General features: G+C 62.3%; 781 protein-coding genes, 4 tRNA genes, 6 rRNA genes, 30 pseudogenes, 4 riboswitches and 1 other annotated feature (2 of these 826 only partly in view). Of the genes and pseudogenes, 369 read left to right on the plus strand and 452 right to left on the minus strand.

Going from position 1 to position 922746, the window contains the following annotated elements; translation table 11 throughout:
- Positions 1-632: the 5' portion of a haloacid dehalogenase type II gene (locus tag B0G82_RS30765; RefSeq protein ID WP_116147938.1), read on the minus strand. Its footprint begins 37 nt before the window's first position; only the first 632 of its 669 coding nucleotides appear in the window; its start codon is at positions 630-632; the stop codon falls past the left edge of the window.
- Positions 633-971: 339 nt separating this feature from the next.
- Here B0G82_RS30765 and B0G82_RS30770 point away from each other — a divergent pair, with 339 nt between their 5' ends.
- Both B0G82_RS30770 and B0G82_RS30775 read left to right on the plus strand, forming a co-directional pair.
- The gene (locus B0G82_RS30770; RefSeq protein ID WP_121310066.1) at positions 972-1463 is read left to right on the plus strand and encodes a winged helix-turn-helix transcriptional regulator; all 492 of its coding nucleotides are present in this window, start codon (positions 972-974) and stop codon (positions 1461-1463) included.
- A 235-nt stretch (positions 1464-1698) separates the two neighbouring features.
- Positions 1699-2550 (plus strand): alpha/beta hydrolase family protein, encoded by an 852-nt coding sequence (locus B0G82_RS30775; RefSeq protein ID WP_121310067.1) that lies wholly within the window; start codon positions 1699-1701, stop codon positions 2548-2550.
- Positions 2551-2604: 54 nt separating this feature from the next.
- Here the strand turns inward: B0G82_RS30775 and B0G82_RS30780 are convergent, their stop codons facing one another.
- Positions 2605-3897, minus strand: coding sequence for an aspartate carbamoyltransferase (locus B0G82_RS30780; RefSeq protein ID WP_106282371.1), 1293 nt, complete (start codon positions 3895-3897; stop codon positions 2605-2607).
- Positions 3898-4282: 385 nt separating this feature from the next.
- Between B0G82_RS30780 and dapA the strand changes: the two genes are divergently transcribed.
- The 4 genes from dapA (at position 4283) to B0G82_RS30800 (ending at position 7466) form a co-directional block, all read left to right on the plus strand.
- Complete coding sequence (dapA, locus tag B0G82_RS30785; protein ID WP_121310068.1) at positions 4283-5206, plus strand: 4-hydroxy-tetrahydrodipicolinate synthase; 924 nt, start codon at positions 4283-4285, stop codon at positions 5204-5206.
- Positions 5207-5529: 323 nt separating this feature from the next.
- Positions 5530-6516: a M23 family metallopeptidase gene (locus tag B0G82_RS30790; protein ID WP_121310948.1), complete on the plus strand. Its 987-nt coding sequence runs from the start codon at positions 5530-5532 to the stop codon at positions 6514-6516.
- Complete coding sequence (locus B0G82_RS30795; protein WP_121310069.1) at positions 6509-6907, plus strand: hypothetical protein; 399 nt, start codon at positions 6509-6511, stop codon at positions 6905-6907. The genes B0G82_RS30790 and B0G82_RS30795 overlap by 8 nt, the downstream gene beginning before the upstream one ends.
- Before the next feature lie 118 nt (positions 6908-7025).
- A complete protein-coding gene (locus B0G82_RS30800; RefSeq protein ID WP_121310070.1) occupies positions 7026-7466 on the plus strand; it encodes a polymer-forming cytoskeletal protein in 441 nt (146 codons plus the stop codon).
- A gap of 24 nt (positions 7467-7490) precedes the next feature.
- Here the strand turns inward: B0G82_RS30800 and B0G82_RS30805 are convergent, their stop codons facing one another.
- The 3 genes from B0G82_RS30805 to B0G82_RS30815 all read right to left on the minus strand — a co-directional run bounded on the left by B0G82_RS30805 (position 7491) and on the right by B0G82_RS30815 (position 10973).
- Positions 7491-8297, minus strand: a complete 807-nt coding sequence (locus B0G82_RS30805) for a hypothetical protein (protein WP_121310071.1) — start codon at positions 8295-8297, stop codon at positions 7491-7493.
- A gap of 91 nt (positions 8298-8388) precedes the next feature.
- Positions 8389-10458, minus strand: a complete 2070-nt coding sequence (locus B0G82_RS30810) for an EAL domain-containing protein (protein ID WP_121310072.1) — start codon at positions 10456-10458, stop codon at positions 8389-8391.
- Positions 10459-10538: 80 nt separating this feature from the next.
- Complete coding sequence (locus tag B0G82_RS30815; RefSeq protein ID WP_121310073.1) at positions 10539-10973, minus strand: rhodanese-like domain-containing protein; 435 nt, start codon at positions 10971-10973, stop codon at positions 10539-10541.
- Positions 10974-11105: 132 nt separating this feature from the next.
- On the opposite strand from B0G82_RS30815, the gene ftrA reads away from it, so the two are divergent.
- The 8 genes from ftrA to B0G82_RS30855 all read left to right on the plus strand — a co-directional run bounded on the left by ftrA (position 11106) and on the right by B0G82_RS30855 (position 20582).
- Positions 11106-12071 carry a transcriptional regulator FtrA gene (ftrA, locus tag B0G82_RS30820; protein WP_121310074.1) on the plus strand — a complete coding sequence of 322 codons (966 nt, stop codon included), beginning with the start codon at positions 11106-11108 and terminating at the stop codon, positions 12069-12071.
- Positions 12072-12234: 163 nt separating this feature from the next.
- Positions 12235-13449, plus strand: coding sequence for a DUF2252 domain-containing protein (locus B0G82_RS30825; RefSeq protein ID WP_121310075.1), 1215 nt, complete (start codon positions 12235-12237; stop codon positions 13447-13449).
- A gap of 263 nt (positions 13450-13712) precedes the next feature.
- On the plus strand, positions 13713-15125 hold the full coding sequence (locus B0G82_RS30830; RefSeq protein ID WP_121310076.1) for a GH1 family beta-glucosidase: 1413 nt from the start codon (positions 13713-13715) through the stop codon (positions 15123-15125).
- Between the two features lie 85 nt (positions 15126-15210).
- The gene (locus tag B0G82_RS30835; protein ID WP_121310077.1) at positions 15211-16449 is read left to right on the plus strand and encodes an ABC transporter substrate-binding protein; all 1239 of its coding nucleotides are present in this window, start codon (positions 15211-15213) and stop codon (positions 16447-16449) included.
- Between the two features lie 9 nt (positions 16450-16458).
- The gene (locus B0G82_RS30840) at positions 16459-17403 is read left to right on the plus strand and encodes a sugar ABC transporter permease (RefSeq protein WP_121310950.1); all 945 of its coding nucleotides are present in this window, start codon (positions 16459-16461) and stop codon (positions 17401-17403) included.
- Entirely contained in the window at positions 17403-18320 is a 918-nt protein-coding gene (locus tag B0G82_RS30845; protein WP_121310078.1) for a carbohydrate ABC transporter permease, read from the plus strand. Before B0G82_RS30840 ends, B0G82_RS30845 begins: the two co-directional genes overlap by 1 nt.
- A 4-nt stretch (positions 18321-18324) precedes the next feature.
- Positions 18325-19488, plus strand: coding sequence for an ABC transporter ATP-binding protein (locus B0G82_RS30850; RefSeq protein WP_199730190.1), 1164 nt, complete (start codon positions 18325-18327; stop codon positions 19486-19488).
- Between the two features lie 50 nt (positions 19489-19538).
- Positions 19539-20582: a substrate-binding domain-containing protein gene (locus tag B0G82_RS30855; protein ID WP_121310079.1), complete on the plus strand. Its 1044-nt coding sequence runs from the start codon at positions 19539-19541 to the stop codon at positions 20580-20582.
- Positions 20583-20645: 63 nt separating this feature from the next.
- Here B0G82_RS30855 and B0G82_RS30860 read toward each other — a convergent pair whose 3' ends face one another.
- Positions 20646-21503: a PA4780 family RIO1-like protein kinase gene (locus B0G82_RS30860; protein ID WP_121310080.1), complete on the minus strand. Its 858-nt coding sequence runs from the start codon at positions 21501-21503 to the stop codon at positions 20646-20648.
- Between the two features lie 491 nt (positions 21504-21994).
- Between B0G82_RS30860 and B0G82_RS30865 the strand changes: the two genes are divergently transcribed.
- Positions 21995-23707 carry a SulP family inorganic anion transporter gene (locus B0G82_RS30865; RefSeq protein ID WP_121310081.1) on the plus strand — a complete coding sequence of 571 codons (1713 nt, stop codon included), beginning with the start codon at positions 21995-21997 and terminating at the stop codon, positions 23705-23707.
- Between the two features lie 49 nt (positions 23708-23756).
- Here the strand turns inward: B0G82_RS30865 and B0G82_RS30870 are convergent, their stop codons facing one another.
- The 3 genes from B0G82_RS30870 to B0G82_RS30880 all read right to left on the minus strand — a co-directional run bounded on the left by B0G82_RS30870 (position 23757) and on the right by B0G82_RS30880 (position 25861).
- Positions 23757-24104 carry a hypothetical protein gene (locus tag B0G82_RS30870; protein WP_121310082.1) on the minus strand — a complete coding sequence of 116 codons (348 nt, stop codon included), beginning with the start codon at positions 24102-24104 and terminating at the stop codon, positions 23757-23759.
- A 69-nt stretch (positions 24105-24173) separates the two neighbouring features.
- Entirely contained in the window at positions 24174-24812 is a 639-nt protein-coding gene (locus tag B0G82_RS30875) for a LysE family translocator (protein ID WP_121310083.1), read from the minus strand.
- Positions 24813-24976: 164 nt separating this feature from the next.
- Positions 24977-25861: a LysR family transcriptional regulator gene (locus B0G82_RS30880; protein ID WP_121310084.1), complete on the minus strand. Its 885-nt coding sequence runs from the start codon at positions 25859-25861 to the stop codon at positions 24977-24979.
- 144 nt (positions 25862-26005) lie between these two features.
- Here B0G82_RS30880 and B0G82_RS30885 point away from each other — a divergent pair, with 144 nt between their 5' ends.
- The 6 genes from B0G82_RS30885 (at position 26006) to B0G82_RS30910 (ending at position 35010) form a co-directional block, all read left to right on the plus strand.
- Positions 26006-26440, plus strand: coding sequence for a VOC family protein (locus tag B0G82_RS30885; RefSeq protein ID WP_012427720.1), 435 nt, complete (start codon positions 26006-26008; stop codon positions 26438-26440).
- A gap of 321 nt (positions 26441-26761) precedes the next feature.
- Positions 26762-29992: an efflux RND transporter permease subunit gene (locus B0G82_RS30890; protein ID WP_121310085.1), complete on the plus strand. Its 3231-nt coding sequence runs from the start codon at positions 26762-26764 to the stop codon at positions 29990-29992.
- Between the two features lie 48 nt (positions 29993-30040).
- The gene (locus tag B0G82_RS30895) at positions 30041-31264 is read left to right on the plus strand and encodes an efflux RND transporter periplasmic adaptor subunit (RefSeq protein WP_121310086.1); all 1224 of its coding nucleotides are present in this window, start codon (positions 30041-30043) and stop codon (positions 31262-31264) included.
- On the plus strand, positions 31261-32757 hold the full coding sequence (locus B0G82_RS30900) for an efflux transporter outer membrane subunit (RefSeq protein WP_121310087.1): 1497 nt from the start codon (positions 31261-31263) through the stop codon (positions 32755-32757). Before B0G82_RS30895 ends, B0G82_RS30900 begins: the two co-directional genes overlap by 4 nt.
- 112 nt (positions 32758-32869) lie before the next feature.
- Positions 32870-33556 (plus strand): heavy metal response regulator transcription factor, encoded by a 687-nt coding sequence (locus B0G82_RS30905; protein WP_064269182.1) that lies wholly within the window; start codon positions 32870-32872, stop codon positions 33554-33556.
- Positions 33553-35010, plus strand: a complete 1458-nt coding sequence (locus B0G82_RS30910) for a heavy metal sensor histidine kinase (protein WP_121310088.1) — start codon at positions 33553-33555, stop codon at positions 35008-35010. Before B0G82_RS30905 ends, B0G82_RS30910 begins: the two co-directional genes overlap by 4 nt.
- An 80-nt stretch (positions 35011-35090) precedes the next feature.
- Here the strand turns inward: B0G82_RS30910 and dinB are convergent, their stop codons facing one another.
- Positions 35091-36236 (minus strand): DNA polymerase IV, encoded by a 1146-nt coding sequence (gene dinB / locus B0G82_RS30915; protein ID WP_121310089.1) that lies wholly within the window; start codon positions 36234-36236, stop codon positions 35091-35093.
- A 271-nt stretch (positions 36237-36507) separates the two neighbouring features.
- Here dinB and B0G82_RS30920 point away from each other — a divergent pair, with 271 nt between their 5' ends.
- Complete coding sequence (locus B0G82_RS30920; RefSeq protein ID WP_121310090.1) at positions 36508-37683, plus strand: aminotransferase class V-fold PLP-dependent enzyme; 1176 nt, start codon at positions 36508-36510, stop codon at positions 37681-37683.
- On the opposite strand, the gene B0G82_RS30925 is transcribed toward B0G82_RS30920, so the two are convergent.
- A complete protein-coding gene (locus B0G82_RS30925) occupies positions 37646-38776 on the minus strand; it encodes a sensor histidine kinase (protein ID WP_121310091.1) in 1131 nt (376 codons plus the stop codon). The two genes, B0G82_RS30920 and B0G82_RS30925, sit on opposite strands and share 38 nt — an antisense overlap.
- Positions 38777-38989: 213 nt before the next feature.
- On the opposite strand from B0G82_RS30925, the gene B0G82_RS30930 reads away from it, so the two are divergent.
- Positions 38990-41398, plus strand: a complete 2409-nt coding sequence (locus B0G82_RS30930) for a PAS domain S-box protein (RefSeq protein ID WP_121310092.1) — start codon at positions 38990-38992, stop codon at positions 41396-41398.
- Between the two features lie 227 nt (positions 41399-41625).
- On the opposite strand, the gene B0G82_RS30935 is transcribed toward B0G82_RS30930, so the two are convergent.
- The 3 genes from B0G82_RS30935 to B0G82_RS30945 form a co-directional block, all read right to left on the minus strand.
- Complete coding sequence (locus B0G82_RS30935) at positions 41626-42189, minus strand: Hsp20/alpha crystallin family protein (RefSeq protein WP_121310093.1); 564 nt, start codon at positions 42187-42189, stop codon at positions 41626-41628.
- 292 nt (positions 42190-42481) lie between these two features.
- A complete protein-coding gene (locus B0G82_RS30940) occupies positions 42482-42889 on the minus strand; it encodes an Hsp20/alpha crystallin family protein (protein ID WP_121310094.1) in 408 nt (135 codons plus the stop codon).
- Positions 42890-42917: 28 nt separating this feature from the next.
- Positions 42918-43361, minus strand: a complete 444-nt coding sequence (locus B0G82_RS30945) for an Hsp20/alpha crystallin family protein (RefSeq protein ID WP_121310095.1) — start codon at positions 43359-43361, stop codon at positions 42918-42920.
- Positions 43362-43607: 246 nt separating this feature from the next.
- Here B0G82_RS30945 and B0G82_RS30950 point away from each other — a divergent pair, with 246 nt between their 5' ends.
- The gene (locus B0G82_RS30950; RefSeq protein ID WP_121310096.1) at positions 43608-43991 is read left to right on the plus strand and encodes a hypothetical protein; all 384 of its coding nucleotides are present in this window, start codon (positions 43608-43610) and stop codon (positions 43989-43991) included.
- A gap of 63 nt (positions 43992-44054) precedes the next feature.
- Here B0G82_RS30950 and B0G82_RS30955 read toward each other — a convergent pair whose 3' ends face one another.
- The 3 genes from B0G82_RS30955 to B0G82_RS30965 all read right to left on the minus strand — a co-directional run bounded on the left by B0G82_RS30955 (position 44055) and on the right by B0G82_RS30965 (position 47027).
- Positions 44055-44975, minus strand: coding sequence for an AEC family transporter (locus B0G82_RS30955; RefSeq protein WP_121310097.1), 921 nt, complete (start codon positions 44973-44975; stop codon positions 44055-44057).
- 189 nt (positions 44976-45164) lie between these two features.
- Positions 45165-46064: a hypothetical protein gene (locus B0G82_RS30960; RefSeq protein WP_121310098.1), complete on the minus strand. Its 900-nt coding sequence runs from the start codon at positions 46062-46064 to the stop codon at positions 45165-45167.
- Between the two features lie 357 nt (positions 46065-46421).
- The gene (locus B0G82_RS30965; protein WP_241975036.1) at positions 46422-47027 is read right to left on the minus strand and encodes a hypothetical protein; all 606 of its coding nucleotides are present in this window, start codon (positions 47025-47027) and stop codon (positions 46422-46424) included.
- A 433-nt stretch (positions 47028-47460) separates the two neighbouring features.
- Here B0G82_RS30965 and B0G82_RS30970 point away from each other — a divergent pair, with 433 nt between their 5' ends.
- A complete protein-coding gene (locus tag B0G82_RS30970) occupies positions 47461-48444 on the plus strand; it encodes a hypothetical protein (protein WP_121310099.1) in 984 nt (327 codons plus the stop codon).
- Between the two features lie 103 nt (positions 48445-48547).
- Here the strand turns inward: B0G82_RS30970 and B0G82_RS30975 are convergent, their stop codons facing one another.
- The 3 genes from B0G82_RS30975 to B0G82_RS30985 form a co-directional block, all read right to left on the minus strand.
- Positions 48548-49126, minus strand: a complete 579-nt coding sequence (locus tag B0G82_RS30975; RefSeq protein WP_116121923.1) for a YceI family protein — start codon at positions 49124-49126, stop codon at positions 48548-48550.
- A 45-nt stretch (positions 49127-49171) separates the two neighbouring features.
- Positions 49172-49747: a YceI family protein gene (locus tag B0G82_RS30980; RefSeq protein WP_121310956.1), complete on the minus strand. Its 576-nt coding sequence runs from the start codon at positions 49745-49747 to the stop codon at positions 49172-49174.
- Between the two features lie 88 nt (positions 49748-49835).
- Positions 49836-50390 carry a cytochrome b gene (locus tag B0G82_RS30985; RefSeq protein ID WP_121310100.1) on the minus strand — a complete coding sequence of 185 codons (555 nt, stop codon included), beginning with the start codon at positions 50388-50390 and terminating at the stop codon, positions 49836-49838.
- A 208-nt stretch (positions 50391-50598) separates the two neighbouring features.
- Here B0G82_RS30985 and B0G82_RS30990 point away from each other — a divergent pair, with 208 nt between their 5' ends.
- Both B0G82_RS30990 and B0G82_RS30995 read left to right on the plus strand, forming a co-directional pair.
- Positions 50599-51624 carry a sensor domain-containing diguanylate cyclase gene (locus B0G82_RS30990; protein WP_121310101.1) on the plus strand — a complete coding sequence of 342 codons (1026 nt, stop codon included), beginning with the start codon at positions 50599-50601 and terminating at the stop codon, positions 51622-51624.
- A gap of 145 nt (positions 51625-51769) precedes the next feature.
- The gene (locus B0G82_RS30995) at positions 51770-53020 is read left to right on the plus strand and encodes an arsenic transporter (protein ID WP_116121920.1); all 1251 of its coding nucleotides are present in this window, start codon (positions 51770-51772) and stop codon (positions 53018-53020) included.
- A 48-nt stretch (positions 53021-53068) separates the two neighbouring features.
- Here B0G82_RS30995 and B0G82_RS31000 read toward each other — a convergent pair whose 3' ends face one another.
- Together B0G82_RS31000 and B0G82_RS31005 are read right to left on the minus strand one after the other, a co-directional pair.
- Positions 53069-53314 carry a hypothetical protein gene (locus B0G82_RS31000; RefSeq protein WP_116147999.1) on the minus strand — a complete coding sequence of 82 codons (246 nt, stop codon included), beginning with the start codon at positions 53312-53314 and terminating at the stop codon, positions 53069-53071.
- Between the two features lie 372 nt (positions 53315-53686).
- On the minus strand, positions 53687-54022 hold the full coding sequence (locus tag B0G82_RS31005) for a hypothetical protein (RefSeq protein ID WP_106282332.1): 336 nt from the start codon (positions 54020-54022) through the stop codon (positions 53687-53689).
- A gap of 410 nt (positions 54023-54432) precedes the next feature.
- Between B0G82_RS31005 and B0G82_RS31010 the strand changes: the two genes are divergently transcribed.
- The 6 genes from B0G82_RS31010 (at position 54433) to B0G82_RS31035 (ending at position 62724) form a co-directional block, all read left to right on the plus strand.
- Positions 54433-54723 (plus strand): hypothetical protein, encoded by a 291-nt coding sequence (locus B0G82_RS31010; protein WP_106304645.1) that lies wholly within the window; start codon positions 54433-54435, stop codon positions 54721-54723.
- A gap of 112 nt (positions 54724-54835) precedes the next feature.
- Positions 54836-56407: an efflux transporter outer membrane subunit gene (locus B0G82_RS31015; protein ID WP_121310102.1), complete on the plus strand. Its 1572-nt coding sequence runs from the start codon at positions 54836-54838 to the stop codon at positions 56405-56407.
- Complete coding sequence (locus B0G82_RS31020; RefSeq protein ID WP_121310103.1) at positions 56397-57506, plus strand: efflux RND transporter periplasmic adaptor subunit; 1110 nt, start codon at positions 56397-56399, stop codon at positions 57504-57506. Before B0G82_RS31015 ends, B0G82_RS31020 begins: the two co-directional genes overlap by 11 nt.
- Positions 57503-60637 carry an efflux RND transporter permease subunit gene (locus B0G82_RS31025; protein WP_121310104.1) on the plus strand — a complete coding sequence of 1045 codons (3135 nt, stop codon included), beginning with the start codon at positions 57503-57505 and terminating at the stop codon, positions 60635-60637. The genes B0G82_RS31020 and B0G82_RS31025 overlap by 4 nt, the downstream gene beginning before the upstream one ends.
- Before the next feature lie 21 nt (positions 60638-60658).
- Positions 60659-61372 (plus strand): response regulator, encoded by a 714-nt coding sequence (locus tag B0G82_RS31030; RefSeq protein WP_106282327.1) that lies wholly within the window; start codon positions 60659-60661, stop codon positions 61370-61372.
- A complete protein-coding gene (locus tag B0G82_RS31035) occupies positions 61369-62724 on the plus strand; it encodes an ATP-binding protein (protein WP_121310105.1) in 1356 nt (451 codons plus the stop codon). The genes B0G82_RS31030 and B0G82_RS31035 overlap by 4 nt, the downstream gene beginning before the upstream one ends.
- Before the next feature lie 43 nt (positions 62725-62767).
- On the opposite strand, the gene B0G82_RS31040 is transcribed toward B0G82_RS31035, so the two are convergent.
- Positions 62768-63034, minus strand: coding sequence for a hypothetical protein (locus B0G82_RS31040; protein WP_106282325.1), 267 nt, complete (start codon positions 63032-63034; stop codon positions 62768-62770).
- A 559-nt stretch (positions 63035-63593) separates the two neighbouring features.
- Positions 63594-63926 carry a hypothetical protein gene (locus B0G82_RS31045; RefSeq protein WP_121310106.1) on the minus strand — a complete coding sequence of 111 codons (333 nt, stop codon included), beginning with the start codon at positions 63924-63926 and terminating at the stop codon, positions 63594-63596.
- Positions 63927-64546: 620 nt separating this feature from the next.
- Here B0G82_RS31045 and B0G82_RS31050 point away from each other — a divergent pair.
- The 3 genes and pseudogenes from B0G82_RS31050 to B0G82_RS40720 all read left to right on the plus strand — a co-directional run.
- A complete protein-coding gene (locus B0G82_RS31050) occupies positions 64547-65113 on the plus strand; it encodes a carboxymuconolactone decarboxylase family protein (RefSeq protein WP_116148011.1) in 567 nt (188 codons plus the stop codon).
- Between the two features lie 201 nt (positions 65114-65314).
- Entirely contained in the window at positions 65315-65986 is a 672-nt protein-coding gene (locus tag B0G82_RS31055) for a peroxiredoxin-like family protein (RefSeq protein ID WP_116148013.1), read from the plus strand.
- A gap of 90 nt (positions 65987-66076) precedes the next feature.
- Positions 66077-66222, plus strand: a pseudogene (locus B0G82_RS40720) (short-chain dehydrogenase); the annotation flags it as partial.
- 60 nt (positions 66223-66282) lie between these two features.
- Here the strand turns inward: B0G82_RS40720 and B0G82_RS31065 are convergent.
- A complete protein-coding gene (locus B0G82_RS31065) occupies positions 66283-67215 on the minus strand; it encodes a LysR family transcriptional regulator (protein ID WP_116148014.1) in 933 nt (310 codons plus the stop codon).
- 753 nt (positions 67216-67968) lie between these two features.
- Here B0G82_RS31065 and B0G82_RS31075 point away from each other — a divergent pair.
- Positions 67969-70020, plus strand: coding sequence for an alkyl sulfatase dimerization domain-containing protein (locus B0G82_RS31075; RefSeq protein WP_116148016.1), 2052 nt, complete (start codon positions 67969-67971; stop codon positions 70018-70020).
- Between the two features lie 9 nt (positions 70021-70029).
- Positions 70030-70557: a hypothetical protein gene (locus B0G82_RS31080; RefSeq protein WP_121310107.1), complete on the plus strand. Its 528-nt coding sequence runs from the start codon at positions 70030-70032 to the stop codon at positions 70555-70557.
- 329 nt (positions 70558-70886) lie between these two features.
- On the opposite strand, the gene B0G82_RS31085 is transcribed toward B0G82_RS31080, so the two are convergent.
- Together B0G82_RS31085 and B0G82_RS31090 are read right to left on the minus strand one after the other, a co-directional pair.
- Positions 70887-71231, minus strand: coding sequence for a DoxX family protein (locus B0G82_RS31085; protein WP_121310108.1), 345 nt, complete (start codon positions 71229-71231; stop codon positions 70887-70889).
- Positions 71232-71233: 2 nt separating this feature from the next.
- Positions 71234-72157 (minus strand): NAD-dependent epimerase/dehydratase family protein, encoded by a 924-nt coding sequence (locus tag B0G82_RS31090; RefSeq protein ID WP_121310109.1) that lies wholly within the window; start codon positions 72155-72157, stop codon positions 71234-71236.
- 130 nt (positions 72158-72287) lie between these two features.
- Between B0G82_RS31090 and B0G82_RS31095 the strand changes: the two genes are divergently transcribed.
- Positions 72288-72893, plus strand: a complete 606-nt coding sequence (locus B0G82_RS31095; protein WP_121310958.1) for a TetR/AcrR family transcriptional regulator — start codon at positions 72288-72290, stop codon at positions 72891-72893.
- 125 nt (positions 72894-73018) lie between these two features.
- Here B0G82_RS31095 and B0G82_RS31100 read toward each other — a convergent pair whose 3' ends face one another.
- Together B0G82_RS31100 and B0G82_RS31105 are read right to left on the minus strand one after the other, a co-directional pair.
- The gene (locus tag B0G82_RS31100; RefSeq protein WP_241974903.1) at positions 73019-73228 is read right to left on the minus strand and encodes a hypothetical protein; all 210 of its coding nucleotides are present in this window, start codon (positions 73226-73228) and stop codon (positions 73019-73021) included.
- A gap of 203 nt (positions 73229-73431) precedes the next feature.
- Complete coding sequence (locus B0G82_RS31105) at positions 73432-74229, minus strand: SDR family NAD(P)-dependent oxidoreductase (protein ID WP_347237568.1); 798 nt, start codon at positions 74227-74229, stop codon at positions 73432-73434.
- Between B0G82_RS31105 and B0G82_RS31110 the strand changes: the two genes are divergently transcribed.
- Complete coding sequence (locus tag B0G82_RS31110) at positions 74170-74619, plus strand: AraC family transcriptional regulator (RefSeq protein ID WP_241974905.1); 450 nt, start codon at positions 74170-74172, stop codon at positions 74617-74619. The two genes, B0G82_RS31105 and B0G82_RS31110, sit on opposite strands and share 60 nt — an antisense overlap.
- A gap of 405 nt (positions 74620-75024) precedes the next feature.
- Here B0G82_RS31110 and B0G82_RS31115 read toward each other — a convergent pair whose 3' ends face one another.
- Positions 75025-75654 carry a TetR family transcriptional regulator gene (locus B0G82_RS31115; protein WP_121310110.1) on the minus strand — a complete coding sequence of 210 codons (630 nt, stop codon included), beginning with the start codon at positions 75652-75654 and terminating at the stop codon, positions 75025-75027.
- A 132-nt stretch (positions 75655-75786) separates the two neighbouring features.
- Here B0G82_RS31115 and B0G82_RS31120 point away from each other — a divergent pair, with 132 nt between their 5' ends.
- The 4 genes from B0G82_RS31120 to B0G82_RS31135 all read left to right on the plus strand — a co-directional run bounded on the left by B0G82_RS31120 (position 75787) and on the right by B0G82_RS31135 (position 79850).
- Positions 75787-76869, plus strand: a complete 1083-nt coding sequence (locus tag B0G82_RS31120; protein ID WP_121310961.1) for an alkene reductase — start codon at positions 75787-75789, stop codon at positions 76867-76869.
- Positions 76870-76923: 54 nt separating this feature from the next.
- On the plus strand, positions 76924-77712 hold the full coding sequence (locus B0G82_RS31125; protein ID WP_116148026.1) for an SDR family oxidoreductase: 789 nt from the start codon (positions 76924-76926) through the stop codon (positions 77710-77712).
- Between the two features lie 225 nt (positions 77713-77937).
- Positions 77938-78801 (plus strand): alpha/beta hydrolase, encoded by an 864-nt coding sequence (locus B0G82_RS31130; RefSeq protein WP_121310111.1) that lies wholly within the window; start codon positions 77938-77940, stop codon positions 78799-78801.
- Between the two features lie 47 nt (positions 78802-78848).
- Positions 78849-79850 carry an NADP-dependent oxidoreductase gene (locus B0G82_RS31135; RefSeq protein ID WP_121310112.1) on the plus strand — a complete coding sequence of 334 codons (1002 nt, stop codon included), beginning with the start codon at positions 78849-78851 and terminating at the stop codon, positions 79848-79850.
- A gap of 183 nt (positions 79851-80033) precedes the next feature.
- Here the strand turns inward: B0G82_RS31135 and B0G82_RS31140 are convergent, their stop codons facing one another.
- A complete protein-coding gene (locus B0G82_RS31140) occupies positions 80034-80954 on the minus strand; it encodes a DUF72 domain-containing protein (RefSeq protein WP_116148031.1) in 921 nt (306 codons plus the stop codon).
- 33 nt (positions 80955-80987) lie between these two features.
- On the minus strand, positions 80988-83651 hold the full coding sequence (locus B0G82_RS31145) for a response regulator (protein ID WP_121310113.1): 2664 nt from the start codon (positions 83649-83651) through the stop codon (positions 80988-80990).
- Between the two features lie 328 nt (positions 83652-83979).
- On the opposite strand from B0G82_RS31145, the gene B0G82_RS31150 reads away from it, so the two are divergent.
- Complete coding sequence (locus tag B0G82_RS31150; RefSeq protein WP_116148035.1) at positions 83980-85212, plus strand: DUF2252 domain-containing protein; 1233 nt, start codon at positions 83980-83982, stop codon at positions 85210-85212.
- A gap of 265 nt (positions 85213-85477) precedes the next feature.
- On the opposite strand, the gene B0G82_RS39875 is transcribed toward B0G82_RS31150, so the two are convergent.
- A complete protein-coding gene (locus tag B0G82_RS39875) occupies positions 85478-85816 on the minus strand; it encodes a hypothetical protein (RefSeq protein ID WP_158608208.1) in 339 nt (112 codons plus the stop codon).
- Here B0G82_RS39875 and B0G82_RS31155 point away from each other — a divergent pair.
- Positions 85791-86726 carry a formylglycine-generating enzyme family protein gene (locus B0G82_RS31155; RefSeq protein ID WP_158608209.1) on the plus strand — a complete coding sequence of 312 codons (936 nt, stop codon included), beginning with the start codon at positions 85791-85793 and terminating at the stop codon, positions 86724-86726. The genes B0G82_RS39875 and B0G82_RS31155 overlap by 26 nt on opposite strands.
- Before the next feature lie 17 nt (positions 86727-86743).
- Positions 86744-88567, plus strand: coding sequence for a DUF3060 domain-containing protein (locus tag B0G82_RS31160; RefSeq protein WP_121310115.1), 1824 nt, complete (start codon positions 86744-86746; stop codon positions 88565-88567).
- A gap of 67 nt (positions 88568-88634) precedes the next feature.
- On the opposite strand, the gene B0G82_RS31165 is transcribed toward B0G82_RS31160, so the two are convergent.
- Positions 88635-89588: an IS5 family transposase gene (locus B0G82_RS31165; RefSeq protein WP_116149560.1), complete on the minus strand. Its 954-nt coding sequence runs from the start codon at positions 89586-89588 to the stop codon at positions 88635-88637.
- 56 nt (positions 89589-89644) lie between these two features.
- Between B0G82_RS31165 and B0G82_RS31170 the strand changes: the two genes are divergently transcribed.
- The 5 genes from B0G82_RS31170 (at position 89645) to B0G82_RS31190 (ending at position 97404) form a co-directional block, all read left to right on the plus strand.
- On the plus strand, positions 89645-91120 hold the full coding sequence (locus tag B0G82_RS31170) for a hypothetical protein (RefSeq protein WP_121310116.1): 1476 nt from the start codon (positions 89645-89647) through the stop codon (positions 91118-91120).
- Positions 91121-91194: 74 nt separating this feature from the next.
- Positions 91195-93333, plus strand: a complete 2139-nt coding sequence (locus B0G82_RS31175) for a type I secretion system permease/ATPase (RefSeq protein ID WP_121310963.1) — start codon at positions 91195-91197, stop codon at positions 93331-93333.
- A complete protein-coding gene (locus B0G82_RS31180; protein WP_121310117.1) occupies positions 93330-94751 on the plus strand; it encodes an HlyD family type I secretion periplasmic adaptor subunit in 1422 nt (473 codons plus the stop codon). The genes B0G82_RS31175 and B0G82_RS31180 overlap by 4 nt, the downstream gene beginning before the upstream one ends.
- Positions 94741-96174 carry a TolC family protein gene (locus tag B0G82_RS31185; RefSeq protein ID WP_241974906.1) on the plus strand — a complete coding sequence of 478 codons (1434 nt, stop codon included), beginning with the start codon at positions 94741-94743 and terminating at the stop codon, positions 96172-96174. The genes B0G82_RS31180 and B0G82_RS31185 overlap by 11 nt, the downstream gene beginning before the upstream one ends.
- Positions 96175-96294: 120 nt before the next feature.
- Positions 96295-97404, plus strand: a complete 1110-nt coding sequence (locus tag B0G82_RS31190) for an acyltransferase (protein WP_121310118.1) — start codon at positions 96295-96297, stop codon at positions 97402-97404.
- A 189-nt stretch (positions 97405-97593) separates the two neighbouring features.
- Here the strand turns inward: B0G82_RS31190 and B0G82_RS31195 are convergent, their stop codons facing one another.
- The 7 genes from B0G82_RS31195 to bcsD all read right to left on the minus strand — a co-directional run bounded on the left by B0G82_RS31195 (position 97594) and on the right by bcsD (position 110645).
- Positions 97594-102306 (minus strand): cellulose biosynthesis protein BcsC, encoded by a 4713-nt coding sequence (locus B0G82_RS31195; protein WP_121310119.1) that lies wholly within the window; start codon positions 102304-102306, stop codon positions 97594-97596.
- Positions 102297-103478 (minus strand): cellulose synthase complex periplasmic endoglucanase BcsZ, encoded by a 1182-nt coding sequence (gene bcsZ, locus B0G82_RS31200; protein ID WP_121310120.1) that lies wholly within the window; start codon positions 103476-103478, stop codon positions 102297-102299. Before bcsZ ends, B0G82_RS31195 begins: the two co-directional genes overlap by 10 nt.
- Positions 103479-103488: 10 nt before the next feature.
- A complete protein-coding gene (bcsB, locus tag B0G82_RS31205; RefSeq protein WP_121310121.1) occupies positions 103489-106065 on the minus strand; it encodes a cellulose biosynthesis cyclic di-GMP-binding regulatory protein BcsB in 2577 nt (858 codons plus the stop codon).
- A 3-nt stretch (positions 106066-106068) separates the two neighbouring features.
- Positions 106069-108273 (minus strand): UDP-forming cellulose synthase catalytic subunit, encoded by a 2205-nt coding sequence (bcsA, locus tag B0G82_RS31210; RefSeq protein WP_121310122.1) that lies wholly within the window; start codon positions 108271-108273, stop codon positions 106069-106071.
- Positions 108270-109058: a cellulose biosynthesis protein BcsQ gene (bcsQ, locus tag B0G82_RS31215; RefSeq protein ID WP_121310123.1), complete on the minus strand. Its 789-nt coding sequence runs from the start codon at positions 109056-109058 to the stop codon at positions 108270-108272. Before bcsQ ends, bcsA begins: the two co-directional genes overlap by 4 nt.
- A complete protein-coding gene (gene bcsP, locus B0G82_RS31220; protein ID WP_121310124.1) occupies positions 109055-109999 on the minus strand; it encodes a cellulose biosynthesis protein BcsP in 945 nt (314 codons plus the stop codon). Before bcsP ends, bcsQ begins: the two co-directional genes overlap by 4 nt.
- Positions 110000-110189: 190 nt before the next feature.
- Complete coding sequence (bcsD, locus tag B0G82_RS31225; protein WP_116148046.1) at positions 110190-110645, minus strand: cellulose biosynthesis protein BcsD; 456 nt, start codon at positions 110643-110645, stop codon at positions 110190-110192.
- 557 nt (positions 110646-111202) lie between these two features.
- Between bcsD and B0G82_RS31230 the strand changes: the two genes are divergently transcribed.
- Both B0G82_RS31230 and B0G82_RS31235 read left to right on the plus strand, forming a co-directional pair.
- Positions 111203-112348: a GGDEF domain-containing protein gene (locus B0G82_RS31230; RefSeq protein WP_121310967.1), complete on the plus strand. Its 1146-nt coding sequence runs from the start codon at positions 111203-111205 to the stop codon at positions 112346-112348.
- A 137-nt stretch (positions 112349-112485) separates the two neighbouring features.
- On the plus strand, positions 112486-114819 hold the full coding sequence (locus tag B0G82_RS31235; RefSeq protein WP_121310125.1) for a bifunctional diguanylate cyclase/phosphodiesterase: 2334 nt from the start codon (positions 112486-112488) through the stop codon (positions 114817-114819).
- A gap of 56 nt (positions 114820-114875) precedes the next feature.
- Here the strand turns inward: B0G82_RS31235 and hpaI are convergent, their stop codons facing one another.
- The 7 genes from hpaI to B0G82_RS31270 form a co-directional block, all read right to left on the minus strand.
- Entirely contained in the window at positions 114876-115679 is an 804-nt protein-coding gene (hpaI, locus tag B0G82_RS31240) for a 4-hydroxy-2-oxoheptanedioate aldolase (RefSeq protein ID WP_121310126.1), read from the minus strand.
- 21 nt (positions 115680-115700) lie between these two features.
- Positions 115701-116504, minus strand: coding sequence for a 2-oxo-hept-4-ene-1,7-dioate hydratase (gene hpaH / locus B0G82_RS31245; protein WP_121310127.1), 804 nt, complete (start codon positions 116502-116504; stop codon positions 115701-115703).
- A gap of 11 nt (positions 116505-116515) precedes the next feature.
- Positions 116516-116926, minus strand: a complete 411-nt coding sequence (locus B0G82_RS31250; RefSeq protein WP_121310128.1) for a 5-carboxymethyl-2-hydroxymuconate Delta-isomerase — start codon at positions 116924-116926, stop codon at positions 116516-116518.
- A gap of 21 nt (positions 116927-116947) precedes the next feature.
- The gene (gene hpaD / locus B0G82_RS31255) at positions 116948-117811 is read right to left on the minus strand and encodes a 3,4-dihydroxyphenylacetate 2,3-dioxygenase (protein WP_106284646.1); all 864 of its coding nucleotides are present in this window, start codon (positions 117809-117811) and stop codon (positions 116948-116950) included.
- A gap of 71 nt (positions 117812-117882) precedes the next feature.
- Entirely contained in the window at positions 117883-119340 is a 1458-nt protein-coding gene (hpaE, locus tag B0G82_RS31260; RefSeq protein WP_116148056.1) for a 5-carboxymethyl-2-hydroxymuconate semialdehyde dehydrogenase, read from the minus strand.
- 33 nt (positions 119341-119373) lie between these two features.
- Positions 119374-120132 (minus strand): fumarylacetoacetate hydrolase family protein, encoded by a 759-nt coding sequence (locus B0G82_RS31265; protein WP_121310129.1) that lies wholly within the window; start codon positions 120130-120132, stop codon positions 119374-119376.
- On the minus strand, positions 120129-120905 hold the full coding sequence (locus B0G82_RS31270; RefSeq protein ID WP_121310130.1) for a fumarylacetoacetate hydrolase family protein: 777 nt from the start codon (positions 120903-120905) through the stop codon (positions 120129-120131). The genes B0G82_RS31265 and B0G82_RS31270 overlap by 4 nt, the downstream gene beginning before the upstream one ends.
- A 180-nt stretch (positions 120906-121085) precedes the next feature.
- Here B0G82_RS31270 and hpaR point away from each other — a divergent pair, with 180 nt between their 5' ends.
- Positions 121086-121493, plus strand: coding sequence for a homoprotocatechuate degradation operon regulator HpaR (hpaR, locus tag B0G82_RS31275; RefSeq protein ID WP_116121883.1), 408 nt, complete (start codon positions 121086-121088; stop codon positions 121491-121493).
- 244 nt (positions 121494-121737) lie between these two features.
- Here hpaR and B0G82_RS31280 read toward each other — a convergent pair whose 3' ends face one another.
- From B0G82_RS31280 to B0G82_RS31290, 3 genes are all read right to left on the minus strand, one after another.
- Positions 121738-122877 carry a DSD1 family PLP-dependent enzyme gene (locus B0G82_RS31280; RefSeq protein WP_121310131.1) on the minus strand — a complete coding sequence of 380 codons (1140 nt, stop codon included), beginning with the start codon at positions 122875-122877 and terminating at the stop codon, positions 121738-121740.
- 20 nt (positions 122878-122897) lie between these two features.
- Positions 122898-123569: an HAD-IA family hydrolase gene (locus B0G82_RS31285; protein ID WP_121310132.1), complete on the minus strand. Its 672-nt coding sequence runs from the start codon at positions 123567-123569 to the stop codon at positions 122898-122900.
- Between the two features lie 137 nt (positions 123570-123706).
- The gene (locus B0G82_RS31290) at positions 123707-124612 is read right to left on the minus strand and encodes a LysR family transcriptional regulator (RefSeq protein ID WP_121310133.1); all 906 of its coding nucleotides are present in this window, start codon (positions 124610-124612) and stop codon (positions 123707-123709) included.
- A 190-nt stretch (positions 124613-124802) separates the two neighbouring features.
- Between B0G82_RS31290 and B0G82_RS31295 the strand changes: the two genes are divergently transcribed.
- Positions 124803-125891, plus strand: a complete 1089-nt coding sequence (locus B0G82_RS31295; protein WP_121310134.1) for a hypothetical protein — start codon at positions 124803-124805, stop codon at positions 125889-125891.
- Between the two features lie 60 nt (positions 125892-125951).
- Here B0G82_RS31295 and aroQ read toward each other — a convergent pair whose 3' ends face one another.
- The 3 genes from aroQ to B0G82_RS31310 are packed head-to-tail and all read right to left on the minus strand — an operon-like array spanning position 125952 to position 128943.
- Positions 125952-126392 (minus strand): type II 3-dehydroquinate dehydratase, encoded by a 441-nt coding sequence (gene aroQ, locus B0G82_RS31300; RefSeq protein ID WP_121310135.1) that lies wholly within the window; start codon positions 126390-126392, stop codon positions 125952-125954.
- A gap of 43 nt (positions 126393-126435) precedes the next feature.
- Entirely contained in the window at positions 126436-127503 is a 1068-nt protein-coding gene (locus B0G82_RS31305; protein WP_121310136.1) for a Gfo/Idh/MocA family oxidoreductase, read from the minus strand.
- A gap of 33 nt (positions 127504-127536) precedes the next feature.
- Positions 127537-128943: an MFS transporter gene (locus tag B0G82_RS31310; protein ID WP_121310137.1), complete on the minus strand. Its 1407-nt coding sequence runs from the start codon at positions 128941-128943 to the stop codon at positions 127537-127539.
- A gap of 275 nt (positions 128944-129218) precedes the next feature.
- Here B0G82_RS31310 and B0G82_RS31315 point away from each other — a divergent pair, with 275 nt between their 5' ends.
- Both B0G82_RS31315 and B0G82_RS31320 read left to right on the plus strand, forming a co-directional pair.
- Positions 129219-130175 carry a LysR family transcriptional regulator gene (locus B0G82_RS31315; RefSeq protein ID WP_116148072.1) on the plus strand — a complete coding sequence of 319 codons (957 nt, stop codon included), beginning with the start codon at positions 129219-129221 and terminating at the stop codon, positions 130173-130175.
- A 258-nt stretch (positions 130176-130433) separates the two neighbouring features.
- Positions 130434-131957 (plus strand): CoA-acylating methylmalonate-semialdehyde dehydrogenase, encoded by a 1524-nt coding sequence (locus tag B0G82_RS31320; RefSeq protein WP_121310138.1) that lies wholly within the window; start codon positions 130434-130436, stop codon positions 131955-131957.
- Between the two features lie 90 nt (positions 131958-132047).
- Here the strand turns inward: B0G82_RS31320 and B0G82_RS31325 are convergent, their stop codons facing one another.
- From B0G82_RS31325 to B0G82_RS31335, 3 genes are all read right to left on the minus strand, one after another.
- Positions 132048-133388 carry an MFS transporter gene (locus tag B0G82_RS31325; RefSeq protein WP_121310139.1) on the minus strand — a complete coding sequence of 447 codons (1341 nt, stop codon included), beginning with the start codon at positions 133386-133388 and terminating at the stop codon, positions 132048-132050.
- A 64-nt stretch (positions 133389-133452) separates the two neighbouring features.
- Complete coding sequence (locus B0G82_RS31330) at positions 133453-134016, minus strand: isochorismatase family protein (protein WP_121310140.1); 564 nt, start codon at positions 134014-134016, stop codon at positions 133453-133455.
- A 16-nt stretch (positions 134017-134032) separates the two neighbouring features.
- Complete coding sequence (locus B0G82_RS31335; protein ID WP_121310141.1) at positions 134033-134485, minus strand: MarR family transcriptional regulator; 453 nt, start codon at positions 134483-134485, stop codon at positions 134033-134035.
- 154 nt (positions 134486-134639) lie between these two features.
- Between B0G82_RS31335 and B0G82_RS31340 the strand changes: the two genes are divergently transcribed.
- Genes B0G82_RS31340 through B0G82_RS31350 form a run of 3 tightly spaced genes read left to right on the plus strand, consistent with a single transcriptional unit; the run spans position 134640 to position 135939 of the window.
- Positions 134640-135101 carry a VOC family protein gene (locus B0G82_RS31340; RefSeq protein WP_121310142.1) on the plus strand — a complete coding sequence of 154 codons (462 nt, stop codon included), beginning with the start codon at positions 134640-134642 and terminating at the stop codon, positions 135099-135101.
- Positions 135102-135106: 5 nt separating this feature from the next.
- Positions 135107-135445, plus strand: coding sequence for a metalloregulator ArsR/SmtB family transcription factor (locus tag B0G82_RS31345; RefSeq protein WP_116148081.1), 339 nt, complete (start codon positions 135107-135109; stop codon positions 135443-135445).
- On the plus strand, positions 135442-135939 hold the full coding sequence (locus tag B0G82_RS31350; RefSeq protein ID WP_121310143.1) for an SRPBCC family protein: 498 nt from the start codon (positions 135442-135444) through the stop codon (positions 135937-135939). The genes B0G82_RS31345 and B0G82_RS31350 overlap by 4 nt, the downstream gene beginning before the upstream one ends.
- 31 nt (positions 135940-135970) lie before the next feature.
- Here the strand turns inward: B0G82_RS31350 and B0G82_RS31355 are convergent, their stop codons facing one another.
- Together B0G82_RS31355 and B0G82_RS31360 are read right to left on the minus strand one after the other, a co-directional pair.
- On the minus strand, positions 135971-136582 hold the full coding sequence (locus B0G82_RS31355; protein ID WP_116149200.1) for a LysE family translocator: 612 nt from the start codon (positions 136580-136582) through the stop codon (positions 135971-135973).
- Between the two features lie 17 nt (positions 136583-136599).
- A complete protein-coding gene (locus tag B0G82_RS31360; protein ID WP_116121868.1) occupies positions 136600-137247 on the minus strand; it encodes a VTT domain-containing protein in 648 nt (215 codons plus the stop codon).
- A gap of 147 nt (positions 137248-137394) precedes the next feature.
- Here B0G82_RS31360 and B0G82_RS31365 point away from each other — a divergent pair, with 147 nt between their 5' ends.
- Positions 137395-137922, plus strand: coding sequence for a GNAT family N-acetyltransferase (locus B0G82_RS31365; protein WP_116148084.1), 528 nt, complete (start codon positions 137395-137397; stop codon positions 137920-137922).
- A gap of 189 nt (positions 137923-138111) precedes the next feature.
- Here B0G82_RS31365 and B0G82_RS31370 read toward each other — a convergent pair whose 3' ends face one another.
- From B0G82_RS31370 to B0G82_RS31380, 3 genes are all read right to left on the minus strand, one after another.
- The gene (locus B0G82_RS31370; RefSeq protein WP_121310144.1) at positions 138112-139173 is read right to left on the minus strand and encodes an alkene reductase; all 1062 of its coding nucleotides are present in this window, start codon (positions 139171-139173) and stop codon (positions 138112-138114) included.
- A gap of 86 nt (positions 139174-139259) precedes the next feature.
- Complete coding sequence (locus tag B0G82_RS31375) at positions 139260-139562, minus strand: metalloregulator ArsR/SmtB family transcription factor (protein ID WP_106284670.1); 303 nt, start codon at positions 139560-139562, stop codon at positions 139260-139262.
- Positions 139563-140264: 702 nt separating this feature from the next.
- Positions 140265-141125 carry an MBL fold metallo-hydrolase gene (locus B0G82_RS31380; protein WP_121310145.1) on the minus strand — a complete coding sequence of 287 codons (861 nt, stop codon included), beginning with the start codon at positions 141123-141125 and terminating at the stop codon, positions 140265-140267.
- 88 nt (positions 141126-141213) lie between these two features.
- Between B0G82_RS31380 and B0G82_RS31385 the strand changes: the two genes are divergently transcribed.
- The 8 genes and pseudogenes from B0G82_RS31385 (at position 141214) to B0G82_RS31420 (ending at position 150438) form a co-directional block, all read left to right on the plus strand.
- Positions 141214-141549, plus strand: a complete 336-nt coding sequence (locus tag B0G82_RS31385; RefSeq protein WP_116148090.1) for a metalloregulator ArsR/SmtB family transcription factor — start codon at positions 141214-141216, stop codon at positions 141547-141549.
- The gene (locus tag B0G82_RS31390) at positions 141546-141980 is read left to right on the plus strand and encodes a YeeE/YedE family protein (RefSeq protein WP_121310146.1); all 435 of its coding nucleotides are present in this window, start codon (positions 141546-141548) and stop codon (positions 141978-141980) included. Before B0G82_RS31385 ends, B0G82_RS31390 begins: the two co-directional genes overlap by 4 nt.
- A 1-nt stretch (position 141981) precedes the next feature.
- Positions 141982-142407 (plus strand): YeeE/YedE family protein, encoded by a 426-nt coding sequence (locus B0G82_RS31395; protein WP_121310147.1) that lies wholly within the window; start codon positions 141982-141984, stop codon positions 142405-142407.
- 947 nt (positions 142408-143354) lie between these two features.
- Positions 143355-144644, plus strand: a pseudogene (locus B0G82_RS31400) (IS701 family transposase); the annotation flags it as partial.
- Positions 144645-144852: 208 nt separating this feature from the next.
- Positions 144853-145806 carry an IS5 family transposase gene (locus B0G82_RS31405; RefSeq protein WP_116149560.1) on the plus strand — a complete coding sequence of 318 codons (954 nt, stop codon included), beginning with the start codon at positions 144853-144855 and terminating at the stop codon, positions 145804-145806.
- Between the two features lie 387 nt (positions 145807-146193).
- Positions 146194-147663 (plus strand): NADH-quinone oxidoreductase subunit NuoN, encoded by a 1470-nt coding sequence (gene nuoN / locus B0G82_RS31410; RefSeq protein ID WP_121310149.1) that lies wholly within the window; start codon positions 146194-146196, stop codon positions 147661-147663.
- A gap of 268 nt (positions 147664-147931) precedes the next feature.
- Entirely contained in the window at positions 147932-149230 is a 1299-nt protein-coding gene (locus B0G82_RS31415; RefSeq protein WP_121310969.1) for a TAXI family TRAP transporter solute-binding subunit, read from the plus strand.
- A 461-nt stretch (positions 149231-149691) separates the two neighbouring features.
- On the plus strand, positions 149692-150438 hold the full coding sequence (locus tag B0G82_RS31420) for a carbonic anhydrase family protein (RefSeq protein WP_121310150.1): 747 nt from the start codon (positions 149692-149694) through the stop codon (positions 150436-150438).
- Between the two features lie 115 nt (positions 150439-150553).
- Here the strand turns inward: B0G82_RS31420 and B0G82_RS31425 are convergent, their stop codons facing one another.
- Entirely contained in the window at positions 150554-152140 is a 1587-nt protein-coding gene (locus tag B0G82_RS31425) for a phospholipase D family protein (RefSeq protein WP_121310151.1), read from the minus strand.
- Positions 152141-152872: 732 nt separating this feature from the next.
- On the opposite strand from B0G82_RS31425, the gene B0G82_RS31430 reads away from it, so the two are divergent.
- Complete coding sequence (locus tag B0G82_RS31430) at positions 152873-153547, plus strand: hypothetical protein (protein ID WP_116148102.1); 675 nt, start codon at positions 152873-152875, stop codon at positions 153545-153547.
- Between the two features lie 124 nt (positions 153548-153671).
- Here B0G82_RS31430 and nhaA read toward each other — a convergent pair whose 3' ends face one another.
- The 3 genes from nhaA to gltS all read right to left on the minus strand — a co-directional run bounded on the left by nhaA (position 153672) and on the right by gltS (position 157810).
- Positions 153672-154886, minus strand: coding sequence for a Na+/H+ antiporter NhaA (nhaA, locus tag B0G82_RS31435; protein ID WP_121310152.1), 1215 nt, complete (start codon positions 154884-154886; stop codon positions 153672-153674).
- A gap of 94 nt (positions 154887-154980) precedes the next feature.
- Positions 154981-155562: a YSC84-related protein gene (locus B0G82_RS31440; protein ID WP_106284734.1), complete on the minus strand. Its 582-nt coding sequence runs from the start codon at positions 155560-155562 to the stop codon at positions 154981-154983.
- A gap of 1045 nt (positions 155563-156607) precedes the next feature.
- A complete protein-coding gene (gene gltS, locus B0G82_RS31445; protein ID WP_116148106.1) occupies positions 156608-157810 on the minus strand; it encodes a sodium/glutamate symporter in 1203 nt (400 codons plus the stop codon).
- Positions 157811-158535: 725 nt separating this feature from the next.
- Between gltS and B0G82_RS31450 the strand changes: the two genes are divergently transcribed.
- The 5 genes from B0G82_RS31450 (at position 158536) to B0G82_RS31470 (ending at position 164665) form a co-directional block, all read left to right on the plus strand.
- Entirely contained in the window at positions 158536-159558 is a 1023-nt protein-coding gene (locus tag B0G82_RS31450) for a hypothetical protein (protein ID WP_116148108.1), read from the plus strand.
- A gap of 272 nt (positions 159559-159830) precedes the next feature.
- The gene (locus tag B0G82_RS31455) at positions 159831-161444 is read left to right on the plus strand and encodes an alpha/beta hydrolase (RefSeq protein ID WP_121310154.1); all 1614 of its coding nucleotides are present in this window, start codon (positions 159831-159833) and stop codon (positions 161442-161444) included.
- Between the two features lie 411 nt (positions 161445-161855).
- A complete protein-coding gene (gene ppk2, locus B0G82_RS31460) occupies positions 161856-162680 on the plus strand; it encodes a polyphosphate kinase 2 (protein WP_121310155.1) in 825 nt (274 codons plus the stop codon).
- A gap of 251 nt (positions 162681-162931) precedes the next feature.
- Positions 162932-163888: a Na/Pi symporter gene (locus tag B0G82_RS31465; protein ID WP_116148112.1), complete on the plus strand. Its 957-nt coding sequence runs from the start codon at positions 162932-162934 to the stop codon at positions 163886-163888.
- A gap of 597 nt (positions 163889-164485) precedes the next feature.
- Complete coding sequence (locus B0G82_RS31470; protein ID WP_241974908.1) at positions 164486-164665, plus strand: hypothetical protein; 180 nt, start codon at positions 164486-164488, stop codon at positions 164663-164665.
- 619 nt (positions 164666-165284) lie between these two features.
- Here B0G82_RS31470 and B0G82_RS31480 read toward each other — a convergent pair.
- Entirely contained in the window at positions 165285-165476 is a 192-nt protein-coding gene (locus B0G82_RS31480) for a hypothetical protein (protein WP_075304194.1), read from the minus strand.
- Positions 165477-166138: 662 nt separating this feature from the next.
- Positions 166139-166537 carry a nuclear transport factor 2 family protein gene (locus B0G82_RS31490; protein WP_121310157.1) on the minus strand — a complete coding sequence of 133 codons (399 nt, stop codon included), beginning with the start codon at positions 166535-166537 and terminating at the stop codon, positions 166139-166141.
- Positions 166538-167153: 616 nt separating this feature from the next.
- Here B0G82_RS31490 and B0G82_RS31495 point away from each other — a divergent pair.
- The gene (locus tag B0G82_RS31495; protein ID WP_116148119.1) at positions 167154-167345 is read left to right on the plus strand and encodes a hypothetical protein; all 192 of its coding nucleotides are present in this window, start codon (positions 167154-167156) and stop codon (positions 167343-167345) included.
- A 188-nt stretch (positions 167346-167533) separates the two neighbouring features.
- On the opposite strand, the gene B0G82_RS31500 is transcribed toward B0G82_RS31495, so the two are convergent.
- The 6 genes and pseudogenes from B0G82_RS31500 to B0G82_RS31525 form a co-directional block, all read right to left on the minus strand.
- Positions 167534-168736: a porin gene (locus B0G82_RS31500; RefSeq protein WP_121310158.1), complete on the minus strand. Its 1203-nt coding sequence runs from the start codon at positions 168734-168736 to the stop codon at positions 167534-167536.
- 57 nt (positions 168737-168793) lie between these two features.
- The gene (locus tag B0G82_RS31505; protein ID WP_121310971.1) at positions 168794-169249 is read right to left on the minus strand and encodes a TIGR00725 family protein; all 456 of its coding nucleotides are present in this window, start codon (positions 169247-169249) and stop codon (positions 168794-168796) included.
- 70 nt (positions 169250-169319) lie between these two features.
- Positions 169320-170162 carry an ABC transporter permease subunit gene (locus B0G82_RS31510; protein ID WP_121310159.1) on the minus strand — a complete coding sequence of 281 codons (843 nt, stop codon included), beginning with the start codon at positions 170160-170162 and terminating at the stop codon, positions 169320-169322.
- Positions 170163-170199: 37 nt separating this feature from the next.
- Positions 170200-171288: an extracellular solute-binding protein gene (locus B0G82_RS31515; RefSeq protein WP_121310160.1), complete on the minus strand. Its 1089-nt coding sequence runs from the start codon at positions 171286-171288 to the stop codon at positions 170200-170202.
- A gap of 113 nt (positions 171289-171401) precedes the next feature.
- Positions 171402-172441: pseudogene (locus B0G82_RS31520) on the minus strand (ABC transporter ATP-binding protein).
- A 4-nt stretch (positions 172442-172445) separates the two neighbouring features.
- Positions 172446-173294 carry an ABC transporter permease subunit gene (locus B0G82_RS31525; protein WP_121310161.1) on the minus strand — a complete coding sequence of 283 codons (849 nt, stop codon included), beginning with the start codon at positions 173292-173294 and terminating at the stop codon, positions 172446-172448.
- A 161-nt stretch (positions 173295-173455) separates the two neighbouring features.
- On the opposite strand from B0G82_RS31525, the gene B0G82_RS31530 reads away from it, so the two are divergent.
- A complete protein-coding gene (locus tag B0G82_RS31530) occupies positions 173456-174400 on the plus strand; it encodes a LysR substrate-binding domain-containing protein (RefSeq protein ID WP_121310162.1) in 945 nt (314 codons plus the stop codon).
- A 222-nt stretch (positions 174401-174622) separates the two neighbouring features.
- Here B0G82_RS31530 and B0G82_RS31535 read toward each other — a convergent pair whose 3' ends face one another.
- The 5 genes from B0G82_RS31535 to B0G82_RS31555 form a co-directional block, all read right to left on the minus strand.
- Positions 174623-175369, minus strand: a complete 747-nt coding sequence (locus B0G82_RS31535; protein ID WP_241974909.1) for an energy transducer TonB — start codon at positions 175367-175369, stop codon at positions 174623-174625.
- The gene (locus tag B0G82_RS31540; RefSeq protein ID WP_347237569.1) at positions 175350-175694 is read right to left on the minus strand and encodes a biopolymer transporter ExbD; all 345 of its coding nucleotides are present in this window, start codon (positions 175692-175694) and stop codon (positions 175350-175352) included. Before B0G82_RS31540 ends, B0G82_RS31535 begins: the two co-directional genes overlap by 20 nt.
- A 50-nt stretch (positions 175695-175744) precedes the next feature.
- Positions 175745-176338 (minus strand): MotA/TolQ/ExbB proton channel family protein, encoded by a 594-nt coding sequence (locus tag B0G82_RS31545; protein ID WP_121310164.1) that lies wholly within the window; start codon positions 176336-176338, stop codon positions 175745-175747.
- Between the two features lie 25 nt (positions 176339-176363).
- Positions 176364-178685, minus strand: coding sequence for a TonB-dependent receptor (locus tag B0G82_RS31550; protein WP_121310975.1), 2322 nt, complete (start codon positions 178683-178685; stop codon positions 176364-176366).
- 294 nt (positions 178686-178979) lie between these two features.
- On the minus strand, positions 178980-180185 hold the full coding sequence (locus B0G82_RS31555; protein WP_241974910.1) for a phytanoyl-CoA dioxygenase family protein: 1206 nt from the start codon (positions 180183-180185) through the stop codon (positions 178980-178982).
- Positions 180186-180235: 50 nt separating this feature from the next.
- Between B0G82_RS31555 and B0G82_RS31560 the strand changes: the two genes are divergently transcribed.
- The gene (locus B0G82_RS31560; protein WP_121310166.1) at positions 180236-181162 is read left to right on the plus strand and encodes an NAD(P)/FAD-dependent oxidoreductase; all 927 of its coding nucleotides are present in this window, start codon (positions 180236-180238) and stop codon (positions 181160-181162) included.
- A 671-nt stretch (positions 181163-181833) separates the two neighbouring features.
- Here the strand turns inward: B0G82_RS31560 and B0G82_RS31565 are convergent.
- Positions 181834-182757: a phosphorylase gene (locus B0G82_RS31565; protein WP_121310167.1), complete on the minus strand. Its 924-nt coding sequence runs from the start codon at positions 182755-182757 to the stop codon at positions 181834-181836.
- Positions 182758-182827: 70 nt separating this feature from the next.
- The gene (locus B0G82_RS31570) at positions 182828-184504 is read right to left on the minus strand and encodes a 3-(methylthio)propionyl-CoA ligase (protein WP_121310168.1); all 1677 of its coding nucleotides are present in this window, start codon (positions 184502-184504) and stop codon (positions 182828-182830) included.
- A gap of 352 nt (positions 184505-184856) precedes the next feature.
- Between B0G82_RS31570 and B0G82_RS31575 the strand changes: the two genes are divergently transcribed.
- On the plus strand, positions 184857-185378 hold the full coding sequence (locus tag B0G82_RS31575; protein ID WP_116149211.1) for a heme-binding protein: 522 nt from the start codon (positions 184857-184859) through the stop codon (positions 185376-185378).
- A 25-nt stretch (positions 185379-185403) separates the two neighbouring features.
- Here the strand turns inward: B0G82_RS31575 and B0G82_RS31580 are convergent, their stop codons facing one another.
- The gene (locus B0G82_RS31580) at positions 185404-185826 is read right to left on the minus strand and encodes a VOC family protein (RefSeq protein WP_121310169.1); all 423 of its coding nucleotides are present in this window, start codon (positions 185824-185826) and stop codon (positions 185404-185406) included.
- A gap of 194 nt (positions 185827-186020) precedes the next feature.
- Between B0G82_RS31580 and B0G82_RS31585 the strand changes: the two genes are divergently transcribed.
- On the plus strand, positions 186021-186323 hold the full coding sequence (locus B0G82_RS31585) for a DUF4148 domain-containing protein (RefSeq protein ID WP_121310170.1): 303 nt from the start codon (positions 186021-186023) through the stop codon (positions 186321-186323).
- 140 nt (positions 186324-186463) lie between these two features.
- Here B0G82_RS31585 and B0G82_RS31590 read toward each other — a convergent pair whose 3' ends face one another.
- From B0G82_RS31590 to B0G82_RS31615, 5 genes are all read right to left on the minus strand, one after another.
- Complete coding sequence (locus B0G82_RS31590) at positions 186464-187651, minus strand: FUSC family protein (RefSeq protein ID WP_121310171.1); 1188 nt, start codon at positions 187649-187651, stop codon at positions 186464-186466.
- Positions 187652-187815: 164 nt separating this feature from the next.
- A complete protein-coding gene (locus B0G82_RS31595; protein ID WP_116148149.1) occupies positions 187816-188247 on the minus strand; it encodes a TerB family tellurite resistance protein in 432 nt (143 codons plus the stop codon).
- Between the two features lie 129 nt (positions 188248-188376).
- On the minus strand, positions 188377-189996 hold the full coding sequence (locus tag B0G82_RS31600; protein ID WP_241974912.1) for an AMP-binding protein: 1620 nt from the start codon (positions 189994-189996) through the stop codon (positions 188377-188379).
- A gap of 384 nt (positions 189997-190380) precedes the next feature.
- Positions 190381-191448 carry a catalase gene (locus B0G82_RS31610; RefSeq protein ID WP_121310172.1) on the minus strand — a complete coding sequence of 356 codons (1068 nt, stop codon included), beginning with the start codon at positions 191446-191448 and terminating at the stop codon, positions 190381-190383.
- Between the two features lie 207 nt (positions 191449-191655).
- Positions 191656-192324 carry a hypothetical protein gene (locus B0G82_RS31615; protein ID WP_121310173.1) on the minus strand — a complete coding sequence of 223 codons (669 nt, stop codon included), beginning with the start codon at positions 192322-192324 and terminating at the stop codon, positions 191656-191658.
- Between the two features lie 151 nt (positions 192325-192475).
- Here B0G82_RS31615 and B0G82_RS31620 point away from each other — a divergent pair, with 151 nt between their 5' ends.
- The gene (locus tag B0G82_RS31620) at positions 192476-192703 is read left to right on the plus strand and encodes a hypothetical protein (protein ID WP_121310174.1); all 228 of its coding nucleotides are present in this window, start codon (positions 192476-192478) and stop codon (positions 192701-192703) included.
- Positions 192704-192823: 120 nt separating this feature from the next.
- On the opposite strand, the gene B0G82_RS31625 is transcribed toward B0G82_RS31620, so the two are convergent.
- The 4 genes from B0G82_RS31625 to B0G82_RS31640 are packed head-to-tail and all read right to left on the minus strand — an operon-like array spanning position 192824 to position 202034.
- Positions 192824-194344, minus strand: a complete 1521-nt coding sequence (locus tag B0G82_RS31625; RefSeq protein ID WP_121310977.1) for an efflux transporter outer membrane subunit — start codon at positions 194342-194344, stop codon at positions 192824-192826.
- Positions 194341-197661 carry an efflux RND transporter permease subunit gene (locus tag B0G82_RS31630; RefSeq protein ID WP_121310175.1) on the minus strand — a complete coding sequence of 1107 codons (3321 nt, stop codon included), beginning with the start codon at positions 197659-197661 and terminating at the stop codon, positions 194341-194343. The genes B0G82_RS31625 and B0G82_RS31630 overlap by 4 nt, the downstream gene beginning before the upstream one ends.
- Positions 197658-200783, minus strand: a complete 3126-nt coding sequence (locus B0G82_RS31635; RefSeq protein WP_121310176.1) for an efflux RND transporter permease subunit — start codon at positions 200781-200783, stop codon at positions 197658-197660. The genes B0G82_RS31630 and B0G82_RS31635 overlap by 4 nt, the downstream gene beginning before the upstream one ends.
- Before the next feature lie 15 nt (positions 200784-200798).
- Positions 200799-202034, minus strand: coding sequence for an efflux RND transporter periplasmic adaptor subunit (locus B0G82_RS31640; protein WP_121310177.1), 1236 nt, complete (start codon positions 202032-202034; stop codon positions 200799-200801).
- A gap of 420 nt (positions 202035-202454) precedes the next feature.
- Between B0G82_RS31640 and B0G82_RS31645 the strand changes: the two genes are divergently transcribed.
- Entirely contained in the window at positions 202455-202676 is a 222-nt protein-coding gene (locus B0G82_RS31645; RefSeq protein WP_121310178.1) for a hypothetical protein, read from the plus strand.
- A gap of 33 nt (positions 202677-202709) precedes the next feature.
- Here B0G82_RS31645 and B0G82_RS31650 read toward each other — a convergent pair whose 3' ends face one another.
- Positions 202710-204545 carry an ABC transporter ATP-binding protein gene (locus B0G82_RS31650; protein ID WP_121310179.1) on the minus strand — a complete coding sequence of 612 codons (1836 nt, stop codon included), beginning with the start codon at positions 204543-204545 and terminating at the stop codon, positions 202710-202712.
- 305 nt (positions 204546-204850) lie between these two features.
- Here B0G82_RS31650 and B0G82_RS31655 point away from each other — a divergent pair, with 305 nt between their 5' ends.
- Positions 204851-206017, plus strand: a complete 1167-nt coding sequence (locus tag B0G82_RS31655; RefSeq protein ID WP_121310180.1) for a hybrid sensor histidine kinase/response regulator — start codon at positions 204851-204853, stop codon at positions 206015-206017.
- A gap of 27 nt (positions 206018-206044) precedes the next feature.
- On the opposite strand, the gene B0G82_RS31660 is transcribed toward B0G82_RS31655, so the two are convergent.
- From B0G82_RS31660 to B0G82_RS31740, 20 genes and pseudogenes are all read right to left on the minus strand, one after another.
- Positions 206045-208627, minus strand: coding sequence for a response regulator (locus B0G82_RS31660; RefSeq protein WP_121310181.1), 2583 nt, complete (start codon positions 208625-208627; stop codon positions 206045-206047).
- Positions 208628-208644: 17 nt separating this feature from the next.
- A complete protein-coding gene (locus B0G82_RS31665) occupies positions 208645-209883 on the minus strand; it encodes a hypothetical protein (protein ID WP_199730192.1) in 1239 nt (412 codons plus the stop codon).
- A gap of 362 nt (positions 209884-210245) precedes the next feature.
- Positions 210246-210431 (minus strand): DUF3563 family protein, encoded by a 186-nt coding sequence (locus B0G82_RS31670; RefSeq protein WP_116148168.1) that lies wholly within the window; start codon positions 210429-210431, stop codon positions 210246-210248.
- Between the two features lie 189 nt (positions 210432-210620).
- Positions 210621-211607: an alpha/beta hydrolase gene (locus tag B0G82_RS31675; RefSeq protein ID WP_121310182.1), complete on the minus strand. Its 987-nt coding sequence runs from the start codon at positions 211605-211607 to the stop codon at positions 210621-210623.
- Positions 211604-212287: a response regulator transcription factor gene (locus tag B0G82_RS31680; protein ID WP_121310183.1), complete on the minus strand. Its 684-nt coding sequence runs from the start codon at positions 212285-212287 to the stop codon at positions 211604-211606. The genes B0G82_RS31675 and B0G82_RS31680 overlap by 4 nt, the downstream gene beginning before the upstream one ends.
- Positions 212288-212528: 241 nt before the next feature.
- Positions 212529-213081, minus strand: a pseudogene (locus tag B0G82_RS40730) (DUF2345 domain-containing protein); the annotation flags it as partial.
- A 43-nt stretch (positions 213082-213124) separates the two neighbouring features.
- Positions 213125-213376 carry a PAAR domain-containing protein gene (locus B0G82_RS31690; protein WP_121310184.1) on the minus strand — a complete coding sequence of 84 codons (252 nt, stop codon included), beginning with the start codon at positions 213374-213376 and terminating at the stop codon, positions 213125-213127.
- A 15-nt stretch (positions 213377-213391) separates the two neighbouring features.
- Positions 213392-214084, minus strand: coding sequence for a hypothetical protein (locus tag B0G82_RS39550; protein WP_147439591.1), 693 nt, complete (start codon positions 214082-214084; stop codon positions 213392-213394).
- Positions 214068-214337, minus strand: coding sequence for an N-acetylmuramidase domain-containing protein (locus B0G82_RS31695; RefSeq protein WP_347237570.1), 270 nt, complete (start codon positions 214335-214337; stop codon positions 214068-214070). Before B0G82_RS31695 ends, B0G82_RS39550 begins: the two co-directional genes overlap by 17 nt.
- 33 nt (positions 214338-214370) lie before the next feature.
- Positions 214371-214940: a hypothetical protein gene (locus B0G82_RS39555; protein ID WP_147439593.1), complete on the minus strand. Its 570-nt coding sequence runs from the start codon at positions 214938-214940 to the stop codon at positions 214371-214373.
- A complete protein-coding gene (locus B0G82_RS31700) occupies positions 214940-216382 on the minus strand; it encodes a hypothetical protein (RefSeq protein WP_121310186.1) in 1443 nt (480 codons plus the stop codon). The genes B0G82_RS39555 and B0G82_RS31700 overlap by 1 nt, the downstream gene beginning before the upstream one ends.
- Positions 216355-217131: a M23 family metallopeptidase gene (locus tag B0G82_RS31705; protein WP_121310187.1), complete on the minus strand. Its 777-nt coding sequence runs from the start codon at positions 217129-217131 to the stop codon at positions 216355-216357. The genes B0G82_RS31700 and B0G82_RS31705 overlap by 28 nt, the downstream gene beginning before the upstream one ends.
- Positions 217132-217151: 20 nt before the next feature.
- Positions 217152-217832: pseudogene (locus B0G82_RS31710) on the minus strand (DUF2345 domain-containing protein); the annotation flags it as partial.
- Between the two features lie 43 nt (positions 217833-217875).
- Positions 217876-218124, minus strand: a complete 249-nt coding sequence (locus B0G82_RS31715) for a PAAR domain-containing protein (protein ID WP_116148181.1) — start codon at positions 218122-218124, stop codon at positions 217876-217878.
- Positions 218125-218164: 40 nt separating this feature from the next.
- A complete protein-coding gene (locus tag B0G82_RS31720; protein WP_147308744.1) occupies positions 218165-219034 on the minus strand; it encodes a hypothetical protein in 870 nt (289 codons plus the stop codon).
- A gap of 19 nt (positions 219035-219053) precedes the next feature.
- Positions 219054-222581: a type VI secretion system Vgr family protein gene (gene tssI / locus B0G82_RS31725; RefSeq protein WP_241974914.1), complete on the minus strand. Its 3528-nt coding sequence runs from the start codon at positions 222579-222581 to the stop codon at positions 219054-219056.
- A 52-nt stretch (positions 222582-222633) separates the two neighbouring features.
- Complete coding sequence (gene tssF / locus B0G82_RS31730; RefSeq protein ID WP_241974715.1) at positions 222634-224499, minus strand: type VI secretion system baseplate subunit TssF; 1866 nt, start codon at positions 224497-224499, stop codon at positions 222634-222636.
- Positions 224500-224562: 63 nt separating this feature from the next.
- Positions 224563-225588, minus strand: a pseudogene (tssG, locus tag B0G82_RS40210) (type VI secretion system baseplate subunit TssG); the annotation flags it as partial.
- A gap of 681 nt (positions 225589-226269) precedes the next feature.
- Complete coding sequence (locus tag B0G82_RS31735) at positions 226270-228276, minus strand: bifunctional DedA family/phosphatase PAP2 family protein (protein WP_121310189.1); 2007 nt, start codon at positions 228274-228276, stop codon at positions 226270-226272.
- 86 nt (positions 228277-228362) lie between these two features.
- Entirely contained in the window at positions 228363-229061 is a 699-nt protein-coding gene (locus tag B0G82_RS31740) for a glycine zipper 2TM domain-containing protein (RefSeq protein WP_121310190.1), read from the minus strand.
- Between the two features lie 399 nt (positions 229062-229460).
- Here B0G82_RS31740 and B0G82_RS31750 point away from each other — a divergent pair, with 399 nt between their 5' ends.
- Both B0G82_RS31750 and B0G82_RS31755 read left to right on the plus strand, forming a co-directional pair.
- Complete coding sequence (locus tag B0G82_RS31750; RefSeq protein ID WP_106286344.1) at positions 229461-229802, plus strand: hypothetical protein; 342 nt, start codon at positions 229461-229463, stop codon at positions 229800-229802.
- Positions 229803-229892: 90 nt separating this feature from the next.
- On the plus strand, positions 229893-230369 hold the full coding sequence (locus tag B0G82_RS31755) for an OsmC family protein (RefSeq protein ID WP_121310191.1): 477 nt from the start codon (positions 229893-229895) through the stop codon (positions 230367-230369).
- A gap of 37 nt (positions 230370-230406) precedes the next feature.
- On the opposite strand, the gene B0G82_RS31760 is transcribed toward B0G82_RS31755, so the two are convergent.
- The 4 genes from B0G82_RS31760 to B0G82_RS31770 all read right to left on the minus strand — a co-directional run bounded on the left by B0G82_RS31760 (position 230407) and on the right by B0G82_RS31770 (position 233899).
- Positions 230407-232065 (minus strand): NRAMP family divalent metal transporter, encoded by a 1659-nt coding sequence (locus tag B0G82_RS31760; protein ID WP_121310192.1) that lies wholly within the window; start codon positions 232063-232065, stop codon positions 230407-230409.
- A gap of 119 nt (positions 232066-232184) precedes the next feature.
- Positions 232185-232340, minus strand: coding sequence for a hypothetical protein (locus tag B0G82_RS39880; protein ID WP_158608210.1), 156 nt, complete (start codon positions 232338-232340; stop codon positions 232185-232187).
- Between the two features lie 792 nt (positions 232341-233132).
- Positions 233133-233366, minus strand: coding sequence for a hypothetical protein (locus B0G82_RS31765; RefSeq protein ID WP_106286340.1), 234 nt, complete (start codon positions 233364-233366; stop codon positions 233133-233135).
- Positions 233367-233431: 65 nt separating this feature from the next.
- Positions 233432-233899: an Lrp/AsnC family transcriptional regulator gene (locus B0G82_RS31770; RefSeq protein ID WP_012426651.1), complete on the minus strand. Its 468-nt coding sequence runs from the start codon at positions 233897-233899 to the stop codon at positions 233432-233434.
- A gap of 154 nt (positions 233900-234053) precedes the next feature.
- On the opposite strand from B0G82_RS31770, the gene B0G82_RS31775 reads away from it, so the two are divergent.
- Complete coding sequence (locus B0G82_RS31775; RefSeq protein ID WP_121310193.1) at positions 234054-234707, plus strand: LysE family translocator; 654 nt, start codon at positions 234054-234056, stop codon at positions 234705-234707.
- A gap of 66 nt (positions 234708-234773) precedes the next feature.
- Here the strand turns inward: B0G82_RS31775 and B0G82_RS31780 are convergent, their stop codons facing one another.
- Positions 234774-234947, minus strand: a complete 174-nt coding sequence (locus B0G82_RS31780) for a DUF1289 domain-containing protein (protein ID WP_106286349.1) — start codon at positions 234945-234947, stop codon at positions 234774-234776.
- A 132-nt stretch (positions 234948-235079) separates the two neighbouring features.
- On the opposite strand from B0G82_RS31780, the gene B0G82_RS31785 reads away from it, so the two are divergent.
- The gene (locus B0G82_RS31785) at positions 235080-235400 is read left to right on the plus strand and encodes a YnfA family protein (RefSeq protein ID WP_116121219.1); all 321 of its coding nucleotides are present in this window, start codon (positions 235080-235082) and stop codon (positions 235398-235400) included.
- A 97-nt stretch (positions 235401-235497) separates the two neighbouring features.
- Here B0G82_RS31785 and B0G82_RS31790 read toward each other — a convergent pair whose 3' ends face one another.
- Entirely contained in the window at positions 235498-236007 is a 510-nt protein-coding gene (locus tag B0G82_RS31790) for a DUF1993 domain-containing protein (protein ID WP_106286337.1), read from the minus strand.
- 303 nt (positions 236008-236310) lie between these two features.
- Here B0G82_RS31790 and B0G82_RS31795 point away from each other — a divergent pair, with 303 nt between their 5' ends.
- The 6 genes from B0G82_RS31795 to B0G82_RS31815 all read left to right on the plus strand — a co-directional run bounded on the left by B0G82_RS31795 (position 236311) and on the right by B0G82_RS31815 (position 241687).
- Positions 236311-237867 (plus strand): S53 family peptidase, encoded by a 1557-nt coding sequence (locus tag B0G82_RS31795; protein WP_121310194.1) that lies wholly within the window; start codon positions 236311-236313, stop codon positions 237865-237867.
- A gap of 69 nt (positions 237868-237936) precedes the next feature.
- Positions 237937-239604, plus strand: coding sequence for a peptidase S1 (locus B0G82_RS31800; protein WP_121310195.1), 1668 nt, complete (start codon positions 237937-237939; stop codon positions 239602-239604).
- Between the two features lie 256 nt (positions 239605-239860).
- Positions 239861-240514, plus strand: a complete 654-nt coding sequence (locus tag B0G82_RS31805) for a hypothetical protein (RefSeq protein ID WP_121310196.1) — start codon at positions 239861-239863, stop codon at positions 240512-240514.
- Positions 240515-240627: 113 nt separating this feature from the next.
- Positions 240628-240978, plus strand: a complete 351-nt coding sequence (locus B0G82_RS31810; RefSeq protein WP_121310981.1) for a hypothetical protein — start codon at positions 240628-240630, stop codon at positions 240976-240978.
- A gap of 278 nt (positions 240979-241256) precedes the next feature.
- Entirely contained in the window at positions 241257-241415 is a 159-nt protein-coding gene (locus B0G82_RS40215; protein WP_166678989.1) for a hypothetical protein, read from the plus strand.
- 5 nt (positions 241416-241420) lie between these two features.
- On the plus strand, positions 241421-241687 hold the full coding sequence (locus B0G82_RS31815) for an RNA-binding protein (protein WP_121310197.1): 267 nt from the start codon (positions 241421-241423) through the stop codon (positions 241685-241687).
- A gap of 118 nt (positions 241688-241805) precedes the next feature.
- Here the strand turns inward: B0G82_RS31815 and nadE are convergent, their stop codons facing one another.
- Positions 241806-242666: an ammonia-dependent NAD(+) synthetase gene (gene nadE / locus B0G82_RS31820; protein WP_121310198.1), complete on the minus strand. Its 861-nt coding sequence runs from the start codon at positions 242664-242666 to the stop codon at positions 241806-241808.
- 205 nt (positions 242667-242871) lie between these two features.
- Positions 242872-243162, minus strand: a complete 291-nt coding sequence (locus B0G82_RS40735) for a hypothetical protein (protein WP_241975053.1) — start codon at positions 243160-243162, stop codon at positions 242872-242874.
- On the opposite strand from B0G82_RS40735, the gene B0G82_RS31825 reads away from it, so the two are divergent.
- Positions 243074-243973: a L,D-transpeptidase gene (locus B0G82_RS31825; protein WP_241974917.1), complete on the plus strand. Its 900-nt coding sequence runs from the start codon at positions 243074-243076 to the stop codon at positions 243971-243973. The two genes, B0G82_RS40735 and B0G82_RS31825, sit on opposite strands and share 89 nt — an antisense overlap.
- A 52-nt stretch (positions 243974-244025) precedes the next feature.
- Here the strand turns inward: B0G82_RS31825 and B0G82_RS31830 are convergent, their stop codons facing one another.
- From B0G82_RS31830 to B0G82_RS40740, 3 genes and pseudogenes are all read right to left on the minus strand, one after another.
- A complete protein-coding gene (locus tag B0G82_RS31830) occupies positions 244026-244898 on the minus strand; it encodes a DMT family transporter (protein WP_121310199.1) in 873 nt (290 codons plus the stop codon).
- A 119-nt stretch (positions 244899-245017) separates the two neighbouring features.
- Positions 245018-246577, minus strand: coding sequence for an AarF/UbiB family protein (locus B0G82_RS31835; protein WP_121310200.1), 1560 nt, complete (start codon positions 246575-246577; stop codon positions 245018-245020).
- A 186-nt stretch (positions 246578-246763) separates the two neighbouring features.
- Positions 246764-246943, minus strand: a pseudogene (locus B0G82_RS40740) (aldehyde reductase); the annotation flags it as partial.
- Positions 246944-246978: 35 nt separating this feature from the next.
- On the opposite strand from B0G82_RS40740, the gene B0G82_RS39560 reads away from it, so the two are divergent.
- Positions 246979-247164, plus strand: a complete 186-nt coding sequence (locus B0G82_RS39560; protein WP_147308745.1) for a hypothetical protein — start codon at positions 246979-246981, stop codon at positions 247162-247164.
- 95 nt (positions 247165-247259) lie between these two features.
- Positions 247260-248033, plus strand: a complete 774-nt coding sequence (locus tag B0G82_RS31845; protein ID WP_121310201.1) for a YkgJ family cysteine cluster protein — start codon at positions 247260-247262, stop codon at positions 248031-248033.
- Positions 248034-248070: 37 nt separating this feature from the next.
- Here B0G82_RS31845 and B0G82_RS31850 read toward each other — a convergent pair.
- Positions 248071-248262 (minus strand): annotated as a pseudogene (locus B0G82_RS31850) (IS5/IS1182 family transposase); the annotation flags it as partial.
- A 692-nt stretch (positions 248263-248954) separates the two neighbouring features.
- Here B0G82_RS31850 and B0G82_RS31855 point away from each other — a divergent pair.
- The 5 genes from B0G82_RS31855 (at position 248955) to B0G82_RS31870 (ending at position 251844) form a co-directional block, all read left to right on the plus strand.
- The gene (locus B0G82_RS31855; RefSeq protein ID WP_121310202.1) at positions 248955-249983 is read left to right on the plus strand and encodes a DUF1254 domain-containing protein; all 1029 of its coding nucleotides are present in this window, start codon (positions 248955-248957) and stop codon (positions 249981-249983) included.
- 62 nt (positions 249984-250045) lie between these two features.
- The gene (locus B0G82_RS31860; protein ID WP_121310203.1) at positions 250046-250687 is read left to right on the plus strand and encodes a glutathione S-transferase family protein; all 642 of its coding nucleotides are present in this window, start codon (positions 250046-250048) and stop codon (positions 250685-250687) included.
- Positions 250688-250828: 141 nt separating this feature from the next.
- Positions 250829-251293, plus strand: coding sequence for a GFA family protein (locus tag B0G82_RS31865; RefSeq protein ID WP_121310204.1), 465 nt, complete (start codon positions 250829-250831; stop codon positions 251291-251293).
- A gap of 39 nt (positions 251294-251332) precedes the next feature.
- Positions 251333-251680, plus strand: coding sequence for a DUF4087 domain-containing protein (locus B0G82_RS40745; RefSeq protein ID WP_241975054.1), 348 nt, complete (start codon positions 251333-251335; stop codon positions 251678-251680).
- Entirely contained in the window at positions 251596-251844 is a 249-nt protein-coding gene (locus B0G82_RS31870; RefSeq protein WP_241975042.1) for a DUF4087 domain-containing protein, read from the plus strand. The genes B0G82_RS40745 and B0G82_RS31870 overlap by 85 nt, the downstream gene beginning before the upstream one ends.
- A 174-nt stretch (positions 251845-252018) precedes the next feature.
- Here the strand turns inward: B0G82_RS31870 and B0G82_RS31875 are convergent, their stop codons facing one another.
- Positions 252019-253464, minus strand: coding sequence for an IS1182 family transposase (locus B0G82_RS31875; protein ID WP_121310205.1), 1446 nt, complete (start codon positions 253462-253464; stop codon positions 252019-252021).
- A gap of 112 nt (positions 253465-253576) precedes the next feature.
- On the opposite strand from B0G82_RS31875, the gene B0G82_RS31880 reads away from it, so the two are divergent.
- The 4 genes and pseudogenes from B0G82_RS31880 to B0G82_RS31895 all read left to right on the plus strand — a co-directional run.
- Positions 253577-254554, plus strand: coding sequence for an IS5 family transposase (locus B0G82_RS31880; protein WP_116140668.1), 978 nt, complete (start codon positions 253577-253579; stop codon positions 254552-254554).
- Positions 254555-254780: 226 nt separating this feature from the next.
- A pseudogene (locus tag B0G82_RS31885) lies at positions 254781-256070 on the plus strand (IS701 family transposase); the annotation flags it as partial.
- A 207-nt stretch (positions 256071-256277) separates the two neighbouring features.
- Positions 256278-257231 (plus strand): IS5 family transposase, encoded by a 954-nt coding sequence (locus B0G82_RS31890; protein ID WP_116149560.1) that lies wholly within the window; start codon positions 256278-256280, stop codon positions 257229-257231.
- Positions 257232-257473: 242 nt separating this feature from the next.
- A pseudogene (locus B0G82_RS31895) lies at positions 257474-258763 on the plus strand (IS701 family transposase); the annotation flags it as partial.
- A gap of 496 nt (positions 258764-259259) precedes the next feature.
- On the opposite strand, the gene B0G82_RS31900 reads toward B0G82_RS31895, so the two are convergent.
- Positions 259260-259994 (minus strand): hypothetical protein, encoded by a 735-nt coding sequence (locus tag B0G82_RS31900; RefSeq protein ID WP_121310206.1) that lies wholly within the window; start codon positions 259992-259994, stop codon positions 259260-259262.
- A 279-nt stretch (positions 259995-260273) separates the two neighbouring features.
- Here B0G82_RS31900 and B0G82_RS31905 point away from each other — a divergent pair, with 279 nt between their 5' ends.
- Together B0G82_RS31905 and B0G82_RS31910 are read left to right on the plus strand one after the other, a co-directional pair.
- Entirely contained in the window at positions 260274-261719 is a 1446-nt protein-coding gene (locus B0G82_RS31905; protein WP_121307354.1) for an IS1182 family transposase, read from the plus strand.
- A gap of 198 nt (positions 261720-261917) precedes the next feature.
- Positions 261918-262169 (plus strand): hypothetical protein, encoded by a 252-nt coding sequence (locus B0G82_RS31910; RefSeq protein WP_199730193.1) that lies wholly within the window; start codon positions 261918-261920, stop codon positions 262167-262169.
- Positions 262170-263051: 882 nt separating this feature from the next.
- Here the strand turns inward: B0G82_RS31910 and glnQ are convergent.
- The 3 genes from glnQ to glnH form a co-directional block, all read right to left on the minus strand.
- Entirely contained in the window at positions 263052-263780 is a 729-nt protein-coding gene (gene glnQ, locus B0G82_RS31920) for a glutamine ABC transporter ATP-binding protein GlnQ (RefSeq protein ID WP_199730194.1), read from the minus strand.
- Positions 263777-264433: a glutamine ABC transporter permease GlnP gene (gene glnP, locus B0G82_RS31925; RefSeq protein WP_106286415.1), complete on the minus strand. Its 657-nt coding sequence runs from the start codon at positions 264431-264433 to the stop codon at positions 263777-263779. Before glnP ends, glnQ begins: the two co-directional genes overlap by 4 nt.
- A gap of 64 nt (positions 264434-264497) precedes the next feature.
- Positions 264498-265250 (minus strand): glutamine ABC transporter substrate-binding protein GlnH, encoded by a 753-nt coding sequence (gene glnH / locus B0G82_RS31930; protein WP_121310209.1) that lies wholly within the window; start codon positions 265248-265250, stop codon positions 264498-264500.
- 352 nt (positions 265251-265602) lie between these two features.
- On the opposite strand from glnH, the gene B0G82_RS31935 reads away from it, so the two are divergent.
- The 4 genes from B0G82_RS31935 (at position 265603) to B0G82_RS31950 (ending at position 270119) form a co-directional block, all read left to right on the plus strand.
- Positions 265603-266307 (plus strand): GntR family transcriptional regulator, encoded by a 705-nt coding sequence (locus tag B0G82_RS31935; RefSeq protein WP_121310210.1) that lies wholly within the window; start codon positions 265603-265605, stop codon positions 266305-266307.
- Positions 266308-266388: 81 nt separating this feature from the next.
- Positions 266389-267801 carry an MFS transporter gene (locus tag B0G82_RS31940; protein WP_121310211.1) on the plus strand — a complete coding sequence of 471 codons (1413 nt, stop codon included), beginning with the start codon at positions 266389-266391 and terminating at the stop codon, positions 267799-267801.
- A 31-nt stretch (positions 267802-267832) separates the two neighbouring features.
- A complete protein-coding gene (locus B0G82_RS31945; protein WP_116148230.1) occupies positions 267833-268711 on the plus strand; it encodes an isocitrate lyase/PEP mutase family protein in 879 nt (292 codons plus the stop codon).
- Between the two features lie 652 nt (positions 268712-269363).
- Positions 269364-270119 carry a DeoR/GlpR family DNA-binding transcription regulator gene (locus tag B0G82_RS31950; protein WP_106286413.1) on the plus strand — a complete coding sequence of 252 codons (756 nt, stop codon included), beginning with the start codon at positions 269364-269366 and terminating at the stop codon, positions 270117-270119.
- Positions 270120-270405: 286 nt separating this feature from the next.
- Here B0G82_RS31950 and B0G82_RS31955 read toward each other — a convergent pair whose 3' ends face one another.
- Complete coding sequence (locus B0G82_RS31955) at positions 270406-270585, minus strand: hypothetical protein (RefSeq protein WP_121310212.1); 180 nt, start codon at positions 270583-270585, stop codon at positions 270406-270408.
- A gap of 287 nt (positions 270586-270872) precedes the next feature.
- On the opposite strand from B0G82_RS31955, the gene phnS reads away from it, so the two are divergent.
- From phnS to rrf (B0G82_RS32020), 13 genes are all read left to right on the plus strand, one after another.
- Positions 270873-271961 (plus strand): 2-aminoethylphosphonate ABC transporter substrate-binding protein, encoded by a 1089-nt coding sequence (gene phnS / locus B0G82_RS31960; protein WP_106286411.1) that lies wholly within the window; start codon positions 270873-270875, stop codon positions 271959-271961.
- 124 nt (positions 271962-272085) lie between these two features.
- Entirely contained in the window at positions 272086-273186 is a 1101-nt protein-coding gene (gene phnT, locus B0G82_RS31965; protein ID WP_116149224.1) for a 2-aminoethylphosphonate ABC transport system ATP-binding subunit PhnT, read from the plus strand.
- The gene (locus tag B0G82_RS31970; protein WP_121310213.1) at positions 273164-274117 is read left to right on the plus strand and encodes a 2-aminoethylphosphonate ABC transporter permease subunit; all 954 of its coding nucleotides are present in this window, start codon (positions 273164-273166) and stop codon (positions 274115-274117) included. The genes phnT and B0G82_RS31970 overlap by 23 nt, the downstream gene beginning before the upstream one ends.
- The gene (phnV, locus tag B0G82_RS31975; protein WP_106286409.1) at positions 274107-274970 is read left to right on the plus strand and encodes a 2-aminoethylphosphonate ABC transport system, membrane component PhnV; all 864 of its coding nucleotides are present in this window, start codon (positions 274107-274109) and stop codon (positions 274968-274970) included. The genes B0G82_RS31970 and phnV overlap by 11 nt, the downstream gene beginning before the upstream one ends.
- Positions 274971-275052: 82 nt before the next feature.
- The gene (locus tag B0G82_RS31980) at positions 275053-275787 is read left to right on the plus strand and encodes a phosphonate utilization associated transcriptional regulator (protein WP_121310985.1); all 735 of its coding nucleotides are present in this window, start codon (positions 275053-275055) and stop codon (positions 275785-275787) included.
- A 56-nt stretch (positions 275788-275843) separates the two neighbouring features.
- The gene (gene phnA / locus B0G82_RS31985; protein ID WP_121310214.1) at positions 275844-277115 is read left to right on the plus strand and encodes a phosphonoacetate hydrolase; all 1272 of its coding nucleotides are present in this window, start codon (positions 275844-275846) and stop codon (positions 277113-277115) included.
- A complete protein-coding gene (phnY, locus tag B0G82_RS31990; RefSeq protein WP_121310215.1) occupies positions 277112-278563 on the plus strand; it encodes a phosphonoacetaldehyde dehydrogenase in 1452 nt (483 codons plus the stop codon). The genes phnA and phnY overlap by 4 nt, the downstream gene beginning before the upstream one ends.
- A 4-nt stretch (positions 278564-278567) precedes the next feature.
- Positions 278568-279128: a phosphonate degradation HD-domain oxygenase gene (locus B0G82_RS31995; protein WP_121310216.1), complete on the plus strand. Its 561-nt coding sequence runs from the start codon at positions 278568-278570 to the stop codon at positions 279126-279128.
- A 605-nt stretch (positions 279129-279733) separates the two neighbouring features.
- Positions 279734-281264: ribosomal RNA gene (locus tag B0G82_RS32000) — 16S ribosomal RNA — on the plus strand.
- An 81-nt stretch (positions 281265-281345) separates the two neighbouring features.
- Positions 281346-281422, plus strand: a tRNA-Ile gene (locus tag B0G82_RS32005).
- A 53-nt stretch (positions 281423-281475) separates the two neighbouring features.
- Positions 281476-281551, plus strand: a tRNA-Ala gene (locus tag B0G82_RS32010).
- A 318-nt stretch (positions 281552-281869) separates the two neighbouring features.
- A 23S ribosomal RNA gene (locus B0G82_RS32015) occupies positions 281870-284752 on the plus strand.
- A 207-nt stretch (positions 284753-284959) separates the two neighbouring features.
- Positions 284960-285073, plus strand: a 5S ribosomal RNA gene (gene rrf, locus B0G82_RS32020).
- Between the two features lie 109 nt (positions 285074-285182).
- On the opposite strand, the pseudogene B0G82_RS41260 reads toward rrf (B0G82_RS32020), so the two are convergent.
- Positions 285183-285329: pseudogene (locus tag B0G82_RS41260) on the minus strand (lipocalin family protein); the annotation flags it as partial.
- A gap of 319 nt (positions 285330-285648) precedes the next feature.
- Here B0G82_RS41260 and B0G82_RS39565 point away from each other — a divergent pair.
- Positions 285649-285987, plus strand: a complete 339-nt coding sequence (locus tag B0G82_RS39565; RefSeq protein ID WP_147439594.1) for a hypothetical protein — start codon at positions 285649-285651, stop codon at positions 285985-285987.
- 138 nt (positions 285988-286125) lie between these two features.
- On the opposite strand, the gene B0G82_RS32035 is transcribed toward B0G82_RS39565, so the two are convergent.
- Positions 286126-287357, minus strand: a protein-coding gene (locus B0G82_RS32035) for an IS3 family transposase (RefSeq protein WP_121307808.1) whose coding sequence is annotated in 2 segments (ribosomal slippage) — positions 286126-287069 and positions 287069-287357 — 1233 coding nt in all. Because the reading frame shifts where the segments join, the coding sequence is not laid out codon by codon here.
- Positions 286963-287079 (minus strand) — a sequence feature (AL1L pseudoknot). It overlaps the preceding gene by 117 nt.
- A 93-nt stretch (positions 287358-287450) precedes the next feature.
- Positions 287451-288440: a LysR family transcriptional regulator gene (locus B0G82_RS32040; RefSeq protein ID WP_121310219.1), complete on the minus strand. Its 990-nt coding sequence runs from the start codon at positions 288438-288440 to the stop codon at positions 287451-287453.
- A 201-nt stretch (positions 288441-288641) separates the two neighbouring features.
- On the opposite strand from B0G82_RS32040, the gene B0G82_RS32045 reads away from it, so the two are divergent.
- From B0G82_RS32045 to B0G82_RS32055, 3 genes are all read left to right on the plus strand, one after another.
- Positions 288642-290810 (plus strand): FUSC family protein, encoded by a 2169-nt coding sequence (locus B0G82_RS32045; RefSeq protein WP_121310220.1) that lies wholly within the window; start codon positions 288642-288644, stop codon positions 290808-290810.
- Positions 290811-290980: 170 nt separating this feature from the next.
- Entirely contained in the window at positions 290981-291196 is a 216-nt protein-coding gene (locus tag B0G82_RS32050) for a hypothetical protein (protein WP_121310221.1), read from the plus strand.
- Between the two features lie 192 nt (positions 291197-291388).
- Positions 291389-292900 (plus strand): acetyl-CoA hydrolase/transferase family protein, encoded by a 1512-nt coding sequence (locus tag B0G82_RS32055; protein ID WP_121310222.1) that lies wholly within the window; start codon positions 291389-291391, stop codon positions 292898-292900.
- Positions 292901-292972: 72 nt separating this feature from the next.
- On the opposite strand, the gene B0G82_RS32060 is transcribed toward B0G82_RS32055, so the two are convergent.
- Together B0G82_RS32060 and B0G82_RS32065 are read right to left on the minus strand one after the other, a co-directional pair.
- Positions 292973-293227, minus strand: coding sequence for a GlsB/YeaQ/YmgE family stress response membrane protein (locus B0G82_RS32060; RefSeq protein ID WP_007176844.1), 255 nt, complete (start codon positions 293225-293227; stop codon positions 292973-292975).
- Positions 293228-293382: 155 nt separating this feature from the next.
- Positions 293383-294096 (minus strand): MgtC/SapB family protein, encoded by a 714-nt coding sequence (locus tag B0G82_RS32065; RefSeq protein WP_121310223.1) that lies wholly within the window; start codon positions 294094-294096, stop codon positions 293383-293385.
- 662 nt (positions 294097-294758) lie between these two features.
- Here B0G82_RS32065 and B0G82_RS32070 point away from each other — a divergent pair.
- Positions 294759-295283, plus strand: a complete 525-nt coding sequence (locus B0G82_RS32070) for a hypothetical protein (protein ID WP_121310990.1) — start codon at positions 294759-294761, stop codon at positions 295281-295283.
- A gap of 28 nt (positions 295284-295311) precedes the next feature.
- Here the strand turns inward: B0G82_RS32070 and B0G82_RS32075 are convergent, their stop codons facing one another.
- Positions 295312-296475, minus strand: coding sequence for a metallophosphoesterase (locus tag B0G82_RS32075; RefSeq protein WP_106311902.1), 1164 nt, complete (start codon positions 296473-296475; stop codon positions 295312-295314).
- Positions 296476-296862: 387 nt separating this feature from the next.
- Between B0G82_RS32075 and B0G82_RS32080 the strand changes: the two genes are divergently transcribed.
- A complete protein-coding gene (locus B0G82_RS32080) occupies positions 296863-297183 on the plus strand; it encodes a hypothetical protein (RefSeq protein WP_121310224.1) in 321 nt (106 codons plus the stop codon).
- Between the two features lie 29 nt (positions 297184-297212).
- Here the strand turns inward: B0G82_RS32080 and B0G82_RS32085 are convergent, their stop codons facing one another.
- Positions 297213-297797, minus strand: coding sequence for a malonic semialdehyde reductase (locus tag B0G82_RS32085; protein ID WP_121310225.1), 585 nt, complete (start codon positions 297795-297797; stop codon positions 297213-297215).
- 156 nt (positions 297798-297953) lie between these two features.
- Between B0G82_RS32085 and B0G82_RS32090 the strand changes: the two genes are divergently transcribed.
- The 5 genes from B0G82_RS32090 to yjfF all read left to right on the plus strand — a co-directional run bounded on the left by B0G82_RS32090 (position 297954) and on the right by yjfF (position 303819).
- Positions 297954-298565: an alpha-ketoglutarate-dependent dioxygenase AlkB gene (locus tag B0G82_RS32090; protein ID WP_116144024.1), complete on the plus strand. Its 612-nt coding sequence runs from the start codon at positions 297954-297956 to the stop codon at positions 298563-298565.
- Positions 298566-298891: 326 nt separating this feature from the next.
- Positions 298892-299878, plus strand: coding sequence for an ABC transporter substrate-binding protein (locus B0G82_RS32095; protein ID WP_121310226.1), 987 nt, complete (start codon positions 298892-298894; stop codon positions 299876-299878).
- Between the two features lie 211 nt (positions 299879-300089).
- A complete protein-coding gene (locus B0G82_RS32100) occupies positions 300090-301697 on the plus strand; it encodes a sugar ABC transporter ATP-binding protein (protein WP_121310227.1) in 1608 nt (535 codons plus the stop codon).
- Entirely contained in the window at positions 301694-302725 is a 1032-nt protein-coding gene (locus B0G82_RS32105; protein ID WP_116144030.1) for an ABC transporter permease, read from the plus strand. Before B0G82_RS32100 ends, B0G82_RS32105 begins: the two co-directional genes overlap by 4 nt.
- The gene (gene yjfF, locus B0G82_RS32110) at positions 302722-303819 is read left to right on the plus strand and encodes a galactofuranose ABC transporter, permease protein YjfF (RefSeq protein ID WP_121310228.1); all 1098 of its coding nucleotides are present in this window, start codon (positions 302722-302724) and stop codon (positions 303817-303819) included. Before B0G82_RS32105 ends, yjfF begins: the two co-directional genes overlap by 4 nt.
- Positions 303820-303838: 19 nt before the next feature.
- Here yjfF and B0G82_RS32115 read toward each other — a convergent pair whose 3' ends face one another.
- Both B0G82_RS32115 and B0G82_RS32120 read right to left on the minus strand, forming a co-directional pair.
- On the minus strand, positions 303839-305140 hold the full coding sequence (locus B0G82_RS32115; protein WP_116144034.1) for an MFS transporter: 1302 nt from the start codon (positions 305138-305140) through the stop codon (positions 303839-303841).
- 65 nt (positions 305141-305205) lie between these two features.
- Positions 305206-305985 carry a putative hydro-lyase gene (locus B0G82_RS32120; RefSeq protein WP_116144036.1) on the minus strand — a complete coding sequence of 260 codons (780 nt, stop codon included), beginning with the start codon at positions 305983-305985 and terminating at the stop codon, positions 305206-305208.
- A gap of 185 nt (positions 305986-306170) precedes the next feature.
- On the opposite strand from B0G82_RS32120, the gene B0G82_RS32125 reads away from it, so the two are divergent.
- The gene (locus tag B0G82_RS32125; RefSeq protein ID WP_121310229.1) at positions 306171-307109 is read left to right on the plus strand and encodes a LysR family transcriptional regulator; all 939 of its coding nucleotides are present in this window, start codon (positions 306171-306173) and stop codon (positions 307107-307109) included.
- Between the two features lie 30 nt (positions 307110-307139).
- On the opposite strand, the gene mdcH is transcribed toward B0G82_RS32125, so the two are convergent.
- Genes mdcH through B0G82_RS32165 form a run of 8 tightly spaced genes read right to left on the minus strand, consistent with a single transcriptional unit; the run spans position 307140 to position 314167 of the window.
- Positions 307140-308072, minus strand: a complete 933-nt coding sequence (gene mdcH / locus B0G82_RS32130; RefSeq protein WP_121310230.1) for a malonate decarboxylase subunit epsilon — start codon at positions 308070-308072, stop codon at positions 307140-307142.
- Complete coding sequence (locus B0G82_RS32135; RefSeq protein ID WP_121310231.1) at positions 308072-308770, minus strand: malonate decarboxylase holo-ACP synthase; 699 nt, start codon at positions 308768-308770, stop codon at positions 308072-308074. The genes mdcH and B0G82_RS32135 overlap by 1 nt, the downstream gene beginning before the upstream one ends.
- Positions 308770-309588, minus strand: a complete 819-nt coding sequence (gene mdcE / locus B0G82_RS32140) for a biotin-independent malonate decarboxylase subunit gamma (RefSeq protein ID WP_121310232.1) — start codon at positions 309586-309588, stop codon at positions 308770-308772. The genes B0G82_RS32135 and mdcE overlap by 1 nt, the downstream gene beginning before the upstream one ends.
- Positions 309585-310469 carry a biotin-independent malonate decarboxylase subunit beta gene (locus tag B0G82_RS32145; protein ID WP_121310233.1) on the minus strand — a complete coding sequence of 295 codons (885 nt, stop codon included), beginning with the start codon at positions 310467-310469 and terminating at the stop codon, positions 309585-309587. The genes mdcE and B0G82_RS32145 overlap by 4 nt, the downstream gene beginning before the upstream one ends.
- Entirely contained in the window at positions 310466-310789 is a 324-nt protein-coding gene (locus B0G82_RS32150) for a malonate decarboxylase subunit delta (protein WP_116144048.1), read from the minus strand. Before B0G82_RS32150 ends, B0G82_RS32145 begins: the two co-directional genes overlap by 4 nt.
- Positions 310777-311700: a triphosphoribosyl-dephospho-CoA synthase gene (locus tag B0G82_RS32155; protein WP_121310234.1), complete on the minus strand. Its 924-nt coding sequence runs from the start codon at positions 311698-311700 to the stop codon at positions 310777-310779. Before B0G82_RS32155 ends, B0G82_RS32150 begins: the two co-directional genes overlap by 13 nt.
- Before the next feature lie 2 nt (positions 311701-311702).
- The gene (gene mdcA / locus B0G82_RS32160; protein WP_121310235.1) at positions 311703-313385 is read right to left on the minus strand and encodes a malonate decarboxylase subunit alpha; all 1683 of its coding nucleotides are present in this window, start codon (positions 313383-313385) and stop codon (positions 311703-311705) included.
- An 8-nt stretch (positions 313386-313393) separates the two neighbouring features.
- Positions 313394-314167, minus strand: a complete 774-nt coding sequence (locus tag B0G82_RS32165; RefSeq protein WP_121310236.1) for a GntR family transcriptional regulator — start codon at positions 314165-314167, stop codon at positions 313394-313396.
- Between the two features lie 176 nt (positions 314168-314343).
- On the opposite strand from B0G82_RS32165, the gene B0G82_RS32170 reads away from it, so the two are divergent.
- From B0G82_RS32170 to B0G82_RS32180, 3 genes are all read left to right on the plus strand, one after another.
- On the plus strand, positions 314344-315642 hold the full coding sequence (locus B0G82_RS32170) for an MFS transporter (protein ID WP_181916924.1): 1299 nt from the start codon (positions 314344-314346) through the stop codon (positions 315640-315642).
- Positions 315643-315903: 261 nt separating this feature from the next.
- A complete protein-coding gene (locus B0G82_RS32175; RefSeq protein ID WP_106280509.1) occupies positions 315904-316197 on the plus strand; it encodes a type II toxin-antitoxin system prevent-host-death family antitoxin in 294 nt (97 codons plus the stop codon).
- A 10-nt stretch (positions 316198-316207) separates the two neighbouring features.
- Positions 316208-316459: a Txe/YoeB family addiction module toxin gene (locus B0G82_RS32180; protein ID WP_116121265.1), complete on the plus strand. Its 252-nt coding sequence runs from the start codon at positions 316208-316210 to the stop codon at positions 316457-316459.
- A gap of 66 nt (positions 316460-316525) precedes the next feature.
- Here B0G82_RS32180 and B0G82_RS32185 read toward each other — a convergent pair whose 3' ends face one another.
- Complete coding sequence (locus B0G82_RS32185) at positions 316526-317446, minus strand: DMT family transporter (RefSeq protein ID WP_121310992.1); 921 nt, start codon at positions 317444-317446, stop codon at positions 316526-316528.
- 114 nt (positions 317447-317560) lie between these two features.
- On the opposite strand from B0G82_RS32185, the gene B0G82_RS32190 reads away from it, so the two are divergent.
- Complete coding sequence (locus tag B0G82_RS32190) at positions 317561-318439, plus strand: LysR substrate-binding domain-containing protein (RefSeq protein WP_116121266.1); 879 nt, start codon at positions 317561-317563, stop codon at positions 318437-318439.
- Here B0G82_RS32190 and B0G82_RS32195 read toward each other — a convergent pair.
- The 6 genes from B0G82_RS32195 to B0G82_RS32220 all read right to left on the minus strand — a co-directional run bounded on the left by B0G82_RS32195 (position 318424) and on the right by B0G82_RS32220 (position 326349).
- Positions 318424-319482, minus strand: coding sequence for an ABC transporter ATP-binding protein (locus B0G82_RS32195; RefSeq protein WP_121310237.1), 1059 nt, complete (start codon positions 319480-319482; stop codon positions 318424-318426). The genes B0G82_RS32190 and B0G82_RS32195 overlap by 16 nt on opposite strands.
- A 28-nt stretch (positions 319483-319510) precedes the next feature.
- On the minus strand, positions 319511-321115 hold the full coding sequence (locus B0G82_RS32200; protein WP_121310238.1) for an iron ABC transporter permease: 1605 nt from the start codon (positions 321113-321115) through the stop codon (positions 319511-319513).
- Positions 321115-322158 carry an iron ABC transporter substrate-binding protein gene (locus B0G82_RS32205; RefSeq protein ID WP_121310239.1) on the minus strand — a complete coding sequence of 348 codons (1044 nt, stop codon included), beginning with the start codon at positions 322156-322158 and terminating at the stop codon, positions 321115-321117. The genes B0G82_RS32200 and B0G82_RS32205 overlap by 1 nt, the downstream gene beginning before the upstream one ends.
- Positions 322159-322215: 57 nt before the next feature.
- On the minus strand, positions 322216-323523 hold the full coding sequence (gene efeB, locus B0G82_RS32210; protein ID WP_121310240.1) for an iron uptake transporter deferrochelatase/peroxidase subunit: 1308 nt from the start codon (positions 323521-323523) through the stop codon (positions 322216-322218).
- 37 nt (positions 323524-323560) lie between these two features.
- Entirely contained in the window at positions 323561-324724 is a 1164-nt protein-coding gene (locus B0G82_RS32215; protein ID WP_116148764.1) for a hypothetical protein, read from the minus strand.
- Between the two features lie 101 nt (positions 324725-324825).
- Positions 324826-326349 (minus strand): carbohydrate porin, encoded by a 1524-nt coding sequence (locus B0G82_RS32220; protein WP_121310241.1) that lies wholly within the window; start codon positions 326347-326349, stop codon positions 324826-324828.
- Positions 326350-326829: 480 nt separating this feature from the next.
- Here B0G82_RS32220 and B0G82_RS32225 point away from each other — a divergent pair, with 480 nt between their 5' ends.
- From B0G82_RS32225 to hutC (B0G82_RS32260), 8 genes are all read left to right on the plus strand, one after another.
- Positions 326830-327669 carry an arylamine N-acetyltransferase gene (locus tag B0G82_RS32225; protein WP_121310242.1) on the plus strand — a complete coding sequence of 280 codons (840 nt, stop codon included), beginning with the start codon at positions 326830-326832 and terminating at the stop codon, positions 327667-327669.
- A gap of 13 nt (positions 327670-327682) precedes the next feature.
- On the plus strand, positions 327683-328363 hold the full coding sequence (locus B0G82_RS32230; RefSeq protein WP_121310243.1) for an isoprenylcysteine carboxylmethyltransferase family protein: 681 nt from the start codon (positions 327683-327685) through the stop codon (positions 328361-328363).
- Between the two features lie 294 nt (positions 328364-328657).
- Positions 328658-329518, plus strand: coding sequence for a transporter substrate-binding domain-containing protein (locus B0G82_RS32235; RefSeq protein WP_106280530.1), 861 nt, complete (start codon positions 328658-328660; stop codon positions 329516-329518).
- 95 nt (positions 329519-329613) lie between these two features.
- Complete coding sequence (locus B0G82_RS32240; protein WP_106280532.1) at positions 329614-330336, plus strand: ABC transporter permease subunit; 723 nt, start codon at positions 329614-329616, stop codon at positions 330334-330336.
- Between the two features lie 14 nt (positions 330337-330350).
- The gene (locus B0G82_RS32245; RefSeq protein ID WP_121310244.1) at positions 330351-331106 is read left to right on the plus strand and encodes an ABC transporter permease subunit; all 756 of its coding nucleotides are present in this window, start codon (positions 330351-330353) and stop codon (positions 331104-331106) included.
- Positions 331107-331141: 35 nt separating this feature from the next.
- Positions 331142-331933 (plus strand): ATP-binding cassette domain-containing protein, encoded by a 792-nt coding sequence (locus B0G82_RS32250; RefSeq protein ID WP_012426714.1) that lies wholly within the window; start codon positions 331142-331144, stop codon positions 331931-331933.
- A gap of 38 nt (positions 331934-331971) precedes the next feature.
- A complete protein-coding gene (gene hutH / locus B0G82_RS32255) occupies positions 331972-333621 on the plus strand; it encodes a histidine ammonia-lyase (protein WP_121310245.1) in 1650 nt (549 codons plus the stop codon).
- Positions 333622-333745: 124 nt separating this feature from the next.
- On the plus strand, positions 333746-334474 hold the full coding sequence (gene hutC / locus B0G82_RS32260; RefSeq protein WP_181196532.1) for a histidine utilization repressor: 729 nt from the start codon (positions 333746-333748) through the stop codon (positions 334472-334474).
- A gap of 24 nt (positions 334475-334498) precedes the next feature.
- Here the strand turns inward: hutC (B0G82_RS32260) and hutC (B0G82_RS32265) are convergent, their stop codons facing one another.
- The 5 genes from hutC (B0G82_RS32265) to B0G82_RS32285 form a co-directional block, all read right to left on the minus strand.
- The gene (gene hutC / locus B0G82_RS32265; protein ID WP_121310246.1) at positions 334499-335302 is read right to left on the minus strand and encodes a histidine utilization repressor; all 804 of its coding nucleotides are present in this window, start codon (positions 335300-335302) and stop codon (positions 334499-334501) included.
- A gap of 84 nt (positions 335303-335386) precedes the next feature.
- A complete protein-coding gene (locus B0G82_RS32270; protein ID WP_121310247.1) occupies positions 335387-336256 on the minus strand; it encodes an amino acid ABC transporter ATP-binding protein in 870 nt (289 codons plus the stop codon).
- Between the two features lie 19 nt (positions 336257-336275).
- Complete coding sequence (locus B0G82_RS32275) at positions 336276-336938, minus strand: amino acid ABC transporter permease (RefSeq protein WP_121310248.1); 663 nt, start codon at positions 336936-336938, stop codon at positions 336276-336278.
- A gap of 21 nt (positions 336939-336959) precedes the next feature.
- A complete protein-coding gene (locus B0G82_RS32280) occupies positions 336960-337610 on the minus strand; it encodes an amino acid ABC transporter permease (protein WP_106280544.1) in 651 nt (216 codons plus the stop codon).
- A 95-nt stretch (positions 337611-337705) separates the two neighbouring features.
- The gene (locus B0G82_RS32285) at positions 337706-338533 is read right to left on the minus strand and encodes a transporter substrate-binding domain-containing protein (protein WP_121310249.1); all 828 of its coding nucleotides are present in this window, start codon (positions 338531-338533) and stop codon (positions 337706-337708) included.
- A gap of 378 nt (positions 338534-338911) precedes the next feature.
- On the opposite strand from B0G82_RS32285, the gene B0G82_RS32295 reads away from it, so the two are divergent.
- Positions 338912-339901 (plus strand): 2-oxoglutarate and iron-dependent oxygenase domain-containing protein, encoded by a 990-nt coding sequence (locus tag B0G82_RS32295; protein ID WP_121310250.1) that lies wholly within the window; start codon positions 338912-338914, stop codon positions 339899-339901.
- Complete coding sequence (locus tag B0G82_RS32300) at positions 339898-341310, plus strand: FAD-binding oxidoreductase (RefSeq protein WP_121310251.1); 1413 nt, start codon at positions 339898-339900, stop codon at positions 341308-341310. The genes B0G82_RS32295 and B0G82_RS32300 overlap by 4 nt, the downstream gene beginning before the upstream one ends.
- Before the next feature lie 63 nt (positions 341311-341373).
- On the opposite strand, the gene B0G82_RS32305 is transcribed toward B0G82_RS32300, so the two are convergent.
- Entirely contained in the window at positions 341374-344832 is a 3459-nt protein-coding gene (locus B0G82_RS32305) for an alpha/beta fold hydrolase (RefSeq protein ID WP_121310252.1), read from the minus strand.
- A 204-nt stretch (positions 344833-345036) separates the two neighbouring features.
- Complete coding sequence (locus tag B0G82_RS32310; RefSeq protein ID WP_116144092.1) at positions 345037-345828, minus strand: hypothetical protein; 792 nt, start codon at positions 345826-345828, stop codon at positions 345037-345039.
- Between the two features lie 366 nt (positions 345829-346194).
- On the opposite strand from B0G82_RS32310, the gene B0G82_RS32315 reads away from it, so the two are divergent.
- Positions 346195-348174 carry a hybrid sensor histidine kinase/response regulator gene (locus tag B0G82_RS32315; protein WP_121310253.1) on the plus strand — a complete coding sequence of 660 codons (1980 nt, stop codon included), beginning with the start codon at positions 346195-346197 and terminating at the stop codon, positions 348172-348174.
- 158 nt (positions 348175-348332) lie between these two features.
- Here the strand turns inward: B0G82_RS32315 and B0G82_RS32320 are convergent, their stop codons facing one another.
- The 4 genes from B0G82_RS32320 to B0G82_RS32335 all read right to left on the minus strand — a co-directional run bounded on the left by B0G82_RS32320 (position 348333) and on the right by B0G82_RS32335 (position 352087).
- Positions 348333-349103: a response regulator transcription factor gene (locus B0G82_RS32320; protein WP_116121285.1), complete on the minus strand. Its 771-nt coding sequence runs from the start codon at positions 349101-349103 to the stop codon at positions 348333-348335.
- Positions 349104-349433: 330 nt separating this feature from the next.
- A complete protein-coding gene (locus tag B0G82_RS32325) occupies positions 349434-349643 on the minus strand; it encodes a hypothetical protein (RefSeq protein ID WP_116144098.1) in 210 nt (69 codons plus the stop codon).
- Positions 349618-350622 carry a cytochrome d ubiquinol oxidase subunit II gene (gene cydB, locus B0G82_RS32330; RefSeq protein ID WP_121310254.1) on the minus strand — a complete coding sequence of 335 codons (1005 nt, stop codon included), beginning with the start codon at positions 350620-350622 and terminating at the stop codon, positions 349618-349620. The genes B0G82_RS32325 and cydB overlap by 26 nt, the downstream gene beginning before the upstream one ends.
- A 40-nt stretch (positions 350623-350662) precedes the next feature.
- Positions 350663-352087, minus strand: coding sequence for a cytochrome ubiquinol oxidase subunit I (locus tag B0G82_RS32335; RefSeq protein ID WP_121310255.1), 1425 nt, complete (start codon positions 352085-352087; stop codon positions 350663-350665).
- 171 nt (positions 352088-352258) lie between these two features.
- Between B0G82_RS32335 and B0G82_RS32345 the strand changes: the two genes are divergently transcribed.
- Complete coding sequence (locus tag B0G82_RS32345; protein WP_147308696.1) at positions 352259-352543, plus strand: hypothetical protein; 285 nt, start codon at positions 352259-352261, stop codon at positions 352541-352543.
- A 314-nt stretch (positions 352544-352857) separates the two neighbouring features.
- On the plus strand, positions 352858-353679 hold the full coding sequence (locus B0G82_RS32350; protein WP_121310256.1) for an alpha/beta hydrolase: 822 nt from the start codon (positions 352858-352860) through the stop codon (positions 353677-353679).
- Between the two features lie 122 nt (positions 353680-353801).
- Here B0G82_RS32350 and B0G82_RS32355 read toward each other — a convergent pair whose 3' ends face one another.
- The gene (locus tag B0G82_RS32355) at positions 353802-354344 is read right to left on the minus strand and encodes a DUF2867 domain-containing protein (RefSeq protein WP_121310257.1); all 543 of its coding nucleotides are present in this window, start codon (positions 354342-354344) and stop codon (positions 353802-353804) included.
- Between the two features lie 390 nt (positions 354345-354734).
- On the opposite strand from B0G82_RS32355, the gene B0G82_RS32360 reads away from it, so the two are divergent.
- Together B0G82_RS32360 and B0G82_RS32365 are read left to right on the plus strand one after the other, a co-directional pair.
- Complete coding sequence (locus tag B0G82_RS32360; protein WP_121310258.1) at positions 354735-355571, plus strand: NAD(P)-dependent oxidoreductase; 837 nt, start codon at positions 354735-354737, stop codon at positions 355569-355571.
- Positions 355572-355600: 29 nt separating this feature from the next.
- Positions 355601-356893, plus strand: a complete 1293-nt coding sequence (locus tag B0G82_RS32365) for an MFS transporter (protein WP_116144115.1) — start codon at positions 355601-355603, stop codon at positions 356891-356893.
- Between the two features lie 167 nt (positions 356894-357060).
- Here B0G82_RS32365 and B0G82_RS32370 read toward each other — a convergent pair whose 3' ends face one another.
- The 3 genes from B0G82_RS32370 to garL all read right to left on the minus strand — a co-directional run bounded on the left by B0G82_RS32370 (position 357061) and on the right by garL (position 361040).
- Complete coding sequence (locus B0G82_RS32370; RefSeq protein ID WP_121310259.1) at positions 357061-359076, minus strand: glycoside hydrolase family 28 protein; 2016 nt, start codon at positions 359074-359076, stop codon at positions 357061-357063.
- Between the two features lie 238 nt (positions 359077-359314).
- Positions 359315-360208 carry a 2-hydroxy-3-oxopropionate reductase gene (locus B0G82_RS32375; protein ID WP_181916807.1) on the minus strand — a complete coding sequence of 298 codons (894 nt, stop codon included), beginning with the start codon at positions 360206-360208 and terminating at the stop codon, positions 359315-359317.
- 31 nt (positions 360209-360239) lie between these two features.
- The gene (gene garL, locus B0G82_RS32380) at positions 360240-361040 is read right to left on the minus strand and encodes a 2-dehydro-3-deoxyglucarate aldolase (protein ID WP_121310260.1); all 801 of its coding nucleotides are present in this window, start codon (positions 361038-361040) and stop codon (positions 360240-360242) included.
- Positions 361041-361263: 223 nt separating this feature from the next.
- Here garL and B0G82_RS32385 point away from each other — a divergent pair, with 223 nt between their 5' ends.
- Positions 361264-362847, plus strand: a complete 1584-nt coding sequence (locus tag B0G82_RS32385; RefSeq protein WP_121310261.1) for an aldehyde dehydrogenase (NADP(+)) — start codon at positions 361264-361266, stop codon at positions 362845-362847.
- Between the two features lie 81 nt (positions 362848-362928).
- On the opposite strand, the gene B0G82_RS32390 is transcribed toward B0G82_RS32385, so the two are convergent.
- The 3 genes from B0G82_RS32390 to kdgD form a co-directional block, all read right to left on the minus strand.
- Positions 362929-363672: a FadR/GntR family transcriptional regulator gene (locus tag B0G82_RS32390; protein ID WP_106280579.1), complete on the minus strand. Its 744-nt coding sequence runs from the start codon at positions 363670-363672 to the stop codon at positions 362929-362931.
- 201 nt (positions 363673-363873) lie between these two features.
- The gene (locus B0G82_RS32395) at positions 363874-365226 is read right to left on the minus strand and encodes an MFS transporter (RefSeq protein ID WP_121310262.1); all 1353 of its coding nucleotides are present in this window, start codon (positions 365224-365226) and stop codon (positions 363874-363876) included.
- 225 nt (positions 365227-365451) lie between these two features.
- Positions 365452-366369, minus strand: a complete 918-nt coding sequence (gene kdgD, locus B0G82_RS32400; protein ID WP_116121300.1) for a 5-dehydro-4-deoxyglucarate dehydratase — start codon at positions 366367-366369, stop codon at positions 365452-365454.
- 226 nt (positions 366370-366595) lie between these two features.
- Here kdgD and garD point away from each other — a divergent pair, with 226 nt between their 5' ends.
- The 7 genes from garD (at position 366596) to B0G82_RS32435 (ending at position 374884) form a co-directional block, all read left to right on the plus strand.
- Positions 366596-368185: a galactarate dehydratase gene (gene garD, locus B0G82_RS32405; protein WP_121310263.1), complete on the plus strand. Its 1590-nt coding sequence runs from the start codon at positions 366596-366598 to the stop codon at positions 368183-368185.
- 49 nt (positions 368186-368234) lie between these two features.
- Positions 368235-369077, plus strand: a complete 843-nt coding sequence (locus B0G82_RS32410) for an NAD(P)-dependent oxidoreductase (protein ID WP_121310264.1) — start codon at positions 368235-368237, stop codon at positions 369075-369077.
- Complete coding sequence (locus B0G82_RS32415; protein ID WP_121310265.1) at positions 369074-370003, plus strand: SMP-30/gluconolactonase/LRE family protein; 930 nt, start codon at positions 369074-369076, stop codon at positions 370001-370003. Before B0G82_RS32410 ends, B0G82_RS32415 begins: the two co-directional genes overlap by 4 nt.
- 591 nt (positions 370004-370594) lie before the next feature.
- A complete protein-coding gene (locus B0G82_RS32420; protein WP_116144131.1) occupies positions 370595-371587 on the plus strand; it encodes a TRAP transporter substrate-binding protein in 993 nt (330 codons plus the stop codon).
- Positions 371588-371745: 158 nt separating this feature from the next.
- On the plus strand, positions 371746-372225 hold the full coding sequence (locus B0G82_RS32425; RefSeq protein ID WP_116144133.1) for a TRAP transporter small permease: 480 nt from the start codon (positions 371746-371748) through the stop codon (positions 372223-372225).
- Positions 372226-372232: 7 nt separating this feature from the next.
- Complete coding sequence (locus B0G82_RS32430; protein WP_012426747.1) at positions 372233-373585, plus strand: TRAP transporter large permease; 1353 nt, start codon at positions 372233-372235, stop codon at positions 373583-373585.
- Between the two features lie 99 nt (positions 373586-373684).
- Positions 373685-374884, plus strand: a complete 1200-nt coding sequence (locus B0G82_RS32435; RefSeq protein WP_116144135.1) for a porin — start codon at positions 373685-373687, stop codon at positions 374882-374884.
- Between the two features lie 346 nt (positions 374885-375230).
- Here B0G82_RS32435 and B0G82_RS32445 read toward each other — a convergent pair whose 3' ends face one another.
- From B0G82_RS32445 to B0G82_RS32455, 3 genes are all read right to left on the minus strand, one after another.
- Positions 375231-375416: a 4-oxalocrotonate tautomerase gene (locus tag B0G82_RS32445; RefSeq protein ID WP_116144139.1), complete on the minus strand. Its 186-nt coding sequence runs from the start codon at positions 375414-375416 to the stop codon at positions 375231-375233.
- A 52-nt stretch (positions 375417-375468) separates the two neighbouring features.
- Positions 375469-376245, minus strand: a complete 777-nt coding sequence (locus tag B0G82_RS32450) for a class II aldolase/adducin family protein (protein WP_121310267.1) — start codon at positions 376243-376245, stop codon at positions 375469-375471.
- A gap of 85 nt (positions 376246-376330) precedes the next feature.
- Positions 376331-377275, minus strand: coding sequence for an urea transporter (locus tag B0G82_RS32455; protein ID WP_121310268.1), 945 nt, complete (start codon positions 377273-377275; stop codon positions 376331-376333).
- 255 nt (positions 377276-377530) lie between these two features.
- On the opposite strand from B0G82_RS32455, the gene B0G82_RS32460 reads away from it, so the two are divergent.
- The gene (locus B0G82_RS32460) at positions 377531-378085 is read left to right on the plus strand and encodes a putative glycolipid-binding domain-containing protein (RefSeq protein WP_121310269.1); all 555 of its coding nucleotides are present in this window, start codon (positions 377531-377533) and stop codon (positions 378083-378085) included.
- Here the strand turns inward: B0G82_RS32460 and B0G82_RS32465 are convergent.
- From B0G82_RS32465 to B0G82_RS32530, 14 genes are all read right to left on the minus strand, one after another.
- The gene (locus tag B0G82_RS32465) at positions 378060-379025 is read right to left on the minus strand and encodes an alpha/beta fold hydrolase (RefSeq protein WP_121310270.1); all 966 of its coding nucleotides are present in this window, start codon (positions 379023-379025) and stop codon (positions 378060-378062) included. The genes B0G82_RS32460 and B0G82_RS32465 overlap by 26 nt on opposite strands.
- Positions 379022-379903, minus strand: coding sequence for a metal-dependent hydrolase (locus B0G82_RS32470; protein ID WP_121310271.1), 882 nt, complete (start codon positions 379901-379903; stop codon positions 379022-379024). Before B0G82_RS32470 ends, B0G82_RS32465 begins: the two co-directional genes overlap by 4 nt.
- Before the next feature lie 82 nt (positions 379904-379985).
- The gene (locus B0G82_RS32475) at positions 379986-380894 is read right to left on the minus strand and encodes an SDR family NAD(P)-dependent oxidoreductase (protein WP_121310272.1); all 909 of its coding nucleotides are present in this window, start codon (positions 380892-380894) and stop codon (positions 379986-379988) included.
- A 61-nt stretch (positions 380895-380955) separates the two neighbouring features.
- A complete protein-coding gene (locus B0G82_RS32480; RefSeq protein WP_121310273.1) occupies positions 380956-382557 on the minus strand; it encodes an NAD(P)/FAD-dependent oxidoreductase in 1602 nt (533 codons plus the stop codon).
- A gap of 123 nt (positions 382558-382680) precedes the next feature.
- On the minus strand, positions 382681-383676 hold the full coding sequence (locus B0G82_RS32485; RefSeq protein ID WP_121310274.1) for a sulfonate ABC transporter substrate-binding protein: 996 nt from the start codon (positions 383674-383676) through the stop codon (positions 382681-382683).
- Positions 383677-383995: 319 nt separating this feature from the next.
- A complete protein-coding gene (locus B0G82_RS32490) occupies positions 383996-384853 on the minus strand; it encodes a MerR family transcriptional regulator (protein ID WP_121310275.1) in 858 nt (285 codons plus the stop codon).
- Positions 384854-384876: 23 nt separating this feature from the next.
- Positions 384877-385470 (minus strand): GNAT family N-acetyltransferase, encoded by a 594-nt coding sequence (locus B0G82_RS32495; protein WP_121310276.1) that lies wholly within the window; start codon positions 385468-385470, stop codon positions 384877-384879.
- A 137-nt stretch (positions 385471-385607) separates the two neighbouring features.
- Positions 385608-385868 (minus strand): hypothetical protein, encoded by a 261-nt coding sequence (locus B0G82_RS32500; RefSeq protein WP_121310277.1) that lies wholly within the window; start codon positions 385866-385868, stop codon positions 385608-385610.
- A 55-nt stretch (positions 385869-385923) separates the two neighbouring features.
- Complete coding sequence (ddpX, locus tag B0G82_RS32505) at positions 385924-386487, minus strand: D-alanyl-D-alanine dipeptidase (RefSeq protein ID WP_121310278.1); 564 nt, start codon at positions 386485-386487, stop codon at positions 385924-385926.
- Between the two features lie 22 nt (positions 386488-386509).
- Positions 386510-387406: a MurR/RpiR family transcriptional regulator gene (locus B0G82_RS32510; protein WP_121310279.1), complete on the minus strand. Its 897-nt coding sequence runs from the start codon at positions 387404-387406 to the stop codon at positions 386510-386512.
- A gap of 104 nt (positions 387407-387510) precedes the next feature.
- Positions 387511-388398 carry a DMT family transporter gene (locus B0G82_RS32515; protein WP_116144165.1) on the minus strand — a complete coding sequence of 296 codons (888 nt, stop codon included), beginning with the start codon at positions 388396-388398 and terminating at the stop codon, positions 387511-387513.
- A 187-nt stretch (positions 388399-388585) separates the two neighbouring features.
- Positions 388586-389662 (minus strand): TAXI family TRAP transporter solute-binding subunit, encoded by a 1077-nt coding sequence (locus tag B0G82_RS32520; protein WP_121310280.1) that lies wholly within the window; start codon positions 389660-389662, stop codon positions 388586-388588.
- Positions 389663-389855: 193 nt separating this feature from the next.
- Positions 389856-391127 (minus strand): hypothetical protein, encoded by a 1272-nt coding sequence (locus tag B0G82_RS32525; protein WP_121310281.1) that lies wholly within the window; start codon positions 391125-391127, stop codon positions 389856-389858.
- Between the two features lie 387 nt (positions 391128-391514).
- Positions 391515-393050, minus strand: coding sequence for an MDR family MFS transporter (locus tag B0G82_RS32530; protein WP_121310282.1), 1536 nt, complete (start codon positions 393048-393050; stop codon positions 391515-391517).
- 74 nt (positions 393051-393124) lie between these two features.
- On the opposite strand from B0G82_RS32530, the gene B0G82_RS32535 reads away from it, so the two are divergent.
- The gene (locus B0G82_RS32535) at positions 393125-393919 is read left to right on the plus strand and encodes a TetR/AcrR family transcriptional regulator (protein ID WP_121310283.1); all 795 of its coding nucleotides are present in this window, start codon (positions 393125-393127) and stop codon (positions 393917-393919) included.
- Between the two features lie 86 nt (positions 393920-394005).
- Here the strand turns inward: B0G82_RS32535 and B0G82_RS32540 are convergent, their stop codons facing one another.
- Positions 394006-394725, minus strand: a complete 720-nt coding sequence (locus B0G82_RS32540; RefSeq protein ID WP_116148767.1) for a ribonuclease activity regulator RraA — start codon at positions 394723-394725, stop codon at positions 394006-394008.
- A 480-nt stretch (positions 394726-395205) separates the two neighbouring features.
- On the opposite strand from B0G82_RS32540, the gene B0G82_RS32545 reads away from it, so the two are divergent.
- Positions 395206-395718 (plus strand): response regulator, encoded by a 513-nt coding sequence (locus tag B0G82_RS32545; protein ID WP_106280663.1) that lies wholly within the window; start codon positions 395206-395208, stop codon positions 395716-395718.
- A 146-nt stretch (positions 395719-395864) separates the two neighbouring features.
- Here B0G82_RS32545 and B0G82_RS32550 read toward each other — a convergent pair whose 3' ends face one another.
- Both B0G82_RS32550 and B0G82_RS32555 read right to left on the minus strand, forming a co-directional pair.
- Positions 395865-396428, minus strand: a complete 564-nt coding sequence (locus B0G82_RS32550) for a Fur family transcriptional regulator (RefSeq protein WP_106280665.1) — start codon at positions 396426-396428, stop codon at positions 395865-395867.
- Between the two features lie 133 nt (positions 396429-396561).
- Positions 396562-397188 (minus strand): glutathione S-transferase family protein, encoded by a 627-nt coding sequence (locus tag B0G82_RS32555; protein WP_116148769.1) that lies wholly within the window; start codon positions 397186-397188, stop codon positions 396562-396564.
- Positions 397189-397402: 214 nt separating this feature from the next.
- On the opposite strand from B0G82_RS32555, the gene B0G82_RS32560 reads away from it, so the two are divergent.
- Complete coding sequence (locus B0G82_RS32560) at positions 397403-399097, plus strand: ATP-binding domain-containing protein (RefSeq protein ID WP_121310284.1); 1695 nt, start codon at positions 397403-397405, stop codon at positions 399095-399097.
- 16 nt (positions 399098-399113) lie between these two features.
- On the opposite strand, the gene B0G82_RS32565 is transcribed toward B0G82_RS32560, so the two are convergent.
- Positions 399114-400061 carry a phosphoribosyltransferase gene (locus B0G82_RS32565; RefSeq protein WP_121310285.1) on the minus strand — a complete coding sequence of 316 codons (948 nt, stop codon included), beginning with the start codon at positions 400059-400061 and terminating at the stop codon, positions 399114-399116.
- 271 nt (positions 400062-400332) lie between these two features.
- On the opposite strand from B0G82_RS32565, the gene B0G82_RS32570 reads away from it, so the two are divergent.
- A complete protein-coding gene (locus B0G82_RS32570; protein WP_116144179.1) occupies positions 400333-400875 on the plus strand; it encodes a molybdopterin-dependent oxidoreductase in 543 nt (180 codons plus the stop codon).
- Positions 400845-402695: an ATP-binding protein gene (locus B0G82_RS32575; protein ID WP_121310286.1), complete on the plus strand. Its 1851-nt coding sequence runs from the start codon at positions 400845-400847 to the stop codon at positions 402693-402695. The genes B0G82_RS32570 and B0G82_RS32575 overlap by 31 nt, the downstream gene beginning before the upstream one ends.
- An 81-nt stretch (positions 402696-402776) precedes the next feature.
- Here B0G82_RS32575 and B0G82_RS32580 read toward each other — a convergent pair whose 3' ends face one another.
- The 3 genes from B0G82_RS32580 to B0G82_RS32590 all read right to left on the minus strand — a co-directional run bounded on the left by B0G82_RS32580 (position 402777) and on the right by B0G82_RS32590 (position 405523).
- Entirely contained in the window at positions 402777-403631 is an 855-nt protein-coding gene (locus tag B0G82_RS32580) for a helix-turn-helix domain-containing protein (protein ID WP_121310287.1), read from the minus strand.
- 294 nt (positions 403632-403925) lie between these two features.
- Positions 403926-405266, minus strand: a complete 1341-nt coding sequence (locus tag B0G82_RS32585; protein WP_121310288.1) for a type II toxin-antitoxin system HipA family toxin — start codon at positions 405264-405266, stop codon at positions 403926-403928.
- 2 nt (positions 405267-405268) lie between these two features.
- The gene (locus B0G82_RS32590) at positions 405269-405523 is read right to left on the minus strand and encodes a helix-turn-helix domain-containing protein (protein WP_116121332.1); all 255 of its coding nucleotides are present in this window, start codon (positions 405521-405523) and stop codon (positions 405269-405271) included.
- Positions 405524-405788: 265 nt separating this feature from the next.
- On the opposite strand from B0G82_RS32590, the gene B0G82_RS32595 reads away from it, so the two are divergent.
- The 6 genes from B0G82_RS32595 to zwf all read left to right on the plus strand — a co-directional run bounded on the left by B0G82_RS32595 (position 405789) and on the right by zwf (position 412112).
- Positions 405789-407129 (plus strand): FAD-binding oxidoreductase, encoded by a 1341-nt coding sequence (locus tag B0G82_RS32595; protein WP_121310289.1) that lies wholly within the window; start codon positions 405789-405791, stop codon positions 407127-407129.
- A 35-nt stretch (positions 407130-407164) separates the two neighbouring features.
- Positions 407165-407797 (plus strand): C39 family peptidase, encoded by a 633-nt coding sequence (locus B0G82_RS32600; protein ID WP_121310290.1) that lies wholly within the window; start codon positions 407165-407167, stop codon positions 407795-407797.
- Between the two features lie 98 nt (positions 407798-407895).
- Entirely contained in the window at positions 407896-408147 is a 252-nt protein-coding gene (locus tag B0G82_RS32605; RefSeq protein WP_121310291.1) for a hypothetical protein, read from the plus strand.
- 94 nt (positions 408148-408241) lie between these two features.
- Entirely contained in the window at positions 408242-409321 is a 1080-nt protein-coding gene (locus tag B0G82_RS32610) for a potassium channel family protein (protein WP_199730195.1), read from the plus strand.
- Positions 409322-409393: 72 nt separating this feature from the next.
- The gene (gene lhpI / locus B0G82_RS32615) at positions 409394-410329 is read left to right on the plus strand and encodes a bifunctional Delta(1)-pyrroline-2-carboxylate/Delta(1)-piperideine-2-carboxylate reductase (RefSeq protein ID WP_116144193.1); all 936 of its coding nucleotides are present in this window, start codon (positions 409394-409396) and stop codon (positions 410327-410329) included.
- A gap of 301 nt (positions 410330-410630) precedes the next feature.
- Complete coding sequence (zwf, locus tag B0G82_RS32620; RefSeq protein WP_121310292.1) at positions 410631-412112, plus strand: glucose-6-phosphate dehydrogenase; 1482 nt, start codon at positions 410631-410633, stop codon at positions 412110-412112.
- 73 nt (positions 412113-412185) lie between these two features.
- On the opposite strand, the gene icmH is transcribed toward zwf, so the two are convergent.
- The 3 genes from icmH to tssJ all read right to left on the minus strand — a co-directional run bounded on the left by icmH (position 412186) and on the right by tssJ (position 415043).
- Positions 412186-412965 (minus strand): type IVB secretion system protein IcmH/DotU, encoded by a 780-nt coding sequence (icmH, locus tag B0G82_RS32625; protein WP_106280691.1) that lies wholly within the window; start codon positions 412963-412965, stop codon positions 412186-412188.
- The gene (gene tssK, locus B0G82_RS32630) at positions 412962-414308 is read right to left on the minus strand and encodes a type VI secretion system baseplate subunit TssK (protein WP_121310293.1); all 1347 of its coding nucleotides are present in this window, start codon (positions 414306-414308) and stop codon (positions 412962-412964) included. The genes icmH and tssK overlap by 4 nt, the downstream gene beginning before the upstream one ends.
- A 108-nt stretch (positions 414309-414416) precedes the next feature.
- The gene (gene tssJ, locus B0G82_RS32635; RefSeq protein ID WP_116148773.1) at positions 414417-415043 is read right to left on the minus strand and encodes a type VI secretion system lipoprotein TssJ; all 627 of its coding nucleotides are present in this window, start codon (positions 415041-415043) and stop codon (positions 414417-414419) included.
- A gap of 363 nt (positions 415044-415406) precedes the next feature.
- Between tssJ and B0G82_RS32640 the strand changes: the two genes are divergently transcribed.
- The 9 genes from B0G82_RS32640 (at position 415407) to tssA (ending at position 426195) form a co-directional block, all read left to right on the plus strand.
- Complete coding sequence (locus B0G82_RS32640) at positions 415407-416072, plus strand: tetratricopeptide repeat protein (RefSeq protein ID WP_121310294.1); 666 nt, start codon at positions 415407-415409, stop codon at positions 416070-416072.
- Between the two features lie 36 nt (positions 416073-416108).
- Positions 416109-416657: a type VI secretion system contractile sheath small subunit gene (gene tssB, locus B0G82_RS32645; protein ID WP_106280696.1), complete on the plus strand. Its 549-nt coding sequence runs from the start codon at positions 416109-416111 to the stop codon at positions 416655-416657.
- A 14-nt stretch (positions 416658-416671) separates the two neighbouring features.
- Positions 416672-418162 (plus strand): type VI secretion system contractile sheath large subunit, encoded by a 1491-nt coding sequence (tssC, locus tag B0G82_RS32650; RefSeq protein ID WP_012426790.1) that lies wholly within the window; start codon positions 416672-416674, stop codon positions 418160-418162.
- Positions 418163-418239: 77 nt separating this feature from the next.
- Positions 418240-418743 (plus strand): type VI secretion system tube protein Hcp, encoded by a 504-nt coding sequence (locus B0G82_RS32655; protein WP_012426791.1) that lies wholly within the window; start codon positions 418240-418242, stop codon positions 418741-418743.
- A gap of 85 nt (positions 418744-418828) precedes the next feature.
- Positions 418829-419308, plus strand: coding sequence for a type VI secretion system baseplate subunit TssE (tssE, locus tag B0G82_RS32660; RefSeq protein ID WP_007176945.1), 480 nt, complete (start codon positions 418829-418831; stop codon positions 419306-419308).
- Positions 419309-419430: 122 nt separating this feature from the next.
- The gene (tssF, locus tag B0G82_RS32665; RefSeq protein WP_121310295.1) at positions 419431-421269 is read left to right on the plus strand and encodes a type VI secretion system baseplate subunit TssF; all 1839 of its coding nucleotides are present in this window, start codon (positions 419431-419433) and stop codon (positions 421267-421269) included.
- On the plus strand, positions 421233-422327 hold the full coding sequence (tssG, locus tag B0G82_RS32670; protein ID WP_121310296.1) for a type VI secretion system baseplate subunit TssG: 1095 nt from the start codon (positions 421233-421235) through the stop codon (positions 422325-422327). Before tssF (B0G82_RS32665) ends, tssG (B0G82_RS32670) begins: the two co-directional genes overlap by 37 nt.
- Before the next feature lie 35 nt (positions 422328-422362).
- Positions 422363-425038, plus strand: a complete 2676-nt coding sequence (gene tssH, locus B0G82_RS32675; RefSeq protein WP_121310297.1) for a type VI secretion system ATPase TssH — start codon at positions 422363-422365, stop codon at positions 425036-425038.
- A gap of 53 nt (positions 425039-425091) precedes the next feature.
- Positions 425092-426195, plus strand: a complete 1104-nt coding sequence (tssA, locus tag B0G82_RS32680; protein WP_121310298.1) for a type VI secretion system protein TssA — start codon at positions 425092-425094, stop codon at positions 426193-426195.
- Between the two features lie 87 nt (positions 426196-426282).
- Here the strand turns inward: tssA and B0G82_RS32685 are convergent, their stop codons facing one another.
- From B0G82_RS32685 to B0G82_RS32700, 4 genes are all read right to left on the minus strand, one after another.
- Complete coding sequence (locus B0G82_RS32685) at positions 426283-427245, minus strand: OmpA family protein (RefSeq protein WP_121310299.1); 963 nt, start codon at positions 427243-427245, stop codon at positions 426283-426285.
- Positions 427246-427249: 4 nt separating this feature from the next.
- Positions 427250-428242: a type VI secretion system-associated protein TagF gene (gene tagF, locus B0G82_RS32690; RefSeq protein WP_106280708.1), complete on the minus strand. Its 993-nt coding sequence runs from the start codon at positions 428240-428242 to the stop codon at positions 427250-427252.
- Positions 428239-432117 carry a type VI secretion system membrane subunit TssM gene (gene tssM / locus B0G82_RS32695; RefSeq protein ID WP_121310300.1) on the minus strand — a complete coding sequence of 1293 codons (3879 nt, stop codon included), beginning with the start codon at positions 432115-432117 and terminating at the stop codon, positions 428239-428241. Before tssM ends, tagF begins: the two co-directional genes overlap by 4 nt.
- A gap of 260 nt (positions 432118-432377) precedes the next feature.
- Complete coding sequence (locus B0G82_RS32700) at positions 432378-433223, minus strand: M15 family metallopeptidase (protein ID WP_121310301.1); 846 nt, start codon at positions 433221-433223, stop codon at positions 432378-432380.
- A gap of 123 nt (positions 433224-433346) precedes the next feature.
- On the opposite strand from B0G82_RS32700, the gene B0G82_RS32705 reads away from it, so the two are divergent.
- Positions 433347-434288 (plus strand): hypothetical protein, encoded by a 942-nt coding sequence (locus B0G82_RS32705; RefSeq protein WP_121310302.1) that lies wholly within the window; start codon positions 433347-433349, stop codon positions 434286-434288.
- Between the two features lie 174 nt (positions 434289-434462).
- Here the strand turns inward: B0G82_RS32705 and B0G82_RS32710 are convergent, their stop codons facing one another.
- Positions 434463-435419, minus strand: coding sequence for a LysR family transcriptional regulator (locus B0G82_RS32710; RefSeq protein ID WP_147439596.1), 957 nt, complete (start codon positions 435417-435419; stop codon positions 434463-434465).
- Positions 435420-436182: 763 nt separating this feature from the next.
- Entirely contained in the window at positions 436183-437235 is a 1053-nt protein-coding gene (locus B0G82_RS32715) for an NAD(P)-dependent alcohol dehydrogenase (protein WP_121310304.1), read from the minus strand.
- Positions 437236-437553: 318 nt separating this feature from the next.
- On the opposite strand from B0G82_RS32715, the gene B0G82_RS32720 reads away from it, so the two are divergent.
- Positions 437554-438522 (plus strand): AraC family transcriptional regulator, encoded by a 969-nt coding sequence (locus B0G82_RS32720; RefSeq protein WP_121310996.1) that lies wholly within the window; start codon positions 437554-437556, stop codon positions 438520-438522.
- 19 nt (positions 438523-438541) lie between these two features.
- On the opposite strand, the gene B0G82_RS32725 is transcribed toward B0G82_RS32720, so the two are convergent.
- The 3 genes from B0G82_RS32725 to B0G82_RS32735 all read right to left on the minus strand — a co-directional run bounded on the left by B0G82_RS32725 (position 438542) and on the right by B0G82_RS32735 (position 440675).
- A complete protein-coding gene (locus B0G82_RS32725; protein WP_106280722.1) occupies positions 438542-439318 on the minus strand; it encodes a molybdopterin-dependent oxidoreductase in 777 nt (258 codons plus the stop codon).
- A complete protein-coding gene (locus B0G82_RS32730; RefSeq protein WP_116144225.1) occupies positions 439315-439950 on the minus strand; it encodes a cytochrome b/b6 domain-containing protein in 636 nt (211 codons plus the stop codon). Before B0G82_RS32730 ends, B0G82_RS32725 begins: the two co-directional genes overlap by 4 nt.
- Positions 439951-440042: 92 nt before the next feature.
- The gene (locus tag B0G82_RS32735; RefSeq protein WP_121310305.1) at positions 440043-440675 is read right to left on the minus strand and encodes a hypothetical protein; all 633 of its coding nucleotides are present in this window, start codon (positions 440673-440675) and stop codon (positions 440043-440045) included.
- A 200-nt stretch (positions 440676-440875) separates the two neighbouring features.
- Here B0G82_RS32735 and B0G82_RS32740 point away from each other — a divergent pair, with 200 nt between their 5' ends.
- Both B0G82_RS32740 and B0G82_RS32745 read left to right on the plus strand, forming a co-directional pair.
- Positions 440876-441547, plus strand: coding sequence for a heavy metal response regulator transcription factor (locus tag B0G82_RS32740; RefSeq protein WP_106280728.1), 672 nt, complete (start codon positions 440876-440878; stop codon positions 441545-441547).
- Positions 441544-442944, plus strand: a complete 1401-nt coding sequence (locus B0G82_RS32745; protein WP_121310306.1) for a heavy metal sensor histidine kinase — start codon at positions 441544-441546, stop codon at positions 442942-442944. Before B0G82_RS32740 ends, B0G82_RS32745 begins: the two co-directional genes overlap by 4 nt.
- Here B0G82_RS32745 and B0G82_RS32750 read toward each other — a convergent pair.
- Together B0G82_RS32750 and B0G82_RS32755 are read right to left on the minus strand one after the other, a co-directional pair.
- Positions 442941-443357 (minus strand): VOC family protein, encoded by a 417-nt coding sequence (locus tag B0G82_RS32750; protein WP_121310307.1) that lies wholly within the window; start codon positions 443355-443357, stop codon positions 442941-442943. The two genes, B0G82_RS32745 and B0G82_RS32750, sit on opposite strands and share 4 nt — an antisense overlap.
- Positions 443358-443411: 54 nt before the next feature.
- Positions 443412-443753: a zinc ribbon domain-containing protein YjdM gene (locus B0G82_RS32755; RefSeq protein ID WP_116144233.1), complete on the minus strand. Its 342-nt coding sequence runs from the start codon at positions 443751-443753 to the stop codon at positions 443412-443414.
- Between the two features lie 270 nt (positions 443754-444023).
- Between B0G82_RS32755 and B0G82_RS32760 the strand changes: the two genes are divergently transcribed.
- Positions 444024-444326, plus strand: coding sequence for an antibiotic biosynthesis monooxygenase (locus tag B0G82_RS32760; protein WP_121310308.1), 303 nt, complete (start codon positions 444024-444026; stop codon positions 444324-444326).
- 125 nt (positions 444327-444451) lie between these two features.
- Here B0G82_RS32760 and B0G82_RS32765 read toward each other — a convergent pair whose 3' ends face one another.
- Positions 444452-445930, minus strand: a complete 1479-nt coding sequence (locus B0G82_RS32765; RefSeq protein ID WP_116144235.1) for a sensor domain-containing diguanylate cyclase — start codon at positions 445928-445930, stop codon at positions 444452-444454.
- A gap of 258 nt (positions 445931-446188) precedes the next feature.
- On the opposite strand from B0G82_RS32765, the gene B0G82_RS32770 reads away from it, so the two are divergent.
- The 6 genes from B0G82_RS32770 (at position 446189) to B0G82_RS32795 (ending at position 453119) form a co-directional block, all read left to right on the plus strand.
- Complete coding sequence (locus B0G82_RS32770) at positions 446189-447121, plus strand: 2-hydroxyacid dehydrogenase (protein ID WP_121310309.1); 933 nt, start codon at positions 446189-446191, stop codon at positions 447119-447121.
- A 265-nt stretch (positions 447122-447386) separates the two neighbouring features.
- Positions 447387-450311, plus strand: coding sequence for a molybdopterin-dependent oxidoreductase (locus B0G82_RS32775; protein ID WP_121310310.1), 2925 nt, complete (start codon positions 447387-447389; stop codon positions 450309-450311).
- A gap of 27 nt (positions 450312-450338) precedes the next feature.
- The gene (locus tag B0G82_RS32780) at positions 450339-451082 is read left to right on the plus strand and encodes a 4Fe-4S dicluster domain-containing protein (protein WP_121310311.1); all 744 of its coding nucleotides are present in this window, start codon (positions 450339-450341) and stop codon (positions 451080-451082) included.
- Between the two features lie 20 nt (positions 451083-451102).
- Positions 451103-452053 carry a DmsC/YnfH family molybdoenzyme membrane anchor subunit gene (locus B0G82_RS32785; protein ID WP_121310312.1) on the plus strand — a complete coding sequence of 317 codons (951 nt, stop codon included), beginning with the start codon at positions 451103-451105 and terminating at the stop codon, positions 452051-452053.
- Positions 452054-452321: 268 nt separating this feature from the next.
- Positions 452322-452771: a MarR family transcriptional regulator gene (locus tag B0G82_RS32790; RefSeq protein WP_106280746.1), complete on the plus strand. Its 450-nt coding sequence runs from the start codon at positions 452322-452324 to the stop codon at positions 452769-452771.
- A 39-nt stretch (positions 452772-452810) separates the two neighbouring features.
- Entirely contained in the window at positions 452811-453119 is a 309-nt protein-coding gene (locus B0G82_RS32795; RefSeq protein ID WP_121310313.1) for a hypothetical protein, read from the plus strand.
- A gap of 383 nt (positions 453120-453502) precedes the next feature.
- On the opposite strand, the gene B0G82_RS32800 is transcribed toward B0G82_RS32795, so the two are convergent.
- Positions 453503-455458 carry a phosphatase PAP2 family protein gene (locus tag B0G82_RS32800; RefSeq protein ID WP_199730196.1) on the minus strand — a complete coding sequence of 652 codons (1956 nt, stop codon included), beginning with the start codon at positions 455456-455458 and terminating at the stop codon, positions 453503-453505.
- A gap of 886 nt (positions 455459-456344) precedes the next feature.
- Complete coding sequence (locus tag B0G82_RS32805) at positions 456345-457298, minus strand: IS5 family transposase (RefSeq protein WP_116149560.1); 954 nt, start codon at positions 457296-457298, stop codon at positions 456345-456347.
- A gap of 324 nt (positions 457299-457622) precedes the next feature.
- Here B0G82_RS32805 and B0G82_RS32810 point away from each other — a divergent pair, with 324 nt between their 5' ends.
- Positions 457623-458552 carry a diguanylate cyclase gene (locus B0G82_RS32810; protein ID WP_347237573.1) on the plus strand — a complete coding sequence of 310 codons (930 nt, stop codon included), beginning with the start codon at positions 457623-457625 and terminating at the stop codon, positions 458550-458552.
- An 82-nt stretch (positions 458553-458634) separates the two neighbouring features.
- Here B0G82_RS32810 and B0G82_RS32815 read toward each other — a convergent pair whose 3' ends face one another.
- The 4 genes from B0G82_RS32815 to B0G82_RS32830 all read right to left on the minus strand — a co-directional run bounded on the left by B0G82_RS32815 (position 458635) and on the right by B0G82_RS32830 (position 466164).
- Entirely contained in the window at positions 458635-460506 is a 1872-nt protein-coding gene (locus B0G82_RS32815) for a thiamine pyrophosphate-binding protein (protein WP_347237574.1), read from the minus strand.
- A 311-nt stretch (positions 460507-460817) separates the two neighbouring features.
- Positions 460818-462704: a methyl-accepting chemotaxis protein gene (locus tag B0G82_RS32820; RefSeq protein ID WP_277872809.1), complete on the minus strand. Its 1887-nt coding sequence runs from the start codon at positions 462702-462704 to the stop codon at positions 460818-460820.
- A gap of 319 nt (positions 462705-463023) precedes the next feature.
- Positions 463024-465609, minus strand: a complete 2586-nt coding sequence (locus B0G82_RS32825; RefSeq protein WP_121310316.1) for an adenosylcobalamin-dependent ribonucleoside-diphosphate reductase — start codon at positions 465607-465609, stop codon at positions 463024-463026.
- A 273-nt stretch (positions 465610-465882) separates the two neighbouring features.
- Positions 465883-466164 (minus strand): DUF3331 domain-containing protein, encoded by a 282-nt coding sequence (locus B0G82_RS32830; RefSeq protein WP_012426819.1) that lies wholly within the window; start codon positions 466162-466164, stop codon positions 465883-465885.
- A 374-nt stretch (positions 466165-466538) separates the two neighbouring features.
- Here B0G82_RS32830 and B0G82_RS32835 point away from each other — a divergent pair, with 374 nt between their 5' ends.
- Positions 466539-467621 (plus strand): AI-2E family transporter, encoded by a 1083-nt coding sequence (locus tag B0G82_RS32835; protein ID WP_121310317.1) that lies wholly within the window; start codon positions 466539-466541, stop codon positions 467619-467621.
- Positions 467622-467632: 11 nt separating this feature from the next.
- Here B0G82_RS32835 and B0G82_RS32840 read toward each other — a convergent pair whose 3' ends face one another.
- Complete coding sequence (locus tag B0G82_RS32840) at positions 467633-468538, minus strand: alpha/beta hydrolase-fold protein (RefSeq protein WP_121310318.1); 906 nt, start codon at positions 468536-468538, stop codon at positions 467633-467635.
- Between the two features lie 174 nt (positions 468539-468712).
- The gene (locus B0G82_RS32845; protein WP_116121370.1) at positions 468713-469822 is read right to left on the minus strand and encodes an OpgC domain-containing protein; all 1110 of its coding nucleotides are present in this window, start codon (positions 469820-469822) and stop codon (positions 468713-468715) included.
- A gap of 528 nt (positions 469823-470350) precedes the next feature.
- Here B0G82_RS32845 and B0G82_RS32850 point away from each other — a divergent pair.
- Positions 470351-471511 (plus strand): porin, encoded by a 1161-nt coding sequence (locus B0G82_RS32850; protein WP_121310319.1) that lies wholly within the window; start codon positions 470351-470353, stop codon positions 471509-471511.
- A 2-nt stretch (positions 471512-471513) separates the two neighbouring features.
- Here the strand turns inward: B0G82_RS32850 and B0G82_RS32855 are convergent, their stop codons facing one another.
- Positions 471514-472437, minus strand: coding sequence for a LysR family transcriptional regulator (locus B0G82_RS32855; RefSeq protein ID WP_121310320.1), 924 nt, complete (start codon positions 472435-472437; stop codon positions 471514-471516).
- A gap of 251 nt (positions 472438-472688) precedes the next feature.
- Here B0G82_RS32855 and B0G82_RS32860 point away from each other — a divergent pair, with 251 nt between their 5' ends.
- Positions 472689-473690 carry an aldo/keto reductase gene (locus tag B0G82_RS32860; RefSeq protein WP_121310321.1) on the plus strand — a complete coding sequence of 334 codons (1002 nt, stop codon included), beginning with the start codon at positions 472689-472691 and terminating at the stop codon, positions 473688-473690.
- 134 nt (positions 473691-473824) lie between these two features.
- Here B0G82_RS32860 and B0G82_RS32865 read toward each other — a convergent pair whose 3' ends face one another.
- Together B0G82_RS32865 and B0G82_RS32870 are read right to left on the minus strand one after the other, a co-directional pair.
- Positions 473825-474154 (minus strand): hypothetical protein, encoded by a 330-nt coding sequence (locus tag B0G82_RS32865; RefSeq protein WP_121311000.1) that lies wholly within the window; start codon positions 474152-474154, stop codon positions 473825-473827.
- A gap of 224 nt (positions 474155-474378) precedes the next feature.
- Positions 474379-474966 (minus strand): NUDIX domain-containing protein, encoded by a 588-nt coding sequence (locus B0G82_RS32870; protein WP_121310322.1) that lies wholly within the window; start codon positions 474964-474966, stop codon positions 474379-474381.
- Between the two features lie 122 nt (positions 474967-475088).
- On the opposite strand from B0G82_RS32870, the gene B0G82_RS32875 reads away from it, so the two are divergent.
- The 6 genes from B0G82_RS32875 to B0G82_RS32900 all read left to right on the plus strand — a co-directional run bounded on the left by B0G82_RS32875 (position 475089) and on the right by B0G82_RS32900 (position 483420).
- Complete coding sequence (locus tag B0G82_RS32875; RefSeq protein ID WP_121310323.1) at positions 475089-475844, plus strand: DeoR/GlpR family DNA-binding transcription regulator; 756 nt, start codon at positions 475089-475091, stop codon at positions 475842-475844.
- A gap of 469 nt (positions 475845-476313) precedes the next feature.
- Positions 476314-479142: a molybdopterin cofactor-binding domain-containing protein gene (locus B0G82_RS32880; protein ID WP_121310324.1), complete on the plus strand. Its 2829-nt coding sequence runs from the start codon at positions 476314-476316 to the stop codon at positions 479140-479142.
- On the plus strand, positions 479139-479903 hold the full coding sequence (locus B0G82_RS32885; protein WP_121310325.1) for a (2Fe-2S)-binding protein: 765 nt from the start codon (positions 479139-479141) through the stop codon (positions 479901-479903). Before B0G82_RS32880 ends, B0G82_RS32885 begins: the two co-directional genes overlap by 4 nt.
- Complete coding sequence (locus B0G82_RS32890; RefSeq protein WP_121310326.1) at positions 479900-481159, plus strand: cytochrome c; 1260 nt, start codon at positions 479900-479902, stop codon at positions 481157-481159. The genes B0G82_RS32885 and B0G82_RS32890 overlap by 4 nt, the downstream gene beginning before the upstream one ends.
- 246 nt (positions 481160-481405) lie before the next feature.
- Positions 481406-481822, plus strand: coding sequence for a hypothetical protein (locus B0G82_RS32895; protein ID WP_116144279.1), 417 nt, complete (start codon positions 481406-481408; stop codon positions 481820-481822).
- A gap of 623 nt (positions 481823-482445) precedes the next feature.
- Positions 482446-483420 carry a peptidoglycan DD-metalloendopeptidase family protein gene (locus B0G82_RS32900; RefSeq protein WP_121310327.1) on the plus strand — a complete coding sequence of 325 codons (975 nt, stop codon included), beginning with the start codon at positions 482446-482448 and terminating at the stop codon, positions 483418-483420.
- A gap of 10 nt (positions 483421-483430) precedes the next feature.
- On the opposite strand, the gene B0G82_RS32905 is transcribed toward B0G82_RS32900, so the two are convergent.
- Positions 483431-484249, minus strand: a complete 819-nt coding sequence (locus B0G82_RS32905; protein WP_121310328.1) for an alpha/beta hydrolase — start codon at positions 484247-484249, stop codon at positions 483431-483433.
- A 441-nt stretch (positions 484250-484690) separates the two neighbouring features.
- Complete coding sequence (locus B0G82_RS32910; RefSeq protein WP_106280784.1) at positions 484691-485089, minus strand: hypothetical protein; 399 nt, start codon at positions 485087-485089, stop codon at positions 484691-484693.
- Between the two features lie 404 nt (positions 485090-485493).
- On the opposite strand from B0G82_RS32910, the gene B0G82_RS32915 reads away from it, so the two are divergent.
- From B0G82_RS32915 to B0G82_RS40750, 4 genes and pseudogenes are all read left to right on the plus strand, one after another.
- Entirely contained in the window at positions 485494-485949 is a 456-nt protein-coding gene (locus B0G82_RS32915) for a (2Fe-2S)-binding protein (RefSeq protein WP_121310329.1), read from the plus strand.
- Between the two features lies 1 nt (position 485950).
- Positions 485951-488203, plus strand: a complete 2253-nt coding sequence (locus tag B0G82_RS32920) for a xanthine dehydrogenase family protein molybdopterin-binding subunit (RefSeq protein WP_121310330.1) — start codon at positions 485951-485953, stop codon at positions 488201-488203.
- 12 nt (positions 488204-488215) lie between these two features.
- The gene (locus B0G82_RS32925; protein ID WP_121310331.1) at positions 488216-489496 is read left to right on the plus strand and encodes a cytochrome c; all 1281 of its coding nucleotides are present in this window, start codon (positions 488216-488218) and stop codon (positions 489494-489496) included.
- Positions 489497-489572: 76 nt separating this feature from the next.
- Positions 489573-489760 (plus strand): annotated as a pseudogene (locus tag B0G82_RS40750) (aromatic alcohol reductase); the annotation flags it as partial.
- 375 nt (positions 489761-490135) lie between these two features.
- Here B0G82_RS40750 and B0G82_RS40755 read toward each other — a convergent pair.
- The 9 genes from B0G82_RS40755 to B0G82_RS32975 form a co-directional block, all read right to left on the minus strand.
- Complete coding sequence (locus B0G82_RS40755; protein WP_241974924.1) at positions 490136-490279, minus strand: hypothetical protein; 144 nt, start codon at positions 490277-490279, stop codon at positions 490136-490138.
- A 2-nt stretch (positions 490280-490281) separates the two neighbouring features.
- A complete protein-coding gene (locus B0G82_RS40760) occupies positions 490282-490593 on the minus strand; it encodes a hypothetical protein (RefSeq protein ID WP_241974926.1) in 312 nt (103 codons plus the stop codon).
- Positions 490594-490708: 115 nt separating this feature from the next.
- Entirely contained in the window at positions 490709-491056 is a 348-nt protein-coding gene (locus tag B0G82_RS32945) for a hypothetical protein (protein WP_116144287.1), read from the minus strand.
- A 233-nt stretch (positions 491057-491289) separates the two neighbouring features.
- Positions 491290-491628, minus strand: coding sequence for a CcdB family protein (locus B0G82_RS32950; RefSeq protein ID WP_121310332.1), 339 nt, complete (start codon positions 491626-491628; stop codon positions 491290-491292).
- A 19-nt stretch (positions 491629-491647) separates the two neighbouring features.
- Positions 491648-492625, minus strand: a complete 978-nt coding sequence (locus B0G82_RS32955) for an IS5 family transposase (RefSeq protein WP_121310333.1) — start codon at positions 492623-492625, stop codon at positions 491648-491650.
- A 31-nt stretch (positions 492626-492656) separates the two neighbouring features.
- Positions 492657-492944: a type II toxin-antitoxin system CcdA family antitoxin gene (locus B0G82_RS32960; RefSeq protein ID WP_241974928.1), complete on the minus strand. Its 288-nt coding sequence runs from the start codon at positions 492942-492944 to the stop codon at positions 492657-492659.
- Between the two features lie 193 nt (positions 492945-493137).
- Entirely contained in the window at positions 493138-493569 is a 432-nt protein-coding gene (locus B0G82_RS32965; protein WP_121310334.1) for a hypothetical protein, read from the minus strand.
- Between the two features lie 37 nt (positions 493570-493606).
- On the minus strand, positions 493607-493981 hold the full coding sequence (locus B0G82_RS32970; protein WP_116144293.1) for a DUF3564 domain-containing protein: 375 nt from the start codon (positions 493979-493981) through the stop codon (positions 493607-493609).
- A 71-nt stretch (positions 493982-494052) separates the two neighbouring features.
- Positions 494053-494388, minus strand: coding sequence for a cytochrome C (locus tag B0G82_RS32975; protein WP_181916810.1), 336 nt, complete (start codon positions 494386-494388; stop codon positions 494053-494055).
- A gap of 235 nt (positions 494389-494623) precedes the next feature.
- Between B0G82_RS32975 and B0G82_RS32980 the strand changes: the two genes are divergently transcribed.
- On the plus strand, positions 494624-494899 hold the full coding sequence (locus B0G82_RS32980; protein WP_116144295.1) for a DUF1488 domain-containing protein: 276 nt from the start codon (positions 494624-494626) through the stop codon (positions 494897-494899).
- Positions 494900-494996: 97 nt separating this feature from the next.
- A complete protein-coding gene (locus B0G82_RS32985; RefSeq protein ID WP_121310335.1) occupies positions 494997-495983 on the plus strand; it encodes a zinc-dependent alcohol dehydrogenase family protein in 987 nt (328 codons plus the stop codon).
- An 81-nt stretch (positions 495984-496064) separates the two neighbouring features.
- Here B0G82_RS32985 and fnr read toward each other — a convergent pair whose 3' ends face one another.
- From fnr to B0G82_RS33030, 9 genes and pseudogenes are all read right to left on the minus strand, one after another.
- The gene (gene fnr, locus B0G82_RS32990) at positions 496065-496853 is read right to left on the minus strand and encodes a fumarate/nitrate reduction transcriptional regulator Fnr (RefSeq protein ID WP_121310336.1); all 789 of its coding nucleotides are present in this window, start codon (positions 496851-496853) and stop codon (positions 496065-496067) included.
- Positions 496846-497277 (minus strand): response regulator, encoded by a 432-nt coding sequence (locus B0G82_RS32995; RefSeq protein WP_116144301.1) that lies wholly within the window; start codon positions 497275-497277, stop codon positions 496846-496848. Before B0G82_RS32995 ends, fnr begins: the two co-directional genes overlap by 8 nt.
- Positions 497278-497494: 217 nt before the next feature.
- Positions 497495-498145 carry a response regulator transcription factor gene (locus B0G82_RS33000; RefSeq protein ID WP_116144303.1) on the minus strand — a complete coding sequence of 217 codons (651 nt, stop codon included), beginning with the start codon at positions 498143-498145 and terminating at the stop codon, positions 497495-497497.
- The gene (locus B0G82_RS33005; RefSeq protein ID WP_121310337.1) at positions 498142-499488 is read right to left on the minus strand and encodes a PAS domain-containing sensor histidine kinase; all 1347 of its coding nucleotides are present in this window, start codon (positions 499486-499488) and stop codon (positions 498142-498144) included. The genes B0G82_RS33000 and B0G82_RS33005 overlap by 4 nt, the downstream gene beginning before the upstream one ends.
- 225 nt (positions 499489-499713) lie before the next feature.
- Positions 499714-500550 (minus strand): universal stress protein, encoded by an 837-nt coding sequence (locus B0G82_RS33010; RefSeq protein WP_121310338.1) that lies wholly within the window; start codon positions 500548-500550, stop codon positions 499714-499716.
- A gap of 287 nt (positions 500551-500837) precedes the next feature.
- Positions 500838-502469: pseudogene (locus B0G82_RS33015) on the minus strand (oleate hydratase).
- 120 nt (positions 502470-502589) lie between these two features.
- Positions 502590-503195 carry a GPR1/FUN34/YaaH family transporter gene (locus B0G82_RS33020; protein ID WP_121310339.1) on the minus strand — a complete coding sequence of 202 codons (606 nt, stop codon included), beginning with the start codon at positions 503193-503195 and terminating at the stop codon, positions 502590-502592.
- A 120-nt stretch (positions 503196-503315) separates the two neighbouring features.
- Positions 503316-505292, minus strand: coding sequence for an acetate--CoA ligase (gene acs, locus B0G82_RS33025; RefSeq protein ID WP_121310340.1), 1977 nt, complete (start codon positions 505290-505292; stop codon positions 503316-503318).
- Between the two features lie 503 nt (positions 505293-505795).
- Entirely contained in the window at positions 505796-506920 is a 1125-nt protein-coding gene (locus B0G82_RS33030) for a PAS domain-containing sensor histidine kinase (RefSeq protein ID WP_241974930.1), read from the minus strand.
- A gap of 314 nt (positions 506921-507234) precedes the next feature.
- Between B0G82_RS33030 and B0G82_RS33040 the strand changes: the two genes are divergently transcribed.
- The 8 genes and pseudogenes from B0G82_RS33040 to B0G82_RS33070 all read left to right on the plus strand — a co-directional run bounded on the left by B0G82_RS33040 (position 507235) and on the right by B0G82_RS33070 (position 512096).
- On the plus strand, positions 507235-507783 hold the full coding sequence (locus B0G82_RS33040) for a hypothetical protein (RefSeq protein WP_121310342.1): 549 nt from the start codon (positions 507235-507237) through the stop codon (positions 507781-507783).
- 238 nt (positions 507784-508021) lie between these two features.
- Positions 508022-508450: an Hsp20/alpha crystallin family protein gene (locus B0G82_RS33045; protein ID WP_121310343.1), complete on the plus strand. Its 429-nt coding sequence runs from the start codon at positions 508022-508024 to the stop codon at positions 508448-508450.
- 76 nt (positions 508451-508526) lie between these two features.
- Positions 508527-509177, plus strand: a complete 651-nt coding sequence (locus B0G82_RS33050) for a BON domain-containing protein (protein WP_121310344.1) — start codon at positions 508527-508529, stop codon at positions 509175-509177.
- A 54-nt stretch (positions 509178-509231) separates the two neighbouring features.
- Positions 509232-509498, plus strand: coding sequence for a UDP-glucose 4-epimerase (locus B0G82_RS33055; protein WP_116144323.1), 267 nt, complete (start codon positions 509232-509234; stop codon positions 509496-509498).
- Between the two features lie 348 nt (positions 509499-509846).
- Positions 509847-510422: a cytochrome b gene (locus tag B0G82_RS33060; protein WP_116144325.1), complete on the plus strand. Its 576-nt coding sequence runs from the start codon at positions 509847-509849 to the stop codon at positions 510420-510422.
- 16 nt (positions 510423-510438) lie between these two features.
- Positions 510439-510834, plus strand: a pseudogene (locus B0G82_RS33065) (histidine kinase); the annotation flags it as partial.
- 391 nt (positions 510835-511225) lie between these two features.
- The gene (locus tag B0G82_RS41145) at positions 511226-511360 is read left to right on the plus strand and encodes a hypothetical protein (protein WP_277872810.1); all 135 of its coding nucleotides are present in this window, start codon (positions 511226-511228) and stop codon (positions 511358-511360) included.
- Entirely contained in the window at positions 511350-512096 is a 747-nt protein-coding gene (locus B0G82_RS33070; protein ID WP_121310345.1) for a beta-ketoacyl-ACP reductase, read from the plus strand. Before B0G82_RS41145 ends, B0G82_RS33070 begins: the two co-directional genes overlap by 11 nt.
- Positions 512097-512116: 20 nt before the next feature.
- On the opposite strand, the gene B0G82_RS33075 is transcribed toward B0G82_RS33070, so the two are convergent.
- Positions 512117-512485, minus strand: coding sequence for a hypothetical protein (locus B0G82_RS33075; protein ID WP_147439598.1), 369 nt, complete (start codon positions 512483-512485; stop codon positions 512117-512119).
- Between the two features lie 377 nt (positions 512486-512862).
- On the opposite strand from B0G82_RS33075, the gene B0G82_RS33080 reads away from it, so the two are divergent.
- Both B0G82_RS33080 and B0G82_RS33085 read left to right on the plus strand, forming a co-directional pair.
- Positions 512863-513552, plus strand: a complete 690-nt coding sequence (locus B0G82_RS33080) for a CBS domain-containing protein (RefSeq protein ID WP_121310347.1) — start codon at positions 512863-512865, stop codon at positions 513550-513552.
- Between the two features lie 55 nt (positions 513553-513607).
- Positions 513608-513953: pseudogene (locus tag B0G82_RS33085) on the plus strand (ABC transporter permease); the annotation flags it as partial.
- Positions 513954-514277: 324 nt separating this feature from the next.
- Here the strand turns inward: B0G82_RS33085 and B0G82_RS33090 are convergent.
- Positions 514278-515309, minus strand: a complete 1032-nt coding sequence (locus B0G82_RS33090; RefSeq protein ID WP_121310348.1) for a nitroreductase — start codon at positions 515307-515309, stop codon at positions 514278-514280.
- Positions 515310-515697: 388 nt separating this feature from the next.
- Between B0G82_RS33090 and B0G82_RS33095 the strand changes: the two genes are divergently transcribed.
- Positions 515698-516174: a universal stress protein gene (locus tag B0G82_RS33095; RefSeq protein ID WP_116144333.1), complete on the plus strand. Its 477-nt coding sequence runs from the start codon at positions 515698-515700 to the stop codon at positions 516172-516174.
- 117 nt (positions 516175-516291) lie between these two features.
- Here the strand turns inward: B0G82_RS33095 and B0G82_RS33100 are convergent, their stop codons facing one another.
- From B0G82_RS33100 to B0G82_RS33120, 5 genes and pseudogenes are all read right to left on the minus strand, one after another.
- Positions 516292-517122: a universal stress protein gene (locus B0G82_RS33100; protein WP_121310349.1), complete on the minus strand. Its 831-nt coding sequence runs from the start codon at positions 517120-517122 to the stop codon at positions 516292-516294.
- Complete coding sequence (locus B0G82_RS33105; protein ID WP_121310350.1) at positions 517119-517625, minus strand: universal stress protein; 507 nt, start codon at positions 517623-517625, stop codon at positions 517119-517121. Before B0G82_RS33105 ends, B0G82_RS33100 begins: the two co-directional genes overlap by 4 nt.
- Before the next feature lie 309 nt (positions 517626-517934).
- Positions 517935-518515 (minus strand): annotated as a pseudogene (locus B0G82_RS33110) (phosphate acyltransferase); the annotation flags it as partial.
- Positions 518516-518529: 14 nt separating this feature from the next.
- Complete coding sequence (locus B0G82_RS33115) at positions 518530-519990, minus strand: MBL fold metallo-hydrolase (RefSeq protein WP_121310351.1); 1461 nt, start codon at positions 519988-519990, stop codon at positions 518530-518532.
- Between the two features lie 37 nt (positions 519991-520027).
- Positions 520028-520264, minus strand: a complete 237-nt coding sequence (locus tag B0G82_RS33120) for a hypothetical protein (RefSeq protein ID WP_116144343.1) — start codon at positions 520262-520264, stop codon at positions 520028-520030.
- A gap of 304 nt (positions 520265-520568) precedes the next feature.
- Here B0G82_RS33120 and B0G82_RS33125 point away from each other — a divergent pair, with 304 nt between their 5' ends.
- The 6 genes and pseudogenes from B0G82_RS33125 to B0G82_RS33155 all read left to right on the plus strand — a co-directional run bounded on the left by B0G82_RS33125 (position 520569) and on the right by B0G82_RS33155 (position 524244).
- Positions 520569-521081, plus strand: coding sequence for a flavodoxin (locus B0G82_RS33125; RefSeq protein WP_116144345.1), 513 nt, complete (start codon positions 520569-520571; stop codon positions 521079-521081).
- A gap of 47 nt (positions 521082-521128) precedes the next feature.
- The gene (locus B0G82_RS33130) at positions 521129-521539 is read left to right on the plus strand and encodes a hypothetical protein (RefSeq protein WP_241974934.1); all 411 of its coding nucleotides are present in this window, start codon (positions 521129-521131) and stop codon (positions 521537-521539) included.
- 284 nt (positions 521540-521823) lie between these two features.
- Positions 521824-521985: pseudogene (locus B0G82_RS33140) on the plus strand (F0F1 ATP synthase subunit gamma); the annotation flags it as partial.
- A 178-nt stretch (positions 521986-522163) separates the two neighbouring features.
- Complete coding sequence (locus B0G82_RS33145; protein WP_309546265.1) at positions 522164-522499, plus strand: hypothetical protein; 336 nt, start codon at positions 522164-522166, stop codon at positions 522497-522499.
- A 64-nt stretch (positions 522500-522563) separates the two neighbouring features.
- On the plus strand, positions 522564-523022 hold the full coding sequence (locus B0G82_RS33150) for a universal stress protein (protein WP_121310352.1): 459 nt from the start codon (positions 522564-522566) through the stop codon (positions 523020-523022).
- 181 nt (positions 523023-523203) lie between these two features.
- Positions 523204-524244, plus strand: a complete 1041-nt coding sequence (locus B0G82_RS33155; protein WP_121310353.1) for a zinc-dependent alcohol dehydrogenase family protein — start codon at positions 523204-523206, stop codon at positions 524242-524244.
- Between the two features lie 92 nt (positions 524245-524336).
- On the opposite strand, the gene B0G82_RS33160 is transcribed toward B0G82_RS33155, so the two are convergent.
- Both B0G82_RS33160 and B0G82_RS33165 read right to left on the minus strand, forming a co-directional pair.
- Positions 524337-524915 carry a LysR family transcriptional regulator gene (locus B0G82_RS33160; RefSeq protein ID WP_347237575.1) on the minus strand — a complete coding sequence of 193 codons (579 nt, stop codon included), beginning with the start codon at positions 524913-524915 and terminating at the stop codon, positions 524337-524339.
- A gap of 83 nt (positions 524916-524998) precedes the next feature.
- On the minus strand, positions 524999-525922 hold the full coding sequence (locus B0G82_RS33165; RefSeq protein WP_121310354.1) for a LysR family transcriptional regulator: 924 nt from the start codon (positions 525920-525922) through the stop codon (positions 524999-525001).
- A 133-nt stretch (positions 525923-526055) separates the two neighbouring features.
- Here B0G82_RS33165 and B0G82_RS33170 point away from each other — a divergent pair, with 133 nt between their 5' ends.
- The 7 genes and pseudogenes from B0G82_RS33170 (at position 526056) to B0G82_RS40765 (ending at position 532758) form a co-directional block, all read left to right on the plus strand.
- Positions 526056-526919 carry an amidohydrolase family protein gene (locus B0G82_RS33170; protein WP_121310355.1) on the plus strand — a complete coding sequence of 288 codons (864 nt, stop codon included), beginning with the start codon at positions 526056-526058 and terminating at the stop codon, positions 526917-526919.
- A 170-nt stretch (positions 526920-527089) separates the two neighbouring features.
- Positions 527090-528391 (plus strand): dicarboxylate/amino acid:cation symporter, encoded by a 1302-nt coding sequence (locus B0G82_RS33175; RefSeq protein WP_121310356.1) that lies wholly within the window; start codon positions 527090-527092, stop codon positions 528389-528391.
- Positions 528392-528509: 118 nt separating this feature from the next.
- Positions 528510-529604: a porin gene (locus tag B0G82_RS33180; RefSeq protein ID WP_121311003.1), complete on the plus strand. Its 1095-nt coding sequence runs from the start codon at positions 528510-528512 to the stop codon at positions 529602-529604.
- Between the two features lie 98 nt (positions 529605-529702).
- Positions 529703-530728 carry an amidohydrolase family protein gene (locus B0G82_RS33185; RefSeq protein ID WP_116144359.1) on the plus strand — a complete coding sequence of 342 codons (1026 nt, stop codon included), beginning with the start codon at positions 529703-529705 and terminating at the stop codon, positions 530726-530728.
- A gap of 2 nt (positions 530729-530730) precedes the next feature.
- On the plus strand, positions 530731-531414 hold the full coding sequence (gene ligK, locus B0G82_RS33190; RefSeq protein WP_121310357.1) for a 4-carboxy-4-hydroxy-2-oxoadipate aldolase/oxaloacetate decarboxylase: 684 nt from the start codon (positions 530731-530733) through the stop codon (positions 531412-531414).
- 13 nt (positions 531415-531427) lie between these two features.
- Entirely contained in the window at positions 531428-532135 is a 708-nt protein-coding gene (locus B0G82_RS33195; RefSeq protein ID WP_241974936.1) for a substrate-binding domain-containing protein, read from the plus strand.
- A 113-nt stretch (positions 532136-532248) separates the two neighbouring features.
- Positions 532249-532758, plus strand: a pseudogene (locus tag B0G82_RS40765) (methyl-accepting chemotaxis protein).
- Positions 532759-532851: 93 nt separating this feature from the next.
- Here the strand turns inward: B0G82_RS40765 and B0G82_RS40770 are convergent.
- A pseudogene (locus B0G82_RS40770) lies at positions 532852-533034 on the minus strand (integrase); the annotation flags it as partial.
- Positions 533035-533081: 47 nt separating this feature from the next.
- Here B0G82_RS40770 and B0G82_RS33210 point away from each other — a divergent pair.
- The 4 genes and pseudogenes from B0G82_RS33210 (at position 533082) to B0G82_RS33230 (ending at position 536040) form a co-directional block, all read left to right on the plus strand.
- Positions 533082-533336: an IS110 family transposase gene (locus tag B0G82_RS33210; RefSeq protein WP_241975046.1), complete on the plus strand. Its 255-nt coding sequence runs from the start codon at positions 533082-533084 to the stop codon at positions 533334-533336.
- A gap of 122 nt (positions 533337-533458) precedes the next feature.
- The gene (locus B0G82_RS33215; protein ID WP_116144363.1) at positions 533459-533731 is read left to right on the plus strand and encodes a DUF4148 domain-containing protein; all 273 of its coding nucleotides are present in this window, start codon (positions 533459-533461) and stop codon (positions 533729-533731) included.
- A gap of 851 nt (positions 533732-534582) precedes the next feature.
- Positions 534583-534711, plus strand: a pseudogene (locus B0G82_RS33225) (methyl-accepting chemotaxis protein); the annotation flags it as partial.
- Positions 534712-534885: 174 nt separating this feature from the next.
- Entirely contained in the window at positions 534886-536040 is a 1155-nt protein-coding gene (locus B0G82_RS33230) for a porin (protein ID WP_116144367.1), read from the plus strand.
- 107 nt (positions 536041-536147) lie between these two features.
- Here the strand turns inward: B0G82_RS33230 and B0G82_RS33235 are convergent, their stop codons facing one another.
- Complete coding sequence (locus tag B0G82_RS33235; RefSeq protein WP_241974938.1) at positions 536148-537476, minus strand: ABC transporter substrate-binding protein; 1329 nt, start codon at positions 537474-537476, stop codon at positions 536148-536150.
- Between B0G82_RS33235 and B0G82_RS33240 the strand changes: the two genes are divergently transcribed.
- The 16 genes from B0G82_RS33240 to B0G82_RS33315 all read left to right on the plus strand — a co-directional run bounded on the left by B0G82_RS33240 (position 537429) and on the right by B0G82_RS33315 (position 555591).
- Entirely contained in the window at positions 537429-538379 is a 951-nt protein-coding gene (locus B0G82_RS33240; RefSeq protein WP_116144371.1) for a LysR substrate-binding domain-containing protein, read from the plus strand. The genes B0G82_RS33235 and B0G82_RS33240 overlap by 48 nt on opposite strands.
- A gap of 259 nt (positions 538380-538638) precedes the next feature.
- Complete coding sequence (locus B0G82_RS33245; protein WP_116144373.1) at positions 538639-539679, plus strand: tripartite tricarboxylate transporter substrate-binding protein; 1041 nt, start codon at positions 538639-538641, stop codon at positions 539677-539679.
- A 116-nt stretch (positions 539680-539795) separates the two neighbouring features.
- Positions 539796-540650 carry an amidohydrolase family protein gene (locus tag B0G82_RS33250; protein ID WP_121310359.1) on the plus strand — a complete coding sequence of 285 codons (855 nt, stop codon included), beginning with the start codon at positions 539796-539798 and terminating at the stop codon, positions 540648-540650.
- Between the two features lie 117 nt (positions 540651-540767).
- Complete coding sequence (locus B0G82_RS33255; RefSeq protein WP_121310360.1) at positions 540768-542774, plus strand: tripartite tricarboxylate transporter permease; 2007 nt, start codon at positions 540768-540770, stop codon at positions 542772-542774.
- A 15-nt stretch (positions 542775-542789) separates the two neighbouring features.
- Complete coding sequence (locus tag B0G82_RS33260) at positions 542790-543374, plus strand: carboxymuconolactone decarboxylase family protein (protein ID WP_241974940.1); 585 nt, start codon at positions 542790-542792, stop codon at positions 543372-543374.
- A 45-nt stretch (positions 543375-543419) separates the two neighbouring features.
- Positions 543420-544469 (plus strand): LysR substrate-binding domain-containing protein, encoded by a 1050-nt coding sequence (locus B0G82_RS33265; protein WP_241974942.1) that lies wholly within the window; start codon positions 543420-543422, stop codon positions 544467-544469.
- 420 nt (positions 544470-544889) lie between these two features.
- Positions 544890-545861, plus strand: coding sequence for an ABC transporter substrate-binding protein (locus tag B0G82_RS33270; RefSeq protein WP_121310362.1), 972 nt, complete (start codon positions 544890-544892; stop codon positions 545859-545861).
- Positions 545862-545883: 22 nt separating this feature from the next.
- Positions 545884-546909 (plus strand): amidohydrolase family protein, encoded by a 1026-nt coding sequence (locus B0G82_RS33275; protein WP_116144394.1) that lies wholly within the window; start codon positions 545884-545886, stop codon positions 546907-546909.
- Positions 546910-546934: 25 nt separating this feature from the next.
- Entirely contained in the window at positions 546935-547780 is an 846-nt protein-coding gene (locus B0G82_RS33280) for an amidohydrolase family protein (RefSeq protein ID WP_116144396.1), read from the plus strand.
- Positions 547781-547846: 66 nt separating this feature from the next.
- Positions 547847-548704, plus strand: coding sequence for an aldolase/citrate lyase family protein (locus B0G82_RS33285; protein ID WP_116144398.1), 858 nt, complete (start codon positions 547847-547849; stop codon positions 548702-548704).
- Positions 548704-550254, plus strand: a complete 1551-nt coding sequence (locus B0G82_RS33290) for an acetolactate synthase large subunit (protein WP_116144400.1) — start codon at positions 548704-548706, stop codon at positions 550252-550254. Before B0G82_RS33285 ends, B0G82_RS33290 begins: the two co-directional genes overlap by 1 nt.
- A gap of 63 nt (positions 550255-550317) precedes the next feature.
- On the plus strand, positions 550318-551211 hold the full coding sequence (locus B0G82_RS33295) for a phosphate ABC transporter substrate-binding protein (protein WP_121310363.1): 894 nt from the start codon (positions 550318-550320) through the stop codon (positions 551209-551211).
- A gap of 413 nt (positions 551212-551624) precedes the next feature.
- A complete protein-coding gene (locus B0G82_RS33300) occupies positions 551625-552824 on the plus strand; it encodes an MFS transporter (RefSeq protein ID WP_116148787.1) in 1200 nt (399 codons plus the stop codon).
- Positions 552825-553028: 204 nt separating this feature from the next.
- The gene (locus B0G82_RS33305) at positions 553029-553265 is read left to right on the plus strand and encodes a hypothetical protein (RefSeq protein ID WP_121310364.1); all 237 of its coding nucleotides are present in this window, start codon (positions 553029-553031) and stop codon (positions 553263-553265) included.
- A gap of 127 nt (positions 553266-553392) precedes the next feature.
- Positions 553393-554985, plus strand: a complete 1593-nt coding sequence (locus B0G82_RS33310; RefSeq protein WP_121310365.1) for an aldehyde dehydrogenase (NADP(+)) — start codon at positions 553393-553395, stop codon at positions 554983-554985.
- A gap of 321 nt (positions 554986-555306) precedes the next feature.
- A complete protein-coding gene (locus B0G82_RS33315; RefSeq protein WP_121310366.1) occupies positions 555307-555591 on the plus strand; it encodes a DUF4148 domain-containing protein in 285 nt (94 codons plus the stop codon).
- A gap of 148 nt (positions 555592-555739) precedes the next feature.
- On the opposite strand, the gene B0G82_RS41150 is transcribed toward B0G82_RS33315, so the two are convergent.
- Together B0G82_RS41150 and B0G82_RS33320 are read right to left on the minus strand one after the other, a co-directional pair.
- Positions 555740-555862, minus strand: a complete 123-nt coding sequence (locus B0G82_RS41150) for a hypothetical protein (RefSeq protein ID WP_258875644.1) — start codon at positions 555860-555862, stop codon at positions 555740-555742.
- A gap of 145 nt (positions 555863-556007) precedes the next feature.
- Positions 556008-556484, minus strand: coding sequence for a CreA family protein (locus B0G82_RS33320; protein ID WP_121311006.1), 477 nt, complete (start codon positions 556482-556484; stop codon positions 556008-556010).
- A 265-nt stretch (positions 556485-556749) separates the two neighbouring features.
- Here B0G82_RS33320 and B0G82_RS33325 point away from each other — a divergent pair, with 265 nt between their 5' ends.
- The 3 genes from B0G82_RS33325 to B0G82_RS33335 all read left to right on the plus strand — a co-directional run bounded on the left by B0G82_RS33325 (position 556750) and on the right by B0G82_RS33335 (position 560436).
- On the plus strand, positions 556750-557142 hold the full coding sequence (locus B0G82_RS33325; protein WP_241974944.1) for a carboxypeptidase regulatory-like domain-containing protein: 393 nt from the start codon (positions 556750-556752) through the stop codon (positions 557140-557142).
- Between the two features lie 126 nt (positions 557143-557268).
- Positions 557269-559779, plus strand: a complete 2511-nt coding sequence (locus tag B0G82_RS33330) for a cation-translocating P-type ATPase (protein ID WP_121311008.1) — start codon at positions 557269-557271, stop codon at positions 559777-559779.
- A 36-nt stretch (positions 559780-559815) separates the two neighbouring features.
- On the plus strand, positions 559816-560436 hold the full coding sequence (locus B0G82_RS33335; RefSeq protein ID WP_121310367.1) for a hypothetical protein: 621 nt from the start codon (positions 559816-559818) through the stop codon (positions 560434-560436).
- Between the two features lie 75 nt (positions 560437-560511).
- Here the strand turns inward: B0G82_RS33335 and B0G82_RS33340 are convergent, their stop codons facing one another.
- The 3 genes from B0G82_RS33340 to B0G82_RS33350 all read right to left on the minus strand — a co-directional run bounded on the left by B0G82_RS33340 (position 560512) and on the right by B0G82_RS33350 (position 563283).
- Positions 560512-561453, minus strand: a complete 942-nt coding sequence (locus B0G82_RS33340) for a universal stress protein (protein WP_121310368.1) — start codon at positions 561451-561453, stop codon at positions 560512-560514.
- A gap of 114 nt (positions 561454-561567) precedes the next feature.
- Positions 561568-562590 carry a universal stress protein gene (locus B0G82_RS33345; RefSeq protein ID WP_121310369.1) on the minus strand — a complete coding sequence of 341 codons (1023 nt, stop codon included), beginning with the start codon at positions 562588-562590 and terminating at the stop codon, positions 561568-561570.
- 318 nt (positions 562591-562908) lie between these two features.
- The gene (locus B0G82_RS33350; RefSeq protein WP_199730197.1) at positions 562909-563283 is read right to left on the minus strand and encodes a hypothetical protein; all 375 of its coding nucleotides are present in this window, start codon (positions 563281-563283) and stop codon (positions 562909-562911) included.
- A gap of 135 nt (positions 563284-563418) precedes the next feature.
- On the opposite strand from B0G82_RS33350, the gene B0G82_RS33355 reads away from it, so the two are divergent.
- A complete protein-coding gene (locus B0G82_RS33355; protein WP_121310370.1) occupies positions 563419-564432 on the plus strand; it encodes a hypothetical protein in 1014 nt (337 codons plus the stop codon).
- A 135-nt stretch (positions 564433-564567) separates the two neighbouring features.
- On the opposite strand, the gene B0G82_RS33360 is transcribed toward B0G82_RS33355, so the two are convergent.
- The 6 genes from B0G82_RS33360 to B0G82_RS33385 form a co-directional block, all read right to left on the minus strand.
- Positions 564568-564891, minus strand: coding sequence for a hypothetical protein (locus B0G82_RS33360; protein WP_181916811.1), 324 nt, complete (start codon positions 564889-564891; stop codon positions 564568-564570).
- Between the two features lie 198 nt (positions 564892-565089).
- Positions 565090-566034: a carbamate kinase gene (arcC, locus tag B0G82_RS33365; RefSeq protein ID WP_121310371.1), complete on the minus strand. Its 945-nt coding sequence runs from the start codon at positions 566032-566034 to the stop codon at positions 565090-565092.
- Positions 566035-566131: 97 nt separating this feature from the next.
- Positions 566132-567142 (minus strand): ornithine carbamoyltransferase, encoded by a 1011-nt coding sequence (locus B0G82_RS33370; RefSeq protein ID WP_116144424.1) that lies wholly within the window; start codon positions 567140-567142, stop codon positions 566132-566134.
- Between the two features lie 50 nt (positions 567143-567192).
- A complete protein-coding gene (gene arcA, locus B0G82_RS33375) occupies positions 567193-568452 on the minus strand; it encodes an arginine deiminase (protein WP_199730198.1) in 1260 nt (419 codons plus the stop codon).
- Positions 568453-568464: 12 nt separating this feature from the next.
- Positions 568465-569946 carry an arginine-ornithine antiporter gene (gene arcD / locus B0G82_RS33380; RefSeq protein ID WP_121310373.1) on the minus strand — a complete coding sequence of 494 codons (1482 nt, stop codon included), beginning with the start codon at positions 569944-569946 and terminating at the stop codon, positions 568465-568467.
- Positions 569947-570422: 476 nt separating this feature from the next.
- On the minus strand, positions 570423-571283 hold the full coding sequence (locus B0G82_RS33385) for a transporter (RefSeq protein WP_347237576.1): 861 nt from the start codon (positions 571281-571283) through the stop codon (positions 570423-570425).
- Positions 571284-571889: 606 nt separating this feature from the next.
- Here B0G82_RS33385 and B0G82_RS33390 point away from each other — a divergent pair.
- The 5 genes from B0G82_RS33390 (at position 571890) to potE (ending at position 578861) form a co-directional block, all read left to right on the plus strand.
- Positions 571890-573311 (plus strand): DUF2252 domain-containing protein, encoded by a 1422-nt coding sequence (locus B0G82_RS33390; RefSeq protein WP_121310374.1) that lies wholly within the window; start codon positions 571890-571892, stop codon positions 573309-573311.
- Between the two features lie 376 nt (positions 573312-573687).
- Entirely contained in the window at positions 573688-574419 is a 732-nt protein-coding gene (locus tag B0G82_RS33395; protein WP_147439602.1) for a carboxypeptidase-like regulatory domain-containing protein, read from the plus strand.
- 121 nt (positions 574420-574540) lie between these two features.
- Positions 574541-576331, plus strand: coding sequence for a SulP family inorganic anion transporter (locus B0G82_RS33400; protein WP_121310376.1), 1791 nt, complete (start codon positions 574541-574543; stop codon positions 576329-576331).
- Between the two features lie 71 nt (positions 576332-576402).
- Positions 576403-576639, plus strand: a complete 237-nt coding sequence (locus tag B0G82_RS39570; RefSeq protein ID WP_147439604.1) for a hypothetical protein — start codon at positions 576403-576405, stop codon at positions 576637-576639.
- Positions 576615-578861, plus strand: a complete 2247-nt coding sequence (gene potE / locus B0G82_RS33405; protein WP_121310377.1) for a putrescine-ornithine antiporter — start codon at positions 576615-576617, stop codon at positions 578859-578861. The genes B0G82_RS39570 and potE overlap by 25 nt, the downstream gene beginning before the upstream one ends.
- Before the next feature lie 192 nt (positions 578862-579053).
- Here potE and B0G82_RS33410 read toward each other — a convergent pair whose 3' ends face one another.
- The 3 genes from B0G82_RS33410 to B0G82_RS33420 all read right to left on the minus strand — a co-directional run bounded on the left by B0G82_RS33410 (position 579054) and on the right by B0G82_RS33420 (position 584560).
- On the minus strand, positions 579054-580355 hold the full coding sequence (locus B0G82_RS33410; protein WP_121311012.1) for a DUF2254 domain-containing protein: 1302 nt from the start codon (positions 580353-580355) through the stop codon (positions 579054-579056).
- 560 nt (positions 580356-580915) lie between these two features.
- Entirely contained in the window at positions 580916-582262 is a 1347-nt protein-coding gene (locus tag B0G82_RS33415) for a sorbosone dehydrogenase family protein (RefSeq protein ID WP_116144442.1), read from the minus strand.
- A gap of 558 nt (positions 582263-582820) precedes the next feature.
- Positions 582821-584560 carry a penicillin-binding protein 2 gene (locus B0G82_RS33420; protein ID WP_199730199.1) on the minus strand — a complete coding sequence of 580 codons (1740 nt, stop codon included), beginning with the start codon at positions 584558-584560 and terminating at the stop codon, positions 582821-582823.
- Positions 584561-585196: 636 nt separating this feature from the next.
- Between B0G82_RS33420 and B0G82_RS33425 the strand changes: the two genes are divergently transcribed.
- Positions 585197-585601: a hypothetical protein gene (locus B0G82_RS33425; RefSeq protein ID WP_241974947.1), complete on the plus strand. Its 405-nt coding sequence runs from the start codon at positions 585197-585199 to the stop codon at positions 585599-585601.
- 433 nt (positions 585602-586034) lie between these two features.
- Here the strand turns inward: B0G82_RS33425 and B0G82_RS33430 are convergent, their stop codons facing one another.
- Both B0G82_RS33430 and B0G82_RS33435 read right to left on the minus strand, forming a co-directional pair.
- Positions 586035-587351 (minus strand): chloride channel protein, encoded by a 1317-nt coding sequence (locus tag B0G82_RS33430; protein ID WP_121310378.1) that lies wholly within the window; start codon positions 587349-587351, stop codon positions 586035-586037.
- A 124-nt stretch (positions 587352-587475) separates the two neighbouring features.
- Positions 587476-588141 carry a DUF4396 domain-containing protein gene (locus B0G82_RS33435; RefSeq protein ID WP_121310379.1) on the minus strand — a complete coding sequence of 222 codons (666 nt, stop codon included), beginning with the start codon at positions 588139-588141 and terminating at the stop codon, positions 587476-587478.
- Positions 588142-590159: 2018 nt separating this feature from the next.
- Here B0G82_RS33435 and B0G82_RS33440 point away from each other — a divergent pair.
- A complete protein-coding gene (locus B0G82_RS33440) occupies positions 590160-591272 on the plus strand; it encodes a mechanosensitive ion channel family protein (RefSeq protein WP_121310380.1) in 1113 nt (370 codons plus the stop codon).
- A gap of 633 nt (positions 591273-591905) precedes the next feature.
- Here the strand turns inward: B0G82_RS33440 and B0G82_RS33450 are convergent.
- Together B0G82_RS33450 and B0G82_RS33455 are read right to left on the minus strand one after the other, a co-directional pair.
- Complete coding sequence (locus B0G82_RS33450) at positions 591906-593774, minus strand: chloride channel protein (protein ID WP_121310381.1); 1869 nt, start codon at positions 593772-593774, stop codon at positions 591906-591908.
- Positions 593775-594256: 482 nt separating this feature from the next.
- Positions 594257-594682 carry a helix-turn-helix domain-containing protein gene (locus tag B0G82_RS33455; protein ID WP_121310382.1) on the minus strand — a complete coding sequence of 142 codons (426 nt, stop codon included), beginning with the start codon at positions 594680-594682 and terminating at the stop codon, positions 594257-594259.
- A 208-nt stretch (positions 594683-594890) separates the two neighbouring features.
- Between B0G82_RS33455 and B0G82_RS33460 the strand changes: the two genes are divergently transcribed.
- Together B0G82_RS33460 and B0G82_RS33465 are read left to right on the plus strand one after the other, a co-directional pair.
- Positions 594891-595193, plus strand: a complete 303-nt coding sequence (locus B0G82_RS33460) for a hypothetical protein (RefSeq protein WP_121310383.1) — start codon at positions 594891-594893, stop codon at positions 595191-595193.
- 527 nt (positions 595194-595720) lie between these two features.
- The gene (locus B0G82_RS33465) at positions 595721-596050 is read left to right on the plus strand and encodes a DUF1840 domain-containing protein (RefSeq protein ID WP_116144456.1); all 330 of its coding nucleotides are present in this window, start codon (positions 595721-595723) and stop codon (positions 596048-596050) included.
- Between the two features lie 571 nt (positions 596051-596621).
- On the opposite strand, the pseudogene B0G82_RS33470 reads toward B0G82_RS33465, so the two are convergent.
- Both B0G82_RS33470 and B0G82_RS33475 read right to left on the minus strand, forming a co-directional pair.
- A pseudogene (locus B0G82_RS33470) lies at positions 596622-596759 on the minus strand (universal stress protein); the annotation flags it as partial.
- A gap of 50 nt (positions 596760-596809) precedes the next feature.
- Complete coding sequence (locus B0G82_RS33475; protein ID WP_121310384.1) at positions 596810-596995, minus strand: hypothetical protein; 186 nt, start codon at positions 596993-596995, stop codon at positions 596810-596812.
- A 529-nt stretch (positions 596996-597524) separates the two neighbouring features.
- On the opposite strand from B0G82_RS33475, the gene B0G82_RS33485 reads away from it, so the two are divergent.
- Entirely contained in the window at positions 597525-598025 is a 501-nt protein-coding gene (locus B0G82_RS33485; protein WP_241974949.1) for a hypothetical protein, read from the plus strand.
- Between the two features lie 57 nt (positions 598026-598082).
- Here the strand turns inward: B0G82_RS33485 and B0G82_RS33490 are convergent, their stop codons facing one another.
- The 3 genes and pseudogenes from B0G82_RS33490 to B0G82_RS39575 form a co-directional block, all read right to left on the minus strand.
- Positions 598083-599873 carry a glycoside hydrolase family 15 protein gene (locus tag B0G82_RS33490; RefSeq protein WP_116144462.1) on the minus strand — a complete coding sequence of 597 codons (1791 nt, stop codon included), beginning with the start codon at positions 599871-599873 and terminating at the stop codon, positions 598083-598085.
- A gap of 97 nt (positions 599874-599970) precedes the next feature.
- Positions 599971-600969, minus strand: coding sequence for an SDR family oxidoreductase (locus B0G82_RS33495; protein WP_121310386.1), 999 nt, complete (start codon positions 600967-600969; stop codon positions 599971-599973).
- Positions 600970-601335: 366 nt separating this feature from the next.
- Positions 601336-601769, minus strand: a pseudogene (locus B0G82_RS39575) (methyl-accepting chemotaxis protein); the annotation flags it as partial.
- Between the two features lie 105 nt (positions 601770-601874).
- Here B0G82_RS39575 and B0G82_RS33505 point away from each other — a divergent pair.
- From B0G82_RS33505 to B0G82_RS33555, 11 genes and pseudogenes are all read left to right on the plus strand, one after another.
- Positions 601875-603719: pseudogene (locus B0G82_RS33505) on the plus strand (thiamine pyrophosphate-requiring protein).
- Positions 603720-603736: 17 nt separating this feature from the next.
- Entirely contained in the window at positions 603737-604891 is a 1155-nt protein-coding gene (locus B0G82_RS33510; RefSeq protein WP_121310387.1) for an enolase C-terminal domain-like protein, read from the plus strand.
- Positions 604888-605856 carry a hypothetical protein gene (locus B0G82_RS33515; protein WP_121310388.1) on the plus strand — a complete coding sequence of 323 codons (969 nt, stop codon included), beginning with the start codon at positions 604888-604890 and terminating at the stop codon, positions 605854-605856. Before B0G82_RS33510 ends, B0G82_RS33515 begins: the two co-directional genes overlap by 4 nt.
- Positions 605853-606503, plus strand: a complete 651-nt coding sequence (locus B0G82_RS33520; RefSeq protein WP_121310389.1) for a gluconate 2-dehydrogenase subunit 3 family protein — start codon at positions 605853-605855, stop codon at positions 606501-606503. The genes B0G82_RS33515 and B0G82_RS33520 overlap by 4 nt, the downstream gene beginning before the upstream one ends.
- A complete protein-coding gene (locus tag B0G82_RS33525; RefSeq protein ID WP_121310390.1) occupies positions 606493-608136 on the plus strand; it encodes a GMC family oxidoreductase in 1644 nt (547 codons plus the stop codon). The genes B0G82_RS33520 and B0G82_RS33525 overlap by 11 nt, the downstream gene beginning before the upstream one ends.
- Positions 608137-608224: 88 nt before the next feature.
- Positions 608225-608525, plus strand: a pseudogene (locus B0G82_RS40775) (integrase); the annotation flags it as partial.
- A gap of 535 nt (positions 608526-609060) precedes the next feature.
- On the plus strand, positions 609061-610653 hold the full coding sequence (locus tag B0G82_RS33535; protein ID WP_199730200.1) for a flavin monoamine oxidase family protein: 1593 nt from the start codon (positions 609061-609063) through the stop codon (positions 610651-610653).
- Between the two features lie 22 nt (positions 610654-610675).
- The gene (locus B0G82_RS33540; RefSeq protein WP_241975048.1) at positions 610676-611065 is read left to right on the plus strand and encodes a cytochrome c; all 390 of its coding nucleotides are present in this window, start codon (positions 610676-610678) and stop codon (positions 611063-611065) included.
- A gap of 151 nt (positions 611066-611216) precedes the next feature.
- Positions 611217-612149, plus strand: coding sequence for an NAD(+) diphosphatase (gene nudC, locus B0G82_RS33545; RefSeq protein ID WP_121310393.1), 933 nt, complete (start codon positions 611217-611219; stop codon positions 612147-612149).
- Positions 612150-612411: 262 nt separating this feature from the next.
- Positions 612412-613104, plus strand: a complete 693-nt coding sequence (locus tag B0G82_RS33550; RefSeq protein WP_116144482.1) for a phosphatase PAP2 family protein — start codon at positions 612412-612414, stop codon at positions 613102-613104.
- A 164-nt stretch (positions 613105-613268) separates the two neighbouring features.
- Complete coding sequence (locus B0G82_RS33555) at positions 613269-614579, plus strand: tryptophan leader peptide (RefSeq protein ID WP_121310394.1); 1311 nt, start codon at positions 613269-613271, stop codon at positions 614577-614579.
- A 73-nt stretch (positions 614580-614652) separates the two neighbouring features.
- Here the strand turns inward: B0G82_RS33555 and B0G82_RS33560 are convergent, their stop codons facing one another.
- Entirely contained in the window at positions 614653-616701 is a 2049-nt protein-coding gene (locus B0G82_RS33560) for a pyridoxamine 5'-phosphate oxidase family protein (protein WP_121310395.1), read from the minus strand.
- A gap of 33 nt (positions 616702-616734) precedes the next feature.
- The gene (locus B0G82_RS33565) at positions 616735-617376 is read right to left on the minus strand and encodes a glutathione S-transferase (RefSeq protein ID WP_121310396.1); all 642 of its coding nucleotides are present in this window, start codon (positions 617374-617376) and stop codon (positions 616735-616737) included.
- 109 nt (positions 617377-617485) lie between these two features.
- On the opposite strand from B0G82_RS33565, the gene B0G82_RS33570 reads away from it, so the two are divergent.
- Complete coding sequence (locus B0G82_RS33570) at positions 617486-618406, plus strand: LysR family transcriptional regulator (RefSeq protein WP_121310397.1); 921 nt, start codon at positions 617486-617488, stop codon at positions 618404-618406.
- Positions 618407-618463: 57 nt separating this feature from the next.
- Here B0G82_RS33570 and B0G82_RS33575 read toward each other — a convergent pair whose 3' ends face one another.
- The 3 genes from B0G82_RS33575 to betC all read right to left on the minus strand — a co-directional run bounded on the left by B0G82_RS33575 (position 618464) and on the right by betC (position 622428).
- Positions 618464-619612: a porin gene (locus tag B0G82_RS33575; protein WP_116121491.1), complete on the minus strand. Its 1149-nt coding sequence runs from the start codon at positions 619610-619612 to the stop codon at positions 618464-618466.
- A 271-nt stretch (positions 619613-619883) separates the two neighbouring features.
- Positions 619884-620834 carry a choline ABC transporter substrate-binding protein gene (locus tag B0G82_RS33580; RefSeq protein WP_106280811.1) on the minus strand — a complete coding sequence of 317 codons (951 nt, stop codon included), beginning with the start codon at positions 620832-620834 and terminating at the stop codon, positions 619884-619886.
- A gap of 55 nt (positions 620835-620889) precedes the next feature.
- A complete protein-coding gene (gene betC / locus B0G82_RS33585) occupies positions 620890-622428 on the minus strand; it encodes a choline-sulfatase (protein WP_121310398.1) in 1539 nt (512 codons plus the stop codon).
- A 163-nt stretch (positions 622429-622591) separates the two neighbouring features.
- Between betC and B0G82_RS33590 the strand changes: the two genes are divergently transcribed.
- Together B0G82_RS33590 and purU are read left to right on the plus strand one after the other, a co-directional pair.
- The gene (locus B0G82_RS33590; RefSeq protein WP_121310399.1) at positions 622592-623506 is read left to right on the plus strand and encodes a LysR family transcriptional regulator; all 915 of its coding nucleotides are present in this window, start codon (positions 622592-622594) and stop codon (positions 623504-623506) included.
- 137 nt (positions 623507-623643) lie between these two features.
- Positions 623644-624519, plus strand: coding sequence for a formyltetrahydrofolate deformylase (gene purU, locus B0G82_RS33595; protein WP_106280816.1), 876 nt, complete (start codon positions 623644-623646; stop codon positions 624517-624519).
- A gap of 105 nt (positions 624520-624624) precedes the next feature.
- Here the strand turns inward: purU and B0G82_RS33600 are convergent, their stop codons facing one another.
- The 10 genes from B0G82_RS33600 to B0G82_RS33645 form a co-directional block, all read right to left on the minus strand.
- A complete protein-coding gene (locus tag B0G82_RS33600) occupies positions 624625-625482 on the minus strand; it encodes a glycine betaine ABC transporter substrate-binding protein (protein ID WP_106280818.1) in 858 nt (285 codons plus the stop codon).
- Positions 625483-625618: 136 nt separating this feature from the next.
- Entirely contained in the window at positions 625619-626866 is a 1248-nt protein-coding gene (locus tag B0G82_RS33605) for a hybrid-cluster NAD(P)-dependent oxidoreductase (protein ID WP_121310400.1), read from the minus strand.
- A gap of 33 nt (positions 626867-626899) precedes the next feature.
- Positions 626900-628213, minus strand: coding sequence for an aromatic ring-hydroxylating dioxygenase subunit alpha (locus B0G82_RS33610; protein ID WP_121310401.1), 1314 nt, complete (start codon positions 628211-628213; stop codon positions 626900-626902).
- 73 nt (positions 628214-628286) lie between these two features.
- Positions 628287-629063, minus strand: coding sequence for an electron transfer flavoprotein subunit beta/FixA family protein (locus tag B0G82_RS33615; RefSeq protein WP_121310402.1), 777 nt, complete (start codon positions 629061-629063; stop codon positions 628287-628289).
- Positions 629060-630244: an electron transfer flavoprotein subunit alpha/FixB family protein gene (locus B0G82_RS33620; RefSeq protein WP_121310403.1), complete on the minus strand. Its 1185-nt coding sequence runs from the start codon at positions 630242-630244 to the stop codon at positions 629060-629062. Before B0G82_RS33620 ends, B0G82_RS33615 begins: the two co-directional genes overlap by 4 nt.
- A gap of 4 nt (positions 630245-630248) precedes the next feature.
- A complete protein-coding gene (locus tag B0G82_RS33625) occupies positions 630249-632162 on the minus strand; it encodes a (Fe-S)-binding protein (RefSeq protein WP_121310404.1) in 1914 nt (637 codons plus the stop codon).
- 2 nt (positions 632163-632164) lie between these two features.
- Entirely contained in the window at positions 632165-634228 is a 2064-nt protein-coding gene (locus B0G82_RS33630) for an NADH:flavin oxidoreductase (protein WP_121310405.1), read from the minus strand.
- A gap of 47 nt (positions 634229-634275) precedes the next feature.
- Positions 634276-634812, minus strand: coding sequence for a DUF5943 domain-containing protein (locus tag B0G82_RS33635; RefSeq protein ID WP_121310406.1), 537 nt, complete (start codon positions 634810-634812; stop codon positions 634276-634278).
- A gap of 53 nt (positions 634813-634865) precedes the next feature.
- Positions 634866-635837, minus strand: a complete 972-nt coding sequence (locus B0G82_RS33640; RefSeq protein WP_106280831.1) for a dipeptidase — start codon at positions 635835-635837, stop codon at positions 634866-634868.
- 18 nt (positions 635838-635855) lie between these two features.
- On the minus strand, positions 635856-637130 hold the full coding sequence (locus tag B0G82_RS33645; RefSeq protein ID WP_121310407.1) for a serine hydroxymethyltransferase: 1275 nt from the start codon (positions 637128-637130) through the stop codon (positions 635856-635858).
- 442 nt (positions 637131-637572) lie between these two features.
- Between B0G82_RS33645 and B0G82_RS33650 the strand changes: the two genes are divergently transcribed.
- Positions 637573-638568, plus strand: coding sequence for a GlxA family transcriptional regulator (locus B0G82_RS33650; RefSeq protein ID WP_106280835.1), 996 nt, complete (start codon positions 637573-637575; stop codon positions 638566-638568).
- Between the two features lie 191 nt (positions 638569-638759).
- Here B0G82_RS33650 and fdhA read toward each other — a convergent pair whose 3' ends face one another.
- Positions 638760-639959: a formaldehyde dehydrogenase, glutathione-independent gene (gene fdhA, locus B0G82_RS33655; protein WP_106308190.1), complete on the minus strand. Its 1200-nt coding sequence runs from the start codon at positions 639957-639959 to the stop codon at positions 638760-638762.
- Between the two features lie 292 nt (positions 639960-640251).
- Here fdhA and betI point away from each other — a divergent pair, with 292 nt between their 5' ends.
- The 7 genes and pseudogenes from betI to B0G82_RS33690 all read left to right on the plus strand — a co-directional run bounded on the left by betI (position 640252) and on the right by B0G82_RS33690 (position 646543).
- On the plus strand, positions 640252-640839 hold the full coding sequence (gene betI / locus B0G82_RS33660) for a transcriptional regulator BetI (protein ID WP_121310408.1): 588 nt from the start codon (positions 640252-640254) through the stop codon (positions 640837-640839).
- A 42-nt stretch (positions 640840-640881) separates the two neighbouring features.
- Positions 640882-642351, plus strand: a complete 1470-nt coding sequence (gene betB / locus B0G82_RS33665; protein ID WP_121310409.1) for a betaine-aldehyde dehydrogenase — start codon at positions 640882-640884, stop codon at positions 642349-642351.
- A 12-nt stretch (positions 642352-642363) separates the two neighbouring features.
- Positions 642364-644049 carry a choline dehydrogenase gene (betA, locus tag B0G82_RS33670; protein WP_121310410.1) on the plus strand — a complete coding sequence of 562 codons (1686 nt, stop codon included), beginning with the start codon at positions 642364-642366 and terminating at the stop codon, positions 644047-644049.
- Positions 644050-644205: 156 nt separating this feature from the next.
- Positions 644206-645372, plus strand: coding sequence for a class C beta-lactamase (ampC, locus tag B0G82_RS33675; RefSeq protein WP_121310411.1), 1167 nt, complete (start codon positions 644206-644208; stop codon positions 645370-645372).
- Positions 645373-645389: 17 nt separating this feature from the next.
- The gene (locus B0G82_RS33680; RefSeq protein ID WP_121310412.1) at positions 645390-645791 is read left to right on the plus strand and encodes a cupin domain-containing protein; all 402 of its coding nucleotides are present in this window, start codon (positions 645390-645392) and stop codon (positions 645789-645791) included.
- 120 nt (positions 645792-645911) lie between these two features.
- Positions 645912-646052, plus strand: a pseudogene (locus tag B0G82_RS40780) (lysozyme); the annotation flags it as partial.
- A gap of 62 nt (positions 646053-646114) precedes the next feature.
- The gene (locus B0G82_RS33690; RefSeq protein WP_241974950.1) at positions 646115-646543 is read left to right on the plus strand and encodes a hypothetical protein; all 429 of its coding nucleotides are present in this window, start codon (positions 646115-646117) and stop codon (positions 646541-646543) included.
- 3 nt (positions 646544-646546) lie between these two features.
- On the opposite strand, the gene B0G82_RS33695 is transcribed toward B0G82_RS33690, so the two are convergent.
- The 7 genes from B0G82_RS33695 to B0G82_RS33725 form a co-directional block, all read right to left on the minus strand.
- Positions 646547-647965, minus strand: coding sequence for an MFS transporter (locus B0G82_RS33695; RefSeq protein ID WP_121310414.1), 1419 nt, complete (start codon positions 647963-647965; stop codon positions 646547-646549).
- A 154-nt stretch (positions 647966-648119) separates the two neighbouring features.
- Positions 648120-648383 carry a hypothetical protein gene (locus B0G82_RS33700; protein ID WP_116121511.1) on the minus strand — a complete coding sequence of 88 codons (264 nt, stop codon included), beginning with the start codon at positions 648381-648383 and terminating at the stop codon, positions 648120-648122.
- 57 nt (positions 648384-648440) lie between these two features.
- Positions 648441-649097, minus strand: coding sequence for a sarcosine oxidase subunit gamma (locus B0G82_RS33705; RefSeq protein WP_121310415.1), 657 nt, complete (start codon positions 649095-649097; stop codon positions 648441-648443).
- Positions 649087-652089 carry a sarcosine oxidase subunit alpha family protein gene (locus B0G82_RS33710; RefSeq protein ID WP_121310416.1) on the minus strand — a complete coding sequence of 1001 codons (3003 nt, stop codon included), beginning with the start codon at positions 652087-652089 and terminating at the stop codon, positions 649087-649089. The genes B0G82_RS33705 and B0G82_RS33710 overlap by 11 nt, the downstream gene beginning before the upstream one ends.
- Positions 652086-652424, minus strand: coding sequence for a sarcosine oxidase subunit delta (locus B0G82_RS33715; RefSeq protein ID WP_116144530.1), 339 nt, complete (start codon positions 652422-652424; stop codon positions 652086-652088). Before B0G82_RS33715 ends, B0G82_RS33710 begins: the two co-directional genes overlap by 4 nt.
- A 28-nt stretch (positions 652425-652452) precedes the next feature.
- Positions 652453-653697, minus strand: coding sequence for a sarcosine oxidase subunit beta family protein (locus B0G82_RS33720; RefSeq protein WP_106280856.1), 1245 nt, complete (start codon positions 653695-653697; stop codon positions 652453-652455).
- A gap of 56 nt (positions 653698-653753) precedes the next feature.
- Positions 653754-655148: an L-serine ammonia-lyase gene (locus tag B0G82_RS33725; RefSeq protein WP_121310417.1), complete on the minus strand. Its 1395-nt coding sequence runs from the start codon at positions 655146-655148 to the stop codon at positions 653754-653756.
- 304 nt (positions 655149-655452) lie between these two features.
- On the opposite strand from B0G82_RS33725, the gene B0G82_RS33730 reads away from it, so the two are divergent.
- On the plus strand, positions 655453-656535 hold the full coding sequence (locus B0G82_RS33730) for a GlxA family transcriptional regulator (protein ID WP_116121517.1): 1083 nt from the start codon (positions 655453-655455) through the stop codon (positions 656533-656535).
- 120 nt (positions 656536-656655) lie between these two features.
- Here the strand turns inward: B0G82_RS33730 and B0G82_RS33735 are convergent, their stop codons facing one another.
- The 9 genes from B0G82_RS33735 to B0G82_RS33775 all read right to left on the minus strand — a co-directional run bounded on the left by B0G82_RS33735 (position 656656) and on the right by B0G82_RS33775 (position 668328).
- Positions 656656-657156 (minus strand): hypothetical protein, encoded by a 501-nt coding sequence (locus B0G82_RS33735; RefSeq protein WP_121310418.1) that lies wholly within the window; start codon positions 657154-657156, stop codon positions 656656-656658.
- Positions 657153-659621 carry a DUF6531 domain-containing protein gene (locus B0G82_RS33740; protein WP_121310419.1) on the minus strand — a complete coding sequence of 823 codons (2469 nt, stop codon included), beginning with the start codon at positions 659619-659621 and terminating at the stop codon, positions 657153-657155. Before B0G82_RS33740 ends, B0G82_RS33735 begins: the two co-directional genes overlap by 4 nt.
- A gap of 316 nt (positions 659622-659937) precedes the next feature.
- Entirely contained in the window at positions 659938-660873 is a 936-nt protein-coding gene (locus tag B0G82_RS33745) for a choline ABC transporter substrate-binding protein (protein WP_121310420.1), read from the minus strand.
- A gap of 76 nt (positions 660874-660949) precedes the next feature.
- On the minus strand, positions 660950-661948 hold the full coding sequence (locus B0G82_RS33750; RefSeq protein WP_116144548.1) for a GlxA family transcriptional regulator: 999 nt from the start codon (positions 661946-661948) through the stop codon (positions 660950-660952).
- A 7-nt stretch (positions 661949-661955) separates the two neighbouring features.
- Positions 661956-662858, minus strand: a complete 903-nt coding sequence (gene choW / locus B0G82_RS33755; protein ID WP_106280865.1) for a choline ABC transporter permease subunit — start codon at positions 662856-662858, stop codon at positions 661956-661958.
- On the minus strand, positions 662851-664029 hold the full coding sequence (locus B0G82_RS33760) for a glycine betaine/L-proline ABC transporter ATP-binding protein (RefSeq protein ID WP_121310421.1): 1179 nt from the start codon (positions 664027-664029) through the stop codon (positions 662851-662853). The genes choW and B0G82_RS33760 overlap by 8 nt, the downstream gene beginning before the upstream one ends.
- 513 nt (positions 664030-664542) lie before the next feature.
- Positions 664543-665673, minus strand: a complete 1131-nt coding sequence (locus B0G82_RS33765; protein ID WP_121310422.1) for a VIT1/CCC1 transporter family protein — start codon at positions 665671-665673, stop codon at positions 664543-664545.
- Between the two features lie 130 nt (positions 665674-665803).
- Positions 665804-667099, minus strand: a complete 1296-nt coding sequence (locus B0G82_RS33770; protein WP_121310423.1) for an MFS transporter — start codon at positions 667097-667099, stop codon at positions 665804-665806.
- 98 nt (positions 667100-667197) lie between these two features.
- A complete protein-coding gene (locus tag B0G82_RS33775) occupies positions 667198-668328 on the minus strand; it encodes a tartrate dehydrogenase (RefSeq protein WP_121310424.1) in 1131 nt (376 codons plus the stop codon).
- Between the two features lie 113 nt (positions 668329-668441).
- Between B0G82_RS33775 and B0G82_RS33780 the strand changes: the two genes are divergently transcribed.
- The gene (locus tag B0G82_RS33780) at positions 668442-669353 is read left to right on the plus strand and encodes a LysR substrate-binding domain-containing protein (RefSeq protein ID WP_121310425.1); all 912 of its coding nucleotides are present in this window, start codon (positions 668442-668444) and stop codon (positions 669351-669353) included.
- Between the two features lie 127 nt (positions 669354-669480).
- On the opposite strand, the gene B0G82_RS33785 is transcribed toward B0G82_RS33780, so the two are convergent.
- The 3 genes from B0G82_RS33785 to B0G82_RS33795 form a co-directional block, all read right to left on the minus strand.
- Positions 669481-669795, minus strand: a complete 315-nt coding sequence (locus B0G82_RS33785) for a hypothetical protein (RefSeq protein WP_106280876.1) — start codon at positions 669793-669795, stop codon at positions 669481-669483.
- Between the two features lie 199 nt (positions 669796-669994).
- On the minus strand, positions 669995-671677 hold the full coding sequence (locus tag B0G82_RS33790; RefSeq protein ID WP_121310426.1) for a long-chain fatty acid--CoA ligase: 1683 nt from the start codon (positions 671675-671677) through the stop codon (positions 669995-669997).
- A gap of 85 nt (positions 671678-671762) precedes the next feature.
- A complete protein-coding gene (locus B0G82_RS33795; RefSeq protein ID WP_121310427.1) occupies positions 671763-672536 on the minus strand; it encodes an SDR family oxidoreductase in 774 nt (257 codons plus the stop codon).
- 266 nt (positions 672537-672802) lie between these two features.
- Between B0G82_RS33795 and B0G82_RS33800 the strand changes: the two genes are divergently transcribed.
- The gene (locus tag B0G82_RS33800; protein ID WP_121310428.1) at positions 672803-674608 is read left to right on the plus strand and encodes an acyl-CoA dehydrogenase; all 1806 of its coding nucleotides are present in this window, start codon (positions 672803-672805) and stop codon (positions 674606-674608) included.
- 305 nt (positions 674609-674913) lie between these two features.
- Positions 674914-675276 (plus strand): BON domain-containing protein, encoded by a 363-nt coding sequence (locus B0G82_RS33805; RefSeq protein WP_106280925.1) that lies wholly within the window; start codon positions 674914-674916, stop codon positions 675274-675276.
- Positions 675277-675422: 146 nt separating this feature from the next.
- On the opposite strand, the gene B0G82_RS33810 is transcribed toward B0G82_RS33805, so the two are convergent.
- The gene (locus B0G82_RS33810; protein WP_121310429.1) at positions 675423-675992 is read right to left on the minus strand and encodes an XRE family transcriptional regulator; all 570 of its coding nucleotides are present in this window, start codon (positions 675990-675992) and stop codon (positions 675423-675425) included.
- A gap of 234 nt (positions 675993-676226) precedes the next feature.
- Here B0G82_RS33810 and B0G82_RS33815 point away from each other — a divergent pair, with 234 nt between their 5' ends.
- The 3 genes from B0G82_RS33815 to B0G82_RS33825 all read left to right on the plus strand — a co-directional run bounded on the left by B0G82_RS33815 (position 676227) and on the right by B0G82_RS33825 (position 679524).
- Positions 676227-677618, plus strand: coding sequence for an LLM class flavin-dependent oxidoreductase (locus B0G82_RS33815; protein ID WP_116144568.1), 1392 nt, complete (start codon positions 676227-676229; stop codon positions 677616-677618).
- Positions 677619-677701: 83 nt separating this feature from the next.
- Positions 677702-678247: a flavin reductase gene (locus tag B0G82_RS33820; RefSeq protein WP_116144570.1), complete on the plus strand. Its 546-nt coding sequence runs from the start codon at positions 677702-677704 to the stop codon at positions 678245-678247.
- A gap of 32 nt (positions 678248-678279) precedes the next feature.
- On the plus strand, positions 678280-679524 hold the full coding sequence (locus B0G82_RS33825; protein ID WP_116144572.1) for an MFS transporter: 1245 nt from the start codon (positions 678280-678282) through the stop codon (positions 679522-679524).
- Between the two features lie 38 nt (positions 679525-679562).
- Here the strand turns inward: B0G82_RS33825 and B0G82_RS33830 are convergent, their stop codons facing one another.
- The 6 genes from B0G82_RS33830 to B0G82_RS33855 all read right to left on the minus strand — a co-directional run bounded on the left by B0G82_RS33830 (position 679563) and on the right by B0G82_RS33855 (position 684437).
- Positions 679563-680711, minus strand: coding sequence for a DUF1501 domain-containing protein (locus tag B0G82_RS33830; protein ID WP_116144574.1), 1149 nt, complete (start codon positions 680709-680711; stop codon positions 679563-679565).
- 5 nt (positions 680712-680716) lie between these two features.
- The gene (locus tag B0G82_RS33835) at positions 680717-682288 is read right to left on the minus strand and encodes a DUF1800 domain-containing protein (RefSeq protein ID WP_121310430.1); all 1572 of its coding nucleotides are present in this window, start codon (positions 682286-682288) and stop codon (positions 680717-680719) included.
- A gap of 73 nt (positions 682289-682361) precedes the next feature.
- Positions 682362-682880, minus strand: a complete 519-nt coding sequence (locus B0G82_RS33840) for a periplasmic heavy metal sensor (protein ID WP_116144578.1) — start codon at positions 682878-682880, stop codon at positions 682362-682364.
- Positions 682877-683305: a hypothetical protein gene (locus B0G82_RS33845; protein WP_116144580.1), complete on the minus strand. Its 429-nt coding sequence runs from the start codon at positions 683303-683305 to the stop codon at positions 682877-682879. Before B0G82_RS33845 ends, B0G82_RS33840 begins: the two co-directional genes overlap by 4 nt.
- A complete protein-coding gene (locus B0G82_RS33850; RefSeq protein WP_121310431.1) occupies positions 683302-683862 on the minus strand; it encodes an RNA polymerase sigma factor in 561 nt (186 codons plus the stop codon). The genes B0G82_RS33845 and B0G82_RS33850 overlap by 4 nt, the downstream gene beginning before the upstream one ends.
- Before the next feature lie 254 nt (positions 683863-684116).
- A complete protein-coding gene (locus B0G82_RS33855; RefSeq protein ID WP_116144584.1) occupies positions 684117-684437 on the minus strand; it encodes a YXWGXW repeat-containing protein in 321 nt (106 codons plus the stop codon).
- Positions 684438-684836: 399 nt separating this feature from the next.
- Between B0G82_RS33855 and B0G82_RS33860 the strand changes: the two genes are divergently transcribed.
- The 3 genes from B0G82_RS33860 to B0G82_RS33870 all read left to right on the plus strand — a co-directional run bounded on the left by B0G82_RS33860 (position 684837) and on the right by B0G82_RS33870 (position 689051).
- Positions 684837-686603: an alkaline phosphatase family protein gene (locus B0G82_RS33860; RefSeq protein ID WP_121310432.1), complete on the plus strand. Its 1767-nt coding sequence runs from the start codon at positions 684837-684839 to the stop codon at positions 686601-686603.
- Between the two features lie 200 nt (positions 686604-686803).
- The gene (locus tag B0G82_RS33865) at positions 686804-688246 is read left to right on the plus strand and encodes a cytochrome c peroxidase (RefSeq protein WP_121310433.1); all 1443 of its coding nucleotides are present in this window, start codon (positions 686804-686806) and stop codon (positions 688244-688246) included.
- A gap of 112 nt (positions 688247-688358) precedes the next feature.
- Complete coding sequence (locus tag B0G82_RS33870) at positions 688359-689051, plus strand: HAD family phosphatase (RefSeq protein ID WP_121310434.1); 693 nt, start codon at positions 688359-688361, stop codon at positions 689049-689051.
- Positions 689052-689146: 95 nt separating this feature from the next.
- Here the strand turns inward: B0G82_RS33870 and B0G82_RS33875 are convergent, their stop codons facing one another.
- Positions 689147-689539, minus strand: coding sequence for a carboxymuconolactone decarboxylase family protein (locus tag B0G82_RS33875; protein ID WP_116121538.1), 393 nt, complete (start codon positions 689537-689539; stop codon positions 689147-689149).
- Between the two features lie 320 nt (positions 689540-689859).
- On the opposite strand from B0G82_RS33875, the gene B0G82_RS33880 reads away from it, so the two are divergent.
- Positions 689860-690108: a hypothetical protein gene (locus B0G82_RS33880; RefSeq protein ID WP_116148815.1), complete on the plus strand. Its 249-nt coding sequence runs from the start codon at positions 689860-689862 to the stop codon at positions 690106-690108.
- A gap of 96 nt (positions 690109-690204) precedes the next feature.
- Here B0G82_RS33880 and cysS read toward each other — a convergent pair whose 3' ends face one another.
- From cysS to B0G82_RS33910, 6 genes are all read right to left on the minus strand, one after another.
- The gene (cysS, locus tag B0G82_RS33885; RefSeq protein WP_121310435.1) at positions 690205-691593 is read right to left on the minus strand and encodes a cysteine--tRNA ligase; all 1389 of its coding nucleotides are present in this window, start codon (positions 691591-691593) and stop codon (positions 690205-690207) included.
- 350 nt (positions 691594-691943) lie between these two features.
- Complete coding sequence (cyoD, locus tag B0G82_RS33890; protein WP_012426887.1) at positions 691944-692276, minus strand: cytochrome o ubiquinol oxidase subunit IV; 333 nt, start codon at positions 692274-692276, stop codon at positions 691944-691946.
- Entirely contained in the window at positions 692277-692882 is a 606-nt protein-coding gene (cyoC, locus tag B0G82_RS33895; RefSeq protein WP_106280903.1) for a cytochrome o ubiquinol oxidase subunit III, read from the minus strand.
- Positions 692882-694870 (minus strand): cytochrome o ubiquinol oxidase subunit I, encoded by a 1989-nt coding sequence (cyoB, locus tag B0G82_RS33900; RefSeq protein WP_121310436.1) that lies wholly within the window; start codon positions 694868-694870, stop codon positions 692882-692884. Before cyoB ends, cyoC begins: the two co-directional genes overlap by 1 nt.
- Before the next feature lie 3 nt (positions 694871-694873).
- Positions 694874-695773, minus strand: a complete 900-nt coding sequence (gene cyoA / locus B0G82_RS33905) for a ubiquinol oxidase subunit II (RefSeq protein WP_116123758.1) — start codon at positions 695771-695773, stop codon at positions 694874-694876.
- A 369-nt stretch (positions 695774-696142) separates the two neighbouring features.
- A complete protein-coding gene (locus B0G82_RS33910; protein WP_121310437.1) occupies positions 696143-697705 on the minus strand; it encodes an NADH-quinone oxidoreductase subunit M in 1563 nt (520 codons plus the stop codon).
- 687 nt (positions 697706-698392) lie between these two features.
- Here B0G82_RS33910 and B0G82_RS33915 point away from each other — a divergent pair.
- From B0G82_RS33915 to B0G82_RS33925, 3 genes are all read left to right on the plus strand, one after another.
- Entirely contained in the window at positions 698393-699130 is a 738-nt protein-coding gene (locus B0G82_RS33915) for an ABC transporter ATP-binding protein (protein ID WP_116144602.1), read from the plus strand.
- Positions 699117-701690 carry an ABC transporter permease gene (locus B0G82_RS33920; RefSeq protein WP_199730201.1) on the plus strand — a complete coding sequence of 858 codons (2574 nt, stop codon included), beginning with the start codon at positions 699117-699119 and terminating at the stop codon, positions 701688-701690. The genes B0G82_RS33915 and B0G82_RS33920 overlap by 14 nt, the downstream gene beginning before the upstream one ends.
- A gap of 521 nt (positions 701691-702211) precedes the next feature.
- Positions 702212-703282, plus strand: a complete 1071-nt coding sequence (locus B0G82_RS33925; RefSeq protein ID WP_241975049.1) for a carotenoid 1,2-hydratase — start codon at positions 702212-702214, stop codon at positions 703280-703282.
- A 95-nt stretch (positions 703283-703377) separates the two neighbouring features.
- On the opposite strand, the gene rrf (B0G82_RS33930) is transcribed toward B0G82_RS33925, so the two are convergent.
- The 5 genes from rrf (B0G82_RS33930) to B0G82_RS33950 form a co-directional block, all read right to left on the minus strand.
- A 5S ribosomal RNA gene (rrf, locus tag B0G82_RS33930) occupies positions 703378-703491 on the minus strand.
- Between the two features lie 207 nt (positions 703492-703698).
- Positions 703699-706581, minus strand: a 23S ribosomal RNA gene (locus B0G82_RS33935).
- 318 nt (positions 706582-706899) lie between these two features.
- Positions 706900-706975, minus strand: a tRNA-Ala gene (locus B0G82_RS33940).
- A gap of 53 nt (positions 706976-707028) precedes the next feature.
- Positions 707029-707105, minus strand: a tRNA-Ile gene (locus tag B0G82_RS33945).
- A gap of 81 nt (positions 707106-707186) precedes the next feature.
- A 16S ribosomal RNA gene (locus B0G82_RS33950) occupies positions 707187-708719 on the minus strand.
- A gap of 658 nt (positions 708720-709377) precedes the next feature.
- Between B0G82_RS33950 and B0G82_RS33955 the strand changes: the two genes are divergently transcribed.
- Positions 709378-710322 (plus strand): flagellar brake protein, encoded by a 945-nt coding sequence (locus B0G82_RS33955; protein WP_121310438.1) that lies wholly within the window; start codon positions 709378-709380, stop codon positions 710320-710322.
- Positions 710323-710357: 35 nt separating this feature from the next.
- On the opposite strand, the gene B0G82_RS33960 is transcribed toward B0G82_RS33955, so the two are convergent.
- The 4 genes from B0G82_RS33960 to cobW all read right to left on the minus strand — a co-directional run bounded on the left by B0G82_RS33960 (position 710358) and on the right by cobW (position 717012).
- Complete coding sequence (locus tag B0G82_RS33960) at positions 710358-710954, minus strand: VWA domain-containing protein (protein WP_121311024.1); 597 nt, start codon at positions 710952-710954, stop codon at positions 710358-710360.
- Positions 710955-711040: 86 nt separating this feature from the next.
- Positions 711041-712114, minus strand: coding sequence for an ATP-binding protein (locus B0G82_RS33965; protein WP_121310439.1), 1074 nt, complete (start codon positions 712112-712114; stop codon positions 711041-711043).
- Positions 712111-715914: a cobaltochelatase subunit CobN gene (cobN, locus tag B0G82_RS33970; RefSeq protein ID WP_121310440.1), complete on the minus strand. Its 3804-nt coding sequence runs from the start codon at positions 715912-715914 to the stop codon at positions 712111-712113. The genes B0G82_RS33965 and cobN overlap by 4 nt, the downstream gene beginning before the upstream one ends.
- 6 nt (positions 715915-715920) lie before the next feature.
- Positions 715921-717012 carry a cobalamin biosynthesis protein CobW gene (cobW, locus tag B0G82_RS33975; RefSeq protein ID WP_277872811.1) on the minus strand — a complete coding sequence of 364 codons (1092 nt, stop codon included), beginning with the start codon at positions 717010-717012 and terminating at the stop codon, positions 715921-715923.
- Positions 717013-717201: 189 nt separating this feature from the next.
- Positions 717202-717495: riboswitch (cobalamin riboswitch) on the minus strand.
- A 68-nt stretch (positions 717496-717563) separates the two neighbouring features.
- Positions 717564-717815, plus strand: a riboswitch (cobalamin riboswitch).
- A 238-nt stretch (positions 717816-718053) separates the two neighbouring features.
- Between cobW and cobA the strand changes: the two genes are divergently transcribed.
- Genes cobA through bluB form a run of 5 tightly spaced genes read left to right on the plus strand, consistent with a single transcriptional unit; the run spans position 718054 to position 721835 of the window.
- Positions 718054-718830: a uroporphyrinogen-III C-methyltransferase gene (gene cobA / locus B0G82_RS33980; RefSeq protein WP_121311026.1), complete on the plus strand. Its 777-nt coding sequence runs from the start codon at positions 718054-718056 to the stop codon at positions 718828-718830.
- Positions 718827-719291: a cobalamin biosynthesis protein gene (locus B0G82_RS33985; protein WP_121310442.1), complete on the plus strand. Its 465-nt coding sequence runs from the start codon at positions 718827-718829 to the stop codon at positions 719289-719291. The genes cobA and B0G82_RS33985 overlap by 4 nt, the downstream gene beginning before the upstream one ends.
- Positions 719288-719890 carry a cob(I)yrinic acid a,c-diamide adenosyltransferase gene (cobO, locus tag B0G82_RS33990; protein WP_116144612.1) on the plus strand — a complete coding sequence of 201 codons (603 nt, stop codon included), beginning with the start codon at positions 719288-719290 and terminating at the stop codon, positions 719888-719890. The genes B0G82_RS33985 and cobO overlap by 4 nt, the downstream gene beginning before the upstream one ends.
- A gap of 3 nt (positions 719891-719893) precedes the next feature.
- Positions 719894-721192 carry a cobyrinate a,c-diamide synthase gene (locus B0G82_RS33995; RefSeq protein ID WP_121310443.1) on the plus strand — a complete coding sequence of 433 codons (1299 nt, stop codon included), beginning with the start codon at positions 719894-719896 and terminating at the stop codon, positions 721190-721192.
- Positions 721176-721835 (plus strand): 5,6-dimethylbenzimidazole synthase, encoded by a 660-nt coding sequence (bluB, locus tag B0G82_RS34000; RefSeq protein WP_121310444.1) that lies wholly within the window; start codon positions 721176-721178, stop codon positions 721833-721835. The genes B0G82_RS33995 and bluB overlap by 17 nt, the downstream gene beginning before the upstream one ends.
- Before the next feature lie 21 nt (positions 721836-721856).
- On the opposite strand, the gene B0G82_RS34005 is transcribed toward bluB, so the two are convergent.
- The 9 genes from B0G82_RS34005 to B0G82_RS34045 all read right to left on the minus strand — a co-directional run bounded on the left by B0G82_RS34005 (position 721857) and on the right by B0G82_RS34045 (position 734571).
- Positions 721857-722501, minus strand: a complete 645-nt coding sequence (locus B0G82_RS34005) for a DUF4136 domain-containing protein (protein WP_121310445.1) — start codon at positions 722499-722501, stop codon at positions 721857-721859.
- Positions 722498-724993 (minus strand): CHASE2 domain-containing protein, encoded by a 2496-nt coding sequence (locus B0G82_RS34010; protein ID WP_121310446.1) that lies wholly within the window; start codon positions 724991-724993, stop codon positions 722498-722500. Before B0G82_RS34010 ends, B0G82_RS34005 begins: the two co-directional genes overlap by 4 nt.
- Before the next feature lie 66 nt (positions 724994-725059).
- The gene (locus B0G82_RS34015) at positions 725060-726523 is read right to left on the minus strand and encodes a FecR domain-containing protein (RefSeq protein ID WP_121310447.1); all 1464 of its coding nucleotides are present in this window, start codon (positions 726521-726523) and stop codon (positions 725060-725062) included.
- Positions 726520-727257 (minus strand): response regulator transcription factor, encoded by a 738-nt coding sequence (locus tag B0G82_RS34020; protein ID WP_121310448.1) that lies wholly within the window; start codon positions 727255-727257, stop codon positions 726520-726522. The genes B0G82_RS34015 and B0G82_RS34020 overlap by 4 nt, the downstream gene beginning before the upstream one ends.
- Before the next feature lie 847 nt (positions 727258-728104).
- Entirely contained in the window at positions 728105-728725 is a 621-nt protein-coding gene (locus B0G82_RS34025) for a septal ring lytic transglycosylase RlpA family protein (RefSeq protein WP_121311027.1), read from the minus strand.
- Positions 728726-728824: 99 nt separating this feature from the next.
- Complete coding sequence (locus tag B0G82_RS34030; RefSeq protein WP_121310449.1) at positions 728825-729634, minus strand: peptidoglycan DD-metalloendopeptidase family protein; 810 nt, start codon at positions 729632-729634, stop codon at positions 728825-728827.
- 73 nt (positions 729635-729707) lie between these two features.
- Entirely contained in the window at positions 729708-729956 is a 249-nt protein-coding gene (locus B0G82_RS34035) for a hypothetical protein (protein ID WP_121310450.1), read from the minus strand.
- A gap of 240 nt (positions 729957-730196) precedes the next feature.
- Positions 730197-733664: a DEAD/DEAH box helicase gene (locus tag B0G82_RS34040; RefSeq protein ID WP_121310451.1), complete on the minus strand. Its 3468-nt coding sequence runs from the start codon at positions 733662-733664 to the stop codon at positions 730197-730199.
- A 124-nt stretch (positions 733665-733788) separates the two neighbouring features.
- Positions 733789-734571: a DeoR/GlpR family DNA-binding transcription regulator gene (locus B0G82_RS34045; RefSeq protein WP_121310452.1), complete on the minus strand. Its 783-nt coding sequence runs from the start codon at positions 734569-734571 to the stop codon at positions 733789-733791.
- A 274-nt stretch (positions 734572-734845) separates the two neighbouring features.
- Here B0G82_RS34045 and B0G82_RS34050 point away from each other — a divergent pair, with 274 nt between their 5' ends.
- Entirely contained in the window at positions 734846-737341 is a 2496-nt protein-coding gene (locus B0G82_RS34050) for an FAD-dependent oxidoreductase (protein WP_121310453.1), read from the plus strand.
- A 7-nt stretch (positions 737342-737348) separates the two neighbouring features.
- Here B0G82_RS34050 and B0G82_RS34055 read toward each other — a convergent pair whose 3' ends face one another.
- The 3 genes from B0G82_RS34055 to B0G82_RS34065 all read right to left on the minus strand — a co-directional run bounded on the left by B0G82_RS34055 (position 737349) and on the right by B0G82_RS34065 (position 739357).
- Positions 737349-737888 carry a cytochrome b gene (locus tag B0G82_RS34055; RefSeq protein ID WP_121310454.1) on the minus strand — a complete coding sequence of 180 codons (540 nt, stop codon included), beginning with the start codon at positions 737886-737888 and terminating at the stop codon, positions 737349-737351.
- Positions 737885-738976 carry a catalase family peroxidase gene (locus B0G82_RS34060; protein ID WP_121310455.1) on the minus strand — a complete coding sequence of 364 codons (1092 nt, stop codon included), beginning with the start codon at positions 738974-738976 and terminating at the stop codon, positions 737885-737887. Before B0G82_RS34060 ends, B0G82_RS34055 begins: the two co-directional genes overlap by 4 nt.
- A gap of 111 nt (positions 738977-739087) precedes the next feature.
- Positions 739088-739357 (minus strand): DUF4148 domain-containing protein, encoded by a 270-nt coding sequence (locus B0G82_RS34065; RefSeq protein WP_121310456.1) that lies wholly within the window; start codon positions 739355-739357, stop codon positions 739088-739090.
- A gap of 281 nt (positions 739358-739638) precedes the next feature.
- Here B0G82_RS34065 and B0G82_RS34070 point away from each other — a divergent pair, with 281 nt between their 5' ends.
- The 3 genes from B0G82_RS34070 to B0G82_RS34080 all read left to right on the plus strand — a co-directional run bounded on the left by B0G82_RS34070 (position 739639) and on the right by B0G82_RS34080 (position 741874).
- A complete protein-coding gene (locus B0G82_RS34070) occupies positions 739639-740361 on the plus strand; it encodes a transcriptional regulator (protein ID WP_116144642.1) in 723 nt (240 codons plus the stop codon).
- A 170-nt stretch (positions 740362-740531) separates the two neighbouring features.
- The gene (locus tag B0G82_RS34075; RefSeq protein ID WP_012426855.1) at positions 740532-741050 is read left to right on the plus strand and encodes a sigma-70 family RNA polymerase sigma factor; all 519 of its coding nucleotides are present in this window, start codon (positions 740532-740534) and stop codon (positions 741048-741050) included.
- Positions 741047-741874 carry an anti-sigma factor gene (locus B0G82_RS34080; protein ID WP_121310457.1) on the plus strand — a complete coding sequence of 276 codons (828 nt, stop codon included), beginning with the start codon at positions 741047-741049 and terminating at the stop codon, positions 741872-741874. The genes B0G82_RS34075 and B0G82_RS34080 overlap by 4 nt, the downstream gene beginning before the upstream one ends.
- A 90-nt stretch (positions 741875-741964) precedes the next feature.
- Here B0G82_RS34080 and B0G82_RS34085 read toward each other — a convergent pair whose 3' ends face one another.
- Positions 741965-742903, minus strand: a complete 939-nt coding sequence (locus tag B0G82_RS34085) for a helix-turn-helix domain-containing protein (RefSeq protein ID WP_121310458.1) — start codon at positions 742901-742903, stop codon at positions 741965-741967.
- Between the two features lie 207 nt (positions 742904-743110).
- Here B0G82_RS34085 and B0G82_RS34090 point away from each other — a divergent pair, with 207 nt between their 5' ends.
- Entirely contained in the window at positions 743111-744028 is a 918-nt protein-coding gene (locus B0G82_RS34090; protein WP_121310459.1) for an NAD(P)H-binding protein, read from the plus strand.
- 14 nt (positions 744029-744042) lie between these two features.
- Complete coding sequence (locus B0G82_RS34095) at positions 744043-744246, plus strand: hypothetical protein (RefSeq protein ID WP_121310460.1); 204 nt, start codon at positions 744043-744045, stop codon at positions 744244-744246.
- A 195-nt stretch (positions 744247-744441) separates the two neighbouring features.
- On the opposite strand, the gene B0G82_RS34100 is transcribed toward B0G82_RS34095, so the two are convergent.
- Together B0G82_RS34100 and B0G82_RS34105 are read right to left on the minus strand one after the other, a co-directional pair.
- Positions 744442-745827, minus strand: coding sequence for an MFS transporter (locus B0G82_RS34100; RefSeq protein ID WP_121310461.1), 1386 nt, complete (start codon positions 745825-745827; stop codon positions 744442-744444).
- Between the two features lie 89 nt (positions 745828-745916).
- Entirely contained in the window at positions 745917-747083 is a 1167-nt protein-coding gene (locus B0G82_RS34105; RefSeq protein WP_116144654.1) for a Xaa-Pro peptidase family protein, read from the minus strand.
- A gap of 186 nt (positions 747084-747269) precedes the next feature.
- On the opposite strand from B0G82_RS34105, the gene B0G82_RS34110 reads away from it, so the two are divergent.
- Positions 747270-748265, plus strand: a complete 996-nt coding sequence (locus tag B0G82_RS34110; RefSeq protein ID WP_121310462.1) for a LysR substrate-binding domain-containing protein — start codon at positions 747270-747272, stop codon at positions 748263-748265.
- A 16-nt stretch (positions 748266-748281) separates the two neighbouring features.
- Here the strand turns inward: B0G82_RS34110 and iolB are convergent, their stop codons facing one another.
- The 9 genes and pseudogenes from iolB to B0G82_RS34155 form a co-directional block, all read right to left on the minus strand.
- The gene (iolB, locus tag B0G82_RS34115) at positions 748282-749112 is read right to left on the minus strand and encodes a 5-deoxy-glucuronate isomerase (protein WP_116148829.1); all 831 of its coding nucleotides are present in this window, start codon (positions 749110-749112) and stop codon (positions 748282-748284) included.
- Positions 749113-749144: 32 nt separating this feature from the next.
- Positions 749145-750659 (minus strand): mannitol dehydrogenase family protein, encoded by a 1515-nt coding sequence (locus tag B0G82_RS34120; RefSeq protein ID WP_121310463.1) that lies wholly within the window; start codon positions 750657-750659, stop codon positions 749145-749147.
- Complete coding sequence (gene uxuA, locus B0G82_RS34125) at positions 750646-751704, minus strand: mannonate dehydratase (protein ID WP_121310464.1); 1059 nt, start codon at positions 751702-751704, stop codon at positions 750646-750648. The genes B0G82_RS34120 and uxuA overlap by 14 nt, the downstream gene beginning before the upstream one ends.
- 1186 nt (positions 751705-752890) lie before the next feature.
- On the minus strand, positions 752891-754645 hold the full coding sequence (gene lpdA, locus B0G82_RS34130) for a dihydrolipoyl dehydrogenase (protein WP_121310465.1): 1755 nt from the start codon (positions 754643-754645) through the stop codon (positions 752891-752893).
- Between the two features lie 185 nt (positions 754646-754830).
- Positions 754831-755841 (minus strand): zinc-binding alcohol dehydrogenase family protein, encoded by a 1011-nt coding sequence (locus B0G82_RS34135; RefSeq protein ID WP_121310466.1) that lies wholly within the window; start codon positions 755839-755841, stop codon positions 754831-754833.
- 372 nt (positions 755842-756213) lie between these two features.
- Positions 756214-757257 carry an SDR family oxidoreductase gene (locus B0G82_RS34140; protein ID WP_121310467.1) on the minus strand — a complete coding sequence of 348 codons (1044 nt, stop codon included), beginning with the start codon at positions 757255-757257 and terminating at the stop codon, positions 756214-756216.
- A 123-nt stretch (positions 757258-757380) separates the two neighbouring features.
- Complete coding sequence (locus B0G82_RS34145) at positions 757381-757947, minus strand: type 1 glutamine amidotransferase domain-containing protein (RefSeq protein ID WP_277872812.1); 567 nt, start codon at positions 757945-757947, stop codon at positions 757381-757383.
- Positions 757948-758254: 307 nt separating this feature from the next.
- On the minus strand, positions 758255-759460 hold the full coding sequence (locus B0G82_RS34150; RefSeq protein ID WP_199730202.1) for an alcohol dehydrogenase catalytic domain-containing protein: 1206 nt from the start codon (positions 759458-759460) through the stop codon (positions 758255-758257).
- 505 nt (positions 759461-759965) lie between these two features.
- Positions 759966-760173, minus strand: a pseudogene (locus B0G82_RS34155) (transposase); the annotation flags it as partial.
- Positions 760174-760400: 227 nt separating this feature from the next.
- Here B0G82_RS34155 and B0G82_RS39585 point away from each other — a divergent pair.
- Entirely contained in the window at positions 760401-760766 is a 366-nt protein-coding gene (locus tag B0G82_RS39585) for a hypothetical protein (RefSeq protein WP_147439606.1), read from the plus strand.
- Positions 760767-760794: 28 nt separating this feature from the next.
- On the opposite strand, the gene ribA is transcribed toward B0G82_RS39585, so the two are convergent.
- On the minus strand, positions 760795-761445 hold the full coding sequence (ribA, locus tag B0G82_RS34160) for a GTP cyclohydrolase II (protein ID WP_116121574.1): 651 nt from the start codon (positions 761443-761445) through the stop codon (positions 760795-760797).
- Positions 761446-761715: 270 nt separating this feature from the next.
- Between ribA and B0G82_RS34165 the strand changes: the two genes are divergently transcribed.
- Entirely contained in the window at positions 761716-762159 is a 444-nt protein-coding gene (locus tag B0G82_RS34165) for a CBS domain-containing protein (protein ID WP_012426849.1), read from the plus strand.
- Positions 762160-762547: 388 nt separating this feature from the next.
- On the opposite strand, the gene B0G82_RS34170 is transcribed toward B0G82_RS34165, so the two are convergent.
- Together B0G82_RS34170 and B0G82_RS34175 are read right to left on the minus strand one after the other, a co-directional pair.
- Positions 762548-762892 carry a DUF4148 domain-containing protein gene (locus tag B0G82_RS34170; RefSeq protein ID WP_116121576.1) on the minus strand — a complete coding sequence of 115 codons (345 nt, stop codon included), beginning with the start codon at positions 762890-762892 and terminating at the stop codon, positions 762548-762550.
- Between the two features lie 282 nt (positions 762893-763174).
- Positions 763175-763813 (minus strand): DNA-3-methyladenine glycosylase, encoded by a 639-nt coding sequence (locus B0G82_RS34175; protein ID WP_121310468.1) that lies wholly within the window; start codon positions 763811-763813, stop codon positions 763175-763177.
- Between the two features lie 407 nt (positions 763814-764220).
- Here B0G82_RS34175 and B0G82_RS34180 point away from each other — a divergent pair, with 407 nt between their 5' ends.
- Entirely contained in the window at positions 764221-764571 is a 351-nt protein-coding gene (locus tag B0G82_RS34180; RefSeq protein ID WP_106277811.1) for a BON domain-containing protein, read from the plus strand.
- 480 nt (positions 764572-765051) lie between these two features.
- Entirely contained in the window at positions 765052-766134 is a 1083-nt protein-coding gene (locus tag B0G82_RS34185; RefSeq protein WP_121310469.1) for an ionic transporter y4hA, read from the plus strand.
- Positions 766135-766190: 56 nt separating this feature from the next.
- Here B0G82_RS34185 and B0G82_RS34190 read toward each other — a convergent pair whose 3' ends face one another.
- Complete coding sequence (locus B0G82_RS34190; protein ID WP_106277814.1) at positions 766191-767084, minus strand: LysR substrate-binding domain-containing protein; 894 nt, start codon at positions 767082-767084, stop codon at positions 766191-766193.
- Between the two features lie 530 nt (positions 767085-767614).
- Here B0G82_RS34190 and B0G82_RS34195 point away from each other — a divergent pair.
- From B0G82_RS34195 to B0G82_RS34225, 7 genes are all read left to right on the plus strand, one after another.
- On the plus strand, positions 767615-768709 hold the full coding sequence (locus B0G82_RS34195) for an extracellular solute-binding protein (RefSeq protein ID WP_121310470.1): 1095 nt from the start codon (positions 767615-767617) through the stop codon (positions 768707-768709).
- Positions 768706-769665: an ABC transporter permease gene (locus tag B0G82_RS34200; protein ID WP_121310471.1), complete on the plus strand. Its 960-nt coding sequence runs from the start codon at positions 768706-768708 to the stop codon at positions 769663-769665. Before B0G82_RS34195 ends, B0G82_RS34200 begins: the two co-directional genes overlap by 4 nt.
- Entirely contained in the window at positions 769662-770558 is an 897-nt protein-coding gene (locus B0G82_RS34205) for an ABC transporter permease (protein WP_121310472.1), read from the plus strand. The genes B0G82_RS34200 and B0G82_RS34205 overlap by 4 nt, the downstream gene beginning before the upstream one ends.
- A 38-nt stretch (positions 770559-770596) precedes the next feature.
- On the plus strand, positions 770597-771670 hold the full coding sequence (locus B0G82_RS34210; protein WP_121310473.1) for an ABC transporter ATP-binding protein: 1074 nt from the start codon (positions 770597-770599) through the stop codon (positions 771668-771670).
- 67 nt (positions 771671-771737) lie between these two features.
- Positions 771738-772562 carry a transporter substrate-binding domain-containing protein gene (locus B0G82_RS34215; RefSeq protein ID WP_121310474.1) on the plus strand — a complete coding sequence of 275 codons (825 nt, stop codon included), beginning with the start codon at positions 771738-771740 and terminating at the stop codon, positions 772560-772562.
- 66 nt (positions 772563-772628) lie between these two features.
- The gene (locus B0G82_RS34220; protein WP_106277825.1) at positions 772629-773375 is read left to right on the plus strand and encodes an amino acid ABC transporter permease; all 747 of its coding nucleotides are present in this window, start codon (positions 772629-772631) and stop codon (positions 773373-773375) included.
- 2 nt (positions 773376-773377) lie between these two features.
- On the plus strand, positions 773378-774034 hold the full coding sequence (locus tag B0G82_RS34225) for an amino acid ABC transporter permease (RefSeq protein WP_121310475.1): 657 nt from the start codon (positions 773378-773380) through the stop codon (positions 774032-774034).
- Between the two features lie 283 nt (positions 774035-774317).
- On the opposite strand, the gene hpnJ is transcribed toward B0G82_RS34225, so the two are convergent.
- A complete protein-coding gene (hpnJ, locus tag B0G82_RS34230) occupies positions 774318-775739 on the minus strand; it encodes a hopanoid biosynthesis associated radical SAM protein HpnJ (RefSeq protein ID WP_106277829.1) in 1422 nt (473 codons plus the stop codon).
- 630 nt (positions 775740-776369) lie between these two features.
- Here hpnJ and B0G82_RS34235 point away from each other — a divergent pair.
- On the plus strand, positions 776370-776711 hold the full coding sequence (locus B0G82_RS34235; protein WP_121310476.1) for a hypothetical protein: 342 nt from the start codon (positions 776370-776372) through the stop codon (positions 776709-776711).
- A 174-nt stretch (positions 776712-776885) separates the two neighbouring features.
- Here the strand turns inward: B0G82_RS34235 and hpnI are convergent, their stop codons facing one another.
- From hpnI to B0G82_RS34260, 4 genes are all read right to left on the minus strand, one after another.
- Positions 776886-778058 carry a bacteriohopanetetrol glucosamine biosynthesis glycosyltransferase HpnI gene (hpnI, locus tag B0G82_RS34240; RefSeq protein ID WP_121310477.1) on the minus strand — a complete coding sequence of 391 codons (1173 nt, stop codon included), beginning with the start codon at positions 778056-778058 and terminating at the stop codon, positions 776886-776888.
- A complete protein-coding gene (locus B0G82_RS34245) occupies positions 778055-778303 on the minus strand; it encodes a hypothetical protein (RefSeq protein WP_121310478.1) in 249 nt (82 codons plus the stop codon). The genes hpnI and B0G82_RS34245 overlap by 4 nt, the downstream gene beginning before the upstream one ends.
- A 513-nt stretch (positions 778304-778816) precedes the next feature.
- Positions 778817-779494, minus strand: a complete 678-nt coding sequence (locus B0G82_RS34255; protein ID WP_116144692.1) for a carbonic anhydrase — start codon at positions 779492-779494, stop codon at positions 778817-778819.
- 17 nt (positions 779495-779511) lie between these two features.
- Positions 779512-780825 (minus strand): DUF2254 domain-containing protein, encoded by a 1314-nt coding sequence (locus B0G82_RS34260; RefSeq protein WP_121310480.1) that lies wholly within the window; start codon positions 780823-780825, stop codon positions 779512-779514.
- 501 nt (positions 780826-781326) lie between these two features.
- Here B0G82_RS34260 and B0G82_RS34265 point away from each other — a divergent pair.
- Both B0G82_RS34265 and B0G82_RS34270 read left to right on the plus strand, forming a co-directional pair.
- Positions 781327-782271 (plus strand): hypothetical protein, encoded by a 945-nt coding sequence (locus B0G82_RS34265; protein ID WP_181916929.1) that lies wholly within the window; start codon positions 781327-781329, stop codon positions 782269-782271.
- 180 nt (positions 782272-782451) lie between these two features.
- A complete protein-coding gene (locus tag B0G82_RS34270; RefSeq protein ID WP_106309030.1) occupies positions 782452-782724 on the plus strand; it encodes a hypothetical protein in 273 nt (90 codons plus the stop codon).
- Between the two features lie 36 nt (positions 782725-782760).
- Here B0G82_RS34270 and B0G82_RS34275 read toward each other — a convergent pair whose 3' ends face one another.
- Genes B0G82_RS34275 through B0G82_RS34285 form a run of 3 tightly spaced genes read right to left on the minus strand, consistent with a single transcriptional unit; the run spans position 782761 to position 787867 of the window.
- Entirely contained in the window at positions 782761-785199 is a 2439-nt protein-coding gene (locus B0G82_RS34275) for a mechanosensitive ion channel family protein (RefSeq protein ID WP_241974953.1), read from the minus strand.
- A gap of 33 nt (positions 785200-785232) precedes the next feature.
- On the minus strand, positions 785233-786228 hold the full coding sequence (locus tag B0G82_RS34280) for a 2-hydroxyacid dehydrogenase (RefSeq protein ID WP_121310482.1): 996 nt from the start codon (positions 786226-786228) through the stop codon (positions 785233-785235).
- Between the two features lie 46 nt (positions 786229-786274).
- Positions 786275-787867: a TrkA C-terminal domain-containing protein gene (locus tag B0G82_RS34285; protein WP_121310483.1), complete on the minus strand. Its 1593-nt coding sequence runs from the start codon at positions 787865-787867 to the stop codon at positions 786275-786277.
- A 499-nt stretch (positions 787868-788366) separates the two neighbouring features.
- On the opposite strand from B0G82_RS34285, the gene B0G82_RS34295 reads away from it, so the two are divergent.
- Both B0G82_RS34295 and B0G82_RS34300 read left to right on the plus strand, forming a co-directional pair.
- Entirely contained in the window at positions 788367-788624 is a 258-nt protein-coding gene (locus tag B0G82_RS34295) for a hypothetical protein (RefSeq protein WP_121310484.1), read from the plus strand.
- Between the two features lie 178 nt (positions 788625-788802).
- The gene (locus B0G82_RS34300) at positions 788803-789306 is read left to right on the plus strand and encodes a hypothetical protein (RefSeq protein WP_116144704.1); all 504 of its coding nucleotides are present in this window, start codon (positions 788803-788805) and stop codon (positions 789304-789306) included.
- A gap of 58 nt (positions 789307-789364) precedes the next feature.
- Here B0G82_RS34300 and fabI read toward each other — a convergent pair whose 3' ends face one another.
- From fabI to B0G82_RS34320, 4 genes are read right to left on the minus strand one after another with little or no spacing between them, the layout of a single operon-like run.
- Entirely contained in the window at positions 789365-790147 is a 783-nt protein-coding gene (gene fabI / locus B0G82_RS34305; RefSeq protein ID WP_121310485.1) for an enoyl-ACP reductase FabI, read from the minus strand.
- Positions 790148-790177: 30 nt separating this feature from the next.
- Positions 790178-791362 carry an acetate/propionate family kinase gene (locus B0G82_RS34310; RefSeq protein ID WP_121310486.1) on the minus strand — a complete coding sequence of 395 codons (1185 nt, stop codon included), beginning with the start codon at positions 791360-791362 and terminating at the stop codon, positions 790178-790180.
- A 4-nt stretch (positions 791363-791366) separates the two neighbouring features.
- On the minus strand, positions 791367-792305 hold the full coding sequence (locus tag B0G82_RS34315) for a phosphate acetyltransferase (protein WP_121310487.1): 939 nt from the start codon (positions 792303-792305) through the stop codon (positions 791367-791369).
- Positions 792306-792356: 51 nt separating this feature from the next.
- Positions 792357-794699: a DUF3141 domain-containing protein gene (locus B0G82_RS34320; RefSeq protein ID WP_121311036.1), complete on the minus strand. Its 2343-nt coding sequence runs from the start codon at positions 794697-794699 to the stop codon at positions 792357-792359.
- A gap of 242 nt (positions 794700-794941) precedes the next feature.
- Here B0G82_RS34320 and B0G82_RS34325 point away from each other — a divergent pair, with 242 nt between their 5' ends.
- Entirely contained in the window at positions 794942-795154 is a 213-nt protein-coding gene (locus B0G82_RS34325) for a DUF2964 family protein (RefSeq protein WP_121310488.1), read from the plus strand.
- A 176-nt stretch (positions 795155-795330) separates the two neighbouring features.
- On the opposite strand, the gene B0G82_RS34330 is transcribed toward B0G82_RS34325, so the two are convergent.
- From B0G82_RS34330 to B0G82_RS34345, 4 genes are all read right to left on the minus strand, one after another.
- A complete protein-coding gene (locus B0G82_RS34330) occupies positions 795331-795729 on the minus strand; it encodes an RT0821/Lpp0805 family surface protein (RefSeq protein ID WP_116144712.1) in 399 nt (132 codons plus the stop codon).
- Positions 795730-795763: 34 nt separating this feature from the next.
- Positions 795764-797488: a SulP family inorganic anion transporter gene (locus tag B0G82_RS34335; protein ID WP_116148837.1), complete on the minus strand. Its 1725-nt coding sequence runs from the start codon at positions 797486-797488 to the stop codon at positions 795764-795766.
- 276 nt (positions 797489-797764) lie between these two features.
- The gene (locus B0G82_RS34340) at positions 797765-798724 is read right to left on the minus strand and encodes a DUF2950 domain-containing protein (RefSeq protein ID WP_121311038.1); all 960 of its coding nucleotides are present in this window, start codon (positions 798722-798724) and stop codon (positions 797765-797767) included.
- A gap of 9 nt (positions 798725-798733) precedes the next feature.
- Positions 798734-800122, minus strand: coding sequence for a DUF3300 domain-containing protein (locus B0G82_RS34345; protein ID WP_121310489.1), 1389 nt, complete (start codon positions 800120-800122; stop codon positions 798734-798736).
- A gap of 377 nt (positions 800123-800499) precedes the next feature.
- Here B0G82_RS34345 and B0G82_RS34350 point away from each other — a divergent pair, with 377 nt between their 5' ends.
- From B0G82_RS34350 to ydiK, 3 genes are all read left to right on the plus strand, one after another.
- Positions 800500-800925: a glycine zipper family protein gene (locus B0G82_RS34350; protein ID WP_106278373.1), complete on the plus strand. Its 426-nt coding sequence runs from the start codon at positions 800500-800502 to the stop codon at positions 800923-800925.
- A gap of 97 nt (positions 800926-801022) precedes the next feature.
- Complete coding sequence (locus tag B0G82_RS34355; protein WP_116123770.1) at positions 801023-801607, plus strand: hypothetical protein; 585 nt, start codon at positions 801023-801025, stop codon at positions 801605-801607.
- 52 nt (positions 801608-801659) lie between these two features.
- Entirely contained in the window at positions 801660-802808 is a 1149-nt protein-coding gene (ydiK, locus tag B0G82_RS34360; protein ID WP_121310490.1) for an AI-2E family transporter YdiK, read from the plus strand.
- Between the two features lie 287 nt (positions 802809-803095).
- On the opposite strand, the gene B0G82_RS34365 is transcribed toward ydiK, so the two are convergent.
- From B0G82_RS34365 to B0G82_RS34425, 13 genes are all read right to left on the minus strand, one after another.
- The gene (locus B0G82_RS34365) at positions 803096-803353 is read right to left on the minus strand and encodes an RNA-binding protein (RefSeq protein WP_106277869.1); all 258 of its coding nucleotides are present in this window, start codon (positions 803351-803353) and stop codon (positions 803096-803098) included.
- A 73-nt stretch (positions 803354-803426) separates the two neighbouring features.
- Positions 803427-804014: a PqiC family protein gene (locus B0G82_RS34370; protein WP_121310491.1), complete on the minus strand. Its 588-nt coding sequence runs from the start codon at positions 804012-804014 to the stop codon at positions 803427-803429.
- Complete coding sequence (locus B0G82_RS34375; RefSeq protein WP_116144720.1) at positions 804011-805630, minus strand: MlaD family protein; 1620 nt, start codon at positions 805628-805630, stop codon at positions 804011-804013. The genes B0G82_RS34370 and B0G82_RS34375 overlap by 4 nt, the downstream gene beginning before the upstream one ends.
- Positions 805614-806897: a paraquat-inducible protein A gene (locus tag B0G82_RS34380; protein WP_121310492.1), complete on the minus strand. Its 1284-nt coding sequence runs from the start codon at positions 806895-806897 to the stop codon at positions 805614-805616. Before B0G82_RS34380 ends, B0G82_RS34375 begins: the two co-directional genes overlap by 17 nt.
- Entirely contained in the window at positions 806894-808429 is a 1536-nt protein-coding gene (locus tag B0G82_RS34385) for an efflux transporter outer membrane subunit (protein ID WP_121310493.1), read from the minus strand. Before B0G82_RS34385 ends, B0G82_RS34380 begins: the two co-directional genes overlap by 4 nt.
- A 1-nt stretch (position 808430) precedes the next feature.
- Positions 808431-811649, minus strand: coding sequence for a multidrug efflux RND transporter permease subunit (locus tag B0G82_RS34390; RefSeq protein WP_121310494.1), 3219 nt, complete (start codon positions 811647-811649; stop codon positions 808431-808433).
- 13 nt (positions 811650-811662) lie between these two features.
- On the minus strand, positions 811663-812880 hold the full coding sequence (locus B0G82_RS34395; protein ID WP_241975050.1) for an efflux RND transporter periplasmic adaptor subunit: 1218 nt from the start codon (positions 812878-812880) through the stop codon (positions 811663-811665).
- A 117-nt stretch (positions 812881-812997) separates the two neighbouring features.
- Entirely contained in the window at positions 812998-813522 is a 525-nt protein-coding gene (locus B0G82_RS34400) for a hypothetical protein (protein WP_241974955.1), read from the minus strand.
- A gap of 41 nt (positions 813523-813563) precedes the next feature.
- Positions 813564-813950: a response regulator gene (locus B0G82_RS34405; RefSeq protein ID WP_116121609.1), complete on the minus strand. Its 387-nt coding sequence runs from the start codon at positions 813948-813950 to the stop codon at positions 813564-813566.
- A 166-nt stretch (positions 813951-814116) separates the two neighbouring features.
- Entirely contained in the window at positions 814117-814710 is a 594-nt protein-coding gene (locus tag B0G82_RS34410; protein ID WP_241974957.1) for a response regulator, read from the minus strand.
- A 26-nt stretch (positions 814711-814736) separates the two neighbouring features.
- The gene (locus B0G82_RS34415; protein ID WP_121310496.1) at positions 814737-816194 is read right to left on the minus strand and encodes an ATP-binding protein; all 1458 of its coding nucleotides are present in this window, start codon (positions 816192-816194) and stop codon (positions 814737-814739) included.
- Positions 816195-816888: 694 nt separating this feature from the next.
- Positions 816889-817476, minus strand: coding sequence for a YSC84-related protein (locus B0G82_RS34420; protein WP_121310497.1), 588 nt, complete (start codon positions 817474-817476; stop codon positions 816889-816891).
- 405 nt (positions 817477-817881) lie between these two features.
- Positions 817882-818562 carry a hypothetical protein gene (locus B0G82_RS34425; RefSeq protein WP_121310498.1) on the minus strand — a complete coding sequence of 227 codons (681 nt, stop codon included), beginning with the start codon at positions 818560-818562 and terminating at the stop codon, positions 817882-817884.
- 385 nt (positions 818563-818947) lie between these two features.
- Here B0G82_RS34425 and ppk2 (B0G82_RS34430) point away from each other — a divergent pair, with 385 nt between their 5' ends.
- Positions 818948-819763, plus strand: a complete 816-nt coding sequence (gene ppk2 / locus B0G82_RS34430; protein WP_116144736.1) for a polyphosphate kinase 2 — start codon at positions 818948-818950, stop codon at positions 819761-819763.
- A gap of 84 nt (positions 819764-819847) precedes the next feature.
- Here ppk2 (B0G82_RS34430) and B0G82_RS34435 read toward each other — a convergent pair whose 3' ends face one another.
- The 7 genes from B0G82_RS34435 to B0G82_RS34465 form a co-directional block, all read right to left on the minus strand.
- Positions 819848-821476: a 3-(methylthio)propionyl-CoA ligase gene (locus B0G82_RS34435; RefSeq protein WP_116144738.1), complete on the minus strand. Its 1629-nt coding sequence runs from the start codon at positions 821474-821476 to the stop codon at positions 819848-819850.
- A gap of 25 nt (positions 821477-821501) precedes the next feature.
- Positions 821502-821846, minus strand: coding sequence for a Rieske 2Fe-2S domain-containing protein (locus B0G82_RS34440; protein ID WP_121310499.1), 345 nt, complete (start codon positions 821844-821846; stop codon positions 821502-821504).
- 45 nt (positions 821847-821891) lie between these two features.
- A complete protein-coding gene (locus B0G82_RS34445) occupies positions 821892-822452 on the minus strand; it encodes an alpha/beta hydrolase (protein ID WP_121310500.1) in 561 nt (186 codons plus the stop codon).
- A gap of 18 nt (positions 822453-822470) precedes the next feature.
- Complete coding sequence (locus B0G82_RS34450; RefSeq protein ID WP_121310501.1) at positions 822471-823319, minus strand: TauD/TfdA family dioxygenase; 849 nt, start codon at positions 823317-823319, stop codon at positions 822471-822473.
- Between the two features lie 10 nt (positions 823320-823329).
- Entirely contained in the window at positions 823330-824310 is a 981-nt protein-coding gene (locus tag B0G82_RS34455; RefSeq protein WP_121310502.1) for a quinone oxidoreductase, read from the minus strand.
- Positions 824311-824490: 180 nt separating this feature from the next.
- Complete coding sequence (locus B0G82_RS34460) at positions 824491-825810, minus strand: MFS transporter (RefSeq protein WP_116144748.1); 1320 nt, start codon at positions 825808-825810, stop codon at positions 824491-824493.
- Between the two features lie 153 nt (positions 825811-825963).
- Positions 825964-827019 carry a 3-keto-5-aminohexanoate cleavage protein gene (locus tag B0G82_RS34465; RefSeq protein WP_116123771.1) on the minus strand — a complete coding sequence of 352 codons (1056 nt, stop codon included), beginning with the start codon at positions 827017-827019 and terminating at the stop codon, positions 825964-825966.
- Positions 827020-827225: 206 nt separating this feature from the next.
- On the opposite strand from B0G82_RS34465, the gene B0G82_RS34470 reads away from it, so the two are divergent.
- Positions 827226-828227, plus strand: coding sequence for an AraC family transcriptional regulator (locus B0G82_RS34470; RefSeq protein ID WP_121310503.1), 1002 nt, complete (start codon positions 827226-827228; stop codon positions 828225-828227).
- A gap of 76 nt (positions 828228-828303) precedes the next feature.
- Here B0G82_RS34470 and B0G82_RS34475 read toward each other — a convergent pair whose 3' ends face one another.
- Together B0G82_RS34475 and B0G82_RS34480 are read right to left on the minus strand one after the other, a co-directional pair.
- Entirely contained in the window at positions 828304-829428 is a 1125-nt protein-coding gene (locus B0G82_RS34475; protein ID WP_116144750.1) for a porin, read from the minus strand.
- Between the two features lie 202 nt (positions 829429-829630).
- Entirely contained in the window at positions 829631-832330 is a 2700-nt protein-coding gene (locus tag B0G82_RS34480; protein ID WP_121310504.1) for a LuxR C-terminal-related transcriptional regulator, read from the minus strand.
- Positions 832331-832566: 236 nt separating this feature from the next.
- On the opposite strand from B0G82_RS34480, the gene B0G82_RS34485 reads away from it, so the two are divergent.
- From B0G82_RS34485 to B0G82_RS34500, 4 genes are all read left to right on the plus strand, one after another.
- On the plus strand, positions 832567-833508 hold the full coding sequence (locus B0G82_RS34485; RefSeq protein WP_158608212.1) for a hemerythrin domain-containing protein: 942 nt from the start codon (positions 832567-832569) through the stop codon (positions 833506-833508).
- 30 nt (positions 833509-833538) lie between these two features.
- Positions 833539-834009 (plus strand): BON domain-containing protein, encoded by a 471-nt coding sequence (locus B0G82_RS34490; protein WP_241974959.1) that lies wholly within the window; start codon positions 833539-833541, stop codon positions 834007-834009.
- A gap of 143 nt (positions 834010-834152) precedes the next feature.
- Positions 834153-834536: a hypothetical protein gene (locus B0G82_RS34495; RefSeq protein ID WP_121310506.1), complete on the plus strand. Its 384-nt coding sequence runs from the start codon at positions 834153-834155 to the stop codon at positions 834534-834536.
- Positions 834537-834949: 413 nt separating this feature from the next.
- Positions 834950-835135: a hypothetical protein gene (locus B0G82_RS34500; RefSeq protein WP_121310507.1), complete on the plus strand. Its 186-nt coding sequence runs from the start codon at positions 834950-834952 to the stop codon at positions 835133-835135.
- Positions 835136-835292: 157 nt separating this feature from the next.
- On the opposite strand, the gene B0G82_RS34505 is transcribed toward B0G82_RS34500, so the two are convergent.
- The 7 genes from B0G82_RS34505 to B0G82_RS34535 form a co-directional block, all read right to left on the minus strand.
- Positions 835293-837059 (minus strand): MOSC and FAD-binding oxidoreductase domain-containing protein, encoded by a 1767-nt coding sequence (locus B0G82_RS34505; RefSeq protein WP_121310508.1) that lies wholly within the window; start codon positions 837057-837059, stop codon positions 835293-835295.
- 105 nt (positions 837060-837164) lie between these two features.
- Entirely contained in the window at positions 837165-837800 is a 636-nt protein-coding gene (locus B0G82_RS34510) for a cupin domain-containing protein (RefSeq protein ID WP_121310509.1), read from the minus strand.
- A gap of 263 nt (positions 837801-838063) precedes the next feature.
- Positions 838064-838846, minus strand: a complete 783-nt coding sequence (locus tag B0G82_RS34515) for an ABC transporter substrate-binding protein (RefSeq protein ID WP_121310510.1) — start codon at positions 838844-838846, stop codon at positions 838064-838066.
- A 159-nt stretch (positions 838847-839005) separates the two neighbouring features.
- The gene (locus B0G82_RS34520) at positions 839006-839839 is read right to left on the minus strand and encodes an enoyl-CoA hydratase-related protein (protein WP_121310511.1); all 834 of its coding nucleotides are present in this window, start codon (positions 839837-839839) and stop codon (positions 839006-839008) included.
- 107 nt (positions 839840-839946) lie between these two features.
- On the minus strand, positions 839947-841218 hold the full coding sequence (locus B0G82_RS34525; RefSeq protein WP_116144767.1) for a TRAP transporter large permease: 1272 nt from the start codon (positions 841216-841218) through the stop codon (positions 839947-839949).
- A gap of 11 nt (positions 841219-841229) precedes the next feature.
- Entirely contained in the window at positions 841230-841763 is a 534-nt protein-coding gene (locus B0G82_RS34530; RefSeq protein ID WP_121310512.1) for a TRAP transporter small permease, read from the minus strand.
- A gap of 12 nt (positions 841764-841775) precedes the next feature.
- Entirely contained in the window at positions 841776-842876 is a 1101-nt protein-coding gene (locus tag B0G82_RS34535) for a TRAP transporter substrate-binding protein (protein WP_241974961.1), read from the minus strand.
- A 352-nt stretch (positions 842877-843228) separates the two neighbouring features.
- On the opposite strand from B0G82_RS34535, the gene B0G82_RS34540 reads away from it, so the two are divergent.
- The 7 genes from B0G82_RS34540 (at position 843229) to B0G82_RS34570 (ending at position 850229) form a co-directional block, all read left to right on the plus strand.
- Complete coding sequence (locus tag B0G82_RS34540; protein WP_116121631.1) at positions 843229-843654, plus strand: MaoC family dehydratase; 426 nt, start codon at positions 843229-843231, stop codon at positions 843652-843654.
- Positions 843655-843701: 47 nt separating this feature from the next.
- Entirely contained in the window at positions 843702-844847 is a 1146-nt protein-coding gene (locus tag B0G82_RS34545; RefSeq protein ID WP_116144773.1) for an acyl-CoA dehydrogenase family protein, read from the plus strand.
- A gap of 44 nt (positions 844848-844891) precedes the next feature.
- Positions 844892-846085 (plus strand): CoA transferase, encoded by a 1194-nt coding sequence (locus B0G82_RS34550; protein WP_121310513.1) that lies wholly within the window; start codon positions 844892-844894, stop codon positions 846083-846085.
- The gene (locus tag B0G82_RS34555) at positions 846082-846525 is read left to right on the plus strand and encodes a MaoC family dehydratase (protein ID WP_121310514.1); all 444 of its coding nucleotides are present in this window, start codon (positions 846082-846084) and stop codon (positions 846523-846525) included. The genes B0G82_RS34550 and B0G82_RS34555 overlap by 4 nt, the downstream gene beginning before the upstream one ends.
- Positions 846526-846747: 222 nt before the next feature.
- Positions 846748-847641 (plus strand): helix-turn-helix domain-containing protein, encoded by an 894-nt coding sequence (locus B0G82_RS34560; RefSeq protein WP_121310515.1) that lies wholly within the window; start codon positions 846748-846750, stop codon positions 847639-847641.
- 145 nt (positions 847642-847786) lie between these two features.
- Positions 847787-849010 (plus strand): glycoside hydrolase family 88 protein, encoded by a 1224-nt coding sequence (locus B0G82_RS34565; protein ID WP_121310516.1) that lies wholly within the window; start codon positions 847787-847789, stop codon positions 849008-849010.
- 46 nt (positions 849011-849056) lie between these two features.
- Entirely contained in the window at positions 849057-850229 is a 1173-nt protein-coding gene (locus B0G82_RS34570; protein ID WP_121310517.1) for a fumarylacetoacetate hydrolase family protein, read from the plus strand.
- Between the two features lie 120 nt (positions 850230-850349).
- Here B0G82_RS34570 and B0G82_RS34575 read toward each other — a convergent pair whose 3' ends face one another.
- The 11 genes and pseudogenes from B0G82_RS34575 to B0G82_RS40785 form a co-directional block, all read right to left on the minus strand.
- A complete protein-coding gene (locus B0G82_RS34575) occupies positions 850350-851564 on the minus strand; it encodes an alkene reductase (RefSeq protein WP_116144785.1) in 1215 nt (404 codons plus the stop codon).
- Between the two features lie 318 nt (positions 851565-851882).
- Complete coding sequence (locus B0G82_RS34580) at positions 851883-852509, minus strand: SDR family oxidoreductase (protein ID WP_241974963.1); 627 nt, start codon at positions 852507-852509, stop codon at positions 851883-851885.
- A gap of 500 nt (positions 852510-853009) precedes the next feature.
- Positions 853010-855013: a hydantoinase B/oxoprolinase family protein gene (locus B0G82_RS34585; protein ID WP_121310518.1), complete on the minus strand. Its 2004-nt coding sequence runs from the start codon at positions 855011-855013 to the stop codon at positions 853010-853012.
- Between the two features lie 71 nt (positions 855014-855084).
- Positions 855085-857124: a hydantoinase/oxoprolinase family protein gene (locus B0G82_RS34590; protein ID WP_121310519.1), complete on the minus strand. Its 2040-nt coding sequence runs from the start codon at positions 857122-857124 to the stop codon at positions 855085-855087.
- Between the two features lie 54 nt (positions 857125-857178).
- Positions 857179-857652 (minus strand): GNAT family N-acetyltransferase, encoded by a 474-nt coding sequence (locus tag B0G82_RS34595; RefSeq protein WP_121310520.1) that lies wholly within the window; start codon positions 857650-857652, stop codon positions 857179-857181.
- A gap of 96 nt (positions 857653-857748) precedes the next feature.
- The gene (locus tag B0G82_RS34600) at positions 857749-859209 is read right to left on the minus strand and encodes an aldehyde dehydrogenase family protein (protein WP_121310521.1); all 1461 of its coding nucleotides are present in this window, start codon (positions 859207-859209) and stop codon (positions 857749-857751) included.
- Between the two features lie 221 nt (positions 859210-859430).
- Positions 859431-860585, minus strand: coding sequence for an FAD-binding oxidoreductase (locus B0G82_RS34605; protein ID WP_121310522.1), 1155 nt, complete (start codon positions 860583-860585; stop codon positions 859431-859433).
- Positions 860582-862012, minus strand: a complete 1431-nt coding sequence (locus B0G82_RS34610) for an NAD(P)/FAD-dependent oxidoreductase (protein WP_121310523.1) — start codon at positions 862010-862012, stop codon at positions 860582-860584. Before B0G82_RS34610 ends, B0G82_RS34605 begins: the two co-directional genes overlap by 4 nt.
- Complete coding sequence (locus B0G82_RS34615) at positions 861994-862302, minus strand: (2Fe-2S)-binding protein (RefSeq protein WP_116123773.1); 309 nt, start codon at positions 862300-862302, stop codon at positions 861994-861996. The genes B0G82_RS34610 and B0G82_RS34615 overlap by 19 nt, the downstream gene beginning before the upstream one ends.
- 220 nt (positions 862303-862522) lie before the next feature.
- On the minus strand, positions 862523-864100 hold the full coding sequence (locus B0G82_RS34620; RefSeq protein ID WP_121310524.1) for an ABC transporter substrate-binding protein: 1578 nt from the start codon (positions 864098-864100) through the stop codon (positions 862523-862525).
- 321 nt (positions 864101-864421) lie between these two features.
- Positions 864422-864620 (minus strand): annotated as a pseudogene (locus B0G82_RS40785) (hypothetical protein).
- 27 nt (positions 864621-864647) lie between these two features.
- Here B0G82_RS40785 and B0G82_RS40790 point away from each other — a divergent pair.
- A pseudogene (locus B0G82_RS40790) lies at positions 864648-864835 on the plus strand (DSD1 family PLP-dependent enzyme); the annotation flags it as partial.
- A gap of 82 nt (positions 864836-864917) precedes the next feature.
- Here B0G82_RS40790 and B0G82_RS34635 read toward each other — a convergent pair.
- Positions 864918-865484: a phosphate-starvation-inducible PsiE family protein gene (locus tag B0G82_RS34635; protein WP_121311040.1), complete on the minus strand. Its 567-nt coding sequence runs from the start codon at positions 865482-865484 to the stop codon at positions 864918-864920.
- A 657-nt stretch (positions 865485-866141) separates the two neighbouring features.
- Between B0G82_RS34635 and B0G82_RS34640 the strand changes: the two genes are divergently transcribed.
- From B0G82_RS34640 to B0G82_RS34650, 3 genes are all read left to right on the plus strand, one after another.
- Positions 866142-866384 carry a hypothetical protein gene (locus B0G82_RS34640; protein ID WP_121310525.1) on the plus strand — a complete coding sequence of 81 codons (243 nt, stop codon included), beginning with the start codon at positions 866142-866144 and terminating at the stop codon, positions 866382-866384.
- Positions 866385-866665: 281 nt separating this feature from the next.
- The gene (locus B0G82_RS34645) at positions 866666-867907 is read left to right on the plus strand and encodes an FAD-dependent oxidoreductase (protein ID WP_116144809.1); all 1242 of its coding nucleotides are present in this window, start codon (positions 866666-866668) and stop codon (positions 867905-867907) included.
- A 59-nt stretch (positions 867908-867966) separates the two neighbouring features.
- Positions 867967-868239 (plus strand): UBP-type zinc finger domain-containing protein, encoded by a 273-nt coding sequence (locus tag B0G82_RS34650; protein ID WP_116144811.1) that lies wholly within the window; start codon positions 867967-867969, stop codon positions 868237-868239.
- A 53-nt stretch (positions 868240-868292) separates the two neighbouring features.
- Here B0G82_RS34650 and B0G82_RS34655 read toward each other — a convergent pair whose 3' ends face one another.
- From B0G82_RS34655 to B0G82_RS34665, 3 genes are all read right to left on the minus strand, one after another.
- Positions 868293-871127, minus strand: a complete 2835-nt coding sequence (locus B0G82_RS34655) for an ATP-dependent Clp protease ATP-binding subunit (protein ID WP_121310526.1) — start codon at positions 871125-871127, stop codon at positions 868293-868295.
- Between the two features lie 327 nt (positions 871128-871454).
- Positions 871455-871928, minus strand: coding sequence for an Hsp20/alpha crystallin family protein (locus tag B0G82_RS34660; protein ID WP_241974965.1), 474 nt, complete (start codon positions 871926-871928; stop codon positions 871455-871457).
- A gap of 305 nt (positions 871929-872233) precedes the next feature.
- Complete coding sequence (locus B0G82_RS34665) at positions 872234-872809, minus strand: HdeD family acid-resistance protein (protein ID WP_121310527.1); 576 nt, start codon at positions 872807-872809, stop codon at positions 872234-872236.
- Between the two features lie 294 nt (positions 872810-873103).
- Here B0G82_RS34665 and B0G82_RS34670 point away from each other — a divergent pair, with 294 nt between their 5' ends.
- Positions 873104-873541, plus strand: coding sequence for a PRC-barrel domain-containing protein (locus B0G82_RS34670; protein ID WP_116148849.1), 438 nt, complete (start codon positions 873104-873106; stop codon positions 873539-873541).
- Positions 873542-873670: 129 nt separating this feature from the next.
- On the opposite strand, the pseudogene B0G82_RS40795 reads toward B0G82_RS34670, so the two are convergent.
- Positions 873671-873807, minus strand: a pseudogene (locus B0G82_RS40795) (maleylacetate reductase); the annotation flags it as partial.
- A gap of 108 nt (positions 873808-873915) precedes the next feature.
- Between B0G82_RS40795 and B0G82_RS34680 the strand changes: the two are divergent.
- On the plus strand, positions 873916-874731 hold the full coding sequence (locus B0G82_RS34680; protein WP_241974968.1) for an AraC family transcriptional regulator: 816 nt from the start codon (positions 873916-873918) through the stop codon (positions 874729-874731).
- Positions 874732-874826: 95 nt separating this feature from the next.
- Here the strand turns inward: B0G82_RS34680 and B0G82_RS34685 are convergent, their stop codons facing one another.
- The 9 genes and pseudogenes from B0G82_RS34685 to B0G82_RS34725 all read right to left on the minus strand — a co-directional run bounded on the left by B0G82_RS34685 (position 874827) and on the right by B0G82_RS34725 (position 884092).
- A complete protein-coding gene (locus B0G82_RS34685; protein ID WP_116144821.1) occupies positions 874827-876134 on the minus strand; it encodes a chloride channel protein in 1308 nt (435 codons plus the stop codon).
- Between the two features lie 84 nt (positions 876135-876218).
- Positions 876219-876638 carry a MarR family winged helix-turn-helix transcriptional regulator gene (locus B0G82_RS34690; protein WP_116144823.1) on the minus strand — a complete coding sequence of 140 codons (420 nt, stop codon included), beginning with the start codon at positions 876636-876638 and terminating at the stop codon, positions 876219-876221.
- A 292-nt stretch (positions 876639-876930) separates the two neighbouring features.
- Positions 876931-877949: pseudogene (locus tag B0G82_RS34695) on the minus strand (zinc-dependent alcohol dehydrogenase).
- A gap of 96 nt (positions 877950-878045) precedes the next feature.
- A complete protein-coding gene (locus B0G82_RS34700) occupies positions 878046-878951 on the minus strand; it encodes a formate/nitrite transporter family protein (RefSeq protein ID WP_121310529.1) in 906 nt (301 codons plus the stop codon).
- Positions 878952-879096: 145 nt separating this feature from the next.
- Positions 879097-879666, minus strand: coding sequence for a ferritin-like domain-containing protein (locus tag B0G82_RS34705; RefSeq protein ID WP_116144827.1), 570 nt, complete (start codon positions 879664-879666; stop codon positions 879097-879099).
- A 253-nt stretch (positions 879667-879919) separates the two neighbouring features.
- Entirely contained in the window at positions 879920-880804 is an 885-nt protein-coding gene (locus B0G82_RS34710; RefSeq protein ID WP_116144829.1) for a manganese catalase family protein, read from the minus strand.
- Between the two features lie 448 nt (positions 880805-881252).
- Positions 881253-882626: an alkaline phosphatase family protein gene (locus B0G82_RS34715; RefSeq protein ID WP_121310530.1), complete on the minus strand. Its 1374-nt coding sequence runs from the start codon at positions 882624-882626 to the stop codon at positions 881253-881255.
- 217 nt (positions 882627-882843) lie between these two features.
- On the minus strand, positions 882844-883803 hold the full coding sequence (locus B0G82_RS34720; RefSeq protein ID WP_121310531.1) for a zinc-binding alcohol dehydrogenase family protein: 960 nt from the start codon (positions 883801-883803) through the stop codon (positions 882844-882846).
- Between the two features lie 37 nt (positions 883804-883840).
- Complete coding sequence (locus B0G82_RS34725) at positions 883841-884092, minus strand: hypothetical protein (RefSeq protein WP_121310532.1); 252 nt, start codon at positions 884090-884092, stop codon at positions 883841-883843.
- Between the two features lie 98 nt (positions 884093-884190).
- Between B0G82_RS34725 and B0G82_RS34730 the strand changes: the two genes are divergently transcribed.
- Positions 884191-884994: a helix-turn-helix transcriptional regulator gene (locus B0G82_RS34730; protein WP_121311042.1), complete on the plus strand. Its 804-nt coding sequence runs from the start codon at positions 884191-884193 to the stop codon at positions 884992-884994.
- 54 nt (positions 884995-885048) lie between these two features.
- Here B0G82_RS34730 and B0G82_RS34735 read toward each other — a convergent pair whose 3' ends face one another.
- Together B0G82_RS34735 and B0G82_RS34740 are read right to left on the minus strand one after the other, a co-directional pair.
- Positions 885049-885501, minus strand: a complete 453-nt coding sequence (locus B0G82_RS34735; RefSeq protein ID WP_147439609.1) for a hypothetical protein — start codon at positions 885499-885501, stop codon at positions 885049-885051.
- Positions 885498-885899 (minus strand): hypothetical protein, encoded by a 402-nt coding sequence (locus B0G82_RS34740; protein WP_199730203.1) that lies wholly within the window; start codon positions 885897-885899, stop codon positions 885498-885500. The genes B0G82_RS34735 and B0G82_RS34740 overlap by 4 nt, the downstream gene beginning before the upstream one ends.
- Positions 885900-886342: 443 nt before the next feature.
- On the opposite strand from B0G82_RS34740, the gene B0G82_RS34745 reads away from it, so the two are divergent.
- Positions 886343-887068 carry a DeoR/GlpR family DNA-binding transcription regulator gene (locus B0G82_RS34745; protein ID WP_106277967.1) on the plus strand — a complete coding sequence of 242 codons (726 nt, stop codon included), beginning with the start codon at positions 886343-886345 and terminating at the stop codon, positions 887066-887068.
- A 65-nt stretch (positions 887069-887133) separates the two neighbouring features.
- Here B0G82_RS34745 and B0G82_RS34750 read toward each other — a convergent pair whose 3' ends face one another.
- The 7 genes from B0G82_RS34750 to deoC all read right to left on the minus strand — a co-directional run bounded on the left by B0G82_RS34750 (position 887134) and on the right by deoC (position 896611).
- Positions 887134-888192 carry an ABC transporter permease gene (locus B0G82_RS34750; protein ID WP_121310534.1) on the minus strand — a complete coding sequence of 353 codons (1059 nt, stop codon included), beginning with the start codon at positions 888190-888192 and terminating at the stop codon, positions 887134-887136.
- A 15-nt stretch (positions 888193-888207) separates the two neighbouring features.
- Positions 888208-889767 carry a sugar ABC transporter ATP-binding protein gene (locus B0G82_RS34755; RefSeq protein ID WP_121310535.1) on the minus strand — a complete coding sequence of 520 codons (1560 nt, stop codon included), beginning with the start codon at positions 889765-889767 and terminating at the stop codon, positions 888208-888210.
- 77 nt (positions 889768-889844) lie between these two features.
- Positions 889845-890849, minus strand: coding sequence for an autoinducer 2 ABC transporter substrate-binding protein (locus tag B0G82_RS34760; RefSeq protein WP_116144845.1), 1005 nt, complete (start codon positions 890847-890849; stop codon positions 889845-889847).
- 95 nt (positions 890850-890944) lie between these two features.
- The gene (locus tag B0G82_RS34765) at positions 890945-892003 is read right to left on the minus strand and encodes an ABC transporter permease (RefSeq protein WP_121310536.1); all 1059 of its coding nucleotides are present in this window, start codon (positions 892001-892003) and stop codon (positions 890945-890947) included.
- Positions 892004-892042: 39 nt separating this feature from the next.
- On the minus strand, positions 892043-893011 hold the full coding sequence (gene rbsK / locus B0G82_RS34770; RefSeq protein WP_116144849.1) for a ribokinase: 969 nt from the start codon (positions 893009-893011) through the stop codon (positions 892043-892045).
- 182 nt (positions 893012-893193) lie between these two features.
- Positions 893194-895584: an aldehyde dehydrogenase family protein gene (locus B0G82_RS34775; RefSeq protein WP_121310537.1), complete on the minus strand. Its 2391-nt coding sequence runs from the start codon at positions 895582-895584 to the stop codon at positions 893194-893196.
- Between the two features lie 16 nt (positions 895585-895600).
- Positions 895601-896611 carry a deoxyribose-phosphate aldolase gene (gene deoC / locus B0G82_RS34780; protein ID WP_121310538.1) on the minus strand — a complete coding sequence of 337 codons (1011 nt, stop codon included), beginning with the start codon at positions 896609-896611 and terminating at the stop codon, positions 895601-895603.
- Positions 896612-896863: 252 nt separating this feature from the next.
- On the opposite strand from deoC, the gene B0G82_RS34785 reads away from it, so the two are divergent.
- From B0G82_RS34785 to B0G82_RS40220, 4 genes are all read left to right on the plus strand, one after another.
- Positions 896864-898480, plus strand: coding sequence for a sugar ABC transporter ATP-binding protein (locus B0G82_RS34785; protein WP_121310539.1), 1617 nt, complete (start codon positions 896864-896866; stop codon positions 898478-898480).
- Positions 898477-899478, plus strand: coding sequence for an ABC transporter permease (locus B0G82_RS34790; RefSeq protein ID WP_121310540.1), 1002 nt, complete (start codon positions 898477-898479; stop codon positions 899476-899478). Before B0G82_RS34785 ends, B0G82_RS34790 begins: the two co-directional genes overlap by 4 nt.
- Positions 899479-899544: 66 nt before the next feature.
- Entirely contained in the window at positions 899545-900690 is a 1146-nt protein-coding gene (locus tag B0G82_RS34795; RefSeq protein WP_121310541.1) for a substrate-binding domain-containing protein, read from the plus strand.
- A gap of 130 nt (positions 900691-900820) precedes the next feature.
- Positions 900821-900991 (plus strand): hypothetical protein, encoded by a 171-nt coding sequence (locus B0G82_RS40220; RefSeq protein ID WP_166678947.1) that lies wholly within the window; start codon positions 900821-900823, stop codon positions 900989-900991.
- A gap of 56 nt (positions 900992-901047) precedes the next feature.
- On the opposite strand, the gene B0G82_RS34800 is transcribed toward B0G82_RS40220, so the two are convergent.
- Complete coding sequence (locus tag B0G82_RS34800) at positions 901048-901335, minus strand: DUF4148 domain-containing protein (RefSeq protein ID WP_121310542.1); 288 nt, start codon at positions 901333-901335, stop codon at positions 901048-901050.
- A gap of 310 nt (positions 901336-901645) precedes the next feature.
- On the opposite strand from B0G82_RS34800, the gene B0G82_RS34805 reads away from it, so the two are divergent.
- The 3 genes from B0G82_RS34805 to B0G82_RS34815 are packed head-to-tail and all read left to right on the plus strand — an operon-like array spanning position 901646 to position 907790.
- Positions 901646-904894: an efflux RND transporter permease subunit gene (locus B0G82_RS34805; protein ID WP_121310543.1), complete on the plus strand. Its 3249-nt coding sequence runs from the start codon at positions 901646-901648 to the stop codon at positions 904892-904894.
- Between the two features lie 19 nt (positions 904895-904913).
- The gene (locus B0G82_RS34810; protein ID WP_121310544.1) at positions 904914-906290 is read left to right on the plus strand and encodes an efflux RND transporter periplasmic adaptor subunit; all 1377 of its coding nucleotides are present in this window, start codon (positions 904914-904916) and stop codon (positions 906288-906290) included.
- A gap of 27 nt (positions 906291-906317) precedes the next feature.
- Entirely contained in the window at positions 906318-907790 is a 1473-nt protein-coding gene (locus B0G82_RS34815) for an efflux transporter outer membrane subunit (RefSeq protein WP_121310545.1), read from the plus strand.
- Positions 907791-907878: 88 nt separating this feature from the next.
- On the opposite strand, the gene B0G82_RS34820 is transcribed toward B0G82_RS34815, so the two are convergent.
- From B0G82_RS34820 to B0G82_RS34875, 10 genes are all read right to left on the minus strand, one after another.
- Positions 907879-909339 carry a heavy metal sensor histidine kinase gene (locus B0G82_RS34820; protein WP_121310546.1) on the minus strand — a complete coding sequence of 487 codons (1461 nt, stop codon included), beginning with the start codon at positions 909337-909339 and terminating at the stop codon, positions 907879-907881.
- Positions 909339-910016, minus strand: a complete 678-nt coding sequence (locus B0G82_RS34825) for a heavy metal response regulator transcription factor (protein ID WP_121310547.1) — start codon at positions 910014-910016, stop codon at positions 909339-909341. The genes B0G82_RS34820 and B0G82_RS34825 overlap by 1 nt, the downstream gene beginning before the upstream one ends.
- 89 nt (positions 910017-910105) lie before the next feature.
- On the minus strand, positions 910106-911020 hold the full coding sequence (locus tag B0G82_RS34830; RefSeq protein ID WP_121310548.1) for an ABC transporter ATP-binding protein: 915 nt from the start codon (positions 911018-911020) through the stop codon (positions 910106-910108).
- Positions 911021-911079: 59 nt separating this feature from the next.
- Positions 911080-912051 carry an ABC transporter permease gene (locus B0G82_RS34835; protein WP_116144871.1) on the minus strand — a complete coding sequence of 324 codons (972 nt, stop codon included), beginning with the start codon at positions 912049-912051 and terminating at the stop codon, positions 911080-911082.
- Complete coding sequence (atzF, locus tag B0G82_RS34840; protein ID WP_121310549.1) at positions 912038-913492, minus strand: allophanate hydrolase; 1455 nt, start codon at positions 913490-913492, stop codon at positions 912038-912040. Before atzF ends, B0G82_RS34835 begins: the two co-directional genes overlap by 14 nt.
- Positions 913489-917085, minus strand: a complete 3597-nt coding sequence (gene uca, locus B0G82_RS34845; protein ID WP_121310550.1) for an urea carboxylase — start codon at positions 917083-917085, stop codon at positions 913489-913491. Before uca ends, atzF begins: the two co-directional genes overlap by 4 nt.
- Positions 917082-917738 (minus strand): urea amidolyase associated protein UAAP2, encoded by a 657-nt coding sequence (locus B0G82_RS34850; protein ID WP_121310551.1) that lies wholly within the window; start codon positions 917736-917738, stop codon positions 917082-917084. Before B0G82_RS34850 ends, uca begins: the two co-directional genes overlap by 4 nt.
- 11 nt (positions 917739-917749) lie before the next feature.
- Positions 917750-918505, minus strand: a complete 756-nt coding sequence (locus B0G82_RS34855; protein ID WP_121310552.1) for an urea amidolyase associated protein UAAP1 — start codon at positions 918503-918505, stop codon at positions 917750-917752.
- 57 nt (positions 918506-918562) lie between these two features.
- Positions 918563-918697, minus strand: a riboswitch (guanidine-I (ykkC/yxkD leader).
- Between the two features lie 447 nt (positions 918698-919144).
- The gene (locus B0G82_RS34870; RefSeq protein ID WP_121310555.1) at positions 919145-920206 is read right to left on the minus strand and encodes a 2-oxoglutarate and iron-dependent oxygenase domain-containing protein; all 1062 of its coding nucleotides are present in this window, start codon (positions 920204-920206) and stop codon (positions 919145-919147) included.
- A gap of 9 nt (positions 920207-920215) precedes the next feature.
- The gene (locus tag B0G82_RS34875; protein ID WP_121310556.1) at positions 920216-921118 is read right to left on the minus strand and encodes a TIM barrel protein; all 903 of its coding nucleotides are present in this window, start codon (positions 921116-921118) and stop codon (positions 920216-920218) included.
- A 156-nt stretch (positions 921119-921274) separates the two neighbouring features.
- Here B0G82_RS34875 and B0G82_RS34880 point away from each other — a divergent pair, with 156 nt between their 5' ends.
- Both B0G82_RS34880 and B0G82_RS34885 read left to right on the plus strand, forming a co-directional pair.
- Entirely contained in the window at positions 921275-921643 is a 369-nt protein-coding gene (locus B0G82_RS34880) for a MarR family transcriptional regulator (RefSeq protein WP_116121687.1), read from the plus strand.
- Positions 921644-921750: 107 nt separating this feature from the next.
- Positions 921751-921888: riboswitch (guanidine-I (ykkC/yxkD leader) on the plus strand.
- Positions 921889-922049: 161 nt separating this feature from the next.
- Positions 922050-922746: the 5' portion of an ABC transporter substrate-binding protein gene (locus tag B0G82_RS34885; protein ID WP_121310557.1), read on the plus strand. It continues 380 nt past the right edge of the window; only the first 697 of its 1077 coding nucleotides appear in the window; the start codon lies at positions 922050-922052; the stop codon falls past the right edge of the window.

The raw sequence follows: 922746 nt of genomic DNA on the forward strand, positions 1-922746 counted from the left end.
CTGACGGCCGTATAACCGTATTCCGGCGCTTCCGGTTCATGGCCGCGCAGCACGTGCGCCTTGTGCACGATGCCGAGATCGTGCGCCGTCATCAGGTCGTAGCGCGGGCTCGACGAGACGTGCAGGATTTCGTGAGGCTGCACGTCGAGCTTCCTGAACATGTATTCGAAGCCTTGCATACGCGGCTTGTAGGCCTGGGCATCTTCGGCCGTGATGACGGCGTGAAAGGGAGCCCCGAGCTTTTCGATGTTGCTCGCGATCTGCGCGTTGTCCGCGTTGGTCAGGCCCACCAGCCTGTATTTCTTCGCGAGGCGCGAGAGACCTTCCGGGACGTCCGGATGCGGGCCCCACGTCGGCACTGCCAGGTAGAACTTTTCGGCCTCGCTTTCGGCGAACGGCACGCCCGTGCGTTCGCAGGCGCGGCGCACGGCGTTCAGGACGACCTGGCGGTAGGGTTTCCAGGCGCCGAGCACTTCGTCGCGCCGATAGGCGGCGAACAGCTTGACGAAGTTTTCCAGCGCGTCGCCGTGGAGGCGGTTCCCGTAGATTTCGCGCGCCGTGTCGGCCATGCGAAAGTTGACGAGGGTGCCGTAGCAGTCGAACGTGATGAATTTTGGCTCGAAGTCGATCATGTCTTCAGTCTCGATGAGTGACGAATCCCAAGGGACTCTTGAATGAAGGGCTTGCCGCACACCAGTTCAGGCAAGCACCGATGGAAATGTCGATAGATGAAATTTAAACGGGAATGACTTCGCTACTAAACCGAATTAAGGACGGAAAAAAACAGGTTTTTACCCGTTGTTGATGGGATTCACGGCAGTTCCTGCGGCGAGGTGTGACGCGATGCAAAATCAGGAGCAAATAGCAGGATCGTCTTATCGTCGGGAGTGCGTGCCGGGCTACTATTGAGCCCGTGGAGTACGCCGAGGCGCTCGTATGGAGGCGCCTGACGGAAAGGAGGCAGGGCGGGGATGAAAACGGATTGCACACTCGACCGGCTGGACTTGCGCATTCTCGCCGAGTTGCAAATGCGCGGCCGCATGACCAACGTGGAACTGTCCGACGCTGTTGGACTGTCGCCCAGCCCATGCCTGACGCGTGTCAAACGGCTCGAGACGGCGGGCTACATCGCGGGTTACGGCGCGCTGTTGAAGATCGAGAAGCTCGGCGATGTCCAGATCGTGTTCGCCAAGATCACACTCGCGGATCATCGCCGCGAGGACTTCGTGCGTTTTATCGACGCCATTCGCGACATCGACGAGATCCTGGAGTGCCATCACGCGACGGGCGGCTACGACTATCTGCTCAAGTTCGTGACGCGCGACATCGCGCACTACCACAGCGTGATCGAGGGGCTGCTCGAGCGCGACATCGGGATCCAGACGTACTTCAGCTACGTGATCGTCGAATCGCCCATTGTCAGGAAGCGCGGTCGTCTCGAGGCGCTCTTTACTGCGAAGTGAGGCTGTCGCCGCCCATCATGCGGTCACGCCCTCGATTTTGAAGATCGTAGCGATCTGGGCGGACAGGCCGCAGCGGGTCGCGATCGCACGCTCGCTCGCGAAGCCAAGCTGACGAGACCGTATGTTTCGCTGAAATTTGGTTGTAAGTCGCCATTGCTAGAGTCGTCGACAGAATTTTGCCGCCGTATGCCGGACAGTTTTCTTCGGACTTCTGGAAAGGGAAGCGCGACAAACCATGAATAAAGCTCGTACGTTCTGGCTCATTCTGACGCTGCTCTTTACGGCGCCTGCGTGGGCGTTTCAGTCGCGGGTCGTCGTCATTCCGAGCGCGGCCATGCATAAGTCGCTCGAAGCGACGGTCGTGCTGCCCGATCAATATGCGCGCGGCAAGGCGGCCGACCGCTTTCCGGTCGTCTATCTGCTGCACGGCTCGGGCGGCGACTACACCGACTGGACCACGAATTCGCAGATCGGCAAGCTGGCCGACCGCTATCACGTGATCCTCGTGATGCCCGACGGCGGCCACGAAAGCTGGTATATCGACAGCCCGGTCGATCCTCACAGCCGTTACGAAACCTATATGGGCACCGAGGTAGTGGGTTACGTCGACGCGCATTTCCGCACGATCGCGACACGTCAGGCGCGCGCCATTACCGGCTTGAGCATGGGCGGCTTCGGCGCCTTGCATATCGCGCTGCACCGGCCGGACGAATTCGGCGCCGCGGGCAGCATCAGCGGCGCGGTGGACCCGCGTGGCTGCGAGGATGAGCCCGGCATCGACCAGGTTTTTGGCGATCCGATGCGGCACGCGGACTTCTGGAACAACGAGGCGATCGTCGAGAACGCGCGCAGTTTCGGCAACGCGCATATCGCGCTCACGATCGACTGCGGAGTCAACGACTCGCTGGTGCAATCGAACCGCACGCTGCATGAGCGCCTGGTCGAACTCGGCGTGCCGCACGACTACGCGGAGCGGCCCGGCGGCCACACCTGGAAGTACTGGGCCAATGCGGTGCAGTATCAGGTGCTGTTTTTCGCCGGGGCATTCAAACGCAACGGGGCCATGGCGGCAAGCGCCGCGGCTTGATGAGACTGTGCCTGGTGTGCGGCGGAACGGTTAAAAAAGCCGCCCACTGATCCATCAATCGATGCCGTGAAACACCGCATCGTCCGGGCCGAGATAGGCGGGCGGGCGCCATGCCGCATCGCGCATGGAATGCTGGACCAGTTTCTCGACGCCCAGCAGTACCGCGAAAATCGCCATCCGCACCGGAATGCCGTTGTCGGTTTGCCGGAAAATTGCCAGCCGTGAATCGTGATTCAGGTCGACGCTCAGATCGTTCGCGCCCGGCCGGCTGTCGCGCGGCAGCGGGTGCATGATCAGCGTATCGGCGCCGCATACGCTGTCCACCAGCGCCTGGTTGATCTGGAAATCCGGCGTGTAGCCTTCGAACGATTCGTCGGTGAAGCGCTCTTTCTGAATGCGCGTGGCGTACACGACGTCGGCGCCGCGCAGCCCGGTGGTCAGATCGGTGGTCTGTTCGATCACGTGATCGTTACGCGAGATCTGCTCGATGATGTAGCTCGGCATTTCGAGCATGGGCGGCGAGATCAGCGTGAACTTGATGCCGCGGTACAGCGCCAGCAGCTTGACCAGCGAGTGCACGGTGCGCCCGTATTTGAGGTCGCCGACCAGCGCGATATGCGCGCCGTCGACGATCTTGCCGAGGCGCGAGAACTCGCGCTGGATCGTGTACAGGTCGAGCAGCGCCTGGCTCGGGTGCTCGCCCGGACCGTCGCCGCCGTTGATGACCGGCACGTTGGTGGCGCGCGCGAATTCGGCCACCGAGCCTTGCTCCGGATGGCGGATCACCAGCGCGTCCACGTAGCCGCTCATCACGCGGCTGGTGTCGTAGATCGACTCGCCCTTGGCCATCGACGAAAACGTGAAACCGGTGGTGTCGCAAACGGAGCCGCCCAGCCGGCAGAATGCCGCGCCGAAGCTCACGCGGGTGCGCGTGCTCGCCTCGAAGAACAGATTGCCGAGCACCGCGCCTTCCAGCACGCGGGAGATTTTGCGGCGGCGGGCGATCGGCTGCATGATGTCGGCCACGCGAAACAGCGCTTCCACCGAGTCGCGCGAGAACTGATCCACCGAGAGCAGTTGCGGCTTGCCCTCGAAAAGCATCTGGCTGGCGAGCGATTGCGCGTCTACGCTTTGCGTATATTTCTCGCCCGGCTCGCCGTGCACCACGATTTCCGACACGAAGCGCTCGACGATCTCCGGCATGGCCCGCGATTCCTGCGAGTCGTCCGGCAGCAGCCACGTGTCGAGCGCCCGGCGCGACACGCCGATGCGGCTCGCGAATGTGTCGCGCGTCATGTTCAGGCGACGCATCGCATCGCGTAGGAAGGCTTGTTGCGGGACGCTCATGGGGCACCTGTCGGAAGAGGGAATGGCGGGCTGATGTACGCGGTGCGTATATTAGTTTTCCTGCGGCAGATGTCAAGCAATTTCGAGATGCACTTTGCCAGGCTGCGTCGGCCGCGGTTACACTGCGTCTCATGCATTCCGGCCCCACGCTCAGACTCCGCCCGTCGACCTCCGCACGTCTCGCTCTCGCGAGCGTAGTTGCCGCACGCGCGTCGGGTTCGAACGCCGGCGCCAAAGCCAAAAAACAGCCGCTCATCTGACCGGAGCTTGCTGTTCCGTCAGATGTGCGACGGAACAGCCGGTCAACGCCCGCCTGGGCACTTTCCTGTCTTTCCTCCCTCGCACCGCCTGACGGAATCGATACGGTCGTCATCGAGGTAAAGACATGTCTATTTTTTCGGGTATCTGGATTCCGCTCATCACGCCGTTCGCCGACGGCGCCGTCGATCACGCCGCGTTGCGCGCGCTGGTGCGGCGCTATACCGGCGCGGGCATCGCCGGACTGGTTGCGCTCGGCACGACCGGCGAACCGGCCGCGCTCGACGCCGTCGAACAGGACGCCGTGCTGGCGACGATTCTCGACGAAGCGCAGTCCGCCGCCCATCTGGCGCGGGATGGGCGTGCGCTGCCCGTGGTGGCCGGCGTGTCCGGCAATCACACGGCGCGCATGCGCGAGCGCATCGAGCAACTGAACGCGCTGCCGGTCGCCGGCGTGCTGATGGCCGCGCCGTATTACATCCGGCCTTCGCAGGCGGGCATCGTCGCGCACTTCATGGCGCTGGCCGATGCCAGCGAGAAGCCGGTCGTCCTGTACGACATTCCGTCTCGAACGGGAGTGCGGCTCGAACTCGACACGCTGTTCGCGCTCGCGGCGCATCCGCGGATTCAGGCGGTGAAGGATTGCGCCGGTTCGCCGGACACCACGCTCGCGCTGATCCGCGACGCTCGCTTGCAGGTGCTTGCCGGCGAGGACATCAATATTTTCAGTACCTTGTGCCTGGGCGGCAGCGGAGCGATCGCGGCGTCCGCGCATCTGCGGCCCGAGCGCTTCGTCGAGATGTATCGCGCGCTCGCGGCGGGGCGGCTCGCCGAGGGCCGGCACATTTTTCACGCGCTCGTGCCGTTGATCCAGGCGCTGTTCGCCGAGCCGAATCCCGCTCCGGTCAAGGCCTTGCTGGCTGCGCAAGGCCTGATACGCGACGAACTGCGCATGCCGATGACGCGCGCCAGCGGTGCGCTGGTCGAGCGGCTCGAAGCCCTGATTGAACGGGAGTGGAGCGAGTCGCGGGAGACCGGAGTATCGGTTTGACGGGGGCGTTCATGGCGAAACGGGGGGGCATGAAGTGCCCGGCATCCACGCCGCGCGCGGCACATCGTCCTGGCGTCCTGTATTTGAGATGATGCTTCGTGCTGCCAGGGGATAATCGGCGCCCTCAGTCATTATCGCGGCCGGCGCGTAGCCGGTCGATGCCGTATGCAGTTAGCCCCGTTCACTGATCTACTGTCCCGTTTGCAATCGCCCGCCACGCGTCGCACGGCCGGCGCGCCTTGTGCGTTGCCGGTTTCGGGCCGGCGTCGTGGCGCGTACAGGTGGGCGCGCGCCGCGGGCCCGGCACGCGCGAGGAGCCGCTGATGGCTTCCGTGTTTCGCGCCGGCAGCCAGCTTTCCAGCGGCTCGGTCGGCTTCGTCACACGCCGTACCGCGCTGACGCTCGCCGTGAGCGCGGCCGGCGGCGCGGCCGTGCTGGCGCTTGCCGCGGGCTTCGCGATCGGCGCTCACTGGTTCGCGCGCAACGGTTCCGGCGATCAGGCGTCGGTCCGCGTCGAGCACGACTATGCAATCGACCAGCTTGGCAAGCTGAACGCGTCGGTGGCGCAGATCGAACCGCGCATCGCGCGACTCACGGCGCAGGTCGGCGACTTGCGCGATTTCGAAGCACGCCTGAACACGCCTCGGCCCGCGCCGCGCGCATCAGCGGCGCCCGTCGCACCGGCTGCGGCGTCCGCGGCGTCCGAAGCCGACAGCTCCGCCACCGACAGCGAAGGCGAGGGCGGCCCGGCCTTGCCGCCGCGTCGCTGTAGCGACCTCACGCCGTCGCTGGGCCGCCATGCGGATGCCGGGCGCACGGGCGAGCATCTGGATTGCCTTGCCGCGACCCTCTCGGCGCTCGAACAGCAGACCGCCGATCACGCTCTCGCCTACGCCGCCTTTCCGGGCCGCATGCCCGCCGACGGCGCGCGCTTCGGGTCGCCGTTCGGCAATCGCACCGATCCGTTCACGCATCGGTTGAGCTTTCATCCCGGGCTCGATCTGGTCGCTAAAACCGGCACGCCGATTCTGGCGGCGGCGGGCGGCCGCGTGGTCTTCGCCGGCGAGAAATCGGGCTATGGCAACGCGGTCGAAATCGATCACGGCAACGGGCTGATGACTCGCTACGGCCATGCGTCGCGAATCGTCGTGCATGTCGGCGATCTGGTGCTGCCGCGGCAATACATCGCCGATGTCGGCTCGACCGGCCGTTCCACCGGCCCGCATCTGCATTTCGAAGTCCTCGTCGACGGCGCGCCGGTCAACCCGGTGGCTTACCTCGCGCTGTTTGCGCCCGCGGCTCATGGTTAAACGGCACTCTCCGCGCGACGCGCGCAGTCTCACCCATCGCGCCTACACGCTTCGGCCCACGCGCTCGGTGGTGTTTCGCATGACGGTGTGGGCCGTGGTGTGCGTGCTGTGCGCATGCGCGGGCGCGGCGGCGCTCACGGCCTGGCACGCGAGGCGCGCCGGCATGCCGCCTGAGCAATGCACCCCCGCGCCCGTCGACGAAGCAACGAAGCAGACCGAGCTGGCCCGCACGCGGCTCGCGCTGGAGCAAGAGACGGCGGCGCGCGCCGCGGTGCAGAAGGCGGCGGACAGCGCCGCAGCCGAGGTCGCGCGGCTCAGCGCGGAATTGCAGTTTCTGCGAGGCCAGAGCAAGCGGCGTTCTCCCGCAACCACCGCCGCGCCGCGCAGCTAACCGCGCGAACCAGGCGAACCGCAAGCTGCAAACCGAAAAGCACGCAAAGCAGCCGCCCCCAGGCTCGTCGCCACGCCCAACATCACGCGACGACCCGTTTCATTTCGAGGAAATTGTTATGTTCAAGAAGAAAAGCACCGGCATCCAGCAAACCAAGCTCGCCACCCTGATCGCTCACGACGTGCGAATCACCGGCGACCTGCAGTTCAGCGACGGCCTGCGCATGGACGGCCACGTGACGGGCAACGTCAGCGGCGAGCCGGGCGGCCAGACGCTGCTGGTCCTGAGCGATCGCGGCTCGATCGAAGGCAACGTGCACGGCTACGACGTCGTGGTCAACGGCAGGATCGTCGGCGACGTGATTGCCGATCACTTCGTCGAGTTGCAGAGCAATGCGCATGTGACCGGCAACATCTACTACCAGCAGTTGCGGATGGATTGCGGCGCGGCGGTGGACGGCAAGCTCACCAAACGCGACGCGGCGCAAGCGGCGCAGGGGGCGACGCCGCATCTGGTGTCGGTGGCCGACAGCGCCTTCGACGAGCGCAAGGCCGGCTAGGCGTCACAGCGCCCACCCGGCGAATCAGATCGATCCCGGCAGCGGCTGGCGCGGCGCCGGCGTGTCGTGGCCGAGCGGGGCGCCGGGTACGGGGCGCCCAGTGCGCTCCGCACGCAATTCCCGGTTCGCGGCGAGCCGTTCCATGGCGACTCGTTCGAGCGTGGCGAGCATGTCCCGCTCGACGATCTGCAGTTTGAAAGCCAGCACGATCAGGCCGCTCGCCAGCAGCAGATCGCCCGCGAACACCACGGCGTACAGCGCCGACGTGGTCTGCGGATTGCCGAGCAGCAGCGATAGATTGGTGCGGTCGAGCAGCACGAGCACGAGCGGCACGATGGTGTTGAGCGTAACGATCGTGCCGCCGATCATCGCGATCAGACGGGCCGGCCCGAGGTGCGGACGGCGCCGGCGGCACACTTCATACAGCGTGGCGGCGCGAACCGGCAGAAAAAACAGTGCGAGCAGGACCGCGCGCAACACGGTCGGCACTTTGAAAATCAGCGCGCCGGCATAGAGCATGCAGAACACGGCCGTGACAGCCAGACCGGCGCGCCACGGCGCTATCGCGCCGAACAGCTCGCGTGTGCCGGCCCAGATCAGCATGCGGCTTTGCAGCGCGAGCGTCGCGGTGGCGATCAGCAGCACGTCGTGACGCCAGGTGAGATGCAGGGTGAAGCAGGCGGACGACGCGGCGAGCAGATAGAACCCGACGGCCCAGAAGCGGAACGCGCTCACGCGTGCGAACATGCGCGACAGCGCGGTCGTGAGCAAGGCGCAGCACAAAAACGTGGTCAACCACAGCGAAGTAAACGTCGCTACATCGAATTTCATGAAGTCTCCACACCTGACCTGCGTGTTATTTTTTGCTCGTGAAACGAAGTCCAGCGCCGGCCGCGCCGTGCGCTTCAGGTGATCGTCAGGTTCATGCGGCCACCATTCTGTCCCGCAGCAGGTTGCCAAAGTCGTCGGCGTTGAGCGGCTTGCCGAGCAGGAAGCCCTGCATCTCGTCGCACCTCATCGTCTTGAGCATGTGGAGTTGCGATTCAGTTTCCACACCCTCGGCCACCACATCCATATCCAGCGAGTGCGCAAGCGCGATGATCGCCGACACGATCGCGCTGCCCTCTGGGCCGTGCGCGTCGAGGCCATTGGTGAAGAAGCGATCGATCTTCAGTTGCTTGACGCGAAAACGCTGCAGGTATGCAAGGCTCGAATAGCCGGTGCCGAAATCGTCGATCGCGATCTCGAAGCCGCTCGCCTGGAATTCGCGGATCATTTCGATGGTCTTGGGCGCGTCCTGCATGGCCACGGTTTCGGTGATCTCGAACATGATCTGCTCGCAGGCCACGCCTTCGGCGTTGACGATTTCAAGCATGCTCGCCACGAGGTTCGGCTGCAGCAACTGGCGCGGCGACAGGTTGATCGCTACTTTCATCGACGGCAGGCCTTGCGAGAGCCATTGGCGAATCTGCCGGCAGGTTTCGCGCACGACCCAGTAGCCGATCTGAACGATTTGCCCTGAGCGCTCGGCGATCGGAATGAACTCGAGCGGCGTCAACGTGCCGAGTTGCGGGTGATGCAGGCGGATCAGCGCTTCGGCGCCCGCCAGCGAGTTGCCGCTGCCTTCGAACTTGGGCTGGAAGTGCAGCGAAAAATGACCGGCGGCGAGCGCGTCGTGCAAAGCGTTCTGAATTTGCAGCGTGCGCGTGGCGGCCTCGTTCATGCGGCGTTCGAAGAATCGATAGGTGCTGCGGCCCGCGCGTTTGGCCTCGTACATGGCCGCGTCGGCGTGCTTCAACAGCACTTCGACGGTGTCGCCGTCGTGTGGATAGAGGGCGATGCCGATGCTCGGCATGACCTGCAGCGGCTGCGAGTCGGTCCACACGCCAACGCGCATGCGTTCGAGCACGCCTTCCGCGAGCGCGCCGGCATCCTCGCGCGAGCCGAGGTTTTCGGCCAGCACCACGAATTCGTCGCCGCCCAGCCGCGCGACGGTGTCGGTCTCGCGGACGCACTGCAGCAGGCGCTGCGCGAACGCCGTCAGAACCTGGTCGCCGGCCGAGTGGCCGAGCGAATCGTTGATGGTCTTGAAGCCGTCGAGGTCCATGAAGAGGATCGCGAACAGCGTGCGCTGCCGCCGCGCGCCGAGGATCGCACGTTCGATGCGCTCGGTCAGCGTGCTGCGGTTGGGCAGTCCTGTCAGGGTGTCGAGCGTGGCGAGCCGCACGATCTGACCGTTGAGCCTGGACACGGCACCGGTCAGAAGGGCGTTGCGCGCATCGAAGCGCGACAGCATCAACGTAACGATCAGTACGGCAAAGGTAAGCAGGATCACCGAAGTCGCGAGCCAGGTGGCGTTCACGCCTTGGGCTGCGCCGCAGATGGCGCCCGGCAGGAAGTCGGCGGCGGCCATGCCGGCGTAATGCATGCCGCTGATTGCCACGCCCATCACCAGCGCCGCAGCCACACGCTTGCGCACGACGTGGCGCGCGTCGTCGTTGCTGAGCGCGCGGGCCATCCACAGCGCGGCGGTCGACGCGCCGATCGCGATCGCGAGCGAACCGGCGAACCACCCCGGCCGATAGCGGATGCCAGGCGCCATCTGCAAGGCCGCCATGCCGGTGTAGTGCATGCCGGCGATCCCTAAGCCCATCAGCACGCCGCCCGCCAGCAGGCGGCCCACCGTGAGCCGTTCGTGGGTCGTGAGGCACAGGGCGAGATAGGAAGCGCCGATCGCGAGCGCGAGCGACGTGGCGGTCGTCGCCAGGTCGTAGCCGAGCGGAATCGGCAGCGAGAAGGCGAGCATGGCGATGAAGTGCATCGACCAGATGCCGCAGCCGAGCGATGCAGCGCCGCCCAGCCGCCAGACGCGCCGAAGCCGCGCCGATGCCAGCAGGAAAATGCGGCCGGTCAGGTCGAGCGCCGTGTACGACGCCAGCGTCGCAACGGCGAACGAGATGGTGACCAGCCAAAAATTATATGAGCTCTGCATGTTCAGTCCAACCGCGAAGGGGAAGCGGCTGAACTTGTTATCGACAGCCCGAGGCTTTTATTTAATCGATTCTCAATAAGTCAGCCATTGGCTTTGGCCACCTCGCCGGCGGACGCCGTTTGCGTCAGGGCGAAGCCTTCGTCGAGCCAGCCGGTGATGCCGCCGCTCATGAGCTTGACGGGCCGCCCCAACTGGGCGAGGCGCAGCGCGCCGCGCGCAGCGCCGTTGCAATGCGGCCCCGCGCAGTACGTGACGAAGAGCGTCTGCGGCGGATAGTCAGCGAGCCTGGAGGCCACGATCTTGCCGTGCGGCAGATTGAGCGCGCCCGGCACATGGCCCTGCGCGAACAGCGCGGGGCCGCGCACGTCGAGCAGCACAAAGCCGGGCGCGCCGCTCGCGAGCGCGCCGTGGACATCGGCGCAATCGGTTTCGAATTGCAGCGTGGCCTGAAAGTGAGCTTGCGCGGCGGCGCTGTCGGCGGCGGGAATTTGGGTAACGGCGTTCAGGGTCGGCATGGTGACGTGAGTTTCCGATAGGAGTAGTAGGTGTGTGGGTTGCCTGGGATCGCGGTTCAGACGCCTTCATTGTGGCGCCGCGCGCCATGAGGGATAAGTGGCGGAATCGTCAATATCCGGTAACATCACGCCATGCACAATCATCTCGTCGTTACGCTCGCTTACGACCGGCTCTGCACCTTCGAGTTCGGCTGCGTGACCGAACTGTTCGCGCTCGAGCGTCCTGAACTCGGCGTGGACTGGTATCGCTTCGCGGTCTGCGCAAGCGAGCCGGGGCCGATCCGGGCGGCGGGCGGCATCACGCTTGCCGCGCCTTATACGCTCAAATTGCTGGAGCGTGCCGACACCATCGTCATTCCCGGGTGGCGCGATGCCGACGAAGTGCCGCCCGAACCGCTCCTGAAGAAAATCCGCGCCGCCTACGCGCGCGGCGCGCGCCTCTGTTCGATCTGCTCCGGCGTGTTCGTACTCGCGGCTGCGGGCGTGCTCGACGGTAAGACCGTCACGACTCACTGGCGCTATGCCGACAAATTGCAGCAGCGCTATCCACACTTGCATGTACAGCCGGACGCGCTGTATGTCGACGAAGGGCAGATCATCACGTCGGCGGGTTCGGCGGCGGGGCTCGACATGCTGCTGCATCTGGTGCGGCGCGATCACGGCAGCGCGGTGGCGAACCGGGTCGCGCAGCGGCTCGTGGTGCCGCCGCATCGCGAGGGCGGCCAGGCGCAGTTCGTGCCGCGCCCCATGCCGCAGGACGACAGCGGCCGTCTGTCCAGACTGATGGACTGGGTGCGCACTCATCCTGCTTTGCCGCATACGTTGCGCTCGCTCGCCGAGCGGGCGGCAATGAGCCCGCGCACACTGCAGCGGCAGTTTCACGATGCCACCGGCATGGCGCCTTATGAATGGCTGGTGCGCGAACGCGTGGCCATCGCGCGCGAACTGCTCGAGGCGCAGGCGCCGCTGCCGATGGCGCGCATCGCGGAACTGGCGGGCTTCGGTTCCGAGGAATCGTTGCGGCGGCACTTCCGGCGCATTGCGTTGACGAGTCCGGGTGCGTACCGCAAGAAGTTCGGTGCGCGGGAAACGGCTTAGCGTTCAGATGCGCGCGACGCGCAAGCGCTGTCGAAGGTGAATGCCAAAACCAGGTGTTTGCGGAGCGCGGTGTGGTCTACTGTCGAACAGTCGGTTGCCGCGCCGCACGGTCTACGCCGTCGGTCCTCGCAATGCACGCCATGCTCGCATTCAAAGGAAATTCATGTTCGATATTGCCAGGACGATCGCCAGCTTTAACGCCGGTCGTGATCCCGAACGGCTCGCGATGAAATACAAAGCCATGCGCACGTCGCCGTTCGTGTTTTTGCGCGGCACGTGTCACCTGTTTTACGAACGCCTGCCCCAAGCCAAGGTGTTCGATGACGCGCCGCCGGTGTGGATCTGCGGTGACATGCATCTGGAAAATTTCGGCAGCTACAAGGGCGACAACCGGCTGATCTACTTCGACAATAACGACTTCGACGAAGCCTGCCTCGCGCCGAACCTTTACGAGCTGGTGCGCCTGTTGACGAGCGTGCTGGTGGGCGCGAGCGATCTCAAGCTGAGCCGCGCGCAGGCGCTGGCGCTGTGCCAGGTCGCGCTGGAAAAGTATGGCGCGGCGCTGGCGAACGGCAAATCACGCTGGATCGAAGCGGAAACCGCGATCGGTATGGTGCGCGATCTGTTCGTCGCGCTTGCCAGCCGCACGCGGGTGGCGCATCTGGACCGGCGCACGGTGCTCAAGGGCAAGACCCGCACGCTGAAAGTCGACGGCAAGAAAGCGCTGGCGGTCAGCGACACGCAGCGTGCCGCCGTCACGCAGTTCATGCAGAAGTTCGCCGCGGGCGAGCCCAATCCCGACTTCTTCCGCATTCTCGACGTGGCGCGCCGGATTGCCGGCACGGGGAGCCTGGGCGTGGATCGTTACGTGATTCTCGTCGAAGGCAAAGGCTCGCCGGATGGCAACTATCTGATCGATCTGAAAGAGGCGCTGCCTTCTTCCGTGACGCCGCACGTCGGCACGCCGCAGCCGGCGTGGCAGACGGAAGCGCAACGCGTCGTCGAAATCCAGCGGCGCAATCAGGCGGTCTCGCAGGCGTTCCTCCATGCGGTCGAATTCAATCAGCGCTCGTATGTGCTGCGCAGCTTGCAGCCTTCCGAAGATCGCGTGGCCCTGAGCGACTGGGACGGCAAGCTGCCGCGTCTCGAAGAGGTGGTCGGCAGCATGGCCGAGTTGAGCGCGTGGGCGCATCTGCGCAGCGGCGGGCGGCAGAAGTCGTCGATCGCCGACGATCTGATCGCGTTCGGCAATCGCCGGGACTGGCAGTTGCCGTTGGTGGAAAGCGCGACGCAGTGCGAGGCGCAGGTGGTGGCGGACTGGAAAACCTACTGCGAAGCGTATGACAGCGGCGCGTTCAACCTGGCCGCACAGCCGTGAGATTGCGTCGCGCAGGTCGCGTGTGAGATTGCGCCCGCCACGCTTGCAACAGATTCGCGCTACCGCTGACAAAGGCTCTTGCAATGCCCGGCGCATCGCCGCGCCGGGCATGCCAGCCATCGCTCCAGACAAACCCTGATTGCTGCGTCGAATCCGCCGCTGCTATCGTTCGCGGGTGTTGTGGAAGCGCTTCCACCCCAGGTCCCGGGGATGGGCGTTCCGGCTTCCACCGTACCCGGTTCAACGACCTCAGCGAGGAATCCGTGGCAAATGACACATCCGCTGTATCCGACGTTCTCTCTCCCCATTCGTCATCACTCGCCGATCCATTCACGCCGCCCGCGGACTCGTCGCTGTGGCGCAAGAATTTCCTGCTGGGCGCGGCCACCGCGTCGTATCAGATCGAAGGCGCTGTGAACGAAGACGGCCGCCTGCCGTCCATCTGGGACACGTTCTCGGCGAAGCCCGGCAAAGTGCTGGCCGGCGACACCGGCGCGGTGGCCTGCGATCACTATCATCGCTGGGAAGCCGACATCGACCTGCTGGTCGGCCTCGGCCTCGAAGCCTACCGGCTCTCGATCGCCTGGCCGCGCGTGATGGACGCGGCCGGCGCGCCGAACCGCAAAGGTATCGACTTCTACCAACGCCTGTTGGCGCGGCTGAAAGAGAAGGGCATCACGACCTTCGTCACGCTGTATCACTGGGACTTGCCGCAGCACCTGGAAGATCGCGGCGGCTGGCTCAATCGCGATACCGCCTACCGTTTCGCCGATTACGCCGACCTGATGAGCCGCGAACTGACCGGCAGCGTCGATGCGTGGATGACGCTCAACGAGCCGTGGTGCTCGGCCTATCTCGGCTACGGCAACGGCCACCACGCGCCGGGACTCGCCGACGCGCGCTACGCCACGCAGGCCATGCATCATCTGCTGCTGGCGCACGGTCTCGCGGCGCCGGTGTTGCGTGCCAACGATCCAGCGGCGCAAGTCGGCATCGTCGCCAACGTCGGACGCGGCACGGCCAACAGCGAGAGCGCCGCCGACCAGCGTGCGGCGCATCTGTTCGAAGTCCAGCACAACGCGTGGATTCTCGATCCGCTGCTCAAGGGCAGCTACCCGCAGGACTTGTTCGAGTTGTGGCCGGGCACCGAGCCGCTGGTGCTCGCCGGCGACATGCAAACCATCGCCGCGCCGCTGGACTTCCTCGGCATCAACTATTATTTCCGCACGAACGTCGCGAGCGACGGCGCGCACGGCTTCAGGGATGTGCCGCTCGATGGCGTGGAGCGCACGCAGATGGGTTGGGAGGTGTATCCGGACGGCCTGCGCGATCTGTTGACGGGATTCAAGGCCACCTACGCGAACCTGCCGCCGGTCTACATCACCGAAAACGGCATGGCCTCGGACGACAAGGTGATCGACGCTCAGGTCGAGGACAGCCAGCGTATCTCGTTCCTCAAACGCCATCTTGCCGCGGTCGATCAGGCGATCAAGGCCGGCGTGGAGATTCGCGGCTATTTTCTCTGGTCGCTGATGGACAACTTCGAGTGGGCCTTCGGCTACGAGCGTCGCTTTGGTATCGTGCATGTCGATTACGCTACCCAGAAACGCACGATCAAACGCAGCGCGGAGCTGGTGTCGAAATTCCTGAAGGAGCGCAAGGCACGCACGGAATAGCAGGTGAAAGCTGGTTTGTATGTCGACTTGAAACACGGGTGCCAAGGCTTGGCGCAAGTTGGTTGCATGATCGAGAGGAGACGGAATGAACAGCAAAAAACTGGTCTTGCGAGGCGTGGTTGCGGCACTGGCGTTGTATGGCGTCGTTGCGCAGGCGGAGCCTTTGAAGGCCAACGTGATTCACTGGTGGACCTCGGGCGGCGAGTCGGCCGCGATCCGCCAGTTTGCCGATGCGTATAACAAGGCCGGCGGCCAGTGGGTCGACAACGCGGTGGCCGGCGCCGATCAGGCGCGCTCCACGGCGATCAACCGGATCGTCGGCGGCGACCCACCCACGGCTGCGCAGTTCAATACGTCCAGGCAGTTTCACGACCTGATCGACCAGGGCCTGCTGAACAATGTCGACGACGTCGCCGCGAAAGAGAACTGGAACGGCGTGTTCCCGCAATCGATTCTCGACAGCATCAAGGTGAAGGGACATTACTACGCCGCGCCGGTCGATATCCATATGCCCGCCTGGTTCTTCTACTCGAAGCCGGTGTTCCAGAAAGCGGGCATTGCAGGCGAGCCGAAAAGCTATGACGAGTTCATCGCCGATCTCGGCAAGCTGAAAACCGCGGGTGTGATTCCGCTCGCGCTCGGCGGCCAGCCCTGGCAGGAGAAAATCACCTTCGACGCGGTGCTGGCGGACGTGGGCGGTGCCGATCTCTACATGAAGGTGTACCGCGATCGCGACATGAACGCCGTGAAGTCGGACGCGTTCAAGAAAGTGCTGGCGTCGTTCAAGCGCCTGCACGATTTCGTCGACCCGGGTTCGCCCGGCCGCAACTGGAACGATGCCACGGCGCTCGTTATTTCCGGCAAAGCGGGCGTGCAGATCATGGGCGATTGGGCCAAGGGCGAGTTCTCGGCGGCCAATCAGAGCGCGGGCAAGGACTTCGGCTGCTTCCCGGGTTTCGGTCCGCATTCGCCGTATCTGGTCGCGGGCGACGTATTCGTGTTCCCGAAAACGGACAATCCCACCACGATCAAAGCGCAGAATCTGCTTGCCACGGTGATGACCTCGCCGGCCGCGCAAGTGGCATTCAGCGCGAAGAAAGGCTCGATTCCGATTCGTCCCGACGTGGACGCCGGCAGCCTCGACATCTGCGCGAAGGAGGGCATTGCGATCATGAAGGACAAGTCGCGTCAGTTGCCGAATCCGGAAATGCTGCTCTCGCCTGACACGCAGGGCGCGTTGATCGACGTCGTCACCAACTTCTGGAACAAGAACCAGTCCGTCGACGACGCGCAGAAAGCGTTCGCCAGCGCGTTGAAGAGCTAGGTGCGCGGCATGCACGCGCTCAAGCTGCCGGCCGGCGGGTCGTCCAAGGCTCGCCAGGCGCGGCTCAAAAAGCCGCTCAAGAAGCGTTTTCCGTTCGCGGCATGGCTGGCGCTGCTGCCGATGGTCCTGACCGTCGTGTTCGCCTATCTGGGCACGATGGTCTGGACCGCACGCGTGTCGCTCAGCAATTCGCGCACGTTTCCTTCCGGCGATTTCGCGGGCTTCACGCAATACGCGCGTCTCTTCAATAACGACCGCTGGCTGCTGTCGTTGCAGAACATCGTGATCTACGGCGCGTGTTTCATCGTGGCGTGCATGGTGATCGGTTTGCTGCTGGCGATTTTCATCGATCAGCGTGTGGTCGCCGAAGGCGCGTTGCGTACGGTGTTTCTGTATCCGTATGCGATGTCGTTCGTGGCGACGGGGCTCGTCTGGCAGTGGATCCTGAACCCTGAACTGGGCGCGCAAGCCGTGCTGCACAAGCTCGGTTTCGCGCACGCGCGCTTCGACTGGATCGTCGATCAGGACTGGGTGATTTACACCATCGTGATTGCGACGGTGTGGCAGGCCTCGGGTCTCGTGATGGCGCTATTGCTCGCGGGCCTGCGCGGCATCGACGACGAGTTGTGGAAAGCCGCGCGCATCGACGGCATTCCGCGCTGGCGCGTCTACGTGAGCATCGTCGTGCCGATGCTAGGACCGTCGATCTCCACTGCCTTCGTGCTGCTGTTCGTGATGGTCGTGAAACTCTACGACGCCGTGGTCGCGATGACGCAAGGCGGCCCCGGCACGGCGAGTGAAGTGCCGGCGAAGTTCATCATGGACTATCTGTTCGGCCGCGCCAATATCGGGCTTGCGTCGGCGGCGTCGATCGTGTTGCTGGCCACTGTGCTGGCGATTCTCGCGCCGTTCTTCTATGCCCGCAGCCGCGCCGCCCTGCGCAAGGAGGTGTGATGAACACGCTCAGTCCGCCGTTGAAAAGCGGCACGCCTCGCCGCGCGCAGCCACGCCGCCGCCGCTCGGCGTTCACCCCGGCGCGGCTCGGCGTCTACGCGTTTCTGCTCACGGCGGCGCTGTTCTTCCTGCTGCCGCTTTACGTGATGCTCGTCACTTCGGTCAAGCCGATGAGCGAGATCCGCCTCGGCAATCTGCTGGCATTTCCCGCGCATTTCACGCTCAGCGCGTGGAGCGCCGCGTGGCAGTCCGCCTGCACCGGGCTCGATTGCAACGGCATTCAGGTCGGTTTCTGGAACTCGGTGCGCATTGTCGTGCCGAGCACGATTCTCTCGATCGCGATCGGCGCGGTGAACGGCTACGCGCTGTCGTTCTGGCGGCCGCGCGGCGCCGGCCTGCTGTTCGGCGTGCTGCTGATGGGCGCGTTCATTCCCGTGCAGGTGATGGTGTATCCGCTCGTGCGCGTGCTGGCGAGCGTGCATCTGTTCAGTTCGTTGCCGGGCATCGTGGTGATTCACACCATCTTCGGCATGCCGGTCATGACGCTGCTGTTCCGCAACTACTACGTGTCGATTCCGCAGGAGCTATTCAAGGCGGCGCGCATCGACGGCGGCGGCTTCTGGCGCATCTTCCTGCAACTGATGCTGCCCATGTCCACGCCGATCATCGTGGTGGCGGTCATCATGCAGGTCACGGGCATCTGGAACGACTTCATTCTCGGCCTCGTGTTCGCCGGCACCAAAAATCTGCCGATGACGGTGCAACTGAACAACATCATCAATACGACGACCGGCGAACGCCTCTATAACGTCAATATGGCGGCGACCATTCTGACTTCCATGGTGCCGCTCGCGGTGTACTTCGTTTCGGGCCGCTGGTTCGTGCGCGGCATTGCATCCGGCGCCGTCAAGGGATAGGGCGATGACAAACGTGGCTAATATGGCAAACGCGGCGGACATGGCGGGCGTGGCGAGCAGTCCCGATGCGGCGGATGCCGCCGGCCTCACGAATCCGGCCAACGTCGCCGTGCGCAATCTGACGATTCAACTCGGCGCGAACACGGTGATCGAGAATCTGCATCTCGACGTGCGGGCCGGCGAATTCGTCGTGCTGCTCGGACCGTCCGGCTGCGGCAAATCCACCTTGCTGCACAGCATTGCCGGCTTGATCGACGTGACCGATGGCAGCATCGAGATTGCCGGCGAAGACATGACCTGGGCCGACCCGAAAGACCGGCGCATCGCGCTGGTGTTCCAGTCGTACGCGCTGTATCCGACCATGAGCGTGGAGCGCAACCTGTCGTTTGCGCTGCGCATCAACGGCACGCCGAAGGCGGAGATTGCGCGGCGCGTGGCGCGCGCCTCGGACATGCTGCAACTCGGACCGCTGCTCAAGCGCAAACCGGCGCAACTGTCAGGCGGCCAACGGCAGCGGGTGGCCATCGGCCGGGCGATCGTGCGCGAAGCCGACGTGTTCCTGTTCGACGAGCCGCTCTCGAATCTCGACGCCAAATTGCGCACCGAACTGCGCCGTGAACTCAAGCAACTGCACCAGCGCCTGGGCGCGACGATGATCTACGTCACGCACGATCAGGTCGAGGCAATGACGCTCGCCACCCGCATGGCGGTGATGCGCGGTGGCGTCATCCAGCAGTTCGGCACGCCCGCCGAAGTCTACGCGCGCCCCGACAACCTGTTCGTCGCGACGTTTCTGGGCACGCCCGCGATGAACCTGCTCAAGGGCACGCTCGAAACGCACGACGGCGCGCTCCACTTCTGCACGGAACGTTGGCGGCTCGACGTGTCGTCTTACCCGTTCAAGACTGTGCCCGCGATCGGCCTGCCGTGCGTGCTCGGCGTGCGGGCCGAAGACGTGCGGCTGGCCGAAGGCGCGAGCGAACATGCAAAAGTTTCGCTGGTGGAGCCGATGGGCAACCACCGCGTCATCTGGCTCGACTATCATGGAGTGCAGGTCGCATCGATCGACCAGACGAAGACGCCGGTGGCGATAGGGGAAACCGCGGCGTTTTCGTTCGACAGTACCCATGTCTCTCTGTTCGACGAAGCGGGCGGCGCGCGTTTGTAGCGCCGGCACGCGGCGTCGCTGACAATACAACATGCTTGACGGAGATCCGCGTGGCAACACTCAAAGATGTCGCGGCACTGGCCGGCGTGGGCATGTCGACCGCCTCGCGTGCCATTTCAGGTAAGGGACCCATCTCAGCCGATGCCGCCGCGCGCGTGAAGGCGGCCATCGAACAGTTGAACTTTCGTCCGTCTTCCATCGGCCGGGCCATGGCCACGCAGTCGCTCGGCATGGTCGGCATTTTCGTGCCGACGTTCTTCGGTTCCTACTACGGCACGATCCTCAAACAGACCGACGAGGAACTGCGCGCGGTGCGCCGTCACGTGGTGGTGGCGACCGGCTGCGGAGAAGTCTCGCCGCGCGAGCAGGCCATCGAGGCGGTGCGCTTTCTGATCGGCCGCGATTGCGACGGCGTGGTGGTGATCAGCCACGATCTGCACGACGAAGACCTGATCATGCTGCACAAGATGCACCCGAAAATGGTGTTTCTGAACCGCGCGTTCGACCAGTTGCCGGAGGCGTCGTTTTGCGCCGACCACCACCGGGGCGGCGAATTGGCGGCGCGCACGCTGCTCGATCACGGGCATCGCGAGATTGCTGTGATTTCCGGGCCTTTCACTTCTTCGGACAACCAGATGCGTCTGGAGGGCTTTTTCGCCGAGCTGGCGCGCGAGGGCATTGCACGCGACGACGTCACGCTGATCGAATCGGACTTTTCACCGGAAGGCGGCTACGCCGCCGCGCAAAAGCTGCTCGGCACGAAGCGCCGTTTCACCGGTCTGTTCTGCGCGAACGATACGATGGCGGTGAGTGCGCTGGCCTGTTTTCACCAGGCGGGGATCTCGGTGCCCCGTGAAGTCTCGGTGATCGGTTACGACGACGATTATTCGGCCGCGTATGCCGCGCCCGGACTTACCTCGGTGCATATTCCGACCGCGGAACTGACGCAGAACGCCGTGCGCTGGCTGGTCAATCAGTGCTACCGGACTACGTGGGAGATTTTCCGCGAGTTTCCGGTGAGCGTGACGATGCGGGAGTCGGTGGGACCGGCGCAGGGGGCGATGCAGGCGGCGCGGTTGAGCAGTACGTCGTAGCTGCTTCTCGTGAGGCGGCGAGGCGGGAAGCGCTGACCTCGCTGCCCGGCCGCCCGTGAAGGTTCAGGTGCCGCTGCGCAGCGACTGCTCGTAGCGCAGGCGCGCTTCTTCATCGAGCCGCGTATCTTCGAGTTCCTGAAGCACGGCTTCCAGATCGATCGGCGTGGTATCGAGGGCGACGCGGCCGGTCAGCGCCGCGTCGACATGCAATGCGCCCGCTTCGTAGAGCGACCAGATTTCCTTGCCGTAACTAGTCTCCAGTAACGCCGGCGCGAAGCGGCCGAAATACGTGGCGAGGTTGTTGACGTCGCGCTCGAGCATGGCGGGCGCTTCGAGATTGCCGGCGGCATCCACGGCCTGCGGCAGGTCGATGATGACCGGGCCGTCGGCGGCAAGCAGGATGTTGTACTCGGACAGGTCGCCGTGAATCATGCCGGCGCACAGCATGCGCACCACCTCGTTCACCAGCCGCGCATGCAGTTCGAGCGCGCGCTCTTCCGTCATCTCGACATCGTTCAGACGCGGCGCGACGTTGCCGTCGGCGTCGGTCACCAACTCCATCAGCAATATGCCGTCGGTGCAGATAAAAGGCTGCGGCACGCGCACGCCCGCGTTCGCGAGTTGGAACAGCGCGTCGACTTCGGCGTTCTGCCAGGCCTGTTCCTGCACTTCGCGGCCATAGCGGCTGCCTTTTTCCATCGCGCGTTGCTGGCGGCTGTTCTTGACCTTGCGGCCTTCGCGGTAGGACGCAGCCTGGCGGAAGCTGCGCTGTTTGGCGTCCTTGTAAACTTTCGCGCAGCGCGTGGCGTCGCCGCTGCGTACCACGTAGACGGTGGCTTCCTTGCCGCTCATCAACTGGGAGATGACTTCGTCGATCAGGCCTTCTTCGACGAGCGGGAGTAGACGTTTCGGGGTTTTCATGCGACCGCCGAAGAGCGGTGGTCGGCGCGGCGGCGATAAGCGGCCGGCTGCGAGGGCAGGTGATGCGGGATTCGGGTCATGCGGGATTATACGGGGAGACTGCCTCGAGCATAAAAAGCGGCCGTGAAACGGCTGCGGACTCGCGCGAGTTTGTTGTAATCGCCGACACAGTCATTTGCTGTTTTCCCCCATTCAGTTCGCATGCCCATCGCGTAAACTCGCAGGAACAAGACGTTACGGGGTGCGAGATGTTGGCCGTGTTCTTCATTACCTGTCCGATCTGCATTGCCGCGTTGTTCGGTTTCGCGCGGTACGTGCATCCGGTGATGGGACGATTCAAGCGGTAAGTCAGGCAGCGGGATGTTGTCCGCAGCGCCAATCGGGCGCGTGTTGCGTGTTCTCTTTCTTTAGCCGATCTCGCTACAGGTCTTGCCTTTGAGTGCCGAGTCGCGGCACGATGCGCGATAACCTGGATTAGGGCGGTATCGCGTATGCGAGATTTTCTGGCGACTATCACGGCACGCCCCGCCGTGCTGAAGGGCGTCCTTCCTCTGAACCGCGCCGCGGCGGCGCGCGATGCGTTGGCCGGCGTGCAGCTTGCGTCGATGGATATTCCGCAAGTGCTCGGCTACGCGCGTATTGCCGGCATGCCAGCTGTGACGGGCTTGTACACGGTCTTTCTGCCGCTGATCGCCTTTGCGTTTTTCGGCGCCTCGCGGCATCTGGTCGTCGCCGCGGACTCCGCGACCGCCACCATCTTCGCAAGCCGGCTTGCCACCATGGCGCCGCCCTCCAGCGCTGAATACGCCGCGCTCGCCGCGATGGTCGCCTTGCTGACCGCTGCCTTGCTGTTCATCGCGCGGATTTTCAAACTGGGCTTTCTCGCCGATTTTCTGTCGCGCACCGTGCTGGTCGGCTTCCTTGCAGGCGTTGGCGTGCAGGTCGGCATTGCGATGCTCGGCGACATGCTCGGCTTGCCCGGACACGCCGCGCGCAGCGTCGATCAGCTCATGCTGGTGGTGCGCGAAGTTAGCCAGGTCCATCGGCCGACGCTCGCCATTTCGCTGCTGGTGGTCGTCGCCATTCTGACGTGCAAACGCTTTCTGCCACGCGTGCCGGTGCCGTTGATCGCCGTCGTGGCGGGTATTGCGGCGAGCGATATGTATCGCTTTCCGGCCCACGGCATTGCCGTGCTCGGCCCGGTGGCGGGCGGCTTGCCACCGCTGCGCGTACCGTCGGTGACGTGGCAGCAGATGCTCGATCTGCTGCCCGTGGCGGCGTCCTGCTTCGTGATGATCGTCGCGCAGAGCGCCGCCGCGAGCCGCGTATTCGCCGAGCGTCACCACGAAGCCGTCGATACCAACGCCGACTTGCTCGGCATCGCCGCGGCCAACGCGGCGGCGGCGTTTTCAGGCGCTTTCGTGGTGAACGGCAGTCCGACGCAAACCGCCATGGCCGACCTGGCCGGCACGCGCAGCCAGTTTGCGCAGTTGGTCTTCGCGGCCGTGGTGGTGGCGGTGCTGCTGTTTTTCAGCCGCTTTTTGCAGTATCTGCCGCACTGCATTCTCGCCAGCATCGTGTTTACGATCGCCATCGGCCTGATCAATCTGAAAACCTTGTTCGCGATTCGCCGGGAGAGCCCTGGCGAATTCGCGCTGGCCGTGTTCACCGCGGCGGCCGTGGTGCTGATTGGCGTCGAGCACGGCATTCTGGTGGCGGTGGCGCTCTCGCTGCTGCGGCACGTGCGCCACAGCTACCGTCCGCATACGATGATTCTCGCCCCCGGTGACGACGACGTCTGGGTGCCGGTGCCCGCCGTGCCCGGCGTCCAGACCGCGCCGGGCCTGATCGTCTACCGCTTCGGCGCCGATCTGTTTTACGCGAACGACCACTTTTTCGTCGACGATACCCGGCGCCTGATCGACCTTGCCCCGAGCAAGGTGCGCTGTTTCGTGATCGACGCAAGCGCGATCACCGACATCGACTATTCGGCCTCACGCTCGGTCGGCGAGTTGTGCCAGACATTGAAAAGCCAGGGCATCGAGGTATTGTTCGCGCGCGTGAACCCCTACTTGCGGTCGGACATGGACCGGCACGGCATCACGCCGATCGTCGAAGAAGGTCGCATTTTCAACACATTGCACGAAGCGCTGCGCACGGCCGGTGTGGAGAAGCCCGACCGGCATGTGAAAGAGGCCACGTAAGCGCGGGATTGCGCGAGGGCAGCGCAATGCGCAGCTTCTGGTGTGGCGGCTATTCGTCAGCGAAGAAATAGCCGATGAAGAAACACACGCCCGCGATAACAGCACCCAGCACAGCCACCGTATAAGCGAGCGCCGTGCCGTGCCACAGCCCGTCGAACCACTGATGAAGCTGCGCCATCAGCACCGCCGCATTGCCGCCAATACGCTGCAATTCGATCTGATAGCGCGGATCGGCCACGCTGTACATGGAGACGGCGCTGTCCGGCGGCGGCGTGGTCGCATAGATGATCACGGCCAGAACCACGCCGGCCACGAATGCCGTGATGCCCGCGAGGTAGAGCCGCTTGCGCCATGGCGAGCGCTGCGCTGCCGGATTCACTTCGTTACCGCCGCTCATCGTATTCGTCTATCCGCTTCAATTGTCACGGCGACAGTATCGCAGAGCGGCGGGCGTCTCCCGACGCGCTCAGGTTTTCGAAGTCAGCAGCTTGATGCCGGCAATGCCGAACATGATGGCGAGCGAGCCGTCCAGCCAGCGCCGGATCGACGCGTAGATGCGCCGTGCGGAAGCGGTCGAAAACAGCACCGCATAGCTGCTGAACACCGACACGCCGATGCACATGCAGCCGAACACCACCGGCGCGGTATGCGAGGTGCCGCCGGCCGGCGACATGGCCAGCGAGACGATCGAGAGCCACACCAGAATCGCTTTCGGATTGGTGAGATGCAGCAGCAGGCCGCGCAGATAGAGACGCTTGAGTGGTTCGCTGTCACGCGCCGCGCCCGTGGGCAATGCCTTGGGACGAAACGCGGAGCGCGCGGATTTGAAGCCGAGCCACAACAGATACAGACCGCCGGCAATCTTGATCGCCACCAGACATTCCGAATAAGTGGCGAGTACGGCCGACAAACCCAGTGACGCCAGCAGCGCCCAGAAGTACGAACCCGACACCACGCCGAGCGCGAAGGTGAGCGCGGAACGGCGGCCCGCGCTCATCGCCAGCGACATGATCGCGAGATTACTGGGCCCGGGGCTCGCCGTACCGACGAAGTAGGCGCTGTAGGCGATCAGGACATCGGCGGTGAGGAAGCTGCTGGTGATCATGGGCTGGACCTTGGCGGCGGGCAGGGCGTGCGGCTCGCAGCGCACACGGGTAAGGAGCGCGAGTCGTCGCGCGAACGCAAATTTTGCGCGTGGGCGGAAGAATCTCACAGATACAGTTCGTTGCTCCAGCAACAGCACAATCGCGTGGACGCGGCGGCTTGGGCTCACGCACCGGCTGCCATGCCGATGCAATCCGCGAGCGCGCCGGCCACCGCCTGGCGACTATGCCGCGGACGCTGCACGAGGCCGATTTCCCGCTGAAACGTCGCCTCGCCGAGTTCGAGCGCGACGACGCCGGCCGGCCATTTGCCGAGTCCCGCGCTATTCGGAAGCAGCGCCACGCCGATGCCGCGCGCGACCAGTTGCACGATGCCTTGCAACTCGTCCAGCTCGATCACGTCGCGCACATTGACCCGCGAGCGCCGCAGAAACCGGTCGACCAGCCTGCCGCCGAACGAACTGCGGTCGTAGCGGATAAACGGTTCGCTGCGCAGCAGTTCGCGCCAGGACCGCGCCGCGCCCTTGCCGCGCACGAGCGCCTTGGACACGAGCAGCACGAACGGCTCGGTGACGAGCGTGCGCCATTCGAGTTCGGACGGCAGCGCGAACGGCGGTTTGATGATGACGGCCAGGTCCAGTTCGCCGGAATCGACTTGCCCCAGCAAGCCCAGCGACACGCCGGGCACGACCCGAATGCGCCAGCCGGGACGGTCGTCGCGAAAGCGCGCGAGTGCGTCGGCGAGAAACGACACTTGGGCGGACGCAATGGCGCCCACCCGCAGCATGCCGCTTTCCGCCGCAACCGCGCCACGTTCGGAAAGCCGCGCGTAGAGCGTCATCATTTCCTCGGCGAGCGTGAGCGTTTCGCGGCCGGCGTCGTTGAGTGTGGCGGAGCGGCCGGTGCGGTCGAAGAGCGCGAAGCCGAGTTCTTCTTCGAGCCGTTGCATTTGCGCGCTCACGGCGGATTGCGTCAGGCCGATGCGCGCGCCGGCACCCGAAAACGTGCCGTACTGGCTGACGGCGATGAAAGTCTTGAGTTCGCTTAGCATTTTTTATTGATCGAATTTGGTGTTAGTCAGATCAAATATATATCGTTTTTCAACATTTTTAGTCATGGTTAAACTTTGCTTCACGCGTGAGGTTTTCAAAAGGCCTGCACGTTCAACCCCATTCCAATCAGCGAGTTCCCCATCATGAGCGTTGCCGATACCGTCTTGCCGCCGTTCCATCTGGCGTTCCCTGTTCATAGCCTTGCCGCCGCGCGCGAGTTTTATGGCGAACTGCTGGGCTGCCCTGAAGGGCGCAGCTCGGACGCGTGGGTCGATTTCAATTTCTATGGCCATCAGATCGTCGCGCATCTCGCGCCGGAGGAAATCGGTCATCGTCATACCAGCAAGGTCGACGGCGACGCCGTGCCGGTCCGCCACTTCGGTGCGGTGCTCTCGATGGCGCAATGGCAGGCCGCCGCGGACAAGCTGCAAGCGGCCGGCATCGACTTCATCATCGAGCCGCATGTGCGTTTCAAGGGTGAAGTCGGCGAACAGGCGACCATGTTCTTCCTCGACCCGTCGGGCAATGCGCTGGAATTCAAGGCGTTCGCGGATATGTCGGCGCTGTTTGCGAAGTAACGCCGGTAGCGGCGCGGCAAAGGGTCGAGGATCGACCAGGCTCTGAATGCGCGTGAAGTATTTGCTTCGCGCAAACCAGTCTGTGCGATGTTTCGCGACGCGCTCGCGTGACATCGCATTGAAGCGGCACCCCAATTCCGGCTATCTTCTCTTATCAAACGTTTGCTTGCCGGCAAACTCCACACAGTTCAAGCACCGTTTTTCCTTACGTTAGCCTTCCTGACAATTCCGCCATTTTGGCGCCATGCAGGTGTTGGTGCTAGCGATCTAGCATAAGCGCTGATTCACCATCCCTTACCTGCATTCATTCGGGCGCGTTTCATGTGGATCGTCAACGTTGCGCTTAAGCGGCCCTACACGTTCATCGTGATGGCCATTCTGATCTTGCTGGCGACACCGTACGTGCTGTTCACCACGCCGGTCGACGTGCTGCCGGAAATCAATATTCCGGTGGTCAGTATCATCTGGACCTACACGGGCTTGTCGGCCCAGGACATGGCCAACCGCATCACCTCGGTCAACGAGCGCAGTCTGACCACCACGGTCAACGACATCGAGCACATCGAATCGCAATCGCTCGCGGGCATCACGATCCTGAAGGTGTTCCTGCAGCCGAACGCGAACATTCAGACTGCGATCGCGCAAACGGTGGCCGTCGAACAGGCGCAGCTCAAGCAGATGCCGCCGGGCGCCACGCCGCCGCTCGTGATCAGCTATTCGGCTTCCAGCATTCCGGTGATCCAGCTCGGCCTGTCGAGCCCGAAACTCTCCGAGCAGGCGCTCAACGATACGGCGCTGAACTTTCTGCGCCCGCAACTCGTGACGATTCCCGGCGCGGCCGTGCCGTATCCGTATGGCGGCAAGTCGCGGCTGATCTCGGTCGACCTGAACACGCGCGCGCTGCTTGCCAAAGGCCTGACGCCTTCCGATGTGGTTAGCGCGTTCAACGCGCAAAACCTGATCTTGCCGACCGGCACGGCGAAGATCGGACCGAAGGAATACACCATCAACATGAACGGCTCGCCCAGCACGCTGGAAGGGCTCAACGATATTCCAGTGCGCACGCTCAACGGCGCGACCACGTATCTGCGTGAAGTTGCGCATGTGCGCGACGGTTTCTCGCCGCAGACCAATATCGTGCGGCAGGACGGGCATCGCGGCGTGCTGATGTCGGTGCTCAAGAACGGCAGCGCGTCGACGCTCTCCATCGTGAATACGCTGAAAGGGCTGCTGCCGAACGCACAAGCGGCATTGCCGCCCGATCTGAAAATCACTGCATTGTTCGATCAGTCGGTGTTCGTGAAAGCGGCGGTGCAGGGCGTGGTGCGCGAGGCGCTGGTCGCCGCCGCGCTGACCGCCGCGATGATCCTGTTGTTCCTCGGCAACTGGCGCAGCACCTGCATTATCGCGATCTCGATTCCACTGTCGATCCTGTCCTCGCTGATCGCGCTGCATGCGCTCGGGCAGACCATCAACATCATGACGCTCGGCGGTCTCGCGCTGGCGGTGGGGATCCTGGTGGACGATGCCACGGTGACGATCGAGAACATCGAACGGCATCTGCATATGGGCACGAATCTGCACGACGCGATTCTCGACGGCGCGGGCGAAATAGCGATTCCGGCGCTGGTGTCCACGCTCTGTATCTGTATCGTGTTCGTGCCGATGTTCTTCCTGACCGGCGTGGCGCGTTATCTGTTCGTGCCGCTCGCCGAAGCCGTGGTGTTCGCCATGCTGGCGTCGTACATTCTCTCGCGTACGCTGGTGCCGACCCTCGCGATGCTGCTGATGGGGCACGCGCACAAGCCGAAGCAGGGTGCGAAGCCGAATTTGTTCATGCGCCTCTATCACCGCTTCGATCGTGGTTTCGAGCGCATGCGCGCCGGCTACATCATGATTCTGAGCAGCTTGCTGGTGCGTCGCGGCATGTTCGGCAGCGTGTTCCTCGGCTTTTGCGTCGTCTCGATGGGCCTGATTTTCGTGCTCGGCGAAGACTTCTTCCCGAGCGTGGACGCCGGCGACATTCGCCTGCATATGCGTGCGCCGACCGGCACGCGCATCGAGGAAACCGCGCGTCTCGCCGACGAAGTCGAAAAGGTGATCCGCGAAGTCGTGCCGCGGAAAGAACTCGGCACGATTCTCGACAACCTCGGTTTGCCCTATAGCGGCATCAACCTTTCGTATAGCAATGCGGGCACGATCGGCACGCTCGACGGCGAGATCCAGGTGGCGCTCAATGAAGATCACAAGCCCACGCAAATCTACATGGACAAACTGCGCGCGATTCTGCCGCAGCGCTTTCCGGGCGTCGAGTTTTTCTTCCAGCCGGCCGACATCGTCACACAGATTCTCAACTTCGGTTTGCCTGCTGCCGTTGACGTGCAGATTTCCGGCGCGAATCAGGAGGGCAACTTCGACGTTGCGCGCAAACTGCTGAAACAGGTGCGCATGATTCCCGGCACCGTGGACACGCACATCCAGCAGAAACTGGATGAACCGGCGATCAATCTTCAGATGGACCGCACGCGGCTTCAGCAACTCAATCTGAGCGCGAGCAATGTGGCGCAAAACGTGCTCATTTCCTTGTCGGGCAGTTCGCAAACATCGCCGGGTTTCTGGTTCAACAACCGCAACGGCGTGGAATACAACGTCGCGGTGCAAACGCCGCAGTACCAGGTGTCGTCGATCGACGAACTGTTGCGCACGCCGGTCTCCGGTTCGGCCAACGGCCCGACGCAACTGCTCGGCAACCTGGTGCGGGTCGCACCGCAGACGCAGTTCGCCGAAGTCACGCACTACAACATCAGGCCGGTGATCGATCTGTATGTGAGCGTCGAGAAGCGCGACCTGGGCAGTGTGGCGAATCAGGTCGACAAGCTGGTGGACAACGTGCGCGCGTCGCTGCCGCGCGGCAGTCAGATTACGGTGCGCGGCCAGGTGCAGACCATGCGCAGTTCGTTCTTCGGTCTGGGACTTGGCGTAGCGATGGCGATCGTGCTGGTGTACCTGCTGATCGTCGTGAACTTCCAGTCGTGGGTCGATCCGCTGATCATCGTCAGCGCGTTGCCCGCGGCGCTGGCGGGCATTGTGTGGATGCTGTTCCTGACCGGCACGCACCTGAGCGTGCCGGCCTTGACCGGCGCGATCATGACCATGGGCGTGGCTACCGCCAACAGTATTCTGATGGTGTCGTTCGCGCGCCAGCGTCTGTCCGCCGGCGGACCGCCGCTGACAGCCGCGCTCGAAGCCGGCGCAAGCCGGATCAGGCCGGTACTGATGACGGCCTTCGCGATGATTATCGGCATGATTCCGATGGCGCTCGGCCTGGGCGAAGGCGCCGAGCAGAATGCGCCGCTCGGCCGCGCGGTGATCGGCGGCTTGCTGTTCGCCACTGTGTCCACACTGTTTTTCGTGCCGCTGGTGTTCGCTGCGATTCACTCCCGCCTCGCGCGCCGCCACCGCGGCGACGATGACCATGGCGGCGCGAATCACACGGGTTCCCACGACGACGGCCCCGCGCCCGAGCACGGCGGCGCTGGCAAGCCCGCGTAAAGTTAAATGACGGCTGACTGATATGGCTGACTGAGATGGCTGACTGAGATGACCGAAAAAACTCATGCATCGCTAGCGATTCCTGCGCGAGAGACGGAAGGCGGCCACGCCTTGCCACCGCGCCATCAAGAATGGAAGCGCGCCAAAATCGCCGTGTGGATCGTGCTGGCGCTGCTGGCCGTCGGGGCCTTGCGCACCGTGATCGCCAACGTCATGCAAAACCGTTCGGTGGCGGAGACCACGAAGCAGAACGCTACGCAGTATGTGAACGTGGTGAGCCCGACCCAGACCGAAGGCGGCGGCGATACCTTGCTGCCGGGCACGCTGCGCGGCTACGTCGAATCGCCGATCTTTGCGCGCTCCACTGGTTATCTGCTGCACTGGTACGCCGATATCGGCGCGCGAGTGAAGCAGGGCCAGTTGCTCGCCGATCTGGATACGCCGGAAATCGATCAGGAACTCGCGCAGGCTTTGGCGCAGCGCCAGCAAACCAGTTCGAGCCTCGGCCTCGCGAAGAGCTCACTGGACCGCTGGCAGCAATTGCGTCAGCGCGATGCGGTTTCGCAACAGGAACTCGACGAACGGCAGAGCACTTATACGCAAGACGTCGCCAATCTCGCCGCCGCCGACGCCAACGTCAAGCGCCTGCAGCAGCTCGAATCGTTCAAGCGGATCGTCGCGCCGTTCGCGGGCGTGGTCACGCAACGCAATGTGGATGTCGGCGACCTGATCGACGCGGGCAGCGGCACGAGCCGCGCGCTCTTCGCGCTCGCGCAGTCGGACCCGCTGCGCGTTTATGTGCAATTGCCGCAGGCGTACGCGCAAAACGTGTCGGCGGGACAGAAGGTGGTGGTGACGCAGGCCGAGCTGCCGGGCCAGCAATTCCACGGAACGATCACGCACATTTCCGGTGCGATCGACGTGCCCACCCGTTCGCTGCAGGTCGAAGTGACCTTGCCGAATCCGGACGACAAGCTGCGCCCCGGCGCGTATGTTCAGGTCGCGGTGCCGACTTTAGCGCATGCGCGATTGACGGTGCCGGGCAATGCTTTGCTGTTTCGTGCCGAAGGCCCGCGCGTCGCGGTGGTCGATGCAAAGGGCAACGTGCAGTTGCACAAGATCGTGATCGCGCAGGATCTCGGACAGTCGCTTGAAATCGAAAGCGGCATCGAGGCGAACGACAAGATCATCATCAACCCGAGCGATTCGATCGCGGACGGCGATCACGTGCAGATCCAGCAGCCGCTAACCAACGGCAAGGGAGCGTCGTGAAGCACGTGGCCACATGCCGTGCGCTGACGACGCTGGCGGGCGCGGCGCTGCTGGTCGCGTGCACGGTCGGGCCGAATTACGAAAGGCCGCAGGCCGAGGTGCCGCCCAGCTGGCAAACCGATTCGTACTGGCGCGTGGCCGTGCCGTCTCATGCACCGATTTCGCCGGACTGGTGGAGCGCGTTCAGCGATCCGACGCTCGCCACGCTGGAAACGCAGGCGCTCGCGCAGAATCAGACGCTGGTCGCGGCCAGCGCACACTACGAGCAGGCCCGGGCGACGCTCGCGAATAACCGCGCCCAGCAAATTCCCGAAGTCGATTTCGCGGCGCAGGGATCGCGCTTCCGGATTTCGCAGAACCGTCCACAGACGAATTACGGCACGCCCACGACGTCGACGGTGCAAAACAATGTGCAGCTCGGCCCCACGATCAGCTACGACACCGATCTATTCGGCCGGATACGTCGCGAAGTGGAAGGCGCGGCGGCTTCCGCGCAGCAATCGGCGGACGATCTGGCCAACGCGCGGCTCGTGCTCACCACCGATCTCGCCAGCGACTATTTCTCGCTGCGTGAACTCGACGCCGAGATCGACGTACTGAATCGGTCGGTGAAACTGCAGCAGAAGGCGCTCGACTACGTCACCACGGAACATGATCTCGGTTCGGTGTCCGGGCTCGACGTGCTGCAACAGAAGTCGCTGCTCGACTCGACGCGCGTGCAGGCGCAACTGCTGCTGAATCAGCGGGCGCAGTTCGAACATGCGATTGCTGCTCTGGTCGGCGTGCCCGCGCCGCAGTTTTCGATCGAGCCCAAGGTGCTCGCGGTTCAGGTTCCGTCGATTCCGCTCGGCGTGCCCAGCGACGTGTTGCAGCGACGGCCGGATGTCGCCTCGGCGGAGCGCGCGATGGCCGCGGCGAACGCGCAGATCGGCGTCGCCAGGGCGGCGTTCTTCCCGAGTCTCACGCTGGCGCCGAGCATCGGTTGGGAAAGCACGCAGTTCGCCAGTCTGCTGAGCGCGCCGACGCTGATGTGGACGCTCGGCGCGGCAGTCAGCCAGGTGCTGTTCGACGGCGGCCGCCGCGCGGCCAACGTGAAGTTCGCGAGCGAAGGCTACAAGGCCACCGAGGCGAACTACCGCCAGACCGTGCTCACCGCGTTCCAGCAGGTGCAGGACGGCATCACCGGACTGTCCGTGCTGGACGGCGCGGCGAAGCAGTCGAGCGAGGCCGTCACCGATGCGCAGCATCTGCTGGCGCTCGCCAACGACCGCTATTCGGGCGGCCTCGTCGCGTACCTCGACGTGATCACCGCCCAGCAGTCGCTGCTCACCAGCGAGCGCCAGGACGTGCAGATTCACGGCCAGCAGATGACGCTGTCGGTCTCGCTCGTGAAGGCGCTCGGCGGCGGCTGGGACGTCGGCACGGACATGTCGAATACGCCCGCGGGCACGCAGCCCAGCGACACGAAGGAGGCGATGGCTCCCGCGCGGTGAGCTGGCGGATCATGAAGCAGCAGGGCAGCAGCAGGGGCAGCAGCGGGAGCGCGCGGCGGTGCGCAAGACGATTGCAAGGCGTTTCGTATAATGCACATACAAGGGGACGCGCATGAAATTGCTGATTGTTGAAGACGAGCACAAGGTGGTGGACTACCTGCGCTCCGGTTTGACAGAGCAGGGGTGGGTCGTCGACGTCGCGCTCGACGGCGAGGAAGGCATGCATCTGGCCACCGAATTCGATTACGACGTGATCGTCCTCGACGTGATGCTGCCCAAACGCGACGGCTTCAGCGTGCTGAAGGCGCTGCGTATGCGCAAGTCCACGCCGGTCATCATGCTCACCGCGCGCGATCACGTGAACGACCGCGTGCGCGGCCTGCGCGAAGGCGCCGACGACTACCTCACCAAACCCTTTTCGTTTCTCGAACTTGTCGAGCGGCTTCATGCGCTCGCGCGCCGCACGCGTTCGCAGGAGTCGACGCTGATTTCCGTCGGCGATCTGTTCGTCGATCTGATCGGCCGGCGCGCGACGCGCGACGGCGTGCGCCTCGATCTCACCGCCAAGGAATTCCAGCTGCTCAGCGTGCTGGCGCGCCGGCAAGGCGACATTCTGTCGAAGACGGCGATTACCGAACTCGTCTGGGACGTCAACTTCGACAGCCATACCAACGTGGTCGAGACCGCGATCAAACGATTGCGCGCCAAGCTCGACGGCCCATTCCCCTCCAAACTGCTGCACACTGTGCGCGGCATGGGGTACGTGCTCGAAGTGCGTGAAGAGGCGGAGCAGCCATGAACAGGTCGATTGCCCGGCGCCTTGCGTTGATGTTCGCGTTGGTCGCGCTGTTCGTCTTCACGCTGGTCGGCACGGGGCTCTTTCTGGTGCTGCGCACGCAGCTCGAACACCATCTGCGGGAGTCGCTCGACGACCGCACGCAGATTGCGCGCATCATCGTGTATCACGCCGTGACGCCGGAGAAGTGGCGCATGGCGCGCGAAAAGCTTACCGACATGACGCCGCGCGACGGCAGCACGGTATATGCGGTGTCGAGCACCGATCCGTATTTCCATTACGGCACGCCGGTCGGCGGCTCGGTGGTCACGAGCTGGGCCGGCGGCTATTCACGCGTGACGCCGGCGGGCGGCGGCCAGGACATGCTGAGCTCCACGGTGACAATTCCGGCTTACGGCGCGCGTCCGGCGGTGCAGTTGCAGGTGGCCGCGAGCTATTCGCCCAATGTGCGCACCATGCGCGTGTTCGGCTCGGCGCTCGCCGCGCTGTCGGCGCTCGGCAGTCTTGGCGTGTTGCTGCTTAGCTATTCGGTCACGCGGCTCGGTCTCGCGCCGCTCACGCGTCTCACGCGCGACGCTTCCGCCGTGAGTCCGAATAACCGCTCGCAGCGTCTGAATACGGCCTCGCTGCCGCTCGAACTGAACGACCTGGCCAACTCCTTCAATGGTGCATTAGAGCGGCTCGACGGCGCGTATGGACGCCTGGAATCGTTCAATGCGGATGTGGCCCACGAACTGCGCACGCCGGTGACGATTCTGATTGGCCAGACGGAAGTCGCGTTGACACGCAATCGCTCGGTCGACGATTTGCGCCACACGTTGCAATCGAATCTCGAAGAATACGAGCGCATGCGGGCGATCATCAACGACATGCTGTTTCTGGCCCGCGCCGATCAGGGCGAGCGCGCAACGGGTCTCGTCGACGTGTCGCTGGCCGCGGAAGTCGCGCATACGCTGGAGTTTCTGGAGATACCGCTCGAAGAAGCGCGGGTACGGGCACACTTGCGCGGCGACGCCCTGGCGCGCGTGAACCGCTCGCTGTTCGGCCGCGCCTGCACGAATCTGCTGATGAACGCTATCCAGCATTGCGAGCCGGACGCCGAGATCAGCGTGACGATCGTAAGTGACGAGAGTCAGGTGCGCGTGGCGGTGGCCAATCCCGGTGAGCCGATCTCGCCGGATGTGCTTGAACATCTGTTCGACCGCTTCTACCGCGCGGAAGTCTCACGCACGAATAGCCGCGAAAATCACGGCCTCGGGCTCGCGATCGTGAAGGCGATCGCGGAGATGCATCGCGGTAGCGTGTCGGCGCAAAGCGCGCACGGCATCAACACCTTTGTGTTTTCGGTCGCGGCGGTTTCGCCGACGGAAGCCGGCGTGCCGGCGGCGCGCTCGAATCCGGGTGCGGCTGCTGACGGAACCGGTTATCCGCCACTGGTGAAGAGCAAGTCAGCCTGAATCGCCAGACACCGCAGCGGCGTTCGAAGGTCATCTCGCGGCTCGTCGAGATACATTCGCCCGGCAAGCCGACACATGGACTAGAAATCCAGCGTGAATTGAGCCGGCGCGTCGCTCTCTGTCGCTCCCGCGCGTTGGAGGCCGCCTGCCTTCACGCCCAGCAACCTGATGGATTTAGCCAGTTCGACCCGTTTCAGACATTGGGTGGCCGCGTGGCGCAGTGCCTTGGCGTCCGCAACCGGCTCCTGGAGTGTGACGTCACGCGTCACTGTCTGAAAGTCGTTGAAGCGGAGCTTGATCCCGATCCTGCGCGCGAGATAGCCTTTACGCTGCAAGTCCGACGCCACCTGTTCGCATAAACGGGTAAATGCAGTACCGAGTTCCCGCCTGTGTCGTACGGCGTGCAGGTCCTGCTCGAAGGTGGTCTCGCGGCTCATCGAGACAGGCTCGCTATAAGTGACCACTGGTCTGTCATCGAGCCCATGGGAAACTCTGCGAAGCCATGCGCCATAGCTCCGTCCGAACTGTTCGATTAGCCATTGCTCGCTGCATGCGGCAATGTCACCGATGGTCGTTATCCCTAGAGACGTCAGCTTGGCGTTAGCCTTCGGCCCGATACCGTTGATTTTTGCGGCAGCCATCGGCCAGATCCTGGCTTGCAGATCCTCACGCCGCAGAATGGTGATGCCGTCTGGCTTCTGGATGTCCGAACATAGTTTTGCCAGAAGCTTATTAGGCGCAATGCCAACCGAACATGTGAGATTGGTCGCCTCGAAGACGGCCGATTTCAGCTTCCGTGCAATTTCCTCCGATTCGTCGTTCAGGAGCGATAGATCGGCGTAGACCTCGTCGATGCCCACGTCCTCGACTGTCGGACTCACGGACCGGATTGCGTCCTTGAACAGTCGTGAGTACGTTCGATAGAGATCAAAGTTCACTGGAAGGAGAATGGCATCCGGCGCCAGCCGCGCTGCCTGCATGGTGGGCATCCCGGAATGAACTCCGAACGCTCGTGCTTCGTAGGTTGCGGTCGTCAGGACGCCTCTGCCCGTATAGTCGCGTAAGCGCGCGAATTCACGTGTCCCGTCCGGATTCGTTCGGGGCGCGTCCGAACGACGGCCGGCAACCACCATGGCTTGGCCTCGCAGTTCCGGATACTGCGAAAGTTCACAGGACGCAAAGAATGCGTCCATGTCAATATGGGCTATGCGCCTGTCATCTGGCATGCCTTTATACTCAAAAATAGCGTTCACGGTCTGGCTTGGCCAATAGGGCGCTTATCTGGACCCCAGTCATGAACGTCGATATAGCGAGAAGTCGCGTTCCGCGGCGCAAATACCTAGACTGTACATTCATACAGTGTTTTTGTCAGGTCGTAGGGCCTCGCGAACTGTCTGGCGCGTCGATCCGGGTGGCGGAATGCTTTTCGCCTCAGCCATAGATCGCTTTCGTTAGAATCTGTTTTCGATCCTTATATTTCTAAAACCGGAGACCAACGTGCCAGGCTTACTTCCCGATGTCGACCCCGAGGGCCTCCTCGAATATTCAGTCGTCTACACCGACCGATCCATCAATCACATGTCGCAACTCTTCCAGGGAGTCATGCGCGATATTTCCGATTCGCTGAAGAAGGTCTACAACGCGACGTCGGCCGTGGTCGTCCCGGGCAGCGGGACATTCGGCATGGAAGCCGTTGCCCGGCAGTTCGCAACGAACATGAAGTGTCTGGTCATCCGCAATGGCTGGTTCAGTTATCGCTGGACGCAGATTTTCGACATGGGCGGCATTCCGTCTGAATCGATCGTGCTGAAGGCGCGCCCGGTCGAACAAGGGAGGCAGGCGGCCTACGCACCGCCGCCGATCGAAGACGTGGTCGCTGCGATCAAGGAAAACAAGCCGGATCTGGTGTTTGCGCCGCATGTCGAGACCGCCTCCGGGATCATGCTGCCGGATGCTTATTTGCGGGCGGTGGCCGACGCGGTGCATGCCGTCGGCGGCATGTTCGTACTGGATTGCATTGCCTCCGGCACGGTCTGGGTCGACATGAAGGCGAGCGGCGTCGACGTTCTGATCAGCGCGCCGCAAAAGGGATGGAGCGCGTCACCGTGCTGCGGGCTGGTCATGCTGAGCCCGCTTGCCCGCGAAAGAATCGACGGAACGACAAGCACCAGTTTCGCTTGCGATCTTCGCAAATGGCTGCAGATCATGGAAGCCTACGAGAACGGCGGGTTCGCATACCACGCAACGATGCCCACGGACGGTCTCGCGATCTTGCGGGACGTCATGAAGGAGACCGAGACATACGGCTTCGATAAAGTGAGAGCGGAGCAGCTTGACCTCGGCAAGCGCGTTCGCGCACTCCTTGCGGACAACGGATTCAGAAGCGTGGCGGCCGAAGGCTTCGAGGCTCCGGGCGTGGTTGTCAGTTACACGGACGATGATGGAATTCGATCCGGCAAGAAGTTCGCGGATGCGGGGTTGCAGGTCGCGGCCGGGGTTCCGCTGCAATGTGACGAGCCTCAGGATTTTAAGACCTTCCGCATTGGGTTATTTGGCCTGGACAAACTGCGTGACGTTGACGGTGCGGTGGAGAGGCTTGCGAAGGCGCTGGATCGTATTAACCTGCGCCCGCGTTTTACGGACTCGCAGAATGACGCGGCAGGCGCACCGTAAATACCGTCTCGGCCTCGTCCGAGCGGGCGCTGATATCGCCGCGGTGAGCGCGGGCGATTTCCTGGGCAATGTAGAGTCCAAGTCCCAGGCTATCCTGGGCGCCAGGCCCGCCTTCCTCACCCGGACCGCGCTCAAGAGGCTCGAAGATACGGTGCAGCGCTGACGGCGGTATTGCCTGGCCTTGATTTACCACCTCAATCGACACGTCCTCACCGTTCCCGGCCACCAGCACCTTCACAGCGGCGCTCGGCTCTCCGTACTTGAACGCATTTCCGACAAGGTTGCCCAGCATCTGCTGGATGCGCCGACCGTCGCACGTGGCTCGGGTATCGCCGGCGATCTCAAGCTCGACCTTCCGGCCCGCGTGCGCGGCGCACAACTGGTCCAATTCGTCGGCCACCAGCGTGCCAAGATCGACCGGCGCCTGCGTCACGCGGATGCCCAGTCCGAGCTTGGTCCGGCTGAAGTCCAGCATGTCATCCAGAAGCGCCTGCATGCGGGCGCCGCTTCGGATCAACCGGGCTGCTGCGGTGGATACTTCTTGGCCGTCGTTCAGTCTCGCGAGGTGGTGCGCGGTGACCTGGATGGTCTGCAGCGGGCTTCGCATATCGTGACCCAGCATACCCAGCAGCAGGTTACGGCTCTGGTCGACCTGGTTCGTGAAAAAACTCACCGACTCGCTTAGGGCCTGGTCGATGGCTTCGTTAAACCGGATCACGTCGTCGAGTTCATCTGTCGGCGGGCCGCCGCTATCCAGCCATAACCTGAGCACCGCGGCGCGCAGGGCGCGATACTCGGCAGTCAGCTGATTGATATCGAAGCCCCCACGGGCACGGAGCACCGCGTGCGTCTGGGCAGCTGTTTCCGGCGCATCGATCACCGGCGACACGCGGCCGTGCGACTTCGCGAGTTGCGCCTGCCTGGTCTGTGGCGTCGACAGGTCTTTCGCAATCGCCTCCAGGATCTGCTGCGCATGGTCCCGTAGTTCTCGCGAGGTCATGCCTTGGGCGGCGGGCAGCAATGTTGCGGCAAAAGATTCCCACTCGGCGAGAATTGCCTCCATTTCTTTCGAAATGAACTGAGCCAGTCGCATGTTTGTTCCGAAAGCGGCAACTTCGTGGCGGGCCGGTGGCCCGAATTCTGATCATCGTATCCGAACCGTCGCCCATTTGGTGCAGTGATCGGCTTCCCGCCGCGCCGGGTTCGATAATTGCTACCGTATCTAGACTAAAGTGCGCCCGCATCTATTGTTGCCGGGCACCCGACGGGCAGATCCACCGCACGTCTCATCCAAAAAATGACTTCCATGACCCCGCAATCCGATGCCTTCAGCTCTGTGTGGCTCCGGCTTTGGGCCGAATCCACCCAGGACTACTCCATCTTCGCCCTTTCGCCGGAAGGCACGGTGCTCACGTGGAACCCGGGCGGCGAATCCATTCAAGGCTATCGCCCCGACGAGATTATTGGCCGGTCGTTTGCCCTTTTTTACCCCGAGGCCGAGCGTGCCGCGGGCGCGCCCGAGGCCGCGCTGCGCGCCGCCACCGAGGGCGGGCGTTACATCGCGGAGGGCTGGCGCGTGCGCAAGGATGGCACGTCGTTCTGGGCGAACGTCGTCATGACACCGCTGCGCGACAGCAGCGGCAAGCTCATCGGGTTTGGCAAGGTGGTCCGCGACGTCAGCGACAAGAAGGCCGCTCACGACGCGGTGCTCGAGAGCGAGCGCAGCTTCCGGCTGCTGGTCCAGGGCGTTACCGACTATGCCATCTTCATGCTCTCGCCCGACGGGCACATCACCAGTTGGAACGCGGGGGCGCGCAGGATCAAGGGCTACACCGAGAAGGAGATCATCGGCTCGCATTTTTCCCGGTTCTACACCCCTGAGGATGTCGCGGCGGGCGTCCCCTTCCGGGGCCTGGGCACGGCCCGGCGGGAGGGACGTTTCGAGGCCGAGGGGTGGCGCGTGCGCAGCGACGGAAGCCGTTTCTTCGCGCATGTCGTGATAGACGCCATTCATGAAAACGGTGAGCTGGTCGGATTTGCAAAAATCACACGCGACATCACCGAGCGACGGCGCGCCAGCGAGCAACTCGAGCAAACGCAGAAAGCCCTGTTCCAGGCACAGAAGATGGAAGCCCTGGGCAAACTGACGGGCGGCGTGGCGCACGACTTCAACAACGTTCTCCAGGTCATGCGCGGCAATCTCGAACTGCTCGAGAGCCGGCACGGCCGCGACGGCTGGAGCGCCGAGCGGCTGGGCAACGCGCTCGACGCGGTCGATCGCGGCGCGAAGCTCGCGTCGCAACTGCTGGCCTTCGGTCGCCAGCAGCCTCTTGAGCCCGTCGTCATCAACCCCGCGCGTCAACTGCAGGCGCTGGACGACCTCTTGCGGCGCGTATTGGGCGAGCGGGTCGAGATCGAGTCCGTCGTGGCCGGCGGCCTGTGGAATACCATCGCCGATCCCCATCAGCTTGAAAACGTAATCCTGAATCTGGCCATCAATGCGCGCGACGCGATGCCGGACGGCGGCAAGCTCACGCTTGAACTCGCCAACGCGACGCTCGACGACGAGTACGTCTCAGCGCTTACCGACGTCTCAGCGGGGCAGTATGTGATGCTGGCTGTCACGGACACGGGGACCGGCATGAGCCGGGAAGTGATTGAGCGTGCTTTCGACCCGTTCTTCAGCACGAAACCGGAGGGCCGCGGCACAGGCCTCGGCCTGAGCATGGCCTACGGCTTCGTCAAGCAGAGTGGCGGCCATATCCGCCTCTATAGCGAGCTCGGTGAGGGAACGACCGTCAGGATCTATCTGCCGCGCTCAAGCGGTACGGCGGTTGAGACCAGGCGTAGCACCGGGGGTGTCCTCAAGCACGGCAGCGAGACGATCCTGGTCGTGGAGGACGATCTGAAGGTCCAGGCGACCGTCGTTGAACTTCTCAGCGGTCTTGGTTATGCGGTACTCAAGGCCAACGACGCCGAGCAGGCACTGAGCGTCGTGGCGAGCGGCGTGCATATCGATCTGCTGTTTACCGACGTGGTGATGCCCGGCGCGCTGCGCAGTCCGGAAATGGCCAGAAGGGCGGTCCAGATGCTGCCTGGATTGAAGGTGCTTTTCACGTCGGGTTATACGCAGAACGCGATCGTGCATGGTGGCCGGCTCGATCCTGGCGTGGAACTGCTGAGCAAGCCGTACAGCCGTCAGCAACTCGCCTCCAAGGTCCGACAGGTGCTTGGTAAAAGCGATAGCGAAACGACCGGAGCGGGCACGGCCGATACGCGTCGAGGCGAGGAGGTCGGGCCGGGCGGAAACGGCGAGGGCCTGCGCATCCTGGTCGTGGAAGACGACGTTGCATCGCTGGACGCAACCTGCGAACTGCTGATGCTGATCGGGATGCGTCCGCAGCGCGCAGAAAGCGCGGCGGCCGCGCTGAATGCGCTGGAAGCGGACGACTACGACGTCCTGTTCACGGATGTCATCATGCCGGACATGTCGGGCACCGAGCTCGCGCGACGCGCGGCTGCCGCCCGCCCGGCACTCCGGATCATTTTCGCTTCCGGAAACGTTGTTCCGGCGCACGAGAGGTTCGACTTCGAATGGTCGGCGCTGCGCAAACCTTTCACGCTTGACCAGTTGCGCGCCGCCTTGCCGCCGGCCCACAGCTCACGGGCGAAGCGGCGCGCCGGCGATGGACAGGCGCGGACACGGGACAATTGAAAGCACAGGCTCCGTGGCGCGGCCCGGTCGCCAGGCGATAACTGGTGTTTTGTGGCGCAGCGCGAATTGCCGTCGATGCCCGTCGAACTGTGCGTGAGGCCGCTACGTAAAGAACCGTGCGGCCCCTCTTTTTCCCGGCGAACAGTGCGATCACGCTGTCGCCCTCGCGTCCGTCCACAAGACGAAGTTCCGATCAGCCTCGATGACGGCTCCTGCCGGCGCCCGGGCTACCCGATATCAATCGTGCGGCCCACGGACCGCAGCGGCTCCGATTTCGGCACGGTCAACGTGAGCACACCGTTGTCGAACTTTGCCAGCGCATGATCGGGATCGGCGTTCTCCGGCATCGGGATCGTACGCACGAAGCTGCCATGGGCGCGCTCGAGCCGGTAGCATCCGTCTTCCTCGCTGCGCACATCCTGCTTTTTCTCGCCGCGCAACACGAACGCCCCATCCTCGACGGTGACGGTCAGATCCTCCCGCTGCATTCCGGGCAGTTCGACGGTCACGCGCAGCACTTTTCCTTCGTCGACCACGTCGATGCGCGGCTGGAAGCGCGATGAACTGAAGTCCCCAAACCATCGTTCCAGCGCGCCGCGGCCCGCGAAGGGGTCGTGAAAAAACTCCTCGACGACACGCCACGGCTCGCGCGTGAACAATCCCGGCAGGTCGGGCCAGGAGGCGCGCCACGGGTCGGTGGCCGGCTGGCTTTCCGGGCTGTCCGCATCGGACTTGCGCCCTGCGCGTCGAAGGAATTTAAAAGGATTCCACTTCTTCAGATCCGTGTTCATCGTAGTTTCCTCCGGTAGTTTTCTCCTTAAGGTCAGTCTGGCAGGAGAGCCGGATGCCGGTCATCCGGCGCGAACAGTGGCGTGAGCGTTGATGTTTCCGGTTGCCTGTGCGCGGCCGTCGACACTCCTCGTTCGCGCGGCGAGCGGGTCGTCTCGCAGCAGCCGGCGTAGCGGCATTGCCGGCGCGCTGCCAATACATTCACTCCGGCGTCCTGACCTCACAGTGGAAGGTGGTGGCGGCCTGGTGGCCGCCACCGGGTTCTCTCCTATGGTTGTCGCCTGTCTGCCGGGTTCAGGCCGTGCGCACTTCGATCCGCCGCGGCCGGGCTTCGTCGCGGCGCGGTATCCTCAGCGTCAACACCCCGTCCTTCAGGTTGGCGTCGATTTTCGTCGGGTCGAAGTCAACCCCAAGAGCGAACGCCCGCGCGAAGTGAGGCTGGCGGATTTCCGCGTGGTGCAGGCGCAACTCCGTCGGCGTGGGTACGACTGCCTCTGCCTCGATGTACAGGTTGCCGTCGTGCACCTTCACATCGAGCCGGTCCTTTGTCACGCCGGGCAAATCCGCCCACAAAGTGACACCCTGACTATCCTCGAAGATGTCCACGGGCGGCGTTAGCGTGATCCGGCGTTGTGACGGGTCGTCTGCGCGCCGCTCGACCGCCTTTTCGTCGTTGTTGGCAAGTTCTGTGGTGTCGTTCATGATGTCCTCCTCAGTTCTGTGACCGGTTTCATTGAACGGTGATGGCCCGCGGCTTTGATGTTTCCCGCTTGCCGATACTCACGGTCAGGCAGCCATTGGTGTACTGCGCCGTGACCTTGTCGGGGTCCGCGTGCTGCGGCAGTTCAATGACGCGCCGGAATGCGCCGGCGAAGCGCTCCTGCGCATAGGTACGGGTGTCGTCGCCGGCCGCTTCCGGCTGTGGGGTCAGGCGCTCGCCGCTGATGGTCAGCAGTCCCTTGTCGATCGACACATCGAGATTCGCCGGATCGACGCCCGGCGCGAATACGACGATCTCGATCGAGTCGTCGGTCGAGCCGATGTTGACCTGCGGGAACGCGCCGGAGCGCCCGGAACGGATGCTGGACGGGAAGCCGCCAAACAGGCTCGCCATCTGCCGTTGCAGACGGTCTAGCTCGCTGGAAAGATCGGTCCCGAAGTAGAGATCGCTCATGGTCATTTCCTCCTTCAAGCCAGCAGGAAGACGAACCGGTCTACGCGCTCCAGTCCGTCTGCCGTGCTGCGGGCAAACAAATAGAAACACGCAGCGCGCCGGACTACTGGCGCGACTGCCTCAGCGGAATTCAAGATAGAAATCCCGTGCGGAAATTTCAAGAGGGTATCGCCACTTTTTATCCTTGAATTTGGGCGGCCGCATCCCTACCTCCAGGACACCCCTGACGAACCATGCGAGGACACCATGGAATTCGAATACGACTGGCTGACACTGGGACGGCACCGGATCCGGCTGCGCTCAACCAAAGGCTTTCCGACCGAGACGATGCGCACCGCGGTCGAAGTCATCCGGCTGGCAATCGACAACAATATGAGCGCCCGTGCGCGCCTGGTTGAAGTGGTATTCCACCGGGAATCCGCTTACGAAGTCGCTGTCGGCACCACGTTTGCCGACGACCGCTTTTGCGCGCCGCAACTGGAAGCGGCGATCGCGACAGTCCTGGGTCTGCAACCCGCGCAGATCAATATTCTGGTGACTGTAGTGACGCAGGAGGAGGTCGATCTGCACTTCGGTGTCTACGAGAGAATGCTGGCCGAAAAGCTTGGCGTGGTGCCGCCGATCCAGTGATCGCCCGGTAGAACGACGGCAAGGAGCGCGGGTGTCGGGATGGCTGCTGCGGCGGCATCGACGCTACAAAACGTAAAGCCAGGCGAGCAAGGTGAGGACTGAAAAGAGCGTAGACATCGAGATCACGGCACCCACTACGTTCTTTTCGACGTCGTATTCGACCGCGAGCACATACGCACTCTTGGCTGTGGGCACGGCAGCGCACACGACGGCGGCAATGGTCGCGGTCCGATCGAGTCCCGCCGCAAGGCAAAGGCCATAGACCACGAGCGGCATGATGGCCAGCTTGAGGGCCGTCAGCAACGCATACAAACCCAGCCGCTCGCGCAGTTCGGCGATGGTCAGTTCGAGTCCGATTGCGAACAGCGCGCATGGCGTCAACGCTTCGCCGAGTATGGTGAGAAACGACACGGCCGGTCCGTACAGCTTCAGACCGAGGATCGACGCAAGCAGTCCGAAGATTGTCGCGAGAATGACGGGATTGGTCGCGATCTGCCGCAACAGCGCACCCGTGCGTATGTTGCGCGACGTATCGTATCGCCCGATTTCGAGCAGCAGAACCAGTATCGGAAACATGACGGCGCCGACGAAGACGGTCGCGATCGCCGCCGCGAGTACGCCCGGTTGGCCAAAGAGCGACTTCAATATGGGAAGTGCGACGAATCCGGTGTTGGTCATCGACACGGCTGCAGCCAGTATTCCGCTCTTCGCGACGCCCGCGCTCCACGCCGTTCGCACGAACATCATGACCGCCACGAAGCAGATCATGGAGCCGCCGCCGAACGCGGCCAGAAAGCGCCAGTCAAGGAGCGAGTGAAGCGACTCGTCGGCGATCGTCAGGAAGACCAGCGCGGGCATCGCCACGTAGTAGGCGAAGCGCATCAGCGGCGCGGCCAGCGCGCGCGGCATGTAGCCCGAGGCGCCGGCAACCCACCCCGTTAGAATGATGGCGAAGATCGGAAGTATTGTGCCGGCGAGATGCATCGCGATCTCCTGTAGCGATGGGACCTGGGCGCATCAACGCTCATCCCTGGCCGGACGTCATTATCGGAGAAAACGTGGTGCGACGGGCAACGCAGTGCTAGCCGCAAGCCGACAACCGGTCATTGACGGTGGCGCGATCCGCCCGCGACCGGCTTCTCGACATGCACGCGGCGACCGCCGCCGGTTCTTCTATTGCGCCGTTTGCTGGCGCTGGTATTCGTTCTTTTTCATCTGCAGATACTCTTGCCGGCTCACCTCGTGCAATTGGCGCGGGTACTGCTCTGTCGCATCGAACCATGTCGCAAAGCGCTGCTCGACGCGTTTGTCGGCGGGCAGGGAAAGCGAGCCCAGGTACGCGTCGATGGCAAGGTAATAGCGCATCGTATTGCGCTCGACGAGGCCGCGCACACCGCCCACGTAATCGCCGTTCGACGCCTGCGTAAAGCCCACTTTTGCGCTGCCGATGGTCGCGAGATAGGTCTTCATCGCGATGCGTCCCGCCATGCCGAATCCGTACGAATACGTGAGATGCAGGAACGTGCGCCCTTTGCCGATATCGACGGCTTCCAGCACGATGCGATAGTCCCTGGTGCTGAGCGGTCCTTCCGCGGCGCTCAGATCGACCTGGAAGTAGTCGGGATTGGTCGCGACCGAACGGTAGTTGAGTTGCACACGCGAGGTGTCGCCGAGTTCCTGTTCCGTCTTCTTCCCGACGTTCATGCTGATGGTCGCGCCGTTGCTGCCTGAAGTGGCACGACAGTACTTCGTGTTCAGATGCAGGATCAGCACTTCGCACCAGGTCGCGGGGCCTCGCTGCGGGTCGTTGAAGGCGCTGTTGACGGTCGCGAACGGATAATCGACTACGGCGTAGATATCGCCCTTCAACGCGTTCTGCGCTTCCTGCGAATCAAGATGGATTGGACGATGGAACACGTTCGACTTCAGCTGTGGCGCTAGCGTGTCGTACTCGCCCCTCAGCGTGGCGGCGTTGTCGTCGGCCCATGTGAGGCCGCCGGGCCAGAGACCCGACAGCGTGAGCACGACGAGTGCGAGCCGTTTGGTGATTCGCATGATCCGCTGGATGTTCATGACAACACGCTCCTGCCAGTTGGATGAATGTGCGCTTCGGGCAGCGCGGCCGCTCGCCGCCACAATGCGACCTGCCGTATGAATGTTACAGCCGAAGCGGAATCGAAGGTCGCTTCGATCTATGATCTCGCGGCCGAGCAGAAGCGATGAGTAGCACGCATGCCTGAAGGCAACTGGCCGGTCTCATTTTTTTTCGCAGACTCTGTTTTGCGCACGTGCGTTGGCGTCTGCGCGAACAGATCGATCACCACCCGCGCGCAGCCGGCGACTACCTTCGTCCTGCTGGACGCGTGCGTGCCAAAGCAGCCCGCAACCGTAAGGGTTGCAGGCGAGTTCATTGCCATGTCCCAAGGTTGCTCAGAACCGGTAACTCACCCCGATCTGCAGCACCGGATAGAGCTTGTAACGCTCCACATGGTCGGTGATCTTGCGCTCCTGTTCGTCGATGTTCGATTGCGGCGTGAACATCGAATAGATGGCCGGCACGTTGTAGGAGACACGCGGGCGGCCATATGCCACACCCAGGTCGACCGTCATGCCGAAGCCTTTCGAGACCGGCTTGTGGCCGTAACCGATGCCGAGGTAAGGCATCACGCGCGGCAGCGTGACCGTCGCCGAGGGCGCGGCGCCCACGGCCGGCACGAAGTCGTCGCCGATCTTGTAGTTGCCTTGTGCGTTCGGCACGGCATGCGCGCTCAGTTCGTCGTCGTTGATGAGCGCGCCGGCCGTCACGCGAAAGCCGCTGGAGCTGAACGGGAACAGATCGAGATACAGGCCGCCTTGCAACAGCTTGAGGTGGCCGTCGTACTCGTTGCCGTTGGCGTTGACCGAGTGCGACAGATCGAATCCTTCGATTTCCGCGTGCACGCCCGCCCATGAATTCAGCGGCAAGGCGGCGCCGACACCCGCGCCGAGCGTGCCGCCATGCACATACATTTCCTGCGCCTGCGCCGCTCCCACCATCGCCGTCGCCCACGTCGCGACCACAGCTGCATTTATTACCCGTTTCACCGCACCGTCTCCCGACAAGGATCATTTCCGTGGGGCGACTGTACGGTTTAACCATGCGGTTCAAAGGAACGAATAGCGGGCAGTTATGGCAGTTCCTCGCGCTCAAGTTTTGTGGTTTGAAGAAAACGGAATTTATGACCTGTAAATCCTGCCGAACGAACGACTGAATCGCAAGCGGTGTGCGGAATAGCCCTGTTTTAAGGGCATATTCGGTGAATCGAACAGAATGCCGCGCTTTGATAATGACTCTCGCAGATGACCCGTTTGCCACGCACACGGTACTCGAGAAATGGGTCTATTCGTCTGAGAAAAGGAGCGCGTTTGCGCTTCGTCTTGCGTGTGTCGTGATGGTGTGCGCGACCGGCCTTCTGGATCTGGAGCAGTTATGTTTTCGTCTCAAACGTCACGATCGTTCGGCGCAGCAGTGGTTGTTGCCGCAGCGGTTCTACTCAGCGCGTGCGGCGGCTCGGGCGGCGGTAGCGCCGGTAGCGGCAGCAACGTGCTGAAATTGTCTTCGGCGGTGCAAAGCGAGCACGTCGCGCGTTATGCCGGCGCATTCGGCATGCTGTCGGGGCCGGGCGTCGCGGTAATCTATACCTCGGTGGTGCAGTCGCTGGTGAGCGATGTCACAGCCGGGACGCCCAATAGCACGACCGCTTGCCCGGCTGGCGGGTCGATCAACGTGGCGACACAGAACGCGGGCGCGAGCGGCCTGCAAGGCGGTGAAAGCGCGGCCGTCAGCTTCAATCAATGCGTCGGACAGCTGAAGGCGCCCGGCGTATCGAACAGCGCCTCGATTACCGGCACGGTGAGCGTGCAGGTTCAGAGTTCGCAGGGCGTGGTCGGCAGCGCGTCGAGCAACTGGTCGTACACCGCCGTTGAAACGGCCAACGCGTTGACGCTGGTTTCCGCGAACAGCACGACCGTGGTGAACGGCACGGTCAACTTCACCATGAGCTACGACGCGAAGACGGGCGTCACCACCACCACCGCGAGCGCGCCGAGCGTGACGCTCAGCCGTTCGCAGCCGGCGGGCTCGGGCAACATCAGCGGCACCATCACGATTACGTCGCTGAATTACTCGCGCGTGCATGGCACCGATCCGGTCACGGACCTGCTCACTACCAGCGGCAGTATCAGCGTGAACGTGGCCGACGCGGTGATCGCCTTCAATGTCGCGACGCCGGCGCCGGTCACGATCAGCGGCGGCAACGTGCATGCCGGTGTGATCCAGCTCTCGACGAGCGATACCGTCGAGACCATCACGCCGAAAGATGCGTCGACGGTCGGCATCACCGTGACGTCGAATGGGCAGACGGGGACCTACACGGAAAGCGTGGACACGTTCCGCGCGCTGATCAGCGGCTAGCGGAGCAACGAGCGGAAGTGGAGAGTAGGGATGGGTTGCGGCAACGTGACGGTCGAAAGACCGGTTGCCGCAACCGCGAAACGCAAGCCTGACAGGCAGGCGCTTACTGCTTGATGCCTTCGGCCTGAATGTGCAGCGTGGTCTGCATCTTGAAGCCGTAGGTCTTGCCGAAGTCGACGCCGAAGTCATCGCGATTGAACGTCGCGGTCGATTCCGTGCCGCACACTTCACGCTTGAGCATCGGGTTCACGAAGCACTTGAACGACTCGATCTTCAGATTGACGGGCTTCGTGATGCCGTGCATGGTCAGCGTGCCGATTACTTCCACGGGCTTGTCGCCGTCGAAACGGATCTGCGTGCCCTTGTAGGTGGCGCTCGGGTACTTGGCGGCGTCGAAGAACTTGTCCGTGACCAGTTCCGCGTCGAGCTTGTCATTGCCGATATCCACCGAACTCATGTCGATCGTCACGTCGACCGTGCCGGTCTTCGCGGCGCGATCCAGCACCACGGTGCCGCTGCTTTTCTTAAACTTGCCGCGCCAGATCGACACGCCACCGAAGTGGTCGGTTTCAAAGCTCGGGTAGGTGTGCGTCGGGTCGAGCTGATAGGTATCGGCTGCCATGACGTTGAACGACAATGCGGCGGCCAGCGCGCCTGCGGCGAGCGAAAGTTGTTTCTTCAAGGTGTTCTCCAGGTTTCAGATTGGGTTGCGACGCTTCGTATCGAGTTATTTCTTCGAAGCGACGATGTGAAATTTGATGACGACTTCGTCAGCGACCACCGACGTGTCTTTCCATTCGCCGGTACCGACGTCGAATTGCGAGCGCTTGATCGGCAACGCGCCGTCGAAGGTCTGCGTAGTGCCCTGGCTGGCGATGGTGACCGGCACCACGACGGTTTGCGACTTGCCCTTGATGGTGAGCTTGCTGGTGATCTTGTACTGGTTGCCGCCCGCCGGCGCGATCGCGCTGGAGACGAAGGTCGCGGCCGGGAAGGTGGCGCTGTCGAACCATTCCTTGCCTTGGGCCTGCTTGTTGTAGTCGTCGGCGCCGAGGTCGTAGCTGCCGGTGTCGATCGACACATTGGCGCTGCCGGCTGTCGGCCTGGCCGGATCGAAATTCAGTTGCGCCGAGAACTTCCTGAACTTGCCGTCGACGGGCACGTTCATCTGTTTCGTGGTGGCGATCACGCTGCTTTTGCTCGTATCGACATCGGCATGCGCGAGGCTTGCGCCGAAGAGCGAGAAGGCCGCGATGCCGGCGAGCGTTACGCGTTGAACGGAGTGGTAAAGGGTTGTTTTCATGGTGGTACGCATCCTATCGAACTCGTGTGCGCTAATTGCACACGGCTGGGAATTAGATTGCCAACAAGCCGTAGCCAATCGCTGGCTGTTATTTGAGGAAGGGAATCATTCGGGCCAGCAATCCGTCGCGGTCGACGAACTGATGCTTGAGCGCCGCCGCCACATGCATCGCCACCAGTGCCAGCAACGTGTAATTGAGCAGCACGTGGACGGTGCGCAGGCTCGCCTTGAGCGCCTGATCCGGGCCGATGATGGTCGGCAGCGGCACGATGCCGAGATACACCACCTGAATGCCGGCGGCGGAACTGTAGAAGTAGCCGGACAGCGGAATCGCCAGCATCAGCACGTACAGCACGCCGTGCACCAGGTGGGCTGCGGCCTTCTGCCATGCGGGCGTGGCGCTGTCGAGCGCCGGTGCGCGGTGGGTGGCGCGCCACAGCACACGCGCCACGGCGAGCACGAATACCGTCACGCCGATCCACTTGTGCCAGGAGAAATACCTCAGCTTGGTGGGCGTGAAGCCGGGAATATCGGTCATGATCCAGCCGATATAGAAGCCGCTGATGATCAACGCCGCGATCAGCCAATGCAAGGCAATGGCGGCGCCGTGGTAGCGGTCTGAACGGACAGGGCTGGAATTCATACTTTGACGTTCTGGGGTTATCGGGTATTGCAGGTGAGTGCGAATAGTAGGGAGGCCAATGGAAGCTGAATAGCCGGGGAGAAGGGAACAGATTGTTGTAGCCGTGACGCTAATGTCGCCGGAATAAAACGGTGCGGCGGCTGCAAAGGGCCGGGAGGTCGTCCGCTGTGTTAATTTGCCGGCTGAACCGCGAGGAGAGTTGAGACCGATGAACAGGCTTGAAAATAACAACATCGCGCTGGGCGCGGATTTTCTGCGGCACGAGACTACACCTGTGGCATCTGCCGCGGCCGGGGTGGAAGGCTACATGGAGCACGACGCGGCTGTCTACCGCACGTTGCTCGAATCGACCAAAGCGATTCCGTGGAAGATCGATTGGGCGACCATGGAGTTCGCCTATGTCGGCCCGCAGATCGAAGCCCTGCTGGGCTGGGCGCCTTCGAGCTGGAAAACCGTGCAGGATTGGGCCGCCCGCATGCATCCCGAGGACCGCGAGAAAGTGGTCGAATTCTGCGTCGCGCAATCGCAGGCGGGCACCGATCACGAAGCGGACTATCGCGCGTTGACGAGCCGGGGCGAATACGTGTGGCTGCGCGACGTGGTGCATGTGGTGCGCGACGCGCGCGGCAACGTGGAGTCGCTGGTCGGTTTCATGTTCGATATCAGCGAGCGCAAGAAGACCGAAGAGAAGCTGGCCGCGTTGCAGCGGGAACTCGAGGCGCTGTCGTTCAAGGACAGCCTGACGGGCGTCGGCAATCGCCGCGCGTTCGACGCAAGTCTGCAGCGCGAATGGAGCGCGGCTTTGCGTCATGCGGCGCCGCTCTCGCTGGTCATGGTCGATATCGACTTCTTCAAGTCGTACAACGATTACTACGGCCACGTGCAGGGCGACGAGTGCCTCAGGCGGATCGCCAGCGTGCTGAGCGACGCGGTTCGGCCGGGCGACTTTGTCGGCCGCTTCGGCGGGGAAGAGTTCGTGCTGATCCTGCCGAACACCGGCGCCGACGCCGCCCGCCAGGTGGCCGAGCGTTGCCGCGACCGCATTGCAACCGAACAGATCCCGCATGAGCGCTCGCCGTTCCGGCAGACCATCACCGCCAGCTTCGGCGTCGGCACCACGATTCCCGCCGCGGCGGCCGATCCGGTGGCCTTCGTCAATCTGGTGGACACGCAGCTGTATCACGCGAAGGACAACGGCCGAGATTGCATCGCAGCGGTCAACCGAGTGGGATGAACCGCGTGGGATGAAGCGCGCGCCGGCGCTGCCATGGGCGCGCAACTTGCTATATCAGCGCCTGCATCCGCCGTCTCATCGGCACGTTCGCCCGGCCAGGCCGGATATCGCGCTCGCGCGTCATCAATGATTCAAGGCTCACTTCGTGAATTCCGTTTTCCTCTCCTGGGGTATCGCCGCCGCCGCCACGGCGGGCGTCATCACCCGGCCGTTCAAATGGCCCGAAGCCGTGTGGGCCGTGGCCGGCGCACTGCTGCTGGTCTCGCTCGGGCTATTGCCGGTCCATCTGGCGCTCGAGGCGATCGGCAAGGGCACCGACGTCTATCTGTTCCTCTTCGGCATGATGCTGCTGTCGGAAGTGGGGCGCCGTGAAGGCCTGTTCGACTGGGTTGCTGTGCTCGCGGTCAATCATGCTCAGGGTTCGCCGCGCAAACTCTTCCTGCTCGTCTATCTGGTCGGCGTGGTGATCACCGCGTTTCTTTCGAACGACGCCACCGCCGTCGTCCTTACGCCGGCCGTGTTCGCCGCCGCCAAAAAGGCGAAGACGCATCCGCTGCCTTTGCTGTTCGTCTGCGCGTTCATCGCCAATGCGGCGAGTTTCGTGCTGCCGATCTCGAATCCCGCCAACATCGTGCTGTACGGCAACCACACGCCCGCGCTCGGCGCCTGGCTGATGCGCTTCACGCTGCCGTCGCTGCTGTCGATCGTCGCGACCTACGTGATGCTGCGCTGGACCCAGCGCGACGCGCTCGCCGGCACCTGCGAGGCCAATCTCGATCCGGTCGAGCTGTCGTCCAGCGGCCGCGTGGCGCTCGCTGGCATCGCGGTGACGGCCGCCGTGCTGCTGACTGTCTCCGCATTCGACGTTCCGCTCGGCATGCCGACCGCGATACTCGGCGCGCTGACCGCGCTGATCGTGCTGATTCTGGAGCGCAAATCGCCGCTGCCGATGATCCGCGAAATCTCGTGGAGCGTGCTGCCGCTGGTCGCCGCGCTATTCGTGCTCGTCGAAATGCTCGATCACACCGGGGTGATCACGGCGGCGGCGCAACTCACGCAGCGCGCCGCGCAGCAGCACGAACTGGCCACGGCGGGCTGGGCGGGCGCCGTCATCGCGATCGGCAGCAATCTGATGAACAACTTGCCGGCAGGCCTGATCGCCAGCTCGACCGTGATGCAGGCGCACAGTCCCGAGCGTGTGATCGACGCGCTGCTGATCGGCGTCGACCTCGGGCCGAACCTGTCCATCACCGGTTCGCTGGCGACGATTCTCTGGCTCAACGCGATTCGCCGCGAAGGCGAAGACGTGAGCTTCATGAAGTTTTTGAAGGTGGGCGCGCTGGTGATGCTGCCGGCGCTTGTGCTGGCGCTCGGCGCGCGAATCCTGACGGGTTGACGGAGCGGCATCCCGTTTCGAGGGCGGCGGCCGGTCCCGGCCGCCGCGTTACGACCGCGTGCCGGTGGGACGCAACGGCGGTTCGGCGAACGACGCTTCGTGCGCTTCAGTCAGCGAGCGCAGCGTCGCCTCCAGCCGCGCGATGCGCGCGCGCTGGATCGGCATCAACATCGGTCTGGGCAGATTTCGCAGGCGACTGTGCCAGTAGGACAGCGGAATGCGATCGTTGGCGGAGATCATCTCGAATACACGTTCGAGGTGGGCGATCTCCCTGTCGAGTTCCTGGTAGTTCATCTGATGTATCCGCAAAGGGCGGTGGCCTGCCCGAAATTTGCCCGCAGGCCGCTTGAGAGTCCCAAGGTTGGACGGACGTGTCCAACGAATGGACATGCGCCCGGTCATAGCGAACAGTGAGCAAGCGATGTTCCACATCGTCTGGAACGGAGTTGTGCTGCGTTCGGCCTTCCTCTATAACCGCCAGACGCACCGCTTTATTCCAAGGGCACATTCACGGTTTTGCAGCACGGATTCGCGCTCACGTCACGCCGCCGGACGGTGCCCAAGACAACGGGAATCCACCAGGCATTGCGGGCGGCAGCATGTCCTATGCTGATTCCACAGCCTGGGTTGTAACTGGCACATTCACTGGTGACGCGCCACGCGCGCCTAACGCGGCATCATCATGAGGGGCTGGGCGTAGGTCACCGCGGGGGCGGGTACGACCGCATAGTTGGTCGGCGCGGGGACGACGACGGTGGTGTACAGGGGGATGGGCTTCGGCGCCGTCACGGCGGCCGCGACCGGAACCGCCACGGGCAGGGGCACTGGCGGCGGCGCCACCACGTACACGGGATTCACCGGCACGGAGTAGTAGACCGGGCGCGGCGGCGGGGCGTAGACCACGGCGGCGGGCAGATAGACGACCACGCGGGCGAACGCCGTCGACGAACAGGCGAGGCCGATGGCGGTGACAGTTGAGGCGCAGACGAGACGGATAGTCAATTGGTACTCCTGATGCGTTGAGCAGCGCGAGGCGTCTTCGGGTGAAGAAGCGGGCTGGCTGATTCCGGTGACGTGAAAACTTAGCCGTTGCGGCGAGGCGCTGATGGCGCCGGCAGACGAAAGATACGCAAAGCGCCGTCAAAACGGCATCGCAAACTCATTTCATTCCATGTCACGCGGCGGCGGCGCTGCGGCATGGGTACGGGTAATGGGAGCGCATGCTGCATTGCGGTGCGGGCTCGTGGCCGTGTTCGTGGCGGCTCAAGGGGATGCCTTAAAAGCCGTGACATAAATCGACATGATTCTGAAGTTGCCTCGCGACGGCGCTTCCCCAAGAATTCGGCCTGTCATCGAAACGGATCGCGGCAAACGGCAGGCGACGCCCGGTGGCTCAATCGAAGGAGTCAGTCATGAAGAAGTTGATCGCTATGGTGTTGCTGTGCTGCGCATCCACCGTTACGTTCGCTCAAGCCGCACCGCAAGGCGGCAATCCGCAGCGCATGGAGCGTATGGTGCAGCAGCTGCAATCGCGCTTTGCGAACGCCAATACCACGCACGATGGCAAGCTCACCAAAGATCAGGCCGCCGCCGGCATGCCGATGGTCGCCAAGCACTTCGACGAGATCGATACGCAGAAGGCGGGCTACATCACGCTGCCGCAGATCGAGGCATTCATGCAGGAACGCGGGGCAGCGCACTGAGCCCCGCGGGCATCGGCGGGACCATGGGGCCGTGGCGCGGCGCGGTCTGCCGCCGGCGCACGAGCCGTCCCGCCGAACCGTCGGCCGTCCTCCGAACCAATAACAACGTGCGATGAAACCTGCCACGTCCCGCTATCTGCGTATTGCCGGCGCGTCGATCGTCGTATCGATCAGCGCGGCGCTGAGCGGTTGCGTGAGCGTCGGCCCGGATTTCAAGCAACCGCAAGCGACGCTTGAAAACCAGTGGCTCGAAAGTCTGCCCGGTGAGGCGAAAGCCACACCTGCCGCACAGGCGGCCTGGTGGACCGCCTTCAACGATCCCGTGCTCACCGCGCTGGAGCAGCGCGCGTATGAGCGCAACCTGTCGCTGCAAGTGGCCGGCCTGCATATCTTCAAGGCGCGCGCGCAGCTCGCGACCAGTGCGGAGAATCTGCTGCCGCAGTCTGGCAGCGTGTCGGTGGGTGCCGAACATATCAACACGAGCGGCGTCGGCCCGATTCCGCCGGCCCATCTGTGGGCCGAGCATTTGCACGTGAATGCCGGCTGGGAGATCGACTTCTGGGGCAAATACCGCCGCCAGATCGAATCGGACCGCGCGCAACTGCGCGTGTCGGAAGCCGCGTATGACAACGCGCTGGTGTCGCTGTTCGGCGACGTCGCCAATGCCTACATCGATCTGCGTGCGCTCGAACAACGCATCGTCGTCGCGCAGCAGAATCTGAAGTCGGTCCAGCAGAGTCTCACGCTGACCCAGGCGCGCTACAAACATGGTGCGTCGAGCCAGCTAGATGTCGAGCAGGCCGCCACGCTGGTGGCGGAAACCGAGGCGCAGATTCCGCCGCTCATCAAGGCGCGCGCGCAGGACCGCGACACGCTGGCCGTGCTGCTCGCCGATCCGCCCGACGCCGTCGACGCGCAGCTCAAAGGCAGCAGCGCGATTCCCGTGCCGCCCACGCAGATCGATGTCGGCATTCCCGCCGATCTGCTGCGGCGCCGGCCCGACGTGCGCCAGGCCGCGCTCAACGCGGCGGCGCAATCGGCGCTGATCGGCGCGGCCAAGGCGAAGCTGTATCCGTCCTTGTCGTTGACGGGCCTGTTTGGGCTGTCGTCGGGCGAACAGCATGGCATTGGACTGACGCAGTGGGGCGGCAAAACCATCGGCCTCTTTTCCGCGGGCATCACGCTGCCGATCTTCGATCGCGGTCAATTGAAAAACGCCGTGCGGATTCAGGACGCGACCTTTCAGGAGGCCGTGCTCGACTATCAGAACACAGTGCTGCAGGCGCAGAAAGAAGTGGAAGATGCGATTGCCGGACTGCGCACCACGCTCGACGCGCTGGCCGCGTCGGCGCGCGCGTCGGACGCCTCGCAGCGTGCGCTGCGGCTCGCCAACGCGCAGTATCGCTCGGGCTCGGTTACTTACGACACGGTGCTCGACGCGTCGCGCTCGGCATTGCGTGACGGCGATTCGCTCGCGCAGAACCAGGGGCTCGCGGCGATCGCCGCGGTGGCGCTGTATCGCGCGCTCGGCGGAGGTTGGGAAGTGGCGCAAGGGCAGCAGGTGGTGAGCGAACAGATTGCCGAGCAGATGGCGCGGCGCACGGATTGGGGCCGCCTGTTGAACCCGCCCGCGAATTCCGCGTTGGCGCGCGCGAGCGGAGGCGAGCCCGAGAATGGGAAATAACGAAATGGCAGAAAACGGTCTGATAGCCAGACGGGTGGCGGTGGGGATATGCATCGTGCTCGCCATGGCGCTGGCCGCCTGCCGCGACGGCAACGCGCCGGCCGCCCACACTGCGCCCGTGCCGCAAGTGAGCGTGATGCGCCCGCAGCCGCGCGAGGTGCGTGAACAGCTCGATCTGAGCGGCACGGTCGCGCCTTCGGCCACCGTCACGCTGGTGGCGCGCGTGCAGGGCGTGCTGAAGGAAATCGGCTTCAGCGACGGCGCCAACGTCAAGCAAGGGCAGTTGCTGTTCCGCATCGAGCCGGACACGTACCGCGCGCAGCTCACTTACGATCAGGCCGAACTCGTCAACGCCGAACAGGAATTGACCCGCCAGAAGCAGCTCACTGCCGATAACGCGACCTCGGAGTCGTCGTTGCAGAAAGCGCAGACCACGCGCGACCAGGCGCTCGCCAAACGCGATATGTCGCGCATCAATCTCGGCTACACGGAAATTCGCGCGCCGTTCGCGGGACGCATCGGCGCGCGGTCGTTCGACGTCGGCAATCTGGTGGGCGCGTCCGATTCCACCAAGCTCGCCACACTGGATCGCATCCAGCCGGTGTACGTGAACTTCACGCTGAACGAACGCGACGCGAACCGCATCGGCCTGTTCACCAAACCGCCGCACACGGTGCGGGTGAACGTGCTCGGCGCGCCGGCGGGCAAGGGCGAGGACGCCGCGCTGGAATTCGTGGATACGCGGGTCGACGCCAATAGTGGCACGCTCAGACTGCGTGCCGACATCGAGAACAAAGACGCGCATCTGATTCCCGGCATGTCGGTCGAGGTGCATATTCCCGCCGGCGCGCCGCAAAATGTCTTGCTGGTGCCCGACACTGCATTGCTGCGCGAACAGGCCGGCGCTTTCGTGCTGATCGTGAACAGCGCGAGCGTGATCGAGAAACGCGCGGTGGTGACGGGCGGACTGTTCGGCTCGCTGCGCGCGATCACGTCGGGCCTGAACGCAGGCGATCAGGTCGTGACGGGCGGCGCGCTAGCGGTGGCGCAGGGCACCAGGGTGCAAGTGGTGGCCGCGGACACGCAAGGCCAGTCATGATCCGCTTCTTCGTCGAGCGGCCGGTCTTCGCCAATGTCATCGCGCTGATCGTGATGCTGCTTGGCGCCGTCGCGCTGATCAATCTGCCGATCGCGCAATATCCGCCCATCACGCCGCCTACTGTGCAAGTGGTGGCGCGCTTTCCCGGCGCCAGCGCCGCGACGCTGATCGACCGTGTGGCGCTGCCGATCGAAACCCAGGTCAACGGCGTGGAAAACGCGCTGTACATGCAGTCGACCAGCACCAACGACGGCACCTATACGCTCACCGTCACCTTCGCCGTCGGTACGGATGTCGACAAGGCGCAGGTGCTGGTGCAGAACCGCGTCTCGGCGGCGACCGCGCAACTGCCGCAGGCGGTGCAGCAGCAGGGCGTGACGGTGCGCAAGCGTTCGACCGCGATCCTGCAACTCTACACGCTGCAATCGCCGGATCCGAAATACGATTCGCTGTTTCTGAGCAACTACGCGGTGATCTATCTGCGCGACACGCTCGCGCGTTTGCCGGGCGTGGGCGACGTGACCGTGTTCGGCACGGGGCAATACAGCATGCGCGTATGGCTCGATCCGCAGAAGCTGAGCGAACGCAATCTGACCGCCGCCGATGTGATGAACGCGATCCAGAGCCAGAGCAGGGAAGTGAGCGCGGGCCAACTCGGTTCCGAGCCGAACTCGGGCGGCCAGGCGTTCCAGCTCACGGTGACGATGCACGGCGCGCTCTCCGATCCGCGCGAATTCGACGACATCATCGTCAAGGCCGATCCGGATAGTGGCGGCCATTTCGTGCGGATTCGCGATGTGGGGCGTACCGAACTCGGCTCGTCGAGTTACGGACAGTTCTTCAATCTCGACGGCAAGCCGGCCGCGGGCATCGCCATTTATCAGTTGCCCGAAGCGAATGCGCTGGAAGTCGGTAATGCCGTGAAGGCGACCATGGCGCGCCTCGCGAAAGACATGCCGAAAGGCGTTAGTTATCAGCTGCCGTTCGATACGACCACCTTCGTGCGGCAATCGGTGATCGACGTGTACAAGACGCTGTTCGAAGCGGCCTTGCTGGTGCTCGCGGTGATCCTGCTGTTTTTGCAGAACTGGCGCGCGATGCTGGTGCCGGCCACGACGATTCCGGTGACCATCATCGGCACGTTCGGTGCAATCTATATGCTTGGCTTCTCGATCAACCTGCTGACCCTGTTCGCGATCGTGCTGGCCATCGGCATCGTGGTGGACGACGCGATCGTGGTGGTCGAAGGCATCACGCAGCATATCGAACAGGGCAAGACGCCGAAGCAGGCCGCCATCGACGCGATGCATGAATTGCTTGGGCCGATCATCGGCATCACGCTGGTGCTGGTCTCGGTATTTTTGCCGTCGGCGTTTCTCGGCGGCGTGACCGGGCAGATGTACCGTCAATTTGCTCTGGTGGTCGTCGCCACCACTGTGATCAGCGCGATCAACGCGGTGACGCTCAAACCGGTGCAAAGCGTGCGCTGGCTGCGGCATGCGCGGCCCGGCAAACCGAATATCGTGTATCGCGTGTTCGACAAGGGTTACGCTCGCGTCGAAAAGGGCTACGTGCGGGTCGTGTCGTGGTTCGTCGCGCGCTGCGGGCTTGCGCTGGTGATCGCGCTGGTACTCGGCGCGGGCTCCGCTTTCCTGTTGACGCGCATACCTACCAGTTTCATTCCGCTGGAAGATCAGGGCTACGTGCTAATCGCCGCGCAACTCGCCGACGCCGCTTCGCTCGGACGCACGCGCGAGGCGAGCACGCAGATCGAGAAACGCATCGGCGCGATTCCGGGCGTGAGCCATGTGGTGTCGATTGGCGGCATCTCCCCGCTGGACAACAACGCCTCGCTACCGAATTCCGCGCTGATCTACGTGACGCTCGACGACTGGAGCAAGCGCGGCAAAGGCGAAGACCTGCGCTCGCTCTATTTGCGCATGAATAGCGAGCTGGCGAAGCTGTCCGACATCCGCTCCGTGGTGATCGTGCCGCCGCCGATTCAGGGCCTCGGCAACAGCGGCGGCGTGCAGATGCAGGTCATGCTGAACGACGGCTCGCAAAACTATCAGCGCTTGCAGGACGCGACCGACGCGTTGATCGCCGGCGTCTCGAAACGGCCTGAATTGCAGCGTGTGTTCAGCCCGTTCCGTGCGTCCGTGCCGACCGTCGAACTCACGCTCGATCGCGCCAAGGCGGAGTCGCTGCAAGTGCCGGTCGGCAATGTGTTCGATCTGCTGCAGGACTATGTCGGCTCGAGCTACGTGAACCAGTTCACCACCTTCAACCATACGTTCCCGGTGTTCGTGCAGGCCGACGGCGCATTCCGCCGCGAAACCGACGACATTCGCCGCTTGCAGATCCGCAGCAACAGCGGCCACATGGTCGAACTCGGCACCTTCATCGACGCGCGCACGAGCGTCGGCCCGGCGGTGGCGACGCTGTACAACCTCGCTCCGGCGGCGGCCATCAACGGCAATCCGGCGGCGGGCTACAGCACGGGCGACGCGATCAAAGCCTTCGAGCAGGAAGCTGCGCGTATTCTGCCGGCGGGCATTGGCTATGAGTGGACCGCGATGTCGTATCAGGAGAAACTGGTCGGCAATTCGGCGTACTGGGTGTTCGCCGTGGGTGTGCTGCTGGTGTTTTGCGTGCTGGCCGCGCAATACGAAAGCTGGCTGTTGCCCATCGCCGTGGTTCTGGCGGTGCCGCTGGCCCTGCTCGGCACGGCGGGCACACTCGCCGCGCTCGGCACCGCCAACAACCTGTACACGCAGATCGGTCTCGTGCTGCTGATCGCGCTGTCGGCGAAGAACGCGATTCTGATCGTCGAATTCGCGCGGCATCTGCGCGCGCAGGGCGTCGCCATAACCGAGGCGGCGATCGAAGCCGCGCGCCTGCGGTTCCGGCCGATCATGATGACCTCGTTCGCATTTATTCTCGGCGTGGTGCCGCTCGTGATCGCCACCGGCGCCAGTGCGAGCGCGCGCCGCTCGCTCGGGATTGCGGTATTTTCTGGGATGCTCGCTTCCACCTGCATTGCCGTGTTGTTCATTCCGTCGTTTTATGTGCTGTTGCAGCGCTTGAGCGAACGGGATGCGGCACGGAAAGCGACGCCGCCCGACGCCTAGCCTGAATCGAGGAGCCTTCGCATGGATCGCCCCGCCAAAATCATCGTGCTCGACGATGAAGTCGAATTGCGCAATATGCTGCAGCGCTTTCTGCGCGGCCACGGCTTCGACGTGCGCGTCGCCGAGGATGGCAAACGCCTCGACCGTTACCTGGAGCGCGAGCCCTTCGATCTGCTGGTGCTCGATCTGATGATCGGCGAAGAGGATGGCCTCGCTATTTGCGCCCGTTTGCGCGAGCAGGGGCAGACCTTGCCGATCCTGATGCTGACCGCGAAGGGCGATCCGCTCGACCGGGTGGTCGGCCTCGAAACCGGCGCCGACGACTACCTCGCCAAACCGTTCCTGCCGCGTGAACTGGTGGCGCGTATCAACGCGCTGCTGCGGCGCCAGAAGATCGCCTCGGGCGAGGTCACCGTGACGTCGCAAAGCGTAAGCTTCGGCGACTTCTCGCTCGATATCGTCAAGCAGCAACTGTCGCGCGCGGGCGAGTTGCTGGAGATTCACTCCGCGCAGATGCTGCTGCTGGTCGCGCTGGCGTCGTCGCCGAACCGGCCGGTGAGCCGCGACAATCTGCTGGCGCGCGCGCGCGGCCGCGAGCACGATGCGCTCGATCGCAGCATCGACGTGCAGGTGCTGCGGCTGCGGCAGATCGTCGAGGACGATCCGTCCAAGCCGCGCTTCATCAAGACCGTGTGGGGTGTCGGCTACATGCTGGTCGCGGACGTCGACTCATGACACGCTCGCTGCTGCAAAGCTTGCTGCCCAGAACGCTGCTGGCGCGCAATATCGCGCTGCTGATCGCGCTCGTGATGCTGAGCCAGGTGTGCGCGCTCGGCGTGTTGCTGCACTATGTGCAGCGGCCGCGCGTCGAGCGTGCGGCGGCGGTATTCGCCACTTATGTGACGACGCTCGACAATCTGCTCGCGGCCACGCCGCCCGCGGCGCGTCGAGACTTGAGCGCGCGCCTCGACGCGCGCGCCCAGGCACCGGACGAAGCCGCCACCGCGCCGCCGCCGAATCTCATGCGCGCGTACCGCACCTATCAGCGCAACGTGTTTCTCGAGAGCTTGCGCGCGCATCTGCCCGCCGACATGCCGGCGCGCTGGCAAACGCTGGGCGGCCAGCGACTGTGGATCCGCATGCACGCGCCGGCCGATGCACCGCAAGCGCCGTACTGGATCGCGCTGCCCGTTCCCGAAGACGCGCAGGGCAACGGACTCGACGCCGCCATCGTGCTGACGCTCGGACTCGGCGCGCTGGCGGCGCTGACCGGCTACCTGATCCAGCGCCACCTCAACCGGCCGCTCCAGGAGTTGACGCGCGCGGCGCGCCGCGTAAGCGCCGGTGAAACGCCCGCGCCATTGCCGACCGACGGCCCGACCGAAATCGCCACGGTGAGCGGCGCGTTCAATCAGATGACGCAGGCGTTGCAGCAAGCCGAGGCGACGCGCGCGCTGATGCTCGCGGGCATCTCGCACGACATCCGCACGCCCTTGACCAAGCTGCGTCTCTCGATGGCCATGGCCATGCCTAGCGGCAGCGACAGCGGCTTCGTGGTCGCCGCTGAATCGTATCTGGATCAGATCGAAACGATCTTGCAGCAGTTCATGGACTACGCGGGCAGCGGCGAGCGCGAGCAGCCGGAGCCTGGCGATCTCAATGCGCTGATCGAACGGCTGGCGGGGGATTTCGCGGGGCTGGGGCACGAGTTCGAGCTATCCCTTGCGTCGCTGCCCGCTGTGCCGTACCGCCCGATCAGCATGATGCGGCTGCTGATGAACCTGATGCAGAACGCGATCGTGTACGGCGGAAGCGGACTCGCGGTGCGAAGCTGGGCCGCGCGCGACGCGGTGTACGTTGCGGTCGGCGACCGCGGCAAAGGTCTTTCAGCGCAGGAGTTGGAGCAACTGAAGGCGCCGTTCCAGCGCGGCCGCAATGCGCGGACGCACAGCGGCGGCACCGGGTTGGGACTGGCGATCGTCGAGCGAATCGCGCGTCTGCACAGCGGCAGTCTGGAGTTTCATGCGCGCGAAGGTGGCGGGCTGGAGGTGTGGGTGGTGCTGCCGCTTGGCGCCGCGACACGCTAGACGTGGCAGCTTTCAAACGGCGTGCGCCCGAAGTGGCCGTCGTTCACTTCCGGTCGAACCACGCATCCAGCCCGACCCGGAACGCCACGCCCGCGATCACCGGCACGGTCAGCATGAGGATGATGCCGAAGTTCGGAATCTCGTCGCCGTACGTAATCGGACCGTAAAGCACGACGGTCGCCACGATCGCGAAGACCACGACGCCCACGGCCACCATCAGAAGATTGCGCGCGGCGATCGGCATGACCTTGCGCGGGGCCTTATGCGGTGGGGCGCTCGCAGCGGGGACTTTGTCGGGTTGGACGGGCATGATGGTTCTCGTGACGAAAAGACAGGCTGCGTGAGGAGCAACAGTGAAACGGACTCCACCAAAGGCGTGCGATGGGCATCATACCAGGGCGCGCGCGTGCCGCGCATTTCACGCCGCGACCACTCATGTTGCGCCACGATGGCCGGCACGAGTGCGGCGATCGCGCTGAACCGTAATCCTGTTGATGCGGGAACACGCCTGACATCAATATAAGCCGCATTGGCGGCAACAGGATAAAAAGCGCGATGCCGATGGCCGGATTGCACGCGCAGATTGTCGGTCGCGTGAAAATGCGCTGTGCGGCGGTTGCGCCCGCGGGTTCATCGGATTGGAAGTTAAAGCGCGGGTGCTCGCCAGTTGGCGTCGAGTCTTCAGCTGCACAAGGTCATGCGGCGACAGTTCTGGTTGGACGTCCTCCGTAAGCGCGGACACGGTGTCTGAATTAACGCGCCGGACAATTGCTTTCGAACAGCGCTGCCGACGCTTATGGATCTCATTCGGCGACGTCCTTTGTGGAGTCGTCGCCGACGGCTGGTCCTCAAGCGAACCGACATGACCACTACTGTTGGCCGGCGGCCGGCGACACGACGCTTGGGGTAGCCAGTGTGTTGTTCGTCTTAGGAGCGCTGGTGCCGGAGGTCGAAGTGCTGTTCCCGCTCGGCAGGCCGGAGTTCGGCGCCTGCCGGGTGGCCATGCCGCTAGCGGAGTTGGTGCCGCTTGGCGCGCCGTAGCCACCTGCTGCGCCGTTCATCTGGTTCGTCTGGTTCGCCGGGCTAGCGGTGCTGCCTGACGTACCCGCGCCGCTGGAGCCTCCCGCTGTTTGCGCGAAAACGCCGCCCGACAGGGCGAGTGCGGCGACGGCCGCGATTAAGGTGCTGGTTGCCTTATTCATGATTCGTCCTCCTTGGTTGGACTGGAATAAAGACGCAGACGATCGCCGCCTGCTTGATCACGAATTGAGCACTTAACGTGCCGCGTACTTTGCTTCGTAGCGGGCGCATTTTTTCGGCACCTGGCAGATTCGTCGTCGGGTTGCCGGCCGTTCGACTTCAACGCCCGCCCGCAACGGGAAACGCCGGGTGGTCGCGTCCCGTGCGCGGTTGAATGTCACCAGAGCGCGATAACTCGCGGCTATGGCGACATGACTGCGTTAGCGCAAAGGCAATGGAAGAAATTCTAGTGGACCTGATTTCGTAAGGCTGTCGTCGGATCGGTTCATAGCGGATTGCTCCAGGATGGTCATTAGAGTTCTCGCACTGCGCGGCCCCTGATCGTCGAAACAATCAATCTATACACCGACACCACTTACCGGCGACCTGGAGCCCCCGCGATGTGCGTTGTCGCATCCAGATTGCAACGGCCGGTGCCGCCCCGCGTTATCGGCCGCGTGCAGTTCAACGCTCCGCCTCGCTTTATGCCTGCCAGGAATGACTGTTATCGACGGCTCCTGCCTTCTTCGAGCGGGCGCGGACCTTCATGATTTGCTCACCGTCAACCCACAGGAGCAAAACGATGAGCAACTTCCAAACCTACACGACCGATAACGCACCGGCCGCCTCGAAGACCAGCCTCGAAGATACGAAGCGCGCCTTTGGCTTCGTTCCCAACCTGCAGGCGCTTATGGCGGAATCGCCCGCGTTGCTGGCCGGTTACTCGGCGCTGTGGGACCTGTTCTCGAAAAGCACGCTTACGCCGCACGAACAGCAAGTCGTCTACCTGACCTCGAACTTCGAGAATAACTGCCACTACTGCATGGCCGGTCACAGCACGCTGGCGAAGATGATCAAGATGGACGCTGGCGTGATCGCCGCGCTGCGCGCCGGCACGCCTTTACCGGATGCAAAGCTCGAAGCGCTGCATCATTTCACGACGCTCGTGGTGCGCGAGCGGGGCTTCGTCCCGGACGCCGATGTCGACGCGTTTCTCGCCGCCGGCTACACCCGTCAGAACGTCCTCGAAGTGATTCTGGGCGTGGCGACCAAGGTGATGAGCAACTACACCAACCACATCGTCCATACCGAACTCGACGGCTTCATGGCAGGCAACGAGTGGACCAAACCGGTCGCTGTCGCAGCCTAAGCCCCAGCCGACTTCGGGAGCCCTCGCGGCTAATCCCATATGGACGCTGACCGAGAAACCGACATATTCACGTTCGACGGGCTGGCGCTCGGAGGCATCACCGCGGCCGAAGTGGCCCGCATTGCAGCAGCGCAGAACGCAGCCTGAATCCACTGGCTCGTTCGTCCTCAATTCCACGATTCCTTTTGATGGAGAACACTCATGTCACTGCAGGACAAACTCGACGCATTCCGGGCCGACTTCAAGGCAGGCAAGCCGCCGTTCAACGCACCGCCCGAGATTCATCCGGTGATGGAACGCGCCACCGCAGCGCTGATTGCGAGCGGGCAGGCGGGCCGCGCGATCAAGGCCGGCGACCGCGCGCCGCATTTCAATCTGAAAGATCAGGATGGCAACGACGTGTCTTCCGCTGCGTTGCTGGTGAAGGGCCCGCTGGTGGTGACGTTCTATCGCGGCGTCTGGTGCCCGTACTGCAATATCGAATTGCAGGCGATCAACGAAGTGCTGCCGGCGATTCAGGCCTACGGCGCGAACGTCGTGGCGATCTCGCCGCAAACGCCGGTCAATAGTCGCAAGTCGGTGCGCACCAACGAACTCGGTTTTCCGGTGCTGAGCGACGCAAACGGCCAGACGGGCGCCGACTTCGGATTGCGCTTCGCGTTGCCCGACTATCTCGTCGAGTTGTACCGGAACCTCAAAAACGACTTGCCTGCGTTCAATAACGACCCGAGCTGGACTTTGCCAATGCCCGCGCGCTATGTCATCGGACAGGATGGCATCGTGCTGTATTCGGAGGTCAACCCGGATTACACGCGTCGCCCGGATCCGTCGGACATGTTTCCGGTGCTGGAAAAAGCGGCGGCCAACGCCTGAGGCTGACCGCTCGACGCTTGGAGATCCGTCACGCCGCGCCGGAGAACCCGTCGCGGCTTTTCAATTCCCGCCGTTCGTAAAGGATATTTGATGACACAGCGTACATTTCTTGTCACCGGCGCGACCAGGGGACCGGTCTCGCATTGACAGAACGGCTGATTGCCGACGGCCATCACGTAGGGGGCCTCGCGCGCGAAGCAAGCGATTTTCCCGGCGAACTGGTCCGCGTCGATCTGGCTGGTGTCCGACGCGCCGCTTTCATGACCGGTCAGACGCTCTACGTCGACGGAGGCGCGTCAATCGGCAGGCTCGCTTTCTGAGAGCGTGCCGCCGTTGGTGCTGCCGGCGGCACTGAGTACCTCTTCCACGAAGGCGACGAACGCTCGCGCCTTCGCACTCACCAGGCGTCCGGCCGGGAAGACCGCCCACAGGTCGATAGAGGGCAATTCCCAGTCGGTCAGTACCGCCTGAACCGTGCCATCGGCAAGTTCCGGCGAGAACATCCATTCCGACGCGATCGCCAGGCCCAGTCCACCAAGCAGCGTTGTACGCATGCCTTCGGCGGCGCTCACGCTCACGCGGCCGGACACGACCACCGCCACTTCCTTGCCATGCTGGCTGAACGCCCACGACTCGCCGCCGCCTCGCAACGAATACACGATCACCTGATGCTGGCTGAGGTCCGCAGGCGTTTTCGGCACGCCCGCTTCGGCGAAATACGCAGGCGTTCCGACCACCCGCCTGCGGCTTTGCGCAATGCGGCGCGCAGTCATCGTCGAATCGTCGAGCGATCCCATGCGCAGCGCAACGTCCACGCCTTTTTCGAGCAGATCGATGGTGCGATCGTCCAGCACGATATCGATCTGGAGGTTCGGGTGCCGGTCCAGAAAAGTCTTGAGCGCGGGGAGGATGTGCAGGCGCGCGAAGGTCACGGCGGCACTGACGCGAAGCACGCCGGAGAGCCCCGTAGACGCGTCGCGCGCAACATGTTCTGCAAGGTCCACTTCTTCGATTGCGCGCCGCGCGTGCTCGTAGAAGCGCTGACCTGCATCGGTGGGCGTCAGTCCGCGTGTCGAGCGCAACAGGAGTCGCACGCCGAGTCGCTCTTCGAGTTGCGCGATCGACTTCGACACGGCCGGTTGCCCGAGTTTGAGCCGCTTTGCGGCCGCCGAGAACGAACCCGCCTCCACCACACTCACATAGGTTTCCATTGCCGCCATCCGGTCCATGCCGCTGCTTCTCCTTGAAGGACCGTGAAGTCCGTGTCGTGGCTGAGATGTTTTCAGGCGGAAGTCTATCGCGTCAGAACCAGGTCGATGTGATTGCGGGTGTCGAGCAGGCTCTGTAATCCGCATCGCAATCGCCATCCACGGAAACGGTTCGCAGAATTAAACGAAACGGCTCCGCCGCAGGCGATCCTGGTTGTCTCGCCGAGAAGCACGGCAAGCTGCTCTCGCAAGACCCGCTGCGCCGGGCGCGCACGTTTGAACAACTGTTCGTACTTGCTTGAGTTCCGAGCCCGGCGTTCGGTGAGGCGGAAGGCGACCCAGTTGATCCGGTGGCCTCGTATCGTAGGGCGCCAATTCCAGATAACTTCCGATATTGCGAATTACCACGCGACCAAGTTGACGCAAAAAATGTGAGACATATCAAAAAATTGTCCTATGTTTAGAAACTGTGGATGTTTGAACCGCGTTTTAAACGCCATATCGTTAGCCGGTCATTTATACGTTATCAGTTGCGGGCATTGGATCAGTCGGTCAATACGACTTGGAAGCCTGTGACAATCGCATAACGTTCATTGATTGCCGATTCACGCGGACATAGCCCAAAAGCTTGCTTCAGGCCAGCGACGCTGCAGACTACTGAATACGTAGCTGGCAGTTAATTAATCCATCGAGTTTTCTGGATCAGTAAGAGGGCGGGCAGGCCACTCTCAAAGGCCATTGAGCGTCCGCTCTTCCTAATTACCGGAGGTGGGCATGTCCCAATCGGATGATGCGGCAAAGCCTGGAGCACGCAGGGCGTTCCTGAAAAACGTGGCGGTTGTCGGCGTAGCAACTGGATTTTCCGGGGCAGTTGGCGAAACGCTTGCGCAAGCCGGGTCGACAAACTCAACCAGTGCGGCCTCAAAGCCCGCGTCGCCCTCGACCATTGCATTGAACAAGCAATACGCCGATTTTCTTTCTTTCGCTGACGCCCAGGATTTTGAAGACGCAAAGCGCGGTCTCATCGCCACGCTCCCCGAGCCGGTCATCATCAAGGGGCAAGGCGAATTTCCGGCTTGGGACCTTCAGCAGTTCGCGTTTGTACACGGCGGCGCGGAAAACAACGCTCCATCAACGGTCAATCCGAGCCTCTGGCGCAACGCCAAGCTGAACATGAATCACGGGCTTTACACGGTGGTCGATGGCATCTGGCAGGTGCGCGGCTACGACCTTTCCGTGATGAGCATTATTCGGGGAGATCACGGCTATATCGTCGTCGATCCTTTCATTACGACCGAAGTAGCTTCGACGGTGTGGAAGCAACTCGTCATTCCGCATCTTGGCGACAAGCCGATCACTCACGTCATCTACACGCACAGCCATGTCGATCACTATGGCGGTGTGCGAGGCCTCGTCAGTGACGACGATCTGAAATCGGGCAAGGTGCAGATCGTGGCGCCGGTTGGTTTCACTGAGGCTGCCGTCGGCGAGAACATCATCGCCGGCAATGCGATGGGGCGTCGCGCCAGCTACATGTATGGCTCACTGCTACCGCGCAGCCCGACGGGGATTGTCGATGGTGGTCTGGGTAAGACGACTTCGGTCGGTACTATCACGCTGGCCGTGCCCTCCATGTTTGCAGAAAAGACCGGCCAGAAACTGACGCTCGACGGCGTGGACATTGAGGTTCTGATGGCGCCGGAATCGGAGGCGCCTTCAGAGTTCATGTTTTATCTGCCGAAGTTCAAGGCGTTCTGCGCGGCGGAAGATGCCACTCACACGCTGCACAATCTGTACACGTTACGAGGCGCAAAGGTTCGTGATGGGCTGCTCTGGTCCAAGTATCTGCAAACTGCGCTCGATCTGCATGGCGACGATATGCAGGTCCTCTTTGCCTCACATTATTGGCCTACCTGGGGCAACGACCGGATCAATGCTTTCCTGCGTGCGCAACGCGCCATGTATCGCTATCTGCATGACCAGGTCATGCGCATGGCCAACACGGGCCAGACGCCGCTCGAGATTGGCGAGGCAGTTCGTCTACCGGACAGCCTTGCGAAGCATTGGTATTGCCGGAGCTACTACGGCACGGTCTATCACGACGCCGTCGCGCAGTACAACCTGCGCCTTGGATTCTTTGACGGCGTGCCCGCAAATCTGCACCGCTTGCAGCCGACCGACAGCGGTAAGCGGTATGTCGAGTACATGGGTGGAGCGGCTGCCGTTCTGCGAAGGGCGCACGATTCGTTTAATCAGGGCGAATACCGATGGGTGGCGGAAGTCGTCAACCACGTGGTGTTCGCGGAACCGCAAAACACCGCTGCCAAACAGCTGCTGGCGGACGCTTATGAACAGCTTGGCTACCAGTCGGAGTCTGCGCCCTGGCGCAACTTCTATCTGACGGGAGCCATGGAATTGCGCAACGGCGTCAGGAAGGGACAGGCGCCCGCGCCACAGAGCCCGGATACCATTCAGGCCATGCCGCTCGACATGTTCCTCGACTACCTTGGTATCCGGCTGAATGGTGAGCGAGCGAACGGGAAGACGGCGTCGTTCAATCTCGTACTGACCGATACGAAGGAAAACTGCGTGCTGGGCGTCGAGAACAGCGCGTTGCACTATTCGAAAGACAGAACCTCGAAATCAGCGGACGCAACGGTCACCATGACGCGCGCGGACCTCAACAGCATCATGATGGGACAAACCAATATGCAGAAGCTGGTGATGGCGGGCAGCGCCAAAATCGACGGCAATAGCCAGAAGCTTGGCGAGTTCGTGTCCTGGCTCGACAACTTCGATTTCTGGTTCAACATCGTCACGCCTTGAGGTGAAACCATGTGCGCGATCTGCAACTTCAAGATTGATTTCGGCGTTGGTCATCCTCTTGCGCTGACCGTCGCGGTAGCGACCCGCAAGGCGATTGACTCGGGGATTGTCGAGCCGATCGACACCACGGGGGGCGCGCTCTCCGCGGCGCGCATGCGCATGTCCGCCGTCGAAGCGTTGAACCTGCTTCAGGCACGCATCGAAGCGGCTCACAGTGAAGACGCGCTTCTGGCGCTCCCGGACTTCTATGTGCTGCTCATTGAAAATGACACGTGGGGTTTCTTTCATGCGACCACGAACGGCTTCGACCCGGACGTTGTCCCCGAAATGCCTGACGTGACGACCACCGATGAAGCGAAACGCAGCAACATCGTCATCATGTCCGAGGCCGGCCTGCGAGCGTGGCTGGAACAACGCTTCGATATTGAACTGGCTTTGCGCGAATCGCTGTTCATGATCGACGCGCCTGGCAGTTCGACCGGGTCCCTAACGCAGATGCTCGCGATTGCCGAGCCGGCCGTCACCGATGATTGCTGAGGCGTGTTGAGCGTGCGGATAGGTCAGGGCGGCTGGCGAGGAGCGCATCATGGGTACGCTGACGGGCAAGATCAAGCATGAATTCATGAAAGCGCTTCCGCCGACGATCTTCTTTTTCATCATCCTTCACATTGTCGCGATTGTCAGGGCACACAGCACGTGAAAAGGGAGCGCCTGGCCGTCGCTGCAAAAGCCGGACCTATCCAAACGCATGGTCAACTGATATTGCTCCAATGCCGCAATCCGCGTGTGTATTTCAAGTACCTGCAGCGGATTGCCGGCGCGGCATGTTAGCGCCTCGGGCTCATTCGCGCGGTGACGCGGAAGCCTCATCCACGAACCGCCAAGGTGGCCACAATCAGAGCCGAGAAGACCAGCGCCGGGGCGAGATGCCCGAACGGCTCCCGGTTTCGTAGCAACGTAAAGAGCGCGCCGATCATGACCGCTCCGGCCAGCGTTAGGCCCAAGACTCTGGTTTGCTGCCAGGGAAGAAGTGCCGCACTCAGCAGTTCGAGCGCGCCGCAGAGCAACTGAAACCACGCCGGGTAACCCCAGCGTGCGAAGTCGCGTTTCGCCGCGCCGCGTCGTGAGAGATTGATCACCCCAGCAATCGCGAATAGAACCGCCACGATCGTCGCGAGAATCGATTCGAAAGACAAGCTGTTCCACGCCATCGTCATGCTCCGTTGCTTTGCTGAAAGTGCGCTTGTGAAGAGAGGTCCGCAATCAGGCCGGGGCCGTGGGGTTCCCACGCCAGCACTCGCCGCGCGTGCTGGCCGCTGATCTTCTGGTCGAGCGCCAATGCGTCAGCGAACGGTCCAAGCGATTGGCGGGCCTCGGCGAGCCGCCAGAGTTTGACGCGATCGGCGCCGACCGACGTCCTGATTGCTTCACCCGTATCGGCAACAGCAACGGCATCTTCCGTGACCACGTTGAAGATCTGTCCGGCGACTCGCACGTCCCCGCTTGCCGCCTGCTCGACCGCGCTGAGGTAAGCCGTGGCGAGATCATCGACGTAAACGGCGGGCCAGTGATTGCGACCATCGCCAACGATCCTCACACTGCCGGTCTCACGGGCCATGCCCGCAAGCATGCCAAAGACGCCGCCGCCGTAGCCGTGCACCATCGCCGGTCTGAGAATCGCTGCGGCGATCGAGCGGTTCGCCGCCAGCGCCAGCACCTGTTGCTCCACTGCGGGCCGCCAGGCAATGAGCGGTGTCGGGTTCAGCGCCGATGCTTCAGTCGCGGGCCCTCCCTCCGTATTGCCGTAGACCCAGGTGCCCGACGTATAGACAAATACCGCGCCCGGATGCATATGCGAAAGCATCGCTACCGCCGCAGCCTCATCAACAGCAGCGGCGGAAGCATCGTTGGTCGACGCGGCGTGCACCACGCCATCGGCGGCACCGGCAGCCGCCGCGAAAGACTGCGGCTCACGCAGGTCGCCCGCATGCAGTTTCACACCGAGACGCGCCAGCGCGCTGGCGGCCGATGACCTGTCCTGGCGCACCAGCGCGGTCACCTGGTGGCCGAGGCTGATTGCCTTGCGTGCGACCGCTTGCCCGATGTAGCCCGTACCACCCGTAATGAACAGTTCCAAAGCGCTCTCCTTGATGATCGCCTGTGAAATCGATAAATCAGATGAACGAGACTTGTCGGTCTCGTTTTGACAAAGGTAAACGAGACTACCCAGTCTTGTCAACCGCTCGATGATCTGCTATCTATGCCGTATGAACGCTTTCTCTCCCCCTGACCTGAGCCCGCTGCAACGCCGCAAGCGGTCCGCGATCCTCGACGGCGCGAAAGCCGTTTTTTTAAGCCAGGGTTTTGGTCTCGCCACGATGGACGACGTCGCGGCGACCGCAGGCGTCGGCAAACAGACGGTCTACCGCCACTTCAAGTCGAAGGAGGCACTCTTCGTCGGTCTGGTGAGCTCGATGTGCGCTGAGATCGGCGGACTTCTTGTGGGCGCTCTGCACGAGCAATCCGATGGATCGCCTGAAGTCGAGTTGCACGAGTTGGGATGGCTGCTCGCACGAAGCCTTATCGCGCCGGATTACCTGCGGCTTTACCGGGCGATCGTCGCTGAGGCCGAGCGTCTTCCGGAACTCGGTCAGGTGTTCTACGAAAATGGTGCAAAGGTCGTGCGTGCGTTCGCCGCAAGAATTCTGCGGAAGAGATTTGATGAGCCGACTGCTGCATTGCGGGCAGCAACGTTCGTTCAGTTGGTGCTGGGCGACGCGTATCTGGAACTGTCAATTGGCTACAGGGTGCCCGATGTTGACGCGCGCTTTGCGCTGCAGATTGACGAGGCGGTGGCGGCTGCGCTTCGTTGAAGGTACTGATTTTTTTGTCTGTTTACACGGCGAACTGAGGGGTTGCGTTGGATCGAACGGCTGAATTCGCCATGAGAGGTTGTCAAACGGCGACAGTTGATGCGCCCCGCTAACCGCTGGGGCTTTCAACCACGCATTGTCAAATGAAGCATGGTGTAGTGTTCGTAATGACCAACCCCGTTCTTCACGATCGGGTCTTCCGATGTCAGCGCGGAAATATCTTGATCATCGGCGATCTGGTAGAGCGATACGCCGTAGCCACCAGCGTCATCAATCACGGGCCCATGAGCGACGATCAGCCCTTTATCGAGGAGCTCGTTCAGTGCCTCATCCATTCCTTTTCACCGGCAGACATCGTCGCGAGGAAATCCGCACGCGGCGGAATAAATTTGCAAAGATAATATTTCATCGTTAAATTCCTCTCATTTAGCAAATTGACTGTCATTCCCAAATTCACGACGACTGCGGTTTTTCCAACTGATTTTCTTTCGTCGGGTAGTGTGTCGCGTAACTGAAGGATTGATGAGCGCTGGTAGCTTCATTTCGCGGCTGTTACGCTCTTCAGTATTGAACCTTCGAACATTTTTGGTGCGTAGTTTTGAAGGAAAGGAATCGTGCCTGTCATTTTTCCGACAGGATTACTGAATTTCGGTTCACCGGCGTTAATCAGCCGAGTAATGGTATTGATAACCGTATCGGGTGCTTCCGCTTCGTCTATGCCTTTTTGCGTCGCGGCTGTCACCTGCTTCCGGTATGTGTTGTAGTCCGTGATACTGCCGCTGCCCGCGGAGACAGCATTCTGGCTAAGGTTGGTTTTGAACCAGACCGGCTCCACCATGCTAACTTTTATGTTGAACTGATTCAGTTCGAAACGTAACGACTTGAAGAAACCCTGAACCGCGTGCTTGGAAGCAGTGTAATACGACAGGTTCGGGGGGCCGATCAGACCTACGATGGAACTGACAGTGATAATCTGCCCCTGCTTCTGGGCCCGGAACTTTGGTAGCAAGGCATTTGTCACCTTGACCGTGCCCCAGAAGTTGGTCTCAAACTGTTGCCTCCCCAATTCGATTGGCGTTTCTTCCGCGATGCCTGTGACCATGTAACCTGCATTATTAACCAGTACGTCCAGCTGTCTATCTTCGTGCAGCTCGCACGGCTCGCTACGCGCAGCCACTTGCGACCGTTGCGGGCAGGTTGGCCCGTGCCGCCGGGATCGGAGTCGGACCTCCGTGCATGCGAGGCGTATTTCGGCGTACCGGTCGACTGCACCGCATTGGCCACGCTTGTTTTTGCTGCGGAAGACGTTGAACGTCCCTTCCTGACCGAGAACCACAAGATGTGGTCATATTTCGAGCCCGCTCTGCGTATGCGACTGGCGGAACTGGACCGCACTGCCAGCATGGCGGAACGCCTGCGCGGCGTGCTACTCGAGGCGTTGCCGGCTGGTGAACTGACGATGGATGTCGTCTGCCGCAAACTCGGTGTCAGCACTCGGACCCTGCAGCGCAAGTTGAAGACTGAAGGTACCAGTTTCCAGGAGACGCTGGACGTCCTGCGCGAGTCGCTCGCAAAACACTACCTGACGAATTCGTCGATGTCCGGCGCAGAGATCTCATTTCTGCTGGGTTTTGACGATCCCAACTCGTTTGCGCGGGCATTTCAGGCGTGGACGGGGAAGACGCCACAGGTGGCGCGTTTGGCGCTCAGGAAAACCGACTCATGAATCGCTTCGCAACCAGTACTCAGGGTTTGGCAGTGGCTTCTGTCCCCCGCCACCGTCACACCTGACCAGCTACCCGTGTTGCATCGACGGGTTCAATCCGCAGCGCGAAACGGACAGCGTGAGAGGGTCGATTGCCGCTATCAGAGCCGGAAGGAGCCTTCGCCCCCTGATCCGACTTCGCCACTGTGTATCCGCCCAAAGCAGAACTGTTGGCGATCCACACGTCGAGCTTAAAGCCCCTTCTGGGCGGAACGGCGACAGATGCGGCCGGCGCGAGACGTTATTTGATACCTGCCGTCGCTACAGGAGTGTGAATGTCTCCGTGCGTGCCGGCGGGCGACGAATAAATCCGATGGAGGAAACCGCGGAGTGCTCCGCTGTGACCGGAACTCGCCGGTAACAGAGTCACTCCGTCGTTGCCGACGTGTCGCTACCGTCATTGCGCGCGGGTTCGCCCGCGGTCGCCGACGGGCTCATTGACGCCAGAATCGCGTCGCGGCAAACCGCCAGGATTTCGTCGGCCAGTGGCGAATCGTCCGGGCAGGCGCGCGACATGACAATGGCACCGACGGCGTGCGCCAGTATGTCGAGGGACCGGGCTCGCGCCTGGCCCGCATCCGCATCGCCCGACGCAGTGCCCTCGGGGCTCAGCGCAGCCAGCAGGCTCTCAATACCAGCCGCGAACGTGGCACGGACTGCTTCCGGTTGACGCGCGGCATCCCCGCCCAGTGCGGCCATCGTGCAACCGGTCGCGCGGGTGTCGCGGTGCTCGCGAGAAAGGTAGTACCGCACAAACTCAGGCGCCTCCACACCAGCGCTCAGCGCCACGGTCTGCGCGATGCCGCAGGCCGCCGATTCCGCCATCAGGTCGGCCTTGGAGCGGAACTGTTTGTAAAAGCCGCCGTGGGTGAAGCCGGCGGCGCCCATCAGATCGGCAACGCCAACCCCATCATAGCCGCGCTCCCGAAACAGTTTCGACGCCGTCTCGACGACGTGGTCCCGGTTGGCCTGCGCCTGTGCCTTGGTGATCTTCATTTCCTGACCACTGTGAGTGCATATCTGCGAAGGTTCCATTATACATTGATGTCGGTCATCATCAAAACCTTGACACATTAGATTATGATCGTCATCATTGCGTCCATTCCCAATCCTGGAAGCCGACGCAACATGACCGACAAGACGCTTTTCGAGCCCTACGCCCTTGGCCGCCTGACACTCGCCAACCGCTTTGTCATGGCTCCGCTGACCCGCAACCGCGCAGGCGCGGGGCTGGTGCCCAGCGAACTGGCCGCGACCTACTATGCCCAGCGCGCCTCGGCCGGCCTCATCATCACGGAGGCCACCCAGGTGTCAGCTCAGGCTCAGGGCTATCAGGACACTCCTGGCCTGTACACGTCCGAGCAGATCGCCGGCTGGCGCAAGGTCACCCAGGCTGTGCATGCCATGGGTGGACGCATCTTCGCGCAGCTCTGGCACGTCGGCCGTGTTTCGCACGTCGATGTCCAGCCTGGGGGCGCTGCGCCGGTCGGCCCTTCGGCCATTCGCGCGGAGACGAAAACCTTCGTCAACAACGGATTTGTCGACGTGTCCCAGCCCCGTGCGCTGGCGCTTGTCGAGTTGCCGGGCATCGTGAATGATTTCCGCCTGGCTGCGGCCAACGCTATCGCGGCCGGCTTCGACGGCGTAGAAATCCACGGTGCCAACGGCTATCTGCTGGAGCAGTTCATCAAGGACGGGGCCAACCGGCGCACTGACGCCTACGGCGGCTCAATCGAGAACCGTGCGCGTCTGTTGCTGGAAGTCGTTGCTGCAGTGGTGGAAGAAATTGGTGCCGATCGCGCCGGCGTGCGCATCTCGCCTGTGTCGCCGGCAAACGGTATCTCGAGCAGCGATCCCCAGCCGCAGTACGACTACATCGCCGGGCAACTCAGCGCGCTGGGAATCGTCTACCTGCACGTGGTCGAGGGCGCGACCGGCGGCCCGCGCGATGTCGCACCGTTCGACTACGACGCGCTGCGCCGTCGGTTCAGGCAAACCTACCTGGCCAACAACGGCTACGACCTGGAACTCGCTACTGCCAGGCTCAACGAGGGTAAAGCAGACCTGTTCGCCTTCGGCCGTGCATTCATCAGCAACCCCGATCTGGTCGAACGCCTGAAGACCGGCGCACCGCTGGCGCAGCCCGACTTCGCCACGCTCTATGGTGGCGGCGCTGCGGGCTACACCGACTACCCGTCCATCATCGCCTGAGGCGAGCGCAGCTTGCGTCCACCATCCGAACCTCTCTTGCAAAGGAATTAACTCATGACCACGCTTCCCACAGTTCTCATCACGGGCGCCTCCTCTGGTATCGGCGCCACGTACGCCGAGCGCTTCGCCGGCCGCGGCCACAACCTCGTGCTGGTTGCACGCGACAAGGCGCGCCTCGATGCTCTCGCCGCACGCCTGCGTGAGGAAAGCGATGTGGCCGTCGACGTGCTGCAGGCCGACCTGACCCGGCCTGAGGATCTGGCCGCGGTCGAGACTCGCCTGCGCGACGACGCTCGCATAGGCATCCTGATTAACAACGCCGGCGTGGGCCAGGCCGGTAGCTTCGTGCAGCAGACTGCTGAGGGCATCGAACGCCTGATCACGCTCAACACCACGGCGCTGACACGGCTCGCTGCCGCGGTCGCTCCGCGCTTCGTGCAGTCGGGTACCGGCGCGATCGTCAACATCGGCTCGGTGGTGGGTCTCGCGCCCGAGTTCGGCATGTCGATTTACGGCGCCACCAAGGCCTTTGTGTTGTTCCTGTCGCAGGGATTAAACCTCGAGTTGTCGCCCAGCGGCGTCTACGTGCAGGCGGTGCTCCCGGCGGCGACCCGCACGGAGATCTGGGGGCGCGCCGGCATCGACGTCAATACGCTTCCCGAGGTGATGGAGGTCGGCGAACTGGTTGATGCGGCACTGGTCGGCTTTGATCGCCGGGAACTCGTCACCATCCCGCCGCTGCACGTGGCCGGGCGCTGGGACGCGCTGGATGGCGCGCGTCAAGGGCTCCTGTCGGACATTCGGCAGGCGCACGCGGCCGATCGCTATCGGTCAGAAGCGTGACCCCTGCGGCTTCTGTCATACCCCAAGCCACCAATGCCTTATCGTGCGGCTAGAAGCGTGAGCACGTCTGGCCGCCGACGTGGACCCCGGAAAGCTCGCACACGCACCCGGGTGGTCGCCGTGGCCGAAGTGCCTGGCCTTGCAGATGCGGTGCTCCAGGGCTAGGTGGGCGGCCGCACTATCGTGGACGTCAACGCGTGAAGGCCGCCCCTCAAGGAATCGATGATGATCAGTTTCAACCCAGATAGCCAATCGGCAACATCCTATGTCCACGCACAGAACGACGAGATCAAGGCGGGGGGAACCACTTTCGCTTACCGCGAACTAGGCCCGCACGGGGGCATCCCGCTGATGCTGCTGAACCATTGGGGCGCGGTGCTGGATAATTTCGACCCACGCATCGTCGATGGCTTGGCCCGCAAGCATCGAGTGATTGCGATCGACTACCGGGGAATCGGTTCTTCCGGTGGCATTGCGCCCGTGAGCGTGGACGAGATGGCGCACGACACCATCGCGTTGATCCGCGCGATGGGTTTCGATCAGGTTGATCTGCTCGGCTTTTCGCTCGGCGGCTTCGTGGCGCAGGACGTGGCGCTCAAGGCGCCGGATCTGGTGCGCAGGCTCATCCTCACAGGCACAGGACCCGCGGGCGGCCAGGGAATCGATCGCGTGGGGGCTACGTCCTGGCCGCTGATGCTCAAGGGTCTGGTGACGATGCGCGATCCCAAGACCTATCTGTTCTTCACCGCGACCACCAACGGCCGACAGGCAGCAAGCGCTTTTCTGAAGAGGCTCAAGGAACGCAAGGCCGGGCGCGACAGGGGGCCGACACCCCGCGCGTTGCTTCGCCAACTCAAGGCGATCAAGGCGTGGGGCCAGCAGGCGGCGCAAGACCTTACCCGCCTGCGTATGCCTGTCCTGATCGCCAACGGAGACAACGACATCATGGTGCCCACCGCATTGAGCTCTGACATGGCCCGCCGCATTCCCAACGCGCAGCTCGTCATTTACCAGGACGCCGGGCACGGCGGCATCTTTCAGTATCACACCGACTTCGTGATCAAAGCACTGGAGTTTCTGGCGCGATGAATCCTTCGCGGTCGGCGACAGGTACCCAACACTGAATCTAGAACACCATGAAAGCACTCACCTTCAAACGCTATGGCAAGTCGCCCGAGATCGGGTTCGCCGAAGTGCCTCGCCCCACGCTAAAGCCTGATGAACTGTTGGTCCAGGTCCACGCGGCGGGGTTGAATCCAATCGACAACATGATTCCGGCAGGGACGTTCAAGCCCGTCCTTAAATTCGAATTGCCGGCTACGCTCGGCAGCGATATTTCTGGTGTGGTGACCGAGGTCGGCAGCAGTGTGACGCGTTTCAAACCGGGTGATGCCGTCTTTGCCAGCCTCTTCGATCTCGGTAGGGGCTCGATCGCCGAATTCGCGGCGGTGCCGGAGCGCGTTGCGGCGTCGAAACCGGTCAACCTGGACTTCGTGCAGGCTGCCGCCGTTCCGATGGTCGGGCTTACCTCCTGGCAGGCGTTGAAGGAGCGCGCTAATATCCGAGCCGGCCAGAAGGTGTTCATTCCTGCCGGATCCGGCGGTATCGGCACGTTTGCGATCCAGTTGGCAAAGCACTTCGGCGCCAGGGTCGGAACGACCACCAGTACGGGCAACGTCCAACTGGTAACCAGTCTGGGCGCCGACGAGATCGTCGACTACAAAAAGCAGGAATTCGAAAAAGTGCTGCGCGGCTACGACGTAGTGCTTGGCACGATCAGAGGGGATGTGATTGAAAAATCCATAGGCATCCTCAAACCGGGGAGCAAGATTGTGTCTCTCATCGGGCCGCTGGACGCGGCGTTCGCCCGTGCTCGCAGGCTGAACTTTATCCTGAGGTTGATATTCGGGCTAATGAGCCGCAAGATCATGCGGCTTGCGAAAACGCGGGATGTGGCGTATTCATTTCTCTTCGTACGTCCCGATGGAAACCAGCTCGCCGAAATTGGCGAACTCCTCAAGTCGGAACAGGTTCGTCCAGTAATTGACAAGGTGTTTCCGTTTGACCAGGCGAAGGAAGCGCTTGAATATCTGGCCCAGGGACGCGCCAGGGGCAAGGTCGTTGTGAGAATCAAGTGAGCTGCCAACGGTTGACGGCTGACTGTGCAGGTTCTTGCCCGAGCTTTTGAAGAGGCGGAGCCGCGACCAGGTCCAGACTCAAGAGAGAACCGGATGGCCTCCCAGGGAGCGGAGCCGACTCCCGAATGTCTTAGCAAGAAAGTGAGCGAATGCCGCTTATTGGCCGATCGCTGACTTGCAACGTCACGGCGCGATGGCGTCGGAACCGAGGATCCCCATCAACACCCTCGCATTACGCTGCCCCTGATCCTCGAAGCAGTTATTGAAAATCACATGCGTGCGTCCGGCCCGCGTCGCGATCGCACGAATCGGCACGGCGAGTTCCGTCAACTCCGCTTCGTCATAGTCATAATCAAACCGATCCGCCGCGCTCGCAGTGCCGGTCGCGCTCCAAGTCTGCGTATTGCGTCCGTGCAGACGCACCATCGCGAGTTCGGGATTCGTCACGTCCCACACCGTATGCACGCGGTTGGTCACGTCCGGCGGCGCGTCGACGATCACATGCACAATGCCGCGCTCGCGCAGGAATTCGAGCGACCAGGCTGCATGCTCTTCATCGAACCACGACTGATTGCGAAACTCAGCCGCCATCATGTAGCCCGCCATCCGCGCCCGGCATTCCTCCACCAGCGCGAGGCCGTCCGGCGCGCGCGTGATCCACGGCGCGAACTGGAACAGCACGGCGCCGAGTCGCCCGCTCACGCGCAGCGGTTCGAGCGCTTCCAGATAGCGCCGCCACAGTTCATCGCGGATATCGTCCGGCATGTCGCGGTAGTACACGTTCTTCTTGCGCGGACCGGTGATGCCTTCCGGCAGCGCCATCGCAATGTCTCGCGGCAACGCATCGGGCGAAGTCTGATGCCCGGTGAACAGACGAAACGCCTTGAAGTTGAACGTGAAGCCTTCAGGCGTGCGCTCGAACCACAATTGCGCATTGCTTGCCGAAGGCATCGCGTAGTAGGCCGAATCCACTTCGACCAGCGGGAACTGCGAAGCATAAAAACGCAGACGTGCTTCAGCGCTGCTGCTGCCGCGCGGATAAAAGCGCTTGCACGCAATCAGTGTCTTGTCGGTCCAGCCTGCGGTGCCGCAGCGAATGTCCATCGTGAAGTCGGTCGAATGCGTGGCGCGCGCTGGCTAGGACGCTGCTTCGGTGTGATCGATCCAGTCCGCGAGTTCGCGCCGCAGTTCCGCGATATCGAGCGGTTTGCCGAGCAGCCGTGCGCCTGGAATCGCGTCGCCGATCTGCGCGTTCTTGCCGTAGCCCGACACCAGCAGCACGCGAATACCCGGCTGCTGGCGCAGCATGACGCGTGCAAGACTGTCGCCGGACATGCCGGGCAACGTGAGATCGGTGAAGAGGATGTCGAAGTGTTGCGCGGGCACGAGCGGCAGCGCTTCTTCCGCACTCGCGACCGCAGTGCAATCGAGGCCCAACGCAGTCAGCAGATCGCTGAATGCTTCGCGTGAGTCCATATCGTCTTCGACGAGCAGCACACGTGCCGGCGTGCGAGTCGAGCGCGCCGTCCCCAAAGGCGCCCCCCTTTGGCAGATAGCTTCAACCGCGGGAGCTTGGCTTTCGTGGCCGGATTCCCTGGCGGGGTCGTAAGCAGCAGGCGGCACGCAGGCGGCGATCTGTCCTTCGTCCACGGACACGGGCAACGCCATACCCGCCGCGCTGGCAGCGCCGGCGCGCAACACGCTGCGCACCTTGCGGGCGAGGTCGTCGCGCCGGTACGGTTTCGAGAGCAGCGTGATACCGGCGTCGAGTTTGCCGTGATGGACGATCTCGTCGCGTGTATACCCGGAGGTGAAGAGGGCGGGCACCGCGGGCGAGCGCGCCGCGGCTCGCTGCGCGAGCTCCACGCTCTTGATCTTGCCTGGCATCACCACGTCCGTAAACAGCAGATCGATCGGCACGTCGCTGTCGATGAACTCGATTGCCGCGTCGCCGCTCGACGCGGTCAGCACCTTGTAGCCGAGTTGCGCGAGCATTTCGATGGCGGTCAGTCGTACGTCGGCGTCGTCTTCCACGACCAGAATCGTTTCGCCGCTACCGGTGGGCGCCGTGGTCTCGTCGACGGTTTCCGAGGTTTCGGCCTCGCAGCAGCGCGGGAAAAACAGCGAGACGGTGGTGCCGCGTCCCAGTTCGCTATCGATCAAGGTATGGCCGCCGCTTTGCCTGACGAAGCCGAACACCATGCTCAGACCGAGGCCGGTGCCGTGGCCGTCGGGCTTGGTGGTGAAGAACGGTTCGAACACGCGCTGCAGGACCTCTGGCGGCATGCCGGTGCCCGTATCGGTGACGGAAAACACCACGTATTCGCCCGGCGAGAGCTCCGGTTTGCCGCGGCAGAACGCGGTGTCGAGCACGCGGTTGGCCGCGCGCACGGTGAGCGTGCCGTCGGCCCGCATCGCGTCGCGCGCATTGATCGCGAGATTGAGCAGCGCGTTTTCCAGTTGGTTGCGATCGGCCTGCACATTCCACAAATCGTCGCTCAGGACCGTGTCGATCCGCACCGTTTCGCCGAGCGCGCGGTGCAGCATCTCGCTCATGCCGCTCAGCAGCCGGCGAGGGTTCAGCACGGTCGGCGAGAGCGGCTGACGTCGCGCGAAGGCGAGCAGATACGCGGCCAGTTTCGCGCCGCGTTTGACGGCGTCCGTCGCGGCGGACAGGCGGCGCAAGGTGGCCGGATGATCGCCGGCGTCGGCCGCGAGCATTTGCAGGTTGCCGTTGATCACCTGCAGCACGTTATTGAAGTCGTGCGCGACGCCGCCCGTGAGGCTGCCGATCGCTTCCATCTTCTGCGCCTGGCGCAACTGCTCTTCGGCCAGCGCGCGCGCCGCGACCTCGTCGGCCACGCGCTGTTCCAGCGTCTCGGTCAACTGGCGCAGCGACTGTTCGGCGATCTTGCGCTCGTGGATGTCGATCAGCACGCCGGGAAAGCGTGTCGGTTCGCCGTGCTCGTCGAATTCGCACTGGCCGTTCGCCTGCACCCAGAGATAGTCGCCGTCGGGCCGCCGGATTCGAAACTCAGCGCGAAACGGCTGCCGCGTGCGGATCGCCTCGGCGGTCAGTTCATCGTTGAGCGCCTGGTCGTCCGGATGAAGCATGTGGACGGCGGCGCGGCGCTCGACTCCTTTCGCGGCTTCTTCCTGCTGAAAGGAAAAGGTGCGCGCGAAACGTTCGTCGCCGCTGACCTTGCCCGTGCGCAGATCCAGCATCCAGGTGCCGAGCACCGTGCCGGTATTGAGCGCGAGTTGCAGCCGTTCGTTGGTTTCGTGCAGTTCGCTTTCGGCACGTTGCCGCCAGCGCTCGGTGAGCACGCGCGTGGTGGTCTCGACGACCACTGCCAGCACGCCAGCCGGCGCGCCGCTGTCGTCGGCGACCGGGCTGTAGTAGAGATCGAGCCACACGTCCTCGGGCTTGCCGTCGCGCAGCAGTATTAGTTCCTTGTCGCGATACGACAGCGTGCCGCCCGCGAGACACGTGGCCATGACATGGCGGTTGAAATCGGCAACTTCCGGCCAGCCGTGTTCGACCGGGCAGCCGAGCAGATAGGGATGTCGTCCGCCCGCGAAGATCGCATACGCGTCGTTGTAGATCATGTAGCCGGGCTTGCCCCACAGCAACACGAGCGGCACGGGCGAGGCGAGCAGCAACTGGACGGTCGCCGTGAGACTGCGCGGCCAGTTTTCGATGACGCCGAGCCCGGTGGCCGCCCAGTCGAATGCGCTGATGCGCTGCGCCATCTCCCCGCGCCAGCCGGAGCAGCCGTGGTCTTGTGCCGGAAATGGCATGCTGCGCTCCACAGAGGTCACGTCGATGAAAGTGTCCCACTCTGCCGGCTCGCGTGATGCGTTTGCACCCGCAGCAGGAGGTGGGATGAAGCTTCTGCCGTGTACCGCGTGCCGGTGCATGGCGGGCACCCGGCTGCGACAATTGTAAGCCACAACACCGGGCCGGTGATTCATCGCGCATGCGTTGTGTGGTGGCTCGGTACTTACAGTTCGCATTCAGAAGATAGGCGCGAATCCTGCTGCAGCGAGGCGTTCGCGCGCGCCGATTGGCGCACCGTGGCGTTCAACGCCACGCAGAATTCGAACGTCGATAAACGCGGACCCCATCATGGCGAAGAAAAACATCACACGAAACAAGTTGCCCAAACCGGATGCGCGCCAGGCGCTGTTGATCACGCGCCGCAACGCCAGAATGGCACGCTCGGCGCACGCCTACGTACGCGGCAACACCAGCAAGTTCTACGAATGGCTCGAAGGCATAGAAGGCCACGCCTTGCCGGAAGGCCCGGCCATCTGGATATGCGGAGATTGCCATACCGGCAATCTCGGACCCGTCGCCGATGCACAAGGGCGCGTTGAAATCCAGATTCGCGATCTCGACCAGACCGTGATCGGCAATCCGGCACATGACCTGATCCGCCTCGGCCTCTCGCTGGCGACCGCCGCGCGTGGCTCGGATCTGCCCGGCGTCACCACCGTGCGCATGATGGAAGCGCTCGCGGACGGTTACGAGCGCGCCTTCGACGAAACGGCGGGCGACGCCGACATTCACGCGGAAAAACCCGAAGCGGTGCGGGTGGTGATGAGGGAAGCGGTGCGCCGTTCATGGCGGCATCTCGCGGAGGAGCGTATCGAGGATCTCGATCCGACCATTCCGCTCGGTCCGCGTTTCTGGCCGCTCGCCAAGAGCGAGCGGCGCGAGATCGAGGCGTTGTTCGAGAAAGGCTCGTTGGCGCGCCTCGCCACGGTGATCCGCGGCGCCGGCGATGAAGCCGACGTGGAAGTTCTCGACGCCGCTTACTGGGTGAAGGGCTGCAGTTCGCTCGGCAGATTGCGTTACGCGGTGCTGCTCGACATCGACGGCGCAGCGGTGGAGGGCGACGACCTGTGCCTGATGGATATCAAGGAAGCCGCGCAAGCGGCCGCGCCGCGCTATCCCGGCGCGCGCATGCCGCGCGACAACGCGGAGCGGGTGGTGGAGGGCGCGCGGCATTTGTCGCCGTCGCTCGGCGAGCGGATGCGCGCGGCGCGTCTCGCGGATCGCGCTGTCGTGATTCGTGAATTGTTGCCGCAGGACATGAAGCTGACCATCGAGCAACTGACCCGCGACGAAGCAATGAAGGCCGCGCGCTTTCTGGCGATGGTGGTCGGCAAGGCGCACGCGCGGCAAATGGATAGCGCGGAGCGCAAGGCGTGGCTCACCGAGCTACGCAGAAACCGTTCGAAGACGCTGGATGCGCCGGGCTGGCTGTGGACGGGTATTGTGGAACTGGTGAGCAGCCATGCTGCTGGGTATCTGGAGCATTGCCGGCGGTATGCGACGGAGCGTGGGGGTAGCTGATGTGTTGTGCGCTTGTCTGTGCATTGCGAGCAAAAGTTCATGGGCCGGCTTGCCAATGCGAGGCGCGGCGATTTGCGTCATATGGCGATATCGTTTTTGATCGCATGTCCCCTTGAGATAAAAGCCGGGTGTCGGTCCCACCCGCCCTAATTCGGTCCTTTAGTTTATTCCCCTGTTTGCCGTTGTTGACCGAGCGGCAGTCCATTCGTCATCACGTACCGGCACACCAGTGCTGTCGGTAGTGGTGACGATTTTTTATGCTCGTTTATTTCAGGTCGACGTCGGCTCGTTCTCGGGTCACGTATTGCACTCGAACTGGTCCCTGTTCTGACTGGCGGCCAGTGGAGATGGTCAGCATAACGTGCTGATAGTCGTCCCCCTGCGGCCACACTGATATTTCCTGATGCCAATGCAGATGTTTCCGATAGACCAAAGCACAGCGTTTATTCGATGATTGCAGCATACGCTTAACAGCGGCGGCGACCATGAAAAGCAGGCGCTGCAGGGACAATTGCTTGGACGAGATGGCATATGTCCAAGTAGAAGCGACCACTAATTGTCTCATCGCGAGGAGGGGCATGTTAAAGATATTTCTATTGCTCATGATGCTGGCTTCTAGCGCAATGGCATTCGACGGGAAAGCCGCGGGCGGACAGCTTCGTCACTTTCAGGACTGCGACGTCTGCTCGGAAATGATCGTCCTTCCGTCAGGTCAATACATGATGGGAGCGACCGAGGAAGAATTCCAAGGGCAGAATCAATACCGTTTTATGTATACCGACGAAACGCCGCGCCATGTGGCCGAGGTGAAGTCGTTTGCACTTGCAAAGTTCGATGTAACGAGGAAGCAGTTCGAGGTCTTTGCAAAAGAGACGGGTTTTAGCGGGAAAGGTTGCCAGATATATAACGGGAAAAAATGGGTAGTTGACGCAAATGCCGACTGGAGCAATCCCGGATTCAGACAGACGGATCAGGATCCCGTTGTTTGCGTGTCGTGGCGTGACGCGCAGAAATTCATTTCGTGGTTGAACGCAAAACTTCCGGGGCACAGAGTGACGAAGTATCGCTTGCCCAGCGAGACAGAGTGGGAATACGCGGCCCGCGCTGGTACGAAGACCGCAACCTACTGGGGGAATAACCCGCAGGATACGTGCCGCTATGAGAACACTCGGGACCAGAGCGCACGGGCGCTCGACGCAACTGCACCGGTTGCTGACTGCACAGACGGCTATGCCGGGACGGCTCCTGTAGGTTCGTTCAGGAAAAATCCATGGGGACTCTTCGACATGCTTGGCAATGCTGAGCAATGGATGGAGGATTGCTCGAGCATTGGCTATGTGAATTTTTCTTCAGTACCGATCTCAGAATCTGCGCCTTGCGGAATCAGATCCATGCGGGGGGCGAGCTGGGCGACGATCCCGATCGCAACCCGCGCGGCGGCCCGGAACGGAGTGCCACCCGATCACCGAACTAGCAGCTACGGATTCCGGCTCGCAGCAGATTTATTAAACTGAATGTGGAGAATAAGACGATGTCAGGACTTGTTGTTTCCGAAACTGCTCTGAACGTGACGTCGCTGGTCACCTCGTGGGTTAATTACCTGAATGCGTGCACGCAGTTCAAAAATAATCCCGATTCTGGAGATGCAAAACAGGCTGTTATTGGGAACGCTCAAGCGTTGGCAGGCGCGGTGAAAGCGTTGTCGGGCAACCCTCTTTTATCTGCCGGATTGGGATCAATTGGCGGACTGACAAATATCACGGTTGATGTCCAGTCTTATCAGGACGCGTTGCGAAGGCAGGATGGCGATGGCCAGATGGCAGCATTCACAGCAGTAACAAATGATGCCGCTGGCATCGGCGGTGGCGCAGCCACTGCAATTGCCGCGGCCGCCTCGGGACTTGGCGACAGCGCCTTGGCGACCCAGATGGGCGTCATTGCTTCACGCGCAAATGAATTTGGCGTTGCAGTCGGAATTGCGGGCGTCCTTAACGATATGGGAACTTGGTTTAACACCACCTTCCTGCCGGGTTTCAATAAATGGACCGGCAACGTACCGGCGTCGCAGGACGGCGACATGCTTACACCTATGAACGGTCCGGACGGCAATCCCGCGATCATCATGGCTGGCACCCCGGGCGACACGATTACTTCAACGTCGTTGAGCGGTACTGCATTCCAGTACAGCGAGGTGAATGGCCAAGGCGTCGCGACTAGCACCGTGACGCTCGCAAGAAATGGCACGACGGACGCCGAATACATAAGCGGGCAGGACGTCCATTCTGACACCAACGGGTTTCAGGTGAGCGTGGCGGCAAGTTCAGGCGCGACCCTTAATGGCGCAGGCAATGGGATATCACTCGGCCGGAATGCCCAAGCCAACGTGCATGGCAACAATAACAACGTCACGGCTATGGACGGAGACTCGATTTCGCTAACTGGTTTGCAGAACATCATTAATGCGTCGAACGGCTACATCTACGGGCAGGCTGGTGACACCTTCACGGTGAATGGTTCGGGCAACCTGGTCACTAACGGTGGCAACAGCACAACGTCAGTTCAAGGTGACTCCAATACATTGGCTTATATTGGTGCCGGGAGTGCGGTCACGATCAACGGCCAGAACAATTCAGTGGACGCTTCTGGTATCACGGCTATGGGTGCCACTGGCTCGTCGTTCGGATTGAACGGGTCAAACGACGTTATTTCCAATGGAAATAATAGTGCGACATTCATCAACGGTGACAACGATACCTTGGTGTGGGCTGGTGCGAATAGTTCCATCCGGCTAGTGGGAACAGGCAACACGCTTGACACGTCGAGCAACTACATCTACGGGCAAGACGCTGACAGGTTCACCGTAAATGGCTCAGGTAATGTGATTGCAAACGGCGGCAACAGCACAACGACTGTTAACGGCAGTAATAACGTGCTCGCCTATGGCGGCCCAAACAGTTCCATTTTCGTTCAGGGAACAGACAACACGTTTGATACCTCGGGAAGCTTCATCTACGGCCAGGCGAACGACACGTACACGGTGAACGGTTCGGGCGACTGGCTAACCAACGGCGGCAACAGTACAACGACTGTTAACGGCAATAAGAACCTACTCGCCTACGGCGGCCCAAACAGTTCCATCTTCGCTCAGGGAACAGACAACACGTTTGACACCTCGGGAAGCTTCATCTACGGCCAGGCCAACGACACGTACACGGTGAACGGTTCGGGCGACTGGTTAACCAACGGCGGCAACAGCACAACGACTGTTAAGGAAGGTCTGCACAACCCGCTTTTTGAAGCGTTATCTTTCACATCCTGCGCGGCCTCGGCGTTCAGATTTTTGTCGGTGAGTTGATTGCCGGAGTTTTTTCCGCGCACCGGAGCGCTCCAACCAGATATATGGCCTTCATTGGCCCGGTGTTTCAAGCTTTGCGCAAAGCTCTACGTGCCATCCATAGATTGCCCAAAGCAAACAGCGTGGTGATCTGGGCGGTGTTCTTCATCAAACCACGATAGCGGGTCTTCATGTAACCGAACTGCCGTTTGAGGATGCGAAACGGGTGTTCGACCTTGGCCCGGATACCCGCCTTCAGGCGTTCGATCTGATCGTATATCGCGTCCAGCGAATCACTCAGATCCAGTTTCCTTCGCTTTGCCGGTCGCATTGCAACATGCCAACGAACCGCGTCAGCCTCACATCGCTTTTCGATACCCAGATATCCGGCGTCCGCGTACACATCCGTTTCTTCACCATGCAGCAACGCCTGGGCTACCGTGATGTCGTGAACATTGGCCGCCGTTCCAATGACCGTATGGACCAGGCCCGAGTCGGCGTCCACGCCGATATGCATTTTCATCCCGAAGTACCAGTTACCACCTTTCTGCGTCGATTGCATTTCAGGATCGCGCGTGCCGGAGCCATTCTTTGTCGAACTGGGCGCGGCAATCAGGGTGGCGTCGACTGCCGAACCAGCCTTGAGCATCAGGCCTTTCTCCGTCAGGATTTCATTGACCAGCGCCAGCATTTGCACCGCCAGTCCGTGCGTTTCCAGCAGATGGCGGAACCGAAGAATCGTGCTTTCATCCGGCAAGCGAACCATCCCGCCGTCGAGACCCGCGAACTCGCGATACAGCGGCACGTCATAGAGTGCCTCTTCCATAGCAGGGTCTGACAAACCGAACCATTGCTGCATGAAATGAATCTGCAGCATCGTCGCAATCGGGAACGGCGGCCGACCGGTTTTGCCCGTGGGATAGTGCGGCTCGATCAGCGCAATCAGCTTCAACCAAGGCACAACGCGTCGCATCTCATCGAGAAATTCCCGCTTGCGCGTGCGCTTCGTTGACAGATCCAGACCAAGACCAAGTTGCGTCATCACACTGCTCCTCACCCAATTAGCTCTGTTTCCCAGGATAGCTCAGCAGCAACACAATGCCAGGACTTCTGCAGACCTTCCTTAACGGCAGTAATAACGTGCTCGCCTACGGCGGCCCAAACAGTTCCATCTTCGCTCAGGGAACAGACAACACGTTTGACACCTCGGGAAGCTACGTCTACGGCCAGGGCAACGACACGTTCACTGTTAACGGCTCGGGCGACACGATCACCAATGGTGCGAACAGCATCTCATGGGTCACGGGCAGCAGCGATAACCTCGCATATGTTGGTCAGAATAGCCTGGTCAACATAAGCGGGCAGGGCGAGCATATCAACGGTAATACCGACGTAATCAATTGCGCGGCGGGATTCTCTGGGAACGTTGAAGGTGGTGCGGATCAGATAGGGTTGGCAGGCACCGGAGACTACCTTGGCCTGTTGGGAGGCAGCGGTTATTCGATCAACGCCCAAAATTCGACGATCGGCACATCGGATAACACCAGTTTCATGTTGAACGGCTCGGGAAATTCCCTTGGCCTAGGTGCCCATAATGCCGTCTCTGTGAATGGCAGCGGGAACGCCGTTAACGCCGGTTCCAATTCAGTCATTTTGGACAATGGTGTCAACAATACGATCAACGCGACAAACAGTGTGATCCAGCTTGGCAGCCAGAACATCGGCCAGACGATCTATATCAACGGGAACGGAAACACGATTGACGCGGCTACCTTACTGTCGAAAAACCCTGTCGTACAGGCAGATATCGTGGTTCGGGGCACTGGCAATACGATCATCGCGAGCAATCAGAAGATCGATCTGAATGGCACCACGGGCAATTTTGTGACCGCTAACAACGCCACGTACTATAACAGTCCGAATGCCTTCTCGTACGTATCAGGAGCGTCACTATCCGGCACATATGGCCCACTGAATCCTGCGGCACCTTCCACGCCTGGCGTATTCTTTCCTGAGTATGACCCGAGTGCAGGTGGCACTGGCGGGGCATTCACGAATGGAGGGGTCTGGAACGGAGACCCGGACATTTCGGGCATGCTCCCCATGTACGATTTGCCGCTGGACGATTGCTCCGGCAGTGGCTATAACGCCGATGGCGTCTATAACGTGGTCGTATGCGGGGGTGGCGTTGGCGCTTCAACACCGGCTTTCTTGTCAGCAACGTCTAGCTCAACGGCGACAAGCGCCGCCGCATCAGCAGCTAGGGTCGCAATCGGCGCCGCTGCCCCGGTTTCGCGTCCCGCATCGTTCGACAAGCAGGACAACAACGCGGCTGCTAGCCCGACCGAATCAACGGATGACACCGCTCTCCACGATGCGCTCGCCGCCATGTATCAGGATAGGGGGCAGGCATTTGCGGTGGATACCACGAGTGGCGCTATGACTGCGGATGTTGCCGTACAAAGTCTGATTGCAGCGCTTGCGTCCTTCGGGGCGGATAGCTCGGCGAGTGCGAGCTATACCGCGTCGGCGCAGAACGATCCGCAGATGCTCCTCGCGGCCAGCGCAGCCTGATTGACAGCATCGAAGCCGACAGCACTTCGCAGCGAGGTTCGCGAAGTGCATCCGCGTGCATGATTTCGCTATCCATGAACACTCCTGAGTTTAATCCGCATGCGCCTGCGCGCGATGCCGGTCTTGCTGCACTTGTCATCATCGCACGCTTCCATGGTATCTCTGCAGATAGCGCTCAACTGCGTCACGCGTCCGGGCTGGGCGTCGGCCTGTTCGACGCGGGTACGTTGGTCCTGTCCGCACGGGCGCTTGGCCTGAAAGCTCGAAGTGTACCCCTGCGCCGTGACCGGCTGGCAAGCTCCCCATTACCCGCACTCGTGCTTGACAAGGATGGCCAGCACTTCGTGCTCGCACGTTGCGACGGACAGAGCGCGCTGGTGCTGGAAGGCGATGCCCGTACGCCATCCGTCATGCCGCTAGATACGGTTGCCGGCCGTTCAACGGGGCAGATGATTCTGTTTGCTTCCCGCGCGTCGCTTACCGGAGCGTTGGCGAAGTTCGACTTCTCCTGGTTCATTCCGGCAATCGTGAAGTACCGCTGGCTATTGCTCGAAGTGCTGGGTGTGTCGCTCGTCCTGCAACTGTTCGGACTGGTCTCGCCATTGATGTTCCAGGTGGTAATGGACAAGGTGCTCGTCAACCGCACCTACAGCACGCTGAACGTGGTGTGCGTGGCATTACTGGTGAGTTCGATCTTCGAGGTGCTACTGACGGGACTGCGCAACTATGTGTTCGCGCATACGACGAACCGCATCGACGTCGAGCTCGGTGCGCGCCTGTTCAGGCACCTGGTCGCGCTACCGCTTGCCTACTTTGGCGCGCGCCGGGTAGGTGATACCGTTGCACGTGTCCGGGAGCTGGAGAACATCCGCAACTTCCTGACCGGACAGGCGCTCACGGCGCTGATCGACCTGACGTTCTCATTCATCTTTCTCGCCGTGATGTGCGTGTACAGCGTCTGGCTGACGCTGATCGTCGCGGTTTCGCTGCCGGTTTACGGCGCGATATCGGCGGGTCTGATACCGGTATTGCGCGGCCTTCTGAACGAGAAATTCGCACGTGGCGCCGACAACCAGTCTTTCCTCGTCGAAGCGGTGTCCGGTGTCGAGACAGTCAAGGCGATGGCGGTTGAGCCACAGTTCGTCAAACGATGGGAGACGCAGCTTGCGGCCTATGTGGCCGCAAGCTTTCGCGTCAGCTCACTCGGCAATCTCGGGCAGCAACTGATCCAGCTGGTCGGCAAGTTGGTGACGCTGGGAACGCTTTTCTTCGGCGCAAAACTCGTCATCGGCGGCAAGCTCAGCGTCGGCGAACTGATTGCATTTAATATGATGTCCCAGCGCGTCAGTGCACCAGTGCTGCGGCTGGCGCAACTCTGGCAGGATTTTCAGCAGGTCGGCATCTCGATGAGCCGTCTCGGCGATATCCTGAATACGCGGACCGAATTGCCTCAAAGCCGTCAGGCGCTACCGGCGCTAAAAGGCGAAGTCCGCTTCGAGAACATTCGCTTCCGGTACCGTGTCGACGGTCCGCCAATTATCGATGATGTTTCGCTGGACATCGGGGCGGGTCAGATCATTGGCGTCGTAGGCCGCTCGGGATCCGGCAAGAGCACGTTGGCAAAACTTCTGCAACGCCTCTACATCCCTGAACAGGGAACGGTCCGTATCGACGGGATCGACCTGGCACTCGCCGATCCCGCCTGGCTACGACGCCAGATTGGCGTGGTGCTGCAGGAAAATCTGCTCTTCAATCGTTCGATCCGCGAGAACATCGCGCTGACTGATCCCGGCGCACCGCTGGCATCCATCATCAACGCAGCGAAATTGGCGGGCGCGCACGGCTTCATTAGCGAATTGTCCGAAGCCTACGACACGATCGTCGGCGAGCACGGTTCGAACCTTTCGGGCGGCCAGCGGCAACGCCTCGCGATTGCGCGCGCGCTTCTCACCAATCCCCGGATTCTGGTTTTCGACGAAGCGACCAGTGCGCTGGATTTCGAAACCGAGCGCGTGATCCAGAACAACATGAAGGCGATGTGTGCGGGACGCACCGTCATCATCATCGCTCACCGTTTGACGGCCGTGCGGCACGCCGACCAGATCGTCGCAATGGACCGCGGCCGGATTGTGGAGCGCGGGCGCCACACGGAGCTGCTCCAGCTTGGCGGCTATTACGCCAACTTGATTTCGCTGCAGGGCGGCCAGTCATGACACTACTGCGCTTACAGGCGATAAAGGACCTGGGTGCCCGCTATGCGGCTGTGTGGCATGGCGCTTGGGATAGTCGCCACCTGTCAGATTCACCGCGACGTGAGCCTTATGAACTTGCGTTTCTGCCCGCACAGCTTGAGCTGGTTGATACGCCCGTGCATCCTGCGCCGCGCTGGGCGATGCGGAGCATGGTGGCGCTTACCGTGCTGATCCTGTTGATAGGTACTGTCGGCAGACTGGATATCGTGGTGTCGGCGAAGGGCAAGTTTGTTCCCAATGCGCGCGTCAAGGTTATACAGCCGGCGATGACAGGTGTGGTCCGCGAGATTCTGGTGCATGACGGACAACAGGTCGCGGCGGGCCAATTGTTGGTCAAGCTCGACACGGCACAGGCTGCGGCGGATGCCGACAAGGCCGTCTCCTCGAAGCTCGACGCGGAGCTGGCTGTCGAGCGGGGGGCCGCACTGCTTGCCGCCCAGCGTGACCGTCGTGCGCCTGCGGTCGCGTCCGTCGAAGGTGCGCCGCAGGATCGCATGCAGCAGGCGCAACGCCAGGCGGAGGGCGCGTACCGTGAATATCAGGACGCCGTCGACAGCGCGCAAGCCGAATTGCTCAAACAGGAAGCGGGGCTCGACAGCACTCGTCAGGAGATCGCCAAGCTGCAGGCTACCGCGCCGCTCGCGCGTGAGCAGGCGAACGACTACCGCGCGCTTGCAGGCGAGAAATACGTGGCCAGAAGTGATTACCTCGAGAAGGAGGCGACCGCACTCGGACAGGAGCACGAACTGGCGGCGCAGCAAAGTCATGCTCGCGAACTGGCGGCCGGCATCGCCGAACAGCGCGCGCAGATTGGACAGGCCGCCTCGAAATTTCGACATGACCGGCTCGACGAAATGGAACGGGCCACGCAGCAGGTTACCCAGAGCCGTGATGATGCGACCAAGGCAGAGACCCGCCAGGCATTGCTCAGCCTCACTGCACCGGTGTCGGGGACGATTCAACAACTCGCGACATATACGCCCGGTGGCGTGGTGACGACCGCGCAATCATTGATGGAGATCGTCCCGGCAGACACGCTGGAGGTGGAGGCACAACTGGAGAACCGTGACGTCGGCTTCGTCGAAGTCGGCCAGACAGCCGCGGTCAAGGTCGAAGCATTTCCTTACACGCGCTACGGCTTCATCAATGGCACCGTGGTGTCCGTCTCAAACGATGCGGTGCAGGACCGGAAGTCCGGCCTAACGTTTCCGGTGCGTATCCGGCTGTCGACGAACCGGCTGCATGTCGAGAACCGGTGGATCACGCTTACTCCCGGTATGGCGGTGACCGCAGACATCAAGACCGGGAAACGCAGCGTCGCGGGCTACTTCCTCGGACCGCTGATGGAAAGTGCGCAGGAGAGCATGCGTGAGCGCTAAACCGATCATCGCGGCGGCCCTGGCTGTGTGGCTCACGATATCCCCCGAGGCGCGCGCCTTCGATGTGCTACGCACTGAAAGTGCGATCCCGGCGACGCCCGCGGACGCCATTGTGCCGGATGCGGGAGGCTGCCTTTTTGCGCCACCAGGCAATCCGTTGCTACTAGGCGAAGCGGTTGAACGGGCATTGTGCAATAACCCGAAAACGCGTGAGGCGTGGGCCGATGTCAAGGCACAGGCGGCGGGTCTCGGTATTGCGCGTTCGGCTTACCTGCCGACGGTAGCGGGCACCGCTCAACTAATGCGCGACGATTCGGTGACGAATGTGGCCGGCCATCCGTCACTTAGCTCCGCGAGCACCGCCAACCTCAATTCCGAAAGCATTTCGCTGAACTGGACACTTTACGATTTCGGTGCACGTTCGGCTTCGGTCACGAACGCATCGGCGTTGCTCGCGGCGGCCCACTCGATGCAGGATGCGACGCTACAGACTCTTTTCGTCACGGTCGCAAAGGACTATTACGCCGCACAGGCGGCGGCCGGTGCGCTGGCGGCGCTCGATGTCGAGCGCATGGCCGCCGATAGCGCGAAAGTAGCGGCGGCGCGTGTCGACAGGGGTATCGCTCCGATCTCCGACGCGCTTCAGGCTCAGACTGCATACACCCAGGCGGTCCTGAGCCGCAACAAGGCGCACGGTGCATGGCAAACGGCAGCAGGAGCGCTTGCCGCAGACCTGGCTCTGTCGCCCGATGTGCCGTTGCAACTGCCTCCGGTGACAAACGGCGTAAAACCGGATGCCGCTTTTGCGCAATCGGTCTCTGACTTGATGGACGATGCGCGTCGCACACATCCCACCGTACTGGCTGCCCAGGCGCAGGTCGACGCAGCAGCGGCAAAGGTGGAGCAGACACGCGCGGAGGGCTTGCCCAATCTGAGCCTGGTGTCGAAGTACAGCCGCGACAACCAGCCCGCAAGCCTGGGGCTTGGCGTCGCAGAATTCCCTTCAACAGGCCACGAATGGTATGTCGGCTTGCAACTGACCATTCCGTTTTTTAGCGGCTTCAGCCGTACCTATCAGGTGCGACAGACGCAGGCGCAACTCGAACACCAGCAGGACGCGTTAGATGACGCCCGCCAGCAGGTAGGCCTCGAAGTGTGGAACAGCTATCAGGCGGTGCAGACCTCGATGAATGGTGTGAAGGACAGCACCACGCTATTCGACATTGCGCAGCGCTCGTTCACGGTTGCGCAGCGTCGCTATCAGGCGGGCGTCGGCAATATTCTCGAACTGCTCAATGCGCAAACCGCGCTAGCGAACGCGCAGCAACAACGGATTCAGGCGCTCACCGATTGGCGTGCGAGCCGGCTGCGCCTGGCGGGCAGTTTGGGGCGGCTGGAAACTGGCAGCGTTGTCGACCAGTAGCGGAAAAGATGCGAACTAATCCCTGAACCCTCGCGACCGGCGGTGCGCTCTGCGGCCGCTCTCCCTATCAGCCCGCGTTGCTGAATTCACGACCGTTACAGCACATATCTGCAATACTCAATGAAACATAAGATCGACGCACTCACGTCGTTGCGGTTCTTTGCGGCGGCCCTGATCGTCGTCCTGCACGGAACCCAGGTTTTCGGGCACACCCGATTCACTGATCACTTCGCGATCTTCCAGGCGGTCGGCTTCTTCTATGTTCTGTCGGGGTTTGTCCTCGCGTACAACTATTGGGGCATTCCTCTGTCCCGCGCGGCCCTTTCGAAGTACGCGCTCGCTCGCGCGGCCCGCGTGCTGCCGGTTCACCTGTTCACTGCAGCGCTCGCTTATATGTTTATCGTCGGCGCGCGCGGTTCAGTGCACGCCATGCTCACGAATGTGGTGCTGCTCCAGGCATGGATTCCGGGTTTTGACTATTCGTATTCGTTGAACGGCGTGTCGTGGAGCATCTCGGACGAAGCATTCTTCTATGCCATGCTGCCGCTGTTGCTGCTTGATCTGCGACGCACGGTGCTACGCAAGCTCGCCGGGTTCGCGGCAATCACCGCGTCGATTCTGTATCTGGCGCGCAACGCCCAAGACCCAACACTAACGTGGGCCAACTACGTTTTCCCGCTCACACGCCTCCTCGAGTTTTTCGTGGGTGTCGCTGCGTTCCACCTATATGGCCAGTTCGGCCAGCGAATCAGGCGCCTGTCGATGCGCTCGGCAACGTTGCTTGAGATTGGCGCGGCCATCGCAACGCTCGCCTCGATGCACTTCTGCATGGAAGCGCTATCCCTGCCAGGGGCATACTCGCTGCTGGGCAAAGCCTTTCCGGGATGGTTCGGCAGTTCGGGAAGCTGTCTGATATTCGCCGCACTGATTCTGATTTTGGCTTGCGAGGCGGGAAAGTTGTCGTGGCTGTTGGCTCGACCACCGCTCGTCTATCTCGGCAACATCAGCTTTGCGCTGTACATGATTCATCAGATCATCGTGCGCGTGCTGCTGGAAAACCCTACGCTACTGACCCATGCGCCAACCTGGATAGATTACCTCGGGTATGTCTGCGCTGCCCTGCTCGGCGCGGAAACAATACACCGGTTTGTGGAGAATCCTGCGCGTACCGCAATACTGCATGCCTACAGGCGCTGGGAACATCAAATCAACGCTGGCGCCACACGCTGACCATGCTCGGGGCGGCCATCGTCAACTTGGAGAGGTCACCATGTTGATATTGTTGCATCGGCATGTTCTCGCGTGGGGCCAATCGAAGCGCTTACTGCCCACAGGCATTCGGCGCCGGGAGATGTTCGGCACTTACTTTTGCCGGCGCCGGCACCCTGACTCGAGCCGCCGCCGACATTCACACCCGCATCAATTCGACAACGATAGATACGGCGAAACAAGCGGCGTAGGCGGGAACGGCTGCAAACCGGTCTGCTTGCTGAAGCTATACCGCACATAAACCGCTGCGAGATACTCGCGATATTCATAAGCATTGCCGAGCGAAGCGGTGGCCCCGAACGCCAGTTGCGGCGCGAGTTGATATTCGCCCACTGCGCTGAGCGAATACGACACCCCGGTCTTGCTTTGGCCCGGATACTGTGCGCCGCTCTGCACGCTGGTGCCGACAGTTGCTGCATTACTGATCGCCGCGTTCTGGCGATTGGAACCGTCGTTGAGCGGGAAATAGTTCGACGCATCCTGACGATAATGCTGCACGCCGATCGAGCCCTTCACGTCGTACGTGAACGCGCCATTGCGCCCGGTCCACTCGACCGGCAAGTTCAGGATCACGTACTGTTGCGGGCTGAAATAGCCGCCCTGGCCATAGGTGAAATACGACTGGTTCTTGTCGTATCGCATTAGCGTCGTATTCACGCCGATCGTGAGTGTCTGATCGGCGTCTTTCAGCAGACGCGTATAGATGCCGCCGCCGCCTTTGACGGCAGTATTGCTCAGTACGTTATTGCCGTCGTAATACTGGAACGCCGCATTCACATACAGGCCGCTCGTGCCGTCGTCCCATGCGAGGCTGCCGAGGCCGCCGGTTGAAGTGACGCCGCCCCATTCGAGACCGGAGCCGGAATCCCGCGCGCCGGCATAGGACAGCAGACTGTCGGTCACCGCGCGGCGCGCGACGGCCAGCGAATACGACACCTTGTCGGTGATGCCGCCGTTGTACTTCGCACCGCCCACGATGTTGGTCTCGCGGAACCCGATCGGCGTCACGCCGATGTCGCCGCTGAGGCTGCGGCCCTCGTAGCCGACCGACAAGCCCACGCCGCTAGCCGTCTGGCTGCCGACATTGGCCGCCGAGACCGACGTGCCGTTCGACAGGCCGGCGCCGAAGCGCGCGAGCGTCGAGACATTGTCGGCGGGACTGCCGGCGTCGAGCGTGACAGGCGTCGCCGTGACGACCACGTGGCCGTTGCCCGCCCGGATACGCCCCTGGATCGGCGCTTCGATATCGGTGAGATTGGACAGGCCGTCCTCGCCGGCGCGGTTACGGAACACGATGCCGCCCGAGATGCTGCTCGACTGTTCGCGATTGATCTGCGCGAGTTCTTCCGCGACGCCGAGTGTTTGCGCGTTCGCCACGTTCGGCTGCGCGTAGGTGTTGCCATTGCCGTTCGCGCCGGGTTGCGCCGGATAGTACGGTTGGGCGTAACCGGTGGGAGGCTGCGGAATGTATGGCTGCTGCTGCGCGTAGTAGCCCTGATTCGAGTAAGCCTGCTGCTGCGGCGGTTGAGGTTGATACGGCTGTTGCGCGTAGCCCTGCTGCGGCTGTTGTTGCGGATACGCCTGCTGCGCGTAGTACGGCTGTTGCTGCTGCGGATAACCTTGCTGCTGCCCATAAGGCTGCTGCGAATAGGCAGGCGCATTGCGGCTATTCTTCGGCGCACTCTGCTTCTTGCCGGTCGAGCGCTTCGGACTCGTGCCCTGCGCGCCATACGGTTGCGTTTGCATCGAACCGGCATTGGCCTGCGCTTCGCGCGCGGCCGGCGACATCGGCCAGGGCGTGGCCGCATAGCCATCCGGCGCACCGTATTGCGGCTGCTGCGGATAAGGCGCCTGCTGTTGATAGGCCGGGTTGTACTGCTGCGGGGCCTGCTGAATCGGAGGCATCTGCGCCTGCTGCTGCATCGGCGGCTGTCCTTGCCCCGGATAAGGCTGCAACGGCGCGCCCGACTGGCTTGACCCGTAAGTCTCCTGCCCATACCCGCCGGTATTGAGCGCGGGACGCGGCGCGTTATACGGCAAGGCGGCAGGCGCACCGTTCGGCGCATAAGGCTGCGCGGGCGCCGTATAAGGTGCGACGTAAGGCGCGGGTTGCGTAGGCGGCGGATAGTTCGGCACGGTTTGTGTCGGCAAGGAAGACTGCGAATACGGAAGCGCTGAGCGCGCGGCGTTGTAGCCACCGGCGAGCGCGGCGTTGTCGGCGTCGGTTGGCGTGACCGTGGCGGTTTTGCCTTCGAAAGGATTGGTGCCCGGGAGCGGCGTCGCGCCAATCCGGCGCATCGCCGCTTCCCAGCCGCGCGGCACGTTGCTCGCCGGACTGCGCGGCGCGTTGGCCATCAGCGGCGTGTTGGCGGCGACCAGCGAGCGTTGCAGATAAGTCGACGCGAGCGACAGCTTGCCTTCCGCGCGATACATGCGGCCGACGGTGGCGAGCACGCCAGGATCGGCAGGCGCCGCGTTCAAGGCCTGTTTAGCGAGTGTTTCGGCGTAACTGAAACTCTTCGCGCCGGTCGCGGCGGAGATCGTCGCCTGTAAAAGGTTCAGGTCGTCGGGCTTGCGTTGCAGCGCGACGCGATAGCTGGCGAGCGCATTGCGATCGTCGCCGGCAGTGGCATAGAGGCGGCCGAGCGCGGCCTGCAGATCGGGATTGTCGGGCATGGCCGCGAGCCACGGCGCGATCACGTCGTAAGCGCTCGCGAGGTCGCCTCGCTGGCGCACCGCGTCGCATTGCTTGATGACGATGCCGAGATTCAGGTTGCCGAAGTCGGTGCGTTGCTGCGGCGTCAACTGCATCGACGCGAGCCGGCGCATCACCATGCCGAGTTCGGCTTCCTGCTGCGTGGCCGACAGAATGCCCGCGTATTCCAGCAACAAATCGGTGTTGCCCGGCGCCGCGTTCATGGCGGCGCGCACGAGTCCGAGCGCGCGGTTGGGATCGCCGGCCTGCTGGTAAGCGGCGGCGATCACGCCGATCAGTTCGGGGCTGTTTCCCGCGACCGGCTCGGCCGCGTGCAGTGTGGCGAGCGCCTGCTGCGTCTGCCCGCTGCGCGCCATCCGCGTGGCGAGGTCGGCTTGCTGATGCACCCATAAGCGGTGCTGCAACGTGGTCATCGCGTCGGTGCGCTGGGCGACCGGAATGCGGTCGAGTTGCGCGAGACCCGCCGACCAGTCCTGCGTTTCCGCCGACAGCAACGCGCTCGCATACAGCGCGTCGGTCATGTCGGGATGCGCGGCGAGCAGGCCGTCCATCATGCTGCGCGCGTTGGCGACCGCGCCCTGGCGCACGTAGATGCGCGCGAGGTCGAGCCGCAGCCACGGGTCGTCGGGCGTATTCAGCAGCGCGTCTTCGAACAGACTGCGCGCGCTGCCCAGATCGCCGCGCGCTTCGGCGGCGCGCGCCTGCGCGGCCTGCGCTTCGCCACGCAGACGGTTGATGCCGCCGGCCTTCGACTGCTGTTCGGTGTTGAGTTGGTTGGCGAACTGCAATGCCTCGTCGCCGCGGCCTTGCGCAGCGAGCGCGCCGACCAGCCCGCGCACCGCGTCCGGGTTGTCGGCCTGACGGCGCAGCGCCATCCGGTAGGCCTGTTCGGCGCCACTCGGGTCGCCGTTCGCGAGCAGCATTTCGCCGAGCAGCACTTGCGCGGTGACGTCGGACGGATTCAGCGCGATCGCGCGTTCGAACAGCGACTTCGCCTTCGCGAATTCGCCGTTGCTGCGCGCGCCGATCGCGTCGCTCGTGTAGGTCCAATAGCTCGCGCTGTCGAGCGCGGTTTTCCAGCGCGCCGGATTGCCGTTGCGCGAGGCGCGTTCCAGATAGTTGCGGGCTTCGGCGAAATGCTCCTGCTTCAGCGCGGCGATGCCCATGCCGCCGAGCGCGTCGGTGTCGTTCGGACTAGTGGCCAGCACCGAGGAAAACTTCGCGCGCGCCGTGGCCACGTCGTTGCGATCGAGCGCGCTGAAACCATCGGCGACGGTGCGGCCGCGTGCGTCGGTTGCGGCATTTTCCTGTGAACGTGCGCGCGCCGCGCTGTCCTGCTGGACCATCGAATCGAAGCGCGCTTTCACGGCGGCGTCGTCAGTCGCGGTTTGCAGATAGGCCTGATAGAGCGGGGCGTCGGACGGCCGCGCGTCGAGCCACAACAGCGCCTGACGCCAGCTTTTTTTCGCCGACGCGCCGACCGTGCTGTCGCCCGCCAGTTTCTGCAGACGCGCAATGCCGTCGCGGCGCGTCACGTCGCGATAGGTCAGATGCTGCGCATAGGCGAGGGCGTAACGCGGGTCGTCGGGGTTGTCGCGCGCAAGCTGTTCGAGGCCGCGGCGCGCCTGATCCCAACCTTGCGGCGTGGCCGAGAGCGCCTGGTAATACTCGAGTTGCAATTCGGGCGTGGCCGGTTTGCCGTTCAGCGCGCGCTGGTATTCCTGCACCGCGCTCGCGCTTTGACCGCTTTGCGCGAGCCGCCGCGCGTCGTTGACGGTCTGGTCGCGCAGGCTCGATTCGCCGAGGCGCCGGCCGAGTTCATCCAGATTCGGATAGTTCGGCGCGACCGCTTTCAGGCGCGCCAGATATTGCTGCGCGCCGGCGCCGTCCTTGCGGTCGGCGAGCACCATGCCCATGCCGAAGAGCGCATCGGGCTGCCTGGGATCGATGCGCAGCACCTTCAGCCACGCCTGCTCGGCGAGGTCGCCGCGCTGATGCGATTGCCAGTACTTGCCCTGATCGATCAACACGTTCAAGGGATCTTTCGACGCCTGCGCCAGCGCATCCGGCGCAGCCGTCGCCACGCAGCAGACGGCCGTGAGGCTGAGCGCGAGGCGCAATGACAACGCGAGGGCGCTCAGTCGCATGCGTTTCTCCAACTCGGCACGAGACGTCCGGCTTCGTCGAAACGATAGCGGCCGTCGATGAAGCCCGTGCCGAACAGACCCAGCACACGATCGTAGTAAACCGGTTCGCGGCCCGGCACGTTGGTGTCGAGCGCCGCGAGATGCGTGCGCGCGAGGCCGAGGCCGCGCTCGTCGCCGAACGCCTTGAAGTACGGCGCGAGCGCAGCCCAGTAGCTGAGCGGTCCTTCGCCGTTGGCCGCGCCGGTGGTCGATGAAACCTTCTCGGGCGGAAAGCCGGTTTGCGCGACGCGCGCGCGCATCCCGCCGAGCGCCGCGAGCCAGGGTTTGGCGAGCGGATCGGCGGGCGAGGCGAGGCCGGCCCACAGATAGACGCGGATCGCGTCGTAGCTGCCGGTGTCGCCGTTTTTCCGATCGACCACGAACTGGCCGTTTTGCCAGGCCGCCCAGTCGGGCGCGAAGCCTTGCGGCGCAGTCGTTTTGATGAACTTGTAGGCGCTGTCGGCGAGCTTTCCCCAAGGTCCGTTCGGCATCTCGTGCGCGAGTGAGCGCAACACCGGCAGCGGCAAATAGCTCGGATTCAGACGCGTCACGCCGCCGCTTTTGAAGCCTTGCGGTCCGGGCAACAGCATCGGTCCAACGCCCGGCAGCGTGGTCATTTCCTGACGCGCAATCTGCGCGGCCAGTGCTTCGCCCAACTGCGTGTAAGCCGCTTCATGCCACAGGCGGCCGGCTTGCAGCAGATCGTAGGCGATCCACAGGTCGGAGTCCGATGCGGAATTCGGATCGAGCACGCCATACGAGCCGTCCGCTTTTCTGCCCCATTGCCACGACGGCAGCCGCATGTTCTGCGCGTCGAACTGATTGCCCGAGAGATTGCTGCGAATCCAGCCGAGCAGCCGGTCGAACGTGGCGCGGTCGTTCGCGACCAGCGCGAAGAAGAGCGCGTACGACTGGCCTTCGGAAGTGGTTTGCTGCGCCGGCGTGGAATAATCGATCACGCGGCCGTCGGCCTGCACGAAGCGTTCGACGAACGTGCGATAGCCGCTCCAATCGCCACAGGCGCCGGGGGCGGCGGTGGTCTGCGCCACTTTGACTAGGCTGGCGAAACTCGCGGACGCGGCCAGCCCGAGCGTCAGCGCCACGCCGATTTTCTTGTTGATTCGAACCCGCATATCAGTCCTATTAGTCCCTCAGGCGGCGCGCGGCGATCGAGCGCAGCGTCCGGTAGAACAGGCCCGCGATGATCAGCGCGGCAAGCACGCCGCCCAGCATCAACAGCAGCGGATGCGACGACAGCGCCCAGCGCAGATACTCCTGCGGCGACAGGTGGCCGACGTAATACGCTTCGCCGTTCGAGGTGATGGTGACCGTGCGGCCGTGGATCACGGCCATCGCACCTTGAATCTGCGGCAGCACGTCCGAGTCGAGCAGCGCCGCGGACAGGTCGGCGTCCGACTGGCCGGCCGCGCTCACCAGCGCCACCGCGCTACGGTTCTTCTGCAGCGGCGATTCGAACCCGGTCAGCAACGCGTCGCCGTTCGAACTCACCAGAGTCAGATCGGCGCGCGCCGGCGTGCGCTCCACGCCGCGTTCGCCGTGCCACCAGTCCTCGAGCTTGAAGACGATGTCGGTGAGCTGGAAGGTGCGCGAGTCGCCGTCGCTGGAGAACGGCATCGACTTGGCCCAGCGCTGCAACAACGGCTGCTTGCCCGGCGCGCCGAAAATCAGCAGGTCCTTGTTGGCGAACTTGTCGGCGTCTTCGGCGGTGCCGACCGTGACGCCCGTCACCGGATAGCCGGTCGAGGTCCCCATGCGGCCCATGGTCAGCAGAAACAGGCTGTAGTCGCTCGAATCGGCGTCGTTCGGCAGGATCGCGGCGGTCTCGGAGAGGTCCGCCATGCGCGTGAACGGGAAGCCGCTATTGGCGAACGCGGCCAGATCCGGCAGCGCCATGTAGTGCGGGAATGAAGAGAGGTCGATGGTCGAGTTCGGATCGATCGCCCCGACCACGTTGTCGAGCAGACGGCCATGACATTCGCCGGTATTCGGAATGTCGTAGTAGAAGTGCAGGCGCACCTGGGCGCGCGGCGTCAGCAGCAGCGGCGGAATGTGCAGCGTGCGACGCGCTTCGGCGGTCTTGTCCGGCAGCACGGTGGCGAAGTAATGGCTCAGCTCGAACACGGAAGCGGATTCGGCGGGAATCGGCAGCGCCTGCACGAAGCCGTTGTTCACGCTCACGTTCAGCGACGAGCGGTCGCGCAGCGGACGCACCGTGTAGCGGTAGCGCAGATCTATCGGCGCGCCCTTGGTGTGCCACATGAACAGATCGGGCGGCACGCGCAGATTCACGCGCACGGCGTCGGCGTCGTAACCGGACACGGTCAGATCGCGCGGATCGGTCAGTTCGCCGAAGCGCACCGGACGATTGGTGGGCAGCCAGTTCGGCGCGTCGTACGGCGCGCGCGGCGCGAGTTCGTTCAGTTGCGTGATGGTCGCGCTTTGGCCCGTCAAGGTGTTCTGGCCGATGCCGAGCGATTTCGCGGCGGTTTTCAGTTCGGCCTCGGTGCGGCCGAGCACGAGCAGCAGTTTGCCGCGCGCCGGCGCTTCGCGATCGACCACCGCGATGGTCGGGCCGGAGATAGCCGGAATGTTGATGCCGGCCGGTCGTTGATCGGAAGTCGCGAACACGACGGCGTTGCCCGACAGCGGCGCATTATCCAGTTGCGCCGGAAACACCGCGCCGCGATAACCGGCGAGCGCGCCGAACCACGACGCCACGATGCCGCCCGCTTCGAGCGTGGCATTGCCCGGCTTTTGCGGGAACACGAACGGCAGCTCGAGACGGCGCACGTCGCGTCGATCGAAGAACGGCGCCGGCAACGCGGCCAGATCCGGCTTGCTGGCGAGCGACGCGTAAGTCAGATCGAGCGAGCTCGCATTGCTGACCGTGGCCCACAGCGACGAGTTGGCCGGGTCTTCGCAACTCGTCGTGTAATGGCCGATCAGCTGCACATTCAGATGGTTGAACTCGGTGATGAAGCGCGGATCGATCGAGACGTCGCGCGCTACCAGCATGCCGGCCTGTTCGTGCGGCACGGGCAGGGTGGCGGCGACTTCGCCGTTCACCAGCACCTTGAGCTGCGAGATAGTCGCCAGCAGCGCGGGCGAGTAGCTATACACCAGATGCAGGACCGCGCCCGTCACCACTTCGTCGCCGCGCACGGAAAACGCCACGCCGTTCTGGCCGTCGGTGCCGCGCAATTGCAGCGGGTCGAGCGCGCCGAGATCGGCGAAGGTCAGCGTCTGACGCCGGCCGCCCGGCACCAGCGTGCCGGGCTCGGCGGTGGTCGGCGTCCTGACGCCCAACGCTTTGACCGATGACGCGGCGAGCGCCGGCGTCGGTGTCGCCAGTTGCGGCTGCGCCAGCGCGTTCGGATCGTAGGGCACGGCCGGACCCGCCGCGTTCGCAGTGCCGGCGCCGGTCGCAGTCGGCACAACCGGCGCAACCGGCTTGCTCTGAACGGAGCTCGCCGCACTCTGCCCGGCGCCCGTCGGGTTTGCACCGCCTGCAACCGCCGCCACGGCTTCAGCCGCCGAGGCGAGCGGCGCGGCCAGCGCCGTCTGCATTGCCAGCCAGCACGCGAGGCCGCGCATCAGCCGTTGCGAGCCGGGGCGTGCCGCGCGATGCATGTTCAATCCGGTCCCACTGCGCTCGTGATTCGAGCGTTCGATGTTGCCCTTCGCCATCCAGTTGCGCATAGATCAGTCTTTCGTTTTTAGCTTCTTGACGTCCATTGGACGGCTTTTCATCGAGCTGCGAAGGTCGGCATAAAGATGCTCGAACAGACCCGCGATACCGCGCGCGCCCACCGTCAGCACATGCGACAGGCCGCGCAGGGGCGTGTCCTGCTGCCGTCCTTCCGCCCAGCCGGTCCAGGCGTCGGCGCGTGCAAAGGTGGTCTTGACGAACTCGTACTCCTGCTCGCGCGTCATCGCGGAGAAGCGCAGGCCCACGCGGCCCGGCGCGGTGAAGCCGACGGTCGCGGGGAACGCATATTCCTCGTCGCCGCGAAACAGCGAGACGGTCACGCGCTCGTGCATCGGCACCTGGATCGCGGCGGGCAGCGCCACGCCCACGCCGCCTTCCGAGTAGTCGATGGTTTGGCAGGCGAGCGTGCGGCCGGTCGAAAACTTCAGCATGACGGGCATCTGCATCGCCACGCGGTGCACCGCGCGAATCTGCTTGCGCTCGCTCGCGGCGGCCACGCTCGCGCCGAGAATCAGCATGTTGTACGTGGTCCATCCGAGGTTGAGGATAGTGGTCTGCACCACGCTGCGCACATGCCAGTTGAAGTAGATGTGCACGACGCCCACGCAGAAGCCGATCAGGTTCAGCAACAGCAGGAACAGGTAGGGCCGCGAGATCGCCCAGTCGAAATAGTTCTTCTCGATCTGGCCGCCCTTGGCCGTCACGTTGAACTTGCCGAGCTTTGGGTTGATGAGCGCGAGCAGCGTCGGTGCGGTGATGTACGAGGCCAGCACCGACTCATAGACTTCCGCCCAGAACGAATGGCGGAACGAGCGCTGCATGCGCGAGTTGGTGATGCTCGCGTGCATCATGTGCGGCAGCGCGTAAATCGCGATCGTGCCGGCGGCGGCTTCGATCACGTGCGCGCCGAAAAACAGATACGACAGCGGCGCGGTGAGAAACACCAGACGCGGGATGCCGTAGAAGAAGTGCATCATCGCATTCAGATAGCACAGGCGCTGGCCAATTTTGAGGCCCTTGCCGGTGAGCGGATTGTCGATGCGGAAAATCTGCGTCATGCCGCGCGCCCAGCGAATCCGCTGGCCGATGTGGCCGGACAGAGATTCCGTGGCCAGCCCCGCGGCTTGCGGAATCGCCAGATACGCGGTGGTGTAGCCGAGACGGTGCAGCTTCAAGGCGGTGTGCGCGTCTTCAGTCACGGTCTCGACCGCGATGCCGCCGATCTCCTCGACCATGGTCCGGCGCAGCAGCGCGCACGAGCCGCAGAAGAAGGTGGCGTTCCACAGATCGTTGCCGTCCTGCACGAGACCGTAGAACAGCTCGCCTTCGTTCGGCACCTTGCGGAAGGTGCCGAGATTGCGTTCGAACGGGTCGGCGGAGAAGAAGTGATGCGGCGTTTGCAGCATGGACAGCAGCTTGTCGCGCAGGAACCAGCCGAGGCCGATCTGCAGGAACGAGCGGGTCGGAATGTGATCGCAGTCGAAGATCGCGAGGTATTCGCCGCTGGTAATCTTCAGCGCTTCGTTGATGTTGCCGGCTTTCGCGTGGCGGTTGTGCGTGCGGATCGTCCAGTTGACGCCGACCTCTTCGCAGAACGCCTTGAACTCGGGGCGGCGGCCGTCGTCGAGCACGTGGATCGAAATCTTTTCGGCCGGATAGTCGAGCGCGAGCGCGGCGTAGATGGTCGGCTTTACCACCGAGAGCGGCTCGTTGTAGGTCGGAATGAACACGTCGACGGTCGGCCATTGGTCGCGCGAGGCGGGCAGCGGCATCGGCGTGCGCTTGAGCGGCCACGCGGTCTGGAAATAGCCGAGCAGCAGCACGATGGTCGAATACACTTCGGCGGAGACCAGCAGCAGGCCCCAGCCGGCATCGAGTGGATGCTCCCAGTAGGTGGTCGCGGTCAGGCGCCAGAACATATAGCGGCCCGACGTCACCACCGAGAGCATGATCATCACCATCGTCGCGTAACGGCCTTGCAGGCGCCGGAACATCAGCGCGGTCACGAAGCAGCAGGTCGCGAACGTCAACTGCTCGTAGAAGGCGAGCGGCACGGTGAACACGAAGTACAGCATCACCAGCGCGAACAGCGTGACGAGCCCGGTGACGATGCGGCTGTTCCAGAAGCGCGCGTCGACGAAGCGATCGAGCCGCGACGACTCGGCGGGCTCGAGGCCCGGCGCTGGAGACGTGCTCATGCGACGTTCCTCGGCGAGACGGCGATCGCGTCGAGCGCCGCCAGCAGCCATGCGCCGCACGACTTGAAATCGGCGGCCGCCTGGCTGAGTGGATCGTAGTGAATCAGCGTGGTGTCGCACGCGAGCGCTTCGCTCACGCCTTCGTCCAGGTGGATCACGCCGGGGAACAGTTTGGTGCCGAGCATCTGGCGCAGCACCTTGAGCACGTCTTTGGTCAGCTGGCGCGACTGGTCGATCTGGTTGACCACATAGCCCTCGCCCCCGAACTCAGCGCGCGGCGCCGCGTAGGCTGCGATCAGCCGCTCCATCTGCGGAATCGCGGCGTACGACGCGGCGTCGGCGAGCACCACGTTCAGCGTGAAGGTGGCCGCCGTCAGGGCCGTGCGGACATACGTGGACGAGCCCGGCGGCGTGTCGATGATCACGATGTCGGACGCGTCGAGGCGCAGGTTCTGCAGCGACTGCGCGAGCCAGCGCGGATCCTGGTCGATGTGCGCTTCGAAGCGGCGGCGGTCGTCTTCGAGCAGCGCGCCGTAGGGCAGCACGGTCACGCCGTCGACGCCGTCGAACATCACGGATTGCCACGGGTCGCCCGTCAGCGTGGCGCGCGACAGACCGTCGATGCTGTCGAGCGGCACGCCGAAGTGCAGACGCAGGGCGTTCTGCGGGTCGAGGTCGAGCGCGATCACACGCCGGCCGGCAGAGGCCAGCACCGATGCCAGATTGGCGGCAAGAGTGGTCTTGCCGACCCCGCCTTTGGCGGACACCACCGCGATGACTTTCATGAGCGACGAGGGCCGTTGATCAGCCACGAGTTGGAGGTGGCGGGCGTGGCGGCGCGCGTCGCGCCGGCCGGTGCTGCGGCCTGAGCGGGGGTGCCGCGCAAACGGTCGAAGACCGACTGCAATGGCGCGGATGCGTCGCTGGCCTTGGCCGGTTGCGGCGGCGCGGATGCGAATGCGGGTTTCGGCGCGAAGAGCTTGCCGAGGATCGAAGCGGGTTGCGACGGCGCAGCGGGTGCGGTGGGTGCGGTGGGTGCAAGAGGCGCGCTCGTGCTCGCATAAGCACGCGCGGGCGCCGGGGTCTGTGCCCAGTTCGGCGCGGCGGCCGCGACCGCTTGCATCACCGGCGGTCGCAACGGAATCGCCGGCGGCACGGAAACCGGTTGCGCGGCGTGAGGCACGGGAGCGAGCGGCGCTGTCCGTGCCGCACTCGCAGCCGAAGCGAACGGAGTTGCAGCCGACGTGCTCTGAACCGGAGCCTGAGGCGCGGTTGGCGCGGCTTGCGCAGCCACCGGCGCGACGGCTTCCACTCGAACAGCGCCAACTGTCACCGGCGGCGTAGCGTCGGTTTTCGATTCGAGTTCGCCGAAGCGCGACGCGCCCTTCGGCCCATTCACCGGCGCTGCCACAGCGACCGGCGGAATATCCCGCCGATGCGAACGCGTGAACAGCGGCGCCTTCGCGCGCGTGACAGAGGCGGCGTCTTTTGGCGTGGTGTCCTGGCGATCGACGGCCACCGGCGCTTCGACCGCCTGCGCCTGAGGCTTGGGCTCGCGATGCTGCCCGATGGCGGGAATCGTCGGCTGCGTCAGATCGAGCGTCACTAATAGCGGCCAACGGGTGCGCGCCGAACGCGCTTCGTTCTCGCGGCCGATTTCCTGGTACGCATTGGCGTCGCCGCCAAAATGATCGAAAAGTTTCTCGATGTCGCTCGATGAGCTCATAGTGCCGCCGTCTTATTCATGCCTACCCTTGCCCCGATCCTGACTTGCGTTCGCGGCCCTGAAACGCCGGTCCTGCCTGTTCTGCCACTTCACGCGCACCGGTCTGGCGCGTTCCTCTACGGCTCATTGCAACTGTGTCCATTCACACACGCGGCCCACCTGGCCAGGCCACGTGTTCATCAAGCGGCGTTCAAACCGGATGACGGCCCAGACGAAATTCGATCGCGGTGTCCTCGCTGTACCCGCTCGTTTGCGCGACCGACAGACCTTGCGCGCCCAGCGCGCTCAACCAGGTCTGATACACGCCTTCGAGAAAGGCCGGCGTCCATGCAAGCGCCGCGCCGCCGAATGCCTGCAACGGCGCGCAGTAGTGGACGATGCGCAGCGACTCGGGTTCGTCCGCCAACTCGACGTAGCCCCAATCCATTTCATGCCAGTGCAGATTCAAGGTCCGTGCGAGTTCGGCGGTGGAGTCGCAGGCGGGCAACGGATGCGCCGCGGCAAACCGGCTGCCGACGCGATGCATCAGCTGACGCAGTTCGTCGCGACCGATCTGCGCTTCGAACTCGGTGGCCAAGGCGGTGAGCATGCCGCGCCACTGCGGCGAGATCTGGCGTTCCAGCAGGTAATCGAGAATGGGGACCATGTTTTGCGGGAAATGGCCGTTGCTTTGAATGCTTAAAAAAATTAGATGCCACGACCGGGTGAAAAGAAGAAGTCTTGCGGGAAATTGCGTATTGCACGCGGCCTAGGTTAATTTTACCGGGCTGTCTAGTCTGTCCACCACACTTCGAAGCAGTCTACTTAAGACATTAACTTTTGGCCACTTTCCATTCGTCTGTTTATACGCGCAATCGATTGCGATGGATGCATTCTGGATTAAGTAATTTTTGCTGCCTGAATTGCCCGCGCGCTGAGCCATCATGGAGGGCCGGTAAGAATGTGTCCGTCATGGCTGTATTAACGGCTCGACTCGCCAGGTGATTTAGCATTTTTGGTTTCGTGATAAATGCAACGTTTCGCGATTGGGAAGCAGTTGTGATCGTCCTCCGGCGGAAATTCTTTCTGAATCTTTCGGAGCCCTTGCACGCCCAATTTTTTTGTCCGAGCCGCTAAGCTTGCGGACTTGCATCAAGGTGCGCACGCAAAAAGAACGGGCGTACGTGGCGAATGCCGACGATGCCGTTTGATTCATTCACTGCAATGCTCAATCCACTCAGTATTCTTCTGGTCACCGTGTTGTCGAGCGCCATGGCGATGGCCGTGCTCGGTTCGTTGTGGCGCGCGGCGATCCCCGGCGTCGGTTACTGGATCTCGGCCAACGCGATCGCGATCGTCGCGTTGCTGGCTTTCGCGTTGCAAGGCCATGGGTCGCGCTGGCTGACCTTCGTGGCGTCCAACGTGTTGCTGGCTGCTTCGCTGCTGCTCGTAGTCGAAGGCTGTTGTCGCTTTCTAGGGCGCCGCGCGCGTCCGTGGCCGGCTTACGTCGGCCTTGTCGCCGTGCTGCTCGGCATCTCGTACTGGACCTTCGCCGCGCCGGACTTCAACGCGCGCGTCGCGCTGGTGTCGGCGTTTCACGCGGCGCTATATGCCGCGCTCGCCGCGCTCATGCTGCGCGGCCGTCCCGCGCACCGGCCGCGCTATAGCTACTATTTCCTCGCGGTGGCAGCAATGCTGCTGTGCGCCGGGCATGCGTCGCGCGGGCTCATGTACGGCTTCGGTCTCATGACGCAAAGCAGCCTGATGCAAGTGTCGCCGTCCAACATCATTTTTCTCGCGCTGGGCATTCTTGCGCCGCCCTGTCTTTCGATCGGCGTGGTGATGCTCGCGCACGACCGCCTCGCCGAGCGGCTCGAACGGCTGGCCAACGTCGACGACCTGACCGGCGCGCTGTCGCGCCGCGCGTTTCTCGCGATCGGCGACGCGCTGCTGAGCGCGTCGCTGCGTAGCCGCTCGCCGGTGGCGCTGGCGATCATCGACATCGACTCGTTCAAGGCCGTCAACGATAACTACGGCCACGCTGCGGGCGACCAGGTGCTGAAACACTTCGCGACCTTCGTCGCCGGCAACCTGCGAGTCGGCGATGTGTTCGGCCGGCTGGGCGGCGAGGAATTCGGCGTGCTGTGCCCGGCCACCAGCGCCGCCGAAGCAGTGAGCCTGCTCGACCGTCTGCGCGGCCGCCTGGCCGCGGCCGCGCCGGATGAGTTGCCGCGTGGGCTGCGGTACACCTTCAGCGTCGGTGTGGATCAGTTTCGGCGCGATGAATCGCTCGCCCAGCTGATGGCGCGCGCGGACGGCGCGTTGTATGCGGCCAAGGCGTCCGGCCGCAATCGCGTGATGGCGGCGTAGAGCGAGCGGAAAGCGGAAAAGGGGAGAGCGCGACAGGAGAAATCTTCGGCCTATTTGTATGGAAGGCATAAATATTTGTCAGACATTTGCCGATATCCATTGGCAGAGTGACCGGAACCAGGCTGATATCTATCAATATGCTTTCCACCGCAACGCAGCACCAGTCCGACGCCGGATTGCGCGATCGCTTCCACGGGCGCTCGCTCGAGCACCAGCGTCCGCTGTCCACCGTGACCATGGCATTCACCGTGGTCGCGTTCCTGTGCTTCGTCGGGGCGCGCAGTCTGGTCGACGGCCCGGCTGCGCCGCTCGCCTACCGGCTCACGTGTGCGCTGCTGCTCGCCTTGCTGGTGCTGGCGATTCCGCGCGCCAAGTCGACGTGGAGTTTCGGCCTGATCGGGGTTGCCTACTCGCAGGTGCTGGTGGCGGGCATGGCGATGAACATCGTCGGCGTGGCGCAACCGTTGCTGTGGACGCTGCCCGCCATGGTCGTGATACCGATCTGCGCCGCGCCGCTATGGCTCACGCCGACGCACTTCGTCACCGGCAGCGTGCTCTTCTATGCCACGGCGTTCGCGCTGCTGTTCGGCGCGCCGCTGACGCATGACGTCGCGACGGTGGTGTGGATGTGGATCGTGGCGATCGGCGTGCCGACTTCCGCAGTGTTTCACTTCGGCTTCTACCGGTTTCGCCGCAGCCACTTTCTGCTGGAAAGCCAGCTCGCGCAACTCGCCGCAACTGACCCGCTGACCGGCCTGCAAAACCGCCGCGCGTTCGTCAAACAGGCCGAACGCCGCCTCGACAGTGTCACGCCGGATACGCGGATCAGCGCGATCTTTCTCGACATCGACAACTTCAAATCCCTGAACGACCGCTTCGGCCATGCGGTCGGCGACCAGGCGCTGTACCAGGTCGCCCAGGTGCTGATGGAAGAGGTCTCCGCGGACGACAGCGTGAGCCGCATCGGCGGCGAGGAATTCGCGCTGCTGCTGGGCGACGGTCTCACGGGCGCGCTTCATGTGGCTGAACGGCTGCGCCAGGCGATCGCCGCGATCGAGCGGCCGGACGGCCGCCTGACCGCGAGCTTCGGCGTGGCCGAGCACCGCAGCGGCGAAAGCATCATGGTGCTGCTCGATCGCGCCGACGAAGCCTTGCTGCGCGCCAAGCATTCCGGCAGAAACCGGGTATGCGCCGAGCGCGCGTTGCCGCGCGAGGCGCTGCAACTGCTGGCCGACGACGGATCCGACGCAGGCGGAACGCTCGTGGGGCGGCACCGTTGGGAGGAGTACTACCTCACGTCGCATTTTCAGCCGCTCTACAGTTTGTCGCATCAGAAGCAGGTGGGCTTCGAGGCCTTGCTGCGCGGCGAGCAGGAGGACGGCACGCTGGTGCTGCCCGCGGTGCTGTTCGCGCCCCGGCCTTCGAGCGACGAAGGCGCGCTCGACCGCGCGAGTCACGTCGTGCATCTGGCCGGCGCACGCCGGTCGCTGCCGGACGACGCGTGGCTCTTCCTCAACATTCTGCCGGCCACGTTCATCGCGGAAGGCTACGCCGATCAGCTGGCGAAAATCGTGCGGGCGGTGGGGCTCGAACCTGAGCGCGTGGTTCTGGAGATTCTCGAATCGCACGGCGGCAGCGTCGACGACATGTCGCGGGCGGCGGCGCTGTACCGCCAGCACGGTTTCCTGATCGCCGTCGACGATTTCGGCGCCGGCCAGTCGAATCTCGACCGGCTGCTCAGGATCCGCCCGGACCTCGTCAAGCTCGACGGCGAACTGATTCGCGCGACGGGTCACGGCACCGAGCAGCCGATTCTGCCGAAACTGGTTTCGTTGCTGCATCTGGCGGGGATGCTGGTGGTCGTCGAAGGCGTGGAGACCACGGAAGAACTGATTCTCGCGGTGGAATCGAATGTGGATTTCGCGCAGGGTTATCTGCTGGGGCGGCCGGCTAAAGAGATCGCGCCGCCGGAGTCGGTGCACCGGCGTATCGATGAGGCTTTCGATGTGATCGCGCAAGGGCGGGCGCATCAGCATGCGTTGTTCGAAACCGAAGTGGAGCCCTACCGGGTTGCCTTGCGGCTCGCTGCCGATGCCTTGCTGGCCGGTGTGGCCATGGACGACGCGTTCGCTCAACTGGCGAGGTTCGAGCGCTGCGTCAGCTGTTTCATTCTCGACGACGCGGGCAGGCAGATCGGGCATGAGGTGCGGGGGCCGGCATGGAGCGCGGACGGGGCCTCGCTGCAACCCGTGGCGAATCCGCGCGATGCGCGCTGGGATCATCGGCCGTATTTTCGTAACGCGGTATTGCTGCCGGGCGCGGCGGTGTCGAGCAATCCTTATCTTTCGCTGGCGAGCGGCAGGCCGTGTATCGCCGTGACGCTGGCGCTGCAGTTCGCCACCGAGCGGTCCGTGATCGGGGTGGAACTCGACTGGTCGGCGCCGGGCTTGCCTTGGCCGGCGGGGGAATAGGGCGTTTCCTTTTTTCCCTTGGCGCGGCCCTGCAGGTTCGCGCTGAACGGGTCGGGTCAGTACCCGCCCTTGGGCGATGCCGCCATCGTCGCAGTCTTTTTATACGACGCCGCCAGATCGGCCGCCGCGCGGCTCAGCAAACCCGTGTCCGTGCCGACCGCCACAAAAGTCGCGCCCGCTTCGAGGTAGTCGGCGGCAATCGCGGGATCGGGCGCGAGCACGCCGGCCGCTTTGCCCGCGCGCAGCACGCTCTGGATGCCGTCGCGAATCGCTTCGCGCACGCTGGCATGACCGGGTTTGCCGAGCAGCCCCATCGACGCGCTGAGGTCCGAAGGACCGAAAAACACACCGTCGACGCCGTCGACCGTCGAGATCGCCGGCAGATTCGCCACGCCTTGCACGGTTTCCACCTGCACCAGCACGCACAACTCGTCCGCGGCCGTGTTCAGGTAATCCGGTATCCGGTTCCAACGCGATGCGCGCGCCAGCGCACTGCCCACGCCGCGAATGCCTTGCGGCGGATAGCGCGTGGCCGCGACCGCGTCGGCGGCCTGCCCGACGGTGTCGATCATCGGCAGCAACAGGGTCTGCGCGCCGATGTCGAGCAATTGCTTGATCAGCGCGCTGTCGCTGCGCACCGGACGCACTACCGGATGCGACGCATATGCGGCCACCGCCTGCAATTGCGCGAGCGTGCTGCGCACGTCGTTGGGCGCATGCTCGTTGTCGATCAGCAGCCAGTCGAAGCCGGCGGTGGCCAGCAACTCGGTCACGTAGGCGTCGGCGAGTGCGGCCCACAGGCCGAATTGCGGTTTGCCTTCGGCAAGCGCGCGCTTGAATGTGTTCTGCGGGAGAGACATGGCGTGTCGGCTCAAATGAGTTCAGATGAAATTCAAACCGATGCCGCCCAGCGGGCCGTAGTCCACGTGGAAGGTGTCGCCTGCTCGCGCGATGATCGGACTGGTGAACGAGCCGCTCAGAATCACGTCGTTCGCGTTGAGCGTTTCATCGTACGGCGCGATTTTGTTGGCCAGCCAGGCCACACCGGTGGCCGGATGATTCAGCACGGCGGCCGCGAGACCGCTTTCTTCGACGGTGCCGTTCTTGTAGAGCAACGCGCCGACCCAGCGCAGGTCGACATCCAGCGGACGCACGGGCCGGCCGCCCAGCACGATGCCTGCGTTCGCCGCGAAGTCGGAGATCGTGTCGTAGACCTTGCGCGGGGCTTTGGTTTCGCGGTCGAACTGTTCGATGCGCGCGTCGATGATTTCCACGGCCGGCGTCACGTAAGCGGTCGCGTCCAGCACATCGAATAGCGTGACCCCCGGACCCTTCAACGGCTTGCTCAACACGAACGCCAGTTCCACTTCAACACGCGGCGCAATGAAGCGGTCCGCACGAATGTCCTGACCGTTTTCGATGAACATGCTGTCAAGCAGCGGCGCGTAGTCGGGTTCGTCGATCTGCGACGAGCGCTGCATCGCCCGCGAGGTGAGGCCGATTTTGCGGCCCTTGATCACGTGGCCTTCGGCGAGCTTGAGCTTGACCCACTCGCGTTGAATCGCATAGCCGTCCTGCACGGTCATCTGCGGATAAGCGGCCGAGAAGTGGCGCAGTTGCGTGCGCGTTTTCTCGGCTTGGTCGAGTTGTGCCGCGAGCTCGCGGATCGTCTGTTCATCTAGCATGATGGATTCTCTCAGTGCCGCTGTTCAGCCTTCAGGCGTGCGTGCAGGTTGTTATGTTTCCACGTTCCGGCTTCGCTGAATTCATTGATCTCCAGCGATAACGCCAGCCCGTGTTGTTCGAATTCCGTGGCGAAGTGCTGCTTGATCAACGCGAATAGCGCGTCGCCGGTGGCCTTTTTTGCCGCTTCGGAGCGGCCCGCGCCGATCTTCAGGTTCGCGTGCAGGAATGCGGCGCCGGCGCGGCCATCGGCGATGCAGTACTGCTCGCACCGCAACGCGCGCACGCGGATGCCGCCAAGCGGATAAATGCGCTGTTCGTTCTCGCGTTGCGCGTCGAGGCACTGCGCGAGGGCCCGGCAAAGTTGGCCGATGCTTTCTTCAGCGGCGAGATTGGCGCTGTATTCGAGAGTCAGATGCGGCACGGTGAACTCCTTGGCTCGTATTCAGGCGGGTAGCGGCGTAACCGGGAAGATCGCGTTGATCTGGCCGGTGCCCGAACTGCCGAAATACGGCGTCACAACTTCCACCTTGCCGTCGTAGCGGTCCCAGCCCAGCGCGCCGAGCAGCATCGCGGTGTCGTGCATGCCGCCTTCGCCCCAGCATTTTTCGTTATAGAGCGGCAGCATTTCGCAGAAGGTTTTCCAGTCACCGGCTTCCCACAACTCGACCACCTTGCGGTCCATCTGTTCGAGAAACGGACTCCACACCTTGTGCATGAACTGCTCGGCCGTGCCGTTGTTGGCGAAGTGGTGGCTGAGCGAGCCGCTCGCCAGAATCGCCACGGTGCCGTCATAACGTTCCTCGATGGCCTTGCGCACCGCGAGGCCGAAGCGCGCGCTGGTGTCGAGGTCGTGCCACATGCACCAGCCCGCTACCGAGACGGTCCTGAAATGCTGATCGCCGTTCATATAACGCATCGGCACCAGCGTGCCGTATTCGAGTTCGAGCGTGGTCTCGCTGTGCGCGCGGCTTTTCACGCCCATCTCATTGGCGACTTCCGCGATCAGATTGCCGAGTTCGACATTGCCCGGATACGCGTACGGCATGTTCTTGATGAAGTGCGGCAGTTCATTGCTCGTATAGACGCCTTCGAACTTCGGCGCGCAATTGATGTGGTATTCGCTGTTCACGAGCCAATGCACGTCGAATACGACGATCGTATCGACGCCGAGTTCACGGCAGCGCCGGCCGATTTCATGATGGCCGTCGATCGCCGGCTGACGGCAGCCTTTATGCGGACCGTCGAGTTCGGACAGATATAACGACGGGACGTGCGTCACTTTTGCTGCCAGCGCGAGTTTGCCCATCGCGGTCTCCTGTTCGGTGTGGCTGCTCCGCGCGGGGCACCAGGCCTTGGCGCACGAAGCGTATTAATGGCTCAAGCGCCCCAGCGCGGAATGTGATGCGAGCCCAGCGAGACGCAAACATTCTTCGGTTCGAGAAACACTTCATAGCTCCACGTGCCGCCTTCGCGGCCCACGCCCGATGCCTTGGTGCCGCCGAACGGCTGGCGCAGATCGCGCACGTTCTGGCTGTTGACGAAGCACATGCCGGCTTCGACGGCGGCGGCGACGCGCAATGCGCGACCCGTGTTCTCGGTCCAGATATAACTCGACAGGCCGTAGGAGATGTCGTTGGCGAGTTTGATCGCGTCGGCTTCGTCGTCGAACGGAATCAGGCAGGCGACCGGGCCGAAAATCTCTTCCTGCGCGATGCGCATGCGATTGTCGACATCGACGAACACGGTGGGCTGCACGAAGTTGCCTTTGCGCATGGCCTCGGGCAACTCAGGCATGTCGAGGCCGCCGCACGCGAGCGTCGCGCTTTCTTTCGAGCCGAGTTCGATATAGCTGCGCACCTTCGCCAGATGGCCCTGACTGATCATGGGGCCGACAATGGTGCTGTCGGACAGCGGATCGCCCACCGTCAAACGCTTCGCACGCTCGATGAAACGCTCGGCAAAGCGCGCGTAAATTGCTCGTTGCACGAGGATGCGCGAGCCCGCCGTGCAGCGTTCGCCGTTGTTCGAGAAGATCATGAAGACGGCGGCGTCGAGCGCGCGTTCGAAATCGGCGTCGTCGAAAATCACGAATGGCGACTTGCCGCCGAGTTCCATCGAAAACTTCTTCAGCCCCGCGGTTTGCACGATGCGGTTGCCGGTCGCCGTCGAGCCCGTGAACGACACGGCATGCACGTCCGGATGCGCGACCAGCGGCTCGCCGGTGTCCTTGCCGAAGCCGTGCACCACGTTCAGCACGCCGGCGGGAATACCGGCTTCGAGCGCGAGCTTGCCAAGCATGGAGGCCGTGAGCGGGGAGAGTTCGCTCATCTTCAATACCGCGGTATTGCCGAACGCGAGACAGGGAGCGACTTTCCATGTGGCCGTCATGAACGGCACGTTCCATGGCGAGATTAGCGCGCATACGCCGACCGGATGGAACAGCGTGTAGTTCAGATGCGTGTCGGTCGGGTACGTATGGCCGTCAACACGCGTGCACATCTCGGCGAAATAGCTGAAGTTGTCGGCGGCGCGCGGCACGAGTTGCTTGCGCGTTTGCGAGATTGTCTGGCCGGTGTCTTTCGTTTCGGTCTCGGAGATTTCCGGCACGTGCTTCGCGATCAGTTCGCCAAGCTTGCGCACCAGTTTCGCGCGTTCCGCGGCGGGCTTGGCGGCCCATGCGGGAAACGCGTCTTTGGCGGCGCGCACGGCGGCGTCGACTTCTTCCGCGCCGCCTCGCGCGACTTCGGCGAGTACCTCTTGCGTGGCCGGATTGACCGTTTCAAAGTAGTCTTTCGCCGCGCTCGCTTTACCGTTGATCAGATGCTCGATTCGCATTGCTGTGTCCTTTTCTGTTTCTCTCGCTGTCGCTCAGGCGCGGTTGAAGTCCGCGTCGCATGCAATCGTGTTGACGAGACGGCCCAGGCCGTCGATTTCGCAGACCACTTCGTCGCCCGCATTGACGTTGACGATGCCTTCGGGCGTGCCGGTCAGGATCACGTCGCCAGGCGCGAGGGTCATGAAGCTGCTCAGGTACTCAATCAGCGCCGGAATGCCGGTGACGAGATCGCGCGTGTTGCCGTGTTGCTGCCGCGTGCCGTTCACGAAGGTGCGCAATTCGAGTTGCGTCACGTCTTCGATGTCGGCGGCGTCGACGAACCAGGGGCCCAGCACCGTGCCGCCGTCGCGATTCTTGACCCGCAGGTTGGGGCGGTAATAGTTTTCCAGGTAGTCGCGGATCGCGTAGTCGTTCGCAATCATGTAACCCGCCACATGCTGCATGGCGTTGTCGCGCTTCACGTTCTTCGCGGTTTGCCCGATCACCACCGCCAGTTCGCACTCGTAGTGCATGAAGGCGACGTCGGCGGGGCGGCGCGTCACGCCGCGATGGCCGACCACCGTGCCCGGCCCCTTGAGAAACACGAGCGGCTCTTCCTGCTTGTTGAACTGCAATTCCTTCGCATGCTCGGCATAGTTCAGGCCGAGCGCGAAGATCGTGCCGACTTCGATCGGCGCGAGCCATACCACTTCATCTTCGCGACGCACGCGGCCATCCGCGAGACGCACGCCGTTGGCGTCGGGATAGGCTTCGTGAATCGCGCCTGCATACGCAACGCGGCCACGCATCATGGCTGTGCTCCTTCTTGTTCTTCTTCGGCGCCGACGAACGACACCGTGAGCGGCGGCATGGCGCCGATCGACAGCGTGGCCGTGTCGCCGATATACGCGACAGGCGAACCGTGCGGCACGCCGAGCGTGATGACGTCGCCCGCGCTGAGCGTCATGAAATCGGTGACGTCCGCGAGCAATTGCGCGACGTTGCGTACCGACGACGCGGTGCTCGCCGTGAATGCGTCCCGTGACCCGAGCTGAACCCGGATCGCCAGATTATCCGGCGTCGCAACATGATGCGATGCAACCACGGCGGGTCCGACGACGCAGAAGCCGTCGCGCGCCCGGAATCGCACCGACGGCCGGTACACGCTCGCATGCGGCACGCTGAGATCGGCGACCAGCGTGTAGCCGGCGATATAGTCGAACGCCTGGGCCACGCTGACCCGTGTTGCAGTGCGGCCGATCACGACGCCGAGCGACGCGCCGACTTCCACCCCCAACGCGTCGTCCGGCACGACCACTCGCGCGCGATGTCCGGCGAGCGTATTGCGCGGCTTCAGATAAAGCACCGGCGCTTGCGGCGGCGCTTTATACGGCGCGGCGTGCACCGCGTCGCCCAGCGCGGCGAGCGCGGCGCAGTCGTTCAGCAAGGTTCCATAGACAGCGCCGCGAACCGGCGCGCGGCAGGCCGTGCCACGAGCGAGCAGCGCGGCCGCGGCGCGCGCATCCACGTCGCGCGGCAGCGCCTCGCCTTCGGGATGCAGCAGATGATCGGCAAGTGCAAACATAAATTAGCTGTCTCTCGGCAAAAACACTAACATGTTAGTAGTATTGCGCTTGATATCATCCATGGTCAATAGCCTGTCGGCTGATCGCGGGTTTTCCCTTAAGCTTCGACGGCTGCTTTTAAATCATCTTCCAACATGTCCGCTTCCGCCTCGACCCGAGTTTTGCACCGCAACCTGCCCATGCTGTTGCTGCGCGCCAGAGAAAAAATGATGGAGCGGTTTCGTCCGCTGATTACCGCGCATGGATTGACCGAACAGCAGTGGCGCGTGATCCGCGCGCTCAACGAGCACGGCCCGATGGAACCACGTCACATCTCCGATATCTGCACGATTTCGAGCCCGAGCATGGCCGGTGTGCTCGCGCGCATGGAGAGCATGGAACTGGTGACCAAGGAGCGGTTCGCCGAAGACCAGCGGCGCGTGTTGGTGTCGCTGACGGACACGAGCGCGGAATTGGTGCGCGTGATTTCGAAGGATCTCGAAGCGCATTACCGCGCGTTGGAGCGCAAGGTGGGGCCGGAGATCGTCGAGCGCGTATATCGCGCGGTGGACGATCTGCTGGCGGGGCTGGAGGAAGAGGAGGAGTGAGGTGGCGGGGCAGCGGCTCAGCGGCTCAGCGGCTCAGCGGCGCGAGTCGGGTGTCGTGGTGTTCGCTGCGTTGTCGTGCATGCGTCGCTCCTTGGACGCGCAAAGCGACGCGGATAGTAGCCCACGTTGGTGGGCGAAATCGTCTTGCGATATGCGACTGCCTTGTGCAGCGGCCGTCGCCGTAGAGCTTGATCGCACCCTCGGCGCTGCGCAATAGAGGTGCCATGCGCTGGCGCCTCCTGTTTCACCAGCCCTGGAAGCGCCGCCACTCCACGCTGTCGCCATCCGGCGCCACCGCGTGATACTCGGGAAACTGCGCGCCGGTAGCGCACGCGTGATTCGGCAGAATGCGCAGCTTCATGCCGATCGGGAAGCGCTGTGTGACATCGTCGTGGGCCTGCGCGCTGTCCGTTGTCGGCGAGAGGATGCCGTGCTCCTGATTGGCGCCGCTGACCACATAGCCGGGCAGCGGCGTGCCGTTCAACAGGCACGGCTGGCCGTAAGCGAAATCGTGCGACTGCTTCGACGTACCGCGATCCCGGCTCATCGCCATCCAGCCCGCGTCGAGAATCGCCCAGCCCTTGTCCGCCTGATGACCGATCACGGTGGCGAGCACGCTGAGCGCGATGTCGTCGAGCGCGCACACGCCGACGTTGTGCATGACCAGATCGAACAGCACGTACACCCCGGCGCGCACTTCCGTGACGCCCTCCAACTGCGTGGCAGCGAGGGCCGTTGGCGTCGAACCGACGCTGACGGCCAGGCAAGCAATGCCGGCTTCGCGCAGCCGCTGCGCGGCGCGCACGCAGCCTGCGCGTTCCTGCTCAGCGAGCGCGGCGAGTGCTTCGGGCGTATCGAGCTCGTAACTCGAGCCGGCATGGGTCATCACACCACCCACCTTCACACCGTTCTCATGCAGAATCCGGCCGACTTCGAGCAGCGTGTCCTGTTCCGGCGTGATGCCGGAACGATGACCGTCCGTATCCACTTCGATCCACACCTCGAAGGTTTCGCCATGCTGATCGCCGAATGCGGCGATGGCCGAGGCGGCGGTCGGATTGTCGACCACGAGCTTCAGATTGCAGCCCTGGCGGCGCAGCGCGAGCGCTCTAGGCAGCTTCGACGGGGCCATGCTGACGGCGTAAAGAATGTCGTCGACGCCGGCGGCGAAGAACGCCTCGGCTTCCTTCAATGTGGACACCGTGATGCCGCGCGCGCCGGCAGCGATCTGCGCGCGGACCACGTCGATGCATTTGGTGGTCTTCACGTGCGGACGAAACGCGACGCCGAGCGTGTTCATACGCCCTTGCATTCGCGCGATGTTCCTTTGCATCCGCGCGATGTCGATCAACGCGGCTGGAGTTTCAATCTGGTCGAGTTTCATGCTTTCACCGGGAAATGGGGTTATGCGTGGTCATGCTGGCTGGTGCCGAAGCGAGCGAGCCACGGAACGAGCGAGTCCAGCGTCGCGGACTGGATATCGGGCGGCTGCGCGCCGGCTACGAGCGGCAGGCCGACGCGGTTGTGCCAATAGGTCCGCATGCCGATGGCGGCGGTGCCGAACATGTCGTAGCTGGAGCCGGCCACGAACGCCGCTTCGTGAGCTTGCACGCCGAGTTTGTCGAGCGCGAGGCGGTAGGGCAGCGGGTCCGGTTTGTACACGCCGGCCTCTTCGGCGGTGACGATCGCATCCCAGCGGACCGGCAAAAGGTGCGCCGCCTGCGTGCCGAGGCGCGTGGAGCAGTTGGTGACGACCGCCAGCTTGCAATGCGGCGCGAGCGTTTGCAGCGCGTCGAGGGCGCCGCTCCACGGCGTGAGCATCGGCCAGTCCGCTTCGAGCGCGAGCGCAGCGGATTCGGGCAGGCCGACCTGGGTGGCGGCTTCGCGCACCAGTTGTTCATACGCAATGTATGAGCCGCAGCCGTAGGTCAGCCGCAGATACGCGGCGCGCCATGTCCGGCCCGCCTGCTCGGAACCGGCCGCGCGATTCCATGAGGTCCACGAATCGAGCAGGGCGGTCAGCAGATCGAACAGGACGGCTTTGGGATAGGCGGCGGGCACGGTGGCAAGAGTCATGATTGATTTGACCAGCAGCGGACGGTGAACTGATTATAAAGTTTCACCGGTGGCGTGACGTTCAAATTGGCTAACTCATAGATTCGGTCAGATTGAATGATCCGTTTTGCGACTGCACCGGAATTGGTTTTGAACATTCATCGCCGCCAGGGCGGCTGCGGCCTGAACCTGCTTTGCAGATACTGCATGAAATGGCGAGTGCGTGCCGGCAGGCCCGCGCGTTGATGCGTAAGCGCCATGACGTCGGCATCCGGCGCTTTCCAGCCGGGTAGCAGACGGACCAACTTGCCCTTCGCGATATCTTCGGCCACGTCCCATTCGGAGCGCAGGATCACGCCGCGTCCTTCGCATGCCCACTGGCGGATCACGTCACCGTCGTTGCAACTCAAATGAGCGGACACCCTCACGCTGCGGCGCGTGCGGCCCTTGCTGAACTGCCACAACGAGACATCTTCGTTGTTCTCGCGCAGCACGATGCAGGGCAGTTTGCTCAATTCGTCCGGAGATTCCGGCGTGCCGATTCGCTTGATCAGCGCGGGCGCCGCGCAGACGAAGCGCGCATTCGGCGCAATCGTGTAGCCGATCAGATTCGACACCGGCAGCTCGCCAATGTGCACGACGATATCGAAGCGATCCATCGTCTCGGTCAGCGGCTTGTCGGAAAGCGTGAGCGCGACGTCGACATCCGGATTCCGCTGCTGGAAATCGGCAATCGCGGGTGCGAGATGCCGCCGCCCAAACCCCAGCGGCGCGTTGATTTTCAGCGTGCCGACGAGTCCGCCGCGGCGCATCTGCAGATCTTCGAACAGCGCGTCGAACTGCTGGACGAGGTCGGCGCCGCGTTCGCACAGCAGCGTGCCTTCGTCCGTGAACTGCAGGCGGCGTGCCGTGCGGTTCACCAGTTGCGCGCCCAGTTTCTTTTCCAGTTGCTGAAGACGCTGCGTGACCGCCGAAGGCGACAGCCCCAGCTTGCGCGCCGCGGCGACCAGGCTGCCGCTTTCGCGCAGCGTCAACAGGAAGCGGATATCGGCCGAATCGTTCATATGAGCGGCGTTTTGGTTCGGAAGACTGGCAGCTTAAAGTGTTTGGACTGGCGTTTCCAGTTCGGGTTGACACGCGCACCGGCGAACGCGGTGACGCTTGCAAGGTAAAGTGATGCTTCTGTCACGCAGGCGGCGCGCGCCGCTAAAGTAGACGCTTGCACCGATTACCTTTCATTAAAGAGAAGTCCACATGCCGTTGTCCTATGGGTCGCCGCATGACCCGTCAAACGATGCAGCGCGGAACAGCGCCTTGAAACAGGCTGTATTTCTGCATACAGGCTGGCGTAGTGCGGGAACATGGGTCTGGTCACGACTGCGCGAACTCGACACCGTGACCGCCTTTTATGAACCGCTCAGCAACGTGCTCGCGGATCTGAGTCTGGCCGATGTGTCCGCGTCGCGCCCCACGCTGACGTCGGGACACCCGCCGCTCGACGCGCCGTATTTCGACGAATATCGCCCGTTTTTGCGCGACGGCGCTCGCGGTGTGGACGGTTACCGCCGGGGGTTCAGCCTCGACCGCTTCGCTCGCGTACCGGACGCGGAATTTCCCGCATTGCAGGCCTATTTACGCAATCTTTGCGAGCGCACCACCGAACAAGGCAGCGTGCCTGTCTTCAAGTTTTGCCGTTCGTCCGGCCGATTGCCGTGGCTCAAACAGGCTTTTCCGCAGGCCATGCATGTGGGTGTGCTGCGAAATCCCGCGTCGCAGTTCGCTTCGGGGTGGCTGCTTGGCCGGCAATGGAGCAATCCGTTTTTCGTGGCCGCACCGTTTCGGGTGCTGGGGTTGAATCAGGCGGACCCGTTAGTCAGGCAGGCTATCGAGATTTGCGGCGTGAGCTTGCCGCCCACCGCGCCCACTTCGGATGACGCTTATGCAATGGCCTGCGAGCAGTATGCGCGCACGGCCGAAGGCAATAATGCGTATCGGGCGTTCGTTGCGTTGTGGATTCTGTGTGCGTTGCGCATGGCGGGCGGCGTCGATCTGCTGATCGACATGGACCGGCTCGGAACATCGCGCGACTATGCGGCGGGTTTGCGCGCGGAGTTCGAAGTGCAGAGCGGATTATCGCCTGACTTCAGCAGCGCACGCGATCTGGTGGACGAGACGCGGCGCGGTGCGGCGCGTATGAGCGGCATCGACGGAAGGGCGATGCGTGCCGTGCATTCCGCCGCGCTCAAATTCCTCAAGGCACAGGGTGCTGCGGACGCCGGCTTTATCGAAGTGATCCGCGAAAAGATGGTGCTGGCCAACGAACTGACCGACGCATGGCGCTGATGGAGCATTCGCCGCGCACGGTGAACGACCCCGAGCGCGGCGAAGAAAGAGCCCCGTTGGTTAAGCGGCCGCCGCCGATACAGCCGCCCGCAACCCCAGCAAATAACTGTCCACACCAAAGCCGCAAATCTGCCCTTTGACGACTTCCGCGAACACGGACACGTGCCGGAATGGTTCGCGCGCGTGGATGTTCGACATGTGGACCTCTACCACCGGCACTGTCAGGATCGCCAGCGCATCGCGAATGCCGTAGCTGTAATGCGTCCACGCGCCGGCGTTGATCATGACGCCGTGCGCATTGTCCGTGAAAGCCTGGTGGATGCGTTCGCACATGGCGGCTTCGCTGTTGGTCTGAAAGCTCTCGACCTGGACGCCTAGTTCCTTGCCCAATGCCTGCAGACTGCTGTCGATTTCGGCCAGCGTCACGGTGCCGTATTGCGCGGGATCGCGCTTGCCGAACATGTTGTGGTTGATGCCGTGAAGCATCACGAAGGTTTTCATGGGATGTCTCTGGAGCAATGGATTCAGTAAAGGCCGGGCGGCATCAGCGCGCCGCCGCGAGCGCGGACCTCGTGTCGACCGCGCAACCGGTATTGGCCGCTTCGACGATCGCCTCGGTAATGCGCAGATTTTGCAGGCCGTCGCGGGCGCTCACGAGCGGTTTGACGTCTTTGCGGATCACGCGCACGAAATGTTCGAGCTGAAGCTTGAGCGGATCGTCGCGAGTCATCTCGGCGACGCCGACCTGAAATGGCTTCCACCACGAACGATCCTCGGCCTTGCCATAGGTTTTCAGCCGCATGGTGGGCACGGCGAGCGAGCCGAAGGTGCCCGCAATGACGTAACAGTCTTCATCCGGATACGTGGGATAAGCCTTGTTTTCCTGCGACGTCTGTTCCCAGCTACGCGCGCTTGCGGCCGTGTCCGACAGCATGAAGCTGCCGAGCGCGCCGCTCGCGAAGCGCAGGTTGATCGCTACTGTGTCTTCGACCGGAAAACCGCGCGTGGCGTGCGACGAAAACGCCTGCACGGCCACGATATCGCCGCACAGCATGCGCAGGTTGTGCACCTCGTGAATCATATTCAGCAGGATCGGACCGCCGCCCGGCTCGCGCCGCCAGGGGGCGTCGGCGTAGTACTCATCCGGTTTGAAGAAGACCGCGCTGCCCATCACCGCGACCAGTTTGCCGAGCCGGCCTTCGTCGATCAGTTGCTTCGCACGGGCCATGATCGGACTGTGCGCGCGATGATGCCCGATCAGCAACGGCACGCCGCGGTGTTCGACTTCGCCGACCAGCGTTTCGGCCTCATCGACCGTGGACGCGATCGGTTTCTCGAGCAGCGTGGGCACGCCGGCCGCGAGACAGATCAGCGCGTGCTCCACATGCAACTGGTTCGGCGTGGCCAGGATCACGCCGTCCGGGCGATCGCGTTCGAGCAGTTCTTCGAGCGTCCGGTAAAGCGGCACGCCGGCCTGGTCGGCGAGCGCCTGTGCCGTCGGCGACGGGTCGACGATCGCCGACAGCGTGCACGTGCCGCTCTGCTGCGCGACAGCCATGTGAGCGCGGCCGATATAGCCCGCGCCGGCCACGGCGATCCGGATGGTGGTCATGGATCGATTCCTTTGAAGTTCGATCGAATTGGCTTACGCGAGGGCTTTTTTGGTTTCTGCCATGGTCTCGGCCCGCATCCGGTCGTAGCTGGCCTTATCGATCGGCACCGCATTGGGTTCGCCCAGATCGCTCAACTTGACGCGGTAGTTCTCGCGTGCGGTCCATGCGGTCACCGCGGCAACGATGGTGATGGCGAACGTGATCGTGCCGATGATGAGCGGCACATTGGTCGATCCGGGCGGCGCGACATAGGCGAACAGCGCGGGCAGCAGGGCGGTGATCGTCGTGCCGATGTTCTGGCCGATGGCCATGGCGGAAACGCGTGAGCGGGTCGGGAACAGTTCCGGATAGAAGCTCGGGAAGATCGCGTTATAGCCTTGATAGATGATGCCCCACATGAGGATCGACATCACGATGGCAAGCGGCACGTTGCGGATGCTGATCGCGTACAGGTAACCGAACGACAGCAGACCCGCGCCGAGCGCGCCGACGACGATGGGCAGGCGCCGCCCGATCCGGTCGGACAGATTGCCCACATAGGGAATGACCAGCACGGCGACGATGTTGCCGATCACCGGAATCCACAGATAGACGCTCTTGGAAAAACCGATGCCGTACGACGCCTGCACCGCATAGGCCGCGCCGAAGATGGTGGCGACGACCGGAATCACGTTCATCAGCGAGCAAAGAATCACGCGCACCATGTCGGGCCAGTTGTAGCGGAAGGCATCGACAATCGGCGACCTGGGTACGTTGCCGCTCGCGTCTTCCTTGGTGAAGGCGGGCGTTTCATGGACTTCGCGGCGAATGATGTAGCCGGCAATCAGCACCACCGCGCTCAGCAGAAACGGGATGCGCCAGCCCCACGAATTGAACGAACTCTCGTCCATGAAGTAGGCGAGCGGCAGGAACACCGCGGCGGCGAGAATCTGGCCCGCCTGCACGCCTTGCAGCGTAAAACTGGCGTAGTAACCGCGCCGCCCGAATGGTGCGTGTTCGAGAATCATCGAACTCGCGCCCGAGATTTCACCGGCCACGGCGAAACCCTGAATCAGGCGCAGCACCACCAGCAGGGTGGGCGCAAGCAGTCCGACGCTGTGATAGGTAGGCAGAAAGGCGACTGCCATCGTCGAGAAGCCCATCAGGAACATGCAGACCAGCAGAACGTTCTTGCGGCCGTGGGTATCGCCCCAGTGCCCGAGCACCACCGCACCGATTGGCCGTGCGACATAACCCACGCCGTAAGTGGCGAGCGAAGCCACGATGGCGATCTTCGGATTGCCCGAGGGAAAGAACAATTGCGGAAAGATCAGGGCCGCCGCCTGGGCGTAGATAAAGAAGTCGTAGTACTCGAGTGCCGAGCCGATCCAGCCGCTGGCGGTTGCTTTGCGAGCCTGCGAGCGGCGCTCGTGGCCGCCCGCCGAGGTAGTCGTTTCCATGTCGTCTCCATAACAGAAATGTTTTTTGATCAGCTTCTACGGCTGATTCATTGGCGTACTGAAAGCAAAACTATGCAAGCCAGGATTTACCTGGACCCGACCGCGCGATCTGCTTTCCGGGCACCTGGAATGTTGCTGTGCAGCGAAGCGGTCTTTCGAATACAGGGTTAACGAGTACCTGGTTGTACCGAGCAATTCATCCCGCCAGCGTCGCTTGCCCGGTGGGCTCGTTAAGGCTAGGGTAATGTGCTTCTGCACGGACACAATGCGGCCAGATGGAAAATCAGAATGCGCTCACAGCCAGCAATGAGTCTTTCCTGCGCGATCTGCAGTTGTTCTGCAACATCGCGCGCCGGGGCAGCTTCGTGGCGGCATCGACGGAAATGGGTTTGTCGCCTTCACATGTCAGCAAGCGTATCGCCATGCTGGAGGCGAGTCTTGGCGTGAAGCTCTTTCAGCGCACCACGCGCCGGGTCAGCGTGACGAGCGACGGTGAGGCCGCTTTGCAGTGGGCGCAGAAAATACTCGACGACGTGCAAGGCATGGCCGATGCGTTCGCCGACCGCCGCACCGAACTGCGCGGCTTGCTGCGCATCAGCACCAGCCTGCGGCTCGGCCGCAAACACGTGTCGCCGATTCTGGCCTTGCTGCGTCAGCGTCATCCGAATCTAGAGATCTGGCTGGAATTGCTGGACCGGCGCGCCGATCTGGTCGGCGAGAACTTCGATATCGACGTTCGCGTGGGCGAAGTGCATGAACCGCACCTGATCGCGCACAAGATGGTGGAGAGCGCGCGGATACTCTGCGCGTCGCCGGAGTATCTGGAACGGCGCGGCGTGCCCCTCGAACTGGCCGAACTGGCCCAGCACGACTGCCTGCTGTTTCGCGGACGCGACGACCGCTTCGGCGTCTGGCGTCTGAGCGGCCCCGACGGCGAAAAGAGCGTGAAGGTGACGGGCACCGTCGCGTCCAATCTCAGCGATATCGTCGTGCAGTGGGCGAGAGACGGCTACGGCGTGGTGATGGTGTCGATCTGGGACGTGGCCGAGAGCCTGCGCGCCGGCGAACTGGTGCGCGTGCTGCCTGATTACATGCAGTCCGCGGACGTGTGGGCGGTGACGGCGGAGCGGCTGTCGTCGTCGGCGAAGATCCAGGTGTGCATCGAATTTCTCCGGGAACAGTTGACGAGCGGGCCGTATGCGCTGGTGACGCGCGGCGTGGGCGGGTTTTGACTGCTTTGCGTCGCCGCCCCGCCAAGGCCTCGATAAAGTTCGCGTCCCAATACAGTTGCCACACAAAAAACAATACAGTGAGGCGCGGTTTTAATTGGCTGTATCGGGAGTATGACCGGCGCCGTCGATACAGTTGGCGGTCTCATGGAGCCTGCCGACGAGCGGATTACCGCTCTGGCGCGAGGCGACGTAGCCTGATTTTTTGCCTATGGCCCGGTGCCGACGCGCCGCGGTTTATCCCGAACACGAGGTAAGGACATGAATGCAGTGAACGAACAAGCGAAGCTGTCGGTGCAGCAGCTGGGCCACTACATCGGCGGCGCGCCGGCCGCGCCGACCAGCGGCCGCTTCAAGGACGTGTTCAATCCCGCCACCGGCAAGGTGAGCGCCTCGGTCGCGCTGGCGTCGGTCGAAGAAGTCGACGCGGCGGTGCAGGCCGCCAAGGCCGCCTTTCCCGCCTGGAGCGAAACGGCACCGATCAAGCGCGCGCGCATTCTGTTCAAGTTCAAGGAGTTGCTGAACCAGCATCACGACGAACTGGCAATGCTGATTACACGCGAACACGGCAAGGTGTTCACGGACGCGCAAGGCGAAGTGGTGCGCGGCATCGAAGTGGTCGAGTTCGCGTGCGGCATTCCGAACCTGCTGAAGACGGATTTCACCGACCAGATCGGCGGCGGCATCGACAACTGGAATCTGCGGCAGGCGCTGGGCGTCGTCGCGGGTATCACGCCGTTCAACTTCCCCGTCATGGTGCCGATGTGGATGTTCCCGGTCGCGCTGGCCTGCGGCAATACATTCGTGCTGAAGCCGTCGGAACGTGATCCGTCGGCGTCGCTGCGTCTCGCCCAATTGCTGAAGGAGGCCGGTCTCCCGGACGGCGTGTTCAACGTGGTCAACGGCGACAAGGTGGCCGTGGATGCGCTGATCGATCACCCGGACGTCGCGGCGCTGTCGTTCGTGGGCTCGACGCCGATCGCCGAATACATTCACACGGAAGCGTCGAAGCGCGGCAAGCGCGTGCAGGCGCTCGGCGGCGCGAAGAATCATCTGGTGGTGATGCCCGACGCCGATCTGGATCAAGCTGTCGATGCATTGATCGGCGCGGCCTATGGTTCGGCCGGCGAGCGGTGCATGGCGATTTCGGTTGCGGTGGCGGTCGGCAACGTGGCCGACAAGCTGATCGAAAAGCTGGTGCCGCGCGTCAAGTCGCTGGTGATCAAGAACGGCGAACATCTCGACGCTGAAATGGGTCCGTTGGTTACCGCTGAACATAAGGCCAAGGTGACGGGTTATATCGCGTCGGGCGAGGCGGAAGGCGCGAAGCTGATCGTCGACGGCCGCGCGCATCCGGTGGCAAGCGAAGAAGGCTTCTTTGTCGGCGGCACGCTGTTCGACCATGTCGGCACGGACATGAAGATCTACAAGGAAGAGATTTTCGGCCCGGTGCTGGCAGTGGTGCGGGTGCCCGATTTCGCGAGCGCCGTGGATCTGATCAACGCGCACGAATTCGGCAACGGCGTGTCGCTGTTCACCTCGGACGGCGGCGTGGCGCGCGCGTTCGGCCGGCAGATTCAGGTGGGCATGGTCGGCATCAACGTGCCGATTCCGGTGCCAATGGCATGGCACTCGTTCGGCGGCTGGAAGCGTTCGCTGTTCGGCGACCATCACGCTTACGGCGAAGAGGGTGTGCGCTTCTACACGCGCTACAAGAGCATCATGCAGCGCTGGCCGGATAGCATCGCCAAGGGTGCTGAATTTACGATGCCGGTGGCGAAGTAACTCGTTCGGCTGGATCATTGCAACGATAAAAAGCCGCGCCCGACAAGAGTCAGGCGCGGCTTTTTCGCATCTGCGCGCGGCAACGGCCTCTTAAACGCCCGCGGACGAATCTTCTTCCGCTTCGCTCAACACAGCGTTTTGCACCGCCGCAGCGGGGCTGACATAGGCGGGCGCCTGTCGCGGATCGTCGACGCTGTAGCGCAGACGTCCCGCTTCGATATACACGCGCAACTGGCGGTATTTCACGAAATAAAGCAAGCCGACGAGCGCCGCCGCGAATCCCGAAGCCGCGCCTACCCCAAGTGCCCAGCGCGGGCCGAAACGGTCCGCGACCCAGCCGACGACCGGCGCGCCGAGCGGCGTACCACCCATTAAAATAGCCAGCAGAATCGCGATCACGCGGCCGCGCATGGCAGGCTCGGTGGTGACCTGTACGAGACTGTTGGTGGACGTCGAGAAGGTCTGCGTGGAGACGCCGATCGCGATGAGCATCAGGCCGAATAACAGGGTGCTCGGCATCAGCGAAGCTAGCGTACAGCCCACCCCGAACATGGCCGCCGCGCTGAGCAGCAGCACCATGCGCGGTTTAGCGCGGCGCGCGGCGAGCAGCGCGCCGGTCACGGAGCCGATCGCCATGGTCGAACTCAGCACGCCGTATTCGCTGGCGCCCGCATGAAACGCCGTGACCGACATCGTCGAAATGAAGATCGGGAAGTTCAGACCGAAGGTGCCGATCAGGAACAGCATCAACAGCGCGGTCACGAGATCGGGACGCTTCCCGACATACTTGAAGCCTTCCACGAAACTGCCGCGCGAGCGCGCCGCGTGCGGTCTCAGATGCAGTTCGTTCAGCCGCAGCATGCGCAGCGACCCGAGCACGGCGACGAAAGACAGCGCGTTGATGAGAAACACCCAGCCGGTGCCGACCGATGCGATCAGCAATCCGGCAACCGCGGGCCCGACCATGCGCGCCATGTTGAACGAAGTGGAGTTCAGTCCGACGGCGTTCGACAGATCCGCTTCGCCGACCAGATCGGACACGAAGGTCTGCCGCACCGGCGAGTCGAACGCGGTGACGCAGCCGAGCAGCCCCGCGAACACATAGACGTGCCATAACTGCACGAGCCCGGTGACGGTGAGAATGCCGAGGCCCAGTGCGCAAGCACCCATGGCCGCCTGGGTGGCGAACAGCAGCTTGCGGCGGTCGAAGTGATCGGCCGCATAACCGGTGAGCGGCAACAGCAGCAGTTGCGGCCCGAACTGCAGCGACATGACGATCCCCACCGAAGTCGCATTGTGCTGGGTGAGTTCCGTGAGGACGAGCCAGTCCTGCGCCGTGCGCTGCATCCACGTGCCGATGTTGGAGACGATCGCGCCGCTCGCCCAGACCCGGTAATTGAAATTGCGCAGCGAACGGAAAGTGCCTGTCACCGGATTGTTTCCCCGTGCGAGGTTAGCCCGGCGCGCGGGCTTCGATAGACGGTCGAACCTGACATCATGCGCGCGAGTGCTCGAGCAACGCGAGCAGTTCCTGCGTCGTGCCGGTCTCGCCGATACGCGGGAAGATGCGCGTGATGCTGTTGGTGTGAGCGTCCGCATGGAGGTCGGTCATGGCGTCGACGACCAGCGTGACGTTGAAGCCGAGTTCGTTGGCGTAGCGCGCGGTGGATTCGACCCCGATGCTGGTTGCCACGCCCACCAGCACCACTTGCGTGACGCCTTGCTCGCGCAGATAGGCTTCGAGATCGGTGTTCGTGAATGCGCCCCAGGTGCGCTTGGTGACCCGATGATCCGACGGCTGCGCGTTGATCTCGGGCACGAGGTCCGCGAAGCCGGCGGGGAAGTCGCCGGATGGGCGTGCCTGTTCCGCGCGGCCCGGCGCACCGCCGGTCACGTTGACGAGCACCACGGGTAGACCATGGCGGCGAAACGCGTCGGCGACGGCAGCCGAGCGCTTGACGACTTCGCCGGTGGGATGCGCGGTGGGCAGCGCAACAATGCCCTGCTGCAAATCGATGACGATCAGTGCGGTTTTTGCGTCGAGCGTGGTGAATGCCATGAGGGGCTCCTGAAAGTTACGAGTCGATGAGGCGTTTGAGTAAGTCCACGCCGGTTGCGAGTTGTCGTTGCTCGGCCGCCGAGAAGCGCGTCAGGATGGTGCGGAACAACCAGTCCTCGCGCGCCGCGCGGCTTGCCTTGATTTTCTTGCGAAAGGCGGGTGTGAGGGAGAGGACCGTCTGCCGTCCGTCATTGGGATCGGGCGCGCCGCTGACCAGTCCGGCAGCCTTCAGAACCGAAAGCGTCTCGCCCATGGACTGCGGACGCATGCCGTGAGCACGCGCGAGCGCGGTGACCGTTGCCGGACCTTCGCGCTCCAGCAAACCGAGGACCTGCACCTGTGAAGGGGTGAAATCGCCCAGATGCGATTCCTCACGCAAACGGCGGCGCAATTTGCCGACCAGCACGCGTAGGTCTTCCGCCATGGCGTGCAGGGCGTCGGTGTCGGGCGGTAGGTCGCTCTTGCTCATGCTTATGCCATGACGAATGTGAAGGTTACCTGCTAAGGTTACCTTCGTATATGGTTGAGGTCAAGGCGAGGGAGGTATTCAAGTCGTCCTTGCTTTGCCCGTTTGTTTAACTATAGTGTTAAATATCAACCATGACGTTTAATAAGGAGGCATCATGAGCGAGCCGCTTCATCGTCCTTCGTTGGGATCCGCGGTGTACTACAAGGACCCCTTTGCCGCGCTCGACTGGCTCGAGCGGGCGTTCGGCTTCGAGCGCCAGTTGGTCGTCATAGACAACGACGGCCAGTTGGGCCACTCGGAAATGCGTTTCGGCGACGGCTACGTGATGATCTGCCGCGAATGGTCGGAAAACGCGGCCAGTCCGGCATCGATTGGCGGCAAGAACACGCAGTCGGTGCACGTGCAATTGCGTGACGGCATCGACGAACATTGCGCCCGCGCGCGCGCCGCGGGCGCGGTAGTCACGCGCGAGCCGGAAGATCAGTTTTACGGCGACCGCGTCTACGCGGTCCGCGATCCGGAGGGGCACGTGTGGAGCTTCGGCCAGACGGTTCGCACCGTGTCGCGTGAGGAAGCCGAGCGCGTCAGCGGCCTGAAGATCGAAGGATGGGTGTAACACACATGGCCCTGCCTGCCGCCGCCTCGCTCGACCGCACATTGGCCGCGCTAGCCGATCCGAACCGGCGTCAGGTGGTCGATCTGCTCAGCCGGCAGCCGATGCGCGCCGGCGAACTCGCGCAAGCCACCGGCCTGTCGCCTCAAGCGATGAGCCGGCACTTGCGCGTGCTGCGCTCGAGCCAACTGATCGAGGAATCGCATGACGGTGTCGACGCGCGTGTGCGGCTTTACGTGTTGCGTTCGACGCCGATGAGCGAACTGAAGGCGTGGCTCGAACAGACCGAGGCCATGTGGACCGGACAGTTGCTGTCGTTCAAGGCGCATCTGGAGGCCGAGAGATGAGTTCGCGCGTGCAGGTGTCGTTGCGCGTGGCTGCCTCGCCGCAACGTGCGTTCGATGTTTTTACGCGCGAGATTGGCGCATGGTGGCGGCCCAATCAGCTGTTTCAGTTCACGCCGCAAAGCGCCGGCGTGTTGTCGTTCGAAGCGGCTGAGCCAGCGGGCGAGCAACGCCGCCTGGTTGAGACGCAGGCGGACGGCAGCGTCTTCGAGATCGGTCGCGTCACGGTTTGGGAGCCGGGCGAGCGTCTCGCCTTCGGCTGGCGTCAGGCCAGCTTCAGCGACGCGCAGCACACGCATGTCGAGGTGCGTTTCGAAGCGGTGGGCGACGAAACGCGGGTGACCGTCGAGCATCGTGGTTGGGATAGCGTGCCTCAGGACCATGTGGCGCGTCACCATTTCCCCGATAGCGTGTTTCTGCTGCGGCACGGCGAATGGTGGCAGGTGTTGCTGGCATCGTTGCGAAGCGCGGTGCAGGCGTCCGGATCGACGGGGTGAGGAGCGCGAAGACGTCCCGGCGAGGAAAGTTTCAGCGCGTGGCGATTGCCGCCGCGACGCCCGCCATCATCGTTGCGCTCGCGCGGTTGGCGATCTTCACGGCGCGCCGGGTGGTGAGCAGCTTGCGCGCACGCGAGGCAAGCAGCGCCCAGCCGAAGTCGACAGTCATCAGCACGATCAGCATGGTGAGCGTGAGTTCGAACCACGCGACGGTGCCGATGCGCGACACGTCGACCATGGTCGGCAACAGCGCGAGGTAAAACATCATGATCTTCGGATTGCCGAGCGTGACGAACAGGCCCGCCATGAACATACGCCACGGCGACTGGCCGCTCGGCAAGTCGCTGCCTTGCACGTCGGCCGGCGCGCGCCACATTTTCCAGGCGAGAAACAGCAGATACGCCACGCCGATGAATTTGAGCACCACGAACACCATGCCGAAGCTGCGCGCGATCACTGCCAGGCCCGCCACCGCGCAGGTGAGCCAAAGCGCCTCGCCGATCCACATGGCGGCGAGAAAGGGCAACACGTCGCGAAAGCCGTTAGTCAGCACGCGTGCGACCAGCGCGGCGACACTCGGTCCCGGCGTGCCGGCCGCGACGATCAGCGCGAGCGCGAAAACGAGCAAGGCAGATAGCGTCATGACGATCTCCACGACCTTCAGTGCGCGCGCAGGCGCCGGTTGACGAAACGCCACACGGCGCTCATGAGCAGCGAGCCGACACCGAGCGCGACGCCCAACAGTACGATCGAACTCATGTGATCGCGCACCAGCGGCACGTTGCCGAACAGATAGCCGGCCGCCACCAGCGACACGATCCACAACGCCGCGCCTGCGGTGACGAACGACACGAAACGCGCGAACGTCATGCGCGAAACGCCTGCGACGAACGGTGCGAAGGTGCGCACCACGGCAATGAACGGCGACAGCAGGAAGGTCAGTCCGCCGCGCGCTTCGTAAAACGCGTGCGCCTTGCGCAGCGCGTTCTTGTCGAGCCAGCGATAGTCGGCGGTATAGACTTTTTCGCCGATCGCCCGCCCGATCGCGTAGTCGACGATGCTGCCGGCCACCGTTGCGGCGAACAGCACGGGAATCACGAGCCAGACATTCAGCGCGCCGGTGGCCGCGAGTCCGCCGCATATGAAAATCAGCGGATCGCCGGGCAGGAAGAACAGCGGCAAGAAACCGATCTCGACGAATACGACGAGAAACAGCATTGCGTAGACGGCGGTGCCGTATTGCACGATCAGGCCGCTCAGGTGTTGGTCGAAGTGCAGGGCGACCTGCAGCACATGCATCAGATCCATTTTGGGTCGGAGGGGAATTTGGATCTTCAGGAGTTTAGTCCCGCGGCGGCGCGCTGACTTGTCTATTTCTCGGAGGTGATGTCAATATCGGGGGGTGTGGTCGAGAATAACGCTCATAACCCTCAGCACGAAACTCCCAAAGCGCCCATGCAACACGCTGCCCGAATCACCTTCCGGCTTGCCGAACTGCGCGATGCCGATGCGATCCGCGCGATCGAATTCGAGGCGGGACAGCGCTTTCTCAGCGTCGATATGGCGGGTATCGCCGATGCGCCGCCGATGGATCTGGAAATCGTCGAGCGCAAGATCGCGGCGCGGGAAATCATCGTTGCCGTTGCTGCCGATGAAACGTGCGCCGGTTTCGTGATGTTCGAGCCGCAACCCACGCGCATCTACGTGCAGGAACTCGATGTGCTCACCTCGCACGCGGGGCAACGTATCGGTGCCGCACTGATCGAGCAGGTCGCGCACATTGCGCGCACGCGACGGCTCACGCAACTGATTCTGTCGACGTTTCGCGAGGTGCCGTGGAACGCGCCGTATTATCGCCGGCTCGGGTTTCGCGATATCGACGAGGCCGACCTCGACGCGGCGTTGATCGCGCGGCGCAATGCGCATATCGCGCGAGGACTGGACGAATCGAAACGGGTGTTCATGCGGCGTGATATTGCGTGACGTGGGACGCGTGGGCCCGGGTGTCGAGCCATAAAAAAACGCGGCGGGTATGACCGGAACATATCGTTCGAGTCTCACCCGCCGCGCGTTTTTCGACACACATGTCACGCATTGGCTGCTTTTCGATTCAGCAGCTTACCTTCGCCAACGCTCCGCCTGGCTTCGGCTTTTTTCAGCCTGTGGCAAGCCTTATTCCACGGTTTCCAGCGTGGGATAGTCGACGTAGCCGGTTTCACCGCGTGCGTAATACGTAGCCGGGTTCGGCTTGTTCAACGGCGCATTAGTCGCAAAGCGACGCACCAGATCCGGATTCGCGATGAACAGTTGACCCCACGCCACGGCGTCCGCTTCGCCCGCGTCGAGCACTTGCTGCGCGGTTTCCTTGGTGAACTTTTCGTTCGCGATGTACGGGCCGCCGAAGGCTTTCTTCAGTTGCGGGCCGAGACGGTCGTCGCCTAGGGCTTCACGTGCGGCGATGAACGCGATCTTGCGCTTGCCGAGTTCGCGAGCCACGTAGCCGAACGTGCCGGCCGGGTCGGAATCGCCCATCGCGTGCGCATCGCGGCGCGGTGCGAGGTGCACGCCGACGCGGTTCGCGCCCCACACGTCGATACATGCGTCGGTGATTTCGAGCAGCAGACGCGCGCGATTTTCGATCGGGCCGCCGTATGCGTCGGTACGCTGGTTGGTGCTGTCCTGCAGGAACTGGTCGAGCAGATAGCCGTTGGCGCCGTGTACTTCGACGCCGTCGAAACCGGCTGCCTTGGCGTTTTCCGCGCCTTTGCGGAAGGCTTCGACCACGCCGGCGATTTCATCGAGTTCGAGCGCGCGCGGCGTCACATAGGGACGCTCCGGGCGCACCAGGCTCACGTTGCCGCGTGCGGCGATCGCGCTCGGCGCGACCGGCAATTCGCCGTTCAGGAACAGCGGGTCCGAAATACGACCCACGTGCCACAACTGCAGAAAGATCTTGCCGCCCGCGGCGTGCACGGCGCTCGTGACGAGTTTCCAGCCTTCGACCTGCTCCTGCGACCAGATGCCCGGCGTCTCGGCATAACCGACGCCTTGCGGCGTGACCGAGGTGGCTTCGCTGATGATCAGGCCGGCGCTCGCGCGTTCAGCGTAGTACTTCGCCATCAGCGCGTTCGGCACGCGGATTTCTTCGGCGCGCTGGCGCGTGAGCGGCGCCATGATGATGCGGTTCGACAGCGTGATGTCGCCAATTTGCAGCGGATCGAAAAGAGTCGGCATACGAGTTCACCTTTGGCCGAGGGCGCGCGGCCCGAGCCGGAAAAAACTGCTTGATGAAAGAAGCGCGGCAATGCAAATCGCGGCGCCTACAGCTTGGTGTTGATGTGCTCGAGGAACGCCTGGATGGCGGCTTCGTTACGTTTGAAGAACACCCATTGACCCACCCGCTTCGACGTGACCAGCCCCGCGCGCTGCAAAGCCGCCAGGTGGGCCGACACGGTGGACTGCGACAAGCCGCACTGTCCCTCGATCTTGCCGGCGCACACGCCGTAATCGAGCGGCAGTTCCTGGTCGCCGAAATGCGCGTATGGCTCGCGCAGCCTGCTGAGAATCTCCCGGCGGACCGGGTTGGCAAGCGCTTTGTGAATCGCGTCGATGTCGAGCGTCATTGGGTAAGTTTCAGGGTCATCAACAACAACGGCAGGCAAGGGCGCCGGTTAGCGCCATTGCGGCTGCATCGCTACAACCCGAATCATATATCGTAATTTAACGATATGCTAGAAGTCACTACTGACAATGGGGGTGATAGGTTTCGGATGCCAGGTTAAAAGTGCGCACTCGGTATAGCAGACATGGCTTTGGCGGAATATTTCAATTCCCCTCGATTTTTGCTGTCGTCGATTGGACCGAAGAAGTGGCTCTGAATTGCTTGGTGCGCCATTTTTGTCGGTAGAAAACCCGTCGTCGGCGAGCGGCGTTATAAGCGTGTCGGCCCGCACGATAATGGTTGCCGATTCGGGCGACCATAGAAAAGGTTGGCGTTTGAGTCAGGCTTGGCATATGTGCCGGTTGTTGACGTGCGCGGTCCAGCAGGGTTCGAAAGCGCGCGGGGCCTATCGGTTTTCCCGTTCACTAGTCGGTTACTGACAGTAGCTCTACGGCATGGGTGTTGCGCCGGACATTTACCGAACGGGAAACTCTTGATATCGAAGAGTCGGAATCGAGGGCGTGTTCGGCGAGCGCATCGATAACGATTCCTCATCCGCCGAATAAGTGTTTGTGGCGAGGAATTGCGACGTCGGGGCCAAACCACACGGCCATGTTCTCCTGAACGGTCAGAAAATTCGCGCTGTTCTGCGTAAATGCACGCTCTACAACGCGCCCAGCGGGATTTTCAGATAACGAGTGCCGTTGTCTTCAGGCTCAGGTAATAAGCCTGCACGAATGTTGACCTGGACAGCGGGAAGAATGAGCGTGGGCATATCGAGCGTCCGGTCACGTTCGGTGCGCATCGCAACGAACGCATCTTCCGAGTTGCCGTCATGCAGATGAATATTGAGCTTGCGCTGTTCCGCCACAGTGGTTTGCCATTGTGGTTGACGCGACTGCGGCGGGTAGTCGTGACACATATAAAGCCGGGTTTCGTCAGGTAGCGAGAGCAGTGTGCGTGCTGAGCGATAAAGCGCATGCGCATTGCCGCCCGGAAAATCGCACCGTGCGCTACCTACGTCCGGCATGAACATCGTGTCGCCGACAAAAACCGCATCTCCGATCTGGTACGCCACATCAGCCGGCGTATGTCCGGGCACGTGTATGGCGTGCGCACTCAGTTCGCCGATCCGGAACGTCTCGCCGGCAGTGAACAGATGATCGAACTGCTGGCCGTCTTCCAGCACGTGCGGCCACAGGTTAAAGACGCGCTTGAATACGCCCTGCACTACGCGAATGCGCTCGCCGATGGCAACCCTTCCTCCCAGCCGGGCCTTCAAGTATTGCGCAGCCGAAAGATGATCCGCGTGGGCATGCGTTTCCAGCAGCCATTCAACACGCAGCCCGCGTACCTGCACAAATTTCACGATTTTGTCTGCCGATTGAGTCGAGGTACGACCGGCCTTCGGGTCGTAGTCGAGCACCGGATCGATCACGGCACACGCAGAGCCATCGCCAGCGTGAACGACATAGGTAACGGTACAGGTAGTCCGATCAAAGAACGCTTCTACCAGTGGCTTCATCGGATGCTCCAGTCAATACATTGAAAAACAATATATATTTTTATATACTGAAGGTCAACCCGATTGTCAGGTGAAAGGACGCCGATCGATGAGCACACCGTTATCTCCTGCCGCGCTCGACGCGCTGCGCCAATCCGCGACGAAATGCTGCGCCCTTCTCAAAGCCATGGCGCAGGAGGATCGTCTGCTGCTGTTGTGCCAACTGATCGAAGGCGAACATAACGTTGGAGAACTGGAAGCGGCTGTCGGTCTTCATCAACCGAGCCTTTCGCAGCATCTCGGCGTGCTGCGCGACGAAGGTCTTGTCAGTACGCGGCGCGAGGGAAAGTACATGTACTACAGTCTCGCGAGCGTCGAAGTCTTAAGCATCATGGAGACGTTGTCGAACCTCTATTGCGGCAAAGTCAAAGGACGCCTGAAATGAGTATCGACCTTGCCCACTTCACGCCGCTTCCCGCGCTCGCCGGCGGCTTGCTGATCGGTCTCGCGGTAACGCTGCTCGTGCTCGGAAACGGCCGTATCGCCGGGATCAGCGGGATTCTTGGCGGTCTGCTCGACAAGACATCCTGTGATCGTGGCTGGCGCGCTGCATTCGTGCTTGGGCTCTTTGCCGCGCCCTGGATATTCAAGCTTTTCACGGCGCTACCGGTCGTCGCGATTGCGTCATCGCCACCTGTGCTCGTTGTGGCCGGTTTGCTCGTTGGCATAGGCACCCGCTATGCGTCCGGTTGCACCAGTGGTCACGGCGTAAGCGGCCTTTCCCGCGGTTCCGTCCGCTCGCTTGCGGCCACCGCGACGTTCATGGCAATGGGCTTTTTGACCGTTTTCGTTATCCGTCATCTGCTGGGGCTTTGACATGCTGATTCTCAACGCGCTGCTGGCCGGTCTGATATTCGCCACGGGACTGATCGTTTCCGGCATGGCCAACCCTGCGAAAGTGCTGGGCTTTCTCGATATCGCGGGCAACTGGGACCCGTCACTGGCGTTCGTCATGGCCGGCGCGATCGCAGTTGGCAGTGTCGGCTTCGCGATTGCACGCGGGCTCAAGCGGAGCCTGTTCAACGCGCCCATGTCGCTTCCTACCGCGACGCGCATTGACCGCCGCCTGCTTGCTGGCAGCGCCATGTTCGGTGCCGGCTGGGGCCTGGCAGGATTCTGCCCGGGACCGGCCCTCGTGAGCGCGGGCAGCGGCGAGTTTAAAGCGATGCTGTTCGTCATCGCCATGCTCGGCGGCATGAAGATTTTCGCTCTGGCCGAGCAACACGCTACCCATATCAACTGACGGTAACCTCGCACACCTTCGCGTATACGGCCGCACGATGAGTTGAACGCGAAACGTTACGGCGGCCGTCTCATATCAGCCCGAATCCGGACGGCCAAGACGCTTGTCTGGGTGGCTGCATCGGCCCGCTGTACGCATTCACGAAAGTCGCCCGAAAGCCGCCGCTGAAGATTTCAACGGCAGCCCTACAGCACCCTCATTGAGTTGGTGCTCTCGGCCATCAAGAGGCGCTCGACGATAGCGAGCGGCCGTCGGATCAGAATGCGGCAGCGGCGACTCGACGCGCGCCCGCTGGCTTCCCGCCACGTCGTTGCGAGGAATATCCGGGCGGGGGGGCGGAGGTCAGAAAAACGTTTACATCCTCCTTCTCGCGGCTTACTTTGACGCGGGAGGATTCAAACCCCTCGAGCGTTTTGTTTTCGTCCGTCTGCGTGTTTTACTTAACGCCTTACCTACTTTGCGCATACCGGGCTGCACCGGTTGAGATTAGTAGCGTGCGCGCGCAGTACGGTCCCTACCCAGCCGACTACAAAACGATCATTGAGAGGTATCGCCAAGCACGGTTTGAGGACACAACTAACGCACTGGTTCAGTACCTCAGCGGCGCAAAAGTCGTGGGGCGGGTTCAGTTTCCATCTGTACTTCGGTTATGTCGTGTGCTTGGCCATAAACGCCAAAGACAGTCCTGGCAGGTCTACAGAAAGCCAGTTACTGGGGTGTCGATCAGAGATCGGCAAGTGATGGCCTATCAGTCTGCAGACCATTCGGCCGACGGCACGGATCTGAGCGTGCGCGACACGTGCAGAAGAGTGATCGGCAGATTCGATACCCCCGCTAACTTGAATTGACAGGGCAAGTTAATCTTACTGTGTCACAAAACTAACAATAGCGATATTGCTTTGTTTGTCCTCATATAATGAGGATACCCAGGCATAGAGCGAGAAGCAATGGACGCACAAATGCGGTTTGAGCAGTACATTGAGCATTTGTCTGGCGGCTTGGGTCATGCGGATCGCCACTCAGGACTGAGGGGCTACTGCACAGGCCTGATGTTGCCGTTGACGCGCAAGAGCGTCGAGCCGATGGCCGCAAGCGTGGATCCGCTTCACGCCAGCGCCCGGCATCAGGCTTTGCACCACTTTGTGGCCAAAGCCGACTGGTCAGACGACGAGCTACTTCTCCGGGTCAGCCAGTGGGTCGTGCCGCGGATGGATTTTTCCGGCGGCGGCTTCTGGATTGTGGACGACACGGGATTTCCAAAGAAGGGCCGCCATTCCGTAGGTGTGGCGCGTCAATACTGCGGGGTGCTGGGGAAACAGGATAATTGCCAGGTCGCGGTCAGTGTGTCACTGGCCTGCGAGCAGGCCAGCATTCCGGTTGCGTGGCAGCTCTATGTGCCGCGTGAATGGGCAGAGGATGATGAGCGGCGCGAGAAAGCCGGCATTCCCGCGCAGATCGGGTTTGAGACGAAGGCGCAGATTGCATTGCGACAGATTGAGGCTCTGCTGGCTGCGGGTGCGCCCCGACATTGCGTACTGGCCGATGCAGGCTATGGAATAGATAACGCCTTCCGGCAACGTCTGGACGATCTGGGCTTGTCTTATGTGGTCGGCATCACATCGGCTCTCGTGGTCTGGCCACCGGGCGTCGAACCATTGCCGCCCAAACCGTATGGCGGCATGGGCCGCCCGCCTGTGGTACCGCGCCGCACACGCGCCCGACAGCCGGTGAACGTGAAGGACCTGGCGCATTCACTGCCTGCTACTGCCTTCACCACGCTCAGTTGGCGGGAGGGGTCGAACGAAACGCTCAGCGGACGTTTCGCCGCGGTGCGCGTGCGTCACGCGGGCGGCAATACCGGCAAGGCGAGATTGCGCCCCGAGCAATGGCTGCTCATCGAGTGGCCCGCCGGCGACGCTGACCCGCTGAAATACTATCTGTCCAACCTGCCGGCTGATACTGCGCTGGAGCAACTCGTGGCGCATGCACACATGCGTTGGCGTATCGAACGTGATTACCAGGATCTGAAGCAGGAGCTGGGGCTGGGACACTACGAAGGCCGGGGATGGCGTGGGTTTCACCACCACGCTGCACTGGCGATCGCGGCCTACGGGTTCCTTCTCTCAGAGCGTCTCGCTACCGGTACCCCGGTCAGCGCCAAAAAAAACTTCGCAGCACGCCAGACACCTGCGGTTCCCGACGATTACATTGCGCGGGGAAGTCCGACGCGCACAGCGCCACACGGCTGACTCGATTGCCACCATCCGCTACGAACTTACGGTGCGACTGGTCGCGGGGCTCGACGCCTGTCCATGCTGCCGAAGGCTGGGAAGACGTCTTTATTTTATGACACAGTAAGATTAAGGAAGGTCTGCAGAAGTCCTGGCATTGTGTTGCTGCTGAGCTATCCTGGGAAACAGAGCTAATTGGGTGAGGAGCAGTGTGATGACGCAACTTGGTCTTGGTCTGGATCTGTCAACGAAGCGCACGCGCAAGCGGGAATTTCTCGATGAGATGCGACGCGTTGTGCCTTGGTTGAAGCTGATTGCGCTGATCGAGCCGCACTATCCCACGGGCAAAACCGGTCGGCCGCCGTTCCCGATTGCGACGATGCTGCAGATTCATTTCATGCAGCAATGGTTCGGTTTGTCAGACCCTGCTATGGAAGAGGCACTCTATGACGTGCCGCTGTATCGCGAGTTCGCGGGTCTCGACGGCGGGATGGTTCGCTTGCCGGATGAAAGCACGATTCTTCGGTTCCGCCATCTGCTGGAAACGCACGGACTGGCGGTGCAAATGCTGGCGCTGGTCAATGAAATCCTGACGGAGAAAGGCCTGATGCTCAAGGCTGGTTCGGCAGTCGACGCCACCCTGATTGCCGCGCCCAGTTCGACAAAGAATGGCTCCGGCACGCGCGATCCTGAAATGCAATCGACGCAGAAAGGTGGTAACTGGTACTTCGGGATGAAAATGCATATCGGCGTGGACGCCGACTCGGGCCTGGTCCATACGGTCATTGGAACGGCGGCCAATGTTCACGACATCACGGTAGCCCAGGCGTTGCTGCATGGTGAAGAAACGGATGTGTACGCGGACGCCGGATATCTGGGTATCGAAAAGCGATGTGAGGCTGACGCGGTTCGTTGGCATGTTGCAATGCGACCGGCAAAGCGAAGGAAACTGGATCTGAGTGATTCGCTGGACGCGATATACGATCAGATCGAACGCCTGAAGGCGGGTATCCGGGCCAAGGTCGAACACCCGTTTCGCATCCTCAAACGGCAGTTCGGTTACATGAAGACCCGCTATCGTGGTTTGATGAAGAACACCGCCCAGATCACCACGCTGTTTGCTTTGGGCAATCTATGGATGGCACGTAGAGCTTTGCGCAAAGCTTGAAACACCGGGCCAATGAAGGCCATATATCTGGTTGGAGCGCTCCGGTGCGCGGAAAAAACTCCGGCAATCAACTCACCGACAAAAATCTGAACGCCGAGGCCGCGCAGGATGTGAAAGATAACGCTTCAAAAAGCGGGTTGTGCAGACCTTCCTTAACTTCGGACTAACGTGGCGTGTCATGGAAGATGCTCGCACATACCCCGCGAATAACTTTCGCTAATTGCGGCACCAATGCGCGGGAGCGCCCACGGCATTGGACGGATTGAAAAGCCTTCAGGCCAAAGCCGAGTGCATGGCGAGAGCGTCCGGGCGAACAGGCCCCAACTCCTCGTTAAGCAATTCGCATGCGGTTGAATCGACTCCAACTTGCTAAGAGCCATATAGATCATGCAAAACGCACATATGCTGCTGCCTGACGCACTCGTAGTGCTCGGCTTCGTGATCGCCTCGCGGGTAGGAGATTTCTGCTCTGAAGCAACGAACCGGCGTCTTACTTACCTCATCGCGCTCGTGTCGTCGACGGCGGCAGGCGTTTGGTTCGCAATCCAATCGTCCGATCCGCACCACTACTATTTTTTCTCACGGATGATCGTGATTGATCCATTCGCCAGCGTGATGAAGGCAACCGTTTCGCTTGGCTTCGCGGTCTCGCTCGTCTATTCGCGCAGATATCTTGAAGATCGCGGCCTGTTTCGCGACCACGTGTTCCTGCTCGGCATGTTCTCGCTGCTCGGCCAGTTGGTCATGATCTCGGGCAACCACTTCCTGATGTTGTACCTCGGTCTTGAACTGATGTCGCTGTCGTTGTACGCAATGGTTGCACTACGCCGCGACGTCGCGCAATCGAGCGAAGCGGCCATGAAGTACTACGTGCTTGGTGCACTGGCCACGGGTTTCCTGCTTTACGGCATCTCGATGCTCTATGGTGCGACCGGCTCGCTCGAACTGAACCAGGTGCTGAAGGCGGTTGCCTCGGGCCACATCGACGACGTCGTGCTGCTGTTCGGTGTGGTCTTCATCGTCGCGGGCGTTGCATTCAAGATGGGCGTGGTGCCGTTCCACATGTGGGTGCCGGACGTCTATCAGGGCGCGCCGACCGCGATGACGCTGTTCGTCGGCGGCGGTCCGAAGGTCGCGGCGTTCGCGTGGGGTCTGCGCTTCCTGGTGATGGGGCTGCTGCCGCTCGCCGTCGGCTGGCAGGAAATGCTGGTGATTCTCGCGACGTTGTCGATGATCGTCGGCAACATCACGGGTATCGTTCAACGCAACGTGAAGCGAATGCTCGCCTACTCGACGATCTCGAACATGGGCTTCGTGCTACTTGGCCTGCTGTCCGGCGTGGTGGACGGCAACGCGGGTTCGGCGGCAAGCGCCTACGGCTCGGCGATGTTCTACAGCATCATCTATCTGGTGACGACACTCGGCTCGTTCGGCGTGTTGATGCTGCTTGCGCGCCGCAATTTCGAAGCTGATACGCTCGACGACTTCAAGGGTCTCAACCAGCGCAGCCCGGTGTCTGCATTCGTGATGATGGTGATGATGTTCTCGCTCGCCGGCATACCACCGACAGTCGGCTTCTACGCGAAGCTCGCCGTGCTCGAAGCGACGATGAACGCGGGCCTCACGTGGCTCGCGGTGCTGGCCGTGGTGACGTCGCTGTTCGGCGCGTTCTACTACTTGCGTATCGTGAAGTTGATGTATTTTGACGACCCGCAAGACACATCGCCGATCTTGGCCGGCGCCGGTAACCGCACGCTGCTCGCGCTGAACGGTGTGGCCGTGCTGGTGCTGGGTATTGTGCCGGGTCCGCTGATGACGGTCTGCCTGCAGGCAATCACGCATACGCTGCCGCTCTGACGTCGGCGGCGGGCTGGTTCATCTTGCTGTTGCGGGCGGTCGGCGTCAACCGGACGCTCCTGACAACGTCAAGTGGAGGCATTCGAGACCACGCAGTCCCGCTGTTGCAAAAGATTTCAACAATCTCTCCGCAGCGTTACGGGCGACTGTCGGCAACGCAGTCACTTAAACGCTTGCCCCGAGTCCACCCCGGCAAGAGAGGCCTGACGAGAGAGGGGCAACGATGCCCAAGCAGAACCCAGCGCTTCAACGCACCCAGAAGTCCCCCATGACACCGGGGCGCCGGCGGCTTCTCGTCATTTGCGTAACAGTGCTGCTGGCCGCGCTAGGCTGGGCGCTGGTGACAATGCTCAAACCTGCCATCCAGCGCACGATAGTCATTACCACCGGAGCGGACCAAGGTATCTACCGTAGCTTTGCCGATCGCTATGCCCCCATCCTGAAGCGCGAAGGCATCACGCTCGATATCCGCAGTTCTTCCGGTTCGGTCGAAAACTATCAGCGGCTGACGAATCCGGACAGCGAATACGAAGTGGGTTTTATCCAATCGGGCACCACCAGTCCGAAAGCAACAGACCACCTGCAGACCATCGCCGCCGTCTCATACGAACCGATCTGGGTGTTCTTTCGTGGCGACATTACCGTCAACAGGCTGTCACAACTGCGCGGCAAGAGGATCGCCATAGGCGTTCCCGGCAGCGGCCTGCTTCACGTCTCCCGGGCATTGCTCGGCTATAGCGGCGTCACTGGCGACAACACCACGCTGCTGGAAATGGACGCCACCAAGGCATATGAAGGCCTCGAAACTGGCCAACTGGATGCTGCTTTCTTTATTGGCAGGCCCGACGCTGCGATGCAGAAAAGGCTGCTGAACAGCGATCTGAAGCTGATGAGTTTTGCCCAGGCCGATGCGCTGGTGCAGAAATTCCCGTCCCTGTCGAAAGTTATTTTCCCCCGCGCCTCAACCAGCATCGTCGACGATTTGCCTCGGTCTGATGTCACCCTGCTGGCCGCCACGGCTCTGCTCGTGTCCAAAGATACCCTGCACCCGGCCCTGGTCTACCTGCTGCTGGATGCAGCCAGAACCGTCCACGGCGGTGAAGACTACTTCACGCCGCTGGGCGCGTTCCCCAATCTGACCACTGAGGAATTTCCCATTTCCGACGAAAGCGTGCGCTATTTCAGATCGGGTCGCCCCTTCCTGCAGCGCTACCTTCCATTCTGGCTCGCCAGTCTCATCGAAAGGCGGCTGCTGATCCTGCTCCCCTTCATGGCCCTTGTGCTAGGCCTGCTGCAGGCATTGCCGCGCATGCTGGAGGCGCGGATAAGAAGACGGCTTGTGGTCTGGTATCGCGAAATAAAATCGCTGGAAGACGAAATATGGAGAAACAGACAACCCACCCCAGACCATATTGCGAAATGGCGCGATGAAATCGAGAACATTGATGCGCATGCCAGCCAGATACGTATTCCGTATCGTTATTTTCAGGACGTTTATGCCCTCAAACAGGCGATCGGCGTAGTGCGGAACCGGATTTCCCAGGTCGGTGAGAAGGTGAAGGAATAGCTGGGCCGCGACAATGGATCGGCAGAGACGTTGGTTCAGCGATCGAACCATCGATACCGCAGCGCAAGCAATGCAGCTTTGTAGCCGCCGCCCACGCCCGTCACCAGTCCTTTCGGCAATGTCAGTTTCGCCGACCAGCCGGCCGCAGTCGGCACCGAGACTGTCAGCCGATCACGTAACGCACAGGTCGTCCGACGCCTGGCGTAGTTCCAGATGTCGCATATTGGCGGCGAATCTTCCGCTATCGGACCAAAGTCCAATAGCGCTCGAGCCTCATGGCAAATACCCTGTACAAAGGACATTGTGCCGCCCAGGGAAGAACACCAAACGAAAAGATGTCTATCGCTTACCCGCGCGAGCGGCCTGGCCATATGAGCGAGCCGAAGGCATGGGCGCGTTTGAAGCCCAATGCTGACGCTGGCTTATACAGCGCGTCAGTTTGCCAGAATGGAGCATGAATCATGTGTGACACATGTGAGCCTCTTCTGCCCGGCAACGGTTCGGGCCGTCGGAATTTGCTTAAGTTCACCGGCACTGCGGTCGCGCTCGGGCTTGCCGGCGGCGCCCTCGTTGCGAGTCCCGCGCACGCCGACGCTTTGACCAGGGAGCAGCGCGACAGCATGACGCCAGAGCAGATCATCGAGGCGATGAAGCGAGGTAACGCGCGCTTCCGGCGGGGCGAGAGGAAAGCACGCAATTACCTGAATGAACAGAGGGCGAGTGCCGGCGGACAGTATCCGGCAGCCGTGCTCCTCAGTTGTATCGATTCGCGCGCGCCGGCTGAAGTGATCATGGATCTCGGCATCGGTGATATCTTCAACTGCCGTGTTGCCGGCAATGTTGAAAATAACGACATCCTGGGTAGCATGGAGTTCGCGTGCAAGCTTGCTGGCGCAAAGGTAGTGCTCGTGATGGGTCACACAGCGTGTGGCGCGATCAAGGGAGCCATTGCCAACGCCGAGCTGGGCAATCTGACCGGATTGCTGGACAAGATCAAGCCCGCGGTGCAGGCGACGACCTACAACGGCGATCGCTCCGCGGCGAACTATGATTTCGTGGACGCGGTGGCGCGCAAGAACGTCGAATTGACGTTGGCGAACATTCGTAAGGATAGCCCGGTGCTTGCGGAGCTTGAAGCCAAAGGCACGATCAAGATCGCTGGCGCGATGTATAACCTGAAAACCGGCGCTGTGGAGTTTCTCAGTTGATCTTCATTGATTGCGCACGACGCGGTGCAATAGTGCCATTGAAATTGCGAGGCTGCGGAGAGGTCGCACGAGTTGCGACTCCGGCAACAGGGCCCGGGCATAGATGCCGTTCCGTCTACAAGAGAGATTCGATTGGCAGGATTGAAAGAAACCAGACCCCCAGACGGCGCAGCCAGGTCGTGTTGGGCTCCGTGTCATAGCGCACTTCCATCCCGTTCTCCCGCTTCAACCAGTAGAGTCTCCCGTCGGCATCGAGGCGCGTCAAATAGGCGACTTGTGGTACGAGTGACACGAAGATGGATGCGATCCGGCTCGCAAGCGGCGCGCTGTCTATAACGAAGCCTAACTCGGTATTCAGATGGGCCGACCGCTGATCAAAATTGAATGATCCAACAAAGACGCGGCTGCTGTCCACTACGAAGGTCTTTGCATGCAGGCTCGCCCCCGAGCTGCCGAATATGCCGGCATGCTCCTCACTTTTGTGTTCCACGCCAGGCAATCGTCGCAATTCGTACAGCTCCACCCCCGACTCGAGCAGTTCGACACGACGGGTCATATATCCGGAATGAACCGCTGTCACGTCGGTGGCTTCAAGTGAATTGGTTAGCACGCGCACGGCGACGCCGCGACGAGCGAGCTCGGTGAAATATTTTGTTCCGGCCGCGCCCGGAACGAAATACGGAGACACCAGATCCAGTTCATGCATCGGGTCGCCGAGAATCTCCCGAAACTGATGTACCACGGTTGCCTCAGGCGGCGCCTCGCCCAAAGCTTTCGCCGGGTCGTCGCTGACCATCTGTGCCCTGGCCCATTCCAGTGGTAGCGTGCCGTCAAGCAGTTGCTGCACGATCGGTGCATCACGCAGGGCGTCCAGGTAGGCGGCGGCCGTCGAGTCACTTTCGACCGCTCGAACTTTCCGGTCCAGTTCATCGGGCTTGTCGCTGGCGGCACGATGTACGATAAGGTCGACCGGATACGACGATCCGCTCGCCCAATACCGGTCGAACTCATTTGCGACATCGATTGAAATCGGGCCTACTGCCAGTACATCGAGGTCGGCGAAAACAATGCCATCGGTGGCGCCGAAGTATTCGTCGCCGATATTGCGTCCGCCGACGATTGTTACGGCGCCGTCGGCGGTGAATGACTTGTTGTGCATGCGACGGTTGGCACGGGAAAAATCCGTCAGGAAGCCGATGAACTTCGGCTTGCGGATGACGAACGGATTGAACAACCGGACCTCGATGTTTGGATGCGTCTGAAGCGCGGCCAGCGTGCCATCGAGTGAAGACGATATACCGTAGTCGTCCAGCAGCAGGCGCACGCGTACGCCGCGATCGGCCGCCGCACGCAATGCATCGAGCAGGAGCGTGCCCGTGAGGTCACTTCGCCAGATGTAATATTGGACGTCCAGCGTACGCTCAGCCGTGCGAATTAGCTCCATGCGCGCAGCGAAGGCTGCACGCGGGTCCGCCAGCGGATGAATGCCGGCCAGATCATGGTGAGCAGCAAGCTCATGAGCGGTAGAACGCCCAAGCGTTGTGGCCTGCGCCTCTGCGTTGCTTATTGCCGTCGATGGCGTGCGGCTTTCAAGCGGTGGCAACGCGCAACCGCATAGCGCGGCCGCGCAAACGACATTCAATGAAACGACAATAAGCGACCTTTGGAAGAAGCCGGGTGCAAAGTGTCTCGGCAATGGCATGGCTTAACCGGGCTCTGCGGACAAACAAATGGGACTTCATCTTTTCCTGAGCCGCAAGAGGAATCTGAGCGATTGGAACGCCGGGGAAAGTGTTCGCTCATTCATCTTTTTCACGGAAAACTCCCTTTCACTTCAGGTCCGTACAGGGAAATGCCGTGTCAGACAGGGCCTTGTTTTTGTCACGGGGCAGCTTGCAAGTCGTCATTTCCTTTCTTGAGGCTTTCTTTCACGCGGTCTTGAGGCCCACTTTTACGTTATAGGCCCGTTTGACAATGCTTGCCATGCTCCGCGGGGCGGATCGGCAGTACAACTCGGAACAACTGCCCCTTCTTGCTGACGTGAGAACCAATTTGTCTTAACGCCATTTCGCGTACAGCTTTCCGCTGTAGTGTCGCGAACATCTTTTTTTGCAAGACTCTCGCATTTGAAATCGACAGGCCGATGGCGCGTGGAAAACTCTGCCGCTCCCTGTCCAGATGTGACGGGCTTGTGCAGCAAGTGCATTAAGCGATTCCATACGGTGGCTGCCGGCTTACAAAAAATATGAGAGGCAGCGCCAACGGAGAGTCGCGACCCCGGTAGATAGATTGGGCCGGACGCCGTGACAAGGCCTGAGAATGGCAGAATTTCTGATCGCCAGTCCTTGTGCAGACGGGCCTTCGCGGCTACAACCTGAGTGTGCCCGATACATGGGCCCTTGCTGTATCCATGGTTGTATCAGGGAGAATGCTTATGCTCGATGTCTTGAAGAGCGGGGCAGTTGCAGCCCGATTGGCTACCGGTGACTGGATTGCCATGACACTAACCATCGGAAAGCTGCATGGACGCGCTGTATTGCTTCTGGCGTTGTCGACAGCGGCGGCACTACCCGGTTCGAGTTTTTCGTTCGGTGCGGAGCCGGTGGGCACCAACGTGACTACCCGTGAAATCTGCATACCTAAAGGAACATATCCGACGGCGGGTGGTGGCACGACGGTTTTCTCGCACGAAAAGACCTGCTTTAGCCGTCCCGCGATTGACACCTACGCTTGGGAGAAGAAGAGCGCGCGGATAAAAAAAGGCGCGCCCGACGCCTTCAGCGGATTACGAATCGTGATGTACGATTACCACGACGCGCTTTACCACTGTGCCAAGCGGCGTATGCGGCTGCCTACGCTTGATGAACTGAAGGCACTCTTTGCCTATACGAACGCGCATGGCAGTCCGGGTGGAGGAAGCCATAATGCAATCGTCGCGTCAAAAGACGACTCGCGTTATGAGGGTGGTATCTATGCTTGGGGCGGTTCCAGCCCGTATTGGTCGCATACGCTTGCAGGGAACCGCATGCACAAGGTAGTGAATCTGGCCGACGGCCGGGTGAGCATCCGGCACGATCCGCAACCAAACTACGTATCGTGTGTACGTTAAAGAAATTAGCGCGCTACTTGCAGACGGACTTGCCCCGCGTCGCATGACTGAAGGTCGCAGATGTGCGGAACTGGCGCCGCGCGCCCTCTCGCGGCTGACACGTAACCGTCAAAGTGCAGAACGCTCATACCGCACTTTGCGGCGATTCCGCCAGGGAAGGCTTCGATCCGAAGCTCAGAAGGAGGCACCCGGCAATCCCGGAAAGTAATGAGCCGACGATGACGCCCAGCCGGACAGGAGTGAAGAATTCGGCTCCTTCGAAGGCGAGGGAACCGATGAACAGACTCATCGTGAAGCCGACGCCGCATAATGAGGCGACGCCAGCGAATTGTCGCCAGCTTGCCCCTTCGGGAAGTTTTCCCAGCCCGACAGCGATGAGTGCTGCACCTGCACCATATACACCGACGAGCTTGCCGACAAATAGACCCGCCGCAATACCGAGTGGCAGCGGCGCCGACAGCGCAGCAAGGGTGACGCCGGCAAACGATACGCCGGCGTTTGCAAACGCAAAGACAGGCAGTACCGCGAAGGCAACCCACGGGTGCAGGCCGTGTTCAAGCTGATGCAGGGGAGCTTGTCCTTTGGCGTCCTTCGTCTTCAAGGGTATGGCGAACGCCAGTGCGACACCCGCTAGCGTTGCGTGAACACCGGACTTCAGAACGAATACCCACAGGACGATTCCGGTGAGAATATAGGGCGCAAGGCGCGTAACCCTTTGCCGGTTCAGCGCAATCAGGACCGCGATGGCGCAGGCCGCCAGAGAGAGCATTGCAAGCGAAAGATCAGCGGTATAGAAGAGCGCAATGATAACGATGGCCCCGAGGTCGTCGGCTATCGCAACTGCGGTCAGAAATACTTTCAGCGACATCGGCACCCGGCGGCCGAGGAGGGAAAGGATGCCGAGCGCAAACGCGATGTCAGTTGCCGTCGGAATGGCCCAGCCGCGGAGGTTTGCCGCATCACCGCGGCAAATAAAGAAGAAAATGAATGCCGGCACCACCATGCCGCCAGCGCCGGCGACGACCGGCAGCACTACTTGCGCGGGCGTTGACAGTTCACCCTCGATCACCTCACGTTTCACTTCGAGGCCGACCAGAAGAAAGAAGATGGCCATCAATCCGTCGTTAATCCAGAGCAGTAGTGGCTTTCCGATGTGGAACGACCCGAACCGGATCTCGACCGGAATGTTGAGCAAATGGTCATAGACCTGCCGAAGCGGAGAGTTGCTGAAGATCAAGGCGAGAAGCGCGGCGGCCGCGAGCAACAGGCCGCCGGCCGATTCCATTTTCAGGAAGTCGGAAAGGCCATCGGAAAGCTTGCGAGACGCATTGTGATTCATCGTGTCGGCTCGCGCATCGGCAGTTTCTCGTGAGGGTGAAGCCTGGGATAGAAGCGGGGTCGCGCATGCATGCCCCGGATCGCTGAGATTGCATTCAGATACTGAGTGGGCTCACCTTGGTTCCTGAAAGGGAAACGTCGGCCATCAGCCCCGAGTTGGTCAGCACAATTGCGTCAACAGCGGCGGTTGCCGTCGACGTATCGATTGTGCCGTTTGCGCCTATTTTCACAAGTGCAACTGACGCGTCAGTGCCAACCGACCATCCCTTGGCGCCGCGGAATTTCTGGAGTGCATCTTCCGTCATGAAAAGGAAGATGATCGCCTTGGATTGTGCGCCGGCTGTAAGACCGAACGAACCTGATACCGTACTGTAGTAGCCGACCGTGCGCTCGGCTACCCGCAGCGCACCTTCGCCATACTGTCCACCTACAACGAACCCGACCTGGAGAACTGACGGAAACACCAGCACGCCTTGCGCTTTGGACACGAGCTCGCGCGCGCCCGGCACCGACGCGTAGAGTCGCGATATCGTTCCATCAACGCTTGCGTCAATCGACTGGCGCTTTGAAGCGTCAGTCGCCTCACTCCTGGTCCCACTCGGAGTCGTGGTGCATCCCGCCAGGAGTAGACCGGTGATGCCGGTCGCGGTGTGCAGCAGAAAATTACGTCGTTGCATGTCATCCTCCATTGCAATTCCCGCCGTCGTTTCCTATTGATCGGTTTGATGGCGCTGGTTGAGTCGCCGCGCCTCCCGGGCAGAGGCGTATTGCAGCGCGCTACCGATCGGTCGGTGCTGCGGATGCAGGTCGTCTCTGCCGCGCAATCTGCCCGCAGGCGCTATGGCCTACGAACAGCACGCATGTGAATAGCGTTAAGCCCCGGTCTAGATGTCAGCGTCTGGCGAGTGCGCACCCGCTAAAAAGACGAATGACCTTGCCTCATCTCGGAGCACTTCATACGTTCATTACATGCATTCCCGGTCTTCGTATGCACGGCGTGAAATAGTGCACTACGGGCGGCTGTTGAACAGCGCCACATGAACAGGCTGCGCAGTATGACGTCTCGATCTCGGCGTTCATTGGTCAGACAACATTGAAGCAATTTGAGCGCTGCTATTTCGGCAGCTACGAATACCGGCCAAGGCGTCGCCTCCCGTTTGTCGGCGGCCATGACAGGCCGGCTGCGAGCTTCCGCCTGATGGCATCATGTCATACGGTCCGGATGCCGAGAAAGTGGACTTTGGTCCTAGGTGTATACACGCGTTCGAGGGAAGGTTTCTGGCTAATCCTTTTCGCGACGCAAGGTTGTGGTCTCAGGGATGATCGTGATTTTTCGCCAGCGCTCGACCCTGCTCGCCGCTCGCATTCGACGTGACGGGGCGTGTCGTGCAGATCGCACGTGAAGGAACAGGTCGCGGTGATTCAGGCCCAGATTGCGATGTTTCGCGCGATGGGAGGTGGTTGGCAGATGCCCGGGAGTGTTGCACAGGTAGCGCATCCCCGATGAGTGCAAAAACATCGCTGCTTGCTCTGACGCCCTCCTGGACGAAGTACAGCACGAAACGCGAGCGGGCAGAGCGTCTCACGAAAGAGAGGTGCGGCGGCAGGACGCGCCCCCGCGGAACAGACGAATCCGGCTATCACGCCCGGTTGGCAAGCGGACCTTTTCAACGAACGCTCCGGTCTCGCATCGCGTCCGGATGAGCGGCCGAGAGACGGACTTTAGCCATAAATAGGGAGCAGCAGAAACAACTTGATGACGATCGCGTTGGCGATGTCGATAAAAAATGCGCCCACCATCGGTACAACCAGAAAGGCGAGATGCGATGGGCCGAACCGTTCTGTAATGGCCTGCATGTTGGCGATGGCAGTCGGCGTGGCGCCGAGGCCGAAACCACAGTGTCCGGCGGCCAGCACGGCCGCGTCATAGTTGCGGCCCATCACGCGAAAGGTGATGAAAATCGCGTACATCGCCATTGCGATGGCCTGCATGACCAGAATCGCGAGGAGTGGTAGTGCAAGCGAGGCGAGATCCCATAGGCGTAGGCTCATCAGCGCAATGGCGAGAAAAAGCCCGAGGCTAACATTGCCAAGCAGCGACACCGCGAGCTCGAATGGCTGATATAGACCGCGCACGGCAAGCGCGTTGCGCAGGATGACGCCGATAAACAGGACGCACACGAACGTCGGCAGCTCGAACGCTGTGCCAGCAATCCACGATGCGAGTGCCGAACCAACGGCAAGGCAAACGGCTATGAGCGCAACTGTTTCGATTACGGCCTCTGCCGTGATCGGCCGTACTGCCTTTGGCTGTTCGAAGCCTGCTGTGCCAGCGACATCAGGTTCCGGGCTGAGGGAAAGACTGTACCGGCTGATGAGAAAACGCGCGACCGGTCCACCGATCAATCCGCCGAGGATCAGGCCGAACGTTGCGCAGGCAATCGCAATCTCCGTTGCCGAGGCAAGCCCGTGACGCTCCGCAAAAACCTTCGCCCACGCCGCTCCGGTTCCGTGTCCGCCGGATAGGGTCACCGATGCGCCGAGCAGACCGAGAAGGCGGTCTTGCCCCAACGCCCAGGCCAATCCGATGCCAAGCGCATCCTGCATCACGAGCAGTCCGACCACGACACCGAGAAAGACGATCAACGCACGGCCGCCGGCCTTCAGTCCGGCCAGATCGGCATTAAGGCCGATGGTGGCAAAGAAGGTGAGCATGAGAGGCGCCTGAAGCGTCGTGTCGAACCGCACTTCAATTCGCAAGCTGCTGCGTAACGCAAACACGAGTAACGCGACCAGCAGGCCGCCAACCACCGGTTCGGGGATCGTATAAGTTCGAAGCACACGGATCCGGGCAAGAATCTGGCGACCGAGCAGAAGCACCAGGGCGGCAGCCATCAGCGTTTCCTGCGTGTCGAGCCTGAACATGACCCACCCCCAGTCGGGAGGATGCTCACACGAACCCATACGGTGTGTCGGCGAGTGAACGATTTCACGCAAAGCCCGTCAGGCAACCGGTAATACCCAATAGTGCCGTGCCAACGATCACGCCGAGACGGAGCGGTGTGACATGTTCGCGTCTTCGAAAGTGAGAGCGCCGATAACTTGCCTTTTGATAAAAGCGACTCGTCGCAGTGCAGCGACGCAAGCACACTGGTGGGGAGGAATTGACCTTCTACAAAATGATAATAGGCGGCGCGTGTACCCATTGATACCCATTTTTTGTCGCCGAAGGAGTCGGCATTCAGCCGCCAGGAGTCGCAGTTTGATCAGTCGGCGCGCGGTCATGTCGACGCGGATTGCCGCCATTCGCCAACGCCCTGCTGAGACGAATGCGACGGGGGCAGTTTGCGTTTGCAGGTAACCCAGTATCGCGAAAGAAAGTTCGTTAGCAGGAAAGGGCCGTGGCATCATGGTTGAACGGCTCGGGAAAAGAGCGGGTATCCGGACATCCGGGCGAAAACTGAACAGGGACATGGCTCCCATAGGGTTAGTAGAAGACAGGCGTTCGCTCTGGCTCGGGTACGTTCGATTCTCATTCAATACAAGTCATCAGCGCCGGTTCACGCCGAAGTGTGGACTCCCGCTGCGTGAGACGGTCAGCGTAAGTCTCCGCGTGATGTTTTAGCGGTCTCGGACAAGGTAGGGCCAGCATGAGCGTGTTCAACTGGTTGTTTAGACGCGAACCACCGCCCGGTGAAGCTACCGCGCGAGAGACGCGTGAAGCGCTTGATCGAATCCTCAACCTGGCTCCGCAACTGCGGCTGGTGACGAACCATGCGGCGAGACTGGCACCGGCCATCAGATGTGCGTTGGAATATGTGCGCGATCTGACCGAAGATGTCCCAATCGCGCGCGAGGCGAGCGCCGCGGCGTGGTCATCGGACCCACACATTCACGCGTTCTTTGCGGTGTCGGAGGATGTCACCCGCGCGCTGAGTCGCTCGGCCGAACTGCGTGCGTACTTTGACCGAAATGCACTGGATCGCGAGGCGTTTGTTTTGCTTGGTATGGCAATGACCGAGCGCCGCACCCTGGGCGTCGCGCAGCACGGCGATGCTGTACGTACCGACGTTGAGCGAACGACGGTCAGTTTTGGCGATCATCAGGTGCGCGTGTGCGAACGCAATGAATCGGAGTTGCGTGACGAAATTGTGTTGCGGGTCGTGGAGCAACTCGCGCTTGAAGCGCTCGACCGGATTGCCGCCGATGTATCGCGCCGTGGCCTGCTGGAACAGGAACGTGCGCTGCTGAATACGCGACTCATGCTTCTAGGGCGGCAGGGCAAGGGAATGAATTCACTTCTGGACGGTAACCGGTTGTCGGGTGTCGGAGAGATGGCTGCCTTGCAGGCGCAGCTCGAGGAGAACAACCGCAAACTGGCTGGCCTTGGGCTAAAGACCGACGCACTGGAGCGGGAGATCAGCATGGTATGCGAGATGCTGACGTCGCCCGGTCCTTACATTCAGGTGGAAAAGAGGACGCTGCGTCTTGACCGGACGAACGTGATCGTGGACGACGACCATCAGCGTGAAAGTACCGAGATCCAGGTTCATCTGGCGCGGGTGCCGGGTGCATTGCAGGAATCGCGTGCCTTCTGTCTGGTGCGTTTCGCGCGAAGCGATCTGCATGCGGTCCCACGCATGTCGGACGATGCAAACCGATGGCTTCTGTGACGCTCCAACACGTCATGCCGAACTCGCGACACGGGATGCGGCTGTACCTCGCGTCAGTCTGGAAAAGTCTTGCTGGGCGCCAATGGTTTTGGGCGCGACGATGTCGGCGTCGCCCTGTGGCGACAACGGCCACCGCCACGCTTGTGTCGTTCAAGCTTACGGCGATAGGCCCGGCGTAGTCGCTACAAGAAAGTGATTGCGTCAGTTGGACTGCAAACACCCTCATGCGCCTTATCGTCCAGATCGGGTTCATTGGGACGGGGTAGTTAAAAATGGAAACAGGCACTCGCTTTGTCAGGATATTGGTGCGAGCGTTGCTATTAATCGCCGCATTGTCTTCACTCCTGCTTGCCGTCCGTGCGTACGATTCGCGCACGGGGCCTCCGCTCGAACTCTGGCACACCTATGTACCTGAAGAATTGAGCGCTGGGCAAACCGATGGATCGGACTGGAACGCGTATCTCAGGCACGAAGACAGTCTTTTCGAGCAGGTGCGCCGGGAGGTCACGGACCGTTTGCCAGCATCGGCGCAGGTAATGTCGAATCGGTACTTTAAAAACAGTCCCATCTATCCGCCAGGTTTCGACCACGACTGGAACAGGTCATATGAGATGCTCCCGTCTGGAAAGCCCCTGGGCGCTGTCGTGCTGCTGCACGGTTTGACCGACTCTCCGTATAGTCTTCGGCATATTGCACGCATCTACGTCGCCCATGGGTTTGTTGCAATCGGAATTCGCCTGCCTGGTCACGGCACGGTGCCCGCCGGGCTGACCGATGTCGACTGGGAGACATGGATGGCGGCAACGCGGCTTGCGATGCGTGAAGCCAGACGTCGAGTCGGGCCGAATTGCCCATTAGAGATGGTCGGATTCTCGAATGGTGGTGCGCTCGCGATGAAGTATGCACTGGACAGCCTCGAAGATAGTCGGCTGGACCGGCCAGAACGGATCGTGCTGTTCTCACCGATGATTGGCATTACACGCTATGCGCGTTTTGCCGGTCTCGCGTCACTTCCGGCGCTATTGCCACCATTTGCAAAGGCTGCGTGGCTCGGGATCGTGCCTGAATTCAATCCATTCAAATACAACTCGTTTCCGGTTAATGGTGCAAGGCAATCGCACCGGCTGACAGTGGCATTGCAGGAGGAATTGGCTCGTCTTGCGAGAATAGGACAACTCGAGAAACTTCCGCCGGTATTAACCTTTCAATCCGTTATCGATTCCACGGTAAGCACACGCGCGATCCTGACCGCGTTGTACGCGAATTTCCCATCAAACGGAAGCGAACTGGTACTGTTCGACGTGAACAGGCGGGCAAAGATGGGCCAGATACTTAATCCGGCATCACCACTGGCGCTATCACGCTTGGTACCGCGTTTTCCTGTGGCATACCGGCTCACGGTCATCGCCAATGCTCCGTCGGGCTCCGAGAACATGAAGGAGCGCGTGGTCGAGCCGGGAAGCACTCAATGGCAAACACGTGAGCTTGACCTCGTCTACCCGCCGCAGGTGTTCTCACTGTCACATGTCGCCATTCCTTTTCCACCCGATGATCCGTTGTATGGAACCCGCCAGGACGAGGAATCAGGCACGAAGTATGGCGCAGCACTCGGCACTCTCGTTCCACGCGGGGAGCGCGGAGGGCTGATTGTCAGTCTGGATACGCTCTTTCGGATCGCATCTAATCCATTCTTTCCGTACGTTTTGACGCGACTCGACGCGACGATCGGCGAGCCCGTGCGGCGATCGGGTACGTCCCGTCAGTCGTTCGATCGTTCAACGTCAACTTCGGCTGCGACGACTTCTGCAGATTCGCCGGGCATTCCAATGGACGGGCTGAGCGACGATGCGGTGACCGAGGAGGATCTGTCTGCAGCGACACCTTGACCGTCGCCGGCGCGGATTTGATCGGTAACGGCCGCTGTGTCGTAGAGGAAAACCGGAAGGTGGGCTTGAATCGATAGTTCGCGTACTGCGAGGCTACTGCTCGACGCAAACGTCTTCAGGGGCCGCAACCCTTACCTTATTTCTATCCCGAACGTACGGGGGGCCGGGCGAACCATCTTCGGCGAGGAAGCTTCACTGTCCGTCCTTCTTTATGGCGCCACTAAACCCAGCGGAAAACGCGCTCAATGGTCCCTTGAGTTCGAGGTCTTCGCTCAGTTGATTTCGAAACGCTTCTGCCCGCGTATGCAGGTGTCATTCGGTACGCCAACAGGTGTTTATAGCAATTCAAAGGGACCGTGACAAACTAAGTGCGGCAAGGCAGCAAACCCGACATGCCGAGGGAGAAAGGCGATGAAGAATGCAAAGGTAGGTGCAAGTCCGACAGAGGCAAACAGGCGACATCATTTGGGAAACAGGGAGTACGAGAAAGAGCTCGCTCGCCTTCACGTCGAACTGGTCAAGCTCCAGCAATGGGTCGTTGCGACAGGCGCCAAGATATGTGTGATATTCGAAGGGCGCGACGGTGCGGGAAAGGGCGGTACGATCAAGGCGATTACCGAGCGCGTGAGTCCGCGCATATTTCACGTCGTCGCATTGCCAGCGCCATCCGACCGCGAAAGATCGCAGATGTATATGCAACGTTATCTGCCGCATCTTCCCGGGAGCGGCGAGATCGTCCTGTTCGATCGCAGCTGGTACAACCGAGCCGGGGTGGAACGGGTCATGGGGTTCTGCACCGAAGAACAGGCGAGGATTTTTCTGAAAGACGCGCCATTGGTCGAGCGGGCGGTGACTGATTCCGGCGTCATTTTGCTCAAGTATTGGCTTGAAGTTGGAATGGCAGAGCAGACGCGTCGATTGGAAGCGCGTATTCATGATCAACGGAAAATCTGGAAGCTGTCACCGATGGATCTCGAGTCATACCAGCGGTGGTACGATTACTCCCGCGCACGCGACGAAATGTTCATGGCGACCGACACGGAGTTTGCGCCCTGGTACGTCGTGAAGTCGGATGACAAGAAGCGCGCACGCCTCGATCTCATTAGCCACTTACTAAGCAAGATTCCCTATAAGGAGGTGGCCCGCGACAAGGTCACGTTGCCCAAACGACAGAAGCCCGGAGATTACAAAGAGCCTGACTATCCATTCAGGTTTATCGCGGAGGTTCGCAGGTAACTTTCCGCTACCGACCCTGTCGCAAACGCGGCGTTCGATGAAACGCGTCCAGTAGCTGTGAACCACGCCGAGGCGACAGGCCGGCGCAACTCGCGGGGTGTTCTGCCTTTCGGCAGCGGCGGGGGAGAGATGGTGGTCAGAACCCCGAAGCGGGTACATACTTGGCATGCGGCGCAGCATTGTCTTCCGTCGACGTGATCTCAACACTCGAACGGCTTCCCGCACAGAGGAGAACGGACAAGGAGGTCGCCATGACACCAATCCAGGGACTGTTCGCCGCGGCCTCCGCGGTTCTTCTTTTCCTTTACGGCCTTCAGGGCTTTAGCCGCGAACTGCAGGAAGTCGGGGGCACGGCGCTGCAGTCATGGCTCGAACGTGTGACAGCAAGCCGCTGGCTCGGGTTTCTGGTTGGTGCATTCGCCACAGCGATTGTGCAGTCAAGCAGCGCAATCACAGCGCTTGCGGTCACTCTTGTGGACGCGTCCGTCATTTCCTTCCGCGCCAGTCTTGGGATCCTGCTCGGCAGCAATGTCGGGACCACTGCAACTGCCTGGTTGGTCTCCTTCAAACTCACGGGTATCGGACCGATATTCATCGTACTTGGCGCCTTGATTTCGATGTTGCCGATCCGCGCCAGGTACATCGGAAAAGCTGTTTTCTATTTTGGATTGATCTTCTTCGCGTTGGATCTGATATCCGCGGAACTGAGGCCTCTGCAAAATCGCCCGCAGTTCAAGGAATGGCTGGCACTAGCAGAGGCTCCTTGGGCAGGCGTGCTTGCCGGCTTGCTATTCACTGCGTTGGTCCAGTCAAGCAGCGTCACCACGGGTCTGGCAATTCTCCTCGTCCAGCAGGGGGTGCTACCGCCGCAGGCCGCGATACCGATTGTCATTGGCTCGAACGTCGGCTCGACCTCAACTGCGTTGGTTGCAGGTCTCGGGATGAGTTCCATCGCAAGAGCTACGGCGATTACGAACTTTCTGTTCAATGCGACCGGGGTGCTGTGCTACTTTCCATTCCTGAGATCCTTTTCAAGAGCGATGGTGGATTTAACAACCAACCCGGGGATGGCGGTGGCATGGGCGCATCTGATATTCAATTTTACCGTCGCAATCTGCTTTCTTCTGGCGCTGACGTGGGTTGAACCCTTGCTCAGAAAGTGGCTGGGTGCCGAGGCTCGAAGTGCAAGTTCAGAGCCGGCGTCCTGAGTGGTCGCTATCACCGCCGCGTGAATTTTTGGCTCGGTGAGAGGAAGGCCATCGCTGACAGAGCGGTCGAGCGTCCGTCCATACGCTTTGACTCCGTAAATAGGTGCGACCTTGAGCAAAGTGCGATTCCGGTTAGGACGATCAAGGCAATGCGTCAACTTGCGGACTGCCACCAACAAATGGTTTCAAATCATCGGAGTTCGTCATGGGTAGAGATCGATGCACAGCATTCCTATCTATGTGACATAAGCTTTAGTTGTCGTTCGCAGTGGTTGTAGTAGCTTTTTAGAAATGTCCGGTTCTGGCTCATTAGAAATGTCGGGTTTCCTGCTGCGTGCTGACCGTTGTGGCGCATGTTGCGGCATCACAGCCAGGCCGGAGCCAGACCATGAGCGGACGTGGATTCATCACGATCAGCATGAACCGCCGATCGAGATGACTATGGTATTAACGGCCGGTGTCGAAAGTTGAACAGTCGTCCCGCCAGCGATCAACGAACGTTGGCACTGACCGAATAGCAAGGACCCTGACGGTGCGAAGCGGCGATCAAGACGCCGGACGACAATCAAACTCCCATCAACTCAACGGGAGTCGGTCATGGGAAGCATTCAAAGCCGTGAGCCTTGGAGCAAGGATATGTTGGTCGGTCAGAAGCCGCCGCTGAAGCCGAAAGATGTCTGGGCGATCCGAATTCACCTCCAGAATAGTCACGCTGTCCATGATTTGGCGCTGTCCAATCTTGCGACCGACAGCAAAAGCTGCGAGCCGACGGTATGAAGATACGTGGGCGTCTATGAAACATAGAAGGTTCCGACGGTATCGACGGCGAGGCGGATGTCGTCGCGCCTGATTACGGGACTGCGCAACACTGAACTGACCAGCTCCGCGTCAACCGTCAGATCATCGAGAAACGGGTGACGACCTGGGTCTGTCGGAGAATCATGCTGCGGATAAGCGCTTCGAAGTCGATGGCGCCGGCGCTGCGAGCAGGTTTCTGCATGCCCACGACTATCCTGAGACGAAAATCGACGTCGTCCGGGACGCCATTGCGCTTCACTCGTCTGCTGAGATTGCCGATCGCAGGGAGCCCCGGAAGTCGCGCTTGTCCACTTCGGCGCTCATGTCGAGGTCATGGCGTCTAACGATGCATTTGAGTCGTTGATCTTTCACTGCTCTGAACGGCTCTTGTGGGGCCGTGTGGGACCAACGCGGCGCAAAAACGGGACGAATGCGAAGTGATGCCGGCGAGAGAATCGGTTTCATGGCCGATATCTATGGGCGCAACGAACTGACGCTCCCGCTACGTCGCGCATGAGGCTCTCCCCGGGACAGTGGCGTGCTTCATGTCGGACTGCTGGCCAGAGACGACGCATGATTGACGGCAGTAGCGCTCCATCTAAAACCCGAGCCCGACGCCGACGCCTCCGAAACCACTCCCACCGAAACTGCCCGCCCCGATCCCGATGCCGAAACTGGGGCGCGGCGCATAATAGCCGGGCGGGTCGCCGTAGCCGTAGTAGGGCGGCTGGGCGGCGACGCAACCCGCAATACCGAACGCTAAAGCCAGGATGCCAAGTAGCTTGATCATGACGCGCTCCCTTCCATCAGCAGGACAGGGACATCGCGAGCAAGATTCGGTCCCTCGCTCGCCGTCCCCGAGGCAGCGACATTCCGCGCATGCATCCATGCATGCGTCGGCCAAATAGCCGTCCGATCAAACGTCCAAGTGCGATTCTTTGCATCGAGCCATCGAGCCATCGAGCCATCGAGCCATCGAGCCATCGAGCCATCGAGCCATCGAGCCAACTCGTTTCGACAATGATCGCAGCGCCGACCGAAAGATCGAGATGGGGTGTCCCTGCGATGTCCGCCGTCCGGCTCAGTGCGGCCGGGAGCGGCCGTTGGCCCAAGCTTTTGCGCGGACGCTCGAATGTCGGCTCTGCCCTGGACAACGGACCTTCTTACGCCGATCATGTCGGTCGGATCGTCGGCCTTCTGGATAGGTTTGCACAACGCCACAACGCCGCCTTGCGCTCGGGGAACGATGAACTCAAACGCAAGCTCGAAGCTCTTGCCACAACGGGGAGGCTTCTCCGGTGAACGTCGTGCGGACCCTGCGAGTCACGATTATGGAAAACTTCATTGGTATGTTTTCGATGTTGCTTGTCGGCCGGCGCCCAAGCCCAGCTTCCGCACCGGGCCGGGGAGCCAAGGAAGCAGTAGCGCACTCGCCGAGCGAGGCCTCGCCGCTCAAGCTGCAGTTGGCCGAGGCGTCGTGGGACTCACGCTCCACGAGTGCGCTTTGATGCGCAGCGTGGAGCCTTCCTGCTGGGCAATGAGTAGGAAGTTTCCGCCGATGTCCATGGTCCGCTCATCCGGCCCATTGATATTCCCAGTCCAGGTTCCGGATTCCCAAGCCACATTTCCATCAGATCTGCAAAGCCCTTGCTGGATTTCCAAATGGTTCCAGACGGTCGTTGCCACTTCGGCCCATTCTTCGATCCCCTTTCGGCCGGTCACGGCTTCCTGGCCCGCCGGGACGAGAATGGCGTCTTCGGCAAACAGAGCCACCCAACCGATCGTATCGTGAGAATTGACTGTATCGACGAACCTACCGTTCAACGCGGAAAAAGCCTGTGAGATGTCCATGGTGCTGCCTCCATGAGGCGTGAAGTTGGTGAGACTAAACCAACCGGAATGAGATGTTCGGTACTTCGCGTGACGCCAAGCGTTAATCACAACCAGACCATCGCGCTACGCGCGTGGCGAACCCTAAAAACATCCAAAGGGGCGTGCCCTGCCCAAGCTTAGTGCCACTAGGGCTGGCTGTCGAGTAGCGCGATTGATCGGACTAAAGGAACAGCACTTCTTCGACCTCTCCTGTCATCTATTGCGTGGGTGACGATGGAATTGTCGCGTCGCCCGTACCGCAGAAATCGTCAGTGGGGAGGAAACCGTAAACAGGGTTTGCCGATGGCGTCGCCGATTACTTGACGTTCGCCGTGACGACATGGATGGCCGAAGAAACCCCTTGACGCAAACTCGGCTTGCCGCGCTACGTCATGGTCGGAAGCGCGGCTTTCCCGCGCCTCCGACCATGCAAGACTGGCTCTTTGCGGCCAACACCACTTGACGGACTAACTCAGGGCATGAAGCCGCCATTCAGGTTCTCCTCGGGGACTTAGCTTTAGTTCGATACGGCTATTGCGACTTGAAAATCGGGCTGGGGCCGTCTAGCGTAGTTCGAAGTAGAGAGGAGCCACAGATGATCGTATACAAATTCGGCTATGGAGGCAGCGCAGACTCGCCCGATATCAGTCCGTTCGTCGTCAAGCTCGAAACGTGGTTGCGCATGTCGGACCTGCCGTACGAGACGTGCATCGGCAACCTGGCAAAGATGCCGAAGCACAAACTGCCCGTGGCGTTGATCGATGGAAAACTCGTTCACGGACTTTAACTCAGCGGCAGCTCATCTGCCTTTGGCTGCTTTGTTAAGGAACGAGGTCTCTTGCCGCTACCCGACACGTGACCGCGAATTCTGTCGCGTCTTCAGACCCAGACGCTCAACTGCGCGTCCGGGTTTGCGTCCACAAAACATGAAACCGCTACGTCACGTGCATCTGACGATACACACAACACACTGCATCAGAAGCGGTGCACAACACCCGCACCGACCGCAATCTGGCTGCGCGACGACGCCGGAGTGCTACTGAATCCATCGCCCAGCGATGGTTTCGCGACTATCACCTTGCCGTTACTCCACAAGGTGTCACCGTTCGCGCGCTGAAAGGACTGGACCGCATAGACGCCGGTACGCTTCGACAGAGCGTAGTACTGCGACAACGTGAACTGTTGATACTGCGCGGCGCTCGTGATCCCGTTCGCTTTGGCAGCGCGCGTGTAGCTGTAGCCGGCAGCGAAATCCCACGCGCTGGCGGGCTTGAAATGCAGTACCGCGCCCGCCGTGTTGAAAATCGCGGTATCGCGAAACGTCGAGGCGATGCCGGGGATGTACTGGACGTTCGAGTACGACGCCGACACGTCCCAGGCGGCCGAGAAGCGATAGCCACCCGTCACCGCGACACGCTGCTGCGCCTGCGCGGTCTGGTAGCCGTAGTTGATCGCCGAGACGGCCGTTTGCGCGCCACCGTTTGAAGTCGTCGACGACGCGCCCCAAGCGCCACCGCCCGGCGTCGAGTTGTTCACCCGCTGAGCCGCGGCACCGATCCCGAATGGGCCGTTTTGGTATCGCAATCCTGCGCTCCAGGTCGAGCCCGCGTCAACGCTGCCCGGCACGCCGCCGAACGCGTATGACGCGCTGAACGTGAAGCCGCCCAGTGTCGGCGACTGGTAGACGAGCGAGTTATTGGCGCGGTATATGTTGTCAAGCGAATCGATATCGCCCGGGTGCGCACCGAAATACCCGGTCAGCCAGGTGGTCGGGCTCCAAGGCGCCAGCATGTTGTAGTAGGCCGTGTACTGGCGTCCAGCAGTCAGTGTGCCGTAACGGTCGTTGGTCACGCCAACCCACGATTGCCGAGTGAACATCCCCCCCGTGAACTGCGAAGTGCCATTCGTGCTGTTGAACCCCGCTTCCAGCGTAAAGATAGCCTTGGTACCGCTCCCGAGATCCTCGCTGCCTTTAAGACCGAACCGGCTACCAGCCCACACGCCCGCAGTCATCTTGACGAGAGAATGGCCGCCCGAAGTTGAGCCCAACGAAGTCGCGCTGTTCTGCCATGCGAGGCCGTTGTCGGCAACACCGTACAGCGTCACGCTGCTTTGTGCATGGGCGCCCACGCAGACACCGCCCAGCATGCACGAGGCGACGATGGTCTTTTTTATCATTAGTAATCCTATTTTGTGTTGAGAAAACGAAAAATGTCGCGGCTTCGCCTTCCCCGTTCAGGCGAGCGTGGTCAGCCAGCGCGCCGCGCGGAGGAGCAGGTCGTCTGCCGAATCGAACGTCTCGACGCCCGCCACCTGCGGCGCGTCGCACACCGCGAATACCGGCTTGCCCCATTGCAACCCGAGCGCGATCTCGGACAGTGTGCCTAGCCCGCCGCCCACCGCAACGAGGCACAGCGATGAACGCGCGATCAACGCATTGCGTGTTATGCCGAGCCCGGTCGGCAGTGCGACGCTCAGGTACGGGTTTGCGCCTTCAGCGTCGTCCTCGGGCAGTAGGCCAATCGCTATGCCGTCAGCGCGGAAAGCTCCGCGAGCGGCCGCTTCCATTACGCCACCCTTACCGCCGCCGACGATCGCGATGCGCGCTTTTGCGAGCGCGTGCGCGATCGATTCAGCTGTCCGCAGTTGTTCCTCAGTGGCCGCTCTCGGGCCGATCACGCCAACCGGCATCAGGTGCCGATTCGCGCTGCGCTGACGCTCCGCGAGATCGGCGAGGGCAACCGCGACGAGCCGCTCATGTTCAGTGTTGCCTTGGTCTGACAATCCATTCCCCCATTGCAAGAACGCAGGTGCAAAGCGCTGTCAGTACGATCGACAGTACGGCTGCCTGCGAGAAATCGGTTTGCCCATCGGACAGCTTCAGATACAGCAAAAGCGGCAGAATGTTGATCTGCGTGCCGGCCAGAGCGACGGCGGTACCGTAGGTACCGAGCGCGATCGCTGCGACGAGGCACCAAGCCGCGGCCACCGACGGCCACAGTTCGCGCCAGGCCACGTCGAGCCAGGCGCGCCACGGCCGCGCACCGAGCGTGAGCGCCGCATCGAGCGGCCGCCGGTCGAAGTTGGCAAAGGCCGGATAGAGCATCAGCGCGACGCGCGGGATCAGGTAGTACGCGTAGGCGATCGCCAGGCCCGCGCTGGTATAGATCAGGCCTCCGATCTGCGCCGGATTCGCGCCGAGCTTGGCGAGCAGCATCGTCACGAAGCCGGCGCGGCCGAAGCTCAGGATGAAGCCGTAGGCGATCACCAGGCCCGAGAAGGCGAGCGGCACGCCAAGCACGGCGAGCGAGAGTCGCCGCCTCGCCGGCGACTGCCCGGCCAGCGCGATTGCCAGAACCATGCCGATCGCCGTCGACAGCGTGCCGGTGGCGGCCGCCAGGCCCAGCGAGCGGCCGATCGCATCGGCCACCAGCGGATCACCGAACACGGATGCAAACGCGCGGCCGCCGCCGTCGAAAGCGGCGCCGACCAGAGCCGCGAGCGGCAGCGCGAATGCGATTGCGAACAGCAAGCCGGCCGGCAACGCGCCAAAGCGGCGCAGCAGCCCCGCGTCGCGGGTGGCGAGAGTCGAGCTCCGTGTCATCGCGGGCGTCCCTGGTCGTTACCGGTGATCACTGGATTCACTGCCCGAGCGTAGCCTGCGACCACAGCTGGTCGACCTGCGCCTTCTTCGCGGCGGCCTTGGCCACGTCGAGCGGGTGCACCTGCGGCGCGTTCGGCATCTTGGCAGCGATCTCCGGCGCCAGCGTCAAGCCCGGCACGGCAGGCCGCACATAACCCTGCGCGAACAGCGCTTGCCCCGCATCGCTCATCACAAAGTTGAGCCAGAGTTGGGCTGCCGACGGATTGGGCGCATTCTTGACCAGGCTCATCGCATACGGCGCCGACACGCTGCCATCCTGCGGAATCACCACCTCGGCGGCGTCGCCCATACCGTCCGTGTACTTGGCCTTCAGGCCGTCGTTCTCATAGCCGATCAGGACCGGGATCTCCCCCTTCACGAACTTCGCATAGGGCGTGGTGCCCTCCACGCGCAGGACATTGCCGGCCGTCTTCAGCTTGCCGAAGAAATCCGCGCCCGGCTTCGGATCGTCGACGCTGCCGCCCATCGCGTAGGCGGCGGCGAACACGTCCACCTGCCCCTGGCCGGTTGAGCGCGGGTCAAGATAGACTACTGCGTTCTTGTATTCGGGCTTCAGCAGATCGGACCAGCGCTTCGGCACGTCCTTCACCAGCTTACGGTTGACGAGGAAGGCAACGTTCAGCGAATGCACCGTGAACCAGCGGGCGCCGGGATCGCGGAACACCGGCGGCAGTTTGTCGAAGTTGAGCGGCTTGAACGGCGCGACCACGTCCCTGGCCGTCGCGTCGAGAGCCGAGGCGGCGAAGTAATAGGCCGTGTCGGCCTGCGGGCGGCGGCGCGACTTGTCGAGCGTGACCACGGTGGCGGCCGAACCGATGTCGTTGTAGGTGATCTCGACCTTCGGATAGCGCTTGCGGAATTCGGCGAACAGAGCTTTCCAGTTGGCCCACTCGGGACCCGTGTCAAACGAGGCCAGCATACCTTCGTCGGCAGCCTTCTCATAGAGCGCGTCCTCGCCGGGATAAAGCGGCGCCGGTAGCGCGGCATGGGCCGCGCAGGCGACGAGCGTGCCGAACGCGAGCGCAGTCGCGCGTATGCGTTGAATCAGGGTGGGACCTGCAAACATCGTAGTTCTCCGTAATGCGTGTGGGTGTCCGCCGAGGCGGGCGAGTGTGTGTTGATCAGTCATGCGAACAGGTCCAGCTACGATCCAGCCGATGGTGCGGTGTCGATGAGCGTTCATTCGCGCACCGTGGCCGGCAAAACGCGCAGATGGCACGGATCAATCGCGATGCTGTGCACGGCCACCTCGCGCCCCTCACCAAGAAGGGGCGTGGTGGCGCCGTGCGGGATGAAGTCGTAGCGATGTGTCGAGCCGAAATAACGGACCTCGCCACACGCACCGTGGATGCGGTTTGCACACCCCTGCTCGGGATCAGCTTGCACGTGTTCGGGGCGCAGCAACAGCTCGACGGCGTCGCCCTCGCGCAGCGAGCCGGACGGGGCGCACAGCGTCGTGAAGCCGACATCGATGCGATCAGTCGCGACCACGCGCCCGGGCAGGATCGTCGAATGGCCGATGAAGCGCGCGACACGTGCCGAGACCGGCTGTTCGTAGAGTTCGCGCGGCGTACCGACCTGCAGCAGGCGGCCGCCGTCAACGATCGCGAGCGATCGGCCATGCTGAGCGCTTCGTCCTGATCGTGTGTGACAAGCAGAGTGGTCGCGCCACAGGCGCGTTGCAGTGTGCGGATCTCGTCGCGCAGTTGATGACGAATACCAGCGTCGAGCGCCGCCAGCGGCTCGTCGAGCAGCAGCACGCGCGGCTCGATCACCAGCGCCCGCGCCAGCGCGACGCGCTGCTGCTGGCCACCCGACAGTTGCGAGGGAAGTTGCCCGGCATGACTCGTCAGGCCGACGCGCTCGAGCATTGCGAGCGCCTGGCGGCGCCTCTCGGCCAAGCCGATGCCGCGCATCCTCAGACCGTAGGCGACGTTGTCGGTCACGCTTAGGTGCGGAAATAGCGCGTATTGCTGGAACACCATGCCGACGCCGCGCTTCCAGACCGGCTGCTCAGCCACGTCATGGTCGCCAATCACGATACGACCGGCGTAGCCCGTCAGCAGGCCCGCCGTTAGCCGCAACAGCGTCGACTTGCCCGAGCCGCTCTGGCCGATTACGGCGAGCAGCTCGGCCGGCGCAGCCTTCAACGAGATGTCGGAGATGCCGTGCGAAGCGCCCGGGTAGGTATAGCTGACGGTATCGAATTCGAGACTCATGGCATTACTTCAGTCGTTGCACGGTGGTGATTGAGGCGAGTGTGGCCGCCACGGCGAGCACGAGCAGCACGACGGTTGCCGCGCATGCAAAGCCCGATGCGCCATAGAACGCCTGTAGCAGCAGCACCGGATAGTTGCGATAGCGAAAGCCCGCGATCAGATTCGAAATCTGGAATTCGCCGATAGACAGTGCCGCCACCATCACCAGGCCGGCGAACAGGCTGTGACGTAGGTTCGGCATTACCACGGTCAGGAACTGGCGCGAGGGCGCGGCGCCGAGCGTGGCCGCGCAGGCCTCGAGCGTGGCTAGATCGAGATGGCGCAAGTCGGCGAGTAGCGTCTGCAGCAGGTAGGGCAGCGTCAGCACCGCATGCGCGGCGATCATCAGCCACAGCGTGCCGAGCCAAGGCAGCGTGTCGCCGCCGAATACGGCGATATAGCCGAATCCGAGTGTGAGCGCCGGCACGGCGATCGGCATCAGCATTACGAGCCGGGCGACGAGCCCGCGCCCGGCTCTTGCCCGGTGGTTCAGCGCATAGGCGAGCGGCACACCAAGCACTGCATTCAGCGCGCAGCATGCGAGTGCCACCGTGAGACTTGTCGCGAACGCGCGGCGAAAGCTACGGTCGGCCGCCAGTTCGGCGTACCAATGACCGGTCAGGCCGGTTGGCAGCAGCGTGTTGGTCCAGCTTTGACCCATTGAGCCGATCACCAGCAGCGCGATCGGAAGCAGCAGGTAGAGCGCGAACAGCACCACCACGGCACGTACAAGCATGCGGCCCGGCGATGGCGAACGGTCGCCACGACGAACAGGAACGCCAGCGGCGCTGGCCGCGGCAGCATAGGATGACATCAGCGAATCCGGTGGTGAGCAGAGGAGACAGCGCAAAACCCCGTCTAATCAATGACTTGGAATTGCGATAACGGGTGTCATTGTGCGTTGCCGACATGGCATCGTCATGAAAAAAAAGTACAAAGTCCGCATCGTGCTTTGCGAATCTGGAACATCACGCCATGAAACATCTGTATCCGAACATCGCTGAACTGCATGCGTTCACCAGCTCGGCCAAGCATCTGAATTTTTCGTATGCGGCGCGCGAGCTGGGCCTGACGCCGAGCGCGGTGAGCCGGCAGATCGCGAATCTGGAGGTGCTGTTCGGAATGAAGCTGTTCGTGAGAGAGGGGCGCAACCTGTCCCTGACGCGTGCCGGACAGGTCTATCACGCGCGCGTCACAGGCCCGCTGCGCGAGATCGGCAACGCCTCGCTTGAATTGCTGAGTGTGCGCGAGGACAGCGACCTGCTGACCATCGCCAGCGTGCCGACCTTCACTACCAAGTGGCTAGTGCCGAGGTTAACGTCGTTCCTCACGGCAGCGCCTAACATCACACTGAGCTTCCGGCGCCATCTCGCGCACGGCGATCCGTTCCCACTCGGACTCGATGCAGCGATCCGTTATGGCGACGGCCGCTGGGATGGGGTGAACTGCGATTATCTGGCGGGGCGCACTTTTGTGCCTGTCTGTTCGCCCGAATTCGCAGCGAAGCATACGTTGCGCACGCCGCCTGACCTCGCGGCCGCGCCAAGGCTTGTGCACGAGCAGGCAGAAAGCGTCTGGCTTGTATGGTCTGAAAGACATGAGATCACGCACATGAACGCGTTCTCTGGACCGCGCTTCGAGCAGTACGCAGTGCTGATCCAGGCTGCGCAATCTGGACTCGGCCTTGCGCTCGTACCGGCGTTCCTGATTGGCGCAGCACTCGATGCGGGTACGCTCGTGCAGCCCGTCAATGCACCGGTTGATGTCGACAACCAGGGCCACTTCCTCTGCTACACGCCGGAGCGCCTCGATACGAGCGCGGCGCTGCGCAAGCTGCGCGACTGGATGCTAGAGGAATTCTCGGCGCACGATCCGGCGGCACCAGCTACGAGAACGCCGACTCGACGGGGCGGTTGTTAGGCGCGTGCCAGGCTCCTGAACATTCTTACGTATGCCGCGTCCAGCGCGCCATTCGCAGACAGCGATCGAACATTGGCGTGACTTTGTAGATGCGCATTTCGGAGAAAAATCTGTTGCCATAGTCGGCCATTCGGTCATCCGGATTCTCATAGACGCCGAGGTCACGGATGTAGTACTGGCGGAGCTGAGTTGACAGCTTCCGCGGGCTTGGCGTTTCGCGTATCAATTCACGTTAAAGTGCACGCGAACGTCCTGATGACTTTCGACGGGCCGTCCATTCTCGATTGCCGGGAAGAAACGCCACTGCCCAAGCGTGGCAAGCAGGATCTGATTCAGCCGCGGGTTCTGCGTGGGCTTGACCAGTTCGACATCGAACGTACCGTCTGCATGGACAGCGAAGCGTGCAACGGCAACCGCCTGAAAGGCCTGATCCCGAAGATCGTCGGGGACTTCCGGAAGCGGTTGCGAGAGCAGCCGGGCCTGCTGGCTGACGGTCGCGGGTGAGCCTGCGGCTGAAGATGGCGCGCCGTGGTGCGCGATGTCGTCGCTTGGGGCCGGCGCCGCTTTCGACCCTGGCGTGATGGGCGCATCTTGCCGAGCGGCCGTGGCGCCTTGCTGCGCGTCGGGGGCGGGGTGTGGCAGCGGCAGCACGCGAGGGGCCTGGTGCACGGCGCTGCTACGCGCCACCTGCGGCTGCCGTTGCGCAAGGGGCGCGGCATGGGACGCGGTGACGGCATCACGCCGGACGTTGCCCTGGGGCGTTTCGCTTGTGCGTGGCGCGGGCGGCAGCTCCACGACCTGCAGTTCGATCGCCTGCGGGGGCGCTGCGGGTTGCCCGGAGCCAATGAGCCAGCGCACGTGGGAAAGGAAGAACCACCAGACCATCGCTGCCAGCGTTGCGGCAACGATCACGCGACGCCCATTGCGGTTGCCGTACAGCTGCGATTCTCTACTCACGATGCACAGCAACGAGAAAGTGTTCGGCACCGGCCTTGCGCGCTTCGAGTATGGCTTGCACAACCACGCCATGTGAAGCGCCGTCGTCGGCCGCCACGACAAGATTGCCGTCCTTTCGGAGCAGGTTCGTGACCGCTGCGCGAACTTCATCGAGCCGAACGGGCCGCTGGTTCACAAATATCTGGTTGGCGCGATTCACGGAGAGGGTGAGCGGCTGCTCAACCTGCACCGGCTGCGCCTGTCCCCGCGGCAGGTCGACATGGACCGCGTCGAGCCGCTGCATAGCCAGTGTCGTCAGCATGAACGTGGCCAGCAGAAAGAACATCACGTCGATCATCGGGATGATCTCGATGCGGCCACGTCGCGATATGCGTGCGCGCCGCAGCTTCATGAGACCGCTCCCGCACGTTCGCGCGCGAGGCGCAGGTCGCCAAGGCGCTCGTTCGCGAACGTCTCGATCTCCTCCATGAGCCGGTCCACGCGTCGCGAAAAATAGTTGAACGCAAAAAGCGCAACCAGTGCGATCACGAGACCGATGGCAGTAGCGACCAATGCCTGCGCGACGCCACCCGACACGCCCGAGGGACTGACGACGCCATCACCGCCGATCAGCCGGAACGAATGCATCATGCCGACGATCGTGCCGAGCAATCCGAGCAGCGGCGCGGCGGTGACGATCGTTTCGAGCAGCCACAGACCGCGGCTCATGTCGCGCTCGATCTGCGAAGCGGCTTTTTCGATCTGTCCTTCGATACGCCAGACAGGCGTGCTGTCGTCGTCGAACAGGACGTCCACACGCCGTAAGACATGCTCGCCCGGCAGTGAATGCGCGGCGCCATTGCGCGGCATACGCGCGTAGCGCCAGCAGACGTAAGCCCGGTCGAACGCGATCGCGAGCGCGACGATCGCCAGCAGGCTAAGCGGGTAGATGACCCAGCCGCCGAGCCTCAACGCCTCGGCGACACCTTTCCATTCGTTCATGACTGGCTCCTTCGTGCCGGAATAATCAGAAGTGCTTGGTAAGGCCGGCGTAGATCGCTCGCTGCGGGCCATACTGTGGCGCGCCTACGCCGATGCCGGATCCATCACGCAGCTCGTAGACACGGCCGAAGGCATTGACCAGCACGAGCCGCGCATCGAACCTGCCGATCAGCGGCTCGCTGAAATGCTGGATCACGCCGAGGTTGACCTGCGCATACCATGGCAGGCGCCCGGTGTTCGCAAAGCCGCTGCGAAGGCCGCTACCGACGATAGCATCTGTCGTGAAAGTCGTCTGGCCCAGGGCGTAGCTGCCACCGAACGACGCGGTAATGCGTTGGTCGTGATCGAGGTAGACCAGGTGGTTTGCGATGTAGGCCAGTTCGTCGGCGCCGAAGTTGAATTGCGCCGATTCGATGTTCTTTCCCTGCGCCCGGCTGTATGCGACATTCAGATACGCAGTCACATTGTCCTGGTGGTAGCTCGACGTGAACTCCACGCCGTAGACGCGCCCGTACTGGTAGTTGAACGGCGTGAAGATGAGCGCAGTGCCGAATTGCCCCTCGTCGAGCAGATCGCTGGCGCGCTTGTAATACGCGTCGAGTCCTACGGTCAGTGCAGACGTGAGGCGCTGGGTGACGCCGATGTCAAAGTAATCGGCGCGTTCGGGCTTCACCGGGTCGTTCTGCGAGGTCGGGCTCTGATTGGTCGTACCGTTGAACTTGCTGATCGTCGAATCGGACACGAGTTCGAACGCGGGCGGCGTGAAGTAGCGCGCGTATCCGGCGTGCAGCGTCGTCGCGTTGGTCGGCTGGTACACGAGTCCGACGCGCGGGCTTAGCTGTCCGGCCTGCACATACTCGTCCATGCGGTCGTAACGCAGACCATAGTTGAGTGTCAGCTTCGGCGTGATTTTCCACTCGTCCTGCGCATAGAGGCTGTACAGGTAGCCTGACTTGCTGTTCGCATCCTGAATCGTGAGCGGTTGGTCGGAGGTCTGATTTCCGTTCGCGTCGACGGGAAACACGGCCACGGTGTTGTCGAACACGGCATGTTCCTGCTGGAACAGGAGACCCGCACGCAGCGTGTGGTGATCATTGAGCCGCCAGGTGAAATCGGTCTGGACGCCATTCGCCTGGTTGCTGTGGAAGTCCTCGGAAGCGACGCCGTTGAAAATGAGGTCGCCGACCGGGTCCGGATTGAACTTGGTGCGTGTGTAGCGCGTGAAGAGCGCCACCTGATAGTCGAGCGCGCCACCGTTGGTGCCCTGCAGGGCGACTACCGCGAAGTTGTTCAGTTCCGACTGGGTCTCGTTGAGGTTCGCCGAGTCGAACGTGGACTGGCTGTTCAGCGTGTAGACGGGGGCGAGCCCCGGCGTATTCGGAATCTGGAACTGGTTGCTTGCAGTGCCGAACATCACGGTCACGCGCGTGAGCGGGTTGAGCAGGTACGACATGTAACCGAAACCGTTGCCCTGGCGCGTGTGATCGTGCAGGGGGCTGCCGTCCGAAGTAGGCGCCTCGATGCCGAGATTGTTCTGGCCGAGCGAACCGGCGAAGTAATAGCTGAACGGGCCGCTCGAGCCGAACACGTCGGCGCTCGTCTGGATCGTCTGGTGACTGCCGCCGTATACGTCGATCGTGCCGCCGTTGCCGGCGTCGCCGGACTTGGTGCGGATGTCGACGATGCCCGCCGTGCGATAGCCGTACTGGGCCGGCAGCGCACCCGTCACGAGATTCACCTGATCGATGATCCGCGTGTCGAGCGACTGCCCGAAACCGCTGATCGGTTCGGGAATGATGATGCCGTTGAGTCGGTACTGCAGGTTCGCGTGGTCGCCGCGCACGTGAAGCTGACCGTATGAATCGTTGGCGACACCGGGCGCCTGCAGCAGAACCTGATTGAGCGGCGTGTTCGCCCCTTGTGGCGACGAGTCGATGTCGGCCTGCGTGATGCGGTAGACGCTTGCACCGACCTCGGGCAGCAGACCGTTGCGGGCGCGGTCAAGGCGCTGCACGTTGACGGTGACGTCGAGCGTGGTGTCTTTCTGGAGCACGACGGCGAGCGGCTCGGGCACCTGTCCCGGCGTCACCGTCGCGACGCGGGTGAGGGTGCCGTAGCCCGGGGCCTCCCCCTTGACGGCGTAGGTTCCGGGCGTGATGTGGTCGAGCCGGAAGTGCCCGCTGGCGTCAGCCGTCGTCCGTGCGACGCTTTTGCCGCTGGCGTCCTGAAGCGATATCTGGGCATGGTCGGGCGTGTGGCCCTGGGCGTCGGCCACTGTGCCGGCAAGTGAGGCGTCGCCACCGGCAGCGACTGCGCGGGAGCAAAGCGTACAGGCGAGCAGCAGCATACCGGCCTGCGATAGCGGCGATCGGTTCATTGTCTTGTTGTGGTTCAGGGGTGGACGTGCCTGATGTCAGGCCACGATGCGCCATCGACGACAGGGCGACGTTACGCAGCGGTAGCAATGTTATAACATTGCATTCAAAGTTGGCAATCCCCCGCGTGGCGCCAATCTTGAAACGCGGACAGCCGCGGCCTCAGGGGAACGTTAAGTGCGCACTTTTTGCCTGTCCATAATAGGTGTGGACGCACAAACAGGTCTGCACTTCTCGCGGCAAGTTGAGCGCTGCAGTAGCTCGCCTCAATACGCGAACTTCTGATACGCCTCCGGCGCGCGGGCAACGTCCAGTCGATCCACGCGCGGCATATAGCGTAATAACCGCTTCGCCCGCAGGCTCAGGCGTTCGTCCACGTCGGCCGGCACGTCGATATGAACCTCCGGTCGAAAATACCAGCTCCTGCTGTAGCCGATCACCACCATTGGGCGCGGCTGATCCGTTCTATTCGGCGTACCACGATGCAGAGCGCGAACGTCTCGCACCATGACGTCGCCAAGTTCCATCTGGACCGCCTGCAGACCGACCCGGTTCTCGCGCCACGCCTTCATGGCTTCGTCCGGACGCATGCGATGAGTGCCTAGCGTGGTTTCAAAGGGACCGTTCTCAAGGGAGACGTCGCACAGCGGAAAATTGACCGCCAACTGAAAAGAGGGCATTTCCGGCTGGTCATCGAACAGCGGCGGCGTGTCACGGTGGATGTCCTGGTACGTCGAGCCATTCAGCGGCGTGTCGGTGGCAAGCTGGCACATCACCGGGTCGTCGCCGGCGACCCGCTCGACGATACCGAGAATGGCCGGGTCGCAAAAAATACTTTCGTCGGCGAACACGCCCGCGAACGGCAGGGTGATGTAGTGCCGATTGTCACCGCGCACGGCAGTTGTCCCCGAGGCGACGCGCTCGCGTAGCAGCGGCTCGAATGCCTCGCGCCAGGCCCTTAGCGTTGCCTGAGGAAAATGGCGTTTCAACACAACCATGCCATCGCGGTCGAACGTCGCCGCGTACTCGTCCAGTTCGTCTGAAGAGAGGATGGCCATGCTTGTCTCCTTTTGCAGTTGTAGAGCTTTTATCGAAAGCATTCTGTTGAGCGTGAACCCGCGAACCGGCTGAAGAAGCTGACCGAGGAAGCGTCCGCACTCGAGCCCTTCAAAGCGGTCGCGGCACGCCGCATGCTTGCGTACGCTGCACCACGCATCTATTGGCATCAGTCTACCTATCGAAATGGAGTTTATATGACTACCGAGTCCCCACGCCCAACGCCACCTCGTCAAACCGAGTCCGATCCGACCGCCGCGGACCGCCGATTGAGCGATGAACAGAAGGAGTCGCTGAAGAATGAACCGGCGCCGCCAACGCCGAATAGCGGCGAACCACTGCCCGACCCGAAAGAGGTGGGCGAAGCCGGCTGATAGGGAGGCAGGCTGCGCCGCGAGCCTTTTGCTCGCCCGCATAGATTGCGCACCGAGCGGCCTTTCATTGTGCTCGAAATGGAAGCTTCCCCATGGACGGTTCGATCGACTGTGTCATCGTAGGCGGAGGGCCGGCCGGCTTGACCGCGGCCCTTTATCTTGCGCGCTATCGCCGGACGACGAGAGTCTTTGACGCCGGCGAAAGTCGCGCGCGGCTTATCCCTGTTGCGCGCAATGTGCCGGGCTTTCCATCGGGCATCACCGGTCAGGCCTGGTTGGCCAACCTGCGCGAGCAACTCGCGCCGTACGACGTGACGCCCGAACCTGCCCGCGTGGAGGCCATCGAAGCTGTCAGCGATGGTTTCCGGATCGACTATCGTCCAATGGGAGGCGGCGACGCACAAACCGCGCGCTCGGTACACGCCAGACGTGTGTTGCTCGCCGCGGGCATACGTGACGGATTGCCCTCGGTGCCCAACGCCGATGAACTGACACGCTCCGGCCTGTTTCGTCTCTGTCCGATATGCGACGGTTACGAGACTGAAGGCAAGGTTATAGCGATGTTAGGGCCTGCGAAGTGTGCGCTGTCACATGCCATCTTTATGCGGACATTTTCACGCGACGTGTCCGTGGTCGCTTCCGACCTCGACGCGCTATCGGATGCGGAAGTCGCTTCAGCTGCCGCTTGCGGCGTCAGTTTGATCGCGCTATCGAGACTCGACCCAATTCGGGGCGCTGACCAGGCGGTGCAGATCATCGGCCAGAGCGGGGCTGTTCACCGTTTCGACGCGGTATATCCCGTCATGGGTTGCGATCCACGGACTGACGTATTGGGGCTCGACGTAGCGCGCGATGAGGACGGAATGGTGAGAACCGACAAACATCAGCGTACTAGCATTGAACGGCTCTATGCGGCCGGCGACATCGTCAATACCCTCAATCAGATCAGCGTCGCCTCAGGCGAAGCGGCCATTGCCGCGACGGCGATTCATAAGAGTCTTCCGCACAACGCACTTTGAAGTGCTTACGGAGCGCGCAGATCAGGGCGAAGCAACGCCGCGGCTCTGTGTCCGTCATTTCCGCTGCGCTAGTGAGGAATCGCCGGCAGGCGGCACGCCGCTTGCGCGGCCTCATGCATGGGAAGGCAGCCCGCCTGCCTGAAATACCGTCTTGGAGGTACGTCATGAAACATGGAAACAGGTCGTTCGTTGCTGTGGCTCTTGTTATCGCGTTGTCGTCTGCGGCAAGCGCGCGAGCTGGCGATGGCGCTGCGCGGAGCTCAACATCCGGCGCGGGCGCTGGTTCCGCGCAAGCCTTGGATCAGCAGGACTATGGTTCGCCCGGGGACGCGCGCACCGACGCGGGGGCGCGGACCAGTGCGGGTTCCGGCTCGACTGGTTCTGCGACCACCCGTTCCAACAGCGGGAAGACCAACGGGTTAAATATGGGTACAAAAAGCGGCGCGAACAGCGACGTCAATAGCGGACTTAGCCGTTCGAAACAGAACGGTGGCCAGTAAAGATTGTCGGCGCTGGCGTCAGGAGTTGCGAAGCTAAAGAGCTTGAATGATTCAAAAGCGTTGACAAGCCTGTAGCGCCGTTGACGCGGACCCAGGACGATCGGCCTGTTGCGGTTGCGTCGGCATTCGCGACAGGCCGCGGATATTCTGTTGCTCAGACCTGAAAACGCACTATCGCACAGAGCCAGGAGGCAGCGCGACTCGCGCTAGGGCGGCCATTGGCCCGAGCCGCTCGATCGCTCTCATCTGCGCCGCGTCGCGCACGAAGAGCGATCCGGCGAATCCGAGTGCGTTGATCGATACGCCCTCGACACACTCTTCCGATCTCGGCACGACCAACATCCAACGGCGTGTAACGAGCAGGTTGTAGGGCGCGGATTGATGAAGTTCACCGCCGACTTCGACTGGCGCGATGCCGGCGGCTTCGAGCAGCGCGCGATAGCGGGACAGGAGCGACGGCGCCGCATCCACGGAAATCGCGGCACCGGGTTCGAGGCTCGCGAAAGCGTGCCGGAATGGCAGGCGCGGTACGGTTCGCGCCAGACCATCAAGGAGCGGGGCTGCCAGAATAGACTCGATGGGGACCGACGGTTCAGAATCGCCGAGCGGCAACGGCACCATTTGCAGATGCTTATGCGCCTGGCTCGCGCCCGCAGCAGCGCCTGCATTGTAAAAACCGAGGCCGTCGAACTCGGCCATGCAGGCAATCAGCGACTCGAAGTCGGCCAGGGTGAGGAGCGCGTTTTGCGATTCGAAGTCACGGGTAACAATCAGCAGATGATTGTCGATGACATTGAACTTGTTGAGCAAAGCCAGATGCGTGTCGGAGATATCCGCGACAAAGAGGTCCGGCTCGTAGGGCAGGAATGGATCCGCCGGCGCGTGCTCCCCTTCTTGAAGCTTTGGTGTTTGCCGCCGCTGCTGCTCCTTGCGGATCAGGCTGGAGACCTGCCGCACGACAAAGCGGATGCCGTCGCTTTCGAGCACCGTCTGCGAAGTCTCGATCTGTTGCAGCGCACCGCAGCGTAGTGCGTGCTCCGCCTGGCGCAGCATGGCAGGCCATAGGGTTCCAGGTTCAAGGCGTCGGTTTTCCATGCTTCGTTGCGGAGATTAATTTGCGATTGGGGCAGCGGTGCATCGATTTACCGCGACTTCCAGGTGGGTACTAACCGCCCGCCATCCGATTGGTCAGTGGACAGTTCTGAACTTCGCGTGCCGTCGGCAATATGTAGTCGCGGAACTGCTCGCGCAGTTTCAGCTTGTGTAGCTTTCCGGTTGCAGTGTGCGGCAATTCGCCGACGAAAACGATGTCGTCAGGAATCCACCACTTGGCGACCTTGCCTTCGTAGAACGCACGCAACTCGTGCTGGGTCACATCCATATCGGGGCGCTTGACGACCACCAGCAGCGGCCGCTCCGCCCACAAGGGATGCGCGCAGGCAATGCACGCGGCTTCCGCCACCGCGGGATGGGCGACCGCCACATTCTCGATGTCGATCGAACTGATCCACTCGCAGCCGGACTTGATCAGGTCCTTGCTGCGATCGGTAATGCGCATGAAGCCGTCGCGGTCGATCGTGGCGACGTCGCCGGTCGGAAACCAGCCATCGACGAGCGGCGACGCATCGTGGCGGAAGTAGCGGTCGATCACCCACGGTCCGCGCACATGCAGATCGCCGAACGTGGCGCCGTCCCACGGCAATTCGCGCCCGTCGTCGCCGACGATCTTCATATCGACGCCATAGACCACATGTCCCTGCTTCTCGAGCAGCCTGCGCTGCTCGTCGGGCGGGCGCTGCGTCTGCTCCCAGTTGAGTCTTGCAAGGGTACCGAGCGGCGACATTTCCGTCATGCCCCACCCGTGGATGGCTTCGACGCCGTAGTCGTCCTTGAACATTCTGAGCATGGCGGGCGGGCATGCCGAGCCGCCGATTATCGTGCGCTCCAGCGACGAGAACCGCACGCCCGTTTCACGCACGTAGTTGAGCAGTCCGAGCCACACGGTCGGCACGCCCGCCGAACACGTGACGCGTTCTGCTTCCATCAGATCGTAGAGCGACTTGCCGTCGAGGTCCTTGCCGGGGAACACCAGCTTCGCCCCAGTCAACGGCGCGGCATGCGCAATGCCCCACGCGTTCACATGGAACATCGGCACGACCGGCAACACAGAATCGCGCGCGGACAAGCCCATCGCATCGGGAAGCGATGCGCCGAACGCATGCAGCACCGTGGAGCGATGCGAATACAGCGCGCCTTTCGGATTGCCTGTCGTGCCCGAGGTGTAGCAGAGATTCGATGCGCTTCGCTCGTCGATGAGCGGCCAGTCGAAGTCGCCGTCCTTCGCCATGAGCAACGCTTCGTAGCACGACGCGGCCGTCGACATGCGCGACATATGCGCCTCGTCCGTCATTGCAATCCAGCCGAGCACGTTCGGGCATTGCGGCGCAAGCATGTCGACGAGCGGCGCGAACGTGATGTCGAACAGCACATGACTGTCGTCGGCGTGATTGATGATATAGGCGATCTGCTCGGGAAAAAGCCGCGGATTGATCGTGTGGCAGACGGCGCCGAAGCCCGTCGTGCCGTAGTACGTTTCCAGGTGCCGGTAGCCGTTCCATGCGAGGGTGCCGATCCGGTCGCCCGCTTCGACGCCGAGCGCGATCAGCGACTGCGCGAGTTGCTTCGCGCGCCGCTCGCAGTCGCGATACGTGTACCGATGCACATCGCCCTCGACGCGCTTCGACACGATCTCTGTCGTGCCGAAGTAGCGTGACGCATGCGCCAGCAACGAAGAAACCGTCAGCGGGACGTCCATCATCTGACCATGCAGCGGTGTTGTCATGGCCGCGTCTCCCTCGATCCGTGCTCGAATTGGCTGCTAATGCTCCGATTGGCCCTTGACGCAAACCACGCAGCCAATCCCGCTCAGTGATTCAAGATAGGCTAGCCCCGGACCTGTTGCAAATGGCTAATGGGGAATAGTTGCCGCCAACCGATCCATTTCTGGAAGCATTTATTCCAGCAAGGAAAAACTGTTCTTCAGCGACACGCCGTGCCAAATAGCCACCGCGACTCCTATAGTTCGCTTGAACCACAAGCAGATATTGTCAGTCGACATGCGCCAAAACTTTATGTGTGCACTACTGCCGTTTATCGATCTGTTCACGCGCCATCGCGGCCCGCACGGTGTAACCATGAAACGTTTTAGTCTGACCGCATCGCTATGCATTGCGTCGCTCGTGTCGCCGGCAAGTCAGGCACAAGACCCGCAGCCGTCCGGCTATCACTACACCTTACCGCTCGACGTAGCGCTCGACGCGGCGAAAGAAGCGATTCGCGTGTGCGAAACGAAGCATTACTGGGTGACCGCGACGGTGCTCGATATGGATGGCGCGCCCCAGGTAGTACTGCGCGGAGACAGGAGCACGGTACACACCGCTGAATCGAGTATGCGTAAAGCGTTTACCGTCGTGACACTAGGGCCGGAATTCGGCTTCGACCGGTCGAGCGGCTTTTTCGAATTGATGAAGACGAGTCCATACGCGCCGCAACTCGCGACCGTGCACAACGTCATGGCATTGCCGGGTGCGGTAGCGTTCAAGGTGAATGGAGAGATAGTGGGCGCGCTTGGGATCGGCGGCGCACCCGGCGGCGACAAGGACGAGGTGTGCGCGGCGGCGGGTGTGGCGAAAGTCGCGGACCGCCTGCCGCACTGAGTCTGCTTGCAGTTGCAGCGCGCGCTCAGGCCGCCGCGACTCGCGGATCGAAGTCGAACTCAAGCCGGATGCCGCCCGGTTCGAAAATCATCGTGTGCCGCTTCGGGCCGGCACCCAAGGTTTCTGGTGCAAATTGAACTTCGACGCCGGGCCATTTCGACACCTTCGAGAACACGTCATTGAGCGCTGCTTCACTGCCCACGCGCAGCGCCAGGTGGTGCAGGCCGACGTTCGTTTTGCGGTCGAATTCGACGCGTCCCGCCTGATTCTGGACTTCCCACAGCGTGAGCATCACCTGTCCGTCGGACACGAACGCAGCCGGATAGTCCGGCTTCTCGCCAACTTGCGTCCATCCCAGACAATTGATGAAAAAGTCGCGAGTGAGATTCAGATCGCGAACGGTCAAGCCGATGTGATCGATACCAAGTGTCAGCGGTTTCGCATTCATGTCGAGCCTCCAGGTTGTGACGGTGATGCTACCGCAGAAGCGCAATGTGGATCGGTGGCGCGACCGGATCCCGGTTGATGGAGGCGAGATATTCACTTATGCATTGCGAGCCCCGTTGAAGCACAGACTTCATTCGCCACTTCAGACAATTGAGTTTGTTACAGGCAGGTTCAACATTTATCGAGGTGTTTGCCATGAAATCGATTATCCGTGGAGCCCTTTTTGCCAGCGCGCTTGTGATTCCCGTTGCGTCGTTCGCTCAGTCGACCGAACACACGACACGTGCGCAGGTCCGTGCAGAACTCGTGCAACTGGAGAGCGTGGGATGGCACGTCGGTGACGGCGATACGACGCACTATCCTGATGAAGTCCAGGCCGCCGAGGCGAAGATGGCGGCGCGTGATGCATCGACGAGCAACTACGCCGGCGCATCGATTACGTCCCGAGTGAGCGGAGGCGTGTCGGCTGAAGACTGGAATGCAATGTATAGCCGCTGAGCGTTCAACAGGCTTCGAGCGTTTCCGCGAATTGACCATACGACCATCTATCACGGTGCCGCGGACTCGCTGAACGACTACCAGGTGAATGATCGCAGTCGAAAATGAATCCCGGCGAAAACACGAAGTGCGCACGTGTCTCAACGACTCGCATCCCGCGGCATGGGCGGCATGGGCGGCATGTACAGCCGGCCGGTCACGAACATCACCAGCGCCAGCACGGCAATTCCGGTGAGAATGCCGGATAGCCGCATGAGCGCAGGCAATGGATCGGACGACCAGTGGTGATCCTGGACGAACACCATGATGAAGGCGATGGTGAATTGCCGCCCCACGTAGCTTGCTCCTTCCCGTCCTGTTTGCACGTGGCATCCTGCCCACACGCCGATGGACAGCGCGAGCATGCACAGGATTGCCTGCCCTTGCATCAGAGGGAGGAGCGCCACACCAATCACACCGGCCAGCAGGCAGCCGGCTACGCGTTGCACCATCTTTTCCATGACCGGCTGCCGCGTTCCTTCTGCTGCCAGACCCGGCGGCACGATCAGCACCGCGATCGCCGTAACCATTGCTTGCGCGAAACCCGGCAGATGCAGAACGTACGTCAGCGATGCAAGGATTGTGATGGACAGCGCGGCCTGCAAGCACAACAGCATACGAGTCGAGCGTGCCGATTCCAGTGGCGGCGTCAAATTTTCAGCGGCTGGTACACCGTCGGACTCACCCGCCGCACGAGCGGTTGAAGCCTCCAGTGCCGTCCTGTTCCTTCGATACCACTTCGGCCCGAAATGAAACACGCTCGCCACCAGCAGGCAAGCAAGTGTTCCAACCGCGACCTCGGCGACGCGCAGCACCGCAAACAAGGCGGTCGCCCGGAAGGACGCGAACTTGTGCGCTTCGTACATCACCATCAGGGCCGTCACGCCGCCCAGAACCCAGGCGTAGGTCGCCTTGGACCCGTTGGCCCGATACACCGCGACGGCGCCGATCACCCCCAGCGCGGGCACGAACACCCACGGACGGTCGCCGATCCAGGGCCCGGCGATAGCCCCGAGCGCGGCCCCCATCACCGTGCCGATGATGCGGTGTGCGGCACGCTGCACGGAACCGGAAAAACTCGTTTGCATGACCGCGAAGCCGCTGATTGCGGCCCACCACGTGTCCGATAGGCCCAACGCGTTTGCAAGCGCGACAGAGAGCGCGACCGAGAGCATTGCCTCTGCGGCGAATGTCGCGCGCGCCCGGGAAGCCTTCCAGGCCGCCAGCTCACGCACGAGCCCGAAAATGGCCGTGCGGCAGAGCTGAACAAGGGTGCCGGCGAGCGTCATCTCTCCGCCGCACTCGAAACGAGAGGCCCAGGCACAATGGCGGAAAAGACAGCGTGATCCATGTAAAAGGAGCCTCCATTTATCGCGCGGCTATGACAATGATGTCGAGCCATCCTCGCAGCCATGCGGCAGATTATATGGCCGGTGGCGCGAGAGGCCACGGGTTAAGAAGCGGACGTGCCCTCTACCGAAACTTGCCGAACGGGACGGGCCGCAAGTTGCCACGCGTCGCGCAGCAGTCTCAGGAACTCGGCTTCGCGGTAGCAGTGGCGTTGGTCGGCCATGACCGCTTCGCTGCACAGGTCCATGATGTCGCGACGGAGCCGCCGGTCTTGCACATCAGCCGCGAGCCAGGCGAGCGTCGCGGGATCGACCTGACATACGTCGCTCCAATTCAGATAGCCAGACCGCGTCAGATCTTCGTACAGCGTTTGCACGATCGAAAGCAATCGGTGTCGATCCAACCGCAGGCGCCTTTCCATACCACAGCGGTCAAGCGCGTCGAGTTCAGTGAGGCTGAGGTGTCCATCGATTAACAGGCATGCCGCCAGGATGCGGCCCGCTGCCTCGGGACTGTTGCATTGATAGTGACGCATTTGCTACTCCTTTCCATATCGACAAGAACGGGGCGGCGAAATGAACCCTGAGATAGTCCGGGAGAATCGCCGTGACAATTCAGCTAGCCTTACGCGGGCGCTAGCTGAGGAAAACGGATGATGGGTGTGTCATGTGGCGGATCGGGGGCCATTGGCGGAGGCATTGCGGCGATCGCCCGGCTGACGGCCAGTGTCGACATTGCCGACCGGTTGCAGCGCACCGTGGCTCGGCTGAGAGTCGCCTTGCAGGATCATTTCGATTGCGGCGCGGTCAACTTTTCCCTGTTCAGTAAGCGGCACGCGATCGGCCACGACGATACGGATCCGCTTCGCGATTAACGAGCCGAGCGAAATTTCCAGCCTGCGCATGCATCGCGTGACGTCCACCTGCCCAGCGGTCCATGGTTCGATCAGCGCGTCCCATCCGTGTTCGCTGGCACTCCTGTTTGCGGCCAGCGCCACGGCGTAGCGAACGTCAGGTAAGCGGCACAAGACATCTTCTATCTGTGTCGGACCGATCGTCACTCCGTCGATTTCCGCGACGTCGGATGCGCGGCCGAGAACGTGCAGATCGGCTGCTTCGTCGACGAAGCCGACGTCGCCGGTCAGGCACCAACCATGCTGAAACTTTTGTGCCTCTTCGAGCGGCTGGTGATAGTAACCATCCGCCACGGCGGCCGACTTCACTTCGATGTTTCCGCACTGTCCGGCACCTGCCAGCGTTCCGTCGGCGCGCCGCATACGTACCTCGACGCCGGGTCGAATAGCGCCCGCGCAAAGCAGCAGTTCCGGTTTGGCCTCATAGTTGGATGGCGGCAGAATACTGACGACACCGGTTTCGCTTGCACCGTAGAGATGGGTAAGCACGGGACCCAGACGCGCGATCGCGCGTTCGCGCAGTACCGCGGGCGCTGACCCGCCGATGTGCGCGATGGAGCGCAGCGACGACAGGTCGCGCCGGCCGACGTCCGGGTGGTCCATTGTTTCGAACAGCTGAGGCTCGACGAGCAGCACGTCGGTGATACGTTCCGATTCGATCGTCGCGAGCGTCTCCGCGGGATCGTAGCGACGCTTCAACACGACCGTACCACCGCCGATGAGCGTCATGTCCACCAGCACTTGCGACAGGTACGCGAGCGGGCCATTGATAAGCTGGCGCCGGTCCTTGTCGTTCGCCGCGCAGACCATCGCCGAATACGCCGCGAAGGACCGGCGGCTGCATTTGGGCATACCCGTCGTGCCGCCCGACGAGACGACGACCGCGAGGTCATCGGCGCTCAATGGTTTGCGCAACGGCTGATTCGCGTGCACTTGCGCGAGCTTGTCCAGGCGTGCAGAGGCGGGGCCGACGCCGACGAACAGCACGCGGCTCTCGAGCGCAATGGGTATGTTGTGAAGGGTTTCCGGGAAGGCTACGAGAAGCGTGGGTTGGACGCGGGCTAGCAAGGTTGCGTGCCGCCCGGCGTTCGTTGATGCAGGCACGAACATCGTCGCCGAACCAAGCAGGTTTGCCGCGTAGCGGATCGCAAGCGCGTCCGGACAATTGGGGGCGAGCAGTGCGACCAGCGAGCCCCGGCCGATGCCGAGCACCGCAAGCGCCCGTGCATAGCGAAAGATTGCCGTTCGCAGGGTACTGCCCGTTACGTCATGGTCGAAATAGCGCAGCACCGCCCGATCAGAATGTGTTTCCAGTTGATCGAGCAAGGCGTCGATATACGGCCGAAACGCTGCTTTCTCTTCGTGTTGCATGATTGCTCCGCTTCAGTGATGCATGATTCGATAGGCGAATCAGGCTGTGCTGAGACGGATTGTGCGTTTGCATAATGAGCGGAGAATTAGCGGGTGTGAGTGCGAGTAGTGGGGCGTTAGCCGGGCGCTCGCGCGGCGATCCGCAGGCGCTGGCGGGTACGCTCAATAACCACGTCCTGCGGCTCTCTCGGCCATTTTTCGCAGACACTGATCGAATTTCGCGCCGCTTACCGACGCGTGGAATTTGTCGTGACCGTCAACGACCGCGCTATCGATCCGGTTCAGGAAGGTTTCGATCTGGCATTGCAAATCTATCCGCCGGCGTCGAACCTGCCGGTCTCTGTCGAGAGGCTTCACGATGATCCGCTTAGGGCGCAAGCGGTTTCACACTGGCCCAATGCAGCGGCGCGCCTCCTCGCTCGACAAGACGCCGCGGTCCTTGCGATTTGCGGCGCTGGCCGCGTAGACATCTTTTCGGGCGTGCGTGATGCCGAGCGGTTCGAAGCCGTTGGCCGGGTTGAATGCCATCTGGTTGATGCGCGCTTCGTCGTCGGCGGAAGGCGGTGACGCAATCTCCAGCACGCCGATCGCAATCGGCGGCCCTGCCCATACCACCGATGCATCGTTGACCGGCGTGCTTTCTTCATCCACGAAGAACTGCGCGCAGAGCTGCCACTTGAGCGGACTTTTTTGCAGGCGGTTCAACAGGTCTTCGCGCAGATAGTCGTCGCCGTGACGGTCGCCGTCGGTGCCTGGCGCCGTGGCGTCTTCGGGTTGCAGTGAGTACTTGATGGCTGCGGGACCGAGCTTCACCACCGAGCCCCAGAACCGCTCGGTCGTCAGGCTTTCGACGGAGTGCAACGTCGTTTCCCTGGCCAGGATGGCGACGATACGTGCCGTTTCGGCGGGGCCCAGCGTGCCGTTCAACAGTTCGATCGACGCCCGCTCCAGTGCTCCCAGCGCGCCCCTGGCGATCTGGGCGACGAGGATATCGGCGAAGTCCATGAATTGCACCGCGTTCCGCGCGTGCGAACGGCCGCCCTCGTTGGTCATGAGGAGGTCGGTTTCCATGCCTTCGGCGGTGAAGAACTTGATGGCGACACCGCGAACATCCGCAGCCTGGTCGGAGAAAGGGCAGGGCTGTCCGTTCGAAAAACGGCAGGCGACCCGATAGCAAAGCGAGCGCTCCAGATCGTCCTGCTTCGCGAAAGGACCATGCTTGAGCGCGGTGGGTATCGTTTCGAAGATCCGCAGCGTGCCGAAGGCGCCGAGCGTTTGCTTCTGATGCTGGCCGCGGTCGATGCGTCCGTCCAGATGAGTGGCGCTGCTCGCGGCAATCGTCGCCTGCTGTGCCTTGATTTTCTCGACTAGCAGCGCGATCGCCCGAGCATTGTCGGGTTGGTCGATCCAGCCGGTGCCGCGTTCTGCCATGTCGGGGGAGTCGTTGGCCATGCTCGTGCTCCATCAAGATTCGCTGCGATGGGAATGCGTCCAGGCCCGCGCCGCGCTGCATTGGCAGACTTGCTGCTGCTGGCGCGCATGGATGTGCACTACATCGTAGACTACGGCGCAATCGAACGCATCATGGCTTGAGCAGCCGGTGCGTGATCACGGCGATCGCGTGGATTACGGCGGCCGCACGAACGGCGTTTCACCCGATTAGTGCACGCCCGATGGGTTCGGCGGCGGCAATGCCGGATCGAGCTTGGCGGACTCTCTGACGAGTTGTTCCGTCATCGCGGCTCCTACCGCGTTCGAGCCGCGACGAGGCTGGTCGTCGTGTGCAACCGGCTCAGGCGGTGGGAGCGCCGGATCGAGCTTGGCCGATTCCTTGACGAGTTCGTCCGTTGCCGAGGTCGAGCGCGAAGTCGAGTCGCGGCGGTGCAGACCGTCACGGCTGCGGGCGGGTTGCACAACGGTGGCTGCTTTTGAATCGGTGCCGGCAAGCACAGTGGCCACGGCGGGCGTTTGGACCGTTTGGGGATGCGGTTGTGCCGGTTGCTGCGGCAATTGCGCGGCGTGTTCAGTTGACCGTTCGGGGGCGGACGCGGACGTGATGTGTCCCTGCACGGATTGAGCGGGGCTCGGCGCGGGAGCGCGAGTGGCGATATCGGAGCTCGCGGCAGGCGGCGGCGTGCCGATTGCGTGGTCCGCTGTCACATGTAACGTGCCGGCCTGCACTTTGTCCGAAGCTAGCGCCGCGGAGCCGTCCGAAACGGCTGCGGGATCGCGGGTCGCCGGATCACTTTTTGGGGACAGTAGGTAAACGGCGAATCCGACCTCTGCCAGCACCAGACCGACTACCAACGCTTTTCCGATCTTCCTCATAATTAACCAACGGTGCTCAGAGCGATGCGAGCGCACATGATAACCAACCGGCCGCTGACGGTTTGTAACGAGAGGTATGCGGAAGTAACCAGAATACCCGGCGCGGAGCGTGCTAGATTGAACTTACTGCGCCATCAACGGAGCTGTTGCCATGGACACTCATTCGATTCTGGGCATGATCCACGCCGAAGAGGCACTACTGGTCTCCGTCGTGCGGTCGTTGCCACCGGACGTGCGGCGCACGGTCGCCAACGATTTCCACGAGCAGGCTCAACTCGCCGAGACGTCGCATCTGAATCCCACCACCGATCGCGAAGCGAGCGACGCGTTCAAGGCTCACATCAGACGGCTGTCGAATATGCTTGCTTCGCTATCCTGAGATAGTCGTTGCGCGCTGAACCGGGCTTTGTCGCGGCGTCGCCAGCGCGGCATCGGATCGCCGGCGCGGCGGCGAAAGAAAACGACCAGCGTCCCAAGCTAACGGATCGGCGAGTCAGGGCTAGGGCGGCGCGCTCTGTTGCCCCATCCTGCGCGGATCGCTCAGTTCGCTATCGGACCAGCCGCCTCCCAGGTCGCCGATCAACGACGCCGCATCGAGCAAGCGTGTTTGTTGCACGTTCAATGCGGTTTGCTGAAGATTCAGTTGAGTGGCTTGCGCAGTCGCCACCGTCGTAAAGTCCACCGTGCCGGCCTGATATTCGTTGCGCGCAATCTCGGTGCCGCGCGTTGCGTCGCGGACGGCGCGTTCCAGCACCTCGGATTGCTGCGCGAGGATGCGCAAGCCGGCAAGATCGTTCTCCACACCCTGGAACGCCGCCAAAACGGTGCCGCGATAATTGGCCACGGCCGCTTCATACGACGCCTTTGCCGCATCGACCTGCGCACTGCGCTGCCCGCCGTCGAACAGCGTCTCGCTCGCCTGGCCACCCAACGACCACACGTAGTTGCTGATATGCAGCAGGCCGGCCAACGGCGACTGCGTGAAGCCGTCCAGCGCCGACAGCGAGATCGTCGGGTAATACGCGGCGACGGCCACACCGATTGCGGCGTTCTGCGCCGCCATCTGACGCTCGGCGGCGGCAATGTCGGGCCGGCGTTGCAACAGGGTGGACGGCACGCTGACCGGAATGAACGGCAGCGTCGGCAGCATGGTGTTCGGAGGTATGTCCAACTCTTCGGGGTTCTTGCCGACCAGCACCGCGATCGCATGCACATTCTGGGCGCGCGCGACGCCCAGCGCGATCAGACTCGATTGCGCCGACTCCAGTTGTGTCTGCGCGCTCACCAGGTCTGACGGCGGCACGGTGCCGGCCTTGTCCTGCTCGGCGACGACGCGTAACGATTGCTGGAACGCGTCGACGGTGTGAGTGAGCAGGTCGATATTCGCGTCCGTCACGCGCAGATCGATGATCGCGTTTGCCAGCGCGATCTGCTCGGAGAGCGTGGCGTTCGCGAGCGTCGCCTGGGTCGCTTGCGCGGTGGCGGCGCTCTGCTCGATATTGCGGCGCACGAGACCCCACAGGTCGGGCGCCCAGCTGGCGTTGGCTTCGAGCGAGCCGGCGTTGTTGATGCGCTGAAAACTGCTGGCCCCGCCCAGGCCGCCAAGTGAGCCGCTACTGAAGTTGCCGGTCGACGAACGTGCGCGGGTCGCCGATCCCGTCACGCCGATCGTCGGAAACAGCGCGCTGCGTGCGAGCCGCACTTCGGCCAGTGCCTGCTGGTAATTCGCATAGTCCTGGCGCACGGTCTGGTTCGACACCGACACGAGCGGCTCGAATTCATCCATGAGCGGGTCGTTAAAGCCCGTCCACCAGGCGCCCTTCGGAAACTCGGCGGCGGGCTGCGCTTCGGTCCAGCCAGGCAGTTCTTTCCACGTGGCGGGCGTCGCGACGGGCGGGCGATGATAGTCGGGGCCGACCGTGCAGCCGGCTGTCAACACCGTCGACAGCACAGTCGACAACGCAGTCGAAAACACCAGTGTCGCGCCGGCCAGTCGGGTGGGGGAGATCGTCTTCATCATGAACTCGTATCCGGTGCTTCGCCGCGGCGATTCCACGGCAGGCGCGCTGACCATCTGGCGAGTCGCGCGCGCAGCCGGTCGAGGTACAGATAAATCACCGGCGTCGTGTACAACGTAAAAACCTGGCTGACGAGCAGGCCGCCCATGACCGTCACGCCGAGCGGCTGGCGCAGCGACGCGCCCTGGCCGATGCCGATCGCGAGCGGCACGGCGCCCAGTACGGCGGCGGCGGTCGTCATCATGATCGGACGCAAGCGCACTACCGCGGCCTCGTGAATCGCATCGCGCGCGTTCATGCCTTCGTGGCGCTGCAACTGGATCGCGACATCGACCATCATGATGCCGTTCTTCTTGACGATGCCGATCAGCAGAATGATGCCGATCATCGCGATCACAGAAAAGGGCGTGCCGAAGATCAGCAAGGCCAGCGTTGCGCCAATGCCCGCCGACGGCAGCGTCGAGAGAATCGTGAGCGGGTGCACCGTGTTCTCGTACAGCACGCCGAGCACGAGATAGACCACCACCAGCGCGGCGAGAATCAGCAGCGGCACCGCGCCCATCGACTGCCCATAAGCTTGCGCGGCGCCCGCGAACGCGCCATGCACCGACGCCGGCATGCCGATGTCGCGCTCGGCCTGCGCAATGATCTGACCGGCTTCGCTCAGCGATCCGCCTGCCGGCAGATTGAACGAGATGGTGCCGGCCACAAGTCCGCTCTGGTGGTTCACCTGCGTCGCGGTGTGGCTGTTCGAGAAGGTCATCAGCGCGGCGAGCGGCACCATGGTTTCGGCCGCCGTGCTGTCGGCGCTGCCGCTGGAATTGCCGCCCTTGCTGTTCGAAATGCTGTTGGTCTGCTGATTCGCTTCGGCATCGGCATTCAGCGAATTAGTGTTCGCGCTGGTGCTCGACGCGCTGCTGACAGCCGCCGGCTGCTGCACGGCTTTAACGGTGGCGCGCGACATCTGCGTCTGCTGCGTGCCGTTCGCGTTGCCGGCGGCGGTGCTCAGGTAGATCTGATTGAGGGCTTGCGGATATTGCCAATAGGCCGGCGCGACTTCCATCACGACAAAGTACTGATTCAGCGCGTTGTAAATGGTCGACACGGTGCGCTGGCCGAACGCGTCGTACAGCACGTTGTCGATCTGGTTCGGCTGAAAGCCATAACGCGCGGCGGTCGCGCGGCTGAAATTCACATAGGTTTGCAAGCCGTTCTGTTGCAGATCCGAGTTCACGTCCTCCATCTTGCTGCGGTATTTGCCGAGTTCGGTCACGAGTTTCGGCACCCATGTGAAGAGTGCGTTTGCATCGTCGCTGGTGAGCGTGTACTGGTATTCGGCCGCGGCCTGGCGTCCGCCGATCTGCAGATCCTGCTGCGCCTGCAGGAAAAGCCGCGCGCCCGAGACGGCGTTGAGTTTCGGCCGCAAGCGGTTGACTACTTCAGTCGCCGATAGATGGCGTTCGGCGAGCGGTTTGAGTTCGATGAATACGTTCGCGGTATTCAGCGCGCGTCCGCCGGTGAAGCCTGCGACCGAGGCTACCGCGGGGTCCTGCTTCACGATCGACTGCAATTGCGCGAGCTTCTTTTCCATGGCGCCGAACGAGACGCTTTGGTCGGCAATGATCTGTCCGATCAGAATGCCGGTGTCCTGCTCTGGAAAGAACGTCCCGGATAGGAGCCGTGCAAGAAACACGTTGGCCACGAGCAGACCGATCAGCAGCAGGACGACCGCGAGCGCGTGATCGAGCGCCGTTGCGAGCGAACGGGAATAGGCCTGTTTGAAGCGCTCGAACTGCGCCTCGATCCAGCGTGCCCAGCGTGCCTTTGAATGCATCGCGCGTTCGTGGCTGAGCAGGTAGGCGCACATGACCGGCGTGACGGTCAGCGAAATGATCAGCGACAAAATGATCGCGATTGATAGCGTGACCGCGAACTCGTGAAACAGCAGGCCGACAATGCCGGGCATCAGCAGGATCGGCAGGAACACGGCGATCAGCGAGAGGCTCATCGAGATCACGGTGAAGCCGACCTCGGCGCTGCCGCGCAGCGCGGCTTCTTTCGGCTCGAGGCCGGCTTCGAGATGACGCACGATATTTTCCAGCACCACGACCGCGTCGTCGACCACGAAGCCGGTGCCGATGGTCAGCGCCATCAGCGAGAGATTGTCGATGCTATAGCCGAGCAGATACATCGGTCCGAAGGCGCCGACGATCGAGAGCGGCAGCGCGACCGCCGGAATCAGCGTGGCGCGCGGCGACAGTAGGAACACGAAGACCACGCCCACCACCAGCAGCACTGCGATGAACAGCGTGCGCTCGGTATCGGCCACCGAGGAGTTCACCGACTCCGAGCGGTCGATGGCGACGTTCACATGAATCGCGCTCGGCAACGCGGCTTCGATGATCGGCAGACGTGCGCGGATTTGCCCGACTGTCTGCACGACGTTGCTGCCCGGCGTCGGATAAACGATCACGAGCACTGCCGACTTGCCGTTGTAGAGTCCGGCATTGCGAATGTTTTCATTCGAATCGCGCACCTGGGCGACGTCGCGCAATAGCACGGGTGCGCCGTCGCGATAGGCGATCACCACGTCGCGATATGGCGCGGCCTTGCTGATCTGGTCGTTCGATGTCACCACGTAGCGCTGTTCGCCCTGATCGACATGGCCTTTCGCGCTGTTCGCGTTCGCCGCACCGATCGCCGCGCGGACGTCTTCGAGGCCGATGCCGTAGCTGTTCAGCTTGCCCGGCTCCAGTTCGACGCGCACCGAGGGCAACGCGCCGCCGCCGAGCGTGATCTGGCCGACGCCGGTGACTGGCGACAACTGCTGCTGGATCACCGAATCGGCGGAGTCGTAGAGCTGGGCTTTGGTCAGCGTGTCGGAGGTCAACGCGAGCACCATGATCGGCGCGCCGGCCGGGTTGTACTGGCGGTACGTCGGGTTGCTGCGCAGCGTGGTCGGCAGATCGGCGCGGGCGGCCTGAATGGCGGCCTGCACGTCGCGCGCCGCGCCGTTGATATCGCGGTTCAGGCCGAATACGACGATGATCAGCGACGAACCCACGTAACTGATCGAGGTGAGCTGGTTGACGTCGGCGATGGTGGCGAGACGCCGCTCCAGCGGTGCGGCAACCGTTGCCGCCATGATTTCCGGACTCGCGCCCGCCATGTTCGCCTGCAACGCGATCACCGGAAAGGCGATGTTCGGCAGCGGCGCGACCGGCAGGCGGAAATAGGCAAGCGCGCCGGATATCAGGATCGCGAACGCCAGCAGGGCGGTCGCGACCGGGCGCCGGATGAAGAGCGCCGAGATGTTCACGGCGCGTTCTCCGGCGGCGCGGCGGTGCCGTCATTCGCGGCGCGGCGGCGGTTCTTCACGCGCTGCGCGAGGCGATCGAAGAACAGATAGATCACTGGCGTCGTGAACAGCGTCAGCACCTGGCTGAGCGTGAGCCCGCCGATGATCGCAAGACCCAGCGGCCGGCGCAGTTCCGAACCGGTGCCGGTGCCGAGCAGCATCGGCAGCGCGCCGAGCATGGCGGCGAGCGTGGTCATCAGGATCGGCCGGAAGCGCAGCAGCGACGCTTCGAAGATCGCTTCGCGCGGCGGCTTGCCGTGCACGCGTTCCGCTTCGAGCGCGAAGTCGACCATCATGATCGCGTTCTTCTTGACGATGCCGATCAGGAGCACGATGCCGATGATGCCGATCACGTCGAGATCGCTGCCCGCGATCATCAACGCAAGCAAAGCGCCGATGCCGGCCGAGGGCAGCGTCGAGAGAATCGTCACCGGGTGAATGTAGCTTTCGTACAGCACGCCGAGCACGATATACACCGCGACCAGCGCGGCGATCAGCAGATACACCTCGCTGGAAAGCGAATCCTCGAACGCCTGGGCTGCGCCCTGGAACGAGGTCGTGATGGAAGGTGGCAGATCCACCGCTTTCTCGGCGTCGCGGATCTGCGCCACGGCGGCGCTGAGCGACGCGTCCTGCGCGAGGTTGAACGAGATCGTGACGGAAGGGAACTGCGCGAGGTGGCTGATCAACAACGGCGATTGTGTGATGCTGATCTTGGCGATGCCCGACAGCGGCACCTGCCCGGTGCTGCTCGTTTGACTCGGCAAATACAGATTGCCGATCGACTGCACCGTGGGAATCGTCTCGGGCTTCGCCACCAGAATCACGCGGTACTGATCGGACTGCTGGAAGATGGTCGAGACGATGCGTTGGCCGAGCGCATCGTACAGCGCGTTGTCGATCGTAGCCGCCGTGATGCCGTAGCGCGCGGCAAGCTGGCGGTTCACTTCGACGTTTACGCTCAGGCCGTTGGTGTTCAGATTGCTGGTGACGTCCGTGATCGCGGCAATCTGTTTCATGCGCGCGATCAGCGCGGGCACGTATTGATTGAAAGCCTGCTGGTTCGGCCCGCGCAGCACGAAGTTGTACTGGTTGCGCGAGATCGAGGTGTCGAGCGTCAGGTCCTGTTCGGGCTGCAGATAGAGGCGAATGCCGGGCACGTCGGCGACTTCCTGCTGGATGCGGCGGCCGATCTCCTCGGCGGTGATCGAGCGGTCGTCGCCCGGGCGCAGATTGATCAGGAAGCGGCCGTTGTTCAGCGTCGGATTGGTGCCGTCGATGCCGACATACGAGGTCAGCGACACTACATCGGGATCTTTCAGAATCGCGTCGGCGAGGGCGCTTTGACGCCGGACCATGGCAGTGTACGACACCGAGTTGTCGGCCACGCTGATGCCCTGAATCACGCCGACGTCCTGCACCGGGAACAGTCCTTTCGGAATCACGATGTACAGAATTGCGGTGAGAGCGACCGTAATCAGCGCGACCACCAGCGTCAGCAACTGGTGATCGAGCACCCAGACGAGGCCGCGCTCGTACGCGCCGAGCGTCTTGTCGAATAGCCCTTCGCTGATACGCTCGAAGCGGCTCGGATGGCGTTGCGCCTGCGCGCGCAACAGACGCGCGCAGAGCATCGGCACGACGGTCAGCGAGACCACTGCGGAGATCACGATCGTCACCGCGAGCGTGATCGCGAATTCGCTGAAGAGCCGGCCGATCACGCCGCCCATGAACAGCAGCGGAATCAGCACGGCGATCAGCGAGACCGTCAGCGAGAGGATCGTGAAGCCGATCTGGCCGGCGCCTTCGAGCGCGGCTTCGAGCGGCGTCTTGCCTTCCTCCAGATAGCGCACGATGTTCTCGATCATCACGATCGAGTCGTCCACGACGAAACCGGTCGCGATGATCAGCGCCATCAGCGAGAGGTTGTCGATCGAATAGTTGAGCTGATACATCACGGCGAGCGTGCCGATCAGCGAGACCGGCACGGAGATGCTCGGAATGATCGTGGCGGGCACGTTGCGCAGGAACACGAAAATCACCAGCACGACCAGCACGACGGCGAGCACCAGTTCGAACGCGGCGTCCGAGACCGACGAGCGGATCACGCCCGTGGTGTTGGCGACCACCGTGACTTGCAGGCCGGCGGGCAGTGTCGATTCGAGCGCCGGCAATTGCTTCATGATCTGGTTGACGGTGGCGATCACGTTCGCGCCCGGCTGACGCTGCACGTTCAGCACGATGGCCGGCGTGCGGTTGTACCACGCGCCGCGTTCCACATCCTGGGCGGCCTGGCTCACGCGCGCGACGTCGCGCAAATACACCGGCGCGCCGTTCTGATACGCGATCACCGTGGCCAGATAATCTTGCGGGTCGACGATCTGATCGTTCGCGTTGATCGTGTAGTCGAGTTCCGGGCCGTCGAAATTGCCTTTCGGCTGGCTGACGTTGACGTTCGCGAGCAGCGTGCGCAGATCGTCGAGATTCAGGCCATAGGCGGCGAGCTTTTGCGGGTCCGCTTCGACGCGCACGGCCGGCACATTGCCGCCGGCGGTTGTGACGAGGCCGACGCCGGGCACCTCGGAGATCTTGGTGGCGAGGCGATTGTTGGCGGTGTCCTGCAACTGCGTCAACGACATGGACTTCGACGTGACCGCGAGCGTGAGGATCGGCTGATCAGCCGGATTGACCTTGGCGTAGGTCGGCGGCGCGGGCAGGCCGGCCGGCAGGAAGCTGTTGGCGGCGTTGATCGCCTGCTGCACGTTCTGTTCGGCGATGTCGAGATTCAGCGAGAGATCGAATTGCAGCGTGATCACCGACGCGCCTTCCGAACTGTACGACACCATCTGCTGCAAGCCCGGAATCTCGCCGAGCTGGACTTCGAGCGGCGCGGTGACGGTGGTCGCCATCACATTCGGACTCGCGCCGGGGTAGAAGGTCTGGACCTGGATGGTCGGATAGTCGACCGCCGGCAGCGACGAGACCGGCAGGAAGCGCACCGCGACCAGGCCGACGAGCACGAGCGCGACCATCAGCAGCGACGTCGCCACGGGCCTCAGGATGAACAGACGGGAGAAGTTCATCGACGGGGTGGCGTGCTATGAAGCCGTGGATGCCGCATTGGCCGCGGACGCAGAGGCCGGCGGTGCGGCCGGCGTGGCCGCCGGCGCACCTGCGGCACCCGAGCCCGGCCGCGCCGCCGACGCCTTGATCTTCAAGCCGTCGCTCAAGCGGTCCATGCCGTCGGTGACGACCACGTTGCCGGCGGCGAGCCCCGTTGTGATCACCGTATGCTGACCGTCGCTGGGTCCCAGCGTGACCTTGCGCACCGATACGGTGTTGTCGGCGTTGACCAGATACACGTAGTCGCCGGGCGCGCCGCTCTGCACCGCGGGCGTCGGCACCAGCACCGCGTTCTGCAGCGTGTCGACCAGCAGTTTGACGTTGACGAATTCGTTGGGGAAGAGCGCCTCGTCGTCGTTGGGGACGGTTGCGCGCAACGTGACGGTGCCGGTCGCGGTCGCCATCTGGTTGTTGATCGCGTACAGCGTGCCGGTCGCTATCTGCCGCGAATTGTCGCTGCTGAGCACGGCGACGGGTAACTGCGCGCCGGCGTTGACGCGTTGCAGCACCTTATCGAGCGCGGTTTGCGGAACCGTGAACTGGACGGTGGTCGGCTTCATCGTGGTGATGACCGCAATGCCCGGTTGACTCGACGCGGTCACGTAGTTGCCCGGGTCGACGAGCCGCAGCCCCACCCGGCCTGACACCGGCGCAGTGATGTGGCAGTAGATCAGGTCGAGATCGAACTGGGCGATGTTGGCTTCGTCGGCCTTGACGGCCGCCTCGTCCTGCAGGACGAGAAACTTCTGGTCCGCATAGGTCTGCTCGGCGATCGACTTACGCTCGTTGAGTTGGGTAAAGCGCGCGAGATCGGCGCGCGCCTGGGCGAGCGCCGCCTTGTCCTTGGCAAGTTGCGCCTCGGCCTGACGCTTGCTGATTTCATACTGGCGCGGGTCGATCTGCGCGAGGAATTGGCCTTTCTGCACGTCCTGGCCTTCGCGATAGCCGACGGCGGTCAGGTAGCCGCTCAGTTGCGGCAGCACGGTCACGGTGGCAACGGGCGTCACGGTGCCCAGTTCGCTCAGCGTCTCCGGCATCGGTCCCGTGGTGGCTGCGGCGACCGTTACGACCTGGGGCGCCACGCCGGGCTTGGCCGGCTTCGAGCGCAACACATGAAACACCACCAGGGCGATCAGCGCCAGCACCACGATTGCGAACACGATGCGGCCACGCCGCGGACGCTTGACCTGGATCGTCGACGCTTCGCTCATAACGGTCTCCCGCCGGATGCGTGGCACCCGGCGAACGCCGTCGATGGACGGTCCGGCCAATGGCTGTCGAAGAGCGTCATACGAACTCCCAGGATGGGCATCGCCGGTGCCGGCGACAGGAATCCACACAATCACGCCCAGAGTCTATCTGAGTGTGGAGCTAATTCTCGCGACACCACCTTGACGGGCGTTTCGATTTGTTACGGTCGGCCGGACCGTGGCGCCGTGCCGTCTACCCCGGCGCGAGCGTGGCCATACGAAAAAAAGTAGCAACGACGCGGACCGTGACGGGAGAACCAGCGAGGCATACGCGCAGCCGAGGTGTAACCGCGTAACTCGACGCAACAGAACCGTAGCCCGAATGTCGGGCTCGCTCGCTAGCATGAGGGCCTTGTCCAGTCTCGACCGACGAGGTGCCCGATGCTGAGCCATCATGAACTCGCGACACTGCTGCGTCTCGCTGACACCGGGCGGCGTCCGGAAGCCATCGATCCCGATGTGCTCGCGCTGAGCCGGTACGAGCTGATCGAAATCGACCGGCGCGAGGAGGGCGTGATGGTGGGCGGCACGTCGACGCTGCGGCTGACGAACCGGGGCCGTGAACTCGTGCGCCGTCTGGTCGGCGGGGGCGGCGGCGTGTGAAAGAACGATCTTGCGGCGTCACCGGCGTTTCGATCACATGAGATCGGAGCGCGGCGCCGGCGTGCGTCTGATCTGCCGGGCCAGCGTGTCGCGATAGATGCCCGGCACGGCGGCCAGCTCGGCCGGCGTGCCTTGCTGAACGACGCGGCCGCGGTTGAGCACCACGATCCGGTCGAACGACTGCAGGGTCGACAGCCGGTGAGCGATCGCGATGACGGTGCGATGCTGCATGAGCCGTTCGAGCGCGGCCTGAATGGCGATCTCCGATGCGGTGTCGAGCGCCGAGGTCGCTTCGTCGAGCAGCAGGATGGGCGAGTCTTTCAGAATGGCGCGGGCAATCGCGATGCGCTGCCGCTGTCCGCCGGAGAGTTTGGTGCCGCGATCGCCCGCAATGGTGTTGAGCCCTTCGGGCATCGCGTTGATGAAATCGAGGCAGTAGGCGTCCTCGCACGCGCGGCGCACGTCGGCCTCGGTGGCGTCGGGGCAACCGTAGCGGATGTTGTCCAGCAGCGAGCGGTGAAACAGCGACGCGTCCTGCGGCACGACCGAGATGGCGCCCTGCAAGCTTTGCAACGTGACATGCGCGATGTCCTGGCCTGAAATGCGCACGCACCCGGAGACCGGTTCGTAGAAGTGCTGAAGGAGCGCGAGGATGGTCGATTTGCCCGCCCCCGACGGGCCGATCAGACCGACGCGCTCGCCTGCGCCGATATGCAGGTTCAGACCGCTCACCACCGGGCGGCGGCCGGGATACGCGAAGGTCACGTTTTCGAAGTCCACGGTGGGCTGCCGAACTTCCAGCGGCGCCGCTCTGGTGGGTTCGGGCATGGCGTGCGGGATCAGCAATGTTTCGGACGCTTCGCCGAGCCGGGCGACATGCTGGGTCAGGTCGACGAACGCCACGGCGATGTCGCGCGAACCATGCAGGATCGAGAAACCGAGCGAGCCGACCAGAACCACGTCGCCAGTGGTCGCACGGCCGACGCTCCACAGCCACACGGTCCAGCCGAGCACGCACGCCGACAGGACGGAAGTGGCGAGCGCGTGCAGCAGGCGCAGCTTTTCGAGGTAAAGCACGCTGCTTTTGCGGGCGTCGCTTTCGACCGCGAGCAGTTCGTCGAAGCGGCGCCGTTCCATCACCACGGCGCAGAAGGCGCGCACGAGACCCATATTGCCGATCACGTCGACGAGTTCGCCGTCGACCGAGGCGGCCCGCGCGGCGAACGCCTCGTGCCGGGCCGTGCCTTTGCGCGCCAGCAGGAACAGGCAGAACGTCAGCACGGCGGACATGGCGACCAGCGTCAGGCTCATGGGAATGCTGACCGCGCCGACCATGACGATCGCCCCGACCACGGTCAGGCTCGGCGGCAAGGCCGTCCACGCCACGGTGTTTTCGATCACGTACACCGCGTTGGCCGTCGCCGAAATCCGGCTGGACAGAACGCCGGGTTGCTTGTCGGCGAAGAAGGTGGGGGCGTGCACCGTGAGATAGTCGAACATCTCGCGCCGGATATCGCCCGTCACGGCCACGAACGTGCGCGCCGAGACCCAACCCGCGATGCGCCAGAACAGATTGTCGGCGAGGATCAGCGCGACCAGCACGGCAAACGCGTGAATCACGTGTTGCGGGTGGGCGCGGCCGTTCGGCAACGCGTCGATCAGATTGCGGATCCCATATTGTGATGCCAGCGCGCAGCCGACCGCCGCCACGACACTCGCCAGCAGCACGGTGTGCGTCAGCTTGCGGCGCGCCACGTAGCGCCAGATCAGCCGGATGGGCCGCCCGGCGTAGCGCGACAGCACGCGGGATTGCCGCCGCCTGCGCACGCGTCCGGCCCGGCCGGCATCGCCATCGTTGGACAGTTCCATGGCACCGCACGGGTTCGAAGGGTTCCGGCATCCATGCTGTGCGGTCCCGCGGCGCAGGCGACAGTGGATCAGTCCGGCTCTGTCGGTACGCAAGCAACGTGCCGTTGTGCGCGGCGAGCCGGTCTGGTTTGCGCTGATGCATATCGGATAAGGCTGTGCGGTGATTCCCCATTTTTCGCGAGACGCGATACCCTATACTTCCAAACGCCAAAACGATCCGGTGCTTGCCGCGCGGCAAGCCATTTTTATCATCCGTAACGTGGGTTTCGTTCAATGTCGACCCGCCGCCATCCGCTGGGAATGCGATGAGTGACCCTATGCAGCCGCCGTTTTCCGTTCTCTTCGTCGACGACGACGAGATGTCGCGCAATCACTTCGCGCGCGCGATGAGCGCCGATTACAAAGTGTATGTCGCCCAAGGCGCCGACGAGGCGATAACGGTGCTCGGCAAGCACGCCTCGGAGATTGCCGTGCTGGTGACGGACTTCCGCATGCCGGGCCGCGACGGCGACGATCTGCTGCGCCAGGTGGCGCGCGAGTATCCGCAAATCGTGCGCATTCTCGTGACCGCTTATGCCGACAAGGACATGCTGCTGCAAACGGTCAATACCGGCGACGTGTTCCGCATTATCGAAAAGCCGCTGCGAACGGACATGGTGCGCGAGGTGCTGCAACTCGCAACCGCGCGCTACACGGAACGCGAAACGCGTCAGCAGCGGCTGCTCGCCATGGACGAGACGCTCGCCTTCCTCGCCCACGAACTGAACACGCCATTGGCGACGATCTCGCTGTTCGCGCGCTCCGTCGAGAATGACGTGGCCGAGCAATACGATCCGGAGCGTCAGCGGGAGATCGGCCTCGCCGCGAAGTCGATGTTGAACAATGCGCAGTATTGCCTGACGCTGATCTCGTCGTTCTGGGCGACGGTGCACAAGAGCGGTGGCCAGAAGTCCGCCTCGGGCGGCGGTACGCGCGCCATCAGGGCGACGCGTCTGATCGCCACGCTGCTCGACACCTATCCGTTCGTCGCGTCGCAGCGCGATTGGGTCAAGGTCGACGTGGAAGGGGATTTTATCGTGCATGCCATGCCCAATTGCGTGGCGCTCGTGCTGTCTTCGCTGTTGTCCAACGCGCTGCGCGCGCTCGACGGCAGCAGCGCGCCTGCGTTGCGGCTCGAAGTGGTGGCGTTCCCTGAGCCGGAGATTCGCATTCGCGACAACGGCCCGGGAATCGCGCCGGAGGTCAAGGCGCGTCTGCTGCAGGATCCGGTCACCACGTACGCCGGCGCCGGCGGCCACGGCATGGGAATGATCTTTTGCAACCGCATCATGCAATCGTTCGGCGGATGCCTGCGAGTCGATTCGACGGTCGGCGCGGGGACGACGGTGACGATGGGTTTTCCAGGGTTCAATAGCCGCCTGCACGCCGCTGATGACGAGGAGCCGTCCGCTAGTCAGGCGGCTTTGCGGTGAACTGGATGGCCCGCATGGCAACCTGCGTCACTCCTGATCGCTGAAATAATCCCGATGCTCACGGCCAGCCTTGGCCGTGGCGAAATACGTCTGCAGCGCATCGGTCGAACGCTCGCTCAGGATATCGATTCGCGCGAGCCAATCGGGTTCCACCGGCCATTCGCCTTGCACCACGCGCGGATAGATTTGCCGCGCGAACTGATGCAGCGCTCGCGCGCCGAGATTGCCGCTCACGCCGAGCAGGATGTGCAACACGCCGTGCGTCGATTCGAGGTCGCCGGCCGCGACACTTGTCGCAAGCCGTGCCACCAGCTGGCGGATCTGCTCGATGCCTTTGAGGAACGATTCGTCGAGCAGATCGAGCGAGGCCAGTTCTTCGAGGTGTTTCTCGTCGAGCAATTCGCTGTCCGTCACGATCGGCAGATTGCCGGCCGGCGTGGCCGCCGTCGTCGACGAGAGTTCGGTTTGCGCCGGCGCGTTCGAGTCACGTTGCCGGGCAAGCTGTCGCGCGAGGCACGCGTAGAGCGAACCGGCTTGCACCGGTTTGATCATGACTTCGTTCATGCCCACGGCGAGACAGGTCTGCACGGCCTTGAGATCGGACTGGCTGGTCAGCGCGATGATCGGCACGGTGGCATACGAATCGGCACGGGCGCGAATCGACGCGGTCGTCTCCAGGCCGCCCATGCCCGGCATATTCATATCCATGACGATGGCGTCGATCACGCCGTCCGCCTGCAGATGCGCGAGCACGGCCTGCCCATGCTCGGCCTCGACGACGCTTGCGCCGCATCGCTCCAGATAGGCTTTGGCCACCAGCCGGCTGTAGGTGTCGTCGTCCGCGACAAGGATCGATTTGCCGGAGAACGCGTCGGATTGCTGGCTCAGAGGGTGGCGGTTGCCGTTTTCGAGAAGCGCCTGCAGCGTCGTGATCAATTCGAGCACGCTGCAGGACTTGCTGATGATTCCGTCCATGCCGGCGCGCCGCGCGAGCACGCGCACCACGCTTCCGGGCTCGGCCGTATAGGCGGCAATCAGGACATTCCAGCTTGGATAGTCATGAGCGGCGCGAATTTTTTCGGCGACCGTATAGCCGTCCAGAACCGGCATGTTGATGTCCATCAACACGAGGTCGTAAGGGGCCGACTCGCGGAGCACGGTCAATGCAACCGCGCCGTTTTCCGCTTCGCTCACGCATGCGCCCACTTTCGACAACGCACGACAGGCGCGCGCGCGCTGACCGGCGTCGTCGTCCACGACCAGCATGCGCCTGTCTTTGAAGACGGGCGTGGCGCATTCAAATATGTGCCGCTCGTGGTCCACGATTTCGCTCTTTGGCACGACGGGAAATTGCAGCGTGAATTCCGTGAACCTGCCGACTTCCGAGCGGCAACTGATACTGCCGCCGAAGGCGCGCATGGCGCGCTGGCAATAGGCGAGCCCGAGCCCCGTGCCGCCCGAAGTCTCCGCGGTACGGAACGGCTCGAACAGATGCGATACCATCGCGGGCGCAATGCCGGGACCGGTGTCGCGAACCATGACCGACTGCTGCTCGATGGTCAGGGTAAGCGTGGCCGCCGGATGCGTGGCGATGTGATAGAGCGCGTTCTTGATCAGATTGAACAGCGTGAACAGATAGACGGTTTCGTCGACCTTGAAGGTGAAGTCCTCCCGCACCACGAGCCTGACCTTGTCGCGTTCCTTTTCGTCGGCAAAGCCGTATTCTTCCAGTGCCTTACGCGTGGTGCTCGCCGCGCTCAGATAAGCGAGGTAGTCCGGACGAATCGGTTTGGCGCTGACTTCGTCCAGCGTCATGGCAATGATGCGCAGGCCGCGCTCGATCGACAACTGCCCTTGCGCGAGATGACGATACAGTCCGGCGGTATTTCCATTCCTATCGTGTCGATCGTGCGGGTCGTGCACGAGCGCGAGCGGGCGCTCGTGTCCCATGGTTGCGGGCAGCGCTTCTTCCACGCGATCCAGCACGTAGCGCAACTGGCTCAGAGGATTGCGCATTTCATGCGCGATCGAACCGGCGAGCGCCTGCAGCGCACGGTTCTTTTCAACGAAGATGCGTCCTTTACTGATCGCATGACTAAACGCCATGCTGCACAGGACGACGACCGGCAGCAAGGCGAGATTCGACTGATCGGCGGCGGTCACGACAATCGGCACCGGCGAACTGAGCAGCGCGGCGAGCGACCCGGAGAACACGCCAATGCCGATGCAGCCCATCAGCAAAAGCGGATTGTCGATGCACAACGCCATGATGAAGATCATCATGACCTCGGTCATCATCCACATGGTGGAGAATGAATTTCTGATCGCGAGGAATGTGCAAACGAATGGCAGGACGTAGATCAGGCAGCAATGCCAATAGATCAGCAGGTAATGATTGAACCGCTTCGGCCAGCGCGCCTGAAAAATCAACGGAATGCAGACTAGCGCCGCACTCAGTCGAAGGGAAAGATTGTCGTAAGGCTGCGGCAGGACATAAGTCCAGACTACGTAGTAGATCGGGTGGCACAGGAGGCCCAGTGCGCCGCCCCATCGTATTGCAAACCGGCTTCGTTCCAGCACGTCCCGCATGCTCTCGCGCGGCATGACCATCAGGCCTCCAGTGACATTTACGAGCCCATCAATTCTTGCTTGCCGCGAAGTTGCGCAGCCGCCGGCTCGATCGGCGAACCGTCCTTTCCGTGGAAAGGGCCGACCGCGAAACCGTACTTCTTCAGCAGGCTGTGCGTGTACGAGACGGACCACACGGGCGGGCTGCCGATGATGAAGTCGGACGCAATGCCTTCCTGCCAGGCGGAGTAGCCTTCGGCGAAACAGGTATAGCAGTCGCGCGTAGTCGGCAGCCGGAACGGGAACGCGGTGTTGAGTCCGGCCGGCCCACGGGCGAAGCACTCAATATATAGCGTATGTCCGCGTGACGCGAGTTCGGCCTCGACGCTCGCGGCCCGCGGGTGGGAGTCGTCGATCCAGAACTGCGCGCGCTTGAGATCGGCCGCGGTGAGGTAGGGCACGCTGGTGCTGCTCGCCAGGATCGCGCCGTCGAAGTCCGGCAGTGGGGTGTCTGGACTGAAGGTGTGCACGGAGACGCGCGTTTTACCGAGCAGGTCCGATGCCATCAACTCCCTGGCTTGCTCGGTGAGCAGATTCACCTTGTCCGGCAGATCGATCAGAACAAGCTCGCGCGGTGCATCTTTGTAGAGCGCGTATTTGGCCACCGTCGTGCCGAGCCGGCCGGCCGCGCCGAATAGAGCAAGCTTGGTGTTGCCGAATTCGAGGTCGAGTTCATTGCAGCAGTGCATGGCCCAGTCTTTCAGCATCGCGGCGGTGGCGGCGTGGCCGGTGGTGATATGCGGCGGTTTGATGTCGCGCGGCAGGGCTCCGTAGTTGCACGCATAAGGCGTGGAGGCGCCCATCGCCACCATGTTCAGGCCGGCCTGTCTTGCCAGCTCCAGGGCCGGGAAAAATTGCGTCTCGCGAAATCGCTTGATGCCGCGCGGGCTGCCAAGCCACATTTCGAGCGGCACGGGACAGGCGATATTGGCGCCGATGATCTGCGATCCCGAATAGATGGGTGAGGCAATGAAAGGCCTGGTGTTCCAAAGCTCCTCTTCGAATGACGCATTTCGATGCTTCACATTGTGAAACGAAAAGGAAAGGGTTTCCCAGTCGGTCGCGTGAAAGAGAAACCCGACGCCGCCTTGACCGGCCGGCAGGTTATCCCGGATCTCGTCCGGGGGGATGGTGTGCTTAAGTTTTAAGGCGCCCGTTTGAAGTTGACGACCCCCGATTTGCCCGTCGGAATAAGTCTGTATTTCGGTCTGTATTTCGTGGTGAACAGAAGTTTTCATTTGTTTTTCCCTTTGATTGAAACTCGCGTTGGACGATCAGCGCGACAAAGTCGACTGGCGTGTTGGATGGTCGACCCTTCAACTCTAGAGAAAACTGATGCGGTGTGCGCGTCTGTTGCTTCGCATTGCCGAGAATGGGCATCTGCGGCGATCGGGTCCGGTAGATTTTTCCAACGAGAAGATGCGATGGCCAAACGGGCCGGAGAAGCTGGAATCTTTCCGTTGGAAAATTTTGGGCGGCCGTATGAACGAGTGGCGTCACTGCCTTCGGCGCATCGCCAGAGCATGCGAGCCAGCCGGTCCGCACTTCGTGGACACGTTTGAGCGACGCGCCCATGAAAGCGTGGGCGGCAAGACGTGCTTCACATCCTCCCTTCATGCGGCGTGCTGGCTCCATACCAGCGTACCGGATCCGCATGCGTTTCGACCACGTTGATGCGGTGCTCCAGATCGACCAGATCGGCCGACGACGCGAGATAGGCGTCGCGTTCGTGGTCGTCGGTGGTGATCAGCAAGGCGCTCAGTTTCTTCGCAAGCTCAGTGAACATGATTTTCTCCAGTCCGTGTTGCGACGAGCGTTGCGATCCGGCTGTGGGAGCTGGCGTTGCCCGTCGATGGAATAGAGCTTAGGCGCGAAGAATGAGCCGGAAATGAGCGCGTGAAACCGGCGAACCGCAGTTCGGCCTTGGGTGAATTTTGGACTGGAATGCGTGCGGCGCCGGCCGAGGCTGGGGGATTTATTCGGCGCTGCTGGGCGGGCGCGACGTTGCGATAAACGTGTTGATCGCGGCGGCCAGCGCGTGCGGATATTGATACATCATCGCGTGGCCCGCCGAACGCACCACGAGCAGTTGCGCATGCGGAATCTGTTCGGCGAGCGCTTCCGAGTTCTGCTTCGGCAAGACCTGATCGTCGGCGCCCGTCAGGATCAGGGTGGCGAGCCGGACGTTTTTCAGCGCCGCAGCGGCGGCCTCGTCACCGGCCCAATCGTGCAGCAACGCGGACTGCCCCTCGGTCACGGTCGCGGACATGGCGGGTGGCTGATAGCCGGCCGGCTGGAACATATTCCGACGGAAGCACCGCTGCGCTGCATCCACGGCGTTGGGCGGAAACAGGACCCGCATGACGTCCATGAAGGTGGTGCCCGCTTTGCCTGACAGGGTGGCTTCGACCTCCGGCGTCACCGGCACGCCGAGCGATCCCGGCGCGGGCGCGCTCATGAGGACGATGCGCCGCACGGCGAGCGGCGCATCGAGCGCGAGTTGCTGGGCAATGGCGCCGCCCATCGACCAGCCGACGAAGGTGACGTCGGAGAGTCGCAGCGTGTCGATCAGCGCAGCCGCGTCGAGCGTCATGTCCCGCATCGTAAAGCTCGATGCCGCCGGTTCGGAGCGGCCGATGCCGCGGTTGTCGAAGACAATGACTTCGTGCCGTTTGGCGAGATCGGTCAGAAAGGCCGCGTCCCATTCCGCGACCGTCGCGCGAAAGCCGGTTTGCAGCACGATCGGCGTGCCGTGGCCGAAACGGTAGTACGCGATGTCGCCGTTCACCGTATGCGCGATCTGCTCGCGAATCGACGGTTTGCGGTCCGGGCGATCGGCAACGACAGGGCAGGCCTTCTCGTTCGCGTAGTGGACGGTTTTCGCTTCGACGAGCGCGGGCTGCGTGGCGCCGAATAGCGCGACCAGCGACGTTGCGGCGACGAGCGCACGTACGCGCCTCATGACGCCGGGCCCTTGCCGGCTTCGCCGAGCATCACGGTCCAGCCGAGCCCGCGGACATTGCGAATCACCGAGAGGCCGAATTTCTTGCGCACCGAATGAATCAGCACGTCCACCGCGTTGCTTTCGACCTCTTTGCCCCAGCCGTACAAACGGTCCTCGAGCTGCTCGCGCGACAGGATCGTGCCGGGGCGTTCGAGAAACGCGAGCATCAACGCGAATTCGCGTGCGGACAACACGGTCGTTGCGCCGTTGCAGGTCAGCGTGCGCTTGTCGAGATCGAGGCTCAGCGATTCGTCGCCGAGACGCGACGAAGCGTAGCCCGCTTTGCGCCGCAGCACCGCACGGATGCGGGCGAGCAGTTCGGGGACGTCGAAAGGTTTGAGCAGGTAGTCGTCGGCGCCGACATCGAGACCCTGTACGCGCGAATCGAGATCATCACGGGCGGTCAGGATCAGCACCGGGACCGCGTTGCCGGCCGCGCGCGACGACTTCAGCAAGTCGATGCCGCTCATGCCGGGCAAGCCCAGATCGAGCAGCACGACGGTGTATTCGGCATTGGCCATCGCGTCGCGCCCGGCGACGCCGTCTCTCACCCAGTCGACGCTATAGTCGGCGTCCTTGAGTGCACGCAGCAGACTTTGACCAATCTGCAGGTCGTCTTCAACAAGGAGAACTCTCATGATCGTCCTGTCGGCAACAGTCAGGTTGTGCCTGACTCGCAGCTCGCGCGCGCATGGCCGGACCACGGTAAGCGGGCGATTGAATGATAACCGATGCACGCGCGGCGGCATGATCCGGCGTGCCGTTCTGGACGAACGGATGAGAAGTCTTGTGCGTGCCGACGCAAGCGTGGACGCGCAACGATTCGAGGACTTCGCTGCGCGCGAAGCGCTGAGGTGGAGGGGACTCGTGGCGTGCCGACATCCCGCTGGCGTCGATCTGGATATACGAGCGCGCCCGCGCCGATCCAGATTTCCTTCGACGCGGTGATGGCGATCTTGCCGTCCGTGCTGGTGATCGTGATGTCCTTCAGGGCCGCGAGCGCGATCTGGTCGCTCTGCGCCTGGATATCGACGCGGCCTTTCGCGGCGACCAGTTTCAGCCCAAGCTCGTAGGCGAACATCGAGATCGCACCGCGCACCGACGCGAACAGTGAGCGCCCGGACGACACGCTCACGTTGCGGCCCGCTGTCACTGCATGATCCTGCCCGCTCACGATGTACGTTCCCTGCGTGGCGGTCATGCCGATGCCCGCCGCGCTCGCAACGACAAGATCGGGTCGCGTCATTTCGGGGACCGGATTTTCACGCCAGTGGGCGGTGCCGCCCCGGATCGCGTCGAGTTGCGCCATGTCCTCGTGTTGCGCGCGCGCCTGCGTCAGGCGCTGCACCATCTCGCCCATGTCCTTGGCGGGCGACTGCGCACCGCTGCGCGTCTCGGTGGTCACCGGCATGCCGTGGTTGCGCAGCACGCCCATGCAAATACCCGTGTCGTGGAAGCGACCCGAGAGCGTGAAATCAGACGACGCTGGATATAAGGCTGCAACCGCATGTGGCATGGTGGCCCTGACGCGCGACGGGGACACCGTGGTCCGTGATTCTGTCGTCGCCCTCAACGATGACGTTGGGCACGACCTCAGGGTGGAGCGGACAGGTCACTTCGTCGCCCTTGCGGGCCACGCGCACGCCGCCATAGCGCATGACTTCTGAGGCGGTGATAACTTCGCCGCCGTGGTCGGTGGTGTCACCGAGTCGAATCAGGTTCATCATGGAATCGTTCCTCGTTCATTGCCTACTGGTCGGCGGAAAGGGATTAACCAAGTTGGCCGAGCGAACCCAACCGGTTGAAACCCGACCGGAATCTGTCGCGTTCGCTCGTGGGTCTGCGAACCGGACATAGGAAAACTGACCATATGTCCTTAACACGATGACTCCGTTCGACTTCGTTAGATAGCCCTTTCTAGCAATGAATTTCCCACCCCGCAAGTCATAAAAAAACGTCTTCGTATTTACCAGTCTAATACCTGTTGCTGGAATTCTTTTTGATTCAATATAATTTTCGGCTCGGATATCCGGTGGATCAAATTCGAAAGCCCCCGTGGCATTTCCGCATCCAGCTTGCGGACGGGATGTTCTAATAATCCATTCACCGCTCTTCCTATACAAAAGCCCTTGTATGTCGAATTGTTTATACCTCTCTTCGAATTCAAGGGAACTATCACTTGGAACGAAGGTAAGCATCTTGGTGACTGAATATTCTTGAACATTTTGGACTTTTTCATGTTTCTGGGAATTTTGCGAGAATAAAAAGTAGCATGAGAACTTGTTATCCTCAGAATCATAAAATCCTGCAACCCTCCCGTTATCACTAAAAGCGAGCAAATTTGCTTGGTCGAAGATGATGGCTTCCCCGGCAACCGTAGACCGGCAAAGGCATGTTAGCAACGCAAAAATAATGATTTTATTTAAATTGCGCATAGTATTTGGCCAAGTTAGCCGCATAGCTTGTATTAATTTTCTTCCAATTCTTTCCGTTATACGAAAGTGCCACTTGCTCCCAGTAGCGAGTTCGCAGCCCCTCCACACCCTCTGGTTTCAGATTTAGCATAAATGCGGTAAATATTTTCGCCTGTCCGTCCGTACCTGACATGAAATGATTCGCAAACTCGAATATCGTCGCACAGTCGCAGGAAGAGTAGTATTCGCCCAAAATCTGAACGAATGAGATCAATCGTGATTTGCCCAGTTTAAGGCCGAAAGCGAATTATTTATCTTCAACAGAACGGATTATTTCAGTTGCAGCCTTAACAGCTTGTCGCCTTGAGCGATGACGTGACTTAGGCCCAATCCAGTATGTCAGGGAGATCGTTTTATTCTGTGTACTGGCGACTAGCTCATAGCAATCTCCGGCATATGCTGACGCTCCACCAGCATCTGTAGCAGGGCACGCAGGGAAAGCTTCGTACACTGTTTCTCCTGGGATCACTGATTTCTTCGTCACCGCAGTAGTCGCGCTGAATAGCATCAGAGTTCCTTCTGCATCGTACCAGTACGGTTGAACCAATCCCGTATCGGTTCCGCAGTCGTGTATATTCTTTTCACACACCGTTAAAACATCCTCAGCCTCGACACCCTTCAGTCGCAGAGAATATGCATGAAAATCAGTTTGAGACGTATCGAGCTTTTCAATTTTTGCATACCGATTGGCTGGGTACGAAAAACGGACATGTTCGTCAGTGTAAATTTTTATCGCCGCTTGCGATGTGCCAGTGGCATTTTCAACAAAGGCGCATGCAAACAAAGCGACAGCGATGAACCGATTCGCTAGGTGCATTATTGATCTCCAATGAGTTTATACAACCGCATCGTGTGATAGGTCCGATTCTCCAGGCCGTAGATGCCGCCGTTTATTTGTGTTGTAAGCACATGTGCGATTTCTGCCGTTACCCCTCTATCAGCGTAGCTATTCATGGTGCTTTGGGGATGCGGGAGCCCGTGGTTCGGTCCCGCTTCCCAGTACCAAGTGCCGGTGTCTATAGTGTTGTAGTGCACTGTCAGCAGGATGTCCGGCGTCGCGATGTTTGGCCTCGTCGGATGCGGATGACTCCACCAGGACGCTGTAAAACTTTGCCGGCTTAACCAGCCTCTATATACCCAATATTCCGCATAATTAAATTTACCTGTTAGCTGCTTCATACCTCTTCCTCGAAATTTGTAGCCATCTCCCGGAAGGTCGTTACCGTTGAGATGCCCATATAAGGAGTTGCATGAAGCTTCGCTTCGATGTTCTTCCATCCACGCGAGCGTTCTTGACTCTTCTGCTCCTTGGCCCAAGAAGTGGGACATTCGCATCGGATTTCGGGTAATAGAGTGCTTTTCCATTAGTCGGTTCAGTATGGTTCTATAACGCTCACGCACCTCATTCGATAAAGCATTCGCGGCCTGATGCAGATGTCCACCCGATTTTTCGACGTAGGTATTTGGGTAGACTTGTTCCAGTTCTTCACACGAGAGCCAACGGCACGGTCTGAAATGCCGCAGAAATGCCGTTGGCGGAAAATGCCACACCTCATCGGCATGCGGAAATTCAGGATCGCTGACGTCCTCCCAAAACGCCAGATCGCGCGCGTGATCCGCCAGCTTGCTAAAAGCTGCGTCCGATAACGGACTGGTCAATGCCTCATGCGGACTCCTGAGCCAGTTGTATCGCGCCTCCAGTCCGTCCCGGCTCCATTCCGAAGGAAACTTGCAGACAGCGTGAGCAAGGCGCTGATGAACCGCATCGACACCCAGAGCCCCGACAGCGTCGGCGTGGCTGACATGACCGGAATGATTGACGTCCAGCCACCGCTTCACAGTCGGTGAATCGCACAGGCTGTCGGGAGTGGGGTCATCGTTAATGAAGCTCCAGCCGGCCCACTCCGGGAAATCCGCATCGCTATAGACTCGCACACCAGGTTTCGAAAGATTGATCCAGCCGTCACCGTCCGGTGTCTTCACTTTCCGCCAGTGATTGAAGCGCGCGCCGGCGGGCAGTTGATCGTTGATGCAGCGTCCGAAACGGATCATCTCGAAGATGGCACTCGGAGAGGCCACGGCCATGCCTGGAGCAATTGCCGCCAGAGAATCGTCTGTAAAGCGTCCGTGAAGGGCGTTAGCACGCTGATACAGGTTGTACTCTGCCTCTCTTTCCGCGGGCATTGCACCGCACACGGACCAGCTCAAATCCGCATTCTGCCTGTAGGTCGTCAGCGTGCAATCCTTCTCGTAATGCATGCGGACGACAAGCTCGCAACCGGTTCCCGCCGGCGCGAGAGACGGCTGTGGGTGCAACGTCGCGACAGGCGGCGCGCTGTCGTCATCACGGAAAGGGTGTGGTTCGTTGGCAAAGAGCTTCGCACCACGAGGAATGAAGAACCAGTTATCGCCATAGACCGCATCGGTACGAGCCGGGGTGCTGCCCAGCGGCCCGGGGCGCGCCCGATGAACTTCCTCAGGTTCGCCTCGTTGCAGACGATCTCGAAGTGGATCTGCGGAAACTGCCCGTAAATCTGGCCCGGTGTGCCCAGGATATCCTTGCGATAAACCTTCTTGCCCACGGACAGCGACGACAGCGCGGCCTGGAGGTGCATGTACACCGAGTAATAGGTGACCTTCGCGTTGTCGCCTTCGCCAATTTCCGTATCGTGCCGGATGACGACACAGCCGTCGTCCGTACGCACGTTGCGGTACTGAAGCGTCGGCTTATGGGTCGTATCCGTCTGGCGCACGTACACGATTGTGCCGTCCGCGATGGCGCGCACGGAAGTGACCTGATTGCCGTCGAGCGGGGCTTTCAGATGCGCACCGCCATGCCAGCCAAGATTGAAGCTGACCGGATAGGCGCCGTTGCCCGGCGCACATTCGAGCATGTTGGCGGCACACACATCACCGTCGGGTACGACCGTGTTGCCCGCATCCGCTGTGGGCATTGCGTCATTCTGCTGCGGGTGGGCTGCTGAAAGAAAGGGCGGGCTGATAATCATAGGTCTGTCAGGAGGGAAAGTTACAGCGAATGGATGTAGTCATCAGTGGGCGTACCCGATCCGAACGGAGGGAAGCTCGGTATGCGAGCGTCTGCGTCCTGCACATCCCAAAGTCCCTTCTCCAGAATCACCCCCGGCGAGCCGTTAATAATCCCGCTGCCGTTGATCTGGATATACGACCCACCCGCGCCGATCCAGACTTCCTTCGACGCGGTGATGACGACCTTGCCGTCCGAGCTGCTGATCGTGATGTCCTTCAGGGCCGCGAGCGCCATCTGGTCGCTCTGCGCCTGGATATCGACCTTGCCTTTCGCGGCGATCAGTTTCATCCCGAGTTGGTACGCGAACATCGAGATCGCGCCGCGCACCGACGCGAACAGTGAGCGCCCGGACGACACGCTCACGTCGCGACCCGCTGTCACCGCATGATCCTGTCCACTCACAATGTACGTTCCCCGCGTGGCGGTCATGCGGATGCCCGCCGCGCTCGCAACGACAAGATCGGGCCGCGCCATTTCGGGAAACGGATTTTCACGCCAGTGGGCGGTGCCGCCCCGGATCGCGTCGAGCTGCGCCACGTCCTCGTGTTGCGCGCGCGCCTGCGTCAGGCGCTGCACCATCTCGCCCATGTCCTTGGCGGGCGACTGCGCACCGCTGCGCGTCTCGGTGGTCACCGGCATGCCGTGGTTGCGCAGCACGCCCATGCAAATACCCGTGTCGTGGAAGCGACCCGAGAACGTGAAATCAGACGACGCTGGATATAAGGCTGCAACCGCATGTGGCATGGTGGCCCTGACGCGCGACGGGGACACCGTGGTCCGTGATCCTGTCGTCGCCCTCAACGATGACGTTGGGCACGACCTCAGGGTGGAGCGGACAGGTCACTTCGTCGCCCTTGCGGGCCACGCGCACACCGCCATAGCGCATGACTTCGGAGGCGGTGATAACTTCGCCGCCGTGGTCGGTGGTGTCACCGAGTCGGATCAGGTTCATGGCTTAGGCCTATGCTTGACGCTGGCACGGAAAGCTAGCCTCATTGGCTCTGCTCCCGCAAATGTGTGGCGAATGCCGCATGTTCCTCATGGGTCGTAGGGTAGTCCTGTGTGAATTCAACATAGGTATCGGGCGCAACGAATTCGACGCTTCCTTTCAGGGCTTGAGGCGCCAGAACTTCACGGATCGCAACAGTGATGCCGAGAAGATAACGTCCCATCTTGAAAGGGTTACTCGGCCACACCAGAAAATTAGCCCTGCGAATTTGGCCAGGCTGGATTCGAACTACATCATCAGGAAAGTCCGCGCGATTAAGAAGTGCTTGGCCACCGAACCATGATGTGTCGAACTCTAGTTCCTTTTCATGTTTCTTTAAATTGTCGCTGCGGACGCCGGTAACCAGAATCCACGAGTTCCCATTGATTGGGTTAAAAATCCCTTCCCAAGTAGCAGGGCTGCGGAACACAACTTCGCTTTTACCGGAATTCTGGAACTCTAGCGTAAGGACTAGTCTGCCGTCTCTGGGCGCGATCGTTCCTGTGACGTCAAGTTTTGCCAGCTTCGTCCCGTTCGCGTAGAACGAATGCAGATACTTGTTCACTTGTGTCCAACTGGTATAGGGTCCGCCAGGAGGAGCACTATTTCTAAGCGCCTCAAGCTGACTCTCCGTTTCCGCGTCCACTTGGCCCTCGAATACGCCGAACCCCGCCATCTTGGCGTCGAATGTATCGCCGCGCATCGTCATTGTGTAGTGACCATTTTCCACTTTTACGCTTGTCACGACATTGCCGGTAGATGAGCCATTAACCGCGAATTGCATTCCATCCTTACCTGCCATTGCAGCACCACCAATTATTGAAGTTGAGAAACCCAACGCTGCCACCAGAAATAATTTTCTAACGTTACGCACTTGGCTACCTTTCCTTGGTCTAGATTACCTTCCAGGTGATCCCGCTTTTCTGCTTGAACCACTCCGAGATATGTTCGAGGTAGTAGGGCGGCGTGCGAGTTGTCTTGTTAAAGTAGACGCCTCCGCCCATCAGGGTGTCTTGCGTTTTGCCCTGCCACGTATCCTTATTCGGGTTTGACAACGCGAGCGGGATATTTACGGTCTTGTCCGGCTTGATGTACTGCTTATGCACCGCGCCACAGGCGTAATAGTACTCATCGGGGAAGCTGAACAAATGCCCGGCTTCGTGCGTGTGGACATGGTGTACCAGAATTGCGACCTCCTTTCCGTTTTTACGGTCTTCGTACCTGACGGATTCTCCCCAATTCGCAGAGTCGGCCCGCACCACGGAGGGATGCAGATTTACTGTTGCATGCGCTTGACCGTTCGGATCGTTTGTCAAAAATTCAACGCGAAAATGTACCGGAATCTTGCATGAACAGGCGTTACCCTTCAGACAGTCCGCCACGGTTAACTTATAGCCATCTTGATTTAAATCTTTCTCTATTTTCGCCTTGGCATCACTTAGAAAATTAGCAATCGACTCTGCTGTACGTGGTTCGATCTTTCGCTCGGGACCTTTTACTAAACCGCATTCCTTGTCGTGGTTGTAGCTAACAACCGTAAATGTTCCGTCTGCGCTGGCTTCTCGCACCTGTCGCGGACGCATCAAAATACGCACCGTCGCGGTAATTTCTTTCTTCCGCGAATCATAGGCTAATTCGAAGTGACCGCAGTAATTTGCATAACATGCCATGAACTGACCGGTGCCAAACAAGTACGGCGTGCCATCTTCGTTCACAGCGAGATAATCCGCACTGTCCACGTTTCTTGTGATGTTCTCAACAATATCCGCGAGTTGCCACGTACATGGTTCGCCCTTGTTCCCCTGTTGAGGCGCCGTACCGGACGCGCTTCCAGCCGTGGCTCCTCCCAGGCTACCCGAGGCGGCAGCGAAACTGACGGGGGCGGTCGGCGCCGCGAGCGTAGATATGTTCGCTGCGTCCGGGCTGGGCGGCATGAATGCCGCCGCGTCTGAACTTGTCCCCGATGATTCCAGCGCCGCAAATGCTGTGCAGTTAAATGTAATAGGATGAGTAGCCAACTGCGGAAGGCGGGCATACATCAGCGACGGTCCGGGCACATTCCACGATGCCCCCTTCTCCAGAATCACCCCCGGCGAGCCGTTAATAATCCCGCTGCCGTTGATCTGGATATACGACCCACCCGCGCCGATCCAGACTTCCTTCGACGCGGTGATGACGACGTTGCCGTCCGTGCTGGTGACCGTGATGTCCTTCAGGGCCGTGAGCGCCATCTGGTCGCTCTGCGCCTGGATATCGACGCGGCCTTTCGCGGCGATCAGTTTCAGCCCAAGCTGGTAGGCGAACATCGAGATCGCGCCGCGCACCGACGCGAACAGTGAGCGCCCCGACGACACGCTCACATCGCGACCCGCTGTCACCGCATGATCCTGTCCACTCACGATGTGCGTTCCCTGCGTGGCGGTCATTCCGATGCCCGCCGCGCTCGCAACGACAAGATCAGGTCGCGTCATTTCGGGGAACGGATTTTCACGCCAGTGGGCGGTGTCGCCCCGGATCGCGTCGTTCTGCGCCTTGATGGCTTTCGCGGCGTCGTGCTGGCTCGCGTCGGACGACTGCGCGTTGTGCTGCTGCGCGAGCTGCGCCATGTCCTCGTGTTGCGCGCGCGCCTGCGTCAGGCGCTGCACCGTCTCGCCCATGTCTTTCGCGGGCGACTGCGCGCCGCTGCGCGTCTCGGTGGTCACCAGCATGCCCCGGTTTGCGCGGACCACGCCCCATGAATCGGTGGCGAGTTCCCAGCCGATGCCGCGCGCCTGTTTGCGTCCCTCGCCGGGCACGATGCGCGTGTTGTAACCTACCACCAGCCGCGAGTTCGCCTGATCGCTCGTCACCTGCGCCTGTAACCGGTCCGGCGTGTCGTCCGCAACGAACTGGTTCGACCCGCTCCCTTCCAGATTGCGACTGAGCAGGCCTGACAGGGCATGGTTGTCCTGTAACGGCCACGGCGGCATGTTGTCCGCGTTGTAGGCCTGCCCGATGACGAACGGCCGGTCCGGGTCGCCGTCGATGAAATCCACGATCACTTCCGTGCCGATGCGAGGCAGGCTGATGGCCCCGTGACCATTGCCCGCCCACGGCGACATGACCCGCGCCCAGCACGACGAGTTCTCGTCCCGGTTCGGCGAACGGTCCCAGCGGAATTTAAGCGTCACGCGGCCATACGGCTCGGTGGACACGACGTTTCTATCGAAGCCCGTCACCACGGCGCTCTGCGGTCCGGTCGTGCGCGGCTTCGGGACCGTGCGCGCCGGACGGAATACATTGGTCGCCGGTTGCACGGTGAAGTCGGTGTCGAACCGGTAGACGCCCGGACCGGTCGATTCCATCGTCTCTTCGGCATCGAGCTTCGCGCGGATCACCATGTATTCCTGGTTCGCCTTGCGATACGGATGGTTCTCCAGATGGAAGGTCGTCCCGCATACGACATTGCGCAGCGCGCCACGGCCTTCGGCGCGCTCGCCGCGCGCGAACAGTTCCTCGATGCGGATCTGTGCGGACTTCTCACCTTCGGCCGGGTCGGTATAGTCGCCGGGCCACTCGTAGCGCGCCAGATCATTGTGGACCGTCTTCTGCGGCTGGACCTTGCGCACGCCAAGATTGGCTTCGGGCTGCTTGAAGTCATAGTCGCCGGTGGTCCAGACGCCCGACTGCAACGTCTGGGCGATATCGAACGCGTCGATATACTCCGCGTCGATCCTGTGGCCCGGCGGGTAGTACGCGAGCGTGTGATACGCCTCGCTCTGCACCGGCTTGTGCGCGCCTACATGGTCCACGAACACCATCCGGTGATAGCCCTTCGAGTGCTCGAAAAACCAGTAGATGCCGTTCTCAGCCATCAGCCGCTGCACGAAACTGAAATCCGTTTCGCCATACTGGACCTGGTAGTCCAGTCGCGGGTATATCCGGCTGGTGCGCCAGGCGCAGGAAAACGGATAGATCCGCAGCACTTCGCGAATGATGTCGATAACATTCTTACGCTGAAATATCCGGTAGTCCGAGCGCTGCCCGGCAAGCCAGAGGCCGGGTTGCAGCGTGAGCCGGTAATGGCTCTGCCGGTCCTGCTGTTCGACAAAGCGCGCGCTGGTCACGATGCCGCTGATCTCACGCATGCCGCAGCCGATGTTCGACATCCACGAAGGGCCGGAAACCCCGCTCATTCCTTCAAGCTGGATAGCCACGGTCAGCGGCCTGCCGATCATCGCACGCAGGTCGAGGTTCGCCGCGTCGTCGCCGAACATGTCGAGGTCTTGCGGCGTCACCATGTCCAGCGTGTAGGTGTAGATTTCCGACAGGGCTTCCTCGCCACGGATTGATCTGAGCACCAGTGCGGGCTCGCCCGACGGCGATTCCGGCAGCGCCGCGCCGCTCACGGTGATGGTGCGGCGGGTCGAAAAATCCAGCATGAGTATCCTTCCTCCAGAATGAATGGATGCGGCTCACGGCCACTCAGGCCATTCAGGCCGCGCTGCGGGTGCCCATGCGTGGCGGCCAGAGCGCGACGGGGCCGCGCTGTACCGAGCGCATCGAGGTCTCCACGAAGGTATGCATCGGGACGTGGCGCGCCAGGTAGTGTTCAAGGATCACGCCGAGCAGATACGGGCTTTCACCTGCAAGCGCTCCTTCATCGACGGTGAGCGTGCAGCCGGTGCCGCAGCCGAAAACGAGATCGCCGGTACCGGGCAGGCGGCGCGTCACCGTCTGCATCTGCACGCCTGTGATTGCCTGCACCTGCTTCACGAAGCCGGGGTTGTCGCCGGTCCGGTAGAGCAGGAGCAGTTCGCGCAGTCCCGCGCCGCCTGTGTCCTCCAGCGGCAGATGATTGAAATTGAGCTGGCGCACCAGCCGCCAGGCGGTGGTGCCCTGTGCAAGCGGCCGCTTTGGCGTGCCCGGCGCGCGTATCAGTCCGACGCTGGCAAGCGGTGCATTGACGACCGTGCTGAGATCGTCCACCCCGTTGACGGCCAGCAGGTTCGGCAGATCGCGATTCGTCACCCATACCTGCGCGGTGATGAACCGGATATTGTCATGAGCGGGCGTGCCGTTTGCATCGACCAGCGACACCAGTATGTCGCCTGGCGCGTAGGTGGCGCGTGTCTGGTAGCGACGCGCCAGGTCGGTGCCCCGGGCGGGCTCGCGACGGGTGACGAAATAGCGGCCGGTGCTGTTCTCGTCGCGCGCCAGTGTCGGATACCGCGGCTGGAACTCAAGACTGGCGGATTCCCTGGTTTCGAATCCCGAGAGTGCCCCGACTGAAAACACTTCGTAGTCGGCGGGCGCGAGTGGATCGACATGCAGGGATGCTGTCGTGCTGTTCTCAGGCAGTTCGAGCCGGTCTATCGTGACAGGAAACAGGTTGATGACAGGGGTGCAGAACAGCGCAAAATGCGAGGCATCGACCCGGTTGACCAGTTCGCCTGCCGGGCGGTCGAGCAGCACGACGATCTCAACCTCCTGAGCTTCGATCCGGCGCAGGCCCGCCTCGAGTCCGGTGAGCGTGAAGAACAGGAAGCGCTCGGGACAGGTGGCATATTCTTGCAGCAGGTTGTGGCCGTGAAACTTCGGCCAGACAAGCGGCAGCATTGCCTGATCCGTGCCGAAGCCTTCATGCATCACGGCCTGGTTTCGCACCACGTGCAGCGGCTCCTGGGCAGTGGCAAAACTCCCCGGCGCGGCGAGTACCGATGCGGCCGCCCCGGTATGCAGGAGTTCGAACAGCTGGGAGGCAAGCCGCACGTCGCCCGCCAGATAGACCGGCAGGCGATCCAGACCGCGCAGCTGTCCGATGGTGGCGCTGCCGGTGGCTCGCAGCCGCAGGCGTAACGCGGAGCATACGTTCCGGTCCGGGCGCACGTAACGGTCAAGCGCGGAGATATCGGGCGGAATGCCGGTGAGCCGGGCGCTGACGATTTCCAGCGGATAGAGCGTGACGTCCTGGGTGCTGCGGAACTGGCAGATGCAGCCGCCGCCCTCCGGCACGGGGGAGGCGAACGGACTGCCGCGTGGCACATGGAACCCCTGTGCAAGTTTGCTCCTGGCGTGATCCGGGTATAGCCGCGCCACCGCCATCGATGGCGTCGGCGCGAGGTAATTCGGATAGAGGCATTGCAGCAGGGGGCGCGTGAAGTCGGGGAATGCGGCGTCCAGTTTCATGCGCATGCGGGCGGACATGAAAGCGAATGCCTGGACGAGCCGCTCGACATACCTATCGCCGATTTCACCCGCCTGCATGCCCAGACGCCTGGCGATTTTTACATGCGCCTGTGCGAATTCGGCGGCAAGTTCGCGCAGGTACAGCAACTCCTCGTTGTAGTACGTCAGCAGATCACCCGCGCCGGTTTCCGGGCGTTGATGGTACGGTACGGATCGCCTCGCCAACTGCTCCACGTACTGTTCCGGTTCGAAGCGCATGCCGGTAATCGGCGCATCCGTGGGCGCCTGTCCAAGCCAGCTGGACCAGCCGAGTTGTTCCGTTCCACCCAGCACCGCAGGTGGTGCGCCCTGTGGCTTGATGCGCAGTTCCAGTTCCCACCGGTAACCGCGCCCGACAAATTCCCTCACGCATTCGACGAGCTTCGGCAGGTCCACGCCCTGCGCCGTGAAACGCAGATACACCGCCAGGTCGAGCGGCCCCAGGACAATGCGGAACCGGTGCTGGCGGTCCGGCACCTGCTCACCGAGCATCGCGCCCATCGCAAGCGTCGAAGACTCCACGGGCTTGCCGAGATAACTGTGGCTGGCCGGCGCCATTTCCAGCCAGTGAAAGACGTATTCCTCGATTGCGACCGGTACGCCGAAGTACTGCTCAAGCGTCGCGCGCAGGCCGTCGGGATTACGCGCTTCGCGCACCAGATGCGCAGAGGCGGCGAGGCGCGCATGGCCAGGAAACGGCCGGCCGGCGATTTCGGCGGGATCGTGGCCGGCGAGGCTCGCGACAAAAAAGGAGAATGTTTCGTCATCCTTCCGGTCAAGGCCCGCTGCGGCCTGTGCGGAGACCCACGCCCGGTACAGCAGAGTCAGGTAGCGGTGGTGAAAGATGTCGAGGAAGTTGACGAGCGTCGCATCCCGCCGGTTCTGCTCACGCTCGCGTGCAATCTCGGTGATGTGAATCGGCAGTGGCCCGTTCGGCCCGAACATGCCCAGACTGAGAAGCCGTATCTTCAGACGCCCGTTGACCTCACGCACGTCGGCAATCTCGCGCGACGCGAATGCGAGGCTCGGTGCCTGGCCGAGACGGAACGGCTCCGCCTGCGGACGCCGCGCGGTGCCGACCGGATCAATGCGGGGATCGGCGCCGATACGGCGCAGCAGGGAAATGAACCCGTAGCGCCAGGGTTCGGCCATCAGACGTTCAACGCTTTCCGGTGAAAGCGCCACGCCGGGCATGGGCAGATCGAAGCGGGCGCGCTCCATCAATCACGACGCGCCTGATGCGGCCCGCACGGGAAAGACAGGAGCCGTGAGGCGTGGATACGTAAGACGTGGATACCTGTCGCAGCGTACAGCTTTCATCGTTTGACCTCTTCCCCGAGTTCTTTCAATCATCGGGGATAGTCGTTGGATAGTCAGCAGGACTATTTCGCAATAACGCTGGGAAATGTCAGCGGCGTCCAGTTGCATTGACGGTTATACACCCCGTCCTGAGCAAGTTATGTATCGTGCATCGACACGGACCACCAGGCTGGCGTCAGCGCAGGCATAAAAAAGCCTGCGACGGGCGCGGGCAACGAGAGCGCGTCTGCGGATCAGGAGGGGAATTGTGCCGACATGCAGAATCAATGCGCGGGTCGTGTACGCAGCCGTGACATCGAACAAATCCGGGAACGCGCAGCAAGCAACCCGATAAAAAAGGGCGACCGGAGTCGCCCTGAATGGTCACGCAAAACACCTGCCGTGTCCCGATGATGCGGACAACCAGAGGCCATGTGCCAGCAACCAGGTTGTTAAATTCAAGCGGAACAGGTGTTTGTAGCTCTTGAGCGTCGCGGGCGAATTTATCCACAGAAATTGTTCACATCCCTGTGGACAACTCCTGGCCAAGCGACATAACTGATTGAGCGCAGAAGGATTTCTTCGCTGGAGCAGCGAACGCGCTCACTCCGTCGGCGAAGCGAGCAGCGACACCGGCACGCCGCGGCAGCTGACCCGGGCGACGAGCTCCGCGCCGAGACCCGCACTCGATTTCTCGTGCGCATCGAACGAGGTCATCTCCCTGTCGACCCGCAGAATGTTGATCGGCCATGACGCGCGCGACAGCCGTTCGTGCGCGAAAGCGCCGACCCATAGCGGCGTGACGGAGGTGCCGTTGCCCACCGCGTAACCGCTGGGCCAGAACCGCAGCACGTCGCGTTCGTCGCGCGTGTCGCCCGGACGCATGAATACCACCGAAGACGGCACGCCGTTGTTGAGCTTCGGCAAGACCGGCAGCGACACCGCCGCCACATTGGGCGAGGCTAGCGAGAGCAGACTGTGCGCCGAGACGTCCGTGCCTTCCACCCAGCCTTGGGCGCGCAACTGTCCGCGGATCGAATCGAGGTTCGAAACCCACTGCAGCGTGAGCGGCTCCTTGCGATCGCCGCCCATGTCCGAGCGGTAACACGGCAGGCGCTTCCATACGGAGAGTGTCCATTGCGATTGCGAGACCAGCACGGGAGGCGGGCGCAGCACGCTGTCCGGCGGCGGCGTGGGCATGTTGAAGCCGACCTGGACGCCCACGCTGAGCAGCACGACCACCAGCACCACGACCGGCATGAACGCGCGTTCGGGCGGCGTTTCCGGGTGCCGCCACATCGCTGTCAACGCAACGACCGCTACCCAGAGGTAGGCGAGCGCGGCGCCGCCGAGCGCGTCGGACACCCAGTACCTGCCGAAGTACAATCCCGCGAGCGCGACCAGGATCACCACGATCGCACTCGCGGCCGCCACCAGCACCCCTTCCAGCCTCTCGACCCGGCGCGCCAGCAGAAACGCCAGGAAACCGTACACGATGACGGTTGCGGCGACGTGATTGCTCGGAAACACATAGGCGCCGATCAGCGACGTATTGGGCGGCGCGCGGTGCATCGCGAACTGCAGCACGTAGATCAGCAATTGGGAAAACACCACCGCCGCGAGCCAGTAGCCGACGGTGCGCCGGCGCCGCTCCAACAGCATCCATACCGTGACCGTCACGACCAGCGCCGCGAGTGTGATGCTGCTGCCGAGCGTCGAGAGACCGGCGAGAACGGTATCGCTCCAGGGCGTGCGTACCGATTGCAGGAAGTGGTAGACGGAGACGTCCACTCGCGTCAGCGGATCGCCGCTGGCGACGTCGTCGAGCACGCCGAAAAAAAGCGCGCCCGACACGAGTACGACCAGCGACGTCAGCAGGATGCTGCTGGCGTCAGGCGTACTGGGGTCGAGCATCTTGCGCGCGAAACGGCCGAACGGACCCGGATGCCGACAGGCCCAGCTGCCCAGCTGTTGGCCCGCCGCGCTCGACCACGCATTGGCGTGCGAGAGCAGAAAACGCGCCGCGCGAAAGCTCAGCCAGACAATCCCCACCAGCAGCGCGATGATCACGACGAGCCTGAACGACACCGCGCCGGCCAGCAGCACCGAGGCGCCGAAGATCATGCCCGGCAGGATATGGGCCGGCGCCCAGATCAGCGCCGACAGCACGTTCATTGCGTAAAAGCGCAGCGGCGGCATGCCGAGCATGCCCGCCACCACCGGCACGATTGCCCGCAAAGGGCCGATGAAGCGCGCCAGCACGACGCTCTTCGCGCCATGTTTGTGGAAGAAGCGGTGGCCTGCCTCGAGCACCTCGGGATGTTTGCAGAACGGCCAGAACTGGACGATGCGGTCCTTGTAACGGCTGCCGATCCAGAAGCTCATGCCGTCGCCGGCGATGGCGCCGGCGATCGCCCACGCGAGTGCCCAGCCGAGACTCAGCGAGCCGGTGCCGATCAGCGCGCCGGCAAGGAACATGGCGGTGCTGCCCGGAACGAAAGTGCCGATGACGGCGAGCGACTCCAGAAACGCCGCCAGGAAGATGACCGTGAGCGTCCAGCCGGGATGGCCGGCTAACTGGTGCAAGAGGTGGATGTAGGCGTGCTCCATCGTGCGCGATCAGCCGTTCTGGCGTAACGATTGATCATAACGCGCGACGGAGCCGTCTTATTCCTTTTTGGACGCCGGCCGCAGGTTCACGAAGCGCTAAGCGAATCGCCGGAGACGTGAACGCGTTGGCCGATCTGCACGGCCGGCTGCGTCGGGTAGCTAAAGTTGCGGTAGCTGCCGTCCTGCATGCGGACCTGGACCTGGTAGGTGGTCTGCTTGCGCACCGCGTGTTCGATGCCGTTCCCGGCGAGGCCGCCGCCGACCGCGCCGGCAATCGTCGTGAGAATCTTGCCGCGGCCGCCGCCGATCTGGTTGCCGACCAGCCCGCCCGCCACCGCGCCGCCCAGCGCGCCGAGGCCCGTGGTCGGCTCGGGCGTCTGCACCGTATTGATGGCGACGACTTCGCCCGCGTACGGGTCGGCGGCGACCGGGCGCGGTGCCGCGGCGTCATAAGGTGCCTGGTAGCCCTGATTGTTTGCGGAATTCGGCGCGGCCACCGGTGTCGCGCGGTGCGGATGATGAACCGGCGGCCGGGCAGGGGCGGTTTGCTGCGCCGTCTGCTCAACCGGAGCCGCTTGCGGCGCCGCAACCGGCGTGCTAGCGAGCGGCGCCGCCGCTGCCGTGACCGGCAGCGCGGGTTCCGTGACGGCGTGCGAAGTCGGCAGCAAACCGGTCATCGCGGCGATGCCGGTTGCGCTCGCCAGGATGACGGCGACAGCCGCGCCGGCAACTAGCGGATGAATGCGGCTGCGTTGCGGTTGGCTGGAAGTGAGGTTCGTGTTCATGGCGGACTCCGCGGGTAGGTGCCTGCAATAACGCCGCGAAAGTGCGTTCGGTGCACACGGGTTGCGTGCTGCTTTGTAAGGATTTGTACGCTTTCGCGCGAGCGGTTACACGTTCGGATTTCGTCGCTGAGTTCGTCGAGGAAAGGTTGCCGGCGGCCGTGGCGGATGCTCGTCAGGCGTGCGCCGGTCGTCGCCTGAAAACCCTCGGACAGTTTCAGCAGCCTGGTGTGGAAGTGGTCGAGCGTGTACCGCCTGTCATGCAATGGACGCTGGGTCGTATGCGGATCGGCCGGGTCGTGCGGCGGCGAACGAAGCGGGCGGGGCGCCGTCTTACTATTTGAGCGGCCGGGCAACACGGACCTCGCGCTCGCGCAATTCGACGAAGTAACGGAGTGGGCTATGAAGATCGTAAAGGGCAGTATCGCGGCGTCGGCAATGATGATCGGTGCCGTTGCCGCAGCGTATGGGCAGTCGGTCACGCAGCCAGGCGCCACCGGAGCGGCTGCCGTCAATGGCGCGCCTTCCGGCATGACCAACAATGCGGGGGCCACAGCGGGAACGGGTCCGTCGACGGCCGCCGGCATGAGCCCGATGTCGCCGGGTGCGGGAACGGCGGGCGGGGTAAGAGCCGGTCCCGCACTCAACACCATGCGGGCGAACGGCACGAGCCTGAACGCGAACCCGGACCCGCGCGTGCCGAATTTCGCCGGCAGGGGCGCGCCGCCGCCGCCGCGGAATTAGTCAGCAAGCGGGGCGTGTCCATCGCGTGAGCGCCGCGGATAAAATGCACGCCTCGGCAAGCGGATCCGATTCGACGGCAAGGAGATGGGCATGGCGTACGGCGAGCACAAATACAAGGTGTCGGTGCAATGGACCGGCAATCGCGGAAGCGGCACTTCCGGCTACCGCGATTACGGGCGCGATCATGTGATAGCGGCGGGCAACAAGCCGGAGATTCCAGGTTCATCGGACGCGGCCTTTCTCGGCGACGCCAACCGCTGGAACCCCGAAGACCTGCTGGTCGCCTCGGCCAGCGCCTGCCACAAACTCTGGTATCTGCATCTATGCGCGGATGCCGGCATCACGGTGACGGCGTATCGCGACGACGCCGAAGGCACCATGCTAGACGACCCGAAACACGGCCGTTTTTCACAGATCGTGCTGCGCCCGCGCGTCGTGATTCGCGCGGGCGATGATGCCGAACTCGCCGCGCGCTTGCATCACGTGGCGCACGAGAAGTGCTATATCGCGAACTCGGTCAATTTTCCGATTCTCTGCGAAGCGGTCATCGAAACGGATAGTGATTGACCGAGGCAGGCCCGGCCGCCTGCTGGGCGCTATCGGTTCAATGCAGCAGCGCCATCTGCACGACCTTCACGATCACCAGCGCGACCGCCACGATCAGATAGCCGCGCAGCACGCCCATCCAGACCCGCTTGGACAGCGTCAATTGCGGCGCCGGCAACTCGTCCAGAGGCGGCATGCGCCACGTTGCGCGCGTTTCCTTCGACCACCCGAATTCGCTCTCCTGAGCCACGGCGCTCCCGGATTTCCGCCGCAGCTTGCGGGCCACGACGGTGGCCGCATAACCTGCCACGGCCATCAGCGTGCCGGCTGCGAGCACTTCAAGCATGACTTCGCCGGTGATGTCCGGATACATGACGGAAGCCGTGAGAATGATGGATAGCATGACGAGCACCCAGACTACTGCGCCTGTGAAGACGTTGAGCTTCTTCGAGTTCACCCACGGTCCGAGCACCGCGCGGTCGTTGCACAACAGCAGCAGAAACACGGTCGCGCTCGGCAGCAGCACGCCGGCAAGCGTCTGCACCGCTTCCGTCAGAAGGCCGAGCGGGCTGCCCGGAATCAGCACCAGCGTCGCCGCGGCCGCCACGATGGCGAAATAGACGAGGTAGAAGCCCTTCGCGTCCGACACGCCGCGATGCAGCGAGTGGCGAATCTTGAAGACGTCGCCGATCGCGTAGGCGCTCGACAACGACACCGCCGCCGCGCCGATGATGCATGCGTCGAGCAGCGCCACGGCGAACAGCACGGCGGGCGTGCGGCCGGCATATCTTTCGAGGTCGGCGATCACGCCGCCCGCGTCGGTGAAATGGCCGAATTCGGGCTTGCCCGCGTAGAGCGCCGCGCAAAACGAGATCATGGCCACGGCGCCGATCATCACGAAGACGATACCGATCCACAGGTCAGCCTTTTCGTACTTCATGAAGCGCGGCGTAATGCGTTTATCGACGATGTAGCTCTGCTGGAAGAACAATTGCCACGGCGCGACGGTGGTACCGACAATGCCGATCACGAGCAGCATCACGTCGCTCAGCTTCGATTGAGCGGGCCAGCCCGGGATCAGAAAATCGTGCGCCATCTTGCTGACCGGCGGGTGAATCGATACCAGCACCGGCACGAGCAACAGGCTCATCACGCACAGCACCACGGCGAAACGTTCGAAGCGCCGGAAGTCGCCCGTGCTCACCGCGGCCATGGTTACCGCCGCGGCGATGCAAACGCCGGCTACCTTCGGAATGCCAAAGAACTGGAGCACGAACGTGATGCCGATGAACTCGGTCACGATCGTCAACGCGTTGAGGATGAACAGATCCACGACGCTGAAGGCTCCCCAGAATTTGCCGAAGCGCTCGAAGATCAGCCGTGCATGACCGACGCCGGTCACCGCGCCCAGACGCAGCACCATCTCCTGATTGACGAACAGCACGGGCACGAGCAGCAGCATGGTCCACAGCAAGGTGGTGCCGTAGTTCTGTCCCGCTTGCGTGTAGGTGCCGAAGGCGCCGGCATCGTTATCGCCGACCATCACGATGAGGCCGGGCCCAACAATCGCAAGCAGCGTGCGCAGGCGGGCCCACCAACTGTTGCGCGCCCCCGTGTCGTGATGGGCGATGGTGCCGAGTGCGCCCTTGATGTCGCCGAGATGCGCGTCGTCGAGAACGGCGCTGCGGGGTGGTGAGACGTTGATTGGAGTGGACATGCTGGCCGCCTGAGTAGGTTTGATTGGATTGAGCGGGGCGTCTTCAGGATCCGCCGGATGCGCGGCCGAACGGGGCGGCGGCGCGGGCGCAAACGCGAAGACGCGCTGAGCGTGTGTGCTTACGAAGTGGACCGCGAGACGGCACGCAAAACGAGCGCCCTGACGCGGTGCCAGGCCACGGCGAGCCAGTGCGGCTCGACGCCGTGCAATGCGAGGGCGGCGTCGCTATGGGTGTGGGTTTGCTGGCGTGTCGGTACGAGCGTGGCGAGGTACATGTTTTTTCTCCGGGCGTAGGGCTTGACGCGGATTGCGGAAAGCCAGCAGACACGGAGCGCGGCGCATCAGGCGCGCGGCGAAGCAGGTCTACTCGCTTTTCCTTGGGCAAATGATTGTTTGCCTGTCCGCTCGGTCGTGACTGAGCGACCATTGAGCGGCAACCAGGCGGCATATGGGATAACTGTCACTGTCCATGGCGGCTCCTTATCGGCGTTCGGTACGCACGTGTTGGTCCACACGTTCGGCAGCACCGCATGTCGAACGAATCGAAACGGTGCGAGCGAACGCTGCCGCGAGCGAAGGCTCGCGACGGGATGCCAATCGGCGGGACGCATGTGCGTAAGCACGGCGCGGCCGGATGGCGCTAGTCAAGGTGCACGGAGTAAGTTACTGCGGCGCGCACCGTCTGCCTGTCGGCAAGACGGCGGCTGAGAAAAAAGCGCGGGCGTCGGGCCGGTCAGGCAGTGAAACTGTTCGAAGGTCGACTACTGCTGGTGTCCAAGGCATGGGCCTCGTTGATGAAGACGGCGAATTTTAGGCACTGCAGCAAGCGGAAGTCAACATGCTTCGTTAAACGAAGCAAATATTGTTTGGCGGGGTGTGGGCCAGGCCACGTTGTGGTGGTGGGAGGCGTCTTGTCTTTCAATTTCGATGGAAAAGAAAGGCTAATGAAGGCTATTTCTCGCTGCTGCCGGTGGAGAGCGGCTTGAGCCGATATGGCGGGGCGCGGCGCGTGCGTGACTCGGCACGATCCGCCGCCCCGCGCCGACGAAAACACGCCTTCCAATGTCTCAACGATTGCCGTCGAGCAGATCGCCAAGCAGCTCGTCGAATGCGGCTTGCGCGTCTTCGAGTTCCTGCAGCGCGGCGTCGAATGTTTGCAGCGCGAACTGCGAAGGGGTGCCGCTGCCGGCCGGCGGGAATTGCGATTGCAGCGACGCGAACGCCGACTGCACGCGTTGGGTCGCGGTCAATACACGCTGCATTGCCGCGGTTTCTTCGGCTCGCGCCTGTTCGTGATCCATGAGAACTCCGTGTTCGACTGGTCGGCTCGCGCCGTTTTAAAGGGGTGACTATGCCACGTTAGCGTTCAGGACAGCGGCAAGCCGCCGTTGGCCTTCACTTCGCGCAATGACAGCGCCGATTCCACCGATGTCACGCCCGGCAGGCTACGCATTTCATCGCGCATGAAGGTGCCGTAGTCGTCGAGATCGCGCGCCACCACCTGCAGGATGTAATCGGCGCTGCCCGACACGTTGTGACACGCGAGGATGCGCGGGATGGCCTGCACCTCGCGCTCGAAGCGCGTCGCCACCGCGCGGTCGTGCACGGCAAAACGCACGTAGACGAACGCGACGACGCCGAAGCCGAGCGCGGAGCGCGACAGCATCGCGCGGTACTGGTCGATATAGCCATCGTTTTCGAGGCGCTTCAGCCGGCGTGCGCAGGGCGTTTCGCTGAGGCCGACCGTTTCGGCCAGCCGCGCATTGGACATACGGCCATCTTTCTGAAGAGCGGCGAGGATCGCGCGGTCGGTTTTATCGAGGTCGGTTGTCATGGCTCTGTGGTGCTGATGACGGATTGGAGGAAAGCCGGTGCTCGGGCCGCAATATTAGCGCATTCCTCCACGGGCGAGCAGTCGGAACCGGTAATTCGCCAGCAAACCCTCCGCCGACGATAGCAAGATAGAGCCTTGAAAACAGGAGAATTCGATGATTTCCGCACATCTGCTGGCCGTGTATATCGCGGCGCTTTTCGTCGTCTATGCCGTGCCTGGACCGGACATGGCGCTGGTGCTGCAAACCAGTATCGGACGCGGCGTGCGCAGCGGCTTCGCGGCTGCCGGCGGCCTCGGGCTCGCGCGCGCGACGCACGTTACGCTCTCGGCATGCGGCGTGGCCGCGCTATTGCGCAGCGCGCCGTGGTTATACGAAGTAGTGCGCTATGGCGGCGCGGTTTATCTCGCGTGGGTGGGAATTCAGATCTTTCGTTCGCCGGTGTTCGCGCTGCCTGCCGGTCATGCCGCCGGCGGCCACGCGGAGGCGACGGCGAGCGTCGAGTCTCGTCCGTTGCGGGCTGCTTTTGTCAAGGGCTTACTCACCAACCTGCTGAACCCGAAGGCGCTGCTGTTCTGCTCCGTGCTGCTGCCGCAGTTCGTGCGTCCGGAGGCGGGGCCGGTGGCTTTGCAGATGGTCGAACTCGGTCTGGTGCTGCTCGCTATCGGCGCCTGTTTCGACATGCTGTACGCGATCGGCGCCGCGCGGATCGCCGGCTGGATGCGCGCCCATCCGCTAGCGCAAACGCTGCAGCGCTGGACCTTCTCGGCCGCGCTGATCGGTTTCGCGTTGCGGCTCTCGCTGGACTGATCTTGGCTGGATACGGCGCGGCGCTTCTCCTGACCGCCCGGCCGTGCGCCATGCAGGAGAGTCCGCTTATCTGCTCAGCTTGTGCTCGCGCCGCGAGCGGTCCTCGATGATTTTCCGGCGATGCTTGTCTTTCATCTTCTTCCAGCTTTTGCATTCGTCGCGCGTGCGCATGCAGCCTATGCAGAAGCCGGTTTTGCTGTCGAACTTGCAGATGTCGATGCAGGGTGACGCGATGCTCATGGCCATTGGCAATTAAAGGAAATGCCAAGACTCTCGCATGCCCCATGCCCGCGCGCAAAGTGATTGTGTTAATAAAGCCAATAGAGCGCCAGAGCTTGTTCGTGGCGGCACAATCACTCGCTTTCCCACTCGATGAAAACTTTTTTGCTCTATGCCGTGACCGCCATTGCCGAAATTGTCGGTTGCTATTTGCCGTGGCGCTGGCTGAAAGAGGGCGGTTCGATCTGGCTGCTGGTGCCGGGCGCGCTCAGCCTCGCGCTCTTCGCCTGGCTGCTGACCCTGCACGGTACCGCCGCAGGCCGCGTGTATGCGGCTTACGGCGGTGTATATGTAGCTGTGGCGATTGCCTGGCTATGGTGCGTCGACAAGGTGCGGCCCACGCTGTGGGACGCCGCCGGCGTGGCTTTCACGCTCGCCGGCATGGCGATCATCGCGTTCCAGCCGCGCGTTTGAGCAGGCGGGCGAGCCGATCTTTCCCGCTCCCAAAGGCCTCTCTCTGTGCGCGCTCGTTGCCGCTTCCGCGCCAACTTCGAGTCCGCAGGCTCGCGCTTTACTTGATGCCGCCGAGATAATCGAGCTTGCCGAGATCGACGCCGTTGTGACGCAGAATGTCATACGCCGTCGTGACGTGAAAAAAGAAGTTCGGCAGCACGAAACCGAGCAGATACGACTGGCCTGTGAACTCGACCGGACCCGAGCGCAGCTTCAGCGTGATCGGGCGTTCTTCCGAACCGTCGATCTGCTCAGGCTTGAATTCCTTCAAATAATCAATCGTCTTTTGAAGGCGGGCAATCAGTTCTTCAAAAGTCTGCTCGACGTCGTCGTACTTCGGCGCTTCGACGTCGGCCAGCCGGGCGGCGCAGCCCTTCGCGGTGTCGCTCGCGATATAGACCTGGCGTGTGAGCGGCAGCATGTCCGGTGCGAGCCGGCCGGTGGTGAACACCGTGGGCTCGATCTGTTTCGCGGCGGCATGCGCTTCGGCTTTGCCCAGAATGACCTGCAGGTTCGTCAGGCCGCGAATCAATACGGGCAGTGATGCTTGATACATCGAAATTGACATGGGGCTTCCTCTGATTCTTTGATCGTGCGCGCGGATGGCGCGCGAGGCAATGTAACGGCTGGATTGCCGCTGCAGCATCATAGCGCGAGCGGCGAAAGACGCGCATCGCGGCGACGCGGCGTTAGCCATTCGGACAACTGCCGCGCACGCCGGAACTGTGTTTGAATGGATTGGTCGGACCGTTTTGACGTCCTTGAAACAGCGAACTTGCCGCCGCCTTCAGGCGATGAGGTTGTGAGAGGCGCGTGGCGCGTGCATCCAACTCGTGGAAACCGCCGTCACGCTAACTGGAGAGTCGACACCATGGTCAATAAGCAGCCGCTGCCAGGCAGTGAGCGAACAGTGGAACAGGGTTCGAAAGTCGTGGGGCAATGCGATCCGGCGGAGCGGATCGATGTATTCGTCATGTTGCGCCGTCAGCAGCAGGCGCAATTCGACGCATTGATGAGCAAGATCGAAGCCGGCGATCCCAGCGTCAAGCCGTTGTCGCGCGAGACGCTCGCGAAGGACTACGGCGCCGCGCCGGACGACATCGCCAAGGTCAAGGCCTTCGCCAGCGCACACGGTTTGACGGTGGTGCGCGAAGATCCGGCCGCGCGCACGGTGTTGCTGAGCGGCACGATTGCCCAGTTCCAGGACGCGTTCGCCGTGAAGCTCGAACATTACGAACATCACACGTCTGGGCAGTTCCGCGGCCGCACCGGCGCGATCAGTGTGCCCGACGATCTGCACGGCGTGGTGCAGGCCGTGCTCGGCCTCGACAACCGCCCGCAGGCGCGGCCGCACTTTCGCATCCGGCCGCCGTTCCAGCCGGCCCGTGGTCATCAGGTTTCGTTCACGCCTCCGCAGCTGGCGTCGCTCTACCACTTTCCACAAGGCGACGGCGGCGGGCAGTGCGTCGGCATCATCGAACTGGGCGGCGGGTATAACGCCAGCGATCTCAAGTCCTATTTCGCGAGTCTCGGCGTTGCGTCGCCCAAGGTGAAGTCGGTCGGCGTCGATCAGGGCAGCAACCAGCCCACGGGCGATCCGAACGGACCGGACGGCGAAGTCACGCTCGACATTGAAGTTGTCGGTGCAATCGCGCCCGGGGCGGAAATCGCGGTGTATTTCACGCAGAACAGCGACGCCGGCTTTATCGACGCCGTGAGCCGCGCGGTGCACGACACGACCAACAAACCGTCGGTGATTTCGATCAGTTGGGGCGGTCCGGAGGCGAACTGGACCAGTCAGTCGTTGCAGGCCTTCAACAGCGTGCTGCAGTCAGCGGCAACCCTTGGCGTGACGGTCTGCGCGGCGTCGGGCGACAGTGGTTCGAGCGACGGCACGGGCAGCGACCAGGTCGACTTCCCGGCGTCGAGCCCCTATGTGCTGGCCTGCGGCGGCACGAGCCTCACCGCGTCAGGCACCGCGATCTCGCACGAGGCGGTCTGGAACGACGGCGCGCAAGGCGGCGCGACCGGCGGCGGCGTGAGCCAGGCCTTCCCGCTGCCGGTCTGGCAGAAGGGCTTGTCCGCCACGTCGACGAAGGGCGGCAAGAAAGCGCTCAGCGGGCGCGGCGTGCCCGACGTGGCGGGCGACGCTTCGCCGGTGACCGGCTACAGTGTATTGATCGACGGTACGCAGACGGTGGTCGGCGGCACCAGTGCGGTCGCGCCGCTGTGGGCCGCGCTGATCGCGCGCATCAATGCGGCGAAAGGGCAGCCGGCCGGCTTCATCAATCCTAAGTTGTATAAGGCGGCGGGCGCGTGCAACGACATCACGCAAGGCAACAACGGCAGTTTCGTGGCATCTGCGGGTTGGGATGCCTGCACGGGGCTCGGCAGTCCCAATGGTCAGAAGGTGGCGGCCGCACTATAGTCTGCAACACACGCCCCGAAGAAAGTCCTTCGGGGCGCAAAAGGACGTGAACGAACCCATGGAGCGATCATGACGAACACCGAGTCAGCTTCTGTTAGTCCGCAGCCGTCGCACAATTCGCATGCTTCGGGCACGCCGGCTCCGGCGCCCGCGCCCGCCAGCGCGCCGCACAAAGCCAAAGATCAGCCGTTCTTCGACCCGGTCGCCTATGGCAACGGGCCTGACGATTCCGTCACCGCAACCGATGAAAGCGCCGCGATCACGCACCACGCGGTCACCATCGGCGGGCACAGGATCAACTACACGGCAACCGCGGGCCACCTCGTGATCGTCGATCCGAGCAGTTCGCAGCCGGAAGCCCGCATGTTCTACGTGGCGTTCACGCAGGACAACCAGAAGGAAGAAGCCCGGCCGGTCACGTTCTTTTATAACGGCGGCCCGGGATCGTCGTCGGTGTTCGTGCTGCTGGGTTCGTTCGCGCCGCGTCGCATCAAGACCTCGATGCCGAGCTTCACGCCGCCCGCGCCGTATTCGATGGAAGACAATCCGGATAGCCTGCTCGACAAGAGCGACCTCGTTTTCATCAACCCGGTCGGCACCGGCTACTCGGCGGCGATCGCGCCGAAGAAGAACCGCGACTTCTGGGGCGTCGACCAGGACGCGGACTCGATCAAGCAGTTCATCAAGCGTTTTCTGACGAAGAACAACCGCTGGAATTCGCCGAAGTACCTGTTCGGCGAGTCGTATGGCACGGCGCGCAGTTGCGTGCTGGCGTACCGTTTGCATGAAGATGGCGTGGATCTGAACGGCATTACGCTGCAATCGTCGATTCTCGATTACACGCAGGCCGGCAACCCGGTCGGCGCGCTGCCCACGGCGGCCGCGGACGCGTGGTATCACAAGAAGCTCGGCATCGCGCCACGACCGACCGATCTCGGCACGTTCGCCGAAGAAGTCGCGCAGTTCGCGCGCACCGACTATCTGGCCGCGCTGCGCAAGTTTCCGACCACCGATGCGGCCACGGTCGAAAAGCTCAGCGAATACACGGGCATCGACAAAACGACCTTGCTCGCGTGGAGCCTGGATGTCGCCTCGTACGACAGCCGGGGCAATTCGCTATTCCTCACCACGCTGCTGAAATCCAAGGGGCTTGCGCTCGGCGAGTACGACGGCCGTGTGACGGCGATCGGCACGGGCATTGCCGGCAAGATCGACCCGAATTCCGGCGGCAACGACCCGACCATGACGGCGGTCACCGGCGTCTACACGACGATGTGGAACGTGTATCTGAACGAGCAACTGAAGTACACGTCGAATTCGTCGTTCACGGATCTGAACGACCAGGCCTTCAAGTACTGGGACTTCAGTCACATCGATCCGACGGGCGCGCAGAAGGGCGTCGACTCGAAGGGCAACATCATTCTATACACCGCCGGCGATCTGGCCGCCGTGATGGCGCTCAATCCCGATCTGAAGGTGCTGTCGGCGAACGGCTTCTTCGATTTCGTCACGCCGTTTTACCAGACCGTACTCGATCTGCAGCAAATGCCGTTGCTCAGCCAGCAGGTCCGGCAGAACCTGTCGGCGCGCTTTTATCCTTCGGGACATATGGTTTATCTCGACGGCGGATCGCGCACCGCGTTGAAGGCCGATCTCGCAACAATGTACGACACGACGGTGTCCAACACGCAAGCGCTTTTTCGTATCCGCGCATTGCAGGCGCGTGTGCCGCGGTAGCGGCGAATCGACGCGTCGCGTCGCGGACGCGGCGCGTGCGAAACGCCTTGGCATCGCAAGGGCGTCTGGCTATCAGACGGCTGGGACCGGCGACGCGCGAGCGGTGGCGCTGCCGGTTTCCTCGGCCTGCCAAATCGGCTAAATGCGGCCTATGCGCGCGGCGCGCGTAGTCAGGCTTTTTTACTTATCCATATTGAATGTGTTTTAATTAGTCTGCGAATTGAACTATTGCGTGCCGCTCCCGGCGCGCCGACGAATGAACGCAGGCATTGCAGACAGGCGTCGCACAGAGTATTCCAGCGACGCGACCAGCAGTACGTACGACACGGCTTTGCCGGCGCTCGCGCGCCGGTGCGGTGTTGCGCGTCCCCGCGGCACTGCGCGTTTTGCGCTCGCGCTTGGCTTCACGGCGCTGGCGATGCTACGCACGGTCGACGCTTGCGCGCAGGACGCCGCCATGCTCGACGAGCGCGTCACGCAGCAATCGGTGGGGGACACGATTTGCCGTCCCGGTTACGCTGACACGGTCGCACCGCCGTTCGACGAACTGATGGCGCACAAAGACCGCATGCTCGCCGCGCGCGGCATCGAGGCGGACAACGGCGCTTCCTTCGCGCTCGATCGCCGCGTGCCTATCGTGCTCGGCGGCTCGCCGGACGCTCGCGCTAATCTCGATCTTCTGCCGTGGGCCGGCCATCAGGGCGAGCGCCGCAAGGCGCGCGCGGCAGTCATGCTCAAGCGCTGCGTCTGCGAAGGCAAACTGAGCCTCGCCGAAGCGCAAGCCGCGATTATCGGCAACTGGTCGGTGGTTTATTCGGGCTTCAGTCAAACGTCCTGCGACGTCAGCCGGCTCGACGTGGCCACCGGTGGCGACAACGGTCATGGCGCCGGCCGCGGCAACCCGCCATGAAGCCGGCCGCCTCGTTTGCGGCGCCTGCTTCGTTCATGCGCACCTGGCATCTATTCAGCCGCGCGGCTTGCAACTCGCAGGCCGTGACCCCATCTAGTTTTCGGAGAATCATCATGATCCATTCACGTCTTGCCGTCATGGCTCTTTCTATCGGCTGCGTATTCGGCAGTGCTGCCGTGTTCGCCGCCGAGCCAGTGCATTGCGGCCAGGCCGACACGCTGAAGATTCGCGGCGATGTGCCCGCGGCCATCAGCTTCGACGTGTATCGCCAGTTGCGGCCGTTGAGCGCGCAACGTGTTGCGCTGTTCCAGTCGGCCGGCGAGGTGAAGCGCCTGCCCGACGGTCTGGCGGTATGCGAAATTGCGGATGACGGCGTCGACGATCCGTCCGCGGTGCTGGTTCAGCTGCCGCAAGGCAAGAACGCATGGTGGGTGAGTTCGGCCAACGTGCAAGCGGCGGACTGATCGCGACAACCAGTCCGCCTTTTGCGCAGTCCCCCGCAGGATGCCGTGGCGAAGCGTGTCGCGGCCCGGTTTTTGCATTCAGCGCCCGCGTTCGATGCGCTTGCCGGGCCTGTCACGCGAAATGAACAGCTGTTTTGCTATTTTTGACGCCGCTTATTCAGGTACAGTGCATTGACGGCGATATTTAAGTCCGTTTTTTGACGACACTGTGTTGCATCGCTTTTACTGTCGATTGTGGCTATCCTGAGTACAGGACGAAACTCGCAGGGGAGAATTAAATGATCGCCTTCTATCTGTCATTGGCCGCTTTGGGCGCCGCCGGTGCTGCATTGATCCGCCAACTCGCTGCCGAGCAGGCGAAGCAGCGTGCCGCATTGCGCCCTGTGCGCGTGCAGTCCGCGGATCGCGGCGCTGGCCGCAACGCGCGCAGAGGGTAGGCCGCATGAACCTGATCGTGCGCAACATCGCGGGATCGTGCAGCGAGCAGGAAGTGCGGGAGTTCCTCAAGCACGAACTTGGGCATTACGCGAAAAACATCGAGGTGGTCGACGCCGGCAAGCCCAGCGCGTACGCCATGGTCGAACTGGACGCCGAAGTGCCCTATGTAGGCGAAGTGATCGCGCGGCAGATTCACGGCAAACAGTTGGGCGGTCAGACGCTGGAAGCCAGCGCCGATCTGTTCACCGACGAACCGCCGGCGGCTCAGTAACCCGGCGCGATCGATTCACCCTCAATGCGTTGCGCGACAAGAGCGCACGTACGCTAACGCGCCGCCGCAGCGCCCAGCACGGCGCATTCGGCGCGTCACCTGCATACCCATGCCTTTCTCAATCTCCGCTTGTCTGCGTCGGCCAATCGAACGGCGTGTACGGCAACGCGCGCTTGTGACGCGTGACGTCGTAAAAGCGCAAGATGGTCTCGCGCGCCGCATCGCTCACCGGTTTGCGCTCCAGGAAGTCGTCGATAGCATCGTATGGAATGCCGTAGGCGTCCTCATCGGGCCGTTGCGGCCGCAACATTTCGAGGTCGGCGGTCGGCACTTTGTGCGCTAATGCTTCGGGCGCACCCAGCGCTTTGGACAGCGCGCGCACGCGACGCTTGTTGAGCCCCGTGAGCGGCAACACATCGGCGCCGCCGTCGCCGAACTTCGTGAAAAAGCCCATCACCGATTCGGCCGCGTGATCCGTACCGATGACCACGCCGGCCCGCGCACCCGCCACCGCGTATTGCGCGATCATGCGCTGCCGCGCCTTGATATTGCCGTGCACGAAGTCCTGTTGCGATTCGTCCTTGTAGAGCAGGCCACTTTGATCGAGCGCGGCGAGCATGGCATCGGCCGCGGCTTTGATATCGATGGTGAGATTTTCGTCCGCGCGAATAAAGCGCAGTGCCTGCTGCGCGTCGGCTTCGTCTTTCTGTTCACCGTAAGGCAGACGTATTGCGACGAAGTGCGCATCGTAATGTTCGGCGCGCAATCGCTCAACCGCGAGTTGCGCGAGCCGCCCCGCGGTTGTCGAATCGACGCCGCCGCTGATCCCGAGCACATACGTTTTCAGGCCGCTGCTACGCAGATAATTCGCGAGAAAGGCCACCCGGCGCTCGATTTCATATTCAGCATCGAACCCGGCGCTGATGTGCATTTCCTCAGAGATGCTTGCCTGGCGTGCAACTGGATCGTGTTGCGTCATGATTCCTCTTTGCTCCTTGCGCGCTCGCGCACATATCGAACCGTAACCGGCCCGGGTTCAATTCACCTTCGCACCGCTTTAAATCCGCTGCCTTGACCGGCAAAGACGTCCAAGGGTATCAATGAGTCGGCGAATCTTCATCGACAGATCGCAATGTGCTTAGTAACATCCTCGTTCTGAGAGCGCCGCATGAGCCGGCGAGCAGTCAATAATAATCAGGTTTGCTCAAACACGCGATGAACCACACCAAGCGGCCTGGCCAGCCTGTAATAGACCGTCTGTCTTTCGCGCCGGTCGATCGTCCGCGCGACGTGTCGTGTATGCCGTATCGACTTTCCGTGCGGAGCATCGCCCGCGCGTTGCCTTCCTTGCGCCGTTTGGCACGTGCGTTTAGCGCCGCATTTTGCATGGCGTCATGCGGCGCGGCGATCGCAGCTTCGGCGCCCGTTGCGGCCTCGGCACCAAAGGCGGCGAATCGTCCGGTGGTCGCCGTCAACGCGTCGGCTGTCGCGGCGCCGGATGCCGCCGGCGTGGTCGACCCGCGTCGCGCGTTTATGCTGCGGGACGTTTTCGCAGAGAGCGTCACGCGCACGCTGAAAGTGCCGGCCGCGGATCAGCGAGCCTATGCCGATCGGCTGGAAGCCGCGCTCGGCGCGCATATGCTCGGCGATCTGTCGGGCGAGTATGTCGTGCTGGTCGATCGCAATGCCAATGTGCAGGCGCTCTTCATCTATTTTCGGGCCGCGCCGGCCGACAGTTGGCAGATGATCGGCGCGTCGCCGGTTTCGACGGGTCAGCCGGGCGAATACGATCACTTCATCACACCGCTCGGCGTATTCGAGCATACGCCGGCCAACATGGATTTCCGTTCGGAAGGCACGCAGAACGAAAACCATATTCGCGGCTATGGCAAGCGCGACATGCGGATCTTCGACCTCGGCTGGGCCCAGGGCGAGCGCGGTTGGGGCAAGGGCGGCATGTCGCAGATGCGTTTCCAGATGCACGCCACCGACCCCGACCATCTCGAATCGCTGCTCGGCATGCGTCACTCGAAGGGTTGCGTGCGCATTCCCGCGTCGCTCAATTCGTTTATCGATCACTATGGCATTCTCGACGCCGAATATGTTGCGCTCGTCGAGTCGGGTAAGTCGCTGTGGGTGTTGAAAAGCGATCGAGAGGTGACGCCGTGGGCTGGGCGTTACATTGCCGTGGTGGATTCGGCGCGCAAGAGCCGCCCGGCGTGGGCGCCTGCGCCCGGCAGCAAGGCGCGCGCCAAAGTGCCGGCCGGAGCGGACACGGCGGATTGATTCGCGGTGGTGCTCGTCCGGCCCGCGCCGCTCGTTTTGAGCAAGCCGCCCATCACGAGCGCGCGAGCAACACGCCTACCAACGCAACCGCGAACCCGGCAATCTGCAGCGGCACCAGCGTCTCGCCGAAGCCCACATAGCCTTCGAGCGCGGCGAGTGGCGGCGCGAGAAACATCAGCGCGGTCGCGCGCGCCGCGTCGCCGCGTCTGATCATCCACACCAGCAAGGTCACGCTGATCCCGGAAAGCATCACGATCCCCCACGCGAGCGATCCCCACAGCGTAGCGGACGCAATCCAGCGATGTTCACCGAGCGCAAGCGCAAGCCCGGCCGCGACAAGCGCCGCGCCGAAGTTCTGCACCGCGCTCGCGCTGCGAATATCGGCCTTGGCCAAAGAAGTCTTCTGGAACAACGTGCCCGCCGTAATCGCGCCGATCGCGGCGATCGAGATCAGCACGACGAGCCAGGTGGGCGCGCTGCCGTGCGGCGTCGGTGCGGCGGCCGCCGTCAGCTTCGGTTCGAGCACCAGCACGACGCCCGCAAGGCCGAGCGCCATGCCGGTCCAGCCGCGCCGCGACAGGCGTTCGCCGAAGAGCGGCGCCGCAACCGCGGCCGTCGCGAGCGGTTGCAGCGCGCCGAGCAAAGCCATCACGCCCGCGCTCAAGCCTTGGGCGACGGCCCAGTAGCCCGCGCCGAGATAGACGCCTTGCAGCAGTGCGCCCGCTACCAGATGTTTGCCGAAGTCGCGTCCGCCGGGCCACGTGGCGCGTGCAAACAGCGCGGCCAGCGCGAATATCAGCGCCGTGCCGCCGAAGCGTGCAAGCAGGAACAGGTTAGGATCCGCATACGGTGTAATCGCGCGGGCGACCACGAAACCGGTCGACCACAACACGACGAAAACAGCGGCGATAAAGGAAGCGAGCATTGGCAAGCGTCAAGAGAAAAGCCGCCATCTTGTCGGGAGACGCAACGCGCGTCTTGCTTGAAACTGCAATCGGCCGAACGTGTTGGCGGAGTGTGGTTTGAACCGCGAACCGGCGCACTTCACCACATCAGCAGCACCGTCCCCGCGCCGAGCACGCCGCCGCACAGCGCGCACGCCCACAGCAGCACCCGCGTGCGGCGGTACTCGCGGCCGATCTCCGTCATCAGTTGCGCACTCTGCTGCGGCGTGCGCGCGAGATCGTGCTCGTGTTGCAGATAGCGCACCGCCAGTTGCGGCACGCGCGGCAGCATATGCGCGAGATGCGGCAACTCGCGGCTAATGCGTTTGAGCCAGCCGCGGTGATCGACGTCGCGCCGCGCGATATCCGCCAGCACGCCGCGGGCGATATTCCACGTGTCGACGCCGGGATGCAGCGCGCGCGCCAGCAGTTCCGCTTGATGAAACGAGCGCTGGGCGGTCGCGAGCCGCGCGGGCACCGCGCCCTCGAAAGGATGCACCGCATGCAGCAGATGATGAAACAGCGAACCCGCCGAACGGTCTTCCGGCGCGGCCGCGAAATGCGCCTCCGCACGCGTGCGCAACTCGGCTTCGAGCAATTCGGCGCGCGTGTCGTGCGGCACGTGCCCGGCATCGCGATGCATTTCGGCGAGCCGCCCGTAGTCCTGTTCGAACAGCGCGGTTGCGCCGTGCACGAAGAACTCGCGCTCGCCGGTCGAGAGACTCGACATGATCGAGAATTCCGCCAGCACGAGGCGCCCCTGCGTGTCCGGGTCGATGCTCACGCGCACGCGGCGCGCGTCGAGCGTGGCGTGAAAGAAACCATGCTCGAACGCCTGCTGGGTCACCACTTCGACGATATGCGCGGCGAGCGGCGCGAGTTTGATGTGATGTGCATGCAGGCCGGGCAGGTCGCTCGCCGGCAAGGTGCTGACGCGTTGCATGGTCAGCGTATAGGCGGTGCAGAGATCCCAGATCACGTCCGGCACGACGATGCGCTTGTCGTCGTCGAAATGATGGCCGGTCTGGCTCAGATTGGCGGCTTCGGCACGCAGATCGAAGCGGCGCAGGATGTCGTCCGTGAAGGTCTGCGCCAGCGTGCGCAATTGCAGGCGGCGCGCGGTGCCTGAAAACTTTTCCAGCCAGCGCGCGACCCAGCGCAGCAGCGCGAGTTCATCGCCGATCTGTTGCAACTGGTCGGCGCGCACCAGCTTGATGGTTACTTGGTAATGGCCGTTCACCGGCACGATGAGCCGCGCGAGATGCGTCTGTTCGGCGAAGCCGCTGCGCACCGGCACCAGATCCACGGCGCTGAACAGCGTGGCGAGCGGCCTGCCGAAAGCGCGCGCGAGCGCCTGTTCGGACTCGTGCGGCGGCAGCGGGGCTTCCATGTGATCGATTGCGTCGATGGCGTCGTGCAAGGTGCCGGTCGCGAGTTCGGGCCGTTCGGCCAGCGTTTGCGCGAACCGGGCCGCCAGCGGCCCGAGTGCCGGCAGCACGCCGCTCAGGCTCTTGCCGCTGCGGTCAGCCGCATGCAAGCGGCCGATCAGCTCGATCATCCAGTGCAGCTTGTGGTCTTGCGGCGCGGCAAGCCAGATCAGGCGCGCGCCGTAACGCAGCGCGTGGAACAGCAGCAGTAGACGGCGAAACAGTGGCGGCATCGGCAGTTCGGTTGATGGGCCACGCGGCGTCCCCGTCTCTCGAGGGGCGCTCGCGCACGGCCAAGGCGGTTAGGTTAGCAGGTAAGCAGGGCAAGGGAGCATTGCCACGCGACGCGTAACACAATACCCCGGCCTTTCCTAACCGTGGCGAAACTTGAGCGTGCGGGCATCTGTACAAAACAACGCCCCAATGCGCGCTTTGAGCACCTGAGCGACGTCGGCAAGCCACATGCTTTCGCCAGCGATGGCAAGAAAGCGCTCGCCGCCGGCGGCTTCGTGAGTCATCGCCCGCACATGCAGATCGGCCACGTCCCGCACGTCGACGAAGCCGGAATTGATTCTTGGATTGCCGGGCTGGCGGTCGAGCCATCGTCACGCTGATTCCGGAGCGCGGACTTGCCATGGCAATCTTTGCCAACAACCAGTTGCCAGTATTTCCGGAAGCCGTCCGCTCGGAGTTGCTCGAGCGCATGCTTGCACCGTCAGGGCGGGATTTGAAGGCAGATTCACGCAATGGACTAAAAATAAAAGTCGTGGCCTGTAATGTCTGGCGCTTTCACGCGACTAAGCCCGACTGTTTCAGCTAAGCGGTAACCACACGGGGGCGTCCGCACTCGTGTGTGTCTGCCGGACTTGTAGCTGGATAACCGAACCGCGTCGCGCGACGCAAGGGCTATGAGACATGGATATCGATTTTGCGTGCACGATGTGTGGCAAGTGTTGCCACGACCTGCGTTTGCCGTTGACAGTGAGCGAGGCGATTGCCTGGCTGGAGCACGGCGACGAAGTGCAGATTCTTTGCGAGGCGTTGCCGTGGCCAGAAGAGCCCGCTGAGGACAATCTTCAGGCGGCGCAAAAACGTCGTCGATCGTTTGCCGCGATGAGTGGGTCCTTGCCGGCGAGAATCGTGGTCATTCTGGCGGGCACGCATCCCGGCCCATGCCCGAATCTTAGGGACGACATGCGCTGCGGTATCTATGAACAGAGGCCGTTGGTATGCCGGATCTATCCGGCGGAAATCAATCCATTCATCGCGCTGACACCCGCGCATAAAGCGTGTCCGCCCGACGCCTGGACGCCGGGATTGCCACCGTTGTTGCGTGCCGGCAAGCTGGTCGATGCGGGCGTCGCGCAACTGATCCAGCAGTCGCGCGATGCCGATGAGAAAGACGTCCCCATCAAGCAACAGCTGTGTGCGGCAATGGGTATCGATCAGGCGGCGGTGTCGAACGAAGGCTTTGTCGCGTATTCGCCCGATCGCGCCGATCTGCTGGCAGCGCTGCGTCAGGCGAGCAACGAACCCACTATGCCTGCTATGCCTCCAACGTGGCATTTCGTGTCGAAGCGCCGAACGACGGTCGATGTTCTTGCGTCGGTGGGAGCGCTCAGTTCTCTCGTCGATGCGAACAGTGCTCCGAGGTTCGAATATCTGGGGTTTTCGGTGGAATCTGAATGAAGCGCAGCGCCGTAGAGCGTGCGCGTGCTGACCAGTTCTGCTGCCGACGCTTATCGAGCTTGCTAGCCGTGCAATTCCTGTCGCGACTGTATGACGCCTTGAATTTGCTACCCTCGATGGTCACCATGTCACTGGATAGTAGCGTCAGCCCGCGACATAGTTCGACGAAACGCCCGCATACATTGCGAATCGCTGCGCCGCTGTCACGGCGAAAGTCGGCGATCGTCTGTCCTGTCCTATTTGTTCGTCGACACATTAGGAAGTAGTGCGACCTGGTTGCGGGCATCGCCTTCGACGAATCGCTTCATGAGTCGCCCGGTCTCGGCGCGTTGACTCAGTTCAGGCGCTAACGTTTTGACACACTCTGTGTCCTCTCGGTCGTTGACCACTGGCATTAGGGCAAGCTTCCAAAGCTTGCAATTTCTCCAGAAAGTTTCAACAATGCTCAGACAGGGACAGAACACAGCGACATCCCTTTCGAACGGAGGTAGTACACGCATGGTTGCGCAGCGGCGAGGCAGGTATTTGCAAGCGTTGTAGTAGCGTTGGCTCTCGCGGTCGGCATTGGAATCCCGGGTGCGGCGTTTTCGCAGTCGCAAACGGCGGCAGTTGCGAAACCCGATGAACGTACCGTGGCTGACGCCTACATATACCTACTGGGCCGTCTCCTGGTGATCCGGCAGGAGAAAGTGGACCGTAGTCTCACGAAAGAGCCAGATGGATCACTGAAAATCGCGATCGGCCCGCAACCTGTCAAGCGTGCCGCAAACAAACTGGCTGCCATGCGCGCCCGGCAATCAATTCTCGCTGACGTAAGGACATCGTCAAGCAGGGAAAATGGGCTCCGCCAGCCGTTACCGAAGTGCGTTGACGCGCTCGCGCTACGACGCCATTCCAGGTCAGATAAGCAAAAGGACAGGTATGAAATACTCAATCACGTTGGCAACGCTTCTGTTTGCCGCGGGAGTCGTGGCCGCCCAGACCCAGTCGTCTGGCGGATCGCCCGTACCGGTAACAGTCGACAATTTTGTTCGCGCCGAGTCGGACCTGTATTTCACTTCACTGGTAAAGCAAGGGACCCTTGGCAAGTTGGAACACCGCCGGGAGCCTGCACCGATTGATCATCAGACGGTCATACGCCTGAACCGCGACACGCTCTATACGTCAGGAGTGTTCGATCTCGATGCGGGGCCGGTTACGATCGACATGCCTGATCCTGGCAAGCGCTTCATGGCGTTACAGATCATCAATGAGGATCAGTACGTGCCGAATGTGTTCTACGGCGAAGGCACGCATGTCCTCACGCGGGAGAGCGTCGGCACGCGTTACGTTGCCGTTGCGATTCGAACCCTTGTCGAGCCGTCTAGCCCGGAGGACATCGAGCAGGTCCACAAGCTACAGGACTCGATCACAGTAAGCCAGAAGTCGCCTGGCAAGCTCGACCTGCCGAACTGGGATCCGGTAAGTCAGAAAAAGGTCCGCGACGCGCTACTGGTTCTTGCGTCGACGATTCCAGATTTCAAGCACGCCTTCGGTATCAAAGAGGAAGTCGACCCGGTGCGACGCCTGCTCGGAGCCGCTGCGGCATGGGGAGGCAATCCGGACAGGGACGCGATTTACCTCAACTTCACACCACCGCGAAACGACGGGAAGACGGTCTATCGACTCGTGGTTAAAAACGTTCCCGTGGACGCCTTCTGGTCGGTGAGCCTCTACAATGCACGGGGCTATTTTCAGAAGAACTCGTCGAACGCGTACTCGATCAATGACCTTACTGCAAAAAAGGGCGCTGACGGTTCGATCGCCATACAGTTCGGTGGCTGCGATGGCCACGTGGAAAATTGCCTTCCGATTGTTGCCGGATGGAACTATACGGTGCGACTCTATCGGCCACGTGCTGAGATTCTGAACGGCGCATGGACGTTTCCGGATGCCACTCCAGTTAATTGACGAGATGATTCGCGTATAGCCTATCGACAGCGCGCCCTCTCGTACGCGAATGGAGCGATCCTGTGACAACGACCGAAGTGGTGAAACTGTACGGAGCGGCATGGAGTGTGTACGTGCGAATCGCCCGGCTGGCTCTGGAAGAGAAGCAGATTAAATACAGTTTGGTCGAGGTAGACGTATTCGCAGCGAGCGGCGTTCCGAAAGAGCATTTGGAACGCCATCCGTTCGGTCGCATTCCGGCCTTCGAGCATGGCGATTTCCATCTTTACGAGACAAGCGCGATCGTGCGTTATATCGACGAAGCTTTCCCCGGCGTCAAGCTGCAGCCGAGAGATCCGAAAGCTCGTGCCAGGGCAAACCAGATTATCGCGATACTGGATGCCTATGCATATCGAACGCTTGTTTGGGACATATACGTTGAACGCGTAGTTTCAACCCGCGAAGGCCGTCGAGCAAACGAGCCGAAGATCGCGGCCGCGTTGCCGCGTGCCGTTGTGTGTTTATCTGAGCTGACCCGTCTGTCCGATGACCAGGGGTTCCTGATTGGCGGCGAAGTGACACTTGCCGATCTGTACGCCGCTCCGATCTTCGCGTGCTTCATGCAGGCTCATGAAGCGGCTTCTTTGATGGAAGGATGCGAAAAACTGAACCATTGGTGGCGGCGATTCTCCACCCGCGAGAGCATGTCACGGACGCAGCCGTGAGGAGCGGCGTGCGGAACGCAACGGCCATGAAGGGCCGTTCGGCAATCGTCGGCGGATCGTCGACGATTCTCGCGTGGCTCACCCACGTTCCGGGCTCACAAAGTTTTCCGTTTTTCAATCTGCGGTATTTAGGAGCCTTGTATGCCCGCACCCTACATCGGTAGCTGCCTCTGCGGTCAGATTAAGTTTGAGCTCCGGTTTGAACCGCTGACTTTTTATGTTTGTCATTGCACCACCTGTCAGCGAAGAACAGGCGGTGCTGCGCTGCCTGTGATGTGGGTCCGTCGATCCGATTTGCATGTCCTGGAAGGTGAGCCGATCATGCTGACCTTTGACTTTGGTCGTGGGCGGCAGCGGCGCAGCAAGGCATGCGCGCGCTGTGACACGCGGCTTTGGGCCGAGCCCGTTGATCAGCCCGATCTGGCGATACTCAGACCAGGCACATTGCAAAACCAAAGCGAGTTTTCCCCGATAGCGCACGTATTCACAGGTAGCAAACAACCATGGTTTCTGATTCCAGATGGCATTCCTAGTTTTGAAGAAGGTATCGGCGAGCAGGAAGAATTGCTTCGCCTATGGCGCGAACGGAAGACGGACGGGCGCTAAGGAATCCAGAATTAACGCCGGACGGGTGGTGCTCAGATCTTGTCCCAAGATTGGCGAACCGATTGCCTCTTTGAACATAATCCAGTCGTCTTCGGCCTCAGTCCGGCCATGGAACGGTCGCTCGATCTCGATCGATCGATCGTCAACAATCCGTCAGTCGGGACTTTCTCTGTCATGAATTTTCGTCACGTGGTACGTGCGTTTTTCGGTTGCATCTCGATTGCATCGTGCGGTACCCATGCGGTTGCGGCTAGCCGGCAAAATCGCTGTGGTTGGTTGCAGAACCCGACGCCCGCCAACTGGTGGCTGGACGACAAGGATGGAATCTGGACTCTTTCTGTTATGGGAGACAGCCTGTCCCGGGGTTCGACGATCTCCCTGACATGACGTCTGCCGATTGGGTCGTCACCAATGCGGGCGGGCATGGCTACGGATGCGCCTGCATCGATATGGATGTCGCCAAAGGCATCGGTAAAGTCGTACGGCTTTATTCGGCAAAGGTGCTTCCGCTCAAGCGTTGCAAGGCCGATCGCTCGCTGCCGCCGCCGTGAAGATACGGTGAAGTTGAGCGTCCGCCCCGGATAATGGTAGTCGTCGAGCGGCCGAGCCTGTGTGGAAACAGACTTTTTGCTGTCGAGGTAAATTCACCGGGCAGCCGAACCGTCGTTTGGAAGGTCGAGCGGTCTGCGCCAGCGGCGTGAGCCGCAAGAAGGCCCCCTCGGGCCTCATCCTCCAGCCGTTTTCAAGCCCTTCATCGTCCTCGCAAACCCAAGTATATTCATGACGCGCTTGAGGTTGTAGGCCAACACCTGAAGGCTCATTTCGGTACTCACCGGCCCAAGTTTGCGGGTCAGGAAGTGTGTGGCACCCATCCAGTGCTTGAGCGTACCGAAGACGTGCTCGACCGTACTTCTGCGGATGGTCATTGCGTCTGGCTTGCGATCCAGCCGCCGCTGCATGGACTTCAGTATATGTTCGTGCTCCCATCGTCGGATGCGGCGATAGTCGCTCGGCGAACATCGTTCCTTGAGGTGGCAACGCGGGCAGGCACTGGGCCAGTACACGCGCAGATTCATGTCATGCTCAACAGTCGTGAATCGATGAACGGCAAGCTCACCAGCTGGGCATCGATAGATATCGTCTTTCGCGATGTAGATGAAATCGCGTTTGGTAAAGAGACCTTTCTTCCTGGAGGCCGACGTGAGTGGTTTGGGGACATACGCCTTGATGCCGGCCAGTTCGCACGCGCGGATATCAGGGCCGCTAAAGTAGCCTCGATCGGCTAGCACCTTCAGTCCAGACTTGCCCATCGCCTCCCTTGCTGCCAGGGCCATCCTGCTGAGTTGTCCATGATCGCCTCCGACATTGGTCACCTCGTGTTCGACGATCAGGTGGTGCTTCGTGTCCACAGCGGCCTGTACGTTGTAGCCTACTGTTCCGGTTCTTTTGCCGCCGCTGGTCATGGAACGGGAATCGGGATCTGTAAGGGATAGCTGTTTGTCCGGTTGCCTCTTCAATTGCTCCCGGATCTGCTTGAGTTCACGCATCTGCTGGCGCAGGAGGGCGATCTTCTCATACAGGCGCACCGTCTTGACATCGAAGCCTGTTGGGCTCGTCCTGTCTGCGCTATCGATTGCGTCGAGGTATCGCTGAACGCTTTCCTCAATCTGTTGCTGACGCTTGTCGATCTTGCCTGCCGTGTAGTTCCTGTCGCGACTATTCACGGCCTTGAACTTGCTGCCGTCTATGGCCACCATGTCGCTGGAGAGCAACTTCAGTCCACGGCATAGTTCGACAAAGCGCCGGCATACGTTGCGAATCGCCGTGCCGTTATCGCGCCGGAAGTCGGCGATCGTCTTGAAGTCCGGTGCCAGCCGTCCTGTCAGCCACATCATCTCGACGTTACGCTGGCATTCGCGCTCGAGACGCCGGCTCGACGGTACACGGTTCAGATATCCGTAGATATAGACCTTGAGCATCACGCCTGGGTGGTACGACGGGCGGCCCGTGAGTGCAGGCGTAGCACCGTTGAAGCCGAGTTCCGCAAGATTCAGTTCGTCGACGAACACGTCTATGATCCTGACGGGATTGTCCGGGCCGATGTAGTCATCGACGCATTCGGGAAGTAGTGCGACCTGCTTGCGGTCTTCGCCTTCAACGAATCGCTTCATGAGTCACCCGGTCTCGATGCGTTGATTCAGTTTAGGGCAACGCTGATTAAGTCCACCGATCCGGTACGTCAAGCGTTATAGAGATCGGATTGAATGAGGAAGGCGAACCAGGATGAAGCAGCAGACGCTGGCGATGGCAGCCGATCAAGGTGCGGGTTTTGAGACGCACCGCAAACGCACGCGGCGCGACGAGTTTCTCGACACGATGAATGCGATCGTGCCATGGGCGCAGTTGTGCGCGGTGATCGAGCCGCACTATCCGAAACGCGGCAATGGCCGCCCGCCAATTGGTCTGGAGCGCATGTTGCGGATTCACTTCATCCAGCACTGGTTCAATCTGGCCGACTTCGCCTGCGAAGAGGCACTGTACGACAGTGCTAGCCTGCGTCGCTTTGTGGGTATTGATCTGGGCTGCGAAGCCGTGCCGGACGCGACGACGCTGCTCAAATTCCGGCGCCTGCTGGAGACCCACCAACTGGGTGAGCAGCTCTTCGCCGAAGTGGGCCGGGTACTTCAGGCCAGCGGCATGAAGCTCAGGAGCGGCACCATCGTGGACGCCACGATCATCGGTGCGCCGAGCTCGACAAAGAATGAACAGAAGGCGCGCGACCCCGAGATGCATCAGACCCGCAAGGGTAAGCAGTGGTACTTCGGCATGAAGCTGCACATTGGTGTCGATAGCCAAAGCGGGCTGGCGCACAGCGCAGTGCTCACTCCGGCCAACGTGCATGACAAGCACCCGCTGCCGCAATTGCTGCACGGCCAGGAGCAGCGCGTCTACGGCGACAGCGCCTATGCGAGCCAGAAAGACCTGATTCACGGCAAGGCGCCGAAGGCACGCGACTTCACCAATCAGCGGACGCGTCGTGCGGGCGGAGAAGTCGACGAGGTGCAGCGCGGCAGGAATCGCAACAAGTCGAAGATCCGGGCCCGGGTCGAGCATGTCTTTGCGGTCGTGAAGCGACTATGGGGATTTACGAAGGTGCGCTATCGCGGGTTGGCAAAGAACGCCAACCGGGCGTTCGTCGCGCTCGCGCTGGCCAACGTCTACCTGTCGCGCAGGCAACTGACGGCATCGGTACGCCCATAGTGGGCCAAAGGCGGGCAAAGTGCCCGCCCACAAGGCCCGCGAGGGCCGCAAAGCAACGGCGCAAGCTCGGCCTCATGACTTGACGACGTTCAAATTGCTAACGCGTCGCCAATTTCGCGGCTTGTTCAGTGTAGCCTTAGTCTTACTGTGTCACAAAACTAACAATAGCGATATTGCTTTGTTTGTCCTCATATAATGAGGATACCCAGGCATAGAGCGAGAAGCAATGGACGCACAAATGCGGTTTGAGCAGTACATTGAGCATTTGTCTGGCGGCTTGGGTCATGCGGATCGCCACTCAGGACTGAGGGGCTACTGCACAGGCCTGATGTTGCCGTTGACGCGCAAGAGCGTCGAGCCGATGGCCGCAAGCGTGGATCCGCTTCACGCCAGCGCCCGGCATCAGGCTTTGCACCACTTTGTGGCCAAAGCCGACTGGTCAGACGACGAGCTACTTCTCCGGGTCAGCCAGTGGGTCGTGCCGCGGATGGATTTTTCCGGCGGCGGCTTCTGGATTGTGGACGACACGGGATTTCCAAAGAAGGGCCGCCATTCCGTAGGTGTGGCGCGTCAATACTGCGGGGTGCTGGGGAAACAGGATAATTGCCAGGTCGCGGTCAGTGTGTCACTGGCCTGCGAGCAGGCCAGCATTCCGGTTGCGTGGCAGCTCTATGTGCCGCGTGAATGGGCAGAGGATGATGAGCGGCGCGAGAAAGCCGGCATTCCCGCGCAGATCGGGTTTGAGACGAAGGCGCAGATTGCATTGCGACAGATTGAGGCTCTGCTGGCTGCGGGTGCGCCCCGACATTGCGTACTGGCCGATGCAGGCTATGGAATAGATAACGCCTTCCGGCAACGTCTGGACGATCTGGGCTTGTCTTATGTGGTCGGCATCACATCGGCTCTCGTGGTCTGGCCACCGGGCGTCGAACCATTGCCGCCCAAACCGTATGGCGGCATGGGCCGCCCGCCTGTGGTACCGCGCCGCACACGCGCCCGACAGCCGGTGAACGTGAAGGACCTGGCGCATTCACTGCCTGCTACTGCCTTCACCACGCTCAGTTGGCGGGAGGGGTCGAACGAAACGCTCAGCGGACGTTTCGCCGCGGTGCGCGTGCGTCACGCGGGCGGCAATACCGGCAAGGCGAGATTGCGCCCCGAGCAATGGCTGCTCATCGAGTGGCCCGCCGGCGACGCTGACCCGCTGAAATACTATCTGTCCAACCTGCCGGCTGATACTGCGCTGGAGCAACTCGTGGCGCATGCACACATGCGTTGGCGTATCGAACGTGATTACCAGGATCTGAAGCAGGAGCTGGGGCTGGGACACTACGAAGGCCGGGGATGGCGTGGGTTTCACCACCACGCTGCACTGGCGATCGCGGCCTACGGGTTCCTTCTCTCAGAGCGTCTCGCTACCGGTACCCCGGTCAGCGCCAAAAAAAACTTCGCAGCACGCCAGACACCTGCGGTTCCCGACGATTACATTGCGCGGGGAAGTCCGACGCGCACAGCGCCACACGGCTGACTCGATTGCCACCATCCGCTACGAACTTACGGTGCGACTGGTCGCGGGGCTCGACGCCTGTCCATGCTGCCGAAGGCTGGGAAGACGTCTTTATTTTATGACACAGTAAGATTAAGGAAGGTCTGCAGAAGTCCTGGCATTGTGTTGCTGCTGAGCTATCCTGGAAACAGAGCTAATTGGGTGCGGAGCAGTGTGATGACGCAACTTGGTCTTGGTCTGGATCTGTCAACGAAGCGCACGCGCAAGCGGGAATTTCTCGATGAGATGCGACGCGTTGTGCCTTGGTTGAAGCTGATTGCGCTGATCGAGCCGCACTATCCCACGGGCAAAACCGGTCGGCCGCCGTTCCCGATTGCGACGATGCTGCAGATTCATTTCATGCAGCAATGGTTCGGTTTGTCAGACCCTGCTATGGAAGAGGCACTCTATGACGTGCCGCTGTATCGCGAGTTCGCGGGTCTCGACGGCGGGATGGTTCGCTTGCCGGATGAAAGCACGATTCTTCGGTTCCGCCATCTGCTGGAAACGCACGGACTGGCGGTGCAAATGCTGGCGCTGGTCAATGAAATCCTGACGGAGAAAGGCCTGATGCTCAAGGCTGGTTCGGCAGTCGACGCCACCCTGATTGCCGCGCCCAGTTCGACAAAGAATGGCTCCGGCACGCGCGATCCTGAAATGCAATCGACGCAGAAAGGTGGTAACTGGTACTTCGGGATGAAAATGCATATCGGCGTGGACGCCGACTCGGGCCTTGTCCATACGGTCATTGGAACGGCGGCCAATGTTCACGACATCACGGTAGCCCAGGCGTTGCTGCATGGTGAAGAAACGGATGTGTACGCGGACGCCGGATATCTGGGTATCGAAAAGCGATGTGAGGCTGACGCGGTTCGTTGGCATGTTGCAATGCGACCGGCAAAGCGAAGGAAACTGGATCTGAGTGATTCGCTGGACGCGATATACGATCAGATCGAACGCCTGAAGGCGGGTATCCGGGCCAAGGTCGAACACCCGTTTCGCATCCTCAAACGGCAGTTCGGTTACATGAAGACCCGCTATCGTGGTTTGATGAAGAACACCGCCCAGATCACCACGCTGTTTGCTTTGGGCAATCTATGGATGGCACGTAGAGCTTTGCGCAAAGCTTGAAACACCGGGCCGATGAAGGCCATATATCTGGTTGGAGCGCTCCGGTGCGCGGAAAAAACTCCGGCAATCAACTCACCGACAAAAATCTGAACGCCGAGGCCGCGCAGGATGTGAAAGATAACGCTTCAAAAAGCGGGTTGTGCAGACCTTCCTTAATCTTACTGTGTCACAAAACTAACAATAGCGATATTGCTTTGTTTGTCCTCATATAATGAGGATACCCAGGCATAGAGCGAGAAGCAATGGACGCACAAATGCGGTTTGAGCAGTACATTGAGCATTTGTCTGGCGGCTTGGGTCATGCGGATCGCCACTCAGGACTGAGGGGCTACTGCACAGGCCTGATGTTGCCGTTGACGCGCAAGAGCGTCGAGCCGATGGCCGCAAGCGTGGATCCGCTTCACGCCAGCGCCCGGCATCAGGCTTTGCACCACTTTGTGGCCAAAGCCGACTGGTCAGACGACGAGCTACTTCTCCGGGTCAGCCAGTGGGTCGTGCCGCGGATGGATTTTTCCGGCGGCGGCTTCTGGATTGTGGACGACACGGGATTTCCAAAGAAGGGCCGCCATTCCGTAGGTGTGGCGCGTCAATACTGCGGGGTGCTGGGGAAACAGGATAATTGCCAGGTCGCGGTCAGTGTGTCACTGGCCTGCGAGCAGGCCAGCATTCCGGTTGCGTGGCAGCTCTATGTGCCGCGTGAATGGGCAGAGGATGATGAGCGGCGCGAGAAAGCCGGCATTCCCGCGCAGATCGGGTTTGAGACGAAGGCGCAGATTGCATTGCGACAGATTGAGGCTCTGCTGGCTGCGGGTGCGCCCCGACATTGCGTACTGGCCGATGCAGGCTATGGAATAGATAACGCCTTCCGGCAACGTCTGGACGATCTGGGCTTGTCTTATGTGGTCGGCATCACATCGGCTCTCGTGGTCTGGCCACCGGGCGTCGAACCATTGCCGCCCAAACCGTATGGCGGCATGGGCCGCCCGCCTGTGGTACCGCGCCGCACACGCGCCCGACAGCCGGTGAACGTGAAGGACCTGGCGCATTCACTGCCTGCTACTGCCTTCACCACGCTCAGTTGGCGGGAGGGGTCGAACGAAACGCTCAGCGGACGTTTCGCCGCGGTGCGCGTGCGTCACGCGGGCGGCAATACCGGCAAGGCGAGATTGCGCCCCGAGCAATGGCTGCTCATCGAGTGGCCCGCCGGCGACGCTGACCCGCTGAAATACTATCTGTCCAACCTGCCGGCTGATACTGCGCTGGAGCAACTCGTGGCGCATGCACACATGCGTTGGCGTATCGAACGTGATTACCAGGATCTGAAGCAGGAGCTGGGGCTGGGACACTACGAAGGCCGGGGATGGCGTGGGTTTCACCACCACGCTGCACTGGCGATCGCGGCCTACGGGTTCCTTCTCTCAGAGCGTCTCGCTACCGGTACCCCGGTCAGCGCCAAAAAAAACTTCGCAGCACGCCAGACACCTGCGGTTCCCGACGATTACATTGCGCGGGGAAGTCCGACGCGCACAGCGCCACACGGCTGACTCGATTGCCACCATCCGCTACGAACTTACGGTGCGACTGGTCGCGGGGCTCGACGCCTGTCCATGCTGCCGAAGGCTGGGAAGACGTCTTTATTTTATGACACAGTAAGATTAGGCGATCAATGCGTTTTCACACAGGCTCGGCCAGGAACGGTCAATCGACACGGGGCGGCGAATCGCGGACAATCGACTAGCCGAGCCACGCTATCTCGCAAAAGTCATGAAGCAGCGTGTACGGATAAAACTTGGTCAGAGACGGCGAGCACAGTGTCGTGCGGCCCGCAAGCCTTCAGCCGGAACGAAGGGATATTTCGAAGATGACTGTAGGTCGCGACTTCCCGCTATCTACTCTCAGCACAAAGAGTTGTTCAAGCGACTAGAAGACGCGTGAGCATAGAAAGGCCACATATGGGCCGCGTTCCGTCTCGTCCAACAGCGCCGGTCGTCGTACTACCGAGCGGAAGAATGTTGAGCCAAAGGCAGTCTATGTCGAAGCTTTCTGCATCGCTAGGCGCTCAGCAAACACTTCCGAAGCGGTGTCGATAATCTTCTGGTAATACTCTTTGATCGGTCTTGGGGCGTGTTTGTCCCACGCAGCTGGGTGAAATGTCCTAAAGCACTCGATGCCATTCGACCGGAAGCGCCAAAGAGCCTTTGGCTCAACCGTCACAGTCTCACGCTTCTGAAGCACAGCTTTCAAGGCGCGATCATATCGGTGGCCGCTACCAAAGATTATTAGGTCGGGCTTAAGCAGTTCGATTTCGAACTGGAGGGCCGCCACCGAGAAATTAAACAAATGAGCGGAATGCCCGATCGAGGTCCGAGAGTAGCCGCGCTTCGGGCGGTGCCAGTCCATCTTCATTAGATTGTTCCAGCAAACGGCCGCTCGATCTCCTCCAGCGAACGCATCAGCGAACCGCTTCCACTGCCGCAATAACTCACTATTGCCGGTACCTTGGGCGTGTTGATTTTCGTAGCGAGCTTTCGCGATATCGATCTTGTCCGGATGCTCGTAGAAGGCTCCCAGCTTGCCACACCAACCGTTAGTTTCCTTCCCGATGAACATTACGCGGACGGGCGCATCGAGGTAAGCCTGAGATACGCTAAGGAGAAACGGCGCCGACAGCTCGCGAAAATGTTGAATAAAACCGGGCTTGGCCACGGCAAGCGCCTCTGCATAGTAAGAATCCAAGACCGCTTGAACGTCGTGTTTGAGCATGGTTCCCCCGAATGCTATGCCTTGGCGGCGGCCCAGCCCGTCGCCTTTAATTCTAGATTCGCCGGCAATTGTGGCATAAGTGCTTCAGACGTCGGCTGAACACACGGGTGTCCGCCGTCGCTTTCCGCGCCGGTCTCTTCCGGGTCGGCTCGTGTCTGTTGCGCGAGCCCCGCGACCAGAGTGTTTTTGGCGTTCGGTCGTCGGGCGCTGGTCGGCCGAGGGCGTGTGAAAACGCATTTATCGCCTAAACTGAATCAACGCACTGAGACCGGGTGACTCATGAAGCGATTCGTTGAAGGCGATGACCGCAAGCAGGTCGCACTACTTCCCGAATGCGTCGATGATTACATTGGCCAGGACAACCCGGTAAGGGTGATCGATGCCTTCGTCGACGAACTGAACCTGGCCGAACTCGGCTTCAACGGTACCACGCCGGCGCTCACAGGTCGGCCGTCCTATCATCCGGGCGTGATGCTCAAGATCTATATCTATGGGTATCTGAACCGGGTGCCGTCTAGCAGGCGTCTTGAGCGTGAATGCCAACGCAATGTCGAGCTGATGTGGCTGACAGGACGTCTCGCACCAGACTTCAAGACGATCGCCGACTTTCGTCGCGACAATGGCGCAGCCATTCGGAATGTATGCCGTCGTTTCGTCGAACTATGTCGCGGACTGAAGCTGCTATCCAGCGACATGGTGGCAATCGACGGCAGCAAGTTCAAAGCCGTGAACAGCCGTGACAGGAACTATACGGCTGGCAAGATCGACAAGCGTCAGCAGCAGATCGAGGAAAGCGTTCAGCGATATCTCGACATGATTGAAACCGCAGATCGGATCAGCCCGACAGGTTTCGATGTGAAGACCGTTCGCCTGTACGAGAAGATCGCTCTGCTGCGTCAGCGGATGCGTGAGCTAGAGCAGATGAAGGAGCAACTGAAGAAAGAACCGGACAAGCAGTTGTCGCTTACCGACCCAGATGCCCGCTCAATGACCAGCGGTGGCAAGAGGACCGGTACCGTGGGCTACAACGTCCAGACTGCCGTGGATACAAAGCATCATCTGATTGTCGAACACGAAGTGACGAATATCGGAGGCGATCACGGTCAACTCAGCAAGATGGCTTTCCTGGCGAAGAACGCGATGGGCAGGCCGAAGCTGAAGGTGTTAGCTGACCGGGGCTACTTCAGCGGCCCGGATATCCGCGCGTGCGAACTGGGCGGGATCAAAACGTATGTCCCGAAGCCACTTACCTCGGCATCAAGGAAGAAGAGGCTCTTTACCAAGCGCGACTTCATCTACGTTGCAAGGAACGACGAGTATCGGTGCCCCGCTGGCGAGCGCTCCATTCATCGGTTCAAGACCGTCGAGAATGGCATGAATCTGAACGTATACTGGCCCAGCGCATGCCCGCGTTGTCATCTCAAGGAGCGATGTTCGCCCAGCGACTATCGCCGCATCCGACGATGGGAGCACGAACATGTACTTGAAGCCATGCAGCGTCGACTCGACCGGAAGCCTGACGCGATGACCATCCGACGAAGCACCGTTGAACACGGCTTCGGCACGCTGAAGCATTGGATGGGTGCTACACACTTCCTGACCCGGACGCTCGGACGGGTGAGCACCGAAATGAGCCTTCAGGTGCTGGCGTACAACCTCAAGCGAGTCATGAATATACTTGGGGTTGCCAGGACAATGAAGGCAATCAGGATGGCTGGGAGCTAAGGCCCTGAGGGGCTTCTTGCGCTCGGGATGCTCGAATAGCACAACTTCGACGTACCAAACTTGATTGACCCGACCGCCAACTTCGCCCTCAGCCTCGAAAATTGCGTTTCCACACGCCCTCGGCCATGAACAGTCAGTCGACTCCAGCAAGCAAATCGCCGACAATTTGAATCATGAAACGATCTGGCTCCGCCTCATATGAAAAATGAAATGTGGGTTTTCAACGATCCGCCGAACGTGGCTGTAATTGCAAACCGCAGCGTTGTGTTCGAGCAAGACTGGATCGCATATGTGTCGCACGACAATGAGGATGGCGGCTGGCAATTCCACGGCTCTAGATCGGGGCAAATGCAAGAAGGCGACGCCGTCGCGGCAAGTTTGTTGAACATAGTCGAACTGGACGTCACAGTTCAGGCTTTGTCAGATCTCCCGCGTGGGTGGCATGTATGACGAGTTGCCAAAGCGGCACCCTGGTACAGGGCGAAGACGGATATATGAGCGAATTCGGTGTCCGTTTCCGGATAGCACGACTGTCTCGTCCGATTCGCGTGCTACCGATCGCTATCACGCAGCACCCGGCGGAAGAGGGCGTTCGCCATCGACACCAAGATCGGTGACAATCGACGCTCCGCTCCGTACATCTTGAACGCGAATTGATATTTTGAAAGCGAGAGCTGCAGTCGAACAAGCTGCCAACGTACGACTCGTCTTTCACTGATTCCAATTGTCCTGTCGCTCTCGCTCCTCCTTCCTACGACTCGAAGCTGGGCGGACAAGGTCGTCAAGGAGAGCTAGGTTGAGATCGTCGTGAATTACGGCAACCGCGACTGACGCGACTGCATGATCTTGAGGACCAACCGGATGCCGCGGCGAAGGCCGCGGAGGCCGGTCGACTTGACGGCGACGACGTGGCGATGGACGGTAGCCGGGCGTCGATCTACATGACCGCACGGCATGTCGCGCTGCTGGTGAAAGCGGTCGGTCCGATTCACCCCACAAGGAATTGTGCCGATCGTATGACGCAGATTGATCGGCCCGACAAGACGCATTCGAATTACAGAATCGAATGTCCGAGGCCGGGCACAATTAGACGCCGAATATCTCTTCACGTCCTAGAAGATATTTACGTCTTCGCGCTACCGTGTCTCACATTCGCTGCGATCGGGAAATAACCGCGCGCACATAGCCGCACCGGCCGGACACAGAGCGAAAAAAGTACACGGACGTACCTTCGAAAAAATCGTCCTTCCCGGCGCGGAAGCCATGTCTCCCGTGATATGCCGAGGCGGAAATAAGGTAGGAGTCAAAGCCCGCGCCCGATGTAACACTCAACTACGACACATGCCTTAAAAAGTCCTTCAATCGTTGCGTAGGCGGGTTATCGATCAACTCTGCCGGCTTGCCGTCTTCCGCAATTCCTCCGTTGTCCATAAACAGCAGACGTGTCCCCACCCGTTTCGCGAAGCCGATCTCATGCGTGACGACGATCATCGTCATGCCTTCCGTCGCCAGGTCCTGCATGACCTTCAGCACTTCGTGACGCAGCTCGGGATCGAGGGCGGACGTCGGCTCATCGAACAGCATCAGCTTGGGTTTGATGGCCAACGCACGGGCGATGGCCACACGCTGCTGTTGTCCGCCGGACAACTCCGACGGATAGTGACTGGCCCGCGATTCGAGACCGACTTTGTCGAGCAACGCCATCGCCTGAGCACGCGCTTCGGTGCGCGTTGCGCCGCGTACCTCGATGGGACCGAACATGACATTTTCGAGCGCTGTCATCTGCGGAAACAGATTGAACTGCTGAAACACCATGCCGGCTTCGAGGCGAATGCTGCGTATGTCGGATGCGTTACCTTTGACGCTCACACCATCGACAAGCAACTCACCACCGCTAATTTTTTCGAGCGCGTTGATGCAACGGAGAAGGGTGGATTTGCCCGAGCCCGAGGGCCCGACAATCACCACCACCTCGCCGTTCTCGATACGAAGATCGATGTTCTTAAGCACGGGCACGTGGCCGAAGCTCTTTGAGACACTTTGGAATTCGACCATGCTCATAGTATGCGCATCCTTCGTTCAACGAGACGCAACGACAGTGTCATCACGCCGGTGAGAACCAGATAGATCACTGCGACGGCAGACCAGATTTCAACCGCGCGGAAATTCCCGGCAATGATCTCCTGGCCTTGGCGCGTCAGTTCTCCTACGCCGATGACGATGAACAGTGACGTATCTTTCAGACTTACGATGCATTGATTGCCCAGCGGCGGAATCAGCCGGCGGAATGCCAGCGGTCCGATAATTTTCAGCAGCACGCGCGGCATCGACAATCCCATTGCGAGGCCGGCTTCCATCAAGCCCTTCGGAATGGACAGCAACGCACCGCGTACGACCTCGGCAAGATAGGCGCCCGAGTTCACGGTGATCGCGACGACGGCGGCGGTGAGCCCGTCGACCTTGATGTGCGCAAGCAGTGGCAGCGCGAAGTAAAGAAACATCACCTGAACCACAATCGGCGTGCCGCGAATGAGTTCAATGTAGACCTGCGCGGCGACGTTCAGTGCGAGTGGGCCGTATGCGCGGAACATGCCGGCTATGACGCCGACGACGAATCCGCCGATCAGTCCCACGAACGCAATGAACACCGTCAATTTCACGCCGGCCATCAAGTCTGGAAGCGCAGTCCAGATAACTGACCAATCAAATTCCACACACCGCTCCTGGTTGAGTCGTCTGTTGCGCAGCGGGGCTCGCCGCGCGTCCTGCTGATGACGATTACGACTTGGGCGGCTCCGACCCGAACCACTTCTTGTACAGCGTCGCGTAGCGGCCGTCGGCCTTCATCCTGGCCAACTCTGCGTTGACCTTGGCGACCAGCGGACTTCCCTTCGGAAAACCGATGCCGTATTTGTCGCCGCTGACCGGCGTGCCGGCGACCTGCACCTTGCCTTTGCCGGCGGTGCTGACGAAATAGAGCACATTCGGCGTGTCGTGCATGGCGGCATCCACCCGGCCTGCTTCCAGCGCGAGATAGGCCTGGTCGATGTTCGGGAACTGCTGGATTTCCTTGGGCTTCAGATGCGCCTTGATCCAGTCGATGGTGGCGGTGCCCGTTTTGGCCGCAATGACTTTCCCATTCAGGTCGTCGATGGATTTGATGCTGGTGTTCCCGGTTTGCACCATCGCGGCGAGCCCGCTGTCGTAGTACGGATCGGAGAAATCGATCGCCTTCTTGCGTTCCTCCTTGATCGTCATGCCCGAAAGCGCGACATCGATGTTCTGCGTCTGCAGGGCCGGGATGAGCCCGCTGAAATCCATCGGTTGAATCTTGTATTTCCAACCCTGATCTTTCGCGATTTCCGCCCACAAATCGAGGTCGAAGCCGACATACTTGTCGCCCTGCTTGAATTCGAAGGGCATGAAGGAGGTGTCGGTGCCGACAACGAGTTCTTTGGTGTCAGCGTGGGCGACGGTTGTGCCGAGCATGGCGACAGCAACCATAGACATGAGGAAGGAGCGACGTCCCATAATTTCTCCGCGGTGGTGGGCAATGTCCCCTGACAAAGTCAAGGGAGGGCTGCCGGACAGCGGGTGGCGTCGCAACATGCAATGCACAACCGGCCCGGAAATCAACAAGTGTTGTCAAAACGGATAATACGACAACAAAAAGTTTGGCAACAGAAATTTTTGCCGGTGCAAACCATGAGGCGTCCGCCGTTGGAAGGTCGAACAGCCGCATCTCATCGTTTCCAATCAGTCAACAGGCCGCTGATCCGGCACGGCCAACTCGATAGCTAACCGGTATTGCGGGAAATCCCCGAGATGAGTCGCATCAGACATTGCATACAATGTGTCCTGATACTCGCTAGGTGGCCTCGTTATGTCAGACATAAATGCATCTTTGCATACAATACAGGCCGAGCCGGCGCGTTCAGCGGACGACGTCTACGCCGCAATTAAGGGCGCTGTGACGAGCGGCCAATATCGCGGCGGTCAATATCTGCGCGAGGAACAGCTTGCCAGGAGCCTGGGCGTGAGTCGCACGCCGGTACGCGAGGCGCTGCGGCGTCTCGATGCCGAAGGGTGGGTTGAAACGCGCCCGAACTACGGCGTGCGCGTGAAAGCGTGGACCTTGCAGGATGCACGGGAGATCTTCGAGGCGCGTCTTTTGGTCGAGCCGTATCTCGCAGGACGCGCGGCCTTGTCTATCGCGGCATCCGACATTGGGCGTCTTGAGGCGCTGGCCGAGGCGATGCTCGCGATCACACAACGCCCATCGACGGCTCAGTCCAGCGAAGCATGGTTCGCCGCGAACGGGGAGTTTCACGCCATCATCACGGCCGCCGGCAATAACGCGCGCCTCGACCGCTCCCTCAAGTCGATGAAGGAAACGCCGCTGATCAAGTGGACCTTCGGCACGTATAGCGACGACGACCGCTTACGCAGCGCACGCCAGCATTTCGAAATCGTTCGCGCGCTCGAAGCGCGTAACGCTGCGTGGACGGAAGCCGCCATGCGCTGCCACATTCTTGCTGCCGAAAACGCCGTGCTCGAACGCTCCAACGGGAGCGTCCCCGGATCCTGAATCCCAGCATTGGTTCGGCCAGCAACAGCATCACGAGCATTCATTCGATAGTCGCGACGACGACAACACTGGAGACGACACATGCCGAGCACCGATAGCACAACCGTACGCACCGTCAGCGCTGGTGCTCGTCTGGACCGATTGCCGATCTCACGCTTTCACAGGCGCGTGCTGTGGCTGATCGGCGGCGGCATGTTCCTGGATTCGTTCGACATTTACCTTGCCGGCGGCGTGCTTGGCGCGCTCGCGAAGACCGGCTGGTCGACGATGCACCTGAACGCGGCGTTCCTCTCGTCGACGTTCATCGGCATGTTGATCGGCGCGTTTACCGCCGGCGTGCTGGGCGACGCCAAAGGCCGCAAATTCACGTATCAATTCAATCTCGCGGTGCTCGGTCTCGCATCGATCGCGGGCGCGTTTGCGCCGAACATGACGTGGCTGATTGTGTGCCGCTTTTTCATGGGCCTCGGCCTGGGCGCGGAGATCGTCGTCGGTTACGGATCGATCGGCGAATTCATGCCGCCCACCGTACGCGGAAAATGGTCAGCGTATCTGTCGCTCATCACCAACTCGGCGCTGTTCTTTTCGACATTCCTCGGCTATCTGATCATTCCGTCGATCGGCTGGCGCGCTATGTTCGCAATCGTTGGCGTCGGCGCGATGATCGTGTGGGTCCTTCGCAAAAAGATGCCTGAATCACCGCGCTGGCTCGAATCGAAAGGCCGCTACGACGAAGCCGAAGCGATCCTGCGCGCAGCGGAGGAGGCGTCGGCGCGCAATTCAACGTTGCCGCCCGTCGTCAATGCGCCGCACACCGCTACCAGGAAAACCACGCTGATGGAGCTCTTCGGGCCCTCGCAGATCCGCCGCACGTTCGTGTCTATCGTCGTGCAGGTTGCGATCAACATGGTGATCTACGGCTTCATCGTCTGGGTGCCAACGTTCCTGATGAAACAGGGCATCGGCATGGCATCGTCGCTGGGCTATACGGCGCTCATGTCGCTCGGCGGACCGGCAGGCGCGTTGCTAGGCGTACTTCTCGCCGACAGGATCGGGCGCAAGAAGGGACTCATCGCGGTGTCGACACTTGCGGCGGTAATTGGCTGGCTATACGGGCATTCCACCGGCATCGAAATGGCGACGCTGCTCGGCTTCCTGCTGTTCACGCTCACGTATCTGATGGTGGCGCTGGGCATTGCGACCTACATCCCCGAGCTCTTCGCGACGGAGAACCGCATGCGGGCAAGTGGCATCGCGGGTTGCGCCGGGCGCGTTACGGGCATCTTCGCGCCGCAACTCGTCGTCATGATGTACGCGACGGGCGGTGTGAAGGACGTGCTGACGATGATCATCGGCGCGCTGGTCGTATTGGCGGTTGTCCTTGCAGTGTTCGGTATCGAGACGAATCGGCGCTCGCTCGAGGACATTGCGCCTTCGACCGACCCGAACGATGCACTGCCGGCGTCATCGCTTTCACATGAATCGCAACGTTGAAACTTTACTTCACTCGTTAAACAGGACACGTATGAGCGTCACACAGCAAGGCAAACGTCAAGCGTTGAAAGCGCGGTTGGCGCGCAAGGAGATTGTCACTGCCCCGGGCATCTTCGACATGATATCCGCGAAGATGGCCGACTCAATGGGCTTTGACTGTCTGTATATGACTGGCTTCGGCACCGTAGCGTCGTACCTCGGTCTGCCGGATGCGGGCCTCGCGACCTACACCGACATGGTTAATCGCGTCGCGGCATTCTGCGGCGGCACGAACACGCCGATGATCTGCGACGGCGACACGGGTTATGGCGGATTACTGAACGTCGCGCATACCGTCCGGGGTTATGAGCAAGCGGGAGCGGCAGGCATTCAACTCGAGGATCAGGAATTCCCGAAGAAATGTGGCCATACACCGGGGCGGCGGGTGATCCCGGTCGAGGATATGGTGCGCAAAATCAAGGTCGCCGTGGAAAGCCGCAGCGATTGCGATTTCCAGGTCGTCGCACGCACCGATGCACGTACATCCCTCGGCCTCGATGAAGCGCTGCGTCGTGGCGAGGCGTATGCGAAGGCGGGTGCGGATGTGCTGTTCATCGAATCGCCGGAAAGTATCGAGGAACTCGAAACGATCGGGCGAACCTTCAATGTTCCGTTGCTGGTGAACGTCGTCGAAGGCGGACGGACGCCGCAGCTTGCGCCCGATGAGTTGCAGAAGCTCGGTTTCTCGCTCGCAATCTATCCGGCTTCAGGCTTTTTAGCCGTCACGAAGGCGCTCAAGGACATGTACGGGCAGATTCTGGCGCACAGGAGCACGGAAGCCGCCGTTGACGCGATGTATCCGTTCTCCGAGATGTGCGAGTTGATGGGTTTCCCCGAAGTGTGGGCGTTCGATCGCGCACACGCGGACTAAGACCTCGGGCAGGGCACCTCTCTCGTTGAGCCGCCCACCGCCGGCATGGACTTTGATTTTTGCGGTCGCCGCCATTTTTGCGGCGCGCCGCACAAGAGACTTCAGCGGCCGATGAATTGTAGGACCGAGTGTCGAGCCGAACGGCCATTGCGATCCAAAAGCTCCCGCTCAATGTGGCCCGCGAGGAAATCCTCACACAATTTTCGCAGCGTGTATGATTCCGGCGTCAAAGCCATCACAGGCGGGCTCAATTCCTTGTATGAGAACGGGGTCTTCGCCAGCGTCGCGGCGCGCGCGAGTGAGTTGCCACTCGACTAATCTTGCCGTCGACCGGAGATTGGAATCGGCAGGTCCAATTGCGCCGCGATACGGTCGCTTCCAGACGAACGCAAGGAACGCCTTGAAGCCTCTATATGGGTATCCGGCTTTAGCTGTTTCGAGGCCTTGGCGTCAACTCGCACGGCCGGTGTAGGTTGTCGGCGGGTGAGCCAGGAAGTTGCGTCAACATCTGGAGTTCAGCAACTTGCAGATAACCGTAGATGCCGCGCGCAGTGCACATTGCAGATGCAAAAAGCCCTTATCTGAAGGGCGTTTGATCAAGAAACGCCCCGCGTGACAAGCCCCTCGCGGGAGGATGAAGGAAACGCCGTCGATGCTCGCAGAACAACGTCACCAATACATCCTGGCGCAAGTCGCCAAAACCGGCGCGCTCTCGGTCGCGGAACTGGTGCGCGAACTGAACGTGTCGCGCGAGACCATTCGCCGTGACCTGAACGCGCTGGCCGGGCGCGGCCTGCTGGTCACGACTCATGGCGGCGCACTGTCGAGCGACCGGCGCGAGCCCGACCTCGATACACGCGAAGCCGCGAATGCCGGCGCGAAGCGCGCCATCGGCGAGCGCGCGGCGGAGTTCGTGCCGGACGGCGCGTCCCTGATCATCGATTCGGGCAGCACCACGCAGGCGGTGGCGCGGGCGCTGCTCGACCGGCATCGCTTGTCCGTGTACACGAACGACTGGCGGATCGCGCTGCTGCTCGGCCGCCGCAACGACAATCGCATCACGCTGCTGGGCGGTGAATTGTCCGACATCGAAGACGCCACCTTCGGGCTCGATACCGTCCATCAACTGACGCAGTATCACGCGGACTTTGCCTTCATCGGCGCGGGCGGGATTTCGCCGGACGGCTATCTGACCGACTACAGCCGCATGGCCGCCGAGGTGCGCAGCCGCATGATCGCCGCGGCGGACATGGTGGTGGTCGTCGCCGATCATTCGAAGTTCGGCCGTGTGACGCCGGTGCGTATCAACGGCATCGAGTCGGCACGTTATCTGGTGACCGAGCTGGCTCCCGAGCGCACGCTCGGCAAGGCCATCACGGCGCACGGTCCGGAAATCCTGATCGCCTGAGCGGCGCTCACTGATTGCCGCCGGCGGCGGGCGTCCCTGCGTCGAATACCGCCGAGCCGCCTTCAGGATGCAGCCGATCCGCGGCTCGCACTGTGCTGTCGTTCACCTTAAGCGCGGATGCAACACACACACGCCGCGTTTCCACTATCCCCATCCGCTGCAATATTCCGATTGACCGGGCACAATACGCGCCGTCGATCGGAACTAGCCCACAGACGCGGCGTGTCGGAAGCGCAAGTTCGTGGCAAAAGCGACCTCCGCCGCGAACTTGCGCTGCCGCGAAGCGTTACGCATACATCGTCATTTTCGCCATGTAGGATCGCGTTGAGTCGGCACACAGGGTGTCAGGCGTGGCCGGACCGGCTCGATTCCAGCCATCGCGCAAACTTTCGTCGTCGTCTGAACGAGCGCCGCCCAGCACGGCGACGGCAGAATTGATTTGGATATTATTGGCGAATTGTGTCATTTTTTGGAAATCGTCAGAATCGTCATGGCGCTGTCATGGAAACCTGTAATCCTTGCCGTGCCCATTCAGGCAAGGCCGGCGGCGCGAGTGTCGTAGCGGGGCTGTGAGTCAGGCTGGAAAGAGGCGACAAGAGGACAGCAAAGTTGTTGGCAATCTGCAATCCGCATGAATCCGCACGGCAGCTTCATGCGGGCAACACGCAAGCGGCGCGGCGCTACCGCCGTTCAATCACAACAGGTATCGGGATCTCCCGACCGTCTGGTTTTTTGCCTTTCGGAGAAAACGACATGACAAAGACAAATTCCCTTCACGCCACGGCCGGCCTCGCACGCAAACTGCTGCCGGCGCTGGTCGCCGCGGCGGCATTCGGCGCCACGGCCATGCAGGCGCACGCGGCCGACGCCGTGGTGCTGTACACCGCCGACGGCCTCGAGAATCTCTACAAGGATGTGCTGCCGGCCTTCGAAAAGAAGGAAGGCGTGAAGGTCAACATCGTCACGGCGGGTAGCGGCGAAGTGGTGAACCGCGCCACCATCGAAAAAGATCAGCCGAAGGCCGACGTGCTCGTCACGCTGCCGCCGTTCATTCAGCAAGCCGACCAGAGCGGCCTGCTGCAGGCTTATCAGAGCGCCAACTACAAGAACGTGCCGGCCATCGCCAAGGCGCCGAACGGCGCGTGGGCGACTTTCGTGAACAACTACTTCTCGTTCGCGATCAACCCGGAAGTCACCAAGACCCAGCCGAAGACCTTCGCCGACCTGCTGCACCCCGACTTCAGCGGCAAGGTTGCCTACTCGAACCCGGCCACGGCGGGCGACGGCATGGCGGTGATCATCCTCACCTCGTCGCTGATGGGCGAAGACAAGGCGTTCGACTATCTGAAGAAGCTCGAAAACAGCGCCAAGTTCCACACCAAGGGCACGGGCTACCTCGACGTGCTGCTCTCGCGTAACGAGATCGCGGTTGCCAACGGCGACCTGCAAATGGATCTGGACGACGCAGCCAACGGCGGCCTGTCGCTCAAGCCGATTTTCCTCGCGCACGAAGGCGGCCAGCCGACCACGTTCCAACTGCCGTACGCCATCGGCCTGATCAAGAACGGTCCGAACCAGGCGGAAGGCAAGAAGCTGATCGACTACCTGATGTCGACGGAAGTGCAGGCGAAGGTGCCGGACATCTTCGGCATTCCGGCGCGCACCGACGTGCCGCTCACCGGCAAGAATGGCGAAGCGGTCAAGCAGGCGATCGCGGGCGTGAAACTGATTCCGGTGGACTGGAATCATGTGATGGCGAAGAAGGCCGACTGGACGGCGCGCTGGAAGAACGATGTGATCGGTTCGTCGGGCAAGCAGATCGAAGTGGTCAAACCGAAGTAAGCCGTCGTTCGTCGCGTTATCGACGTCACCCGGTCACGTAACCGGGCGACGTCGCGGAATCAGGCGGCGCCTGCGGAATCCCGAGGCGCTGCGTCAGCATTAATCCAGTTGGAGGATGAACCCGGTGAATACCGCCAGTCTTGCTCAGCCAGGCGCGCTCGGCGCCGCACCGGACACGCTCGATGCCGCGCGTTCGACTACGCCGGGCGGCGTGCAGATCGATCATCTGACGGTGCGCTTCGGTTCGCGCACGGTGCTCGACGACCTGTCGTTGACCATCCAGCGCGGCGAGTTGCTCACCGTGCTCGGCCGCAGCGGTTGCGGCAAGACGACGTTGTTGCGCTTCATCGCCGGGTTTATCGAAGCGGACGGCCTCGCCGGCACGCTGACCGTGGCCGGTCACGATCTCACGCACGTGCCGCCGCATAAGCGCAATCTCGGTCTGCTGTTCCAGAGCTATGCGCTGTTTCCTCATTTGTCGGTGTTCGAGAACGTGGCCTTCGGGTTGCGCGCGCGCCGCACGCCGTCCAAAGACGTCGCACGCCGCGTCGCCGACGCGCTCAAGCTCGTGCAACTCGGCGACGCCGGCCATGTGATGCCCGCGCAATTGTCGGGCGGCATGCAGCAGCGCGTGGCGCTCGCGCGCGCACTCGTGATCGAACCCGATGTGCTGCTGCTCGACGAACCCCTTTCCGCACTCGACGCCAATCTGCGCGCCTCGGTGCGTTCCGAACTCAAGGCGCTGCATGAGCGCCTGCCGAATCTGACGATCGTCTGCGTGACGCACGATCAGGACGACGCGCTGGTGTTGTCCGACCGCACGCTATTGATGCGCGAAGGCCGCATCGCCCAGCTCGGCACGCCGCAGCAGTTGTACGACACGCCGGCCGACGGCTTCGTCGCGCGTTATCTGGGCGCGGCCAACCTGCTGCCGCCGCAGGTCGCCTTCGGTTTGGGCGACGCACGCTATAACGAGCGCGATCGCGTGGCCTGTCTGCGTCCGGAGGCGTTACGGATCGTGCCGCTCGGCGAAGGGCAGTTGCACGGCACGATCACGTCGGTCGAATGGTATGGCGCGGTATTGTCGGTCTCCGTCGCACTGGACGCGATGCCCAACGAGCCGATGCTCGTCACCATGCCGCGCGGCCACGGCATGATGCCGGAGAAGGGTGCGCGTATTTCCCTGCGTTACGAGGCTGACGATGTCGTCCTTATCAACCCCTGATACGCCCAATCCGCTCGGCTCGGCCGCAGCCGATGCCGCCGCCGCGCGCCGCAGCGCCAGCGCTGCCTCGCATACGGCCGCGGTAAAGCGTCGCGAACGCGCGGCGCAATGGCATCTGCTGTTCATCCTGGTGGTGGTGCTCGGGCCGCTGGTCGTCTATCCGCTCGTGCGCCTGGTGCTGCTCAGCCTGACCGGCCCTCATGGCCTGAGCCTGCACGCTTACTCGGCGTTCTTCGGTAATCCGGAAACGAGTGGCGTGATCGGCACGACGCTGTGGATCCTGTTTGCCAGCGCCGGGCTCGCGTCACTGCTAGGCGTCGCGCTGGCGTCGCTCCTGTTCTTCAAGCCGTTTCCCGGTGCGCGGATGATCACGCGCTTTCTCGAACTGTTCGTCGCGTTCCCGTCGTTTCTGGTCGCCTTCACGCTGATCTTTCTGTACGGCTCGCAGGGCTCCGTCAGCATCGGCTTGCAGCGGCTCTTTCATCTGCAGGCGCCGCCGCTTGACTTCCTGTTCGGCGTGGGCGGGGTGATTCTCGCGGAAGTGGTGTTCTACGCGCCGTTCGTCGTGCGTCCCACGCTCGCTTCGTTCGCCACGCTCGACATGCGGCTGATCGAAGCCGCGCGAAGTCTCGGTGCGAGCGGCTGGATGGTCGCGTTCAAGGTGATTCTGCCGCTCGCGTGGCCGGGCATCGCGGCCGGTACGATTCTTTGCTTCCTGCTCACGCTCAACGAGTTCGGCATTCTGCTCGTGCTCGGCAGCGCGCATCTGATCACGCTGCCGGTGGCGATCTACAGTTCCGCCACCGTCGATCTCGATCTGCCGACCGCCGCCGCTGGCGCGGTCGTGATGCTGATCATGTCTTTGTCGCTGTACGCGTTGTACCGCCAGGTCAACCGTCGCAAGGTGAAGGGAGCGGGCCATGGCCGTTGAACTCGACCCGACCGTTTTGCCGGTCATGCACAAGAAAGCGCGGCCGGTGCGCCGCAGTCTGGCGGTGCGCATGCTCGGCGGCGTGTTGCTCGGCTTGGCCGGGTTGCTGTGCTTCTGGCTATTCGTGTTGCCGGTGCTGGTCGTCGCACTGTCGAGCGTGGCCGCGCACTGGTCCGGCACGATCCTGCCCGACGGCTTCAGCATGCGCTGGTTCGAGCGCCTCGGTTCGAGCGACTTCGACGCGCTCACCACGAGCCTCGAAATCGGCATGGGCGTCGCGGTGCTCGGCACGATTCTCGGCCTGTGGCTCGCGCTGGCGCTCGAAGGGCGTGACCGCCGCGGCCTCGGCGCGATCGTCGACACCATCGCGATGATGCCCAACGGCGTGCCGAGCGTGGTGCTCGGGCTCGCGGTGCTGATCGCGTATCACAAGCGGCCGTTCGATTTGTCGAGCTCCGCGGCGATCGTCGTGTTCGTGCAACTGGCGCTGGTGCTGCCGTTCTGCTACCGCTGCGCCGCCGCCGCATTGCGCCCGGAACTGACGATTCTGCGCGAAGCCGCGGCAAGCCTCGGTGCGCCGCCTTCGATGGTGTTGCGCCGCGTCGTGCTGCCGCAACTGGTGCCGGCGATCCGCGCGAGTCTCGCGCTGGGCTTCGCGCTCTCGCTCGGCGAACTCGGCGCCACGCTCACCGTGTATCCGCCGGGATTCGCGACGGTGCCGATCGTCGTCGTCGGCCAGGTGGAGCGCGGCTATTACCTGCCGGCTTCCGCGCTGTCGCTGATTCTTCTGCTGGTCTCGCTCGCTGCGCTGTTGCTGATCGCGGCGCGTGTCCCACGCCGTCGGGTCGACTGAGGCCTGAACCCTGAACGTTGTGTTTGCGCGCCATGACCGCGCGCAAGCCCATACACACATCGATGTGGCGAAATTTGTCAAAATGACCGAATATATGCAAACTGCTTCTGTCGATCCGATTGAGGTTGTGCGCAGGCATTCGCTCACGACGCTGGTTCGCGACGAGATCGAACGGCACATCATCGAGGGGGCGCTCGCGCCCGGCGACAAGCTCAACGAAGCCGACTGGGCGACGCGCCTGCAGGTGTCGCGCGGTCCGGTGCGCGAGGCGTTTCGCGCGCTCGAGCAGGCCGGGCTCGTGCGTACCGAGAAGAACCGCGGCGTGTTCGTACGGACGGTGTCGCTGGCGGAAGCGGATGAGATTTACGCGGTGCGCGCGGTGCTCGAAGAGGCGGCGTGCCGGATGCTGGCGGCGAGTATCGATGCCAGCACGCTCGCCGTGTTGCGCGACTGGCTCGACGCGATGCGCGCGGCGCTCGACGCCGGGGATCACGATGCTTATGCGCGCGCGAATGTGGCGTTTCACGATGCGTTGGTGGCGGCATCGGGTAATTCGAAGCTCTATGAAACGTACCGGCGCCTGGTGTGCGAATTGAGTCTGTTTCGACGTGCCGCGCTGGTGGTGCAGGCCGACGCGATGGAGCGCTCGCTTGCCGAGCATCGCGCGATCTTGACGGCGCTTGCTTCGCGCGACGCCGAGCATGCCGCGGCGTTGATGCATGCGCACGTGAACGGCGGCCTGCGGCGCGCCCATGCGGCGTGCGAAACGGCGGGGCCGTTGAACGTGTTGCGGACGCCGGTGGCGTCGAACGATTGAGATGGCTGCAACGAACTGACTACGACGCGTGTGCCCGGCACGCATGGAAGGGAACGATGGCGAATACAAGCGAACGCACGATCGAAGTCAACGGCCGCAGCTACCGGCTGCCCTCGCAACCGACGGTGGTGGTGTGCGTCGACGGCTGCGAATTCGATTATCTCGAAGCCGCGGTCGCGGCGGGTGTCGCGCCGTTCATCGGCAAGATGCTCAAGGGCGGCGGCGCCTTCAAGGGCGACTGCGTGATCCCGTCGTTCACCAACCCGAACAATCTGTCGATCGTGTGCGGCGTGCCGCCTTCGGTGCACGGCATCTGCGGCAATTACTTCTGGGACCCGGACGCGAACGGCGGCGAGGGCGCGGAAGTGATGATGAACGACCCCGCGTATCTGCGCGCGGGCACCTTGCTCGCCGCTGCCGCCGAAGCCGGCGCCGCGGTCGCCGTGGTCACCGCGAAAGACAAGTTGCGCCGCCTGCTCGGCTGGCAGCTGAAGGGCATCTGTTTCTCGGCGGAGAAAGCCGACAAGGTGACGTTCGAGGAAAACGGCATCGGCGAAGTGCTCGATCTGGTCGGCATGCCGGTGCCCGATGTGTATAGCGCCGGGCTGTCCGAATTCGTGTTCGCCGCCGGCGTGCGGCTCGCGCAAACGCGCAAGCTCGACCTGATGTATCTGTCGACCACCGACTATATCCAGCACAAATGGGCACCGGGCACCGAGGGCGCGAACGCCTTCTACGGGATGATGGACGGCTACCTCGCGAAGCTCGACGCGCTCGGCTGGGTGATCGGCCTGACCGCCGATCACGGCATGAACGCGAAGCACGATCCGCAGACCGGCGAGCCGAACGTGATCTATCTGCAGGACGTACTCGACGACTGGCTCGGCGCCGGCCGCGCGCGTGTGATTCTGCCGATCACGGATCCGTATGTGGTGCATCACGGCGCGCTCGGTTCTTTCGCGACCGTCTATCTACCGCACGATGTCAGCGTCGCGCAGGTGATCGAGCGGATCGGCGGCTTGCAAGGGGTCGATACCGTGCTCGACAACGCGGCGGCCTGCGAGCGCTTCGAGCTGCCGAACGACCGCGTCGGCGATATCGTCGTGGTCAGCACGAAGCATGTCGTGCTCGGCACGCGGCGCGCTGAGCATGATCTGTCCGGGCTGACGGTGCCGTTGCGCTCGCATGGCGGGATTTCCGAGCAGGAAGTGCCGCTGCTGTTCAACCGGCGTGTCGAAGCGTTGCCGTCCAGCGGCGGCGATGGCGGCAAGAGGCTGCGCAACTTCGATATCTTCGACATCGCCTTGAATCGCGTGTCGTCATCATGAACGCCGTGCTGCGGGACCATCCGGCTTTTCGGGCGGAAGCGCTGCGGCTCAAAGGCGAGCGCGTGACGCGCTCGCGCAAGCTCGACGTGTTCGATCCTTATACGGGAATGCGCGTGGGGACAGTCCCGCTGGCGAGCGTCGATGACGTGCGCGCCGCGTTCGAGTACGCGGCGGCCTATGAAGCGAAGCTCACGCGTTACGAGCGCTCGCAGATCCTGGAGCGCGCGGCTTCGCTCATGCGAGAGCGGACCGAAGAGGCGTCGGATCTGATTTCGCTCGAGTCGGGTTTGTCGAAGCAGGACTCGCGGTATGAAATCGGCCGTGTCGCCGATGTGTTGAAGTTCGCGTCGATTGAGGCATTGCGCGACGACGGGCAGAGCTTCTCCTGCGATCTCACGCCGCACGGCAAGAAGCGCCGCGTGTTTTCGCAGCGCGAGCCACTGGCGGGTGTGATCGTCGCGATTACGCCGTTCAACCATCCGATGAACCAGGTCGCGCATAAGATCGCGCCGGCCATTGCGACGAACAATCGGGTCGTGCTGAAGCCATCGGAAAAGGTGCCGCTGTCGGCGCTGTATCTCGCCGATGTCCTGTACGAAGCCGGTCTGCCCGCGCCGATGCTGCAGGTGCTGACCGGTGACCCGCGCGAAATCGCCGATGAACTGATCACGCATCCGTTGGCGGAACTCGTCACGTTCACGGGCGGCGTGGCGATCGGCAAATATATTGCGGGCAAGGCGGCGTACCGGCGCGTCGTGCTGGAACTGGGCGGCAACGATCCGCTGATCGTGCTCGACGACGCCGATCTCGAACGTGCGGCGACGCTCGCCGTGCAGGGCTCGTATAAGAATTCCGGGCAGCGTTGTACCGCGGTCAAGCGGATGCTGGTGCAGAAAAGCGTGGTCGCGGATTTCACCGATCTGGTCGTCGAGAAGACGCGCGCCTGGTCTTTTGGCGATCCGTTCGATGCAGCGAACCAGATGGGCACGGTGATCGACGTCGCCGCTGCGCAGCTGTTCGAGGCGCGTGTGAATGAGGCGGTGGCGAGCGGGGCGCGTCTGCGGATCGGCAATCAGCGCAAGGGCGCGCTGTATGCGCCGACGGTGCTGGACGGCGTCGATCCGTCGATGACATTGGTGCGCGAGGAAACCTTCGGGCCGGTGTCGCCGATCATCACCTTCGACACAATCGACGACGCGATTCGCATTAGCAATGGCACGGCGTTCGGGTTGTCGTCGGGCGTGTGCACGAATCGGCAGGATGCGATCACGCGCTTCATCAACGAATTGCGCGTGGGAACGGTCAACGTGTGGGAAGTGCCCGGCTACCGGATCGAGTTGACGCCGTTCGGCGGCATCAAGGACTCCGGGCTTGGCTATAAGGAAGGCGTTCAGGAAGCCATGAAGAGCTTCACCAATCTGAAGACCTTTTCATTACCGTGGGAGTGAGAGCGTGGCATTGAGTGTGAAGGATATTCGTTCCCTGTTCGAGCAGTACGGCAAGCTGGCTTATAGCGGCGAGCCGGTGACGCAACTCGAACATGCGTTGCAGAGTGGTTTATTGGCCGAAGAGGCTGGCGCTGACGAGGAACTGGTTGCCGCGGCATTCCTGCACGACCTTGGCCACCTGCTCAATCTGCAGGGCGAGACGCCGACGCAGCGGGGCATCGACGATCTGCATCAGTATTTTGCGCTGCCGTTCTTGCGGCCGGTGTTGTCGAGCGCGGTGTTGGAGCCGATCCGTTTGCACGTCGACGCCAAGCGCTGCCTGTGCGTCATCGACGACACGTATTTCGGCCAGCTTTCCGCCGATTCGGTGCGGAGCCTGGAGTTGCAGGGCGGCATCTTCAGCAAGGAGGAGGCTGAGGCGTTCCTGCAAAAGCCTTACGCGGAAGACGCGTTGCGTCTGCGCAGATGGGACGATCTTGCCAAAGAAGAGAATCGCGCGACGCCGGATCTTGATCACTATTTAGGTGTGGTCGAACGAGTGATGCTTATGCACGCGGCTGTTTGATTATGCGTTCGGGGCAGCTAGCGGAACACGGATTTTCGGTATTGTTTTCGGTCCTTTTTGCCCTTGCTGGGTGTCCGGTTTTGTCGTCGTCCTCGCGCCGTTTCTGGCGCAATCCATGCCTATCAAAATAACGCTTGCAAGGCGGGGTCCGGCTCGCTAGAATCTCGCTCTTTCGTGCTTCGGACAACGGAGCACGGGAGGCGGGAGAGCCAGCAGTGGCAAGGCTTTCAGCGAGGCGGGCAGGTTCAGGAAGTTGGAAAAAACCTGTTGACGGCGTAGCGGAAGTTCTTCATAATCTCGTTTCTCTGCTGCTGATGCAGCGACGCAGAACGAAGCGGTACCGGGTGGTTGTGATGCTGACGACTGGCGGTGCGGGTTCGGTAGTGAATGCGTAATCGATCTTTAAAAATTAACAGCCGATAAGTGTGGGCGCTTGATGCGCGACGCGCCGGCGGGCCCTTCGGGATCTGCCGGAAGAAGCGAAAGTATCAAGTCTCACACAGTAATGAAAGGAAGGTTTTTCCATTGAAAGATGGAGAGATCATTCGTCAGTACGTTGAGTGAGCGACCGGTTGGTAAAACAACCGAAAAACAGTAACAGGTTTGAACTGAAGAGTTTGATCCTGGCTCAGATTGAACGCTGGCGGCATGCCTTACACATGCAAGTCGAACGGCAGCACGGGAGCAATCCTGGTGGCGAGTGGCGAACGGGTGAGTAATACATCGGAACGTGTCCTGTAGTGGGGGATAGCCCGGCGAAAGCCGGATTAATACCGCATACGATCTGTGGATGAAAGCGGGGGATCTTAGGACCTCGCGCTACAGGGGCGGCCGATGGCAGATTAGCTAGTTGGTGGGGTAAAGGCCTACCAAGGCGACGATCTGTAGCTGGTCTGAGAGGACGACCAGCCACACTGGGACTGAGACACGGCCCAGACTCCTACGGGAGGCAGCAGTGGGGAATTTTGGACAATGGGCGCAAGCCTGATCCAGCAATGCCGCGTGTGTGAAGAAGGCCTTCGGGTTGTAAAGCACTTTTGTCCGGAAAGAAAACCTCCGCCCTAATACGGTGGGGGGATGACGGTACCGGAAGAATAAGCACCGGCTAACTACGTGCCAGCAGCCGCGGTAATACGTAGGGTGCAAGCGTTAATCGGAATTACTGGGCGTAAAGCGTGCGCAGGCGGTCCGCTAAGACAGATGTGAAATCCCCGGGCTTAACCTGGGAACTGCATTTGTGACTGGCGGGCTAGAGTATGGCAGAGGGGGGTAGAATTCCACGTGTAGCAGTGAAATGCGTAGAGATGTGGAGGAATACCGATGGCGAAGGCAGCCCCCTGGGCCAATACTGACGCTCATGCACGAAAGCGTGGGGAGCAAACAGGATTAGATACCCTGGTAGTCCACGCCCTAAACGATGTCAACTAGTTGTCGGGTCTTCATTGACTTGGTAACGTAGCTAACGCGTGAAGTTGACCGCCTGGGGAGTACGGTCGCAAGATTAAAACTCAAAGGAATTGACGGGGACCCGCACAAGCGGTGGATGATGTGGATTAATTCGATGCAACGCGAAAAACCTTACCTACCCTTGACATGTATGGAATCCTGCTGAGAGGTGGGAGTGCCCGAAAGGGAGCCATAACACAGGTGCTGCATGGCTGTCGTCAGCTCGTGTCGTGAGATGTTGGGTTAAGTCCCGCAACGAGCGCAACCCTTGTCCCTAGTTGCTACGCAAGAGCACTCTAGGGAGACTGCCGGTGACAAACCGGAGGAAGGTGGGGATGACGTCAAGTCCTCATGGCCCTTATGGGTAGGGCTTCACACGTCATACAATGGTCGGAACAGAGGGTCGCCAACCCGCGAGGGGGAGCCAATCCCAGAAAACCGATCGTAGTCCGGATCGCACTCTGCAACTCGAGTGCGTGAAGCTGGAATCGCTAGTAATCGCGGATCAGCATGCCGCGGTGAATACGTTCCCGGGTCTTGTACACACCGCCCGTCACACCATGGGAGTGGGTTTTACCAGAAGTGGCTAGTCTAACCGCAAGGAGGACGGTCACCACGGTAGGATTCATGACTGGGGTGAAGTCGTAACAAGGTAGCCGTATCGGAAGGTGCGGCTGGATCACCTCCTTTCTCGAGCTAAACGCGTCAGTTGTGTAAAAGCAATGCGTTGAGCGCTCACGCTTATCGGCTGTGAAATCAGGACAGACTCAGGGGTCTGTAGCTCAGTCGGTTAGAGCACCGTCTTGATAAGGCGGGGGTCGATGGTTCGAATCCATCCAGACCCACCAAAGTCTTGTCTGGTGTGCTGATCGTCTGAAACCTCTGGGGTAGCTGTATGACTGGGGGATTAGCTCAGCTGGGAGAGCACCTGCTTTGCAAGCAGGGGGTCGTCGGTTCGATCCCGTCATCCTCCACCAATCCTCAATGCGTAGCGTTCTGTGCAGGAAGCAGAGCGTTGTGCATTGGCGATTGAGCCAGTCAGAGTGATATGAAGCAGAGCTTTATATCGGCTGTCGTTCTTTAACAATCAGGAAGAAGTAGTAAAGAGATTCACGAAAGCATACTTAGAGATGGGTGTGCGAGTAGGTGAATCAGGGTTGTGATTGTATCAATGTATGAAAAGAGAGATCGGAAGATCGCTTTTGGAATACGGCGCAACACGAATACTCAACCTGTAGCGAGTGTGGCAGACACGGTCTTCCCAGCGAAGGGCGTGCGAGACACACCCGTTATAGGGTCAAGCGAACAAGTGCATGTGGTGGATGCCTTGGCGATCACAGGCGATGAAGGACGCGGTAGCCTGCGAAAAGCGGTGGGGAGCTGGCAAACGAGCTTTGATCCACCGATATCCGAATGGGGAAACCCGGCCCGTATGGGTCATCCGTAGCTGAATACATAGGCTACGTGAAGCGAACGCGGTGAACTGAAACATCTAAGTAACCGCAGGAAAAGAAATCAACCGAGATTCCCAGAGTAGTGGCGAGCGAAATGGGACCAGCCTGTACTCTTTATCTTCATTGTTAGTCGAAGGCTCTGGAAAGTGCCGCCATAGCAGGTGATAGCCCTGTAGACGAAAACAGCGAGGAAGAACTAGGTGTACGACAAGTAGGGCGGGACACGTGAAATCCTGTCTGAAGATGGGGGGACCATCCTCCAAGGCTAAATACTCGTGATCGACCGATAGTGAACCAGTACCGTGAGGGAAAGGCGAAAAGAACCCCGGGAGGGGAGTGAAACAGATCCTGAAACCGCATGCATACAAACAGTCGGAGCCTTTGAAAGAGGGTGACGGCGTACCTTTTGTATAATGGGTCAGCGACTTACATTCAGTGGCAAGCTTAACCGATTAGGGCAGGCGTAGCGAAAGCGAGTCCGAACAGGGCGATTCAGTCGCTGGGTGTAGACCCGAAACCAGGTGATCTATCCATGGCCAGGATGAAGGTGCGGTAACACGTACTGGAGGTCCGAACCCACTAACGTTGAAAAGTTAGGGGATGAGCTGTGGATAGGGGTGAAAGGCTAAACAAACCTGGAAATAGCTGGTTCTCTCCGAAAACTATTTAGGTAGTGCCTCGTGTATCACCTTCGGGGGTAGAGCACTGTCATGGTTGTGGGGTCCATTGCGGATTACTACGCCATAGCAAACTCCGAATACCGAAGAGTGCAATCACGGGAGACAGACATCGGGTGCTAACGTCCGGTGTCAAGAGGGAAACAACCCAGACCGCCAGCTAAGGTCCCCAAATATTGCTAAGTGGGAAACGAAGTGGGAAGGCTAAAACAGTCAGGAGGTTGGCTTAGAAGCAGCCATCCTTTAAAGAAAGCGTAATAGCTCACTGATCGAGTCGTCCTGCGCGGAAGATGTAACGGGGCTAAGCAATATACCGAAGCTGCGGATGCACATTTATGTGCATGGTAGGAGAGCGTTCCGTAAGCCTGCGAAGGTGCACTGGAAAGTGTGCTGGAGGTATCGGAAGTGCGAATGCTGACATGAGTAGCGATAAAGGGGGTGAAAAGCCCCCTCGCCGTAAGCCCAAGGTTTCCTACGCAACGTTCATCGGCGTAGGGTGAGTCGGCCCCTAAGGCGAGGCAGAAATGCGTAGCTGATGGGAAGCAGGTTAATATTCCTGCACCATTGTTAAATGCGATGGGGGGACGGATCGCGGAAGGTTGTCCGGGTGTTGGAAGTCCCGGTCCTTGCATTGGAGAAGGCGCTTTGGCAAATCCGGGCGCGGAATTCAAGGGTGCGAGGCCATTCACTTCGGTGAAGAAGCAATCGGAAGTGGTTCCAAGAAAAGCCTCTAAGCTTCAGTTTGACAGTGACCGTACCGCAAACCGACACAGGTGGGCGAGATGAGTATTCTAAGGCGCTTGAGAGAACTCGGGAGAAGGAACTCGGCAAATTGGTACCGTAACTTCGGGATAAGGTACGCCCCTGTAGCCTGATGCGCCTGCGCGCAGAGGGTGAAGGGGTTGCAATAAACTGGTGGCTGCGACTGTTTAATAAAAACACAGCACTCTGCAAACACGAAAGTGGACGTATAGGGTGTGACGCCTGCCCGGTGCCGGAAGATTAAATGATGGGGTGCAAGCTCTTGATTGAAGTCCCGGTAAACGGCGGCCGTAACTATAACGGTCCTAAGGTAGCGAAATTCCTTGTCGGGTAAGTTCCGACCTGCACGAATGGCGTAACGATGGCCACACTGTCTCCTCCCGAGACTCAGCGAAGTTGAAGTGTTTGTGATGATGCAATCTCCCCGCGGCTAGACGGAAAGACCCCATGAACCTTTACTGTAGCTTTGCATTGGACTTTGAACCGGTCTGTGTAGGATAGGTGGGAGGCTTTGAAGCGTGGACGCCAGTCTGCGTGGAGCCATCCTTGAAATACCACCCTGGTTTGTTTGAGGTTCTAACCTTGGTCCGTAATCCGGATCGGGGACAGTGCATGGTAGGCAGTTTGACTGGGGCGGTCTCCTCCCAAAGTGTAACGGAGGAGTACGAAGGTACGCTAGGTACGGTCGGAAATCGTGCTGATAGTGCAATGGCATAAGCGTGCTTAACTGCGAGACCGACAAGTCGAGCAGGTGCGAAAGCAGGTCATAGTGATCCGGTGGTTCTGTATGGAAGGGCCATCGCTCAACGGATAAAAGGTACTCTGGGGATAACAGGCTGATACCGCCCAAGAGTTCATATCGACGGCGGTGTTTGGCACCTCGATGTCGGCTCATCTCATCCTGGGGCTGTAGCCGGTCCCAAGGGTATGGCTGTTCGCCATTTAAAGAGGTACGTGAGCTGGGTTTAAAACGTCGTGAGACAGTTTGGTCCCTATCTGCCGTGGGCGCTGGATATTTGAAGGGGGCTGCTCCTAGTACGAGAGGACCGGAGTGGACGAACCTCTGGTGTACCGGTTGTCACGCCAGTGGCATCGCCGGGTAGCTATGTTCGGAAGAGATAACCGCTGAAAGCATCTAAGCGGGAAACTCGCCTTAAGATGAGATATCCCCGGGGCTTCGAGCCCCTTGAAGGGTCGTTCAAGACCAGGACGTTGATAGGTCAGGTGTGGAAGCGCAGTAATGCGTTAAGCTAACTGATACTAATTGCCCGTAAGGCTTGATCCTATAACAGGTGTGTTTTGCGATGATCGTCAGTGCTTCAGCACTGACGGGCATCCCACCCCCGAAGGGGGCAAGGCCACTCAGGTTAAGTGATCGTGTTGTGCCAGAAACAACACAACCCCAACAGCTTTACCCCTGGTGAGCATCACCAGAAACTACTTCTTCCAGATTGGCTGTATTGCTCCACGAGCAGTGCAGCAACAAGTCATGCCTGATGACCATAGCGAGTCGGTCCCACCCCTTCCCATCCCGAACAGGACCGTGAAACGACTCCACGCCGATGATAGTGCGGATTACCCGTGTGAAAGTAGGTAATCGTCAGGCTCCCCAGCAGCAATCAGAAACCCCACCCCGAAAAGGTGGGGTTTCTGCGTTTAGCCCGCCGCGATACGCGGAAAAACCCGCCGCATAACCCCACCGTATAACCCCGCCTTCACTCCCGCTCCATCCGCCACGCATCCGCGTAGCCCGTCAGTTCCAGGTACGCCCGCCCGGCATCCACACCTTCGCGGCTCACCCGCACTGCGCCTTCCCAGTACACCGCGCCCGTCGATTGCCGCGAATCGAGTTCTTGATCGTCGGCTGGACCGGACTGATGCCAAGGCAGACGGGTTCGGTTGGCAGGATGAATGTGCATGGCATCAGCAAGCGCGGTGCGGGGGGACCCTTTTCGGTTATGCAACTGAATTCTGCCTGGGTGAGTTTGCTCCATTTGGGATGACGGTGCGGGTTGTCCACGGCCGGACGGCGGTCGCCTGTTACGACCATGACGCTGGCCGGCGGTGGGCAACCCGCAAACGAGCAAGGTCTGATTTTGCGCGGCATCTATGCGTTCATAAATCATCGGCAAGCGATAACCGATCCCCCTGTGAAGACGATGTGGGTCATAGCAGCTCTCAATGAGCGAAGAGAGCGCGCGCCGCGCCTGTCCATGGGCATCCCTGATCAGAGTGATGGATCACCGCGCTGAGATGGCGCTGGGAGAGTGCCATGTTCGGCGCGCGCAGCTTGGCCGCGGCTTTTGCCAATATTTCGCGTTCGGCCTCGAGCTGGCGAGCCTTGCGACGCAACCGCGTCAGCTCTTCATGCTCGGCCGTGGTCAGCGCGTCGTGACGCGACCGGCACGTGGCAGCCAGTTGCAAATCGTCCGTGCGGTCGGCTCGAACCCCTTCTCCAACTCCGCAGGCGCCCGCCCGGCCTTTACCGGAACCATCTCGGCCCGGAATTCCGCCGGGTAAGGGGTGCGATGCTTCGCCGTGGGCGGCGCACCCTGCTCAAAAGGATAGCTGTCCACGAAATCGGGTCTAGTCCAGTTCGGGCTGGGTCGGAACTTCCATGGGTTTGAACCGCCCCGGGAATCGTGGAGGCTGGTTGGTTTAAGTTAATGCGGGTTCGGCGACCGGTGTTTCAAGTCGCTGATAGTAGTTTGCCTCAGCTTCGGCAGGCGGGATATAGCCGAGGGGTTCCATCAGTCGATGATGATTGAACCAGGCCACCCATTCCAGCGTTGCCAACTCGACGGACTCCCGTGTTTTCCAGGTGCGGCGATGAATCAGTTCCGCCTTGTACAAGCCGTTGATTGTCTCGGCCAGTGCGTTGTCATAACTGTCGCCACGGCTACCAACCGAGGGCTCGATGCCCGCTTCGGCCAGTCGCTCGCTATAGCGAATGCTAACGTATTGCGAGCCTCTGTCGGAGTGATGTATCAACGTTCCATCGCCGCCTGGCCGCCGCGCATAGAGTGCCTGTTCAAGTGCATCCAGGACGAAGTCTGTAGTCATCGACGAACTGACGCGCCAACCGACAATCCGTCGGGCGAACACGTCGATCACGAAGGCCACGTAGAGCCAGCCCTGCCACGTCGAGACATAGGTGAAATCAGAAACCCAGAGCTGGTTCGGCCGTGCCGCCTTGAACTGGCGATTGACCCGATCCAGCGGGCGCGGGGCTATGGCATCAGGAACAGTCGTGCGAACACGCTTGCCTCGCATCACGCCGCGCAAACCCAGTTGTTTCATCAGCCGTTCGACCGTGCAGCGAGCCACCGCGATACGCTCCCGGTTCATCTGCTTCCAGACTTTATCCGCTCCGTAGACCCGCATGTTGGCTTTCCAGACACGCTCGATCTCCGGCCGCAGGCGTTCATCGCGTATCGCGCGAGCGCAGCGGCGCGACGGATCGCGAAGCTGTGCAGCATGGCGCCGGTAGCCCGACGGGGCAATCCGCAAGACCTTGCAGATCGGCTCGACCCCGAAGGTATCGCGATGCCGATCGATGAAGGCCTTCAGGACTTCAGGCGGCGGTCGAGCTCCGCCTGGGCGAAAAACGCACTCGCGAGTTTCAGAATCTCGTTGGCGCGGCGCAGTTCCTTGACTTCGCGCTCCAGTGCCTTAAGACGTTCGCGTTCCGACGTGCTCACGCCCTCGCGCTCGCCGCTATCGACTTCCTCTCGTTTGACCCACCCCAGCAATGTCTGGCTCGTGCAGCCGATCTTGGGGGCGATGGATTCAATCGCCGCCCACTGTGACGGATACTCGCCCCGATGCTCTTGCACCATGCGCACTGCACGTTCCCGGACTTCAACAGAAAATTTGTTCGACTTGTTCATGGCTCCATCTTCTCAAGAGTTGGAGCCTCCACCAAATCCGGGGCGGTTCAGTTCGACGTTAGAGCAGGGCTTAAACATAGGCGTAAGACCACCTCAAAGTTTATGCGCTACCTCATGTCCGGTTTTCGCCGGAGCCGGCCCGTCGGCCTGCGCTTCTCCGACTTCCGCGAGCAGCGCCTCATCGCGTGCGATGACTTTCGGCAGATGGGTGCGCAGGAACTCAACCCAGGTCCGCGTCTTCGCGTCGATAAACTTACGCGACGGATACAGCGCGTAAACATGCATCTTCTGCGCGGTATAGTCCGGCAACACGCGCACTAGCGTGCCATCACGCAATCCGGAAATGGCGGCGTACAGCGGCACCATGCCAATGCCCATCCCTTCGCGAATCGCGACAATCAGCGATTCAGCGATGTTCACGTGCACCGGCCCATTCACCTCCATCATTTCGCTGCCATTCGGCCCATCGAGCACCCAGTCGTGCGGCGGAAACGCCGGCGTGTGCAGGATCAGACATTCGTGGTGCGCCAGATCGGCGGGCTGCTGCGGCGCGCCGTGTGCGCGCACATACGCCGGCGATGCGCACATGATGCTAAAAGTCGTCCCCAACGGAAGCGACACGAGGTCCGAATCGGGCAAGGTGGATGCGCCGATCACCGCAACATCGGCGCTACCTTCAAAAAGATCCGGCATGCGCTGCGACAATGTCAGCTCGACCGTGACTTCCGGATACAGTGCGCGATAACGCGAAATAGCCGGCAAAACGTAGTGCTGGCCGATGCTGGCAAAGCTGTGCATCCGCAAAGCGCCGCTTGGCCGCTCATGCGCACAACTGGCTTCTTCTTCCGCCGTGTCGACATCTGCCAGTATCTGCTGACATCGTTTCAGATAACGCTCGCCTGCTGTGGTGAGCGCAAGTCGTCGCGTCGAGCGGTTGAGCAGCCGCGTGCGCAAATGAGCTTCGAGTTCCGAAACCGCGCGGGACATCGCGCCGGTCGTTGAATTGAGCGACTGAGCGGCGGCGGTAAAGCTACCGGCTTCGACCACGCGCACGAACACTCGCATATTTTGTAACGTATCCATCGATCCTTCCATTTCACGGCTTAAGCCGTATTGTCCGCCTGTCCCGGATGCGCATTGTTGTTCGTTCTGGAACGGACGTTCCGCAGCCGTCCTCTTAATGCACACATAGCATGCTCCTACAATCGGCGGCTTGCGTGCCGGTGTCCGCAGTATTCCCGCCGGTGCTTCCTTAAGCGACCAACCGGGGCGCCCAGATTCCAGATGAAACGCCAACATGCGATCGAACCGACGGCGGATTCCCGCCGGCAGTGGGGCCGCATGTTGCAGATGCTAAGCCCGGCCGTCCGCGACTGGGCGGCCGGCGAGAGTCTCATCTGGCTGCATCTGCTGAAAACCGTTACGGCGGGCTTGCTGGCGCTGGGCATTGCGATGCTGCTGGATCTGCCGCAGCCGCGCATTGCGATGACCACCGTGTTCGTGCTGATGCAGCCGTTCAGCGGCATGGTGCTGGCCAAGAGTTTCTACCGGATTCTCGGGACGGCGGCGGGCACGGTCGCCGCGCTGGTGCTCGGCGCGCTGTTCGTCCAGCAGCCCGAGTTGTATATGCTCGGCATGATCGGCTGGGTGAGCGCCTGCATTGCGGCAGCGGTCCGGTATCGGCATTTCAGATGGTACGGCTTTGTGCTCGCGGGTTATACCGCTGCGCTGATCGGCATCCCGAACGTCACAGTGCCTCACGACCTGTTCCTGGCAGCGCTTACGCGCGCGGCGGAAGTGGCGGTTGGCATCGTGACTTCGAGCGCGGTGAGCGCGCTGATCGTGCCGCAGCGGTCGAGCCTCGCGCTGCGGCGCGCGCTACAAATTCGGTACGGAAATTTTACTGCGTTCGCTGCCGACGTGTTGGCTCGCGGCATCAAGCGGGGCCAGTTCGAGCGGCGCTTCGCGAATCTCGTCGACGAGATCGTCGGGTTCGAGGCGACACGTACTTTTGCCGCCTTCGAAGACCCGGCCATGCGCTCGCGCAATCAGCATTTTGGTCGTCTGAACGGCGAGTTCATGGATGCCTGTGCGCGGCTGCATGCGCTGCATCAACTGCTCAAGCGGCTACATGCGAACGGCTCGGCGCCGATCGTCGCGGCGATCAAACCGTATTTCGACGAACTGGCCGCGCTCATGGCCCCGCAGTTCGAGTCTGCGGTGGATGCATCGCGCACGGCCGCCCGTTTGCGACATTTCCAGGCGAGCCTGCCGAGGCGTGTGCGTGAAACGAGACGGCCGCTGGAAGCCGCGCCCGCCGAATCGCTGGCGGACTTCGATACGGCGGCGGAGTTGCTGTACCGGTTCGTCGACGAATGGATCCGCTACTCGCAGACCTACGCATCCGTGACGCAGCGAAAGCGTGACGACAGCCATCCGCGAACGAAAAGCCGCTACGTGAGCAAAACCAACACCTTTGTCGTTGCGCTGACGTTTATCCGCTCGGCTGTGGTGATGGCGATCGCGGGCTGGTTCTGGTACATGACCGACTGGCCGAGCGGCGGCCTTGCGGTGATCGGCGCGGCGCTGGCGTGCGCGCTGACATCGACTGCGCCGAACCCGTCGAAGATGGCCGTGCAGATGGCCGTCGGCGCGGTGCTGGCCACTGTGACCGGCTACGTGTTCACGTGCTACGTGTATCCGAACATCGACGGCTTTCCGCTGCTGTGCGCGACGCTGGCGCCGGTGCTCGCGCTCGGCGCATTCATCGCCACGCGCAAGCTGGCGGCGGGATACGGGATCGGTTTCTCAGTGTTCTTCTGCCTGCTCGCCGGACCCGACAACGTCGTCACTTACGCGCCGGATCTGCTGATCAACAACGGCATCGCGTTGAGTGCGTCGATGCTGTTGGCGGCGCTCGTTTTCGCGGTGGTCTTCCCGGCCGACATGCCATGGCTCATCGGGAAAATCATGGGCGATTTACGCGCGCAAGTCGTATTCGCGTGCAAGGACGCACTGCCAGGTCTCAATCAACGCTTTCAGTCGAGCACGCACGACCTGACTTCACAGTTGCGCATGCTATTGACGCGACGCTCCCGCCGCCGTCGCGATGCGTTGCGCTGGACACTCGCGACGCTCGAAGTCGGCCACGCTGTGATCGATCTGCGCAACGAAATGGCGCGCGCCGACTACGTGCAGGCTCTTCATCCGCGCTGGACCAGCACCGTAGAGCAGGCGCGCGACGACCTCGCGCGGCTCTTCGAGCGGCCCGACGCGCGTGGTCTGGAGCGAGCGCTGCTGTCCGTGCGCGCGGCCACTTGGCTTGCGCAGGACGTGCTGCAAATGGTTCATGCCGATCGCGACAAGCGTCACGACCTGCAGCGCATCCTGAGTTGCCTGCACTTCATTCGCACGGCGTTGCTCGACAAGGACGCGCCGTTCAACCCGCATTGATCGATGCACGCGGCGATGGACTCTGTGCAGCGATCCTTCTGCAAGATGGAAGGATCACTTCCGGACCGCCCCATTTATCCGCGAGACAGGCAGCCATATAGTTTCATCACTGCCTCGCGGTTTCCCAACGGGTTTCCCGCAAGGCAGCACCGTAAGTCCTGGAGAACGAAATGAATGTGTTGAAGATTGCCCTGATTGCCTGCTCTTTGTCCGCTGTCGTCGCTCACGCGCAAACGGCGCCGGCCGCCCCGGAACAACAGGTTGCCCAGGCGAATGCGCAGCGCGCGAAGAATGCCGAAACGAAAAGCCGCAGTGCCACACCGGCACTCAAAGCTGACGAGTGCGTCGGGCCCGTGAGCTTCTGCAACATCTACTTTGGCAGCTAGGCCGCGCCACTCGTTATATCTGACGTATGGGCAAGACCCGTCGCGAACGTTTGACGCGCGACGAATCACCTGACCGCGACCGCGTCCCATCGTGACGCCGCGGCGGGTGCGACAATCCGGCTACCGAGCGAAGCACACCGCAGACGTGCGCACTGGTAGTCTGGACGGGTGACTATGGAGAGACCCAGTTTCATGTACCAAGACCGGATTCGCTGCGCTGAATTGCGCGCAAAAATCACTTCAGCCGCCGAGGCGGCGCTTCTGATTCAGGACGGTATGTGTGTCGGCGCGAGCGGCTTCACGCGCGCTGGCGATGCCAAAGCAGTCCCCGTTGCGCTTGCCGAGCGCGCCCGTCAGGAAGGCAAACCGCTGCGCATTACGTTGATGACCGGTGCGTCGCTGGGTCACGACGTGGACCGCACGCTCACCGAGGCGCACGTGCTGGCGCGCCGCTTGCCGTTTCAGGTGGACAAGACGCTGCGCGACGCGATCAATCGCGGCGAAGTCATGTTCGTCGATCAGCATCTGTCTGAAACGGTCGAGATGCTGCGCGCGAACCAGCTCGGCAAACTCGATATCGCCATTATCGAAGCCACCGCGATCACCGAGACCGGCGGCATCGTGCCGACCACCTCGGTGGGCAACTCGGCGAGCTTCGCGATTCTCGCCGACAAGGTGATCGTCGAGATCAACCTTGCGCAACCGCTCGCGCTCGAGGGACTGCACGACATATGGATTCCGGGCCGCAGGCCGAACCGCGAGCCGCTGCCGATCGTCCGTCCGCAAGACCGGGTCGGCACGCCGGCTATCGAGATTCCGCGCGAGAAAATCGCGGCGATCGTCATCACCAATATGGCCGACAGTTCGTCCACCGTGTTGCCGGCGGATGCCGAGACCGAATTGATCGCGGGTCATCTGATCGAGTTTTTCCAGCATGAAGTATCGCGCGGGCGCATGCCCAAACGCTTGCCGCCGTTGCAGGCCGGCATCGGCACGATTGCCAATGCCGTGCTGGCCGGTTTCGTCGATTCACCGTTCGACGCCTTCGAAATTTATTCAGAAGTGCTGCAGGATTCGACCTTCGACCTGATGGATGCCGGCAAGGTGACGTTCGCTTCCGGCGCGTCGATCACGTTGTCGGCAGCGCGACAGGCACAGGTGTTCGGCGAACTCGAACGCTATCGCGATCGGCTCGTGCTGCGTCCGCAAGAAGTCAGCAACCATCCTGAAGTGATTCGCCGGCTCGGATTAATCGCGTTGAATACCGCGCTCGAATTCGACATCTATGGCAACGTGAATTCGACGCACGTGGGCGGCACGCACATGATGAACGGCATCGGCGGTTCGGGCGACTTTGCGCGCAACGCGTCGTGCGCGATCTTCGCGACCAAGTCGATGGCGAAGGGCGGCCGCATTTCGAGCATCGTGCCGATGGTGCCGCATTGCGATCACAACGAACACGACGTGGACGTGGTCGTGACGGAGCAGGGACTTGCCGACTTGCGCGGTCTCGCGCCGCGGGAACGCGCAACGTTGATTATCGACAATTGCGTGCATCCGCTGTACCGCGATCTGTTGCGCGACTACTATAGGGAAGCATTGAAGGGCGGCGGGCAAACGCCGCATCTGTTGGATCAGGCTTTCGCCTGGCATACGCGGCTGCGGGACACCGGCTCGATGTTGCCGGTGGAGACAAGGCTTTAAACGCGGGTTGTCGGATCAAACCGGCGTCAGGTGGCATTCGCCCCTGACGCCGAAAGACATCAGGTGCTACGCTCAGGTACCTCGTCGAATGAGGCGGATAAGAAACAATAGAATGACCGCGCCGATCACCGCCGTGATGATCGAGCCGATCCAGCCGCCGCCCAGCGAAATGTGCAGAACGCCGGCGAGCCAGCCGCCGATAAACGCGCCGACAATCCCGACGATGATGTCGACGATCAGGCCGAAGCCGCCGCCCTTGACGAGCACGCCTGCCAGCCAGCCAGCGATCGCGCCGATGATGAGCCATGCAATGATGCCGTGTTCCATAATCGAGACTCCCTAGTTGAGTGTGAAAAATTCACGGTGACAGAGCTTAGTCGATGGTTATGGGACAGTCCATATTCAGGACGCGGAATTAACATTGTCTAAATCTATTGCAGATCAAGTGTAGACGATGCGCGCGCAGATAGGGAACTTACACCTCACGCTTGCTCCGGCGTCGGCTCCGCCTCTCTGGCCGTCCAACTGACGCTGGAAACGCTCTTTTCCATGCTGATGCGGCTGGCCATCTGTTCGAGCTTCGACTGATCCTTGGGATGCATCTTCAACGTTGCCGTAACGCGAATGCGTCCTGGGTCGTTTTCAACGTCCTCGCTCGTCAGGCTTTGAAACGACAGCGGCGTCGAATACATGGAGTTGGAGACGGCGGTACGAATGTGGATCTCGTCGGCTTCCCGGCAGACGATCGTCAACACATATTCGCGGACCAGGTCGGCGTTCGATACCGGCGTCGCGTTGATCGTACGGCTGACTTCGCGCAGCACGGTATTGGTCAACAGCACGACGAGGGTGCCGGCGAGCGCCGGCCCGTAATGACCCGCGCCGCACAAAACGCCCACCGCGGCCGAGCACCACAAGGTTGCCGCAGTGTTGATTCCCTGGATGGAACCCTTATCGCGCATGATCACGCCGCCGCCGAGAAAGCCGACGCCGGAGACCACATAGGCGGCGATCTGGGTGATGCCGGCCGTGCCGTTGCCGGTCAGTACGCCGAGCGTGACGAACAGGCACGCGCCGCTCGCGACCAGCGTGATGGTGCGCAGGCCGGCATTGCGCTGACGTATCTGCCGTTCGAGGCCGATCGCGACGCCGCAGGCGAAGGCGGCGAGAAGCCGCCAGACGAATTCGATGGTCATCGGTAAGCAAGGTTGAGGCGCAAAACTGCACAGTGTGAACCGTACACGTGACAGCAGCACGTCCGTCTCGATGGGACGCGGGCGCGTTCAGGCGCGGCGCAGCGCGAACGAACGGTTCACGGCGCCGACAGTCGAGCAAGGTCGGCACGGCATGGAGCCGTGCGGCACTTCACTGCAACTTACTGGCAATTTCGCTGGTAAAAAGTGGGTATCAACGACGTGCACCGCCGGCCCGAAGGCAAGACGGCGACAGACAAAGACTGGCGCGGAAATCTTGCCGATCAGGCGATCGGGCGAATCGAAGCTCGACGGGTACTACTGCTACTGTCCAAGATCGTGATCCCGGGTAAATGAACTGGGCGGATTTTAGGCATCTCTGCAAAGGTAAGTCAAGTCGCGACGGAGCGAGGCGGCGAATGAATTGCATGCCATCTTTGGGGAAGTTTCCGTATGCATGGGAGAGCTATTCCTACATAAATACGGACTCCGAATATTGACGGTAGCCGTCCCGGAAAACACACTGTCTGAATCATCCGGAACACGTCGCGCGGCCTTGGCGCTTAAATGCGCGGTCTTATTTGTCGGGGTTTTCGCTCTTGCAGCGTTACGCCGTGATCCGCACGACGTCGTTATTTCCGCCGCTCATCCGAATCGAGGAATCTATGAAAGTTAAAGCTCTTGGCGTCATCGCCGGCGCGCTGATCGCTGCCGCTCCGCTCGTGTCGTCAGCCGCAGCTCTGCCGGCGCCGTTCGAAGGCAGCAGCACGCTGCAGGCAGACGGTGTCGTGAAGTCGGTCGATCAGGCTAACCATTCAGTCACTGTGCTCGACGCGCAAGGCGGTGAAGCGTCATTCACCATTACCGACACGCGCAATCTCGCGCAGATCAGGCAAGGCGGCAAGGTTCACATCCGCATGATGCGCAATGCCGTAATCAGCGTCACGCAGAGCGCGAACGGTCAAGCGGCAGCGGCTCAGATTGCCCAGTCGAACACGGTGCAGAGTGTGCACGCCCGGGTCGAGTCCATCGACCATGTTTCCGGCATCATGGCGCTCAAAGACCCGAATGGGTCCCTGTTTCATATCCAGGGCCGCGATCCCGCCAAGATCACCGGCGTGACACCGGGCATGCAAGTGGTGGTGGCGTTCGCACCGCAAGTGAGCGTGGCGGTGGCGCCCGCGCAGTAACGGGCGCCTTGATCGGACCTATCGGGCCTTAATCGGGCTCGCCGGGTACGAGGCGCAAGCGCGTGATTTCGGAAGGTGCACCCAGGCGCTTCGGCGGTCCCCAGTAGCCTGTGCCGCGGCTCGTGTACACCCAGAGTCCATTCAGCCGCGCGAGGCCGGCGGTGAACGGCTGCTGAAGCCGCACGAAGAAATTCCATGGGAAGAACTGGCCGCCATGCGTGTGGCCGGATAGCTGCAGCGTGAAGCCGGCTGCTGCGGCGGCTTCGGCTGAGCGCGGCTGGTGGGCGAGCAGCACCTTGATCAGTACGTCGCCAGGCGCGCCGGCCAGCGCCGCGACTGGATCGCTGCGGTGCGCCGGGTCGTGATGGCCCGCTGAATAGTCGGTCACGCCGGCGATCACGGCACGTGCGCCGTCGTGATCCACGATCACGTGCTCGTTCAGCAGGACGTTCAATCCCAGGCGCCGGAATTCGTCGATCCAGGCGTTGGCGCCGGCGTAATACTCGTGATTGCCGGTAACGAGAAAAGCGCCATGGCGTGCGCTCAACCGTGACAGCGGCTGCGTATGGTTGGTCAGTTGCGGCACGCTGCCGTCCACGACATCGCCGGTGACAGCGATCAGATCCGGCTTGAGGCGATTCACCGCGTCGACGATTGCATCGACATAGCGTCGTTTGATGGTCGGGCCGACGTGAATATCGCTGATCTGCACGATCGTGAAGCCGTCGAGCGCGGCGGGCAAATCGTCGATGGGCACTTCGATCGTCACCACCTTGGCGCGGCGGCGAGCGTTGAACAGGCCGACGAGCGTGGAAAGCAGCGCGAGCAGCGGCACAGCCGCGGCGGAGCCTGTTCGCCAGTGTGGGATGGCAATGGTGTTCGGCCAGATTGCATCGACGGTAAGGAGCGAAGCGAGCACGAGATCGCGCGCGAATGTCAGGACCAGCAGCGACGAAAAGAAGCCCATCGCCAGCAGGCCGACCCATGCGAGCCGATCGCCGAGCGGTTGTTGTTTGATCGTGCGCGCCAGCATGCCGAGCGGAATCAGAAAGATCGACAGCACGAGCCACAACGCACACAGCCATCGGCCGGTCATATCGATCGGCATGTCCGGAATCAGACGCAAGCCCACGTAGATATGCAGGAGAATGCCAATCAGGATGAAGCGAACAAGAAACGATGAGCGGCGCATAGAGAGGATCAGGACGGGAAGGGGCCGGCACACGGCGGAGCGGCGGCGGCTCGCCGACCGCGGCAATGCGTGGCGAACGAGCCGATCCATTCTACCGAGATGTGCAACCGCCTGCCGGGCGCGCCAAATTGACGCCGCTACGGCGAACCGTCCAAGGCTAACAGGCATGCGCGCGGTATTGCATTGCAGCAACCGAAGCGGCTGAGGGTAGGCCGTTCAGGCTGCCGATAGGTTCGAATTAAATGGGCTTTGAATTGTGGTCGGGCGTGGACTATTCTCAAATAGAACCGGCTTGTATCGCAGTCAGGGCAAAGGCCACAGCGAGGGCCCGCGCAGTCCGCTCGCGGTTCGTACTGTCGCCGGCAGAGGGCAAAGCAGGAGGCACATATGAAGCTGCTCAGATCAGGCAACCCGTTCCGCCACGCGCATCACGTCGGATATGAGGGCAGCCACGTCATGCTGCCACTCGTGGTCATTTCGGTAATGGCGATCGGCTTGTACTTCGGCGTGCGCAACATCGATTTTTCCGAGTTGGGCAAGAGCGCGCTGTTCTATGTCGTCATGCTTAGCGTCGCTCTCGGCATCGCGGGGCTGTTCGGCGTCGTGGGGGCCTGGGTGCGGTCCAACGGCGACGAAGCCGAAGAGGGCTTCTGCTTCATCGGCGCCTTGATCGGCGCCGTGGTCTTCTACGTGGCGATCTTGACTTGACCGCGCAGCGACGTGCCGGGCATCCTACGTCAGACGATCCGCGCGGCCTCGTCGAAAGCGAAGCGCGGGCTGCGCGGGAACAGTTTCGACGGGTCGCCGTAGCCCAGATTGATCAGAAAGTTCGACTTCACGGTCGTGCCGGCAAAGAACGCTTCGTCGACCTTGGCGGCATCGAACCCTGACATTGGGCCCGTGTCCAGGCCGAGCGCGCGCGCGGCGAGAATCAGATAGCCGCCTTGCAGTGTCGAATTGCGAAATGCCGTGTCGGCGATCGCCTTCTCGTTACCGGCAAACCAGCTGCGTGCATCGGCATGCGGAAACAGCCTCGGCAGGTGCTCGTAAAACGCCATATCCATGCCGACGATCGCTGTGACCGGCGCTGCCATCGTCTTCTCGAGATTGCCTGGTGACAAAGCCGGGCGCAGTTTTTCCTTGCCCTCCTGCGTTCTGACAAAGACGAAGCGGCCCGGACTCGAATTGGCCGATGTCGGGCCGAGCAGCACGAGTTCGATGAGTTGCTTGAGCACGGCGTCGTCGACCGGTTTTGGCTGCCAGCCGTTATGCGTGCGCGCTTCGCGGAAAAGCTGATTGAGCGCCTGGTCGGAAAGAATCATTGGATGGTTCCTTGAAGGTGACGTGAGCGAAATGAAAAGGACGGCGCCGGATCAGACCGCAAGCCACGCGTAGTAGCGTCGTTATCGTTGCCGCCATAATAGCCAAGGTTCTCATCCAGTCGCGCTTTGTGCGCGCGATTGTACTCAGGCATTCTCATGACGGATCTTTTTGCGGATTTTTCCGATGCTCTGCCGACGCCCGACGTCGACTGGTATCCCGATTGGCTGTCGTCTGAAGCGGCGGCACGGGCCTTGACGCACCTCATCGACGAAGTCGAATGGCGTCAGGACATGATGGGCACGCCTGCCGGGCGTGTGCCGCTGCCACGGCTGACCGCGTGGCAGGGCGAGCCTGACGCCGTCTATGTCTACTCAGGTATTCGCAACGTGCCACAAGCCTGGACGCCGACCGTCGCCGAGTTGAAGTCCGCGGTGGAGTCGATTTGCGACGCGCATTTTAATAGCGTGCTGCTCAACCGCTACCGAAGCGGCACGGACAGCATGGGCTGGCATGCGGATCGCGAGCCTGAACTCGGCACGCATCCGGTGATTGCCTCGGTGAGCTTGGGGGTCGCTCGCACGTTCGATCTGCGGCACAACAAGACCGGCGTCATGCAGTCTTTTTCGCTGAAAGGCGGCAGCTTGCTGGTGATGAAGGGCGACACACAGGCCGGGTGGCGGCACCGGGTGCCCAAAGAGCCGCGAGTGGCGGGCGAGCGCATCAACCTCACGTTTCGATGGGTGACGCCGCGTGCGGGTGTTCGCTAATGTGTGGTGTGCATTGGGCGAGGGCGGTTGCGCCGCAGAGCTGACCAAGCCACCAGGCCACCAAGCCACGGAACACGTAAGCGCATAAAAAAAGCGCGAATGCAGTAACGCCAGGCAACGCGCCCGAGCCACCCAGGCATCACGCCCCGCGACCACCCACAACCGCCAGACGCCCTATACCAAAATTGATATCGCCGACGCGAATCATATGATTGGACGGTTAACGCCCTACACACTACGCTACATCACGATCCACGCACCGTGAGGGCCGCAACGGCTGGGCGGATTCGATGGGTCGCCTACACAACAACGATCAGGAGACAGTCATGGCGAATACACGACGCGCCGCATGTCGTGCGTTGAGCGCGCTCGCACTTTGCGCGGGCTTCGGTGCGCTGACGCTGGCTATGCCGGGCGCTTACGCGCAGGACAAACAGATCACGCTGGGTTTTGCGCAGGTCGGCGCGGAAAGCGCATGGCGCACCGCCAACACCGAGTCGATCAAGTCCGCGGCGGCCGACGCGAAGATCAAGCTCAAATTCTCCGACGCCCAGCAGAAGCAGGAAAACCAGATCAAGGCGATCCGTTCCTACATCGCGCAAAAAGTCGACGTGATTGCGTTTTCGCCGGTCGTCGAGTCGGGCTGGGAACCGGTACTGCGCGAGGCTAAAGCCGCGAAAATTCCCGTGATTCTCACCGACCGGAACATCGATACGAAAGACCCCTCGCTTTATGTGACGATGATCGGATCGGACTTCCTGGAAGAAGGCCGGCGCGGTGGTCATTGGCTCGCGGATCACTACAAGAACGACCAAGGCCCGATCAACATCGCTGAACTTCAGGGCACGGTCGGATCGGCGCCCGCCAACGACCGGCACTCGGGTCTCCTCGAAGTGATCAAGAACGATCCCAAGTTCAAGATCATTGCGTCGCAAAGCGGCGACTTCACGCTCGCCGGCGGCAAGCAGGTCATGGAAGCGTTTATAAAGACATACGGAAATAAAATAAATGTAGTTTATGCGCATAACGACGATATGGCGCTCGGCGCCATCCAGGCGATGGAAGAGGCCGGCATGCATCCGGGCAAGGACATCATCGTCGTTTCGTTCGATGCGACCAAGGGCGGCTTCCAGGCCATGGCCGCGGGCAAGATGAATGTTGATGTGGAGTGCAGTCCGCTGCTGGGTCCGCAATTGATGTCGGCGGTGAAAGATGTCGTGGCCGGCAAGCAGCTGCCTAAGCGCATCCTGACGGAAGAGACGGTCTTCCCGATGAGTGTCGCCGCGCAGACACTGCCGACGCGCAAGTACTGACGGCAATTGATAAGGCTTCCTGACTGTAAGAAGCGGGTATGGAAACGCGGACAAGCGCAACGGGAAGCGCGGTACCGACACACGAAAAAAGGTTTCTCCAGTGGTGCCTGGCCGTCCGACTGCTTGGGCAGCGGCGGCCTCTTTTCCGCGCACTGCCGGCTCGAGGCCGCTGGAGGCCGCCGAACCACGCACCGCCGATCGAGCGAGGCCTATGACGCATCCCGCATCTGAACCGAACCCGCCGGCCGGCATCATCGGCGCCGCCGCAACCCATGCCGACGGCACCACGAATCGCGTCGAGCCGATTCTCGCGACCGCCGGCATCAGCAAGACATTTCCTGGCGTGAAGGCGCTGCAGCGGGTCGATTTCCGCCTGTTCCCCGGCGAGATCCACACGTTGATGGGGCAGAACGGCGCGGGCAAATCCACTTTGATCAACGTGCTTACCGGTGTGTTAGCGCCGGACGCCGGCACGATCAGCCTCGGTGGCCAAGTGGTGGCGTTCGCTTCGCCGCAGGAAGCTGAAGCGGCCGGCGTGCGCACGCTGTACCAGGAAGTGAATCTGTGTCCGAACCTCTCCGTTGCGGAAAACATTTTTGCGGGGCGGCAGCCACGGCGCTTCGGCGCGATCGATTGGCCCGATATCAAGCGGCGCGCCCAAGCCGCGCTGGCGCGCCTCGACGTGAGTCTTGACGTCACGCGATCGCTCGACGCCTATCCGATCGCCGTGCAGCAGATGGTGGCCATCGCGCGAGCGCTTTCGGTCGATGCGCGCGTGCTGATCCTCGACGAACCGACCTCGAGCCTCGACGACGGTGAGGTCAGTCAGCTTTTCAAAATCCTTCGGCATCTTAAGCAATCGGGCATTGCAATTTTGTTCGTCACGCATTTCATCGAGCAGACGTACGCCATCTCCGATCGCATCACGGTAATGCGCAACGGCGAGCGCGAAGGCGAATATCTCGCGCGCGATCTGCCGGCCGATCAATTGGTATCGAAGATGGTCGGCCACGAGCGGATGAGCGCACGTTTGCGCGAAGCCGCGCAGGAAGGGCACGACACGGAAGAAAAACAGGCCGCGCAGACCGGCCAGCCGTTCGTCGAGTTGCGCGGCGTGGGACGGCGCGGCTCGCTGCAGCCGATCGATCTCGACGTGCGGCCCGGCCAGATCCTTGGTCTTGCTGGTTTGCTCGGCTCGGGCCGTACGGAAACCGCACGGCTGCTGTTCGGTGCGGACCGTGCCGACAGCGGCACGATCCTGGTGAAGGGGCGCCCGGTGCGGCTGCGTTCGCCGCGCGACGCGGTGCGCCACGGCATCGGCTATTGCGCGGAAGACCGCAAGAAAGAGGGCATCGTCGCGGAACTGTCGATCCGCGAAAACATTCTGCTGGCGTTGCAGGCGCGGCGCGGCTGGTGGCGCAAGATCAGCCGGCAACGCGCGCGCGAACTGGCGGATCTATGGATCGAGCGGCTCGGCATCAAGGCCGCGGATGCGGAACAGCCGATCGGTCTGCTGTCCGGCGGCAATCAGCAGAAAGCGCTGCTGGCGCGCTGGCTCGCCACCGATCCCAAACTGCTGATCCTCGACGAACCCACGCGCGGCATCGACGTTGCGGCCAAGTTCGACATCATGGATCGTCTGCTGGCGCTATGCGCGAGCGGTCTGAGCATCCTGTTCATTTCGTCGGAGATCAGCGAGGTGCTGCGCGTGAGCCATCGCGTGGTGGTGTTGCGCGACCGTCGCAAGATCGCCGAAGTGGCCGGCAAGGCGTCGAACGAAGACAATATCTATCGACTCATCGCGGGGAGCGGCGAATGAAGCTATCTAACTGGTTCGTACGCGACGGCGCCGAGCGTCCTTTGATCTGGCCGTGCGTCACGCTGGTGTTGTTGTGCGGGCTGAACCTGTGGGTCAATCCGCATTTCCTGTCGCTACGCATGCTCGACGGCCATCTGTTCGGCGCGCCGATCGATGTGTTCAATCGTGCCGCGCCACTGGTGCTCGTCGCGACCGGCATGACGCTGGTGATCGCGACGCGCGGCATCGATATTTCGGTCGGCGCGGTGGTGGCGATCGCGGGCGCCGCCGCGGCCACGATACTCGCCACGCAGCCGGTGCCGACTGGCGGACTGATCGCGCAGGCACTGCTGGCGGCTTTGATCGTCGGCGTGCTGAGCGGCATGTGGAATGGCTTGCTGGTGTCGTTCGTCGGGATGCAGCCGATCATCGCCACGTTGATCCTGATGGTCGCCGGGCGCGGCATCGCGCAATTGCTGACGGCGGGGCAGATCATTCCGATCGGCGCGCCGGGCTATCTGTTTGTGGGCGGCGGTTACTGGCTCGGCGTGCCGTGTTCGGTGTGGATCGCCACGGTGTCGGTGCTGGCAACCGCCGCGCTCGTCGAAGGCACCGCGCTCGGACTGTTCATTCGCGCGATCGGCGTCAATCCGGTCGCCACGCGTCTGGTCGGCTTGCGCTCCAAGGCGCTCGTTTTCACGGTGTATGGCTTCTCGGGACTGACCGCGGCGATGGCGGGCATTCTCATCAGCTCGAACGTGCGCAGCGCCGACGGCAATAACGCCGGCCTGCTGCTCGAACTCGATGCGATCCTCGCGGTGACGCTCGGCGGCACGTCGCTGCTCGGCGGCCGCTTCAGTCTCGCGGGCACGGTGCTGGGCGCGCTCATCATTCAGACGCTCACGTACACCACCTATTCGATCGGCGTGCCGCCGGAAGCCACGCTCGTCGTCAAGGCGGCCGTCGTGCTCGCGGTGAGTGTGATCCAGTCGCCGTCGGCGCGCGCGCTCGGCATGGCGCTTGTCACGCAACGGAGAGTGGCGCGATGAGACGCATCCTCGAAGCCTGGGCTCATATTGTCGATCCGCGCACGCTGCCGATCGCCGTGACGATCCTGTTGTTCTGCGCGCTGTTCGGATTCGGCTCGGTCATGTACACCGGATTTTTCTCGTGGCAAGTGCTGCTCGATCTGCTGGTCGACAATGCGTTCCTGCTGATCGTGGCGATCGGCATGACGTTCGTGATCGTGTCCGGCGGCATTGACCTGTCGGTGGGCTCGGTCGTCGCGCTGACGACCATCGTCGAGGCGGTGCTGTCCGAACATCTGCATTGGCCAGTCTGGGTGATCCTGCCGATCGTGCTGCTGATGGGCACGGTGTTCGGCGCGGTGCAGGGCGCGTTGATTCACTTCTTCCGCTTGCAGGCCTTTATCGTCACGCTGGCAGGCATGTTCTTCGCGCGCGGCTTGTGCTTTCTGATCACGACACAGTCGATCACCATCACCGATCCGACGTTCCAGAAGATATCGGCGTTTCGCTTCGACATCGGCGTCGGCTCGGTGACGGCTAATGTGCTGATCGCGTTCGTCACGCTGCTGGCCGCGATTTACGTGGCGCATTTCACGCGCTTCGGCCGCAACGTCTATGCGGTCGGCGGCAACGCGCGTTCGGCTTTGCTGATGGGCTTGCCGGTGGCGCACACGCGCATCGGCGTGTATGCGCTGAGCGGCTTCTGTTCGGCGCTAGGCGGCGCGGTCTTTACGTTCTATGTGCTGTCGGGTTACGGCTTGCAAGGGCAGGGCATGGAACTCGATGCGATCGCCGCGACCGTGATCGGCGGCACGCTGCTGACGGGCGGCGTCGGCTATGTGATCGGCTCGCTGTTCGGCGTTGGCATTCTCGGCACGATCCAGACGCTGATCACGTTCGACGGCACGCTCAGTTCGTGGTGGACCCGCATCGTGATCGGCGCCTTGCTGTGCGCGTTCTGCTTACTGCAACGGCTGATCGAGCGTCATGCGAAGTCGGTGGGCCGTCCGGGCGGCACGGGTGCGGTCGTGACCGCGGGACGCGAACGCGGGCATGCGGACGGCTCGGCGGCGTCGGATTCGCATGTGATCGGGCGCGCGCCTGAACAGGCTTGAACGCGCGCGCCGCGGCGGCTCACGCGCTGAGTTGCCGTCCTCTGGTTTCAGGCAGCGTCAACGCGGCGAGGATCACTATGCCGTACGCCGCCGCAGCGAACACGCCGATCGCGTGGCCGAGCGTCGTCGTTTGCGACACGTAGCCGATCAGGAACGGAAACGTCGCGCCGACCGCCCGCCCGAAGTTGTAGCAGAAGCCCTGACCGGAGCCGCGAATCCGCGTGGGAAACAGCTCGGTGAGGAACGCGCCCATGCCCGAGAAAATGCCGGACGCGCAGAAGCCGAGCGGGAAACCGAGCGCGAGCATCGAAAGGTTATCGAGCGGCAGTTGCGTATAGATCAGCGCAATCGCGCACGACGCCAGAGCGAACGCGATGAAGGCGCGCTTGCGGCCGATTCTGTCGCTGACATAAGCGCCGGTCAGGTAGCCGCAATACGAACCGACGATCACCACGCCCAGATAGCTGCCGGTGCCGATCACACTCAGATGCCGTTCGGTCTTCAGATACGTCGGCAGCCAGGTGGTTACCGCGTAGTAGCCACCTTGCACGCCGGTTGCCAGCACGGACGCGCGCAGCGTCGTCCAGACGATCTCGCCACGGAAAATATCGAGCAGCGAAGTGCGCGTTTGCGTGGCGGCCTGCGCCGCTTTCTGCTGCCGATGCACCTCGGGCTCGTCCACGAAGCGGCGGATCCAGATCACGAACGGCGCCGGCGCAATGCCGATTGCGAACAGCACGCGCCACGCGTAATCGGCCGGGACCAGCGAGAACACGGCCATGAAGAGCAGCGTCGAGATACCCCAGCCGATTGCCCAGCCCGCCTGCACGAGTCCGACCGCCTTGCCACGATCGCGCGCGCGGATCACTTCGCCGATCAGCACCGCGCCGGCCGTCCACTCGCCGCCGAAGCCGAGGCCCATCAGCCCGCGCGCCCACAACAGCTGCGAGAAATTCTGCGCCAGCGCGCAAGCCAGCGTGAAGACCGCGAACCAGAGAATCGTGATCTGCAAGGTCTTCACCCGGCCGATGCGATCCGACAGCACGCCGGCACCCCAGCCGCCAAGCGCTGAACTCAGCAGCGTGACGGTGCCGATCAGACCGGCGTCGCCGCGCGTGATGCCCCACGTCGCTATGAGTGTCGGTATCACGAAGCTCAGGAACTGCGTGTCCATGGCGTCGAGCACGTAGCCGATCTTGCAACTCCAGAAGGCGCGCTTCTCGCTGGCGGAGATCTGCCGATACCACGCGAACGGGCCTTGTCCTGCACCGGACTCGGCATAATGCTCGGCGTCGGCGGTCAACTGCGCTTCGGTTTCCATGCTTGTACTCCGGTCGTCGTTGGCCGTGTCTCGTCGCACGGCGGGTGAGGGCACAAAGGCTGCGGCTACAGCATCGCCAGCGTGGTGTTGGGAATATCGGTGACGAGCATGTGCCCCGGTTTGTGAGCGATCGCGAACGGCAGACGCGCGCTTTCGATGGCGGCTTGCGGTGTGACTCCGCAAGCCCAGAACACAGGCAGCTCGTCGCCGCGTACTTCGACGGCGTCGCCGAAATCGGGACGCGCCAGATCGCGAATGCCGATCAGCGACGGATCGCCGATATGAACCGGCGCGCCGTGCACGGCGGGAAAGCGGCTGGTGATCTGGATCGCGCGGATGGCGTCGGCGGCTTTCATCGGCCGCATCGACACGACGCGATTGCCGCCGAACACGCCGGCCGCCACGTTACGCTCGCGGGTGCGATACATCGGCACGTTGACCTGCTGTTCGATATGGCGCAGCGCGATGCCTTCACGCCGCAGCATTTCTTCGAAAGAAAACGAGCAGCCGATCGCGAACACCACCAGATCGTCGCGCCACAATTCGTCGAGGCTGCGCACTTCTTCGGCGCGCTCGCCATGCCGGTACACGTAAAACGCCGGCACGTCATTGCGGATGTCGAGGTCGGCGCCGAGCGCGGGCACGCGCCAGTCGCCTGGTTCACCGATGCCCAGCAGCGGACACGCCTTCGGATTCAGCGTACAGAAGCGCAGGAAATCGTCGGCGTGCTGTTTGGGCAGGATGGCGAGATTGGCTTGCGCATAGTCGCCGCAATAACCCGCGGTGGGGCCGGACAGGCGACGGCTGCGTATCTGCTGACGAAACTCGGACGGCGTGTAGGACATGGACTGCTCGACTCCAGGTAGATCGCGTGGCTGAAAAACTGTCGCGGATGCAACCCAGATTAGTAACGTCAAAAATATCCATCCAGCGAGTTTTTATTGGGTTTCGTTAAATTAAACTTAACGGCGCCGTGGCCCGTTCACGGCGATGATCGCGTGCAACCCGCCGCTGTTATGAGAACTCCGCCATGAATACCCGCTTTGTCGAAACGTTTCTGACGCTCGCCCGTCTAGGCAGTTTTCGCGCGACGGCCGCCGCCATGCATGCGACGCCCGCAGCGATTTCGCTGCGCATCAAAACGCTCGAAGCGGAGTTGGGCGTCGAGTTGATCGAGCGCGATGCGGCCGAATTTCAGCTCACAGCGAATGGCGAGCGGCTGCTCGCGCATGCGCGCTCGGTGGTGCAGGCCACGCGCTCGCTGCAACTGGCCGCGCAGGACGAGACACAAGTGGCGACGCGTTTGCGCCTCGGCGTGATCGAGACGGTCGTGCATAGCTGGCTGCCGGACTACATCCGCCTGCTGAACCTCGAGTACAACCGTATCGTCGTGGATCTCACGGTCGATTCGAGCGCGATACTCGGGCCGCGCTTGCGCGCGGGCGAACTGGATCTGGTGATTCAAGTGGAAGAAACCGCGGAGCCTGAAGCGTCGATCGTGTCGACCTTATTGGCGAGCTACCCCGTGCGCTGGATCGCGCGCAGCGATCTGATTCCGGCCAGCCGCGCGAAACACGTGCAGACCGTGTTGAGCAAGCCCGTGCTGACGTTTGGCCGTGGCACCGCGCCGCAAGTCGCCGTCGAGGCGATCGTGCACGCGCTCGCCAAACGCGCCGGTATGCCGCTCGCGCAGACTCAGGTGACCTGCATGCCATCGGTCGCGGTGATCGTGAAACTGCTGCGCGACGGCTATGGGATTGCCGCGGTGCCCGCGCTATTTGTCGAGCCTTATCTGAGCAGCGGCGAACTGGGGCAGTTGCAGGTGCATCCGCTGCCGCCGCCGATCGACGTCGCGATGTATTACCGCGATGACGCCGATGTCGGCGTGCTCGCGGCATCACGTGTCGCGCGAAACGCGCTCGATCAGTATGCGAAGGCGATGGGGCGGCAGTTGATCGAGAAACGCTGAGGCAAGCATGAGGAACATGCCGTCCATCATTCAATGCGCGTCGAGACGCCGTCGCGCGGTGGCCACGAGTCGATCGAACGAGAAAGTGCTGGCGGCGAGCGCGGCGGTCTCCGGCAGGTATTCGCGCGCAATGTCGGTCAAGACCTGGCCCGGCGGCGCTTCGATCAGCACATGTGCGCCCATTTCCTGCATCACCGTGAGCGCGTCGAACCAGCGCACGGTGTAGCGCATATTGGTGGCGAGGTCGTCGCGGATCGCGTCCGCCGTATACAACGGACGGCCACCGCGATTGCCGACATAGATGCTTTTTGGCGTGTGAAACGGCATGTCCTTCGCGTAGGCGATCAGTTCGTCCGTGGCTTGCGCGAGCAATTCGCAATGCGACGGCACGCTCACCGCGAGGCGAGTGGCCTTGCGCGCGCCCGCAGCCAGCGCGCGTTTGATGAAGGCGTCCAGTGCATCATTTGCGCTCGCTATGACGATCTGGCGCGGCGCGTTGACATTGCCAATGTAGACGTGTTGCTGGACTTCATCGGCGTGGCGCGCAGCGAGCGTTTCCACTTGGTACTCAGTCAAGCCCGCTATCGCGGCAAGCCCATAACCGGATGGGTATGCTGTCTCCATCAGCTCGGCCCGGCGGCGAACCATTTTCAACGCGTCTTCGAAGTGAATCGCGCCGCAACTCACTGCCGCCGGATACGCGCCGACCGACAAGCCCGCGCTGATCTCCGGCACGAAACGTTCGGCAGCCAGCGCGCGTGTAAGCGCCACGCCCGCGACCGTCAGGCCGATCTGCACGGCGACGGTCGAGCGCAAGGCGTCCGGCGTGTCCAGTGTGAGCACATCGACGCCGAGCACGTGTGACGCTTCGTCGAGCGTGTCGCGGACCGCATGATGCTCCGGCAAACGATGCAGGAAGCCATCGCTCTGCGCGCCTTGCCCGGGGAAAAGCAGCGCGAGCATCAGGCGTCGTCGCCATGAGACGCGGAGCCCCACGGATCGGCGATCAGTTGCGGGCCGCGCGCGTGGCGTGCCAGCACACGTGGTTTGCCCGCGGCCCATTCAATCAGCGCCACACCGCCGGCGGGTGTATCGAGTTGCGCGTCCACGCGAACGCCGATGCGTTGTGCGAGCGCTTGCAGATAGTGCAGCAATTCGCCCGCCATGTCTGACGTGAGCGGTTTGTCGCGCGTTCGGATGAGCAGATCGAGATCGCTTGATGCCGTCACCGTCGGCACGTGTGTGGCCAGTTCGAAACCGGCGCTGCCGGTCGGTCCCCAGGCGAATGCATTAAGCGGACCCGTCGCGTCGTTTTGCAATGCGGCGAGTGCGGCGAAGGCGGGCAATGCATCACGGCCGGCGAGCGGTGGGCGTGAAAGAGCTTCCGGCGACACGGTGCTCACTACATCCGCCGACGATGCCCACGTGCCGTAACGCTCCGAACGCCCAACACCGCGCATCCCGATCGCGACGAACCCATCCGCCGCCAGCGCGCGTCGTACGACCGCATACGGTGCGCGCCCGAAAGCCTCGCGCACCCACGACGGTTCATCGTCAAACGCTTCCAGACGTTGCAGACGCAGCAAGTCGTGCGGCCGCCATCGCACATCGCACGAGAGCGCGTGGTCGATTGCAAACGGCGCTGCGGCACAGACTTGCATTACACCGCGTCCCACTGTTCGGCGAGACGCCGGCGCACTTCGATCGACGCCGCGCGATTCTTCCGCGCCGCCTCGGATTCCAGCCGATGCGCGAGATTGCGGCGGCCATCGTCGCGCACGCTCCGGATCTGCTCGGTCAACACCTGGCGCACGCGCTCGATCTGCGCGGCGTCCGGCGCATCGGCATCGACGCCGTCGATCAACTGATCGAGCAAGCCGAGCCTGGCGAACGACGCCATCGAGTACGACATCGGCACGATGGTTTCGCCGAGCGCGTCGAGTTCTTCGACCGTGCGGCGCGTCACGCGCGCGGCGGCTTCCTTGCCCATCGCATGAACCATGGTGCCGGGCGCGTCGAGCGCGACGATGCGGTTGCCTTGATAGCCGTGCGCGAGGAACGCGCCCGACATGGCCGGCCCGACGATCAGCGCGATCACCGGATGACCGGCATCGCGCGCGGCGGCGTAGGCGTCGACCGCCGCGGCGCACGCCAGGTGAATGCCGAGCATCTCCTCGCGATAGCCGTACGCCTGGCTTTTCACGTCGACGATCGCGACGATCGGGTGGCGCGTGCCGCTCGCTTCGTCCCGCGCAATGGCGTCGCGCACGGCGCGCGCGAGCCGCCAGCCCTGTTCCAGTCCGACCACGTTGTCGGTGGCGCGCGGAAAGCGGTTGGCGGGGTCCGGCACGACTGAGAAGAAGTGTGCGGTCTCTGCGCCGAGCGGTGCGTCGCCGCTCAACACAGGCGCCTGGCTGGCCGATTCGCCGGCCAGTGCCTGGAACCAGCGCGCGCCGCGGCTGAGTTTTGCGTCGCTCATGCTTGCTCCTTGCGCGAATCGCTTTGCGGTTGACGGTTGAACACGTCGCGCATGGTTTCGGGCGTGACGCAGGCGGGATCGATCCGCGCGAGCCGGTCGAGGAACATGTCGACCTGTTCGCTGCGATGCGCGGCGGGCACGCCTTGCTCGAAGGCGGAACGCACGGCAGTGCGCACCGCGTTGGAGTCGTCGTCGACCAGTTGATCGGCGAGCACCGTAGCCGTGCGCTGTTCGCCGCCGATCAGTTGCCATACGCGGCGGCGATCGCTGGCGTCGAGTTCGTCGATGCCGGCTTCCTGTTCGATCACTTCGGGCCCGTTCATGCCGAGCCGCCCTTGCTTCGTGACAACCAGGTACGAGCACAAGGCCGCCGCCAGCGACATGCCGCCGAAGCAGCCCACCATGCCCGCAATCACGCCGACCACCGGCACATGCCGCCGCAGTGCGACGATCGCCGCCTGAATCTCCGCGATCACCGCGAGGCCGAGGTTGGCTTCCTGAAGCCGCACGCCGCCGGTTTCGAACAGCACGACCGGCCGCACGGTCTTGCCGCGTTCGCAGTCGCGCAAGGCCAGCTCGAGCGCCGCGGCGATCTTGCTGCCCGACACTTCGCCGATGCTGCCGCCCTGGAACGCGGATTCGATCGCGGCGACCACGGCGGGCTCGCCGCCGATGGTGCCGCGCGCGATCACGCAGCCGTCATCCGCCTGGCAGACGACGCTCTGCAACGGCAGCCACGGCGATTCGATCTTGTCGAACGGGCCGAGCAGTTCGCGGAAGGTGCCCGCGTCCAGCAGCGAGCGGGCGCGCTCACGCGCCGGCAGTTCGATGAAACTCTCGCGCAGCATCGGCGCGGGATGAGCGGTCGCAACCGTAGTCATGCGTCGTCTCCCCGTTCAGCGGCTTCGGCGGCTTCGACCGCTTCCGCGAGGCGCAACGCGACCACGCCGGGCGTGGCCCCGAAGTCGTTGATTTCGATTTGCGCGGCGCCGTCATAGCGCGTGAAGAAGCGATCGAACACGCTCTTCCAGATGTGGCTGTAACCATCGACGCTGGTGCGCACGACCACGTGTGCGCTCAGCGCGCCAGCCTGGTCGGCGGGCGAGAGCAGCACTTCCAAATCGCCCGAGCCCACCACGCCGACGTGCGCGCGGGTCGTGACGGCGCGTTGCGCCGGATAGTCGAAGGTCAGATGTTCCATGAGTCGGGGCTCCTGTCGGCGTCGTGATGCGCCAGCATGTCGAGAAAGAGGGTGGCGGCGAGCAGATCGGCTGCGCCGCCGGGCGATGCGTTGAGCGTCAGCAAGTCGTGTTCGAGCGCGGCGAGCGCGGCGCTGCCTGCGGGCGTCGAACTGCCGCCCGCGTCCAGCACGCGTTGCGCGCCGTGTTGTCCGGCATGCAAACCGGGCAAGCCCGCGCGATGCAGCAGGCAGGTGTCGTCGAGCGTGGCCATGATCGAGAGCAGGGTGTCGACGCGCGCGGCGTTTTCGTCGATGCCTCGCCGACGCGCCGCGAGCAGCGCGGGCAGGCCTACGTCGATCACATGCGGGAAGCCGTCTTGCGCTTCACGGCGTGCGCCACCGACCTGGTAGCGCTGACGCGCGCGTTCGCCGTGGCTATCGGAAGGCGCGGCGAAGCGATCCGGGAAGCAGGCGATCTGCGCGGCATGCGTGCAGATCTGCGATGGGTTCGCGCGCCTGGTGCCGGTGGGCAGCGACGCCCCCGCGACCAGCAGGCCGACGATCCAGATCGCGCCGCGATGCGCATTGCTGCCGCCCGTGGCGTGCAGCATGTCGAGCTCGCCGGCGCGGCCGATCTGCGCGAGTTCGGCACGCAGCAACGCGGACGGCTCCCCGCGGCGGCGCGCCGCGCGGGCGAGCGCGGCGAAAGTCGGCTCGAGCGCGTGTGCCGAGCGCAGCATGGTGTCGAGATCGAGGTCGCGATGCGCGCCGCTGCCGCGCCGGTCGACCAGCGCGGGCTTGGGCGTGAGATGGGCTTCGTCGATCAGCGCGGTGATGGCGTAATGGGCGAGTTGCGCGTCGGAAAGCGTAGGTACAGCGTTAGCGCAGCGCGCCTGCGCTTCTTCTCGCGCGAGCAAAGCCACGGGCGCCATGCTCACCAGCTCCTGAAGCGTGCCGGCGGTGCGTACAGGCCGCCCGACCACGTCACCAGATCGTCGATGCTGCGCGCCGCCAGCAGCGAGCGCTTGGCCTCGCCGCGCCGGATGCCCAGATCCTCGGGATATGCGACTATGCCGCGCCGGCGCAACTCCGCCGTTTTTTCCGGCTTCGCACGCAGACCGATCGGCGTCACGCCGGCCACGGCGGCGATCGCCGCGCGCCGTTCGTCGATGCCCTCGGCTTTGTGCAGATGCGCGATGCCTTCCTCGGTGACCACATGGCTGACGTCGTCGCCGTAGATCATCACGGGCGCAATCGGCATGCCGCTTTTCGCGCCGACCGCGACGGCGTCGAGTTCATCGACGAAGGTCGGCTCGCCGCCTTTCTTGTAGGTCTCGGCCATCTGCACGACCAGCTTGTGGCCACGCGATACAGGACCCTCGTCGCGCAGCAGCTTGAGCCACGCTTCGCTCGAATGACGCCGGCCGCGCGGATCGTGGCCCATGTTTGGCGCGCCGCCGAACCCGGCGAGACGCCCGCGCGTGACTGTCGACGAATTCGCGTCGGCATCGATCTGCAAAGTCGAGCCGATGAACAGATCGACGCCGTATTGCCCGGCCAGCTGGCACAGCACGCGGTTCGAGCGCAGGCTGCCGTCGTTGCCGGTGAAGAACACGTCCGGACGCGCCTCGATATACGCCTCCATGCCGACTTCGCTGCCGAAACAATGGATGCTGTCGACCCAGCCCGATTCGATCGCGGGAATCATGGTGGGATGCGGATTGAGCGTCCAGTTGCGGCAGATCTTGCCCTTCAGGCCCAGCGACTCGCCGTACGTGGGCAGCAGCAATTCGATCGCGGCCGTATCGAAGCCAATGCCGTGATTCAGCGACGTCACGCCATAGGGCTCGTAGATGCCCCGAATCACCATCATCGCGGTCAGCACCTGCAGGTCGCCGATGTGGCGCGGATCGCGCGTGAAAAGCGGCTCGACGGCGAACGGCCGGTCCGCCTGCACCACCACGTCGACCCATGAGCCGGGAATGTCGACGCGCGGCAGTTCGTCGACGATCTCGTTGACCTGCACGATCACGATGCCATGACGAAAGGCGGCGGCCTCGGCGATGGTGGGCGTGTCTTCGGTATTCGCGCCGGTGTACAGATTGCCGTGACGGTCCGCCTTTTCCGCGCACAGCAGCGCGACGTGCGGCGTCAGATCCACGAACATGCGCGCGTACAACTCGACGTACGTATAGATCGCACCGATTTCCAGTTGCCCGTCTTCGAGCAGTTGCGCGACCCGCAAGCTCTGCGGGCCGGCAAACGAGAAGTCGACCTTATGCGCGATGCCGCGCTCGAACAGCGTCAGATGCTCAGGCCGGCCGATGCTCGAAATCAGCAGATGCACGTCGTGAATCTTCTGCGGATCGACGTTGGCGAACGAGCGGGAGAGGAAATCGGCCTGCTTCTGGTTGTCGCCTTCGAGAGCGACGCGATCGCCTGGCTGAATCAGCGTTTCGAGCGCGTCGACAATGCGCTCCGGCGGCAGCACGCCGTCTTTGAGCCACGGGGCAATGGCGGCGAGGCGGCGGTTCTTTTCGTCGCGGCGCGTGGTCCACGAACGGGCGGCGGTGGGTGTCGATACTACGGACGCAGCGGCTTCGGCGGGTCGGTTCATCGGCTTAGTCAGGTCCCGGTGGTGGCGCGCGGGCGTCTGCCGCGCGGCTTGGGTTGATTCGCAAGCGCGGCTTCGGCCTGCGCGCGTTCGGTGAGGAAACGATAAAGCAGTTCGCCCGTGCCCAGCAGATGCGCGACGACCAGTTTCTGTGCGGCGGGAATGTCGTGGCGTTTTACGGCGTCGAGCAGCGCGGCGTGTTCATTGTCGGACTCGCCTTTGTACGACGGCAAGCCGAATTTCAGACGCAGATATCTTTCCCCGCGCCGGTGCAGCGTGCCGATCATGTCCTCGAGTTGCGGACGGCCGGCGGGCGCGTACAGGCTCATGTGAAACGCAACATTGCGCTCGACATACAGCGACGGGTTCGACTCGCGTTCGGCGGCGCGGCACAGGCTGGCGGACTCGCGCAAGGTGGCGGCCGTGTGCCTGGGTATGGCGAGCCCGATGGCGAGACTCTCCAGCGCGGAACGGATTTCGTAGATTTCGCGCGCTTCTTCCGCCGACAAGGGCGCGACAGTCGCGCCCTTATGCACGGCGGCTTTGGCCCAGCCTTCGCTCTCCAACTGCCGCAGCGCTTCGCGCACGGGAATTGCGCTGACTGAGAAATGCCGCGCGATCGCGTCCTGCCGCAGTGGCGCGCCGGGCGCCAGCGTGCCGTCGACAATCGCCGCCCGCAGCGCCTCCGCGATCACGCGGGACGTGCTTTCACGCGGCGCCGCTGCGGGTAAAAGCGGGGTGCGCGCCGGGGCGTCCAGGGGAAAACCATCTATTGCGTCGTTCATGATATCAAATATTATATATGAAAAGACGCGAATTAAACGCGGACAAACCCGGAAAAATACTCCCCGTTCTGTTCGCGAAACCCGCTGACCGGTGGTGCAAGGACACGCCGGTTCATCACTAACGCGCATCTCGTCGTTCCTGTTACGTACGCCAACTGTTGGACCGGAGGAGCATGATGAATTCACTCACCGACCGCACGTCGGTCACGCGGCGCCGCACGCCGCTCAATCGTTCGCAGATCGCAGGTTTTTGGGGAGCGTGGGCCGGCTGGACGCTCGACGGGATGGACTCGTTCATCTACGCGCTCGTGTTGACGCCGGCCCTGACCGAACTGCTGCCGCGCTCGGGTTATGCGGCGACGCCGGCGAACGTCGGTCTGGCCGGCTCGATCCTGTTTGCGCTGTTCCTGGTCGGGTGGGGGCTGTCGTTCATCTGGGGGCCGCTCGCCGACCGCTACGGCCGCACCAAGGTATTGGCCGGCACAATTTTTACGTTCGCCATTTTCACGGGACTCGCGGCGACCTCGCATAACGTGTGGGAACTCGGCATCTATCGCTTTATTGCGGGCGTCGGCATTGGCGGCGAGTGGGCGCTGGCCGGGACGTATGTGGCCGAAGCGTGGCCGGAGGATCGCCGCAAGATGGGCGCCGGTTATCTGCAAACGGGCTACTACGCCGGGTTCTTCCTCGCCGCGGCGCTGAATTACACGGTCGGCGTGCATTACGGCTGGCGCGCGATGTTCCTGACCGGCGCGGTGCCGGTGGTGGTCGCGATTCTGATCCTGCTGCGGGTGAAGGAATCGGAGAAGTGGGAGAAGGCCGAGGCGCGCACCGTGCGCACCAAGCCGCTGCGCGAGATCATGGGACCGGCTTATCGGCGCCGCACCTGGGTCGCGTGCATTCTGCTGACCATCGCCATCATCGGGCTGTGGGCGGGCGCGGTGTACGAGCCGTCCGCCGTGATCCAACTGGCGACCAAGGCCGGCATGGCGAAGACCGATGCGATCAAAACCGCTTCGCTGGCCACGGGGTTGTTGTCGATCGCGACGATCCTCGGCTGTCTCGCGTTACCGCCGCTTGCCGAGCGCATCGGCCGCAAGAAGACGCTGGCGATTTACTTTTTCGGCATGGCCGTGGCGATCGTCGGCAGTTTCGGCTGGGCGTTTTACTTGCCCAATGGGCTTGCGCCGTTTATTGCGTGGCTGTTCGTGCTGGGTTTCTTCGGCGGCAATTTCGCGCTGTTCAGCTTGTGGCTGCCGGAGCAGTTCGAAACCCGCGTGCGGGCGACGGCGTTCGCGTTCTGCACGTCGATCGGGCGGTTCGTCGGCGCGGGCGTCAACTTTTTGCTCGGCGCGGCGGTGCTCCATATGCATACGCTCGGGGTGCCGGTGGCGTTGACGGCGATCGCGTTTATCGTCGGGCTGTTCGTGATTCCGTTTGCGCCGGAGACCAAGGGCGAGGTGTTGCCGCAGTGAGGTTGGCCGTTTGGCTGAGTGGCGGGTGGGGTGACGAACGGGCATCCTCTTCATCCGTTAGACGACGTATTTTTCCGCCGTTGCGAGTTTGCTGATTTGTACAGAACTCCGTACAATGATTGCCGATGGCTTCGAGGCGTTTCCGCTCCGTGCCATCGGCTCACCCCGCGGTCCCGCAGTGCGGCCATCCGTTCGGCGGTGGAATCGTCCCTAACTTTTGACAGGAGCGACTGGAGGGCAACCTCTCAGGTCGAGAAACGAATGAACGTCCTTACTTACAGCGAGGCGCGTGCCGGCTTTAAGCAAGCGATGGACGACGTCTGCCGCGATCACACACCCATGCTGATCACGAGGCAGACCGGCGAAAACGTGGTCATGGTTTCACTCGAGGATTTCAATGCGATGCAGGAGACCCTGTATCTGTTGAGTTCGTCGAAGAATGCCCAGCGGCTCGCCAGGTCTATCGCCCAGTTGAATGCCGGCAGTGCGACTGCTCGCGAACTGCTGAACGATGAACAAACAGAAAAGCCGCAACGAGGAGGCCGCAAAGGCTGACAGCATTTTTATGTTCACCGACGACGCGTGGGACGACTACCTGTATTGGCAGGAGACCGACCGACAGGTCTTGCGCAAGATCAATACGCTGCTGGAGGAATGCCGGCGCGATCCTTATCGTGGCACGGGGAAACCGGAGGCGCTGCTTGGAAGTTTGAGCGGATTGTGGTCGCGCCGTATCACACTTGCCGACCGCCTCGTCTACTTGCCGCGAGAGGGAAAGATCTACGTGATTGCCTGTCGCTTCCACTACGACCGCTAAGAGAAACCGGGCGCATGTGCCCGGTTTTGTTCAACGTTTCGACTGACGGCCGGATGCGCCGGACTCTCAATCCACCTGCCGCCGCACCCGTCCGCCGGGCCGCAACAACGAAAGCAGCGGCCACCCCAGATTCACTCCAAGACTCGCCACCACGATCAGCACCATGCCCGCCAGTTGCGGCATCGACAGCGCGCGTCCATACACGAGCGCATCGACCACGATCGCCGTCAGCGGATACACGAACAGCAACACGGCGATGATCGGCGTGCTCAGCTTGGGCAGCGCGCCGTAAATCAACACATACGAGAGCCCCGTATGCAGTACGCCCATGCCGACCAGCCAGAACCACTGCATCGGCCCGATATGCACGGCGGTCAGCGGCGCGATGAACGGCAGGCACACCACGCCGACCGCGCACTGCGCGAGCGTCAGCAGATGCGGCCGCAGATTACCGAGCCCTTTGGCGATCAACGTGACGCTCGCATACAGCACCGACCCCACCAGCGCTTCGCCGATGCCGATCAGATAGCTCGTATGACCCTGCAGATTCTCCGTGGCCGCGACGCCCGACGCGAGCACGAGCCCGACGAAAGCGGTCGCAATCCAGCCGAGCCGGTCCACGCCGAGCCGCTCGTTGAACAACGCCGCGCCGATCAGCACGACCCAGAACGGCTGCACATGAAACACCACGGTGGCAACCGCGATGCTGGTGCGATGAATCGCATCGAAGAAACCGACCCACTGCGTGACCATCAGCACGCCCGTGATCAGCGCCAGCGTGACGGTGCGCCGCGTGAAATGCGCGCGCGTGAAGAAGCCTTTCCACGCGCAATACGCGGCGAGCGAGAGAAAGCCGAACAGGCAGCGAAAGAAGACGAGCGTCAGCGCGCCGAGCCGCGCTTCCTCGACGAAGATCCCGATCGTGCCCATCAGAAGCCCGCCGCTGGCCAGCGTGATAGCGCCTTGTTGACGTTGGGTGAGGGACATGCGCAACGGCTCCGCGAATTGATGCGATGAGGTGGTGTCCAGAGTATTGCGCGGCTTGCACGGCACCGACAAACGAATTAAATTGAGCAATTCCATAAGCTGGATTGATAAATCATGCACCCCGAATTCGACGTCGATCTGCTGCGCACCTTCGTCGCGGTGGTGGAAACGGGCAGCTTTACGAAGGCGTCGACGACCGTGCATCGTTCGCAGGCGGCGGTCAGCATGCAGATCAAGCGGCTCGAAACCATGCTCGGCACGACACTGTTCGCCCGCAACACACGCAATCTATCGCTCACGCGGCCGGGCAATACGTTGCTCGAATACGCGCGGCGTGTGCTGGCGTTGCATGAGGAGGCATGGTCGGCGATCGTTCGGCCGGAGGTGACCGGACGCGTGGTGCTCGGCGCGCCGGACGACTACGTGTCGTCGCTGCTGTCACCGGTGTTGCGGCGCTTTTCGAATCTGTATCCGCACGTGGAGATCGAGATCGTCTGCGCGCAGAGCACGTCGCTCGCGCCGATGCTCGCCGACAACAAGATCGATCTCGCCTTCGTCACGCGCGACCGCAAGCTGCGCGGTGAATTCGTGCGCAGTGAGCCGATGGTGTGGGTGGGGGCGTCGGTGGATACGCCGGTTCTGGCGGCCTCGCCGCTGCCGGTGGGACTCTATGAGCCCGGCTGCGTGGCGCGCCAGCACACGCTCGCCGCGCTCGACGGCGCGCGGATTCGTTATCGCGCCGCGTTCAGCAGCGCGAGCCTGATGGGACTGGTGGCGACCGTGGATGCGGGGTTGTCGGTGATTGCGCTCACGCGTTGCAGCGTGCCACCGCGGTTCGCGATTCTCGGCGAGGCGCAGGGCTTGCCGAAAATCGCGCCGCTCGAAATCGTGGTGGCGCGCAGCGCCAAGTCGGATCGTCCGACCTGCGACTATCTGGCCGCGCAGATGATGCAGGATCTGTCGCAGCGGCCTCAGGCTCAGGCACGCGCGTAGGCCGTCACTTCGCCGTCCACCGCGAGCCGCACCTGCTCGCCCGGCCGCGGGCAAAGATAGCCCGGCACCCGCGCGCGGACCATCGTCCGCGTCTCGGAGCGCAATTGCAGTGCGACGCCCGCGTCCTGCCCCTGAAAGATCACTTCCGTGACAACAGCGTCGTAGGATGCCGCGCCGTTGGGCGTCGTTTCTCCGGCACGCAGCAGACGGATCTGCTCGGGCCGCACCATCACGTCGACAGCGCCTTGGCCAATCGGCCCGGACAATGGCAATTCACCCAGTTCGCAACTCACGCGATCCTGTGTGGCCATGCCCGGCAGCAACACCGCCTCGCCGACGAACGATGCCAGTTCGCGCGTCACGGGCCGGCGATAAAGCGTCTCCGGCGTCGCCGTCTGGATCAGCCGGCCGTTCCACAACACCGCCACTTCATGCCCGAGCGACAACGCCTCGGATTGATCGTGCGTGACCAGCACAGCTGTCGCGCCGGTCGCGGCCAGCGCGCTGGCCACGGCCTGCCGGGTTTCGAGCCGCAACGCGGCGTCGAGCGACGAGAAGGGTTCGTCCAGCATTACGAGTGTCGGCGAGGGCGCGAGCGCGCGCGCCAGCGCGACGCGTTGCTGCTGGCCGCCGGACAACTGCTGCGGCGCGCGTTCGCCGAAGTTCGCCGGCAAGCCGACCAGTTCCAGCAACTCGGCCACGCGATGCCGCGCGCGCCGTTGGGCACGAGGCAAGCCGAACACGATGTTGTCCGCCACCGACAGATGCGGAAACAGCGCGCCTTCCTGCGGCACGTAGCCAATGCGCCGTTGTTCGGAAGGCACATGCAGACCGTCGCCGACCACGCGGCGGCCGTCCATTTCCACACTGCCGCTATCGGCGCGTTCGAAACCGCAAAGCAAACGCAATAAGGTGGTCTTGCCGCTGCCCGACGGACCCAGCAGCGCCAGCAGCGTGCCGCGTTCGACGGAGAGGTCGATGCCGTGCAGCACAGGCGTGCCGTCGAATGATTTTTGCAGCCCGCGGATACGAAGTTCGCTCATGAAAATCCGATGGTAAAAGCGCGGCGCATTAGCTGCGTTCGCCGAGTAGTGCCGATTTACCGAGCAACGCGAACAGAAGGCCCGAGGCGAACAGCGAAATGCCGGTGAGCAACGCCGCGTAGGGCGCCGCGGCGGCGAACGCCATCGTCGAGGTGTCGGCCCAGACCTGGGTGGCGAGCGTTTGCGTGTCGAGCGGGGAGAGCAGCAGCGTGGCGTTCAGTTCGGTGACGACCGAGATGAACACCATCGCCGCAGCGGCGCCGAGTCCAGGTCCAGCGAGCGGCAAGACCACGCGGAACAGCGTCTGCGACCAGTTCAGGCCGAGCGCGCGCGCGGTCTCTTCGAGGCGCGGCTGCGCCTGGATGAAGGCGGCGCGCACGCTGACCAGCGCAAGCGGCATGAAGAGCATGGCGTAGGCGATCACCAGCAGCGTCGCGCTCTGATAAAGCGGTTGCAGCGCATGCACCGCGAGCGACACGATCGCCAGCGCGATCACCAGACCCGGCACGCCTTGCGCGAGAAACACGGTGCGTTCGAACAAGGTCGCGAAACGCGTCGGATAGCGCACCAGCAGAAACGCAAGCGGCACCACCAGCAAGGTGGTCAGCAACGCCGCGGCGAGGCCGAAGCCAAGCGACGAGGCCGTGGCATTGAACAGCAATTCAGGTGAGACGTCGGCCGGTGTGACGGCCGCGGCGCCAGGCTGCGTGAGCCAGTAGCCGATCATGGCGAGCGGCACGCCGAGCGTGGTGATCGAGAGCAACGCAAAGCCGGCGACGACGACCCAGCGCCATACGCCCAACTCGTAGCGCAAAACCGCGCGACGTGTCCCGCGATCGACGCGTTCATAACGTGCCGCGCCGCGCACGCGAAACTCGAAGGCCAGCACGATCAGGCAGATCACGATCAGCAGACAGGCGAGCAACGAGGCGCCGCCGCCATCGAAACTGGTGCGGAATTCCGCGTAGATCTGCGTGGTGAAAGTGCGAAAGCGCAGCAGCGTAAACGCGCCGAACTCGGACAATACACCGAGCGCGACCAGCAGCATGCCGCCGAGCAACGCGGGGCGCAGTTGCGGCAGCACCACGCGAATAAACGTGGTCCAGCGGTTGCAGCCCAGTGCGCGCGCGCTTTCTTCGAGCGCGGGATCCATGCCGCGCAACGCGGCGGCGACCGGCAGATAGACGAGCGGAAAATACGCGCAGGTCAGCACGAGCAATGCGCCGTTGAAGTCCTGCAAGTCCTGGCTTAGCGAGACCCACGCATAGCTCGAGATAAACGCCGGCATGGCGAGCGGTGCGGCGCTCAACACGGCCCACGCGCGGCGCCCTGGCAAATGCGTGCGTTCGACGAACCACGCAGTCGCCGTGCCGATCACGGCCGACACCAGCGTGGTCGAGACGGTGATCATCAACGTATTGATCAGCAGTTCGCCGACCAGCGGCCGGAAGATCAGGTCGAGCGCCTCGCCGACGCCGAAGCTCGCGGCACGCCAGAACGTAAACGCAATCGGCAGCAACACCAGCAAAGCGCTGAGTGCCGCTGCCGCGAACAGACCGCGCGGCGCGCGCGAACGCACGCGCGCCGGGACGGTGGAGACAGCCGGTGGCCCGGCTGACAAAGCTTCGCTCATTACAGCAGGCCAGCCTGGCGCAGCAGCTTGCCGGCCTGGCTGTCGTCGCCGAGTTGCTGGATCGTCAGCGGCGGCGGGCTCAGTTCGGCAAACGGCTTGAGGATCGGGTCCGGTGCGACGCCTGCGTGCAGCGGATACTCGAACATCACGTGGCTCTTCGCCATCAACTGCTGCGCGCGGTCGCTCACCAGATACGCGAGAAACTTCTGCGCGCCGTCCGTGTTGTGCGCGGACTTCAGCACCGCCGCGCCCGACACGTTCACCGCAGCGCCCGCGTCGCCGTTGCCGAAGTGGTAGATCGCGCTGCGTGTCTTGCCGTCGCCGAGTTCGGCATGCAGGCGCGCCCAGTAGTAGTTGTTGATCAGACCGGTCGCGACACCGCCGCGGTTCACCGCGGCGACCACGCCTTCGTCGTCGTCGAAAATCTGCGCGTTGGCTTTCAGGCCCTTGAGCCATTGCACCGTTTGCGCTTCGCCCTTCAGTGCGAGCACGGCGCTCACGAGCGGCAGGAAGTCGCCATCGCTCGGGGCAATGCCGATCTTGCCTTTCCATTCCGGCTTGGCGAGATCGAACAGCGATTGCGGCAGTTGCGATGCCTGCACCTTGGTGGTGTTGTAGGCGAGCACGTTTTCACGCGCGGTCACCGCGACCCATGCGCCGCTCGGCGAGTTGAAACGCGTCGGCACGGTGGCGAGCGTCGAGGGATCCACCTTGTTCAGCAGACCCTTCTCTTCGAGCAGCATGAGCTCCGGCGAGTTCTCCGTGAAGTACACGTCGGCGGGCGTGGCGGCGCCTTCGGCGACGATCTGCGCGGCCATGGCCGGGCCTTCGCCGTTGCGGATCTTCACGGAGATGCCCGACTGCTTTTCGAAGTCCTTGGCGAGCAGATTGACGACCTGCTCGTGCTGCGCGTTATACAGCGTGATCGACGCAGCCTCGGCCGCGGACGGCACCGTCGCGACAGCGGCCAGCGTCAGAGCGACCGCGCTGCCCAGCGTATTGGCCAGGACACGCAGACGCGTGCCAAACGAGTTATAAGCCATGATCCAGAAGTCCGTTGTGATGTTGTTTTGATCTGTGTTTTGTCGACTGCGTGCGCTTTACGTCTCGAACAAGCCCGCGCCGATATAAGAACCCGGCTTCGCGCCCGGCGGCACGGCGAAGATCGCGCTGCCGACGTGCGTGGTGAACTGGTTCATCATGTCGAACTTGGCGAGCCTGTCGTTGATCGGAATGAAGCCGGTACGCGGGTCGCTTTGATGCGCGATAAAAATCAAGCCCGCGTCGTACTCAGTTTCCTGGCGCCATGGCGGCCAGCGCTCGATGTAGAAGTTCGTGCCGTCGTTATACGAGTACGAACGGCGCAAGATTTGCGCGCCGTTGTTGCTCGCCTGATTGGACAGACGCACGTGCGAGTTCTCCGGAATCACCGGATTGCCGTCCTTGTCTTCTTCCTTCAGGTCGACGGCGTCGAACTCGTTCTTCTTGCCGATCGGCGCGCCGCTGTATTTGTGGCGTCCGAACACCTGTTCCTGGAAGTCCAGTTCGGTGTTGTCCCAGTGCTCCAGCGTGATGCGGATGCGCCGCACGACGGTGTAGGTGCCGCCTTCCATCCACGGCGCGTCGACGCTGGCGCCGGCCCACACGAACTGGTTCATCAACGGCGGTTTGGCAGTGGACGGATTGTTGGTGCCGTCCTTGAAGCCCATCAGATTGCGCGGCGTCTGACCGCGCGGACCCGACAGAAAACCGGCCTGGCCCCAGCGCATCGCCGCCGTGCCATACGCCATGCGCGACAATTGACGCACCGCGTGAAACGCCACTTGCGCGTCGTTCGCACAGGCCTGGATGTACAGGTCGCCGCCGGTCTTTTCCTTGATCAACTGGTCGCCGTTAAAGCGCGGCAGATCGACGAGCGCGGCGGGCCGGCGCGCCGCGAGCCCGTAGCGATCCTTGCCTTCATGCGTGAAAAGACCGGGGCCGAAGCCAAACGTGACCGTCAGTCCGTTGGGGCCGAGACCGAGCACGTCGCCGGAATCGGGCGCGGCTTTATTCTGATCCGCATCGCCGGTCGGCAACGGCGCGGCCGTGCCGCCTTGCGTGAGTCGCGCGGCGGCGTCGGTCCAGGCGCGCAGCAGCGCGATCACGTCGTCGCGCTTCTCGGTGGTGAGGTCGAGCGCGGCGACATAGGTATGACTCTGCTGCGGCGTGACGATGCCGCCCTGATGCACGCCGTAGAACGGTTCGACGGCCATCTGCGGATCGGCGAGAGCATGCGGCTGGGTTTTGCCGAGCGCGTTCTGCGATGTCGCCAGACCCGCGCCGAGGCTCGCGCCCGCCGCGACCGCGGCGCCGCCGGCCTTGAGAAACCCGCGCCGTGACGGCCGTGGGGGGTGATCGTTTGCCATGGTTACTTCACCTTCGTTCGGCTTTGGAACAGTCAGCTTATTTCGCGAGCACCAGCGTGTTCACGTCGTCCTGCACGTAGTAGAAACCGTCGCCTTCAGGCGTCAATGCGAGGCCGAACAGGTCGCCGTTGCCCGGAGGCGATTGCGCCTTGTCCGTGTCGATCCAGCGCGCGTAGATCTGCTTGCCGCTGGCCGGGTCGATTTCCACGATCTGGCCATTCAGCGCGTTGGTCACGAGCAGGTGGCCGTTGGGTGCGGTCACCATCGCGAGCGGCCGGTGCAGCAGACCGTCGGCGGTCAGTTGACGGCCGACGCCCGCGCTCGTGTCGCGCGTCATCGGTTCGTCGATTTCGGTGATGCGGTTGCCGATCGCGTCGGACACGTACAGCAGTTTCTGATCGGTCGAGAGCGCGAGGCCGGTCGGGCCGACGAGAAACACGCCCTTGTCCGCCTGCGCGCCGAAGCCGCTGCCCACCACCGTTTCCTTCTTCACGACCGGCGGCTTGCCGGCTGGCACGTCGAGGTCCAGACGCAACACGGTGGCCTGCTTGAACACCGGCGGATTGCCGTCCGCACCGCCCACGCCGAAGCCGGCCATGCTGACGAACAGCGTGGCGCTGCTGCCGTTGTCGACGACCGCCATGTTGCCCCACGGATCGTTGATGTTCGGGCTGCTGATGGTCGAGGCGACCTTGCCTTGCGGATCGATCACGATCAGACAGCCGGCGCCCTTGGTGCCGGTGGTGCCGTCGTTGCTCGGCGTGCTGCCGATAATCACATAGCCGGACTTGAGCATGGTCATCGCGGTCGACAGGCCGATGCCGCCCGGGCATTCCTTCAGATCGCGCGGCACCGTCGCGAACACCGTCATCTCTTTGGTGTCCGGGTGATAGTCGATGATCGTGCTGCCGGTGCCCTGCAGATTGGTGGAGTTATTGAAGTTGCCGACCAGCACGTCGCCTTGCTTGACCGTGCCGGCCGAGACCGGCGCGACCACCACCGCGTACGGATTCTGGTCGCCGTTGCTCGGCACGGTGTTGATCAGTGTGGTGTGGTGCTTGACGGTTTCAAGGAAACCTTGCGGCTCGGCCTGCGCGCTGCCGGCCGTCACGAATGCGGCCGCACCGAGGGCGGCGGCAAACAGCGGCCATGCGAGGGCCCGCGCGGCGCGCGGCGAAAACCTGCGCGTGGGAGTGTTCACGATTGAGCCTCCGTGCCTGCGCACAAAGCGGTGATTGCGGTCATGATCGAAAGCATGGGATTCGATATTGTCGATAGCGTGTGAATTGGGCGCGAATGTCATCAGAAGTTGATGTTGGTCCGCACGCCGATGACGAACGTGTTGCGCAGCGGCTGCGTCGGATCGTTCGGATTCTGGCCGGCGCCGGCGTTGAACGTGTATTGCGCGTCGGCTTGCACTTGCCACCACGGATTGACCTGGTACTGATAGGTCGCTTCAAGCGCGGTTTCGCTCGTGCGCACGCCGTACGGGCCGTTGCTGAATGCGCGGGTGTCGGCGTCGAGGCCGTTCACGTGGTTGCCGACCTTGATGTAGGTGAGCGCGAGGCCCGCGCTGTCGTTGTCGCGTCCGGCGAACGGCGCCTTCATCACCACGCCGAGGTTGGCGGCGAGACTCACCAGGTTGCGGTCGCCGGGCGCGCCCATCACGCGCGCGAATACGCCGATGCTGCGCGGCTCGTCAGGGTCGGGGCGCCAGATCATCTGGTCGGCCACCGCGTAAATGCTGTAGTCGCCGTGATGATTCTGGGCGATGCCGCTCGTTGCCGGATTCGCGAGCGACAAGCCGGTGTTGTCGTAGCGCTGGTCCGCGAAGCTGCCGTTGTTGTACCAGACGCCGAGTTTGTAGGTGCCGGGCAAACCGCCGCCGCCCGCGCCGACCATTTCGCCGTCGGCCGGCTGGTTGATCGCGTACTGCAACTCGCCGATGAACAGCGTGCCGTTGTGCAGGTTGAAGTTGGTGCCGCTCTTGTTGTTCGGGTTGTTGCCGAGCGGATCGCCATCGTACACGCCGGCCAGCGCCGTCAATGAAGGCGTGATCTGGCCGCGCACGCGCACGCCGAGGTCCGACAGCGGGTACGCCGGGCCGCCGGACGGCATGTCGTACGAAGGCAGGGCGGGCCAGCCGAACATCGTGTTGACGAACAGTGCCGAGTACTGGCTCGTGATGAATTCCTGGTCGATACTTTGCTGGCCGATCTTCACGTCGATGCGTTTGTTCAGGAACGATTGCTGGTACCACAATTCCCATAGACGGGTCGCGTCGTCCGCTTCGATGCCGCTCGCCGTGTTCAGCGTGCCGAGCTTGTTGGCGCTGAGATTGGCGCCGTGAATCTGCAACGCGCTGACGTTAAACAGGCCGCCCGGCAGGCCGAACGCTTTTTGCGTGTCCAATTGCACGGTGCCGGTCGTCAGGCCGTCGTAGTCGGCGCCTTTCGCGAGACCGCCGCGCAGGTTGGCGAGCACTTCGCTGGTCTCGGTGAGCGTGAAGGTCACGCCGTATTTGCCGAGCCAGGGGCGCAGGCCGCCGATGTCGCCGAGCATCTGCTGGCGATTCCAGAAACCGGTCCACTGGTTCGTTTGGGTCGCCTGAATCTTCAGGTCGGCCTCGGGCGCTTCCGGCGCAGCGTCGGGATTGGCGTCGGCCATGGCGACGCCGGCTGTCAGCGACGCCCACGCGAACGCCGTGCAGAGCGCGGCACGCCGCATCGAGGGCAAACGCGAACGGCGCGTGAGATCGGCGCGCGTCGCGAAATCGCGAAACGGACGCGCTGCTGCGCCAGGTCCGTTGAAATGGGCGAACTTCATCGAAATCCTTATTGGTGTTGTATCGACTGATCTAAACCATCGCGGCGCGTCGCCGCTTGCCCGCGATGTGCCGTATCGGTTCGCGACGCCCGGCACGGTAGATGGCGAGATCGTACGCATGCGACCTTGGGGAGTCAACACAAATGAGAACGATTCGCATCAATATTACTGACATATAACTTTGTTCTTTACGGACTGCTACTAGACGGCATTTGCACGTAATTTGCGGTGAATATCAACGTAATGAAAACGAATGGAAGCGGTTATACCCAGAGCTGCCGAGCTAACCACAACGGGTTATGCAGGGGATGCGATATGACAAAACGCGGGGTGTCGGCGGCGTCGAACAGCGACTACGAAAACCGGTCAAGGCCGCCGCTGCGAGTTGACCGCAAAAGCAGCTATGATCGACTCCCGAACCGCACAGACACGCGTGGCCAGCAAGCGTCCCGCGCGCAAACCCACACCGGAACCCTGCCGATGTCGCACACAGTGAATCTGGACAACTACTTCGCCCGCATCGGCTACGAAGGGCCGCGCGCGGCAACGCTGGAAGTGCTTCAGGCGCTTCACCGTTTGCACCCGCGCGCGATCCCGTTCGAGAACCTGAATCCGCTCACGCGGCGTCCGGTGAAACTGGACCTCGAATCGGTCGAACGCAAACTCGTCACCGAACACCGCGGCGGCTACTGTTTCGAACAGAACGCACTGTTCGCCGACGTGCTGATGCAGTTAGGCTTCACGGTCACGCCGTTGCTTGCGCGCGTGCTGTGGGGCCGGGAATCGGACACACCGCCGCCGCCGCGCACGCACATGGTGTTGCGCCTCGACATCGACAATGAAGCCTGGATCGCGGATGTGGGCTTCGGCAGCGTGACGCTGACGGCGCCGCTGCGCCTGACCGCCGGTCTCGCGCAGCCCACGGAACTCGGCACGTTCCGTCTCGCCGACGCAGCGCGCGGGGCGCTTTATCTTGAAGTCCAGGCGCGCGACGAAAGCTGGGCGCGGGTGTATCGCTTCGATTTGCATCCGGTCGAGTGGATCGATTACGAAACCTCGAACTGGTACACGTCGACTTCGCCGGAAGCGATTTTCGCGAGCACGCTGATCGTGTGCCGTGTGTTGCCCGAAGCGCGGCTCGCGCTACTCAACGACCAACTGAGCGAGCGCGCGGCCGATGGGCGGCTCATCAGCGAACGGCAACTCAAGAGTGCCGGCGAACTGGCGGCGTGTCTGCGCGATCAGTTCGGCATCAACACCGGCGACCTCGACACCGCCGAGATATTCGAGCGTGTGCGCACGCCGGCGCAAACCACGTAGCAATCACAACGCCATGGTCGCGCGCCTCGTCTTTCAAACGGTGGTCTGGCTAGCGGGCATGGGCGCGCTGCTGTTCGGCGCGGCGGGCACCTTTGCGTGGCCGGCCGCGTGGTGGTATGTGATCGAGCTGGGTGTGCTGAGCCTGTGGATCGGTTTGTGGCTGGCGCGTCATGATCCCGGGCTGCTCGCCGAGCGGCTGTCGCCATTCGTGCAGGCGCAGCAAAGCCGCTGGGACCGCATTTTCATGGTGAGCGTCTCAGTGGCATGGTGCGCCTGGCTGGTCCTGATGGCGTTCGACGCGATGCGCTTTCACTGGACCGCACCATTGCCCGTCGCGCTGGTCAGTCTCGGCTCGCTTTGCGTGGCGCTCTGCCTCTTCATGTGCCGCTTCGTATTCCAGGCCAATAGCTACGCCGCGCCGGTTGTGAAGATCCAGGCGAGCCGCGGACATAAGTTGATCGACACCGGGCTTTACGCGCACGTCCGTCACCCTATGTATTCCGCGGCGCTGCTGCTGTTCTTCGGCACGCCCTTGCTGCTCGGCTCGTGGTGGGGCCTGGCCTTCGTGCCCGTCATGGTGATCGGCGTCGGCTGGCGCGCGGTGCGCGAAGAGCGCGTATTGGCCGCGCAGCTCGACGGTTACGCGGACTACATGACGCGCGTGCGTTATCGCTTCGTGCCGTTCATCTGGTAGGGCGCACCGGGCCTGAGGCGCGCTCGCGCGTATTGGCTCAGCTTGCATCAACCTGTCTAGACAAAAGGGCTTGCGCTCGCTCACGCCGCGACGCACGTCAATCATCTTTCCCGCATTAAGAACTCCCCGCAAAGCCACGCCGCGCAGCGGCGACTAGGGGCTTACCCGATGATTCCGCCATTTTCTCGCAAATTCTCTTGCGACCGCTTTTTGACTCATGCAGACTTGTCTATACAAATTAAGCAGCGATTAAACATCCGGTTCGACGGTTTCCTCAATCAAAGGAGTTTCGACGTGAAAGTGAAGCGCTCAACGGCAGCAAAAGCATTGATCGGCGCCGTGCTCGGCGCCGCGGCGATTTTCGCGGCACCGGTGCAGGCCAAAGACTGGAAGACGGTGACGATCGCGCTCGAAGGCGGCTACGCGCCGTGGAATCTGACCTTGCCGGGCGGCAAGCTGGGCGGCTTCGAACCTGAACTGGTCGCCAACCTGTGCGAGCGCATCAAGCTGCAATGCAATCTGGTGGCGCAAGACTGGGACGGCATGATTCCCGGTTTGCAAGCGGGCAAGTTCGACGTCCTGATGGACGCGATCTCGATCACGCCGGAGCGTGAAAAGATCATCGCCTTCTCGAAGCCGTACGCCGCCACGCCCGCCACGTTCGCCGTCGCCGACGCGAAGGTGCTGCCGAAGGCGGCGCCGGGCGCCGGTGTCGTCAAGCTGTCGGGCGACCCGAAGGCCGACCAGCCGACCGTCGACGCGTTGCGCAAGCAGTTGAAGGGCAAGACCATTGGCATCCAGTCGGGCACGGTCTACACCAAGTTCATCAATGACGGCTTCAAGGACATCGCCACGATCCGCGTCTACAAGACCTCGCCTGAGCGCGATCTGGATCTGGCCAACGGCCGCATCGACGCCTCGTTCGACGACGTGACGTACTACGCCGCCAACATCGACAAGAAAGAAACCGCGTCGATCGTGATGGCCGGCCCGAAGATCGGCGGCCCGATCTGGGGGCCGGGCGAAGGCCTCGCGTTCCGCAAGCAGGACGCCGACCTGAAAGCGAAGTTCGACACCGCGATCAGCGCCGCGCTCGCCGACGGCACCGTCAAGAAGCTCTCCGACAAGTGGTTCAAAACCGACGTCACGCCTTGATTCGCCTTCACGTTAAGAGGTAACGGCAGGCGCGCGTGGCGACAACCTGCGCGCGCCGGCCGGTTCGATCCGCCGTAACGGATAAGAGGTAGGAAATGGCTCTGATACAGATGCTCGGCTTCGGGCCGGAAGGCTGGGGCGGCGTATTGCTGCTCGCGGCGTTGATGACGGTGGCGCTCACGCTCGCGGCGCTCGCGGTCGGCGCGGTGTTCGGCGCGCTGGTGGCGGCCGCCAAGCTGTCGCGCTTTCGCACGCTGCGCGTGATCGGCGATATCTACACCACGGTGTTTCGCGGCGTGCCTGAACTGCTCGTCATCTATCTGTTCTATTTCGGCGGTTCGACGCTCGTTACGACCGTCGGCCAGTGGTTCGGCGCGGAGGGCTTCGTCGGCGTGCCGCCGTTCGTGGTCGGCGCGCTGGCCGTGGGCATGATTTCGGGCGCCTATCAGGCCGAGGTATACCGCTCGGCCGTGCTGGCGGTGTCGCGCGGCGAACTCGAAGCCGCGCGCTCGATCGGCATGCCGACGCTGACCATGGCGCGCCGCATCCTGATTCCGCAAGTGCTGCGTTTCGCGTTGCCCGGTATCGGCAACGTATGGCAACTGAGCCTGAAGGACTCGGCGCTGATCTCGGTGACGGGGCTCGCCGAATTGCTGCGCACGAGTCAGGTGGCGGCGGGTTCCACGCATCAATACTTCACGTTCTTCGTCGTGGGCGGCGCGCTCTATCTGCTCATGACCAGCATCTCGAACCGCGTCTTCAACCGTGCCGAAGCGCACGTGGGCCGGTCCTTCAAGCGCAACTTCGCGCGTAACTGACAAGGGCGGCCATCATGCATTTCGACTTCGACTTTCTGTTCGACACGACCAGGCAATTGCTCGGGGCCGTGCCGACCACCCTCGGCCTGTTCTTCTGCTCGCTGATTCTCGGTGGCTTGCTCTCGCTCGTGATCGTCACGATGCGCGTGTCGCCGCACTGGCTGCCGAATCGCTTCGCGCGCGCTTATATCCTCGTGTTTCGCGGCTCGCCGCTGCTGATCCAGATGTTCCTCGTGTACTACGGCATGGGCCAGTTCGGCGTGATCCGCGAGAGCTTCCTCTGGCCGGTGTTGCGCGAGCCGTACATGTGCGCGGTCTTATCGCTCGCGCTATGCACGGCCGGCTATACCGCTGAGATTATTCGCGGCGGTTTGATGGCCGTGCCGGTCGGCCAGATCGAAGCCGGTTATTCGATCGGCCTGTCGGGCTTCGCGCTGCTGCGCCGCGTGATCGGCCCGATCGCCTTGCGCCAGTGTTTGCCCGCGTATTCGACTGAAGCGGTGCTGCTCGTCAAATCGACGGCGCTCGCGAGTCTCGTCACCGTGTGGGAAGTCACCGGCGTCGCGCAGCAGATCATTCAGCAAACCTATCGCACGACGGAAGTCTTCATCTGCGCCGCGCTGATCTACCTGTTCCTGAATTTCGTCATCGTGCGGCTGCTCGGCATGCTCGAAACGCGTCTGTCGCGCCATCTTCGCGCGGCGCGTCCGCAGGCCGCGGCGAACCGCCCGGTTTCCGCCACCACCGAAGCACGCCGCGCCGCGCCCTGAACGGCCGCCCATCCTGGATGAATCTGGAGAATCCCATGAACGCTACGGCACCCGTTGCACTGTCGGTCAAGAACATTCACAAATCGTTCGGCGATCACCACGTGCTCAAAGGCATTTCGCTCGACGCCCATCAGGGCGACGTGATCTCGATTCTCGGCGCGAGCGGTTCGGGCAAGAGCACGTTCCTGCGCTGTCTGAATCTGCTCGAAACGCCGGACGATGGTTCCGTCTCGCTCGCCGGCGAAGAGTTGAAAATGAAGCGTCGCGGCGACGGCAAACTGCAACCGAGCGACCGCCGCCAGGTGGACCGGGTGCGCTCGCAACTCGGCATGGTGTTTCAGAACTTCAACCTCTGGTCGCACATGACCGTGCTGGAAAATCTGATCGAAGGCCCGATGCGCGTGCAAAAGCGCAGCCGTGCCGAATCGGTGGAAGAGGCGGAAGCGCTGCTGGCGAAAGTCGGCCTCGCGGAAAAACGCGGCCACTATCCGGCGCATCTGTCGGGCGGTCAGCAACAACGCGTGGCGATTGCGCGCGCGTTGGCCATGCATCCGAAAGTGATGCTGTTCGACGAGCCGACCTCGGCGCTCGACCCCGAACTGGTGGGCGAAGTGCTGCGCGTGATGCGCTCGCTGGCCGAAGAGGGCCGCACCATGCTGGTGGTGACGCACGAGATGGGTTTCGCGCGCCATGTATCGAATCGCGTGATGTTCCTGCATCAGGGGCAAGTGGAAGCCGACGGCACGCCCGACGAAGTGTTCGTCGAATGCAAGTCCGATCGCTTCCGGCAATTCGTTTCGAGCCATCAGGACCGCACCACCAACTGATCAGCATCACCAGGTAATCTACCAAGCAGAGCACTGACATGGCCGTGATCCGTTCCAATCGTCCTCTCGACTGGGCTCAGGTGGCAGCGGTTGCCGCCGGCGAGCTGCTCGAACTTTCCGCCGACGCCCGCGCGCGCATCGCGGCGGCGCGCGTGCTGGTCGAACAGATCGTCGAGCGCGGGATTCGCGCGTATGGCGTGAATACCGGCGTCGGCGCGCTGTGCGATGTCGTCGTCTCGCCGGGCGAGCAGCGCACGCTGTCGCGCAACATTCTGATGAGCCACGCGGTCGGCGTCGGCGCGCCGCTCGGCGCCGCCGAAACGCGCGCGGTCATGGCCGCGGCCGTCAACAACTTCGCGCACGGACATTCGGGGATTCGCCTCGAAGTCGCGGACCAACTGGTGGCGCTGCTCAACGCGGATTGCCTGCCGGAAGTGCCGGCGTTCGGCTCGGTCGGGTATCTGAGTCATATGGCGCATATCGCGCTCGTTTGCATCGGCGAGGGCTACGCGCGCTATCGCGGCGAGCGGATCAAAGGGCGCGACGCGCTGCAGCGTCTCGGGCTCGAACCGCTCGTGCTCGAAGCCAAGGAAGGACTGAGTCTCGTCAACGGCACGCCGTGCGTCACGGGCCTCGCCGCGTTGGCGCTTTCGCGCGCCGAACGCCTGCTCGACTGGACCGATATGGTCGCCTCGATGAGCTTCGAGAATCTGCGTGGTCAGCTTGCCGCTTTCGACGAAGAGTCGCTGGCCTTGCGCATCTCGCCGGGCCTGAATCTGGTCGGCGGACGGATGCGCGCCGCGCTGGCCGATAGCGGCATTCTCGCGGCGGTGGTCGGCCAACGCACGCAAGACCCGCTGAGCATGCGGACCATTCCGCACGTGCACGGCGCCGCGCGCGACGTGCTCACCGCGACCGCCGACGTGGTCAATCGCGAACTCGCGTCGATCACCGACAACCCGATCGTCGCCGGCACGCCGGAGGAGCCGCGCGTGTATTCGCAGGCGCACGCAGTGGGCGCCTCGATCGCGCTGGCCATGGACAGCCTCGCCACCGCGATCGCACAAGTTGCCGCAATGGCCGAGCGGCGCCTCGACCGTCTTGTCAATCCGCTGGTGAGCGGCCTGCCGGCGTTTCTCGCGGAGCCGGGCGGCACCTGTTCCGGCTTCATGATCGCGCAGTACACGGCGGCGTCGCTGGTCGCGCAGAACCGGCGGCTCGCGCTGCCCGCGAGTCTCGACGGCGGCATCACCTCGGCCTTGCAGGAAGATCATCTGTGCCATGCCACGCCCGCCGCGTTAAAGGCGCTGGAAATCATCGACAACGCCGGGCGCATCGTCGCGATCGAATTGCTGGCGGCCGCGCAAGCCTACGACCTGCAAAGTATCGACGCGCCACGCGCGCCGCACACCGGCGCGCTCTGGCAGCGCGTGCGCCGCGTCGTGCCGACTTACCGCGACGACCGTCCGCTTGCGGACGACATGAGCGTGGCCTTTCGCATGATCGCCGACGAGGCGCCGCCACCGTTGCCGAACCCTGGTAAGATTGGCCCCCGGCCGCTCAGGTCCGCCGGCGGCGCGGACCTTGCGGCACCTGGCACGCTCGTAAATCTGGCGGCCGCGGGTCACGTGCGTGCGGCGGCGGGCGTCGCCGTCAACGACGGCCAGGCTGCCGCGCACATCGCATGACGCAGACGATGCCGGTGAGCGGGCTATCCGCCGGCAAGCCGGCCATGGTGTACCAACCAGGTACAACCGGCGTACCACCCACGAGGTCGGAGTGAACACAACTACAAGCACGCGAACCGCGGAGATGCAGGGCCGCCCTGATCGCAGCCAGGAGACACCGGCGAAAGCCATGCCGGCCTATGAACAGATCAAGCGCTATGTAATCAGGCGCATCAGCGAAGGGGACTGGAAACCCGGCGGACTGATTCCGTCCGAGACTGAACTGGTGAAGGAGTTCGGCGTCGCACGCATGACGGTGTCGCGCGCGTTGCGCGAATTGACTACCGAACGCGTGCTCACACGCGTGCAAGGTTCCGGCACGTTCGTCGCGCCGCAGCGCTACGAATCGACGGTGCTGGAGATCCGCAATATCGCCGACGAAATCGCCGCGCGCGGCCATCGCCATTCGGCACGCGTGCTGACGCTCGAACCGAGCGACGACCCGCAGGCGCTGGAAGCGCTCGGTCTCGCCAGCGGGCCGGCCTTTCATTCGTGCATCGTGCACAGCGAGGAGGGCGAGCCGATCCAGTACGAGGACCGCTACGTCAACCCGAAGGTGTTCCCGGATTATCTGAACCAGGATTTCACGATCGAGACGCCGAATCACTACATGGTGCGGCTCGCGCCGATTCAGCGCGCCGAGTTTCGCATCTATGCGCAGAAGCCTGACGCCTATGTGCGCCGGCATCTGCTGATGGATATCGGCGAGCCGTGTCTGCAACTCTGGCGCCGCACGTGGGTGGGCGACGACGTGGCGACGTCGGTGCAGTTGTGGCATCCGGCGTCGCGTTTTCATTTGGCGGGGAACGTCTAACGCGATTCAACACGCAACGCGTTTTCACCCCTGGCGTTGCGACAACTCCGGCGAGAAGCGGCAGCCGAGCCGGTAGCGCGACCCAGGGTGCACGAAACGCGCGAACGTGACTGCCACGCCGCTCGTCCACGTGCGGCGCATCAGGGTGAGGCAGGGTTCCTCGGCGCGAATTTCAAGCAGTTCCGCTTCGGCGCGCGTGGGCAGGCCGGCGTCGACCACGTGCTCGACGTCGTGCGCCGGTACGATCTCGAACAGATATTCCGACGGCCGCACCGCCGAAAAATCCTGCAGCAGAAAATCCGGCGCGATGGCCGGATTCACATAGCGATCTTCGAGCTGCACCGGCAAGCCGTTCTCGCGATGCACGCAAATCACATGAAATACCGAAGCGCCCGGCGCGAGGCCTAACGCATTCGACACCATCACGGACGCCGTCTCGCGTTGCGACAGGACCGTATCGCAGCGATATTCATGGCCGCGCGAGCGGATCTCGTCGCCGATATGGGCGATCATCAGCAGCGTGGATTGCGGCTTGCTTTGCGCGACGAAAGTGCCGACGCCCGAGACGCGCGTCACGAGTCCTTCTTCGGCAAGTTCGCGCAGCGCGCGGTTGACCGTCATGCGCGACACGCCAAGCGTCGCGACCAGATCGAGTTCCGACGGCAGACGGTCGCCCGCGCGGCGCTCGCCCGATTCGATGATCTGGCGGATATGGCTCTTGACCTGTTCGTAGCGCGCGGCAGGCGCGTCGGCCGCGGCGCGCGCGGCTTTCAGCGCCGGCGCGGAAAGCGGCTTGTCGTGAGCGCGGCTGCGGACTGTGGAGGACATGGCGGCTCTTGCGTCAGTGTCCGCATGAGGCAGGAAGAAGCCGGCGGCGTGCGTTCATAGCGGGAAGAAGCTGGCGGCGCGCGTTCATAGCGGCTGTGCGTCGTTGGGCCCACGCGTCCAGAATGCGTTGCGGTCGAAGTAGTTTTGCAGGAACTGCCGCAAGCGCGGTTGTCCCGCGTCGTGAAAGACATCGCGCGGTTTGCCTTGCACGGCGATCCGGCCTTGATCGATGAACATGACTTTGTCCGCCACCTGCGCGGCGAAGCCCATTTCGTGTGTGACCACCGCCATCGTCATGCCGTCGCGCGCGAGCTGTTTCATGACTTGCAGAACTTCGCCGACCAGTTCCGGATCGAGCGCCGAAGTAGGCTCGTCGAATAGCATGATGTGCGGTTCCATTGCCAGGGCTCGTGCGATCGCCACGCGCTGCTGCTGGCCGCCGGAAAGTTTGGCGGGATACGCGTCGCCCTTGTGCGCGAGGCCGACTGTGTCGAGCATCGCGTTGGCGCGGCGGCGCGCTTCGTCGCGCGACAGATGGCGCACACGCAGCAGCGATTCCATCACGTTGCCGAGCGCCGTCATATGCGGCCACAAGTTGAACTGCTGAAACACCATGCCGACGTTGCGCCGCACGCGATTGATTTCGCTTTGCGACGCGCGCACGCGTTTGCCGTTGCGCTCGCTGTAGCCGAGCAGTTCGCCTTCTATGCGCACGTCGCCCTGATCGTAGGTTTCGAGCGCGGCGAGACAGCGCAGCAGCGTGCTCTTGCCGGAGCCCGATGGCCCGATGATGCACACCACTTCCGAGCGCGCAATCTCGAGATCGACGCCGCGCAGCACTTCGACTTCGCCGAAGCGTTTGCGCAGGTCGCGCACTTCGATCAGCGGCGCACCGGACGAAAGTCCGACGCTGGCGGACGACGCGGAGGAGGGCATGTCGGCGATAGCGTTCATAAGAAAGTCCTCTTTCCGTTTATGCCATGAAGCGCGCGATGCGCGTTTCGGCCCACATGCCCGCGCGCGAAGTCAGTTCGACCAGCGCGAGATAGCACACGCACAGCACCAGCAGCGTTTCGACGAAAGCAAACGTGGCCGAGCCGATGCCGGTCAGCACGAACGTGAGTTCGGGCACGGTGACGATGGACAGCACGGCCGTTTCCTTGCTCAACACGATGATCAGATTGGTCAGCGCGGGCACGATCAGCACGAGCATTTGCGGCACCTGAATGCGCAGGACCGCTTGCCAGCGCGTGAGGCCGAGACACGAGGCCGCTTCGAGATGACCCGGCGGCACCGATTGAAAGCCGGAGCGAAACGCTTCGGCGAAATACGCGCTGCCGTAGAGGCCCAAACCGAGCACGCCGGCGGTCATCGGTTCGAGCGTGAGGCCGAAAGACGGGCCGCCGTAATACAGCAAAAAGAGTTGCACGAGAAACGGCGTGCCGCGAAACAGTTCGATATAGATGCGCAACACGCCGCGCACCCAGCGTCCGCAAAAGAGTTGCAGCACGGCAATCAGAAAGCCGATCAGGATGCCGATTGCGACGCCCGCGGCCCACGTGCCGAGCGTCGTGGCGAGGCCTGCGGCGATCGGCTGCAGGTTGTGGGTGATGACGGTGGGATCGAGCGTTTGCATGGCGTGATGTCGATGTCGGGCTCAGGCGTGCTGCAAGCGGTATTCGGCGGCGTGCGCGACGAGCGCGAGCGCGCCGCAGATCACGAAGTAGATCAGCCCGGCCGCGACGTACGCTTCCAGCGGACGGTACGTGCTGGCCGCAATGTTCTGCGCAGTGCGCGTCAACTCGGCCACGCCCACCACCGAGATCAGCGACGAAGCCTTGATCAGCAGCACCATTTCATTGACGAGCGAGGGCAGGGTCAACCGGAACGCTTGCGGCACGAGAATGCGGCGCAGCATGTCGAACGGCGAAAGCCCGAGCATGCGCGCGGCTTCGAGATGGCCTGGCGGAACGCTGAGAAAACCGCCGCGCAGGATCTCGGCGATATACGAGGCGGAGCATAACGACACAGCGCTGAGCGCCGCCACGATCGGCGACACGTTGATGCCCGCGAACGGCAACAGGTAGTACACGAGCAGCAACTGCACCAGCATCGGCACGCCGCGAAAGAAGAATACATAGGCGCCGCCGAACATGCGCGCCGCGCGGTTCGGCGAGAGGCGCGCCGCGCACACGCCGATCGCGACGAAGAAGCCGATCAGGAGACCCGTCAGCGAAATGCCGATGGTGGCGAGCGCCGCGTGCAGCAGCAGCGGCAAGCCCTGGAGGAAGACGGTCGTGCTGAACATAAGCGTCGCACTCGCTGGAACGGGGAGGGCGATGCGGGCGTTGAGGCGCCCGCATCGCGTGCATCAGGACATGTGTATCGACATCAGAGCGTCGATCAATAGTTCGGTGTGGGCATGGTGGTCGGCGCATCCATCGCCACACCGAACCATTTCTTCTGCAACGTGGCGAGGCGTCCGTCGTTGTGCATTTTCACGAGCGCGGCGTTGAACGCATCGGCGAGCGGTTTGCTGTCTGCGTCTTTACGCAGACAGTAGGCGAAGTACACCTTCGCGCCGAACGGCGGCTGCACCACGGCGAACGTTTCCGGGCGCTGCTTGGCCACGTACGCGATGTTCGTCATGGAGTTCGCGACCGCCGCGATCCGGCCGGCGGCAAGATCGGCGTAAGCCTGATTGTTGTCGACGTATTCGCGGATTTCAGGCGGCTTCGGCAACGTGGCGACGTAGGCTTTCAACTGGTCGAGTTGCGCCGAGCCCTTGCCCGCGCCGACCGTCTTACCGGCGATATCCGACGATTGTTTGACGGAGGTATCGTTCGCGCGTTTGAGCAGCGCGTCGGTGGCGTCCGCGACGGGTAGCGTGTACGTATAGCGCTCCATGCGCGCCTTGGTGACGGTGAGTGGGCCGCCCACCATGTCGAACTTGCCGGCTTCGAGACCCGGCAGCACGCTCGGCCACGGCAAGTCGATAAAGCGCACCTTTACGCCCATTTCCTTGCCGACTTCGGCGAACAGGTCCTTGTTGAAGCCTGCCTGCTGACCGTTTTCGAGGAAGTCGAAGGGCGCGAACTGCATCTCGGTGCCGACCACCAGTTCGCCGGCTTTCTTCACTTTGGCGAGCTGGTCTTCCGCGTGGGCGGAGACGCTTGCCGCGCACAACGCCAGCATGACCAAACGACACTTCCAGCCTGCAAGGATGCTCATGAGATTCTCCGGTTGGCAAAGCGGTGTCGCGCGAAAGTGCTGTATGAAACGAGTCCGGTGCGAACTCGGCGCGAGTCATGCGAGGCAGTATATACCGCAGTTTTCGCGCGAAATAAATAAACCGGCGAGTAGAGAGAAGCCCTTATGCGAAGCGCTGCGAAGCACCTTGCAGGTGTGCTTTTGGCGGTATATACAACTGCAATGCACGAGACGGGAAGGCGTCTTCCCGCAGACGCTTGAACCGCCATTTTCATCAGCCGATTCGGCCGATTCGGCCGATTCGGCCGATTGAGCCGATTGAGCCGATTGAGCCGATTGAGCCGATTGAGCCGATTGAGCCGATTGAGCCGATTGAGCCGCCCACCCAGGAGCAGCACGATGCCCGTGACCCGCATTCCGATCATCGATCTCGCCGGCGTTCGCGCGGGCGACCCGCAAGCTTTGCAGCGCGTGGCGCAAGAAATCCGTGAAGCGTGCACGACGATCGGCTTCTTCTACATCGTCAACCACGGCGTGCCGCAAGCCTCGATCGACGCCGCCGCGCAAGCGGCGCGGCGCTTCTTCGCGTTTCCGGTCGAGACCAAGCGGCGCGCGGCGGTCAATCAGCGGCATCGCGGTTTCAATGCGCTCGGCGACGCGACCATGTATCAGGCCAAACGTCCCGACTACAAGGAGTTCTTCAGCATCGGCCTCGAATTGCCGGAAGACGACCCCGACGTGCTGGCCGGCCAGGCGCTGCGCGGGCCGAATAACTGGCCGGACTTCATGCCGGAGCTGCGTCCCGCGCTGTATGGCTACTACGAGGCGGTCGCGGCATGCGGCGCCGATCTGCTGCGCGCGGTGGCGGTGAGCCTCGGCGTCGACGAACACTTCTTCGCGCCGCGTTACACCAAACGGATGCAGCGCACCCAGATGGTCTACTATCCGCCGCAGCCGCCCCAATCGGACGACGATCAGTTCGGCGTCGCGCCGCATACCGACTACGGCTGCATCACGCTGCTGTGGCAGGATCAGGTGGGCGGCCTGCAGGTGCGAGAAATTGCAAACGATACGTGGGTGGAAGCGCCGCCGGTCGATGGCAGCTTCGTGGTCAACGTCGGCGATCTGCTGGCGCGCTGGACCAACGATCGCTTCCGCTCCACCTTGCATCGTGTGATCAATGCATCGGGGCGCGAGCGCTATTCGATCGCGACGTTTTATGATCCGACTTACGGCGCGCTGGTCGATCCGCGTGATCTCGGTACCAGCGACGCCGATCTCAAGTATCAGTCGGTCGCCGCGGGCGACTATATTCTCGGGCGTATCAACGACTCGATGGGTTATCGGAAGAAACACGCCGTTCAAGGCGCGCAAGGAACCACCGCATGACAGACAACAGCACGGCGAATCAAGCCGCGCCGCTTTCGGCGACGCTCGACGCGCTGCGCGCCGTGCTCGGTGAAGACAGCGTACGCGTGGGCGAGCAGATCGGCGAACACGCCATGACGGACTGGACGCGCCATCAACCGACGCGACCCGCCGCCTTGCTGCTGCCGCGCACCACGGAAGAGGTCTCGCGCGCGCTCGCTATCTGCCACGCGGCTCATCAGCCGGTGGTGCCGCAAGGCGGCATGACCGGCCTCGCAGGCGGCGCGATTGCGCGCGCCACGGATATTGCGTTGTCGCTCGAACGGTTCGTCGGTGTCGAGGAGGTCGATAGTGCGTCGGCCACACTGACCGTGCGCGCCGGCACCACGTTGCAAACCGCGCAGGAAGCCGCCGCTGAGGCCGGCTTCGAGCTCGCTCTCGATCTCGGCGCGCGCGGGTCCTGCCAGATCGGCGGCAATCTCGCGACCAACGCGGGCGGCAACCGGGTGATCCAGTCGGGCACCGCACGCGATCAGGTGCTCGGTCTTGAGGTCGTGCTCGCCAATGGCGACGTGCTGACGTCGCTCGGCAAGATGGTCAAGAACAATACCGGCTATGACCTGAAGCACTGGTTCATCGGCTCGGAGGGCACGCTCGGCGTGATCACGCGCGCGGTATTGCGATTGCATCCACAACGCGCGGCGCGTCATACGGCGCTGGTCGCGCTCGACGGCTACGATGCCGCCGTGAGCCTGCTGCGCCGTTTGACGACACGCTTCGGCAACGACATCGGCGCGTTCGAAATCATGTGGCCGGACTTCTACGACTTCGGCGTGAATCTGACCGGCACGCGCTCGCCGTTCGCCGATTCGCATCCGCTCTATGCACTGATCGAACACGCCAGCTTCGATTCGGCCGACGACGGCGAGCGTTTCTCCGCCGCGCTGACCGAAGCGCTCGACGCGGACGCGATCCGGGACGCGGTGATCGCGCAGTCGGTGGCCGACGTGCGCGCGCTATGGGCGATTCGCGAATGCACCGCGGAGTTTCCGGTGCGGCTCGATGCGATCAACTTCGACGTGAGCCTGCCGATCGGCGAGATCGGCGTCTTCGTGGACCGCTGCCGTGCGGCGCTCGATCAGCGCTGGCCGGGCAACGCGTCGTATTTCTTCGGGCATATCGGCGATTCGAATCTGCATGTCACCGTGGACGGCCATTCGATTCCCGGCGTCGATCATCATGCGGTGTACGCGTTTGTCTATGACATGCTCGGACCGCTGCACGGTTCGGTGTCGGCGGAACACGGTATTGGTTTGCTCAAGCGCGAGTTCCTGCCGATCTCGCGCTCGCCGGCGGAATTGGCGGCAATGGCCGCGATCAAACATGCGCTCGACCCGCACGGCATTCTGAATCCGGGCAAGCTGTTCTGAGCGACAGGAAAGGAAGGCGCGCAAGACTTGCACGCGCCTTTCATGTACCGCCAACGTGCTGCGTCAATGCGCGTCCAGATACTTCACGATCACGGGGTACACGTCCACCGCGGCATTTTTCCCGAAGATGCAGTCGATATGCCCATAGCCGGGAATGATGGTCCGCTCGTACGGCTGCTCGGGAAATTGCTTGACCAGCATGTCATAGGTGAGTTGCGTGCTGATCGGCAGATAGGTTTCGTTTTTATCGCCATGAATGAACCCGATCGGCCGGCGCATGCCTTCCAGTCCTTTCATGCCGTCGGTGCCGGTGAGATAGACATCCTTGCCTTCGGCATCGACTACCTTGTGTGCTCTCACCATCGTGGCCAGATGCTTGAATACGCCGACGTCGTGCACACCGAGAATTTCCTGCAGGTTCGAGTGCAGCGTCTGGTTTAACTGCTCATGTTCGTAGAGCAGGCCATACAGAAAAGTCGCGCGATGGCAGATCGGATTGCCGCAACCTTCCTTGTGATTGAGCGGGTAGAACTTGAGCGCTTCGTCGAGCAGGTTCTGCGGCCACGACTTGTGCTCCGTATAGGCGGTGACGTCGAGCAGGCCGAGATGTTCCATGAAGTCGGGAATATGCAGGCCGGCCTTGATCTTTTCCAGCGTGCCCGGCACCGGATGCGCCGACACCTGCGAAATGAATACCGAGCGCACGCCCTCGAGTCCGTACAGCAGCGACATGGTCAGCGCCACGCCGCCCATGCAATGCCCGAGCGCCTGAATCTCCGGCACGCCGGTCAATTCGCGGATCTTGGCGACCGCGGACGGAATGTCCTCGCGCGCCACCTTGTCGACGTTAGTCGGCACGAACACGCTCGGCATTTCGATGCTGACGCGCAGATCCACGAGCCACACATCGTAGCCGGCGGCGAACAGGTACTCGACCATGTTGGTCGCAATCAGGTCGGTGGAGTAGATGCGGCTCGATACGCCCGAGCCGTGAATCAGCAGCACCGGACGCGCCGCTTTGCGCGCGGGGTCGTGATAGCGGGTGAGCCTGAGCTTCGTGCCGTCGGGCGTATCGAAGAAAACGATTTGCGGTGCCGGCGCGCGCAATGCGCGCTTCAGACGCGGCTCCGCTTTCGGGTCGAAATACTGCAAGGGTGCGGCCACGCCGCCGTATTCGGTGAACAGCACGCCCGCGAAAAACTTGCCGAACTTCAGGGTCCATTCGAGACGCGTCTTCAGATCCGGCGCGTGGGTGACTTCGAGCGTGCGCTGCTGCTTGAGGAAATTTTCCGGCGTGATGATCAGCGTCGCTTTGCCGAGCAGCGGCGCATCGGCTTGCGCCGACTCGCGGACCTCCGCATAGAGCGTGTTGGTCTGCTCCCACAGATTGATCGGCGACGTGCGCGTGATGACCTTCTTGCCGCTCAGGAAATACGTCTTGCCTTCGGTGGCGTTGAGCGTCATGCGGTAATTCATGTTGCGCTCGTCCACGTCCGACTCGTTGACCACGAACAGATTGAAGGTGCCGTTGGAGATCGTCATCGGTTGCGCGGAGAGCGCGGGGCAGGTCAGCGTGCCGGCCGTTTTCGCCAGATGCTGCGGATTGCTGATCATATCGGCGAGGTCTTCCGATTCGACGGTCAGCGTGAACTCCATCGGGCTCGTGGCCGCTTCGCCTGCAACGTTCGGCGTGTAGGTGCCGACCATCGTTTCGGTGAAGTGCAGACCGATCTTCTGCGGCGAGGAGGGCGTCAATGACGAGGACGCGGCTTCGGGCGTCGGCGGGGGCGGCAAGGTCGGCGTGGCGGCGGCACCTTCAGCCGGTGCTGCGTTCAGCGGATGCGTGGCGAGCAGCAACTCGCAATTGCGTTCGGCCAGCGCGGAAATCGTCAGGAGCGGATTGACGCCGAGCGACATCGGCATGACGGCGCCGTCCATCACGTACAGGCCGTCGTGCACCGCGTTGCCCGTGGCGCCGCTGAACACGCGGCCCATGTGATCGACCACGCCGTGCTCCGCATCTTCGCCCATGCCGCAGCCGCCGAGCGGGTGCACGGTGACGGTGCGGTTGCCGAGAATATCGGTGGAAATCGGATTGCGCATGTATTTGCCGCCAAGCGGCACGGTTGCTCGTTTGAGCACCTCTTCGACCGCCTGGAAGATCGGCTGCTTGCCGGCGTTCTCCCACACGATGCGTGGCTGGCCTTTGTCGTCCACGTCGATCTCGCCGTTTTCGTCGTCGTGCGCCATGACGAGGTAGCTTTGCGTGTGATGGAGCGCGCCGTGATAGGGGCCGCGCAGAAAGCTGGTGGCCACGCGGGCGTCGTAGGCGAGCTGTTCCGCGACGGAGCGCGGCGCGACATCCACCCCTACGAGCGGTGCGGCGGCGCCGAGCAGGCCGACCAGCGCCGCGCCCACCGGACCGGCGAGCGAGCCTTCTTCGATCACATACCCGTCTCTGACGTTAGGCGTGCCGCGATGATCGATGAGGCCGGTGATTGTCGGCCCGACCGGAGGAATCTCGCCCTTTTCATGCGCACCCCAGCCGACGCCGTTGATTACCGGCTCGGTGTTGTAGGCGAAGGCGAGCACGTCGCCATTGCCGGTAAAGTGTTTGCCGAGCAGGTTGGAGACGCTCAAGCCCTGCTTGCGCGAGCGCAGCAGCAAGGCCGTCGAGCCGATCGTGCCGGCCGACACGATGACGATATCGGCGCTCACGAACAGATCGGGCGCGCCAAAGCTTTCGCGGCCGAGGCTGACCAGCTGATAACCCACGATCCATTTCCCCGTGACCGCGTCGCGCAGCACCGAATGGACGGCGGTGCCCGTGAAAATCTGCGCGCCGTGCGCGACGGCGTCGGGCAGATAGTTCATGTGCGTCGAATTCTTCGCGTCGTAGTTGCAGCCGGAATTGCAGTCGCCGCAGCCGACGCAAGCCTTCTGCTCGACGCCCGCGGCATTCGTGCGGTCCACAAAGGTGACGGTGATCTCCGGACGCGAGAACTGGTCTTCCATGCCAAGCGCCTGCGCCGACTTTTCGAGGGCCTGCAATTTCGGCAAGGCCGGATAGCTTGGCGGCACCGGCGACGGTTGCAGCATCGCTCGCGCGTCCGCATACCCTTTGTCGCGTCCAGCCTTGTCGGCGCGCAACGCGGCCGGCCAGCGCGGGTCGTCCCACAGGCGCGGGTCGGCTTCGAGCGCGACGTTCGCGTTGATCAGCGAGGTGCCGCCGAGACCGCAGCCGACTACCGCGTTCACATCGTCGTTCACATGCACTTCGAGTAGCGCCAGCGGTGAGCCGATATGCGCCAGCGCCGTGTTGTATTGCACTTCTTCGGTGCCCTGAAACGGCGTGCGGGGAAATTCACCGGCCATGAATTCGCGTCCGCGTTCGAGCACGCACACGCGGCGCCCGGCGCGCGCCATACGGCTCGCGGCGATCCCGCCGCCATAGCCGGAACCCACCACAACCACGTCGTAATGCGATTGGATTGCAATCACGACGCTCGATAAGCGGTTCATCACGACCACCTCGTCTGGAATGGAATGCGGGGAAAGACAACCAGGACTTCGGAAGCAAGACGGCGTGCGGCGACAGCTTTTTTATCCTAGGCGGTGCGCGCTCACAAAAAAAGGCGCATCGTAGGTGGCGCGCGGGCCGGCTGTGCCGCGTCCGGGACGTCGTGAGAGGGTGCCGAGGCCCAGCGGGCGCACGGCCGCGTGCTATTACGCGGCCGCTTCATTCATTTCGCTGTCGCTCGATTCGGCGGCGAGCAGGTTCAGCGCCAGCAGGATCGCCGGGCGATTGTCGACCTCGATCTCGATGCCGAGCGCGTCCGTGAGCCAGCGGCCGATCTTCGTATTCGAAAAATCCTCGGCGCCAGCCGTCTTCTTCATGGTGACGCCGAGCTTGACGGCGCGATAGTGATACGAGGGCACACGATGCTGCGCTGCGACTGCCGACAGACCGCCTTTGCCTTCCGAGCACCAGCCGAGGCTGCCGGCCAGCACGATCCGCTCCGGTTCGTCGAGGCTTTCGATAAAGGCGCGCGCCGAGAGCCGCACGCGCTGTTCGTCGAGGCCGTATTGCAGCAGCACGCTTTCCACCGGATCTTCCAGCGCCTGCGCGTGCAGATCGATTTCCTGCGCCATGCCGTCGTTTTCCATCGATACGTTGCGCTGATGGCCGGCGCTGCGCAGGCAGTCGATCAGGTAGCGGCGGAAATACGCGCACAATGCGTAGCCGTTGGACGGCGCGCTGTCGGCGCAGGCGTGGGTTTCAGTATGGCCGGGCGCGAGACGCAGCACCTTCGCGTAGATGAACTGGGCGACCAGTTCTTCCTTGTCCTCGCCGAGCGCCTGCAGTTCGAGCGGGTGATAGGTCCGCAAAGCCCGCTTGACCAGTTCGACCATCGACACCATTTCGTCGCCGGACAACCGGGTGCGCCGGCGCCACAAATCCGGCAGGATTGCATCGTCGAGATTGCGGACGAACTCGTGGCTCGGAACTGCGCCCATGAAAACCTCCATAAGGGGAAAGGCAAGGAGCGCGGTGAGCCTGAACTGCCGGCGGGGTGTGGATGTTGAAGCTTTGAGGCCGCGCTGGAATGTGAAACCAGTATGGTTTCCGGCGGCGGCTTCGCCTATATGGATTAAGTGGTAGCTGATGGGTAAACTGCCGGGTAAACCATCCGACAAAGTGCATCTTATTCGTCTGAAGTAAAACGGGCTTGCACTGGAAAATTGCATCGCACTGCGGCTACGCAGTTGCATCGCAGACGTAGAGCCACGCCGTATCCGAAGTGTCCGATGCGGCTTGCGCCGCTTGCGTCGCCGCGCTTCGATCCACATAACCGAATTTGCCGAGTCCGAGGAGACCGCGTGATGCGGGCCGACCCGATCCAGCGTGCCATCGACGAAGACCTGGTGCGCGTGCTGTACGCGCAAGATCCGATTGCTTTCTTTTCGCACTGGTTTTCGATCGCGGTGCTGGTGTCGATTTACTGGCCGAACATACCGTCGCCGCCGCTCTTTATCGCGTGCTTCGGTTTCTATGCCGCGGCCAATTGCGCCAGCCTCGCGCTGTGGCTCGTCAACCGCCGTTACCCGCAACTCGTCTCGCCGCGCGGCTGGATCATTCTTCACGCAGTGCGGGGCATGCTGCTCTACAGCGGGCCGGGCATCGCGGTGTGGTTCGCGTTCCAGAGTCCGCAGTCCGACCTGCCGCTGCTGCACACGGTCATGCTCGTCACGCTGGCCGCCGGCGTGTTCATGTCGAATGGCTTCGACCTGCTGAATTTCTCGACCTCGATTCCGTTTCTGCTGTTTCCTTCGATCGTCATGCATTTCGGCACGCATACGTTCGACCGCACGCTGCTCGCCATCGTCCTCGCGTTTTTCTTCTGCGCGATCAACGTCTACGCGCTGAGTTATCGCAAGCTGTTCCAGCAGGTCGTGCAGGCGCGCGTCGATCAGCAGTACCTGGCGGAATCGCTGGCCGCGCAAAAACGGGTGGCCGAAGAAGCGAGTCTCGCCAAGACGCGCTTTTTTGCGGCCGCCAGCCACGACTTGCGCCAGCCGCTGCATGCGATCGGCCTGCTCGCGGCCTCGCTGAACGACGCGGCGGCGACGCCCGTGCAGCACGCGAAAACCGCCGAGCACATCGTCTACAACGTCGAGGCATTGAACCAGTTGTTCAACCAGGTGCTCGATCTGGCGCGGCTCGAAAGCGGCGTGACCCAGGTGATCCGGCTGCATTTCCGGCTGTCCGAACTGTTCGAGCGGGTCGGCAGCCAGTACCGTCCGCAGGCGGCCGCCAAAGGGCTGGCGTTGCGCATCGCGCCGACCGCGATGGTGGTGCACGACGATCCGGTGCTGCTCGAACGCGTGCTGAGCAATCTGCTGTCGAACGCGGTGCGCTACACCGAAGACGGCGCGATCTGGTTGGGCTTGCGCCGCGCCGGGCGGCAGACGGGCGGCTTTATCGAAGTGCGCGACTCGGGCATCGGCATTCCCGCGGAGGAACACGCGCGCATTTTCGAGGAGTTCTATCAGGTCGCCAATCCGCAACGCGACGCGCGCCAGGGGCACGGCCTCGGCTTGCCGACGGTGAAGCGGCTGGTCGAGATGCTCGGCGGCGAGTTGCAACTGCGCTCGGCGCCGGGCCGCGGGTCGGTGTTCCGCTTTCCGGTGCAGGCAGGCGACCCCGGCGGCATCGTGGCGAGCCTGAACGAAGCCGTGGCCGGCGGTCCGTCGGCGCAAGGGCGGCACGTGCTGTGCATCGACGACGATCCGTCGATTCTCGAAGGCCTCGTCAGTCTGCTGGGCCGGTGGGGTTGCAGTGTGCTCGGCGCGCGCGACGAAGCCAATGCGCTCGCGGCGCTCGAAGGCGGCTTCGTGCCGGATGCCGTGCTGTGCGACTACCAGTTGGCGAATCACCGGACCGGTGCGCAGGCGCTCACTGCCGTGCGCAACATGCTCGCGCGCGCGGGGCACGACAACGTGGTGACGCTGCTGATCACGGGCGACATGGCGTCGGCCGAACTGGCGGCGCTCGCCTTGCAGGGGATTCCGGTGCTTCACAAACCGGTTACGCCGGCGCGCTTGCGGCGCACGCTGGAGATGCTGTGGCAGCAGGCCGAACTGGACAAGGGGCGGGCCGCTGCGGCGCTGGCATTACGCGTGGGTCAAACGGGACGTGAAGCGGTAGATGAAGCGGGAAATGAAGCGAGCGGCCAGGTGATGCATGGCGCGATGGCGGCTGCTGGGAGCGCGGCGCAAGGAGACGCGAGAATGGGATCGAAGAGCGAGCCGCAAAGCATTTTGATCCGAAGCACCCAGTCGCAAAGGGAACCGCAGAAGTAGAGGCGCGCAGGGGAAGCAAAGGCGCACGGCAGAAGAGAGGCGCACGGCGGAAGAGAGGCGCGCAGAAGGAGAGGCGCGCAGCAAAAAGGACAGGCGAACCGCAAAGTAAGGCGAGCCTGCTGCACAGGGCGGCGCGCCCGCCGCCTGCGGATCTCGCGCTACAAGGTTTTCCCGGCTTCCAGCCAGCCATTGATGACGGCGATCGCCGTCGACCGGTTATGCACACCGAGTGCCCGGAAGATCACCGACAGATGCACTTTCACCGTGCCTTCCGCAACGCCCAGGTCGCGCGCGATCATCTTGTTGGTCCAGCCACGATGCACGAGCCGCATGATGTCCTGCTGACGCGGCGACAGATTCTCCAGCAGATGCTGCTGGTGCGGCTGCAACGCCTGGATTTGCGTCAGTGGTTCGGTGAGCGTGGCGCCGCCCTGGCTGGGTGCGTGCGCGCCGACGGGAGCCGCATGCTGCGGCGCCGGTTCGGCGAGCGCTTCGGCACGCGCGGGCGCGGCCTGCGCGTCGCGCGAGCCCAGCAGGCTGAGCGCTTCCATCGGCACATAGGCACCGCCTGAGAGCACCAGTTCGATCGCCTTGAGCATGACGCTGGCGGGCTGGCGCTTCGGCACGAAACCGAGCGCACCGGCGGCCAGCACCGCGCGCATTTCGTCGGGCGATTCTTCGGCGGAGAGAACGACGAGCGGGAGCGCCGGATTCGCCTTCAACAGCACTTCGAGCGATGAAGCGCCGCTCATGCCCGGCATATGCAGATCGACAATGGCGAGATCGTGATCGGCGTCGGGACGCGCAAGCAGGGCAAGCGTCTCCCAGTTGTCGGCTTCGTCGAACTGGGCGTCGGGATCGAGGCCGCGCAGCATGCCTTTGACACCTTGCCGGATCAGTTCATGGTCGTCGGCTACAAGAAACTTCATGATGTCTCCGCGAGTCGGGCCTGCCCGATGTGGGCTACCGCCGTTATAGGGTCTCGTTTTACTTCTAGCCTCGTGAATCGCATCATTTGCCGCCCACCCCGCGATCATATGCCTGATCGGTGGCGCGGCGCACCTTCCGGCGGCCGCTTATATAACCGTATATTCGTTAAATCGCCGACTGATCCGATGCGCCACATGATCTGTAAGGCAGGTCTCCCGCGCATAGGTTCCGGCTTGCATGGTAGACGAGCGGAACGGCCCTTTTTTGAAGGCATCCATCAAGGATTCCGAAGGTTATGCGCGCCGGATCGAAGCGCGCTGAAGCAGTCTCTATTTGACTGCAAATAACGTCGCATTCATCAGAATCTTGAATGCGAATCCGAGCGACATCGCCGAGCCCACGCCGAAGCACCACAGCGCGATGAACCAGAGCCAGCCCGGCAGTTTGCGCGCCGTTGTCGCCGCTGCTGTCGATGCTGTCGATGCGCCGTGAGTCGTGCCGGAGTTTGTCTGCTTAGTGATAGTGATGTTGGTCGCCATGACGCACCTTGCCGCGAAATACCCAATAACCCATCGTCGTGTAGGCGATGATGATCGGCAGAATCACCGCCGCGCCGGCCAGCGTGAACATCTGGCTCGAGCGCGGCGCGGCCGCTTCCCAGAGCGTCATGCTCGACGGAATCGCATACGGCCACAAGCTCACCAGCAGCCCCGCGTAGCCGAGCAGCACCAGCAGCAGCGCGAGCGCGAACGGCGTGTTGTGATGCCGCTCGCGCACCGCGCGATGCATGAGGAATGCCGCGACCGCCACGAGGAACGGCACCGGCAGCAGACGGTAGAACAGGCCTTCGTGGAACCAGCGTTGCGCGATATTCGGATCCTGCAGCGGCGTCCACAGGCTGACCATCGCGACGAAGCCGAGCAGTACGACGGTCAGCGGCCAGACCACGCGATGCAGCCGGCGTTGCAGATCGCCTTCGGTCTTCGCCACCAGCCAGCAGCAGCCGAGCAGCGCATACGTGACCACGAGTCCGAGGCCCGTGAGCAGGCTGAACGGCGTGAGCCAGCCGAAGGCGTCGCCGGCATATGCGCCATCGACTACGGGAATGCCTTGCAGGAACGCGCCCAGCGCAATGCCCTGAAAGAACGTCGCGCCCGCCGAGCCGCCGATGAACGCCAGATCCCACAAATGCTTCGTGCGATTCGCCTTGGCGCGAATCTCGAACGACACGCCGCGAAAGATCAGACATACGAGCATGAAGATCAGCGGCAGATACAGTGCGGACAGCACGGTCGAATAGACCGCGGGAAACACGGCGAACAGACCCGCGCCGCCGAGCACCAGCCAGGTTTCGTTGCCGTCCCACACCGGCGCGACGGTGTTCATCATCAGGTCGCGTTCCTTTTCATCGGGGAAGAACGGGAAGACGATGCCGATGCCCAGATCGAAGCCGTCCAGCACCACATACATGAAAAGGCCCAGCGCGATGATCGCGGCCCACACTACGGTTACGTCCATGTTCTTTCTCTATCGCAAGTAGCTGATGAAGCAGGGTGGTTCAGGCGGCGTCGATCATGTGATCGGCGGCGGAAAGCGGTCGGCGCGCGGTCTCGTTTGGCGAGCGCTCCGGCAGGCGCTCCGGCGCGTCGTGCGGCGTGTGTCCGGGCAGAGCCGGACCCGCGCGCATCAGCTTGAGCATGTAGTAGACGCCTGTGCCGAACACGAGGAAGTACACGACCACGAAAGTCATCAGCGAAATGCCGACCTGCTGCGTGGTGAGCGGCGAGACGGCCTGCGAGGTGCGCATCACGCCGTACACGACCCACGGTTGGCGGCCCGCTTCGGTGGTGACCCAGCCGGCCAGCAGCGTGATGAAACCCGTCGGTCCCATTGCCACGGCAACGCGCTGGAACCACTTCGATTCGAAGAGGCGTCCACGGCGGCGCAGCACCCACGCCGCGACTGACATCACGATCATCAGCACGCCGAGGCCGGCCATGATGCGAAAACTCCAGAACACCACCGTCGAGTTGGGCCGGTCTTGCGGCGGAAATTCCTTGAGACCGCGAATTTCGCCGTCCCAGCTATGCGTGAGGATCAGGCTGCCGAGATGCGGAATCGAGACGGCATAGCGCGTGGTTTCGGCCTGCATGTCGGGAATGCCGAACAGGTTTAGCGCGGTGCCGCCTTTTTCGGTGTCCCACAGACCTTCGATCGCCGCGATCTTGGCGGGCTGATATTTGCGCGTGTTCAACCCATGCTGATCGCCGACGAATGCCTGGACCGGCGTGAGAATCAGCAGCAGCCAGAGCGCCATCGAGAACATTTTCTTGACGGCCGGATCGCGCCGTCCGCGCAGCAGATGCCACGCGCCGACCGCCGACACCACCAGCGCGGCGACGATGAACGCCGCGAGCGCCATATGCGCGAGCCGGTATGGGAACGACGGATTGAACACGATCTTGAACCAGTCGAGCGGCACGACGCGGCCGTTCACGACTTCGAAGCCTTGCGGCGTTTGCATCCAGCTATTGGAGGCGAGAATCCAGAAGGTCGAGATCAGCGTGCCGATCGCCACCATCAGCGTGGCACCGAAGTGGGCGCGCGGACTCACGCGCTGCCAGCCGAACAGCATGATGCCGAGGAATCCCGCTTCGAGGAAGAACGCGGTCATCACTTCGTACATCAACAGCGGGCCGGTGACGGGGCCGGCGAAACTGGAGAAGCCCGACCAGTTGGTGCCGAACTGATAGCTCATCACGACGCCGGAAACCACGCCCATGCCGAAGGCCACCGCGAAGATCTTCGACCAGAACAGGCAAAGGTCTTTGTAGTACGCCTTGCGGGTTTTCAGCCAGCGCCATTCGAGGACGGCGATGAAGCTGGCGAGGCCGATGCTGAGCGCCGGAAAAACGATGTGGAAAGAGACGGTGAACGCAAACTGGATGCGGGCAAGATCGAATGCCGATAGAGCGGAGTTCATGAGCGTGACGTACTTGAAGTGCGTGGGGTCCGTGAGGGCGGACTACGCGCGTCGACCGTTGTCGGTGCGCACTGCGCTGGGCAGATGGCGCAAGAGTAGGGGATGGTCGAGTTTTGTGCTGCGACGCGACGTGCGTCAAAAAACCACCTTGTTTTATGGTGATTTTCTTTTTTGGGACGGCAAACCGTTGATGAATATCAAGTTTTTCTGATCGCATCGCTGAGCAGTATGCGGGCGGTTGCTCACTTTGGCTGCGCAACTGCGGCAATCGACCGCGCTGCAGCATTGTCGCGCGGCGGGTTCTACGCTTCTGACGCGGCTGCAGTGTTTCCCGCGGCAGCCACGACTTTGCGCAGCGATTCGATCGGCAAGGCGATGTTCGGCAAATCGGGATTTGCTCGTCATCAACCGACAATCGCTCCGTCCGAACCGACTTTCCATGCGCGCGGCGGCTAGCCATCAAGCCCGTTTGCCCATACCATGGAGGCAGCCAGACGGCAGCTTTTTTCAAAACAGCGCATGCTAGTTGCGCGTGCACGCCGTATAGCCAGTCCAGTATTTTTTCCCGTTATCCGCTTCGAATAGTCATAGCCGACGTACCGACCAGCCGAACGGCCCGGCCCGGCGCGTCGCGAATCCGTTATCCAGATGTGGTGCAGGGCATGTCGTGCCTGAATGGGCGTCGTGTCGCGAGCCGCGCGAATGCTTCGAGAAGCCACGCATCATCCACCTGCCGGCAACGGCAGACTTCAACTACAAGGAGTCAGCAGATGAGCACGATCAAGACGAAAGACGGTACGAGCATTTTCTACAAGGACTGGGGCAAGGGCCGCCCGGTCGTCTTTTCGCACGGCTGGCCGTTGAGCGCGGACGCCTGGGACGCGCAGATGCTGTTTCTCGGCAGCAAGGGCTTTCGCGTGATCGCGCATGACCGGCGCGGGCATGGCCGCTCGGAGCAGACGTGGGACGGCAACGACATGGACACCTACGCCGACGATCTCGCGGCGCTGATCGACCACCTCGATCTGCGGGACGCCACGCTCGTCGGGCATTCGACAGGCGGCGGCGAAGTCGCGCATTACATCGGCCGGCATGGCACGCAACGCGTCGCGAAGGCCGTGCTGATCGGCGCGGTGCCGCCGTTGATGCTGAAGACCGGGAGCAATCCGAACGGTACGCCAATCGACGTGTTCGACGGCATCCGCAAAGGTGTCGAAGACGACCGCTCGCAGTTCTTCAAGGATCTCGCGCTGCCGTTCTACGGCTACAACCGTCCGGGCGCGAAGGTGTCGCAAGGCGTGATCGATTCATTCTGGGTCCAGGGCATGGCCGGCTCGATCAAGGGGCTGTACGACTGCATCAAGCAGTTCTCCGAAGTCGACTACACCGAAGACCTGAAGAAGATCGACGTGCCGACCCTGGTGCTGCACGGCGATGACGACCAGATCGTGCCGATCGATGCAGCCGGCCGTCTGACCGCGAAGATCGTGAAGAACGCCGCGCTGAAGGTCTATCCGGGTGGCCAGCACGGCATGTGCACCGTCGAGGCCGCCAAGGTGAACGGTGACCTGCTGGAATTTATCGGGTCGTGATGCGGTGATGCGGTGATTTGTATTGATGCCGCGAGTGTGGCGGGCCGCGGGCAGGCACGCGCGCCCGGTCGCACTCGAACCTGAACCCCGCAGCCCTTCGCGCCCGCGGGGTTCGAGCCGTTTCAGGCGGTCGGCCAGCCGATCCGCGCGGCTCGTTGCAACGACGAGCGCACCACCAGCCGGTGGAACGGCGCAATCGCGAGAATATAGAAACGGCCGAGTCGATTGTGGCAATGCACGACGGTCGACAGGATCAGATAGCGCGAACTGCCTTCGCGCGTGCTGCGGGTCTGCTGCAGCACTGAAACCCGGAAGTCGAGATGACGGTCGTTTTCGCCGAGAATGATCTCGTGCGCGCTACGCGTGTAGATCCTGAAGATGTCGAGGCGCTCCCTCGCGGCAGCCGGATCCTTGATGCTGCGTAACTGCCTCGCAGTCTTCAAGCCGGCACGCGCGACGATCGCATCGCGCACGCTCATCAGTTTCGCGACCCATCCCGCCTGATGCGTGAAGACGAAGCGCGCGAGCAATTCCGGATCGTCGATGGCGTTCTCGGGCAAGCGGACGGCGTATGCGTCGGCCAGGTCCGGCGCGTCGTAGAAACGCGCGACGCCTGATTCAGCCGGCACGGCAACGGGTTGCACTGGACAGTGGGCAGTGAGCATGGTGACGTGCGGCGCTAAATGATGAATCGAAGAGGGGCGGCGCGCCGGGTCTTGGCGGCGGATCGGCTCGAACGAAAACGCATCAAGTCTACGTGATTGCGCGCGTCTGCGTGGAGCGGGCGGCGCGGTTGTTCACGTCGTGCATCTGCGTAAAAACTCGGTTTGGTCATACGATGTCGCATGAATTGTCGGAGTGTATTTCTTTGTTTAGTAAGGAGAAGCTAGGTTTGTGCAAGCCAGCATAAGGGTAAGTGCCTAATTGAAATCCGGTCTCGCATCGTCGATAGTACGTTATCGTACAACTAACGCTGAACCGGCAGACACTGCCGTGATGACAGAAGTGAGTGCTGTACCCAAGTTCGATCGCGCGCGGCGCAGGAAAGGAAGCTTATGAAGAAGATTGCTCTCAGTGGAGCCGGCGGCCAGCTAGGCTCGGTGGTACGCGCCGCGTTGGTCGGGCGCGGCACGCCGTTGCGTTCGGCGGCGGGCTCGAAGGCCCTTGTGCCGCTCGTGGATGGCGAGGACGTGATGCACGGCGACCTGCGCGATCCGGCGGTCGTGGATCGTCTGCTGGAAGGCGTCGACGTCCTGATCCATTTCGCGGGGACGAGTGTGGAGCGTCCGCTGCCCGAGATCATCGAAAACAATCTGCGCGGACTCGTCGAAGTATACGAAGGCGCGCGCCGGCAAGGTGTGAAGCGCATCGTGTTCGCGAGTTCCAATCACGCGATCGGCATGTACCCGGTCACCGAGCATCTGAGCCTCGACTGCGAACTGCGCCCGGACGGTTTCTACGGACTGAGCAAAGTGTGGGGCGAAGCGCTCGCCAGAATGTATTGGGACAAGCACGGCATCGAGAGTGTTTGCGTGCGCATCGGCAGTTGTCTCGAACGCCCGACCGAGCCTCGGCACCTGAGCACCTGGTTCGGTCATCGCGATCTGCTGCATTTTCTCGATCGTTGCGTCGAAGCGGAGAACGTCGGCTTCCTGACCATCTGGGGCGTGTCGGCCAACACACGCAGCTGGTGGGACAACAGCGGCGCCGAACGTCTGGGCTATCAGCCGACGCAGGATGCCGAGGTCTACGCCGAGGAAATCCTTGCGCGTCCGAATCCGCTCGACGCGCTGGGCCAGCGCTTCCAGGGCGGCAGCTTCGTGGGTATCGATTATTCGCGCGATGACACCGCTCCGGACGGCTCGAGCGCTTCCGCCACGCGGCCTGTTTAAGCCGTTCAGGATTACGAGGAGACGCAGCAATGAAAATCAAGGGCATCCGCTGGTGGATGGTCAGTCTGGTCGCGGCCGGGCTCATTATCAATTACCTCGCGCGCAATACGCTGTCAGTCGCGGCGCCGACGTTGATGAAAGACCTCCACATCACTACCGAGCAGTATGCGCACGTGGTCGTGGCGTGGCAGCTTTGCTATGCATTCATGCAGCCGGTCGCGGGCTTCCTGCTCGACACGGTCGGCACCAAGATCGGCTTCGCGGCGTTCGCGCTCGCCTGGTCGCTGGCATGCGCTGCGGCGGCGTGGTCGACGGGCTGGCGCAGCCTCGCGTTCTTCCGCGGCCTGCTCGGCATTGCCGAGGCGGCCGGCATTCCGGCCGGCGTCAAGGCGACGAGCGAGTGGTTCCCGGCCAAGGAGCGCTCGGTCGCGATCGGCTGGTTCAACATCGGGTCGTCGATCGGCGCGTTGCTGGCGCCGCCGCTGGTGGTGTGGGCGTTGCTGCATGGCGAGTGGCAGTTGGCTTTCGTGATAGTCGGCGTGGCCGGGATCGTGTGGAGCTTGCTGTGGATGGCGCTCTATAAGCATCCGCGCAATCAGAAGCTGCTAGGCGACGCCGAACGCGACTACATTCTGAGCGGTCAGGAAGCGAAGCACAGCGACGCGGGCGCCGCCAAGCGCAACTGGCTCGCCATGCTTGGCAGCCGCGACTTCTGGGCGATCGGCATTCCGCGCATTCTGTCCGAGCCGGCCTGGCAGACCTTCAATGCGTGGATTCCGCTGTACATGATGACCGAGCGTCACATGAATCTGAAGGAAGTCGCGCTATATGCATGGATGCCTTTTCTCGCAGCCGACATTGGCTGCGTGCTGGGCGGCTACCTTAGCCCGCTGTTTCACAAGTACGCGAAGGTGTCGTTGTTCACGTCGCGGAAAATGGTGTTCGTGGTGGGCGCGCTGTTCATGATCGGACCGGCTTGCGTGGGCCTAGTGGCGAGTCCTTATGTGGCGGTGGCACTGCTGTGCGTCGGCGGGTTCGCGCATCAGACCTTGTCGGGTGCCTTGTACGCGATCACGTCGGACATGTTCGGCAAGAACGAAGTCGCGACCGCGACCGGCATGGGCGGCATGGCCGGCTACCTGGGCGCGGCTGCGTTCACGGCGCTGTTCGGCGTGCTGGTTACGCAGGTCGGCTACAGCCCGCTGTTCGTCGTGCTGGCGGTGTTCGATATCATCGCGGCTGCGGTTGTGTGTCTGCTGGCGAAAAGCGCCGACAAGACGCCTGAGCCGCGCTGGACGCCGGCGAGTGCGGCGGCCAAGTGAGGCGCGTTAAGTGACGATGAATTCCGGACGCTGATCGAGCGAATCGGGAAATGAAAATGGCGGCGCTTTCGGGCGTCGCCATTTTTTTGCTCTTGTTCACTGCGTTGTTTCAGTCATCACGGCTGGACGAAGCTCGCGCTTCGCCCAGCCGTTCAACCGCTTACCGTTTACCGCTTATCAACCACCGTCGTGTTATAGGTCGTCGCGCCGATCACCACATTGTTCAACGTAATGCCGTTCACGTTGTACGCGTAGATCGGCCCGGGCGTGGTCGCGCTCGCGGGTCCGGCCGAAACGGCAGTGCCCAGATTGCAGTTCGAGATCGTCACGCCGGTAATCGGCGGAATGGTCGGCGCCGGGGCCGCGCCGTTGTAGTCGAACGCGACGGGCCCTTGCGCGACGATCGCCTGGAAGCACGAGCCGGTCACGCCGTTAAGCGTCACGTTGCTCGCCTTCACGTTCGAAATGTTCACGTTCTGCACGACTGCCGGCCGGATTCGAATGGCGTCGTTGGCCGGCTGATAGTCGCAGTCGAACGTGATCAGGCCGCCCTGTGCCGCCGACGGATTGGCCGCGCTCGCCGTCACGACGCCGAGCGGCACCGTGGCGTTGATCGGGCTGCCGCTCAGCAACGCGCTGCCGTAACCCGCGCCTTTCAGGCTGACGCCGTTCGGCAGCGTGACGGTATCGACATAGAAGTTCTTCACGAAGCCGCCGCGATTCATGTTCGTCTTGATGCGAATCGCGATGTTCAGCGGATTGGTCGCCCAGTTCTGATTGAGCATCTGCAGATTGCGGGCGTAGATGTTTTGCACGCCGCCGCCCATTTCGCTGCCGAGCGTGATGCCGCCGTGGCCGCTGTTCATGATGCAGTTCTGGATCACGTGATTCTGTGCAGAGCCGTATTGCGTATCCAGATCCTTGCCCGACTTGATTGCGATGCAGTCGTCGCCGGTGTTGAACGTGACGCTGTCGCACAGCACGTTGTCGCACGCGTCCGGATCGAAGCCGTCGTTATTCGGGCCGATGCTGTTGGTCGTCACGCCGCGAATCACGACGTTCTTGCAATCGGTCGGATGATGCTGCCAGAACGGCGTGTTGTTGGTGCAGTAGTTCTCCATCAACACATTCGTGCAGCCGATGAACTCGACCATGCACGGACGCAGATAGTGGCCCACGCCGAAGACTCGCTGCGCGATAGGCACGCCGGCTTCGGAGAGCGCGGGCAGGTAGTTCTGATCCTCCTGCCAGGGTGTCGTGGGACTGGTTAGTTGCGCATACAGCGCATCGGAAATGCCCGGTGCGGCGGTTTTCAGGTCGACGTTCTTCGGATTGAGATACACCTGTGACGGCGTCGACGAATTGACGCAACCGTACGCGCCATTCGATCCCTTGAAGGTCCACCAGCACGTGGCGGTATTGCCGCTGCCGGCGAACGGCGTCATGGCTTGTCCGTTGAGCACCGAGGTCGCGTCTTCGCCGGTCAGCGCGATGTTGGTCTGGTTGCGCGCGTACACCGGCGAGCCGTAGTTCAGGCAATCGTTTGCCTGCCAGCGGCTATAGAACAGATTGCCGTTGGCGCCGCACGCGACCGGGCCGTCCTTCGCGTAGTCGGCCGGGTTCGGGCTGAAATAGATCGTGCAATTCGCGCTGAGGTGGAAGTTCACGTTGCTCAGCAGCACGATCGGTCCGGCGCAGTACCAGGTGCCGGCCGGCACGACCACGCGTCCGCCGCCCGCGGCGTTGCAGGCCTGGATTGCAGCGAGAAACGCGGGGCGCGAGTCGAACGAAGCGGCGGCGTTGGTCTGGTTCGAACCAGGGCTCGCGGCCGACGCTGAGCCTGTGTACGGATTGGTCGCGGCGACGACGGCGCATGGTGCGGCGCCGTACTGCGTGACGAGGAAGTCGCGGGTGGGAAACATCGACTGGTTGATGCCTTGCAAGGACGCGATGATCTGTGTCGCGGCGCCCGAGGTGCCCCAGATTGGATCCTGCACGACCGGCGGCGTGGATGTCCCGCCGCTGACGGAGCCGCCGCAAGCGGACAGGCCGCCGAGCAGCGTCGCCCCCGCTGATGTACCCGCCAGCACGATAAACGCGCGGCGAGCGGGCGAATTCGGTTCAGCCTGACCGGGCGTTTTCGATGCTGCCCGCTTGTCGCTGGTTTTATTCAGGTTTGCCACGGGTGTCTCCTTGCCCTTTGCGGGCGTTATCAGTAATCGTTGCTACTTTTGGGATGCAGGGCAGTTCGTCAAAGCCGTTTGTTTACGTAAGGCATCCTTAATATTTGTAAAAAAACTCTGCCGATAAAAACGGCGCAACTTTTGTCAACTCACGGCAGAGGGGTGAACGCACGAATGCGCCGCTGCTTGCCTATCTTTCACGGCAAGCGGAGCGGCGCATCAAACAACGGCGTGCGGCCTAAGCGGTTTTCTGGCCAATCTCGTGATCGGCGAGGAATTCGAGCGCGCGCACCATTGCCGAGTGGTCCCACGCCTTGCCGCCGTGCGCGACGCAAGCGTTGAAGAGGGCCTGGCAGGTGGCGGTATTCGGCAGGGACACGCCGAGCGATTGCGCGGTCGAGAGCGCGAGGTTCAGATCCTTCTGATGCAGTTCGATGCGGAAGCCCGGATCGAAAGTGCGTTTAGTCATGCGTTCGCCGTGCACTTCGAGAATGCGCGACGACGCGAAGCCGCCCATCAGCGCTTCACGCACGCGCGCCGGATCGACGCCGGCCTTGGAGGCGAGCAGCAGCGCTTCGCCCACAGCCTCGATCGTCGCGGCGACGATCACCTGGTTGGCCACCTTGCATACTTGGCCGGCGCCGACGCCGCCGATCAGCGTGACGTTCTTGCCCATCATGTCGAAGAGCGGCTTGACGGCATCGAAGGTCGCGGTTTCGCCGCCCACCATGATGGTCAGCGAGCCGGCCTTGGCGCCGACTTCGCCACCGGAAACCGGCGCATCCAGATAGTCCGCGCCGCTCTCGCGCACGCGGGCCGCGAACTCACGCGTGGCCATCGGCGAAATCGAGCTCATGTCGACGACGGTTTGTCCCGCGCGCAACACGCTCGCGAGACCCTGTTCGCCGAACAGCACGCGTTCGACATCAGGTGTATCCGGCACCATGATGAAAATCACGTCGGCCTGCGCGCCGACTGCGGCGGGGCTGTCGCACGCGACGGCGCCTGCCTGGACGAGATCGTCGGGCACGCCGCTGCGCGTGAACGCCGCCAGCGCGACGCCGTTCTTGAGAAGGTTGGCGGCCATGGGCTTGCCCATGATGCCGAGTCCGATAAAGCCTGCTTTTTGCATGGAATGCTCCGAAGATGTCATGGCGGCCCGGTTACTGCTGGCCCGCCTGTTTCTGCATGAAGTGTTTCTGAACCGTCTGCGCGGCGCCTTTCAGCAGCCCCATATCCGCGCACACCGCGACGACGCGGCAGCCCATGGAAATATAGCGCTCGGCGTCGGCCTGCACCGGGGCGAGGATGCCACTCGGCTTGCCCGCGGCCCGCGCGCGTTCGAACACGTGCGCGATCGCCGCCTGCACGTCCGGATGATTCGCGTTGCCGAGTTGGCCGTAAGCGGCCGCGAGGTCGGACGGGCCGACGAACACGGCGTCCACGCCGTCCACGGCGAGAATCTCGTCGATCGCATCCACAGCCTTGCGGCTTTCTATCTGCACGATCACGCAGACGTTGTCGTTGGCGACGCTAAAGTAGTCGGGCACGGTCGCATAGTGGTTGCCGCGATGACTCACCGACACGCCGCGAATGCCCTGCGGCGGGTAGCGCGTGGCGGCAACGGCGCGGGCCGCGTCGTCGGCGCTTTCCACGAACGGCACCAGAAAATTCGAGAAGCCGCTGTCGAGGAGCCGCTTGATGAACACGCTGTCGTTGGCGGGCGGCCGCACGACCGGCGCGCTGGCGCTGTCTTTGAGCGCCATCAGTTGAGGAATCAGCGTGAGCACGTCGTTCGGCGCGTGCTCGGCGTCCAGCAGCATCCAGTCGAAACCGACAATGCCGAGCAGTTCAGTGACGATCGGGCTGGCGAGCGATGCCCAGCAGCCGATCAGGGTTTCGCCGCCGCAGACTGCCCGGCGGAAACTATTGGGTAAGGGCTGGTAAGGTGTGACGGCGGGCATGGGCGGGTTTCCTCAAGCGACAATGGATTGGGCAAGCTCCGAAAGACGGCTCAACATGAGTTATAGGTCGTCGTATGTCTTGATTGCAGGTTAGCACCGGCCTCGCCGATTGTAACGGTCACGTTAACCCGAATTCCTCGCCAGGCAAGCGTTTCAGGTTGCGCGCACGCCTCACAATGTTGTAGGATGACCTATATCTTAGGCCTTCACTCAAGGAAAGCAAATGACAATTACCGGCGAAATGCTGATCGGCCGCAAAGCGGTGCGCGGCGAGGAAAAACCATTGCATGCGTTCAATCCTGCCACGGGATCCGATATCGCGGAGCCGGTTTTCGGCAGCGGCTCGGCGGCGCTCGTCGGACAGGCGTGTGAGTTGGCGCAGCAAGCGTTCGATCCGTACCGTCAACTGCCGCTCACGGTGCGCGCGGAGTTCCTGGAGCGTATCGCCGACGGCATCACGGCTTTGGGCGATGCGCTGATCGAACGCGCGCACCAGGAATCGGGTCTGCCGAAGGCGCGTCTCGAAGGCGAACGCGGCCGAACCACTGGCCAGCTCAAGCTGTTTGCGCAAGTCGTGCGCGCCGGCCAGTGGCTCGCCGCCACGCTCGATTCGCCGCTGCCGGAGCGCAAGCCGTTGCCGCGCTCGGACCTGCGCATGCAGAAGATTCCGCTCGGCCCGGTCGCGGTGTTCGGCGCCAGCAATTTCCCGCTCGCGTTTTCGGTGGCGGGCGGCGACACGGCGGCCGCGCTCGCGGCCGGCTGCCCAGTGGTGGTGAAGGCGCACCGCGCTCACCTCGGCACCTCGGAGATGGTCGGCCGCGTGATCCAGCGGGTCGCGCAGGAAATGGACTTGCCTGAAGGCGTGTTCTCGATGATCGTCGGCGCGGGCAATTCCGTCGGCGAGGCGCTGGTCGCGCATCCGGCGATCAAGGCGGTCGGCTTCACCGGTTCGCGCGCGGGCGGCACGTCGCTGATGCGCGTGGCGGCGGCGCGTGCCGAGCCGATTCCGGTCTATGCGGAAATGAGCAGCATCAACCCCGTGTTTCTGCTGTCGAATGCGCTGGCGGCGCGCGGCGAGAGCATCGCGCGCGGCTTCGTCGATTCGCTCGTGCTTGGCGCCGGTCAGTTCTGTACCAACCCGGGCCTCGCGATTGCCGTCGACAGCGACGCGCTCAAGACGTTCGTCGCAACGGCGTCCGACGCGCTGAGCGGTAAGCCCGCGCAGACCATGCTGACGTCGGGCATCTGCGCGGCCTATGAAGAAGGCGAGGGCAAGCTGGCCGCGATCAAGGGCGTCGAAGCCGTGGCTCGCGGTGCCGATACGACCGGCCCGACCCAGGCGCGCGCGGCGCTGTTCGTGACCGATGCGCAGACGTTCCTCGCCACGCCGGCGCTGGAAGACGAAGTGTTCGGCCCGGCGTCCACTATCGTGCGTTGCAAGGACGAACAGGAAATGCTGGCGGTCGCCGAGTACTTCGACGGCCAGTTGACGGCCACGGTGCAGATGGACAGTGCCGATCTGGCGTCGGCGAAAAAGCTGGTGCCGATTCTCGAACGCAAGGCCGGGCGGATTCTGGTGAACGGTTTTCCGACGGGCGTCGAGGTGTCGCACGCGATGGTGCACGGCGGCCCGTTCCCGGCTACGTCCGATAGCCGCGCGACTTCGGTTGGCACGACGTCGATCGAGCGTTTCCTGCGTCCGGTGTGCTACCAGGATTTCCCGGCCGATCTGCTGCCGGAAGCGCTGACCGACAGCAACCCGCTGGATCTGTGGCGTCGTCGCGATGGCGAGATCACGCGCAGCTAAGTGGCGGGTGGTCCAGTGAAATGAAAAATGGCCGGGAGCGATCCCGGCCATTTTCATTGGCGTGTAACTGAATGAACCGACTCAGCTATTCGCTTCAGCAGCTTCATTCGCCCGCCGCAAGCGCTCGCGGCTATTGGACAGATGCATTCGCATCGCCGCGCGCGCGCCTTCTGCATCATGTCGCGAGATCGCTTCGAGAATGCTTTCGTGCTCGAGGTTGACGAGCGACAGATACGCATCCGGCTCCGCGCGCGCAATACCCGCCGAATCGAGCCGGTTGCGCGGAATCAGCGCGCTGCCCATCTGCGTGAGGATGTCGACGAAATAGCGGTTGCCGGTGGCGCGCGCCACCGAGATATGAAACTGCAGATCGGCGTCCACGCTGTCCAGCCCGTTGTGGCGCGTAGCTTCGATCGCGTCGAGCGCGGTGCGCATGCGGGCGAGGTCGTCCGGCTTGGCGCGCTGGGCCGCGAGACCCGCGCACTCCGTTTCCAGGCTGATGCGCAGTTCGAGGATGGACAACACGTCGCGCAAGGTGGTGGCGGGGACCATGTCGATGCCCAGCTTTTCGCGCTGCGGCTCCAGCACGAAGCTGCCGATGCCGTGCCGCGTCTCGATGATCTTGCCCGCCTGCAAGCGCGAAATCGCCTCGCGAATCACGGTGCGGCTGACGCTCAGCGTGACCATGAGTTGCGATTCGGTAGGCAGTTTGTCGCCGGGCTTCAAGGCGTTGGACGCAATTTGCTCGGTGACGTAGCTGACGACGAACTCGGCAAGATTACGCGCGCGTCGTGGCGGTGCCGCGGATGCCAGTGGTGTAGCCATCGAAAACGCCCCTTGAATCAGATAGTTGCAGACACTTCATGCGTTTCATTATACCGTCGTCTGACGACTGATTATAACCACGCCATATCATTTTGCGGACCGGCGTCCGATACCGCGCCGGAATCCTTTCCCGTCTGCGTTTTACCCTGCCGCAACGCTCATTTCGCCGTCCGCAGGGGAAGTACGATAACCGCTACGCGATCAGCTCGGCCGCAGTTCGACCCGCTTGATGTCTTTCACGATCACGAGATAGCTGAACACCGTGAGCAGGGCGTTGACGCCCACGAACACCAGCGCGCCGTTGAACGAGCCGGTCTTCGCCACGAGATAGCCGATCACGATCGGCGTCACGATACCGGCGACGTTGCCGAACATATTGAAGATCGCGCCCGAGAGACCGAGCGCTTCCCGCGGCGATGTATCGGCGACGACCGCCCAGCCGAGCGCGCCGATGCCTTTGCCGAAGAACGCAAGCGACATGAGCGCGACGACGACCCAGTCGGTCGACACATAATTGCAGCCGATGATGCACACCGACAGCAGCATGCCCCCGACAATCGGCACCTTGCGCGCCACGGTCAGCGAATGACCGCGGCGGATCAGCCCGTCGGAGAGAATGCCGCCGAGCACACCGCCGGAGAATCCGCAGATCGCCGGCAGCGAGGCGACCAGGCCCGCTTGCAGAATCGTCATGCCGCGCGCCTGCACGAGGTAGATCGGAAACCACGTCAGGAAGAAGTAGGTCAGCACGTTGATGCAGTACTGCGCGAGATAGACGCCCAGCAGCATACGGTTGCTGAGCAGTTGGCGAACCAGAGACCAGCCGCCGGTGTGCTCGATCCTGCCGGCCGGGCGGGTTGTTTTCTGGCCGTTGACCACGCCGCCGCCTTGCTCGATGTACTCCAGTTCTGAACGCGAAACACGCGGATGATCAGCGGGATTCTTCATCACCTTCAGCCACGTGAGCGCGAGCAGAAGTCCCATCACGCCCATGACGACATAGACCATGTGCCAGCCGAACGCGTGCGTGAGCCACGCCATCAGCGGCGTGAACACCACGGCGGCGAAGTATTGCGCCGAATTGAAAATGGCCGACGCCGTGCCGCGTTCGTTGGTCGGGAACCAGCTCGCCACCACTTTCGCATTGGCGGGAAACGCCGGCGACTCGGCCGCGCCCATCGCGAAGCGCAGCGCGAACAGCGCGGTGACGGCGGCTGCCGCGCTGCCCAGCAGACCGATCGAGCTTTGCAGCAAAGTGAAGAGCGACCAGAAGAAGATACTCGCCGCGTAAACGCGCCGTGCACCGAAGCGATCCAGCAACCAGCCGGCCGGCAGTTGCGAGAGCACGTAGGCCCAACTGAACGCGGAGAAAATGTAGCCCATGCGGATCGCGTCGAAGCCGAACTCGGCGCGCATGGCCGAGCCGGTCACCGACAGCGTGGCGCGGTCCGCATAGTTGAAGGTTGTGATCAGAAAGATCAGCAACAGGATTGCGTAGCGGACTCGGGTGCGCTTTGCGACGTGGGCGGCACTCGCGGTGCGGCTCATTTCCATGGTCATCTCCTGAATTTCTTATGCACGGGAGCGGACTCCTCCCTGGCAGCGAGACCGCACTATGCAGCCGCGGGCCTGTCGATACGTGCTCGTGCGGCGGTACAAAAAGGCCCGGCGACGTTGCCGTCCCGGGCGCTCTTTGCGGTGCCGTTCATGCGGTCATCGTTCGCGCGGCCGCCGGGTGTCGACTGCCGCGGTTACGTCAATCCGGTTACGCCAATCCGATTACTGCGGGCCGAGCGACTTGATGAGCGCGTCCAGCTTGCTCATTTCTTCTTCCGTCAGATCGGTCAGCGGTGCGCGGACCGGGCCGGCGCTGTGGCCGACCAGCTTCGCGCCGGCCTTGACGATGCTGACCGCGTAGCCTGCGCGGCGGTTGCGGATCGCCAGATATGGCAGGAAGAACTCGTCGATCAGCTTGCCCACGGTCGCGTGGTCGTCTGCGGCGATCGCGCGGTAGAAGTCCATTGCGGTCTTCGGAATGAAGTTGAACACCGCCGACGAGTACACCGGCACGCCCAGCGCCTTGTACGCCGCGGCATAGACTTCAGCGGTCGGCAGGCCGCCGAGATACGAAAAGCGCTCGCCGAGACGGCGGCGGATCGACACCATGTTCTCGATCTCGCCCACGCCGTCCTTGAAGCCGATCAGGTTCGGGCAGCGTTCGGCCAGACCTTCGAGCATATCGGCGTTAAGCTTGGAATTCGCGCGGTTGTAAATGATCACGCCCATGTTCGGCACGGACTTGCAGACTTCTTCGGCGTGCGCGGCGATGCCTTCCTGGCAGGCTTCCGTCAGGTAATGCGGCATCAACAGAATGCCGTTCGCGCCATGACGCTCGGCTTCCTGTGCGTAGGCGATCGCGACGCGCGTCGGGCCGCCCGCGCCGGCCAGAATCGGCACCTTGCCTTTGCAGACTTCGGTGGCCGTTTTCACGACGTTCGAATAGTCGGTGTGCGTCAGCGAGAAGAACTCACCCGTGCCGCCGGCGACGAACAGTGCCGAAGCGCCGTAAGGCGCGAGCCATTCGAGGCGCTCAGCATAGGTATCGGCGCGGAAATCGCCTTGTTCGTCGAAGTCGGTGACCGGGAAGGACAGGAGGCCTTCGGAAACGATCTGCTTCAGTTCCTGCGGTGTCGTCATGATAAGTATCCAGAGCGTCGGAAAGGTTCGTGGAAGCTCAATTAAGTAGGAATTGAGATTTCTTATACGTCATCGTACAACAACAAATCGGCTAACTCAACGGTGTTTTCACGGCATAATGCCTGCCCTAGGGTAAATACGGAACGTCCGCGCAATCTTTCATGTTGTAGGATGACGTATGAATAGTTTGGCGCAGCAGGCGTACGCCGCCATAAGGATCGAGGCAATGGAACAATCTCCGCTCTACATTCGCGTTCACCCCAACGACAACGTCGCGATCGTCGTCAACGACGGCGGTCTGGGTGAGGGCGCCGTCTTCCCCGATGGTCTGGCGCTGCGCGAGCGTGTACCACAGGGCCACAAGGTCGCGCTGGCCGACCTGGCCGAGGGCGACGAGGTCATCCGCTATAACGTGGTGATCGGCTATGCGCTGAAGGCGCTGCCGAAAGGCAGCTGGATCAACGAACACGTGATCCGCATGCCGAGCCCGCCCGGACTGGAGGATTTGCCGATTGCCACGATCAAGGCGCCGGAGATGCCGCCGCTCGAGGGCTACACGTTCGAGGGCTATCGCAACGCGGACGGCTCGGTCGGTTCGCGCAACATTCTCGCCATCACGACTACGGTGCAATGCGTGGCCGACGTGGTTCAACACGCGGTGGCGCGCATCAAGGCCGAGCTGCTGCCGAACTATCCGAATGTCGACGACGTGGTGAGCCTCGGCCACACCTACGGTTGCGGCGTCGCGATCGACGCGCCCGACGCGATGGTGCCGATACGTACCGTGCGCAACATCAGCCTGAATCCGAATTTCGGCGGCGAGGTGATGATGGTCAGCCTCGGTTGCGAGAAGCTGCAGCCCGAGCGCCTGATGCCGCCCGGCACGATTCCGATCGCCTCGGCCGCGAACGTGGCCGAGGTCGCGGACATCGGCGATATCGAGGCGGATCTGAATGGCGACGTCGTCGTGCTGCAGGATGAATCGCACGTCGGCTTCCAGTCGATGATCGAGTCGATCATGCGAATGGCCGACGGTCATCTGAAGCGTTTGAACAATCGCCGCCGAGAGACGTGTCCCGCGTCTGATCTCGTGATCGGCGTGCAGTGCGGCGGCAGCGATGCATTCTCCGGTCTCACCGCGAATCCCGCGGTGGGTTACGCGACCGATTTGCTCGTGCGAGCCGGCGCCACGGTCATGTTCTCCGAAGTCACCGAAGTGCGCGACGGCGTCGATCAACTGACGGCGCGCGCGGCCAACCCGGAGGTCGCCGCGGCGATCATCCGCGAAATGCAGTGGTACGACGATTATCTGAAGCGCGGCGGCGCGGACCGTAGCGCCAACACCACGCCGGGCAACAAGAAGGGCGGCTTGTCGAACATCGTCGAAAAGGCGATGGGCTCGATCATCAAGTCGGGCAACTCGGCGATTTCCGGCGTGCTGTCGCCGGGCGAGAAGGTCAAACAGAAAGGCCTGATTTACGCGGCCACGCCGGCTAGCGATTTCATTTGCGGTACGCTGCAGGTCGCGGCGGGTATCAACCTGCATGTGTTCACCACCGGCCGCGGCACGCCGTACAGCCTCGCCGAAGTGCCGGTCATCAAGGTCGCGACGCGCTCGGATCTGGCGCGCCGCTGGCATGACCTGATGGACATCAACGCCGGTACGATCGCGACCGGCGCGGCGACGATCGAAGAAGTGGGCTGGGAACTGTTCCGTCTGATGCTCGACGTCGCCAGCGGCCGCAAAGAGACTTGCGCGGAAAAGCTCAAGCTCCACAATGCGTTGACGCTGTTCAATCCGGCGCCGGTGACCTGACTGATCCGGCTGCCTTGCTCGATCCGATCACACTTACCCCAATAGAAACATGACTGACTCGAACCTTGACCGCGGCGCGGCACAGAAACCCTTCCGCCGTCTGCTGCTCACCGGCGCGGCGGGCAACCTCGGCAAGCAATTGCGCGGCGCGCTCGCCGCGTGGGCCGATATCGTGCGCGTCACGGATATCGCGCCGCTCGGCGACGTGGCAGCACATGAAGAAGCCTCGATCGTCGATATCGCCGACGAAGCCGCGGTTCACGCGCTGCTCGAAGGCGTGGACGCGGTCGTTCACCTCGGCGGCATTTCCGTCGAAGCGCCGTTCGAAGATCTGCTCGAAGCGAATATCCGCGGCCTGTACAACCTCTATTCGGCGGCGCAGAAGCAGGGCGTGAAGCGCATCGTGTATGCGAGCTCGAATCACGCGGTGGGTTTTCATCCGGTAACGGAGGTGGTCGATATCGACGCGCCGCTGCGTCCAGATAGCCTGTACGGCGTGACGAAGTGCTTCGGCGAATCGCTGTCGCGTTACTACTTCGATCGCTTCAGTCTGGAAACGGTGTGTCTGCGGATCGGCTCATCGTTCGAGCAGCCGAAGAATCCACGCATGCTCGTGACCTATCTGAGCTTTCGCGACCTCATCGAACTGGTGCGCTGCTCGCTGTTCACCAACCGCGTGGGTCACGCGATCGTCTACGGTGTGTCGGATAACAGGACCAAGTGGGTGGACAACACCAAGGCCGCGTTCCTCGGTTTTCGTCCGCAGGACAGTTCGGTGGAATTCGAGCATCTGTTTCCGGTCACGGCGCCCACTGCCGATCTCGACGACCCGACGCAGCGTTTCCAGGGCGGCCCGTTCGTGCTCGCCGGTCCGATGGAGCCGAAGCGGTGAGCGCCGCGGCGAACCCGCGCGTGGAGCGGGTCGAGGCGGGGGGCCAAGCGCCGGCTTCGGTCGGCGAGAGTCCGGTGTGGCGTGCTAACGAGCAAGCGCTGTACTGGGTGGATATTCCGGCGCGGAAGATCGCGCGCTTGCGGATCGATTCGGGCGAGCGCTCTGAATGGCTGCTGCCGGAGAAAATCGCGTGCATCGCGTTCGATCATCGCGGTACGGTGCTGGCCGGCTGCGAGACCGGGCTGTTCGCGGTCAAGCTGACTGAGTCCTCGGCTAGCGGCGAACCCGTGCAGGTGACAGGGCGCAAGCTCGCCGCGCCGGCCTTCGCTTGCGACGACATGCGTTTCAACGACGGCCGTTGCGACCGGCAAGGACGCTTCTGGGCCGGCACGATGGTGCAGGACATGGCGGCCGCCAAGCCGGCCGGTGCGCTGTATCGATTCGATGAACGTGGCGTGCTGTCCGCGCCGGTCGTCGAAGGACTCATCACGCAGAACGGCCTCGCGTGGTCGCCGGATGGCACGACGATGTATCTGTCGGACTCGCACCCGTTGCGCAGGCAAATATGGGCATTCGATTACGACATCGAAACTGGCGAGCCGCGCAACCGCCGCGTGTTTGCCGACCTGAATCACCATGCGGGCCGTCCCGATGGCGCCGCGGTGGACGCCGACGGCTGCTACTGGATCTGTGCGAACGACGCGGGCCTGCTGCTGCGCTTCACACCCGCAGGCAAGCTGGACCGGCGGATTGCGGTGCCGGCCATCAAGCCGGCCATGTGCGCATTCGGCGGGCGCGGTCTGGATACGCTGTTCGTCACGTCGATTCGTCCCGCTGCGAACGCGAGCGAGCACGACGGCCATCTGTTCGCCGTGCGTGCTGGCGTAACCGGGCTGCCCGAGCCGGAGTTCGCCGGCGAACTGTAAGCGGAGCCTGTACGAGAAGGGCGCCGGACATGTCACGCATGTCCGGCGCCTTTTTTGTCTGCCCGATATTCATAGGTCATCGTACAACGTTGTGGCGTAAAGACTACGGTAGTGTCACATTTCTTTTACGAAAAGCCGGCCGTCCAGCGCTTATGGTTTCACCCCGTCAGCACCGTTCCTGCTGGCGCGGGGGCTTGCCGGATGATCCATCGGTCATGTGTGCCGGATGCCTTCGTGGTGCGGGTAAATACCGTCTGTACAACTCAAACTGCGTTTTATAGACTTCATATGTCGTCGTACAACGTATGAGCCCAAACGAATTCCTTTCTTGGTAGTTCGAATTTTTCGGTTTGGACGAGACGCAGGCCGATGCAGTTGAAGCAAAAGTAAAAGAGTCGAGTTGGCTGACAGGAGTGCTGAGCATCTGCGCCGGGGACGTTGCACAGACCAGCATGGCAACGCGTGAGTGACCGCAAACGGTGGCGAGCGCCGAGCCGGGAGACGCAGCAAACCATGTCGCATCCGCGGGTAGCACCCGCAAGCGGGCCTTCCGCAATCGATTGGATGGTCAATTTTTCAAGGAATTTCACGATGAACAAGAAGTTTGCCTCTTCCCGTGTTTCGCTGATCGTCGCAGCTTCGGTGCTGGCCTTCAGCACCGTGTCGGCACAAGCGCGTGTGTTCCGCGTGTCCGACGTGCATGGCGACACCTATCCGACCAACATGGCCGTGAAATACATGGGAGAAGAGATCAACAAGGCAACCGGCGGCAAAGATTCCGTGAAGGTCTTCGGCAATAGCGCGCTGGGTTCCGAAAACGACACGATCGATCAGGTGCGCATCGGCGCGCTGGACATGGCGCGCGCCAACGGTGCCGCGTTCAACGAGATCGTGCCCGAATCGATGATCCCGTCGCTGCCGTTCCTGTTCCGCGACATCGACCATTTCCGCAAAGTGATGTACGGCCCGGAAGGCCAGAAGATTCTCGACGCCTTCAAGGCGAAGGGCATGATCGCGCTGACGTTCTACGAGAGCGGCGCGCGCTCCATCTACACGAAGAAGCCGATTCACACGCCGGCTGACATGAAGGGCCTCAAGGTCCGCGTGCAGCCGTCCGATCTGATGGTCGACGAAATCCGCGCAATGGGCGGCACGCCCACGCCGATGCCGTTCGCCGAAGTCTATACGGGCCTGAAGACGGGTCTGGTGGATGCCGCTGAAAACAACCTGCCGTCGTACGAAGAAACCAAGCACTTCGAAGTCGCGCCGGTCTACTCCGAAACCCAGCACTCGATGACGCCGGAAGTGCTGGTGTTCTCGAAGAAAGTGTGGGACACGCTGACGCCGCAAGAGCAGGAGATCATCAAGAAGGCCGCGGCGGACTCGGTGCCGTACTACCAGAAGCTGTGGACCGCGCGCGAAGCCGACGCGAGCAAGACGGTCACGAAGGGCGGCGCGACCATCGTCGCTTCGACGCAGATCGATCGTGCCGCTTTCGTCAAGGCGATGCAGCCGGTGTGGGCAAAGTACGAAAAGACCCCGCAAATGAAGCAGCTCGTCGACGAGATCCAGGCAGTCAAATAAGGTTCGCCTGAACGGAAGCTATCCAGCGGTGAAGGCGTGAAGGGCCTGCGAGAAGATTTCGCAGGCCTTGCCGCTGTGCGCTTTCTGAACAGAAAAGTCGAGCAGATTGCTGAATATCAAAGAAAAAGACAGGTCGGTCGAATGCAAGGACGGGTCCAATGAGATTCATGAAGCGCCCAAATGATTTTCTATTCCGTGCGCTGGTTATCGTGGCGTCGCTGAGTCTCGCCGTGCTGAGCCTGCTGGTGATCTACAGCGTCGTGATGCGCTACGTCTTCAGCGATGCACCGGATTTCGTCGAGCCCATCGCGCTTCTGCTGGTGATCGTGATCGCCATGTTCGGTGCGGCGCTCAAGGTGCGCGAAGGCGGCCATATCGGTCTCGATTCGCTCGTGAAGAAATTGCCACCGAAAGGGCAGCTCATCGCCACGTCGTTTCAGCATATTTGCCTGATCGTGTTTGCGGTGATGGTTTTCTTCGGCTGTCTGCAGATGGTCGAGGCTACCGCTGAAGACCGGATTCCCATTATCGGTTTGCCCGAATCGTTGCGTTACTGCATTCCGGTTATTGCCAGCGTCTGCATTGCAATGTTCTCGATTGAGAACCTGCTCGCGCTTTTCGCACAGAAACAAAAATAGAGCAATCATGGAACTTGCCATCCTCTCCGTCAGTTTTCTTGTTTTCCTACTTCTCGGCGTTCCTGTTTCTTTCGGGCTCGGGCTCGCGTGTGTCCTGACTTATCTATACGAAGGGTTACCCGCGGCCACCGCCATGCAGTCGATGATCTCGGGCATCAACGGCTTCTCGTTTCTCGCGGTGCCGTTCTTCATTCTGTCCGGTGAACTGATGCTGCACGGTGGCATCGCGGACCGCATCCTGCGTTTCGCGCAAGCCACGGTCGGGCATTTCCGCGGCGGCCTCGGCATGGCCAACGTGGTGGCGTGCACGCTGTTCGGCGGCGTCTCCGGTTCGCCCTCGGCGGATACGTCGGCCATGGGCGGCGTAGTGATTCCGTTGATGAAGCGTGAAGGCTATAGCGCGGCCTACGCGGTCAACGTGACGACTCACTCGTCGCTGGCCGGCGCGCTGATGCCGACGTCGACCAACATGATCATCTATGCATTCGCGGCCCAAGGCATCACCGGCACGTTGAATGGACATCCCATGAGCGGTGTGTCGATCGGCGATCTGTTGTTTTCCGGTCTGCTGCCGGTGTTGTGGGTGATGGGTTTCGTGCTGATCGCCGCATACTGGCAAGCAGTCAAATACGGTTATCCGCGTCGCGCCGACGGTTCGACGGAGTTGCAGAAATTCCCCGGCTGGTACGCCGTGGCCCGCACGTTCCTCGGTGCGTTGCCCGGCTTGATGGTGATCGCGATCATTCTGGTTTGCGTGGCGAAGGGCATTGCTACAGCGACGGAAGCCGCCGCTATCGCCGTGTTCTATTCGCTGGTGCTGACAATCGTCGTGTATCGCTCAATGACGATGAAGAAGCTGTTCCACGCGCTCTCCAAGGCGGCCAAAACCACCGGCGTGGTGCTGCTGCTGATTGGTGTGTCGAACATGCTGCGTTATCAGATGGCTTATCTGGAGATTCCGGATGCGATCGAACACATGCTCGACGGCGCGACCAGCCTGCCGTGGCTGATGCTGTTGTACATCAACCTGATCCAGATCTTCCTCGGCACGTTCGTCGACATGGCGGCGCACATCCTGATCACCACGCCGCTGTTCCTGCCGATGGCGATGCACGCCGGCGTCGGTCCCGTGCAGTTCGGGATCATGATCCTGCTGAATTGCGCATTGGGCCTGGTGCATCCGCCGATCGGCTCCGTGCAATTTATCGGGTGCGCGATTGGCAATGTGTCGATTGGTGAAACTACCAAGGTGGCGTGGCCTTATTACCTGGCTATCTTCAGCGCGATCAACATCGTGACTTACGTACCGATGTTCTCGACATGGTTGCCCAGCCTGATCAATGGTCACCCGGTATTTTGACATCCCTTAGTGAACACCGGGGCATTCGAACAATATCCACACTCGGCGGCACTTGAAGCGTGCCGCAGTCAAAGAATAATTTTTTAAAGAGGAGCAGAAATGAAAAAGGCATTGGCAACTTCGGCGCTTGGCTTGGTCGCCCTCGGCGCGCACGCTCAGAGCAGCGTGACGCTGTACGGGATCGTCGATACGGGTATCGGCTATCAGAGCAGCCAGACGACGCTCGGTTCGACCAGCGGCGGCCGTTCGAATGTGAAGATGATCAACGGCATCTGGGCCGGCAGCCGTTTCGGCCTGAAGGGCGCCGAGGACCTGGGCGGCGGCACGAAGGCGATCTTCCAGTTGGAAGAGGGCTTTAACAGCGCCACCGGCGCGCAGTCGGTCTCCGGCCTCGGGTTCAATCGCCAGGCTTATGTCGGCGTGACGAACGCGAGCTACGGTACCTTCACAGCCGGCCGCCAATATACGTCGTACTATACGATGCTCTCGCCGTACAGCCCGACCACGTGGCTGACGGGCGCATACGGCGCGCACCCGGGCGATATCGACTCTCTCGACACGGTGTATCGCGTCAACAACTCGCTGGTGTACACGTCGCCGAGCCTGTATGGCCTGACGGCGAGCGGCTCGTATGCGCTGGGTGGCGTGCCGGGCAGCTTCAACGCCGGTTCGACGTGGAGCGCGGCGTTGCAGTACCTGAACGGTCCGTTCGGCATCGCGGCGGGCTTCCAGCGCATCAACAACTCGACGTCGGGTGGCGGCGCATGGGGCGCTGACTCCACGACGTCGAACAACGGCGCCCAAGCGGGTGTGTCGGCCATCAACAATGGCTATCAGCGCGCCCAGGCACAGCAGCGCGTGGCGGTGACGGGCGGCTATGCCTTTTCCCAGCAGTGGGACGTGTCGTTCTCGTACTCGAACGTGCAATACATTCCGGGTATCAATTCGCCGTTCCACACCACGGCGATCTTCAACACGGGCGGCGCCGTGCTGCACTTCAAGCCTTTGACGGCACTCGACCTGGCTGCGGGCTACAGCTACACGCGTGCTACCAAAGCGAATGGCATCACGAGCTCGGCCAGCTACCAGCAGTTCAACCTCTCGCAGTACTACAGCCTCTCCAAGCGCACCGGCCTGTATGCGCTCGAGGCGTATCAACGCGCAGGCGGTCAGACCCTGGGCACGAACGGCGTGAGCATCATCAACGCGACGGCCAGTGTCGGCGACGGCCAGAACGGCGCGCCGTCCTCGTCACGCAGCCAGTTTGCTGCCGGTGTGGGCATCATCCACAAGTTCTGATGGTGTAAGTTCATGGCGGTGTGTTGTTACACCGCCACGCCGACGCGTTTAAATTACGCTTCGCCGAGCATCACCAGCTGCGCGCGCAAGGCGCGCAGCATCTCTGGCACCCGGCCTCGAGCATTGCGCGAGCGGTCCGATTAGCGCGATCAGCCAGATAAACGTTATCACCGCCAAATCGGCAATCTTCGCGTCCGCAGCCGTTTTCAGCATCGCCATGGTGGCAGCGCGCATGCTTCGCGACGCCGCACGCGCCATTTCCGTTGTATTCAGTTCGGCGGCGATCGCCTACAAAAGGCCGCTTCGAGCAGCGGCCGCAGGCCGGCAAGCCGCGCGTTTCACGCGCTCACGCGTCGGACCACAAACGCCCGGCCGTTGCCCAGTTTTCGCGTTTCACGTCGGTCAGAATAATATCCACCGAGTTCGGTTCGACTCCTAGCGACTCGCACGTCGCCCTGGTGATGGCTTCGACGAACTGGCGTTTCTGTTCCACCGAGCGGCCTTCGAAGAGTTCGATATGAAACGTGGGCATGGTGTGACTCCGTTAAGCATGAGAGTGGGGTTGAAATGAGCGCGGCGCAATTTCAATCACGATAGCTGGTATCGAGGCGGTCGAGTTTGCGCAGCAAGGCGGGCCATTCGAGCGCACCCTCAATGGCGCCGCCATCGTAGAGTTGTTCCGCCGTGCGTGCGGCGACCGCGTCGCCCGGCACCACGAGTTGCGCGCCGCACGCCTGGGCCTGTAACTGGATCTCGCACGCCTTGAGCAGCGTTGCCATCAGCACATAGGCTTCGGCAACCGTGCGGCCCGTGGTCAGCGTGCCGTGATTGCGCAACAGCATGGCGGACTTGTCGGCGAGATGCGCGACGAGGCGCTCGCCTTCCGCCGGCGAAAACGCGAGGCCTTCGTAATCGTGGTACGCGAGTTGGCCGTAAAAGCGCAGCGCGTGTTGCGAGGCGGGCAGCAGGCCGGCCGGCTGCGCGGAGACCGCCACGCCCGCCGTATTGTGCAGATGCATCACGCAGAAAGCGTCGGCGCGTGCCGCGTGGACCGCCGCGTGCAGCGCGAAGCCGGTCGCATTCACCGCATGTTCGCTCGCGCCGACAACGTTACCCGAGATATCGATCTTCACGAGATTCGAGGCGCGCACTTCATCGAAGGCGAGGCCGAACGGGTTGATCAGAAAGTGGCCGGGCTCGCCCGGAACACTTGCCGAGATATGCGTGTAGATCAGATCGTCCCAACCGTTGAGCGCCACAAGCCGGTAGGCCGCAGCCAGGTCGACGCGGGTCTGGCGCTCCGCGTCGGACAATGGCCCTGTCTCCGCGACGTGGCCGGCAGGGGTGTGAGTGAACGACATGTCTGTCTCCTGAATCCGGAAATTGCTCGATCGCCGAAACGCGTGCGTGCGTGCGCGTGGCGCTTGGCGAGACTTCGTGGCCTGACTAGCTCGCGCGCCTGGCCGGAACCGGTGTCGTCGCGCGGCGTGTGGTGTCCAAAGGTTGCACGGCTTCGACGGTGGCCACGCCATGCCCGAGGCGCTGTGAGAGCCACTGCACGCTCCACGTCGCGAGGACGAAGGGCGCGGTCATGACCGGCCAGCCGAAGTATGCCGCCGCCGCTTGCAGCACGCTCGACAATGCCACGCCGCCGAGCATCGTGACAAGGCGGCAGTCCGCTAGCGCGAGCGCGGTCAGCACGCCGTTGAATCCTAACAGGCCGGCGTCGAACGACGCCGTCGTTGCGCCGGGCAGCAGGTGCGCGGCGCTGGCGAGCGCCGCGCCGATCAGCGCCCGCAGCGCATGCCTGCGCGACGCCGCCGCAATCCCGAGCAGCACGAGCAAACCGGGCAACGCGTCGGACGCAAAACCGGTTTGGGCGAAACCGGCGAGCAAGCCGCCGCCCCATTGGGTCACGTTCGTCGCGTGCGCCGGGCTTGCGGTGACCGGCGGCGCGTTGACGGTGATCATCGGCAGCCAAAGCCACGTGACGATCAGGCACGGGCTCGAGAAAAACCCCAGTCCGCGCTCACGCAGCCAGCGCGACCACGGCGCTAACAGCCACGCCGTGCAGGTGGCGGCGAGAATCGCCACCGCGCCCGCTGTCGCATTGTCGGCGATGAAGTTGAAGGCGGCCAGCCCCGCCAGCGCGCCGTTGAAACCGTGCAGCCCGGCGCGCGTATCGTCCTCGCGGTAGCCGGCCAATACCGCGCTCACATTGGCCGCGACCGCGCCCATCAGCGCCGCGCAGGCGAGGCGCGGGTCGTAGAGCAGCCATGCGGCGAGCAGGCACGCGCCAGTGAAGGCGTTCGGTTGCAGCACGATCTGGCCGAGGCTGCGCAACAACGTGCGCAAGGCGGCGGATCGAGCTTCGGTAGCGACGGGGTGCATGATGGGAAGGCAGTGTGTCTTCAATGTTGCGCAATTCCGCTGTCCGGGCGTCGGGCGCGCGTCGGGGTCGGAGGACTGCGAACCGCGAGCATAGGCCAGCCAGGTCGCGCTGGGCATCGCGTGCGTTGATAGTGGCTATTTGCGATACCTGGCCGCCATGCCATGCGTCGCCGAAACAAAAATTTTCGCGCTACGATATGAACCCGGCGCAGCCCGGCAGAACCCGGTCGCGCCGTCCAGAGAGGAGACAGGCAGATGCGTGAATTACGGTGGGCATCGGAAGAGGGCGACGGCATCGAACATCTGGCGTTCGACGCGCACGAGGACGGCTTCGCGGTGGAAAGCGTCGTGGTCGGCCAGCGTTACGGAAAGTCGTATGGCCTGCATTACAAGGTGCGCTGCGACTCGCACTGGCGCACACACTACGCGTGGCTGAAGATCGTCGGCGGCGGCGAGCTGGAGTTGCATGGCGATGGCGCCGGCCATTGGCACGATGGACACGGCCTCGCGCTGAGCGCGATCGAGGGCTGCGTCGACATTGACATTGCCGCCACGCCGTTCACCAACACGCTGCCGATCCGTCGCTTGCAACTGGCCGAAGGCGAGCGTCAACCCATTTCGGTGGCGTATATATCGACGCCCGATTTGCACGTTACCCGTGTCGAACAGGCGTACTCATGCATCGAGTTGCATCGCGAGTATCGCTACGAGGGCATCTTCCGCAACTTCACGGCAGATATGAAGGTCGACGACGACGGCCTCGTGATCGATTATCCGACGCTCTTCACACGCCTGCCGCGCGGGCGTTGAGTGTAGACGGCGCGGCCCAGCCGCCATGGTCCCCGCGATGCCGCTCCACGAAGCGTTCGATACTTGCCGCGATCCGTTCGGGTTCGCGCAGCACGACCCAATGGCCGGCATCGATCTCATTGCGCTCATACGCGCCAAGCCAGCCCTCCAGCCCAAGCGAGAGCGCCGGGCCGACGTAGCGGTCACGCAGCGGCACGATGAATTGCACCGGCGCATGCGCATGACGCGCGCGCGGGCGCAGCAGCTTGTCGATGAAATTGGCGCGATACAGATTCAGGCCGTTGAGCGCGTTGCGCAGCTGCGCGGGATCGGGCGCGGGGCGCACGTGTTCCGTCACGCGCAGCCACAACGGCCACAGGCGTGCGGCGCCCACGCGCCACACGAGTTCGGGCAACCACGGCAAATGAAAGAAGAAGATGTACCAGGACTTGAGCGTTTGCCGGACGCCACTGCCGAACGGGCGTTTCGTTGTCGGCTGTGCGGTTCGAGCGGCGCCGTCGCGTTCGCTCTCGCTCTCGCCGCGCACGGCGAAAGACGCGTGATCGAGACACGGCCCTGAGATCGACGTGTACGAAGCGATGCGTCCTTTGAATGCCTGGTCGGTCACCGCTTCCCAGCTTTGAATCGCGCCCCAGTCGTGGCCGACCAGGTGGAACGGCCGCGCGCCACAGGTTGCGTCGGCGACCGCCGCAAGGTCGGCGGCGAGGCGTTCGAGCCGGTACGCGTGGCGCGTGGCCGGCGCTTCGGAGGCGCCGGCGCCGCGCACGTCGTAGGCAATCACACGGTAGCGCGTGTCCAGATGCGCGCGCACCGGTTCCCACACGGCGGCCGAGTCGGGATAACCGTGCACCAGCACGATTGGCGGCGCGTCGCGCGGTCCGCTCACGTACACCGTGAGCCGCACGTCGCCGGCCTCGACCGACAGCGTGTCGCGTATCACGCGGCCGCCTGCACACCGCGCCGCGCGGCCTTGCGCGCGCTCGGCGTGAGCGCATTGGCGGCATCGACCGCGGCGACGAGACCCTCGATGCGGGCCAGTTGCACACGGTTGTCGTGATCCCACGGATGGAAGCCGGGCCGGAAAAAGCTCAGCCATTCGCCTGCGATGCGCGGAAACACACCATGACGCGGGCCATACAGATACTTCACGACGCGCCACATGCCGCGTAGATGACCGCCGCGTTTGCGGTCGGCGATGAGCAACCGCACGTGGTAGTCGAACACGATCAGCCAGAACGTCAGCGTCGTGGCGAGCATGGTGCCGGTGCGCAGCAGATAGCGGCCGAGCCCGGGTTTGAGCACGGCGTTCCATACGTCGTAGGAAACGGACTTGTGCTCGGTTTCCTCGAGCGCATGCCAGGTCCACATCTGCGTATAGCCTTCCACCGAATCGCCGATGCGCGACGCGTCTTCCAGCAGCAGGCCGGCCAGCATCGCCGTGTAGTGTTCGAGGCAGACGGTGACGGCGAGCTGGTAAGAATGCGGCAGGACTTTGCGGCCGAAGTTGAGAATCGCCCGCAGCCGTTTGTCGAGCTTGTGCGCGGGCAGGCCGGCTGCCTGCAGCAGATCGTTGTATTCGACGTGCTCGCGCGTATGCATGGCTTCCTGGCCGATGAAGCCGAGCACCTGCTTCTTCAGCACAGGGTCGTCGATCTGATCGCGGTAGTTGCGCACGCTGTCCATGAAAAAACGCTCGCCGGCCGGAAACAGCAGCGAAAGCGCGTTGAAGAAGTGTGTCACATGCGAGCCCTGCACGTGCCAATCGCAGGCACGTGCAGGCGGCAGATTGAAACGGAGGTCGCGGCGAATCGGCATCATGGCCTTTCTCCTTGTGATTCTCGATGAATTGCTGATCGTGATCGAATGACGTACGTGGCGCCCGGCAAAGAAGTCCGGCGCATCAGGCGCGCTTGCCGTCCATCTGAGCGGCGCGCCGCGCGCGTTTCTCGGCGATGCGTTTCATGCGGCGCGTTTGCATCACCACGAGGGCCTGATAGGCGGCCGGCAGCGTGCGCGCCAGCCAGTCGGCGGCTCGCGCGTCGCGTCCGATCAGCACGCGCCGCTTGTTTTTGCGCACGCCGTCGAGAATCACGCGCGCGGCTTCGTCGGCGCTGGTGATGAAAAACTTTTCGAAGTCGTCCTTGCCTTGCTGTTCGGTTTCCAGCATGAAGCCGACCATGTTCGTCGCGATGCGGCTCGATTGCGCGATGCTCGTGCGGATGCCGCCCGGATGCACGCAGGTCGCCGAGACGCCGCACTTCATCAGGTCGAGTTCCTGACGCAGCGCTTCGGTAAAGCCGCGCACGGCGAATTTGGTCGCGTTGTACCCGCTCATGCCGGGTTGGGAAAACAACCCGAACACGCTCGACGTATTGACAATATGGCCGTCACCGGAGGCCTTGATGTACGGCAGAAACGCTTTCGTGCCGTGCACGACGCCCCAGAAGTTGATACCGACGATCCACTCCAGATCCGTGTAATCCATCCCTTCGATCGTGCTCGACAGCGCAACGCCCGCGTTGTTGAACACGAGATTGACGCCCTGATGCTGCGCGGCCGTTTCGGCGGCCCAATCGAACATCGCGGCGCGCTCGGCAACATCGAGCACGCGGGTGGTGATGCGCAACGGCGAACCGACGACCCGCGGTGCCGCGGCCTGCGCAAGCTGTGCGGTTTCGGCGAGGCTCGCGGCATTGCGGTCGGCGAGCGCGAGGTGGCAGCCTTCGCGCGCCAGTTGAATCGCGAGCGAGCGGCCCATGCCCGAGCCTGCGCCGGTGATCGCGGCGACTTTGTCGGTAAAGTTTTTCATTGGTTTATCTCCGGTTCTCCCTGAACGGTGCCTTTTTCGTTGTCGTTGTCTTTATGTGTCGTCAGGCTGCTTCCACAGGCGCTGAAGCAGCGCCGCCATGAGCATGCGTGCCGTGCGGTGAACCCGGCGGCACGCTCGCCACATGCGGTGCGGGCGAATACGCGAGGTAATCGGCCATGCTGAAGGTGCTAGTGGCCTGGCGGAATTTGTAGGCAAATCCCGGCCACAGCGTTGTGTTCTTGCCGGTCGACGGATCGAGATACCAGCTCTTGCAGCCACCCGTGGACCAGATCGCGCGGCCGAGCTTCTGCTGGATCTGCTCGTTGTACGCGCGCTCCACTTGCGGACGTACTTCGATGGCGTCGGCGCGTTCAGCATGCATCGTCTTCAGCGCGCGCAGGATGTACTCGACCTGCGACTCGATCATGAACACCATCGAGTTGTGGCCGAGACCCGTGTTCGGTCCAACCACCATGAAGAAGTTTGGATAACCAGGCAATGTCGTACCAAGGTAAGCATGCGCGCCGTCGCGCCACGTATCGACGATATCGACGCCGCCGCGCCCGCGCACCACGCCGCGCGGAAACGGGTCGGCCACCTGGAAACCGGTGCCGAAGATCAGGCAGTCGGCGCGATGACGCGCGCCGTCGGTGGTGACAACGGCGTCTTTCTCGATGCGCGCGATGCCGGTGGTCGTCACCGAAACGTTCTGGCGCGACAGGGCGGGGAAGTAGTCGTTCGAAATCAGCACGCGCTTGCAGCCCATTGTGTAATTGGGCGTGAGCGCGGCGCGCAATTGCGGATCGCGCACCTGACGGCGCAGATGCCGCTCCGCGGCTTTCTGCGCGGTTTTCATCAGCGACGGATGAATCGCGAAACCCAAGGCGCGCGATTCGAGCATGCAGTAGAGTGCCGAGCGCATGATCTTCTGCGTGAACGGCAGGTGTTTGAACAGCCATTGCTCCAGCGGTCTGACGGCACGGTCGGCCTTCGGCATGATCCACGGCGGCGTGCGCTGGAACAGGTCGAGATGCGCGACGCGCGGCGCGATCTGCGGAACGAACTGGATCGCGCTCGCACCCGTGCCGATCACGGCGACGCGTTTGCCTTCGAGCGAATAGCTGTGATCCCACTGCTGCGAGTGGAAGGTCTTGCCCCTGAATTTTTCGAGGCCGGGAATGTTCGGCACGGCCGCGCGCGACAGGCCGCCCATAGCCGAAATCAGCACGCGCGCCGACCATTGCCGGCCGCTCGCAAAGGTCAGTTGCCAGCGGTGGCGCGCTTCGTCGTAGATCGCGCTGGCCAGTTCATGGCCGAAACGCAGATGCCGCTCAACGCCGAAGCGCTGCGTGCAGTCTTCGAGGTAAGCGCGGATTTCCGGCTGGCGCGCGAACATGCGGGTCCAGCGCGGATTCGGGGCAAAGGAGAACGAGTAGACGTGGGATTGGACGTCGCACGCGCAACCGGGGTAATGGTTGTCGCGCCACGTGCCGCCGACCGAATTGGCCTTTTCGGCGACCATGAAGTCCGTGACGCCGGACTGGCGCAGGCGGATCGCCATGCCGAGGCCCGCGAATCCGGTCCCGATGATGGCGATGTCGGTCTCGATAGGCGCTGACGCTTCGGGCGCCGCGGCGTCGTGGGGCATCGTGCGTGCGTTCATCCGATCCGTCTCCTTTTACCTTCTTAACTGTTACATTGGTTGATGTAACAATAGAGGCTGGTAACGGATGACGCAAGCCGGCGGTTAGACGCCCGCCTCTAGGCGCGGAGACCAGCCGCCGGGCTACTTTGCGGCCAGCGCCGACGTGATTTCGTGGTTTTGCCAGACGCTGTCTTTGACGATGATCTTCGCCGGGATCAGATTGGCGCCGTAGAACGCATCGGCGACGTTCTGCTGCGAACGCACGATCTCGTCCGTGACGGCGGTGGTGCCATACGGATAGCGGCGCACCCATGTTTCGACCAGCTTCTGATCGAGACCGACCTTCGGCGCGATCAGTGCGGCGGTTTCCACCGGGTGCGCGTTGACCCACAGCCCGGCGGTGCGCAATTGTCCGAGAATCGCGCCGATCACGTCGGGATGCTGCTGCGCGAAGTCGCGCGTCGCTTCATAGAAGTTGTACGGGGCGTTGAGTTCGGTGTAGTCGGCCAGCGTGCGCGCTTTCAACGCCTGCTGCGCGGACGCGTAGTACGGATCCCAGATCACCCATGCATCGACGCTGCCGCTTTCGAAGGCGGCGCGCGCGTCGGCGGGGGGCAGATACACCGGGCGAATATCCTCGTAGCGCATGCCTGCTTTCTTGAGCGCTTCGAGTATCAGATAGTTGGAGCTCGAGCCTTTTTGCAGTGCGACGCGTTTGCCTTTCAGATCGGCCGCGCTATGCAGCGGCGAGTCGCCTTTGACGAGGATCGCCTCGGCGTGGCGTCCCGAAGGCTCGGCGCCGACGTACACGAAGCGCACGCCGGCGGCTTGAGCAAACACCGGCGGCGGCGCGCCCGTGTAGCCGAAGTCGATGCTGTTCGCGTTCAACGCTTCGAGCAGCTGCGGTCCAGCGGGGAATTCGAACCACTTGATGCTGTAGCCGAGCGGTTTGAGTTTTTCGTCGAGCGAGCCTTGCGCCTTGAGAATCGCGAGCAGGCCTGATTTCTGATAGCCGATGCGCAGTACCTTGGCCGGCTCGCTGCCGTTGCCGCCGGTCTGCGCGGTGGCGTTCAAGGTGGTGAATGCCGCGAGCAAGGCGGCGCCGAGTTGAAGCGAATAACGGGCGTGACGGACCATCCTGCGAATCTCCATTGCGTTCGATTGGTGTGGCCGCCGCGGGTCGTCTGCGGGCATCGTTCGGTCCGCTAGAAGCATGGCGCGGACTCGCGGATGTGGCAGAAAACGCGTTGCGGCAACGTTCGGGGATCGTCGCATGGAGCTCGCGCCGTTCAAACGAAGCAATGCAGATTTGAATATGACACGGGGCGGAACATGCGCGGTCCCGGTGTGTCCAGCTAGCACGCGGAAGCGGGCGTGCGTATAAGTCGAGTGAAGGCGAAGGCTAGTACGCGGGCGCAGGTGGACGCGAAGGCGAGAGCGAGACCGCGCGTGCAGACTACTTCTTTGTTTTGTGCTTCTTTGTCGTGCCCGCAGCGCCTTCCGCAGGATGCCCCAGTTTCTTTTCCATGATCGCCGCGACACGGTCGCCGAGGTAATCCCCCGAGGCTTCTTCCAGCGCCCGGTTCATTTCGCTTTCCACCAGCACCATCGCGAGCGGCCGCAGGCGCCAGATCGCGTCGACGAGAGCCGGCACGTCGGCGGGCGGCGGCAGCGCGTCGGCGTCGTAGCGGTCCAGTTGGCGGACCACCAGATCGACTAGCGCTTTAGCGACCGCGTTGAAATGCGGCCGCGCGATGCCTACCGCGTCGAGCAGATCGGCAAGCGGAATGCCTTCCTTCGCCATGGTCGCGCCGGCGGCCAGCGCCGTCGGGCTGCCCGACACGAACGAGAGGCCGTCGCGCTCCAGCAGACCGAGGTCGACCGCCTTGCCGAGCGCGCTCGGCGAAGCCTTGTCGCCGAACATGTGCAGCAGTTCGAGCAGCGAGTATTTTTTCGGCCGCTCGCGCGACCAGCGCCCGCCGATCGCCGTTTCCAGGCCGAGGATGGAGCGCAGATCGTGGCCTTCGTCGACGGCCATGATCAGGTCCTGGATGTTCGCGAGCGTATAGCCGCGCGCGAGCAGATGGTTGATCAGCTTCAGACGCGAAGCGTGCGTGTCGTCGTACACGCCGACGCGGCCGCGTTTTTCCGGCGGCGCGAGCAGGCCGCGGTCCTGATACGCGCGTACATTGCGCACGGTGGTGTCGGTGACGCGCGCGAGTTCGTCGACGGTGTATTCGTTGCGCGGCGTGGCGCCGGCCGCTTCGTGCGCGTCGGCGGACAACGGTGGGACAGGAGGCGGGGTGTTGGGCATGGGAGGGATTTTAGCGCGGCGCTTCAGTCGCGTCCTGCCGACACGTCGTCCGGCACGCTCGAATCACCCTTGCCGAGTGCGCGCTGCATCAGCGTCGTGTCGAGCCAGCGGCCGTGTTTGAAGCCCACCGCCTTCAGCGTGCCTGTTAACTCGAAACCCAACTGCGTGTGCAGCGACAGCGAACCGCCGCTGCCGCCGTCCGCGATCACGGCGACCATCTGACGCCATGGTCCGGTTTCGCAACGCTCGATCAACGCCTGGAGCAGCACGCGCCCCAGACCGCGGCCTCGATAGGCGTCGTCCACATAGATGGAATCTTCGATGGTGTTGCGATACGCGGCGCGCGGCCGATAAGGCGTCGCGTAGCAATAGCCGGCGACTTCGCCGTCGATCTCCGCCACCATGTACGGCAGCCCGTGGCTGCGTACCGACGCGAACCGCGTGCGCAGGTCATCGACGGAGGGCGGGGTTTCTTCGAACGAGGCGACGCCGGTCAGCACGTGGTGGGCGTAGATCGCCTGGATCGCCGGAAGATCGGCTTCGGTGGCGTCGCGGATCAGCGGGGCGGTTGCGGACGCTGATCCCGAAGTGGCGGGCGTGGTGCGGGTGATGCTCATACGTGGTCCTGTCGTGGCGATCAATCGGCGGATACGCTTGACTATGCCCGCCGCGCGCGCGAATTTGAAGCGAGCCAAAAATCGCCGCGACGTATGGCGATGGTGACACACCCCCACGCCCACGCGCCTGGCACCGCTTAGCTATGCGAGTACGTATCGGGCTGCGTCACGTACCCACGATGATGCCGTTTATGCCTCACCTTATGTTTCGGCTTGGCCTCGGTCGTCGGCGCGTGCTGTTCGGCGGATGGCTGCGGAGCCGGCGCCTGCTGCGCCTGTGCATGACCGGACGGCAGCGAGCTTTGGCCCTCGCCGAAGCGGAAGGTTTGCGCGGTCTGGGCATACGCGCCGACAGAAACCGTCAGGGCGGCAACCGCCAGGCACATTGAAAACTTCATGGATCCTCCTTCTGAACGAGCCGGTGAGGATACCTGTTTTCCTGACGATCGATCGTCACATCAGGCGAAGCGGCCCGCTCACGCTGTTGTCGATCAGCGGCAACGCGCGAGAACCGGGCAACTCGTAATGCCACCATTCACTCTTGATGTGCGTAAAGCCCGCGCCATGCATCACGCCCAGCAACAGCATGCGATTGCGCTGCACCTCTTCCGGCAAGCCGGGATGAAAGTGCTCCGATTCGATCGTCATGGCGTCGAAGCCGGTGCCCATGTCGAGTTCTTCGCCGTGCGCGTCGAGCAATGTCAGGTCGAGCGCTGTCCCGCGGCTATGGTTCGAGCCGCGCGTCGGGTCCGCCACGTAGGTCGGATCGGGCAGAAAATCCCACAGCACCTGCTGCGCTTGCGGCGGCCGGTACGCATCGAAAATGCGTAGTGTCGTGCCGATCTGGCGGGCGAGTTCGACTGCACGGCGCAGTGCCGCTTCCGCTGGTTCGAGCAGAAGACAATGCGCGGACTGGTAGATCGGTTTCCCGGTGAGGTTGCGCGCAGTGGCGTAGACGAGGTCGAGATCCACGCCATGCGTGGCGGGCGTGATTTCGATGAGTCGATGGTCGGTCATGAGGCGAAGGACGTGGCGTGCATCAGAGGTCGTCGAATTGATCGAATTCGCTTTGCAGTTCCCGGTTGCGCGCGACACGTTCGTCGATACGCGGCCCGAGTCTTTCGACGATCGCCGAGATCAGCAGATTGAAAAGGCAGGTGAGCGGCGCGAGTGAATCCCAGAACTGGCCGACGTCGGTTTTCATCTGCAGCAGGTCGCCGTCGAATTCGCGCGCCCACGGACAGTAGATGTCGGTAACGAGCGCGAAGGGCAAGCCGCGGCGCGTGGCGGCTTCGCAATAGCGTCGCGCGACCTTCGAGTAGGCGCGTGTGTCGGTGACGATCAGATACGGCGATTCGAAGCCGGCGTTCAGCGAATCGACGTACGAACCCGACATGCCGTCTGAATAGAACACGCGCGGACGGATGTATTCGAGGTAGCTGTAGAACGCGTTGCTGATGCCGCGCGTGGACTGAATGCCGAGAATGTAGACGGCATCTGCGTTCGAGATGCGCTCGGCCACGTGCGCGAACACCGGCGATTGCGCGAGTTGGTAAACGTGCTGGATCGCGCCGATTTCGAGTTCGAGCGAATGGGCGAGCGCGGGGTTGGGCTCGGCAGGCGAACTAACGTCCGGCGTGGTGCCGTCGTGCTGACCGGCGGCGCGGCGGAACGCATCGAGCCGGTCCGTGATCAGCCACGGACGCTCCTGAGCGCCGCGCAGTTCGCGCTTCAGGTCGTCGAGATTCTGATAGCCGACGCTGCGCAGGAAACGGCCGACCGATATGCCGCTCGTGCCGGCTTGCTGGGCGATCTGGTCGGCGGTTTCGAGGCCGAGCCGGTCGAGATTGGCCAGCATGTAGCTGGCGACGCGCTTGGAAGTGGGCGTGAGTTCGGCAAAGCGGGCTTCGACGGTTTGAGCAAAAGCGGTCGGCATCGTAGTCGCGGCGCTGGGTGGTGGTTAGTCGAACGTGGAATGATGACATACTCGACCGGTCGCCCGCGCCGCGCGGGTTCTCGAAAGTCGATGCCGGGCACGCATCAGACAGCCGGCTGCGCCGGCGCCGCCCGCGAGAAGTGCCGCGCGCCCGCCACGCAGCCCACCACGACGACGGTAACCAGGATCATCGCGGGCGGTACCTGCTCGTGCAGCAGCAGTCCCGCGAGCAGCAAGCCGAAGAACGGCTGCAGCAACTGCAACTGCCCGACGCCCGCGATGCCGCCGAGCGCGAGGCCGCGATACCAGAACACGAAGCCGATCAACATGCTGAAGAGCGACACATAGGCGAGACCCCAGAGCGACGCCTGACTGACGCCGTCGAGCGAGGCGGGCCGTGTCCACACCGCGAGCGGCAGCATGAGGGGCAACGACAGCACGAGCGCCCACGAGATCACCTGCCAGCCGCCGAGGTGGCGCGACAGGCGCGCGCCTTCGGCGTAGCCGAGCCCGCATGCGACGATGGCGGCCAGCATCAGCGCGTCGCCGAGCGGCGATGCGTCGAGGCCGTGACGCAGGGCAAACGCCACCACCGCGCCGCTGCCGAGCGCCGAGAACAGCCAGAACGCCGGCTGTGGACGCTCGCCGCCGCGCAGCACGCCGAAGATCGCCGTGGCGAGCGGCAGGAGGCCGACGAACACCACGGCATGCGCCGCGCTCACGTGGCGCAGTGCCAGCGCCGTCAGTAACGGAAAGCCGATTACCACGCCAAGTGCGACGATCACCAGCGGAATCAGATCGCGGCGGGACGGCCGCGCCTGCCGGAATACGAGCAGGAGCAGCAGACCGAGCGTGCCGGCGATCGTCGCGCGGGCGACCGTCAGGAATAGCGGATCGAGGCCTTGCACGGCGACGCGCGTGGCCGGCAGCGAGCCGCTGAAGATCAATACCCCTATGAAGCCGCTCAGCCAGCCATTCGTCGTTTTGTCCATGGGAGAGTCCGTGCGCGGGAAAGAGGATTGATAGCATCCGCTATCCGGCTATGGACAGTAAGGTACGGATCGATGCAAATCGTCCAAACTGTACCGAGGAATGGGGCGGTACAGCGGTCGGGCCGGCGTCACGTCGAACGCGGACGTTGGGTGCGCGGCTGAACATTCCCTCGCCAATGCGCCCAACTCACTTGCACAGCAAAAGCAAGCGCTCCTGATCCGTACACGTCGGACGTGGTTTCGGTGTGCCCTGCTGGGCGGCCGCGGCGTTCATCGCGGCGCTCTTGTTCGTGAGGCACGCGCGCAGATGTTTCTCAACCGGCGAGTAGTATTTCCACCCGCGCACGAGCGGCGGCAACTCCAGCTTCACCTGCTTCCATTTCGGATGCCCATGCTCCTGGAGATTGTCGAAGTTGGCGCAGAGCGAGTCGGCAAAGTGGTTGAGATTGCCGACCGTGTCGCGCAGGCCATAATCGTAGGTGACGAGAAACGCCTTGACGGTCAGCGCGGGCACATCTTCCTTGAGCCAGGTCGGATAGCTGGTCGCGCGGATCGTCGTGGGGAAATAGGTTTGTTTGGCGCGGCTGGTTTCCGGTGCGGCCGGATCGGCCTTCAGAAGACGGATCTGCTGCAACAGGTCGGGATTCATATCGTTGAACAGCTTGGCCGGCTGTCCGACCACGATGATCGCGACATCCACTTTCTTCACGATCAACGCGGCCAGCGCATCTTCGTTGCTGAGATGCTGGATGTTCTGCTCGGGTATCGCCTGACCGAACATCAGGTGATACAGCGTCGTGGCCGATTGCGCGGTTCCGCTGCCAATCAGGCCGACGCTAATGCTTTTGTCCTTGATATCGGCGAGGGTTTTCAGGGGCGAGTCCGCGCGCACCACGACGTTAATTTCCTCGTCGTAAAGCGGCATGATGAGCCGCAGCGGCCGGATCGCCGTGCCGGCGTCGGCGTTGCCGGCGTTGGCCATGTCGATGTAAGCCTGGTACACGTCGGATTGCACGAGCGCCAGTTTCACGCCTGGCTCGAAGCGCATGCGTTGCACGTTTTCAGCCGAGCCCTTCGACGCCATCACTTCCAGGTCGATGCCCGCCGGCTGCGCAACCCATTTCGACAGATCCTGGCCGATCTGGATATACGTGCCCCGTTCCGGTCCGGTGACGATCTTGTAATGCGCCGGCTCCGCGCAGGCCAGTGAAGACACGACCATCAACGCCAGCCCCAGCCATCCCATGAGAAGTCTCTTCAGCATGGTCTCTCTACCTATCGGTCAGGTTCGTATGACTTCGCGCGTCGACGCGCACGAAGCACCAGTGAGCCGGATTGCCATGTCATGTTCTATGTGCCGCGCCTGCCACGTCCGTCTGTTACCTCTCAAACCAAAGGCGCCGATACGCGAGATTCCCTAGCAGATTAGTTATACGATTCGGTATCCAAACTATCTGTCACTGGCCGGGTGAACCACCCGCGGAGGGCTTCGCGGCATTCGTCGCCGGACGTTTCCAGCCGGAGTCCTTGATGGCGCGTTCCCGCGCCTCGACGCTATTGCCGTCGGGCGTCGCGGTGGTGGAGCGCGGGGCGGTCACTATCACTTCGCTGTTCGGCGGCAGACCTTTGGACAGTGGAGTTTGCGATTGAACCACCTGCTGTGACGACGGAGCGGCTCGCGCTTGCGCCGACGGCTTGCCTTGTGACGGCGCGCCGGTTGCGCCACGCGGATTGAGCGGCGCCCAGCCGGTCTCGCGAATCACGCGTTCAAGTATGGACTTCGCCGTATCGCTGCCGGTGTCGATCGCGAGCGCCTCGTTGGCGTACTGGCGTGCGCACGGCCACGACTGCTGCGCGGCGCAAGTTTGCGCGGCTTGCAAGGCGGCGTCGCGGCGGGCGGTCAGCGGCTTCAATTCTGTCGCGAGGTCTTCAACGTCGGAATTGCCCGGTTGCATCGTTTGCGCCACGCCAAGCGCGGCTTGCGCTGAAGAGAGATCGTTGGCGCGGGAGGCGAGACGCGCCGCCTGCACAGCTTGCGCTGCATCGCGGAACTGCGGCGCGGGCTTGGCAGGCACAACGGGCACCGCCGGCGCGACGGGCGTTGCCGGCATCGCTTGTATCGCTTGCACCGGCTTCGCGGGATTGACGGACGTGGTGGGTTTGCCCGCGGCGGCAGTTGGATTGGCCGCCTGGGTCGGCGAATACAGTGCGATCGTGCCGGTCGTCGTTCTGGCATCCTGAGCAGTTTCGCTCTCGGCGGACTGGTCGTTATTCCCGCTCGACACATCGCGCCCACTGAATAGCGCATATCCGACATACGCCAGGCCGATTACGCCAACTGCCCCGATCGCATAAAGCATCTTACGCAACGAGATTGCACCGCGACCCTCCGCATAGGGCATGGCGGGAAGAGGCGCGATCGGTCTGTCCGTTGAAACGAGTGCTGACGCAGGCATCACTGCTTCGGCTCGGACCGGGTCGTCCATGAACGCGACACGCGTCGTGGGGTCGGTTTCATCGACTGTCGCCGGGTCGAGGCTGTTTTTTTGCGCTGCTTTGTTCATGGCGCTGGCGCGGCTGCCGGGAATCACGGTGCGCTTGTGCGGACCTGCATCGAGCGGATGCACCTCGCCGCAATAGGGGCAATAGTCGACTTGCCGGTACAGCGCGCCGCCACACCGCTTGCAAGGCGTCGGAAAACTGTGACCGAGTAGTGTCTGGGTGGACATGCTGTGGACCCACCTTTGGAAAACGATGCCATACGGCATGTTCCGGATCATGTTGAAGCGGCAGCCAGGTCCGCGGGAATCACGATCCACATGCGCCGGAGAGTCTTGGGCGGCCAGCCCACGCTTGCGCTGCCGCTGATTGCAATATGTGGGGTTTCAATCAGAACGTCAATCGCCGTTGCTACCTATCTTATGTGCGCCAGCGAACATTGGTAGGTAGGACGAAATAGCCGCTACATCGGCAGGACGAACGGGCGCGGGGGTTTTTTCACACGAATCGACGGCGCGCGAAAACAGAACGAGGCCGGCGCGCACGGCGTCCGGCCTCGTCATTAAGCGCATGCATCAAGCGCCTGAAGCAAGCGCCTGAAGCAAGCGGAAAAACAGTCAATGTTTGCGCAGTGGATGATCCTTCAGCAGCCATGCGAGCGCAAAGGCCAGCACCACCACGCACGCAGCCGAAAGGTACACCGTGTGCAACGCGCCCGCGAATGCTTGCAGATAATCGTCGCGCAATGCTTGCGGCAGTGAATGGATCGCGGCGGGGCCGAGCGCGTGCGGCAGCTCGGTGTCGGGTGGGATCAGCTTTTCGAGGCGCGCGGCGAGGCCGTTGGAAAACACCGCGCCGAAGGCGGCGACCCCGATCGATCCACCGATCGAGCGGAACAGTGTCGCGCCGGAAGTCGCCACGCCCATATGCTTGAACTCGACGGTATTCTGCACCGCGAGAATTAGCACCTGCATCACCATGCCAAGCCCGCAGCCGAGAATGCCCATGTCGATATACATCACATGAATCGGCGTGCTGATCTGCAGGCGGGCGAGCAGCAACATCGCCACCGCGACGAGCAACGTGCCCGCGATCGGGAACATGCGGTACTTGCCGATCTTGCTGATCACCCGGCCGGTCACCATCGACATCAGGAACAGGCCGCCCATCATCGGCAGCATCTGCATGCCGGCTTCAGTTGGCGTCGAGCCTTTGACCACTTGCAAATACAACGGCAGGAACGTCACCGAGCCGAACAGCGATACGCCGATGATGAAACCGATCAGGCTGCTCAGCAAAAACGTGCGTTGCCTGAAGAGTTCGAGCGGCATGATCGGTTCGACCGCGCTGCGTTCTTCGTGAATGAAACCCCAGATCGCCACCAGTCCCATGCCCAGCGTGAACCAGAGTTGCGGCGACGACCACGGCAGGATCGTGCCGCCCTGGCTCGTGAACAGGATGATGCAGGTGAGGGCGCCGGCGAGAAACGCGGCGCCCATGTAGTCGATGGTGTGCTTCACATGGCGAACGTGCGGCCTGAAGACCGCGCCGATCACGACGAGCGAGATGATGCCGAGCGGCAAATTGATGTAAAAGATCCAGCGCCACGAGAGATGCTCCACGAGAAAGCCGCCGAGCAGCGGTCCGATCACGGTTGCAAGGCCGAACACGCCGCCGAACACGCCCTGATAGCGGCCGCGTTCGGCCGGCGGAATCACGTCGGCGATGGCGGCCATCGTGACCACCAGCAAGCCGCCGCCGCCGAGACCTTGCAGCGCGCGGAGCACGATGAGCTGTGTCATGTCCTGCGCGACGCCGCACAACGCGGAGCCGACCAGGAACACGATGATCGCCGTCTGCAAGACGATCTTGCGGCCGAACAGATCGCCGAATTTGCCATACAGTGGCACGACGATGGTCGAGCTGAGCAGGTAGGCCGTCACCACCCATGAGAGATTGTTCAGGCCGCCCAGGTCGCCGACGATAGTCGGCAGCGCCGTGGAAACGATTGTCTGATCGAGCGCGGCGAGCAGCATGACCAGCAGCAGCGCCGGAAACAGCAGGCGGATTGGCGGATGATCGGCTGCGGGCGCGGTTGCCTGCGCATAGGGCTGCGTCAATTCAGCGGGTTGTGTCGTGGTCGATTGGTCCATGGCATCGCGGGTTGAAATTAATTAATTCAGAGATTAATATATGCGACATCGCGTCACCAGTCAAATTGAATGCAATGGCAAGGATTCCGTCCGACGATCGAAGCGTGAAAAGCGCGCCGCCTGATACGGCTGCCGCGAAGGTTCGCAAGGGGCGTTCCGCGCCCGGTCGGGGTGTTGAAACCCAGGCGAGCGTTTCGTCGGTGCAAGCAGAGGCGGCCGCCACGCCGGCACGGCGTCCGGGCCGGCCTCCCGGCGCGGCGCGCGGACCGGAGCAGCGCAGCCGCCTGCTCGACGCCGCGCTCGTGCTGTTCGCGCGGCAGGGCATCGTCGATACCACGCTTGGGGAAATTGCCCGCGAGGCCGGTTTCACGCCGGCCATGATGCATTACTACTTCAAGACGCGCGATCAGCTGCTCGACGTGTTGATCGACGAACGTTTCGCGCCGTTGCGGGCGGGGCTCGGCGTGCCGTTCCAGGAAAATCCCGACGATCCGGTCGCGGCCATCACGCAACTCGCGCAGCGGCTGGTGCAGGCGGCGGACGAGCATCCGTGGTTTCCGTCGCTGTGGGTGCGCGAAGTAATCAGCGACGGCGGCCTGTTGCGCCAGCGCATGCACGAGCGCTTCGGCAACGCGCACCAGAAGGCGTCGCTGTCGGCTATTGCCCGGTGGCAGAAGGAAGGGCGGCTGAACGCGGGGCTGGAACCCGCGCTCGTCTTCGTCACGTTACTGGGGCTGACGATTTTGCCGCTGGCCACGTCGAAGCTATGGTGTAACGACCCGCTTCGCCGCAATATTGGCGGAGCGGAAATCGCGCGGCATGCCGTGGCTTTGCTGGTGCAAGGTATCGGTCCGAAGAAGGCCGGCTGACGGCCGGCGACGCTTTCTGAACCCTACCCGCGCCGCGCGGGGTGCGATAGACCATCATCCATCACCCATCGCTACGCCAAGTCGTCTCACGCTTGCCGTTTCCGCTTCCACGCCTCATAAGCGGCTTTGGTCGCTTCGTTCGGCGGGTAAGTGCCGGGCAACGCCGCGCCGTCACGAATCCGCTCGGTTAGAAATGCTTCGAGTTGCTCCTGTTCCGCAGCGGCTTGCGCGACCTCTGCCGCCATCTTCAGCGGGATCACCACCACACCATCCGCATCGCCGACAATCACGTCGCCCGGAAACACCGCGACACCGCCGCAGCCGATCGGCACATTGATATCGACCGCGTGATGGCGAATCAGGTTGGGCGGCGCGCTCGCCCCCGCGCAGAACACCGGTATGCCGAGCGCCGCGATCGTCGTGCTGTCCCGTACCGGGCCGTCGGACACCATGCCCGCCACGCCGCGAACCTGCAAGCGTTGCGTCAGGATCGAACCGAACGACGCACTGCCGCGTTCGCCGCGACAATCCTGCACCAGCACATGGCCGGCCGGAATCGTTTCGACACACTTGCGCTGCGCGTACTCGGGATCGGCAAACAGCTCGAGCACGTCGATGTCTTCACGCGACGGAATGTTGCGCAGCGTGAACGCCGGCCCGACCAGATTCGCGCCGCTATGCACGGCGAGCGGCGCGACGCCGCGCATGAATGTATTGCGCAGGCCGCGTTTGAATAATTGAGTCGTCAGCGTGGCAGTGCTGACCTGACGGAGTGCTTCGAGCGTGGCGGAGTCGAGATCGGACATGGTGTCGGGCGGCCTCAAGGTTGGAAGCGCAAACGGGGCACGGCGACCGCATGCCGCGCGGCGCCGTGGCGGCGCAAAGTTCGGCACGGTCTGCGCCCACACGATGATAGCGCCCCAAGCAGCCGGCAAGCCAATCTGCGCGCCGTGAGACTTTCGTCGCCCGCCGGGGCCGGCGAGGCACGCAACGTGCTGCAGATGGTGTGGATGTGCATGCAGGCGGCATCAACCAGGTTGCCGGCATCGCACAAGAACAGGAATGGGAAAAGAGACGTTGGGCGGGAGAGGCCGTGCGAACGGGGTTTGCGCGGGCCGCCACGGCGAATCGGGTCGGCATCGGAGAGCCGTGACTGTGGCACCGAGGGCCGGTTTTTCATCGGCGTGCAATTTTGGCGCGTTACTGTGCGCGCGCGTTGGCGCCTAGGCCATGCTTTACAATCTTGGGCCTGGTTGCAACTCCGCGCATGAAATCGAGTCGGAACCATGAATAGCAATAGCGCAGCCGCGCACATCGGCGGCAAGCAGCAGGGCGAAACGTTGGCCAAGTCGGACGGCCTAACCGGTTTTTTTGAGCAACAACGGAAAATGAACGGAGCATTGAGACTCGATCAGGCCACGATCGTGCTCGTAGAAGACGACCCGGACAGCCGGGAATCGTTGACCTTATTACTCGAAGCAGAAGGCGCGCATGTCGTCGCTGTGGCGGATGCGGAAGAGGGCGTGGAGGCGGCACTGCGATTGTTGCCCGACGCCGTGGTGTGCGATCTGGAACTGCCTGCCATGGACGGTTTCTATCTGATCCAGCGCTTGCGCGACCACGAGATTCGCGGCGACCACCCGCCATCGGTTGCGGTGGCGCTTACTGGCCACACTGACGACGCTTACCGCTTGCGCAGCATCGGCGAAGGTTTCCAGCATTTCATGACCAAGCCTGCTTTGCCCGAAGATCTCGTGACGCTGCTGCACGATGCAATTGACGCTCGCGCAGCGGGCTGAATCAGGCTTCGATCGAGCGAATGAATTCGCGGCGCGGCTCGACAGCCGCGTCGCGAAACGCCGTATCTTCAGATTCTTCAGATGCCTGGCTTGACGGCAAAGCCGCGTGGAGTGCGGTTCGCGACCGTCGCCAAACGTTGACGCCGTTACTTGACGGCAACAGGCGTTGCCGAATCCTTGCTCGACGCCGCGGCTTCCAACGCCTGGCACGCAGAACACAAACCCTTCAACTCGATTTCATCGCTCGCGAGACGGTAGCCCGAGTCTTCGATTTGCGCGACCAGCGCCTGGCGCAGTTTCGGCTGATGCAATTCGGTGACGTTACCGCACTGCTGGCACACCACCAGGATGCCGTGCTGGCATTGCGTCAGATCGTGGCAGACGGTGAAGGCGTTGATCGATTCGATTCGATGCACGAGCCCTGCCGAGAGCAGAAAGTCCAACGCCCGGTACACCGTGGGCGGAGCCGAGCCCGGATGGATCTGGCGCATCTCGTCGAGCAGCGAATACGCCTTGGTGGCGCGCCCGGAATTCAGCAGCAATTCGAGCACTTTACGGCGGATCGGCGTGAGTTTTTCGCCGCGTTCGCGGCAATATTCTTCCGCGAGTGTCAGCGCGGCTTCCTGCGAAACACCGTGTGTGTGCCCCGGCTCATCCGAGTGAGCGGAGGCGGCTTTGTCGGCGGTCGCGGCGGGCTTGGCGGTCTTCATGCGTCGATTATAAAGGGCATCGCGTCTCGCTGTAGCGGCGCGCGATTCGAGCGGCTGCCCGCCCTGGTCATACGCGGCATGATCAGACAGTCGGGCGCGTGGCCGGAGCACGGACCACGCGCGAACTGACGGGTCAGGTCAAAGCGAAGTCGACGTACTTCTTGAACCCCGTGCGCGTCGCAATACGCGAATACCAGCGTTCGAGATTCGGCAGCGGCGGACGCGCCACGCCGTCGAGTCCGAACCAGCGTTTGGCGTAGGCGCCGATCACAATGTCCGCCAGCGTGAACTTCTCCCCTTCGAGGAAGAAGCGCCCTTGCAAATGCGTGTCCAGCATGCGCCACAGCGCGGTGACGGCGTCGAAGTCGGTGGCGAGTTTGGTGGCGTCGCGCGCGGCGGCGGGCGTACGCACGAGCGCCCAGAACACCGGGCGTTCGGCGGGCTGCAGCGTGGACAACGACCAGTCCAGCCAGCGGTCGATGCTGGCGCGCGCTTTCGGCTCCGACGGATACAGCAGGCTGCCTTCGCCGTATTGCAGCACCAGATAGCGCAGGATCGAGTTCGATTCCCACAGCACGAAGTCGTCGTCGACCAGCGTTGGGATCTTGCCCGTCGGGTTCATCGCGAGATAGTCGGCTTCGTTGTTACGGCCGAATTGCAGGCCGGCGTCGACACGGTTATACGGCAGCACCAGCTCATCGCAGCACCACAACACTTTCTGGACGTTGACCGAGTTGGCGCGTCCCCAGATCGTAATCATCCGGCAAATCCTTGTTTTTACGTTGGCAAGCCGCGCCCATCGCGCGGCGTTCAACCGGTAACGATACACGATGAGCGCGATCTTGCTCGCCGCAGCGCCGCAAGCGCCCGCATAAACATGGCGGCAGGCACGTCCGAAAACGACGCCCCGGAGCGATTCGGGGAATGCATGCGCGTTGCGTACAATGAGCCCACCCGAATCCGACGAGGCACGCATGGCCCGCATTGTTCCCGACGACTGGAAGAGCCTCGCCGCGACCGGCGCCGCGGCTCGCGAACGCGAAACGCTGGCGTTGCTGGAAGAGGCGCTGCCCGATGGCTACACCGTCTATCACGGCGTGCACTGGACGCGCCTGAACCAGAACTTCTCGGTGTTCGGCGAAGCCGACTTCGTGATCGTCAGTCCGGCCGGACGCGTGATGATCGTCGAACAGAAAACTGGCTTTCTGCGCGAAACGCCGAAAGGGCTCGTCAAGGTCTATCTGCAAACCGAGCGCAACGTGGCGATCGCGCTCGCGCACACCATCGAAAGCTTGCATCGGCGCTTTACCGCCGCGTTTGGCGCGGGCACGTATTTCGTCGAGGAATTGCTGTACTGTCCGGACCACATCGTCAAGGACGCGGCGATCGCCGGCGTGAACCCCGCGCGGATCGTCGATGCAACGCGTAAAGACCGGCTCGCGGCGATCATTCGCGAAGCCTTGCCGGCGGACGAGCCGCGTCTTGCCTGCGCGCCGAAAATTCATCACTTCCTCGCCGACGAACTGGCGCTCAGCCCCGACGCCAGCGCGCTGGTCGGCCAGGCGGGCACGCTCGTCACGCGGCTCGCGGGCGGCCTGGCGACCTGGGCTCGGCGGCTCGAGTTCGCGCCGTTCCGGCTGCGCGTGATCGGCACGGCCGGCTCGGGCAAGACGCAACTCGCGGTGCAGGTCATGAAGGACGCGGTGGCGCGCGGCCAGACGCCGCTATACGTGTGCTTCAACCGGCCGCTGGCGGATCATATCGCGCGAGTCGCGCCGTCCGAAGCGAAGGTGGCGAACTATCATCAGCTCTGCGACTGGATCGCGCGCGACGCGGGCCGCGCACCGGATTTTCAGACGGGCGACGTATTCGATCAGCTCGAAACCACGTTCGCCGAAACGCCGATCGATCCGCGCTGGCAATTCGACGTGCTGATCGTCGACGAGGGGCAGGATTTCCAGCAGCCGTGGGTGACGGCACTCGAGCGTCTATTGCGCCCCAACGCGGCGTGGTGGTGGCTCGAAGACCCGCTGCAGAATCTGTATATGCGCGAACCCGTCGCGCTGCCCGGCTGGACCACGCTCAAGGAAACCACCAACTATCGCAGTCCGCGCGACATTCTGGATTACGTGCGCGACGTGGTCGGTGCTTCGGTTCCGGTCGCCGCCGCGCTCGCGTCGGGCAGTCCGTTCGACGGCTCGGACATTTCGCTTTCCGTCTACGACGAGGCGAATGCCGCCGAGGGCAGCATCGAGGCCACCAAGCGCGCGATCACGCAGGCGCTTTCGCTCGGCTTTCGCAAGCAGGACATCGTGGTGCTGTCGTTTCGCGGACGCGAGGGCTCGGCAATGAGCGCGCTCGATCACCTTGGGCCGCATCGGCTGCGCAGTTTCACCGGCACGTACGATCTGTTCGGCAACCCGGAGTACCGTGAAGGCGACGTGCTGTTCGAGTCGATTTACCGCTTCAAGGGGCAGGCGGCGCCATGCGTGATCTTTACGGAGGTCGACTTCGAGGCTTTCGACGAACGCATCGCGCGCAAGCTGTTCGTCGGCGCCACGCGCGCCACGATGAAGCTGATCGTGGTTGCGTCGCAGCGCGCCGCGCGGCATCTGCATGTGCGCGACGGCAAGGACAGCCGTGAAGTAAAGGAAGCGAAAGAGGTCTAGCTCCCGGACGCCTGGATCATGACCACGCACGCGCGCCGACCAGCATGCCGGTTTGCGTGTGCGCGTCCCACCAGATCACCCGCAAGAGCGGCGCCTGCTGCGCGATCAGCAGCGCTTGTACCGGATCGCTCTCGATGAAATGCGTGACGCCGCCGCGCAATGCGGCCGCGGCTTTGTGCGCGGCGCTGCCGGCGGGGCTTTCATCGTGCGTGTCGGGCGTGCGCATCACCAGTTGCAGATGACCGAAGCCGTGGCGCGTCAACCATGCTTCGGTGCGCGCGCGATCCGCCTCGGGCCGGCCGGTGATGATCGTGCGAACCTGCTGCAAGTCAATCTCCGGCAACTCCTCGAACGGCAGCAGCGCGTCGCGCTCGGCGAGCGCGGCGGCGAGATCTTCGTCGTAACGCGCGAGGGGCACGTCGGGTAGCAGAATGCCGTCGAGGTCGATCGCGTAGGTGGCGTATTCGTGATCGTCGGCCATCGCGGGCGCGGCGCCTGATTCGACGCGCGCCCAGTCGTCGCGATATCGCTCGGTGTACGCCTGGCGCTCCCACGGAAACAACGCGAAGTAGCCGCGCGCGTCGATCGCATAGTCGGGCTGCGTGCGGCTCAATTCGTCGACGGCGCCGGTCAGCGTCCTGACCACGAGACCCTGCTGCTGAAGAAACGCAATGCAATCGGTCAGCGTAAAACCGCGCCCGGCGATGTCCTCGCACAGCAGCACGGTCGAGCCCGCGGGCGGGATCGGCAGCGTCGAATCCCAGGCGACTGTGCGCGTCAGGCGGTCGTAGCGCAGAAAGGCGACCGGCGTGCCGACGGCGTGCGAGACCATCAGCGCGAGCGGCGCGCCGCCGCGCAGAATGCCGATCGCCATCGCGAAGCGCTCGGCCAGCAAGGCCGGCTGCAGCGATTCGATCCAGTGATCGAGTTGTTCGTACGTCAGGGGCAAAACCGGCTTGTTCATGACTCGTAGGGCGTGGCGCGTGTAGGGCGAGCGTCTCTGGCACGGGAGCGGCCGGTGGTGCTCAAGCGGCTGGGAGCCCTCGTTTTTGAGACAAAGAATTTTGGCGATATTATGCATGCGGTTCAAAGATCGCGCGTCGGGGTGACGCGCGGTAACCCGACGCGCGACGCGAAACCGCGTCCGGCGCAAGGGACAAGAAACAAGGCCAAGGGGCGGCGGCCCGGCGACTTTCAAGCCGCCCGCCAGAAGAATAGATAACGGGGAAAAGCACATGACCAAGTCGACCGCCAGGGTGTATGACCGACAACGCGCCGTTACGGGCGCGCGCTGGGCCGCGGGCCTCGTGCTCGCGCTGGCCGCCTGGAGCGCGCAGGCGCAGCCGGAGCCCACGCCTTTATCGCTCGACGTGCAAGGCAAGATCGGCAAGACTACCGACGCCGCGCACAAGACTTACCAGTTCACCGAAGCGCAACTGCTCGCGCTGCCGGCCCACTCGATCACGACCTCGACCACGTGGACGCCGCGTGCCACCTTCACAGGACCGTTGCTGGCGGATATTCTGAAGACAGTCGGCGCCAATGGCACCCAGGTCGAGATCCATACGCTCGACGACTATACCTACACCATTCCGGTGTCGGACTGCGATCGCTATGGCGTGGTCGTTGCGTACAGCATGAACGGCCGGCGTCTGAAGATCAGCGACTTCGGGCCGCTGTTCCTTATCTACCCGCGCGATGCGTTCCCGGACGAACTCGCGGGTGCCTCGGGCGATTCGAAATTCGTATGGCAGATCAAGGCCCTCATCGTCAAATAATGCGCCGTTCGTGGCGCCGTGCGTTCTACGTGCTGATCTGGCTGACCGCGCTCGCGGCGCCGGTCGGCGCGATCGGCTATCTGCTGTACGCGAATCTGCTCAACCCGCGCGCCACCGAGCAGTTGACCGGTTCGTACGACGGCTTCTACTGGGACGCCGCGCAACTGCAAATCGCCTACGCGCGCTTTGAGAATCAGCTACTGCTGTATCAGTCGGGCGTCGACGACGACTATCAGCGGCTGATGCTGCGTTATCAGTTGCTGCAATCCAAGCTGCACGTGATGGCGGGTTCCACGCGCCGGCTCACCACCCAGCTCTCGCTGTTGCAAAGGCAACTGGACGAAATCCATTCGCTCGATCAATTACTCGGCGGCATCGAACCTGAAGTCGACGCGCTGCCGAAAGACCGCAGCCAGGCCAACCAGATCGTCGCGCAACTGCGTCAGCACTGGAACGAGGTCAACGATCTCGCGCTGAGCCGCCGCTTTGCCGACGTCGCCGATCGCGAGGCGATGAACCGCGATTTCATCAACAAGCGCCGCATGCTTTTCGCCGGCGGCCTGTTGCTGCTGTTGCTGTCGGCGGCGGCGACGCTGCTGCTCGTATTGAACGGCCGGCGCCGTACACGCCTGATGCATCAGCAGCACGCGGCGCTCGAGGCCGAGCACCAGGCGAGCCGCGCCGCGCGCGAGGCGAGTCACGCCAAGGACGCGTTTCTCGGCATGATCAGCCACGAACTGCGCACGCCATTGCATGCGATCGTGTCGTCGATCGAATTGCTGGGCTTCAACTATCACTCCGAGGCGGACCGCAAGGTGATCCAGCGGCTCGAAACTGCGGGCCGGCATCTGGAGGCGCAGATGAAGGATCTGACCGACTACGCGCGGCTCGGCGCCGGCAAGCTCGAGTTGCGTCACGAGCATTTCGAGCCGCGCGAACTGCTGGCGTCGATCGTCGACGAACACGCGATGTCGGCGGCCGCACGCGGTTTGCAACTGGAGAGCGAGGCGGGCGGCATGAGCGGTCTTGTCGATTCCGATCCGCACCGCATTCGCCAGATCGTCAACAACCTCGTCACCAACGCGATCCGCTACACCGAAACCGGCACCGTGCGCGTGCAGTTGCGGCAACGGCCGGCGCTGCTGGTCTTCGTCGTCAGCGATACGGGGCCGGGCGTGCCGCATGCGCAGATTCCACTCATTTTTCAGGAGTTCACCCAGTTGGACGCGTCGCGCACGCGCCGTTTCGAAGGCGCGGGCATGGGACTGACCATCGTGCAGGGGCTGGTCAAGCTGTTCGGCGGCACCGTCGAGGTGGCGAGCAAGGTCGGCGAGGGCACCACCTTCACCGTGACGATTCCGGTCACGCCGGTCGCCGCCGCGCAACCGCAAGATGTCGCGACGCGCGCCGAGCCTGGCGGCGCGCGCCCGTGCGTATTGATCGTCGACGACAACAGCCTGATCCGCGAGTCGCTCAGCGAAATGGTCGCGCACATGAATTTCGACGCGCACGCCGTCGCCACCGCCGACGATGCGCTCGCCTGGCTCGACACGCGCCGTTGCGACGTGGTGTTGCTCGATCTGCATATGCCCGAGCGCGACGGCTATACGTTTCTCGCGGACTTTGCCAAGCGGGGCGGACCGTCCGCGGGCGTGCCGGTGATCGTGGTCAGCGCGTATGCGCCGGAGGCAGAAGTGACTGGGAAGGCGGAAGAGGAAGGCGGCTCGCAGCCGTTCTTCGATGCGTTATTAAAGCCGGTACATTACGAGGAGCTCCGCAGCGCGTTGCAGCGGGCGCTCGCTTCGCGGCATATGGCGTGAGGCGAAGCGTGGGTGGCCGGGCGAAGGTGGGCATCAACCTGAGCACACGCCTTCAGCCGTTTGCCGGCGCGGGTGGGTCCGCTAAGGCCGGTTCAGCCGCTTCGACAGATCGGCAACCAGGATCGCCATGCGTGCCGGCTTTTCATAGCACGCGACGTCGTAATTGCGGATCACCTGGCTGATCTCCGATTCGCTGGCCTTGCCGGTCAGCAATTCACCGGTCAGCACGAAGATCGGCGCGTCCGGATTTTCCGAGGCGCGCACTGCGCGAATGGCAGCCGCCGAGGTCTGCGTGCCGAACAGCCAGTCGATCACGATGCCGTCGAACACCTGGGTTTGCAACTGGTCGGCAAAGGCCGCGAGTCCGTAGATCGCCACCGCGGCGAAGCCGCTGCGCTCCAGGTAGTCGCGCAGGTTGTCGGCGCTCGCCTGGTCGTCGTCGACTACCGCGATGGTGGGCTTGTCGGTTTCGGCGCGGCGCGGATAGATCTCGATCTTGTGGACCTCGTACGCGCTCTGGTAAAGCGTGCCGTCGTGGCGTGCCACGCGCCATTGACCGAGCCGGGAGTACGCGACAAATTCCGGGCGGCTACCGGCCTCGAGCGCGGCACCGACCCAGGCCGTGCAGGCCAGTTCGATCGCGCCGATGCTGAACACGGCTTCCTGGGCGATCGCGCCGACCATGCCGGGATCGAGCGATTGCGCGCCGAATAGCTGGGCGGCCGGTTCGCCGAACACCTCGGCGACCTTCTTGATTTGCGAGAGCGTCCACGGGCTGTTGCCGCGCAACTTGCGGTGTCCCTGCGAAAAACTCAGATCGAGGATGCGGCACAGCTCCGTGGTCTGCTGGCGTTTGCCGATTCCGTGCCGGCTCATCAACTCGCGCACGCGCTCGGCGACTGCGATGGAGTCAGGTGAGTGTGTTTCGTTGGCCATGCTGCGTGAGAATCCGCCGTCTTAAAGGGTACTGGGGGAGTGCGATACGACAGGCATAGCGCGACCATGCACATGCAATGCGCAAAGACGCGGCGTCGCAGGGGACAGCAAATGTACCGTAAAAAGTATCGCAGTCTGTCGTTTTGTACGACCGCCGTCGGGCCCGTCGACGCGAGAGTCGAAACGGACCGGCTGGGCGATCTTTTTATGCATTGAGCATCAATGTATTTTACCGATGAAACCTCGCTGCATTTAAAGAGAAATATGTCAGGCGACGCCGGCCGTACGAAATGTCTAGCCAGCAGACATCATGCCGAGCTTCGCCGCCGAGTTTTTCAGGCCTTTGAAAATCCGTTCGGCGACTCTGGCCGGAAAACGTTCGGGCAATTCTGCGGAGACCCGCTCGATCACGCCGGGCGTCTGTTCGATCAACCGTTGAATCAGCGGCTCCGCGTCCGCGCCGTACGAGCACTTCAGCGCCATGGTGTTGAAGTGGCGCCGCTGCACGTCGCGAAACGCGTCGTGCTTGCTGCGCGACCACATGCCCATGGCGAGTCGCGCCTTGAACCACGACCACTGGTTCGGGCCGCTGCCTTCCACCGGCCAGATCGACATGACGTCGTAGAGCGGCGTGAGGCGATAGTGGCCGCCCGCCAGCAGGCGAATGCTGAAGTTCTTGGCGTGGCCGTCCGGCGCCGCCAGCATCCAGAACAGAATCTGGCTTGCCAGCAGCGTCTCGATGTCCTGCCGCGCCTCGACCGATTGCTGCAGAACTCGCGCGAGGTCGAGCACGCCCGGGCCGCCTTCGTTTTCATATTTGCGATGCGACGGCACGCCGTACACCTGGCAGAAGTCTTCCTGCGGCAGGCGCAGCAGCCACTGCCCGCTCGAATGCATTTGCCGGTCGAAGCGCTCGACACTCAACACCCGCTGCTTGCCGAACGTCATGATCTCCGTGTTGGCGACAGGCAGGCCGTAAGCCTGCAGAATCCGCAGACAGAGCCATTCGTTTTCAACCGAAGTGCTGAGATCGGCGAGCTTGTTGCCGACCAGGCCGAGCGGCAGCTTGAAAATGTGCGTGGTGGGCGTGGCGCCGTGCGGCCGCTGCCATTTGCCGTCATGCCACAGCAGCGCGGTTTTTTCCTGCGCGCCCGCGAGCGAGATGCGGAACTCGTCCGCCTCGTCGGGCGCGCCGAAAGCTGGGTTGCTGACCGTGCGAGCGAGCATGGCCTCGATCTCGGCCTCCGTGAGTGGCGTGCCCTCGATCCGTTCGACGCCTTGCGGCGCGTCGTCTTCAGCGAGCAGCTGGACGGCGCCCACGCAGTCGCGGCCGATGGCTTGCAGCAGATCGAACGCATCGAGTGTCTCGGTCTGGTAGCGCTGGGCGATGCGCTTTCTGATCGCCTCGCTGTCGGGCAGCAGGTTGTCGAAATAGTTGAGCACGCGCGGACCTTTGTGCGCCAGATCGCCCGGTGTGAACGGCAGCGACAGCGACAGCGGCCGTCCCGCGGGCGATGCGACCCAGGCGGGCTCGTAGGCGAATTCCATGGGGCCGCGAGCGGGTAGGCGCCAGACGCCGACGCGCTCGCCGTTCGCCCAGACCGAGAGTGCGCGCGAGTGAGTTTGCCGTCCCATGCTCACCACTCGATCAATGGCGTGGGGTCGGGCAGCGTCTGGCTCTTGTCGCGCAGTTGCAACTGCAGACCGTAGGCGCCGCACAAGGCCAGCAATTGTGCGAGGGTGAGAGCGGCGGCGTCGCTTTCGAAGGCAGAGATGCGGCTCTGGCTGACGCCGATCCGCGCCGCCGCCTCGGCCTGCGTGAGGCCGGCTTGCCGCCGGCTGGCGGCAAGCAGCCGGGCGACCTGGTCCGGTGTGGCGATGAGATTCAGCATGGCAATTTATCTGTGACACGAATAAATGTATTTTATGCGTCAGACGCATATTTGTCAAATATTCGTGTCGCACATATTTTACCAATATCTGTCTCGCGAATAAAATGCAAATATGCGGCAGGCGAATAAACGGCGCGAAGCCAGCGCGTACGCCACCGCCGCGCGTCTTTGTCCGCCTGCGTCGCCGGTCATCGGCCATCGCGGCATTGCGGACAAGCAGGCCGCCTGCGAAGATTACGCCCACACTTAAAACCTGCCCGCCCTGATGACCACGACTTACCCGCTGCACGCGAACCTCACTTCCGCCGACCAGGCATTCCCGAAGCACGCCGATGTGGTGATCGCCGGCGCCGGCATCATGGGTTGTGCGGCCGCCTACTATCTGGCGCGCCGCGGCCTTTCGGTGGTGGTGCTCGAAAAGTCGCGCATTGCCGGGCAGCAGTCGTCGCGGGCGTGGGGATTCGTGCGTCAGCAGGGCCGCGAGTCCGCCGAAGTGCCGCTGATGATGGCCGGCATCCCGCTGTGGAAAACACTCGAAAGCGAGCTGAATTTCGACCTCGAATGGCGTCAGGGCGGTTGTCTGTACGTGGCGACCGGCGAAGAGGAGTGGGCCTCGTTCCGGCAATGGATGGACGTCGCGCGTCAGCACGGCCTCGACACGCGCACGCTCGACCGCAAGCAGATCGACACGGTCGTGACCGGCATGCACGCGCCGGCGCTCGGCGGCCTCTACACGCCAAGCGACGGCCAGGCGGAACCGCGCCGCGCCGCGGCGGCCTTTGCGGCGCGCGCGAGGGAAGCCGGTGCGCTGTTTTTCGAAGGCTGCGGCGTGATCGGCGTCGAACGCGCGGGCGGCGCGATTGCCGGCGTGATCACCGAGCGCGGCCCGCTGCGCACTTCGCGCCTCATCTGCGCGGCGGGCGCGAGCAGCTGGCGTCTGCTCAAAACGCTCGGGCTCGAACTGCCGCAGCAGGCGGTGCGCGGCACCTGCATGCGCACCAATCCGCTGCCGCGCATCACCGCGTCGACGTTCTGGGGCCACGGCCTCGGCGTGCGGCAGCGCGCGAACGGCGCGATCAATCTCGCCGACGACATGCAGGTCGATGTCGACATGACGCTTGGTCATTTCCGCGCGCTCAAGTGGTTCTTGCCGGAGTTGTGGGCGCAGCGCGAGAAGTTCAGCTTCCACCTGAACGGCGCAAGCCTGCGTGATCTGCGCGAGCGTTTGCCGGGCGGCGTGCCGAAACACGAGCGTGTGCTGCATCCGCGTGACCCGCATGCGCAGCCGAACGTGGGCCACGCGCCGCGGGCGTTGAAAAAACTGCGCGCTTTGTTTCCCGCGTTGAAAGACGCGCAGGTGGTCGAATCGTGGGCCGGCCTGATCGATGTGTTGCCCGACGGCATTCCGGTGATCGACGCGCCGCCGCAGGTCAGCGGCTTGACCATCGCCACCGGCTTTTGCGGCCACGGTTTCGCGATGGGACCGATCGTCGGCAAACTGCTCGCGGAATTGAACGACGGCGGTCAGGCGTCGCTCGATCTGTCGGCGTTCCGCTTGCAGCGTTTCTTCGACGGCACGATGCAGCGGCCTCGCAGCATGCTGTAAAAAGTTTCTGTCGCAGTCCTTTTCTCGCACCACCCATGAACGAAGCGACTCTGCGCCACGTCGGCGTGCCGTACTACACGCAATGGGGCAGTCCCGAATGGGTCGGCCGGATCGTCGAGCAGCACAGCGACCCGTGCGCCGATCCCGGCTGGCAGCGCAGCGGCTTCTCCGATCCGGAGCGTTATCGCTTCTGGGCCAAGCGGCTGTGCGGCCTGACGTGCCTCGAGTCGGCGCTCGACTATTGGCGCATCGATCACGCGCCGCGCGCCGCGCTGCTCGACGAAGCGTTGCGGCATGGCGTGTACCGCATGCGCGAGGATGGCGGCGTCGACGGTTTGATTTACCGGCCGTTTGCCGAGTGGGTGGCCGGCGCGTTCGGCGTTCGGGTCGACGTGCTGCCGCAAGCGCCGCTCGAAGACATGGCCACGCGCCTGAACGCCGAGACGCTGGCAATCGTCTCCGTGAGCCCGGAGATCCGTTATCCCCAGCGGCCCAATCAGCGCCAGGGCGGTCATCTGATCCTGCTGCACGGACGCGGCCGCGATGGCGTGTGGTTCCACAATCCCTCGGGTATCGCGCCGCATCAGGCCGATGTGTATCTGCCGTTCGACACCATGACGCGTTTCTACGCGGGACGCGGCATGACGCTCAGCCGGGTCGCGCGCTAGCCGCGGCGGGCGGCGTTTTTTTGTCGCACGGTGAAAGGGCTGATCGGGCCCGTTTTCTGCTGATAGGCGGTATCGACTCTAGTGCTACCGGAACCGCCATGAAACGAATCTACGCCCTCCTTGCTGCCAGCTTGATTGCTCTTGGCTCCGCTGCCACGGCGACTGCGGCCAGCCGCGACGAACAGACCAAGGCCTGCCGGGGCGACGCCATGCATTTTTGCGCCGCCGACATTCCGAACGAAGACAAGATCACTGCCTGCATGAAGCAGCACGTCGATGAACTGAGCCCGGCATGCCGCGCCATGTTCAAGGGCGGCAAGAAGGGCAGCGATAAAAATACGACGCAGTGACGGCAGGGCGGTTTAACGTCCCGCTGTCGCGATCCGGCCCCGCGGCGCGTCCGGCGTCGTAGAATCGCTTGTCATCGACTGCGGGAGCCGCCGCGTGCCTGAATCGCCCAAGCCGGAGCCACGTCTGCCGCGCTTCCGTTTGCCGCGCCGCGCCCGCACGCCGTGGCAGGCGCCGCGCGCCCGCACGCTGTTCACGCGGCCAGCAGCGTCCCCGCAACGCATGCTGCTGCAGCGCGTCTATCTGGTGGTCGGCCTGTGCGTGCTCGCCTTCGCCGTGCTCTATCTCGATCGGGACGGCTTGCGCGATGCCAACCGCAAAGTCCTCGGCATCGTCGATCTGATGTATTTCACGATGGTGACGGTAGCCACCGTCGGTTACGGCGACATCGTTCCGGTGACCGCCCGCGCGCGGCTCATCGACGCCTTTTTCATCGTGCCGATCCGCATCGTCATCTGGTTCGTGTTTCTCGGCACCGCCTATCAGTTCGTCATTCAACGCGTCATCGAGGAATTCCGCATGAAACGCCTGCAAAAGCAGTTGCGCGATCACGTCGTGATTTGCGGCTATGGATTGAGCGGTTCGGTCGCGGTGCGCGAGTTGCTGGAAAGCGGTTTCGCCGCGGAATCGATCGTCGTGATCGATCCGCAGCAGGCGGCGCTCGAAGCGGCCACGGCGCTCGGCGTCGCCGGCCTGCTCGGCGATCCGTCGCGCGAGGATCTGTTGCAGCAGGCGCAGGTGCAGATCGCCCGCGCGGTGATCATTGCCGTCACCGACGACGCCACCGCGATCCTGCTCACGCTGACCGTGCGCAGCGTCGCGCCGCAGACCAAGATCGTGGTGCGGATTCAGGAGCAGACCTACCAGCGGCAATTGCGCCAGGCCGGGGCGAACGTGATCGTCTCGTCGACCAAGATCGGCGGCTTGCTGCTTGCTGACGCGGTGGACAGCGAATACATCGTGCCCTTCGTGAACGACCTGTTATCGGCACGCGGCCGTGTCAACCTGGTTGAACGTCGCGCGACGGCGCAGGAGATCGGCCGCTGGAGCAATGCGCTGCCGGGCGCGGTGGTGGTGGGTCTCGTGCGCGCGGGGCGCGTGCTGTCGTTTGACGAAGACGAGCCGTGTCCGATCGAGGCGGGCGATCTGTTGATGCTGATCCAGTCGTCGCGGTAGCCGAATGAGACGCCCGCCGCCTGCTAGCCCATCCGAACTCAAACTTTTGCCAAACACCGGAACAACCTGCCCATGACCCAGCCGACCACGCAGACTTTCGACGCCGCCGCGACCACCCGGCTGATTCCCTACGCCGCGCTTGTCGATGCACTCAAGCGCGCGACCATCGACTATGCGCAGCGGCGCATTGCGAGTCCCGAGCGGCTGGTCGTGCCGCTCAACGAAGACGGCATCATGCTGTCGATGCCGGCCACCGCGCCCGATCTCGCGATCCACAAGCTGGTCAACGTATGCCCGGCCAATCGCGCACGCGGCCTGCCGACCATCCACGGCAAGGTGATGGCGTTCGACGCCGACACCGGCGAGACGCTCTTCATTCTCGATGGCCCGACCGTGACGGGACGGCGCACGGCGGCAATCTCGATGCTCGGCATCGACACTTTCGCCGCGGCAACGCCGCGCGAATTCCTGCTGATCGGCACCGGCACGCAGGCGCTCAACCATCTGGAGGCGATCGGCGAACTGTTTCCCGACGCGCGAGTGTGGGTGAAGGGCAGCGCGCCTGCGCGCGCCGAGGCGTTTTGCGCCGCGCATCAGGGCAAGGCGCGTGATCTTCAGCCGCTGATCCAACCCGGCGCCACGATCCCCGACTCGGTCGATGTAGTGATCGCGCTGACCACGAGCAGACAGCCGGTCTACGACGAGGCGGCGCGCGCGGAGCGCCTCGTGATCGGCGTCGGCGCATTCACGCCGGCGATGGTCGAGATCGGCGCGCGCACCCTCGGCGAAAGCGCACTTTTCGTCGACGACGAAGCCGGCGCGCGCCACGAAGCCGGCGACTTCATTCAGGCGGGCGTCGACTGGGCTCAGGTCGGCGGCATCGCTTCGGTGCTCGACAATGCAGTGTCGTTGCCGCAAAAAAAACCGATCGTATTTAAAAGCGTCGGCTGTGCGGCGTGGGATCTGGCGGCGTGCCGCGTGGCGCGCGAGGCGTTGTCAGGAGGTTGAAGGCTTGGGGGGAAAAACCCACGTGAGAGGGCCGCGCATGGCCTGCGGGCATGCTTTGCGACAGGACAGGGCGTGCCCGCCAACACCGAAAAAGGTCCTGAAAACAGGCCTTTAGCGCGCCAGGTTGGCATATTGCGCGAACCTGAGGCACATGTTGCCGTGCAAACAATCTCAAAACGTTGCACCATAGGCGTTTGCCAGAAGAAGTGCCGGTGCGCCGGCACCGCGCCGCTGCTTTTTTCTGCACGCTTTTTTCTGCCGTTCACCGACGCCTTATCCCTCACGACGCTGCGACCGCGCTATGACGACCCAACACGCTTCTGCCACTCCCGACCTGCCGCTCGACATGATCATCTTCGGCGGCACCGGCGATCTGTCGTTTCGCAAGCTGCTGCCTGCGCTCTACATGGCGCATCTGCACTGCAATCTGCCGCCGAACACCCGCATTCTCACCATCGGCCGCAAGCCCTGGTCGCGTGAGGAGTACATCAACGAATTCATGGAGCTGAAGGCGAAGCCCTTCATCGAAAAGAAAGCGTTCGATGCCGGCGCCTGGGACAAGTTTCTCGCGCTGTTCGAGTACGTGCGCATGGACGTCGACTCGGTCGAAGACTATCAGCGCCTGAAAGAAGTGTCGCGCGAAGGCGTGCGCCGCGTGTTCTATCTCGCGACGTCGCCGGATCTGTTCACGAACATCTGTGACAACCTCGCCGCCGCGGGCTTGATCGACGCCAACTCGCGCGTCGTGCTCGAGAAGCCACTGGGTCACGATCTGGCCTCCGCGCAGGAAATCAACACGGCGGTCGGCAAGCATTTCAGCGAAGCGCAGATCTACCGGATCGACCACTATCTTGGCAAGGAAACCGTGCAGAACCTGATGGTGCTGCGCTTCGGCAATCCGATTTTCGGCCCGCTGTGGCAGGCGCCGTATATCAAGAGCGTGCAGATCACCGTGGCGGAAACGGTCGGCGTGGGCAGCCGCGCGGGCTTCTACGATAAAACCGGCGCGCTGCGCGACATGGTGCAGAACCACTTGCTGCAACTGCTGTGCATCGTTGCGATGGAGCCGCCGGTGTCGCTCGACCCGGACGCGGTCCGTGATGAAAAGCTCAAGGTGCTGCGCTCGCTGCGGCCCATGACGCCCGAGGATATCGCGCGCGATACCGTGCGCGGCCAGTACACCGCGGGCGCCGTGGACGGCGAGGCCGTGAAGGGCTATCAGGAAGAAGACAACGTGCCGGCGGGCAGTCGCGCCGAAACTTTCGTTGCCTTGCGCGCGCATATCAACAACTGGCGCTGGGCGCACGTGCCGTTTTTCCTGCGCACCGGCAAGCGGATGCAGAAGAAGGTGTCGGAGATCGTCATCGAATTCGCCGAACTGCCGTTCTCGATCTTTCCGAAGGGCGGGCGCAATTACGGCAATCGTCTGGTGATCCAGTTGCAGCCGGAAGAATCGATCCAGTTGCAGGTGCTGGCGAAGGAGCTAGGCAGCGGCATGCACATGCTGCCGGTGAATCTGAATCTGGATTTGCAGCAGGCCTTCACCGAGCGTCGCGCGGAAGCGTATGAGCGCTTGCTGATCGACGTGATTCGCGGACGCCTCACGCATTTCATGCGGCGCGACGAACTCGAAGCGGCGTGGGCATGGGCCGAACCGATTCTGGAAGGCTGGGGCAAATCGGGTGAGAAGCCGCGCGGTTATACGGCGGGCACGTTTGGGCCGGCGGCTTCGACGGCGCTGATGGCGCGCGAAAACGCGGTGTGGGCGGAAGAGTCGCAATAAGCTTCACTTCACCCGTGCTAAACGGAAATGGTCCGCAAATGCGGGCCATTTTCACTTATTGGTCGGCGCAGGCTTAAGGCAACGAAATCGTCAACGTAGCCGATTGCGGACCGAGCTTGACCACTTGCGAATACGGCGCGAGCGAACGCAAGGTCTGATCACGCAGATAAGTATTCAGCCCGAGATAAGCCAGCAATCCCACCAGCGCGAACACCGCGCCGATCGACCACAGCGGCACCTCGCGCTTCAGACGGTGCGCGACCTGATCGGGCAGCGGCCAATGCGGCGCGAACTGCGCGCGCTTGCCCTTCAGATGAGCGATTTCGTCGCCGATGCGCGCGGTCAGATACGCGAGCTTCTCCGGTCCCTCGAGCAGATACTTGCCCTGATAACCGAGCAGCAGGCACATGTGAAACACCTCCAGCGACTGCAAGCGTGCCGCGCCTTGTGCGCGGCACTCCTCGAGATACTGGAAAAATTTTTCGCCCGCCAGTTGCTCGCCGAACAGCACCAGTTGCAGCGGCCGGCGCTCCCATTCCGTGCGGATCCTGAAGGTGGACGACAACACCGATTCGTCGATGGCCGCGCAGAACGCAAACTTCGACGCGTAGACATCTTCGGCCGACGCATTGAGCTTCTTCGCGCCGCGCTCGAAGTCGCCGAGGAACTGCTGGATGCGCTGGCTGAATTCCTGCGCGTCGCCGGGCTCGCGGCCGTTCTTCAACAGGAACAACATGAAGAAACCGTCGTACAGCAGATCGAGCAGCGAGCGGACCTGATAGCTCGGCTCGGTGATCGGGGCGGGCGCGGCGGCAGGCGTGCTGCCGCCAAAGAGGGATGGCGCGTAGCTCATGATGTGACGGCGATCAGTTCGAGTTGAAGATCGTTGATGCCCGACGGCGCGTAGATCATTGCCGACTGAGCCTGCAACATACGGTCATACAGCGCGCCGCGCGATTCGAACGAGAAGTAGCACGCGCCCGGACGCACCGGAATGGCGGGTGGCACCTGCGGCGTGTAGACGAGCCGTACGCCCGGCATGGCCGAGAGCACCAGCTTGTCGACGTCGTCCGGCGCGCCGACCTTGAAGCGCGCGGGCACGGCTTCCACGAGCTCGGCGGTCGGCATATCCGCCGATACCGCGATGTAGAACATGGTTTTGTCGTCGATCTTGCCCGAGTCGAGCCGGCCCGCATGGAACGACGGACGCACTTCCTCGAGCGCGATCGCGAAATAGCGCGTGGAGATCACGGTTTCGAGCAGATCGCGCAGGATCGTGTCGAGACGCGCGAAGCCGGGGCCCGGATCGTCGTGGCGATACGCCGGCAGGTCGGACAGCGCATAGCCCTTCGAAAACGTCATCAGCTGGCCGGCGAGCCGCAGCAGTTCCTGAAACAGGCGTTCGGGATGCAGCGCCGAATGCTGGTACAGATGCGCGAGCGAAGCGAAGGCCGCGCTCGCGGTATGCAACAGCCAGAACGACGCGATGTCGCCGGAACGGAACTCGATGATGTTCTTGGTCGGCTCGCGGTGAAAGCCGTATAACGCATTGACCTTGGCCTGCAAGGCGTCGATCAGTTGACGCAGGCGCTGATGCAGGATCGGCGAGGCGTCGATAGCAAGGCAGGGCGGCACGAACGTGTCGTCGATTTCGAAACCGCTCGTAGCGGTGCGGCGTACCCGCACGAGCGGCACCGAGAGCAGTTGATCACGCGGCTCGCTATGCGCGATCAACTTGACGCTGGTCTTCAGGAAGGTGATGTCGGCTTCGGCGGCATCGGTGAAATGATCGGCCACCGGTGTCTGTTCGCTGACGTAACGCGAGACGAAACCGGCGTTGCTGTCCTGCGCATAGTTCGCACCGGTTTCGCGCAGCGGATGCAGCGCGAGATAAAACGTGAATTCGTTGATGCCGTCAGGAAGCGTATCCAGCGCGATGGGCGGCGGCAGGTCGTCGGCCTGAGGCGCGGAGTAAAGCGCGCCGTCGGGAAACACTAGCGAGAGTTCGCTCATGCGCAGCACGTTGCTGCCGAGCGCGTCGCGATCGAAGCGCGCCGAGCGCACGCCCCAGTTATACGGCTGGATCGCCTGGATCGACTCGAACAGGCGCGCCTCGTGATAAGCGTCCTGACGCTGAAAATGCTGCGGCCTCAGAAACAGGCCTTCCCCCCATAGCACTTTTGCGGAATAACTCATCTCAAACCCGTTATATGCGTTATGCGTGTGGCGCACCCGGAGATAACCGATTCGAGCGCCGAATTGTTAATTGCTTAAAAAATGTTAAATCGCATTTGACCGGCATCTTTATCCGCAGCTTACCGAAGAAAGCATATTTAGCGCTTGCGCCGGCAGTCCCTGGTCTGGCGGGATCACCGTGCCATTGGTCACCGTCATTGCACAGTTATGCAGGCCGATCATTATGCCGGATTTCTCCGACTTCGCCGGGTCGAAGGCGAATTTCCAACGCTGCATTGCCGGATCACGGAATAGCGCGACGATACCGAATGCCTGCGCTTCTCGCGAGACTTTTTCGGTAACAACGTAGCGCTGGCCCGGGATCAGCGTTACTTCACGCACGCCCAGCAAATCACCGCCCAATACGGACTTTTCCTTTGCTGGATCGGTAAATGCGTCGAACGGCGCCTGCTGGAATGAAGTCGGGTCTTTCAGTACGTAAAGCCGCACCACCAGCGCCAATGGCCGTTTGTCATTCGCGGCATTCAGATTCGACGCTGCATATAAGGTGAGGCCGAGATTGCGCGGCGGTTTCTGGGCGTCCGGCAGCTCCGGCTTGCCGAGGCCGCTTGCCTGCAAAGCCGCGTTGGCAGCGGCTCCGAGCACCGTCACGCCGGCCGCGCAGCCGCCCAGAAGCGCGCAGACCGCCGCATTGGCGATCAAAAGCGATGCATAGCGAATAACACGCGAATTCATATACATCGACCGGCTTGGCGCCGTCCCCCGTCAAAACATCAATAACGAACTCAATCCGGCAAATTTGCAGCCTCGCTATGCCACTTAATGCCGCGATATGCAAAGCGCTTGTAACTGCCGGCGCTACCGGGCCGGCAACCGGAGAGTGGAAATTTTTTCCGGTATCCGCAGTGCTGCTATTGCGCCAGGAAACAATTTCTGCATGTTTCGTTTAAATGATCCGCATGCATTTTTTTTGTGCAATCCTTCTTCACACGAAAGTTGAATTATCGAAAATTGGCCTGTACTATACCCGCGCACTTCAAGCAAAGCAAAACTCCGGTTTCTCCTTGAATTAAAAAATTCGCACGTCGGTGAAAAACGATGAATGAGCGTCTGTTAGTAAAACTATCTGGGGTTGTGTTGGCATGCGGCGTGATGGCCGGTTGCGCAACACAGGGCAACAACGTGGCGACCACACCGGAGGCTTTTAATAAGCAACTCGCGGATGCCGATACCGTCGCAAAGGGCGGCGATCAGGATCGCGCTATCGCGCTTTATCAGCAGCTTTCCAAATCCGATCCGACGCGTGAAGAACCGTGGTCGCGTATTGCGCAAATCCAGTTCACACAAGGTCACTACGGCCAGGCAATCGTTGCCGCGCAAGAAGCATTGCAACGCGATCAGACCGATCGTCAGGCCAAGAGCGTGCTCGCGGTGGCCGGCTTGCGCGTCGCCACGCAATCGCTCGGCGAATTGCGGCAGGACGCGTCGCTCGCGGGCGATGCCAAGTCGGACGCGCAAGCGCTCGCCAAGCAACTGCGCGACACGCTCGGCGAAGCCACGCTGTTCCCGCCCGACCCGAACGACAAGCCGACGGTGAAGAAGAAGCGCGTGGTTCGTCACGTTGCCAAGGGCAAGCCTGCAGCGGAGACGCCGGACGCTACGACCGGCGCCGCTGCGCCCGCCGCCACGCCGGCAGCGCCCGCAGCACCCGCCAAAGCCGCGCAAAGCAGCGGCGCGTCCGATCCGTTCAGCGCACTGCGCTGATCCACACGCCTGATCCATCAGCACCGGGAGCCGACGATGGCGAAGAAAGAAAGCATTCAAAAACGCTTGCAAAAAGTGCGGCCGCCCCGCGTTCAGTTGACCTATGAGGTCGAGCGTGGCGATGCGATCGAGGTGAAGGAACTGCCGTTCGTCGTCGGCGTGGTCGCCGATCTGGCGGGGCAGTCCGAAGTCGAGCAGCCGAAGCTGCGCGATCGCAAGTTCGTCAATATCGACCGCGATAATTTCGACGACGTGATGAAAGCGATCGAACCGCGCGCCGCGTTTCAGGTGGAAAACCGCCTGAGCGAAGCCGGCGGCAAATTCGCGGTCGACCTGCGTTTCAAGTCGATGGCCGACTTCAATCCGGACGAAGTGGTCGCGCAAATCGAACCGCTGCGGCGCCTGCTCGAAGCCCGTTCGAAGCTCGCCGATCTGCGTAACAAGCTGGCCGGCAACGACAAACTCGAAGACCTGCTGAGCGAAGTGCTCAACAACACGCAGCAGTTGCAAACCCTGGCGAAAGACCAGAGCAACGCGGCGGACCAGCACGGCGGCGCGCCGGACCACGACAAGCAGGGCGAATAAGCACGGGGTGTGAGATGAATCAGCAAACGGCAGCAGCCCAACTGGCGACCGCGCAAAGCGGTACGGAATCCACGCTGCTCGACGAAATCGTCGAGAAAAGCCGCGTGGCGAAGTCCGATTCCGAGCACGCGCGCGCGAAAGACCTGATCGGCGAACTCGTGCATCAGGTGCTCGACGGCACGGTGGTGGTGTCCGATAACCTGTCGGCCACCATCGACGCGCGCGTCGCCGAACTCGACCGCCTGATCTCCGCGCAGTTGAGCGCGGTGATGCACGCGCCGGAATTCCAGCGCATGGAAAGCACGTGGCGCGGCCTCGACTATCTGTGCAAGGAAAGCAACACCGGGGCAACGGTCAAGATCAAGGCACTGCATGCGCCCAAGCGCGACCTGGTGCGCGACTTCAAGACCGCGATCGAATTCGATCAGAGCGCGCTGTTCAAGAAGATCTACGAAGAAGAATTCGGCACCTTCGGCGGTTCGCCATTCGGCACGATCGTCGGCGACTTCGAAGTGACGCGTCAGCCGGAAGACATGTACTTCATCGAACAGATGTCGCACGTTGCCGCGGCCGCGCATGCGCCGTTCATCGCGTCGGCGTCGCCCGAACTGATGGGCCTCGATACCTTCGCCGACCTCGGCAAGCCGCGTGATCTCGGCAAGGTGTTCGACACGGTCGAATACGCGAAGTGGAAGTCGTTCCGCGACGCTGAAGATTCCCGCTACGTCGGTCTCACGCTGCCGCGTTTTCTCGGCCGCCTGCCGTTCAATCCGAAAGACGGCGCCACGGCGGAGGGTTTCAACTTCGTCGAAGACGTGGACGGCACCGATCACAGCAAATACCTGTGGTGTAACGCAGCGTGGGCATTCGCCGCACGCCTGACGGCCGCATTCGACGACTTCGGCTGGTGCGCGGCGATTCGCGGCGTGGAAGGCGGCGGCCTGGTCGAAGACCTGCCCACCCACACCTTCAAGACCGACGACGGCGAAGTCGCGCTGAAATGCCCGACTGAAATCGCGATTACCGACCGCCGCGAAAAGGAACTGAGCGACCTCGGTTTCATTCCGCTCGTGCATTGCAAGAACTCCGACTACGCCGCGTTCTTCGCCGCGCAATCGGTGCAGAAACCCAAGAAATACAGCACCGACAGCGCGAATGCCAACGCGGTCCTGTCCGCGCAATTGCAGTACATCTTCTCGGTATCGCGCGTCGCGCACTACCTGAAGGCGATGATGCGCGACAAGATCGGCAGCTTTGCATCCGCGCAGAACGTCGAAGTATTCCTGAACCGTTGGATCTCGCAGTACGTGCTGCTGGACGACAACGCAACTCAGGAGCAGAAGGCGCAGTTCCCGTTGCGCGAGGCGTCCATTCAAGTCTCGGAGATTCCGGGCAAGCCCGGTGCGTATCGTTCGGTCGCATTCCTGCGTCCGCACTTTCAACTGGATGAGCTGTCGATCTCTTTGCGGCTTGTCGCTGACCTGCCGAAACCGGCTAATTCATAAAGCAAAGCAAGTCAGTTGGCTCGGGCTGGCCGCCCGGGTCAGCTGTTGAAACCACCTCTTTGGGGAGTCGATGAGTTATGAAGGATATCTATTTAAAATTCGGCAATCCGGCGATCAAAGGCGAGTCTGCCGATAAGGATCACGCTGGCTGGATCGAAATCGATTCGTGGAGTCACGCGATCACGCAACCGCGTTCCGCAACCGCTTCCACGGCAGGTGGTCACACCTCCGAGCGCTGCGAACACGCCGATATGCAGTTCACGAAAGACATCGACGTAGTCAGTCCGCTGATCTATCAACACGCGTCGGGCGGCACGACGTTCGACGAAGTCACGATCGACTTCATGCGTTCGGACGGCGAAGGCAATCGTATCAAGTACCTGGAAGTGAAGCTCAAGTACGTGATCATTTCGAGCGTGACGCCGAGCGTGGTGGGTGAAGGCCTGCCGACCGAACAGTTCTCGCTGAAGTACGCTGCCGTGCAGTGGAAGTACACGCAGCAGAAGATCGGCGGCAACCAGGGCGGCAACGCGCAAGGCGCGTGGAGCCTGACGAAGAACGACAAGACGTACGCGGTCTGATGCACGGGCGCACGCGGCCCGCGTGGCTCGAAAGAGTTGCCGCGCGCCGGGTGCGCCGCGCATCGATCCGCTTCTTCGGACACTGATGAAACGCTTCGAACCCAGCTTTCTCGACAAGCTGTTCGACGACGAACCGCATCTGCCGGCTTCCCCGGCGATGCGGCAATTGTCGTTGGATGAATTGAAGAGCACCGTCGCGCGCGACGTCGAGGCGATCCTGAATACGCGCATCGCGCTGACCGAACACGAACTGGCGGCGCTGCCGGAATGTCAGCGCTCGGTGCTCACATACGGTCTGAACGATTTCGCGGGCTTGAGCCTTGCAAGCCATTACGACCGCACGTTCATCTGCAAATCGATTCAACAGGCGATTGCGCGGCACGAGCCGCGCTTGCAGCAGGTGGCAGTCACGCTCGAATTGAACGAACAATCCACCAATGCGCTGAACTTTGCGATTCAGGCGCTGCTGGTGGTTCATCCGGCGGAAGAACCGGTGAGTTTCGATGCAATGTTGCAGCCGTCCACATTGCAATACTCGGTTACGCGCGCACGCGCGAAGTTGTAGTGGGTGATTTTCTGTCAGTGTATTTCTGAGTAGTTGTGTTGAGAGTACCGCTTTACCGCAACCGTTACGCGCAACGGCGGCGATGAACCAGGCGGAGAAGTGTCAGGTCCGGGGATAAATCGATGGAAGAATTGCTGCCGTATTACGAGCGCGAGTTGTCATTTCTGCGGCGCTATTCGCGCGACTTCGCCGAGCGCTATCCGAAGATCGCGGCGCGTCTCGCCATGTCCGGCGAGCACTGCGAAGACCCGCACGTCGAGCGGATGATCGAGTCGTTTGCGCTACTCGGCGCACGCATCAACAAGAAACTCGACGACGATTACCCCGAATTCACCGAAGCGCTGCTGGAAGTGCTCTATCCGCACTACCTGCGGCCGTTCCCGTCGTGCTCGATTGCGCAACTGGGCACGTCCGCCGCGCTGAGTCATCTGACCGAACCGGTTGTTATCGAGCGCGGCACCGAACTCAAGTCGCGGCCCATTCGCGGCGTGCAATGCCGTTTTCGCACCGCTTACGATGCGACGCTGGCGCCGATCCGCATTTCCGAGGCGAAGTACACGTCGGTGGCGATGGCACCGAGTGCGACCGTGCTGCCGGGCAATGCCACGGCGATCGTATCGATCACCTTTGAATCGACAGCGGCGCAACTCGACCTCACGGCGCTGAAAGTCGGCAAGCTGCGCACGCATTTGCACGGCGAACAGTCGTTTATCGCAGCACTGGCGGACTGTCTGTTCGTCAACGGCATGGCCACATACGTGGAAGCCGACCGCCGCGGCGTGTGGAAACAACTGCGCGAATCTCCGGTCGTGCAAGCGGGCTTCGACGAAGACGACGCGCTGATCGACTATCCTGCCAAATCGCATCCGGCGTACCGGTTGCTGACGGAATACTTCGCGTTCCCCGAAAAATTCAATTTCGCCGACTTCGACCTGGCGGCGATGACACGCGCGAGCGGCCGCTGCCAGCGTTTGACGCTGCATGTCGTGTTGAAGGAAGTGCGCAGCGATTCGCACATGGCGCGTCTGCTGGATTCATTGGCCGCGCACCATTTCCGCCTGTTCTGCACGCCGGTGGTGAATCTGTTCGAACAGCACGGTGAGCCAATCCGCGTCAGCCATCAGGCGATTTCTTATCCGGTGATCGCCGAAGCACGCCGCGCGTTCGCCTACGAGGTCTATTCGATCGATTCGGTGAAACTCGTCAGGCAGCAGGCGCAGGAAGAATCGGTGATCGAATTCCGGCCATTCTATTCGTTGCATCACGGCGAAGCGGCGCGCGCGGGACATTACTGGTTCGCACGTCGCAACGACTGGGTCGCGCAGAAAAGCCCCGGCTACGAGACTGAAATCTCCATCGTCGATATCGACTTCGAACCGGCCGCGCCGCAGACCGATACCTTGAGTCTCGATCTGACGTGTACCAATCGCGATTTGCCTGCTGGTCTCGCAGTGGGGCTGGACGGCGGCGATCTGTTTCTCGAAGGCGGTTCGCTGACCGGCAGCATCTCGATGCTGCGCCGGCCTACGCCAAGCGTGCGTTTCGAACGCGGACGCGCCGCGCATTGGCGATTGATTTCACATCTGGCGTTAAATCACGTCTCGCTTGCCAGTAGCGGTCTGTCCGCGCTCAAGGAAATGCTCGTGCTTTACGACTTGCGGCGCACGGCGGTGTCGGCGCGGCATATCGACGGACTGGTCGGCATAGAGCAGCACGCGGCCGTGCAATGGCTGCCGGGCAAGCCGTTTGCCACTTTCGTGCGCGGTATCGAGATTCTTTTGACTATCGACGAAGAGCATTTCGTCGGCACGAGTCTCGCGTCGTTCGTGCGGGTAATCGACACGTTTTTTGGGCTGTACGTGCATCTGAACAGCTTTGTGCAACTGGTCGTCGTGTCGAAGCGCACCGGCGAGGAGATCCTGCGATGCAAACCGCGCAGCGGCGAATCGATCCTGGCGTAGTCGAGCAACTTCTCGACGAGCCGCATCGCTTCGAATTTTTTCAGGCGGTGCGGATTCTCGAGAAGTGGTTCGCGCAGCAATCGCCATCTCACGCGGGACGTCCCGGTGAAGTTGTCGCGCAGCGGATTGCTTTTCGCAATTCGCTGTCGATGTCGTTCCCGCCGAGTGAGATTCACGGCGCGCAGTCGTTTGACACTGCAGGTGCAGCGCTGAAAGAAAAGTCGCAGCGCACGGCAGCGCTCGAGGACGGTTCGCTCGATAAGGTGGATATCACGCCGGCCTTTTTCGGCTTGCTCGGCGGGCAGGGCGCATTGCCGTTGCATTACACCGAGCAGATCATCGCGCGTGAACAGATCAAGCGCGATCGCGCCGCGCGCGAGTTCTTCGATGTGTTCTCGAATCGCGCGACGGCGCTGTTCTACGCGGCGTGGAAGAAATACCGTCTGCCGTTCCACTACGAACTGGATCGCGACGAACGTTACCTGCCGCTTTTGCTCGCGCTCGCCGGCGTCGCCGACGACGACACGCGCAACAGCCTTCAAAGCGGCAAGGGCGCGCTATTCGACGAAGCGATTGCCGGCTACGCATTGGCCGCGCGGCATCGGCCGGTATCGGCGGCGTATTTGCAACGCACGCTCTCGGAGTACTTCAAGGTGCGGGTGCGCGTCGAGCAGTTCGTCGGCAAATGGTACGACGTGCCACGCGATCAATTGACCTTGCTCGGCAGCGTCAACGCGACGCTCGGCGCGACCGCGCTGGCGGGCGAGCGCGTCTGGCAGCGCGACATGCGCGCGCGGCTGGTGATCGGACCGCTCGACAAGGCCGATTACGAAGCGTTTTTACCCGGCGCTGAGCGGGCGGTGGCGCTCGAACGCATGCTCACGCTGCTGGCCGGCGTCACGCTCGAATACGAGGCGTCGCTGGTGCTGCGCCGCGAAGCGGTCGGGCCGAGCCTGTTGAGCAAGGGCGCGCGCCTCGGTTGGGACGCGTTCCTGTGCACGAAAGATGCCGACCGTGACCGCGCGGATGCCCGCTACGAATTGCACGTGATTCACTGACTATAACGACAGAACCCGGACCCGGATCGTACGACATGAGCACGTCCCTCAATACCCTGATCGCCAAACTGAATCCGACCTGCCGGCAGGCGGCTTTGCTGGCGGCGAACAATTGTCTCGCACGCGGTCATTACGAGGTCGACCTCGAGCATCTGCTGCTGGCGCTGCTGGACGAACCGGCCAGCGACATCGCGCTGGTGCTGCGCGCGAGCAGGATCGACGCGCATGCGTTGCGCGCGGATCTCGAGCGCGAGTTGCAGCGTTTGAAAACCGGCAATACGCGCACGCCGGTGTTTTCGAAGCATCTGATCGAACTGCTCGAACAGGCGTGGCTGATTGCGTCGCTCGATTCGCAGATCGGGCGGATCCGTTCAGGACACCTGTTGCTGGCGCTGCTGAGCGCGCCGGATCTCGCGCAATTCGCCGAGCGCATGTCGCCGTTGCTGCGCGATGTGCGCGTAACCGACCTGAAGCACAAGTTCGATGAACTGACCGCGGGCTCGCGCGAAGTCGAGCGCAGCAACGAGACGCAAAGCGCGGGAGACAACGCGGGCGATCCAGTCACGACCGCTACCGCACCGGGCGCGCCGTCTAAGACGCCGGCGCTCGATACCTACACGAGCAACCTCACGCAGCGCGCGCGTGACGGCAAGATCGATCCGGTGATCGGCCGTGAAGGCGAGATTCGCCAGACCATCGACATTCTGATGCGCCGCCGGCAGAACAACCCGATCATGACGGGCGAGGCCGGTGTCGGGAAAACGGCGGTGGTCGAGGGTCTCGCCCTGCGCATCGCCGCCGACGACGTGCCCGGGCCGCTCAAAGGCGTGGCGCTGCACGTGCTCGACATGGGACTGCTGCAAGCCGGCGCGAGCGTGAAAGGCGAGTTTGAAAACCGCCTGAAAAACGTGATCGATGAGGTCAAGAAGAGTCCGCATCCGATCATTCTCTTTATCGACGAAGCGCACACCATCATCGGCGCCGGTGGCCAGGCCGGGCAGAACGACGCGGCCAATCTGCTGAAACCGGCGTTGGCGCGCGGCGAATTGCGCACCATCGCTGCCACCACGTGGAGCGAATACAAAAAGTACTTCGAGAAAGACGCGGCGCTCGCGCGGCGTTTTCAGGTCGTGAAGATCGAGGAGCCGAGCGAGTCGCTTGCCGCGGCCATGTTGCGCGGCATGGCCGCGTTGATGGAAAAGCACTTCAACGTGCGCGTGCTCGACGATGCGATTACCGAAGCGGTGCGGCTGTCGCATCGCTACATCAGCGGCCGGCAACTGCCGGATAAAGCGATCAGCGTGCTCGACACCGCTTGCGCGAAAGTCGCGCTTGCGCACAGTTCGACACCCGCAGCCATCGACGACACAAAAAAACGCCTCGAACGTATCGACGCTGAAATCGCCGCACTGGAACGCGAAGTAGCGAGCGGCGCATTGCACGATGAACGGCTCACCGAATTGCGCGGCCTGCGTGAACAGGACCTCAAGGATCTCGCCGAAGACGAAGCCCGCTACGATAAGGAACGCGTTTTGGTGACGGAGATCGTCGGCTTGCGCGCGGACATCGACGCGGCGCGTGTGAGCAGCGCGGACCCGGAGCAGGCGGATAAAGCGCAGCAGGCGCGCGCAACGCTCGCCACGCGCGTCGCCGAACTGCACGCGTTGCAAGGCGGCCAACCGATGGTGCCGTTGCAGGTCGATGCTCATGTCGTCGCCGAAATCGTCGCCGCGTGGACCGGCATTCCGCTCGGCCGCATGGTCAAGGACGAAATCCAGACCGTGCTGAACCTGCAGCCGTTGCTGGCCGCGCGTGTGATCGGCCAGGACCACGCGCTCGAAGCGATTGCGCAGCGCGTACGCACCGCAAGCGCGAATCTCGAAGACCCGAACAAACCGCGTGGCGTGTTCATGTTCGTGGGACCCTCGGGCGTCGGCAAGACCGAAACCGCGCTGGCGCTGGCCGACGTGCTGTACGGTGGCGAGCGCAAGATGGTCACGATCAACATGAGCGAGTATCAGGAAGCGCACAGTGTGTCTGGCCTGAAAGGTTCGCCGCCGGGCTATGTCGGTTATGGCGAGGGCGGTGTGCTGACCGAAGCGGTGCGCCGCAATCCGTATTCCGTGGTGCTGCTCGACGAAGTCGAAAAGGCGCACCCCGACGTGCTCGAAATGTTCTTCCAGGTGTTCGACAAAGGCACGATGGATGATGCTGAAGGCCGCGAAATCGATTTCCGCAACACGTTGATCATTCTGACGTCGAACGTCGGCTCGCAGGCGGTGATGCAGGCCTGCCTGAACAAGGGCGTGGAAGAACTGCCCGACGCCGATGAACTTGCGGAAACCCTGCGCCCGCAGCTATACAAAGCATTCAAACCGGCATTTCTCGGACGCATGAAAGTGGTGCCGTACTATCCGATTTCCGACGACGTGCTCGCCGAAATCATCGAATTGAAACTCGACCGCATTCGCCGCCGTATCGAGTCGAATCACAAGGCGGTGTTCGAGTGGGACGAGTCGCTGGTCGACGCGGTGCTTGCACGTTGCACCGAAGTGGATTCCGGCGCGCGCAATGTGGATCACATTCTGAACGGCACGCTGTTGCCCGAAGTGGCGCTGCAGGTGCTGGAACGTGTGGCGAACGGCGCGACGATCGAGCGCATTGCGGTGCGCGCGAGCGAGGCGGGTGAGTTCGATTACACGGTGGTGTGAGCGGACGCGCCAAATTGTTTTAATGCTGTACCCGATACTTATTGCTTTCTTTCATGCCGATTAATCTAGACACCTTGCTGGCTCCGCTCAGCGAAACCTCGCCCTGTGGCGACGATTTGCTGTTTTCGGCGGATTTCGACGCGATCCAGCACGCGCGCCGTTTCGAAGACCCGTCGCTGGATCAGGGCGAATGGGTCACGGAGGTCAAGGAAGCCGATTGGGCTTTCGTGGTCGAGCGTTCGGCCAGTCTGCTGCAAACGCAGACCAAGGACTTGCGCCTCGCGGTCTGGCTTACCGAAGCACTTGCGATCGATGAGGGCGTCAACGGTCTTTCGCAGGGTTACGCGCTGCTGACGAAACTATGCGAGCGCTACTGGGACCACGTGCATCCGCTGCCGGACGGCGACGACACCGAGTATCGCCTCGGCAATGTCGCGTGGCTGGTCGGGCGCACGGGAGATCTGCTGCGCGCCATGCCGCTCACGTCGTCGCAGGGCAATGCGTACAGCACGATCGATTGGGATGTCGCCACGCACGTTGCGCAAGCCGTCAAACGCGATCCGGATCACGCCGACGATATCGCGCGCGGCAAGCCGTCGATCGATCAGATTGAGGCGTCCAAGCGCGCTACGCCGCCGGCGTTCTATTCGACGCTGCTAGTCGATCTGAAGGCGTTCGAGGCGGCCATGCTCGCGCTCGAACAGGAACTGGACCGGCGCGCGGCCGATTCCGCGCCGAGTTTCCGTCAGGCGAAGGACGCTTACGAAAACGTCTACCGGTTGGCCGAGCGCTTTGCACGCGAAGCCGGCGTGAGCGCTGAAGCGCCGCCCCCTAAAGCACCCGCGGCGCACGAGCAGGACCGCGCCGAGCCCACCTTCAAGACCGCACCGCAACGCGAGGAACCTGTGTTGACGACCATGCCGACGAGTCCAGTTGCAGGAATCCAGAGCCGCGCGCAGGCCGTCGCGCAGTTGCGTGCGGTGGCCAGGTTTTTTCGCGCGACCGAGCCGCATAATCCTGCCGCGTATTTCGCGGAAAAAGCTGCGGAGGCGGCGGATATGCCATTGCATCAATGGCTTTCGACGGTGGTCAAGGACGATGGATCGCTCGCGCATATTCGCGAGTTGCTGGGCGTGAAGCCGGAAGGAAACAGCTAAAAAAAGGCGGTCCGAACGAGAAAAAAGCCTGGCTTCTCATCGAGGCCAGGCTTTTTTCATGCACGCTGCTGCGCAAACAGCAACCGTTCAAGAGCCCGCACGAAATTCGATTCGCCGATTCCGTGCCCGCCCATCGGTCGTGTCGTTCGACGCAATTGGCTGATCTGGGCCGACGCCGGTCGTTGTCATCTGCTGCGGCGGAATGCCCTTCGCGACCAGATAACCCTTCACCGCATCCGCGCGCGCCTGGCTCAAGGCGATATTCGACGTGCGGTTACCCGAGTTGTCCGTGTGGCCAATGATTGCGACAGTCCTCGTCGTCATCTTCCCCATCGCGGCGGCCATCTGATCGAGAATCGCGCGGCCTTGCGGCGTGAGCGTCGCGCTGCCGGTTTCGAATTCGATCGTACGATTCGCGAGCGTCTGATCGAGCAGGCCTTGTTCGGACGCACTCACACGTAGTCCATTCTTGATCGTGTAAGTCGGGTTCAACGCATTCGCCATGTCGCTCGCAAGTTGCTGGCGCTGCGATTCGTTGTGTACTTCGCCCTTCACGTCGATCTGCGTGCCGTCGATTTTCAGCTGACCTTTGCTGATCTGCTTCAACTGCGGGCCGATCAGCTTCTGCACATTGGCGGACCAGTTCGGCGGCGTCGCCACATCGGCGACTTCAATTTGATCGACCACGTTGGCCGCGCCGTACGTGTCGCGCAGGCGCGCGAGCACGGCCGCCTTGGTCGCTTCGTCAGGCACCTTGCCGCCGACCACGACCTGGCCAGGCGTCGCATTGGCGGGCGGCGGCGCAGCGGTGATCGCGCCGGTGCCGGCGCCGGTTGTACCGCTCGCGAGTCCGGCCGTGCTCACCGCGGGCCCCGCATTGCCGACTGAGGCCGAAGCAGCCGGCGGCAGCACCGTGGTGTGAATCGAAACGCCGCTATTGTCGACCGGCGTGACGCGAGCGGGGCCGTCGTTATCGGCAAACGCAAACGCGCTGAGCAGAAGACCTGTGAGCAGCACCGTCATGCGTGCGGTGGATGTGTTGTTCAGCATCGTGTCACGCTCCCGTGAATGCTTCGCGGAACGTGTCGATGCTGACGCGCAGCGACAGTTGCGGTTGGTCGAGATAACTGACGAGCTTGCTGATGCCATGATCGTTTTGTGCGTGTTCGTCGATCCATTCGGGATCGTCGATATCGATGTTGTGCGCCGCGTACGACTGCGGATCGACCACGCTATGCAGCGTTTTGGCCGAGGCGCCGTTAAAGCCGATGATGAGCCGCTCGCGCTCGGCAATCGTGCCGATAAAAATCGCCAGTTCGAAATCCGCCTGCGCGACGAACGGCGCAACCAGCTCGAGCCAGAACGCGGCAACGAGACTGCGATAGAACGGGTCGTTCGGCAGCGGCAAGGTCAGCCCGCGTTCGAGATGCGACGAGCCGCTTTGCATCACTGGACGCAGCAGTGAGCCGAGCGCCAGCATCGCGCCGCGCAAGCGCACCGGATGGCCGCTCGCCAGCAGCATTTGTTCGAGCCCGGCGAGTGTCTGGTGTTCGACGAAGTCGTTGAAGGTGCCGTCGTGCGGATTGCCCGGACCGCCGCCGATCTCGATCGGCACTTGCGTTTCGCCGAGCGCCTGCAGTGCGCCGGGCGGCTCGCTGGCGCCGAGCAGCGGCTTCATTTGCGCCGCGACGCGCGACCACAAGCGCGCGAAGGCGAGCGGACTGTGCGCGAGAAACGTCAGCGGCTTTTCGACTTCGAGCGCGGTCGCGGCAAGAAACGGAAAGCGCCGCGACGACTGGTCGTGGCTCGCCATCATATGCCCGGCAATCGCCAGCTTGCTGCGCGAACCGAGGAACGCGAAGTGCATCGGCTTGGCGTTTTCGTAGACGATCTTCCAGCGCGGATCGTCGGTGAGCAGTTCCATGGCTTCGGCGATCCAGCGGTCGAGCGTAGCCAGCAATTGCGGGTTATGCGCGCTCTTCACGAAGTCGCCGCGCGACGGGATCTTGCCGAAGTAGGCGATTTGCGCCTGCACGGTTTGCGTCATTGCGCACCCCCTGTATTCGAAACCGCGGTGGCGGCGGTGGCCGGGCGTGCCGCCGGGGAAGCCGGCGCGGGCGCGGCGCCTGGCGCACCCGCAGCCGTCGCGTTGACCGAGTTCGCCGCCGCGCTCACATCCGCCACCGAGGACGGCAGCCGCAAGCCGCGCAAGCTCTGCTGCTGCGGCGCATCGCTGCTGCCGCTCGAAGCCTGCGACGTGCTGATGATGCGCATGCTGACCGCCACCGTCACGCTGCCTTGCGTCCACGACAGATCGAACGTGCCGTCCGGACGACGCTTGCGCTGCGCCGAGTTGATCAGCTTCTCCAGGCCGTAGCGGCCGGGCTCGTTGACCAGTTGCAGCGTGCGGCCGTCGAATGTGGTGGCGTTCAACGTCGCGCCTGGTGAGCCCGACGGATTCGGCCACACGAAGTTGGTCCACTGCGGCGGCGTGTTGCGGTAGCGCATCTGCTGGCCGTCGATTGCCAGCGTGTATTCCGTCGTGCCGCTGCTCGGCTGCGGCAGAATCTGGAACACGGTCTGCGGTTCGGCCGAACCCTGGGCCGCCGTCGCACCCGCCGCGCCACCGGCGAGCGGCGCCACCCAGCGCGCAAAGCCGCTGGTGAAGTCGGGCGTGAGGGCGAGTCCCATGTCGCCCCATGTGCGGGCCGTCAGCGTGTCGCCACGACGCACCGCGAGCGGTCCGAGCGTGGTGCCGACGAACTTGGCGATCGCGCCGTCCGGGCCGAACACCTGGGCGATCTCGCCCGCGCCGGCTTCGACCTTCGCATCGCTCGCGAACGGATACTTGTTGGCGAGCGAACCCTGGAAGCTTTGGTACACCTGCGCGTTCCACACCTTGTTGACTTCGACGCTGGCCGGCTGGATCACCACCGCGTACGCCGCCATCAACGGACGCACGAGCAGCGGACGCAGGGCCTTGCGCTGCGAGTCGGTGAGACCCGTGAGCATCTGTTCGTCGACGTACTTCAGCGAATCGGCAAGCTCGGACCCGCTGCCGTCGAGCGTCTGCTGCATCAACTGACGCGCGCCCGGTCCCGGATCGCCCTGGTTCTTGATCACGTTAAAGCGCGTGCGAACTTTCGACAGCGTGTCCATATAGCCCTTGAGCATCGAACCGTTGTCGCCGCTCACGACGATGCGGCCCAACGCCGAGAACTCCTGGCCGATCGGACCCATCGGCACTTCAACGGGATTGCCGTTGATATCGATGTTCGCGTTGATCTGGCCGGTAGGCGCGCGCGAGAACAGATTCTTGACCCAGCTCGTCACGCCGGTTTGCGCGCGCTTCAGATTCGCGTTGAAGAGCGACGGGTTGTCCCACGAAGTCTGGTCGTACGCTGTTTCGAGCACCTTGCGGATCGGCGAGTCCTGCGGATCGCCGAGACGGTTCATCGCATCCACCGCCTGGCCGAAGCTGCCGAAGCTTTGCACCGCAATGCCTTGCATGAACTTTTGCCAGTGCATCGCGTACTCGGTCTTGTACATCGCGACGAGCGCTTTCTGGATATGTTCGGGGCTGCCTTCCAGCGTCAGATCGTCGTGCGCGGACGTGTTGAGCACCCAGTCCTTCGCCTGCAGCTCTTTCGTGGCGGCGTCGCGAATCGCGGGCTGCACGTACTGGAACCACGCTTCACGCGTGAAGGTGCCGGGGATCGCATAGCTGCCCGCCACCAGCGCCGTATTGTTTTCGCCGACAATGCGCGCAATCGTCATCGGCGCGAAGCGGGTCGACGCGCGCGCCTTGATTTCCTCGTAGACGCGCTGACGGGCCGGCATGCCGCGCACCACACGGCGCAGGTTCTCTCGCGTTTGATCGACGAGGCCGAGGTTCTGGTCGATCATCGGCCAGTCGTCGTCGGACACGCGCGCGAGATAGAACGTAATCATGCGTTCGGCGCTGCGGATCATCTCGTCGCGAGGCATGTTGCCGCGATTGGTTTCGAGCCAGCCGCGCCAGAAGCGCGCAACCTGATCGGTGAGGTGAGCGGTTTCCACGTGACGCTTGTCGCTCAGCATCAGGTAAGTCTTGAGCGCGTTGTACGCATCTTCGACGTTGGTCGGCGAGGCGTCGCTGTACAGGCCGCCCTGGCTGTTCGCGCTCATGGCCGAATGGGTGGACACCGGAATCGCGGCAGCATCCGGCGCGCGATTCAACGGCGCCAGCTGGTCGGGATGCGCGTTGACGTCCTTCAGGAACGACGCGAGATTCTGCGAGACCGGATCGAGCAGGATCTGACGCACGCCGTTGTAGTACTCGGTGAGCAGGCGCTGTTCGAGGCGATCGCCCTGATACAGGCCGAGCGACACCGCGAGCGGCCTGTCGCGGCGGAACTGTTCGAGTTGGTCGATGCGGTCCTCGAGCACGTCCATGGCCTGCAGCCGCGATTGCAGATCGTTGCGGTTCTGCTGCAGGCGCACGACATTATCGAGGTCGGCTTGCACGTTCGCCGTGAGCTGCTGGTTGTTGACCGTCGACCAGGTCCAGCCGCCGAGCGCCAATGCGAGCACCGCGACGAAGCCGAAGAAGGTCGCATAGCGCATGCGCGTCTTGGCAGGGCTGGCGAATTGCCTGACCGTTTGCCGGTCGGCGAAGATCACCTTCGAGAACAGATCGCGCAGGAAGAAACCGTTCTTCGAGAACGCGCTGTGCGGCTTGGGCAGGCTGTCCGAACTCAGGCCGAAACGGTTCGCAATGCGTGTGGCTGCGGCGCTATTGGTTTCGCCTTCCTGCAAGGCGCTGGTGAAATAGAAGCCGCGGAAAATCGGCTTGTACTGGAACGGATTGGTCTCGAACAACGTGGCGAGGAACGCGCGCAACGCGGGCTTGATCGTCGAGAATTCAAGCGGGAAACTCAACTGGCCCGGCGAGAGCTTATTGCCGCGATTGATCGACATCTGCGCGACGCTGATCTCTTTCAGGCCGTCGTACAGCTCTTCAAAGTGTTCGTCGAAGAGGCCGACCACGTCGCGCTTCTCGTCCGGCTCGTAGGGCAGGGTGGCGCCCCACACGCGATCGTATTCGTGACGCTCGCTGCCGCTGAAGAATTCGGTGAAGCCGGTAATCAGGTCGGCCTTGGTGAACATCACATACACCGGCGCGAACACTTCGAGCTTCTCGGTCAACTCCTGCACGCGCTGGCGCAAGTTCTTCGCGAGATTGATCGCGAATTCGGGCTTGCTGCTGGTTAGTTCCGCAATGCTCGCCGTGACGATGATGCCGTTGATCGGCGCCTTCGGCCGGAAACGTTTGAGCAGCCCGAGAAAGCCGAGCCATTCGGTGCGGTCTTCCTCATGCACGGAATAGCGGCCGGCGGTGTCGAGCAGAATGCCTTCGGTCGTAAAGAACCAGTCGCAGTTACGCGTGCCGCCAATGCCGTGGATCACCGCGTTGTTCTTGTCGGCGAAGGGGAATTGCAAGCCCGAATTCAACACCGCGCTGCTCTTGCCCGCGGCGGGGTTGCCGATCACGATGTACCAGGGCAACTCATAGAGCGCCGAACCGCCCGAAACCTGACCGATCTTCGAGGTCTTGATGGTCTTCACCGCATCGACGAGACGCGTGCGCAGCACGTCGAGTTCCGCCTGGCGCGCGGGCGTGGGCGCGAGACCGGCTTCAGCCTGTTTCTCCGCCTGCTGCTCGAGCATTTCGCCGAGCTTGCGATTGGCGCGGCGCGCGCGCAGCCGGCGCACGATCCACACCAGCAGCCACAGCGCGATCACGGCGCCGAGCACGATGGCCGGCCACATCAGGTCGATCTGCAAGGTATCGGCGCCGATGAATAAAACAGCAGCGAGCGCGAGCAAGCCGATGATCGAGAGCGTGCGTGTGTGGGTCAACACGTTGAGAATGCGTCGCATAAGCCGTTCAGGTCTTGGTGATGAGTGTTGTGGCGCGTGCTGTAGCGGACAGCATGGCGCGCGTACGGCGTTTGAAATAAAACGAAAGCATATTCAGGCGAAAGCGAATACGGCGGAATTGTTAGATCGACAGGTTTTGACCGTGATTACGCTGATCGGAACAATGCCGTTATGCGTGCTGCATTGCCACTTTTCGCCAGAAAAATTGATTGAACGCCCCATGCCAACCTCTTTTATTATCCGGTTTTGCCCATTGCGCCTTAATGACCGCGCCCGAGGACGAAGCCGGGTTTGTGATATTCGACGTGCCCGAGATCCATCATTTTCCAGCGACCACCCCAAGTCAGACCGACCTGTTCGGCTGTCTGCCCGTATAACTGATAACCGCGCATGGCCCAGGGATCTTTTTCTGAAATGACGAGCTTGCCGTCGCGCAAAAACGCATTGTCCGAGGCAAGACCGTATTGGTGATAGCTTTGAAACGCCGCGGCATTGGTGACGTTGCCCCCCATTTGCGCCAGCCGGTTTTGCCGCTCCGGACTGCGATATCCCTCCAGCAAAGCCATTTCATACCCGTATTGTTCGCGCATGATTTTGTACACGAGCAATAAACGCGTTCTGAAATCGGCGTCGAGCAAATTCCAGTCGCGGCTCGCGTCTTTAAGCGCGGGCCGGATCTGCTCGACTTCCCGCGTTGCGAATACCTCCGGCGGCAACGGCGGCGGGGGTACGAGCTGTTCGCCATTCAATAACGCGGCAATTTTCTCGTCCGGAACCCGTGCGGTGTCATCGAATTGGAATAATTGCCGGCCGCGTAAAGCCAATGCCACCAATGGAGGCGTCGCAAGAATACCTGTCGTGGTAAAAATCAGCAAGCGCCGCTTCACCAGTAACTTTTTCATATCGGCTGCGGTCGATTGCGAAATTTTTGCCGAGCGTGCTAATTGACCGCGAGCGCGCGACGCATTACGAGATGCTCCGCGCATAACGCGGCCGTGAATAGCGAGCGCCGCGCCTAATAAAGAGGCGCGTGCCGCCGGCAATAGCAACATTGCGGCGATCACGACGGCGATGGCGAAATAGGCGAGAAGTACTACGGCAATCAAAGGCGACCCCGGAAATTGGAAACAATTGTATTTTGTAATGCTTGCTCTTAGAATCAGGCCTGCTCGGAGCGAGCCGGAACGTATTATCACGGCGAAATAATCCAGGATTCAATGAGACAGTGAATGAGTGCGCCGGAAAGTTCGAATTCCAAAGCCCCGCCTAGCCTGTTATCCGATAAGGCTAAAGGCGCTGACGGCAATGGTTCGCGAATTCTTGCGAACCTTGAAGGCCGCGTTGCGCCGCCTACGGAACAACCACGCCGGTCCAGGGCGCCATGGCTATTGGTCGCGTTGCTGGTGATCGCAGCCGGCGGCTGGGGTGCATGGCATATGCAGCAGCGCGTGCAGAGCGAGTCGCTGGCGGCGGCCACGCCTGAGAGCGTGCAGAAGAGTGCCGCGCCGGCGGCTGCCGCGAGCGCCGCGCCGCAGGTTGTCGCCAAAGCGGAGGCGCCGGCTCCGGCGTCGTCGCAAGCGGCCACGATCGTTGCCGACGATAGCGACAGCAAAGCCGTTGCGGCGTCCGCTACGGCACCCGCCAGCGACGGCAGCCGTCTGTCGCGCGCGCTCGCCGACGGCGCGGAGCCGAGCAGCGCACCCGCACCGGTGGCATCCGCAACGGCCGCTTCCGCGGTCACGGCGCCGGCGGCGAAGCATGGCAAAAGCGCTACGGCGGTGGCCATCAAGGAGAAGCACGAGAGCGCCGTGCACGGCAAGAAGGAAAGTGCGACTGCCGGCAACCGTCATGCGAGCGCGCCGACTGCGGTCGCTCAGTCGAAGAAAACGCGCACGAGCGGTAATGCATCGAAAGATGATTCGGATGCCGATCTATTGGCTGCGCTCGTTGCACGGACCAAGCCGGCGGATGCGAAAGCTGCGGACGGCAAGACCGCGACCAAGGTTAGCGCATCCGCGACACCTGGCAACGCCAAGCTCGCTGAGCGCGTGAAAGAGTGCGGACAGCGCGGATTCTTCGAAGACCAGTTGTGCCGGTGGCGCGTATGTGACGGCCATTGGGGTAAGGATCCCGCGTGCCCGGGATCGGCGCAGCAGGCTCGTCAGCCTTAGTCACACTTCTTCATTCACCCTCGGGCTGCGGCGGTAGCGAAATCAATGCGCAGACTCCGCCGACCAGCATCACGCAATTGTTCAAGACGCTGAACTGCTGACGCGGCCGGTGCCGGTCAAGCTGCCGAACTGACGCGGTTTGCTACCGCGCTGCGCGCCTGCATTCAAGCCGCCTCAGGCGTGATGCAGGCCGCGCAGCAATTGACGGACGCGCGAGAGATCCTGATCCACGTGCTCCGCTTTCTCGAACAACTCCCCCAGCCAGTCCACGAACGCGCGCACGCGCGGCGACACGCGGCGATTCTTCACGTAGGCGACCGAGACCGGCATCGGCACGGGCTTCCATTGCGGCATGACTTCGCGCAGCAGTCCCGAGTCGAGGTACGGTTGCGCGGCGATCCGTGCGGGCTGGATCAGACCGAGGCCTTGCAGGCCGCAGGTGAGATAGGCCTGTTCGTCGCTGACCTTGACGAAGCCTTTCACCTTTACGTTTTGCGCTTCGCCGTTCACTTCGAAATCGAAGTCCACTTCGCGGCCGTTATGCGGCGACATGCAATTGACGGCGGCATGTCCGCGCAAATCGTCGAGATCCGTCGGCGTGCCGTAGCGGGCCAGGTAGGCCGGGCTCGCGCAGGTCACGTGTTCGAGCGTGCCGAGTTGGCGCGCGACCAGATTCGAGTCCGGCAATTCGCCGAGCTGGATGCTGCAGTCGATGGCTTCGGTGATCAGATCGACTGTGCGGTTGCTGATACCGATCGCGAGATCGAGGTTGGGGTAACGCGTGTGGAAGTCTTCGAGCGCTGGCAGCACGATAGCGCTGGCTACGGCGCCGGGCATTTCGATACGCAGACGGCCGGTCAGGTTATCCGTCGCGTGACGGATGCTGGCTTCCATTTCGTCGATGTCGGCGAGGATTTGCGCACAGCGTTCGTAGTAGGCGGCGCCTTCGGGGGTGACGCTTAGGCGCCGCGTTGTGCGGGCTAGAAGGGCTGTGCCTAGCAGGGCTTCCAGATTCTGGACGATGGTGGTCGCCGTGGCGCGCGGAATGTTTAATGATTCCGCTGCGCGGGTGAAGCTGTTGGTGTCCACGATTCGGATGAAGGTGCGCATTGCAGTTATTCTGTCAATCACGGGTTCATGCTCCTGTCGAGGGTTGCTTTTGGTTTTTTTCTTGCCTGTTTTTTGGTGGCGTTTTTTTGTTTGGGATGCTTAGGGTTTTGGCCTTTCCTTGCTTTTTTAGTGGTCTATTAGTGTTGCCCCTGTGCGGGGCGGCACTTACTTCTCTTTGCCGGCCGCAAAGAGAAGTAAGCAAGAGAAAGCGGCTCAAACCGCTAGCTCATAAGCGGGTTCCTCGCGCAGTCGCGCTGGTGGTGCATCTGGAATCTGTCTTCTCGCACATTTCGCGCACGTGACACAGCAGTCATTCTTCCCGCCTCGCGCTCCGCGCTCGCCGGGGCGGTCCACTTAGGAATCGGTGGCTTCGTTTTGTGCGTTGTGGGGGCCGTCGGCATCGCCTCGGCGATGCGTCGAAAAAGACGATTGGTTTAATTTGTACCGGGGGGCGCGCGTAGCGCCGCCGGAAGAATGACTGCTTTGTCACTCACGCCGAATGTGTGAGAGCACGGATTCCAGATGTGCCGCTACCGCGGCTGTGCGGGGGACCCGCTTAAGGGCTAGCGGTTTGAGCCGCTTTCTCTTGCCTACTTCTCTTTGCGGCGGCAAAGAGAAGTAGGTGCCGCCCCGCACAGGGGCAACGCTAATAGACCACTAACAAAGCAAGGAAAGGCCAACACCCCAACGTAACAACCAATCACAGGTCAAGAAAAAAACCAGAACCAGCCCGCGCCGCAAGCCAAAAAAACGACCCGCAGCGCAAGCCAAAAAACCAAAAAAATCACTTCCGCAAGGAATCCATATCAATCACAAACCGATACTTAACATCACTCTTCAGCATCCGTTCAAAAGCCTCATTGATCCCCTTCATAGGAATAACTTCGATATCCGAAGTAATCCCATGTTCCCCGCAGAAATCCAACATTTCCTGCGTCTCAGCAATCCCACCAATCAACGACCCAGCCAACCGGCGACGCTTGAAGATCAGATTGAACACCTGCGGCGACGGATGATCATGCTCCGGTGCGCCGACCAGCGTCATAGTCCCATCCCGCTTAAGCAGATTCAAAAACGGATTCAAATCATGCTGAGCAGCAACCGTATTCACGATCAGATCGAAGCTATTCAAATGCGCTTCCATTTCCTCGGCATTCTTCGAAATCACGACTTCATGCGCACCCAACCGCTTCGCATCTTCAATCTTGGAAGGCGAGGTAGTGAACAACACAACATGCGCACCCATCGCGCGAGCGAGCTTCACACCCATATGCCCCAAACCGCCAAGACCGACAATGCCGACCTTCTTGCCAGGACCAGCACCCCAGGTCCGCAGCGGCGAATACGTCGTGATCCCCGCGCACAGCAACGGTGCCACGCCAGCGGGATCGAGATTCTCCGGCACACGCAGCGTGAAGGCTTCATCCACGACGAGTTGCGTGGAATAACCACCGTAAGTGATCTGCCCGTCAACTCGATCAACACCGTTATACGTGCCGACAAAACCGTTTTCGCAATACTGCTCGAGATCTTCCTTGCAACTCGCACAGGTGCGGCACGAATCCACCAGACAGCCGACGCCGACCAGGTCGCCAGCCTTGTACTTCGTGACATCCGGACCCACCGCGGTCACGCGGCCGACAATCTCATGGCCCGGCACAACCGGAAACACCGTGTTCTTCCATTCGTTGCGCGCCTGATGCAAATCGGAATGGCACACACCGCAAAACAGAACTTCCATCTGCACGTCGTGGGCGCGCAGTTCGCGGCGCTGGATTTCGAACGGGGCGAGCGGCGCAGTAGCGTCGGTCGCTGCATAGGCGTAAGTCGTGCTCATGGGTAGCTCCAGCAAAGAGGGTGAAGTTGCAAGGCGTCGGCGATGGGCGACATATGCCGCCGATGTGGCCAACCTCGTCATGAACCGGGATCACGGCGCGGGCGGTGGCTGGCAAATTCGTCAAACTGGCAATTGGCAACCGAGCCCGGCGCAGCGCGGAAAAGGATGATCCGGCAGGGTTCCCATGATAGGAGCGGGCAGGCAGCCCGGGAATACCTGAATGTCTTGAAGATTTGCCTAAAACTCCTGGCGAGAAGCGCGATAGGTTGTTTGGTGCTAAATTTCAAGCATTATTCTCTCGCACGTCACTATACCGTCATGTCCCACCGTTCCGCTGAACCCGTCTCGGTCGATCCCGCCCAGCAGCGCCTGGTCGAATTATTCGATGTGCTCGCGCCCACCCCGGGCTTCACGCGCACAAGTCTCGAAGGCGTCAATCTGATGCGCGCGAATAGTCCCATGCCGCGCATGCCGGTCATGTACGAACCGAGCATCGTGATCGTCTGCCAGGGCCGCAAGCGCGGCTTTCTCGGCGATCAGGTGTTTCAGTACGACGCGCAGCAGTACCTGGTGCTCTCAGTGCCGTTGCCATTCGAATGCGAAACCGAGGCGAGTGCGGAAGAGCCGTTTCTCGCCATCTCGGTGCGCGTCGATCTGACCATGGTGGCCGAATTGCTGATGGCGTTGAACGAAACGCAGGGCGCCGCGCAGAACGAACCCGTCGGCATTTATTCGACACCGCTCGACCCGGCGCTGTGCAATGCGGTGCAGCGGCTGATGGATGCGCTGGCTTCGCCGCTCGACGCGCGTATTCTCGCGCCCGGCGTGGTGCGCGAAATCTGTTATCGCGTGCTGACCGGCGAGCAGGGCGACGCGATTCGCGCGGCGCTCACGCATCAGAATCATTTCGGCCGCATTGCCAAAGCGCTGCGGCGAATTCATGCCGACTACCATGGCGTGCTCGGCGTCGATACGCTCGCGTCCGAAGCAGGCATGAGCCTCGCCGTGTTTCATGCGCAGTTTAAAGCGGTCACCGCGACTTCGCCGATGCAATACGTAAAGACCACGCGTTTGCATCACGCGCGTTTGCTGATGGTGCAGGATGGGCTGAATGCGGGCGCGGCCGCGGCGCGCGTCGGTTATGAAAGCGCGTCGCAGTTCAGCCGCGAGTTCAAGCGTCTGTTCGGGTTGAGTCCGGTCGACGAAGTGAAGCGCATGCGCGCCCTCTACGACGCGCCGCCGCCGCGCGTGGTGAAACCCGTAGCGCGTTACGTTACTGCCGTGTGATCGGGCAAAACGGACCGCACTACAAACCGCTGAACCAGTTGTACCCCTGGTCTTCCCAATAGCCGCCGGGATTCGTGTTAGTCACGAAAATCGCCGCGATGTGCTTGGGATTCTTGAAGCCGAGTTTGGTCGGCACGCGCAGCTTCAAGGGATAACCGTATTTGGCCGGCAGCGGCTCGTTGCGAAAATCGAGCGTGAGCTGCGTCTGCGGATGCAGGGCCGTCGCCATGTCGAGGCTGGAGTAATAGCGGTCCGCGCATTTGAACCCAACATAGCGCGCATTCAGATCGGCGCCGATGCGCTCCAGAAACGTGCGAAACGGCACGCCGCGCCATTGTCCGATCGCGCTCCATCCTTCAATACAGATGTGGCGAGTGATCTGCGAAGCCTGCGGCAACGCGCGTAGCTGATCGAGGTTCCAGGTGCGCTTGTCCGAGACGAGCCCTGACACTTCCAGTTGATACGTCGAGCCGTCGATGTCCGGCGCGTCGAACTCCGGATAGAAGGCGTTGAAGGGGAACGGGTCGGTGATTTCGCGCGCCGAATAGGTCGGTGCAAGCTTGTTGCGGTCGAACAGCCAGCCCTGCACGCGATCGTTCCAGCGCGACATCGCCCAGAGCACCTTGTCGACCGAATCGCCGTCCTGCATGTTGCAGCCCGAGAGCATCGCCAGTGCGCCGATGGAGAGCGACGAACGCAGGAACATGCGCCGTTGCAGCCGCTCGATTTGCGGTTGATGGTCGGCAAGCACGATGCGTGAGCGGCGTGCGTCGCGGTTGGTTTTTGGTGCGCTCATGCCTCGCTCCCTTTATGTGCCGGATGTGGCCGTGCGTGTCCGGTCAGCATCGGCAGCAAGGTGCGCGGCACCAGCAGCACGAGCGCCAGATGCACGACCACGAAACCGACCACGCCTGCCATTGCAATGAAATGCACGCGTCGCGCAAAATCAAAGCCGCCGAATAGTGCGGTGAGCCATGAGAATTGCACGGGCTTCCAGATCGACAGCCCCGACGCGACCAGCAACACGCCAAGACATAGCACCAGCAGATACAGCGCGCGCTGCACTGCGTTATATTTGCCGGTATCGTGCGGTAGCTTGAAGCGCAGCGCGAGGCTGGCGTCATGCGCCACGTCGCGTGGATGAACCGGCAACAGCTTGCGCCGGAAATGCCCACGTCCGACGCCATACGCGAAATACAGCAGCCCGTTCGCGCACAGCAGCCACATGGCCGCGAAATGCCACGCAATCGAGCCGCCTAGCCATCCGCCGACGGTCGCCCAAACCGGAAACCGGAACGGGAAAAACGGTGACGCGTTATAAATGGCCCAGCCGCTCATCACCATGCAGACCATCGCGAATGCGTTGATCCAGTGCGTGATTCGTACGGCGAGCGGGTGAACGGGCAGGCGCGTTGGGGTGTCGGGCATGGTGTGAAGCTCACGAGACAAACGGGGAGTCGAAAAGCCGCGTCCTGCAAGAACGCGGCTGCCCGGCTCAAGGTGAAAACAGCAGCACTGTCTTACATCGGCGGCGTCACGCCATGCTCGCCCGCGGAGATAAAGTTGGCGGCCATCGAGCCGTCGGCTTCCTTGTGCGCGAACAACACGACTTTCGCGCCGGGCACCAGCAGCGAACGGTCACCCGATTCCAGCGCGACGATAGGCACGTCCTGCGGAATCACGATTTTCTTTTCGCCGTCCTTGTACTTCACGGTGATCGTGCGGCCGTTGCTGACCACGAGCGAACCCACCGTGCCGTTGGTCATCGAACTGTTGCCGCCGAGATCCCACGGACGGTGACCTTCGCCGGCGCCGCGCATGCTCGCCGGAAACACATGCACTTCAAGCGCCTTCAGCGTGCCGTCCGCCTGCGGAATCGCGGCGGTGCCGACATAGCTGTCCGGCTTGATATCGTTGATGTTTGCGAGCACCACGCCGCGGATCGGCGTGTCCTTGACGAGCTTCACGTCGACGTCTTTGCCGTCGCGCGTGTGGACCTTGAGCAGATCGCCCGACAGCGATGTCACCGTGCCACGGACACCGGTGGGCACGGCACTCTGGGCATGCGCAACCGGTCCAGCGGCAAGCAAAACAGCGGCGACGAGCGCGGGGGCGGCGAAAGCGCGCAACGCACGCGGGGAAACGATCTTCATGAATCTGCTCCAGGTGGTGAAGGACGGGGGCAGATTAGACCCGGGACCGGCTCCGGCGAGTGACAGACGGATGACAAAAACGTCATGAACGGCGCGCGGCGGACACGTAGAATGACCGGCATATCCACGTCCAGAATTCGGCGAGCGGCAGGGCGAGGCTCTGCGCCAACGCCGAATCGGAGCACCGAGCACCGAGCACCATGAGTATCCTCGTCATCGAAGACGATCCGAAAACCGGCGACTACCTGAAGAAGGGCTTGCGCGAGAGCGGCTATGCGGTCGATCTCGCGCGCACCGGCACGGACGGCCTGCACATGGCGCTCGAAAATGCGTACGACCTCGTGGTGCTGGATGTGATGCTGCCCGGTATCGACGGTTGGGAAATCATGCGTGCGCTGCGGGCGCGGCGCGATCTGCCGGTGATCTTCCTGACCGCGCGCGACCATGTCAGCGATCGAATTCGCGGTCTTGAACTCGGCGCGGACGATTACCTCGTCAAGCCGTTTTCATTTACCGAACTGATGCTGCGCATCCGCACGCTGCTGCGCCGCGGTGTGATCCGCGAGAGCGACGTGTTCGAGATCGCCGACCTCAAGCTCGATGTGCTGCGCCGCAAGGTGACGCGTGAAGGCGTGGAGATTCCGCTCACCAATAAGGAATTCATGCTGCTGCATCTGCTGGTGCGCCGTCAGGGCGAAGCGCTGTCGCGCACGCAGATCGCTTCTGAAGTGTGGGATATGAACTTCGACAGCGACACCAACGTGGTCGACGTGGCCATTAAACGGCTGCGCGCCAAGATCGATCATCCATTTGAAAAGAAGCTGATCCATACGGTGCGCAGCATCGGCTACGCGTTCGGCGACGGCTCATGAAATTCTGGACCAGGCGCTCGCTCACGGCTCGCACTACGATACTGTTCGCGACGATCGCATGCGTGGTGATCGGCACGCTCGGCGCGTACTTCTATCACTCCGCCGAAGTCTCGCTGCAACGCCGCGCCGACGTGGTGCTGGCCGCCCGTGTCGAGCATTTCAGCCGCATCGTGCGCGATCTCTATCCGGTCGGCGAACTGAAGACCCGGCCCTTGCTATTCGAGACCATGCTCGGCGCGGAACAGGACGTGCTGCTGTTTCGCCGCCCGGGCGAGGCGCCGTTCATCGACGTGAACCCGGCGGGCGTGGCCGTGCCCGCGCTGCAAGCCGACGCGGAGGGGCGCTTGCCGACCTTCGCCGATATCCGCCAGACGCACCTGGCCAACGGCGTGCCGGTGCATTGGGCGATCGCAACCGCAAAGGCACGCGAAGACGGCACCGAAGTCGAAGTGATCGCCGGCCATCCGATGACGGAGGAAATGCGCATGCTGGCGGCGTACCGCGACCGCATCGTGCTGGCCACGCTGATCGGCATGCTGGCCGCGACGCTGCTCGCCTGGTACGTGCTGCGCCGCGCGCTACGCCCGGTTCGCGAGATTGCCACGCGGGCCGCGCAGATCAGCCCCACGAGCCTGTCGGTGCGGCTCGACAGCGAGGCGGCGCCGCTCGAATTGCGCCAGATCACGCATGCGTTCAACGCGATGCTCGACCGTCTCGCCGAGGGCTATCAACGGCTCTCGCAGTTTTCCGCCGATCTGGCCCACGAGATCCGGACGCCGGTCGGCGCATTGATAGGGCAAACGCAGGTGACGCTCGCGCGGACCCGCGAGCCCGACGAGTATCAGCAGGTGCTCGAATCGAATCTCGAAGAACTGAGCCGCCTGAGTCATATCGCGGAGAACATTCTGTTTCTCGCGCATGCGGACCATGCTGCGCTCTCGGTGGAACGTGAGCCGGTCGATCTGCGTGAGGAACTCGTCAGGATCGCAGATTATTTCGAAGGTCCCGCCGACGAACGCGGGATGCGCTTCGTGGTCGAGGCCGCAGGCGTGGCGTCGGTCAATCCGATGCTGTGCCGCCGCGCGATCAACAACCTGGTGGTCAATGCCGTGCGTTACGGGGCGAGCGACACCGTGGTGCGTCTGCGTGGCACGCAGGACGAGGCGGGCGCCACCGTGGCGGTCGAAAACGACGGCGCGCCGATTCCCGAAGAGCAGCTAGGCCGTCTGTTCGACCGCTTCTATCGCGCGGACGCGGCGCGCAGCGCGTCCACCGAATCGAGCGGTCTGGGTCTCGCGATCGTCAAGGCGATCATGCATTTGCATGGCGGCACGGCAAGCGTGGTGTGTCCGGCGCCGGGCGTGGTGCGCTTCGAGTTGCGCTTTCCGGGCGCCTAAGTGCGCGTCGCGCCGGCCGGGTTTTCCGGTTCGTGACAGCACACGCAGAGCTTGTTGCCGTCCGGATCGCAAAAGTACGCGCCGTAATAGTTCGCGTGATATTGCGGACGCAAACCGGGCGGCCCCTCGCACGTGCCGCCGTGAGCGAGCGCTGCGACGTGCGCGCGATCCACCGTGACGCGGTCCGCGGCGAGCAGGGCGATCATTTGGCCGTTGCCGGCCGACGCGGGTTGGCCATCGTAGGGCTTACCGATCACGAACAGCGGGCGCGGCGCATCCGCCGCCATCCAGCCGGACCAGCATGCTTCCGGATCGCGGAATTTGAGGCGCAGATCGAGCGTGCCCATCAGCGAGTCGTAAAAGCTGCAAGCACGCTCGAAATCGCCGATACCGATGAAAACGTGGGAAAGCATCGCTGTCGCTCCTGGTGACTACTGGCTGCACACGCCAGCGCTGTTCGTTCAGACTCAAACCTTCTTCAGATACGCGGCCTTCAGCATAAAGTTGCCGGCGTCCATCTTGCAGTCCACTTCGTGATCGCCGCCGACAAGACGAATGCTCTTCACCTTGGTGCCCATTTTCAGCGTGATCGACGAGCCTTTCACTTTCAGGTCCTTGATCAGCACGACGGCATCGCCATCGGCCAGCGGGTTGCCGTTGGCGTCCTTGACCACGCGTGCGTCGGCTTCGTCGACGGACGCAGCGGCGTTCATCGGCCATTCATGCGCGCAGTCGGGGCAGACGTAGTTGTCGCCGTCCGGGTAGGTGTTTTCCATCGCGCACTGCGGGCAGGCGGGAATTGTCGACATGATTTTTTCCAGACCGCGGCGCCGGGCCGCGGAAAACTTCAGGGGCGGCGAGTATAGCCGACGGACGCCGGGCGGCCCGCATCCGCAACACGGAATGCTGTGCTAGCGCAAACCGGCGTGTGTAGATCTTGACGCGAAAAGCGTATGACGGCGCTAGACGGGCAGCGGACTATACTCTTCCGATAGACCGGCGGTCCCCAATGTCTCGTCGTGCTTTGCGAACCCTCGCAAAGTACATCATTGTTCGCATCTCACAGCAGGAGTTCTGTCATGGTCAAGCTCGCCCTGTACGTTCGTCTTGAAGCCAAACCCGGCAAGGAAAAAGACGTCGAAGCGTTTCTGCTCGGCGGCTTGCCGCTGGTCGAGGAGGAGCCGGGCACTGTCGCGTGGTTCGGTTTGAAACTGGGGCCGTCCACCTTCGGTATCTTCGACGCCTTTCCGGATGAAGCCGGCCGTGAAGCACACCTGAACGGCAAGGTGGCGGCCGCGCTGATGGCGAAGGCCGGCGACCTGTTCGTCTCGCCGCCCACGATCGAAAAAGTGGACGTGCTGGCAGCGAAATTGCCGGGCTAGGCGAAGCACCGACCGCGGGGCGGGGGCCGGTCGCTCCGTTGTCCGGTTCGCCGACCCCGTAACGCAAAAAACGCGCTGATCATCCGACGACGCCACGCCATGATCCGGCGCGGCCAAGCCAGTGTTTAGCGGCCCGCCGGGTCGCCCGCCGGCTGGCTCGCGTAGGTCGCGCGCTTTTCCTCGTACATCAGCAGATCGGCCCGCTGCACGCCCGCTTCGAGCCGGTCGCCGCGCTGGCAGGTGGCCGCGCCCATCGAGAAACTGAGCGGTGACCCCGGATAAAACTGATTGTTCAGCTCGATCAGTTGGCGGATCGCATCGATCATTGCGGCGCCCCCGCGCTCGTCGGTGTCCGGCATCAGGATCGCGAACTCGTCGCCGCCAATCCGCGCCGCATGAAACGGCGTCTCGGTCGCCTTGGCGAGCACCTCGCCGGCGCGCCGCAAGAGCGCGTCGCCGGCCGCGTGGCCGAGCTGATCGTTGACACGTTTCAAGCCGTTCAGATCGGCCATGATGATCGTCACGGGCCACGGACCCTTGCGTTCGAGCCGGTTCAATTCGTCCACGTAGAACGAGCGGTTGCGCAGTTTAGTCAGCACGTCGTGCTTGCCGAGGAACTCGAGGTAGGCTTCGGCCTTCTTGCGCGCCGTGATGTCCGTGAGCGCCACCAGCACCAGATCCCAGCTCTGCTCATGCCCCGGCAGCACGGAAAACTGCAGGTGCACATGCACCTCGCTGCCGTCGAGCGAATAGTTGAGCACTTCGCGCTGCTGGAACAGCTTGCCGTCCCATAGATCGACCAGTTGCTCGCGGAAATGCGGACGCATGTCGTCGCGGAACACCTCGGCGAGATGCGACAGCAGCGTTTTCTTGTCCTTCGCCGCGAACATGTCGAGCGTGTGCTGGTTCACGTCGAGCACATGGATTTCCTGCATGCAACGTTCGACGAACTCGGGATGCACGTCCGTAAACACGCGGAAATCGTTGATGCCGGCCGCCCGTGCTTCGTCGAGCAGACGCTTGACCGCGCTGAAATCCTCCACCCACAGCGACACTGGCGAATATTCGAACAGACCGCGCACATACTGCTCGGCAAGCGTCATGCGATGCCGCGCGCCTTCCAGTTCTGTAATGTCTTCCACCGACACCAGCACGCGATCCCAGCGCGCCTCGTGGCCGGGCAGCACGGCGCCCTTGAGCAGCACGTCGAGGCGGCGTCCGCCGAGCGTGTAGTTGACTGTCTGGCTGGTGAACTGCGCTTGGCCGGCCCACAACTGGCATAACTCTTCCAGGTGGGTCTTGAGCATGTCGTCGCGGAACACCGAGGCGAGATTGCCGGTGAGCGCCTCGAAATCGACTGCCTCGAATTGCGTTAGCGTCTTCTGATTGACCTTGATGACGCGGATGCTGTGCGCGCATTGCGCGACGCAGCCCGGATTGGCGGCGAAATGCGCGCGCAGATCGGTTATGCCGTCTGCCCGCCATGCATCGAACAAGGCGCGCACGCCGCTGAAGTCTTCGAGCCAGAGCGAGACGGGCGCGAGTTCGAACATCTCGGAATCGTCGTTGGCGGGCGCCGGGCCGGGCGGGAGGATATCCAGCATGAGATTCTCAAAATCGGAAGTGCCGCTATTTTAAGACGGGTTCGGCTGTGGCTGAAAAGAAAGACCGGTTACGCATCATTTTTACGTCAGTCCATCCAGTGGGATAACGGCGCCGTACCGTTGGACTTGAGGCGCGCCAGGACGCATCCAGCGGGGCGGCCGACCCTTCAGCGGGCTTACCGGCAAGCCTTCCGGAGGCTTGTTACACTGGCCTGCAAATTGTCCTGTCCATTCACGTCGCCAGGAAAAAGCGCCGCCATGAAGCCATCCCTGCTGGTTCTGATCCACCTTAACGATGCAAGCCGCGCGAAGATCGAAGCCGCGTTCGACGTGGTCTATGCGCCCGACGCCACCGCGCGAGCCGCCGCGCTCGACGCGCACGGTGAGACGATTCGCGCCGTGCTGACCAACGGCACGACCGGGCTCGCCGCCGCGGACATCGACCGCATGCCGCAACTCGAACTGATCAGCGCGCTGGGCGCGGGCTATGAAAACCTCGCTATCGACCACGCCCGCTCGCGCGATATCGTGGTCGTCAACGGCGCGGGGACCAACGATCATTGCGTGGCCGATCATGCGTTCGCGCTGCTGCTCGCGGTGGTGCGCGACGTGCCGCAACTCGATCAGGCCACGCGCAAGGGTGTGTGGCGCGATTCGTTGCCGATGCAACCGAACGTCTCCGGCAAGCGCCTCGGCATTGTCGGGCTCGGCAACATCGGCGAGAAAGTCGCGCGGCGCGGCGCGGGGTTCGAGATGGAAATCGGCTATCACAACCGTAAGCCGCGTGAAGGCTCGCCGCATCGGTATTTCGATAGCGTGGCAGGCCTTGCGCGCTGGAGCGACTTTTTGATCGTCGCGACGCCGGGCGGTGCGGGCACGCGTCATCTGATCGGCGCGGCGGTGTTCGAGGCGCTAGGTCCGCAGGGCTTCGTGGTCAACGTGTCGCGCGGCAGCGTGCTCGATACGGCGGCGCTCGCGCAGGCGCTCACAGCAGGGACGATTGCCGGCGCCGCGCTCGACGTCTACGAGAGCGAGCCCAATCCGCCCGAAGCCTTGCTAATGCTGCAGAACGTGGTGCTGACGCCGCACGTGGGCGGCCGCTCGCCGGAAGCGATCACAGCCTCGGTCGATAACTTTCTGGACAACGCCCGCCGGCATTTTGCGGGCGATGCGGTACTGACGCCGATCTGATGTCCAGAACCGGCGCGGTCAGTACTACCTGCCTTCGTTGCTGTCCGGCCGGTTGCCGATGTACTCGTACTCTTCGTCGGACAGCGCGTGCGGCATGGCCGACGCTAGCCGCCCCGTCGTCGAAAGCCAAACACAAACTATCGGCGCAGCGGATAGTTTCTCTCGAAAATGGCGATTTCCCTTGTGAGGCGACGGCGCATAGGATGTGCGGTATCGCATCACCACCGCTTCGGCGCGACAGCCGAAACAGCGACGGAGACCCCGCATGGAACATCACGCTCGCACGCAGAACGAACGGCTCGACATCAAGACGACCACCTGCTACATGTGCGCCTGCCGCTGCGGCATTCGAGTGCATCTTCGCGAAGGCGAGGTGCGCTACATCGACGGCAATCCGGAGCATCCGCTCAACCAGGGCGTGATCTGCGCGAAGGGCGCTTCGGGCATCATGAAGCAGTACTCTCCCGCGCGTCTCACGCAACCGCTGATGCGCAAGCCGGACGCGGAGCGCGGCAGCGCGCAGTTCGTGCCGGTGTCGTGGGAGCATGCATTCGAGGTGCTCGAAAAGCGTCTGGGCCACATTCGCGCTACCGACCCGAAAAAATTCGCGCTCTTCACCGGCCGCGACCAGATGCAGGCGCTGACCGGGCTCTTCGCCAAACAGTTCGGTACGCCTAATTACGCGGCGCATGGCGGCTTCTGCTCGTCCAATATGGCGGCGGGCATGATCTATACGATCGGTGGCTCGTTCTGGGAATTCGGCGGCCCGGACCTCGACAGCGCCAAGCTCTTCTTCATGATCGGCACGGCGGAAGATCATCATTCGAACCCGCTCAAGATCGCCATTTCGAAATTCAAGCGCGCGGGCGGCCGCTTCATCGCGATCAATCCGATTCGCACGGGCTACGCGGCGATCGCCGACGAGTGGGTGCCGATCAAGCCCGGCACCGACGGCGCGCTGTTCATGGCGTTCCTCCACGAGTTGATTGCCGCCGACGCGTGGGATCACGAATTCGTGCGCCGCTACACCAACGCGGCGGAACTCGTCTCGCTCGACGAAGCCAGCGAAAACTTCGGCCTGTTCGTGCGCGATCCCGAGCGGCCGGTCGGCAATCCGCTGTTTCCGCAGAATCACCTCTGGTGGGACACTCAAGCCGCGCGCGCCGTGCCGCATCACGCGGCCGGCGTCAGTCCCGCGCTCGACGGCCGCTATACGCTCGACGATGGCACACCCGTCACGCCGTCGTTCGCCTTGCTGCGCGAACGCGTGGCCGGTTGCACGCCCGAGTGGGCTGCCGTCATCACCGGCATTTCGGCCGACACGATTCGCCGCCTCGCCGGTGAAATGATCCAGACGAGCCGCGCTCATCGCATCACCTTGCCGATCCGCTGGACCGACGCATGGGGCGAGACGCACGAAACCGTCACCGGCAACCCGGTCGCCTTTCACGCAATGCGCGGGCTGGCGGCGCACTCCAATGGCTTCCAGTCGATCCGCGCGCTAGCCGTGCTGATGTCGCTGCTCGGCACGATCGACACGCCCGGCGGCTTTCGTCACAAGTCGCCGTTTCCGCGTGCCGTGCCGCCGTCGGCGAAACCGCCGAACAGCCCCGATGCCGTCAAGCCGAATACGCCGCTTGCCACCGGCCCGTTGGGCTGGCCCGCCGCGCCCGAGGATCTGTTCATCGACGAACAGGGCGGCCCGGTACGCATCGACAAGGCGTTCTCGTGGGAATATCCGCTCGCCGTGCATGGCCTGATGCACAGCGTGATTACCAACGCGTGGCGCGGCGATCCGTATCCCATCGACACGCTGATGATTTTCATGGCCAACATGGCGTGGAATTCATCGATGAATACGATGAAAGTGCGTGAAATGCTGGTCGACAAGCACGCCAGCGGCGAGTACAAGATTCCGTTTCTGGTGGTGTGCGACGCGTTTCAGTCGGAGATGACCGCGTTCGCCGATCTGATCCTGCCCGACACGACCTATCTGGAACGGCACGACGCGATGTCCATGCTCGACCGGCCGATCTCCGAATTCGACGGCCCGGTGGATTCGGTGCGCGTGCCGGTTGTGCCGCCTACCGGTGAATGCAAGCCGTTCCAGGAAGTGCTGATCGAGCTTGCGTCGCGTCTGAAGTTTCCTGCCTTCACGACCGCGGAGGGCGCGCGCCGCTTTCGCGACTATCCCGACTTCGTCGTCAATTTCACGACGTCGCCGGATTCCGGCGTGGGCTTTCTGATCGGCTGGCGTGGCAAAAATGGCGACAAGGCCTTGGTGGGCGAACCGAATCCGAACCAGTGGGAGCAGTACGCGAAGAACAATTGCGTGTTCCATTACCCGTTGCCCGAGACGCTGCAATATATGCGCAACTGCAACGGACCGTATCTCGAGTGGGCGGTCGAGCATGGTTTCCGCAAGTTCAGCGAGCCGATTCTGATCCAGCTTTACTCCGACGTGATGCAGAAATTCAGGCTCGCCGCGCAGGGCCGCACGAGCGGCAGGCAACCGCCGGATCATTTGCGCGCGCGGGTGGAAAAGTACTTCGATCCGCTACCGTTCTGGTATGCGCCGCTCGAAAGCGCGGCGACCGACCTCGACAGGTTTCCGCTCGCCGCGGTGACCCAGCGGCCAATGGCGATGTACCACTCGTGGGACTCGCAGAACGCATGGCTGCGGCAGATTCACGGCGAGAACTATCTGTACATGAATCCGTTGATGGCGGCCGAGAACGGTATCGCCGACGGCGCGTGGATCTACGCCGAATCGCAATGGGGCCGCGTGCGCTGCATGGCACGTTTCAGCGAGACCGTCGAGCCGGGCACGGTATGGACGTGGAACGCGATCGGCAAGGCGTCGGGCGCATGGAATCTCGGGCCGGGCGCGAACGAATCGCAACGCGGTTTCCTGCTCAATCACCTCATCACCGACGAGTTGCCCAACCGCGTCGACGACGTAGCGCGAAGCATGTCGAATTCCGATCCGGTGACGGGCCAGGCCGCATGGTACGACGTGCGCGTGCGCATCTATCCGGCGGAGGCGGACGCGCGGCATACGCTGCCGCAGTTCGCAGCGATGCCCGCCGTGCCGGGCGAGAACGGTGTGATCTCGCGGATCGTGCAAACCTACTTCGCGGGACGAGGGGAGTTCGCGGCGCGGCTGCGCGGCGCGACGGCGCGCAAATAACATCGGGACAGCCGCAAGGAGCCTGTGATGACACAGATGGCATTGGTGATCGACCTGAACGTGTGCGTGGGGTGCCACGCCTGCGTGACGAGTTGCAAGGAGTGGAACACGTCGGGCGAATCGGGCAGTCTCGCCGATATGAATCCGTACGACGCGGATCCGTCCGGCACGTTCTTCAACCGGGTGCAGAGCTTTGAGGCCGGCAGTTTTCCCAACGCGGAGACGATTCATTTTCCGAAGTCGTGTCTGCACTGCGAGGATCCGCCGTGCGTGCCGGTCTGTCCGACCGGTGCAAGCTATAAGCGCAAGGAAGACGGGCTCGTGCTGGTGGACTTCGACCGCTGTATCGGCTGCAAGTATTGCGCGTGGGCGTGTCCGTACGGCGCGCGCGAACTCGACGAAAGCCGCAAGGAGATGACCAAGTGCACGCTATGCGCCGATCGGATCCACGATGAAAATCTGTCCGAACGCGATCGGCAGCCGGCCTGTGTGCTCGCTTGCCCGACTTCTGCGCGGCTGTTCGGCGATATTCACGATCCGGAGTCGGTGGTGTCGAAGGCGATCCAGGAGCGCGGCGGTTATCAGTTGATGCCCGAGTGGAATACGCGGCCGGCGAATCACTATTTGCCGCGCGTGCCCACCGAGGCTGCGGGCTGCGGCAGTGGCTCGTGCGCGTGCAAATCGACGGGCTCGGTACAGGAACCGGAATCGCTCGATGCGCAATTCGAGCGCGGCGAGTTGCATCTTGCGTCGATGGCGACGCGCATCTAATCAACCCATAGGACCTCACGATGAATCCCGCATTCTCCGTGGTTTTTCTCACCACTTTGAGCGGCGCGGCGCAGGGTCTGCTGATCGCGCTCGTCGGTGTGGAAACTGCCGCGCATCTGGGCCTGCTCGCTTCGCCCTCCGGTGCGTTCTATATCACCGGCGCGGGCGTGTCGGTGGTGTTGGGCGGACTCGGGCTGATCGCGTCGTTCTTCCATCTCGGTCATCCCGAACGCGCATGGCGCGCGATCGCCATGTGGCGCACGTCGTGGTTGTCGCGTGAATGTCTGTGCCTGCCGGCGTTTCTCGCCTGCGCGTTTTTATATGGCGTCGCGCATTGGTTCGCCTCGCCGTGGTCGCTCGCGATCGGCTGGCTCGGCGTGCTGGCGAGCGCCGTGCTGTTCGTCTGCACGGCCATGATCTATGCGTGCCTGCGCTTTCTGCAGGAGTGGGCCACGCCGCTCACGCTGGTGAATTTCGCGCTGCTCGGTTGCGCGTCAGGCTTTACGCTGGCGACGGCCTTGAGCGCGTGGTTCGCGCCTGAGTGGACCGCTGGACTCGCTGTGTGCGCATGTGTGCTGACGCTCGCCGGTTGCGCGAGCCGCTCGGCGTCGCTCATGCGCAATGCGCGCTTGCGGCCGAAGTCGACCGTGCAGAGCGCCACCGGCATTCACAATCCCAAGCTGGTGCAGGTGTCGCGCGGTTTTACCGCCGGTGCGTTCAATCTGCGCGAGTTCTTTCACGGCAAATCCGTGGGCACGCTGCGCAATGTCAAATGGGGTTTTCTCGCAACGGCTTTTGTCGCGCCGGTTTTATTGATGGCGTTAGGCGCGAGCCTGCATTCGATTGGCGTTTCGCTCGGCTTGCTGGCCGCGGCGTGTCTTGTGCAATACGCGGGGCTGGTGGCGGAGCGGTGGTTTTTCTTTGCAGAGGCGAAGCATCCGCAGAATCTTTACTACGCGAGGGTAGGCTAAGAGAGGCGCGCTCTAACATATCAAGTGGACATAACGAACGCGGCCGCCAGGAATGGCGGCCGTGTCGTTTCTCTGTGCATTCGCACATAAGATGAAACTACGAGCGCATTAAAACCAATTGCTACAGGGGAGCAATTCAGAACAAGTTGAAATTGAGGGCGTTCATAAGGGGAAATTTTCACCAGCCTCGGAGGCACACCGTGCAGTCCGTATTTGCATTTAGACAGTTTAACTTGCAAGTTTAATTGTCTTGGTTTACGCTTCGCGCATGACCCGTGTCCCTGAATCCACTCCGCCGCTGGAAAACGTCGTCTCCGATCTGGCGCTGGCTGTCGGCCAGCTTCTGCGCCGGCTGCGCATCGCCAGCCCCGGCGACCTGAACCTGTCGCAGTCCAGCGTGCTCGCGCGGTTGGAGCGTGAAGGCCCGATGACCACCGCGGCTCTCTCGCGCGCCGAATCGATGAAGCCTCAGTCCATGAAAACCATCCTCGCAAGCCTCGAAGAAGAGGCCTGCGTTGAGCGGGAACCGCATCCCACGGACGGCCGCCAGATTCTCTTCGCCATCACGCGCAAAGGGCTGAACGAACGCAAGCGGCGCACGGCGGCCAAACGCGAATGGCTGCTGGCGACGCTCGAACAGTTTGATCCGCAGGACGTCGCGACGCTCGCTGCTGCCATTCCGCTGATCAGGCGACTCGGCGATTCCACGCTTCCCTAGCCATTCTCGCTTCTCCCGCTTCCTTCGAAAGGACGAACCATGAGCTTCGTTGTAGCCTTCTTCGCGGGTGCCTTCCTGTGCAACGCGATGCCGCATCTGACCGCTGGTCTGCGCGGCGAAACGTTCCCGTCTCCGTTTTCGGAGCCCCATGGCAAGGGGCCATCGTCGCCGCTCGTCAACTTCCTGTGGGGCTTGCTGAATACACTGATCGGCCTGGTGCTGCTGATTCACCACCCGTTCACACCCGGCTTCAACATCGATAGCGTGGCGCTGCTCGTCGGCGTGCTGGTCATGGGTGTGTTCGCATCGCTTCATTTCGGCCGCGTGCGTCGTGAAGGTCTGTTTTGAGCGCGACGCAATAGGCTCGGCACTTTCCGCTGGTCTGGAAGATCACCACCGCCGCCGTATTCGGTTCGCCGCTCGCGCAGCCCTACTGTCGGCAGCCGATGACATGTCAGGCGGCCAGCATGAAGTAGATTCTTTTACCGACAGAGACCGGGCCCATGAACGGCCGGACATGTTCGATGTGTGAGCGGCCGTTGGCGAGCCCGAAACAGTCGTGCGGAACCAGCGTTCCGCCGTGCCCGACCCGGAAGACCGGGCCGAAAAGTTCTAGCCGATAGCGGCGTTGTTTCCCCGCCTTTTTTGCACCATACAACGGAGAAACAAGAGGATCGTCCGCAAGGACGTGAGCGACATGCACAGCGGCCGCTCACGGACCAGCACCTCAGTTAGGAATCGAGATGGACCTGAACGCCAGTCGATGTATAGACAGGCGTGACGGTGAAGCCGTCAACAGCAATAGTCGAAAACTTCACGTTCGAACCATTGCCGCTGATCAGGTTGATCGTATCGCCGACCTTAGGTGTGAAGCCGTTGACGAACTTCACATGCAGCGTTCCCCCAACAACCGTAGTCTGAGCGCCCACCTTCATCGAGCCTTGCCCATTCGCGCCGATATCGAGTTCCAGCGTCGTATTCGCAAGTTGCGTGTATTTGCCGACCACGGATACGACACCAGGCGCATGGATGACCACGGTGCCCGCGCCAAGGTAGACGTCCCCGGTGCCGAACGCGGTCGTCGAGTCCGCTTCGAGCGTACCGCCGCTGACCTGTGAGCCGCCGGAGAAGGTGTTGGCGCCAGCCAGCTTGAGCGTTCCGCTGCCCTGCACGGTCAGCTTGCCGGCCCCTGAGATCGGATTGCGCCACGTATCGGCTGCATTGAAGCCGCCCTGGGTGGCGTCCATGGACACGATGACGTTGCCGTTGAATGCGCCGTAGCCATCCGCCGCTGCGAACATGTTCAAACGCCCCCAGCCTTCCGCATCGTCCATGACCGGATAGCCGGACGGGAGCTCGGTCGTCTTCAGCACGACCCGGCGCTGATCTGCGCTGAGATAGGGGAAACGAGTTTCAAGTAGCGTTTCCGCACCCTTCGGAACGACCGGCGCGGCATCGGTCGCCTCGATCTGCGAAAAGCCAAATGTCATGCGACGCAAGTAATTGGACTGATTGGTCGCGTAGTCGGCAAAGCGGTCCGTTGAGATTGTGCCCGAATGCGCGAAGGTATAGAGCGCGGCGCTCGTCGTGTTCGTCTGGGACATCAATGCACTTTGGGCCTGCGCATATGCCGAGGTTTTCAAGGACGCATTTGCCGGGTTGTAGAGGTTGGCCGCCACTACGGCCAGGCCCTGCATGCGGCCACCGATTACGTCGAGTGGCGAATGCATGCCCGCGATGATTCGATTTTCTCCTAATTCCATTGCGCGGCTCATCATTTCCTGGAAGCGCTGCGGAACTACGTAAGCCATGGCCATCGAGTCACGCATTGCTTCGGCGGTATGGCCGCTAATGAAGCCACCGTCTGTCGCGGGCGTGGCGCTTTCGGCCGGTACCAACGTGGGATCGACTACCACGGAACTGCTCCACCGGAACGGTCTGGCGTATTTATAAAAGCGCTTGGCGGGTTCCGTCGAACCGTTGGTGCTCATGGCATTGACAAAGTCGACCACGGTGCCGAATGTCGTGTTGGTCGGACGGCCAACGCCTGTGTTGTTGCCTGCGTCGCTGTACAGCGTCGTGGTAGCGTTGGCCGGGATGGAGGTGATCGTCGTGGTTTGCTGCGTGCTCCCTAGCCATGCGCTGGTCAATGGCCCCAAGCCGTCGGTCACGCTGTATCCCTTGTTGCGGCGGTCGTCGAAATAAGCCGCATCGGCCTGCGCCTGTGTGCGGGAGACTGTTTCGTTGACGACGAACTGCGTGTTCTGGCCCAACACGGCGGCATTGAGGACCGTGCCGCAAGGCGTGCCCGAGTTAACGAGGCCTGAGCACGTCGAAGCGACCACGGCCGGGAATCCATCGACGGCCGGTGCCGACGCGCCCGCGTCGACAATCATGGTCGACGGCTGCCACAGGTCGAGGAAACGAGCGACAACGCGTACGCCGGCATTTGTATCGAGTGTCGCGAAGTGGGCATCGTTTCGCTGGTTGGAGGCGGCATTGTCGACGAATGCAGGTACAGGAGGGATGGACGCACTGTCCACAAAGCCTGGATCTGCCGGCGGGGCGGGCACGACGGCCGCATTACTTTGGACGTCATCACCGCTCCCGCAGGCACTCAGCGTCAGCAGGGTGCATAGGGCAATGAAACTGGATAGCGGGCGGGGGCGGGGGAATCGAAACAACATAGGCTTCCTGAGTCGGTGGCAAAAGAGTCAATGGGGACGGATCTTGGGCGATCTAAGTGAAGCCCCGATGACATTCAGAAAGGTTTGATGTTTTCAGAACGCGCAAAAGCATGGATTGCGGTTGCGGTTATCTGGAATCGTTGTGTGTTCTCTCCGTTCAAGCGAAGCCCTGGCGCAGGGATCTTCAAAGCGATATAGCTTTGGAGCAGGTGTTATCCAAGACGTGGAAAATCCAAAATGGACATACAACAGCGGCCATTCGCCAGATCCTGGCGAGTGACTCCTGAAGGTCGGGCTGCGCCAGTCCGCTCTTCAAACTCTTCACTGGAAAAGCGGCCAGAGGATCATCGGGGTCACGCCGCGTGCTCACCCGCGCTAACTCGCTGGCTTAGCGATGCGACCGACCCGGCGCAATGCTCCACATTGATTCTTGTCTACGACGGGAGTCGCTGGGGCCGATTTCAGGACATTGATGATTCGGGGTTTTACGCTCTCCCACGAGCGTCAGATGTTTGGAAAGGGAAGTCAAATCTCCGTATTCCCGCTGTGCGACAATTATGTCCCGTGGCGCAAAACTGTCAGTAATTGAGACCGCTGCAAAATGGAGCCCTCAGATTGGTCCAAGGAGCCAAGCCAGGTGATCGACGAGAATGCCATATGCGTTGCCATGATAGCGCTCGATGAAAGCCGGGAACTCATCGTCACTGCGTGCAACGATCGATTCTTTCAGTTAAGGAAGGTCTGCACAACCCGCTTTTTGAAGCGTTATCTTTCACATCCTGCGCGGCCTCGGCGTTCAGATTTTTGTCGGTGAGTTGATTGCCGGAGTTTTTTCCGCGCACCGGAGCGCTCCAACCAGATATATGGCCTTCATTGGCCCGGTGTTTCAAGCTTTGCGCAAAGCTCTACGTGCCATCCATAGATTGCCCAAAGCAAACAGCGTGGTGATCTGGGCGGTGTTCTTCATCAAACCACGATAGCGGGTCTTCATGTAACCGAACTGCCGTTTGAGGATGCGAAACGGGTGTTCGACCTTGGCCCGGATACCCGCCTTCAGGCGTTCGATCTGATCGTATATCGCGTCCAGCGAATCACTCAGATCCAGTTTCCTTCGCTTTGCCGGTCGCATTGCAACATGCCAACGAACCGCGTCAGCCTCACATCGCTTTTCGATACCCAGATATCCGGCGTCCGCGTACACATCCGTTTCTTCACCATGCAGCAACGCCTGGGCTACCGTGATGTCGTGAACATTGGCCGCCGTTCCAATGACCGTATGGACCAGGCCCGAGTCGGCGTCCACGCCGATATGCATTTTCATCCCGAAGTACCAGTTACCACCTTTCTGCGTCGATTGCATTTCAGGATCGCGCGTGCCGGAGCCATTCTTTGTCGAACTGGGCGCGGCAATCAGGGTGGCGTCGACTGCCGAACCAGCCTTGAGCATCAGGCCTTTCTCCGTCAGGATTTCATTGACCAGCGCCAGCATTTGCACCGCCAGTCCGTGCGTTTCCAGCAGATGGCGGAACCGAAGAATCGTGCTTTCATCCGGCAAGCGAACCATCCCGCCGTCGAGACCCGCGAACTCGCGATACAGCGGCACGTCATAGAGTGCCTCTTCCATAGCAGGGTCTGACAAACCGAACCATTGCTGCATGAAATGAATCTGCAGCATCGTCGCAATCGGGAACGGCGGCCGACCGGTTTTGCCCGTGGGATAGTGCGGCTCGATCAGCGCAATCAGCTTCAACCAAGGCACAACGCGTCGCATCTCATCGAGAAATTCCCGCTTGCGCGTGCGCTTCGTTGACAGATCCAGACCAAGACCAAGTTGCGTCATCACACTGCTCCTCACCCAATTAGCTCTGTTTCCCAGGATAGCTCAGCAGCAACACAATGCCAGGACTTCTGCAGACCTTCCTTAACGGGGAGAGCGGACGCGGGTCTGCAAATTTTCCCCGTTGCATTCGATGCACTGCTTGCAAGTTCCGCGCCGCGCGGGTTCCGCAAGAAACTGCTCGCGTGTTTTGCGTCCGGGCGGCCGCCGCAGCCCGAGCAACCTCACGACTTTCGCGAGGGTAGCCAATGGTGGCGCTTTTCGCTTAAACCGATCAGGCACGGCGACGGCTCCAGCGCGCGCGAGGTGCTCGTTACCGGTTTCGACATGACTGCGAAGACCGATCGGCCGCAGGAGCCGGAAGTTGATGCTTCGCGTTATCGTGCTTTGGTCGATCTGGCTTACGACGCTATTGTCACGATGGACGAACAGCACAACATCACACTATTTAATCGCGCGGCTGAGAATCTTTTTGGTTTTTCGTCTGCCGAGGTGCTTGGCAGGCCAGTCGTAACTCTCTTGCCCGAAAGGTTTCGCGCGCACCACCCACGGAAGGTTCAGCAGTTCGCGGACTCGTACCAGCCCATGCAGCGGCAGGCGACCCCGCCGCGTATGGATCAAAGCAACAGTGTGTACGGGCAGCATCGCGACGGATCGATAATACCGGTCGAAATCGCAGTCTCCAAGATCGAAAGGAACGGCGCGACCGAATTCATGGCGGTCGTCCGGGACATCAGCGATCGCGCCCGGCTAATGGCGCTGCTAAAAGCGCAGGCTAAGACCGACGTGCTAACGGGTCTGCCGAATCGCCGTGAATTTCTGGAGTTCGTGGAGAGAGTACTTGCTACGAGCGATGGTTTATCAGTGTTCATTCTTGACGTTGATTTTTTTAAGGAGATCAACGATCGCCGTGGACACGATGCCGGTGATGAGGTCTTACGCGTGCTCGCCAAGGTCGGAACGTCAATGGCGGATGGGCCGGGTTTATTCGCCCGCTGGGGAGGTGAGGAGTTTGTCGCGGCCTTGCCTGGTGCGGATACACATCTTGCCTATGCGCTCGCGAATGAACTGCGGCGGCGCTACGAACGGCAGGATTTCGAGCACGCGTGGCATTCTGAGCCGATTCCATTTACCGTCAGCATCGGCGTGGGCACTCGTGAAGCCGGCGAGGTCGATGTTGACGCGTTAATGAAGCGTGCGGACCGTGCGCTCTATCGGGCAAAGCAATCCGGCCGTAATCGCGTCGAGATTGGATAGACGCCTGCATGTAGCGGCAGTGATGCGGCAGCAACTCAGGAGTATCGTCTCCGAGATCCAGTTCTTCAGGGTTTGCCGGCAGTCAAGCTTGTACGTGCCGAACGACAGCGGCGTGACCGCGTAGTGAGGCCGTACGTGCGGATTCAGTCGGTGAGGCACTGAGCGCGCTTTCCGCGTAGTACCGGTTCGGAGCGGGAAAAACCCCGGTCATCACTTCAATCAGGAACGGACCGTTACGTTGGGACGCCTCGCTCAGCGCATCAGCCAGACCCTGAAGGCGCTCGACCCTGCGCGCGGCGACACCGAGCGAAGCCGCAAACGCCGCCCAATTATGGCTCGGCAGCCTGGTGAACCGCTCCGGAATGGAGCCTTTGCTGATCGCATCGATGTGGACTGCGCCATGCGCCGAATTATTCAACACGATGTAAAGCATCTTGACGTCGTATCGGGCTGCGGTCTGGATCTCCATGCCGTGCATCAGCATGCATCCGTCTCCAGTCACTACGACGCATGGTTGTTCTGGGGCCGCAAGCTTGATGCCGATCCCGGCGGCGATTGCCCAACCCATCGGCGCGAGCGAACTGGAGGAAAAGTAGTTGCCGATGCCCGACGAAAGCCAGTAATGAGCCATGAATATCCGGTGGGCGCCGGAATCAACCACGACGTTTGCGTCCTTCGGCATTAGTCGGCACAGTTGCTTGACGACGTCTCCTGTATAGAGCGATTCATCGCCATCCATGTCCCACGCGCCGGGTTGTTCGAATTTATCGTCGTACAGAGGGGTCTGGTTCACTTCGGCGGTCCATGCTTTTCTTCGTTCCAGAACGGTGTGAAAGTCGGCGCCCCAGTCAGCGAACATCTTTGAAAGCAGGCGGAATGTGGCACGAATCCCGGAGAACACGCGACCGCGCGCGACATGCCCCATGGCGGGCGCATCAAAGCTGTCGTCGAAGATGATCAACTCTTTCCCGGCAGGCAGCTTCTCTGTCCAGTTCATGCTGTCGCGCTGGTTCAGGTCGCTGCCGAATACGACGAGAACATCGAGTTCGTCCGAGTTGATGACGCGAACGGCCCGCGAGTGGCCCGCGAATCCGTACACGCCGAGCGAAAGGACATGATCTTCAGGAAACGCGCCTTTCCCCGATAGCGTAGTTGCAACAGGAATGCAAAATTTCTCGGCCACGTCGAGTAAGGCCTTTGCAGTTTCCGGGTCATTGCCGCGACTGCCGATCAGAAACGCGACTCGCTTCGATGTGAGCAAATACTGGTCGCATAAGGCATGCAATGCTGCATGGTTTGCGGGGACCCCGGATGCATTGAACTCGCCATGGTCGTAAGGTTGTCGCGATACTTCCTGACCGGGCAGAGCTTCCTGCTGCTGAACGTCGACAGGAATGCTGACGAAAGACTGCGCTCGGCGCATCCAGTTGAGCCCATCCATCGCGCGCCGCATTTCGGCTTGAAGATTGTCCTTGTTCTTCAGCTCGACCACATTTTCCACCAGACTCTTTACGACGCCGCTTTCGAAAATGCCGCTCAGCGTAGCGTCCTGGAACGCGCCTTTGCCTTCCGCTCGCGACGAGACACCGCCGGCAATGTAGAGCATAGGAATCCGGTCTGCATGGGCGGCCGCCATGCCGGGCACGAAATTCATGGTGCCTGGTCCGGAGATGCAAACGCAGACACCGAACTTCCGGCTGGCCCGCGCATAACCGTCAGCCATGAAAGCACTGCTGGTCTCATGTGCGCAAACGATTCCGCGGATCGACGGCGACTTGTCGATTGCATCCAGCAGGGGATAAATCATCTTCCCCGGCACCAGGAATACGTGGTCGATTTTCGCGGCTTCCAACGACTTCACGACCGATTTCGATACGTTTAGTGGGGCGCGTGATTCCATATTCTTGAGTACGATCCGAGCAGAAACCTTTAATCGGATCTCACTATCCCTCATCCGGTCACCGCGTGTGGCCTCGAAGAAGCAACGCGATCAAGCCGGACACAACCGGCATCTGGAGACAGCGAGACGGCTTGAACGCGCTGCACAGCGGCTGCAGTCGCGTCTCGTGCTGTTTCATCGAGCCCGCTTGCAGCGGCCCCGTGTCTCCATCCGTGAGTACTCTTCCTGTGCTGCAACGTCGCTCGCGTGCATTGCCTCAATGACAAAGCCGGAGCGACCAGACGTTATTCACGCTATCGCGCGCGTGAGTCCAGTGCTGCGGTGTGTTCAGCCACCGCTTGTCGTGCAACCATGCGCTGACCTGTTCAGAATGTCTGCCAGTCGGGAGCCTGGGCGGTGTTGGTCGCGACTTCGGTGCTGCCGCCGGCTGCAAGGCGTGGCGCCGCCGCGGGTTTCGTCAATCTCGCGGGGGATGACGTATGAATCTTCGACGGCGCGCGCTGTGTTTCCTTCGAGGGCGCATTCGCTGGTGACACAGAGACTTGCCTATCGTCGACCTTGAAGAAGGCGACCGCTGCGCGCAAGTCCTTCGCCTGCTGTGCCATCGCCTGGGCTGCCGCCGAAGCTTCTTCCACCAGCGCGGCATTCTGCTGGGTAACCTGGTCCATCTGGTTGACCGCCTGGTTGACCTGTTCGATGCCGGTGCTCTGTTCTTGCGACGCCGATGAGATTTCGCCGACGATGTCGGTGACGCGTTTCACGGATGCGACGATCTCGTTGATCGTGCCGCCCGCCTGTTCGACAAGGGTCGAGCCCACCTCGAACCGGCTGACCGAATCGGCAATCAAGTCCTTGATTTCCTTTGCCGCGCTGGCACTGCGCTGCGCGAGCGCGCGGACTTCTCCGGCCACGACTGCAAATCCACGTCCCTGTTCGCCGGCACGAGCCGCCTCGACCGCTGCGTTGAGCGCAAGGATATTGGTCTGGAATGCAATACCCTCGATCACGCCGATGATCTCGGACATTTTGGCCGAACTGCCGGAGATCTCGCGCATCGTATCGACCACCCGCCCGACGACCTCGCCGCCTTGCTGCGCGATGCCGGAGGCGGTGCCGGCGAGCGTTGCCGCCTGCTTCGCGTTGTCCGTGTTGTGACGGACTGCGGCGGTCAGTTCTTCGATGCTCGAAGCGGTTTCTTCGAGCGATGCTGCCTGCTCCTCGGTGCGGCTCGACAGATCCAGGTTCCCCTGCGCAATCTGCGCGCTCGCCGTGGCCACCCCTTCGGCGCTTTCGCGGACCTCCGCCACGACGCGCGATAGCGCGTCACGCATCGCCTTCAGCGATGCCATCAGGCTGTTCATGTCGCCGCGCCGTAGATCGATGCTTACGCTGAGATCGCCGGCTGCCACGCTTTTTGCCAGGTTGGCGGCTGTCGCCGGCTCGCCTCCCAACTGCCGTGTCAAACTGCGCGCCATCCAGACGCCGATTCCCGCACCGATCAACATCGACAACGCCACCAGAACCAGCATCAGATTGCGGCCTTCCTCGTACACCTGATCGTTGGATCCGGCCGTCGTTTGTGCATCGGCCTGTTTCACATCGACGAGCGTGCCCATCAGGACTAGCGTCTTGAATCCCTTCTCGTGGTATTCGCCCAACAGATAGGAAGTCAGCGCAGCTTGATCCTGCAGCCCCGCAGCGCTGATCCGGCCTTTCATTTCATTGAAAGCCTCTATGTAGTCGTGCCAGCTTTGATCGAGCTCGGCAAACGTGGCTTTGCCTTTCTCGGTATAGACGAGGGGTTCGGCTTGATTGAGGTGTTCGCGCGCCGAGGTCAAAGCTTTTTCGGCCTGAGCAATAGAGGCAGTCCGCTGCTCGGCCGTGGCGGCCAGAATGGCGTTGCGTAGATATGTGCCGGCTCGCAGCACATCGGCGTTCGCTTGCTGGATCCGGTTAAGCCCCACGAGATCCAATCGATAGCTCATATCCGCGTTCGCGTTAATCTGGCCCATGCTGCGAACACCGATCACGCTGACGATAGCGCTGATCACCGATACCAGGATGAAGGCGCTGATCAGTTTGGTGCCCAGTTTCATATTGCCAATATTCATAGCTAGCTTCGTCGACGTGAAAGAAACCTGAACAGGTGAAGATCGTCCGGCCGTCCTTCCCCCCAGGGTGAGGTGGGTGGGCAGCGTGTGCGACATGTGGTTCATGTAGGCAGTTAACGGCAGCATGAATTTATTCTTCATACAAATTCACGTTTACGCGTAAATTTTCTTTCCGCCGGCCTTCAAGTTAACTTTTTGTAATGTTTCGGGGCGAAGCGAGGCGCGACGGCCGTGCGTCTGGACGCGGGCTATCGAGTGGCGTGTCGTCCAGCATGGGCGGCAACGGTGATACCGGGGTGAGATGGAAGCCGATTTAAAAGCGCCCGCCTGCGTAGCAGGCGGGCGCGGGACGGACATTCGCTTGAACATTGCACAAAATGCAATATTTCATTTTATGCGGTCGATATTTCATTTTATGGTGCGCCCCACAGTTCTCAGCGGACAGCACCTCGCGCCGTCTCTACCCGCACGCACCCACCTCGCCACACGCGGTGCAAAAGTCACACCCATCCTTGCGAATCACCGCATTCGCCCCGCACGACCCGCACTTGCGCCCGAGCATCGTATGCAGGCCTTGCGCGCCGCCGGGCTGCGTCAACGCTAGAGCGTCGGCATCAGTCTCAACAGGATGCGGACGAATGCCGAAATCCGCCGGCAATGCCGTCTCAGCCCGCATTTGTCCGCGCGGCAAACGCGCCAGCATGCGCGAGGGCACCTGGTTACCTTCGGCATCGAGAAAGCCGCGCCGATGCAGAATCTGCTGGATCGCGAAGGCGAGCGCGGCCACTTCCGAATCGTGCCAGCGTGGCGCGCGATGTCCGTCGAGGCGCTGCACGTCGCCGAGCCGCACTTGCCCGCGATCCCACGAAACCTTCCGCATGTCCTGCAGATTGCGTGCGACAAAACCACCGCGCGCCGCCAGCGACAGCGAACGCATCGTCGCCGTGATCCATTGCTGCGATTCGTCGCGCTGACCCGTCGGAATGAAGAACTCGATAGGCCGTTCGATGGTGACGTCTTCACCACCCAGCCGCCCGGTGACTTCGATAAACGACACTGCCACGTAAAGCGACTTCTTGCCCGCCTGCGTCAGATATTCGACCTTCTCGATGATCGCGGGCAATTCGCCCTTGGGCCGATGATCGATCGCGATACGCAGCGGATCGAGATCGCTCTCGGTCAGCGTGTCGTCGGCTTGCGGCGGGCTCACGCTCAGAACCGCGCCGAGCGTTTCGTTCGGACGATAGGTGGCGAGACCCTTGAGGCCGTTTTTCCACGCATCGAAGTAGAGGCTTTCGAACGCTTCGAACGGATAGTCGGCGGGCACGTTCACCGTCTTCGAGATCGACGTGTCCACATACGGCTGCACGGCCGCCATCATGTCGAGATGGTCGCGTGCGGACATCTCCAGCGCGCTGACGAAATAATCCGGCAGCTTGTTCGTGTCGCCGCCTAGCTCGCGATAAAGCCGATACGCGTAGTCTTCGACATCGAAGGATTCGCGCCCGCCGTCGGCCATCACCTTCATGCGCGTGTAGGTCCACGAGAAGGCCGGCTCGATGCCGTTCGATGCGTTGTCCGCGAAGGCGAGGCTCACCGTGCCGGTCGGCGCGATGGAGAGCAGATGGCTGTTGCGAATGCCATCGCGACGGATGGCCTCTTTGATGTCGTCAGGCAAGCGCGAGGCGAACGTGCCGGCTTCCAGATAACGCGCCGCATCGAAAAGCGGAAACGCGCCGCGCTCGCGCGCCAGGTCCACGGACGCGCGATACGCCTCGTCACGCATCACTTGCGCGATGCGCACGGCGAAGTCGCGGCCTTCCTGCGAGTTGTAGCGCAAGCCGAGCATGACGAGCGTATCGCCGAGGCCGGTAAAGCCCACGCCGATGCGCCGCTTGGCGCGCGACTCGTCGTATTGCTGCTGCAGCGGCCACAGCGTGACGTCGAGCACGTTGTCCAGAAAGCGCACCTGCGTGCGCGTGCGTCGGGCGAGGCCGTCCCAGTCGAACGAAGGCTTGCGGCCTTTCATCTGCGCGAACGGATCGATCACGAAGCGCGTGAGGTTCAGCGGCCCGAGATTGCAGCAGCCGTACGCCGGCAGTGGTTGCTCGCCGCACGGATTGGTAGCGCGGATGGTTTCGACGGCGCGCAGATTGTTGTCATCGTTCATGCGCGAGATGAACACGATGCCGGGTTCCGCGACGTCGTAAGTGGAGCGCATGATGCGATCCCAGATCGCGCGCGCCGGGCGTTCGCTGTAGACCCACAGGCCGTCTTCGCGTTGCCGCACGTCGTCGGCCGCGCGCTGGGCGGGCGAGGGTTCGGCGCGATGCACGAGTTGCCAGGGCTGGTCTTCCTCGACGGCGCGCATGAACTCATCGGTCACGCCGACCGAGACGTTGAAGTTGTTCCAGCGCCCTTTCGAATGCTTGGCCTCGATGAACTCCAGCAGGTCGGGGTGGTCGCAGTCGAGCACGGCCATTTGCGCGCCGCGCCGCGAACCGGCGCTCTCGACGGTGCGGCACGACGCATCGAACACGTCCATATAGCTGCACGGACCGGACGCCGACGAACTGGTGGTGTGAACGCGCGCGCCTTTCGGACGGATCGCCGAGAAGTTGTAGCCCACTCCGCCGCCGCGGCGCATGGTTTCGGCCGCTTGCAGCAAGGCGACGTAAATGCCGGGCAGGCCTTGTTCGTCGACGCCCTGAATTGCGTCGCCCACGGGTTGCACGAAGCAATTGATCAGCGTGGCCGCAATGCCGGTGCCCGCCGCGCTCATGATGCGGCCGGCGCCGAGCGCGCCGTGTCGCAGGTTGTCGACGAACAGCGCCTCGACCGATTCGCGCAGCGCTTGCGGTTCGGCCTCGGCGACGCCGCGCGCGACCCGCTTGAATACGTCGTCGGCGGATTGCTCGTCGCCTTTCGCGTACTTTTCAAGCAGGACGTCCAGGGAGAATTGTTGCGGTGCGACGAGCGGAGCGGGAGGCGCGGGGGGCGCGGGTGGTGCGATTGGCGTGCGGGTTTCCGGCGTGTCTTCGGCCATGGTATGCCCTCAATCGGCGCCGCACGGGGCACGGCGCGGTAGGTGGAGTGCGGGTCGCGCTAGCGCCGCGCGTGGAGCGGGCAGGTGACTTGACGCAACGACGTCCACCTTAACGCACGTGGCGAGGGGCCGCAATCAGAGGGTGTTTTACCCACGGCGTGAAGCAGGTTGCGCGCGATGCGCGTGCCGCTATGTGGGTTGGGCCGCCGGGCGAATCGGGCGCGTCAGGCGCATTGGCAGAGCGCGCACGCGACGCCGGCAGGGATTGATGCGTTACGCCTCGACGCACTCCAGCAGTTCAGCGCAGATCATGGCGGAAGCATTCAGCGGCGCTGGCCGCTCGGCCGGTTTGAACACGGCGTCGCCACGGCGAATCTTGCGGCGCGATACTGCACACGTTCCTGACGTATGTGCCGACCTGCGCCGCCACCGCTGCTCGCCGTAGTGACATTTTCCCGGCTCGACCCAGCGAATCACGAGCGTCGTGTCCGAGCGCTCGAGAATTTCGATGCGGACGCCATGGGTACCGTCAAGGGGGATGGACTCTAAGGTCATCGTCGTCGGCTCCGTATGTGTGGTGTGCCGAATGTAGTCCCGCGCGCGCCGGATAGCCATTGTGCGGCGGTTGAAACACTGTTCTTCAAACAGCAACAATAAAATTTGACATTCGCGCTATCCCGAAAAGACGGGCCTTCGCGGGCCATTGTCATGCTGAATTTACGATAGGTCGGATTTTTGCAACGCAGTGTTGTACGTAGTGAGACAAGCGTACCGCCTGCAAGGGGGCGCCGGGGCTTCCTTTAAGATGTGGTTATTGATGAGCGACCGGGCAATGGCAGTGTAGCGGTTTTGCATTTTTCCGGTCGGCTCGCGCACACACGCCGAAGAAAGCCCCTGAGGGGCACCTTCGAAAAACCATAAGAGCTCACATGAATTCACGCCCGCCTGTCGCACCGCCTGAACCGCCTGAGGTGCCGGACTGCCTGAAGAAGCAGAACGCGGCCTCGCTCGTGCTGTACATCGGCCTGGTCTTGCTGGCGTTGTGGGTCGTGCGCGACTTCATCGCGGTGGTGGCATGGGCCGCCGTGCTTGCGATCGCGCTGTGGCCGCTGTTGCGCAGGGTCGAGCGCAACCGCTGGTTCTCCGGCCGCACGACGCTGATCGCAGCCGTGTTGACGCTGGCGATCGCGTTGCTGGTCGTGCTGCCGGTGGGCATCGGCATTGCCCAGGCGCTGCGCGAAGCGCATGACATGAGCGAGTGGTTCAAAGACGCGCAGGAAAACGGCATCCCGTTGCCCGATTTCATCCAGCATCTGCCGTTCGGCGCGCAGCAGGCTGCCGCGTGGTGGCAGGCCAATCTCGCTCAGCCGCTGCGGGGATCGGCGGCCATGAAAGGGCTGCACAGCACCACGGTGATGACGCTCGGCCGGCACTTCGGCGCGCGCGCGGCGCATGCCGTGGCAGTGTTCGGTTTCATGCTGATCACGCTGTTCGTGATTTTTCAGGCGGGACCGCGCCTGTCGGGCTCGCTGCTCAAAGGCATGCGGCGTGGCTTTGGCGAAGACGGCGCGCAGCTTCTGCTACGCATGGCCACGGCGGTGCGCGGGACGGTGTCGGGACTGGTCGTGGTCGGACTCGGCGAGGGCGCGTTACTGGGCGTCGCCTATTTCGTGACGGGCTTGCCGCATGTCGCGCTGCTCGCGCTCGTTACCGCAGTCGCCGCCATGCTGCCGTTCTGCGCGCCGCTCACCTTCGGTCTCGCGGCCTTGTGGCTGGCCTCGCAAGGCTCGGTCGCGGCGGGTGTCGGCCTCGCCGTGTTCGGCTCGGTCGTAGTGTTCATCGCCGAGCACTTCGTGCGGCCGGTACTGATCGGCAACTCGACGCGTTTGCCGTTCCTGCTCGTGCTGTTCGGCATACTCGGCGGAGCGGAAACGTTCGGCCTGCTTGGCATCTTCATCGGTCCCGCGCTAATGACCGTGCTGATGGTGTTGTGGACCGACCTCGTGAGATAGTTGCACGAGTTTTACGGCCGCTGGTTTGACGGATGATCCAGCGGCGGCGGCTGCTGCTGCGGTTGCTGTTGGGGCTGCGACTTCACGCAACCGAGCGTGTATTTGAGCGCGGCGGGCAGCAGCGCGCTCCAGACGTCCCACGTATGACCGCCGTCGATTATGCGCAGCGCCGCCGGATTGCCCGCCAGCCGCAGGTGCGTATACAGCGACGACGCATCGGCCTGGATCGCGAGGTCGTCGTCCCCAGCGGCGATGAACATCGGCAGACGGTACGGCCGGCTCATGTAGCGGTCCCATTGCGCCGGATAGTTGAGCTCGTGCCAGATGCGCGCGTCGAATTCGCGCTCGCCGAACACACCGACCCGGCGCGCGGCCGACGCGCGCGGCGGCTCGTTTGGATAGATCGCGGGGCTGAGCAGCAGCGCGCCGCAGAAGCGCTCGGGTTGCGTCATCGCATAACGCAGCGCGCCGAAACCGCCCATGGAGACACCGCCGATCATCCGTGCGGCGCGTTGCGTCGAGACCGCATAGCGCGCCTCGATCTCGGGCAGCAGATCGTCGAAGAACGCGGTCTCCATCTTCTCCTTGCGATCGACGTACCAGTCCGTGCCGCCTTGCGGCATCACGATCACGACGGGCGGCATGTCCTTATGCTCGATTAATGCGTCGGCCGTGCTCTGCAGATGGCCTTGCGTGATCCAGTCGTTGGCGTCGCCGTTATTGCCGTGCAGGAGATACAGGACGGGCAGGCGGCCGGCGTCATGGCGATAGCCGGTCGGCAGATAGATCGTGTAGGCCCAGTCGCGGCCGAGCGCGTCGGAATGGAAGCTGCGGCTGATCACGGTGCTGGCGAGCACCGGCGCGCTGATCGAGGCTGCGCAGAGCGCAACGAGGGCGGAACGTAGGAATAGACGCATGTCAGAGTAGGAGGCCGCCGCGCGGGTCGGGCGCGGCCGTCATGCTATCAGGATCGGCGGAACATTTTGACCGCTAGCGAACTCAGCGGACGATTGCATGGAACATGAGTGAGTGGCGGAGAATGGCCCGGGACCGGCAGGCGGTGAGCCCGCGCCATTCCGCATGCATATCGCTCAGGGCGACGTGCGCAGCCGCCCGCCATACAACCGGCCGGCCAGACGCTTGAGCGGCTCCGCGCCCAGCGCCACCGCGAACAGCGCGCCGATCGCGATTGCATCCGCGAGCAGTCCGAGCGGATAGTTCAGATAGCCGTCCGTCGCCGCGTACAGCACCGAATCGACCACCAGCGAGATCACCGCGCCGGCGATAAAGCACAGCAACCCTTTGCGGCCGATCACGCCGACCCAAGGGACCCATTGCGCGAGCTTTCTTGCCCAGCCGAGCTGAATCAGATTGGCGACGAGCCATGCGACGGCGAGAAAATTGACAGCCCGCAGATAGGAGAGGTTTTGCTTGAGGCTGGCATCGAGCGGCTCGTGCTCGATAAACAGCTTGTAGTAAGCGGCGGCCGCGACCACGGCGAACGCCAGCAGGCTGACGAGCCAGCTCAGACGGTGTGCGCTCACGCGTTGATAAACCGGCTGGCAACGCGCCAGCACGCCGAGCACGAACAGCAACTGCCATGCGAACGGATTGAAATCCCAGTGCATGTCCGGCGCGGCGGGCAGGTAGGCGTCGATGGCCGGCGCGCCGGCCCACAACGCGACGCTGCCGGCCAGCAGCAGCCACGGCTTGCTGCGCGCGAGCGGCAGGATCATCGGCACCAGCAGCGCGAAGAACGCGTACATGGGCAGCACCGAAGCCAGATACGGCTGGCGGCGGAACAGCAGGATGTCGCCGAGCGCCGCGAGCGGGGTGTCCATCAGATCGTCGAGATCCGTGGTGGCGAGATTCGGCCCGTCGATGCTGAACGCGCTGAGCGCGGCGCTGACCAGCAGCATCAGCGCGGCGGTGACGAGGAATGCCCGGTAGATTTCCAGCGAGCGCCGCAGGAAGCGGCTGCGCGCGATCGTCTCGTTGCGCCGTTCGGCCAGCGCCGCGTAGGCCGTGGCGGTCGCAAAGCCGCCGAGGAACACGAACACCTCGGCGGCATCGCATAGTGCGTAGGCGTGCAGCGTGACGCGCGACAGAATGCTGCCGCCGATGTGGTCGACGACGATGATCAGAAGGACCAACCCCCGAAAAAAATCGAGTTCGATCAGGCGGGATTGCGACTTTTGCATTGTGTTCGCCAAAAGCAAACCCCGTGCGACGGCGCGCTGGTTCAGCGCGGCAGGCGTCTCACAAGGCTTTTAGAAATTGGATTGGGATGCCGGGGCGGATACGCGACCCGCGTCGCCGCTGTCCAACCGGCCGGACGCGGCACGGTTGCAGGAGGCGATAAAAGTGACCCGGGTGGCGGCGCGGAGTTCCGCTGCGCCGCCGCAAGAAGTTCGCGATTATATTTCTTTTCGTGACAAATCGGCTTGAGACAGGGCAAGGCGGCCCGCGCGGTGCGGGCGCGCCGCCGGTGTCAAGTCCGTGTGGCGTTGCGCCGTTTACCTCAATGAGCGCCGCGACAACAGGGCCCGCCGCACCAAGTGGAGATTTTGCAACGTTTTTAGATATCGACACGACACCCAATGGACGGCGGCCTAACGGCGTGTGAGGATTTCTGTAAAGCGCGTCGAGGTCGGTGCAGCACCTTGCGAGGCGCAAAGAACAAGCGGCCGGATCGAGTTGTCCCATTGCTCGAGTGCAGGGAGATCGTCATGAACAAGCAAGTGTTCGCGCTAGCTGTCTCCACCGCCATGTCCGCCGCTTTCGCCGCGCCCGCCCTGGCGCAGACGAGCGTCACGCTGTATGGCGTGCTCGACGAAGGCATCAACTACACCAACAATGTCGGCCGCGGCCATGTCTATGAACTGGCGAGCGGCTTTGCGCAAGGCAGCCGCTGGGGGCTGAAAGGCGCCGAGGACCTGGGCGGCGGCCTGAAGGCGATCTTCCAGCTGGAAAACGGTTTCGACGTGAGTTCCGGGCGGCTCAATCAGGGCGGCCGCATGTTCGGCCGCCAGGCCTTCGTCGGCTTGAGCGCGAACCGGTTCGGTACGTTGACGTTCGGCCGCCAGTACGATTCGGTGGTCGACTATCTGGCCCAGACCACGGCGAACGGCAACTGGGCCGGCTCGCTCTTCTCGCACCCGTACGACAACGACAATACGGACAACTCGTTCAGGCTCGACAACTCGGTCAAGTACACGAGTCCGTCGCTGTCCGGCTTCCAGTTTGGCGGCGTGTATAGCTTCAGCAACGACACCAGCTTCGCTAACAATCGCGCGTACAGTTTCGGCGGTCAGTATACCTATGGCGGCCTGCTGGTGGCCGCGGCCTATCTGCAGGCCGACAACCCCGGCAATGGCGTGAACGGTGCGATCACGGCGAACGACGCCAGCTTCATCGCCGCCCGCATGCGCGTGTTCGGCGGCGGCATCACTTACACGTTCGGGCCGGCGACAGCCGGCTTCGTCTATACGAACTCGAACTATCTGGACCCGACCGGCAACGGCTATCTAGGCGTGACGCCGCTCGTGCCGCCGGGCGTATTGCTGAACTCGCTGAAGTATCAGAACTTCGAGGTGAACGGCAAGTATCAGATTTCGCCGATGCTGTTCGTCGGCGCGCAGTATGTGTACACGATGGAAACCTACGACGCCTCGACCGGCGGCGTGAAGCCGAAAATTCACTCGTTCGGTTTGATGGCGGATTACAACCTGTCCAAACGCACCGATGTCTACATCCAGGGCCAGTATCAGCAGGTGACCGGCGACACGACCTATTCGATTCTGGACGATGCCTTCAACGTCGGCACGCAGTCGCCGTCATCGACCTCGAAGCAGGTCGTGGTGCGCGCGGCGATCCGGCATAAGTTCTGATTTCACCTTGCCTGACCGTACCGCGCGGGCGTCCTGGCGCCAATCAACTCCGCCACCCAGTCGACGAAAATCCGCACGCGCGGCGCCAGATGCCGGCCATGGGGAAATACCACCGACACCGGCAGCGGCGGCGCTCTCCAGTCCTTCAGCACTTCGACGAGCTCACCGCTCTCGAACAGCAGCGCATCCACGCCGCCGACCGGCCCCTGAATCATGCCGAGTCCGGCGAGGCAACAGCCGATATAGGCATGCGCGCTGTTGACCGAGACGGCGCTGCGCATTGCCACCGTCTTCAGTTCGCCTTGTTCCAGATATTCCCAGTCAAGATCGCGCCCGCTGCGGCTGGAGAAAAAACCGACCGCGACATGCTCGTCCAGATCGGCGGGCGTACGCGGCAGGCCATGTTTCTCGATGTAGCCGCGCGACGCGCAATTGAACTGCTCGAACTCGCCGATGCGCCGCGCGACCAGCGTCGTGTCGCTCATGCTGCCGACCCGCACCGCGCAATCGACGCCGTCCTCGATCAGATCGATCATGCGGTCGGTCGCGCTCAGCACGACGCGAATGTCCGGATAGCGCGCGAAGAAATCCGGCAGCGCGGGAATCACCACGTGCAACGCCAGCCGCTCCGGCAAGTCGACGCGGATCACACCGCGCGGGCCGGTGGTGACATCGGCGAAGAGCGCCTCGGCGTCGTCGATATCGGCTAGCACCTGGACGCAGCGCTCGTGATAAGCGGCGCCTTCGGGCGTGAGCGCGACGCGCCGCGTGGTGCGCTGAAGCAGCCGCACGCGCAGATGGCTTTCCAGGTATTGGATCGCGTTGCTCACGGTGGGGCGCGGCAGCTGCATCTGCTCGGCGGCCTTGGTGAAGCTGCCGAGTTGCGCGACGCGCGCGAAGATTTTCATGGCCTGCAAGTGATCCATCGACGATGCTCTCCGTCTGAGCCCGCTCGGGCCGGGTTCGGTGGCTTTCCATTGTGCCGATTGTTAACCGTTTTCGACCAATCTGATCGAGCGGCGCGCCTTTATCGCTAGGCGGGCCAGGCGCAGAATGCCGCTCAGAGTTGGCGAACCCGCCTGTAAGCGCGGCCTCAGGCGCGGCTGCAAGCGCACCTTCAGACACGCCGGTTCGCCGTCATCCTCAACGCGATCAAACGACTTCGGGAAGGCACGCAATGAATACACGTCAACTGGGCCAGCAAGGCCCGCGAGTTTCCGCCATCGGCCTCGGCTGCATGGGCATGTCCGATCTATACGGTCCGGCCGACCGCGACGAAGGCATCGCCACGATTCACGCGGCGCTCGACGCCGGCATCACGCTGCTCGACACGGGCGACTTCTACGGCATGGGCCACAACGAAATGCTGATCCGCGACGCGCTGCAAGGGCGTCAGCGCGAGAACGTGGTGGTCAGCGTGAAATTCGGCGGAATGCGTGATCCGGCCGGCGGCTGGATCGGCTTCGACGCGCGGCCGGTGGCGGTGCGCAATTTCCTCGCTTACACGCTGCGGCGGCTCGGCACCGACTATATCGACATTTACCGTCCCGCGCGACTCGACCCGGCGGTGCCGGTCGAGGAGACCGTCGGCGCTATCGCCGATCTGGTGAAGGAAGGCTATGTGCGTCAGATCGGCTTGTCGGAAGTCGGCGCGCACACGCTGCGCCGGGCGCGGGCCGTCGCGCCGATTGCGGATCTGCAAATCGAATATTCGCTGATGTCGCGTGGCATTGAGGCCGAAATCTTGCCGGTGTGCCGTGAACTCGGCATCGGCATCACGGCGTACGGCGTGTTGTCGCGTGGTTTGCTGAGCGGCGCGTGGTCGAAAGAGCGCGGCGCGCAGAAGGATTTTCGCAGCGTGAGCCCGCGCTTTCAGGGTGAGAACCTCGAGCGCAATCTGGCGCTGGTCGAAACGTTGCGCGGGATCGCCGACGCGCGCGGCACCAGTCCGGCGCAACTGGCAATCGCGTGGGCGCTGTCACGCGGCGACGACATCGTGCCGCTGGTCGGCGCACGGCGCCGCGGCCAGTTGACGGATGCGCTCGCCGCCACCGGCTTGAAACTGGGCGCCGACGAACTGGCGCGCATCGAAGCGGCGATTCCGCCTGACGCCGTGGCGGGCTCGCGCTACAACGAAGTGCAGATGGCGCATCTGGACAGCGAACGCAGCGGGCATTGATCGGCTAATCGATCAGCCAGCAGTGGGAAAAGGGAAGAGGTAAAACGAATCGCGCGCCTTGGATAAGGATTATCACAAGGCGCGCGGATTGAATGCAGTGAATATCGAGCAGTGTATTTAAACCGGATTAACGCTCAATTCATCACGTAATTCTGAAACAGAATGCCGACGATCACGCCGAACGGAATGCCGAAGGTCCGGCCGCGAAGCGTGGCGTTGATGTCTTCATCCAGGACGAAGCTGCAGCGGCGCTCGCGCCACACGGTTTTGTAGGCCAATGGCCTTGCATCGACGATGACGATGGAAATCAGCGCGGTCAGGATAACCTGTTCCAGCGCATGCAGTTTGGCCATGAACGGCGAAAATTCGCCGGCATTGCACAGGAGCACCATGACGACGGCGGCAATCAGCGTGCCGAAGAAAAAACCGCTCATGAATCGGCTTGCTGAACTGAGAGAATCCATTTGAACCTCGGCTGTATGCACCGCCTTGACAAAAAGCGGCGCATCGAAAATATTCTGACGGAAAGGTTTTCCATTCGATAAAACCGGCACCGCCTTGACTACGGCGCCGGTCGACCTCAACGGGATACGCAAGAATATTTTTATTGCCTTGTCCAACCTATCGTCCTTTTCCTAATGCCGCTTAAGATCAGTCCGAAAAGTACGGAAACTCGCCATGTTTTGAGCTAGGTGCCGAACAGATTTAACCTGGCGTACTGCAACAGCATGATGGTCTTTCCGTCGACGATCTCGCCGCGCTCGATCATCGCCAGCGCATTCTCCACCGGCAGTTCCAGCACCTCGATGTCCTCGCCTTCGTCAGCGAGGCCGCCGCCCGTGCCGACTTTCGCCACTGCATCGTATTCAGCGACGAAAAAGTGCAGCTTCTCCGTGACCGAACCTGGACTCATGAAGGCCTCGAAGACCTTGCGGACGTCGTGCACACGGTAGCCGGTTTCTTCCTCGACTTCCGCGCGAATCCGCTCTTCCGGCGACGCGGTCTCCAGCAGCCCGGCCGGCGTCTCGATCAGCATGCCGTGATGACCGTTGACGAACGCCGGCAGCCGGAACTGCCGCGTCAGCACGACCGTGCGCCGGTGCGGTTCGTAGAGCAGCAGCGTTGCACCGTTGCCGCGGTCGTAGGTTTCGCGGCTCTGGCGCTGCCAACTGCCGTCGGCGCGCCGGTAGTCGAAGGTGGTTTTTTTCAGCACGTACCAGTCGTCCGACAGCACTTCGACGTCGACAATCCTGACCCGTTCGGCGGTTTCGTTCATGGCTCGTATCCTGTCAGTGGGAAACGCGGTTCGCTCCGTATGCGAATCATGGTATCGTGCGATATCGCGCAAAAACAAGTAATTTCGTGCAAACCCGCGAAAATCCGCTGAGGACCACCGCCATGCTCACATCGCAAAGAAAGCAGCTGATACTCGACGCGCTCAAGCGCAACGGGCAAGTGATCGCTAAAAGCTTGAGCGCTGAATTCGAAGTCTCCGAGGACACGATTCGCCGCGATCTGCGCGAACTCGCCGCCGAAGGCCAGCTTCAGCGCGTGCATGGCGGCGCACTGCCGGCGTCGCCGGCGGCAGTGGATTTTGCCGGGCGCGAGCGGATCGAATTGGCGTCGAAGGCGGCGATCGGCCGGGCGGCGGCGGGCATGATCGCGCACGGCCAGATTGCGTTCGTCGACGGTGGCACGACGGCCGTGCAACTGGCGCGCCATCTGCCGCGCGACTTGCGGGCGACGATCGTCACGCATAGCCCGAGCGTTGCCGTCGAACTCGCGGAGCATGCCCAGCTCGAGGTCGTCATGATCGGCGGCCGCCTGTTCCGGCATTCGATGGTCAACGTCGGCGCCGCGGCCATCGAAGCGCTCAGCCACATTCGCGCGGACCTGTATTTCATGGGCGTGACCGGCGTGCATCCGCAAGCGGGCCTGAGCACCGGCGATAGGGAAGAGGCCTATGTGAAACGCGCGTTCGCGGAACATGCCGCGGAGACGGTGGTGCTGGCGTCGGCAGAAAAACTTAATGCGGCCTCGGCGTATAAGATCGCGGATGTCACGGCGGCCAGTGCGATCGTCGTCGAACAGAACACGGATGAGGTGTTGACCTCGCCGTTCGAGGCCTTGGGCATCAGCATCGTGCGTGCATAGTTCGGGATACTGATTAAAAGACCAAAGAATAAAGCGCCATAAACCGCTGTAATCCCGTGAATATGGCGCTTCATACCGGATCCGTTATTTGCGAGATAGGGCACAAAATTTGACGCACGCTGCGGCGAATTAACGCGATAATCCGGCCCCTTGCCCTCTGTGGGGCAAGGAAAGGCAACGCACGGTAGTTCAAGGTCAATCAGATCGACCGCGGCGCGATCGAAGTGACGGTCGTCGCAGGTCGCCGGTACGCCCGGACGTTAGATAGCGTCCGCGGTTCGAATGCCTCCCTCGTGGTGACAGCCGTCCAGCGCAAGTTCGTCGTGTGTGCCAGCACACACGCGGACGCTCGCGTGCGACGGTCCGCGCCCGCGTCTTTCTGACGACGCCGGAACCGTTGCCTCGCGGGCCGCCTCGATGGAAGCCCCGCGAGGCCGGGTTGCCGCCGTATTCACTAAAGGAGAAGTCCATGGGGAAACTCGACCTTTCGCGTCGCAGTTTTCTGAAGGCCAGCGTGTTGGCGGGTGTGTCGGTGTATATCGCGCCGATGGGCAGCCGCGCATTCGCTGCGTTGTTCGAAGAGAAAATCCTGACGCCCGTGCAGTGGGATGCGGCCAACGGTCAGGCGAAATTCCGCATCGACGGGATCTCCAAAGTTACGGGCTCGAAAGTGTTCGCGCGCGACATTCGCGCCGCCGACATGCCGCACTGGCCGCAGCAGCAATCGCACGCTTTCATTCTGCGCACGACGCAAGCCGACCGCAGCTACGAAGGCTTCGACCTGTCGCTGCTCGGCGACGAACTGAAGCCGGACCGCGTGATCACCGCTGCCGATCTGGCGCGCGACGGCCTGATCTTCCCGGCTTTCTACGGCGACGACATGCTGTTGCCGCCGGGCAAGACGCCCGCGTATCTCGGCCAGGCGGTGGCGATCCTGATCTATCACGACTTCGCGCGCTTCCGCTTCGCAAAAGACAAGCTGAAGTTTCAGGATCAGATCATCCGTTACGGAGCGTCGACCGGCGCGCTCGAACGCGATCCGTGGGGCACGTTCCGCTTCGTGCGCGTCGGCGGCAAGACGCCGTACGACGACGACACCTTCTCCAGTCTGAAAGACGCGCCTGTTTTCCCGAGCATGATGCGCAAGCACCAGCCGGTGTGGCCGGACGGCGTCGAACACGGCAAGCTCGACGAGCAGGGCATGTTCCACGCCGCGCGCATCCAGCAGGAACTCGATCAGCCGTCGGCCGACTGGCTGGTGATGGAGCGCGAGTACAACACGCAGTCGATCGACACGGCCGCGCTCGAGCCCGACAACGCGAACTGCTGGTACGACGCGGCGACGCAATCGCTGCATATGGTCGTGCCGACCCAGGCGCCGTCGGAGGTTGCCGACAGCGCGGCCGAGATGGTCGCGAAGTGCGCGTTCCCGGTGAAGCATCTGTTCCTCCACCCGTGTTACACGGTGGGCTACGGTTCCAAGGATCACTTCAACGTGCCGTTCTACGGCCTCGTTTGCGCAATGTATTCGGACGGCCGTCCCGTGCGCCTCGCCAACGATCGCTACGAGCAGTTCCAGACTTCGTTGAAGCGCCACGCGTTCAAGATGAACTACCGCATCGCCGTCGATAAAAAAACCGGCCTGCTGCAATCGTTCAAGGCGCAGATGGAAGCGAACGGCGGCGGACGTTGCAACTTCTCGCCGTCGGTGGCAATGGTCGGTGCGACGGCCGCGCAGTCGATCTATTACTTCCCGAAGAACGATCTGTCGGCGGTGGCGATTGCTTCGCGCGCGATCGACGCGGGTTCCGCACGCGGCTACGGCACGCTGCAGAGCATGGCCGCGACCGAGATGATGATCGATGAAATCGCCGCGCAGCTCGAACTCGATCCGATCGAGTTCCGCCTGAAAAATGCGTTGCGTTCCGGCATGAAGAACACGCAAGGCGCAGTGCCGGCCGGCGCGATTCGCGTCGACGATGTGCTGAACAAAGCCAAGCTGCATCCGCTGTGGACGAACCGCGCGAAGCGCAAGGCCGAGTTCGAAGCGGCGCATCCGGGCAAGCGTTACGGCGTCGGCTTCGCGTGCGTGCAGAAGGACTTCGGCACCGGCGCGGAGACTTCGTTCGCGAAGGTCGAATTCAGTGCCGACGGCAAGATCAGCCTGCAACACACGGCCGCCGAAATCGGCACCGGCATGTCGACCTCGCAGGCCGTCGCGGTGGCGAAATGGCTCGGCAAGCCGGCCACCGACGTGCACGTCGCCATCACCGACTGGCCCGATCTGCCCGTGGTGACGAGCGGCGATCCGTACATGATGTCGCAAGCCGATCAGGACAAACTCGCGGCGAATCCGCGCTGGTCGCCGGGTTACGCGTCGCCCTCGAGCGCGACGAATTCCGCTTACTACTTCACGCACAGCACGCGCGAAGCGGCGCGCGTCGTGTTCACGCATGGTCTGTGGCCGGCGGCGATGTCGATCTGGAGCCAGGGCATTGGCGGCGGCCAGGCCGCGCCGTTGCTGGTGCGTATCGAAGACGCGCGCTGGGTCGACGGCAAGCTCTCCGCGGCAGGCCTCGAAGCGCTGCCGTTCGAACAGCTCGCGAACAAGGCTCACGAACTCGGACTCGTGACCGGCGCGACCGTGCACGTGTTCAACCGGTGGCAGTGGACCGAAGCGGACTTCGAGATCGACGGCAGCATCGAGCGCTGGCCGCTCGACGGGCTCGCGGTGCGCTACGGCGACAGCGCGTCTGCCGATAAGCAGAAGACGCAGACCACGCCGAATCGCTATCGCGTGCTGGATCGTCAGCGTGTGTTCATTCCGCCGGTCCAGCGCAACAACGCGGCCGTGACGTACTACAGCGCGGTCGGCACGCTGGTCGAACTGTCGGTGCATGAAGCAAGCGGCAAGGTCGAGCTGCTCGCGCATCACTCGATCATGGAATGCGGCAATCAGATCTCGCCGCAACTCGTGTCCGGCCAGTTGCAAGGCGGTCTGGCCATGGGCATCGGCCACGCGCTGCATGAATATCTGCCGCTCTACGAAGACGGCCCCGGCAACGGGACATGGAACTTCAATCGTTACCACTTGCCGCGCGCGACGGACGTCGCCGTCTGGACGCAGACCGGCGAAGTGCTGCCGCCGCTGACCGAAACCGATCCGCCGAAGGGCATCGCCGAAGTGGTGATGATTCCCGTGGTCGGCGCCATCGTGAACGGAATCGCGCACGCGATCGGGCATCGCTTTACCGACCTGCCGGTCACCCCGCAACGTATTCAGGAGGTGCTCGCATGACGGCCCCCAATCAAACCAACGCAAATGTCGCTAGTGGCGCGGTAAGCGCTGCTGCAGCAAGTGGCGCTTCCGCAAGCAGCGCTTACGCCGCCTCTGCAAGCGGTTCTTTTGCCACTCAGGCGAGCGGCGTCGCCGCGGCTTCGGCTGCCGTCGCTGCCAGCGCGCCTGCGGGTGCGTCCGCAGCCAGCGCGGTCGAGCGACCGCTGACGCAATTCCGCTCGATGCCGTTGTCGATCAAGGTGAACGGCGAGATCGTCGGCCCCACCGATGTGCCCGCCGGCCTGATGATGATCGACTATTTGCACGAGTACCTTCACTTGACCGGCTCGCGCCTCGGCTGCGGCCAGGGTGTTTGCCACGCGTGTGTGGTGATCGTCGACAAACCGGACGGCAGCAGCGAAGAAGTGCGCACCTGCATCACCGGCGCGAATTTTTTTCACGGCAAGTCCATTCGCACGATCGAAGGCCACGCGAAGCGCAACGAAGCCGGCGAGGTCGTCGCACTGGCGCCGATCCAGCAGAAGTTTCTCGAGCACTTCAGTTTTCAGTGCGGCTATTGCACGCCGGGCTTCGTCAATGCGGCGACCGTGTTGATCGAACGCCTGAAGCGTCAGCCGGTCGCTAGAGACAACGTCGAGGAAACCATTACCGAAGCGTTGAACGATCACATCTGCCGCTGCACGGGCTACGTGCGCTACTACGAAGCCGTGAAGGAAGTCGTGCTGACGACGCCGGGCCTCGTAAAGGACGCCGCACAATGAGGCGACCCATCACCTTGCGCCGCACGCTCTTGCTGCTCGGTACGGTGCTCACGCTGAGCGCGTGCGGCGGTAAGCACGACGACTCCGCCGCACTGGCCGCGGCCGCCGCATTGGGACCGCAAGCCACCGCCGCCGATCCACTCGCGCGCGGCCGCTACCTCGTCAAAGCCGCCGATTGCGCCGCCTGCCACACCGCGGCAGACGGCGCGCCGTTCGCCGGCGGCGTGAAGCTGGCTTCGCCGTTCGGCACCTTCTACGGCACGAACATCACGCCGGACAAGGACCACGGTATCGGCAACTGGAGCGCGGACGACCTGTACAAGGCGCTGCACGACGGCGTGGCACCGGGCAAGCGGCTCTATCCGGCCATGCCGTACACGTCGTACCGCCGGCTGTCGCGCGCGGACAGCGATGCGATCTACGCGTACCTGATGGCGCAGAAGCCGGCCGCGGTGGCGAACCACGAGCCCGAACTGTCGTTCCCGTTCACGCTGCGTTTCGGCGTGCGTTTCTGGAACTGGATGTTCCTGGAAGACGCGTTGCCGGATGCGTCGACGGGACAGACGGCGCAGTGGAATCGCGGACGCTATCTGGCGAGCGCGCTCGGCCATTGCACCGAGTGTCATACGCCGCGCGGCACGTTCGGCCAGCTCGACGGTGCCAAGCCGTTGACCGGCGCGGCGCTTGGCCGGATCGCGGCGCCGGATATCACGCCGCATGGTCTCGCGGCTCGCGGCTGGACCGCGGCGGATTTGCAGACGTTCTTCGCCACCGGCATCGCGCCGCAGGGCTCGGCATTCGGCGAGATGTATCCCGTGGTGCATCTGAGCAGCCAGTACCTGACGCATGAGGACTTGCGCGCGATCTCGACCTACCTGCTCGGCGACCAGGCCCCCGCGCCGCAACCGCTGCAGCCGGTTTCCGCGGACGCCGCTCAGCTCGAAGCAGGGCGCAACGTGTATCTGGGCGTGTGCGCGGGCTGTCATGGATTGAACGGCGAGGGCAAGCCGCATGTTGCCGTGCCGATGCACGGCAATTCGACGCTGCGTCAAAGCGATGCCCACAATCTGATTGCGGCGATGCTCGACGGCATCGGCGCGCAGGATTTTCCGGGCCTCGAACGGATGCAGGAGATGCCCGGCTTCGCCACGCAACTCAGCGATATGGAACTCGCGCAACTCGCCAATTATCTGCGTGCGACGTGGGGCGGCCAGCCTGCCGATGTGACGGCGGATGCGGTGAAAGCACTGCGTTGAACCTTTGATGTGCTTCCGGCGCCTACCGTCAGGGCGCTGTGCGCAGGCATTCGCAGAAACCGACGCCTCGGGTTGTTAAGGGCGTCGGTTTTTGCTTGCGCCGCTTCGGTCATCGTGCCTCCTCGTGATGTCGCGCAATGAACTCGCGCGCCATGGTCTGCTCAAATGGTATCGCGCCGCTACCGGCTTGCGGCGCGCCCTTACGTTTCCGCCGTAGGCAAGGCAGATTCCTTTCACGGAGACTTCATGAGCAATCGCGCGACGGAGATCCTTCCGCATCATAGTTACGTTTATTCGCTGGGCGCGCCGCTGGCCTGCGTGCAAGGCACGATCAGCAAGGTGTTCGCCAGCCCGGAAAATCACAACGGCGCCAATCACCAGCACTTCGTCATCAAGATCGACACTGTGGTGAAGTTCGAAGGCGGTACGGAAAATCTCGTGGGCACCGAGGTCTTCGTCGCCGTGCGGTTCGGCGACAACGAGGGCCTCGCGCATGAGATTCCCAACTTGCAGGCAGGCGAGCCGATCGAAGCCCAGGGCGAGTACATCCCCGACGCCAAAGCCTATCCCACCGAAGACAATCGCAATCCCGTTCTGCCGGTGCTGCACTTCACGCATCACCCGGTCGGTTACGTGAAATACCAGGGGCAGTATTACAGCTAGCCCTGTCCGGTCGCGCCGGACGGACGCCGTTCCGTCCGAGCGCCGCGACGACTCTCACTTCACTCCCACGGTCGCCACCCGCTGACGATTCAAGTTTTCACGCCACTCTGCCGTTAATGCAAACGTTATCGCGCGTTTGCCGAGGTGGGGCCGCAGGTGCCTTTTGCATGAATTGCAAACGCGCACCCGATCCGCCGCAGTACACGAAACGCGGTCCTGCAACAACCGGAATTGCGACGGTCATGCGGATGCCTGACGGGCACGCGCCGCGCGTTCACGTTGCATGCGCAACGTTTTCCGCAATACCCAGCGTAAGGTTTGTATCAAAGTATGTGGCTCGACGCGTTTTGTATAAAACGCACTTTACAATTCCGCTTGAATTTTAATCGGCAATCTGGCCCTTTCCGCGGAAGATCGGCTGTTTCGGCGGGCGCCATGGGCGCGTCCAAGTGTTCGGCAGCTTGTGAAGGCGAGGGGTTGGATTGGTCGGCAAGGTGAGGGCGAGCGCCGCACGAGGCGGCTTTGTCGTGTCGCAGGGAAAGCAGCGCGCCGTGCGGGCGTGCGCATCGCTTGCGACAAGGCAACATCCAGCTCGCCAATGAACGAGGCAGGAGTCGAACAAGATGGGAAAGCGCTTCGACAGAACAATGATGGCCAGTCTGGCTGGCGTATGGGTCGCGCTGGCGGTCAGCGGTTGTGCGAATGTGGGCCAGCAGGGCGCGCAGACAGGCGCGGCAGCGGGCGCAGCGCCCGCGTCCGGTGCGCCGGCGGCAACCGCGCCGGCCTCCGATGCGACAGCGGTTGCACCGCCCGGCATCAATGCCGACGGGAGCGCGCTGCTCAAGAATTCGCCGCCGCTCGTGTATCGCGTCAAACGTGGCGACAGCCTGGCGCGCATCGCGCAGCATCATCATTGCAGCGTGAAGCAGTTGCAGGCGTGGAACGGATTGAAGGCGTCCTCGCGGTTGAAGTTGGGACAGGTCTTGCATGTCGCGTCGCCGGAAACGGTGCGGGCGGTGAATGCGGCCAATGCCGCCAATGCGGCAGCGAAAGCCGCGGCGGCGTCCGCATCGAGTGCTTCGGTCGCCGCGCGGCAGCCGGCGTTGGCGCCGGGCGCTACGCAGTTACCGTCGCAAGCCGCGCAGACCGCGCAAGCCCCGCAGTCGCCGGCGCCTAGCTCCGCTGAAGCACGCGAAGTGGCGCATCAAACCGCACGGCACGCGAACGGCGTAGCGCTGGCCTGGCCCGCGGGCGGACGGGTGGTCGAGGGATTCCAGCCGGGCGAAACACGCGGCATCGAAATCGGCGGCAGGCCGGGCGATCCGGTACGCGCCGCGGCCGACGGCAAGGTGATGTACGCCGGCACGGGCCTGAACAGCTACGGCAGTCTGATCATCGTCCAGCACAACAAGGACTTTCTGACCGCCTACTCGCACAACCGCAAGCTGCTGGTCAAAACCGGCGATATCGTCATGCAGGGGCAGCAGATCGCGGAGATGGGCGACGAAAAGAACTCGCGCGTTTCCGTGGGTTTCGAGTTGCGCCGCGACGGCAAACCGATCGATCCGATGCCGTACCTGCCCCAAGGACGCGGCTAGGCGCGCGCCTTCAATCCAGCCACAGCAGCGCCACGGCGACGATCGCTTCCGGCGCGTCTTCCTGCATCAGATGGCCGGCTTTCGGCACCGCCTGAAAGCGCGCTTCCGGTATGGCCGCGGCCAGTTGACGGCCGCGCGCCAGTGGAATCCACTGGTCTTCTTCGCCCCACAGAATTTGCACCGGGCAACGTAGCTGCGCATAGCGCGCTTCGACCTCGTCGGTGTAGCGCTGATCCATTTGCGCAATCTGCCGGTAGAACGCGGGCTGGCCGGTTGCGCCGAGCCATGGCGTCACATAGGGCGCGAGTTCGTCGTCCGCAATCTCGCGCGCGATCGCGCCGCGCACATACGCTTTCACCACCGCCTCGTGAATGTACGGCGGCAGTCCGGCAAACGCGTCGCCGTGATCGCGCACATGCCGCACGAACGGCGAACCCCATGGCGCGACCGCTACCGGATCGATCAGCGTGAGGCTGCGGTAGTCGCAGCCATCGATCAGATGCGCGCGCAATGAAGTCGCGCCGCCGAAATCGTGCGCGATGACGTCCGGGCTTGTCAGTTGCCAATGCGCGAGCAATTCCGCCAGCAAGGCGTTCTGCACGCCGAGCGAGACGTCCGCGCCGTCGCGCTGTTCGGATTGCCCGTAGCCGAGCAGATCGTAGTAATAGACAGTGCGTGTCTGGGCGAGATGCGGTGCAATGCGATGCCACACATATGAAGAAAACGGCGTGCCGTGAACCAGCACCAGCGGCGGACCATTGCCCGTCACGTTGAAACGCACGGTTTGATCGCGGAAGGCATAGCTTTCGGGGAGCGGCCAGATTTGCATGGCGATGAGCGTTGCAAGAAGGTCTGCCTACCTTAGCAGGGCTTCGTGAAGCATGCTGACCGGCTTTTCGTAGCTCCCGCAGAAGATCTCCCGCAGAAGCTCACCTTTGTTTTATTCAGCAAAGCCAGGCAAATTGAGCCATGACCAGATCGCGCACTCGTTTCAATCGAAAACGAGCGAGGCCGGCAACACGCACTCTTACGAATCGCGCATAAATTGGCCTGAAACAAGGCCTCGTTGCGTTGGACGTGTTCGAAAACCCTGGTAATCGCGACGACGGCGCACCCATGCCGTCATCGCGCAGACACGGCGCGATGGGTCGAAGCGCGCGTATTCAATGGTGAGGAAATTCGGGAGCCGAGGCGGGTGAACGCAACGCGCCACACGATCAGCGCGGCCCGAACTCGCACCACACGAGCGCAGAAGGCCGCGCGCAACCGGCTACTTCGATTCGTACCCGCGTAACAACTGCGACACCTGGCCATGGTGATGCAGGATCGCCGGATCGGCCTGCAACAGCGGCAGATAGCGTGGCAAAAAAGTATTGTTCGGCTGGTCCGGCGAGAAAAGTCCCGTCACCGCTTCGGCCGCGGCGATGCGGTCGGCGGCTTCGGCTTCCTTATCGTCGAGAATTTCGTCGACGTTCGCTATGACTGTCGAGAGCGCCGCGAGCCAGCGGAACCCCGACCCGTTGATGAGCACCTGCAGGAAAGCTGCCGGTGTGACCGGGCCAAATTCCTTTTCGTACACGGCACGTTCGTGATCGAGAATGGCTTTGTGCAGCGCCAACAGCGGCCGGCGAATGTCCGAGAGGAATTGAGTGCATTGCGAGTCGTCCATGTGTGCTGCTCCTTCGGATAGTCAGACCGGATCCATGCTAACAAAATCGCCCGGCATTGATTCAACTAGATTCACTGGCGTATAGAGGCCGATCATCAAGGCCGATGCGCGGATCGTTTGCCGTCGATTAAAAACACCTTTCAACCGCGCACTCAGCACCCGCGAAATGCATCGGGCTGACCGCAGTGTGCAGCCACGAGGCGAATTTTTTAATGCGCGTCTACAATTCGCCGGTCAGTATCGGCAGGTTCGCGCCCATGCATTTATCGCCGTTTTCAAGGACCGGAAAAACACCATGCGTATTAGTCCAGTTAGTCGAATAAACGCGGCGAGTCTTTATGTTTTGGTCTGACGCCCCTGTCTAAACAGCTTGATAAACAATAAACCCCACTCGGAGCCGCTCCATGACAACGCTGAATATCAATGGCCAGACGCACACCGTCGACGCGCCGCCCGACATGCCTCTCTTGTGGGTCTTGCGCGATATCGTCGGTCTGACCGGCACGAAGTTCGGTTGCGGCATTGCCCAATGCGGCGCGTGCACCGTGCACCTCGACGGCGTGGCGGTGCGCTCGTGCGTATTGCCGGTAGCGGCCGTCGGCGATAAAAAGATCACGACGATCGAAGCGGTGGGCAGCACGCCGGCCGGTCAGAAGGTGCAGCAGGCCTGGCGCCAACTGGACGTGGTGCAATGCGGCTACTGTCAGTCGGGGCAGGTCATGTCGGCGGCGTCGCTGCTGGCAGGCAACCCCAATCCTACCGATGCGGACATCGACGCCGCCATGGCCGGCAATATCTGCCGCTGTGGAACCTACAACCGTATCCGCGCGGCGATCAAGCAAGCCGCCAAGGGGGCTTGATATGTCCCAAGGTCTGCTTGATTCACAGAACGGCGCGCAAGCGTCGAAGGCCGGCGCGCGCGCCGCAGCTGGCTTTTCACGCCGCAGCTTTCTGAAGTTCGGCGTGACGGTCGGCGCGGCGGCGGGCGGCGGCCTGCTGCTCGGCTTCAGCATGCCGGCCGCGAGCCAGGATGAGAAGGCCGGCAAATCGGTGATCGGCGGCGACGGCGTAGAAACGCCGCAAAGCGGCGTGTTCGCGCCGAACGCGTTCATCCAGATCGATACCGCGGGCAAGGTCACGCTCGTGATTCCGAAGGTCGAGATGGGCCAGGGCGTCTACACGTCGATTCCGATGCTCATCGCCGAAGAACTCGAAGTGCCGCTCGACACGATCACCATCGATCACGCGCCGCCGAACGAAAAGCTCTTTATGGATCCGCTGCTCGGCGGCCAGCTCACGGGCGGCTCGACCTCGATCCGCTACGCGTGGGAGCCGATGCGCAAAGCGGGCGCCACTGCGCGCACCATTCTGATCAGCGCGGCGGCGCAGCAATGGCAGGTCGATCCGGCAAGCTGCCATGCGCAGGCCGGACAGGTGATTCACGAGGCCAGCAAGCGCAGCATCGGTTACGGTCAGCTGGCGACGGCAGCTGCCGGTCTGCCCGTGCCGCAGAACGTCAAGCTCAAGGACCCGAAGGACTTCAAGCTGATTGGTACGGCGGTTAAGCGCCTCGATTCGCCGGAGAAGGTGGACGGCACCGCGATGTTCGGTCTCGACGTGCGCGTGCCCGACATGGTCTACGCGGCGATTGCGAACTGCCCGGTGTTCGGCGGCACGCTTGCCAGCGTCGACGACACCAACGCGAAGAAAATCCCCGGCGTGCGCCAGGTCATCAAGATCGACAACGCGGTCGCGGTGATCGGCGACCACACGTGGGCCGCCAAACGCGGCGTGCAGGCGCTCGTCATCAAATGGAACGAAGGGGCGGGCGCGAACCTGTCGATGAAGCAGATCGTCGACGACCTCGCCAATGCCTCGCAGCGCGACGGCGCGGTGGCGCGTAAAGACGGCGACGTCGGCAATGCGTTCTCCAATGCGAAGACACGCGTCGACGCCGTGTATCAGCAGCCGTTTCTCGCGCACGCGACCATGGAGCCGATCAACTGCACGGTGCATGTGCGCCCCGACGGCTGCGAGGTCTGGCTCGGCTCGCAGGTGCCGACGCGCGTGGTGGATGCCGCCGCGGCGGTCACGGGTCTGCCCGCCGACAAGATCGTCGTGCACAACCATCTGATCGGCGGCGGCTTCGGCCGGCGGCTCGAGTTCGACATGGTCACGCAAGCCGTGAAGGTGGCCAGGCAGGTGTCGACGCCGGTGAAAGTGGTCTGGACACGCGAGGAAGACATTCAGCACGACATGTACCGCCCGTATTACTACGACAAGATTTCGGCCGGGCTCGACGCGAATGGCAAACCGGTCGCATGGCAGCACCGGATTGTCGGCTCCTCGATACTGGCGCGGTTTGCGCCGCCCGCGTTCAAGAACGGCATCGATCCAGACGCGGTCGAAGTCGCGTCGGATCTGCCGTACGACTTGCCCAACCAGTTGATCGACTACGTTCGCCAGGAACCGCGCACGGTGCCCACCGCATTCTGGCGCGGCGTGGGACCGACGCGCGGGACCTTCGTGGTGGAGAGTTTCATCGACGAACTCGCGGCGCAGGCGAAAGTCGATCCGGTCAAATACCGTCAGGACCTGCTCGGCAAGACACCGCGCGCGCTGAACGTGCTCAACGTCGCCACCCAGGCCGCGAACTGGGGCAGCGCCGTGCCGAAGGGCCAAGGGCGCGGCGTGTCGGTCATGCACGCGTTCGGCAGTTTCTTTGCGGTGGTGGTGGACGTCGCGGTGGAGCAGGGCGAGGTGGCGGTCAAGCACGTAACGTGTGCGGTCGATTGCGGCATGGTGGTCAATCCGAACACGGTCGAAGCGCAAGTGCAGGGCGGCATCATCTTCGGCATCACGGCGGCGCTCTACGGCGAGATCACGATCAAGGACGGCCGCGTCGAGCAGAACAATTTCACCGATTACCGGATGCTGCGGATCGATCAGACACCGCCTATCGATGTGCATATCGTGAAGAGCAGCGAGGCGCCCGGTGGCATCGGCGAACCCGGCACGGCGGCGCTCGCGCCCGCGCTGACCAACGCGATTTATGCGGCCACCGGCAAGCGGCTGCGGCAATTGCCGGTCGGCAGCCAACTGCAAACCGTCTGAACGGAGCCCGACATGAAAAACACACTGAAGGGTTTCGGCGCGGCGTTGTGCGTGGCACTGCCGTTGTTCGCGCAAACTCCGGCGCGAGCGGCGGATCAGGCGTTGGTGCAACGCGGCGCTTATCTGGCGAACGTCGGCGATTGCGTCGCCTGTCATACGGCGCCGAAGGGCAAGCCCTTCGCGGGCGGCCTGCCGATGGCCACGCCGATGGGCCAGATCTACACCACCAACATCACGCCGGACCCGCAGACGGGCATTGGCGGCTATACGGAAGAGGACTTCGCGCGGGCGATGCGCGAAGGCGTGGCGAAAGACGGCCACAACCTCTATCCGGCGATGCCGTATCCGTCGTACGCCAAGGTCAACGACGACGACATGAAAGCGCTGTACGCGTATTTCATGAGCGGCGTGGCGCCGGTGCAGCAGGCGAATCGCGAGCCGGACATCAAGTGGCCGTTGAACATGCGCTGGCCGCTGAAGTTCTGGAACATGGTGTTCCTGGATAAAGGCGTCTATCAGGACAAGCCGGGCAAGGACGTCGCGTGGAATCGGGGCGCGTATCTGATTCAGGGGCTCGGACACTGCGGGTCGTGCCATACGCCGCGCGGCATCGCGTTCCAGGAAAAGGCGCTGGATGAAAGCGGCAGCGCGTTCCTGACCGGCGGCGTGCTCGACGGCTGGTTCGCGGCGAACCTCACCGGCGAGCAGAACGTCGGTCTGGGCCGCTGGAACGATCAGGACTTGCAGGCGTTTCTGAAGACCGGCGCGAATCGCCATGCCTCCGCATTCGGTTCGATGACCAGCGTGATCAACAACAGCACGCAGGGCATGAACGATACGGATATCGCGGCGATGTCGACGTATCTGAAGTCGCTGCCGCCGTCAGGGGGCAACGGTGCGCCGCCTTATAAGTACGATCCGCAGGCGACGAAGGTGTCGCTGAACCGTCCCGCGAACGATGCCGGCGCGCGCGTCTATACGGCGTATTGCATGCACTGCCACGGTGTCGATGGACGCGGCTTCGCGCCGATGCTCGCGCCGTTGTCCGGCAATCCGAACGTGCTGGAGAAGGATCCGTCGTCGCTGATCAACGTGACGTTGAACGGCACCGAGGACCTGGTGATCGGCGGCATTCCCGCGCCGTATCCGATGCCGAAGTACGCGCCGGTGCTAAACGACCAGCAGATCGCGGATGTGCTGACTTTCGTGCGGGCCGGATGGAACAACGGCGCGCCCGCGGTGACGGCGGACGACGTGGCGAAGTTGCGCAAGTCGACGCACGCGGCTCGTTAGTTCTGCGAGGGTGGCGAGAAAAATACGGCGACAGCCAGTGGTCAGTGGCGCGCGTGAGAATCGCGAGGCGACGCGGAGCGTGCAGTATTTGCTGGACGAGTTGGCGCTTGCCGCACGATATGACGCGAGTATCGTGCGGCTTTTGCTGAAGGGCGGGGCGTCGCATGGAACAAGAAGGGGACGTTCAATCAACACCGCGCCATTCCGGTCACCGACGTGGCATCGTGGATCAATGCAAACCTTACTTCGGGCCGCAGCGAGTAATCGTGAGTCCGACCGTCCAGGCAAACGGCATCCACGACAGCTTTCCCGAACACAAAGCCCGACCCCGGCGATGGGGAAGGGCTGCCGTACTCCGTACTGACTTCCACCGAATTCTGCTCGGCGAAGTCGGCGTTTGAAAGCAATGCAGCAGGTGGCCGAAGTTGCTTGTCAGCGGTCGCTGCTGCGGAGAATCTGTCGCTGCGGATAAGCCGTCGTTCTTACAGCCATCCCAGGTCGTTTCTGCGCGAGAAATTGCAGCGACACATGGTGCGCGCGCTGCGGCAAACCGAAGACCACCGCATGCTCGCCAGGCGCCTCGTACGCGAAACGCCATGCCGTCGACGCAGACCGCGAGGCCCGGCGTCATGGAACGACTCACTGTCGGATCCGCGGGTAGATCGAACTGCCGATCGTCAGCGAAGTTGCCGTGGTCGACGCGAAACGGATCTCGTAGAGGTCGCGTCCAAAATTGCCCTGCACCTTGATCGACATGCCGCCGAGCGTATCACTCAGCGGCACGATCAGTTCATAGCGAAGATCATCGTTGCCGTACAGCACGTAGCGCGGGAGTTCGGCGAGTGTCGCGAAGAACGCACGGTGTTGCCCTTGACCATCGCGATCGAGATCGCGGCGACGGGATTCGACGGATCGCTGACGGCCTGCTGGATCATCTGTTGACCGAGCGCAATGGTCTGCTGATAGGGCGTCGACTGGATGTCGCCGTTGCCGCAGCCGGGCAGCACCGCCGCGAGCATCCCGGCGCCGGTGTAGCCGGGAAATTGCCGCCGGCCTACGCTGAAAGGAACCTCGTGACTGCGATCGCACTTGGTCACGGCATTCTATATGGCACGCCTTCGACTTGACAAAGCTCCTTGGTGCGACAGAGCCATACTGAACATTCCTCTCCGCACCCGGTAACGGAGCGCATGCGCAGTCACGGTGCCGTGATTATTTCTGTCGAGTTTCGTCGTGGAACTCGACGTCCTCGACCACGTTGTCGATATCCATGCGTTGTCCCGCACGCACGTGCACCTGTTGCTCGTGCGTTTGCTGTGCGCGCATTGCTTGCTCGCGAAGCTGTTTGCGCAGATCGCGCGTTTTCCACCAGACAAAACCGCCGATCAAAATGCCTGCTCCAAGCACCGCCGCCAACATCACGAGCGAAACGGCGAACCCCACGACGAGTAGGGCAGCGCCTGTCACCACGGCTAGTACCTTCGCCAATAGGCTCGGCGGACCAGGACGCATAGTTGCGCCACTCTGCTTGAGCCTTTCCTGATGCTTGTTGAATTCCATTGCATCTCCAATCGCGGTTTCCCGGGGCGGCTTCAAGGGTGAAGCGCAACCGCGAGATAAATGTTTAGAAGTTTGATCCTGATTTGCTGATACGAGGGTTGTGCCATTTGAACAAAGCCGTCCTGTTATCGCTCAGTATGCGCCCAAGTTCTGGGCGAGCGCCGCGAGGATGGTCTAACGTCGATCTGTGAGGGGACCGATGCACTTGCTGAGAGCGGTCAGGGGAACCGCGCTTATGCCAGCGTATCAAGCAAACATTCTTCGCCGCTGATTTCGAAAACGGGAAGCAGGTCGGATGGTTTGCCGGAGAAGGCAAGATGTCGGAGAGGTTGCAGAAGAATCACGATGCGCACCGGCAGAATGCCGACATGGATGCTTTGCACGTCGAGTAGGTAAGGCGCAAGTTTGCGCGTCTCAATGTCGGGGTTCGTGTAGAGATCGAACCGGGCCTTTAAGGCTACACTGAACAAGCCGCGAAATTGGCGACGCGTTAGCAATTTGAACGTCGTCAAGTCATGAGGCCGAGCTTGCGCCGTTGCTTTGCGGCCCTCGCGGGCCTTGTGGGCGGGCACTTTGCCCGCCTTTGGCCCACTATGGGCGTACCGATGCCGTCAGTTGCCTGCGCGACAGGTAGACGTTGGCCAGCGCGAGCGCGACGAACGCCCGGTTGGCGTTCTTTGCCAACCCGCGATAGCGCACCTTCGTAAATCCCCATAGTCGCTTCACGACCGCAAAGACATGCTCGACCCGGGCCCGGATCTTCGACTTGTTGCGATTCCTGCCGCGCTGCACCTCGTCGACTTCTCCGCCCGCACGACGCGTCCGCTGATTGGTGAAGTCGCGTGCCTTCGGCGCCTTGCCGTGAATCAGGTCTTTCTGGCTCGCATAGGCGCTGTCGCCGTAGACGCGCTGCTCCTGGCCGTGCAGCAATTGCGGCAGCGGGTGCTTGTCATGCACGTTGGCCGGAGTGAGCACTGCGCTGTGCGCCAGCCCGCTTTGGCTATCGACACCAATGTGCAGCTTCATGCCGAAGTACCACTGCTTACCCTTGCGGGTCTGATGCATCTCGGGGTCGCGCGCCTTCTGTTCATTCTTTGTCGAGCTCGGCGCACCGATGATCGTGGCGTCCACGATGGTGCCGCTCCTGAGCTTCATGCCGCTGGCCTGAAGTACCCGGCCCACTTCGGCGAAGAGCTGCTCACCCAGTTGGTGGGTCTCCAGCAGGCACCGGAATTTGAGCAGCGTCGTCGCGTCCGGCACGGCTTCGCAGCCCAGATCAATACCCACAAAGCGACGCAGGCTAGCACTGTCGTACAGTGCCTCTTCGCAGGCGAAGTCGGCCAGATTGAACCAGTGCTGGATGAAGTGAATCCGCAACATGCGCTCCAGACCAATTGGCGGGCGGCCATTGCCGCGTTTCGGATAGTGCGGCTCGATCACCGCGCACAACTGCGCCCATGGCACGATCGCATTCATCGTGTCGAGAAACTCGTCGCGCCGCGTGCGTTTGCGGTGCGTCTCAAAACCCGCACCTTGATCGGCTGCCATCGCCAGCGTCTGCTGCTTCATCCTGGTTCGCCTTCCTCATTCAATCCGATCTCTATAACGCTTGACGCACCGGATCGGTGGACTTAATCAGCGTTGCCTTAAACGTCCTCCATTTCGCGAGCGGAAGCCCGTCGCGATCGACCATCATGGTGTAAGCGGCGACCAACTCGGCGTTATCGTCCGCCCAACGGCGCGCCTCCGCCTCCTGGATTTCTTCGTGCACGCCGCGCTCGCTCGCCCACGAAAGATTAATAACCCACTGCTTGGCCCGCTCCAGCACCTCCGGCGGCAAGGTGACGTTGGTGGATTTACGCGGTCGAACTTCGAGTGCTTTACCCATGTGGGGCTTCGTGTTGCATACCATGTGCATGGTGACGCACAAGCTCGATGGATCGCAAGGGCATTGGTTGGTGGCTGGTTATAAAAGGAAGCAATATGGCGGAGTCAGGCAGGGCGGTCCTGAGGTACGTCATGGGCGACGCATGCAAATTCGATCGGAAAAATGCCGGTGCAAGTATTTGATATTAAATGCGTTACGAAGCGTCGTTCGGCTCCAGCCGCAGCGCGCCCCATCCTAGCGGGGCAAACACACGGCCGCCGGCCAGTTCGACCAGTTCCACGAATTTCTCGAGTGACACGCCCGCGGCAATCCGAACCGGCGCGTTGCTGATGAAATTCTGCGTGCGCAGCCATGGCGCGTCACCTCGATTGATTTCGTTGACGCTGCGCGCATGGCCGTCGTAACCCGCGTCGGGCGGCAGCAGCGGCCCGTCAAATGCGACGGTCAGGATCTGCTGCGCCGCATCGTCATAAGGCGGGCCGGCGTGTTTTTCATAGGGCACACGCTCCCATCCGTCGCCCCACTGCTGAGCGAGCGGTATACGCGTGAAATACGCCCACGGCGCACGCACGAAACAGAGCCCGTAAGCGTGGCGCGCGCCGTCCAGATCGGTCGTGAGTCCCATGAAGTTCGCTCCTTGAGGTGTCGGTGAAGTGCGTGCTTCACATGTCATTCCCGGCGGCAAAAAGGCCGTGTTCCGGGGCGATCTGATCGGTGTCGATACATTGCACGTGCCAGTGGCCGGACATCAGGTCGCGGCCGCGTTCCGCGCACCACTGTGCACGTCCGGTCTCGCCCTCGAAAGGCCCGGCGCAAGCGTTAAGGTCGAGCCCTTCGAGCACGCAAACCGGCGCCGAGCCGTCCGGGCCGCACACGAGCGTATTGCCGCAATCTACGTGCAGCACGCCCCATTCGGGCAGGTCAAGGCCGTGGTGACCTTCGCGCGACCATTGCCGGATATCTTTGTCGAGCCACAGGATTGCAAATGCCATCGGATGGGCACGGTCGAACGTGTCAAGGTGGACTGTGAGGCGCATGGAGAGTTCTCCGTAACATGCAGTCGTGTTCCAGCGAATTGGACCGCGAAAGTCGTGACTTAAAGGGTGGGTCATTGACTCAGGACCCATTCCACCAGCGTGCGCGCATCCTCTGCCGACAACGGGCCGCCGCGATCAGCGGGCAACGGCATCGCCATATCACCCCAATGCGCTTTGCCGCCGAGGCGTAGCTTGTGCTCAAGCATGAACTGGGCGTCGGGCACATTACGGTAGCGCTCGGCGATCTGCTCGAACGACGGCGCGAGGAACGGCGCATCGCGCGTGTGGCAAAACATGCAATGCTGCTGATCGACTAACGCGGTCGGCTCCGGCTCGGCGTGCGCGGTAGAGGCAGCCAGCACAAACACGGCACATGCCGCCAGACAGCTTCGGAATGGTGTGTTCAAGGCACGCGCTCCTTTGCAAGGGAATAAGTTCAGTGTAGGAGCGGTGGCTTGCGTGCCGTTGACCTCGGTCAACCAGGACGCAAGCCCTGAATTTGACGTATCGCGCTTAGCTCCTATGCTGATGACAGACGGGTGTCGCACAGAACGGGCGGCCCCGAGAATGCGGTGCACGACGCGTAGGCGTGCAGAAACGCTGTCCCAGCCTCCCATCCTGCGCGACGAACCAGGTGCGGACATGAAGATTTATTTTCCTGAGGAACATCCGGAGTATTGCGCGCGTGATCTCGTCGTCGCGTTTCCGGCCGAGGTGGATGGTGCGCGTGTGCAGTGCGCGATTACCGCGGAGGCGCTAGAAGATCATTTCGGCGCCGTCTCGCTGCGCGAAGACGATTTGATCGCCGCATTCAATTCCAACCGGCATCCGATCGAACACGCAGCGAGGCGACTGCTTAACGAGATCGGCGCCAAGCCGGTGCTGATGCACAGCGGCTACTTCCGCTTTTGCGAGTGAATCCCATGGGACGGCGGAGCGCACGCCTCTTTCGATGCGTCACGCCGGCAGGAAGCCGGGTATTGGTCGCTCAGGCAAGTTCGAGGAGAATCATCCTATGCGTGCGATGCTATTTGACGGCAGTACGTCGTTTTTGCGTGAGCAGGAGTTGCCAGATCCCGTGCCCGGTGCCGGCCAGATCCTGATCGATATTCATGCGTGCGGCGTGTGCCGCACCGATCTTCATCTGGTTGACCACGAACTCGAGCATCCCAAACAGCCTGTCATTCCAGGTCACGAAATCGTCGGCACGGTAGCCGGCCTCGGCGCGGGCGTGACGGGGTTCGTCCTCGGAGACCGGGTGGGCGTGCCTTGGGTTGGCCACACGTGCGGGCATTGCCGCTACTGCCTGTCGGCGCGGGAAAATCTTTGCGACGATCCCGAATTTACCGGCTATACGATCGACGGCGGTTTCGCTGAGCGCACCATTGCCGACAGCCGCTACTGCTTTCATCTGCCGGAGCAGTACACCGACATCGAGGCGGCGCCGCTGCTATGCGCCGGCCTGATCGGCTATCGCACGTTGAGCATGGCGGGCGACGCGCAGCGCATCGGCATTTACGGTTTCGGCGCCGCGGCGCATATCGTCGCGCAGGTCGCGCGTCATCAGCAGCGCACGGTGTACGCGTTCACGCGCCCGGGCGATCACGCGGCCCAGCAACTCGCGCTGCGTCTCGGCGCGGCGTGGGTGGGCAGCAGCGCGGAGGCACCGCCCGAGGAACTCGATGCGGCTTTGCTTTTCGCACCGGTCGGTGCACTCATTCCGTTAGCATTGCAAGCGGTCGCGAAAGGTGGCGTGGTGGTCTGCGGCGGGATTCACATGAGCGACGTCCCGTCGTTTCCGTACGCGTTTCTGTGGGGCGAGCGGCGCGTGGTGTCAGTCGCGAATCTGACCCGCGATGACGGGCTGGCCTTCATGCGCATTGCGGGCGAGACGCGCCTCGAAATCAAAACGACGACTTATCGGCTGACGGACGCCAATCAGGCCCTGAGCGATCTGCGCGATGGCAGGCTCACGGGTGCGGCAGTGCTCGCTGTCCGTTAGCGTGGCCGGGCCCGGCGGCCGGCATCGCCTTACGATCGCGGCGTTTGCGGCCGACGGCCGGGTCGCGAGCCGCGTCTATATTCAAACCCGCACAAGGCCTTCGTGATCGAGAATCCGGATGTCCTTGCCGTGCGTATCGAGCAGTCCGTCGCGCTGAAATTTAGAGAGCATCCGGCTGACCGTTTCGAGCTTGATTCCCAGATAGCTGCCGATTTCCTCGCGCGTCATGCGCAGGTGAAATTCCGCCGGCGAATATCCGCGCATTCTCAGGCGGTCCGACAGATTCAGCAGGAATGTCGCCACCCGCTGCTCGGCGGACATCGTGCCGAGCAACATCATCTGCGATGACTCGCGCACGATCTCGCCGCCCATCATGCGGTGCACGTGTTGCTGGACGGCTTTGACTTCGCGGCACATGGCTTCGAGAAGATGGAATGGGATGATGCAAACCTTGCTGTCTTCGAGTGCGACAGCATCGCAACTATGGTAGCCGGAGCAGACCCCGTCGAGGCCCAGCGAGTCGCCGGCGAGATGGAAGCCCGTGACCTGTTCGCGGCCGTCGCGATGCATGACAACGGTCTTGAACGAGCCCGCGCGTACGGCGTAGATGCTCTGAAACGAGTCGTTCGCACGGTAGATCGTTTCGCCCTGTTTGATGGTTCGCGACGGGCAAATAAGCGATTCGATCCTTTGCAATTCTTCGGCTGTCAGGCCGTGCGGCATGCAGATCGAGCGCATCGAGCAGGCCGTGCAGCGCAGTGCGCCCTTGCGCGGAGCGCTTGCATTTGCCGATACTTGTCCGGGGAGCGGCGATCCTTGCGGACGGGCAAGCGCGGGCGAGATGGCGGGAGATGCGGCGACGTCAGACATGGTGTGCTCCTGATTGAAAGAGGGCGTGCGTGCGATGTTCGCCAGCGATCCGTTGGATCGTGTTTCGCGCGAGATCGAATTCGCCGGTCTTGTCGAAAAAGTAGTGGGCGCCGCCTATCAGGCATGCGCGCCGAAACCAGGTGCCGCAATGGTTCGTCAGCACCATGACAACCACATGCGGCATTCTTTGTGCAAGCAACCCGAGCAACTCCAGGCCGGTGCCGCCGCTTAGATGCAACTCCGTCACGACCAGATCAGCCATGCCCGCGCCGATGCCCGCGAATGCCGCAGCAGGCTCCTCGGCTTCGCCGACGATCTCTACGCCGTCGAGTGCGCCGAGCAGCGCGGCCAGGCGGCGCCGCACCAACACGGCATCGTCGACGAGAAACACACGCAGCGCGCGGCGGTCAGGGCTTGAGTTCATGGCTCGAAGTATCGGTCGCGCTGTCTCAAAATAAAATCGGCGCCGAATGAACTTCGAGTAGGCAAGCGGGAAGGTGTGTAGGGAGTTTCCTACACGATGGTCAGGCGGATTAGGAAGATGCTGAGTGCGCTGCGTATGTGTCGAGCGACAGATCAGAGGCGCGCGTTCTCCGGGTCACAGTGCGGCGGCACCCGCAAGCGGACGGCTGCGAAGGCGCTCAGATGTCGTCCTCTTCGTCGCCGACCAGTTTGTGGCGCATCGCATAGCGCACCAGCGCCGCTTCGTGCGGCATCTGCATTTTTTCGAGGATGCGCGTCTTGTACGTGCTGACGGTCTTGCTGCTCACACACAGTTCGGCCGCGATCTCGGTGATCGTTTGACCGGCTGCAATACGCTTCAGGACGTCGAATTCCCGATCCGACAGCCGTTGATGCGGCAGCAGATCGGTCGGTTCATTCAGGCTTTGCGCGAACCGTTCGGCCATCGCAAGGCTCACGTACACACCGCCGGCAGCGACCTTGGTCACGGCCGCCACCAGTTCGGCGCTCGCGCTTTCCTTCGTCAGGTATCCGGATGCGCCGGCTTTGAACGCGCGCACCGCGTATTGCTGCTCGGCGTGCATGGTCAACACCAGGATGCGCAGCGTCGGCTTTTCCTCCTTGATCTGCTTGATTAACTCGACGCCGTTGCGGCCGGGCATGGACAGATCGAGCACCAGCACGTCGGCTGCCCGCTCGCGGATCAGCGCGATGGTGCTGACGCTATCGTTCGCTTCGCCGCTGACTTCGAAGCCGCTCGTGCTCTGCAGGATATGGCGCAGGCCGTCGCGCACCAGCGCGTGGTCGTCGGCAATCAGGACGCGCGTCATGTTTGTATCTCCTGCACTTGTACGGTCTCCACCGGAATGGTGACAGTCAACACAAAGCCTTTGCCGTGCGCGGTATGAATTTCGACCGCCCCGCCTAGCATGTGCGCGCGTTCGCGAACGCCGAGCAAGCCAAACGACTTGGCCGCCGGCTCCGCCGTGCGGTGCGCTCCCTGACCATTGTCGGCGATGCTGAGCTCGAAGGCCTGGTCTTTCGCCTGCAGATTGAGTGTAACCAGAGTGGCGTCGGCATGGCGCGCAACGTTTGTCAACGCCTCCTGCACGATCCGGAACAGCGCGGTGGCGCCTGCCGGGCTGAAGCGAGCGTCGCCGGTCTCGATTTGACGCTCCACGTCGATTCCGTAGCGGTTGGTGAAGTCGTTGGCGAGCCATTCGATCGCTGGAATGAGCCCGAGGTCGTCGAGCATGACCGGCCGCAGATCCGCCGCGATGCGGCGTACCGAGGCCACGGTGGTATCGATCAAGCGGCGCATGCCTTGCAGCTGGTCGCGCACCGCCGCGCCAGCCGAAGCATCCAGCGCCAGCTCGACCGACGAGATATCCATTTTCAGCGCGGTAAGTTGCTGGCCGAGATCGTCGTGCAGTTCACGGGCGATGCGTGTTTTCTCGTCTTCGCGGATCTTCTGCAGATTGGCCGACAGTTCGCGCAGTTCCTCGCGCGACTGACGTTGCGCGCGCTCCGCTTTGACGCGTTCCGTGATGTCGCGCAGCATCACCGTGTAGAGCCGCGTGTCGCCATCGCGAATCTGCGAGATGGAGGCCTCGAGCGGGAATTCCTCGCCGTTGGCGCGTAAGCCCGCCAGCACGCGTTGATTGCCCATCTGCCGGTCCGACACGCCGGTCACGCCGAATTGGGCGACATGCTGCGCATGCGCCGCCCGAAACCGCTCTGGGATGAAGCGAGCGAGCGGGGCGCCTATCGCGTCCATGGCGGAGCAGCCAAAAATCTGTTCCGCCATGGGATTGAAGATGACCACGCGCTGCTGTTCGTCGATCGTGATAATCGCTTCCATCGACGAACGGATGATCGCCATCATGCGAGCCTCGTTCAAGGCGGACTGGCCAATGCCTGCATTTGTTTCGCTGTTTGCATGAGCGCCATTTCGATGCGTGCGCACGAGCACAAACGCGCTCGTGGCGAGGAGAAAAGCGGCGGCGACGCAGATGATCAGCACGGGATCGAACCAGCGCCGCGCGGCCAGCATGACGGCCAGTGTCACGACGAACACGGTCGCCGCTGCGAGAGCCGGCGGCGCCGCAAACGAGCCGGACCGCCCGCGCAAAGCGGCAGTGCGGGAGGGGGGCGTGCCACCACTGACGGGCATGTGCGCCTCTTTGGAAAGGCTGCGAACAAGGATTGGTCGCGTTGCCCGCCGATGCCCATACGGCGGCGCGTCAGGCGGACACGTTGGTTCGGCGGCATCTGCACCTGGCGAACAACTGATTTGCGTTCATTTTCCGTGAAACGCCCGCCACATGCCAGTGCCGCCAGTCGGCGTGCTCGTTGCGTGAGTGTGGGCGGCCACGTACCGGGCCGGTTCCGGCGCCAGTCAGTGCGACATCAGCACGGGCACGGTCATCGAGCGAAGAATCGTGCGCGTGGCGCCGCCCATCACCAGCTCGCGCCAGCGGGCGTGGCCGTAGGCACCCATCACCAGCAGATCGGCGCCGCTGTCGGCCACCTGTGACAGCAGCACCTCGCCGACCGAGCCGCCCGGTCCGGTTTCGATGTCGGCGATTTCCACCTGCACGCCGTGCCGTGCGAGCACGGTGGCAATGTCCGCGCCGGGGATACGGGCGCGCTCGAATTCGTGCACCCCGTTGACAGTAAGAATCCTCGTGCTGCTCGCCGTGCGCATAAACGGCAGCGCGTCGTGCACGGCGCGCGTGGCTTCGCGGCTGCCGTCCCACGCGACCAGGACCCGCCCGCCTGCCGACCTTTCATTGCTTGCGTAAGGTACAAGCAACACCGGGCGGCCGCACGAGAGAATGAGGTTTTCCGGAAAGAAGTCGCCGACATACGATTCCGGATCCTCCGGATTGTCCTGGCCTGCCACGATGAGGTCGGCGCAGCGGCCCGCACGCGGCACGGCGAGACTGGCGGGCTCGTCGATGGCGACCCATTCGCCCGGCACGTCGGCGCGCCGCAGTTCGGCGTGAAACAGCCGTTCGAGCGCCGCGCGCCGCTCCGCGCGCATCTCTTCATGCTGCCGGTAATACTCAGCAGTCCCGGCCATGACATAGAGGGAGCGAGGGTCCGGACTGAAGACGGCGAAGGCGCCGGTCAGATGTGCGCCGAACTGTTTGGCCAGACGCAGCCCGATTTCGAGACGCGGATGGGCGTTGGGGCTGGTGTCGAGGTGGACAACGATGGTTTTGTAGCTCATGGCATTCGCTCCTGGAAGGGACGGTGAAGCGCGGATAAGTGAGCTTGAGTCTAGGAACGATGGCGGCGGCCCCTTTGATGCAGATCAACGACGGCTGCGGCGCCGCGCGGCTTTTCGTCAGCGTGCTGAAACGCCATCTCACGCATGACGAAGCGCTGGAGCGGGCCTGCTGATGCCGCATGCCGTGTCTAGGCAGGGAGTAGCATCAGCACGGCGGCCGAGCCCATGACCACCGTCGCGATCGAGCCGAGCACGAGCAGCGGATAGGCGAAGTGGCCGCAGCGCGCTCAGTGGCTGCGCAGCGCCGAAGCCGCGCCATACACCACGCGAGGGTCGTACTGGCCTTTGTACACCGCCGGAGCCGAGCGATTCAACCCAAGCAGCGTGTACACCGCGGTCTGCGCGGAGCGCACCGAATATTCGATAGTGAACACGACGTCGTTCGGCAACTCGCAAAACTGCCCGACGAACGCAAGATTCGCCCAACCCTCGGGTACCACTTCAGGCCTGTCGCCGCGTTTGCGCCGCAGGAACTGGCTGGTGATGAACGGCATCAGGCACGGAATGCAGATCGCGTCGTCGAGAATACCCGGCGCCTCCGCCTGAACATGTAGATGACCGAGTAGCTCGATGATGATTTCGCGTCCCGTGCATTCGATCATTGGCTTGCCGACGAAATTGCCAGGCCTGTCGACGAAGAGCCCATAGCCCCAGAACACCTCGACGTCCTTCGGCTGCCCTATGAAATGCGGCTGGTGCGGCAGGACGATCGAGGCGAGCCAATTCGATTCAGGAAACGTGATCAGGCCGCCTTCGCCTGGCACGTTGCCGGTCAGATCGCAGATCAGGCGGAACAGTGTCGGATCGTGCAACGTTGCGGTGAAGGAGAGCCATTTCGATTCGTCGACGTGATCCGCGAAAACGGATGGGTGGCCAAATTCGGCGCGTCCCGCCGCGATCGTTTTCCAGAGCGCCCACGCGCCGCTACTGTCGTGATGATCGAGCACGGCAGCGCGGTTCGTGCCGCCGAGGCTCGAACCCGCCGTCATCGAACCGAGCGTGACGATGACCTTATCGGCTTCGCCCACCGGAACTTCAATGCGACGGTTGTCCTGTTCGCAGACAATACCCGCGACCCGGTTCAGTGCGCCGCTTTCGTCGTATCGCAGATCGATGACCCGCGTGTTGGCGCGAAATCGCACACCGCGTTCGTCGAGCTATTTGCGCAGCGGCCGCACCATCGAATCGTACTGGTTGTATACCGTGCGCATGATGCCGTGCAACTGGTTGAAGCCCGGCGTCATATGGGTGAAGCGCAGCAGGTAGCGCCGGAATTCGACGGCGCTATGCCATGGCTGGAAGGCGAACGTCGTGCACCACATGATCCAGAAATTGGTTTCGAAGAAGTCGGGCTTGAAGTGGTCGGCGATCCGGCTGTCGCCCAGTAGCGCTTCGGGTTCGAGAGAAAGACGGCCAAGCGTGAGCAGGTGCGTCTCCGCGAGTCCGTAAGGAGGCGCGTCTTCGCGCCGGCCGTTGCGCACGAGGCGCGCTTTCGAGGAAGTGCGAATCGTCTCGTTCCAGTCGAAGATTTCCTTGGTGACGCTGCTGCGGCCGTCGAGCGTGGGAATCGAATCGAACAGATCGTAGGTGCACAGATATTTGCTCTCGAGCATGCGGCCGCCGCGCACGACGTAGCCTTCCTGCGGCGAGCCAGTGCCGTCGAGGCTGCCGCCGGGTTTGTCGAGTGCTTCGAAGATCGTGATCAGACAGCCGGGCACATCGGCGTCGCGAATCAGGAAGGCGGCGGCGGCCAACGACGCAATACCGCCTCCCACGAGATAGAAATGCCCGGGTGCGATGTTTTCTTCCCGGGCCCGATCCGCGACCGGATGCTTGGCGGGATATGCGGAATGATTCATGGTGGGGTCCCCTGATAGCCGTGGAGGTGTTCCCCAGACCATACTCGCGCGGCAGGCACACCCGTTGAGTTGGATCAACGGAGCGCGACTGGACACGCCAGCGCAGAACAACGCGGCCGATTATGCGTTGCGCAACTCTTCCTGAACCGTCAAGGTCACCGCAAGCGGCTCAGTCGCTGCGCCGGTCGGCAGTACCACGCGCCCATGCGTCTCGTTGATGATTTCCGCAGCCGACAGATAAAACGCCAACAGCGCGGTCAGCATGCCCAGATACCCGCCGGCGTGATGCAGCCAATCCAGTCCGGTCCATTCGCTCGCAGCAAGCACGAAAAACGTGATCCACAGCGAGAGAAACACCAACTGCAGCACGCGCGCGGCACGCCACGTCGCCACCCACATGTACAGCGTAAACACGCCCCATAGAAACAGATACCAACCGATAAAGGCCGCCGGCACCGTGCCATGCAGAAACATCACGAACAGGGCAAGCGACCACCAGAACGCGCCGTAGCTGAGGAAAGCGGTCGCGCCGAAGGTGTTGCCGCGAGGAATTTCCATGAGTCCGGCGAGCGCCTGCGCGGTGCCGCCGTATGCGAAAGCGACGGCGAGCACCATCCCCATCGCATTGCCGCTGAACCAGCCGGCGTTGATCATGCTGAGCAGCCACGTCGTCAGGGCAAAGCCGGCGAGGCCGAGTGAAGCGGGATTGGGAGCTTTGATGTTCATGATGACATCCTCCGTTCCATACAGGAACGCTGAAATTGGGGTTGCGCGCGCGTGCATGCCATGCACGCGCGACTTCGAATTGCGTCGGAAGCAGGGCGGTGAGCGGCTATCGCTTGCCTGTCAGGCGGCGTCGGCGAACTGGGAAATCACAGCCGGGTTTTCAACCGTCGACGTGTCCTGCACGATGGCTTCTCCTTTGGCCACGGAGCGCAACAGACGGCGCACGACCTTACCCGAGCGCGTCTTCGGCATCGCATCGCCGAAACGGATGTCCTTCGGCTTGGCGATCGGGCCGATTTCCTTGCCCACCCATGCGCGCAATTCGTCGGCCACGCGCTTCGCATCGGCACCGCACGGACGCGCCGCCCTGAGTACCACGAACGCGACGATCGCTTCGCCGGCGGTCTCGTCGGGACGCCCGACCACCGCAGCCTCGGCGACCAGCGGATGCGCCGACAACGCCGATTCGATTTCCATTGTTCCGAGCCGATGTCCGGAAACGTTCAGCACGTCGTCGATACGGCCGGTGATGGTGAAGTAGCCCGTGTGGCGGTCGCGGATTGCGCCGTCGCCCGCAAGATACAGATTTCCGCCAAGCTCTTCGGGAAAGTAACCATGCCGGAAGCGCTCCGGATTACCCCAGATGGTCCTGATCATCGAAGGCCACGGCTTGCGGACGACGAGCACGCCGCCGTGTCCGTTTGGAACTTCATGCCCGGTCTCGTCGACGATCGCCGCGTCGATGCCGGGCATAGGCAGCGTGCATGAACCCGGCACGAGCGGAGTGACACCTGGCAGCGGTGAAATCATGTGCCCGCCGGTTTCTGTTTGCCAGAAAGTGTCGAGGACAGGACAACGCCCACCGCCGACATGCCGGGCATACCACGTCCACGCGCTCGGATTGATCGGCTCGCCGACCGTGCCGAGCAGACGCAGACTGCGCAGGTCGAAGCGGTCCGGATGTACCGAACGGTCGGCATCTACGGACTTGATGAGCGAGCGGATAGCCGTCGGTGCCGTGTAGAAGATGCTGACCTTGTGGCGCTGGATCATGTTCCAGAAGCGTCCCGCGTTCGGATAGGTGGGCACGCCTTCGAAGATCACCTGGGTTGCGCCGACCGCGGTCGGTCCGTAGCAGATGTAGGTATGACCCGTGATCCAGCCGATGTCCGCCGTGCACCAGAACACGTCGGCGGGTTTGATATCGAAGGTCCACTTCATCGTCAGTGCGGCCCATAGCAGATAACCGCCGGTGCTATGTTGAACGCCTTTCGGCGTGCCCGTCGAGCCTGACGTATAAAGCACGAACAACGGATGCTCCGCGCCCACCCACTCGGGCTCGCAGGTGTTCGGCTGGCCCGCTTCGAGTTCGTGCAGCCATGCATCGCGGCCAGCTATCCATGGAATACGGCCGCCTGTGCGCCGGTAGATTGCCACCGTTTTGACGCTCTCCGTGCCGCCCATCGCGAGCGCTTCGTCGACGATCGTTTTGAGCGGCAATGTCTTCCCGCCGCGAACCTGCTCGTCAGCGGTAATGACGACGCACGCGCCGACATCGATCAGACGTTCGTGCAACGACCTGGCGGAAAAACCGCCGAACACCACCGAGTGCGGCGCGCCGATGCGGGCACACGCGAGCATCGCGACCACGCCTTCAACCGACATCGGCATGTAGATCACCACACGGTCGCCTTTCTTTACGCCGCGAGCACGCAACGCATTGGCGAGCCGGCAGACGCGGTGATAGAGCGCCTGATACGTGACATGCGTGACGTTGCCGTCGTCCGACTCGAACACGATCGCGGTTTTCTCCGCGAGCCCGTTGATCAGGTTGCGATCGAGGCAATTGTAGGACGCGTTCAGCTCGCCGTCTTCGAACCACTGATAAAACGGTGCGTTCGTGTCGCTCAGCACCTTCGTGAATGGGCGGCGCCAATCCAGATGTTCGCGGGCAAGACGCGCCCAGAACGCTTCGTGATCCTGCTCAGCCTCGGCAACGAGAGCGCGATAAGCCTCCATGCCGTCGATGCTGGCATGCCGGGCAAGCGGAATTTGCAGCGTGGTGGCGGTGGGCGGAAGGGTATCGATGGTAGACATAGTCTCCTCACATGAATCATGAAGGCGGCGCAGCGCGTAACGCTTCACCGATGAGAGTGGGCTCTTGCTGGCCATGGGGTGCGGACGCCTGCTTTCCGTCGTTTGCAGGGCGGCGGCAAATCAGCGTGGGTGTAGGCCGACTATGACTGAGTCGCGGCCGGCTCCATTGATGCATATCAAGCAGGAAGCGGAGCGCTGTACTCGGTCATGGCAGGAGTCTGGCGTCCACCAGTCGTCGTGACTAACAGCGCGCTGCTCTCGCGACAGACGATGATCCACATCAAATCGCCCGCGGCGTCCTGGCCATACTTTTAAAGAGCAGGCGAGTGGTCTGCAACGACACGTCGTGCCGCTGACCGTGAAAATGGGCAGGCAGAATGGAAAACGGCGGCCAACAGTTTGTGCGCTGCTGAAGGCGGTGTCGACATGAAGCGGAATTTGCGCGTTGCGGGTCTCGGCACTCGGCGGCGAAACGCGCGCTGCCGGGGCGCCAGTCGAACCTGTCAAGCTGGCGGCGTCTCGTCCGGACGAATCGCGCTGATTGGTACCTGGGCGGCGATCCTGAAACCCTTGCCGGGCGCGCTATCGATTGTCAGCGTGCCGCGCAGCAGGCGCACCCGCTCCCGCATGCCGAGCAAACCGAACGAGCCGCGCTTGCCAGCGTCTTCCACCGCGGTTCCGCAGCCATTGTCTGCGACATAAATCGTGCAGAGGTTGGCGTCGCTCGATATCTCGACCACTACTTCGCTTGCCTGCGCATGCCGCGCCACATTGGTCAGCGCTTCCTGCACGATGCGATAGAAGTTGGTGGCGGCGAACGACGTGAGGTCCGCGTCATCGATATCGATGCGCAGTGTGGTTGCCACTTTAAAGCGGTGCGAGAAATCGTCCACCATCCACTCGAGCGCCGCGCTGAAACCGAGATCGTCCAGCATGGGCGGCCGCAAATTGGCGGCGATGCGGCGCAACGAGGCCATCATGCTGTCGATCTGACGTTGCAGTTCGCCCGCCGCGGCGATTCCGGCTTGCTGATCGCTGCTGCTCGAGGCAAGGCGCGGCTCCAGAGCGGCGATGCCCATCTTGAGCGCGGTGAGTTGCTGGCCGAGATCGTCATGCAACTCGCGGGCAACGCGCCTTTGCTCGTCCTCGCGCACGAGTTGCATCTGCGCGGACATCTCGCTTGCGTGCTCGAGTTCGGCGAGTCGCATGCGCTCGGTCATATCACGGGTGACCTTGGCAAAACCCAGCAGGGCGCCAGACGAATCATGCACCGCCGTGATCGTGACGTCCGCCCAGAACCGCGAGCCGTCCCGCCGTACACGCCAGCCCTGGTCTTCGGCCCGGCCTTGCGTGGTTGCGAGGACCAGTTCGCGGCCCGGCTTGTCGGCGGCGACATCTTCAGGCGTATAGAAAATCGAGAAATGTCGGCCAATGATTTCGTCGGCCGCATAGCCCTTGATTTTGCGCGCGCCGCTGTTCCAGCTTGCCACGCGACCGGCCGGATCAAGCATGAAGATCGCGTAATCCTGCACCGCGTCTATCAGCAACTGATAGCGGTCCTCGAGCGGTACGTCGGAATCGTTCTCCGCTCCGGCACTGCGCTTTGCATCGTTCCAGTTGAAGACCACCTGTATCTCCGGCAAAGGGTGTGATTTGCGGAAGGTCGGTTCAATGCAGGATAAAGCAGACAAGCTACTCTACGCCGAATGATGCCGCTTCTGCCAACTGTTGTCAGCACGTTTCGCCCCAATGAACGCATCGCGAAACGGCCTGACGGACGGCGCAAAGCGCACACGTTCGTGGCAAGCCGATTCGCGGTTGATTCAGGTCAAGCGGCTCCTGACAGCCGCGTCTACATTGAACGCACTGCCGCCGCGCTCATGTTCGCCGCAGCCTCGCGCCGCACGCGTGCGGACCGCTTCATCTAGTCAGGAGATCCATCATGGCAGACCGGTTCGTCACACCGTTCGACCTCTACCGCGCGAGTCTTTCGTTCGCGCTACAAATGCTGAGTTTCAGCCACGAAGCCCGGCAGCGGGCCTGCGAGTTCGAGATGCAGCGCGCCCGGCGCGATATGGCGGCGGCGCATGCCGTTCGCAATGCGGCCGCGGCCGCTGGTGACTGGAGCGAATTCGCGGCGTCATATCAGGCCTCGGTGCGCGATTACCTGGCGACCACCGTGAACCTCTGGCAGCAGGGGCTGGGTTCGGCCGTGCAAGGGCAGCGCGGATTCAGCGAAGGCCTGTGCGAAGCGTTGGCGACCTGGCAATCGGCCTGGCGCGAGCAATGGCCGACGCATGTCCCTATGAATCCGGTCATGCTGCCGTGGCAGGCGTGGCAGCAACAGACGCAAAGCGCGGTGGCAGGCATGCCTTACGGGCGGGCAGGCCGCACGGGCGCCAGTCAAGTTACACCGTTCGACTTGGCGAGTCGGGGCGTATCGCCGGTCGCCAGTGGCGGGGAGAAGCAAGGGGAACCTCATGTCGGCTAAACGCCCCGCCCCGCGATGCGGGCCGCTTGATACATGTCAATCGGCGCCTCATAACCGAGCCTAAAGTCATTGATACAGCGTGCGTGATGCGATGAGCGAAGATCAGTGAACGCCCGGCATCGAAACGCGCTGGAATGCGCCCATCCCGGCCAGCAGGTTCTGCGTGGAGCAGCGCGGGTCGCGAGATGCAACGCCAGTTTGTATCAGTGATGTGATTCACCAAGTCAGGAGCATGACGATGAGCAACTTAACCCGATTTGATCCGTTTACGCTTGAGCCGATGTCGGAACTCTTCCAGGGGCTGTTCCGGCCGTTGCGCGGCACGGGCGGCGAACAGTCCCTTGCCGACATCAAGGTCGACGTGACCGAGAGCGATAGCGGTTACACCGTAAAAGCAGAGCTGCCGGGCGTCGAGAAAAAGGATATCGACGTGAAAATCGACGGCAACCTCGTTGCCATCAGCGCGAAAGTCGAACGGAATCAGGAAATGAAAGACGGCGAACGGGTGATTCGCCGGGAGCGGTATTCGGGCACCGTCAGCCGTGCGTTTTCATTGGCGAGCGAAGTCGATGAGAGTTCTGCCGCTGCCGAATACAAGGACGGGGTGCTCTCTCTGACGCTGCCGAAGAAGGCGCCATCCGAACGCAAGCGCCTGCAGATCAACTGATCTTGCGTCGCGGGAGGCATGACAGCCTCATGCACCGCGCGACGCCGCATACCTATATGCCAATGAGGAGCACGCAATGAAGTCGGACATGGAATTGAAACGGCAGGTCGAAGACGAGCTGGCTTGGGATCCGGCGGTGAACGTCACGGACATTGGTGTCGAAGTGCATGATCGCGTCGTCACGCTGTCGGGCCATCCCGCGAGCTATGCCGAGAAGCTCGCGGCGGAAAAGGCCGCGCAACGGGTGGCGGGTGTAAAGGCAGTCGTCGTGGAGATGGATATCCGGCTGCTGCACACGGACGTGCGGACGGACGAAGAAATTGCCAATGCGGTTCGCACCATTCTGCACTGGACCGTGGGCTTGAGCGAAGAGGCGGTTAAGGTGCAGGTCGAGAAAGGCTGGGTGACGTTGCGCGGCGAGGTCGACTGTGCCTACCAGAGTCACGTTGCCACGCGCACGATTTCACAGATGCGTGGCGTAACAGGGGTCTCGAGCCTCATCCAGATAGGCGGCAATGCGGCGGCGCAAGATATCGGCGATCAGATCGGCAAAGCGCTGCAACGCCATGCGGAACGCGAGGCGAAGCACATCGACGTGAAGGTGCACGAGGGAACGGTTACGCTCACGGGCAAGGTCGACTCGACGGCGGAGCGCTCGGCCGTGCGCGGCGCGGCGTGGTCGGCGCCTGGTGTGCACGCGGTCGTCGACAATCTGACAGTGGGATGACACGTTCGCCTGCCGCAGTCGGTTCATTTCGACGACGTATCAAAGGAGCGACCCATGACGATTTCAGGTAACGTGAGCGATGGCGATTGGTCGGTCGCCGCAATGACGCATTGCACGGCGGGCGGCTTCGACTGTACGATCCAGCTTAGTCATCGCACGCCAGAGGGAATTTTCAAACATCGGTTCACACACAGCAGTATTTTTCCGACGGAGCGCGAAGCCGTCCTGGCCGGTTTGCGCGAAGGTATGGATTGGGTTCAGCTCAAGATGTCGCATACCCTGTCGGTTCAGCCGCGCGACTGTCCCGCCGAGCCGGAGTGAGGTCAGCCGCGCGCGCCCTTGGTCCATCGCCGCATGAGTCCGCCTTTTCGCGTTCGACCGCGCGAACATCCATTCTCACGGCGTCCTTTTAATTCCTCCGCTCAGCCGCGCTTTCAAGGTGCAAGCCACCGGGAACGCACCCAGCTGAAATGGCCGCGGACCGGCGCCTCGGCCGAAGGTGAAGCCGGCGTCGAACCCACGAGACGGCTGTGCCGGTATCAGGTTTCCTTAAGGTTAGGTCGTTAGCATCGCTTCCTTTGGGCGGTGTATTTTCCGGCGGTCGATTTGTGAGTTCTGGCCGTGCGCGCCGTCAATCCAATCAATTTCTGGTCGAATCGAGGAGCACGGATGGATAAGGTCTATGAAATGCGGCTTCCTGCATATGATGCAGTGGCGCGGACGCTGCACTGGCTAACGGCCGTCCTGATCGCGATGCAGTTTGTGATTGGCTGGACGATGCCCGATATCCATAAAGGCACGCAGCCCGTCGGCCTGATAGCCTGGCATCTCGGCGTCGGCTCGGCACTCATCGCTGTTATGGTGGTCAGGGTTCTCTGGCGATTGACCCATTGGCCAAGCCCGGAAGAGTTGCCGCCGTTGCTCAACATAGTCTCGCGCATCACGCATTTTCTGCTCTATGCGGCCTTGCTGGTTGTGCCGCTGCTCGGCTGGATCAACGCATCTTCGCGCGGCTGGACGATCCGCTTGCTGGGCCTCGTGCAATATCCGGCGCTGAGCGAGCCGGGCTCGGCTTTCGGCCACGAGATGGGTGATGTGCACGGCATCTTCGCATGGGTGCTCTTTGCACTCATTGTTCTGCATGTGGCCGCTGCACTATTCCATCGCTTCGTTCTGAAAGACCACGTGTTGCAACGGATGCTGCCCCAAGGAGGGCCGCCGCGCCATCCGGCGCGAAACCAGTGAAACAAGCCGCGTCGCGGGGCGCGTCGAAGACGAAGGTTGGCGCGTGCGCAAAGGCGGAAGGCGGTTATGGGCGAACGTTGTGATCACGGCGGTTTACGATGAAAGTGGCGACCTGCTGGGATTTGCGAAGATCACCCGTGATATGACAGAGAGGCGTCGGCTGGAAGCCCTTGAGCGCGCGAGTGGCGCGTCGGCGCTCGTGCAACAGGCACGCGAGAAGAAGCAGAAGCGCATTGCACGCGAACTGCACGACGATCTGGGACAGCAGATCACTGCGCTCAAGATGACGCTCGCGCTCCACGAAACGGAACTGGCGCAGTTCGTTTCCGCAACGCGTCGCGCGCATCTGGGTTTAGTCCACGAGATGGCCAGCCAACTCGACGCGATGGCCACATCGATGCGGCGCATTGCCCCCGCTCTGCTTTAACGCGCTCCGTGATGTCGCACAGCATGACGGTGTAAAGCCGGTTGTCGCCATCACGAGTCTGCGAGATCGACGCCTGGAGGGGAAATTCCCGCGTTGGCGCGCAAGCCGTATCGCACACGTTGCTGCCCATCTCGCGGTCTGATACGCCGCTTCTGCCGACTCCTGTCTGCACGTTGCGCCCCCGGTGAATGCATCGCGAAACGGCCTGACGACGGCGCAAAGCGCACACGTTCGTGGCAAGCCGACTCGCGGTTGATTCAGGTCAACCGGCTCCTGACGGCCGCGTCTACATTGAACGCACTGCTGCCGCGCCCATGTTCGCCGCAATCTCGCGCTGCACGCATGCGGACGGCTTCATCTAGTCAGGAGACCCATCATGGCAGACCGATTCGTCACATTGTTCGACCTCTACCGCGCGAGTCCTTCGTTCTCGCTGCAAATGCTGAGGTTCAGCCACGAAACCCGGCAGCAAGCCTGCGATGCAAAGCAAGGGGAACCTCATGTCGGCTAAACGCGTTGCCTTTATTACCGGCGGCATGGGCGGTTTGGGCGCCGCGATCAGCCGGCGTCTCCACGATGCCGGCATGGTGGTCGCGATGTCGCATTCCGAGCGCAACGATCATGTTGCCACCTGGCTTATGCAAGAACGCGAAGCCGGTCGCCATTTCGTCGCGTATGAGGCCGACGTGTCCAGCTTCGATTCGTGCGCGCATTGCGCGGAGCGGGTACTCGCTGAATTCGGCACGGTCGACATTCTGGTGAATAACGCGGGCGTCACCCGCGATTCGACTTTTGTGAAGATGAACAAGGAGGATTGGGACAAGGTGTTGCGCACCGATCTCGATTCCATGTTCAACATGACCAAGCCACTGATCGGTGGGATGCTCGAGCAGGAGTTCGGGCGGATTGTCAATATCAGCTCGGTGAACGGCTCGCGCGGCGCGTTCGGGCAAACCAATTATGCCGCGGCCAAGGCAGGCATTCACGGCTTCACGATGTCGCTCGCGCTGGAAGTGGCCAGAAACGGCGTGACCGTGAACACGGTGTCGCCTGGCTACCTTGCCACGGCGATGACCGCGGCCCTCCCAAAGGATGTAATGGAATCGAAGATCCTGCCGCAGATCCCGGTGGGGCGCCTCGGTCGGCCGGGCGAGATCGCTGCCCTCGTGGCCTTCCTCTGTTCCGATGACGCCGGCTTTATCACCGGCGCGGATTTCCCAATCAACGGCGGCATGCATATGCGATAAAAACAACGCTCTTGCGACTGTCACACACATTCCTGCCGAGTCGGCGGCTTTGTAGCGCATGAAGCACTCTGCGGCGCGCCGGCTACCGGTGTTTCACAAAACCGTCGCGACAGCTTTGGCCAGTAATCGAGGCGGTCAATACTTGCGATTGGCACTTCGGTATCGAGGCTCGCCATTCGCTCCAATTCTTCGGCGGGCAGGGGTTTCTCGTTCGCCAGTTGCCGGATCAGCACGAGCGGGTCAGCGTCCGATTCCGATTTCGCGCAAGAAGCGGCCGCACGCGCATGAAAATCGATTCTGAGCTCAGGACAAGCGCGGAGCGCCGTGGTCCCTTGACCAAAGGCGTGCTTTCTGACCTGCCGCCCCGCGACGCGGGCCGCTTGATACATGTCAATCGGCGCCTCATGACCGAGCCTAAAGTCGTTGATACAGCGTGCGTGACGTGATGAGCGAAGATCAGTGAACGCCCGGCTCTCCCTGACGCTGCCAAAGAAGGCGCCATCCAAACGCAAGTGCCTGCAGATCAACTGATCTGGCGAGAAGGCCGCGCGCGGCGCGGCGCCCCTTTAATTGATCCGCTCAGCCGCGCTTTCAAGGTGCAAGCCACCCGGAACACACCCGGGACCTTCGAGATGATCCATGTCAAACGACAGGACGTCGTGCAGGCCTAATCTCAAATGGCGACGGGGGCTTAGCGCTTCCGGTACCGACGGCCCAGACGGGCGTCCCACGAATTAAATCATCCTAACTGTTCAGGAGGCTTACCATGCGCGCATCCGATGTCATGACCAGCAACGTTATATCCGTTACACCCGAGATGACCGTGCGAGAGGTCGCTAGAATTTTTGTCGACAACGGCATTAGCGGTGCACCGGTTGTGGATGCCGACGGCCATGTCGCCGGCATGATCAGCGAAGGCGATCTGCTGCGCCGTACCGAAATCGGCACCGACGAGCGCACGCGAACCTCGTGGCTCGATTTCTGGTCCGCGAGCGAGGAGGCACGGGATTACATCAAAACCCACGCGGTGAACGTTCGCGATGTGATGACCACCGACGTGGTGACCGTTCAGCCCGAAACGCAACTCGGGGAAGTGGCCGGCATCCTCGAAACGCGGCGCATTAAGCGGGTGCCTGTGACGAATGCTGGGCGGCTCGTGGGAATCGTGAGCCGGGCCAATCTCGTCCAGGCGCTGGCGAGCGTACCGGATGAACCGGCATCGAATGTGACGCTCTCCGACGGCGAGATCCGCGCGATGTTGATGGGCGAACTCGCGGGTCGCAAGTGGAGCTTCGCCGGACGCAATATCGTCGTCACAGACGGAGTCGTGCATCTGTGGGGCATCTTCCATTCGTTGGAAGCCGTCGAGGCGGTTCGTGTGGCGGCGCAAACCATACCCGGTGTCAAGCGCGTCGAGGATCACACCGAGCCTTATCCGGTCATGCCGGGCATCTAGCGGACGGCGGCCGAAACGGTTCGGCATCCAACTTTGGAGGTGTGATGGCTCAGCTATCAACATCGGCGCGAAGGTGTGGGTGATGGACCCGGCAGTGCAGACCATTGCGAGCAGCATCGGTATGCCGGCTTACATGCTCGATGCCGTGCGCAGCACTGACGGCGTGAAATATGCCGTGCCGCTGTACTCCGGCTCGGCGCTGGTCAAGCTGCGCGACGGCACTTATCAGGCGGTGAGCGTGATCGGGCTGGAACGACGCGAGGCTGTTTGGCTGGCCGATCATGAAGCAGGGCAAGATCGAAGACATTTACGCCGAGAACGGTTTCATTGCGATTGACGATGCCGAGTTCGTCAAACTGAAGAACCCCACGCTCGGCACGGATTTCGAACTGAACGACCACCACCTGCCGGTAAGAGGCGCGGGTCTGATAGGACGTGGTGTAGCGGGTTGTCGGGATATAGCTCACCGCGCGCTGCCGTCCGGTGAAGCGGCTCATGAGGGGCGACGCATGCCATGCGGAGAGGTCATGAGTGGGACACTCGCACTGTGTTGCGGTGACCGTTTCGCCTCAGGGATTGTCCTCCCCGGCGAAGATGCCATATGACGGTTGCACATCATCGCGATCGATACACTGCGCGTGCGAGTGGCCGGTCATGGTACGCGGTATTGAGTTACGGTCGCGCGAGTGATGCAAGCGACGATCGGCGGTCTGCGGGTCTTCCCGCTACGACAATACGTCGGCGAGCGGACGCCGCGGCGAATGGGGCGCCTGTCCGCCGCGGCCGACGCGTATCAGCAGTTGCGGCATGCCGTCCAGATTCAGGGTGGTGCGCAGTCGCTCGCGCAGCGGTGTCAATTCGATCGGCTGATTCAGATAGGACGCCGTCATGCCGGCTCCGGCAGCAGTCAATAGCACCCGTTCGAGCGCCTGGCCGGCGGCGAACCACGCGGGTGCGTCGTCGGTTCCGGTGGCAATGCATAGGAGTAACGGCGAGCCGACGGCCAGCGCGTGATGCGCCGCGGCCATGCCGCCACCCACGTCGAACGTGCGAATCACCGAGCTGACGAGCGGCACCGCGAGATCGAGCAAAGCGCGCATGCCGGCGGACAGCGAGGGCATGCCGTCTTGACTGCGCCGCGGATGCACCCAGCTGGCGAGCTCGCGGCGAAAGCGCGGATCCTTGAACTGCGCCCGATCGGCTTCCCCGATCAGCGCGGCGACATCTTCGCGGCTGGCGCCGCTTTCGATGCAGACAACGTCACAGCCTTCAGCCGCGCCAGCCTCCACGACCCGTCGTTGGAATTCGGAAGGCACGGGTTCGTCGACGAAGATCTCGCGAGTTGTGACGCGCTGCGGGATCGCGTCGAAGAGCGGGACGAGGCTAGTGTCGCAACGGCCCTCGCGCAAAATGCGCAGATGCGCCAGCACGTCCACGTCGGCCGGCGCGGGAAACGGCGTGATGGCGTAAGCCAGCCGGAAGTAGCTTAATGCGACGCGCAGATTGAACAGTGCCGCGCCACAGCTGATGATCAGTTCGCGATCGAACGGATCGACGACCGGCAACGCTCGCGTGCGGTCGGCACAGAGTGTCACGCAGCCGCCGTCGACGATGAAATGCCAGGGCTGCGTATTGTGGGCGGACGGCGCCAGCACCGCATAGTGAAGCGCAAAGCGCAATTTTTCTTCAACGCCGGCATGCTCATCGAACTGCCGTGCGTCGACGGACCATGCCGTCGGCTGGGGAATCGCGGTCATTCAGGTCTCCTTCACGCGTGTCCGGAGTACTGCGGGAGGTCATGGATTGAAGTATCGGGCGCACTATCTCAGAATAAAATCGGCGGTGAACGAACTTCAGGTAGGCGGACACGAACACGTGTAGGGGGTTTCCTACGAGCAACATTGATGAGGACGCGCGTCTTATAAGTGCTTACCGTCTTGGACAGACAACTCGCGGGCAATGTCGATGAGCGTTTGCCCTGCTGCGATGCGGCGGACACGTTCAATTTGTGATCCGACAGGCGCTGGGACAGGAAGGGGGCGCTTGATCTTCATCAAGCGAATTCTGGGTCGCGACTGCAGACTGAAGCTCTGATCGCCTGTTGGTCGCGGCCGTGCGCAGCGAGGCGAGTTCTGGGAGAAAGTCATGTACAAACGGATTCTCGTTGCAATCGACGGTAGTCAAGCCGCTCAACGCGCGCTCGAAGAAGCCTTGAAAATCGCTGAAGCGGCGCAGGCGACTGTGACTGCCGTGTTCGTGGCCGAACATGTCGCGCAAATGGTCGATATGAGCACCGGACTCCTTGACGAGCAGGCTCGCACGACAGCATCTGCCGAGGCCGCCATGGCCACGCTGGAAGACGCCCGAGCGTTGCTTCAGCAGCGCAAGGTGCGTGGTTTGACACGCATCATCGACGCCTACGGCGAGGATATTGCCAGCGTGCTTTGCCGTGTCGCCGACGAGTGCGAGGCCGATCTGCTGGTGGTGGGCACACATGGACGGCATGGGATCGGGCGCCTGTTGCTGGGTAGCGTGGCCGAGGCGCTCCTGCGTCGCGCCAGTGTGCCGGTTCTCGTGGTTCGGCGCGCGCATGACATCGACGAAATCCCGTCGAGCCTTTGAAGAAGCCGGGCGGAGATGCCGAAAAAAAAGAAACGCCCGGCAAGCAGGCGCTTTAAAACTACGCGAGGGCTCTTTCCGCGTAATTTCCGGGATTCCCACAAGTCCTGAGGCGTCGGTTCAATGCGACATCAGCACAGGCACGGTCATCGACCGAAGCATGGTTTGTGTCACACCGCCGAGCAGCCGTTCCTGAACCCGCGTATGACCGTACGCGCCCATCACAACCAGGTCGATATGCCGGTCGGTCAGCATGTTCAGCAGCAGTGCGCCCGCGGAGACGCCGGCCACCCGGGGTGCCGTTGCAAATCCGGCCTGGATGTTGTGCCGTTCCAGCCATGCGGCGACGTCGATGCCGGCAGGTTCGCCGCTGGCCGGGCTCGTTTGCACGGTCACCACGGTGACAAACTTCGCATGTCTGATAACCGGCAGCGCGTCAGCGAGGGCACGCGCGCTCTCGCGGCTGCCGTCCCAGGCAACCAGCACGTTTTCCGCGAACGTATGAACGGCGCCTGCATAAGGCAGCACGATGGCGGGCCGGCCTGAACTCATCACCACATCCTCGACAAAATGCCGGGCTATGTAAGATGAAGGGTCTTCTGGATCGCGCTCGCCCAGAATCAGCAGATCCGCATGGCGTGCGTGCAGGACCGCCGAGTCGGCCGCTGGGCCGGCCGGCGCACGCCATTCCACGCTACTCAGGCCGGCCCGCCCGGCCGCCGCGAGAAAGTGTGCCTGTGCGCTTTTGAGATTTGTGTCGCGTTGCGCTTCCTGCGTAGCGATCCATACACCTTCGCCGTGAAGAAAGATCGGCCGCGTCAGTTCCTGACACACTACGTAAAGGCCGATCAGATGTGCATCGTACCGGCGGGCCAATTCGAGCGCGAATTCGGTGCGCGCGGCGCTGTGGGTGCTGTCGTCCACATGGACAAGGAGAGTTTTGCAGGTCATGACAGTTCCTTGACGGCCTCGTTCGCAACTCGCGGGACGCCTGTCGCAGGTAGCGCGCAATGCGCGGAGATCATCAGCACCGCGCACTCGGCGACGCGTAGAAAGTGCTCGGCGACGCTGCCGAGCATCAGTCGCTGGAAACCGCGCCGGCCGTGCGTCCCCATCACCACCAGGTCGGCCCTGAAGTCGCTGGCCGCTCGCTGTATGCAACGTGCAACGTCGTCAGCGACCGGGTCGGCTTCCATGAGACGCGGCGTGCCCTGTACGCCGGCCTTGCGCATACGCGCGACGGCGCCGTCGATCACATGGGTGCCTTCTTCCGCGATCGCATTGCGAATATAAGATGGGTCGTAGGCGGGCACGTCATAGGCCATCAGCGGGACATTCACCACGAAAAGCGGCTGCAATTGCGCGTTGGCGTCGTGCGCCAGTTGCAATGCCGCGTCGAGCGCACGCTCCGAGGTGTCGCTGCCGTCGAGGGCAACCAGAATCCGTTGGTACATGGCAAACTCTCCTTCATGGCGCGCTGCGGAGTTCCGCGCGCAGTTGTTCGTGCGAAGCGTAGTATTCGGTGGTTCCGGCCATCACATAGAACGAACGCGGAGCGGGCGCGAACGCGGCAAACACGTTGCTCAGATCGGCGTCGAATGCCTGGAGAGCCGCAGGGCGAGTTCACGCCAGGGATGCGCTCGCTGACTCATATCCAGCTGAACGACGATTGTCTTGTCGGTCATCGCAATGTTCCGGAAGTGGGTGAGCGGCGCATGGACGCGTGATCTGAGTCTATGAGCCGCGTAGTCGGCGGCGTTGATTCAGATCAACGGCGTGTTAGAGCACGAGGCGACGGCCGACGCAAGCCAGCCCGATGAGGGCGAAGCGCATTCAGCCGCCAGCTTGGCGAGCGCCGCGGAAGCGAGGCGAGCATGAGCGCTGTCCGCGCGGCTGGTCACAATGATCGGCAAGCGGGCGCCGAGCACAAGGCCCGCTGCATTCGGCGCCTGCGAAGTACACCAGTTGTGTTTTGCGAGCATGTTGCCCGCTTCCAGATCCGGGCCAGCAGAATATCCGCCTGACCTGCGACGGGCGAATTGATCTGTTCGGTTTTCGCTGCCGCGAAACTGATGGCATTGTCGAAAGCCAGGGGGCCATCGACCAGCGCACCGGTGATCTGGCCGCGTGCTGCCATGACGGTGAGGGCGGCTGCGTCGAGCGTGGTCGGCATGTTGGCGTTCACGGTTTCCACGGCGGCAAGCACCGCGACCCGTGGCAACTCGACGCCGAGGACATGCAGCAGGTCGATCGCGTTTTGGCAGATGTCGCGCTTATCCCCTGCCGCAATGCGGATGGCTGGCCGGGGTGCCGACGGGGCTCGCAAATGAATCCGCTAGATTCTTCATGACGCGTTGATCAGGACACTTCGGGCGGTCTGGCCAGTAGATCTGGATCAGCCGCTTCGACGTTGGACATGGCGGTGGCCGCGCACGGATGAATGCCTGTCACTGCATTCGAGCCAGGGAGCTCGACGGCTTCGAGGTGGATGGGTACCTCGCAGCGCCAGTGCAGCGATTCATCGAGATGGCGCCGTAGCGCATCGGCCGAAGCCGGTTCGCCGTGCGTCAGGAACACGCGCTTTGGCGCGACGGCGATGGAACGAAGCCAATCCGTCAATTCCCGATAGTCGGCGTGGGCGGACAGCGATGAAAGCGAAACGACCGAGGCGCGCACCGGCACATAGTCGCCGTGGATCTTGATGGCAGGCACGTGACCGGCAAGCGCCGCCCCACGCGTGCCGGCCGCCTGATAGCCGACCAGCGCGATGGTGTTGCGGCTATCGGGCGCGAACGTCTTCAGGTGATGCACGACTCGTCCGCCCGTCGCCATGCCGCTGCCGGCGATCACCACCATTGGGCCGCGCCGCGCGGACACGGCTTTGGATTCGTCGACGGTGCGCACCATCTCAGCCGCGTGGCCGATCGCATTGGCTTCAGTCATGCTCAGGCGGTGTTCGCCCACGTGATGCCGGTAAAGCTGTGTGACGCTGGATGCCATCGGACTGTCGAGATAGACCGGCACGTTGGCCATCCGCCCGCTCGCCTTCAGTTGCGCGATGTAATGAAGAATGGTTTGCGCGCGGCCGACCGCGAAACTTGGGATCACTACGACACCGTCTTGCGCGAAGGTGCGCTCGAAGACTTCCGCCAGTTGCGTCGCCGGGTCGGCGGCTTCGTGCACACGATCTCCGTAGGTGGACTCCAACACGAGATAGTCAGCGTGTGCGAACGGCATGGGCGGACGCATGATTGGATCGTTCGGCCGGCCAACGTCGCCGGAGAAGGCGATCACCTTGCCTTCCATGCACAGCACGACGCTTGCGGCGCCCAGAATGTGCCCGGCTGGCAGCAGCCGGAAGCACGCGTGGTCGTTCAGTTGCTTCGGTAAGTCGAATTCGCGTGGCACCAGCAGGCGAAGCGCGTTTTCCGCGTCTTCGAGGGTATAGAGCGGCAGTGCCGGGCGATGCTTCGAGAATCCGTGCCGGTTGGCGAAGCTAGCTTCTTCTTCCTGGAGCCTGGCGCTGTCGCGCAACATCACCTCGCAGAGGTCACGCGTGCCGCGCGTGCAATAGACCGGTCCGCGATAGCCCAGCCGCGCGAGAATGGGCAGGTAGCCGCTATGATCCAGGTGGGCATGTGTCAGGATCACGGCGTCCAGCGTGTCCACGGGAACCGGAAAGGCTTCCCAGTTACGCAGACGCAGATTCTTTGTGCCCTGAAAGAGTCCACAGTCGATCAGCACGCGTAAACCCGCACCCTCCAGCAGATACCTCGAGCCAGTGACGGTTTCCGCCGCGCCCAAAAAAGTCAGCTTCATTTTCCTCACCTCTTCTGACGGATGGACTGCACGTTTGTCACGCCGCCGCGCGTTGGGCAAAGTTGTTGCTCAGCGCCTCTGCGAAACGTTTGAAGGCGTGTAGCGAGCCCACGACGCTTTGATATTTCTCGCGGCCGATTTGCCCGTCCAGTGTGATCAGCATTCCGGCCTCACGGGCCAGCGCGAGGATCTCGAGTTCGCTCGCGGCGTTGCAGTTGCGCTGCAGTTGCGCGGCCGGCGCCGTGGCGCCGGCGCAAGAAGCATTGTTCGACATGGCCGTCTCCTTGAATGTCCACCTCGGCGCGCTCATTGGCGGCATCGCGAGCGCGATTGATTGCTGCTGTCTCGAAATTGAGTATTGGTCAGGGCAAGGCGGATAGAAATCAGTTGACGCTGAGCTTTGCGTAGGGCGGCCTACGTTGATGTCAGGAATTTCCTACAGGCAACGGCGCAGTGATGATGGGCAGGGTGGACGCTTGATGTGGATCATGAGAATTCCCCAAACCGCACCTATGCTCGGGGCATGCACTGCGAATCCCGCAGGTGAATGCATGGCGGCGCGTGGTAGGGAGATCGAAATGTCCGAAGCAAAAGTTCTTGTCGTCTATTACTCGCGCACCGGCACCACGCGCTCGCTCGCGTCGGGGTTGGCGAAGATGCTGGGCGCCGATCTGGAGGAGATCTGCGACTGCAGCAATCGCGAAGGGCCCGGTGGCTATCTGCGCTCTCTCCTCGATGCTATCCGTAGGCGGCAAGTGGAGATCGTGCCGGCAGGGCTGGATGTCTCGGCTTACGACCTGGTGGTCATCGGCTCGCCGGTGTGGGCGGGGTCGGTGTCGGCCCCGGTGCGTTCATACCTCATGGAGAATCGAGCGCGGTTGCCGCAGGTGGCGTTCTTTTGCAGCTTCGGCGGGCGGGGCGCCGACAAAGCGCTGCGTGAAATGCAGCAGATTGTGGGCAAGCCAGCCGTCGCCGAATGCAAGGTCACTGCGAACGAGGCACTTCACGGTGTACACCCCGCCCTTGCCGTGTTTGGCAGTGACCTCAAGCGCCACATCGCCAGATCGCGGAATCTCGAATGGGCATGCTGATTCGCCGGGGATGAGCGGACGTGGGAAATAGATTGGTCCTTGCCGTAATGATCGCCGGTTTCGCGGCGTGCACCACCGATGCTCGCCTTGCCGCGCTCCGCGATACGGAAATTCAGCTCGGCGAAGCGCGCGCCCATGCGTCGGTGGAATGTTCCACGCGCGCAGATTGCGATCGTCTTTGGGCCCTGACCAGGACGTACGTTGCACAGCGTTCAGTGACGCCGATCCGCCACGCCGACGAAGCGGTGATCGAAACAGCCGAGCCGCACATGTTTGGCGCGGTCTATGTGTGGGCGGCGCGGACGACCGATGAAACAGGAGCCTCGACGATCAGCCTCAAGGGTATGTGCCGGGGTATGTATCGCGCAGATGGCAGCCCCGGCTGGCTGTACAAAAGTTGCGCCGAGCAGATCCGTGCGGTGGAAATGAATTTCCGCGCATTCATTGGCGCGTCGTGACGATGGGCAAGGACGGCCCAGCCTCCTGCCTGCGGACCGCGAGTCATCATGTGCGATACGTTTGATAAAGGTCATTTTTCCGGGCCGATAGCGGCGTTACTTTTCGACTGTTCAAGCTGCCACGGGATCCCTATGTCGAGTCATCCAGCAGCAGATCCAAAAGCAGGACAGCCGGCCGGAAACGAGGGCTGGGTCGTCGCCGTGCGAGGCGCCGTCGTCGACGTCAGGTTTGCGGGCGGTCCGCTTCCTCCAATCGACGACGCACTTCTGATCCTGTCGGACGATTCGCCGCGGAAAACGAAGCCCGCGTGCGCGCGATGATGGCCGCGCGCGCCAATGTGAAGGACACGCTCGACGAACTGACGCAACGGCACCGGCAGGTCCGTCAGGACGAAATCACGGCCGACATCGTGGAATTGGCGGCGAGTGCCGAGACTGCCGTTTGAGCGGACGCGTAGTTGATATCTTGACGCAAGTCAATTAGCCCAGGCCGTTCGCGCCGATGATCTAAACGTCCGGGCGGAGTTTCATATCGTGATGGCAGCAATGCGGCCGCGGCAGACGATTTCACAGCGAGTTGCGCGACAAGGTGTTACGCCAGGGAGAAGGCAAATGGGAGTTGGCATGCAAATCGTCTATCTCGGCTTCGTGGGAACGTCGCAAATCGAAGCCGAGGCGGCGTCGCAATTGATTCGTCTGCAACGTTTCGGCAAGTCCATTGCGGGCTGCCACCTGGCGGTCGAAGCCGTCCGCGTGACACCGGACGGCTGCCGGAACGGTGCCCATGTCGGTGAAGCGCCCACACCGCTGTTCGACGCCCGGCTCGACCTGATCATGCGCGATGGCGAACTGGTCCCGGTCAGACATTGCCTCGACGCCAGCGCCAACGCGGCGATCAAGGCCGCATTCGATTTCGCCGAACAGAAGCTCAATGGCACTCCGGCTCGTACGCGGCCCTGAGCCGCTCGATACCAAAGGCGGGCCGCCCGCCTTGTCTTTCGCCATGCACACTGAGGAGGAGACCATGTACGAAAACATTCTGGTAGCCGTGGACGGCAGCGAAGCGTCCAACCGTGCGCTCAACGAGGCGATCCGCATGGCCAAACTGGCGCACGCCAAACTGACCGCCGTCTACGTTATCGACCAGTCTGGCGCATTTACGTACGCAGGCGCCTGCGACCCGCATCTGCTGACCGACGCCGCGCGCCAGATCGGGCGAAGCCTGCTTGACGACGCTGTAGCGAGGATGAGCGAGCTCAACTCGCCCGGGCATTCCGAAATTATCGAGACGCTGGGCATCGCCGAGGACATCGCCAGTTGTATCGCTCGCTATGTCGACGCGCACGGCGTGGATCTCGTCGTGATGGGCACGCACGGCCGGCGTGGGATGCGGCGCATGGTGCTGGGCAGCGTCGCCGAGCGTTTCGTGCGCCATTCGCCGTGCCCCGTGCTGCTTGTTCGGGGGCCGGCGGTCGACGCCTGAGCGGGAAGCAGGGCAGGGTCCCATCAGCGTGAGCGCTGGTGCGATCCGTGCGCACTGACGGGACATTTTTCCATGTGTGCTGCGGACGCTGACTTCCGCTTGATACATGTCAAGCGAGACTATGTCGGCCGGCCTACAGTCAGTCGTACAGCAGTTCTGTTTCGTTCAATGGAGGTATGACATGAAAGCGCTGGTGTATCACGGTCCCGGCAAGAAATCGCTCGATGACCGGCCGATTCCCAAGCTCGCCGCACCTGGCGATGCGATCGTCAAGATGACGCGCACCACGATTTGCGGCACCGATCTGCACATCCTGAAAGGAGACGTGCCGACTTGCGAGCCTGGGCGCATTCTCGGACATGAGGGCGTTGGCATCGTCCAGGAGGTCGGCGCGGCCGTTTCCGCGTTCAAGCCTGGCGATAGAGTGCTGATCTCGTGCATTTCTTCGTGCGGCAAATGCGACTACTGTCGGCGTGGGATCTATTCACACTGTGCGACAGGCGGCTGGATTCTGGGTAACAGGATCGACGGGACGCAGGCCGAATACGTGCGCATTCCCCACGCCGAGACCAGTCTGTACCCGATCCCGGCCGGCGCCGACGAAGAAGCGCTCGTCATGCTCTCGGACATTCTTCCCACCGGCTTTGAATGCGGCGTGCTGAACGGCAAGGTGCAGCCGGGTTGCACAGTGGCGATTGTCGGCGCTGGCCCGATCGGCCTCGCCGCGCTCCTGACCGCGCAGTTCTATTCCCCGGCGCAGATCGTGATGATCGACCGTGACCGCAACCGTCTCGAAGTCGCAAGCCGCTTCGGCGCCACGGCCTGCGTCGACATCGGCAGTGCCGATCCGGTGGCCGCCGTGATGCAACTGACGGACCAGACGGGTGTCGATTGCGCGATCGAGGCCGTAGGGGTACCGGCGACGTTCGAATTGTGTGAAGCGCTCATCGCGCCCGGCGGCGTCATTGCGAATGTCGGCGTGCATGGCGTGAAGGCCGATCTATACCTGGAAAAACTGTGGGACCGCAACATCTCGATCACGACGCGCCTGGTCGACACCGTCAGCACGCCGATGTTGCTCAAGACTGTCCGCGCGAAGCGCATCGATCCCGCGCAGCTTATTACCCACCGCTTCCAGCTGGAGGATGTTGCCAACGCCTATGACACTTTTGGCCGAGCGGCCGAAACGCATGCGCTCAAAGTCATTATCGAGGTGTCTTAGGCATTTTATGAAAGCCGGTCCCCATGACGTTCATGGCTGATTCAAGGCGTGGCACGATGAGCAACCTGACAGGATCAAGGTGCGGCTGAACGCTAACGCGTCGACCGCAGCATTACCGCGGATACTGCCGCGCACGGCAGCGATATCGTCCGGTATATGGCGCAGCGCGTTGAGGGCGCGCCGCACGTGCAGTGCATAAACTTCGCCCTCACGGGTGAGTTGTACGCCTCGCGCGCCGTGCGATGAAACAGCGCGATATCCGCGCCATTCTCAAGAATCCGCACTGTGCTGCTGACGGCCGGCTGGCTGGCGCCGAGCGCCTGCGCCGCGCTTGGCATATGCTGATGGCGCACGAGCGCCACGAACAACTGCAGGCGCGCGTGTTCAGCAAGTAGGAGGGAATTGAGCCAGGAGTGAAGGCTCGTGCGCGCACCTGGCGCGTCGCGCACCATTACGCGAGGGCATGCAATACCGCGGAAATGCGCCGGCTGCGTTTGTCGACGGCACGTCCAGCAAAGCTGGGCAGCCATCCCCGATGGCCGACGTCCCAGAAGCCGTTCGCCGAGCGTTTTCTCGAGTTCCCGCGGGGAGCCCGTCACGGCTGATTGCGCGCGAAAGAGCAGCGCCGCCGCCCGGCTTGCACTGCCGTGTTCGACAACGATGGTAAGCACACACAGTTAGGCGAGATTGAGCAGTTCGGCGGTCACGGATGTGGAGTTGGCCAAGAGAGCGGACATGCGAAGTAAGCGCAGGGTCACGCAGCGGTGCCATAGAGTGGCAATATTTTCGATTCGAGCATCGCGATCGCCTGGATGGCAAGTTGCGACAGCGTGTGCTTGCTACTGGTTGCAATCGCGAGACGGCTGAAGAGCGTCGGCTCGGTAATGCGGATCACCTGGAAGCGCCGCTTGAGTGCATCGCTCGTAGTCGCATTGAGCGATAGCACTGCGTAGCCGATACCCTCGCTGACCAGATCGAGAATCGAGGTCACTGCATCGACCTCCAGTTCGATCCGCAATCTTACGCCTTGTTCCGCGGCAGCCGCCTCGACCATCCGTCTGATCGCGTGCATGCGGCCGGGGATGATGAGCGGGTAGCGCACGATTTCCCGCAGCGTGATCGTTGTGGTGGGCTCGCGTACTGCCTCTGCGAGTGTATCGCCGCTGTCCGGGCCGATCAGAAACAGTTCCTCAGTAAAGATGGTTCGCTTGTCGATCAACGGCGTGTCGAATGTGTCGTACAGGACCGCGACGTCGATGCGGCCCATCATCAGCCATTCGATCAGATAGGTGGACAAGCCTTGAGCCACCGAGATAGTCGCCCCGGGAAAGGAGGAACGAAAGCTACGGACGAGTTCATGTGTGGCGACTCTCGCGAAGCTGGGAGTAATGCCGATGCCGAAATGACCGCCGGGCGCGCCATGCAACTCGTCCAGATCCTGTGAGGCGCGCTGCACCTGCTGCAGGATACCTTTGGCATGCGCGAGCATCCGCTGGCCCGCCGGCGTCAACGTCACGCCGCGGCCGGTGCGCTCGAGCAGCGTATGCCGCAATTCCACTTCCAGATGCCGCACCAGCCGGCTCAGAGCGGGCTGATTCGAGTCCAGCGTGATCGCGGCACGTGTAAAGCTGCCGAGTTCAGCGACGTGAACGAATGCCTCGAGCTGCTTCAGGTCCATTTTCGGCAATTCATGTGAAATTCACATATCAGCTAGTTGAATATGGCGATTGTATCCATCCATCGTCACGGCCACAATGCATTCAACCCATAGCAAGCCGCTCCCTGCGGCAATGACATCGAGACGACGCGCCATGAAATCCTGCCTGCCTCCGGATCCCCACCCCGTTCGACCCTCTCAGCAACTTCCTGCCGGCGCGTGTGACGCGCATTGCCACGTATTCGGCCCTGCCGCTCAGTTTCCTTACGCGCCGGACCGTAGCTACACGCCACCCGATGCCCCTTTCGAGCGCCTTGTTGCGCTGCACGATTTTCTCGGCGCGAGCCGCGGCGTGATCGTGCAGGCAAGTTGCCACGGCACGGACAACACTGCGATGCTGGATGCGATTGCGCGCGGCAACGGACGCTATCGCGGCGTCGCGATTGTCGACGGCGACGTCACCGACGAACAGTTGGCCGACCTCGACGCGCGCGGCGTGCGCGGCGTGCGTTTCAATTTCGTCGCACATCTGGGCGGCGCACCCGATCTCGACGTTTTCGACCGCGTGCTCGAACGTATCGAGCGGCTTGGCTGGCACGTCGTGCTGCATCTCGATGCACAGGACATTCTCCAATACGCCGAGCGGATCGCGCGTATCAAGGTACCGTTCGTGATCGACCACATGGGCCGCGTACGCGCGGAAGCCGGAGTCGAACAGGAGCCGTTCCGCCAGCTTCTGGAACTGATGCGCAATCCGCTCGCCTGGGTCAAGGTGTGCGGGGCCGAGCGCGTGTCCGCGGGCCGCCGTCCGTTCGACGATGCGATTCCGTTCGCGCGCACCCTGATCGAAGCCGCGCCCGACCGCGTGCTATGGGGTACCGACTGGCCGCATCCAAACATCAGCAAGGACATGCCGAACGACGGCGAACTGGTTGATCTGCTGTTCCGCTTCTGTCCGGACGAGGCGCTGCGCGAACAACTGCTCGTGACTAACCCGGCGCGGCTTTACCGGTTCTAGCGGCTCGTTCGGCTAACAAACTTTTGAACTGCCACACCGAGAATGGCAGTCAGGCGGAAATCCGGAATCGACCGGCTTTTCGTTCACTATTCGAATCAGGAGACAACGATGACCGGTATGCATCGCCACGCGGATAATGCGGCCCCCTCGGCCGATCAGGAAGCAGCGTCATGAACAATAGTGCTGTCATGACGTCCCCCGCGCCCAGCGCGAAGAAACCCTTCTATCGCACGCTGTATTTCCACGTTTTGATCGCGATCCTGCTTGGCGTGCTGCTCGGTCATTTCGCGCCGTCGCTCGCCGTGCAGATGAAACCGCTCGGCGACGCGTTCATCAAGCTGGTCAAGATGGTGATTGGCCCGATCATTTTCTGCACCGTCGTCACCGGCATCGCCGGCATGGGCGACATCAGGAAGGTCGGGCGCGTCGGCGGCAAGGCGTTGCTGTATTTCGAAATCGTATCGACGGTGTCGCTCGTCATTGGGCTCGTGGCCGGACATCTGTTCCATCCCGGCAAAGGCTTCAATCTGAATCCAGCGACCATCGACACGAAAGCGCTCGCCGGATTCACGACCGCCGCGCATGAACAGAACACGGTCGACTTTCTGATGCACATCATTCCCGACACCGTAGTCAGTGCATTCTCGACCGGTAACGTGCTGCAGATTCTGCTGATCTCGGTGCTGTTCGGGGCGGCGCTTGCGGCTACCGGAGAATATGGCCTGCCGCTGGTTCGCATGATCGACCGCTTTGCACATACGTTCTTCGGCATCGTTCACATCATCATGAAGGTCGCGGCGATCGGCGCGTTTGGATCGATCGCGTTCACGATCGGCACCTACGGGATCGGCGCCGTACTGCCACTGGTCAAGCTGATCGGGACGTTCTACCTGACGCTTGCCTTCTTCGTGCTGGTGGTGCTCGGCATCATTTCCCGGTTACTCGGCTTCAGCATCCTGCGCTTCCTGAGCTATATCCGCGAGGAAATCCTGATCGTGCTCGGGACGAGTTCGTCGGAAGCCGCGCTGCCGCGCATGCTCGAAAAGCTCGAACGGCTTGGCTGCTCCAAATCGGTGGTGGGTCTGGTGATTCCGGCCGGCTATTCATTCAATCTGGACGGCACCAACATCTATCTGACGATGGCCGTGCTGTTCATCGCGCAGGCCTTCAACATCGAACTTACCCTGACGCAGCAACTGACGCTCGTGGGCGTGGCGATGCTGACGTCAAAAGGTGCAAGCGGCGTGGCTGGCGCGGCCTTTGTGATGCTGACGTCGACATTGATGGTGTTCCCAATCATTCCAGTGTCAGGAATGGTGCTGATCCTCGGCATCCACCGCTTCATGGGAACGGGGCTGGCGATCGCCAACACCATCGGCAACGGCGTCGCCACGTTGGTCGTGTCCGCCTGGGAGCATGAGCTTGATCGTTCGAAACTGAACGCGGAAATGTCCCGCCGTCATATCGAATGATCGGCTAGCTGGCGAGAAAAACCCTCCTGTATGTCCGTGTCTGTCTGCCTGTGCCAGCGGCGCAGGCAGCGGGAAACGTTCGCGCATAAAACAACAACTGGTTTGGAGACGAAATATGATGTCCCGTAAGAACAGCCGCACCTACGCGCCCTTGAATTTCAACGCGGCATGGCTGGGCGCCGCACTGCTCGCGGCCAGTGGGCTCGCCGCACCTGCCGCGCACGCCGACGATTCACAGGCAGCCGCGGGCGCAGCGACGATGGCAGGCTCGGCAGTGCAACTGTATGGATTGATCGGTATGTATCTCGACAGTTCAAAACTGAGCACGACGCGCGCAAGCACGGTCCAGCTGGGCGGCGGCGGGATGACAACGTCGTTCTGGGGCATGCGCGGCCGGGAGGACATTGGTGGTGGCAATGCGGTCTTCTTCGCGCTCGAGAGTTTTTTCAGGCCGAACACGGGGCAGATGGGACGCAATGCGACTGATGGCCTGTTTTCGCGCAATGCGTACGTCGGCCTGACCGGCGCATATGGCACGTTCAAGTTCGGAGCGCAGACCAATCCAACTTATATAAACCAGATCTTCGTCAATCCGTTCGGTTCGTCCGTAGTGTTTTCGCCGCTGATTGTGCAGTCGTACACGGCGAGCTACAACAATACGCAGATCGGCGACACCGTTTGGGCCAACGCCATCGAGTATGTTTCGCCCAGCTACGGCGGCCTCACCGGCACCGCAATCTATGGCGTCAGTAGCACCGCGGGCCAACAGGGGAAGGACAACATCGGCTTGCATCTGACTTACGCAAACGGGCCGCTCACAGCGGTGTTCTCGGCGCAGCGCGTTCGGACGGCGGCAGTCGCGCCATCAAGCGGTCAGTACCTTTATCTTGCAGGCGCCGCGTACGATGCAAAGCTCGCCAAGTTCTACGGGGCCGCGCAGATGACGAGCAACAACGACGTCGAGACTGGCTCGCACACCTACGAGCTGGGCGTTTCCATACCGTTGTCGCCGTCGAACGTGATCCTTGCCGAATGGGCGCGCACGAAGCACAGTGCACCGCTGAACCATAGCAACGTACGCAACACCGGCTCCATTGCATACGACTACATTCTGTCGAAGCGCACGTATGTATACGCGGTCTATTCCTACGACAAACTGACGGCCAATCCGTCGGGCAGTACATACGGCGTTGGGATGCAGCATACGTTTTAAGGCGAGGCGACTCTGCAGTCGCAAAAGACTCGCTAACGAAGTCGGCGCACATCATTCGCACCATCGCGCCGGTAACTCAACCAGTTTTTGGAGCGACGATGATCATCGACATTCACGGCCACTACACGACCGCGCCGAAGGCGCTCGAGACGTGGCGCAACCGCCAGATTGCGGGCATCGGGAGTCCTTCGGAGATGCCCAGGGTTTCCGAATTGCAGATCGGGGACGACGAGTTGCGCGAATCGATTGAAAGCAACCAGTTGCGGTTAATGCGCGAGCGCGGCCTCGATCTGACCATTTTCAGCCCGCGTGCGAGCTTCATGGCACATCACATCGGCGACTTCGAAGTATCGAGCACGTGGGCCGCCATCTGTAACGAACTCTGCTACCGGGTGAGCCAGCTCTTTCCGGAGCATTTCATTCCGGCTGCGATGCTTCCCCAGAGCCCTGGCGTGGACGTCGCCACCTGCATTCCCGAACTGGTGAAATGTGTCGAACAGTATGGCAACGTTGCGATCAATCTGAATCCGGACCCGTCGGGCGGCCACTGGACCAGCCCGCCACTGTCCGACCGCTACTGGTACCCGATCTACGAGAAGATGGTCGAGTACGACATGCCTGCGATGGTCCACGTCAGCACGAGTTGCAACGCGTGCTTCCACACCACTGGCGCACATTACCTGAACGCGGACACAACCGCGTTCATGCAGTGCCTGACCTCGGACCTGTTCCGCGACTTTCCGACGCTGCGCTTCGTGATTCCGCATGGCGGCGGCGCTGTACCGTACCACTGGGGTCGCTTTCGCGGGCTCGCCCAGGAGCTGAAGAAGCCGCTTCTGACGGAGCATCTGCTCAACAACGTCTTCTTCGATACCTGCGTCTATCACCAGCCGGGCATCGACCTGCTCACCCGCGTCATTCCTGTGGACAACATCCTGTTTGCTAGCGAGATGATCGGCGCGGTGCGCGGCATCGATCCGGAGACCGGCAACTATTTCGACGACACCAAGCGCTACATCGAGGCCGCGCACATCGACGCAGACGAGCGGTACAAGATTTACGAGGGCAACGCACGACGTGTGTACCCGCGTCTGGACGCAGCATTGAAAGCGAAGGGACATTGATCATGTATGAACTTGGAGTGGTGTATCGAAACATTCAGCGGGCAGGCGGCGACGTTGCCGCAAAGCTCGGTGCGCTCGGGACTGCCACGGTACACGAGGCAATGGGACGTACAGGACTGGTGAAGCCCTACATGCGTCCGATCTATAGCGGCGCGCAGGCGAGCGGCACGGTTGTCACGGTCCTGCTGCAACCAGGCGACAACTGGATGCTGCACGTCGCGGCGGAGCAGATCCAGCAGGGCGACATCGTGGTTGCCGCTGTCACGGCCGATTCCACCGACGGCTTTTTCGGCGACCTGCTGGCGACGAGCTTCAAGGCGCGCGGCGCGCAAGGGCTCATCATCGACGCAGGCGTGCGCGACGTGCGCGTGCTGGCGGAGATGAACTTCCCGGTATGGAGCAAGGCGATCTCGTCCAAGGGGACAGTCAAGGCGACGCTCGGTTCGGTGAACATACCCGTCGTGTGTGCGGGGGCGCTGGTAAATCCTGGAGATGTTGTCGTCGCGGATGACGACGGTGTAGTCGTGGTGCCCGCAGCATGGGCGCCGCAGGTGCTCGAAAAAGCGGCCGCGCGGGAAGCCAACGAAGGCGAAAAGCGCGCGAAGCTGGCCGCCGGCGTGCTCGGCCTGGATATGTACAACATGCGCGAGCCGTTGCAACAGGCCGGCCTGCGCTATATCGATTGAAAAGGCGAAGAACATGGCCATCGGTCAAACCATGAATGAGCAGATCACCGGCGTCTCGTCGATGGCCACACGCCAGCTGCTGGCCGAGCTGGTAAAGGAATACGGGCGGATATCGGGGCGGCGGGTGGCCATCGAGTCGGTCGGCGGCGTCGACGCTGCCCGGCGCGTCCAGGCGGGTGAGCCGTTGGATATCGTCGTGCTTGCGGCCGACGCGCTCGACCGGCTTGCCGCAGCCGGCCGGATCGATCCGGCCAGTCGGATCGAACTGGTCCGTTCGGGCGTTGCGATTGCGGTAGTAGCCGGCGCTCCGCGGCCCGAGATCGGCACTGAAGCCGCGTTACGCGACACCATTCTGGCCGCGCGTAGGATCGGCTACTCGACGGGGCCGAGCGGTTCGCACCTGGGCCGCCTGTTCGAACGCTGGGGCATCGCCGAGACCATTGCGCCGCGCATTGTGCAGGCGCCTCCGGGTGTCCCGGTCGGCATCCTTGTCGCGCGCGGGGATGTCGAGCTCGGTTTCCAGCAATTGAGCGAGTTGATGCACCTGCCGGGCATCGATGTCATCGGTTCTTTGCCCCCCGAAGTGCAGATCATCACGACCTTTTCAGCGGCCATATGCATGGCATCCAGGGAAAGAGATGCATCGAGGGCATTCCTCTCATTTCTGGCCTCACCCGCGGCGTCCCCCGCCAAGCTTCGTCACGGCATGGAGCCGGCGTGACAGAAGACGGACCTTGCTTAAACCTTCCGTGCACGGGAGCACGGCGCTCGTCACCGGGCTCACGTCGCGGTTGCGCGCGCGCGGGAAGCTTCATCATGACAGTGTGTCCCCGGATGAGTCATTTTGTCGAACGGGCCACTGACGTCTGCTCGGCGTATCGCAGGCCATCCATGCGTCGGCGGGGAGCGGCCTATCGATTTGCCCGGGCAGGAGAACAGGGCCGCGGCTTTGCCGTGGTCGCGGGAGAAGTGCGCACGCTTGCACAACGCTCGTCGTCTGCGGCAAAGGAAATCAAGGATTTGATTGATACGTCCGCAGATCATGTACACGCCGGAAGTTTGCTGGTTGCGGAGGCCGGCCAACGGATGAATGAGATCGATACGAGCGTGCGGCGCGTGACAGATATCATGCGTGAGATATCCGCCGCTTCAGCCGAGCAACAAACCGGTATTGAACAGGTTGCACTGGCGGTTACGCAAATGGACGAAGTGACGCATTAGAATGCCGCGCTCGTCGAAGAAGCAGCGGCGGCGCGGTCACTGGAGGATCAGGGGCGCGACCTGCAGGCGACCGTTGCAGTATTCAGATTGTCGGACTATAGACGTCTTCCGGGCAATGCGTGAGCAGTGTCTCGCAGTAGCAGCTCCGAGGTTGACGACCACGGTAGTGTGTGGGGCTAAAACATGAAACATGTCGTCCTTGGGGCGTTGGGCAAACTATCGTGCGGCAAACGCCTGATTCATCTGGCGGGCGCGTTTGAGTTCGTCACTTTGACTCGTCCAGCGCGGGCTGGCATGTCGCAGCTTTCCGGCGGCTGCGGGGTGGTCATCCGCAATGACATCAGCGACCTGATCAAAGAACCGCCGCCTCATGTTCCACAATCGGATTCCCGTAATACCCGTGGTGCTGTCCCGCTCGAGGTTCGTGACGGGAAGTTGCCGGTTGTCTGGGTCTCGCGCCGACGCCGTATGCGAGTTGCACCAGCGAGGTCGAGCAGGGCATCAGCAAGGCCGGCAACAAACGAGCTCGGTGGTTGATGGCGGAACTCGCGTGGAGCTGGCTGCGCTTCCGGCCGGCCAGCCAGTTGAGCCTATCGTTTAACCAGCGCTTTGCCGGTGGGTGGCAAGCGCTCGCGACGTATCGTGACTTCCAATGTCCCATAGATGTGTGTCGCATACACCGGTTGCATCCGCTTGCTTAACTGGGCACTCAACCCGACGGCGGGTTAATTCAATAGTCCAGGTACTTACCCCTAAGGTCAAATACTAGGGTTGCTGCTGCACTCGGTGCTCAGCGCTTTCTCAACACCAGAGGGGTAGTAAGATGAAACTGTTGATCAAGACCATCATGGTCGCCGCCACCATCGTGGTACCGGCACTCGCGTTCGCCGAAACGAATGGGCCGCTTACGCGTGCGCAGGTCCGTTCGCAGCTCATCGAGCTCGAACAGGCCGGATACAATCCCGGCGCTGATTGCTCGGGGAATTGCCCAGAGGGTCTCCAACGCGCTGAAGGCGTGGTCGCGCGACGTCGTCAGAGCAACGCAAACGCCGCGTATGGTCCGGCGTTGAACGGCACCACGCAAGCCGGCAAATGAGTCGGACACAGTCGGATCGGCCCGGAACGAATGGCTCGTGGCTGATCCCTGTGCCGGCGCGCGCAACGCGACAATTAACCCACCGGTCAAGCACGCGCCAAAATTCTTTAGTAGACCAGTGGCTACACGTTAGTAAAAATGCCGCTGCATTAAAAGTGCAGACAGCGAGACAACTCAATCACCATCGGTGGATAGGTCTTCCACGGACATCGTTCCAACGTTCGATATCCCGCCGCATGCGAGGCGCGGGAGGTCTTTCACCAACCTGCCAAGTCGACAAATAAGCTTGCAGTGGAGATGATCCGCGGTAGCTGGGCGCTTCACAAGGCGACATATGAAGCTGGTGCATCGAATCCCGCTGGCACTGAGAAGCGTGTTGCTTATCGCGTCGGGGGCGAGGCGTCGGGCGTCGCGCAGACAAATACGCCGCGAACGCTTACGAGAAACCGATCGAAGTCGACGATGCACAGGCACGCGAGGTCGGCGATGCGCTGGTTGCATTCATGAACCAAGGTGCAGAACCGTAACGATATTTTCGTGCGAGACGAAGATCCGCAACTGTTCAGCAAATACTGGGGCGCGTATCAGATCTGGCGTGCGATCACTCGCAAGCTCGGCGGCGCGCCCGACGACGCCGCAAGGCCCGAGAGGTTGCGCGGGGCAATCTCAACGTCGATCTGCGGGTGCGGCCAGGAGACTCGAACAGCCTGATTGCGGTGATGAGCGAGACGGCGGTGTGGCTCGCCCGAATCGTCGGGCAGGTGCCCGGGAGTAGCGATGCGGTCGCAGCCGTGGGTACGCAGATCACGTCGGGCAGTGGCTTTTGAGCGAGCGAACCGGGGGGCACGAGCGCTGCGCGCGCGTGCGAACAGGGCCGTAGCCTCGCCGTGGTCGCGACTGCATTGCGCAGCCTCGCGCAACGCAGTGTGCAGGCCGCCGGCGAAATATGCGCGTTGATCGCGGCAAGTGTCGAGCGCCTTTAACCGTTCGCTCAAGCGCCAGGCTTTTTTTCTCAATGGACCGCCGGCGCCACGCTGGCAAAATTTCATTGCGTTACAGAGAAACCTAAAAAAGCGGTCCACACACCGCGGTGGCTGGTTATGCCAGCTTGCCGCCGGCTCAAGTTGGCCGAATACCCGGAGACAGCATCGACTATGAAATATAGGACCGCAATCTGTGTTTGCGCGGCGCTGATGTATATCGCGCCGGCCTGGGCGCGAGGTGAGGATGAGGCCAAGGAGGCTACGCCACCCGCAGGTGCAGGTGCCAGCATGGTAACCATGTATGGGTTGATCGATCAGGGGATCGAGTACGTCAATAACGTCGCCCACGGTAAAAATGCCACCACCAACGCTTTTCGCATGGGAGACGGTACTGCAACGTCCTATTTCGGTATTCGGGGTAGTGAGGATCTGGGGGGCGGCATGAAGGCGATCTTCGATCTGCAGGGCGGCTTCATGCCCAGCAACGGAACCTCGAGGCAAGGCGGACGTCTGTTCGGACGGCAATCCTACGTCGGTCTCGACGACAGCACTTACGGTCGTCTGACGTTCGGTCGGCAGTACACGATGCGATTCTTCGCGGTGTCATTCATCAACCCGTTCGGTACCGGCGCACAGGGTTTGACGACGTTGGACAACGGCATCGCCAATGCCCGTGCTGACAATTCCGTGAGCTACCGCTATTTCCACGGCGGCTTCGAAGGCGGGGTGAACTACAGTTTCGGCCGCGATGCGGTCAACGGCGACCCGGCGACCGTCGCCGCCGCGAATTGCCCGGGTCAGACGACACCGTCGAACGAATGCCGCGAGTATTCGGCGATGGTCAAGTACGACGGCCATACCTGGGGCGTGGCCACGTCCTACGAGCGCAACTATGGCGGCACGTCGGGCACCTTTGGTGGCCTCACTTCGCCGAAGCTCACGGACAGCCGGTTCACATTGGGGGGCTACTTCAAGATCAAGAATGCCAAATTCGGCGTGGGCTGGATCAGGCGCGACGACGAGGGGATCAAGACACCAAAGAGCAACCTGGTCTGGGTGACGGGCACGGTGCCCGTAACGCCGTTCTTCTATATCGACGGGATGGTTGCGGGCATCAAATACGACCGTTCGCCCAACAAGGCACTGGTGCTTGTATTGCGCGGCGAGTACTTGCTGTCCAAGCGGACCTTCCTCTATGTGACGGCCGACCATATCCACAACTACGGCACCCTCACGGATGCGGCGACCACCATTACGCCGGTTCCCACGCCACCGGCTGGAGGCTCGCAGCTGTCCGTCATCGCCGGTATTCGCCACACGTTCTGAGCTCGGGCTGCCCGCAGCTGGACCGATAGGAAGTCTTCAACCCTGTCAATCCCAAAGCCCGGAGCGATTTCCGGCCTTTGGGGTTTTTTCCATTACGAAGCGGACAGTTAGCCTTGAAGCTTCGCCGCGGACTGTGCCGCAGACATATCGGCCACGGCGGCGAACGGCTGCTTGCGCTGCAAGCTTCCAAGGCCGATGTACATGTCCTGCAGATAGCCGATGTCGTCGCTGGATAGCGACAGATCTTTCGAGTATGGGCGCTGGCTCTCGTTGAAATCCCAGATGGCCTGCGCCGATTTCCTATCGAACTTCTTCTGCGCGTGTTGGCGAGCGGCGAAGAACGCATCACCCGAGGCCGGCGACATGAGGAATTCGTACAGCGCGCCATAAGCGGCCATCACGGCGACCATCGACTCCTGTTTGTAACGCACCGCTGAGTCGGACGCGTAGGCGGTCTGGAAAATGCATTTGGGCAGCGCTTGCCACATGTTCGCGTCGTTGAGAACCACGAGCCCGTCGTGATCGTTCAGATGCGAGATGCTGGCGCAGCAGGCATCGACTTCGCCGTTGACTAGTGCCTGGTGGCAGTCGTCGTTGCTGCCCTTGTTCACGAATTTGATCCGCGACGCGTCGATGCCTTTTTCCCGCATGAGTTGCCGCATCAGGGAATGCAGCAAGCCGCGCTCCGGGCCAACAGCGACCGTCTTGCCCCGCAGGTCCGCGAGCGTCCCGATACCCTCTGGTTTCGCGAACACTGTCAGCGCGCATTTCTTCATTCCGGCGCCCACGATCTTCACGTCGGCACCTTGCGCGATGCGCGACAACACCTGGTTGTAGCCGGAAACCATGCACAGGTCCGCGGCGCCTGCCGCGATCGCATCGAAGGGTCCCGTCGAGCCGGGGATGGCCACGATCAGCGCGTTAACGCCGAATTTCCGGAAATATCCCATCTCCTCCATCAGCGCGTTGAGCGTGGCGTTCTCCAATCCCGGGTTGCTGACGATGCGTATTTGCGAGGACGCGCCGCGCGCGACATAGGGCGCGCCGAGTCCGGCGGCAGCGACGCTCAGGCCGAGCAGGCCGGCGCTGCGCAGGAAGCGGCGTCGTTCGGGAGATTGCGACATGGGTATCTCCATCTGCCGGGCGAGCCGGCGAGTCGTTGTGGTGGGTTTGACGCTCCGCGCCGGCGAGATGCACGAAAGCCATGCATGGGCGCGAGACGATGCAGACCGGCTGCGGGTACTCCGTCGGTCACGAGCAGTACCGCAAAAAGAGCGGAGTGCCGCTTGCAATACCACTGGGTCGCGTCGATCCTGCCTTCCAACCGGCGCGCGGGCAATTGAGTAAAATGGCCGCAGACTTAACCAAACCGTAAAGGGGTATACGACGTGTCGGCGCTTGACTGGTACCTGCAGATCAACCTGAAGGCGCGGCACTTACACCTTCTCGCGACAATTGATACGTACCGCAACCTGACGCAGGTAGCGGAAGTTACTCATGTGACCGTGCCCGCCGTCTCTAAGGCGTTGGCCGAACTCGAACGAGGGCTTGGGCTGACGCTTTTTTCGCGCACCACCCAAGGACTCGTGCCCACTCCGTACGGCGAATGCCTGATCCGGCGCGCGCGGGAAATGGTGACCATCCTCCAACAGGCGCGCGACGAGTTGAAGGCTTTGAGCTCCGGGGCCGAAGGCAAGGTTCATATCGGCATGCTGGCTGCATCGGCGTCCGTCCTGTTGCCACAGGCGCTGAGCCTGCTGAAGCAGCGCTCCCCGGGCACTAATGCGGTGGTGATCGAAGGTACGACTGCTTCGTTGCTCCCCGATCTTTGGCAGGGCCGCCTCGACCTCGTGGTGGGCCGGCTCCCCGCACCGGATACGCTCGGCAGCTTCGAGGAGAAAGAGTTGCTCGAGGATCCGGTGACGCTGGTGACGGGCCGTCATCACCCATTGGCCCGCCGGAAGAACCTGAAATGGTCAGACCTGGAACCTTATCCGTGGATCCTGCCGCCACCCGGCTCGATCCTGCGGGACCCGCTTGAACGCGCACTGGAAGTTCATGGCGTGCCGTTGACCAGCAACTACATCGAAACGCTGTCGATTCACGTCGTGCGCGCCCATTTGCAAGTCTCGGACTTTATTGCCGTGATGGCGGACACCCCCGCCAACGATCCTGCTCAGCCGCTGCATACGCTGCCGTTGAGCCTGCCGCGACTGCTGCGCCCGACTGGAGTGCTGTGGAATCGTAATCGCGGCTTGACGCCGAGCGCGGCGCTGATGGTCGCGTGCCTCGACGAAGCCGCGCAACAGCTCGCGGCAAAAAGCCATATAAGGCGCTGAGCGGCTCCCGAACCGTCTCGCGCTTTGCCCGCCACGCTGCGCGGGCCGACCTCGGCGCGTTAACCGCCGGTTCGCCTTAACCCTTTGCTCAAGCCTCGCGCAGATTTTCTCAATTGCTTCAGGTGCCCGGCCTGGCAGAAACTGACTGCGCTCGCTCGATAGTTGAACAAAAACGACGCGTTTTGCGGCACGGGACTGCAATGGTTTCGCGCTTGTCACGAAGGCGAAGCGCGGATTATTACCCGGAGACAGGACAACCATGAAGTTCATGACCGCGATACGCGCTTGCGCGGCGTTGCTAGGCATTGCCGCGATGGCGATTACCGGGCCCGCTTTTGGTCAATCGGTCGAGGACTTCTATCACGGCAAGATTCTGACGATCGTTGTCAGCGCCGATGCCGGCACTCCGACTGACATCATTGCGCGCCAGTTCGCGCGCTTCTTCGTCAACTACATTCCCGGCAAACCGCGCGTGGTCGTCATGAACGTGGTCGGCGCGGGCGGTATGGTGGCGGCGGCGTCGCTGCAGACCCGACAGCCGAACGACGGAAGCGTGATCGGCTTCCTGCAACGCAACAACCTCTATATCCCGCTGCTCGATCCGCGTCAGAACCGCTTCGATCCGCGCAAGGTGCGCTGGTTGGGCAGTCTCAACAAGGTCGAATACTGCGTTGTGTCGATGACGCGATCCGGCGTGACCAGCGCGGCTGACCTCGGCAAGAAAAAGATGTACATCGGCGCGACAGGTTTCGCCAACGAGGACCGGACGCTGCCCGCGCTGCTCGATGAGTACATGGGCGCAAAGATGAGTATTGTGCCCGGCTACACCGGCCGGGGTGAAGTGTACCTGGCGATGCAACGTGGTGAAGTCGACGGCTGGGCCTCGACCCTCGACGGACTGCAGCAGGGCGAGCCGGTGCAGATGCTCGCTCACGGCAAGATGAAGGTATTGCTGCATCTGGGCTGGAAAAGTCCGGCGCCGTTCGCGGATGTCCCGAACCTGAGCGCCTATATCACCGATCCGAATGTCAAGGCGCTGTTCAATCTGTTCCTGATGCCGTTCGATGCGGGGCGCCCGATCGCCGTTCCGCAGGGCGTGCCGCAAGACCGCATGGACGCGCTACGGGCGGCTTTCGCCAAAACGATCGCGGATCCCGCGTTCATCGACGCAATGAAAAGTTCAGGCTACCCAATCGATCCGATCGACGGCGGCGCGGTAGAGCAGATAGTCAACAAGCTCTATGCGACGCCTCAACCGCAAGTCGAGGCCGCGCGCAAGCTGATCTTCAGCTCGCACTGATGACGACAGGCTCGGTGTGCCCGGTCCCGTCGGCACAGCCCTGTTTCCGTCTGAAACCGAGATGTCAGGAACCCGAAGCGGGTGACTGATAGCAAATCACGAAGAGGTTAACTCGCATGACACCCGAAATCATCGACATTCATCCGCACATCATTTCGGCGGATACGGTTCGTTATCCGATCGCCCCGCAGCATGGTCATCGTTCGAAGTGGTCGGCCACACGGCCTGTGACCTTCGAGCAGTTGATCGCCGAGATGGACGAGGCCGGCGTTGCCAAGGCGGCGATCGTGCATTCGTCGACCACTTACGGACATGACAATTCGTATGTCGCCGATAGTGTCGCGGCGTATCCGGTGCGCTTCACCGGGGTGTATTCGTTCGACCTGCTGGCGCCGGACGCATTGAAGACTTTCGATCACTGGCTGGCCAACGGCATGGGTGGTATCCGTCTGTTCACCGGCGGCGCGACCCATCAAAGCGACGGCAGCTGGCTCGTCGATCCCGCGACCTTCCCGATCTGGGAGCGCTGCGCGGAAATCGGCATGACCATGGTGGTGCAGACGACGCCGGAAGGTCTGTCGATGGTGGCTGAACTGGCCGAGCGTTTCGCGACCGTGAAGATTGCACTCGATCACTGCGGGCGGCCCGATCTCGAGGACGGCCCTCCGTATGCACGCTGCGCGGCACTGTTCGAGCTGGCGAAGTACCGCAATGTGTACCTGAAGATCACTCCGAAAACGTTCGATCTCGCGCAGGCCGCGCCGGGTGGGGCAGCGGCGTTCTTCCCGCAACTGGTGAAGGTGTTCGGCGCGGATCACCTGGCCTTCGGTTCGAACTATCCGGCCTCCGTCGGACCGTTGAAAAAGCTGATCGAACAGGGCAAGGCATGCTTCGCGGCGCTTAGCGATGAGGAGCGCGCATGGGTGTGGGGCCGTACGGCGAAGGTCCTTTACCCACCACTGGCTGACTGAACCCGTGACGAGGCCGAAGATCCAGACAGCTTCGCCTGCTTCGATGTTTCCGATCTTCGCAGCCCCATGGGCTTGCGATGCGAGCCAACCGGGCTCGCCCTTTCATCAGGATCACGCATGGAATTTTTCAACGACGCAACGTTAATGGCAGCGGGCCATGCGCTGTCGACGCTCCTGCAATTCAACCGGCTGATCTTCCTCGTTTTCGGCGTCACGGTCGGACTGGCGATCGGCCTGCTGCCGGGGATCGGCGGACTGACGGGCTTTGCGTTGCTCGTGCCGTTCACCTACACGATGGACCCGGTCGCCGCGTTCGCGATGCTGCTCGGCATGGCCTCGGTCATTACGACCTCCGACGTGATTCCGGCGGTCCTCTTCGGGGTGCCGGGTCATGCGGCTTCGCAGGCGACCGTGCTGGACGGCCTGCCGATGACCAAGCGCGGTGAAGCGTCGCGCGCATTGAGCGCCTGCTATACGTCTTCGCTGCTCGGCGGTCTGATCGGCGCGGTGATGCTGGCCATTTCGCTGCCGTTGGTGCGCCCGTTCGTGCTGTCGATCGGCACGCCCGAAATGTTGGGGCTGACGATATTCGGCGTCTCGATGGTGTCGGCGCTGTCCGGCAACGCGCCGTTGAGGGGTGTGGTCGCGGCCTGCTTCGGGATTCTGGTCGGCATGATCGGCACCAATGTCGAGACCGGGCAAATGCGCTGGACAGGGGACATTCTTTATCTGCAGGATGGCATCCCGCTGGTTCCGATCATTCTCGGCATTTTCGCACTGCCCGAGTTGTGTGAACTCGCAATCCGCCGCACCGCTGTCGCCGAAAAAGTGCAGTTCAGTTCGCGCGAAGGGATGCGCCAGGGCGTGATCGACGGTCTGCGCAACTGGTTCCTCGTGCTGCGCTGTGGCGGCCTCGGCGCGCTGCTCGGCGTGGTGCCCGGCATTACGGGCGCGGTGACGGACTGGATCGCTTACGGTCATGCGTTGCAGACCTCGAAGGGCGCGAAGCAGACCTTCACCACCGGCGACGTGCGCGGCGTGATTGCGCCCGAAGCCGCTAATAACGCGCGCGAAGGCGGCAGCCTCGTGCCGATGCTGGCGTTTGGCGTACCGGGCGGCGCGGCCCAGGCCATCCTGCTCGGGGCGATGATGGTGCACGGATTCATCCCCGGCCCCGACATGCTGACCAAGCACCTCGCCTTTACCTACTCGATGGTGTGGTCCATCGCCCTGGCCAATATCTTTGGCGCGGGTCTGTGCTTCCTGCTCAGCGGGCAATTCGCGAAGGTTTCGACGCTGCGCTACACGCTGATCCTGCCAGTCATCATGCCGATCATCTACGTCGGTGCATTCCAGGGTTCGCGCAGCTGGGGCGATCTGTTCGTGCTCCTGACTGCGGCGGCGATCGGCTGGACGATGAAGCGTCTGAAATGGGCGCGCCCGCCGTTGATCCTCGGTCTGGTGCTCGGCACGCTGATGGAGCGCTACATGACGATTTCCTTCGTGCGCTACGGCACGCAGTGGATGACGCGCCCGATCGTGATGGTGCTGCTGATTCTCGCGGCGCTGGTGTTTTTCAAGCCGCTGTTCAACGCGCTGCGCTCGGGCGGCCTTGCGCGCATGCGGCCGAGCGGGAAGATCGTGCTCAAGCCGGAGGATCTTGTCTATGTGTTCTTTATCGGCATCGGATTGTACATGCTGGTGAGCGCGCAGAGCTGGTTGCTGATGGCGAAAATCGGGCCGACGGTGATTGCGAGCATTCTCGTGCTGGCCGGCAGTTTCAGCCTTGCGTACAAAATGTTCTTTATTCCGGCCACGGCGGGCTCGGGTCACGCCGGCGGCGGAATTCACATGGACGTGTCGAGCGACCACGGCGAAAAGCTGCCGAACAGGGTGGTGCTGCTCAGGGCCGCGAAGTTCTTCGGCTGGTTCATCGGCTTTCTGGTCTGCATGTCGGTAATCGGCCTGATCCCCACGGTGCCAATCGTCATCGTCGCGTACATGCGGATCGAGGGCCGCGAGTCCTGGAAGCTCTGCGTGATTCTCGCGGCCTGTGTGACGGCGCTCATTTACGGCGTGTTCGACCGGATCATCCATATCCCGTGGCCTAGCAGTCTGTTGTGAGGCCGGCGTGCCGACATGGCTGCGCGGCTTGCGCCCCTGATTGCTGAATCAACCCTGGAAGGAAATCGCATGACGAATAACCGACTCGAACGCATCGACCCAGAGGGGGCCTCGGACGAGCAAAAGAAGGTCATCGCGCGGCTGGGCGAGGGGCGTGGGCGTATTCCCACCCCGTTCAACATCTGGTTGCACAACCCGAATCTTGCGGCCGGGATGGAGATCATCGGCACCCACGTCGATCGCTCGCCGGTGCTCAGCGAGGCGGAGACCGAAGTCGCGATTCTGGCGACCGCGGTGTTCTGGAATTCTCCCTACGTGATCGCCAACCATCGCCGGCATGCATTGAAGGCGGGTGTGCCTGAGGCGATGGTCAGCGCGATTCTGGAGAAGCGCCGCCCTGCGGCGGGCGATGACCGCTTCGGCCTGGTCTACGAGGCGGTCGACGACCTGCTCGCGGGCGCCGCGATCGACGACGCGCGTTTCGACAGTTACGACGTCGGGCTGGGCCGCGCGGTGATTGCCGAACTGCTTGTCACGATCGGCTATTTCACTTCGATTTCGCTCGGCATGACGCTGCACGCGCTCGAGCCGAAAGACTGACCCAAAAGATCCGGCGGCGCGCAGCCTCGACCGTTGCACCGCCGCATGTTGCTTGAACGAACTGGCGAAACCGCGGAGGTACTCGACGTGTCGGCTCTCGACTGGTATCTGCAGATCAATCTGAAAGCGCGCCATATGCGCCTGCTGGTGACGATCGACACGTACCGCAATCTGACCCAGGTGGCCGACGTCACGCACGTGACCGTGCCCGCCGTCTCGAAGTCGCTTGCGGAACTCGAACGGGGCATCGGACTCACGCTGTTTTCGCGCACCGCGCAGGGCCTCGTGCCCACCCAGTATGGCGATTGCCTGATTCGTCATGCGCGCGAAATGCTGACCATACTGAATCATGCGCGCGACGAGTTGAAGGCGCTTAGTTCGGGCACTGAGGGCAAGGTTCATATTGGCATGTTACCGGCCTCGGCTTCGGTGCTGCTACCGCAGGCATTGAGCCTGCTGAAGGAGCGCTCTCCGGGCACCAACGTGATGGTCACCGAAGGCACGACGGCCTCACTGCTGCCCGAACTGTGGCAAGGCCATCTCGATCTGGTGGTGGGCCGACTGCCGCCGCCGGATACGCTCGGCAGTTTCGAGGAGAAGGAATTGCTCGAAGAACCGGTGACGCTGATGACCGGCCGGCATCACCCGCTGGCCCGCAGAAAGACGCTCGCATGGTCGGATTTGCGGCCGTTCCCGTGGATCCTGCCGCCGCTCGGCTCGATTCTGCGCGATCCGCTGGAACGCGCGCTCGAAGCGCATGACGTGCCGCTGACGAATAACTACATCGAAACCCTGTCGATTCACGTTGCCCGCGCGCAGCTGCAGATCTCGGACTTTATCGCGGTGATGGCGGGGACGCCGGGCGGCGACACCCCGCAACCGCTGCATACGCTGCCGTTGAGTCTGCCGCGGCTGCTACGGCCGGCCGGTGTGCTGTGGAACCGCAATCGCGGGCTCACACCGAGCGCGCAACTGATGCTCGCGTGTCTGGAAGAGGCCGCCCAGCGTCTTCAAACGGGACAGGGGACCGCTGCGCGCGCGGTGTCGCCCCCAGCCAAAGCAACCCGGAGCCATCCTGCCACCGATGCGCAATAAGCGCGCATTCAGGCATCGTTGATCTGCGTGGGTCGGTGATGGCTCGCGCCGGTCGGTCTGTCGTTTATCGCCCTCTCGTCGATGTTCAACCCCCGGCGTCGGCATCGGCGCGGGCGGCGTTTGCCGTTAGCCATCGGGTCAACGCAACCGGGCGCTCAACCCTGGTAGCCACGACGCGAGAGCTTGTATGTCGCTGCGCACGACGCTCTCCGGCGCCTTGCGCGCCGCGCGCACCGCGCTTCTGGCCCGACTTTACCGAACGGTTAACTGGCTCGCAGCTTAATTCAATAGACGCAAAGCCGGCGCGGCAAGATGATTGAGTCAACGAGATCACCTGAATAGCCGCCCGGCTCCGTAGCGGGACTGACCTAGCACGGCGAGCGCAGGCTGATTCGATTGTCCAAGTCACAGGAGACTAAATTGACCAAGCAAGTACATCTCAAGATCGCCATTGCGGAGCACCCGCACACCGCCGCGATCCGTGACGGTTCGATCCCTATCGAGGGCGTCGACGCCGAGTTCATCACAGTCCATCCGCAAATCGGCGCCTTTCGCCGCATGGTTCGCGACGTTGAATTCGATGTGTGCGAACTGGCACCGACCACCTACATCATTGCCCGCGCCTATGGCGCGCCTTTCGTCGCGCTGCCCATTTTTGTCGTGCGTCGTTTCCATCATTCCGGATTGCTGGTGCGCCCGGACGCGGGGATCAAGACGCCCAAGGATCTCGAGGGCAAGAAGGTCGGCGTGCGCGCCTATTCGGTCACGACCGGCGCGTGGACGCGTCAGGTGCTGATGGACGAATTCGGCCTTGATTCGTCGAAGGTGACCTGGGTGGTGGATGACGAAGAACATGTCACGCAGCTCAAGCTGCCGCCGAATGTCATTCATGCGCCGGACGGCACCTCGCTTGCGGAGATGATGGAGAAGGGCGAACTGGCCGCCGGGTTCGGCGCCAACGCGGGCATTGGCCGCACGGGCGCGCCGACGGGCGGCTGGAAGGAAGTCGAAGCCGACTATCCCGATCTGTTCCCGAACGCGGCCGAGCTGGAAGCCGAGTATTACGCCCGCACTGACGTGTACCCGATGCACGGCACGATCGTCGTCAAGGATTCGGTGCTCGCGGAGCATCCTTGGGTGGCCAGGTCGATTTACGACGCTTTCGATCGTGCCAAGCAGGAGTGGCTGGCTCGTCTCGATGCGGGTGAACTCACCGACAAGAAGAACGCGAAGTATCTCGAGTTGCGCAAGATCGTCGGCCACGACCCGCTGCCCTATGGCATCGAAGAAAACCGCAAGACCATCGAGGCTCTCGAAGCCACCGCATTCAAGCAAGGCCTGACGCCGCGGCGCATATCCATGAGCGAGCTGTTCGTTGATCCCCGCGTCTGAATCCCGCACGGAAACCAGAAACATGATTATCGATTGCCACGGCCACTTCACGACCGTCCCGGCTTCTTTCCGCGACTGGCGCGCCAAACAGATCGAGTTTGCCAACGACCCGGCGAACGCGCCGTCCGTCTCGGGAGCACACGTAACCGATGACGAGATCCGCGAGGGCGTCGGCAACGGCCAGTTGCGTTTGCAAAAGGAGCGCGGCGGCGACCTCACGTTGTTCTCGCCGATCGCCGGCCTGATGAGCCACCACCTCGGCAACGAGCGCACGAGCCTGGAGTGGGCCGAGGTGTCGAATAACCTCGTGCGCCGCGTCTGCGACATCTATCCGGACAACTTCGTACCCGTCTGCCAGTTGCCGCAGTCGCCGCTGGCGCCGCCTAAAAACTCCGTGCCCGAGCTGCGCCGCTGCGTCGAGGAAATGGGGTTCGTCGGCTGCAACCTGAATCCCGACCCGAGCGGCGGCTACTGGACCGGCAAGCCGGTAACGGACCGCGAGTGGTATCCGCTCTACGAGGCGATGTGCGATCTCGACGTGCCCGCCATGATTCACGTCGCGGCCTCGTGCAACCCGTGTCACCACGGCACCGGCGCGCATTATCTGAACGCCGACACCTCGGTGTTCATGCAGTTGCTGCAGAGCGATCTCTTCAAGGACTTCCCGACGCTGCGTCTCGTGATCCCGCATGGCGGCGGCGCGGTGCCTTACCACTGGGGCCGCTACCGTGGCATGTCGCTGGAGATCGCCAAGCGTCCGCTCGAAGGTCTGCTGGACAATATCTTCTTCGACACCTGCGTCTACCACCATCCGGGCGTGGAACTGCTGACCAAGGTCGTGCCGACGAGCAACGTGCTGTTCGGCTCGGAAATGGTTGGCGCCGTGCGAGGCCGCGACCCCGACACCGGCGAGTATTTCGACGACACCAAGCGCTACGTCGACGCCTGTGCGGCGCTAAGCGAGACCGACCGGCATGCCATTTTCGAGGGCAATGCGCGCCGCGTGTATCCGCGCCTCGACCAGCACCTCAAGACCAAGGGCCTGTAAGCAGGCGAATAACAGGAGGGAGACCATGAGCATCATCGATATTCATCCGCATATCATTTCGGACGACGAGAAGCGCTACCCGCCCGCGCCGCTGTTCGGCAAGCGCTCGGATTGGTCGCAGGAGCGGCCCAACACGGTCGAAGCGTTGATCGCGGCGATGGATGAGGCCGGCGTCGCCAAGGCCACGGTCGTGCATTCATCGACGACCTACGGGTTCGACAACAGCTATGTGGTGGACAGTTGCAATCGCTACAAGGATCGGCTCATCGCCGTCGGTTCGGTGGATATGCTGGCCGACGATGTGCAGGCAGTGATCAAGGCCTGGGCCGATCAAGGCCTTGCCGGCTTGCGGATCTTCACCGGCGGCTCGACCAAGGATTTCGATCCTAGCGAGCTCGATAATCCGAAGTCCTTCAAGGCGTGGGAAATGCTCGCCGAACTGAAGCTGCCCATGTGCATCCAGACCGGGCCGATCGGCCTGCCGCAAGTGCGCATGCTGGCCGAGAAATTCCCGGCCGTGAACATCGTTCTCGACCATCTCGGCCGGCCTGACGTGCTCGACGGGCCTCCCTACGCCAACGCGGCCAGCCTGTTCGCGATGGCCGACCTGCCCAACCTCTATCTCAAGCTCACGCCACGCATCTTCGGCGACGTGAAGAAAGAGAAGGCCAGCGCGCAGACCTTCTTCCCGCGCGTGGTCGAGGCATTCGGCGCGCAGCGCCTCGCCTGGGGCTCGAATTTCCCGACCTCGCCTGGCGAACTCAAAGACATTCTGGCGACGGCTGAAGAAGGGCTGGCCAGCCTCGGCGAGGAAGACCGCGCCTGGATCTTTGGCAAGACTGCGCGGAAGCTGTACACAGCCTTGAACTGAGCTTCGAAACATGCCAACCGCGTGTGCCGTCACTGAGCGGCGCCGCAGCGAGAAAGAGAGATTCCTATGTCGATCAACCGTCTCAACAGCATCATTCGCGCCTTTGAATCGGGCAAACCCGCGCATGCCGCTTTCGCCAAGCTCGATAAGCAGACCGCCATCGAAATGAGCGATTCGCCGTACGACGGCATTGTCTTCGAAATGGAGCACAACCCGTATGACGTGAGCGCGCTCGGCGACGCTCTGCAGTACATGCTCAGCCGCAAACAGATCGCCGAGTCCGCATCGGTGGCCCCCAAGGTGACACCGCTGGCGCGAATCCCGGCCAATGGCGTCGAGATGAACCAGAGCTTTGCCAAGCAGGTGCTGGACCGCGGTGCTTACGGCGTGATCTGGCCGCATGTGGCGACCGTCGAGCAGGCCTACAACGCTGTCGCGTCCTGCCGTTATGCGCGGCCCAAGAGCGCGCCGCTGTATGAGCCGAAGGGCGTGCGCGGCGACGGCCCGGCCAATGCGGCGCGCTACTGGGGGCTTTCGGTGCAGGAATACTACGAAAAGGCCGACGTGTGGCCGCTGGCGCCGCAGGGCGAGATTCTCGTCGGGCTGATGTGCGAGAGCACGCAGGCCATCGAGAACCTCGACGATATTCTTGCTAACGTGCCCGGCATCGGTTTCATTCTGATCGGCGAGGGTGACTTAAGCCAGGAGTTGGGTCTCGCGCGGCAATACGAGCACCCCGAGGTCGCGGATGCAATGCGCCGGATCGCCGAGACTTGCCACAAGCACAAGGTGGTGGTCGGCAATCCGCACGTCACGGCCAGGAACCATCGTCGCCTGATCGACGAGGGCTACCGCTTCCTGATGTCGGCGCCGCAGCGGACTTATGGCGTGGTCGGTCTCGCACGCGAAGTGGCAGGTTACTGATGAACGGCGCGGAAAGTATGGTCGCGGCCCTGGTCGATCAGGACGTGGACATCTGCTTCGCCAATCCGGGCACCTCGGAGATGCACTTCCTCGCGGCGTTGGGTAACAACCCGAAAATGCGCAGCGTGTTGTGCCTGTTCGAGGGCGTGGCGACTGGCGCCGCCGACGGCTGGTACCGGATGAAGGACAAGCCGGCCTCGACGCTGCTGCATCTCGGACCGGGATTGGCGAATGGTCTTGCGAACATCCACAATGCAAAGCGCGCTTCGTCGGGCATGGTGAACGTTGTCGGCGAGCATTCGGTTTCGCATCTGAAGTATGACCCGCCGCTCACCTCCGATATCGAGGGCCTTGCGCGGCCGCTGAGCCACTGGGTGCGGCGCGTCGAATCGGCCGACAGCATCGGCTGGGATACCGCGCAGGCGGTCGCGAAAGCCAGTGAGCATCCGGGGCAGATCGCCACGCTGATTCTGCCCGGCGACACGTCGTGGCAGCAGACCGCCGCGGCGCGCGTGCTGCCTCTGGCTGTCGAAAGCCGCCGCAAGACGCCGAGCGCCGCTCGCATCGAGCACGTCGCGCGGGTGTTGCGCTCCGGCGAGCCTACTCTATTCATTCTTGCCAACAAGGCGACGCGCGGCGCGGCGCTCCAAAAAGCCGGCCAGATCGCGGCGGCGACCGGCGCGCGGCTGGGCTCGCAGTTTTTCACCGCGCGCATCGAGCGTGGCGCGGGCCGTGTGCCGCTCGCGCGGATTCCGTACGCGGTGCCACAGGCGCTCGCGTTTCTGAAGGACTTCAAGCACATCGTCACGGTCGAGACTACCGAGCCGGTCGCTTTCTTCGCCTACCCGGACAGGCCGAGTTTGCTGAAGGCCGAGGGCACGCTGGTCCACCCGCTGGTCGAGGCCGACGAGGACAGCGAATTCGCGTTCGACATGCTGCTGCAGGCACTCGGCGCCACCGGCACTGCCGCGCTCGTGCAGCCGCGCATCGAAACGCCGGTGCCCAGCGGCGCGCTCAATCCCACCAGCATCGCTCACGCGCTGGCGGCGGCGCTGCCCGAGCACTGCATCGTCGTCGATGAATCGCTGACGACGGGCCGCGAGTCCATGAGCCTGACGATGGGCGCGCGGCCGCACGACCTGATCAACAACATGGGCGGCTCGATCGGCTATTCGACGCCGGTCGCGACGGGTGCGGCGCTCGCTTGCCCGGATCGGCGCGTGTTCTGCATGGTCGGCGACGGCAGCGCGATGTACACGATCCAGTCGCTGTGGACCCAGGCGCGCGAGAACCTGAACGTCACGACGATCATCTTCGCCAACAACAGCTACGCGATTCTGAAGGCCGAGTACGCGAACATGGGCGCGGGAGCGCCTGGCGAACGCGCGCTGTCGATGATCGACATCGACAACCCCCGCATCGACTGGCTGGCGATGGCCAGGAGCATGGGCGTGCCGGGCGCCGCCGTCGAGACAGCGGAGGACTTTCACGAGGCGTTGGTCGATTCGGCTCGCGAGGCGGGTCCGCGCCTGATCGAGGTTCGACTTTGAAGCGGCTTTGATTCGCGATTTCACTCGCGATTTTTCAGGTAACAAGCAACAGGAGATATATCCATGACAACGACGCTGACTGGTGCGCCGACGTTGCGCACCAATCTCGCCGAATACGCGGTGACGAAGGCGATGCGCGACGGACGCGTATCGTCGGATCTGGTGACGCTGGATTTTTGCGGACCGACTCCCGCGCATAACGGCTTCAAGGCGATGGTGCGCGAGAATAAATTTGACGCCGGCGAACTCGCGATCGTCACGTTTCTGCAGGCCAAGGCCTATGGTAAGCCGTACGTGCTTCTGCCGACGCCGATTTCCGGCCGCTTCCAGCATCACTGCGCGGGCTACAACATCGACTTCGGGCATCTCGATCCTAAGGATATCGAAGGTAAAAAGGTCGGCGTGCGGACCTACACGCAGACCACCGCGCTGTGGATTCGTGGCATCCTGCGCCACGAGTACGGCGTGGACCTCGACAAGGTCGTGTGGATGACGCTCGGCGACGGCCACCTGGCCGAGTACAGCGATCCGCAAAACTGCCAGCGTTTGCCGGCCGGATCGTCGATCCCGGAGATGATGCTCAAAGGCGAGCTGGCAGCGGCGCTGCTCGGCGAAGACATGCCAAAGGACGAGCGCGTGCGCACGCTAGTGCCCGACGCGCACGCTGCCGCGAAGGACTGGTTCTCGCGCACTGGCGTCGTGCCGATCAACCACATGTTCGTGGTGCACGAAGAGCTGTCGAAGCAACGTCCTGACATCGTTCGTGATCTGTACCGGATGATCGTGGACAGCCGCTCGCTCGCCGAAGGCGTGCCGGCGATTTTTCCGCCGCTCGGGCTCGACGCGAACCGCAAGGGGCTGCAACTGGCGGTCGACTGGGCGTTCGATCAGAAGATCATTCCGCGCCGCCTATCCGTCGACGAGCTGTTCGACGATGTGACTGGCAGCCTCGGTTGAATGTCGGAAGTTAAGTTCGGATAACTAGGGAAAAAATCGGAGCCGAGTGGTGGAGATCACAGTACGTAAAGCGGGTCACGCGGAGAATCGCTGGCGCATTCTCATGCTGCTCGCGGTTGGGCCGATGATCTCCTTCGTCGACCGGGCCAACATGTCGGCCGCAGTTACACGCCGCCCGTCGCCGCGATTTTCGTGTTTCTGATCCTTGACGCGACGAGCAACGTGGTGTTGTTGCAGCGCAAGTGGGCGCCGAAGGTGAATGAAAGCGAGCTCGAAGTGCCGCCGTCCCAAGCGGTTTGGTTCCGCCGGCACCCGTTGACAAAAAACACTCGCAAGTTCACCGAAAAAGGCTGCATGTACCGATGAGCCCGACCAAGTACACGTCTTCGTCCGCGCTGGACGCGCAGTCAGGGATGGCGGCATTGTTCCAGCATGCGGCGTTGACGCGTTTCCTGAGCGCCCGCGCCGGTTCGATCACCGCCCAGCAAATGCTCATGCTCGCGATCAGCTGGCATATGTACGATCTGACGTCGAGCGCCTGGTATCTGGGGCTGGTCGGGCTGTTTCAATTCATGCCCGGGCTCGCAACGACTTTGTTCGCCGGACATTGCGCCGATCGGCTGCATCGCGGCAAGATCGTCGCGGTCTGCCTGGCGGCTCAGGCCGCAATCGCCACGTTGCTTGCGGTGTCGACGATCACGCACGCGGTGAGCCGCGACTTGCTGCTCGGGCTCTCGCTCGTGCTCGGCGCGATCCGGCCGTTTCAGATGGCGGGTCAGCAGGCGCTGTTGCCGATGCTCGTTCCACAAGCGTTATTGTCACGTTCGATGGCGCTCAGTACAGTGGTCCAGCAGGTCTGCGTGATCGCCGGGCCGGCGCTCGGCGGCTTGCTGTTCGCGGCCGGCATCAAAGCGCTTTACCTGACCTGCATCGCGCTATTTTGCGTGAGCGCGGTGCTATACGCGCTGATCCGTTATGACCACGTTGCGCCGCCGCGTGAGCCCGTGACGGCCGAAACGGTGCTGGCCGGCTTGCGTTTCGTCTGGGGCAACCCGTTGCTGCTCGGCGCGATTTCCCTCGACCTGTTCGGAGTACTGTTCGGCGGCGCTACTGCGCTACTGCCGATCTATGCGAAGGAGATTTTGCACGTAGGTCCGCAAGGGCTGGGTTTGCTGCGCTCCGCGCCCGCGGTGGGCGCACTGTGTGTCGGCCTGGTGCTGTCGCGACGGGCGATTCGCAGTGGTGTCGGCCGCAAGCTGCTGATTGCCGTGGCAGTGTACGGCGCGTCGATCGTCGCGTTTGGAGGGTCCCGCTCGTTCCCGGTTTCGCTGCTGCTGCTGGCGATCTCGGGTGGCGCCGACACGATCAGCGTGATCGTGCGCCAGACGCTGGTCCAGTTGGAAACGCCGGATCGCATGCGCGGGCGCGTGGCGGCCGTCAACACGCTATTCATCGGCGCGAGCAATCAACTCGGTGAATTCGAATCCGGTGTGTCCGCGGCGGCCTTTGGCGTGGTCGGTTCGGTGGTGCTCGGCGGGTGCGCGACGATCCTCGTCAGTGCCGCGTGGAGTCGACTGTTCAAGCCACTGGCCCGGCGCGAGACATTCCAGTGAGCTGGCTCGCCTTAACGTTCTGGTTAAACCTCTGGCGTCTATCTTCAATGGACGGTGTCCGCCTGGCGACCGATGATGCCCATACCGGCTTGCCTTCTCCAGTCGCTGAGAGCCAGTTCGGGTCGTTTGGTGTTGGCGCACGAACGAATTTGCTGAAATAGCTTCGTGGACACGCCAACACGTCCGCAAAGCGCGGAGACGTCTATGAGTGGTCAGCACCATTCCCTGCGCACCCTTGTCGGTGACTGGTTCGGCAACGGCGGACAGTTCCGGGTCACGCGGCCCGGCCGCACTACGAAAATGCCGTGGCGAGCCGTGCAAGCCGAAGTCGCGCGCTCATCCGGAACATTCGCGATCGTGTTCTTTCGGCATGACGACGGCTCATGGTGTGTCTATCCGCCGCCGGTCGTGCGGCCCGTGTTGAAGTGGCTATGCACTTAGCCGTGCCGGCGCGCGTGCCGCAACTCATCGCCGCATAGCTTCCAAAGCGCCGCGAATCGCGAGACTCGCCACACCTGCGCGCCGGCGAAAAAACACAAGGACACTCAACTCACTACAGGAAACCCTTATGACTCTCAATGGAGAGATGCTGATCGGCTTTGCTGCGGTGCGCGGCAACGAGGGCGAGCGGCTCGCGTTCAATCCCGCAACCAACTCGGAAATCGCGGAGCCGGTGTTCGGCATGGGCGGCGTCGCGGAGGTCGAGCGCGCGGCTTCGCTGGCTGCGAACGCTTTCGACCGCTATCGAGCAGCGCCGCTTGCAAAGCGCGCGGCGCTGCTCGAAGCCATCGCAGAGCACATTCTGGGACTTGGCGACGAACTGATCGACCGCGCGCACGCGGAGACGGGCTTGCCCGTGCAACGCCTTCAGGGCGAGCGTGCGCGCACGGTCGGTCAGTTGCGTCTGTTTGCGAAAGTGGTGCGCGACGGACACTTTCTCGATGCCACCATCGATCGCGCGCAGCCTGGGCGTCAACCATTGCCTCGCGCGGATCTGCGGCTCGCGAAAATGCCGCTGGGGCCGGTCGCCGTCTTCGGCGCGAGCAACTTCCCGCTTGCCTTTTCGGTGGCGGGGGGCGACACCGCTGCCGCGCTGGCCGCTGGCGCGCCGGTAATCGTGAAAGCACACAGCGCGCACCTGGGCACCTCGAAGCTGGTCGGCAGTGCGATCCAGAAGGCGGTCAAGGAGCAAGGCTTGCCGGAGGGCACATTCTCGCTGCTGTTCGGCGCGGGTCGGCAGTTGGGCGAAGCGCTGGTCTCGCATCCGGCCGTCAAGGCGGTCGGCTTTACGGGCTCGCGACAGGGCGGGATCGCGCTGATGCAACTTGCCAACGCGCGCCCAGAGCCGATTCCGGTGTACGCGGAGATGAGCAGCATCAACCCGGTGTTCCTGTTTCCCGCCGCGCTTGCGAACCGCGCCGAAGCAATCGGCAACGCGTTCGTCGAGTCTCTGACCATGGGCGCGGGGCAATTCTGCACGAATCCGGGCCTCGTTCTCGCCGTGGATGGTCCGGATCTCGAGCGGTTCGTTGACGCGGCCGCGACTGCACTGACTTCGAAGCCGGCTCAGACCATGTTGACGCCGGGGATTTTCGATGCTTACCGCGCCGGCGCACACGGCACGGACGCCGTGAGGGGCGTAGTCAAAGTGGCCGAAGGTGAGCCTGCCGGCGAGCGTGCGAATGCCGCGCAGGCTGTGCTTTACGTGACCGAGGCGGCGCGCCTGCTCGCGTCGTCCGAACTCAAAGCGGAGATGTTCGGTCCCGCATCCGTCGTGGTGCGTGCCCGCGATTTCGATCAGTTGCTCGAATTGGCAGAGCACTTCGAGGGGCAGTTGACCGTTACCCTACAGATCGATCCGGCGGACGTGGCTGAGGCGAAGCGCCTGTTGCCCGTGCTCGAACGCAAGGCGGGCCGGATTCTCGCGAATGGTTTTCCGACGGGCGTGGAGGTTTGCGATGCGATGGTGCACGGCGGTCCATACCCATCGACGTCGAATTCGATGTTCACGTCGGTCGGTGCGACAGCGATTGACCGCTTCCTGCGGCCGGTCTGTTATCAGGATCTACCTGACATGTTGCTTCCAGAGGCGGTGCGGGACGCCAATCCGTTGGGCGTCTGGCGCCTGGTCGATGGCGAACCCAGCGCACCGGAAGCGTGAGCCGACCGGTAAGCCGATCGGAAACGCGCTGGCCGCACACGTTCGAGGTGCGGCCAGTTTCTTGAAGACGTAAACAGTTCGGAAAACGAACGGTATTGCTTGACCCAGTTTTAGTCGAGAGGTAAGAGTTCTGTAATAAAAGTCTCGGCTCCGCGATCAATAACAGCCGGCCATCATCCTGCTTTGGCCGCGGCTGGAGGCGCTCTGCGCATCAATTCTCGATTCAGTGTTTGCCCTGGTGTCATGGCCTGACTAAACTGTGCTGGTCGGCTGCTTGCGTCCGCGAGCAGCACTCGAAACTGTTTAGAAAGGTGGGCTAACATGAAATCGCTGATCAAGGCGCTTGCTATTGCTTTCGCTCTTGGCGCGCCGGTCGTGTCGTTCGCGCAGCAGAGCCAGCAGTCCCTCACGCGCGCGGAGGTTTGCGCGCAGACGATTCAGGCGAAGCAAAGTGGATATAGCCCGCTCGACTGGGCCGATTTCCCCGACGGTGAAATCCAGGCGGCGCAGTTCCGCAAGAGTCTGCACGACGCACGCTCACGCGATGGCGCCGGTTACGGGTCCGGGCAGAGTGGCAACTCGCAATCCGGCGATATAGCCAGGTAAAAGCGGCTGTTGATTGCGCTCGCCGGTGGGCGTTGATACCGACGCATAGAAAGGCGGCTCGGGCGTCTGCGCCTGGCGTCTCGCGCAGTCTCGCGCACGTGGGCCGCCTTACCGCACAACTGCGCCACTGCACCGCTTCATCACTGCGTCAGCGCCCATCCAGCATCCCACCGCACCACACATCCATCAACATTGCTGGCCATCCCGGCCTATCAATCGCCACAGCGTCCAGCACGCCGACCGGATCGGACCACTCCGTGGTTTCTTCCATCGAGGCTCGTTCGACGCCTGCCGCGATGGCAGGCATGGAACAACCCGATATGACTTTCCGTGTCAATCGGAACATATGGTTTGTATGTTTCTTATGCGCGAATGAATTCCCTGAGCGCGGCGTAGCAGTAAATCTCGACGGTCAATCATCTGGCGGGCATCCTGGGACCTGCTGGCAACCGTATCACATCGATGCGACCGGGCAAGTCACCCGCAACCTCGTCTTCGTTGTACGTGAAGTAGACAAGCGAGTGACGCTCGGTGTCCAGTATCCGGATTATATGGAGCGAGTCGAAAGTTGGATCTGACTCGGTCGTGAATACCTGCGTTTTCCTGGGAACATTTTCGGCAATGCGGATATTGCCTGTCTGATGGCAGGAAGCCGTCAGGTCCGTCCCATGGGTCATGCGTCCACTTCCCAGTGCGCCATCGGAATGCGACTCTGACACATAACAGGTCACGCCTTTCACGAGAGGATCGTCGTAAGCCGAAATGGCGATGTGAGAACCATATCGCTGGGTATGCGTTTCGATCGTCGCCAGCTCCTTGGCTACGACAACGGAAGACGAAAATATCAGCAGTGCTCCCAAGATGCTCCACCGCCCTGGAATCAGCTTGATCATCATCCACCTCCGGCAATTCGGTAGTCAGATCGTCGGTCGCGTCGCGCCGCAGCGACGGATAGCTGACTTCAGGCTATTTCACCCGGAAGTCAGCCACTTGACGCAGGTCAACACCTGCCTGTTCGTCCGGCGTCATTCTGAAAATGGATACGTTGTCAGCGCAGGGCACCTGTCGGCAGCGTATTGAACCTTCCGTGTCCAAGCGACAACAAATCACGGCTTCGGTCGCCTGCGTCGCCAGAAAGTTCGCATATCGAGAATTGCCATGTTCATTAACGCGCGCGTTTCGTTGCTTCTACCTCTCCTGTTCTGTGCCTGCGCAGGTGGCGCTGCGCTCGCGCAATCGCTACCGCAGCCCGCTTCGCAAAACGGCGTCTCCTACATAACTGGCGGTGTGGGCGAAGATGAAGTTCAGGCTTTTCGCGCCGCAGCGCCAGGCTACAACCTTCGCATGACGTTCGCCTCGAAGACAGGGAACTATCTGTCCGACATTGATGTAACGATAACGTCGGGCGCCGGGCGACCCATCCTGTCCGTTCGGATAGAGGGCCCGTTCTTGTTTGTCCGGCTACCGGCAGGGCGCCACCAGATCGGAGCGCAAACGCGTCACATCACGGAAACCAGAAAGATCCAGGTGCCCGCGCACGGCGGCGTTTGATTTGCGTTTCTACTGGGAGGATCCGGATCGTCACGGAGTCATACGCATCTGTAAAAGCTGTCTGGAAAAGGCTCGTTCCTGAGCGGCCTGTTTCGTTACTCAATCCGCGTCCCGATGGGCACCAGAATGCAGACAAATCCCGTTCAATCCGCTCCGGACATAGTCTCTGGCCACGTCGAACCCGCACCGCCGGTCGGGCACGCCGAGAGGAAGCGCGGACTGTCGGGCAGGCAGGTGGAGGAGTTGCGCGCCCGCTTCGGTCGTAACGTCGTGGACTCAAAGGTCCGCCGCACCTGGTGGCAAACGCTTGGGGAGGTACTCCGTGAGCCCATGTTTCTTCTGCTCCTCGGCGCAACCGGCATCTATTTTCTGCTCGGAGATGTGTCGGAGGCGCTGGCGCTTCTCGCGTTTGTCGCCGCAATTGTCTTCCTGACGGTCTTTCAAAGCCATCGTACCGCGCGGGTGCTCGACTCTCTTCGCGAGCTGTCCGCGCCCCGTGCGCAGGTACTTCGGGACGGGCAGAGGCAACTCGTTTCCGCTGCTGAACTGGTGCCCGGCGACGTGGTTTTCGTCGACGAAGGCGCACGCGTGCCGGCCGATGGCGTGGTGACGGATGCTCACGAACTGAGCGTAGACGAGTCGCTATTGACAGGCGAGTCCGCTTCGGTGAACAAGTCGGTGGCGCGAGCCAATGCACTTCCGGTGGAAGATCCTGGCGGGCAGCTTTTGTTCGGGTCAATGGTAGTGCAGGGCCAGGGGCAGATGATCGTGACCGCGACGGGGTCAAATACGACCCTCGGTCGCATTGGCAAGTCGCTGACCGGCATTACGGAAGCCCGCTCGCCGCTGCAACTGGAGACGAGAACATTCGTCAATCGCTTTACGTTGGCTGCGATCGTACTGTGTCTGCTGCTCGTCGTGGCCTATCGTTTGCGCTCCGGGGAATGGCTTCCGGGCGTGCTCGCCGGGATCACGCTGGCCATGGGGATTCTTCCCGAAGAGATTCCGGTGATACTGACCGTGTTCATGGCGCTAGGGGCTCGCCGCATCGCCAGCGAAGGCGTGCTAACGCGCCGTATGAGCGCCATCGAAACCCTCGGCCAGACCTCAGTGCTGTGCGTCGATAAGACGGGCACATTGACGCAAAACCGCATGTCCGTGCGCGTGCTGTTTGCGCGAGGAAAACGGCAGATCATCGATCAGACAACGCAACGGATTGACGAGGCGTATCACGAACTCATCGAATATCTGGTGCTCGCCAGTGAAATCGAACCGGTCGATCCAATGGAGCGGGCATTACATGAAACAGGCCGGGTTGGGCTCGCCGGCACAGGACGTCTCCACGAGGACTGGTCGCTGGTTCACGAGTACGCGCTGACACCGGAGTTGCCGGCCATGTCCCACGCATGGCAAGCGCCAGAACTCGACCATCATGCAGTAGCCTGCAAGGGCGCGCCGGAGGCGGTCTGTGCTTTGTGTCACCTGGACGAGCGGGATACGCAGACTGTCCTTGATGAGGCCGCGCAAATGGCATCGGGCGGACTGCGGGTGCTTGGGGTGGCCCAGGCACGCCACTCACATCCCGACTGGCCAAAAAAGCAGCATGACTTCGAGTTCTCTTTCGTGGGGCTGGTCGGGTTGTTGGACCCAGTCCGGCCGGAGGTCGCTGGCGCTATCGCCGGATGCCAGGCGGCCGGCATCCGCGTGGTGATGATTACCGGCGACTATCCGTCGACGGCGCGGGCTATTGCGATCGAAGTCGGCATCGACGGCACGCGGATCGTGACCGGGCAGGAAGTGGCAGCGATGCATGACGCGCGACTTCACGAGGCCATAGAAAACGTTGACGTGTTTGCCCGTGTCAAGCCAGAGCAAAAATTACGGCTCGTCAACGCGTTCAGGGAAAGTGGTCAGGTGGTCGCGATGACGGGCGACGGCGTGAACGACGCACCCGCGCTTAAGGCGGCGCACATCGGCATTGCGATGGGACTGCGCGGCGCAGAAGTTGCGCGCGAGGTAGCTTCGCTGGTCCTGCTGCGTGACGACTTTGCCCCAATCTTGTCAGCGATCCGACTGGGAAGGCGTATTTACGCCAATCTCGTGCAGGCAATCAGCTATACGGTCGCTGTTCACATCCCGATGATCGCCGCAGCCATGATTCCGGTTTTCGTCGGCTGGCCGCCGCTGCTTGCGCCCGTTCATATCGTCTTTCTGGAACTGATTATCAACCCCGTCTGCTCAGTCGTGTTCGAGAACGAGCCTGAACGCGAGAACCTGATGCATACGCCACCGCGCCGCGCCGGTGCGCGCCTGCTGTCGAACCGCGCATTGGGAAAAGGGGCGATGGCAGGCGCGGTGGCCGCCATGCTGGTGCTCGGTCTATATGCAGGCTTGCTGAGCCGCGGCTACGATCCTGCTTTCTCACGCACATTGTCATTCATGGCACTCGTGGCGTGTAACGTGGCCTTGATCTTTGTGATCCGATTACTTCCGCAGTCGGGGGCCTATGCGCCCACACGTCAGCAGAATCGCTACCTCTGGGTTGTACCGGGTGTCGCCGGCGCGGGGCTTCTGCTTCTCATGACCGTTCCTGCCCTGGCGCGGCTGTTTGGACTGGTCGCGCTGCTAGGCGCCTGACGGTCCAGATACAAGAAAAACCTGGAGAATGTTCCTGTGATCATGATGGCGGTACTCTTCGCGGCCATTTTGCTGCTCAACGTCATTCCCGCCTTCGCCCCTCCGACGTGGATGGCAATGTCGTGGATAGGATTCAACCAGCCAGACCAGAACCCATTCCTGCTTGCCGTAGTTGCTGCCTGTGCCGCCACGTCGGGGCGTCTGATCCTTGCGCGATGTTCCACATGGCTCGTACGCGGCCATCTGATGCGCGAAGAGGACCGGCAAAACATTGATGTCGTGAAGGCCTGGCTTGAAAAGAGGAGGGTGGTGACTGCCGGCGCGCTACTGCTGTATGCATTCAGTCCCTTTCCATCAAACTATCTTTTCATCGCATATGGGCTAACCCGGCTGAGACTGTGGTTAATCGGCGTGCCTTTCTTCTTCGGACGCCTTGCGAGCTACGCGGTCTGGACACATTTCGCGCAGATCGCGCACTCGTACCTGGACCCCGAACTGGATCTCGATGGAGGGTACTTGGGAGCCTACTTCGTTCTCACCCAACTTGCATTGCTGTGCCTCGTCCTCGCCCTGATGCGGATCGACTGGAGCGTTGCACTTAACGAGCACAGGCTCCGTTTCAGGCGCCCCAGGCCGGGTGAGAATGCCCGTACCTGACTAACGCAACCGCGCGGCCGTGCATCACCCGGTTGATCGCATGGAATTCATGAGGGGATCCATTTTCTTCACGTCTCAGGATAACGATGAAGAATTCAGCCGGGGTCGAACCATCAACAGCGGAGTTTGAGTAATGCGGGCCGTTCGGCCTGCGACGCTTCCGAGAAACCAGCGTGAGAAGCCGCGCCGACCGTGTGTGCCGACGACTACGAGGTCCGCGTGCCATCGCTGCGCCTCGCGAACAATCGTGTGGGGTATGTCATCGCCTGGCGGATCTGTTTCGACCAGCCCGAATTCTACGGCGTTAATCTGATTGGCAAAAACTTCGGCCGCCGCGGCGAGCACCTTATCCCCCTCGTCGATAAACGCATCCTTGAGAAATCGAACAGCGCGATCGACGACGTAGACAGCTCGAATGGACGAATCGGGTCTTGCGAGACGCAGGCCAGACTGCAGGGCATCGGATGAAGCCTCGCTACCGTCAAGCGCGAACAGGATTCGTCGCGGATAGGTTTGTATCGCGGCCACATAGCTGGCGGGCACGATGAGAATTGAACACGGAGTCTGGCTTGTGACGAATTCGGATACCGTTCCTTCGAACCAGCGCAACATGCCGTGATGTTGCCGAGCACCGACTACGAGCAGGTCAGCGTGCCAATCACCTGCAGCATCGATCAACGCATTTCCCGCATAACCACCTAGCCTCGAAAGTTCAAGCACGCGGGCGTCGACGTCGATGTTCGCATCAGCGAAAACTTCTTGTGCCTGTTTAACCGCCTCACTGGCATCCCGCAAAAGCTCTTCCCGAATGGTCTCGAATACGGCATCGGCCAGAGATCCAAGCGGCACGAGCGCACGCGGGTTCTCGGCGACACTTACGATACGCACTTCTACGCCGGGCCTCACGAGGCCGCATACATACTTCGCCAGGCGTGCGGACATAGGCGACGAGTCTACACCGATCAGGATCCGCTCGAATCCTGATTTAGGGATACTGCCGGCACTTGATGCAGTCATGATTCGTGCTCCGTGCAACGTGCGATCTCACACGCATTCGCGGTGTTTGGAAATCAGACCCGCGTACGCTATTGGAAAAACAAAAATCAGAATACTCAAGCGGGCGCTGCCAGTCTAATACTGGTTCCATAACGATCTGATTTCTACTGTCGAGGTCTCGGTCTCTTCGTGGTTCTCTGCCTGATCGGCTGCTGCCCGGACGAGCAGCAGCGGCGTTGCAGTGATACGCGCGACGCGGCTTGACACACTGCCGAGCACCCAACCTGCAACGCCTCGCCGCCCATGCGTGCCCATCACGAGCAGGTCGGCCGGCCAGCGAATAGCCTCGCGAACTATGGTGTGTGCGACATCATCGCCGCTCCGCTTCGTATGCAGAAAACCGGAGTCGGCCGAAATACCGGGGGCAAGCGATGTAAATACTTCAGCCACCGTGGCGAGCGCCCGTTTCCCTTCGTCAACCAGTACCGCCTCTCGCACGTCCATTGGAACCAGATCGGTGAAGCTAAAGGTCCGATCTACGACAAACAGCGCCCTTAGATGCGCCCCTTTCGCGGCGAGCGTCATGCCTGTGAGCAAAGCCTGATGAGACGCCGGGCTTCCGTCGATAGCGAAGAGAATCTTCGTCGGTCCGTGCTGGAGTTGCGGCTCGTAGCTCTCCGGGACGACGAGCACGGGGCATTTAACCAGCTTGCTCACGGATCCTGAGACGGCGCTCACCACCCATCGCAACAGGCCATGATGTTGTCTCGCCCCAAGGACCAGCAGATCTGCATTCCATCTCTGCGCTTCCGATGCGAGGGCATGAGACACATCGCCTCCGTACCTGGCGAGGTCTATCAGTTCGGCCTCGACCGTCAAACCATGGTCTTCAAAAATGCGACGGACATTCGATAACGCAACGCTCGCGGATTCCCGCAATCCTTCGGAGAATGCTGCGATATCCAGTCCGGTTGCAGAGTGCGCGGAGAGTATCGCCCGGGGGTTTTCGAGCACGCTCACTACACGGACCTGAATGCCGGCGACGCCGAGTTGACAGGCGTAGGTAGCGGCTTGGATGGACGCGATACTCGAATCTGCGCACAGCAGAAGCCGGCTGAAACGGGCTGAAGGTGAATTGGAGCTGACTTGCTGGTTCATGGAAAGACTCCGTGTTGAGCGCGGAAAGCGTTGGCTGAAGCGCCGTGTAGGCACAGCCTTCGAAAGGCAATCGATGTCCCAGGTATAAGACCTCCCGCTTTGCGCTCAATTGATTTGCGTCAACCCCCGGCGTGTCTGCATGACTAGACTGTTTGTGCAATAGCGGTCCATGAATAGAGGACACTGCCTCGTCGTTTTCTGTTGGGTCCAGTGGCGGTCCGCACCGGTAAATGACGGGACCGGAAAGAAGCCAGGCGTTCGGCAAAACTATGACGATACTGGTTACGTTCTGAGGGGGCCGGACAGTCAGGACCATCGTCACGCTGCCTGCACACACAGCACGACCTTATCCTGCTCCCTGACGGGCTCAATGCTCATCACCTCGTGCATATTGTTGAAATGCCGTTCGTCGTAGAACGGCAGCGTCGGATACCGCTGGTTAATCGGATCAACGAAACGCTGCTGCGGCGGGTTGCCGGCCTCAGATAGGTAGTACATGCGCAGTTTCCTGGCATAGACGTACGCCTGATCCGCGCCCTTGCCAGGCACCGGGACCGAGCGAAACGCAAACGCGATCCGGTAATTGGGCGAAGCGACGTGAAGGTAGCCTTTCGGGATGTGCCCTTTAAAGCCGGGCGGGGTGAACAAAGTATTTGCCGCCGCGCCCCTCGTCGAGTCCTGCTGGTCCGACATCTGCGATCGTGAATGGGCCGCAGACCGAAGCCCGGTGCGTCGATCAAGTCGAATGCTGTTTGCTCAAGATCAAACGCCATTCGCCGGCATTGCAGTATTTGTCGAACATTGAAACACTTCGCGTGGAGTTGAGCGATGGGTCTACTCGACAGAATTTTTTTTCGCCAGCGGGCGCGCACGGGTTCCGAGGAAGAAAGACGGACCAGCGAAGCAGTCGGTCGTGTTCTCGCAATGAATCCGCGGCTAAGGAATGCGCGTCACTACGAAGAGCGGCTCACGCGTGTGCTCAAGACGTCATTGAACTACACGGACAGTCTTGTCGCCTCGCTGCCGCGACCACGGGATGCCAATGCCGACGCGTGGTCGTCTGACCCCATGATTCGAGCATTGTTCGCGACACCTGACGATCTCGCTCAAGCCTTTAGCCGTTCGGAAGAGTTGCGTGCTTTTTTTGAGGAAAACGCCGATTCTGCGGAAGCCTATGCCGTCCTCGGGATGGCGATGAACGAGCGCCACGTATTGGGAGTCGCCCTGGAAGGAGACTCTATCCGTCGCGATGTGCCACAGACTACGCTGTGCTTTAGCGACCATCGTGTCAGAATCTGCAGCGGTTCAGAAGCGTCGTTACGTGGAGAGATCGCGCGCCGGATGGTCGATCAACTGGCGTTGGAAGGCTTTGCCAGTCTCGCCGGCAATCGGCGCGATCTGCTGAGGCAATCACGGGCATTGATCGAAGAGCGTGTCGCGCTGTTGGAACGGCAAGGCACGGGTATGCGTGCGGTGGTCGGCGCGCCTTCAGTTACCGAATCGGACGAGTTGGGCCGCCTTCAAACACTGATGCAAGAAAATTCGCAAGCACTTGCCAAGCTCAGAGTGCCTGCGCAGCAAAGTGAAATTGAACTGGAGTGCGTATGCAATGTGTTTTCGAAACCGTCCGATCACTTCTACGTTCAGAGCAGACACGTGCGCGTAGACGCGATGAATGTCGTACACCCCGAAGGAAGTGAGGCGGGGCAGGAGATCGAGTTCCACTTTGCGCGCATTCCGGGCAATCCCGCGGTAGTGCGGGCATTTGTGCTTGTGCGGTTCCCGCGGCGGGAACTGTTGCCGGGTGGATTACATATTGATGCGGCGATGCGGGCGCTCTGAGAACGTGCTCCTCGGGCCACGGCAACGCCTCGCGCAGAGGCTGCACTCATTGTGGTGTTCCTGAGCCACCCGACCGCCTCAGTTACCGTCAACGGCAAACGCAGGCCGTGACAGTGCTTGCCCTGATTGTCAGTGTCAGCTATCCGTCACCCTTTCGGGTACATCGGGTTCTTCAGGAGGCGTTGACAGCGATGGGCTTTCCAGCAGAAGCCAGATCCGCTGTCCTTCATAAGGAAGCAGCTCTTGCTGGAGCACGGCTTGAAGAATTTTTCGCTTTCCTAACTGAAAAGCGAGGCGAATCTGTTCATCCGTGGCGTCGCGCGCTCCGAGCGATTCGAAAATCACTTCATACGAAATCGCAAATGCACGGTATCCCCATCCGAATCCGTGCGCGGAAAACCACACAGCGGACCCGTGGGATAGCAGGGGCGCAGTAATCCCGATCATTGGCTGATTCATCGCGGTCACTCTGGTGAAAAATTAGCGTCGTGGGCGAATCCGGTCGATCAGATTCGGACAGCGTTTTCGCGTCCGCATTGCCAGTTCCAGCGACTGACGTGCGGAATCACACCGATCGACCGCATCCGAACCGCACCGCACCGCACCGCAGGCAAGGCGTGTCGCGGGGCCGGGCGGGCGCTCGAGTTCCACATAGTTCTAGCTGCCCGTCGGCGCACGGTACTGGACACCACGTGTGGCAATGCTCACGCAGGTGCCGGCCCGGCGCTGGGTAATCGCCTGGATGTCGGATAGCGAGCCGATCACGGCATCCTTGCCCGTTTGACGGGTGAACTCGATGGCCGCCTGAACTTTCGAGCCCATCGAACCACTCGCGAAACCGAGCTTTTCGAGTTCGTCCGGGTGCGCCTGTGCGATGGCTCGCTTCTCCGGCGTGCCCCAGTCCACATACGCTGCGTCGACATCGGTCGCGATGACGAGCATATCGGCGTCCAGTTCCTGGGCGAGCAGTGCCGAGCACAGATCCTTGTCGATCACCGCTTCGACGCCGGTCAGCTTGTGATCCTTGTCGTAGCAGGTCGGAATGCCGCCGCCGCCCGCGCAAATGACAATGGTGCCGTGCTCGAGCAGCCATTTGACGGGACGCAACTCGAAGATGTGCTTCGGCCGCGGGCTCGCGACGACCCGACGGAACTTGTCGCCATCCGGAGCGATGGACCATCCTCGCTCTTTCGCAAGACGCTCCGCTTCTTCTTTCGAATAAACCGGTCCGATCGGCTTGGTTGGATGCTGGAAGGCAGGATCGTGCGCAGAGACCTCGACTTGCGTCAGAATCGTTGCGAATGGCACTTCGTACGGCAGCAGGTTGCCGAGCTCCTGTTCGATCAGGTATCCGATCATTCCTTCCGTCTGCGCGCCGAGAACGTCGAGCGGATACGCCTCGACTTCCTTGTAGGCCGCGCCCTGGAGTGCGAGCAGTCCAACCTGCGGGCCGTTGCCGTGCGCAATCACCAGGTCGTTATCCTGCGCGATCAGCGCGATCTGGCGGGCCGCGACCCGCACGTTTTCACGCTGATTCTCTGCCGTCATCGGCTCACCGCGCCGCAGCAACGCATTGCCGCCCAACGCAATCACGATACGCATGATGCAGCACCTCCTGATAGATGCACGCCAGATAGCTGGCGGCGCGAGCGTTGCTTGAGCTCGTGCCACAGCGTCGTGGCCAGTTCGATGGGCTCGCTCAGATGTCAGCAAGTGTCGAGACGAGGATCGCCTTGATCGTATGCATGCGGTTTTCCGCCTGCTCGAATGCGAGATTCAACGGCGACTCGAAGACCTCCTCAGTCACTTCGACTCCATTCGCAAGCGCTGGATATTTCTCTGCAATCTCTTTGCCGACTTCCGTCTCGCAGTTGTGGAACGCGGGCAGGCAGTGCATGAACCTCACGTGCGGATTTTGTGCGGCTTTCATCAGGTCCATGTTGACCTGATAGGGGAGCAGTTGCTGGATGCGCTCATTCCAGGCTTCCATCGGTTCGCCCATCGACACCCAGACGTCCGTGTGCACGAAATCCACCCCAGCGATCGCCGCTTTCGCATCTTCCGTCAGCGTGACGCGCGCACCGCTTTCGGCAGCGAAGCGTTGGCACATTTCAATGTGCTCCGCATGCGGCCAAAGCGCTTTCGGCGCGCCGATCCGCACATCCATGCCGAGCTTCGCGCCGATCAGCAGCAACGAGTTGCCCATGTTGTTGCGAGCGTCACCCAGGTACGCATAGCTGATTGCCGTCAGCGGCTTGTCGCTGTGCTCGCGCATGGTCAGCACGTCGGCGAGCATCTGGGTCGGGTGGTACTCGTCGGTCAGGCCGTTAAACACAGGCACGCCCGCGAACTTCGCCAGCTCATCGACGATTTCCTGTTTGAACCCACGATACTCGATCGCGTCGTACATGCGTCCCAGTACGCGTGCAGTGTCCTTCATGCTCTCCTTGTGGCCGATCTGGGAGGAGTGCGGATCGATGTAAGTGACGTTCGCGCCCTGGTCATACGCCGCGACTTCGAACGCGCAGCGCGTGCGGGTGGAGGTCTTCTCGAAGATCAGCGCGATATTGACGCCCTTCAGATGCTGTTGCTCGGTGCCCGTGTACTTGGCGCGCTTGAGGTCGCGCGACAGGTCGAGCAGATACCGCAATTCACGATTGGTGTGATGCGTCAGGCTCAGCAGGCTCCGGTTACGCAGGTTGAAAGACATGGTGTTCTCCTTCGGAGAGTCGGTTGGGCGGTCGCGGGCCGCCATGCCACTCAATAGTCGATGGGATCGCGCACGATCGGGCATGTCATGCAATGGCCGCCGCCACGGCCGCGACCCAGTTCGCTCGCGGTAATCGTGATCACCTCCACGCCCGCCTTGCGCAACAACGTGTTGGTATAGGTATTGCGGTCGTAGCCGATCACCACGCCGGGCTCGACGCAGACGACATTGTTGCCGTCGTCCCACTGTTCGCGCTCGGCAGCGAAGCTGTTGCCGCCCGTTTCCACGACGCGCAGCTTTGGAAGTCCGAGCGCGTCGCCTACGACATCAAGAAACGACTTGTCTTCCCGGCGAATGTTGAGCTTCGTCGCGCTCGAATTGTCGGGGCGTACCGAGAACGCGACGATCTCCTTGACGACCTCGGGGAACACGGTGACCACGTCGCGATCGCAGAACGTGAATACCGTGTCGAGGTGCATCGCGGCGCGAGACTTCGGCAAACCGGCCACGATGACGCGCTCGACCGCACCCTTCGCGAACAGATTCTGCGCGAGTTCGCCGATGGCCTGACGCGACGTGCGCTCACCCATGCCGACGAGCAGCAAGCCCTTGCCGATCGGCATCACGTCGCCACCCTCCAGCGTGGCCATGCCGTGATCGCGATCCGGGTCGCCATACCAGACCTCGAACTCGTGATTCACGAAGTCCGGATGAAACTTGTAGATCGCCGTGGCGAGCAGTGTTTCCTGTCGGCGGGCGGGCCAGTACATCGGGTTGAGGCTGACGCCGCCATAAATCCAGCAGGTGGTGTCGCGCGTGAATAGCGTATTGGGCAGCGGGGGCAGCACGAAGCTCGAATAGCCGAGATATTGGCGGAACATCTTGAGCGTGTTGGATTCATCCGTGTCCGGGATGTCTTCCGCCACGACGCCGCCAATCAGAAATTCGGCCTGCTTGCGGGGCTCGAGGCTCTCCAGCCATGCGCGCACCTCGCCGGCCAGTCCAATGCCGACGGTATCGGTACGCACCTTGCGATCCAGTATCCATTTGAGCGCCTCGGGGTTGTGCACCGTCTCCGTAAGCAGATTGTGCATCTCCAGCACTTCGATATTGCGCTCACGCATCTTGGTGACGAAGTCGAAATGGTCACGCTTCGCCTGGCTTTGCCAGATTACGTCGTCGAACAGAAGTTCGTCACAGTTGCTTGGCGTCAGACGCTGATGCGCGAGGCCGGGCGAGCAGACCATCACCTTGCGCAGCTTGCCTGCTTCGGAATGGACGCCGTACTTCATCGTCTGCGTATTCATCATGTGTCTCCGGAATCAGAGCGTGAGGAAGCCTTTGTACAGGCCGAACGCGGCGACCAATGCGCCGATCAGGACCGCCGCCAGGACAAGTTTTTCGACGAACGTGAAGGCAGGTTGCCCGGCTTCGTGCTTCGCCTTGGCAAACAGCAATGCCCCGGGCGCGTAAAGCAGGGCGGACAGCAACACATACTTAAGCCCGCCGGCGTAGAGCAGCCAGACGGCGTAGACGACCGCCAGCGCGGCGATCAGGAGGTCCTTGTTGCGCTGCTTCGGTTCGCTCTCGTAGGTCTCACGGCGCCACGCGACAAGCAGCGCATAGGCGGCGGACCAGAAGTAGGGGAGCAGGATCATCGAGGTTGCCAGATAGATCAGCGAGAGGTAGGTCCCTTTCGAGAGCAGCGTAATGAACAGGAATATCTGCGTCAGGCCATTGGTGAGCCAAAGCGCATTCACCGGTACATGCTTCGCGTTTTCCTTGCGCACGAAGCGCGGCATCGTGCTGTCCCGGGCAGCGGAAAAGATGATTTCGGCGCAAAGCAGCACCCACGAGAGCAACGCGCCCAAAAGCGAAATCACGAGGCCGACACTGATCAGAATCGCGCCCCAGTGGCCGACGACGTGTTCGAGCACGCCGGCCATCGACGGATTTTGAAGCGCGGCGAGCTCGGGCCGCCTCATGATGCCGAGCGACAGCATATTGACTAGCACGAGAACCAGCAGAACCCCGATGAAACCGATGACGGTCGCCTTGCCGACATCGGTGCGCTTTTCGGCACGCGCCGAAAAGATGCTGGCGCCTTCGATCCCGATGAACACCCAGACCGTCACGAGCATCGTGCCGCGGACCTGGTTCGCGACGCTGCCGAGCTTCGGACTGTTCAAGCCGAGGAAGTCACTCGTGAAGACGTGCGCCTTGAACGCGAACACGCAGATCAGGATGAACAATACGATGGGCACGACCTTGGCGATCGTCGTGACCAGGTTGACGAAGGCCGCTTCCTTGATACCCCGCAGCACGAGGAAGTGACCCCCCCAGAGCAGCACGGAGGCACTGGCAATTGCAGCGGGCGTGTTGCCCTCGCCAAAGATGGGAAAGAAATAGCCGAAGGTGCCGAATAGCAGAACGAAGTATCCGACGTTGCCGAGCCATGCGCTAATCCAGTATCCCCAAGCCGATGAAAAGCCCATGTAGTCGCCAAAGCCCTGCTTTGCGTAGATATATACGCCGCCATCGAGTTCCGGTTTGCGGTTCGCGAGTGTCTGGAAAACGAACGCCAGCGTCAGCATGCCGACCGCAGTGATGGCCCATCCGATCAACACCGCGCCGGCGTCGGCGCTGACGGCCATGTTTTGTGGCAAGGAGAAGATGCCGCCCCCGATCATCGATCCCACCACGAGTGCGGTCAGCGCGCCGAGATGAAGCTTCGGGGCGCCGGCGGAGGTGGTCGAAGGCTGTGCGTTCGCGCCGGATGCCGGCTGGGATATGGAATCAGACATGTAACCTCTCCTTCGGTAGCGTGCAGAACTGACGTCGCACGGTCATCCACCAGTTGTACCTGCATGCAACGCTTCAAGGCAGTTTGGTCGGCGTTCGCGTTAGCAAGACGCGGTTCTTTTTGATATCTGAACAGCTCGTTTCAGCGTTCACTGAAAGTCTTGATTACTCAAGACAGACCTTGCTGCGAGACAACCCGGCATTTGAGGTGACGTTGCGGGTCGCCCCGGATGCCGCGCGATCACTCGGGCCGGCTATCACCGTATACACAGCATATGAACTGCCGTACCGTCCCGATTGATCTGAATCAACATCTCATCTGGCATGCGGCGCGTTGACGGCATAGGGGTCTGCGACCGGTCGCAGAAGTACAGAGGTCTCGGGCACAGCTAACGTAGGGGCGAGAAATCCGATTGCGCTCTCGCACAATGGTCAGTCGACGCGTGGAGGCGATCTTTTCGCTTTTCGGCCAGCCGCGTCATCTGTTGAACCAGAGATACTGAAGGGTCAGCGAAATCGCGTTATAGTTGCCTCCCGCCCTGACCACGACACCCTTTGATGCAGCGAGTTTCGCTGACCAACTGCGCGTGATGGGAATTGAGAGCGTGACGCCAAAACGGCTGTTGTCCTGCCGGTCGTCATTGCGGACACCGTTGACGCTGGTCGCGCCGCCCGCGAAGAACCCCGCATCGACGGCGAGCCATAGCCCGGGACGGAACGTGTATCCGCCATGAAGTTGCAGCACCGCGAGCGGCGCCTGACTGCGTCGCCTGTTGCCTGCAAACGAGTCGTTGTCCGTGAAGAGCCACACGCCGGCTGTGACTTCCGCAAACCAGTTTCCGAGTGGCTGCGAAATCCCGAACTCGGGCTTGAACGCCCAGCGGTTGCTTCCGACGTTGATCAGATGGGCGGGCTCGTACTGCCCCGTCGGCGCCACGATCGTGAGACTCGCGCCGACGACGGTATCCGGTACCCGATGCGCGAACTCGTCCGGTGTGAGCGCGGGGCCGCCCAGCAGATCCATGGCGAACCTGACGCGCAAGTCGCCCACCCCCGCGCGGTGTATCTGATTCGGCGAGTCGAATACGTTGCCTGACACATCGCCGCTGACAAAGGGCGCCAGCAGCCCGAGCGACGCGGCGGATCCTGCAAGATCGAATATGTGCAGGTATCCAAGGGAAACCGAGTTGATGCCTGCCTGAACGTCAGTGACAGGGAGTGACGGATCGGTGAGGATCTGCCCGCCCAAATGGGTGTATGTGAGTCCGATGAAATTCGTGCCGACGGGAGCCGGCGAATACGCGCGCGGCTCCAGCTCCTGAGCCGATGCTCGCAGCACGTATAAAAGCAGCGATGTGCAGATGAACCGCACGTATGCTTGCGCACGAGTCGCAAATGCGGAACGCCTGGAGGCGGCCGCACGCAGGACCGTTCTGACGGTGAGCGCATAGCCTGCATAGTCGGCCCATTGGGGCAGCGGTGAATGTCTGGCGGCTAGTGGATACTTCAAAACGCTATCTGGAGAGTGCGAGTCAGGTTTGATACGGATCACTCAGAACAGCATCTCCTGTCCCGACTATAGGAAACAATGCGCGGATCGTTGACGTCCTTCGCATTGTCGGCTGCCTTTTTCTTCGGGTGAAAACTGTTATTCAGCAGCCGATTCATTCCACGCCGGGCGGCACCAAAGTCCGAGGGCGAGTGCGTTTGACTTGCCTTTGCGTACGCGTTGCAATGTCCGCGGTGAGAATGGCGTTGCCGACCGTCGGCGTCAAAAAAGCGTTGACCTGTATCAAGTCTGTCGGTGCATCGCCGAGTATCTTCAAATGCAGGTCGAGCGATAACCACCAGAACGATCATTCGGCATTGCAGACCCCAGTGTTTCGTGTGCCTTTCCAACGAAAACGTGGGGTACCCAACGAAGACCAAATCCGTGGGGGTCGTCATGGACAAAGCCGTTTCACGCAAGGGCGCAAGCGACAGACGCGAAAAACCCGTGGTGTACCGTACACCTGATGAAAGGGTGGCGGATGGGCGCGCCATACGGGATTTGGTGCCCCGCTCGTCTCAAGGGGGATGGGTGTCGCCCGCGCAACGGCGCGATCCGATCGAACTGCTCATCGAGTCCAATGAAAGGCGCCTTCCGAGTCTGATACCGATTCGCTTCGGCCGAATGTCGGCATCGCCGTTCGCGTTCTATCGCGGCGCGGCCGCCGTCATGGCGGCCGACCTGGCCACCACGCCAACCAGCGGCCTGCGCGTGCAGGCATGTGGAGACGCGCACCTGATGAACTTCGGCGGCTTCGCGACGCCGGAGCGCAACATGATCTTCGACCTCAACGATTTCGACGAGACGCTGCCTGCCCCGTTCGAGTGGGATCTGAAGCGGCTCGCAGCGAGCGTTGTGATCGCAGCCCAGCATCTGGAGCTGCCCTACGGCGATACAATACGTATCGCGACGGATCTCGCGCGCGAATACCGCGAGCGAATGCACGATTACGCGTCGATGCGCGCGCTCGACGTCTGGTACGACAGAATCGACCTGCAGAAGTACGAGGTTCGGTCGAGCGATCCCGGAATCGTGGAAGCCGCGCGCAAGCGGATTGCGCAGCGAATCGAAGTCGAACGCCGCAAGACCGTGCCCGACCATCTATATCCGAAACTCGTCACGGAGGAAGGCGCACAGCCCCGGATCAAGGACGAGCCCCCGCTCATCTTTCATCCCACTGAAGATATCGCCCCCGGTCTTCAATCGGGTTACGCGGGCGCGATCGCCTCATATCGCGAGAGCCTTGCCGAACATGTGCGCATACTGTTCGACAGATACCATCTCGTCGATCTGGCGCTCAAGGTAGTGGGTGTGGGCAGCGTCGGCACGATGTGTGGTGTGGGCCTCTTCATGGCCTCCGATAACGACCCATTGTTCCTGCAGGTGAAGGAGGCAAAGGCATCGGTGCTCGAGCCGTATGCGGGCAAGAGTCTGCATCCGACCCACGGCGAGCGTGTGGTCGCCGGCCAACGCATCATGCAATCCGCTAGCGATGTGTTTCTCGGCTGGAGCCGGGGACGGAATGAACGCGAGTTCTATATCCGTCAGTTGCGCGACATGAAAATGTCCGTGGTCATCGAGACGCTCGACACGGGCATGCTCCGGCTGTACGCGCGCATGTGCGCGCATGCGCTGGCGCGCGCTCACGCACGCTCGGGTGATGCCGCACTGATGGCGGGGTATATGGGTTCAGGCCAGACCTTCGACGACGCGATCACCGAATTCGCGACGGAATACGGCTCACAGAACCGGCGCGACTACCGTGAGTTTATCCACGCGATTCGTGAAGGCCGGATTCAGACGATCACAGAGGACTAGGCCAGGAGTGCTGGGATGTCGTCACTGGAGAACCAGGGGATCCCCCGGTCCTCCGTGACCGCGGAAAGAAAGATGCTGCGGTTGACAGGTTGACAGGGTGGCTTGCCCTTCTGTTTGCATTGATTGCGAGTGCGGCCGTTCATCCAGTCCTCCCGGCACGACGGTGCCTTGACGGCACACGCACTGCGGCGTTCGATACGCTTCGAGTAGCGCCCCATGAGATATGACGGGGTGGATCACCGTGACGTCGTGCAAATGCCATCGACGGACCGCCGGATCGCGAAGTCGTGCCGCCTGCGCTTGACTCAGATCAACGGAGTGGGGGCATGCGGTGCCTAGAGTCAATTCATGCGGGACACATTCGCGGAGACCTGCCATGCATACGTTATCTTCTGGGCTACTTAAGGTGGCGCTGTGTGCGATCGCGTGTCTTGCCCTTGATTTCCCTTTCGAAACCCTGGCGCAACCACCGCGGGCGTCGTCCGCCGCTCAATTGACGACGGCCGCCGAGCGCGCTGACTTCTGCACGCAGATGCGCGAGGCCGCGACGCCGGCAGAGCGTCAGGCAATCGCGCAAAAGTGGCACGAGACGATGATCGCGCGTGCAGCGGAGCAGGGCGTCGAACTTCCGCCTGGCATGCGCGATCATCAACCGATGATGGGCGATGGCAGTGGCATGCACATGGGCATGGGCATGAACTGTGGTCCTGGCGCTGCGGACACTGGCAAATCGAGTTCGTCCGGTGCTGCGGGGCTGCCGGTCGCTCAGAACCGGGGCATTGCTTACGTGACGGGTGGCGTGGGCCAGGACGAGGTGGCCGCGATGCGCAGTGTTGCTTCAGGCTACAGCATGCGTGCACGCTTTTCCACGAGTACCGGGGAGTTCGTGTCCGGCGTCTCCGTGCGTCTGTCGGAGGCCGACGGCAAATTGATTTTCGCGGCAACTTCAGACGGCCCGTATCTCTACGCACAGGTTCCGCCGGGGCATTACCGGCTCAGCGCAACGCTGAACGGCGTCGAACGCTCGCGACGCGTCGATATACCGCCGCGCGGAGGCGTCAACGTTGCCTTGATGTGGCCGGCGGAGCGGCCCGGCGCAGGTGGATGAGGATCGAAGGTTTTCCCTTGCGGCGGTTGCCCGCGAAAGATGACCACGTACGGCGCCGGTGACGGAACTCGGACGATTGAGTGGAGTCCCGCTACTGCTCAAGCGCCGCAAGGAGCGCGCGATGGCTGATGAACACGTCGACATCGTCGATGTCGCGAATACGGCGCCTGCCAGAGGCTGGCGCGCGATATTTCCGCCGGCGCAATGGTTAGCCCATTATCAGTTGCGGTGGCTTTCATCCGACGCCATAGCGGGCGTGACGCTCGCGGCTTATGGAATACCCGTGTCGCTTGCCTATGCGACGCTTGCCGGACTGCCACCGCAATACGGTATCTACTGCTATCTGGTTGGCGGTCTTTTCTACGCGCTGTTCGGCTCGTCGCGCCAACTGGCAATCGGTCCCACTTCGGCAATCTCGATGCTCGTCGGTGTGACCGTCGTGGATATGGCCGGCGGCGATCCTGGCCGATTCGCTTCCATCGCGGCGCTGACCGCGATACTGATCGCACTCATGTGCCTGCTGGCGTGGATTCTGCGGCTAAGCTCGCTCGTCAACTTCATCAGCGAGACGATATTGCTCGGCTTCAAGGCCGGCGCGGCGCTGACCATCGCGCTGACTCAATTGCCCAAGCTGTTTGGGGTCAAGGGGGGCGGCGAGGAGTTTTTCGAGCGCATCGGTATTCTGGCCGGGCAGCTTCCCGACACGCATGTCGCTGTGCTGGCGTTCGGTGTCGGTGCGCTAGCACTGCTGCTGCTAGGCGAAAAATTTCTGCCTGGGCGGCCGGTCGCATTGTTCGTCGTGGTGCTGTCCATCGTGCTTCTTTCGGTGACGCCACTGGGCGAGATGGGATTCAAGGTAGTCGGTGCGTTGCCCCGCGGCTTGCCCGAGTTCCAATTTCCCGCGCTGCGGGTGCGCGACGTGGATGGCGTCATTCCATTGGCGTTCGCGTGCATGCTGTTATCGTATGTGGAAAGCGTTTCGGCTGCGCGCGCCCTTGCGCAAAAGAACCGGTATGAAATCGATCCGCGACAGGAATTGCTGGGCTTGGGCGTGGCCAATCTCGCCGCGGGTGTCTTTCAAGGCTACCCGGTAGCGGGCGGCCTGTCGCAGTCTTCCGTCAACGACAAGGCCGGTGCCAGGACGCCGCTTGCGCTTGTGTTCGCTTCAATCGCCATCGGTCTGTGCCTGGTGTTCCTGACGGGCCTGCTCACCAACCTGCCGAACGTCGTGCTGGCTGCGATCGTACTGGTGGCGGTCAAAGGGCTCGTGGACATTCGCGAATTGCGCCACGTGTGGCGCGTAAGTCGTTACGAGTTTCTGGTATCGATAGTCGCATTTGCGGCCGTCCTGCTGCTTGGCATTCTGAAGGGTGTGATCTTCGCCGTGCTCGCGTCGATGCTGCTGCTGATCAGGCGAGCCGCGCATCCGCATGTGGCCGTCCTCGGACGCATTCCAGGCACGAAACGATATTCGGATATCGAGCGCCATCCGGACAACGAGGCGATTCCGGGTGTCCTCATATTCCGGATCGAAGCGTCATTGCTCTACTTCAACGCCGAACATGTCCGCGCGACGGTATTGGAGCGGATTCGGTCGAGCACGCAACCCGTCAAGCTGGTGATATGCGATCTTTCCACTTCTCCGACGGTGGACATTGCGGGCGCACGCATGCTCGCGACATTGCATGCGGCTCTTGTCGCAGCTGGAATGCGCCTGCGCATCGTTACCGCCCACGCCGGCGCACGCGATATTCTGCGCGCGGAAGGACTGGAAGAGCAGATCGGCGATTTTGGACGTCGCGTCTCGGTGGACGACGTGATCGAGGCGTTCCTGCGCGGCATCGAAACGAAGGTCACGACGTCGGTGGGCACCGATCCCGGAACTCTGCCAGGTGCTGGAACGGTGGCCTGATGCGGTCGTGTGGCCGCGCAGCGGTCCGCTCGGGTGCCCAGTATTTGCGACGCGTGGGAAGGGAGACCGGCATGGCCTGGAACACAGGATACAGCGTGATCAGCTATGTGAGATCGTCGCTGTGGGTCGTGCCGATTCTCGCCCTGATGGCAGGCATCGCCCTGAAACGCATAGCGGATACCTCGGCGAGTGGCTGGCGACGCATGATGCATATGAACTGCAACGCGGGTTTCTTGCCGTCGATCCTGGCGAAGCGCATTCCGGGACCAGGAGGAGAGTCACCATGGCTGATCAACCCAAAAAGATGAACGTTGTGCAGCTGACGTTCATCGTCACCGTCAACATGATGGGTTCGGGCATCATCATGCTGCCCACCAACATGGCGAAAGTCGGCGCGATTTCCTTGCTGTCGTGGGTGGTCACCGCAATAGGATCGCTCGCCATCGCATACGGTTTCGCGGAAGCGGGGCTGCTCAATCAGCGTGCGGGCGGCATGGCCGCCTACGCCGAGGACGCATATGGCAAGGACGGTTACTTTCAGGTGTTCCTGTTGTACTTCCTGTCGATTGCGATTGCGAATGTGGCAGTCGCAAGCTCGGCACTCGGCTATCTCGCCGCATTCTTCCCGGTACTGGTATCTTCGCCCGTTGCAACCTGTATCGGTGTGGTCGGCCTTCTTTGGCTGACCACCATCGCCAATTTCGGTGGGCCGAAGATAACGGGGCGTATCGGCTCAGTGACGGTATGGGGTGTCATCCTGCCTGTCGGGTTCATTTCGGTCGCCGGCTGGTTCTGGTTCCATGGCGCGACTTTCGCAGCCGCATGGAACCCGAAGGGGCTGCGCCTCGTTGAAGGCATGGGGTCGAGCATCTCGCTGACCTTGTGGGCGTTTCTCGGCATGGAATCGGCGGTGCAGAACTCATCGGCGGTCGAAAATCCGAAGCGCGATGTTCCTTTGGCATGCATGTTCGGCACCTTGGGCGCAGCGGTAATCTACATTTTGTCTACGGCCGTAATCCAGGGCATCGTACCGAATGCGGATCTCGCCAAATCGACGGGTCCGTTCGGGCTCGCCTTCGCGCGGATGTTCAATCCGACCATCGGCTCCATTGTCATGGCACTGGCCGCGATGGCATGCGTCGGTTCTCTGCTCGGCTGGCAATTCACGCTCGCGCAGACGGCCAAGGACGCTTCGGAAACCAGGATGTTTCCTGCGATTTTTGGCAAGGCGAACCGAATGGGAGCGCCGATCGCCGGCATGGTCATCATGGCAATCGTGCAATCGGTAATGGCCCTTTCCACGATTTCGCCGAATCTGAGCGAACAGTTCGCGGCGCTCGTCAATCTGGCCGTCGTGACCAATGTGCTTCCCTATATCATTTCACTGTCGGCCCTGTTTGTGATGATGCGCAATGCCAGCACGCCACCAGCCAGGTATCGTCGTAATGCGGCGGTGACGTTGTTGGCGCTGGCGTACTCTGTCTACGCGATTTACGCGTCGGGCAAGGACGCGGTGCTGGGCGGTATGCTGGTCATGGCGATCGGTTATGCGGTCTATGGTTTCCTGGCTCCTCGCTTCAGCTCAGCGGGCTCAACGGGTCGGATTGCTGGAGCGTCCGCGGCTGCCGCGATGGCCATAGCCCTGCTCGCGCTTTCAGCCTTCATCCCACAACCGGCGCATGCACAGGACCAGCCAACGAGCGGGACGCTTCTGCGAATCAGGCAGTCGGGCAGTATCAACATGGGCTATCTCAGCGGCGCGCGTCCATTTGCTTATAAGGATGACGCCGGGCAGGTGATGGGCTACATGATCACGCTGTGCCAGAAGGTCGCAGAACACATCGGCCGCGAGTTGAGGACTGCTGCGCTCAAGGTCCAGTGGGTGCCACTCCAGCCGGGCGATGATATTCGCGCGCTGCATGACAAGCGGATCGACCTGCTGTGTGGCGCAACCGATACGCTGGCCAGCAGACAGAGCATGTCATTTTCCATCCCGGTGTATCCGGGGGGGATCGGTGCCGTCCTTCGCACCGATGCGCCTGCCGGACTGCGCGATGTCTTGTCCGGTGCCGGCCCGTCGCGCCCGATATGGCGCGCATCCCCCGCGCAGCTTCTGTCCCAGCAGACGATTTCGGTCGTCTCCGGATCTCAGGCGCAGCGGTGGCTGTCCGGCAAGCTGAATGAGTTCGAGATTGCGGCGAAAGTCGTTGCGGTCTCATCCGTTGAGGTGGGCGTGCAAAAGGTCATTAGCCGTCAATCGAACGTCTTTTTCGCGGAACGCTCGCTGCTGCTTGCAATGACGAGTGAGAGTTCTGCAGCCACCGATCTGACAGTGCTCGATCGTCATTTCACGACAATTCCAGTGGCAATCGGCATGGCGCGGGGAGACGACGACCTGCGCCTGTTGGTAGATCAGACCCTCAGCCGTATGTTCAGGTCACCCGAGTTTGCCGGTGTGTACGGAAGGTGGTTTGGGGAGCCAGACGCAGACGTACGGAATTTTTTCCGGATGAGTGCCTTACCTGAATGAGATCGCGCATGCTGCTGCCTTTCTCCGAGTGCTCATCTCAACGCCTGCCCGCGACAACCGCATCTATCTGCAAGTCGACTATATTTGACATAATATAAATTATCAACAATTACAGTGTCAGTCCAAAGTTCCGATGTCCGCATCCCAGAGTCCGCGAACCTAGTCCGTGAACCTAGTCCTCTAACCGTTTCTTCAGAAGCATGGCCAATTTCTCGATTTTGATGCAAATTTGCCTTGGGTCTTACCGACCCTCGATGCGAGGACCCGCAACACCTCCTTGTCTTCCTCCAGTTGCAACGCGAGTTCCGCACGTCTCAATGCAAGCTCGGAATGTCTTTGAGCGGCAGCCTGATAGCCCGCGCTGTGCAGGCGCCCAAGCGACTCAAGCGCCTTCTGCAGTCGCATCCCCACTTCCACGAGTCCTGCACCGTCACGGGCGATGGGGCCGAAGAAGTCGTCGAACATATCATCCAGTTTCAGACCAGGAACGAAGATCCGGTCGCAGTCTACGTGGGCCTCAGCATTCACCTCGCCGGGTTGCGCCCACATTGAAAGTATCCGCACGCCGCGACCGATCACATCTATGGCCGTTCCCGGGTCGTTCACGGCCGGCGAGAGCGCACGCGACGCGATCTCCGTCAGGACCGAGATGCCGAACCTGGGGTCCTGATCAAACGATCGGCGCACACCGATCGAAAACGCGGCCCGAACCTGCTCCTCATCGATAGCCCTGGTGCTCACGACGCTTGCCAGAACAGTCTGCAGATCGACGAATGATCCCGGAATCGCCCGCACATATATTGCGCTGCTTCCGTGGTCAGTCAGGCGGGCCAGTGCCGGGATATCGACATGCATCACATAACCGACGCTGCACGCATGGATAGCTTTCGCGTTTGGGGGGACGTCGCGATAATCGAAAAGCCGGGCGCCTCCAAGAAAAGGCCGCCTCCGGCGATCTTCCAGTGCAGCAATCGCCGCCGCCTCGACACGATCCGTGGTTTCGCCCAATCGCCCAAGACGGGCGAGGTGGTCAATCCAGCGTAGCAAAGTGTAAACGATGAGCGCGATGACGCAGATCGTAACCGCGAACATCACGACCCTTCCGTTGTTCCCGTACAGACCGGTACTGAGCGCGATGATCCCGACGAGACTGAACAGGAATGAGCCGATAAAGGTTGCGAGAACATTCTGTGTCGTGGTGTCCTCGACGAGGAGCGGCGTCGCCCGCGGCGTTACGGTGTTCGTTGACGAGCCAAATGCTGACACCATGATATTCAGCGAAAACGTTGTCGTTGCAAGCATGCTTGACGCGATGATGCCAAGGATATTGTCGACTGCGTCCGCCCCAATATGCGCCGAAAGGCTCTCTGGAATGTATCTCTTGACGCCTAGCGCAAGCAGTGCTGTTGCCACACCAAGAGCGGATAAAAGGCCCGCACGAAACCATAGGCGCCTGACGATCCGTTTCAGTACCCATTGCCATCGCCCTATCATCTGCATCTCCCGTACGAACCGGCGTCGCCACATGCCCACACAATCATATGGTCAATGACGCGGCGTGTTTCCCGTACATCACTGCGTGGAGGAGACCACACAGCGTGTGCCGCATCATTACCACGCCACATTTGCGCTGCGCCATGCGGCTGGCGCGTCTACTGAATCGATGTCATGAAAAATTGTGAGTGCGTTGAAGACATCCCGCACCGGTCATTCCCGGCTTCGCGGCCTGAACTTCACTCGTCGCGTGTTCAGGCAGGAGCAATCGATGAAGACGAGGCCGCGTGTCGATCACCGGCTGAGTCAGGTGCACATTGGGACGGGCCCAGTCCAGCCTTAGCATGAAAAATTGATCGGCCAGATGGCATGCCCGCGGCGGCAACCATCTTCCGCGCCGCGGATCAATGCTACGCCCATGCAAGATAAGCGCTACTGTGCGTATTGATTTCATTTCCTCTCGATCCTTATCGCGGCCAGGCCGCACTGCGTGCCACATACGCCATTTGCCAGATGACCTTGCGTCGGCCCTGCCTGGGAACAAAGCGGCCACGACCGAGTCATTTACCTGCCGGCGCGATGCCCGCCGTTTTGGCCTTGTCGCGCGGCGCGACTCGCCAGACAGCGTTACCCACGTCGTCGGCCACCAGCAAGGCGCCGTGCGCGTCCAGCGCGACGCCGACCGGCCGCCCAACGGCGTGGCCGTCCGCCATCAGAAAGCCGCTCAGAAAATCTTCAGGTGTGCCGGCAGGCTTTCCATCGACAAACGGCACGAACACCACCTTGTAGCCGCTATGCGGCTTACGGTTCCACGATCCATGCTGGCCAACGAATGCGCCTCCGCGATAGTGAGCCGGGAACAGCGTCCGGTCGTAAAAGACCAGACCTAGCGAAGCCGTATGATTGCCGAGCGCATAGTCAGGCGGGATGGCCTTTGCCACCAGATCGGGGCGTTGCGGTTTGACGCGAGTGTCGATGTGCTGCCCGTAATAGCTGTATGGAAAGCCATAGAATGCGCCATCTTTCACGGCGGTCATGTAGTCGGGGACAAGATTGTTGCCGAGATCGTCCCGCTCGTTGACTGCCGCCCACAAGGCGCCACTTTCCGGTTGCCAGGCAAGTCCGTTGGGATTGCGCAATCCCGTCGCATAGGGCCGCACATGGCCCGTGTCGATATCAAACACGAGGATGCGCGCCCGCCCTTCTTCGGCGCCGACTCCATTTTCCCCTGCGTTGCTGTTCGATCCCACCGTGATGTACAGATGCTTGCCTGAGCGGTCGGCCAGAATATTTTTGGTCCAGTGATGGTTGATCGGCCCGGCCGGCAAGTCGGCAACCTTGACGCCGGGGCTTGTAATCTGGGTGGCGCCCGGCACGTAATCGAAGCGCAGCAGAGCGTCCGTATCGGCAACATAGAGTTGATTGCCGATGAGCGCCATTCCGAACGGCGAATGCAGGTCGCGCAGAAACACAGTCTGTGTCCTGGCGACGCCGCGGCCGTCCGCGTCGCGTAACAGCACGATGCGATCGGGGCTCGGCACACCGGAGCCGGCGCGCTTCATGACCTGCTTTCTGACCCAGCCGAACAGGCCGCTGCCTTCATCGTGTTCTTTTGGCGCGTCGCTCTCCGCTACGAGTACGTCACCGTTGGGCAGGGTGTAAAGCCAGCGCGGATGGGCGAGACCACCGGCAAATTCGGTGACGAGAAAGCCGGCGGGAGCGGTGGGCAAGAAGCCGTCGGGGCGCGCCTGAACGGGCGCGATGTTGACCATTGGAATCATCGACGATTCCGGAGCCGGAATGGCCGGCGACGCGCCGAAGCCCGCGTCGCCTGAACTTGATGGCCCGATTGCACAGGAAGCCAAGGGCAAAACCATGGAAACAACCAGACGATTTAGCAGGCGCATGTAGGTTCCCATCGATGATGGTCGGTTAATGATGCCTGAGGGATCAGCAAGAAACTGGCCTTGACATCGCCTGCTAATGCGCGAATTGATCCATGCTTGATCGAAAGTCCTCCGCCTTCAGGCGTGCTCGTTGTGCTGGCACGGCCGCCCTACCCAGCATCAGATTTCCTTAAGGTACGGCCCGCTAGCATGGGTTCGATTTGTGCAATGCTCTTTTTGGGTCTTCGGTTCAAAATTCCGCAAGCTGCGCGCGCTGTCCTCCACTCAATCAAATTGTGACAACTTGATAAGCAGAATTGGCGAGTCTACGAAATGAATTGTCCGGCATATGCGCGAGACCGAGCGAGCGAAAAGGACGCCGGCACCAGATGCGTGGTCTCAAAGTAAGGTTTGACGAATGTCTGCGGCGACCACACCCGGATCGTGCCCAGAAGAATTTCTGCGCGGACGACGCAACGGCACCGGGTAACCTCGACTATCTTGCAGGCCGAAAATAAATGTGTGTCACTTGAAGGTCGCGCGGCTGCAGCCGCGCACTGTAGCCGGCGGATCGATCAATCACGTGATCGGCGCGCTCTTGTCTTCCACAAAGCGCGAGCCGGGGTCGTCAGGCATGACGCCCAGCAGACTCATGGTTTTTGTCGCGACTTCAGAAAACACGGGACCAGCAACGGCGCCTCCGAAATGCGAGCCTTGACGTGGCCGGTCGATCGACACCGCGATAATCACGCGCGGATGTTGGGCGGGAACGACCCCGACAAAACTCGCCCGAAACTGCGACCGGTCGTATCCACGCGTTGTCCAGCGATAAGCCGTGCCGGTTTTTCCCGCCACGGTGTATCCAGGTACCGCCGCTTGTGGCGCCGTTCCGTCGTCGGAAACGACGGAACGCAGCATCGTCAGCACCTGTTCGCTGACAGCTGGCGAATAGACCCGGCGGCCGTACACAGGCTTGCCGCGTCGCGCATGAATCGTTGCGGGCAGGAACACGCCGTCATTTGCAAACACCGTGTACATCTGCGCGAGTTGCAACAGGGACGCCGACAAGCCATAGCCATATGACATGGTCGCCTGTTCAATCCGACGCCACTGCCGATAAGGACGCAATGTGCCCGCGGCGGCGCCAGGCAAACCGGCACGCGGCGCGCGCCCGACGCCGACCGCGCGGAAATTCATCCACATGTCGCGCGGCCTCATCAGCAGGGCAATCTTAGTCGTACCGATGTTGCTCGACTTCTGCAATACGCCAGAAACTGTCAACGTACCGAAGTTCTTGTCGTCGTGAATCACCGCGCCATCGAGCCGTAATCTTCCGCCATCTGTAGGAACCAAGGAGTGCGCAGAGACATCCCCGCGTTGCAACGCCAACGCAATAGTCAGGGGCTTCATCACCGAGCCTGGTTCGAACACATCGGTCACCGCATGATTGCGCACCCCCGCCCCGGTCCGCCCTGCACGGAGATTCGGATCGAAACTGGGCCAGTTCGCCATCGCGAGGATCTCGCCCGTATGCGCGTCCAGTACGATCGCCGAACCCGAGTGCGCATTGGTCCGTTCGACCGCTGCGCGGAGCGCGCTAAATGTCGCGTACTGAATAGGCTGATCAATTGAAAGCGTGACGTCCTTGCCACGCATGGGCTGCTTCAGCGAGAGCGTGTCGATCACCTGGCCACCTGCGTTGCGCAGCACGCGGCGACTGCCATCACGGCCAGTCAACCGTGCGTTGTCCACCTTTTCCATGCCTTCTTGCCCCGTGCCTTCCACGCCGGCAAAGCCGACCACGGGTGCTGCGATTGCTCCTTCAGGATAGTAGCGACAGTAATCGCGCTGTGCATATACGCCCGGCACATCGAGCCGTATGACGCGCGCTGCAACGTCCAATGGCACCTGCCGGCGTAGGTATGCAAATGACGTGCGTGAAGAAGCAATCGCGTCGATCCGCTGTGGATCGATATGGAGCAGGTGGGCAAGCGACTCCTCCTTCGCAGCCGATAACGGCTCGGTACCCGAAGCGTCCATCCACAGCGCGCGGGTGGGCAGGCTTAGTGCGAGCGGGCGGCCGTCGCGATCGAGAATGCGCCCGCGCGACGCATGAATGCCGAACTCGCGCACCTGGCGCAAATCGCCCTGCTTCTGATAGAAATCATCATTGATTCCTTGCACCCAGAGGGCTCGCACAGCAAGCGACAGAAACGCTGCCGAGAACGCCACGCCGATCGCGCGCGAGCGCCATCGGGGCAAGTTCTGTTGCCTGCTGGATTGCCGGGAAAAGTTGATAGTCTTCTGGTAAATGCGCATCGGGTCCGTGTCGGAGCACGCGGCCAGGCCGTCGTCACTGGAAAGACGCGAGCCGCAAACGCGAGAAGCTCGCAGGTGTCGCGCGATACTAGCACGGAGCGCTTTTCATTCTCCCGCTAGCGCAAGCAGTCCCTGATTGAAAGCAGGTAGATCCGGTCTGCCGCGCGCCCTTCAAAAAACTGTACTTCGGTGCGCCCGGCGGCATGCCACGCCTTGACGCCGATCGGCACGCCCCGAAAGAAGGTGCGCCCCTGCAAACGCACTGTCGACCCGACACGCGATCGATGTAAGTGACGGGTGCTTCGCTCCCACCGATCAGCGATGCATTCGACTACAGACGAAAGATCCTGTTCAGACGCAGCGGAATATTTCGGTGCTTTGGAAAACACTGAATCTTGCGCGGAGCAGGACATCAAGGCAACACAAACGAATGCTGTCAGAAACGGGCCGGCTCCCGTCCTGCGCTCAACCGGCATTCCCGCCCCTTCAAGGCATGGACGACCGCCTGATCCGCGTCTGCGCCGGCATCTCCCGGTACGCATCAAGGCCGTCGGCGCCCAGCGTCCGAATAGCGCGTGTATACTCATGACCTCTCCGTCTTGTCGAAATCACCCGCTATTACGGGCACCCCTCCGAATGAAGCTTACCACTGCCATTTTTCTGCTCTTCGCGTTTAGCTGGGCAATCCAACGTGTTCATGCGCAGCCGCAGTTGGATTCGCCTGAAGACTATGCATATCTTCGACGCATTCATGTGCCGGATGTCGTCGTCAATTGCGTCGCTGCTTTCGATCGCTGGGTTCGCACCGCGCCCCGCTACGACCTGTTCGTCATTTCCGAGCGCCGCGCGCTTTCGGCGAAAGTAATTGCAACTCCGGAGGGTTCTCGCGCCGGCTCTCTCACGTCTTTTGATACCGTGGTGCGGACTCCGGCGTTTGCGAAAGTACGCGGCAAGTTTGTATGGGTACCTGTGAATGCGACGTGTCAGGTGTGGCACGGGCACGTTGTCGGCCTGTCTGCCCAACAGGTTGCAGTGCAGTGAGGCGCACACACCGCCGCATCGTTGCGGCTACCGCGATCGCCTGCCCACGGATGAGCGTGTTCCAGCAGTACTGACACATTGCACCAAGGCTGTACGCTGGCACGACGCCTGGGAAAGCTCGGGGCTTGAGCGCCGATCCATGACCGGTCAGGTCGGGTTCCAATGCGTCCCGCTTTCCCCTGTCGCATCGGCATCGTCACGCAATGCCAGCATGCGGCGGGGGTAATTCAGCACTTCGGCGTCGCCGGTCCAGACCACCTTTTTTCGACCTGCGGACAAAAGCCAGCTTTCGCTGTGCGTTCGCAAGCGTCCTGATCTCTGAACTGACCGCCCGTCTGGGACGGTGCACAAACTCAGCTGCGCGTACCGAAGCCGCGCAGCAATCATGTTCCGAACGCTGAGGCTGAGGGCATTCTGCGAGCCCTGATCAGGATCAATTTTCGGCACGTGCGCTATAGCGCTCCGACAACGCCTCATACAGCGGCGGCGCAAACAGACGGGAGACCTGACTCGCAATCAGGGCGGTTGCCATGAGTGAGATCACCAGGGCGTGTCCGTTGATCATCTCAATTACGATGACAAACGAAGTGATTGGACTCTGCGTCACAGCCGCCAGATAGCCAACCATGCCGAGTGCGATCAGCATCGGCAACTGCATCTGGGAAAACACAAGATGGAGCGCATTGCCAATACCGGCGCCGATTGCAAGGGAAGGCGCGAAGAGGCCTCCCGGCACCCCGGGCAGGTATGAGCCGATCATCGATGCCATCTTGAGGACGGGATACAGAATGGTCAGATGGGCATGTTCGTCGAGCATGTCCCTCGCCTCGACATAGCCACTGCCAAAAGTGTGTCCGCCGGAGAACACACCGATTGCGGCGATGACGAGACCGCATCCCGCACCGAACAGGATCGGGTGCCGCGTGCGGCATTCCAGAATCATGGACGGCATCCATCTTTGGGTATTGAGAAGCAACCAGCAAAAGACGCCACCAGCGCCTCCCGCGACGATACCTGTGAGAACTACCGCGACGGCGAGCAGATCCGGAAAATGCGGTCCGACGTCGATCGTTCCGAAGTAGGTATAGTTTCCCTGTATGCCTAGTGCAACCACGCCTGCGAAAATGATAGCCGTGAGGAGTACGCCACTCGTTCGCTGTTCGAAGCTGCGGGTCAACTCCTCTATAGCGAAGACGACCCCTGCCAGTGGCGCGTTGAACGCCGCGGACAATCCCGCAGCCGCGCCCGCCAACGCCAACCGACGCTCAAGTGCTCCTCCTCGCATGGCGCGATATCGCTTCGGATAAAACTCACGCAAGTTAAACATCAGCGCCGCTCCAACATGAATCGTGGGCCCCTCCCGTCCGATAGTGAACCCACCGAGTATGGCGAGAAACGATACGAGTATTTTCCCGGCGAGAATTCTGAGGGTAAGAAGGCGCTCGCCCAGCCCCCGACGACTGTGCAGGGTCGCGATAACCTGGGGAATACCACTGCCTTCAGAACCGGGAAAATAGCGCAGCGTGAGCCAAACACATGCCGCACTGATTGCCGGCGTCACCAGTAATGGCAGCCAACGGTACCGGACAACGTATTGGAGAAATTCACCATACCCGAAATCAATCAGCCGGGCATAGGCCACCGCGATGAGTCCAACTGCGACCGCGCCCAGCCAGAAAACACCGTAATGAAGCCACAAGCGATGCACCCGCTGGAGGGTCCGTTTGTCAGCAAATGAGCGCAGGAGCATGGGAACAGGCGGAGCAAAAAGCTGTCAGTATAAGTGCCATGTGCCATCCGATGTCTGGCGAACTACACGAACGGACCCGATACCCGAAGCCACGCAGCGTGCGGAATAATCCACCAGTCCAAAGTCACATTTTTTCCTTGATCCCTCTTCGAATCAGCCACCAGTTGACTGGATACGTCGTCAGGAAACCCGCGATCATCGCAATTTGCATCATGAACCAGTATGTCCAGTCAGTTGGCTTCAGATCCGGATAAAGCGTGGCGCGAACCATCATCCACGAGAACATCCCTACCTGATATGCAACGAGCGAAAGCGTGTCGATCTTTACCGCCGTCATGAGACCCTTGACGATACTCAACCCACGCATAGGGGCGACGGAAAAGTACTGAAAGAGAATACCAAAGAGATAGGCGAGCACAAATCCGATGAGCATCTTTCCTAGCAGGTCCGAGCCGAACACCGTGATCGACAGTCCAAATGCCAGCCAGTCCCCGATAAAGTCGCCCAACGCGCAGCCCGCGCCGCAATGGGATGCTCCAGAAAACGTCGCCTGCCACATGGGCTTGTCTTTACTGTTCGAATCGTTGCGCCGATGCGCTCGTCCAAACCAGAAGTAAAAGATCAGCCCGATTGGGCCGAGGTACAGCATCGTCAGCGGCCAGACAATCTCCATGATTTTCATCCGCTGACGCCGCGCGCATACAAATAGATCGACGACAACCCAAGCTGCCGACACAACAGAAAGCAGAAGGTACAGTTTCGCAATCGCATCCAGTGTGTCGCGTGTCATTGGCATTTCTGAAAATAAAGACCTCCAAGCAATGAATGGTCCCGACTTCGGGTATGTCGCGCGTGTAGCGCGGGGCCTGCCCGCCCGAGCTATGCCGGGTAATTCCGCAGCGGCCGGAATATGCGCGGGGTTCCGGCGCAGAGCGCTTGCCCGCACGACCGCTGCAACCGCCTGTGCCGATATCACCGTTACGCAAGATTGCCAGATTCGATTGATGCCGTTTGGCGGCCATTTCGTGGTGAATTGCTTGCGAGTGCACCCAACGTGCGCCGCGCCGCCTCAATAGCGGCTTCATCGAATATCGTCCTTCGACCCGGCTGGGTGTGCGGCCGCAGTACTTCGACCGGAACTCGAGAATATCCGTACGCCAAGAACTGGGTTTCCAGGATGCCTCATACCCCTGCCCGAATGGAACGATTGATATCGATCCAAAGATCCGGTCCTACGGTTTCCGACGCGACAGACATCTGCGGCATTCCGACAGGACTGTCATACCTGTTTATCCGGAAGTGGCAAGGCAAAGATCCCCTCAATCTGGTCTGAGGCTAGCGACACGGGATCAGGCGAGCCCCGAGCAGTCGAAGCGCCCACGTATGGGCAACGAAACGCGCCAGCCGTGCGGTATTCAATATTCCACGGCTCATCCACACGGCGATGGTCCGCGTCTGTGCGACCTGCTCGCCGGACTGTGATTGATCTCAGCACGCAGTCAACGCAACGAAGTATCGGAAGAAGACTTGCTGGCGGTTTTATCATCTCTTTTCCGCGGCGCTCACGACATCATCGAGGCAATGATTGTCCTTCGATGTGCGATCCGGGGTGTTGAATCGAGTTCAGACAGGGCTCCTGCCAGATGCGGAGCACCCGAACTGAATACGTTCCGCTCGCGAAGACGGCGCCGACCCTGTCTTCGACAAGACTGCCAGGTGGGGAAAGAAAGACTACCGCCGTGATTCACGACAGCGATTCTCAATTGCAGCCAGATGGTCTCCTCCGCCGCATTTATCAGAAACCGCCCAACTATGATTGGCAAACCTTATTAATCCGCTGCGCGGGAAGACGTGGACAGGGCTGGCGGTCTCCGCGCACACGAACCGGTCACTATCCACCATAGGTCGACGGCAGCTTCCCATTCCGTCAATAATTGCTCCCGAATTTTCTGCGTTCCGCGCGCCAGCAAAATTATCGTCTTCCCAGCCTATGTCTCAACGAATCACGTGCATGTTCTAATGCCTCACCAACCGCGATGCGTTCGCTTATCTGGACCGTACCCGCCCCCCCGAATGGTTCGATGCACGCATATACGATTTCACCGGATACCGCATGCCTTGCCACCGTATCGACCCATACACAGCCGCCACCGGCACATTGTTCCGGCATTGTCTCGCTTATGATTTCAAAATCAGCATAGATTGCTGACTCTTTCATATCGCCTCCACCACGAAGCGGTGTAGCGCGTTAGCACCAAGCCACTCCCCACCGAGGACCAGCAACTGTCTGCCGCTGACTCAACTGTCATCGCAGTGCCTGGTGACGACTCGCCACAACCAAAAAAACAGCTGAAATTGAGTCATTTAGCGCGTTCGCCGGCACCACAGGTTATCGTGCACCGTCTATCGCCGCCGTAATGAAGTCCTCTGTCGTTGCGCTCCATTATATGTCACTGCGTGATGCAATTTGACAATCGAATTGAAAATACGTCCACCAGGGTATGCGCCGATACATCCAGGGCCGGTCTGCCGGTACTGCGGAGTTTGAAGCGAACATTCACAGCGAAGTCCTGCCAGTTCGAGCGGCCCGAGAATGTCGCCCGTGGAGAATGACAGCGGGAGGGCGACTATCCATGATTTGTCATGCGGGCGACATCTGCCTCGTCCCTAGGGACTTCGGGCATGCAATTCCGTCGACACCCTGTGCGCCCAATTTGCGGGAACTTTTCCCGGCGTACGCCGCCAGACAGTCGGTTGTAACAATTTGCGACATCCGACGTCGAACTCAACAATGGAGGGAATCTGCCAATGCAAAGATGGCTAGATCTGAACGCGTTTCTCGGGGTACCCGCCATGGCCTGGCTCTATGGAGCGGTTGCAGCGGTCATATCCTATTTTGCTCTGTCAATCGTTCTGCGCTTCGTGACCGCCCGACTTGAGAGCCTGGCGGAAAAGACTTCAACGAAGATCGACGACACACTCGTCGAAGTTCTGAAGAGCACACATGCCGCCACGGTACTGGTTGCCGCCCTGCTCATCGGCACCGAACTGCTTGGGTTAAACGACAGGTGGGACGCGCGTATCAATCACGTCTGGTTTCTTCTCATAGGCGTTCAGACCGCAATCTGGATCAACCAGGGCGTGCGATGCTGGACGGCCGGACGACTTAAAAATCAGGCTGAATCGGCACATAACCCTGTCATTACGACAATGTTGTCGTGGATGCTCAGGGGGTTGTTGTGGTCAGTCCTGCTGCTCGCCGTGCTGGCAAATATGGGTGTCAATATCACCGCCTTTGTAGCCAGCCTCGGCGTCGGCGGTGTAGCCGTAGCCCTTGCGGTCCAAAGTATTCTGAGCGATCTGTTCGCTTCGCTCGCGATCGGACTGGACAAGCCGTTCGAGATTGGTGACTTCATCGTCTTCGGAGATATTGCGGGAACCATCGAGCACGTCGGCCTCAAAACGACCCGCATCCGGAGTCTGAGCGGCGAGGAAATTGTCTGCAGCAATACCGAACTACTGAAAAATACGATACACAATTACAAACGCATGTCGGAACGGCGGATCGTCTTTGGATTCGGCGTGACTTATGAGGCAACTCCAGAGCAACTTCGCGCGATTCCGGACAAGGTCCGTGAAGCTGTGGAGAACGCGGGTGATACGCGATTCGATCGGGCTCACTTCAAACAGTTCGGAAAAAGCTCTCTCGACTTCGAAGTCGTCTATTACGTCACCGATCCTGGGTTCAACCTGTATATGGACATTCAACAGAAAATCAACTTGGCCCTGATGACCGAACTTGCTGATGCGGGAGTGAGATTTGCGTTGCCGACTCACACGCTTCATGTCGCCAGTGTTCCGGAAGAGGCGCTTCGCGCTCCCAGTGCGCCGCCCGCACGCCGTGCCGCTTTCCAGAACTGACGCGAAGCTACCAGCTATCCGGGCACTTCACAGAGAACCGAACTTCGGTGGTCGTCTGGGATCGAAAAAATTCTCGGCTTTCATGCCACAAAAAAGCCCGGCATTGCTACCGGGCTTCCAAAGGTCGCCCCGCGACATTTCGTGTGGTGATGCCCTTACTCAGCCCTGCCCAGAGACCATTCTTCGTCAGAATTTAATGAGGTAGTCACTCCCACCCGACACACGAGTTGCGCTGTCGGGTGTTTTGTTTATTAGGGGCGTTGTCCGTTGCCGCGCGCCGGTATCTGCATGGTCCTCTGCTACAGTCCGATGAAGTAAGTCCGCACCTCCATCTCGCCGGACCATATCTGAATGTCGAGCATGTCCTGAAACTCCACTGCGGCACCACGGTAGATACAGCAGAATCCCTGCGCTGTCCGATAGACGATTACCCACTCTGTCTCCGTGCCAGGCCCGGCAGTACCCTCTTCCGCGTCAAATGCGTGCCTGAATGTATCGAGATGCAGAAACTTACCGAGTCGCCTGCATGCTACATCTACGTCATGTACCAGTTTCATCATTTCCTCCTTCATCGACAGCGCGCTCGGGCTAGCATGCCGGAGGCAACGGTCGAATGAGTCATGGCGGCTGGCCTCAACCGGGAAAAATGCGGATGCTTCCCGCTACGGCGTCGGCAATGTGCTCTTTCGCTATCACGCCCAGCACACGAAGCGGACCGGGCCCGTCACGCCGTCCGACCACTACCGCCATTACTGCATGTTGTTTCGAGAGCCTGGATATGACGCCGAACGCAACATCCTTCTCCTGGACCACGATGAAATTGCGCTGCGCCAGCGTCCCGAGCGCTATATCCGAGTCGCTTTGACTGACTGCACGCCGCAGCCCTGTGTTGATACGCAAAACACCGTAGATCTCCTGTTCTCGGGTGACAACGACATGCCGGAAGGCGGGTCCGTCAAGGCGAGTCAGCAGGTCGCGAAAAGGTACTCCCGTATCAAGCACCAGCACATCGGTTTCCATGATCTGGGACGCGTTTTGAACGAGAAACATGTTGGCGTGCAGGGCGTTGGGAATCGGATGACCGCGCCGCACGAGCTTGAGCGTGTAGATACTTTCGGGAGAGAAAAGCCGGCGCGCGCCGAGGCTGAATGCAACAGCAATGATCATCGGCAACACAATGTCGTAGTCACGCGTCATTTCGAAGATCATAGCGACGGCGGTCATGGCGGCGCCCGTGCCGCCGCCTACCATCGCGCCCATGCCGACCATCGCAAAGGCCGGCGCACTAACCGGTGCGCCCGGGACAGTGGCTGCAATAAAGGACGCAAAAGCGGCGCCCAATGCGGCACCGATAAAAAGCGACGGCGAGAACACGCCGCCGGACGAACCGGATCCGAGGCTGACAGAAGTCGCGAGCGTCTTGCACAGGGCAAGCAGCAACAGAAATCCGCCGCCCTGGAGTTGACCGTAGAGGGTCGCCTGAATGGCGGCGTAGCCGACCCCCTCGATGTAGTAATGCCCCGCATGGCGCCACAGCAAATACATCGTTACACCGACGATCAGCATGCCGAGCGCGTGGCGGCGATAACGCCCCGGCACGCGCTCGAACACGTCTTCCGCCCAGTGCAGTGAGCGAATCAGCAGCGCGGCGGCCGCTCCGGTGAGCGCGCCCAGCAACGCATAGAGAATGAGCGTGAGAACACTGCCCGGTTCGTTCGGAATCGCACCCAGTTGCGCCGGGACAAAAAACGCTGGAGCCGCACCAAAGAACAGGCGACCGAGAAACGTCGCAGTCCCTGTAGCCAGGGCCACGGGCAAAAACGTGTTGACACTGATCTCTGGCATCATCAGTTCAGTGGCGAACAGCACGCCACCAATCGGCGTGTTGAAAGTTGCAGCGATTCCCGCACCGGCACCCGCCGCAACCAGAGTTATTCGCTGACCCGCCGTCATTCTGACCAGTTGTCCCAGCGTCGAACCAAGCGCGGAACCGATCTGGATGATTGGGCCCTCGCGTCCGACCGCGGCGCCCGAACCGATCGCTAACGCAGACGCGACCGATTTCACAACCGCCACCACGGGCCTGATCACACCGCGCTTGTAGTAAATCGCGTCCATGACCTCGGGAACGCCATGCCCTTTCGCTTCGGGCGCAAACGTACTCACAATCCACGTCACCGCCATGCCGCCGACTACGGGCACCAGAATGACAAATACGCCCCAGGGGGATGCAGGCGTGAAATGACTTGCATCATAGGCAAACGAGAAGCGCCCGAGAAAGAACGCATTGTGGACAAGCCCGATCAGGCTTCGGAACAGGACAGCTCCCAGCCCCGTTACGATCCCCACTACGAAAGCAAGCACACACAGCCAGCGCAGACCCACTGGGGCGACGGAATCGTCTTCATGCTGCATGGCCGGCTGGGGCTGCACCGGCGACACCTTGACGTGGCGCGAATTGATAGTCGCCGTGCTTTCAGGCCGATCGGATTCGTCATTCATGACTTGCCCCTATCGAAGCGCCAGACGGTTAGCGCTGCATGCGACGCCGCTGCGTCATTGACCACTCAAGCGAACCTCACTCAACACCTTGGAGCCGAGGACTGTGGCCAATTGGTCGAGTTCATTCGTGCCGACCTGATCGCGTATCGTCTAACATGAACGCCCGTTTTCACGACCTGCCTCGTTCACGGTTGGCGTCAACGCGCCCGCAGTATCCCGGGCGAAGCGGACGATGATAGTGCGCTGCTTTTGCGTTGCCGACTCTTCACGGCGACTAAACACCACCGAGACGTTGGCCGAGCCGTCTGGTGCATCTTCAGCCGTCTGCTTTGCGGACCTCTCTCTGATGCAGCTGTACTACACAGCGTAGAGTACGAAACTGGTTGCTACCAGAAACAGATGCAGGTCGATTCCGAGGCGCGAACCCATCAGCCGGCTCCCAGCAATTCACTGACCTGTTGGCGTGTCGTAAGGACGCTGCGTCAAGGATTCTCAGGCCCAGTCTTGAACGCCCATCCAACAGACTGGACTTCGGTCTTATGCAACAACGCAAGCCTCGCGAGGCATCGTTCTCCTTTCTTTAGCAGGTGTACTTCGACCTGCCGCCGATCCTCTGCGCTGGGTCTACGCGCGACAAGACCTGCCGCTTCGCAGCGGGAAACCAGCGCAACCGTGCCATGCGATGACGCTTGCAAGCGCTCGGCCAGTTCACCCACGGTCGCCCAGTCCCGCTCCGGAAAGCCGCCGATGTGAAGAAGCAACATGTATTGCAGCGGCGTAATCCCTTCAGCATGAACTATCTCTTCCGAAAAACGCAAAAATCGACGCAGCTGATAGCGAAAATCGGATAATTCTTGCAGCTCCGCTTTCGTTAGCTCATCAGTCTCCGCACGCTTTCTGGAAACCATTGCCTTATTCTCCTGTATCAACATCGAAGCTGGAAATGTATCACTTCATGACCTATAATCTCTGCCCGTATACGCTGGGGCCACTTATCCGCGAATGGTGCGGAACAGGAAGGCCATGCGTCCATGGCGACTAGCCAAAACACTCTGCAGGAACGGGACGACCGACTTCCAGATAGCGCGAAATCAGCGTTCGACCCGGAGGAGAAAGATGCAAACCTTCATTATTGCCTTTAGCGCCGCGCTCTCAGCACTAGCCGTCAGCACCGCTGCTGTTGCAGCGCCGGGGCATATCCTGCTGATCGGGATGACCGACCCCGCGACCGTCGACCCCGTCAGAAGCAACGGTGCCCCCACTGTGACAGCAGCGGTATCAAGGGTCCTGTACAGCCCGCCCTCTTTGTCGAAACGCAATCTCGTCCCTCTGTCGCTGCAAAAACTGGACTTCCACAGTGCGCACGCCGGCCAACAACTTCGTGGACAGGGATTTGGCTGGACGCCGGTTAGCAAATAATACCAGGTTCCGAGCGGCATCTCAGGCCGCGGCTGTGCCAAGATAGGCTTGGCACGCGGCAACGTGCAGCGCGCGTTGAGCACTTTTCCCATGAGATGAACGACCCGATCCGCCCTTCAGTCGTCGGGGGGGGCGTGCGCATATGCTGCCAGTCGCAAACCGGATTTCGGTGGCACACGACGAGACAAGGACGTCAGGCACATCTGAGAATATTTACATTAGTCATGATGTGACATAAAATCCAGTTAAGGCCTTCTCTGACTGGACCTGACGCGAGTTCATGGGAGCCCGCACGCAAGTGTGGCCAGCCGTAGGCTGGGGCACCCATGGGACCGTTCGTTCTCGTGGATTGTCGTTAGCCATACAGCAGGCCGCATGACATTAGTAGTCGGAAAGTTTTCATGTGCGCCCGCGAGTCCGTTGGCCCACCGCGTCAGCAAGTCGGCGGTCCCAGTTGCGGTAGGCAGATACGAACTGCGGTGCGAAAGAAATCATCGCGGTTCCGCGCTCGTTTAGGAGACTTCATCATGCTGATCACCTTCCGGTCACCTGCCGCGCCCGACGTGGTCATGCTCAAGAATCTTGCTCAATACCTGCTAAACCTCATAGGTAAGCATCTCGGATCAAGAGGCGTCATTGAGCACAATGAACTGCCTCGAGCGATTGTCCGTCTCGAAACAGCGATTTCCGAAGAAGCGCGGGCGGATGTTGCGCTCGAATCGCTTTACCACGTGCCGGACGCACACGGTCGCACTGTAGGTGAAGACCATCGAGGGCTCGCACAACGAGCGTGGCCGCTGCTGGATATGATGCGTGAAGCGAGCAAACAGAACGCGGACATTATATGGGGGCTTTAGGCAGAACTATGCTGACCAACCTGAAATGAGCAACCCCGAAAAACCGCGCCCCTTCCGCTCCGGTAGCGAGTAGTGAAAGTTGCGGCGCTTGCCCCCGTCTTTGCTCTCGATCGCGTTGTGCCTTATCACGGAACATGACATGTCGACGCTATTCTTGGGGCCCCGCGCGACGACTGTTGTTTTTTTCGGCGTCTTCTGCTTTTGCGCTGGCGCTTGCATTGCCAGTGCGGCCCCACAGTCTGGCCTCACGGCGTCTGCGCCGAACATTGTGACATCTGTCGGCCACAGGCGAGTGCTGGCTGAAGCTCGTCAACAAAGCATTGTCGAAGATATCACCTACTCGACGGGTGTCGCAGCTGTCGAGGTTGACGCGTATGGAATCAGTCCACTCGGCATATTGTCGGTCGGCCCTTTCATTTTCACCAGATGGCAAATGGCATGTTGTCTGGCCGCCGGTTGGCAGCGTCCAGCAAACCGCGATCAAAGGAGTCCTGCAAATGCCCAGCATGTCATCTTTGTCTGGCCCGCGACCTGAGTGACGCTGTCAGCAGTGCAAATCTGACCACCCCCCACTTCTAACCTCGAGAATGGACAACAGGTGTGTCTCTGCCCCCAACCGACTGGCCAATGCAGCGCCGCAACGCAACGCGTGTTGTCCTTCAGGCGTTGCGTCATAACACAGAAGAATGCGATCAAAAGGCGTTGACATCGGCTTTTCCTGAATGATCGGGCGCATCATACCGTCGTGCCAGTGGACGGCTAAGTGAACATTGGCACGGCCTCGATGAGGGCCACCCCCAGGAGGGCGCCAACAATAGCGCCAATCAGCTTCGGGTGCCACCGATCGAGGTGAAGCGCGGCAAGGAGGCTACCCAACAGAATGATTCCAAGAAACGCGAAGGCGATCACCAGATAGCCGAATTCGAAGTCATTGTTGATGACCATCACTCTTCTCCAATGTCTGATTGCAACATTCGCGGACGCCGTGACATTGCCTGCCACGGGACGCCAGCTGCACAAGAACAGCGTTCAGTTCATTATATGTCACTCTGTGATATACGCTGTGAGACTTGCCTATAGCGAGTTGTGCCAGCGCAGCATCGGGGGACTGATTGGAATCTTCGAAATCTTCGCCGACGTCGCACTGCCCCTTCACGATGGGAAGTGCGAATGGCACGAAGTCGCCCGCGAGTTCGGTGACGGACATCGGTAGACTGTACGCCCACGGCCTGCCAGGCCTTCGACGAAAAAAGGCCTAGCCTGCCATTTTCCGCGGGCGTCCGGCGCGGGCCGACATAGCACTTGGTCAGTGACATGCCTGGCATTAGCCGTGGGTGCCCGGACCGCGGGGCCGCCCGCGCAGTGCGCTTTTGAACGCGCGCCTTAGCGGCTAAACTATGTTTTTCGCATGGTACTGCCTTCCTTCGCGATTTGCGCCGCAGTCGCGATGGAGAGTTCGCACGGAACCCCTAGATTGACAGATCGAAATCCTCATCTTTTCCACGTGCTCAGAGTTGCAGCGTTGCTTTTACTCGTGCAATTGCCGTGCGCTGCCGCTTCGTACGCCGGGCAGCCAGCCTGGCTCGACGCACGCGTGTCCCAGGAGACAGTCGCGTCGACAATCTGCCACCGAGGCTACCTTGCTCAGGTGATGCCGTCTATTGACGCCCGGATCCGCCTGAAAGACAAACTCCTTGCACAACAGGGTATCGCGCCGTCGTTGACCTCTCACTATGCGCTGGATTTCCGCATGCCGGTGCTGCTGGGGGGCTCGCCGGACGCCCGCGAGAATCTTGACGTCCTTCCCTGGGAAGGCGACGACGGAGAGCGCCGTAAGCGCCGATTCACGGTTTTCTTGCGGCGTTGCGTCTGCGCCGACGAACTCCCGTTGAAACAGGCCCAACTGGCCATTTCTGGCAACTGGTCGCGTGAATATCCAAACCTCTGGTCATTGTCGTGCAAGGACATCAGGTGACAGGAGCTAGTCAGCCCCCGCATGGAAGAGCCGCAAGAGCCGCACAGACCACCAGGGTTATTCCCTGAATCCCTTGCCGCCCCGTCGTAGCGTAGGCCCACTTAGAGCAAGTGCAGCGTTGACAATCGAAAGATGGGTTAGTGCCTGCGGGAAATTGCCCGCAAGGTGGCGCCCCGGCACGTTGTATTCCTCGGCAAGCAGTCCCACATCGTTTGCGACGGCAAGTAGTCGCTCGAACTGCTCCCGAGCTTCCCGATCGCGGCCCTGCAATTTCATGCATTCGGCCATCCAGCAGGAGCACGCGAGAAACGCCCCCTCGTTTGGCCCATCGGCATTCGCCTTTTTGCGTCGAACCAATCCCCCTTCCACAAGTTCCCGCTCAATCGTTGCAATTGTCGAGGCCATACGGGGATTCTCTACCGGGAGGAACCCGACCAGTGGCAGGAGCAAAAGGCTAGCATCCAGTGTCTGTGCGCCATAGTGTTGCGTGAATGTGCCAAGCCCCTCGTTCCAGGCTTCCCGATATATCTCGTCACGTACGGTCTGACGGAGCTCAGTGATCCGGCTTAAGAGGCCGCGACTAACCCGCTCGTTCGTTGCATGCCGACTGACAAAGCGATCGAACGCCACCCATACCATGACCTTCGAATACGTGTAATGGCACGGCTCGGCTCGCGACTCCCACACCCCGGAACCTCTGGTTCGCCAGATCGTTTCGAGATGTTCGACGAGCCTTCGTTCAATGACGAATTCCTGGTCCGATGGCGGAACTCCGCCTCGGGATGCGAGATCGACGCAGTCCAGCACCTCCCCGTACACATCGAGCTGGTGCTGCGTGGATGCGGCGTTGCCGACCCGCACGGGCTTTGCGAAACGGTAGCCTGGCAGCGCATCCACACCCCACTCCGGCAAATGGCGCGAGCCGTCAACCCGGTACATGATCCGAAGTTTATCCGGCGACCCGGCAATCGCCCGGAGTAGCCAGTTTCTCCACCCCTCGGCCTCCTCGTGGTAGCCGGCGTTCAGCAATGCTGTAAGTGTGAAGCTGGCATCTCGCAGCCAGCAGTAGCGATAATCCCAGTTCATCCCGCCACCGGGGGCTTCGGGGAGCGAGGTAGTGGGCGCTGCGACAAGACCGCCGCTTCGCCGGTGAATCAACGCCTTGAGTGTAATCAGCGAACGACGGACCTGAACCGGCCAGTCCGTCATGGCATTGTCGAACCGGCCAATCCAGTCGCGCCAGAAACGTTGCGTTGAAACGAGCGCTGCCTCTGCGTCTATTGGCGCGGGTGGCCGTTCGTGTGAGTTCTCATAACTCATGACGAAAGCGACACGCTCCCCGGCTGACACCTCGAATTCAGCGACAGTTGACTCGGCGCTCACGGAGAGCTTCACTGACGCCCGCAACACGATCAGATTCGGGCCCACCTTCGCGATCATGGCGTCTGCCTCCGCCACGCTCCATGGGGCAAGCGCCCCGTAGTCAAAACGCAGCCGCACGTCGCTGCGTACTTTTACGATTCCCTGAAGCCCCACTACGATGCGCACGAGCGAAGAAAACGTCGTGCGTACAGGCATGAAGTCGATAATCCTCACCCGACCGTCAGGTGTCTGGAAGTCCGTTTCCATCACAAGGGTATCGTCCTGATAGCGCCGACTTTGCGAGGCGCCCCCATCTGCCGGCGCGAGAGTCCAATGGCCGTGATCATCGGTGCCCAGTAGCGCCGCAAAGCACGCATCATCGTCGAATCGCGGCCAGCATAGCCAGTCAATGGAGCCGTCGCTAGCCAGTAGCGCAGCAGTCTCGCCGTCGCCAAGCAGCGCATAATCTTCAATCAGCTTGCTCACGGTCTCTTTCTCCCGCCACCCGCCGGCCGCTGGAAATGTTCGCTGGAAATCGCGTGGCGAAGAAGGTTAATACCGCCTCACCGCGTAGTTAGAAGCGCTATTTCGTGCGCTTCCCGCCGAAAAGCAGGTACGCTCCGCCCAAAACAGCGGCGCCCATCATCGCCCAGAATGCATTGCGATGTCTGCTCGTAAATATCTCCCAGTCGCTCCCTCTCGAGCGACGATCAAATCGACCGTGCGCACCGTAATCTCCGGGAACTGGTTTGAACAGGTTATCAGGCGAATCAGGTTCAAGCGGTTCGTCAGTAAGTTGACCCTTGTACCCGGCCGTGGCCAGATACCTGTCAATCATTGCCGGCGCGATCCGATTTGCGAGAATCGTCTTGACCGTAGGGAAGCCCACCCATACCTCCCGCCGCCGGTGCGTGGCCGCAAAGAAAATCGCTCGCGCAGCGACTTCGGGTTCGTAAATTGGAGCGATTGGCTGAGCCTTTTTCCCCATCTTGTTCAACGCCCAGTCGAATTGTGGGGTGTTGACTGCAGGTAGGTCCACCATCGTCAGATGGATGTCCAATCTGTCATGAATGATTTCTGAGCGCAATGCATCCGTGAAACCCCGCACTGCGAATTTGGCTCCACAATAGATCGACTGGAGCGGAACGGAGCGGTAGCCGAGTGCCGATCCAACGTTGACAATGGTCCCGCGGTTGCGTGTTCGCATACGCGAGAGGGCCGCCATCGTCCCATGCACCTGTCCGAGGTAAGTCACCCGTGTACCGCGCTCGAACTCTTTCGCAGTGAGTTTCGAGACCGGCGCGAACACGGTAGCCATTGCAACGTTGACCCAGACGTCGATCGGCCCGAGTTTGCGCTCAACAAGTGAAGCTGCCGTCTCGACGGCTTCGGCATCGGCCACGTCCGTGGGAATACCGAGGGCGCGCACGCGGTACATCCTTTGCAGATCCGCCACGGCTCGCGCGACGCGCGCCTCATCGCGCGACAGCAGCGCGACGTCATACCCGCGCCGGGCGAACTCCTCGACGGTCGCCCGCCCGACCCCTGCGCCAGCGCCGGTCACCACCACAACTTTGGCCATCGCGTAATCCTCTAATCGTACTGGGTTGATTCGGTCTCCGGCCAGTATGGACGGCAAGCGTATGGGAATGCTGTCTCCCAGCCGCTACCAGCAGTTTCTGTTCCTTCGATGAGTGGTTGTGACGCGCCAGATTGTCGCGTGCACGCTACTGGTATAACGACTGGCTAGACCACAACGCGTTGCCGGGAAACGGTCCCAACAGCTTGTCAAGCTACGGCCGCCGTCACGATTACAGCAAGATGCAACGCATTCGGGGGCCAGTCGGGTACCGCTCGTCCAACAGCCCCGCAAAGCATCGTGCGCTGCGTTCGCATTGGACGCGTTCCCGTGATGGCCCTGAGTGGCCAGAGCAATAACTGGTCACCGTCAGCGTTTTATCCAGGTGGCCTGCAGATGACGACACTCCGGAGCTCGTGCTACCGCCGCAGCCTGCTCGACAAGCGCGACGTTCTGTTGAGTGGTGCTATCCATCTGTGTGACTGCATTGTTCACCTGGTTGATACCCGCACTCTGCTCTGCCGCGGCGGGAGCTATCTCACTCGCAATGCCAGACACTCTCGAAATCGCTTCCTGCACCGCGCGAATCTTCAGGCCTGTGCTATCAACGAGATCTGCACCGCTGTGAATTCCCTACACTGTACTTTTGATCGGCGCCCGGATCTCTTTGGCTGCGATGCGCTACGCTGCGCAAGTACTGGACACTCGGCGACAACGGCGACTCCACGTCCCTCTTCACCTGCCCGGGCCGCTTCTACCGAAGCATTCAGCGCGAGAATATTAGTCTGGAATGCAACGATTTGAAATGCCGAACATTACGGTTTGCAATATCGCGGAACAGTACTTGCGTCGACTGCATTGCTCGCTCGTCGCGAGACCATCCGCGAGATGGGCCTGAGGAGATTTGTATGGCGCAAACCGTTGGCGACTTCATCATCGAGCGGCTGCATGCATGGGGCGTGCGCCGCATTTACGGCTATCCTGGCGATGGCATCAACGGCGTGTTCGGCGCGCTGAACCGCGCGCAGGCCGCCGCGGAAAAAGGCAAAGGTGACAAAGGGAAAAACCGGCTCGCCGGCCCGATCGAATTCATTCAGGTACGACATGAAGAGATGGCCGCCTTCATGGCTTCCGCGCACGCGAAATTTACCGGTGAGCTGGGCGTGTGCATCGCCACATCCGGCCCCGGCGCGTCGCACCTGATCACAGGTCTTTACGACGCGCGCATGGACCATATGCCGGTGCTCGCGCTCGTCGGCCAGCAGGCGCGCGCCGCGCTCGGCGGTCACTATCAGCAGGAACTCGATCTGGTGTCGATGTTCAAGGACGTGGCCGGCGCGTTCGTCGAGCAGGCCGTGGTGCCCGCCCAGGTGCGGCATCTGGTGGACCGCGCGGTTCGAATTGCGCTGTCCGAACGTAAGGTCACCGCGATAGTGCTCCCGAACGATGTGCAGGATTTGACTTACGAGCCGCCCGCCCGCAAACACGGCACGCTGCATTCGGGCGTGGGTTATCGCGCGCCGCGTCTCGTGCCGCACGACGACCAGCTTCGGCAAGCCGCCGACGTGCTGAACGCGGGCAAGAAGGTGGCGATTCTGGTCGGCGCGGGCGCGCTGCACGCCACCGACGAAGTGATCGCCATCGCCGACAAGCTCGGTGCCGGCGTGGCCAAGGCGCTGCTCGGCAAAGCCGTGCTGCCTGACGATTTGCCGTGGGTCACCGGCTCGATCGGACTGCTCGGCACGAAGCCGAGCTACGATCTGATGACGCGCTGCGATACGCTGCTGATGATCGGCTCCGGCTTCCCATACTCGGAATTTCTGCCGAAGGAAGGCGACGCGCGCGGCGTGCAGATCGACCTGAAGGCCGACATGCTGAGCCTGCGTTACCCGATGGAAGTGAATCTGGTCGGCGACAGCGCGCAGACGCTGAGCGCGCTGCTGCCGCTGCTCGAAGAAAAGAAGGATCGCAAGTGGCGCGAACAGATCGAAGACTGGACCGGGGACTGGTGGAAGACGCTCGACAAGCGCGCGCACGAACCCGGCAAGGACGCGGTCAATCCGCAGCGCACAGTCTGGGAGCTGTCTTAGCGCATCCCGTCGAACGCCATCGTGACGAGCGATTCGGGCTCGGTCGCGAACTGGTACGCGCGCGATTTGCAGGTGCAGCGCGGCATGATGTGCTCGCTGTCGGGCGGACTCGCGTCGATGGGCGCGGCAGTGCCGTACGCGATTGCCGCGAAGTTCGCGTATCCGGAACGTCCGGTGATCGCGCTCGTTGGCGACGGCGCGATGCAGATGAACAACATGGCCGAGCTGATCACCGTATCGAAGTACTGGCAGCGCTGGTCCGATCCGCGCTGGATCTGCATGGTGCTCAACAACCAGGATCTCAACCAGGTGACCTGGGAACAGCGCGCGATGGAAGGCGATCCGAAGTTCGAGGCATCGCAGGACATTCCTTCGGTGCCGTATCACAAGTTCGCGGAGCTGATAGGACTGAAGGGCATCTACGTGGACGACGCCGGGAAGATGGGCGTCGCGTGGGATGAAGCGCTCGCGGCGAACCAGCCGGTCGTGATCGAAGTAAAGGCTGATCCCAACATCGCGCCGCTGCCGCCGCACATTACGCTCGCGCAGGCCGAGGCGTTTGCGACGACGCTGATAAAGGGCGACCCGGACGAAGGCAACGTGATCGTCGAAACGGCGAAGCAGGTGCTCGGCGCGGTGCTTCCCGGTCATCACGACAAATAACGCGCCCGAGGTGCGGCATGAACGGCAGCAACGTCACGCACGGCAGCGCGCAAGCGCCGGTTCAGGCGCTGCGCGCCTGCGCCTACCGCATTCCCACCGACGCGCCTGAAGCCGACGGCACGTTCGCATGGGACGCCACCACGCTGGTGATTGTCGAAGTCGATGCGGCCGGTGAGACCGGCATCGGCTACACCTATAGCGACGCGAGCACCGTCGCGCTGATTCACCACACGCTCGCGGACTGCGTGCTGAAGCACGATGCGTGGGACGTGCGCGCGCACTGGCGGCGTATGCAGTACCAGGTGCGCAATCTCGGCCGCGCTGGGTTGGCGGCCACCGCGATCTCCGCGATAGATTGCGCGCTGTGGGATCTGAAGGCGAAGCTGCTCGGCGTGCCGCTCGTCAGACTGCTGGGCGCCGCGCGCCACACCGTGCCGCTCTACGGCAGCGGCGGTTTCACCACTTACGACAACGCCCGTTTGCAGGAACAGCTATCGCACTGGACCGGGCGCGACGGCTGCCGCTGGGTCAAGATGAAGATCGGCAGCGACCCGCAACAAGACCCGGAGCGCGTGAAGGCGGCACGCGCGGCGATCGGCGACGCCGGCCTGTTCGTCGATGCGAACGGCGCGCTGTCCGTGAAAGAAGCGTTGCGGTGCGCGCAGTGCTTCACCGAACAGCAAGTGGAGTGGTTCGAAGAACCCGTTTCATCCGACGACGCGTGCGGGATGGCCGTCGTGCGCGAGCACGCACCGGCCGGTATGGACATCGCGGCGGGCGAATACGGCTACACGCTCGACGACTTCAAGCGGCTGCTTGCTGCGCCTTCGGTCGACGTGCTGCAGGCGGACGCGAGCCGTTGCGGCGGTATCACGGGCTTTCTGCAAGCCGCCACGCTGTGCGATGCGTATCACCTGCCGCTGTCGGCGCACTGCGCGCCCGCGCTGCATCTTCATGTGGCGTGCGCAGCGCCGCGTCTGCGTCATCAGGAGTGGTTTCACGATCACGTGCGTATCGAAGCGATGCTGTTCGACGGCGCGCCGCAACCGCGTGACGGCGCGATCGCGCCAGATCTGTCGCGGCCCGGCTGCGGACTCGAATTCAAGCGCGCCGACGCGGCGCCCTACCTCGTCGCACAGACCGGCGACACAGCACGGGAGCGGCACTCATGAATTCCTCACGCGTACTCGGCATGTTATGGACCATCGCAGGCGCGGCCGCGATCGTTTCGTTGAGCACGCGGGGCGACGCCGCGTCATCGTCTGACGCAGGCAAATCCAGGACCCGCACGCCAAAGCCGCGAGCGTTGGCCGCCGCGCCGGCCACACACGTTCATATCGAAGCCGCGCGGTCGTTCAATCACAGCGCCGCGCTGCTCGCGCTGTCCGTGCTGACCGACAGCGCAATGGAGCACTACCGCGGCTCGTTCGACAACCCCGCGATGTGGACGCCGCTCGTCGTCGCAAGTTTGTCGCTCGCGGCCGGCGTGCATGGCGGCAAGGATAACCGGTCGCGCAGACACCATGTCCGGCATGCGATCTACTGCAGCGCGGCGGCGACCGGAATTGCAGGCACCGGTTTCCATCTGTACAACGTGACGAAGCGGCCCGGCGGCTGGAGCTGGAACAACCTCTTTCATGCGGCGCCGGTCGGCGCGCCGATTGCGCTGCTGCTGTCCGGCGCACTCGGCGCGGTCGCCGAGAGACTGCGCGACGAACCCGCTCACGAGCCGCGACTGCTCGGCATGCCTGCGGGCCGCGCGTTGGGCTTGCTGGTGGCGGCGGGCTTGATCGGGACGGTCGGCGAGGCGGCGCTGCTGCATTTTCGCGGCTCGTTCCAGCATCGCGCGATGTATGCGCCGGTCTCGGTGCCGCCGATCGCGGCGGCGCTGCTCGCGCAGGCCGCACTGGCGCAGCCGCGCGAGCGCTGGTTCGTCCGCTTATGGCTGCACGTGACGACGCTGCTCGGCGTGGCGGGCGCGGGCTTTCACGCGCGCGGTATCGCGCGGCGCCAGGGCGGCTGGCGCAACTGGAGCCAGAACCTGTTCGCCGGGCCGCCGCTGCCCGCGCCGCCGAGTTTTTCGGCGCTGGCGCTCGCGGGACTCGCCGCGATGAAACTGCGGGAGACCGAAAAGTGAGTGCACGGCAAACCAGCTATCCGGGCTACGACGTTCTCGACAAACGCAGCACGCCGTCATGGGACGAACCGACGCGCGCGGTGATCGACGAGCGGCTCGCAACGCCCCAGGAACCGCGCTTTTTCAACCCGGTTGAATGGCTCGCCGTGAACGCGTTGTGCGCGTGCATCATGCCGCAGGCGAACGCCGAGCCGGTCGTGCCGCTCGCCGCGCTGCTTGATGCGCGGCTGCATGCGAATAGCGGCGACGGTTATCGCGATGCGCGGCTGCCGCCGCAAAGAGATGCGTGGCGCACCGGCCTCGCCGCGCTCGACGCCGAAAGCCGCGGGCGTCACGAATTGCCGTTCGCGAGCATCGAACGAAACGCACAGGTCGCGCTTCTCGAACGGATGCAACGCGGCGAACTGAGCGGCGCGGCGTGGCGCGGCATGCCAGCCAAACTGTTCTTCGCCGAGCGCGTGCTGCACGACATCTGCGGCTTGTATTACGCGCACCCGCACGCGTGGAGCGAGATCGGCTTCGGCGGCCCCGCGAATCCGCGCGGTTACGTGCGGATGTACTTCAACCGGCGCGATCCGTGGGAAGCGGTCGAAGCGCATCCCGGCGACGAAGCGCACGCCGCGCGGGAGAACCGCCGTGTTCGATGACGCTCGACACGAGCCGCGCGGCACCGGCGGGCGCGCGCCGGATGTATTCGTGCGCGGCGGCTGGGTGCCGATGCGCATGTATCCGAACGACGAGGAAGTCGACTTCGCGATCGTCGGCACCGGCGCGGGCGGCGGCACACTCGCTTGCCGGCTGGCGGAACTGGGCTTCAAGGTCGTCGCGTTCGATGCGGGCGCGTGGTGGCGTCCGCTCGAAGAATTCGCGTCGGACGAAGCGCATCAGGCAAAACTCTTCTGGACCGACGAGCGCATCTGCGACGGCGACAATCCGCTCAAGCTCGGCAACAACAACAGCGGCAAAGCAGTCGGCGGCAGCACCGTGCACTTCGCGATGGTCTCGCTGCGCTTTCGTCCCGAGTGGTTCAAGTCGCGCAGCCTGCTCGGTTATGGCGCGGACTGGCCGCTCGATTGGCGCGAGATGTGGCGCTACTACGCGCAAGTCGAAGACGCGTTGAAGATCGCGGGGCCGGTCGACTATCCGTGGGGACCGAAGCGGCCGCGCTATCCGTATCGTCCGCACGAACTGAACGCCGCCGCGATGGTGCTCGCGCGCGGCGCGGAGGCGCTCGGCATCGGCTGGAGCGCGACGCCGCTCGCGACGCTTTCCGCGCCGCGCGGCAAGGCGCATCCGTGCGTCTATCGCGGCTTTTGCGTGTCCGGCTGCGCGACCAACGCGAAGCAGAGCGCGCTGGTTACGTGGATTCCGCGCGCGGTGTGCGCGGGCGCCGAAGTGCGCGATCTTGCGATGGTGGGCCGCGTCGTCACCAACGACGCGGGGCTTGCCACCGGCGTCGAATATCTGCGCGAAGGACGCTGGCAATTCCAGCGCGCTAAGAACGTGGTGGTGGCGGGCTACGCGATCGAAACGCCGCGTCTCTTGCTGATGTCGGCGAACGGCCGCTTTCCCGACGGGCTCGCGAATAGTTCCGGGATGGTCGGCAAGAACCTGATGGCGCAGTCGAACCAGGCCGTATACGGTACCTTCGATGAAGAAATCCGCTGGTATAAAGGGCCGCCTTCCCTCGCGATCACCGAACACTGGAATTACACCGACAAGGGCAAGGATTTCTTCGGCGGCTACGCGTACATGAGCCAGGGCCCGTTGCCGAACGCGTGGGCCGCATCGCAGAACGGCCGCGGCTTATGGGGCGACGCGCTCGCCGCCGAGATGCACAAATACAACCACCAGGCCGGGCTGAAGATCGTGGGCGAAATGCTGCCGCAGGAACGCAACCGCGTCACGCTCGCCGACGAAAAGGACCAGTACGGCCTGCCCGTCGCGCGCGTCACGTACTCCTGGTGCGATAACGACAAACGCCTGATCGACCATTCTCTCGGCTTCATGGAGCGTGCGCTCGCGGCCGCGGGCGGCTCGGAGATCTGGCGCGAAACCGACGACACCTGCCACCTGAACGGCACCGCGCGCATGGGCGACGATCCGGCGACGAGCGTCGTCAATGCCGACTGCCGAAGCTGGGACATCCGCAACCTGTGGATCTGTGACGGCTCGGTGTTTCCGACCGTCGGCGGCGTGAATCCGTCGCTGACGATACAGGCCATTGCGTGCCGCACCGCCGATCGCATCAAGGCCCTTGCAGCGCGCGGAGAACTGTAGACGGCGCGCGTGCAAGCGGATTGTCTGGCACTTCATTTGCGACCGACGAGAGGTGAAGGGATCACTTTCTTGAGACGTCCAGCGCGGCCTGGCCACAGCGGACGACCTGAGTGCGATACGCGCGTGGCTTGCACGTGTCGTCGACACGAAGACCACTTGCGAAAACTACCGCAAGGAAGCTGAGCGGCTCCTGTTGTGGTCAATCGTACAGCTGGGCAAGCCTTTGTCATCGCTCACGCACGAGGACCTGCTCGCCTACAGGCTATTCCTGGGGGGATCCACAACCGCGTTCGCGCTGGGTGTCGGATGGCGGGCGCAAGTTCCCGCGCCACGATCCGCGCTGGCGGCCGTTTTACGGGCCGCTGGCAGTCCCAGGCCAGCGCCAGGCTTCAGGCGATAGAACGAGCAGGATTGTCCAGGGCACTTTCCTCAGGACGCGGCCACCTCGAAGTGTCGCGCAATTATCCGTCGCTCCTGCATCGTTGAGAGGCCTGGTGCGGCTGCCATGAAAGCGCGGAGGCGGATCCAGTTAAATATCAGGACTTTCTGTTGTCCAGACCTTCCGCCGATTTCCAGATGACCGCGTCACGCCAGTCTTTGAAAGAAATCGTATGATCTATGGGCTGTTCCCAGGCGAAGACCCACGTCTCGACACGTCCGTCCCGATAGAAAATATTCGCGGCCTGTCGCATCAGGAGGGAGCGATTCTCATATAGCTGGCTTGGCTAAGAGCTTTAGGTTCACGCAGTCCGGCGGCTGCGACGACTCCTGATAACGGACAGTTGCACACGGCGAAGAAAAACAGTTCATAGTTTTGATTCGCATCGAGCCCGGTTCAAGCGACGGTAGCCGCATGCCTTCGCAACCCGGGCCGCCATCTGACTTAGCTCGCTATCGTTTCTCCAATCAGGACACCAGGTCCTTATGTCGAGAATGACCCCCAACGCTATGAGCCGCCGGCATCTACTGACGCTGATCGGCAGGAACCTCGGCGCGGCCGCCATGATGCAAGGTATGGGCACGCTCGGGTTCGCCGCTGCCTCCACCTATGCCGGACCGATCCGGCTCGACGGCGCGCCCAAAGGAACGCGCATTCTTGTGCTCGGCGCGGGCATGGCCGGCCTCGTCGCGGCCTTTGAGTTGAGGAACGCGGGCTACCACGTACAGGTGCTCGAATACAACGACCGCGCGGGTGGCCGGGCGTGGACTGTCAGGGGTGGCGATCGTTATACAGAACTCGGCGGTGCCACCCAGTACTGCGATTTCGCTGACGGTCTTTATCTGAACCCGGGGCCGTGGCGCATTCCGTATCATCACCAAGGTGTACTCGACTACGCAAGGCGCCTGAAGGTGCCGCTCGAGCCATTTATCCAGGTCAACTACAACGCCTACCTGCATTCGACAGAGGCCTTCGGTGGCCAACCCCAGCGATTCCGCGCGGTGCAGACGGACTATCAAGGGTATATTGCCGAGTTGCTTTCCAAAGCGATGCGCAAAGACACACTCGACGATGCGCTGTCAGCCGACGATGCGCAACTGCTACTCGAATCCCTGCGCCAATGGGGAGCGCTCGGTCGGGATGGTCGCTACCAGATGGGCGGCCGAAGCAGCGAACGCCGTGGATTCAAAACCGCGCATGGCGGTGGGCTGATGCCCGAGGCCGTGCCATCGAATCTGCTGCCGCGCCAACCGTTGCTTGCATCGCGCTTGTGGCAATGGCTGTCTTCGGGCAACGAGCTGGACTATCAGAGCACCCTCTTCCAGCCCGTCGGCGGCATGGACCGGATTGCTCATGCGCTTCATTCGCAGGTCGCGAGCGCCGTGGTGTTCAACGCCAGAGTCACGGGCATCCTGCAGGACGAGCACGGCGTCACCGTGCGCTATACCGATACGACCACCCGGACCGAACGGAACGCGCACGCGGACTGGCTCGTGTGCACCATTCCGCTCTCGATTCTGAGTCAGATCGACATTGCGGTTGGCCCGGCCATGCGCGCCGCAATCGATGCCGTACCTTACGAGACATCGGTGAAAATCGGCTTGCAATTCGGCCGGCGCTTCTGGGAGGAAGACGAGCAGATCTACGGCGGCATCACGCACACCGACCTGCCGATCTCGACGATCGGCTATCCGGCAACAGGTTACGGTTCGAGCGGTCCTGCGGTGCTGCTCGGCGCCTACATGTGGGGGCCCGCCAGCTATGAGATGGGTGCGCTGCCGCCGGCCGAACGGATCGCCGTGGCATTGAGCCAGGGCAGCCAGATTCATCCGCAGTACGCGCGTGAGTACCAGAACGGCTTCGCGATGAGCTGGAGCCGGTCACCGTTTACGAATGGCTGTTTCGCTGCCTGGACGGACGCGTTGAGACAGGCGCATTACGCGAATCTCTGTCAGATCGACGGACGGATCGTCCTCGCCGGCGAGCACGCTTCCCATATTCCGGCATGGCAGGAGGGCGCCGTGCTGTCGTCACTGGATGCGATCACCCGATTGCATCGGAGAATCGTCAATGGATAGGCCAACGCTGATCCTCGGCGTGATGCTGATCGCCATGTCGATGGGCGCCGCGACGATACCGGCTCAGGCGGTGGCGCAGGACGCGACGCGCACCTTCACGATTTCGCCGGGCTACCGCTTCACCGAAAAAAGCGGCGAAGCGCTTTACAACGCCAGTTGCGCTGGATGCCATATGCCGGATGGAAAAGGCGCACAGGGCGCGGGTCACTTCCCCGCGCTCGCTGACAACCCGGCAGTCGAAGCCGCACCCTACGTTATCATCAACGTACTCCACGGGCGAAAGTCGATGCCATCGTTTGGCGACGAGATGGATGACAATCAGGTCGCCGCTGTCGTCAACTACACGAGAACCCATTTCGGCAATCGGTTTTCCGGAGGTGTTACGCCGAGCCAGGTTCGAAGTTTGCGCTGAGTTGACGTGGCAGGGATATGGATGCGTGGTCTCCTTTGCGCACCCTCCTCCATCTGGCCATCACCCCCTGCGAGCCGACTGGACCTGAACGGGCGATAAAGCCCAACCCCGTGCCATACTTGCGGATCTCCCTGCTACCTTGACGACCGTGATGATCGCCACTTCCGCGTCCATCGGCTTTAACTTCAACCCGCTCGACCGCCACTCCGACAAGCGGGACGACCACGCCTTCATCGAGCATCTGCGCAACCATCCTGCCGCGCGCTTTCTCGTCTTCCATGGCGACGTCCCTTTGCTTAAGCGAGGCAGCGAGTACGATCCGTGGTTCGCCGCCGGCGAAACCACCGCCTTCGGCGAGCCGCTTCATCGTATTTTCCTGGGCGAAGAAAGCGACGGCAGCGGACGTTTTGCGCTCGGCTTCGCGCCTGCGGACCCGGAGCCTGACAGCGGGCATGAACACATCGACCTTCGCTCGCTAGCGCTGCAAGACCTCGTCGCAGCTGGAGCCCTCGGCGTTCTGGCTGAGGCCAAGTCGATGCTCGATTGGCATCGCCGCCACGGCTTCTGCGCGAACTGCCGCTCCGCAAGCCGCGTCACCAACGCCGGCTGGCAACGCATCTGCGATGTTTGCGGCGCGCGCCATTTTCCACGGGTGGATCCAGTCGTGATCATGCTGGTGATAGACGGCGAACGGTGTCTGCTCGGCCGCCAGCGGCATTTTGGCAAGGGCATGTACTCGGCGCTTGCCGGTTTCGTCGAACCGGGCGAGACCGCCGAAGACGCCGTGCGCCGCGAAGTAATGGAGGAGGCCGGCGTGACGTGTGCGCAGGTTGTCTACTTTGCGTCGCAGCCGTGGCCGTTTCCTTCATCGCTAATGATCGGGTGCTTTGCGCAAGCGAGCGATACTGACATCGTCATCGATACGATAGAACTCGAAGACGCCCGCTGGTTCTCCCGTGAGGAGGTTGCGGCGATGCTCGCGGGAACGCATGCCGACAGACTCTCGGCGCCCAAGCCATTCGCCATTGCCCATCATTTGCTGCAGGCGTACGTCGAGAAGGGTGATTCGGTATTGATCGGCTGAGCAGTCAATCCGCACCGCCGCTGCACGCGCCGCGAAACGCCCTTCCGCTTCACGCGCGGATCCCCATTGGGCGTCCGTATGCAAGTGGAAGTTCGGAAAGCGTGTGACGCGCTAAAGCAAGCAGTGCCGGCGACATGTCCGCCGCGGCTATCGACGCGCAATTGACGCGCGATTGACGGATATCGCGTGAGCGCCAGGAAAGGCGGCGCATTGATTGGGATATGCTAATCTCGGTCGCCTGGCTCAACTTTATTACAAAATAATGAACAGCTTCGATTTGTCTATCGAAACATATCTGTCCAACCTACACTTCGGCCATCTCGCGACGCGATCCATTGCAAGTATCGCCGACCTTTACACATTCAAAGGCCTCGTACTCATTCCCGTGCTTTGGTGGATGTGGTTTCAGCACGACGAGCGCCGCGAATGGCGACAAGAAATGGTTCTTGCGACGCTTTTCAGCGGCCTCGCGGCGCTCGTCGTCGGAAGACTGCTGACTCACTGGTTGCCGTTCCGGGTCCGCCCCGTCTACAACGCCGAACTGCATCTGCAATTTGCAGGTAGCGATATCAACGACGCACTGCTGACAAGCTGGAGTTCCTTCCCCAGCGACCACGCGATGCTATGGATGGCGGTCGCCACCGGTATCTTCCTCGTGTCGCGTCGCATCGGCGTGCTGGCGATTCTCTATACGGCGCTGTTCATTTGCCTTCCGCGCGCTTATCTCGGCTTTCACTACCCGACCGATTTGCTGGTGGGCGCCGCTGTGGGCATCGTCATTACCTATGTCATGACGCGAGATGCCATCCGCGTGCGCTACGCCACGCCGGCGCTGCGATGGATCGAACGCCACCCCGCGCCTTCAGGGATGCTGGCCTTCGTTCTGTGCCTCGAACTCGTTACGCAGTTCGACGAACTGCGCACACTGGCGAGCAGTGTAGTCAGAAATTTATAAACCCCGCGTGGCGCTGAAAGTGTCGGTGTGGGGTGTCCAGCGCCCTCTCGCGCATGAGCGGGCGGAAAAAGCCTTGTTTTTGGCGGAACCGGTTCAGTGATCGGCGGCCGGGTGTGCAAGTATCGTTGCCAAGGCGCACACCCTACCCCTTTGCGAGGTTCAGGATGGTTTGGAGACTCTGGAAGACCGAGAAGCGGCAAGATGGGACGCAAAGCTGGCCCAACGATACGAATCAGTCGATCAAGCAGCTTCTGGGCATGTACCTGAGCAGCGATGCCGCACCGTTCGCAGGGTGGGCCGCGCCCGGCATCACATTCACGCCAGATGTCGAACCGGTCCTGCGAAACGGAGTCCGGGGATATCAGCTCGCTCTCTGGTTCTGGCTCTTTGCCGAGAAGCACGGCACGATCGCGGCACGCATGGTGCGTGAGTCGTTCTGTCTGTTCGCTGAGGAAGCGCAACCGTCATCCGGTGAGAGGATCGATGCCCTCCTCGACTTCGAAAATCGCCTTGCGCATTCTATCGAGGGAATTTCTTCCCAGGAGCGTACGTTCCGGCTGGAAAGCCTGCCGGTTGAGCTGCCGATGGAATTCTTTCTGGCCACGGGTTTCCTCCGGCTTGCACCGGAGTCCCCTTATGCCGGAGAAAATGAGAGCGCCAGTCTGCAAGGCAACGACTACAAGCTAGCTGACTGCTTTCGCCATGCAACGGAGGAGGCGTTGGCGGTCTTCCGGGCGATGATCGACAAAGTCGACTTTGACGCGAAATCGCTATCCAACTGGAAATGGAGCGCCCATCCGGGCGCTGCCGAGCGGCATCTGCAACGACGCCACGGCAATCCCCTGTTTCCCCTGCACCGCCAGATGGTGACGGCGCATGACGTCTATGAAGCACGTCTTGCCGACACGCAGGCCCTTCACGAAATCAGCAACGAGCTTGGTGAGCTCAACCACTCGTTCGCGCAGACGACCGAACTGCCGCTGAACTGGCAATCTTTCCTCGACGGATATCGGGACTACGTCGACCGCCTCGATGAACGCCGCCTCGCGGCGGGTGGGCAGAACGCGCCGCTCGGTGACGCAATTGCCAGACTGCGCACCGACATCCTCACGACCTGGCGCACTTCCCTTCACAGAAGCCGCCATAGCCTCGCCGCGCTGGACCAGGAAGAAGCGCAAAGGGCCGAGCGACGCGCGCTTCTGTACGGATCCGACTGGACCGCACAGCTTCTCAGTAACGGTTCTCTGATACCGCCGGAAGAGGTCGTCCCCGCCCTTCTGAGTGAGTCCCCGGCTGAGCTGGAAAAGGTGGTGACCGCCCTTCAGGCGGAGCCCCGGCTGCATGACACGCTCGTGCATTGCCGTGCAACCGCGCATCGACTTGACAACGAAGCACGCTCGGGCGGCCGCAATATTCCCGACATAGCCGGCAAGCTCCGTATTCTCGACGGTCCGCCCGAACAGATGCCGCCCTGACGTCGCCGCCGGCCGAAAATCCCGGGATTAGCCGAGCGAGCACCATCAGGCGTTGGCTTTGCGCCGCCGTCGATCAAAGATCCAGCGTCACATCCGCGTCGCCGGCCACCGGATGCGCCATGCAAACCAGCGCCGCGCCGGCTTCGATTTGCGCCTCCACTTCGCCGTCGTACTTGACCTGGCCCGACAACAAACGCGTCGAACATGTCCCGCACATTCCCGACCTGCAACTCGACGGCGCGTCGATACCGTGCGCTTCGGCCAATTCAAGCAGGCTGCCGTCGCGCGGCAGCCATTGAATCGTGCGCCCGGAGCGCGCAAAGGTCACTTGCACCGCGGCCGCGTCTTTTGCCGACGTATCCACCGGCATCGGCTCACTCTTGATGGCAAGCACACGTTTGACGCTCGCCGGACCGAACGCTTCGAAACGAATCCGTTCGTCGGCGACATTCAATCCGCGCAGACCTTCATACAGGTCACGCATGAACTGCTCGGGGCCGCAGAGATAGAAGTCGTAGTCGTCGAAAGGAAGCGCGCGCTTTAACGCGTCGATGCTCACACGCCCGGCCGACACGCCTGCGGCGGCCTCATCGGCGGCGCTATCGAAAAGATGCAGGGAAAGCGCGGTGTTGTGCGCGGCAAGCTCTTTCAACTGCGCGCTGAACGCACGTTCGCGATCGCTACGCGCACCGTGAAAGAAGAACACCCGCTTCGCTTGCGCGGCCTCCGTGCGTGACGCTGTCAACGCATGCCGAAGCATCGCCATCATCGGTGTGATGCCGATGCCCGCCGAGATCAACACGGCAGGCCGCGGGCTGTCCTCATCGAAGACGAAGGCACCGCGCGGCTTCATCGCTTCGATCTGCGCTCCGGCAATGAGATGCTCATGCAGCCATTGCGAAGCCACGCCCTCGCGCTTCACGCTGATTCGATACCGCTGCGCATCGTGCGCATCGGACAGCGTGTAGGTCCGCGACAAAGGCGTGGTGGAGTCCGCCACCGGCACGCGGATCGGCAGAAACTGCCCCGGCTTGTACGACGGCAACGGCGCCCCGTCGACAGATTCAAAATAGAACGAACGGATCGACGCAGTCTCCTCGACCACCGCCGCGACTTTCAGCTTGTGCCACGGCGATACGGCCACCGGCTTTTGCACCGCCGCCGCGAACTGCGGCGCGTACTCGACGTCCGACCAGCGAAACGGCAGCGCGCTCCGGCTGCGCCGCACTTCCTGTATGTGAAAACGAACCAGACGTTGCGCGCCTTCGAAGGCAGCCAGCTGCGCGCCGTCCCACACGATTTCCGCGCGCGCCGCGATATACAGCAGATCGCCGCTCGCAAAGTCGATGAACAACAGCCCGGCGCGCGGGTCATGGATCAGGTTGCCAATCGTGTTGAAGAAATTGTTGCCAACAAAGTCCGGCGTGGTCAGCGTGTGCTCATCGTCGACACGCACAAATCCCGGTGCGCCGCCGCGATGCGAAACGTCGACGCCGCGCGCGAGACCCGCGTCCTCAGCAAGATTTGCGCTCGCGATGAAAAACGTATCCGCTCGCGCCAGGAATGCGCGGTCGGCACCGCTGAGTTGTGTCGCAATTTCCGGCGGCTCGGAAGGTTCCGACGTACTCTGCTCCACCCAGGTCGGTGTGCGACTCTGGATGTACTTGTTGCAGTTGCCGAAACTCTGACGAACCTCGAGCGTCAACGCCGCCGCGTCCGCCGACGTCACCATGCCGTTGATCCGGTTGCGCCTGCGAGTCTGCGGCTGCAGCCCGAGACCGCCGATCATCGAACCCTTCTGCCAGCTATCCGCGAGCGGATCGCCGGCTAAAGCACCGCCCTCTATGCGCAACGTCTTCGCATCCGGCGACGACACAAAGCCCGGCCGGCCGGCGCGCACCGTCGCCCACGGCTGCCCGTGCACGTCGACGCCGCCGAACACCATGAAGGGCTGCTCGGAGAAAAACTTGCGATGCTGGTCCGGCATGTAGCGCCGGATCCCCCGGCGTCCCGACGCCTCCGCCACGCTTCTCACGCCCACGCGCTGCTGGGCGGCGAGTTCGGCGGCATGAAACGGCGAGGTCTCGGCGCCCCAGCCATTCAAAGGGATAACGGTGGACATGACCGGACTCCGGTGTTGTGAAGGATCAGCCGTTCATTCGGCGAGCAGCCCCGCTTTTGTCGAAGGCATCGCGACGAACCGCGGCAACGCCTCGACGCGGCGCAGCCACGCACGAATGTTCGGATAAGGGTCGAGCGACACGCCGCCTTCCGGCGCGTGTGCGATGTAGGTGTGCGCGGCGATATCCGCTATCGTCACCCGATTGCCTGCCGCGAACGGCTTGTCCGCCAGTTCCCGGTCGAGCACGTCGAACAGCTTCACGGCCAGCTTCTTCGCGGTCTCGTGATCGTGAGGCGCACCAAACACGGTGACGAGCCGCGCCGTGCACGGCCCATACGCGATCTGACCGGCGGCGAGCGACAGCCAGCGCTGCACAGCCGCCGCGCCGAGCGGGTCATCCGGCAACCAGGAGGCGTCGCCATAGCGCTTGGCCAGGTACACCAGAATCGCGTTCGAATCGGACAGGGTGATGTCGCCGTCCTGAATCGTCGGCACCTGGCCGAACGGGTTGAGCGCCAGATAGTCGGGCTTGCGGTTGTCGCCGGCCTTCATGTCCAGTTCGACCACTTCAAACGGCAGATCCAGCAAGGTCAAAAACAGCTTCACCCGATGGCCGTGGCCGGAAAGCAGGGTCGTATAGAGGCGGATCGGCTGGGCGGGTCGGGCAACGGGCATGACAGGTTCCGGAAAGGTGAAGGGATGAAGCGAGCATAATCCGCCCGCACCCCTTTGCAGAAGCCTGATAATCCGGGAAACACAGTCAATCGAAGATGGACAATCCACCATGGCCGATGTACGCGACGTAAACCTGAACCGCCTGGCGATCTTCGTCGCGGTCGTCGAGGCGGGCTCGCTAACCGCCGCGGCAGCGCGTCTGGGCCTCGCCAAGACGATGGTCAGCACGCACATGCAGCGGCTCGAAGCGGAGGTGGGCGCGAGCCTGCTAGTGCGCACAACGCGGCGGCTCGGTTTGACCGAGCCCGGTCGCGCATTCTACGAAGCGAGCGTGAAAATCCTCCGCGCCACGGAAGACGCGCTGGCGGCGATCGGCGGCGAAACGGCGCCCGTGCGCGGCACCTTGCGCGTGAGTTCGCCGATCGATTACGGTTCGCTTGCGGTCGCGCCGGTATTAGTGGAATTGCGCCGCACGCATCCGCAACTCAATGTCGAGTTGCTGTGCACCGATCGTTATGTGGATCTGATCGCGGACGGCATCGACGTCGCGATCCGCCTGGGCCGGCTTGCCGATTCCAACTTCCGCGCGGTGAAACTCGGCAGCTTCGTCAAATGGATCGTGGCGAGCCCGGATTTCGTCGAGATCTGGGGGCAACCGCAATCACCCGCCGAACTGTCGGCCATGCCCTTCTGCGCGTTGACGGTGCTGCCGCGTCCGTTGACGCTCGACCTGCAGCGCAACGATGGCAAAGGCGATGGCGACGCTGAAAGCGTGCGCTGCGAAAACGCGTTACTGGTGAACACCGCCGACGCCTGCCGCGCAGCGACCCTCGCCGGCGGCGGCTTCGGCCTGTTGACGGACTTCTCGATCGGCGGCGATATCGCTGCGGGTCGGCTGATTCGCCTGCTGCCGGAATGGGCGACCGAGCCCGCAAGTATTCAGGCTATCTTTCCGCCCACTAATCATCCTCCGCCCAAAGTGCGGGCGCTGATCGAGACGTTCAAGAAGCAGCTTGAGCGCGCAGCGTAATGGCACATCTGGTGTCCCGTGAACCGGGACACCTTCGAGCCTTCGCGTGTCGACGCGTCAGAACGAATGCCGCATGCCGATCCGCACATCGCTCTGCGTGTTCGACGTGGACGGCGTGAAGCTATAGCCGATCACCGCATTCACGCCATCCGACGCGCGCAGATAATCGCCGGAGACGTAGACGTCCGTGCGCTTGGACAGCAGGTAATGCAGCCCGAGCGAGCCCTGGTTCCAGTGATTGCCTTCGAACCGCGTGTGCTGATAGCCGCCGTACAACATCAACGCCGGCGTGAAGGTGTACGAGGCGCCCGCCTCATAGACCTGCATATGCGATGTCTCGCCGACTCCCTTGATGGTCGTGTAGGTAAAGTTGCCGCTCAACATGACCTTGCCGATCGTATAGGCCGCGCCGACTGCGAACGCCCCTTGCTTGTCGACCGGAAACGGCGACGAACTGTATAGATCCGTCACCGCGCCGGTCGCCGGATCGACGGACACGGTCGGCTTGCCGAGGAACGTGCGTGTGCCGATCATCGCGTACGGGTCGAATGCATAGATGCCGTTCGGATTGTTCAACTGCGTATAGGCCGCGCCCATGTTGAACGCGCTGTGCTCGTAACGCGCACCCACACTCCACGCGCTCTTGTTGTGGAAGTCACCGGCGGTATTGCCGAACGAATACATGCCGCCGAACGAGAAGCCGGCATAGTCGTTGGAGAGGAACTTGATCGAATTCGGCAGCCGGTCGCCGTTCATCCGGTCGAAGTCGCCCTGATGGATCGCGTAGCCGCTCGCCCACGCCGAGATGTTGTAGAGGTAGACGAACTCCTCCGTCATGTCGAGCTGATTACCCAGCGAGAGTTGCCCCCAGTTGTTCTTCAGGCCCACATAAGCCTGACGTCCGAACTCGGCACCGCCGAATGCAAGTTGCCCGTTGCCCACATGAAAACCCGATTCGAGCACGAACACCGCCTGCAAGCCGCCGCCGAGATCCTCGACGCCTTTGAAGCCGATCCGGTTGCCGTATGAAATACCGTCGTCGAATTTAAACTGGTGAGCCCCGCCGGCATTGTTCACGTAGGTAATGCCGGCGTCCAGAATGCCGTAAAGTGTGACGCTGCTTTGTGCATGGGCAGCCGTCGGCGCGCATACAGCGCTTGCCGCGATAGCGAGTCCCGAAAGGCTGGCGGCATTTCTCTTCTTCATCTAATTCTCCCCTGCTCTTTGCCTGCGTATTTAGTTGGATAAAGCGATCCCTGCTGCGTGCTGTTGTCCAACGCGCGGCGCTTCTCGCATGACGGGCAGTTCAGAAACCGGCTGAGACCGAGTGAAACGAATTGGAGCTATCTACGATGCATGCAACATGTCACTCACGTCCGCATTGCCGGATCAAGAATACGGGTCCAGATTTACGAAGATTCGACCGGATGCGACATAAATCTGTCGCACCGCGACCTCATCGTTAGGAATGCGGTTGTTATTTCACGCCGAGTGCGGTTTGCACCGCTTGCAGGCCATTGGCGCCGCTCGCGGTGTTCACGCCGTCGAGCCACGACTTCAATAATTCGGGGTGACGCTTGAGTGCTTCCGTGGCGGCGACATCCACGCCTGTTTTCTTTTCGAGTACTTCGGTGATCACGCCGTTTTCCAGATCGACGTTGAAGGTGAGTTGTTTGAAAAGCCGCCCGACATTCGGACACTGCGTGGCATAGCCGCTGCGCGCGACCGTATTGACCGTGGCACCGCCGTAGTTGGGCCCGAAGTACTTGTCCCCGCCGTCAAGGTACGTGAGCTTGAACTTCGTGTTCATCAAATGCGGCTCCCACGCGAGAAAGACGATCCACTTCTTCTCGCGCACCGCGCGCTCCACTTGCGTCAGCATGCCGGTCTCGCTCGATTCGACAAGCTTCCAGTTGCCGAGTCCGAACGCCTTGTCATCGACCATTTTCTTGATGTTCTGATTGGCCGGTGCGCCAGGCTCGATACCATAAATTTTGCTGTCGAACTTGTCGGCATTCTTCGCCAGGTCCGCGAAAGAATGAATGCCGGCGGCGGCCACATAGTCGGGCACGGCCAGCGTGAACTTGGCGTTGCTCAGATTCGGATGCACGACCTCGATCGACTTTTCTTCTTCGAACGGTTTGACGACTGGCGCCTGCGCCGGCATCCAGTTACCGAGGAACACGTCGATCTGCCCTTTCTTCAGGCCTTGATACGTGATTGGCACCGACAGGTTCGCCACGTTCTGCTTATAGCCGAGCGCCTTCAACAATACGCCGGTCATTGCATTGGTCGCGTCGATGTCGGTCCATCCGGGCCCGGCCATGTTGACCTGCGTGCACGACTGCGGCTCGGCGGCCGAGGCGAAAGTGGCTGCCGCGCACAGCAGCGCAACGCCGGTTACCGCCTGTCTGAAGAGCTTTTTCATTATGTCGGCTTCCTGTTCGTGGGGTGGATTGGATCGTGAGTGAGCAGCGTGCGGATCAACGGGCGACGGCGGGAAAGCGCGCCATCGCTTCGAGCGTATCGAGGTCGATGTGATTGCGCATATAGCGCTGGCTCGCGTCGACGCGCGGTTGCCAGTCCCAGGACGCGACCGTGCCTTGCGTAGTTGACGCGAAGTGAAAATGCCGGCGCCGCTGGCTTTGCAGCACTTCGTTGTGCAGCGCGGCGAGGTCCCAGCGTTGCGCGATTTCCTCACGAAATGCCGCGACTTGCGATGCATATTCGCTGCGTGCGGCAAGGTTTTCGCGTTCCAGCGGATCGGCTGAGACGTCATAGAGCTGATCGGGATCGGCTGGCGTGTGAATGAACTTGAACGGCCCACGCCGCAGCATCACAATCGGCGCAATCGCGCCCTCGGCCAGGTATTCGCCGATGGCTTCATCATGGCCGCCTTGCGTGCCCAGCAGATGCGGCACGAGGGTTTGTCCATCGAGCGAATCGGGCCACACGGCCGGTTGCTCGCCGCGCGCCAGTTCGACCAGTGTCGCCACCAGATCGAGATGCGAAACAGAGGCCTTCACGCGATGCGCGTCGAATTGCTGCGGCGCATGCACGATCAACGGAACGCGGCAACCGCCTTCGAAGAAAGTCATCTTGTACCAGAGGCCGCGCTCGCCGAGCATCTCTCCGTGATCGGACGTCACGACGATTACCGTATCTTGCGCGAGCCCGGCCTGGTCGAGCGCTTCGAGGATCGCGCCGAACTGGTCGTCGACGTAGGAGATCGCGCCGTAGTAAGCGCGGCGCGCGTTGCGGATCTGCTGATCGGTAGGCGGCGTGCGATCCGCTTCATACACATGGCGCAGACGCTTCGAGTGTGGGTCCGCATGTTCGAACGAATCGCGAAACGCGGGCATGTCGATATCTTCATCACGATACATGTCCCAGTACTTTTGCGGAATCGCGTACGGGTCGTGCGGATGCGTGAGCGAGGCGACCATGCAGAACGGCCGTGCATCCTTGCCCGCATGACGTTCGCGCGCGATATCGAAGAGTTTCTGGCGGGTGGTGAATGTGACCTCGTCGTCGAAGTCGAGTTGATTGGTGCGCACGCACGGGCCCGCGTCGATTATCGAACTCATGTTGTGATACCACGTGGGACGTGCTTCGAAATTGTCCCAGTCGGGTGTCCAGCCGAAATCGGCGGGATAGATGTCGGTGGTGAGCCGTTCTTCGAAGCCATGCAACTGATCGGCGCCGCAGAAATGCATCTTGCCCGACAGAATGGTTCGATATCCTTCAGCGCGAAGATAATGCGCGAATGTCAGCGTTTGCGACGGAAATTCCGCTGCGTTGTCATAGGCACCGATCGCGGACGGCATCTTGCCCGACAAAAAGGAAAATCGCGAAGGCGCGCACAGCGGGCTCGCGCAATAGGCCGATTCGAATACCACGCCCTGCTGCGCGAGGCGATCGAGATTGGGCGTCTTCGTCAGAGGGTGTCCGTACGCGGCCAGCGCGAACGGCGTCATCTGGTCGGCCATCAGGATGAGAATATTCTTTTTGGTGTCAAGCATGAGTGCGCGCCTCGAATAGAATCGCATGTGTCGATGCGGATGCCGTGATGGATGCAACGGCGAGCGGGCTGCCAGTGTGCCGGGCCCGCCATGAGCGCCACTATTGCCGTCCAATTCGCGGCTGTGAAGACGGCAATTCGTTATGTGCCTATAAGAGGGTGTTATGCCGAGACAGGACCGCTTGCCGCCTATGCAGGCGTTGACGATGTTCGAGTCCGCCGCGCGTCTGGCCAGCTTCACGGCGGCCGCGCGCGAACTGGGTTCAACCCAGCCCGCGGTGAGTCAACGCGTCGTGCAGCTAGAGGAAGCGCTGGGCGCGCCGCTGTTCGAGCGCGGCCATCGCGGCGTCACGCTCACCGAAGACGGCGAACGGCTCTTCGAAGCGGTACGCCATGCGCTGGACACGATTCGCCACGCCACCAGCGAAATCCGCGCGCGGCGCACGCCGCAAACGCTCACCCTCTCCACCGACTTCGGCTTCGCCACCTATTGGCTGATGCCGCGTCTATCGCAGTTCAAGGCGCTGATGCCGGACGTCGACGTGAAGATCATTACGTCGCAAAGCGTGTTCGATCCGTCGCACGATCAGGCGGATATCGCCATCGCGTTCGGCGATGAACATGCGGACTGGACCGCGCGTGGCGTGGTCAAGCTATTTCCCGAGCGCGTCACGCCGGTGTGCAGCCCGGCATTTCTCGCGGCGCACCCGTCGCTGCACGCGCCCGCTGAGCTGCTGAATCTGCCGCTCCTGCATCTCGAGCCTACCCAGCCGGCGCGCTGGCTGTCATGGGCCGACTGGTTCGCCGCGCACGAACTCGATGCGCCCGCCGCGCATCGCGGCATCACGTTCAATAGTTTTACGCTTGTCGCCCATGCGGCGATCATGGGCCAGGGCGTTGCGCTGGGCTGGGCGCCACTGGTCGACGAACTGCTCGCCACCGGGCAACTCGTCGAACTGTTCGACCCGCCGGTCGTCACGCAGCGCGGCTATCTGCTCGTCACGCAGCGCGCGGCGACACCCGTGGTCAGCGCCTTTCGCCACTGGCTGCTCGGCGAATGCGGGCTCGACGCGGAATAAGCGCTGCGCGGCGGCCTGACGCTCCCGTTCCAGCGCGACGGCGGTTAGCTTCTATCCGCATGACCGCCTGATTTGCTCTACTGCAACGATGCATGCCGCGCCCCGCGGCATCGTCCTATTGTCCAGGTGGAGTGCGCATGTCCGTCGATTCCCGTCCCGATCAGCTGGTTCTCACCGTCGCCTGTCCGAGCGCGGCGGGCCAGGTTGCCGCTGTCGTCGGATTTCTCGACCGGCACCATTGCTATATCGACGAACTGACCGTTTTCGACGACGACCTCAGCGAGCGCTTTTTCGTGCGCTGCGTGTTTCATGGCGTCGACACTCAGGAGACGCTGCACGCCACGGCGCTCAGGCGCGAATTCGAGCCGATCGCCGAACGCTTCCGCATGACATGGGCGATGCACGACGTCGGCACGCGCCCGAAGGTGCTGATCATGGTGTCGAAACTCGAACACTGTCTCGCCGATCTGCTGTTCCGCTGGCGCATGGGCGAGCTGAAGATGGACATTGTCGGCATCGGCTCGAATCATCGCGATCTCGAACCGTTGGCGCAGCAGCATGGCCTGCCCTTTCACCATCTGCCGATCACCGCCGACACGAAGCCGCAACAGGAAGCGCGATTGCTCGATCTGTTCGAGACTTCGGGCGCCGAACTGATGATTCTCGCGCGCTACATGCAGATTCTGTCCGGCGAAACGAGCCGTGCGCTGGCCGCGCGAGCGATCAATATCCATCATTCGTTTCTGCCCGGCTTCAAGGGTGCCAAACCGTATCACCAGGCACATACGCGCGGCGTCAAACTGATCGGCGCGACCGCGCATTTCGTCACCGACGATCTGGACGAAGGTCCGATCATCGAACAGGTGGTGGAGCGCGTGGATCATTCGTATAGCCCGGAACGTCTGCTTGCCACGGGGCGCGACGTCGAATGCATTACGCTTGCACGGGCCGTCAAGGCGTTTATCGAGCGGCGCGTGTTTATCAACGGCGATCGGACTGTTGTCCTGCAGTAAACGCAAAGAACGCCGCTAGAAGGCGGCGTTCATTTTTTCACGCGTTGCCGCTTCATCAAGGCGGCAACGCTTTCGTACGAGTGTGCCCGGCAGTGCCCGGCAGAATCACTTTACCCAGCTATCCACCCGGTCGCCATGCGCACTGATCCATGCATCCGCAGCGGCGGTCGGCTTCTCGCCGTTCTGCGTCGCCAGCATCACGCTGTCGATCTCGCCCGGCTTCCACTGGAACTTCTTGAGGAACGCGACGACCGGCGGCGCCTTCTTCTCGAGTTCCGGATTCACGACGCTATCCACGTGCTCCGCTTCGCCGAACACCTTCTTCGGGTCGTCGAGGAATTTGAGCTTGTACTTCGCGAACATCCAGTGCGGCTTCCAACCCGTCACGATAATCGGCTTGCTCGCCGCTTCCGAACGCGCCAGTTCGGCGGTCATCGCGCTGCCTGAACTCGGCATCAACTGATAGTCGAGGCCGTAGGCCTTGATCGCCTCGCTGGTTTTCTGCATCACGCCCGCGCCGGCGTCGATCCCGACGATGCGTGAGCCGAACTCCGCCTTTTTGGCTTCCAGATCGCTCAGGCTCTTCACGTCGACGTTATCCGGCACGATCAGGCCGATCTTCGCGTCGTTGAAGTTCGGCCCGAGGTCGACCACCTTGTCCTTGAAGTTGTTCCAATACGCACCGTGCGTGACCGGCAGCCACGCCGACAGCGTCGCGTCGAGATCGCCGCGCGCCACGCCCTGCCACATCACGCCGGCCGCGACAGGCACGAGTGTGACCTGATAGCCGAGGCGCTTTTCGATCACGCGCGCGGCTACGTTCGAGGTCGCGACGCTATCGTCCCAGCCTTCCACGTAACCGATCTTGATGGTCGGCTTGCTATCGGCCGACACACTCACGCTGCTTGCCGCCAGCGCCGCGCTCATGGCGCTCAACACGAATATCTTTTTGATCAGTCTCATCGCCGTTCTCCCTTTGCCGTCAAAACAAACCAATGAGCATTTAGAATCGCCAGCCAGAATTACCGGGTAGCGTTGTTTTCCGACATGCAGTTGTCCGCACGCGACTTCGCGCCATTGGACCCATCTTGTTCTCGTCTTACTTATCGACGACAAGATCGCTCAACGGCTTGCTGCAGCACAGCAGCACCATGCCCTGATCGATCTCGCGCTGGCGAATTCCACCGGCGTGTTTCATCGCGACTTCACCCGACACCAGCTTGACCTTGCAGGTGCCGCACATGCCCTGTGTACACGACGCCGGCAACCGCACGCCTGATTTCTTCGCCGCGTCGAGAACGTGCTGCCCGCTGCCGCATTCGATCTCGCGATTGCTTTTGGCGAAACTCACCTTGAAGCGGATTTCTGTTTCGATGGAAATGGGTGCGGGCGCGAATCCAGGCGCCTCCTCGCGCGCCTCGACGAAGCTGTCCGCGCTCACCGGCGCGCCAATGCTCTGCAATGCGTCCGCGACATGCGCAGTGGTCAATTGCGCGGCCACTTCGCTGACGGTCTCGAAGGAAAAACTTTCCTCGTGATAATGGCCGCGATCGAAGCCGCCTTCATCCAGCAGATTGCGCACGGCTTGCATATACGGCGCGGGTCCGCAGGTGAAAATCTCGCGTTCCAGATAATCCGGCGCGATGAGCTTGAGCAACGGCAAGGTCAGAAAGCCAGTCACGCCTGGCCAGTTCGTACGTGCGCCAACCCGCTCGCAAACGAACGCCGTGCGGAAATGGGCCTGATTCGACGCGATCAGATCGAGCTCGCGCGCGAAGATGATGTCGTCCGGCGTGCGGGCGCTATGCACGAACACGATGTCGCCGTCTTCACCGAGTTCGTGATGCGCGCGGCTCATCGACATCAGCGGCGTGATCCCCGAACCGGCGGATAGAAACAGGAACTTGCGCGCCGGATGCCGCGCGCAGGTGAACTCGCCCGACGGCCCGAGCACGCGAACCTCCGCGCCCGCATGCAGATTATCGTGCAGCCAGTTGGAGACCTTGCCGCCCGGCACGCGCTTCACCGTGATCGAGATTGTGTGAGGACGCGTGGGCGGCGACGAAATCGTATAGCAACGGTTGATCGATTCACCGTCGATCTCCAGTTCCAGCGTAATGAACTGCCCCGGCTCGAACACGAAGGCCCGCCCGGACGGCGCACGGAAGAAAAAGCTCTTCACGTCGTGCGTTTCCTGGCGAACCTGACAGCACACCAGCGTGTCGTCGGTATCGCTATTCCAGCGTGGCGGCAACGTCTCCCAGAACCGCGGCTGCGTGACGCGGCTCGCAGCGTGATCTGAAGCCGGTTCGGGGCTCAGTTGAAACGTCGCCTGATCGCGCATCATTGTTTTCTCCGACTCCTGGTTGCAGCGTCGCGCTCAGCGCATGAAGGACACGACTTTTTCGCCATGCGCGGCCGGCGCGGTATCGCCGGCGTCGTGGGTTTGGGGCGCATTGCTGTAATCCGCCATGCGCGCGATGTACCACTCGCAGAACTTCTCGACGAGCCCTTCCGTGAACGGCGAATACGGGCCCGGCTCATACGCGCTGCTGGTCGCGCCGCGCTGCGAGTACTCGACGAGCGCGCGATCCTGGTCGTTGGTGGCGCGCCACACGGCTGTGAGGTTGTTTACGTCGTAATCGATGCCTTCGCGCGCGTCCTTGTGAACGAGCCACTTGGTGCGCACCAGCGTCTTGCCGGCCGAGAGCGGAATCACCGAGAAGCTGACGATGTGATCGCTCATGAAGTGATGCCACGAATTCGGCTGCGTCCAGAACGACAGTCCGCCGAGGTCAGCCTGCTCGAAACCGCCGAGCAGTTTCTTCGACGCCACTTTCGCGTCGAGCGTCTGCGATTCGCCGTCGCGATCGAGCGGCAGGCGTTGCGTGCGGAAACCCGTGACCAGATCCGCCAGCCGTTCGATTTCCGCCGACGGCAGCTTCATCGCCTCCCATTGCGCGGTGCGGCGCGCCACGGTCTCTTCGAACGCGGCCATGCCCTCTTCGTTGGCCGGCGTGCGTTGATAACCGAAGCCGTATTCGTAGAGCGAAATGGTCAGCTCGGGATGGTTCGCGACGCAGTGATAGCACTCGCGATTGTTCTCCATCGTGAGCTTCCAGTTGCCGTCTTCGATAATGTCGATCGAGGCCGCGATCTTGCATCCGGCCAGATCGTGCGGCAGCAGATACGGTTCCATCGCGGCACGCATCACGGCGAAGTCGGTCGGCGGATTGTCGGCGAGGCAAATGAAAATGAGGCCCGCCAGATTCTCGACATGCACGGACTTCAGACTATGTTTGCAGCGGTCGAACTGATCGCCCATGTGTTCGGCGAACATCAGGTCGCCGTTCAGGTTGTAGGTCCAGCTGTGATACGGGCAGACGATATTGCCGAGCGAGCCTTTGTCGGTATTGCACAGGCGCGCGCCGCGATGGCGGCAGACGTTGTGAAACGCCCTCACCTGCATGTCGTCGTCGCGTACGATCAGGATCGAATCGTTGCCGATCTCCACCGTGATGTAATCGCCCGGTTCCGGCACGTCCGGTTCCACCGCGACCTGGATCCAGTGTTGCCGGAAGATTGCGTCCATGTCGAGCGCGAAAATATCCTCGCTCGTGTAGAACGGCGCTTCCAGCGTGTAATTCTTTTTGCGGCGTTCGATCATTGCGCGAACGTCTGCCGAAACTTTCATTGTGTGCTCCGTTGCATGTCACGTCTGGCGCCGCGCCAGGCCCTCCTGGACGCGTGCTGGCCCGAACCGGAAATCAGTAATCCACGAGTTGATGCTCGCGCAAATACGCCAGGATCACTTGTGCTTTTTCGACAGAACTTCCTTCAATTACGACGCTGCCGCCACGGCTTTCGGTCGTGGTGGCCGAGAGCATGCGGGCGTGGCCGGAGCGCTTTTCGGCCGCGGCGAGCCGCACGGGTTTGGCGGCTGCCGGGCGTACGGTCCAGGCGAGGTCGTCGGGGGTGGCGGCGGCAGGCGTCGCAACCGGGCGGATCGTGCCTTCGCGCAAGCGTGCATACGCGTAGGTCGGTGCGGCGTTGGCGAGCGGATGCACGGCGATCAGCGCAGGCAGCCGCACTTCCACGCGACGGCGCAAACCCTTCGGCATGAATTGACGGACTTCCGCGCAGCCGTCGCGCAGCGTGATGTCGACGGCGGCGCCGACCAGCGGCATTTCCAGCGCATTGGCGACGCGATACGGCAGCATGCCGCTGTCGAACGCGCCTTCAGCGCGCGTGCCGGTCAGTACGAGGTCGTAGCCATGCAGACGCGCGGCGAGCGGCGCCGCTGCGTCGGCCTGCAGTTCAGGCGTTGCGGCTATTTCGAGCACTTCGACTGAGCGTGCGCCGAGCGCCAGATATTCTTTTAACGCAGGGTTGGACGGATCGCCCGCATGCAACACGTCGAGCGTTGCGTTGTGCGTTCTGGCAAGCGAGAGCGCGAGAGTCAGCGCGGCGGCGTCGTTGCGGCTGTAGCGCGCGGTGCCGCTCACCGGATGACGGCCCACGGAAACGAGGACGGCGATCTTCATGCGAGCGCTCCTTCGGCCACAGCCGTTGAATTCAGCAGCGCCGCACCGGTTCCGCGTGCCGTGCGCGCCGCGGCCGCCGCTTCGTTGAGCGCCGCGATGGTTTCCTGTGCGTCCGCGATCACCGTGAGGTTCGCGCGTTTGGCGATCGGCGCGCTGGCGTCGAGGTTCACCGCGATCACATGCCGGCAATCCTTGATGCCTTGCAGATGCTGCACCGCGCCGGAAATACCGAAGGCGATATAGACGCTTGCCTCGACGGTCTTGCCGGTCGCGCCGATCTGTTTGTCGCGGGTGAACTTGCCGTCGTCCACGGCAACGCGGCTCGCGCCGATTGCCGCGCCCAGCGTGACCGCAAGACGCTCGAACGCCGGCACGTCGCTCACGCCGTTGCCGGCCGAGACGATGAAATCCGCTTCTTCGAGCGCCAATTGCGCGGCGTCGATTTCCTCGATGCCGAGATCGCGCACTGTGCCGTGGCCTTGCTGCTGCGCCGCAGGTTCGCCGTCGAAACGCCACATGACGCGTTCGCCCGCACCGACAAACGGCAGCTTTGCATCCACTGCGTTGGGCGCGAGCAGCACCACCTCGGGCAAAGCGCGCGAGGCGAACGCTGTATTCGCATGAACATAGCTCGCCACATGCGCGGCATCGATCTCGACGACATGCGCCGCCACGCTTGCATTCGCGGCTGCGGCATAACGGCGGCCGAGATCGCCGTCGCCGGTTGCGTTGTCCGGCAGGAAAATGTGCACCGGCGCATACGCCGCGACGCACGCAGCCAGCGCGTTCAATTCGTCCAGCGGCGCAAAATTGCGGCGGTCGAACATCGGCAACTCGATCAGTTTGTCGGCGCCGAGCGTGGCAGCATCGCCGCCGAACTCGCCGAATACCAGCAGCACGACTTCGGTCGCGGCGTCGGCAATCAGCGCCGCGCCGGCCAATGTCTGCCGCGCGTGATCGTCCAACGCGCCACGGTCCGCGTGCGCGGCGACGAGTATCACGCGCTGCGGCGCCGCCGTGGTGCGGCGCGGTTTGGCCTGCTCGCGGTGCAAGGCGCCGGCGCCGTGCATGGCCGTTTCCATTGAACTGGCCGCACCCACTACGCCGAGCGTGATGCGTTTGAGTCCGTCTGCCGTGATCGTGAACGGACGGCGCGGATCGATTCGTTTGAGCGTGTTCATCGCGTTACTCCAGCGCCGCTGCAACCAGTTCGGCGACGTCCAGCACTTCCGGACGCGGCCCCACCACGCCTTCGAGCATCGCCGTGCAATTCGGACAGCCCACCGCGACGATCTCCGCGCCGACGGTTTTCGCGTCGTCGATACGGATATCCGGAATACGCCGCTTGCCCGGAATATCGGTCAAGGGTGCACCGCCGCCACCGCCGCAGCAGCGTCCGCGCATGCCGTTGCGCTCCATCTCCACGACCTTGATGCCGATGGTCTTCAACAGCTTGCGCGGCGCTTCGGTCTCACCGTTATAGCGGCCCAGATAGCACGGGTCGTGATACGTGATCTTGCGATCCGCGAAAGCGGCCACGGCGCGCGGCGTCAGCTTGCCGCTCGCGACCAGTTGCTCGATCAGCGCCGTGTGGTGCTGCACTTCGTAGAAGCTGCCCAGCGCACGATACTCGTTGCGCAGGCTATGCAGCACGTGTGGATCGGCGGTGACGATCTTGCGGAACGAGTACTGCGAGAGCGTGCCGATCAGCTTCAGCGCGAGTTGCTGGAAGGTGGCCTCGTCGCCGAGACGCCGGGCCGTGTCGCCGGTATCGGTTTCCACGCCGCCTAACACCGCGTAGTCGATACCCGCGCGATTCAGCACCTTGACCAAAGCGCGCAGCGTGCGTTGATAGCGCATGTCGAACGCGCCTTCGCCGGCGATCAGCAGTACGTCCACCGGACGGCCCGGCTGGGCGACCTGCACCTGCAGATCGACGGCCCAGTCGTAACGCGCGCCGATGTCGTAGCCGTTCGAACTGCCCGTCTCGCGCAGATTCGCGAGCGTGATCGGGCCTTTGCCCGGCACGCTGCCTTCCACCAGCGTCTGATTGCGGCGCATATCGACGATCGCGTCGACGTGTTCGATCAGCATCGGGCATTCCTGCACGCACGCGCGGCAGGTCGTGCATGACCACAGCGTGTCCGCTTCGATCATCGTCGAGATGAGCGGCTTGTCGGGCGCGCCGGCATGCTTGCCGACCGGAATGCCCGGCGTGGGACTGCCCGCGTATTCCGCGTCCGTGCCGCCCACCATGCCCGTGACCAGATCCTGAATCAGCTTCTTCGGATTGAGCGGCTGACCGGCGGCGAACGCCGGACAGGCCGCTTCGCACTTGCCGCATTGCACGCACGCATCGAAACTGAGCAACTGATTCCAGCGAAACTCGACCGGCTTGCCGACGCCGTATTCTTTCGCGTCGAGCAGCGGCGCTTTCAATGCCGTAGGCGGCACCACGTCGTTGTCATTGCGCTCCGCAAAACGCTCCTGACGCGGATGAAACGCAAGGTGCAGCAGACCAGCGAGCGCATGCTTCATCGGCCCGCCGCGCGCCGCGCCGAACGTCATCGCAAACGCGCCAGCGGCGATCAGCAGCGCGACGATGATCGCAAGCGCGCCGGACATCGCACCGGCAGGCAGCGCGATGAACAGCACGAGACCGAGTGCGAACGAGCCAAGCAACAGCGGCAAATGATCCCAAGGTCCGCGCGAGAGCCGCGCCGGCACCGCTTTCGCACCATGACGTCGACGCCAGACGAACACCGCGCCGACCAGCATCACGAGCGCGGCGAGAAAGATCAGCTTGTCGAGCCACGGCGAGTAGATCGCCAGCCCATAGTTGACGAACACCAGCGCCATCGCGAGAATCGCGCCGCCCGCGGTCGCCACGTGCGTTTTGGCGATGTACGGATCGCGCGCCACCACATGATGCAGATCCACGAAGTAGCGCTTGGGAATCGACAGAAGATTGGTCCAGCCGTACGCGCCCGCCGCCGTCGCGCGGCCTTCGCGCCAATACGCGGCGCGTTTGACGAGCGCGAACGCCAGACCAGCCACCGACAACCACAGCAGGACGGTGATGACAAACACGGGGCTCATCGTCAGAAATCCTTGCAAAGGCGCAGCGCGTCGTAAATCGCGCCGTGAATGTTGTGCATGGAAATGCAGTCGCCGACACGGAACAGCAGGAAGCGGCCATTGCCGAGTTCCTCGCTCAAAGACGGTTGCGGCTCGGAGGCGAACAGCTTATGCACGTCCACCTGGCCGCGATTCACCGACTCCGGCTTGAGCTTCCAGTACAGCTCGTCGTTCGGCGTGCTGCCGTTCTCGATCACCACCTGATCGACCGCGCGCTCTTCCTGCTCTTCGGTGTACTCGTTGCGGATCACGGCGATCTTCTTGCCGTCTTCCTCGTAGACCTTATCGAGCCAGTAGTTCGGCGTATGGATCACGCCTTGCGCGTAGAGCCGGCGGTAGAAGATCGGGAAGGTGGTGCCGCCCACATCGTCGGCAACCTTCACGTCCGGAGTCACGATCTCGACGTTCGAACCGCGGCTCGACATGAAGTCGGCCACGCCCGCGCCGGCATGCGTGCTCACGCCGTCGTACACCAGCACGTTCTTGCCCGGCTCGACCTTGCCCGAGAGCACATCCCACGAACTCACGGCGAGGCCTTCGTCGACGCCCCACGCCGCCACTTGCGACGTGAACGACGAACCGCCGGTGGCGAGCACGACGATGTCCGGCTTCTCGGCCATGATGGTTTTCTGGTCGGCGGCGACACCGAGGCGCCGGTCCACGCCGAGGCGCTTCGTCTCCATGTCGAACCAGCGCACGATGCCCGCCATCTGTTCGCGCTGCGGCGCTTTCGCGGCCAGCATGATCTGGCCGCCGACGTAGTCGTTCTTCTCGAACAGCACCACGTCATGGCCGCGCGACTTCGCCACGCGCGCCGCTTCGAGTCCCGCTGGGCCCGCGCCGACCACCACCACCTTGCGCTTCGGCCCGCGCGTTTTGGCGATCACGTGCGGCATCGTTTCTTCACGCGAGGTCGCGGCGTTCTGCACGCACAGCACGTCGAGCCCGTTGTACTGGCGGTCGATGCAATAATTCGCGCCGACGCACTGCTTGATTTCATCCTCGCGGCCATCGCGGATCTTGATGACCATATGCGGATCGGCAATCTGCGCGCGCGTCATGCCGACCAGATCGACCATGCCGCTGGCGAGGAGGCGCTCCGCCTGGCCCGCGTCGCGAATGCTTTGCGCGTGCATGACCGGCAGCTTCACCACCGACTTGATGCCGGCCGCGAGATGCACGAACGGTTCGGGCGGCAGCGCCATCGGCGGCATGCAGTTGGCGAGCGTGTTATGCGTGTCCGCACCCGAGCCGATCACGCCGAGGTAATCGATCAGGCCGGTTTCACTCATCGCCTGGGCGATTTCCTTCAGTTGTTCGTGATCGAGCCCGTCTTCATGGAACTCGTCGCCGCACATGCGCAGGCCGACGCAGAAGTCCGCGCCGACTGCTTCACGCACGGCCTTCAATACTTCCGTACCGAAACGCAGGCGGTTTTCGAGCGAGCCGCCCCACTCGTCGGTGCGAAAATTGGTGCGTGGGCTCCAGAACTGGTCGATCAGATGCTGGTGCGCCGCCGAGATTTCCACGCCGTCCATGCCCGCGTCTTTCACGCGTTTCGCGGCCGCCGCGAAATCGCTGATGATGCGGCGAATTTCCTCGACTTCGATGATCTTCGCGTTGCCGCGATGCACCGGCTCACGCACGCCGGACGGCGACATCAGATGCGGCCAATGCTCGCCATGAAACGCGGAACGGCGTCCCATGTGCGTGGCCTGAATCATGATTTTCGCGCCGTGCGTGTGCATGGCTTCGGCGAGCCGCGCGAGCGGATCGATGATCTTGTCGGTCGACAGATTCACCGACTTCCACCAGCCTTGCGGGCTGTCGATCGACACCGGGCTCGAGCCGCCGCACACCGCGAGGCCGACGCCACCCTTGGCCTTTTCTTCGTAGTAACGGATATAGCGGTCGCCGGGCAGGCCGCCCGGCTCCGCATAGACCTCCGCATGCGCGGTGCTGACGATGCGGTTGCGCAAGGTCAGCTTGTTCAGCGTGAGAGGCTTGAAAAGGTTCGGGTAACGCATTGCGATCGACCTCGGAATGGAGTGCTTTTTTGCGGTGTCGTGCGCGCTCAGGAAGCCAGCGGCGACACTTCGAACACGCAGTGGTCATGGTGCTCGGCCGCGCATTGCGCTTCTCTCGAATGCGACGGCGGGCCCTTGCGCGACGCGTCCGGCGCGGTGTCGTTGACCCAGTCCATCGCGCCCGCGAACCAGCCGGCGAACATGTAGCAAAGCTTGCCGACCTTGTCCGGCTGCGCCAGCACGAACGACGAGTGATGCAACTCGATGCGCGCGTGCGAACTCGACGGATCGGCTTCGGTGATCGTGAAGATGCCCCAGCCGCGTTGCGACAGACGCTTCAGGTAATGCTCGAACACCGCCATGCCGGCGAGGCCATGCTGCTTCGCTTCCTTGTCGCACCAGAAATACGCCGACTTGTAGCCGGCCTTGTAGAGAATCTCGGCATACGTCTCGAGGCCGAGCGCTTCTTCCACGGCGGTGTGGTTGTTCGTGAAGAAATGGCGCGGCACGTACAGCATGGGCAGCGCGTCGGTGGTCCAGACGCCGGTGTTCGCATCGACGTCGATAGGCAGTTGAGGTTGCATGTGGAGGCTCCGTTTTTTATGTGTGCGAGTGAGGTTTCAGCAGCGCTGGAAGGTCACACCTTCCAGACTTCGCCAAACACCCGCACCCAGTTTTCACCCATGATCTTCTTGATGCGCGTCTCGCTCCAGCCGGCGCGCTCCATCGCGGCCGTCAGGTTGGGAAACTCGCCGATCGTGCGGATGCCTTCCGGATTCACCACCTTGCCGAAGTTCGTCAACTGGCGATAACGGCCTTTGTCGTGCGTGATCCAGTCGAAGAACTCCGTGCTGTAGCCTTGCGTGAAATCCGTGCCGATGCCGACCTGATCTTCACCGATCAGATTCACCACGTACTCGATCGCTTCGATATAGTCTTCGACGGTCGCATCCGGGCCGCGCTTGAGGAACGGCGCGAACATCGTCACGCCGACGAAACCGCCCGCGTCCGCGATCTCCTTCAGTTGCTCGTCGCTCTTGTTGCGCGGATGCTCTTTCAGACCCGACGGGCAGCAATGCGAGTAGCACACCGGCTTGTTCGACGCGGCGATCGCCTCAGAAGAAGTCTTGCCGCCCACATGCGAGAGATCGACCATGATGCCGACCCGGTTCATCTCCTGGATCACCTCGCGGCCATAGCCCGACAGGCCGCCGTCGCGCTCATAGCAACCGGTGCCCACGAGGTTCTGCGTGTTGTAGCAAAGCTGCACCACGTTCACGCCGAGGTCCTTGAACGCTTCGATATAGCCGAGGTTGTCCTCGAAAGCATGCGCGTTCTGGAAGCCGAAAATGATGCCTGTCTTGTTCTCTTTCTTCGCGCGGAAAATGTCGTCCGTGGTGCGCACCAGTGTGAGAATCTCGCCGTACTCGCGAATCTGCTGCTTCATTTCGGCGATGTTGTCGACGGTCTTCTGGAAGCTTTCCCAGACCGAGACCGTGCAGTTCACCGCGGTCACGCCGCCCTTGCGCATGTCCTCGAACACCGAGCGCTCGAACTTCGAAATGTTCAGACCGTCGATGATGATGCTGTTGTCGTGCAATGTGCTCATCGTGTGCTCCAGGCGTACTCAGTAGATGGGAAAGCGTTCGCACAGCGCGAAAATCTCGCGGCGCACGCGTTGTTCGGTGGCGGCATGGCCTTCGGGTTGGTCGCGCAGCGCGTCGAGCACTTCGACGATCAGCCGCCCGATTTCGCGGAACTCGCTGACGCCGAAGCCGCGCGTGGTGCCCGCGGGTGTGCCCAGGCGAATGCCGGAAGTAACCGTCGGCTTCTCGGTATCGAAGGGAATGCCGTTCTTGTTGCAGGTGATGCCCGCGCGTTCCAGGGCCTGCTCGACCTGGTTGCCTTTCAGGCCCTTGGGTCGCAGATCGACCAGCAGCAGATGGTTGTCCGTGCCACCCGTGACCAGATCGACGCCGCCCGCCTTGAGCACTTCGCCGAGTGCCTGCGCATTCGCGAGCACGCTGTCGATGTAGGTCTTGAAGCCCGGTTCCAGCGCTTCGCCGAACGCGACCGCCTTGCCGGCGATCACATGCATGAGCGGACCGCCCTGCAAGCCAGGGAACACGGCCGAGTTGATCTTCTTCGCGATGTCTTCGTCATTCGTCAGCACAAAGCCGCCGCGCGGACCGCGCAGCGTCTTGTGCGTGGTCGACGTCACCACGTGCGCATGCTCGACCGAATTCTGGTGACGCCCCGCCGCGATGATTCCGGCAATGTGCGCCATATCCACCATCAACTTTGCGCCGACGCTATCGGCTATCGCGCGCAGTCGTGCAAAATCCAGCGCACGCGGATAAGCCGAAAAGCCGGCGATCAGCAATGCGGGTTTGTGCTGCTGCGCGAGTTCTTCGATCTGCTCGTAATCGATCAGCATCGTGTCGCGATTCACGCCGTACTGCACCGCGTTGAACCACTTGCCCGACATGGCCGGCTTGGCGCCGTGCGTGAGGTGGCCGCCGGCGTCGAGCGACATGCCGAGCACCGTGTCGCCCGGTTTCACCAGCGCGAGCATCACCGCGCCGTTCGCCTGGGCGCCGGAATGCGGCTGCACGTTGGCGAATTTCGCGTTGAAGAGTTGCTTGATGCGGTCGAGCGCCAGCGTTTCGACCACGTCGGCATATTCGCAACCGCCGTAGTAACGCTTTCCCGGATAGCCTTCCGCATACTTGTTGGTCAGCACCGAGCCCTGCGCTTCGAGCACCGCGCGCGACACGATGTTTTCCGACGCGATCAGTTCGACTTGCGACTGCTGGCGCTCGAGCTCTTTCAGAATAGCGCCGCGCACCGCCGTATCGCGCGTGGCGAGCGTTGCTTCGAAGAAAGGATTCGGGTTCGACATGGAAGGTCCGTGGAGTCGTTGACGGAAGGCCGGAAGCCGCGTCTGGGCTTTGCTTCGCCCGTGCTACTACCGGTGTGCATTGCGTCTATTCTTGACGCTCGCCTCGCCCGCCAATTTATGAATTCAGACGCGTTCTTTGCCTTTTCCGCCATACGCGTCCTTTTTTCACAAGTCGGCGCTGCCGCGCTCCCTCCCTTGACCGAACGAGCGTGCCGAACGCGCGTTCATGCTGCACTGCACGCGAACGCCGTGCGCGCTTCAGGTGCGCAAGCGGACCCGTACGGCTCTGTTCTGGTGCCACCTGTTTAGTTATCCGAGTCGTATACGGGCTAACCGAGGGTTTAGCCTGATGGCACGGTAGTTGCCATAGTCCTCAAAATTAAAGAAGTCGCTGCTCCCCACGGCGACGTGACATTACAGATTCGAAGGAATCATTCCTCTCATGTCCACCGATCGCACGGCGTCGCTGTCGCATTTCGCTTTCATGCCGGTTCCCAACTTCACCATGATTGCGTTCACCAACGCGATCGAAGTCCTGCGCATGGCGAACTACCTCACGGGCCAAACGCTTTACCGCTGGTCGATCGTGAGTCCCGATGGCGGCCCGGTCACGGCCAGCAACGGTTTGTCGGTCGATACGGGACCGGTCGAATGCGTCGGGCAGCCGGACATCGTGTTCGTGGTCGGCGGCATCGACGTGCAGCGCGCCACCACTCCCGCCCATCTTTCCGCATTGCGCCGCTTCGCGCGGCTGGGCTGCGTGCTCGGCAGCCTGTGTACCGGCACGTACGCATTGGCGCGCGCCGGTTTGCTGGCGGGTTATGCTTGCGCGATTCACTGGGAGAACATGTCGGCGCTCAAGGAAGAGTTTCCCGACACGCGCTTTCTGAAAGAACTGTTCGTGATCGATCGCGATCGCGTCACGTGCACCGGCGGTGTGGCGCCGCTCGACATGATGCTGAACCTTATCGCGCCACGCGTCGGCACGGCACGCGTCACGCAGATCGCCGAGCAGTTCATCGTCGAACATGTGCGCGACACCAGCGCGCAACAGAAAATGCCGCTGGTGGCGCGACTCGGCTCAGCCAACAAGTCGCTCTTCGAAGTGATCTCGCTGATGGAGAACAATATCGAGGAGCCGCTCTCGCGCGAAGAACTCGCGCGCCTCGCCGGCATGTCGCAACGGCAATTGCAGCGCCTGTTCCGCGAACATCTGGGCATGACGCCAACGCATTACTACCTGACGCTGCGTCTGCGGCGCGCGCGAGAACTGCTGCTGCAAACCGATATGTCGATCATGCACATCACGATGGCATGCGGCTTCCAGTCGGCGTGCCATTTCTCGAAGAGCTATCGCGACGCGTTCGGCACGGCGCCGACGCGCGAGCGGCGCAAGCAGGCGCCATCGCTCGCGGCAGTGCCGGTGCTGGCGGCTTGAGGCGATTGATAGATTGACGGCTTGGGTGCGCAGCCGCCGCAAATACAAACGCGTTGAGCGGTTTTCCGTTCAACGCGTTTTTTGCAGGCCAGCGGTTTCGGCTATTCACCTTTCCGCCCGACGACGACGCAGCGCTGCGCGAGACTGCGCAGGCAGTCCCGCCGCCACCTCATGCCGCGCTCAAGCCACGATCAAGCCGCCTTCAGCAAGCCATGCGGATCGATCACAAACTTCTTCGGCGCGCCGCCATCGAACTGACGATAACCATCAGGCGCCTGGTCGAGCGACACCACGGTCACGTTGACGATATCCGCAATCGGCAAACGGTCCCACAAGATCGCCTGCATGAGATTGTGGTTGTATTTCATGACCGGCGTCTGCCCGGTATGGAACGAGTGCGACTTGGCCCAGCCCAGACCGAAACGGATGCTCAGGCTGCCTTTGCGCGCGGCGGCATCGGCGGCGCCCGGATCGTCCGTGACGTACAGGCCCGGAATGCCGATCGCGCCCGCGGCCCGGGTGATCTCCATCAGCGAGTTGAGCACGGTGGCCGGTGCTTCCTCGTGCGATCCGCTGCTGCCGTGGCCGTGCGCTTCGAAGCCGACGCAGTCGACCGCGCAGTCCACTTCAGGCTTGCCGAGAATCTGCTCGATCTGCTCGCCCAGCGTGGCGTCCTTCGACAGATCGATGGTCTGGAAGCCCATCTTGCGCGCGTGCGCGAGACGCTCCTCGTTCATATCGCCGACGATCGTGCAGGCCGCGCCCAGCAAGCGCGCCGAAGCAGCCGCCGCCATGCCCACCGGACCCGCCCCCGCGATATACACGGTGGCGCCGGGCTTCACGCCTGCCATCACCGCGCCGTGGTAGCCGGTCGGCAGAATGTCGGACAGACACGTGAGGTCGCGGATTTTCGCCATGGCCTGCGCATGGTCGGGGAATTTCAGCAGATTGAAGTCGGCGTACGGCACCAGCACGTATTCGGCCTGGCCGCCGATCCAGCCGCCCATGTCCACGTAACCATAAGCGCCACCGGCCCGCGACGGATTCACGTTCAGGCACACGCCGGTATGCTGGGCCTTGCAGGTCGGACAGCGTCCGCAGGCCACGTTGAACGGCACGGAAACGAGATCGCCGACCTTCAGCGTTTCGACGTCGCGGCCCACTTCGATCACCTCGCCGGTAATCTCGTGGCCGAGCACGAGGCCGACTTCGGCGGTCGTGCGGCCACGCACCATGTGCTGATCGGAGCCGCAAATATTCGTGCTCACCACCTTCAGGATCACGCCGTGACCGATCGACCGGCCACGCGGATCAACCATCTTCGGAAAGTCGATCGACTGCACTTCCACCTTGCCCTGCCCCAGATACACGACGCCGCGATTGCTGCTCATTGTCTGTCTCCATGTCTTGTGAGCGGCGCGCCCGGTTCGCCCGGTTCGTCAAAAGCACGCCGTTCAACGAGCGTAGCGCCCGGTGAACCAGGCGCATGTGCCGAACGCGACATGGGTTTGGCCGGAACCGACACGGCGAGCGAAGCCCTCGCCCATCCTGCCGCAGATGGTTTTTTATTGATTGACCGTTCAATATAAAAAACCTAACATGGTCGTTCGAATCCACGTGGACGGATTGCTTTCATCTAACGCAGTCCGCCCGCAGCCAACGCCAGCACCTAACGCCAGCACCATGCCCAAACTCGGAATGCGCGAAATCCGCCGCGCGCAGTTGATCGACGCCACGCTCCACACGATCGACCAGACCGGTCTCGCGGGGGCCACGCTGGCTTCGGTCGCGCAGCGCGCGAGCATTTCCACCGGCATCGTCAGCCACTATTTCGGCGACAAGGACGGCTTGCTCGAAGCCACCATGCGTCACGTGCTGCGCGACTTGTGGCAGGCCACATCACGCAGGCGCCGCGCGGCGAAAGCGGATCCGCGCTCGAAGTTACGCGCGGTGGTCGCCGCGAATTTCGACGCCGAACAGACCAGCGGCCCGGTCATGAAAACCTGGCTCGCGTTCTGGTCCGAGAGCATGCACAAGCCGGCATTGCGGCGGCTGCAGTACGTAAACACGCGCCGCCTGAACTCGAATCTGTGCGCGGATTTTTCCAAGGCCATGCCGCGTGTCGCGGCGCGCCGTGCGGCGAGCGGCCTCGCGGCGCTGATCGACGGCCTGTGGCTGCGCGGCGCGCTCGCGGGCGAGCCGTTCGACACCAAAGCCGCGCTGCGCGTGGCCAACGACTATATCGATCTGGTCCTCGCATCGCACGGGTAAGCGCACGATCAGATCGGCGACACATTCAGAAAGGAGTTAGTCATGGCGGTATTCGCAACGCAACGTCTCTATATCGGCGGCGTGTACGTCGACGCCACCAGCGGCGAAACTTTCGACACACTCGACCCCGCCACCGGCGAAACGCTCGCGAGCGTGCAGCAGGCGTCGGCGGCCGACGTCGATCGCGCCGTACGATCCGCGCAGCAAGGCCAACGCGAATGGGCCGCGCTCACGGCCATGCAGCGTTCGCGCATTCTGCGCCGCGCCGTCGAGCTTCTGCGCGAGCGCAACGACGAACTCGCCGCGCTCGAAACGCGCGACACCGGCAAGCCGGTCGCGGAAACCCTCGCGGTGGATATCGTCACCGGCGCGGACGTGATCGAGTACTACGCGGGCCTCGCCACTGCGATCGAGGGACAGCAGATTCCGTTGCGGCCCACGTCGTTCGTCTATACGCGGCGCGAACCGCTGGGCGTTTGCGCGGGCATCGGCGCATGGAACTACCCGATCCAGATCGCGTGCTGGAAGTCGGCGCCCGCGCTTGCGGCCGGCAACGCGATGATCTTCAAGCCGAGCGAGATCACGCCGCTGTCGGCGCTGAAGCTCGCCGAGATCTATACCGAAGCCGGCGTGCCCGCAGGCGTGTTCAACGTCGTGCAAGGCGACGGACGCGTCGGCGCGATGCTCGCCGCGCATCCCGACATAGAGAAAATTTCGTTCACCGGCGGCGTGGAAACGGGCAAGAAAGTGATGTCGATGGCGGGCGCTTCGTCGCTGAAAGAAGTGACAATGGAACTCGGCGGCAAGTCGCCCCTCCTCGTGTTCGACGACGCCAATCTCGAACGCGCCGCCGACATCTCGATGAGCGCCAACTTCTTCAGCTCCGGCCAGGTCTGCACCAACGGCACACGCGTATTCGTGCAACGCGGCGTGCTGGAGCGCTTCGAAGCGCTGGTGCTGGAACGCGTCAAGCGCATTCGCGTGGGCGCGCCCACCGACGCGGCCACCAACTTCGGGCCGCTGGTCAGCGCCGCGCAATTGCACAAGGTGCTGGGCTATATCGAAAGCGGCAAGCAGGAAGGCGCGCGGCTCGTGGCAGGCGGCAAGCGTCTCACCGAAGGCCACTTCGGCACCGGCCAATATGTCGAGCCGACGGTTTTTGCCGACTGCCATGACGACATGCGCATCGTGCGCGAAGAAATCTTCGGACCGGTGATGAGCATTCTCGTTTTCGACGACGAAGACGAAGCCGTCGCGCGCGCGAACCACACCGCTTATGGTCTTGCCGCGGGCGTCGTGACTGAGAACCTGGCGCGCGCGCATCGCGTGATTCATCAGCTGGAAGCAGGCATCTGCTGGATCAATACGTGGGGCGAATCGCCCGCGGAAATGCCGGTGGGCGGCTACAAGCAATCGGGCGTGGGCCGCGAAAACGGCATCACCACGCTCGAACACTACACGCGCATCAAGTCCGTGCAGGTCGAACTCGGCCCGTATCAACCGGTGTTTTAAGGAGAGCGCGCGATGGCTGCGAACGAATACGACTACATCATCGTGGGCGCGGGTTCGGCGGGCAACGTGCTCGCCTCGCGTCTGACCGAAGACGCGGACGTGACCGTGCTGCTGCTCGAAGCAGGCGGCCCCGACTACCGCTTCGACTTCCGCACGCAGATGCCGGCCGCGCTCGCCTTTCCGCTGCAAGGGCGGCGCTACAACTGGGCGTACGAAACGGACCCCGAGCCGCACATGAACAACCGGCGCATGGAATGCGGGCGCGGCAAGGGGCTCGGCGGATCGTCGCTGATCAACGGCATGTGCTATATCCGCGGCAATGCGCTCGATTACGACGGATGGGCCGCGCACGCCGGTCTGGAAAATTGGACCTATCTGGATTGTCTGCCGTATTTCCGCAAGGCCGAAACGCGCGATGCGGGCGCGAACGCCTATCACGGCGGCGACGGCCCGGTGCACGTGACCACCAGCAAGCCCGGCAATAATCCGCTCTTCGCCGCGATGGTCGAAGCCGGTGTGCAGGCCGGCTTTCCACGCACCGACGACCTGAACGGCTATCAACAGGAAGGCTTCGGCCCGATGGATCGCACGGTCACGGCGAACGGCCGGCGCGCCAGCACGGCGCGCGGTTATCTGGATCGCGCGAAAGCGCGGCCGAATCTCACCATCGTCACGCATGCCGTGACGGATCGCGTGCTGTTCTCCGGCAAGCGCGCGGTCGGCGTCGCGTATCTGCATCACGGCAATGCGGTGAATGCGCAGGCACGCCGCGAGGTGCTCGTGTGCAGCGGCGCGATCGCGTCGCCGCAGTTGCTGCAACGCTCGGGTGTGGGCCGCTCCACGTGGCTGCGCGAACTCGACGTGCCGCTCGTTCACGATCTGCCAGGTGTCGGCGAGAACCTGCAGGACCATCTGGAGATGTATATCCAGTACGAGTGCAAGGAGCCGGTTTCGCTTTATCCGGCGTTGCAGTGGTGGAATCAACCGGCTATCGGACTCGAATGGCTGGTCAAGGGCACGGGAATCGGCGCGAGCAATCAGTTCGAGGCAGGCGGCTTTATCCGCACGCGCGATGACGATCTGTGGCCGAACATTCAATATCACTTCCTGCCGGTCGCGATCAATTACAACGGTTCGAACGCCATCAAGATGCACGGCTTCCAGGCACACGTCGGTTCGATGCGCTCGCCGAGCCGCGGCCGCGTGAAGCTCACGTCGCGCGATCCGAACGCGCATCCGAGCATCCTGTTCAACTACATGGCCGATCCGCTCGACTGGCGCGAGTTCCGCGACGGCATCCGCATCACGCGCGAGATCATGCGGCAACCGGCGCTCGACCGTTATCGCGGCCGCGAACTGAATCCCGGCGCCGAACTGACCACCGACGAGCAACTCGACACGTTCGTGCGCATGCGCGCGGAGACGGCGTTTCATCCGTCGTGTTCGTGCAAGATGGGCTACGACGATATGGCCGTGGTCGATAACGAGGGCCGCGTGCACGGCATGGAAGCGCTGCGGGTGGTGGACGCGTCGATCATGCCGCGCATCACGACCGGCAATCTGAATGCGCCGACCATCATGCTGGCCGAGAAGATCGCCGACCGGATTCGCGGACGCGAACCGCTGGCGCGGGTGGATACGCCCTACTTCGTGGCGAATGGCGTGGCGTCGAGAAAACGGGAGACCGCTACGGTTTGACGTGACGCCGTTGTCCGCGCATAAGATTTTCTTTACCCGCGCGCAACTTATCCTCGATTGTCAGTGTCTGGCAAAAGCCGGATAGTGCGGCCTCAAGGCGTTTCAAAGAATCTTTTGGAGCGCCTCCGCCGACAGACAACCCAGGAAACGCGAGAGATGAAGTTCAAAGCCTTTAGCCTAACGGCGACCGTGGTCTTTGCGTTGAGCGCTCTCATGAGCCACGCAGCCGATACCACGCAAGACAGCATTAAACGGACGGTCGACGCGGCGATCCAGCCGCTCATGGCGAAAGACGGTATTCATGGCATGGCGGTCGGTGTCATCGTCGAGGGCAAGCCTTATGTGTACAACTACGGCGTGGCGTCGACGAAGACCGGCAAACCCGTGGCGCGCGACACGCTGTTCGAACTCGGCTCGATCAGCAAGACCTTCACGGCGACGCTGGCTTCGTATGCGCAGGTCAGCGGCGATCTTTCCCTGTCGGCTCCGACGAGCAAGTATCTGCCCGTGCTTCAGGGCAGTCAGTTTGGCAACGTGAAACTGATCAATCTGGGCACGCATACGCCCGGTGGGCTGCCATTGCAGGTGCCGGACGACATCAATAACAACGACGAACTCATGCAGTATTTCAAGGCATGGCAGCCCAGTTGCGCGCCGGGCACGTGCCGGACTTACGCTAATCCCGGGATCGGCACGCTTGGATTGATTACCGCAAAGAGTATGGGGCAGGATTTCACGGCGTTGATGGAACAGCGCATGTTTCCTGCACTGGGTTTGAAGAACAGTTATATCGACGTACCGACAGCACGGATGCCGGACTACGCGCAAGGCTACAAGAAAGACGGTGCGCCGATCCGCATGGCACCCGGCGTGCTGTCCGCCGAAGCCTACGGCGTCAAATCCACCGCCGCCGACATGACGCGCTTCATGCAGGCCAACATGAATCTGCTCCCACTCGATGCAAAGTTGCAACGCGCGATCACGAATACGCACACCGGCTACTTCAAGGCAGGTGTGCTGACCCAGGATCTGATCTGGGAGCAATACGCGTATCCGGTCGCGCTGAAGACATTGCTGGCGGGCAATTCATCGGCGATGGCTTTAAAGGCGACGCCCACGGTCGAGATCAAGCCGCCGCTCGCGCCTCGGTCAAACGTGTGGATCAACAAGGCCGGTTCGACCAATGGGTTCGGCGCGTACGTGGCTTTTGTGCCCGAGAAGCAGTTGGGCATTGTGCTGCTGACCAACAAGAACTTCCCGAACGAGGATCGGGTGGCTGCTGCTTATAAGATTCTGACGGCGCTTGCTGAGGCCCCGCATTGAAGAGGGGCGACTCGATCATGAACAGCTTGCGTTGCGTGCCGTTGGTCGTTGCGGTCCTCATGAATCCGCCTTCGGCCAATGCCGGCGAAAAGGCGCCCGATGCCAAGGAGACCGCGGTGCTTCAACGCGTCCCCGTTCCGGGAACCGATCGCGAAATGGGCATGGGCATAGCCGAATTCCCTCCCGATGCCGCCAAGCCGAAGCACAAGGCAACCGGGCCAGAGGTCGCCTATGTGCTCGAAGGTGAAGTCACGGTGCAGGTCGAGGGGCGACCCGCGCAAGTGGTCCACGCCGGGGAAAGTTACCGGATGCCGGCGAACGTCGTTCATGTGACGAGCGCCGGACCCGCGGGCGCGAAAGTGTTGGCGACGTGGGCCTGGGTCCCTGGGAAGCCGTTTAATATTCGCGCTCGGAATTGAATTAGAAAATGAGGATCGGGGTGGCTGCCGCTCCCGTATCACGTTACCTATCCATTTTGATAGGTGTTATCGCACGCGCATCGCCTTCTATACTCGTCCCCGTTTTTGAGGAGGTGGAGAATGCCCGGTGCCAATGACAGCATGCGGATGAGTGCAGCCGGCTATGCAGCCTTACGATTCAACGAGGGCGTTGTGATGCGGTACTACACTGATGCGCCGGCGAACGGCAATTGCACATGGGGCATCGGTACGTTAGCTCACTAGGGGCCATCCATGCGCGAGTCCGCTCCATTCCGGCAGCCCGCGCAATGAAAGCCCGTCAGTTGGGCGCGGCCATCGCGCTGATTCTCTCGACCGGACTCGCTGGCGCGCAACAGGGCGCGTCGGAGACAACACCGTCTGCGGCGGAATTCGCGGGCAAATGGGTGGTGACTGATGTCGTGTCCTATTCCCCTGTCTCGGCGGGTATCCCTGAGGCGAGGCGGATCCTCGGGAAGGTTTTGACGATCTCGCCAACGCGTATCGAGTTCAATAACCAGAACTGCACGCCGCATAACGGCTTTGTGGTCAGTGAGGTGGACAGCGCCGCGAAGTTGAAAGAACTTTACGACGTCGACCCGCCGGATGTCGGCCTGCCTGCGCGCACCGCGTTGCTGGACAGCGCGAACTGTACGGCCGTTTTCCGCATGGCCGATAACCGTGTCGCATTCGGTTGGAACGGCGTCATGGTGCGCGCTATCCGCAGGCAATAGTCTTCACTCCCGCACCGGACTCACCCCCCCTCGCGCATCCGTCTCAACCGCCTCCGACACCAGCGTCTCGAGCGCCAACCCACGCGTCTCGATGCCCAAAAGCCACACCGCCGCCGCCGCGATCACAAAACACATCGCGCCGAGCGAGAACACGCCGCCCTGGCCGAACATCGGCAACACCACGCCCACAACATAAGGTCCGATCAGCGAACCCACGCGGCCGATCGCCGACGCGAAGCCCGAACCCGTCGCCCGCGCACCGGTTCCATACAGCTCCGGCGTGTAGGTGTACAGCACCGCCCACATCGCGAACAGAAAGAACTGCATTGCCAGCCCGGCGCAGATCAGCAAGGTCGGCGTCTGCGCGTGCAGCGCGGTTTGTCCATAGACGTAGACCATCACCGCGCTGCCCGCGAGCGACGCGATGCAAGTCGGCTTGCGCCCCCAACGTTCGACCAGCCACGCCGCGCAAATGAAGCCGGGAATCCCGCCGAGCGAAATCAGCACCGTGTACAGCACCGACTTCGTCACCGCAAAGCCAGCCTGCTGCATCAGCGCGCCGAGCCACGACGTCAGCCCATAGAAACCGAGCAGCGCGAAGAACCATAGCGTCCACACCATGATCGTGCGACGCCGGTAAGCCATGCTCCATATCTCGCGGAACGCCCCCGTGCCCTTGGCGGCCGGCGGTTCTGCAAGCATGACGGGCGCGCGCAACTGGCTCAGCCCGGCCGCCTTCATCACCTTCACTTCGACCTCGGCGAGAATCTTGTCCGCTTCATGGAGGCGTCCGCGATGTTCGAGCCAGCGCGGCGACTCCGGCACGACGCGACGCACGATCAACACGAATACAGCAGGAATCGCGAGAAGCGCGAACTCCGTGCGCCAGCCGAACGCCGGCAAGACGAAGTACGACACCACGCCCGAGGTAATGAAGCCGAGCGGCCAGAAACCATCCATCAGCGCGATCAGACGGCCGCGCGACGCAGCCGGCACGAACTCCGACAACAACGTCTGCGCAATCGGAAACTCCATGCCCATGCCGAAGCCAAGCAGCACGCGATAAAAGATCAACGCTTCCACGCTCTGCGCCGTCGAGCACAGATACGACGCGAGCCCCCACAACACCATGCTCCACTGAAACACAGGCCGGCGTCCGAAGCGATCCGCCAGCAATCCCGCGATCGCCGCGCCGATCACCATGCCGAAGAAACTCGCGCTGGCCACCAGCCCCGCCGTTGCTGTCGATAAGCCGAATTCCGTCTTGATCGAACCGAGCACGAAGGTCATCGTGCCGAGATCGACGGAATCGAAAAAGAACGCGATGGCGATGATGATAAAAATGGTCCGGTGATAACCGGAGAACGGCAGTCGTTCGAGTCGGGCAGCAGCGCTCGCGCGCGGCGGATAGGCGGTGGACATGTCATCCCCTGGTGGATGCGGCGCTTGCCGCGTGGGTACTCCTGAGTGTTTTCAGTAGACGCCGACATAAATCGGCCACATAGAAGAAATACGTCATCGGGATGGAACGGGTGCGCCGCTCCATGCGCGGCGACGGCGGCGGCGATAGAGACGCTCAGGCCCGCAGACGCGCCCGCGCGGCGCCGGCAATGCGCGCGAGCGCATCCGCGCTCAACCGTGCGGCGATTCGTTCGACGTATTCATGATGACGCGCCTGCAACGGCGCGCCGAGTTGCTGCGCGAGAAGATAACGGATCAACGCAATGCGCCGATGCCGCAGCACGATGCTCTGATCGAGCAGCGCGAGCGCGGCATGGGCATCGCCTTCGTGGCACGCGCGCTCGGTGAGGCGCGCGGTGGCTAGACGTGTCGACGTCATGGCGAATACCGAGGGATGAAACGCGCGAGCGGTTCGGACAGGACCGCTCGCCGCGCCTTACGACATCAGCGGCTCGGCTGCGTCGAGCATCATCTTCACGAAGTAGTCCGCGAAGCTGCGGCGCACGACGATATCGAAACTGCTCGCGCCGGTAGGCAGGAGTGTCATCGATGCCTTGAAATAATGGCTCTGCGCGCACTGCCCTTCGCCGAACAGCTTGGGATGCAGGTCGAGCGGGCAACCGCGCGACAGCACTTCACGCGTGCGCGTGCCGCTGATTTCGAGCACCGTATAGCCGCTGCCGATATCCACCGCCGAAGCGAACACGCCCGCGAACGCCGCGCCGAGTTTCGCCTGCAACGGCGCAGTGCGCGTCGCGTCGTGCGCGGTGGCCGAGCGCACCAGCCACTCGTCGGGACCGAGCCACATTACGTCGTAGCCGTTGCCGCGCGCCACCGTGTTCGCCTTTTCAGGCGGACGGCAGCCGAGCACGCTTTCAAAGGCGCGCACGAATGCGGCGTCACGCGTATCGCCGCGCACGTTCACGAGTTCCAGAAACGGCCGCTCGTTCAATCTGAACGCCGCGTTGGCCGTCGCCTGATGCTTTTTCAGCAGCGCGTCCGTGCCGACCAGCGGCGACTCCTGCCACACGCCGGTCTGTTTGCCGACAGCACGATCCACGACCGACGCCGTCCCTCTCGTTTCATTCCACATGTTGACGTGCTCCTTCGCTGTCGTAGAACACCGAACTGGTGACCTTCGCTGCAATCTGTTTGCCGCTCGAAAGCGGAATCGTGACCGTTTCGCCGATCTTGTCGAGACCGCCCTTGACGACCGCCATCGCGATCGAACGCTTCAGGATCGGGCTGTAATAGCTCGACGTGACGTGGCCGAGCATCGCCGCCGTCTCGCCCTGGAATGGACCCGCGACGATCTGCGAGCCTTCGGGTATCACGAACGACGGATCGTCCGAGAGCAGGCCGACCAGTTGCTTGCGCCCTGCCTTCGCGGTGTCCGAGCGGGTCAGCGAACGCTTGCCGAGAAAGTCCTTCGACTTCGCGACGAGCCCGCCCATGCCGAGGTCGTACGGCGTCATCGAGCCGTCCGTATCCTGGCCGACGATGATGTAGCCCTTCTCCGCCCGCAGCACGTGCATGGTTTCGGTGCCGTACGGCGTGATGTCGAACTCCGCGCCCGCCGCCATCAACGCTTCCCACACCGCTCGCCCGACGTTCGCCGGCACGTTCACTTCATAAGCCAGTTCGCCCGAGAAGCTGATGCGCATCACACGCGAAGCCGCGCCCGCCACCGTGCCTTCGCGATAGCTCATGAACGGGAACGCCGCGTTCGCGAAGTCGATGTCCTGGCAGACCTTCTGCAGTACCTTGCGGCTGTTCGGACCGACCACGGCGAAGGTCGCCCAATGATCCGTCACCGACGCGAGCCGCACGCGCAGGTCCGGCCATTCGGTCTGCAGCCAGCGTTCGAGCCACGTCAGCACGCGCGCCGCGCCGCCGGTGGTGGTCGTCATCATGTAGTGCTGGTCGGCGAGGCGCACGGTCACGCCGTCGTCGAAGATCATGCCGTTCTCGTCGAGCATCAGGCCGTAGCGGCACTTGCCGACCTCCAGCTTGCTCCACGGATTCGTGTAGACCCAGTTGAGGAGCTTCGCCGAATCGGGGCCCTGTATGTCGATCTTGCCGAGCGTGGAAGCATCGAGAATGCCGACGCTCGTGCGCACCGCGAGCGATTCGCGCGCTACTGCCGCGTGCATGTCTTCGCCCGCTTTCGGGTAGTACCACGGACGCTTCCAGTTGCCGACGTCCTCGAAAGCCGCGCCGTTTTCCACATGCCATTCGTGCACCGCCGTCTTGCGCACCGGATCGAGAAACTCGCCCAGCTCGCGGCCGGCGAACGTGCCGAAGGTGACGGGCGTGTAGTTCGGACGGAAGGTCGTGGTGCCGGTCTCGGGAATCGTCTTGCCGAGCGCCTGCGCGAGAATCGCCATGCCGTTGATGTTGCCGAGCTTGCCCTGGTCGGTGCCGAAACCCATCGCCGTATAGCGCTTCACGTGCTCGACCGATTCGAAGCCCTCGCGCGCCGCGAGAAAAATGTCCGCGGCCGACACGTCGTTCTGGAAATCGATGAACTGCTTCGGCCCGCGCGTGGCCATCTCGCGGCCGCCGACGAGCCACAGCGGCAACATCTTCGCTTCCGTGATCTCGGCCACCTGCACCGGATTCGGCCGCGCGACAATGAAGCCCGCCGCGCGCGCCGCGTCGATGCCGGCATCGACTGCAAAGCGGATGCCCTGACCCAAGGTAAAGTCGCCGGCGCAGGCGCCGACGCTCGTCTCCGGCTGCATCGCCTTGCCCGGCACGAAGCAGGCCTTCTCGTCATGCCAGTGCGCCTTGCCGCCCGATTGCGCGAACAGATGCAGCACCGGGCTCCAGCCGCCGGACATGGCGAGCAGATCGCAGGCGAGCTCGCTCTGCTTCGCACCGACCTGTCCGTTCGAATACGACGCGAGATCCACCGACGCCACACGCAGTTTGCCGTGCGCCGCCGTGATCACGACACCGTTCATCACCTTGACGCCGTAGCGGCGTGCCAAAGCGGGCAGCGTGCCCTTCGATTCGCTCGCGCGCGGATCGACCACTGTCACCTGGGCGCCGGCTGCTTTCAGATCGAGCGCGCATTGATAGCCGTCGTCGTTATTGGTGAACACCACCGCGTTGCGGCCCGGCAGCACCGCATAGCGATGCAGATAGGTCGATACGGCCGATGCCAGCATCACGCCCGGCAGATCGTTGTTGCCGAACACGATGGGACGCTCGTGCGCGCCGGTCGCGAGAATCACGCGTTTCGCGCGAATCTTCCACATCAGTTCGCGCGTGCCCTTGCGCTGCGACACCGGCAAATGTTCGGTGAGCCGCTGCGTCACCGTCACGAGGTTGTGGTCCTGATAGCCGAATGCCGTGCTGCGGCACAGGATCTTCACTTCGGGCATCTGCCGCAGTTCGTCTTCGATCTTCTGCACCCAGTACAGTGCGGGCTTGCCGTCGATCTCCGCGCGGCACGACAGCAGCGAGCCGCCGAGTTCCGGCTGATCGTCGACCAGCGTCACGCGCGCGCCGGACAATGCCGCAGCGTGTGCAGCCGCGAGGCCGGTCGGGCCGCCGCCCACCACCAGCACGTCGCAATGCGCAAAGCACTTGTCGTAGCGATCCGCGTCCGTGTGTTCCGGCGCCTTGCCGAGACCGGCGGCGTCGCGGATCACTTCTTCGTATTTAGGCCAGAATTTGCGCGGCCACATGAAGGTCTTGTAGTAGAAGCCGGCCGGAATGAAGCGTGCGAACTTCTGGTTGACCGCCATGCGGTCTTTCTCGATGCTCGGCTTCGCGTTCACGCTGGTGGCGACCAGTCCTTGATACAACTCGACCTCAGTCGCACGCGCATTCGGCACTGTGTACGCGCCGGTTTCGAGTTGCACGACGGCATTCGGCTCTTCCACACCCGCCGTGACGATGCCGCGCGGCCGATGGTATTTCCAGCTGCGCGCGACGAAATGCTCGCCGTTCGCGAGCAGCGCCGATGCCAGCGTGTCGCCCTGATAGCCCTGGTACTGCCGGCCGTTGAAGGTGAACGTCAGCGGCTGGGCGCGATTGATGCGGCCGCCGTTGGGGAGTCGGTCTTTCTGGCTCATGATGCCTTGCCCTCTTGTGCCTTGTTTTGTGCCGTGCTTTGCGTGTTAGCCTCGGCGCTGTCCATGGCGAGCAACGGACGCTCGAACGTCTCGTAGCCCTGGATCTCGTAGCTCACCGTGTCGCGCTGCGCCTTGAACCAGCGGCGGCAGCCTTGCGTGTGCATCCATTGCTCGCGATGCACGCCGCGCGGGTTCTTGCGCATGAACAGGTAGTCGCCCCATTCCTTGTCGGTGAGTTTGTCGGTGTCGAGCGGACGGGCAATGTCCGCTTCGCCGCCGCAGGAAAATTCGGTTTCGGCGCGCGGCCCGCACCACGGGCATTCGATCAATAGCATTGGTTTTTCCTCGTCGCAGTGCGTGGCGTTAGTGGGCAACAGCGGCGGCGCCGTGTTCGTCGATCAGGTGGCCGGTATAGAAACGCTCCAGCGAAAAAGCCGCGTTCAACGGATGCGGCTCATCCTTCGCAATGGTGTGCGCGTAGGCCCATCCGGAACCCGGCGTCGCCTTGAAGCCACCGGTGCCCCAACCGCAGTTGAAGTACAGCCCTTTCACGTCGGTCTTGCTGATGATCGGGCACGCGTCCGGCGACACGTCCACGATGCCGCCCCACTGGCGGTTCATCCGCACTCGTGAGAACACCGGAAACATTTCGACAATGGCCTCAAGCGTGCCTTCGATAATCTGGAAACTGCCGCGCTGTCCAAAACCCGTGTACTGGTCCACGCCCGCGCCGATCACCAGATCGCCCTTGTCGGACTGGCTGATGTACGCGTGCACCGCGTTCGACATCACCACCGTGTTGACCACCGGCTTGATCGGTTCCGACACCAGCGCCTGCAACGGATGGCTCTCCAGCGGCAGCCGCACGCCGGCCATGTCGGCAAGCGTCGAGGTATTGCCCGCCGCCACGATCGCAACTTTCTTCGCCTTGATGAAACCCTTGGTGGTGTCCACGCCGGTCACCTGGCTGCCGTTGCGGCGAATGCCCGTGACCTGGCAGTTCTGCACGATATCGACGCCGGCCTGATCCGCGCCGCGCGCGAAGCCCCAGGCCACCGCATCGTGACGCGCCACGCCGCCGCGCCGCTGAATCGACGCGCCGAGTACCGGATAGCGGCTGTTCAGATTGATAGTCGGCTCGATTTCCTTGATCTGCGCAGGCGTCAGAAATTCGGCGTCCACGCCGTTCAGCCGGTTCGCATTCACGCGGCGCTCGGTGTCGCGCACATCCTGCAACGTATGCGCGAGGTTCATCACGCCGCGCTGGCTGAACATGACGTTGTAGTTCAGGTCCTGCGAGAGCCCTTCCCACAGTTTCATCGCTTTCTCATAGAGCGCAGCCGACTCGTCCCACAGATAGTTCGAGCGCACGATGGTCGTATTGCGCGCCGTATTGCCGCCGCCGATCCAGCCCTTCTCCAGGACAGCGACATTGCGCACGCCATGTTCCTTGGCGAGGTAGTACGCGGTGGCAAGACCGTGCCCGCCGCCGCCGACGATCACGACGTCGTATTCACGTTTGGGCTCGGGACTCTTCCACTGTCGCTCCCAGTTCTCGTGATACGACATCCCGTTGCGCAACAGGCTGAATATCGAATAGCGGCTCATCGTGGGTCCTTGTTGGTGCTGTCTTTGCTGGTGTTTCGTGTTTGATAAAACGGGATTCAACACTCGATGACGTTCACGGCCAAGCCGCCGCGCGACGTCTCCTTGTATTTCGTCTTCATATCGGCGCCGGTTTCGCGCATCGTCTTGATCACGTTGTCGAGCGACACGTAATGCTGGCCGTCGCCCTTCATCGCCATGCGCGCGGCGTTCAACGCCTTGATCGCGCCCATTGCGTTGCGTTCTATGCACGGAATCTGCACGAGCCCGCCGACCGGATCGCAGGTCATGCCGAGGTTGTGTTCCATGCCGATTTCGGCGGCGTTTTCGACTTGCGCCGGCGTGCCGCCCATCACGGCGGCGAGCGCCGCGGCGGCCATCGAGCAGGCCACGCCGACTTCGCCCTGGCAGCCCACTTCGGCGCCCGAGATCGATGCCGTTTCCTTGTAGATGATGCCGATCGCCGCGGCCGTCAGCAGGAAGTTGACGATGCCCTCGTCGTTCGACGCATGCATGAACTTCACGTAGTAGTGCAACACCGCGGGAATCACACCGGCCGCGCCGTTGGTCGGCGCGGTGACGACGCGCCCGCCCGCTGCGTTCTCTTCATTGACGGCCATTGCGTAGAGGTTGACCCAGTCGAGCATGGAGAGCGGATCGCGCAGCGACTCTTCCGAGCGCGAACGCAATTGCCCGCAGAGATCCGCGGCGCGGCGCTTCACGTGCATCGGACCGGGCAACTCGCCGCGCACCTTGCAGCCGCGCTCGACGCAGGCGGACATGGTGCGCCAGATTGCCAGCAAGCCTTCGCGCACTTCCTGCTCGGGACGCGCCGCGCATTCGTTGCGCAAGGTGATCTGCGCGATCGACAATCCGCTTTCACGGCAGACGCGCATCAGATCGTCGCCGGTGCGAAACGGATACGGCACGTCCGCGCCGGCGCGCACGCCGTTCACGCGATCGCCTTCGCGATTCACCACGAAACCGCCGCCGACGGAGTAATACTCCTTCTCCACCAGCAGCTGGCCGTTTTCATCGAAGGCCTGAAAGCGCATGCCGTTCGGATGCACGATGCCCGAGCCCGGCGCGCCCGGCATCAGCTTGCGGAAAAAGCCCAGATGCTCGCGCTCGTCGAATTTGACGGGATGCTTGCCGAGCAGCACCAGTTGCCTGGACGCACGGATCGCTTGCAGGCGCGGCTCGATCAGGTCCGGGTCGATGGAGTCGGGCAGATTGCCTTCGAGTCCCAGCAGCACCGCCTTGTCCGTGCCGTGCCCCTTGCCGGTCGCGCCGAGCGAGCCGAACAGGTCGGCTTTCACGCTGCGCACGAAGCCGAGCAGATTGGCGTCTTCGATATGCGAGGCGAAGCGGCATGCAGCGATCATCGGCCCCACGGTGTGCGAGCTTGAAGGACCGATACCGATCTTGAACAGATCGAAGACGCTGACGTTCATGGGGTGCCTTGTGCGTTGCGATGCCTTGGGTGGATTGGCCTCTATTGCAGCGCAGGTCAAATTGAACCGATAGAATAAAAACGGCATCGCAGTGGGATAGTGGCGTCAATGGACGCGCCGGCAAAGGTCCGCGGCGCATTTACGAAGACTTCTGACGCATTTCCGACATGTGTCCGGCTTGTGGCTAGCGATGCTGACGATGCCTGCGGCGCAGCGCCGGTCGTGCCGCCGGCACGGCCGGACGCGGCAGACGCCGTCCCCGGTGCTATGCTTGATCCAACCCTTTCGCTCGCTGGCTGCATGCATGAATTCCGCTGAACCACTTCCCCCTCGATCGATCGACGGCACCTCCAGGCAGCGCATCCGCTTCGGCATCATCCTGTTGCCGAACTTCACGCTGACGGCGTTTTCGGGTTTCGTCGACCTGCTGCGCCTGTCCGCAGACGAAGGCGATTTCAGCAAGCCTGTGCGCTGTTCATGGAGCGTGATAGGGGAAACCCTTGCTCCGGTGCGCGCGAGTTGCGGTATCCAGATCACGCCGTGGGAGACGTTCGACAGCGCCGAGCCGTTCGATTACGTCGTGGTGGTCGGCGGCCTGCTGCATTCCGGACCGGCCGCGAACGACGCGACGCTCGCTTTCATCCGCCGCGCCGCCGCCACCGATGCAACGCTCGTCGGCATGTGCACGGGCGTGTTTTCGTTGATGCGCGCGGGCGTGCTCGACGGTTACCGCATCTGCGTGAGCTGGTTTCACTACTGGGATTTCATCGAGCGCTTTCCGTCGGTGAACGAGGAAGCGCTGATCGCGGACCGGCTGTTCGTGATCGACCGACGGCGCATTACGTGTTCCGGCGGACGCGCGTCGATCGACGTGGCCGCCGCGATCCTGTTGCGTCATTTTGAAACCGCTACGGTGCAGAAGGCGCTGCGTATTCTGCTCGTCGACGATATGCAGAAAGGCAACGCGCCGCAGCCGCATCCGCCGGGGCTCGCGCCGGCCACGCATCCCAAGGTCAAGCGCGCGATTCTGCTGATGGAGCAGCATGTGGGGCGCTCGCTGTCGCTCGATGAGCTTGCGGGGAAGCTCGATCTTTCGCCGCGTCAGTTGGAACGGCTTTTTAAAGCGGAAACGGGCAAGGCGCCGCAGGCCTACGCGAAGCAGGTGCGGTTGCGCACCGCCGCGTGGTTGTTGACGAGTTCGGATAAGACGGTGGCGGATATTGCGTCGAGTTGCGGGTTTTCCGATGCTTCGCATCTGGGCCGCGAATTCCGCAAGCAATTCGGTTTGCCGCCGATGATGTATCGCGAGCAAAGAGGCACGGCGGCGGAAGCAGAGGATAGTGGGGATTTTGATGAGACGTTTCCGGGGCGGGCGCAGGCGATTTGAGGTTGGGATTCGACGTAGCTTTGCCAGCTACCCTTTCGGCGCGTGTCCGGATCTGTTGACCGGGACACGCGCTCCACTACGGCAACCACACGTCACGACAACGGTGGCAAATCAGAAAACTCAACCCGGATTCTCGTAAAACCCGAAACGTTGCCGAGCAAATTCCATCACCGCCGGAGGACCACCGAGAACGCCGGTTCCGCCGTCCCATCCTCGATCGGCGTAGAAGAACCATTCTCCCGATATGGGCAAGACTGCATACTGCTCCGAATAAAAACCGATCGCATCAGCCGGACTGTCGCCGGGGTCCCTCGTCAGTATTTCGAAAAAATCGTCGTCGGTATGCTGCGTTCCGACTATGAATCCCGGGTACTTGCCGAAATGCATATTGAAGTAGTTGAACGGGTCCGGGTTGAGAACCACAACAGCGAACTCTCCCGTTCCGTTGAACGCCGCAATGCTCCGGATAAGGTCGTGGAAAACCTGCGTCGCAATGTTAGAAGAGTCACAGTGCAACAAGTCCGAGGCCGGGGTGACTGATACCCGCTCCATACACTCACGTGCACGCTGCCAAAGTGGCGTGAATGTCTCGCGGTCGTTGATGTAATCGATATTGCTCATAAGCCACCCAAGCGGATTTTGACGGTTGCGCCTTTCGAACCGGCAGGAAAATAATCCGCTGTAGGCTGACCTTGGTTCGACTGTTCGCGAACACCATAGCGGTTTCCATCCTTGGTGAATATATCCATTCTGCCATCCTTGCTAAGCGTTTGCTCCCAGCCGTCATTGCGCAAGTTTGTCTCAAACTCCGCCTTACCTACGTCGGTTTCGATATTACGAACGCTGTCACCGACGGTAATATCTTCATACTCAGACTTGATCCGCCCCGGCGGAATCCCATCCACCTCCGTCTCCGCGGCGGGCTTGCACATCTGCTTGATGCGATCCCAGTTTTGCGCTACTTTTCTCGCGCCCTGCCCGATGCCATAGCGCACAGCCGGGTTCTGCAACAGCCGATAGACCATCGCGATACCACGGATCGTGCCGTCGATCAGCCCGGCCGAAAAATGACAACCACTGCAAACGGTCGACGTTCCGAGGAAGTTATCGCCAAGCAGTCGTGGCGCGCCCTGAAGATTCGCAGGCGGCCCCACCGGCGAGTCACCATAGTTATAGTTATCGATCCACTGATTGATTTCTTCGCTGGAGATCGGAATGTCCGTGCCATCGTTCAGATCGAGAACGCTGCCGTCCTTGGCAACCGTACCCGTACGCGACGTAACCCGTCCGTCCGGCGAATAACCGAATCTGGCCTTGAACACGCGTCGAATTCCTCCGTTCGCCGGACTCGCGTATTCGTTGAACTTGAAGTTGTCGATGCGTCCACGCCGGTCATAACGGAGATAAAAGTCACCCGTTGGGTTATAGCCGTACTGGACACGGTGTGCCGCGTCGCGCGAGATGAACTCAGTCGCTTGTGGAATGTCTCCCAGCGCGATAATGGCGAACGCATTGCCAGTTGAGTCACGATTGACCTTCCACTGAGCCGCAGACTTTCCGTCCGCCAGTTGCATCACAAACGCGAGCCGGTTGTTGGCGTCGTAAGTCATGCCGTAGGCGGTCGTCACACCATCGGCCTTCGCTGCATCGAAAGCGCTCGAACCCGTCGCGTCAGTCGTCGGCGTCTCACTTATCCCTGTGACATTGCCGTTCGCGTCGTACACGAAAGACTGGATCAGCCTCGGCGATGCGATCATCGACGGACGCAGACCGCTCGCGTCGTAGTAACGGATCGTCGTGATCGATGTGCCGCCCGCACTCTTCACCGTCGCACGAACCGGGCGCCCGGTATCGTCGTAGCTGTATTCGGACGTGCCGCCGCTGGCGTCCGTGTCTTTCAGCAAATTGCCTGACGCATCCCACCCCGAGTTCGTATTGCCTGCGGTCGAAGCGCTCCCGGTCGGCCGGAGCATGCCGCCGATCGACGACAGACTCAGCGTGGTGGAACCTTTACTACCGGTAATAACCGTCGAGCCCGCGTTATAGGCTAACTGCACGTTCTGTCCAGCATTGGGATGACTAACCGCCACCGCACGACCTTGAGCATCGTAGCTCCACGTCGCAATGCGATTGCCCGCCTCGTCGATCTCTCCGGTCAATGCGTTCTTGAACCGCGTGTCGTCATAGACATAGCGGCGCACGTATCCATCCGGCCACGTGACCGAAACAAGATTGCTATTCGCGTCGTACCCGTACTGAGTCAGGCCACCTAGTGGATCATTGAGACGCGACAGACGCCGCTTATCGTCGTAGTCGAGCCGTAGCGTGATGTCTTTATTGGCATCCGTGCCTTCGGCATGCTGCGTAACAGTGGTCAGCAGACCGGAACCGTCATAGCTCAGCGTGCGAACAAAGCCCGTCTTCGTGCGTTCAGCCAGCAGCACGCCTTGGCCGGAATACGATTCAACGGTCTCTGTGCTGAGGTCGGTGAGAGTCCATCCAGATCCGGCCTGCGCCAGTGCCAGACCAGTGAATGCCTTGGTCCGCCAGGTACCAGCCGACCAGACGAAAGTAATGGGCTCACCATTCTCCCGATAGACCAGCACCGTTGACGTGCTGCCGTTATTGGCATTGGCTAGTCCGAGGTTACGCTGCCAGCTATGGAACCAGACCGGCCCCATGGCCGTCGCCGATGCTGTCAGCGACTTCGAACGATACGTCCGCGCGAAACGCATCGGAATGTCGTCACCGCTGACAAAATCAGCCTCCGTCAACATGACCGCTCCGCTGCCGGGATACACCGGGTCAGCAACCGGACAACTGGCCTCGGGCTGATCATCCGCCGGTGCGGCACACCACGCGTCGATAAGCGGCAAACTCACGCAGTTGTAGTACTGCATGCCGCCGGGTACGCCGGCGTAAGCATCCCACCGACAGGTGGGCGAGCCAGGCTTTGCGCCAGTGGCTGCCCACACGGCATTGCAATCAGCGGCGTTTGCGCCGAACGCCATCATGAGCAGGATGAATGCGGCCAGCAGGCGGGCCAAGATCCCGGCCGGACTCTCTTTAATTCTGTTTCTTATCATGGTTGTCCCTATTGGTTGTACTTGGTAAAACCCAAGCACCCTATAGGGACAGCGACAGATGAAATATCCGACAACTCCTAAATTACGTCGACCTTGCATCGACTCTGACGCGAGTCGAAAAACACTGACGTAACTCGTAGGAGCTTTGAATTGCAACTGTCAGATGACACCGAACCACACTACGGAAACGCCTGATCCGGTGTCAACACGCGAGGATGTCAGTTGAGTGCTGAGTTGCAGGCACAAGAAAACGAAACGACGTTAGGCGCGTCTGCGAAGAAGCGTCCGCTCGCCGCTGCCTTCAACAAATTCCGCTTCACTTCCCCGCCACATAAGCCTTCACCGCCGGCAACCCATCCTTCCCGTCATACGTCTTCACTCCCGCCAGCCACTTGTCCAGCACCGCCGGATTCGTCTTCAGCCATTCGCGCGCGGCCTTGTTCGGATCGGTCTTGTTCATGATCGGCAGCATTACGTGATTCTCGATATCGGTCGTGAACTGCAGATTCGACACAAGCTTCGCGACGTTCGGACAGCGTGCCGAATAATCGCTCGGCGTGACCGTCAGTACTTTCGCTTCGCCGTAGTTCGGCCCAAACACCGCATCGCCGCCGGACAGATAATCGATCTTCATCTGCACATTCATCGGATGCGGTTCCCAGCCGAGAAACACAATCGGTTTCTTGTCGCGAACCGCGCGGTTCACCTCGACCAGCATGCCCGCCTCGCTCGACTCAACCAGCTTGAACTTGCCGAGTCCAAATTGATTGGTGTCGATCATCTTCTTGATCAACGCATTGCCGTCGTTGCCCGGCTCGATCCCGTAGATCTTGCCGTCGAGCTTGTCGTAGTTCTTCGCGATGTCAGCGAAGGTCTTGATACCCGACTGATACGCGTAATCGGGCACCGCCAGCGTGTATTTCGCGCCGGTCAGATTCGGCGTCGGCAACACGCTGAGCTGGCCGGACTTCCTGAACGGGTCGATCATCGGGTCCATGGTCGGCGACCAATAGCCGAGAAACACGTCGATCTGCTTGTTCTTCACACCGGCGAACGTGATCGGCACCGAGGCGATCGTCTTGGTCGGCTTGTAGCCAAGCCCTTCGAGCACGGTCGCCGCCAGCCCGGTGGTCGCCGCGATATCGGTCCAGCCGACGTCGGCAAATCGCACGTCGCGGCAAGTGGCAGGTTCCGCGGCCAGCACAGACGACACAGACAGCGCGCACAACGACGCAGCCCACAAACGTTTCATGGCGTTCCCTTAGAGTGATTGATATTCGACCGGATTGGATGAAGCGGATTGTTTTACGCCAATCATGACTCGGGCGCTAAGCGGACAAGCGCCGCTCGACGCTCGGCGCATGCCCGAACTGCGCGCGATACGCCTTGCTGAAATGACACGCCGAATGAAAGCCGCACACGCTCGTCACGCGCGCAATCGACGCATCCGTATTGCGCAGCAACTCACGCGCGCGCCGCAACCGCAGCGTCAGGTAATAGTGCGTGGGCGACACGCTCAGGAACATCTTGAACATGCGCTGCAAATGCCGCTGCGACAGATGCACGAGCCGCGCGAGTTCATCGAGCGATAACGGCTCCTCGATATTCGCTTCCATCAGCCGCACCACCTCGACAAGTTCCGCGCGCGAAAACCCGACTCGTGCGTCGACGGGAATATGCTGATAGTCGGTCGAGCCGCGAATCCGCTCGACGATGAACTGCTCGGACACCTGCGCCGCCACCGCCTGACCCAGCCGCATGCCCACCAGTTTCAGCATCAGGTCGAGCGGCGCGGTGCCGCCGGTGCACGTCATGCGATCGCGGTCGATCACGAACAATTCGTCGGCGAATCGCACATGCGGATAGCTCTTGTGCAACGGCGACATGTCTTCCCAGTGCACGGTGCAGCGATAGCCGTCGAGCAGGCCCGCGGCCAGCAAAGCATACGGTCCCGTGCAAATGCCGCCGAGCGGTATGCCCTTTTCCGCGACATCGCGCAGCAGCGCGATCACCGTGTCGTCCACGTAATCGCGCACATGCCAGCCGGCGCAGACGATCAGCACATCCGGCATGCCGGCTTCAGCGAGCGTCGTGGTGGGCTTCACGGTGATGCCGTTGCTCGCTCGCGCCGGCTCGCCGTCCGGCGTGATCACCGACCACCGGTAGTGCTGCGCGCGGCCCACGTAGTTGGCCATGCGCAGCACCTCGACCGCGCTGGTGAACGCGATCATCGAAAAGTTCGGCAGCGTCAGAAAACCGACGTGCGCGAGCCCGGACAGCGGCGAATCGGCCTCGGGCTCGACAGGCGTGAGCGCATCGCGCTTCATAGGCGGCTCAGCCGTGTTGCGCGGCCGGCTCGCGGCGCACTTTCATGACGCTACGCAGGCCCGACAGCAGCGGCGCGCGCGCCGTGCCCGGCGAACGGCCGAAGCTTTCCGTGATGCGGTCCAGAATGATCGCGAGCATCACCACCGAGAGTCCGCTTTCAAAGCCGAGCCCGATGTCGAGCCGCTGAATACTGGCCAGCACGTCGTTGCCGAGACCGCCCGCGCCCACCATCGACGCGATGATCACCATGGAGAGCGCCATCATGATGGTCTGGTTGACGCCGGTCATGATGGACGGCAGCGCATTCGGAAACTGCACCTTGTAGAGCAGTTGCAACGGCGTGCAGCCGAACGCCTGCCCCGCTTCGACGATCTCGCGGTTCACATGCTTGATGCCGAGCGACGTGAGACGCACCGCCGGCGGCATGGCGAAAATCACGGTGGAGAGAATCCCCGGCACGCGGCCGAGGCCGAACAGCATCGCGGCCGGAATCAGGTAGACGAAGGCCGGCATGGTCTGCATCAGGTCGAGCACGGGCCGCACGATCATCTCGACGGTGCGGCTCTTCGCGGTCCAGATGCCGAGCGGCACGCCGAGCAGCAGACTGATCAAGGTGGACGACAAGGTGAGACCGAGCGTGATCACCATCTGATCCCAGAACCCGGTGCCGTAGATCAGCAGCATGGCGAGCAGCGTGAACAGCGCGAAACGCCAGCCCACCCGCCACAGGCCGATGCCCACGAAGAACGCCATCAGCGCCCACATCGGCACTGCTTGCAAGCCGTGTTCGATCACCGCGGCAAAGCTCTCGATCACCTTGCCGATCGAATCGAAAGTTTTTGCGTCGTGGTCGAGCAGGTAGTGAACGCCGTGATCGACCCAGGCGCCAAGTGGAATGACTTCAGACATGGGAACTCCGATGGCGCGTGAGAACGTTCAGCACGTTCGTCTTGTTGACCGAACCACAGTAAGAACCGTCGGCTTCGACGACCGGCAGCGGCGCGCGGCTCGCCACCACGCGTTCGACCACATCGTCGAGCGGCGTGGTGCGGCGGATGCATTCGATCTGGTTGACCTGCGGCGAGGCGCTGCCCATCGCATCGCGGCACACGAAGCCGCGAATCTTGCGTTCGCTGTCCAGCACGAACGCGTAGTCGGCGCTGCCGTTGAGCGTGGCGGCCACGCTCGACGCGTCGATCTGCGGCGAGTGCTGCATGAGCGGCACGGCGTCGGTCTGCATCAGATCGCCGGCGGTCAGATAGCGGCTGGTGTCGATGCCTTCGAAGAAGGCGCGCACGTAATCGTCGGCGGGATTGGTGATGATCTGCTGCGGCGTGCCGACTTGCACTACGCGCCCGCCTTCCATGATCGCGATGCGCGTGCCGATGCGCATCGCCTCTTCCAGATCGTGCGACACGAACAGGATGGTGCGTTGCTGTTCGCGTTGCAGATCGAGCAGCACGTTCTGCATTTCCTTGCGCTTGAGCGGATCGAGCGCGGAGAACGCCTCGTCCATGATCATCAGCGACGGATTGACCGCCAGCGCCCGCGCGAGACCCACGCGCTGCTGCATGCCGCCGGACAGTTGCGCGGGCAGCTTCTGCGCGAACGGCGCGAGGCCGACCTGTTCGAGCACGGTCATCGCGCGCTTTTCGCGCTCCTTGCGGCCCACGCCCGCCACTTCGAGCCCGAACGCCGCGTTGGACAGCACGGTGCGCTGCGGCATCAGCGCGAAGGACTGGAACACCATGCTCATGTCCTTGCGGCGCAGCGCCGTCAGCTCGGAGCGCGGCACGCTGGCCACGTCGCGGCCGTCGATCAGCACCTTGCCGGCCGTCGGCTCGACGAGGCGATTGATCAGGCGGATCAGCGTCGACTTGCCCGAGCCGGACAGGCCCATCAGCACGAAGATCTCGCCTTCCTTGACTTCGAAAGATACGTTGTGGACGCCGACAATCTGACCGGTGCGCGCGAACACTTCCTCTTTCGTCGCGCCGCCTGCCAGCATGCCGATCGCCTGTTTCGGGTTGGTGCCGAACACCTTGCACAACCCTTCGACCACGACCTTGGGGGAATTCATTGAATACTCTCCTATGTCGACCAGAGTTGGCGCTTTAGCGCGTACTCTGGTCCCATGCAAAGCTTCGACCGGAGTTAGCGCTTTAGCGCTTACTTCGGTCCCATGCAAAGCTGTCGACCGGAGTTGGCGCTTTAGCGCTTACTTCGGTCCCATGCAAGATGGTTTCTGCGGTGACAAATGCCCGTCCGCGCTGTGCATACATAGTTGCCAGAAAAAAGTATCGCTAGCCGACTATTTGCGACAACCACATGTGTAAATACGACACCCGCTTTTTGGGCACGCTGGCCAACGTGGTGCGGAGCCTTGTGGGGCAAGGGTTTGGAGGGTGTCGAGGGGCGCTTTGACGCGTGTCGCGTTAGAGCAAGTGGAGGCGATGCGACGCAGATAAACGCTGCCCGTGGAGGTCTGCAGGCCCTGATGCCGCAACGCAGCAAGCGCACGTACCGCAAACCTGGGCCCAAAAAACCGTTGTTCCTGCCATTCAACGGCGAGTTGCACTCGCCAATGGAGCGCTCACGACACCGACACCCCCAGCAATCGCCCCACCCCAAACGTGAACGCCGCCGCGATCAGCCCGATCACGACCTGCCGGAACGCGGAGAACCCCGCACTGCGTCCGTTGAACAGCGACGTGAACACGCCGATCGACGCAAGCGCCAGCATGCTCAGCAGTACGCACTGCACGACCGCGCTATACCCCTGCGTCCACAGAAACGGCATCACCGGAAAAATCGCGCCCACGGAGAACAGGCAGAACGACACGCCCGCCGCCGACCATGGATTGCCGCCCAGCTCCGCCGGATCGAGTCCGAGTTCTTCGCGAGTGAGCGTGTCGAGCGCCTTGGCTTTGTCGCGCATCATTTGCGAGGCGACCCGTTTGGCCTCGCCCGCGTCGAGACCTTTGGCGCGATAGATCAGCGCAAGTTCGTGCTCTTCGGCTTCCGGCGATTCTTCGAGCTCCTGCGCCTCTTTCGCGATCTGCGTGCTGGCCAGTTCGCGCGCATTGGTCACCGAGAGCCATTCGCCGAGCGCCATCGAACACGCGCCGGCGATGAGCCCCGCCAGTCCCGTCAACAGAATCGCCTTGTTGCCGGTTCCCGCGCCGGCCACGCCCATGATCAGGCAGAAGTTCGAAACGAGGCCGTCGTTGGCGCCGAGCACGGCGGCGCGCAAGTCGTTGCCCGCTCCCGCGCCCTTGTGCCACGACTCGGCCGCGGTAATTCGCGCGCCCGGCGACAGGCTCGCATCGCCGCCGCCATGAGCGAGCGCCTGCACCATCGCCGCGTGATGATGTTCGTCGGCCGACATGCGGCCCGCGTCCGGCTGCCCCTGGTATTTGTTGCGATCGGCGTATTCCGCGGCCGCCAGCGTGGGCAGCACGAAGCCCGCGCCGAACATGCGGACCAGGCCTTTCATCAAACGTGTTTTGACGGCCTGGCCGGTGCCCTTCGGATCGAGCCCGTTGGCCCTCAGCTTGTCGGCCCAGACTTGCGCATGATCGCGCTCGGAGCTCGCGAGGTCGCTGTAGACCTGCTTGCGTGTGCCGTCTTTCTCGACTTTCGCGAGCGTTTCGTACAGCGCGGCGCTGTGCAGTTCATCGGAGAGATTGGCTTTGTATCGTTTGACTTCGCGTCTGGATGCCATGGTGCTGTGCCCGCCTATCGAGTCCACAGCATCGAAGCGTAATCGATTCAGATACGCAAAAGGTCAAAGCCCTAAAGCGCGTCGTGAGCGAGAACCACTACGCTTCTCATCACCATTCGAGCGGGCTGGATCACTGCGCCGCGTGCGCGGCCCGATACCCGCGCCGACCGACCGCCAATGTGAGCAACGCCGAAACCGCGAGACTCGCCGCCACCACGTAGAGCCCGGCGGCATACCCGCCCGTCACGCTTTTGAGCCAGCCGATCGCGAACGGTCCGACGAAGCCGCCCAGATTGCCGATCGAGTTGATCATGGCGATGCCGGCAGCCGCCCCCGCGCCCGAGAGAAACGTGCTCGGCATTGCCCACAGCGGCGCCTTTGCCGCGCTGATGCCGACGTTCACCACGACCAGCGCCAGCACGACGCCCACCGCCGTATCCGCGAGGCCGGCCCAGCCGAGCCCGATGGCGGCCGCCACGCAAGGAATCACCACATGCCAGGTGCGCTCGCCGCGGCGGTCCGAATGACGCGCCCACACCACCATGCCGAGCACCGCCAGCACGCTCGGAATCGCATTCAATGCGCCTGTGCCGAGCGCGCTGAAGCCGAACTGGCGAATGATGAGCGGCGCCCACAAGCCGAGCGTGTAGAGTCCCGCGGAGGTGCCGAAATAGATCATCGACATGATCCATACGCGCGAGTCGCGCAGTGCGGCGAGCGCACCGGCGGCATGGCCCGCCTGCGATTCGCGTCCCATCCGTTCTTCGCGCAAGGTGGCGATGAGCCACGCTTTTTCATCGGCGGCAAGCCATTTGGCTTTGTCCGGGGAATCGGTGAGCGCTTTCAATACCACGAAGCCGAGCAGCACGGCGGGAATCGCTTCGATGATGAAAAGCCATTGCCAGTCCTTCAGGCCGAACAACGCGGGCATCTGCATGATCGCGCCGGAAATCGGCGAGCCGATGGCCGTCGAGAGCGGCGCGGCCGCCATGAACGCGGCGGCGGCGACGGCGCGCTGGCGGGCGGGAAACCACTGGCTCAGATACAGGATGATGCCGGGGAAAAATCCGGCTTCGGCCACGCCGAGCAGAAAACGCAGCGTATAGAACGAAGTCGGCGCCGCCACGAAGGCCGAGGCCGCCGATACCAGCCCCCACGTCACCATGACGCGAGCGATCCAGATGCGCGCGCCGACCTTGTTGAGGATGAGATTCGACGGCACTTCGAACAGAAAATAGCCGAGGAAGAAAATGCCGCCGCCGAGCCCGAACATGGTCGGCGTGAGGCCGAGATCCTTGTTCATGGTGATGGCCGCAAAGCCGACGTTGACCCGGTCGAGAAAGCTGACAAAGTAAAGCAGCATCACAAAAGGCAGGATGCGCCAGGTCAGCTTGCGCACCACTCGGGCCTGCAGTTCATTGTTCATACCTGTCTCCACTCAATCTCTGCGCGATGCAGTGAGATCGCCCGTGACGGGTTCGTCCGGGCGTTATGGTTTTGTGCGACTTTTTGCGCGTGGCGGCTTCAGGCGGCCTTGACGCTCGCTGCCGGTTCGACCGGTGCAGAGGTAGACGCATTAATCGGCGACTGCGCCTCCAGGATCGCGCACACGGCATCGGTCACCTGCACGGTCGTGGCTGTGCCGCCCAGGTCGCCCGTATGCAGAGACGGGTCCGCCGTGACGCGCTCGATTGCCGCCATCAACTGCCGCGCGGCGGTGTGCTCGCCGAGATGCTCCAGCATCATCACCACCGACCAGAAGGTGCCGACCGGATTCGCGAGGCCCTTGCCCATGATGTCGAATGCGGAGCCGTGAATCGGCTCGAACATGGACGGATAGCGGCGCTCGGGGTCGAGATTCGCGGTCGGCGCGATGCCGAGGCTGCCCGCCAGCGCCGCGGCCAGATCGCTGAGAATATCCGCGTGCAGGTTGGTGGCGACGATCGTGTCGAGCGTGGCCGGCCGGTTGACCATACGCGCAGTGGCGGCGTCGACCAGTTCCTTGTCCCAGCGCACGTCCGGAAACTCCTTCGAGACCTGCACGGCGATCTCGTCCCACATGACCATGGCGTGACGTTGCGCGTTGCTCTTGGTGATCACCGTCAACAGCTTGCGGCGCCGCGATTGGGCGAGCCGGAATGCGAAACGCAGAATGCGTTCGACGCCCGCGCGGGTCATCATGGAGACATCGGTGGCGACTTCGATCGGGTGGCCCTGATGCGCGCGGCCGCCCACGCCGGCATATTCGCCTTCCGAGTTCTCCCGCACGATCACCCAGTCGAGGTCCTTCGGCCCGCAGCGCTTCAACGGCGCGTCGATGCCGGGAAGGATGCGCGTGGGGCGCACGTTCGCGTACTGATCGAAGCCCTGGCAGATTTTCAGGCGCAAACCCCACAGCGTCACGTGATCGGGAATATCCGGGTCGCCCGCCGAGCCGAACAGAATCGCGTCCTTGTGACGAATCGCATCGAGACCGTCGGCCGGCATCATCACGCCATGCTCGCGGTAGTAGTCGCCGCCCCAGTCGAAATTCTCGAAGTCGAAACCGAAGGCGTCGCTGCGCGCGGCGATGGCTTCCAGAACCCGCCGGCCCGCAGGTACGACTTCCTTGCCGATGCCGTCGCCGGGAATGGTTGCGATGCGATAGGTCTTCATTGGGCGTCTCCATGATGTTGAAAGCATGGAGTGCATCGTAGAACGGCCACTGCCGGGAAAAACGCTGCTAGACTCAAAGCATCCTTAACTTCAGGTTAACAATAGGCCGCTTCATGACCTCGTCGATCCAGCCGGATGATCTCGCCTTCTTCTCCACGCTCGCCGCCAGCGGCAGTCTCACGGCGGCCGCGCGGGAACTCGGACTGAGCACGGCGGCGGTGAGCAAGCATCTGGCGCAAATGGAATCCCGGGCGGCCGTCTCGCTCGTCAACCGCACGACGCGGCGCATGAGCCTCACGCCGGAGGGCGAGCTGTATCTCACGCGCGCGCGGCGCATTCTGAGCGAGATGGACGACCTCGCCCAGTTGCTCGGCGGCTCGCAAGCGGCGCCGAAAGGCCTGCTGCGCGTGAACGCGACGCTCGGTTTCGGCCGCAGCCACGTGGCGCCGCTGATCTCGCGGTTCGTGCAGCGCTTTCCCGAAGTGGATGTGCAGCTGCAGCTTTCGGTCGATCCGCCGCCGCTCAGCGACGATGCCTTCGACGTGTGCGTGCGTTTCGGCGAGCCGCCGGATACCCGCGTGATCGCGCGCCGGGTCGCGTCGAACCGGCGGCTGCTGTGCGCCTCGCCGCGCTATCTTGCCGAGCGGCGGGCGCCGCGCGGTCCGGCGGAGTTGGCGCAGCACAATTGCATCGGCATTCGCCAGGGCGGCGACGCTTACGGCGTCTGGCGTCTGACCAGCGGACGCGGCGCCACGGAAAAGACCGAAACGGTCCGTGTGCGCGGCAACCTGACCACCAACGACGGCGAAATCGCGGTGAAATGGGCGCTGGACGGCCAAGGAATTCTGATGCGCGCCGAATGGGATATTGCGGAGTATCTCGCCGATGGCCGGCTCGTCCAGGTCTTGCCCGACTACCGCACCCCCGGTGCGGATATTTACGCAGTGTACCCACAGCAGTTACAGATGACGGCGCGGGTCAAGGCGTTCGTCGACATGCTGGTCGAGACGCTCGGCGCGCGTTGAGTGGGTCTTAAGCGGGTCGCTGAGTAGATGCGGCTGAAGCGGGTTGAGTCGCGTCGCCTGACTCGCGCACGCGATCCTTACCGGCAGCCGCGCGACGTTCAGTCTCGCCGCGCGGCTACCTGGGCGATTACTGGCTCGCGCCTGTTCCGACGCCGGCCTTCTTCTGCGCCTTCTGCAGTTTGTCCGGATAGTTCGGGTCGTTCTGAGCCGGCTGATAGCCAGCGTCTTCGAGCTTCTTCAACTCTGCATTCTTCTTGGCGCGGGCTTGCTTGCGCGCCTCTTTACGCTCCGCTTTGGTGGGTTTCGCACTGCTCGCCGCGGCGGGCGCGGCCGACATGGCAGCGTCGCTGGCGCCTTGAGCCGCGGCGAGCGGAATGGTGCCGGCGACCATGGCGGTGACGGCGAGGCCGAGCATGATCTGTTTAATGGCGAAGCTCTTCATCTTCAATTCCCCTCTCTCAAGTTGGCAAAAGCATTCAAGCGCATCCAGGCTTGTCTGTGAGTCTTCTGTGCACCACCGCGAGCCGTGCACGACACTCAGTCCCGACTCGCGCTCAAAGCTTACAGGCAAACCGTCAAAAGAGTCATTTCAGCGCCGCGAGCGGGTGTTGCGAGCGGGTGTTGCATCACGCAGACGAATCTCACGAGCCAGCCACGCGCGCCGCATCCTCTTCCTGTAATTTGCGCCACAAGATCTTGCCGCTGCCCGACTTCGGCAGCGACGCCACGAACTCGACGATGCGCGGAGCCTTATAGGCGGCCATCTGCTCATGCGCCCAGTCGACGATCTCCTGCGCAGTAATTGTGCCCGCATGCGCCGCGTCGGGCACGACCAGCGCCTTCACGGTCTCGCCTCGCTTCTCGTCTTTCACGCCGATCACGCAGACCTCGTGAATCGCCGGATGCCGGTACATCAGCGCCTCGACTTCGGCTGGCCACACCTTATAACCGGACGCGTTGATCATACGTTTGAGACGGTCGGTCATGAAGAAATAGCCGTCTTCGTCGATATGGCCGAGATCGCCGGTTCGCAGAAACCGCTTGCCGTCGAGTTCGATGAACACTTCCGCCGTCGCCTTCGGATTACCCCAGTAGCCCTGCATGACTTGCGGCGCATGAGTCACGATCTCGCCGGTCTCGCCTTGCGGCAGTTCCTCCAGCGAGACCGGATCGATCACGCGCGAGTCCACGTCGAACACGGGAATGCCCAGGCACTGCGGCTTCGGACGATGCGGCGGATTGATGTGCGTGCCGGCAATCGTCTCCGTCATGCCGTAGCCTTCGACATAGTCGAGTCCGGTGAGCGCCTTCAGCTTGCGGGCAATCGCGTCTGGCATTGCCGCGCCGCCGCCGCGCGTGCCGGTGAGACTCGACAGATCGTATTCGTCGAGCTTCGGGTTCGAGAGGAAATCGACCATCATCGTCGAAATGGACTGCCATGCGGTGACGCGATATTTCTGCATGCATAGCGCGGCGGCCTCGCGATCCCATCGCGGCAACAGCACGATGGTCGTGCCGGAAAAGACCGCGCTGTTCATGCCGCCCTGCATGCCGGTCACGTGAAACAGCGGCAGGACCGATAGATAAACGCCGTCGGGCGGCGACGAGAACCAGACGCAGCCGCCGAGCGCCGTGCTCATCACGCTGCGGTGCGTGTGCATGCAGCCTTTGGGCTTGCCGGTGGTGCCGGACGTGTAAGGCATGACGCACAGATCGTCGGGACCGGTCGTGAGCGGCCCCGGCTCGATATGTCGATCGATCACTTCTTGCCATGAGGTGACGCCGGGAAGATCGAATGTCTTGCGCGGCGCGGCGACGAATTCAGGCACGGGAATCGGCGAGGATTTCTTCAGATAATCGCTATACGTCGCGACGATTGCGTGCTCGATGCCCTTTCCGGGTCCGCTGCCGATCAGCGGCTCGACGTTCGCGAACAGGCATTGCGGCGCGATGATCGTGGTCGCGCCGCTGTCCTCGACGTAGTGCGCCACTTCGGCGGTCATGTTCATCGGATTGACCGGCACCACCACCGCGTTCGCCCGCAGAATGCCGTAGTAAGCGATGATCCATTGCGGACTGTTTTGCATATACAGCAGCACGCGGTCGCCGGCTTTGACCTGACACGCCTGTTGCAGAAAACCCGCGATCCGTTCGGCTTCGTCCTTGAATTCGGCGAACGTGATCGGCGAGTCGTAGAAGATGATGAACGGCTTGTGGGGATAGCGCGCCGCCGAAACTTCGGCGTTATAGAAGAGATTGGTCTCGGGCAGCGTCAAGTGCAGTGGCAGTTGCGGCGGCCAATGCGGGTGATGGCGTTGGTTCATCAGCGTCTCCAGCTTTTTACTATCGGTGCGCGTCGGCTTGCTGCCGCGCTTTCGTTCACATCGCCGCGTTGGACCCGCGCCGTGCTCAGACGATGATCGCGCCGCCGTCCACTGCGAACTCCTGGCCGGTGACGTGGCGCGACGCTTCGCTCGCGAGAAACACGATCGGACCTTTGAGATCTTCTTCGCCACCCAGACGCTGCAATGGCGTATGCGAGACGATCGTTTCTCCGAGCTTATCGAGCAAACCCGCCGTCATCTTCGAAGGAAAAAATCCCGGGCAGATTGCATTGACGTTGATGTTGTACTTGCCCCACTCCGCGGCGAGCGCCCGCGTGAAATTGATCGCGGCCGCCTTGGAAGTGTTGTACGCAATCGTGTTCATGCCCGGCGGGGAACCCTTCAAGCCCGCCACCGAAGCGATATTGACGATCTTGCCGGCGCGCCGCGGGATCATGCTGCGCTTGCCGACTTCGCGAGCGAGAAAGAACGGTGCGTTGACGTTCAGGTTCATGACCTTGTGCCACGCTTCGTCGGGATAGTCTTCGGCGGGTGCGCCCCATGTCGCGCCCGCATTGTTGACGAGAATGTCGATGCGGCCGTGCAGGCCCAGCACTTCATCCACGAGACCGGGGATGCCTTCGAAGCGCTGCAGGTCGTTGACCACCGTTTGCACTTCGATACCGAGTTGTTGCAGATGCGTTTTCGCTTCGGCAAGTTCGTCGGCCTTGCGCGCGGTGATGGCGACGCGGCAGCCCATTTCGCCAAGCGCCTCGGCCATTTGCAGACCGAGGCCGCGCGAGCCGTCGGTAATGAGTGCAACCTTGCCGTCCAGTTGAAACAGGTCCTTCACAGACATTGTGTCGCTCCTCCAGATTTGTTCTGCCATGCAGATCGGTATGCCGTGTTTTGCGCCCATCATACGTGCCGAAATTCGGCCTGTAAATAAAAGCACGGTCATGCACTTTAGAGGTAGACTGGCACGCATCACCGCGTGGCGAAGCATCGGGAATTACCCGAATAGCGTGCTTTTCAGCCGCGCCGAGCCGACATGTTCGCGGGCGTTTTATGCTTGCGTTGCGTCGCTGTTCCGCATAGCGGCTTACTTTTCTCAGGTCTTCTCTCATGCAAGATGCGCTGATCATCAACTCGCGCGATCTCGAGTTTCAGTTGTTCGAAGTGCTCGAAGCGCAGACGCTCACACGCCGTGCGCGTCACGCCGATCACAGCCGCGAGACCTTCGACGCCGCGCTCGATACCGCGCATACGATCGCCGTGGAAAAGTTCGCGACGCACAACCGTCTCTCGGACGAACACGAGCCGCAGTTCGACGGGCATCGCGTCACCCTGCCGGCCGAAGTGAAGGACGCGCTCGACGCCATGCGCGCCACCGGCTTTCTCGCCGCGGGCAAGGACTACGAACGGGGCGGCATGCAGTTGCCGTCGGTGATTTCGTTTGCGTGCCTGTCGCTCTTCAAGAGTGCGAACATTGCGACCGCGTCGTACGCCATGCTGACCACGGCGAATGCGAACGTGATCGAGCGTTTCGGCAGCGAAACGCAAAAGCGCAAGTATCTGCAAGCGCTCTTCGAAGGACGCGCGTTCGGCACCATGGCGTTGACCGAACCGCAAGCAGGTTCGAGCCTCTCCGATCTCGTCACGAGCGCCACGCCCAATGCGGACGGCACCTATTCGATTCGCGGCAACAAGATTTTCATTTCAGGCGGCGACCACGAGTTGAGCGAGAACATCGTGCATCTGGTGCTGGCGCGCATTCCCGGCGGCCCGCCGGGCGTCAAAGGCATTTCGCTCTTCACCGTGCCGAAGTTCCATGTCAACCAGGACGGCAGCCTCGGCGCGCGCAACGACGTCGCCCTCGCGGGACTGATTCACAAGATGGGCTGGCGCGGCACGACGTCGACCATGCTCTCGTTCGGCGAGCACGGCGAGTGCATCGGCGAACTGGTGGGCGAGCCGCATCACGGCCTCGCCTACATGTTCCATATGATGAACGAGGCGCGCATCGGCGTCGGTCTCGGCGCGGTCATGCTCGGCTACCGCGGCTATCTCGCTTCGCTCGATTACGCGCGCGAACGGCCGCAAGGACGCCGCCCCGACAACAAGAATCCGCTCCACCCGCAATTGCCGCTGATCGAACACGCCGACGTGCGCCGCATGTTGCTCGCACAAAAAGCCTACGTGGAAGGCGCGTATGCGCTGTGCCTGTACGCGGCGCGTCTCGTCGACGAACAGAACACGGGTGAGAGCGAAACCGCGCGCGCCGAAGCGGGCCTGCTGCTCGATCTGCTCACGCCGGTGGTGAAATCGTGGCCGTCCCAATGGTGTCTCGAAGCGAATAGTCTCGCGATCCAGATTCACGGCGGCTATGGCTACACGCGTGAATATCCGGTCGAGCAGTTCTATCGCGACAACCGGCTGAACATGATTCACGAAGGCACGCACGGCATTCAGGCCATCGATCTGCTCGGCCGCAAGGTAACGATGAAACAGGGCGCGGCGCTCGAACAACTGGCCCGCGAAATCCAGCAGACGATTGACACGTCGCGAGAACACCCGGCATTGCATGCGCATGCCGATGCGCTCGGCGACGCATGGACCGATCTGACCGCCACAGTCGAGGCGTTGCTGCCCGCGCTGAGCCATGAAAGCGAACGCGCGCTCGCCAATGCGAATGCGTTTCTCGAAGCCTTCGGTCATATCGTGATTGCGTGGACATGGTTGCGTCAGGCCAATGTGGCAAGCGCCGCGCTAGCTGCTTCGCATAGCGAAGCAGACGCGGACTTCTATCGCGGCAAGCTGCATGCGTGCCAGTGGTTCTTCCGCTGGGAACTGCCGCGCGTCGCGTTGATGCTTGCCACGTTGCGCACCCTTGACGACACCACGCTCGGCATGGCGCCGCAATGGTTCTAGGCGTCGCCGCGTGGGCGCGCATTGACGCGCCCTGACAAAATCGGCAACCCGATATATGGAATATCGTCGTCACGCATGCGCAACACAAGCCGTCGCCATGATTGCCGGAATGGCCGCCAATGCGGCGCTCCGGGCAGTTTTTCCAGCATGAGCGCTTCGGCTGGAGTATTGTTTAAGCGCGCCGGGAGCGTCGCGGCATCACTCTTCTACAAGACAGGGTGCTCCTCGTGAGCGAGAACGGCTCGCAAGCGCGTGGTTTTTTGCATGCAACGTAGCGACATCAACTTTTCGAGGATGGAGAAAACGTGAAAACAGTCAATCTTTTGAAGGCGCTCGGCATCGCATTGTGTTTGGCAACGACGGCCAGTGCCTATGCGCAGGCGAGCGACGCCATGGCAGCGTCCGGCGACATGGCGGCGCCCAGTGCCAAAACGGTCAAGAAGACGGACCGCGCGCTGGGTCTGCAAGTGCGCAAGGCTCTAGCGAAGGCGCAGGGTTTTGACGTGTCGAACGTGTTCGTCCGGGCCCGCGGCGGCGCGGTGACGCTCACCGGCTCGGTGCCCGACGGCGCACAGATTCCGCAGGCAGAGGAAGTGGCGAAAGGTGTGGCCGGCGTGAAATCGGTGAGCAACAAGCTGACGATCGGCACCCAAGGCGGCGGAGGTTAAGCCCGCTTTCACCCGATGACCTGCCGGTGACCACAGGCAACGCCGCTCGTCGCTCCATGCGAGCGTGAGGCGTTGCCTGTGGTCCTGGTATCTGAAACGTCGATGAAGCACTCATTAAGCGCTCATTGAAACCCAGGTGGATGCGCCTAGCGTCGAACGAGGCCGACCACGTAACGGCACACGTCCAGGCCCGCGTTGAAGAACTCGCATTCGAGCGGCGCGCCGAGTTGCAGACAATCCCCCGCTTCCAGCCGATAAACCTGCTGGCCTTCCCGGAAGGTCAATACCCCGAGCGTCACCCAGATCTGCTGATGCTGGAACACGAACGCGTCCGGCGGGTAAGGCACTTTCACGCCCGGCGGCAACTCGATCTCCAGTAATTCCAGCACGCCGCCCGTGGGCGGCGAGATGCGCCGGCGCGTGTAGCCGGTTTCCGGGTCTTGCCACACCGCTTGCCGCGCATGCCGCACGAGCCGTTCGCCAGTCTGCTCGGCGAGCGCCAGCAAAGTCGACAGGGTCAGGCCAAATGCGCCTGACAGACGCCCGAGCACCGTCGCCGTGGGACTCGCCTCGCCTCGTTCGATCTTGCTGATCATCGCCTTCGACACCCCCGAGCGCTCCGCCAGTTCGCTCAGCGACCAGTTGCGCGCCTCGCGCTCGGCCTTCACGCGCAAGGAGATCGCCTGGGTCAGATCGATGGCAGTGGAATCGGACATGGAAAGATGGACGCGTTGGAGAGTGGAAAATTGGCACCGCAAATTATATCGAGGCGATAAGGCCACCGACGTTGATGTCCGCGCTCGCCTCGCCGCTCATTAAAGGCCGAAAGCAATGTCTTGCATAGTGATTTTTTGTCCACTATATTAAACGAACGATAGCGATAACAACCCGCACGGGCGCGCGGCTCGAACGTCAGCCGTCAACATTCGTCCACCCAGCCGGAAGACACCATGCCGAAGGAAATCGTTCTCAACGCTTTTGACATGAACTGCGTCGGCCACATCCAGCAAGGCATGTGGACCCATCCGCGCGATCAGTCCGCGCGCTATGCGGATCTGCAGTACTGGACCGACTACGCCCGCACGCTCGAGGCGGGCCTGTTCGACGGCATTTTTTTCGCCGATGTTGCCGGCGTCTACGACGTCTACGGCGGCAACCCCGACGCCGCGATTCGCGGCGCCGTGCAGGTGCCGGTGAACGACCCGACGCTGCTGATTCCCGCCATGGCCGCCGTGACGCGCCATCTGTCGTTCGGTGTCACGTCCAATCTCACGGTCGAGCAGCCTTATCTGTTCGCGCGGCGCATGTCCACGCTCGATCATCTGACGCGCGGCCGGGTCGGCTGGAACATCGTCACCGGCTATCTGGACAGCGCGTCGCGCGCGATCGGCCTGACCGGCCAGATGGCGCACGACGATCGCTACGACCTCGCCGACGAGTACATGGAACTGGTCTACAAGCTGTGGGAATGCAGTTGGGAAGACGGCGCGGTGTTGCGCGACAAGGTCCAGGGCGTGTATGCGGACGCGTCGAAAGTCCATGTGATCCATCATCACGGCAAGCAGTATCGGGTGGACGCCATGCATTTGAGCGAGCCGTCGCCGCAGCGTACGCCGGTGCTGTATCAGGCGGGGTCGTCGGCGCGCGGCAAGCGGTTCGCCGCGGCGCACGCGGAGTGCGTGTTCGTCAACGGCCAGGCGAGGCCGGCCGTGCGGGCGATCGTCGACGATATTCGAGCGCACGCGGTTGCAGGCGGCCGCAAAGCCGACGACATCAAGGTGCTGCTCGGGCAAACCGTCATCACCGGACGCACGGACAGCGAGGCGCAGGAGAAGTACGCGGAGTACCGGCGTTACGTCAGCTCCGAGGCGGCGCTGGCGCACGCGGCGGCGTCGCTCGGGATCGACTTCGCGCGCTACGACCTCGACGAGCCGATCGAAACCGGCAAGAGCCAGGCCATCGTGTCGAACGTCGAAGCCATGACGCGCGCGGCGGGTCCGCAGTGGACCAAACGCAAGCTGCTCGAACAGATGGTGCTGGGCAGCCGCCAGGCGCCGCTCGTCGGCTCGGGCGAACGGGTAGCGAACGAACTGATCGCGTGGACCGAAGAAGCCGGCGTGGATGGTTTTAATCTATCGCGTACGGTCGCACCGGAATGCTTCGAGGATTTCATCGCACACGTCGTGCCGATTCTGCAGGAACGCGGCGCTTACAAGCGAGCGTATCGTGAGGGCACCTTGCGGGAGAAACTCTTCGGGCATGCACGCCTGCCTGCCAACCACACGGCGGCGAAGTTCCGTTCGCCGACTTGTGCCGCTGCGCCGGTTCCTGGCAATGCGTAGCAATCACGCCATCATGCACGCCTTCACTTCGTGCCGTCCGCGCTGCCAGGCGGCGGCACGGCAATTCTTTCACGGAGGCTCACATGCTTGACAGGGGCACCTTCCGCGACGCGATGGCCGGCCTCGGCGCCGCCGTCAACGTCATCACGAGCGACGGCGCGGCGGGTCTGGCCGGCTGCACCGCATCCGCGGTGTGCGGTGTGACCGACGAACCGCCCACGCTGCTCGTCTGCATCAATCGCAGCAGCCGCAATAATGCGGCATTCCGCGCCAACGGCAAGCTCTGCGTCAACGTGCTGAGCGCCGAGCAGCAGACGCTTGCCGCGCACTTCGCCACCAGCACGCTGCCGATAGCGGAACGCTTCGCCGCCGCTCAATGGGACACCCTCGCGACGGGCGCACCCGTCCTGCATGGCGCGCTCGCATCGCTCGACTGCGAGATCGAATCGGTCACCGAAGTCGGCACGCACACGGTGTTCTTCTGCGCGGTGAAAGCCGCGCATACGCAAGTCGAAGGCGACGCGCTGATCTATTACGGCCGCCGCTATCACCGGGTCGGCGCGCGCTCCGTGCATGCGACGCATGCGGCCGAAGCGAGCGGCGCGCTCACTGCCGAATCGGCCGGCTAACCCGACAGGCGCGAAAGGCACGAAAGGCAAGCATGAAAGAAGCCTCGGCAAGCCCGCATCGACCGAGCCGCGCGACGGCCGGCAAGACGCGTTCGCTCGTTATTCTGCTGCTCTGCCAGGTGGGCGCGATGAGCGTGTGGTTTTCATCGTCGGCGGTCGTGGCGATCGTCAGGCAGGCCGAGAGTCTGTCTGCCTTGCAAGCGACCTTGCTCACCAGTGCCGTGCAGGCCGGCTTCGTGGCCGGCACAGTCACCAGCGCCATGCTCTCGCTTGCCGACCGCTTCGATCCTCGGCGGCTTTTCATGATCAGCGCGTTGACGGCGGGCGCGGCCACCGCGTGTCTCGTGTTCCTCGCGCCGGCGAGTCCGCTCGCCATCCTGCTGCGGCTGCTGACCGGCATCTGCATGGCGGGCGTTTATCCGGTCGGCATGCGGCTCGCGGCGACCTGGGCGAAGGGCGATCTCGGTTTGTTGATCGGCCTGCTGGTCGGCGCGCTGACCTTCGGCTCGGCGAGCCCGCATCTGCTGGCGGCGCTCGGCGGTTCGAACTGGCGCGCGATCTACGGCATCTCGGCGTGCTGCGCGCTGCTCGCGGGCGTGGCGATTCTGCTGTGCGGCGTCGGACCGAATATGGCGCGCGCGACGCGCATCGAATGGTCCGCGCTGGCCGGCGCCTGGCGCAACCCCGCGCTGCGACTCGCGAACCTCGGTTATCTCGGCCACATGTGGGAGTTGTACGCGATGTGGGCGTGGCTCGCCGTATTCCTCCAAGCGAGCTTTGCGGCAGCCGGCCTGCAAGAGCCGCGCGCGGCGGCCGAATGGCTGACCTTCGGCGCGGTCGCCGCGGGCGCGCTCGGCGCGTGGCTCGGCGGCGTGCTGGCGGACCGGCTCGGCCGCACCACGGTAACGATCGGCGCGATGGCCGTAAGCGGCGCGTGCGCCGCGCTGATGGGCTGGCTGCTCGGCGCGCCGGTCTGGCTGGTCGGCTGCGTGGCGCTGTGCTGGGGAGTCTCCGTGATCGCCGATTCCGCGCAGTTCTCGGCGAGCATTGCGGAGCTCGCCGAGCCCGCGTCGATTGGCACGTTATTGACCGCGCAGACCTGCGCGGGCTTTCTGCTGACGTTGGTGAGCATTCATCTGGTGCCGGACATCGTCGCGTTGGCGGGTTGGCGCGGCGCCTTCGGCATGCTTGCGGTCGGGCCGCTGCTCGGCTGTATCGCGATGGCGCGTTTGCGGCGTCTGCCGGATGCGCGACGGCTTGCGGGTGGGCGGCGTTAGCGCCTTGGGCCGCTTAGGCTCACACCCGTTCGCTACCGCTACGCGCGCACGATGCCGCTCAACGGCCGACCCGCCGGCGTCGGGCCAAACAGCGCGCTCGCGGTGCGCTGCGGATCGAGCCCGAGACTTTCGCTCGCGGTGCCGGCGATCAATGCATCGAGCGAGGTGGTCGGCTTGAGATCGCGCGCTTCGTACAGATTGTGCGGCGCGAGACCGGGCCAGTCGGCGATCACGCGTCCGCCCTGCACCGAGCCGCCGAGCACCATCGCCACCGATCCCGTGCCGTGATCCGTACCACCCGTGCCGTTGGCGGCGGCGGTTCTGCCGAACTCCGTCGCGACCAGCACCGTGGTCTTGCTCCACAGCGGGCCCATGCCGTCGCGCAACGACGCGAGCATCGTGTCGAGCGCCTTCAACTGATTGGCGAGGCGCGCGTTCTGCGCGCTGTGCGTGTCCCAGCCGCCGGTCTCGATCATCGCGATCCGTGGCCCGTTCTCGCGCGACAGGAAACCCGCGGCGAGCTTGCCGAGACTCGCCGGATCCTGGCGCGCGCCGGCGTCGCCCGCAAGGCCGCGCGCGGTCATCGCCGACTCCCACAGCGGACGCAACTGCGCGTCCTGATCGTAGAGTTGCGAGACGCGCGTGAGCAGATCGTCGGGGGCTTGTGGCAGCGCCGACGGCGCATACGACGTCACCGCCGCCGGGCCGCGCAACGCCATCGGCACGGTCGGCGCGAACGCGATCGCGTTCTCACGCGTGGCCGGCAATTGTGCGACGAGCCGGTTCAGCCAGCCGTCCTTCATCTGATACGGCGATGTGCCGCCGGTCTCGAGCACGTTCTGCCCGTCGAAGTGCGAACGGTCGCGATACGGCGACGCCACCGCGTGCACGAACAGCGCCTGATGGTTCGCATACATCGCCGCGGTCTGGACCATCGCGGGATGCAGCGCAAAGGTGCCGTCCAGGCGCGGCGCGTTCGACGTGTCGATGGCAAGCGCACCGCGCAATGTGGCGTAGGCCGGTTCGGCGTACGGCACGACGATGTTCAAACCGTCGGCGGCGCCGCGCTGGATCACGAACACGAAACGGCTCTCGGTGGCGACGCTGGCAAACGCGATCCGCGGCGACACGAGCATCGCGCCCGCGCCGGCAGCGGCGACGCTCAGAAACTTGCGGCGTGACAGCATGGCATTCATCTCCGTTGAAAATCCGGCGAGACCAGCAATAAAGCGATCGCCGTCGACGCGCTTTCGGCACGCGATACCGCCGTGGCCGTCGGCACACTGAGCGAACCGGCGAGCAGGGTCTGGCCGAGCGAGCGCGCATCGAGCCGGTCGCCCACTCGCGACGCAAAACGCTGCGCCACTTCGACCCGGCGCACGAGCGCGTCGGGCGCGGCCCAACTCGCGGCGATGTCGTCGTAACCGGCGGGCGAGCCCGGACGCCATACCGGCTGGCCGAGCTGCGTGAGAATGGGCGCCGTCTGCATCTTGCCGAGGTCCTGCCAGCCGAGTCCGCGCATCGAGGAAATGGTCCACTCCCAAGGCGTTTTGAATTTCACGGCCGTGGGCGACCACGCTTGCGGCATGTCGATCAACGCGCGGTAGACGGTTGGCAGATCGCCGCCGCTGCGCTCGAATGCGCTGGCCAGATGTCCGCTCACGCCGGGCGGCGGATTATCGGCGACGAAATGACGGGCCAGCTTGCCGCCGATATGCTTCGCGGTCGCGGGTGCGCTCGCGAGGTCGTGCAGGATCGCGAGCGCCTGTTCCTCTCCGGGTTGATCGTAGCGGCGGCCCATGATGGTCCGCGAACCGGGTTCGTGCAGCGCGGCGCGAAACACGAAGCTGCCCGGCGCCGCGTTCTGTTGCATGGCCAGCCGGCCCGCGTTGCCGGGGTTGGCGGGATTACCCGCGACGCTCCAGCCGGTCAGCGCGCGGGCGAATTCGGTGACGTCGTCCTGGCTGTAGCCGCTGCGCACGCCGAGCGTGTGCAACTCCATGATTTCGCGCGCGAGGTTTTCGTTCAGACCGCGTTTGCGCTCGGGATTGCGCTGCGCGGCGCGCATGGCCGCCATGCTGTCCGGCCCGACTGAACGCGTCTGATCGAGAAACACCTGCATGGCCGGATGACGTTCGACGGCCACCAGCATGTCTTCGAAGCGGCCTAGCACATGCGGGCGAATCGCTTCGGCCTCGAACGAACCGGCCAGCGCCGCGACGCCGGGCTTTTCGGTGGAGACCGCGAAGTGGTTGGACCAGAAATGCACCAGCCGCTCGACGAACGGCGTCTGCGTGGTCAGCGCGCTCGTCACCCGTGCATTTACCGATGAGCGGTACATGTCGAGTATTTCGCCGCGAATCGCTTTTCGTTCGGCTTGCCTGGCAGTTTGCGCGTCTGCTCGCGTTGAGCTGGCTGGGTCCGCCTGCCCGTTTGCTTGTGTGTTTGCTTGTGCGTTTGCCTGAGTGCGCGGTTGCCCATCAGGCATGGTCATGTTCTGTGCGTTCGCGGGGCCTGTCGCCGCGCCCTCGCTCGCATTCTGACGCGCCTGCTGATTCAACTGCATGCGCTGCTGCACGAGTTCAGTAGAAAGCGCCACCGAGTCGGGCTGATTCGCCCACGCGGCCGGCCGCGCCTGGTACTGTTCGAACTGCGCGAGCAGCCAGCCTTTCGGATCGGCGGGCGGCGTGTCGTCGGCACGCGCACCCAGGCCAAAACGGTTCAGCGCAATCGCCGCGGCGTTCAGGTTCGGTGAGTTGGCCATACCATCCTCTTCGGCTGTGGATAGTCTTTAAACGGCTGTCACGCAAAAAACCGTCGCGCCTGCCGCAGGTTTTTTACTCGCCCGAAGTTTCGCTCGATGCCTGATTCGCCGGCTTCTTCACATTCGGCGTGGTCGCGGGTTCACGCCATTGCCCGCGCACCTTCAGGCTGTCGGCGAATTGAACCCGCTCCTCGGGCGACAAGGTCGCCGCGAAGTCCGCCACACTACCTTCCACTTGCGCTCGCAGATGACTGTCGGCCTGGCGCGTGCGTTCGAGCGCGGCGTCCAGCGCGGCACGATCGAACTGCGGCGCCGCCAGCAGACGCAACACTTCGCGCCGCCCTTCGCGGCCTTCGCGGGCATATTGCCGGCCCTCGCGGCGCGCATCTTTCAGGCCGTCGATAAAGGCTTTCTGGCGCTCGGCGGACAGCGTTTGCGCGGCGAAGCGCAGCGCGCGCTGTTGCGCCAGCACGGGCGCCGTCGCGCCGCGCGCGGCAAACCATTGATAGGCGCCCCCGACGATCGCGCCCACCAGAAACACATTCAGCACCAGCGAGGCCACCAGCACGACTTTCCATGATCGGCTGTTCATTCGTCGCTCCAATCGGCGGACGACCCACCGAAGCTCGAAGTTAAATAAGACGACTCGTGCGCGAGCGGTGCCTGCACTCCGGTCTCCGTCAACACGAAGAACGATACGGCGAGAGCGCCGGCTACGCCGCCCAGCAGCCCAACGCCCGCGACCGCCGCGCCCGACCACCACAGGCGGCGTCGCGGCGCCGCCGGCTGCCGCACCGGCGCGCTGCCGAGCACGCGCTCGAGCAGCGCCGCGCCCGGCGGCTCGACTTTGTCGGCGGCGAGCCACGCATCGACGCCGGCCGCCTGCGCCAGCAGCGCCTCGGCTTCGGCGCGATGCGACTGCGCCCACGCCTGCGCCGCCGCGCGCTCCTGTTGCGGCCAGCGGCGCGGCTCGGCACCGTAGGCCTCGACGATCTGCTGAAATCTTTCGGGCGTCATGACTTGTCCTTGCTAAGGCCGCTGCCGGCCAGTTGAGCGCGCAGATTGCGGCGCGCGCGTGCCAGCAGGCTTTCCAGCGCATCGACGCTGATGCCCATCAGGGCCGCGGCGTCGGTGTTCGACATCTCCTGGTAATAGTTGAGTACCAGCGCCTCGCGCTGACGTGCCGGCAACGCGGCGAGCGCATCGCGAACCTGCTGGTTCTGGGCGCGCGCTTCGAGTCCGGCCTCAGGCAGCGGCGCAGGGTCGACCTCCTCCGGCATCTCGTCGCGCGGCTCTTCGCGCCGGCCGCGCAGCCGGTCATAGCAGAGATTGAGCGCCACGCGATGAACCCACGTGTCGAACTTCGCCTCGCCTTCCCGCCAGCGCGACGCCTGTTTCCAGATGCGCACGAACACCTCCTGCGCCACGTCTTCCGCTTCCATGCGGTCGCCCAGCATGCGGGTGGCGAGCGCAAGCAGACGCGGCAGCTTGCGCGAGACGAGCGAGCGAACGGCGGCCGGATCTTGCCGGCCGACCTGTTCGAGCAATTCCGCGTCGGGGTCGCGTTCGCTCAAGACACCTCACACGGATGGTTGCGCGCGCACCGGTTCGAACGGTGCGCGCGGATAGAGAAAACAGCGCCTCTCGCCACGCACAAGCGCAATCAATATACGACGACCGCCGGCCGATAGTAGGCCGGCCGCGCCGGGTACACCACACAGCCGGCGAGCGTGGCCGCCAGCAGAATCATCACGAGCGTTTTCATGGCAGTCTGCCTGGTTGGTGGACGCAGCGGGTCAAAAACGACGACCGCCGTGGTGCTACCGGGTCATGCCCAATGGCCTTCTACCCAACGCCAGTTGGGACCCCGCGCCACCCAGTGCCCCGGCACCCAGCGATGACCGACGCGCACCGCCTGCCAGTGGCCGCCCACCCACACATAACGGCCCTCGACCCACCGCCAGTGGCCCGGATCCCACGCGTAACCCGCACGCGGCGGCGGCACCACTTCGACGCGCGGCGCAGGCGGCGCCATCGGCGCGACGATCACCGCCTGCGCGAAGGCCGGCGCGGCGCTGAGCGTGGCGGCGCCGGTCAGCGCGGCAGTCAGCATGGCGGTAAGCAGGCGAACCGGTTTGGTGGATGTCATGTTGGTTTCTCCCATTAAAGCCGAAGCCGGAAAGCGGCTCCGTTTCCTGTTGAACGCGGCAGCGGAAAAAATCCGTCGCCGCGGGCGCGTCAAAAATCAAAAGGAGAGAAGGATGCGCGAAAAGCGGCGATGAAACGCGAGGCGCAGAGTCGCAGCGCGTTGCCGTATTGCCGTGACGCGTCAGCGGAACGACAGCAAAGGTTAGGCAAATGAATAAGAAACGAGGGTTTCGGTAAGGTTCGCGCCCCGAAATCTTAATTATCAAATGGTCCAATGCGCGCAGTTTGTCGCGGTAAGACCACTAGCACTAGCTGTATTTCTAACAAATATCCCCAGCGAACATCCACACCTACGTCGATGCAAACGCTGAACGGCGAAGTCGAATCTGGAGCCTTTCAAATGTTCCGTAGAACCCTCTTACCCATCCCGTTTGCGGCGCTGCTTACGCTCGCAGCTTGCGGCAACAACAGCGTGAACTCGCCTGCGCCGGTGGTATCGGCTCAGGACGCCGTGGCCACAGCCACGCCGATCAAACACGTCGTGGTGATTTTCGGCGAGAACGTTTCGTTCGATCACTACTTCGGCACCTACCCGAACGCGTCCAACCCGACTGGCGAGCCGCAATTCGTGGCAGCCGCCGGCACGCCGGCGGTCGACAACCTCAGCAGCAACAACCTGATCACGGCCAACCCGAACGCGCTGACCACCTCGCCGAACACGGCGGGCCGCACGGTCGGCAGCGTGACGATCGCGGGTCTCGGCCTGCCCGCAGCCGATCTGCTGCCGTTCCGCCTGGACCGCTCGCAAGCCAATACGTCGAGCCAGAACCACGCCTACGCCGCAGAAGAACTCGCTTATAACAACGGCGCGATGGACTCGTTCCCGCTCTTCACCGCAGCCAACTCGACGATCGCCGGCAGCACCGGCGCGTTCGCGACGAAGGGCCAGGTGCTCGGCTACTTCGACGGCAACACGGTCACGGCTCTGTGGAACTACGCGCAGAACTTCGCGATGAACCAGAACGCCTACACGGACACGTACGGTCCGTCGACGCCGGGTGCGCTCGCAGTGGTGTCCGGCCAGAACAACGGCGTCGTCGTGAGCGGCGGCACCTCGGCCAACGCGATTCCCGACTCGGCAGGCAGCTTCACGATGATCGGCGACCTCGACCCGACCGGCGACGTCTGCACGATCGCGGCAAAGAGCACGGTGACCGGCACGATGTCGTCGAATAACAAGAACATCGGCGACCTGCTCAACGCGAAGGGCCTGACTTGGGGCGGCTTCATGGGCGGCTTCAATCTGCAGACCGTCAACGCCAACGGCACGACCGGCTGCCTGCGTTCGACCTTCTCGCCAGTGCTGAACGCAACCAAGGCCGACTACGTGCAGCATCACGCGTGGTTCCAGTATTACGCGAGCACGGCCAACCTGGCGCATACGCGTCCGTCGTCGGCGGCGGTGATCGGCGCGACCGATCCGCTCGACAACACGGCCACGCCGGTGCACCACCAGTACGATACCGACGACTTCTTCGCCGCGGTGAAGGCGGGCAACTATCCGTCGGTCAACTTCCTCAAGGCGCCGGCCGTCGGCGACGGCCATCCGGGCAATTCGGACCCGATCGACGAACAGGCTTTCGTGACGAAGGTAATCAACTTCCTGCAACAGCAGCCTGACTGGAAGAACACCGCCGTGATCATCGCCTACGACGATTCGGACGGCTGGTACGACCACCGTTACAAGGCACCGACGAGCGCATCGTTCGATTCGACCACGGCGCAATCCGCGGGCGGCAAGACGGTGGCGGGCACCGACAACCTGAGCGGCGTCGGTCAGTGCACGGCAGCGGGCGCAGTGCAGCCGCAAGGCGTGAACGGCGGCGTGGTCAACGGCCGTTGCGGCCCGGGTACGCGCACGCCGTTTATCGTGGTGTCGCCGTGGGCGAAGGTCAACTTCGTCGACGATACGCCGATCACGCAGGCTTCCGTGGTGCGCTTCATCGAGGACAACTGGCTGGGCGGTCAACGCCTGGGCGGTGGTTCGTTCGACGCGACGGCGGGCAGCATCATGAACATGTTCAACTTCACGGGCTCGGGCAACAATCCGACGCTGTTCCTCGATCAGAACCTGGGTACGAAGCTGGCAGCCGCGCCGGCGATCTGATCCGCGGACGTGCCCCGCGCTCTTCTGTTCCGCTTGCCGTTGCGTGATGCACGAGTCACATGCGTGCCTCACGCCGCGCGGCGGCGCGCAGTGAAAAGTGTCACGCATCCTATGCCGTAGTTGGGCGTCGAGCCAGCGCAAACGTGCTGGCTCGATTTTGCTTTTTATCGAAGCCGATCGAATCATCTGTCATCACCGCCATGAACCCTCCTTCTGACGCCGCCTTGCCGTCGCATCTGCCCGCGGGCGGCGAGCCCGGCCCCGTGATTACCCGCCGCTCGTGGCTCAAGCTGCTCGCGTGGAGCGCGGCCGGCATCGTGCTCGCGTGCATTGTCTACTGCGCGTACGCGCTCGTGTATCCGCAGCGCATGCCGTCCGCGGTCGGCGAGATCGTCGAGGAAATCACCGGCGCGAATCCGCATCCGGTGACGTTGATGCGTCCGCAGAATGTGCCGCTGAGCGCCGTGGCGCTGCTCGGCAAACAGATTTTCTTCGACCCGAGTTTGTCGGCGTCGGGCACGCAGTCGTGTGCGTCGTGCCACTCGCCGCAGCATTCGTATGCACCGGATAACGCGTTCCCGGTGCAGCTCGGCGGCGCGCATATGAACCAGGCGGGTTATCGTCCGCCGCCGTCGCTCACGTATCTGTATCGTCAGGCGCCGTTCAGCATCGGCCCGGATCAGGGCGACACCGACGTGCCGGTGGATATGACGCAACTGGCCACGCAAGCCGCCGGCGTGCAGCGCGCGCAGAAGACGGCGCTCGCCGCGCCCGCCGCTGCGGCGATGGTGCCGCAAGGCGGATTGTTCTGGGACGGCCGCGTCGATACTCTGCAGGACCAGGCACTCGGACCTTTGACCAACCCGGTGGAAATGGCCAACGCAACGCCGGAGGATGTCGCTCACAAACTGCTGGCGACCAGGTATCTGGATCAATTCAAACAGATCTTCGGGCCGGGTATCGTCACCAATCCGAGCCTGATGATCTCCGAGGCGATGTTCGCCGTCGGGCGTTATCAGATCGAGGACCAGTCGTTCCATTCTTTCAGCAGCAAGTACGACTACTGGCTCGAAGGCAAGGCGCGCCTGACGCACGCCGAGCTGCACGGCTTGCAGTTGTTCAACGACAAGGACAAGGCGAACTGCGCCGGCTGCCATTTGAGCCAGCCGAGCAAGGACGGCCTGCCGCCGGTGTTCACCGACACGCAGTACGAAGCGCTCGGCGTGCCGCGCAATCCGGCGATTCCCGCCAACAAGGATCCGAAGTTCTTCGATATGGGCGTGTGCGGCCCGTTCCGCGACGACCTCGCCAAACAGACACAGTATTGCGGCATGTTCCTCACGCCGACGCTGCGTAATGCGGCTGAACGCAAGGTGTTTTTCCACAACGGCGTGTACCACGATCTGAAGCAGGTGATGGACTTCTACAATCTGCGCAATACGTCGCCGGAGAAAATCTATCCGCGCGACGCGTCGGGCAAGGTGCAGAAGTACAACGATCTGCCGGCTCAGTACCATGCCAACGTGGACGTGGCCGACGCACCGTTCGACCGCAAGTTCGGCGATCAGCCGGCAATGAGCGAAGAGGATATTCAGGACATCATCGCGTTCATGAAGACGCTCAGCGACGGGTACAAGAACTGAGGTTGCCTGTGTCGTCGTGCTGCGAAGGCCGCACACGCGGCCTTTGCGCTGCGGCGCGCGAGCCGGTGAGGTATCCTTGCCGGTTCCGCGAACTCTATCCGTACCCTGCCCGATGGCCGATTTTCCCTTCGACGCCGTACTCTTCGACTGCGACGGCGTGCTCGTCGACTCAGAGCCCATCACCAACCGCGTGCTCACCGAGATGCTTGGGGAGCTGGGCTGGCATTTGAGCGTCGAAGAGACGATGCGTATTTTCGTCGGCAAAGCCGTCCGGGATGAAGCCGCGCTGATCGAAGCGCGCACCGGCGTCGCGATCACGACCGACTGGCTCATGCAGTTCCGCGAGCGACGCAATGCGGCTCTGGATCTCGAACTGGTCGCGATTCCCGGCGCACCGTCAGCCGTGCGTGCGCTTCATGCGGCATTGAACGGACGCGTTGCGGTGGCGTCGGGCGCGGACCGTATCAAAGTAGAAATGCAACTGGTGAAGGCGGGCATTTTCGACTGTTTCGAAGGACGCATTTTCAGCGGCCACGAAATGCCCCGCAGCAAGCCCTTTCCCGATGTCTATCTCGCGGCGGCTGCCGCGCTGGACGTGGACCCGCGCCGTTGCGCGGTGATCGAGGACACGGTGACAGGCGCGACCGCGGGCGTGGCTGCGGGCGCTACGGTGTTCGGCTATTGCCCGCTCGAACTCGGCCACAGCAGCGCGACCGCATTGCATGGCGCGGGTGCCACGCATGTGTTCAGGGACATGCGCGCATTGCCCGCTTTGCTGGCGGGATGGCGCGCTGAAATGCACTGACGAAGGCGCTGGCTTCGACGCCGGCCTTCGCGCCACAGCCCGCGTCGGCGACGGCGCTGAAAATATCGCGCCGACTCTTACGCTCGCCGCAGTCCTTACTCGAAAGCTGGATCGATCGGCACGCGGTATCCCACTGCCAGCCGATTCGTCTCGTTGGCCATGCCCACGACCGCGAGCAATTCGCCGAACATCTCGTCGGTCATACCGGCGCGGCGCGCGGCCGCCGTGTGACTCGCCACGCAGTAGCCGCAATTGTTCGTCACGCTCACCGCGACATACAGCAGTTCCTTGATGAGCGGATCGAGCGCGCCGGGCGCCATCACGTCCTTCAGGCTGTCCCACGTGCGCGCGAGAGTTGGCGGATGCTGGGCGATGTACTTCCAGAAGTTGTTGACGTCGTCGACCTGACGGGTCTGCTTGATATCGTCGTACACGGTTTGGACTTCCGGCGACGCCGCAGCGTATTCGACGGCTTTGATCTGACTCATGCGTTCTCCTTTCCTTGCTGACGAGATTCGGTGAACCTTGCGCGCGAGGCGCAGGGTTCGCGGTGGCCGTCTATTGTGACGTGATTTTCAGCGCGCCTCACCACTGCATGACGCGGCAGACGGATGTCGCTGAATTGCCGACACTCGATATGCAGCGAGTTGGCCGCTCGCCATCACACCACCGCGGGGAAATCGCGGAAAAGCATATGGCACGCCGCGTTAGCGCCGATGGCATGGTGCGTGCATTCAGCGGACGTGAGCGCGGCATTTTTCCGCTCTCCTCGATCCACTTGATGCACTCACTCCGCTGGAGATCCACCATGAAAACGCTCGTCCTCAAAGACCTCGCCCGCCTCGACGAACTTGATCGCGCGGCATCGCTATCCGTTCGCGGCGGCACTGCCTGCCTGACGCGCCAGGCACCTTCCGGTTGCGGCGGACTGGATCAGCCGATGCACATCGAACGCGGCTGGAGCCCATGCCCGCCCGTTCATTTCGGCTGCGGACCGGTCTACTTCCCGTTCGACCCGCTGCCTTCGCACAAGGAACTGAAGGTGGTGCCGCTGTAGTGCCGCGGCACGCCCCAAAGCAAACGGCGCCGCCTGTCTGCGCCGTGGCGTGGCGAGCGCGCAAGCCTGAACGCGCTCACCACGTCGATTTTCCTGCTACTTCGTCTGGTCGCGCAGCCGCAATATCTGGCCGCCCGCGCTGTCTTCCACCAGCCAGCCGGCCGCCGTCATCACGTCGCGCAGACGATCCGCCTCGCTCCATTGCTTCTCGGCGCGGGCTCTTTCGCGTTGATCCGCGAGGGCCGCGATCCCGGCCGGAAGCGCGGGCGTATCGACGTCCTTCCAATCGGCGAGACCCAGTCCAAGCACCACGTCGAAGCAATCGACGCTCGCCCTTCGCGTTGCCGGCGGCAGATCGCTTCTGACCACGTCCCACAGCACCGCGAGCGCGCGCGGCAGGTTCAGATCGTGATCGACCTCCGCCTTGAAGCGCGCCACCGCGGACGCATCCGCCGTACCGCCTGGCGGCCATTGCGCATAGATCCGGCGCAAACGGTCCAGTGCGGCTTGCGCGGCATCCAGCGCGGCCTCGCTGAAGCGCAGGCTGCTGCGGTAGTGCGCGCCCAGGCATAGATAGCGATACGCGAGCGGATCGTTGCCGCGCTCGATCAGCGTTTGCAAACGTACGAAATCGCCGTCCGACTTCGACATCTTGCCGGCGTCCAGCAACAGGAAATGGCCGTGCATCCAGAAGTTGGCGAGACGCGTGCCGTGGCGCGCCTGGGTTTGCGCGATCTCGTTGCTGTGATGCACGGGGATATGATCTTCGCCGCCGCAATGAATATCGAACCACGGGCTCAAATACTTCGCCGACATCGCCGAGCACTCGATATGCCAGCCCGGAAAGCCGCGGCCCCACGGACTGTCCCACTCCATTTGCCGCGTGGCGCCGGGCGGACTGAATTTCCACAGCGCGAAATCGGTCGTGCGTTGCTTCTCGCCGGACGCGACACGTTTGCCCGCCTGCAAGCCCGCCACATCCAGACGCGCCAGATAGCCGTAGTCATCCTGTCTGCCGGTGTCGAAATAGACGCCGTCGGCCGTGCGGTAGGTGTGGCCGTTGCGCTCGAGCTCGGCGATAAAGTCGATCTGCTCCGCGATGTGATCGGTCGCGCGGCACCAGAGCGCGGGCTCCAGCAGGTTGAGCGCGCGCCAGTCGTTCATGAAGGCCGCCGTGTACCGCTCGGCGATCGCCCACGCCGATTCGCCAGTGCGCCGGCTGCCCTTCTCCATCTTGTCCTCGCCTTCGTCGGCATCGGACACCAGATGGCCGACATCGGTGATGTTCACCACGTGCCGCACGTTATATCCGTTCAACACCAGCGCGCGCCGCAGCACGTCTTCGAACACGTAGGTCCGCAGATTGCCGATATGCGCGTGGTCGTACACCGTCGGGCCGCAGCAATACAGGCCGACGTGATCCGGATGAATCGGCGTGAATTCGCGCACGCTGCGCGTCCAGGTGTCGTACAGGCGAAGCGGCATGTGATGTCTCCAGGCGCCGGGTGTTCAAAAAAGCGTTCAAAAGCAAAAAGGCCACCGGTCGCGTGACGGGTGGCCTCAGGGATGCGGATGTGCGCAGATCGACTTGCTAGACGCAAGCTCCCCTCGGCAGGCTGGGACAGCATGCGCGCGAAGAATGCGGACGGGAAAGGATAGAAGCGATCATGGAAACGATCCTAACGCGGGTTCGCCGCTGCGGTCAATCGTCGACGCGCTTTGGGCGCTTAGGCGCTTCAGGCGCCTAGCGCGTTCGTGCCCGCATTCGCCGCATGAAAAAGCCCCGCAAGACTTTCGGCTTGCGGGGCTTCGTGTCGAACGGGATGCTCGTTCGTTTAGCGCGACATCATGTGCATGCTGACGTTGTGCATGACCCACAACGTGCCGCCGATCACGATGACCGCGGTCAGCAGCGTGAAGGCGAACGCCATCACATTCCAGCGCTGCTCCGACGACGTATTCAGATGCAGGAAGAAAATCAGGTGCACGACGATCTGCACGAGCGCGAGACCCGCGATCGCGAGCAGCGCATTCTCGCCCGTCAACGTGCCGGTCATGACGAGGCCGAAAGCGGCGACGGTCAGAACGACGGAGAGAATAAAGCCCGTCGTATAGCTGCCGATGCTGCCGTGACTTTCACCTGCGTGGGCGTTATGGCTATGGTCCATTCAGATCACGCTCGCGAGATAGACAAAGGTGAAGACGCCGATCCACACGACGTCCAGAAAGTGCCAGAAAAGGCTCAGGCACGTCAGGCGAATCATGTCGCGTTCGGTCAGATCGCGGTGGCTGATCACCTGAATGGCGAGCACCACCATCCAGATCAGGCCGCACGTGACGTGCAGGCCGTGCGTGCCGACCAGCGTGAAGAACGACGACAGGAACGCGCTGCGGCTCGGGCCCGCGCCTTCGGCGATCAGGTGCGAGAACTCGCGCAGTTCCAGCACGAGGAACGCGAGACCGAGCAGGAAGGTCACGCCAAGCCAGAACAGCAGCACGCCCTTGCGGTTCTTGTGCGCGCCCAGCATCGCGAAGCCGTACGTGATGCTGCTCAGGAGCAGCATGGTCGTTTCGAGCGCGACGCCCGGAATCTCGAACAGATCCTTGCCGCTCGGACCGCCCGCGAACTGGTGGCCCATCACCGCGAACACTGCGAACAGCGCCGCGAAGATGATGCAGTCGGTCATCAGATACAGCCAGAAGCCGAACACCGATTGCGACGGTACGTGGTCCGCGTCGTGATGCGAGTGGGCATCAATAGTATTGGTCAACATCAATCCACCTCCAACGCGACCCGCGCACCGGCGCCGGAGCGTTTCTCTTCAATTTCCGCGACCGTGGCCGCCGGGATGTAATAGCCTTCGTTTTTCTGGAAGCTATAGACAATCACGGTGCCGATCGCGCCGACCAGGCCGACGATCGCCAGCCACCAGATGTGCCAGACACCGGCAAAGCCGAGCACCAGCGAGAACAGACCCGCGATCACACCCGCGGACGTATTCGACGGCATGTGAATGTCGCGATACACCGGCTTGGCTTGCGGATCCTTGCGCGACTTCATGTCGGTGAACGCGTCGAGCTTGTGCACCGTCGGGATGATCGCGAAGTTGTAGACCGGCGGCGGCGAGCTCATTGCCCATTCCAGCGTGTGGCCGTTCCACGGATCGCCCGTGTCGTCGCGATTCTGCGGCAGATTGCGGTCGCGAATGCTGACGACGATCTGCAACACCTGCAATGCGATACCGATAGCGATCAGCGCCGCACCGCCCGCGGCCAGAATCAGCCACGGGTGCCACAGCGGGTTGTCATAGTGGTTGATACGGCGCGTCATGCCCATGAAGCCGAGCACGTACAGCGGCGTGAACGCCACCCAGAAACCGATCTGCCAGAACCAGAACGACGCCTTGCCCAGCTTTTCGTTCAGCTTGAAACCGAACGCCTTCGGGAACCAGTAGTTGAAGCCGGCCAGATAACCGAACAGCACGCCACCGATGATCACGTTGTGGAAGTGAGCGATCAGGAACAGGCTGTTGTGCAGCACGAAGTCCGCGCCCGGGATCGCCATCATCACGCCGGTCATGCCGCCGATCGTGAACGTGATCATGAAGCCGATGGTCCACAAGATAGGCGGCGTGAACGTCAGCCGGCCCTTGTAGATCGTGAACAGCCAGTTGAACACCTTCACGCCGGTCGGAATCGCGATCACCATGGTGGCGATGCCGAAGAAAGCGTTGACGTCAGCGCCCGAACCCATCGTGAAGAAGTGATGCAGCCACACGAGGAACGACAGCACCATGATCGCGCAGGTCGCCCACACCATCGTCTTGTAGCCGAACAGCGGCTTCTTGGCGAAGGTCGCCACGACTTCCGAGAAGATACCGAATGCCGGCAGAATCAGGATGTACACCTCGGGGTGACCCCAGGCCCAGATCAGGTTCAGGTACATCATGGCGTTACCGCCGCCATCGTTCGTGAAGAAGTGCATGCCGAGGTAGCGGTCCAGACCCAGCAGCGCGAGCGTCACGGTCAGGATCGGGAACGAGGCCATGATCAGCACGTTGGTGCAAAGCGCCGTCCACGTGAACACCGGCATCTTCATGAACGTCATGCCCGGCGCGCGCATCTTCACGATGGTCGCGAAGAAATTCACGCCTGTCAGCAAGGTGCCGATACCGGAGAGCTGCAGACTCCACAGGTAATAGTCGACCCCGACACCCGGACTGAACTGCAGTTCGGAGAGCGGCGGATACGCGAGCCAACCCGTTTGCGCGAATTCACCGATCACCAGCGAGATGTTGATCAGGATCGCGCTGACCGCGGTCATCCAGAACGAGAGCGAGTTGATGAACGGGAACGCGACGTCGCGTGCGCCAATTTGCAGCGGCACGATGATGTTCATCAGGCCGATCATGAACGCCATCGCCATGAAGAAAATCATGATGACGCCGTGCGCCGTGAACACCTGGTCGTAGTGATGCGGCGGCAGGTAGCCCGGGTTCGCATAAGCGAGGGCCTGTTGCAGACGCATCATGATCGCGTCCGCGAAGCCGCGGAACAGCATGATGAGCGCCACGACGATGTACATCACGCCGAGCTTCTTGTGGTCCACCGACGTGAGCCACTCGGTCCACAGGTAGCGCCACTTGCCGAAATAGGTGATCAGACCCAGCAGCGTCGCACCGCCGATGGCGATCATCGCGGCCGTGACCATGATGATCGGCTCGTGGTACGGAATCGCGTCTAGTGAAAGTTTACCGAACATGCGTTACCCCTTGCCCTTTGGCGCACAGTTGGCGTCCTTCATGTTGTCGAGGACGTTGCCGTTGTTGTATCGGGCAATGATGTTGTGAAAGAGCTTCGGATCGACGCTCGAGAAGTAGCGCACCGGCTCTTTCTCGGTCGGCGCGGACACCGTGTGGTAGCGGTCCATGCTGAGGTTGTCCGACGAAGCGCGCACTTTCGCAACCCATGCGTTGAATTCTTCAGGCGAGGTGGCGAGCGCACGGAACTTCATGTCCGAGAAGCCTTTGCCGCTGAAGTTCGCCGACGCGCCGGCGTAGTTGCCGGCTTCGTCCGCGATCAGATGCAGGCGCGTTTGCATGCCCGCCATCGCGTAGATCTGGCCGCCGAGCTGTGGAATGAAGAACGAGTTCATCACCGTGTCCGACGTGATCGTGAAGTTCACCGGCGTCCCGACCGGGAACGCCAACTGGTTCACCGATGCAATGCCGAGGTCCGGATAGATGAACAGCCACTTCCAGTCGAGCGCGACGACTTCGACGTTGATCGGCTTGACCTGCGACTCGAGCGGCTTGTACGGGTCGAGCTCGTGCGTGGTCTTCCACGTCAACACGGCGAGGAACAGAATGATCAGCGTCGGAATCGTCCAGATGGCGATTTCGATGCCCGTGGAATGCGTCCAGCCCGGACGGTAGTCGGCGCTCTTATTCGACGCGCGATAACGCCACGCGAACAGCAGCGTGAGCGCGATCACGGGAACGACCACAATCAGCATGGCCCAGGTGGACGTGGCAATCAGCTCACGTTCCGCCAGACCCACACTCCCCTTCGGATTCAGAATATCGAGGTTGCTGCAACCCGAGAGCAACAACACGAGGCTCGCGGATACGAAACTCATCGACCCGCGCAGAGTCTTTCCTTTCATATCCATTGCCTCTTTTTTACGTCTTCAACGAACGTCATTCGACCGCTCTCCAATAGTAAGCGCTCGCATAATAGGGGCACGCCCGGCCGTAATAAACACCCGATTTAGCAACGATCTATTGCGTCGCAGCACGGTGTGACACGTTGCCGCACACTTGCGCGCGGGTGAGCAACTGAAGTGTGTCGCTGCAAGGAATCGAAGTATCGGCCGAACGAGATAACCCCTTTAAACAAGCGCGAAAACGCGCCGCGGCCCGAGTGGCCGCGGCGCGCGTCATGCGTGCAAAGAGACTTGATCCATAAGGGAAAAGCGCGTTGACGGCGCAGCACTCACCAGTTGAATGCTGCGCCTGCGCAATGCCTCGTCCGATCAGCCCGGCGAGCGGGCCGTCGCCGCTGCCGGCGCGGGCACCGCGGCTTGCAGATGCTCGCCTCCCTCGCCGCCAGCCGGCGCCGCGTCCGACGGATGGGCCGAGCGCTCCGACTGAGCCAGCAACGTGCCGACCGACGGATCGATCGCGTCGGTGAACGGCTTCGGATTGATGCCGATGGCGAGCACCAGCAGCGCCATCGCGCCGAGCAGCACGAACTCGCGCTTGCCGACATCCTTGAGATTCGCGACGCGCGCGTTGGCGATCGCGCCGAAGATCACGCGCTTGTACATCCACAGCGTGTAGGCCGCGCTCAGAATCAGCGTGGTGGCCGCCATCGCGCCGATCCAGAAATTGAAGCGGATCGCGCCCATCAGCACCATGAATTCGCCGACGAAACCCGAGGTGCCGGGCAGGCCGATATTGGCCATGGAGAACAGCATCACGAACGCGGCGAAGCGCGGCATGGTGTTGGCCACACCGCCGTACTCGGCGATCGACGCGGTCTTGGTGCGGTCGTAGAGCATGCCGGTGCACAACAGCATCGCGCCCGACACCACGCCGTACGACAGCATCTGCACGATCGCGCCGGCCTGGCCGATGCGGTTGAACACGAACAGGCCGAGCGTGACGAGGCCCATGTGCGCGACCGTCGAATACGCGAGCAGGCGGCGCATGTCGGTTTGCACAAGCGCGAGCAGGCTCGCGTAGATCACCGCGACGAGCGAGAGCGTGATCATCATCGGCGCGAAGAAGTGGCTGGCCTGCGGCGCGATCGGCAAGGCGAAACGCAGCAGACCGTAGCCGCCCAGCTTCAGCATGCCGATCATCACGGCGGCGCCCGTCGGACCGTCGAGGTGGACGTCAGGCAGCCACGTGTGCAGCGGCCACATCGGCACCTTTACGCCGAACGCGGCGAGGAAACCGAGGAAGATCAGGACCTGCGGCCACGTGCCGAGGTGCGTCTCGCGCCACAGTGCGAGGTCGAAGCTGTGCGTCTGGCTGTATAGATAGAGCATCGACATCAGCATCAGCAGCGAGCCGAGAAACGACACGAAGAAGAATTTCACCGCGGCGTACGAGCGGTTCGACTGGCCCCACGTTCCGATCAGCAGATACAGCGGAATCAGTGTCGCTTCGAACGAGATGAAGAACAGCATGCCGTCGAGCGAGGTGAACACGCCCTGCATGAAACCCGACAGCATCAGGAAGGCGCCGAAGTACTGCGCGGTCCGCTCGGTGATCGACTCCCACGAGGCGACCACGATGATGATCGTGGTGAGCGCGGTCAGCGCGACGAGCCACAGCGAGATTCCGTCCACGCCCACATGCCAGGCGATATCGAAGGTGGGCGACCAGCGCGCGTTCTCGACGAACTGCATCGACGTGACGTCGTTGCGGAAACTCGACACCAGCGGAATCACCGGCAGAAAACCCGCAATCGCGCCGATCAACGCGAGCCACCGTGTGCGACCACGTGCCGCGTCGGATCCGGCACGCAAAACCACCACGCCGGCGACAATAGGGATCCAGATTAGAAGGCTAAGAAGAGGCAATGGCATGTGCTCTATCGAAACTTGAAGTACAAAAACGCCGCATCAATGCCTTCGAAATCGAAAGCATTGAAATGGATATGTAGGCTGGATTTCGCTGAAATTTGACGTGCAATCGGGGTTGGCCGCTACACGTTTACCCGCAGTCGAATGACCAAGGGTGGGAGATTACCAAGATAAGAATACTTTTGCAGCGCAACAACGCTGCAAAGCCTCTGGCAATGCATCGTTGCGACGCCTGGGCTTGCGGAATGCATAAAAATGTGCAGACGCACAAATCCGCCGGCGCCGGTTGCAGCGGCGGATTTTAGGGGGAAAAGCGAGCAGTTGATAGCCAGTTAGAAACTCTTGCACAATCCCCAGGCATGCGTTCGGAGCCGGAATAGACAATGCTCGTTCCCGACGGAGCAGCGGCGCGCATTTCGAGCTTCCAGAGAAAATTTTTTGCTTAGCCGCGAACATAAATTTTTTGATCCTCCTCTCTAAATAATCCGGCGCAAGGTGACGAAAGTTCGGGACAGGAAACCGACGGTACCTGCGTCAGCGCGCTCCCGGCACGCGCGCGGGGCGTCGGCGTGCCTTACAGAAGGCGAATATACTTCGGCGGTTCAAGGACAGATGTGCGTGCGCCGATGCAGCGCTTTTCTGGTCTGCGTTTAGCCTGTACAGACGCCGCCCACACTTTTCGGAAAACGCATGCTACGTGACGAAGGCGTCGTCCCCGCGCTCGAGTGCCGCGGGCTCAGCAAAACCTACGGCGCGGGCCGCATCGTGCTGGCGCAACTGGATTTCATACTCGGTCCGGGCGAGTTCGTCGCGATCATGGGCGACTCCGGTGTCGGCAAATCGACGCTGCTGAATCTAGTGGCCGGCCTGGACAGTGCGGATAGCGGCGACGTGATCATCGACGGCAGCGCCGTTTCGCGCCTGGACGACAACGCGGCCACGCGCCTGCGACGGCAAAAACTCGGCTTTGTCTTCCAGGCGTTTCACGTGCTGCCGCATCTGACGCTTGCGCAGAACGTGGCGCTGCCACTGCTGCTCAACGAACTGCCCACCGCCGCCGCGCTCGACATGCTCGCGGCGGTCGGCCTCGGCGGACGCGGCGACGACTTTCCGCGTCAACTCTCGGGTGGCGAATTGCAGCGTGTCGCGATTGCGAGAGCGCTGGTGCATCGCCCGAAACTGCTGCTCGCCGACGAACCTACCGGCAACCTGGATCCCGATACCGCGCACGAAGTGCTCGGCCTGTTCCGCGCGCAAAGCAAGGCGACCGGCGCGGCCACGATCATGGTGACGCACTCGGAAGCCGCCGCGGCCGTCGCCGACCGCATCCTGATCCTGAGCGACGGCGGTCTGCATGCGACGCCTCCTTCTACAGCCCTGACCTTCGGCTCCCGCAACCGCACGCCTTCCGCCGATGATATCCGCTGATTCCCGTCCTCTACCGCGCTTGCGAGGCCATCGCGTTCTCGCGCGCTGGCTGCTGGGCGCCGAATGGCGCAGTCATCGCGGACGCGCCCTCGTTGCAATGGCAACGATTGCGCTCGGCGTGGCGCTCGGTTACGCCGTGCAGTTGATCAACAGCGCGGCGTTCAGCGAATTTTCCGCGGCGGCCCGCAGTCTGTCGGGCGAAGCCGATCTGCAGGTGCGCGGCGCCCAACCGTTAGTCGACGAAGCCATCTATCCGCTAGTCGCCAACGAGCCCGGTGTCGCGCTGGCCAGCCCCGTGCTCGCGCTCGATGTCACCGTGCCCGACCGGAGCGCCGCATTGCCGGTGCTCGGCATCGACGTGTTTAAAGCGAGCCGCATTGCGCCCGACCTGATCGGCGTGCCGTCGCCGGATAAGCCGTTCGATACCCTCGCGCCCGACACCGTGTTTCTCTCTACGGCGGCGCAGCAATGGCTGAAGGTGAAAGCCGGCGACGAGGTGGCGCTGCGAAGCGGCACCTCGATCGTGCATTTGCGCGTGGCGGGCGGCATCGTGAGAACACGGCCGGGCCAGCGGCTCGCCGTCATGGATATCGCCGCCGCGCAGTGGCAGTTCGGCAAAGTGGGCAAGCTCTCGCGAGTGGACGTGCAGCTCGAACGCGGCGTCGACCGCGAGCGCTTCAGACGTCAGATGCAAGCGCGGCTCGGCAACCAGTGGGTCATTGCCGAAACGCGTGACGCAGAGAGCCGCACCGATCGCCTCTCGCGCGCGTATCGGATCAATATGAATGTGCTCGCGCTGGTGGCGTTGTTTACCGGCGCGTTTCTGGTGTTTTCGACGCAGGCGCTGAGCGTCGTGCGACGGCGCGCGCAGTTCGCCATGCTGCGTGTGCTCGGGCTGACGCGGGGTCAGTTGTTGCGCCAGATCCTGATGGAGGGCGCGTTGCTGGGTCTGCTCGGCTCGCTCGCCGGACTCGCGCTCGGCTACGCCATGGCGAGCGGTGCGCTGCATTTTTTCGGCAGCGATCTGGGCGGCGGCTACTTTCCCGGCGTGCAGCCGCAAGTCGGCTTCGAACCGCTGGCGAGCGCGTTGTTTCTGATGCTCGGGCTGGCCGTAGCGGTGTTGGGCAGTCTCGCCCCCGCACTGGAAGCGGCGCGTGCGCGGCCCGCCACGGCGCTCAAGGCGGGCGCCGAAGAAGGCGCGTTGGCGCGGCTCGCCACACCGTGGCCCGCCCTGCTGTGTCTGCTGGCCGCCGCTGTGCTCACGCAGGCGCCGCCGCTGTTCGACGCGCCGATTGGCGGTTATCTGGCCGTCGCGTTGCTGCTCGTCGGCGGGATTGCCCTGATGCCGCGCGTGACCGCGCTCATCTTCGGCGCGGCGAGCCGTGTTTTTTCCGCGCGACGCCGGGCCGGCGCGGCCGGCACGCTGGCGCTCGCGCGACTTGCGAACGCGCCTGGGCATGCGTCGATCGCCATGGGCGGTGTGCTGTCGAGCTTTGCGCTGATCGTCGCGATGGCCATCATGGTGGCGAGCTTCCGGGTTTCCGTTGAGGACTGGCTGGTTCATCTGCTTTCCGCCGATCTGTATGTTCGCGTGGCGCCGAACGGCGACACCGGCGGTTTGCGGCTGGACGAACAGAGCCGGCTCGCGGCCGTGCCCGGCGTTAGAACAGCCGCATTCGCGCGCACGTCGCATCTGACGCTCGACCCTGCGCGGCCCGACATCGCTCTGCTCGCGCGCGAGATCGACGCGGCCGATCCGGGCGCGAATCTGCAAATGACCGGTGCCGTGTTGCCGCCTGCTGAATTTCACGCAGGCGAAACACCTATTTGGGTATCCGAAGCAATGGTCGATCTGTATGGATACAAGCTGGGTCAGCGAGTTCGATTGCCGTTTGGTGAACGCGGCCACGTGTTCGTCGTGGCGGGCGTATGGCGCGATTACGTGCGGCAAACCGGCGCCATTCAGATACGGCTCGCCGATTTCCGGCGCTTGACCGGTGACACGAGTGCAACCGATGTGGCCGTCACCGTTCAGCGGGGGACGAGTGTCGAGCAAATTGCCGTGGGGCTGCGCGCACTGCCGTTCGGGGCATCGCTCGATTTGTCGCTACCTGGCGAAATCCGCGCGCGAACGCTGGTGATTTTCGACCGCAGTTTTGCGGTCACCTATCTTCTCGAAGCGGTCGCTATCGTGATCGGCTTGTTCGGCGTGGCGGCGACGTTCTCCGCGCAGACGCTCGCTCGTTCGCGTGAGTTCGGCATGCTGCGGCATGTCGGTGTGACGCGCTCGCAGGTGCTCGCCATCCTCGCGCTCGAAGGCGGCATGCTCACCGCGTGCGGCATTGCACTGGGCTTCGTGCTCGGCTTCGCGATCAGTCTGATTCTGGTGTTCGTCGTCAATCCGCAGTCGTTTCACTGGAGCATGTCGCTACACGTGCCATGGATGGCGCTCGCCACCGTCGCGTTGGTGATGCTCGCTTCCTCGTGTTCGACGGCGGTGATTGCGGGACGCGGCGCAGTGTCGGTGGATGCGGTGCGTGCCGTGAAGGAGGATTGGTGATGAGGGCTTTATCGCGCGATCCGGCACGGTGGGTTATGCGGGCGGTAGTGGCGCGCTTTGATCTCGTCGGCGAGGAAAGACGGTTCGTTTTGCGGCGGCCTGATCCGCACATGGGGATCGTGGTTTTGGACGGGAACATGTCGAAGGACGCGTTGATTGGGCGCGAGGTGCCATGGATCAGAGCGTGCTTCGATTTGGCCTCCGGCGACGGGTATTGCACCGCTTTGCAACGACGTGAGTTGCGAATCACCGGCGTGGATTGGGACGAGACTATTCCGAGCTACGGGTCGATTGGGCGCAAGGTGTCATGGATGTCGGCTCGCCGGGCTGTCGCCAGTGGCGGATCCAACGTCGCGCTGCATTCACGTGCGCCGCAGCGGGCGCGTGCGGCGTCGGGCGAGGCTTTGCGGGGCTACATGTCGACTGCACGCAAGATGCCGTCGTGCCAGTTGCCGGTTGAGTCCGCTCGTGTCGCGAATCGGCGCATAGGTACGCGTATTCGCGGCTTGCTGTCCATCTTGATGCTGACTGCCTGGCCCGCGTTCGCCGCAGCGCCCCAATTCGCGGCGGTCACACCCGATCACGCAATCGCCCTGCCGCAGGACACCGGTGCGCACGCAGCCTTTCGCACCGAATGGTGGTACGCGACAGGTTGGCTCACCACGCCGGATAACCAGCCGCTCGGATTTCAGATCACCTTCTTCCGTTCCGCAACCGGGCATGACGCCGCCGATCCGAGTGCTTTCGCGCCTTCGCAATTGATCATTGCCCATGCCGCGTTAAGCGATCCCGCGCTCGGCCATCTTGCGCACGAGCAGCGCATTGCTCGTCAAGGATTCGGTCTGGCGTATGCGAAGCCGGCCAACACCGACGTCAAACTCGACTCATGGAAAATGGTTCGGGCCGCTGACGGTCACTACGACGTCGTTGCGGATGCGAACGGTTTTTCGCTGCATCTCAAGTTGACACCGACGCAAGCGCCCTTGATTCAGGGCGAACGCGGCTATTCACGCAAGGGGCCGCGGCCTGAGCAGGCGAGTTATTACTACAGCGAGCCGCAATTGCGCGTAACTGGCGTCGTGGTTCGACCGGCCGCGGCAGGTGGTTCGTCGCATGGCGAGACTCCTGTAACGGGAACGGCGTGGCTCGATCACGAATGGTCGAGCACATTGCTCGACGCCAATGCGGTAGGCTGGGATTGGCTCGGCGCCAACCTCACCGACGGCTCTGCGCTGATGGCATTCAAGGTACGAAGTCGCGATGGACACGCTGTGTGGGCGCACGCGGCATTTCGCAAACCCAACGGCGAGGTGACGACATTCGCCCCCGATCAAGTCGACTTTACGCCGCTTCGCACATGGCGCTCGCCGCGCACAAACACTTCTTATCCCGTCTCGATGATGGTCAAAACCGGCGTGCTGACGTGGAAACTCGATCCGCTGATGGACGATCAGGAGCTCGATTCGCGGCAATCGACGGGCGCGGTGTACTGGGAAGGCGCAGTGCGGGTGAGCCGCGAAGGTGTGGATGTGGGACGGGCGTATCTGGAACTGACGGGCTACGCGGATGCGCGGCGGATGGAGCGGGAGTGAAGGCGGGTTATACGGTGGTTTTTTTCGCGTATGGCGGTGGGGTAAACGCAGAAACCCCACCTTTGTGGGGTGGGGTTTCTGTTTGCTGCTGGGGAGCCTGACGATTACCTACTTTCACACGGGTAATCCGCACTATCATCGGCGTGGAGTCGTTTCACGGTCCTGTTCGGGATGGGAAGGGGTGGGACCGACTCGCTATGGTCATCAGGCATGACTTGATGCCGCACTGCTCGTGGAGCAATGCAACCAATCTGGAAGAAGTAGTTTCTGGTGATGCTCACCAGGGGTAAAGCTGTTGGGGTTGTGTTGTTTCTGGCACAACACGATCACTTAACCTGGGTGGCCTTGCCCCCTTCGGGGGTGGGATGCCCGTCAGTGCTGAAGCACTGACGATCATCGCAAAACACACCTGTTATAGGATCAAGCCTTACGGGCAATTAGTATCAGTTAGCTTAACGCATTACTGCGCTTCCACACCTGACCTATCAACGTCCTGGTCTTGAACGACCCTTCAAGGGGCTCGAAGCCCCGGGGATATCTCATCTTAAGGCGAGTTTCCCGCTTAGATGCTTTCAGCGGTTATCTCTTCCGAACATAGCTACCCGGCGATGCCACTGGCGTGACAACCGGTACACCAGAGGTTCGTCCACTCCGGTCCTCTCGTACTAGGAGCAGCCCCCTTCAAATATCCAGCGCCCACGGCAGATAGGGACCAAACTGTCTCACGACGTTTTAAACCCAGCTCACGTACCTCTTTAAATGGCGAACAGCCATACCCTTGGGACCGGCTACAGCCCCAGGATGAGATGAGCCGACATCGAGGTGCCAAACACCGCCGTCGATATGAACTCTTGGGCGGTATCAGCCTGTTATCCCCAGAGTACCTTTTATCCGTTGAGCGATGGCCCTTCCATACAGAACCACCGGATCACTATGACCTGCTTTCGCACCTGCTCGACTTGTCGGTCTCGCAGTTAAGCACGCTTATGCCATTGCACTATCAGCACGATTTCCGACCGTACCTAGCGTACCTTCGTACTCCTCCGTTACACTTTGGGAGGAGACCGCCCCAGTCAAACTGCCTACCATGCACTGTCCCCGATCCGGATTACGGACCAAGGTTAGAACCTCAAACAAACCAGGGTGGTATTTCAAGGTCGGCTCCACGCAGACTGGCGTCCACGCTTCAAAGCCTCCCACCTATCCTACACAGACCGGTTCAAAGTCCAATGCAAAGCTACAGTAAAGGTTCATGGGGTCTTTCCGTCTAGCCGCGGGGAGATTGCATCATCACAAACACTTCAACTTCGCTGAGTCTCGGGAGGAGACAGTGTGGCCATCGTTACGCCATTCGTGCAGGTCGGAACTTACCCGACAAGGAATTTCGCTACCTTAGGACCGTTATAGTTACGGCCGCCGTTTACCGGGACTTCAATCAAGAGCTTGCACCCCATCATTTAATCTTCCGGCACCGGGCAGGCGTCACACCCTATACGTCCACTTTCGTGTTTGCAGAGTGCTGTGTTTTTATTAAACAGTCGCAGCCACCAGTTTATTGCAACCCCTTCACCCTCTGCGCGCAGGCGCATCAGGCTACAGGGGCGTACCTTATCCCGAAGTTACGGTACCAATTTGCCGAGTTCCTTCTCCCGAGTTCTCTCAAGCGCCTTAGAATACTCATCTCGCCCACCTGTGTCGGTTTGCGGTACGGTCACTGTCAAACTGAAGCTTAGAGGCTTTTCTTGGAACCACTTCCGATTGCTTCTTCACCGAAGTGAATGGCCTCGCACCCTTGAATTCCGCGCCCGGATTTGCCAAAGCGCCTTCTCCAATGCAAGGACCGGGACTTCCAACACCCGGACAACCTTCCGCGATCCGTCCCCCCATCGCATTTAACAATGGTGCAGGAATATTAACCTGCTTCCCATCAGCTACGCATTTCTGCCTCGCCTTAGGGGCCGACTCACCCTACGCCGATGAACGTTGCGTAGGAAACCTTGGGCTTACGGCGAGGGGGCTTTTCACCCCCTTTATCGCTACTCATGTCAGCATTCGCACTTCCGATACCTCCAGCACACTTTCCAGTGCACCTTCGCAGGCTTACGGAACGCTCTCCTACCATGCACATAAATGTGCATCCGCAGCTTCGGTATATTGCTTAGCCCCGTTACATCTTCCGCGCAGGACGACTCGATCAGTGAGCTATTACGCTTTCTTTAAAGGATGGCTGCTTCTAAGCCAACCTCCTGACTGTTTTAGCCTTCCCACTTCGTTTCCCACTTAGCAATATTTGGGGACCTTAGCTGGCGGTCTGGGTTGTTTCCCTCTTGACACCGGACGTTAGCACCCGATGTCTGTCTCCCGTGATTGCACTCTTCGGTATTCGGAGTTTGCTATGGCGTAGTAATCCGCAATGGACCCCACAACCATGACAGTGCTCTACCCCCGAAGGTGATACACGAGGCACTACCTAAATAGTTTTCGGAGAGAACCAGCTATTTCCAGGTTTGTTTAGCCTTTCACCCCTATCCACAGCTCATCCCCTAACTTTTCAACGTTAGTGGGTTCGGACCTCCAGTACGTGTTACCGCACCTTCATCCTGGCCATGGATAGATCACCTGGTTTCGGGTCTACACCCAGCGACTGAATCGCCCTGTTCGGACTCGCTTTCGCTACGCCTGCCCTAATCGGTTAAGCTTGCCACTGAATGTAAGTCGCTGACCCATTATACAAAAGGTACGCCGTCACCCTCTTTCAAAGGCTCCGACTGTTTGTATGCATGCGGTTTCAGGATCTGTTTCACTCCCCTCCCGGGGTTCTTTTCGCCTTTCCCTCACGGTACTGGTTCACTATCGGTCGATCACGAGTATTTAGCCTTGGAGGATGGTCCCCCCATCTTCAGACAGGATTTCACGTGTCCCGCCCTACTTGTCGTACACCTAGTTCTTCCTCGCTGTTTTCGTCTACAGGGCTATCACCTGCTATGGCGGCACTTTCCAGAGCCTTCGACTAACAATGAAGATAAAGAGTACAGGCTGGTCCCATTTCGCTCGCCACTACTCTGGGAATCTCGGTTGATTTCTTTTCCTGCGGTTACTTAGATGTTTCAGTTCACCGCGTTCGCTTCACGTAGCCTATGTATTCAGCTACGGATGACCCATACGGGCCGGGTTTCCCCATTCGGATATCGGTGGATCAAAGCTCGTTTGCCAGCTCCCCACCGCTTTTCGCAGGCTACCGCGTCCTTCATCGCCTGTGATCGCCAAGGCATCCACCACATGCACTTGTTCGCTTGACCCTATAACGGGTGTGTCTCGCACGCCCTTCGCTGGGAAGACCGTGTCTGCCACACTCGCTACAGGTTGAGTATTCGTGTTGCGCCGTATTCCAAAAGCGATCTTCCGATCTCTCTTTTCATACATTGATACAATCACAACCCTGATTCACCTACTCGCACACCCATCTCTAAGTATGCTTTCGTGAATCTCTTTACTACTTCTTCCTGATTGTTAAAGAACGACAGCCGATATAAAGCTCTGCTTCATATCACTCTGACTGGCTCAATCGCCAATGCACAACGCTCTGCTTCCTGCACAGAACGCTACGCATTGAGGATTGGTGGAGGATGACGGGATCGAACCGACGACCCCCTGCTTGCAAAGCAGGTGCTCTCCCAGCTGAGCTAATCCCCCAGTCATACAGCTACCCCAGAGGTTTCAGACGATCAGCACACCAGACAAGACTTTGGTGGGTCTGGATGGATTCGAACCATCGACCCCCGCCTTATCAAGACGGTGCTCTAACCGACTGAGCTACAGACCCCTGAGTCTGTCCTGATTTCACAGCCGATAAGCGTGAGCGCTCAACGCATTGCTTTTACACAACTGACGCGTTTAGCTCGAGAAAGGAGGTGATCCAGCCGCACCTTCCGATACGGCTACCTTGTTACGACTTCACCCCAGTCATGAATCCTACCGTGGTGACCGTCCTCCTTGCGGTTAGACTAGCCACTTCTGGTAAAACCCACTCCCATGGTGTGACGGGCGGTGTGTACAAGACCCGGGAACGTATTCACCGCGGCATGCTGATCCGCGATTACTAGCGATTCCAGCTTCACGCACTCGAGTTGCAGAGTGCGATCCGGACTACGATCGGTTTTCTGGGATTGGCTCCCCCTCGCGGGTTGGCGACCCTCTGTTCCGACCATTGTATGACGTGTGAAGCCCTACCCATAAGGGCCATGAGGACTTGACGTCATCCCCACCTTCCTCCGGTTTGTCACCGGCAGTCTCCCTAGAGTGCTCTTGCGTAGCAACTAGGGACAAGGGTTGCGCTCGTTGCGGGACTTAACCCAACATCTCACGACACGAGCTGACGACAGCCATGCAGCACCTGTGTTATGGCTCCCTTTCGGGCACTCCCACCTCTCAGCAGGATTCCATACATGTCAAGGGTAGGTAAGGTTTTTCGCGTTGCATCGAATTAATCCACATCATCCACCGCTTGTGCGGGTCCCCGTCAATTCCTTTGAGTTTTAATCTTGCGACCGTACTCCCCAGGCGGTCAACTTCACGCGTTAGCTACGTTACCAAGTCAATGAAGACCCGACAACTAGTTGACATCGTTTAGGGCGTGGACTACCAGGGTATCTAATCCTGTTTGCTCCCCACGCTTTCGTGCATGAGCGTCAGTATTGGCCCAGGGGGCTGCCTTCGCCATCGGTATTCCTCCACATCTCTACGCATTTCACTGCTACACGTGGAATTCTACCCCCCTCTGCCATACTCTAGCCCGCCAGTCACAAATGCAGTTCCCAGGTTAAGCCCGGGGATTTCACATCTGTCTTAGCGGACCGCCTGCGCACGCTTTACGCCCAGTAATTCCGATTAACGCTTGCACCCTACGTATTACCGCGGCTGCTGGCACGTAGTTAGCCGGTGCTTATTCTTCCGGTACCGTCATCCCCCCACCGTATTAGGGCGGAGGTTTTCTTTCCGGACAAAAGTGCTTTACAACCCGAAGGCCTTCTTCACACACGCGGCATTGCTGGATCAGGCTTGCGCCCATTGTCCAAAATTCCCCACTGCTGCCTCCCGTAGGAGTCTGGGCCGTGTCTCAGTCCCAGTGTGGCTGGTCGTCCTCTCAGACCAGCTACAGATCGTCGCCTTGGTAGGCCTTTACCCCACCAACTAGCTAATCTGCCATCGGCCGCCCCTGCAGCGCGAGGTCCCGAAGGATCCCCCGCTTTCATCCACAGATCGTATGCGGTATTAATCCGGCTTTCGCCGGGCTATCCCCCACTACAGGACACGTTCCGATGTATTACTCACCCGTTCGCCACTCGCCACCAGGGTTGCCCCCGTGCTGCCGTTCGACTTGCATGTGTAAGGCATGCCGCCAGCGTTCAATCTGAGCCAGGATCAAACTCTTCAGTTCAAACCTGTTACTGTTTTTCGGTTGTTTTACCAACCGGTCGCTCACTCAACGTACTGACGAATGATCTCTCCATCTTTCAATGGAAAAACCTTCCTTTCATTACTGTGTGAGACTTGATACTTTCGCTTCTTCCGGCAGATCCCGAAGGGCCCGCCGGCGCGTCGCGCATCAAGCGCCCACACTTATCGGCTGTTAATTTTTAAAGATCGAGTACGCATTCACCACCGAACCCGCACCGCACGTCGTCAACATCACAACCACCCGGCACCGCTTCGTTCTGCGTCGCTGCATCAGCAGCAGAGAAACGAGATTATGGAGAGCGAGCGACATGTCGTCAACCCCTTCGCGCAATATTTTTCGGAAAGTTAAGAGGCACGGAAACAGACCGCTCCAACAACGCCGCCCAATTAGTTAGCCATCCGATTTAATTGACTGCTCATGAGGCAGTCGTACTTGCGACCGCCAGCCAGTCGATCAGCGGCCGCGCCTCCCCGCTGTCAAAACAGCCAAGCGAGCCTCCTCACTATATATAGACACAAGGCGCACACCCGACAACAGCGTCGAAAGAACTGGAAAGCCGGCACCACCGCAAAAAACTAAAGTTTCGCAGTCGCCAGCCGTCAACCAGGATACCCCGTCACTTAAATAGCCGCCGACCATGGACAATCCAGTCGAGGAACACGTCGAGGAAGCCTCATCCGCAGCGCAGACGACAGCGCTGAATCCGGAGCAGGTGCCAGTAGGCGCGCCCCTGGACTGGCCGATCGTCGACACCGACGGCACGCTGCTGTTCGCCAGCGGCACCATCCTGGCGACCACGGACGAGCGCAAATTCCTGTTCGGGCACTTCCGTCCGCAGCGCGGCGACTTACTGGACGCGACCGCGCAACCGCCACTGCCGGCAGAGCCGCAAGCGGATCCCAACGGCGCACTGACGCTCAAGGACATGCATCTGGAAATCGGTGCTTTGGTCGGTGTGCGCTCGCAGCTCGGCAGCGGCGCGCCCATGCACCCGTGCCGCATCATCGGTTTCGCGCCGAATCATTCGCTCTTCGTCACTCCGCCGATGCACGCAGGCCGCATCTTCCCGCTCAGCATCGGCGAAAACATCGAGATCGTCGCGATCGCCAGCCATGCGGTGTTCCGTTTCGTCTGCACGATTGAAGCGATCTGCCGCACGCCGTTCGACTACGTCGTGCTGTCGAAGCCCGGCGTGATCCGCCGCCTGCGCGAACGCAAATCGATCCGCGTCCGCGCGCACCTGGCGGTACGTTTCGGCATCGGTCAAAGCGGGGAATCGTATGAGGGCCTTGGACTCGCGAAAGGCATCAGCGCGCTCGGCATGTCGCTGGACGCCTCGTGGACTCTCGGCGCCGTCGGCGACCGGTTGCGCGTTGCGTTTCGCCTGAAGTCGAAGGATCTCGACACGGAGATCGAAACCACGGCGGTGATCCGCAACGTGCAGAAAGGCAGCGGCCCCGGCGAGCCTTCAACGCATGGGCTCGAACTCGATCAACTCGATGCAGCCCAGCAGATGGCGATGAAAGTCTTCGTATTCGACCGTCAGGACGATGTGGTGTATTGGTCGAGCGGCCTGAAATAAGCGCACGCCCATGAGCGGCACGGCCCGCGAGCCGCTCAGCCCATCAGCATCAGTTCTTCCGGCGTCAAGCGCCGCGCGCCCCAGGCATCGGCGAGCACTTCGCAGCGGCCCAGCCGGATCGCTTCTCGCTCGAAATCGACGAACACCACCTCGTCCGCATCCGGCGGCCGCGCCGGCATGTCACGCGTGCGGCCATCGGTCAGAATCCACAACCAGCGTTGCTGCCCGGGCTTGCGGCGCGCGCAGCGATCCAGCAGCTGGGATGCACGCTGAACGCCTGCCGTCAGCGGCGTGCCGCCTCCGCCACCCACTGGGCTCAGCCACCGCTCGTTCCACCAGCGCGGCACAGCGGGGCCGAAACGCACATCCGCACCGGCGCCGCCGAAACAGACCAGCGCCGCCTCGGCTCGCGCCGCGCTTGCACGGTCGAACAAGGCGATCAGCAATCCCTTGGCGAGCGCGAGGCGCTGCCCGGTCAGCATGGAACCCGAGCAATCGAGTACGAAGCAGTGCAGCACGCCGCCGCGCGGCGCCTCGCGCACGAAGTGCAGATGCCCGGCGCGCAGCGTCTCCTGGCGCTTCGCGCCGAGCGTGGCCGGCCAGTCGATGCGCTTGCCCGGCTCGCCGCGCAAGCGCCCGCGCGAACCGGCAGTTGTGCCCGCGCCTCGCAGCCATCGAAAACCGCTGCGCAAGTCAGCGGCGGCGCCCTTCCGATGGCTCAGCGTTTTTTTACGTTAAGCGGAATGACGCCCTTGACGTGCGTGGTTGCGGCCGGCTCGGGCGCGAGGTAGCCCCAGTCGCTATCGCCGGCAGCGGCGGCCGGCGGCGGCCCATTGTCTTCCGCGGATGAGGACCGGCTATCGGAAGAAGCCGCACGTTCGGCGTCGCTCTGACGCGGGCCACCTTCTGCCGGCGACTCGCGAACATGCCGCCGATGAGCCAACACCGCCTCAGCCACCCGATCGACATGCTCCGCCGTCACCGCGGCCGCTTGTTCGAGTGCCGCCAACGCACGCGCCGCGCGCAGCATCACGAGATCGGCGCGCAAACCGTCCACGGCGGCGTCGATACACAGCGCGCTCACATGCGCATGCACGGCGTCGTCGAATGCGAGCTGCGGCAGCGCTTCGCGCGCCATTCGAATCCGCTCGACATAAGCCGCCTGCTGCTGCGCATAGCCCGCACGAAAACCCTGCGGATCGAGGTCGAACGCCAGCCGCGCTTTCACGATCGCCTGACGCACGAGCGGCTCGAAACAGTTCTGCAACTCGACCATCAAGCCGAAACGGTCGATCAATTGCGGCCGCAGTTCGCCTTCTTCAGGATTCATCGTGCCGATCAGCACGAAGCTTGCGTCGTGGCTATGCGATACGCCATCGCGTTCGACGGTATTCACGCCGCTCGCGGCCGCGTCGAGCAAGGCATCGACAAGCGCGTCGGGCAGCAGATTGACTTCATCCACATACAGCACGCCGCGATGCGCTTTGGCAAGAAGACCCGGCGAGAAGCGCACCGAACCGTCGCGCAACACGGTTTCGATATCGAGCGTGCCGATCAGACGATCTTCGCTGGCGCCAAGCGGCAGATTCACCAGTTGCCCTTCCGGCAGCAACTCAGCCAACGCGCGCGCCGCAGTCGACTTCGCCGTGCCACGCGGCCCGGTGACCAGCACGCCGCCCAACCCCGGATCGATGGCGGCTAACAGCAGCGCGTGCTGCAACGGCGTCTGGCCGATCAACGCGGCAAAGGGAAAAACGGGCCGCGCGGCAGCCGCGCTCATCGCTGGATTCATGTTTGCATTCCTTCGATCTGCTGCTCGCTCGCAAGCAGATGCTGTTCGACTTGCGCGCGATAGTCGCCGGGTGCCTGCCACAAACCGCGCTGCATGGCTTCGAGCAGGCGCTCGCAGACCGACTGCAACGCGTGCGGGTTGTGCCGTTGCAAGAACTCGCGGGTGTCTGCGTCGTTCAGGTACGCGTCAGTCACGAGCGCATATTGATGATCCGCGATCACGCGCGCCGTCGCATCGTAACCATACAGATAGTCGACGGTCGCGGCGATTTCGGCCGCGCCCTTGTACCCATGGCGCTTCACGCCATCCAGCCATTTCGGATTGACCACGCGCGAGCGGATCACGCGCGCGATCTCCTCATGCAGCGTGCGCACGCGCGGCGCCGCCGGATTGCTGTGGTCGGCGTGATACACACTCGGCTGATCGCCGGCCAGATGCCGCACCGCGGCGACCATGCCGCCCTGGAACTGGTAGTAATCGTTCGAATCGAGCAGGTCGTGCTCGCGGTTGTCCTGGTTCTGCAGCACCACGTCCATTGCGGCGAGACGCGCGCCGAACGCGTGACGCGCTTCTTCGCCCGCACTCTTTTGCGTGTACGCATAACCGCCCCACGCCTGATACGCGTTCGCAAGATCGGCGTCGGTTTGCCATTGGCGCGAGTCGATCATGTCCTGCAGACCCGCGCCGTAGGCGCCGGGCCGCGCGCTGAATACGCGCCAGCCGGCGCGCTTGCGCGCTTCGGCGGCGTCCATGCCGCGCGCGATCAGCGCATCGCGTTCGCGCAGCACGCGCGCGCGAATCGGATTCAGGTCCTCGGGTTCGTCGAGTTCGGCGACGGCTTGCACGGCGGCGTCGAACAGATGCATGACGTTGGCGAAGGCATCGCGGAAGAAACCGGACACCCGCAAGGTGACGTCGATTCGCGGCCGGTCGAACGCCTCGATCGGCATGATTTCAAAATCGGTCACGCGATGGCTGCCCGGCGCCCACTTCGGCCGCACGCCGAGCAACGCGAGCGCCTGGGCGATATCGTCGCCACCCGTGCGCATGGTCGCGGTGCCCCAGACGGACAGACCGATGGCGCGCGGATAGTCGCCCTTCTCCTGCAGATGCCGTTCGATCAGTTGCTGGGCGGATTTCAAGCCGAGCGACCAGGCGGCCTGGGTGGGAACCGCGCGCGTGTCGACGGAATAGAAGTTGCGGCCGGTGGGCAGCACGTCAGGCCGGCCGCGCGACGGCGAACCGCTCGGCCCGGGCGGCACGAAACGGCCTTCGAGGCCGCGCTTCAACTGAAGCATTTCCTGCGGACCGCAGGCGTCGAGCCGCGGCAGCACGTCGTTACGCAGACGCTCGATAACTTGCTCTGCTTGCGGCAAGCCGGCGGCCGTCGTGGTTACCGACGCATGCGTTCGATCTCCGCACACGTCTCGCAGCAACTCAGCCGCCAGCAACTCCAGCCGCTCACGCGTATCGCCGCAGTGCCGCCAAGGCGCATCGCTCACACGCTGAAGTACATCGGGACGCGGACCGTCCCACACCGCCGACCAATCCACCGACAACGGATCGAACAGATGATCCATCTGCAGATCACGCGCCAGCGCATCGATCAAGCCGGCCTTGCCGCCTTGCCCATCGCCGACAGGAAAACGCCCCAATGCCAGCAACGTATCGCGTCGCTGCACGCCATCGGGCGATTGCCCGAACGTATGCAAACCATCGCGAATCTGCGCTTCCTTCAACTCGCACAGCCACGCATCGACGCGCGTGAGCAGCGCGTCTTCGTCGTCCTGTCCGTTCGGTGCGGCGAGACTGAGTTCCTCATGCAGCTTATGGTCGACGATGGTCGCCAGAATCGTGCGCCGCAACAGCTTCGAGCGGCGCGGGTCGACCATCAGCGCTTCATAATATTCGTCGACCTGGCGCTCCAGGTCCTGCAAAGGCCCGTAGCTTTCGGCGCGCGTGAGCGGCGGCATTAAATGATCGATGATGACAGCCTGTGCGCGGCGTTTCGCCTGGCTACCCTCGCCCGGATCGTTGACGATGAACGGATACAGATGCGGCATCGGCCCGAGAATCAGATCGGGCCAGCAGGTATCGCTCAACGCGACGCTTTTGCCGGGCAGCCATTCGAGATTGCCGTGCTTGCCGACATGCACGATTGCGTCGATACCGAACTGGTGACGCAACCAGAAATAGAACGCCAGATACGCATGCGGCGGCACGAGTTCGGCGTCGTGATAGCTCGCGTAGTCGCCCTGCTCGCGCGAACGCGCCGGTTGAATGCCGACGAACACCTGTCCGCAACGCCAGCCCGCGATCATGAAGCGGCCGCGTCGCAGCGTCGGGTCGAGCTCCGGCGCGCCCCAACGCGCGTTCAACGCCTGACGCGTTTCGGTGGGCAAAGCGTTGAAGTGCGCGAGATAGTCGTCGAGTGCGAGGCTTTGCAGTGCGGGACGCAAATCGCGCACGACCGGATCGTTGGTCACGCCTTCGGTAAGCTTTTTCAGCAGCGCATCGCCGCCCAAGGGCAGATCGGCGAGACGATAACCTTCGTCGCCCAGCATCGACAGAATGCCGACTACCGATGCCGGTGTATCGAGTCCCACGCCATTGCCGATGCGCCCTTCGCTCATCGGATAGTTGGCGAGGATCAGCGCGAGTTTCTTGTCCGCGTTATCGAGTGAACGCAAACGGCACCAGCGGCGGCTCAGTTCGGCGAGAAAACCCACGCGTTCAAGGTCCGGCTGATAACGCACCACGTCGACCTGAGTATGCGCACAGCGGTACGCGAGTCCCTTGAAACTGATCGCGCGCGTGATGATGCGGCCGTCCACTTCCGGCAGCGCGATATGCATGGCGATATCGCGCGAATTGAGGCCCTGATTGTCCTTGACCCAATCGTCGCGATTGCCGCCGCTCAGGATCACCTGGAGCACCGGCGCATCACCGGCGAGCGCGAGCGGCTCGGGGTCGTCGATCGCGGACGCGGCGAATGCGGTCGTATTCAGCACCAGCGCCACCTCGTGCTGCGCGCACAGCGATTGCACGACGTCGCGGCTCATCGCATCTTTCAGCGAGGTAATCGCGATCGGCAGCGGATTCAGACCTTGCGATTCGAGTGCGTCGATCAGCGCGTCGAACACCGCCGTGTTGGCAGCCTGCAGATGCGCCTTGTAGAACAGGATCGCCGCAACCGGTGCTCCCTGTTTCCAGCGCGCCTGCCAGTCGGCCATGGTCGGCGTATCGCGCTCGGGATGGTAGAGCGTGGCGGCGGGCAACGCGCGCGGCGGCGCAGGTTCGCGTCCGCAGCCGAAGACGCGGTGGGCGATACAGCGCAGGAACGCCTCGGCATTTTGCGGGCCGCCTTCACGCAGATAGCGCCACAGTTGATGGCACAGATCCGCGCTTGCCGTGCTGCGCGCGAGCAGGTTCGGATCCTCCTGCAGATCGCCGGAGAACATCGCGAGCGTCTGCTGCTTGCGCTCGGCGAGCGCCACCACCTGCTCGATGCCGTAAGGCCAATACGCTTCGCCGCCCAGATGATCGACCACCACCACGCGCGCATGCTGCAAGACGTCTTCGAGATAAAAATCCACCGACGCCGGTTGCCGCAAATACGTGACGTTCGCGAGCCGCACGCTCGGGAAGCCTTCACCCAGCCGCGGAAAAACGCTCGCCAGCAGCGACAGCGTGGTGTCGGCGGAGCTGAGCACCACGATATCCGCGGGCTGCTGATCGATCCGGATCACGCCTTGCGTGTCGTCGACGAAACCGCCCGGCGTGGTGCGCAGCAGATGCATATGCGCTTACGCCTGCTGCGCTTCGACGCTCGACGGCATGCCCAGCGCCGCGTCGAACGCACGTTGCAACGCCGGCTGATCGAGGTCTTCACCAATCAGCACGAAGCGGCTCGGGCCGCTTTCGCCGGCCTGCCAGCGTCGATCGAAATAGCTGTCAAAGCGCCGCCCAACGCCTTGAATCACCAGACGCATCGCCGCGCCCGGCAGCGCCGCGAAGCCTTTGACGCGATAGATGGTGTTGGTTTCGACCAGCTGTTGCAGCGCGGCGATCACCGCCTCGCGCGACGACGCATTCGCCTGCACGACCACGGAGTCGAACTCGTCATGATGGTGGTCGGCGTCGTCGGCGGAGCCGTGGTGATCGTGACGCAAGTGGATCGTGTCTTCCGACGCCGCTTCGAGGCCCAGCAATGTATGCAGATCGAGCTGGCCCATGTGTGTGCGAACGATCTTCACTTGCGGCGGAATTTCCTCGCGGATCGAAACTTCGACCGCGCTTTGCTGCGCGTCGTCGAGCAAGTCCGTTTTGTTCAGAATCACCAGATCGGCCGCCGACAACTGGTCTTCGAACAGTTCGTGCAGCGGCGACTCGTGATCGAGATTCGGATCGGCCTTGCGCTGCGCATCCACGGCAACCGGATTATCCGCGAACTGGCCGCTCGCGGCGGCCGGGCCGTCGACCACGGTGACCACGGCATCCACGGTGAAGCTGTTCTTGATCTGCGGCCAGTTGAACGCCTGCACCAAGGGCTTCGGCAACGCCAGACCCGACGTCTCGATCAGCACGTGATCGATCTGCTCGCGGCGCTCCACGAGCTTTTCCATCACAGGGAAAAACTCTTCCTGCACGGTGCAGCACAAGCAGCCGTTCGCCAGTTCATACAGTTGGCCTTCGGTCTCGACGCCGTTTTCATCGCAACCGATGCCGCAACCCTTGAGGATTTCCCCGTCGATACCGAGTTCGCCGAATTCGTTGACGATCACCGCGATGCGCTTGCCGCCCGCATGCTGAAGAATATGCCGCAGCAGCGTGGTCTTGCCGCTGCCGAGAAAGCCCGTGACGATGGTGACGGGGATCTTGCGCATTTGAGTTTGCATCGTGAGGTCCATCCGTAGGAGTTGCACGTGCACGCCGGCGTGTTTTTCAGCGCATGCCGAGGCAAACGGAGCACACGCCCGGCCAGCCGCGACCATAACAAAACACGGGGACGAAAGTCGGCGTTGCCGCGACAACAGAAAAACAGAAAGCGGGAATGAGTCATGAACGCAGCGCCGCATCCCCGCGGCGTTCGTCCTTCGTTATCTGGCCGGTATCCGGGCTGGCGAAAGCGCCGCTTCCCCTTCCCGGACGAGTGATTTCTCGCCCAGTGGTGATATGCCGACGCGGCCTTGCGCGTGGACATCGAAGCCGGCTCCGCGGCGCTAACCGACTGCGTTTGACACGGCAGTTAGCACCACATTTCGCTTACCGTTGCGGGGGCAGCACAGGTTGGCCCGATCCATGGCAGGTGGGCACCCTGTTTCCCGTTTAACTGCATGCGCACGAGCGCGCACACGAGCACCAAAGTGCGTGCGAGTGTAGGCCCGCGGCCCGGTGCCGTCAAGGAAACCCCAGGCCGCAAGCGCTTATCGGACGGGGCGCCATGTGCTATCGTATGCGCGCGTTTGGTGCCCGCACATGCATTCGCGTGTGCAGTTAAACGGGAAACAGGCAGCGCGCCATGCGCTTAACCTGTGCTGTCCCCGCAACGGTAAGCGACCTGCGGCGCGATGTTGAATCGACTTGCGCCGCGCATGCGTTTTTTTAAGCCACTGTCCGGCAATTTCCAGCGAATGCGGACGGGAAGGCAAAGCGCGTGAGGCCGCCAGCCCGGATACCGGCCAGACGCGGAGGCGGCGAACCTCAGGGCAACATCGCGCCGCCGGCCGCCGGAATCCGCGAGGGACGGATGCGAAGGCGCTAAAGCACGACGCAGAGTGTCCGCGTAGGCGAGTTTCGTGTGAAACTCGCTACGAACCACGCATTGCGCCATGCCTGAATCCGTAGCACTGCATGACCCCAACGTCCGCCGTCTGGCGACCCTTCGCGCTTTACCCTTTCCCGCTTGTCACGACATGGCGCCCGCCGTGCACGCCGCGATGACCCGCGCCTGGCTGATCGGCGCCGGCCCCGGCGACGTCGAACTCATGACCATCAAGGCCACCCGTGCATTGGCGCAAGCCGACGTGGTGCTGGTCGACGATCTGGTGAATCCTGAAGTGCTGCAGTTCGCGCGCGCTGACGCACTGATCGTCTACGTGGGTAAACGCGGCGGTCATCCGTCGACACCGCAGGAAGACATCGTCGCGCAGATGCTCGAACATGTGCGGGCCGGGCGCAGCGTCGCGCGTTTGAAAGGCGGCGACCCGTTCGTGTTCGGCCGTGGCGGCGAGGAACAACAGGCGCTGCACGCGGCCGGTATCGAGGTGGAAGTCGTCAACGGCATCACGGCGGGAATCGCGGCGCCCGCGGCGATCGGGATTCCAGTCACGCATCGCGATCACGCGCAGGGCGTCGTGTTCGTCACCGGGCACGGCGCGGGCAGCGGCGAGCCCGACTGGGCCGCACTCGTGGCCACGCGCATGACGCTTGTGATCTACATGGGCATGCGGCGGCTCAACGATATCGTCGGCGCGCTGCTCGCGGCCGGCATGAGCGTCGACACGCCGTGCGCGGCGATCGAATCGGCCACGCGTCCCGAGCAACGCCATGCGCTAGCGCGGCTCGGTGAATTTGCCGACACCGTTGCGCGTGCCGGACTTGGGTCGCCGGCGATCGTGGTGATCGGCGGGGTGGCGTCGCTCGCATTGGCGCGTGAGGCGGCGCATGCGGAACGCGCTGCAACGCCGCTCGCGGACGGGACGGATACGCGATGAAAACGCTGAGCGTCGGCATCGGTTGTCGTTTGCACAGCTCGGCTGAGCAGATCGAAGCCGCGGTGCGCGGCGCGCTCGGCGCGCATTCGTTCGACGAAATCCGTACCGTCGCCTCGCTCGACATCAAAGCCCACGAGGTGGGCCTCCTCGAATTCTGCGCGAGTCATGCGCTGCCGCTGACACTCTTCAGCCTTGAACAGATTGCGGCGATGCACGTCGCGGTGCCTTCGGCGGCAGCGCGCGAGCACCTCGGCGTGGACGGCGTCTGCGAGCCGTGCGCGCTGCTTGGCGCGACGGCCGACGTCGCAGCCGGGCTCGGTGAATCCGTCATAGGCCATGCGCCTCGCGCCACGCTCCTCGTGCGCAAAACCGTTTATGCCGGCGTCACCGTGGCGATCGCCTCAACCACCGCTCACGCCGAACACCCAGACAACGACACACAGCAACAGGACCTGCCATGAAGACCGACCCCGAATCGCATCAACGCATGACCGAGCGCCGCCGCGAAGGCCACGAGAAAAAACAGGCCAACGCCACCGTCGAAAAAGGCCTGCTGATCGTCAACACCGGCACCGGCAAAGGCAAAACCACCGCTGCGTTCGGCATGGCCGTGCGTGTGCTCGGCCACGGCATGCGTCTCGGCGTGGTGCAGTTCATCAAGGGCGCGTTGCACACGTCGGAGCGCGACTTTCTCGGCGCGATCGCCAACTGCGATTTCGTCACGATGGGCGACGGCTACACCTGGAACACGCAGAACCGCGACGCCGATATCGCGACCGCGCGCAAAGGCTGGGACGAAGCGCGTCGCATGATCGAAAGCGGCGAGTACCAGATGGTGATCCTCGACGAGCTGAACACGGTGCTCAAGTACGAATACCTGCCGCTCGACGAAGTCCTGTCGGTAATCGCCGCGCGCGCGCCGATGCTGCATGTGGTGGTGACCGGCCGTCACGCGCCGGACGCGCTGATCGAAGCCGCCGACCTCGTCACCGAAATGCGCATCGTCAAGCATCCGTATCGGGAGCAGGGCGTGAAAGCGCAGCGCGGCGTGGAGTTCTAAGCGATGGCCGCGTGCCCCGCCCTGTTCATCAGTGCGCCTGCTTCGGGTCAAGGCAAGACCACGATCACGGCGGGACTCGCGCGCTACCATCGGCGGCTGGGGCGACGCGTGCGCGTCTTCAAGACCGGACCGGATTTTCTCGATCCGATGATTCTGGCGCGCGCGAGCGGCGCGCCGGTCCTCTCGCTCGATCTGTGGATGGTAGGCGAAGCCGCCTGCCGCACGCTGCTCGCGCAGGCCGCCGCCGAAGCCGACCTGATCCTGATCGAAGGCGTGATGGGTCTGTTCGACGGCACGCCGAGCAGCGCCGATCTCGCCACCGTATTCGGCGTGCCGGTGCTCGCGGTGATTTCGGCGAAGGCGATGGCGCAGACCTTCGGCGCGGTCGCCTTCGGTCTCGCGCAATTCCGGCCGCAGGTGCCGTTTTACGGCGTGCTCGCCAATCGCGTCGGCTCCGCGCGGCATGCGCAGATGCTGGAAGAAGCGTTGCCGCCGGATCTGCGCTGGTGCGGACACATTGCCGCCAGCGATGAAATCGCACTCCCCGATCGTCACCTCGGCTTGCATCAGGCGCAAGAAATCGACGACCTCGACGCGCGACTGGATCACGCCGCTGACACTTTAGGCCGCACCGCGCTCGCCGAATTGCCGCCGCCGGTCGAGTTCGGCACACCGACACCCGAGATCCTGCCGCGCCTGCTTGACGGCAAGACAATCGCCATTGCGCGCGACGCCGCGTTCTCGTTCATCTATCCGGCGAACGTCGCGTTGCTGGAAACGCTCGGCGCGCAAGTCGCTTTCTTCTCGCCGCTCGCCGACGAAGCCCTGCCGGAACGCACCGACGCTGTGTATCTTCCAGGCGGCTACCCGGAACTCCACGCCGCCACGCTGGCCAGCAACACGCACAGCGCGGCGAGCATCCACGCGCACGCGGCGGCCGGCAAATCGCTCGTCGCCGAATGCGGCGGCATGCTGTATCTGCTCGACCAACTCACCGACACGCACGGCGTGACCACACCGATGCTCGGCCTGCTGCCCGGCCACGCGACCATGCAAACGCGCTTCACCGCGCTTGGCATGCAGCAGATCGACAGCCTGCATGGGCCGATGACCGGCCACACGTTTCACTACTCGAAGCTGAACACGTCGCTCACGCCGCTGCGCTCGGCCACCAGGCCGCAGGGCGACGCGCCCGGCGAGGCTATTTATCGCGCCGGCTCGATCGTGGCGACTTACATGCACGCTTACTGGCCCTCCAACCCGGCCTTCACGGCCGCCCTGTTCCATGGCGAAGCCTTTTAACGATTCCGAGCGCGACGCCGTTTACCGCGCGATCTACGAACGCCGCGACATGCGCCATTTCGTGCGTGATCCGGTCGATCCGGCCGTGCTGCAGCGTCTGCTCGACGCCGCGCATCACGCGCCGAGCGTCGGCTTCATGCAGCCGTGGCGGATCGCGCGGATCACCGATCCCGCGCTGCGCACGGCTTTGCACGATGCGGTGGAAAGCGAACGGCTCGCCACCGCCGATGCGCTCGGCAAACGCCGCGAAGAGTTCATGAAGCTGAAAGTGGAAGGCATGCTGGACTGCGGCGAACTGCTGGTGATGGCGCTGATGGACGGCCGCGAGCGCCACATCTTCGGCCGGCGCACGCTGCCGGAGATGGACCTCGCGTCGGTGGCCTGCGCGATTCAGAACATGTGGCTGGCCGCGCGCGCCGAAGGTCTCGGCATGGGCTGGGTGTCGCTGTTCGACGTCGACGCGGTTCGCCAACTGCTGCGCATGCCCGAGGGCGCGCGTCCCGTGGCGATTCTGTGTCTCGGCCACGTCGACCGGTTTTACAGCGAGCCGATGCTGGAAACCGAACGCTGGGCGAGCCGCGTGCCGCTCGCCGATTGCGTGTTCGAAAACCGCTGGCCGGAAGGCAGCGATGCGCCGGAATGAACTCGACGTGTGTTACAGCCCTTACGGCTGAAGCGGCTTCAGTGACGTCACTACCGGCACACCGCCGGTTTCGTCGACGCGCAATTTGACGCGCCAATCGGGTGGCGCATCGAAGGGAAAACTGGCGAGCGCGCTTTTGACGAGCGTCGGCATGGCATGCAGCGGGTCCGCGTCGCGGTCGCTGCTCACCGCGCTCACTTTATAGACCTCCTGTCCGCTCGCGCACTCGAAAAACCGCAGCGTCAGCGCATGCTGGTACGCGGGACCGCCGAACAGAGAGAACGGTGCGGCGGGCCCGCGCCGGCAGTCGCCTGACGTACAGCCGCTTTCATTGACGCCGATGGTCGCCGGCCGCGTGTCGTAGGCGACTGAGAGCAGATAGCGCGCGGTTCCAGCCGCCGTCGCGACAAAGCCCTGCTTCGCCAACTCGTCCACCAGCAGGCGCTCGAACTGCGGATGATCCGCGCTGACTTCTTGCGACGGCATGCGCACGATCGTGTAAGTCCGCTCGCCTTGCAACGCGGCGGCCGCGTTCCTGGCACCGGCGGTATGCACGTCGGCGCTCAGACCCGTGCAACCGGTGAGACTTGCCGACGCCAGCGCGGCACAGATCAGGAGTGCTTTCACCATCTTCTCGCTTCGATAAGGTGTGTGTTCGTATGTCATGGGCGCGGCGTGACCGAGGCACCCGATTGTGCGTCTTCGAGCACCGGCAGGCAAATCGTGAATGCCGTGCCCTGGCCGGGCTCGCTCGCCACCTCGACATCGCCGCCGTGGCGCGTGACGACCGTCTTGACGAAGGCCATGCCGAGCCCGGCGCCGCCCACTTCCGGCCGCTCGGTTTCGTGAAACCGCCGGAAGCGCTCGAACAACCCGGCCTGCTGCTCTTTCGGGATGCCGTAGCCCTGATCGCGAATCGTGCACGACACGCGCCTGACCGTCGCCGGCACGCCCTTCGGCGGCAGGCTCGCAATGCTGCACACGATCCGCGTATCCGGCGGGCTGTACTTGACCGCGTTGTTCAGAATGTTGACGAGCGCGCGTGTCATCAGCGACCGGTCGGCGCAGATCCAGTGGCCATCGTCGGCAGCGTCGGCAATGCCCGTCTCCGTGTGCAGCGTGATGCGCCTGGCGTGCGCCTGCGGCCAGACTTCGTCGCTCGCGTCGATCATCAACTCGGCGAGATTCACCGGTTCGAGCACATAGGTTTGCGATTCGGCGCGCGCCAGTTGCACGAAGTCGTCGGCCAGCGTCAGCGCGCGCTGCGCGTAGCGTTCAATGCGTTCGAGCAAGCCGCGAGCGAGTTCCGGCTCGCGCCGGGCACGTTCGATCTCCACCAGCGCGAGAATCGACGCCTGCGGCGAACGCATGTCGTGCGAGAGGAGCCGCAGCGCGTCTTCGCGCTGACGCTCGGCCGCATGCAAGGCCGACACATTGACGAGGCCCGCAATCCAGCCGGTCGTCTCGCCCTGCTCGTTGGTGCAGTTCGCGTAGCGCAGCAAATGATCGCGCTCGTGGGCGTCGCGCACCTCGACGCCGTGCGCCATCAGCGCGGCGAATTCGTGGCGCGCGGGATCGAGCGGCGCCGGCCAGTGCGTGCGGGCGAGCAGATTGTTTTCGGCCTTGGAGGCCGCATCGGTGTCGATCGTCTTTACGAGGGTCAAGCCGCCCAGCACGTCCTGCATCGGCCGGCCTTCGGGCAGCGGCGCGCCGAGCCGCGCGAAATGCGCCTTGGCGGCATGGTTGGCGATCAGCACGACACCGCGCACGTCGCTCACGAGGATCGGCTCGGGCATGCTGTCGAGGCTGTCCCATACGAAACGCTTCATGTCCTGCACGCGCTGCGCGGCCTGCGCCATCAGCGCCATGTGCTGCTCCAGCACGTCGCCGCCGAACTCGCGGCGGCGCTGCGGCGTTTCCGGCAGCAGATGGGGTTCGTCGGCGAGACGCTGTAGTTCTCCGCGCAGATACGCCATGGTCATTTCGAGGCGCCGCCAGTTCCAGATTGGATATACGGCCACCAGACCCGCGATCGCCGGCACCGGCGACATCCAGAGCCGCGCGCCGTACAGCAAGGCGGCGCTGCCGGCCACCGCGAGCAGACACAGCGCACCGGTGAGCAACAATGAACGGCGCGGCGACAGTACGAGAAATCCGGCCAGCAATGCGGCAAGCGGCGCGAGCGACACCGCGAACAGCATCCACGGATAGACCGGCTCGATCTCGCGGCCGGTGAGCAGCGTGTCGAGCACGTTCGCGTGGATATACACGCCGGGCAGCGGACCGAGTTCACCGGACACGGGCGTCGCGAAGCGGTCGTACAAGCCGGACGCGGTCACGCCGATCAGCACGATGCGGCCGCGTAACTGCTCCGGCGTCACATTGCCGGCGAGCACGCGCGCGAAACTCAGTTTCGTGTAGTTCTGCGCGTTGTGACCGAACGGGATCAGGAAACGGCCTTCGCCGGCGTCGTCGGCCGAGGAGTCGGTTTCGGCTGCGTGCAAGGCAGGACCGCGCGGCGAGCCGATCAGGTGGAGCGAGCCGTGCTCCACCGCCCGGGCGACCGGCACCATCAGTTGTGGCCAGCGCGCATCCGCGTCGCCCTCGTAGCGCGCGACGCTGCGCACGATGCCGTCGCTGTCGACTTCGAGATTGATATGGCCTAGCCCCGCCGCCGCATGCGCGAGCGGCGCCACCGGCTCGACCACGACGCGACGGCCGCTGTCATCGGGCGCGGTGAGCAAGATCGGCAGATAGGTCGGACTCAGCGCGATCGCGCGGGCGAGGTCGGCGTCCTGCGGGTTGGCTTCGGTGAACAGCACGTCGTAGATCACCGCGGCGGGTTTCGCGCCGGCGATCTGTTCCAGCAGCTTCGCGTGAACACTGCGCGGCCACGGCCAGCGGCCGAGTTGCGCGATGCTTGCGTTGTCGATTTCAATCACCACGATATCGCGCAGCAGTGGCGGCGCATGCAGGCTCAGAAAGCGGTCATAGACCAGATGATCGACGCTCGCGCTCATGCGGCCGAGCGAACTGAGCAGAATCACCACGACGCCGAGACAGCCGATACCCACCCATTCGATCAGGAAGCGGCGGCCGGCGCGCCGTCCGAGACGGGCGCGCGGATCGAGGCTCAGGCGCGTAGGAGTGGTCGGCAAAGGGTTGCTTGGTTCGAAACCAGGAAGCGGGCTGATGCATGGCTCAGCCCCGTGAATCTACCAGCGTCAGCGCGCAAGCGTAAACGAGCGCACCGCACTGCTCTTTTCATAGAAGCGGCCGTTCTCGAACTGCTCGGCGACGATCGTCCAGTAATAGACGCCCGGCGGCAGATCGCTCACGCTCAGTTGACCGCTGGACAGATCGGTGCGGTCCACGAGCGGATGGCGCAGATCGGCCGTGCTCGCCAGCACGAAACGGAAGCGTGTCCCGGCTGTGGCGCGGCTGACGAACCAGCGGAATTCGTAGTCGCGGCGGCCGGCCCGCTGCGTTGCGGACGCGGCCAATCCGAGCTGCCGGCGTTCGAACGCATACACCTGCGGCAAGCCTTCGAGGCCGTGAGCGTCGATCGCGGCAATGCGTACGAAATAGGTGCCGTCGGCCAGGTCGCCGAAATCCGCGTGCGGCTCGCTCACGCGCTGGTCGCGGATCAGGTCCAGCTGGTCCGCGTCGCGCGCGATCTGCACGCGGTAGGCCACCGCGCGGTCGGCCGGCACGAGGTCGAACGCGACTGTTTTGCCGTCCTGCACCTTGGCCGGCTGCGTGAGCGCCGGCGCGGGCAGCAATTCGACCGGGCCGCCGATCGCGCCGCCCGCCTGGGTCACACTGCCGAAGCGCGCCTTCACGAGTTGCGCGGCAGCCTGCAGCGGCATGCCGGGCGCCGGCGCAAAAGCGCGAGCGCCGAGCGCGGCCGGGTCGACGCCGACCGCGCCGTCCAGCACCTCCACCGCGGTGGTTTGCGCGCCGCCGTCGTAGACGACCTTGAAGCGCGTGCCGCGCACGCCCGCGACAACGGACGGCGAGCGGATCTGGAAGCGGTCGTCCTTTTTGGTCGCATGCGTAACCTGGCTTTCGACTTCGCCGTTGCGCAGTTCGAGCATGCGATCGCTGGCGCCGGTCAGCGTGGTGCGCCTCAGCGTGCCGATATCCAGCAGGCCGTTCTGCCCCACCGTGACGTGCGAGCCGTCCGGCAACTCCAGCGTCACAAAACCGTTGTCTCCCGTGCGCACGCGGTCGCCTTCGCCGAGCGTCGTGCCTTCAGCGAGCGGCACGTAGGGGTTCTTGCCGAACGCGTGCTCGGCCGGCCCGCTGGTCGCGATCACGCGGGCCGATTCCTGTTCCTGTTTGAGCTTGTCGGCAGGCAGCAGCAACGCGATGCCGGCCGGCAAGCGGCGTGGCGCGGGCACATGATTCAGCCGGCTCAGCACGGCCCAATCGCTCGGGTCGCGCAGATAGCGGCCGGCGATCTCGTAGAGCGTGTCGCCTGCGTGGGTCAGATACGAGACATAAGCCGGCGCGGCGGCTTTCACACGCGGCTTGGGCGCGCGCGAAGCGTGCGACGCTTGCGCGGACGCCGACACCGGCGCGAAACAGGTCATCGCCAGAAGGCCGGCCGCCGCGAGCCATGCGCCGCCGCGGCGGCCCGGCGAAACCGGGCTGCCGCCTGCTGCCCCAGCGACGGCAACCGTCACGCCTCCCCCGCTTCAGGACGTTGGCCGGGCGCCGCCGGCGGCGTGGCGGAATCGATTCGTTCCAGCCGGTAGCCGTAGCCGTAAATCGGCGTCAGCCGGTAGCCCTGCTCCGGGCGCAGGCCGAGCTTGCTGCGCAGCATCGACACGTGGGTGTCCATGGTGCGCGACGGAATGTCGGTCGCCTGCTTCCAGATCACGTCGAGAATATGCGCGCGCGACAGCGGCCGGCTCAGATGCTGGAACAGCAGCAGCGCGAGTTCGAACTCTTTCTGCGTGACGGCGACCGTCGTGCCGCGCACCACCACGTGCTTGGCGCCCAGATCGAATTCGAATTCGCCGAAGACTTCCTTCGCCGCGGGCGGCTTGAGATGGTACGCGCGGCGCAGTAGTGAACCGACGCGCGCCAGCAAGACCGCGGCGGACACCGGTTTGACGACATAGTCGTCCGCGCCCGTGTTGAGAATCGACGTGATGTCGGTTTCGCGGCCGCGACTCGTCATGAACAGAACCGGCAGGCGCTCGGAGAGGCTTTCGCGCACCCAGCGCAGCACCTCTTCGCCCGACATGTCGGGCACGTTCCAGTCGAGCACCAGCAGATCGAACGTCTGGCGCCGCAGTTGCCGCACCAGTTCACGACCCGCGCCGAATGCGTGACAGATATGGCCCGCCGCCGACAGTGTCTGGCAAACCAGGTCGGCCTGAGCCGAATCGTCATCCAGGACAGCAATTCTCATAACACCCCGCAACGCGACATTCTTCGTAACTGGTGGCCGGTTAGCCGGCAGATGACCGGGATGACGGCGTAAGCACCGACGATCCGGCTTCCAATTTCATCTTCGGCTGCACATTTTTAGACTTATGGTCCCTTGCCTTGCGCCCTTTCAGGCCTGCCCGCCGCCATCTCGGTATTAGGACGCGCGATTCGCTTTATCGCGCCGGGTATCGAGGGGAAGGTCATCATAATCGAAAAACGACCGCTCTTTTCGGATGCGATTAAGCCGCTATCCGGTCCGGCTATGCGACGCCATTATTGGTATCGACCGCTTGGCTCGTGGTTCGGGTCGGCTGGTCTCGCTTGCACGGTGATTGGCCCCGTTCGCCGTTGTCGTTTCACGCCGCGTCCTGCATTCAGCTCGTGGCGATTTGACAATTTGCGAGTCAGTATAGGAACAGTCTCAAAATAAATCGTTTAAGAATTGTTAAACCGCAGGACTCGCCGTCCGGACAAAAAAATGCGGCGCGGCCTCAATCCGAAGGCCGACGCCGCCCAAAACATCACACGCTCGCCGGGGTCAAGCCGCACGAGTGAAGTTAAATTAGCCTGTCAGAAAATTGCGCTCAAGATGAAAGAACTGCCTTTGTAACTGGCCGTGAGGTAGTTATTACGTCGGACGTAATTCTTGCGTAGGAGAGAGCTTGAGCCCTATGCGCTGAAAATAGTATGAATTGAAGCGCCCGCGTCGGCGAATTTACATACGCAGCGGTTTTGTTACAGTTGCGCGATTGTCGGAGTCTTACGGTTGTCTTTAATCGATCGGGTCATATGTTCAACCGTAACCCTTTCGTCATCGCGATTCGGCTTCAGGCACCGGCTTCCTGACAGCGGCGTGTTGTCGCGATGCGTTCCAGCGTGACCTGCGCATTGCCCGCCGCGCCCATACCGAGCGCCTGCGCGGCGGCGTACGATAGATCGACGATCCGGCCACGCACGAACGGCCCGCGATCGTTGATACGAACGATCACCGAACGCGCACCGCCGAGCGCCGTCACCCGCACGCATGCGCCCAGCGGAAAGGTGCGATGCGCCGCCGTAAGCGCGTGCATGTCGTAGCGCTCGCCGCTCGCGGTGCGGCGCCCCTGAAACTGCTTGCCGTACCACGTTGCCATGCCGGTTTGCCGGAAGCTGTTGCCGCAGGCGCAGGCGTGTGTGGACGATGCAGCATCGGCGTTCGCCGCTGGATTGGGCGTCGGCGCGTCGCTCACGGTGTCTAATGCATTCGATGCGTCGGTGTCGCCGCTGTCGCCCGTTTGAGCTGCGTGCCGCGTTGCGTCGTAACCGAGGCGGTCGACGGCAGCGCGGCCGCTCAGCGAATCGCGCCGCGCGCCCGGTTGCGCGCATCCGGCGAGCGCGAGCAGCACGCCGAGCAGCAGGACTGCCGGCGCGCGCCGGGCTGCCGCGAAGCACTGTAGATAGAAAGTCATAGGCATCACGTCGCGCGACGCGCTGGCCATGGCAAGCGCCGCGTCGCGTTCGAGTTCGAGGTCACTGCGGATGAGCGGCGGGGCCGCGAGCGCGCCGCGTTACTGGCGCTTCGGGAGGTACTTGAGCGGATCGACCGGTTTGCCACCCGCGCGCACTTCGAAACGCAGCGACGCCTGGCCTTTGTCGTCGGCGCCCATTTCGGCGATCACGTCGCCTGCCTTGACGGCCGTGCCTTCCTTGACGAGCAACGCGCGGTTGTTGCCGTACGCCGTCAACAGATCGGTGTCGTGCTTGATGATGATCAGCTTGCCGTACGCCGCGATGCGCCCGCCCACGTAGACAACCCGGCCGCCGGACGCCGCCCGCACGGGTTCGCCGACGCGCCCGCCTATTACGATCCCCTTCGTCTTGCCCGCCACGAACGGCGCGCTCACGAGACCGCTTACCGGCCACGCGAGTCGCGCCTTTGCGGACGCAGGCTCACTCGAACTATCCGCGAAGATGGCTCGCGCTTGTGCGAGCGAATTCGATGGAGCGCCGGTTATGCCGGGTGCGCTGGCCATTGACGGTGGCGCGACGCGCAGCACCTGATCGACGCGCAAGCCATCCGCCGGCGATAAGTGATTCCACTGCGCGAGCGCCGAAGGCTCGCGGCCGAACGCCTTGGCGACGCCGATCTGCGTGTCGCCGGGGTTGACGCGGTAGAAGCCCGCGGGGACTTGCGAAGTGGGCACCGGCGCAGGCACCGGCGTAGGCAAAGGTGCAAGCGCGAGCGGCGCTGCATCGTCAATATGGGTCGAGCGCGCCGGCGACACGGGCAGCGCGCAACTTGTCAACGACGCGGCGAGCGACAACGCGAACAGCATGGAGGAGCCCGATCTGGCAAAGCGGGACGTACAGGTTTTCATCGGGGAGATCCGGGTCAATCGATGCGGGCCGGCGACTTGCGCCGGCCCGCATCGTCACATCGTCGGGCGATGCTTACGGCTTAGCCGGCGCCGCGTCGTCATTCGACGGCGCGTTTTGCGCGCCGCCGGCCGCCGAAGCAGCCTGATGGTGATGCGCGTGCTTGTGATGCTTTTTCTTGTGGTGATGCTTCGCAGCCGGCGCGGAGGCCTCCTGCGTAGCCACACCGGCTTGCGACGAGACGCCGACCGGCGTGGATGCCTGGGCGAATGCGCCGATCGAGAACAAACCCGCGACGGTAGCGGCGAAAATGTGCTTCTTCATGGACGTTATTTCCTTAACGAACTGCGTTGACTGACCGCTTCACGGTCGCGTGTTCAACGAGTGTCAGGACAAAGCGTTGACGGTGGCGCCGGGAACAGGGCGTTCCTTGACGATTTGTCACGCTTGCGCTTATGGCAGCGTCAAATGTGGAGATATTTGAGCGCCCGCGAACGGGCGTAACGTCGCGCGGCGCGGCATGCGCGCCGGACGTTTCGAGATGGCTTTCCGGCTTGCCGGTTCCTACCGGCCGCCTTCGATTTCCGGCATCGGCGCGAATAGCGCGTCGAGGTCGTCGTCCGAGAACTTGGCGGCCCCGGCGGCGTCTTCGGAAAGAATGCTGTCGGCGAGTCCGGCCTTCTGCTCCTGCAACTCGACGATCTTTTCCTCGATGCTGCCCGCCGCGATCAGCTTGTAGACGAACACCGGCTTGTCCTGGCCCAGCCGATGCGCGCGATCGGTCGCCTGATTCTCGGCGGCCGGGTTCCACCACGGGTCGTAGTGGATCACCGTGTCGGCGGCGGTCAGGTTCAGGCCGACGCCGCCCGCCTTCAGGCTGATCAGGAACAGCGGCACCTCGCCCTTCTGAAAACGCTCGACCGGCGTGACGCGATCCGTCGTGTCGCCCGTGAGCATCACGTAGGGAATCGCGGCTTCTTCGAGCGCTTGTGCGATCAGCGACAACATGCCGGTGAACTGCGAGAACAGCAGCACGCGGCGGCCTTCCTCGATCAGTTCGGGCAGCATGGACAGAAGCAGGTCGAGCTTGGCCGACCGCATGGCGCGCGCGCCCTTCTCGACCTTGCTCGTCCTGTCGGCTTTTTCAGACACGTCGCCCGCCTCGCCGGTGGCCTTCAGCGTTCTGACGAGTCGCGGATCGCAGCACACCTGGCGCAGCTTCAGCAAAGCGTCGAGCACGATGATGTGACTGCGCGCGAGACCCTGCGCGCTGACAGCGGCGCGCACTTTCTCCTGCATCGCCGTGCGCACGGTTTCGTAGAGATCGCGCTGCGCGCCTTCGAGATCCACCGAGCACAGGATCGTGGTCTTGGCCGGCAACTCCTTGGCGACCTCGTCCTTGCGACGGCGCAGCATGAACGGCCGGATACGGCGCGCGAGCAACGAGCGGCGCACGCCGTCGCCGTTTTTTTCGATCGGGTTGCGCCAGCGCCTGGTGAAGTCTTTCTGGCTGCCGAGAAAACCCGGCAACAGAAAGTCGAACTGCGACCACAGCTCGCCGAGATGATTCTCCAGCGGCGTGCCCGTCAAACACAGCCGATGCCGCGCGCGCAGCCCGCGAATCGCCTGCGCGGCTTTGGTGGTGGCGTTCTTCACGTACTGCGCTTCGTCGAGAATCAGCAAGTGATACTCATGCTCGGCGAGCACCTTTTGATCGCGCCACAACAGCGCGTACGTGGTCAGAATCAGCTCGTGTTCGCCGATCTGCTCGAAGCGCTCCTTGCGCTGCGGTCCGTTCAACACCAGCACTTTCAGTTCGGGCGCGAAGCGGCGCGCTTCCTCGCGCCAGTTGTGAACGAGCGTGGTCGGCACCACGATCAGCGCCGGCTGTGTCAGACGCCCCGCTTCTTTTTCCGCGAGGATATGCGCGAGCGTCTGCACGGTCTTGCCCAGACCCATGTCGTCGGCGAGCACGCCGGCGAGATTCTGTTCGCGCAGAAACTGCATCCAGTTCAGGCCTTGCTGCTGATAGGTCCGCAGTTCGGCCTTCAGCCCACGCGGCACCTGGACTTCACGCAGGCCTGGCCCGGCTTGCAGACGCTGCGCAAGCTGGCGGATCGAATCGTCGCCGCGGAATTGCCAGCGGCCGGTGCCGTTCAGCGCTTCCAGGCGGCCGGCGTCGACGGATGCCACGCGCAGCGGCGCACCGTCCGCGAGCGAGCCGCCAAGGGTGTCGAACAGATCCACGAGCACGCGCACCACCGGCTTCAGACGATCGGCGCGCAAACGCAGACGCTTGTTCTCCTCGGTCTTCAGCTCGATTGGCTCGTCGTCGGCGATGGCTTCGAGCGCGCCGCCCAGCCAGCGCCGGTCGCGCCGGAACAGGTCGGCGAGCAACGGTTCGAGCCGCACGTTGCGCTCGCCGATGCGAATGCCCATCTCCAGATCGAACCAGCCGTCGCCGGCCTGATGCGCGGTGCCTTCGATCGCGTCAATCTCGATCACGTTGTAGCGGAACTCGGGCGCCATCGTCACACGCCAGCCTTTGCTCACGAGTTCCGGCACGGCGTCGTTGACGAACGTGGACCACGCCTCGGCATCGGGCAAGCCGAGCATGGTGTCGGGCAGCAGCCGCGAGGCGTAGACCCGGCTGGTGGGCACCTTCTGCAAACCGGTCTTGCGCAGTTCGAGCAGACGTTTTTTCTCGGCCTCGTAGCGGCGGCGGATATGAATGACATCGCCGCCCGGCATCGGCACGAGCGTCACGCTGCTGTCCACGTTGATGCTCACGCCGTCGTAATCGAAACTCACGCCGGCCAGTTCGACCGCCGCGGTTTGCCGCAGCCCCGCCTTGCCCGCCGACGACGGCAGCGCGTGACTATTGAGTGAGAGTACCGGCACGGGCTCGACATCGATCACGCGAATCGCGGACGCGTCTTGCGTGGGTGGCAGCGGCAACTCGGGCGCGATCTCGCGCAGCACCGAGGCGACCAGCGGCGCTTCGGCGAGCGAGATTGGCGGCATGGCCAGATAATCGGGCAACTGCTGGAACGGCAGCGACGACTGGACAATGCCGGCCTCATTCGCGACGCCGTCCACGTACCAGACCGGCTCGGTCGGCAGCACCATGCTGGCGCGCGGCTCGGTGCAGAGCACAGGCCGCAGACGTTCGTCGGCGAGCGGCTCCCATTCGATCCGGCCGGGCCGGTCGGCGCCGCGCGACAGCGCGGTCGGGCCCGCCTCGCCCGGCGCGGGCTTGAAGTCGAAGAACAGCCGCCCCGTGGCGATCAGTTTTTGCAGCGTCTCCGCGCCGCTCGTGCCGCGCAGAATGAACTGGCCGAAATCCTCACGCGAGCGGCCCAGCCACAGACCGCGCAGGATCGACAGGTCTTCGTCGGAGACGAACTTCGGCTGTTTGAGCAGCGCCGCTTCCACATTGCCCCAGGCTTCGTCGACCGCGACGACCGCGCCGGCGGCATTGCAGCGCGCGCGGTGCAGCACCACCTCGTGGCGCTTGTGGAAGCTGGACCAGTTCAGCTGGTACGCGAGCGTCTGCGTGCGTGGGGCGCTCGCCTTCTGCGCGTCGGCATCCGCGGCCTCGGCCCGGGCGCGAAAACGTTCGAGCCAACTGACCAGTTCGGGCCGCACGCCCGACGGCTGTCCCATGTGCCCCATGTGTGCAATCCGCTTCGGCGGCAGGTCGCCCGCGGTCTCGCCGTCGTCCAGTTCGACCTGGGTGATATGGTCCATCTCGTCGTGGTACTCGAGCTCGGCGAACAACAGCGCGGCGACGTGCTTGCAGTTGCGGCCGACCGGGCAAGAGCAGTCGCCCTGCGCCCAGGGCGAACCGCCGTCGGTGCGGAATTGCACCCGCGTTTTGTAGGGTGTCGGTCGGGTGCCCTGCACCTCGCCGCTGAGCGTGGCGCCGTGCCATTTCACGTTGCTGACAGGGCCGACCGAGCGCGCCTTGGCGACGGTATGGTCCCCGAGCCACTCTGCAATCCGTTCCCGATCAAAGAAAACTGACGACATCAGCGTCCAATCCTATTCAAGCCGGCTTGGGCAAGCGCGCGGACAGAACCAGTCCGACAGCGCGCGAAGGGCGGCGGCCGGTGACTGTCTGTGCGGCATCGATTGCCTGTGGTAACCGGCCATTTTACGCGTTGGACGAAATTGCTTGTGTGCCCACCTCCACATCCACCCCCGCCGCCGCGAACACCTGAGCCAGTGCGGGCGCCGGCGCTTCATCCGTTACCAGCAGATCGACGGCGTCGGCGCCGAACGCATGCACCAGCGCGCTGTGGCCGAATTTCGCGTGATCCGCCGCGACGACGCGGCGTTCGGCCTGAGTGAAAGCTGCCTGCGAAAATGCAGCGTCGGCGGGCAGCGCGTCCATGAAACGCCCCTGCATGTCGATCGCGGTGACCGAGACGATCGCGTAGCGCACGTGAAACTGCCGTAGAAACGCCAGCGCGCTGTCGCCGACCGCGGCGCAATCGTCCGGCCGCAACTCGCCGCCCGTGATGAAAACCCGGTTGCCATTGCGCGGCGCCAGCACGCGCGCGACTTCGATGGAAGGGGTCACGACGGTGAGCCGCGAGCGGGCGGCGAGCGCCTGCGCAATATGCAGACAGGTCGTGCCGCCCTCCAGGATCAGCGAATCGCCGTCCCGCACCAGTTCGCCGATGCGCGCGCCGATTGCCCGCTTGCCCTCCTGGCTCGCCGTCATGCGCCGCTGGAACGGCGGCTCGTCGAGCCGCTCAGGCAGCATGACGCCGCCGTGGACCTTGATCAGCAGGCCGTCCGCGATCAGCGGTTTGATGTTGCGGCGGATGGTTTCGTCGGACACGTCGAAACGGCCGGCGAGATCCGTGATCGTGCAGGTGCGCTGCTCGCGGAGGAGTCGCAGGATTTCGGCTTGGCGCTGGTTGGAAAACATGGCGATTGGGCGGTGACGGTTCAGTGGAGTCTAGCAAAAGACACAGTTCGGCGGGTTGGATAGCCACACGTTTCCAACCAAAACCACATCTGGGTGGCGGTAGCGGCGAGTCCCGTTCTTCGGAAACACTCCCTTGGTGCGACAGCTACGTTTTAAAAACACAATCGTATGACCATTTCATGACGCCGCCCCAAACACACCGCGGTTGCGGGTTCGTTGCATTCCGTGTCTTTTTACGGCAATCTACGCACACTCAATCCACGCATTTCCACACATGTCCACATCCATTCCTACTCACGCTCGTGTCGTCATCGTCGGCGGCGGGATCATCGGCTGCTCGGTCGCCTACCATCTGACTAAGCTGGGTTGGACCGATGTGGTGCTGCTCGAACAGGGGCAACTCTCGTGCGGGACGACCTGGCACGCCGCCGGTCTCGTCGGCCAGTTGCGCGCCCAGGAAAGCATGACGAAGCTGATCCGCTATTCGACCGCGCTGTATGCCGAACTCGAAGCCGATACCGGCCTCGCCACCGGCTGGAAGCAATGCGGCTCACTCTCGGTAGCGCGCACGGCCGAGCGCATGACACAACTGAAACGCACCGCCGCCGTCGCGCGCGCTTACGGCGTGGCCTGCGACGTGATCAGCCCGCGCGAAGCCGGCGACCTGTGGCCGGTCATGCGCACCGACGACCTGCTCGGCGCCGTCTGGCTGCCTGGCGACGGCAAGGCGAATCCCACCGATCTGACCCAGGCCCTCGCCCGCGGCGCCCGCCAGCGCGGCGCGCGCATCGTCGAAAATACCCGCGTTACGGCAATCCATACGCGCACCGCGCAGGACGGCAAGGCGAACGGCGCGCGCGAAGTCAGCGGCCTCGCGTGGCGCAACAAGGACGGCGAGGAAGGCACGCTCGGCGCGGACATCGTCGTGAATTGCGCGGGCCAGTGGGCCAAGGCCGTCGGGCGCCTGTGCGGCGTGACCGTGCCGCTGCACTCGGCCGAGCACTACTACATCGTCACGGAACGGATTGCCGGCGTGCATCCGGACTTGCCGGTGATGCGCGACCCGGACGGCTTCATCTATTTCAAGGAGGAAGTGGGCGGCCTCGTGATGGGCGGCTTCGAGCCGGACGCGAAACCGTGGGGCATGAACGGCATCCCCGAGAATTTCGAGTTTCAACTGTTGCCGGACGATTGGGATCAGTTCGAAATCCTGATGGAAAATGCATTGCAGCGCGTGCCCGCTCTCGAGACGGCGCAGGTGAAGCAGTTCTATAACGGGCCCGAATCGTTCACGCCGGATAACAACTTCATGCTGGGCGAAGCGCCCGAACTGCGGCGCTTTTTCGTCGGCGCGGGTTTTAATTCGATGGGGATCGCGTCGGCGGGCGGTGCCGGCATGGCGCTCGCGGAATGGATCGTCGCGGGCGAGCCGACCATGGATCTGTGGCCGGTCGATATTCGCCGCTTCGCGCGCTTCAACGGTAACGATACGTGGCTGCACGACCGCGTGAAGGAAACGCTCGGCCTGCACTACGCGATGCCTTGGCCGAATCGCGAACTCGACAGCGCGCGGCCGTTTCGCCGCTCGCCGCTGTATTCGCTGCTGCGTGACGAAGGCGCGTGTTTCGGCAGCAAGATGGGCTGGGAGCGCGCCAACTTTTTCGCGCCCTCGCCTGACGAGGCGAAGATCGAGTACGCCTTCGGCCAGCAGAACTGGCTGCCCTGGAGCGGCGCCGAACACCGCGCGTGCCGCGAAGGCGTCGCGCTGTTCGACATGACGTCGTTCTCCAAATTTCTCGTCAAGGGGCGCGACGCGCAAAGCGTGCTGCAAGGCATCGTCGCCAACGACGTGGATGTACCGACCGGCACCACGGTATACACCGCCATGCTCAACGAGCGCGGCGGTTATGAATCCGACTTCACGCTCACACGGCTCGCGGACGATCAATACCTGCTCGTCACCGGTACCGCGCAAAGCACGCGCGACTTCGACAGCATCGAAAAATTGATTCCACACGACAGGCACTGCACGCTCGTCGACGTGACCGGCCAATATGCGGTGCTCGCCGTGATGGGCCCGCGTTCGCGCGAACTGCTGCAAAGCGTGTCGAAAGCGGACTGGGGCAACGAAGCGTTCGGGTTCGGCCAGAGCCGCGAGGTCGACCTCGGCTATGCGACGGTGCGGGCCACGCGCCTCACGTACGTGGGTGAACTCGGTTGGGAACTGTACGTGCCGGTGGAATTCGCGGTCGGCGTATACGAGACGCTGCGCGCAGCGGGTCAAGCATTCGGCCTCGTCAACGCGGGCTACTACGCGATCGACTCCTTGCGCATCGAAAAAGGCTATCGTGCATGGGGCCGCGAACTCACGCCAGATACGAACCCGTTCGAAGCGGGCCTCGCGTTCGCGTGCAAGCTCGACAAGGACATTGCATTTCGCGGCCGCGACGCGCTACTTAAATTGCGCGCCGAACCGCCGCGCCGCCGCATGGTCGTGCTGACCGCCGACGGCGCCGCGGATCGCATGCTGTGGGGCGGCGAAGCGATTCTGCGCGACGGCAAGCCGGTGGGCTTCGTGAGTTCGGCGGCGTTCGGCCACACGCTCGGCTGTCCGGTGGCAATGGGCTACGTGAACAATCCCGCCGGCGCTGCGGATGCGGCGTATCTGAACAGCGGCAGCTTTGCGATCGACGTTGCCGGCGAACTGCTTCCGGCCACGCTGCATCTGAAGGCGCCTTACGACCCGCGCTCGGAACGCGTGAAGCGCTAAAGAAGCACTAGCGCTCGCCGCGCGCCATGCTCGAAAACACCCCGTCGCGCCTGATCAGCCCATGAAACAGCGCGGCCGCGAGATGCAGCAGCACGGTGGCGAACAACGCGAATGCGAGCCATGTGTGCAACGCGCGCAGCAACGCGAACAGCTCGACGTTTTGCGGCGCGATGGGCGGCAGATGCAGCGGACCGTAGAGCGTGACCGGATAACCCGCGGCGGACAGCATCGCCCAGCCGATCAACGGCATGGCCGCCATCAACACATACAGCAGCAGATGCGAGGCCTTCGCCGCGAACCGCTGCAGCGCGGGCATATCGTCGGGCAACGGCGGACTGCCGCGGGTGATGCGCACGCCCGCGCGCAGCACCACCAGCAGCAGCAACGCAATGCCGAGCGGTCGGTGAATCGCGATCAGCGTGTCGTGCGCGCGCGAGACCGTGGCGACCATGCCCACGCCGATGAACAGCATCGCGATGATCAGCGGCGCCATTGTCCAATGCAGCAGGCGCGCGAGCGGACTGAAATGGGTGCGCGTCGGACTCATGAGTGATCTCCGTTTGTCTGGGCTTGATGAATCGCGGGATGCAAGGCTTCCTCGCGCGTGCGGCGCTTGTATGACAGCGCATACGCCGCCGAACGCGCGGCGAGCAAGGGATCGTCCGATGGCGCGATGCCCGCCGGCAGGATCGTCGGATCGAAGTTAACGTCGCGGCACGTGCCGTTTGCCTGCGAGGTCGTGTGATCGATCACGAGCGTGCCCGCGTCGATATGTTGACGATCGTTGGGCCATTGCAGCGTGGCGTCGTCGGTGGGGTCGCCGGGTTTCGCGACGGTCAGGATCAGATGCCAGCGCAAAGGTCCGTTTTGCAGGCGCTGATCGAGGTCGGCTGCAAGGAAATTCTTTTCGGCTTTTTCGGCATCCGTGATCGGCGCATACGGCGTCTCGGGCACCATCGCCCAGCGCACCGCGCGCGTGTTGCCGGCGGCGTCGGTAAAACGGAATGCGTTGATGCTGTAGTACGCCGCATTCGCCAGACTCGACGATGGCGGATGCGCCTTCACCCACGCCTGAAACGGCTGCGTTTCGGGATTCGCGGCGTAGAACGCCTTGAGTTTCGCCGAGTCCGGTTTGCCGGTCGCCGGATCGGGCCTCGCGGCGCTCAGTTGCTGATAGAACTGCTCGGGCGTGTGCACCGCGAACACCGGCGTCGAATTCATGCCGGTGCGCCATTGTTCGCCGTTTTGCAACTGGAACAGCAACGCGAGGCTGCGCACGGGCGAACTGGTATCCGGCGCGGACGGATTGCCGCCGGGCACCGCGAAGCGTCCCGTGACCGGCGTGCGGCCGGCCGCGAAGACCTCCGCGCTGGACAGCGCCGCGCCCTCGCCGTTGCTGTCGAAATAGCCTTCGATGCACAGACCCTTCGCATGATTGCGCCGATAACCGGGATGCGGCTGCCCCGCCACCGATTCGAATGTGTTGACGATGCGCGGCGCGGTGAGACGCGCCGGCGTCAGCCAGCCTGCCGTGTAAGCGAAGCCGCCGGCGAGCACCAGCACGGCCGCGCCGATCACGGCGAGTCGGCAAGGCACGCACGCAGGCGCTGGATTGGGAACGGATGGTTTTGCCACGAAAACTCCTCTTTCGGATAGGTACGCTTACCGGGCAAACACACGATGCAGCGATCTATTCCATTCGATATCCGGCGCGCCCGTTCCGGTTGCGCGCCGGGTATCGCCACTTCAATTGACGCTGCCTGCCTGCGCGTCGTAATTCGCGACGCGGGGGGTGGCTGCCGCTTCTTTCGCGAGTGCTTCCTTGTGCTGCGCGACCTGCTGTGCGAACACCGGGCTCACGTCGGGATACGAGGCATCGGTGACGTAATTCAGGCCGTTCTGCTGGGCCTGGATCAATTCCTGGTACACCTCAGCACGCGTCTTGCCTTGCGCGAAAGCGCTCGACGAAGCAGCGAGAACGACAACGGACAATGCGGCGAAAGCGATCTTCTTCATGATGAACTCCAATGAGTTTTGTGCGGGTTTGCATGAGGGAGAACCACGGGTCCGCGGCTTTTATTCCTGCCTCGACGCGAGAGAAAAAACATATTCGAAAGCGGGAATAAACGGACGCGCAACCGGGTTAGCTCGCGTGCGGGCGGCGCGGTGAGGGCTGCACGAAGATGCGCTCGCGCGAGCGCCAGCGGCGTAGAAATTGGCGTGCGAAACATATGGAATAAACTGGGGTGTGTGCGTGTTCGCCCCTCGACAGCCGAACTTCGACGCACGCCGACACCATGAACACTGACGCCCCTTCCGATTCGCCGCTTTCCGAAGCGGACATTCAGGCCTACGCCGACGGCACGCTGACGCCGGAGCGCGCCGCGTTTCTGCGGGAGTATCTCGGCAAGGATCCGGCGGAGGCGCGCCGCGTGGCGTTTTACGGCAGGCTGAACGCGCAGATCCAGCAGGCTTTTCAAACAACTGACGAACCTGTGCCGGGCCGTGTCGAAGGGTGGCGCCGCGTGCCGGAGCGCATCGACATGTCAAAACGCACGCGGAAGTGGCTCAACGCGCTGGCGGCACTCGCGCTGACGTTGGCGGTGGCGAGCGGCTGGCTCGCCGCCACCCAGGTGTCCGCCCAGGCGCTGAACAACGCCGCGGTGATGGCGCTCGCGGAAAGCGCCGCCGGCCAGCTTTCGGCTGCATCGCCCACGCGCGCCGATCCGTCCGCTCCGAATCTCTCGGCGATCGGATTGCGCCTCGTGGACCGGCGCGTGGTGGCGCTGGGTCCGCTGCAGCGGGTCAGCGAATTCATCTATCTGAACGGCGACAATCAACCGGTCGTGCTGCTGTCGGCTCTGGCGCTGTTCGCGCCGACGCAGGCGCAGTGGTCCGCCAGACGCATCGGCGAGATTCGCCTGTTGCTGTGGACCGCGCAGCGGCAGCGTTTCGTGCTCGCTGGCGACGCCCGCACCCACGGCCTGATGCGCGCCGCCGACGCGATGACCATGCGATGACTTTGCGATGACTTTGCGATGACGACGTGATGGATACAGCATGCAATTCACGACCTCAGACACGGCGGCGGAATAAAGTGCGCGCAACTGTGTTCGCATCTCAAATGCGTCTTTTCGCGCGACAGCAGTACGCCTCCCTGCCAGCGGAAACCCCACGACTGGGATAAAAAATGGATGTCCGTGACGAGTTGATGGAACATGTGCCGCGATTGCGGCGCTACGCACGAGCGCTGATCAACAATCGCGACCTCGCCGACGATCTGGTGCAGGACACGCTGGAGCGCGCGCTCGGCCGCACCGGCATGTTCCAGCCAGGCACCGACCTGCGCGCGTGGCTGTTTACGATCATGCACAACGTGTTCGCCAATCAGGCGCGCAAGGCGTCGGCGCGCGCCGTCCACGTGGCCGTCGACGACGAAAGCGTGTCCGAGAGCGAATTCGCCGTGCCCTCCGAGCAGACCCGCTCGCTGGAAATGCGCGATCTCGACTACGCGTTGCAGCGCCTGCCCATGGAGCAGCGCGAAGTCGTGCTGCTGGTGGGCCTCGAGGAAATGAGCTATGCCGACGTGGCGCTTGCGCTGAACATTCCCCTCGGCACGGTGATGTCGCGGCTGTCGCGCGGACGCGAACGCTTGCGGGCGTTGATGGCGGGCACGCAGCCCGGTGCAAAATTACAGGTGGTGCGATGAGCGACCAGACTATGCCGATCGGCGAAGAAGAACTGCATGCGTATGTGGATGGCACGCTGTCCGACGAACGCCGTGCCGATGTGGAGCGCGCGCTCGAACAGAATCCCGAGCTGGCCGCGCGCGTCAGCGATTATTTTTCGCTGAATAGCATGTTCCATGAGCGCTATGACCGCGTGCTGAACGAGCCCGTGCCGAAGCGCCTGCAAGCACCCGCGCCGCGCCGCTGGCGGCTTGCCGCCAACTGGCCGCAATTCGCCGGGATGGCGGCGGCGCTGGTGATGGGCGTGGGCATCGGCGTGGGCACGCATATGGGCCAGGACGTGATTGCGCCGGTCGCGGGCGGCCACTCCGACACGCGCCCTGTCAGTGCGGACAGCTCGGAAATGTTCGCGCACCAGGCGGCGGTGGCGCATGTGGTCTACATGCCCGCCGTCGACCGGCCGACCGAGTTGAGCACCGACGACCACGAACAGGATTTCGTGCAGTGGCTCGCCAACCGGCTCGGCACGAATGTGCATCCGCCGGTTCTCTCGAAGAGCGGCTTCAACCTCTCGGGTGGGCGCCTGCTGCCCGGCGCCGATGGACCGACCGCGCAATTCATGTATCGCGGGCCGAACGGCGAGCGCGTCACGCTGTGCATTTCGCGCCGCCAGCAGAACTCGAATACGACGGCGTTCAAGCTGTATCAGGACGGCCCGGTGAATGTGTTCTACTGGATTGACGGCGACTTCGGCTATGCGGTGTCGGGAGGAATCGACCGCAAGCAGTTGCTGCAACTTTCACATGACGTGTATTCGCAGTTGACGGGCGCGGCGCCGGGTTGATCGCTGGGCTGCTGCATTGCGGTTTGCTTTTTATTTTGCGGGCGCGGCCTCGAACGTGTGAGGCCGTGCGCATCGCATCGTTTTTAAGCTCTATCGCGGTATGGCGATGCTGCGGACCTGGTTCGATTCGAACTCGACAACGCGGCTTGCATTTGCCGTTGAGCGGATCAGCTCGCGCGGCGTCACGCCCAACAGGCGGCCCATCCAATGCGCCATGTGACTCTGATGCGCGAAGCCCGTATCCAGCGCGATCTGGCTCGCGCTGAACTTGCCTTGCAACAGCAGCGTTCGCGCGCGCTCCACGCGCCGCTGCACCACGTATTGATGAACCGGCATGCCGAGCGTCTCGCGAAACAGCGCCTTGAAATGCGGCACGCTCAAATCGACGAGCGCGGCCAACTCACTTAGCGTGAGCCGCTGGTCCAGATGCGCTTCGATGAACTCGATCACGCGCGCGGCCGTTTTCGGCGCGAGCGGGCGCCGCTTGTTGTCGAGCATCGGCGCACCGCCGATCAGGCGCACCACCATCGCCGTACACAGGCTTTCGGCGTAAAGCGGATCGGATGGTTCGTCCGCTTCCAGCTCGGCGCGCAACGCCCAGGCGAGATGCTGGAAGCGCGGATCGCGCATCTGGAACTGCGGACGCAATTGCGCATCGCCCGATTTCAACGACAGTTGCTCGACGGTCCGCTGCGCAAACGCCTCGCTGATCCACACGCTGAAAATCGTGCAGGCGGCTTCGTCGCTCCACTGCCCGTCGAGTCCGGCGGGGATCACGTCGGCGTCGCCATGCGCCTGGATTCGCGAGTGGCGCCGCTCGTTGCACAGGCAGCGCGCCCTGACCGGCGCACCGACATGCACGCCCACCCGGTGATAATTGAACGCGGGAATACGGTGCAGCCCGGCCGACACGTTGACCAGTTCCGCGCCGAAGCCCTGCCAGCCGAGCAGCCTGCTCGAGCGCAACGCGAGGCGGGAACCGCTATGCGGTAACAAATGCCCTACTGGTGTCGGTGTTGCTGCATTCATTGTTTCCCTCGTGGATGACGGCGAGTGAGTCTGCATTGTGCTGCGTTTTGCGCGGCTTCGCTCGACTCTACGTGATTCAACGCTTCCGCTGCGGTGCCGCATGCGAAAACCGTCATCCGAATCTGCGCGGCGCAATCCTTGCCCGCGCGCTTTCCGGCCGCTGCGTCCCTAAGATGAGGTCATACCGAGTCAACCAGGGAGCGCAACGTGTTCGTGATTTTTGGAGCCGCCGGCAATGTCGGCAAAGTAAGCGCGGCGGCATTGCGCCGGGCGGGCCGCGACGTGCGCGCGGTGGTTCGCGATAAGCAACAGGGCGAATTTCTCGCCGAACCCGGCTGCGAAGTCGTCGTGGCCGATCTGCTCGACGCCGCCACGGTGGCGCGCGCCATCGAAGGCGCGCATGCGGTGCAACTCCTATGTCCGCTGCCGCATGGGCATGCCGATCCCGCGCAGGCGATGCGGCGCATGATCGACGTCAGCGTCGCGGCATTGCGTGCCGATCCGCCGCCGCGCATCGTCGCGCTCTCCGACTACGGCGCGGAACATCCGGCCGGCACGGGCATCACCACGCTGTTTCACGAGCTTGAAACGCAATTGCGAACGGTCGATTCGCGGTTGACGTTTCTGCGCGCCGCCGAACATATGCACAACTGGGCGCGTGTGCTGCCGCTCGCGCTCGCGAGCGGCGCGCTGCCGAGTTTGCATCATCCGTTGAGCAAGCGCTTTCCGACTGTCGCCGCACAGGACGTGGGCACGCTCGCCTCCGAGTTGTTGCTCGACGATGGCGCGCAGCCGGTCTCGCCGCGCGTGGTGAGCATAGAAAGCGCCGAGCGCGCCAGCGCATTGGACGTGGCGCGCACGCTCAGCGAACTGGCGGGGCGTGCCGTCGTCGCGCGCGAGGTGCCGCGCGGCGAATGGGCCGCGATGCTGCAAGGCGCGGGGCTCGGCGAACACCATGCGCGTTTGATCACCGAACTTTATGACGCGCACAACGCGGGCCGTATCGACGTCGAAGCAGGGATCAGCGAGCGGCGGTTCGGCGCGACGACGCTGGCGGAAGTATTCGCGGCGATTCTGCCGCGCGTGGCCGCAGCCGCGGCAACTGCCGACGGCACCGCTCGCTGAAAAGGAGACACTGCATGCCTACCTGCCCTTTGCTCCGTGCCTCGCTCGACGCGCGCAAGGTCGAAGCCCAACATCGAGCGCCGTCGACGCGCAAGAGCACGCACGCGCCGCGCTGGCTGGCGATGTCGGCGAATCTTTCGGGATGGTTCGGCTGGCGCGCGCTGCGGGACGTGCTTAACGCCATCCCCGATAGCAACGACGACTTCAGCCTGTTCTGATCGACGGCGCCTCGGCAATTCGGCGATTCGATATCGCGAAGCCACAAATCAAAGCGCCCGGCATGCCGGGCGCAAGTTATTTTCGAATCCGCCGCTACAGCGCGGGCCGCCATGCAATAAGGCGGTCTTCGCGTGCGCGGGCCGGTACGATCCTGGCCGCTCTGCATGGAGCACAGCAGCCGGATCGATTTGCGCTCAGCGCGGCAGAGGATGCGGCGAGTGTGCGGACGTACGTGCGCTGAGAGCAGCGGCCGCCTCATCTTCCGGCTCTGCCGACAGATCCCGCCTGAAAGTCTCGGCGAGGAAAAACGCGCACACCAGGCTCAGCAATCCCGTCGCCGCGATATAGATCGAAATGGGCAGCGTCTGGCCATACGTGGCGAACAGATAGGTGGCGATCAACGGCGTCGGTCCTGACGTGATGATGCCGGCAATCTGATACGGCAGCGAGGCACCCGTATAACGCACCCGCGTACCGAACAGTTCGGCAAACCACGTCGATTGCACGCCGTACACCGACGCCTGGCTCAACGCGATACCGCAAACGTACGCCACGAAAATCAAGGTCGGATTGCGTGTCTCAAGCAGCGGGAAAAACGCGAATCCATAGATCGCCACGAACACCGCGCCGAGCATGAAGACGGTCCGGCGTCCAATCACGTCCGACAGTTTGCCGAACAGCGGCAGCGTGATCAGCGCAAACACGCAGCCCAGGATGATGGCGTTCAGCAGTAGTCCACGCGACAAGCCGAGCCGCGTCGTTCCATAGACCAGCACGAACACGTTGATCACGTTGAAAGTGATGTCGACCGCGAAGCGCGTGCCGATCGTCAGCACGAGGTCTTTCGGATGCCGGCGCAGCAATTCGATCAGCGGCGCCTTCACGACCTGCTTGCTCGCCTTGATCTGTTCGAATACCGGCGACTCCATCACGCGCAGGCGGATGAACAGGCCGATCGCGATCAGCGCCACACTCAGCAGGAACGGCAGGCGCCATCCCCATGAATAGAACGCGTCTGACGGCAGACTCGAAACGGCTTTGAACACCGCGGTCGAAAGCATCAAGCCGAGCGGCACGCCCAATTGCGGGAACGCGCCGAAGAAGCCGCGCTTGCTGGCCGGCGCCGTTTCGACCACCATCAGCACCGCGCCGCCCCATTCGCCGCCGACGCCGAGCCCTTGCAGGAAGCGCATCGCCACCAGCAGGACCGGCGCCCAGACGCCGATCGAGGCGTAAGTCGGCAACAGGCCGATGACGAAGGTGCCGACGCCCATGATTGTCAGCGTCGCGACGAGCGTCGCCTTGCGTCCGATGCGATCGCCAAAGTGCCCGAAGAACACGGCGCCAAAGGGCCGTGCGAGATAGCCGACCGCAAAACTGCCGAACGCCGCGATGGTGCCGACCACCGGATCGAACGAGGGGAAGAACAGCTTGGCGAAGACCAGCGCCGAAGCGGTGGCATACAGAAAAAAGTCGTACCACTCGATGGCGGTCCCGACTACCGAAGCAACCAGCACCCGGTTGACGGCCGACCGGCTGATAACCGGCGCGTTGCCGGATGAAACGGGCGATGTATTCATGTCTCCTCCCTTCTCTGGGAATCTATGTCTTGCACTGCTGCGTGACGGCGGCGCGGATCCGCCGGCACGTTACGTTAAATTCGCTGCACTCACCAGTGCAGTTCCATCGGGAACTGGTCGAGCGTTTCGACGCCGCCCGAGGTCAACCGCACGATACGTTCCGTGCGCAGACCGCCGACGTTCGGCACCGTGATCGTCGCCTTCAGGGTAAAGACCATGTTTTCCTGCAACACGGTCTTGTTACCCGGGCCGATCCACGGCGCTTCTTCTTCCGGGTCCATGCCGGTGCCGTGACCGGTGCCATGGCCGCGCGCTTCGCTCGAGTATTGCTCGTAGTTCGATTTCACTAGCGCCTGCTGGATCACGGCGTTCAGTTCCAGGGCCGCCATGCCGGGACGCGCGGCGGCAAGCCCCGCTTCGACCGCGCGCGCCGCTGCCGCGACGATCGCCATCTTCTCGGGATTCGCCGGACCGTAGGTAAAACCGCGTCCGCCATCGGCTACGTACCCACGATAACGCGCACCGATGTCGGTCATGATCAGGTCGCCCGGTTGCAGGATGCGGTCGGTGGGTCGCGCCAGGTTATATGCCGAGCGCGGACCGGATTGCACCATCGAATCGAACGCAGTCCGGTCCGCTCCTCCGGCGAGCATCGCGCGGTCGGCGATCAAAGCGAGTTCACGCTCGGTGTAGGGACGGCCGTCGGCGAGCGCGTCGCGAATCGCGGCCATCGCCGAATCGGTCAGGGCGGCGGCTTTGCGCATCAGCGCCACTTCGGCGTCGCTCTTGATCGCCTTGATTTCGGCCAGCACCATTGTCGGTTCGAGCTTCAGTTCGCCGAGACCGGCGTTCAGGCGCTGCAACAGGTCCGCCGGGATATAGGCGGCGCCGGCAAGGCCGACCGTGCCGCTGCGGTGCCGCGCCGAGAATGCCTGCACCTGCTGCGTGACGTCCCGCAGGCTGCGCACCTCGAAGGCGGTCACGCTGGTCGCGTAGTCGAAGCATTGATCGGACACGAACAGCACGGGGTCGCCGTCCACGGGCAGCAGCAGGATCGCGTTGGCGATGTCCGATACGCCGTCGAGCGGACGGAACTCGGTAAAGTAGCCGATATTCGCGCCACGCCAGCAATCGCCGAAGGCGAGCATGCCGACCAGCCCCGCCTTGTCGAGTGCGCTGCGGACCTTGGCGACGCGGCCGAGGAACTCGTCGGTAGTGATGCCTTCCGGCGGAATGTCTGCGGTACGGGTGTTCATTGCGTCTTCGTCTCCTGTGCGGCTGCCTGCGCGAATGCCGGATGCAGCCGGTCTCGATGCCCATGATGGAATCCGCCCCGCATCGGAATGCGAGACGTCATCTGCATAGTAGAATCGATCGATATTCTTTTATAATGAAAAATAACTCAAAATCTATATCGATAAGGAATACATGGAGACGACATCGTGACCTCGGCCATTCATCCTGATAACGGCGTGGGCGCCACTGCGACGGGCCGCTTCGATCCCACGCGTCTGAAGACTCGCCAACTAGCCCTGATCGTTCAGCTGGACATCCATCGCTCGGTTTTGCGCGCGGCGGAGGCCGCATACATGACGCAGCCCGGGGCGACCAAGTTGTTGCGTGAATTGGAAGAGACCATGGGGGTGCAATTGTTCGAACGGCATCCGCGCGGTGTCGAGCCCACCTGGTACGGCGAGGTGCTGATCCGCCATGCGCGCAGCGTGCTGGCGGAGCTGCAGCACGCGTACGACGAAGTGTCCGCGCTCAAAGCCGGCCTGACCGGGCAGGCGATGATCGGCACCGAGGTTACCGCGGCCACCAACCTCGTGCCGCAGGCCGTCGCGCTGCTCAAGAAGCGCTTCCCGCAGATTCGCGTCAACATTGAAATGGAGTTCAGCGAGGTGCTGGTGCAGCGTCTGCAGGAAGGCAAGCTGGATATGATCGTCGCGCGAATCCGCAATCCGGACGACCTGGCGGAACTGCACTACGCCCCGCTCGCAGAAGCGCAGCACGCGCTGTTCGCACGCGTTGGCCATCCGCTCGTCAAGCGCAAGACTCTGAGCTGGAACGAACTCGCGCCGCAAACGTGGATCCTGCCGCCTAAAGGCAACGTCATGCGCAATCAGTTCACGCAACTTTTTCTCGAACGGCAGCTCGCGTTGCCGACGGATGTGGTCGAGAGCTCATCACTGCCTGTCATCACGAGTCTGCTGCAAATGAGCGATATGATCGCGCCGCTTGCGCGCGAGCCGGTGCGGCCGTATTGCATTGCCGGCGCGCTCGAACCGCTGCCGTTCGAACTCGATCTGAAGCTCGGACCGGCGGGCATCGTCACACGGCGCGGCGACAGGCTCTCACCGGGTGCGCGGGCAATGCTGCAAGCGCTGCGAGAGGCTGCCGGATTCGACACCCAAGGCACCGACGCCGACAGCGACTGACTTACCGCACCGCGATTCAGCGCGCGCCGTCCACCGCGGCGCTTGCGCCTGGCTGTAGTAACCATTCATGCGCCGGCTCGTTGTGCACGTGCCAGGTGCGACGCGGACCCGCCATCACATTCAGGTAATAGAGGTCGTAGCCGTGCGCCGCGGCAACCGGATGATAGCCGCGCGGCACCAGCACGACATGCTTGTCGTACGCCGCGAGCGTTTCGTCCAGACTGCGGTCGTCGGTGTAGACGCGCTGAATCGCGAAGCCCTGCGGCGGCGAGACGCGATGGTAATAGGTTTCCTCGAGATAGGTCTGCTGCTCGCCATCGTCGGTATCGTGGCGATGCGGCGGATAACTCGACCAGTTGCCCGCCGGTGTCACGGATTCCACCACCAGCAAGCTTTCCGCCGGCTCGGTTTCCGGCAGGATGTGGCGCACGTGACGCAGATTGGCGCCAGTACCGCGGGTTTCCTGCTTGACCTCATCAGGTGCAATGAAGCGCGGCGGCAAGCCGCCCTTCGCGGGCGCGGAACAGATGCCGAGTTCGACATCGTCCACGGCCACGATCGTGTAGCGCGTATGCGGCGGCACGTACATGGACCACGGCGCACCATCGAATGGCGAGAGCCGCGCGCCGATTGCGCGGCTCGCGAGCCCTTCACAACCAGCCGTTGCGTGCCCCTTGACGAGCACGACCACGACTTCGCGATCGCCTGTCTCACGAGTAACGGTCGCGCCAGGCTTCAGGTCGAACACATCGAACCCGACGTATTTCCAGCCGGCGTTCGCCGGCGTGATATGGATGATCTGACCGTCTTCGGCAGGCATTGACGGTTTGATGAGCAGGTCGCTCATGTCTTCCTCCATTTGTTCAGGATTGCCGACCGTCAGAAAGCGGCGGTCGTTGCGGCTATGTGAATGGCTTGAGGCGGTAAAGCGTTAATCGCTTCGACGACGCCCTGCGTGCGAATCGCATCCAGATGGCGTGCGACTTGTGCGACGAAACGCGGGTGCGTGCGCAGATCGCAACCAAAGATCGACTCGATTCCGAACAGTGTTCTTACCGCATCGACTGCATCCGCGAGCAAGGTCGAGCGGACCGCATCGGTCAGTGTGTCGGCGAGCGGATCCGCGATCGCGTAGGTGCGGCCTGTCTCGTCCACGCCGCCGAGGTACGCGATCCAGCCGGCCAGCGCAAAAGCTAGACGTTCGGTCGGCGCGCCGCTTTTCAGGTTGGCGCGCACGCTTTCCAGCCAGCGCTGCGGCAGTTTCTGTGAGCCGTCGGTCGCGATCTGCTGCAAGCGGTGATCGAGCGCGGTGTTCCGAAAACGCGTGAACAGTTCAGCGCGATAGGTTGCCAAAGCGGGTCGCGACAGCGTCGGCTCCACCTCGTCGCGCAACATGCTTTCGACGAAGTTCAGCACCGCCGGCGCGCCGATCGCCTGATCGACGGTGTCATAGCCGATCAGCGACCCGAGGTAGGCGAGCGCCGAATGCGCGCCGTTCAACATCCGCAATTTGGCCTGTTCATAGGGACGCGCGTCATCCACGAGCGTCGCGCCTGCGTGCTCCCACGCCGGCCGCGGCCCAGCGAAGCGGTCTTCGATCACCCACTGCGAAAATGGCTCGGTCATCACCGGCCACGCATCGTCGGCACCGAGTTGCTTTGCTACGCGCGTGCGATCGGCGTGGGTGGTAAGCGGCACGATCCGATCCACCATCGTGTTGGGAAATGCGCCCTTTTGCTCGATCCAGTCGGCCAGCGCAGGATCCGTTTCGCGCGCGAACGCCAGCGTCAACGCGCGCATCGTGTCGCCGTTGGACGGCAGGTTGTCGCACGACAGCACGGTAAACGGGCCCAAACCGGCCGCGCGGCGCAACGCCAGCGCGCGCACGACGAAGCCGATCGCGCTACGCGGCGCGGCGGCCTCGCGCAGATCATGAGCAATGTCGGGGTGATCGAACTGCAATTCGCCGCTCGCCGGATTGCGGCAATAGCCTTTCTCGGTAATCGTCAAGCTGACGATATGGCAGCGCGGATCGGTCATCGCATCGAGGACGGCGGCGGGCGACTGCGGCGCGACCAGCGAAGCGACCAGCGCACCGATGACCTGGAACGAATCCGCGGTGCCGTCGCGCACGTCCACCGCATAGAGATGATCCTGCGGAGCGAGCGCCTCCGACGTGTCCGCACGGCGCAGCGACACGCCGACGATGCCCCAACGGTGATCGCCAGCGCGCAACGCGTGCTCGGTGTACACAGCCTGATGCGCACGATGAAACGCTCCGAGGCCCAGATGGACGATGCCCGGTGCAAGGCTCGCGCGATCGTAGGCAGGAACGACGACTTCGCCGGCGGCGCGCGTGGCTAGCGTAGCCAGGGCAGCATTACTTAGCCGCATGATCGCCCGTATGTTTGGCGAGGCCTTCCCAGATGCCGTTCAGGTAGACCGCGCCTAGCGCGCGGTCGAATAGCCCGTAGCCGGCGCGGCCCGTTTCGCCCCAGATCATTCGTCCATGGTCCGGCCTTGCATAGCCTTCGAAGCCGGTTTCGAAGTAGGCTTTGACGATTTCCGCCATGTCGAGCGAGCCATCGGCCGAACGATGCGAGGTCTCGTGAAAGTCGCCCGCCGTATTGACTTGCACGTTACGCAGGTGTGCAAAATGGATCCGGCCGCGCGCGCCGAACTCGCGCACGAGTGCCGGAATATCGTTTTGCAGGTCCGCGCCCAGCGACCCCGAACACAGCGTCAAGCCGTTAGCGGGATCGTCGACGATAGCCAGCACGCGCTGCAAATCCGCGCGTTTCTTGACGATGCGAGGCAGCCCGAAAATCGGCCGCGGCGGATCGTCGGGGTGGATCGCCATCTTGATGCCGGCTTCTTTGGCCACAGGAATGATCGCGCGCAGGAAGTAGTCGAGGTTGGCCCAAAGACCGGCTTCGTCAAGCGCCTCATAGTCGCGCAACAGAGCCTTCAATTGCTCGGGCCGATAGCTCGCGTCCCAGCCGGGCAACTGGATCCCCTGGCTGACGTCGAGCTCGCGGATCGCTTGCGTCTCGAACGCGAGCGTCGTCGATCCATCGGGCAGCGGCATTTCCAGCGAGGTGCGGGTCCAGTCGAACACCGGCATGAAGTTGTAGCAGACCACTTTCACACCGCAGGCGCCGAGGTTACGCAGCGTCTGGCCGTAGTTGGCGATGAGCGAGTCGCGCGTCGGTTTGCCGAGCTTGATGTCCTCGTGCACCGGCACGCTTTCGATTACTTCCAGTGTCAGCCCGTGAGCCTCTACCTTCACTTTCAGCGCCAGGATCTTGTCGATCGGCCACACGTCGCCCACAGGCACGTCGTAGACCGCCGAGACAACCCCGACCATGCCGGGGATCTGGCGGATATAGGCCAGCGGCACGGGGTCCGTGTCGCCGTACCAGCGAAAGGTCATTTTCACGTTCGGGTCTCCTCGCAGACGCTCGCCTCGCCGTCGACGTTGCTGCGCCCAATGAATGGTTGAACCGGCGCTTACGCATCGGCCCGGCGCGGCGGGCTACGGGCGCCGGCCGCCCCTGGCGCGCCACGCGGCGCGGCCAGGAGTCTGAATACTAGCGGCGATTGACATACCTTGAAAATGAAGAATAACCACTCTTCTATACGATTATGGAATACATAGGGTGGCGGATTTTCTCTCGCGTCTTGTTCTGGCAGGGTTAGACGATCGCCGGGATCGGGCAGATCGCCGTGCTCGACGTGCTCGATAACTCAGATCGTCTCGCTTCAACCTGCAGCAGATTGCTTTTGATGCACCGTATCGGGCAACCATGCGCCCATCTGGCGGCGCGGCGGACGGGCGCAAGTTTTGCCCATCGATTGAAACTCAAGCTCCGTCCAGCGCCGGGACCAATTCCATCGGCAAGCATCGAAACCCGTCAGAACCGGTGCCGAATGCCCACGCCCATGCCTTTACGATCGTCGCCGCCCTGTCCAGAGGGACGGGGGCTGCCTGTATCACGGCTACTTTCATACTGAGAATTCCTGAACTAATGAAACGTATCGAGAGCGTAGCGCCGTCTGCCCCGAACGCGACGCCTGCTCTTTCACCCTGGCGTATCCGCAATCGTGCTTGTTTCGATGCTCCGCATTGCGCCGTTCCCACGCAGCATCGCCACAAGCGCCGACAAACTGAGCGAGCGGTTTCATCATAGGCCTGCAAAAACTGTGCGCCGAAGCGCTGCCATAAATACCCCTATCGATGGCATCGATGGGCGCCCCAGAAGCCTGAAGTCACTGCAAGCAGCTGATGCAACAGAAAAAATCCCTGAAAGTTAGCGGCAAGTTCGAACCGCCCTAGGTGTGGGAACGGCTCCAACTCTCCCGGGAATGAATCCATGAGAGCGCAAATGGCGTTGACCCAGATTCATGGACACCCTTCTTTGGAACAGGAGGTGTTCTGGTGCGCCAGCTTTGGCAAGGGCGTCGCTCACCGTGCGAAAACGCGACGCGCCGCAAGCCTGGTGGGACGTGGCAAATGCTTCTGCAAGCGTATGCTGTGCTCGAGCCCGGCGCCGCGCACAATCGTCATCGATCAGTCGGGCGCGCGTCTCACTCGTGGTAACTTGACAATGCCCTTCAGCAGCCTGCTAGATGTTTAGCGCGCGTTTCTGCACGGCGAGCGCCGCTTCGCGCATCACTTCGGAAAGGGAGAGGTGCGGGTGGCTGATCATCCCGATGTCCTCTGAGGCGGCCTTGAATTCCAGGGCGACGACAGCCTCCGCGATCAAGTCCGAGGCATTCGCCGAAATGATGTGAATACCGAGCAGCTCGTCTGTTTTCGCATCAGCAATCATCTTTACGAATCCTTCGGTCTTGCCGATACCCATTGCACGCCCGTTTGCCAGCATTGGGAATTGACCTGTCTTGACCTCTCGCCCCTCAGCCTTCAACTGCTGCTCCGACTTCCCGACCCAAGCGATTTCTGGTTCCGTGTAGATTACCCAAGGAATGCAGTTGTAGTCGATGTGCGGCTTCTGCCCGTCGATAATCTCAGCGACCATCACGCCTTCATCCTCCGCCTTGTGGGCCAGCATTGGGCCTCGCACCACGTCGCCGACGGCGTAAACATGCGGTTCGTTGGTCGCGCAATGTTCGCTCACCGGGATGAAGCCCCTCTCGTCGACGGACAAGCCGATGGAGTCGAGCCCGAGGTTATCCGTGTTCGGCACTCTGCCGATGGACACAATGAGCCGGTCGGCTTCAAGGGTTTGGTCCCGCGCGTCCTGGTCCTTATACTCGATTGAAACCCCCGCCTCACTCGTCGTAACAGCACCAATCGTCACCCCGAGTCGAATTTTTAGTCCCTGTTTCATAAACTGCTTTGCCGCTTCCTTTGCAATCGACTCATCGGTCGCGGCGAGGAAGCTCGGCAACGCTTCTAATAGCGTAACTTCCGCGCCGAGCCGTCGCCAGACAGAACCTAACTCGAGCCCAATGACACCCGCGCCAATTACCGCCAGTTTCCTGGGCACTGAATCAAACGCGAGAGCACCTTCGTTGTCGGACACGAGTCGGTTTTCAACTGGAACACCTGCCAAATGGCGAGCTTTCGAGCCAGTTGCGATAATGACATCCTTAGCGAGGTAAGACTTTATATCGTCTTCTCCGCTGACCTCCACGCGGATCGATTGCTCGGACCGGCCGGCCAACTTGCCGTGTCCTTTGATCCAGGTAATTTTGTTTTTCCGGAACAGAAACTCAACCCCGCCAGTAATCTTTTCGACGATCGCCTCCTTGCGGCCCACCATCGTGGCAAGGTCGAGAGTTATATCCTTGACTCCAATTCCGTGAACGTCCAAGTGGTGATGCACATTCTCGAATTCTTCAGAAGAAGCAAGTAGTGCTTTTGAAGGAATGCAACCAATGTTGAGGCATGTTCCGCCGAGTTTCGGCTTGCCAGCGGGGTTTTTCCATTGCTCGATACACGCCACGGATCTTCCCAATTGGGCCGCGCGGATCGCGGCAATGTAGCCGCCCGGCCCTGAGCCAATGACGATAACGTCGTAGTCTGTCTTCTGCTCATTCAGCGAGGGTACGGTAGAGGAACGGGACGTGGGTACGGAAGCCGCCGCCGCGGCGGGCATAACGGCGGACGCTTTGGCTGAGCCGTCGATCGTCGCGATGATTTCGTCCGCGTGCACCGTATCGCCTTCTTTATGAAGGATCGCGAGAAGCACGCCCGCAGTTGGCGCAGGGACCTCAAGAACGACTTTGTCCGTCTCAAGCTCGATCAGTATCTCGTCCTGGGCGACGGCGTCACCGACTTTTTTCTTCCACTGAAGAAGTGTCGCCTCAGTAACCGACTCTGAAAGTTGCGGCACCTTCACTTCTGTCGTTGCCATCTTGATGTCCCTGTTGGCGAGTGGCCAAGTACGAGAACTGAGTTAGCGATACGCAAAGATAGTATGCCTACGAGGACTTTCGTGGGCGCACGGCCCCCTATCAGACATGTGCTCGTAATACGGCATCCTGGCCGCGGTGGCGGCGGACAGGCACACCCGTCGGACCCTCCCGATTCCTCAAAATCTCAAAAGCCGGACAGCACGATCTTGCCGCGCGCCTTGCCGCTCTCGATCAAGGCATGGGCGCGGCGCAGATTGGCCGCGTTGATAGTGCCGAAATGATCCGCCAGCGTCGTGCGCAGCACACCGGCGTCGACCAGTCTGGCAACCTGGACCAAGATATTGTGCTGCTCGATCATGTCCGGGGTCTGGTACATCGAACGGGTGTACATCAATTCCCAATGCAGCGAGATGCTCTTGGGCTTGAGGATCGGCACGTCGAGCGACTCGGGGTCATCGATCAGCCCCAGCTTGCCCTGCGGCGCCAGCATCTCGGCGATTTCGACCAGGTGCTTGTCGGTGTGGGTCAGGCTCGCTACGTAATCGACCTCGTCAAGGTCAAGGTCGCGCAACTGCTTCGGCATCGGTTTCGTGTGGTCGATCACATGGTGCGCACCAAGCTCGCGCACCCACTCCCGCGTCTCCGGCCGCGATGCGGTGGCGACCACGGTCAGGCCGGTCAGCTGACGCGCCAACTGGATCAGTATCGAGCCGACACCGCCGGCGCCGCCAATGACTAGCAGCATTCCGATCGGGTCTTTGCCTTCGCGCACTTGCAAACGGTCGAACAGCAACTCCCACGCCGTGACCGAGGTCAGCGGTAGCGCGGCCGCTTCCTCGAAGCTGAGGCTCTTCGGCATCGGACCGACGATGCGCTCGTCCACCAGGTGCAACTCACTGTTGGTGCCCGCCCGTAACAGCGAACCGGCGTACATGACGCGATCGCCGGGCTTGAACAGGGTTACTTTGTCGCCCACTGCGCGCACCACGCCGGATGCATCCCAGCCCAGCACCTTCGGTACCACTGGTGGCGGCAGCACGCCGCCACGAATCTTGGTATCGACCGGGTTCACCGAGACCGAATGCACTTCCACCGACAGGTCATATCCGGTTGGCTCAGGCTCGGGCAACGTGGTGTCGGTCAGGGCATCCGGCGAACCGAGCGGAACCGACTCGTTATAGACAACAGCTTTCATAGGTACTCCATACAAATAACAGTTTCAGTTACAGCGACCGGACTGCGTGTGACGTCACATCATGTGTACCCAACCAGTTGCTAATTTAATATGACGCAGCCGGCCGCGTCGATGCACATGGAGGAATTCGATGCGCACGTCGGCACGCCGCTCCAGGCGAACATCCATCCGGAAGCTTGCAAGCCTTATGTGCTGATGCTCTGGCTGCGGGAAGCCGGGTGGCAATATCGCCGCTACGGGGTGCCCCATCCAACGACCTGTTCCTCGCATGGATCGATATGGCATATTCAACAGCGAAGCACAGCCCGAGACTATCGCGGCGCGAGTTCGTCCGTGTCGAGGCGACACCACATATATCCTGCATGGCTGACGTCACGGAATGTAGCGCTGCTCCCTGAGGTCCGTCAGCATCTCTATATACATTTCCTCTGAATCGATGCAATCGTGGAAGCCATGCTTGCGCGCCTTTATCGTGCTGGTGATGTTGTCGAAGGTCGTTTTGAAAATCATGTCGCCAAACCTCCACGACACGATTTTCTCGTACGGGTAGTCTCGAAGGTTGTGCTTCCCGACCAGGCTATTCCATAGTTCTGCCTTGTCGGCCATCATCTGCTCTAACGACATGGGGAACGGCTCACCGACCGGCACATCAAAAAACGCTGCCAGTCGCGGCCAGACGCGAGACCACCTGAAGTAGTCGCCATTCGTGATGTTGTAGACCTCGTCTCGGCATGCGTCGGTCTCGCCCGCCCAATCGACAGCGCTCGCGAGAATTCGAGTATCGGTAATCTGATAGAGCGCGTCGTACGCGGCGCGCGGGCCGGGAAATGACATTGGAACGCCCAGGGCCTTCGCCACCGTTCCATAGACAGCAATCACCATCAGCAGATTCATGGGATTGCCAACGGCAACGCCTGCGACGCCCTCGGGACGAAATGCAGTCCAGGACCATGATTTGCCGCGTGAACTTTCCCGAAGAAAATCCTCCTGGTCGTAATAGAAGTTCGGCGGCATATGGCGCGGGTCGCTTTCCTTCGCGGGCGATGGAATCGGGCCGATATGCACGCCGTACGCCTTGCCTCCTTGCATCAGCGTGATGTGCCGCAGGTTCGGCGCGTGCTTCTCCATGACCTCCACCATGTTCTTCAGCATCCGCAGATTCACCTCGACCAGTTCGGCAGGCGTCGGCTTCTCCTGATAGGCCGCGAACACGAGATGCGTCGCTTCCGGCACTTGTGCAAGCAACGCCTCGCAGGAGTCTCTGTCCAATAGGTCAACCGCCAAACGCCTGGCGCGCGTCGGGAAATCAGGTGCGCGCCGGGAAACTGCGACCAGATTGACGTCCTCGCTCTCATAGTGTGCGAGTACTCCGCGTCCAATGACTCCGACCGCGCCTGCGACGACTACTGTTTTCATATTCGTCTGCTCTCCAACTATTCGCAAAAAGAATGTCAGCCCATCACGCCGATTACCGCGACATCGCGCATCGTGGAACCGAACCGGCGCCCTTCCATGTTCTCGCTTGCGCGCCCCACGATATCAAGCAGCGTGACGCCGCCCGCGCGCAGTGCTGAACAGCTTGATCATTTCCCGATTGAATGCGGGAATATCGTCGGGGCTGCGGCTCGTGACCAGGTTTTGGTCGACGACGACCTCCTGATCCACCCAGTCCGCTCCGGCATTCTTAAGGTCGGTTTTGAGCGATGCCCACGAGGTCATGCGCCGGCCGCGCGCCGCCCCGGTCTCGATGATGGTCCACGGGCCGTGGCAGATCGCTGCCACCGGTTTGCCGTCGTCGAAAAAAGCCTTTGCGAAAGCCACCGCTTTCGGCTCCGTCCGAAGCACATCCGGGTTCAAGACGCCGCCCGGCAGGAGGAGCGCGTCGAAATCTTGCGGCTTGGCCTGGTCGAGGGCGAGGTCGACCGGGAACTCGTCTCCCCATTTAGTGAAGTTCCAGGCGCGCACGTGCTTATCCCTGGGCGAGACGATGCGCGTCTCGGCGCCGGCCTGGTCGAGCGCCCGACGAGGCTCGACCAATTCGACCTGCTCAAATCCTTCCTCGATCAGGATCGCGATCTTCAGTCCCTTGAGAGTGTCATTCATCATGTTTCGATCTCCAATGATGAGGGTCCAATAGACTTTCAGGATGACCCCGTGATCGAGCTTGCGCGCGAGCGGGGTCTGGCATTGCGGGGCCGGGAGGGTCTGGACGGCGACGTTGCCCGGACCTCCAGTAGACGACGCCGCGATTGCGTGCCATGACTTCCTGCTCGATGTTCCAGCGTGATGTTGCGGACCTATCTCCGGCGCCCTCGCGAGGCGATGAGCCGTTCGCTTATCTCACTCGCCTCATGTAACGGATGGGGGTGCCCGAAGGGAGGAGCAGTCGAGCGCCCCGTATCGTCTTCCGGCTCTATGCGGCTTTCTTCACGCTGCCGTGCGGATCGATGACGAATTTCTTCGGCGAGCCGTCGCTGAACGTCTTGTACGCCTCAGGCGCCTGCTCCAGCGTGATGATCTCAGTGTTCAGCATGGCCCCAAGATAGGGCATCCGATCCCACAGGATCGCCATCATCAGGTCGCGGTTGTAATGCATGATCGGCGCCTGCCCCGCAGTTAGCTTCGGCGATTTGATCCAGGCCTTGCCGAAGTCAATCGGAAGCTTGCCCTTCTTCGTCAGATCGGTGCTCGCCTTCGGGTCGGCGTCGGTATAGATGCCGGGGACGCCCATTGCCCCACCGGCCCGCACCACTTCGATAAGCGTGTTGATTACCGCCTCCGAGTGCTCGCTGTTCGCCTCCGCACCCGAGCCGTGCGCCTCGAGCCCGACGCAATCCACGCCGCAATCCACCTCGCGCTTGCCCAGGATCGCTTCGATCTGGTCGGGCACTGGCGTGTCGCTCGTGAGATCGACCACCTCGCAACCATTATTCTTCAGCAGATCCAGCCGGGCCCGGTTGGTATCGGCCACGATGATGCAGGACGCGCCGATCAGGCGGGCGCCCGCCGCGGCACACCGGCCCACCGGCCCTGCCCCGGCGATATAGACCGTGGAACCCACCTTGGCCCCGGCTTCCATCAGGCCATGAAAGCCGGTCGGCAGGATGTCCGACAACAGCGTGAGATCGCGGATCTTCTCCATCGCCTGGTCCTTGTCCGGGAACGACAGCAGGTTCCAATCGGCGTAAGGCACCATGAGGTAGTCGGACTGGCCGCCCTGCCAGCCGCCGAGATTGAAACCATAGGCGCCGCAATCGACGGCGTCGTTGACGTTCATGCAGACATCGGTATGCCGCTCCTTGCAATTGCGGCAGCGCCCGCAAGAGACGTTGAACGGGACCGAACATATGTCGCCCACCTTGATGAACTCGACGTCCGGCCCGACCTCGATGACTTCCCCGGTCATCTCATGTCCCATCACCATCCCCACAGGCGCGGCAAAGCGGCCGTGGTAGATATGCTGATCGCTACCGCAGATATTCGTCGTCACGATCTTGAGGATGGCGCCGTGATTGGCTTTCTTGCCTGTCGGCGTGATCAGCTTCGGATAGTCGAAAGTCTGCAACTCCATCTTCATGGGACCCATGTACGTTACAACGCGATTGCCACTCGCAGCCATGATATTTCTCCGTGTTGGGTGTGTGAGCTGTTATGCGCGCCAGACGCGCGCGATTCCGGCGGCCGCCACGCGCTGCTTGCGCGCAGCGAACAAAGCGGTGCCCACTTCGACGATTGCCTGATCCTTCCGACCCAAGCGGCTGCCCGCGACGGCGCGAACCGTCGCGAAACTCGCTGGGGCGGTGGGGATAGCTTCGGGATCGATACGTTCAACCGAGGCCGCGTGATGATCTCCGCCGGCGGCATCTCTCTTTACCGGGAAGACATGGCGTGGCCGATCTCGTCGGCCTTCGCTTCCGCCACGGGAATGATTGAACGTGCGTTGTTCAGAGGGAGTATAGGAGCTTTATAGGATGTTCCTAGGCGATCTTAGGAGAGCCGAACAAATTAGCTGCTGGAAGGTATGTCCCTGAATGTTTGTAAACTTGCGTCATCATGGATGAAGAACCGTGCGTCGCGATTTGTCGGCTCCCAGTATGGCTTCGCGAGATAAGGTCGTTTTCCCCGGCATTCTCGATCAGCTTGAATGCAAGACTCAGGAAGGTGGTCATGACATGCAGTTGCGCATATGCGTCGTACGATGGCGCACCGTCACCAACCTCCACTCGATCGCATCCGTCGTTCGCAGATGCTGGCAGTGATCGGTCGGGAAGTCATAGAAGGCAAGCAGGCTGCGCGATCCTTCGTTAACGTCTCGGCGGCCTTCGGATACTTCGGGACTTTCACCGGAATCGGCTCGCCCGCCGTCAAAACTTCGCCCTCCGGATATGTCGCCGAAATCTCTTCCGGGCGATGTGACAGTTTCGCGAACCACTCGCGTCGTTCTCTTTCGTACGCTGGCCGATTAGAGATACCAATGATTCCACGCTGCATATGACCGACAACTGCCTCGGCTATTTCGTTCGGATAACCAGGTATTTATAGCGGTGTGAGAATGGCGCGTGGAAGATCGCGAGCGGATCAATGCGTTGCAGGGAATCGCGGGCAATTATGATTCTGTGCGATTTTCGATTTCTTCCGCGATCTCGGTGCTCTCCATAGCGAAAATCGAAGCGATACGTTCACAAAATCCGGTTCGTAGGCGCATGCAAGCGCAGTCCGGGAAATCCATCCAAGGTCATGTGATCGCCGCTGGCTGGTTGGCTGCGGCACGCGGCGTAGGTTTCCTTGGCAACGCGGGGAAAACCTACGCCTACGTTGCAAGTTCAGACACACGGAGACAAGCGTCGATGTGCCGGCCGGGGCGGCCAGCACGGACACTTTCCGTTTTATTTTCAACCGCTTGCGGACTGTTTGGCTCTCCTTGAGAGACCGCAGACCGATTCCGGATTCGCGCTACTCGTTCTCGTCGAAGTAATGCCCGAACTTCACCTGCTTGGTGCGGATATAGCGTTCGTTTTCCTCGCGCATAGGAATCGCCAGCGCGACCCGCTCGCACACCGGAATGCCGTGCTTGGAAAGCGTGTCGAACTTCTCCGGATTGTTGCTCATCAGACGCACCGACGTGACCTTCAGCGTGCGCAGAATGCCCGCTGCCGAATCGTATTCGCGCGAGTCGTCCGGCAAGCCGAGATCGAGATTGGCCTCGACGGTGTCGCGCCCTTGCTCCTGCAGCGCGTATGCGCGAATCTTGTTCGACAGGCCGATGCCGCGCCCTTCGTGGCCGCGCAGATACAGCAGCACGCCGCAGCCTTCCGCCGCGATGTAGCGCAGCGCGAGGTCGAGTTGCTCGCCGCAGTCGCAGCGGTACGAGCCGAGCACGTCGCCGGTAAGGCATTCGGAATGCAGGCGCGTCAACACGGACGACTGGTTGGCGACGTCGCCCATCACGAGCGCGAGATGTTCGGCGCCGCTTTCGCATACGCGGAACACGTAGGAAGTGAACGTGCCGTAGCGCGTGGGCAGCGTGGCGGTGGCGTCGAGAATGACGCACTCGCCGTTGGGTGCGCCGTCTACTGCGGGCGACGGATCGTGAGACGTGAGCATGGCGTTAGACAATGGTGCTGACATGAACCCGATCAAACCGGGAATAAGATACGGACTGGGAGTTTACCGCTAATCGGCGTCCCGCACCCGCATGCCCTTGCATGGAGCACGGAACCGCCGTCGCGTCGCGACGCTGCCCGAGTTAAACGGCCGCCGCGCCACAGGTATTCCCGAAGTACCTCGGTGCCGCGTCACGCCTATACTGGAATGGCCTGTCCCTCACGACAGCGCGCCGCGCCGGCGTGCTGCACTGCGAAACGGAGCCGCTCCATGACAAGCGTCGCACAGCTTCTTAAAACGAAACCGAACAACACCACCGTTTTTACTGTCGGGGCCGACGATTCGGTCTATGAGGCAATCAAGCTGATGGCCGAAAAGGGCATCGGCGCACTGGTCGTGACAGACGGCGACAGCATCGCCGGAATCGTCACGGAGCGCGACTATGCGCGCAAGGTCGTGCTGATGGACCGTTCGTCGAAGGCCACGCCGGTGCGCGACATCATGAGCAAGGCGGTGCGCTTCGTGCGTCCCGATCAGACCACCGACGACTGCATGGCCCTGATGACGGAGCGGCGCATGCGCCACTTGCCGGTGATCGAGAATGACCGGCTGGTCGGCATGGTATCGATCGGCGACCTGGTGAAGAACATCATCGCCGAACAGCAGTTCACCATTCAACAGCTCGAGTTCTATATTCACGGCGAGCGGCCCTGACGCACGGCCCACGCCGCGGAACCGGACGCGCAAAAAAGCCCAATCGGTCAACCGGTTGGGCGAAGCTACCTTGCGGCAGCGGAGGTTCTTTGGTGGATTGGCCGCGGCATGCGCGACGCGCGTGGCACGGCGGTCTTGCTGCGCTCGCGGCGCAACTGCGCGAGGCGCGCTCAAGCAATTTAACGTTCGCAGTCGCGCCCGCCGTGACGGGCCGCGCGTATCGTCGTCCTCAACTTCGGATTGCTCGCTGCGGATTCAGTTTCGACCTTCGGACACCGAGACGCTGGTCGGAGCCCTGCTCTACTGATCCGCGGGGCTCTGCGTCTTTCGGCACCCGGCCGGCCAAGCCGGCCACTGAGCGCCGAATCCGCGTGCACGCCTACCTCGCTTAATTACCGAAGTACACCGACCTCGGGCCCGACGTCGGTTGAACCACGCCACCGGCTTGCGACGAACCACTCTTCGCGCCGCCGTAGCCACTGGTATCGGCGACCGGTTCCTGCGTCTGCGCGACAGCCGGGTTTTGCGCCTGGACGCGCTGTTCAGCAGCCTGGATATCCGCAGGATAAGTCGGATCGTTCGACGCGCCCGGGTTATAACCTGCTTGTTCAACCCGGATCAGATCGGCGCGAACTTCCGCGCGGGTCACCGGTTGCTGGCTCGCTTGAGCGAACGAAGCGATCGGAGCGGCGAGAACGGCTGCAATGGCGACTGCCTTGATAAGCGATTTCATGATGATTTACCTCCAGACCTGGTTTTATTTGCGACGCTTGCCACACCATGTGAGAAGCGAGTGAATCCAGTCTAGTCATCAGATCGTCAAGGGAAAACCCTTGATTGTGAGATAGATAATTGTTCGAATCGCAAAAATGGTCCGGAAATTACCGCAAGCTGCAATTCAAATCGCATCGCTGGCGTAATAATTGTCGGGATCGTAACCCTTTGTGTCTGAAGTTTGCACACTACGTCCGATCCGGGCGTCTTCTACCGTCTTACGCGGTATTGCCGGGCAAATTTACGCCCCTTTCGGCGCACCGGGCTGGGGCAGCAGGAGCTTGCGCGGCCCGCTGACAAAGGCGCTGCCGGGTTCGAAGAATCTAAGCGGCTGATGCATTTCGCGCGACAAGCCAATGCGCGTCGTCACACCGACCGGCACTTCGCCCCGCTCGATGACGCCGATCCACAAGCCCTGCCCCGAGCATAGATCCCAGCCGTCGAACGAAGGTCCGATGCCGAACGCCATCGTGAGCCGGCCGGGCCCGCGCGCGAGGTCGCGCAGCGGCACGCCGGGGCGCCGCGCTTCGATCAACGGCAGGCCTTCGAGCGGCTCGATCGCGCGCAATAGAATGCCGGCGCCGACTTGCTCTGCTTCGGCGGACATATTGAGCATGTACGAGAGCCCATAGGTCAGCCGCACATATGCGTGCCCCGGCGCGAGAAACATCGAACCGTTATGCGGCCGACGACCCATGAATGCATGACTGGTCGAATCGCCAAGCGGATACGCCTCGGTTTCGACGATTCGCCCGCTCATGCGGCCGTCGGGCAAATCATGCACGAGGTATTTGCCGATCATGAACCGCGCGAGTTCGACGGTATCCAGCGGTAAATCGTCACGAAATAATGGCAGGATGGGGAGTTGATGTTTGCGCATGCGTCAGGCCTTATTTTTAAAGCGCGTGGCGTGGAACTGAACAGAAATGCGGACCGCATGAAATGCGATCGGCCCACCGCCCGAGCCCTCAACGACGCGATGCGCGCCTCGATTCCAGCGATTGCGCGCCATCGGCCAGTTTTCATCGGCCCATTCGTTGTACCAAAACCTCACTTCTGTGCAGCGCCGGCATCACCATGGCACTAATTGGAGTATCGTGTGTTTCCGGCCTGCAGCACAGCCTTTGCCGGCTCGCGTGTGTTTCGGCCCGCCCGAATCAGCACAGAAAGAAAGCATTCGCACGTCCGCAGCACCGTTCCATTCAGTTTTGATCCCGATGTACCTGCTGGTGTAGCGCACTGCCTCATTCGGGGGCGGTTGTACCCATGACAATAGGAGAGAGTTGAATGAAAGCATTTCCGGCAATCAAGATGATCGGCGGCGCGCTGATCGTCCTCGCGTCCCTCAACGTGTATGCACAGAGCAGCGACGCCTCAGCCCCGGCAGCGGCAGCGCCGACGGCCAAGCAGACCAAAGCGGCCGACCGCGCTTTGGGACGCAAGGTCCGTTCGGCCCTTTCGAAGACGAAGGGCCTGAGCGTGGCGAACATCACCGTACGCGCACGCGGCGGCGCAGTGACGCTGGCCGGCTCCGTGCCCGAACAACCGCAGGTCGATCTGGCCACCCAGGCTGCACAAGGCGTGGCAGGCGTGACGTCAGTCAAGAACGCGCTGACGATTCGCCCGGTCGGCCAGTAATCGAGTGAACGTGGTGTAGCAATGTAGCCGGACGCCAATGCCTTCTCGCGGGGCATTGGCGGCACCGGAGCGGTTCGTGCAGTGTCGCCGGGCGTTGCGCACCCGTAATATGCTCGGCATACCGAGCTTTGCCCTGCATCCCGCGTTCAGCCAGCGGAACCCCAATGCATACCGGTCGCCATCGCCGCCGCGTTAACCGCGCACCAGCCAGCGTCCGCCACGCGTTATCCGCGCAATTCTGCGTGACCCAATCCCTTTCGCCAGCAGTCGCCGTTTGCGCTAGTGCATGTCGGATGACGCCGTCGTCATGCGGCCCTGAAACTCGACAAAGCCTCTTGCACGGACAACTATCCTTTATAATTTAACGCGTTAGACCGTGTTGTTTAGAAGTTCCATGAACATGCGCGCTCGCTTCAAGCCACGGCGGAAGCCATTCGGCCCCGCCGGGCCATTCACGACAAGCGTCAAAAGGAAGCCAGAATGACCACGCCCGCAATCGTTCTGCCCCGCTGGACCATTGCCGCGCCATTTGTCGCGTGGATCGTTCTCGGCATCTCGTATGCCGTGCCGGGCAATGGACTGCTGCTCGTGCTGGTGGGCGTGGCGTTGTGCGCGGCGGTCTTCACCGCCGTGCATCACGCGGAAGTGGTCGCGCATCGCGTCGGCGAACCGTTCGGCACCTTGGTGCTGGCGGTGGCCGTCACCGTGATCGAAGTCGCGCTGATCGTCTCGGTCATGCTCACATCCGGTCCGGAAAAAGCCGGCCTCGCGCGCGACACGGTTTTCGCCGCGGTCATGATCGTCTGCAATGGCATTGTCGGGATTTGCCTGCTGGTGGGCGGCATTCGCCATCGCGAGCAGGATTTTCAAAGCCGCGGCGCCGCTGCGGCGCTGGCTGTGCTGGCCTCGCTGTCCGTGCTGACGCTGGTCATGCCGAACTACACGACCACCCGCGTCGGTCCGGTCCTGTCGCCTTCACAGTTGGCGTTTGCCGGAGTGTCGTCGCTGGTGCTGTACGGCGTGTTCGTGTTCGTGCAAACCGTGCGCCATCGCGATTACTTCCTGGCTGCTACGCCGGATGAAGACGTCCACGCCGCGCCGCCGAGCGCCGGTCAGGCGCTCGCGGCCGGCGGTTTGCTGCTGGTGTGCCTCGTGGCGGTGGTGTTGCTGGCGAAGGTGCTCTCGCCGGTGGTCGAAACCGCGGTCCAGAATGCGGGCGCGCCGGCCGCCGTGGTCGGCATTGTGATCGCCGCGCTGGTGCTGCTGCCTGAAGGGCTGGCCGCCGTGCGCGCGGCGCGCGCCGACCGCCTGCAGAACAGCCTGAATCTCGCGCTCGGCTCGGCGCTGGCCAGTATCGGCCTGACCATTCCGACTGTCGCCTGCGTCTTCCTCTATACCGGGCAGCCGCTGGTGCTCGGCATCGACGGCAAGGAAACCGTGCTGCTCGTTCTCACGCTGATCGTCGGCACGCTCACGCTCAGCTCGGGCCGCACGACGATTCTTCAGGGCGCGGTGCATCTGTCGCTGTTCGCGGCGTATCTGTTTCTGTCGTTCGCGCCTTGAGCGTGAAGGCCTGATCCCTAAACAAAGCATCGGGCCGGCGGCCCCACGCCGCCCGCCTACTCTTCCCAGTGCGCGGCGATCCAGTCGCGGAACAGATTCAGCTTCTGCTGATGCGCGACCGAGTCCGGATAAACGAAGTAATAACGCCAACCGGTCTTGAGCACCGTATCGAACGGCCGCACCAGACGCTTGGCCGCCACGTCCTCGTCGATCAGCGCGAGGTCGCTGATCGCCACGCCGAAGCCTTGCAGCGCGGCGTTGGTCGCCATATCGAGCGTATCGAAACTCGGGCCGTGCCCGGCGTCGATCGCCGCGCCGTTCGCGGCATCGATCTCGGTTACCTTGGCGAGCCACATCTTCCAGTCGCGATGATCGCGGGTGGGATGCAGCAGTGTATGGCGCGCGAGGTCGGCCACCTCGGCAAGCGGCTTGTCTTTCAGCAGATCGGGCGCGCAAACGGGCGTCAGACGTTCCTCGAACAAGGGCACCGCCTGCACGCCCGCGCCGGGCGAAGAACCGTAGATGATCGCGGCGTCGAACGGTTCGAGCTGGAAATCGACATCGTGCTGCCATGTGGTCGTGATCTGCACGTGCAGTTCGGGATACTCGGCCTGGAAGCGCATGATCTTCGGCAACATCCAGCGCATCACGCAGGTCGGCACTTTCAGCGCGAGATCGGTGCGCTGCCGTGTGAGACGCAGCGAAATCTCCTCGATGCGCGCGAAGCTTTCCTTGACGGCCGGCAGCAGCAGTTCCCCTTCGGCGGTGAGCGTCAGGCCTTTCGCATGGCGCTTGAAGAGCGGAAACTTGTAGTAATCCTCGAGCGCGATGATTTGCCGGCTGACCGCGCCCTGCGTCAGGCATAAGTGATCGGCGGCACGCGTGAAACTGCGATGCCGCGCCACGGTTTCGAAAATCTGCAGCGCGTTCAGCGGCGGTAGGCGTCGCATCGTGAGTGTCCAGTACGATCAGGAAAAGTCATTGCGTGAGCGTGGCGGCGCGACTCGTCGCATGCCGCCCGAATGCCGCGCGCGGGCCTACAGGATACGCGATCACAAATCTCCGCATGAGAGTCGTGCCGCGTGCCCTCATGCATTCGGCTCATGCCGCCGCCAAACCACGCGGCCCGGCAGGCCCCCATGCACCGGCACAGGGCAAAGCGCGTCAACGATCGCACCAGAACCGAGCTTTCCTCATACCTCCTGAAGGGCTTAAAGCGTCGACGAAATATGGACGTTAACCCGCATGCGCTACTGCCTCGGCGCTCCCGCCGTCTGACCGGCATGCGCCATCGCAATCGCGCGACGGCCGCCGCATGAGCTTATGTCATACCGCCCATGCGCATATTTCGTTTGTTGAGGGATTTTGGCAAACCTAGAGTGCTTCAACACGCAGCGCAGGCGGACAACGCCAATCAGCGAGGCGGCGGCAATCACAGCGGCATCATTGGGCAACAAGGCGTTCAACACAGGAGACCGCCATGCAAGAGATCAAACGGGGTAGAAGGCAGGCCATCAAGACGCTCGGCGCCGCACTTGCGGCATCCACCTTGCCCATGCCGTTCATCAACCTGCGCGCGCAGGAACACAACTTCAGCGGCAAGACGCTGCGCCTGTTGACCTGGTCGGACGACACGGGCGCGGCCGCGTTGCGCAATATCGCCGCCACCTTCACCGCGAAAACCGGCGCCAAAGTGATCGCCGACCGCGCCGACGGCACCTCCGGCATGGTCGCGAAGGTCAAGGCCGCGGGCGATCGCCCGACCTACGACGTCATCACCCTGGCCGGCGTCGGCGCGTCGGGTCTCGGCGACGCCGGTCTGCTGATGAAGCCCGATCTGGACAAACTGCCGAACCTGAAAGACGTCGCGCCGCAGTACCGCACGGGCGCGAACGGCTTCGGCGTCGGCTATCTGCTGTGGTCGGACGGGTTGATCTACAACACGTCGACGGTGAAGACCGCGCCGGCATCGTACGAAGCATTGTGGGACCCCAAGTACGCCGGACGCCTGTTCCTGCCGCCGCCCGAGTGGGCCGAAGCGGTGGACCTCGCGATCATCGCCGCGAAGATGAACGGCGGCTCGCAGCAGAACATCGAGCCGGGCTTCAAGAAACTGATGCAGTTGAAAGATCGCGTGATGACGCTCGGCGAGAACCCGAACCAGGTGGCCGACCTGTTCCGCACCGGCTCGCTCGATATCGGCGGCATCTATTCGCCGGCGTTCTTCCCCGACCAGATCCGCAAGCCCGAGTACAAGATGGGCGTGACCTACGGCATGAAAGAAGGCTTCGCCACGCAACTGATGTTCACCGTGATCCCCAAGTCGCATCCGGGTGACAGCGATCTGATCCACGCCTTCATCAACCATTCGCTCGACGCCGGCGTGCAAGGCCGCATGGCCGCCGACGTGCTGAATGGCCCGGTGAATTCGAAAGCGGTGATTCCCGCCGAAAGCCGCGCGTTCGTGCCGAGCCCGCAGCAGATCGCCGAGAAAGCCGTGCTGCACGACGACAAGGCGCTCGCCGTGGTGCAGCCGGCGTGGATCAAGCGTTACACCGAAATCTTCGCGGCATGACGACAATGCTCGCACGCTTCTCGCGGCGTGTTACTTCGTCCGGTCCGGCCTCGGAGCCGGCGACGGGTGCGTCCGGTCTCGGACCGGACACGCCTGCCGCCACCGCGCTGGCAAAGGCGCGGCCGTGGCTGCTGCTCGCGCCGATCCTGCTGTTTCTCGCCATCCTCGGCGCGGCGGCGCTGGTCGTGCTGCGCATGAGCTTCGGCACGCAGGGCAACGAGTGGCGCGGCTTCACGCTGCAAAACTACGCGGACCTGCTCGACGGCTACTTCATGAAGTCGTTGTGGCTCACCTTGAAGCTCGCGTTCCAGAGCATGATTTGCGCGGTGCTGCTGGCGATTCCGGTCGCGCTGGCGATGGCGCGCACGAAGTCACGGCTCGCACGGCGGCTTCTGCTTGCCGGCGTGCTGTTGCCGCTGCTCGTCAATCTGCTGCTGCAAGGCTATGGCTGGCTGATCATTCTCGGGCCGGCCGGTCTGCTTAATCACGCGCTGCTCGGCAGCGGCCTCGTGCAACGTCCGTTGATGTGGCTGTACCGCGAAAACGGCGTGCTGCTCGGACTGATCCAGACGGCGTTTCCGCTCGCCGTGCTGCCGCTCTCGAGCGCGATGCGCGCGGTCTCGAGTTCCTACGAAGAAGCCGCCGCCACGCTCGGCGCGACACGCTGGCAAACGCTGCGTCACGTGCTGTTGCCTTTGGCGATGCCCGGCCTCGTATCCGGCGCGCTGCTCGTGTTCGCGTACAACGCGAGCGCGTTCGCCGTGCCGCTGCTGCTCGGCGGACGCCGCGTGCCGATGCTCGCCGTGCTGGTCCACGATCAGGTCGCGCCGTTGCTGAACTGGCCGGCGGCCTCCGCGTCGGGTGTCGTTTTGATGATCGCCACGTTGACGGTGATGGCGCTGTCGCAGCGTCTCGTGCGCCGCACGCAAAAACTTGCCGAGGAGCCGCACGCATGAGCACGCCCGTTCAAACCGCTCCCTCGCGCATGCCGGACTCGCCGCGCTCTCCACGCTCACCACGACTAACGGCCGTCATGCCCGGCCAGTTAGGCAAAGCGACCGCCCTGCTCGCGGCGATCGTGCTGTTCCTCGCCGCGCTGCCGATCATCACGATGATCACCATGTCGTTCAGCGCGGCCGACACGCTCGAATTCCCGCCGCACGCCTACGGCCTGCACTGGTATCGCGCCGCGTGGCACAGCTTCGCGTCGCCGGACGCGAGCGACTCGCTCTCGATGGGCGCCGCCTTGAGCACGAGCCTGATCGTCGCGCTGTCCACCATGGTCATCGCCACGCTGGTCTCGGTGCCCGCCGCTTATGCGCTGAGCCGCTACCGCTTTCGCGGCAAGCCCGCGGTCGAACAACTGGTCGCGTTACCGCTCGTCTATCCGCTCGTGATGCTCGGCCTGTCGCTGCTGCTGGTGTTCAACGTGCTGCCGGTCGAGCTCGGCGTGTTTCGCCTGATCATCGCGCACGTGATTCTGGCGCTGCCGTTCACCGTGAAGAATTGCGCGGCGTCGGTCGCCTCGATCGGTCCTGAGTTCGAAGAAGCCGCCTGCGTGATGGGCGCGAGTCCCGGCCGTGCGCTTATCGACGTAATCCTGCCGCTGATGCGCCCCGGCATTCTCGCCGGCATGCTGTTCGCCTTCATCATCTCGTTCAACGAATTCACGGTCACGTTCTTCCTCTACGGCATCGATACGATGACGCTGCCGGTTTGGCTCTACAGCCGCACCGTGTCGTCGCTCGATCCGACCGTGTTCTGTTTCGCCGTGTTCATCGTCGCGATCGACTTCGCGCTGATCTGGCTGCTCGAAAAGCTGATCGGCGACGAAGGCGTTGCCTTGTGAACGGACGCGCTTGTAGCGCTTGATTGCTGGAGCATTCGATGACCCATTTAACGTTGCAGGCCGTGACCCGGCGTTTCGGCGCGGCGCATGCCGTCGACAATGTCGATCTGAGCGTGCCCGACGGCAAGCTGGTGTGCTTTCTCGGTCCGTCCGGCTGCGGCAAGACCACGCTGCTGCGCATGATCGCCGGGCTGGAAACGCCGACCTCGGGCACTATCCATTTCGCCGGACGCGACATCACGCGACTGCCCGCGAACCAGCGCGACTTCGGCATGGTGTTTCAGTCGCTCGCGCTGTTTCCGCACATGACGGTTGCGCAGAACATCGCGTATCCGCTGAAGTTGCGCAAGACCGCGAAGGACCAGCAAACCCGCCGCGTGGCGGAATTGCTGGAACTGATCCAGTTGCCGCACATGGCGAACCGGCCCGTCACGCAACTCTCCGGCGGCCAGCGCCAGCGCGTGGCGATTGCGCGCGCGATCGCCTCGCAGCCGAAACTGCTGCTGCTCGACGAGCCGCTCTCCGCGCTCGACGCCAAGCTGCGTGAAGCAATGCAGGTGGAAATCCGCCTGCTGCAGCAGCGCCTCGGCATCACCACGATCATGGTCACGCACGACCAGCGCGAAGCGATGACAATGGCCGACGAAATCGTCGTGATGGAAAAAGGCCGGATTGCCCAGGTCGGCAAGCCGCTCGATATTTATCGCGACCCGGTCAGCGAGTTTGTCGCCGACTTCATCGGCCTCGGCAATATCCTGCCGGTCACCTACGACGGCGCGGGCGTCGTGAGCTTGCCGGGCGGCCGGCGCATCAGCGTCGCGCAACCGGCGCGCGTGCCGGAGTCGAGCAGCGATATCCGTCTGCTGATCCGCCCGGAAGACGTGTGCGTGAAAGCGGCCTCCGACGCGGCGGGTCCGAACCGGCTGGCAGGCACCGTAACGTTTATCCGCGACGTGGGTGCGTCGCTCGAAGCGACCATCGACTGCGCCGGCTTCACGTTGACGGCCGCCACCACGCCGCGCGAAACGCCGGGGCTCGCGCTCGGCACACCGGTGCTCGCGGAATTGCCCCCGCACGCGTGCAAACTGATCGCCGCCCGCGCGCCGCATTGAGCCGCACGCCACCGACCCACGCAAACTCGCCCATTCCAATACCGACATTTTCGACAGAGGACAGACCATGAACCACCGCCCCGCTCACCCGACCCGCACCCGCCGCGTGTTCGCCACGCTCGCCGCGACGCTGGCCTTCACCGCTCTCGGCGCGCTGTGCGCGTTGCCTTCGGCTGCGCATGCGGACGCGCTCGACAACATCGCCAAATCGGGCACGGTACGCATTGGCGTGTTCGAGGACTATCCGCCGTTCGGCTCGATCGGCCCGGACATGAAGCCGATGGGCTACGACATCGACGTCGCCAACCTGATCGGCAAGGCGCTCAACGCCAAGGTCGAACTCGTGCAGGTGACGGGCGACAACCGCATGGCCTATCTCGCCGACCACAAGGCGGACATGCTGCTGTCAGTCGGCCAGACGCCGGAACGCGAAAAGGTGATCGATTTTTCGCAACCGTACGCGCCGTACTACCTCGCCGTGTTCGGCCCGAAAGCCCTGCCGGTTAAGAACGCCGCCGACCTCGCCGGCAAATCCATATCGGTCGCGCGCGGCACGCTGGAAGACCTGAGCGTGACCAAGATCGCGCCGCCCTCGGCGAACATCAAAAGATTCGACGATCCTAACGGCGCAATTTCGGCGTTCCTTTCTGGTCAGGTACAGTTGATGGTAGTCGGCAACGACGTCGGCGCCACGATTCTCGCGCGTCATCCGGCCAACGATCCCGAGCAGAAATTCTCGCTGTTCAGCTCGCCCGATCACGTCGGTTTGAACAAGAACGAGCCGCGTCTGAAGCAGAAAGTCGACGAAACGATTGCCAAGGCCCGCAAGGACGGCACCATGAATGCGATTTCGCAGAAGTGGCTGCGTGCGCCGCTGCCGGCCGACCTCTGAACCTTTTTGCGCGGACCACGCAGCGTGGTCCGCGCCGGAGTTTGACCTCACGATGAGCGCCACGCCATGACCTATGCGTTCGATTTCAGCGGCTTCGGCCTCTATGCGGGGATGCTCGCGCGCGGCGTCGCCGTGACTTTGGGGCTGACGGCGGTCTCGACCGTGCTCGGCGGGATCGTCGGCATTGCCGGCGCGAGCGTGGCGGTGGCCGGGCCGAAATGGGCGCGTTGGGTGGTGGCGAGTTATGTGGAGTTGATCCGCAACACGCCGTTCATCGTGCAGTTGTTCTTCGTGTTCTTCGGCTTGCCGAGCCTCGGCATTCATATCGACGAAGTGCAGGCCGCGATTCTGGCCATGACGGTCAATCTCGGCGCTTATGCCATAGAGATCGTGCGCGCCGGCATCGATTCCATTTCGCGCGGCCAGGTGCAGGCGGCGCAGGCGCTCGGTCTGCATGGGCGGCAAGTGTTTCGCTTCATCGTGCTGCCGCAGGCCATCGCCAATGTGTTTCCCGCGCTGCTGAGCCAGGTGCTGATCGTCATGCTCGGCTCGGCGGTGGTCTCGCAGATCTCCGTGCCCGATCTGACGTACGCGGCCAACTTCATCCAGTCGCGCAACTTCCGTTCGTTCGAGAGCTACTTGATCATCACCGCAACGTATCTGGTGCTGTCGATCGTGTTGCGGCAAATCCTCAACCGGCTCGGCCGCGGTCTGTTCGCGGGCCGTGCGGCGCGCGGCAATGAAAGCGCGCCGCGTAACTGGCGCAATCGCCTGATGTGGCGCGGCGCCCGCACTCTGCCCACGGAGCGCTGATCATGGTCGAATTCACGCTGTGGGACATCGCCCGCAATCTGTTGCTTGCCGCGCGCTGGACTGTGTTGCTGTCGCTGATCGCGTTTGTTGGCGGCGGCGTTGTCGGACTGATTCTGCTCGCAATGCGCGTGTCGCCGGTCGCCTGGCTGCGCCGCATCGTCGTGCTGTATGTGGAGGTGTTTCAGGGCACGCCGCTGCTGATGCAGCTCTTTCTGACATTTTTCGGCTTGCCGCTGCTCGGTGTCGATGTGTCGCCGTGGGTCGCCGCCACCGTCACCTTAACGCTCTACACGAGCGCGTATCTGGTCGATATCTGGCGTGGCTGTGTCGAAGCCGTGCCGCGCGGCCAGTGGGCCGCGGGCGCGAGCCTCGGCATGACGTTCGGCCAGCAGTTGCGCTACATCGTGTGGCCGCAGGCGCGCAAAATCGCGGTGGCGCCGACGGTCGGCTTTCTCGTGCAGGTGGTGAAAAGCACGGCGCTCGCGTCGATCATCGGCTTCACCGAATTGACCAAGACCGGCACCATGATCACCAATGCCGCGTTCCGCCCGTTCCCGATTTACGGCATGGTCGCGATGATTTACTTCGCCATGTGCTTCCCGCTGACGTGGTACGCGCGAGTGCTGGAAAGACGGCAGAAGGTGGGGCAACATCGTTGATGCCTCGCTCCCGCGCATGAACAAAAAGCGGCGACCGAATGAAGCGGCGCCCTCTTTTTAACCGACTTGCTGAGTCATTTGGTTACGACCGGCCGCGTTCGCACGAGTTTTTCGATCACCCGCGATGCCGGCTGCCGCTTTGACGAACACATGCTTTACGCCGACCCGCTCTGGAATGTCGGCTTAGGCGGCAGGATAGCTGCGTAGCTGACCCGTGATGCTTGCGCGACGATCGTACGTTGGTCCAATGTCGAGGCTTCGCCTGTCGCCGCGCACCGGCGCTTCATGCCCTGCGCGAATGAAGATATCTGAAAAACTCTACGCCTTCCTGCAGACGCCGTTTCATCATCTCCCAACTTATCAGCATCTCGCGAACGATTTCCCAGATCTTTGTTGGTCTGAAATAAAAGCGTTTGTAGAATTCCTCGACGCCAAGGTAGATCTCTTCGCGCGACAAGTGCGGATAGCCGATAGTGGAAGCTTGGGTGCCTGTCGAATTGATGAGGGCGATGACCTTCCCTTCATTCAACCATCCGTTCTCGACCGCCTGCTTATGAAGGACGGTTCCCGGATAGGGCGCGGCGAGCGACACCTGAATCGTGTGGGGATTGATCTCTTTCGCGTATTCGATTGTCTTCTGGATCGTTTCGCGCGTCTCGCCGGGAAGTCCGAGAATGAACGTGCCGTGGATCTTGATGCCGAGCTTGCGGCAATCGTCACTGAACTGGCGAGCCATATCCGTTCGCAGGCCCTTTTTGACGTTCACAAGAATCTGGTCGTCGCCGGATTCGTATCCGACGAGCAGGAGCCGCAGCCCATTTTCTTTCATGACCTTGAGGGTTGAATATGGCACGTTCGCCTTCGCGTTGCACGACCACGTCACCCCTAACTTGCCAAGACCACGAGCGATCTCCTCGGCTCTCGGTCTGAGATCCGTAAAGGTATCGTCGTCGAACATGATCTCCCTGATTTCGGGCATGTTGTCCCTGATCCATTTCACTTCTGCGAGGACGTTCTCGACCGAACGCGTGCGGTAGCGATGCCCCCCGACCGTATGCGGCCATAGGCAAAAGGTGCACCTGGATTTGCAGCCTCGCCCTGTGTAGAGCGACAGATACGGATGCTTGAGATAGCCACTGAAGTAGTTCTCAGGCGTCAGGTCGCGCTTGTAGATCGGCGAGACGAACGGTAACTGGTCCATGTCTTCGAGAATCGGCCGGGCCTCGTTGTGCGTGATCCCGCCGTCGGCCAGGCGATAGCTCAGACCGAGAATCGATGCGAACGGGAGGCCCTGTGCGATCTCGCGACAAGTGAAGTCGAATTCTTCACGGCACACGAAGTCGAGTGCGTCGCTCGCGGCTAATGAGCCCTGAGGATCGACGGCAACTTTTGCCCCGATCATCCCGATGAGGATTGAGGGCTTCCGCTGCTTTAAGTGCTCTGCGAATTGAACATCAGTCTGGAACGATGGAGAGCTTGTGTGAATGATGACCAGTTCGTATTGCTGAGCAATATCGAGTGTCGTTTCCAGCGACAGGCCATCCGCGGGAGCATCCACGACGCGGCTATCCTCAATCAGCGCAGCGGGCTGGACTAGCCACGTTGGGTACCAGAATGATCGAATCTCGCGCTTCGTCTGGAAGCGTGAACCCGCTCCGCCGTCGAAGCCTTCATACGAAGGTGCCTGCAGAAACAGCGTTTTCATGAATACCCTCGAAGAGAATAGTCTGCGTGGCCGGGATCAGTCACCCGCACGGACTCGCCGGGCCTCGGCGATGTTCGCCAAGTGTTTCGAAGCCTTCAAAAAGATGACAATGACTGCACAGTTGCCTTGGACGTCCTCGTCTCCTGTGAGCCCCGAGGGTACGGGGTACTGGCGCGCAGCGATTCGCCGCACCATCATATTCTCAGAGCCGCACGACAGTCGACGCGAAGTAGTAAGGCGGCGGCTATAGCTGGGGATCAGGAGGCGGATCAAGAATACTACGTCTTGGAGTGTCGGCAGGGCAAAAAAATTGACCTATTAACCTGCCAGCCGTCGCAGCGCGAATACGTTGGAAGTGGAAGGTGGTATCGACCCGGTGTCGACGCCCAGCTTAGCGAAACACACACTTAAAAGGCAACGCTGTGGCAATCGTAGCCGCGTTTGACGGCATTGGCGATTCATCCTGTACTAGACTATCTCTGCGCCGCCCGAGACTCACCCCGGACATCAAAGGGTCCGGCGCCGCGCAGCACCGTGCCGTCGTCGAATCCCCTACGGAACGGCCAGCGGCAATAGCGACACGGATTCGCGCAATCACAGCGCTTGCTGCTGCAAAGCCGGAGACGAACCATGATGCAAGATCGAGTCAATACAGACGGTGTTCCTCTTGGTAATGGCAAGCACATCAGCCCGACCGAATTTTTGCTGATGGCAGGCTTTCTTACCTATCGTGCTCCGCTGGCGCCGATTGCCGCCCGAGTTGCGGCCCGACGCGTTCTCGATGCCGTGCTCGGGGCAGCGGCAGCTCACGGGTTCGCAGATTCGGACGCGCTCGAGACGATGATGGCGCGCGCCGAAAAGTCAGCGTACATGTGGAGGCTTGCGGAGCAGGCCGCCGCCGCCGTCGGGGACACGGTCGCTTACCTGCACGTGCTTCGATGCGCCGGCGTAACGCTGGAGGTGGACCCGTAGACGCGATCTTCGACGAACGTCCGCGCGTCGGTTCGATAAGACATCCCATCTATAGCAAACAGTTGGTCAGTAGAGGCTATTTGTACATCAGAAGCCACAGCAGCGATGCCGGCACTTCGAAGCAATCCGCCTCCCGCATACCCCAACTTGTGCGCGCGAATCGCTTTTGCTTCATCAATCGATTACCCGTTCGTCCTGAACGGACGACAACAGGCCGTCACTGTCGACTTCAAAACGGAAGCCGCGCCATGTCACACGCGACGACCAGAAACTCGCGACGAATATCGCAAAGGAAACGATATCCCACAGCGGCGACAGCCATAGGTCGCGATGTGCATGACGCAGAACGCGGTCCGACACCAGCTCAAGCGCGAGCCTGGCGCCCATTGTCGCGAGGACGAGTTGCCACGACCACGCGGCGGCGCCGGACAACATCACGGCAAACAGTGCGAATGCGAGCGGGTGAACGAGCACCGACCCTAGATACCCGAGTGGATCGACACGGCGGATCGTGCGGCTCCAACGCAGTTCGTGCGCAATCAGTTGGCGCGCACTGCTTTCAACGCAGGCATGCGCGACCGTGAAAGGCGGAATCGACACCTTTTCGCCGGCGAGCCGCACCGCCTCACCGATCGCATGATCCTCGGCCAGATGCCTGCCGAATTGCTCAAAGCCGCCGATCTTGTCGAGCGTCGTGCGTCGCATCGCGATGGTCTGCCCAAAACACGGCCGCGCGAGGCCCAGTTCCAGCGCAATTACCACGCCGGGAAGGAACTGGTAGTTGGTGGCTTTCGCCGAAAGGCGCGGCCAGAAACCCGCTTCGGGTTTGCCGCAATAAATGCACGTGACGAGTCCGACGCCCGGCTTCTGCAACTCGCCGATAACCTTGCCCAGGTAGTCCGGTGCAACGCTCACGTCGCTGTCAGCGAACACCAGTACGTCGTATCGCGCTTGCGGCATCATGTTCAGGATGTTGCTGATCTTGCGGTTCGGCCCATACAGCCGCGCATCGGCGACCACGGTGATGTGTGCTTCGGGATGCAGGCGCCGCAGGGCATCGACCGTGAGTAGCGCCGGATCCGCCGGGTCGTTCACGCCGAACAGAAACTGCACCGGGCCGGGATAGTCCTGGTGGCAAAAGCTCGAAAGATTGGCAAGCAATCCCCGCTCGTCGCCATACAGCGGTTTGACGATGGTGACTGGCGGATAGCTGCTCGGCACGCACGCCGGGCGCCGGAAAAAACGTCTGATTAGCAAGGCCGCGACGATCGTATAGGCGATTCCGAATACCGCCCCCGCGCCGCACGCCACCGCCATGGCCGCGATCAGAAGACGCACGGCGCTCACGCTGCGTGGCCAGGCAGGAAGTGGAAGAACCTGACGCCCTCGCGTAGGCACCGCCTCGTTGCAAAACGTCGTGCCCGCACACGGCGCGGCGCGCAAAGCACCTGCGCATCGGCGGCGACTGACGCAGGCTGGGCATCAAACTCTACTGCACATGGATCCTCGGTCCTCTCGATGAAAGCAAACGAAGGATCGAAATATTTCTGGAGAATGTCGTACAACGCCGCCTGCAAGAATGAAGTTTTCATGAAGCCTCCCGTAAGCACCGCTAGTGCGCTTACAGTTTTTCTTGACCAATGAAATGCTTGCAAGTAAAAACTCGCTCTGGACGAACTGCGCCGTGTAGATGGAGGTAAAACTAGAGCCCGCCTAGGGAGCGGTGGCTTCGCCGGAGCCCTCCGGGCTTAACTGCGGGACCGTGGTGCCGCCTTCGCTTGCACCGGGAGCGGCGGCTGGCACAATCACCGCCGGCGGGGTCGGCGCCAGCGCAGCGTCGACGAGAAATCCAGTCGACGTTAGGAAAATCACGGCTGACAACACAAAGCCCATTGAGCGTGCCTCCCGGTGCGGGTGACCCGTGCCGACGACCGGGCCATTCGCTTTCTGGCTTTTACATCCTAGACCAAAATAGGCTAGTACGATGCATCATTTCAAACTGGATATCAGCAACGCGTGAACGGCGGTTAACGATCTGGCAACGTAAGCAATACTTTGCATATCGATCCGACTTTACTCCGCGAACCGTACTGCGACAAAACCATTCACCGTGCCCGTGCGGCAAGGCGCTCAATGATCCGGTCAGCCATCGCGCGGTCGATCACTTCGAATGAGCGGCTCGTGCGCAGGTAGGCATACATGTCGCCCGTCGCGATGTCGAACCACCAGCCGCTCAGCACCAACGCCCCGGCAGTGACCTGCTGGCGCACGATCGGATAAGTCATGAGATGCTCGAGTTGCACAAGTACGTTGAGTTGCGACAATTGATCGTGCGGTTTCAGCCTGTCATCGAGTGGACCTTCGTGTTCGAGGCGAAACGCCGCGGTGTTGGCGTGGCACAGCCATTTATCGAGGTTCGGCGTTTTCAGCTTGGCGTTGCGTGTAGACACGGCTTTCATTGCACCGCACCCGGAATGCCCGCACACAACAATATTCGCGACTTTCAACACTAGCACTGCGTACTCGATCGCGCTCGCCTCGGAGAGGTCACCGGTAGACACTCCCTCTGCGGTCGCCGGCGGCACCAGGTTGCCGACGTTGCGCATCGTGAACAGATCGCCCGGATGGGTCGAGGCAAGCAGATCGGGTACAACCCGGCTGTCCGAGCACGTGATGAAGAGCGCGTCAGGCGCTTGCGAAAGCGCGAGCTTGCTGAACTGCTTCGCGTATTGCGGCAGCATTTTCTCGCGGAATTCGACGATACCCATTATGAGTTTGCGCACGGCTTGCCTCCGCAAGGCTAGTTGTTCGCCGGCGAGGCTGCCGAACCTCCCAGCCCTTGCGAGTCAGCGATACGTGCCAACGCCAGGTCCTCCGGAAACGGATGCTTCAATGCAATCGCGCGATCGAGCAGCATCAACTCGACGAGCAACGCGGCATGACGATGCTCCGGCAGCCTCTGGATGAGGTTCTCTAACGCCGCGCGCAGACGCCGCGCGATTTGAATGCTGCCCGCGCCGCACTGTCGTATCTCGCGGAAACTGATGTGCACGAAGTCTTCCCATTTGGGCGTCCACAAGATCACACGCACCCGTCCCGACCCATCCACCATCTCTTCGATGTGCAAAGACCGTTTGCCCACCAGCCGCAATAGCCGGTGCAACTGATCGATCGCAAGCACCGCCGTGGTGGGATCGTTGATCGCTGCCGAAAGCGCTTTCAGCGCAATATCCACCAGGATGCGAAACGCGAACATAGGGTCCTGCTCCATCGTGCGCTCCGTTCCGAAAGCAACGAGCGCGCGCAGCCTGCCGTCGTCGATTGCGCCAGAGTTCCTGTACAAATAGAACAAGGGTTCGCCCATCGCGACGAAATCACCGACTTGCGGCACGAATTCGATGACTGCGTCGGCACGCCTTGCCTTGGCCACCAGCATTTCCAGATTCAAGGCCAGAACGATGCCGGACTTGCCGTGGTGACGAACAATGTGGTCCGGCACGTCTCGCTCTTTATCACGATTCGCGGGAGTCGCTCCGTCCGCAGTCAGGGCTGGATAAACGCTCTCGATGACGGCGATCCCTTGCTCTCCGACGCGAGCCACAAGACTCACGGGACGCAGAAATTTCGCGGCGTAATCAATCAGGAAAAGGAAAGCGACGACCGAAGCGAACCCAAATAGAGCCGCAATGAACAACTGAAGCTGGTGTACCTCATTTTCCCCCATCCACGCCAGCGTTCTATTGGCAAACAGCAGTGTGAAAACGAATAATCCCGAGATGCCACGAATGATGTTGTCGCGCAGCAGTGTCGTCGCGATGATCCGCGGGGTGTACTGACCGCCAGCGACCTGGATTGCGACGAGCAGCGAACCGAACGTAAACACCAGAAACGCCATGTCTGCGGAAACGATGTCACCGAGCAACGACCGCGCGCCAGTCATGGACAGCCCAAGAAAGCCGGTCTTAGGATCAAGGCTCCCCTGCCTGATCATCCACCTGCCCACCATTTCGGTCGCAGGCTTCACCACGGCATAGATCGCGACGGCGAAGAGCGGCACGGTCCACAGCGAAGATCTCAGATAGCTCTTCAAACTGTACCAGCGATTCCAGCCCATGCCTGCTATCTCCCTACGATTCATATTGCAGCGGACACCCGTCGGTGTCCAGTCCAGCGCTGCGGGAACGTCCATGACCTCCGTCTCTAGCCGCGGAGCGCGGCCGGCGGACACGTGAACCTCCCTGACACAATATGTTCCCTGAACTTCAGGCCGGTCAATGAGACCTTAGGCCCACAGGATAGGGACGCCTGGCTCAGCTACCGTAATCGGCACCGAAATCTATCGGCTCGTTCAGCGATACAATTGGGCGGGCTTCGATGTAGCCTGCTCCTGGTGCTGCGAACGGTTGAGCGGTCGTGACGCGCCAGGTCGGTTGTCTCGAACTATTGTGCTGGCACGGAATGGCGGTCTCGTGGAAGACAAGCAGAACGATCTAACTGACAGGAGTGTGTCATGCTCGTTCGGTACGCTGTGTGGCAGGTTGCAATTGTGCGGGCCATGGCGAGGTCGCTTGAAATGCCCGCGCTCCCGGCGCGTCGGCCCCGCCGCGCAGCATGGATGTGCGGCGCTCTGACCTTCGCCCTGCTGCCGTGCCCGTCGAATGCGCAGACCGCGCCGAGCCAACCGCCGGGGAGTGCCGTGGTCGGTGGAAATGTGAAGCAACATGCCAACGCTGTGCTCTCCATCATGACCTACACAACAGTGCCCGACGTTACGACCAGTAACCTGTCGGTCAATAACGGCACTACGGGCAATCCCGGCTTTGGTCAGACGCAGTTCGGGGGCGGCTTCACTATCAGCAAGTCGTTCCCGTTGTACATGGAGGGCACGCTCGCCTATAGTCGTTACGATCCGACCTTTGTGGCTACAGAGGGCGCGGAGCAGCGTCCGGTGCCGACACGATGGAACACTTTCAGCGGCACGGTGGGCCTCGGCTGGGATTTCCGGATCACAAATGAACTGGTGTTCCGTCCGATCCTGAACGGTACGATCGGACGTGTTTCAAGCGATCTGAAGGTGGGGCAGTCGATCTTCAATCACGTCACTGATCGCAATCTACAGTTTCTCGAGAATGGCTCGCTGGACGCGTACGGCTACGGTGGCTCACTCATGCTCGACTACGAGCATTACCGCGAAAACTACGAAATCGATGCCGAACTGCGTGCCACCGACATCTACCTGCGCAGTTTCGGCGGTTCATCGGAGGCAGTTCAGGGATCGGCCATGGCGCAGCAACTGAGCCTGTGGACACGCTGGCGGGCCCCCACCGGCTGGCACGCGCTGGACCGGCCGATCCGCTATGTGCTGGAAGCCGCGTACTCGCACTATTATGGCGACAGCGCCGGCGTGCTGGGGTTCAATGACCTCACGTCGTTGGGAGTCGGGCTTGAACTCGATAGCAGCAGGTATCCCATCATCATCACGCGCACGCGCGCGATGGTGCGGTACGTGTTCGGACACAACGTGCATGGCGTTTCATTCGGGTTTGCAATGAGTTTCTAGCTCTTTTGGACGGTCGCCCTCAAATCCCGGTTTGTCAGCAACACGTTGCGAGCGGCTGGCCGACTCCGCACAGCGTGCAGGCGGCCCAACCCGCCTCATTGGACCAAAGTCCTATATAACATCTCGCTCAATCTGTATAGGCTGAAGTCCGCTGCCTGGCAGACCAACGCGGAGATATTCATGAAAAGCACCATTGCGGCCGTCATTACGGCTTCCGCTGCACTGTTGTCCCTTCCTGGCGCCTGGGCGCAACAAAGTTCCGGCGCGAGTTCATCGACAGCCTCTCAACATCCTGATGAGATCGTCAGGATGCACCAGCAGGTTGCCGCAGCGAATCGCGAGTACAACCGTGAGGTCGCGGCCGCCAAAAAAGTCTACGACCACAAGAAAGCGGAAGCGAAAAAGAAGCGTGACACTGCGGTTGAAGCCGCTCAACACGGCACGAGCCAGTAAAAGTATTCTCTTTCTCAATGGCTCACGTACCGCATCTTAAAGACGTCCGGTATCGCTACCGGGGGAATTGATGGACGATCTGGAACCTGTCTGGACCACGGGCTGAGTTGCGGGCGGCTCCTTGAGCACCCGCGGTTCGACTGGCATGGTACTAGCCGGACTGCGCGCTACCTCACTGTTCGCGTCGTTCGTTTGCCCGCTGTCGTCCTCGGCGTCCTCGTCAGACTGCGACCATGCATTGGGCCCGTTTGCCGGGGTATGAAGCCGCATATGCGGTACAGGAATTTCAATACCCGCTTCATCCATCTTGCGCTTGAGTCGAGCGTTAAAAGCGCGCGCCACGCTCCACTGTTGCAGCGGCCGTGTCTTGATCTGCCCTTTCACGACCATCCAGTTAGCCTCGAATCGGTCTAGCCCCCACACTTCGACGGGCGCAAGTATTTCGTTGCGCAGGCGAAAATCTTCCTGCAGATCGGCGCCTACTTCCACAATCATGCGTGTGACGTCATCGAGTTCAACGGCGAAGGGCACCCGCACCTCGAACACCGCGTTGGCGAAGTCGCGCGAGAGGTTCTTCACGATCTTGATCTGCGAGAAGGGAATGGTGTGAACCGCACCTTGTCCGTCGCGCAAGCGGACCGTGCGGATCGTCAGATCCATAACGGCGCCAGCGTGGCTGCCGTCAATCTCAATCCAGTCGCCGACCGAGATCGTCTCCTCGATAATGATGAAGAGGCCCGTGATCAGATCGGTAACGAGTGCCTTCGCACCAAAGCCGACTGCGAGACCGATTACGCCCGCACCCGCAAGGAGAGGTGTCAGATTGACGCCCAGAGTGGCAGCGGCAACGATGGCAGCGAGCGTCACAACCGTCACGGAAACAGCGTTGCGTACGAGCGGCAACATCGTGCGTGCCCGCACGCTGGGATCGAGTGCTTTGTTCCGCGAACTGCTCGGGCCCAGCGCGTTGAGGATTGCGGTATCGCAAAGTATCCATATGAACCAGGCGCAGAAAACCGTCGCGATCACTGTAACCAGCGCGTGCTTGAAACTGGGTGTCATCGTGCCGTGCTTGATCATCCGCGCAATCGGACCGCTCCACAGGTCCAGTTCGAATTGAATGAACGCGAGCCACATCAGAAGAACGAGTAGCGTGCTCGCGAAGCGCAAGAGTCGCATCAGATGCGGCGCGCGGCGATGTGCGCGGGTGTCCCTTCGACGCGTCAGGTGCATCAGCAGCGCCGACACGAACAGCGTGAGCACGAGTAACAACGCACTGAGAAGCGACGGCCGCAAAACGTTTTCTTCCGAACCGCGCGCGTCGATAATCGCAACGACCGACGCGATCGCGATTAAAAGGATCGGGATGTGCCACAGCGATGCGAGGATATCGAGCGCCTCCGTGGCGAGTTTGTGGTCACGCCTTCCCGCATACGGGCGATTGCGTATCAGATGCGTGACAGGCCGGCGGTAAGCGATTGCGAAATAACCGATCAGGACGGCCGCTGCCACGTTTGCGGATGCCGATACGAGCCCGGCGAGATTCACGCCGAGCAGGCCCGTGACGTCTGGATTGGCCGTCGCGTCGCCGAGCGCGCCACATGCACCGATCGCGAACAGCGGCCAGCGGCTTTGCGCGAGCAACTGGTGAACCGCGACACGCCGGTGGGCCGTATTGAACGCCGAGAACACGATCAGGCAGAGCGCCGAGAAAATCGAACCGGCGACTATTGTATAAACGATCAAAAGCCCTAACGTGCTGCCCAGCGCGTCAGGCATTCCTCGCGTGAACAACGCCACCGCCACGAATGCGACGATCCATGGCGCCGTGCGCCAAAATGCAAAACTCAAAAGTTCGAATGAAGTTGGACTCGGTTCGAGCGTGACCTTCCAGCCATAACGTGCACTGACGCTCCGCCGGAGATAGATCAACAGGCCAGCGCACGCGGCCCAGCCCGCGAGCGTCCCGATCAGGCCAAGCAGGACGTTGCCGAACGACTCGCCGCTTGCGCCTCTGAGAATGGTCCAAAAATCGTTGGCCGCCGCGCTCGCACGAGCCGCCCAGTAATGCAACGGTGTGCGACCCTCGCTCAGATCCGTCTCGACAGACGCAATGCCTGAGGCAATCGCGCCGAGCAGATCGCTGTTGTCCTGTGCTGACGATGCCGGCACCACGGGTGCGGCACTTTGGGTACCCGCACGAAGCCCCTTCAACTGGCCGACCAGCGCTTTGCGCTGTGGGTCGCTCTCGAGCGTGCCGATCAGGCTGTCCAGCGAGCGCGCCAATTCGGCCTGACTCGCGAGCGTTGGTGTCGATGCAGCCTGCGCCGCCGAGGCGGCCGGCGCAGAGCCACCCGTCGCATTGTCGACGAGGTTTTGCAACCCGGATGGCAACGCGGCGGCCGCCGGATTGATGAGCGCCGCCGACAGAACGAGGAAGCCTGTCACGCTCAGCCATAAGCGGGCGAAACTCACCCGCCCGCACGTTACGTCCGCAGAGGGTTGCATTCAGCTCGCGCTAATCTGGTTCGAAAGCGGCTTGCCCGTCTCAAACTCCGTGACGCTTTGCAGGGTCGTTGCGCAGATCGTCGTGACAGCCTCGCGCGTGAGAAAAGCCTGGTGTCCCGTCACGATCACGTTCGGAAAAGTGATGAGCCGCTGCAGTATGTCGTCCGCGATGATGGTGCCGGACAGGTCGCGAAAAAACAACTCTGCCTCCTGCTCGTACACGTCGATCGCAAGACCGCCCAACTGGCCGCTTCTCAGCGCGGCAATCACCGCCTCGGTGTCGATGAGCGCGCCGCGGCTCGTATTGATCAGCAGCGCGCCGGGCTTCGCGCGCGAAAGCGTATCGGCGTCGATGACGTGATAAGTCTCGGGGGTAAGCGGACAATGCAGCGAGATGATGTCCGCGCTCACGCCGATTTCTCCCGGCAGCGCGTAACGCGCTCCTAACGCCTCGAATTCCGGCGACGGAAACCTGTCATAGCCGATCACGTTACAGCCGAACCCCACCATGATCTTACCGAAGACGCGCCCGATCTTCCCTGTGCCGATGACAGCGACCGTCTTGCCGCACAAGTCGAAGCCCATCAGGCCGTCGAGAGAAAAATTGAAATCGCGCGTGCGATTGTAGGCGCGGTGGATCTTGCGGTTGATCGCCATCAGCAGCGCGACAGCATGCTCGGCCACCGAGTTCGGCGAGTAGTCCACCACGCGAACCACCTTGATCCCGAGGCTGTCCGCCGCTTTCAGATCGACGTTGTTAAACCCGGTGCAGCGCAAAGCGACAAGCTTCGTGCCGCCCTGCTTTAGCGCCTGAAGTACAGGCGAATCCGCGAGGTCATTGACGAAGATGCATACGGCGCCGTGCCCTGCGGCGAGCCCGGCCGTCTCGACGTCGAGGGGCACGTCGAAGTACTGAAGACGGTGGCGGTGCGCCGCGTTCGCGGCGTTGAGATACTCGCGGTCGTAAGGCTTCGCGCTGAAGACGGCTATGTCCATCGAGGGCCTCCGTGGCTGGTCGAGGTTCGGGGGTTCGGCCGACGCACTATCCGCCCGTCAGTAGCACGGCAACCTGCACGAACAGGATTTTCACAATGGTCATCGACGGGAAAATCATTGCGTAGCCGACGTCGGGCCGATCGGTCGGCGCGACACGGTTAGCGAATGCGAGGATCGCCGGATTACCCGTCGCGCCGCTGATGACGCCCACCGTCATGTCGAACGGCAGCCTGAAAATCCATAGGCAGACAAGCGCCGTAACGACGACGAGCGCGAGAAGGATGGCGACGCCATAGAGCAGAAACGACACGCCCGTTACGCCGATGGTCGCGAAGAATTTTGGGCCAGAGGTAATGCCCACCTGCGCAAGGAAGATAGTCAGACCGAAGTTGCGCAGTACCAGATTGGCCGAGAGCGGCATCGTCCAGACGAACGGCCCGAAGCGCCGCACGCGGCCGAGGACGAGCGCCGTCAGGAGGAGCGCCGCGAGCCCGAGCGCGAGCTTGCCGACCCCCGGAATCGTGAGCGGAATCGCGCCCACCAGGAGGCCCAGCGCCGCGCCGGCGCCAATCGAGATGAAGTTCAGCTCGGCCGTGCCCTTGATGGAATCGCCGAATAGAGCACGAATCGGCTTGAGGTGCGCGCGATTGACGAGCACGCCGACCCGGTCGCCGAATTCGAGGACGAGCTCCGGGTTCGGCATGAGGTCGGCGTCGCCGCGGCGCACGTGTGCGATCGTGCAGACGACGCCCTCGGGGAAACGGATGTCGCGCAACATGCTTCCGACCACGCGCCGGCTCGACGCGAACACACGCGCGTAGTCGAGATCCTCCCGATGGCTCGCCATGCGGCCGGGCTGCAGTTCGCCGGACATCGAGGTGGCCTCGCGCAGCACGGCGGGGTCCGTGGCGGTGGCGAGAAGGACATCGTCGGCGGCGAGGACGAGATCGTCGGCGGGCGGCCGATTGCGGTGGTCGCGGCGAACCGCGGCGATCCCAAGCCCTGACGGCATGCGTGCCGCGAACTCCGCCAGCGTCACACCGATGAACGCCGGATTTCTCAAGGCGATCTCGGCGGTCTCGACGAGCTTGGGCGGCGGCCGCGCGATGTTCGGCTTGAGCAGTGCGCTAAGGGCATACAGGAAGAGGATCGGCCCCGCGACGCCCACCGGATACGCGACGCTGTAGCCCACCGTCGGGCCGTCGCTCTTCATGGCGGCCATCGCGGCTTGCAGGCTCGCGGTGCTGGTGCCCGCGCCCGCGAACATGCCTAGCGCCTCCTCCAGCTTCACGCCGAAGAGCGGCACCAACGCAACGGACACAAGCCCGCCGATCACCACCCCGAGCACCGCGGCCGCATTGGCCTTGAGGCCCTCGATGCTCGTCAGGCCCTTGAAGAACTGGTCGCCGTACTGGATGCCGATGCCGTAGAGAAAGAGCAGCAGCCCGAGCGTGCCGAGCAGCGCGGGCGGTGCAGCCTTGGGCGCGAAACCGCCGACGGCCAACCCGACGAACAGCACCGCCCCGGCGCCGAGCGACACCCCCTTGATGCTGATCTCGCCGACCAGATAACCCAACGCGACCGTCAGAAACAACGTGAAGAGCTGCTGGGTTTCGAGCAATGTCCTGAGTGCATCCATAACAGTTCCTTTCGAGGCACAAGGACGCTGCGGTGTATCGAACCGCCGCGCCTGGGTCGCTCCACCCGCTTGACGCTCGTCCGGTCACATTAGCTGGGATTGAAGCTTTTCGACTGTCTGAAGGCGAAATTTCAATCTAGGTTTAAAGGCCTGGAATGACAATACGACCATGGTCCGATGCCTTAACGGCAGGCGCAGACTCGTAGCTTGAACTACGATGGTAAGCGGAGCCAGAGCATTAATTTGGGTAACGAACCATCAAGTCGGTGCTTATTATTCAGGGACGTCAAACCAGACGTCGAAGCGAAGAAGTACGAGCCCGACATCCGCGCGGCGCTCGCGGCGCCAACATCCAGAAGTTTGAAGCGCTTGCTGCCACGCGCCTGCGTGTCGTGCTGATCGATGCGTCCCGGTTCGACACTGCGGCCCCGAAGGCGGCCGGCGTCCCCGCAACCCAGTCCTTCAGCAGCGGCCCACGCACCCTACTGGAGGTCATGCCATGTCTAAATTGAACCGTCGATTCACCGGGCTTGTAGTCGCAACGCTTCTAACGGCTTCGACGGGAGCGTGCTGGGCGACGGAGCAGGCGCAGCAACGCCGCGCCGGACGCGATGTTCGCCAGGACACTCGCCAGGGCGCGCGACACACCAAGCAGGATTGCCGCGCCGCCAATCAGCAAAGCAATTCGCAATGCCGGCAGGACAAGCGACACACCAAGGAGCAGGGACGCCAGGCGGCCCGAAACATCAAGTACTGAGTCTCGGTCGATGCCCGTCACCAAACTGAGCGTCGTCAGATTACCGCAGCCTCGTTGTTTCGAGCGTAGCAAGCACGTCCGATAGCAACCCATGCCTGCATTCGTCTGTTAAGCGCGGCGCGAATGTTCGGTGAGAACAGAGACTGTCAGGTCTGATCACCCGTACCGGAGCACTCACATGCTTAATCGACTCGCATTTTTAACGGCATGTACCGTGGCGCTGTTTCTCGCGGCTTGCACGGAACCGCACCGGCAGGTCGAGGCTGGTGCGGACCAGTCCGTACTTATCGGCCGGTTGGGTCCGCCCAAGGAAACTTACGATTTGCCGAACGGCGGCAAGCGGCTGATGTGGCCGACCCAGCCCATGGGTACGACGACTACCGCAGCCGACATCGACGCTTCCGGCAAGGTGCTGGGTGTTCGACAAGTACTTCAGGACAATGAGTTCCATCGCGCGGAGATAGGCAAGTGGACCCGCAACGACGTGCTCGTCAATTTTGGCCGCCCCTTCGAAACCGCCTACTTCAAGCGAACGAACCGGGAGGTCTGGTCATACCGGTATCTGGAGAACAATATCGACCATCTGCTTTACCACTTCTACTTCGATGATCAGGGCATCTTGCGGCAGACGCAGAGACAGCCCGATCCGAGATTCGATCCCAGCATGCGCAACCGGTTCTAGCGGCAAACCGATCATCTCTGCCAGGTCGATGCGTTTGAGGTTAACCGCATCGATCGGATCACGCCATGATGTGGACCCCTCCATCGACATATAACGTCTCACCCGAGAGACGTCGCGCATACGGCGTCGCGAGAAAGGCACAGGTGAAACCAACGTCCATGATGTCGACCAGCTCGCCGAGCGGTGCGCGCTCGGCCGCTTCTGTCAGCAGAAGGTCGAAGTCCTTCAGGCCCGATGCCGCACGCGTCTTCAACGGGCCCGGCGAGATCGCATGTACGCGGATACCCTGCGGTCCGAGTTCATAGGCAAGATAGCGCGCGCAAGCTTCGAGCGCAGCCTTGACGGGGCCCATCAGGTTGTAGTTCGGGACGACCTTGTTCGCACCGTGATAGCTCATGGTGAACATCGATCCTCCATTTTTCATCAAGGGTGCGGCAAGCCGCGCCATGCGCACGAACGAATGGCAGGAGATATCCATCGCGGCGCCAAACCCTTCAGACGAACTGTTGAGCAGCCCTCCCTGAAGGTCGGCCTTCGGCGCCCACGCGATGGAATGCACCATGAGGTCCAGCTGATTCCATTCACTCGTGATCCGCCCGAATACTGCTTCCAGCTCTTTCTGGCTCGACGCATCGAGCGGCATGAAAATCGGCGCGTTAAGACCGGTGGCAAGCGGTTCGACATGGGGCTTCGCCTTTTCATCGGCGTAGGTAATGGCCAGCTCGGCGCCCAGTTCGCGAAACGCCTTTGCGCAGCCATAAGCGATCGAGTGTTCGTTCGCAATACCCGTCACGAGCGCTTTCGCGCCTTGCAGAACAGGCTGTGGATGATCCAGACTCATCACAAGATCTCCTTACACTCTTACGCTCGTTCAGTGAGCGCCAATCAGATTACGGGTGTGCCGCGCGATCATCAGTTCCTCGTTGGTGGGAATGACCCATACGCCGACCTTGCTCGAAGCAGCACTGATGCGTGGACCGTCCGCAGCGTTTGCGTTCTCGTCAAGTTCGATGCCACACCAACGCGCCTTTTCAGCGACCCGCCGGCGGATTTCCGCCGACCGCTCGCCGATGCCGGCCGTGAAGACCAGTGCATCGAGTCCATCGAGCGCGGCCACGAGCGATCCGAGTTCGCGCCCGATCCGGTACGTGTACAGCTCGATCGCGAAACGCGCGCGGGCGTCGTCGCTCGCGAGCAGAGTGCGCATATCGCTCGATATACCGGACACACCCAATAGACCCGAGCGGCGATACACCAGGTCTTCCACCTCGCGCGCGTTCATGCCCAGTTCGTCGAACAGATACAGGATGACGCCGGGATCGAGATTGCCGCAGCGCGTGCCCATCGGCAGTCCGTCTACAGCGGTGAAGCCCATCGTGCTCGCGACGCTGCGGCCTCCCAACATGGCGCACATGCTCGCGCCGTTGCCCAGATGCGCGACCACGGTGCGCCCATTCGCGGCCTCCGGTGAGATGTGCGGCAACGCTTTCGCGATGTATTCGTATGAAAGACCGTGGAAACCATAGCGCCGCACGCCTCGCGACGTAATCGACTCGGGCAGTGCGAAGGCGTAAGCGAGTTCCCCTTGGGTTGCGTGGAATGCGGTATCGAAACAGGCCACCTGAGGCATCGCCGGATTCTGCGTCGCGATGATGCGAATCGGCTTCAGATTGTGGACCTGATGTAACGGCGCCAGTGGTGCAAGCTTGTCGAGTTCGTCGAGTACTTCGGTGGTGGCAAGCGCCGGTTGCGTGAAATGCCGGCCTCCATGCACGACGCGATGCCCCACCGCGATAAGGCGATTGCCGCCGCGATGGCTGCGCAAGAACTCACCGATATAGGCAATCGCGCTTTCATGTTCGAGCCGTGCGGCAGCGCCCCACTCTTTGACGCCGAGTTGTTCGCCGGACTGGTCGAACGCCAGGAACCGGGGCGCAGAGAAAAGGCCTTCGATCTGGCCACGCAGCACCAGCGCCAGATCCTGCGACTCGGCATCGAAGGCGCTGAATTTGATGCTGGACGAGCCGGCATTGAGTACGAGAATGACATCGGCCATCGCTTCACCCCATGAGTCTGGCTTCTTCCTTGCGCATCCGCGCCACCATCGACGCGACCGCACAAGACGCTAGCCGCGTCCTGACCGAATCCGCGCGACTCGTCAGAATGATCGGCACGCGCGCGCCGAGCACGATGCCCGCGGCATCCGCGCCCGCAAGAAAAGACAGACTTTTTGCCAGCATGTTGCCCGCTTCCAGATCGGGCACCATAAGCACGTTCGCGCGGCCGGCTACTGGCGAGTCGATCTTCTTGGTTCGTGCCGCTTCGAGATCGATTGCATTGTCGAGCGCAAGCGGGCCATCGACGAGCGCGCCCGTGATCTGATGGCGGTCGACCATCTTGCACAAGGCCGCGGCCTCGATCGTCGATGGCACCTTCGGACTCACTGTTTCGATCGCCGACAGGATAGCCACGCGCACCTCAGGCATCTGCATCGCGTGCCCAAGATCAATGGCGTTCTGCAGAATGTCGACTTTCTCCGCAAGTGTGGGCGCGATGTTGATGGCTGCGTCCGTGATGATCAGCGCGTTCTCGTGCCCAGGCACGTCCATCACGAAACAATGGCTTACCCGGCGCGCCGTGCGCAGCCCCCGCTCGCGGCTCACGACCGCACCCATCAGTTCGTCCGTGTGCAGACTGCCCTTCATCAGCGCCTCCGCTTTGCCTTCGCGCACCAGTTCGACTGCCTTTGCAGCGGCGGCGTGACTGTGCGGTGCATCGACGATGGTGAAGTCCGCGATGTCCAGGTTCTCTTGCGCGGCGATCGCCTGGATGCGCTGCTGCGGCCCAACGAGAATCGGTATGATCAGCCCAAGCTCCGCTGCCTGAACCACCCCTTCCAGCGAGCTTCGATCGCATGGGTGCGCCACTGCGGTGATGACTGGCTGTTGCGTACGGCAAAAGTCGATGAGCCGTTGATACTTGTCATGCTCGCGGTCCATGAGATCTCCTTCGTGCCGGAGGCCCGGCTGGCTGGCATCGCTGTCAAGGACCTAACGCGCGGATGCCGATGCTTGAGGCCCGCGCTGGGCCTTCACAGGTAGAATCGATTGAATGCCTTCTAGCATGCTCAACTGTGCGGGCGTTGGCTCTGCGCCTTGCACGCGGCTATCGGCAAGCAGCTTGGCGATCAGCCCGAGCAGTTTGCTGCGATCTTCGCGGTCGCCGAGCAGGACGGGAAGCGTCGCAAGCGCCTGATCCGGCTCGTAGGACACGATGATTTCCTGCTCGCCGCGAATGCGCCGCCACTGATCCGGCGGAAGTTGCGGCAGGTACTCCGCGTAATCCTCGGCGAGTTGCTGGCGCAACACCAGCCGCGCAAGCGGAAGTGCTTCGCCTCGCCGCGCCAGCAGACAGGCCACCCGCGCAACGGCTTCGCTGTAGCCGCCCTCGGTCATCGACGAAAGCGCATCCTTAACGAACGGCAGTTCTCGCGGATTCGCCTCGGCTCGAGCGGATTTTTCAAGCGCATCGTTCCGCTCGCCGCCTTCATACGCGGAAAACATGTTGCCGTAGAGCGAGAAGAATGCACTTTCGGTCGCGGCGTCACGCATCGCGCGATAGTAGTCGAGCGATGCGCTGATCATGTCGGCGCCATATCGTTCGAACTGCCGCAGCGGCATGTCAGCCTGTGCGTCCGTTTTGCGTGTCGCGCTGACCGCTTCGGCGGCCGGTCCAAGCCAGGCGAGCCACGGGTTCATGTCCGAGAATGCCCAACGCTGCGCGCGCAGCGGATGAAACTGCCGTAGCAAAGTGGCCGTCGTCTCGTTCGACATGGCCTGCACAAAGGGCTGAACGAAGAACTCGTACGCGCGCTGATTCAACTCCGAGACCCGCTTCACGGCCTCGAATGGCTGCTCGTCCACTCGCTCGAACCGGTTGAACCGCGCGCTGACTTCTTCAAGCCGATGTTCACGCAGTTCCACGTCGTATTCAGTCGCGCCGTTCGCTCCTTCGCGTTCGGTGATCTCCATGCCATACAGTCCCGGTGGAAACGTCTCAATCGTCTCCAGCACCGACGTGATCTGCGTATGCTCTTTTTTCGCCACCTTGCCTGACACGAAGATGCCGAGGTGGCCGATGCTCTTGTGCATGAGCCCGACAATCACCTGGCCGCGCGCCTTGATTTCTTCCGTGCTGCCGTAGATGTCGGCGACCCAGTTGAACGCCTGTTGCGGTGGCGTGATGTTATCGCCGAGCGAGGCGAACAGAATGATTGGCGACTTGATGTCGCGTAGATCGAATGCGCCGCCACCCACGCCTCTGACTTCCCCGGACCACAGTTTGTTGCCGATGAACAGATTTTGCGTAATCCACTGAATCTCTTCACGGTTCATTAAATAGTACCCACCCCACCAGCGTTCGAAGTCAAGGAAACGCGGCGGCTCCGTATCGACGTTATCAAAGAGGTGGTAATACTTGTCCCACAAGCTATTGGCGGGATTGAGGTTCTCGAAGTTCTGAACCAGATGGGCACCGTCGAACTTGCCGTTGCCGAGATCCGCGGTGAGTGACGCGAGCCAGGTGCCTCCCAGCATGCCGCCAGAATAACGCATGGGGTTGTCGCCCTCCCCTTCGCTCCACGCGCCGCTCCAGTAAGACATCGGCGCGCCGTTGATGACGAGCGGCCCCGTATGGTCCGGGTCGGAACTCGCCACCATCATTGCGGCCCAGCCGCCCTGGCAATTGCCGACGATCGCGGGCTTAGCGCTGTCGGGATGCAACTCGCACACTTTCCGGACGAACTGTTGCTCCGCCGCGCAAACATCGAGCATTGTCTGGCCGGGTTCCGGGTCGCGGAAAAAGATGACGAAATACACCGGATGCCCGGCCTTCAGCGCCACCCCCGCCTGTGAATCGTCCTTGAAACCGCCGATGCCCGGGCCATGACCCGCGCGCGGATCGATGATCACATAAGGGCGTTTGCGCATGTCGATCGACACGCCTTCGGGCGGCAGGATACGTAGCAACGCATAGTTGACAGGACGCGCGAACAGGCGGGCGTCGAGCACGATCTCGTAAGCAAAATGCAGCACCGGCTGCAATCCGCGAGACGTCTGATCGACAAAACTATTTCCGCGCTGGCGCAGCGTGTCCCAAAAGAGTACCGTGCGCTGCATCACGTCGACGGCATGGCGGTAGCCAGCCCAAGGGTCGAGCGCGGCAGCCCATGCGTTGCCTGGCGACCCGGTGCCGCGGTCGGCTCCGAGACGGGTCGCGGCATCATGTACGCGTTGGCTGAAACCCTGCTGCGCGATTTGCGAGCGCTTCTGATAAAGACGCGCAACCTTCGCGGCGATCTCCTGACTCCGGGAGATCTGATTCTTTGCGTCCATCATGGCATGACCCTCCACATAATGGCCAACGTTGTAGCGTCATGCCATCGCAACGCCAATCTGTGGTTTGCCGATCGATACGGCTCACCACAATGGCCCTTCTCCCGACAACAGGCAATACGACCTTGGTCCGACGAACCGACCCCCGGTTATCCAGACCTAAAAGGTGATTCCTCGCTCCCGCAGCGGCATCTGATGTCCTAAACTGAAATTCAACTTCGCGCGAGTGCCGGGGGACGTTAATGAAACGCTCTGAATTTAGAATCGGCTGCGCGGCGGTTGGGGTTTTTATCTGGATCGGGGGACTCTATGCGACGATCCGGGGTCTGCTCTATGAAGTGCCACAAGAATTCCGCTATGGCGTCCTGGCACTCATCATTGGCGTGGCGACATTCGTCATAGCACTAAACCCCTTGGCAAACCACCGGTCGAGAAAGCGAGGCGAACCCCGCTGATGGGCGGCGCAATCGCTGCTGCCAAACCCGCCGCGATTGGCTGGCAGCATCGCCAGGTTCGCCGCGCTCAACCGCGCCCCCCGCCGCCTTCCCGGTATCCTGCTTTTCCCGTTTGCTAATTTGCACTCTCCAGAAAGAATTTTCCCGGGTCGGCGTCGCCCGTTGCGACGCTCCGCTCATTGCCTGAGGATCTTCCAGGGGCCGCTGCCCTGTTTGCAGACAGTCGGCGTCCAGCTTTGCGTCTGGCCTTTCGCAATCGCGACAAGCGTCGTGGTGCGGCAAGTTCTGTCGCCCTCCTTCGAGGTATCGCGCGGAGTCACCGTGCCCTTGATCGAAACGGAGTTGCCGGTGCCCGAGTTGTTCCATTCCATCGATTCGCCATCTTTCTTGGTTTCGAGCGCCACCTGGGCTGCATCGTTGAGCGCTTTACGGTCAGCTTCCTTCATGTAGCTCACCGGCGTGTCTTTCAGGAAATTCAGATTCGCGGCATGGCTAAAAGTCGCGCCGGCCAGCAACGCGGCGCCGGCGAGCCGGCGCGCGAACAAATGGACGGTCATGGGGGAATGCGCTTGCATGGATCATCTCCGTTGATAGTGGTACGGCCACATATCACGTAGCGGCCTGTGGTGCCACACCTGGGCCATCGGCAATATTCTCCTGCGACTGAAACTCGTCGACGAGGTCAGCCACCGAGCCGCGCCGGCCGATGTGGCCAAAACGATCTTCGAGTCCCTCGGCACGAAGCATGTCGCGCACCTCCGCGTGTGCGGCAACCACTTTCATCGCCGTGCCGGCGGCCAGCAGCGCGTCGTGCAACGCCTTCAGCATCCGCGCGCCCGCGAGGTCGACAACCGGCGAAGCGGACAGGTCACAGATCACCAGTTCGACTGGCTCGGAAGCGGCGCGGATTCTCCGCCAGACGGTCTCGCGCACGTGCTCGACATTGAAGTAAAGCAGCGATGCCTCGACGCGCACGGTCAACACATGCGCAATCTCCTCGTTCTCGGCGTGCCGTTCGATGTCCGAGAAAATGCGCGTGCCAGGAATACGCCCTAGCACCGCCACATGAGGATGCGCGGCACGCCGGATGATCAGGAGCATGGAGACAATGACCGCGACGATCACGCCATTCAGAATTCCCAGCATCAGCACCGCCGCGAACGCGACCATGGAGATGGCGAATTCAAAATGGCTGACGCGCCAGAGATGGCGTAGCTCGCCGATATCGACCAACCCCTTCACGGCCACCAGTACAATGGCCGCCAGCACGACATTGGGCAAGTTGGCGAGCAAACCTGTCAGGAACATGAGACAGAGCCCGATGGCAATCGACGCGAATACGAGCGCAAGCGGAGTCTTCGCACCCGCCTTGTCATTCACCGACGATTGAGAAAGTCCGCCTGCGACCGGATACGCCTGGAATAATCCGGCAGCCAGATTCGCGGCTCCCAGAGCGAGCAATTCCTGGCGCGCGTCGATCTCGTAACCGTGGGCCTGCGCGAGCGCGCGCGCCGCCGAAACACTTTCGACGTACGCCAGCAACAGGCACGCAAAAGCGAGTGGAATGACGCCATCGACATCGCGTATCCGCAACCCTGGCAGGCGGAATTCGGGCAAGCCCTGAGGCAGGGCGCCCACCAGCTTGAATCCGGAACCGGCCAGCGGCGTAATGGACAAGACGACAATCGACGCAATCACGACGAAGAGAGCAACCGGACGCCCCGGCAGATATTTTTCGCCGAGCAGCAGCAACGCAATGCAGACCAGACCAAATCCGAGCACGACGAGATTGGTCTGCCCTAGCTGCCCGCCGAGCACGGCAATCCGCTCGAAGAACGACTCTCCGCCGCCCTTGACCCCGAAGAGTTTAGGCAGTTGGGTCATCGCGATAGTCAACGCCGCGCCCGCCTTGAAGCCGAGCAGGATCGTCTCGCTGATGAAATTGACCAATGAACTCAAGCGTAGCAGCCAGGCCACCAGACACATGCCGGCGATCACCAAGGCCGTGAGCGCCGCGATCGAAGCCCAGCGCGCCGGATCGCCATTGGCCATCGCCGCGACGGTCACGCCGACCAGCATCGAGATCGCCGAAGTCGGACCGATCGCGAGTTGGCGCGACGAGCCGAACAGTGCGTAGAAGAGTCCCCCGACGAGATAACCGTAGATGCCGTATTGCGCGGGTAAGCCGGCCAGCAGCGCATACGCGAGCGAAACCGGGATCCCGTAGGCCGCGAGCGTGACTCCGGCTACCGCGTCCTTGACGAGCCATCGAGGCTGATAGGCTCCGAGCCATTGCGCGGGCGGAAACACGTTGCGCCATCCGCGCGCGGGCATCTGATCCGTCACCGGCTCGGTGACGCTGGATTCGTTGGTCAACGTAGCGCCTCGCAGACGGAAGCAAACTCGACAGGAGCACGGCCGCACGCCGTTCCACGATAGGGTGCGCGATGCCCCCGGGCCGGGCCGTGCTGCTCCTCAAGCATAGTCGGTAGTCTGCGCGGTCCACATCGGACCTTGGTCCTAGATGCCTGCGTAGCCGCGCTGCCGTACTGTCTACCGTCGCAGCCGCCGGCGAGCCACGAGAGCCGGGCATAAAACGCGGCGACCGCCTCAATAGGGATCGTTGACGCGCTGCCATGTTTGGTCCGGATCGAACACCGTGACGGGCGGCGCGTTCGCGCCACGATCCTTCTGGTAAATCACCCCGTTGTTGTTGACCACGAAAGTCATCACACCGGTCGTGCCATATTCGGCCGGATAGGCGACCATCGCAAAGCCGGCGAGCATGTGCCCGTTGATGATGTAGCTGAAGGCGCCGCCCGCCGCGTTCTTGCCTTGCCGCGTCAAGATGCGGAAGTGATATCCCCGATAAGCGTCACCCGCCTGGTGGCCCTTCAGATACGCTGAGCTGGTGGCGATCAGCGGTCCGAATGGACTGGCTTCCTCACCGCTGCTCTCGTCTGTCCGCCAGTAAAGGCCGTCCTGCCTGCCGGGCGTGCTGGCAAGCTTTTGCGCGTATTCCAGCAGGCCGTCATTGTTTCGATCACGTGACGCATATTCCCGCTGTGCGTCGACATAGGCGCGCAGCACGTGGATTGCCTCACGTTCGTTTGCGCCGATACGCCGATTCAGGATTTCTTCCTCGCCGAGTTCCGTGGCAAACCGCCAGCTACCCTTCTCCTTCACGATGGGAATCGGCATCGGCCAGGCCTCGTCGCCGACCAGTAGAATCCGCCGATCCGGTCCGGCTTCATCGAGGACATGGAAGGCATCCAGTTCCGCGCTCGCCTTGGCCCAATTCGCTTCGTTCTCCGCCTGATCCGGCGACACCACCAGGCGCTTGTGCGCCTCGCCAAAAATGGCGACCAGCGTCGCTTCATCGCGGGCCTTCAGCGCCTCGGACAAAGCGGTGACCGCCTGCTCCGGCGTCGCGAACGTGCGCTGCTCCGCGGCAAAGGCACCAAGCGGAATCAGCAATGCGAGAACCATCGCGTATAACCCGCACCATATTGCCAGGCGGGGCCGCCATTCCGCGCGCCGGTTCGTGCCGGTCCTGATCGGGTCAGTCATCGTCATCCCCTATCGCCGTCCACCACCGCGGCCGCCGCCACCGCCACGTTGGAACCCACCGCCACCGCCACCGCCGCGCCCGCCTCCCGATGAAAATCCACCGCCGGAATGGCCAGAAGCCCGGCTGTGGGAGTCTGAGAACGACTGACGACTCGCCGCGCCCCTTGAACTATTCGCCTGTGCGTCGCGCGCCGATCCGTAGCCGCTAAACGCATCGCCCCCGCCCCTTTGCGAGGCCCCCGCGCCGTGGTCCCGCGTGCCTGCCGAAGCGGGGCGCTGAGCACCCTGGTCTCTCGCGGCCGGCGTAGCCGGGCGTTGAGCCGCTTGCTGCCGTCCTCCTGACGCCGCATTACCACCTCCCGCGGCGCCGCGGGCCGGTGCATCGCCGACCCGTTGCATGCCGGCGGCGCGGCCTGTCGTGCCGCTCACCTGGCCTGGCTTCTTCTCGGATCGCCATGCGGACGATTGCCCTCCCTGGCCTCGCGTGCGGTTGACATCGCCCGTGTTGATATTGCCTCGCTCGACATTCCTTTCCCGATCGCCTCGCTCGACGTTCCTCTCCCGGTTGATGTTGATATTGTTATTGCCGCCGCCTCCGTAATGAGCCTCGTAGTGTCCGCCATTCCAGGCCGCGCCAATCGCCGCTCCCCATATCAGCCCCGTCGCGAGCGCCGCACCCGGAGCGTACGGATAGTAGTAGGCCGGATAAGGTGCAGGCAGGTAGGCATAGCTCGGAGGCGCGCCGGCTACCACGACGGTGGTCGGGTTGTATTGCGGCACGTAAATCACCTGCGGGTCGGCCGGGACGATCTTGATCACCTCCTTCTCGACCACCACGACCTGCTTGTCGTCGGTTTTGAGCTGACCCGCCGCCTGCGTTTGACGCCGGAAGCGCTGCACCGCCTCCAGTACCGCGCCCTGATCGGCGACGACGGCTTCGCCAATGCTGATCGTCCAGTCGAGATCCGTACTCATTCTTTTGACGACCTCGGGGTAATTCAGCAAGGCCTTCACGGGATCGTGCCAGTTCTCGTTGAGTTTGAGCGACTTGTCACTTTTGCGCTGATCGAGGAAGCGATCCGCCTGCACGATCTCGACCGGATAAGTCGCGGCGGGAAGAATGATGGCGACGAGATCGTCTGGATATAACGCAATGGGTCCGACAAGTTTGTCGAGCGTCGCAGCGGGAACGGCGGCCGCGCCGACGTCAGCCGCGGGGGCCTGCGCAATTGAGACCGTCGCGGACGACATGACGTAGAGCGCCAGCATTGCGACGATAACCGCATGGATCGAGATCCGGGGCAACTTGAGTTCCTGCACGACGATCGCTCGCGGCCACCTGTCGGGCGCCCACTCAAACGGGATGATCCGTTCAAAAGCACGCATAACGCGGTCCATTGTTGCTTCCCCTCACTCTTCACACTCAAGCAGGCTTGCGGCCTTTAAACGACCTTTAAAAGACAGTTATCCGAAGCAATGGAAACGAGACACACGTGCCCTGCAAACAGTTTGGACCCGACGGGTGCCCTGTTGCAAATACGACCTTGGTCCGATTGCGCACTGCATGCCCGGGACGCAATGATGAGAGCGAAGATGCCATTTCTGCCGACACCTCGCCGAGCGCTCGATACTGACAGGACCCAACATCCGCGCCAGCTTCGATTTCACGCTCGTCCAAAAAGGCAGCCGGCGGTCCGCTTGGATGTGGACTTACGCAAGGAGTCGCCGTGATCACGTTGAGAAAGTACATTCTTCTCGCCGCTTTAGCGGGTTCGATGTCATGCGATGGTATGGCGCAATCGAAGCCCATTGCCTATCCCGCGAAAGGGCAAAGCGCGCAAACGCAACAGCAGGATGACGGTGCATGTTATTCGTGGGCCAAGAACAACACCGGCGTGGATCCGGCGGCGATGGCCAACGCCCCGCCTCCGCCCTCCGGACCGGCAGTGGGCGGCGGCGAACGCGTTCAGGGCGCCGCACGCGGGGCTGCCGGAGGCGCGGTCATCGGAGCCATAGCGGGTGATGCGGGCAAAGGGGCGGCGATCGGAGCCGCAACCGGCACGATGGTCGGTGGATCGCGTGCGCGGCAGAACCGGCGCGCGGCCGCGGCATCGACACAGTCCCAGACACAGGGTTCGATGGACACATTCAATCGCGCCTATGCCGCGTGTATGGAAGGTCGTGGCTACTCCATCAAATGAACTTTAGCGTGTAAGCCGGGTAATCCGCCCTGTCATGAAAGACCGGCGGCCATTCGGGCCTAAGTCGACGTGCGCGCAGGCGTTCAAGGAGAGCAGCATGAGAAACAGCAGACTCATCGTCGCAGCGGCGTTCGTGTCTTTCGCTACTATGGCTTCCGCCCAGACAGAGCCGCAAGTGGCGGTCAACAGCGCGCCCGGCAAAGTATCCATGAAGGGCACAGTGAAGACGAGCTCGACTGTGGTGGGTATCGAGCCGGCCACCCGAACGGTGTGGCTCAAGGACGCCAAAGGCAAGGTCGTGCAAGTCGTGGTGAGTGAAGAAGCACGCAACTTCGACCAGCTCAAGATCGGCGACGTCGTCACGGCGGAGTATTCGCAGGCCGTTACCGTCACGCTCAAAAAGGGCGGCGCACCCCTGGCCGTCAACGAGAGCCAGACCTTGGAGCGAGCGCCGATGGGCGCCAAACCCGGCGGCTCGGCAAGCAGGGAGATAACGGTCATGGCCAGCGTGACCGCCGTCAACCACCAGACCGGCGCGATCACGTTGAAAGGCCCGCAAGGCAATTCGGTGGACCTTGTCGTACAGGATCCCGACCAGCTCAAGCTGATCAAAAAGGGGGACCGCCTGGAAGTGCTCTACAACGAAGCCGTGGCAATTTCCGTCGAACCTCAAGCCAGGTAGCCAGGTAGCCACGCAGGGTTGATTGCACAGTTGAACCGGAGCCGAACAGACAATGGATGATTTGGCCCAATCCTCTCCCGAGCCGCAGCGCCAGGTAATTCGGCCCCAAGTAGATCTAGCCCGAATCGTGCTGGCTGTCGGGACGCTTCTGCTGCTCATTGGCGGCAGCCTCTATATCGTGCATCCGTTCGTGCCCGCGTTGATCTGGGGCACCACGATTGTCGTCACGACATGGCCGCTCATGCTCAGAATCCAGCCGTGGCTCGGAGGACGGCGCGGACTCGCCGTCACCGTCATGCTGTTGCTGGAAATCGTGGTGATATGCATCCCCACCTACGCCGCGGTGTCCACGCTTGCCGGCCATACGGCCGACATCATGAACTTCGTGGAGGGCCTGCCTGGCTACGCACTTCCGTCGCCCCCTCATTGGCTCAGCAGTGTCCCGCTAATGGATCGTGTAACGGATGAGTGGCAAAAACTGTCCGACGCGGGTCCGGGGGGCATCCTCGCGAAGGTGGAACCCTACGCCGCCGTCGTCGCGAAATGGCTTCTGCTGCAGATGGGTCTCGTCGGCTCGTTTGCCGTGCATCTGATCCTGATGCTTATCGTGTGCGGCTTGCTCTATGGCCAGGGCGAGGCTGCCGTCGCCCTCGTGACCGCCTTGGCTTTGCGAGTGGCGCCCGGGAACGGCGCGAACATTATCCACCTCACAGGTCAGTCGATCCGCGCGATCGCACTCGGCGTCGTGGTCACGGCGCTGGTGCAGGCTTCGCTCGGCGCTGTCGGGGTCTGGCTCGCGGGCATTCCGTTCGCCGGTGTGCTCAGCGCATTGATGCTTGTCATGTGCCTCATACAATTGGGTCCATTGCTGCCCATGCTTGGTTGCGTGATCTGGCTATTCATGCATGACGCGCAGTTGACGGCCAGCGTGCTGCTCGTCTGGACCATCGCCGTCTCGGCGCTCGATAACATTTTGCGGCCGATACTCATCCGTCGCGCGGTTGCGCTGCCGATGGTGCTCATCCTCTCAGGCGTACTAGGCGGTCTGATCGCAATAGGAGCAGTGGGCCTCTTCATCGGCCCGGTTATCCTTGCCGTCACTTACCATCTGCTCCGCGCGTGGATAGACCAGCCGGATAAGCTGGTAGCACAAGGCAATCAGGACGGTCAGGGCCACCTCGCCCCCCGCCGGACCGATTGAGGCGAGACCACCCGACCGCCTTGCGTCAAACATGGGCATCAGGCAACGCGAGTGGCAACGCGAGTACCTTGCAGACCATCTGCAGCCGCGCTCCAGCGCCTCTGTTTTCAGGCCCAGATTGGACAAAGCCCGATCGTTCTCGTCGAGTAGCGCCTGCAGTCGCGCCCCCTCCGTAAAGCTGCACGATGCCTCGCTCGCCAACAGCGACCGGCCCCCGTCCCCTGTCGCCAACGCGCGGCGTCTCGACGACCACCACGACAGCAGACCCATACGCGGCTCCGGGCGTTCTACGATTCATCGCGCTCCGGAAGAAGCAACGCGGTGATCGTGCGGCCCTTCCAGAACAGGTTGTGGACGCGCGGCTGCAACATGCGCAACCCGTCCGCCGTCACGTCGTCGAAAATCACGAGCGCCGCGGGCCGCGAGCCCGCGCCCGGGATACGGCGGATCGTACTGAATTGAGGGAAGCCATACCGGATAAGGAACGCCCCGATTTCCTCATCGGAGACGCTTTCTTCCACGTTGCCCAGCATCAGTTCAGCCATGATATTTGCTCCTCGATCGTTACCGTGCGCGCGGCGTTGCACCACGATGTCGATGCACGATCCGCACGCCGCGTCACTGAGCCGGACTCCCCTGCACCGCCGCCGCGATATCGCGGCTTACCGACGCCAGCGCGCGATCGTGCGCGGCAACGAGCGCATCGAAGCCCGGACCGGAGACCGCCTCGCGCGCAACAGAGCGGCCCCTGACGGGACGGCCATTACCCGGCGGGCGCACGGCCCATAGCACGTCGACGGTGACCTCCCGCCCCGGTGTGGACTCGAAGCGCATCACGTCGATACGCACACGCCATACGCCAGGCGGCTCGCGCGTCAGATCGAACACCGAAATCTGCGGTGAGTTCAGCAGCACGGCAAGGTTGGCGGCAATCACACCGCCGATGTCGCCGCTCAACGGTTGCGCCCAACGGGCGAATTCGTTGATCTCGACCTCGTTGTCTCCGACCCGGGTCACGATTTGCGGCCGATCCACGAGGTCCGGTATCGTAACGGGCCCGATCACGGCAGCGATCGAGCGCGTTGTGCCGGAGTTGGCGAGAGAGCGGTCGGGGCTCAGCGTGTAAAAACTGGCCGATGGCGATTTACATCCGCCGAACCAGCCGGCGACAAGCGCGAGAATCAGACATGTCGTGGCGTACCTCATGGCTTGTCCTCAGACTTGCCGCGCACGAGCGCTTCCGGATGCCGGGACAGATAGTCGGCCAGCGTACGCAGCGTGGCTGCCGTCCGGGTCATTTCGTGCATCGCCTGTTCCGTGGATTGCTGCAGCGACGAATCCGGTTGCAGCGCGGTATTCGCGGAATCGAGCGCGGTTTGCGCCGACGTGAACGTGTCACGCGCCTTCGGGACGACCTCGTTATTGAGCTGGGAGATCATCGAGTTGGTCGTGCGTAGCGTCGTACGCGCATCGTTGCCGATCGCCTCGAACGGAATATTGTTGAGCTTGGTCAGCAAGCGTGTAACCGAGTCTTGCAGCGACTGAAGCGTGCGCGGTATGGCAGGCAATTCCGGCGGCGACTTGCTCCAGTCAATCTTCGCCTTGGGCGCATCCGGGTAATAGTCCAACGCGACGTAAAGCTGACCCGTCAACGGATTGCCGCTCTTGAGCTGGAAGCGGAATCCATGTTCAATCAGATAGTCGGCTAGTCCACGTGGGTTGTCGCTTAGACGCCCTCCGTCACGCCCGTTCTGATAGCGTGACGTAAAGCGCTCTGGATAGATCGCTACCTCGACGGGAATGCTGAAACGGTTTTGTGCCGGCTCGAAGCGTGTATAGATCGCCGTCACCTCGCCGATCACTACACCGCGAAAATCGACCGGCGCGCCAACCGTCAGGCCGCGCACCGAATCGATGAAATTGACGACGTATTTATCGACGATCCGATCGTGCTGTTTCATCGCGTCGGCGCGCGTTGCGTAAAGTTCGAATCCCGTGTTGGCGGCGGCGCTGGTCACTTCCTGCGACTCCGGCGGTGACTCGAACGCCACGCCGCCGATGATGATGGAAACGATCGACTGGGTTTCGACCCGCAGACCGTTCGTATCGAACGCCATGTCTACCCCGCTTGCGTGCCAGAAGCGCGTATCGGTCTTCACGAACTGGTCGTAAGGCGCATTGACGAACGCCTTCACCGTGACGCCTTTGCCGTCCGGGTCCAGTTTGTAAGAAGCAATCTGGCCGACCCGGAGTCTGCGGAAAAAGATGGGCGTGCCTACGTCCAGCGAGCCGAGACCCGCACCCTTCAAAATGAACTCCCGCCCTGGCACGTCGCTCGCAAACACAGGGGGCTCTTCGAGCCCGACGAAATCACGCCGCGCTTTCGCGGCATTGCCCACATCGACGTCGATGTACGACCCGGAGAGCAGCGTGCCGAGCCCCGAGACCGTGCCGCCTGAAATGCGCGGGCGCACGACCCAGAACCGGGTGTTCTCGACCAGCAGACTCGCCACGTCGCGAGCCACCTCCGCCTTCGCCACCACGCTCTTATGATCCGGCGAGAGATTGACGGCCTCGACCACGCCGATATCGACGTCCTTGAACTTGACCTTTGTCTTTCCGGCTTCAAGGCCCTCGCCGGTCTTGAAACTGATGGTGATATTCTCGCCGCGTTCCAGGATCGCTTTCGTAGCCAGCCATCCGCCGATCAGCACCGCCACGATCGGCACGAGCCACACCAGTTGCATACGCCAGCGCGAGCGTGGAATGGAATCCGCCAGGGGGAGTTCGGGACGATCCGGCTCGTCATTTGGTCTTGACATGAGCGCTCTCCGCTGCATCCCAGATGAGGCGCGGATCGAAAGCCATCGCCGCCAGCAGTGTCAACACGACCACCGCCCCGAACGCTATCGATGCCGGACCGGCCTCGATCGTCGCCAGCGCCTGGAATTGCACCAGCGCGACGAGCATCGTGATGACATAAATATCGAGCATCGACCAGCGCCCAACCAGTTCGATGGCGCGGTAGATTCTGGTGCGCTGCTCGGGAAGCCATTGCGAGTGAAGCTGGGTGGAGACCGCCAGATACGCAAGGCCAAGGATCTTGAGCATCGGCACCACGATGCTTGCGATGAACACGAGAACGGCAAGCGGCCATGAACCGGATACCCACAGATAGACCACGCCGCTCATGATCGTGTCTTTCTGCGCCCCGAAGAGCGAACTCGTTTTCATCACGGGCAGCACATTGGCGGGGATATACAGCACGATTGCCGCCGACAGATACGCCCACGTCCGCGAGATGCTCGCTGGCTTGCGCATATGCAAGCGCGCTCTGCAACGCGGGCAGCCCTGCTCGCCCGATCGCGCCGGATCGCGTACCAGTAGCCCGCACTCTTCGCACAGCACGAGCCCGCATGCGGAGGCCGTCACCGCCGCGCGGTGCTGCTCTACGGGAGGCAGCCGCCACGCGCCGTCGGCATTTTTGAGGGCGCAGATGCGCGACCATATCTCGCGCGGATCGAACGTCGCCGACGCCGCGGCGAGCAACAACATCAGTACCATGAACGACCACAACGCTGTGCCTGGCACGACCTTCGCGATGTGCGTCAGCTTGACGAGCGCGACCAGCAGACCAAGGATCAGAACCTCGGTCATGCCCCACGGCCGCGCCAGTTGAAACAGCCGGAAGCCCTCGACCGCGTGCCACGGCACACGTCCCAGACGCAGCGGCACGAGCAGCCACAGCATGGCCAGGGTCTGCAGCACCGGTGTCAGGATCGTCGTCAGGAAGACCAGCGCCGCGAGCGGCCAGGTGCCATGCATGTAGAGCATGCGGACCGACCCGGCCAGTGTCGTTTGGACGAGATGGCCGTTGACCGACAAACCTACGATAGGAAAAGCGTTGGAGATGACAAGCAGCACGGCGGACGCGAGGGTAAAGGCGAGAGCACGTTCGGGCCCGTTCGTACGTTCCCTGCCGAGCTCCGCGCGACAACGACGGCAACGCCACGAGCCGCCGGGCGGCAGAGGCGCGGCAAGCTGGAGCATGTCGCACTCTTCGCAAGCAATGATTTCCGGGCGTGTCATCTCGCCTCCAGCGCGACCGCTGGGTCGCCCGTCGGCGCCGTGCCACGCGCGACAGGCGCGGCGGGTGTGGTGTCCGGCGACGGCGCGCCCGGTGCGGCCGGTGCGGCCGGTGGAACGGACAGTTTCTCAGCGGCGAGAACCCAGCCGCCGCCCATCGCCTTGTAGAGGTTGACGAATGACGTCAGCTCGGCTCCCTGCGTCTGCGTATAGCTCAGTTGTGCGTTGAAGAGGCTTCGCTCGGCGTCGAGCACTTCGATGTAGCTCGTGTAACCGCCTTCGTAACGCAGACGCGCGAGCCGCGCGTAGGTGTGCAGCGCCTCGACCTGGTTGGCCAGCACGGCCAGCTGCTCGCGAGTCTTCTGCACGGAGATGAGCGCGTCTTCGACCTCCTGGAATGCCACCTGAATCGCTTTCTCATAAGCGAACAGCGCTTCCTGCTGACGCGCCTCGGCCTGCCGCACCTGCCCGGAGATATTGCCCGCCGTGAAGATAGGCTGCGTCACGCTGCCGGCAAAAGACCATACCCGCGCCGGGCCGGTGAAAAGGTTTGAAAACTGCGTGCTGACCGTACCAAACAACCCGGTCAGCGAGATGGACGGAAAGTAAAGCGCCTTGGCCGCGCCGATCAGCGCGTTTTCCGACACCAGGGCCTGCTCGGCCTGCAGCAGATCCGGACGGCGTTCCAGCAAGTCCGAAGGCAGCTCGTTCGGAATCTGCGGCGAGCCCAACGTCGACAGGTCGCGGCCGCGCAGAATGGCGCCCGGGTTTTTGCCGATCAGCACGGACAACGCATTTTCCTGCTGGCCGATCTGCGCTTCGAGCTGCGGGATGGTGGCCTTTGCTGCCTCGTATTCCGACTGGCTTTGCGCCAGCTCCATTTGCGACACCTCGCCGCCCCTGAAGCGCAACGTGAAAACCCGGACCGATTCGTCGCGGCTTTCCACGGTCGACTTCGCGATCTCAAGCTGCCGATCAAGACTGCGCAAGTTAATGTAGGCGGATGAAACGGAGCTGACCAGCGTCAGAATGGTGGCCCGGCGGCCTTCCTCGCTGGCCAAAAGGTTAGCGCGGGCAGCCTCGGTCTGGCGGCGAACCTTGCCGAAAAGATCGATTTCCCATGCCACCGACACGGTCGCGTCGAACTGGTTGTAGATCGGGCTGACGCCGTTCGGTATCGGTATTCCGCTCGCCTGAGACGAGCGTTGGCGAGATGCATCCGCACCCGCGACAACCTGGGGAAACAGCGCGGAGCGCGTCGTCACGAACTGCGCCTGAAACTCGTCGACCCGCGCGGCCGCGATCTTGACATCGCGGTTCTCCAGCAACGCGGTTGCGATCAACTGGTCGAGCACCGGGTCCTGAAACTGCTCCCACCACGTCGTGTTGGCAATCTCGGCGGCCTCGCCCTGCGCAAAGCGATACGTTGCCGGCACCTCCACCGTGGGCCGCACGTAATTGGGGCCGAGCAGGCACCCGCCCAGCGCAAGCAGCGTGGCCGAAGCGAGCAGGCGCGCCAAAGCGGTCACGTTCATGTCAAGGGCTCTCTTGCGACGGCGCGGACGGCGGCAGGCCGGGCTCTGCGGCGCCCGACTCCCGCGTCGTTCCGGCTGCGCCGGGGTCGGACTTCTGCTTGCCGCCGCTGGAGCGCGAGGACATCGACTCAAGCAGGTAATAGAACATCGGAATGAAGAATACGGCGATGGCCGTCGCGCCGATCATGCCGCCAATCACCCCCGTGCCGATCGAATGGCGGCTGTTGGCCGACGCGCCCGTCGCAATGGCAAGCGGCACACAGCCAAGAATGAAGGCCAGCGACGTCATCACGATCGGACGCAAGCGCTCTTCGGCCGCCGTCATGGTGGCGTCGAACACCGACGCGCCGGTCTCGCGATTCAGCACGGCGAATTCGAAGATCAGGATCGCGTTCTTGGCCGCAAGCGCAACCAGCATCGTCAAGCCGATCTGGAAGTAGACGTCGTTACTCAGGCCGCGCAGCAGAATGGCGAGCAGTGCGCCAAACAGCGCGAACGGGACCGCCATCAGCACGCCGAACGGCAAGCTCCACTTCTCGTACTGCGCGGCGAGGATGAGGAACACCATCACCAGGCCGAACACGAAGACGAGCCCCGACGTGCCGCCCGATTGCCGTTCCTCGTAAGCCTCTCCGCTCCAGGCGACGTCATAGCCGGCCGGCATTTGCGTCGCCAGTTCCTCCAGGGTGGAGATGACCTGGCCGGAGCTGAATCCGGGAGCGGCGTTCGCCGTGATTTTGATCGCGGGAAAATTGTTGAAGCGCGTGACCAGATCGGGACCCACGACAAATTGGTAAGTGGCCACCGACGTCATCGGCAGCATCGAGCCAGTCTTGCTGCGCACGAAAATCTGATCGAGGTCGCTCGGCTTTAACCGGTACGACGGCTCAGCCTGCAAAATCACTTGCCAGAGCCGGCTCGAGCGGTTGAACTGCGAGACGTAGAGCGAGCCGAACATCGTCTGCATCGAACTGTACGCGTCTTCGACGGGCACGCCGAGCGTCTCGGACTTGTCGCGGTCCACCTGCACCAGCAGTTGCCGCGACGAGGCATTGAACGTCGAAGTCACACCCGCGAGTTCCGGACGCTGCTTGGCCCTCTGAACGAAGTCTTGCGCAACCTCCGCGAGTTGCGCGATGCTCGCGTCGCCCTTGCTCTGAATCCACACTTCCGTGCCGCCGGTCGTGCCGAGACCAGGAATCGATGGCGGGTTGACGGGAATCACCACGCCCTCTTTCACGTTGGCGAAATGGCGGTACGCATCTTGCAAGACGGTTCGCGCGTTCTGCGTGCGGATGTTGTCCGAAGAATAGCGATCATCGAAGCTCTTGAAACCGACAAAGAAAGTACTTGCGTTGTTTTTGTTCTGGTTATCAAGCAGGCTATATCCGTCGACCACTGTGATGCTGCCGACTGCCGGCTGTTTGATGAAGTAGTCGGTGACCTGTTGGGACACTTCTCCGGTACGGTCGAGGCTCGCCGCGTCGGGCATGACGACCGCGCCGAGCAGATAGCCCTGGTCCTCCGGTGGCAGGAACGCGGAGGGAATCGACCGCACCATGAGCACGGCGAGTACGATCATGGCTACGAAAAACACCAGCGCGAAAATCGATCGCTTGATTACCAGCCTGACCGCTCGCGAATAGCCCGATGTCATGCGCGCGAACTGTTTATCGAACCAGCGGAAGAAGCCCTTCTTCTCGTGGTGGGAACTCTTCAGCAGCAACGCGGCGAGCGCCGGCGACAAAGTCAGCGCGACGATGCCGGACAGCACGACCGATATCGCAATCGTAATGGCGAACTGCTTGTACATCTGGCCTGTGATGCCGCCGAGAAACGCCACCGGTACGAATACCGCGCACAGCACCAGCACAATCGCGACGACCGGTCCCGCCACCTCGTCCATGGCCTTTTTGGAGGCATCTTTGGGATTGAGCTTGAGCACCGTGATGTTTCGTTCGACGTTCTCGATCACAACGATTGCGTCGTCGACCACGATCCCGATGGCGAGCACCATCCCGAACAGGGTCAGCATGTTGATCGAGAACCCCAGCGGAAGCATGAACATGCATGTGCCGACAATCGAGACCGGGACCGCCACGATCGGAATCAGCGTCGCGCGAAGGCTCTGCAGAAACACGAAAACGACGATAACGACGAGCACCAGCGCTTCAAAGAAGGTGTGAATGACGTCGGAGATGGAGGACCGGGTGAACTCGGTCGTATCCATCGCGATTTCATAAGTCATGCCTTCCGGAAACGATTTTTTCAGTTCCGCCAGCGTCGCGCGAACGCTCTTCGAGACTTCGAGTGCATTCGCACCCGGCTGCTGATAAACAGCGAGGACGGTCGCGGGCTTGCCCTGGAACCGGCTGCGGATGGAGTAATCTTTTTGCCCCAGTTCGGCACGCCCGATGTCCTTGATGCGCACGATTGCCGCCCCGCCATTCGCTGCGCGCACGATGATATTTTCGAACTCGGACGGCTCGGTCAGACGGCCAGTCGTTGTCACGGCAAACGACTGCTCAACCGATTTACCCGTAGGCGACTGCCCGATACTGCCCACGGCGAACTGCTGATTCTGGTTCGCCACTACGCGCTGAACGTCCGCGGCTGTCACGCCCAATTGCGCCATCCGATCGGGCTTCAGCCAGATACGCATCGCGTAATCCGGATTGCCGAAGATACTGGACTGATTCGCGCCCGGCACCCGCTTGATCGCGTCGAGCACGTAGACGTTGGCGAAATTCGCGATGTAGACCGAGTCGTAGCGGTCGGAAGGTGAATAAATTGCAATCACCATCATGAAGGCGGACGACTTCTTCTGCACCTGAATGCCCTGCGCCTGGACCGATTGGGGCAGTTGCGGCAAGGCGAGATTCACGCGATTCTGAACGTCGACTTGAGCCAGTTCCGGGTTCGTGCCGATCTGGAAGTACGCATTGATCGTCAGGTTGCCAGTGGACGAACTCGACGAGTTCATATAGATCATGTTGTCCGCGCCATTGACCTGCTGCTCGATCGGCGCGGCGACATTGTTCGCCACAACCTCCGCGTTCGCGCCCGGATACGTGGCGGAAATGGTGATCTGCGGCGGAGTGATGTCGGGATACTGCGCGACCGGCAGGGCGAACATCGCCAACGCGCCACCTAGCGTAATGACAATCGAAATGACCGACGCGAAAATCGGCCGATCGATGCAGTAGTGCGAGATGCTCATATCGGTCGGCCTTTCATTGGGTCGCACCGCTGCCGGTTCCTTGCGCCTCAGACTCCTTGGCCTGCGTGGAAGGTGCAGGCGCCTGCGCCGCACTTTCAGACCCGGCAGGTGCGGGGGGCGCTGCGTTCTTCTCGGCGGATGGGCCTTTAACGATCTTGAGTTGCGCCCCCGCTGCGACACGCAGTGCGCCATCCACCACGATGCGCTCGCCCGGCTTGAGTCCCTCCGAGACGAACCAGTCGTCGCCTTGCCAATCGCCCACTTCGACGACCCGCTGGTGCGCTTTCGACTGGTCGTCGACGACCCAGACAAAGTGACTCTTCGAGCCTTGCAATACGGACCTCTGCGGCACGAGAATCGAGTTGGGCCTGATGGCCCCGGAAACGCGTGCTTTCACGAATTGACCGGGCCGCAATGCTCCCTTCGGATTATCGAACACCGCCCGCACCAGAAAAGTCCCCGTTTCGGTGCTGAAAGCAGGATTCGCAAAGTCGATACGGCCCACCTGCGAGAACACCGATCCGTCGGCCAGGATCAGCTTGACGACAAAATCGCTGTGCTCCGGGAATTTCAGAAGACCTGCTGCAATCTGGTCCCGGTACTTCAACATCTCGTTTTCGGAGATACTGAAGTTCACCCACATCGGGTCCAGTTGATAAACGTAGGTCAGCAAGCCGTTGGAAGTCGCCGTGACATAGCTGCCGTCCTGCTGACGTGCAAAGCTCGACAGACCCGCAAGGGGGGATTTGATCGTCGTATAGCCGAGATTGAGCTGTGCCGTATCGACTTCCCCCTTTGCCGCGATCACTGCGGCGGCGGACTGCTTTTCGTTGCCTATCGCGTCGTCGAGATCTTTCTTGCTCAACGCGTTTTGAGCAGCGAGCGGCTCGACCCGCGCCAGATTCGCCTTGGCAACCTGATAACGCGCCTGCTGCTGCGCGAGTTGTCCTTTCGCGGTTTGCAGCGCGGCCTCGAACGGCTTGCGGTCCATCTGGAACATCGTCTGCCCGGCCTTGACGAGTTGCCCCTCAACGTACAGGCGTTTGTCGAGAAAACCGTCCACGCGAGCACGAATCTCGACCTCGCGAGAACTCTGGGTCTGAGCGGTAAATTCGAAATCGACAGGCGTGTCCTTCTGTACGACGGTCGTAATGGTCACCTCCGGCGCGGCAGCGGCAGGCGCGGCAGGTTGCTTTTTGCAGGCAGCGAGCAAGGTCACCGCCGCTGCCATCAGCAGCAGCGCGCGCCACGAACGACGAAACACAACCGGTGTGTCCGCAGCACTGAGACAATGCGGCCCCCGCGTGGAATGATGGATGGCGACAGTTTTCATTGCGCGCCCGCCTGATCACAAGACCGTACAGTTGCCGAAGAGCACCAGCGCTTCGTCGCTATTGACGATCGTCAATGTCATTGATCCGTCGGTCGAATCGAGCACCAAGGTCCACCCAAATCCCATCTCTGTCCCGTCCATGATGATTTGATTGGCATCTTTGCTGGCGATACGCATGGGCGTCGTTCGCGCGGGTCCGATGATCACCTTCTTGTCGAAGTCAAGCGAGAGAAACCGGGGCGCTCCGATATCCGCCGGTAAAGAACGGCTGCAGGTTAGTCCGGGATCGCATGAATGCGCGTCGATCGTCGCGCAGATGAGTCGTTTGCTGCCATCGAAGTCGGCGGCCGACGTGTCGAATGCAATGGCGCTGAACAGAATCGCAATTGCAGAAGCGAGTAAGGTGGGCCCTGGTTTCATCACGTACTCCGGCTTTTTCTTTGAGCGCTGCGCGCGCAGTAACCCGCGCACGACGACGGCTGGCGATTTGAGCCGCGCGCTGATGTAGGTCAGTTTGGTAGCTGAAATACAGAGAGGCAATCAGACCTTGGTCTCATATCGCCCGGCCGGGCACAGATACTTCAAGGGCGCAGCGGACCATTCATCGCCATTTCCACAGCCTTGATCAGGATGGCCGCATTGAACGGTTTTCGCAGATATGCGGCAGCGCCTGACGCGAGCGCGGTCTGTCTGACGGAGAACTCATCGTGCGCGGTGATCATGATGACCGGCAGGCCCATCGGCGCAAGTTGACGCTGAACTTCCAGTCCGCCTGTGCCAGGCATCTGGATGTCGAGAATAACGCACGCAGGCCGGTACGACGGAATCGCCGAGAGCGTATTCAAGAACTCGTCGCCGCTGGAGAACGTCTCCGCCTCAATACCTGAGGCGCGCAGCAGCCGCTTGATGGCTCGGCATACCGATTCATCATCGTCGACTATGGCAACGATCTGATTGGGGTTGACCATTTTGATATGCGAAAGCGCGGTCGCTCCACGAGAAAACCCGTTCGGAGTTCCAGCGTAACGTGAGATTTTAAAGCGAGATATAGGACCTTGGTCCACTAGCGGCGTCAACAGGATGGAATTGCGCCGGCCTCCCTTCCCGCGCAATCCCGATCGGGGCAATGCAAACTTATAGGTCGTCGGCTGCGTCCATGCCGACCTTTTCCGCGAGCCGAACCAGTTGGGCAATCGATCGCGCCTTCATCTTCTTCATCACCCGGGCGCGATGAATCTTGATGGTCTTTTCAGCCGCCCCAAGATCGCTGGCGACCTGTTTGTTCAGACGCCCTGTCAATAAGAGCGCCATGACTTCACGCTCGCGGTGCGTGAGACAATCGACCCGTTCCTGCAGCTCAGCCTTTTCGCTCCTCTTCGCCCACTCCATGCAAGCGACCTTTAGCGCGCGGTCCACCGCGGCAAGCAGGAGAGACTGACATACCGGCTTGGGCAGAAAATCGAGCGCACCACCCTTCATTGCTTCAACGCTCGACCCGACATCGCCGTGCCCGGTCAGAAAAACGATAGGCAAGAGCTGATTGAGATTGCGCTGCACTTCAAGCCCCGACTTGCCCGGCATCTGCAAATCGAGAATGAGGCATGCAGGTACGCTGGCGAGGTCGGCTCTATCCAGAAAAGCTTCGGGGCTGTCGAAAGTTTCAACCAGATAACCGGATACGCGAAGCAGTCGGGAGAGCGCGCATCGCACCTGCTCGTCGTCGTCCACGATGAAAACACGCGCGGTGTCCGGATTTATGACGACCCGCGGGGATCCATTCGTACAGCCGCTTTCTGAGGCAGCATTATGTGAAACGACGCTCCCTTGCACTCGTTGTTCTCCGCCCATAACCAGCCTCCGTGCGCTGTGACGATCGTGCGGCTGATGGAAAGACCAAGACCGAGTCCCTGGGGCTTCGTCGAAAAGAATGGCCTGAATATTTTATTCATCTTGTCGACGGTCAACCCTTGACCTCGATCCTTCACCGTAATCCGTACTCCTCCCCCGACCCCTTCTCGCACCGTAGTTTCGATGACGCGTTCAGCCGGATCGCAATCCTTCACCGCGTCGAAGGCGTTCAGCAGCAGATTGAGCAACACCTGCTGCAGTTGAACCCTATCGCCGAACAACGTCTGCAGATTGTCGGCGATGTCGAATTCCGTGCGAACTTCCCGCGCTACTGCGTCGCTATGTACGAGCAGGGCGATGTCCCGGACCACATCGCCGATATCTACCGGCTGCAGCTCAAGGTCACCTTTTCGTACCATCGTCCGGATCTTCTGGATAACTTCACTCGCGCGCCGGTTATCCAGAATGATATCGCCCAATGTCTCACGGAGTTCTGCCGTATTGACCTTCTCCGACTCAATCAATTTCTGCGCCGCTTGCGCGTTGCTCAAGATAGCGGTAAGCGGCTGATTCAGCTCGTGTGCGAGAGAACTCGCTAGTTCTCCCAAAGATGAAACCCGCACCAGATGAGCCATCTCCTTGCGGTTTTGATCGACTTCGCGGCAGGCCACGAGCCCTGCTATGGCAATGATCTGCAAACCCTGATCAGACGCGCTGTATCTGCTGGTATCGGCTTCCACGTGAAAGCCTTCACCGTCGCGCCGGCGCGCGACCAGCACCTGTGTCGTTGCCCGATCGGCGCTCCTGTGACGGGCGCCGCGGTCTTCGGCCATGGAATCGCAACCCTGCCAGGCATGGACCGGAAACAGCATCTCGATCGGTGCGCCGGTCAATTCTTCGCTGGTGTAGCCGAACAGTTCTATCGCTCTGGCGTTCGCAAAGACTATCTGATTTTTCCGATCGAGCGTAAGCATCGCGACCGGCAACATTTCAAGCGCGTCCCGCAAATGAATTCTTTCGTCCAGAATCCCGCGCCTGCCGCAGCGTTCTGCTTGCAGACCGGTCGCGCTTGCGCCTGCATGTGCGTGCCGTCCCGGCTTTGCATTGGCAAGCTCGCGCTCATTGGCAGCAATCCATTTTTCGGGCTGATCCGCAACGTCGTCGAAAAACGCCAATGATTTCGCGCCTGGTGTTCTCAGCCGCCAATATGCTCGTTCCCGAGGCGAACGGGCGCTGATGGGTGAGGCACGCGACTGCCGGTGGACATCTCTAGGCGAGCGCAGTCGGGCCGCGTAGCAGCAGGCCATGGCGATACCGACCATGCCTTGCACCAGGTCTTTGCCACGCACGATCAGATTGATCACTGGTCTCTCCGTCACCAATGTTGAGTGCATGTCCAAAGTCGCCGTCTCGCCACGTGCGGATTCGGTCAACTATACTGATTCTTAGCGTTGAACCTGAAACATCGGTAACTTGAAGACAGTATAGAGCCTCAGGCAAGGATGTGAAGGTTCATGAAAGACTTTTTTGAGATTTTCCAATCCCTGGCCGATGCGTACTGTATGGACACTCACTAGCACTTATCTGAACGTTGAAAAGCCTTGCTAAATACAATGTAGCGGTGCATCTCCTCGTGTGGATCCAGTACAGGCCTGCATACATGCAAGTATGCCCTTAACTGGCACCGTGAATTCGCGTCATATAGCGACCGGCGGACAATATCCAGGCGGCAACGGGCCGGAACGTCTAAAGGACTATTTAGATATATCCCGTGCGCCGTCCTATTGCCACCAGCGGACGTACAACAAGCTTTTTATCCGGAAAGATCTGTGTGCATTGCGTGAATCAGATTATGAGTCTCCTGGTGAAATTGCCATCACCACGCCATCAATAGCGAATCATTGCGCGCGCCGAATGATAGTAAAGACGTGCCTATTTGGCCAGCTCACGAACGTTGATCGCATCGTACCGCGCCGTCCGCTGTGCAGAGGTTCGAATCAATATGGCATTCCTTAAGCATGCTGATTAATTTTGTATGCTCGAGCGCGTAGCGCGCGCTTACAAATCAAGTTTGGTCACCTTCGTTCCGGCGAGCGACAGATCCGCCATCAGACCGACGTTGGTCAAGACGAGCGCAACCACTTGTGAGGTCGCTGATGTTGTATCTATCGCGCCGTTGGCACCCATTTTCGCGACCGAGACTCCTGTGTCGGCTCCCGCCGACCACCCCGCCGAATTGCGGAAACCGTCCAGCGCGGATTGCGTCATGAAGAGAAATATGACCGCGGTCGACTGGACGCCCGCCTGGAGTCCGAATGAAGCGGAGGTCGTGTTGTAGTAGCCGACTGTCGCGCCACCCACTCGCAATGCGCCCTCGCCGTGCTCGGCGCCGACAATGAAGGCCGCCTTTTTCACCGATGGGAAAACCAGCACCCCTTGAGCCTTCGAGACCAGTTCACTCGAACCTTTTACTGTCGTGGCCAATCGTGACAACGTGCCGTCCACGGCTGCATTGATCTCTTGCCGCTTTGCCGCGTCAGTTTCAGGACTCTTGCCGCTGCCGGATGTCGCGGTGCACCCCGTCAATGTCAAACTCGCGGCGGCGCTTGAAATCGCGATCTTTTGCATAAAATTCCGTCTGTTCATTATCGACCTCCATTGTGGTTACAGTGCGGACTGCCAGCTCGATTTCTGGCCGCTTGTTCCCTGCCCAATCGCGATCCAATGGTTGCCCGCAATCCGGCTCGCCTTACTGGCTCATCCCGCGAGCAACGCAGCGGTGCACAATGACCCGTGAAGTCCTCACGCGGCTGCCGCTCCTGTCCTCATGGCACACACGAGCAGTCTCCCGCGAACATGCAAACTGTCGCGTCTTCGGTGAACGGGCGCGTCGGTGGCGACGTCTCCGATTACATAATGTCACGATGCGACAATCGGAAAATCAGACCTTGGTCTTACGCCGGGCGACCTGATCGGCGGTCGTGGCGCAGGGAGCCGATCACGTGAGGTTGTAGCCGGCTCGGTACGCGGTCCGGGAGAGCCGCGTTTGCTTTATCCTCCCAACGCGATGATTGCCATGGTCAGCAGTACGCCGAGCGCTGCCATGGCCAATCCCGCTTTCCATTCACCGAACCCGGAATGACGGCCCAGCGCTATTCCGCTGCCAAACAGGATGACGATCGTCAATGCACGCGAGACGATCAAGGCAGTCGGGACGTGGCTGAACACGACGAACGGCAAGGCGACCGGGAACGTCGAGGAGACTACGATCAGAAAGATGGCCGCCGCTGCGACCATGTCAGCCCGCAAAAAGCGCGGCCGTTGCGGTAAATCCGGGATGGCGGCAATGCGCGCCCGGATGAGTTCCAGTTCCGTATCGGCGATCAGCGGCGCGACCCACCTGGGCAATGCGTCACGAAGCGCGCGAACTCCCGCCGCCGCATCCGGCTCATGTCTCACGGTCAGCGCAAGCCTCAGCCGCCGGCCGCGATTCGTCAGCGTGCGGACCAGAAACATGACCGCATCGGCGAGGCCCCACGCGAGGTTGCAGCCAAGCGCCGTATAAAACATCTTCCGCCCGGCACCTTCGCCGGCTGTGACGGCCGACACGGCGCCGACAAACGTTAGCGCCATAAACAGGCCAAAACACAATTCGGACACCCGATCGACGATGTCCAGAACCGGCTCGCGGGTGTCGATGTTTCCCTGATCCATCAGGCCGATAGCGTACATGAGGTCTCTCGCCGCGGTTGGCATGTGTTTATCGTCCCCCCGGCCGAACGCGCTCATGGCATGTCGACACGCGGCGGCGGGCGAATGCCGCCGGAGGGTGCATTTTCGTCGCGCCGATCACGAACGCGGCAGCAGTCCTAATGCTGTTCCGGCGGTCACAAGTGCCGCTTTGCCGGTGGCGATGGCGCTGTTCGAATCAGCACGTGGACATAGCATGGCGACGACCGTCGGATCGACGATCCAATGGTGGACTCCAGCAAGATACTGCGCACGTTTCAGCGACGATATTGGACCAAAGTCGTATGGCCGTCCGGTGTCCGGCGTCCTACCTTGCTAAAGGATCACGGGAAAATTATGCAGGTCACGTCCGCGCGGAGATATGGGAATGGCGAAGACTCGGGGGAAAGAAGTGCCTTCCGCGGAGGGCAACGCTCTCTCTTACAAGGAATACCGGAAGGCGTTGTTTCATCTGCACGTTGAACTGGTCAAGCTTCAGGAATGGGTCGTGCAAACGGGAAGCAAGATCTGCATCGTGTTCGAAGGACGCGACGGCGCCGGTAAGGGCGGCACGATCAAGGCGATTACCGAACGGGTGAGTCCTCGGGTATTTCGCGTGGTTGCGTTGTCTGCGCCAAGTGAACGCGAGAAGAGCCAGATGTACTTGCAACGTTACGTGCCGTATCTGCCGGCTGCGGGAGAAGTCGTGATCTTCGATCGCAGCTGGTACAACCGCGCGGGAGTCGAGCGAGTGATGGGCTTCTGTTCCGACGAGGACGTCGCGACCTTTTTCAAGGCGGTGCCGCTTGTCGAGCGTGCGATCGTCGATTCGGGGGTGATCCTGCTTAAATACTGGCTGGAGGTCAGCCCCGAAGAACAGACGCGCCGCCTCGAAGCTCGCATCCACGACGGACGCAAGGTCTGGAAGCTGACGGAAATGGACCTGAAATCCTATAGCCGATGGTATGACTACTCCCGTGCACGCGACGCGATGTTCGAGGCGTCGGACACCGATATCGCTTCGTGGTATGTAGCTAATTCGAACGACAAGCGGCGCGTGCGCCTCAATATCATCAGCGACGTGCTCGGAAGAATTCCTTATCAGGAAACGCCGCGCAAGAAAATTACGCTGCCGAAGAGACAAAAACCCGATGGCTATAAAGATCCGGACTATCCGTTCAAGTACATAGCCGAGCGCTTCTGAGCCGGGAGCCTCACGAGATTCGGCGACGGCAAAGGCTGGAACTCGACGACGGACATCCGGGTGTCCATCGTGTTGCGCGCCGCGTCAAGCGGTCACGTAGTAGTCCCGGAACCGATCCCTCAACTGGTTCTTGAGCACCTTGCCGGTTGCACCGAGAGGAAGGGCTTCTACGAACACGACGGCATCGGGCTTCCACCACTTCGCGACCCGGCCGTCAAAAAATTCGAGCAACTCGTCAGATCCAAGCGCGCTCTCCGGCGTCTTCACGATCAGCAGCAACGGGCGCTCGTCCCATTTCGGATGCCTCGCGGCGATGCACACGGCGCTCGCCACTCCCGGGTGCAGGCAGGCCACGTTCTCGATGTCGATCGAGCTGATCCATTCCCCGCCGGATTTGATGACGTCCTTGCTGCGGTCGGTGATCTGCATGAAGCCGTCGGGATCGATCTTTGCCACGTCACCGGTCGGAAACCACCCATCGCATAGCGGCGACGCATCTTCGCCGCCGAAGTAACCGGACGTCACCCACGGCCCGCGCACCTGCAGGTCGCCCGATGCCTGAGCGTCCCATGACAACTCCTTGCCGTCCGGGCCCACGATCCGCATGTCGATGCCGAACACGGCGCGGCCTTGCCTCGCCTGGATAGCGTAGCGCTGCTGCGCCGGCAACGACAGGTGGTGCCCTTTGAAGCTGCAAACCGTGCCGACCGGGCTCAGTTCCGTCATCCCCCACGCATGCAGGACGTCGACCTGGTAGCGCTCCTGGAATTCCGCGGTCATGGCCGTCGGGCACGGCGCGCCTCCCACGATCGTGCGGCGCATGGAAGTAAACGTCGTGCCACGCTCGGCCGCATGACGAAGCAGCCCCTGCCAGACAGTCGGGACACCGGCGGAGAGCGTGACCTGTTCGGCCTCGATCAGCTCATAGAGCGATTTTCCATCGAGAGCGGGACCCGGGAACACGAGCTTGGCGCCGACCATGCATGCGATATAAGGCAGACCCCACGCGTTCACATGAAACATGGGGACGACCGGGAGGATCACGTCCCGCGCTGAACAGTTCAGTGAATCGGGCAACGCCGCTGCGTAAGTGTGCAGAAGCGTTGAACGATGACTGTAGAGCACCCCTTTCGGATTGCCGGTGGTCCCTGACGTGTAGCACAGGGAAGAGGCGTGGTTCTCGTCGAGGAGCGGCCAGGCGAAGTCGTCGTTGTGACCGTCGATGAGATCTTCGTAGCACAGCAACATGACCGGCAGGTCGTGTCTGGCCGGCATGTTTGCGCGGTCGGTCATCGCGACGAATACCTTCGGGCTCTTGATACGCGATGCGACAGACTCGATCAGCGGGAGGAAGGTCAGGTCGAAGAAAATGACGCGATCGTCGGCATGATCGATGATGTAGGCGATCTGATCGACGTGCAGCCTGGGGTTGAGCGTGTGGAGCACGGCGCCGGAACCCGACACCGCAAAGTACAGCTCCATGTGGCGGTAGCCGTTCCATGCCAGCGTACCGACGCGCTCGCCCTGAGCAATGCCGAGCCCGGCAAGGGCGTTGGCCAGCTTTCTGGCGCGTTGCGCAAGATCGAGATAGCGATAGCGGTGAATGTCGCCTTCGACCCGTCGCGACACGATTTCCTGCCCGGCGTGATGCCGTTCGGCGTGGGTGAGCAGCGATGCGACCAGCAGCGGTTGCTGCATCATCAAACCATACATGACTATCTTCCTCATTTGTCCAGATTCAGCTTGATTGCGCGTGACACGCATCTGCCGTGGTATCGCCGACGGTGAGTTCGAGCGTGCCGGCGACGTTCCGGATGGGAAAGGTCACAAGACTCAAACCGCCTTTGCCCGGCATGCAACCGGTCACGACGTCAAAACGAAGGCCGTGGGCGGGGCAGCGAAGCAGGCGCCCTTCGATCTGCCCGCCTGCAAGCGATGCGCCGTTGTGCGGACAGGTGTTGTCGACGGCGCAGAGTTCACCGTCGACGTTCAGGAGCACGACACTGCGACCGTCAACGAAGACCAGCTTGCGTTGTCCTGGGGCGAGTTCATCGGCTGATCCGACCGGTATCTGGCGTGACATTATCTGTTCTCCCGATCACGGGCCCGACGCAACATGGCTTCCATGTCAGATCAGCTCGCGGATCAGGGTGTCCGCCTGCGGCCAGTCGCCATAGCCGGCCGCGGGGTTCAGGTGCCCGACTTCGCCGAGGTCCACGAGACGGCTGCCCCAGTCTGCCGCCATACCGGCAGCGCGATCAAACCCTGCAAGCGGATCGTTGCGGCTGGCGCCGAGAATACTCGGGAACGGCAGTGGCTTACGCGGAAACGGCAGCCACCCGTGTTCTTCGAGCACGTCCAGCGTCGGATAACCGGCGGGCATGGTAACTTCCAGGTCCGCCGGCGTGGCCAGCAGCGCGCCCTGGATCGGGCGGTTGTGGTGCCGCGCCCAGTGCACGGTAATCATGACGCCGGCGCTGTGAGCGACCAGTACGATCGGGCCATCGATCTTCGCGATGGCCTCGTCCAGCGCCGCGACGCGCGCCGCGCAGCTGAGCTTGTCCTGCTCGAGCGGCGGCACCGAAGCCGTTTTGGGAAGACGAGCCTGCAGCAGTGTCTGCCAGTGTTCGGCGACATGGTCACGCAGACCGGGCACGACGAGTACGGTAGGTGCGGTATTGAGCGTCACGACGCGGAGTCCTTCAGGTTAGTACGGCTTGTCGCCAATAATTCCGGCTCGCTCCATCTTTCGATGGCACGGCGCGTAATCCATCACGGCGTAGTGCTGCGTGGAGCGGTTGTCCCATATGGCGATGCTGTTCGGCTTCCAGCGCCAGCGCACCTGGTATTCCGGGATGTACGCCTGGCTGATCAGATAACGCAGCAGATCGGAAGCGCCCGGATTGGCGTCCTGGCCAAAGCGCACGCGGGCCGGCGTGTGGTAGTTCGTCAAGTGCGTGGTGAACGCATTGACAAACAGCACTTTCTCGCTCGTCTCGGGGTGCGTGCGCACGACCGGATGCTCCGCGTCGGGATACTGGGCTTTCAAGGCATGCCGCTTCTCGATCGGCATCACCGCACCGAAGCTCGCTTCGATGCTGTGACGTGCGCGCAGTTCGGCGATCTGCTCCTTCACGTGCGAGGGCAGGTTCTCATACGCGAGCACCATGTTCGCCCACATCGTGTCGCCGCCAACGGGCGGGCATTCCACGCAGCGCAGCACGGCGCCGAACTGCGGGGCTTCGCGCCACGTGGCGTCGGAATGCCACGCGTTTTCGTAGCGGTCGTTGGGCTGATCCGGCGACTTGTAGATTCGCACGAGGCCCGGATGCTCTGGATCGCTGCCCGCGACCGGGTGGTCCTCCAGCTCACCGAAGCGGCGCGCGAAAGCAACATGCTCAGCATGGCTAATGTCCTGATCGCGCAGGAACAGAACACGGTGCCTGAGCAGGTTCGCCCGGATCTCTGCAAAGAGGCCATCGTCGTGGATCGCGTCGGCGAGCTTGACACCCACCAGTTCGGCGCCAATGGCGTTAGTGAGTTGTTCGACAAGCATGGTGCCCTCCTTAGATGACGAAGACCGATGAACCCGTTGTCTTGCGCGATTCGACATCACGGTGCGCTTGCGCGGCATCCTCGAGCGCATAGCGCTGGTTGATCTCGATCTTGATGCGGCCAGCCGCAACGTGGCCAAAGATCTCCCCGGCCAGGTCCGACTTTTCGGCCGGGTCGGCGATGTAGTCGGCGAGCGCCGGACGGGTCAGGTACGGCGATCCTTTCATTGCCAGGATCTGCGGATTGAATGCCGGTATCGGCCCCGATGCCGTGCCGACGCAAACAATCAGGCCGCGGCGCTTGACCGAATTCAGAGTCGCTTCAAAGGTATCCTTGCCGACACTGTCGAACACCACATTGACCCCGGCGCCATCGGTCAGCTCGCGTACGCGCGCGGCGACGTCTTCATGGCTGTAGTTGATGGTGTGTTCGCAGCCATGCGCGCGGGCGACTTCCGCCTTGGCTTCGTTCGAAACCGTGCCGATCACCGTGAGCCCCAGCAGCTTGGCCCACTGCGATACGATCAGCCCGACGCCGCCCGCGGCCGCATGAAGCAGAATCGTATTGCCGGGTTTGAAGTCGTAGATGCGCCGCATCAGATACGACGAGGTCAAGCCGCGCATCGTCATGGCTGCCGCTGTCTCGCAGGTAATGCCGTCAGGCAGCTTGATCAGCGGTGCTGCCGGACACAGGCGCTCCGTGCTGTAGGCGCCAAGCGTGTTGATAAAGCCCGTGTAGGTGACACGATCACCTGCCGCGACGTTCGTCACGCCCTCGCCCACTGCTTCGACCACGCCGGCTGCTTCCACACCCATGCCGGCGGGCAGCGGAACCGGATACAGTCCGGAGCGGAAATAGGTGTCCGCGAAATTCAGGCCCACTGCCTCATGGCGCAGGCGAACCTGGCCCGGGCCCGGATCACCGACTTCAACGTCCTCGTAACGCAAGACCTCAGGGCCGCCGGTTTCATGAAAGCGGACTGCTTTCGCCATGATTCGTTCTCCAGTTTATTGCTCGATTTACAGAAGGGGAATGCGCCTGCCGGAGAACGTTACGTCCCGGCGAAGGCGTCGATTACCGCAAAGTGTCCAGGTACTGCCTTGTTGACCGGATTTAACCGACCGCGCCGCCGCTTCACCATGCGGACGACGCGGCAAGCGCGAGGGAGCCGCTCAGAGCGAGGCCTTCTCACGCAGTGTATTCACGAGGTCGAGGTCGCGCCTGTAGCTGCGACGGCCAATGGCAAACGCGATCGCCGCGAACAGCGGCGCCAGCGGGACCAGTTGCAAGGCGCCGAGCAAGCCGATCCGGTCTGCGACGATGCCCGTGAGAATAGCCGCGGGCGCCAGCCCCAGCAGGTTGTTGGCCAGTGTCAGGGTGGCGAATGCTGAAGCGTGGATCGACGGCGGGGTAAGGTTCGCCACCATGGCGCCCGAGGGCCCCGTCGCGCCGGCACAGAAGAACATGCCGCAACCGATCAGGACGAGTTGCAACCGGCCGGCCGGCAGTTGGAAAGCGATGCCCAGCAGGACGCAGCACAACAAGCAGTACACGATCGCGGTCAGCCACTTTCTTTGTACGACCTTCCTGTTGAGCCGGTCGGAGAGCCAGCCGCACACGATCATGCCAAGGCCAGTCACGAGTACGAACACCGCACCATGCACGGCGGCCTTATCCGGCGCCATGCCGTAATAGCGATTCAGGAAGCTCGGCATCCATGACCACACGGCCGCCGGCACGAGCAGATGCATACCGCTGCCCACATAGGCACAAACGACGGCCTTTGTGGAAAACAGCCCCTTCATCAGCGCGCGGAAGCTCATCCGCACGCCGAGGTTACCCTTGTGCCCGGCGGTCGCCGGCTGCAGTGCCGCCAGCCTTTTCTCCGTGACAACACAACGGTAAATGACAACCAGCGCGATACCGACGCAAGCCATCGCGCCGAACGACCAGCGCCATCCAAGGTGGGTCGCGACAGCGCCGCCCAGCGCCATGCCCATCACGGAGCCAAATGCGCCGCCTGCCATGAAAGTGGCGGTGAGCGTGGCGCGCAGACGCGGCGGAAAAATGCTCAGGACCAGCGCGATGCCCACACTTCCGTAGGCTGCCTCACCAATACCGACACACGCGCGTGCGAGCAACATCTCGCCGTAAGTCGTCGAGATGGCACATCCGAGCGTCGCGAGACTCCACAGCGCCGCCATCAGTACAATGCTTTTGACGCGGCCCCAGCGATCCGCGAGAACCGAAAGCGGAAAGGTCAGCACGCCAACCATGAGTGCCACCACGCTGCTGAGCGAGCCGAGCTTCGTGTCAGAGAGATTCCACGCGGACTTGATAAACGGAAAGACCGCGTTGAGAACCTGGCGCGACATATAGTCGGAAAGCAGCAGGCCGATCGTGAGCGCGCATACCACCCATGCGTAGGCCGGTATCCCGGATTGTGTTGTTGAAAGATCGCCCGTCGTGGGCTCAGCATGCTGTAAAAGCATTTCGTCTCCTCCGCGTCTCGCGCGTCCGGCGCCCTTTTCCCATGATGGACAAAAGGGGCCGATATTTGTGTCGCCCCCCGATGCGAGCCGGGGAGCCTCCTTCTTCAATCACCATCGACGCGCAATATCATGCCGTTGGCGAGTCCCACCCTGTTACGCGGCGCGCAGGGGCAGGTTTTTCACACCTGCCTTGCGACTCGGTGCCATACCGTTGGCCGCGAGGGTTTCGTCCACCGTTTTGTATTGCACGCCGATCTTGTAGATCTCGCGCGCTTCCTTGCCGCTCGCGATCTCACGGCCCAGTTCGCGTGCCACGCGCACGCACTGCTCGATCTGCTGCACCGAGCTCATCCGATTGCCGTGCTGGTCGATGATCGTGTCCTCGATTCCGCAGCGCGGGTGCAGGCCCATGGCCATCGCCATCATGTTGAATGGCAAAACGTTCTTCAACAGCGACTCGGCCGTGACCGTGCCGCCGTCCGGCGCGCGGTGGACGAAGTTGAAGAAGTTGAACGGGTTCGGACCGTCAAAGCCGCCGCCGATGCCGATCCAAGTCAGGTTCAGCGGCCCCTTGTAGGCGCCCTTGCGTACCAGGCGATCGAGCGTTTCGAGCGCATGAATGCCGGTGAGCTGGAAGTGCGGCTGGATGCCCGATGCCTGCAGGCGGCGCAGATGTTCCTCAACCCAGGCCGGTCCCGCGGGCACCGTCATTTCACTATAGGCGGCCATGAGCGCAGGATTGGCCAGCGACGTACCTTCCAGGTACTCCGGATAGAGCAATTCCATGATGTTCATCTGCGTGGTGTTGATCGCGACCGTCACCTGATCGGGCTTCGGGTCGAGATCGGCCAGCATGTGACGCGTGTCGTCGGACAGCCACTTCGCGGCCTGGCCGTCGTCTTCCGGTGCAAACGAGATCGAGCCGCCCACCTGGATGATCATGTCCGGCACGGCGGCGCGCACGCCCGCGATCAGTTCGTTGAACTTCGACAGGCGCTTCGAGCCTTTGCCATCCAGCTCGCGCACGTGCAGGTGCAGCACGGTCGCGCCCGCGTTGTAGCAGTCGACGGCCTTCTGGATCTGCTCTTCCATCGTCACCGGAATGTCTTCGGGAAAATCCTCAGGCGCCCATTCCGGTCCGTACGGAGCCGTCGTAATGACTACCTTGTGCTGATTCTCCGGGTGCAGCGAGTCGTCGAGAAATTGCATCGTTTCCTCCAGAAATAGTTGGATGTTTTTCTTCGGCGCCGGGTGCATGTCGACGCGTCAGGAAATCAATCAGTAAGGCGAAGATACGGCAATCCGGCGATACGGATTTCGTTTCCGACGACATTGTTTTATGATTTGACGACACCGCGCGTTAACACCAATCCCGCGCCAATCGGCTTCGCGCGTGAGGAATGGATGGAGATCGAATGCAAAGCATGGTGAGGTCGTCGACACTGCACGGGTATTTCGACGTGGTGAGAGGCTTGGGTCTGAACCCCTACGAGCTTGTGCAGGCGGTCGGTCTCGACGCCGTGGCGCTGGCGAACCCAGAGGAACGGATTCCGGCTGACGGTGCCTGCCGGTTGCTCGAAGCGACTGCGGAGAAAGCGTCGTGTTTGACACTGGGGCTGCGGATCGCGCAAACCCGCCAGCAGTTCGGCAGTGGCGTCGTCAACGTTCTGCTCGCCCACAAGCGCACGCTCCGCGAGGTGCTACTGGCCGCGGCGCAGTACCGCTATCTGCTCAACGAAGCGCTGGCTGTGTACGTCGAAACGACCGGCGACACGGTGACGATCCGCGAAGAGATTGTCGCCGAACCTGGCACCCGGACAGTCCAGGCGATCGAACTGGCCGTCGGCGTGCTGGCCCGCCATTCCAGCGCGCTCCTCGGCGCCCACTGGAAACCGCACAGTGTGCATTTCACTCATGCGGCGCCGCCTGAGCTGACCTTCCATCGCCGGTTCTTCGGCTGTCCGATCACATTTGAAAGCGACTTCAACGGATTCGTTTGTGCAGCAGCGGACCTCGACTATCCGAATCCGAATGCAGACCCCGTGCTGGTCCGTTATGCGGAAAGCCTCGCCAATCCGCTCAACGATACGGCGGCAGATTCTATTGCGCTGGAGGTGCGCAAGACGATCTACCTGCTATTGCCCCTCAGTCAGGCTTCAATCGAACTGGTGGCGCGACAACTGAATCTGACCGTGCGCACCCTGCAGCGCCAGCTTGATTCAGCCGGCTCCCGTTTCTCGGGCATCGTTGAAGAGGTTCGGCGCGATCTTGCCGTGCGCTACCTGCTCAACCCGCGTTATCCGATCGGCCGGGTCGCAGCCCTGTTGGGCTACACAAACCAGGGAGCGTTTACGGTCTGGTTCCAGAAGCGTTTTGGTCTGACGCCCCGTGACTGGCGCAGTCGCCACCGAAAGTGAAACGTACCGTGTCGTGGTGCAACCGGATGCCGCGATGGCCCATGCGACACGGCACAACGCCACATGCGCCGTTGGTTCAGAAGCTATGGCGCAAGCCGATCATGGCCGCCGTCGTTGTCAGGCCTGGAGCCACCGGCTGACCGTAGACGATCGTCTGGTTCATGGTCCCCTTGTTCACGACGTGACCTACCTGACCGTAAACCATGGTTCTGACAGAGAGCTTGTATTCGGCTCCGAGCGCAATTTCCGTCGAACGATTTGCCGAATTATTCTTGTCTTTCAGGTAGTAGAGACCCGAAGTCACCTGAAGCGTCGGGTTGAAGCGATAACCCAGGCCCGCGGAAAACAGATCGATATTGACCTGATTGGAATGCGCAGGATTCCTGCCGTTGCTGTACGACGCCGACACCGAAAATCCGTGGAGCGTATAAAGTGCGCCGAGATACACGAACTGGTTGTTGTCGAGGCCGGTCAATGGCGCACCGGGAGCCGGATTCGTATCGTGTCCGTTGTAGTACACAGCGGACAGGCTCAGACCGTAGTTCGCGTATTTGAGCACGGCGGACTCGCGCGTTCCCCCCTGAAACTGGCCTGCCACGCCGCCGGGTGCGTACTCCAATCCGATCGAAGCACCGCCGAAAGAGGGCGACTGGTAAACCAGCGCGTTGCTGTCATACAGTGCGCCGATTGGCGCATTGGTGCTGGTGCCAGGCCAACCGGCTGACTGGTTTATACCCAGCCACGCGGTCAGGATACTGCCGAAGTATTGGGAGGACCGTACATCCGTCTCGGCCATGGCATAGATCATCGGGATGATCTGCCGGCCCGCGTTGAACGTGCCGAACGGTCCCGATACGCCGACGGTCGCAAACTGGTTGAACGCAGCCGCGACACCGGGTGTATCGCTAAGGCCGAATTTGCCGGTGCTGCTGTCGAACGAACCCTGGAGCCTGAAATTGATGTGATAGCCGCCGCCGATGTCTTCGCTACCCTTGATTCCCCACAGGCTCGAATAAATGCCGCCGTCCTTGAGCCGGTACACCGATCCCGTATTCGGCGCCTTCGGATTAAACGACGCTGCGGCAGTACTCTGATACAGGAAGCCCGAATCGAGGATGCCGTAGAGCGTCACCGAAGATTGCGCTTGAGCGGCGCAGGCGAATGTGGCGAGCGCTGCCGCGCCGATCAGTTTCATCTTCATTTTGTCTCCTTCCTGATAGTTTTGTTTCGACTGCGGCCAGCCAGCCCTTCCCCGCAATGAACTCAAGTCGCGTAGGTGTGACGGAATCCGCCGCATTGTGGCGCGTCGTGCAGGGAAGAATACGTAAAGGAGCTCGTACAGGCCCCTCCCAAAGCGGGAGGGGCAGAACATCTCGGTGAACAGCGCGCAGCGCAGCGCGAACTTATGCGCCTTCGAGCAAACCCAGCACCAACGCTCTTCGAACCGCATGCTTTCGCGAGCTGGCGTCGAGCTTTCCAAAGAGATTCTTGAGGTGCCACTTCACCGTGCCCTCTCCCACTGCGGCCGCAGCCGCAATCTCCTTGTTCGACATATTTCGCGCCAGCAGCTCGAGGATCTCGCGCTCTTTGGGCGTCAGCACAACGCTCGGCACAGCTCGCGGCACGGTGGCCTGGCGACCCAGTGGCGGCACGGCTACGCGCGCTGCCGCAATCGCGTGAGCGACTTCACCGGATTCAGGCTGCTCTTCGCTGACGCGCCGCGCCCAGTCGGCGAGGGCAGGATGCGCGTCGGCCAGCGTACGGGTCAAACGGAAGGTCTGCGCGAGATTCATCGCCTCGCGAAGCAATGCGAGCCCGTTCGCGCCGGACTGCTCCAGCGCGAAGGCGCGCATCGCCATGACTTCAATCTGATATCGACCAAGCTTCATCGCCAGAGCGGCCTCGCCGGCCTGCGCGAGGTCGTCGAGCGCCTGCTGCCAGCGACGCGCCGCGATGGCTGCGCCGGCATGCGCCAACCCGACCAGCAGCCCGACCGACTGCCTCCACAGCGGCCCCCTTTTCGGTTCTTCCTCCGTCACCATAGCGTCGATACGGCGCACCAGCGCGTCGCACATTTGCGCGCGATAGCGGCCGGCGTGAATACGCACCTGTTCCGCCATGCTGGCAATACACAGACGCGGCAGGCGCCGGCTCACACCCATCGCGTACATTGCCTCGAGGAGATCGAACGCCCGGTGTTCGTCGCCTTTGACCGCAGCGATACGCGCCGCGGTGCGGTACGCGAGGGACACGGTGTCTGGCGTGCCGCCTCGCTCCAGGATGTCAAGCCGATTGGCCAGCAGCGCGGCGGCCTCGTCGACCCGATCGGCTTCATAGCTCAGCGCAGCGCAGGTTGCGGCAAACATGCACGAGAGCGGATGACGGCGGCCAAGGTCCGCTTCCGCGCTTGCCAGTGCCGGACGGAGTACCTCCTCGGCAAGCACGAGCTGGCCTTCCCATACGTAGCTGAAGCTCACGATGTAATCGGCCCAGCGCACCACGTAGCCGATCCCTTTGCCGACTTCGGCCCGCTTTGCCGCCAGCTGGAACCGACGCGCCTGCGCGGGCTGACCGAGCAGAATCGCACGTACTGCGAGGCGGTTTGCATGAACCTGGGCGAGCCAGGAATCGGCGGCGGGAGCGAACTCGGCCCAAGGCGCGAACAGCTCGACGAACCGGTCGATCTCATCGGCGTAATAGGCGGCCGCGCATAGGATGAGCGCGCATTCGTAACGCAGTTGAGCGTCGGCCCCGGGGCTGGCGAGGACGCGCTGCACCTGAAGTTCCGCCTCCTTGTGCCGCTCACCCAGCGCCAATGCCCAGGCCGCTGCCAACAACAAACGCGGACGCCGCTCGAGTTCGTCCGCGGGGAGCAGATCAAGCCATTCGAGAACCGCCGTCAGGCGTCCCTCCTTGACTGCGTCATGCAGGCAACGCTCCGCGAGGTCGTAGGCAGTCTGGTGCTGGCCCGCGGCGTGAGCATGCCTTGCTGCCTGCTCGATCATGCCGTGCTGGGTCAGCCAGGCAGCAGCACGGCCATGCAACGCAGCCCGTTCGGCGGCGGGCACATGAGCGAGGCGGCCTTGCAGGACGTCGCGCACAAGTGCGTGCAGCCAGCACCATGCGCCGTCCTCGGAGGTGACGAACACGGGCGTCTCACGCACGAGGCGCGCGAGCCGCTCCGGTGCCTGTGGGTCTCCGGTCAACGCCTGACAAAGTTCCGGGTGCAGCGAATCCACCAGGCTGGTGCGCGTGAGGAAATCGGTATCTTCCGACGAAAGCTCCGCGATCAGCGTCCCGACAAGGTGTTCACGCAGTCCGCCCTGATTGGCCGCCATGGTCTCCACCACCTGCCGGGGATCCCGGGCTCGCGCCATGGCCGCCATTGCGAGCTGCAACCCGAGCGGCCAGCCATCCGTCAACTCGAACAGCCTCGCGCACGCGTCGGCGTCGAAACGCGAGCCGAACCGGTTGGCGATCAGCGCAATCGTCTCTTCAAGTCGAAAACACAGCATCTCGGGATCGACCAGGATGCATTGCCCATAGGCGATCAGATCGGCAACGGCCGTATCGATTCTGCGGCGCGCGGCAACGGCAACGTGAAGATTGGGCGGAGCATTGTGCAAGACATAGATCAGCGCAGTGAGGCCGGCTTCGGGTAGACGGTCGGCCTCGTCGACGATCAACAGAACATCGCCCGAAAATTGGGCGACTTCGGCGAGCCAGGCGGTCACGGCGTCCAGTTCGCCGACCGACCCCACGGCGCCGTCAAGCAGCAATCGTCCGAACGCGGGGCGGGCGCAGCCTGCCCGCATGGCATGGACGAGCCCTTGCAGGAGCCGCTGAGGATCATCCCGCTCATCCACTGAAAGGAAGGCGACCGCGGCACCACGCGCCAGGGTTTCCCGGCGCCATTGCGCAAGCAGAGAAGTCTTGCCATACCCAGCCGGCGCTTGCACAAGAGCGATGGATTGATCGCCGAAGTGCAACGCGTGCGCGGCCAGCCGCTCACGCATCAGCAAATGGGCCGGCGCGCGCGGCGCGATGGTCTTCAGGACCAGTTCGGTGGCTACACTACCGGCGCTTGTTGATGTCGATGCCATCTTGCAGAGCCTGTCCAGGCTCCTGACGGCCATCTCCAGCTGCCGCGGGGAGCGAAATAAGGGGAAGGCTCAAGCGTACCACCCGCACGCGCCAAGCCCCCTCCCTTCGTGGGAGGGGTGAGCGCACCGGCCGCGGACTAAGATAAGTTCCAACAGACCTCGAATGCGAAACCAGCCGGCGACTTCGAAACTGGACAGCAGGAACTGCAAACGTTGAATGCAGCATGAGGGATACCATGTATCGACACTTTCTCGTCCCTGTGGGAGATGTGGGTTCATGCATTGAAGCAACCGGTCACGCAGTCGCGTTTGCGCAGTCGATGGGTGCGCGCGTGACCTTCCTGCCCATTTTGTACCGACATGCTGCCACGCTGCACCGCCCGGCCTCGCGCGCAGGCAACCTCACGGAGCGCACATTGGAACTGCTGGCTCGGGCCGAGGCTGCAGCGCGCGCGCAAGGCGTGCCGTATTCGTCCATCGCTGCCAGCAAAGAAACGTCGTTCGACAGCATCGTCGCGGCGGCAATCAAGTCCGGATGCGACCTGATTTGCATCGCCCCTACTCAACGGCTGACTGAAGCGGGCGACGTCGCGCCTGCACCGTCCGATGACTCCGGTACGGTCAACGTGGCAGTCCTGATCTTCGCCGCAGACAGTCGCCCGGCAACCTCGCGCGCGATCGGCAGGCTCCTCGACGAACATCGCACCATCGCCGACACCGTCCACGCGCTGCTGGACATGGTCCGCACAGCACGCGCCGCCGGTCAGCAGCCGGAGCCGATATCGATGCGTGAAACGGTCGAACGCCTGCGTGATCTTCAGATACGCCGGCATAGTCTCAAGGAAGATGCCAGGTTATTCCCGCGGCTGCGCGAGCGCACCTCCGTTGCGGATGCGGAGCTAGATGAACTCGAATGCCGGCATCAGCGCGACAAACAACTGCTCGACGAATTGGCCGAACTCTCCGAACTGGTCGGGCGCGACTCGGCGCCGCGCGTCCTGGCTGCCCGGCTTGAACAGGCTCTAGCCGCTTACGCGCAATTCACCTGGGAGTATCTGGGACGGGAAGAAGGCGTGGTACTACCCATCGCGCGGCGCTATTTGCGAGACGAGGACTGGGACGATATCGCAATGGCGTTCGACGCAACGGCTGCGAACTCCGCCAAGGGGCAAACTTGACTTGTATGAACTGCGGGCCTGACAGCGCACATGCAAGATAAGGAAACCTCATTTCATGCTCCAGTCGATCCGCGATTGCAGAAAAACGAACTGTCACACTTAACCAATAAACCTGGAGATAAATCGATGAGAAAAGCAACAGCACTCAATTTGGCCGTCAGCGGAATGATCGCGCTGACGTCTATCACCACGTGGGCTCAGCCCGGCCAGACAGCCGCGGCTTCAACCGGATCTGCAAAAGCGGCATCGGCTGGAGTCGATGCCAAAGCCGCAAAACGAGCGAATCGCGAACTGGCCAAACAAGTTCGTACGGCGATTGCCAAGGAGAAGAGCATCGACGCCGCAAACATCAGCGTGAAAGCGAAAAGCGGCGCAGTAACACTTTACGGAACCGTGCCGGCCGCGCCTCAGATCGACACAGCGGCCGTCGTGGCGAAAGCGGTTCCAGGTGTGACATCGGTCAAGAATCAGATCGTGGTTGCGAAGACGTTCGGTCAGTAAGCGCCTGCCGCGCGAGTCGATGCAATACGACGTCGTGATCGTCGGCGTTCCGCCGCGACGACCCGCGTCCGTACGGCAGCGAACAGTACCGGGCGCAAGACAGGTGAATAGTGGCAATTGATGCGGCCCACGAGAGGATCTTGATGCGCGCCCACTTCTATCTTCCCCTGTCTCTCTTGCCATTTCTGCTCGTCGGCTGTAACACGCCGCCGATTCCGCCCGGTAAGTCAGTCGATATTCCGACCGCTTTGCAGCAGGTTCTGGAAGGCCTTTGCAGTGCCAGGAAGGATATGGCGGCACGGAAGCAGGACTTTGGCTTCGCTATCGACTCGATCACAGTGGAACTCGATCTGACCGTGGACGGAACAAAGAATCCGCCGGTGGCAGTTGCGCCGGACATTCAGTTCATCCCGACCGTCAGCTATGGACAGATCATCACGGCAATCAAAGGAAGCAGGCTCGTGCTTACGCTGAAGAATACCGGTTCCGCTGGTGCCGACTGTCCTGCGTCCATCCGGACCAATTAGACGGGAAATAAAGCGGCGTCGACGATGGCGAGTCAGCGCCGATTCAGCAAGGTGTTATCAAGAGGTCCGGTACAAAAAGACCGAGCGCGGATTCGCCATAGTAGGCCACCGCAGCATGGCGACCATGAGATCGTATAAACACAGGGTACGTAGGCGGACCGCATGTGTCGCGATCCAACCCACAGCGCGAGGCGGACAGTTGGATTCGACCCACCGGCCGTAGCGCCCACGCCTGTTTATCAACTCGCACTGACCGCCCTTAAAAATCCAACATTTTCAACTAGTTGAGTGATCGCTTGCCGCGGCGTCGGCGTTTGGCATGGACTTTGCCTTGGTCCTCACTGAGGAGTGACGACACCCTCAACACAAGCTCTGACATTCCTGACTGACCAATTCACCCTCGGAGAATCGACATGAACACACTGGTAATCAAAGACCTCCCCGCAGCCATTGAGATGGATCGTACTGCAATGACCGCCGTCTGCGGCGGCAGGTTGCCGCAGCAGATCGTGAACATCATCCAGGCGGTTTCCGACTACGCAAACGACGCTCCTACCCAGCACAGCTTTACTGGCAGTGGAGCTTCTGTGACGTACTAACAGAAACACGCTGATTTCGTAGCTCAAGGCCTCGCCAACATGGGGCCTCTTTGATTTCGCTTCCGGTGACTTTAACTGCGACCGTATGCTTCTTCACGATCGACGACGTACCACGCTTGCGGCGCGGTGCTTACATTGAAAGGTACGGAGAGTCCGCTCAAAGGTCGATGACCGTATCACCAACGGGTTGCGAGCAGCAGATGAGCAAGTTGCCATCTGCGGGCTTGTCGATGGGCTCAGAGCTGTACGCTATGGAGCCCGAGACCAATCCGCTTTCGCAATTGTGGCAGACACCCGTCCGGCACGCCCAACGAACGGGAACATCGCACGCCTCGGCCAGCTCCAGGATGTTCTGGTAGGCCACACCGTCCCAATGCACATCGATCCCGCTGCGAGCAAAGGACACGATCGGACCGGTGGCGCCATGGTTTTCAGGCAGATGAGGCGCACGAATCGCATCGCCGACGATCCCCGGAGTCATCGACTCCAGGCCATTGAAGATTTCGGTGTGTATTTGCCTCTTTGCAAACCCGAGGTTCGTCAGCGCCGCCTTCATATCGACCATGAAGCGGGACGGCCCGCAAAGATAAACATCCGCTTGCGTCGGAATACCTGCGTCCGCTAACCTGGCTTCTGAAAAATGACCCGTCTCCGTGTACTCGACTCCTTGCCGGTCACGCGTGGCGTCGGGCTTGCTGAAGCAGATATACCGACGGCAATGCGCAAGCGCCTCCGCGAGACGCCCCGCTTCAGCATCGAAGGGATGATGCTGTCCGTCACGAGCCGCGTGCAACCACCAAACCTGCCGCGTCGAGCGTTGCGACGACAGCGTATTCAGCATGGCGAGAACGGGGGTCGCGCCGATACCCGCGCTTAGAAGGACCACGGGACTTGGGCTCTGCAATAGCACGAAACTTCCACGAGGAGCGCTGACATCGATTACGTCCCCGACGCGCACGCGATCACGGAGATAAGTGGCGGCTGCTCCCCCCTCTTCGAATTTCACACTGATCCGGTATTCCAGCGTTGACGGACCATTGGAGAGCGAGTAGCTGCGATAAAGCGGCGGTCTCCCACCGTCCTGCGGAAGACGCAATACAACATACTGGCCTGGCTTTGCCATCGGTAACGGCTGGCTGTCCGCTCGCCGCAGGGAATACGAAACGACGTCGGCGGACTCGACCACAACAGACACGACTGTGAGTGAACGGAATCCCGGTGTGGCGGGATAAGCGGCCGAGGCAGGCGCGAGCCCGGCGTTGCCTCCCGTCTTGCCGGTAACGGAGTTGCTCAACAATGCCTCGAACGACCGCTTCCACCCCGATGAAAGCGCGTCGATCCGCAGCGCTCGCTCAAGGCGGTCGCGAGGATGATGCGGGGAATACAGGAGCGCATTGATCTCCGTGACCGTCATGCGCTCGCGGGCTTCGTCCACCTTCACTATTTCGTCGTCTGCCCCAACCTCGCCTTCCTTCAAAACGCGAAGGTAGAATCCCGGCCGCCCGCTCGATGTAAGCAAAGCTGCCATACGTGGCTCATTAACGCGAATACCCACGCGGTAGCAGGTCACCCGAGGTTGCGTAACCTCAAACAGTGCATGACCTATTCGATACCGGTCGCCGATGCATACATCGCTATCGGGCATGCCCTCAACCGTGAAGTTCTCACAGAACTGGCCATAGACAACATCAGGCCACTTCAACTGCTCCTTCCAGAAACGTGCCGATTCGGCCTGGTAGACGAATACGGCTCGATGCTCACCTCCGTGCCCGGCGAGATCGCCCTGCCCGTCTCCGGCCAGATTCAAACGAGCCGCCCAGCAACGGCTCGTGAGCGGCTCCTTCCATATGCTCGTATGAACCGTACGGCCCTTCCATTCGATATCACGCGGAAGGCCAACATTCACTGACAGTAGCCGAGCCATGTCTTGCTCCGATCTTTGGGACCGCCTTATCGCATTACCGGTAACGTTCGATGGCTCTTTCGAGCCTTCTCCCGTGATTCGTCTGGCGGCGTACTGGACACGGTATCAGAAGATCGACGAGCAGGCCTTCGGTGACGGCTCGTCGATCCGACGCTGAGCACCTTTGGCGACAATCTGGACCGCAAGGCCTGTCGCCGCAACGGAACCTTCGTTCCGAATGAGGTGTTCGTCATTGCCGCCGTCCACCAATGTCGTGCCATTGGATGTGCCCGGTCCGTACACTTGCGGCGTACAGTTTGCGTGGTACTCGGTTAACTGTCCCGACGTGATGACTATCAGGCTGTGCCCGGGGTGCCGATGCCAGCCAGTGGTTCCACCCGGCGCCCAGGTGTTTGTCTGTATGTACACGTCTGACGGCCCCTCGGTCTTTTCGAATGAAGACCACGTATCTCCAGGAAACCCAGGAGCAAACCGCTGAAGCTGGTCCTGTGTGAGGCGGTTCATGACTTGAAATTCGGCGAAAGTTCCTTGGGCCAGGGTCGTGCCAGTGAATCCGCTGGCCGGGGTCGCTTGGCCAGATTCCATGTGAGAGAGGGCCGCGACCATCCATACGGCAAACCACAGCGGCAACCAGATGGCCTGCCGCAGCCGCTTTCGACTTGAAAACCGTGTCGTCCAGGCGGGCTCCTCGGCATAGCGATCCTTCGTCGCGTTCTTTTCATCGCCGAAATCGGGCTTCATCACACCACCAGTGCATGTCATGTCATCGCCTCCTTTTGAGCGGGTATGTCCATCTCTGCGAGTCTCGTTGGTGGACGACCGCTTCCATATCGCCGCGATCAAGGGGTGACGCCGACGGCGATTTTTCGTATCGCGAACGCCGAAGCGAATGACACTTCGTGGCCGGTACTGGCCGCACACGGTCTGATACTTAACCGGCTTATCTGGCGCGTGTAGTGAAGCCTAACCGGCGATCCCGTGCAGCCCGATCCTTTGCGACAGGCCTATTTCGGCGGCGCCCAATCGTCGACGCCATTTTTGACGAAGATCGCTTTGACCGTGCCGTCTGCTTCGAGCTTCGCCAACGAGCGATTTATTCTTTCAAGCAGTTCACTATTTCCCTTTCGCACCGCAATGCCGATCCGAGGTTTTGGCGACTGCGACTGGTAGGAGCTCACAATTCTCAGATTCGTAAGTCGGCCGTGTTTAGAGGCGTATATCGTGTCAGGGCCAGAAGTCACCGCTGCCTTGATCTGGCCTGAAACGACCGCCGACCACGCGTCTTCCAGCGTGTCATAGATCCTGATTTCGGAGAAACCGCCAATCCGTTGCAGGAGCGCTAGTTGAATGCTGCCCTTCTGTGCGCCCACCGGGAAATTTTTGAGGTCTGCCAGACCTTGATAGGCCGTCGTGTCGTTCGCCGGGACGACAACGACTTCTGTTGGCGCGTTGTAAACCGGGTCGCTGAAATCGACTTGCTGAGCGCGTGCGGGCGTAATCGCCATATTGGTGGCGATCACGTCGATCTTGCCACTGGCCAGGGCAGGGATCAGGTCGCCGAATATCATGAGCTGATACTGGACCGGCAGGCCTGCATCTTTGGCGATGGCGTTTGTCAGGTCGACGAAGACGCCGGAGAGCGAGTCCGAGTTCTTGTCGTGGAAGACCCAGGGCTGCACGTCCTGACCCGCCACCTTGAGTGGTTGCTGCGCCCACGATGGCACAGAGCAACCGATCGCGCCCAACGAGACGACCGTCGCGATCACCATATTGCTGAACTTGTTCATGGTGTCCCCTCGTGATCGCAGCGCCGGTACCGGCGATGTTCAATCCCATGAGTCGGTAAGGAACGGCGGACTCTGCGGAGTATGTCTCAACCGATCGTTTAGTGCAGGCCACAATACCGGCAGAATCCGTCGAGAGGCGCATGCGCGACGCGCCAGTGGTCAGCGCCCCTTGAAATGCGGTGGCCGCTTCCCGACGAATGCACGGTGGCCTTCGGCGCGATCCTCGGTCTTGAACACTTCGAGATTCGCCAGATGCTCGCACTGCAAGCCTTGTTGAAGGTTGGTCTCGAACGAATCGAGCACGGCGCGTTTGGCCAGCCGGACGGCGAGCGGCGCGCGGCCGGCGATCAGCGACGCGATCTCCACCGCACGTGCGATGCTGCGTCCCGGTGGTACGACCTCGGTCACCAGTCCGTGGCGCTCGGCCTCGACTGCCGTCAGCGGCTCTCCGGTAAGCACGAGTTTCATCGCCAGTGTCTTGCCTAGCACCCGCGGCAAGCGTTGTGTGGCGCCATCGCCCGGGAGGGCGCCAATAACGATCTCTCGCTGCGAGAAGGTCGCGTCGTCCGCCGCGACGACGATATCGGCCAGCATCACCAGCTCGTGGCCACCACCGATCGCGAAGCCGTTGACCGCGGCGATCAGCGGCTTCGGAAAGGTTTCAATCGCCTTCCAGCTCGCGAGGCGCACCGGGTCCGCATACGCTGCGACCCCGCGCGCCGCCATGTCGGCAATATCCGCCCCCGCGCTGAAGAAACGCTCGCCGCCGGTAAGCACGACAGCCCTGACGTCGTCGCTGACCTCGGCTGCCGCGAGCACGCGCGTCAACTCCTCCAGTAGCGCCACACACAGCGCATTGCGCTTCTCGTGATGATTCAACGTGATCAGCCAGACGAACTCAGCTGGTTGTTCCAGCTTCAGGTACTGCAGGTCCTCGCCTGCGGCCAGCAGGACCGGCGCCGCGCCGCTTCGCTCGATGTGAGCCGTGTTCATGATGAGCCTCTCGCTAATTCGATCGCTATGCGCGCGAACAGTCGCCGCTTACGGCGGTCGTGGAGCCCGGGCCAAAGGCGTGCAGCCGGCGGCCCATCGGCCTCGTGTTATTTGATTGCCAGCAGGTTGGGCAGAAAGCGCGGGATATGCGGGAAGACAATGATCAGCAGCAGGTCGACCGCCAGCGCGAAGATGAATGGCAGGATCGCCCGAGTCGCCTTTTCGACTGACACACCGCCGATCGACGCCGCCGTAAAGAGGCAGAAACCGATGGGTGGCAGGTTGATGCCGATGGCCGAGTTGACCAGTACGATGACGCCGAACACGACGGGGTCGATATGCATCTGCACGACGAGCGGTAGAAACACAGGAATCACCACCGCGATACTCGAAATGGTTTCCAGTACCGTATGGGCTGCCAGAAGGAAGAGATTGATCAGGATCAGCAACACGAACGCGCTGGTCGTCACGGCGAGGAAGTTGTTGGCGACGTGCAACGGAATTTGCGCCTCAATCAGATAGCGGCCGAGCACGAACGCGAGTCCGAGAAGAAACGATACCCGCGTGGTATTGATAGCCGTGCGCGTGAGTATTTCCCTGAAGTGCGACAGCTTGAGCGACCTGAAGATGAAAGCGCTCACCAGCGTCACATAGAGCGCCGCGACGACACCTGCTTCAACCGGTGTGAATACGCCGCCGAGGATGCCGCCCAGAATGATCACGGGCGTCAGCAATGCCCAGATCGCCTGTCTGAAGGTGGCCCACAGCCGCCTGGCGGAGAACGCCTCGACCGCCGTATAGTTCTGGCGCACGGCAGTCACGTAGTTCACGAGCATGAAGGAAACGACCACCAGCAGCATCGGCACTATCCCCGCGACGAACATCGTCCCGACCGAAACGTTGGCGGTGTAAGCGTACACGAGCATGCTCATCGACACGGGCGACAGCAGTCCGAGTGAGCCCGCTGCCGACTGCAGCGCGACCGCGAACGCGCGTGAATACCCCTGCTTCACCATCCCGGGGATCATGACCGAGCCGATCGCTGCGGTATCCGCCGTCGCCGAACCGGAGAGGTCGGCGAAGAACATACTCGCAACGATCGTCACCTGCCCGATGCCGCCGCGCATAAACCCGACGAGCGCCTGCGAAAAGTCGATGATCCGGCGCGAGACGCCGCCCGCATCCATGATTGCGCCTGTCAACATGAAGAACGGGATGGCCAGCAGTCCGACGTTATTCAGGTTCGAAAACAACTGCTGCGGAATCACCAGCAGCGGGGTTCCATTTAGCGTCAATGCAATCGTCGCCGCAATGCCGATGCAAATGGCCACCGGTACACCCAAGCCGAGAAACCCGGCGCCCAGAGCGAGTGCCCACATGTTGATTCACCTCAGATATGTTCGGAGACGCCCTGCAACAGAGACGGCCTCGTTTGCGCGCCGGGCGCGAGATGGGAAACCGCGATTCGCACCGCGGAATGAAAGACCAGCAACGCGCCGCAGACGGGAATCGAAAGGTACGGGTACACCATCGAGATCGGCAGAGAGGTCGCGGTTTCGGTGCCCATCAGCTCCAGCATGTCGCCACCGTACATAACGAACACCACGCCGAGCCCGAGAACGACACAGTCGGTCAAGTCCGCCAGTGTCTGCGCGAAAGCGGGCGGACAACGGTCGGCCAGCACCCGCACCTCCGGATGAACCCGCAGCTTGGCTCCCGCCGCCGCACCGAGGCATGTGAGCCACACGAACAGATAAGCCGCGAGCTCGTCGGACCACGACAGCGAGTTGTGCAGGATGAAGCGAAAGACCACCCCAAGGCCAGCGACGAGCACCATCATGAGAAGTAGTCCGCCGCAGAGGAATAGCGTGATCTTCAGGACCAGGTCGTCGATAAAGAGGAGATTACGGGCGAGCTTTTCCATCGCACTCTCCCTTCACTTCGAAGCGACAGCAGACTTGTCGACCGCCTTGATTTCCTGATAAAGCGCCTGGCCATCGGGGATGTCGCTGAGCAGGCTCTGGCGTGCCCTTTCGGTCACGGCGGCCCACGGCGCCGTGTCGATCCCGCTCACCTGAGTGCCGTTCTTCTTCATCGTCGCGAGCGCGTCGTCGTACTCGTGCTTGTATTCCTTCACGTCATAATCCGCGGCGACGGCGGCAGCTGCCTGAAACGCCTTCTGTTCGTCAGGCGAAAGACGCGTCCAGGCGCTCTTGCCCATTGCCAGCACCACGGGCAGGTAGTTCACGTGGGTCAGGTAGTAATGCTTGGCGACGTCCGAAAATTTGTCCTGGATGAACTGCTCCGGGGAGGTATCGCCGCCGTCGACCAGGCCTTGCGAAAGCGCCAGAAATACCTGGTTATAAGGCAGTGGCGTCGGGTTTGCGCCCAGCGCTTTATAGCCCGCGATATAGCCGCGACTCTGCATCACTCGCACTTTCATATCCTTCATGTCTTCAAGCGAGCCGACCGGCTTTTTCGCCGTGAACAGATTGCGTTCGCCCACCGAAAGCCACGTCAGGCCGATCATGTTGACCGCCGGCATCATGTCGAGGAACTTGCGGCCGACCGGTCCTTGCAGAACCCGGTTGGCGTCGTCGATGCTGCTAAAGAGATAAGGCGTGTCGAAAATCTGCCACTGCTTGATCGTGTTTCCGATCGGCGCCTGTGCGGAAATCATGAGCTCCTGGGTGCCGGTGCGTAGCGCCTGCGCCATCTGAACTTCGCCGCCGAGCTGTGACTGCGGAAAGATCTCGATCTTGACCTTGCCGTGGGTTCGCTGCGCGACCTCCTTCGCGAACACCTGGGCAGTCAGCTGATAGTGGTTGTCCGGCGCGAGGGTGTGGCCCAGCTTCATGACGATAGGCTCGTCGGCACGGGCAACGCTTGCGGCAACGACGCCTGCTGCGAGCAGCGTACCTACCATCACGGCGCGTCCTGCGCGGCGCGCGCTAAAGAATGATTTCATCTCGTCTCCTTCCATACTGGAATGTAATTTCCGCGCTGCATCAGGTCGATCCGTCTGCAGGCGCTTCAAGTATTCGCGAGTGCACGCAACGGGCGTTAGGACCGGTCGCCCGATTTCTTGTACTTTTTTACGGCCTCTTCGATAGCAAGCGTCTGCCGCACTGTGTGGCGATCTATCCGGCGCACACGGTGGAAACCCTTGGCGATACTGACTCGTGGGAGACCGGCGGCTATCCGCGGGCTCCTTGCGGATCGATGAAGACTGAAATCACCGCGTGCGTGCAGTCAAAAAAGTCCAAGCATTCGCCCAAACCGTCCTAACGGTCAGCAACCCGCACTGATTAAATTTGAGTCACGCCCGCCGGCGCCCATCAACATGGAACAGGCCGGCTCCTCAACTGACTCTCACTTTCAGAACCACCATGGCCAAACGCCCGCACATGGATTGTTACGCGGTCGGCGACACTGCCGATTTCGCCAAGACCGTAACTGAATTCGACATCTACGGCTTCGCCGGAATCGTCGGCGATTTCTATGCCGTGCATCTGAACGAGGAATTCGCCAAAACCACGCGCTTCGAGAAGCGCATCGCGCAAGGATGTCTCTCGGTCGGCTTCCTATCGACTGTGATGGGCTATATGGCGCAAAAGGCACCGAACCCCGGTGCGGTTTCTTACCGCTACGACATCACGTTCAACGCGCCGGTATTCATCGGTGACACGGTCACTGCCCGGCTCACGTTGCGCGAGAAGAACGACGATCGCAACCTGTGCGTGTTCAAAGCAGAGGTCACGCGCCAGGACGGCACGGTGGTCGCATCGGGCGATACCTATCTGAAGGTGCTTTAACACAGCGCCTGCCTTTAACTCCTCTCCCGCTTTTCAAAGAGTCGAACATGCCGCATTGGTTAAACGAACAACACACCGCGATACGTGACGCCGTGCGCCGTTTCGCGGAAAACGAAATCGCTCCTGTCTCGGAAGATCTTTGGGAAGCGGAAGCCTTTCCCTACGAAATCTGGACGCGTGCTGGCAAGCTCGGCTTCGCAGGCCTGCCCTATCCGGAGAGTTGGGGTGGCGGCGGTGGCGAATGGCTTTCCTATGTGATCGTGCTGGAAGAACTCGCACGGGTAGATTGCGCAATCGCCAACTCGCTCATGGCCAATTCGACAGTCGCGAGCCTGCTATCCAACTATGGCACCGATGAGCAAAAGGACCGCTATTTGCGCCCTATTCTCGACGGCCGCAAGGTCGGCGCGATCGGATTATCGGAGCCCAACGCGGGCTCCGACGCGGCCAACATCGCGACGCGTGCGACGCTGGAAGGCGACCGATGGGTCATCGATGGATCAAAGACCTTCATCAGCAACTCTGGCACGGAAGTGACGGGACCGGTCGTCATCGCCGCGGTAACGGGCACGCGCCCTGACGGCCGCAAGGAAATTTCCAATTTCATCGTGCCCAACGGCACCCCCGGTTTCGGCTACGGGCGCAAGCTGCGCAAGATCGGCTGGCGCGCATCGAGCACCTACGAGTTGTACTTCGAGCGCTGTGCGATCCCGGCCGCCAACCTGCTCGGCGAACGCGGCGCGGGCTTGCGACAGACGCTCGCCCAGATCAGCACGGGCCGAATCCTGATCGGCGCGCTCGCGCTAGGCATCCTGCAGGGTTCATTGGATCGGTCGATCGCGTACATGAAGGAGCGGCGCGCATTCGGCAAGCCGATTGCCGAGTTCCAGGCGCTGCAGTTCAAGATCGCTGACATGGCGGCCCACGCGCACGCCGCGCGGTTGATGCTCTACGATGCCGCCGCGCTGAAAGATGCGGGCGTTCGCTTCGATCAGCAGGCGTCGATGGCCAAGCTCTTCGCCACCGAGCGCGCGATGGAGGCGGCTCATCAGGCGCTGCAGATACATGGCGGGTACGGCGTGATGAGCGAGTACCCGGTGTCGCGCGCATTCGGCGACGCCAAGGTATTGGAGATCGTCGAGGGCACCTCGGAGATTCAAAGAATGATCATTTCGCGAAACCTGCTTGCCTGAGCCCTCAGTCAAACAGATACGGACACGCGCTCAGGAGACAAGTCATGCTGGAAGGCATCAAGGTGCTAAGTTTTACTCACTTCTTGCAGGGCCCCGCTGCCGTGCAGATGTTGGCCGACGTCGGCGCGGACGTGATCAAGATCGAACCGCCGGGCGGCGCGTTCGAGCGCAGTTGGACCGGCTTCGATGCGTATGTCGAAGGGGTGAGCATGTTCTTCCTGCTCGGCAATCGCAACCAGCGCAGCATTTCGCTGGATCTGCGCGACGAGCGCGCGAGAGAGATCGTCTGGCGGCTAATCAAGGAAGCCGATGTTCTGATCGAAAACTACCGCCCAGGCGTCCTGCAGCGCATGGGCTTCGGTTACGACGATGTACGCGAGATCAATCCGCGGCTCGTGTACTGTTCGTGCACCGGCTATGGGCCATCGGGGCCCTATCTCAAGCGGCCAGGGCAGGACCTGCTGTTGCAGGCCATAAGCGGCATGACGATGCTCTCCGGCGAAGCCGATTCCCCGCCCACGCCAGTCGGATCCGCGATCGTCGACCAGCATGCGGCGGCGTTGGCGGCCTTCGGCGTGGTCGCGGCCTTGCAGGCGCGTGAACGCACCGGCAAAGGCACGCTGGTCGAAAGCAATCTGCTCAACGCGGCGCTCGATCTTCAGATCGAGCCGTTCACCTACTACCTGAACAAGGGGCCACTCTGGCCGCGCACAAACCCGCCGACCGGCAGCCGGTTCCATCCGGCACCCTACGGGATTTACCGGACTCTCGACGGCTGGATCGCGATTTCGCTGACGCCCACTGAGAAGCTCGCGGCGGCCCTGTCTGAACCCATGCTCGCCGGGTTTTCGCACCCGAAGGACAATGTGCGCCGCCGCGACGAATTGAACCGCGTCGTGTACGACGCGCTGACGACGCGTACGACGGCCGACTGGATGACGACCTTCGACGAGCACGACATCTGGTACGCGCCCGTGAACGACTACCATCAGGTCGAGGTCGATCCGCAAGTGGCGCACAACGGCATCATCATGGAGGTCGACCATCCGCAGGCCGGGCCGATTCGTTTGCTCGCGCATCCGGTCCGGTACGACGGCGCGGCACCGCCGCTCATCCGTCAGCCTCCCCAGCAAGGCGAACACACCCGCGAGGTGCTCGCCGAACTGGGCTACGCGCCGGAAGAAATCGATACGCTGGTCGAAGCCGGCGCGGCGCTAACCGGGCGGAGAACCGTATGAACATTCTTCCGACTCAGCGCCACGAGATGCTGCGCTTTGACGACATCCAGATTGGCCGCTGTCAGATACTTGTGCATACCATCGCGGAAAGTGACGTGAACGCTTTCGGCCATCTGTCGGGGGACCTGAATCCCTTGCATATGGATCAGGCCTTCGCGGCACGCTCGCCGTTCGGCCAGCGTGTGGCGCACGGCCTGCTAACCGCTGCATTGGTGTCGACGACACATACCGGTTTGACCGGTCCCGGCTTCGTCTACGTCGGGCAGGAGTTGCGCTTTCTCGGACCCGTATTCATCGACGATACGATCAGAATCCATGTGACGGTAGTCGAGAAGAAGCCCGCCAAGCGCATCCTCGTGATGGACACAATGGTTCGCAATCAGGACGGCAAACCCGTGCTGAGCGGACTGTCGGCGCTAAAGGAATTGCGTTTCGAATGAGTGACAGATGAGCTGACAATCCGCACGCGAGGGAACTCACAATCCGCACGCGAGGTCGACCGGTGCGGGTTTTCGACAACAGCCGTCACGCCGCTTTGCTAATTACAAGTACACTACGTTCGATGCCGAACCGGCGAAGGAGAAACAGCACGCTTGATTTAGCCAGGGAGTGAACTGGCTGGGCGAGCCACATAAGTGAGCTGGATGCAGGAGACAAATCAAATGCTTAGCGGTTGTGGTTGCCAGTTGCCGGTCTTCAAGATCGCGCACTATGAGTACGGGTCGCGAATCAAGTCGATCGATTTTCATCTCGCGCCCCTCGAAGATATGAAATCGACGTTGCCGTATCCGCATCGGCACGAGTTTTATCACATCGTCTGGGTCGTGGCGGGCAGCGGTCACCACATCATCGACTCGATTCGCTACGAGGTGCGGCCCAATACGCTGTTTTTCATGGCCCCTGGCCAGATCCATGATTTCGCCTTGTCCGACGACGCCGTGGGGCACGCGATCAGTTTCTCGTCCGAATTTTTCGCGTTCAAGGTGCAGAACCGCCATTCGCAGACCGAGATTCCCGTCTACGATTTCGAGCGGATTCCGAACACGGTGTATATGAGCGACGCACAAGCTCAGGACCTTCATCGTGTGCTGGATGGAATCAATGCGGAATATCAGTGCGAAGAGGCAGGTTACGAGGACGTGATCTGGTCATACCTGCGCGTTCTGCTAATCAAGTCCGCGCGCCTGGGCGGCGACGCCGTCACCGACGTCAATTCGTCGCGTAGCGTGCTACTGTCGCGACGCTTCAAAAGCCTGCTGGAAAAAAATTTCGCCACGGTCCACGACGTCGCTCACTACGCATGCCTGCTGAACGTCACGGAACGGGCGCTGAACGATGCAACGCGTCAGGCGCTCGGCAGTACGGCGGCCAAGCTGATTCGCGAACGCGTGATGCTGGAGGCGAAGCGTCTGTTACTGCATTCGGAGGTCAATGTGGCGGAGATCGCAACCCAGCTCGCCTTCGACGACCCGGCCTACTTCAGCCGATGTTTTCGCAAGCACACGGGCCGCTCGCCAATCGATTTCCGCCGGAGCCTGGAGAAACTGAGCATTTGAAGCAGCGGAACCACAGGCGTCCGGGGTGTGTGCAGGAAAGTCCAATATAAGCCGCACTTCGTCCTAACTGCCAGAACCGCCGCGCTCCTAGAATTTGCGTGTCCCCGTCACTCGGGAAACGTGAAAGTAATCAGGAGACAAACGCGTGAATGCTTCGTACCAGGATCAAGGGTTGTCCTCTGAGCGGTCCGCCCTCTTCACCACTATCCTCGATCGCATGGCGGCCAAAGTTGCCGAGGACGAGCCGACGCTGGGTGTCGAATTCCCTCAGATCACGGCGCCCGATGGAAAGTGGGTCCTGCTTCCGGCGTCGCTGTCGGCAGGCTACAGCGGTTCGGCGTGGAGCCATGGAAACTGGTTTTGCGGGTTCTGGGTCGGACTTTTGCTGACGTCGTATTTGCACACCGGCAAGGACAAATACCTCTCGTGGGCCCGCGAGCGCATGCGTCTCGTCGCGCAGCGCGCGCAGGACCCCAACACGCACGACATCGGCTTTATCTTCGACAGCAGTGCCGTCCCCGGTTATGAAATCACCCGCGACCCGTGGTACGCGCAAATCGCGATGGAAGCCGCCGACAAACTACGCGCCCGTCTTGTCACCACGCACAGTGGCGCCTATCTCGCTTCCTGGGGCCCGCTCGACGATCCACGCGGACGCAGCGCCTCGGCTATCGACACGATGGCTAACCTGTCGTTGCTTTATTGGGCGGCGAACCATTCCGGCGACGGCAGCTATCGCCTCGCCGCCGAAGCACACGCCCTCATGACCGCCAACGCGTTTATCCGCCCCGATGATTCGACTTATCATGCGGTCGAGTACGACGTGACAACAGGTGTGCGCCAGCGCGGCTACACGTTTCAAGGCGCATTCGACGAATCGGCGTGGAGCCGCGGCCAGGCGTGGGCCGTCTATGGCTACGTGAACACCGCGCGTGAAACCGGCAAGCGTCACTGGCTGGATCTTGCAGGGCGTCTGGCGGCGTACTATCTGCGCCGGCTCGATGGCCGTCCGGTGCCGCCGTGGGATTTCGACGCCGCTGGCGCCGACGCGCAAATCAGGGACACCGCCGCAGCAGCGGTGATGGCGTCAGCGCTGATCGAGATGGGTCACCTGCATCCCGACCCTGCTGACGCGGCTCAATGGCGCGAACATGGAGTCGCGACGCTCGAAGCGCTATGTCGTGACGAGTTTGCCTACGAACCCGCGCAGCGCGGACTCCTGAAGAATTCCTGCTATTCGAAGCCGCACAATGAAGGCGTCGATGGTGCAACGATGTTCGGCGATTTCTTCTTCGCTGAAGCACTGAGTCGCGTGATGCTGCCCGGCAAGCTTCGGCCAGCCGATACGCAACGCGTATCGCTCGCCTGAAGCGCGTCTCCTTCCCGGTTCCCAACTCTCGCCAGGCAACGCCACCATGATATCGAACGATCTTCCGCATTTCGTACCTACTGACTTCGCCGATGCCCTGCTGGTCGGACGCATCTGGCGAAACGCGCCGATCGACGGGCCGTCGGTCGTCGTTGTTCGTGCCGGTCAGGTCTTCGACATCACGGCGTCGGCACCGACGACCTCCGACCTGTTCGAGCGCGTGGATCTGTTGGAGTTTGCGCGTCACGTCGAGGGCGAGGCGCTCGGCCCCGTCGAGAACATCGGCCAGGCATTGCTCGCGCCATGCGATCTTCAGGCCATCAAGGCATGCGGCGTGACCTTTGCCGTGAGCCTGCTCGAACGGGTCATTGAAGAACAGGCTGCGGGCGACGCGACGCAAGCCGACACGGTGCGCGCGACGATCGCGCAACTGATCGGCACCGATCTCTCCAGGATTCGCCCTGGCACGCCGGCCGCCGACAGTCTGAAGCGGGAACTGGAACGGCGCGGCGCATGGTCGCAATATATGGAAGTCGGCATTGGGCCCGACGCAGAGGTGTTCACCAAGTCTCAACCCATGTCCGCGGTTGGTTACGGCGCAGACGTTGGGCTACACCCGGCCTCCCGCTGGAACAATCCCGAGCCCGAAATTGTGCTGGCGGTCAACAGCCGCGGAACGATCGTCGGTGCAACCCTCGGCAACGATGTCAATCTCCGCGACATCGAAGGCCGCAGTGCGCTGCTGCTCGGTAAGGCGAAAGACAACAACGGCTCATGCGCGATCGGTCCTTTCATTCGGTTGTTCGATGAACGCTTCACGATGGGCTCGGTGCGGGCAGCCAGCGTGTCGCTCAGGATAGAAGGCGCGGACGACGGATTTATTCTCGAAGGCGTGAGCCACATGCGCGAGATCAGCCGTGACCCAGAGGAACTTGTCGCCCAGACGGCCGGGCCGCATCACCAGTATCCAGACGGCTTCATGCTGTTCCTCGGCACGATGTTCTCTCCAATTGAAGACCGGCATGCTCCGGGCAGCGGCTTCACGCATCATCTCGGGGACAAAGTGACGATTGCAACGCCGGCGCTCGGCACACTTGTCAACACCGTGCAGTCGTCAACCGAGATCGCGCCCTGGCGATTCGGCGTGCGCGCTCTTTACGAGGCCCTTGCAAAGCGGCGGGCGCTTACCTGCGCGGTGGGGCAAGTAAGCGATACGTAAATCGGCGCTGCACATGATAAGAAACTTCCGCGAGACCGTCGACGGCCGGTCGCCGGCTCGGCGAGCCTCGCACGTTGTCCCGCGACGCCGGCGAGCCCGCTGCTCAACGACCGTGACGGTCTATCTCCAACGCCCGTCGATCACCGACCGAGGGGCCTCTCCGCGCTCCTGCGCGAGCGACGGATAGTCGGTGTACCCGCGCTCGCCGCCTCCATAGAACGTGGACGGATCCGGCGAATTGAGGGAAGCGTGCGACCGCAAGCGTTCCGGCAGGTCGGGATTGGCGATGAACAGGCGTCCGAACGCGATCAAATCCGCCTTGCCGTCCTCGATCCATCTTTCCGCACTGCTGCCGTCGAACCCGCCCGCGACCATCAGCACACCGCGATAGGTGCGTCGTATCATCTCGCTCATGCGTTTCGCGCGCTCCGTGAAAGCGGCATCCTCACCGGTCGCCGCCAGCGCGGGATTGACGATGTGCAAGTAAGCGAGCCCATATCGATTGAGCTTCTCGAGGACGTAAGAGAAGGTCGCCTCGGGATCGTCGTCATGCATGTCGTTGAAAGTGCCGAGAGGAGAAAGCCGTACGCCGACCTTTTCCGGCCCCCACACGTCGCAAACCGTTTCGATCACCTCGAACAGCAGCCTGGCCCGGCGCTCGCTCGACCCGCCGTATTCGTCCTCGCGTCGGTTTGTCCCGGACAGCAGAAACTGGTCGAGCAGATACCCGTTCGCTCCGTGCACTTCAACACCGTCCATACCGGCAGCCTTTGCGTTGCGCGCACCCCTGAAATACTGTCGCACGAGATACGGCATCTCTTCGACCTGCAGCGCGCGGGGCGTAATGCAGGGTGCAACGACACCTTCGCCGCGCTCGTTCTCGACGAACGCCTCCGCTTTCGGCTGGACCACAGACGGCGCTACGGGCAGCATTTCGTCGGGCTGCAACGAGGGGTGCGATATGCGTCCAACGTGCCAGAGTTGCATGAACATCAACCCGCCCGCCTCGTGCACAGCGTTCGCGACGAGCCGCCAGCCTTCGACCTGCTCGCGACTATGAATCCCTGGCGTCCACGCATAGCCCTGCCCTTGCATCGACACCTGCGTCGCCTCACTGATGATGAGCGCGGCCGATGCGCGCTGCGTGTAATAGCAGGCGTTGAGCTGAGACGGTATGTTGCCTGGCCGGCTCGCGCGCGAACGCGTCAGCGGCGCCATCACGACACGATGACGCAGGTTGTACGGTCCCACCTTGACGGGTTCGAAGAGCTTGCCAAGCGGGATTTGCTCGTCGCGCTGCCCGGCTTCCGCCGGCGCGATTTCTGTATCCGGCATAAATTCGCTCCTTACGTTTCTTGACTCGGCCCGAAAAGTGCTGCCGTTGACGCTTCGAAGCGTCTGTGCGGATCCCATCGACATGATTCCGCTCTCGGACCAGTCTAGCCATGGCCCACGCGCGCTTCTTTCCGGTTTCTGCTCAGAAGTGTCGCGATCCTGCCGTTCCCCATGTCTTCCAGTACCGCACAATCCGCCGAATGCCAGCAGCGGACTCAGACAGCGGCACGGGCACGGAGGGCTCGTTCATAGCCAAGCCACTGCGACCAACGACCCGGCTCTCCACTGACCAAGACCTCTGCGGCGCGGCGCGCAACGTCAACGAAGCGCGGCCAACGCGTCGTCGATCGATTCACTGCCACCGGCAAACCCGAAGATCGTGTTAACGACGCCCACCTTGAGCGCTTCGAGCACGACGTCGGCAACATCCGCGCGCGCCACGGGGGCACGAGCCGACTGCGCGTCGATCACGACCTCAATCGTCCCGGTACCCGGCTCCATGGTCAGCGTGCCGGGACGCAGCACGAGATAATCGAGCCCACTGCCGATCAGATAATCGTCGGATGCGCGCTTCATCTGCGCGTAATGCCGAAGCGCATCCGGCGCGCGTTCAGGGGCGTATGCCAGCAAGGTGCTGATAACGATGAAGCGGTCCGCGCCATGTTGCTTCGCATAATCCACCGCTTTGATGATCGCGTCCCGATCGATCTGAGCCTCCTGTGCGGCGCCCTCGGTTTCAGCGGATCCGGCTGTGAAAATAACTGTACGAGCACCTGCGAGCGCCGCGCCGAAGTCCTGCGTCAGGTCGACCATCGCAACGGTCGCGCCGAGGCCTTCGAAATGGGCCCGCTGCGCCTCGTCGCGCAGCAACGCGCGGAACGAAATGCCCGCACGGTGCAATTTCTCTGCCACCAGGCGACCGGTGCGGCCGGTGGCGCCAATCAATGCAATGCTCATCGTGTCTCTCCTCGGGAAAGCATCAGCACAGCGAAAGCTTCGGGCATTCAGCTGACATGTCTTCCAGGAGCCGTGTTATCGCTTAAGATTGGTGGCGGTTGTGAGTCCATCCAACCCACGCGCGCCGCTACATTCGCCGCGATGCACTCTTCCATGCGACCGGACGGTTCCCATGAAGGAAGTCTAGTGCTCTCGGCCGGCCTGTGCGCAATATCTTCTCGCGGCTTGAGCGCCACGCATGACCGCCGTAACAGCTTGAATCGCTACTCTCTGCTCTGGCAAGCGCTTGTTGCCACTCAATAACGCCTCTCAGCAGATTCTCCAACGCTGGAGCCATGTCCGCGCCGGAGAGCGATTTCGGCAAGTTGACAACGCCTTATGATCGAATTGCGTGCTATACGCTGCGCGCTTGTACGTGCACGCAGCGCGACGGCCATCGTAATCGCATCATCCCCCGCACCACACCGCAAACCGGAATGCCGTCAAAGCTATTCAGGCCTGGGCGTAAGCGCAGGATATTTGCTGCGGATCGCGCTGAAGATTTCCTGCATCTGCGTTCGCAAGTCGACTGACATGCCCGTCTGCGCATCGACCACCATGAAGATTTGGCGTTTGATGAAGTGACGCCACGCAACCGGCAGGCTCGCGAGAAAAGTCGTCATCTCATCATATCGATCGCGTGTCCAGCGTTGTTCGAATGCAGAGCGCGTCGGACCATAGTCGAAATGCTCGTGCCCGCCAGCCACCCCACGCCTCTTCTCGCGATGCGTCGCGGTCAGATCCTGATCGATACACAGTTGCACTCCTGTCCCCTTCACCGCCACGCCATAGTCTTCGAGCGCGCGCTCAGGTGAAAGGAAGCCGCTGCGAACGTCCGACAGAACGCGTTGCGCATCGCGCAGCATCGGATCGCCGTAGCCGCCTGCTCCCGGACCAATGACGCGGATAACGTCGCCCGGATCGCACCGGACGACGTCCGTGTTGCCCAGTTCGATAGCATCGGACGTATCCGGGTTCTTCTGGAAGGTGGACAGCGCACCCGCACGGCCTCCCTTCACGCCCCACGACGAAAACACTGAACGGTTACGGTTACGCGCCGTCACGATCGTGTTGGGCGTCGACGCGCGGAACTCCATCACCGTGGACATGCCGCCTCGATACTGCCCGGCGCCGGCCGTGTCTGGCCACAAACCGTAACGCAGGAAAAAGATCGGCACTTCAGCTTCGCTGATTTCGATCGGCGTGTTCTTGAGAAACGCCGACGCACCACCGCAACCCTCGACGCCATCTGACACAGGGGTCGCTCCGCCGCCGCCGCCCACCGGCCCAATGGACGCCATGACGGGCCGATTGGCGTGATCGACGGTCTTCACGTTCATGATGGCGTTGCCACCGGGCGCCGTCACGGGGATCCTGTCGGGAAGCGCCAGCGAGAATGCGCCAAACGTGACAATCTGCGTCATCATGCATGTCAGCGAGCGCATACCCACGGCAGCAGGCGCTTCGCAGTTGACGACCGTGCCTGCCGGAAGAATCGCCCTTGCCGCACGCAGGGTTCCGGCGTTCATCCAGATACGCGGGTCCAGCGTATAGAGCACGTAGGTCAGGCCGACCAGCGGCAAAGGATGGTGTTCGCGCCCGCCCGTCGGCATGTTCAGCGACGACGCGAGTTGCGGATCGCTGCCGGTATAGTCGAGTTCGACCTCGTCGCCCTTCACGCGCAGCGTAAGCGCGATACGGCATGGCACGCCGCCGTCGCCGTCTTCGTCAGCGTAGTCGGCAAAGAAATATTCGCCGTCGGGAATGGTGCGGATGACATTTCGCGCCTGCTGTTCGGCATGGTCGAGAATGGCGCGTGCGCCCTCCTTGAAATCTTCCCGGCCAAAGCGCGCGATGATTTCCTTGACCTTGCGCTCGCCGATATTGACCGACGCTATCTGCGCGTTGAAGTCGCCCCAGTTCTGATCCGGCGCACGCACGTTCAGGCGCATCATCGCGGCCATCTCCTCGTTCAGAACGCCTCGCCGGTAGATCTTCACGGGCGGTATACGAATCCCTTCCTGCACGATATCGGTGAGCGACCGGGAGAGCGAGGCCGGCACGGCGCCGCCTACGTCCGTATTGTGAATATGGCCTGCGACGAAGCACACAAGGACACCGTCGTCGAATACCGGTTTCCAGATATGGATGTCGGGAGAATGCGTGGCGACATGCCCGCTATACGAGTCGTTCGTGATACAGACGTCGCCGTCTTCGTAGTCATCGAACATCTCGATGACCGGAGCATAGTCGATCCCGCTGTACCACGGTGCGCCGAAACTTCGCGGATTGGCGAATGCCATGCCCGACTCGGTCAGGATCGTGCATGAAAAATCTTCCGTTTCCTTCACGAACGTCGAGTATGCCGTTCGGAGCAAGGTATAAGCCATCGCGTCCGCTGCGGCGGCGCAGTAGTTGGCAAGAACTTGCAGGTTACGACGGTCAATCGCCATGACGTATGGCTCCTTGAGGGATTATCGTTGTGCGTGTCCGCGAGCAGCACGGGCGCGACGCAGGCGGGCCATCAATGCATGCTGATCACGAGATTGCCGAATGTATCGACTGTCACGCTCATTGCGGGCAGCACGCATGTCGTGCAATCGTCCTGAGCGACGATCGCCGGACCATCGAAGCATTGTCCCGCAAGCAAATGCGCACGCTGATATAGCGCTACGTTGCGCACTTTGCCGTCGACGTATGCGTCGACGAACGCAGCGGGCACCGGAGCGGCCGTACTGTGTGCGATGCGCGCGAGCGCCGGCTTCGGCGTCTTGCCGGTAATCAGCAGACGCAGGCTGATCATTTGCAGCGGCGCAAGGGAATCGCTGTGGCCGAACAAACGCTGATGCTGCGCGTGAAAGGCTGCGGTGATCGCGTCCAGATCGCCATGAGCGACCCAGTCCGGATCGAGCGGCACTTCGATTTCGAACGACTGTCCGCGATACCGCATCTCGGTCGTGTACGAGAGCGTGCTTTCACCTTCGAACTGCTGGTCCCGATAGAGCCAATGCTCGGCGCGCAATTTCAGCGCGTCAAACGATTCCTGCAGCAACGCGATCGAATCCTCATCCAGATCGATATACAACGTCTTGATGAAATCGTTCTTCAGATCGGCTATCAACCCACCCAATGCGCTCAATACACCCGGTGTCGGCGGAACGATCACGCCTTTGATATTCAGTTCGCGTGCGAGAAAGCACGCCATCATCGGGCCTGCACCGCCGAATGCGAGCAGATAGAATTCGCGCGGGTCAATGCCGAAGCGCGACATCAATCCGCTGGTATCGGCGAACATGCCCGATACAGCAATCGTAATGATGCTCTCGGCGGTTTCGAACAAACTCAGATTCAGCGCGTCTGCGAGCGGCGCCAATGCGGTTTGCGCCTTCTTCACGTCGATGTTCACGGCGCTGTAACCCAGCTTGCTGTGGCCGATCAAACCGCAGGCGGCGAACGCGTCGGTCACCGCCGGCCGAAGCCCGCCCTTGTCGAAGCATGCCGGCCCCGGACTCGATCCCGCGCTTTCGGGGCCCACCTGCAGCACGCCGAGGTCATCGACCCACGCAATCGACCCGCCGCCCTGGCCGATCGACGTGACGGACACAGAAGGGATGAAGATCGGGAACTCACCGATCAACTCACCTGCACCATATTCCGCCGCGCCATCCACAATGACGGCCACGTCGGCGCTCGTGCCGCCGATGTCGAGGCTCAGTATCCTGGGCAGTCCCATCATGCGCGCCAGATAGCCGGCGCCGATCACCCCGGACGCGGTACCCGACAAGATCATCTGCACGCATTCTTCCTTCGCCTGGCGCGCACTCATCACGCCTCCGTTCGATTTCGTGATGCGCGGCGGCACGGGAACGCCGACTTCGTTTAGTGCTTCCTCGAAAGCCGTGAGATAACGGGCCACTTTCGGCTGCACATAGCCGCTGATCACCCCGGTCACGGTGCGCTCATATTCGCGGATGATGGGCCACACGTCGCTTGAACAGAACACCGGAAAAGAAGGCGCGATATCGGCGATCGCCGCTTTTGCAGCCCGCTCGTTCTCCGGATTGCGATAGGAATGCAGAAAGGAGATCACGATGGCCTCGCAACCCTGCTCCTGTGCCTGCTCGAAGGCTCGCTTGACGGCTGTGGCATCGACCTTCGTGAGAACCTTGCCGGCGGCGTCGGTACGCTCGTCGATTCCAAATACCGAATACCGAGGAACCAGCGGGACCGGACGGCGCGCATACAGATTGTGAAAGCGCGGCATCTTGAGACGGCCCAACTCCAGCACGTCCTCAAAATGCAGGGTGGTGAGAAGCGCCAGTTTGGCGCCCTTGCGCTGGATGACGGTATTGACGCCGACGGTCGTCCCATGCGTGAAGTAGCTGACGTCTGCAGCGGCAATGCCATCGCGCTCGGCGAATACCGCCATACCGGTCCTGATCTCCGCGCCCGGTTCATCGGGACGTGACAACACCTTCAACGTTCGAATCGTGTTGTCCTTTTCGTCCAGCACCGCGAAGTCCGTGAACGAACCGCCAATATCAACTCCAACCCTGTAGGCCATGTTAGCTACCCTGAATAGAATGCTTTCCCGCTGCTCGTATGACGCTCGATGCGCTCACTCGGCGGCCTTCGTCATGAGGAGATCGGTATATCCGACACGCTTGAAGCCGACCTTTTCGTAGAGCGTATGAGCATCCCGGGTCGACAGCATCCATCGGCGCACGGGTATCAGGTCGGGATGCTCGCCAATCGTCTGCATGAGCCACAAGCCCAGACCCCGCCCACGATATGCACTTGCCACGATCACGTCACGTACGTAAGCAAACGCGACGCCGTCCGTGACGACTCGTGCAAAGCCGATCTGCCGCGAGCCGTCATACAGCCCAAACGCCACGGATCCGGCTATTGCTCGCCGCAAAGCGTCGGCCGTCGATTCTTGCGCCCAGTAACTTTCCTCGATCAGCAGACGCTGGGTAGCCGGCACATCGATACGCTGCCGGTCGGTATCCACTTCGAAGCCATCGCGCGACCAGCGCGCCGACCCGGCTTCGAAAGGCAAAAGCTGAAATGTGGGACTTGACGGTGTCATGACGAGACCTGGTGGATCGCCCTGCCGATCGGCTTTTCGGTTGCGACAATAACGTAGGCAGATCCCCACTTTTCAGGGATCAAAGTCGTGCCTCGATCATCCGTGACCAAGAATAGCCTTCGTTTCGAGGTACTCTTCGAATCCTTGAACACCATACTCACGTCCGTTACCGGATTGCTTATAGCCACCGAACGGCGCGTGCGGATCCCATGCCGGATGGTTGATATGAACCTGTCCCGCGCGAATGCGAAATGCCACCGTGCGCCCGGCGTCGATATCCTGAGTCTGCACGTGGGCACCCAGTCCATAAGGTGTGCTGTTCGCTATCTCGACTGCCTGGTCGATCGTGTCGTAGGGAATGATGCAAAGAACCGGACCGAAGATTTCTTCCTGCGCGATCCGCATCTGAGGTAGTACCTCGGAGAAAATCGTCGGGCGGGCAAAGAAGCCTTTGCTAAAACCTTCCACTCGCCCGGGCCCTCCGCAAATCAATTTCGCTCCGCTCTCCACGCCCGCGAGAATCATGGTCTGTACGCGGTTGAACTGGGCCTCGTTGGCAATGGGCCCTAATACCGTCGCGTCGGATTGGGGATCGCCCACGATAATTGCCTCGGCAGTTGCCACGACCAAAGCTTCGACATCCGCAAGTCTGTCGCGGGGCACGATCATCCGCGTGGGTGCGCTACATGATTGTCCGACGTTGCGAAATGCGGACATCACGCCGAGCGGTACGGCCTTCGCGAAATCGGTATCAGGAAGCATGACGTTCGGGGACTTGCCACCCAGTTCCTGGGCGACACGCTTGACCGTTGGCGCAGCCGCCTGGGCAACCAGCACGCCGGCGCGGTTCGATCCGGTGATCGAGATCATGTCGACGTCCACGTGCTCCGCGAGCGCCGCACCCACTTTCGGACCGGTGCCGTTAATCAGATTGAATACGCCGGGAGGAACGCCGGCGTCGTGAACCAGTTGTGCGAAGAGCTGCGCGCTGAGCGGCGACAACTCGCTCGGCTTGAGAACCACCGTACACCCGGCCGCGAGCGCCGAAGCCACCTTTGCGGTGATCTGGTAAAGCGGCCAGTTCCATGGCGTGATGAGCGCGCAAACGCCGATCGGCTCACGTGAAATTGCCGTGCCGTTATTGACGGACACAAAGCGATATTGCGAAACCACGTCGCGTGCGATCCGAACGTGCTCGGCCGCAAGCGGAACCTGCAGTGAACGCGCGAAAGAAATTGCAGCGCCCATTTCAAGCGATATTGCCTGGGCGAACATTTCCTTTCGTTCGAGAATCAGATCATGCATCCTGCCAAGAATGCCGACGCGCGTCGCTACAGTCGAGGACGACCAGTCATCGAACGCCGCGCGGGCAGCACTGACCGCGCGATCGACGTCCTCGGAGGAACCCAGCGCTATCTCTGCGACGGGTTCCTCCGTCGCGGGATTGATAACCTGCATGAATGTGGGCTTTGCGGGTGCAATCCATCGGCCGTCGATATAGAAACGCTGGCATGCGACCGGATCGACGTTATAAGCGTTCGTTGAGAGAGAAGTCATCGCACACATCCAGGAAAGAGTAATAAGCGCCGACAATCGGGTGAACGCGGCGTGCCGTGTTCATATCGGGAGCGGCAAGCCCGCGTGCAAGCTATCAAAATGCGTGGCCGGCCTGATGCGGGCGCTTTTCAGGAAGGCACTCGGCGTCATGCGCAAATACGAAGGCACGTAGCAGAGTCTGTGCAGAGCGCGGCGCGCAGGTGTCGGCGCCTTTGACCGTGCTATGCCGCGACCGCTGCGGACGTCGCCGTTGCCGCAAACCGTTCGATTGCAAATGCGTCGATCGGCGTGCTGGTTGCGCCGGTATCGATAAGCTCGGCCATGACATCGCCGACGCCCGGGCCCAATTGAAAACCCGCGCCGCAGAAACCGAATGCATAGTAGAGACCATCCACCTTGTTGCTCGGCCCCATGATCGGGCGATCGTCCGGCATGTAGCCCTCCACGCCGCTCCACACGCGAATGATATGCAGCCGAGTCAGCGCTGGCGCCACGCGCGCCAGTTGACGGAACTGGATCAGCGGACTTTCCGGCAAGACTTTTGCGCGACGCTCGTCAAGGTAGGCGGCCCCACGCGCGCAGCCCCCGATCACAATGTTTCCGCGTTTGACCTGCCGGAAATAGACGACTTCTTCGAGCAACGGTGAGGTCACGCCGACCACCTCGCGCAGTCCATAAGGCATGGGTTCGGTCACGGCCATCTGGGGCGCCCGCACGGCAATCGGAACGGCTTCACCGAATTGTTCGCTCAGCTGATTTCCCCACGCGCCCGCTGTAATCAGCAGATTCGGCGCACAGAATTCACGGCCGTCGGTGCTTCGTGCGCGAAATGTATCGCCGTCTTTCTCGACGACGGCAATCTCCGTGTTCTCTTCGATACGCGCGCCCGCGCGTGCCGCAGCTCGACCGAACGCCGGCGCGGCAAGGCGCGGATTCGCGTGACCGTCCATCACGGAGTGGGAAGCCGCACGCACTTCTTTGCCCAGAAATGGGAATTTGGCACGCATCTCGGCGCCGCGATACAGATCGAGCTTCAGTCCATAGTGACTGGCCTCACGCGCATAGATCTCGAGCGCGTCGTCCTGTTCCTGCCGGTAGCAGACACGCACGTGTCCCGACGGCAGAAACTCTGCATCATGACCGATTAGTTCCGGGAGTTTTCCCCAGATCTCGCGTGAGCGGTTAGCAAGAGGCAATTGCGGCAGAAAGCGCCCCTGACGGCGTACGTTGCCGAAATTCGTGCCGCTCGCCTGTTGGCCGATCAGGCCGCGCTCGAGCACGATGACAGAGCGTCCGCGCTGGCGCAGGAAAAAGGCCGCCGCCGCGCCCATGAAGCCACCACCGACAATGACTACATCCGCCTCCATCCGCTTCATTCTTCCTCCAGCGTCGTAAGCGCGGTATGCCCGGCCACGACCTGCGTTGCAGCCAAGGTATCGGAAACCGTTGAGATCGCAAATGGCTTCACGGGTGCCTGACCGCGCAAGCGGCCGACCTGTTCGAGCGGCACGCCTGATTCGCTGGCGATCACTTCAGCCGCGGCATGGCCGCAATAGCGCCCCTGGCAGCGGCCCATGCCGACACGGCTGAATGCCTTGGCACGATTCGCTTCGCGCGCGCCCTCGTCGCGAACCACTCGCCGCAATTCGCCTGCCGAGATGCCTTCGCACCGGCACACGATAGTGTCGTCGGAGAGCGCGGCCGCCTGCTGGGCCGGCCAGGGAAACGCGATGGCGAGCCCTGCGCGGAAACGGTCCATTTTCTCCCGCGTGCGAATCAGGGACGCGACCCGCGATGCATCGACAGCGCTGCCGAGATCCTGCAACACGGCGAACGCTGCGAGCGCCCCGGCGGTTTCGGCGCCGTCCGCGCCGAGCACACGCGCACCATCACCTGCCAGATACACGTTTTTAACCGAACTGCGCCCCATCTCGTCGAGTTGCGGTAGCCACTGGCGCGTCGATGCATCGAATGTAAAAGTGCAGCCTGCGAGGTCCGCGAGCTGCGTTTCGGGCCGCAGGTGATAACCCAGCGCCACTGCGTCGCACGCGATACGATGCTGCGCGCCATGTGCCGTGCGATAACTCACGCCATCCACACCCCGCTGGTCATCGCCGTGAATCTCCACCGGCACGATGCCCGTCTCGATCTTCACGCCCTGCTTCCTGAGCGACGAGACCAGCGCAGCGCCCTTGCGTAGTACATCGGGCCGCGCAAGCAGCTTCGGCAACGCACGCAGACGCTTGCCGAATGGCGAGGTGTCCAGCACCGCTGCTACCGTTGCACCCGCCTGCACATACTGGCTCGCGACGAGATACAGCAGCGGCCCCGAACCCATGAACACCACGTTGCTGCCGATCGCGCACGCTTGCGCTTTGAGCGCGATCTGTGACGCACCGAGACTATACGTACCGGCCCGTTGCCAGCCTTTCACCGGCATCAGCCGGTCGGTCGCGCCCGGACACAGCACCAGCGCGTCGAACGGATGCTGGCTCGCCACGCCCGCGTGCGTGGTGTGGAGTGTGCCGCCTGCGACATTCCATGCAAGGGTTTCAGATTGATAGTCGATGCTCGCGCGAAGGCGCTCGAAGCTCTCGTGCAGGTCGAGCGCACGCGGCGCCTCGGTGCCATACAGCTTGCTATACGGGCGAGTGAACTGATCTGGCTGGCGCCGGTAGATCTGGCCGCCGTCGCGCCTGCTTTCGTCTATGACAAGCGGACGCAATCCGGCGGCGACCAGCGCCTGAGCGCAGCGAACCCCAGCCGGCCCCGCGCCGACAATGATCACGCGAGGTTCGGCCATTGCACCTCCGGCTGGCGAGTCACCATGTTCAGATCGGCACTGACCATTGTCGTGCAGGCGCGCATGCGTTCGCCATCCGTGGTCCACACCCAGCAGTCCTGACACGCACCCATCAGGCAGAAGCCGGCGCGTGTTTCCGGACCGAACTCCGAATGACGCACATGATCCGTGTTGCACAGCATGGCTACGAGAAGCGTATCGCCTTCAAAGCCTGTGACGGTTTCTCCGTCGATGCAAAACCGGACCGGAGTCCGCGCCGTTTCTGACAGCCGGACGAATTTGGACTTCATGCACATGACTCCCAACGCACGCCGCATGCGCGGCGCTGATCATGAAAGGATGCGACCGCACTGAGAGACATTTAATCACCTTAAAAACCCGGCGTTGTGCCGTATTCGTGGGCGTGCTGCACAGATCTCACCGTTTTGCGGACGCTCCGCAGCACACGATGCGGCGTCAGGACATCGGTCAATCTATGTCCGTGCGCCGGTCACGCTTCACCGCGCGGGCTTACGCGTTCCACCACACGTGTTCGGCAAACGAAAAGCCCATCATCGCACCCGTTGGGATCGACCCGAGTCCTTGCAGACGCTTGTCGTTCGCATCGAGAATACTGATGAACGCCGGAATACCGATGCTGCCCTGCGTCGCAACGATCTGCTGCATATCACCGTACATCTGCTTGCGTTTGGTCTCGTCCGTTTCCGATCGTGCAGCGACGAGCAACTGGTCGAACTTCGGATTGTTCCAGCCCGACTCGTTCCATGGCGCATCCGATTTAAAGAACTGCGTGAACAGGACGTCCGCGCTCGAACGCGGATTCACGCTGCCAAAGCCAAGCGGATGCTTCATCCAGTGATTCGACCAATAGCCATCGGCGGGCACGCGATTGATCGTCACGTTGACGCCGATCTTCGCGCCCGTCTGCTGCAGAAGTTCGGCCATCTCGATCGAGCCATTTGCGTCGGGCGTCGCGTAGATGGGGGGCAGCGCCGGGCCGATCGCATTCGCCTTCTTCAAGTAGTACTTGGCCTTGTCCAGATCTACCTGCCGTTGCGGTACCGACGCATTGAAGTAGCGATGCCCCGGCGGAATCGGCTGGTCGTTGCCGATCACGGCATAGCCGCGAAATACGGCAGTACGGATCTGCTCGCGGTCGAACATGTATTTCATGCCCTCGACGAAGTCCGCATTGCCGGAGAGCGGATTGTCATGACGCATGATCAGATCGCTATAGAGCCCCGACTTCGTTTCGAGGACCGCATAGCCCGGCGTCGACGCGATTCGCTGGGTCGAACGAGGATCGACGGAATTGATCAGGTGCACGTCGCCGGCCAGCAAAGCGTTCACACGGGCGGCGTTATCGCCGATCCCGATGAGTTCGATCTGGTCCAGATAAGGCAGACCCGGTTTCCAGTAGTTCTCATTGCGCACGCCAATGGTGGTCACACCCGGCTTGAACGTTTTGACCTTGTACGGACCAGTACCGATTCCCGACGAGAAGTCAGTCGTACCGTTTTTGACGATGACGAACTGCGGCGTGGCGAGGATGACCGGGAGGTCGGCATTGGCCGACGCCAGGGTCAACGTCACTTCGTTTGGACCGCTTGCCTTGATATCGGTGAACTGATCGGCCAGCGTTTTCACCTTCGAGCCAATCGCAGGGTCCTTGTGGCGCATCAGCGAATACACGACATCCGCCGGTGTCAGCGCCTTGCCGTCATGAAAGGTCGCGCCCTTGCGAAGCTTGATGATCCAGACGCGACCGTCGGAAGTATCCACCGCCTCCGCAAGATTCATCTGCGGTGTCAAGCTTTGGTCCAGTTGCGTGAGTCCGCTGTAGAACATGAAGAAGCGAATGTAGTCAGACCCTGCGGAGCCCTTGGCCGGGTCCATGGTGTCCGCACTCGATCCGGCGTCGTACGCCACCCGGATCGCCCCGCCCTTCTTGGGCGCCGGCGCGGCGATCGCCGACTTCGCACCGGCGAACAGTCCGCCGGCGCCAGTGGCAAGCATTCCGCCGGCGGCGAGAAGACGCATCATGTCGCGTCGGCTGATACCGCCATTCTTGATCTGGGCGTCGTTCATGCGAACTGCTCCTTACATAGAGAGATTGATGGTGCAATGACAGCTGAAGCTGGCGCGGCCTCGTGCGATGCCGTCTCTGTTGAAACTTGACGCCCGTCGCCTGGAACGGCTTCGCAACGGACTCGTGACGAACCAATTTAATCACCCCAAAAAATGGCCTTTATTGCAAACGCGGCATCCCAACCATTCAAATCGATCGTTCTTGGTGGGGTGCACAGCATGAATTGCGTGGCGATGCGGGGGCGGATGTTGTCTGTCGATGCGTCGCATCGACCTCAAACCTGGCGTTGCGAATCGACGCGCTTATTCTTGTGCGACAGCTTAAATCTCAATCTTCAGACCGAAGTGGAGTGCCGGAAGCGGCACGGCGGTGCGAGCGGGTTCGGCGTCTCCGACCCGGCCTGACACGAATCAGGTCTTACGCAATTGAAATATGGCTGTAGTGGCCACCCGGCTTTGCCAGAGCCGCCGGAATGACCGTCTCGGGAAGTGATCCATAGGGGCACTCGAATCTGGAAATGGGCGAATTCGCAGCCACCGGTTTTGAATGACCGCCGGTGCAAGCGCCATCACCGTGTCCACGCTGAAGGAGGCCGAGCAGTTTTTGCGAACGGCATTCGCGACATCGCCTGCGCCATGGGTATGGCGCCAACCGGCCTCTTAAGGGCGCTTGCGCTGCGGGGAGAGGACTGCGGACTGAAAATTGTTGCCGGCAGCGTCGCTTGCGCATCAGCCGACCGGACTTCCCGTGATCATCGACGCCGTCCGGCGGATTGACGCTTACACTGCCGTCACGAGACGAGCGCGGCGACTCAAGTTAATTGTCGGGCCGGCTGCCTTCACGGGGCGGGCCCCCTTGCTGTCGCTGCGCGCGCAGCATGCGATCACGCTCCGCTTGCACGGCGTTCGGCGCGTCGACCTGGTCATCACGCTGCCGCATCAGCCAGTAGACGCTCCCCAGCGCCACCAGCGCAAATGCAAGCGCCGCGATCTGGGCGGGCGCACTGGCCGGATCGAGAATGATGAATTTGCGGGCGATAGCCAGTAGCGCCACCAGAAGCACCGTTTTGACCTGCACGATGTGATCGCGCCGCGCCATCACGCGCGTAATTGAATGTTTGAATTCCATCGCGATCAGCAGCGTCATGACCATACCAAAGACGGTCTGATACACCGCGTGATCCAGCGGGTTCAGCGCATCCGCAACCAGCAATGAGATCACCGCGTGAATCAACTGCCAGAGCGACACGAGGATGATGATGGAAATCACGACGCTCAGCACATGCGCGACAAGCTGCTCGAATCGTTCATAAAAGGTGAGCATCGTCCACTGCAGACGCAACGCATCGAGATCCTTGCGTAGCCAGCCTTTCTTACTTTCCATGATTTGACTCCCGGACGGCCGTCGCTGCGCCGCGAACGCACCGCGCGCGCATGGATTGCACATGCACCGTGCACCGTGCACAGTTCATTCGACGCTCGGGTAACTCACATGCTACGGTCTTTCGCGCTTGCGCGGCTTCTCGCGGATACCTGCCCAAAGCGGAACTGACATATCCGGTGATTGATAACAGAGGCCGAACTATCTCGCGCTTCTGATGCAGGTTCCTGTCATGAATTCGAAGAGGTACTAAGCCTCAAGCAGCAGCTCCATGCACTGTACCCCAACGAGCGCAAGATGGAATACGCGATTTCGGCGGCGTTACGGGGATTGCCTCACTGCCCGTCCCACCCACGATGCGCCGGCCGGTCGTCAACCGCTCATAAGATGTATGCAGCTCTTGCCGCGCGTGACACAGGGTTTCAATGCAGCCTCGCGAGCGACACCCGCGCCTCTTTCCCGGGTCTTTCTGGCTTTTGCGCATTTTCCGAGCGCCTTTGTTGCGTGCCGTCCCTTGATGCGGTCCGCGCAAGCGAGCGATTATCCAAACATCCCCGGATTAGCGACTAGACTTAAAGCATCGTTGGCGCATGCTCACGCGAAAGGAACGTATGCGCCATTCAGTCACGAACCGCACATGCGACCGAGAGAGGCAGACCGATGGGGAAGACCGTTCGAACCGCTGAGCAGATTCGCGACGAACTGCAGAACCGCGTTGCAAAAATCGCCGCGGACGTGCCGGGCGCTTTGCGCGTGCGCATACCGCTACCGGAGCGGTGTCCGCCGGACGCATCCGGCCGCAACTGGAACATCGTGCCGCTCAACGACCTCGGCGCGGATTGGTCACATCATGTCCAGAAGGCGATCGAAGACATGCGTACCGAGTTCGTGCTTCCAGACTGACGCCTTGATACGAAACCGGAGCGGCCTGTGCGAACGCACGCGTTTGAACATCGGGCCTGCGGGATCGAGCAGAACGCATACGGCGCGTGGCAGGCAGTCGCACGACCCGACGTGATGGAACCTTTAGCGGAAAGCGAACAAAACCCGGCGGTATTGCAAAAGACGCCTCTTACCATGGGCTTACGATGCCTGAATACGGCGAACCGCACTTATCCCGGCGCGGCCCGCCTGCTTGGGAAACGCGTGAAACGAAGGAAACTCCCACCTCAAAGGCGAATAGCATGGTCACGGTCAGGATCTATGGCCCAATGCGCGGCGCAAATGGCTACGCGCTACGCGACTTCCTGCATCGCAGCGATATACCGTTCGAATGGATCGAACTGCGCAGCGATAAAGAAGCGGAGGAATTGGCGCACGTGCAGCATCTTTCCGATTCGCGCTTGCCGGTCTGCATCTTCCACGACGGCACGCGGCTCGAATGTCCCACCATCCGGCAAATCACCGAGAAGCTCGGCTGGTTCGCAAGTCCATCCCGTGAGGCCTACGATCTCGCGATTTACGGCGCGGGACCGGCGGGTTTGAGCGCGGCGGTGTACGGTGCATCGGAGGGATTGCGTACGGTACTGGTGGAGCGTTGGGCACTGGGCGGCCAGGCAGGCAGCAGTTCCAAAATCGAGAACTACCTGGGCTTTCCACAAGGCGTGAGCGGTGTGGACCTCGCTGAACGGGCGCGCGTCCAGGCCGTCAAGTTCGGCGCCGAAATCCTGCTGGCGCGCGCCGGCGTGCACGCGGAGTTTCCGCCAGGGCGTGGCATCGTGTATCTGGAAGACGGCACACGTATCACGGCGCGCACGTCTATCTGCGCGACCGGCGTGGCATATCGCACGCTAGGGCTGAGCGGCGAAGAGCGCTTTCTCGGCGCGGGCCTTTATTACGGCGCCGGCGCGAGTGAGGCCGAACTGATCCATGGCGAAGACGTCTATGTGGTGGGCGGCGGCAATTCGGCCGGACAGGCCGCCATGCATTTTTCGCAGACCGCCAGGCGCGTCTATATGCTCGTGCGTGACGCGTCGCTCAAGAACACGCTGTCCCACTACCTGATTGATCGCGTCACGTCGGCGCCGAACATTGAAGTGCGCACGTGCACCGAAGTTACCGCGCTCGCAGGCAGTGACGTGTTGCAGGAGATCACGCTGACCGATGTGCGCACCGGCCGGCAAAGCACGGCAAGGACGAATTGGCTATTCGTCTGCATTGGTGGCGTGCCGCAGACTGAATGGGCGCAGGACGTCGGCATTGTCCGCGATGAAGGCGGCTATCTCGTGACCGGTCCCGACCTGCAGGAATATCGGGCGACCCTGAACTGGCCGCTCGAACGCGCGCCGCTGCATCTGGAAACATGTGTGCCCGGCGTATTCGCAGCTGGCGACGTGCGTCACGCATCGATCAAGCGCGTAGCGTCGGCGGTCGGCGAGGGAGCGATGGCGGTGGCGCTGGTGCATCGCTATCTGAATAGCGCCTGAGCGTAAGCACAATAACCTTGGTCCGCACGTCTGTGCGCACCTGTCCGAGGAGTACCATCATGACCCCTGGTTGCATGCACCTGGGCGAGGCCCGCATTCTCCACACATCCATCGACTATTGCGAGGACTGCGTGAAGCTTGGCCAGCCGTGGGTACATTTGCGGCTTTGTCTTTCGTGCGGCCACGTCGGCTGTTGCGATTCTTCGCCTAACCGGCATGCAAGCAAACATTTTCACGCGACGGGCCACCCGCTGGTACGTTCAATTGAACCCGGCGAAGCTTGGATCTGGTGCTATCGCGACGAGATCATCGCAGGTGAACTCGAATCGTAACGCCGACGCCGCCCGCACGTGCGAGCGGCGTCGAGTTCCTGTGCATGCCAGCGTCACGCATGCGCCGGTGCCGGCTTCGACGCCTCGCTGGGCGCTTCCGCGGGAGTGGCGCCTTTCTGCACACGCACAGAGTGCGTACCCGAGTCGTAGACCATTGTGACCTTGTCGCCGTCGCGCACGTCGCCTCCCAACAGCGCATCGGCGAGTTGCGATTCCACTTCAAGACGGATCTTGCGCTTGAGCATGCGCGCGCCGAATTCGGGGTCATAGCCGATCTGCGCAAGGTGATCGCGCAAGCCATCGTCGAACGACAGATCGATGCCCTGGGCCAACGCCGTGCGTCGTACGCGCGCAAGTTGCAGATCTACGATGCTGCGAATCTGTTCCTTGCCGAGCGCATGAAACACAACCACTTCGTCGACGCGATTGAGAAACTCCGGCCTGAAATGGTGCCGCAGGATTTGCATCAACCGGTCGCGCAGCTCAGGATAGTCGAGTTGCTTCGCGTCGGCCTTCATATTGTCCTGGATCAACTGTGAGCCGACGTTGCTGGTCGCGATGATGATCGTGTTGGTGAAATCGACCAGACGTCCTTTGCCGTCGGTGAGCCGCCCTTCGTCGAACAGTTGCAGCAGGAGGTTGTGCACCTCGGCGTTCGCCTTTTCGATTTCGTCGAGCAGCACCACGCAATATGGCCTGCGCCGCACGCGCTCGGTGAGTTGCCCGCCTTCCTCGTAACCGACATATCCGGGTGGCGCGCCAACCAGTCGTGCCACCGTGTGGCGCTCGGAATACTCGCTCATGTCGATACGCACGAGCGCGCTCTCGTCGCCGAATACCGAAGCGGCAAGCGCCTTCGCGAGTTCGGTTTTGCCCACGCCTGTAGGTCCAAGAAAGAGGAAGCTCGCTGTCGGTTTGCCGGCCTCCGTCAAACCGGCGCGCGAAAGCCGCACTGCTTTGGCGACCGCGGAGACGGCTTCATCCTGACCGACCACGCGTTCCTTCAGGCGGTCTTCCAGTCGCAATAGCTTTTCACGGTCCTCAGCCGTGAGTTCGGATAACGGTACGCCCGTGAGCGACGAAACGATCTGCGCAATGTCTTCCGCCGTCACTTCCTGTGAACTGGTGCCGCGCTCCTTCTTCCACGTTTCAGTAGCTTCGTGCAGGCGCTTTTGTTCCGCGACGAGTCGTCCTTCCAGTTCCTTGGCTTTATCGAATTTTTTAGCAGCGCTGGCCGCGTCCTGTTCCTGCTTGATGCGGCGGATGCTCGCCTCGACATCGTGCAAGGGCTGCGGACGCGAATTCGACGAAATGCGCACGCGTGCAGCGGCCTGATCGAGCAAATCGATTGCCTTGTCTGGCAGAAAGCGTGCGGCGATGTAACGGTCCGAGAGCTTTGCCGCAGCAACGATCGCCTCTTCGGTGATTTTCACCTTGTGGTGCGCTTCGAGCCGGTCCCGCAGGCCGCGCAGAATTTCGATCGTTTCCTCGACGCTCGGCTCAGGCACCATGACGGGCTGAAAGCGCCGCTCCAATGCCGAGTCTTTCTCAATGTACTTCTGGTATTCATTCAACGTGGTCGCACCCACGAGGTGCAGTTCACCACGAGCGAGCGCGGGCTTGAAGACATTGCCGATATCGAGGCCGCCTTCGCCACCGCCCTGGCCGGCGCCGACTATCGTATGCAGTTCATCGATAAACACGACCAGCCGGTCCTGATTCTCGATGATCTCATCCAGCACCTGCTTGACGCGTTCCTCGAACTCGCCGCGATATTTCGCGCCTGCCACGACGCTATTGATATTCAGTTCGACCACGCGCTTGCCGCGCAACACTTCCGGCACCTGGTCCTGAGCAATGCGTTGCGCCAGGCCTTCGACGATAGCGGTCTTGCCCACACCGGGTTCGCCGATCAGCACCGGATTGTTCTTGCGCCGCCGCGCGAGCACTTCAATGGTGGTTTCGATTTCCTTGTCGCGGCCGATCACCGGATCGAGCTTGCCTTGACGCGCAAGCGCGCTGAGATCGCGCGCGTACTTGTCGAGCGTGGGCGTAGTGGAGCGGTCTTCCGTCTTGCCGTCTTCAGCACCCTTGCCGACCACCTTGACCGCTTTTTGCCGCAGCGATGGCGACGACAGCCCGAGCTTGCGCAGCAATTCACCTGCAAAGCCGTCTTCTTCCTCCACAAGCCCAATCAGTATGTGTTCTGGTCCTACATAGCTGTGACCCAGTTCCAACGATGCCTTCAACGCATTTTCCAGCGTACTTTTGGCGCGTGGCGACACGCCGATCTGCTCGTTGTCGCTCGGCTCCTTGCGGGTGCCGCGCGGCGCGGTCTGGTCGATGGACTTCTTGATCTCTTCGGGATCAAGCTTGAATTCGCGCAGGATTTCCTGCACCACATTGTTATCGGCGAGCGCCAGCAACAAGTGTTCCGTATCGACTTCGTTCTTGCCGTATTCAACCGCTGCTTGCGCCGCGGCTTGCAGGCGGTCCAGACCGCTCTGGCTCAGGTACGTCTGCAGGTCCACCGCTTCGCGCGCCCGGCGATGCCGGCGTGTCCGGCCGGCTGGCTGCGCGCCCGCCGAATCGCCGATTTGCCCGCTAGCGGGGCCCGTATCCTGATCCGCGCCGCCGGGCTGTCCGGGCGCGCGTCTGATGCGTGGCCGGCTACCGCGCCCGCCTTCCAGCTGTGGCCACATGTCGTCGAACAGACTGTCGAAAAGTCCGCCGTGAAAGAGGGACTCGAGCGGCGATAGGCGGCGCTGATTGCGCGCCATGAACTCCATATAGTGCTCATCGCACAGCATCAGCTGACGGCGTTGACCGTTTTCGGTGATCGTGATCTGCGAAGTTGCGGGCTTCCCACAAACACTGCACTCGGCCATGATGATCTCCTGTTCGTCCGTGAGCGCATCGCTTCCCGGGCGGGTAATGGGTGGGTGGAAAATATTTGTTCCGCTGCTTGTTCCGACGCCGCCTTGTTCGCACGCTGGGCTCGCGCTGCATCCGAAGCAAGCAATTAAGTGGACGGTACGTGGGTTGATCGGTTGTTTCCCCGACACCCAGTTCCTTTAGCTACGCGCAGGAACGCATCGGCATGCTCAATCCAGCGCCGCGCGGTGGGTCGTTCGTGCCGAGGCGTACCGCGACTTCCTGCAACGGCACATCGTTCACTTGCCAACGATAGGCCTGACCGCGGAGTGCGGAGCGCGTTATTTGATCTCAATGCGCCGCTTCGCGGCTGGCTCTGCGGCCGCTTTGGGGACGCGCAGCGTCAGCACGCCATTTTCAAATCTGGCCTCGGCCCGATCGAGATCGATGCCCGAGGGCAGCGGAACCGCACGCTGAAAGTCTCCAAACGACCGCTCGACCCGATAGCATCCCTGTTCTTCGCTCGTCGATTCGAAGCGCTTTTGGCCGCTGATGATCAGCATGTCTTCAATCACTTCGAGCTCGACGTCGTCGCGGGTCATGCCCGGCAATTCGGCGACAATACGCAGTGCGTCGCCTTCGTCGGTGACGTCGATCCGTGGTTGAAACTCGCTGGCGCTGAAGTCGCCGAACCAGCTTCCGAGCGGTCCACGGCCACCGAACGGATCACGAATCAATTCGGCAAACAGATGAATAGGATCGGGCAGCGGCCAGCTGGCAGACGCGAGTGCTGCCGGCGCAGCAGCGGTTGCCATCGGTGCCCCGTCGCCCGTTTGCGTGCCGCCAGTCTGCTGCGTATTTTGCCGTGCGCTTTGCTGACTGGTGCGCGACGCACCGGCGGGGCCGGATGCCTTTTCCTGCGCGGAGTCCGAGCGCAAAAACCGGAACGGATTCCATTTGTCGAGATCGAGAAGCATGTGATTCTCCTTGCGTCAGGTGCGCCAGAGCCAGACCCGAGGCTGGACCACCGGAGACGACGGGTAGTCCGTTCGACCTCCGGATGCGACGGCGCGGCCGCTGGCTTGGCCTGGTGACCCACGCATTCCCGCGAGCGGTTCGTTTACGGATGCAATGGCGCGTGTGGCTCGCCGGCCAGACCGTCATGGTGCCAGGCGCGCGCAGTGATGCCGAGTATGAACAGCAGCGCGCCCGTGAACAACGCATACACGCCGATCAGCCAGACGAGCGCTAGTGCGCCGGCGCCGGGAAAGAGCAGCACGAGGATGCCGAACAGCACGGAGAGCACTCCGGTTAGCACCAGCATCCACGCATTGCGCAGGCGCCTATGCAGCCGCGTTGCTGCGATCAGATCGAATACGCCGGTGATAATTGCGTTTGCGCCCATGACCGCGACCAGCACGAGCGCCGTAATGCCCGGCACCAGCGCGGTAATCACACCGGCGCCGATACTGCAGATGCCGAGCAGCAAGGGCACCCACCAGCCGCTGTGCGTCGCGCGGTAGCGGATGGCCGCCACAATCGCGACAACGCCGCCGGCGATTGCGTAGGCGCTAAAAAGGGTGATGAGCAGCAGCAGAGTGAGACCGGGCCAGAATAGCGCCAGAATGCCGAACAGCAGCGCGACCGTGCCACGCAGAATGAGCATCCACCAGGCGCGTCCAAGCAGTTCATCCATGTGGGACTCCGGGCTGTGCCGTGAGGTGATGGACTTCAGTCTACGCTCCACGCATCGGCGATTCTTTCGCGTTTCTGCCATGTCTTTCGCAATTCTGCGTTGATTCTCGACTCGTGCTGAATGGCATCCAGTTGGCGTCACAGTTGCACCAAAATAAACCGATCCATCACCGTTTTTTTATAAACGCTCGCCGTGAGGAGTTCTAACATGAACTTATGCCGCGCACGGTCCGGCATCAGCGTGATCATTGCTGACCCGGTGTCGCACCGTCGGCACGATAACGAAGGGAATCTCATGAAAACGAATCTGCTTGTATGGCTGCTCGCGTCGTCGCTCGCACTCCCGCTAGTGGCGAATGCCCAGGTGGCCGGCACCCAGCCGCTCGGCGTCAGCGTGGAAGAGTCGGCCGCGATCGTGGCAGGCTGGAGCGTGAGAAAGTCGGTCATGGACAAGCCGGTCTTCAACGAGAAGGGTGAGCGCGTCGGCGTCATTCATGACATTATCGTGGCACCCGACCGGTCGGTATCGTTTGCAATCGTCGCCGCAAACCAGTTTCTCGGGGTGTCGCATCACGACGTGGCTATCCCGATCGAGCAGCTCGATTTCAACAACGGCAAACTGCTGCTTGCCGGTGCGACGAAAGATGCGATCAAGGCGCTGCCCGAGTTTCAATACGCAAAGGTACGCGCGACACCCAAGGCAAGGGCCGACTACAAGAGCGAGCATCACTGATATATGTCTCGCAGCGTGCGTGATCGATTCATTTGGCGCGCGGCACGTTCGTTCCAATGGGCGGTCCGCCGATAAATGCGCCACCGCGTGACCATTCGTCGTGCCGTAAGCCGGCGGTAATTCACGTCACAGCTCGGGGTCGTGGATCACCGTCTTCGGCAACACATGCGGCCGCGTCCCATACCTTTCAGACAGCTCTCGGTCAGGCCATAAATCGATGTCATTCTTGAGCCCGCATACGCGGTCGGGATCGCGATGATCGGCAGGCGCGGTTGGAGCGTATTACGAATCTGCCTTAAGCCGCCTTGAATTCGACGTAAACTCAGGTATGCGACGATGCAAGGAGAAAACGTCCGCTCATTATGGAGTAAGCAATGGGATCGACCTCGGATCACACGTTACGCTGCCAACCGATGAACGTCGTTTTCACCAATGGCGGGCTGCATTCGGTGCAGGGATTTCGGCTCGTCATACCGACGGGTGGCACTGTTGTGCGGGCCGCGGGCTGCGACGAGGGCGGAATGAGTCACTCGATCCTGATAAGTGCACCATTTGTCGCGGTTATTCCTGCCGGGGCGCAATTGACCACCATTGCTGACAACGATCCCAAGGGATGGGTTATCGCACTCAAACCGGGCGTTCTTGGGCAAGTCTCGCAAGAAGCGTTTGGCGCGGTTCCGAAATGGTCCAAGTCCTGGGATCCGTTCCTGCGCGAGGCTGCGGATACATTGGGTGCTTTGCATAACGCGGATCTCATCGACGCTGCCTGCGCCGACGCCTTTGCCGATGTCATCTCGGTGCACATCGCTCTGCGCTACGGGCACTGCGCGGGCGCGGTCGAACCGGACATGCCGCTTACGCGTCAGATGCTGACTCGCATTCAAGCCTTCGTTCACGAGAACATCGCCGAAACCATTCTGGTCGAGCAACTCGCAGTTCTGGTGCACATGAGCGCATCAAACTTTGCACGCGGTTTCAAAACGGCGACAGGTAACCCGCCTCATCTGTATGTGACACTCGAACGAGTGAAATTTGCCAGGACGATGTTGTGCGAGGAGACCATTCCCCTCGTCGACGTTGGCGCGCGCGCAGGGTTTCAGACTCAGCAGCATTTCACCGACGTGTTTCATCGATATACCGGCGTGACGCCGCGCGCGTTCCGGCTGGCCCACCGGAACGTCGGTAGCTGACTGACATGACGATGAAGAACGCTGGACACCGATTTACCCGGTCCCCACTCTGCCTCCGGATCAACGAATTTTCCTGCCCGCTTGCCGCGTGTCCATCAATGACGGAGATACCGGTGCGCCAACGCTTCGTAGAGCGGAGGCGCAAAGAGTTTCGATACCTGACTCGACACCAGTGCCGTCGCCATCAGCGAAATCACCAGCGCGTGCCCGTCGATCATTTCGATGACGATGACGAACGCCGTGATCGGACTCTGGGTGACGGCGGCGAGATAACCGACCATACCGAGCGCGATCAACATCGGCAATTGCATTTGTCCGAACACGATGTGCAATGCGTTGCCGATCCCCGCGCCGATGGCCAGTGACGGCGCGAAAAGGCCGCCCGGCGTGCCCGGCAGATACGAGCCCACCATCGACGCCATTTTCAGGACCGGATAGGCCGCGCCGAGTTGCAAGCGGCCTTCGAGCATTCCGCGAGCTTCCGCATAGCCGCTGCCAAAGAGATGACCGCCGCTGGCCACGCCGATTGTGGCAATGAAGAGGCCGCAAACTGCGCCGAACGCCACGGGATGGACCTTTCGCAGCGTGCATAACCAGGCGGGCATCCATCGTTCGGTGTTGAGCAGTAGCCAGCAGAACACGCCGCCACCAACGCCGGTGATCACACCAACCAGAATGACCGCGACGGCCAGCAGATCGGGCAGTTTGCTCCCGATGGCGATCGTGCCGAAATACACATAGTTGCCCTGAAGCGCCAGCGACACGACGCCCGCGAAAATAATTGCCGTGATAATGACGCCGCTGGTTCGTGCCTCAAAGCTGCGCGTGAGTTCCTCGATGGCGAAGACGACGCCCGCGAGCGGCGCGTTGAACGCGGCGGACAGCCCCGCGGCCGCGCCCGCGAGCGCGAGCTTGCGTTCGAGACCGACGCCGTAAATGCTGCGCAGCCGTGCCGGGTAGAAGCGCCGAAGGCTAAACATCAGCGCGGCGCCGACGTGAATCGTCGGCCCTTCGCGGCCGATTGTGAAGCCACCGAGAATCACAAGGAATGAGAGGGCAATTTTACCGATCAGGATGCGCAGCGTAAGCAGACGCGGGCCGCGTGTGCGCACATCGTGTAGCGTCGCAATGACCTGCGGAATGCCGCTGCCCTCCGAACCGGGGAACCAGCGGCGCGTGGCCCAGACGCTAAAAGCGGCGATCGCCGGCGTGACGAGCAGCGGCAGCCACCAGTTGTGGGCGATCATCCGCAAAAAGATGTCGTAGCCGAAGTCGATGAGCCGCGCGTACAAGACGGCCGCGAGCCCCGTTATGATGGCGCCGAGCCAGAACAAGCCGAAATACAGCCAACGCCGCCGGCTACGCAGGATTGCGCGCCGGTCGATAAACGAGAGAAGTTGCACGGAGCCGCCGGGAAAATGACATTTAAGGCAGATTGTGACATAAATTGCCTCGACGCCCCGCAGGACTTGACCCGCTGCTGTCGACTAGCTACCCATGTTGCCGAAAATCCAGCCAAACGCTCCGTAGAGCGCCTTGTGCTCAGCCGCCAACTCCAGCAAAAACTTTTCGCCCTTGGGTGTGAGGCGGATCTGCACCTGGCGACGGTCGGCGGGATCCGGTTTGCGCGTTACGAGCCCCGCCGATTCGCAACGCGAGACGAGCGCCGCAGTGCCGTTCGGCGCCGCCTGCAACCGCTCCGCGAGTTCGCCAACGGTCGCCCATTGTCGGTCAGGGAAGCCGTACACGTGCAACAGCAACTGATACTGGAGCGTCGTGATGCCCGCGGCATTGACGATTTCTTCGGAAGCACGCAGGAACTTGCGCAGGTCGTACCGGAACGCAGACATCGCCTCGATATCGCGCTTGCCCGGCGGCGGTTGTCTGGATGATTTGCCTGATTTCATGTCGAGTCTCTGCCGCCGGGCGGTCGAACCCCAGCGGCTGGTTGCGGGGCAAACGGGTCGATGCCGGGGCAGTGATTGCGCACGGCAGACTCCGCCGTCGGGGAGGTTACCATGCGCGTGTTGTCAGCTACAGGTAGCGCCCCTTGGGTGGCGTTCGGGATGCTTCGTTCATCTCGCGAGCGATCTTATCGAACGCCTCCTGTCCTTCGACCTGGACAAAGCTGCCCCACATGAGGGGCCGCGTTACGTTGCATTGCTTCGCGCGCCGGTCGCGCATGCTACCCGCTTGCACCTAAGGCTTGAGTACCACCTTGATGCAACCGTCCTCCTTGTCGCGGAACGTCCTGTACATGCCCGGCTCCTCTTCCAGCGACACTGTGTGGGTGATGACAAACGAAGGATCAATCTGACCGTCCTGTATCCGTTTGAGCAGATCATCGGTCCATCGGTTGACGTAGGTCTGCCCCATCTTCCAGGTCAGCCCCTTGTTCATCGACGCGCCGAACGGGATCTTGTCGATCAGTCCGCCATACACGCCCGGCACCGAGAGCGTGCCTGCCGGGCGGCACACGTAAATCATTTCACGCAGCACATGCGGGCGATCTGTCTCCAGCATCACCGCTTGCTTGACCCTGTCGTACACGGCGTCGAACGAGCGCGTAGCATGCGATTCCATGCCGACCGCGTCGATGCACTTTTCCGGACCTTTCCCCTGCGTGAGGTCCTTGAGGCGATCAAGGACGCTTTCCTGAGCGAAGTTGATCGTGACTGCGCCGCTCGCTCACGCCATGGCGAGCCGCTCAGGCACCGAGAAAAAGGACTTGCTCGTCGGTGAGTCCCTCCGGAATCCTGACATGCGTCGTGTCCGCCATCGGAACGCGAACATATTGCGCCTGGCCGCCGGGATAGCCGCCGGTCAGATGCGAATAGCCGAAAAGTCCGGCGGTGGTGTGACCGAGGCCCTTATCGGCTTTTTCCTTATTGCGATTGCTACGCTCACATACGGAAAAGTTGCCGCGTTTGCATTGATCGCACTCGCCGCAAAAGATGGTAAAGGGAACAACGACACGATCTCCAACCTTCAGCTTTGCGTTGTCCTTGCCAACCTCCACGACCTCCCCCATGAATTCGTGGCCCATGATGTCGCCGCTTTCCATCGTCGGCATAAACCCATCGAACAGATGCAGATCGGAACCGCAGATCGCGCAACTCGATACCTTGATAATCGCATCGCGGCCCTCTTCAATGACAGGATCAGGGATCCGTATCGCAACGGATGTCGTGCTTGCCATGCCAGCGAAGTGCTCTCATCGTGAGGCTCCTTTCAGAAAAAGTTACATAGAATGCACTCGCTTCTGATTGATCGTTCGATGCATTCACGACGCCGCAGCCGTCGCTTCATCGGTTCTAGCTCATCTCGGGCGCGATCGCTGCATGGTTGAGAAGCGCAACCAGGGAAGTGCCGCCTATCACGTTGCCGGCAAGAGTCGGCAACAGAAACTTGCCGAAGTAGTCCGCCGGCGACGCGATGCCCGCAAGCCAGGCATAAGCAATTTCGGTTGAACCGGCGATGATGTGCGAGAGATGCGTTACCCCGACAACGTACGTGATCAGCAGCACCGTCAGCAGGCGACCGGATCGCGCACTGGGCAGCAGCCAGACCATCAGCGCAATCAGCCAGCCGGCCAGGAGCGCACGAACCACCGTGGGCATGGGCGTTGATGAAGTCATTGCGTCGACCGATATCCGGCGCAGCGAGTCAATTACGTCAGCGGAGAAGACTCCTGGAATGCGCAGCATAGCTGCGAAGATCCATGTGCCGACGAGGTTGCACAGCAGTACAACGGCCCACAGGCGTAACGCTTTCCGAACTGTGCTTGCGTCGCGGCGGGTGAGCACCGGCAGCACGACTGTCAACGTGCTTTCCGTGAATAACTGCTGACGTCCCATGATGACCAGCACAAATCCAACGGTGTATCCAAAACTGGAGACGAGCGAGCGCCAGTGTGCCTCTGGCAGTTGGGCCTCGAGCACCGCCGGTATTAGAAAAGAGAATCCCATCGAAAGCCCTGCCGCGAGCGACGACCAGGCGAGCGCGCCGATCGTTCGAGCGAGCGCGGCCTCCCCTTCTTCCCGAACAATTTCGTGAAGCACCAATGCATGAGGCGACGCGTGATCCGCGGCCTGATCCTGCTGCCCCTCGTCCAGATGCGGCGAATCTGCACCCGCCTCCTGCGCGTCGGGCACCGACGATCTCTCTGCCGCGACGCGGCGATCGTCCGCCCCGCGAAGCTCAGTCTGGTCTGGCGGCATGAACGCACTCCTCCATTGGGTTGGTTTTTTGGTGGACGGGTCGATCGGTAGCGCATCGCCCGCCTCTTTCGCGTGTCGGTATTCGGAGCCGCAATCTGCGGAGCGCCCGCGCGCTCCGCAGCCTGAGACAGCGGCGGCCGTTCGTTCAGGCCTGTTCGGCTTTCGCCTGGCCAGCCTTTGATCTGCTGCCGCTCTTTCGGGTCGTTTCGTCATCGCCGTCCTGCTGCGAGGCCTTCGCGTTACCCGCCCTTTCGGCAAACTCACCCAACTTCAGATCAGTTGCCTTTTCTTCCTCAAGCGTTGCCTGCAGCAGCTTCACCCCTTCGGCGAAACCGAGTTGCTTACCGATAGCGCAAAGGCTGCCGTATGCAGCGATTTCATAGTGCTCGACCTTCTGCGCCGCAGCCACAAGCCCCGCATCCAGGACCGGCCCCTTTTCGATTTCGTCGATCAACTCCTGACCTTCCTCGATCAGTCCTTCCATTGCGACACACTTCATTCGCTTCAAACGGATGTTGCATGTCTCGACAACCTGATCGATCCGTTCCACCTGCCCTTGCGTTTCTTCAAGGTGAATCTTGAAAGCTTCGCTCAACTGCGGATCGGAAGCGGCGCGTGACAGTTTCGCGAGGGCCTTGGTCAACTGCTTCTCCGCGCTATAGATATCGGACAGCATGTGAATAAACAGATCATCGATGGTTTTGCGCTGAGCCATGGTGGCCTCCTGATAGGGTGAGTGGAGTCTGTCCCCGCGCAACGGCTGTGCCCGCACGGCGCAGAGGACGGCACCGGTGTGTGGCTCGTGCGCGGGGTGGCCGTGCCACCCGCGACCTGACCGAACGCCGCTATTCGTGCTGATAGGTCCTTGATCGCGGATGGGCCGCTGCCTCGCGTTGCGAAAATAATCCCGCAGAGGCGCAGGCATCGTTGTGCCGATGCCCGCACCGTTGCCCGGCCTAAACCGGTGCTTAGCCGGCCGGAACAGCGCCGGTCTGGCCGGATCCGAGATCAGCGCCAGTCGTCGGGTCGGCAGTGACGTCGGACGCAGTGCGAGAAGCCATGCTTTGCAACACCGCGATGTCTTCTTCCGACACCTGCACGGTCGCGAGGCCGTCGCCCCCATCAACTGCCGGTTGCGGATCTTCAACGAACTCCCATTCCGGACCCTCGTTCCACGGCCCGCGAACGTCCTCGCCAGAGGACATGTTGTAGTAGACGTTCGTGAATTCCGGATTGCCGGGCACCTTGCCCTGTGGGAAATTGGGCTGAATGGAATGCAGCGCCTTTTCAAACGACTTCTGATGCGCGATTTCACGCGTCATCAGGAACCCGAGCGCCTCCTTGATACCCGGGTCGTCGGTGACATTGATCAGCCGTTCGTACACGATCTTTGCGCGCGCCTCCGCAGCGATGTTGGATCGCAGATCAGCGGTCGGCTCGCCGATCGTATCGATATAGGCCGCGGTCCATGGCACGCCGGCCGAATTTGTCAGCGCCGGGCCGCCGCCATACAGAAGCGCGGTGGTGTGCGAGTCGTTGCCGCCGCCGGTCAATGAGCGGTAAAGTTCCGCCTCCTGCTCCACACCCTCGGCGAGTTGGCCTTTCGCCCCCTTGTTAAGCATGGCGACTATTGAGCCGATCACCTCGAGGTGGCTCAACTCCTCCGTTGCGATGTCGAAGAGCATGTCACGCCGGCCCGGATCGTCCTCGGCGACGGCCTGCGTGAAGTACCGGCAGGCCGCGGCAAGTTCTCCCTGAGGTCCACCGAACTGTTCGAGCAGCAGGTTCGCGAGGCCGGGATTCGGCGTAGCAACCCGTACGGTGTATTGCAGTCGTTTATTGTGCACAAACATATCATTCTCCATTCAGACAGGTGTCCTCCATGGGATCGGCTGATCCGGGAAAGACAACCTTGGGTTTGCGAGGATGTAAGTGCAGGCAGGACGATCGCGGTGCGGATGCGGATGTCACTTGCGCTGTCTCAGAGCAAAGCTCTGGCGTGCGTTAAGGCGAGATGCCTTCTGCCGATGCGCATGCGCCGTGCCAGCGCTTGTCTCGCTGCCCGAACACCCTTTCCTGCGGACTTCTGGTCGGCGGTCTGGAAGCGTCTACAAGGCCCGGAGCGCCGCGATAGGAAAACATCACCGCATCGGGGATGCGTAGCGGTCGATGTACACGCATCTATTCACGGAAACACGCAATGAAAAAAATGCTCGCACGACTGGCAAGCGATGTCCCCGGGGGCGTGAAGAAATCTGCGGCGGCGGCCGCGTTCCAGGTTGGCGGAATTGCACCTCTCCCTCAATGCTTCCCATACACAGAGAGATACTCCGCCAGTCCCGTCCACTGCGGCGAACTCAGCAATTGCGGATGATCCCTTGCCACCTGCAGCGCGACATTATGAAAAGCCTGCGTCGTATCCGACACGCCCGCTTGCACAGGGCCGTTGAACGCGGCCGCCGTGGTCTGTATCGGTGCGCCCGGCAGCGCAGGCGGAGGTTGAACCGCGGGCTGACTATTCAGCGCGCTCGCCAGTGGATCGAGTTGCGCATTGCGAGTGCTGACCGCCGTGGAATACTGCTTCTGCGAGTCGAACTTCTGCGCAAGCATCTGTAGCACCGCAGTGTGGTCGAGTTTTCCCGAGAACACGCCCCCCGGCGTGACATACGGAGACACCAGAAAAGCCGGCACGCGCAGACCGGTGGTCTTGAAAGAATATCCCGCGATGTCGGCCGCAATGGCCAAGGGCGCCACATGATCGAAGAATCCGCCATGCTCGTCGTACGTCACGATCAACAGCGTCTCTTTCCATCTGGTCGGATTCGAAGTCAAGGTCCGGTAAATATCGGCAATGAACGCCTGGCCTCCCGCCATTCCCGTTGGACAATGATCGTCGTTAGCAGTGTGATGAGGACCGTCGGTATATTCCGGTTCGATGAAGATCACTTTCGGCAGAATGCTGTTGCCCTGCCAGTCGCGGGCAAACCTCGAATACCGCCGGAAGTTGCCGCCGGCATCGTTGAGCGGCAGGGTCAAGGACAGCAGGATTTCCGGTAGCCACTCCTTCATCAGGCTGAAGAACGGAAAGAAGCTCCCCGACTGATAGACACACCAGGGTATGCCGCGCTGACGGAGCCAATCGTAGGCAAGAGGCTGATCGGGCAGAAAGCTCATCCCTTGCACGTTGTCGCTGATCAGGCTGGTCCCCGCCATCGCCATCAGGCGATTCGCCTGAGTCCCCGAGGGCAACGGAGCAAACCAGTTGTCGCACACCGTGAAGTGCTTCGCGAGAAAGTCGAAGATAGGCACGGTGCGAGCGTCGTAATAACCCATCACGTGGGCCAGATTCGACGCTGCCGGCTTGCGGGTCGCATAGCTCTGTACGAATCCGCCGAGTTCCGGGCATCCGCCCGGCGCACACGGCGTGTTGATCTGCGTGGCGATCGGGGTGCGGTCGTGAGGCGGATCCGAAATGGCAGGGCCGGACGGATCTAATGCATGAATGGGATATTGCTTGCCGTTATAAACGTTGATGAAGTTCGCCTGCCACGCCGGATCCGCGGAAAGGCCGTTGACCTGGCTGCCGTTCAGGCTCAGATAGCCGAGGGCGTGATCGAAGGAACGGTTTTCCATCATGACGATCACGATGGTGTCAATCTGGTCCAGAGCAGTCATTGGAGCTCCTTGCACACCCGGCATTCACCGCAAACCGATTCAGTATCGGAAAAGGTAGACGAAAACCATGGCTTTCGCGTCTCAGGTAATTCCCTGAGGTCACGCCGGCACAAGCGGATATCTCGTTCGAAGTAGAGGTGAACAGCGTCGGCATTTTCACCGGCAAGATGGCGACGCCTTCGCAGTCGATCTTCAGAGTGGTCCAGGCATGACGACCTTATGGCGCGGGAATGAACACCGTGCGCGTCGCGCTGCTCCCGTTTTCCCAATGCGAGCTTAACGCCGCGAGCGGGATGGCTTGGGTTGCGACCCGCAATCCGGCGGGCACGGCGGCATTGAATACGGCGTTCATCGTGTCGAGCAGACGCGCGAAAGGAATACTGCCGATACCGCTGCCCATCAGCGTGATGGCCGCCGAACGGAGCACCGCGCCTGGCAACTGGATATCCGCGCCGCTCACCGAACCGATCTGAACGAAGCGCACCGGGTAGTCGGCCGGTGAGGCCTTTGCTGCCGCGATAAGCAGCGACTGCGCGCTGGCGCCCCAGAGATAATCGAGCACCACGTCCACGCCGTTGCGGAAGGTGTTTTCGAATGCGCGCATGAGACCGCTCTCGTCCTGCGCCAGGGAGATCGTGCTATCGGCACCGGCAAGCGCCAGCGATTCGAGCGCTGCAGCATTGCGGCCGGTTGCGATGACGCGCCCTGCTCCGAGATGCTTCGCGATCTGCACAGCCAGCCGCCCCGACGTCCCCGTTGCTCCGTTGATGAACACCGTCTCGCCAGCCACGAAGCGCGCCGGCTCGATGAGCGCCGCCCACGACGACATGCCAGGAATCGCGATCGCGGCCGCGGTGACATCGTCGAGCGCGTCGGGCAACGCGATGCAATGCGTGGCCGACACGAGACTGTGCTCGGCCATGGCGCCGAATGGCGCTTGCGGCTTGAAGAAGTAGACACGCCGTCCGTCTTCCAGGCGCCCGGTACCGTCGACGCCCGCAACGAACGGATAGCTCCCCGTCGACGAATAGTGCGAACCCTCTGCCCTCGCCCGCGTCACGTGACTCAGGGCGGACGCCGTCACGTCGACGACGCATTGGCCGGGCGCTGCAACGGGCACTTCGAAATCGGCATACACGGGCGCTTGGCCCGCTGCCTTTACGACTGCTGCTTTCATGGTGACTCCTTGTTGTGTGATTGCTGCGGGGCGTCGCTCAGTGCGCGTGGACCCAATCGTGCAACGCGACATCGCGAATGCTGAGCACGTCGAACAAGCCGAGCGCGCGCAGCGCGGGCAGTGCGTCGAGCATGTCGGCCTCGGCTTCGGCGCGTGCCTGTTCACTGGCTTGCGGATCGGTCCAGACCCGCGCGTTGGCGAGGAACGCGCCTACCGTGCCCTTGCGAATCGTCGCGCCGCGCAGTTCGATTCGATCGGCGGAATCGGGGAGAACCTGTTCGGCTCGCATGTCATTGCCCTCCAGTCATTGAAAGAATGGAAGCGAGTGTAGGCGTGCAAACGCGGCCGGTCTCCGGTATAAAGGCCATTCAATACGGTGTTCCAGCCATGCCGAAGCAATTAATCCGACCGGATCTCGTCACATCGCCCGAAGGGCCGTTCCTCGCCGCGGCGGAATTGACGCAGAGCGAGGCGCGCGCGACGTCGTCGCATAGTCACGCGCGCGGACAACTCATGGGCGCGCTGAGCGGGCTTGTATCGGTCGGGCTCGATAAGCGCCATTGGGTCGTGCCGGCCACTCACGCGATCTGGATTCCGCCGCATTGCGTCCACTCGGTTCGCTCGTATGGTCCGTTCTCAGGGTGGAGTGTTTTCATTACCGAGCACCGCTGCGCGCAGTTGCCGCGTGAGCCGCGCGCGATCAAAACCACGCCTTTGCTGCGCGAGGCGGTGAGGCGCGTCGCCACATGGCCGGGGGTGGAACTCGATCAGGGGCAGACGCGGATTGCCGAGGTGATCATCGACGAGTTGATAGCGTCGAAAGAGGAATCGCTCGATTTGCCGCGCCCGGAAGACCCGAGGCTGGTGCGGATCACGGACGCACTGGTTAGCGATCTGTCCGATAACCGGCGTCTGGAAGAATGGGCGACATGGGCCGGTCTCGCGCCGCGCACGCTGAGTCGCCGCTTCGTGAGCGAGACAGGCATGTCGTTCGCGCAATGGCGTCAACAGGCGCGCTTGCTGCGCGCGCTTGAACTTGTCGCGGATGGCGTACCCGTAACGACGATCGCGCTCGAATTGGGTTACGACAACGTCAGCGCGTTTATCGATATGTTCCGCAGAGCAATGGGAACGACGCCGGGCCGATATCTCGCGGCGGACGTGCAGGAGTCGAACGTCGCGCCTGCCTGATCGTCAAACGCGACTTGAGCGAGTTGAATATGCAGCACACTTTTGCAAGCCGCCTCAAGGCGTGCAGTTGGAGCCCAATTTCACCTTGCGCTTATCCATCTGCAAACGGTTGCCGCTGAGTTTGACCTTGCCGGAAAACGAATCGCTTTTCCACTGGATCTTGCAGGTCGACGCATCGATCGCGTAGACCACCTGCTCGCTGCCGGAATACGTGGAGACGAGAAACTGCTTGCCGTTCGTATAAAGCGGCCGCTCGACGATGCTGACGTTCGGGTCCACGGAGCACGGCGCGCCACCCGCACGGCTCAGCGTGAGCGGACCGAGCCAGGCCGTCGGAGTATCTGTGCCGTCGTTCTGCCCCAGATCGATGGACAGGTCGCCGACGCTGAGCTTGCCCGTGCCGGGATTCACCTCGTTGTAATGACACGATTGCGCGACGGCAACCGGAGCCGCCATTAACAGACCGGCAACGGCCATGACCGCTCGCGTGATAAGACTCTGCTTCATGGCTTGATAGCGTAATACTGGACGTTCGCGAGATCCGCATGCGACCAGGAAAAGTTAATGGCGGTGTTTTTCCGTCCGACGCCGCCATATCGGCCCCAATACGCGAGCGGATAAGGTTTCGATTGACCCGGCATGACAATCACCACATGGCCGTGATGCGTCGCCTTCAATCCGGCAACCACCAGATAGCCGAGGCCCGCATAAGCCACGGCCTTATCGGCATCCGAGCCGAGTTGAGTCCACGGGGCGCGGCCGATCGTGTCGATAATGCTGTTCGCATCACCCGTCAACGTGATATCGAGGTCTGCCGCGACGGCCTTCAGGAAGCCACTGCAATCGGCTTTCCATCGCGCCCAGTGGTTCTCGCACAGAGTTTTGATATTTTGTCCGCCAGCCATTATCGTGATCCGTTTTCCACGCGACGTTGTCAGTTTTTCTCCGGCCGCAAAAAAGCCGCGACGTAAGCGTTCGGATTATAACGAGGCTTACAGAAATGTAAGTGAATGAATGGCGTAATGCGGTGCGGATTAAAGACGATGCATTCATTCTGAATACAATCGCGTTCCGCGCAATCGCTGCTCACCAATAAAGCCCTGCTTCATCTAGCCAATAAGCGCTATGAAATTCTATGGCCGCGTGAGTGGACTTCGAGAAGAACGCGATCCGCCATTTGACCTCAGCATTTCTTCCGCACCGGACAGTACGAAAACGCGCCAGCACATGCCGCCGGCCGTCCCAAACAACCGATATCCCGCTCGCCGTGCGCACCGCCTCTTGTTATAATTCTTTCACCAAATCGAACAAAACATAACGCCTTTCCTCACTGCGCGACAGGAGCTCCATGCTGAAACCCGACCGCCTCCGCGCCCTTGCCGAAGCACTGGGCAGGCAAAACGTGATGCGCCTGCGCGACGCCGCCGGCCTGCTGGGCGTTTCGGAAATGACTGTCCGGCGCGACATCGCCGGCAGTCCCGAGCGATTCACGTATCTCGGCGGCTACATCGTCAGCGCGACCGACGTCCCCAATAACGCCGGCTATTCACTCGAAGAAGAGAAAGACCACTTCGCGCAGGCCAAGGCCGAGGCGTCGGCAATCGCGGCGGGACTCATCGGCAACAACGAGACGCTGTTCATCGACTGCGGCACAACGCTCACCACGCTGGCCAGGCTGATCCCGGTCGAGCGGCATGTCACGGTGGTGTGCTATTCGCTGAACGTCGCGGAGATTCTGCGGCGCAAACCCAATGTGCGGATGATTCTGCTGGGCGGCGTCTATGTCCCTTCGTCCGATTCGTTCGCGGGCGAGGAAAGTCTGGAGATGTTGCGCCGCATGGGCATCAACAAGGCGTTCATTTCAGCCGGCGGCGTGGACGCGGCGCGCGGCGTGACATGCTGGAATTTTCATGAGGTCGCGCTGAAACAGGCCGCCATGGCGAGCGCGGTCGAGCGGCATCTGGTGGTGGACCAGAGCAAGTTCGGCGTGGTGAAAGCCGTGCGTTTCTCGCAAGTGGACGACTTCGATTCCATCATCACCGAGAAAGGCCAGGAGCACCGCAAGCGCCGTTAGGCGCGCTTCCTCACCTCTGCATTTTGCGGCCTCAGCGAGCAACGCGGAGGCCGCAGCTTCAATCTTCAGTTCTTGCGCTGTAAGGCGAACAGCGTTCCGGCGATCAGAATGAACGCGCCGATAATCACCTTCTGCCAGGTGCTCGGCACGCCCACCAGAATCAGCACGCTATTGATCAGCGTGACCAGCACCACGCCGAGCAACGTGCCGGCCACCGTCCCCGTGCCGCCCGTAATGCGCGCGCCGCCCAGAATCACAGCGGCGATCACGTCGAGTTCAGTGCCCACCAGATCAAACGGATTGGCGAGCCGGTTGTTCGACACGTGCAGAATGCCCGCTATACCGGCCAGCATGCCGGTATAGCCGAACACGAACAGATGGATCGCGCGCAGGCTGTAGCCGAGCCGCTCGGCAATCGCGAGACTGCCGCCCATCGCATAGACGCCGCGTCCCATCATGGTGCGATTCAGCAGCCACCACGTGACCACCGCGGCCGCCACCAACGCGACGACCGATACTGGCAGCACGGCCCGCAGGCCGTCAGCGGTGTGATAGAAAAACAGCGGGATGCGGCCGAAATGATCCATGCTGTGCGGAATGTTCATGAAGAACGTCGTGCCGATGAACGTCAGCAGCAGCCCGCGATACAGATACTGCGTGCCGATCGTGACGATCAGCGAAGGCGCCTTCAGCCGATGCACCAGCAACCCGTTCACAATGCCGAGCACGACGCCGCCGAGCGCGCCAGTGATCAGGATCAGCGCGAACGGTGCATCCGGCCACCAGGCGAAGACGGCCTTGGTGATGCCGTACATGGTCAGCGCGGCAATCGCAGTGAACGACACGTCGATCCCGCCGGAGGCCAGCACCACGAGCGTGCCCAGAGCGAACAGCGACATCGTGGTCGCGGAATGCAACAGGTCGAACAGCGTCGCCAACTGGAAGAAGCGCGGATTGATCGCGCCGACAATCAGGCACGTCACCACGATCAATGCCAGGGTGAACCATTCGGGATTACGCGCGAGCTTGGCCCGCAAGCTCGGCGGCTTGACCTCGGGGGCGACTTCGACGACGGTCGGGGTGGTCATGGTCTGGTTCAGGCGCGAATCGATGCGCGAGTTCATAAATGGGAACGTCCTTTATGCGGCTTCCGAAAGCAGGGCGTGATACAGATCGGCTTCGCTCAACGTGTCGGCCTGATATTCGCTGGCCACGCGGCCTTTTTTCATCATCAGGATGCGGTCGCAGTTCTGCAGCAGTTCTGGCAAATCGTCGCTGATCAGAATGATGCCGATGCCGCGTTGCGACAGGCGCTGCATGATGCGGTAAATGATGTCCTTCGAGCCGACGTCGACGCCGACCGTCGGCCCATGCAGAATCAACACGCGTGGGTCGATGGCGAGCCAGCGGCCGATCAGCACGCGCTGCTGGTTGCCGCCCGACAGCGATTGCACCGGCTTGTCGACACCCGGCGTGGCGATCTGCAAATCCTTCACCGTCTGCTCCGCGAGCGCCTGCGCGCGGACGCGGTCGATCTGGCCGAAGCGGTCGCGCAGGCTGGAGATCATTGCGGTGATCACGTTGTCGCGAATCGGCTTGTCGAGAAAGAGCCCTTCGTTCAGGCGATCTTCCGGCACATAGCCGATGCGATGATTCTTCGCGTCCGAGGGCGTGCGCAGTGAAACCGTCTTGCCGTCGAGCGTCACTTGCCCGGATTGCGCCGGCGCGACACCCGCGAGCGCACGTGCGAGTTCGTTGCGGCCCGAGTCGAGCAAACCGGTAATGCCGAGAATCTCGCCACCGTGCAGCGCAAACGACACGTCGCTGAACTGGCCGGCGCGCGTATAGCCTCGCACCTCAAGCACGACGTTGGGCTCGTGTGCACCTTCGCGATAGCGCTCATTCGACAGATGCCGCCCTGTCATCAATTCGCTGATCTGCGCCTTGGTGAATTGCGCGATCGGCCCTTGCGCCATTTTCTGCCCATCGCGCAGCACGATCACTTCGCCGCCGATCGCATAGCATTCGTCGAGCTTGTGGCTCACGAACAGCACGGTGACGCCCTGCGCGCGCAGATTGGCGAGCACGGCAATCAGATTGTCGACTTCCTTTTGCGTGAGCGACGTGGTGGGTTCGTCCATGATGACGAACTTCGCCTCGCTGGCGATCGCGCGGGCAATCGCCACCAGTTGCCGCGTGGCGAGCGGCAATTGCTCGATCAGCGTGGCCTGAAACTCCGCGTTGCCGGGCAGGCCGACTGCTTGGAGCGCGCGCGCGGCTGTGCGGGCCAGTTCGCGCCGGTCGAAGGTGCGGACCAGCTTGCCTTGATGGGTGGCGAGTTCCGACGTGAGCGCGACGTTTTCGGCCACGTTCATGTTGGGCAGCAGCGAGAGGTCCTGATACACGGTCTCGATGCCGGCGGCGAGCGATTCGAGCGCGGAGAGCCGCGCATGCCGCACGCCTTCGATCACGAGTTCGCCTTCGTCGGGCGGCTGCGCGCCGGAAATGATCTTGATGAGCGTGCTCTTGCCGCAACCGTTTTCGCCGAGCAGGTGATAAATCTGCCCGCGTTCAAACGACAGGCTGACGCCGCGCAACGCATGCACGCCGGTGAAGCGCTTGTGCACGCCGACAACCTGCAAAAACGGCTGCGACGCGTCGGACTGCGGTGACTTAGGTGAGGTTGCGTCTTGATTCATTGTAGCGGGTCACAGGTTGAGGCGTCCCCTTGCGAGGACGCCATGACACATGAAACAAAAACCGGAAGCCGCAAAGTTCAGAACGGATACTGCTTGTAGTTCGACTTGTCGACGTTCACCCAGCCCTGCCCGCGCACGATGATGCCCTTGCCCGGACCTTTAGCGACCGTCACCTTCGTGTAGCCCGGAATGCCGAGGTCGGCTCCGTTTTCAACCGTCTTGCCGTCCACCAGCATTTTCGCGACCTTGTTCATCGCGATGCCCGCGAGCTTCGGATCCCAGAACGCGATGCCGTTGATAGCGCCGCTTTCGAGGAACTTGCCGGCTTCCGTCGGCAGACCCGTGCCGTAGACGCAGATCTTGCCCTGCATGCCGGCCTCTTCCACCGCGCGGCCAATGCCGATCACGTCGAGCGAAGACGAGCCTTGGAAGCCCTTCAGGTCCGGATGCTTGCGCAATACTTCCTTCGCGACTTCATAGGCGCGCTCGCCGTCGTTGTTGGTTTCGAGCTTCGGCTCGACCAGGTTCATCTTCGGATACTTGGCCTTGGCGTTGCCGATACCGCCGTCCGCCCATTGCACCTGGGAACGGCTGCCGAGCGAGCCGACCAGCACGGCCCACTTGCCGTCGTCGTGCATGCACGAGGCGAGCCGCTCGTTGAGGCCCGCGCCGTAAGCGGTGTTGTCGAACGCCTCGATATCGACCATCGTGTTCTTGGCGTTGTCCGCTTCATGCGTGACCACCTTGATGCCGCGATCCATCGCCTTCTTCAGCGCGGGTTCGAGCGTCGGCGGATCGTAGGGCACCACGGCAATGGCCGTCACCTTCTTGGCGATCAGATCTTCGATGATCTTCAGTTGCTGCGCCGCGTCCGCACGGCCGGGGCCGGTCTGATACGCGTTGATGTTGGGGTTGTCCTTGGCGAACTGCTTGACGCCGTCGTCCATGCGGTTGAACCAGTTGATGCCGGTCACCTTGACGACCGTGACGATCGTTTCGTTCGTGGCAGCCTGCGCCGCGGCGATCACGCCTACCGTCAGCGCCCCTGCCGCAAGCGCCGCACCCAGTCGAGTCAATTTCATGCGATGTCTCCTTTATCGTTCGATGTCGCCCACTTCACCGTCACGGACAGCCTGGGCTCGTTGTCCGCCGCGTACTGAAACTTCATGCAACGCCGCTAACTTTTTGGCGTTGAACTCGTTGAACTCACCGCATTCGAAGCGCCCGTCCCGCCGCCGAAGCCGAAGATCGCGCGCACCCGTTCGCCACCCGCAAACGCCAGCGACAGCAGCAATAGAAAACCCCACGCGCAGTCGCCGAAAAACTGCGACACGCCCATCAGATTGAACAGGCTGGAGAGAAACTGCAGCACCGTCGCGGCGAAGAACACGCAGATGATGCGGCCATGACCGCCGGCAGGATTCACCCCGCCCATCACCGCGATCAGGATCGCGATCAGCAGATAGGAGTTGCCGTAGTCCCATTTCGCGCTGGACGTATGCGTCGCGCTGATCAGGCCAGCCAGCGACGCGAGCACGCCGCACATCGCATACGTCGTGATCAGCATGCGAGCGCGCGGAATGCCGGCATAGAAGGCCGCTTTCGGATTGGTGCCCATCAGATAGAGACGCAAGCCGAATGGACTGCGCTTGAGCAGCCACCCCAGCACGATCACCGCCGCGATAAAGATGCAGAATGCGATCGGCACCTGAAACACCGTACCGTTGCCGATATTCGACAACGGGTCCACGTAATCGACATGCACCGAGGCGCCATTGCTGAGCACCACCGCAAAACCGGTGAACAGCAGCTGTGTGCCGAGCGTGCAGAGAATCGGCGTGAGTCTGAGGCGCGCGATCACCACGCCGTTCAACAGTCCACCCAGCAATCCCATCGCCACCACGATCACGCAGAACAGCGACGTGTACAGCGCGGGTGAATCGTCGCCATTGACGAAGCGCGGCACGATCAGCGCGGCCACCATGCCGGACAGGTTGGCGAGCCCGACACCGGACAGATCGATACCGCCGTTGCCCGACACCATTGAGAGCATGATGCCGAGCGCGAGCAGGCCGAGTTCGGGCAACTGGCCGCCCATCGACTGCAGATTGTCGATGTCGACGAATTGGCCGCGCGAGAGCCATGTCGCGACCAGCACGACGAGCACGTTGACGATCAGCAGGAAATTCAGTTGCCGGTCGCCGAACAGTTTTCCAGCGGTGAACGCAGACTTCATGGTAACGACACGCTCCTTCGGGCTTCGCAAACGGTCAGTTCAGGATGGCTGGGATACGCCGGCCGGCTGGTTCAGCACTTGATTCACTTCGGCGAGCGTCGGCATGGAAGGCGCCGTGCCTGGACGCGTCACGGAAATACCGGCGAGTGCGCAACCGAAACGCAATGCGGTGATCGCGTCGTCGCCACGTGCGAGCGCTGCCGCGAAGCCGCCCGTGAAGCCGTCGCCGGCGCCAGCGGTCTCCACCACGCGGCCGCAGCGATACGCGGGCACGAGGTGCGATTGAGTCGCCGAGTGCAACAGCGCTCCGCCCTCGCCCAGCGTGATGATCGCCGTGCCGACGCCTTTGGCGAGCAAAACGTCGGCGGCGCGGCGGGCGTCGTCGGCGTTGGCGATCGGCACGCCGGTCAATGCGGTCGCTTCGGTCTCATTCGGGGTGATGTAGTCGCACAGCGGGAAGATGGCGTCGTCGAGCGGCATGGCGGGCGCCGGATTGAACACGGTGATCACGCCGTGCTTGCGCGCCACTTCGAGCCCGCGCCGCGCGGCTTCGAGCGGCTGTTCGAGTTGCGTGACGAACACGCGGGCCGACGCGATGTCGGCTTCGATTGCATCGACGTCGGCGGCCTCCATCGTGCCGGCCGCGCCGGATGCGACGATGATCGCGTTCATGCCGGTGTTGTCGTCGACGAAAATATGCGCCGCGCCCGTCGAGACGCCGTCGATCACCGACGCGCGCGCCGTGATGCCCTCAGCGGCCCAGGTGGCGCGTGCGATGGAGCCGAACGCGTCGTTGCCGATGCGGGTGCAGAACACCACGTCCGCGCCGACCCGCGCGGCCGCGACCGCCTGATTCGAGCCCTTGCCGCCCGGCCCCATGGCGAACGCCGTGCCCGCGATCGTTTCGCCGATCTGCGGCATACGTCCGGCGCGAAACGTCAGATCGGTCACATAGATGCCGAGAATGACGACGCGCCCCTTTCCGGTTGCTTGCGAAGGCGTGTTCATGCGGGCGCCCCTTGCGGCAATCCAGCCTGATTCAAGCGGCTTCGGGTCGATGCTTCACATGCGCACAACACCAATGTATGCAGCAACAAATCCAGATTCTTCAGCACGTTGTCTCCTCCATTTTCTGGTTGGCGTGCGTGTCTTTACTTCAAGACGTTCGGTACGTTTGGCGGATCAGCCGGTCAATCTCCGTACGGTATCCAGATGTTCTTCACCTGCACCGCCTGGCGCAGGAACGGCCGGCCTTCGCTCGCACGGTCGAACCAGTCGAACTGGCGGCCGTAATCGACAAACGTTCGCTTCAGGTTGCCGACCGATTCGCGCTCGACCAGCGTCGAATCCGCCGCGCTGCCGAAACACCAGAGCGCGTCGACGTCGTCGTGTTTCACGAGCGCGGGCAGCAACGCGCCGCGTTCACCGGTGACGATGTTCAGCACGCCGCCGGGCACGTCGGACGTCTCGGCCACCTGATAGAAGTCGGTAACCGTGAGCGGCGACGCCTCGCTCGGCAGCACCACCACGCGATTGCCCATCGCCAGCGCGGGCGCCGCCAGCGAAACGAAGCCGAGCAGCGGCGCTTCGTCCGGACAGGCAATGCCGATCACGCCGAGCGGCTCATGCATGGCCAGCGCGACGCCGCGCAACGGCGGCGTATGCACGGCGCCATCGAACTTGTCGGCCCACGCCGCGTACGTGAAAAGGCGCTGCACGGAGGCATCCACTTCGGCACGCGCCGCGGCCTCCGTCGCACCGTTTCGCACGACGAGCTGGCGCACGAATTCGTCAGCGCGCACGGCGAGATTTTCCGCCAGATAGAACAGCACTTGCGCGCGGTTATGCGTGCTCGCCTGCGACCATTTCTGCGCCGCGCGCGCCGCTTCGACCGCGTTGCGGATGTCCTTGCGATTGCCCGCGGCCACTTCGCCGACGGGCGTGCCGTCCGGCGCATGCACCGGCAGCGAATAGCCGCTGTCAGGACGCGCCTGCTTGCCGCCGATAAACAGCTTCGCGGTGCGATCGATCGACGTGACGTTCGACAACGGGTCGAGCGTCTCCGCGTTGCGCGCAAGGGCCGGCGCCAAACGGCGCTCCGCAAGCTTGAGCCACGCCCGCGGTTTCAGATATTCGTAGATGCCCTCACGCCCGCCTTCGCGGCCGTAGCCCGATTCGCGATAGCCGCCGAAGCCAACCGCCGCGTCGAACAGATTCGTCGCGTTGATCCAGACGACGCCGCTGGCGAGGCGCGGTGCAACGTCGAGCGCGCGGCCGATGGTTTCGCTCCACACGCTCGCGGCGAGTCCATAACGCGAGTTGTTGGCGAGCGCGATCGCTTCGTCGGGTGTGCGGAAGCTCATCGTCACCAGCACTGGGCCGAAGATTTCTTCCTGTGCCAACGTGGACGCTGGTGCTACGCCGGTGACGAGCGTCGGCGGGAAAAAGCAGCCGCCGGAAGGCATAGTCGTATCAGGCGACTGCCAGACCGAGCAACCTTCACGCCGGCCGGTTTCCACCAGCGACTGGATACGTTCGAGTTGCACCGGATCGACAATCGCGCCGAGGTCGATGCTTTTATCGAGCGACGTGCCCACGCGCAGCGTCTCCATGCGCCGTTTCAGCTTGGCGATGAAACGCGCTTCGACGCCTTCCTGCACGAGCAGCCGCGAGCCCGCGCAGCAGACCTGCCCCTGGTTGAACCAGATTGCGTCGACGACGCCTTCGACCGCGCCGTCCAGATCAGCGTCGTCGAACACGATGAAGGGCGATTTGCCGCCGAGTTCGAGTGTGAGCGACTTGCCGGAACCGGCCGTGGCCGATCGGATCAGCCGGCCCACTTCCGTCGAACCGGTAAAGGCGATCTTGTCGACTTGCGGATGCTCGACCAATGCCGCGCCAGTGCGTCCATCGCCCGTGACGACGTTCAGCACGCCGGCCGGCAAGCCGGCGCGATGCGCGAGTTCCGCGAACAGCAACGCGGTGAGCGGCGTGTATTCAGCCGGCTTCAACACCACGCAATTGCCCATGGCAATGGCCGGCGCGATCTTCCACGCGAGCATCAACAGCGGGAAATTCCACGGCACGATCTGACCGACCACCCCGAGCGGCGCATAATCCGCGAACTCGCTCTCCTGCAACTGCGCCCACCCCGCGTGATGCAGAAAGTGACGCGCGACGAGCGGCACGTCGATATCGCGCGTTTCGCGGATCGGCTTGCCGTTGTCGAGCGCTTCGAGCACCGCGAACAACCGGCTATGACGCTGCACCATGCGGGCCAGCGCGTACAGATGCCGCGCCCGTCCGGCGCCGCCCAACGCGAGCCAGCCCGGCTGCGCGGCGCGCGCGGCAGCTATGGCGGCGTCGATGTCGGCCGCGTCGCCTTGAGCGACCTGGGCGAGTTGCTCGCCGGTCGCGGGCGCGTTCGACGCGAAGCGCTCACCCGCCGCCGGCGCATGCCACGCGCCGCCGATGAAATGCCCGAAGCCATCTTCATGCTGCGCCAGCCAGGCGCGCGCGGGTTGATCGTCCTCGGGTGCGGGACCGTACTCCATCGATGAAAAATACTCGGCTACGCTCATGGGATCGGTCTTCTGTTCAGGCTACGGGGTGACGGTTGAAAGCGGAGTAACGGCCGCTCACGTAATGTTCGAGCTGGCGTTCGATATCGGCCAGCAGGCTCGACGCGCCGATCCGGAACAGCTCCGGTTCGAGCCACGCACGGCCGAGTTCTTCTTTCATCAGTATCTGATACGACAGCACCGACTTCGCAGTCGATACGCCGCCCGCCGGTTTGAAGCCGATCAGCACGCCAGTGCGTTCCTGGTATTCGCGGATCATGCGCACCATCACGAGCGAGACATCCAGCGTCGCGTTGACGCCTTCCTTGCCGGTGGATGTCTTGATGAAGTCGGCGCCGGCCATCATGCAGACCATCGACGCGCGCGCCACGTTCGAGAGCGTGCGAATGTCGCCGGTGGCAAGAATGGTTTTCAGATGCGCCGGGCCGCAGGCCGCGCGGAAGTCGCGCACTTCGTCGTAGAGCGCCTGCCAGTTGCCGGTGAGCACATATTCACGCGTGACGACGATGTCGATTTCCTGCGCCCCGTCCGCGACCGAGGCTTCGATCTCTTTCAGCTTCAGCGGATGCGGAATCAAGCCCGCAGGAAAACCCGTAGAGACCGCGGCAACCGGAATGCCGCTGCCGTGCAGCGCATCGACCGCCGCCGCGACGAAGCGGTGATACACGCACACCGCGCCCGTCGTGATGCCTTGCGGCGCGAAGCCGAGCGCTTCGAGCAGATCGGCGCGCACCGGTTGTCGCGCCTTCGCGCAGAGCCGCCGCACGCGGCCTTCGGTGTCGTCGCCGTTGAGCGTGGTGAGGTCGATGCAGGTGACGGCTTTGAGCAACCAGGCCGCCTGCGCGTCTTTCTTGACGCTGCGGCGCGTGCCGAGCGTGGCGGTGCGCCGTTCAACCGCCGACTGATTGACGCGCAAGCCGTCGAGCCAGGAGGCGTCGAACGGCATGCCGGGATTGCGCTCGGGATGAACGATCGGTGTGCCGCGCAGCGCGACGACCGATGAAGACTGCAATGGGGCTTCTGGCATAAGACATCCGAAAATATGATGCGACGCACAACAGCCGCCGACAATTTGTTCGCACTTATGCTACAACGATTGATAGAATCATAACAAGCTTTGCGAGCAATCGTTACATCATCAAGCGGCTGAGCACGGTGAATGCCCGTGAATGTTATTGACGCACCATATTCATGATGCGAAGATCACAACACGGTTTTCGGCCGGATAGCGTTATACAAAGAAAAAAATTTCGTCGCGTGGACGAAGGAGACATGCCAGATGAGTGAGCCGGTTGCGGTCGCGGCCGCGTCATCGCCTCAGGTTCCATTGATCCGTGTTGCGGGCGTCACCAAACGATTCGGTGGCGTGCACGCGCTGCGCGGCGTCAACCTCGAAGTGTTGCCCGGCGAAGTCCACGCGCTGCTCGGCGAAAACGGCGCGGGCAAATCCACGCTGATCAAGATCCTGAGCGGTGTGCATGCGTATGACGAGGGCGTCATCGAAATCGCCGGCCAGCAAGTCGCGTTCGACTCGCCGGCGCAATCGCGCGATGCGGGTGTCGCCGTGGTCTATCAGGATTTGAGTCTCGTCGAATCGCTGTCGGTCGGCGCCAATCTCATGTTGGGCCGCGAACCGCGCACGCGTCTGGGCTTCGTGAAGAATCGCCAGCTCATGGCCACGGTCGGCGAGTTCCTGCGCTCGCATGGCATTCCACTCGATCCGAAAGTGCCGGTCGGCTCGCTGCCCTTCGCTTACCGGCAAATGACCGAGATCTGCAAAGCGCTGATGGGCGAAGTGCGCGTGCTGATTCTCGACGAACCCACGTCCGCGTTGACCGGCGGCGAAGAGCAGATTCTGTTCGACGCGATTCGCGCAGTCACGGCTCGCGGCGTCGGCGTGATCTATGTGACGCATCGGTTGAACGAGGTGTTCAGGATTTCGCAGCGCGTGACCGTGTTCCGCGATGGCGCGAATGCCGGCACGTTCCAGACCGCGCAAACGGATATGAAGCAACTGGTGGCGGCGATTGTCGGTCCCGCTCATGCCGCGTTGCAGGCGCGACAGAAAACGGCGGTGGGCGATGGAGCCGTTGCCCCAACCGCAAGCGGTGCGGCGACCTCCGACGAAGCACGCCATGCCGACGCCGCGCCCGTACTCAAGTTATTGAACGTCAGCAACGACCGCCTGCATCACATCGATCTCGTGGTTCGCCGCGGCGAAGTCCACGGACTCGCGGGATTGATCGGCAGCGGACGCACCGAGATTCTGCAAACCGTCTTTGGCCTGCGATCCGTCGACGCCGGCAGCATCGAACTGGACGGTCGGACGCGCTCGCGCATCACACCCGCCGAGGCTATCCAACTCGGCGTGGCGCTGGTGCCGGAGGATCGTCACCTCGAAGGGCTCGTGCTCGATCATTCGATTGAACGCAATCTGACGCTGCCGCGCTTGCCGCATTTTTCCCGCTGGGGATGGCTGCGCAGTCAGGCCGCCGTTCAGCAGGCGAAGCGTTCCATGAAAGAGCTGGCCGTGAAAGCGCCCAACTCATCGACCGCGGTCAAGTTCTTATCCGGCGGCAACCAGCAGAAAGTGGTCTTCGCGAAGTGGAATCATCCGCGCCCCAAGTTGCTCATGCTCGACGAACCGACCGTTGGCGTGGATGTCGGCGCGCGCGAGGAAATCTACGGCGTGGTGAACGACGCCGCGCAGGCGGGCACCGGCGTGCTCATCGTCTCGTCGGATCTGGATGAACTCTTGCGCCTGTGCGACCACATTTCGATCGTCGCGGACGGCTGCATCGTCAATACCGTGGAGCGCGCGGAACTCGCTAATGCCGAAGCGCTGCATCACCTGATCCAACTTTCCCGTTCTTCGCTCGAGGCGTCTGCAACATGAATGAATCTGTCTCGCCGCTGACGGCCGAACGGCAGGCATCGTCGCCGCAGAAAAGCCGTATGCGGCGCATCGCGCAAGCCCTGCTGCAAGGCGACCGGCCATATGCGCTGTATGCCGCGTTCGCGATCCTGCTGGTGGTGTTCAGCTTCGCGTCGCCGTGGTTCCTGTCCATCGATAACTTCCTGAATATCGGCCGGCAAACCGCGCTCGTCTCGATCATCGCGATCGGCATGACCTTCGTGATCATCGCGCGGCAGATCGATCTTTCCGTGGGCTCGACGCTGGCGCTCTCGGGCATGTCCGCCGCGCTCGCCATGGCGTACGTGGGCAACAACTGGGTGATCGGCGCGATTGCCGGTATCGGCACCGGCGCGATTGTCGGCGCGATCAATGGAATCGTGACCACGCGTGTCAACATTCCTTCGTTTCTCGTCACGCTCGGCACACTGAGCGCCGCGCGTGGACTCGCGCTGATGGTCACGACCACCAAGCCCGTGATCATCGATAACGACTCGTTCATCTCGATCTTCGGCGAAGGCGATATTTTCGGCGTGCCGGTGCCGATCATCTGGACGCTGCTCGCCGTGATCGCCGGCATTCTGCTCTTGCACTACAGCGTGTTCGGCAGGCAGATCTACGCGGCCGGCGGCAATCCGACCGCCGCGCTCTATTCGGGCATCAACACGCGGCGCGTGACCACCCTCGCCTTCATTCTCACCGGCATGCTGGCCGGACTCGCCGCGCTCGTGCTGTCAGCGCGCTCGCATGCGGCGCGGCCCGACGTGGTGCAAGGCATGGAGCTGGATGTGATCGCCTCAGTGACGCTCGGCGGCTGCAGTCTGTTCGGCGGACGCGGCTTCGTGCTGGGGACGCTGCTCGGCAGTCTGATCATCGGCACGCTCAATAACGGGCTGGTGCTGCTCGGCGTGAGTTCATCGCTGCAACTGGTGATCAAAGGCGTGATCATCGTCGCGGCGGTTGCGTTTACGAGGAAGTAGGCAGGAAACAAGGAAGTTCGGACTGAAGACGTGAAGCGCGGACATGAAGACCAACGGAGGAGAAACATGAAACAACGTCGTGGTTCAAGAATAGCGTTAGCCGGTGTCATGGCGGCGGCCGCCGTCGCTTGTCTGGCTTCCCCGGGTGCTTACGCACAATGCGTGACCGGCATACCGGCGGGCTCGATCGGGCCGAAGGGTATCGTCGGGCAAGGACCGAACGGCGAAAAAGCCGCGTCGGTGGATGCCGTGAAACTGACCGACGCCGACATCGCCAAAATCAAGGCCGGCAAGTTCAAGGTCGGCATTTCGATGCAGACCATGAATCTCGACTGGTCGCAACTTCAGGTGGCGGGCATCACCGATACGCTGAAGAAGTACGGCGTGGAAGTGATCGGCACGGCGTCGGCGGAATATCAGGTCGACAAGCAGATCGCCGATATCGAGAACACAATCCAGCGCCACCCGAACGGCATCATCTCCATTCCGGTCGATGGCACGGCGACGGCCGCCACCTACAAAAAAGTGTCCGCGGCCGGCATCAAGCTCGTGTTCATGGACAACGTGCCGACCGGCCTGAAGCATCCGGAAGAATACTCGGCGATGATCTCAGCGGATAGCGAAGGCAATGGCCAGATCGCGGCGAAAGTGCTCGCCTCGTGCGTGCCGCAAGGCGCAACGGTCGGGCTCGTGAATTTCGGCGTCGACTACTTCAGCACGACGGAACGGACCAAGGCCGTCAACGACTGGCTGAAGAAAAACCGTCCGGACATCAAGATCAAACAGGTCGCCTTCACGGACCCGTCTAAAGTCGGCCAGATCGCGGGCGACTTCCTCACTGGCAATCCTGACGTGAAGGGCCTGTTCGCGGTGTGGGATCAGCCGGCTCTGGACACGCTGACCTCTATGCGCGCGCAAGGCGTGACCATTCCCATGACGACGGTCGATCTCGGCCTGCAATCCGCGATCGAAATCGCCAAGGGCGGACCGCTCAAGGCAACTGGTTCGCAACGTCCGTACGATCAAGGCGTTGCCGAGGCCATGGCGATGATGAAGGCGCTGATCGGCCAGACGCCGCCGGCGTGGATCGGCGTGCAATCGTTGCCGGTGGTTCAGTCGAACGTGCTCGAGTCTTATAAGACCGTGTTCAAGAAGGACCCGCCGCCGCAACTGGCGGATGCGTGCAAGAAGGCCGCGCCGGCTTGCGGTTGAGGCGGACGAACCGCGCTTCGTCATCGCACTTCTCTTCTTCAGCTTCCGGACGCCGGCGCGACAGGCCGGCGTCGGGCGCGAATCCTGCTACTCGATAGACCTACTACGTCGATTCGAACGAGGAGAAAAGATGACCCTGCTTATTTACCTGGTTGGCTGGATCATTCTGATCGGCGGCGTGTCATGGGGATTGATGGCCATGCACGTCGCGCAGCATACGATTGCCATCGTGGCGGTCATTCTGCTCGGCGTCGCTGTGATTACCGGCGCGACGCGGGCACGCAGCCGGGATCGGCCGTAGCGTCGGCAATCTGCTGCCAGCCGGAAGCAGCCGGTTTGATACGGCGGTAAATTGTTTCAGTTCGAAACCGGCTCCCCATTCATCGCCGGCATCTGCGCGGCGCGCACCGTTGCGGTGTTATCCGCGTGGTGCCCGATCGCATAAAGCTCCCGGTTTCGCGCTATTTCGGCATCCGTCGGCGGATACTCTTCATCATGGGACGGCACCAGCCCTTCTGCCTGTGCCTGCTTCAACTGCGCCGTTACATCGGCGCGCGTCAGACCTGACGTGCTGGTTTGCGCAAAGGCATTCGCGCCGAATGCCAGGCTGAGCGCGGTGACGGCAACAGCGTTAAGCAATTTCATGATGTCTCTCCGGGTAGGGGCAAACAATGACTGGGTAGCAATACGCCTCCCATTCTTGTCATTTCCCCTGTCCGGGCACTGACCTCCAGATTACCGTTCTGTTATCTACGCACGCCTGGCGATATGCCACGCGAAGCCGCGCCACATCTGCGCGCATTCACTTCAGCGCTCACATAACAGAACGGTAATCTAACCGACGGCAGCCGGTCAGCGCCGCCCCGCCACACTCCTGACTTACGAAGCCCGCGTCATGCGCCTCGCAGCACTGCAACGGCGCGTGCCTCCATCGGCCCTTTTTCAGGAACCCGTCATGTGGATTGTCAGGCTGGCGCTGCGCCGCCCTTATACCTTCATGGTCCTCGCCGTGCTGATCTTTATCGTCGGCCCGCTCGCGATACTGCGCACGCCGACCGATATCTTTCCGAACATCGATATCCCGGTGGTCAGCATCGTCTGGAGCTACAACGGCTTCTCGGCGCAAGACATGGCCAGTCGCATCACGTCGAACTACGAACGCGCGCTGACCTCGGACGTCGACGATATCGAGCACATCGAGTCGCAATCGCTGAACGGCGTCTCCGTGGTGAAAATCTTTTTCCATCCGGGCGCGGACATCAATCGCGCGATTGCGGAAGCGGCGTCTAATTCCGCGTCGATCCTGCGCGTACTGCCGCCCGGCACGTTGCCGCCGAACATCATTACGTATAACGCCTCGACGGTGCCGATCCTGCAACTCGGCCTCTCCAGCGACACGCTCTCCGAACAGCAACTCTACGATCTCGGCAACAGCCAGATCCGCACGCAACTGGCGACGGTGCAAGGCGCCTCGGTGCCGCTGCCGTTCGGCGGCAAGGTGCGGCAGATCATGGTGGATATCGATCCGCGCGCGTTGCAGGCCAAGGGCCTCGCCCCGCTCGACGTGGTCAACGCGGTCAATGCGCAGAACCTGATTCTGCCGGGCGGCACGGCGAAGATCGGCACAAAGGAATACAACGTGCAGATGAACGGCAGCACCGACACGGTGGCCGCGCTAAACGATCTGCCGGTCAAGACCGTGGCCGGCGGCGTGGTGTACGTGCGTGACGTCGCCCATGTGCGCGACGGCTATGCGCCGCAGACCAATATCGTGCGCAGCGACGGCAAACGCGCCGCGCTCCTGACCATCGAAAAATCCGGCAGTACCTCGACGCTGACCATCATCCAGCAGGTCAAGGCGATGCTGCCGCATATCGCGGCCGGCCTGCCGAGCGCGCTGCATATCACCGCGCTGTCCGATCAATCCGTGTTCGTGAAGTCGGCCGTGGTGGGCGTGGCGCGCGAGGCGCTGATCGCTGCCGCCCTCACCGCCTTGATGATTCTGCTGTTTCTCGGCAGCTGGCGCGCCACGCTGATCATCGCGGTGTCGATTCCGCTCGCCGTGCTGACCTCGCTGATCGCGCTGTCCGCGCTCGGCCAGACCATCAACATCATGACGCTCGGCGGCCTCGCGCTCGCCGTGGGTATCCTCGTCGACGACGCCACCGTCGCCATTGAAAACATCACGCATCACCTGGAGAACGGCGAGCCGTTGCAGGACGCGATTCTGAACGGTTCCGGCGAAATCGCCGTGCCGACCTTCGTCTCGACGCTCTCGATCTGTATCGTGTTCGTGCCGATGTTCCTGCTCTCCGGCGTCGCGCGCTATCTGTTCGTGCCGCTGGCCGAAGCAGTGGTGTTCGCGATGATCGCGTCGTACTTCTTCTCGCGCACGCTGGTGCCGACGCTCGCTATGTATCTGATGCGCGCCCGCAGCAACGCGCCCGCCACCGGCAACGGTCCGGTTGCGCGCCTGATCCGCTTCCAGGCCGGCTTCGAGCAACGCTTCGAACGGCTGCGCGAACGCTATCGCGGCGTGCTCGGCGCGGCGATAGCGAGCCCGAAGCGCTTCATTGCGATCTTCCTCGTGCTTTGCCTCGGCTCGCTTGCGCTGGTCCCGTTCGCGGGCCGTGACTTTTTCCCGGCTGTGGACACCGGCGAAATCCGCCTGCATCTGCGCGCGCCGACCGGCACGCGCATCGAGGACACCGCGAGTATCACCGACCAGGTCGAAGCCCGCGTGCGCGATGTGATCCCGAAGCAGGAACTCGGGGCGATGCTCGATAACATCGGCGTGCCGGTGAGCGGCATCAATCTGACCTATGACTCGTCGGACCCGATCGGCCCCGAAGATGCCGACGTGATGATCACGCTCGCGCCGAAACACAAGCCGACCGCGCAATACGTCGCGACGCTGCGCAACACGCTGACCAAGAATTTCCCCGGCGTCACGTTCGCCTTCCTGCCCGCCGATATCGTCAGCCAGATTCTCAACTTCGGCCTGCCCGCGCCGATCGATATCCAGATCGTCGGCAACAAGCTCGACGCCAACCGCGTGGTGGCGGACCGTTTGCTCGCGCAACTGCGCGGCGTGCGCGGTCTCGTCGATGCACGCATTCAGCAACCCGGCGACGCGCCCGCGATCAACGTCAATGTCGACCGCACCCGGGCGATTCAGGCCGGCCTGTTGCAGCGTGAGGTATCGCAGAACCTGCTGATCGCGCTCTCAGGCAGTTCGCAGACCACGCCGAATTTCTGGCTCGATCCGCGCAACGGCGTGAGCTATCCGCTGGTGGCGATGATGCCGCAGTACGACGTCAACTCGTTGCAGGCGCTCGCCAATATTCCGGTCGCGCAGAGCGGCGGCGCGCCGACGACGGCAGCGGCCACGGCCCCGTTCTCGGCGAACGGCGTGGGGCCCGCGCCGCAGAACCTGCTCGGCGCGTTGAGCACGCTGACACGCGGCACGCAGCAAGCCGTCGTCTCGCACTACAACGTGCAACCGGTGCTCGATATCTTCGCGTCGGCGCAAGGGCGCGATCTTGGCGGCGTGGCGGCGGACGTCAACCGGTTGGTCGAGCAGATCCGGCCGCAATTGCCGCCGGGCGCATCCATCGTCGTACGCGGCCAGGTGCAGGCCATGCACGATTCGTTCAGCGGTCTCGCGAGCGGCCTCGTATTCGCCATCGGCCTCGTCTATCTGCTGATGGTGGTCAATTTCCAGTCGTGGCTCGACCCGTTCATCACGATCAGCGGCTTGCCGGGTTCGCTCGCCGGCATTGCGTGGATGCTGTTCAGCACCGGCACCCGCCTGAGCGTGCCAGCGCTCACCGGCACCATTCTGTGCATCGGCATCGCCACGGCCAACAGCATTCTGGTTGTCAACACCGCGCGTGAACTTCACCACGGCGGCAAGCCGCCGTTGCAGGCCGCGCTCGAAGCCGGCTTCAGCCGCTTCCGGCCGGTGCTGATGACGGCGCTCGCCATGCTGATTGGCATGCTGCCGATGGCGCTCGGCCTCGGCGACGGCGGCGAACAGAACGCGCCGCTCGGCCGCGCCGTAATCGGCGGCCTCGCGCTCGGCACGGTGTCGACCTTGCTGTTCGTCCCTGTCGTCTACGGGATGGTGCACGCGTGGCTCGACAAACGCCGCGCGGCACGCAGCGAAACACACGAATCCGCCGTCGCCGCCCGTACTCTTTGATTTCGACGAGACCTTTTTTATGAACGATTCATCACTTCCGCCGAAGTTGGGTGGGCAGCCCGAACAGGTTGCCAACGCCGCTGAAACTCGCGCGCCAGACGCCGCTCATGCTGCTGACCTCGCGCCAGCAGCTTCAGCCGCGCGGGAATCAGACCGCGGCGCGCAGGCGCATGCCGCCCCATCCGTCGAATCCACGCGTGACAAGCGGGAGCAAGCGGCCGACGACGCCGGTTCCCACCGCGAGACAAACGCCGGAACGCACCGCCGTCTCTGGCCCTTCGCGCTCTGCGGTCTTGCCGCGGTCTTGCTGATCATCGGCATCGTGCCGCGTCTGCATGCGAGCGCCGCGCTCACGGAGCAAACGCAAGCGCAAAGCATGCTCAGCGTGTCGGTGGTCAAGCCGCGCCCCGCGCCGGCCGTCAACGAGCTGCTGCTGCCCGGCGCCGTCACGCCGTTCGCCGAAGCATCCATCTATGCGCGCACCAGCGGCTACCTCGCTCACTGGAACACCGACATCGGCGCGCAGGTGAAGAGCGGCCAGGTTCTCGCGACGATCGAAGCCCCTGATCTTGACGCGCAACTGCGCCAGGCCCGCGCCGACGAAGCCACCGCACAGGCCAATTTCGACTACGCGAAAACCACCGCGCAGCGTTGGCAGGACATGCTCAAGACCCAATCGGTCGCCCAACAGGACGCCGACAGCAAGGTCAGCGATATGGAAGCGCGTCGCGCGATGCTGGCGTCGGCCCAGGCCAATGTCGCGCATCTCGCCGAACTCGTCTCGTACGAGAAGATCACCGCGCCGTTCGACGGCGTGATCACCGCGCGCAACGTCGACGTCGGCGCGCTGGTGACGGCGGGCGGCACGCCCGGCGCCGCGGGCATGTCGGGCGAGCTGTTCCATATCCAGCAGAACGGCGTGCTGCGTGTGTTCGTCGACGTGCCGCAGAACGACGCGCCGTACGTCACGCCGACCACGGCCGTGTATCTGACCGCGCAGCAGTATCCCGGCCGCCATATCGCGGCGAAGGTGGCGCGCAGCACCGGTTCGATCGATCCATCGAGCCGCACGCTGCGCGTCGAGATCGACGTCGACAACAAGGACGGCGCGTTGATGCCCGGCGCCTACACGCAGGTGCATCTGCAATTGCAATCGACCACGCCGGCGCTCGATCTGCCGGTCAGCGCGTTGCTGTTCCGGCCGGACGGCGTGACGGTCGCCGTGGTCGACAACAATGGCCGGGCGCTGCTCAAGACCGTGCAGATCGGCCGCGATTTCGGCACGCACGTGGAAATCACGACGGGACTCGGCGCCTCGGACCGCGTGATCGACAACCCTGGCGATTCGATCGCTAGCGGCCAGATGGTTCAGATCATGCCGGCCATGCATGGCTGAGTGCTTCGTCAGACAAAGGATTTGCCGATGATCAACCTGTCTCTTTCACGGTCACGGCCGCGCCGCGCGCTGGCGGCCACGCTGATCGGCGCGCTGCTCAGCGCGTGCTCGACCCTGCCTGCGTATCAACGCCCGAGCGCCGAGATTCCAGCGCAGTACGCGGGCGCCGTGCACACAGCCGCCACACCCGGCTGGGCGCAGGCCGCGCCGGCCGACGCCACGCCGCGCGGCCCCTGGTGGACGATCTTCAACGATCCCGTGCTGAACGAGCTGGAGGCGCGCATCGACGTGTCGAACCAGACCGTGCGCAAGGCGGTCGCGCAGGTCCAGCAGGCGCGCTCGGTGGTGGACTATCAGCGTGCCGGTTTCTTCCCGACCATCACCGCCGGTGCCGCGCAGCAGCGCTTTCGGACCTCGCAGAACGTCGAAGGTAAGTCGCTCGCGGGCAAGACCGTGCCCGACTATTCGGCGGGCGTTGCGGCGAGCTGGGAGCCGGATTTGTTCGGAAAGATACGCGACAGTGTGAACGGCGCGCAGGCGGACGCGCAGGCGAGCGAAGCGGACCTCGAAGGCGTGCGCCTGTCGATGAGCGCCGATCTGGCCGTCGACTATTTCTCGCTGCGCTCGCTCGACACGCAGAAGAAGCTGCTCGACGACAGCGTGAATGCCTACGCCGCCGCGTTAAATCTGCTGCAGCAGCAGTTGAAAAACGGCGCGATCGATGCCTCCGCCGTCGCGCAGGCCACGACGCAACTCGAAGCGACACGCACGCAAGACACCGACATCGACGTGACGCGCGCGCAGATGCAGCACGCGATCGCGACGCTGATCGGCGAACCGGCATCGACCTTCACGCTGCCGCCGAACGGCTCGGCCATTACGCCGCCCGCAATTCCGATTGGCGTGCCGTCGCAATTGCTGGAACGGCGCCCCGATATCGCCGCTGCCGAACGGCGCGTGGCATCCGCGAATGCGCAGATCGGCGCGGCCCATGCGGCGTTCTTTCCCGATCTGGTGTTGTCCGCAAGCGCCGGGCTCGAAAGCACGTTTTTCGCGCCATGGCTGAGCGCGCCGAGCCTGTTCTGGTCGCTCGGTCCGCAACTGGCCGGCACGCTGTTCGACGGCGGCAAGCGTAAAGCAACCCTGCACGGCGCCACCGCGCAATACGACGGCGCGGTGGCGGACTATCGACAGTCGGTGCTGGTGGCGTTCCAGCAGGTCGAGGACAACCTGTCCGCCCTGCATTCCCTCGCCGACGAAGCCGCCAGCCAGCAGCGCGCCACCACGGCCGCGGACCTGTCGCTGCGGCTCACGACGAACCGCTTCAACGCGGGCGCGGTCAGCTACCTCGACGTGGTGACCGCGCAGACGATTGCGCTGACGAACCAGCGCTTCGCGGATCAGATCGCCGCGCGGCAGTTGGAGTCGAGTGTGCTGTTGCTGAAGGCGTTGGGCGGCACGTGGGGTAATGAAGGCAAGAGCGCGGTGGGGTCGATGTAAGCGGAGGGTGCGCGAATTCCGGCGAAGGCACCGCGGTGAAATGCTTGAACGCGGTGTCTGCCAGATAGCGCGAGCAAGGTGTTGCGATCTAGCTGGCGCGCGGAAATTTCACCACGAACCGCGTGCTGCGCGCATCGCTTTCCGCATGCACGGAGCCGCCGTGCAGCTCCATGATCGTGCGCACGATGGCAAGCCCGAGCCCGGTCGATCCCGTGGACCCTTGCGGCAATCCTGAAGACGGCAGCGAACTGCGCGACGGATCGACCCGATAGAAGCGGTCGAAAATCCGTTCGAGATGCTCGGCGGGAATCGGCTGTCCCTGGTTCTCCACGCTCACGCGCACGGCTTCGGCCGACGCGCCGGCGTCCAGCACGATCTCGCCGCCCGGCGGCGTATAGCGAATCGCGTTGGCGAGCAGATTGCTCACGGCGCGGCGGAACAACTCGAGATCGGCAGTCACGGTAGCCGCGCCGCTCACGCGCAAACGCACATTCGCATCGTCGGCAATGCCTTCGAAATACTCGGCGATGTGAGTCAACTCCTGCGCCGCGTCGAACTCGCGCAGTTGTTTGACGAACTGCGGATGCTCGGCGCGCGCCAGAAACAGCACGCTCTCGATCATGCGCGAGAGCCGGTCGCACTCTTCCAGATTCGAGGCGAGCAGCGTTTCGTATTCGTCGACGGAGCGCGGCCGGGCGAGCGCGACTTCAGCGGCGCCGCGCATGTTGCTGAGCGGCGTGCGCATGTCGTGCGCGAGGTCGGCGGTGAAACGCGACAGACGCTGGAACCCGTGCTCGACGCGTTCGAGCATCGCGTTCAGCGAGGCCACCAGAGCTTCGAGTTCGCTCGGCACGCGCGCCACCGCGATTCGCGTATCGAGGCGGTTCACCGTGACGAGGCTCGCGCTCGCCGCGATATCGCGCAACGGCCGCAGCGCGGCGCGAATCAGCAGGTAGCCGAGCAGCATGGCCAGCACCACGCCGGCCACGCCCGCCATGTTGAGCTTGTCGCGGTAACGGTCCAGCAGCCGCCAGCGGTCGCTCATGTTGCGCGCCACCAGCAGGCTCGCCGTGTCGCCGTTACGCAGCCGTGCGTCCGTGAAAATGCCGCGGATCGGCGCGCCGTTACGGCCAGTCCAGTCGCCGATATCGGCCTCGGTGATGCGCGCCGTCGCGGCCACGCGCGTGAGCGGCGGCAACCCTGCGACGGTCGCGGCGCCGCTCGCCGCATCCGGTGCGGCAAGCGCGCCGGCGATGTTGTGTTCGATCGCGCGCTTGCCGTCGGGATCGAACACTTCCATCGACAGCGCTTCGTTGCCGAGCACGACGCTAGTCAAACGCTCGCTATGGTCGCGCAGGCTTTGCGCCGACTCCAGTTCCTCAGCGAGACGTCGTGCGTGACGCGCGGCGAGCACGATGTCGAGATTGTCCTGCGCCTTGATCTGCTTTTCGAGCGCGACATACAGGAAACTGCCGACCAGCACGAAAACCGTCAGCGTGGTGGCGCCGAACGCCAGCGCGAGCGCCGCGGCAAGCGAGCGGCCGCGCATCAGGCAGTGTCCTTCAGTTCGAGCACGTAGCCCACGCCGCGCACGGTGTGGATCAGCTTGACGGGAAAGTTGTCGTCGATCTTGGTGCGCAAGCGGCGGATCGCGACTTCGACCACGTTGGTGTCGCTGTCGAAATTCATATCCCACACATACGAGGCGATCTGCGTGCGGCTCAGCACTTCGCCCTGACGGCGCGCGAGCAGTTGCAGCAGCGAGAACTCACGCGGCGTGAGGTCGATACGCGTGCCGCCCCGCTTCACGCGACGGCGGTTCACGTCCATTTCCAGATCGCCCACCTTGATCAGTTCGCTTTCGCGCGGCGGGCCACGGCGCGCCAGCGTGCGCACGCGCGCCAGCAGTTCGACGAAGGCAAAGGGTTTGACGAGGTAATCGTCCGCGCCGAGTTCGAGGCCGCGCACGCGGTCGTCGATGTCGTCGCGCGCGGTCAGGAACAGCACGGGCGTGGTGCGTTTCGCGCGCAAGGTCTTGACGACGGTCCAGCCGTCCATGCCCGGCAGCATCACGTCGAGCACGATCACGTCGTACTCTTCTTCCAGCGCGAGGATCAGCCCTTGCGGGCCGTCGTTGGCCACGTCGACCGCATAGCCGGACTCTTCCAGGCCCTTCTTGAGGTAGGCCGCTGTTTTCAGCTCGTCCTCGATCACCAGGATGCGCATCGGTTGCTCCGCGTGGCATTGACGGTGGAATCATACCGTCAAGCACCCCAACGGGCGATTACGATCCGGTAATGTCGATGCGCTGCGACCTACTCGACGTTGTCCGCGATGTCGGTCATACGGATCATGTGCGGTTTGACCACGTCGTCCTCCTCGTCGCGGGCCTCCGTAGGTGGATGGATCAAGGCTTCGAGCCGCGCCTTGGTCGCCAGAAACTCCGGCGAAGTGACCTGCGAATAGTCGCGCGGCCGCGGCACCGGCACTTCGATCAACTCCTGCACCTCGCCGGGATTCGCCTTCAGCACCAGAATCCGGTCGGCGAGAAAGATCGCCTCGTCCAGGTCGTGCGTGATGAACAGCACGGTCACGTCGATGTTGCGCCAGATATCCAGCAGGTGCGTCTGCATCTTCGCGCGCGTTTGCGCGTCGAGTGCGCCGAAGGGTTCGTCCATCAGCAGAATGCGCGGCCGGTTGGCGAGCGCGCGGGCAATCGCCACGCGCTGCTTCATGCCGCCCGACAACTGATGCGGATAGGCATTGGCGAATTTCGTCAGACCGATCAGATCGAGCCACTGCAGCGCCTCGCGTTCCGCATGCAGAGTGCTGTGGCCGTTCATCTTCAGACCGAACATGACGTTCTTCTTGACCGTCAGCCACGGAAACAGCGTGTAGCCCTGAAACACCATGCCGCGGTCGGCGCCGGGCCCTTGCACCGGCTTGCCGTCGAGCAGCACGCTGCCGCTCGTCTGCGCCTCCAGGCCGGCGAGAATGCGCACCAGCGTGGACTTGCCGCAGCCCGACGGTCCGATCACGCAGACGAACTCACGCCGGTGCGTCTTGAAACTGATGCCGTCGAGCGCCGTGCACTCGCCTTGTGCCGCCTTGAAGCGCTTGCCGAGGTCGCGCACCTCCAGAATCACCTCGCGCGATTTCAGGCGGTCGAAACGCTCGCGTACCGCTTCGGACTGGATCAGGTACGACGGAACGGGTTGCGGATTTAACATGATGGAATCCTTTGAATGCGCTGCGGTGCCTGCGATAAGCCGTGTCACGAAACCGTCCGCTACGCCTTGAGCGTGCGGTCCCACGGAAACAGCTTGCGGCCGAGAAAGGCCAGCACGAGATCGGTGCCGAGGCCGATGATGCCGATCATCATGATCGCCGCATAGACGTTGTCGAAATGCTGGTAGCGCGCCTGCTGCGTGATGTACCAGGTGATGCCGGAGCTGGTCCCAACCAGTTCCGCCACGATCAGATACGTCCACGCCCAGCCGAGCAGAATGCGCTGGTCGCGGTACAGGTCGGGCAGGATGCCGGGGATCACCACGTGCGTGAGCAGCTTAAACTTCCTGGTGCCGAGCGTCATGGCGGCTTCGAACAGGCCGTATTCGAGCTTGCGGGTGGTGTTGGCCACGATCAGCACCTGCTGGAACAGCGTGCCGATCACGATGATCGCGATCTTCGGGCCGTCGTAAATGCCGAGAATCGCCACCATCAGCGCGCCGAACGCGGGCGCGGGCAAGTAGCGGAAGAACTCGAAGAACGGCTCCTGCAAGCGCGCGATCGCGCTGTACGTGCCGCACACGATGCCGATCGGCACGCCGATCACCGACGACAGCACGAAGCCCCAGAAGATCACCTGAATGCTGTGCCAGAGACTCTGATGCAGCCAGACGCCGTCGCGCGACGCGGGCGGCGTGGTGAACGCGGTATAGAACGCGCGCAGCACTTCATGGGGCGCGGGCAAATACACCGGGTTGACCGGTTCGCCGGCCGGCAAGGCGGCATGGGCGTCGCGCGCGTGGGCGAGTTCATCGGCGAACACGTCCTTGTCGACACGCATGCCCGGCTGGAAATAGTCGACGCTGCCCGGCGTCTCGATCAGCACCTGCGGATGCCAGATGAACGGCACGTAGCTGACCAGACACCAGACCAGCAGCGGCAACAGGAACGAGCCCGCCCCTAACAGCCATTTGCCGCGCGCGGAGAGTTCGCGGCGCACCGCGAACCATTCGGTTCTGTCAATGACGGCCATGGGATTCTCCGGGGCGGACTGTGGTTGCGTCGTATATGGATCCTGGAGCGGCGGTCGTTTCGTCGAGCCACGCGCGCGCCAGATCGAGCAGCACGATGTCTTCCTGGGCACGCGCGACGAAGCTCACGCCGAACGGCAAGCCCGCATGCCGGCCGACCGTGCAGACGCCGGCCGGCACCGCCAATGCGGACAGGTCAAGCAGGTTGACGAAGTTCGTGTAGTAGCCGAAGCGCGAGTTCACGCGGATCGGGTCCGCTTCCAGTTCGTCGACGGTGGCGGTCGTCGCCGAAGTCGGCGTAACGATGGCGTCGATGCGCTGCCAGACTTGCGCCGCTTGCATACGCAGGAACGCGAGGCGGTCGAACGCGGCGAACGCATCGGCCGCGCTCCAGCGCGCCGCGCCGCCGATGATCTCGCGGATCACCGGATGCAGCGCGTCGGGCTGCGTGTCGGCGAACTCGCGGATCGCCGCGAGCCGCTCGGCGACCCACGGTCCTTCATAAAGCAGCCGCGCGGTGGCGAGGAACGGCTCGAAGTCGATCTCGACCAGTTCGGCGCCGGCGGCTCGCAAACGCGTGAGCGCGGCATCGAAAGCGTGCGCGTACGAGGTGTCGCCGAAAAATTCGAGCTGGTCCGCGCGCGGCACGCCGAAGCGCACACCGCGCAGCGACGGTTGCGCGCCAGGTTGCGCGGCGCCCGGCGGCGGCTGGAATTCGCGCGCATACGGATCACTTGGCGCGACACCGCGCGCGGCGTCGAACGCGCGCTGCGCGTCGTCCGCCGAGCGCGCGAAAATCGACACGCAGTCGAGCGATTTGCACGCCGGCACCACGCCGAGCGTGCTCAGCACGCCCTTGGTCGGCTTCAGTCCGAACAGGCCGTGGAATGCAGCCGGCACGCGTCCCGAGCCGGCCGTGTCGGTGCCCAGCGAAAACGCCGCCAACCCGAGCGCGACCGATACCGCCGAACCGGAGCTCGAGCCGCCCGACGCGTAGCGCGGATCGAGCGCGTTGCGGCACGCACCGTGCGGCGAGCGCTGGCCGGACAAACCCGTGGCGAACTGGTCGAGATTGGTCTTGCCGATCGGAATCGCGCCCGCCGCGATCAGGCGCGCGACTACCGGCGCGCTAACCGTGGGCGTGTACGCATAAGCGGGGCACGCGGCGGTGGTCGGAATGCCGGCCAGGTCGATGTTGTCCTTGATGGCGAACGGCACGCCGTAGAGCGGCAGTGCGTCGATGTCGCGGCCTTCGAGCGCGTCGGCGTAACGCAGCATCTCGTTGCGGCTCAATGGGCGGATCCATGCGTGATGCGGATCGTCGCCCGAAGTCCGCGCGGCGATCGCTTCCACCAGTTGCGCCGGCGTGAGGCTGCCGGCGCGATAGCGCGCCCGCAGCGCTTCGATCGACATGGACTGGAACAGATCGTCGTGGGATTTCATTTGCACGTAGCCTCCTCGGTGGCGTCGGCTGCAATGCCGGCGCGCATCACCATCAATCGTTGACCCGCGACGACCGCCGCGCCTTCCGCGCAGTCGATCGTTTCGATCACGCCGTCGCCGCTCGCGGTGACGGAGATTTCCATCTTCATCGACTCGACGATCGCCACCACCTGGCCGTCGGCGACCCGTTCGCCGGCCTTGACGAGCAGCTTCCACACGCTGCCCGACACGTCGGCGACAATGCCTTGCTGGCCAGCCGCAAGCGCGTCGTTCGTCGTGTTGCCGGCATGCGCCGCATCGCCGTCCGTTTCGCCGACATATCCAGCATGTCCGGCCGCGTCCCAGCGCTCGCGTTCCGCATCGAAGGCGGTTTGCTGCGTGCCTTTGAACGCGGCGATCGACTCGGCTTCGTCCTTCAGAAAGCGGTTGTACGCGCCGAGGTCGAACACGGACTCCTCGATCTTCAGACTCGCGCGGCCCGCGATAAAGTCCGTGCGCAGCTCGGCCAGTTCGGCCTCGCTCACTTCGTAGAAACGGATCTCATCGAAGAAGCGCAGCAGCCATGGCTTGCCCGCTTCGAACTCGCGCGTGGTGCGATAGCGGTTCCACATCTGCACGGTGCGGCCGACGAACTGATAACCGCCCGGACCTTCCATGCCATACACGCACAGATACGCACCGCCGATGCCCACCGCGTTCTCCGGCGTCCACGTGCGCGCCGGGTTGTACTTGGTGGTGACGAGCCGGTGACGCGGATCGAGCGGCGTCGCGACCGGCGCGCCGAGATAGACGTCGCCGAGACCCATGACGAGATAGCGTGCGTCGAACACGATGCGCTTCACGTCGTCGATACTATGCAGTCCGTTGATGCGGCGAATGAACTCGATATTGCTCGGGCACCACGGCGCGTCGGGACGCACAGATTGCATGTAGCGTTCGATCGCGATCCGCGTCGACGGGTCGTCCCATGAGAGCGGCAAATGCACGATGCGGTTCGGCACGCGCATCGCGTCCACGGCGGGCAGTTCGCGCTCGGCTTGCTGCAGATGCGCGAGCAACGTGTCGTGCGACAGCACGCGGTGATCGAAATGCACCTGCAGCGAACGGATGCCCGGCGTCAGATCGATGATGCCCGGCAAGCGGTGCGCGTCGAGCCAGTTCATCAATGCATGCACGCGAAAGCGCAGGTTCAGGTCGAGCACGAGCGGACCGTATTCAATCAGCACGTTCTGATCGCCGGAGCGGCGATAGACCACGCCGGTGCCCTCGCCTGCCGTCGGGTCGCGATAGAGGATGCAATCGTGATCCGCTTCGCTCGCCGGTGTCACGCGTTGCGCCGCTTTGACCGGCACCCGTTCGAAGCGCACCGTATCGCCCGGACGCAGTTGACCGAGCTTCCACAATTCCTCGCCCACCACCGTGACCGGACACACGAAGCCGCCGAGGCTCGGACCGTCGGGACCGAGAATTACGGGCATATCGCCGGTGAAGTCCACCGCACCGACCGCGTACGCGTTGTCGTGAATATTCGACGGATGCAGCCCCGCCTCGCCGCCATCCGTGCGTGCCCATTGCGGCTTCGGGCCGATCAGGCGCACACCTGTGCGGCTGGAGTTGTAGTGCACCGTCCAGCGCGTGCCGTAGAGCATCGCGATGTCGTCGGGCGTGAAGAAATCGGGCGCGCCGTGCGGGCCGTCGAGCACGCCGAGCGTCCAGTCGTGCGTCAGCACCGGCACGCGCGTTGCGTCCAGTTGCGCCCCCGCTTCACCGCGATCCGCGCCATCGGCGAGATGCAGCACGTCGCCCTTGCGCAAAGCGCGACCTGCGTGGCCGCCAAACTGCCCGAGCGTGAAGGTCGCCTTGCTGCCCAGATAGTCCGGCACCTGCAGGCCGCCCTTCAGCGCGAGACATGCGCGCATGCCCGCGCCCGTCACGCCGCCGAGTTTGAGCACGGCGCCCGCCGGCGCGCGCGTGACTTGCCATAACGTGACAGGCGCGCCGTCGAGCGTGGCGGCGAGCGGCGCGCCGCCGAGCACGAAAAGCGTCGCGGTATTGAAGCGCAGCGTGGCGCCGACCATCGCGCATTCGAGCCCCGCCGCGTCGGCGGGATTGCCGAGCAGTTCGTTGGCGAGGCGGAACGACAGATCGTCCATCGGACCCGACGGCGGCACGCCGATGTCCCAGTAGCCGGTTCGTCCGGGCGTCTGCTGCACGGTGGTCTGCACGCCGCCGTCGAGCACGTCGATCGTATGCGGAGCGAACATGAAGCGCGACAGGAACGCAGTGGTCTGCTCACCGCGCGCAAACGTCGACGATCCGGCAATGGCGCGCAGATAGTCGAGATTGGTCTCGATGCCATATAACTGCGTTTGTTCTAGCGCGGCACGCAACGCAGTCAGCGCAGCCTCGCGTGATTCGCCTTTGACGATCAGCTTGGCGAGCAATGGATCGTAGAACGCACTGACTTCCGTGCCCGAATCGACCCACGTGTCGACTCGCGCGTCGGCGGCGAACGCGACATGCGTCAGCACGCCTGCACTCGGTTGAAACTGTTTGTGCGGGTCTTCCGCGTACAGCCGCACCTGAATGCTCGCACCTTGCGGCACGGGCGCCAGCGTATCGAGCGGCGCAAGTTCGCCCTCGGCTTCGCGGATCATCCACTCGACCAGATCGATACCCGTCACTTCTTCCGTCACGCAGTGCTCGACCTGCAATCGCGTGTTCACTTCGAGGAAATAGAAACGGCGCGTGTCGGCATCGAACACGAACTCCACGGTGCCCGCTGACTTGTACTTCACGGCTTGAGCGAGACGCACGGCGCTCGCATGCAGCGCGCTGCGTTCCGCGTGCGTGAGGCCAGGCGCAGGCGTCTCCTCGATCACCTTCTGGTTGCGCCGCTGCACCGAACAATCGCGTTCGCCGAGCGAGATCACGCCGCCTTTGCCGTCGCCGAAAATCTGCACTTCGATATGACGTGCGTTTTCCACGAACTTCTCGACGTACACACCCGCATTGGCAAAGTTCGCTGCGCCGAGCCGCGCGACCGACGCAAACACGCTCTCCAGTTGCGCGGCATCGCGGCACAGCGACATGCCGATGCCACCGCCACCCGCGGTGCTCTTCAGCATGACCGGATAGCCGATCGACTCCGACTCGCGCAACGCCGCGCTCACGTCGGGCAGCAAGCCTGTGCCCGGCAGCAAGGCGACGTCGTTGGCTTGCGCGATTTCACGCGCCGTATGTTTCAGGCCGAACTCGCGCATCTGCTGCGGCGTTGGGCCGATGAAGCGGATCCCGGCGTCGTCGCACGCTTGCGCGAAGGCGGCGTTCTCGGACAGAAAACCGTAGCCGGGATGCACAGCGTCGGCGCCGCTTGCACGCGCCGCTTCGAGAATTGCCGCGCCGTTCAGATAGCTCTGCGCCGCGAGCGCCGGGCCGATGCAGACCGCTTCATCGGCGAGCATCACATGCATGGCATGGCGGTCGGCTTCGGAATAGACCGCGACCGACGCGATACCGAGCCGCTTGAGCGTGCGAATCACGCGGCAGGCAATCTCGCCGCGATTGGCAATCAGGACTTTGTGGAATCTCATTGGGCATCCCAGATCGTCAGTCGCACGGGCGTCGGGTTGTAGCCGTTGCACGGATTATTCAACTGCGGGCAGTTCGAGATGAGCACTGTGACATCCATTTCGGCGCGCATTTCGACATATTTGCCCGGCGCGGAGATGCCGTCCTCGAACGTCAGTTTGCCGAGCGGCGTCACCGGCACGTTCATGAAGAAGTTGATATTGCTGACGATGTCGCGCTTGCCGAGTTGCGTGCCCACGCCGCACGTGCAATGCGTGATCGCATGCAGGAAACTGTCGCGGCAGCTATGCATATGGCGCTTGTCGAGCGCGTAACGCACGGTATTGCTCTCGGCCGCGCAAGCACCGCCGAGCGTGTCATGACGGCCGCACGTGTCGGCGACGATGCTCAGCATCGGCTTGCCGAGGTTCGACATGAGCACACTGCCGGCGGACAGATAGAGATTGCGTTGCGCGCGGATCGTGTCTTGCGCGCTATAGCGTTCGAGCGGATCGGCGCTGTTATAGAACAGCGTGTCCACAGCCTGATTGCCTTCCAGGTCGAGAATGCGGAACGCCTGGCCGCGTTTGACTTCATGCAGCCACGGCTCGCCCGAAGGCAGCGTGAGGTCGTAGACCGCATGACGGAGTTCGAGCTTGCTTTCGATAATAGGCATCGCGGGTCTCCTTAAACGAACAGACGGTCGGTGTTGACGAAGCCGCGCCCGTTCTCCGGGCACGCGCAGCGGCAGGGATCGTCGGCCGGCACGCAAGCGTCGGCCGCATAGGCGCGGTACGCGATCAGCTTGACGGGCCCCGGCTTGTATTCGGATGAAGGGTCGAGCGGATGCGGTGCGGTCGAAAACACGGCGAGCGTGTCCATTTCGAAGCGCAGATCGAACGCGGCGCCCGCCGGCGAATGGCCCGCTACGAAGCTAAGCGCGCCGTCCTCGTCGATCGCGAGTTTGCTGAAGAAGTTGATATTGGCGACGAGGTCGCGTGTGCCGAGTCCGTGCTTCGCCAGTTCGAGCAGCAGGCTGTCGCGGCCGTTGCGGATCATTGCATTGCGACACTGCTGATAGCGGGCCTCGCCGTACTTCGCCGCGGACGATTCCGCGTCGCCGATGCCGCCGAGCGGATCGTGCCAGCCGAGCGTATCGGCGGTGATCGACGCCAGCACGCGGCCCATGTCTGAATAGAGCACGTGGCCGCGCGTCAGATGCGCGGTGTGCTGCGCCTTCAGCGTATCGGCCATGTTGTAGCGTTCGAGCGGTTCGTCGTGCCGGTAGAACACGGCGGCCAGATTCGCGCCGCCTTCGCTATCGACGACGCGCAACGCCATGCCACGGCGCAGCACGCCGGACCAGTGCGTGCCGGCGGGAATCGCCGTTTCCCATGCCACGTGCGGGATCGGTGCGAGATCGACAGGGGATTGCGTCGACATGGAGGCTCCAGGTATCGGTTGGGAATAAGCATGAGAGGGCGATTGACCGACATCGCGACCTCCCGGGCTTTTATCCCTCCGTGGAGCCTCGCCGGCGCCTTGAAAGAAGGTGAACGGCAAGACCGGATTGCTCTCGGACCAGACATCGTGCGCATTGACCTGCACACGACCGGAACCCTAGCGATCCTGAAGATGATGCAAATTACTTCGCACCTCTCGCTGCGTAGCTAAGCGAGTTGCGTGCCAGCGTTGTCTCAAGGATGCGGCAAGTGTGGCGCAGCAAGGGATTGGATGCGATGCGCGCGGCAAGCAGTTATGTGTGAGCCGATCGCTCACGCACCAGCGCCGCTTGTGAATCCGCACCAGTTGGATGCGCCGGGCACCACGATTGGGCTCGACGCGCGCCCGCGCGACGCTGGACATGGCTCTGAGCGATGGCATGGTGTGTGCGTATCAATGCGCCACATCCACTCCCTTCCTGACACGACCATGCCGACGCTTGCCGCTATCCGACGCGCGCTTTACACCTTGATGTCGGCACGTTTCATCGAGTTGCAAAAGCAGCAGCGCCGCTCGTGACTGAAGCGGCGTGTTGTCTTGATGCCAGGCATTTGCGATTGGATCGCAGCTCGTTTTCGCTCAGCCTTGAGTGTCCAGATCCGCGCTCGCATAGCGCGCCTGTTGGCCGAAGCTTGCCAACGCTTTCGAACCATCGGGCAACTGTAGTTCTCCTCGTTCGAGACGTTCCTTCAGATAGGTAAAACTCTGCGCCGTCTGCGCGAACAGATGGTCGCCCGCCGACACGGGCGGGTATTTCGCCACCGCTTCGGGCGTCGCGAATGGCGGCAGCGGCGCGACGACCGTGTGATAGTCGCAGGCGAAAAAGAGCGGGAACGAGTAGCGCTCCTCCCGCACCTTGCGCACGCGGTGCGACGTCGCGACATACGTCCCGCCCGTCCACACTTCCAGCATGTCGCCGATGTTCACGACAAACGCGTTCTCGACCGGCGGCGCATCGATCCACTCGCCCTCGCCGTTCATCACTTCGAGTCCGGGCGCGGTCGGCAGCAGGATCGTGAAGCACTCGTAGTCGGTATGCGCGCCGATGCCGGGCCGGTCTTCCGCCGACGGATCGAATGGATAGTGGATCAGCCGCAACTGGCTCGGCGGCTTGCGCAAATACCGGTCGAAGTGCTGTTCGGGCAAGCCGAGCGCGAGCGAGAAGCCGCGAAACAGGGCGCGGCCGAGTTCGAACGCCGCTTCGTAGTAGCCGCCCACCGCTTCGCGAAAACCCGCTTGTTCCGGCCAGGTATTCGGGCCCAGCATCGGCGTGCCGGCGCGCACGTCGGGGTCGTCGGCGGGCAGCTCGCGGCCGGTGTCGAAGGCTTCCTTCCTGTCGCGCTTGCCGCCCGCGAAGACTTCCTCGCCCTCCGGCACATAGCCGCGATGCGCCGTCGACTTGCCGATGTAGTAGCGCATCTTCCATTCATGTTCGGCAGCGAAGAAGCGCCTGGCCTGCTCGATCAACGCGCTTTGCTGCGCGCGCGGCACCTGATGGCCGGTGACATAGAAAAAGCCGGCCTCGCGTGCCGCGCGATCGAGTGCGCGCGCTGTGGTGAGCCGCTGGCTGGCGTCGTCGCTGAAGAGGCCGCTCACGTCGACGATGGGTAGTTGCTGAAAGCTCGTATGGGTTCGGTTCATGAGATGTGCCTAGACAAGCTGCGCGCTGGTTTGAGATTGCGTCTGCTCGTTTCGCTCGCCGCCTCCTTCGCGCTCGGCAAGAAACGCAGCCAGATGGCGCCGTTCCTCGCGCCCCATCCATGTATTGATCTCCCACAGATCGGCCACCGGCGCGTTCGTAAACGGCAGCGTATGCAGATAGCCGTCGGGACCGAACTCCGGTGTCATCGTCGTGACGGTGTAGCCCTGCTCGATCTGCGCGCTCCACAGCGCTTCCCAGATCCGCTGATGCGAGGCAAGGCAGTCCGCATACTCGGGCGCCGCCGGATGCGGCACCTGCGGACCTTGCGGATAGCCGACACGCCCATGCAGATGATGCGCATGCGGCGCCAGTTCGAGGATCGTGTCCCACTCGCTGTCGAGCAGCCGCTCGCACACCGACACCCAATGGCTGAAGTCGCAGGTCAGCTTGAGCGCGGGCACGGCGCGCGCGACGTCGCGAGTGATCCAGGGGTTATAGAACGAGCGCCCACGGTGCGTTTCGAAGCTGCACGTCACATCGTGTTTCGCCGCGATCTCCACCGCGCGCGCGAAGAAGTCCAGTTGGGTCGCCGCCGGCCAGGCATCGCAACCGGCCATGACGTTGAAGAAGCGCGGTTCGAGCGGCTTGCCCCAGACGATCTTCTCCTCGAAGTCTCGCAGATGATCGGCAGGCGTCGCGGAACGTTCCGGCACGTAGCTGCCGGCCGTCGTGATCTCCGCGATGAAACCCAGGCGCTCGTCGGCAATGGCCTGCGCAAAGGCATCGCGCGCTGCGCCGCCGGACGGCACCGGCGCTTCGATGCCGTCGAAGCCGGCCGCCCGCACGAGCGGCGCGGCATCGCGCGGGCCGCCGTCGAATCCCCAGAACGTCTTGAACAATTCGAATTTCATCGCTTCTCCATTTACATGCAAATTTGCATGCAATAGTACACATGAAAAGAACGAGTCAATAAACTATCCCTACGTGGCCGTGGAATATTTTCGCGCGCCCGATTTCCGGCTCGATTAGCACTTAAACTGTGCAGCCCTCCTCCTCGTGGTGAATCGATGAAGAAGAAAATTGCGCGAGCCAAGGGGCAAGCCGTCGCGCGCGCCATTCTCGACATGGACTGGCAGTGGTCGGCGCATTTCGGCGATCTCGGCCTGAACGACCTGAACTACAGCGACCTGTTCTGCCGCATGTGGGTGGATCAGGACGATCACTTCGCCAAGACAGCGCTCTACGAATTCATGCCGGGCGTGAGCCGCCGCACCGCCGTGCGGTACGTGCAGGAGTTGATCGACGGCGGCTGGCTGCTGGAAACGAGTTCCGCCGAGGATCGCCGCATCAAGCAGGTGAGCCTCGCGGCCTCGATCGAGGAACGGCTGGAGCAGTTTCTCGCTTACGTGCATCAACGGTTTGCGGCGCTGGATTGACTTCGCTCACGCGACGCCGAAGTTGAAGCGTTCGCATGATCTCAGTCGCGCGATCCGCTGGCATATTTCTCGCTAGATGATTCACCGAGAGGTGCGGCAGCGTCGCATCTTAGGGATGCTAGGGTTCCGGTTCGCGAGAATGTCTGGTCCGAGAGCAGCCCGGTGCGCCGCCCGGTTCGCTTGCAATCCGATTGCAGGCACGTACTGACGGCCGCACTACACGGCGGGACAAAAGCCCGGGAGATTGGCGATAGCAATGTCTATCGTGCCTCTCCGTGGCCGGTGTTTGTCTCCCGCAGTTTCCGCGTCGTTGTTCTCTCGCGGGAACCGGTCATGTTGTTTCATCGCGCAGTCGCCGCGCGATCCAACTCAACAATCGCAATTGACCGGTCTCCTGGAGAAAACGATGAAACGCTTCGAATCCGTTCTGACGTCTCGCACTCCCCGTGCATCACTCGCCTCGCCTGCCCGCTTCGCTTCGGCCCTGCGCACGCGTGGCGCGCTCGCTGTGGCCGCCGCCGCACTCGCTATCGGTCTTGCCGCGGGCCCTGCCGCCAGCCCGGCGCAAGCCGCGGCCGCGCCGCTCGCCATCGGCTATAGCGACTGGCCCGGCTTCGTCGCTTTCCAGATCGCCATCGAAAAAGGCTGGTTCAAGGAAGCGGGCGTGGACGTGAATTTTCAATGGTTCGACTACTCAGCGTCGCTCGATGCATTTTCCGCCGGCAAGCTCGACGCGGTCGGTGCGACCAACGGCGACGCGCTCGTGACGGGTGCAAGCGGCGCGAAGAACGTGATGATCCTGCTCACCGACTATTCGAGCGGCAACGACATGATCGTCGCCAAGCCGCCGGTGCGCACGGTGGAAGGATTGAAGGGCAAGAAGGTCGGCGTGGAAATGGGTCTCGTCGATCACCTGCTGCTCGACACCGCGCTCGAAAAACATGCGCTGAAGGAATCGGACCTCACGCTCGTCAATGCGAAGACCAACGAATTGCCGCAAGTGCTCGCCTCGTCCGGCGACGTCGCCGCGGTCGGCGCTTGGCAACCGAACGCGGGCGAAGCGCTCAAGCGCGTGCCCGGCTCGCGGCCCATCTTCACCTCCG

The organism is Paraburkholderia sp. BL17N1 (genome assembly GCF_003634175.1).
GTDB lineage: Bacteria > Pseudomonadota > Gammaproteobacteria > Burkholderiales > Burkholderiaceae > Paraburkholderia.

Excerpts from the sequence above, each read along its gene's own strand:
- B0G82_RS30770 (WP_121310066.1), top strand. The coding sequence starts at position 972 with ATGAAAACGGATTGCACACTCGACCGGCTGGACTTGCGCATTCTCGCC.
- B0G82_RS30775 (WP_121310067.1), top strand. The coding sequence starts at position 1,699 with ATGAATAAAGCTCGTACGTTCTGGCTCATTCTGACGCTGCTCTTTACG.
- B0G82_RS30780 (WP_106282371.1), bottom strand. The coding sequence starts at position 3,897 with ATGAGCGTCCCGCAACAAGCCTTCCTACGCGATGCGATGCGTCGCCTG.
- dapA (WP_121310068.1), top strand. The coding sequence starts at position 4,283 with ATGTCTATTTTTTCGGGTATCTGGATTCCGCTCATCACGCCGTTCGCC.
- B0G82_RS30790 (WP_121310948.1), top strand. The coding sequence starts at position 5,530 with ATGGCTTCCGTGTTTCGCGCCGGCAGCCAGCTTTCCAGCGGCTCGGTC.
- B0G82_RS30795 (WP_121310069.1), top strand. The coding sequence starts at position 6,509 with ATGGTTAAACGGCACTCTCCGCGCGACGCGCGCAGTCTCACCCATCGC.
- B0G82_RS30800 (WP_121310070.1), top strand. The coding sequence starts at position 7,026 with ATGTTCAAGAAGAAAAGCACCGGCATCCAGCAAACCAAGCTCGCCACC.
- B0G82_RS30805 (WP_121310071.1), bottom strand. The coding sequence starts at position 8,297 with ATGAAATTCGATGTAGCGACGTTTACTTCGCTGTGGTTGACCACGTTT.
- B0G82_RS30810 (WP_121310072.1), bottom strand. The coding sequence starts at position 10,458 with ATGCAGAGCTCATATAATTTTTGGCTGGTCACCATCTCGTTCGCCGTT.
- B0G82_RS30815 (WP_121310073.1), bottom strand. The coding sequence starts at position 10,973 with ATGCCGACCCTGAACGCCGTTACCCAAATTCCCGCCGCCGACAGCGCC.
- ftrA (WP_121310074.1), top strand. The coding sequence starts at position 11,106 with ATGCACAATCATCTCGTCGTTACGCTCGCTTACGACCGGCTCTGCACC.
- B0G82_RS30825 (WP_121310075.1), top strand. The coding sequence starts at position 12,235 with ATGTTCGATATTGCCAGGACGATCGCCAGCTTTAACGCCGGTCGTGAT.
- B0G82_RS30835 (WP_121310077.1), top strand. The coding sequence starts at position 15,211 with ATGAACAGCAAAAAACTGGTCTTGCGAGGCGTGGTTGCGGCACTGGCG.
- B0G82_RS30840 (WP_121310950.1), top strand. The coding sequence starts at position 16,459 with ATGCACGCGCTCAAGCTGCCGGCCGGCGGGTCGTCCAAGGCTCGCCAG.
- B0G82_RS30845 (WP_121310078.1), top strand. The coding sequence starts at position 17,403 with ATGAACACGCTCAGTCCGCCGTTGAAAAGCGGCACGCCTCGCCGCGCG.
- B0G82_RS30850 (WP_199730190.1), top strand. The coding sequence starts at position 18,325 with ATGACAAACGTGGCTAATATGGCAAACGCGGCGGACATGGCGGGCGTG.
- B0G82_RS30860 (WP_121310080.1), bottom strand. The coding sequence starts at position 21,503 with ATGAAAACCCCGAAACGTCTACTCCCGCTCGTCGAAGAAGGCCTGATC.
- B0G82_RS30865 (WP_121310081.1), top strand. The coding sequence starts at position 21,995 with ATGCGAGATTTTCTGGCGACTATCACGGCACGCCCCGCCGTGCTGAAG.
- B0G82_RS30870 (WP_121310082.1), bottom strand. The coding sequence starts at position 24,104 with ATGAGCGGCGGTAACGAAGTGAATCCGGCAGCGCAGCGCTCGCCATGG.
- B0G82_RS30875 (WP_121310083.1), bottom strand. The coding sequence starts at position 24,812 with ATGATCACCAGCAGCTTCCTCACCGCCGATGTCCTGATCGCCTACAGC.
- B0G82_RS30880 (WP_121310084.1), bottom strand. The coding sequence starts at position 25,861 with ATGCTAAGCGAACTCAAGACTTTCATCGCCGTCAGCCAGTACGGCACG.
- B0G82_RS30885 (WP_012427720.1), top strand. The coding sequence starts at position 26,006 with ATGAGCGTTGCCGATACCGTCTTGCCGCCGTTCCATCTGGCGTTCCCT.
- B0G82_RS30890 (WP_121310085.1), top strand. The coding sequence starts at position 26,762 with ATGTGGATCGTCAACGTTGCGCTTAAGCGGCCCTACACGTTCATCGTG.
- B0G82_RS30895 (WP_121310086.1), top strand. The coding sequence starts at position 30,041 with ATGACCGAAAAAACTCATGCATCGCTAGCGATTCCTGCGCGAGAGACG.
- B0G82_RS30905 (WP_064269182.1), top strand. The coding sequence starts at position 32,870 with ATGAAATTGCTGATTGTTGAAGACGAGCACAAGGTGGTGGACTACCTG.
- B0G82_RS30910 (WP_121310088.1), top strand. The coding sequence starts at position 33,553 with ATGAACAGGTCGATTGCCCGGCGCCTTGCGTTGATGTTCGCGTTGGTC.
- dinB (WP_121310089.1), bottom strand. The coding sequence starts at position 36,236 with ATGCCAGATGACAGGCGCATAGCCCATATTGACATGGACGCATTCTTT.
- B0G82_RS30925 (WP_121310091.1), bottom strand. The coding sequence starts at position 38,776 with ATGCGACTGGCTCAGTTCATTTCGAAAGAAATGGAGGCAATTCTCGCC.
- B0G82_RS30930 (WP_121310092.1), top strand. The coding sequence starts at position 38,990 with ATGACCCCGCAATCCGATGCCTTCAGCTCTGTGTGGCTCCGGCTTTGG.
- B0G82_RS30935 (WP_121310093.1), bottom strand. The coding sequence starts at position 42,189 with ATGAACACGGATCTGAAGAAGTGGAATCCTTTTAAATTCCTTCGACGC.
- B0G82_RS30940 (WP_121310094.1), bottom strand. The coding sequence starts at position 42,889 with ATGAACGACACCACAGAACTTGCCAACAACGACGAAAAGGCGGTCGAG.
- B0G82_RS30945 (WP_121310095.1), bottom strand. The coding sequence starts at position 43,361 with ATGAGCGATCTCTACTTCGGGACCGATCTTTCCAGCGAGCTAGACCGT.
- B0G82_RS30950 (WP_121310096.1), top strand. The coding sequence starts at position 43,608 with ATGGAATTCGAATACGACTGGCTGACACTGGGACGGCACCGGATCCGG.
- B0G82_RS30955 (WP_121310097.1), bottom strand. The coding sequence starts at position 44,975 with ATGCATCTCGCCGGCACAATACTTCCGATCTTCGCCATCATTCTAACG.
- B0G82_RS30960 (WP_121310098.1), bottom strand. The coding sequence starts at position 46,064 with ATGAACATCCAGCGGATCATGCGAATCACCAAACGGCTCGCACTCGTC.
- B0G82_RS30965 (WP_241975036.1), bottom strand. The coding sequence starts at position 47,027 with ATGGTGGGAGCGGCGCAGGCGCAGGAAATGTATGTGCATGGCGGCACG.
- B0G82_RS30970 (WP_121310099.1), top strand. The coding sequence starts at position 47,461 with ATGTTTTCGTCTCAAACGTCACGATCGTTCGGCGCAGCAGTGGTTGTT.
- B0G82_RS30980 (WP_121310956.1), bottom strand. The coding sequence starts at position 49,747 with ATGAAAACAACCCTTTACCACTCCGTTCAACGCGTAACGCTCGCCGGC.
- B0G82_RS30985 (WP_121310100.1), bottom strand. The coding sequence starts at position 50,390 with ATGAATTCCAGCCCTGTCCGTTCAGACCGCTACCACGGCGCCGCCATT.
- B0G82_RS30990 (WP_121310101.1), top strand. The coding sequence starts at position 50,599 with ATGAACAGGCTTGAAAATAACAACATCGCGCTGGGCGCGGATTTTCTG.
- B0G82_RS31000 (WP_116147999.1), bottom strand. The coding sequence starts at position 53,314 with ATGAACTACCAGGAACTCGACAGGGAGATCGCCCACCTCGAACGTGTA.
- B0G82_RS31010 (WP_106304645.1), top strand. The coding sequence starts at position 54,433 with ATGAAGAAGTTGATCGCTATGGTGTTGCTGTGCTGCGCATCCACCGTT.
- B0G82_RS31015 (WP_121310102.1), top strand. The coding sequence starts at position 54,836 with ATGAAACCTGCCACGTCCCGCTATCTGCGTATTGCCGGCGCGTCGATC.
- B0G82_RS31020 (WP_121310103.1), top strand. The coding sequence starts at position 56,397 with ATGGGAAATAACGAAATGGCAGAAAACGGTCTGATAGCCAGACGGGTG.
- B0G82_RS31025 (WP_121310104.1), top strand. The coding sequence starts at position 57,503 with ATGATCCGCTTCTTCGTCGAGCGGCCGGTCTTCGCCAATGTCATCGCG.
- B0G82_RS31030 (WP_106282327.1), top strand. The coding sequence starts at position 60,659 with ATGGATCGCCCCGCCAAAATCATCGTGCTCGACGATGAAGTCGAATTG.
- B0G82_RS31035 (WP_121310105.1), top strand. The coding sequence starts at position 61,369 with ATGACACGCTCGCTGCTGCAAAGCTTGCTGCCCAGAACGCTGCTGGCG.
- B0G82_RS31040 (WP_106282325.1), bottom strand. The coding sequence starts at position 63,034 with ATGCCCGTCCAACCCGACAAAGTCCCCGCTGCGAGCGCCCCACCGCAT.
- B0G82_RS31045 (WP_121310106.1), bottom strand. The coding sequence starts at position 63,926 with ATGAATAAGGCAACCAGCACCTTAATCGCGGCCGTCGCCGCACTCGCC.
- B0G82_RS31050 (WP_116148011.1), top strand. The coding sequence starts at position 64,547 with ATGAGCAACTTCCAAACCTACACGACCGATAACGCACCGGCCGCCTCG.
- B0G82_RS31055 (WP_116148013.1), top strand. The coding sequence starts at position 65,315 with ATGTCACTGCAGGACAAACTCGACGCATTCCGGGCCGACTTCAAGGCA.
- B0G82_RS31065 (WP_116148014.1), bottom strand. The coding sequence starts at position 67,215 with ATGGACCGGATGGCGGCAATGGAAACCTATGTGAGTGTGGTGGAGGCG.
- B0G82_RS31075 (WP_116148016.1), top strand. The coding sequence starts at position 67,969 with ATGTCCCAATCGGATGATGCGGCAAAGCCTGGAGCACGCAGGGCGTTC.
- B0G82_RS31080 (WP_121310107.1), top strand. The coding sequence starts at position 70,030 with ATGTGCGCGATCTGCAACTTCAAGATTGATTTCGGCGTTGGTCATCCT.
- B0G82_RS31085 (WP_121310108.1), bottom strand. The coding sequence starts at position 71,231 with ATGGCGTGGAACAGCTTGTCTTTCGAATCGATTCTCGCGACGATCGTG.
- B0G82_RS31095 (WP_121310958.1), top strand. The coding sequence starts at position 72,288 with ATGAACGCTTTCTCTCCCCCTGACCTGAGCCCGCTGCAACGCCGCAAG.
- B0G82_RS31100 (WP_241974903.1), bottom strand. The coding sequence starts at position 73,228 with ATGGATGAGGCACTGAACGAGCTCCTCGATAAAGGGCTGATCGTCGCT.
- B0G82_RS31115 (WP_121310110.1), bottom strand. The coding sequence starts at position 75,654 with ATGAAGATCACCAAGGCACAGGCGCAGGCCAACCGGGACCACGTCGTC.
- B0G82_RS31120 (WP_121310961.1), top strand. The coding sequence starts at position 75,787 with ATGACCGACAAGACGCTTTTCGAGCCCTACGCCCTTGGCCGCCTGACA.
- B0G82_RS31125 (WP_116148026.1), top strand. The coding sequence starts at position 76,924 with ATGACCACGCTTCCCACAGTTCTCATCACGGGCGCCTCCTCTGGTATC.
- B0G82_RS31130 (WP_121310111.1), top strand. The coding sequence starts at position 77,938 with ATGATCAGTTTCAACCCAGATAGCCAATCGGCAACATCCTATGTCCAC.
- B0G82_RS31135 (WP_121310112.1), top strand. The coding sequence starts at position 78,849 with ATGAAAGCACTCACCTTCAAACGCTATGGCAAGTCGCCCGAGATCGGG.
- B0G82_RS31140 (WP_116148031.1), bottom strand. The coding sequence starts at position 80,954 with ATGGACATTCGCTGCGGCACCGCAGGCTGGACCGACAAGACACTGATT.
- B0G82_RS31145 (WP_121310113.1), bottom strand. The coding sequence starts at position 83,651 with ATGCCATTTCCGGCACAAGACCACGGCTGCTCCGGCTGGCGCGGGGAG.
- B0G82_RS31150 (WP_116148035.1), top strand. The coding sequence starts at position 83,980 with ATGGCGAAGAAAAACATCACACGAAACAAGTTGCCCAAACCGGATGCG.
- B0G82_RS31155 (WP_158608209.1), top strand. The coding sequence starts at position 85,791 with ATGTTAAAGATATTTCTATTGCTCATGATGCTGGCTTCTAGCGCAATG.
- B0G82_RS39875 (WP_158608208.1), bottom strand. The coding sequence starts at position 85,816 with ATGAGCAATAGAAATATCTTTAACATGCCCCTCCTCGCGATGAGACAA.
- B0G82_RS31160 (WP_121310115.1), top strand. The coding sequence starts at position 86,744 with ATGTCAGGACTTGTTGTTTCCGAAACTGCTCTGAACGTGACGTCGCTG.
- B0G82_RS31165 (WP_116149560.1), bottom strand. The coding sequence starts at position 89,588 with ATGACGCAACTTGGTCTTGGTCTGGATCTGTCAACGAAGCGCACGCGC.
- B0G82_RS31170 (WP_121310116.1), top strand. The coding sequence starts at position 89,645 with ATGCCAGGACTTCTGCAGACCTTCCTTAACGGCAGTAATAACGTGCTC.
- B0G82_RS31175 (WP_121310963.1), top strand. The coding sequence starts at position 91,195 with ATGAACACTCCTGAGTTTAATCCGCATGCGCCTGCGCGCGATGCCGGT.
- B0G82_RS31180 (WP_121310117.1), top strand. The coding sequence starts at position 93,330 with ATGACACTACTGCGCTTACAGGCGATAAAGGACCTGGGTGCCCGCTAT.
- B0G82_RS31190 (WP_121310118.1), top strand. The coding sequence starts at position 96,295 with ATGAAACATAAGATCGACGCACTCACGTCGTTGCGGTTCTTTGCGGCG.
- B0G82_RS31195 (WP_121310119.1), bottom strand. The coding sequence starts at position 102,306 with ATGCGACTGAGCGCCCTCGCGTTGTCATTGCGCCTCGCGCTCAGCCTC.
- bcsZ (WP_121310120.1), bottom strand. The coding sequence starts at position 103,478 with ATGCGGGTTCGAATCAACAAGAAAATCGGCGTGGCGCTGACGCTCGGG.
- bcsB (WP_121310121.1), bottom strand. The coding sequence starts at position 106,065 with ATGCGCAACTGGATGGCGAAGGGCAACATCGAACGCTCGAATCACGAG.
- bcsA (WP_121310122.1), bottom strand. The coding sequence starts at position 108,273 with ATGAGCACGTCTCCAGCGCCGGGCCTCGAGCCCGCCGAGTCGTCGCGG.
- bcsQ (WP_121310123.1), bottom strand. The coding sequence starts at position 109,058 with ATGAAAGTCATCGCGGTGGTGTCCGCCAAAGGCGGGGTCGGCAAGACC.
- bcsP (WP_121310124.1), bottom strand. The coding sequence starts at position 109,999 with ATGAGCTCATCGAGCGACATCGAGAAACTTTTCGATCATTTTGGCGGC.
- bcsD (WP_116148046.1), bottom strand. The coding sequence starts at position 110,645 with ATGGTCCCCATTCTCGATTACCTGCTGGAACGCCAGATCTCGCCGCAG.
- B0G82_RS31230 (WP_121310967.1), top strand. The coding sequence starts at position 111,203 with ATGCTCAATCCACTCAGTATTCTTCTGGTCACCGTGTTGTCGAGCGCC.
- B0G82_RS31235 (WP_121310125.1), top strand. The coding sequence starts at position 112,486 with ATGCTTTCCACCGCAACGCAGCACCAGTCCGACGCCGGATTGCGCGAT.
- hpaI (WP_121310126.1), bottom strand. The coding sequence starts at position 115,679 with ATGTCTCTCCCGCAGAACACATTCAAGCGCGCGCTTGCCGAAGGCAAA.
- hpaH (WP_121310127.1), bottom strand. The coding sequence starts at position 116,504 with ATGCTAGATGAACAGACGATCCGCGAGCTCGCGGCACAACTCGACCAA.
- hpaD (WP_106284646.1), bottom strand. The coding sequence starts at position 117,811 with ATGGGCAAACTCGCGCTGGCAGCAAAAGTGACGCACGTCCCGTCGTTA.
- hpaE (WP_116148056.1), bottom strand. The coding sequence starts at position 119,340 with ATGCGAATCGAGCATCTGATCAACGGTAAAGCGAGCGCGGCGAAAGAC.
- B0G82_RS31265 (WP_121310129.1), bottom strand. The coding sequence starts at position 120,132 with ATGATGCGTGGCCGCGTTGCGTATGCAGGCGCGATTCACGAAGCCTAT.
- B0G82_RS31270 (WP_121310130.1), bottom strand. The coding sequence starts at position 120,905 with ATGTTTGCACTTGCCGATCATCTGCTGCATCCCGAAGGCGAGGCGCTG.
- hpaR (WP_116121883.1), top strand. The coding sequence starts at position 121,086 with ATGCTGTTGCTGCGCGCCAGAGAAAAAATGATGGAGCGGTTTCGTCCG.
- B0G82_RS31280 (WP_121310131.1), bottom strand. The coding sequence starts at position 122,877 with ATGAAACTCGACCAGATTGAAACTCCAGCCGCGTTGATCGACATCGCG.
- B0G82_RS31285 (WP_121310132.1), bottom strand. The coding sequence starts at position 123,569 with ATGACTCTTGCCACCGTGCCCGCCGCCTATCCCAAAGCCGTCCTGTTC.
- B0G82_RS31290 (WP_121310133.1), bottom strand. The coding sequence starts at position 124,612 with ATGAACGATTCGGCCGATATCCGCTTCCTGTTGACGCTGCGCGAAAGC.
- B0G82_RS31295 (WP_121310134.1), top strand. The coding sequence starts at position 124,803 with ATGCCGTTGTCCTATGGGTCGCCGCATGACCCGTCAAACGATGCAGCG.
- aroQ (WP_121310135.1), bottom strand. The coding sequence starts at position 126,392 with ATGAAAACCTTCGTGATGCTTCACGGCATCAACCACAACATGTTCGGC.
- B0G82_RS31305 (WP_121310136.1), bottom strand. The coding sequence starts at position 127,503 with ATGACCACCATCCGGATCGCCGTGGCCGGCGCGGGCTATATCGGCCGC.
- B0G82_RS31310 (WP_121310137.1), bottom strand. The coding sequence starts at position 128,943 with ATGGAAACGACTACCTCGGCGGGCGGCCACGAGCGCCGCTCGCAGGCT.
- B0G82_RS31315 (WP_116148072.1), top strand. The coding sequence starts at position 129,219 with ATGGAAAATCAGAATGCGCTCACAGCCAGCAATGAGTCTTTCCTGCGC.
- B0G82_RS31320 (WP_121310138.1), top strand. The coding sequence starts at position 130,434 with ATGAATGCAGTGAACGAACAAGCGAAGCTGTCGGTGCAGCAGCTGGGC.
- B0G82_RS31330 (WP_121310140.1), bottom strand. The coding sequence starts at position 134,016 with ATGGCATTCACCACGCTCGACGCAAAAACCGCACTGATCGTCATCGAT.
- B0G82_RS31335 (WP_121310141.1), bottom strand. The coding sequence starts at position 134,485 with ATGAGCAAGAGCGACCTACCGCCCGACACCGACGCCCTGCACGCCATG.
- B0G82_RS31340 (WP_121310142.1), top strand. The coding sequence starts at position 134,640 with ATGAGCGAGCCGCTTCATCGTCCTTCGTTGGGATCCGCGGTGTACTAC.
- B0G82_RS31345 (WP_116148081.1), top strand. The coding sequence starts at position 135,107 with ATGGCCCTGCCTGCCGCCGCCTCGCTCGACCGCACATTGGCCGCGCTA.
- B0G82_RS31350 (WP_121310143.1), top strand. The coding sequence starts at position 135,442 with ATGAGTTCGCGCGTGCAGGTGTCGTTGCGCGTGGCTGCCTCGCCGCAA.
- B0G82_RS31355 (WP_116149200.1), bottom strand. The coding sequence starts at position 136,582 with ATGACGCTATCTGCCTTGCTCGTTTTCGCGCTCGCGCTGATCGTCGCG.
- B0G82_RS31360 (WP_116121868.1), bottom strand. The coding sequence starts at position 137,247 with ATGGATCTGATGCATGTGCTGCAGGTCGCCCTGCACTTCGACCAACAC.
- B0G82_RS31365 (WP_116148084.1), top strand. The coding sequence starts at position 137,395 with ATGCAACACGCTGCCCGAATCACCTTCCGGCTTGCCGAACTGCGCGAT.
- B0G82_RS31370 (WP_121310144.1), bottom strand. The coding sequence starts at position 139,173 with ATGCCGACTCTTTTCGATCCGCTGCAAATTGGCGACATCACGCTGTCG.
- B0G82_RS31375 (WP_106284670.1), bottom strand. The coding sequence starts at position 139,562 with ATGACGCTCGACATCGACGCGATTCACAAAGCGCTTGCCAACCCGGTC.
- B0G82_RS31380 (WP_121310145.1), bottom strand. The coding sequence starts at position 141,125 with ATGAAGCCACTGGTAGAAGCGTTCTTTGATCGGACTACCTGTACCGTT.
- B0G82_RS31385 (WP_116148090.1), top strand. The coding sequence starts at position 141,214 with ATGAGCACACCGTTATCTCCTGCCGCGCTCGACGCGCTGCGCCAATCC.
- B0G82_RS31390 (WP_121310146.1), top strand. The coding sequence starts at position 141,546 with ATGAGTATCGACCTTGCCCACTTCACGCCGCTTCCCGCGCTCGCCGGC.
- B0G82_RS31395 (WP_121310147.1), top strand. The coding sequence starts at position 141,982 with ATGCTGATTCTCAACGCGCTGCTGGCCGGTCTGATATTCGCCACGGGA.
- B0G82_RS31405 (WP_116149560.1), top strand. The coding sequence starts at position 144,853 with ATGACGCAACTTGGTCTTGGTCTGGATCTGTCAACGAAGCGCACGCGC.
- nuoN (WP_121310149.1), top strand. The coding sequence starts at position 146,194 with ATGCAAAACGCACATATGCTGCTGCCTGACGCACTCGTAGTGCTCGGC.
- B0G82_RS31415 (WP_121310969.1), top strand. The coding sequence starts at position 147,932 with ATGACACCGGGGCGCCGGCGGCTTCTCGTCATTTGCGTAACAGTGCTG.
- B0G82_RS31420 (WP_121310150.1), top strand. The coding sequence starts at position 149,692 with ATGTGTGACACATGTGAGCCTCTTCTGCCCGGCAACGGTTCGGGCCGT.
- B0G82_RS31425 (WP_121310151.1), bottom strand. The coding sequence starts at position 152,140 with ATGCCATTGCCGAGACACTTTGCACCCGGCTTCTTCCAAAGGTCGCTT.
- B0G82_RS31430 (WP_116148102.1), top strand. The coding sequence starts at position 152,873 with ATGCTCGATGTCTTGAAGAGCGGGGCAGTTGCAGCCCGATTGGCTACC.
- nhaA (WP_121310152.1), bottom strand. The coding sequence starts at position 154,886 with ATGAATCACAATGCGTCTCGCAAGCTTTCCGATGGCCTTTCCGACTTC.
- B0G82_RS31440 (WP_106284734.1), bottom strand. The coding sequence starts at position 155,562 with ATGCAACGACGTAATTTTCTGCTGCACACCGCGACCGGCATCACCGGT.
- gltS (WP_116148106.1), bottom strand. The coding sequence starts at position 157,810 with ATGTTCAGGCTCGACACGCAGGAAACGCTGATGGCTGCCGCCCTGGTG.
- B0G82_RS31450 (WP_116148108.1), top strand. The coding sequence starts at position 158,536 with ATGAGCGTGTTCAACTGGTTGTTTAGACGCGAACCACCGCCCGGTGAA.
- B0G82_RS31455 (WP_121310154.1), top strand. The coding sequence starts at position 159,831 with ATGGAAACAGGCACTCGCTTTGTCAGGATATTGGTGCGAGCGTTGCTA.
- ppk2 (WP_121310155.1), top strand. The coding sequence starts at position 161,856 with ATGAAGAATGCAAAGGTAGGTGCAAGTCCGACAGAGGCAAACAGGCGA.
- B0G82_RS31465 (WP_116148112.1), top strand. The coding sequence starts at position 162,932 with ATGACACCAATCCAGGGACTGTTCGCCGCGGCCTCCGCGGTTCTTCTT.
- B0G82_RS31470 (WP_241974908.1), top strand. The coding sequence starts at position 164,486 with ATGGGAAGCATTCAAAGCCGTGAGCCTTGGAGCAAGGATATGTTGGTC.
- B0G82_RS31480 (WP_075304194.1), bottom strand. The coding sequence starts at position 165,476 with ATGATCAAGCTACTTGGCATCCTGGCTTTAGCGTTCGGTATTGCGGGT.
- B0G82_RS31490 (WP_121310157.1), bottom strand. The coding sequence starts at position 166,537 with ATGGACATCTCACAGGCTTTTTCCGCGTTGAACGGTAGGTTCGTCGAT.
- B0G82_RS31495 (WP_116148119.1), top strand. The coding sequence starts at position 167,154 with ATGATCGTATACAAATTCGGCTATGGAGGCAGCGCAGACTCGCCCGAT.
- B0G82_RS31500 (WP_121310158.1), bottom strand. The coding sequence starts at position 168,736 with ATGATAAAAAAGACCATCGTCGCCTCGTGCATGCTGGGCGGTGTCTGC.
- B0G82_RS31505 (WP_121310971.1), bottom strand. The coding sequence starts at position 169,249 with ATGCCGGTTGGCGTGATCGGCCCGAGAGCGGCCACTGAGGAACAACTG.
- B0G82_RS31510 (WP_121310159.1), bottom strand. The coding sequence starts at position 170,162 with ATGACACGGAGCTCGACTCTCGCCACCCGCGACGCGGGGCTGCTGCGC.
- B0G82_RS31515 (WP_121310160.1), bottom strand. The coding sequence starts at position 171,288 with ATGTTTGCAGGTCCCACCCTGATTCAACGCATACGCGCGACTGCGCTC.
- B0G82_RS31525 (WP_121310161.1), bottom strand. The coding sequence starts at position 173,294 with ATGTCATCCTATGCTGCCGCGGCCAGCGCCGCTGGCGTTCCTGTTCGT.
- B0G82_RS31530 (WP_121310162.1), top strand. The coding sequence starts at position 173,456 with ATGAAACATCTGTATCCGAACATCGCTGAACTGCATGCGTTCACCAGC.
- B0G82_RS31540 (WP_347237569.1), bottom strand. The coding sequence starts at position 175,694 with ATGATCGACGTGATGTTCTTTCTGCTGGCCACGTTCATGCTGACGACA.
- B0G82_RS31545 (WP_121310164.1), bottom strand. The coding sequence starts at position 176,338 with ATGAACGAATGGAAAGGTGTCGCCGAGGCGTTGAGGCTCGGCGGCTGG.
- B0G82_RS31550 (WP_121310975.1), bottom strand. The coding sequence starts at position 178,685 with ATGCTGCTGCTCGCCTGTACGCTTTGCTCCCGCGCAGTCGCTGCCGGT.
- B0G82_RS31555 (WP_241974910.1), bottom strand. The coding sequence starts at position 180,185 with ATGCGGGCGAGCAAAAGGCTCGCGGCGCAGCCTGCCTCCCTATCAGCC.
- B0G82_RS31560 (WP_121310166.1), top strand. The coding sequence starts at position 180,236 with ATGGACGGTTCGATCGACTGTGTCATCGTAGGCGGAGGGCCGGCCGGC.
- B0G82_RS31565 (WP_121310167.1), bottom strand. The coding sequence starts at position 182,757 with ATGGAAAACCGACGCCTTGAACCTGGAACCCTATGGCCTGCCATGCTG.
- B0G82_RS31570 (WP_121310168.1), bottom strand. The coding sequence starts at position 184,504 with ATGACAACACCGCTGCATGGTCAGATGATGGACGTCCCGCTGACGGTT.
- B0G82_RS31575 (WP_116149211.1), top strand. The coding sequence starts at position 184,857 with ATGAAACGTTTTAGTCTGACCGCATCGCTATGCATTGCGTCGCTCGTG.
- B0G82_RS31580 (WP_121310169.1), bottom strand. The coding sequence starts at position 185,826 with ATGAATGCGAAACCGCTGACACTTGGTATCGATCACATCGGCTTGACC.
- B0G82_RS31585 (WP_121310170.1), top strand. The coding sequence starts at position 186,021 with ATGAAATCGATTATCCGTGGAGCCCTTTTTGCCAGCGCGCTTGTGATT.
- B0G82_RS31590 (WP_121310171.1), bottom strand. The coding sequence starts at position 187,651 with ATGACGCTCGCCGGCACCCTTGTTCAGCTCTGCCGCACGGCCATTTTC.
- B0G82_RS31595 (WP_116148149.1), bottom strand. The coding sequence starts at position 188,247 with ATGCGTCACTATCAATGCAACAGTCCCGAGGCAGCGGGCCGCATCCTG.
- B0G82_RS31600 (WP_241974912.1), bottom strand. The coding sequence starts at position 189,996 with ATGCAACACGAAGAGAAAGCAGCGTTTCGGCCGTATATCGACGCCTTG.
- B0G82_RS31610 (WP_121310172.1), bottom strand. The coding sequence starts at position 191,448 with ATGGCCAACGACTCCCCCGACATGGCAGAACGCGGCACCGGCTGGATC.
- B0G82_RS31615 (WP_121310173.1), bottom strand. The coding sequence starts at position 192,324 with ATGAGGAAGATCGGAAAAGCGTTGGTAGTCGGTCTGGTGCTGGCAGAG.
- B0G82_RS31620 (WP_121310174.1), top strand. The coding sequence starts at position 192,476 with ATGGACACTCATTCGATTCTGGGCATGATCCACGCCGAAGAGGCACTA.
- B0G82_RS31625 (WP_121310977.1), bottom strand. The coding sequence starts at position 194,344 with ATGATGAAGACGATCTCCCCCACCCGACTGGCCGGCGCGACACTGGTG.
- B0G82_RS31635 (WP_121310176.1), bottom strand. The coding sequence starts at position 200,783 with ATGAACTTCTCCCGTCTGTTCATCCTGAGGCCCGTGGCGACGTCGCTG.
- B0G82_RS31640 (WP_121310177.1), bottom strand. The coding sequence starts at position 202,034 with ATGAGCGAAGCGTCGACGATCCAGGTCAAGCGTCCGCGGCGTGGCCGC.
- B0G82_RS31645 (WP_121310178.1), top strand. The coding sequence starts at position 202,455 with ATGCTGAGCCATCATGAACTCGCGACACTGCTGCGTCTCGCTGACACC.
- B0G82_RS31650 (WP_121310179.1), bottom strand. The coding sequence starts at position 204,545 with ATGGAACTGTCCAACGATGGCGATGCCGGCCGGGCCGGACGCGTGCGC.
- B0G82_RS31655 (WP_121310180.1), top strand. The coding sequence starts at position 204,851 with ATGAGTGACCCTATGCAGCCGCCGTTTTCCGTTCTCTTCGTCGACGAC.
- B0G82_RS31660 (WP_121310181.1), bottom strand. The coding sequence starts at position 208,627 with ATGGTCATGCCGCGCGAGAGCATGCGGGACGTGCTGGAACGAAGCCGG.
- B0G82_RS31665 (WP_199730192.1), bottom strand. The coding sequence starts at position 209,883 with ATGAAAACTTCTGTTCACCACGAAATACAGACCGAAATACAGACTTAT.
- B0G82_RS31670 (WP_116148168.1), bottom strand. The coding sequence starts at position 210,431 with ATGTTCACTGAGCTTGCGAAGAAACTGAGCGCCTTGCTGATCACCACC.
- B0G82_RS31675 (WP_121310182.1), bottom strand. The coding sequence starts at position 211,607 with ATGAGGCGCGTACGTGCGCTCGTCGCCGCAACGTCGCTGGTCGCGCTA.
- B0G82_RS31680 (WP_121310183.1), bottom strand. The coding sequence starts at position 212,287 with ATGAGAGTTCTCCTTGTTGAAGACGACCTGCAGATTGGTCAAAGTCTG.
- B0G82_RS31690 (WP_121310184.1), bottom strand. The coding sequence starts at position 213,376 with ATGATGAACCTGATTCGACTCGGTGACACCACCGACCACGGCGGCGAA.
- B0G82_RS39550 (WP_147439591.1), bottom strand. The coding sequence starts at position 214,084 with ATGCGCAATTTAAATAAAATCATTATTTTTGCGTTGCTAACATGCCTT.
- B0G82_RS39555 (WP_147439593.1), bottom strand. The coding sequence starts at position 214,940 with ATGCACCTAGCGAATCGGTTCATCGCTGTCGCTTTGTTTGCATGCGCC.
- B0G82_RS31700 (WP_121310186.1), bottom strand. The coding sequence starts at position 216,382 with ATGCATTACGAGAAGGATTGCACGCTGACGACCTACAGGCAGAATGCG.
- B0G82_RS31705 (WP_121310187.1), bottom strand. The coding sequence starts at position 217,131 with ATGATTATCAGCCCGCCCTTTCTTTCAGCAGCCCACCCGCAGCAGAAT.
- B0G82_RS31715 (WP_116148181.1), bottom strand. The coding sequence starts at position 218,124 with ATGAACCTGATCCGACTCGGTGACACCACCGACCACGGCGGCGAAGTT.
- tssI (WP_241974914.1), bottom strand. The coding sequence starts at position 222,581 with ATGCTGGATTTTTCGACCCGCCGCACCATCACCGTGAGCGGCGCGGCG.
- B0G82_RS31735 (WP_121310189.1), bottom strand. The coding sequence starts at position 228,276 with ATGGAGCACGCCTACATCCACCTCTTGCACCAGTTAGCCGGCCATCCC.
- B0G82_RS31740 (WP_121310190.1), bottom strand. The coding sequence starts at position 229,061 with ATGAACACGAACCTCACTTCCAGCCAACCGCAACGCAGCCGCATTCAT.
- B0G82_RS31750 (WP_106286344.1), top strand. The coding sequence starts at position 229,461 with ATGAAGATCGTAAAGGGCAGTATCGCGGCGTCGGCAATGATGATCGGT.
- B0G82_RS31755 (WP_121310191.1), top strand. The coding sequence starts at position 229,893 with ATGGCGTACGGCGAGCACAAATACAAGGTGTCGGTGCAATGGACCGGC.
- B0G82_RS31760 (WP_121310192.1), bottom strand. The coding sequence starts at position 232,065 with ATGTCCACTCCAATCAACGTCTCACCACCCCGCAGCGCCGTTCTCGAC.
- B0G82_RS39880 (WP_158608210.1), bottom strand. The coding sequence starts at position 232,340 with ATGTACCTCGCCACGCTCGTACCGACACGCCAGCAAACCCACACCCAT.
- B0G82_RS31765 (WP_106286340.1), bottom strand. The coding sequence starts at position 233,366 with ATGGATCACGAACAGGCGCGAGCCGAAGAAACCGCGGCAATGCAGCGT.
- B0G82_RS31770 (WP_012426651.1), bottom strand. The coding sequence starts at position 233,899 with ATGACAACCGACCTCGATAAAACCGACCGCGCGATCCTCGCCGCTCTT.
- B0G82_RS31775 (WP_121310193.1), top strand. The coding sequence starts at position 234,054 with ATGATTTCCGCACATCTGCTGGCCGTGTATATCGCGGCGCTTTTCGTC.
- B0G82_RS31780 (WP_106286349.1), bottom strand. The coding sequence starts at position 234,947 with ATGAGCATCGCGTCACCCTGCATCGACATCTGCAAGTTCGACAGCAAA.
- B0G82_RS31785 (WP_116121219.1), top strand. The coding sequence starts at position 235,080 with ATGAAAACTTTTTTGCTCTATGCCGTGACCGCCATTGCCGAAATTGTC.
- B0G82_RS31790 (WP_106286337.1), bottom strand. The coding sequence starts at position 236,007 with ATGTCAATTTCGATGTATCAAGCATCACTGCCCGTATTGATTCGCGGC.
- B0G82_RS31795 (WP_121310194.1), top strand. The coding sequence starts at position 236,311 with ATGGTCAATAAGCAGCCGCTGCCAGGCAGTGAGCGAACAGTGGAACAG.
- B0G82_RS31800 (WP_121310195.1), top strand. The coding sequence starts at position 237,937 with ATGACGAACACCGAGTCAGCTTCTGTTAGTCCGCAGCCGTCGCACAAT.
- B0G82_RS31805 (WP_121310196.1), top strand. The coding sequence starts at position 239,861 with ATGAACGCAGGCATTGCAGACAGGCGTCGCACAGAGTATTCCAGCGAC.
- B0G82_RS31810 (WP_121310981.1), top strand. The coding sequence starts at position 240,628 with ATGATCCATTCACGTCTTGCCGTCATGGCTCTTTCTATCGGCTGCGTA.
- B0G82_RS40215 (WP_166678989.1), top strand. The coding sequence starts at position 241,257 with ATGATCGCCTTCTATCTGTCATTGGCCGCTTTGGGCGCCGCCGGTGCT.
- B0G82_RS31815 (WP_121310197.1), top strand. The coding sequence starts at position 241,421 with ATGAACCTGATCGTGCGCAACATCGCGGGATCGTGCAGCGAGCAGGAA.
- nadE (WP_121310198.1), bottom strand. The coding sequence starts at position 242,666 with ATGACGCAACACGATCCAGTTGCACGCCAGGCAAGCATCTCTGAGGAA.
- B0G82_RS31825 (WP_241974917.1), top strand. The coding sequence starts at position 243,074 with ATGGCGTCATGCGGCGCGGCGATCGCAGCTTCGGCGCCCGTTGCGGCC.
- B0G82_RS31830 (WP_121310199.1), bottom strand. The coding sequence starts at position 244,898 with ATGCTCGCTTCCTTTATCGCCGCTGTTTTCGTCGTGTTGTGGTCGACC.
- B0G82_RS31835 (WP_121310200.1), bottom strand. The coding sequence starts at position 246,577 with ATGCCGCCACTGTTTCGCCGTCTACTGCTGCTGTTCCACGCGCTGCGT.
- B0G82_RS39560 (WP_147308745.1), top strand. The coding sequence starts at position 246,979 with ATGGCAATCTTTGCCAACAACCAGTTGCCAGTATTTCCGGAAGCCGTC.
- B0G82_RS31845 (WP_121310201.1), top strand. The coding sequence starts at position 247,260 with ATGGATATCGATTTTGCGTGCACGATGTGTGGCAAGTGTTGCCACGAC.
- B0G82_RS31855 (WP_121310202.1), top strand. The coding sequence starts at position 248,955 with ATGAAATACTCAATCACGTTGGCAACGCTTCTGTTTGCCGCGGGAGTC.
- B0G82_RS31865 (WP_121310204.1), top strand. The coding sequence starts at position 250,829 with ATGCCCGCACCCTACATCGGTAGCTGCCTCTGCGGTCAGATTAAGTTT.
- B0G82_RS31875 (WP_121310205.1), bottom strand. The coding sequence starts at position 253,464 with ATGAAGCGATTCGTTGAAGGCGAAGACCGCAAGCAGGTCGCACTACTT.
- B0G82_RS31880 (WP_116140668.1), top strand. The coding sequence starts at position 253,577 with ATGAAGCAGCAGACGCTGGCGATGGCAGCCGATCAAGGTGCGGGTTTT.
- B0G82_RS31890 (WP_116149560.1), top strand. The coding sequence starts at position 256,278 with ATGACGCAACTTGGTCTTGGTCTGGATCTGTCAACGAAGCGCACGCGC.
- B0G82_RS31900 (WP_121310206.1), bottom strand. The coding sequence starts at position 259,994 with ATGCTCAAACACGACGTTCAAGCGGTCTTGGATTCTTACTATGCAGAG.
- B0G82_RS31905 (WP_121307354.1), top strand. The coding sequence starts at position 260,274 with ATGAAGCGATTCGTTGAAGGCGATGACCGCAAGCAGGTCGCACTACTT.
- B0G82_RS31910 (WP_199730193.1), top strand. The coding sequence starts at position 261,918 with ATGAAAAATGAAATGTGGGTTTTCAACGATCCGCCGAACGTGGCTGTA.
- glnQ (WP_199730194.1), bottom strand. The coding sequence starts at position 263,780 with ATGAGCATGGTCGAATTCCAAAGTGTCTCAAAGAGCTTCGGCCACGTG.
- glnH (WP_121310209.1), bottom strand. The coding sequence starts at position 265,250 with ATGGGACGTCGCTCCTTCCTCATGTCTATGGTTGCTGTCGCCATGCTC.
- B0G82_RS31935 (WP_121310210.1), top strand. The coding sequence starts at position 265,603 with ATGTCAGACATAAATGCATCTTTGCATACAATACAGGCCGAGCCGGCG.
- B0G82_RS31940 (WP_121310211.1), top strand. The coding sequence starts at position 266,389 with ATGCCGAGCACCGATAGCACAACCGTACGCACCGTCAGCGCTGGTGCT.
- B0G82_RS31945 (WP_116148230.1), top strand. The coding sequence starts at position 267,833 with ATGAGCGTCACACAGCAAGGCAAACGTCAAGCGTTGAAAGCGCGGTTG.
- B0G82_RS31950 (WP_106286413.1), top strand. The coding sequence starts at position 269,364 with ATGCTCGCAGAACAACGTCACCAATACATCCTGGCGCAAGTCGCCAAA.
- B0G82_RS31955 (WP_121310212.1), bottom strand. The coding sequence starts at position 270,585 with ATGACACAATTCGCCAATAATATCCAAATCAATTCTGCCGTCGCCGTG.
- phnS (WP_106286411.1), top strand. The coding sequence starts at position 270,873 with ATGACAAAGACAAATTCCCTTCACGCCACGGCCGGCCTCGCACGCAAA.
- B0G82_RS31970 (WP_121310213.1), top strand. The coding sequence starts at position 273,164 with ATGTCGTCCTTATCAACCCCTGATACGCCCAATCCGCTCGGCTCGGCC.
- phnV (WP_106286409.1), top strand. The coding sequence starts at position 274,107 with ATGGCCGTTGAACTCGACCCGACCGTTTTGCCGGTCATGCACAAGAAA.
- B0G82_RS31980 (WP_121310985.1), top strand. The coding sequence starts at position 275,053 with ATGACCGAATATATGCAAACTGCTTCTGTCGATCCGATTGAGGTTGTG.
- phnA (WP_121310214.1), top strand. The coding sequence starts at position 275,844 with ATGGCGAATACAAGCGAACGCACGATCGAAGTCAACGGCCGCAGCTAC.
- phnY (WP_121310215.1), top strand. The coding sequence starts at position 277,112 with ATGAACGCCGTGCTGCGGGACCATCCGGCTTTTCGGGCGGAAGCGCTG.
- B0G82_RS39565 (WP_147439594.1), top strand. The coding sequence starts at position 285,649 with ATGAGCGAAGAGAGCGCGCGCCGCGCCTGTCCATGGGCATCCCTGATC.
- B0G82_RS32040 (WP_121310219.1), bottom strand. The coding sequence starts at position 288,440 with ATGGATACGTTACAAAATATGCGAGTGTTCGTGCGCGTGGTCGAAGCC.
- B0G82_RS32045 (WP_121310220.1), top strand. The coding sequence starts at position 288,642 with ATGAAACGCCAACATGCGATCGAACCGACGGCGGATTCCCGCCGGCAG.
- B0G82_RS32050 (WP_121310221.1), top strand. The coding sequence starts at position 290,981 with ATGAATGTGTTGAAGATTGCCCTGATTGCCTGCTCTTTGTCCGCTGTC.
- B0G82_RS32055 (WP_121310222.1), top strand. The coding sequence starts at position 291,389 with ATGTACCAAGACCGGATTCGCTGCGCTGAATTGCGCGCAAAAATCACT.
- B0G82_RS32060 (WP_007176844.1), bottom strand. The coding sequence starts at position 293,227 with ATGGAACACGGCATCATTGCATGGCTCATCATCGGCGCGATCGCTGGC.
- B0G82_RS32065 (WP_121310223.1), bottom strand. The coding sequence starts at position 294,096 with ATGACCATCGAATTCGTCTGGCGGCTTCTCGCCGCCTTCGCCTGCGGC.
- B0G82_RS32070 (WP_121310990.1), top strand. The coding sequence starts at position 294,759 with ATGAAAGTTAAAGCTCTTGGCGTCATCGCCGGCGCGCTGATCGCTGCC.
- B0G82_RS32075 (WP_106311902.1), bottom strand. The coding sequence starts at position 296,475 with ATGCGCCGCTCATCGTTTCTTGTTCGCTTCATCCTGATTGGCATTCTC.
- B0G82_RS32080 (WP_121310224.1), top strand. The coding sequence starts at position 296,863 with ATGAAGCTGCTCAGATCAGGCAACCCGTTCCGCCACGCGCATCACGTC.
- B0G82_RS32085 (WP_121310225.1), bottom strand. The coding sequence starts at position 297,797 with ATGATTCTTTCCGACCAGGCGCTCAATCAGCTTTTCCGCGAAGCGCGC.
- B0G82_RS32090 (WP_116144024.1), top strand. The coding sequence starts at position 297,954 with ATGACGGATCTTTTTGCGGATTTTTCCGATGCTCTGCCGACGCCCGAC.
- B0G82_RS32095 (WP_121310226.1), top strand. The coding sequence starts at position 298,892 with ATGGCGAATACACGACGCGCCGCATGTCGTGCGTTGAGCGCGCTCGCA.
- B0G82_RS32100 (WP_121310227.1), top strand. The coding sequence starts at position 300,090 with ATGACGCATCCCGCATCTGAACCGAACCCGCCGGCCGGCATCATCGGC.
- B0G82_RS32105 (WP_116144030.1), top strand. The coding sequence starts at position 301,694 with ATGAAGCTATCTAACTGGTTCGTACGCGACGGCGCCGAGCGTCCTTTG.
- yjfF (WP_121310228.1), top strand. The coding sequence starts at position 302,722 with ATGAGACGCATCCTCGAAGCCTGGGCTCATATTGTCGATCCGCGCACG.
- B0G82_RS32115 (WP_116144034.1), bottom strand. The coding sequence starts at position 305,140 with ATGGAAACCGAAGCGCAGTTGACCGCCGACGCCGAGCATTATGCCGAG.
- B0G82_RS32120 (WP_116144036.1), bottom strand. The coding sequence starts at position 305,985 with ATGTCCTACACGCCGTCCGAGTTTCGTCAGCAGATACGCAGCCGTCGC.
- B0G82_RS32125 (WP_121310229.1), top strand. The coding sequence starts at position 306,171 with ATGAATACCCGCTTTGTCGAAACGTTTCTGACGCTCGCCCGTCTAGGC.
- mdcH (WP_121310230.1), bottom strand. The coding sequence starts at position 308,072 with ATGCTCGCGCTGCTTTTCCCCGGGCAAGGCGCGCAGAGCGATGGCTTC.
- B0G82_RS32135 (WP_121310231.1), bottom strand. The coding sequence starts at position 308,770 with ATGCAAGTCTGTGCCGCAGCGCCGTTTGCAATCGACCACGCGCTCTCG.
- mdcE (WP_121310232.1), bottom strand. The coding sequence starts at position 309,588 with ATGAGCGACGCAAAACTCAGCCGCGGCGCGCGCTGGTTCCAGGCACTG.
- B0G82_RS32145 (WP_121310233.1), bottom strand. The coding sequence starts at position 310,469 with ATGACTACGGTTGCGACCGCTCATCCCGCGCCGATGCTGCGCGAGAGT.
- B0G82_RS32150 (WP_116144048.1), bottom strand. The coding sequence starts at position 310,789 with ATGGAACATCTGACCTTCGACTATCCGGCGCAACGCGCCGTCACGACC.
- B0G82_RS32155 (WP_121310234.1), bottom strand. The coding sequence starts at position 311,700 with ATGGCGCCCGTGGCTTTGCTCGCGCGAGAAGAAGCGCAGGCGCGCTGC.
- mdcA (WP_121310235.1), bottom strand. The coding sequence starts at position 313,385 with ATGAACCGACCCGCCGAAGCCGCTGCGTCCGTAGTATCGACACCCACC.
- B0G82_RS32165 (WP_121310236.1), bottom strand. The coding sequence starts at position 314,167 with ATGAACGACGCAATAGATGGTTTTCCCCTGGACGCCCCGGCGCGCACC.
- B0G82_RS32170 (WP_181916924.1), top strand. The coding sequence starts at position 314,344 with ATGAATTCACTCACCGACCGCACGTCGGTCACGCGGCGCCGCACGCCG.
- B0G82_RS32175 (WP_106280509.1), top strand. The coding sequence starts at position 315,904 with ATGAACGTCCTTACTTACAGCGAGGCGCGTGCCGGCTTTAAGCAAGCG.
- B0G82_RS32180 (WP_116121265.1), top strand. The coding sequence starts at position 316,208 with ATGTTCACCGACGACGCGTGGGACGACTACCTGTATTGGCAGGAGACC.
- B0G82_RS32185 (WP_121310992.1), bottom strand. The coding sequence starts at position 317,446 with ATGTCCCTCACCCAACGTCAACAAGGCGCTATCACGCTGGCCAGCGGC.
- B0G82_RS32190 (WP_116121266.1), top strand. The coding sequence starts at position 317,561 with ATGCACCCCGAATTCGACGTCGATCTGCTGCGCACCTTCGTCGCGGTG.
- B0G82_RS32195 (WP_121310237.1), bottom strand. The coding sequence starts at position 319,482 with ATGAGCGAACTTCGTATCCGCGGGCTGCAAAAATCATTCGACGGCACG.
- B0G82_RS32200 (WP_121310238.1), bottom strand. The coding sequence starts at position 321,115 with ATGAGCGAAGCTTTGTCAGCCGGGCCACCGGCTGTCTCCACCGTCCCG.
- B0G82_RS32205 (WP_121310239.1), bottom strand. The coding sequence starts at position 322,158 with ATGGCTTATAACTCGTTTGGCACGCGTCTGCGTGTCCTGGCCAATACG.
- efeB (WP_121310240.1), bottom strand. The coding sequence starts at position 323,523 with ATGGCAAACGATCACCCCCCACGGCCGTCACGGCGCGGGTTTCTCAAG.
- B0G82_RS32220 (WP_121310241.1), bottom strand. The coding sequence starts at position 326,349 with ATGAAGTTCGCCCATTTCAACGGACCTGGCGCAGCAGCGCGTCCGTTT.
- B0G82_RS32225 (WP_121310242.1), top strand. The coding sequence starts at position 326,830 with ATGTCGCACACAGTGAATCTGGACAACTACTTCGCCCGCATCGGCTAC.
- B0G82_RS32230 (WP_121310243.1), top strand. The coding sequence starts at position 327,683 with ATGGTCGCGCGCCTCGTCTTTCAAACGGTGGTCTGGCTAGCGGGCATG.
- B0G82_RS32240 (WP_106280532.1), top strand. The coding sequence starts at position 329,614 with ATGGCTCTGATACAGATGCTCGGCTTCGGGCCGGAAGGCTGGGGCGGC.
- B0G82_RS32245 (WP_121310244.1), top strand. The coding sequence starts at position 330,351 with ATGCATTTCGACTTCGACTTTCTGTTCGACACGACCAGGCAATTGCTC.
- B0G82_RS32250 (WP_012426714.1), top strand. The coding sequence starts at position 331,142 with ATGAACGCTACGGCACCCGTTGCACTGTCGGTCAAGAACATTCACAAA.
- hutH (WP_121310245.1), top strand. The coding sequence starts at position 331,972 with ATGGCCGTGATCCGTTCCAATCGTCCTCTCGACTGGGCTCAGGTGGCA.
- hutC (WP_181196532.1), top strand. The coding sequence starts at position 333,746 with ATGCAGGGCCGCCCTGATCGCAGCCAGGAGACACCGGCGAAAGCCATG.
- hutC (WP_121310246.1), bottom strand. The coding sequence starts at position 335,302 with ATGTCCTCCACAGTCCGCAGCCGCGCTCACGACAAGCCGCTTTCCGCG.
- B0G82_RS32270 (WP_121310247.1), bottom strand. The coding sequence starts at position 336,256 with ATGAACGCTATCGCCGACATGCCCTCCTCCGCGTCGTCCGCCAGCGTC.
- B0G82_RS32275 (WP_121310248.1), bottom strand. The coding sequence starts at position 336,938 with ATGCAAACGCTCGATCCCACCGTCATCACCCACAACCTGCAGCCGATC.
- B0G82_RS32280 (WP_106280544.1), bottom strand. The coding sequence starts at position 337,610 with ATGTTCAGCACGACCGTCTTCCTCCAGGGCTTGCCGCTGCTGCTGCAC.
- B0G82_RS32285 (WP_121310249.1), bottom strand. The coding sequence starts at position 338,533 with ATGAGCATCCTTGCAGGCTGGAAGTGTCGTTTGGTCATGCTGGCGTTG.
- B0G82_RS32295 (WP_121310250.1), top strand. The coding sequence starts at position 338,912 with ATGCCCGTGACCCGCATTCCGATCATCGATCTCGCCGGCGTTCGCGCG.
- B0G82_RS32300 (WP_121310251.1), top strand. The coding sequence starts at position 339,898 with ATGACAGACAACAGCACGGCGAATCAAGCCGCGCCGCTTTCGGCGACG.
- B0G82_RS32305 (WP_121310252.1), bottom strand. The coding sequence starts at position 344,832 with ATGAACCGCTTATCGAGCGTCGTGATTGCAATCCAATCGCATTACGAC.
- B0G82_RS32310 (WP_116144092.1), bottom strand. The coding sequence starts at position 345,828 with ATGGGCGCAGTTCCGAGCCACGAGTTCGTCCGCAATCTCGACGATGCA.
- B0G82_RS32315 (WP_121310253.1), top strand. The coding sequence starts at position 346,195 with ATGCGGGCCGACCCGATCCAGCGTGCCATCGACGAAGACCTGGTGCGC.
- B0G82_RS32320 (WP_116121285.1), bottom strand. The coding sequence starts at position 349,103 with ATGAAGTTTCTTGTAGCCGACGACCATGAACTGATCCGGCAAGGTGTC.
- B0G82_RS32325 (WP_116144098.1), bottom strand. The coding sequence starts at position 349,643 with ATGGCGACCAACATCACTATCACTAAGCAGACAAACTCCGGCACGACT.
- cydB (WP_121310254.1), bottom strand. The coding sequence starts at position 350,622 with ATGGACGTAACCGTAGTGTGGGCCGCGATCATCGCGCTGGGCCTTTTC.
- B0G82_RS32335 (WP_121310255.1), bottom strand. The coding sequence starts at position 352,087 with ATGAACTCCGCTCTATCGGCATTCGATCTTGCCCGCATCCAGTTTGCG.
- B0G82_RS32350 (WP_121310256.1), top strand. The coding sequence starts at position 352,858 with ATGAGCACGATCAAGACGAAAGACGGTACGAGCATTTTCTACAAGGAC.
- B0G82_RS32355 (WP_121310257.1), bottom strand. The coding sequence starts at position 354,344 with ATGCTCACTGCCCACTGTCCAGTGCAACCCGTTGCCGTGCCGGCTGAA.
- B0G82_RS32360 (WP_121310258.1), top strand. The coding sequence starts at position 354,735 with ATGAAGAAGATTGCTCTCAGTGGAGCCGGCGGCCAGCTAGGCTCGGTG.
- B0G82_RS32365 (WP_116144115.1), top strand. The coding sequence starts at position 355,601 with ATGAAAATCAAGGGCATCCGCTGGTGGATGGTCAGTCTGGTCGCGGCC.
- B0G82_RS32375 (WP_181916807.1), bottom strand. The coding sequence starts at position 360,208 with ATGCAAAAAGCAGGCTTTATCGGACTCGGCATCATGGGCAAGCCCATG.
- garL (WP_121310260.1), bottom strand. The coding sequence starts at position 361,040 with ATGCCCGCCGTCACACCTTACCAGCCCTTACCCAATAGTTTCCGCCGG.
- B0G82_RS32385 (WP_121310261.1), top strand. The coding sequence starts at position 361,264 with ATGACAATTACCGGCGAAATGCTGATCGGCCGCAAAGCGGTGCGCGGC.
- B0G82_RS32390 (WP_106280579.1), bottom strand. The coding sequence starts at position 363,672 with ATGGCTACACCACTGGCATCCGCGGCACCGCCACGACGCGCGCGTAAT.
- B0G82_RS32395 (WP_121310262.1), bottom strand. The coding sequence starts at position 365,226 with ATGGAAATGAGCCGCACCGCGAGTGCCGCCCACGTCGCAAAGCGCACC.
- kdgD (WP_116121300.1), bottom strand. The coding sequence starts at position 366,369 with ATGACGACACCGCAGGAACTGAAGCAGATCGTTTCCGAAGGCCTCCTG.
- garD (WP_121310263.1), top strand. The coding sequence starts at position 366,596 with ATGGAACAATCTCCGCTCTACATTCGCGTTCACCCCAACGACAACGTC.
- B0G82_RS32410 (WP_121310264.1), top strand. The coding sequence starts at position 368,235 with ATGACTGACTCGAACCTTGACCGCGGCGCGGCACAGAAACCCTTCCGC.
- B0G82_RS32420 (WP_116144131.1), top strand. The coding sequence starts at position 370,595 with ATGAACAAGAAGTTTGCCTCTTCCCGTGTTTCGCTGATCGTCGCAGCT.
- B0G82_RS32425 (WP_116144133.1), top strand. The coding sequence starts at position 371,746 with ATGAGATTCATGAAGCGCCCAAATGATTTTCTATTCCGTGCGCTGGTT.
- B0G82_RS32430 (WP_012426747.1), top strand. The coding sequence starts at position 372,233 with ATGGAACTTGCCATCCTCTCCGTCAGTTTTCTTGTTTTCCTACTTCTC.
- B0G82_RS32435 (WP_116144135.1), top strand. The coding sequence starts at position 373,685 with ATGAAAAAGGCATTGGCAACTTCGGCGCTTGGCTTGGTCGCCCTCGGC.
- B0G82_RS32445 (WP_116144139.1), bottom strand. The coding sequence starts at position 375,416 with ATGCCCACGTTTCATATCGAACTCTTCGAAGGCCGCTCGGTGGAACAG.
- B0G82_RS32450 (WP_121310267.1), bottom strand. The coding sequence starts at position 376,245 with ATGTCGTTCACTCACACCCCTGCCGGCCACGTCGCGGAGACAGGGCCA.
- B0G82_RS32455 (WP_121310268.1), bottom strand. The coding sequence starts at position 377,275 with ATGCACCCCGTCGCTACCGAAGCTCGATCCGCCGCCTTGCGCACGTTG.
- B0G82_RS32460 (WP_121310269.1), top strand. The coding sequence starts at position 377,531 with ATGCGTGAATTACGGTGGGCATCGGAAGAGGGCGACGGCATCGAACAT.
- B0G82_RS32470 (WP_121310271.1), bottom strand. The coding sequence starts at position 379,903 with ATGATGCCGATTCGCCGCGACCTCCGTTTCAATCTGCCGCCTGCACGT.
- B0G82_RS32475 (WP_121310272.1), bottom strand. The coding sequence starts at position 380,894 with ATGAAAAACTTTACCGACAAAGTCGCCGCGATCACCGGCGCAGGCTCG.
- B0G82_RS32480 (WP_121310273.1), bottom strand. The coding sequence starts at position 382,557 with ATGAACGCACGCACGATGCCCCACGACGCCGCGGCGCCCGAAGCGTCA.
- B0G82_RS32485 (WP_121310274.1), bottom strand. The coding sequence starts at position 383,676 with ATGGTCCGTCACGCCCGTTATTCGCTTCAACTCGGCGCCGCCTTGCTC.
- B0G82_RS32490 (WP_121310275.1), bottom strand. The coding sequence starts at position 384,853 with ATGCCCAACACCCCGCCTCCTGTCCCACCGTTGTCCGCCGACGCGCAC.
- B0G82_RS32495 (WP_121310276.1), bottom strand. The coding sequence starts at position 385,470 with ATGAGCATCACCCGCACCACGCCCGCCACTTCGGGATCAGCGTCCGCA.
- B0G82_RS32500 (WP_121310277.1), bottom strand. The coding sequence starts at position 385,868 with ATGAAGTTTTCAATGTGCCTGGCGGTTGCCGCCCTGACGGTTTCTGTC.
- ddpX (WP_121310278.1), bottom strand. The coding sequence starts at position 386,487 with ATGACCGACCATCGACTCATCGAAATCACGCCCGCCACGCATGGCGTG.
- B0G82_RS32510 (WP_121310279.1), bottom strand. The coding sequence starts at position 387,406 with ATGCCGACCGCTTTTGCTCAAACCGTCGAAGCCCGCTTTGCCGAACTC.
- B0G82_RS32515 (WP_116144165.1), bottom strand. The coding sequence starts at position 388,398 with ATGGACAAAACGACGAATGGCTGGCTGAGCGGCTTCATAGGGGTATTG.
- B0G82_RS32520 (WP_121310280.1), bottom strand. The coding sequence starts at position 389,662 with ATGCTGAAGAGACTTCTCATGGGATGGCTGGGGCTGGCGTTGATGGTC.
- B0G82_RS32525 (WP_121310281.1), bottom strand. The coding sequence starts at position 391,127 with ATGTCCACCCAGACACTACTCGGTCACAGTTTTCCGACGCCTTGCAAG.
- B0G82_RS32530 (WP_121310282.1), bottom strand. The coding sequence starts at position 393,050 with ATGGACCAATCGACCACGACACAACCCGCTGAATTGACGCAGCCCTAT.
- B0G82_RS32535 (WP_121310283.1), top strand. The coding sequence starts at position 393,125 with ATGGCAAGGATTCCGTCCGACGATCGAAGCGTGAAAAGCGCGCCGCCT.
- B0G82_RS32540 (WP_116148767.1), bottom strand. The coding sequence starts at position 394,725 with ATGTCCGATCTCGACTCCGCCACGCTCGAAGCACTCCGTCAGGTCAGC.
- B0G82_RS32545 (WP_106280663.1), top strand. The coding sequence starts at position 395,206 with ATGAATAGCAATAGCGCAGCCGCGCACATCGGCGGCAAGCAGCAGGGC.
- B0G82_RS32550 (WP_106280665.1), bottom strand. The coding sequence starts at position 396,428 with ATGAAGACCGCCAAGCCCGCCGCGACCGCCGACAAAGCCGCCTCCGCT.
- B0G82_RS32555 (WP_116148769.1), bottom strand. The coding sequence starts at position 397,188 with ATGATTACGATCTGGGGACGCGCCAACTCGGTCAACGTCCAGAAAGTG.
- B0G82_RS32560 (WP_121310284.1), top strand. The coding sequence starts at position 397,403 with ATGGCCCGCATTGTTCCCGACGACTGGAAGAGCCTCGCCGCGACCGGC.
- B0G82_RS32565 (WP_121310285.1), bottom strand. The coding sequence starts at position 400,061 with ATGAACAAGCCGGTTTTGCCCCTGACGTACGAACAACTCGATCACTGG.
- B0G82_RS32570 (WP_116144179.1), top strand. The coding sequence starts at position 400,333 with ATGACCAAGTCGACCGCCAGGGTGTATGACCGACAACGCGCCGTTACG.
- B0G82_RS32575 (WP_121310286.1), top strand. The coding sequence starts at position 400,845 with ATGGCAGATCAAGGCCCTCATCGTCAAATAATGCGCCGTTCGTGGCGC.
- B0G82_RS32580 (WP_121310287.1), bottom strand. The coding sequence starts at position 403,631 with ATGGCCAACGAAACACACTCACCTGACTCCATCGCAGTCGCCGAGCGC.
- B0G82_RS32585 (WP_121310288.1), bottom strand. The coding sequence starts at position 405,266 with ATGGGACGGCAAACTCACTCGCGCGCACTCTCGGTCTGGGCGAACGGC.
- B0G82_RS32590 (WP_116121332.1), bottom strand. The coding sequence starts at position 405,523 with ATGCTGAATCTCATCGCCACACCGGACCAGGTCGCCCGGCTGCTTGCC.
- B0G82_RS32595 (WP_121310289.1), top strand. The coding sequence starts at position 405,789 with ATGACCACGACTTACCCGCTGCACGCGAACCTCACTTCCGCCGACCAG.
- B0G82_RS32600 (WP_121310290.1), top strand. The coding sequence starts at position 407,165 with ATGAACGAAGCGACTCTGCGCCACGTCGGCGTGCCGTACTACACGCAA.
- B0G82_RS32605 (WP_121310291.1), top strand. The coding sequence starts at position 407,896 with ATGAAACGAATCTACGCCCTCCTTGCTGCCAGCTTGATTGCTCTTGGC.
- lhpI (WP_116144193.1), top strand. The coding sequence starts at position 409,394 with ATGACCCAGCCGACCACGCAGACTTTCGACGCCGCCGCGACCACCCGG.
- zwf (WP_121310292.1), top strand. The coding sequence starts at position 410,631 with ATGACGACCCAACACGCTTCTGCCACTCCCGACCTGCCGCTCGACATG.
- icmH (WP_106280691.1), bottom strand. The coding sequence starts at position 412,965 with ATGAGCTACGCGCCATCCCTCTTTGGCGGCAGCACGCCTGCCGCCGCG.
- tssK (WP_121310293.1), bottom strand. The coding sequence starts at position 414,308 with ATGAGTTATTCCGCAAAAGTGCTATGGGGGGAAGGCCTGTTTCTGAGG.
- tssJ (WP_116148773.1), bottom strand. The coding sequence starts at position 415,043 with ATGAATTCGCGTGTTATTCGCTATGCATCGCTTTTGATCGCCAATGCG.
- B0G82_RS32640 (WP_121310294.1), top strand. The coding sequence starts at position 415,407 with ATGAATGAGCGTCTGTTAGTAAAACTATCTGGGGTTGTGTTGGCATGC.
- tssB (WP_106280696.1), top strand. The coding sequence starts at position 416,109 with ATGGCGAAGAAAGAAAGCATTCAAAAACGCTTGCAAAAAGTGCGGCCG.
- tssC (WP_012426790.1), top strand. The coding sequence starts at position 416,672 with ATGAATCAGCAAACGGCAGCAGCCCAACTGGCGACCGCGCAAAGCGGT.
- B0G82_RS32655 (WP_012426791.1), top strand. The coding sequence starts at position 418,240 with ATGAAGGATATCTATTTAAAATTCGGCAATCCGGCGATCAAAGGCGAG.
- tssE (WP_007176945.1), top strand. The coding sequence starts at position 418,829 with ATGAAACGCTTCGAACCCAGCTTTCTCGACAAGCTGTTCGACGACGAA.
- tssF (WP_121310295.1), top strand. The coding sequence starts at position 419,431 with ATGGAAGAATTGCTGCCGTATTACGAGCGCGAGTTGTCATTTCTGCGG.
- tssG (WP_121310296.1), top strand. The coding sequence starts at position 421,233 with ATGCAAACCGCGCAGCGGCGAATCGATCCTGGCGTAGTCGAGCAACTT.
- tssH (WP_121310297.1), top strand. The coding sequence starts at position 422,363 with ATGAGCACGTCCCTCAATACCCTGATCGCCAAACTGAATCCGACCTGC.
- tssA (WP_121310298.1), top strand. The coding sequence starts at position 425,092 with ATGCCGATTAATCTAGACACCTTGCTGGCTCCGCTCAGCGAAACCTCG.
- B0G82_RS32685 (WP_121310299.1), bottom strand. The coding sequence starts at position 427,245 with ATGCTGAACAACACATCCACCGCACGCATGACGGTGCTGCTCACAGGT.
- tagF (WP_106280708.1), bottom strand. The coding sequence starts at position 428,242 with ATGACGCAAACCGTGCAGGCGCAAATCGCCTACTTCGGCAAGATCCCG.
- tssM (WP_121310300.1), bottom strand. The coding sequence starts at position 432,117 with ATGCGACGCATTCTCAACGTGTTGACCCACACACGCACGCTCTCGATC.
- B0G82_RS32705 (WP_121310302.1), top strand. The coding sequence starts at position 433,347 with ATGAGTGCGCCGGAAAGTTCGAATTCCAAAGCCCCGCCTAGCCTGTTA.
- B0G82_RS32715 (WP_121310304.1), bottom strand. The coding sequence starts at position 437,235 with ATGAGCACGACTTACGCCTATGCAGCGACCGACGCTACTGCGCCGCTC.
- B0G82_RS32720 (WP_121310996.1), top strand. The coding sequence starts at position 437,554 with ATGTCCCACCGTTCCGCTGAACCCGTCTCGGTCGATCCCGCCCAGCAG.
- B0G82_RS32725 (WP_106280722.1), bottom strand. The coding sequence starts at position 439,318 with ATGAGCGCACCAAAAACCAACCGCGACGCACGCCGCTCACGCATCGTG.
- B0G82_RS32730 (WP_116144225.1), bottom strand. The coding sequence starts at position 439,950 with ATGCCCGACACCCCAACGCGCCTGCCCGTTCACCCGCTCGCCGTACGA.
- B0G82_RS32735 (WP_121310305.1), bottom strand. The coding sequence starts at position 440,675 with ATGAAGATCGTTTCCCCGCGTGCGTTGCGCGCTTTCGCCGCCCCCGCG.
- B0G82_RS32740 (WP_106280728.1), top strand. The coding sequence starts at position 440,876 with ATGAGTATCCTCGTCATCGAAGACGATCCGAAAACCGGCGACTACCTG.
- B0G82_RS32745 (WP_121310306.1), top strand. The coding sequence starts at position 441,544 with ATGAAATTCTGGACCAGGCGCTCGCTCACGGCTCGCACTACGATACTG.
- B0G82_RS32750 (WP_121310307.1), bottom strand. The coding sequence starts at position 443,357 with ATGCTTTCCCACGTTTTCATCGGTATCGGCGATTTCGAGCGTGCTTGC.
- B0G82_RS32755 (WP_116144233.1), bottom strand. The coding sequence starts at position 443,753 with ATGTCGACAATTCCCGCCTGCCCGCAGTGCGCGATGGAAAACACCTAC.
- B0G82_RS32760 (WP_121310308.1), top strand. The coding sequence starts at position 444,024 with ATGGTCAAGCTCGCCCTGTACGTTCGTCTTGAAGCCAAACCCGGCAAG.
- B0G82_RS32765 (WP_116144235.1), bottom strand. The coding sequence starts at position 445,930 with ATGCTGGATATCCTCCCGCCCGGCCCGGCGCCCGCCAACGACGATTCC.
- B0G82_RS32770 (WP_121310309.1), top strand. The coding sequence starts at position 446,189 with ATGAAGCCATCCCTGCTGGTTCTGATCCACCTTAACGATGCAAGCCGC.
- B0G82_RS32775 (WP_121310310.1), top strand. The coding sequence starts at position 447,387 with ATGGAACATCACGCTCGCACGCAGAACGAACGGCTCGACATCAAGACG.
- B0G82_RS32780 (WP_121310311.1), top strand. The coding sequence starts at position 450,339 with ATGACACAGATGGCATTGGTGATCGACCTGAACGTGTGCGTGGGGTGC.
- B0G82_RS32785 (WP_121310312.1), top strand. The coding sequence starts at position 451,103 with ATGAATCCCGCATTCTCCGTGGTTTTTCTCACCACTTTGAGCGGCGCG.
- B0G82_RS32790 (WP_106280746.1), top strand. The coding sequence starts at position 452,322 with ATGACCCGTGTCCCTGAATCCACTCCGCCGCTGGAAAACGTCGTCTCC.
- B0G82_RS32795 (WP_121310313.1), top strand. The coding sequence starts at position 452,811 with ATGAGCTTCGTTGTAGCCTTCTTCGCGGGTGCCTTCCTGTGCAACGCG.
- B0G82_RS32800 (WP_199730196.1), bottom strand. The coding sequence starts at position 455,458 with ATGTTGTTTCGATTCCCCCGCCCCCGCCCGCTATCCAGTTTCATTGCC.
- B0G82_RS32805 (WP_116149560.1), bottom strand. The coding sequence starts at position 457,298 with ATGACGCAACTTGGTCTTGGTCTGGATCTGTCAACGAAGCGCACGCGC.
- B0G82_RS32810 (WP_347237573.1), top strand. The coding sequence starts at position 457,623 with ATGACTGCGAAGACCGATCGGCCGCAGGAGCCGGAAGTTGATGCTTCG.
- B0G82_RS32815 (WP_347237574.1), bottom strand. The coding sequence starts at position 460,506 with ATGAGGGATAGTGAGATCCGATTAAAGGTTTCTGCTCGGATCGTACTC.
- B0G82_RS32820 (WP_277872809.1), bottom strand. The coding sequence starts at position 462,704 with ATGAAGAATAAATTCATGCTGCCGTTAACTGCCTACATGAACCACATG.
- B0G82_RS32825 (WP_121310316.1), bottom strand. The coding sequence starts at position 465,609 with ATGGCCGAAGACACGCCGGAAACCCGCACGCCAATCGCACCACCCGCG.
- B0G82_RS32830 (WP_012426819.1), bottom strand. The coding sequence starts at position 466,164 with ATGACCTTAGAGTCCATCCCCCTTGACGGTACCCATGGCGTCCGCATC.
- B0G82_RS32835 (WP_121310317.1), top strand. The coding sequence starts at position 466,539 with ATGAATTCACGCCCGCCTGTCGCACCGCCTGAACCGCCTGAGGTGCCG.
- B0G82_RS32840 (WP_121310318.1), bottom strand. The coding sequence starts at position 468,538 with ATGCGTCTATTCCTACGTTCCGCCCTCGTTGCGCTCTGCGCAGCCTCG.
- B0G82_RS32845 (WP_116121370.1), bottom strand. The coding sequence starts at position 469,822 with ATGCAAAAGTCGCAATCCCGCCTGATCGAACTCGATTTTTTTCGGGGG.
- B0G82_RS32850 (WP_121310319.1), top strand. The coding sequence starts at position 470,351 with ATGAACAAGCAAGTGTTCGCGCTAGCTGTCTCCACCGCCATGTCCGCC.
- B0G82_RS32855 (WP_121310320.1), bottom strand. The coding sequence starts at position 472,437 with ATGGATCACTTGCAGGCCATGAAAATCTTCGCGCGCGTCGCGCAACTC.
- B0G82_RS32860 (WP_121310321.1), top strand. The coding sequence starts at position 472,689 with ATGAATACACGTCAACTGGGCCAGCAAGGCCCGCGAGTTTCCGCCATC.
- B0G82_RS32865 (WP_121311000.1), bottom strand. The coding sequence starts at position 474,154 with ATGGATTCTCTCAGTTCAGCAAGCCGATTCATGAGCGGTTTTTTCTTC.
- B0G82_RS32870 (WP_121310322.1), bottom strand. The coding sequence starts at position 474,966 with ATGAACGAAACCGCCGAACGGGTCAGGATTGTCGACGTCGAAGTGCTG.
- B0G82_RS32875 (WP_121310323.1), top strand. The coding sequence starts at position 475,089 with ATGCTCACATCGCAAAGAAAGCAGCTGATACTCGACGCGCTCAAGCGC.
- B0G82_RS32880 (WP_121310324.1), top strand. The coding sequence starts at position 476,314 with ATGGGGAAACTCGACCTTTCGCGTCGCAGTTTTCTGAAGGCCAGCGTG.
- B0G82_RS32885 (WP_121310325.1), top strand. The coding sequence starts at position 479,139 with ATGACGGCCCCCAATCAAACCAACGCAAATGTCGCTAGTGGCGCGGTA.
- B0G82_RS32890 (WP_121310326.1), top strand. The coding sequence starts at position 479,900 with ATGAGGCGACCCATCACCTTGCGCCGCACGCTCTTGCTGCTCGGTACG.
- B0G82_RS32895 (WP_116144279.1), top strand. The coding sequence starts at position 481,406 with ATGAGCAATCGCGCGACGGAGATCCTTCCGCATCATAGTTACGTTTAT.
- B0G82_RS32900 (WP_121310327.1), top strand. The coding sequence starts at position 482,446 with ATGGGAAAGCGCTTCGACAGAACAATGATGGCCAGTCTGGCTGGCGTA.
- B0G82_RS32905 (WP_121310328.1), bottom strand. The coding sequence starts at position 484,249 with ATGCAAATCTGGCCGCTCCCCGAAAGCTATGCCTTCCGCGATCAAACC.
- B0G82_RS32910 (WP_106280784.1), bottom strand. The coding sequence starts at position 485,089 with ATGGACGACTCGCAATGCACTCAATTCCTCTCGGACATTCGCCGGCCG.
- B0G82_RS32915 (WP_121310329.1), top strand. The coding sequence starts at position 485,494 with ATGACAACGCTGAATATCAATGGCCAGACGCACACCGTCGACGCGCCG.
- B0G82_RS32920 (WP_121310330.1), top strand. The coding sequence starts at position 485,951 with ATGTCCCAAGGTCTGCTTGATTCACAGAACGGCGCGCAAGCGTCGAAG.
- B0G82_RS32925 (WP_121310331.1), top strand. The coding sequence starts at position 488,216 with ATGAAAAACACACTGAAGGGTTTCGGCGCGGCGTTGTGCGTGGCACTG.
- B0G82_RS32945 (WP_116144287.1), bottom strand. The coding sequence starts at position 491,056 with ATGGAATTCAACAAGCATCAGGAAAGGCTCAAGCAGAGTGGCGCAACT.
- B0G82_RS32955 (WP_121310333.1), bottom strand. The coding sequence starts at position 492,625 with ATGAAGCAGCAGACGCTGGCGATGGCAGCCGATCAAGGTGCGGGTTTT.
- B0G82_RS32960 (WP_241974928.1), bottom strand. The coding sequence starts at position 492,944 with ATGGGTAAAGCACTCGAAGTTCGACCGCGTAAATCCACCAACGTCACC.
- B0G82_RS32965 (WP_121310334.1), bottom strand. The coding sequence starts at position 493,569 with ATGGGACTCACGACCGATCTGGACGGCGCGCGCCACGCTTACGGGCTC.
- B0G82_RS32970 (WP_116144293.1), bottom strand. The coding sequence starts at position 493,981 with ATGCGCCTCACAGTCCACCTTGACACGTTCGACCGTGCCCATCCGATG.
- B0G82_RS32980 (WP_116144295.1), top strand. The coding sequence starts at position 494,624 with ATGAAGATTTATTTTCCTGAGGAACATCCGGAGTATTGCGCGCGTGAT.
- B0G82_RS32985 (WP_121310335.1), top strand. The coding sequence starts at position 494,997 with ATGCGTGCGATGCTATTTGACGGCAGTACGTCGTTTTTGCGTGAGCAG.
- fnr (WP_121310336.1), bottom strand. The coding sequence starts at position 496,853 with ATGTCTGACGTCGCCGCATCTCCCGCCATCTCGCCCGCGCTTGCCCGT.
- B0G82_RS32995 (WP_116144301.1), bottom strand. The coding sequence starts at position 497,277 with ATGAACTCAAGCCCTGACCGCCGCGCGCTGCGTGTGTTTCTCGTCGAC.
- B0G82_RS33000 (WP_116144303.1), bottom strand. The coding sequence starts at position 498,145 with ATGACGCGCGTCCTGATTGCCGACGACCACGCGCTGGTGCGCGACGGC.
- B0G82_RS33005 (WP_121310337.1), bottom strand. The coding sequence starts at position 499,488 with ATGCCCGTCAGTGGTGGCACGCCCCCCTCCCGCACTGCCGCTTTGCGC.
- B0G82_RS33010 (WP_121310338.1), bottom strand. The coding sequence starts at position 500,550 with ATGAGCTACAAAACCATCGTTGTCCACCTCGACACCAGCCCCAACGCC.
- B0G82_RS33020 (WP_121310339.1), bottom strand. The coding sequence starts at position 503,195 with ATGAACATCAAAGCTCCCAATCCCGCTTCACTCGGCCTCGCCGGCTTT.
- acs (WP_121310340.1), bottom strand. The coding sequence starts at position 505,292 with ATGTCTACCATCGATACCCTTCCGCCCACCGCCACCACGCTGCAAATT.
- B0G82_RS33040 (WP_121310342.1), top strand. The coding sequence starts at position 507,235 with ATGGCAGACCGGTTCGTCACACCGTTCGACCTCTACCGCGCGAGTCTT.
- B0G82_RS33045 (WP_121310343.1), top strand. The coding sequence starts at position 508,022 with ATGAGCAACTTAACCCGATTTGATCCGTTTACGCTTGAGCCGATGTCG.
- B0G82_RS33050 (WP_121310344.1), top strand. The coding sequence starts at position 508,527 with ATGAAGTCGGACATGGAATTGAAACGGCAGGTCGAAGACGAGCTGGCT.
- B0G82_RS33055 (WP_116144323.1), top strand. The coding sequence starts at position 509,232 with ATGACGATTTCAGGTAACGTGAGCGATGGCGATTGGTCGGTCGCCGCA.
- B0G82_RS33060 (WP_116144325.1), top strand. The coding sequence starts at position 509,847 with ATGGATAAGGTCTATGAAATGCGGCTTCCTGCATATGATGCAGTGGCG.
- B0G82_RS41145 (WP_277872810.1), top strand. The coding sequence starts at position 511,226 with ATGGCAGACCGATTCGTCACATTGTTCGACCTCTACCGCGCGAGTCCT.
- B0G82_RS33070 (WP_121310345.1), top strand. The coding sequence starts at position 511,350 with ATGTCGGCTAAACGCGTTGCCTTTATTACCGGCGGCATGGGCGGTTTG.
- B0G82_RS33075 (WP_147439598.1), bottom strand. The coding sequence starts at position 512,485 with ATGTATCAAGCGGCCCGCGTCGCGGGGCGGCAGGTCAGAAAGCACGCC.
- B0G82_RS33080 (WP_121310347.1), top strand. The coding sequence starts at position 512,863 with ATGCGCGCATCCGATGTCATGACCAGCAACGTTATATCCGTTACACCC.
- B0G82_RS33090 (WP_121310348.1), bottom strand. The coding sequence starts at position 515,309 with ATGACCGCGATTCCCCAGCCGACGGCATGGTCCGTCGACGCACGGCAG.
- B0G82_RS33095 (WP_116144333.1), top strand. The coding sequence starts at position 515,698 with ATGTACAAACGGATTCTCGTTGCAATCGACGGTAGTCAAGCCGCTCAA.
- B0G82_RS33100 (WP_121310349.1), bottom strand. The coding sequence starts at position 517,122 with ATGACCTGCAAAACTCTCCTTGTCCATGTGGACGACAGCACCCACAGC.
- B0G82_RS33105 (WP_121310350.1), bottom strand. The coding sequence starts at position 517,625 with ATGTACCAACGGATTCTGGTTGCCCTCGACGGCAGCGACACCTCGGAG.
- B0G82_RS33115 (WP_121310351.1), bottom strand. The coding sequence starts at position 519,990 with ATGAAGCTGACTTTTTTGGGCGCGGCGGAAACCGTCACTGGCTCGAGG.
- B0G82_RS33120 (WP_116144343.1), bottom strand. The coding sequence starts at position 520,264 with ATGTCGAACAATGCTTCTTGCGCCGGCGCCACGGCGCCGGCCGCGCAA.
- B0G82_RS33125 (WP_116144345.1), top strand. The coding sequence starts at position 520,569 with ATGTCCGAAGCAAAAGTTCTTGTCGTCTATTACTCGCGCACCGGCACC.
- B0G82_RS33130 (WP_241974934.1), top strand. The coding sequence starts at position 521,129 with ATGATCGCCGGTTTCGCGGCGTGCACCACCGATGCTCGCCTTGCCGCG.
- B0G82_RS33145 (WP_309546265.1), top strand. The coding sequence starts at position 522,164 with ATGCAAATCGTCTATCTCGGCTTCGTGGGAACGTCGCAAATCGAAGCC.
- B0G82_RS33150 (WP_121310352.1), top strand. The coding sequence starts at position 522,564 with ATGTACGAAAACATTCTGGTAGCCGTGGACGGCAGCGAAGCGTCCAAC.
- B0G82_RS33155 (WP_121310353.1), top strand. The coding sequence starts at position 523,204 with ATGAAAGCGCTGGTGTATCACGGTCCCGGCAAGAAATCGCTCGATGAC.
- B0G82_RS33165 (WP_121310354.1), bottom strand. The coding sequence starts at position 525,922 with ATGGACCTGAAGCAGCTCGAGGCATTCGTTCACGTCGCTGAACTCGGC.
- B0G82_RS33170 (WP_121310355.1), top strand. The coding sequence starts at position 526,056 with ATGAAATCCTGCCTGCCTCCGGATCCCCACCCCGTTCGACCCTCTCAG.
- B0G82_RS33175 (WP_121310356.1), top strand. The coding sequence starts at position 527,090 with ATGAACAATAGTGCTGTCATGACGTCCCCCGCGCCCAGCGCGAAGAAA.
- B0G82_RS33180 (WP_121311003.1), top strand. The coding sequence starts at position 528,510 with ATGTCCCGTAAGAACAGCCGCACCTACGCGCCCTTGAATTTCAACGCG.
- B0G82_RS33185 (WP_116144359.1), top strand. The coding sequence starts at position 529,703 with ATGATCATCGACATTCACGGCCACTACACGACCGCGCCGAAGGCGCTC.
- ligK (WP_121310357.1), top strand. The coding sequence starts at position 530,731 with ATGTATGAACTTGGAGTGGTGTATCGAAACATTCAGCGGGCAGGCGGC.
- B0G82_RS33195 (WP_241974936.1), top strand. The coding sequence starts at position 531,428 with ATGGCCATCGGTCAAACCATGAATGAGCAGATCACCGGCGTCTCGTCG.
- B0G82_RS33215 (WP_116144363.1), top strand. The coding sequence starts at position 533,459 with ATGAAACTGTTGATCAAGACCATCATGGTCGCCGCCACCATCGTGGTA.
- B0G82_RS33230 (WP_116144367.1), top strand. The coding sequence starts at position 534,886 with ATGAAATATAGGACCGCAATCTGTGTTTGCGCGGCGCTGATGTATATC.
- B0G82_RS33245 (WP_116144373.1), top strand. The coding sequence starts at position 538,639 with ATGAAGTTCATGACCGCGATACGCGCTTGCGCGGCGTTGCTAGGCATT.
- B0G82_RS33250 (WP_121310359.1), top strand. The coding sequence starts at position 539,796 with ATGACACCCGAAATCATCGACATTCATCCGCACATCATTTCGGCGGAT.
- B0G82_RS33255 (WP_121310360.1), top strand. The coding sequence starts at position 540,768 with ATGGAATTTTTCAACGACGCAACGTTAATGGCAGCGGGCCATGCGCTG.
- B0G82_RS33260 (WP_241974940.1), top strand. The coding sequence starts at position 542,790 with ATGGCTGCGCGGCTTGCGCCCCTGATTGCTGAATCAACCCTGGAAGGA.
- B0G82_RS33265 (WP_241974942.1), top strand. The coding sequence starts at position 543,420 with ATGTTGCTTGAACGAACTGGCGAAACCGCGGAGGTACTCGACGTGTCG.
- B0G82_RS33275 (WP_116144394.1), top strand. The coding sequence starts at position 545,884 with ATGATTATCGATTGCCACGGCCACTTCACGACCGTCCCGGCTTCTTTC.
- B0G82_RS33280 (WP_116144396.1), top strand. The coding sequence starts at position 546,935 with ATGAGCATCATCGATATTCATCCGCATATCATTTCGGACGACGAGAAG.
- B0G82_RS33285 (WP_116144398.1), top strand. The coding sequence starts at position 547,847 with ATGTCGATCAACCGTCTCAACAGCATCATTCGCGCCTTTGAATCGGGC.
- B0G82_RS33290 (WP_116144400.1), top strand. The coding sequence starts at position 548,704 with ATGAACGGCGCGGAAAGTATGGTCGCGGCCCTGGTCGATCAGGACGTG.
- B0G82_RS33295 (WP_121310363.1), top strand. The coding sequence starts at position 550,318 with ATGACAACGACGCTGACTGGTGCGCCGACGTTGCGCACCAATCTCGCC.
- B0G82_RS33300 (WP_116148787.1), top strand. The coding sequence starts at position 551,625 with ATGGCGGCATTGTTCCAGCATGCGGCGTTGACGCGTTTCCTGAGCGCC.
- B0G82_RS33305 (WP_121310364.1), top strand. The coding sequence starts at position 553,029 with ATGAGTGGTCAGCACCATTCCCTGCGCACCCTTGTCGGTGACTGGTTC.
- B0G82_RS33310 (WP_121310365.1), top strand. The coding sequence starts at position 553,393 with ATGACTCTCAATGGAGAGATGCTGATCGGCTTTGCTGCGGTGCGCGGC.
- B0G82_RS33315 (WP_121310366.1), top strand. The coding sequence starts at position 555,307 with ATGAAATCGCTGATCAAGGCGCTTGCTATTGCTTTCGCTCTTGGCGCG.
- B0G82_RS41150 (WP_258875644.1), bottom strand. The coding sequence starts at position 555,862 with ATGGAAGAAACCACGGAGTGGTCCGATCCGGTCGGCGTGCTGGACGCT.
- B0G82_RS33320 (WP_121311006.1), bottom strand. The coding sequence starts at position 556,484 with ATGATCAAGCTGATTCCAGGGCGGTGGAGCATCTTGGGAGCACTGCTG.
- B0G82_RS33325 (WP_241974944.1), top strand. The coding sequence starts at position 556,750 with ATGTTCATTAACGCGCGCGTTTCGTTGCTTCTACCTCTCCTGTTCTGT.
- B0G82_RS33330 (WP_121311008.1), top strand. The coding sequence starts at position 557,269 with ATGCAGACAAATCCCGTTCAATCCGCTCCGGACATAGTCTCTGGCCAC.
- B0G82_RS33340 (WP_121310368.1), bottom strand. The coding sequence starts at position 561,453 with ATGACTGCATCAAGTGCCGGCAGTATCCCTAAATCAGGATTCGAGCGG.
- B0G82_RS33345 (WP_121310369.1), bottom strand. The coding sequence starts at position 562,590 with ATGAACCAGCAAGTCAGCTCCAATTCACCTTCAGCCCGTTTCAGCCGG.
- B0G82_RS33350 (WP_199730197.1), bottom strand. The coding sequence starts at position 563,283 with ATGTCGGACCAGCAGGACTCGACGAGGGGCGCGGCGGCAAATACTTTG.
- B0G82_RS33355 (WP_121310370.1), top strand. The coding sequence starts at position 563,419 with ATGGGTCTACTCGACAGAATTTTTTTTCGCCAGCGGGCGCGCACGGGT.
- B0G82_RS33360 (WP_181916811.1), bottom strand. The coding sequence starts at position 564,891 with ATGAATCAGCCAATGATCGGGATTACTGCGCCCCTGCTATCCCACGGG.
- arcC (WP_121310371.1), bottom strand. The coding sequence starts at position 566,034 with ATGCGTATCGTGATTGCGTTGGGCGGCAATGCGTTGCTGCGGCGCGGT.
- B0G82_RS33370 (WP_116144424.1), bottom strand. The coding sequence starts at position 567,142 with ATGTCTTTCAACCTGCGTAACCGGAGCCTGCTGAGCCTGACGCATCAC.
- arcA (WP_199730198.1), bottom strand. The coding sequence starts at position 568,452 with ATGATGAATACGCAGACGATGAAGTACGGCGTCCATTCCGAAGCAGGC.
- arcD (WP_121310373.1), bottom strand. The coding sequence starts at position 569,946 with ATGTCTGATTCCATATCCCAGCCGGCATCCGGCGCGAACGCACAGCCT.
- B0G82_RS33390 (WP_121310374.1), top strand. The coding sequence starts at position 571,890 with ATGGACAAAGCCGTTTCACGCAAGGGCGCAAGCGACAGACGCGAAAAA.
- B0G82_RS33395 (WP_147439602.1), top strand. The coding sequence starts at position 573,688 with ATGCATACGTTATCTTCTGGGCTACTTAAGGTGGCGCTGTGTGCGATC.
- B0G82_RS33400 (WP_121310376.1), top strand. The coding sequence starts at position 574,541 with ATGGCTGATGAACACGTCGACATCGTCGATGTCGCGAATACGGCGCCT.
- B0G82_RS39570 (WP_147439604.1), top strand. The coding sequence starts at position 576,403 with ATGGCCTGGAACACAGGATACAGCGTGATCAGCTATGTGAGATCGTCG.
- potE (WP_121310377.1), top strand. The coding sequence starts at position 576,615 with ATGGCTGATCAACCCAAAAAGATGAACGTTGTGCAGCTGACGTTCATC.
- B0G82_RS33410 (WP_121311012.1), bottom strand. The coding sequence starts at position 580,355 with ATGATAGGGCGATGGCAATGGGTACTGAAACGGATCGTCAGGCGCCTA.
- B0G82_RS33415 (WP_116144442.1), bottom strand. The coding sequence starts at position 582,262 with ATGCGCCTGCTAAATCGTCTGGTTGTTTCCATGGTTTTGCCCTTGGCT.
- B0G82_RS33420 (WP_199730199.1), bottom strand. The coding sequence starts at position 584,560 with ATGCGCATTTACCAGAAGACTATCAACTTTTCCCGGCAATCCAGCAGG.
- B0G82_RS33425 (WP_241974947.1), top strand. The coding sequence starts at position 585,197 with ATGAAGCTTACCACTGCCATTTTTCTGCTCTTCGCGTTTAGCTGGGCA.
- B0G82_RS33430 (WP_121310378.1), bottom strand. The coding sequence starts at position 587,351 with ATGCTCCTGCGCTCATTTGCTGACAAACGGACCCTCCAGCGGGTGCAT.
- B0G82_RS33435 (WP_121310379.1), bottom strand. The coding sequence starts at position 588,141 with ATGACACGCGACACACTGGATGCGATTGCGAAACTGTACCTTCTGCTT.
- B0G82_RS33440 (WP_121310380.1), top strand. The coding sequence starts at position 590,160 with ATGCAAAGATGGCTAGATCTGAACGCGTTTCTCGGGGTACCCGCCATG.
- B0G82_RS33450 (WP_121310381.1), bottom strand. The coding sequence starts at position 593,774 with ATGAATGACGAATCCGATCGGCCTGAAAGCACGGCGACTATCAATTCG.
- B0G82_RS33455 (WP_121310382.1), bottom strand. The coding sequence starts at position 594,682 with ATGGTTTCCAGAAAGCGTGCGGAGACTGATGAGCTAACGAAAGCGGAG.
- B0G82_RS33460 (WP_121310383.1), top strand. The coding sequence starts at position 594,891 with ATGCAAACCTTCATTATTGCCTTTAGCGCCGCGCTCTCAGCACTAGCC.
- B0G82_RS33465 (WP_116144456.1), top strand. The coding sequence starts at position 595,721 with ATGCTGATCACCTTCCGGTCACCTGCCGCGCCCGACGTGGTCATGCTC.
- B0G82_RS33475 (WP_121310384.1), bottom strand. The coding sequence starts at position 596,995 with ATGGTCATCAACAATGACTTCGAATTCGGCTATCTGGTGATCGCCTTC.
- B0G82_RS33495 (WP_121310386.1), bottom strand. The coding sequence starts at position 600,969 with ATGGCCAAAGTTGTGGTGGTGACCGGCGCTGGCGCAGGGGTCGGGCGG.
- B0G82_RS33510 (WP_121310387.1), top strand. The coding sequence starts at position 603,737 with ATGAACGGCAGCAACGTCACGCACGGCAGCGCGCAAGCGCCGGTTCAG.
- B0G82_RS33515 (WP_121310388.1), top strand. The coding sequence starts at position 604,888 with ATGAATTCCTCACGCGTACTCGGCATGTTATGGACCATCGCAGGCGCG.
- B0G82_RS33535 (WP_199730200.1), top strand. The coding sequence starts at position 609,061 with ATGTCGAGAATGACCCCCAACGCTATGAGCCGCCGGCATCTACTGACG.
- B0G82_RS33540 (WP_241975048.1), top strand. The coding sequence starts at position 610,676 with ATGCTGATCGCCATGTCGATGGGCGCCGCGACGATACCGGCTCAGGCG.
- nudC (WP_121310393.1), top strand. The coding sequence starts at position 611,217 with ATGATCGCCACTTCCGCGTCCATCGGCTTTAACTTCAACCCGCTCGAC.
- B0G82_RS33550 (WP_116144482.1), top strand. The coding sequence starts at position 612,412 with ATGAACAGCTTCGATTTGTCTATCGAAACATATCTGTCCAACCTACAC.
- B0G82_RS33555 (WP_121310394.1), top strand. The coding sequence starts at position 613,269 with ATGGTTTGGAGACTCTGGAAGACCGAGAAGCGGCAAGATGGGACGCAA.
- B0G82_RS33560 (WP_121310395.1), bottom strand. The coding sequence starts at position 616,701 with ATGTCCACCGTTATCCCTTTGAATGGCTGGGGCGCCGAGACCTCGCCG.
- B0G82_RS33565 (WP_121310396.1), bottom strand. The coding sequence starts at position 617,376 with ATGCCCGTTGCCCGACCCGCCCAGCCGATCCGCCTCTATACGACCCTG.
- B0G82_RS33570 (WP_121310397.1), top strand. The coding sequence starts at position 617,486 with ATGGCCGATGTACGCGACGTAAACCTGAACCGCCTGGCGATCTTCGTC.
- B0G82_RS33575 (WP_116121491.1), bottom strand. The coding sequence starts at position 619,612 with ATGAAGAAGAGAAATGCCGCCAGCCTTTCGGGACTCGCTATCGCGGCA.
- B0G82_RS33580 (WP_106280811.1), bottom strand. The coding sequence starts at position 620,834 with ATGAAAAAGCTCTTCAGACAGGCGGTAACCGGCGTTGCGCTGCTGTGC.
- betC (WP_121310398.1), bottom strand. The coding sequence starts at position 622,428 with ATGCTTGACACCAAAAAGAATATTCTCATCCTGATGGCCGACCAGATG.
- B0G82_RS33590 (WP_121310399.1), top strand. The coding sequence starts at position 622,592 with ATGCCGAGACAGGACCGCTTGCCGCCTATGCAGGCGTTGACGATGTTC.
- purU (WP_106280816.1), top strand. The coding sequence starts at position 623,644 with ATGTCCGTCGATTCCCGTCCCGATCAGCTGGTTCTCACCGTCGCCTGT.
- B0G82_RS33600 (WP_106280818.1), bottom strand. The coding sequence starts at position 625,482 with ATGAGACTGATCAAAAAGATATTCGTGTTGAGCGCCATGAGCGCGGCG.
- B0G82_RS33605 (WP_121310400.1), bottom strand. The coding sequence starts at position 626,866 with ATGATGCGCGATCAGGCGACGTTTCAACTGAGCCCCGAACCGGCTTCA.
- B0G82_RS33610 (WP_121310401.1), bottom strand. The coding sequence starts at position 628,213 with ATGAAAGTTTCGGCAGACGTTCGCGCAATGATCGAACGCCGCAAAAAG.
- B0G82_RS33615 (WP_121310402.1), bottom strand. The coding sequence starts at position 629,063 with ATGAAGATCGCCGTCCTCGTTTCCGTGGGCCGTCATCCGGTGAGCGGC.
- B0G82_RS33620 (WP_121310403.1), bottom strand. The coding sequence starts at position 630,244 with ATGAACACGCTCAAACGAATCGATCCGCGCCGTCCGTTCACGATCACG.
- B0G82_RS33625 (WP_121310404.1), bottom strand. The coding sequence starts at position 632,162 with ATGAGCCCCGTGTTTGTCATCACCGTCCTGCTGTGGTTGTCGGTGGCT.
- B0G82_RS33630 (WP_121310405.1), bottom strand. The coding sequence starts at position 634,228 with ATGCGTTACCCGAACCTTTTCAAGCCTCTCACGCTGAACAAGCTGACC.
- B0G82_RS33635 (WP_121310406.1), bottom strand. The coding sequence starts at position 634,812 with ATGCAACCTCAACTGCCTATCGACGTCGATGCGAACACCGGCGTCTGG.
- B0G82_RS33640 (WP_106280831.1), bottom strand. The coding sequence starts at position 635,837 with ATGAGCACATTGCACGACAACAGCATCATCATCGACGGTCTGAACATT.
- B0G82_RS33645 (WP_121310407.1), bottom strand. The coding sequence starts at position 637,130 with ATGTCGAACCCGAATCCTTTCTTCGAAGCAACGCTCGCCACGCGCGAT.
- B0G82_RS33650 (WP_106280835.1), top strand. The coding sequence starts at position 637,573 with ATGTCCACCGATCGCACGGCGTCGCTGTCGCATTTCGCTTTCATGCCG.
- fdhA (WP_106308190.1), bottom strand. The coding sequence starts at position 639,959 with ATGAGCAGCAATCGCGGCGTCGTGTATCTGGGGCAGGGCAAGGTGGAA.
- betI (WP_121310408.1), top strand. The coding sequence starts at position 640,252 with ATGCCCAAACTCGGAATGCGCGAAATCCGCCGCGCGCAGTTGATCGAC.
- betB (WP_121310409.1), top strand. The coding sequence starts at position 640,882 with ATGGCGGTATTCGCAACGCAACGTCTCTATATCGGCGGCGTGTACGTC.
- betA (WP_121310410.1), top strand. The coding sequence starts at position 642,364 with ATGGCTGCGAACGAATACGACTACATCATCGTGGGCGCGGGTTCGGCG.
- ampC (WP_121310411.1), top strand. The coding sequence starts at position 644,206 with ATGAAGTTCAAAGCCTTTAGCCTAACGGCGACCGTGGTCTTTGCGTTG.
- B0G82_RS33680 (WP_121310412.1), top strand. The coding sequence starts at position 645,390 with ATGAACAGCTTGCGTTGCGTGCCGTTGGTCGTTGCGGTCCTCATGAAT.
- B0G82_RS33695 (WP_121310414.1), bottom strand. The coding sequence starts at position 647,965 with ATGTCCACCGCCTATCCGCCGCGCGCGAGCGCTGCTGCCCGACTCGAA.
- B0G82_RS33700 (WP_116121511.1), bottom strand. The coding sequence starts at position 648,383 with ATGACGTCGACACGTCTAGCCACCGCGCGCCTCACCGAGCGCGCGTGC.
- B0G82_RS33705 (WP_121310415.1), bottom strand. The coding sequence starts at position 649,097 with ATGTGGAATGAAACGAGAGGGACGGCGTCGGTCGTGGATCGTGCTGTC.
- B0G82_RS33710 (WP_121310416.1), bottom strand. The coding sequence starts at position 652,089 with ATGAGCCAGAAAGACCGACTCCCCAACGGCGGCCGCATCAATCGCGCC.
- B0G82_RS33715 (WP_116144530.1), bottom strand. The coding sequence starts at position 652,424 with ATGCTATTGATCGAATGCCCGTGGTGCGGGCCGCGCGCCGAAACCGAA.
- B0G82_RS33720 (WP_106280856.1), bottom strand. The coding sequence starts at position 653,697 with ATGAGCCGCTATTCGATATTCAGCCTGTTGCGCAACGGGATGTCGTAT.
- B0G82_RS33725 (WP_121310417.1), bottom strand. The coding sequence starts at position 655,148 with ATGAACGTCAGCGTCTTCGATCTGTTCAAGATCGGTATCGGTCCTTCA.
- B0G82_RS33730 (WP_116121517.1), top strand. The coding sequence starts at position 655,453 with ATGAATTCCGCTGAACCACTTCCCCCTCGATCGATCGACGGCACCTCC.
- B0G82_RS33735 (WP_121310418.1), bottom strand. The coding sequence starts at position 657,156 with ATGAGCAATATCGATTACATCAACGACCGCGAGACATTCACGCCACTT.
- B0G82_RS33740 (WP_121310419.1), bottom strand. The coding sequence starts at position 659,621 with ATGATAAGAAACAGAATTAAAGAGAGTCCGGCCGGGATCTTGGCCCGC.
- B0G82_RS33745 (WP_121310420.1), bottom strand. The coding sequence starts at position 660,873 with ATGAAACGTTTGTGGGCTGCGTCGTTGTGCGCGCTGTCTGTGTCGTCT.
- B0G82_RS33750 (WP_116144548.1), bottom strand. The coding sequence starts at position 661,948 with ATGAAGCGCGATGCGCTCACGCCTGTCGAGCCCGAGGCCGATTCGCCG.
- choW (WP_106280865.1), bottom strand. The coding sequence starts at position 662,858 with ATGTCTGAAGTCATTCCACTTGGCGCCTGGGTCGATCACGGCGTTCAC.
- B0G82_RS33760 (WP_121310421.1), bottom strand. The coding sequence starts at position 664,029 with ATGAATTCCCCCAAGGTCGTGGTCGAAGGGTTGTGCAAGGTGTTCGGC.
- B0G82_RS33765 (WP_121310422.1), bottom strand. The coding sequence starts at position 665,673 with ATGGCATCCAGACGCGAAGTCAAACGATACAAAGCCAATCTCTCCGAT.
- B0G82_RS33770 (WP_121310423.1), bottom strand. The coding sequence starts at position 667,099 with ATGAACAATGAACTGCAGGCCCGAGTGGTGCGCAAGCTGACCTGGCGC.
- B0G82_RS33775 (WP_121310424.1), bottom strand. The coding sequence starts at position 668,328 with ATGAAGACCTATCGCATCGCAACCATTCCCGGCGACGGCATCGGCAAG.
- B0G82_RS33780 (WP_121310425.1), top strand. The coding sequence starts at position 668,442 with ATGACCTCGTCGATCCAGCCGGATGATCTCGCCTTCTTCTCCACGCTC.
- B0G82_RS33785 (WP_106280876.1), bottom strand. The coding sequence starts at position 669,795 with ATGAAGAGCTTCGCCATTAAACAGATCATGCTCGGCCTCGCCGTCACC.
- B0G82_RS33790 (WP_121310426.1), bottom strand. The coding sequence starts at position 671,677 with ATGAACCAACGCCATCACCCGCATTGGCCGCCGCAACTGCCACTGCAC.
- B0G82_RS33795 (WP_121310427.1), bottom strand. The coding sequence starts at position 672,536 with ATGTCTGTGAAGGACCTGTTTCAACTGGACGGCAAGGTTGCACTCATT.
- B0G82_RS33800 (WP_121310428.1), top strand. The coding sequence starts at position 672,803 with ATGCAAGATGCGCTGATCATCAACTCGCGCGATCTCGAGTTTCAGTTG.
- B0G82_RS33810 (WP_121310429.1), bottom strand. The coding sequence starts at position 675,992 with ATGTCCGATTCCACTGCCATCGATCTGACCCAGGCGATCTCCTTGCGC.
- B0G82_RS33815 (WP_116144568.1), top strand. The coding sequence starts at position 676,227 with ATGCCGAAGGAAATCGTTCTCAACGCTTTTGACATGAACTGCGTCGGC.
- B0G82_RS33820 (WP_116144570.1), top strand. The coding sequence starts at position 677,702 with ATGCTTGACAGGGGCACCTTCCGCGACGCGATGGCCGGCCTCGGCGCC.
- B0G82_RS33825 (WP_116144572.1), top strand. The coding sequence starts at position 678,280 with ATGAAAGAAGCCTCGGCAAGCCCGCATCGACCGAGCCGCGCGACGGCC.
- B0G82_RS33830 (WP_116144574.1), bottom strand. The coding sequence starts at position 680,711 with ATGCTGTCACGCCGCAAGTTTCTGAGCGTCGCCGCTGCCGGCGCGGGC.
- B0G82_RS33835 (WP_121310430.1), bottom strand. The coding sequence starts at position 682,288 with ATGGCCAACTCACCGAACCTGAACGCCGCGGCGATTGCGCTGAACCGT.
- B0G82_RS33840 (WP_116144578.1), bottom strand. The coding sequence starts at position 682,880 with ATGAACAGCCGATCATGGAAAGTCGTGCTGGTGGCCTCGCTGGTGCTG.
- B0G82_RS33845 (WP_116144580.1), bottom strand. The coding sequence starts at position 683,305 with ATGACGCCCGAAAGATTTCAGCAGATCGTCGAGGCCTACGGTGCCGAG.
- B0G82_RS33855 (WP_116144584.1), bottom strand. The coding sequence starts at position 684,437 with ATGACATCCACCAAACCGGTTCGCCTGCTTACCGCCATGCTGACTGCC.
- B0G82_RS33860 (WP_121310432.1), top strand. The coding sequence starts at position 684,837 with ATGTTCCGTAGAACCCTCTTACCCATCCCGTTTGCGGCGCTGCTTACG.
- B0G82_RS33865 (WP_121310433.1), top strand. The coding sequence starts at position 686,804 with ATGAACCCTCCTTCTGACGCCGCCTTGCCGTCGCATCTGCCCGCGGGC.
- B0G82_RS33870 (WP_121310434.1), top strand. The coding sequence starts at position 688,359 with ATGGCCGATTTTCCCTTCGACGCCGTACTCTTCGACTGCGACGGCGTG.
- B0G82_RS33875 (WP_116121538.1), bottom strand. The coding sequence starts at position 689,539 with ATGAGTCAGATCAAAGCCGTCGAATACGCTGCGGCGTCGCCGGAAGTC.
- B0G82_RS33880 (WP_116148815.1), top strand. The coding sequence starts at position 689,860 with ATGAAAACGCTCGTCCTCAAAGACCTCGCCCGCCTCGACGAACTTGAT.
- cysS (WP_121310435.1), bottom strand. The coding sequence starts at position 691,593 with ATGCCGCTTCGCCTGTACGACACCTGGACGCGCAGCGTGCGCGAATTC.
- cyoD (WP_012426887.1), bottom strand. The coding sequence starts at position 692,276 with ATGGACCATAGCCATAACGCCCACGCAGGTGAAAGTCACGGCAGCATC.
- cyoC (WP_106280903.1), bottom strand. The coding sequence starts at position 692,882 with ATGTTGACCAATACTATTGATGCCCACTCGCATCACGACGCGGACCAC.
- cyoB (WP_121310436.1), bottom strand. The coding sequence starts at position 694,870 with ATGTTCGGTAAACTTTCACTAGACGCGATTCCGTACCACGAGCCGATC.
- cyoA (WP_116123758.1), bottom strand. The coding sequence starts at position 695,773 with ATGAAAGGAAAGACTCTGCGCGGGTCGATGAGTTTCGTATCCGCGAGC.
- B0G82_RS33910 (WP_121310437.1), bottom strand. The coding sequence starts at position 697,705 with ATGCCATTGCCTCTTCTTAGCCTTCTAATCTGGATCCCTATTGTCGCC.
- B0G82_RS33915 (WP_116144602.1), top strand. The coding sequence starts at position 698,393 with ATGCTACGTGACGAAGGCGTCGTCCCCGCGCTCGAGTGCCGCGGGCTC.
- B0G82_RS33920 (WP_199730201.1), top strand. The coding sequence starts at position 699,117 with ATGATATCCGCTGATTCCCGTCCTCTACCGCGCTTGCGAGGCCATCGC.
- B0G82_RS33925 (WP_241975049.1), top strand. The coding sequence starts at position 702,212 with ATGCTGACTGCCTGGCCCGCGTTCGCCGCAGCGCCCCAATTCGCGGCG.
- B0G82_RS33955 (WP_121310438.1), top strand. The coding sequence starts at position 709,378 with ATGGACAATCCAGTCGAGGAACACGTCGAGGAAGCCTCATCCGCAGCG.
- B0G82_RS33965 (WP_121310439.1), bottom strand. The coding sequence starts at position 712,114 with ATGAATCCAGCGATGAGCGCGGCTGCCGCGCGGCCCGTTTTTCCCTTT.
- cobN (WP_121310440.1), bottom strand. The coding sequence starts at position 715,914 with ATGCATCTGCTGCGCACCACGCCGGGCGGTTTCGTCGACGACACGCAA.
- cobW (WP_277872811.1), bottom strand. The coding sequence starts at position 717,012 with ATGCAAACTCAAATGCGCAAGATCCCCGTCACCATCGTCACGGGCTTT.
- cobA (WP_121311026.1), top strand. The coding sequence starts at position 718,054 with ATGACCCGCGCCTGGCTGATCGGCGCCGGCCCCGGCGACGTCGAACTC.
- B0G82_RS33985 (WP_121310442.1), top strand. The coding sequence starts at position 718,827 with ATGAAAACGCTGAGCGTCGGCATCGGTTGTCGTTTGCACAGCTCGGCT.
- cobO (WP_116144612.1), top strand. The coding sequence starts at position 719,288 with ATGAAGACCGACCCCGAATCGCATCAACGCATGACCGAGCGCCGCCGC.
- B0G82_RS33995 (WP_121310443.1), top strand. The coding sequence starts at position 719,894 with ATGGCCGCGTGCCCCGCCCTGTTCATCAGTGCGCCTGCTTCGGGTCAA.
- bluB (WP_121310444.1), top strand. The coding sequence starts at position 721,176 with ATGGCGAAGCCTTTTAACGATTCCGAGCGCGACGCCGTTTACCGCGCG.
- B0G82_RS34005 (WP_121310445.1), bottom strand. The coding sequence starts at position 722,501 with ATGACATACGAACACACACCTTATCGAAGCGAGAAGATGGTGAAAGCA.
- B0G82_RS34020 (WP_121310448.1), bottom strand. The coding sequence starts at position 727,257 with ATGAGAATTGCTGTCCTGGATGACGATTCGGCTCAGGCCGACCTGGTT.
- B0G82_RS34025 (WP_121311027.1), bottom strand. The coding sequence starts at position 728,725 with ATGACTTTCTATCTACAGTGCTTCGCGGCAGCCCGGCGCGCGCCGGCA.
- B0G82_RS34030 (WP_121310449.1), bottom strand. The coding sequence starts at position 729,634 with ATGAAAACCTGTACGTCCCGCTTTGCCAGATCGGGCTCCTCCATGCTG.
- B0G82_RS34035 (WP_121310450.1), bottom strand. The coding sequence starts at position 729,956 with ATGAAGAAGCACATTTTCGCCGCTACCGTCGCGGGTTTGTTCTCGATC.
- B0G82_RS34040 (WP_121310451.1), bottom strand. The coding sequence starts at position 733,664 with ATGTCGTCAGTTTTCTTTGATCGGGAACGGATTGCAGAGTGGCTCGGG.
- B0G82_RS34045 (WP_121310452.1), bottom strand. The coding sequence starts at position 734,571 with ATGTTTTCCAACCAGCGCCAAGCCGAAATCCTGCGACTCCTCCGCGAG.
- B0G82_RS34050 (WP_121310453.1), top strand. The coding sequence starts at position 734,846 with ATGTCCACATCCATTCCTACTCACGCTCGTGTCGTCATCGTCGGCGGC.
- B0G82_RS34055 (WP_121310454.1), bottom strand. The coding sequence starts at position 737,888 with ATGAGTCCGACGCGCACCCATTTCAGTCCGCTCGCGCGCCTGCTGCAT.
- B0G82_RS34065 (WP_121310456.1), bottom strand. The coding sequence starts at position 739,357 with ATGAAGAAGATCGCTTTCGCCGCATTGTCCGTTGTCGTTCTCGCTGCT.
- B0G82_RS34070 (WP_116144642.1), top strand. The coding sequence starts at position 739,639 with ATGAACACTGACGCCCCTTCCGATTCGCCGCTTTCCGAAGCGGACATT.
- B0G82_RS34075 (WP_012426855.1), top strand. The coding sequence starts at position 740,532 with ATGGATGTCCGTGACGAGTTGATGGAACATGTGCCGCGATTGCGGCGC.
- B0G82_RS34080 (WP_121310457.1), top strand. The coding sequence starts at position 741,047 with ATGAGCGACCAGACTATGCCGATCGGCGAAGAAGAACTGCATGCGTAT.
- B0G82_RS34085 (WP_121310458.1), bottom strand. The coding sequence starts at position 742,903 with ATGAATGCAGCAACACCGACACCAGTAGGGCATTTGTTACCGCATAGC.
- B0G82_RS34095 (WP_121310460.1), top strand. The coding sequence starts at position 744,043 with ATGCCTACCTGCCCTTTGCTCCGTGCCTCGCTCGACGCGCGCAAGGTC.
- B0G82_RS34100 (WP_121310461.1), bottom strand. The coding sequence starts at position 745,827 with ATGAATACATCGCCCGTTTCATCCGGCAACGCGCCGGTTATCAGCCGG.
- B0G82_RS34105 (WP_116144654.1), bottom strand. The coding sequence starts at position 747,083 with ATGAACACCCGTACCGCAGACATTCCGCCGGAAGGCATCACTACCGAC.
- iolB (WP_116148829.1), bottom strand. The coding sequence starts at position 749,112 with ATGAGCGACCTGCTCATCAAACCGTCAATGCCTGCCGAAGACGGTCAG.
- B0G82_RS34120 (WP_121310463.1), bottom strand. The coding sequence starts at position 750,659 with ATGCGGCTAAGTAATGCTGCCCTGGCTACGCTAGCCACGCGCGCCGCC.
- lpdA (WP_121310465.1), bottom strand. The coding sequence starts at position 754,645 with ATGGCAACGACAGAAGTGAAGGTGCCGCAACTTTCAGAGTCGGTTACT.
- B0G82_RS34135 (WP_121310466.1), bottom strand. The coding sequence starts at position 755,841 with ATGAAAGCTGTTGTCTATAACGAGTCGGTTCCGCTCGGTTCGCCGGAT.
- B0G82_RS34140 (WP_121310467.1), bottom strand. The coding sequence starts at position 757,257 with ATGAAAACAGTAGTCGTCGCAGGCGCGGTCGGAGTCATTGGACGCGGA.
- B0G82_RS34145 (WP_277872812.1), bottom strand. The coding sequence starts at position 757,947 with ATGATGAATGACACTCTCAAGGGACTGAAGATCGCGATCCTGATCGAG.
- B0G82_RS34150 (WP_199730202.1), bottom strand. The coding sequence starts at position 759,460 with ATGGCTGCGAGTGGCAATCGCGTTGTAACGTACATGGGTCCCATGAAG.
- ribA (WP_116121574.1), bottom strand. The coding sequence starts at position 761,445 with ATGCTCACGTCTCACGATCCGTCGCCCGCAGTAGACGGCGCACCCAAC.
- B0G82_RS34165 (WP_012426849.1), top strand. The coding sequence starts at position 761,716 with ATGACAAGCGTCGCACAGCTTCTTAAAACGAAACCGAACAACACCACC.
- B0G82_RS34170 (WP_116121576.1), bottom strand. The coding sequence starts at position 762,892 with ATGAAATCGCTTATCAAGGCAGTCGCCATTGCAGCCGTTCTCGCCGCT.
- B0G82_RS34175 (WP_121310468.1), bottom strand. The coding sequence starts at position 763,813 with ATGCGCAAACATCAACTCCCCATCCTGCCATTATTTCGTGACGATTTA.
- B0G82_RS34180 (WP_106277811.1), top strand. The coding sequence starts at position 764,221 with ATGAAAGCATTTCCGGCAATCAAGATGATCGGCGGCGCGCTGATCGTC.
- B0G82_RS34185 (WP_121310469.1), top strand. The coding sequence starts at position 765,052 with ATGACCACGCCCGCAATCGTTCTGCCCCGCTGGACCATTGCCGCGCCA.
- B0G82_RS34190 (WP_106277814.1), bottom strand. The coding sequence starts at position 767,084 with ATGCGACGCCTACCGCCGCTGAACGCGCTGCAGATTTTCGAAACCGTG.
- B0G82_RS34195 (WP_121310470.1), top strand. The coding sequence starts at position 767,615 with ATGCAAGAGATCAAACGGGGTAGAAGGCAGGCCATCAAGACGCTCGGC.
- B0G82_RS34200 (WP_121310471.1), top strand. The coding sequence starts at position 768,706 with ATGACGACAATGCTCGCACGCTTCTCGCGGCGTGTTACTTCGTCCGGT.
- B0G82_RS34205 (WP_121310472.1), top strand. The coding sequence starts at position 769,662 with ATGAGCACGCCCGTTCAAACCGCTCCCTCGCGCATGCCGGACTCGCCG.
- B0G82_RS34210 (WP_121310473.1), top strand. The coding sequence starts at position 770,597 with ATGACCCATTTAACGTTGCAGGCCGTGACCCGGCGTTTCGGCGCGGCG.
- B0G82_RS34215 (WP_121310474.1), top strand. The coding sequence starts at position 771,738 with ATGAACCACCGCCCCGCTCACCCGACCCGCACCCGCCGCGTGTTCGCC.
- B0G82_RS34220 (WP_106277825.1), top strand. The coding sequence starts at position 772,629 with ATGACCTATGCGTTCGATTTCAGCGGCTTCGGCCTCTATGCGGGGATG.
- B0G82_RS34225 (WP_121310475.1), top strand. The coding sequence starts at position 773,378 with ATGGTCGAATTCACGCTGTGGGACATCGCCCGCAATCTGTTGCTTGCC.
- hpnJ (WP_106277829.1), bottom strand. The coding sequence starts at position 775,739 with ATGAAAACGCTGTTTCTGCAGGCACCTTCGTATGAAGGCTTCGACGGC.
- B0G82_RS34235 (WP_121310476.1), top strand. The coding sequence starts at position 776,370 with ATGATGCAAGATCGAGTCAATACAGACGGTGTTCCTCTTGGTAATGGC.
- B0G82_RS34245 (WP_121310478.1), bottom strand. The coding sequence starts at position 778,303 with ATGAAAACTTCATTCTTGCAGGCGGCGTTGTACGACATTCTCCAGAAA.
- B0G82_RS34260 (WP_121310480.1), bottom strand. The coding sequence starts at position 780,825 with ATGGGCTGGAATCGCTGGTACAGTTTGAAGAGCTATCTGAGATCTTCG.
- B0G82_RS34265 (WP_181916929.1), top strand. The coding sequence starts at position 781,327 with ATGTGCGGCGCTCTGACCTTCGCCCTGCTGCCGTGCCCGTCGAATGCG.
- B0G82_RS34270 (WP_106309030.1), top strand. The coding sequence starts at position 782,452 with ATGAAAAGCACCATTGCGGCCGTCATTACGGCTTCCGCTGCACTGTTG.
- B0G82_RS34280 (WP_121310482.1), bottom strand. The coding sequence starts at position 786,228 with ATGGACATAGCCGTCTTCAGCGCGAAGCCTTACGACCGCGAGTATCTC.
- B0G82_RS34285 (WP_121310483.1), bottom strand. The coding sequence starts at position 787,867 with ATGGATGCACTCAGGACATTGCTCGAAACCCAGCAGCTCTTCACGTTG.
- B0G82_RS34295 (WP_121310484.1), top strand. The coding sequence starts at position 788,367 with ATGTCTAAATTGAACCGTCGATTCACCGGGCTTGTAGTCGCAACGCTT.
- B0G82_RS34300 (WP_116144704.1), top strand. The coding sequence starts at position 788,803 with ATGCTTAATCGACTCGCATTTTTAACGGCATGTACCGTGGCGCTGTTT.
- fabI (WP_121310485.1), bottom strand. The coding sequence starts at position 790,147 with ATGAGTCTGGATCATCCACAGCCTGTTCTGCAAGGCGCGAAAGCGCTC.
- B0G82_RS34310 (WP_121310486.1), bottom strand. The coding sequence starts at position 791,362 with ATGGCCGATGTCATTCTCGTACTCAATGCCGGCTCGTCCAGCATCAAA.
- B0G82_RS34315 (WP_121310487.1), bottom strand. The coding sequence starts at position 792,305 with ATGGACCGCGAGCATGACAAGTATCAACGGCTCATCGACTTTTGCCGT.
- B0G82_RS34320 (WP_121311036.1), bottom strand. The coding sequence starts at position 794,699 with ATGGACGCAAAGAATCAGATCTCCCGGAGTCAGGAGATCGCCGCGAAG.
- B0G82_RS34325 (WP_121310488.1), top strand. The coding sequence starts at position 794,942 with ATGAAACGCTCTGAATTTAGAATCGGCTGCGCGGCGGTTGGGGTTTTT.
- B0G82_RS34330 (WP_116144712.1), bottom strand. The coding sequence starts at position 795,729 with ATGCAAGCGCATTCCCCCATGACCGTCCATTTGTTCGCGCGCCGGCTC.
- B0G82_RS34335 (WP_116148837.1), bottom strand. The coding sequence starts at position 797,488 with ATGCCCGCGCGCGGATGGCGCAACGTGTTTCCGCCCGCGCAATGGCTC.
- B0G82_RS34340 (WP_121311038.1), bottom strand. The coding sequence starts at position 798,724 with ATGACTGACCCGATCAGGACCGGCACGAACCGGCGCGCGGAATGGCGG.
- B0G82_RS34345 (WP_121310489.1), bottom strand. The coding sequence starts at position 800,122 with ATGGACCGCGTTATGCGTGCTTTTGAACGGATCATCCCGTTTGAGTGG.
- B0G82_RS34350 (WP_106278373.1), top strand. The coding sequence starts at position 800,500 with ATGTCATGCGATGGTATGGCGCAATCGAAGCCCATTGCCTATCCCGCG.
- B0G82_RS34355 (WP_116123770.1), top strand. The coding sequence starts at position 801,023 with ATGAGAAACAGCAGACTCATCGTCGCAGCGGCGTTCGTGTCTTTCGCT.
- ydiK (WP_121310490.1), top strand. The coding sequence starts at position 801,660 with ATGGATGATTTGGCCCAATCCTCTCCCGAGCCGCAGCGCCAGGTAATT.
- B0G82_RS34365 (WP_106277869.1), bottom strand. The coding sequence starts at position 803,353 with ATGGCTGAACTGATGCTGGGCAACGTGGAAGAAAGCGTCTCCGATGAG.
- B0G82_RS34370 (WP_121310491.1), bottom strand. The coding sequence starts at position 804,014 with ATGAGGTACGCCACGACATGTCTGATTCTCGCGCTTGTCGCCGGCTGG.
- B0G82_RS34375 (WP_116144720.1), bottom strand. The coding sequence starts at position 805,630 with ATGTCAAGACCAAATGACGAGCCGGATCGTCCCGAACTCCCCCTGGCG.
- B0G82_RS34380 (WP_121310492.1), bottom strand. The coding sequence starts at position 806,897 with ATGACACGCCCGGAAATCATTGCTTGCGAAGAGTGCGACATGCTCCAG.
- B0G82_RS34385 (WP_121310493.1), bottom strand. The coding sequence starts at position 808,429 with ATGAACGTGACCGCTTTGGCGCGCCTGCTCGCTTCGGCCACGCTGCTT.
- B0G82_RS34390 (WP_121310494.1), bottom strand. The coding sequence starts at position 811,649 with ATGAGCATCTCGCACTACTGCATCGATCGGCCGATTTTCGCGTCGGTC.
- B0G82_RS34395 (WP_241975050.1), bottom strand. The coding sequence starts at position 812,880 with ATGGCAGCGGCGGTGACCTTGCTCGCTGCCTGCAAAAAGCAACCTGCC.
- B0G82_RS34405 (WP_116121609.1), bottom strand. The coding sequence starts at position 813,950 with ATGGTCAACCCCAATCAGATCGTTGCCATAGTCGACGATGATGAATCG.
- B0G82_RS34420 (WP_121310497.1), bottom strand. The coding sequence starts at position 817,476 with ATGAACAGACGGAATTTTATGCAAAAGATCGCGATTTCAAGCGCCGCC.
- B0G82_RS34425 (WP_121310498.1), bottom strand. The coding sequence starts at position 818,562 with ATGTACGCTATCGGCCTGATGGATCAGGGAAACATCGACACCCGCGAG.
- ppk2 (WP_116144736.1), top strand. The coding sequence starts at position 818,948 with ATGGCGAAGACTCGGGGGAAAGAAGTGCCTTCCGCGGAGGGCAACGCT.
- B0G82_RS34435 (WP_116144738.1), bottom strand. The coding sequence starts at position 821,476 with ATGTATGGTTTGATGATGCAGCAACCGCTGCTGGTCGCATCGCTGCTC.
- B0G82_RS34440 (WP_121310499.1), bottom strand. The coding sequence starts at position 821,846 with ATGTCACGCCAGATACCGGTCGGATCAGCCGATGAACTCGCCCCAGGA.
- B0G82_RS34450 (WP_121310501.1), bottom strand. The coding sequence starts at position 823,319 with ATGCTTGTCGAACAACTCACTAACGCCATTGGCGCCGAACTGGTGGGT.
- B0G82_RS34455 (WP_121310502.1), bottom strand. The coding sequence starts at position 824,310 with ATGGCGAAAGCAGTCCGCTTTCATGAAACCGGCGGCCCTGAGGTCTTG.
- B0G82_RS34460 (WP_116144748.1), bottom strand. The coding sequence starts at position 825,810 with ATGCTTTTACAGCATGCTGAGCCCACGACGGGCGATCTTTCAACAACA.
- B0G82_RS34465 (WP_116123771.1), bottom strand. The coding sequence starts at position 827,019 with ATGCAATTTCTCGACGACTCGCTGCACCCGGAGAATCAGCACAAGGTA.
- B0G82_RS34470 (WP_121310503.1), top strand. The coding sequence starts at position 827,226 with ATGCAAAGCATGGTGAGGTCGTCGACACTGCACGGGTATTTCGACGTG.
- B0G82_RS34475 (WP_116144750.1), bottom strand. The coding sequence starts at position 829,428 with ATGAAGATGAAACTGATCGGCGCGGCAGCGCTCGCCACATTCGCCTGC.
- B0G82_RS34480 (WP_121310504.1), bottom strand. The coding sequence starts at position 832,330 with ATGGCATCGACATCAACAAGCGCCGGTAGTGTAGCCACCGAACTGGTC.
- B0G82_RS34485 (WP_158608212.1), top strand. The coding sequence starts at position 832,567 with ATGTATCGACACTTTCTCGTCCCTGTGGGAGATGTGGGTTCATGCATT.
- B0G82_RS34490 (WP_241974959.1), top strand. The coding sequence starts at position 833,539 with ATGCAAGATAAGGAAACCTCATTTCATGCTCCAGTCGATCCGCGATTG.
- B0G82_RS34495 (WP_121310506.1), top strand. The coding sequence starts at position 834,153 with ATGCGCGCCCACTTCTATCTTCCCCTGTCTCTCTTGCCATTTCTGCTC.
- B0G82_RS34500 (WP_121310507.1), top strand. The coding sequence starts at position 834,950 with ATGAACACACTGGTAATCAAAGACCTCCCCGCAGCCATTGAGATGGAT.
- B0G82_RS34505 (WP_121310508.1), bottom strand. The coding sequence starts at position 837,059 with ATGGCTCGGCTACTGTCAGTGAATGTTGGCCTTCCGCGTGATATCGAA.
- B0G82_RS34510 (WP_121310509.1), bottom strand. The coding sequence starts at position 837,800 with ATGAAGCCCGATTTCGGCGATGAAAAGAACGCGACGAAGGATCGCTAT.
- B0G82_RS34515 (WP_121310510.1), bottom strand. The coding sequence starts at position 838,846 with ATGAACAAGTTCAGCAATATGGTGATCGCGACGGTCGTCTCGTTGGGC.
- B0G82_RS34520 (WP_121310511.1), bottom strand. The coding sequence starts at position 839,839 with ATGAACACGGCTCACATCGAGCGAAGCGGCGCGGCGCCGGTCCTGCTG.
- B0G82_RS34525 (WP_116144767.1), bottom strand. The coding sequence starts at position 841,218 with ATGTGGGCACTCGCTCTGGGCGCCGGGTTTCTCGGCTTGGGTGTACCG.
- B0G82_RS34530 (WP_121310512.1), bottom strand. The coding sequence starts at position 841,763 with ATGGAAAAGCTCGCCCGTAATCTCCTCTTTATCGACGACCTGGTCCTG.
- B0G82_RS34540 (WP_116121631.1), top strand. The coding sequence starts at position 843,229 with ATGGCCAAACGCCCGCACATGGATTGTTACGCGGTCGGCGACACTGCC.
- B0G82_RS34545 (WP_116144773.1), top strand. The coding sequence starts at position 843,702 with ATGCCGCATTGGTTAAACGAACAACACACCGCGATACGTGACGCCGTG.
- B0G82_RS34550 (WP_121310513.1), top strand. The coding sequence starts at position 844,892 with ATGCTGGAAGGCATCAAGGTGCTAAGTTTTACTCACTTCTTGCAGGGC.
- B0G82_RS34555 (WP_121310514.1), top strand. The coding sequence starts at position 846,082 with ATGAACATTCTTCCGACTCAGCGCCACGAGATGCTGCGCTTTGACGAC.
- B0G82_RS34560 (WP_121310515.1), top strand. The coding sequence starts at position 846,748 with ATGCTTAGCGGTTGTGGTTGCCAGTTGCCGGTCTTCAAGATCGCGCAC.
- B0G82_RS34570 (WP_121310517.1), top strand. The coding sequence starts at position 849,057 with ATGATATCGAACGATCTTCCGCATTTCGTACCTACTGACTTCGCCGAT.
- B0G82_RS34575 (WP_116144785.1), bottom strand. The coding sequence starts at position 851,564 with ATGCCGGATACAGAAATCGCGCCGGCGGAAGCCGGGCAGCGCGACGAG.
- B0G82_RS34585 (WP_121310518.1), bottom strand. The coding sequence starts at position 855,013 with ATGGCGATTGACCGTCGTAACCTGCAAGTTCTTGCCAACTACTGCGCC.
- B0G82_RS34590 (WP_121310519.1), bottom strand. The coding sequence starts at position 857,124 with ATGGCCTACAGGGTTGGAGTTGATATTGGCGGTTCGTTCACGGACTTC.
- B0G82_RS34595 (WP_121310520.1), bottom strand. The coding sequence starts at position 857,652 with ATGACACCGTCAAGTCCCACATTTCAGCTTTTGCCTTTCGAAGCCGGG.
- B0G82_RS34600 (WP_121310521.1), bottom strand. The coding sequence starts at position 859,209 with ATGACTTCTCTCTCAACGAACGCTTATAACGTCGATCCGGTCGCATGC.
- B0G82_RS34605 (WP_121310522.1), bottom strand. The coding sequence starts at position 860,585 with ATGAAGCGGATGGAGGCGGATGTAGTCATTGTCGGTGGTGGCTTCATG.
- B0G82_RS34610 (WP_121310523.1), bottom strand. The coding sequence starts at position 862,012 with ATGGCCGAACCTCGCGTGATCATTGTCGGCGCGGGGCCGGCTGGGGTT.
- B0G82_RS34615 (WP_116123773.1), bottom strand. The coding sequence starts at position 862,302 with ATGAAGTCCAAATTCGTCCGGCTGTCAGAAACGGCGCGGACTCCGGTC.
- B0G82_RS34620 (WP_121310524.1), bottom strand. The coding sequence starts at position 864,100 with ATGAACGACGCCCAGATCAAGAATGGCGGTATCAGCCGACGCGACATG.
- B0G82_RS34635 (WP_121311040.1), bottom strand. The coding sequence starts at position 865,484 with ATGGAAAGTAAGAAAGGCTGGCTACGCAAGGATCTCGATGCGTTGCGT.
- B0G82_RS34640 (WP_121310525.1), top strand. The coding sequence starts at position 866,142 with ATGGGGAAGACCGTTCGAACCGCTGAGCAGATTCGCGACGAACTGCAG.
- B0G82_RS34645 (WP_116144809.1), top strand. The coding sequence starts at position 866,666 with ATGGTCACGGTCAGGATCTATGGCCCAATGCGCGGCGCAAATGGCTAC.
- B0G82_RS34650 (WP_116144811.1), top strand. The coding sequence starts at position 867,967 with ATGACCCCTGGTTGCATGCACCTGGGCGAGGCCCGCATTCTCCACACA.
- B0G82_RS34655 (WP_121310526.1), bottom strand. The coding sequence starts at position 871,127 with ATGGCCGAGTGCAGTGTTTGTGGGAAGCCCGCAACTTCGCAGATCACG.
- B0G82_RS34660 (WP_241974965.1), bottom strand. The coding sequence starts at position 871,928 with ATGGCAACCGCTGCTGCGCCGGCAGCACTCGCGTCTGCCAGCTGGCCG.
- B0G82_RS34665 (WP_121310527.1), bottom strand. The coding sequence starts at position 872,809 with ATGGATGAACTGCTTGGACGCGCCTGGTGGATGCTCATTCTGCGTGGC.
- B0G82_RS34670 (WP_116148849.1), top strand. The coding sequence starts at position 873,104 with ATGAAAACGAATCTGCTTGTATGGCTGCTCGCGTCGTCGCTCGCACTC.
- B0G82_RS34680 (WP_241974968.1), top strand. The coding sequence starts at position 873,916 with ATGGGATCGACCTCGGATCACACGTTACGCTGCCAACCGATGAACGTC.
- B0G82_RS34690 (WP_116144823.1), bottom strand. The coding sequence starts at position 876,638 with ATGAAATCAGGCAAATCATCCAGACAACCGCCGCCGGGCAAGCGCGAT.
- B0G82_RS34700 (WP_121310529.1), bottom strand. The coding sequence starts at position 878,951 with ATGCCGCCAGACCAGACTGAGCTTCGCGGGGCGGACGATCGCCGCGTC.
- B0G82_RS34705 (WP_116144827.1), bottom strand. The coding sequence starts at position 879,666 with ATGGCTCAGCGCAAAACCATCGATGATCTGTTTATTCACATGCTGTCC.
- B0G82_RS34710 (WP_116144829.1), bottom strand. The coding sequence starts at position 880,804 with ATGTTTGTGCACAATAAACGACTGCAATACACCGTACGGGTTGCTACG.
- B0G82_RS34715 (WP_121310530.1), bottom strand. The coding sequence starts at position 882,626 with ATGACTGCTCTGGACCAGATTGACACCATCGTGATCGTCATGATGGAA.
- B0G82_RS34720 (WP_121310531.1), bottom strand. The coding sequence starts at position 883,803 with ATGAAAGCAGCAGTCGTAAAGGCAGCGGGCCAAGCGCCCGTGTATGCC.
- B0G82_RS34725 (WP_121310532.1), bottom strand. The coding sequence starts at position 884,092 with ATGCGAGCCGAACAGGTTCTCCCCGATTCCGCCGATCGAATCGAACTG.
- B0G82_RS34730 (WP_121311042.1), top strand. The coding sequence starts at position 884,191 with ATGCCGAAGCAATTAATCCGACCGGATCTCGTCACATCGCCCGAAGGG.
- B0G82_RS34735 (WP_147439609.1), bottom strand. The coding sequence starts at position 885,501 with ATGAAGCAGAGTCTTATCACGCGAGCGGTCATGGCCGTTGCCGGTCTG.
- B0G82_RS34740 (WP_199730203.1), bottom strand. The coding sequence starts at position 885,899 with ATGGCTGGCGGACAAAATATCAAAACTCTGTGCGAGAACCACTGGGCG.
- B0G82_RS34745 (WP_106277967.1), top strand. The coding sequence starts at position 886,343 with ATGCTGAAACCCGACCGCCTCCGCGCCCTTGCCGAAGCACTGGGCAGG.
- B0G82_RS34750 (WP_121310534.1), bottom strand. The coding sequence starts at position 888,192 with ATGAACTCGCGCATCGATTCGCGCCTGAACCAGACCATGACCACCCCG.
- B0G82_RS34755 (WP_121310535.1), bottom strand. The coding sequence starts at position 889,767 with ATGAATCAAGACGCAACCTCACCTAAGTCACCGCAGTCCGACGCGTCG.
- B0G82_RS34760 (WP_116144845.1), bottom strand. The coding sequence starts at position 890,849 with ATGAAATTGACTCGACTGGGTGCGGCGCTTGCGGCAGGGGCGCTGACG.
- B0G82_RS34765 (WP_121310536.1), bottom strand. The coding sequence starts at position 892,003 with ATGAAGTCTGCGTTCACCGCTGGAAAACTGTTCGGCGACCGGCAACTG.
- rbsK (WP_116144849.1), bottom strand. The coding sequence starts at position 893,011 with ATGAACACGCCTTCGCAAGCAACCGGAAAGGGGCGCGTCGTCATTCTC.
- B0G82_RS34775 (WP_121310537.1), bottom strand. The coding sequence starts at position 895,584 with ATGAGCGTAGCCGAGTATTTTTCATCGATGGAGTACGGTCCCGCACCC.
- deoC (WP_121310538.1), bottom strand. The coding sequence starts at position 896,611 with ATGCCAGAAGCCCCATTGCAGTCTTCATCGGTCGTCGCGCTGCGCGGC.
- B0G82_RS34785 (WP_121310539.1), top strand. The coding sequence starts at position 896,864 with ATGAGTGAGCCGGTTGCGGTCGCGGCCGCGTCATCGCCTCAGGTTCCA.
- B0G82_RS34790 (WP_121310540.1), top strand. The coding sequence starts at position 898,477 with ATGAATGAATCTGTCTCGCCGCTGACGGCCGAACGGCAGGCATCGTCG.
- B0G82_RS34795 (WP_121310541.1), top strand. The coding sequence starts at position 899,545 with ATGAAACAACGTCGTGGTTCAAGAATAGCGTTAGCCGGTGTCATGGCG.
- B0G82_RS40220 (WP_166678947.1), top strand. The coding sequence starts at position 900,821 with ATGACCCTGCTTATTTACCTGGTTGGCTGGATCATTCTGATCGGCGGC.
- B0G82_RS34800 (WP_121310542.1), bottom strand. The coding sequence starts at position 901,335 with ATGAAATTGCTTAACGCTGTTGCCGTCACCGCGCTCAGCCTGGCATTC.
- B0G82_RS34805 (WP_121310543.1), top strand. The coding sequence starts at position 901,646 with ATGTGGATTGTCAGGCTGGCGCTGCGCCGCCCTTATACCTTCATGGTC.
- B0G82_RS34810 (WP_121310544.1), top strand. The coding sequence starts at position 904,914 with ATGAACGATTCATCACTTCCGCCGAAGTTGGGTGGGCAGCCCGAACAG.
- B0G82_RS34815 (WP_121310545.1), top strand. The coding sequence starts at position 906,318 with ATGATCAACCTGTCTCTTTCACGGTCACGGCCGCGCCGCGCGCTGGCG.
- B0G82_RS34820 (WP_121310546.1), bottom strand. The coding sequence starts at position 909,339 with ATGCGCGGCCGCTCGCTTGCCGCGGCGCTCGCGCTGGCGTTCGGCGCC.
- B0G82_RS34825 (WP_121310547.1), bottom strand. The coding sequence starts at position 910,016 with ATGCGCATCCTGGTGATCGAGGACGAGCTGAAAACAGCGGCCTACCTC.
- B0G82_RS34830 (WP_121310548.1), bottom strand. The coding sequence starts at position 911,020 with ATGTTAAATCCGCAACCCGTTCCGTCGTACCTGATCCAGTCCGAAGCG.
- B0G82_RS34835 (WP_116144871.1), bottom strand. The coding sequence starts at position 912,051 with ATGGCCGTCATTGACAGAACCGAATGGTTCGCGGTGCGCCGCGAACTC.
- atzF (WP_121310549.1), bottom strand. The coding sequence starts at position 913,492 with ATGAAATCCCACGACGATCTGTTCCAGTCCATGTCGATCGAAGCGCTG.
- uca (WP_121310550.1), bottom strand. The coding sequence starts at position 917,085 with ATGAGATTCCACAAAGTCCTGATTGCCAATCGCGGCGAGATTGCCTGC.
- B0G82_RS34850 (WP_121310551.1), bottom strand. The coding sequence starts at position 917,738 with ATGCCTATTATCGAAAGCAAGCTCGAACTCCGTCATGCGGTCTACGAC.
- B0G82_RS34855 (WP_121310552.1), bottom strand. The coding sequence starts at position 918,505 with ATGTCGACGCAATCCCCTGTCGATCTCGCACCGATCCCGCACGTGGCA.
- B0G82_RS34870 (WP_121310555.1), bottom strand. The coding sequence starts at position 920,206 with ATGAACCGAACCCATACGAGCTTTCAGCAACTACCCATCGTCGACGTG.
- B0G82_RS34875 (WP_121310556.1), bottom strand. The coding sequence starts at position 921,118 with ATGAAATTCGAATTGTTCAAGACGTTCTGGGGATTCGACGGCGGCCCG.
- B0G82_RS34880 (WP_116121687.1), top strand. The coding sequence starts at position 921,275 with ATGAAGAAGAAAATTGCGCGAGCCAAGGGGCAAGCCGTCGCGCGCGCC.